Below are 808,110 nucleotides of genomic sequence, written 5' to 3' on the forward strand. Positions count from 1 at the left end.
TTATCGCCTTTCGTGAAGTTCTGAAGGCATTCTTTTATTTGCTCTTTGGTTGTACCCGGTGCAATTCCAAAGAAGGTGTAGGGAAAATCGCCCCCGTGGTTGTTAACCTGTGGCGGGAAATAATAAGCTTCGGGTTTTCCCAACTGACCAATCAGGGCTGCCTGCTCATCGTTGTGGTGCAGGTGATGCGGCAGTGGACCCATATTATCAAAAAACTTGGAGTACATTGGCCAAGCCTCGTATTCACTCCACAAACGATCGCCGATAAGTTCGCCTTTCAATTCATTCACGGCATCTTTCAGCAGGAACTGAACTTCCTGCCCGTTGTCGTTAAAGACGACATGGCTCAGCCCTTCATTTTCGCCCGTGAGCGGTCCATTTTTGGCGGGTGTAGTTGATGAGAACCAGCGTTCATCGATACCGCCCCGTTCGCCACCCAGCACATAATAATCATCCGGGTGCAGTTTAATTCGACGGCCTGGAACGCAAAAAGATCGGGGTACCCATGTTGGGGTCAGCCGCAAAACGCCTTTCCCTTGTTCTAAGGCTTTTTCAATGACACTGAGTGTTGACGTTGTTTCCATATAGGGTTTATAAGTGGTCAGCTAAAGCTGTTTTGAGAGAAAGTCATTGATTGCTGCTTTCTCATGTAAAACTTCAAGTTCAAGGTCGTAATACCGGGTTTCTCCCGGCTTCAGGAATAGGAGTTCGTTCTGTTCACGGGCCTTCGCCTGCCCAATCAGTGGATTAGTTGTGGGCTCCAAACCCGTGACGTACTCACCTTTTCCCCAGTGTTGCCAATTAATGAGCCAGGGCAACTGATCTTTCTGGAACCGTAAGGCTACGGCCATGCCTAGTTGAGCGTTGTGCAAACCGGCTGTACACTGCCCGGAGCTGTCGGGCGTACTATCAATGGAAGCCACCGCTTCGCCCGTACCACTATGGGTCTCTAAAGGCGCCGGACATTTCTGAAAGTCGCTGCCTTCGTGGAAAATGTCTGCATTGATTCCCCCTTCCCGGGCCTGCCAATCGCCTTTCCAGACAATATCTGTCCCTTCATCGACCAGAGGCCAGCCGAAGTTAAAATGGTATAGCAGCATGTGCGGTGCTGGTGTATTGGCCCGATTTATGACTTCGTCGTGAATTCGGATGAAAGGCTGCCCTAGGGTTCCGGAAATAGTGCGTCGCAGTTCCAGACTCGGACCGAATATTTTAGTTTCCTTAATCCGGCCGGTTATGCTCATCTCCAATTGTCCCCTACGTGGGTCGGGCTGGATGATAGATTCGATTTCGGCCGGACTATTACTTATCTGTCCGTGCAACCCGCGTTCGCCGAAAGAATCCTGCTCGGGGCCACCCACGTGCGACAGGCCGCAGGTAGTAAGTAATCCCCCACCAAAGGTACGGAGCCAGTCGGCCCCTTTATCGGAGAATGGCTGAGGTGGGGTAATACCTATATGGCTGAGCCAGGCCAAGCTATGTTGATTAAAAAAGGCATCGGCGATGTCCATAGCCCGGTCAATGACGACTTTGTAGCGCAGGCCGGTGCCGGTATTTATCCAGGCTATACGCGTTCCCCGGCCAGTGCCATTGTCAAGAATGGATGTTTCGATGCCGCCAATTTGAGCTGGATTGGATACTTTGTCTGTCCAGGATTGTTGAGTCAAGGCTGGTTGATTTTACTAAACCTATAAGGTTTTTAAAACCTTATAGGTTTAAGGTTTACAATTGCTTCAGCATCAGGTTTCGATACTGTACTTTCATGGGGGGGCCTACGTGTACCTGAACGCCCAGCAGTCCTTTTGCCTTACCATTCACGGTGTCTTCATCCGTTACATCGCTCATCAAAATGCCATTGATGTAATGTTGCAGACGATTGCCTTTGATGACCAGCCGAAAGGTATTCCAATCTTCACTCTTGATGAATGTTTTGAGGGAGTCTGAGCTACCCAGCGAGCCAGTAACGGTCAACCCACCCCAGGCATTTCGCTTCACATTGGCTCGAACAGCCTCTGGAGTTGCCTCACCTGTATAAGGCGGTATGGTTGTCTTCTGGCCGCGATACGCCAGCGTTGTCCGTTTCCGTTCTTCATAATTCTGACCTGTGTAGCGGTTTTGTCCGTCAATATCAGCCTGATACCCGCGTAAGGCAAAGGGCACATCACTTAATTGCTCACTTCGGTAATTGATACCCGAATTTCCCGCTTCGGTAATGTTGAACTCGCCGGTAAACTCAAAATCGCCAGGCTCTCCCCCGCGCCAGATGATAAAGTTATTCGTTTTGAGGAGAGTTGACGGGGTAATCTCCCCGACCAGATTTCCGTTTTCTACGCGCCAATAAGTTGGATCGCCATCCCAGCCCTTGAGCGACTTACCATCAAATATTTTTACGAAGCCATTTTTCTTTTTTTGCGCTACACAAGACATATTGATACTGGCAGTTGCAATAACGGCAAGCATCAGGCCAAGCTGGATAAAGTTGAGCCTTACGTTTTTAATCATGTCGATCTTATCGTTAAAATTTGTAAAGCGTAGCTATAGCCGGGTTGAAACCAGACTATAACTACGCTTTATATTATTTACCTTTCGTTCCGCCCGCAGCAGCTTTGTAAACTTCATTATTCTGATTACCACCCGATTTCAGGTAGGCAACCAGATCTTTGAGTTCACTTGGGCTCAGGCTGTTGATAAGTCCTGGCAGCATAATAGAAACGGTCGAATTTTTCTTCGACACCACATCTTTCTTCGCCACCTTCCGAACCTCGTCGGGCGCGAAGGGATTCTGCGAAATCGAGTAGCTGGTTTTATCTTCATTCACCAGACGCCCCAATACAGACTGGCCATTTTTCAACGTAAAAATGGTAGACACGTATTGATCGGAGATGGCTTTGTCCGGGTGAATAATGGCTTCCAGGATATCTTTGTTGGAGAAACGGGTGCCAAGCTGAGTCAAATCAGGACCAATATCGCCACCTTGACCGCCCATCGAATGACAGCGGCTGCATAGAATGGCGGAGTATATTTTCTTACCCGTATCAAAGCTACGCCCGGCCAATCCACTATCGACAACCGCAACGGCACTAGCCAGTTCCCAACGCCGACCCGGACCTTTTGGCGCATAATCGGTAACAAAATCGTTCCCGTTGGCCGTTAGCAAGTCGGCACCCGATAGCTTGTTGAATTTATCAAACTGCTCTTTCGGTACGTGATTCAAGGCCAGTTTACGCGCTCTATCAATGAATCCTACATAGCTTCGACCACCCTGGTATTTGAACGCATTCCCAAACCAGGTAAAGTATTTTGTCCGCGATTCCGGTGTCCAGCCAGCATCGGCCCGGCTTAACATAACGGCATAGAACGTTTGCTGTAAGGGCGGCACTTTCTCCAGCATTTTAGCAATATCCAGACCATACTGTGGATTGCGAAGGATAAGGTCTGACGAAGCGGTGGCTGTCTCAAGGCCCAGATCTTTGCTGCCGGGCTCGTCTTTTACGTCCATCAGCGCCAGCGTTTTATTGACTACACCCGGTGCTTCGAGAGAAATCAGAACGCGGCTGAGACCACGGTTCAGCAAGGCCGTTTTAGCCGGAAAATGTGGGTTAAGGTAAGCAATCACTTTATCACGATCGGCTCCTTCCGGCATGCCCATCCGTAACATAGTTAATTCAAAAGCACGGCTCAGATCAAATTGCTGTGATTCCGACAACTGGTTATAGTTAATCTTAACCAATGCATTATACAGCTTACTCTTTTGCGTAGCATCTCCCTGACGGGCCAGCGCTACAGCTGCCTGCGTTAGGCGCTGCGGATCAGTTTCGGTAAACACGCGCTCCTGCCATTGGGCAACGGGCTGATGTTCAACGGCAATCCGGGCAGCGTAACGCACAAAGCGATCGGGGTGATTTAAGTTAGGCCAGGCAGCCGCAATAGCCGCTGGATTTGCCCCATGATGGTACTGCTCCATCTGGGTTCTTATCTGATGTTCTTTCGTAATGACGGGTGCTTTGGCAACTGGTGTTACAGATTCTGTGCCGGTATAGGTAACCCGGTACAAGTCCGACTCCAGCCGACGGCCGCCCGTCAAAAAATACATAGCGCCATCGGGGCCGAACATACCATCGGTCAATGGCAGGGGCGACCCTGAAATAAACTCTTCCCGCTCCCCTTCGTAGGTAGCACCTTTAGGTTTGAGGTGAATCGAGTAGATAATACCAAAGCTCCAGTCAAAGGCAAATAACGACTGGCGATACCGCTCGGGGAAACGAGCCTTGTCGCCATACATCAGGTTCGTTGGCGATCCCTGGCCAATGTTCAGAACAGGCGGCAGATTGTCCGGGTTTCCGGGAAGCCACTTGCCATTTCCGGTACGCCAGCCAAACTCAGCTCCACTGGTAATATGGCAAATCCGGGTTGGGCGATACCAGGGCAGACCAAAGTCCCACTCCATGTCGGAGTCATAGCCAAACATATCACCAGCTTCGTTGAACGCAATATCGAATGTATTTCGGAAACCGGCTCCTATCAACTCCCATCGCTTTCCTTCGGGGTCAATATTGGCTACCCAGCCACCAGGCGCCATACGATCGTTGGCATGCCCACGGGGGTCTTTTATTTGCGGGAACAGATTGTCTTCTTTCCAGTTCGATGGCAAACGATAGGCATCCATTTGCGGGACGTCAACGTGGTTCCCCGCAACAAGATAGATGGACTTACCATCTGGAGAGAGCTTCATGCTGTGCGGACCATGTTCACCTTCCTGCCCTTTCAGCTCTTTCAGCAGGGTAATTGTCTCAAACTGATCATCACCGTTAGTATCCTGAAGGCGATATAATCCCGTAGGTTTATTAAAATTTTTGTTTACCCGGTTGTTCACCATCACATACAGGCTGTTAAAGGCGTACAACAAGCCCTGCGCGTAGCCCATTCCAACCGTTGTATCGCCGGGCTGAACGATACCGACTTTCAGTTTTTCAACTTTAGGCTGCTGGTTACCCGAACCAACGGGCGGAATTTCCAGTCGGTAGAGGAACCCGTATTGATCGGAAGTAATCATCCGACCTTTATCATCGAAGGTCATAGCCACCCACGAGCCTTGCTTATTGTCGGAGGGGCTATACAAGTGCTCCGCTTTAAAACCAGGCAGCATCTTTAGCTTGTCTAGTTTGGGGTTGTCTGCTTTGGTTGTTTCGGACGTTACTCCGCTCATATTGACCCAGGATGTTCCGGCCAGAGCCATGGCCGAAACGAATAGCAGCAACCTGGATGATTTTTGTTTGAAAAACATGCTTCCTATTGAGTAAGTTAACATCAATGCCTCTTCTGGCGCACTATTGGCCTGCTGACTATTCTGACAGCTTCAGGCTACATTCACTAAAGCGTTGATTTCTGATGATATACCGCACCGGAGTTGATAGAAAAAGAAAGAAAAGAAGCAGAGCCGAAGTCGATTCTGCTTCTAGGCAATCAGAATCACCAACCTTGGTATTCAAAACAAAAAGAGTTGTATTGAGTAGGCGTTTTTAAACGCCTACTCAATGAATTAATGATTAGAAATTGGGTGTCAAGGCCGCTTCAACCGCAGGCAGGCCGTAGTAATCATCAAGAACCGTGAAAGCATTCGGTGGCGGAACTGCCCCGGCCGGGAAATAGTACGCTGCCGGATCAGCCTTCACCTTCGCTCCATAGGCCCCAATAATCTCTTTCACGCGGCCCGTACGGGTCAGATCAAACCAGCGTTTGTTTTCAAAAGCCAGTTCAACACGCCGTTCTCTGAAGATGGCTTCCCGCATATCCGTCTGTGACGATGCCGTCGTAGCCGCTAAACCCGCACGGGCCCGTACCTGATTGATGTAGGGAGCAGCCTCTCCCGTTTTGCCCTGCTCGTTTAGCGATTCTGCCAAAAATAACAGCACTTCGGCGTAGCGATAGACGGGCCAGTTCTGACCGGTATTGTTGTGCTGCGAATGAGGACGAGCATATTTTTTGATATATGGGTACGTTTTATTGGCGCGTAGGCTACCACTTAAGAAAACGGTTCCAATGGAGATGTCCTTTCGCTTATCACCGGGTTCGTAAGCCGCAATAAGATCCGGTGTCGGAATGTTATTACTCTCCTGAGACGTAGGCTGTGCATTCGATGTGCCCGTAAGGGGGAGAATCTCGGCGGCTGTAATGGGAGAAGGTATAAAGCGATAAATCTGGTTACCATTGTACCCGGCCGAACCTTCCATATACTGAATCTCGAATACAGATTCTTTATTATTCTTATTCGTGCTGGTATACGAAAAGGCATCGTTATAATCAGGCATCAATACATAGCCGTCATTAGCGACTACCGCTTTCAGGAGAGTTTCTGCCTGCGCCCATTTTTTCTGCGTAATGTACAGATTCGCCAGCAGGACTTTGGCCGCTCCTGACGTAGCCCGGCCCTGTTCCTGTGTGGCTTTATTTGGTAAGGCAGTGCTGGCCGCTAAAGCATCCTTTTCGATCTGTGCATAGATAGCATCCGTAGTTGCCAGCGGTAAAGCGGCATCTTCCCGACCGGCAACCGGCACCAAATGCAGTGGCACTTTGCCAAACAGGCGTACCAGATCAAAGTAGGCGAAGGCTCTCAGAAACAAGGCTTGTCCTTTCAGATTATTTTTCAATGCTTCTGAACTGAACGTTACCCCATTACCATCGATAAGCGACAAGATCTGATTGGCCCGCGCAATAATCACGTAATTTAACCGGTACTGTACCAGTACGTTATCATTGGCGGTAACTCCGTTGGCTGTTGGAACGGCAAAATCAGCTACGTTTTCAGTTGGGTCAACAGCTCCGTAGAGCGTATTACGGGCATAGTACGTATTGTCGGAGTGCATTTCCTCCAACACCCAGGCCCGTTCGTTAAACATCTGCCGAAGGGGAACATAGGCTCCGTTAACAGCCTGCTGAAAGTCGGCTTCAGTCTTGAAAAATGTTGCCGAACTCAACGCTGTTTCAGGCGTTACAGTCAGGAAATCTTTGCTGCAACCGGTTAAGGCAATTGCTAAAAGCCAAGTCGCAATGTATTTACGTGTCATATGGTTCGAAATGAGTTTATAGGTCATTTGATAGTTCCTGGATTGTCGGACGATAGTTGACAACCACTGACGATTCTATGACGATGAATTAAAAGTTCAGGTTTACGCCAAGTGTGTAGGTACGTGGAACCGGATAGTTCGAAAAGTCGACGCCCTGGCTCAGGTTACCGCCATCACCATCACCGGACCCGTTGCCGCTGGTCTCTGGGTTCGGACCACCCCAGTATTTAGTGAAAATATAAACCTGTTGGGCCGACGCATATACCCGTGCTGACTTGAATAGCTTGTTGACCGCCCCTATGTTGTACCCCAGTGTTATGTTTTTGATAGTAAAAAATGACGCATCCGCCAGGAATTGTGTACTGTTCCAGTCGCGCTCAATACCCGTAAAGTTCCCGCCATTGTTGGTTGCCCCAAACTGACCGGCTCCTGGCGTTATTACTTTAGTGGCCACGCCAACACCATTTGTTATGACGTTTTGAACGCGAAAACGGTCTTTTACGCCCTCAACCATGTTAAATACAGCGTCGAGATTGGCGGTGCTATACAAATGGCGAACCCACAACTGATTTCCATACGAGCCAGAGCCCGTAATCGAGAAATCAAAGTTGCCGTATTTCAGATCGTTCGTAATACCGTAGGTGAATTTTGGGAATGGGCTACCAATAATCGTGCGGTCATCGGCATCACCACCGTAGGTAATCACACCATCGCCGTTCACATCTTTCATTTTGATGGTACCAATGGCCGAACGGCCTGGAATGATTGGCGATGTTCTCAGCTCTTCAGCACTCTGATAATACCCTTCTTTAATCAAGCCATAGAACTGCCCAAAGGGCTTACCCACCTGCGTGATGTGGAACGAACCATACACCCGGTCAATACCCGGAGCCAGGGCTACAACCAGATTGCGGTTGAACGAGATGTTTGCGTTGGTATTCCATTTGAGCCGACCCGTCGTGTTTTTGGTTGTCAGCGAGAACTCATGGCCCCAGAACTTAATTTCACCAATGTTGTCATTAAAGTTTGTGAAGCCCGACTCCTGCGGAATTTGTACCGCATAAAGCAGATTGGTTGTCCGCTTCGTGTAGAAATCATAGATAAACTGGATACGATCGTTTAATAAACCCAGATCAAGACCTATATCAAACTGCTTGGTCGTTTCCCATCCTAAATTAGGGTTCGCCAGCGACGTCACAACGGCTCCTGTAGCCACCGTACTTCCAAACACGGCGTTTGTGGTGTTGTTAACCAGAGCATACGACGTGTAGTTACCAATGTTATTATTACCAATTACGCCGTAGCTGGCCCGTACTTTTGCAAACGAAACGGGCATAACTGATTTCATGAAATTTTCATCCGAGATAACCCAGCCCACCGAAGCTGACGGAAACGTACCATACTGGTTGTTCGCGCCAAATCGGGACGAGCCATCAGATCGAACAGCTGCCGTAAATAGATATTTTCCTTTGTAGTTATACGTCAGACGAGACAGGTAGGAAGTTAACGTCCACTGGTTGATACCGTTGTTTGTACCTCCCCGGTTGATATTGAGCGCTCCCTGAATGGTAGGCAGCCGGTCATCGGCATACGTATCGGCCTGAATCCGGTTAAACTCCTGTCGATACCACTGATTGGTAAAACCAGCTAGCAGTTCAAAATTATGATCGTTAAAGCTGCGGGTATATGTAGCCAGGTTTTCGTTCAGCCAGGATGTATTCTCCAGCCCCTGCCGAATAGAAACGGCCGTTGTCGGGATTGGCACGTTGATGGCACTCGTAGCCGTTGACGGGTTAAAGAAGAAGAACTTAGAGTTTTGGTACTCGATATTCATCGTCGACCGTAATGTCAACCCAGTGATCGGCCGATATTGTACATAAGCATTCGCCAGCAGGTTTGTGTTCTTGGTTTCATTGACCAGCTCATTAGCGGCCCGCACCCAGTTAGGATACTGGAAAATATTTCCCGTACTACCCGGAAAGGTATTGAACTTAGTCAATTGGCCACTGGCATCATAAATAGGCATAACTGGCCAAGTGTGCAGGGCGTTGAAGAGGATTCCGGTTCCCCGGTCGCCATCTGTCCGGGGTGTATTATCGTACACGTACGAAGGGGCTACGTTAAAGCCAATCGTTACCCGATCTGACAAGTTATAATTTGAGTTCAGACGCAGCGAATACCGTTTGTATTTGTTGTTCAATACGACCCCATCCTGATTAAAAATACCGGCAACCAACGATGTATTGGCTTTACCCGTATTATTGGAAATACTCAGGTTATAGCTCTGAAGGGGGGCCTCCCGCAGCAAAGCATTATACCAGTCGTTGTTTTTGCCTTCGTACTGCGACGGATTTTGAAACTCGACTGGCACAGCCTGCCCCTGGTCTTCGTAGTACTCCTTTTTAAACTGAGCAAACTGAACCGCGTCCAGCATTTTCACGCGACCGCGCATGGGCACTTTCTGTATGCCCGCAAACGTACTGAAACTTATGTTCGTCTGGCCGGGCTTTCCTTTTTTCGTTGTGATCAATACAACCCCGTTGGCTGCCCTGGAACCGTAGAGCGAGGTCGACGCGGCATCTTTCAGCACCGAAAGATCTTCGATCTCATCGGGGTTAAGCTGGGCAATGTTTCCCGTTATAGGGAAACCATCTACTACATAAAGCGGGTCGCTACCCGCCGAAACCGATACCTGACCGCGAATCCGGATACTTATTCCTTGACCCGGCTTACCGGTAGCCTGGTTGATTTGCACACCTGCCAGTCGGCCCTGTAATTTCTGGCCAATTTGAGACACGGGTAAATCTTTAATTTCTGCAGCACTAACGGTCTGAACGGCACCGGTAATCTCCTTCTTCAACTGACTACCATAGCCAACGACCACAACTTCGTTTAATGTCTGATCATCGGGCGTTAGTGTTACGGTTAGCGTAGTTTGGCCACCCACAACAGCTTCTTTTCGTGCGTACCCGACAAAGCTGAAAACCAGCGTTGAATTGGCGTTGGGAACGGAAATTTTAAAGCTTCCTGTTCCGTCTGTAGTTGTCCCCTGTGTTGACCCTTTTATAACAACACTTACGCCGGGCAACCCATCACCTTTCTCATCAATTACTTTACCTGACACGGTAATGTCCGTCGCGGCCTCTGCCAAACGATCCGGAGCATTGATAGCTACCAGTGCACTAACAGACCGCCCGCCTTCAGAAAGGGCCCCATTAGGCTGTTTTGCAGAACTTGCGAATGACTCTGCAATCACCATGGCCATAGCCATAGATAAATAGAATCTCTTCATGGTTTTTAGAGTAAGGAATAGGATTTTTAAGGTGACTCTATTTCAAAAAAAGTCAATTGAATAGCCAAATATTGATATTCGAGCTACTCGTACTTTCCCATACATACCCATAGAAGAGGGTAATCTTTATAAAATATAGTTTACACTTACTGCCTTTCTGACTTATCTAACTGATAATCAATAGAAGATCATAAATCCTGATAGCAGACATATTAATAAATTCTTATATGGAACGAGAACCCGTAGTTAATTAATGAATACTTCATCTACCAGTAATAGGGCGGTATTTCCTTTATTCGGATGCCAGTCAGGGATTTGCTTAAGCGGGTATGCCACAACCTTTAGGTACGAAACGGTTTGCGGGGAAAATGTACAGGTGATCGCTTTCAGTTCGTGGGTACTTTTTTTGGCAGGAAGCTCAGGTTTGAGCGTACCAAGTCGTTTCATTTGGTCCCGGCTGCTACCACCCCAAATCTCAACCAGACCGGGCGGAAAAATGCTCGTTTCTTCTTCCACCATAATTCGGAGGGAAACCGAACGTACGCTGACTGGCTTCTTAAATTCTGATACCAGCGCCATTTCGTTCTTTCGAAACCCCGCCCAGTTGTTGGCCCAAGCGGGACTATTGGCGTTGAAGGTACCTAGTTTACCATCGAAAAAGGTGTGTGCGCCGTCGGCTTGATGAACCGGGTTAAGCGGCAACAATAAATTTACGCTATCCGGTAGGTAAGAACCTTTGTAAAAGCTAAACGTAGCCACATCACTGCTAAACCAGCCCTGCTTATAAGCTTTAGCTTTGATTACAGTCGGTTTATCCAGAACCGTCTGCCCCGTAAACAGAGGGGAGTGGATGCTGTCGGGCTCGCTGCCGTCGGTAGTAAATCGGAGCTGAACATCCCGAATAGGGTGTTTCAGTTGCAAAGCCAGCGTCTTATTAAAGATGGTAGAGCTATTTTTAATTTGTGGTGGATTCAGTTTTATTGGTTCACTGCCCCCCCCGTCGAACCCACCGATAAACTGAATATTTTTGTGCTCTTTCTGTAACTGTGTGATCTGAACAGGCGTTAGTGCCGTATTCCAGACAGCTAGAGTTTTCAGGGATTTAAACGCACCGATCTGCTTTTGTAGATCGACGAACGTGACCTTCGTTCCTGCCAGCGACAACGTCTTCAGCTGGTCCAGAGAGGTCAGTTCAGTGATGCCGTTGCCCGTAATATCCGTAAAATTCAAATCCAATTTTTGCAGATTCTCAAACTTCCGAATTTGCCGCAAGGCCGCATCGGTCACGGGCATTTTATTAAGGTTCAGGTAAACGATCTGCTCTTTTACGGCATCCAGTTCGTCCAGTTTCTCCGGTTTGTAAGCTGCCCGATTGTATAGATTGACAGCCAGCGCGGGCGACTCTTTAGCCAGTGGGGCAACGGTGCGGTAATCGTCATTGAGTTTCTTTACCGTTTCCTCATCAGCTGCTTCAAAATCGAAGGTTTCAACGACCTGAACCGGCTTAAACAAAGCCGACGCTAAGAATCGTAACGAATCGGTGGCGGGCAAATCGACCACTCGCTTCTTAAACTCGGCGCGGCCTTTTACCCACAACGCCAGCAAGGTCAATTCCTGCGGGGTAAGCTGGCTCTTTCCCAGCGGTGGCATGTGCTTTTTTTCGTCGGATGGCAGATGAATCCGCTGCAACAGCAAACTAACCGCGGGCTGACCGGCCACCAATAACTTACCACTTTTGCCGCCTTTCAGGATCGACTCCATGCTGGTAAGATTCAGCTCTCCTTTCAATTTTCCGGGGTTATGACAGCTAACGCATTTCTGCTCAAAAATCGGCTGTATTACATCGTTGAATACCAGAGCCTGATCGAGCGAAACGGGGGCGGGTTTCAGTTCATTGCTAATGGGGGCGAACAGAAAGTTATCGCCGTGGGTCAAGGTAGCCCCGTAATGCCCTGCTGCAATCAAACACACGATGGTGGTTAGCGCGCCCATTCGGGCAATCCGGGCGTTATACCAGGCTTTATTCCGAATGGAGTAGACAAGTGCCGATGCGAAGAAAATACCCACGCCCGACCATTTGTGCCAGAACAACACCTGACCCGAATACCCATCTTCCTGCGCCAGAAAAAGCCCCATGATAACCGTAAGACCAGCCAGTAACGTGCCAATGAGCAGTAAATTGGCCAGAAAGTCCCGGTAAAACGTCGAACCCTCCGCTTGATTTTCAACAGGTTTAGCTCTAAAGCGAAACGCTTCCATGAGCATCGCCAGCAACAGAATGACGATGGGAAAATGAAGAAACAGCGGGTGCATACGCCCAACGGGCTGCAACCATACAGGCACAACAATCCGATCGCTAAAAAGCAGGATGAACAGGATAAAGATGACCAGAACAAATATTCCTTGTTCTGCGAACTTGACCAGCCGTTTATTCATGTTTAACAGGAATGTGTACCAAACAGACGGAAGCTGTTTGTGATAAAAACTCAACTAAAAAATATGGATCAATTAGCCATCGGCAAATTGCTGGAAGCGGTTTGATACAATGAGGTTAGGCGATAATGTCGTGGATCACTTTTCCGGACACATCGGTTAATCGGTACCGCCGACCCTGGTGTTTGAAGATCAGTTTCTCATGATTAAGCCCCAGTTGGTTCAGCACTGTAGCCTGGAAATCATGCACATGAACGGGGTCTTTAATGATGTTATAGCCTACATCATCGGTTTCGCCATACACCATACCGGGCTTGATACCCCCGCCCGCCATCCAGATGGTGAAGCAGCGCGGATGGTGATCGCGGCCGTAGTTCTCTTTGGTAAGCTTGCCCTGCGTGTAGCTTGTCCGGCCAAATTCACCGCCCCAGATAACCAGCGTTTCATCCAGCAAACCCCGCTGTTTGAGGTCGGTAACCAGCGCTGCCGATGCCTGATCGACGTCCTTAGCCTGTCTGGTTATCTCGAAGGGCAGGTTGCCGTGCTGATCCCATCCCTGATGATATAACTGAACGAAGCGTACACCATTTTCGGATAATTTTCGCGCCAGTAGACAGTTGGCGGCAAACGTACCGGGCACCAGACAGTCGGGGCCGTAGAGTTTAATGATATCGTCCGGCTCTTTCGACAGGTCCATCACTTCCGGCACGGCCGTTTGCATCCGGTAAGCCATTTCGTACTGCTTTACTTTGGCGGCTATTTCCGGATCGCCAAACTCCTGATACGACAGGTCATTGAGCTGAGCCAGATTATCGAGCATATCCCGCCGATCCTGTCGGCTCATACCTTCCGGGTCGCGCAGATAGAGCACCGGGTCTTCGCCCTTGCTAAACTGTACTCCCTGATGCACGGAATCCAGGAAACCGTTCGACCATAATTTGGAGTAAACGCCCTGCCCGTTACCGATACCCCGTGAGAGCAACACCGTAAAATTGGGCAGGTTTTTATTTTCATTCCCCAGGCCGTAGCTCAGCCAAGAGCCCATGCTTGGCCGGTTGCCCTGCTGCGAACCCGTCTGCAAAAACGTCAGGGCAGGGTCGTGGTTAATGGCCTCGGTGAACATCGACTTCACGATGCACAGATCGTCCACAATTTTGGCGGTGTACGGAAATAGGTCGCTGACCCAGGCCCGCGACTCGCCGTATTGCTTGAAGTCGACAAATGAACCCACCATCGGAAACTCCTTCTGGTTGGCCGTCATGCCCGTGAGTCGTTGCGTACCCCGAACGGAGGGCGGCAACTCCTGCCCCATCATTTCCCGCAGCTTGGGCTTGTAGTCAAACAATTCCTGCTGGGAAGGGGCTCCGTTCTGAAACAGATAGATGACCCGTTTGGCTTTGGGAGCGAAATGCGGGATACCAACTGTCAGGCCGTCCTCATCCGTACTACTTCCGCTGAAGAGGTCAGGGATTAACAACGAACCAAGCGCAGCACTACCCAGCCCTAAGCTAAGTCTGGACAAAAAACGACGTCGGTTAAAATTGAGGCCGTGTTCGAGAATTTCTTTTTCCATGACTCTCTTTTCGTTAACCCCTAATTCCCTTAAAGGGGACTTTCTCCTGACTATTCTCAACCCAAAGTTGCCTTTAGGAGAATTAGGGATATTTCAGGACTTTGTAATGGTTTCTTCGAGATTATAGATGGTTGTCATAACCCGCATCAGGGCGGCAAGCTTCACTTTGTCGATGTTGGCCGGAATTGGATACTCACCAACTGCCAGCGACTTATCGGCACTCGATCTGGTCGATTTCCCGAGTTCTTTCTTGTAATAATCACTGAGGATAGCGACTTCCTTCTCGTTCGGTTTTCGACTTACAATCAATCGGAATGCCTTTTCTATCTTGGCATTTACGTCTCCCCGTTCCTGCATCAGCCGGGCGGCCAGCACACGCGACGCTTCCAGTACGGTGGGATCGTTCATCATAACCAGCGCTTGTAGGGGCGTATTCGTTTTCAGCCGTTTTACTTCGCAGAGATCGCGGTTGCTGGCGTCGAAAATGGCCATTGACGGTGGCGGAACTGTACGTTTGATCAGCGTGTACATACCGCGCCGATACAGGTTTGGCCCATGATCCTGCGTGTACATCGACAGCAGGCCCCGCCCCGACGTTGCTCCTTCCCACAAACCGGCGGGTTGATAGGGTTTCACACTAGGACCGCCGATGGTGGGATTCAGCAACCCGCTGCTACTCAATACCAGATCCTTCACAAATTCGGCGTGGATACGATACCGAGGCCCTCGGGCCAATAACCGGTTGTCCGGGTCGGCAGCTAGTTTTTCGGGAGTGATTACGGCCGACTGGCGGTAGGTAGCGGAGGTCACCATCTGCTTCACCAGCCGTTTAATATCCCAGTTATGCTCCATAAAATCGACGGCCAGCCAGTCGAGCAGTTCGGGGTGGGAAGGCAGTTCACCCTGCATCCCGAAATCACCGGCTGTCCGGACAATGCCTTTCCCGAAGAACTCCTGCCAAAGCAGATTGACATATACCCTGGCCGTAAGCGGGTTCTTCTTATCGAACAACCATTTGGCGAGCCCGAGCCGGTTTTTGGGGTAGGTGGGGTCAAAGGGCAAGATGGCTTTGGGCGTTCCGGGCTGCACTTCATCACCGGGTGCATCGTACACTCCGCGCTTGAGAATAAATGTTTTCCGGGTCGTATCCAGATCACCCATCACCGACACGATCAGGCGGTTAGTGTCCCGTTTATTGACGAAGGACAGGATACTTTTTACGTCCTCATCACTGATTTCCATCAATGGTTTCTTGGCATAGGTATCCGGGCCGCCAATAACGGATTCGATACCCACCTCTTTCACGTTGTTGAAAAACGCAAAAAGCTGGTAGTACTCTTTGTGCGAGAATGGGTCGTATTTATGGTCGTGGCAATGGGCGCATTCGATGGTTACACCAAGTAAGCCCTTGCCAAACAGATCGTTCCGATCGGTCACGTACATAGTTCGGTACTCTTCGGGAATGACGCCCCCTTCTTCAGTGATTTTGTGATTTCGGTTGAAGCCCGTAGCCAGCAGTTGTTCTTTGTTGGCTGGTCCGCCGTCGCGGTTGGGCATCAGGTCACCGGCTAGCTGCCAGCTTACGAACTCGTTGTAATGCATGTTCTTGTTGAAGGCATGGATTACCCAATCCCGCCAGGGCCACTGCGTTCGGTAACCGTCGTCCTGATACCCGTGCGAATCGGCATACCGGGCCAGATCGAGCCAGTGCAGCGCCATTTTTTCCCCGTAAGCCGGGTTCTTCAGTAGCTGATCGACAACTTTTTCGTACGCATTAGCGCTCTTGTCTGCCAGGAAGCCATCCATTAATGCGAGTGTGGGCGGCAAGCCAACCAAATCCAGACTCAGCCGTTTGAGCAGCCGCTCTTTGTCCGCTTCTTCGTTTGGCGTTACGCCCTGCTGTTCCTGTTTTTGCAGGATAAAATAGTCAATTTCATTCCGGGGCCACTCGCCCAGTTTTACGGTTGGAACAGTTGGTTTTTTCGGCGCAACGAACGACCAGTGTTTTTCATAAGCCCCCCCCTGCTGAATCCATTTTTCAATCAGTTTTATTTCGCGGGCCGTCAGCTTTAAGTTCGACGAAGGTGGTGGCATCATAATCGACGTATCAGTCGAACTGATTCGCCGAAACACTTCGGATAGCTCGGGTTTTCCCGGCACCAGCGCGTGCGCCGACGGATGCTCTTTCAAGGCGGCATACGCACTTTCGGCCATATCGAGCCGCAAACCAGCTTCTCGCTTGTTGGCGTCCGGCCCGTGGCAGGCCAGGCACTTATCCGAAAGAATGGGCCGTATATCGAAGTTGTAGCTGATCGTTTCGGGGATGTTGTCGGACCGGCTCTGGTCGATCACCCGGCTGGACGAACTCGTTGAACAGGATTGCAGATAAACGACAATTCCGGCAATCAGTCCAATGATGTAGAAAGCACTTTTATGCATACCGAACAATTTGTTTAGAGCGAACGAACCAGGCCGCCGGAGCGACCGTCCGCTTTTATGCCAGCAACTCCATTACTGCTTTTCCCTTTCCATCTGGTGTCGAATAAAACGGCCTTTTTTCCACTTCGTAATGGGTGTCGGGAGCAATACCCAGCGCGTGGTAAATGGTCTGATGAATTCCATCGATGCGTATCGGGTTTTCGATTGTTTTACACGGGCGTTCGTCGGCTGTTTTGCCATAGACAAACCCTTTTTTGATTCCTCCGCCGAACATCAGAATGGAACAGCCATCGGTAAAGTGCCGGTGCATGCCGTAGAATTTCAGATCAGACAGAATCTCCGGCTGTTGAACCTGCTCGCGTACTTTGGCATCCGGTCGCCCTTCTACCATCATATCCCGGCTGAACTCGCTGGCCAGAATAACGATTGTGCGGTCGAGTTGGCCGGTTTTATCCAAATCCTTGATGAGCTGCGCAATCGGCCCGTCGATCTGCTTTTTCATATCTTCCAGGCGCGTATGTCCGTTTTCGTGGGTATCCCACCCTTTAAACGGCTCGTATTCAGTCGTGACGCTGATAAACCGGGCACCCTGTTCGGTTAGCCGACGAGCCAGCAAGCAGCCCAGCCCGAACTTGCCGGTATTGTAAATGTCATAGCTCGCTTTGGGTTCTTTGCTCAGGTCGAATGCTTTGGCTTCGGGCGAATTGAGCAGCATATACGCCTGTTCCATCGACCGTTTGAGGGACTCTTTCTGATAATCGCTCCCGAATTCGCCCATCGGTCCGCCACTAATCAGGTCGTTATACAGTTGATTCCGGCGCTCGAAGCGTTTGGCATCCATGCCCACCGGCGGCCGAACACTCTCCAGACCCTGACTTGGGTCGGGGATGAAGAACGGGCCGAATTCATTTCCCAGAAAACCAGCGGTATGAAAGGCCTTTAGCTCTTCGGCCTCGCCCACTGTGAACCGCTGCCCAATGTCGACAAAGGCCGGAATGACCGGATTTTTCGGACCCAGTTCCTTGGCAATCCAGGAGCCAAGGTGCGGAGCCGCTACGGTTTGGGGCGGCTCATACGAGGTGTGCCAATGGTATTGGTGGCGGGAATGCAGAATGTGCCCCATATCCGCAGCCACGTAGGATCGAATCAGCGTTCCCTTATCCATTACTTTGCCGATGGACTGAAGCCCGTCCGAAAAATGAATGCCGTCCAGCACGGTCGGAACCGATTTGAAGGTACTCAATACTCGGTTTCCTTCCATTCCTTTCTCGAAAGGGGTATACCGTTTAGGGTCGAACGTTTCTGTATGCGCCATGCCACCCGCCATCCAGAGCAGAATGACCGTATCGGCAGTGCCGGTTGTTTCACCCGGCTTACGCGTCCGGCTGCAACCCGATAACAGGCTCGACATGGGTGCTCCCGCTGCCAGGGCAGCCATGGTTGCGGCACTGGTTTTTTGTAGAAATTCCCGTCTATTCCAGTTCGTATTCATGTTATTTCCTGCTTAGAATCTAATGTACCACTCCGGCGTCTGAGGGCTGTACATCAGGTATTTATAAGTCATTAACTGGTCTTTCTTACTGCTTAGTATGTATACTGTCAGACGCTTTTGCGCTGTGAAAAGGCCCTGTCAGTAAATCAACTGAAACTCGGGGTGCAGGCTGATTGCCCATACCAAGTCCTGAATCCCCTCTGTGCTGGGGCTTTTGCCCACAATTTTCTGTGCAACGGCCATTTCATTGGGTCTTGGCTCCCGGCCCAGCGCTTTCCAGTAGAGATTTCGTACCAGCACATCCGACGTTGGGTAAGTAGCTTTCCATTGCTGAGCCCCACGCTTAAGGGCATCGTTGAACTTCTCCCCGTTGGTTAGCTCCAAAGCCTGCAACAAATTCGCCTGCGACGACCGGCTGGTACTGACCGTTTCGCGGTTCGGGCGCCCTAGGGCCGTTAGGAACGGGTCATTTTTAACCAGAGACGCCCGTGGAAAAGGCATTTCTTTTTTGAGTTGTTGCGGAAACTGTTTCTCTACAATCGATGTGTCGGCATAAACCGGGCTAAACGCCAGACTAACGGCATCGGCAAACTGCTCGGCAGTTAAGCGACGGCGTACCATACCCTGAAACACAAAGTTAGGCGCGGTAATCATGTCCGCTTCTTTAAGCCCGACGGAAGGAAGCTGATAGGTTTTCGACGTTAGAATGGTGTACATCAGTTTTTTGATATCATAGCCATTCGTAACGAAATCAGACGCCAGCCAGTCCAGCAGATCCTGACTCCAGGGGTCGTTATCCATCACATCGACTGGCTCAATGATTCCCCGACCCATCACCTGCGCCCAAATCCGGTTCACCACCGTGCGATACAGTCGACCATCTTTGGGCTGCACCATGAAATTGGCCAGTTCCTTGAGTCGTTCGTCGGTAGTTGCTTTACCATTGATGGTGCCCAGCTTTTCGAAGATGATGCGCGTATCAGCTTTTTTGCCTGTCGGCTTGTCGCAGCGATTGATCTCCAGAGTTGTATCGGCAAAGACGTTGGCAAAGGCATAAGCATCGGCCAGTTTCCAGTCGCTGATGAAACTATCGTGACACGAAGCACACTTGAGATTGAGCCCAAGCAGCACCTGCGATACATTTTGCGCGGCCTGCATTTCGGTTCGCTGGCTCGAATTGATGGTCCCCCTCCACTTGATTCCTTTTATAAACCCGGCCGATTCTTTGGTAGGGCTTACCAATTCCCGCACAAACTGATTATAAGGTTTGTTAGCTCTCAGCGAGTTATAAAGCCAGGAAGTAATGTCGAACCGGCCACCGGTTATGTAGCCCGTACCGGTATAATCATTGCGAAGGGCGTCGTTCCAGAAGGTTAACCAGTGCTGAGCGTAGTCGGTATTTCGGTTCAGCAGTTCCTTAACAAGAAGGTCACGTTTATCGGGTCGCTGGTCAGCAACGAATGTCTTGATCTGTTCGGGCGTTGGCAGTAAACCCACCACATCCAGGTAAACCCGGCGCATGTAGGTCCGGTCGTCAATGCTGTTTTTCCAGGTCAGTTTGTGCTGCTGAAAATAGACGTTCACGAACTTGTCGATGGGGTTGGTTATACCAGCTGGCGCATCGGGCAGTTCGGGTAAGCGGGGTTCCAGAGCCGCCACTCGGTAAATGCTTTTCTCGGGGCCACTTGGCCAGGGAGCGCCCTGCTTGATCCAGTATTCGAGCAACTCAACGTCGTGTTCAGACAGGCGTTTTCCCTTGGTTGGCATGGCCTCCTTATGACCGGCGGGGAGCTTGATCCGCCGGATGATGTCACTATCCTCGGGATGCCCAGCCACCAGAATAACGCCATCCTCGCCCCCTTTCATGACAAGCTCTTTCTTATCCAGCCGCAACCCTCCTTTGGTTTTCGTGGCACTGTGACAACTGTAGCAGTTATGCGCCAGAATAGACCGCACCTCCATATTCAGTTCACCAATCTGTTTATCACTCAGCGGTTGATTGACCGTGGCGAAGGCAAATTTGGTTTCGCCTTCCAAGGGTGAACTCCCGCCTTTGTCGAACGGCAGCACACTGCTCAGGTAGTCGTCGCCGTGCGTCAGCATGGCTCCGTAATGACCAGCCAGACTCACGCCCAATACGGTGGTCATTAATAACCCCCGGTATAAACTGGTCCGCCCGGAGCGCAGGGCGAAAACGGTCAATATGGCCAGGGTCATCGTTGCCAGACCCGACCATTGGTGAATGGTTACGGTGTTGCCGCCGTAATCGTCCTGATTGACCAGCAGCAGTCCCAGCGCAGCCGCCACTACCGAACTGATCGTACCGATCCAGACCATAGCACGAATACCCGCCTGTAATTCGGTCGATTTGCGGAACCAGCCAACTGCTTCGAGTATGAGTGCAATGCACAGTAAACTCACCGGAAAATGGACCATCAACGGGTGCAGACGGCCCAAGAACTGCCAAAGCCAAAATGTTTCAGTTAGTATAGTCATTACGTTGCAGTAATGGGTTAAGAAAAATAGGTTTATTCATACCGGTTCCGGCGAGTGATTTAGTCGCGTTAACGACGATCTGCGTACATCTCATCATTAACGCGACTGACTCAATCTGAATTATAATGAGCAACATCCACCCTCCCGGCTTATTGGTAACCCGCGTTTTGGGTTAGCTTACTGTTAATCAGAATTTGAGGTGCGGGAATGGGGAAGAAATATTCGAAGTCACTGTAGACATAGTCTAATGCATTAAACGCAATACCGCCCCGATCTACTGTTGGCTTTGCTTTTTCTCTGGCTCCGTGCGCATTCATGAAGGCAGTCAGTTCGGCGGGTGTCATGGTCCGTTTCAAATCAAACCAGCGATGGTTCTCAAAAGCCAATTCAACGCGTCTCTCCTTGAGCACGGCCGTTTTAAAGGCTGCTTTATCGAGACCATCCAACGCCTTGAGACCCGCCCGCGTACGTACCTGATTTACATACCCGTATGCTTCGGCCGTCGGACCCGATTGCTCGTTGATAGCTTCGGCCAGCATCAGCAGCACATCGGCGTACCGAAGGACCGGCCAGTTATTGTCCGTCCGTCCAGTGATGGTGTGCGGGTAGGTAAACTTTGTCACGTACGGAATAGGAACGACCGTACCATTCAGGGTATAGCTGGTTTTCAGCGAAGCATCCTTCCGCAGATCGCCGGGTTCATAGGCCGCAATCATGTCGTTGGTAGGGATATTCCGTCCGCCCGGCGTTGTATTGGCAAAGCCAGTCACGGCCCCTGCCGATAGCCTTGGTGCAAACGTGTAGGCAAACGTACTCCATTCGCCCAGGTCATTACCTCCCTGATATTGGATTTCGAACAGCGACTCAGGCCCGTTCTTTCTGGCCGGGTTGAAATTATCCGAATAGACGGCATTTAGCGAGTACCCGGTCACCTGTTTCAGCGTTGTTACGGCATCCCCGTATTTCTTCTGCGTCAAATACACTTTACCCAACAAGCCCAGAGCAGCCCCCTTGGTAACCCGCCCCAACTGAGATGCAGGAAAAGTGGCCGGTAGCAAGGGTACCGCTTCTTTCAAATCTTTTTCAATCTGCGCCCACACATCGGCCTGGGGCGATCGAATCAGCTCAAACGCTTTATCGGGCTTATCCAGCGTCGACGTAACCAGCACGACATCCCCGAAATACTGGACCAGGTGAAAGTAGAAATAAGCTCTCAGGAATTTCAACTGTCCTTCGATGGGCGCTTTGACGGAGGCATCGAGCGTACTGGCGGCTAACTTTTCCAGCGTGTAATTGGTATTGTACAGCGCGGAATAATACAGGTTCCAGACGTTGGCAATTTCGCCATTTCCCTGATTGACCGTCGAGAACTCGAAGGCTTCCCAACCGGCTGCTCCCCCGCGATCGAGCGGGTTAAAATCGAGCGTGGTGTTGTCGGATGGAAACTCCTGAAAGATATAGGCTGCATTAGTAATGTTCTGCAACTGGCCATATACACCATTTAGCGCCTGCAAAAACTGCGTTTCGTTTTTATAAAACAGGTCGGTGCCAATACGAGTCGGATCGGTAGTGACCAGCAAATCATCACTGCACGAAAACTGACCCAGGCAAAGAAAAAGAGTTGCGATAAGAAGTTTATTTTTCATGTTCGTGGCGATTAAAAGTTCAGTTTGATACCGGCAGCATAAGTTCTGGGAACCGGATAAGACTCATCGTCATTGTTCGGCTCGGTCGTGCTTCGGACACCTGCATCCGGATTATTGCCAGGGTACTTTGTGAAGATCAACAGGTTGTTACCCGTCACGAAAACCCGTGCGTTGCTCAGGATTGATTTGAACTTGGGGAAGTTGTAGCCAATTGTAACGGTTTTCAGCCAGACGTAGCTGCCGTCATACACATACCGGTCGCTGCTCTCGCGCGACCATTTAAAGTAGCTGGTACCACCCTGCGCGTGTACATCCGTTGGATTGGTTCCCTGATTGGTAGCCGACCGCCAGCGATCTTTGGCCTTGTCAAGTACGTTGAACACGCCGTCCATATTCATGGTCGAAGCCTCAATGTTGCGGTAAATATCGAAGTCCTGCGCACCGAGGAACATAAGGTTTACATCGAACCGTTTGTAATCAGCGGCAAAAGTCCAGGCCCAGGTAAAGGCCGGATTTGGATTACCGATTTCGACCATATCCTGGGTGTCGTACGAAATAACGCCATCGCCGTTGGTATCCGCGAACTTCATCCCGCCCGGAATAACCCCGTCCTGCTTGGGTGCTGCGTCAATTTCGGCCTGCGTGTTGAAAATGCCCAGCTTTTTATAGCCATAGATCATACCCACCGGGCGACCCACTTTCTGAACGTTATAGCCTCCATAGAAGCTGCCGTAATACAGCGCGTCATTCGCTCCTTTGATGGCCAGAATCTTATTGCGGTTAAAGCTGATGTTGGCGTTGCTGCGGAAGTTGACCTGGCCAATGGTAGTCCGGAATTCGGCACCCAGCTCAAACCCATGGTTCTCCACTTTACCAATGTTATCCAGACTGGTCGTAAAGCCTGATACCGACGGAATGGAAACCGGCAACAGCATGTCATTGGTAATTTTCCGGTAGTATTCGGCATTGAAAATCAGCTTGCTATTGAACAGAGCCAGATCCAGACCGATATCCAGTTGATTGGATTTTTCCCATTTCAGCTCCTGATTGGCAAAAGAACTGACCACTTTACCAGCGGCAAATGAGTTACCCAGAATGTAGTTGTTGGCCCCTACGAATGCCAGACTTGGGTAGTTACCAATGTCGTTATTACCCGTTACGCCCCAACTGGCCCGAAGTTTAAGATCGCTAAGCCAGGCGGTTTTTGGCATAAACGATTCTTCGGTAATACGCCAGCCAATAGAAGCCGCCGGAAAATCGCCGTACTTGTTCTTCGCCCCGAATCTAGAACTTCCCTCCCGCCGAAAAGATGCGGAGAGCAGGTATTTGTCCTTGTACGAATAGTTGACGCGACTCAAATAGGCCAGCATACTCCAGCCAAATTCAGTGGAAGAAGCTGATCGAATGGATGCAGCTCCCAGAAACGGAACCAGGTCATCCGGAAACGTATTGCCCGTACCCGTAAAGCCACGTACTTTTTCCTGCTGAGCGGTATAGCCCACCAGAACATCCAGACTATGATTGGCCGACAGTTGCGGCTTATAGGTAAGCAGCTGATCCAGCGAGTAGTTGGTTAGCTCTTCCGTATTGTCCGTTTCAGTAGCAATCCGTGGGGGCGCTCCCGCCGTACCGGATGCTACCGGCAGGCCAATGGTCGATGGCACATATTCCTTGAAGGTATTGTTCGTCAGTTTTACGTTGGCGGATGTTCTGAACTTGAAATTCCGCAGGAAAGACAACTCGATAAATCCATTGGTCAACAGATCGGCAATGTTCCGTTTCCGGTACACGTTTTCCAGCATGAACAGCGGATTGGGGAAGCCGAAAACGCCATCGACTCCATTGATGTATGGAATCAACGACCCATCCGGATTATAGGGGGTAGCCCGTGGGTCCATCAGTAAAGCGCCACCTACCAGGGCACTTCGTCCGTCTGTATTAGCCAGATTCTGACGGGTATAGGTCCCGTTAATATTGAGGCCAACGTTGATGAATTTATTGACCTGCCCTCCCAGATTGGAGCGAACGGAAATACGGTCATAATTCGTCTTTTTAACAGTCCCTTCTTCTTTGTAATACCCCACCGAAATCAGCGATTTTATAGGGCCGGAACCGGACGAAATGGTCATATTCAGATCCGAATAAGGGGCATTATCATTCATGATAAGGTCAAACCAGTTGGTCGAGTATTTGGTCTGTTCCGGAAAGCGATAGCCAATCGGAACTTCGCTTTCGGCGGGTTCCCGATTCTGGAGAATGCGAATCTGATCCATAAAAATGTCCTTCTTGAACTGGGCAAATTCAGGACCGGTCAGCATGGTTACCCGTCTGGATTTTGGCACCGACTGAATCCCGTAATCGAGCGACAGATTGACATTTACCTTCCCTTCTTTGGCCTGTTTGGTCGTAATAAGTACGACACCGTTAGACCCTCTGGCGCCGTAGATAGCGGTAGACGCTGCGTCTTTCAGAACGGTGACACTCTCAATATCATTTGGATTCAGGTTCTGCCCAACCGATGTACCGACGGCAAACCCGTCGATAACGTACAGCGGATTACTGCCGGCCCCCAGCGAGCCAATACCCCGCACCCGAACTTCAAATACGCCACCTGGTGTACCGCTTTTCTGCTTGACAACAACCCCTGGAGCGCGTCCCTGAAGAATTTGGTTTGGGTTATTGGCGGGCTGCTCGCCAATATCCCGCATGTTAATAACCGAAACAGCTGAGGTTAAATCCTGCCGACGCTGCGAACCGTAGCCCACCACGACCACTTCATTGAGCGTTTGATCGTCCGGAATCAGGGAAACGGTTATCGACGTTTGATTGCCGATCAGAACTTCCTTTTTTTGATAGCCCACAAAACTAAAAACGAGCGTAGCCGCCGAGTTAGGCGCCGAAATTCGGTACGCCCCCGATCCATCCGTTGTAGCGCCCTGTGTTGATCCTTTCAGAACGACACTAACGCCCGGCAATCCGCTTCCTTTTTCGTCAATTACTCTCCCTGTCACAATAATTTCAGCGACTTTCGGATCGCTACTCGTTGAGTGCTGCGCAGAACTCGCCAGCGCCACCGGCTCCATTATACGGGGCGGTGAGCTGCCTTTACTGACTCCCTGTCCAAAGGCATGGCTTGCACAACAGCCAGCTAATACACTAAAGGCAACTAACTGATAGAGCTTTTTCATAGTGTTATTATTAAAGGGTTTAGCCTGAGTGTAACTGCTTAAAAACAGACAACTCATTAGCCAAATATTACTATCCACGCAGGAGTCACTTTCCTATACCTACCTACTTTTTAATAGTTATTTAATATTTTTTATCTAATAAATGCCAATAGAGCCTCTAAGGCTAGTTTTTATAGTCGAAAAGATCATACCTGTCTACAGCGGCTGCTTAAGGTCATGATCATGGGCTAGTTATACGCGTATCGTCCTTCTGCTCAAACAGGCGCTCTATCCGTAGATAAAGGGGCGTGTTTGAGCAGAAGGACGATGGGACGGGTATATATGAAAGGTGTTAAAACGACCAGAGAACACACAGGGAGTATCATAATCTATCCGTCTTGTTTCATAAAACTGATAGTAACTAAACCCACTCTTTGTACTTTCTTATAGGTCACCTACAAGCATCACTTTATAAGAGACGAATACATTATGCTGTATCATATCAAAATTAATGATTACTCAAATACGCCAAAGTACCAGCAGATTTACAACTCAATTGTTGAGGGCATTGAGAATCAAGACATTTTGCCAGGCGATAAACTGCCCTCTATTCATGAGGTCTGCGCCGAGTTTGACGTAGCAAAGGGAACGGTAGAGCGGGCTTATGAACTCTTGAAGGAGAAAGAGATAATTGGTGCCGTAAAAGGGAAAGGATTTTACATCAACTACACCAAAACCGGAAAAAATCTCAAAATATTCCTCCTATTCAATAAGCTAAGCGCCCACAAGAAGATCATTTACGACTCTTTCGTCGAGTTGTTAGGGCCGGGGGTAGCCATTGATTTTTTCATTTACAACAATGACTTCCGCTTGTTTCGGGACTTGATTCAGCGGCAGGCCCGAAACCATACGCACTACGTTATTATCGGCCATTTTTTCGAGGGGGGTGACAAAGCCGATGAGTTGATTAATAGTCTACCGAAGCATAAACTGGTTATTCTGGACAAACTAATGGAGGGCGTTTCGGGGCAATATGCCGCTGTGTTTCAGAACTTCGAGAAAGATGTTTACCAGGCCCTTACTGAAGCCCTTCCGCTTTTGAAGAAATACACGACCCTTAACATTCTCTTTCCGCACTACACCTACCACCCCAAAGCCATTTTGAATGGTTTTTATAAGTTCTGCTTCGAGCACGGTTTCGAAACACGCGTGATCAACGACATCAACCATGAGGTGATTCGTCCGCAGAACGCCTATATTAATTTGATGGAAGAGGACTTGGTCGAACTCATTAAGCGAATAAAAACCACGCCTTATATCGTTGGGCAGGAAGTAGGCATACTGTCTTACAATGACACGCCTTTGAAGGAATTTTTGCTGGATGGCATTACGGTTATCTCTACCGACTTTGCCCAGATGGGCCGAACGGCCGCTCAGTTGGTACTAAACGCCAGCGTTGAACACGTAGAGAATCCATTCCATCTGGTTATCCGAAAATCCCTTTAACCGTGATTTTTATGATTTTTCTGACCGACTATGGTTTTTAAAGATAGCTTTCTCTGAAAGCAAAATCATAGTCGGTCAGAAAAATCATAAAAATCACGGTTCGGATTAATAGCGTACTACCTTAAATTTAGAAATACCCCCGTCGAAGCGGATAAGCATTTTCTTCTTGGCCGCGTCGTAGCCGGGACTAACGAACTCTCCCCCGCCTACACTGGTAAAATCATCCAGTTGCTCAATGTTCAGGGCACCATCTTTTTTAATACGACACCCCACTTCTTTAGGAACCCGAACGGTGACGGAAGCGGCTCCTACGTCCAGTTTTACGTCAGACTGGTCAGCTTTAGCGCCCAGTTTGAGGTCTAGTTCAGCGGCTCCAACGGCTAATTTCAGGCTTCTTACCGCATAGGCACTCAAATCCAGATCGCCCTGCCCAGCGCCCAGGGCGACATCCATTGTCCAGACGGGCGTTGTGTTCAAGTGTACATCGACCCGGTTTTGATAGTCGCCGTCTTTCAGGTCGATGTTTTGTTTATCCTCCGTTGGCTTCAACTCAATGGTTGGAATGTGCGTCGTTTCGTCGCGGTCTACCGACATGGAGTAGCTCCCAACCGTCTGTTTGGTATCGGCCTTAATCAGTTCGGTAGTTGGGTCGCTGATGATAAACCGACCTGCCCCACCCGACAACTTTAACACAGCCTCCCGGGTATCGGCGCTCATGGGCTCGACAAAGGTTGAAGAGGTTTCTGTACGATCTGCATCCCGACGGTCTCGCTCAGACCGATAATTCTCTTCGTTGTCGTTATTCCCGTTGTCATCATCCGAATCATCGTCATCGCCATCCGAATAGTTACGATCGTTGTCATCATCGTCATGGTTCCAGCGCATATGGAAACCATCTCGATCCCGGTCATGCGCGAAAAAGCCAAACAACGTAGTTGGTACGGCCACAGCCAGCATGACCGTTGTAATGAAAGCGGCTGGGTTACCACGGCGTTCTAAAATCAGATTGACACCGGCTAAAATCAGCAGAACGGGCCACAGATTTACCAATGAGTGCCAGTCAACATCGAGCCACCCTGCCCGCCGGGCCAGGAAAAGAACACCCAGCGTGAGCAGAAATATGCCCCAGAATAATCCGTTAGTACGTTTCATAAGAATGGTAAGATGTAAGATGTATGATATAGGGTCGGGGCCGCCCCGACCCTATATCATACATCGTTTATAGGGTTCCGTTATTGGGGTCGTTTGGGGTAGGGTCACTCTTGTAAGGATCACTTTTGTAGGGGTCGTTCTGATTGTTGTCGAACGGGGTTTTGATCCGATCCCGGAAAATCAACCACAAACCAATGGCTATCAAAATGAAGGGCCACAAATCGCCGAAACTGATGTCGAAATAGCGGTCAATCAGAAACAGAACACCGAGTAAAATCAGGACAGCTCCACCAACAAGGCTACGGTCGGGCGATGCAGGTTTATTAGGATTGTAAGGATTCATGGAGAAAACAGGGTTTGCGTAAATAGTTGATTGAGCCGCAGAACCCGCGAAACGACGTTCTGGTAATGCGATCCACAAGATAACATAAATGATGAAAGCCGGGAAATGAGGTAGAAAAATCCCAACCACAAAAAGCACACGCACCAGGGTGCGATCAATTCCAAAATAGTCGGCTAAACCAGCGCAGACGCCCCCAATCTGGGCCTGGTCTGCTATACGTTCTAATCTCTTGTTCATGGCTTCTAGTGTCTAAAACCGATGTAAACCTAGCAGATGAACGTGTCCTGTGGAAGGATAATAGGAAGAATGGACGCGCCTATGGATAGATGTATGTTTTCAATGATAGTAGGTAATACATAGTAGTGGGCTCACTCCTCCTCTATCGCTTCCAGAATATCCATTAATTCGCCGAACTCTTTGTTGCCGGGTTGTTCCTCCACTCCTCCGCTTAGGGCAATGCCTTTCACAGACAGATCATCGAGTAGCTGATGAACGTTTTCGACGGATATGCCGGTACCCAGCAGGATGGGGTAGCGAGACGCCTGCCGTTTCAGAAGTTGCTTTACATCGTCATCCAGATGCATAGGGCCGTTGCTTTCGAGCAGGACATAATCGGCATTGGCCGCCCCTGTTTGCAGGATTGTATCGAGCTGGTCGAAGGTGACTTGAGCGACATCAATCCGTAAGATAAACCGGAGCTCATCTTCCGTAGTTGTCAGCGTACTTAGGTAGGGTAATAAAGCAGCTTCATCGACCTGCAACAGGTCGGGCTGGTAAGCGCTTAGCAACTCTTCGATTATTTCAGGATCGGTCGAGGTGGTTTCGCCAACAATCTGCACCCCCGCTACCCAACCCCGTATTTCGGCGAACTTTTTCGGGTCAACGTAGTCCGGCGAGTCAGCATCCATCGAAAAGCCAAGCATATCGACACCCATGCCTGCACAGTAGCGGGCATCGCTTAAGTTCGTAACGTTCGAGATTTTGACCAGCGTTTTAAGGGCCATAGAAGTAGGTAGTAATAAAATTTTGTTTAACAATCCGTAATCGCAAAGTTACAGACAGACCATCATTCTATCACCCGCACTTCGTCCGGATTGTTCATCAGCGGACAGCCATGTACGATTTCGGACAAACCACATTTTATAGAATCTGCGTCTGCAAGCTGGATAGGCTGTTTATGAGAGTTGGCAAAGCATTTGTTCTACAAAAGTTAATCTTATTCTTTTCAGCATGAAACGAACATACCTGGGTGAGTTTGAAGAACTGGTTTTACTGACGGTCGCGGTCCTGCACGAGGGAGCTTATGGAGTTGCTATCACCGACGAGCTGGAACGGCAAACCGGTCGCTCGGTGAGCATCAGCGCCGTTCACGCGGCCTTACATAGGTTGGAAGAGAAAGGCATGCTCAAATCGCAGATGGGGGAAGCGACCGCCGAACGCGGTGGCCGACGGAAACGACTGTTTTCGGTTACCGCGCTGGGAAGCCGCGCGTTGCACGATATTCGGGCTATGCGCGACCAGTTGTGGGAGTCGATTTCGCCAAATGTCTTACCGACCCTTAGTATATGAACGCATCGCAACCACCCCGCTGGGCCGACCGGCTCCTCGAATGGTTCTGCGCCCCACATCTATTAGAAGAGGTGCAGGGCGATTTGCATGAGCGATTTACCCGAGAATTACACGTGATGGGTACTCGACGCGCAAACCATAATTACTGGGTCAACGTATTGCGCTTTGTACGTCCGTTTGCCCTGAAACGCCAACCCGAACGCTATCCTTCAGTCTCTTTATTCAGTCCGGCTATGTTCCAGAACTATCTCAAAATTGCTTTACGAAACCTCGCCCGCAACAAGGCGTATTCGGCCATTAATATCATTGGGTTGAGCATTGGTCTCTCAGCGGCCATGCTGATCATGCTGTATACCAAAGACGAAGTTAGTTACGACCGGTTTCATGCAAATAATCCATCTATTTACCGGATCACCAGCAAATCGCTGACACCCGCCGGTATTGTTGAGCAATTACAGCCCTATACCGGTGTTTTTCCAGGGCCAAAATTCCATGAGGGCGTCCCGGAAATAACAGCCTTTGTACGGTATCGGGAAAACCATCGGGATATGAAGGAGGGCAATGACATAAAAAGCCAGTCCGTTCATTACGCCGACACGAACTTCTTTTCAATATTCACCTTCCCGCTCCTGAGCGGCAACCCAAAAACCGCATTGCAAAACCCACAATCGGTTGTCATATCGGAGGACGTTGCGGAGAAAAACTTCGGGACAACAAACGCACTGGGCAAGACGCTGTTTTTCAGGCGGGATGAGCGATTTGAACCCTATACGGTGACGGGCGTGGCTAAGAAAAGCCCCCAAAACTCGTCCATCAAATTTGACGTGCTCATGCCCCTCGTGATCGAGGCAGACGAGATGGCTAATAATGAAAACTGGTTCAGTGTCTTTATGAATACGTTTGTGCTGGTTAGTCCGGGAGCCAACCTGAAAGCGGTAGAGGCAAAAATGAATCGGGTCTATGTGGCCGATGCCCGGGAAAGCATTAAAATTGTTGCTAAAAAGTACGGTATAACGGGCAGAACGGTGTACACACTTCAGCCCTTCACCGACATGCACCTGAGCAAAGAGCTACCAGCCAGCAACGGACTTGTTGACGAGAGCAATCCCACTTTTTCGTACATCCTATCGGGTATTGCGCTGTTCATCCTGCTGATCGCCTGTATCAATTTTGTCAATCTTACCGTAGCCCGCTCCCTGAAACGAGCCAAGGAGATAGGTGTCAGGAAAGTGGTGGGCGGAGCCAGAACCCAACTGATTATCCAGTTTCTGGGCGAGTCGTTCTTACTTTGTCTTGTTGCGTTCCTGCTGGCTATCGGCCTGATTGAACTGGCCCTGCCTACGTTTAATCAACTCGCCAACAAAGCCCTCGCACTCTCGTATCTGTTTGATGTTAAGTTGGTGGCCGGGTACATTATCCTGTTCATGGTCACGAGTCTGTTGTCCGGTTTCTACCCGGCGCTTATTCTGTCGGGCTACAATCCGGTTCAAACGCTGTACAGCCGGTTCAATTTGTCGGGTAAAAACTACCTGCAAAAATCACTGGTCGTACTTCAGTTTACGCTGGCCTCGTTTCTGATCATTGCTTCCCTGACCATTTATTCACAATTCAATTTCCTGACAAGTAAAGAGTTGGGCTACGACGATAAAAATCTGGTCATCATCGATAAATCGAACTTAGCGCGCAACGAAGCCAACCTATTGAAAGAAGAGTTAGAGAAAAACGGGAACATCATTGGTATCGCCCCTAAAAACGGCGGTCGATGGGGAACAGTAGCCAAAATAAACGGCGAAACGCAAGTCAATTTTGCTTACGAAACTGTTAACGAATCCTACCTTCCGCTCTTTAAAATACCCATTTTGACCGGGCGCAATTTCTCCCCAGCCTACCCATCCGACTCGTCGCACTCGGTATTGGTCAACGAAACGTTCGTGAAAGAAGCAGGCTGGAAAAACCCCATTGGTCAGGTCGTCGATTTCTGGTTCAGAAACGAAAAATACACCGTCGTTGGCGTGGTAAAAGACCATCATTACGAGTCGTTGAGCGAAAAAATAAAGCCGCAATTATTTACCATGAAAGCCAGCAATCCGTATGGTGTAGTCTATATAAAAATCAAACCCAATACGGAGACGGCCAGCCTTCGGCATATCGAGAAGGTTTTCAAAAAACTCTTCCCACTCAATCCCTACTCGTATCAGTTTTTAGATCAGGAAAACCTGAAACGGTACGAGTCGGAAGCCAAGTGGAAACAGATGATGCTCTTCGGAGCCATTCTCACCATCTTCATTTCGTGCATCGGGCTCTTCGGCCTGGCGACACTCTCAGCCGAGCGACGCACCAAAGAGATTGGTATCCGGAAGGTACTGGGCGCATCGGTTGGCAGTGTCGTTCAGCTCTTATCGACAGACTTTCTGAAACTGGTTTCGCTGTCATTCATCTTCGCGTTCCCTGCCGCCTGGTACGCCATGAATGAATGGCTCAGTAACTACCCCTATCGAATCAGCATCGGCGTCTGGATGTTCCTGGCTACGGCATTCATTGCCATAACCATCGCTTTCTTCACGGTGGGCTGGCAGTCAGTACGAGCCGCCACGATCAACCCGGTAAAGAGTTTGAAAGCTGAATAAGTGCATAATTATCCCTTCCCTAAAGGGGAGCATTCAAAGTGGATTTTCTCTCCTCTAGGGAGGGGTATTAACAGCTCTGCCCCACGTCCGTATAGTCTCTTTGCCCACTACCCCATGCCCTCTGCCATGAAACCACCCCGCCGTGCCGACCGGCTACTCGAATGGTTCTGCACTCCCCACTTAGTGGAAGAGATTCAGGGCGATCTATACGAGCGATTTACCCGCGATGTGCATCGGTTGGGCCTTCCAAAAGCAAGGCAGCGTTATTGGTTCAATGTGCTGCGGTTCATTCGCCCTTTTGCCCTCAAGCGGCAATCTGACTATTATTCACCCGGTTTATCATCCTCCAATATGCTTCGCAACTACCTCAAAACCTCGATCCGCACCCTGACCCGACATAAGGTCAGTACGCTGATTAACCTGTTTGGTCTCACGCTGGGGATAACTGCCTGTCTGGTCATCTACCTCATTACCAATTACGAACTCAGCTACGACACCTTCCACCCCGATAGCGAACGTATTTATCGGCTGGTAGGCGAATCTCAATACGGGAAAACGGGCGAAAAGCACCCGGTGGGCTTTGTGCCGAATGCGGTTCCGAAAGCCATTCGGGAAGAAATTACGGGATTAGAAACGGTGGCGGCTTTTCATAATATCTCGTCAGATGTGCTCATTCCAACGGAGAAAGAAAAACCGAAGCGATTCGAGAGTAGCCGACATAGTGAACTAGTCGTCGTAGACCCGCAGTTTTTTGACATTTTCAGGTATCAATGGCTGGCAGGCAATCCCAAAACGGCGCTGAGTGAGCCGTTCAAAGTTGTCTTGTCCGAACAAAAAGCGCACACGTATTTTGGCAATATTCCCCTCAATCACATACTGGGTAAAGAGATCATCTATGAAGATTCGGTGCGGGTTAGCGTGGCCGGTATTGTAAAAGAGTGGGCGCAGCCATCCGATTTTGGCTTTACTGACTTTATCTCATTCGCTACAATTCGGGCCAGTAAGCTCAGGCAAAGCATCAATCTCGACCAGTGGACCGACATCTGGTCGGCTTCTCAGGCGTTTGTCAAACTGCCTCAGGGGGCCACACCCGAGCAGTTCACCGCCCAACTTCATCGGTTCGGCAAGATGCATTTTACCAAGGATATGGAGTTGCAATTTACTCCCGCCCTGCAACCCCTGTCCGACCTTCACTTCAACGTTAATTATGACGACAATTACTCCCGGAAAGCACATTTGCCCACGCTCTATGGCCTCATGGCGATAGCCGCGTTTATTCTTCTCATAGCCGCTATCAACTTTATCAATCTAGCCACGGCACAATCGGCGATGCGTGCCAAGGAAACCGGCATTCGGAAAGTGATGGGTAGTAGCCGGGCCAATTTAATTTTTCAGTTTCTAAGCGAAACGGCTTTACTAACGCTCATTGCCGTACTCATTTCACTAGTCCTTGTTAACCCAATTCTCCGCCTATTCCAAACCCTAACGCCCGAGGGACTAACGGTTAATCTGTTTAGCTGGCAAACGTTGACCTTTTTACTTTTTGTCACGATAATTACCTCGCTGCTATCTGGCTTTTATCCATCCTGGATGCTGTCTTCGTATGTGCCCGCCTTGACCCTGAAGGGTCAGTCGGTCCTGAACGGCGGGGAGAAAGGGTATCTCAGAAAAGGACTGATTGTTTTTCAGTTCACGGTGTCGCTGGTGTTTATCATTGGCACGCTTATGGTTAGCCGGCAGCTTAACTTCATGCGACACAAAGACCTTGGTTTCTCAACGAATGCCATCGTGTCGATCCGGCCCGGCCGTGATGATAAAGGACCGGTACTGGCACAGAAAATAAAGCAGTTAGCGGGTGTTGAGCGGGTTACCATGGAGTGGTTCCCACCCATGGGACAGGCCTTTATGGTGACTAAATTGACCTACAGGGACAAGAAAAAAAACGTCGAAATGGACGTTTCAGCCAAGATAGGCGATGAGAATTTTATTCCGCTATATCAGCTTCGACTTCTGGCTGGCCGGAATTTCCTAAAAAGCGACTCCCTTCGCGAATTGGTCATCAACGAGACGTATGCCAAAGCGTTAGGATTCAAAAAACCAGCCGATGCGCTTAACAAGCTCATCAAGTTTCAGGACAACGCTTTTCCGGTTGTGGGTGTGGTAGCCGATTTTCATGAGCAGTCATTTCACGAAAAGATTGGTCCGGTCTTTATTGCCAACATGCCGCAGGCACGCAATATTGGGGTTAAACTTGCTACTCAGGGAAAACAGGTTGGTGATTTAAAAACGACCCTGGCCAGCCTTGAACAGACCTGGAAATCCGTCTATCCCGACAAAAAATTCGAGTACACCTTTCTGGACGATTCCATTGCCCAGCTCTATGAGAAAGAACAAAAAACGGGTCAGCTTGTCAATACAGCTACGGCCATCGCTATCCTGATTTCGTGCATGGGCTTATTCGGTCTGGCCACATTCACGGCGCAGCAGCGTACCAAAGAGATTGGTGTTCGCAAAGTGCTTGGTGCATCGGTCGCCAGCATCGTAGCCTTGCTCACCAAAGACTTCCTGAAGTTGGTATTTATTGCCTTAGTACTGGCCTCGCCCCTGGCGTGGTGGGCCATGAATCAGTGGCTCAGGGATTTCGTCTACAAAGTCGATCTTGACTGGTGGGTCTTCGCGTTTGCGGGTGTTCTGGCCATTAGCATCGCGTTAGTGACCGTGAGTTTCCAGAGTATAAAAGCCGCCTTGACAAATCCCGTGAAGTCGTTGCGGAGTGAGTAGTGACCGTCCCCTCCTATTTTAGGAGAGGACGGTCCGACGCTTCGGTTAGGCCGGGCGGCCGATGCCGGTGGTAAACCCCGTCCTATACCGTACAGATTTTGTCCGATTCTGGACAACCATAAAAAAGCAGATAACATAAAACATGTCCCCAAAGCCTTCTCAGATGGCTTTTATATTCTGGCAGGGCATTTGCTCAGCAAAAATAGAACTAATGAACTACTATGAAACGGACCTACCTGGGCGAGTTTGAAGAGATTGTGCTGCTCACCGTGGCTGTGCTGGAAGGGCAGGCCTACGGGGTGGCGCTCACCCATGAAATCATTGAGCAGACAGGCCGGTCAGTTCGTCTGAATCAGATTCACGCGGCTCTGCAACGGCTGGAAGACAAAGGCATGGTGAAATCTGAAATGGGCGAACCCACCGCCGAACGTGGTGGTCGGAGGAAACGGCTATTTACGGTTACCGCCTATGGTCGGCGGACGTTGCAGGAAATTCAGGAAGTGCGCGTTAGTTTATGGAGCCGGCTGGTCAACCCCTTTAAACCCGTTACCAGTTTATGAAACCCCGAAACATCGAACCGCCCCGGTTAGCCGACCGACTCCTGGAATGGTTCGTGGCTCCGCACCGGCTCGAATCGCTGCAAGGCGATTTGCACGAAGAGTTCGCGTATCAGGTTCAGCGCATTGGTGAGCAACGGGCTAAATGGCGATACTGGCAGGATGTTCTGGGATTTATCAGGCCTTCATTTGCGATTAAACGAGACGCATCAGTCAATCAATATTTATCACCCGCATTAGCTAACCCTGCTATGATCCGCAACTATTTCAGAACTGCCTGGCGCAATCTGGCCAAGAACAAATTTTATTCGTTCATCAACATTTCGGGTCTGACTATCGGGCTGGCCGTTGGTATTCTCATTTTACTATGGGTTCAGGATGAGTTGAGCTTTGACCGGTTCCATACGCAATCGTCGTCAATTTATCGGCTCGAAAACTGGGCGGGCACCGGCAGCAGTCGGCAGATCTGGACAACCACCGTTGCACCCATTGCTGGTTTCGCCAAACGCGAGACGCCCGAGGTCAAAGATGCCGTTCGCTTAGCAGGAAACTATGCGTACACCTTGTTCAAATACAAGGGAAAGACTATCAACGAAAATAAGACATTCTTTACTGACCCTGCCCTGTTTTCGGTATTCGACTTCAAGCTGATTCAGGGGAATCCAGCGAAACCCTTCTCCGATGATCATTCGATTGTACTAACAGAAACAACGGCCAAACGCTATTTCGGCAATGAGAATCCAGTTGGCAAAGTACTGGCTGCTAACGACAATACGACATTCACCGTAAGTGGCATTGTCCGGGACTTTCCAAAAAACTCGTCAATTAAGGGCGATATGTTTCTCCCAATCTCTCTGTTTTTCAGGAACCTGTACGAAGGCAACAAGGATGGAAAAAACAAGGATAATGACTTCTCGCAATTCAGGTACGAAACGTATTTATTACTCCAGCCAAATACATCAGTGGCCAGTCTGGCAACTAAACTGCGCACCATTCACTTGCGTAATAAACCCGACGATACCGACCTCACCTACCTGCTGCAAGCCTTGCCCGATATGCATTTATACAAAGCCGACGGCACGGAAGGGGGTATCGAAACGGTCAGGATGTTCTCCATCATTGCGTTGCTGATTTTGGCGATTGCCTGTATTAACTACGTAAACCTGTCGACAGCCCGCTCCCTGCTGCGTTCCAAAGAAGTGAGTATGCGTAAAATTGTGGGTGCCGCCCGGAGTCAGTTATTCGTGCAGTTTCTAGTCGAAACCACGCTCCTGTTCTCGCTGGCTGCAGCGCTGGCCCTTGGTCTACTCTATGCCCTGCTGCCCCTATATAATCAACTGTCGGGCAAAGAACTTGCGCTCAATTTCGGTGACTACCAAATCTGGCAGATTATCGGACTTACCATCATCGGCACGCTGGCCGCGTCGAGTATCTACCCGGCGATCCTGCTGTCTTCGTTTGAGCCGTTAAAAGCCTTAAAAGGCAAAGTATCGGCCCGGCTAAGTGAAGCTTCGTTTCGCAAGGTATTGGTTGTCGTCCAGTTTGCGGTTTCGGTTATCCTGATTGCCGGTACGTTTATCATCAATAATCAACTGCAATACATCCGATCCAAAGAATTGGGTTACGACAAAACGCATGTGTTCGCTTTTTTCATGCGGGATATGGGCAAGCACTACGATGCCGTAAAAGCCGACCTGTTAAATCAGCCGGGTGTAGCGGCCGTTACACGCGCCGGTGGCAATATTGTTCAGTTAGGCGGCCAAACCGGTGATAACGAATGGGATGGAAAAGAGCAGGGCGAAACCATGATGATGCACACCGTGGCCATCGATAAAGACTTCATTCCGTTCTTCAATATGAAGCTGCAACACGGGGCCAATTTCACCGGGGCCGTGGCCGACTCGCTGCATTTTATCCTGAACGAAACAGCGGTTAAAGCCGCCCGGCTTGAAAATCCAATTGGCAAACGGTTCCGGCTATGGAAGCATAACGGTACCATCATTGGTGTGGTAAAGGACTTCCATTTTGCATCGATGAAGCAAAAAATAGAGCCCGCCATATTCTATTACGAACCCCGTGACTTAGGAGCCATCTATATTAAAACCACCGGCAAGGAGGCCGAACACGCCATAGCTTCGGCCCAAAAGTCCTGGAAACAGTACAATGCCGATTTCCCATTCGAGTTCTCGTTTCTGGACGATGTATTCACTAACCTCTACAAGACAGAACAGCAAACGGGGCTTCTGTTCACTATCTTTTCGTCCATTGCCATCCTCATTTCATGTTTGGGCTTGTTCGGACTGGCAGCTTATACGGCACAGGTACGCACCCGCGAAATTGGTGTTCGCAAAGTGCTGGGAGCCAGTGTTACCAGCGTCATTCAGCTCCTGGCCAAAGATTTTATTCAGTTAGTCCTGATCGCCATTGTCATTGCTGTTCCGCTTGCCTGGTGGGCCATGAGTGTATGGCTTGAGGACTTTGCGTATCGCATTGACATTGAGTGGTGGATGTTCGCCATTGCCGGTTTACTGGCGCTGGCTATTGCGTTGCTGACAGTGAGTTTCCAGAGTATCAAAGCGGCTCTGATGAACCCGGTTCGCTCCCTACGGTCGGAATGAAGAATGGATAATGTATAATGAATAACACGCCTGAATCACTAGTCTTTATTCTCCATTTTACATTATTCATTATGCCCCCTCCCCCTTTAGCTGACCGCCTGCTCAAACTCGTCTGCGCCCCTCACCGGCTGGAAGAGGTGCAGGGCGACATGCACGAAGAGTTCAACTGGCAGGTCGAGCGTGTTGGCGAACGGCGGGCCCGCTGGCGGTATTGGCGGGATGTATTGGGGTTCATTAAACTCTCTCTTGCCAACTGGCTGTTTGCCAGAGATCGTAAATCGTCAGACTATTCCTCAACTTCTTTTCTAAACTCAGCTATGTTCCGAAATTACTTCAACATCGCCTTCAGAAACCTCGTTAAGTACAGGACGTATTCGTTCATTAACATTGGTGGATTGGCATTGGGCATTGCGGTCAGTCTGCTTATTCTGCTGTTTGTGATTCACGAACGAACCTACGATCACTTCCACGCAAACGCCGACCAGATTTTCCGGGTTTACTCTAAACTGAAATTTGGGGAACAGGAGCTTCAAAGCGATCGGGTGTCAGCTCGGTTTGGACCGGCTGTTCAGGAAGCGAATGCCGGTGTATTGGATGTAGTTCGTGTTGCCACAACGCAGGGGCGTATTGTAATTAAAACCAGCCCGGAACGCAAGTTTTTCGAAGATAAATTTATTCTGGCCGATCCGTCATTTCTTGCCGTTTTCTCCTTCCCACTAGTCGAGGGATCAGCCAAAACGGCACTCATTCGACCGATGACCGTTCTGTTGACAGAGCGTACCGCCGAGCGTTACTTTGGCCACGAAGATCCCGTCGGCAAAACGATCACTTATAATAATAAGCTCAAGTTTGAGGTAACGGGCGTACTGAAAAACCCACCATCGAACTCGACCGTGCAATTCGACTTTGTGGCTTCCCTTAAGAGTCATCCAGCTATTGAACGAATACAAAATCAATTCATCAAAGATGATGAGGTGGCCTTGATGAATCAGCGTGTACAGGCTGGATCATTTCGAACCTATTTTCTACTTAACTCGTCAGCCGATACGGCCCGTATACTTCGCACACTGCCTGGATTGATCAAAGCATCCGGGGGTGGTGATATGCAGGGAACCCAATATATTATTGACCCACTAACGAGTGTTCATTTGGGTGTGAATTTCGGCGATACAGCCAATTCGCGCTATCTGAACATCTTTCTGGGCATTGCGGCTCTCATCCTATTGCTGGCGTTGATCAACTACATGAGCTTAACCACCGCCCGTGCTACCCAACGCGCCCGTGAGGTGGGTGTCAGGAAAGTAATGGGCGCGGGCCGAAACGAACTCGCGGGTCAATTTTATGGTGAGTCGATGTTGGTTACGGGATTTGCCTTCCTGTTAGCCTTGGTGTTGGTAAAGGTCCTTCGACCACCGTTTTACCAGCTTTTACAACTCGATATCGACCCGTCATTTATGTATACGCCCGCGTTCGGACTGGCGGCACTGGTGTTATTGATAACCTGCGTACTGCTGTCCGGAAGCTACCCGGCCGTGTTGCTATCTTCTTTTAGCCCGGTCAATGTGCTAAAAGGCAATCTGACAACCAGTAAAGGAGGCCCCGCTGTTCGCCGGGTTTTCACGGTCATTCAGTTTACGGTATCCATTGGTTTGATTGGCTGTAGTATTCTGATTTACCAGCAGGTACAGCACCTGCAAAACCGAAAATTAGGATTGTATAAAGACCGCGTACTCGTTCTGCCCGTAGATGCCTCCCTTACCCAACAATACAGTGTATTGAAACACGACCTCAGGCAAATACCGGGTGTGGAGCGGGTAGCGGCTGCATCGTCAGTGCTCTACAAAGAAGGGGGAAGCATCTTCTTTACACAATCGCCGACAACGAAGAAAGACATCAGCATCCATATATTATCCGTAGACGATCAATTTGCCGAAACCCTCCAGATTCCCTGGAAAAGTAAACCTGACCCAACGCGTTTGGCGGCCCCCAATACGGTTGTCCTGAACGAAATAGCCGTCCGAAAGATGGGATTCGGCAAGCAACCACTGGGCCAGCAGTTGTCGTTTGGCTCGGAGAAGAGCGAAGTAGTTGGTGTGATGCGTAATTTCTATTTTACGAACATCAACGATTCCAACGAACCACTGGCACTCTTCGTTGCCAAAGATACCGCCAGTGCCATGGCCACGTCCGGGGGTAGTCTGTACATTCGTATTCAACCTAGCGCTGATTTACAACAAACGGTCGGACGCATTGAAACGGCCTATCATCAAATCAACGCCGAGAAGCCGTTTGAGTATTATTTTCTGGATCAAACCTTCAACAGCATCTACAAATCGGAGGCCCGGCTAGCCAGCTTATTCAGCGTTTTTACGGGTTTCGCCCTATTCATTGCCTGTCTTGGTCTATTTGGACTAGCCGCCTTCACAGCCGAGCAACGCACCAAAGAGATTGGCGTTCGCAAAGTGCTGGGGGCTTCCGCTGCCAGTATCGTTACACTGCTTTCGGCGGACTTCCTCAGGCTAATTATTATTGCCCTGCTTATTGGCTCTCCCCTAGCCTGGTACGCCATGCACCAATGGCTGAAAGACTTCGCCTATAAAATCGATATCGCGTGGTGGGTATTTGCCCTGGCTGGTGGCCTGACCATCGCGATTGCCGTATTAACCGTCAGTTTTCAGGCGGTAAAAGCAGCCCTTATAAATCCGGCAAAGTCGTTGAGAAGCGAGTAACTAGAGCTGACCTTAACAATTATTAACGACTTGTCTATAAGTAGTTTAGCTACCTTTTTGCCCAACTAAGCTACTTATAGACCATGTTACGAAACTACATTAAAATTGCGATCAGGAATCTGCTCCGGTGCAAGTTCTATGCACTGCTCAACATTATTGGTCTAGCCGTTGGTATGACGTTCACGCTGCTTATTGGCAGCTACATCTGGAGCCAATTACAGATAAATAACAGATTACGTAATGCCCCTAATCAATACATCATCCGCAGTAAATGGAAACAGCCCGGCTTGGGCTATGAAGATGTAACGGTGGCTCCGCTAGGTATAACGCTGAAAGAAAAATACCCCGACTTAGTCGCTAATTATTACCGGTTCGACGTGCTCACGACCGCTATATCCAGCGGGAACAAGCACTTTGTTCGGGAAGTAGCCGAAGCAGATTACTCAGCCATGATATCCATGTTTGGTTTCACTATGCTGTATGGCGATGCCCGAACATCCCTCAAGGCGCCAAATTCAGTGGTGATTACGGAAGAAAACGCTTTAAAGTATTTTGGCAAAACGGATGTACTTGGACAAGTGCTGAACCTGAGCAACTATACAGGCAGTAAGCAGGAATTTGTGGTAACAGGCGTATTGAAAAATCTGCGAAAAAACTCGGTTACATACCTGTGGGATTTGCCGGTAAATGTCTTCATTGAAGAGAGTGAAATAAGTGGAGTGAGTACAATAAGTGCAGTCCCGGTCACCGAGTACGTTTAATCTACCGTTTGATCGACCATCCCGGTCTGTAATATACTCACTCCACCAATCACCAATTTGCCACTCCACTACTCCACCGACGCAGGCAAAAAGATCGTTTTATCTCTTAGGAAAGCGGCAATCCAGATCAGTACCAACGGCACGAATGCGTTGAGGGGCGAGCCATGCGATAGCTCAGTAGCGAGTGCCCCGGCAAAATAGCAGGAGAGCAGGATAAAGCCCAGTTTCATCGTTTTGGAGTAAATGAATAGGGCTGCGAAGCCGATTTCCATACAGCCCAGAATAATAGCTTTATCGCCCACCCCCGCTTTCGTTAGGGTGTCAACAACTTCTTTCGATTGGGTTAGCTTCATAACACCACTCATGATGGCCATGCCAGCAGCCAGAACGGTGAAAACGATGGTTACAATACGCATTACTTTTGAATTCATCTTGATGTACAATTTACAGTAACCGTTGGTGGCTATGTTTCGGGAAGCAAACCTACGCAAACCCACTATCTATCGGTAAGCACTATACTAAAGGATACCACTATACTTTAGTATACTACATGGCCTTGTGAAACCAGCCTGTTATCTTTAATCCATGAGCACTGTTCTTGAAGCAACCCCTCCACCTGTCAATGGTATACATTCAATCCATTCCGCAGCCGAATGTACACAGAGCGCGCAAGCTGTTCAGGACGCCCTCTATGTTTTGAGCGGCAAGTGGAAGCTCCCCATTATCGTTGCCCTGAGTACTGGCCCCAGACGCTTTGGCGAATTGCAGCGGCTAGTTTCGGGTATAACGGCCAAAGTCCTCAGCAAAGAGCTCAAGGAACTGGAAATGAATGAATTCGCTGTTCGGCGTGTCTACGCCACGATGCCCGTTACAGTCGAATATGAACTAACGGCATACAGCCAGTCCTTAAACAGCATTATCGAAGCGTTACGCGACTGGGGCATCCAGCACCGCGCCCGAATTCTAGGAAAAAGCAAATCTGTCGACTAGAATTCTCTGTCCAGATGCGTACAGCCGGTGTCCAGAAACGGACAAGTCACCAATCTTCGTAACAACAAAAAGTGCCATTTCTAACCGGAATGGCACTTTTTGTTATTTGGCCGGGCATTTGTTATACATATACACAACTAATGAACGACCATGAAGGGGACCTACCTGGGCGAGTTTGAAGAAGTGGTACTACTGGCAGTGGCCATCCGGTCGGGAGATGCGTATGGAGCGGCTATTGTCACAGAGATTGAGCAGCAAATGAGCCGCTCAGTAAACCTGGGTGCCGTCCACTCCGCCCTGAATCGGCTGGCCGAAAAAGGGCTAGTGACATCAGCACTAGGTGGTGTAACAACCGAACGTGGTGGACGGCGAAAGCGGTTGTACTCGGTTACGGCAGCTGGACAGCGGGCATTGCAGGAAGTTCGGCAACTGCGCAATCAGATGTGGGAAGCCATTCCAAACACGGCCTGGTCATGAAAACGTCCCCACCGCGCTGGGCTACGCGCCTGCTGTATCTCGTTTGTGCGCCCAATAGAATAGATGAGTTGGAAGATGATTTAAACGAACTGTTCTACGAACGAATTGAGTCGGTGGGTCTGCGCCAGGCCCGGTGGCGGTACATAAAAGACGTGTTAAGTCTAGTGCGACCCAGTCTAGTGCGACCCAGTCTAGTGCGGCCCAGTCTACTGCGACCCAGTCTACTGCGTCCTTCTCTCATCAAACGTCAGGAATCATTCTACCCGAAACAGACCAGTATGACTATGCTACGTAATTATCTGAAAATAGCGTTCAGAAACCTTACCAAGAACAAAGCCTATTCAGCGATCAACATCACTGGCCTGTCGATAGGCATGGCCTGTAGTTTACTGATTGGCTTATGGGTACTAGATGAATTCAACGTCAATAAGGGCTATAAGGATGGCGACCGAATTTACTTTATCCGGCTGACAGATGGTATCTCTACCAGCGAGATTATGCCAGGCCCACTGGCGGCAGCACTCAAAAAAGATATTCCTGCCGTTGAAAAAGTCACAAAGTTTACGGTTTGGAGCAACGATTTCCTGCTCAATGCAGGTCAGCAAAGCAGTAAGAAAACTGGCATCTATGCAACCGAAGACTTTTTCGATATTTTCCAATATCCAGTTTTACAAGGTAACCCTAGTCTTGCGATTCAGTTACCGAACAGCATTATTATCACTCGAAATACAGCCCAGACGCTTTTTGGACGTATCGACGCGGTAGGACAGACGCTTCGACTTAACAACGATAAATATTACCGTATTGGCGCGGTCATCGATAATGTTCCAGCCAACTTATCCGTTCAGTTCGACTGGATTGTCAACTTTACAGTTTCTGAAGAAGACTGGATGAAAACGTGGGGTAGCCGTTCTTTTCTAACCTATGTAAAACTTAAACCCAACACGACGCAGAGCCAGGCAGAAGCCAGCATGAAAGGTATACTGAAACGGTATATACCCGATAATAAGGAAATCCCTGTGCTGCAACCCATTGGCGATACGTATCTATACGGGAATTATATAAATGGTAAACCAATGGGTGGGCGTATTAGCTATGTGCAAACGTTTACTCTGGTAGGCCTGCTTATCTTGCTTATTGCCTGCGTCAACTTCATGAACCTGAGCACGGCCCGTTCGGCCAAACGGGCCAAAGAAGTGGGTGTTCGGAAAGTGGTGGGCGCTAGTCGCTGGGCGCTGGCAGGGCAATTTTTTGGGGAATCAATATTGCTGAATTTAGTCGCTGCCATAGTCGCCGTTCTTCTGGTGATCAGCTTATTGCCTGGTGTCAATCAGGTTGTTGATAAGCATCTGTCTATCGACCTCTTATCCCCAATGATCTGGTTCTATTTAGTGATTCTTGTTGGTGTTACGAGCCTACTGGCCGGTATTTATCCGGCTTTGTTTTTATCGGCTATGCAGCCAGCCAAGGTTCTTAAGGGAGTTTTTGCGAAAGTTTCAGCAGGTGCTACCTTCCGTAAATCACTGGTCGTCTTTCAATTTTCGTTGTCGTTGTTCTTCATTATCGGTATGCTCATTATCGGTCGGCAAATGGCGTATATCCGAACGAAGCAATTAGGTCTCGACCGACAAAATATCATTCACCTACCGGTAGAAGGTGAGTTGCGGGGTAAAATGGAAACGCTTCGACAGGAGCTGCAACGATCAAATGCGATTCGTTCAGTGACTACAGTGGGCGAGCTTCCCATCCAAATCGGGAGTACGACCAGTCTGAACTGGCCGGGAAAAGATGCCAAACGGGACGGTAGCGTTACCACAATGAAAGTGGGGCTCGATTTCGCCAAAACGCTCGATATCCAGTTTGTTGCCGGACATGATTTTGGGCCAGCCGATACAATGAACTGCATTGTTAACGAATCGACCGTGCGGATGATGAATCTAAAAAACCCGGTTGGCACCGAGATCAACAAAGGTCATATCATTGGCGTTGTGCGGGATTTCCATACCAGTTCGTTCCATGACCCTATTCGTCCGTTATTACTGACCTACTACCCTAAATGGACGAACGATTTCCTGATAAAGACAAGTCCCGGAAAAATGACCGAAGCACTTACAATCATCGAGCAGCTAACGCATCAACTTAACCCTGGCTATCCGTTTACGTACCACTTCCTGGACGAAACATACGAAAAACTATATCGAAGTGAAACATTGGTCAACAGGCTTATTAATTTTTTTGGTGTGCTGGCTATTCTTATATCGTGCCTGGGTCTGTTCGGTCTTGCCACGTTCAGTGCCGAGCAGCGGACCAAAGAAATTGGCGTTCGCAAGGTGCTTGGGGCATCGGTGAGTAGTATAGTCGCACTTCTCTCTAAAGACTTCCTAAAACTAGTTCTGCTAGCTATTGTCATCGCGTCACCGATTGCCTGGTATGCGATGACCAAATGGCTTCAGAACTTTACTTACAAGATTGACATTGAGTGGTGGATGTTCATGCTGGCGAGTTTACTAGCGGTTGGGATTGCTTTACTCACCGTTGGTTTCCAGAGCATTAAAACTGCATTGATAAATCCGATAAAAAGTCTGCGAAGCGAGTAGACCGGACCCGGCATTTGCGTCAGATAAAGTATTCTTTACCTTTACAAAATGTTTAAAACAATTTCCATATCATCTCTAATCAACCAACCCGATAAAGACGTTTTCTTTTGGATAGATCGATTTGAGGATATGGAAGAACCTGACAATTTGGTTTTCCCGCATAAGCATAATTTCTATGAGATTTTATGGATTACAAGTGGTAATAGTAAACAAACTATTGATTACATCGACTATGAAATAAAAGCAGATACATTGTTCTTCATTTCGCCAGGCCAATTGCATTTGTTTGAAGAATGGGAAGATATTAAAGGCTATTGCGTCCTATTCGAGGAACATTATTTTCTTCAGCTATTTCAAAATAAAAATATACTTTTCGAACTAGTGTACCTCGACAATCTATATGCAAATCCCTTTTTGACAATAGACAATAATGCCAAGTTAAAACTTGAACCAATCATTAACCTACTACGAAAAGAAAAGTCAAGCCAAACAATTCAGGCGCTATTATTTATTCTTTTAAAACAGATACAAAGCTTATATACCACTAATCAAATTCTTACAGCCTCAACACATCAGGTTGTGCTTTTCAAACGTTTCAGAAGTCTGGTTGATGAAAATTTCGGCAAAAATTGGGCATTAACTCAATACGCTAATCAGCTAAATATTACAGCCCACAATTTGAATAGTATTGTCAAATCAGTATGCAACAAAACAGCAAGTGATATTATTAAAGAACGTATTTTGCTGGAAGCTAAACAACTTTTACAGTTTTCAGACGATACAATAGCTGAAATAACCAATAGGCTAGGCTTCGAAGACAGCAGTTACTTTGCTCGCTACTTCAAAAAACACACGTCAGCTTCACCAATGGAGTTCAGGAAACAATATCTACGATAAGTACCGAAAATCCTCACATTTGTCCTGACAAGTCAGTTATTATGGCTTTTACATTTGCATTGTAACTAACTCAATGTAAATAATGCCATCCAAGAATACGACAAAAGACTTTTTAGATAATCAACGAAGTCATTGGCAGGATTGGAATATTCCTTATTCCGACGGCGAAGCGTTGTACAAACTTATTGTCGAAAATAATTTTACATCTGTTTTGGAAATTGGCACATCTTCCGGACATTCTACCATCTGGCTGTCTTATGCAATGCAGCAAACCGGTGGAAAAGTTACTACGATCGAGATAGATCAAACCCGTTACAATAAAGCAATCAAGAATTTTGAGTTAGCTGGCGTCTCTAATTTGATTGACGCCAGGCTTGGCGATGCATTACACATAATACCCACCTTAACTGAAACATTTGATTTTATCTTTTCCGATGCAACCTTAACCATTCAACCCAAAGAAAGTTACCTACTTTTTTTTAAAGCGGCAGATCCAAAATTAAGGGTTAACGGACTATACACAATGCATAATGTTACTGATGGTTTTGGCGACGATGGTCGGTTTTTTAAGTATGTAGATAATTTAGGTAACTATCAGACATCAATTATTAGAGCAAGTTCGGCGGGAATTTCTGTAAGTAAAAAAATTAAATCAAGATGATCACTCTAACCGAAAGCGTCCTCGTAAATGCACCTAAAGATGAGGTATTTGAAAAATTAATCAATCCTCAAGAGCAGTTGAAATGGAATACATTATACATAGAAGTCTCCATCGAACCGAAAGGCGAAATTAAGAATGGAACAGTAATGACCGGGAAGTTTAAAGGGTCTGGTAAAGCAACCGTACATTTCGAAAATGTCATCCCAAATCAGGAGTTTACCCATTATTCGAAACTAATGATGTTTAACCTGATCTATCTGGGAGAATTTCACCACAACTACAAAGTAGAAGATGTAAGCGGCAAAACTAAATTTACACAAACCGTTTTTCTAGAACCAAAAGGAATAGGCAAGTTACTACAAAGCACGCTGGTTAACAGTTTTAAAAAACGAATGCCCGAAAGTTTTGAGGAATTCAAAAAATACATCGAGTAAAAAAACAAAATAAGATGAAAGAAATTTTTACTGCGTTCGCAATGACCTTTTTGACAGCTACCAGCTTCGCACAATCAGGTAATCAGGCCAAATCAAATAAAAATATGAGAATCGTTTTTGTAGTATCCAATCAAGTAAAGTCAGAAACTACAGGTTACCCAATTGGGTTTTGGCTAAGTGAATTAGCACAACCTTTTTATGAATTTCAGGAGGTTGGTTACGAAGTTACTATTGCTTCGCCCGATGGCGGAAAAATTATTTTTGACAGCTGGAGTGATCCAGAAAGTCCTAATGCAAGGGAACTGGACCTAATAAGTACAGGTTTTAAACACCATCCAAAAACAGTTGCTTTGATGGAAAACACGGTTAAACTGGATGAAATAAAAGCTGAAAATTTTGATGGAATTTTTGTAGTCGGCGGCCTGGGACCCATGCAGACGTTTTACAATAATGAAAAGCTACACAAATTATTTGCCCAGTTTTATCAGGCAGGAAAGGCATCGGCAACCATCTGTCATGGCTCATCTATTTTGTTAAAAACAAAACTAAGCGACGGTAAATTACTAGCCGAAGGAAAGAAATGGACAGGCTTTTGTAATGCCGAAGAAGATATAGTTGATAAAACGGCCAAGAAGAAAATGCAACCTTTTCGGATTGAAGATGAAGCTAAGAAATTAAATACCAATTACGTGACAGGCAAAAACCCTTATAGTTCTTTTGCCGTTGCTGATGGAAACTTAATCAGTGGTCAGCAGGGGAGCAGCGGTGCAGAAACTGCTAAATTGGTTATTAACTATTTGAAGAGATAATGAAACAACTGTTTTTAAATGTGATAGTCTCTCTTGGGGCTATCACGTTTTCATTTAGCCAAAACGACATAATGAATTATAATCTGGAAAAAGTAAGCTTCAAAAGCCATGGTACCCGAGTAGTTGGTTTTTTAGGCAATCCCGGCACAAAATCACCAAAACCTGCAGTTGTAATCTTAGGGCCTATATGTTCTGTAAAAGAAATGTCACCAATACAGTATGCAACCAGGCTTGCAAAATTAGGTTTTGTTACACTTTGCTTTGACGCTCGAAATTTTGGCGAAAGTGATGGAACGCCCAGGCAGTTTGAAAGCCTGAAATTAAAAGAAGAAGATATAAAGTCGGCTGTTGATTATTTGATTTCAAATAAGGAGGTAGATACTAATAAACTATTTCTGTTAGGCATCTGCAATGGAACAAACGAAATAATTTCAGTTGCTACAGAAGACAAACGAATAAAAGCTATCAGTTTAGTTTCGGGCAATTACCTTATTAAAGAAAATATGGTTCATTTGTTGGGTGACGAAACTATCTGGAATACTCATTTACAAAGAGCCAGGCTTGCCAAAGAAAAGTTTGACAAAAAAAGGGAAGTCCAATATATAAAAATCATTGACAATACAAGTACCGATCAGCTATTGCCACAGTTACCTATTTATGAGTGGTATCATCCCTGGGAAAATAAAGCCCCTTATTTTGGTTTTCGTGGAGGCTGGAAAAACGAAGTAACAGCCATGTCAGAATGGGAAACCTTAAACTTTAATGCACTGGATTTCTCCCGAGAACTACGTGTACCAACATTATTAATCCACGGCGAAATGAGCGATGGTGGTTATGAGTACGCAAAGCGTATTTTTAATAGCATTCCAACTAAAAACAAAAAAGCTATCTGGGAGGATAAAATTATTCATTTTCAGTACTACGAAGATGCGAGCGTGATTGATAGAGCCACTGAAAATATAGCACACTGGTTTAATCAGTATTAAGTGTTACATAAGTTGGACAGATAAATAAATTGACAAAATGCGAACATCTGGCAAGGTATTGACAAAAAAAGAATTAATATATTTTGCTGAGCCAACAAAAGGTGTTGAATCGAACGGACGGCCCCGATTTTTAATTCTGTTGAGATATAGCCCTAAAAATCTGCTACTGCATCAGCCCAAAAATCGTTGAGTATTTTTATCTTTGGCTTTTATCAGGTCTGTTCATACAAAAGAATAGCCTTTCATTCAACGACGCCCCTTTCCCACCACTAGATCTTCCGATAAACCCTGCGTATAGCCTTTCGATGGGCAAAATAACTTAATCCGTTACCTCTGACCTTGCGCAGAAATTTTAGAAAAGATGCAGAATAAGGCCAGACCCATTCCCGTCGTCTCTATGGTAGACGAGTTTGGTGCAGGTATTGCCATTGAGAAAACATACCTTCCCGATTTACCCATCGTGGATAAAGCAACGTTGACTTCTTTTGACGAAGCTTACCAAGCACACCGGCACGAGGGTCATTCGTTCTTCCTGCTGGAAACCGGAACAATTACCATTGAAATTGACTTTCAAACGCTTGTGATACGATCGCCGACGGTCATCTACGTTCATCCCGATCAGGTACATCGAACCCTGGCCGCTGAAAATGTAACCGTCAGCGCCTTGACAATCAGTAACGAAAACCTAAATCCCGTTTATCTGAAACTGCTTGACGATATCACACCCGCCAAACCGCTCGTCTTGGCCAACGAAACGCTCTTTATCATTTCAGACTCGGTATCACTTTGCACAAAATTATCCGAACGCGAAAATGATAAACTATACCATTCCATGTTGAAAGATAGTTGCAACGCCTTGGTAGCATTCGTTATTTCACAGTATCTGGAGCAAGCTGAGTCAGCAGGCAAACTTTCACGAGTTGAAACAATTACCAAAGATTTTCGCAAACTTCTGGAACGTCACTACGCTACGCTCAAACGCCCTACGGAATATGCTCAGACGCTACATCTGTCTACGCCTTACCTGAACGAATGCGTCAAAAACACGACAGGTCATTCCGTTTCACACCACATACATCAGCGTATCATTCTGGAAGCCAAACGGTTGCTATATCACTCCGACAAATCGGTGAAAGAAATTGCGTCTGATTTAGGGTATGATGATTACCCGTATTTTTCGCGGTTGTTCACCAAGCTTACCCAGATGACTCCATTGACCTTTCGTAACAAAAACCGCGATTAGTCCAATACTTACTTTGTATTGGCATTTCCCGACCCTGCTACGCGCTGTTCCTTTGTGCCAACGAAAATCACAAAGCAATGGACTCGTTTAATGAAAAAAAAGTGCTCGTTACGGGCGCAAGCATAGCCGGTCTGTCAACCGCCTATTGGATGAACAAACTTGGGTATAAGGTCACTGTAGTTGAAATGGCCAGCGAACCCCGAACGGCCGGTGCGGCTATTGATATACGCGGAACTACCATAGCCATCGCCAAACGTATGGGCATTTTTGAGCCGTTAGCATCGAACAGATTGACGGTGGACTTAATTGAATTTAAACAGGCTGACGATAGCACAGCAGGTTCGATCGTATTGAAAGATCAACGCGGAGAACTTCCCAATGATGATATCGAAATTGAACGGGATACGTTCATAACTATTCTGATTGAGAAGTTAAAAGGCGAAGTTGAATTTAGCTTCAATAACAGCATTACGGCGCTTAGTGAAACAGAAAACGATATAACTGCTACGTTTAAGGATGGTTCGCAACGGTCATTCGATCTGGTGTTAGGCTGCGACGGTTCACATTCGGGTGTACGAAAAATCTGGTTCGGCCACGAAACAGAATACAGTTATTTTCTCAAAGCCTATTTTTCGATCACCATCGTCAATAAATTGTTAATAAATGAAAGAACGATGCAGTTATATAATGTGCCGGATAAGGCCATTACACTGAATGCATACAACAATAAAACCGACGTAATTTTTAGTTTCTTTTCTGAAACCGAGATTCCTTATGATTATCGTGCTATCGACCAACAACGAAAAATCATTTTGGAACAGTTTGCCGGACAGGGCTGGCGAACCGAAGAATTACTGGAAGAAGTGCAGCACTCGCACAAAATGTACTTCGATAAATTCTGCCAGATAAAAATGCCATCGTGGACAAAAGGTAGAGTGGCGTTGGTGGGTGATGCCGGTTACTGCGCGTCGCCCGCAGCCGGAATGGGTGCATCGTTGGCGATGGAAGGGGCAGCCGCTCTGGCAGATGCCTTACAAAAACACAACGGAAATTTTGAGGGAGCGTTTCAGGATTACAATAAAAACCTGCGTCCATTTATTGAGCAAGTCCAGGCCACAGCGGAATTGAATGTACGAGAAAATTTTATTCCAAGAACCGAAGAAGCTATTCGCAAGAGAAACGCACTACAAGAGTTTTAGAATAGATGCCGTTTAGCGTCTTCATGAAAAACAACCCGCCGAAGTTGCGCCGGAAAGCCCTGTCCGAATACGTACATGTCAGTACGCATTCGGACATTTCCCCTGCCCAAACTCCTCGTAACCAGCTATCTGTCAGAGTCTTTACGTTACTGGCATGACTTTAGTGTATTCATACGCACGAATTATCTGACGGCAAGGGCAGTACCGAAATCCCAGATCAACGCTTATAAAACTATGGTCCGCAACTACGTAAAAATTGCCTGGCGAAACCTTGTTCGCAACAAAGCTTTCTCTGGCATCAACTTGGCAGGACTTACCCTGGGCATGACGTGTAGTCTGCTCATTTTACTCTGGGTGCAGGACGAACGGAATGTAGATGGTTTTCACGCCAACGACAAGCATCTATACCAGATATATGAACGCCAGCATTTCGATGGAAAAGTGTATGCCAGCTATTTTACCCAGGGCTTACTGGCTGATGAACTAAAGAACACCATTCCTGAAGTACAATATGCCAGTAGCCTGGAGTGGCCTTACAGTACCACCTTCGAAGCTGGTGATAAAATCAATAAACTGAACGGGACATTTGCCGGAGCCGATTTTTTCAAGATGTTCAGCTATCCCTTCTTGCAGGGTACCCCGGCTACAGCACTGAGTCGTCCGGGCGGCATAGCCATCTCGCGCAACATGGCCGAACAGTTTTTTGGCAGCCCCGAAAAGGCTATGGGTAAATCCATCCGGTACGAAAACAAAGAAGATTTACAGATAACAGCCGTCTTCGAAAACCTACCCGCTAACTCGTCGGTACAATTTGATTATCTGAGGCCCTGGATCGACTTCTTCAAGGATAACGAATGGGCAAAAACCTGGGGCAGCACAGACCCCGTCACCTATGTGCAGCTACGCGCCGATGGCGCGGGGCAGCCAGCCGACGCGGCTCGCGTAGAAGCTAAAATCAAGGATTTTCTGTATCGGTACATACCAAAAACCAAAGGCTTTCTAGTTGAACTGGGCTTGCAGCCTTACCCGGAAAAGTACCTTCACTCGACCTTTAAAGATGGGTATCTGGATGGCGGCCGGATTGAGTATGTGCGTTTGTTCAGTATCGTAGCCATTTTCATTCTGCTCATTGCCTGCATCAACTTCATGAACTTGAGTACGGCTCGTTCGGCTAAACGGGCCAAAGAAGTGGGTGTTCGGAAAGTGATCGGAGCCGCGCGGTTATCGTTGATGGGACAGTTTGTTGGCGAGGCCATGCTGCTCACCATCCTGTCAATGTGTGTCGCCCTGATACTGGTAGCCACCCTACTCCCCGCCTTTAACACCCTCACAGGTAAAATGCTGGCGTTGCCGGTCAATGACCCTGTTTTCTGGATAAGTTTATTGGGTCTACTCCTTCTGACGGGCTTTGTAGCGGGTAGTTATCCGGCGCTCTTTCTATCGTCGCTCAATCCCATTCGGGTGTTAAAAAGCAGCCTAAAATTCAGTTCGGGAGCAACCTTTTTCCGGCAGGGCTTGGTTGTCTTTCAGTTTGGCCTGTCGATTTTGCTTATTGTTGGCACAATCGTCATTTACCAACAGATGAATTATGTTCAGACGGCAAATCTTGGATTTAACCGCGAGAATTTGGTTTATGTACCCATCGAAGGCGATTTAATGGTCAAATACGACCTCTTCAGAGAAAAAGCGGGGAAGATCGCTGGTGTTTCGATGGTATCCCGCATGCGGGAATCCCCAACCGGCATTGGTCACCACGTCGATGATATTAGCTGGTCGGGAAAAGACCCGAATTTGAGAACAGCTTTTGCCAATACGGCCGTTGGCTACGACTTTGTCAAGACCCTGAATCTTCAGTTGAAGGAAGGGCGGGATTTTTCGAGAGACTACGGTACGGACTCGCTGGGGTTCATGATTAACGAAACGGCTTTGGCTAAAATCGGCTATAAGAACCCGATTGGTAAGCCGCTGAACTGGGGGGGAGTGCACGGCACCATCATTGGCGTCCTGAAAGATTTTCACTTCAACTCCATGCGTCAATCCATTGAGCCATTGATCATTCGACTGGACCCTAAACCCAGATGGGGCACGATTCTGGTCCGTACCGAAGCGGGCCAAATCAAAGAAGCCATCACGGGTCTGGAAAAGCTTTGCACCGAGTTGAACCCTAAAACGCCCTTCACCTACCAGTTTTCCGATCAGGAATACGCAAAACTGTACCGGAGCGAACAAGTTGTCAGCCAGTTGGCTAATTGCTTCGCGTTGCTGGCTATTTTCATCTCGTGCCTGGGTTTGTTTGGTCTGGCCACCTTCACCGCCGAGCAGCGCACCAAAGAGATTGGCGTTCGGAAAGTGCTGGGGGCATCGATTGCCAGTGTCGTTGCCCTGCTCTCCAAAGATTTTCTAAAGCTGGTACTGATTGCCATTGTGATGGCTTCCCCCATTGCGTGGTGGGCGATGAATCAATGGCTGCAAAACTTTATGTACAAAGTCGATATTGAGTGGTGGGTCTTTGCGGTGGCAGGCATACTAGCCATTGGTATTGCCTTATTGACCGTCAGCTTCCAAAGTATCAAAGCGGCCCTGACAAATCCGGTGAAGTCGTTGAGAAGCGAGTAGAGCCGCAAGGTATTGCGGCTCCTGAGTGTCAGCCAAAACCATCCGGTTAAGGAGACGAGAAAGATCGCCGGTTTGCTGGTGCGGACTCTACACACGCAACGAAACAAAATTCCCGGCGTCATTGGGGTAACCATGTCCCCAACCGCTGGAAAGTATGTTCCGAAACTACATCAAAATCGCCTGGCGCAACATTACCCGAAGCAAAACCTTCTCCTTTATCAATGTGCTGGGCCTTGCTCTGGGCATGACCAGCAGCCTGCTCATTTTGCTCTGGGTGCAGGACGAACGCAGCATCGACCAGTTACACGCTAACGGCCCGAACATTTATTCGGTGCTGGAGAACCAGCAGTGGACAGGCAATGACATCAGCACCACCCCCTCCACACCCGGTCCGCTGGCGTTCGCCCTCAAAGCTGAAATTCCGGAAGTAGAGCGGACTGTTAAGGTGACCTGGGAAGAAGAGCACCTGCTTTCTGTGGGCGATAAGGCTTATAAAGAAAAGGGCCGCTACGCGAGCTCGGATTTATTTAAGATATTCTCCTTTCCCCTAGCACATGGCGACCCAAAAACTGCCATTGTAGAGCCAACGTCTATCGTTATTTCTGAAAAAGCTGCACAAAAGCTTTTCGGCCGAACCGATGTGCTTGGGCGAATGGTTCGGGTCGATAACAAGGAAGATCATAAAGTAACGGGTGTCGTGCGGGACATTCCAGAAACGTCTTCTCTTAAATTTGATTTCGTCCTACCCGAAGCTCCTTACGAGAAGGAAAACAAGTGGCTGGAGAAGTGGGACAACAACGGCATTCGTACCTACGCGCTCCTGCATCCAAATACAGATATCGACGCTCTAAATGCCAAGATCCTGAACTTTATCAAAAAGCACGACAAGAACGTAACGACCATCACGACGTTCATGTTCCCCTACGAGAAAGCCTACCTGCAATCGAAATTCACCAATGGCAAGCCCGATGGCGGGCGGATTGAATACGTCCGAATTTTCACCATCGTGGCTATTTTTCTGCTAATCATTGCCTGCATCAACTTCATGAATCTGGCTACGGCCCGCTCGGCCAAACGCGCCAAGGAAGTGGGCATTCGAAAGGTGGTGGGTGCCGAACGTTCGTATCTGGTCGGTCAGTTCGTTGGAGAAGCCGTACTGACAGCCCTCTTCTCCCTACTCATTGCCATTGTTCTGGTGCAGGTGCTGCTTTCGAGCTTCAACACCTTAACGGAGAAACACATAGAAATCCAGTATGCAAACCCGCTGTACTGGCTCACCCTGCTTGGCTTAGCCCTGATCACCGGCCTTGTTTCCGGGAGTTACCCGGCCTTATTTCTATCGTCGCTTCAACCGGTAAAGGTTTTGAAAGGTACGCTACGATTTACTGCGGGAGCCGTATTCTTCCGACAAGGGTTAGTGGTTTTCCAGTTTGCCCTCTCCTTATTGCTGATTATTGGCACCCTGATTGCCGGTCGGCAGGTCGATTACATCCGCACCAAAAATCTTGGGCTAGACCGCGAAAATGTCGTTTACATGACACTGGAAGGCGATTTACCCAAACGGTTCGACGCTTTCCGGGAAGAACTTCTACAGGCACCGGGTATTCAATCGGTATCCTCGGCAGGCAACGACCCTATGCAGATTGGCAGTTCGACCACGGGCGTTGAGTGGAAAGGTAAACCCGAAGGCGACAAAACCTTATTTAATCAGCTCCCTATCAGCTACGACTTTATCAAGACCATGAAGATCAAGCTGCTCGATGGCCGTGATTTTTCAAAGGGTACGATTACAGACAGCACCAATTATATTGTCAATGAAGAAGCGGCCCGGCGTATGGGCATGAAAACCGCCGTTGGGCAGGATTTGAAATTCTGGGGTAAGTCAGGAAAGATCGTTGGCCTGATCAAAAACTTTCATATCAATTCGTTGCGGGTAGCCATCGAGCCCCTCATCATGCGACTGGACTCCACCAACAACACACTGCTGGTGCGCACGCAACCCGGTCAGACCGAAAAGGCGCTCAAGAGCATGGAGCGGCTGGCCAAACAGTTTAACCCGGCCTACCCGTTCGACTACCAATTCGCCGACGAGAGTTTCCGGGAGCAGTACAAAAGTGAGACGCTGATTGGCACTCTGGCAAACGCTTTTGCGGTTATCGCCATTTTCATCGCCTGCCTGGGGTTGTTTGGCCTGGCCATGTTCACCGCCGAACAACGCACCCGCGAAATTGGCGTTCGCAAAGTGCTGGGGGCCTCGGTTCCTAACATCGTCGTCCTGCTCTCGAAAGACTTTTTGAAACTGGTCATGATCGCCATTTTAATTGCCTCGCCCCTGGCTTGGTGGGCTATGCACCAATGGCTGAAAGACTTCGCCTACCGCATCGACATTGAGTGGTGGGTCTTTGCGCTGGCGGGCCTGATAGCCATTGGCATTGCCCAACTCACGGTGAGTTTCCAGAGTATCAAAGCCGCTTTGATGAACCCGGTGAAGAGTTTGCGAAGCGCAGAGTAAATCAGCAAAACCATAGAATAACGCCAACACATACCGTATGTGTTGGCGTTGGCTTTTTGGAGAGTTAAGAATAGAAAATGCATACTGCAAATTCCTAACGGGAAAGGACTGAACGGGTAAGCTGATAAGCACCCACACTAACTGAATTCCAGAAAACTTTGCCACGCCGATGCTTGCGAATTGCGTATTTTTGACAAATCACTCACAGCAAATTAGCCCTTTTAACCTCAGATTCATGAATATTGGACTAACTCTTCTTGCCCTAACGACTGTGCTTACCACGTTTACATCAGGTGTTGATTCACCAATAGCGCCCGACCCCAATCCGTTTTTCAGTACGTACAATACGCCATTTGGAGTACCACCCTTTGCTCAGATAAAGCCCGAGCACTTTGAACCGGCCATCGACGAGGGCATACGGCAGCAAACAGCCGAAATCGAAATCATTACCAGGCAGAAAGCGGCACCCACCTTTGCTAACACGGTTGAGGCTCTCGAAGCCAGTGGTGACCTCCTTCGGCGGGTCAATACGGTATTGGGGAACCTCAACGGTGCCAACACCAACGATCAGCTGCAGAAAATTGCCCAGACAGTAGCCCCCAAACTGGCTAAACACAGCGATGACATTATGCTTAATCCAGCCTTGTTCGGGCGGGTAAAAGCGGTTTACGACGGTCGCGCCAAACTAAAACTATCCGGCGATCAGCAGCGTTTGCTCGAAAAAATGTACAAAAACTTTGTGCGAAACGGAGCCGCCCTAACCGCCGACAAGCAGACCCGTTTGCGCCAGATCAACGGCGATGTATCTGTACTGACGCTGAAATTCGGGCAGAATCTTCTTGCCGAAAACAATGCTTATGCCCTGGTTATCGACAAGGCCGACGACCTGAGCGGTTTGCCAGCCTCGGTTGTGGCCGCAGCCGCCGAGGAAGCAAAAAAACGTAAGCTCACGGGTACTAAGTGGGTCTTCACACTCCAGAATCCGAGTATCATGCCATTTCTACAATACGCCGATAACCGGGCTCTGCGTGAGCAACTGTTAAAGGCGTACCTCGAACGGGGTAACCACAACGACGAACACGACAACAAAGCGATCATGGCCAACATGGTGTCGCTGCGGGCCGAAAAAGCGCAGTTGCTAGGGTACGACAATCACGCAGCTTATGTGTTGGAAGAAAGCATGGCCCAAACGCCCGACAAGGTGGCTCAATTACTGAATCAACTCTGGTCGGCAACGGTGCCCGTGGCGCAACAGGAAGCCGCCGACTTACAGGCCATGATGGACAAAGATGAAAAGGCCAACCCCGGCCGGAATCAGAAACTGGCCAGTTGGGACTGGCGCTATTACGCCGAAAAACTGCGTAAAGAAAAATACGCCCTCGACGAGCAGGAACTACGTCCTTATTTTTCGCTGGAAAGTGTACGGGATGGCATTTTCATGCTGACCAACCGGCTGTATGGCCTGCGCTTCGAACGCCGTACCGATATTCCAGTCTACCACGAAGAAGCTATGGCCTACGAGGTCAAAGAAGCCGACGGACGGCACATCGGGATCATTTACATGGATTTTTTTCCGCGAGCTAGCAAGCGCGGTGGGGCCTGGATGACCAGCTACCGGCGGCAGGAAGCGGATAACGGAAAGAAAGTAACGCCCGTAGTATCCATCGTCTGCAACTTCTCGCGGCCATCGGGCGACGCCCCTGCCCTGCTCACGTTAAACGAAACCAGCACCTTTTTCCACGAGTTTGGCCATGCCCTGCATGGGCTGCTGTCCAACGTCCATTATGGGAGCCAGTCGGGTACATCGGTGCCGCGCGATTTCGTTGAACTGCCCTCGCAGATTATGGAAAACTGGGCTGTAGAGCCGGAAATGCTCCGGTTGTTTGCCAAACACTATAAAACCGGGGCCGTCATTCCCGACGTGCTGGTCGACAAGATCAAGCGGAGCAGCCTGTTCAATCAGGGCTTTGAAACGAGTGAGTATCTGGCCGCTTCGTTGCTGGACATGGCCTATCATACGCTGAAACCGGACCAGACACCGACTGATGTGCTGGCTTTTGAAAAACAGGCGATGGATAAAATTGGCCTGATCGACCAGATTCCACCGCGCTACCGAAGCACTTACTTCCAGCATATCTTCTCGGGCGGATACTCGGCGGGCTACTACAGCTACATCTGGTCGGCGGTACTTGATGCCGATGCCTTCGAGGTATTTAAACAAAAGGGATTATTCGATCCTAAATCGGCCCAGTCGTTCCGCAAAAACGTTCTTGAAAAAGGCGGCACCGAAGACCCAATGACGCTTTACCGGAAATTCCGGGGTGCCGAACCCGACATTAAGCCGCTGCTTCGTCGGCGCGGGCTCATGAAGGATGTTTAGTCCTTCGGCACGTATCCACTAAAGCGAGTAAACTAATTCTTCACTCCGTTCAACAAGCCAGCCCGATCATCGTCGGGCTGGCTTGTCCGTTTTACGGACATATGCTGTCCACAAACGGACAGTTGATTTTACCATCATACTGTAATTATTCCCATTCTGAGCAATTAAAGCACTTTTCGCTAGTTGGCACCGCATTTGTTCGACATTATCGTATAAAATCAATCGGGTATGAAACGAACCTTTCTGGGAGAGTTTGAGGAAGTAGTTTTACTAACGGTGGCCGTCCTGGGCGATGAGGCTTATGGCGTCACCATCACACAGGAGATCGAGCAGCGAACCGGGCGGTCCGTTGGCTTCAGTACCGTACATACGACCTTGCAACGTTTGGCAGAAAAAGGCTATTTATCGTCGGAGATGGGTGGTGCCACAGCTGAGCGGGGTGGTAGACGAAAACGTTTTTTCAGCGTAACAGCCGCCGGACGGAGAGCTTTACAGGAAGTGAAGCAGGTACGCGAGGAGCTATGGAGCGCGTTACCTCCGCAAACGCTGCAATTGATGGGAGGATAATCTGGCACTCATGACTCATCCACCGCGCTGGGCTCAGAAGCTGCTGGAAGCTTTGGGCCATCCCGATACACAGGAAGAGGTGCAGGGCGACCTGCTCGAACTCTACGACCACTGGGTTCAGACAATGGGCAAACGACGCGCCAACTGGCGGTATAGTCTCGCAGCTTTGAAACTACTGCGGCCACTGGCTAAACCAAAACCACAGACCTATTCACCACCCTTTACTTCACACCCCGACATGCTTCGTAATTACGTAAAAATTGCCACTCGAAACCTTGTCAGGAACAGGGTGTATTCTGCCATCAACATTGGTGGTCTGGCGTTGGGCATGGTCTGTTGCCTGCTCATTGCCCTCTACGTCTATGACGAACTGAGTTACGACCGTTTCAATGCGAATTTCGCGCACATTTATCGGGTCACCGAACGGCAAACGCAGCCCGAAGGCATTTTCGATGTGGCCGTTACACCGGGACCGCTGGCCCCTGCGCTGGAGAAAGACTTCCCCGAAGTACAGCGCACTACACGCGTTGGCCAGTGGCACGGTTTACTGACCAAAGGGCGCCGGGCCATTGAGCCCGAGCAATTTTTGATCGTTGACCCCAGCTTTTTCAGCCTGTTCAGTTATCCGCTCATCATGGGCGATACGAACACCATCTTTCACGGCCCCAACGAACTAATCTTCAGCGAAGCCACCGCCGAACGATTTTTCGGGGCCGACTGGCGGCTGAAAAACCTGCTGGGTCAGTCGATCACCCTTAACAAAGACCAGACCTTCACGCTGGTTGGCGTGGCGAAGAACCCACCCACGCAATCGCACATTCAGTTTGATGTCCTGATGCCGTTCAAATGGCTTGAACGCAATGACGAATGGAGTATGAAATGGAACAGCAACAGCTACCATACCTACCTTCAATTGCGGCCGGATGTAGCCGGGAAAGCCATAGACCCAACTGCTTTTGCCGATAAACTCCGGGGGCAGCTTAAACAATACCAATCAGGCAACGAGACGCCCTTACTGCTGCAACCTCTGTCCGACATCTACCTGTATTCCAAATTCGCCTTTGGCACCGATTACGGCAAACGCAGCGACATTACCTACATCAATATTTTCGTAGCGGTTGGCCTGATTGTGCTGCTTATTGCGGTGATCAACTTCATCAATCTGGCCACGGCGCGGGCGTCGCAGCGGGCTAAAGAAGTGGGCGTTCGAAAAAGCGTAGGAGCGCAGCGGTCGAGTCTGGTGACGCAGTTTCTGAGCGAGGCCTTATTAATGACAACCTTAGCTATGCTGGTCTCTCTGTTGCTGGCCGAACTGCTTCTGCCTGTATTTAACAATCTGGCCGAAAAAAGCATGGCGATTCCGTATCGGATGCCCGCTTTCTGGCTGGTTATTATTGGACTAACGGCCGTGGTTAGCTTACTAACCGGTCTTTACCCGGCCTTTTTCCTCTCGTCTTTCCGGCCTGTCGCCGTACTGAAAACTGGCATTGCGGGCTACTTTTCCAGTGGCCAAACGGGGCGAAACTTCCGGCAATCGCTGGTGGTGGGCCAGTTCGTGCTGTCTATTTCACTCGCGATCAGCACAGTAGTCATTTACCGGCAACTGGCGTATTTGCAAAGCACCAAACTGGGATTCGACAAATCGCACTTACTGAACGTGCGACTCAAAGGCGATCTGAAACAAAACGCGCTGCGATTCAAGACCGACGTGTCGCAATTGCCGGGGGTGGCGCAGGCATCCATGACCACGAGCAATCTGGTCGATATGAACAACAGCACGACCATTGAATGGGAAGGCCAGACGCCGAAAGACGAATTTCTCATTACGCAGATGAACGTCGACGCTGATTTTATCAGGACAACGGGCATGTCGATGGTTGCGGGCCGAAATTTTTCCGCTCAGATTACCAGCGATACGTTGTCTAAATTGGGCACCTATCTAATCAACGAAACGGCGGCCAAACGCATGGGCTGGACACCCGCCAGCGCCCTGGGAAAGAAGGTAAAATTCTGGGGAACGGATGGCACCGTCATCGGCGTAGTGAAAGACTTCCATTTTCGGCCATTGCATGTCAGCATAGAACCCTTCATTCTTCGTTTCCGGCCGAAAGAATTCTATTTTGACTTGTTAGTAAAAACAAAGCCCGGTATGGTCGCCAGTACTCTGCCCGCTATAACGTCCGTTTACAAAAAACTGGATCCGAACTACCCAATTTCTTATGGTTTCGTCGATCAGGATCTGGACAGACAATACCGATCCGAACAGCGTATTGGTCAGATCATTCTCTACTTTTCCATCCTGACAATTCTGGTTTCCTGCCTCGGCTTGTTTGGTTTGACGGCCTTCACCGCCGAACAGCGGACGAAGGAAATCGGCATCCGGAAAGTGTTGGGAGCTTCGGTCGTCAGCATCGTAGCCCTGCTCTCCAAAGACTTCCTGAAACTGGTATTGATTGCCCTTATCATCGCGTCGCCCATCGCCTGGTACGCCATGAACCGCTGGCTGCAAAGTTTTGCCTACAAAACCAGTTTTGAGTGGTGGATGCCCGCCCTGGCCGGATTAGTAGCCATTTGCATTGCCCTCCTCACGACCAGTTTTCAAAGCATTAAAGCCGCCATTGCCAACCCGGTGAAGAGTTTACGGAATGAATAATTTGTCTGGGCTTGGCCCAGGCATCACACGCAACTATTTCTCAGGCCTCGTGGCCTTTATTCTCACTACAGCTTATGCGTCTACCCCTCGCCTTTATTTCCTTACTCCTTCTCGCTTCGCCGGTCATTGCCGATGATTTGGACGACTTCATTCGTGACCAGTTACGAAAACGACATGTACCCGGTTTGTCGATCGCCATTATCCAGAATGGTAAAATTGTGAAGGCTCAAACCTACGGTTTCGCCGACAAGAAGGGAACGATACCGTTAACCACCGCCACCCTGTTTCAGGCTGGGTCCATTAGTAAATCGGTGGCGGCTGTTGGTGCGTTGTACCTGACCGAAGCAGGCAAACTATCGCTCGACGAAGACGTAAACGTGAAGCTACGCACCTGGAAAGTGCCGGAGAATGAATTTACGAAAGACAAAAAAGTAACCCTGCGCGGGTTACTCAGCCACACAACAGGACTAACCGTTCATGGTTTTCCGGGCTATGAGGTTGGTAAGTCGATAGCAACCGTCCCGCAGATTCTCGACGGCGTAGCACCTGCCAACACCGCTCCCGTTCGTGTCGATTTCGTACCCGGAACCAAATGGCGGTATTCGGGCGGAGGTTACACCGTAATGCAGCAACTCATGCTTGACGTGACCGGCAAACCCTTCCCTCAGTTTATGCAGGAAACAGTGTTGACGTCACTGGGTATGACCGAAAGTACGTATCAACAGCCCTTGCCTGCTGACAAAGCCAAACGGACCGCCAGAGGCTATTACGGCGACCGAAGCGACGTGAAAGGCCGATGGCACCTCTACCCCGAAATGGCCGCTGCCGGACTCTGGACAACACCCTCCGATCTGGCCCGTTTTGCCATTGGTATTCAACAGGCACTGGCTGGAAAATCGGGCGCGGTGCTGTCGCAACAAATGACGAAGCAGATGCTGACGGATCAGAAAGACAACGACGGGCTGGGCGTTTTTTTACAGGGCGAAGGCCACACGATGCGGTTTGGGCACGGGGGACGCGATGAGGGATTCGACGCGCAGTTCACCGCTGGTGCTGAAACCGGACAGGGTGTGGCAATCATGATCAACGCTAACGATAACTCACGCATGATGAGCCGGATTGTAGACGCCGTAGCCAAGCACTACAACTGGCCGGATTATACGACAACGAAGGTTGCTGAGCGCAAAGCGGTGGCTGTCGATGCAAAAGCACTAGCATCCTACGAAGGCCGTTACGAGTTTGCCAACAACCGTATGATCACATTCATCACCGACAAGGGACGACTGGCAACGCTCGTGGATGGTTTCGCCGACGAAGAGTTTGTATCCGAAACGCCAACTCGCTTTGTATCGGTAGACCGGGATGCCTATTTGACGTTTGCACCGGACGACACCGGAAAAATAACAGGGCTGGTATTTAAACAGGGCAAAGAGGAACGCACAATACCGCGCATCGGTCCGCTACTGAATACGTTAAAACCCAGCCAGGACCCCGACGCAGACCGTACGCGCCAGATCGAAACGGCTCTGAAGGCATCCATTCAGGGCGGTAAAAGCGTAGCTCATGTTCCTGGCATTTCGCCCGGTGCCCGCCGTGATTTTGCCGGAGGAGTGCCGGAGTTGGCAGGACTCAAGTCCATTGCGTTCATTAGCCATGAAGATGTAAAAAACTATGGCATCGAGCGGCACGATGGCAAAGTAAGTCAGATCCTGAACTATAAACTCACAACGGACAAAGCCTCGAAATACATACTGGTCTATCTGACATCGGACGGGTTAGTGACGGATTTTGATGTGGTGGACAAATAAACGTTGCTGTCGTTTCTTTTCTGTCCGCTTGTGTCCGCTCCCTGTCCGTTTTTGGACAACAGCTAGTAATAATCATTCAACGAAAAAGCCCTTCCCAGATTGGTAAGGGCTTTTTCGTTCTTTGGCACTGCATTTGACATACCGAAATAGATGAAATAAATAAAGTGTAGCGTCTTACCCTTTACCCCATGCGACGAAGTGATTTAGGCGAGTTTGAAGAGGTCGTTCTGCTGGCCGTAGCCGTATTGACCCCCAAAGCTTATTCGGTGATGATTGCCGAAGAACTGGAACGGGAAACAGGTCAGACAGTTAGCACGGGTGCCGTTCATGCCGCCCTGCAACGGCTCGAACAGAAAGGTTACCTAAGTTCTGTACTGGGCGAGGCAACCGCCGAACGGGGTGGCCGCCGGAAACGCATTTTTACCATAACAGCCCTGGGTGGGCGAGTGCTCAGCGAGGTTCAGGCAGTACGCACCCGGTTGTGGGATCGTATCATTCCAAATGTCCGACTAGAGTGGAGTTGACTATGGGAAGATAATGGATAATGTACAATGCATAACGTATCCATACAACAAGCTTTGCTCTACCCTTCATTATCCATTCTACATTATCCACTATGCTCCCGAAACGTCGGACCGCACCCCGCTTAGCTGACCGCCTGCTCAACTGGTTTTGCGCTCCTCACCTACGGGAAGAGGTGCTGGGAGATCTGCACGAACGTTATGCCTTGCGGGTGGAGCGGCTGGGCGAACGCAAAGCCCGGCAGAAGTACTGGCGCGAAGTGCTGGCCTATGTGCGACCCCGATTCATTAAACGACAACCATCTACCTACTCATACCCAACAAACACAGACATGCTACGTAATTATTTGAAAATAGCCTGGCGCAACCTTGTCAGCCAGAAAGGGTACTCATTCATCAATATTACAGGCTTAGCTGTTGGAATGGCCGTTGCCATGCTCATTGGCCTGTGGATCTATCATGAGTATTCGTATGATAAGTTTCTCCCAAACTATCAGCAGCTATACCAGGTAAAGCGAAACTATAACAGCAATGGCGACACGCTCACGTTTTCGTCTACCTCGCTCAAGTTAGCTGACGCCTTGCGTAATGAGATACCAGAGATTGACTATGTTGCCGAAAGCGATTACATAGGCTCTTCTCATGGACTCAAGGTTGGTGACAAAAAATTCTATGTGAACGGTGGCCAAATCGGAAGAGATTTTCTGAAAATGTTTCAGTATCCGCTGCTTCAAGGCGAGGCTAGTATGGCGTTAAACGATCCTTATTCCATTGTTCTTACCGAGTCGACGGCCAAAGCGCTATTTGGCAACGAAGTCCCAATGGGTAAAGTCGTCCGCTTTGATAATCAGAATGACTTGAAAGTGACCGGTATCCTGAAAGACCTCCCAAAAAATTCCTCTTTCCAATTCGAGTTCCTGGTTCCCTTTAGCTATTTCGAAGCTACAGCAAGCAACGTCCGAATGGCCCGCAGCGGCAGTTTTGGAGATAACTCCTTTCAAATTTTCGTCAAGCTCAAGCCAGGTGTAACATACGCTCAGGTAGCCCCTAAAATTGCCCTTATTGAACACACCGAGACAAATAATGTCAATGCCATGAATTCGGTGGTTATCCTACAGCCGTTGCAGAACTGGCATCTGTACTCAACTTACCAGAATGGGAAAGAAGCGGGGGGGTTCATTGATTACGTCCGTATGTTTACCATCATTGGTATCCTGGTTGTCCTCATTGCCTGCATCAACTTCATTAACCTGACCACGGCGCGGTCTACTAAGCGAGCCAAAGAAGTGGGCATTCGAAAGGCAGTTGGCTCGCAACGTCAACAGCTTGTCGGCCAATTTCTAACCGAATCATTTCTGCTCACGTTTGTAGCCTTTTTATTCTCACTACTCGTTGTACAGCTCTCACTACCTGCGTTCAATGCGTTAATTAATGGAGAGGTGTCAATTCCTTACGCCAGGGGTGAGTTTTGGCTGGCTCTGCTAAGTTGCCTGCTGATTACGGCTCTCCTAGCAGGCAGTGTACCGGCGTTTTATCTTTCTTCCTTCCAACCAGTGAAGGTACTGAAAGGCATTATGCAAGTCGGCAAAGCGGCTTCATGGCCTCGTAAAGCTTTAGTGGTAACTCAGTTTAGCTGTTCCATCGCATTGATTCTGAGCGCCGTCGTCGTTTTCCAGCAAATACGATATGCTAAAAATAGACCGACAGGCTATGACGTCAACCGCTTGATGATGACTAACATGAACAGCGAGTTGGGCGCTAATTTCACCATCCTGAAAGATGAATTGCTCAGGAACGGCATTGCCGAAAGTGTATCGCAGTCTTCGAGCCCGGCTACCGATATCTGGTGGCATTCCGATGTGGAGAAATGGCCGGGCAAAAACGCCGGTGAAACGATAGAAATGGGCACCATCGTAATAGCTAAAGACTATTTTAAAACGGTAGGCATGACACTGGCGCAGGGGCGGGTTTTCACAAGTGAAAACGATACAACCAGCGTTATTTTCAACGAAGCAGCCATGAAGCGAATGCGCTTAGCGCATCCTATCGGTCAGCTTATTGAATGGCAGGGCAAACAACTGCGAATCGTTGGTGTAATGAAGGACGCCCTTGTTCAATCGCCCTTCACCCGGGCAGACCCTGGCATGTTCCTTTGCAGGCCGGTTTCACTCAACGTTCTTTTGTACCGTATTTCACCCCGCCTGTCAACCCAAGAAGCCCTCACTCAGATGACGGCATTGTTTAACAAATACAATCCTTCTTATCCATATAGTTATCAGTTCGCCGATGTTACCTACGCAGCCAAGTTTAACCTCGAAACACTAGTCGGCAAACTGGCGGGCATTTTTGCCTGCCTGGCCATTTTCATTTCATGCCTGGGGCTCTTTGGTCTGGCTTCGTTCATGGCCGAACGGCGTACGAAGGAGATTGGCGTGCGTAAAGTACTGGGCGCATCCGTGCTGAATGTATGGGGATTGCTCTCGAAGGAATTTGTCTATCTGGTTGGCATCGCCTTTATCATAGCGTCGACGCTAGCGTACTACCTACTTTCCAACTGGCTACAGCGGTACGAATACCGGACAGAAATGTCGTGGTGGATTTTCGCCCTAACAGGTTTGGGGTCCTTGACCGTTACGTTGCTCACGGTGAGCTACCAGAGCATCAAAGCCGCCTTGCTGAATCCGGTAAAGAGTTTGAAAAGCGAATAAGGCGTATGGGCTGATCTGCTCCCACAACGATTATGAAACACCCAAAACGTCGAATCGCACCACGACTGGCCGACCGCCTGCTTAACTGGCTGGTGGCCCCACACCTGCGCGAAGAAGTGCTCGGCGATTTGCACGAACGTTATGCGCTACGGGTGCAGCGACAGGGGGAGACCAACGCCCGTTGGCGCTACTGGCGCGAAGTACTGGCCTATGTGCGCCCCTCGATGATCAGACGACAACCTCAACGATACCCTACTCCAACAACTACGACAATGCTACGCAATTATCTCAAAATCGCCCTCAGGAATCTTGTTAAGAACAAGGCATATTCAGCCATTAACATTGGCGGGCTTGCCGTAGGTATGGCCGTTGCCATGCTGATCGGGTTGTGGATTTATGATGAGCTTTCTTTCGACAAATACCACCAGAACTACAACCGTATTGGCAGGGTCATGCAAAGCGCCACATTTGAAGGGGTGTTTGGCGCTGGGAGCTATATGCCCATTCCCTTAGGCAATGAATTACGCACTGATTTTGCCGACGAATTCACCTACGTTGTCATGTCGTCCTGGAATAAGGAGCATATTCTGGCTTATGGCGACAGAAAATTCACCAAACAGGGAAGTTATCTCAGTCCGGAAGCACCGGACATGTTCACCCTGAAGATGCTGCGGGGCACACGGGCGGGACTAAAAGACCCAGCGGCTATTATGCTATCGGCGTCCGTTTCTCAGGCCCTGTTCGGGAGTGATGACCCGCTGGGGAAAATTGTAAAGATCGACAACAGGCTGAATGTAAAGGTAACAGGTGTGTACGAAGACTTGCCCTACAATACTGAGTTCAGAGACATGACCTTTATCGCACCCTGGGATTTGTATGTATCGTCGGAGGCATGGGTAAAGCAGGCGCAGGACAATGTAGAATGGAACAATAACTCCTGGCAAATACTGGCTCAGATTGCGCCTAACGCCACTTTCGATGCCGTCAACGCCAAAATTAAAGGGCTTCGGGTGAAGCATGTTCCGGAAGTGGCTCCTTACAAAGCGGACGTATTTTTGCAACCCATGAGCCGCTGGCACTTATACACCGGCTGGGATAAACAGGGCAACCTGGAAGGGCGCATTCAGTATGTCTGGCTCTTTGGTATTATTGGCCTGTTTGTGCTGCTGCTCGCCTGCATCAACTTCATGAACCTAAGCACCGCCCGGAGCGAAAAACGCGCTAAAGAAGTGGGCATCCGGAAAGCCGTCGGGTCGGTACGCTCGCAACTCATCAGTCAGTTTTTCAGTGAATCGCTGCTGGTTGCTGCGTTTGCGTTTATTCTGTCGCTGCTTCTGGTAATCCTTGCCCTTCCCCTCTTCAATGAAGTAGCCGACAAACAAGTAGGCATTTTATGGACTAGCCCCATGTTCTGGTTTTCGGGTATTGGATTCAGCCTGTTTACGGGCCTTGTTGCAGGTAGCTACCCCGCGCTTTATCTGTCTTCTTTTCAACCGATAAAAGTCCTGAAAGGTACGTTCAGGGTAGGTCGTTTTGCCAGTGTGCCCCGGCAGGTATTGGTGGTTGTCCAGTTTACGGTATCGGTTACGCTCATCATTGGCACCATCCTGGTTTTTCGCCAGATTCAGTATGCCAAAAATCGTCCGATTGGCTACGACCGTAATGGGCTGATTACGATCACCATGAACACGCCCGAGTTGCACGACCATTATAACACTCTTAGAGAGGAACTACTACGAACAGGTGCTGTAGTAGACATGTCTACCTCATCGACGCCCGCAACGGATTTGAACTCACGAAATGGCGGATTCGACTGGGAAGGCAAAGACCCGAATTTTAAGGTACAATTCGGAACAATTGCCGTAACCCACGACTTCGGTAAAACAGTGGGCTGGCAGTTCAAAGAGGGCCGCGATTTTTCCCGAGCTTTCTCCACCGATTCAGCGGCACTCGTTATGAACGAAACGGCAGTGAAGTACATGAACCTGAAAACCGGCTCGCCGGTGGGCATGATCGTCAAATGGAATGGCAAACCCATGCGGGTGCTGGGTGTTGTCAAAGACATGGTGATGGGATCGCCGTTCGAACCGGTTTATCAGACGGTTTTTCTGCTGGATTATGGCTGGGCGGGTGTTATCAATATCAAACTGAATCCAGCGCAGAGCGCGTCGGAGTCGCTGGCTAAAATTGAAACCATATTCCAAAAATTCAATCCCGGCAGCCCGTTCGATTATAAATTCACCGATCAGCAGTATGCCCTAAAATTTGCTACCGAAGAGCGGATTGGCAAGCTGGCTTCGGTCTTCGCGCTACTCGCCGTCTTTATCAGTTGCCTGGGCATATTTGGTTTGGCCTCTTTTGTCGCTGAACAGCGCACCAAAGAGCTGGGTGTTCGCAAAGTGCTGGGAGCGTCGGTCTTCAGCTTGTGGAGCTTACTCTCGAAAGATTTTGTATTGTTGGTCGCTATTGGCTTTGGTATCGCTACGCCCTTCGCCTACTATTTCCTGAGCAACTGGCTCCAGAAATATGAATACCGAACCGATATATCCTGGTGGATTTTTGCGGTAACAGGCGCAGGAGCATTGGTCATTACGTTGCTCACGGTGAGCTACCAGAGCATTAAAGCCGCGTTGATGAACCCGGTCACCTCGCTACGATCGGAATGACAATGTAAAATGGATAATTTATCCCTCGGTAACCCTGCTCTACCCTTCATTACTCATTATCCATTTTACATTACTTATGATGTTCCCACCGCGCTGGCTCGACAAACTGCTGCTTTGGCTGATCGCTCCTCACCTGCGGGAAGAGGTGCTGGGTGATCTGCACGAACGCTACGCCTTGCGGGTGGAGCGGCTGGGCGAACGCAAAGCCCGCCGACGCTACTGGCGCGATGCGATGGCCTACATGCGTCCTCGATTTATCAAACGACAGCCATCCCTATATACCTCTCCATCAATTACTGATATGCTACGAAATTACCTCAAAATCGCATTTCGGACCTTGAGCCGTAACAGGCTGTACACAGCCCTCAACGTGGCGGGTCTGACCTTCGGCATTACTTGTTTTCTGCTGATCGGGCTCTATTTGTTCGATGAACTGACTTTCGACCAGCAACACAGTAAAGCAACTCGTATTTATCGGGCGATTCAGCATAAAAAAACGCCTGTCGAGGACTTGACCATTGCAGCATCGAGCTATAAGGTATCCGAAGAATCGAAGCAGCGTATCGGTGAAATTGAAAACTCCGCCCGAATCAACCGAACGGGGAGGGCCAACCTGACAAACCCTGAAAACAAAAACTCCTTTCAGGAAACAATTGCCTTTGGCTCGCCGGGTTTGCTGGAGATGTTCGATTTTGAGGCCATCGACGGCGACAGCAAATCGGCCCTGAATGAGCCAAACTCAATTATCATCGTTGAGGACTTAGCACAACGGCTTTTCAGCACCACTCAGGTTGTCGGCAAAACCGTTGATTTTGAATTTGGGTTGGGGAGAGCGCTGAAGATAACGGCTGTTCTGAAAAACCATCCCCGCAATTCAAGTTTCGACTTCAACGCCATCGTTTCGGAAGCAACCATCAGCCACGACGAAGAATTTACCGCCTGGACATCGGACTGGGACTCCCAGAATTTCTTAACTTTCTTTCTGCTGAAAGACAAAGCCAATCCCGATGTGGCGGCTCGAAAAATCACCAATCTGCTCCATGCCAATAGTAAACGGGAGCCGGGCACGTCGATCAGCTATTCATTACAGCCCCTGGCCGACATCCATTTACACTCCGAAACCATCGTAGACGGTGCCCGAAACGGCAACGTAGAAGCCATGAGCCAGGGCGTACTGCTGTACATTAAGATCTTTGCCCTTATCGCTCTGTTTGTTCTGCTCACTGCCTGCATCAATTACATGAATCTGGCCACGGCAAGAGCGGCCAATCGGTCGAAAGAAATTGGCGTGCGTAAGGCGAGTGGCGCGTTTCAAAGCCATCTGATTTATCAGTTTCTGACCGAGTCGATGGTGGTTACTACCCTCTCGTTTCTGCTGGCGGTGTTACTGGTCAATGTGCTGCTGCCCGCTTTCAATACATTTACGAACAAAGAACTTTCGCTGGATTTTCACACCGATTACCGAATCTGGGCACTTAGCGGGCTGGCGCTGGTGACCACGGGCTTACTGTCAGGAAGTTACCCCGCTTTTTTACTGTCCAGATTCAGCCCGCTTTTGCTTCTAAAAAACTTCAAACTTCAAAACAAAGGTGACTGGTCATTTCGTAAAGGGTTAGTCGTTTTTCAGTTTACTATTTCGGTGGTGATGATGGTCGCTACGATTGTGCTGTTCCAACAGGTGCGCTACGTCAACAATAAAAACTTGGGTTTTAACAAAGACCTGCTGGTTGTGGTCGACATTAACAGTGGCAAAGTGCGCTCTAGTGCCGAAACGATCAAAGCAGAGTTCAGCAACATCCCGACGGTCAAAAGCGTAGCCGTAACGTCGAGGGTGCCGGGCGAATGGAAGATCATTCCAACCGTCAAAATCAGGCCCGAAGGCAATACCAGCGACCACCAGACGGCATACTTGATCGGAGCCGACGAAAACTTTGCCAAAACCTTTGAAGTACAATTGGTGAACGGACGGAATTTTGCGGGAATGAGCGATTCTACGTCCGTTCTCCTCAACGAAACAGCCGCCAAGATGCTCGGCATTACCGAAGCTTCGTCCCAAGTTGTCGATATACCCTCCCGGTCAATGGGCGGCAGCTATAGACCGCTCAACGAAGCGAACAAGCCATTTAAAACCAGAGTCGTTGGCATTGTGAAGGATTTTCATTTTCAATCGCTGCGCGAGAAAATTGCCCCGATGGTCTTAGCCTATCAGCGAAACCCGGTGCATAACATCGACTACTTTACCGCCCGAATCGAAGGCAGGGATATTCCGGCAACCTTAGCCAGAATGGGCGATGTGTTGACCCAGATCGACCAGACGCATTTGCTGGAATATCACTTTCTGGATGAGCAGCTGGCCCGTTTCTATGCCGAAGACCGACGGCGGGAAACGCTGCTGATCTGGGTAGCACTGGCCACAATATTCATTGCCTGTCTGGGGCTCTTTGGTCTGGCCACGTATGCCGCCGAACAACGCATCAAGGAAATTGGCGTCCGTAAAGTACTGGGCGCAAGCGTTCTGAACCTTACAGCCCTGCTCTCCAAAGATTTCCTGAAACTGGTTTTGATTGCCAATGGCTTAGCCTTTCCGTTGGCCTGGTGGGCCACCAGCCGATGGCTTCAGGAGTTTGCTTACCACATCGAGGTCGAGTGGTGGGTATTTGTGGTCGCCGGTATCTTAGCCCTCACCATTGCCCTGGCAACCGTTTGCTACCAGGCCATCAAAGCCGCTCTGACAAATCCGGTGAAGAGCTTACGAAGCGAGTAATAAATAAGGCTTAACAAACTTTAACAGCCTGTCTAATAACGATATCCGTACCTTAACCACTTAATCAGGTACGGATATTTTATGCTTCAGAACTACTTCAACGTCGCCTGGCGGACGTTGACCAAGAATCGGCTTTATACCGGAATTAACATGGCGGGTTTGTCCGTCAGTATGGCCGCTTGCTGGCTGATTACGCTGTACGTCTGGAACGAGCTGACCTTCGACCGGTTCCACGAACGCGCCGATTCGATCTATCGCGTGATTACCCGGTTTAAAATGACAGGCTCAGACGATGGTCTGGCCGTTTCGAGTACGGATCTTGGCCCCCGACTCCGGCAAACGTATCCTGAGGTGCTAAAAACCGTCCGGTTCAAGGCCGTTTCGGTAGCAACTATACGAAACAATAATACCCTGACTAACGAAGGGGATGTCTATCAGGTCGATAAAAGCGTTTTTGATGTTTTCTCCTACCGCCTGCTTTCCGGCAGCAAAACCGCGTTGGATAAGCCGAATAGCGCGGTGCTAACCCGGCAGGTGGCGGAGAAATACTTTGGAGCAATCGACCCAACCGGAAAAATCCTGCACCTGAATAAGCAACCGTACACAATAACCGGCGTAGTGCAAAACCTGCCGGCCAACACCGACTTACGCTTTACTATCCTGCTTTCCTGGCAGGATGTACCAGCCACCGCCGAAGACGTATTTGACACTTCCTGCTTTACGTATGTGCTGTTGAACGATAAAACACGGGCCGATAGCTTTCGCCGGAAACTGGCCCAATTTGACCAGGCACAGGTAGGGCCCCGCATTAAGGCGCTGGGATACGACATTAAGCTTGAGCATCAGCTACAGCCACTAACCGAACTACACTTCGTTGACGGCCTGTTTGACGATACGCCCAAAGGTAACCGGATGTATCTGGCCATTTTTTCCATCGTAGCCGCGTTTATTCTGCTTGTAGCCTGCATCAACTACATGAATCTGTACGTAGTTCAGGCCATCAAACGCCAAAAAGAAGTCGGCATCCGAAAAGTAATGGGCGCTGGTAAGCGGCAGTTACTCGGACAGTTTTTGGGCGAAGCGTTGCTGGTGATGCTCATGAGCACTGTTTTGTCATTGGGAATAATCATGGCTATTCGGCCCCTGTTTGAACAGCTTACCGCTATTCCGCTCACCATGCCTGACTGGTCATTGGTGGCCGGTGGCCTGAGTGTATTGGGTGTAGTGGGTCTACTGACGGGCCTGTATCCGGCCGTCTTTCTCTCGTCGGCGCAGCCGGTGGTTGTGCTGAAGGGTCAATCGGCCGGGGTCGGTCGCCAGTGGACCCGCAAATCGCTGATCGTACTACAATTTACCATTTCGGTCATCTTGATCGTCAGTACCCTGGTCGTACGGCAGCAGACGGACTATTTACGGAGCAAAGATCCGGGCTTCACGAAAGAACAGGTGCTGGTGGTGAACGTACCGCCTGAGGAAGCGATTCGCAAAAAAATGCAGGTGCTAAAAACAACGTTGGCGCAAAACAGCCAGATCGATGCCGTATCGCTGGGACTAAATCCGATCACGAACGAAATGAAGGCCAGCGTTGTCCGCGAAGCTGGGGGTCAAAAAACAGAGCAGATGGTCTTCTCAGCCCACGTCGACGAGGCTTACCTGAACCTACTGAAAATCAAGCTAAAGGCTGGCCGAAATTTCAATCCTGCCATCACCACCGACCAGAAACGGGCAGTCCTGGTCAATGAACGTTTCGTCAAATGGATGGGTTGGCGGATGAATCAGGCCGTTGGTCAGAACATCAGGTCATCATCGAAGGACTCGCTTACTATCCAGGTAATCGGCGTGGTGCAGGATTACCATTTTGCCTCGCTCCACAACCGAATTGAACCAATGATGCTGTCTTACGGCACGAATAATACGCTTAATATGCTGGTTCGCCTCAAGCCCTCCAACGTGGAACTTGTTCGGTCGGTCTGGGCATCGCTCATTCCGGAATATCCCTTCGAATCCGCTTTTCTGGATACGAGTTTCGACAAGCAGTATCAACAGGAAGCAAAAGCAGAGACCCTGCTCAGTTGGTTTTCCGGGTTAATCATTCTTATTTCCTGCCTGGGTCTGTTCGGACTGATCGCGTTCACGGCCGAGCAGCGCATTAAAGAAATTGGCATCCGAAAAGTGCTGGGGGCCACGGTCGGGCAACTCGTAACCCTGCTTGCCCGAGACTTCATGAAGCTGGTAATTATCGGGATTGTCATTGCCAGCCCAATCGCCTGGTACGCCATGCATCAATGGCTCCAACGTTTTGCCTACCGGACAGACATTGGCTGGTGGACGTTCCTTTGGGCTGGCCTATTGGCCGTCGGAATTGCGTTACTAACCATTAGTTTCCAGGTGATCAAAGCGGCTTTAATGAACCCCGTAAAATCATTACGGAGCGAGTAAGACAGCCTGCAACCCAACGATTAAACTACCCGCTTTCCTATCAGCAAGGAGTACACAGCCGCTTGGGCATTCGCCATACCCCGGTCAGTTACTCACCCTAGCCGTGAGGGTAAGGTAGAATGGCTTTTTTAGCATCCACCACTTCTGAGAATGGCATACATCACGTTGCCTGAAACGGATAAATTGAAGACCTTACCGTTTATAGAGGGGACTACCAGCTTCCAGTTTTTACCTTTGTCTAATGATCTGAAAATACCGGCAGGATGCCCACAAAAGAACGAATCACCTACCTGGACAATGGAGGAAGTGAGGAAACTTGCGGGCAAGTTCGCATCAATAGGCTGCCAGGTTTTACCACCATCGTAGGAGGTTCGTACTCGTCTGGTCTCCGACTGTGTATTGTAACTGATCGCAGCGAATCCACCGTTGATGCGCTCTATAGCGATACCCACACCACCTTCACTAATGACAACATCCCAGTTTTCGCCATCATCGGTCGATCTAATAATCCCTCCCTGACTCGTCGCCAGCAGTACACCGTTTGACTCGACCATTTTTATTACCCACCCTCCGGTATGAACGTGTTGCCAGGTTTTTCCGCTGTCAGTGGATTTAAAAAGGCCCCTGTCGGAGCCGATGAAAACGGCCCCTCCACTTGTTTCAAACACGGTGCGTACCTGTTTCTCCTGCGAATTCGTGTACGTTGGCAACCATAGATTCGTTCCGTTTATTTTTTTCAAAAATTGACCATCTTGGTAATTGTAGGCAAATACCCCATTCTTACCGGGAGCAATGCTGCCACGTTCGGCAGGGAAATTTTCTTTTTGCCAATAGGGAGCCGGTGAACTTGGCTTACTGTGATAGATTCCATTTCCCGTGCGTAAATAAAGCTCATTATTTTTTTCAATGAACTCGTCGGCCTGTGCATTTTCGGGCAGTCCATGGCTAATGTCCTGCCACGTTTGTCCGCCATCTGTAGATTGAAAAATGATGTTTGCCGCTCCTGTCTTACCGCTTTTTTGTGTTGGCCGACTAGCCAGACGAGGGGATTCCTGTGGCGATTCTAAGGCCTGCCAAAAAGCAGAGGAGAAAAGGAGCAAAAAAGCAACATAATAGCTATTCATGACGAAACCTGATTTGGTGAGACACAGAAGCAAAGGTATTGGCCGTCAACAAGATGGTCGCTTCTTGATTGTAAAAAGTTGTAAACGATATGTAAAACCTTTATTAAGCCACGGTGGGGTATTCAATGGGGTATTACTCCGGCAGTGCACTCTCGACATAGGCAAGCGCCAATGAAGCTGCGGAATGCCCGGTTGATGTACAATAGACGGGGTCGCCCGCACGGAGGTTATCCGTTGTACAGTAACCACTAATAAGCTGGATCATGAATGCATCTCGCAACTTGGGTCAACCCTAACTCAATTCTGGCGTTCACCGAAGCTATAGCATAGCCCGTCGGGAGCGACGATGAACAGGACCTTCCAGCGAACATCGCCATAGTAGTGCTGTTTAAAGTCGGGGCTTATATTGTCAAAGCCCGTTGCCTTCAGTTCGGCACATAACTTTTCTACATCATCAACCTCAAAGAAGCAGCCATCCTGCTGCGGGTCGCCCCCGTTTTCTGCCAGGCCAATATGAATACCATCCCGATCAAGTATTGCCGAAGGCTGGGGCGTATCGCTTCGGGAAACCACCTGAAAACCCAAAATGGTTTCGTAAAACGGTAATGCCGTCTCCAGATTGGCAAGGGGCAAATTCATTCGATCCTGCTGGTAGGGCCAGGCGTTTTTCAGGGTGGCTTTGGGCGGTTGCATGGGGCTGATTGATTTGGCACAAGGATACAACTGTCAGAACGTAATCTTCTTACGTCCTGACGGGTCTTCGTTAAAAGTAAAAGGATTTTACGGGTTAATTAAAGGGACTGAATAAACGCCATATCTTGAATATATGGCGTTTATTCAGTCCCTTTAATTAACCCGCTCATTCGCTCCGTAAACTCTTCACTGGGTTCATCAAAGCCGCTTTAATACTCTGAAAACTGACCGTTAGTAGTGTAACGACAAGAGCGCCACCCCCCGATACGGCGAAAATCCACCACGACAGATCGGTTCGGTATTGGTATTGCTGAAGCCAGTTCGTCAGGAAATACCAGGCGATGGGTGTTGCAATGGCAAACGAAATAATAACCAGTACCATAAAGTCTTTGGAAAGCAATCCCCAAAGATTAAATACCGACGCGCCCAACACTTTGCGGACGCCAATTTCTTTGGTCCGCTGCTCCGCTACGAAAGATGCCAGGCCAAACAGTCCCAGACAGGAAATGAAGATAGCCAGCACCGCAAAAAACGAAGCCAACGTGCCGATACGAGCCTCGGCAGCAAATTTCCTGGTGTATTCGGCATCGGCAAACTTGTAGTCGAATGGGGCGGTGGGGCTGTATTTTTGATAAATAACGCCAACCTTAGCCACAGCTTCGCTGGCGCTCATGGCCGGATTCAGGCGAATATTGATAAAGTTGCTGGGAAAATTGCTGATGTAGAAGAGCGTTTGTCGGGCGGGTTCGTAAGGTGACTCCATCACCATATCCTTGATGACGCCGATAATTTTGTAGCGCAGGTCGCCATCCCGAATAGTTTTGCCAATGGGTGATCCGCCATTGCGGTTTTTGAGACCCATAAATTTCACGGCGGCTTCGTTAATGACCATACCCGACGAGTCGGTGCCGAACGATCTGGAAAAATCCCGCCCGGCCTTAAATTGCCAGCCTACAGTTTTGCCAAATTCGTAGTTAACACCCACAACGGCAAAATCCGGTTGCTGATTGGGATCTTTACCATCCCAGTCGAACCCGCCGTTTACGTTCCAGACGCTGGTTAATGGGCTTTCTGACTCGGCTATTTCGGTAACGGCTCCCGACTGGAGTAGATCAGCCCGAAACGCATCGTAATGCGTGTGTATGTCGGGCGTAGTTGTCTGCACATATAGCAACCCGTTTCGACTATACCCGATGGGCCGGTTCTGCGCAAACTGAATCTGCCGAAATACGATGATGGTACCGATGATGAGCGTGACCGACACGGTAAACTGCACGACCACCAGCACTTTTCGGGGTAAAGACGCGAACCGCCCAACCCTAAAAGTTCCCTTCAACGTACTGATTGGTTGAAAGCCCGACAAGTACAAGGCCGGATAGCTACCTGAAATCAGCCCGGTGAGCAGGGTAAACCCAAGCCCCAAAAGCCAGAAGACAGGAGTCGACCACAACATGGTCATTTTCTTGGCGGCAATGTCATTGAAGTAAGGCAAGCTCAACTGTACTAACAGTAACGAGATGATAAAAGCAATGACGACGACTAGCAATGATTCGCTTAGAAACTGACCAATTAGCTGCGCCCGAACAGAGCCAACCGCTTTGCGGATACCCACTTCTTTGGCCCGTTTTTCGCTTCGGGCGGTGCTCAGATTCATGAAGTTGATACAGGCCAGCAGCAGCACAAACACGCCGATAATACCGAAAAGCCACACAAACTGAATTTGACCACCCGTGTTAATACCATTTTCAAACTCCGAATACAAATGCCAGCGGCTCATAGGCTGTAGAAAAACTTCGGGCTTGAACCGAGCGAGCTGCTCCGATACGTTGACGAGTTTGGCGTCTCTAATTCTTGCCGACACTTGCCGCATATTGGCATGGTCGGCGAGTTGGATATAAATCTGAAAGGAGTTATTATCCCACTTTTGCGCCGAGTTTTTCACCCAGTCCCGAACGGCGACGTTCACCTGCCAGGGGACCATGTAATCCAGGTTACTGAATTGGGAGTTATAAGGCAAATCTTCATAAACGCCCGTCACTTTAACCGCAATCTGGGCATCAATTTTCATCAGTTTACCGATGGGTTCAGTTGTGCCGAACAGGGCGCTGGCAACCGATTCTGAAATCATGATCGAATACGGTTCTTTCAGCCCTGCCCTGGTCCCTTTTATCATCGTCAGCGATAGCATATCCGGGGCTTGTGGCTCAATATAATTGCCCGTTTTCCAGTATTTCTTATCGCTAAAGGATAGAATATGTTCCTCCGTCCAGGAAGACAACACAACCTGTTTGAAGTCAGACCCGTATGTGCTTCGCAACACATTGGCCAGCGGAATAGGAATAGCTGGGGCCGTACTGACCGATCCATTGATGGTCTGGTTTTGCATGACCTGAGCAATACGGTCGTAGTTCTTATGATACCGATTGAATGACAGTTCATCGTACATCCATAGCCCAATCAGCAACGCTACGGCCATGCCTACAGCCAGACCGCCAATGTTAATGAAGGAATACACTTTTTGGCTTCTCAGGTTGCGAAAAGCGATTTTGAGGTAGTTTCGTAACATATCGGGGTGTAAGAAAAAAGGTTGCTGGGTGCGCTGCTCAATGCGTTTTCGTCGTCGTACAAAGGGCGGTAGTACCGATACCACATTGAGTACGTAGCGGAGTGTGGCCTGTGTTTGCCCTCCGCGCTTGGACCAGTAGGCGTACAGTTCGTCGAGGTCGCCTTCGACCTCTTCAAGGGTATTTTCAGGGTGTAGTTTTGTTAAAAGCCAGTGCGCCCAGCGGGGTGCGGTCCGACGGTTCGGTCTCGTAGGGGGAGCGTTCATATACCACCAAGTTGAAGGGTGTTGGGCGGCACCATTTGCCATAATTGCTGCCGCAGTTGCTGTATTTCCTGCATGGCCCGACTCCCCAGCGCCGTCACCCGAAACAACCGCTTGCGTCGGCCACCCCGCTCGGCTGTGGCTCCGCCCAGTTCGGAGCGAACGAAGCCTTTCTCTTCCAGCCGAATCAGGGTGTTGTGAACCGTGCCAAACGTCACAATTCGCCCGGTATGCTCCTCCAGTGCCTGACTAACGGTGACGCCATAGCCCTCGCCATCCAGAATAGCCACCATCAGTAATACTACTTCTTCAAATTCGCCTAAATACGTTCGACGCATGACTTCGCCTGATTAGTCTCTATTTTATCGTACAAATATGAGACCAAGGTCAGACATAAGCTTAAATCGACTGATTTGGGTGTTTTACCCAAATCAGGTTAGCTGAATCTGTCCGTAAATGGACAAGCATTGTCCTGCATTGGACACTCAAACGCAACATTTACTCACCGATCAGGCGAATCTGGTTTTAACTGAATTTTCTGTTTTGTGCCACGGTCTATATGCTGGTAGCAGACTTTTAACGTATCTATTGTTAAGTTTACCGCTGACGAACACCCCAAACAGTTATTGTTTTGTTCTCACTACTCTGAATTCATGAAAATTAGCTCATTCATCGTATTGCCGTTTGTTATTGGCCTGTCGTGCGCCGTTAATCCAGCGGTTCGTTCCCTGCCATCTTCGGTTTCTGAAACGCCCACTGTCACATCAGTACAAGCTAAAAAATTGATGACCGGTGCTGACCAGGTTTCGGCTTATCTGCCCTACCTGAAAGGCAAACGAATCGGGATGGTCGTTAACCAGACATCTATTATTGGTAATAAACCCAGCGTCGACAGTCTGGTAAGTCTGGGGGTGAACATCGTATCGATTTTTGGTCCAGAGCACGGTTTTCGGGGCAACGCCAGCAACGGGGCCAAGGTAGACGATGCAGTCGATGCTAAAACCGGGATTCCGGTGGTTTCGCTATACGGTAAGAATAAGAAGCCATCCAAAGAGCAGCTGGCGAACATCGACCTAATGATCTTCGACATTCAGGATGTGGGTTGCCGATTTTACACCTACATCAACACGCTCAACCACGTGATGGAGGCCTGTGCCGAAAATAACAAGGAACTGATGATTCTGGACCGCCCCAACCCGAACGGCTTTATCGTCGATGGCCCCATTTTGGAGGCCCATCTGTACTCGGGGATAGGTATGCACCCAATTCCCATTACGCATGGCTGCACCATCGCCGAATTTGCCCAGATGATCAATGGCGAAGGCTGGGGGGGCGTTGCCAAAACGAATCCGTGCAAACTGAAGGTTATTAAGATGGCGAACTACACACACGATACACCCTACACATTGCCCGTACTCCCCTCCCCTAATCTGAATACACAGCAGTCAATTTTACTGTACCCCAGCCTTTGCTGGTTCGAAGGCACGATCATCAGCCAGGGCCGGGGAACCTACATGCCGTTTACCGTTTTGGGCGCCCCTGCGCTGAAAGGCAAGTATCCGTTCTCCTTCAAACCCGTGAGTCTGAAAGGCATGAGCGAAACCCCGCTACACCAGGATGAGGATTGCTATGGGCTTGATCTTCGAAACTATGATACCAACCAGTTGCGTAAGACAAAACAGCTTAATCTGAAATGGCTGATGGAGTTATACAAGGCGTATCCCGACAAAGCCCGTTTCTTCGATACGAGCTATAGTAAACAAATGGGCAATTTCAACTACCGGAGCGGTAACGAAGCACTTAAAAAACAAATCATTGCGGGCATTTCCGAAAAAGAAATTCGGCAGAGCTGGGAGCCCGGCCTGTCGGCCTACAAACAAATGCGGAAGAAGTATTTGATGTATCCGTAAGTCGTGTAGTACCGAGCGTCGGCCCAGTGACTATGCTCAAGCAAATATAAATAACTACATTACATCATATAATATCCTTAAGGCTAGTTTTACCTTGCAAATCTAACGCACTGTGTTAGATTTGCAAGGATGATTCATAGAGCGGCACAAACGGAGATAGCACAGCTACTGGAAGAATTTCCGGCAGTTGGCGTTTTGGGACCCCGGCAGGTTGGTAAAACAACACTGGCAGAAACAATTGCAGCCTCCTTCAGTCCGGACCCTATCTATCTGGACCTCGAAAGCCCCACCTACCGGGCAAAATTAAGAGACCCCGAAGCGTATTTCGAACTTAATAACGGGCGGCTTATCATTCTGGACGAAATACAGCGTGTACCCGAACTGTTTTCAATTCTGCGAGGAGTGATCGACCAGCGACGCCGAAAAGGCTTCCGAACGGGTCAGTTTCTGATTTTAGGCTCCGCATCACTGGATTTACTGAAGCAGTCGTCCGAATCGCTGGCTGGTCGCATAGCCTACAAAGAACTGTCGGGCCTGACAGTCCCTGAACTGCCGATTCAAACGTCAGCAGAACAAGACAAGCTCTGGCTCAGAGGTGGATTCCCGGATAGCTTTCTGGCTCAACAGGATACTTCCAGTCTGCGTTGGCGATTGAATTTCATCAGCACTTATCTGGAACGGGACGTTCCCCAATTAGGTCCCCGTATTCCGGCCGTAACCCTGCGCCGACTCTGGACTATGCTAGCCCACAATCAGGGAGGGCAGCTAAATATAACCAAGTTAGGCGGTAACCTCGACATTTCGGGCCCGACGGCGAAGCGATATATCGAACTGCTGGACGATTTGTTACTCATCCGCACGCTGCGGCCGTGGTCAGGCAATGTGGGTAAACGATTGGTTAAATCACCCAAAGTCTATATTCGGGATAGTGGGCTGACTCACGCCTTGCTGAATATACCTTCGCTGGACGACCTGCTGGGGCATCCGGTTGTTGGAGCCAGTTGGGAAGGGTTCGTTATCGAAAACCTATTGTCCTGCTTACCAATCGGGGTAACGCCCTGCTTTTACCGAACGGCTGCAGGTGCCGAGATTGATTTGGTCCTTGAGCAGGGAACAACACAACGTTACGCCATAGAGATCAAACGCTCGCTGGCGCCATCGTTGTCAAAAGGTTTTTACCTGGGTTGCGAAGACATCGGTGCCACCAAACGGTTTCTGATTTACCCCGGCAACGAACGTTATCCAATCGCTAACGATGTAACGGCTATCCCACTGGCTGACATGATGAAAGAATTGACAAACGGAAACTAAGACCCTTTCCATCGGTTATTTACCTTTTAGTGCATAACTCAGCGCGACCAGTACCAACAGCAAGGCTACTGAAATGAAGGCGGTAGACAGCGAAAAATGTTGAGCAATAAAACCCAGAGAAGCGGGGCCAGCAAGCATACCCGTATACCCAATGGTCGTAATAGCTGGTAAGCTAACACTGGGTGCAATACCTGGTAACCTCCCGGCTTCGCTGAAAAATATAGGAACAATATTAGCCGCCCCCAATCCCAGTAAAATAAAACCAGCTAATACGCCGACTACCCAAGGGCTTAAAACAGCAATGGTTAATCCGACGGCACCGAGCAAACTGCCAGTTACCACAACCGTTTTACCATTCAGGCGGGCCACAAGTTTATCTCCTACCAAACGCATGATCGCCATAGCGATGGAAAAGGCCGCGTAGCCTGCTCCCGCCAACTCGGAGTCGACTCCTTTGATATCGCGCAAAAAGATAGCACTCCAGTCGAGAATAGCCCCTTCGGCCAGAAACACGACAAAGCACATAAAGCCCAGAAATAAGACCGTTCCGTTTAACCAGCCAAACTGCCGGTTACCCTCAACAGCCTTTTCAGGAGCAGAGAAGGTAGCAATGGCCTGTTTTTCTGTATCTAAAGAAAATAAATGGTTGTATTGAGTAAGCGCAATACCAATAATGAGGATAGCAATACTGACAATGGCATAAACCGGGTTCAACCCCAGCTTAATCAGAAAGCCCAATCCAAGCGAACCAAACAGACCGCCCACACTGAACAGTCCATGTAAGGATGACATGATGGGCTTACCGTACAAATTTTGCACTTGTACGCCATGCGCATTCATGGCTACGTCAATCGCGCCAATGCTTGAACCAAAAACAAACAATGTCACTGACATGGCTGCAACAGAAGGCAGAATAAGCAGTAGCGGCAGCGAAAGAGCCATGACCAATGCCGCCCCAGTCATAACTACCCGGCTACCAAATCGGCTCACCAGCCAACCCGAGGTAGGCATCATGAGCATGGCCCCACCCCCCAACAAAAGCAGCAACAAGCCCAGATTGGCATCATTCAACGCTAAGCGGTCTTTGGCAAAGGGAACCATCGGTGCCCAACTGGCCATACCCAGACCGCAGACCAGAAAAATCAATTGGGTGGCCACGCGTGCCTTTAACACCTGCCCCGAAGGTACTGCAACATCCATAACGTAACCAGACTAAACGATTTAATAGTGCCTATCAGTTTTAACTCTAGTTACCAAATCTAGTAGACTTTGGGCAAACGTACTCGATTTTCGATTCAGTCACCACAAATAAGCCCTTTATCCAACGAAGTAGCATGAGCTATCGCGGCCATTTTACGGATGTGTTGGTAAGAGGTTGTTTACACAGCAACCATCCCCAACACAATTCCCTTTTCAGAAACTAAGACCCCGTCAATTTGCGTTCGTATCTTTGTGTGTCGTTTCAAAAAGAAGTTGACAGCATCAAAACACTAAAATCGCGGGGCTTTGAACCCCGGCAGATATGAGCAAACACGGACGAATTCTGGTCGCCATGAGTGGCGGCATCGACTCTTCGCTGGCAGCGGTCATGCTCCACGAAGAAGGCTACGAGGTCATTGGGATGACCATGAAAACCTGGGATTATGCCTCTTCGGGTGGTACAAAAAAAGAAACGGGCTGCTGTAGTTTAGACAGTATCAACGACGCCCGCAACATCGCCGTTAGCCTCGGCTTTCCCCATTACATTCTGGATATTCGGGAAGAATTTGGCGATGCGGTGATCGACCATTTTACCGGCGAATACCTCGAAGGTCGAACCCCCAACCCCTGCGTGATGTGCAACACCCACATTAAATGGGACGCCCTTCTGCGCCGGGCCGATCGGCTCGACTGCGAGTCCATTGCCACCGGGCACTACGCCCACATACGGGAAGAGGGTAATCGGTTTGTACTATCCAAAGGCGTGGATACCCTGAAAGACCAGTCATACGTACTGTGGGGTGTATCGCAGGAGAGTTTGAGCCGGACGAAATTACCGCTGGGCCATCTGCGTAAATCAGAGATTCGTGACATGGCGACAGAGCGTGGCTTTATGGAACTGGTCACTAAATCGGAATCGTACGAAATCTGTTTCGTACCCGACAACGACTACCGGGGGTTCCTGAAACGGCGCATGCCGGGTTTGGAAGCCGAAGTAGCCGGGGGCAACTTTGTGATGGAAGGTACCGGCAAAGTGCTGGGTAAACACCAGGGTTATCCGTTCTATACCATCGGTCAGCGCAAAGGACTGGGCATGGCGTTCGGCCAGCCAATGTTCGTGACGGAAATACGGAAAGAAACTAATGAAGTGGTACTGGGCGTCGACAGAGACCTGTACCGCGATGGAATGATCGTGAGCAAACTGAACCTTCAAAAGTACCCCACTCTCAACGGCCCGATGGAAACGGTTACGAAAGTACGGTACAAAGACCCCGGCACGGCGGCTACCATTTCGCAGACCGGCGATAAAATTGAGGTACTCTTTGAAGAAGGTGTTTCGGCCATTGCGCCCGGTCAGGCGGCCGTTTTCTACGAAGGCGACGACGTGATCGGTGGCGGCTGGATTATGAAAAGCTTTCGACGGTCCGACGGTCGGCAGGGCGATGAGTTCACCCGTTCGGATAGCTATAAAGAGACAGCGGCTCATCCACAACTTACCGCAAATAGCTTATAATACTCTTTCGTTGAACGCGTTAGTAGGGCGTGTACAGAATAACTTCCGGGAAGTTCTGTACACGCTCTACGGCTTTAAACAGAATTCTCCATTAAAAATAAAAGCGTTTCTTTGTGAATAGTCTCTATCAACAAAGCCCCTCCATGAAAAAAATCGCTCTACTTACCGGCTTATTGCTGACCTGTACCTTTCATCTATTTGCCCAAACGTCAGTGTCCACTGGGGTAGTATCCACAACAACGCCCGTTGCTCCGCCCAAAGGACACCCGAACTCAAGCGGTGCGGGTTGGAAACCGCTCTTCGCCAGTGACCTGTCTGATGCGGGCTTCCCCAAGGGCGTCTGGAGTTTTGATGACGGGGGCGTTCTGACCGCTACGGCCGATGTAGCTATCTGGACAGCCGTTCCCTACGATGATTTTGTGCTGGACTTACTCTTCAAAACCGCCGACGGCACCAACAGTGGCGTGGTCGTTCATGCCAGCGACACCACCAACTGGATTCCCAACTCAGTAGAGATTCAGATTGCCGACGATTACGCCAAAAAATGGGCCGATTCGCCAACAAACTGGCAGTGTGGTGCGTTTTTCGGCCATCAGGCGGCTATCAAGCAACAGGTAGTCAAAAAACCCGACGAGTGGAACCGATACACTATTACCTGTCAGGGCAAGATGATTTATGTAGTACTGAACAACCAGTTAGTAAACACTATCGACCTGTCGAAATTCACTTCGGCAAAGACCAATCCCGATGGTTCAGAAGTACCTTCCTGGCTTAACAAAGCTCCCTCCGAACTACCGCTTCGCGGCTACATCGGTCTCCAGGGCAAACATGCCGGTGCGCCCATCTATTTTAGAAATCTGAAGATAAAGGCGTTGTAACGTAGCACGGACTTTAGCCCGTATAGCCGTCAGGCTGCCCAGTAACCTTTTTTAGCCTGACGGCTATACGGGCTAAAGTCCGTGCTACGTTACAAAGTCTGTACTATGCTTTGTAGAACCTAACGGCCCCTACCGGTTGTTCTAACTTCATGCAGACAGACCACGTAACCCGTCATAGCCCGGCCATTCCTGAATTACGTTTTTCTCTTAGTCTACTTTATGTCGGGCGGTTGTTGCTGGGCATGAAATCCCCTTCCATAGCTGTTGACGAAAGTCTCGACGCGTTCGACGAGCGAATTGAAGACGTAACGGACGAGTTGGTAGCGACTGAATTACTGCACGAAGCCACTATTCTGGCAGGTGATGTTTTAGAGGAAAACGAGTCAATTCCATCTACCGACGATACTGTTTAGGCTGCAATCTGCTTTCTTTGTAGGGCTGTTGCAGCTTTTTTAATAAACCAGACGCAAAGGCCGGGCCGCCGGTGCGGATGCGTCTCTACACATGCCCGAAACGACTCCTCCAGTTTTAGCCGCTCTGTTTGATATGGACGGCGTTTTGATCGACAATACGGATTTTCATATTAATGCCTGGTTGCAATTCGCCCAGAAACACGACCGACCACTTACCCGAGAACAGTACGTTGACAACATAAATGGACGGGTGTCGGCCGATGCAATGGCGTATGTTTTTCAACGCCCCATTACGCCCGGCGAACTGATTGTACTTACGGAAGAAAAAGAGTCGATTTACCGCGACTTATACCGTCCGCACCTTCAGCCTGCTCCGGGACTGCTGCCTTTTTTAAGGGATTTACAAAGCGAGGGATTTAAGCTGGCCGTTGGTACGTCGGCCCCACAAAGTAATGTGACTTTCACCCTGGATGGCCTTCCATTACGACCCTATTTCGACGCTGTTGTCGATGCCAGCATGATTCAACACGGCAAGCCCGACCCCGAAATCTACCTCACTGCTGCCGATCGCGTTGGTGCCATACCTTCGCATAGTGTTGTCTTTGAAGATGCCTTTGCGGGTATTGAAGCGGGACTTCGGGCGGGTATGAACGTGATCGCTATCGCCACCACCCACACCCGCGACGAACTGGCCGATACAGGTGCTTCGCTGGTTGTTGATGACTTTACGGAATTAACCGTCGACGCTGTTCGAGCGTTGATTTCGTAACAGGATTTAGCTACAAGTCGTACTTTTAGACTGGAGAATCAATTATATAAAACCGATTGGTCCGATTTTCTTAATATATCACTGCGCAGGCGGCCCCGTCTGCATTCATCTTTTTGTACATGTCGCGCATTCCTGCCCGTGAGGGCTTTTTCTTTCCCGCCGAATGGCATCCTCATGTTGCCACCTGGCTTAGCTGGCCCCATACCGAAGCTTCCTGGACCAAAGAGCGGCAGGAGCTGATGTTCCCCGCCTATATCGATTTTATCAAAGCCATTGCCGAAAGTGAGCAGGTGTGCATCAACGCCCACAATGATATTGTCATACAGGCAGCCAAACTACGCCTGCTGGCGGCCGGTGCCGATATGAGCCGTATCACGCTCCTACCCCACCCCACCAACGATTCCTGGTGTCGCGACCACGGCCCGGCCTTCCTGATCAATCCAGAGAAGAACGAGCGGATGATCGTCAACTGGGGCTATAATGCCTGGGGGGGCAAGTACCCTCCCTACGACCGCGACGATCTGATTCCGGTAGAGATTGCCCACTACCGGGGATTGGAGTATGTTACACCCGGTATTGTTATGGAAGGAGGATCGGTGGAATTTAATGGCGCGGGCACGGTATTGACCAGCCGGGCCTGTTTGTTAAACCAGAACCGTAACGCCCACCTGACACAGCAAAAGATCGAGCAATACCTATGCGATTATTACGGCGTACAGCAGGTACTTTGGGTAGAGGAAGGCATCGTTGGCGACGATACCGATGGGCACATTGATGATACGGTTCGGTTTGTGAACGAAGACACAGTCGTTGCTGCTTATGAGCCAAATAAAAACGATGCGAATTACCCATTCCTGCAGGAAATCCACCATGAGCTGAAGCAGATGCGCTTACTGAACGGCAAGCAGTTGAACATCGTCGAGCTACCCATGCCCGACCCGGTTGAGAGCGATGGGATGCGGCTTCCGGCCTCCTACGCCAATTTCCTGATCACGAACGGAGCCGTCATCGTACCTACGTTCCGGTGCAACAAGGATCAGCAAGCGCTGGACATTATCGGCACATGTTTCCCAGACCGTAAAATTATTGGTATTGACTCAACAGACATCGTTTGGGGCCTCGGGAGTTTCCACTGCCTAAGCCAGCAGGAACCTCTGACCGGGATTTCTACTGGATTTTAAGAATTAAGCAACACTTCTACCGAAAAAGCTTAAGCTATCCAAGCACACTTCCAAGGTACAGATAGTCTCATTTCCTTTAAACGTTTTTTGCCGTAATCTTGAAAATCGTTTAAATCTTGTAAAAATTCCGGTCAAGAATCACGTTTCAGATGTACAAAAACAAAACCTTCCGCTCCGTAACCAATACCGACAATGGCGAAGTAAGCAGCGAAACGCTTTTCCATTATCAACAGCAGGATAAACTTGTCTGGGCCGAGTATGCCGGCGGAAGCATTGTAAAAGGTTTTTTGATTGCGGTTGTTCTACCAGACAACAGCCTTGATATGCGCTACGAGCATATCAACACACAGGGTGAGTTAATGACGGGTCGGTGTTTGTCGACTCCCGAAATCCTGCCCGACGGCCGGATTCGTCTGCACGAGCAGTGGCAATGGACCAGTGGCGATCAATCTTCGGGTGAGTCTGTTATTGAGGAAGTTTCTGCCTGACCTGTACGGGTTTCTATCTAAAAAAAGAATCATGAGAATCATTGTAACCCTTTTCATCCTGATTCAGACAACTGGCTGCGTGCGTCAGTCAGCGCTCACGGCGGAGTTAAGTCCCCGATCGATTAAAGCCGTGAATCTAGAAGAGACGATAACGCGCCGGGATGAGCTCATGATGGCGTATTCGCTGACCAGCTACGACGCAGCCAACAAAGCAGTAGCCGTTGTGAACGGTGGCTGGGGCGTAGAAACTATCCAGAAAGACCAGCAACTAGACTTGCAGGCGGCACCTTCGGGCGAGCATAACCCGGCAAAGCCGATTCATCTGCCACTCCCTCGAAACGGTCGGATCGTGGCTTCACTGGTGCTGATAGAGGTGGACGATTACAGCCAGGCTCGGCAAACGATGGCAAAAATTCAAAAAATCCACAACATAATTGCCCTACCCGCGGGCTTGTTGCTCACCGCTACGGAATTGCTGACACCCTTAAAATATGTTTCTGCCGGACTGGTGGCATCGGGCGTTGGGCTTCAGTTACTGGACAAACTCGATGAAGACGATCTGCTGGGTCAAAGCAGTGTAGAACTGCGGGAAGCAGATGTTCGAAAGAAAAAACAGCAATTTATCCGGGTACCCGCCATCTTTACGGGACAGAACCTGAAGGATTCGTTCGATTACCGGCTCGACTATGACATTACCCTCAAAGCCGTGAAAATCCAGCCTGTACACCAATAAGGTAGCCTATGCAACGTTGGGTATACATACCGAATGTTTTTTCTGCCGTATCTGTTTTACCAATACGTTTAAAATCACCTATTAGAGACGCTATGCGCCATTTCACAGGCGGTATCTTATTGGCTCTTTTTGTAACAGCCTGTAAAACAGCCGCTCCGGTCGTTCAGCAAACACCACCGGAACCCGTTATTCTGACGCTGGGCAATAAAGCGTTTACAACCGACGATTTTTTTCAGTCGTTTACCAAAAATCAACTTTCGGCCGACTCAGCCCAACGCACCGACGTCAAAAATTACTTTGACCTCTACACGAACCTGAAACTGAAAGTACTGGCGGCCGAGTCGGAAGGCCGCGACACAACAGAAGCATTTCGGGAGGAAATGAACACCTACCGTAAACAACTTGCGCAATCCTACCTGACCGACAAAGTACTAATCGAATCGCTGGCGGCCGAAGCCTATCAGCGCATGCAGGAAGAGGTCAACGCATCGCACATTCTGATCCCGATCTCTGAATACGCCCAGCCCAACGACACGCTGGCAGCCTACCAAACCTGTCTGTCACTTCGCAAACAGGCGCTGGAAGGAGCCGATTTCGCTAAACTGGCGCAAGAGCACTCACAGGATGTCAGCACGGCTAAAAACGGAGGCAGCCTAGGGTACATAGGCGCTTTCGGCGTAGTTTATCCGCTGGAAACGGCCGCTTATACAACCCCTACCGGAGGCATTTCCATGCCGGTACGAACCCGGTTCGGCTACCATATTATTAAAGTAAACAACCGTCGGCCAAGCCGTGGCCGCGTACGCGTGGCCCATATTCTGGTGCGAATAAGCCCTACCGCCGATGAGGCCGGGCAGAAAATCGCTCAGGAACGAATCGACAAAGCGTACGCCCAGTTGCAGCGTGGCGACTCCTTCGAGCAGATCTGCCGACTGGTATCCGACGATGCCACCTCGAAAGCTACCGGGGGGGTTCTACCCGTGTTTGAGCCCGGCCGATGGGTGCCCGCCTTCGAAGATGCAGCCTTTTCGCTCAGCAAACCCGGCGATTACTCCAAACCGGTTCGAACCAATTACGGCTGGCATATCATCAAACTCATCGAGCGCAAAGGACTGGACTCGTTCACAACGCTTGCCCCCTCACTGCGCCAACGCGTCACGACCGACAGCCGCGCCGATGTGCTCCGGCAAGTTACGGTCCAGCGGCTGCAAAAAGAGTATTCCGTTCAGACCGACCAACCGCTTCTGGCGACTGCGATTACCAAAGCCGATAGCAGTCTGCTGCGTGGCCAGTGGCGCTATACCGAACCACTGGACGCTACGCTGCAAAACAAACCGCTGGTCACTATTGGCAAGCAACCTTACACGGTAAACCAGTTCTTTGCCTACGTCCGTCAGCGACAGCAACCACAGCGGAACCCGGCCTTGAGCCCGGCTTCGGGCAGTCCGGCCATGGAAAGACCACTGGGTGGTTCGTCGTCAATTGCGATGCAGCGGCTGTTCGACCGTTTTGTCGGGGATCAGTTGATTGCCACCGAAGAGATGAATCTGGACAAAAAATCACCAGAGTTTCGGGCTTTGTTAACCGAAATTAGGGACGGTGTTCTGCTGTCTCAGGTTATGGAGCAGAACGTATGGGAGCGGTCGATGGTCGATTCGACGGGGCAGCGGCAATATTTCGAACAGCACAAAGATAAGTATCGCTTTCCCGAGCGGGCCAGAGCTACGCTGGTAGTGGCCCAGAATGACAGCTTGTTAAAACAGGCCGTCAGCATGCTGAGCAGTCGTCCCCCCTATCAGCTCCGGCGCTCAGCGGCCCCGGTAACGTTTACCAGAAATCAGACAGCACTTAACGAAACTCTTCGCGAATCGCTCTTCGATGTACTGGTAGTCATGAGCACCAACCCGGATTATGTCGTTGAAGTCAGCGGTTCCCATGACGCTACAGAAGCGGACTCGGTGTCGGCGGGCCGTATTCGTTCGGTAGTTGGTTATTTGCAGAAAAACGGCATTCCGCTGAGCCGGATCATGGAAAAGGACTTTCAGGGTGTACGGCCGGGAGCCGTTAAAGAGGCTCAGCGAAATGTGTCGTTTCAATACTTCAGCAATGCCAAAGACGACATTGCCAAGGTACTTAACAGTAAATATTCGGCCACGACGAACCGCAGCGAAGGCTTGGCTCGCCCGTCCGAAACAAGCCCGGTTACCATCCTTACCGGCCTGTTTGCCCGGGGCGAAAATTCCCTTCTGGATGGCATCAGTCAGTGGAAACCCGGCACCACCATGCTTCACCGCGACAACAAGGCGATCTCTGTCCTGATTGAGCGGATTGAGCCAGCACGGGCCAAAACTTTCGACGAAGCACGGGGAGCTGTCATCAACGAATACCAGGCAATGCTCGAAAAGCAGTGGCTGGCCCAGCTTCGGCAAACGTACCCGGTGAAAGTCAACGAAGATCAGCTTCGAAAGCTGGTTAAGTAATCACGGGTTTACGGACATGAAAAGCCAAGTCTGGGTTTTGCACACCGAACAACTTTATCCGGACGGCAAACACAATAGATTTCAGTCTTAAAAATGCTTAAAACGCAGAGTAGCAACCATTCTCTGCTTATATTTAAAACATGAAGCACAGAATTTTGTAACCCGCCCTCTGAGCCCTCTTTCCTGCCCCTCATAAGCACGCCTGACTGTAATCACTATACAGATCAGGCGTTTATTTTGCGGTACGATTTGGTAGAATACGTACATTTTCCGGTACGATTCCTTCAAATTGACCGTACCGGACACCTGAGCAAAAAACGTACCGGGACTGATCTTCGTCAGGTCGAACTGATATTAATCATATTTATTACATACACAAAGGTACATATTTGCGGAATTTGGTACATTCCAAGTTAACCAACCCGTAACATTGTGCTCTTAAAAAAACGACGTATGGCAATCTCCGTACGCTTCCGGCTGCGCCCACCCGCACCCGGTAAACCCTACTCTAATCCCAACCCTATCCAGGTGCGTATTACCGTGGATGGCACCGAAGACGCCGGATTTTCGACCAAGCTCAAAATTGACCCCTTGCTGTGGGATCAGGATGGACAAAACCCCCGTGGCCGCTCCGAGCAGGCCCAGCAAGTCAGCCGGGCGCTGACCAAGCTAAAGGCCAAGCTGGAACGCATCGAGGGTCACCAGGCCGACGACTACGAAGCGGGCAACGGATCGCGGCCCACGGTACAGAGCGTTAAACTGGCATACCTGATTGGGGTAGGCCGGCAAACAAAGCCCCTGCCTGCCCCGCCCACGGTGCCCCTGCCGTCGATGCCCATTTCATCGGCCGTGCTGGCCTACGTGGAGTACCTGCGGGCAAACGGCCTAAAGGACCAAAAGACGATTGCCGCCTATGAGCGTAACCTGCGGTTTCTGGCCGACTACCTCACCGAACAGGCCGACCCCGAACCGACAGCCCTCAGCATTACCTGCCAGTGGGTACGACGCTACCGGCATTACCTGTCGGGCCGGGTAGGTTTGAAGCGGAAAGACAAACTACTGGGATCGGGTCAGGTGAATCTGATTTGCCGGCAGCTATTCCACGCCACCGAGCACCTATATAATATAGGCATCCTGGAGAACAATTCGCTGGCCGGGCTGAAGCTGGATTACGCCCCGCCGAAAGAGGTCGTTTTTCTGACCCCCGACCAGGTCGAACGGCTGTTTTCGCTGCGGGTGGCAAACTTCGAACGAGCTAGCCTGTGGTGGACCCGGTTGCTGTGTCTGACCGGGCTCGACTACCCCGATGCCCAGCGGTACGTCAGCGACCGGGCGAGCTACGAACAAAAGGGAACGGGCGGCAAAAAGATCGTCATTCGGCGGGGTAAGAAACCCTACAACGAATGTAATATACCCTACTCGTCGGGTCTGGATGTCCTCTTTGCTGAGAGTGTGCCGGAGCCTCCGGCCCTGGGTAAGCTGTGCTACGACATGGCCAAGTTCGCCCCCATCATCGGCTACGACCATCCGGGCATTCCGTTTACGCCCAAAGTCTGCCGGAAGACGGCGGGTAGCATCTTCTCATGGGACGAGTACACCGTAAAGGCCGTGAGCAATATCCTGGGGCACTCTACAACCCAGACCACCGAACGCCACTACCTGAAAATTACGGGCGTGACCGTTGACCTTGAAATGCAGAAACGACAGAAGCTGTAAGTACTAACGGCCTGACAAATAGACCACTTAATCATAGGTGGTTTATTTTTTTGACTTTATTTTTAATGATTATTATATATTTCAATAATATTTATTATATTTACAACACCATTAAGAAACAAGCAGCTACCAAATGCAAGTTACCCGTAAGACCACCGCCCAGCTCAAAGCCGAAAAGTTCATCCTGACGACCATAGACCAGTCGAACGGCTTATTCCCTAAGATCGACAAAGGACTTGCCTCTGAGCGCCTTTTAACCTCTTCGCTCGGTGAAACCTACGTATTTGACGGTCGCGATAACCCCGACCAGAAGGTAACTTACTACAATGCCGTTTACAAAGGCATTGCCAGCTTTACAGCCTTTCCCTTATAATAATTCTTATAACTACGTAAATCAACTACCCGTATGAAAATTCCATTTGACCAATCCCTTGTTCACCTAGTTACGGATGCCCGGTCTGGTAATCCTCAAAAAAATGACATTGCTACAGCCGTTGGCGAAATGACTGTTTCTGGCGTCGAGTATCAGATACAGCTTCAACTGGTAGCCACCAAAAAGATGTGGGTGGGCGAGAATGAGGTTCGCAGATCAGAAGTAGTCAAGATTCACGGCTAAAAATATAATCCCATACCCGAACAGCCGGAAGGGTTTTGATCCGGCTACTACTTACAATCAGCTACCAGCATGAGTCAAGATAAAAAGCCAGACATATACAGATGGGTGTTTTTCATCCCGATTGAAGACGTCGTATCACCGAACAATCACGGCAAGAATGGAAAGCTCCCGCCCTGTCTGCTCTGCGGCCAGCCTGTCAAAAACGCAACGTACTCGGTGCATCTGCTGACAGATGGCAACCTGGTTTCGTCTGATCAGGAATTCGACAACTCTCAGGGGTTCCATGTAATCGGTAACAATTGCCGTCACAAGCTGCCAAACAATTTTGTGTTTCGTATCACCGCTTAAAATCCGCTACCCGCATGAAATCACCCCAAGACATAGAAGAACTAAAGCGTGACTGGCGAAGTGACCCCTGTTGGGATATTGAGGTTACCGAAGGCTTCGAAGATCATCACGACGAGTTGCTGGCTTACCGTAAAGCACACGAAGCCGAAAGGTCCGCCGCCTACGAAGCCGAGGTAACCGAAGAAATGGCCAGCATGGGCATTACCAATCGTTCGACCTACGACTACCTCAAAAAGCTGGAAACCAACATCGATAAAATTTTCTCGATTCTGGAACGACGGGACATTTACTAGCCTACACGTTCACTCACGATACACCCGACAGCCGGACGGGTTTCTATCCGGTCAACTTCACCACTTATTTTTTTTCTGCCATGTCTAAAGTTGTTACACCCCGTACAGAATTAACGCCCGATACCATTGCTTCACTGGGAAGTACGTTTAAATCCTACCATGCCGGTTTGGATGAGGACGGTATCCCCGTTCCCATGTTCAAGTACCTGCCCGGCCACCCCCGGCAGTATCGCTTCGACGCAAAAGAGGGCGTGTTTAACATCAACGGCGACGTAAAAACGTCGTTTAAGAAACTCGTCTTTCAGCCCTTTGCCTGGCGCATCTTTACGGATAATATCCTGAACATGGGGACCAAGAACTGGGCCGAAATGTACTTCATAGACAGCCAAAATTGCGTCTCGGCTATTTTGTTCCACGGCTACAGCGTCGACAATATTTACCGGTTGATCGAGCCGCTTTTTTACGATGACCTCACGCTGGCCGACGTCATTATCACCTGTTCCCCTGAGAAAAAGGAGAACACCAAAATTCAGCCCAAAGGCGTCTATTACATCGCCGAATTTGAGTACGAATCCTCCAATTCTGACCGCGTGAAGCTGCTCCACGATTATTCGAGCGACTACAAAATGTACCGGATGGAAACCTTAACGGACGTGGCCAATATAAAGGTCGCGCACCAATTCTGGAACCCCTACCTGGACTCGATGATGAACGGTTCCATTGGTGAGTACGTACCCTCGACACCGGCCCCCGAAACGCTGTTTGTCGATCAGCCCAACGACGGGGCTATCTAGTAAACCGTTCACTCAGTTGCCCTACTGCTACCAACAACGGTAGGGCAACTTTACTACTTACATCTATGCGTCTTTCGTATCTCCCCGAAAAAATTACCGTTAAAGGCCGAACGCTCAACGTGGTTATCGGACTCACTTCGATAGGAAAACGAGCCCTAATCATGGAAACCCGCCGTAAGCGCAAGTTCTACCGGAACGTCACCGTCTATAGCAAAAACGTTCAGGGAAAACCTGACCTGCATAATCGCCCCTACCCCGAATTTGTCTGGTTGTTTGTCGAAGCCTAACCCCCCCCTACCCGCATGAATATTGACACCGATTACATCAAAGACGTTTGGGAAATTATCGCAAAAAATAACGGGGACGCCTACCGCAACGGCAAGAACGTTCCCCAGGCCGTAGCCAAAGCCAGGGCGCAACTGGTACTGGAGTTTGTACAGGCCCTGAACGAACTGGTTCCGGAAATGGAGCAGGCGGTATACGCCAAGTGGTATTGCGACGAGATCGAGGAAGCTCTAACCGCTGAACTCCACAGCTTCAAAAAGGCACCTATGTTACTGGAAGGGGTCGAAGTGAGCGAAAGGTGTTACGACTTCTGGCTGAACGAAATGTTGCCGATCCGCCACCGTCCCGGTTCGTTCTTCTTTGCCGAGCCGCTGGCCCATACCGCCGATAACCTGCCCATCCACTGGTATTTCTGGCAGGAGGGCGGCAAGTACTGGGTCAAAGAAACCGCCCTACCCAAGCAGTACCGCGCCTGGACGGAACCCACCGCTACCCCTGTTTAATCCGCTACCAACGGGCATTTTTTCACCTGCTTAAATCACATTACCTGTATGAAAGTCACCTATTTTTTCACTACCAGTCAATCCAGAAAACGCGGCAACGACTGGTTCAGCCGGACGGTCAATGTCTGGAAAGTTGAGGATAACGGCATTAAGTTTTTAGCCACCAAAACCGAGGGATCAATCACGTTCGACCAGTTGGCGCGGGAATTGATTGCCGAGGTCGAGCCGCACTGGACACCCGCAGGCGGCAGCGAACGAGACGCCAAAGACGCTGTGCATAAAGCCAAAGAGGACGGCCTTATCGATATCATCCAGCTTGACTAATCCCCACTCCCATGCAACCAACTGCTGACGCTGTAAAACCCGCTTACATTAAGTATTTCGCCGGACAGGAAAAAATCGACAACCTGTATTTCGGCAAGCACGCCCGGCTGGCCTGGCACGCTTTTTCGAATACCTCCTTTTCCCCCGACGTTCGGGCCATTAGCTACATTACCGAGTACAGTAAGGAAATTACCGATGATCTGGCCCACTTTGACAGTATCGCCCTGACGCCCGAAGCCCAGGCGCTGCTGCCTGACGAAAAGCAGCGGTACGCCAACGGATTTGAACAGCGTTTTGTGAGCTGGCTTTCGGCCAAATCCCGGTGTGCGTCGACGATGATTACCGGCCCGGCTAACTTCCCCGTTGCCCAGCAGGAAAAACGGCACAGCAGCGAGCGCAAACGGGCCGAGGAGTTTTCCGAGTGGAAAGCTAAAGCCTATGCCGCTATCTGTACCAAGCTCCGTAAGGCGGGTGTCGTGGAGGTTCCCGAACTGGACCAGTTAGATGTCCGGCTCAATGAGTGCTTGCAACGTCAGGCACTTATGAAGCAGACAAACAGCCTGTACCGGCAGTTTAAGGCTGACCCCGACAGTCTCGAAAATGCCCCGGTATCGGATGCCCTGAAAGCGTCTATTCGCAACTGGACGCCGGAGTACGCCTATATCAAAGTTCCGTTTGAGCCCTACCAGTTAAACAGCGTTAATCTGGAAATAAAGCGCATACAGGAACGTATCGCGATCCTCAGCGCCAAAAAGCAGCGTGCCGAGGAAATCGGTACCGAGGAGATCCGCATCGAGGACGGTTGGCACATTGTCATCAATCACATCATCGACCGGCTCCAGATTGTCTACGACGGCAAGCCCGATGCCGCCACGATTAGCAAGCTAAAATCGAATGGCTTTAAATGGGCACCCTCCCAACAAGCCTGGCAGCGCCAACTGACAACGAATGCGAAATGGGCCTGCCAGCGCGTAACAGGCCACCTACCTAAATAGCCCCCGTATAATGAATCCACTTACAACTACAGCCGCACCGGCCAAAGGTGATATTAACGGCACCTGCTACCGTACCAGTTGCCAGAGTCCCGGAGCTACGTTCTACAACCACAGTACCCGAAAATACTACTGTACCAACTGCGCCGATCTGATTAACCGGGCCAACCACGAGGACGCCATTCGCCTATTCGGTCACGCCTTATGCACCGACCGGTTGCTGGAAATGCCGGTAACCAAACTTAGCAAGGAGCAAATGAAGGCAAAACGGCTGGCCCTGAAAGATAAAATGGCCGCACTTCACCGGGAATATTGCCGGGCTACCGGCGAGTTAGAGGAGCAGTGCCGGCAACTGGAAAAGGCCTACGGCACGTTCGCCCCCTTCCAGCCACAGAACGTTGTTCGCGTCCATCAGCAGTTAAAAAAAACGGCCAAGTCAACGGATTGCATTGTGCTTTCAGCGTCGATGGCTGTGCTTACCGATAAGTACGAGTTCAGCTATGACTTGCGAAAATTAGATAACAGCGGTCCTATGGTGCTTCGGAACGTCACCAAAATAGAGTTAATCACTGACCCTGTAGCCGCTGGATTATGTCCCTAAAACCAACCCCCGGCCCGTGGGCACAGGGACAGAAAGACGCCTTCCGGAGACACTTTAGCGTCTACGCCTACAGTACGCGAATGGGTCGCCCGTCCCGAATTATTGACTGCGCCCCCGGCTTTAGCCATGACTTTACCGACGAGGAAAAGGAAGCCAATGCCCGGCTGTGCGCCACCGCCCCTGAGTTGCTGCAGGCGTTGCAGATGCTGCTGAAAAGCTACGAACAGTTAATTAACGACGCCCACGAGGAAATCGAGCACATGAATGCCGTAAACATCATTAAAAAAGCCACTGCATTATGACAACTGAAGACTTTACAAATTCTATTGACGGTACGATAAATGATTTTACGACCGGAGTTACCAACGCAGTTGAATTCCGGGACTCGATACTAAAAACGTTGATTGCGGTAGCCACTCCTCATTTAGAGCGCAAGCCAAAGCCATTTGTGCCTACCACATGGCAACTGGAAATTAACAGTACCTGTAGCGGTGCATGGTTTGCCATTACCGAGGAGTGTATCGATCCGAAAACCAAGGAGGAGTGGAAAAACGAAATCGCTACAACTGGAACAGTTCTGGTTTTTGATCACGAAAAGTTTGGGAAAGACATTGCCGCGACCTATAAAGACGCCCCCGAATACTGGAAGACAACGGAGCACTACAGTGAACGGCTTGCTAACGCCAAATTGATTGCCGCCAGTCCAGATATGCTACAGGCTTTGTTAGCCGCCCAGCAGTGCATCCGGGATATGGTTGACGTATACGGGAGAGGGGCATCGATGCTGGTACTCGATGAAGCCGTAAAGGACTTAAAAAACGACGCGGGTAAGTTAGTGAATGCGGCCATTAAAAAAGCCACTGAATAATGTACACACTGCATACGCCCGGCCCGTGGTCCGCATTCTATAAGCGTAAATATGATGAATGGCACGTAAGCGTACCGCTTCCTGGCACAAAAATGACTTACGGTATTTTCCCAAATGGCGTACCCGCTGTAAACGGAACAGCCGAAGCCAATGCTAAACTGATTGCGGCTTCTCCTGAACTACTGGAGTGTCTGATTCTGGCCGTTCGTTCCGAAGAGCGCAACCGAAAGGTAATGATTGACGCTAATGCGGAGATGGGGTTTGATGAACCCAAAAAATTAGAATGGGTGGAAATAGCAGAAGCAATCATAAAAAAAGCCACCGGATTATGAGCACCAAAACGACCCCCGGCCCCTGGTACTGGATACTGAACCCGGCCAATCGAACCCTTGAACTGGAATCAGCCAGTAATTGCCGGACGACAATTTTCCGACCCGTCCGATGGGGGATGCAACGGGCCACGCTGCAATTCAACAAAGGCAATATTATGCACGACGCCATCAGCTTTGGTGTACCCATCAAAGGCCGTGAGCATCACAAAGACTGGGCACTGGACATTAACCACCCCGACGCCAAACTGATTGCTGCCGCGCCGGATCTGCTCGATGCCCTAACCAAGCTGGCCTACCGGTATCAAGCCGAAGTGTTCGACGGGCACGAAGATGAGGAGTACAGCAAAGCGATTGAACTAATTGTCAAACTAACCGAATAATGAGTAAACATACAGAAGGCCCTTGGCGTGCCGAAGGTTGGGAAGACCTGGTAGTAAACAGTAAAGACGGTACAACACTTTGTCTGGCCGCTGGCCCTAAAAACGCTACGATAGCCGAAATGAAAGCCAATGCCAAGTTAATTGCAGCGGCTCCTGAAATGTTCGAGGCCCTGACGGGTCTGGCTGATTACGCCCACGAACAGATTCAGGACTACTGCGCCGACATTCAGGAAGGGGGCCACCCCGACCCCGATGCGTTGATGAAGTGGAACCGGGTTATTTACGCCATTCAATCCGCTTGCCCTGACTACTTCCGTCACCCCAAAGACCCGACCCCGGCCCTGATTACTACGGAGCAGTACGATAAGGAGCTACGGGCCGAAGATGGAACGGTGTTTACCAAAAGCGGTGAAACGTTCTGTATCGCTTGCAATCATTCCGGCCCGCCCAACGACGACGGGATCAACTGGCCCACCTGCTCAAACTGCGGAGCCGTATGAGCGACTTTCAGGCTGACGACCGGGTACGGGTAGCCGTTACCCGGTCGGGCCGCCACCTGCGCAACTTTACCGGCACCGTTGTTGGCATCACCTGCCACGATCAGGCAACCGTCCTGGAGGACAACAAAACAGCCCCCGGCATTTACGAACTCGATCAACTTACACTTTTACCCCCCAAGCACCAAAAAAAATGAATACCGAAGCAATGCCTACCGACGAAATGACGCTCGATGCCGTTCCGACCAAAGAACAGCCCAACCAGTTAGCCAAAACACCTGTTGAAAATGCCCTGATCGCCTTCGACATTACACAGCTTAAAATCCAGCAACTCCGCGACGAGGAAGCCAAGTATGTAATTTCCGGCCCTGACGACAAGCGCGGAGCCGAAGTCGTCAACGACTTCCGGCTGATGGTGATGCGGCAGCGTACCTCAGTCGAGAAGAAAGCTAAGGAGTTAAAGGCCCCCCACATTCGCTACAATAAAGAAGTCGATGCCGCCAGCAACGCACTGACCGAGCAACTTGAAGCCATTGAGGATAGAGCCAAGCTGAAACTCAAATTGCACCGGGACGAGGTCGAACGGATTGAGACCGAAAAGATGCTGGCGAACCAGCGTCGTACCGAAGCCCGGCACAAGGAACTGGTCGGCTACGGCTACGTATTTAATGCAGCACTGGAAGCCTACGAACACGACGGGGATTTTATCAACTTCGACGACATGAAGCAACTCTCCGACGAAGAGTATGAACCTATCGTCACCCACGCCCAAACGGCCCACCGTATCAAGCAGGAAAAGCTGGCCGAAGAAGCAGCCGCCGAAACCGAACGGGTACGCTTAAAAGCCATTGCCGACCAGGAAGCAGCCGAGGAACTGGCCCGCCAGCAGGCCAAGCTGAAAGAAGATCAGGACGCGCTGAAAGCACAGCAGGACGAACTGGCCAATCAATGCCTTAAACTTCGCGTGGCCCGTTTGCTGGACTTAGGTTTCTTGAAGGATGGTAGATACTATACGATCCAGGATTACCCGACGTATTTTTCCGAGGACTACCTGATGGAGTTATCCTCGGAGGCTTTCGGTGAATCCGTGAATGCCTATATCAACTGGAAGAAAGACCGCGACAACCAACTGGAGTTTGCTAAAGAGCAGAAGGAAAAAGAGCAGGCGGAACAGGAGCGCCAGAACAAGGTGCTGGCCGAGCGTAGCCCCTTGCTGGAAGTAGTCGGTTTTACCGATAACATCGGCTCCTTTGCCCACCCGTTGCAGAAGTTGTTGTATGCTGACGAAGTGGCCACGATGGATGAAGACACCTTTGCCTATCTGATCAAGTACACCAAGGATAAAAACAAACAGGCTGACGACGAAGCCAAAGCCAAACGACTGGCTGATAAGGCCCGCACCGCCCGGCTGGCTCCCGATAAGAAGGAGTTGAAAAAATGGGCGACGGCACTGCTGAACACCAAAAACCCGGCCGTCAACGAACCGGAGGTATACGACGCATCACAAGCCTTTCTGGTCAAGCTCCGCAGCCTTACCCAGACGTTTATCGACCAGATTGACGCACTGTAGGTCATGAACAGAAACCACCACCAGCGCGGACCACCAGCCCCCTGATTGCCTGTCGTAAGAACCCCGCCACTATATCAATCCACCCAAGGATTTTGTTGTTTATATCATATACGGCGGGGTTCTCTACTTTTTCCCTCACTACTTAATTACTACCACTATGCCTCGTAAGACACAAATCATCGAGCCTAGCCATGAACAACTTATAGCTATCGTCGCTAAGGGTTATAATGAATACTGTGCCGGACAGTCACCGGATTCCACCTGTTCATTTCACCAGTTCCAGATCCTATTAAAAGACACAATTGCGGAAGAAATCAAAAGGAAAAATAAAGAGGGGGTAACTGTTCAGCGAAATGCGAAACGCGTCTATGCGTTCTCGATAGAGGGTGGAATAGTCGGCTCCTATGACTCTTACGCAGTGGCAGCAAAGGAAATGGATATTCCGGTTGCCTCGGTAATAACTAGTATAAAACGAAAAGGTCTGTATAAATGCGCGTACTACTTCAGTTTTGACCCTGACTTTAACGTGTTGGATTTGCCAAAATCCCATAGTAGAAATCCGCTGCTAAAAGTTCAACGCCGTTAATAAACCTCAATCCCCAGCACTGCCATGAATCGAAATCAAGTTAGTTTATTCCCTGAAATGCAACAGGGAGCCACCTTTGCCGAAAACGGCAAATACCGGTACCTATTGTGGCGCATCTGGGACGACACCCTACCCTTAGCTACGATTGTCGGACTGAATCCATCGACGGCTGACGATGCCAACGACGATCCGACCATCCGGCGCTGTATCTCCTTTTTGAAGGGATTCGGTTACGGTGGTTTTTACATGACTAACCTGTTCGCGTTTCGGGCCACTGAACCCGCCGTCATGAAAGATGAAGCCGAGCCGGTCGGTATGGCCAACGACGAATACCTGCGCTACGCCAAAGACAAAAGCAGCGCGGTACTTTTTGCCTGGGGAACGGACGGAGGACACCGGGGCCGAGACCAACAGGTAATCGATATGTTTCCCCACGCCTACTGTTTGGGCAAAACCAAAGACGGGCATCCCCGCCACCCCCTCTACCTGCCCAGCAGTACCAAACTAATTCCCTTTCGCGACTACGTGATCGACGGGCGCGTTTTGGTGGCGGCTGACATTGGCAGCAAGGTTACCTACGTACCGACCCACGCCCATGGCAACCGGAGCCACCCCGATTGTGAGCCGGGTACACTCATTGGCTGGAACTCAGTCGGGGCCATGGTCGATTACGTCCGCAACAAATGCCGCACTGATTACACCGATCTTGTCTGGGGGTAGGGTTGGGGGTATCCCCCGATTTACATTGTTAACTGACGATTTTATTCCATAAACTGAGGTTTAACAATGTAGTATCAGTAGGCATGCGCTTGTGCTAACTGCTTAATAATTAACGATTAATAACAATTGTAAACGACCTTAAGACTAACTGGCTTATGAAAGTCCGCATTTTAGCCTTTCTGCTGCATCACGCCAACCGAAACCCGATTTACCGGGATGACTTCTACGCCATTAAGAAAAAGATTCTTGATTACTACGGTACACCGGAGGGAGCCGACATGCAAATACTGCCGGGCAAGAAGTGCTACACCTGTGACGGAACGGGCATCTATACCGGTTACTACTGGCAGAGTGGCGAAGCCTGGCACGATACCTGTAACCGCTGCTGGCGGGGCTGGTACATCTCTCCCAAATATGTAGTGCTTCACCGCATCCGGTTAGGCCGCTACGTCTTTCACCAGCCGGGCGAACGATACGATACACCGGCCGACATACCCGTTCAGTACCGGGTGCCGAAAGAGCAGCAGATACAGGGCTACAAGGAGTTCACGCCCTCGATCTGGACCCACGAAGCCCACTTGTGGCTGTTCTGGTTTTTCGACCGGCCCCGCTTCTGGTATATGTGGCGCTGGCGGGCTTCGTGGCCGCATCAGGCCGGACTGCTGGTTAGGTTACGCGAACTGAAATGTTACTGGCAGCGCGAACTGGAGCGTAGGCGCGAACACCTTGATTTCGGACAGTTGCCCCAGCCGGATACCCGGTACGAAGTGCATAGCTGGCACGCGGCCGGTGATGATGATATCCCGTTTTAATAATCACTACCTTTAAGCTAAATTATGTATGCCGGAAATACAGATCAATAATCGAGGCTACCAAGTACCCCAACCCGTCTTTGACGAGTTGGGGCGATTGCAAAAACACATTGACGACCTCAAGGCCATAACTACACTTCAGCTTGAGGATTTTCAACAGCAACTGGACGAGGATTGCGATTTCCCGCCCATCAGCAATGCCAACGCATCGTACAGGGCCTATACTAAGTTTCTGGCCGAAAACGGCGAATCCTTGGGTAGCGAGGAGTCGATGAAACTGGCTATCAAGTTCCTTTCTGACATCTGCGACTATTATCTGAATCGCTACGATGGGGATTTAATCTCGATAAAATCATCAAACACCTTTCAGCGATAACCTTAACCCCCTACCCAATGCCCGCCCCCTGTTTAGAATTAACCCACCTCAAAACCAGCCAGCAGTTCGATAACGAACTGGATCTTGATGTTATGGTCTACTGGTTCCAGTGGTCAAACCGTACCCGTCTGGGTAAACTGGAAATCGAAATTGAACTGCTCGACCAGGCGGGTGCCGTCGTGGCCCCCAGCCGTACCCACATGCCTGCGGTAAAGATTGTGGGTTACACCGGTAAGAATCCCCAGCATCCCGTCTATAGCGCCAGTGTCTGGATTCAGATCATGGATTTGGTTCGCAGTCCCCGGCCCGTCAGCTTTCGCTACTATACGGTGACGGGCCTGTTTAAGCGGTCGGAAACCGTTACGGCCCCGCTGGATGGCGCATTCAATGATATCAGCATATATAAATAACAATGCTATGCACTACAAATTAGAACAAAGACTACACACTTATCAGCTTGCCGACCTGGGCGATAGTAAGGAAGACTACATACGGGACCAGTTTGCGCGACTACTGGCCCGTGATTTTAAGGCTAAACTGCAATTCACCCTCCCCGACTATCCGGAAGGGTATTTACGACATGCCCAGCGAAACGCGTCTATTCACTCCTCGGTGGAGTCGTTTCAGACCGAGTTTATTTTTATGCCCCTGGAGCACTGGCTGTCGGTTAAGCAGATGCTCCATGCCGTTATTGCGATTGTCCCCCCCGGCCAGCGGCACATGCTACTGACCGTCATTGACGAAATCGAAGATAAGTAACAGCTCTGATGAAAAGCCAACTTAAGACACTGAACTTTTTCTACTCCCAGCAGCAGTACGACGAGCTACACCTTTTTGACGCGCTGGGTGAGCCCCACAAGGACCCGCTCTTTAAAGGCCAGGTGTACACTGAATGCCGGTCAGTGGATAAGGGCTACCCCAGCCAGAAAGACGCGGTGCTGTTGGGTAGCGGCACGCTGTCTGACGTCACTGTCGACTGGAACAACCGGCCCGACCTCGTACTGCCACAAACCCGACAGTACTTGGACTTCATTAAAATGACCGCAGCCGTAGGGGAACGCGATTTGCTGTCGGGTAAGCCGGTCGAAGCGGCAATGACGGCCGGGGCGGTGAACGAACTTACCCGGCAGCTTGACGAGTTGTTTCTGTCCCGGCTTCAGCAGTACATTCCCGATGCTGCGCGCTGGAACGTAGACACCTATAAAGACCGCATTACCGTCGCCCATCCGGAAGGCGAGCCCTACCCTATGCAGGTCTTTCTGGACAAGACGATTTTGCTGCTGGAGCAGTTTGAGCCCACTACCCGCATGCAGGTTGATGATGCCGGTGCTTACACGATGATCACTAACATAACCTTCCGATGAACCACTATACACAGGACGAGGCCAAACAGCAGTATGAGCAGTACTGGCAAGACCCGGCCGTAAAAGTCGTAACAGATGCTATGGTTGTTATCATTAATAACTACGTACCTAGGGGCTTACTTAATCCGGAAACAGGGCAGGTAGTAATCGACTATATCGAGTACACCAGCGACCCGAACTATATTAAACTCGTTCAGGAACTCAACCAGTACCGGTCCGTCAAATACCCCTTACTCAAATTTAGCTGACGCCCTATGACCCGCGTTTACATCGACTTTACGGATACGCTGTTTTTTGAAACGTTTATGCCCGAAATCCCCCGTGCCGGGGATCGGCTGAATATGGGACGTATGCACAGTGAGGATGCCGAGGTTAACCGGCTGCTAGGTGAACGGGCCATTGTGACGAATATAACCTGGCATCTTGTCGGTCCGCAGTCGGCCTATGTCCGGCTACAGGTCGAAACCCTCGGCCCGCCCCTTACCTACACCGATACCGAACGAATGATACTGGATTTAATCAGCCACTATGCAGCAACGGACGGGGAACACCATAAAGCATGGGTACTTGATCAGATTACCCGACTGATTACCGTCGACGACTACGATGCGTTCGTAGCTCAGGCAAAAGCCGGGAAAGATGGCCCCGACACCTACGACTGGAATATCGGTATCGCCCCCTGACTACTAATCAATAAACGTATTACCTATGAATAATGCCCGTCAACACCTGTTCCGCTGCGTGCGTAATTTTATGACGAACGGTGACTTTTCAACACTACAAGCCGCCCAGCGGTACTATAATCTTTGGCATTTTCAGGGGGAATTCAAGCGGGTAGCCGCTATCGAGCCGGAACCGGAACGTCGGGCCTCTGTCTATGCCGTTAACCTAAGTTTTAACCTGTTTGCCATGCAACGGATCGAACAGGTTACCAGTTGCTGTTCACCGTCCAAACTGCTGGCCTTAACTGAACAGGAAGTTGTCGACTGGTTTTTTGGGTTTCAGGCTCCAATCTCGGAGCCCTACCAGGACCAATAAAAAAGCCCCGGCCTAAAAGACCGGGGCTTTGTTGTAACCCACCGTAACTTGTACTTAACCTATTTTTTTATCGCGTCGTAGACCTTCCAGCCCAGCAGGAAGCGAAACCCCCAGCGTTCGCGGTTGGCCCGTCTGTAGCGTTTCTGCCAGTAATCGGCCATTTGCCAGCCCCGGCTGCTGCTATCCTGTAGCACCTCCGTTCGCCGGGTGAGCTGCCCCTTTTCCGATCGCAGTCCCTGAATAATGGTCGAATCCATTTGTCTGCGAAATCTAAGCAAAACCCGCTCCTTTGCAAGCGTGACACTATCTTTCTTGAGGTAGTCGAGGTGCGTCAGGTCGGCCAGAATCTTGGGATACATCCACGGCTTTATCCAGCTTCCGCTATCGGTGCGGGTAACGGGCTGCGATTTTGCGGGCTGCATCAGCAGGTAGCATAGCCATAATAATACGTATAGAGTCTTCATACTGTTTTTTTAGCTGTTGTTTTTCGGCCTGTATGTCCTGCACCTGCTGGTCAGCAATGGCCACCCAGGCGGATGCGTCCTGCCCCTGCTGAATGACTAGCTGAGTGTCGTCTTCGCACCGGCTTAGGGCGTCGGCAATCTCCTGCCGTGCGGTAGCTTCGTGGTTTCCCCGAACGTGCCAGCCTAAAACGGCCATGCCTACGCACAGCAGCACTACGGCCAGCACCCTCGCAATCTGTACTGTTTTCAGGAGATTCATTGACGAACGAAGTTTAGTTTCTGAATTAATTTACCCTGGTAGTCTCCGTCCTCGGCGTAGTGCGTGTAGACCCACTGCCGGAACTCGGTTTCCGAATAGAGCGCGTGCCGGATCACCCGCCCCATTTCCCATTCCCTGTAGTCGGCCAGCATAGCCTCACCCGTCGCGTAGGTGCCGTAACGCTGTTTAACCCCGTTCTGGAAGCCTCGACCGTTGGGCCGGAAGCCGAACCAGTTGTGGGTTTTCATCAGCCGCTTGTCGCTAAAGTTGCCCGTTTCCAGCATTGCGATGGCCAGGGCTGTTTCGGGAAACAACAAATTAGCGTCAGCAATGCTGGTAACCGGGTCGCCCCATCGTTTTGCCAGCCGTTCGGCCCGGGTGGAAAACGACAGGGCCGCTACTTTGGGCGGTCTGGCTCGTAGGTCGGTGAACGGGCCTTGTTCTGCCGGGTCAGTAGCTTCTCGATTTCCTTTTCGGACACCAGGTTGCTTTGCTTTTTGATATTTTTGGCCTGAATCTGGGCAATTTCCTCGTCCAGTTCTTTGGCCTTTTTCAGCAGCACCTTCCGTAATGAGTCTTTCCGCATTGTAGCCGCTACCAGCGTGTCGACAACGGCCTGAGGGAGTACGAAGTTGGTTGGCTCGGTGATGACCATTGAATCAGCCTGCTCGCCCGCGATGGCCAGCGAATCCGCTACGTTCCGCACCCCGATGTGCTGGTTAATGCTTTTCCACGGCTTAAAGGCCACAAGGCCCAGGAATATACAGATCGCCAGTAAGTGAATATGTACCTGTCGCATGTTAGTTGAAGTAATCGATTCGGTTTACAATGAGTGATTGACTTTTGAGTCGCTGTTTGGCGTATACGCCCTCCTGTTTCGGATTGGATGGGTTGGAGGTGTTGCCGCCGATCACCCAGAAATAGTTCGTTTCCTCGGGCCAGCTGATAACAATCTCGACGTGGTCGATGCGCTTGCCCCCGAAGCGGAACAAGGCGACGTCACCCGACATGGGCCTACGGTTGGAGATTGCCACGCCCCACCGGTAGATAATGGCCTTTTTCGGTATGCTCCAGTTAGCCGCCAGGGCTGCCCCCTTTACTCCGTGCTGGACGTTGGAGACCATGAACACGTGGTTGACGAACAAGCCGCACCACATCGTTCCCGCCTGATAGCCATACGGCACCATGAAGAGCCGCGCCGGTTCGCCCCCGTTGTGGCCCGTTTCCCGGGTGCCGACGTACCGCTGGGCCGATTGTATTACGGCGAGACGCTTACCGACTCCGTTAGATTGGCCGTGAGCAGAAACGCAAACAAAAAGCAGGAGGCAAAGAACACGATGACGAAAAGCCATATTCGTTTTTCTGGGGTTAAATCGTAGCGGATGGACGTGAGTAAATCGAAATCGCGGTCCGGGCTGGGTTTGAAAAACTTCCATAAGCCAGTCCAGCAGAGCGAGATAAAAGCCATTACAATGGCAAAGATGAACGCCATCCGGTAGGTCGCCGTCCACAGTTGTATCATCGTATTGCTGAAGATCATTTCGCCGGGGTGAATTCGGCCGGCACTGTAGCTGGTGTAGTCGGCCAGCGAGTAGAACAACAGAAAGCAAAGGATCAAACCCGTCACCATTTGCAGCATGTGGTTATGGCGCTTGTCGAGGGTCTGCGGCTCTGCATCCCCTGCGGGCCGCGCTGACCGGTACTCGGTTGCCGGTGGTGTGGCGGGGGCGTCAGGGGCGCTGGGGGGCGTTGGCTGCTTTTTAAAGTCCAGTTTCATTTAGATTGATGCGCGGAGCCGTTTTAGATTTGACATCAGATTCTGGTGGGCCGCGGCTTCCGCTTCGGCCTGACTTTCGGCTTCGGCTTGCAGTAGCATCCGGAACTGGTCTTTGACCTCTACTTTTTCGTCGAGCGTAAAGCCCTCATTCGTCAGCGAATCGAAAATTGTCTGGGCGGCCTGCTGAACGGTCGGCTTTGACTCCTCGGGGGTTGTGTCCTGATTTTCCACTGGGGTATCCGTTTATAGTGAGAAATAAAAAAGGGTTGCCCACTGCCTGAGCAAGCAACCCTTTTTAAGTATGCTTGTCGTTTGCGGTTACGCCGTCCAGCTCAGGCCAACCGCTACCGGCGTCGTCGATACGTCCGTCCGGCGAACGCCTAGCTGTGAGGTGTTGGTGATGCCGACGAAGGTGGCCGAACTGCCGGCTGCTACCGATACAGCCGCGCCACTGCCACCGCGTTGTACGTCAACGGCAACCCCCGATCCGTTGTAGATCGTTGCCGACGTGGCGGCCTGTGACGTATAGGCGACGTACGGCGTTCCGGTGCCGCTGGTGTTCGCGGACAGGTTGCCCGATGGTACGGCCAGCAACAGGGCCAGGATTTTGGTGAGCGAATCCACGGCCGTACCCGTAGCGCCGTTGATGCTGGTAACGTCGGACACGGCCAGTTGCAGCGTTTCCGTACCCTGCCGGACTTCAACGCAGGGCGTAGCCGCCTGAGGAAAGGCGATGGTTGAATATATTCGGTAGATGGGGCTGGTAAAAACCCGCACTTCGCCACCGGCTTCTACGGCCTGAATGGCATTACCCTGCCGGGTGATAACGTAAGGCATGAGGTGAGTAAATTAGAGATGAAAGACGAACGAATGTAAAAAACAGGCCCGGCCGGTGCCGTTCCGCGTGGTACGCAGGGACACCGGCCAGTTAGCCCTGTTTAGATCAGTTTAGCGCGGAAAATACCCGTTACCGTATCCCAACCCGCGTAGTTTTTGAAGAAACCAGCCGGACGGGCGAACGTACCGAAGTGAACCGAAGGCGTGATCGTGAAGGCTGGGTAAGCCGACGAGTCATCTTCCCGTACCCGAATGTCGTGGTCGAGCGTAAAGGTGGGAGCCGTCGTCTGGGCAATCGTAATCGATGCCTGACCGTAGCTCGTGTTACCTACGTGCGTCATTGGAATTACGCCACCTTCATTGACGGGGGCGTGTTCCATGATCGACTCCATGCAGAAGGCTCCGGCGTCCATGACAATGATGTGGTCAGTACCCGACAGCGTATCAACCTGCGGATCGTAGTAAAACTCTACGTCCAGCATGTCGAAGACCTTAGCGTAATCGTAGCCCAGGGCAGCCGCGGAAACGATGTTCTTGCGGTTAAAATAGCGCAGGGCTTTCAGGCCACCAATGACGATGGGCTTGCCTTCGAACTGGTGGATGTTTTTCAAATCCGCAAACCAGTCCATGACGTAGGGGTTCACCGAACCGTCCGAGTTAAAGGCCGTGATCGTTGGCACGCCGGTGTTGGACGACGTACCCAGCATCAGGTTACCACCCACCCCAGCTACGAGGGCCGTCAGTACGGCCGTGTCTACGTTGACAAGTACCGAATCCGCACGCTTCATGATCTGGTCGCCCATGTCCGACAGCAGCGGGAAATTGGCGATATTGACCGCCAGCGCCCCGTTATTCGATTTGTTCAGGTAGTCCTCCGTCTGCTTCTCCAGGGCGAGTATGTCCACCGTCCGGTAGGTCAAATCCAGTTCCCGGTGCGTCACAAAGTCAACGTTCAAGCTCGTCGCCTGCGTGGGGTTGGAACCCGTCGCAACAGTACGGTTGGTCTTGATCGTGGCCGCTTCCTGCGGACGGTAGTTGAGCGTTACCCGCGCCTGGGGCGTGGTCTGTCCGGGAATGGTCGACAGCCGGTTGGCGTCGTTGGCATTCTTCGGGTTCATTTCCGCAATCAGGCCCGCGTTTTGGGGCGAACGAGCCGCCTGAAGGGCGCCGACCGGCGAGAATTTTTTCTTATTGCCCAGCGTCATGTTGATGGCCGCCAGAGCAACCCGGGCGACCGACAAATTTGTGTTACTTGCCATTCTTCGTTTTTGTTGTTTACTGCTTTCGCATTATGTGCCTACTGCGCATCGGCATTCGTCCTAACTCGCCAGACGGGCGGAGTTTTTGCGCTGGGCTTCGGACAACTGGGATTGATCGGCGGGTGGAGCCCCCGGCACCACGACGGGAGCCGCAGGAGCCGGACCGTCCGACTTCTTCAGGTATTCGTTTTCGACCAGCGTTTTTTCCAGCAGGGTGTCAATCGTAGCGCCTTTATTGCCGATGAAGAGTTGCATTTCTGGCTCCGCCTTCTGCATAATCTTGCCCGTTTTGAAGTCAAGCACCCCGCCGACAGATTCAATCGTTTCCTGTAAATCAGCGATAACCCGTTTGCCTTCTTTGGCTTTGGCGTAGTCGACAACGTCGGGGCGAACAATGACTTTGTTGGCCAGCGAGTTGAAATACAGCTTTTCGTCGTATTGCGAACGGAGGGTAGTAACGACTCCTTCGTGATCCGTTTTCAGCTTGTCAATCGTCTCGTTCAGCTGGGTAATCGTCTTGTTAAGCTCCGTCTGGTCGGCGGGCTTGGAGGAACTTTTCAGCTCCTTAGCCCGCGCCACCAGTTTGGCGATCTTTTTGCTGGTGGCCTTGTTGTCGGTTTTGAACGACTCCAGTTCCGGACCTTCAAACAGATCAGCCAGTACCGCGTCCACCTGCGCGTCGATGCCGTTGAGGGCCTGGGCGGTGAATACTTTTTTAATCTCCGGCCGGTTTTGGGCCTCGGATTCGGTAATCAGATTGCCCGTGATGGGCTTGACAATGATGTCGTCGTCTACGTCCAGTTCGGGTAAGGCGTCGATTGTCTCTACTAGTTTTGCATCCGTTTCGGGTACACCCGCGCGGATTGCCAGGGTCTTGAATAATTCTTTGAGTAACATCAGTTTTGCCCGTAGGCCAGTTAGATTGTTTTGCCCTGTGGGGGCCGGTAATCCAAGAGGAGGGCACGAAGAGGGGGGACTGCGAAGAGGACCGAACGGGTCGGAAACAAAGAGGGGGTAATTAGGCTTGCTGCATGTCCTGCGCCAGCTGCTGGGCGGCTTTGGCGGCTTCTTCAGCGGCTGCTGCGTGCTGTTTGGCGAGCCGGGTCTGAGCCGCTTTCTGGGCGGGGGTCAGTTCGGCAGCGTCATGCTTTTCTACCGGAGCCTCAGGAGCGGCCGGTGACGGAATTTGAGAAGCGGCAAAGTCAGCCATCGCTTTGGCGTAGGCTTCGGCGCGGATCTCCGCTTCACGCTGCGCCAGTGATTCGGACTGTGCGGTGAGGGCATCGACTTTGGCCTGGTGGCGCTGCTCCAGTGTTTCGAACGGCACGACGGAAAATGTCTGAAAGTTGTCGTTCGTGTCGGTTGTCGCACTGATGGGGCTCGATAAGCCCAGCAGTTCAATATCGCGGTTAATCGTCCGGGAGTAGCCCTTCTGCGGGTTCTCCTCGTCGGGCGTAAAGTCGTCATTGTGGGCCGTGATGTTTTCCCAGTAGCCGAACGGCACTTCCATCTGCTTTTCGGGGTCGATCACCGTATCTTTTCCCGTCACTTCGTTGCGCTGGGTGCGGGCTGAAAAATTCAACACGACCATATCGGAGCTGCGTAGCTCACTGAACATTTTTGCCATTACTCGTTAGCTTTTAGCGTTTTATACATTGTTTTACTGATGGGCAACAGACGATCCCGGCATCTGTAGCCCCCGCAGTACCAAAAAATGGACTGCTTATTCGTACCGGGAATTTTCCCCGCCCACGTTTGATTCGGCCAGCTTTCGACCTCGGCCTGCGTGAACGCCTTACCTTTCTTCGACAGGCAGAACGAGCGCGAACCCGCGACCGCCGTACCCATGTAGTAGTAGTATTTCATCCGCTCATTTTCGGCCACGCTCTGCATGTAGGCGCGGCTGGAAATGTAGAGCGATTCGCTGGCGTTTGTCGACAGGGGGCGAACGGCCAGCCCTTCGTTCTTCAGCTTTTCCCGTATCGTCCGGCGCAACTCCGCACCGGTTGATTTCGTGAGCGTACCCAGCATCAGACTTTCCCCGACGAGTTTGCCGTACGTCTGTTCAGCCGCAGTCGCCACTAATGCCCGCGTCTGCTCGGTAAGCTGGTTGACGACCGTAGCGTAGGTAGCCGACTGGTAGCCGGGCTGAATCTTGGCGTAGTAGGCATCCATACGCCGGGCACTCTCCTTGATGCGTTCGACCAGGCCCGACAGCAGGCTTAAAAACCCGACCCGGTAGATCATCGCCGTTAGGCCGGCATTGAAGTACGTCACGGCCCGCATGTTGTCCGACCAGTCGGCACTGGTTGTTTTGGGCCCCAGGAAACTACCCGCCCGCCCGTCCAGGAACCCATCGACTTCCGACAGTACGGCTTCGTTCAGCGACCGCACACCGGTTTCCACTTCGGTTTCCCAAAGCAACAGGTCGGCGTCAAGCTGTTCGATTTCGTCGATTTCGTCCACGGCTTAGTGTAGTTGGTTTACGTTTTTAAGGTCCACGATAGGCTCCAGAATGCCCGCCCGTGCGTCCGGCATCCCCGTTTCGGGGTCTATCGGTACGGGTTTGGCAAGGCCCGTCAGGGGCCGTACGGCATCCAGCAGCAGCTTGTACTGTACGTCCGTATCCATATCCAGGAAGCCGGGTTTGGTGCGGATCAGATCCGCTACCAGCCCGTTGAAGTGAATACTGAGGGCGATCCGTAAATTGAGGTTTTCCAGTTCCACACTGCCGGGTTGCATCGTCACCCGCGCGGTAGCCAGCAAAAACTCCTTTTTCTCAAAATCCAGTTCCTCGTAGGGGTCCAGCTTCTCTTTTAGCTCGTAGCGTTTGTAGTAGTCACTGTCCTCGCCTACCTGGTAGGCAATCAACTTTTTCTCCAGCGGCTTGCGGTAGTTGGCGTCGAGTCCGTTTTTTACCGCATCGATCAACTCGTCCCGCGTCAGTTCCGAATTCTCAATCGTCAGCCGCACCGGAGCCAACACCTTCGGCGCCTGTTCCGGCTGGCCGCGCTGGTAGGCCGCGCACAGCAGCAAAAATTCCAGCAGCCCGCACAGGTGAACGCCCTGAACGATCAGCGTCCGGTATAATTCCTCCCGGTCGGCGCGTTTGGCGATGCCCGACTGGGAGATGGGCGATTCCATCAGGAACTGCATATTGACGACCTCGTGAGCCGCTTTCTTTTCGCGTTCGAACTCCAGGACAAACTCTTTGATCGGGTCGATACTGCGGGGAATAAAGCCGCCCGGAGGGGTTGGCAAGCTGGTGCTCGACGACTCCGAACCCAGCGTGTTAGCCGTGGGGGGTGAAACGATAATCAGGCCCAGGCCCGACCCCGACGTGTCCATGCCCGTCCCTTTGCACTTGGGGCACTGGGCCGAGGCAATCACTTCCTGTTCCAGGTTGCGAACCGCGATTTTGCCGTTGTTGCACGGCCCGCCGTCCATCGAACTGTCCACGCACCGTTTCTGGGCGTAGCGCCACTCCTGACTGCTGACGTGGAAATTGCGTTCTACCTCGATGTCGGACTGAATAGCCTGTGCCGATTCGACGTGCGGCATGGCATCGGCCAGAATCGATTCGTAGTATTCCTCGCCGGTATCTTCGCTCCGGATGGCGGTAAACCGTCCGTTGTAGTTGCCGGTGGCTTCGGGGTTCATCATGCCCACCGAATTGCCGGATGTCGGGCTGGCGTTGCCGTTGCGCTGCTCGGCTTCGGCAAAATCCTCCTGAAGCTTGCCGATTTTCCGGGCGGGCATCATCGGGCAGTAGTGCGGCAGGGGCGTAAAGGTGTTGCCGATTACTTCCCCCTGCTCGGTGACGAGTTGATTGAGTCCGGTAATCTGCCAGGTATTGAGCGTGGCGGAATTCGGATCTTCGGGCCGCATCTCCTGCATCTGCCGGGCGATGCAGTAGCTGTCATGGTCGAGGAAAATAAATACCTTGCCGACCTTCTGAATGCCCTTACCGGTAATAATATACGTTTTCTCGTTCGACTCCAGTACCGCGAACTTACCGGCCCGAAACTGGTAGACTTTCTCGCAGTCAATCAGCATCGGCTCGGGTCTGGCCCGTACCTGTTCGCTTTCGGGTTGTTCAAACGGCAACACCACGAGTACCGCATTGGGGTCGTTGATGTAGCGTTTACGTATGTGTTTAAAAAACCAGCTTTCACTGTCACCGTCCGGCATGTAGTTGGAATCGGTCAGCAGCGACTGGAGCGAGTCCTCGATTTCGTCCTCCTGCTGGGGGTAACTGACCTGAAAATCGTCGGCCTGCCGAATGTAGTCCAGTACTTCACTTACCCGCCGACGCAACGAGCGCAGGGGGTTCTTGTAGATTTTACGGCGGTAGTCGCGGTAGGTTTCCGTCTCCTTGGGCCGGTTCAGGTCCAGGTAGTAGGGATAGGCCTTGCCGAAGACAGCCGCCAGTCGGTTGCGGTGGTCGATACTGGCCTGGTAGAAGCTATGCCGCAGGGGTGCCGGTGGTCGCTTCTCGGCGTCCAGTTGCAGATACGGCAATATATCTCGTTGGTAGTCCAGCATGGGGATGGGATAAAAAACCGGAACAGGGTACGCAGGCAGGGCCCAAAGCCCCCGTTCCGGTTATAGAAATTAGTTAGGAGTTAGAACTAGGCAGCGACCACCTTAAAGGCCCACTCACCCATGACGCCGGTTGTATTCTCGGCAATCACTTTGAGGTTGTAGGTGCCGGCCGTCAGGGAACCAATCGTCACCACGCCGGTCGATGAGTTGATGGTACACAGGGCCGGAGGGGCGGAGCCGTCCGAGGAAAAGATGGAGTACTTAACCACCGATGCGCCTACGGTCTGGTTAATGGCGCGGGTGATCGTGCCACCCGCACCGGCCGTCATGTTGAACTGAGCCCCCGAAAGGACGTTCACCAGTACGGTCGTGGTAATGGTCGAGCTGAAGGTGTATTTGAACTGGCTGACGCCCAACAGTGACTCGAAGCCACTGGAACCCGAAATGAAATCCGGGTCCGGCTGCCCGTCCGAGCCGAGTATAATCTGGAAGCCCCCGCCAATTTCGTCGCTGTTGCTGCCCGTCGTTTCATCCCCGATGTTGAGGTATGTCGGCTCTACCAGGTCGTAGCGGAGCGTTTCTACGCTGCGATCGGTAAAGGCGTAGATGTCGTATTCGGCAAAGTTGTAGCGTAGCTGGTTGAAGAACAGCCGGTTCAGATAGAAGTACTTAAAGGTGAAGTCGTAGGTTTCCTCAACCTCCCCCGTGGGGCGGGCCGAACGACGGCTGCCGAAAACGACTTTCTCCATGTCTTCTTTCGGCTTGCCGCGTTTGCCGTTGACGACGCCGTTACCGAATACCCATGCCTGACCGTTCCAGGCCAGGGCCTGTAGTACGGAAACGATGTTGTTGACCGTTACGGGGGCTGCCGTTCCGGATGGTGGCGGGGTAAAGGTGGTGGCTGAGCCGATATCCGGCAGGGTGTTCTTGGGCACTAAGGCCAGGGCGATGTAGTTGCCTTTTGGCAGTTTCTTGCCCGTTGCGGCAATGCGCAACGGAGCCCCCACCGCATAGGGGTCGGATACAAAATCTTTTAAGGATGCTCCCATTTGATAGTTGTGTGTTTACTGTTGTTTGCTGGCCGAGCTGGCCGTCACTACAAGAGGAGACACTGAAGAGGAGCACTAAAAAGAGGAGACTAACGGGTAGTCTTACAGCAGGCGCACCATAGCGGCCTCACTGAGTGAACGGCTGGCGTAAAACCAAAGCTGGCCGCCCGCGGCCGTTGCCTTGACCTCACTACCGTCAATGTTCGCCGTGAACTCGACCCCGTCCGGTGCGTCGGTCGAACAGACGACGGTGCCGTGGGTTTCGTCGATACTCGTCACCTTTACGTCAAAGGTTGGTAAAGTCGGAGCCGGGATTTCAGCAGCAGTATCGGTTTCGGGTACTGTTTTCGTTTTGCTCATGCTAGAATGTAAGTAGGAAATTGGTGTAGTTGGCGGGGTTGGTTTCCCCGATGACTCGTACCTGTACGGTGTAAGTGATTGGTCCGGTTGTCGGTACCGGCCCCGTCCAATCAATTTCCTGGTATAGGTAGCCGTAGAATGTTCCCGGTATCCAGCTACTGGAATAGCCCACCAGAAACCCCTCGCAGGGCTTGGACGAGTTGACCATGGCGCGGATATAACCGCCGGTATTCATTACCCGAAAACTGGCGGCAATAATGTCTCCGGCTGCGGGCGTACTGGCGCTGGTCGGGGCTGGCAGGACGCTCACGCTGATGCTGCGTGTGCGGGTAACGGTCGGGTCGTCGTCGCGGATTACGGATACCGTAACGGTGGCCGAGGTGGTGACCGTTAGCGGAGCCGGCGATCCGGGCGTCGCGCCATTCCAGCCGACAAGTAAGCCCTCCGAGCCGCGGGGTATCACCCGGAGTACCGTAGACCCGGCCTGCATGACCTGCTGAACGTCGAAGCCCAGTTCAGTAACCGGCTTTTTGTCGTAGTCGGCGGGTAGCTGCGATAGTCCGGCTGCCATAGGGTCGTAGTACGAACCGGGCGTTTCGCCAAAAGTCGCAATGTAGTTGGCTACCGTGTAGGTTGTCTGGGAGCCGTCCGCGTTGGTGACAAGCAGCGTATCCGGGTCGAGCCAACCCGTCGTCAGGATCGGATTGACCGACACCATAACCGGGATGCCCGACTGATTACCGCGCTCGGTGACGCTGGCCTGAATGATATCGCCCGTTGCCAAAGGGGGAACGGCCACCAGCGCCTGACCCGATGACACCAACCCGGAGCCGAGCAAAAACTCCCCCCGGTAAACAACCACCGTCGAGCCAGCCGTAACGGCGGCTGACACGGTAACCTGTTCAGAGAGATTATACGCCCCAGCGGTAATATTGGCGGTGATGATAGCCATCGGTCGGTTACGAGATTACAGTGTACTGAATATCGAATGAATACGGCTGCGAAAGGGCCGTTGAGCCCGACGAAATCACGAAGCCGGATGCGGTAATTGACGAAACGTAGATCCGCCCCTGCTCATCGCTCATCCGGGCATTCCGGGGAGCCAGCAGAACGGCTTTCGGTGCGGCTGCATAGGGCGTATTGAACGCTATCGTGGCCATAGTCGAGTTGACGGCTACCCCCGGCGTGGTGGTGAGGGTCACCTTCCCGGCTACGTCATTGCTGCCGGATGCCACGCTGGCGGTTGTGCCACTCGTCCCCAGGCCCGACCCGGGCGTGATGGTTGGCGAGGAGCCAAACGTAACAATGCCCTTGGCGCGAACCCGGCCGTTGACATCGACTTTTTCGCTTGGCGTCGTCGTGCCCACGCCCAGATTACCGTCAGCCGTCAAACGGGCGGATTCGGCATACGTCCCGGCAAACGTCGTCCAAAACGACAAGCCTACTATATCCGAAAAGCCCCCCACTATACCCCGAATAGCTGCGTATTTTTTAGCCGCATTGGATGCGACAAATTGCAGTTCGCCGAATGTGCCGTTGGTGATCGCATTATCCGCCTGATCGAGAAATAGCTTAACCTTTGGTGCTGTTGTTGAGCGGGATTGCACGTTGCCGTTGACATCGACCTTTTCTGCTGGGTTCGGCGTACCGACGCCCATATTCCCGACGCTGTCGATTCGCAGGTATTCAGGATACGTACCAACGCCCCAGCCCTCGATGATAAATGCGTCGTCGTTACTGGCTGGCAGTCCCATGCGCCAGACGGCAACGCCCGTCTTTTCGAATACCAATCGGGCACCCGTCCAGGCGGAGGTCGCCGTGTTTACCAGCTTTGCCAGTATACCTGTAGTGGGGTTGGCCGCACTAACTGACAGCAGGGAGCTGGCCGATGCCGTACCCGCTGAACCCGTTGAGCCGGTCGCCCCCTTGAAGTCGGTGGCACTGGCCAGCACGGACGTCAGCCCGCCCGACGATAGGTAAACGTTGACGGCTGGCTTCACGCCTACGCCCCCCGTCCAGTCTGTTATTTTTATCACAACCCGCAGCCCGTCCGCTACGGTCGTAAAAACCGGTGTCCAGGACGTTTGCTGCTCAATCTGGCCGCACAGTTCCAATAGAGCAGTTTGGATCTCCGAACCATCAATTGCCCCCGACCCATTCAGGCCAAAGGTGTTTGTTATCCAGGTACGTAAGGCGGTTAAAACCATCAGTGGCTAAAGTCAGTTGAAAAGTCCGGCGAGAAATCTCCCGGACGATTGGTGCTGTATGCTGTTGTACTGTCCGTTTCGGCCTGTTGCGGATTGTAGGCGTCGATGGTTGTCGTTAAGGCACTCACCGTTAGTTCCTCTGCTTTTAGGCTGATCCGCCCCGGCGAAAGCCGCACCGGACCCACTTTATTGAGCCGTCCCGCAATCAGCGAAAAAGTAGCTACCCGCTCGTCGTCCTGACTAATGGTTAATCGCTGGGACACTCCGCCCGTTCGTATGAGAAGGTCATAATCGGCGGCAGGTAGTGCTACTCCTTCGGCAATCGGCTCTACAAATCTCAACCGCTTTGCCGCAATCCACAACCCATCCATCCCCAAAACCGAGTAGATAATTGCGTAAAGTCCTGATTCATAGCTTAAGTCGGCGGCTAAACTTGGTCGGTAGTCCAGCATGTCGAGCAGCATTAAATCGGCCGTAGCCTGGGTGCGCCTGCGCCGGCCGGTGGGTTCTGTCTGACTAACCTCGCCCTCACAGCGGTAAGCGACCCCATCAATATACAGGCAGGGGTGTTTCAGGGCGCGGTACAGGTTGTCCTGAAAGGCGGTATCCTGTAGGGTCGTCGTCAGCGTCGTTCTGCGCGTCGCCATGGTGCGCCCCCGGGTGGTTTTACTGTCCAGCGTGGTATACAGCGTTTCACTTTCTTTCCGGCGCGGCTTGTCAATGTAGATCGGCAGACGGATCTGTTGCATTAAGCCGTCTTCACTGTAGGCCGAACCGAAAACAACAGACGGTTTCAGGGGGCCGAACCGCATCAGTGCCGTATCCTTGGTGTCGGGCTTGACGTGGACGTAGTTGCTCACGCCGACCGGCTGGATTCCCTGCCGCAGCACAAACTGGTAATCACCCGGCGACAGGGCCGGGATGCTCACTTCTGCCACGTAGGGAAGGCGCGCAGCAGTCTGGGCCGATAGCAGGGTGATGTTGGCCAGGTTGGCCGGTTCGTGATAGCGGGGGCCGCGCCGGGCCAGGGCCGTTACGACGGTTCCCGGCGTGACTTCGAGCGTAAAGGGATTGCTCGAATACCCGAGTGCCTGAGCAATCGTATCGGGCGTATCGGTTTCCGTTGCCGTCACGGCAGTCACCACGCCGTTGTTGATTAGCTCGAAGCGGTTGCCTTCGACCACGCTGCTGCCCACGTAAATGGTGTACAAATCCGACGTTCGGGCGGCAAGGCTGCTGGTTTTCGTCAGCGTCAGGACGGGATTGTTACTGTTGCTGATCGTCTGACTGCCGACGACGGCGATAGCCGCATAGACCGTACCCGCTGGCAGTGCCGTACGGCCCGCACTGGTGTTGAACTGGGCTTCTATCGTCGCTTTGGTGTCCGAGGCCGTAGCCGTGACGGTGCGCGTTGTCAGGCCGGGTGCTGATATCTGGTAGACGTTGCCGGGAAGCACATCGGACGAAACGACAGCCGTGTAGAGGTCATTGCCCCCCGACGTTGTCACGTAGAGCAGTTGGAGCGTAGGCCGGTTGGTGTTGGTAACGGCAATCGTGCCCGGCTGCGTATAGGCGCTCACGTTAATCCCGCCTGTCCGGCTGAAGCTGCCCGTAGGCACGCCGAGGGCTGACAGAATATCGTCGGGACTTTCGGTGCCCGACGCCGTGTAACTGACCGTATCGAAGACAAAGATATTGCCCTCCTGGATGTCGGGCGATACGCTCAGGTTGTAGGTGTCGAGGGCGGCCATGGCGATGGCTGCCCGTCTGCCCGACATCAGGCTCGGGCTGTTGGTGTTTTTCTCCTCTACCGTACCCAGCCCTACCCGAATCGTCTCCCCGTGCAGACTCACGCGCTCGTTGGGGTACAACCGGATGCGTAGCTCACTACCCGTCCGGTCGCAGTCGACAAGGGCATAGGGGTAGCAGCGGAAGTGCTCCTGAAGGGCGTTCAGGTACTCATCGAGGTCGGTCTGCTGGCCCCGGAACGTAGACAGCACATTCTTGTCACCCGCCATCAGCGCAAACTGGCGGTAGGTATCGGGCGTGGGCGGACTATCGACCCGTAACCGGATCTCGGTATACGTGGCTCCGGCCTGTTTGCGGAGCCGTCCGCACAGCGTACCCGCATCGGTAGCCCCTTTGGGCCGGATGCCGATTGTCAGGTAGTTGGGGTTGACGCCCCCGCAGTCGGCTTTCGGCACCAGCCAGCGCAACTTATCACCCGGCACGACCGGCAGATTGGGGTAGGCCGTTGCGGGTAGGTTCTGGTTGAGGGGCCGGGCGGCTGCATTGTCGGCCAGGGTAAAAAAGCGGAAAAAATTATCAAAGCTATTCATGCACAGTAGCGGCTAAAAGTGAGTAATGGGCAATGCGTCGGAATTATCGTTCTAGCAGGAGCAGCGTTGCCGTTTCGCCCGTTTCGGTCAGCTTCCACTCCGCGTCGAGGAGTTCCCCGGTGTAGGTGTTGCCCTCAAACGGGTAACTGCAAAACTCACCGAGATTCGCGTAGTCAGCCATTCCCATTGGCGTTTCGACCACCACCAGCATCGGCGGTCGGCTGGCGGCATACGGTACGGGGTCCGACTCACTAACGGCCACATCTTTGTAGGTCGAGCGTAAACTGTCCGAGCCGAGTACCGACTGCGCCGACAGGGGTAGACTGGAGCCCAGTTGCAGCAGCCAGTTCCGGAGCATTCGCCCGGGCGTGAGTCCCACGTTGTAGAGCGTCGAGGTGTCGTAGTTGCCGGTAATAAACGGGGTATTTTCGGTGCGCTCGGCTTTCCAGCCCCCACTGACGGGGATGCCGCAAATCAAAAACAGCCGGTCGTCGAGGCTGTCGGCTTTGCTTTCGCTGGCGAGTTTCGAATCAAACTGTTTCCGGCGCTGGGTTTCGATCACGGTGCTCGATGTAATCAAATCGGACACCAGCTTAAGCTCATTTTTGGTGGCCGTAATGCCGGTCGAGTAGCTACGCTGGCCGCAGGGTTCGTCATTGGTCAGCGTACCCGTGTCGGCCTGCCAGGTGTCGTAGCCCACCTGAACGGCATTGTAGAGGTAGTCGGCGGCAATCGTTTCACCCCGTCCCAGTACCGATTCCAGGCGCGTAACGGTTTTGGGTTTGTCGGTTCGCGGTTCCAGTCGTACGGTATCACCTTCCGCCCACAGGGCCAGGCAGGAAATGCTGTTTAACCCGGCAAACAGTCCCGCCAGACTTACCGCCAGAGGTTTGCTGATGCCCCGCAGACCCGCGCCGTTGGCCAGCAACAGCCTCGATCCCCCACCCGTCCGCAGCCAGTTGGACGAAAACGTAAGGCTGCCGCCTGAGGTTTTGGCGACGAGTTGGCTTATTACCGAGTACAGTGTTTCGGCGGGGGTTACTGAGCCGCCCGACGTTTTTTCGTCCGATAGCGCCACTCCCGTTTGTGCGTCGTAAGTAAAAACCCATTTACTCACGCCGGTGCTGCTAAACCAGTCAATTTTCAGGCTGGCCCCCGCGGCCACCGGTACCGACACGTCAACCGCAATCGTTTTCAGGCTGGCGGTTGACGACACGGCTATTTGACCGATCAGTACCCGGTTAGCCAGGCTATCGGAAGGCGTGGCGTACAGCATAGCCGTTAGGCTGGACGATGCCGACGCCGTCACCGAGATAACGCCGGTCAGTTTGACGGTCTGCGTCTTGCTGCTGGTATTGTAGTAGCAGGGGTCGGATAAAATGGGGACTACGACCGGGGCCAGCGTACCGGCAATGGTGTCGTCGGTTTCTGACTTGCGGGTAAACGGTACGCTGTGGGTGATGAAAACGGCACTGATCTCGGAACGCTGAACGGTCAGGGCTTTGGGGTCCGTCACCAGCGACGGCACGCCCGCCAGCCGCCGTTCGTGCAAACTTAGTTTCTGGCTGGCGGGCAGGGCGTAGGCTGTGCCGGCATTGCTCGACAGATCCAGTACGGCCCGGTTGTCGCGCAGTCCGATCGACACCACCGTTCCGTCGTAGCGATAGGTTTTGTAGTCCAGGAAGCCCTCGTAAATAACCTCCCCGAACTCCTCCATGCGCAGACTCGTTTCGGCCTGTATGCCGTAGCGTAAAGCGGCCTGCCGGATAACGGACACCGTATCGGCATCGTCGAAGATGAGGTTTGTCGGCCCGGCCACGTAGCCCAGCTTTCGGTACAGGAAGCCCCAGTACGTCAGATTGCGGGTTTTCTTAAGCGTCAGCCCGTCCGCCTGTTGCGGGGCTTCGATAAGCTGGCTATTGAGAAAGTAGTTGATCATTTCTCTTTGGAGTGGGTGATTTGGTAGTATTGGCGGGCTTTTTTGAGCCGGTCGCGCAACTGGCGCAGAAAGAGCCGGTTGTTTTCACTGACAGCCTGCTGTTCGTTTTGCGTCAGCCGGTCGAGCAGGGTCATACTCGTCAGGTGGTTTGTCAGCTGCTCGTACTCAGCCAGGGGAATAACCAGTACAGGCTCCCCGACGTAGTAGCGTGTCCGGGGGGCGGGCAGCTTCTTGTCGGAGCGAACTTTATGTTGCTTTCTGGGTCGTTTGGGGGATTGGTTCTCCTCGTTCATGGGTCCGGCTTGCGTATATCGACAATCCAAGAGGGCACAAAAAACGCAAAGAGGGAACGCAAAGAGGGGGGGCGGTAATCGGCTGGTGAGGTAAAGTTAATCGTTTTTAAGCCCAAAAAATAAATCAGTAGTCTCAATGAATGTAGCTATGTATTTGTTTTTGTTATTTATTTACAAAAAACATATACTCCACCATGCGAAACCTATTCACCTTCTTGAGCTTAACCTTCCTGTTAACCGACTGCAAAACCAACGAGGCCCCGCCCCAGACCTGCTACGTCTGCACGACGACGACGACGACTATTTCTACCCTGGAAGGTTCGGCGGGTACGACGACGACGACGCAGGTAAAGGATAACGTCTGCGGGGAAGCGGCCAAGGGCGCCGTTATTAACCTGGGCACCCAGCGGTATGCCTCCCCCGGACTAACGATGTACCTGATCACAAAATGCAATGCCAAACCGTAAAAAAAGCCCGGTTGGTCGCCGGGCTTTTTTGTTTATTGCTGCTGCAGATTGGCAATGTAGTTAACCGTCGATTGGTGGGTTTCTACCGAGGTGTAGAGCCCGTGCTTGTTGACGTTGACGTGTACCTGCTTAAGGCCGGTCATTGTTTTATTGAGCCGGGCGATATCCGAGCGTAGTCCTGCCATATCCAGTGCCTGCTGACCGCCCGGATTCATGATGTTGGCCGGAATTTGCATCGGTGTCGTGGCGGGCATCATCAGCGACATGAACTTAGGGTAGTTAGCCATGAACAAGTCGTGGAACTTCACCTTTTCGATCAGCTGCTCGTTGCTCAGGTTCTTGCCGCCGATTGCCAGGTTGTCGGCCGTCGTGATAATCCGTTCCCCTTTGTTGACCATCGCCGGTACCGTATCGCGCCCGTCCGGTAGCCCCAGCCCCTCCACGAAGTTCGTGCCTTTAAAGAAGTATTCGCCCGTTTCCGGCACGTAGCCGATACCATTTTTTACCTGTATCTCATTACCGTTTTTGTCGTAGACGGTGATGTTGTGGTCTTTCCCGTAGGCAATAGTCACCCTTTTCCCCTCCTTGTTATAGGCTTCGTAGATCGGCGTACCGGCGTTGGGGCCGGTGACCTGCTCGGGCAGTCCCTCGACGGGAGCAATCCCCGCTGACGTACCCATCAGTTGATTGATGATGTCGATAATCTGGTTTTGGGCCGCCGTAATCTTACCGTCGTTGGTCCAGGTCTTTTTAGCCTCCAGAATGGCAACTTCGGTTTTCAACTGAGCAATCATCAGCTGCTTATTGGCTTCGAAAATCTCGATGTTAAGCTGCTTGACTGCATTGGCGTACTCGGTATTGGCCACCCGCTTGGCCAGTGCCGCATTCTGCTCATTGGTGGTTAATGCATCTGTCAGCTTGTCAATCGCCCCTTTCAGGTTGTTGTTAATCGTCTCGATTGACTTGACGTAGTTGTCGTTGATGGTCTTGCGGTCGGCAGCGGCATCTTCTTCCAGCTTCGTCAGGTCGTCCTTTAGCTTGGTCTGCCGCGTCTCTTCGGCATTTTTCATGTCCTCCAGCTTCTGGTCGCGCTCGTCGGCCATCTGCTTGAACAGCGTCTGGTAGGCGTTGGTCAGGTTGGTCAGGGCCGCCGTCTCTTCCTGTTTGAGCCGTTCGGTATCTTCCTTTTGCTCCAGGTTGATTTGTTTGGTGGCCAGACTGACGCCCTTCGTTTTGTCGAGCTTGGCGTCCTCGACCTCCGTATGCAAATCCCGAAGCTGTTTATCATACTCAGCCGTCACCGCAGCCCGTTCTCCTTCGTCGGTCAGTGTGGCCAGTATCCGTTCGCGAGTGGCGATAATGCGGGTACGTTCCCCGTCTTCGTAGCGTGCCAGTGCTTCCTGCCGGGGCCGTTCCAGAATGGCGATTTCTTCGATCTGGTCGCTGGTGGCCTGGTCGAGCAGTTGCTTTTTGAGGTCGTAGGTCGCCTGAATCTCGGCCCGGTCAGCGGCTTCCTGCGCCCGCTTCAGTTCAAGCTCTTGGTCGTAGGCTTTCCGCACGATGTCAACCTCTTTGTCGTAGGCTTTGCGCGAATTTTCGAGATTTTTGTCGTAGGCTTTCTTGGCACTATCGACCCGATCATCGACCAGCTTAATCAGATCGTCCTTGGTTTTTTCGGCGATATCCTTTTGCTTGTCGGCGGCATCCTTGGCATCATCAATTTGCTTATTAATGGCCTTTTTATTAGCCTGGTACACCTCATCGATGTAGTCAAGCTTGGCATCACGGACGTCAGCGGCTTCCTCTTTGGCCCGTTCAGCAGCCGCAATCTCCGAGCGCAGATTATCATTTTTCTTGGACTCCATCAGGCGGTACATGTCGGCGGTGTACTTTTTGATGTCGCCCGCTGAGTCAGCCGCAATCTGGGCTACTTTCTGATAATACGCCAATTCGTTTTCGACCCGATCCTTACTTTTGGCAAGTTCGTTGGCCTGTTTGTAGTAGTCCCTGATCATGGCCAGCTTTTCCTTTTCGCTGCCGATGAAGCTGGCCATACCCTGCTTGTAGCTATCCTGCTGTATTTTCTGGTAGTCGCTGGTAAACTGCCGGTAGGTCGCCAGGGTTACGCTAAGGGCGCTGGAAATGTCCTTATAAGTCTGGGCAATCCGGGCGTTCACCGCAGCCGCCACCGTTGCGAGTACCGAGTATATAGCCCCGGCCGCTGAAAGGGCCGATGCCATCGTTACGCCCCTGGCGGATTCCACCGCAGCCGATGCCTGGGCTACATCCCTCGTTCCTTTGGCAATGGCAGCCGCTCCCTCGGCCGTCGTATCGCTGTACATTCCCTTAATGACGGCCAGGTTGTTCCGAGCCGTATTGAGGTTTTCCTTGGCCCCGTCCAGGGCTTTTAACTGTAAGCCGTCAATACTGGAGTAGACGCCAGCCAGCCCCTGAGCGAGCTTACCCATAAAGCCGCCGTCCTGACCCAGCAGGTTAGCCAGCCCATTGATAAATTCCTTCCGGTTCTGGTTAGCCTCTTTAAGGGTTTCCTTTTCTAGCTGGGCCGTTTCCTTCCGGGATTGCTGGATCTCCTTTTCGTATTTGTCAATCGCTTTGGCCGTGGTAGCGGCAGCGTCAACGGTTTGTTTGGTCAGGGCGGTATTATACTGCTCATTGTCTTTCAGCCAGGCCGCATAGGCTTTGCGGTAGGCATCCCCTTTTTCGCCGTCGCGGGCAATGATGTCGTCGAGGAGTCGGCGGGAATTGTCGCGCTGTGTCCGCAACTCGTCCACGGCAGCCGCGTTGACGGTATCCCCGTACTTTTGCTGAAAGACCTTCAGTGCCGCCAGCCGCTGAGTACTTGTAGAGGCATCGTTCAGCAGAATCAGCATCTTTTCCGCTTCCAGTCGCTTGGCGGTACTCAGGGCAATTTTATCGTTACTTTCCTGAACTTTAAGCAGGAAGTTCTTCTGCGTTTCGACCTCGATTTGTTCGAGTACTTCGGCTCGTTTAAGGTCGTACTTAGCCTCAATGGCCATAATTTTCTGCCTTCCCTCTTCGGTCAATGCGGCCAATGCCTTGTTCGAAATATCCTTGGCAACTTTGACCTTGTTAACGGCGGCAATTTCAACATCCTCCTGTTTATTAAGGAAATCAAGTTGCGCCTTTAGCTGTTTGCCCCGGTCCATTTCTTCCTCAGCGGCTCCCTGCTTTTTAATCAGGGCAATTTCATTCGCCGTCAGCAGTGTTACCTGCTTCATTTTCTCTCCGGCTCCGACTAAGGTTTTTATTTCCGTTTCGCGATACGTATTATTGATCTTGGCCAGCGCGTCGAGGTGCTTCTGCTCCTCGGCTTTGTATTCAGCCGAACCTTTCTTAAGGTTCTCTACCTGATTGCTCCATCGCAGATTCTCGGTCTTTATGTCGTCGGCAATCCTCTGGGCATTGGTTTCGGTAATCGTTTTGTTGGCATCGGTAACCGATTTTGAGATGGCGTCCTGCTGCTTCACCAGATCGGTGGCGACCTGACCGATCGACCTTGAGAACGTATTGCCGATGCCTGTCCATGCCTGGTTGAGTGCGGTTGCTTCGGCCTTATTGGCCTTCATGTACTCCAACAGCTTCTGGGCACTACCGCCAAAGGACTTTACGACTTCTTCATTAAGAACATTGGCCCTGGTCACCCGGTCGAACAGATCCGCTTCCGACTGAAATACGCTTTGCTGTTTGTCATTGGCCTGGTCCATCAAGTAGGCCTGACGAGCCAGAACGATTCGATCCCGGTAGGAGTCATTGACCGTATCGAGTATCTTCTTAAGCTGGTTGTTGGTAACCGTTTCGGCGTTGATGCCCTTGAAATATTCGGGGTATTTTTGGATTAGCAGCTCAATAGCGTTTTTGCGCTCTTTGGTGCCGTCAGCGGCCAGCATAGCCGACTGTGTCAGGCTGATCAGTTCCGATTGCTGAGATTTTAATTTTAGCTCCTCTTCGCCGAGCTTATTGATTACCTCATCGGTAGCCGCCGAGTACGCATAAACCGCCGATACCGCCCCAATAATGGCCGTAGCGGCAATGCCGACCCAGTTGGCTTTCAACGTATCGTTGAAGGCCTGAGCGGCTACCATGGCTTCGGTTTCGGCTGCGGTATAGACGATCAGTTCGGCGGTATTGGCGCGGGTGTAGAGCAGGTTTTCGCCCCAGATAATGGTGCGGGCTTTCTGGATAGCCGCCGAAATGCCGTCAAAGACCGACTGCGCGTTGGTCGCTACGGTATACGCGAGCATGGCCGCCGTGATCGACTTGACAATATCGATGGATCGGGCAATAGCGGTGTTGCTGCCCATCGTGGCGTCAATGAGCTTACTGAGCATGCCGATGCCGCCCGCCACGCTCCCCTCGAAGAAATTGCCCACGCTCACCTTTGCCATCAGGTAGGAGTCCGAGAGATTGGATATCTGGCCGCCTAGCGTCTTGGATTGCAGCACCATCATATTGTAGTACTTACCCCCCACTTCGGATGCCGACATGATCGCATTCTTGACGTCCTCGGCCATGATCTGGTGATCCTGCGCCAGCTTGATCACCTCCTGCCGGGGCTTCTTCATCGAGTCCGCCAGCAAGTCGTACAAGGGGATACCTGCTTCGATGAACTGCTTGATTTCCCCGCCCATCAGCCTGCCCGTATTGATCACCTGCCCGTAGGCGAGCGTAATCTGCGGCAGCTTCTCCTTGCCCACCGCAGCGGCCATGTTGCCGAGTGCCGTCAGGGTCGGTATCAGGTCATTGGTGGCAACGTTGTACGCTTTCAGCTTAACGACGTTTTCGGCAACCTCGTCGAGGGTGAACGGCGTTTTCTTGGCCAGGTCGACAATCTGGGTAAACAGCTTGGCGGATTCGGCCTTTGAGCCCAGCATAACGTCGAGCGCAATTTTGATGGAGTCGATTTTGGTTTTGGCATCGATCACGTCCATGCCGAACTGCTCAATCTCGTTGAAGGTAAAGGCCGCAGCCACGAGGGTGCCAAAACTCCGGATTTGCTTGCCTAACTCATCGATATCAGACGCGGCTTTCTTGTTGGCGGCAGCGGCTTCTTTCTTGGCGGCAGCGGCTTCGTCGTCGGTCTCTTTCTGCTGTTTCTTCTGGACCTTGAGCGCATCGGTTATCCCCTTAATGCCATCTACCTGCTGAATATTCATCGACAGGGTCTGGAGGGCTGCCTGCCGGGTAATGTCCTGCTGCTGTTTGGTGAGCCGGATCAGTTCCGACATTTGGTCGGCAACATCCGGTAAATCAGAAATCGCCTGGATACGCAGGCGCATGGTGTCGTCTCTTACAATACCTGACATGAGTTATAGAGTCGGCAATACAGTGTAAAATTTGTGTATTGTTTGCCCGATTTAGGGGCCGCACTATAAGAGGGTCGTTTGCTTCGGAGCGCGAAGCCGGGGTATTCCAAGAGGAGAAAAAAACTTTCACTCTTAGCGTGGTAAGAGTGAAAGGCAAGGGGGTTACCAGCGTAAAGATACGCCAAGCGGTATATGGTTTGAAACTATTAGGGATATTCGATTAAATAGGGTCTTCATTTGATTAGCGTTAGTTTTTAGCTACATATTTGGCCAATTCATCCCACATCCTTTCTGCTATCCAGTCCTGCAAGTAGGCGTGCGCTTCAGATGTTTCATGTTTTGGGTGAGGTATGCCCTTTGAGTTAAGTATCAGGTCTGTAGCATGCCTACGTTCATGTTCAGCGAGCGCCATTTCAGAAGCGCCTAATGGCAACGTTGATGTCCAGATAACAACACGGTTTTGGTCATCCAGCATAGCAAAACCATTTGACGCCTTTGCTTCCATCGCCATCCTTATAAACTCTTCAGAACCATTTAGGTCGTGTAAATCGTAGATAAGTTCAGCATGAGTATAGCCGTGAAAAACCAATACACAGTTATTGTAGATTGGTACGTTAAAGCTGAATTTAAACCGCTTTAGTTTTGCCATTTGAATTACTGTTTATTCGAGCTGGGGGAGTTTAACTAGTCAATGTAATCAGGTCCACGTTTAGCAAGATCAACGTAATCAGATCCGCGTTTTGTGACCCAGGTTGCGTCTAAGTTTAATCCCGTAAATGTCGTACTAGTCGTTTTTACGGCCTGAAGTTTCAATTGGTCGTATAGCGACTGCGAGACATAGATGACATTTCCCATAATAAAGCAGTGCGTAGTGCCGCCCGTCACTATGTTTTGCATCTCCCGCGTTTCAATATCGCAAGTCGGATAGGTTTCCGACATCGGTAGCCGTGATGAAACCTGAACGGGTAGGCCGGGCTGGTAGAATAAGGGTATGTTCATCTTGTATATTCCTCAAAATCAATAATTCGATTATTACTCAGTATGAACTTAATCGACTCGTCATTCTGCAAATCCAAAAGCGCTTCCTGAATGGCTTCACCCATCAGATCGCGGGTTTTTAGCACCTTAGCAACCGAGAGGATTGAGTCTATCAACCCAACAGTAATTCCCTCCTCAGTTCTACAATCCGTCTCGGTATCGCCAGCTAATTCTATTTTATCAATTTGAAATAGTCTGGCTTTGGTTTGCCCGTAAAGCCGGACATAAGTCACAGATTCAGGGTTTTCCTTCTTTGGGTGCCAGATTAATCTACCCCACACATATCCAGACTCCTGAAGTACTTTTACTCGCTTCCCGTCATTTTTAAAAACATCTCCCTTTTCCATGTATATTCTTTTTGAGAGGGCTACAGGTTATGAAGCCCGGTTTAAATCAAGGTAAGTGCGTCAATTATTCGTCGACTGGAGTTGGTTTCGCCGGGGGCGCGGGTTTCGTTAGTTTTCGTTCTTCGGCTCGCTGCCAGGCACTGCGGTAGTCGTAGTAGGATTCAATACTACACTCAGCAAGCCAGCGTATCGTAAGAGGGTTTCCGTCCGCGATTCGATAGTGTTCATCGTCTCGCTGCTTGCTCCACTCGTTTTCAATAAAAATAACATCCTCGTCCAGTCCAGCGATTCCTCCCGTAGATCCTCCCGTAAAAAGTTCAGGGTACTTTCCTCGGATAGCTTCGTTAATGGTATGTAGTTTCCGATGGGCGACGACAAAAAGGTGTAAAAAAAAACCCCCTTCTCGTCGTACTTCAGCCACTGGTTGATCTTATGGCGATTTTTGGCGCTGTCAATGCTGGTCAGTTCCTCGTCGTCGGCAAAGTAGAAGATGCTGGCCACCTCGTAGACCTGCTCAATCGACAGGCCCAGGTTCTGGCGTTGCCGGAGCCGGTTGATCAATACAAGCCCCTCGCCGGCCGCATCCATTACCTGCTCGGCATCCATCGTAGCCTGCGCCCGGCAGCGACGAAACAGGCTTTCCATCGTCGAAAGGCTCATCTCGAACTGCTCCCCGGTCAGCTTCAGTTCATCGTGCTTGCGGAGCGTGTCACTGAAGGCCAGAAAGCGGCCCACGGTGAGGTTGAACCCATCCTCGGTGGCCTGGTAGTACTGGACACCGTCTACGACAAAGGGGCTGCCGTCCTGTAGCTTGGCGGGGATGATAATACCATTGTCGAGGGCGTCCTTAAATGACTTTTTCATGTTGGTTTCTGTGTCGAAAATAATTCCAGTTACTACGACCGCCCAGCCGGACGGCGTAGTAAAAGACGTGTAAGGTTTTGTTGTGCTGACGGAAACGAAGCATAATATCCAGCATGGCGCGGTCGGCATACCGGCGTTCTTCGCCCCCGGCATAGTAAACCGGTTCCCACTCCAGGCCGATGTAGCAACGCTGGTCTTTCTCGAATACCTCCCAGTACTCGTAGAGGTAGTCATGCACGATTGACGCCAGATTAAGCCGATTATCATACGGCTTAAAGAGCGTATGCAGCCAGGGTGGCACCGAGAACAGATCCGTTACGAACCCCTCCGGTACCGTCACCCAGCGTCCGTCGTTCAGCTCTACCCGTATGGCAGCCCCCAGACGCATCTGATCGGCTTTTTCCAGCGTTGAGTCCGAAACCAGTGGCAGATTTCGGACTTCAGTGGCTGTTTTGGCGTAGGTGTACTCCCTGGCTACGTTCATCGTGTTTGTCGAGGGTAAGACCGTTAGTGGTTCGGTACGACAGGATTCAAAATAGCCGGCATAAGACCCTCGTTGACCGCCTTCAGGGCGTCGATGATGCGCGGTTCAATCTGCATGCCGTAGCCGAGTACCTGTGCCGTATGCAACGGGTTGATATTCTCGACACGCTGCCACTCGACCTCATTGGCCGACCCGAGTATGAATTCAGGCAGATCGTCCGGCCCCCAGACATAGACCGAGCGAACATTAGTCTGATTGGTCGTCAGGGAGTAGTTACTACCCAGCACCTCCTGGTTGTTGGTGGCGTTAATGACCCGGCGAACGGGGCCGCCGTCGACGGCATAGGCTTCCTTCTGGGCTTTGCTCAGGCGGGGCCAAATGGCCTTGAAATCCTCGAATGTGATTGGCTCAAACATAGATTGAATTAATTAGAGGGTGATAGCTTTGAGGTAGGTATTGGTTAATTTTCTGGGGTAGTAGCGAAAGGTGGTGATCCAGCCGCCTAGGTTAGAGCCTGTTGAACCGTCTGCGCCCCCCAGCTGCAACTGCGTCACCGATGGGATTGCCGCCGAAGCCGCCGTTGCCACCGTTCCCCCATTTTTGACCAGCGCGGTAGCCCCCGCCAGGTAGCTGAAGCCGTACCGGTTGCTAACGTTCAGCGTAGCTGCCTGCGCAGCCGGTACGGACTGCCCCGCACTCGAAACCGACAGCACAACGACGCCCCCTGTTACCTGGAGGGCCATCCGGTTCGCGGCCGACCCGGCGTTGAAGCTGTATACGCTCCTGTTGGTTTGGGCCGTACCTGGTATGCAGTCCAGAAAAATACTGCCTTCGCTGGCGTTGTACCAGCCACCGGACGAGGTGCTGAGGGTGCATAGTTCAGCCGCCCGCGCCACGCTGGTACTCGTGGTGGGCACCCAGCTAGTGGCGTAGTTACCCGTTTCGAGGTTGGCGTACCGTACCGAACCCGTTACCGTCAGCGTCAGCGTCCCGGATGCTGGCGTAAAGGTGAGCGAAACCCGCTGGTTGGCCCCGGTGCCCGTCAGTGTTCCCGTGGCCGCTCCGGACAGATCAACCGTCCCCGTTCCGTAGAAACTAAGCGTTCGGGCGGTCGCCGTCACCGTCACGCTCTGGGTTGACAGCGTATCGGAGTTCAGCAGTATATTGGTTGAACTCAGTTCGATAAGCAGCCCGCGACAGGCCAGCGTGACCGGGTCGTAGTCGATTCGTGGAACGCCCGATGCGATGGTTTCCATCTGGCCCGACGCATTCCAGCGCGACCCGATGCTGGCCCTTGTGAAGGTGAGTCCGGACGGCATAACCCCTTTGCTGAAATCCAGAAACAGCGACGGCATGTATTGCCCCTGCGCTTGCGCAATGACGTTCAGCATTACATTTTCAGGTTAGTAGTGATGATGTAAGAGGAGTTTATATACGTCAGACAGATTATATTGACAGCCCCCGGTGTGGTGTTCCAGTCAAGAACGGCCCCGCCCGGCACTTTGCAGGCAGCGGGCAAGGTCAGGCTAAAGCCCCCCGCTCCGCCCTGCGTAACGACCAGCATCATCGTGCGGCCCTGCGACCCGTTCAGGAAGGTAGGCGTCGTGTTGGCGGTTAGCGTCAACGTAGCGACTACGTTACCACCCGTACCGAAATCGAGGTTGACTGCCGTTGCCACCGAGCCAAGTGTACTGGCTGTGTTAATGCTGGCGGCTGCGGCTGCGGCTGCGCTGGCACTGGCGGCAACGGCGCTGGTATTGGCTGCGGTGGCTGAGTTACCGGCTTCGGTAGCTTTGTTGGTGGCCGTCGTGGCACTGGCGGCAACGGCGGCCTGTAGGTCGGTCGTGATCTGCGGCAGGGCAGACGCCTTTAATACTTCTATTTGTGCGCTCATAGTAAAGTAAGCTTAATTGTTGGGTAACCGTTGAAGGTGCTTTCCTGATACTGAATACTGCCGCCTACACCCAGCGTTACGGAGTTACTCGTCTCACCAATGTAGGCCAGTATGTTGCCCGCTACGGCAACGGCTTCGTTGCGGGCCGTAACGGCCGCCGTAGCCGCACTAGACGCTGTCGTTGCGGAGTTATCAACATTGGTTTTCGTAATGTCAATCTGGGCTTTTGTTGCGTCAATGCTGGTTTTGGCGCTACTGACGGCAGCGGACTTCGTTGTTACGTCGGCTGCCAGGGAGTCAATGCTGGCTTTCGTGATGTCAATCTGGGTCTTTGCCAGACTGACTTGCTCGGCTGCGGCTGCGGCTTCGGCGGCTTTCTGGCTGGCCAGGGCTGCGGAAACTGCTGCGTTGGGGCCGGCCGATTCTACGTAGACGGCAGGCGCTACCGGCAGTTGCAGGTCGTTATTTTCGATTATTATCATACAGGTATTAGATTGGGGGTAACATTTATTGCCGTAAGTGACTGTATTTTGCTGTTCCCGTAATCGAGTTGTGCCGCTAGGTAGGCTGTTGTGTTGGCATCAAGCTTGGCGGTGTCCTCGGCCTGTAGCGTAAGCAAAATCCCCCCTGTCGTCGGTGAAAGGCCACCGTTTTCGAGGGTATAGGTTGATACCAGCCGTTTGTACTGGTCGAGCAGGGCTAACGTCAACTCACCCGTCATTGTATCAGTCGGGATAAGATGATAGCGGGCTGTCACGCCCTGAATTGCTTTAAGTTGCGTCATCGGCTTTGCTGTTATGGTTAGTCTTCGGCTGGCAGTAAGTCAGCGGTGATGCCCTGTACGTCGGGCAACGTGTAGCGGATCGCCACGGCCGACAGCCGGGGGTCGTAGCTCTTGCTCTGGTCCATCGGCTGAAGCCATACCCGGCGCAGTACGTCGATTGTGTCGGGATTCACTTCGTTGATCTGGATATTATGGACCTGCGTAAAGGCATCGAGTACCGTATCCAGCAGATTGTCCATTAAAGCGGCCACAACGAACGTGACGCTTAAATCGTACCTGTTCTCGGTTACCGTCCCGAACGTGCTTGTCAGCCCGCGATTCGTGATTAATCGCCCCAGTATGTGCGTTGACTGCCATGCGTAGCTATCATCCAGCGTCAGGCGAGTCATGGGCGGGCCTTCCACAAAGAGCCTTACCCCCTTTTCCTGCTGGTCGTACACCATTCGGGCCGTGGCCAGCAGTTGCACCGGGGAGACGACGGTAAGTTTTTGGGCCAGCGATGCGTTAATCGCGGCAATAGTGGTTTGAATGGTCATTGTCGTAGTCTGTCTTCTATACTGTCCATAATACCCAGGGCTACCTTGTCCTGCTCCTGATCGGAAAGTCCGAAAATCACGCCCCCTTGATACTCCTCCAACCCGTCTGCGATCACCGACTGCTTAGGGTCCGAGAAGCCAATGCCTACTTCCGTAGGGCCGGTAGTTAATACCTGCCAGTCTTTCATCAGGGTGCCGTCCATCGTCAAGTCTTTGTACGCGATCTGGCGGCCCCGTTCGGCCCGTCGTTTGGCGTGCGCGGCCGAGTAGGCACCCATGCGGAGACTGGCTTTGGTCTGGAGCCGGTTGCCACTGGCGGCCAGTCCCGACTGCTGTACCCGGTGGGCAACGATCACCACGGCATCTGAGCCCGCATCAAACAGTATCTCTTCCATACTGTCGTCGGTTAGCTGAATGGCCTTCGCCAGGTTGACTAAAATACCCTCCATGTTCGACTCGATGGTGAACGACATACGTGTGCGGGTTAGGCGTTGGGGTCTAGTTTCCGGGGCTTCGTACCGGGGCCGAATATTACGGCTTCATGGGTGCCGTGGCCTGACTTGGGGTGTAGCAGCGTGACGGGACGGCTCGCCTTTTCGATTTCATCGACCATCCGGTTGTACAGTCCCATCGTGTCGCTCTTGGCTCCGCCGTAGACGGCAATCCGCATCAGCTTGACCTTGTGCTTTGGGGAGAGGCCGCGCGGTTTTACTTTCACGGGCTTAACGGCCCGGTTGAAGTAGCGTAGGCTGAGGGCCTGCGCTGCTGCGGCTCCAATCAGCACCGACGTGCCGACCGTGATTAGAAATAGTGTAAAGTCCATTACTTAATTAGTCGTTAGTGTTCACCCAAAAACCCCGCACCATTTACGGTAACGGGGTCTTGTATACGTTGACAGTCAAGGGTTATTCTGTTCGTCCTGCGGGGTCCGCTACCGGCGTGTCCCAGGTAAAGAACTCGTACCACTCGGCGATTTCCTCGTTGTCGGTCGATACCCAGGAATTCCAGCCCAGTTCGTAGAGCGTATAGGCACCGACTGTTCCGCCTGGGCTACGGGTGTAGACCAATTTGCCATACGGCGGCTTGCGGTCGGTTAGTTTGATCCAGCGCCCATCACCGCGATTTGTTACCATATCCGCACTGGGTTTAACGCTCGTTCGTCCGGCCAGTACCGGCGTTTGCACGTTGGCTGTTTGCGGCTCCGGACGCGCAAGCTCTTGCAGTTGCTTGTAGATCGTAATAGCCCGGTCCATGCAGCGTTGCAGCGACCGGGTACGTTCTTCACTGCGGCTTTTGTTGCTACCGGCCAGGTAGTTCTTGTCGTGGTACTCCAGCGTTTCTACCGCCATCAGTACATTAAGTTCATCCATCAGTCCGTCGATGGGTCGGCGCATTTTAGGGGGTTGTGTGTCCATGTTTATTTATTTGGGTGAGTTTTTGTTTCTGTACTTTTTGCGGCAATCCTTGTAGTGGTGCGGGTTGTCGGGTTTGTTTTTCGAGCTAGCAACGGCGTAGACGATTTCCAGGCATAGCAGCATTGCCAGCAGAATCCCTATCGTTACTGTACCTGCCGTACCCATTAGTTTACTATGTTCGACCAGGTTGTGCATGGGCTTTGGGTTTTAGGTTCTTGCACCGTTCAAGTTTCAGCAGGTAACGCCGGGCATGGCGGGCGTTCTGTTCTGCTGATTCGTTGTACTTATCAATACGTAAGGCGATGTAGTTACACTGGTACGGTAGCCTTTCCTTCCACCATTCATTAGATTTTGCCTGATGCGAGTATTCTTCGGCCAGGCGGATGTGATGGTTTGCCCGCGTCCTTAGTGCCTGTACCGCTTCGTCGTGGCTCATACGAATCCGCCGACAAAGTACCCGCCCTGAAACTCCGGATCTGTTTGCGTGACGGGGGTGGCCCGTAGCTCTTTAATGATGGTGCGGCATACGGGCTTAGCCAGCATTACGGCCTCATCCATGAACTTAGCTTCCCGGTCCTCGGTAAAGTCGCGGTTCGTATTGGTGAACAGGTTGATGTTCGACGAACCCAGCTTTTCGGCCATCAGCAGGGAGCCGCAGACATTGGCGTAGGCCCATTGCAGTTGGTCGGCGTACTTGGCCATGACCTTATCCAGTGAGCAGCGTATGCTGGCCCCGGCCCACCCATAGCAGTAGCTATAGACGAAGTTGGCCGCAGTCTTGCTACTGGCAAGCGGGATCGTGCCACAGTCTACGCTGTACTGTGACTGGCTGATGCTCCAGCCCGTTTCGCTGGTGCCGAGTTCCTGCAGAATCAGATTCGACGCATCGATGCCGACAAACCACTTAAGCCCCCCCATGGTGAGGTTGGCCGCTTTGGTTACCGTCGTCAGTTCGTTGTAGCCCGGCTGGACGACTACCGAGCCCGTAGTAAGCTGAACCCCCGATACCGCATCGTAGACGTAGAGCGTCGTCGTCACAGCTGTCAGTGAGAGTGAGTAGCAGGCGAACGAGAGGACGGCCAGTTCGGAGTAAGGCGAAAAGGGCACCCGCAGTAGTACGCCCACCAGGTTGGGGGCGGCTTGCAGGGCTACGGGACTGGCCGATAGTGATTCGGGTTCGACCGTCCGCGCGGCTTCGTACATAAAGTCCGCCGACTTCGACAGCTCGTTTTTGATAATTGACGCCAGCTTGTTGAGGGCGGGGGGTTGTACCCGGTCCCAGACATCGCCGGCTGTTGATTTGTCAGCGTTGGAAAGCCCGGACACCAGTTCGGTACTGATGCCGGGCAAATCGTTAATCAGTAGGGCGGGTTCGGGGCTGGTAACGCCCTTTAGTCCGACAGTCAATGAGAATGGGTTTGCCACTTGATCCAGATATTTAGCACTGTCTTGTAATCCACGTTAATCAGCAGGTAATCCCCCGACTTAAGCAGTACACTTGCGCGGGTACCGATTTGCTCCTCTCCTTCTTCTGCTGATGCCTTGACCACCGAAATGTCGGAGATGTCAATGACGCCGTCGATCCAGACAGAGGAATCAATGTTCAGTTCTGCCAGGGCTGCATCGTAGCAGTTAATCCGGCAGGACAGTAGCTGCGGGTGGGCGCTGATGTTCCCACCCAGCAGCTTGTAGTCGTGACCTTCCATCTACCGTACGGTCGTCATTTCAATGAAGCGGCTAAGGTTGTTGGCGCGGTCGGAGTTGATTTTGACCACCTCGCTCGACGTGCGCAACTGGTCGTCCCAGTGCTTGCTGATCCCGTCCCGAATCCGGCCAATGGCGATAAACTGCTCCTCGTCGCTGTGCAACGAGTTGACGATTTCCCTGACACACTGTGCCGCGACTTCGTTGATGTGCTCCTCGTTGATAGCCGGACGCAGGGGCATCATGCTGCAACCGTTAACAGCTACCGGGCTTTCTCCCTGGAGGGTTTGAGCCACGCGCTGGCTGATTTCTTCGATTTCTTTGTTAGTAAGCATTGGTTTATTGGTTAGTGGTGAATGAATGTGTACTGTTTACGCGGGTAGTTTGGTGTCCGAAATACGTAGTCTTACCTCGGCAATGGCATCATTACCCTCACTGATGATTAGCCATTTGACGCTGACGACGGCAAAGACAATCAGGCTCCACCGGGCTTGTTGTTTACTGTTGTTGTCGGGCGGCATAAAGGTTGCACTCTCCACACTAAGCAAATCACCGGGCCGGGGCAGACTCGGCATCATGACGTTAACCTGTTCCCCGTTGGGAGCGATCAGAATTACTTTCGTTTGGCTCATTTTCCTGCTTTTACTAGGTTTCCGTAGATGATTGCCAAATCCTGGAGGATGGGCAGGATAGCCGCCGAGTGATCGAACTTAACGACGACGATTTCCCCGCTTGTTATCTCGCCAGCGGAAAAGGACTTACCCGCCATTTCGTTTTCGGCCAGTGGCTGGCTGGGCTCGAAGAACCAAAGCTGGTCGGCATCGGTATGCTCGTCGTTCTGTACCCGCGAACACTGTATGTTATCGGTGGCGTTGATATCCACGATGACGCCCCTAAAATCGGCCTGATCAATCCGGTAGATGCTCATGTTAAACGAGGGTATAGAGTTGCTCAAAACCGGGGTCGCTCATGGCGGTAAACTGGCAGGTGCCGAGCACCCGCACCCAGCCACCCGGCTTGCAGTAGCAATGGCGGGTTTCCCCCCGGTACGTCGTGAAGATGTTAGCCGATCCATCCTTTTCCAGAAAGGCATCCTGACCCCCGAAATAGCGCAGGAAGGTGTTGAGGGCTTCCAGGTTTTCGCCCGTATACTGGATACATGGCTGCGGCTGACGCGGCATGCAGAATGAAAACTGGGTTGCTGGTACTGGTGACGTAGTCGTGGGGGTTGTTTCTGCTGGTTGCATGGTACTGAAGAGTTGTATTATTCTAATAGGAGGTCTTAGGTTTTTACTACGGAGAAAGACCACTTTGCCGTAGTACTTTTCTTAGATTAGGCCCGGCGATGCTTGCGCTTGGTTCGACGGCTGTGTGTGATCTTGTTGAAGCCTCCGCCGTGGCCGTTGCTGACGTTGCGGTAGAACCGGCGCGACTGCTGGGGGTTGTGGCTGGGTAGTGCGTAGCTTAGTTGGTCGGCAAAGTCTTTGAGCTCGTTGGCGTCGGGCTGCTGACGGGCGGTTTTAGTCGCTTCCTGCTGCTGGTCGCTGGACTGGCTGCCGCGCTGCTGCTCCTGCTGGATCTGGTTCTTGGTTAGTTGCTCGGCCTGCGGGGGTATCGGGCTAACAGCACCTATCATACCTCCGGCGATTAGGGCTACTGTGCTGGCGAGTAGAGTTCTCTTTTTCATGGCAACGTGAATTGGGGGTTGGTTAAATTGATTGAAATGCGCGTGTAGTTTTAGTTCCCCGTAGGTGGGGCGCGTTGCGGCTCCGACAATGATCTGTCCATCACCATGCATCAAGGTTCGCGTAATCAGTAATTCCGCTACTGCGTCTGCGATTCGATTAGACAGTCCAATGTGGGCGACGGTGGCCCGTTGTTCCGGCGTCATACAGCTAGGCTTTCGGCGTTATCTCGAATACGGTAATGGCTTCTACCTCCGCGACACACTTAAAGATTTTGGTCTTGACACCCGTTGCTCCGGCTACGTCTTTGGCAATGGTTAGAATGGCCTCGTAGCTGTCGGCGTGGAAGTTGTTACCCTCCTTATCCGATACGACATACTCACCGTTGGCGTGTACGGGTTGCGGGTTGGCATAGACCGGCTCGTCGTCTAACTCACAGCCAGCAACGGTGCAAACCGTAGGGTCTACGCAGTTGGTACAAACCGCATGAACGGGCGTAGTGGCCGGGGTGGGCAATCCGGCTGCTTCACAGAAACAGTTGTCGCAGTCGCCCGAACAAGCGTCTTTAGGCTTAGGGGCTAGCGGTTGTACTACCGTAAGCTGTTTCTGGTCTACACAGCCGTGTTCGTCGCAGTAGTTCATACCACAGTTGCCCGTACAGGGTGGCTTTTGGCCGGTGGTTTTCTGCGTATCGCGGATTATCTGAGCGGGGCCAAGAATCAGGGGCCATTTGCTTTTAAACTCGTGACAGACTTCGCACAGCCGTTCCTTGCAGTTTTTATGCTCACAAAGCATGGTGACTACTTTCTCTTCGTTCATGCGCTCCTTCTCAGTCTGATCGATAACCGGCGCGGAGGCTACGGGTTGCGCTTCCACGACCACCGGCAGGGGCTTAACGGGTTCGGCTTCAGCAACCGGGGCGGGCTTGGCGGCTACGGGTTGCGCGGCTGCCGTTTGCCTTGCTTTTTGGCTGGCGGCTTTTTCCAGCTCCAGCCTTTCGGCTTTGCCAAGTTCTTCCAGTGGGCTGTGCCAGATGATTTGTTTCTTAGCCATATTGGTAGTAGTTAGTTGTGCGGTGGTGGTACTGGTTTGCTGCGCGGCCTCCTTCGCTTCTTTCTCCGCCCGCTTGGTCCAGTTAATGGCCTGTTCGGGGGTTACGTTGTACAGGCTCCGGGCGGCTTTGTAGAGCAGTCCTTTGGCGTCCTCGATGCGCTCGATAAAGCCCATGTCCATCAGGGCATGAATCAGCATTTGGGGTACGGCGTGCTGGGTACAGATGCCGAATACGTCACAGGATTTGAACTCGGTAACCGCCAGGCTACCGACCAGCGCATTGAGGGCCATCAGGTAGTTGTCGCGGGTGGGACGGGCTGCGGTGGATTGCTTCATGTTAGGCGTTGCCGTAGTTACCGGCGATTTGTTTATAAGTGGAGTATTCGAAGTTTACTAGTGCGTACCTAAAACAATCTCCCAAACAAAAGAGCCGACCCCTAGCCATAGCAGCTAAGAGTCGGCTCTTTACAAGTCGATAGAAATTACTTTCTAAACCGTAACCGTTGGGCGCAGGTTTTAGAGCAGCAATCGGGCTTAGCGTATTTGCTTTCGTTGAACACCTTGCCACAAAACTTACAGGTAAAATCAATATGATCGAGCTTATTAACCCGACGATACTTTGCCTTACAGGCGTTGGAACAAAAGCGAGACTGATAAATACCCTCAAAGGGTTTTTGGCATTGTTCACAGTTAATTGATCGCCTTTCGTGATTGAGACCAAATCCGCAGTTGATCGCATTTTGTCGGTGCCATTCAATGCCTTCTGGTGAAGCATGCCATTTTTTTGCTTCTTCTTTTCCCAACTCAAGGGCAGCAATAGACATTTCAAGTTTACCGGGTATTTCTCGCCAATGATCTGACATGTGGTCAGCCTTAAGTTTGCACTCGAAATTGCCAATCGTATTGTTGTCTGGGTTATTATCCACATGGTGAATTTCATACCCGTCAGGAATAGGCCCGACTTCACATTCCCACATATACCGGTGTAGGTACTGTTTAGCCCAGCAACCATTGACCTTAACCTGACCACGGAAGTACTTGCGGTCACTTCTTGATTTGGCAGTTCCGTACCGAATAAACCGGGTGCCGTTATAGGTAACAATTTCTTTTTGCATAGTATTAGGGTATAAACTACCATAAATATACAAAGAATAACGCAATGTGTCCGCATGATTATCTATGGGTTAACATTATGATTTTGAATTATTTGTTTATAAGTTGTATACTCAAAATTACATAATGAGTACCTAAAACAATCTCCCAAATGACCATATCCATTCTTGTCGGCGTGTTTCTTGTCGAGGGTTCCGTCCGACAACCGGCGCATCTTTTTGATGTCGGACGTTGTGATGGGGCACTTGTCGGGGTCGATCCGCATCTTGCCCAGGTAGTGCGAGATCAGGGCGTTCGAGATAAAGCAGCTGGTGTCGGTGCCGGGGTTGAACTTGGGGACGGCATCGTAGTTGGTCATCTTGGCACCGTACTTCATCATGTAACCCCGGATCAGATTCCAGGCCGACTGGTTACCCTTCGTGTAGGCGCTGGCATTGTTGCCCGATGCGTCACCGGTAAACAGCAGGAAGTTCTTGCCGTACTTCATGCACAGTTCTTTGCACAGTGCTTCCAGATCCAGCCCGTCGATGTGGTATTCGTCGAGGAATACCGGAGCCCCGTTCTGCTTCTGCATGATCAGTACTGAGTTGACCACGTTAAAGTCGTGAATCAGGTAGACGGGCAGACCCGGCTTGTATTCGACTTTACCGAAGTATTTGCCTGGGTTGGCAAGCAGCCGGTGGAAATACGGGTTTTCGGGTTTGGGTACGCCCCATTTGCCGAGTGCGTCAATTTCGTGCTGGTCGGGGTCAACCGTCAGCAGCCAGTCGAAGAACTTAAAGGCGTGTGACGGACAGAACGGGTTATCGCCGTAGTTAGCCAGTACCGCATTACAGGGGATGGTCTTCTTATCGAAGAACAGCTCATAAATCCACGACTCAATACTGATCGGGTTGAACGTGAAGTGGAAGCGGGGCGGTATCTCGTACTGGTTCCGGAGCGAACCGAACATACTGATAAAGGCTTGCTGGCTAATCTCACCGTACTTGGTAATCGGCTCCTCGACCCAGATATCGGTCGGGTCGGCAATACTCATGATCTTTTGCGGATTGTCGAAACTACCCGCCAGCAGCATATTCCCCGTAATGGTGTTGATGATCGTGTAATCGGAGTCACGGCAAACGAACTGGTTACTGAGCCAGGGCCGGGCGTTGATGATGTCTTTGAAGAGCTGGTACTGGCTGTTCTTTACGTCGACCTGATTCTGGCGGGCGTAGATACCCCGGAAGTAGTCTTTTCCGGCGCAGCGCCCGAGCAGTTCACGCGCCTTGGTGGCTGACTTGGCCGAAAAGCGGCTGCCGTACCAGATTTGGACCGGGTTATGATTAAACAGGTGCGGAATGAATACGTCGGGCACCACAAAGCAATAGTCCGGCACGGGCCGTCCTTTGAATCGTGATGCGGGTAAGTAGTCAATACGCATGGTTACTCCTCGGGGTTGTCGTTTACTTCTTCGTAGTCGATGGATTCCGCCTGTGCCTGAGTCTGCCGCTGCCATTCCTCGTAGCGGTCCAGTTCTTCGACCGTCCAGCCTTTCAGATCAGCACCCCCACCACTGCGACTGCCCGCTACGACAATCGGATGCGGCACCCGGCCCTCGGTTCGGTTGAGCACTTCGCGAATGGCTTTTATGTCGCCGTTCATGGCCATCTGAAGGAGCCGGGCCGCGACCGCCTGGTTAATGGTCTGTTGCCCGGTACTGATGGAGGCCGATGACCGCGACTTTTCCACCGCACCGTCTTTGCCTGGCTTGGTGATGGTGATCGAAAACTCAATCTCGGTAGCGTCACCAAACTCCCGTAGAAACTGCGTAATCGGGCCTTTAGGCCTGCCAGTGGGGTTTCTGCTTTCTCCCGGCTTGATGGGCTTTAGGTTGGCGAGTGAGTTTTCTCCGCTGGGCATAAGACTTCATTATTTTTTCATTATTACGTGGCCCTTTTCCTGCCCCCCCTGGTGGATCTATGCCGGCCGGGGTTGGATTACACTTACTGCGTCTTTTTGTGGCGCTGGTGCAGAATCTTGGGGGCTGTGTTCTTCCAGCGTACTTCGTGGTGAATCCGGCTGTGCGACGAGTTCATCATCGCTATCTTCACGCTGGAGGGGGAATACATCACGGTATAGAATGACTTTACGTAGGTGCCGAACTTCTGGTAGAGTTCGGTAATGCCGCCAGGATTAGATTGCGTTTCTTTCTGGTTGATTATTACGTTGGTGAGCGTGAAGAACAGACACCCCTGCTGGGATAGCGTCGTGTAGGTGTTTACGTCCTCGTTGAAGACCCCCCGAAACAGATACGGCCGGTCAACGTCACAAATGAAGGTGTTCATGCATTTGCGTTTGAGCGTCACTTTCTTGCCGAAGGTGCCATTGCCGCCCCCCATGAAGTCGCCCCCCTGCGCAAAGGCAATACTGTGGGCGTTGATCGAGACGTAGAACGTAAGCATGGCGTCGAGTACGGCATCCAGGTTCTTAATGTTGGAGTTACAGTATTGCTGCTTATCGTTAAAGCGGTACTGAAAATTAACGTAGTCGTCGTCCAGCATCATGAAGTACTGCAGGCCGAGGTCTTTGGCAATGGTAAAGGCCGCATTACGGGCGTAGGTGATCGATCGTCGGTCCTGATGGTCGTGGTAGCCCTCGTCGGTATATTCGGCAACGGCCAGCTTGTCGAACATCACGACCTGATCGCCAAAGTTGCGGTAATAGTCCTCTGCCTGGGCATCTTCGTTGTCGATGACGATAACAATCCGGCCCGTGTAGCCGCTTTTCTGCAGGGTAGCAATCGTAGCGACGTTATTAGCCCGTCCGTGGGTTAGGATCAGAACGGCAAAGTTTTCCTTAGTTGGCTGGGGTCGCATCGGCGGTATCTTCGTCTATGTCGGATGGATGATCGAATGCGTACTGCTCACTGAGGCTTTTGCTCATTTTGACAAAGCCGTATTCGATGGCCTGGTCCATGTCGATTACCACCAGGGCGGAGCGTTCCATCAGGTGCTGAATACTGGCCGGGGCGTGGGCATAGTAGTCGGCTATTTTCTCGTAGTTGAAGACGCGGTGCCGGTGAGCCGCGGCAATCAGGAAGGCTTTGATTTCGTCGGGAATCTCTTCGGCGTTGATTTCGTCGATGAGGTCAACGGTCTTGGTCTGGTCGGCCAGTTCGGAGAGTAACGGGGCTTTTTCGGACGGGTTGTAGATCGGGGGTTCGATTTTTCGGGAGTAGTTGTTTTCGCCCGATGATCCGGCCCCGGCTCCCCCGGCTCCTTCTCCTTCTTCTTCAATGGGTACAAAACCCCAGTCGTTGAGGTGTACCCCGAAATCGACCGCTATCTGGTCGATTACCTCGACGTCAAAGTTCAGGTTAACCTCACTGACTTTGTTATCGGCCAAAGCCAGTTCACGGCCTTCCTTCGAGTCGATATCCAAATCGGTCCGCTTCACGACAATCAGCTTGGTGCCGTCCGACTCTACGATGATCGTATCGGTAATGCCCGCATCCTCGGCGGTACCTGCGGTTTTGTTGCCGGCAATAATGTTGTTGTTCTTGTCGACCAGGATGCTGCGGCCCGCCCCCAGTTCGGAGAGTGATTTGCGAAGCAGCTTGCCGCCTTCCTCGGTACCTGTATTGGCGTTTCTACTATCCAAACGCAGGTCTTTTATCTTACCGGACTTAACGGCCATAAAGGGAGAGGATTTATAATAATGATTAACAAATATATAACAAACATTAAATCATTCAACAGCAAAAAGCCCGACTATTGATTTATAGTCGGGCTTGGGCATTTGTTAGCCTTTACTGTGGGCGTTAAAACACCGGGATTCCGTGCGGGTAGATTTGGTGGGTGAACGTTCGCCAGTCAATTTGTGTCTGCTGCTGCTTACCGGCCCATTCAGCCATATTGTCAACGTGCTGTGCGCACTGGCCGACTACTCCGTTGCCAATCGTGAGAATAAAAATCATTACCTTTTTGTCGACCGTTAGGCCGTGGGCCTCAAATCGCTTTTCTATGGCCTTCAGTACCCAGCCCCCGGCGGTAGCGGCAATCTCCTTAAATAGCCCGTCTACGCTGGCCGCTTGCTCCAGACAGATAAATATCGAGACCTCCCCTCGTGTCATTTCCCTTGTTGTGGCATCCATGCTGTTTTTGGTGTTTTTACGGTTGTAGTATGCCTAGTTTAATTAAATCGTCCCGGCTTACTTTCTGCCGGGCCTGTTGCATTAGTGCCCGGTCTTTTAGCTCCTGGAAGCGGTCGGTTGAAAAGTGCTGTGCGAAAAACTCCCTACCTGTTTTCACCAGTTTAACGTGATAGATTTCGTCGCAGGTTGGGCAGTAGTAGCAGTCCTCGAATAACAGGCTTTCCGGCAGAAAAATGTGTTGGTGGCCTTGCGGGCAGTGTTTAAGTGGTTTTATCGTCATTGGCTTTTTCTTCGATTAATTGAGCCTTGTCAAAGTCTACCCTCCGGCTGCCGTGGCTACTGTGCGTGGTGGGTATCCAGTAGCCGTACTTACCTACTGTTTCTATCCTGCCTCTGACCCGGCGACCATCGAGGTCGGCTTCGATCAAGTCACCTACCTCAAATTGATTCATCATCTGCTGCTGCTTTGTCGATTGCCTTCTGTAGCTCCTTCATTTCGGGACTCTCGGCAAACTCTTTGCTACAGGTCATGTGGTACGGCGTTCCGTTCTCAGTGATGCCCGTATGTGAGCCAGCCCACTCTTTGGCGTAGGGGTGTTCGACTTCCTCTTTCACATGGTACCCCAACTCTTCAACTTCCTCAAAGAAGCTATACACCGTTTCTGCGTCGGGGCTATGTGCTAAAAAGAAGCTCCACAATAGCTCAAACGTCGGCAACGTGCCCACTTCGTGGCGGTCACCAATGAATGTGCCCATTAACGTATCCAAATCCTCTTGACTCATTTTCTCAACCGGTAACGCTGGCTGATCAGTTGGCAAGGGCATTGGGGTTGGTCTAGCAACCTCCTGCTGAGGAACAAGTATTGATTCGGTAAACAACTCCTCAATTTTCCGGCAATCATTGTGATCGTCCGAACTGCCGTAAAGTACCTCTCCAATCAGTCTGGAGTACTTGGCCGATGAGGTTGTACAGAATACATTCTCCGGCTTTTCGTAATCCCACATTTCGAAGATCACAAAATCGCGCTGGCCGTCGGGTCGGGCAATCCAGCCATAGACAACGTAGAAACCGTCGTCGGTTACGGTGTAGCGGTCCCAGACAACCGGGATAGCATTACTAAGTTTGGTAGTTATTTCGATGATTACGCTCATAGCTATTTGAATCCAAAGTGTTTTTTCGCCTTCTCGTAGGCTTCCTGAAGTTCCTGAAATTTGATAGTACTGCCCCCCGGTTTGTCGGGGTGATATTGTTTTGCCAGTCGCCGATAGTTCGTCTGAACCTGCGAGTAGGTTACCACCTTACCCACAATTTGCAACACATTGCGCCAGTCACCTTCTGGCCATTTGTGGGGCGGTGGTGGCTGCTTTTCCTGTTTTGGCGGTGGTTTCTGTTCGACCGGTGGTGGCTTACAACTGAATAGTTCCCCAATCGTCGCATACATGGGGATGGCTAACCTGTTTGTAAATCCACGAATCTCCGCAACAGACAGTCCGATCGCACGAATGTTCCCCGCAATTGAATCGTATAGGTCGCAACTAATGCACAGCCATTCGCTGGTTAGGGTCCACTTAAACCAGACAGCGACACCCATATCCCCCAGCTTCGGTTGTCTCGCAGACGGTAGCCCATCCTTGCGAAGTGCCGCATTTGAGCTTATCACAATGATTTTAGCGCCGAGAGCGTCCATCTGTTTGAGCAGGTGGTCGCGGGCACTGGCCAGACTTACGGCGGTCTTTGTCGACTCCGGGGTTGCGCGACGACGCCGACCGGCGGGCCAGGTGAGGGGATACGGTGGCAACATGGTTATTTATTGGTTTTGGCTTCCTGTTTGTCTCTTTGTAGCTGCTCTACCTGTAGCTGGTCCTCCAGCTTGTCGAACGGATCAACCATGCCCCCGTAGCTCCGTAGCCCTTCCAGTGTTTTACCCCGGCTGAGCCATTCGCCGTGAATTTCTCGTAGCTGGCTGGCAAAGCACGTTTCTGAACCGAAGGGGTAGCCCGACAGGTTTAACACCCGCTTGATAAATGCCCGGTCGGTGGTGCCGAACATAATGGCCACAATGTAGCGCACGTCACTGATGCCGTGGACGGCTTCGTAGATATCAAACTTTTCGATTTTCATGCCTTGATTCGTTTTAAACACTTTTCTTTCTTATCCGCTTTCAGGCCCAGCGCGGCCCAAACTTCCGGCGTGTTAGGTATCATTTCCCTATCCTGCCCCTCGCGCTGTACCAGCGTAAACAGCGTATCAGCCAACAGCTTTGAGATAGGCATACTGCGCTCCGAGTCGTGATAGCCGGGGGTTAATTCTTCGTACAGACCAGCGTACTGTTTGCTGAGTACATAGCCCGCGTTATCAGGGCCCCACAGCAGTATGTGGCTATCCTTGGACGTGGTGTGATACAGCGAAAGAACGTAGTACTGCGTCAGTTCCTCGACATTGGCTGATGCCAGTGCCAGGGCTTCCGTGCTGAACAGCTTGTTTTCGTAAAAGCCGGGGGAGGGTATGCCGGGCACGTAGAGCCAGTAAGACAGTCCCTTTTCGTCGTAGCTCATGCGCTTGATTGTGCCGCTGTGCGCCACTCCCCGCCAGTCCAGAAACCAGACGGTTTGGTTTAGTTCGTAGTTGGTGTTGATTGTCATAGCTGCTCCTCGTCGTCCCGTTTAATTCCCAGTTCGTTGGTCAGGCTGTCTACTGAATTGGTAGCTGCCTCGACCTGCAGGAATGCCTTCCGGAGTACCCAGCAGATGGTTGCGTCGCTGGTTAAGTTGCTGTGCAAATTGGCGTCAAAGCCTCCTTTGATGTTTGCTTCCTGCGTGATGAGGATAAAGTTTTTAGCGCGTAGCAGGGGCAGAATGTACTTGGCCCGGTGGTAGATACTGTACAGGATTTTCATTACACTTTGAGGGGTTGCGACCGGAAATCGGCCAGATTAAGAAAAAAGCCCCGGCTGTCGGTCATGCCGTTGCGGAACAGGTTCCACAGCAAACTCATGCCCATCGTAGCCAGCGTGCCGTTCATGTACAGATCCTGCTTGGTGAGGGCTTCGGCCAGCGAACAGGACGGCGTATCATCGCCCGTTTCCGACTGCGCCAGTACCTCGGCGTATTCGTCCGTGACGAAGGGCAGCAGGCCCACCGGCGTAAACTTCTCGGATTTGGGCTGCGGGTGCTCACCCACGGTCGACAGGATGCACTGGCCGGTGTAGCGGCTGTTGCCGAAATCCATCCAGTAGTACTTATGCTCGGGGCCGTCCTGTTTGTTCTGCGGCTTGTTGAGGATGGCGGCAATCTCGATGCGGGCGGCTACCGAGTCCACGCAGGTAATGGTCAGGTTGGCCAGCCCCGTCCGACGACGGGCTTTGAGTCCCTCGATGCTGTAGCGGCAGGTAAAGGCTTTCCAGCAGGTGCCGTAAAAGCGGTTGATCCGGTTGACAAGGGCCACTGACTTGCTTAGGTGCAGTTCCGATTCGGCAAACAACTGGCGGCCAAGATTAGCCTGCGTTACTACGTCATCGTCGTAGACATTGACCTGCAAGCCGGGGTGTCCCAGATTAAACAGGGCGGTGTCGAGTTGGGCAAGGGCCGTTATGACCTTACTGCCCGTCCCTCCTGCCCCGATCAGGTTTACGGTAATGGGATTGGTCGGTTGGAGCAGATAAGGTGCTGTGTAGTGTTTACGGCTCATTGTAGCAGTTGGGCAAGGGTGGTTTTGGTTTCGAGTAAGGCACTGACGGGAAAAGGCCGGGGCGTGGCGACCTGCTCCTTCCAAAGCTGGACGATATTCGTCTTGGTGAGAATGGCGCTGGCGTGGGTGAAGTAGCTGTTAAAAAAGTAGTGTTCCCACTGGTCCATGAACTGGGTGAGCGAAACGTCACCGGCGAAATCCTTCTGGACGTTGCCCATGCAGACGTGCCCGTCACTGCTGGTATTGAAAAAGGGGGCGTAGTACAACTGACTTTTGGCCGTGGGTCGTTTGTTGGATTTGAGGGCAAAGAGCCGCAGTGATTTTCGGGTGGCAATCCACAGCAGGGCCGGTACCTGGCCTTTGCCGTTGTCGATTTCGAGCGATTTACTGAAGAACAGCGGCTGCTCTTTGGCGGGGGTGTACCAGACGACGGTATCGCTCTTGTCGGTGTTAAAGTACAGGACGTTTTCGGGGAACAGGCCCGCGCAGTGGAACGGTGCCTTCGGCGGCTGCTTGCCTTTTTTGGCCGTCTTTTTCGGCGGCTGGTAGAGCGTTTCCGACAGGGCTTTCGCTTCCTCGTGGCTGAGCGGGTGGGCGTTGATGGGCTTGCCGGTCTGGGGGTCAATGTCGTGCGATTCGACGTAGTAGGACTGCTTATCGGGGTCATTGAGCCGCATGAGGACCAGCGCCTGAACGGGGCTGTAGGTCTTACTGAACAGGTGCGTTATATTCTGCATCGAGCTTGTAGAGGTAAGTCGTAAAGGTGTGTATCAGTTTCATCACGCGCCGGTGAAAGCTAAAGTCATGGGCGCTGCCGGGCTGGCCCGTTTGCGGGGTATCGAAGAACTGAAACGTCGTCGGGTAGCGGGGTTCGGCTTCACCAAAGTCGGAATCAATGGCGTGGCTGATTGCTTCGTAGGAGTCGTCCGAATCGATCCAGTAGAAGGACATCGTTTGCGACAAATCGAAGTCGGGGCCATACTGCTCCTCGGGGTTTTTCAGGCTGATGTCGCAGTGCTCCATTATCGACCGGTGGGGGAACTCACGGTAAAGCTCAAGGCCCGTTTGGGCTATCCGTTTCAGGGTTTCGTCGAGCGCGGTTTTGACCTTGAACTGTTCCAGCCGGTCGGCAAATTGCAGCAGTACGTAGGCGTGGTTGAAATGCTCCAGACAGGCCTGCCCCTTTTTCTGGATGTCAGCCATATACTGCTCCATGTGCCGGTAGTGGGCTTTTGTTTCCTCATCCTCATCCTCCCACTCTACACCTTCGGTAACCATGTGGTACTGGTAGCCGATATAGCCATTTTCGGTAAAAAACGGGATTTCGACAATGTGATTCAGGTAGCAGTACAAGCAGTCGAGCAGCGCCAGCCGGTCGCGCCGGTCGTGGTCTTTTAGCTGGTGGTAGTAGGGCCGAACGGGAATGTAGAACAGTTCGGTATCCATGCCCATCTCAGCAGCGGTGGCCAGGGTTGCCGCGTGTTGCTCATCCTGGCAGATCAGCAGGTGTAAACTCTCGTCCTGTTTTTCCAGACGTTGCTGAGCCCACGCGAAGGCCTGGGCAATGTTGCCCGGATAGGCGTCTACCACCTTGGCGCGGTAAGCAGGCCAGCCGTAAAACTGGCACAGGTTAGAGAGGGCGTAAAAAAACTCATCCTCGATGGCTTCCCGGTTCTTGAGCTCGTTCGACTCCATCATGTAGACCGAATCGAAGGAGTGGTTCAGAAGGGCATCGGCAACTGGCTCAGGGGTACGCTCCGGCGCGGGTTGCCGGGTACGTCTGCCGCGTCGGCTAGCCGGTTCATGTGGTTGAGGAAGCTGCCTAGTTTGCTGTGCAGGTTGCATACGGAGTAATCGGGTTTTTGAACGGATCGCATGGGGCGGGCGACTGAATCGGTGTCAGCCGCCCGTTGTAGTTTTTGCTCGTGCATACTAGCCTTTAGTACCCATGACGGATTCGAACTTGTACTCGATGCGGTCCCCGTCGATGATCGAGGGGCCGTTGATTTTGCTTGACACCAATTCGGGATAGGTGTTGGCGTAAAAATTCTGGATGGCCTCGGGACTCATGTTAGGGTCGATATCCACCAGGGGAATCGTCGTGCCTTTGTGGCTGAAATTGAAAACGCGGGGCATGGTAGTAACCAGTAGGGATGCCATAGGATGTATTGGGGGTTGGGATAATAAAGTGATTTAACGTAGCTGCTGTAGTGGGTAAATTAGTCGTCGTTGGTGTCGTCAACGTTGCTGTCCTCGTCGTCCTGATCTTCCGTGGAATAATCATCGTCCTGGGCCTGATCAACCTCCGAGTCTACTACATCAATGTCGGATTTTACGGCCGGAGCAATGTCTTCCGTCTTTGGTGATACGTTCGCCGGGGTAATAAAGCCGTAGGCGCGCAGGTCGTTCAACTGCTTGCGTTTGAGACTTACGGCGGGTATGTGATTGGGGAATTCGGCAGGCGTGGGCAACTTCTTGATGGCCTCGTTGTACTTCTTGTCCGCTACCAGCTTGTCGATGTCAGTCATCAGGTTATCGAATTTCTGCTGGGCAATCTGCTCTGGTGATAGTGCCGGGGCTGGTTTGGCAATTTCTTTAGCCGGAGTAGCGGATTTAGTGGCAGCAGCTTTGGCCGCGGCTGAAATTTTCTTGGCGTCCTCGACGGATTTTAGGTGGGCTTCCATGCCGATCAGCAGGCCAGAGTGTTCTTTCAGGGGCGTTGAGAGGGCCGCAAAAAAGCCTTCGTCAATCGTGGCCGGTAAGTCGGTAAAGGCAATGGGGGCAATCTGTTTGGCGGCTGGGTCACCACACTTTTCGTTACGGAGCATAACACTGACAGACAGTTTTTCGCCATTGGGGCGAATAACGATGTGGAGGTCTCCGGTGAGGTTGAGGTCGGCAATGCCTTGGAAAAATTGCATGGTATTTGATTTAAGTAATTGAACAAGTAAGAAAGTAGGCGTACTAAATACGGGAATCAGAATAGGGAAAGCTGAACGGGTTTAGTTGTCTTTTCGGCGGGCGTAGCTACTGGCCAGGGTAGCGGCTTGGGCGCCACCTGTGGCTTGACGATCCGCACCGGTACGGTAGCGGGTTCAACCCGTTCCGGTTGCAGGTGCTCATACCCGGCTGCCAGTGCGTGATTATGTCGTTCCCTGGATTCCGTACCCAGCGAGTCAGCCCGAACCGCGTCCCCGTCGATGCTGACCATCCAGCGAAGCGAACGGTTATGGGCCTGATGCGGGCAGGGGCACAGATAGGCGAGTTGCAGACTGTGGTAAGCCTTGCCGTTCGAGTAGAGCGATAGCCGGGCGTTGCCGGTTTGTCCGGGGGCCTGGCAGGGGTGCGCGGTTTGTAGCCAACCCAGATCCAGTCCGAGCACCGACCCCTGCGTGATAAACGTTTGAACAAGGGGTGTGGCGGTAATCGTGCCCAGTTCAGGGGCGGTGACGGTTAGCGTAGACTCTTCGTTGAATTCGGTGCCGTTAAGCTGAAAGTTTCGCATCTGGAATGGGCTTTATTCGCTCTTTAATTAATTCATCAAGTCGCTTATTAGCTTCATCCAACTTTCCAGATGAGACTATAGATGATCTTACTTTTTCGGCCTGTTGCTCCGCCATAATTGTATAACACTTAATCGGTTCATCGTTTTGATCAATAAGGTTATCGGCAACAGTTTTCCATGATTTATCACAAATGCCAACCTCAATTCCATAGGCTATTTTTACGCCTATAGCCTGACCGTAGGTTACAGGCGATTTAATTTTCTGACTCATTTGCTTAGTGTGTAATAAATGCCAACGTAGTACCGCCAGCCGACACTGATTTCGCCCTGGCTTAACTTCTTGCCCATTGTGAACCCGGTGTGACGCTGTGGCATATACGCCGTGTCGGCCGACAAGCTCATGTTGTCGAGGGCATCGTGATAGGCTTCATAGGCACTATCGCCTACACCTACGACTACCTCATCAAAGCCCGAATCAATGGCGGACAGCCCTTTAAAGTAGTCGGGCAGGTCTTTGCCGCAGTCAACGGCTTTGTAGCCCGTAATGGCCTTTAATTGAAGCAGACGGGCGGCTTGTTCTTTCTGTGCTTGGGTTGCCATGGTAGTTGGTCAGGCGGTTTATTTTAACTGGAGTTGCTGATTTTCGCGCCAGAGCTTGTCGGCGTCCGGTATGTCAATATCAAAATCGCGCTTAGCCATTCGGCGGCACTTCTCGACGTACTCCCCGAACTGAGCCGTATTAAGCCGCGAGGTAGACATGGGCATTTTATCGTATTCGCCTGTTTCGGGATTCCAAACCAGTTTACTATTAAAGCGCAGTTTCAGTAGTTCGTGGGTTTCTTCGTCGTCGAGGTCTTCCCCGTAGGCTTCATTAATGGCATCCCGGATGATGGTTACCACGACGGCATGGTAGTAGCCGTTCTGCTTTCCGGTCCGTTTCTCCCCGATTATCTCGACGGTCAGCGAACAAATGCCGTTCTTGACGTTAAGCAGCGCATTAAGAAACTGGTCCCGCTTAATGACCGACAGCTTGCCGTTCAGCATGTTGCCGAACGTAGTGACTTTGCGGAGTCGTCGGATGGTGTCGGGCTTGGGGGCGTTGCTCATGAAAGTAAATTCATCCCCCCCGGTATCATCAGCCGGGGGTGTATAGATTTATAGATTGCGGATTGACTTTTTCAGGTCGTGAATGGCCTGTTTAAGCTCGGCTGACTTGATGGTGTAAAAGTCCTTCGGGGTCATTAGTACCCATTCGATTGGCCCGTGGCCATTGGAAGCGCAGAAGTTGGCGGACAGATCATTGGCCGCAGCTTCTGAAAACTGAGTAGGAAACACCTGACCGATTTCAACCTGAGCCAGGTTGTCAGAGTCAGCCATTACGGTGTAGACTGCATCTTCACTGGCAACGATCCACGGCGTGGCGGACAAAATCGGGTAGCCTTTCGGGTCCAGCTTTTTCTTCACTTCGACCCGGCGACTTTCCAACGTTTTTACCAGGGCTTCTAACTGCGATTTCATTGTGGTAGCTGATTTAAGTAGTGAATTATTGTGATGTAAATATAATAAATATTATTGAAATATATAATGATTATTAATAGTTTATGAAAAATAAATGCCTGACAGTCAGTGTCAGGCATTTATGCAATTAACTCTTTGACCACCGGGCAACGTTTTCCCCAAATGCTACCCGACGCATAATGTCGGCCTGCCTATTAGCCCAATCCCAGTCAATATCATTATCGTTTAAGGCTAGCCATATGACTTTTCCCGGTGTACACTCGAATGAGAAGCCCCCGGCTTTGGCGCAAAAAAAATGCCCGGGCTTTTCTTTAGATAAACCGTGATAATGCCGACTGTCTGAAAATAACGTGTTTTTTGCATCATCGACTAATTCGGCCAGTTGATACGTGTGGACTGAGTTTTCTAAAGTTAGCGTAAGGTTAACTACATTCATTGCCTTATCTGTATTAGGTTATTATCAGAATAGCCTGATACCCGAAGGTGCGATTGAGTGGCAATCTAAACAGGGACTCCCCGCAAAAGTTGAGGGAGTAAATTAGCTTCCGTAGTAATGAACTCGCTCCTGTACGCTGGAATCGTTAACCGTAAAAGGCTCCCAGAAATCACCATTACGCCACTCAGTATATTGGCGTCCTAAGCTGTCTGTCTTAATAGCAATGGATCCGTCACCCCCAAAGCGGGCATCTTCGGAGTGGGAAACCCAGTCGTTCATATCCACATGTTGATTGACATACACCCCTGCAAAGTTGCTATTTTCAGACAGGTCGTTACCGTCGATCATAATGACATATTCCAGGCTAGTAACGTGTGGGAGATTATCAGGATATACCCGGATTATGGTATCGTCATTCAAATTAATCAGGGCTTCGTAGGCGGCTTGGTTTAACATGGTTGTTCTGGTTTAGTGGTTTTTAGTGATGAGTAATCAGACCAAATCTTGCTGACTCAGCCACGGCTTAAGTTGCAGCACGTTTTCCTCCCGGCGATTACCGGGCGTGATCTTACCCCCATCGGGCAGATCGTAGTCCCTGGCCACTTCCAGTTCGGCAATGGCTTTTACGGCTGTGTACTCTACATACACCTGAATGTCGCGGATAATGTAGACGACCTCTACGGGGTTGGGATTTACAGCCAGCACGACGGACTGGCCGATAAAGTAGTTTGTTTTCATGGCTGCTTAGTCTTTAAAGGGTTGGTTGGCATTGGCCATGTGCCAGTTATCGGTCCAGGCGGTCATCAGCGCACAGCGTTGGGCATGGTCAAAACCGTTGGTGTACACCAGCTTTTCGAGTTCCTTATCCACGCAGGGCGCGCAAACCAGTCCGGCGTGAAACGCTTTCGTACCCATAACGGCCGCAGTAAAGAAAGCGGTCGTGTAGTCGATTACAGGGATGGTCGTACTGATTTTTTCCATATATCGCGGACGGGCTTTTTTGGGTTGGTGAGTGAGTACTGGCGCTGAATGCGCTTGTCAGTACGGGGTAGACGGTTGGTAGGGCTTAAGTCCTGTACGGACACAAACTGGCTGGGGCGGCCTGGGTTGAGCAGAAACAGGCCCACGTAGTCAGCAATGAAATCGGTCTGGTTAATATGGAACCGGCCTGCCGCCGTGGGTGCCGTAGCGCCGTTATAAAGGGGCAGTTTCTCACAGTAGATAATTCTACCGTCCAGCAGGATTGTCAGCAGACGGCCTACCTTATACGCTTTCAGGGGTAGCTTATTCATCGGATTGGTTGCCAAAGTCTGATTTTTGGTCGAGGAGAAACGTAACAGAATCCGCTTGGATCAACCTTGACTCTATCCGCAAAAAATTGCAATCTGAGTCGGCTATTTCGTCGCCAATACCGGGAAAAAAGCCAAACGCGGTATGGTATGCCTTAATGGTTTGGTAGTACTCCTCGTACGAATTCATCCAGAGTTGCAGAAACTCGTCTGTGTCGTCCTCGGCATTAACGCGGGTTAAGATTGTTTCTGCGTAGGGTATCGTCAATCCGAAAACGACCCTGAACCCGTTTAACGTCCATTCTTCGGCACCGTAGTAATCGGTCAGGTGATTCATAAACTTAGCAGCGATTGGAGTAGCATTTAACGTACTGTAGATTGGCGGGCAGGTCCAGCTTGAGTGCCCGCTTGGCGGTGGTGTCCAGCCAGTAGGGATAGGTCAAATTGGCGTAAAAGGGCGTATTGGTGCGGAGCAGGTAATCCTTGGCGGCTGTCTGCTGGGCTTCGCTGGCAAAGACAAAGACGGTTCGTTTCATGCTTCCTGATTGACTAGCTGATTGATTTGGCGAAGGATAGATAAGGGCTGGCTGGCTATTGATCGGCTTAACGTCATACGAAGCTCTTTGGCCTCCTGCTCGTTAGCATAAGCCTGTTCGTTGAGATAAGCTCGGTACTGAGGAGAATAGTTACCTCCGTCATGTTCGCCACTTTCCCGTTCAAATCGATCTATCTTATTACCGTAAATATTGACCGATACCCATTTTGGCCCCGCCTGTACAACCAGGCATGCTTTGCTTTCTGGTTTTCGGTTTCCATGATTAATTGATACAATAAAAACAGTGTCGCCTTTTTTGGTGTGTTGTAATTTCATGCTGGTAGCTGATTTAATGAGTTGATTAATTATACTTGATTTTGATTGTCTAGCATCACTTCACTAACCGACCACTTCCGCAACTTGTCGATCGTACAGCCCTGCACTGTGACGGGCCAACCGGTTTCCCGGCGAATCTGACTGATGCGCTGCTCCGTTAAATTAATTGGGTTCTGCTTGTGGGCGAGCAAAGCCCGCATAGAGCCGTAGAGCCACTTCTTGCCTGTTTCCGCTTCGGTAACTAAGTAATCATTGATTTCGCCTTTACTGTTAGCCATTGGGGTAATTGGGGGTTATAATGCGCCGTTGTCGGCGAATGAATAGTAGCTGCCTACGGTAATAATCACGTGGTCCAGCAGGGAAATACCAAGCGTCTTACCCGCATCCTTTAGGCGACGGGTAATATCGCGGTCCGCTTCGGACGGGGTGAGGTTGCCGCTGGGGTGGTTGTGGGCTACGATGATCGAACTGGCGCAGCAGTTCAGGGCTACCGTGAACACAACCTTAGGATCACAGGGCGTACCCGAAATGCCGCCTGAACTGACTTTATAGTAGCCACACACCTCGTTTTGGCTGTTCAGGCAGATCATTACCATTTCTTCCCGCCACTCGATTTCGTCGGCGTTGAAGCACATACGGGCAAAGGTTGCCACGTCGCTTGATGTGCGGACGGTGTACAGCTTGAGGTCAGCCTTAGACTTTTTGTACTTGACCGAGATGCTGATTTCGGGTATTTCGTAGGCTGAATTAGGCATTTTCATGGGGGTAGCTGATTTAAGCAGGGTGAATGATTAGGCTTTGCGGACGGACTGAATGACTTTGTTGACTTCGAACAGTTCGCCCTCACTGATGAACTTATTGGCGATTTTGATTTCGGTCAGGCCGAACTTGCGGACCAGAAACTTGATGTCGTACTCGGCATCGTCGGCCTTGGTGAAATGCCCGTTCTGGCAGTGCTGAACGAAGGAGAAGGCTTTCAGTTCCAGCAGGGCCTGCGGGCTGGCCAGAGGGCCGATGTTGTTTTTTTCCATCTTCCAGATAGCCGCGAAGAACTTCAGCCCATTGGCGTTGCAGTAGTCTACGTTCTTGGCCTTGTCATGGGAGAACGCCAGCTTGCTGGTCTTGTCGTTAATCAGGTAGTCGGTATCGATTGTCGTCCGGCTCGATCCTAATGCAACTAAAGCCTGTCCGCCGATCATTAACTGTTTTTCCATTGTGGTAGCTGATTTAAGTACTGAACTATGATGTAAATATAGTACTTTATTTTAAGTTTACTATTCATAGTGAAAATAAATGTAAAAAATAAATGCCCAACGGAAGCCATTGGGCATTTGATACAATCGATTTCCCCTGTAATCCAACTTAGGTCAGTAGCTCTTTTTCCTGTTCTGTTTTTAAGTCGTCCATTGAAAAGATGATGCCCACACAGTACGGCTCCTTGTCCTCAAAAATCACAAAATAGGCATGCGGTATGTTGGCTCCGAGCACCCATGATGATTGTGCGCCAGGCGGGCACCAGTGGCTTTGTATCTCTTTGTAGGGGTAATTCATCCCGGTATAAATCTGCATGTCTTCATCGTCCAGAAACTCCCCTTTTCGGTTCAGGTAGATTGAGCCTGGGCCTGATCGTTCGTCATGAATGGCGCCCCTGAATTCAATCAGATCGTCGGACGCCCCAAAGACCACAACCAGCCCCGCGTCTTTGGCGGCTTCTTCTTCCTGCTTCGTTATCTCATTTCCGTACTCCCGGCCCGTCAGGCGAAGGGCTAAATCAAATAGTGTCATTTGGGTAGTGATTAGTGGTTAAGGTCATTAAAGGTGTCGTAATGCCCCTGTCAGCGCGACAGGGGCATGGAATGGCCTAGTCAATTGGGTTAATGCCGAATACTTCCATTTCCGGCATACAGCCTACAGTCGACACGAATACGATGCCGTGGTTGTTGGCTACCTCTTTGAGCCCGTACTCCCGCAGCTTCCAGGCCGATGTGAGCGTAAACGTGGGCTGACCGTTGAAGGTGGCCGCTTGCCGGTAGACAGGTAAATCAAAGCAGTCGGGGTGCTTCATTTCCTGACTCTGCCCTTCGAACTGACAGGCATCAGCCCAGTAAACGTGCATAGGCGGCTGGCCTGCTACCATGCGGACGAACACCATGCCCGTTTCGGCGACACGCTGGTATTCCTGCTCACTGAGTTGCCAGGCACTGACGTACTCCTGTGTCTTGTGCTTACCCAGCGTGGTTTCCTTTGCCCAGACGGGGTAGCGTTCCCCGGCCGCATTTTCAGCCGTGGCATTCTGTTCGATAAATTCGGCGTGGGTTGCCATTAGCTGATCGGGTTGGCAAGGGTGATCAATACGTCCCGGTGGCAGGGGCCGTCGAGACTACAGTAACAGGCCAGATTTTTGTCTTTGAGGTCGAAAATACGGTCCCTCATGTATTTGAAGCGGTCCCGGACTTCGGGCATGACCTCGTGGGAATTCAGGTTGTTCATCATATCGCGGAACTTCTGTACCACGTTGATACGGGCCTGTTTTTCGATTTCAGCGACCGAGTAGAACCCGGCCTTTTTCCCGGCCTGGGTGAGGTTTTCTATTTCCTCCTCGACGGTGAACGGATTCGACCACTTGCCGGGGCGGGTCACGCAGACGGTATTTTCGGGCAGCCTGAAGCCCCTGGTTCGTTTGCGCTGTATTCGCAGGGGTAAGGTTTCCGCAGCGGGTGCGGGGAGTAGGCTCTTTTGGGTCAGCACAGCATCTATGGCCGTATCGTCGGCGGGTAGTTCGACCGATCCCGTCCGAATCAGTGTAATCAGTTTGTTGAACGTCTCGACCTGGGACGGTTCCATGCGGCAGACCAGCATCATAGATTCCTCGACGATCCGGACCAGCTTGTAGTGCGTCAGTTCAACGTCTAGGTTTCCCTTGTAGAACCGTTCTATGTGAACGTCCAGCCGTTTGGTAAGCTGGTTGGTGAGCATCTTGATTTCCTGGCTGTAGGCTTCGGTTTCCTTAACGTCGTCGCAGACGCCAAGCATAATGGTGTTACAGGCGTGAGCCATCAGAACGGCAATGTGTAGCTTTTCGGTAGGTAGCTGACGGGGGCCAAGGGCTTTGACCGGGTCAATGGTTTGCATCATTGGTTGGTGGGCTGGTTAAGTGGGGGTATCTCGTAATTCCAAAAGCCCTGTTTGCCTTTGGCCGGGATGGGCGTTTCAAAAAGGACGGGGTTTTTCGTCTGCCAGGCAAAGCGGTTTTCTGAATAGTCGCCGTAACAAATTTCCTGTAGCGTCTTTTTCCAGTTCGGGTCTCTCTGGAATCCTATTTTCTTACAGGCCTCAAATGCCCACGTTTTGGCGTCCACGGTGCCAATAACTTCTACTGTGCCGACAATGCACCCTTTTGGTAATTCGATCCCTGCAAGCTCGGTTTTAAACGGCTCCTCTTGCAGTAGATCACAGCACCATTTGGGCATGCCGGCAGTGGCATGAATGGCCAGCGGCCCCCGGTAGTTGGTGTCCCACGAACGGGTTTCGTTTGTTTTCAGGCCCAGCACCATTAAGGTAGCATAGGGTTGGTATAAGCTAATTACGCGCATTGATTTGGTGGGTTTATCTCTCAACCAAAACGCGTCAAATAAACGGGCGTTGGCTGAGAGACTGGTTGAGAAAAACTATTTCATTTGTTCGATTATCTGCTGCATGGCGTCGTTTAAAACGGCCAGGGCTTCGACACCTCGCACTTTATCCGTTGGTCGTCCGGACGTGATTTCAACTGACGTAATCGTACCGTAAGGCGGCTTGGTGTCGCGGATGACCTTGACCGTTATTTTTGTTATAGTACTCATGGGCTTATACGTGGTTGGGCGAGAAGACTATTTGGCGGGGTCGCCTTCGACTACCTGGCCCCGGCGCTCGATGACTTTCTGGTAGCTCATACGGGCCAAATCTTCGATGGTCAGCCCCCGGCCAGCGGCAACCGCTTTGAGGTAGTAGAACGTATCGGCCAGTTCCTTATCGAAGGCTTCGTCGTCATCAATGGCAACTAAAATGATGTCTTTATGAATATCTCGAATGTCCTTCTTTATCGAATCAAGCATACCAGCGTTAAGCTCAAAGTTGCCGCTTCGTCTATTGAGCTTATTAGCAATCCTTTGTCCATCCGGAACAAACTTTGCCCACTCTTCGAACCTGGCTTCCTGGCTCACCTCCCCAACTTCACCCATTAACCCCAGCATCGCTACCGGATGCACTGAGCCGGGTTTGTAGCCAATTTTTGTTTGTAGGTCAGTAAGTTTTTCGAGGTAACTTTCGGGCTTCAGCGAGTAGGGCGCACCGTTCAGCGGGGCCGCTGGGTCTTCGGCTCCTTCGCACAGTATATTCAGAAACCGAATCGCACCAGCGTTGGCAATTTCATGCATTAACTCTTTATCGATTTCGGAGTCTTTCGTGTACTTGTCTCGCTCATCCTTAATCGCCATGGCAATATTCGCCTGGTAGGCATGGTACAGGTCTTTGTCGGCTTTCAGGGCGGCAATCAGCGTGAGGACGGCTTGCTGGGTCTGGTCGGGGGTTGGGATCGTCGGGGACGTTTGCATAGGTTGTGATTAGTTATTAATTTGTTTGGGTGGGTGAGAACTGCAAGCCGATGCCGACAAAGGGCTGTCCGGTTTGCGCATCGAACAACCCATCGCCCGGCGTGTTCAGCAGCAGCCTGTCTCCGTACATGCACAGGCCAGGCTGTAAGGCCGATTCGGGCACCTGGTAGGGTTGTTTGTAGATTTCGACCGTTGGTTTACTGGCCATCTTTCCCGAGATAATCCAGAGGTTTTTTGCGTAGCGGACCAGAATGACCATACCCAAAGCCTGCCAGAAATCAATATCCAGCAGGTGGGTAAGTCGCATCGAAAGCCAGAAGCCAAAAGCGTAAAACAGGTAGATAGGCAGGTAGATGACCCAGCCAAGCAGCATTTTTCCAAGCAGGGAGCCCCATATTTTGGGTAGGTGTTTTAATCGTTGTTTCATTGGTTTGTAGGGGTAAACTGTGGGAGTTAGATAAATAGGGTTAGTTGGCCTTCGTGCTTGTGCCGCTTGGCAGGCTTATGAAAGACAGGCGCTAAGACTAGTTCACGCTTTCGTTTTGCCGACAGAATAACCGTGTTTACTGTTGTTCCGGATGATCGAAATTCGCCATTACTCAGCGGCTCAAACGTTATGTCGCACAAGTCGTCAAAAAGGTTTTCGTGCTGCGCGTTGGCGGGTAGTATGCAGACGATATCAGCGCCGGGGGATAAGTGCTGCACCATTTTCTTTAGGTGTAGCGCATACTGGTTTTTATGGAAAGGGGGGTTCGCCAGGATGATGTCGTATTTCCAGTCAGTCGGTAAGTGCATAAAATCCCGGCATACCCGATTATAGCCCATCTTTTGGGGGATTTTATTTTCAAGGCACAGGTAGTTGAATTCGTCTATTTCGCATAAATCAACCTGGCTTTGGGGCAGCACTTGCAGCGTAGGGTCCAGCTTTTGTTCACCGACGCTATTTTTTGCCAGCTTTAAAAAACAAGTGCGCAGCAGTATTTCCATCAGGATACTACCCCGGCCGGCGCTGGGTTCTAGTATTCGTTTCCCGTGCCAGTACTCGACACCCTGGGGTAACTTTTCAACCATTTTCCGGCAAACGGGGTGCGGGGTAGGAAAGAACTGGGTCAGCTTTTTCCAGTCTATCCCCTGCTGAAAAATTTGCTCCAGTACCCGCTGCGGATCACTGGTAAACAGAAATCCTTTCCGCTTCCACACGCCCCCAACATCGGTGATCATCTTTTTGAACTTCGGATAATCCTCAATCGGATAGTCCGGTGTTGTGAGCCAGTACTCCCCTTTACCCGAATGGGTCAATGTACAGTCTTCAAATATCTGCTTCAGCTGCTCGGTGGTGGTTTTCATACGTTCCTCAATTCGGGTTTTATCCAGGGTATTTGCAGCCAGTCAAAAAACTCCTCTTCGCTGGACCAGACGGGCGGCAGTTCGGCATCCGGGTTAACGCAGATCCAGTTCATTTTGCCGCCCGACGCCCGGTTCTGGCAGTCGGCTATTTTCCGCAGGCCTTTGTCAGAGCCGCACCAGCCCAGCTTTTTCCAGCCCCCGGCAATGACTTTAGCCGAGTAGTCCGCCGAGCCAGTCCTGATGCAGTATTGGCGAAAATAATCGACCGGATCCGGCATGAACAGATCCAGCGCGATACCTTCGTGTAGCTGTATCTGCATGTACCGCCCGTCCGGCTTTCCCTTGATCACTTCGCCTAACGATTCCAGCATAGCGACAAAATCAGGGCTGACAACAGTAGTCAGGGACGAGTCAAAAAGCCCGGTTTGTAGGGTTCTTGTTTTGGGTATGGCCACTAACTCAATATCCTTTACCTCCGCTTTTTTTCGGCGGACGCTGCCGGCAATGTTGAGCCGGACGCAGTGGGGCATCAGCAGCAGGCCGGTGTCAATGGCTATTTTGCGGGCAAAACGGTATTCCATATACGATTGATTGATTAATTAGCCAACTAACATTTTACGGAGTATACTGAGTCGGTTGCGGGAAAAACCAACGGCCTTTGCTGTACAAGTCCGACCATCGGCGGCAATATCAAAAGCGTGCCGGTGGGGGCGTGACTCACGATAGGCCGTCAGCATCATTTGCCAGTGTTCCCGGTTGCTCAGGTGCGCCAGCAGCAGCTTGGCCCGGCTTAAAAACCGGTACTGCCGAGGAGTAAGGCTGGGGGCTCCTTCGTAATCGGACTGTAGAAAATCGGGTAGCGTTGATGGATCAGCATCGTCACTGAGCAGCGTCAGTAAGTACAGCCCTAATTCAACATCCAGTAATTGCCGAACCGATAGTGTGATGATTGGTCCGCGCGGGCTTTCCGGTATAGTAGCGTGCATAGCAAAGGGGGTTAGTCACCTACCGACATACATGCCGGTAGGTGCGCTGTTTTTGATGCTTATTCGTGATGCCAATAGGCCTCGATAAACTCACTGGCTATTTCCAGACAGGCCCGTACTTTGCCCAGGTCAAACTGCTTGTCGTTATTGCTTCGAACGTGGGTTTCCATGTCAATCCAGATGGGTGTATCCCCGGCCTTTTCCTCGATGCGATATATTTGTTCACGCAGATTTTCGGGCGATAAGCCCCCGGCGTACCCGCAGGATAGATTCTGAATTAAATCCGGCCACTGTGAAGGCAGTTTGCCAACACCGTGTGAGAGGTCAAACAGGGCGGAGTGGTTGACGCTGGCATTTCGGGCCAGTTCCAATAAAATAGTGTTGACGTTGTCGTACTGGAAAATAAATTCCTTGTCACGAAGCCTATTCAGCATACCAATGCCGACCGCCGTGGCCGAATGGAATTCAGCGTGGGTGTTAATCTGAATTCGGCTGAATATGTCCCATACTTCAGGGGTTAACGCATCAACAAATTCATGTTTACCCACCAGTATATCCTTTACCCAACGACCGCACAAGTGGCCCGAAAGAGTCAACTGCTGGCCAGTTTGCGCTAACGACTTTTGGTAACGGGCCAGCGTTAATAGCCACATAGTACTTGGAAATCGGTTGTTGCCCATACTGGAACGGGAAAGCAGGATACCCCATTCGACAAAGGGGAATTCGCGCGTCAGGGCCAATAACTCGGCGGGCTGAATGCTATCGTCAGCCCCGGTAATCGTTACTTTAGTGATCATTGTATCGTCTTTTAAGTGGGTTACAACCGTATTTGTATAGGTTAGTCAGGCGCACCTACCGGCACGTATGTCGGCAGGTGCGCTGTAAGTTGCTGTTACTCTTTACCCAGGGCTGACTGAAACGTCAGTTTGCCCTTCGCTGATTTCTTCATGGTAGCCTTAGCCGTGACTTTTCCGTTTTTCTCAGCGGTAACCGATACCTCACTGGCTCCGAATTCGTCCAGCGTACTTTTCAGCGTATCGGCCAGCGCGGAGTCGTCACCGATCGTAAAGCCGGAGGTCGGCGTCATGGCATCCACTTCCGCGCGGGCATCGGCATAACTGCCAATCTGGGCGTGTTCTTCGTCGATCAGGTCATCGTCACCGAAGGCTATTTTTTTGGCCGTGCCGTCCGCGTTGAAAATCGTCGTCGGGGCGGGTTCACCCGTTTCGTTACCCGCGGCTGCCAGGTCAGCCATACGGGCAATAAAATCGTCTTTCCAGTCCTGATTCAGCGGGTGCCACACGCCGAGGATTTTAGTTTTGTCGGCCCCGATGATCGTCCAGTCGGTTATCCAATTTTTCATGTACTCGCTGGCCTTTTTCTCGGCGTCCGGAACGTCCTGCGCCACCACCAAATGCGACTTGACCGTAACTTTCTCTACCCCGGCTTCGGTCGTTGTTTTCTCCTCGTACTGTACTTTGAAGAACGCGCCTTTTACGTGCGGCTCGTAGACGGAATCGAAACGGATCTTGGACAGGTCGTAGGTGTAGTCGTCGACGCGGCCCTTCAGCACCTCGGCCAGTTGCGCTTCCACATCACCGTAGCTGATAGCGTCATGCACGAACTGTTCGCTGATGGCTTTGAACTTACCCAGCGAATCCTGTACGCTGTACCTAATTTTTGATAAAAACCACATAGTTGTAACGGGGGTTATACGTGAATAAAAAATTAAAATTGAAAGCAAAGTTTAGCGGCATCGCGGCTGTCGGGGTTGGTGCGTCCCTCCCAGCCGGTGTAGCGTTTCAGGTCAGCCGCCGACCATTTGGGATTCTTCGGCATCGGGCGAACCTCCTTGACGTTGTCGGCGCCGTGGATGGTGACGAGCAGTTGTACGATAGCCTGACCGACGCCGAAGTTGCGGCCCACCTGAACGCCCAGTTTGAAGTAGTAGGCCAGCTTCGATTCGACCGTCCACGTTTCGAAATTGTCAGGCAGTCCGGCCGCGTGGTGAAAGCCCGCATTTAGCCAGCCTGCATCGACCCGGAACAGGGCTTCACCGGGCTTCACCAGCAGCAGGTTCTGAATCAGGGTGTAAAAGTCAACCGCATCGATGAACGTATGCTGCCGTTTGATGCGGCTCCACACGGCCAGGCCCGACCGTTCAATGTCCGGATCAATACCAACGACGTAGTTGATCCGCAGCGACTGAATCGGCAACTGCTCCCCGCCTTTATTGGCGTTCGGATTCCGGTAGTTGGGTATCGTCGTACTGTTTTTCGTAGGCTTCATAATCGGCTTGGTCCTGCGCGGAACGGCGGCTTAATTCGGTTTGTGTAATTTTTACGACTTCCTCGATGCCCTGCTGTTTAGCTCGCTGGTTGAGGTTGGTCAGCACCTCGAATTCAATGTCTTCGGCGTGCTGGGCCAAATAGGTTGAGTAGTGCTTGTCGGAACTTAGGGGTGTCTGAACGTCGGGCGTGGCGCGGATGTTAGCCCGCTGGAGCATTCGTTTTAACTCTCCGGCTGTTTCTGAATCCAGCTTTTGAAAGAAGCCCGTACTGGCCTTTATCTGGTTGGACTTATAGAGCTGGTTCTGCTGCTCTCCCCACTCGGCTTTGTCCTCCAGGTAGCGGTTGAAAAAGTTGGCAATCACGGCCCCGTCGATCCGGTTAAAAATCTGGCCCTCTTTCCCGTACTTGCCCGCTTTGACGTTTTTCAAACACAGTATTAAATCCTTAACGGTATCGTGGGGGTAGGTCTCCATCCAAATCATGGCCGTTTCCAGCAGTTGCCGATTTGACATTTGGTTGCTGACGTTGAGCCCATCGTTGAACAGTTTCAGAATCGCGCATACAACCTTAGTCGTCGTTTCCTCCCCCTGGTAGGCGATCACCTGCCGCACCGTAGCCGACGTAGCCGCTTTGTCGATGGTGAGGTTACGCTGGAGCATCAGCAGCGAGGTAAAGGCCGATTCCGACAGCTTACTTTCACAGATACTAAGAGGAGAACATTTGGCCAACGAGTCGATCAAGTTCCTCTCGGTCGTCGGGCTCCTGTTGGCGAGTCCGGTTTCTGTTCTGCTGGTTAGTTGCTGATTTCGGTTTTCCATTTTTGATCTGCGTAATTATCTCGTTGAATCGGCTGTTGAGGGTGGGCAGGTCTTTGAACTGGTAATAGGCTTCGAGTTCATAGCTCCGTTGGACCAGTACGGAAAAGGCATTGACTACGTCCTCGTCGGTACAGGGAGTGTAGTTTTCGTTGGTGTCTTTCTGGTCGGCCTGGGCCTTTACGTTAATCAGGTTACGGAGTTTGGCGGCAATCTCATTGGCGGCCCGGCCGTTACGGGCATCCCAGTAGTATTCGGGTACGAATTCGATAACAACGCCCTGAATGAGCGTAGCGATTTTGGGGGGGACGCGCGGAATCGGGGGGGCTCCTTTTTTTCCTTTTTTTTCAGCGACTACTGAATCACTTAAAACTGTCGCTTCAGCGGCAGAAAAATCAGCGTCTGCTTTTTTAGTAATAGGTGTAGTACTACTTGTATTACTATGGTAGTCTTTTTTTAGTACCCCCCTACTATTTTTCTGGTACCCCCCTACTTCATTTGTAGTACCCCCTACTTTATTTATCGTACCCCCCTCCTTTATTTCTGGTAGGGGTTCGACCTTTTTACCGACCCCCTCAATAATAAAAATCCTTCGCTGCCAGTTGGTTGCTTCCTCGATAACAATCCTTATATGACCGGCCTTTTTTAGCTTACTGAGCCATCCAGAAACCGTGTCCTTGTCAACTTCGTACAGGTCGGCAAAGTACTTGTTGCCCGCCCAGCAGTAGCCTTCGGTTGATGTTAGTGCTGTAATTTCACCATACAATAGCTTGGCATTCGGGGGCAGGGTTTTGTCGTACCTGACCGATGCCGGGATAATTGCATAGTATGATGGTTGGTTAATCATTTGTCAGGAAAAAAGGGCGATCAGATACGGCCATACATAACAGGTCGTCAGGTAGGCGAGAATAAATCCAGTCAGACCCAGGCACAGGAAACCGATCGCAAAATCGGTCCCCTGTTCCCGGGTAATGGGTAGTCGTTTCATGCTAGGCTTCGATGGTAGCTGCCAGTTTCACCGAGTCCCTGAACGCCTTACTGGCCTTAAAGGTGGGCACCGTCTGGGCGGGCACAATGACGGCTTCTCCGGTCTTGATGACACGGGCCACCTTTTGTTTGCGCCGGGCGGGCACAAAGCTGCCGAAGCCCCGTAGGGTGACCGTGTCGCCACAGGCTACTGCATTTTTAATGACGTCCATCGTGCGGTCGATCACTTCCTTTACCTGTTCCTCATTTGTCGTCGATGGAGTAGTCAGGAGTACTTCGGATATTAATTCTTGCTTGGTCATGGTACTGCTTGTTAAATGGTTATCTATGAATTGTTTGGGTAATGCTATTTTTCAGGGGCCTTCTTTTCCAGTTCAGCACATCGCTCCATATCCCTCATGGCTACCTCATTCGACTCGAAGAAGCGCATGGGGCTCACTTTGATCTGAGGGCTTGATTTGTGGTAAATCTGCATAGCCGCGAATAGTGTAGAGGTTTTCGACTCCAACTTTTGGCCCTCTTTTCCTGCCAGTGCAACGACCCACCCGGCTCTGCAATGGGTTGTCTCGCACGTATGCCATGTTGACATATCCAGTGCATTAGGCCGAGAAACAGCTTCTAATACTTGCTGGTGTATATTTTCCAGTACAGGTACTGCAAATCCTGACTTATCTCCCTTCACATCGGAGCAACGGGAGCAATCGGAGCAATCGGAGCAATCGAAGCAACGCGAGCAACGGCAGCAACGGGAGCAACGGGAGCAATCGGAGCAAACGCAGCAACGGGAGCAACGGGAGCAATCGGAGCAACCGGAGCAATCGGAGCAATCGGAGCAACCGGAGCAAACGGAGCAACCGGAGCAATCGGAGCAACCGGAGCAACGCGAGCAACGGCAGCAACGGGAGCAACGGGAGCAACGGGAGCAATCGGAGCAAACGCAGCAACGGGAGCAACGGGAGCAATCGGAGCAACCGGAGCAATCGGAGCAATCGGAGCAACCGGAGCAAACGGAGCAACCGGAGCCGGAGCAACCGGAGCAATCGGAGCAACCGGAGCAACCGGAGCAAACGGAGCAACCGGAGCAATCGGAGCAACCGGAGCAACCGGAGCAATCGGAGCAACCGGAGCAACCGGAGCAATCGGAGCAACCGGAGCAACCGGAGCAAACGGAGCAACCGGAGCAATCGGAGCAATCGGAGCAACGGGAGCAATCGGAGCAATCGGAGCAACGGGAGCAATCGGAGCAATCGGAGCAATGGGAGCAATTCCAGCACGCCGTATTGGCTTCATTCTGTTGCTGGTAATCTTGGTTACGCTCCGCAAATTCGGGCGATACGCCATTGCATCTCTTATTGTCACGTCTCAGGAAATCTGAATAGGTAGAGAAAATTTGAGTTGTCATTGTGATGTCATTTTAAGGAAACCCCGCGCCTTTAGGCCAAGGGTAGTTAGCTATGATGTTTCTTTTGGAGTTGTTTGAGGAATGAGTCAGACTCTCCTGCGACTATTTGCCCACATGAAAGTCGTTGATCAGGGCTTGGGTGCGGGCGGTATTCTGTCCGTTGGCATCCAGTATACCGAGTCGTATACACTGCTCAATAGCCGAAAACTCCTGAGCCATCTTATACGATGACTGTAGTTTTGCCTGATGAGGGGTCATTTTCCGGATGCCAGTCAGCACATGGTTTAGGCGACTAACCAACGGTTGTTTCGACTTTTTCATTGGTTTTAATTGGCTGTAGTGTGAGTCGCTGCCGCTCCATGAACCAGATCAGCGCCTGTAGGTGGTGTACGCCGTCCAGCTTGGCAATGAAGTTGTTACTACAGCGTAAAACCCATTCCTGCTTGGGCTCCACTTCAACCAGATAGTCGTACTCGTCAAATTCGGGGTTCCACTGCCAGCCCATCCGGTCCTCGTCGCTGGCGTCGCTGGCCTTCTCGAAACCCAGCCGCTTAAGCCACTGCGGACTGATAGGGATGGGGCGCAGCTTGTCCGGCAGAAAAAAGGTGGATTCGTGGGGGCGACTTTCGGCCACCCCGCCAACGGTCGTTTCGCCAATCTGGGTGATACGCACCAGGCCGCGCTGCTTATGCCAGAGGTAGGCGTTTTTGATAAGATCCTGCGTGTTGATCATCGGACAAGCTGGATAAGAAGTACGACAACCCGAACCGCCAGCACCGCCAGCGCAACAGCACCTAAAAGCAGCAGGCCGGCCGTTGCCAGAACGCCTACTTCATCAGATTGTGGTTTTACCATGTTTTTAAAAGGCGTAAAAGGGACAAAAAGGCGATAAGGATAAAGGCGCTGGTAAAAATCCAGTTCAGTACGCGCTCGTTATGCTGATTGGGAGTCATGCAAAAATCAGGGTTGCGAAAAAATACAAAACCAGAACGCAGACGGTGAACGCCATACCGGCGATTAACTGCACCGTAGCCTTGCTAGGCATGTGGTCGGTGGTGGGTCGGCGCAGCAATCGGTCAATCCGAATCCCGTTCAGTCGGCGGTTGTTGGTAATGCGCACCTCGGACAGCTCAGGGGTATGCGTGATACGTGCGGAAGTGTGTGTGCGGTAGCGGTTTAAGTAGTGCATGGTACGTATATATATATAAGGTCCAGAATTAGCTGTTAAATGCGGGCGCTGGCGGCTTCGCTGACCAGGTGTTCGGCTTCTCCGATTAGCTGAAAGACAATCGCGTAGATCGTGCTAGTCGGCTTGACGTTGATACTGATACCCCGCTCGGTTTCCCACCTGTCGCAGTGGCCGTCCTCGTCATACTCGATGCCTACCTTGTAGGTGACGTCAAAAATCAGCTTGCGCTGACCACCGTTGTTCAGGTCGTCGATGAACTCAATCGTGCGTACGGTGCGGTCCGGACGCCGGTTCTCGATGGCCACAAACAAGTCGTACATACTTTCCTCCTCGTCCATCTGGGCCAGCGTCTTGTTGGTATTAATCAGGGGGGACGCAGGAGTAATCACTTGGTAGTTTGCGAAAGCTGTCATATCTTTGCGTTCGATTTAAGTAGTTTATGTGCCCCGTTGATGTTGGTAGCGTCAGCGGGGCTTTTTTTGTGCTTTGCTTAAGTATGCTGTAAATATAATAAATATTAATGAAATATATAATAATGATTAAATTTTCAGTCAAATTTTTTTAGCCGTTAGTCTGCCAATGCTTCGGCCACTGCCTTCGCGCTCACCCTCTGCCGTTTCTTCCGGTCGTTAATTATAAGAACGATTGCATCCCAGACCGCTTCATTGTAGTTCTTGAACTTGCCATCCTTAGTCAGGTGGACGACCTGGGCAACGTAATTATCAGTCTTTTCAATGCCCCATTTTTTTAGAATCGCCTGAACATCAGCAATATAGCGAGTGTTCCTCACTTTGCCGCTTAATAAGACGAGGTCATTATGAGAGTATTTTTTGTCCATTGTCTGAAAATGGTTATTATATTTACATAATATTTATGAAACAGGCTCTTGCGGGCCTGAAACACAAATATACTAATTATTATCAAATCTGTAATAAATATTACTTAAACAACGTGAAAATGGGAAAAACAACGACATTGACGCCTGAGAAAGAAGCTGAACGGCAGCGATTTCTCGACTTTCTGGGCCCTAAGCCGGATTTGACGGAGATTTCAGAAAAGACGGGTATCCTCCGTCAGACGCTCTATTATATAACGAAGGGTACGACGCTGCCGACCGTGGACATTCACCGCGACATGGCCAAGGCCTACAAGAACTACGATCTGACGTACCAGATACTGGGCATCCGTCAGGAGCCTAAGCCGGTCGATGCGCAGCTACGGGGAATCCAGAACGAAGTCGAGAAGCTGAAGATCGAAAACGAGTTCCTGCGCCAGCAGCGCGACCAGCTATCGTGCGACAAGGCGAATTACTGGAAGCTGCTGGAGAACCTACACGAGGGTGACCGGGATTTCTCCGCGGTAAGTAGCCAAACCACCGACACCTTATTTCCGATGCCGAAAATTGCGATGCCTGCCTCGATCGACGAAATTAATTTCGTTTCAGCCTACACCCTTCGCGGGGAAAAGAAGCCGGTCACGGCTGGGGGCTGGAGATCGGGGATGGTCGACGTACTGGACGCGGTGGAAGTATAGTGTCGGGCTGCTTACCTGAGTGGGCAATTTTGCTCGCCGGTGGTGTTAAAAACAGTTAATTCGGTACGGTTTTCGGTACGATTGGGAAATATCCGCGATAAACCGCCGTTAGGACGCTGTAGATGTGTTTCTTATCTTTAAAACATGAAAAAAGTAATAAGCAGTGTGCTCCTTGGTTTGGTAGGCTGGTTCCTGACCATGCCTGCTTTTGGGCAAGGCCAGGGCGTTAGCCTGAACAAAATCATCGCTAAAGTCGATAATTACTATGTGCTCCGGTCTGATCTGGAAGAAGCGTACCAGTCGTACGTTGGTCAGAACCAGACGCCCCCACAAAAATGCCAGTTGCTGGAGAGCCTTGTCATCAATAAAATGATGCTGGCCAAAGCCGAGATTGACTCGGTTGTCGTTGACGACAAGATCGTTGACAGCGAACTCGACTCCCGGATGCAATACATGGTTCAGCAGTTTGGGTCGGACAAAAACATTGTGGAAGCCTACGGTAAAAGCCTGGAGATGCTGAAAAGCGAACTTCGGTCGCAGGTAAAGGACCAGAAGGTTGTCCAGAAAATGCAGCAAAAGATCACAACGGATGTAAAGGTAACCCCCCGCGATGTACGTCGGTTCTACGACGGCATTCCTAAAGACAGTTTGCCGTACATTCCGGCTGAAGTTGAAGTAGGGCAGATTGTGCGTTTTGCCAAGCCAACAAAAGAACAGAAAGAGGTATTGCGGCAACGGCTGCTGGACATGAAGAAGCGGGTAGAAGCTGGTGAAGATTTCGCCAAGCTTGCCAAAGAAAACTCCGAAGACGTTGGTTCAGCGCAGAACGGTGGCGATTTGGGGTTTGCTAAACGTGGCATGATGGTGGCTCCCTTTGAAGGTGCCGCCCTTAAACTGAAGCCAAATCAACTGTCTGACGTAGTTGAATCGGATTTCGGTCTTCACCTGATTCAGCTGATCGAAACCCGCGGTGCTGAATACCACGCCCGCCATATTCTACTTCGGCCCGATTACAACCGTCTGGATATATCGGGACCAACGCATTACCTGGATAGCCTGCGTACTCTGATTCAGCTTGACTCGCTCAAGTTTGATAAGGCTGCAAAAGAATATTCGGAAGATAAAAACACAGCCGATGCCGGTGGCCTCCTTCGCGATGGACAGTCGGGTAGCAGCCGTCTAGCAATGGATGGCTCAATGGAGTATGCACTGTTCCAAATGCTCGACACCATGAAAGTTGGCGCTATTTCTGCCCCCCTGCCTTACCGTACTGAAGATGGTAAGAGTGCGGTACGAATATTGTACTATAAGAGTAAGATTGCTCCACACACGGCCGATTACACGAAAGACTTCGAGAAATTGCAGGCAATTGTATTGAGTAACAAAAAGAACCGGGCCATTGACGACTGGTTTAAGAAATCTGTTGCCGACGTGTACATTACTGTTGACCCTGAATTTCACGGCTGTCGTATATTCGGCACCACTCAGAATAGTGCCGCTACACTGAGTGGAGGAAATTAATGCAGAATCAGGACGGGGACGCCCGGCGATGAGTTAAGAAATACAGCTTTCCTGCTTTATCTTTTATAATTCATTAGCCTTACGGTGACCCGTTTTTATTTCATCACCGCGCGGGCGGCCCCGTTTTAATTCATCATTTTTAATTGTAAAAACTGTGCCTTATTCCTCGGATGTTGCGGCTGCCGAAGCCCTTACTGCCTCTTATCAGAAATTAAAAAACGAAATCTCGAAAGTCGTTATTGGTCAGGATGATACGGTCCGTTTGCTGCTGACGGCCATCTTTTGCCAGGGTCACTGCCTGTTAGTAGGGGTACCCGGCTTGGCCAAAACGCTGCTGATTCAAACGATTGCCGGTGCGCTTGACCTCGATTTCAACCGAATTCAGTTTACGCCTGACCTGATGCCATCCGATATTTTGGGTTCTGAAACACTGGATCAGGAACGCAATTTCAAGTTTATCAAAGGCCCGGTATTTGCCAATATCATTCTGGCTGATGAAATCAACCGGACTCCGCCCAAAACTCAGTCGGCTCTACTGGAAGCCATGCAGGAATATTCGGTTACGATTGCCGGGCAGAAATATGCTTTAGGTCGGCCGTTTTTCGTTCTGGCTACTCAAAACCCGATTGAGCAGGAAGGCACCTACCCGCTGCCCGAAGCCCAGCTCGACCGGTTTATGTTCAATATTTATTTGGACTACCCGTCGTATCAGTCGGAACTGGATATCGTTAAAAACACAACCTCCGACAAACGGTACGATGTCCAGCGCGTTATTACGGGTGAAGAAATTCGGGAGTTTCAGCACCTCGTTCGCCGGGTACCAGTTGTCGACAATGTAGTTGAATACGCCGTTAAGCTTGTTCATAAGACCCGCCCTAACACCGAAATGGCCGCTTCTGACGCTAATCAGTATTTGGAGTGGGGAGCAGGGCCACGGGCCTCACAGGCGCTCATTCTGGCGGCAAAATGTAATGCCCTCCTGACGGGTAAGTACTCACCCGATATCGAAGACGTTCGGGCCGTAGCGCTTCCGATTTTGCGTCACCGGGTGGTGCGTAACTTCAAAGCCGAAGCCGAAGGCATTTCGGTAGAACAATTGATAAAACGCCTGTTGTAAGTATACGATACAGCCTACAAATCGAAGGGGCCGACTTTGCTAGCAAAGTCGGCCCCTTCGATTTGTAGGCTGTGTTAGATGGCAGATCAATTACTCGTCGTCATCGTCCCTCAGGTTGGTTTTACCCAGGAAGTCTTTATCACCCTCGCCCATACCCGTCGACTTGTCGTCGACGCCGGACGCATCTACATTCTCGGTTTCTTCACTAACCAGATAACCATCCTTTCCAGGAGCCTGAGGCACTCCGGGCGGTTGCTCTTTGTTTTCCATAACGCGTTGTTGGTTTGTTTTCCATACAACGCAAAACAAGCCATTAGGGTTAACACCGGCTAAGGCTTTAGTGTCCAAACGGACTCACTGGCAACACTAATGCCCACCTGCTGCCCAATGCGTAAATCAGTGCGGGTAGTTAACAGACGCAGCAATACATAGCGCGACAGCGCAATTTCCAATTCGTAATGGCTACCCTTAAAAAACAACGCCCGAATAGTACCAACGGCTCCGCCCTCGGTTAGCAAAATCTGCTCGGGCCGCAAACAGATCAACTCATTGGGACTGGCCGAACTGGGTAAGCCCAACGAAGGCAGGTGTCTGGCTTTCAGAATATTGACAGGGCCCGTCATTTGAGCGGCATAGGACGTTAAGGGCTGATGGTAAACGGCCTCCGGCGAGCCAACCTGTATCAGTTTCCCATCGCGCATAATGCCTAGTGAGTCGGCAATGGAAAGCGCATCGGTGGCATCGTGGGTAACAAATAAGCAGGACGTTGCACGTGAACCAGTCAACCTGTTTGCCTCTTCACGAACCATATCGAACAGCAAATCACGCACGATAAGTCGGTTGGGCAGGTCCAGATGGCTAAAGGGTTCATCCAACAGCAGAACAGCGGGTCTGTCGGCAATAGCACGGGCTATAGCGGTGCGTTGCTTTTCGCCCCCCGATATCTGGCGGGGCACCCGGTCCTGCACCTCCGTAAGGCGACACAGCCGAAGTAATTCATCGACCCGAAAGTCGCGGTAGCTCTTCTCAAAAAATCGGAGTGCATACCGGATGTTTTCCCGTACAGAAACATTAGGCATCAATTGATACTCCTGATGTACGAGCCGGATGTCTTTATGACCCGGCACCAGTACTTCTGACGGACCTGCTACCCGTTCATCATTGAGGCTGACCGCTCCGGCATCTGCATCGGTCAGGCCTGCCAGCAGACTCAGTAGTGTGCTTTTGCCGGAACCACTGGCTCCCACAAGCGCCATAATCCGGCCGGGTGCCAGCGTCAGCGAAACATTACGAACCGCCGGAACGTCGGCGTATACTTTAGATAGTTTTGTAGCAGTGAGCATGTAGTCTGGGCCAAGCTCCCGCTTGGCCTGTTGAATTCTGCCAGGCATAAGGCCAAGCAGGAGCTTGGCCCAGACGTTAAAAAATAAAATTCGTGCTTAAGAATGTCGATTTATGATGCTCCACAATATCATTCAAAATCGCTTTGTTGGCGGCTGTATCTTTAGTAGCCACCGCCGACCGGATAGAGAATGACCGCAGGGCATCTTCGACAGACAGGGTTCCTTCAGCGGAATCCTTACGGCCCGTAAACGGAAACGTGTCTGGCCCCCGCTGGCATTGAGCGTTAATGTTTACCCGGCTCACCAAGTTCACCAGTGGGTCGATTAGTCGGGAAATTTCTTCCGTATCGGTGCCGAAAATACTCGCCTGCATGCCATGATCATCTGTAATGAGGTAATCGATAAACTCCTCATTATCATCAAATACTACAACCGGAATAACAGGACCAAATTGTTCTTCACGGTACAACCGCATGCCCTCTTTAACAGGAGAAACAACCGCCGGAACAAACAGCGATGCCACGGTTTCGCCCCCGCCCTCATTGATTATGGACGCTCCACCTGCTTTGGCATCAGCAATAATGTCTGTCAGGTACTGGGTTTTGTTGGGTTCGGGAAGCGGGGTGATCTGTACACCGGCTTCCCAGGGCATTCCGGGTTTCAGCTTGCTTACTTCTGGAGCGAAGCGTTTTAAAAACGCATCGGCAATCGAACGGTGTACCCAAATAATCTTGATTGCGGTACACCGCTGACCATTGAACGAAAGCGTCCCTAAAAGACATTCTTTGACGGCGACATCCAGGTCAGCATCGGGTAAAATAACGGCAGCATTTTTAGCATCCAGACTCATGATCGACCGCAGCCGGTTAAGTTTGGGGTGTTGCCGCTGAAGTTCATCGGCCACGCGGCTAGAGCCAATAAGCGTCAAGACATTTACTTTGCCCGACTGCATGACGGGCGGAATTACGTTGGCACCCCGCCCATACAGTGAATTAACAACGCCTTTGGGAAAGCTGGTACGGAATGCCTCCAGCAAGGGATAATGCAACAGAGAGCCGTGCTTGGGTGTTTTGAACAGAATTGTGTTACCCATCAGAATAGCCGGAATGAGCGTTGTATATGTCTCGTTGAGCGGGTAATTAAACGGACCCATAGCCAGCACAACGCCCAACGGCGACCGCCGTATCTGGCCAATAATACCTTCTTCGATGCGAAACCGCGACGAATTTCGATCCATCGTTTTTAGAGTATCGATGGTATCGTAGATGTAGGTTACGGTTCGATCAAACTCCTTGGTAGCATCAGCAAGATTTTTACCGATTTCCCACATGATTAGGTTCACAACCAGTTTTTTCTGTTCGAGCATCTTCCCGACGAAGGTTTCCATGCAGGCAATGCGTCCGGCTACCGACATTTGGGGCCATTCACCCCGTCCATTATCGTAAGCAGCTACGGCCGCATCCAGTGCTTCTACAGCTTCTCTAGGACCAGTAACGGGAAAGCTGCCTACTAGTTGGCGCTGTAATACTCCATTTTGATCGGGAGTACAGACTGGCGAATAAACGTCAGACACAGGTCCATCCCATTGGCGCATTTCACCATTGAGCAGGTATTCACGCTGGTGAATCGGTTCGATACGATAGTCGGCAGGAATCTGATCTTCCGACGGGAAGAGTTGAAAAAGCGTTGAATTAGTCATTGTAGAGGAGAAAGATGGAAAAGAAACGGAAGCAAACGTCGCCATTCGTTCGCCGAATTCCAACCTTGCCGAAAACAAAGTTGAGGAGTTGTTATCAGGAGTCGATCACAGTAAAGAACACTCTGAACCTGCTGATAAAACATATTTCTCGGCTCTCCCCGCTTCTCTTTGTCCGTCTAAACGGCTGTTCACACCAATAGTGCAGGCATTATCAGCAAGTATCAGGGGAAGTATAGCCCATTTATCTGGTAAACACTCCGATTATATAGCAGTCCTGACCAGTTCATAACCAGCGACTTAAGCATTACTAAACTGACTTATCCTTTTCACGCATCAAAGGCTTATTCTGCGCGGTTTATTTTTGGCCCAGGTATTATTTTAACGTAGAGTGGGGTAAGTGTTTAAGCATTGTGTTCACTGAATTGCTCCGCATTTATTAGCCCGTTCACTCAATTTTCTAAACGTTTGTAAAAACTCCGAGTTAGAACTCCGAACATCTACTAATTAAATAAATACCATGGGCAACTTATTATACACCATTGCAGTGATTTTGATCATCATCTGGCTACTAGGATTTTTAGGCGTTTTAGGAACAGGTATTGCTTCAAGCGGCCTGATTCACGTCTTGCTGGTCATTGCAGTTATTGCTATAATTCTGCGTCTTATTCAAGGACGGGGGGTGTGAGTTAACTCCTTCAGGTAATGCTAAAAAGCCAGAGACGACATTCAGTCATCTCTGGCTTTTTGGTGTAATTACTGATCGATAAGTAATTAAGCGGGCGACAGAGTCACTACCGTTAACCAGTAAGAAAGCAGTATATGAAAGTGTTCTTCCCAATCCAGTAAGTTAAGCGGCTTGGCAATAAACGAATTGGCTCCCATATCATAGGCTCGCTGAATATCGTCCTGATCCTGATGTTGGCTCAATACTACAACAGGTAGGCGAGGATAGATAGCTCTGATATCTTTAATTAGTTGCAGCCCTTTGTCAGGACGGGGCACAAGAAGGTCAAGCAGGACTAGCTGGGGAAACAACTGTTTATCATTGGCGTATATTTCCAGGTAATCTAATGCTTCTTCAGCGGTTGTAGCAAAGACAGGCTTTACCTGGAACTTGTTTACTTGACAACTATAGCCAATAAGTAAATGATGATCGGGATTGGCTTCCACAACCAGCATAGATAAGGATCGATTCACCAATTGATTAATTTGTAGCTAAAACGGATAAAACGACAAAAAAATAACCCGTTAATGCTTAACAGGCTTTCGAAGCAGTGAGATTGGTATAGCGACACAATGGTTTAACTGGGCTTCAAAAGTATTTTAAAATTCTGAAGGAATTCTGAAGGGAAATAGCACTTGGTTCAGGCATCGCCTTGGAGATATATGCGCTGTTAGTAGTTAGAGCCAACCGCCATTTAGGCAATTTATTTTAACCGTATAGGTAATATGCCTACAGCCTTCAGCTGGCAAGGGTAGGAATTCGACACGTAGCCATTCACATTATAGTACAGCTGAGCGCCTTACAAGCAAAAAAGGCTTTAAACACTTGTCGAGCAAGTATCTAAAGCCTTTTTGTTGTACCGGGAGCCGGACTCGAACCGGCATGTCCTTGCAGACAATGGTGTTTGAGACCATCGCGTCTACCGATTCCGCCATCCCGGCGACAGAATCGTCACGCCAAAGCGTGATGCGTTTGTCAAACGTGGGTGCAAAAGTAGGACGCTTATGTGGCTTTTGCAAATAAAAATCAGATATAAAATGAGGTAGTAGGTTTCTTAGAGTTTTTATAAATTTACGTTACTACAACGTTACTCATGACTACCTCAACGAGCCTATCTTCCTCTCCTATCCCTGTAAACCTTTTCGCCAGCTTAGTAGACCATTCACCAAATGGGATAATCGTCTATGAACCAGTGCGCAGCGAATCAAATGTGATTACGGATTATCGGACGGTGTATTACAATCAGAAGGCAATACAAATCACGGAGCATACGCATGAGGAGATGATAAACCTGTGGCTATTTCAGCGGGCACCTTATGCACGGGCGCACGAAGAAAATTTCAGGCAGGTGGTAGAAGCGCAAACTCCATTTGATGTTGAGCATGTCATTCCCGAAAGAAACCGGTGGTTTTCCTTTGAAAATCGTCAGTTGGGTAATGGTTTTTTTACAACCATTCGCGACATCGACGACCTCAAACGAGCGGAGCAGCAACTGGAACAGCAAAACAAAGTACTCGAAGAAACGATTAGCCGTACTCAAGAACAGGAGCTATTGCTTAAAAGTGTGCTCGACACCTCGCCAAACAGTATTATGCTGGAGAGGGCTATTCGGGATCAGCAGGACGAGATTATAGACTTTCAGGTCGTCTTGTTCAACCAGGCAGCGCTGGGGCTGGGGTTGTATTCATCAACGGAATTAGCAACAAAACGGATTAGCGAACTGAATCCTGATTTTGTTTCATCGGGTCTGATGGCAGCCTATTGCAACGTTTTGGCAACAGGGCAGCCCTTCCAGACCGAAATTCTTGCCCCCCGGCTGCATAAACAGCTGGCACTGACGGTTACTCCAATGGATAGTGACCAAATTATTGTTTTATTCGATGATGTTACGCAGATACGGATTGATGCAGAAGCGCTACGAAAAAAGAACGAATTACTGGATGGTGTACTACGTACATCATTGAGTTCGATCATGGTTTACGAAGCAGTTCATGATGCGTCAGGGGAACTGGCCGACCTTCGGGTTGTATTGACTAATGAATCGTCGTTGCGGGCTTCTCACCGTACAAATGAAAATATCATTGGCAAGCTGTTAACATCACTTAACCCTGAGACCAGGACTACCGGCCTTTGGGATCAATATGTGGCCGTTTACAAAACGGGCGAGATTTTTCGAGGTAGACATTATTTCCCCACTTTAGACAAGTGGTTTGATGCAACAATTAGCAAACTTGGCGATGGACTGGTAACAACCTTCAACGACATCACCCATATCTACTCTGTAAACCGGCAGATTGAAGAACAGGCACAGCTTTTCGACGGTGTGTTGAAAAACATGACAAATGGTCTCTCCGTACTGGAGGCTGTACGAGATTCGGATGGTGATCCGATCGACTTCCTGTTTGTTCGGGTTAGTGAAGCTGTCTTACGAGATACAGGCCTTACAAGCGGGCAATTAATCGGAAAGTCTCTCCTTTCCATTTTCCCCGACGCTAAGCAAATACCCCATTGGGACGCCTTCATTGATACGCTGTCGACCGGCGTACCGAAGCATTTTGAATGGCTCTATACGGTAGCTGGAACGAACAATTATACAGAAAACTGGATCAACCGACTCGACGAAAACAGACTTGTATCTGTATACCTAATCACGAATGAACAGAAACAGGCCGAATCGCTGGCCCAACACCGGGCATCTATCTTACAGAGTATTCTGGATGGTTGCCAAACCCCCATTGTCCTGTTTGAGGCAATGAGGGACGAAGCCAGACAAATTGTCGACTTTCGGTATCTGGTTCAAAACGACGCAAATGCCCGTCTGGTGAACCATCCTTTAGCTGAGACTCAGTCGAAAACAATGCTGGAAGTACTACCCTATTTAGTGCCATCCGGTATTTTTGACCGATATATTACCGTTGTAGAAACCGGCCAGTCTCAGCGGTTCGAGCAGTATTATAGTGACGGTGCTGTAGAAGGCTGGTTCGACATCTCCGTTGTTAAACAGGATGACGGCATAGTTGTCGTGGTGCACGATAATACGCTTCTGCGCCGAACGCTTAAACACGCGGAGAAACTGGTGATCAACCTACGTCAGTCGAACCATAACTTAGAGCAGTTCGCCTACATTGCCAGTCATGATTTGCAGGAGCCCCTCCGCAAGATTCAGTCATTCGGAAATCTGCTTATCGACCAATACGGAAATTTGCTACCGGAAGATGGCCGGTTAATGCTCCGCCGGATGCAATCAGCAGCCGAACGAATGAGTCAGCTGATCCGGGATTTGCTCGCCTACTCCCGATTAAGCAGTGAACAGGACCCATTTCAGCCGGTTAGCATTCAGCGGATCGTGGCCGAAATTCTAAGTGATCTTGAACTGGTTATTCAAGAAAAAAAGGCCCTTCTAACCATCCCGAACCAATCCGCTCACGCCTTGATTTACATCAACGGCAACCGAAGTCAGTTGCGGCAGTTATTTCAGAATTTGCTGAGTAACGCGCTCAAATTCGTCTCGCCAGACATCACTCCGGAAGTAATTTTCCAGGTTCGGACCGTTTCTTTCGAAGAGGTCCCTATGCAGGTTCCAAATCGGGAAAAGTCATCCTGGATTGCCATAGATACTACAGATAACGGTATTGGCTTCGATGAAAAATACCAGGAGCAGATTTTTCAGTTATTCGAACGTCTGCACGGTCGGAACGAATACTCAGGTACGGGTATTGGGCTGGCGATCTGCCGAAAAGTGGCCGAAAATCATGGCGGTACCATTATTGTGAAGAGCCGAAAGGGAACTGGGTCTACGTTTACGGTATTTTTACCAACGGTCGATTGATTACTGATTTTATCAGCTACAGCTTTATCAGTATCCGAACTAATTGATCTACTCGTATCGTAATGCTTCGATGGGATCAAGTTTAGACGCCCGCACGGCTGGATAAATACCAGCGAAAAGACCAACGGTAACGCAAACAACGATCCCTAGCCCCATCCATAGCCAGGGCACGACAAAACCACCTTTGCCCTGGCTGACAAGCGTGGCAATCAGGTTGCCAATACCCAGGCCAAGAATAATTCCTCCCAGACCGCCCAGAATACAGATAACGATAGCTTCGATCAGAAACTGCTCCCGAATACGTTTGGGCGTAGCACCGAGCGATTTTCTGATGCCGATTTCGCGGGTTCGTTCGGTAACCGACACCAGCATGATGTTAAGTAAGGCAATGGCGGCTCCCAGAAGGGTAATAAACCCAATGCCAAAGCCACCGATGCGCAGGTAACCAGTAATGTTTTCTGTTTCCTTGGCCAATTCGTCGGCCCGCTCAATATCGAACGAATCGGGCTGCCCCAGCGGGTCCTGCCGCACCAACCGCATTGTGCCGCGGGCTTCGCCAACGGCTTCGTCCTGGTCTGTAACGGTGGGTACCGAAGCCGTAATATCAAACGACAGTTTACGGGTTCCTGCCAAAGCACGGGCGTTATCGAGTGGTATGAGAATCAGCCGGTCGTCGCCCCCTCCCGAAAACCCGCCTTTCTTTTCCAGTACACCTACAATTTTATATTGAGCACCCGATACCCGGATCAGCTGATTGAGTGGGTTGACCTTTTTTTCAAATAACGTACCGGCCAATTCGCTGCCGATTATAGCTACGTTGCGCGCGAACTGTAGCTCATTTTGCGTCATGTTACGTCCACTCTGTAGCGTATAACCTTTTACCGACAGAAAAACATCATCGACACCGATTAACTGCACATTCGGGTTTGTCTTCTTCGAACCGAATTTGGCTTGTGCAGCCCCCGTTACTACGCTCGAAACAGCAATCGTTGCTCCGTAGGGAAACCGCCGTTTAAAGTTAATAGCGTCGAAATAGTCAATAGGAGCATCCTGCCGTTGTATACGCCCACCCCGTCGAAAGGCATCCTGCCGGGCCACAATACTGAATGTGTTGGCCCCCAGCCCGGCAAAACTACTGTTCACCGAGCTTTGAATACCATCAATAGCCGTCAGAATGCCAACCAGCGACGTGATACCAATGGCGATGATAAGGGAGGTCAGGATAGTCCGCAAGCGATTACCCGCAATGGAGCGTAAACCTTCCCGTATGTTTTCAAGTAAATTCATTTAGTAAAGGTGAAAGAGCAAAAGAGCGAATGAGTGAATGAGCGCAATGCGTAAACGTAGGTACGTAGTTTTTACCGCTCTTTCACTCATTCGCTCTTTCACCTCTATTTTCTCGCACAATATTTGTGTATCTTTCGTTATAACAAAACTACCATAAGCATTTTTATCCGGGAAGCCAATGAAACGTCTGCTGTTACCGCTCATCCTTTTTCTCACGCTGACGGGGCATGTGTGGGCCTCTAAAATTCTGATTCCCATGGATGATGCCCAGAAGAATCATTTGAAAGCCTATGGTATTGCTTACTGGGTACTCAAAACCCACGATACAGAAATAGACTGGCTGCTCAATTACCGGGGCGGTTCCTTCATGTTGCCGCAAAGCCAGTCATTCATCAATGAGATGGTTATCCGGGGGGTGAGTTACGAAGTTATTTCCGACGCTCAATCCGCTCAGATCTTATCGGAGGTTACGGCGGCCGATGCCAATATGGATGCGGTGAAACTCCAAAAACCTCCCAAAGTGGCGGTTTACTCCCCGAAAACAAAACAGCCCTGGGATGATGCGGTAACCATGGTCATGACCTATGCTGAAATTCCGTACGATGTCGTTTTTGACGAGGAGGTCATGAATGGGAAACTACCCGAATACGACTGGCTTCACTTGCACCACGAAGACTTTACTGGCCAGTATGGTAAGTTTTTTCATTTCAAAGACCAGCCCTGGTACATTGCCCAAAAGCAGGAAGCTGAAAACATTACCCGCAAATTTGGCTTAACCAAAGTGCCGCAGTTAAAACTGGCCGTCAGCCAGAAAATCCGTGATTTCGTGCTGGGTGGTGGTTATCTATTTGCGATGTGCAACGCGACTGATACCTACGACATTGCCCTCTCGGCTCATAACACCGACATTGTCGATTCGTTCTACGACGGGGACGGCGCAGACCCGAACGCGAACAATAAGCTGGATTATAGCCAGACTATGGCGTTCCGCAACTTTCAGGTCTATACAAACCCGTTCCTGATCGAGTTCTCCAACATCGACAATCAGCCCGATGAGCGGGGCCTGAGTGAGCATAACGATTATTTCACCTTGTTCCAGTTTTCGGCCAAGTACGACCCTATTCCAACAATGCTGACGCAGAACCATGCCAACGTAATCAAAGGATTTATGGGGCAGACTACGGCATTCAAGAAAAATTATATCAAACCAGAGGTAGTCATCCTGGCCGAAAATCGGGCGGCTGGTGAAGCCCGCTACATACATTCACCCTATGGCCGGGGCTTCTTTACGTTTTACGGTGGACACGATCCAGAAGACTATCGACACGAAATTGGTGAAGAACCCACAGACCTCAACCTTCACCCCAACTCCGCCGGTTACCGACTGATTCTCAACAATATACTTTTCCCCGCAGCTAAGAAGAAGAAGCAGAAGACCTAGACAGTGCCTTTACTAACGCTAATAGGTAAACCAGTCCGCTACCATTTCATCCCGGCCTTTGCTTTCCAGCTTACGTTCAAGGTCGTCAGGAATCTTTGGAAAGAAGTCAATTCCGGTTAGCTGTTCGATCCGGTCTACTGGTACGACGAACTGTTTCAGTGACTGATTCGATGGCTCATTATCGAGTAGAAAGCCAATCATCCGAATCTCTGGCTTGTTGCAATACAAAATCACTTTATAGAATTTATCGGGCACACTGACTTCCGTTGTTTTTCCGATTGTGGGCAGTCCGGGTTTGAGTACGGCCCCTGTTACTACGTAAATGCCTTTGTCGCGGATAGCCCAGGTTCGAATTAGCTCCTCCAGTTCTTTCCAGATGCCCCGGTTAAAATCGGGCGCCTGGGGCGTGATGTTACTCATATAGAATGTTTCGCGCATCATCCGCTGAGAGAATTTAAAGTCGCCCGCCGGAGCCAGGTGCCCCCGGTCGTAACCCGAGCGCGTATAGTCGGATGGGAGAGCTGTTCCGTTGGCTACTCCTGGGTCTGGCTTAAACTGCTCATTTTTACGGTCAGCGTCGCCCGTTGTTTCATAGGCCAGCAGCGGATACGCCACCCAGTCGGCATCTTTATACTGGTCCCGGTATCGGAGTGTGTACCCTTCATGACGGACAATTTCATCTCCGGCCTTCACAAGCGGCAGAAGGAAATCGACTTCCTTTTCAAAATCAAACCGAGCATTTCCCGACGAGGCCGTTGACGGTTTACCGTTATAATCACTGGCTTCACTCTCGTCTGCCCTGTCCGACTTCCGGGATTTACCACGCCGTTTATCAGTAGCTTCATCCGTCTGATCCGGTTCTGGTGCTTTGTACGGGTTATCTTCTTTCGTAGCGTCGGAGCGGGAACGACCAATCCCTATTAGCTGTCTGAAATCGTTCCAGAAAGCCACAACAGGTTTGGTTTGCCCACCATAATGTAGAAACAGCCCGATCAGGAAGAAGATGAACAACAGCACAAGTGTATTTCCGCGCAGCCGAAAGCCCCGGCGGGCATACTTTTTTGTCGAAAAACGAGGGTTGAAAAACATAAAAGTAAAGTTACAAGGTTTTTAGCATGCACATGAAGCCGTGAACCGTAAACCATAAACCGCTGTTAAAAATGTATGTCCTCGTTGAATATTGTCGTCATTGGCGGTGGTGCCGCCGGTTTCTTCAGTGCCATTACCGCTGCCGAAACCTTTCCGGATGCAACCGTTACCATTTTAGAAAAGAATCGTACTGTACTCAATAAAGTACGCATTTCGGGCGGAGGTCGCTGTAATGTTACCCACGCCTGCTTCGATAATCGCCAGTTGGTAAAGCACTACCCCAGGGGCGAAAAACCGCTACGGCCACTGCTAAATGTATTCGACGCCACCGCCACCGTTCAATGGTTCGAAAAGCGGGGAGTGCCTTTAAAGACAGAAGCCGATGGGCGTATGTTTCCCGGTACAAACACGTCCGATACCATTGTCGATTGCCTGTTGACCACAGCGCGCCGGTTAGGCATCAGCGTTCGTACCAGTTGTGGAGTCAGCACATTGACACGCGATGAGCAGAACCGCTGGCTTCTTCACTTATACACAGATGAAGTTCTTACTGCCGACCGTGTACTCATAGCCACCGGCGGTTACCCTAGAGCAGACGGCTATAGCTGGCTACCCGAGCCAAGTGATTCGCTGGTGTCGCCGGTACCTTCTTTATTTACCTTCAACGTACCGGATAACCCTTTTCTGCCGCTGGCTGGCGTATCGGTGCCAGATGCCAAAGTCTCTATTATTGGTACTAAACAGGAACAGCGCGGGCCTCTATTAATAACCCATTGGGGCTTTAGTGGACCCGCCATTTTACGGCTGTCAGCCTGGGCCGCCCGCGACCTGGCCGAACTCGACTATCAGTTTACCTTGCGCATAAACTGGACACCTGATTTAAATGAGAATCAACTTAGAGCGGCTTTGCAGGATTTTCGCCAGCAGAACGGGCGAAAGCAGGTAATTTCTCAAAACCCCTTTGCATTGCCCTCCCGACTTTGGCAGATGATGGTAACGGAAGCTGGTATTTCCGAAACACAGCGCTGGGCAGATCTGCCCGCCAAACCCTTGAATCGGCTTACGGAACGGCTTACAAACAACCAGTTTCAGGTGATGGGAAAAAGTACCTTTAAAGATGAATTTGTTACCTGCGGAGGCATATCCTTCGGTAGCCTGGATCCACAAACCCTGGAAAGCAAATCGCAGCCCGGCTTATTTTTCGCCGGTGAAGTGCTGGACGTCGATGGCATTACGGGTGGCTTCAACTTTCAAAGCGCCTGGACAACCGGCTACGTAGCCGGGCTAAATATTGGAAAATAGCGACCCAGCCGCTATAACCTCTTAATTTCCAAGCACTTTCCGTGCGGCTTCCTCATCACGTTTGAGCTGGGCAACCAGAGCAGGCAACCCCTCAAACTTTTGTTCAGGCCGCAGAAATTCCCGGAACCGGAGCGTCATATGCTCTCCGTAAATATCTTTGTCGAAGTCAAAAATATAGGTTTCTATAGTCTGATGCGTGCCCGATACGGTAGGCCGGAAGCCAATATTGAGCATCCCACCCAACGTTTGACCAGCGTATTCGACATCGACGGCGTAGACACCGTTGGCCGGAATAAGCTTCGATGCATCATCGACCTGCATGTTTGCGGTTGGGAAACCAATGGTGCGGCCAAGCTGTCGCCCTTTCACAATCGTGCCAGTCAGGTTGTAGGGTCGTCCCAGAAAGAGATTTGCCGTATGTACATTTCCTTCGTTCAGAGCAGCCCGGATTTTCGACGAGCTTACACCAACCGCTTCTACATCCTGCCGGGGAATTTCCTCTACTTCAAATCCATATTCACTCTGATGAGCCTGTATGTAATCGAACCCGCCTTCACGGTCGCGGCCAAACCGATGGTCGTAGCCAATGACCAGTTTCTTCGTCCCTATTTTATCAAGCAGGATCTGCCGAATGTACTCTTCGGAGGTTAGTTCGGAGAAGGAGCGTGTAAAGGGAATAACAACGAGGTGTTCAACACCCGCCTGATCGAGGAGTTCGATCTTTTCCTCCAGTGTTGTCAGCAGCTTCAGATTCTGACTGTCGTTTGACACAACTGTACGCGGATGCGGCCAGTACGTAATTAAAACCGACTCGCCCCCACTCGCCTGCGCCACCTCCGTCAGCCGCGACAAAATAATCTGGTGACCTCGATGTACTCCATCAAATGTACCACTTGTTACAACGGCATTCGGTAGAGGTTGAATGTCATCGAGGCCTTGGTAAATAATCATTCGTTTGTTGATAACGGTTCTGATGATACCGCCCGGTGCGCTGCAATAAAGGCGTCGAGGGTTGGGGCATCATCTACTCTAAACTCGCCAATTCGTGTTCTGCGGAGGCTGCTCATGTAAGCGCCGTTGTTGAGCAACAAGCCCAAATCGCGTACCAGACTACGAATATAAGTGCCTTTTGAACACACGATACGGAAATCGACTTCCGGAAAGCGTTCTGCATCGACATCGAAAGCCGATACCGTTACCTGACGCGCTTTAATACCTCCTTCAACGCGGTCGGCCGTTTCGCCCCGACGGGCTTTTTCGTAGAGTCGCTCGCCATTTACACGAACGGCGGAGTAGATAGGCGGCACCTGCAGGATCTCGCCCGTTAGCTGTCTGGCTGCTTCCTGTATTTGCTCAGGAGTGATCCCCGTTGTATCGAATTCGGCGTCGAAAGCTGTTTCTAAATCAACAGAGGGGGTGGTTTTACCCAGAACTAGGGTTCCGGTATATTCCTTTTCCTGAGCCTGATATTGGTCTATCTGCTTGGTCATCTTGCCGGTACAAAGAATAAGCAGCCCGGTAGCAAGGGGGTCTAGCGTACCGGCATGACCAATCTTCTTGAACTTACAGGCGTATTTAAGCTTGTTAGCTACGTCGAATGACGTCCAGGTAAGTGGCTTGTCAATCAGGATCACCTGGCCGGGGTCGGGTGTTGGTTGATTTTGTTGTGACACAACTATGTACGGAGAAGCACAGAAATACGTAGAACAAAAGACGAGAAATACCTCTGTATATCTTTATGTTTCTCCCCGTATCTCTGTGGCAAAATAAATTACAAAACGTCCAACTTAACGCCAACTGCCATTAAGCCAAGGAGCAGTAGGCCAAGCGCAATCCGGTAATAGCCAAACACTTTGAAGCCATACTTGTTAAGAAAACCAACAAATCCGCGAATGGCCAGCAAGCCAACCACAAATGCAATGGCATTACCGATCAGCAGCGTCTGGTAATCTGCCGGTTGTATCAGCTTATAGGTTTTCAGCAGTTTGTAGCCCGAAGCGGCTGCCATAGTTGGCACGGCCAGAAAAAACGAAAACTCAGCCGCTTGAGTCCGGCTCAACCCCTGATACATACCTCCGATAATGGTTGCCGCCGACCGGGATACCCCGGGAATCATGGCAATACACTGAAAGAAGCCAATGCGAATGGCGTCAGGTACGGTTACTTCCCCATCTTTAGGCTGGCGATTGATAATCCGGTCGATAAAGACCAGTACAATACCACCAACCAGGAGCGAGATCGCAACGGTGGTAATGCTTTCGAGAAGTGAGTCAATAAAATCATTCAGCAGAAAACCAATGATGGCGGCTGGCAGAAAAGCGATCAGGATTTTGCTGTAGAAATCTGCCATGGGCTGAAGCCGGACGGGCAGTGATTTCAGGTAACCGGGAACAACGAACGTACCCGTACGGGTATCGGTCATAAATCGTCGGTGGTACATAACCAGTACCGACAGTATACACCCAAACTGAACGTCGACCGTGTATAACTTAGTGAACTCATTCCCGGCAATACCTGCCAATGACGAATAAATAATCATGTGGCCCGTAGAGGAAACCGGCAAAAACTCGGTTAATCCTTCAATTATGGCCAGCGCAATAGCGTGAATCAGTTCCATTAAAAACAGTTAATCGTTTGTCGTTTGCAGTTAATTGGTTGCCAAGAGCAGACAAACTTATGGCAAGCAGAATCAAACGGCAAATAACAAACGATTAACAATTAAACTTTTTACGCTTTGGGCCGGGCCAGAATCGCGAAAAACTCAAGAACAAAGCCCCCCATAACCACCAGCGGACCGAGTGTCAGGCCTAGGAAGCCAAACCCGAACTCCTCTTTGTCGAGACTCATAATAAAGAACCCGGCCAGAATAACGCCGATACCCGCCAGCATAAGCGTGTAGTTCTGCCGCCCGAAGGGAAGCGCTGCCGCCGAGTCGCGCCGTACTGGCTCTGCAGCAAACGCCCGCGTTGGTGCCGTTTTAGGCGCTACCTGTGTTGTGTCGGCTATTTTTTTAACTGGTTCATCACGCATCAGCGTAGGCGTGCCAGCTTGTTTATCCTTTGCCATATTCGTTCGTCAGTTATGCTTTTTGTGTAACTGTAAAAATCAAGCTCTAGTTTACGCTCCTTTTATAGGTAGCGCTTCATCTTAACTAATATAACTCATCCAATGTCAGGCCCAAATACCGATTTACAGCCTGAAATGTGCTTAAGAAGCCAATCAATACGCCCAGGCCCACAATACCAGCCATTAGGAAAATCATTTTTTCGGTGTCCTGAAAAGCGCCCAGTTCAGGGAGGTTATGAATAGCGACCTGCAAGCCGGCAATGAGTAGAATAACGGCAATGACACCCGCCAGAAAACCCTGCCACATGCCCCGTCCTAAAAACGGTCGGGTAATAAACCCGTTTGTAGCCCCTACCAACTGCATACTTCGAATAAGCAAGCGCTGCGAATGAAGTGCCAGCCGGATCGTGTTATTCATTAGCACCACAATAATCAGCAACAGAATGAGGGCGAATGCCGACATGATGGCATAAATTTTTGTAATGTTTCGATTGATGTTGTCAACAAGATTCTCCTGATAAACAACCTCAAATACACCGTCAATTTCTTCCAGGTCCTTTTTTACTTCCTGCAATTTGGCTTCCTCGAAGTAGCCCTCGTCCAGTTTGATGCGGTAGCTGTCATGAAGTGGATTTTCACCCAAAAACTTCGAAAAGTCTTCTTTCGTTTCAGCAATAAACTCTTTAGCAGCATCTTCTTTTGTAACCAGATTAACCTGGGGCACCCCGTTGGTCTTCAGGATGTAAGGCCGTTCGGAAATCGTCCGAAAGAGTGCGCTGCTCTTCTTTACATCGAGGTCTTTATCCAGAAATGCCCGCACTTCGTAGTTTTCGCGGATATAGGTCACCAGTTTTTTCGACTGTATAGCCAGCAATCCGCAAAAACCGATCAAAAACAAGGCCAGTGTCAGACTAAATAAGATCATGCCACTGGGATACGCACCTACTTTCTTCTTGTTACGAGCCATTTATGGGGTTCGTGTTATGAGACAAAAATAATGGATTCCACGGGGGAACGGTCCAAATTAACAAAATTTAAGGGGAAATGCAGTCAAGTACAGAGGGATATGGGCAGCGAGCAAACTACGTCCGCTTCAGAAACACCTCAGCCGGATAGCCGACTTCCACCAGATACAAGCCGTTTGCCGGTGCAGCCCGGCCCGCTATTTTACGGTCCCGGGCCAGAATAATTTTCTCAAACTGGTCAAGGCTCATACGGGCCTGCCCTATCTCGAGCATAGTCCCCACAATGGTCCGCACCATGCCCCATAAAAATCGATTCGCTTTAATGTGAAACGTCAGACAATCGGTATTTGTATAACTCCAATAAGCAAACTCAAGTTGACAGTGAAAGTGAGTAACATTAGCCCTCGCTTTGCTGAAACTCTGAAAGTTAGTGTGCTGGAGCAGCAATGTACAAGCCTCATTCATCAGATCGACGTTCAGCTGCGGCCGAAAATGATAGGTTAGAGTACCCTCAAAGGCATTTTTCTGACGAGTAATATGGTATTGGTAATACCGGGAGACTGCCGAAAAACGAGCATGTGCTTTATCCGAAACCGGAAATATGGCGTGAATGGCGATATCTTCCGGCAGCATACAATTGAGCGAATAGATAAGGTTTTCGGTTAGATCCAGTGGCTCCTCACTATCAAAATGAGCAAACTGCTGTTTGGCATGCACACCGGCGTCTGTTCGACCACTGCCCATAATGTACACGGGTTTACCCAATCGTTGACTCAAGGCAGCTTCCAGCGTAATTTGAACACTTATGCCATTGGCCTGTGTCTGCCAGCCATGATAAGCCGTTCCCCGATACGATAACTCAATAAAATAACGCATAATGGGCAAAAGTACCGCTTAATCAGCACTTAGCGACTGACTAAGCCGAGCCAATCGACAAAACGGCCACCAAAATGAAACATTGTTCACTTGGTGGCCGCTCCAGGTCTTTCTGCCGATTCTGCTTTAACGAGGTCCCCGCTGGCGTTCGCCCGCGCCATTCACGCGTTGCGACTGCTCTTGAATACGCTGCTGGGGTTGAGCACCTCTATTTTCTGAAGACCGTTGAAAGCCCCCTCCATTCTCGCTGCGTGCTCCGGGTATTGATGGTGTATTTCCGGGGCTCTGATTCAACCGCTCCGTTCGCTGCTCATAGGTTCGGTTAGGTTGTGTTTGCTGGAGGCCGGCTGGCTGATCGTCTCTACGGGAAAACCCTCCCCCCTGCTGTTGAGGCTGGGCGTTACCCGGCGAATATGACCCGCGGCCAGATTCAACAGGTGCGGACGGAGTTGGGGTGTTATTCCCCGGCGCCGGTGTGCTATTATACCTGTTACGGTTTGGTGACGCTGGGGCGTTGTTAAAGTCGCCGTTATAGGTTCCACCCCGGTTAGGACTGCCGTTATACTCTCGGCTCGGCGTAACAGCGTTGCCCTCATAAGAACGGCCAGGCGAATTATTGCCATTATATTCTCGATTAGGGACGTTGTTGCCACCATTGTACGGATCACGACCGGGCGTGTTGTTGTTGTTATAATCGGGACGCCGGTTGTCGTAGCGATCGTTATATCGGTCACGATCATTCCGCCCATAATTCTGTCCGTAACCCGACGGTTGACCAGGACGATAAAAGCCTACGGAACCATTGCCTACAACCGACCGACCGGGACGGTCCAGCGGGTCAATCCGGTAGACAGGAACACGCTGGCGGGTTACACGCTCAATTTCATACCGGTTAGGACCGTACACATAAGCCCGGTTGTTTGACCGGTACACGTTGTTGATAATGGTTGTGTTCTGGTAAATATTTATAACGTTTGGCCGCGCCACCCGGTAGCTGTAAAGCCTTGGACTGGTGATGTAAATTTGCGGCACAAAGGTCCAGTAAGGAGCCGGAATGTTGATATTTACGTTAATGTCGATCCCGGGGCCCAGGGGTGCCCAGCCATAATAACCGCCCCCCGTGCGCCACGATACCCAGGCTGGACCCCAGTCGTTGCCCGGCACCCACGCCCAACCGTATTGGCTATCGAAAAACCAGCGTCCGTAGTGAAACGGTGCCCAACCCCATGCGTAATCAGATACCCAGGTATTACCGAACTCCGTTACAACCCAGTGGCCGTCCGTTGCGTAAGGCTGGAAATCCGGTCCCACATTAGGGATCCAGACAGAGCCATATACCGGATTGGGAATCCACTGTCCATAAGGAGCCAGTTCGTTATAAAAAGTTTGTATCGGAACACTTATCCCCGGCTGAGCCGTAGCTTTCTGGGGAGCGATTGGGTCGATGGCAAGTACCGCCATCAGGCCAAGCAGCTGTATTGTTTTCAGGATAGTCATGACAGTAGGTCGTTATCTACCGCGTATCGAAACGCGTCGAAGGTTAGATGCAGTTATCCTTCGAACGTTTAACCGTCCCTCAAATAAAGTGTTCACTCACCCTGATCTAATTGGGGGATGCTTTGTAGCCATTTTGATCATCCGCGCTATTCCTAAGCTAGTGCATGACCAGGATAACTACAAGGCGTACCCGACTAACCGCGTCATTGGAAGTCGAAAGAAACTACGTAAAGGTTAGCCCGTTTTACTCTTCGTTTGTAATAAACATTTTTGGTTTCGGTGCTTCTATACCATCAATGACAAACTGCCGGGCAATGCACTCAAGCATGTAATAGTACGTGTCCCAGTAGTGCTCGCTTTTAGTCCACACCCGCACGTCGTACTCTCTTGAGTTAGGATTTAGTTTCGCAATCAGTACATCATGTTCCCGATCTGGCAGCGCGTAAGGGCAGCTGCCAATAGCACGCATGAACGATGCTTTGGTTGCGTCAAGATCATTTTGGCTACCCACGCCATATACTTGATCGACACGAATTATGCCCCTGGTACTAATGTTCACAATGGCCGTCGTTGACAGTGGTCCGTTGGGCAGAATAATGGTCTTGTTATCGAGGGTCACCAGGGTTGTATCAAAAATCCGGATTGCTTCTACGGTCGCCGTAAAACCTTGAGCCGTAATCAGATCACCAACCCTGAATGGTTTGAATATCAGGATCAGCACCCCACCGGCAAAGTTGGCCAGACTTCCCTGAAGGGCCAATCCAACGGCCAGACCGGCTGCCCCTATAATAGCCACAAAGGAAGTGGTTTGGACACCGAGCGTACTGGCAATGCTTAACAGTAACAGAACACGAAGCAACCCGTTTACCAATGACAACAAAAATGGCTGTACATCCCGGTCAACATGCCGCTTAGTCATCATGGACGACAGTAATTTTACGATCCAGCCAATGATCCAAAGGCCAACGACAAGCGTTACAATGGCTAAAACTATTTTGCCGCCGTAAATAGTGGCGAACGCCAGAATCTGGTCGTAAATACGCTCTACTCTGTTTTGTGCCTGCTCCATAAACATTAAAAGAAATTGTTTGAGAATCAGACGAAAGGAAACAGAAAAGTAACTTACCTGACCCTGCAAAAGACGGCTTGCCTAGGCGCTTGCACGGCTAAAAATTGTTACTGAAAACCAGACGCTTGCCTCAGCCGCGCCACTGCTCGAAATGCACTCCCCCGAAAAAGGGCCTGTACAATACATAAATTTACTTGCGAACTACAGCCAGTTCTTACGCCGGAATATCCAGACGGTAAGGGCCGATGAAAAGACCATCATAGCCAGGGCAAACACGTAGCCGTATTTCCAGTGGACTTCGGGCATTTCGTCGAAATTCATTCCCCAGATGCTGGCCAGCAACGTGGGCGGCAGGAAAACAAGCGATACCACCGTAAAGATTTTTACGACCCGGTTTTGCTCCAGGTCAATCAGACCGAGGTATGTATTTTGTAGGAACTCCAGGCGCTCAAAAATGAAGTTAGTATGTTCAATAAGGGAATTTATGTCTTTGATAAGTGTTCGAAGTCGTTGCTGCTCCGCTTCGTTGAACCAACCGTCTGACCGAATCATGGACGTAATAACGCGCTGCTTATCGACCACGTTTTCCCGAATCAGCATGGTTAATTCCTGGTAGTCATTGATATTAAGCAGCATCTCGCGGTCCAGGTTGGCGTCGAGATCGAGCAGCCGGTTGATAGCTTTGATTTCGCCGGAGACAAGCTCAATTAAATCCGCATCGTAATCAATACGGGACTCAAAGATTGAAATCAGGATTTGCGCGCCATCACTGAATAAAGCCCGGCGCGATTTGATGCGCTTTACCGTATCGGCAAATGATTTGAGGTCGGCGTTGCGGTAGGTAAACAGCGTGTCATCTTTGAGCAGGAAACTTACGGGCACGTTGATATACCGTTGATCGGCATCGGGCACCAGAAAGTTAGAATTAGCAATCAGGTAATCGTCTTCTTCAATATAGCGTGAGCTACTTTCAATTTCCAGTTGCTCCTGCTGACTTAGAAAATCGACATCGAACTTCTCCTCAACACTTTTGATTTCGGCGGGTGTAGGGTTTTGCAAATCCACCCAGAGCGTCCGCTCAGTATTGGAGAAGGAGTCGATATCACGAATTTTCCGGACGGCGGTGGCGTCCTGCTGAAAGATACGGATCATAAAGTCGAGAGGAGATTTTCCGGCTGCGAAGTTCGCAGAAAAGAAACCATTTATCCCGCTCCTTTTCGAATTTATGTCACCTGGCCGAACAGTATCCCGACATCTACTCGGCCTGCAACGGACTTCCTTTCAGCTTCAAGTCTTTAACCTGCCTGCGTACATTCTTCATAAATTCTTTTCCGGGGTCGGTTTTACTGGTCAGGTAAGTTGAGTCGGTTTCTTTCCAGAGCGGAGTACCGATAAAATCTTTGTATTCGTAATGACCAATCAGGTACTCAATGGCGTAGCGTTGCTTCAAGTAACGCACTAACTGCACATTGGCGTCAAGCTGCGCGTCGGTCAGGTTGTTATTTCCCACATTTTCGATACCGATAGCGCAATAATTCAGCCCAATGCAATGCCGGGTAAAAACCGTATCGGGCAGAAGTCGGTAAATCGTACCATCGCGATCAACGAGAAACGGAACGGATATATTTAATCGACTAGCTGCCTGAATGTCAGGACGATCCGTCAATACACTCGGATTAAACAGGTCGAAGGCAGCCTGAAGGGTTGGTACGGCCGTCCAGTGCAGCACAATCATTTTCGGTTTTATGTAAGGCGCCGATTGCTGAATACCATGCCGTCTGATCAGATAGTCGAGCGATAACAGCTTTCGTTCTTCATCAAAAACGATTGGTTTCTCAATTATCCTGAAGACAGGCGACTGAGCGGAGCAGACAGTCAGAGACACCAAAGCCGCTATACATGCTAGCTGGCAGCGTAGTTTTGGCAGAGCGAAACGAGTTTTCATGATTGAACGACTTGGGAGCGCAAAAAAAGAAACTCTGCATCACCTAAGCGGCTTTTCTTTTTTACCGTTGCAAAATTGGGTGATTTTCCCGGCTACCCAACCACACCTGCATCAGAAACAGGTAACTTCGCTACCTGACTATCTGTACGTTAAGCATGCCTGAGAACTGTTTTACATTCTTACGCACAAATTTCATGTACAAACTGTTATCTCTGCAACGGGGCCTAACCCGCCCGGTTATCGGCTATGCAATCTGATTATTTTAGTACAGCTTCATCAACCACTGAATCATACACGCGAACCGGCAAACCCAGCGCCAGTCAGCTCTGGGAAACGGCTCATCTGCTCGGTTTTCCGGCGGCCCTCTGGCGATTGCCCAACAAGCGCGACAAGCACCTGATCGTCTCCTTCGATGAGGTACTGCCGCGCGTATCGGCGGATCTTGACGAACTACCGGCTGGCTTCCTGATTAGCCCTTTCGATAATCTGGCCAGCACCGCCCCCACCAACATGTCATCTGGGGCGCTATCGGGTGCCAGTATCAGCACACAATCGCTTTTTTTGCGGGCCGACCTCCAGGTATCTTTTTCAGAACGGTCTGGTAAAACCGATGTCCGTATTGCAGAAAACACCCCAGCTGACAAGTTTCGGCAGGCTTTGCGTGAGCAAATGACAAACAAGACGCCGGGAAAAACTCCGCAGACGGTCACTCCGCTCTCCGATCCGGAGGCACAGGCAGCTTATGTACGAAATGTAAGCCTGGCCATAGAAGCCATGCAGCGGGGTGAGTTTCGAAAAGTGGTGTTGTCAAGAACCAAACAGGTACAGTTTGCCGATGCGCCCGACGCCGTGGCTTTATTCGACAAGCTCTGCACGGCTTATCCAACCGCATTCATATCGGCCGTATCGATACCCGAAAGAGGACAGATATGGATCAGCGCTACGCCCGAACGGCTCGTGAGTGTTGATGCCGCTGGCTTGTTCAGAACGGCATCATTAGCGGGAACGCAATCGGCTTTTGAGGCAGACGGAACGCAAAAGCGGCCCGCCGGAGCCATGTGGTCGCAGAAAGAGATTGAAGAGCAGGCCCTGGTGAGCCGCTATATTATTGAGTGCTTTAAAAAGATACGCTTGCGCGAATACCTCGAAGAAGGCCCTAAAACGGTTATAGCCGGTAATTTGATGCATTTAAGCACCTATTTTACCGTGGATACGCAGGCCGTTCGGTATCCGCAGTTGGGAACGGTGATGCTCCGTTTACTGCACCCGACCTCCGCTGTTTGTGGTATGCCCCGCGATGCCGCTTTTAACTTTATCAGCCAGTACGAAACGCACGATCGGGAGTTCTACAGCGGCTTTCTGGGACCGGTTAATGTGAGCGTAGATAATGAAGGGGCTGAAAGTGACTTGTTTGTCCATATCCGCTGTATGAAGCTGGAAGGGAACAAGGCCACTCTTTATGCCGGTGCAGGCCTCACGGAGGACTCTATACCTGAGCGGGAATGGGTGGAAACAGAAATGAAATGCCAAACCCTCTTACAGGTACTGATGAATGATAAATGATGAATGAAAACACAAGCGTGATCATTCATCATTTATCATTCATCAGGCTACATTCCTTTAAGCGCCTTCGGCAGGGTCGTTTGGAGCGCGCGAACCATCTTCAGTAGTGCGATCACCGGCTTCACTGGCTGCAGACGATTGCGTATCCGCATCAGGTGCGGTGCCTTCCGTAACGGCGTCCTCCGACGAAACGATTGATTTTTCTTCTGGTTCTGGGGTCGATGCTAGATCTGCCATGCTGGTGATTGAGTAAGAAATGTAGTGAACTGATTAATACGACTCACAATACTATACTGGGCGTACCGGTAATTGGTTTACCCGATACGCATCAATCCAGACTATCGTCGTCGTCAAGGTCATCTTCAATCGAGTCGTCGTCCAGATCTTCATCCAGATCATCCTCATCGAAGTCCTCTTCAATGTCGTCTAAATCATCTGCTCCATAGCCGCTGGCGGCTCCGGAGCCCAGTTCATCGAAATCAGCACCCGCGTCGTCGAAGTCATCGTCGTCGTCGTCGAAGGCGGCTGTTTCTGGATCTGGGTTAAGCATCAGAACATCTTCGTCCTGATCAAATGCTGGCTCGTAAATCATGGTCAACAGAGTATAAAAGTTAGTTCACCCCTCATAACGCGTCAATTTCCCGGAAGGTTTAGTCATTTTACAAAGTTCCTGGACTTTTTGCCGCCGAACACTGTCTTCTTTTTATGAGTTACTGAGTATGTGCGTTCTACGCCCCGCATTAATTCAGTATAAATGAGACACTACCAACTCCGACGGCTTTCGGACCTGCCCATTATTCAAACCAGTGATGTTAAACCAAGCGTTTCGGGTTTTGAGGTACTGGGTGCATTCAACCCGGCAGCCTGCTACTTCAACGGTGAAATTCTTCTACTCCTGCGTGTAGCCGAAGCCCCGCCCGCTGAGAAGGGGTTTGTTATTGTCCCGCTCATCGAAGAGCAGGACGGCGTTCCTGGGTTGACGATCAAACGATTTCCGGAACCCGCCGGGCCTTATGACCCTCGGGTAGTGTCCCTCGATGGCACCGTATATCTAACCTCTTTGAGTCACCTTCGTCTGGCACGTAGCCGCGATGGCGTTCATTTCACCATCGATGAAAAGCCGTTCCTGTTTCCGGCCCGGATGGACGAATCGTACGGAATTGAAGATGCCCGAATCACGTTTCTGGAAGGCAAATACTGGATTACCTATACCGCCGTTTCAGAAAATGGGCCGGGCGTTGGCCTGGCCGTAACAACCGATTTCGAGACGGTCGAACGCATGGGGATGATTTTGCCGCCACCCAATAAAGATGTCGCGTTGTTTCCCCAAAAAATTAACGGCAAGTACATGCTACTACATCGCCCGATGGTTTCAGAAATCGGCAAACCATCGGTATGGCTGGCCGAATCGAGCGATGGCATTCATTGGGGTAATCACAAATTTCTGTTCGGTGGCCGTGGGCAGGCCAATTCGGGAGTGCTTAATGAGCCGTTTGCCTGGGAAGGTGGAAAAATTGGTGCGGGTCCCGAGCCAATAGCAACCGATGAGGGCTGGCTGGTTTGCTATCATGGGGCCGATGCCACCCATGCCTACGCGCTGGCTCTCGCTTTGCTTGATACCAACGATCCCTCAAAGGTACTCGACCGGTCCATTACCCCACTGCTCACCCCCGAACTGGCCTGGGAACGGGACGGCTTTTTCCCAAATGTAGTTTTCGCAAACGGCTGGGTTCAATGGCCAGCCGAAAGCGACCATGCCGGAGAAATCTGGGTGTATTACGGTGCTGCCGATTCGGGCGTTGGCCTGGCAGAACTGATACAGTCCTAAATCCGGATCAACTCCTGAAAAAGATAAATCCCAGCGCCTTCCTTACAGGGCGTACATTTTTCGTATGGCATCGACGGTACTGCCCGGTTCGTAAGCGGCATTCAACCGGTTGGCGTTTTCTTCAACCGTCAACTCAAAACCGGCCTGCTTCCGGCGCTTATTAACCTCCTTTGCGTTGGCAATTGGCCAGACAAAACAGCGTGACTGTTTCGTACTTTTTAACGGTTGGCAGGAAACCTGTGTGCCATACAGTTGGGGTTTCCTGCTATACATTAAAGATCGGTCGAGCATCATCGCGTACTGATAAAACGGCAATTCTCCCTCGTCAGCCGCTTTTTTTATCACGGGTAAGTACGTATCAATTTTGCCGGAATGCTGGATAATGTAAAAGATGGCTTCATTACTGGGCGTACCTACCAGGCTCTTTCCGGGATACCCCCCTTCTTTCAAAATAGCCTCGGCACGGGCTATGTTGCTAGTATCAATTTTTGTTTGCTCGGCCCATAACCTCCCCGCCAGATTGGCCCGATCCACCTTGTAGATTTTACTCAAACTGTCGGTTAAGGGTTGATTATTTCCCAACTTGGTAAGCCACTCACGGTTGCGCTGGTCCAACACATACATGCTGTCGAGTTCGCTCTTCAGCCGCATATTCTGCTGGCTATAGCCATAAAAGGGCAAACCAATAGCAAATAACATAAAGAATGGTATGTATCTCATAACTAATAGACTGATAGAGTGACACTAACAAACAAATGATGACTTTTTCGTATTTTCGTTGAAACGCAAACCTATTCCTTCATGAGACACTTCTGTCAACTAATACTCTATTTTTTCCTTGCAATTCCCCTTCTTGCCCAAAGCCAGAAGCGAGCCCTAAATTCAACAGACTACGATCGCTGGCAAAGTGTGCGGTCTGAAAAAATATCGGACGATGGCCACTGGATTGCTTACCAGATTGATCCCCAGGAAGGTGATGGACGATTGGAAGTTGTATCGTCTACAGCCAACACAAACCGAAAGGAGTATGTTTTCCCAAGGGGTTATATGGCCCAGTTTACCCCCGACAGCAAGTTTCTGGTGATGCGGCTCAAAGCGCCATATATGGCCACCCGAAACGCTAAGCTCAAGAAGAAAAAAACAGATGAACTGCCTAAAGATAGTTTGCTGGTCCTGAATCTGAGCACGGGCAAACCGACAAAGCTCCCAAATGCGAAATCGTTTGTCTTCGGTAAGGACACCGGTTCCTGGCTGGCTGTAGTGCAGGAACGGAAAGACGAACGCGCTGCACCAGCATCCAAAAGTGCTTCGCTTAAAGATACGCTCACACCCTCGGCCCCCGTTTCGACGACCACCATCGCCACGCGCAAAGGACCGGTAAAAAAGCCCAAAGGCGACGATTTAACCCTGCTGAACATGGTCGATGGCACGCGCAAAACGGTTAGATACGTATCAAACGTGGTAATGTCGGACAACGGACAGGCTATTTTTTACAGCAAAGAGTCGGCCAACGACTCCTTGAAAACGGGCGAATCAAGCGTACCAGGGGTATTTCTGTTTAATACGGCCAATGGGCAGACCATGCTTATCGACACTAGTTCAAAACGAAAAATATACAAAGGACTGGCCATTGATAAAGTCGGCCAGCAACTTACCTGGATGGCCTCCGCCGATAGCGCCGGTAGTGATGTAAAAGTCTTCACGCTATATTATAAGAACCTGTCGCCAACGGTCGCGGTCAAAGGCAAAAGGTCGAAAACGGCGGCTCCCGAAGCTCCTTTCAGAGTAATTGCGGATACACTAACCTCGGCCTTACCCAAACGGTGGTCGGTAAATGAATATCGCGAGCCAAAATTCTCGGACGATGGCAAACGACTTTATTTCTCCACGTCACCCATTGCGCCTAAACCGACGAAAGATACCCTGACACCTGAGGATGAAAAAGTCAAAATGGATGTCTGGACCTGGACCGACACCCGCTTGCAGCCCATGCAGCAACGGCGGCTCAAGGAAGAGAAAGAGCGTGGATTTTTGACGGTGTATGACGTGGCAAGTGGGAAAGTTATTCCCTTGGCCAGCCGGGAAATCCCAACGGTAAGCTTTGATGCCAAGACAAATTCCCGCTACTTATTGGGCCTGAGTGACCTGCCCTATCAGGTTCAGGCCTCCTGGGACCCCGGCCACACCGACCTGTATCTGATCGATACGCAAACGGGTGAGAAAAAGAGAATTGCTAATGATGTTATGGCGTCGCAACCCAAATTATCGCCCGAAGGCAAGTACGCTTACTGGTTCGATGAGCGCGACTCACTCTGGCGAGCGTGGTCGATAGCCGATAGTCGACGGCTGGATCTGACCCGTGGCTTGCCAAGCAAGTTTTTCGATGAGGAACACGACACGCCTAATTTACCTGGTGCTTATGGCTCGGCTGGCTGGACAACCGGCGATCGCTACCTGTGGCTTTACGACCGTTATGACATCTGGCAGTTTGATCCAACCGGTAAAGAAAAACCAACCAATCTGACGGCTGGCTGGGGACGCAAAAATAAAATTCGCCTGCGCCGGGCCGAAGTAGAAAACGACGACGACACCCCCGGCCGACGATCAGGAGCGGCTGAGAAAGCCATCGACCCCAAAGCTGAACTATTTCTGACGGGTATCTGGGAGAGCGATAAAGCGACCGGTATTTTAAAGAGTAAGAACGGGCTGGCCGTTGCTGAACCAACTGTATTGACCCGAAGCAACCACCGTTATTTTGGGCTGAACAAAGCAAAAAATGCCCCAGTTATGACGTTTTATAGGGGTAACTACAAAGAGTCGACCAATCTTTTCCAGACGGATACGACCCTTGCGGCTCCTGTTCAGCTGACCCGGACGAATCCCCAACAGGACAGCGTTCGGTGGGGAAGTGCAGAAATTGTGAGTTGGATTGGCACAAACGGTATCAAGCTGGAAGGCTTGCTATTTAAACCGGAGGGCTTCGACCCTAGCAAGAAATACCCTATGCTGACCTACTTCTATGAGCGCAACGCCGAAACCCTGAACGACTATCGGGCTCCTTCGCCCAGCCGGTCGACCATCAATATTCCGTACTGCGTTTCGAACGGGTATCTGGTTTTTGTACCGGACATCGTGTATACAACCGGCCAGCCGGGTCCCAATGCCTACGACTGTGTTGTACCTGGCGTATTGAGCCTGCTCGACAAAGGCTTTGTAGATCGTAACCGGCTGGGCATTCAGGGACAAAGCTGGGGTGGTTACCAGACCGCCTACATCATTACCCGCACTAATCTTTTCCGGGCGGCAGAAGCCGGTGCGCCAGTGGCAAACATGACATCAGCTTACGGCGGTATTCGGTGGGAAACGGGCATCAGCCGGGCGTTCCAGTACGAAAAAACACAGAGCCGCATTGGCGGAACCCTGTGGGATAAACCGATGAATTATATCGAGAATTCGCCACTTTTCTTCGCAAACCGGATTGAAACGCCCCTGATGATGACCCATAACGACGCCGACGGAGCCGTCCCCTGGTATCAGGGTATTGAGATGTTCTCGGCACTGCGTCGGCTGAACAAGCCGGTCTGGATGCTGGTCTATAACGGGGAAGGCCACAACCTGACCCAGCGGCACAACGCCAAGGACCTCAGTATTCGGTTATACCAGTATTTCGATTACTACCTGAAAGATGCCCCCATGCCGGTCTGGATGAAAGAAGGCCGGAGCGCGGTAGAGAAAGACCGGGGTGAAATGAAGTACTGATCTTTACAGTATAACTAGCTGCGGGCGTTGGTTCGTGGATCGGTGGGTAGCCAGAATTTATACTTCTGCTCACCGATCCACGAACCAACGCCCGCAGCTAGTTATACCGTATCATTAATTGGCGAAGTCATCATTCGTTTTGCGCGTTTAATCTGCGAGATTTGCAGACCTATTTATCCTTTTCATACCTATGAATGTTCGATTGTCTGCCCTTTTCTTAACAACACTTCTGCTGACTTACGGCTGTAAAACAGCAAAAACCCTATCAACTACCACGTCCTTTACGGCCACAATTACGGACGAAGGATTTATCAATTGTTTTACCGCCGGTACAACCCTCAACAATCAACCCATCTGGTGTGAAGCCTCGGCCGTACTCTATGATGGTAAAAACCTGTTCCTGGCTAATGACAAAGACATGCCTGCCGGACAAAGCCCGGTCTTTACCAAGACGCTATCTGCGCTGGGCGATTCCACAGAAACACCGGTTTATTTGACCCAGCCCACGTTTTCCGCAGCCCGCAAATACGAAGATTTCGCCCGCACACCCGATGGAAAGTTTATTCTGTTGACGACCGCTTTCGACCGGGTGAAAGAAGGCAGTCACGACTGGGACGGGTATAACACGATTTTGTACTGGCGCTCCGGCGATGAGCAGCACCCGTATGTACTCGCTCCGGACAATACCAGCACAACCTCTATGTCGTACCGGCAGCAGATAGCGAAACTACTGGCTGATGCTGCGTTTCCGGCTGGCATGCCCTACTTCAAAATAGAAGGGCTGGCCGCTACAGACAAGCAACTTCTCTTCGGCATTCGGGAAGAGGGAAAATCATACGAAAACTTCTCATACAAGGCCAAAGTCATCAGCGTTACGTATCGCATCGAGAAACATAATAACGTAGATCGGATTCGGCTGGCAAACGACTGGCGGATTATCAATAACTTCGACGTAGCGTCTGCACATCCCGAGCTGCCCAAGCCACTTGCCCTGTCGAGCCTGGAGTACGATCCTTACAATAAGCAGTTCTGGATGTTGACATCCATGGAGGCCAATGGGAAGCTGGATGCCTATTTATGGACTATATCGGCCACTGATCTGTACGCGAACAGACCGTTTACGCTGGTTCGGGATGCCAAAAGGCAACCGCTGCACACGCCCGGTCATAAAGCAGAAGACCTGACGCTCCTCGACGCCAGTCGTCTGCTTCTGATTCATGATGATGACCGAGCACGCACAACGGTTGGTACGCGAACCAGGCAGCCCAATCAGGCGGCCTACACCATTATTACTGTATCCCCCCAAAAAACTCGTAGGTCCCGGTAATAAACGTCAGGATTCCGGTAGCGTGGGTAGCCCCACTGATGCGAATGAGTCGTACGTTGGTAGCACCCCGTTTTTGCATGGCATCGTAGGCATTTTGCGTATTCAGAAAGGACACCGTTTCATCGGCATCGCCGTGGTAAAGACGGGTTGGGGTTCGCGGTTTCCAATCGTGAACATCATTATCCTGCACGGCCGCCAGAAATGCCTTGTCGGTTCCATCGTTAATGCCCTGCTTGAAACTATCCGTGAATGTTTGGTTAAGGCTAACAGGAATGTTAACCGATTGCCCCTGAGCGGCTATCTGCGACGCATAGGGCTCCTTAAAATAGGCCGTTGCAGGCCTGTTGAGTCCATAAATACGATCGTACGTCTGCAACACCCATAGGTACAAACGATTTACGTAGTCAATTCCGGACGTTTTTTCGTTGATGATCTGTTTCATGAAAGCGGGTTTGTCATAAGCACCCGCCCCGCAACTAGACGCAACCAGATTAAACTCCGAGCCTGTTTCTTCTTCCAGCTTCTTCTGTAAGGACATGGTGGCGTATCCGCCTTCAGAATAGCCCGCAATGAACAATCGCTTGTCCCAGTTGATTTTCTGATCGTTCAGGAAATCGCGGGTCGCCCGCAGCATATCGAGGGAGGCCGTAGCCAGACCATTCCGCTGTTCGTAGGTATGGGGCAGGTCTTTAGAGGCCCCATACCCGATGTAATCGGGGGCGGCAATGATATATCCCTGCGATGCGAATACCGACCCAAAAGTATAGGCCTCGCTGGACGAGCGAAAGTAAGACGGCGCATCATTGTCACTGGTAATGGTTCCGTGTTGCATACTCAGCAAGGGGGCAGCGGTCGTTACGTTGGGAACAATCAGCGCACCCGATGCTTTAATGGGCTTCCCATCCGTATTGGTCGTGGTATATTCCAGCCGGTACGCCTTGATTCCATGTAAAATAAAAAATTGAAACAGCGTCGTAGCGCCACTAAAACGGCTCCGTAATTGGTCGGGTGTGTACTCGCATATGAGCGTACTACCAACCAGCGTTCGTGTGGGCGCTGGCACTACAGACTCACTGCCGGTTGATTGCTTGCAACTGGTTGGCATGACCAGCAGCACAGTTCCGACCAGGAAAAGAATAAGCGTTGATTTCAGTAACATTATATGGGGATTATCGCGCGATTATCTACTTCTTTTTTAACGTATCCGCGCCCCTTTTCGTTTACTGAAAACGCGCAAAAGACAGCCCCCGATCAGAGATCAATTCATTGTATATCAGACGATTAAATCTAAAAAGAAAAAGAATAAGTATATCATTTTTTAAAACTTGGCTTTGGGCGTTTACGGCTCGTGTCACCTTTCCTTACACAGCCGTTTCCACTTATGTGGAATAGAATCTACAACTATAGGCATCATACTTCCCGCTTACTCTACAAGATTACTTCAGATTAATAAGTATCTGTCAGCAAAAAATAATATACCATAGACCTCAAGTATACTGACTATCAACTGCATAGCTAAATTTCAACACCATCTCTTAACCACTCCGGTCAAAATGGTACAGCATTTGGGTAAGTACAGCCAGTACCAAATGTTCACAACACTATGAATTATCAGTTGAAATCAGCCGGAAAAAAATCCCTTGCGGTGCTTATGGCCGCGGGTATTCTATCAGGTAATGTTTTAACAAGTTGCAAATCATCCAAACGATTAAATCAAACGCAGCAGGGTGGCGTCATTGGCGCCAGTAGTGGTGCCGTCATTGGCGGCATATTAGGCAATAAAACGGGTAACACAGCTTTAGGGGCCATTTTAGGCGCTACAGTTGGTGGTGCAGCCGGTGCCGTTATCGGTCGGCGGATGGATAAGCAGGCCGAAGAGATGAAACGCCAGATGCCTAATGCCCAGGTAGAACGGGTTGGTGAAGGCATAAAGGTTTCACTCGGATCAGATATTTTGTTCGACGTCAACTCGTACGCATTGAAGCCCGAAACGAAGCAACAACTGATCGAATTCGCCAGATCGCTTAATAAATATGAGGATACAGATATTCGAATTGAAGGTCATGCTGATGCAACGGGATCGGATTCTCACAATTTAGAACTTTCGAAACAAAGAGCTAAGGCTGTTGGTAGTTTCCTTGAATCGCAGGGCGTTAAAACTTCCAGAGTCGATGAGATTGGCTACGGAGAAGCGCAGCCGGTAGCCGATAACAGCACCGAAGCAGGACGTCGTAAAAACCGTCGGGTCGATGTGGCTGTTTTTGCCAACAAGCAATTACAGCGGGATGCCAAAGATGGCAAGATCGGCGAATAACAAGCGTAGGATGGTTGTGTAGTGTGTTTGCAACCACCCGACTTTATTCATTTCTAAATACGTCGCATATGACAACGGTAAAGAAAGGGGACGAAGTGACCTGGAAATACGGAAAAGGAGTAGCCGAAGGCACAGTGGCTGAAGTGCACACCGAAGATGTAGAAAAAAAGGTACAGGGCACTACGGTAAAGCGTAAAGGCTCTAAAGAGGAACCTGCCCTCATCGTGAAACAAGGCGACAAAAAAATTGTGAAGTCGGCTAGCGAAGTCTCCAAGAAAAAGAAGTAGACAGCCAATTTCAATTCAGTACCTGTTAACAAGCACTTTCTGATTTACTCAACCATAAGATTACCAGTTTTAATTAATACTCGACAAAACATACAGAAACATGAATGTAAAGGAAACAAGAGGAGAAATCCTGGATCAGCTAAACCGCCTTTTAACGATCAGCCACGACGCTGAAAAAGGATATAAAGAAGCCGCAGAAAACGCAAAAGACAACGACCTTAAAAGTCTTTTTCTGGAACAGTCACGTCAGCGGGGTGAGTTTGCCCTTACGCTGGATCGGGAAATCCGGGCATTGGGTGGTGAGCCGGACAACGGCACCAGCATTGCCGCTGATTTGCACCGTGCCTGGATAAATATTAAATCGACATTTGCCTCCGACGACGATAAAGCTACCGTTCAGGAGTGCCACCGGGGCGATCAGGAGGCCCTTGAGACATATAATACGGTATTGCAGGAAACCGATCTGGTTGCCAGCACCCGTGAGTTATTGCTCCATCAAAAACAGAGCATCGATTCGGCCAATGCAACGATGGCTCGTTTGGCCTTGGTAGTGTAGTGAATGGTGGGATTGGAAAGCCTACCTCCGTTGGGGGTAGGCTTTTTTGTATCCGAACAACTGAAAACAATCTTAACGCACAGGCTGTTGATTTATTAAAGACTTACTATTAGGTAAACATTCATTTACACATGTTATGAGTAAACATTCCAAATCGGATTTCTCTTTCGAATCTATACACTCCAAACCGGGTAAACCTTACCCTTTAGGCGCTACGTATGATGGCGAAGGGGTGAATTTCACACTTTTCAGCGAAAACGCGACCGCTGTTCATTTATGTCTTTACGATCCGGCCGATCCTAGCCACGAAGTAGTACGGATTCCGCTGGAAGAGCGTACAGAATTAGTCTGGCACATATATCTTGATGGCTTACAGCCCGGCCAGCTCTATGGCTACCGCGTTGACGGTCCTTATGAACCACAGGCGGGCCACTTCTTCAACCCGAATAAACTGTTGCTCGACCCGTATGCTAAAGCCATAAATGCCCCTGTAAACCACAACGATACCTGGCTCGGCTACGATTATAAAAAGATGGCTTCTGAACGGGAAGCCAATGAGCCATTGTCCATGAGTACTGAAGACAGCGGCCCCACAATGCCGAAAAGTGTTGTGGTAGATTCGGCGTTTGATTGGGAAGATGATAGTGCGCCCGACACGCCCCTGCACCGTTCGGTCATTTATGAGATGCATGTAAAAGGATTTTCATACCTGCATCCAACTATCGACGAAAACACTAAGGGTACGTATGCCGGCTTGGGTCAGCCTGAAAGCATTGACTATTTAAAGAAACTGGGCATTACTGCCGTTGAGTTATTGCCTGTACACCAGTTTACGGACGAGAGCTATTGGGGCTACAACAGCATCGGCTTCTTTGCTCCCCAGAATACTTACTCATCGTCTGGAATGGCGGGGCAGCAGGTCAACGAGTTCAAGCAAATGGTCAAGAATCTGCACAAAGCAGGTATAGAGGTTATTCTAGATGTAGTTTATAACCATACCGCTGAAGGTAACCAATTAGGGCCCCTGCTTTCATTCAAAGGAATTGACAACCGCGTGTATTACCATCAGGTAGGCGACAATCCCGCTTATTACATGGATTATACGGGTACCGGCAACACATTTAACCTAAGCCATCCTCGTGTGCTGCAATTGGTTATGGATAGCCTGCGCTATTGGGTTACCGATATGCACGTCGATGGATTCCGCTTTGATCTGGCCTCTGCTTTGATTCGCACCGACGAGGAGTTTGGCACGGTCTCGTCTTTCCTGGACACAGTGGCTCAGGACCCGATTTTAGCCTCTGTTAAGCTCATTGCCGAGCCCTGGGATATTCAGTCTTATCACGTTGGCGGTTTCCCGGTCAGCTGGTCGGAGTGGAATGGTAAGTACCGGGACACCCTCCGAGGCTTCTGGAAGGGAGATGAAGGCAAAGCTGCTGAAACGGCCGTCCGCCTACTGGGCAGTCCCGATTTGTACGCCAACGACGGTCGCTCTCCGGCAAATAGTATTAACCTCATCACGGCTCATGACGGCTTTACCCTCAACGATCTGGTTAGTTATAACGAAAAGCATAACGAAGCCAACGGTGAGAATAATAACGACGGTTCGAACGACAACATGAGCTGGAACTGTGGTGCCGAAGGCCCAACCGACGACCCAGCCATTAATGAACTACGCGAGCGCCAGAAACGCAATTTTCTGGCAACCATGCTGCTCAGCCAAGGTACGCCAATGCTGGTAATGGGCGACGAATGCGGTCGTACACAGCACGGAAATAATAACGGCTATAATCAGGACAGTGAAATCAGCTGGATGGACTGGCACTGGAATGAAACTCAACAGGCCTTGTTTGAATTCACGAGCCAGTTAACCGCTTTGCGTCAGGATATCCCGTTGCTGAGCCGACGCCGGTTCTTCGAAAGCGAACAGATCGCTTACTTGTTACCCGACGGCGGAGAAATGTCCAGCGATGATCTACATAATCCACATACGCACTGCCTCGCACTTTTTATTGACGGGATGCGCGTAACGGAACAGACTGAAGATGGCCAGGATATCGGGGATGAACAGTTGATCTGGATTTTAAACGCTTATTGGGAGACCGTACCGTTCATGATTCCCAAAATTGGCCGAAAGAGCAAAGATTGGGAGGTTATTATGGATACCAATTCAGGCAAGGTATTTCCGAAAGAGATGACTATTAAAGGCGGTCATTCAATAGATGTGGCGGGCCGCTCGTCAATGTTATTACGACTCAAATAAGCGGATTAACTATAAAAAAAGCCATAACAGACCGTTATGGCTTTTTTTATGACTCACAATTGAACCCACGCATTATTTACTCTCACAAAATGTCCACTCTTTAACACACACTGGTGCATCCTGAAGGGCATTATATAGTTGCTTGTCGTTTTTAAACACTAGCTGGTCCAGTTGAAAGGATTCCACATGAACGTCGAACGAAGGCGATTTAAATGGCCAGGGTTCCATCACTAAAGTGCCATCGGTTCGTTGATGAATAAAATAAGGCGCCCCGTCTGGTCCCAGACTAACTTCCAAACGGCGTCCTTCCGGCGGAACCTGACCAAGACACAGTATCAGAGACAAGGCATCGCACCATTGAAGAAATGCATAAGCATAGGCGGCTTCTTCCTTTGTCGCGTTCAATTCGCTGCGCCACTTTGTCTGGTTGCTAACTTGCTGATCCAAGTACTCATCCAGTGCCTTATCGGTTCCCCGCTTCGATTCGTAGAGAAACGTAGTATGCATTGACATGAGCAGGGCGTTCCAGCGGCTTTTTTGTAAGCCGATCTGAATCATTTTCCGGCACTGCTCCACTGAGTACTCCAGAATTTTAAAGTGCAGAGGGGCTCCGGCCGTTGTCAGGTGGTTACGACCCTCCCACGCATCCTGCCCGTCGTCATGCTCTGTCAAGGCGATCAGGGTTTCAACCCAATGAACGGGTCTCTCGTCAATCTGCCATTCTAAGGCGAGCTGAACGGCCAGTAAGCCATGCGCCTGCTGGTTAATGATTTCCCAACCTTCGTCCGTTTGTGTAACAATCATAAGAAAGAGTAAAAGCGCAACGGGAAGAAGGGGACAAAAGAAAGGGACAGCATGGGCTGTCTTTTTCTCTTACGTCCCCTTCTTGTCGTTACGCCTTCAAATAAAGTGAGTGACTACTAACCGGTACCTAGTTGTATACTTTTTCGTTTTCGCCCATTTTGGGTGGGTTACCGGTTACCGCAGCGGTAGCCTGCTGCACCAGCCGAACCATTGTACTCGAACTAGCACTCCAGTATTCGGCCATGTGGGTATTTACTTTCAGAAGGATTAACTCAGGATCGTCTTTTCCCTTCGGAAACCAGGCCTTGGCCTGCGGATTCCAAAGTTCATCAATTTTGGCCCGGTCGTCCAGCTCTTCCGCAGTACCAGCTATAGATACATAGCTGGCATCTCCAACATCAGCAAAAGAGAGGTTTACATGCTTGTTGTTGTTGTCAATTTGATCTACTTTCGGTGATGTGCGTTGCGTAAAAAACCAGATGGTTCCGTCTTCATCTACCTGAAGAGCAGCCATTGGACGACTTACCAGATTACCCTGCTCATCGACAGTTGTCATCATTGCAATACGAATGTCGCCAATCAGATCAGCGACTTTCTCAAGCTTTTTATTTGTTTGTGGCTTTGTTTCCATAACGTTATGTTGTTGGGATTTAAAACAGACTGTGGTTAATCAATAGCACTTGGCCAGACTGGCTAAGTACTATCAATTAACCACAGCTTGGTTAATTAGTTATAAAGCGTCTCGCGAAGATCAATTCCGTAAAACAGGGACGCGGGCGTAACAGTTGGGTTCTTAGCGTCTAGTTCAGTCTGTGAGCCCATGTCGATGATGCTGACGCAGCTACAGATTGTTTGCTTGCACATTGCATAAACTTGCTGAGCACGCTCGGAGTTAAACTGTTCTACTTCCTGTGCGCACTTCTCACATACTTCAATACAGGCTTGCGCCAGCAGACGTGCATTTTCCGAGCCTCGTACATATAATATAGCCAGGTTCCGGCACATATCAGCACAATCCAGATTTAAAAAAATACTCCGGTAACAGTCCTCAATATTGTCACAGTTCGAACATTCAGTAGCGAATTCATTACAGAGTGTAGCGCAGCTGGTTAGTGAATCGTAGATGGTTTTCTTCCAAATCATGGTTAGTAATGGCTTGAGATTAGTGTTGGTTAGGCAAATGTTCGTACCGCTAATGTGGACCAATCGGCATGAGATGCTTCCAGTCGAGCCCAACGACGAGCCTCTTCAATGCTTATGGCTACTATACGCTGGCCATCCAGTTGCCCCTGTTCCAAAAGCCGGTTGGCAACTTCAATGGCTTTAGCCCGAGTACTCGGATTAAGCGACCGCATAGCCGCCGGAAAGTGATTGACAGTCCACATAATAATTGGATGAAGGTTACACAATCAATAGCGCATATTGTGCCACTTCTTTATAGTGTTAAAAGTGTAAATCACATATACAGCATAACTATCTGTATAACAGCAGCATATCGCAAAATGATTTAGTTTTTATTTATTGTGATTCTGTAGGAAATAAAGTGAGTATGTAGAAAACCGCTAGCTAGATGTGTAGAAAAATACCCAATCAATTCCACAAAAAAGCCAGCCCTAGTCATGGGCTGGCGATAAGCGTTGCGTCAAGTAATACTACAAGGGCGAGTAGACGATGGGCTATTTTGGAAAGTAAAGTCTAAAAGTAGTTCCTAATCCAACCTGGCTTTCTACCTCAATAGACCCCTTGTGGCTATTTATAATGTTCTGTGTAGCCGTAAGGCCCAAGCCCATGCCGCCTGATTTGCCTGTAAAAAACGGGTCAAATAAGCGTTGCCGGTCTGTTTCGCTGATTCCCCCGCCATTATCGGTCACTTCAACATAAACTCGTTTGTCTTCCGTACAATTTGTCTTTACACATAATATGCCCTTCCCTTCCTGCATGGCTTCAACCGCGTTGACCAATATATTGAGCAAAGCCGTTTTCACCTGATCCCGATCAATAAGCGCCTGGCAATCATCTTCCAGAAAACTTGTTTCGAGCCTCATACGCTTAAGCTTAATGCGGTCGCTTACAAGTTGGAGTGTTTCTCTGACAACCTGATTAAAGTCCTGTTTTTTACGGTCGAGATCACGTGGTTTCGACGAGTTAAGCATCTCTGTAATGAGTTGCCCGATACGGTCTACGTTCCGACCAATAATGTCTGTAAACATAGTTACATACTCATTGTCGGTATCCAGTTCATCCTTTAGCTGCTCCAGTGCCAGACTAAGATTAGTGAGTGGATTGCGAACCTCGTGCGCGATACTTCGGGCAATTTTCCCGGTCATCGTTAGCTTTTCGGCCAAAATAAGGTCCTGCTGTGCCTTTTTCTCATCGGTAATATCGCGTACAATACCCTGGTACCATTCTGGCCGGCCCACCAGATCTTCAACTGCCCATACAGAAATAAGACAGATTCTTTTGCGCCCGGTTCGATGAATAAGCGTCGTTTCAAAGTCTTTGATCTGTCCGTGTTCCCGAACATTGAAACGAAGGTTACGCAGTTGATTCAGGTCCGAAAAAAGGCGTGCTGGATTAAGAATACGCAGTTCGTCGCGACTGTAGCCCAGCAAGCGTTCGACAGACGAGTTAGCATCCTGAAAACGAAGTTCATTACTAGCCACAAAAATGGCATCGATCGACCGTTCGAACAGGGAGCGGTATTTATTCTCTTTCTGAGCTACTTCAGCCAGCACACTCGCCTGGCGAAGGGCATAACGAATACTTCGTCCAAGCAACTGGGCATCGATCCGGCCTTTAACTAAATAATCGGCAGCACCCAGCTCTAGCGCAGACTGATCTACGGTGAGATCATCCTGACCAGTAAGTAGAATCATAGGGGCTCGGCATCCCCGTCGAAAAGCTTCCTGAATAAGGTCGATTCCGGTATGGTGCCCTAACCGGTAATCGACTAGATATACGTCGTGCTTATGGGCGTCTATAGTCTCTAACGCGAGATCATAGCTGTCTACCCAATCCAGCTTAATTGTTGCATTTTCTCTGGCCGACACGAGCGCTTTTGTCAGCAGGTAATCATCTTCGTCGTCTTCGATCAGAAGCACACGAATCATTTCTTCCTCATCAGTAACATCGAGTAAAGCCGTAACAGGAGTCATAAAGGCAAGCAGTTAACAAATCTTGGTAAACAACAGGCAGATACGAATACCAGTGAACTGATATTGTACTAAAGAACCTGAGTACAACTTATGGCAATTTAACGGTATCCATCCAGTAGGTCTTGAGGGCACCAACCATTTCAACCAACCGGTTAAAGTTGAATGGTTTTGTAACGAATGAATTTACGCCTAATGTATAAGTCTTCAATATATCTTCATCAGCTGAGGATGTTGTCATAACGACAACGGGTAATCGACGCAATTTGGAGTCGTCTTTAATTTCACTAAGTGCCTGGAATCCGTTCTTTCGCGGCATATTCAGGTCAAGAATCAGTAGGTCGGGCCAAGGGGCATTCTGTTCAGTATAACGACCTTTACGATGCAGATACTCCATTAAATCCTCGCCGTCTTCAACGAATTGAATAGTTTGTGTGTATCCACTCTGTCGAAGGGCGCGTTCCATGAATAAGCGATCATCGGAATCGTCATCAGCAATCAGGATGGTCATAAGGGCTTGCTTACGGTGCATACGGTTAAATTGGATAAAGAAGTTACGGCAACCTGGATTTATTGACTCTTACGCCTGGGTAGGTAATTGGTAAACGGCTTATCGCGCTTAAATCAACACGCAAAATCCATTTCAATTAATTTGGAAGCTGTTCTTTCTTTCAAAGATACTCAAAAACCTTGTTTTTTTTATTGGGCAATCTGCACTAGACCATATGTTATTTTATTTAAAATTCTTTTACTCAATTTACGCTATACTGTTCATTTTGATTAACTCTAATAAAATTATTTATAATAAAAATAGATATCTTATTACTTACCCCTTTTTTTGAATCAATTTATTAATTATAATATATAAAAAACAAGCAATCATATACTTAATATATTTTATAGGCTAGTCAAGAAAGACTGACTGAATGTTTCTACAAAATGGGGAATTTACTCCGCATCTTGTCGATTAAAGCCTCATAAAGTTCTAATGCTTTTTCGTTCACAAATAGGTATAATACAATGTGATAGGCCTTTTAGAGCCAGCTTGCAGGGTATTGGCACGATTTTAACCTATTGTGAAATGTTACAGATAAGTTTATAATCTGTTTTCTAATTCACTAATTGTTATGAAAAAGTTAGTTAACACCCTACTGACAAGTGCCGTTTTACTAACCGGTACAATTGTTTTTAATTCGTCGGATGCTCTGGCTCAAGGCCGGACACGAGTTGGTATCAAAGGTGGCTTGAATGCCAGTTCCTTATTCTACGACAGCCAAGGTGCAACCAATAAGAACGAACGTATTGGTTACCACGTGGGTGTGTTTGCACAGGCACCTATTGGGGAGTTTTTTGCCATTCAGCCTGAATTGCTGTACATGACGAAAGGGGCATCAGCTGATTTTAATGTATTGGGCGTTAATGGAAAAAACACTTTCAAATTAAACTACGCCGAATTGCCGGTTCTAGCGACGTTTAAACTCGGCCAGGCTGTTGAGCTTCAGGCGGGTCCTTACGTATCTTATCTTCTGAACTCGAACATCAACTCCAACAGTGATTTTGGTACGGGCACAGCGGCAATTAACCGGGATAATTTTAATAAAGTTGACTACGGTATTGCAGGCGGTATTAATCTTTATTTTGGCAAAGCATTTATCGGAGCCCGTTACGAACAAGGTCTTCAGCAGGTTGCTAACAGTGGAGCAGCTAAAACATTATTGGGAAGTGCCAAAAATGGTGTTGGTTTACTTTCAGTAGGTTTCAGCATTAATTAATTAATCTCTTACAAGCTAAAAAAGCCAAACGTATAATACGTTTGGCTTTTTTAGCTTGTAAGAGATTAATATTACAGATGGATGTCGTAAGCCTTTAATTTGTTGTATAAAGTCTTGCGGTCAATATTAAGCACTTCAGCTGCTTTAGTTTTATTATAACCGGTTTTTTCCAGCACCTTCAGAATGGCAGCCCGCTCGGCATTTTCTGAAACTGATTTTAAATTGGCAGCCGACTGACTAAAAACCGGCACACCAGGTCGGGCCGGGTCGTAATTGATTTGAATAGCTGATGCTCCGGTGTCTTCCGCCGTTAAGTACTGGGGAGATATAATTTCCTGGGGTAATACGTCGGCTTCAATGTAATCTCCTTGTGTAAGCAGTACGGCCCTCTTTACTACATTCTGCAACTCACGCAGGTTACCGTGCCAGTAGTACTCCTTGAGCTTTTCTTTGGCTTCCTCCTCAAACCCCAGGATGTCCTTTTCCAGCTGCTGGTTAGCCGATTCAAGAAAGTGCTCGGCAAAAATCATGACATCGGCCTTCCGCTCACGCAGGGGTGACAGATGCATCTCAAACTCAGCAATGCGATGATAAATGTCTTCCCGGAATTTACCTTGCCGTACCGCTTCGCGGAGGTCCTCATTCGTAGCAACGATGATGCGTACATCAACCGGAATGTCCTGATTGCTACCAATACGCCGGATTTTACGCTCCTGTAATACCCTGAGCAATTTGATCTGGTTATCGTAGGATAAATTGCCTATTTCATCGAGAAAGATGGTTCCGCCGTTGGCATATTCGAAGCTGCCCGCCTTATCAGACATGGCACCAGTGAACGACCCTTTTACGTGGCCAAACAACTCGCTACCCGCTAATTCTTTTCCTAAGGCTCCACAGTCAATGGCTACAAAGGGTTTATCTGCCCGTTTGCTTTTTAAGTGAATAGCATTGGCAACAAACTCCTTACCTGTACCAGTTTCGCCCGTAATAATAACCGACATATCGGTTGGCGCAATCAGATCAATATGTTTCTGGAGTTGTTCGGCTGCCCGGCTCTTTCCAAAAATAAACCGTTTGCCATCGGGCGTTAACGACGACTTCCCCGATGTTGCTTTAACAGTGCTGGATTTAACAACCGGTACTGCAGTCGGGGTTACCGTCTTAGCCTGACTCAAGGATTGTCCACGACGTTCGAGTGCTCCTTTAATGGTGTACAGGATTTCGTCGGGGTAAAGTGGTTTGGTTACATAATCATACGCACCGTGTTTAACTGTTTGTACAGCAACACGCACATCGGAGTAACCAGTAATGATAATGACAGCAGTTGTCGGATGCATCACCTTGATACGGCGAAGCATTTCAAGACCATCTATATCGGGAAGTTTAAAATCGCAAATAACTAATTCAAACGATTCTTTACGCAACAGAACGAGACCATCATCCCCCCGCTGAACCGATGCCGTCTTATACCCCTGCTTTGTCAAAAAACGCTCTAGAAGCAGACATATGTCGTTGTTATCGTCAATAATCAGAATTTTTTCCATGAAGAGGAAGAAGCTTGTTCAAATAGACCACGCCCGGGCTAGTTAGCACAGCGTTGTGTGCAACGGGAGTTAGCCCTCGTTGGCTTTATGAACAAAGTTACTCAAACCTGAATGGTTTGCAATGCTGTCTCAACCGAGCGACGGGTGAATGGTTTACCAATAAAATAATCGGCTCCCTGCTCCGTTGCACGTCGTCTTTCAGCCTGGCCATCAAAGGCACTTATCATAATTACTTTAGCCTCATTTTGCCCGTCCTTAATAAACGGAAGCAAATCGAATCCTAGTCCATCCGGCAGATTCAAGTCCAGGAATATAGCATCAAACTGCTGTGAATCCAGCCATTGACGGCCTTCTTCTATAAAATGAGCACAGGTAGGTTGATAACCTAACCGACGTAACAGTCCAGATAATAGCAAGCATATATCCGCTTCATCATCGACAATCAACACTCGTTTTGCAAGAGCTGTTGTATTCATTACGGTTGGTCTAAATTGCTGTCCCGCATTAACGCCTATTATCGGTCTTACCACGGTATATTTTGTTTTCTAAAATTTCTTACTTACTTCTTTCTATATAAAATATGATGCCGAAAATTCATACTCCATCATAAAATAAGCGTGTTATAACAACTAAAGGCCAATAACTTAACTGATTGTGAATTAATACTGCTTAAATTAGGTGTAATTCGTTTTAAGGAGTTTCACCTAATAGGGGTACAGAATGGGCTATTTTTCTACGAAAATTCCCCATATGTAGAAATTTTTCCACACATCTACATGTAATTCCACCCCCAATGAAATTTATGGCATTTGAATTAATACTTGTCATATTAGCTCATTTCCAAGCTTATAGGGTCATTTTGTCAATAGACTCAACCTCAACAAATGAATTTATTGGTAGTTGGCACAAATTTTTCTCTATGCCTTTACGATTGCAAAATGGCTTATTCTGATTTACTCACGAAATTTAATGGGAAACCTTCTTTACACAATAGCCGTAGTGCTTGTTATCATATGGCTCCTGGGATTCCTGGGGGTTCTGGGAACAGGCATTGCGTCTAGCAGCTTAATCCACGTCTTGTTGGTAATTGCCGTAATCGCAATTATACTCCGATTGATACAAGGTAGAAGCGTGTAGAGAAAAAAGTACCTAAACGATACTGACAAAGTAACCTTAAATAGGTTATATAAGTCTAAACAGCATTCCTATTCATTTAGGTGATTTCATTTTAGGTTAAGTACAAGTTACGGTGGGTACGGAATCCCTGCGCCAAATTGAGCGCGGGGATTTTTATTTTATATGCCTTGGGCTTAAGGACGTCATGGCTTGTTTAATCATAAATACGTATACTTGTCTGGCTAAAGCTTATTTTCCAATCTATCATATGGGGTATCAGTTGCGTAAATCGTGGACGGCCTTGTGGAAAAAAGTCCTCACCAAAAGTAAAGTGAGTCAAGACCTTCCTACATATCAATTGACTCACCATCAAGTAGTTAATCCACTAAACGAATTACTGGTATAAAATTTTCTACCCATCTGTCATTGATAACTCAGTAACTCATTCACATAAGTTTCAGAAACTATGAAAGCATTGCCAGGAATATTAGTAGGTTTAGCTGTTGGCGCTATTGTTGGAATATTACTCGCTCCAGAGAGCGGCCAAAAGACGCGCAAACGCATTTCGTCAGAGTCTGACTCATTCTTTAAGGATCTCCAGGATCAGCTCCAATCAGGTTTGGAAAGCATCAAGAGTCAGTACAACGAGTATGTTGATTCGGCTACCGAAAAAACCCAGGATGTCGTCAATCAGGCCAAACGCAAGGCAAGACAATAATTCATTTCACTATTTTTATCTACCAACTCACCTAAAAACAGGCAAAATCATGAGAAGCACTAGAGATTTTCTAACCGGTATTATCACAGGCGTTGTTATTGGTATTTTAACAGCTCCGCGTAGCGGCAAAGAAACAAGAGATAAATTAACTGAAGAAGCAAACAAACGTTCCGGTGATCTGAAAGATCAGTGGGAAAAGGGAGTTTCTCAGGTTAAAGAAGGATTTGAGCAGGCAAAAACACAAGTAAGCCAGTATACTGAAAAGGCAAAAGATCAACTCAATCAGTATAAAGACCAAGCTCAAGCCTCAGTCAATACGAACAAAGAGAATATTAAAGGTCAATATAATGACAAAGTTGACGAACTGGCCGACGATGCTCGTGAAGGTGTAGACGACGCTCAATCTTCATTTAAAGTCAGTTAAGTAATACTCTTGATTTACTCAACGTTTTTGAAAGAAACCTCCACTGGCCTCCAGTGGAGGTTTCGCTTGTTAAAGGGGTTTAACAATCTTTTAATTTTGGTTTAAGAGGGGTTTAATTATTGATCTGGACTTTTGTAACGCAAAACATAGCCATGAACAGACACCCACTTTCCCCGATAAATAGCTACCAAATTTATACTAGGTGGCTCAGATTACGCCATCGATTGGTCTGGATACAGAATCAGTTAATCGTTGGGCAGCCTACCAAATTTCTCAGCCCTATCCGGACTGGTATTCAGGTCCTAACAGGCGTTTTGCTGCTGTCGGGTTTAATGAGCTGCCATAGTGAGTCGAAATCAAATGAAGCCTCTACTGATCCATCCCACCGGGAAACCAACCTGCTCGCCACTGCTACGTTTGATACCGCAAAGCTAGAGAACGCAAAAAATGAGCTTAACCTGACGGGTAAGATTACCTTCAACCAAGACCAGGTGGTTAAAGTGTTTCCATTGGTAGGCGGCCATATTGAAACCCTGAAGGCAGACTTAGGTGATTACGTTCGAAAGGGGCAGGTACTGGCCGTAATTCGCTCTGGTGACCTTGCCGACCTCGAACAACAGGCCGTAGCCGCTCGCGGTCAATTTGCCGTTGCGCAGAAAAATCAGCAGGTGACAGAAGACATGACCAAAGCCGGTCTAAGTTCACAGAAGGACTTGGTAGCCAGTCAGGAACAGCTGCAAGCGGCTAAGGGCGAGCTTAACCGTGTTGCCGAACGACGGCGGATCGTTGGTGGTACGGGCTCTGTTTACCTGGTCAAATCCCCCATGAGTGGCTTTATCGTCGAGAAGTCAGCCTCGTCGGGTATGGAGCTTCGTTCCGATGACCCCGAGAACCTCTTTACCGTGTCTAACCTCGACCACGTTTGGGTATTGGCTAACGTTTACGAATCCGACCTGGCTAACGTACACGAAGGTGACGCAGCTACAATAACCACAATCTCGTATCCCGACAAGGTTTTCCACGGACGAATTGACAAGATTTTCAACGTCCTTGACCCCGACAGTAAAACCTTGAAAGTGCGGGTCACGCTCGATAACGCTGATTACCGCCTTAAGCCCGAAATGTTTGCCAACGTAAGCGTTACTTATGCCGGCCGTGACCAGCGGGTAGCCATTCCGGCAGGAGCTGTTGTATTTGACAAAAACCGAAATTTCGTCGTATTGGCCAATAAGGAGAATCAGCCTGTCGTTCGCGAAGTCGAAATTTATAAAACCATCGGCACTAAAACTTACCTTTCAAGCGGCATTGCTCCCGGCGATCGGGTCGTAACAACCAATCAACTGTTAATCTATAACGCGCTTGGAAGCTGATAATGCACGTAAGTATATTCAACGAAAAAGGCCTGCTCAACTCCAGCAGGCCTTTTTCGTTGGTAATATGGTTAAATTACTTCTTGGTAACCCGCATTGAAATCCGGCGATTCTGCGCCCGGCCTTCTTCGGTATCGTTCGATGCTACAGGGTGCTCCTGCCCATAGCCTTCAGCTTCCAGACGGCTTTTGTCGATGCCCAGCTTTTCGAGTTCAGCCTCTACTGACGTAGCCCGTTCGCCCGACAGTTTCAGATTAGCATTGGCGTTACCGGTATTATCCGTATAACCGCCCACTTTAATGTTCACATTCGGATACGCTTTTAAAATCTGGGCTACATTACCTAACTGCACCTGAGACTCTGGCTTTAGAGTGGCTTTACCGGTTTCAAACGTTAGTCGGTCAAAATCGAACCAGGTCTCTTTGTCAACCGCCTTATCGGAGTTGATGAACTCAATGAGCTGCTCTTCAATTTTACCAACGCCCGACAAATTCAGATCGACACCGGTTTTTTCGTTTTTGAACTTCAGCACATTTTCCGTTACCGTTATATTCTCGGCGGCCGTTGATTTCTCCAGGTCAACACCATGCATTCCACCCTGTGCCGTGATACCTTCCCGATTACCTTCGCTCGCTGAGGTCGATTTAACCGCGATGTACGGCGCAATGACAAGCGATACGATCGACATCAGTTTGATCAGAATATTCATGGATGGTCCGGATGTATCTTTAAACGGATCGCCAACAGTATCGCCCGTAACTGACGCCTTGTGTGGCTCCGATTTTTTGTAAAACATCTCACCATTGATCAGTACGCCTTTTTCGAAGGATTTCTTGGCATTATCCCAGGCACCACCGGCGTTATTCATAAAAATGCCCATCAGTACGCCCGATACCGTCACACCGGCCAGCACACCACCGAGTACCTCGGGGCCAAAAATAAAGCCCACAATAACGGGAACTGTCAGAGCAATCGCGCCCGGCAAGATCATCTCACGAATCGACGCCTGTGTTGAAATAGCTACGCACTTTTCATATTCGGGCTTGCCCGTTCCTTCCATAATGCCCGGAATTTCGCGGAACTGACGACGTACTTCCTCAACCATCGCCATAGCCGCACGGCCCACAGCCGCAATAGCAAGTGACGAGAAGATGTATGGAATCATACCGCCCACAAATAAGCCGGCCAGTACATCGGCCTTGTAGATATCAATAGCCGAGATGCCCGACAAACCCACAAAAGCTGCAAACAGAGCCAGGGCCGTCAAAGCAGCCGAGGCAATGGCAAACCCTTTACCACTCGCGGCTGTCGTGTTCCCAACGGCATCCAGAATGTCGGTACGACCACGAACCTCTTCGGGCAAATAACTCATTTCGGCAATACCACCGGCATTATCGGCAATAGGTCCGAAGGCGTCGATGGCAAGCTGCATAGCGGTAGTCGCCATCATACCGGCGGCCGAAATAGCCACCCCATATAAACCGGCAAAGTGATATGACGTATAAATACCGGCAGCCAGCACTAGAATTGGCAACACCGTCGATTCCATACCGACCGACAGACCGCCAATAATGTTGGTAGCCGCTCCCGTTGCCGACTGACGAATGATCGACAGAACCGGACGACGGCCCATAGCTGTATAGTATTCCGTAATAATGCTCATCAGCGCACCTACTACCAAACCCGTTACAATGGCATAAAATACATCCATACGTGTAAATTCAACACCCCGGATTTCCATTGTGCCGGTCGGCAGCATAGCATTAACAAGGAAGTACGATGCCACCAGCGTAATACCGATTGACGCCCAGTTACCTAGGTTCAGGGCAGCCTGTACATTACCGTTATCATCTTTCACGCGAACCAGATAGGTCGCAATAATGGAGAAAATCAGACCCAGACCAGCAATTACCATCGGCAGTACAATGGGCGCATGACCCATAATCGGATCATTTTGAATGACGATCTCACGACCCAGTACCATCGTGGCCAGAATGGTAGCCACATACGAGCCAAATAAGTCAGCACCCATACCAGCAACGTCACCTACGTTATCGCCTACGTTATCGGCAATGGTTGCCGGGTTGCGCGGGTCATCTTCCGGAATACCGGCTTCTACTTTACCCACAAGGTCAGCACCAACGTCGGCAGCTTTAGTATAGATACCACCGCCCACCCGCGCAAACAGGGCAATCGATTCGGCACCTAGCGAGAAGCCCGCCAATACTTCGAGGGCTTTCTCCATGGGTAGACCGTTAACGTCGCCCGATGGCTCAACATATAATTTATAGAGAACAATGAACAGACTACCCAGACCCAGCACGGCAATACCGGCAACACCGATTCCCATCACAGAACCACCCGTAAATGATACCTCAAGGGCCTTGGTCAGACTTGTGCGTGCGGCATGAGCAGTACGAACGTTTGCCTTCGTAGCTATATTCATACCAATGTACCCGGCCAGCGCCGACAGGAACGCGCCGAGAATAAAAGAAAACCCAATAAGTGGGCTGGAATTTGGCACCAGGCTACCCATATAAGCCAGCAAAAGCGCTACAATGATGCCGAAATAAGTAAGAACACGCCACTCTGCTTTAAGAAAGGCAATCGCTCCATCAGCAATGTAGCCTGCAATTTCCTGCATCCTAGCGTCACCGGCTTCCTGCTTCGAAACCCACATAAATTTGGTAAACATCACCAGCAGGCCTATAATGCCAAGGATGGGGACCAGATAAACACTGTAATTCATAGAAATAGGTAGAAGTTTAAGAGTTGATTGCCCGCAAAGATAGAATTTGCCTCTGCATTACGGCCAAACTCAGGGCAAAATCATTGACTTTTTTTGAGGTTTTTTTCGGTTATTCAAGGAGTTTACCGGTTACACGGATGCAAATCGGGCTAACATTTGGAAGTAGCGGACAGGCTGCGTAGGTTCATAGAAAAACAGGCTAGCCTAATAAATCCTATTGAATTTACTATATTATGCAGAATATCCGTTTGCCATTGTACGTATTATTAAATATACAATTCTGCCTTATATCCATTTACCCAAACGCAGCCCACTCGGGCATTGCTGATTCCCTCCGAGTAGTGGTTAAAGAGGGAACCAATATGGCCGCCGACCTCTCACCCGATAAACGACAGATTACCATCGACTTACAGGGAACCATATGGATTTTACCTGCAACAGGTGGCATTGCTAAACCATTGACCGATCACCTTGGCGACTGCCGACAGCCCAGTTGGTCGCCGGATGGACAACGGATTGCCTTCCATTCTTTCTGGGACGGGAGGTACCATATATGGGCGATTTCGGCTAAGGGCGGCAAACCTCAGCAGCTTACAACCGGACTCTATGATGATCGCGAACCGCACTGGTCACCGGATGGGAATCACCTGATTTTTGCCTCCGACAGAAGTGGCAATTACGATATCTGGCAGCTAAATCTGGCCGATGCAACACTAACCCAGCTGACCAACGGCTCCGGTAATGAGTTTAACCCGGCTTACGCGCCGGATGGCAAACAGATCGCTTATATTTCGGATCGGACGGATGCGCCCGGCGTTTACATCCTGCCATTAGGCGGTACCGAAAAGCTGGTTGCTCCCACACTGAGTAAACTGGCCGGTGTAGCCTGGCAACCCGATGGGTCGAAGTTGTTTTACAATTTGCTGAATAACACCCAAAGCGGATTAACAACGGTGTCTGTTACCGACGGTAAAACACAGATGCTAACGAAAGCCACAGAAGATGTTTTCCCATTTCGGACCAGTTGGTTTTCGGCCGATACTTATTTATACACGGCCGATGGGCTCTTAAAACGGTGTCGGTTGGGTAGTACGACGGCTCAGATCATCCCGTTTCAGGTGGTCATTGCGTTGCCCCGGAACACTTACAAACGAAAAACCTATGACTTCGACAGCCGGAAACCTAAGCAGGTGAAAGGTATTAAAGGGCCGGCTATCTCGCCTGATGGCAAACAAATTGCGTTTGCCGCCCTGGGCGACCTATGGCTCTTGACTAAAGGCAGCAAAACCCCTGAACGTCTTACCCAAGGGCAGTCGATGGAAGTCGAACCCGGCTGGTCACCGGATGGTACAAAGCTGACCTATGTATCTGACCGAAACGGGAACATGGACGTCTGGATTCGTGACTTAAAAACCGGACAAGACCGGCTTCTGGTAAACATGTCCGACGACCTCCATTACCCAACCTGGTCACCAGATGGCAGTAAGATCGCCTTTTACCAAAGCGACCCACGAAATGCATGGGGCCGCAGCACACTGTACGTAGCCGATGTCACATATACAGCCGACGTGACCGCTCCTAAAACCAGAAAGCTGCACGAATCCTTATTCGTTCCAAGCCAGGCAAGCTGGTCGGCAGATGGAAAGACGCTTGCTGTCTCGGCCCTTCACCCCTACTCGTCGCGCTACCGCGAGGGGGTGAGTGAGGTGCTGCTCCTCTCCTTCGACGGAAAAAACGACCGCTATGTGTCGCCCGCACTCAACCATAGTCTGGCCACCAGGGGGCAGAATGGACCTGTCTGGTCGCCGGACGGCACCAAAATGGCGTATGTGCTTGATGGCCTGCTGTGGATTACGGATGTTAAACCGGATGGCACCCCGGTTGGAACACCCCGCCAGTTAACCACCGAGCAGGCCGAAACCCCTACCTGGACAAGCGATTCGAAAAGCTTACTATTTCTGGCAACAGACACCTTTAAACAGGTTTATCTGGAAGATGGCCACATTGAAACTCACCCCATGGACCTATTCTGGACAATCACTCAGCCTACCGGAACGGTTGTTGTCCATGCCGGGCGCTTATTCGATGGGACGGCCAACACCTACCGTACCAACGTTGACATAATAATTGACGGGCACCGAATCAAGGCGATTCTCCCGCACCAGGCTGGTCGTTCGGGTAAATTAATCGATGCCTCAACAAAAACGGTTATTCCAGGCTTGTTTGAGATGCACACCCATCAGCACTCAATGGTAGGTGAAAAAATCGGTCGGTTGTGGTTGTCCTTCGGCATCACTTCCATTCGCGAACCCGGCGCCGATCCCTACGATGCCCTCGAGCGCAAAGAATCCTGGGCCAGTGGTGTACGACCCGGTCCCCGGCAATTCTTTACCGGCGGCTTAACCGATGGCAACCGGATTTATTATGGTGCCGCTACCAGCATCAACTCCGACGAGCAGCTTGACCGTGAACTCAACCGAGCCGTACAATTGGACTATGACCTAATCAAAACCTACGTTCGGATGCCCGATGATAAACAGCAGCGAATTACGGCCTTTGCCCACGCCCACGGATTACCGGTATCATCTCATGAGATTTTTCCGGCTATGCGCTACGATGTCGATGCCGTAGAACACATTGGAGGAACGAGTCGGCGGGGGTATTCGCCCAAGATTACGGCCATGAACCACAGCTACCAGGATGTAATTCAGTTACTGGCCAAATCGGGCATGAATATAACCCCTACAGCTTCCCTGCAAGGGGGGTTCTCGGTGCTTACTACCAATGACCCAAGCCTACTAGAAAACCGGCAGTATAAGACATTCTATTCAGAAGAATATACGAATGCCCTGCAGGCCGGTTCAGCGCAGTACGCCAAGCTGAGTCCGGGTTACCTAAGCAACTTCGGCAATCTCCAAAAAGGTGTAAAAGCCCTTATTGACGCCGGCGCCCATGTCACAACCGGCACCGACAGTCCTTTTGTCCCCTACGGCATGAGCCTGCACACAGAGCTTCAATCGTTTGTGAGTGCGGGGCTTACCCCCTATCAGGCCTTGCGCTCGGCTACATTATGGGCGGCCGAAACCGTGGGCGTCAGTAAAGATCTTGGATCGGTTGAACCGGGCAAGCTAGCCGATCTAATTATTGTTGACGGCGATCCACTCACCCATATAAAGGACGCACTCAATGTAAAGCAGGTTATTCGAAACGGCGAAGTCATACCCATTGACCAGCTACTCGCCCGCCCCTAAGGTTGGCAACGTCGTAAAGTAAGTTCTCCTAAAGCGCTCTCCAGCCTACTGCCGGAGAGCGCTTTTTTTCTAAAGTAGTGCCTGAGTAGTTTTGACATAGAGCAGCGCCACCGTCAATGATTTTTCAGTTAACAAATCTGTACAGATTTCTCTGCTGAATACATGCTATATCGCTCAAATACAGTGTGTCCATTATAAATATCAAAAAAGTAGAATATTTGGATTAAAATGGAATTAAAATATAATTTATCTTTATTTTAATTGTATACATAAAATATAGTATCAATTTTAATTAAAAATTAAAAATTATATTCTGTATGTTCATAGCCAGATAGGATTCTGTAAGTTTTCTGTACTACTTTCTAACTTCAACTAAGCTATGATAAGATTATTACTCATGAGTCTGCTCCTGGTAGTCTCAAGTTTTTCGAATGGATGGGCGCAAGGCCGGAAGGTCAGCGGCACGGTCACTGCCGACGAAGGGATAGGCGGATTTGCCGGTGCTACTATTGTTGTGAAAGGCACATCTATAGGAACTGTAACGGACGCAAAAGGCGAGTACACCTTGACTGTGCCGCAGACTGGTGCAATTCTTGTTTTCTCTGCCGTAGGTATGCAAAGTGTTGAAGAAGCAATTGGCGGGCGCAGTCAGATTAACGCTCAATTGAAAACTGACACAAAACAGCTCAATGAAGTCATCATCACTGCGCTAGGGGTAAAAGAAGAACGTGATAAGTTTGCGTCATCCGTTTCGACAGTTGGCGGTAAAAACATAGCTCAGTCTGGCGAAACGGGTCTGCTATCCGGCTTAAGCGGTAAGGCATCGGGCGTTGTTATCACCAAGAGTGGCGGTGACCCGGGCGCTGGAGCCTATATTCAAATTCGGGGCCAGAATACCATCAACGGTAATGCCCAGCCACTTTTTATTGTCGATGGCATACCCGTCAGTAACTCAAACTTCAATGATGGCTCGGCCGCTGGCAACGCTATCGTTCAGCAATCCCGGATCAACGACATCAACCCCGAAGATGTTGAAAGCATGGAAGTGCTGAAAGGGGCGTCGGCAGCCGCTCTGTGGGGTACCCGTGCCGCCAACGGGGTTATTGTCATCACGACCAAAAAAGGAAAGGACTCGAAGGGTAAAGTCAATATTTCGTTCAAATCGACGGTTTCGTTTGACAAAGTCAATAAAATGCCGCCCCTTCAGACTACCTACGGGCAAGGGAGTGGCGGCTTTTTCAGACAGGGCAACAAGTATAGCTACGGCGACCTGATTGCCGAGCGGTCGGGAGGACAGGACACCTACATCACCGACCCCAACGCAGCAGGCTATCAGGGCTTTGTTACGTTCGCGGACGGAACAAAGCGGTACGCCATTGCCTCTGGTAATGCAACAAACCCGCATGGTGGCAAAAACTCGAAAGATACGTTTGACCACACAAGCGATGTTTTCCAGACAGGTCATTACACAGACAATGCCGTTAACATCAGCGGAGGCAATGCCCGGTCTAACATTGCCATTAGTTACTCGAACTTAAGTCAGGATGGGATTATCAAAGCATTCAGCAACTACCAGCGCAACACGGCCCGGTTTAATGCCAGCAACCAGTTTACGGAGTGGTTCCGGGCATCGGCTTCAGCTTCGTATACAAAAGTCTCGTCATCCCGGGTTCAGCAGGGCGATAACCTCGACGGTATTCTGCTCGGTGGTACCCGTACTCCTTCCGATTTTAACAACCAATACTATACCGGCACCTATACGGATGAGTCGGGGCAGGTATTTAATGATGCACACGTCTCGTACCGGAATCCGCTCGGTATTGATCAGAACACCATTTACTCCAACCCGGTCTGGAATATCAACAACAACAAAAATACCAGTGATGTTGACCGGATTACGGGTAATGTCGAACTGAACATTACGCCACAATCCTGGCTCTCCATTACGGGCCGTACCGGGATTGATAATTACACGGATACCCGTCTGGAACGATTTGCCCGGAATTCCGCGTCATTTCTTACGGGTCTTTTGTCGAAAAACTGGATAACGGAGAAGCAATTCAACACCGATGTATTCGCCAATGCCAACAAGACATTCAGCAATAATTTCAGCGGGTCTGTGCTGGTTGGCGTGAACTATAACAGCCGTCGACTGGCTACCTTATCAGACCAGATCACCAGTTTGATCGTACCAACAGCTCCCGATATTCTGACCAATGCGCTAAACTCAAACCTATCGGCCAACAACTACAACCAGCTCATTCGGACATACGCCTATTACGGCCAGGCTGAAGTACAGGCCTACAATATGCTGTTCCTCACCCTGACCGGACGGAGCGAAAGTGCTTCGACATTCGGCGCTAAAACGAACAGCAGCTTCTTTTTCCCATCGGCGGCTCTGGCCTGGCAGTTCAGTAAGTTGAAAGGTCTGGAAAACAGCTCAATTCTGAGCTTCGGTAAACTTCGGCTTACCTGGGGACAGGTGGGTATTCAACCTCAACCGTATCAGAACTTTACCACCTTTACGCCAGCCACTTTCGGCGACAGTTACGCAAACGGTCTTTCCTCAGCCAGTTCGTTATATGGTGGTGGTTATGTGCGCAGTACAACAGCAGGCAACGACTTCCTAAGACCGGAGCGTAAGACTGAAAGCGAAGTCGGGGTAGACCTGCGCTTCCTGAACAACCGGTTCACCTTTTCTGCCACCTACTACGACAACCAAACGAACGACGTAATTCTGTCGCTGCCTGTGCCGTACGAAACTGGCTATACGGTCCGTAACATCAATGCGGCCCAGTTGTCGAACAAAGGCATAGAACTCGATGCCAGTGCTGATGTGGTGCAGAAAGGAAACGTTAAGTGGAACCTGTCGGCTAATTTCTCGGAGAACCGCAACAAAGTATTATCGCTGGCAGGCGCTACCGCTTACACACTCCCCAACAGTTACGCCGGGCAGTCGCTGATTGCCGGTCAGCCTTTCGGGGTGTTCTATGGTACTGACTTTTTGAAGGATGAGTCGGGCAAGTACATCCTGGATGCGAACGGTTTCCCACAGGGCGGCACCAGCAACGAAATTGTTGGCAACCCAAACCCCAAGTGGCGGGGTGGCCTGGGGAGTACTTTCTCCTACAAAAATCTATCACTGTATGTGTTGTTCGATAAAGTATACGGCAATGATTTTTACAACGGTACGCGGGGTGCGCTTTACCTGATCGGTACACATGGCGATGTGGGCAATACGGCCGTAGCCCCAGCCGGTGGCATCAAAGATTATAACGGCAAGACGATTGCTGCCGGCACGAAGTTTCAGGGCAACATTACCGACTTCGGTGCTGGGCCAGTAGCCCTCACCCAGGCCTGGTATCAGGGACCCGGCACGTCGTTCAGCTCGGCTTCGACCAAGCAATTTGTAGAAGATGGCGGTTCGACCCGTTTGCGCGAAGTAACGCTCACCTATAACCTGCGAAGTCCTGGTTTCCGTCGGGTCACGCACCTGTCGTCCGTTGATTTTTCGCTGACTGGGCGGAACGTTCTACTATGGACCAACTACCGGGGAACCGATCCCGAAGTCAGCATTACCGGTCCGAGTTTGTCACGTGGGCAGGACTGGTTCACCAACCCGAACACCAAATCGCTCTTTTTTTCGATTAAGATCAACTACTAAGCGGTTGCGAAAACGAAGTCAGTTAGAGCCATTAAACCGATATTTCTATGAAATTCATATTTTCTCATAAAATCGCCATTGCGCTGTTAAGCTTAATGCTGCTCAGCAGTTGCCAGGATTTATTCAATGAATCCAATATTAAAAGTAACCCCAATGCCGTAACAGACGTCGATGTGGCCACCCTGCTGTCGGGAACCCTCCTGGGAACGGCCATGCTGCACGAAGATACCGACGTTCGTATATCGGCTATCTGGGCAGGGCAACTAAATGGCTTGTCGCGGCAACACCAGACCTTTGCCAGTTACATTGTTTCGGCCGGTACGTTTAGCTGGAGCCCCCTTTACCCGGTAGCGAGCCAGGCTCGGCTGATCCAGACAAAAGCTGATCTGGTAGGCGACAAATGGACCAAGGGCGTAGGGCAGATACTGGAAGCGCTGGTGATTGCCAAAGCAACCGACCTGTACGGTGATGTCCCTTACAGCCAGGCGTTCGATGACGTAAAATACCCTACGCCCGTGTTCGACAAACAGGCTAGTGTGTATGGCGCTCTTCAAACGGTGCTGGATAATGCCATTCAGAATCTTTCTGCGTCGGCTGGGCTGTCTTTTTCCGCTCAGGATTTCATCTATAAAGGAGATGTTAAGAAATGGAAAGCTGCGGCCTACACCCTGAAAGCCCGACTATACCTACACACTGGAGAGTATGCAAAAGCTGTCACCAGTGCCGGTCTGGGAATAAGCAGTTCCGCCGGTGACGCGCTGACCCCGCACGGAACCAGCCAGGGCGTCGATGACAACCAGAACTACGATTTCTTCCGAATAAACCGGGCTGGCGATACGGGTTTCGACGGTGCTTATCTACCCGCGCTGATGCAATCGCGAATCGGTTCGGCGAATACCAAAACAAACGAAACTGCCCTATACAACCACTATTTCAAGATTGGCATCTCTACCACCGGCGCCCTGGATCCGAATACAGCCGATGGCATGTTCACCGAAGATGCCTCCCACCCTATTCTGACCTACTATGAAAACCAGCTTATTATAGCAGAAGCACAAGCCCGGCTGGGTGTAAACGATAAAGCCCTGGAAGCCCTTAATTTGGTTCGTGCAGGCCTGGCAACGGGGTATCTCCATGGTAAAACCATTTCGGCGACGGGTCGGAAATACGATGCCTACACCCAAAGCGATTTTGGTCCTGCCGGTCTGGCTAATCCAGCCAAGCTGGCCACGGTACAAACGGCTTTGCTGTATGAGATTGTGGCCCAGCGTTATATCTTTTTCCTGATGCAGTACGAAGCATTCAACGACGTACGGCGACTGGAAAAAGCAGCACCAATTGTCCAGTTGCCTATTCCACTTTACGCCGGAACGAAAAAACCGCAGCGGTTCATTTATCCACAAAATGAGATAAATACGAACCCCAATGTTCCCAATCCTTTACCTGATCAGTTTCAGAAGCTACAGATTTACCAGTAATTAATTCAATGTTAGGTCAAGTGAGTCAAAAGGCTACCTCAGTTTTAGGTAGCCTTTTCTTATCTTTGGGTTTAATCGCCCAAACTCGCTCCCTGCCTGTGTTACTTAAAAAAATACTCTATGCTCTGCTTATTAGCGGTTTCATTGCCTCTTTTTCTTCCGCTCAGGTTCCTTATGGCCCCATCAAGCCAGCACCACCGGGAGAAATCCTATCGAATCTAAAAAAGCTGAATGTCCTCGGATCGGTACTATACATAGCCGCCCACCCCGACGATGAGAACACCTTGCTGCTGGCTTACCTGGCCAAAGACCGGCTCGTTCGTACGGGCTATCTTTCGCTCACACGGGGCGATGGCGGGCAAAACCTGATTGGCCCCGAGCAGGGTGAGAACATTGGTGTTATCCGGACCCAGGAATTACTCGCGGCCCGACGCGTGGACGGCCCCGATCAGTTCTTCAGTCGGGCGTATGACTTTGGTTTTTCCAAACAAACATCCGAAGCCGTCCGTACCTGGGGACAGGATAAAGTATTGGCCGACGTTGTCTGGATGATTCGTAAATACCAGCCCGACGTGATCATGACTCGCTTCCCACCCGATGCCCGCGCTGGTCACGGACACCACAGCGCGTCTGGCTTTCTAGCTGAAGAAGCGTTCAAAATTTCGAACGATCCAACGAAGTTTCCCGAGCAGCTGGCTTTCGTAAAACCCTGGCAGGCCCGGCGCATTATGTGGAATATGTTTATTCCCGGCGCGTTTCTGAGCAATAAAAAACCGGAAGAAGCCGGAAACCTGATTGGTATCGAAACGGGATTATATAACCCCCTGCTCGGCAAATCGTATGGCGAAATTGCGTCGGAAAGCCGCAGTCAGCATAAGAGCCAAGGATTTGGCGTAGCTGCCAACCGGGGTGCTAAAGTTGATTATCTGCTGTTGAAAGGTGGCGACCCTGTTCAGAAAGACCCAATGGAGGGTGTCGATATGACCTGGAAACGCGTTCCTAACAGTGCCGCTGTTCAATCGCAGGTGAACCAGGTCATTGCCGGTTTCAAACCCGATCAACCGGCCGCTTCGATACCGGCACTCGTTCAGTTGTACGGCGCTATCAGCAAGCTGGACACAACCAATATCTACGTAAAAACCAAACGAGAAGAAGTCGAAACGCTGATTCGGCAGTGCCTTGGCCTCTGGTTTGAAACCAACCCCGCCGATTATGCCGCAACACCCGGCGAAACTATCAAACTGACAACAAACATCGTCAATCGGGCCGATTCGCCCGTTACGCTGTTACGGGTTCAGTACTCGACCGGCAAAGACACGACGCTTAATCTGGCACTGAAACCAAACGATGTCATCCTGTTCCCGACTTCGGTCGTTATCCCAAAAACGGCGAAGATTTCACAACCCTACTGGCTCGAAAAGCCCATCGACAAGGGCTTATTCCAAGTTGATAATCAGCAGCTTATTGGCCTGCCCGAAAACCCAGCGGCTATATCGGCCAGTTATACGTTTGATATCAGCGGGCAGCGGTTTACGTTTACCCGACCAGTTGTTTATAAATCAACGGACCCCGTCGATGGCGAGATTTACCGTCCCTTCATCATTCAGCCCGACGTGATGGCTAACCTGACCGAACGCGTGTTTACCTTCAGTGACAACAGCCCTAAAACCGCTGATATTGTGCTGCGAGCCGGTCGGGCTAATGTGTCGGGTACGCTCAAGATGTCGGTACCCGCAGGCTGGCAGATCGAACCGGCCTCGCAACCGTTCGAACTAAAGAACAAAGGCGATGAACAACGGATTACGTTTCGCCTTACCCCTTCCGACAAGGCGCAAAATGGTAAGCTTCAGGCGGTTATGACCACCAGCGCGGGAACCTTTACCACGGGCCTTCGTTACGTAGCTTATAAGCACATTCCCACCCAAACGCTGTTTCCACCGGCAGAGGCCAAACTGGTTAAACTGGATGTAAAGGTAACAGCCAAAAACATCGGCTACATTGTTGGGGCGGGCGATGAAGTTCCGGCGGCACTCCAGCAAATGGGATGCCGGGTCACGATTCTGGGCCCAACCGAACTGAACAGCAACCTGTCTGGCTACGATGCCATTGTGGTGGGCGTTCGGGCCTATAACACCAACGGCCCGGCCATGACCCGTTACCAGCCTAAATTGATGGACTATGTAAAAAACGGCGGAACGATGATTGTTCAGTACGTAACGCCGGTTAATTCATTTTTCCGGAATGAAGCGCCGTTGCCCCAGTTAGGCCCCTACCCCTTCGCGGTTGTCAACGAGCGCGTTACGGAAGAGGATGCGCCCATGACGTTCATTAACCCGAAGCACCAGCTCCTCAATTACCCTAATAAAATTACCGACGCCGATTTTTCGGGCTGGATCCAGGAGCGAGGAATCTACTTTGCGCGGGATTGGGACAAGGCGTATGAGCCTATTTTCTCCTCCCACGACCAGAATGAAGCTCCTAAAGAAGGCAGCCTGATTTATGCGAAATATGGCAAAGGCCATTTCATGTACACGGGTCTGGTATTCTTCCGTGAGCTTCCCGCTGGTGTTCCGGGTGCTTACCGGCTGTTCGCCAACATGATCTCGGCGGGTAACAATTCGGCAGCTTCCGTATCGGGCTCCCAGCCGAAACGGTAAGATTACTGTTTAAGGCATTTCGTTGACGAAACGCCTGGCGTACCAGGTCTGTAGCGTGATCTGTATGTCGTTGTGTGATTTGTGTGATGTCAGGTCTGAGGACCTGACATCACACAAATCATGCAGCGGAACATAACGGCGTGGTGTCAGTTCTAAGAAACTGACACCACAATTCAACGTCCAACACAACAAACGTTAGGGCAAGTTCACGGCACACCTTTCAGGTAGCAGGGTCACTTTGCGCTCAGTTGCTTCAGTCGCAGATACTGCAAAAGCATGATCGTTTTGCCATCCATGATTTCACCCCGTTCCATCATGGCCATCGCCTGCCGAACCGATAGTTCCAGAATATCAATCTCTTCCTCATCAATACCCCCGCCATACGTTCGTTCGGTATCGGCGGTATATTCAGCGAGGAAGAAAAATAGCTTTTCGGTTACCGATCCCGGACTCATGTACGCTTCCATTACCTTTTCTACCGACTGAATCCGGTAGCCCGTTTCTTCCTCCGTTTCCCGCCGAATGGCATCTTCAGGATCTTCATCATCGAGCAGTCCCGCGCAGGCCTCGATCAGCATACCGGTTGGGTTGCCGTTGACGAAGGTGGGCAACCGAAACTGGCGGGTTAGAATAACCGTATCCGTTTTCGGATTGTGCAACAAAATAGTTGCTCCGTTTCCACGATCATATGCTTCCCGTTGCTGCGTGGTCCACTCCCCATTTTTACCCAAATAATTGAAGGTAAACCGCCTTAGTGTATACCAGTTATCAGATAGTATTTTCTCTTCTGTTATTTCAACCCGTTCCGACTGTTCAGCTAACATTTGTTTGATATTGTTAGATTTTGTTTATTTTTGATCAAATCAACGTAATTACCCATGAATTTCCAAAACCGGAAGCAGCTTATTTTACAAACGGTCGATGAACGTGGCTCCGTCGATGTCCGCGAACTGGCCGATTTACTGCAAACATCGGAGATGACTGTTCGGCGCGATTTGGTCCAATTAGCGGCTTCCGGCCTGTTGTATCGCACGCGGGGTGGTGCTATGAAAGTCAGCATGGCCACCGACTCCTTGCGCTTTGAACATAAAGCCGCCGTCAACGCCGAACGGAAGGATTACATCTGTCAGTTGGCCGCGCAGGAAATCCGGGAGGGTGATGTGATCTTCATGGACTGCGGCAGTACGGTATTTCGGCTGTGCCAGTTTATCCGCAACAAACGAATTACGGTCGTCACAAACTCACTACCCGTTGTGGCGGAGTTAATGTCGTCGAAAGTGACGGTCAATCTGGTGGGGGGCGAAGTAGACAAAGAGCGGCAGGCTGTTCATGGCCTGATTGCCGAAGAACACATTGCTCGCTACCGGGCGAATCGGGCGTTTATGGGCGTTGATGGGATTTCGCTCGAACACGGTCTGAGTGCAAATAGCGAGAAAGAAGCCAGCATTGCGATGGCCATTGCCCGGCAAACGGATAAAGTTTATCTCCTCTGTGATTCGTCGAAATTAGAAACCAACAAATACCTCTATTTTGCGCCCTTAAGCCTGTTCGACGTATTAATTACCGATACTGAAACAAAGCCAGACGTTGTATCGGCTTACCAAAAGGCGGGTGTTACGCTGATTCATTAACCCATGTACCAAATCTGGATTGATACCGGAGGCACCTTTACGGATGGCCTTGCCCTGGACGAAAAAGGAACCCTTTACCGCGCCAAAGTACTAAGCAGCAGTCGGCTACGGGGTCAACTTATAAACAGCAACGTGGTAGCTCCCTGGCTAACCGCTTCCATTTTTGATGGCTACCAACTCCGTATCAGCGAAACTGGCGAAGTCTATACGGTCACATCACTAAAAACCGATGGAACCTTAACGCTCGACCGCCCATTCGAGAATGGCGACCAGCCGCTGACCATTGAGTTATTTACGGGTGAAGAAGCGCCCGTTTTAGCGGCACGTCTGCTAACCCGGACGCCCATTAACAACCCATTTCCACCGCTGGAAATGCGGTTAGGAACCACCAAAGGCACCAACGCTCTCCTCGAACGGAAAGGTGGCCGCGTGGCCCTGCTCGTTACAAAAGGCTTTAAAGACCTGTTGAAAATTGGTACCCAGCAACGGCCTAACCTTTTCCAACTGGCCATTCCACCCGCCGACGTTCTGTATGATTCCGTATTCGAACTGGAAGAACGCATCACGGCCGATGGTCAGATTTTAACCGCTTTATCGGAACTAACCATCGCCCAGTTACTGAACAACCTCAACCAGGTCAAACCCGATTCCATAGCGGTATCTCTCCTCAACGCCTACCGAAACCCGATTCATGAACAACAAATACTGGACGCGCTTCACCGTGCCGGTTACCCTTATATAACGCTTTCGACCAGCGTTTCGACCACCCCACAGTATGTGTCAAGAACCCAAACCGCCGTGGTCGACGCTTACCTGACACCCGTGATGCGGTCGTATCTGGACAATGTACAACAGCAATTGGGCGGTGAGTCGGTTCGTATTATGACTAGCGCAGGTGGACTGGTTCGGGCCGATTTGTTTCAACCTAAAGATAGTTTATTGAGTGGTCCGGCGGGGGGCGTTATTGGAGCGAGCGAGGTTTGGGCCAAGCTCAGGCTTGGCCCAAGCAATTTCAGCGATAGGCCAAGTCTGAGTTTGGCCCAAACAGGTGCCCTCACCCTCGACATGGGCGGCACCAGCACCGATGTTGCGCGGATTCAGGGCGGTCTTGATTATCGTTATTCAACAAAAATTGGCCCGTTTGATTTACAGTTACCCTCGCTGGCGATTGAAACGGTTGCCGCCGGGGGCGGGTCCATTTGCTGGTTCGATGGTACGCAGTTGCGTGTTGGTCCACAAAGTGCCGGGGCAAATCCGGGGCCAGCCTGTTACGGCGTCAAAAACCCTGCGGGCGATGCGCCTTTGTTGACGATTACCGACGTCAATCTATTGCTGGGTAAACTCCATCCGAAACAATTTGGTATTCCTGTTTTTCCTGCCAACGCACAAGTTGCACTGGACGCGATTATCCGACAAATTGACGCAGCAGGCTCAGTGATGTCGCCAATGAGCGTACTACGAGGCTTTGAGCACATTGCCAATGAAACGATGGCCGGGGCTATTCGAAAAATTTCGGTGGCGCGTGGGTTCGATCCTAAAAACTATTCATTACTGGTTTTTGGCGGGGCGGGTGGTTTACACGGTTGCGCCATTGCCCGGCTGTTAGGCATGGAACAGCTCATTCTTCCGTTTGATGGTGGTCTGCTGAGTGCCTATGGCATCGGTCAGGCAGAAATTGAACGTATGGCGGCTCAATCCGTCCTCAAACCCTTAACAACCATTGAGCCTGATCTTGATGAGCTGTACCAGAACCTGATCGTAACCGCAACCGATCTGCTTCGGCAGGATGTTGGCCCGGCTACGGCAGTCGAAATAAAATCAGCCTCTGTGTTTCTGCGTCTTGTGGGCCAGGAAGCTACCGTAGAAATACCGTTCAGTAACCAGTTAGCCAGCGATTTTGAACAGAAATACCAGCATCTTTTCGGACACTTCCCAACCGATGCTACCGGAAAGGCGAGGTCCATTGAGGTAGAAAGTCTGCGGGTGCTGGTCAGTACCGTTCGTGATGAATTACCCATAAACGGTTCTCCGGTAACGCATCACCACGCCGTACCGGCCTTTGGCACAGAAACGTACCCGGCTTACGACTGGACACAGTTGCAGGAAGGCGACACCTTTCGCGGTCCGGCTTTGCTGCTTAACACAACCTCTTCGTCCTTTATCGAACCCGGCTGGCGGTTGGTCGTTCAGGCAGATAAGAATGCCCTGGTCGACTACATCGCCGACATAGAAGAACCGGGCGAATCCGAAGCGAATGAGGTCATTCAGCTTGAGCTATTCACCCAGCGTTTCCGCGCCATTGCTGAAGAAATGGGAGCACAGTTGCAGCGAACAGCCTTTTCTGTCAATGTTAAAGAGCGGCTGGATTTCTCCTGCGCCCTGCTCAATGCCAACGCCGAATTAGTTGCCAATGCGCCCCATATCCCGGTTCATCTGGGTAGTTTGGGCGTTTGTGCCCGATTGGTCTTGGCGAAATTATCCCTTGAACCGGGCGATGTGGCCATTACGAATCATCCCAAATACGGCGGCTCCCATCTACCCGATGTTACGCTGATCAGTGGCGTCTTTAGCAATGAACAGTCGGGCACTCCCCCGCAATTGATCGGCTACGTCATTAACCGCGCGCACCATGCCGAAATTGGCGGTAAAGTGCCGGGCTCCATGCCGCCCGATGCCACGTCTTTGATTGAGGAAGGTGTGGTACTGGAACCGATGTATGTGGTGAAAGCGGGCGATTTTTTATGGCAAGGACACAACGGGGCAACCGGACTATCCACCCATTTTACCGACGCCCCCTACCCAACCCGTGCCCTAGCCGAAAATCAGGCGGATATCGAAGCCGCATTGGCCTCACTAAAAACGGGCGAAACAGCGCTCCAATCGCTTGTTCGACATTGTGGATTCGCGACGGTACAGCATTACATGAACCGCTTGCAGCAATCGGCCACGGACGCCATTCTAAACGTACTTCAGCCACTCGACGGGCAGACGTTTACGGCTGAAGAGTCCCTCGACGACGGTTATACAATCTGCGTACAGATCAGCATTGCCAGCGGCCGGATAACGTTCGACTTTTTGGGAACCTCGGGCGTTCATCCGAATAACCTCAATGCCAACATATCCATACTGTACAGCGCGGTGCTGTATGTACTGCGGCTCTGGTGCGATAAAGACATTCCGCTAAACGAAGGGTTAATGGCACCGGTCGACCTGATTTTACCGGACTCTTCCTTTCTAAACCCAATTTTCCCCGACACGCCCGCCGACTGCCCGGCTGTCGTTGGCGGCAACACCGAAGTAAGCCAGAGGCTGGTCGACACGCTGCTTAAAGCGCTGGGATTAGCGGCCTGTAGCCAGGGAACGATGAACAATTTTCTGTTCGGGAAGTCGGCAGAAGCCCCAAATCCATTTGGGTATTACGAAACAATTGGCGGGGGGGCGGGGGCCACGATTGGTGCCGATGGCCGGTCGGCGGTGCATCAGCACATGACCAATACCAAACTCACCGATCCAGAAGAACTGGAGCGCCGTTACCCCGTCCGACTGCATACCTTCAGCATTCGCACTGGCTCGGGCGGCAACGGCCAATGGCGCGGGGGTGACGGTATTATCCGCGAAATTGAGTTTCTGGAACCCGTGCAGGCCACGCTCCTCAGCCAGCACCGGGGGGTGAAACCCTATGGACTCGACGGCGGTGACGCGGGCGCAACGGGTCAGCAAACATTGATTCATGCTGACGGTCGCACGGAACGTTTGCCCGGTATCTTCACCCGAGCCATGCAGGCGGGTGAGCGCATTCGTATCAAAACGCCGGGGGGCGGGGGCGCGGGAACAGCTTAAGTTTCACGAACGCTGACCCATTCTTTTCCAACACCTGACGCTCCCATGTTTATTTATACACGACTATGCACATTGACATTTTCAAACTCTTCGCGCTGATTCTCTTGCTATTTGTTTCGACAGCTTCGTTTGGCCAAACCCAGGCGTCTATGAACAACGAGCAGCTACAAACCTTTCAACAGGCCGACAAAGCCCTGAATAGTGTTTATCAAAAGATTTTGAAGCAGTACCGCACCGATCCTGAATTCATTAAAAACCTCAAAACAGCGCAACGAATCTGGGTTCAGTTTCGGGATGCTGAGGCTAATATGAAATACCCGGCTCGCCCGGCTGGTTATTATGGTAGCGCCCAACCCATGTGCGAAGCCGCCTACCGCACAGAACTCACTCAGCAACGAACCCGAACCCTCACCCTCTGGCTAACAGGCATTGAAGAAGGCGATGTGTGCGCCGGTTCGGTAAAAGTGAAGGATTAAGAAGCTGCTTTAGCGTAATTTATGGAATCTTCTAGCTAATTCATCTGACTGATCGTAGGCCCTGAAAGGGGTTGATTTGGGAAACCCTAAAGCCGTTTCCATCCATAGGATTTACTCAACGCAAGAACCAACGACTTATGAAAACTGTCTTTTCAACCCTTTTCTCTCTGTTTTTACTCTTCGGAAACATAGGGACTGTTCGTAGTCAGCAAGTCGATAAACAAGTTGGCTACAAAGATTTTTCGCTAACTGGCAAGAGCATCCTGTTACTCACTAAATCCAGTCACCTTGAACTGTTCAATACACTCACAACCAGACAGGCATTAACACTGGAAACAGATGCTCCTGTTGTTGCTGCGACCATCGATCACGAAGGCACTATCGTTATCGGCGACACTACTCATCTTATCCAGCGTTACGATTCCCGGCAAAAAACATGGCATGTTCTGTTCAGCTACACAGGCAAGTTGACCAGTATTGTCTTCAACAGCCAGAACCAGGGTTTTCTGGTTACGGATAAGGGAATCGTTGATGCACAAACCCGCACGACATACTTCCCCGACAGTTCATTTTATACCAATAGTCAAATTCGGTACAAACGAGGCTGGTTTTACCCACCGGTCAGCTTTTTAGATCATCAAGATAACCTGTGGCTGGGCTTTGATCATGGCGAATGGGGCGGAGATGTATTTGCTTTCGATACGCACAAGCGGGCCTTCCGCAGACTAAAAACAGAGCAGCTTGGAATGACCATGAGCCCGGTAAACGGCTTTTGCGATGATCAGCAACAGGTGTATATGTCGGGCGGTGTCAGCCACATGTTTTTGACACATGGCTCCATTAGTCGGTTCACGAACGATGTAGCAACGCCCGTTTTGCAATCCAAAGATAAAGAAACTCCAGTGGACGTTGTTATGGAAGATCCACGTACAGGAAAGGAAGGGAAAAAGCAGTTAATTACCTGGAAAGGCGGGCACCGTATTGGCCCGATGGCCTATAATCCGGTCAATAAGTGTCTTTATTTTTATTCACAGTTTGGCATTTTCAAAGGCTCACCTACGGCTGATCTGTCAGACATAAAACAATGGCAAAATGTTCTGAAGCTAAACCTGAGGTGGACGGCGAACAGTCCGTATGCAGCCGGTCCTGCCATGAATGTCCTGAAAATGAAATTTACTTCCAACGGCACACTGCTTTTCCTGACCGAACACAACGGGCTGGGTGTCTATGACGGCAAAAACTTACGCTTCATACAGTAAATCAGGCCCGTATCTGCATTTACAAACGTATCTTCTTGCGCCTTATGTCCGCTACACGACGCCGTTTCCTTTCCACCGCCACAGTTCTGGCCGGGGCTACCCTGCTTCCCGACAGCCAACCGGTTCAGGCGAAACCACTAGTAAAGTCGTTTCCCATTGCCTGTAACTCCTATACCTGGCAGACCTTTTACGCACGGCAGGGAAAGACCTGGATGGCCGACCCCGACGCGTCGCTAGCAGAATTCGCGCAGTCTGGCATAACGGCTTACGAGCCAGCAGTTAATTCGGCAACAGACGTAACGAAACTACTCCCCTTTCTGACAAAACATAAGCTGGCGATGCACTCGCTTTACGTGAACAGCACGCTCCACGAGGCCCACGAAGCGCAGAAATCCATCGATTCCGTCCTGGAAATTGCGGATGCCGCCCGGCCCGCCGGAACGTCGATCTTCGTTACTAATCCCAGTCCCATCAAATGGGGAACGAACGACGATAAAACCGACGCTAACTTAATAGAGCAAGCCCGCAACCTCGACCGGCTCGGTGCCGAACTCCGCAAACGTGGCATTACGCTGGCCTACCACACCCACGCCCCCGAGCACCGGCAGGCCGCCCGCGAGTTTCATCACATGCTGCTGGCCACCGACCCAAAAAATGTGTCCCTTTGCCTGGATGCGCACTGGGTGTACCGGGGATCGGGGGATTCGCAGGTAGCCTTATTCGACGTGGTCAAACTGTACGGCAAGCGGGTCGTTGAAGTTCACATCCGGCAGTCAAAGAACGGCATCTGGCAGGAAACTTTTGGGGAGGGTGATATTAATTACAAACGGCTGGCAACTGAATTGAAAGCCAATAACATTCGCCCGAATCTGGTACTGGAACAATGTCTGGAGAAAGAGTCGCCCGATACGATGAACGTAGTGGATGCACATAAGCAGGATCTGGCCAAGGTAAAAACCTTGTTTGCCGGATTGATAGGATAGCAAAACAAAGCGGACGCTTGTGGGTTAATTACTGTACGAAGCGCTGTGCTTCTGACAACCTTACAAACTCACGTTACGATCATGCAACCCAATATTGGCCTTGAAAAAGATGTCCTCAAACAGGACAACATACTCCTGAACGATTTCCTGTCCGACCTTCATGTGGTGTACATCAAAACCCGCAAATACCACTGGAATGTAGCAGGACCGAATTTTATGGAGTACCATAAATTCTTCGAGAAACAGTACAAAGCCATTGAAGCTGAAATTGATGAAGTGGCCGAACGGATTCGGCAGTTAGGTGGCACCCCGCTGGCTACCATGGCCGAATTTATCCATAATACAAGCCTCAAAGAAGATTCGGGTAAGCCGAAAGACACGGCAGATATGTTCCGGAATCTACTCTCGGATCATGAGCAAATTGTTCGTGAACTGCGCGAAGATGTAGACAAGTGCGACGAAGAACTGAAAGACGCCGGTACGGCCGATTTCCTGACCGGCCTGATGGAAGCTCACGAAGCAATGGCCTGGATGCTACGTAAATACCTTTCGTAGAATGAATGGTGAATGATGGATGATGAATTGTACGAAGTTTTTTCTACATTCATCGTTCATCATTCACCATTTTTAAAAGTGCCTAAAGCTCTATCTTTTCGCTCCGGTCTTGGGAGCGTATTATTCTGGTCAGTCATTTCGGCCGCGTTTATTGGTCCCGGTACCGTAACAACCTGCTCAATGGCGGGGTCGCGCTTCGGTCTCGATTTGCTCTGGACTCTTACATTCTCTACCATTGGCACCATCGTTTTGCAGGAAGCAGCCGCGCGGGTTACCATCGCTTCGGGGCTGACTCTGGGAGAGTTACTGACCAAAATATATGGGTTACGGGTTCGATGGCTACTCGTCATTCTGTTTTGTGCTGTTGCCGTAGGCTGCGCTGCCTATCAGGCGGGTAACATTCTCGGGGCCGTCTCTGGTTTATCGCTGCTTACCGCCGATCATGTAACGTTCCTCAACCCCCAGTTAGTAACCGTGTTACTGGGTCTTGTCTGTATAGGTTTGCTCTGGCAGGGATCTACCCGGCTCATTGCCAACTTTCTGGGGTTAGTCGTTTTCATTATGGGTGTTGCTTTTGCCTACGTAGCGGCCAACGCATCGCCCACTCCTTCCGAACTCACAACCGCTCTTTTCGTTCCCTCACTCCCGGCCAACGCCACCGTGTTGGCCATTGGCCTGATTGGTACCACCATCGTACCCTATAACCTATTTCTTGGCTCGGGCATCGGACAAACGCAGTCGTTGTTAGAAATGCGTTGGGGTATTGGTATTGCTGTGCTTATTGGCGGGTTTATTTCAATGGCCATTCTTGTATCGGGCACGCTGGTAACGGGCGATTTTTCATTTCAGAACGTTTCTCATACCCTTTCCGGCCGCCTGGGCAATTGGGCAGGAGCCTTGTTTGCTTTCGGGCTTTTCGCAGCCGGTTTTACATCGGCCCTGACTGCCCCGCTGGCCGCTGCGATAACTGCGAAAAGCCTGCTTGGCTGGTCCGAAAATTCTCCGGCTTATAAAGCGGTATGGCTTACAGTTATGGCGGTAGGCCTGACATTCGGGTTGTTAGGTATCAAACCCATACCTGTTATTGTGCTCGCACAAGCTGCAAATGGGCTGTTGCTTCCGGTAGTAACGGTATTTTTATTCATTGCCATTAACAAAAAAACCATTATCCCGGAAGCGTATCGGAATCGGATGTGGCAAAACGCCCTAATGCTTATTATTGTTAGTGTTACGGCTTTTCTTGGCCTCAGAAATGTGTGGCAGGCACTGATGAGCAATTAGTTTTGATCATGTTTTAGTCGAGTTGAACGTAAAGCTATCAATATAATCCTCTCACTTACACGCTTTCGGTCTTTGTGTTCTAACTTGTGCCCATCCGACCGAATAACACCTAAATCGGGACGGTAACGTATGGTAAATACAGCTAAGCCCCACTTGTTGGTCGTTGAAGACGAAACCAAAGTAGCCCTTTTCATAAAAAAAGGACTTGAAACGCAGTCTCTCACCGTCACGGTTGCAGCTGATGGTCGTGAAGGCAAACGCCTGATTGGTTCGGAACGCTTTGATTTGGTGATTCTGGACGTTAACCTCCCTTTTGTGAGCGGTCTTGAATTGGCCGAATACATCCGTGCCAAAAATGCACAACTGCCTATTCTGATGCTCACGGCTCTCGACTCAACCACCGACAAACTCATGGGCTTCGAAGCTGGAGCGGACGACTACCTGGCCAAGCCATTCGATTTTCTGGAACTGGTCGCTCGTGTTCGGGCCCTCCTGCGCCGGTCGGCCCCGCCCGAAGAAAGCCAGCCCATACTGCGGCTGGCCGATCTGGAACTGGACAGGCAGCAAAAAGTAGCCCGGCGAGCCGGGCGCACCATCGACCTGACCGCCCGGGAGTTTGCCCTACTGGACTATCTGCTGCGCAATCAGGGACGGGTTGTGTCGCGGGTCGATATTGCCGAACAGGTCTGGGATGTAGGCTTCGATACCGGCACCAATGTTATTGATGTATACGTGAATTACCTCCGGAACAAAATTGACAAAGGCGAACCGGTGAAGCTGATTCATACCGTAGTTGGTTTCGGCTATGTGTTAAAGGAAAAATAACGCCCTGCCGCCCATCTCATGACCCTCCGCAATCGACTGACGAGCCTGTTCACCGCCATTGTATCCGGCCTTTTGCTGCTGTTTTGCGGCATTATTTACCTCGTGGCTGAACGCCACCGGCAGGATGAATTTCGCGAGCGGCTGGAAGCCGAAGCCATTACTTCAGCCGAACTTCTATTCGGCCCCGACACCACCGGGCGGCAGTTATATAAGCTTCTGGATAAGAACCATATGACGGTGCTGGATGAAGAAGAGATCATCATCTACGACTACCGAAACCGGATCGTCTATGAAAGTGGAACCGATTACCTGACGGTCTCCAAAAGTCAGCTCAACCAGGTGCGGCTGGCTGGTCATTTATATTGGCGTGTTGGCTTACGTGAAATCATAGGTATACGGTACACGCAGCATAATAACCGACTGGTTGTCCTAGCCTCGGGGGTCGACAAATATGGCTTTAGTAAACAGCGTGCATTGGCCCTGTTGCTGTCGATTGGTTGGGGACTCGCCGTACTGATTGTTTTTGGCAGCGGGCTTGTGTACGCAGGTCGGGCATTACGGCCTATCCGGCGTATAATCCGGCAGATCGACACGATCACAGCCTCCAAACTGGAAAGGCGGCTGGCCGAAAGCACCGATGCCGATGAACTCACTCAACTGGCTCAACGCTTTAACCGTATGCTCGACCGTCTTGAAGAGGCCTTCCGCCAGCAACGTACCTTCGTCTCTCATGCATCGCACGAGTTACGGACTCCATTAACCGCCATTACGGGGCAGCTTGAAGTAGCTTTGCTGGCCGGAGATGACCTGGACGAACTACGGGCTACGGTTCGGTCGGTACTGGAAGACGTAAGGGACCTTAACCGTCTGACCAACGGCTTGCTGAGTCTGGCTAACGTCAGCGTGGATGAATCGGCAGTAGCCGTTGGGACCGTCTCCCTGGACGAACTGGTCTGGCAAGTGCGGGCCGACTTACTCCGGCTTCGACCCGACTATACAGTAGCGGTCACATTCGGGGAGTTACCTAACCAGCAAACAGCCCTGCTGGTAACGGGCAGCGAATCGTTGCTACGCACGGCGCTGTTTAACCTGATGGAAAATGGTGGCAAGTTCTCCCCCGATCATCGCGTGAGCGTCCGGCTGACTGTTGAATCGGACACGATTGCGCTGATATTTCACAACCAGGGCCCGCCCATTCCGGCCGAGGAATTACCCGAAATTTTTAAACCCTTCCAACGGGGCACCAACGGTCGGACAGTAGCCGGTCACGGTATTGGCTTATCACTTACGCAACGGATTGTCCAACTGCACCGGGGTCGATTGACGGTTACCTCCAATGCAGTTCAGGGTACCTTCTTCCGGCTTGACCTCCCCCGATCTGCCTAAAAGCAGTTTCTTCACTCCAATTCTAATCTGTTTCTAATGACAGGCTAATTCGGCTCTAAAGCCGGGGTGGCAACTTTGTGTCTATCAAGCAGGAGTCAGCCAGATGTTAGGCTGGACAGCTGCCGAGACCAACGTTTATCCCGAATCGTTATGAACCCGTATATCCTCGACTATTCAGATTCTAATGATCTGGGCCGTCAACCCGATCACAACGATCCACGGCGAAAGCGCATGTACCGCACGCTTAAACGGGTACTTATTCTGTCAAATGGGTTGTTGTACTGTGTTGCTTTAGCCTACCTCATTCGACAGCATACGGAGCTAAACCAAATTCGCATGCATTACCATGATCAGGTAATTCAATATGATTCATTGCTGGCCGCCAAACTGGAAACAGAGCAGCAGGTAGCCGCTTTACATCGCCAGCTAGTACTGGCCAGGCGCGCTGGTTTACCCACTGGTTATCCCTGAATCGATTTATATAAACATTATCCGTTCGTTTCACCCATGACTATAACAGATACGCCCGTTCTGCCGGTATACCAGTATTTCATCAATGAGTTTCCCAAGTGGACAGTCGTTTTAGAGGATCGGCGCCAAACGAACGATCAGTCCATCGAGATTACCCTAACGCGCCCGGGGTGCCATAATTTCGACTGCGACGATCTCCGTTTTTCTAATTTACTGATTCGAAATCGTCTGATGATCTCAGCTATCAGCACCTATGTTTCGGCAGATAAAGGCAAAACAGCTATCGACATCCGGCTTATTCATATACCGATTTGCCTGATTTTGCCAACCATTTGATTGCAGTTACTTTAAGGCCTGGAGGCTCTGGCAAGAGACCTTGGTCTACCCACTAACACGCACAAATTAACCTACTTACTACCATGAATACCAACGGAGAAGTGAATACCCTTGATCAATCCACTGCTGAACCAGCCGATCTGTATATGGGTCTTGGTAGCGTAGCGTATGCACTGGCCAAAGTCGATGGCCGGATTCAGCTAGCCGAGATGCAAACTGTAAAAGAGTTACTGGCCAGTGTCCCCCACGGTGACCTGGCCTTGTACGCCTTCTTTCTGCGAGAAAACTGTGGTGAAACCGTTGAAGAGGCTTATGCTTTCGGGATGAGACGATTCAGCAACAACCGAAAAGGTCTCACAGAATCGCTTAAAAAGCAGTTCATCAATATCTTGATACAGATTGCTCAGGCGCACGACGACACCTCCCGCAAGGAGCAGGAGTTAATTAAACGATTCCGGCGTGACCTCCGACGACTTTAATTGGAAGCACTCAACGTATACACGCTGCCAACAAGCCGACTATCCTGCAAAACCTGTTTAACATCCCGGTATTTTCCTTAGGCTAAATCCGCTCGGGTTCGACGGCGGCTCAACCCACTTATTAGTCTGTTTACTAGATAAATTGCCATTATTTAACCATTGGAATCCAATGGCTAAATAATGGCAATTTGCTTTATAGCCACAGATTAAGGACTAATTTTCCACTGCCAGCTAGGAAATAACCTTTCAATATTTTCCTCTTACTATACGAATTGGCATGAATCATGCACTAAGCAAGTAGCCAATTCAGCTCGGAGAATACAAAAAATGGTAACCCATAGGACCGAGAATGATACGTTACCAAAGAATACATGGCTCGTCTGAAAACTTGTTTTACCAACCGTTGACATGACCATCGCATGAATTATACGTTTTACGATTACCCTTCTCAGCGTACTTTTCGACGGTTCTTTATCACTGTCATTTTTTTAGAGATTTTATTTACTATGGCTGGCTGTGTATCATCAAAAAAGATCGTCTACTTCCAGAGCGATACAGAAAATGGTACCAATGTTCGCATGCCCGAAACGTACGTTCCACTTATCAAGGCAGGCGATGTACTGTCGGTTCAGGTAAGTAGTCTTAATCTTCAGGCAAGTACTTTTTTCAACCCGTACACCCCTATCTCTCAGAGCATTCCACGAACTCAGCAGTCTACAAACAGCCCAGGGCTACCCGAGATGGCAGGGTATATGGTATCAGCTACGGGCGAGATCGAATTGCCGCTGATTGGCCTGCTGAAAGTAGAAAAGTTAACCATTTCTCAAACCAGCGCACTGATTAAAGAAAAACTGGCTACTTACCTGAAAGAGCCAACAGTGAACGTACGAAACCTGAACTTCCGTATTTCAGTACTCGGAGAAGTGATGCGTCCTTCGCTCTTTACAATTCCCAACGACCAGATTACCCTGATCGAAGCCCTTAGTTTGGCTGGTGATGCAACCATTTACGGACGGCGCGACAATGTCCTGGTCGTTCGGGAGGAGAACGGGCAGAAGACCTTTGCTCGCGTTGATATTACCAGGCGAAGTCTGTTTCGATCACCGTATTACTATTTACATCCGAACGATATTGTTTACGTAGAGCCCGGCCGGGCCCGAGTCAACAATGCCGATCATTTTTATCAGATCGTACCGGCCATTCTAAGCGCCTTGTCGTTAGTTGCCATCATTCTATCCCGAACCTACTAACTGTACTATGGCAACCAACTCATCGAACTACAGCTACGTGCCTTACCAGCTTATGGACACTGGCAACACCCAGATCAGAGCAACGCTGTTGCGGTATGTCCGTTACTGGTACTGGTTTGTGCTATCGGTAGGGACATTACTTATCCTAGCTTTTTTTTACCTGCTCTACCAGCACCCTATCTACAAAAGCACGGCCAGTTTACTGGTTAAGGACGAAAAAAAGGGACTGGACTCCGAGAGCATGCTCAAGGAGCTGGAAATTTTTGCCCCGAAAAAAGTAGTCGAGAATGAAATTGAAGTGCTAAAATCCTACACCCTGATGGCCCGGGTGGTCCAACAACTCCACCTGGACGTAGTCTATTATTACGAAACTCCATTTGGTAAACGGGAGCTATTTAACCAGTCGCCGGTGCGTTTGATCATTGAACAGGCCAACCCGTCACTCTATACGGCAGATCCGCTGCACCTTTCCTTTATTGATAAAAATACTATAAACCTAAACGGTCAACAGTATCCTCTCAACCAGAGCATTAAGACCCCTTACGGACGGTTACGAGTGTTTCCCCGCCAGCCGGTTTCATCGTCGACCGAGCCAGTTTTCATTCAGGTTTTTGAGGAAGAAAAAGTAGTCAATGGCTATTTGAAAGTACTGAAGGCCGAGCCTACCAGTAAAGCCTCTACGGTGATAGCCCTTTCGCTGGAAACAGCCGTTCAGGATAAAGGAGAAGCTATTCTGAATCGCCTGATCGATGTTTACAACGAAGCTGCCGTACTGGATAAGAACCGTGTTGCGTCGAATACCCTGAATTTTATCGAAGAACGGCTGCAACTGGTAGCGGGCGAACTGGAATCGGTCGAAAAAGGCGTTGAACGATACAAATCAGCGCAGGGAATTACCGACCTTACCAGCCAGGCGCAGGGCTTTCTGGAAACTGTTCAGCGCAATGACGCCGAGATGAGTCAAGTTTCTATTCAGTTGGGAGCCCTCCGTGAAATTGAGGAGTATATTCAACAGCAACCCGGTCATCGGAATGGTACGCCTGCGACACTTGGCTTAAGTGACCCTACGCTGATTAACCTCATTCAAACCGCTACCAAGTTAGAGGCACAACGAAATGAACTGGCACAGACAGTTCCGGATAAAAATCCGCTCCTGCGCACCGTCGATGCCCAGATCAGGGCCATTAAAGCCGATATCAACGAGAATATAGGCACTATGCGGGCTATGCTCACTACAGCTCAGCGCCAGTTTGCCCGGACTAACCAGACGATAGAAGGAACAATTCGAACAATACCGACCAAAGAGCGGGCGCTGCTAAACATTACCCGCCAGCAAGCTATAAAAAATGATCTGTATACCTATTTGCTACGCAAACGGGAAGAAACAGCGGTATCCTTTGCCTCGACAATTTCCGACTCCCGGGTAATCGACGTAGCCCGTAGTGAGGCAAAACCAACGAAACCGAACAAGCCGCTCACTTACCTGTTGTTCATGCTTGTTGGTCTAATGATCCCTATTGGCATCATGGGTAGTCGTGATGTCATTAACAACCGGGTAATCCGGCGAGCAGATGTAGAAGCCCAGACCCAAACGCCCATTCTAGGCGAAATAGTACGAAAACGCTCACCCGACTCACTCGTTGTATCCTCGCGGGTAAACTCGGTCATTGCCGAACAGATCAGGGCCCTGCGCACCAACCTGAGTTTTCTGCGCGATCACCGCACGGGCAGTCAGGTCTTACTATTCACGTCCAGCATCAACGGTGAAGGCAAATCGTTTCTCTCCCTGAACCTCGGAGCTAGTCTGGCTCTAGTGGGATCGCGAACCGTAATTTTGGAGATGGACTTGCGCAAACCTCAACTTCGCAACTCCCTCGATATCGACAATGGCCTGGGGTTGAGCAACTATTTGATTGGTGAAACAACCGTAGAGGCTATTATCCAACCAATTATGGGCAATGATAATTATTACATCGTTCGTAGCGGCCCGCTGCCCCCTAATCCGTCTGAGTTACTAAGCGGAATTCGGCTGGAAAAGCTAATTCGTGAATTGCGGGAACGCTTTAACTATGTGATCATCGATGCACCACCCGTTGGACTGGTAACCGATGCCCAACTCATTGCCCCATACGCCGATGCTACCTTATACATAGTTCGGCACGATGTTACGCCCCGAAATTATTTAAAAATGATTGAAATGCTTCACCGCGAAAAGCGATTCAACAAACTCAACATTGTACTCAATGACGTTGGTGACAGCGAACCGAATTACTACAGCTATGGCCAGAAAGGAAATGCCTACGGCTATACAAATACCAAGAAAAAAACGCTGCTAGGCCGCATACTTTCTACTACTTAACGTGTTTTTGTTATGGTCTCCAACGCCCTCGACCCCCACCGTATAAAAGCCCGCGTCAGGCAACCCATCACGCCGGTCATCAATCTGTATAAGCATAAGCGTTTATTCGATTTAGTGATGGCCTGCCTGGTCACGCTGCTGATCTTAAGCTGGCTAATGCCGATCATTAGTCTTTTGGTTGTTCTTACTTCCCGCGGACCGGCTATTTTCAGGCAAACCCGTTCAGGTTTGAATGGGAAGAATTTTACTTGCTACAAATTCCGAACCATGCAGTGGCCAGCCAGTAAAGGGCCATTCCGCCAGGTCTCGAAGGATGACACCCGCGTAACGGCAGTCGGTAGAGTTCTCAGGCGTACGAATCTTGATGAAATTCCGCAGTTTATTAATGTTTTACGGGGCGACATGAGCATTGTGGGGCCACGCCCCCATCCTATCCAGTTGGACGCTCAATTTTGGTTTAACCTTCCGGGGTATCCACATCGATATAGTGTCAGACCGGGCATTACAGGGCTGGCTCAGGCGCAGGGATGCCGGGGCGAAACAGGCAACCCCCTTAAGATGAAACACCGGCTGATGTACGATCAGTTTTATATCCGCAATGCCTCGATAAGAATGGACATCTCTATTTGCCTACAAACATTGATGACCATGCTGAAGGGGAATACAGATGCCTTTTGATGCCGATGAAACCAGGGTCACTACTCGCTAAAATCAACAGGCCAGGGTCTATCGACGCGCGTAGCCTGCTCATTTACAAAAACGTAGTACAATCGGTGGTTGTGAAAGGGGTAGGTATTCTGATTGGATTTTTGACCATTCCGCTCACACTGGGATACATCAACATTCAGGATTTCGGCATTTGGATGACCGTCACGTTCCTGACGTCCTGGTTTAGTCTGATCGATGTGAGTTTCGGCAACGGCCTGCGAAACAAACTGGTTGTTTTTTTTAATACTGGCGACGTTCAAACAGCCCGAGCATACGTGAGCACGTTGTACGCGTTATCAACGTGTATAGCCTTACTGCTGATTGCCCTGTTCGTCGTAATCGGGCATTACGTTCAATGGACCTCCGTACTGAATATTCAAAGCCCGGAACCCCGGCAGGTCAATGGCATTATCACGTACACGCTGATAAGTTTTAGTGTTCAGCTCATTCTGAAACCCATTAACTCAATACTTTTTGCCGATCAAAAGGCGGCCTGGGTGGGCTGGATTTTGCTTTTGACCAATGCCCTGATCGTAGCCGTCATTTATCTCGGAGCCAGTACATTCGATAAATCGCTATCCGTTATCGCCCATGTTTATAACCTGGCCCCCCTCATGGTGCTTGGCCTGGTTTCGGTCTACCTTTTCCAATACGTTTACCCCGAAATCGCTCCCCGTTTCACTGACATTGACTTTTCTCTAAGCTATGAGCTAGTCAATCTGGGGGGCAAATTCTTTATTCTTCAACTCATCAGTATCTTGGTATTCACGTCAGGGGGCTTGTTCATCTCTTACTTCCTGGGCTCTGCCAGTGTAGGGCCTTACAGTATTGCGAGCAAGTATTTCAGCGTTATAACAATACTGCATGGTATCCTCATTACCCCTTATTGGTCAGCCTTTACCGACGCATACGTCAAACACGATAAAGTATGGATTCGGCAAACCTTACGCCAGTTAAATCGCATTAGCGTTGGAATGACGTTACTGGCCGGAGTAATGCTACTGGCCGCCAACCCGATATTTCGGTTGTGGGTTGGAACAAATTTTACTGTTTCAACAGCGCTATCGCTTTCACTGATGATCTATGTAGTCAGCTTTGTGTTTTTAAGCAACTACAATTCATTGATCAATGGAACCGGGAAGATTGGCCTTCTGGTCTACGTTTCATTAGTCGGTGTTGTACTGTATGCCTGTTTAATTACCGCCCTGTTCCGCTGGTTCGAGGTCGGACCCTCCAGTGTGGCGATTGCCGGAACGATCTGGAATGTAAGTATGCTGCTGGTATGTCGGGCCGAGTACAAAAAAATCATGTATGCCCTTTAAACTTATACGATTCAGTTTCAGAGTCATTCGATTTGGATGGCGACGCAGTCGGCGGGTTGCCGGGGCACTGGTTACCCGTATGCTCTTTTATCTGAATAACGTTTCGTACGGTTCGGGCCTGGAAAGCTACGGTATACCCATCGTCGACATTAACGACGGCAGTTCGATGACCGTCGGCAAGTCATTTAGCATCAACAGTGGTCGAAATCATAATCGAATTGGTCGACAGCAGCCCTGCTTTTTCATTGCTGACTTGGGGGGAACCATTCAAATTGGCAACCGTGTAGGTATGAGTTGTACAGCGCTGGTTTGCCATAATGCCATTACGATTGGCGACGATGTTACGATTGGGGGTAACACCGTTATTTACGACACAGATTTCCATTCGTTAGATCCTGCTCAGCGAGTCCGCTTCCGGGATAACGCATTGGCCAGAACGGCTCCGGTCGTCATACAGAATGGCGTCTTCATTGGTGCACATGTTACCATTTTAAAAGGTGTAATCATCGGTGCTCATTCCGTCGTTGCTGCCGGTTCAGTCGTTACCGGAACTATCCCGCCCAATCAGATATGGGGAGGCAATCCCGCCCAATTTATTCGTTCACTTCAAGCTCAACCTGTTTATGAGTAAGAATATTCAGCTGCTTATTTATTTCGCTCTGGTGCAGGTAACTCCACTGCTTTATCAGGCGTTCTTTGGCTATAATGAGTATTATATCTATCCCTCGCTGCTGAGTCACTCGTTACTTATCATTCCCATTGCCACGATCTTTCTCCTTAAGAACCGGTATACAAAGGCTTTTCTTATTATCTGGATCGCCTGGCTGTATGTTGGTGAACTCAAAATTTTAACCTATTTCGCCATCAACCCCTACTACATTTCGATGGATGAAGGTTGCATCATTTATAATATCTATCTGATCTTCCTCAGTATCGGTATGCTGGTACACGACGTAAATACCCATGTTCCAACTCTGTCAGTGGAGGAGCAGGCCAAAGGCCGGTTAATTAGTCACAACCTGGGGCCCTTCGAGTATTTCCTGCTGATTTTTCCGCTCATCTGGATCATTGAATTCGTCCGGAATGTGGGTTTTATTCCTATTTTATCAGGCAACGATGTGACTGATACTATGTACGGTCTGAATTATGGCTATATCTATAACTTCGGTTTTTTCAACTGTTTTTCAGCCATTTTCCTGTACGACCGCTTCTTAAACAGCACAACCGCCCGAAATAAAGCCTTCTGGCTGAGTATGCTAATGCTAACTGTGCTGATTATGTCGGCAGATAGCAAGCGACTGTACTTACTGGTGTCGCTGTTGGGCATCTTCGTGTACGACAAATTAATGGCAGGCGCATTGACCATCGATTATCGAACGATCATGATCTTGCTGAGTGGCGTATTTCTGTACGTCATTTTGCAGAATATCAGGCTGGGCAACGCAACGGAGTCTCCGTTTGAACGCGATGGTTTTCCACTTGGCTCCGAGTTTCGGGAGTATATCCGAGCCGTCAATGAGTATAAACCCGGCGATATAGCGGGATACGATCTATTGGGAAGCACAATCGGTGGCTTTGTCAATTCATTCGTCCTTAAACTCATGGGCTTCGACAAGTCTGAGTTAGTTCATAAAGACAGCGCCTATACCTTCATGAAACTCTTCGATAACGAAAACACCCTGGGTATTCGGACTGGCTTAACCTCCGAACTCTATTTTGCTTATAGCTTTTACGGGTTGTTCTTCATCACGTTTTTTGGCTGGCTAATCAGCAGTTTATCCTATCAGCTGGTACGTGTAACGAAGAAGTCGAGCATGATCTTTCTGAGTACTATCTATGGACTACTCGTTCTGACCGTCTTTGGGCAGAGTTCAGTTACCGCCGGTTGTCTTTCTGTTACGATGTACTTATATGGCATTTTTGCCATATTTAGTTTCTTTAGCCCACGTCAGTCAACGACGGAGTCCTATCTAGCATGATTTATATCGTCATACCGGTCCATAATCGCAGGCATTATACATTAGACTGCCTTGCCTGTTTATCCCGACAAACCATAACGGTGCAACAGGTTATTGTGGTCGACGATGGGTCTACCGACGGTACCACTGAACAGGTAAGATCCAATTTTCCCGATGTACTCGTTTTACCGGGCAACGGCTCCCTCTGGTGGGCTGGGGCTACCAACCTTGGCATCCGATACGTACTCCAGACGTTCAACCCTGGAGAAGACGATTTTATTCTGACTCTGAATGACGATACGACAATTGATACGACTTATCTGGAAAGTCTCCTGAGCGCTTACCAAGCTCATAAACCCTGTATCGTCGGCTCAGTATCGGTCGATGTAAAAACGCCCCAACGATTATTATACGCTGGTACACGACTGAATCTGCTTATACCAGACATCGAAAACTTGGCCCAAACCCGATTTAAGAACAACTATGATCTTCTGAAAACGACGGCCCCCTATCTTTTGTCTGACAGCTTGCCGGGAAGAGGCATGTTTATCCCCCGAGCTGTTTTCGATAGAATTGGCGTTTTTGACGAAAAGCGCTTCCAGCATCATATGGCAGATCAGGATTTTTCAGTCCGTGCGCGCCGGGCAGGCTTTCCACTTGTCGTATCCGCATCGAGCGTCGTCCATGAATTTACGGACGCTACGGGCGTAGACCTACAATCGCCGATGTCATTACGGGAGTTCATCAAGGCCTTATCGGCCATAAAATCGCCCATTAACTATCGCACACGGTATCATTTCGCGGTAAAACATGCGAGGTTATCCTATGCCTACTTTACCGTTGATATGCTTCGGATTGTACTTGGCTATCTACGCCGACAACTCAACGCCATCTCGCATCAGAATCAGTAGACCGTTGCTTCGTATGAACCCAAGACGCCATGAATCAGAAAATTAAGTCAATTGTGAAGCGTAATAAAGTATTACACACCTTTGCGCAGATTCTACTGGCAGTGAAAGCAAAATTGGCCTTACCCATACGGGGGCGGGGCAACCGAATTATCAACAAAGGTGTGTTTCTTCAGGTCAGGATCGATATTGACGGCAACAACAACATCGTTGATATTGCAAAGGGGGCTTTCTTAACGAACATGACGATTTACATCAGAGGGAGTAACAACCTTCTACGAATCGGTGCCTACTGCAAGTTTAAAGGGGGATGTGTATGGTTTGAGGACAACAACGGTCAGGTCATTATAGGCGATCATACCAGTATTGAGTCGGCGCACTTAGCCGTTACTGAACCCGGCAAACGCATCACCATCGGCGAAGATTGTATGCTTTCGGCGGGGATCGACATTCGAACCGGCGACTCCCATAGCATTTTAGATACCGCAACGGGGAAGCGAATCAACTATGCCCAGGATGTTACAATTGGTAATCATGTCTGGATTGGCCTGAATGCCGTCCTTCTGAAAGGCGCTTCAATTGGCAACAACTCCATAATCAGTACCAAAGCCGTTGTTACCCAACCGATTCCCGACCATTCGATAGCTGCGGGCGTACCGGCAAAAGTTATAAAAAGTAATGTAGACTGGTTGCGGGAACGGACGTATGAGACTGAGTAACTGCGGAGCTTACTAAATCAAGTTGCCTGCTTTACCGGACTGAGTGACTGGCGATTGGCGATTACCTCTTCATAGATGGTTAATGTTGCCCGCAGCGAACTAGTACGTGTGTAACGGGTCTGGAACTCCCGGTAAGCATTCTGCGCCAATCGCTGTTGGTCAGGCACACGCTGAGTAAAGTCTCCAATCACCCGGCAAAGATCCCGGCTGTCGCCAGTCCGGAATAGAAGGCCGCTGTAGTTATCTTTTACAATTTCGTTCAGGTTCTGCTGATCCGAGCAGATAATGGGTGTACCCGTTGCAAATGCCTCAAGAATTACGGTAGGTAAGCCCTCATACCAAAGAGAAGGTACAATTAGGGCACGGCAGCGTTTGAGGGTTTCCACTACAATCTGACGTGGTTGCTGCCCCCGGTAACGAATGGCAGGTGTGTGCTCCGAACTTTGTATCACCTCAGCTACCAGAGGCCCATCTCCAATAATATCAATCGAAAAATCAGCCATCTGGGCCGCATCCAGCAGCACCCCGATGCCCTTCTCAAATGTCAGGCGGCCTACATATAGAAAAAAATCTTCTCTATCGATTGGCTTTACATAGCCCGCATCAGCTACAAAATTGGGCTTTACACTCAACTGATCCGGCCGAAGCGTTAACGAGGAGCGAAGCATTTTCTGACGGGCGAAATCAGTAACCACTAAAAACCGATCTACCCGCTGCCAGATGCCTGTCAATTTGTGCAGTAATGTAATAGCTGACAAATGAGCCGACTGCACGCTGGAACCCCGAAAGCAGGCATGCCGGACACCCGGCAAAGCAACCAACCTGGTAAGACATTGCTCGCAGGGAATCTCTTCTTCTCGCATAAGCAGCCCGTTGACGCACACCAGCCGATAGTTATGGAGCGTCATAACTACAGGGATGCCCCGTTTCTTTGCAGCCCAGATTACCGCTGCGGAAGCAGTATAAAATAAGTTATGAATGTGCACAACATCTGGCCTGAATTGCCGAATGGCCAGGTCAAGTCGTTTAGCAGACTGCCAGTTAAAAAACGATTGCATTGCTGATCGGGCGTTGCCCAGCATTGTTCCATCAAACTGCTCATTGGTAAAGATCAGGGTTTCCACAGCAATGCCGTTCTCGCGCAGTAAGTCAACCTCCTGTTCAAAAATAACATCTTCTCCTCCCCGTTGCTGATAGTAGTTGTGAATCAGTAATACGCGCATAAATCAGGGTATACAGTGAATAAGCCAAGCCACTCAGGTAGTGAGTCGGTGAAAGGAGGCTATGATTAAAAAAGTTGGCGAACTTGGGTAGTGTAGGTAAGTAGCTTATTCCATAACCGAACCGGAATGCTGAATTTCCAGCGAAACTGACGGCTATAGTCTGGATGCGCCTGTATTAATTGAGGAAGGTTGAATTGTTGCTGATGCCCATCATCCAGAATGGGTTTATAGCGGTCATATACAATCTCCGTCGTTGAATCGGGCGAATCAACGCCGATGTTGACTGTTTTGGAAACAGTTGGATAAATGGTGTACCCGCCAACCTTGAATTCAGCATAGCATAGCCGAATATCCCAGGCATCTATGGTCCGGTTCTTTGCCCGTCTTAACATTCGTACCCGATCGCTCCCTCCGGCATTGAACTGTTTACGGGCAGTTGAATTACCCACGAACTCCTCAAAATCAGACAACTCCCAATCAACCTGTTGCCAGCGATCTGCCCAAATTGCCCATCCCCATGCGCAGGTCCGCTGAAAGAAGTAGCCATCTGCCGTATACTCCGCTGGACGTTTAAACGGAAACGTGTATCCACCTACGGAAAACACATTGGTGCTGTTAGCATATTGCGCCAGACTCTGGTTCATAAACTCCAGAAAATTAGGTGTGGTCACAATATCATCTTCAAGAACAATCACTGCTGGATGTTGCGTCAAAACGTCCGTTACACCCGATATTATGGAGTTGGCACACCCATTATTGGTTTCGCTATAAACCCGTTGCACTGATCTGAACCCGGTAATGCTGTCAACTACCGTACGCACAGCCTTAACCTTTGCCACTTCATCGATACGCCGGGGGCCATCAACAAAAACATACAAATCTGTTTCGGAAGCGAGTCTGTTGGCACACAGAGCTGCAAGCGTTTGTTTCAGTTCGTGAGGGCGTTTGAACGCAAAAAGTACAACGGGGGCAGACATGGAACTTCGTGAAGCCAGATAGATAATACTGGGATGCTATCAAACTTGATGCCGTATACGGTAATAGTAGAAGTCTCTTAAAAAATAGTATACAAACAAGCAATTTGTTATCACATATCGGCTAATTAACCGACGCGGCTCTTGAACCAACCGGTAAAACCATTCCAATCCTCTGCGTTGCATCCACTTGGGGGCTCGTTTCTGGGCTCCAACTAATACGGGCAAAGCCCCGCCAATACCTAATAGTACTGCCGAAATCTGCTCGGAGACAGCCGCCATCCATTTTTCCTGTTTGGGACAGCCCAGCGAGACAAACACAATGGAAGCACCCGATGCATTTATGTTAGCTATCGCTTGTTGCTCCTCTTCGCGAGAAAGGGCTCGAAACGGAGGGGAACACATGCCAGCTATAGTCAGTGTAGGATAACGCTCGACGCAGAAAGCACGACATTGTTCCAAAATAGGCGGAGTACACCCGTAGAAATAAACGGGGAGTTGATTGCGGGCGGCTTCCTCAAGTAAGGAGGGCAGTACATCGAGACCTGTTATACGGTCCTGCCGAAGCCGATAGAAGGCCCGAAGGGTCCAAAGCAACGGTACGCCATCTGGAGTCACCCAAGTACTATTATTAACCGCATCAGCAAAAACGGCATCTTTAACCGCTTCCACCACCATATGGACATTAGCAAAGCAGCCATATGCAGCTTTACGCTGACGGGCCGCGCCAATTATCGTTTGAATAAAGGCGTTGTACGAGAGAATAGTTAATCCTAAGCTAATGGCAAACCTACGCTCTGGTGTTTGTTTGAGCTGATCTTGCTGGCTTGCAGCAGGTGGTGGTATCGGCACCTGATGTATTGTCTTAAACATAACTGCATCAGGAAGTCGGTTAGGTAGATGTAGCGGGCGATGCGCTTGATCTAAGGTTATATATCGTCGTCTTCCTTACCACTGAGACGGCTTAACGTGAGCTAAGTAACTATATGAACTAATTAGATCGTCCTTATAGGCTATACTTTACGCCTTCTGGTTTACAAAAGCGTTTACATTAGTATTGGTTGTTGCTTATCGTTTTAAATTTATACCCGTTGAGGTAATTTCTTTGAAACTGCCTAAGTCTGTACCAATGAGAAGCGGCATTAGATAGTTAATCTAATGCCGCTTCTCATTGGTTGAATTACCTAGTTTTTACCCTCTTTCGCTGTTGGGCCTCCAGACGCTCTATTCTCTTTTGCTGTTCAATGACATGGAGTGTAAGCTCCTCATTCTTTTTCACCAGAATAGCCAGGAGGGTTGTCAAGTCGATTCCGTCTTTTACCAACTCACCAGCGCTCGGCACGTCTGGTAAATGGTTATACTGCTGAATGTATTTTTCCGTCTCAGGTAATGACCGAAGCCGGTAACCTGGTGCAAACACATAATCTGCCCACTGACGCTCTGATACCGGCTTGACTTGCATAGCCAGCGCCGACAGATGGCCTGATAAGGTCACATCACCCTGGCTACTTACTGTCAGAAACTTAGTGGTTGCGCCACCTGAGGTGGGCGAGTCGGCCGTAAGGTTGGTTAAGCGTAAACCGCTTCGTCCATCTACACCCGCTGTCAACTCAAGCCGATTTTGAGGAGTCGATGTCCCAATACCAACATTTACGTTATTTCCGAGTACCATGGCATTGCTACTCAACACACGAGCATTGGCACCAATGGCTGTTGCATTGGATAAGCTGCCCCCCGCTCCCATGGCATTGGCTCCTAAAAAGGTATTGTCTTCACCATCGGTAAAATCAAAGCCCGCGTTAGGCCCGATAATTAAATTACGACGCCCACGCTGATTATGATGCCCGGCATTATACCCGATAAAAACATTATCGTCCCCATCAATATTCAGCTTCCCGGCTTCATAACCAACAAATGTATTATGACTACCTGAGGTGTTAGGAAAGCCTGCTTTATAACCGAAGTATGTATTATAAGAACCCGTTGTATTACCCTGCCCAGCCTGGCTCCCCATAAAGGTATTGAACGTCCCACCTATTACAGCACTGGTACTCTGACCAATAAACAGATTAGTCGTACCATTAGCCGACTGAAAACTAACGACTTGGTTGTCAGGCGTTATAATCTGACTTTGTGCAATGCCCTGTCCGATAGAGCAGCTCAGGAGGATTAATACATGTTTTAGAGATGGTTTCATACCAAAGAAGGTTATGGAGTGATATTTAGAGCAATATTCGTTCCCAACTCAATATACCACCTAATTTTTGTTGTTTTTTTTCAATTCTGTATTCCCTTACAGCTTCCCTGAAGGTTGTCTGCTCATGGAATGAACATGAGTCTTTTACTTGAAAGTACCCTATGCATACGCAAAGGCTGTCAGGGCTTTACTTATACCCAATGTTATTGAGCCTGTTTGGTCTTGAACGGCTGGTTAACAAACCTTTACCTAACTTCATTGTCCCATTGGCCAAGCTAATTTTCCGTTTAACAAACAATTGATTTTTTAACAAAAATAAACCCGGCAGGTATGTAACTTTACGTACCTAAAGCGCAAAGCCGCTTCTAAACTTTTTGTATATGAAGCTCCACATTACCCTATCCACCTTGTTTACCGCTGGTCTGTTAGCTGGTACCTTAAGTAGCTGCGCCCCGACGTTTACTGCTGCCTACCGGCTTGAACCGGTTTCTGGCGATGTGGCTATGATTGATGGACGACCAGTTACCAAAGCTGAACAGAATGGCGTAGGCGTAGTTGCCTCGTTCGAGCGAGAAGATTTGGAGTTTGTTACCTTGGATATTGAGGTAAAAAATCGTACAGATCACCCCATTGAGGTTAACCCGGCAGATTTTCGTCTTACAGCCCTTGGTGCGACTCAAGACACGCTGACTGATCCCAGTAACCCAGGCATCGTCCTTTCGCGCGCAGCGGCAGATCCTACATACGAAGCAGGACGTATAGGTTTGAAGCGCAAGCTGGAAGAAAAGCGGCTCAAAAAAGCGAAAGTGTTAAATACAATTCTGATGGTAGCACTCGTTGCCAGCGATGTTTCCTCGTCATCAAAAAGCCGAACGTATCGCGAATACATAGGCAACCGAACGGCTCATGGACTTGGCTACCAGGGCCTAGCCGTTAAACGAGCCGTTGATTATAGCACCTTCGCTGACCGGATGCAACGATACGACTATGAAGAATACCGCTGGCGTGAGCTGGCCCTAAAAACCAATACAGTTGCCCCCGGCGAATCGGTACGCGGATTTGTCTATTTACCTAAAGTAGCAGGAGCCCGCTATCTGGCGGTCAACTACACCATTCCGGAGCAGGCCAGTATTCCACTTCTGTTCAAACAAGAGTTGATTCGAGAGAAAAAGGGACGTCAGCGTCGATAAAGTAACCTTTTAGGCATCTTGTTCGAAGATTGATTCGTACAAATCGTCTAACTGAAAAACAGCTACCACTCGTCGGCATCCTCCTCAAACGCCTGTTGAGCCCGTTGTAATTCTAGTAATGTCTTTTGCTTGTTTTGGACTTTAGCCAACGCAATTCCTTTTTCGTACAGTTCGGCCGCCCTCTCCCGCTCTCCCAGTTCGGCATACAATGCGGCTGCATGATAATACGTTGGCAAATAATCCGGATGTTGGGTCAATAACTGATCAAAATATAGCCTTGCCTCTATAGGCTGATCCCCTATATATTCTATAGCCAGCGCATAAATGTTAAATGGCTCATTAGGTTCCTCCTGTACAAATCGAATTAATTGTTGGATACGTTCGTTATTCATGCGTGCGAGAAAATTAGTATGCATGCATACTTTTATTTTAAGACTATTTGTACTTTTGAGTCATAAAAGTAATGAATAATGGGTAGTAGCTAGTAGATGGTTTCTATATGGAGCAACCGGCTACTAGACACTAGCCTTTAACAGCAACCACAAAACCCCAACACGTATGAAAATATTAGTGTGTGTGACGAGTGTGCCCGACACCACCACCAAAATTACCTTCACGGATAACAACACCAAACTGAATAAAGCCGGTGTCACGTTCATTACCGGACCTTACGACGACTACGCGTTGGCGCGGGCGGTTGAGCTGAAGGAAAAGACAGGTGCGACCATCACAGTCCTAAACGTGGGCGAAGCAGATTCGGAACCTGTTATCCGTAAATGCCTGGCCATTGGCGCCGATGATGCCATTCGCGTGAATGCGGAGCCCACTGATGCTTACTTTGTTGCTGAGCAAATTGCCGCCATCGCTAAAGAAAATAATTATGATCTGATTCTGATGGGTCGCGAATCTATCGACTATAATGGCGGACAGGTACATGGGATCGTGGGTGAAATGCTGGGTATTCCATCCATCTCCCCCGTTATGCTGTTAGACTTGGATGGCGACACCGCTAAAATCACCCGTGAAATTGAAGGGGGTAAAGAGAGCCTGGAGGCAAAATTACCATTGGTACTTGGTTGTCAGGAACCCATTGCCGAATGGAAAATTCCGAACATGCGCGGCATTATGACCGCCCGGACCAAGCCTCTCAAGGTTGTGGAGCCTACCGCAACGGATAAACTAAGTGCGGTGGCCAGTTATGAGCTACCGGCACCGCGTGGTGCCGTCAAGATGATTCCAGCCGACGCAGCTGAAACGCTCATCCAACTCCTGCACACCGAAGCAAAAGTCATTTAATAACTGCCGGTTTTCAGCATATAGTTTCGGTTCAACCTAAGAACCATACGCTGAACACCCAAAACCGAACCCATATTATGTCAGTCCTCATATTTGCCGAATTAGACGAAGGTAAACTAAAGAAATCCTCCCAGGAGGCTATTTTCTACGGCGCTAAAGTTGCCGAGATGCTGGGTACTTCAGCAACCGCTCTCATTGCGGGTGCAGCCAATGATACTGAATTAGCCTCTGCGGGCAGGTTTGGTGCCACCAAAGTGCTTCATGCTACCGATGCCAGACTGAATGAGCCCAATGGTATGGCTTACGCCACCGTTGTAGCGGCTGCCGCTCAGCAGGAAGGGAGTAAGGTTATCGTGTTGGCCAAATCATCATTGGCCGATGCCATGACAGCCCGTTTGGCGGGTAAACTGAAAGCTGGCCTGGCGGCCAACGTGGTCGAACTACCCGATATATCGAATGGGTTTGTGGTTAAAAGCAGCATATACACAGGCAAAGCGTTTGCCTTCAACTCATTGAAGGCGGATGTGAAAATTCTGGCTATCAAAAAAAACACCATTACGCCGGAAGAGAGCGATGCATCAGCTTCTGTTGAAGCCTTTACTCCTTTACTCAACGAGGCCGATTTTGCTGTTTTAGTAAAAAACACTGAAAAATCGTCTGGCGATATTCTGCTACCGGAAGCTGATTTTGTTGTGTCAGCAGGGCGCGGCCTCAAGGGTCCTGAAAACTGGAGTATTGTTGAAGATTTAGCCAAAGCACTGCACGCGGCAACTGCCTGTTCCAAACCTGTGTCGGACCTCGACTGGCGCCCCCACTCTGAGCACGTAGGGCAGACAGGGCTTAAAATTAGCCCTAATCTGTACATTGCCTGCGGTATTTCGGGAGCCATTCAACACTTAGCGGGAGTAAACTCATCGAAGGTGATTGTTGTTATTAATAAAGACGCTGATGCACCGTTTTTTAAGTCGGCAGATTACGGCATTGTCGGTGATGTTTTCGACGTGCTGCCCCGCCTGACAAAGGCAGTGCAGGCCCTATAGTTGGTGAGTCATAGAGTCCGAATACGTACGTATGATAGACTTCCTATTTTTACTTACAACTTAAGGCTTTATGACTTACGACTTTTTGTTAATTTCGCATCGTGGATAAGATTAAGCTGGAAATACTAGGACTTTCGCCCAGCCAGTCGCAATCAGGCTCGTTTGCGTTGGTATTAGGAGAGGAATATGGCAACCGTCGGTTGCCGATCATCATTGGCATGTTCGAAGCGCAGGCCATTGCTATTGAAATAGAAAAGATTGTGCCAAACAGGCCAATGACCCATGATTTGTTCAAGCAATTTGCGGAGCAATTCAAATTTACGGTCCGTGAAATCATGATCTCTGATCTGCGCGAAGGTATTTTCTTTGCTAAAATCGTTTGTTTTGATGGCGTTCGCGAATCGGTCATTGATGCCCGGCCATCTGACGCCATAGCCATTGGGATTCGATTTGATGTCCCCATTTACACGAATGAGTCTATTTTATCCGAAGCGGGTATTACGGCCAGTGGTACCGATGAGGAAGAAGAGCAGGAAGAACTTGTTCGTTCATCAAATCGCCCATCAACACGATCTTTTGGCGATCAATTAAAAAACGCAACATCGGAGGAATTGCAGCGCATGCTCGAAGAAGCACTCGGCAACGAAGAGTATGAACGGGCGGCAAAGATTCGCGACGAAATGAGTAAGCGTAACTAACCAATTTTTCTCCATTAATAAAAAAAGCCATCTCGCCGGGAAGATGGCTTTTTTGCTATTTTCTTTTGCGTTTCCGAATGACCAGTTCCTGATAACCGAATGTCGGGTCAGGCTCGCGCGTATAATTGAGGTCAGGAAATGTTCCAATTACCAGCTCTGCGGTCGTGTACACCCTACACCCATCTAGCAAGTGCCCACCAATTGTACGTCCGGTTGAATCAGAAACGGATAGGTGTAGATGACTACCCGTAGTTGAGAGTGTCCCAACCAGAGACACAATTTCGAAATGCCCTTTCCATTCGCTAGCATTTTCCTGATTGGCCAAACGTAGCGTTACATCCGTTAAGCTACCTACGCAGGTCAATACCGCGCCAGCACCAATCCGCTCTTTCTGTACAATCGTTTCTAATGCTTTTTTTATGTCTTGCCCCGGCTTTAGCCGCACCGAATAGGTCTGCATAGTGGATGAAGACAGGGGTGTATAAAGAGGCTGTGATTGTGCGTCAGACATAACAATAAAGAGTTGAATGAGAATTGCCAACAAACATTTCTGAAGTTTATTCATCGTCATCGTTACAATTTATACTATGCATCAAACATAAAAAAACCGGGAGCGTTGGCCCCCGGTTTTTTTAGCAACTATTACTTTATTACTCAACACCAAAGACGGCAGTTGAACGACGACCGCTGTTGCCAGCTCGGCGTGTTGCTTTCTTAGGCGCTGGTGGTGCTAATAACTTAGCTTTCTGCGCATCTGTCAATGGCTTCAGATCAGTAATTGAGTAGCTGTTGTCGCTAATCGTTGTGTTGAAGCTTCCTATCACTTGCTCAGGCTGACCGTTAGCTGGCAGTTTTGTAACTGTGAATACAGCGCGGAAGTACTGAACCTGCGGACGTACGCGACGACCTTTGAAGCGGATAGCATTGCCACTTTCGATCTTAGCTTTTTCAGCCTGTAACTGTTGAGCTAAGCTGCCTGGCAGTTCATTCAGGTTGAGGATAACCGTGTTTGTATCGAATTCAACCGTACTGTTTGCGAGTGCGCGGTTGAAACCACGGTAACGAAGACGAGTAACAGTGTCACCAACGGAGGTAACCGTACCATTACAGTAACAAACGTTAGCCACCTCACGAGTATACGGCGTACGATAATACACCTCTAAACGCTCCAGTCTGTGACGGAATCTCGAATCAACAATAGTAGTGCGCGGACGAATGCTTGCGAAGCTTGTCGTAGCAACTTCACTCATACATGTGCCACATTTAGCAACTTGCTTGTTGTGAACGGTCACGTAGTAGAAGCCTGGATTGATCTGACCATTTGAGAAATAAGCAGTTGGGAAGGGCAGCGATGTATCGGTAGTATTCTCTACTTGAGCGATAACTTGATCTGTTGCACCAGCAGCTACTGAATCTGCGCGGTAATATAAACGAGCCGTGAACGTTTCGTTTTTCGGACTTGGAGTCGTACTGCGCCAGCTAATCACAGGAGCAGTAGCGGCCGTATTAACCGGAGCCGACTGTTGCGCGTTTGTGCTGTCAACAAAGGCAAGTGAAGCACCTTTTAGCGAAGCACCGTTAAACTGTACGTTCAATTCAGGAATCTGTTCGCAGGTTGGGCAGGTAACAGGAGCTTTAGGAATAAGTTTCTTTTGAACGAATCCTTTCCGTAGCGCTATACCAGCACTAAATCCACCATGCTTACGCTTGAACTCATAGAGTTGATCGTCAACCCCATTGATGATCAGGTAATTCAACTGTGTGATGAAGCCTTGTCCCTGAATACCAATGTTCCAGTTGTTACGCAATGGGAAGAAGATAGCAGCCGATCCTAAGGCGCCCAGATGGTAAAGGCGGGAGCTAGGATTTACTGACCGAATCAGACCGCCACCCTCAACAAACGAAGGAACTCCATTCGGCAACGTTATCGTCGACGGTGTGAAAGCCGTGATGGTTGCTGCTTCGGTACGGAACAGACCACCACGCGCACCTAACTCGATAAAGGTAGTTGCATCCGGATTCCGGCGACTGCGGGCCAGTGTGAACGTAAGAACTGGTCCAACTGTCAGGAACATATCTTCTGAAGCACGCTGACGGATAGTTACCTGATCATTTGTAAAGCCCCGGGCATTAGCCAGGCCGTATAAATAATCGCGATAAACACTCCGGGTAATATAGTTTTGGTAGCCAAAAGCTGCCCCGATACCGAAACGGAGTCGACGGGTAGCTGGCGTCAAAAAGTAATCTACATTAGCCGTAACATTGAAACCTGCACCGTTATAAAGCGTTTTGTCACGCTTATTAGGGCCAAAGGTGTTCTCCCAGGTACCGCAGTAAGCAAAGTTAGGTCCTGCAAAAAGACCTACCCGCCATGGCGACAGTCGCCGTACTAAGATAAATGTTTGAAAGGTTGTATCGCAGTCATCCAGTTCAGCAACATCACTTGCCTGCGCTTTGAAATCACTTCGCTTGAGGGTATCAGTGTAAACACCTTTACCCAGGCGATAAATCTTTTCGCGCTGGTAGTTGCCACTAGGGGCAGTTGTTGATGGACTAACTGTTGCGGGTTGAACCCGGACTGTGTCAGCCTGTTGAGCAAGGCTAACAGAAGGTATTGCAAAACTTAGCAACACGAGTCCAGCCAGCATCCTCATGGGGTGTTGTTGGATAAATGTTCGCATATTTATTGGGTTAATTTGACGCAATGTTTCCGACTAAACTTTTAATCTTCCAAATATGGCTACGGAAATTTAGGCAACGGCCAATCCACTAGCCCCGTGGATTTTTGAGTCTTTTGTTGGTAATCATTCATAGTGAGTGATATTAATAAACTACTGTTCACATGTATGACTAACTTCATCGACAAATGTTTCTCAGATTTAACTTTTTTTCTCAGGCTATCTGAAAAATACCGTTATCCTTAACTTATGGTCAAGAAATTTGACCGGCCACATAGACCATTTTCCAGGAGCACCCAAGAAACGGCCCAAAAATCCGCTTTTTTTTGCAATGTTAAGACTGAATCGCAAAAATTAGTCCACAGTTCAATTTTTTTTTCAAAAGACATCGCTGTACAGAAGCCACATCTTGGCTCCCCGTCTTTATTTCAATATGGGCTCAGGTTCGACAATCAATTCACTTCGCACCACTATTACTCATTTCGGGTAATCGTGTTTGAAAGTAATTGACTTTTTATTGTTTGTCAATAATAGCAAGAATACAAGGATAAAAAAACAATTCTTCTATCTAGCCCGAAACTATGCGAAAAACCATGGCATATTTTCATTTCTTCTCAGATTATTTCTATTACTAACAACTATTCCAAAAAATTTGTAGCTAATGAAACTAAGGGTGTCTCCCTATTAAAGGCGTTGACTTCTTTCCAGACACTCAATTCAGACTTATTAGCTCACTATCTGGCAGACTTTCGTACCGGAATTTTACCTAATTAGATACTACACTAATTATGCCTTGAGTGAGTCGAGATCAATATTGATGCACTTGGTGTGACAGCGTTTAGGCAAATTAGGACTTAAATTATAGTCTGGTAGCTTTCTACTCAATGCGGGCAAAGCCTAAATTTGTTACAAGCAAAAACGCTTAAATTAGTTAACAAACTATTCGTCATAGATGCGCGAAATGAATGTCTTAACCAACTTATTCAAATTTTAATAGATGTTTGAATCAGGTTTGTACTACATTTTGCGATAACCTTGCCATTTGCGGCTACAATTCTTCCTTCGCAATGAATTATATTCTTGCCTTCACGAATGACTTCAGCCGTTGCTGTCACAACCTCTCCTTCACGGGAGGCATGCAAAAAGTCAACAGTTAGATTTACAGACGTATAAGCATACTCCCGGCCAAGGGAATAAACCATAGCTCCAATTAAATCATCCAGAATGGCCGAAGCAGCTCCCCCATGCAGAACACCTGCTGGATTTGTCATTTCGCTGCGTACAGTAAAATCAGCGACTAGCCTACCATAATTTACTGCAATAATCTTACCATTTAACCATCTGCCGAAGGGGGATGGACTGATGTCCATGCTTTTCCCGATTTTAGAGCGGAAGAATTCCAGACGAGGGTTTGTTATTTCGTTCATAATAGGCAAAAATAGCATTTAACTAAGCCAAACGTCCAAAAGATGCTATAATGTCTGTACTTTCTTGGGAGTTTTTCAAGAGTTGTACTACTTTTGGGCGTTTTTAATACGCCCACGAAATTACTTCTCATGAATTATACGCTTACGCAGATACCCGAACGCACCCTAAAACCCCGTCAAAGTGGCTTGACAATGGTTATGGATAAAGGGTTAAGCCTTCGGGAAGTAGAGGATTTTTTATCTGTTTCTGCTGATCACACAGACATCGTTAAACTCGGATGGGCAACTTCGTTTGTTACCCCAAGGCTTAAAGAAAAGCTGGCGATCTACCGGGAAGCTGGCATCCCTGTCTATTTCGGTGGAACATTATTTGAGGCTTTTGTTGTGAGAAAGCAATTTGATGAATACCGAAAGTTGCTGGACCGGTACGAAATGGCTTATGCTGAAGTGTCGGATGGGTCTATTGACATGAATCAGGATGATAAGTGTGAGTACATCCGGAAGCTGGCAACACAGGTAACCGTTTTATCGGAAGTAGGCTCTAAAGATGAGGCTAAAATTATACCTCCTTACAAATGGATTCAATTGATGAAAGCCGAACTTGAGGCAGGTGCCTGGAAAGTTATCGGGGAAGCCCGTGAGGGTGGTACCGTTGGTTTATTTCGGTCCAGTGGCGAAGTTCGACAGGGTCTGGTCGAAGAAATTTTAACCCAGGTTCCATTTGAAAGAATTCTTTGGGAGGCCCCTCAGAAAGAGCAGCAGGTGTGGTTTGTTAAACTCCTGGGTGCTAATGTCAATCTTGGCAACATTGCCCCTCATGAAGTAATTCCTTTAGAAACGATCCGATTAGGGCTTCGGGGAGACACCTTTTCACATTTTTTAGATAAGGAATAATAGCCTGCACATAACCAGCGAACGACGCGTTTTCTTTCGATGGTATGACTGGCTATTAGCACTTAACTCCTTTCTCATGGACCTTATAAAATCGTTACTTGATTTTTTGCTTCACCTCGATCGTTATCTCGATTTGTGGGCAAACGAATATGGCGTGTTACTATATGCTATTCTCTTTCTGATTGTATTCACAGAGACTGGCCTTATTTTTATGCCACTGCTGCCCGGCGATTCGCTGTTATTCGCGGCAGGTGCCCTGGCGGCTCGCCCCACAAATGAACTTAGCGTTTGGGTTATTATCCCCCTCCTCATCATAGCCGCCCTTATGGGCGATAATGTCAATTATTTTGTGGGTAAATACTTGGGGACCAAGATTAAATCACGGGAGCGAATTCTGTTCTTTAAGCGCGAGTACATTGCTGAGACGGAGAAGTTTTATGCCAAATACGGCGGACGAACCGTTATTATAGCCCGGTTTATACCTATCGTTCGGACCATTGCTCCGTTTGTTGCCGGCGCCGGTAGCATGAGTTATGGTACGTATATTAAATTCTGTATTATGGGTGCCATCCTGTGGGTAACCAGCATTTCGTTGTTGGGTTATTTCTTCGGTAACTTCCCCATTGTTCAGAAAAACTTCGAATTAGTAGTCTTTGGTATCGTTGGTCTATCTATACTTCCGATCATTTTCGAATTTGTTAAGAAAAAGATGCGGTAAGTTTTCGTTATACTGTTCTTTCTTTGACTATGCCATTGCTTTTGCGGTGGCATAGTCTTTTTTAAATCAATACCCATGACTCGTTACGGCCTGATCGGCTTTCCACTTACGCATTCGTTTTCCAAACGGTACTTTACCGAAAAATTTATCCGTGAAAACATTTCCGATAGCCAGTATGAGCTGTTCGAGATGCCAGACCTTTCTACTTTATCTGATTTACTCGCTACACCAGACCTGCGTGGTCTGAACGTTACCATTCCGTATAAACAGTCCGTTCTACCTTATTTGAATCAGTTAGATCCCTCAGCCGAAAAAATTGGTGCGGTCAATGTCATCAAGTTTGAAGCTGATGGCTCACGAACGGGTTATAATTCGGATTACTTTGGTTTTCGGCAATCGCTGACCGACTGGCTAACTGCTCTGAAACGTACAACAGAAGGTTTACAGGCTTTGGTATTGGGTACAGGAGGTGCATCAAAAGCTGTGACGGTCGCTTTGGCTGATTTAGGCATCCCTTTCCGGTATGTTTCACGTACAGAAGCAGCCAACACACTAACCTACACTGACCTTCCGGACGTAATAAACAAGTATGAGTTGATCATCAATGGTTCTCCAGTTGGTACATATCCTCATATCGAAGCAGCCCCTGCCATACCGTATGCACAACTAACCGAACGCCACTTGCTGTACGACTTAGTGTACAATCCTGCCGAAACGACCTTTATGCAACTTGGTAGCCAGCACGGTGCATCGGTTCATAACGGGCTACGAATGCTTGAGCTTCAAGCCGAAAAGGCGTGGGAAATCTGGCAGCAATGACTTACGAAACCCTTTGATTTTTACATCTAGCCATAAACAGCCAATCAAATGCCTCTTTTAGTATTTGCAACAATTACCGCCAGACCTGGTGCCGCAGACGATCTTAAACTTGCTCTGCACGAACTCGTTCAGGAAGTAAGAACGGAAGCTGCTTGTCAGCTTTATGAGTTGTATCAAAGCACAGAGTATCCAGAACGTTTTATCATGCACGAACGCTGGGATGACGAGGCTGGTCTGCTGGCGCATAGCCAGATGCCACATATGAAGGTCTTCGGCGATAAAGCCAAAGACTGGCTGGCAGGACCAGCCGAGTTAACCAAAGTGGCTGTCTAACTTAATCTGCCCTGATTAATTTAGAGACATATCTCGCTCATCCGGTTCTCATCCATGACAAATACATTAAAGTCAACCTGTCCCCTTATGCCCTGTACCAGCCCACTCTGATTATGTTGCCAGAGGTATAATTTATCCGGGTTATAACTGCGCAGATGACTAGCCGAATAGTCAGCGATCCAGAGGGGGTAATCATCCAGATTACCCTTGATGTATCTACGATACAGGTTACCGTTGGTGTAAATGATTGGGCGAGCCTGATAATGATCCTCAATCGTCTGGAGCCACACGCGTAACCCGTTCACGATTGTTTCGTCGCTCTGTCCATTGACTACTTCGAAGTCGACGACCGGCGCAAAATCGCCTTCGCTCAGGTCTACGTTCCGAATAAAATTATTGGCTTGTTTGAGTGGATCGCGGGTGGGGTGGTAAAAATGATAGGCCCCCCGCCGAAGAGCCGATTTCTTAGCTTCACGCCAATTCTTTTTAAAGTGCTTGTCGGCCAGGGTAGCTCCCTCGGTTGCTTTTATAAAGACAAACTGTAAACGGACACCATACGCTTCCATTTTTCGAACCCTTGCCCAGTCAATGCGGTCATTGTGCCGGGATACATCGATACCATGAATACCGTATCGCATGGGCAGTCGAATACCAAACGCCTGAATAAACTGCCAGTCCATGCTCTCTGGCCGACGCCATCTGACGATCCAAATTGTGACTAACACCAACAGAATTCCCGCAATCCAAAGGCCATACCGTCGAGCAATGAGATTGAAAAGAACTCGATTTTTCATGTAGCTAGTTAATTAATAATCCAAAAATACAGGTTTAGCGCTGAACATCCCGAACATAAAAAAGCCCCCTGCATAAGCAAGGGGCTTTCTTCTACAATTAGCTAATTCATTTAATTAATCGTGGCCTTCCAGTTTAACCAGCTTGTTGTATAAACCGAGCAATAAAAAGGGAGCCGCCCATTGCCCGACAAATAAACTCCGATCCCGCTTATTTGTCGACTGTAAATAGAGCGAAACGCCCATTGATCCTAAAGCCGCCCATAAAAACAGATCGGAAGGTAATTTGGCGGTTTGCTCTTCAATAGCTGTTGCAACCGGTCCTTCTGTGTGTTCAGGATTGTCGTTTTTTTGCTTTGCCATAACGCTAAGTGTTTGAATTATTAACATAGCTCTTAACTCAGCAATCAGGAGTAAGGTTTTAATACTATCGAGCTAGTATGATATTGTGAGTAAAGAGTCCCTTTTTATATTAAAAACATAAACCCGTTGCACCAACTAGTTGGTACAACGGGTTTATAAGGGTACACACCTTTCATCAGCCTTTATTTATTCGGCTGTGGTGTGGTACGGAGGTAAGGCTTTACAAACGTAACCCCTTTTGGAAATTTTGCTTCCAACTGATCATTTGTAACGGCGGGTGTTACAATCACATCGTCGCCCTCCTGCCAGTCAGCGGGCGTGGCTACTTGGTAATCTGCGGTTAACTGTAGCGAATCAATCACCCGGATCAACTCGTTGAAGTTACGCCCGGTAGAAGCAGGATAAGTCAGTGTTAATTTAATTTTTTTGTCCGGTCCAATCACAAATACCGAACGTACAGTTGCTTTCTCGCTGGCATTCGGATGAATCATATCATACAATGTAGCGACAACACGATCCGGGTCGGCAATGATCGGGAAGTTAACTTCCGAACCCGTTACATCTTTGATATCGGGCGTCCAGCGATTGTGAGATTCCAGATCATCAACTGATACCGCAATCACTTTTACATTACGCTTACCAAACTCATCCTTCAGTAACGCAGTCCTGCCCAACTCAGTGGTGCAGACAGGTGTGAAATCGGCAGGGTGTGAAAACAACATACCCCATGAATTACCTAACCATTCATGAAAATGGATATGGCCCTGTGTTGTATCGGCCTCAAAATCGGGAGCAATATCTCCTAAGCGAAGTGACATAATTAAGTGGTTTTATTATCCTACAAATCCTACCTTGTTAATATAGTATTATGAAAGTGGAAAACCGGCTTTAAAGCCGGTTTAAGCAGCAAACCTAAACAACAAATGTTGAGTTCGCAACAGTCTGGATAGACAATATCAAGTTTTAGATCAACTTGTCTTCAACTGCCATTCTAACCAGTTCAGCAGCATTACGAACTTGTAATCGACGCATCATATTAGCTCTGTGGTTATCTACTGTTCGAACGCTGAGTTGAAGTTTTTCGGCAATTTCGCGGCTGCTCATGCCATCAACCAGGAATTGGAGAATCTCTTTCTCTTTATTCGAAAGTTTAGACTGCCGCTCAGCCCGGCCGTGGCGATCTCCCTTCTTGAGTTGCTGCATATAGCCACTCAAAATAATAGACGCTACCGGAGAACTATAGTATTTTTCGCCGGAAGCAATGGTGCGGATGGCTTTTATCATTTCATCGGACGATGAGTCTTTCAAAATGTAACCATAAGCACCGGCTTCAACCGAACGCAAGATATAATCCTCATTGTTATGCATTGATAGCATAAGCACCCGAACATTCTTATACAGCCGACTAATCACCTGGGTCGTTTGAATACCCGACATACCAGGCAACGATATATCCATCAGAATCAAATCTGGCAGAAGACTGGGGTCAGGCTGAAGTACCTTCAGCTTATCAAGTACTTCTTCGCCATCATTAGCTTCATCAATAATTTCTAATCCATCGGCTTGTTCGAGCAGTAGTCGAATGCCATCACGAACGATTGAGTGATCGTCCACCAACATTAATCTAGTAGGTGTCATGGGGCGCAAAATGCGTTTTGTAAGGGATACTTATCTGTATCTTAGTACCTTTTCCAAGTACAGATTGAAGTTTGAATTTGCCGTTAAGCAGTTTTGTTCGTTCCTGTATATTTTGTAAACCTTGCGAGGGGGGTCGTAGTTCTAAAACTGCGGAAGTATCATCATTTATTTCTAATTTTTTAATTGATGATTGTCCATTTTCAGGATTTTTCCGTGGAATCTTAAACCCTTGCCCGTTGTCTGCAATAACCAGTTGCAGGGTTGTCCCGCGGTCGTTTAGTTCAATATGAATATGGGACGGCTTACCATGCCGTATGGCATTACTCACAGCTTCCTGCGTAACCCGATACAGCATAATTTCCACATTTTTATTTAACCGGGACATGTCAGGTGTAAAGTTGGTTTCGAACGTTACATCCAGCGATTCACTTCTGTCCTGTTCAGCAATCATCTTTATAGCGGGTATCACGCCAAAATCGCTTAATACACTGGGCATGAGATTGTTGGAGATAGTCCGCGTTTCCTGAATCGTTTGAGTTACTAAAGTCTTTAGTGTCTTTAGACTTTTTGAATGGGGGGCTGCTCCTGCAGGGTCTGTGGGGATGGTTCTGGCTAAACTGGCCTCAAGTCCTTCAATCTGCAGCTTAATAGCAGTGAGCATTTGTCCTAGTCCATCGTGTAGTTCGCGAGACAGGCGTTTACGTTCCTCTTCCTGCCCGGCAATCAGATAGGAGGTCCGGAGTTTCTGCTCATCAATTTCTTTTTGGTACTGCAGTTTTGTAGCTTCAAATAATTTCTGGCGAGTCTCTTTAAGAGACCGATTAGCATTCATTAATTTTTTATTGGCAGCAGTCGTTTGGCTTTCGGCTTCAATAAGTTGCGCAAATGTCTGTCGAAGCTTTTCGGCAGCGGGTCTGAAAATCAGAAAGCCGATTCCGATTAGCACAACAACAGTGAATATATATAGGTACAACTCTATAGACTGAAGCGTTGTTAATTTAGCCCTTAGCTCACCATTATATTCGCGCACGATATGGTCTATTTCCTCCAGAAATGGTTTTTCATTCGCAAGAATTAGTTTAATACTCGCCTGAATATCAGGCTGTCTCACCGCTTCAAAGTCTTGCAAACGCATTAGCTGATGAGCACTTTTGCGAAAGGCTTCAAACTCCGGGCGTATACCCTCATACAGCCGCTGCACGGTATCGGAGTTTTTTATCGACACTCTCGGATCATCAGCTTCCCCCCGACGTACCTGCATATGATATCGCTCAAAAACAGGAAATACCTGCCTGAGGGCGGTTACATTTTCAGAAAATTTTTCTTTTTCGCCCGGATCAGCTATCTGCAGCACTTGTTTAACAATCTGCTGGCTTTGATGCCGCTGTAAAGCTGCGTACCGAATCACCCATAGTTCATCCTGAACGGCCCGCAGTCGCCATTGCGTAAGCCCCTGCCCTACCGTCAATAAAACAGCAAGAATAATGAGCAACGTTAAGTACAAGCGGGTAAACCGAACGGGAATTACCGAGCCGTCTTTTGTGTTATCAATGCGAGTGTCAGACACGAGTAGCGTAGTCGATGCCAAAATGAGTTAGTAAAAGTAATCTTTTTTGTATTTTTACCATCGTTTCTCATCGCTTAAGTCTTCCCATAACATGGCGCGTTTACTAATTGCTTTATTACTTGTATCGCTTGTGGCCCCGGCTTTCCGTCCGGCACTGCCCTCTACAGACCGGATCAAGCCAGGTATTCCGGCTTCGGTGGCTGCCGAACCGGTAAAACTTTCGTGGGAAGTTCTCCGCGATGTTACTTTTAAGAAAAAATGGTATGCCGAAGAATCTGTTTACATGCTTTATCCAACCTTCGGGCAGGGCATTCAGAAGTTGAACGGCAAAGTAGTTGATCTGACGGGTTATGTGTTACCCGTAGATTTGGAATCGAACATATATGTACTTTCCGCATTTCCGTACAGCGCCTGTTTCTTCTGTGGTGGTGCTGGACCTGAATCGGTTGTGTCACTGAAATTCAAAAAATCGGGTAAGAAATTTAAAACGGATGAGCGCCGTACCTTCCGCGGAACGCTCAAACTAAATGCCGATAATATTTACGAGCTGAATTACATTCTGGCTGATGCCGAAATGCTTGACCAGTAAAACACTGATCTAATCAGTAAAAAAAGTCCTGATCATCAACCGATGGTCAGGACTTTTTTTTGTTAAACCGCTAAATAAAAAAGCTGCTTCTAATAGAGCAGCTTATCTACAATGTTGTGGAGAATATCGGAGTCGAACCGATGACCTCTTCCATGCCATGGAAGCGCTCTAGCCAGCTGAGCTAATCCCCCGTCAAACCGCTGTAGTGCGTTTTGTGGTTGCAAAGATGAGAAAAAAAAACCACTTGTCATAACTAGTAAATCTCTTTTTTTTGAATCTTCTGCCGAACACTACTACTTACTGAGTCAATATTTGTTTTGTATTGCCAATTGTGTAGTTTTGGTAATACTTCGACACCCACATGCACACAGTATATATTATATATAGTCCAACTACTGATCAGTATTTTATTGGTCAGGCAAAAGACCTGAAAATAGCGTTGTGGCAACATAATGCAAAAACAAATCCAAATACCGCTGGCGGAAAACCTTGGGAGGTACGATTCTCTCAATCATTCGACACACGTAATGAAGCATTAAGCCTGGAGATGAAGCTCAAAAATAAAGATCGATCCCATTGGGAAGAGCTCATTAATAGTACACAGCCAACAGTTTAATCACTTCTTTCATAAAAAAAGCGCTCTTTCCAGAGCGCTTTTTTTATGAAGCAGCTATATCAGAATGGACGTAGTGCTTTTACAAATCGTCCCTTGAAATAATCGGCATATAGGTTATCCTCGCGAACACCCCGCGACGAAGACGCATGAATAAACCGGATATTCTGATTACCATTTACTTCAGTCACAATACCCGTATGCGAGACATAGCCCGCCTGTCCTTTATCAGGAACGAAAAAGATTAAATCGCCCGGTAAGATCTCGGCAACTTCCACTTCACGTCCTACCTCCGATTGCTGCCAGGAAATGCGGGGCATTTTTAATCCAACAGTGTTGAACACTGCGTATACCAGCCCGGAGCAGTCAATGCCATCGGTTGTATTTCCACCCGACCGATAAGGCGTTCCGGTATACGTACGAGCAATTTTAACCACTTCGGGCACATACCGACTTTCGTACGTACGACTATCAACGACCTTACCAACCGCTTTAGCCGGTACGGCAGGGGGACGAGACGGTGTTCTATCCGTTGGCGTTCGACTGGCAATGGGACGCGATGAGGATGGACGACGACTAACGGATGGACCAGAGGAACGGAGTGCATTACAGGCTGTAAGCAGCGACAATAAACAGGCACTCAGCAGTACGGAACGCAGAATGTTCCGAGACCAGCGTTGTTGCATACAGGATTAGTTAGGACAGTATAAGGTCTGTTTATTTTAACGATTCGGTGCAGTAGACTATTGCAACCTATTAAATTTTCATAGATAATGCAATTCGTTTACGGGCTTTGTCTACCTCCATCACTTTAACTTTCACTTTCTGGTATACCTTAACTATTGTGTTCGGATCAGAAACAAAATGATTGGCTAACTGTGAGATGTGCACCAAACCATCCTGTTTCACACCAATGTCCACGAAAGCACCAAAGGCTGTAATGTTTGTTACAACGCCAGGCAGTATCATACCCTCGTGCAGGTCATCAACCGTTCGAACCCGGGTATCGTAGTCAAAGACCGAAAGTTGCTCCCTTGGATCGCGGCCAGGCTTGGCAAGCTCAGACAGAATATCTCGAAGTGTTGGCAGACCAACCTCGTTTGTTACATACGTTTCAACTTTAATCTGCTGACGTAAGTCCGGGCGCATAATCAAGTCTTCCACGCGACTACCAACCTCCGCAGCCATACGCTCCACAACGGAATACCGCTCGGGATGGACCGCACTGTTATCCAAGGGATTTTTGGCACCTTCGATACGCAGAAATCCTGCACATTGCTCAAATGCTTTTGGGCCTAATCGGGGCACTTTTTTAAGCTGTTCGCGAGAAGAAAACGCCCCGTTAGCCGCTCGGTAAGCCACAATATTTCCAGCCAGTTGTGGTCCCAAACCGGATACATACCGCAACAAGTAAGCACTGGCCGTGTTAAGCGAAACACCAACCTGATTCACACAGCTCTCAACAACAGTATCCAGACTGGTCTTCAAATCGGTTTGGTCAACATCGTGCTGGTATTGACCAACTCCGATGGATTTAGGATCGATTTTCACCAGTTCGGCCAGAGGGTCTATGAGTCGCCGACCAATGCTAACTGCGCCCCGAACGGTTACATCATGATCAGGGAACTCATCGCGCGCGACCTCGGAGGCCGAATAAATTGAGGCCCCCTGTTCGCTGACAATAAAAATAGGTTTATCAAGTTTAAGCGACTGGATAAACTCTTCTGTTTCTCGCCCGGCGGTACCATTTCCAACAGCGATAGCGTCGATCTTGTATTGGCTTACCAGCTTTTGAACGGTTTGCATCGCCTGTTGCCGCTGGGCATCTGAGTGCGATAGGTACAAAACCGTATCGGCCAGCAGATTCCCCTGAGCGTCCAGACAAACTGTTTTACAACCCGTGCGAAAGCCGGGGTCAATAGCTAAAACACGCTTCTGACCGAGAGGGGCACTGAGCAATAACTGGCGCAGGTTGTCAGCAAAAATCCGAATAGCTTCAGCATCCGCTTTCTCTTTAGACGTATTAGCAAACTCTGTTTCGAGCGAAGGCTTAAGCAGACGTTTATACCCGTCACGGATCGCCAGAGCCAATTGATCCTTGCAGGCGGGCGTCCCCGAGCGGTCGGCAACAAATTGCCGTTCGAGCCGTTCAATAGCAGCCTCTTCATCGGGTCCGATGCTTACAGACAAGAATCCCTCGGCCTCACCCCGACGCAAGGCCAGCAAGCGGTGAGAGGGTACCCGGCGCAGGGGCTCGGCAAAGTCGAAGTAATCCCGATACTTAACACCCTCAACTTCCTTTCCTTTTTTAGCGACAGAACGAACAATTGCCTCTCGTTCGAACAGATTGCGAATACGCTGTCGGGCATCTACGTTTTCACTGATGCGCTCAGCCAGAATATCGCGTGCGCCCTGCAAAGCATCGGTGGCAGTAGCAACAGCGTCGGAAAGGTACCGTTGCGCAATCCGGTCGAGGGAGGCCTCACGCTGAGCCAGAATTACGTTGGCAAGTGGCTCCAGCCCTCGTTCAATTGCAATCGTGGCACGTGTTTTCCGCTTTTGGCGAAATGGCAGATAAAGATCTTCCAGGTCAGTCATTGAATCCGTCGATTCAAGCATCTTCCGGAGATCGGGCGTGAGTTTTCCCTGCTCATCAATGGACTTGATTACGGCTTCACGCCGTTTATCCAAATCGAGTATTTTCTGGTAAGTGTCTTTGATCTGGCCGATTTGAACTTCATCGAGCGGACTACCATTAGATGCGGTCAATTCCTTACGGTATCGGGCAATAAAGGGAATGGTGGCTCCACCGTTGAGTAGTTCGATGGTAGCGGCTACCGATTTAAGATGTAGGCTGAGCCGGGCAGCAATGCGTTGTTCAACAGATTGGGTCATACTAAAACGAGTAGACCTTTTGCGTTAGCGCTATGCCAGCCTTCAGTTATACTATGTACTAAGATAAACAGCGGCCCAACGTATGGCAAAACGAAAAGGTCCTGCAAAAATGGCCTGAGGAACCGACAGGTCAAAAAAAAACATGCCAATCGGCATGTTTTTTACAACGGTTGTCTTGGTATATCTTACGATTAAGCCATTTCGACGTTTACGGCGTTTAAGCCTTTCTTACCGCGCTCGACATTGAATTTAACTTTGTCGTTTTCACGGATTTGGTCGATGAGACCGGAAGCGTGTACAAAAATGTCTTCGCCACCGTCATCGGGTTTAATAAAACCAAACCCTTTGGTTTCATTAAAGAATTTTACAGTTCCTGTTTGCATTGCTATTTTAAATTTAAGCGAAGGACGGCACAATAAATTTGATTTCCAAATGTATTTGTAAGATTTTATGATATATTCTATTTTTTTTTGTCAACTACCTGATTAACTGAACACTATATATTGGTTCTACACCAGAAGGTAAACATTGATTCAAGAATAAAATTAATACACGCTCTTGAAACAGCCATTAACTGGTCGTCTGAACAATGGGCTAATCCCTTAAGCACAAGTGTGTAAAACCGCAATGAATCGCTTTTTGAGGCTCTACACTTAGACTGAGAATCAATGAAAACTAAATTTTACAATTAATCTCTTCTTATAATGCATCCTCAGGCCAGAGTTGCCGTCTAAAAGAACAAGTTACGGGAATCTTATTTATAGATACTTAGCTAACTGGGCAGCTTAAAAAATAGACACGGCTGCTTTCTGTACCGCATTTTTAGAGCACTGTCGCTCTACTTTGTTTATTTTTACATCCCTAATCGAATACAAACAGAGTGAACATTGATGTAACTTCGTTCATGCGGGTATTGGGTATTGTTGGGGCGTTATTGATCGGAGGACTAAACGTAGCTTCGTCGCAGGAGGTTAGCAGCAACTCCGGTAGCCCTACACTTTACTCGTACTGCCAGCAATTTCAGACCTTATACACGCAAATTCGGGAGCAGAGTGTAACACCCGATTCTGCCCGGAAGCAGTTCAGCCATATTATGCATGGTCTGCAGACGCGCTTCCACAGTATGGAGAGCTTCCGGCAGGATTCCATTCAACGGGACAGTCTGCGTAAGACTGGGCTGTATTTTAATTTTCCGATACGAGGTTATAGCCCCAGTGCTATTGGGGGTAGACATGGCGAAGGCTATCGAGGCAACGGCTTTGATCTGTTCGATTATACGGTACGGGGTAGCCACCCTGCACAGGACATTTTTATAAGTGATCGCAATCAGGACAACATTGATGACCGAACAGGCCAGCCAGTGGATATTCTGGCCATGAGTCGGGGGCTGGTACTAGCCATTGAAACAGCTTGGAAGCCCGGTTCCGAATACCGGGGAGGAAACTGGATATGGGTCTACGATCCCAATCTGCATGGGTTATTTTACTATGCACACAACAATGAGGTAGACGTAACACCGGGTCAATGGGTTAGCGCAGGTGATAAACTCGGCGAAATGGGTCGTAGTGGCTTTAACGCCTACAAAACCCGCTCGCCTACGCACCTACATCTCATGTATCTGCAAATAAAGCCCGATGGTTTACCGCAACCCATAAACACCTACGAGTGGCTCCTTACAGCTAAACAATCAAAATGAAATGCAGGATGGATGAAAAGATTCATTAACCCAAGTGAAGAAAATACATCACATATCCTGCATCCACCCTGCTTTTTTACGATTCCCGAACGAGGTTGACACCAGTAACCAGGAAAATCATGCCAACAATAAAGGGAGCGGCCGACTCTGCTTTGGAGACATGAAGGCCTAATACAGGCTTACCTTCAGATAAAAAAGCCACGAGGGCAAATAGCACGACAACTACACCCAGAATGGTGAGTGATGCGCCAAAAAAGCGCCGAAAACTGGTATTATTATTCTCCATGATCTTTAGTTAAAAGTTGTGTATAACCCAGATAGCAGAGTGACTACAGCTATCGATCTATTCAACAGGCGTTAGGCCCCGTTTGCGTCCTTCTTCAAGTAAGAATGGATAGGCTGCATCGAGCGAATTAGGAACAACGCCATCCAAAATCGCTTCTCGAAGGATTGTTTTAATTTCGCCAACCTCCTTCGACGGTGGCAGACCAAACGTTTCCATGATCAGCTCACCCGTTATAACAGGCTGAAAACTCCGCAGTTTATCACGCTCTTCAAGGTCATGCAGTTTCCGCTCTACCCGGTCAAAATTACGAAGGTGTTTTTGCACACGCTCATAATTCTTTGAGGTAATGTCAGCCCGGCAAAGCGCCATAAGCCCTTCCAGGTCCTCACCTGCATCGACCAGAAGCCGACGCAGCGCCGAGTCCGTTATTTGCTCCTTGGTCAGGGCAATTGGCCGCAAATGTAAGCGTACGAGTTTCTGAACAAAACGCATATGCTCGTTCAGAGGCAGTTTCATAGTCCTGAAAATACCTGGTACCCAACGCGCGCCTAGGTCTTCATGTCCATGGAAGGTCCAGCCTGCTTTCTGATCAAACCGTTTAGTGGCTGGTTTGGCGATATCGTGCAGCAACGCAGCCCAGCGCAGCCAAAGTTCATTTTCGGCCTCGCCGGCGTACTGGTTCTTATCAGCCCGGTTAGCAATGTTATCGAGTACCTGAAGCGTGTGGTAAAAATTATCCTTATGCCCCTTTCCTTCGATGGTTTCAACTCCTTTCAGCGCTATCAGCTCGGGAAAAATACGTTCCAGTAAGCCCGCATGATACAGTAATTTGAATCCATATGAGGGCATTGGCGACAGAATAATCTTGTTGAGCTCATCGGTTACACGTTCGCGCGAAACAATGTCGATTCGCTCGTTCATACGCATGATAGCATCGAACGTATCGGGCTCAATATCGAACGTCAATTGCGAGGCAAAACGAATGGCCCGCATCATCCGGAGCGGGTCGTCAGAGAAAGTTATATCCGGATTTAACGGCGTACGGATAATTTTCTTCTTCAGGTCTTTCAGCCCATCAAATGGATCGAGGAGTTCGCCAAAGCTAGTTTTATTGAGACTTATGCCCATTGCATTGATGGTAAAGTCTCTGCGATTCTGGTCGTCTTCCAGGGTGCCATCTTCGACAATGGGCTTCCGTGACTCGCTACGGTATGACTCTTTACGGGCACCAACAAACTCGACTTCCCATTCTTCATCACCCTGTCTAGCCCGCAACATGGCCGTACCAAAGTTTGGAAAAACCGCCACATGCGCGTTTAAGACCTTTCCAACGGCCTCTGCTAGTGTGATGCCGCTGCCAATACAAACAACATCAATATCTTTTGACGACCGCGCTAAAATCAAATCACGTACAAAACCACCAATGACGTAGGTCGGCAAACCAAGCCTGTCTGCCTGTTGGGAAACAACATCAAAAACCGGATTTTTATGTAAGGTATCGCTGAAATTCATGTACAGATGATAGTCGGCAGATAATGGTCAATCGTTTGCAGGAATTTCCCCAACTACCGACTGATGACCGCGACTTATTTTCTTATAAAACTAACTTCACCATTGACGGCCAACCGCATGATACGCGGCCGTTTGGGCATACCGGGGAGTGTTCCAAACCGTTCGACGATGAGCGTCTCTGCAGCTGCCGGCAGTACCAGGGATTCGAGGGGAATGGATAATAGCCCACGCCCGAAACTCCCGATCAGCCGCTGTAGATCAGCATTTAACGCCCGCCGAACAGCGACTTCGCCCACCGATTGACCATTTTTCATAGTATCCGACGATGACCACAACGCCCCTGCAATGTTCTTACCCTGGTCGTAAAGAACGGTTAACGGATTCTCGGCAAAGTCGACCAGATCATAGGCAACGTCCGGAACTTTCGCTACGTAAAGGCCTAACTGGTCAGCATTCTGAATAATAACTGTAGGCTGCAAACCCGCAGGCATAAGCGGCTTTAAGGTTAACAACTCCTCAACAGCGGTTTCATTAACGGGATCGGCCATAATAGACCAGCCCGTTTCATCGGCAATGGCAATGAGTTTTCCCTGTCTTAGTTGATAGGCGATATCGCGAATGCTTGTAGTCATACGTAAACAAACCACAAAAATACAGCAAGTTTGGCGAAAGACGGTCAGTTATCGGGAAGATAGACGTCAGGCTTTCCCCCAACAAACAAAATAGGCAATGGAATGTTGAGAGTTTATGCAACACAATCTGGGGTTGCGTTTATTCATTCACACACGAACTTACCATCTGAGCTTCCATGACATCCGAACCTCTACGTCCTCATTATCATCAGTTTTCTCATTCCCTGCTTTCACTGGCTATTCTGACGGTGGCCATTTACCTGGGTCAGGACATATTGGTACCGCTTGCTATGTCGGGGCTGGTTGCCGTACTGTTGAGACCCGTAGAGGACCGACTTATCCGCCTGGGTATGCATAAAGTTATTGCCATTAGCCTGGCGCTGTTACTGGCCATTATTATTGTGGCTGGCGTTACTATAATCCTGTCGATGCAACTCTCCGATTTTGCCGACGACTTACCCAAGATACGACAGAATTTAGCCGACTTTTTTAGTGATGCCAAACGATGGGTTCGGCGCGAGTACAATGTGAGCTATCGACAACAGGAGCAGTACCTTAAAAAAGCCCAGGCGCAAACACTGGACAGTCTGCAAAGTCCGGACACGCTCGGTTTCATTACTGGGCCGCTGGGAACCCTTACGCTGGTTCCCATTTACGTGTTTTTGCTGCTCTATTACCGGACAATGCTATTGCACTTTGTCGTCGTACTCTTTGCCGAAAAGCACACCAATAATGTACGTGAAGTGCTTGGGGAGGTAAAGTCGGTTATTCAAAGCTACATGGTAGGCCTGCTGATCGAGACAGCCTGTGTAGCGGCACTCAATTCTGTCGGATTACTAATTCTTGGCGTTCAGTACTCCATCCTGCTGGGAATTATGGCAGCCATACTAAACCTAGTTCCTTACATTGGTGGTCTGGTCGCTACGGTACTAACGGTGATCATCACCTTCAGCAACAACCCGGAAACCTCAATTATTCTGGGGGTAGTTATTGTTTTTCTGGTAGTGCAATTCATCGACAATAATGTACTCGTACCGCTTATCGTAGCCTCCAAAGTCCGAATCAACGCGCTCGTGTCTATTGTGGGCGTACTGATTGGGGGGGCTTTGGCGGGTGTTTCCGGCATGTTTCTTTCCATTCCTGCCATTGCGATTTTAAAAGTAATTTTCGACCGGGTAGAAAGCCTGCGCCCATGGGGTGTACTGCTGGGGGATCAAACCCCCGAAGAGGCAGGTAGTAATTTGTTTCGACTTCCCAAGCGACGACGAAAACCCAAAGTCGATGAAATCAGCGCTTAGCTATACAGCTTCTTAATGACGTCCTGCTGTGTTCGCATAAAATGCTGGCGCTCGGCAGACTGGCTTAGGAGCGTATTAGGCGGGAATATTGCACGTTGGTTATAGCTTTCGGTGTACAATTCCAGGCGCTGACGAGCTAATAGATTTCCGGCGGCCGGGCGTTGCCGAAACTCACGTAAAGCGGCCAGGTCAATCTCCGCGTTTGCCACGATACTCTCTCCATAAGCGGCCTCGGCCAGTACCGTACCTCTTGGATCAATTATTTTGGACCCTCCGTCGGTTGTATTGCCGGGCAGCACACTTCCCAGTATCCCTCCTGAGTTGGCGGATACAACATAGGCCATGTTCTCAATAGCCCTCGCCTGCTTGGCAATGTTTTTCTGCGTGAGCAGAGGGCTGCCAATTTCGGCCGTTGAATGAATAAGTACCTCCGCCCCACGCATAGCCAGGCAGCGGGCAACCTCCGGAAAAAGGATATCTTCCGACGTGATGCAGGCCAGGTTTCCAATATTTGTTTTCACAACAGGAAACAGCGAGTCGTACCCGTAGGCATCTAAATACAACTCCCAAACATCGTGCGGTGTAGGAGTAAACATAGCGTTCAGTCGCCGATATCGAAGGAGTACATCACCACTAGGGCCGATTATAAAGTTAGTCTGGAAGTAAAGCTCCGGAAAGAATGGGTCCTGTTCGTAAGCATTGCCCGAGAAGTAAATCTGCTGACGCTGCACCATGGCTCCCAACGTTTCATAAATGCGGCCATCGATGTCCAGAGCCGCTTTTTCGCGCCATTGATCTACCGTTTCGTCCACTGGCGGCCCGGTCAGAAAAAATTCGGGGACCACAACAAGTAACGTATCACGGCCAAGCAGCCCAACCGATGCGACAATCTGACGTTCAATCCGCTCTATTGTCTCGAGCATGGCTGCTTCCGACTCATCACGGGTTTGGCAGTAATTTATCGTCTGGCAAGTTAGTTGAAGAGCAAGTGCTTTATAAGACATCGGTTAAGTGTATAAGGAATGTGACGGTTAGGTCGCCAAAATAAAGTGTTTCTGATGAGAAAATCGCTAATCCTTTACTTTGCCCCGAGTAAGGAACAAATCGAAGGTTTGGTTGATTACGTACTAGACAGCTCTTGAATTGACTCATCTGAGTTTTTTTAAGAGTTGCTTAGTCCAACGACCTTACTTGACATTCAGTGGCTCTTTATAAGACGAACCACTTCTGTTACATTATTCTACTTACATGACCGTTGACGTACTGGCCATTGCGGCCCATCCTGATGACATTGAAATGAGCTGTGCCGGCACCATTCTTTCCCTAATTGAGCAGGGTAAAACTGTGGCCGGCATTGACCTGACCCGGGGAGAACTAGGCACTCGGGGAACACCCGAAATCCGGTTTCAGGAGGCAACAGAAGGAGCCCGTATAATGAAATTGTCAGCCCGGGAAAACATGGGGTTTCGCGATGCGTTTTTCCGAAATGATGAAGAACATCAGCTCGCACTTATTCCGCTCATTCGCCACTTCCGGCCAGAGATTGTTATAACTAATACTCCCGACGACCGCCATCCCGACCACGGTCGTGCTTCTGAACTCGTAATAGACGCCTGTTTTTACGCTGGCTTACGGCAGATAAAAACAGTAGGTAAAGATGGGCAGACGCAGGAAGCCCACCGGCCAAAATTCATCTACAGTTTCATTCAGGATCGCACATTGAAGCCAGACTTTATCGTTGATATAACACCGTATTGGCAGGGCAAGATAGCCGCGATAAAGGCCTACAAGAGTCAGTTTTTCAATCCCGAAAGCACCGAACCGGAAAGTTACATCTCGGGAGAGCCCTTCATGAAATTTCTGGAGTCTCGCTCTCGGGAGCACGGGCACATGATCGGCGTGGAATTTGGCGAAGGCTTCATTAGCCGCCGAATGCTGGGCGTAAAAGATTTATTCTCACTGATTTAAGAGCTGGGCACCAATACCCAGCTTTTCACCCAATCTGTTGGCCGGGCTCCTCAGGGACATACAATTTTATAAAACGTATAGCTCAGGGTAAAGGCAGTGTACGTATAGCTATCCTTGAGCGCAGGGTTCCCCTGTGTCACTTTGGTTAAGGCATTCCCAAACGTAGCATCTCCCAGGCCATCCAGGTAATCATTGCGCATAAAACGCGTCCCAAACTCAACCCCTACGCTCCAGGGCCGCTTAATTTCGTATTTAACACCAATACCCAATGGATATGTCACTACCCCACCTACCTTGATTACGGCATTGTTGAACCGGGATAATCCTATGCCACCAAAAATATAGGGAGTCCAGTTTTTTGCTTTGGGCAGTGGTTTGTAGTTCAGAAAATTATATTCGAAATCAACTTCTAAGGCACTCAGATTTGTACGGAATGAATAATTACGTGCCTGTTGAAACGGGTCCCGGCTAGCCTGGTCGTCACCACGAAGCCCGCCAATAAATCCACTACCCCGGATGGAAAATGAACGAGTGGCATTGTATCGAAAAAACAAGCTTGCTGCAGGTCTGTAAAAGCGAGGGTTCAGGGCTGGAGACACATCACCTTTGTAAAGCATACCGCCTAACCCAGCCCCGACCTCAATCTTCTGGGCGTGCACGCCCAGGCTGATAAAAAGCCCGACTATGAAAAGCCGGGCTGTCTTTTGTTTGTATTGATTCATAAATAGGTCTAAGCAATCAATGGGCCATAACCTGTTCCTGACAAGAATAAGTAATAGAGCCGACCTGCCCACAGAAAGCAACGAACCGGGTTGCCAGGCGACAGCCATTTATTTGGTTGGCGGACATTTGATTTTACCCGGTATGATGTAATGAATCGAGAAGTTAGTCAGCAGATATCCGTCGTTTAACTTGCCGTCATCGCTGCGTGTGGGTCGGGTCAATGCATCGGAGATAGCAGCCTGCATTTCGGGAGTGCCGTTGTCAAACATGTTCCGCAACACCTCATACCGGGCCGGCGGATTTTTGTAACGGGCCGCATTTTGCTCAAACCGACGATCCGACATAATCGTGCCAACCCCCTGCTGAGTAGCCGGGTCAGCATAGCTCCCGGAGCCTACATCGTCAATATAGTCGGTGAAGGCGTACCGAAAACCTATTTCGGCGCCTATGTTAAAGTTATCGTTTAACTTATATCGAACGCCAATACCCACCGGAACTGCCAGCGTAACGAGCGAATAAGGCTTGTCGCGCCCGGGTTGCCCCTGCCCTTCCGTATGCAACGGCTGGAGCTTCACCCATTTCCGGGCTTCATAATCACCATTGTCGGGTGAGGCAGGGGTGCGGGCCTCCGGGCTATGCGCTACCAGGGCCAGACCTGCGAAGATGTATGGGGTGATTTTCGCACGGGAATTTGAGTTTCGGCCATCTTCAATAAAATTGTAGATACCGGTAACGGCAAACTCTTTCAGGTCGTTTCGAAAATGAAGGTTCCGGGCATACTGCACCAGATTCTTTTCGATATTGTTTTTATTGAACGTATAATCGTCACCCGAAATTCGCGCCCAGGTAAACATAGCTCTGGCGGCAAAATGAGGTGTAAATTGACGTGTATATCCAAGGCCGACATTCCATCTGGGCAACGTAGTTAACGTTCTAAATGGTTGCCGATAGCCCGCTAAATCACCAAAGTAAGTAGATGTCCCTACGCCAAACGTGACGGACGAATAAGGAGCAAAACGAGGATTCGGCCGTCTTTGCGCCAAGCTTTCTGTAACTGAGCCTGCCAGCAAACAGAATACCGCAGCGCCTGTAACTACCTGTCTATAGTTATTCATACTATTTAAATACGTGAATCAACCCCTGTTGGCCCGAAAGCCAACCAATTCCGAAACGGTAGGGCTGTCACTTTTATTGGAAGTAGGTCGTAAAAATTATAATAAAGAGAAAGCTGAGGACGTCCAAAATTTTACTGGTGTTTAAAGCTGGTGGATGTACTCATCAATTACGGATGTCCCAGCCCCAGTTAAGCTTACTCCGGAGTGTATTCAGAAAATTATCATCGCTGAGTTTAACCAGGCGGGCTTTAAAGGCCTCTTTTTGAACACTAATCCGTACCGATGTATCGACGGTAAACGAGCGAGAGTCCAGAGCCGCCAGAAAGTTACCGCTCCGGCTTTCTACCTCAAACGCCAACTGGCAGCTGTCCATCACAATCATGGGACGGACGTTGAGGTTATGCGGACTGATAGGTGTTATGATAAAACTCTCTGTTTGGGGCAGCAGCACCGGGCCGCCACAGCTGAGCGAGTACCCCGTTGAGCCGGAAGGCGTCGAAATAATTAGCCCATCGGCCCAGTACGAGTTCAGGAATTCGCCATCGAGGTACGAATGTACCGTAATCATCGATGAGGTTTGGGTGCGCGTGATGGTAAAATCATTCAGGCCAAACGGCAGATTCCCAAAAATATCCTGGCTGGATCGTACACTCACCAGGCTCCGTTCGTCAATACTGTATTGATTGTTGAAAATGGCATCAATCATGAGCCGTACTGATGCCGGAGCAACGGTAGCTAAAAAGCCTAAGCGGCCAATGTTAATGCCAATAATTGGAATCTGGTGGACGCCAACGTGGGTAACGGCATCAAGCAAGGTACCATCGCCCCCTAAACTAAAGATAAAGTCGGCGTCACTAACCCCTTCTTCAACCGTATAAGTCGCCTGGCTGTAATGGGCTACACCCATGGTATCCAGATACTCGCGATACCCCAGCGAAATCAGCACTTCCACCTGCCGTTTGGACAGTTCTTCGAACATGGACTGAATGTAAGGCCGTGCTGATTCGGGGAAGTTGCGCCCGTGAATGGCGATTTTCATAGAAAGGAGTCAGTAAGTCGGTAAGTTAATAAGTCGGTAATTACATAAGCAAATTACGTACTGACTTACCAACTTACCGACTATCTATGTATTAAGGTAACGAAGCAACAAGTCGAGTCGCTCCTGATCGATACTTTCAACAGGGGCATTGGCAAAAGCCGCTTCAATCTGATAGCCAAATCGTTCCAGCGTGGATATAACCGGCGTAATGTCTCGTCGATTAAGCTTGAGCGTCAACCGCGAACGGTCGGGCATACCGTAAGCCGCGCTGGAAAAATAACTACTGATGATTTTTACGTTATTGGATTCGACAAGTCGACTGATTTCGGCCATTGAATAATCACGTTCATTCATATTCAGGATCAGAATAGCGCCTGCTTCCTGTACGCCCAAATCCTGCGCAAATTTTTTGAGCAATTCGCTCGTAGCGATAGTGCCCGTAAATTCGCGCCCTTCGCCAAGAACGGCTATAACTTCCATCTGATGCTGGATAGCCAATCCGAGTACCTCAAACAGATGCTGATCTTCCAGCACGTACATTTGCTCAAAAAGGCACATTACGTTGCTCAATGGCCGATCGTCGTCGGCAACATCCATCAGCAATTCCTCGCTTACAATGCCCCGGTAATCGCCCTGATCTGTCAGAACAAGTTGCCCGACGCGGTGCTCTTCCATCCACGCCAAAGCCTGCCCGACCAGGTCGGTTGGCTTCAGAGCCGGAAGCATGGGATCTATTAGTTCGGCAGCCAGCATAAATAATCGATGTCGTTTAACAACTGAAACTGTTCGCTGAAAACTACGGAAATTCCTGCATAGTTTTCAAGTTTTAGTATAGTGAATAAAACGTACTGCCTCACTCACGTAGTAAACCTACGCTATTAACTCAATAACCGGATGTTTGGCCAGCCAGTTATCCAATAATTCGTTGAAGCGGTCCGGGCATTCCATCATGGGTGCATGACAGCACTTGTCAATAAAGTATAATTCTGAACCCGCAATCAGTCGGTTAAATTCATGCCCTACCTCGGCGGGAGTTATGGTGTCATTTAATCCCCAAACGAGCAGCGTGGGCACCTGAATCTTATACAGGTCCTTGGCTACATTGTTCCGTTGTGCCGACTTGGCAATGGCAACAATGCTCATACATTTGGGAATACTACTGGTTATTTCAAATACCTCGTCGATCAATTCTTTCGAAGCGACTTTCGGGTCATAAAAGGTGTAGGCTACTCGCTCGGCAATGTAATCATAGCTACCACGTTTGGGGAAAGAACCGCCCATACCGTTCTCAAACAGACCTGAACTTCCCGTTAGTACTAAACGCCGGATTTGCTCAGGGTTTTTGAAGGTATATAGAATAGCCAAATGACCGCCAAGGGAGTTCCCCAGCAGGGTCATATCAGACAGGGATTTCTGGACAACAAATTTTTCGATATATGCGACCAACCCCTCCAGGCTAGCCTGCCGAATGGGCATTTCATAAATGGGCAGCAACGGAATGACAACCCGATACCGGTCTGAAAACGTATTTATGACGCTGTCCCAGTTACTGAGAGCACCAAACAAGCCATGCAGCAGAAGTAATACTTCACCCTGGCCTTCGTCTACATAACGGAATCCTGCTTCTTCCCGAATCTGATAGTTCATGCGTACTGCGCGGTTAAAGATGTGGTCAAGTCGTTTCTTTTATGTGTTAACCGGACAAAATCGATCCAGTTTTGAATTAAGGTAAATCCGTATTGTGTCAATGCGGCTTCGGGGTGAAACTGAACTCCCCAAAGTGGTAACGTTCGATGCCGCATGGCCATTACTTCGTTCTGCTCCGTTACGGCCGTAGGTATCAAATCGGTCGGCAGGGCCGTCAGAACCAGCGAATGATAGCGAGTTACCTCAAACGTAGCCGGTACTTCCCGCCATAAACAGTCTTCTTCCAGTGTTCGAACGGTCGATATTTTTCCGTGCATGGGCTGGCTGGCCCGGCTTAGCGTTGCACCAAAAAACTCACCCAGTGCCTGGTGCCCCAAACAAACTCCCAGCATAGGTACGTGCCGATGGTAGTGGTCGATAACCGCCATTAACCGGTTTGCCGCTTTTGGACTACCCGGCCCCGGCGATAGCACCACGCCATCTACTGGATCGCTGGTCAGACAACTCAGGGATTCATCATTCCTGACGACCCGGCAGACAGCACCTGCCTGCTGTAGGTAATCGACAAGCATGTACGTAAATGAATCGAAGTTATCTACTACCAACAGCTTCATACCCCTCTAACGCAATTCAGTCGAGCAAAATTAATATTTCTAAAAAAAACCAACAACTTTTATTTCATCCCAATTGATTACCAGTATGTTAACAGGTAAACAACTTACTATTGTTCAATTTTTATTAAAATAATACTACCTGCACTGAACTTGATTCATTGATTGGCAGGCGTAGCGTTTAATTTTGGTTTTTATTTACGAACCAAAGACTTCATGGTATGTCACCAGATTCATCCAGTTCCAATAATGGAATAACCGATAAGCCTGTTCTGATTATTGGTGCCGGTATGGCCGGGTTAACCTGTGCCGTTTACCTTAAACAAGCGGGCATTGATGCCAGGGTACTCGAAGCGGCCGATGGCGTTGGCGGCCGGGTTCGTACCGATACCGTAGATGGCTTTCGACTCGACCGGGGTTTTCAGATCCTGCTGACAGCCTACCCGGAAGCCCGACGGCTACTAAACTACAGTGCGCTGAATTTGCAGTACTTCCGCTCTGGCGCATTAATCCACCACCAGACGCCCGCTCCCGAATGGATGACGCTGCTGAATCCCTTTCAGGAGCCACTTTCTGTCTTCAAAACGCTGGCATCGCCGGTTGGCACGCTGGCCGATAAACTCCGTATTGTGGAACTCCTCCGCCGAACACAGGAGTTGCCCATCGACGAACTTTTCCGGCAAACACCCGTCAGTACGCTGGATTTTCTACTCGGCATTGGGTTTTCCAGGCAAATGATCGAACGATTTTTCCGGCCGTTTTTCGGGGGTGTTTTTCTGGAAGATATGCTCACAACCTCAAGCAATTTCTTCGAGTTTTGCTTTCGGATGTTTTTCATTGGAGGAGCGGCTGTTCCGGCCAACGGCATGGAAGCCATTCCGAATCAACTGGCCGGTTGGCTGGCTCCCGGTCAGATTCGGCTACAAACGCCCGTCAAACGAATTGACGGCAATACGGTTTATCTCAACTCAGGCGAAACCCTGACCGGCCGGACAGTTGTACTGGCGGTCGATGCCGCTCAGTCGGCTCAGTTAACGGGTCGCCCGTTGCCGACTGAGCAGGCGTTTAATCACACCACCTGCACGTATTTTGCGGTTGGACCAGATCAGTTCAAAAATCGGCCTACAGAAGAAAAATTATTATTACTCAACACGCACCGGAGTTCGGCGGTGCATAACGTGGCCATTCTGACCGATGTAGCACCAGCCTACGCGCCAGCCGGGCAAACGCTGGTTTCGGTGAGCACCCAAAGTTTGGTTTTGCTGGATGAGGTCGCCTTAACGGCCAAAATCCGTACTGAACTCAGCAACTGGTTTGGCGAAGATGTGCAACAGTGGCGGCATTTGCGCACGTACCACCTACCCCACGCTTTACCGGCCTACAATCCTGAACAAGCCGGTAATGACGCCCTCCGGCAACCTTTGAAACTATCGGATAGCCTGTACCAGTGCGGGGATCAAACAGCTTATCCGTCCCTGAATGCAGCCATGCAAACGGGTCGGCAAGTTGCGGAAATGATTAGCGGAGTGATAGAGTAGTAAATTAGTGGATTGGTGAAGTGAGTGAAGTAGTAATTGCACGACTCGACTCACTTCAACAATCCACCCATTCACTACCGACCAAACGACTTGTCGAGGAAGAGGTAACGAGCTCGATTTTTCTCCGTTTCGAGTCGGGTATTTACGTCAATATGCATGTATTGCACGCTGTTACCCACATTGGCGGCCGGCCATTTGGGTAAGCCCGGCCCGTTCGGATTCCCGGTTTTGATGAAATTAGCGAAGAAATTCTGCATCACCTCCGACACTTTATAATCGTCGGGTGTCCAGGCATAAACCTTGTTGGAGGGCAGATTGCCCATCGCATATTCAATTTCAGCCGAGTGTACTGCCCCACTGGCAGGGGCCACTTTCATCGCATTTGCATCCGTTGATTTCACCACGCCACCAGCCAAACCGGGAGCGGCATTGCCCATAGCAGGCGTCATGGCCGGACGTGGCCGGGAGTAATAATACCGATAAACGGGTTTGCCACCGCCGGTTTTGGCTTGCATATCGGCCCACTTCCAGGTACTGTAGGCCAGAAAACGGTCGCTGGCCAGCGCCGTAGCCGATTCTAAAATTTCGGGCTCCGTAGTACCTGGGTATAATTTCAACACTTCATCGGCCTGCTCTTTATAAAGTTTCTTTAAGGCATTGGCGTAGTTTTCAGGCGTTGGCTTTTCCTGACCCATCACGGCCCGATAATTCATTTCTTCCGAATTCCAGCCAACCAGCAAGGGCACGTGTGCCTGTTGTCCAGCCTCAAAAATCTCAAGGGGCAGTTTTGGGAAGAAGTAGCCGTCAATGGTCGACGTAAACCAGGGAACTCCGGGCTTGGCAGTGGCTTCGAGTAGTCTATCGGCTGGCATGGCCCTCAGTTCAGTCAGGGTGTTGGCACCGGCAGCCTCCGTTGCAAATTTGGTACCTGCCTCTTCGCCTTTAGCCAGCGACGTTGGCGGAAGCCCGCCCAGCAACGAACCACTTTCGCCGATAGCCTGAGCAAACAGCCCTTTGGATAACGGAGAAACCATCAGCGCACTGACCGAAATTGACCCGGCCGATTCGCCCGCAATAGTTACCCGATTGGGATCACCGCCGAACGCTGCAATATTTTCCTTTACCCACTTAAGGGCTGCGGCCTGGTCCAGATACCCATAGTTACCCGACGAATGATTCGGCGATTCTTTTGTCAGCTCAGGGTGCGCGAAGAAGCCAAACACACCAAGTCTGTAGTTTACCGTTAAAGCAACAATGCCCTTACGAGCCATACTCTCCCCATCGTAGCGGGCTTCCGAACCGTCGCCGGCCACAAATCCGCCCCCGTAGAAATACACCAGAACGGGCAATTTCTCGTTGGCCGATTTGGCGGGTGTCCAGACGTTCAGATAGAGGCAATCTTCGCTCATGCCGTTAGACCGGAATCCCATGTCGCCAAAAATAGGCCGTTGCATGGCACGAGGGCCAAATTTGTCGGCTTTGTGCACACCCTGCCAGTTTTTGACGGGCTGGGGCTCTTTCCAGCGCAGTTCACCCACGGGGGGCTGCGCAAAGGGAACACCTTTAAAGGAGCGAATACCACTCGGTTCAACGACTCCCTCAACGACACCGTTGGCCGTTTTGGCTTGTGGGGCCTTCGCTGACTGGGCAGTAGCCAGATGGGCTAGCGAAATAGTTGATAAAATCAGAAAGAAAATACGGTTCATACTGTATGGTTTAGTGTACTTAAAAAGAGGATGCAGCAACTATCTAACCTGATTGAAGCACGCACAGATAAGACGATACGGCTATTGTCTCATTCTGCGACAATAATAAAAAACTAAACCCAGACCACCCAATTTTTTGTTACTTGCGCTTTCAATTTAATCCCCTATGTCTCACCAATTATCTCCGGAAGAGATAAGCCCCGCTGGCGTTGACTTTCTGCCGGGTCTCGCGCTGGACTTTGTCATATTCGGATTTCATCAGAACCAACTAAAGATTCTGTTGCTGGAGTATCGGAATACGGGCCTTTTTGCCTTGCCCGGCGGGTTTATCCGGCAGAACGAAAACTTAAACGATGCCGCCCGGCGGGTACTGGCTGAGCGCACCAGCCTGACCGATATTTTTCTGGAGCAATTTTATACGTTTGGTGATCTCGCCCGGTACGATGTTGCCCCTATGCGGGCCATTATGGAGGCCAAGGGGATAACTCCTACCGATAACCACTGGCTTTTGCGCCGTTTTGTGTCCGTGGGCTACTACGCCCTTATTGACTTCACGAAAGCGGTGCCTATTCCCGACTCCCTGTCCGATACCTGTACATGGTATGAACTGACGGCATTGCCAACGCTTATACAGGACCATCGACTCATTGTTCAGAAAGCGCTGGAAACGTTACGAGCCGACCTCGACCGGAACTTGACTGGCTTTAACCAATGGGCAGCCCCGCTCCTGTCCGACATATTTACGATGGCCGATCTACAGCGTCTTTACGAAACAATTCTGGGCCAGCCCCTGCACCGTTCCAGTTTTCAACGAAAGATGCTTAGCTTGGGAATTTTGGAGCGGCTCGATAAAAAGTACAGCGGTGGCGCTCACAAAGCACCTTATCTGTACCGATTCAGGACTAATAGCCCAGTACCCATTAAGTAAAAAATGTTTTGCTGCCCTTTTCATGCGTGGACGTGTATTTTTCCGCTATAGTTTGCTGGCGCTGGTTGTGGTGCCCATCAGCTTTCTGTGGCTTTTTCCGCAGGTGATCCGGTGTATGCGTGTTAGCTATTCGTCAGACTTTCGGCTGCTCGAGAAAACCGGCAACGTGTACAGTAGCCGCACGGCCACCGCAAAGCAGCAGGCAGAACTTCGTGAACATACCCAAACGGCCCGGCAGCGCATTCGCCGATTCTGGGGCGATAAACAAGGGCAAGCCATACTAATTTACAGTCCCAGTCAGGATGAGTACGAAACGTACTGCGCTGGGGGCGAAGGCGCTGGCTGTAGTATTGGTACACCCTGGGGAACGTCGTACCTCGTTCTGGGTCCGGAAGGAAACAATGCCGATGTGATCGCCCATGAACTTTGCCACGACGAACTCTTCGCACGGCTGGGCTGGTGGCGGGTCAAACGAGAAATTCCGCAATGGTTCAACGAAGGGCTTGCCCTGATGGTCGACTACCGCTTCAGTAACCCATCGATATGGGAACAACCCGACAGTCTGACGTCGATGGAGTCGTTTGCCGATGAGGCCACCCTGGAGTCATTTTCGCATTACCCGATGCTGAAACTCGCCGACCTTGAATCTACCCGCGAATTCTTCGGCGGCAATTCTATCCATACGATGCTGGCCTATGGAACCTCAGCCGCCGAAGTAGCCCGCTGGCTGGCTGTAGTTGGGCGGGCGGGCGTACCAACGCTCACCAACGCCATTAAGGCCGGTAACGGGTTTCGCCAGACCTACCAGCAGTTGGAACGGAGCAAACGGGAGCGGGCGATGAAAGCCCGTAAACGGCCGGGCAACTAAACATGTGTTTATCGCACACTGGCTACAGGTCCGCCTTTTGACACTTCGGTTATTTCGGGAGGCAGATGGGTCATAATTTCATGCTTTAAGGCATTGATAAGCTGGCGTTTCAGAAAGCTGCGGTGCATCACGATGCTAACTTCACGCACCGGCGAGGGCGCATCGAACGGGCGAAGCCGTGCCTGGCGGGCAGCATCCATATCGAGCGTGGCTAGGTACGGAAGCAAGGTAAATCCGTCCTGCTTATCAATCAGTTTAATGAGCGTTTCGAGAGAACCGGTTTCGTAACGTAAAGTGGTTTTTCCGTTCGAGTGGCGATCGGCCCCACACAGGTTCATCACCTGCGTACGAAAACAGTGTCCTTCGGTCAGTAACCACAAGCCATCGGAAAGCAAGTCGGCCGATGATACGGTAGCCTTGGCCAACAACGGATTCGAGTCGGCCGCATAGGCAACAAAAGGCTCCTGGAAGAGCGGTATTTCAGAAATCCCGTTCTCTTCCAGCGGTGTTACTACCAGCCCCACATCAATCAAGCCGTTCCTAAGCTTTTCAACTACCTGCTCCGTTACCAGTTCCTGAATATGTACCGATACGGCCGGATACTTCCCGACGAATTCACCAATGAAGTAAGGCAGCAAATAGGGAGCCAGCGTGGGAATGATGCCAATCCGGAAGTCTCCCCTGAAATCTTCTTTCGATTCACTCACAATTTCGGGAATACGCTTGGCCGCCCGCAGTACATCCCGTGCCTGAGCCAGTACTGCCTGTCCGGTTTCGGTGGGTACAACGGGTTGTTTCGAGCGGTCAAATACCAGAATACCCAGTTCATCCTCCAGCTTCTGAATCTGCATACTAAGCGTTGGCTGGGTAACGTGACAGGCCTCCGCAGCCGTTGCAAAATGCCGGTAGGTATCCACGGCAACAATATAGTCTAGTTGAGTAAGGGTCATGAATGAGTCAGTAACTCAATAAAGTATAAATAAAATTGATACAAATCTAAATCACATCGAACGAAACAAGCCTATCCTTGTCGTATTTTTGCCGTTCACAGATGCGACTCAACCGTCTTGACAGCAGTTTTTAATACCACATAGCTGCAACTTACTCGTTATCATCCTTGTTTTTCTTACCATGGACGTTTCTGTTTTACAACAACCCGTTTCCGCCCCGAAAATATACGGTAAGACGGGCGTTTTGATCGTTAATCTGGGCACACCCGACAGCCCAAATGTACCCGACGTGCGTAAATACCTGCGCGAATTTTTGCTGGACGGCCGGGTGATCGATATACCCCTTGTTCCCCGTTCACTACTCGTCAACGGCATTATCGCTCCTTTCCGGGCGCCCAAATCGGCAAAAGTCTACAAAGAGTTATGGACCGAAACGGGTTCACCGCTGAAGTATTACGGCCATATTGTTGAACGGGAATTACAACAGGCACTTGGCAACCGCTATGTGGTCAAATTGGCCATGCGCTACCAAAGTCCGAGTATCGAAGCCGGTTTGAGTGAGTTTCAGAAACTAGGGCTGACAGACATCATCGTGATTCCATTTTTTCCGCAGTATGCCTCAGCCTCAACGGGTTCGGTGTATCAGAAAGTGATGGATATTATCAAAAACTGGCAGGTAATTCCGGGCATTCGCTTTATCAACCGGTTTCTGGAGCATCCTAAATTCATCGAAGGGTTTGCACAGCTTGGCCGTAAATACATGGCAGATTACGACTACGATCATTTCCTGTTTAGCTATCACGGGTTACCCGAACGGCAGATTCGAAAAGGCGACATAACCAAAACGGTTTGTAAACTTGGCGATTGCTGCGACTCCCTTCAGGCTATGAATCAGCACTGCTACCGGGCGCAATGCTTCGAAACGACACGTTTACTGGTCAAGGCACTCAACATTCCCGAAGGCAAATACACAACTTGTTTTCAATCGCGGTTGGGCAGCGACCCCTGGATCAAGCCTTATACCGATGATGTAATCAAAGCCTTACCGGGCAAAGGGGTGCATAGCGTCCTGGCTTTCTCGCCCGCTTTCGTTGCCGATTGTCTGGAAACGACCATTGAAGTAGGCGTTGAGTATAAAGAGATGTTTGAAGAAGTTGGTGGTAAGCACTGGCAACTGGTCGAAAGCCTAAATGATAGTCCAATCTGGATTGAAACGCTGGTCGATCTGGTGAAAACTGCCTGAAACATAAACATACAGCAAATCTCTGAAAAATAACCAGGCTGTACTGCGTTCACGAAAGCTTGTACTACACTTCATTACAAAAGCCCGCTTCTTGATTAGAGAGAGCGGGCTTTACATTACGGCAGATACAGCACTAAAGTTGATAAAATATCATCAATCGCAACAGGTCTCTGGGTGCTTATCGCCCATATGCTGAAGCACAAAGCAACTTTACAACTCATTACTACTAGGCTGTAGATGTATTTCTATTCTTAAACCGTAGACTAAAAAGAATGTTCACCTTTTCTCATCGGCTCGCTACCAATTTTGCCTTGGGTGTAAACCGTTCTACTTTGTGCTGAACTGGCTTCAGCGACCGGAGGTACTCGTATACGGCACCCAAATCCTGCTCACTCATATCGGCAAGCACTGTCCAGGGCATAACCGAGTTAAACTCCCCTTCGTGCACAGTTGGCATGGGTTTACTTTTATCGGCATAGGACTTGAACCGGGCAATAAATGCTTCCTTCGTCCAGCTACCAATACCCGACTTATCCGCGGTGATGTTCATGGAGCGCACGGTGCCCGTTGGCAGTGGAAATTCACGCCCACCGGCAAAATCCATTCCCGGTAGTGGTGCGCCCTGCCCATCAACAGGTGTGTGACAATCACCGCAAGCGGCAAAGGTGGTAATGTATTTACCATAGGCTACGTGGTCGGCTGTGTCGGGGCGGGTTCCAGGTTCACGCTGGGCGGGCATGGTATTAATGATGAAATTCATTGGAAAGTCGGACTCAGATGTCGGTACCATATGCTTGATTGGCTTCAGGGTTCGCAGGTAAGCGATAATGTCTCTAATATCTGAGGGGTCCATTTGCGCGTAACTCATGTATGGCATTACCGGGAACAGGGCGTGTCCATCGCGGCTGACACCGGTTGTGATAGCGCGGTAAATTTCCCCGTCGGTCCATTCCCCGAGGTGGTCAGGCGTCAGGTTACTGGCATAGTAGTTCCCCGGAAAGCCCATTTCACGCAGGAATGGTTCTCCACCTTTTCCCTCTGTACCGGCGATATTTGGCCCGGTTAATTTGGTAAAATCACGGGAGGAGTGGCAGTGCATACAGGACGCCACATGATTGGCCAGATAACGGCCGTGCTCAACCTGGGCCGCAGTCGCTTTGATACTCACCTTGGGGGCGGCTTCAACAGCTGGCAAACCAAGTTTAACATAAGCCAACGCACTAACAACGAGAAGACCAAAGGCCCCAAGCATAGCCAGAACAATCTTTACAATTCGCTTTTTCATGTATCGTAGTGATGGTAGTTTTCAGCAATTTTATAGGAAAAACTAAAAACTTGCACAGCAATATGTGTAAACGGTAGGCAAGTATGGCGAACACAAAAAAAGTCTGCCAATGCCTTCTACAATAGGGCATTAGCAGACTTTTAAAATAATCTAGACTATAAGTACACAGGCCTCAACCCAAGCTGGTGAGACAGTGACTACAGGAGTGTAATTAGTCCTTTTATAACCGATGCTAACCGGATAGCGTCGAAAATACGCGGCTCGCTGGAGCCGTGTTTAAGGACGCTCTCTTCGTGCGAACGAACGCAGAGTTCACAGCCGTTAACGGCCGAAACGGCCAGACTCATCAGTTCAAAAAACTCTTTACCAAGCACCGGATTCATCATAATACTCATGCGAATACCCGGCTGTGTCTGCTGATAATAATCCTTGCTGATGAAATGCCGGAACCGGTAAAACACGTTGTTTGTGCTTAGCAGGGAGGTACAGGCAATGGTTTCGGCCAGTTCGGCAGCCGTAACTCCTTCCTGCCGAGCAGCTTCCGTCAGCGAGTCCATCAGCGGCTGATGTTTCTCGTTTACCGCCACCGACAAGGCCAGCAAGAGTGTTTCTTTTTTAGTAAGCGTTTGGCTGCTGTTCAGCACATTACCTACGTTGATTTTCAGATCGCGCAGGTAACGGTGGTCGGCTTGCGCCAGAGCGTCCAATGCCGGATAGGTACCTTCAGCGTTGAGCCCTACCAGATTCAGCAGCGACACAACGGTTTCATTTTGCGTAGTTGTCATTTTTAAAGAGCGAATGAGCGAACGAGTGAATGAGCGAAAGAGTGACTTTGAGGCCCACACTTTCACTCATTCACTCGTTCGCTCTTTGATTAGGCCGTTAGTGTCTCTTCACCTTTTACCCAGTTGCAGGGGCAAAGCTCGTCGGTTTGCAGAGCGTCCAGTACGCGGATTACTTCGTTTACGTTCCGGCCAACAGACAGGTCGTTAACGGCTACCCAACGAACGATGCCCTGAGGGTCAACGATGTAGGTTACACGGTATGCTACTTTTTCGTTTGCTTCCAGGATACCCAGCTCTTCGGCCAGCGACTTGGATGTGTCGGCAAGCATTGGGAATTTGAGACCACGCAGATCGTCGTGGTTCTTGCGCCAGGCGAGGTGAACGAATTCGCTGTCGGTCGAGGCTCCAATAACCATCGTATCGCGGTCCTGGAAATCTTCGAACTTCTTGTTGAACTCGGCAATTTCAGTTGGGCAAACAAACGTAAAATCTTTAGGCCACCAGAACATCACTAGCCACTGACCTGCGTTTTTGTGATCTTCAGACGAAATTTCGTAGAACTCTTTGTCTTTGTCGAGCGAAACAACAGCCAGTTTTTTGAATTCAGGAAAAGTTGAGCCGACGGATACAATATGATTTTTCATGGAATTTATTGAGGTTGTATAACTGTATGATCTTTCTTGAGTGCAAAGTAAGGGCTCAATACAGTAACAATTCATGACTTTTATCAATCTGCATATAGACAAAAACTATCAGAAATCAATATTTATGGTGATTTTCAACAAACTATGCTAAAAACAGATAGAGACCGTACTGCTAACTTCTTCAAAGAGTAATCTTATTCATTGAAATGGTACTAATTATAATTTTTCCGATAAACACAAAAAAGCCCGATCGGCCATTCGGCTGATCGGGCTTTCCGGGCTGATACTAGGCTGTTAAGCAGCCAACCGAAGGCTTGGCTCTTCACCGGCCTGCGGCTCTGCCAACATGGGTGCGATAACGCTATTCATACGCTCGCGCACGAAACTTTCCTGCAAATACGAGGGTAGCTTAGCCACTAGTTGGCGATAGGCCGTTATACCGAGCGCCTTGGCAACGTACGCTTCGTGTACCGAATTGACATGCGATACAATATTCACCAGACTCTGGTGAAAGAGCTTTACATCAATCTCCGAATCGACAAACCGCTCAATCTCCCGATTAGTCGACGAAATTCGTAATCTGCTCAGCATGTCGAAGTAGGTCGTGTATCCGATTTGTTTCGCTAACTGTTTGTATTGCTCTACGCTGAACTTTTGCAGAATCTCCCCGGTCTTCGGGCTACGCAGGGCTGTTTTCGGATTGTTCTGAATAGCATTGCGCAGGGCCTTCACACGCTGGTCGCGGGTGGTTTTCAGAAACTGGGCCAGCTCAGCCTGTGCAGAAGCCGCTCTAGATGGTAAGAGCAGATCGGTTTTAGACGCCACGCTAAATCGCCGGGCCATTGGCAACCGCTGAATACGGTAGCTGTTGATCGGTCCAAGGGCATAGTAACCAACCGAAGCCGGATAATACCCGCGCACGACGGTATTGCCAATACGCTTACGAATCAACTCTTCATTGCTTACATTGATACCCTGCACAGCCAGAAAAGCTCTGGCACTGAACAGGGCGCTATAATACGCCTGTGGGAACGTCCAGTGCAGCGAGCTTTGCAGGTACTGCTCGTCGTTGACAACAGGCGTAATCCGCAGTGCATACTCGGCGCTCCAGCTATTCAATAATAATTTCTCCAAAGCCTTGCGGCTCTCTTCGGTTACGCGGCCATAAAACTGTTGAAATATGGGAAACTTAGCGAGATCGAAGAGGTCGTTCTGATGATGGATGTGGTAGTCCATCGCAAAAAAATGGTTCAGAAACACCTGCGCCGGAATCGACTTCCGCCAGCTGTCGTCGAGCGGCAAATTGCCCGTCGACGCCGGTGCAAGGGGTGCCTGAGCGTCCGTAGAATGCATCGTCACGTTGGTTCTCTGTGTCATAATTAATAAACGAAAAAGTAGGTTTCCCCGTTCATTTTCAGGCATCTTTTTCTACCTAATAACTATACTGAAAATCAACAGTTTACCTGCATCTTTCAACCCTCAAAAAGCACCCTTAAAACCCTGCTGTCGATGATCGTTCCATTCGTTGGTTTTGCGTATTTAAACGTACTTTTGGGCTACGTTTCAACGTTAGCAGTATAGTATGAAGTGGATGAAGTATAGTACAGTAATCGGGGTTCTGTGCCTGGCAAACCTGAATTCGTTTTCGGTTTTAGCCCAGCCCCAACACCAGGTAGCTCCAACGGAGGGCACAGCTTTTGTAGAAGGCAGCATACAGGACGCCCAAACAAAAAAACCAATTGTCGGCGCTACCATTACGGCAAAGAATCAGGACGGTATCGTTCGAGCCCAGCAAACGACAAATGCTAATGGCGAGTATGAACTCAAACTCGATTCCAGACAATCATACATTTTCACAACGAAAGCACAGGGGTACATTACCCTGGATGAGCAATTGTCTTTTACATCAGCCAAAGCAGATCGCATGATGAGAAGGCCAACACTTCTGTTTCGTGTCACCCCTCAATCCGCCAATACAGCCACCGCAGTCGCTTCAGCCACAAAACCGGCACCGGCCTCTCCCCCACCCGCTATCGCCAAATCCGTGAGCCAGCCCCCGGCAGTGAAAACAGCCGCGGCCAGTAACGAACGGGTGGTGCCGCCCAAAACACTCGACGCTAAAGTTGTGTATACGCCACCGCTTGTGGTAGCGCCCGTCGGGAAAACGACGCAACTTCAGGCATTGCAGTTTGTGCAGAGTAAAACGGAGCTGTTGCCCGATGCCCAACCGGGCCTGGAACAGTTGCTACAATTCATGCAAAGTCAGCCTACCGCCGAAATCGAGCTATCCGGCCATACCGACAATCAGGGCGATTTTGATGAGAATCTAAAACTATCAAAACAGCGAGTGGATGTTGTCAAGGATTATCTGGTTAAGAACGGGATAGCCGCTAATCGCATCACAACCCGTGGTTACGGTCCTACGCGACCAATCGCCAGCAACAACTCCGAAACCACCCGTCAGCAAAACCGGCGCGTCGAGATGATTGTGCTGAAACAATAAAACCCAGCCGCAAGGTAAAGTCTTCTTTATTCAGGAATGGTTCGCATAAAACGCGGCTTTTGACCGGGATATCGCGGGAAAGCCGCGTTACTTTTTTCGCCCGAGCCACAGGCCACCAATAACCAGCCCAGTACCCAAAACGGTGTAGACTGTAATTGGCTCGCCCATGAGCAGGTAGGAATAGGCAAAGCCAAAAATAGGGCATAGAAACAGCCAAAGAGACGCCCGGATGGCATCTTGCCGAACGAGATAAAACCACAATTGCAAAGCCGCCACCGACACGGGCAAAATAAGCCAGAACACCGAGGCCCAGGAACGCAGATCGAACGTAGAGACCCGGAAGGGTGCCGGGTCGATATAGGCCATCAGCAGCGTGAACGGGATAAGTAAAAAGCCGCCCAACAGCACTTGCCAGCCGTTGATGACCAGACTGGGCAGTCGCCACTCAATACTGGCGTAGTAAACCGTTGCAGCCGATACAGCCACCATGCCGCCCAGTAAAATAAGCAGCCCCTCAACGGTAGCGTAACTATTTTGCAAGAGCGGGTAGGTAGCAACACCCACACCCAAAAGGCCCAACAGCAAGCCCCCTGTCTCGTTCCAGCGCGGCATCCGACGGAGCCAGACCGCCGACAGCAGGGCGATAAACAGCGGATTTGTCGCCGTCGACAGGCTACCGATACCCGCCGATACCTGTTTTAACGCCAGTACAAAAGCCCCTAGGTAAATGGTAGTATTAAGAAGGGCGAAAATGGTTAGCTGCCCCCATTCTTTACCTCTTGGCCAGGCATTTTCTGCCCGCTGGATGCCATACGCAAACAGCAGCATACCGCTACCGGCAATAAAAAACCGTACGTTCGCCAGAATAAGCGGATGAACCGACTGCACACCAAACTTGGTTGCAACCGAAGCCGATGCCCAAAGGGCGGCAAAGAGAAGGCCGGGAATGAGTTGACGCACAATTACAATTTTCGAATACGAACTTTCTTAGCAGTCACAACAATAAATGCGCTAATAAGCTGAGTGTCGTATTCACGTATCACCTTCAAAATAATTTCTCCTTTTTCTTCCGTTGTTGTTCTTGGGAGCCGATAAAACAAAATCCCACTATGTGTCTGTCCCTTCTGAAAGTGTAATTTCCCAAAATCACTATCTCCGATCAACAAAACAGTGGCTAACGAGACAGCGGCTTCAAGCACTATCTCGTCAGCCACTTCACTTTGTGTTTCATGAATTGACGTAACGACATATCCTGCCGAACGCAGTAGACGGATAACCCTAGCTTTTACATTTTCGTCAGCCAGCAGACTGATCATGCTACTAATTTGCGGCTGCGCTTACTGTGTACAGTATAGGCAGCAAACCGCAAACAGGCATAAATCTGCTCGCGGGTTAAATGCGGGTAGTCTTCCAAAATTTCGTCAACGGTTTCGCCGTAGCTAAGTTTTTCAACAATTAGTTCTACAGTGATTCGAGTGCCTTTGAGGATAGGTTTACCTACCATAATAGCCGGATCTGTAGTGATATAATCCTTCCACTTTACATCAATCATAGCCGGGTTCGTTTTACGCAAATATACACTAAAACCCAATTTTGCCCTTTCTTCCATTAGGCTTCTGTTCGTTGGCCCAGTCGCGCATCTCGGCCAGTTCTTTTTCGAAACCACCCGATAGGATCGGAAAACGGCACCACGAACGGGGGTCGAGGTTGTGGTCGTCCAGGTGGAACGAGGGCGCATACCGTTCGCGCTTCCACTGGTTGCGGCTCCAGAGCTTGAAGAACCGCTCTACCCACACCACTAACTTGTCGCGGTCGTGCGTGCCCGCATAGCGCACTTCCATCATTTTCAGTACCTCAACCGGCGGCTGCTTGTCGCGGATGGCCGTCTCTTCGATGGAGTTGAGGACATCGTACGGCATGAGGTCATCTTCGTCGGTTTGCTTTTTGTCCTGCGGCCGGAGTTCGGCGGTGGGTTGCAAGTTATTTACAGCATTCAGCCCTTTTACTTTGATCAGCTCATCGGGCGATGCCGGGCTGGTGGCCAGACTGGTACGGTCGGTGGGTTCGGGAGCGTTTTTAACATTCAGACCAACCGTTTCGAGCCAGCGAAGCCAGCTCCGCAGGAAATGCTTGTCGATGCCGGTTATGGGCGAAATGCTGCCCGCCGTATCGCCGTCCATTGTGGCATACCCAACGGCGGCTTCGGAGCGGTTGGAGGTGGTGAGCAGCAGGGCATTGTTAATATTGGCCAGCATCCAGATACTTGGGGCCCGTACCCGCGCCTGAATGTTTTGCAGCGCCAGGTCGTCTGTATCCCAGGACAGTTTGCGCCCCAGTTGCTCTTCAATCAGGCCGGTATAGGTTTCAACCAGCCCGTTGATATTGATATTCAGGAATTTTGCCCCAATGTCATCCGCCAGTTCTTTCGCCGAGTTAAACGTATCGTCCGATGAGTTTTCGGTACCCTGATACATCACGGTCAGAAGTTTACCAACTACCTCTTCGGCGGTGGTACAATCCTGAATGGCTTTTATATAGCCCAGCTTCTTTTTAACGCCGTCCATGCCGATATTCTCGACCGCCATCCGGATCATCAGGAATACCAGTGCCGCAATGGCCGACGAATCGGCACCGCCACTCAGCGACAGTACATAGCCCTGCGAACGGCTTTTCCGGAGGTAATCGAACAGCCCGAGTGCTACCGCCCGCGCAAATTCCTCTTCTTTCAGGTAACCGCCCCGCTCCCAGCCTTCCAGCTGTGCTTTCTGGATAACGGGTGCAATTTCGGGCCAGTCGAACCGGTCCGTAACGCGTAGATTGGGATAAGCCAACGCAATATTGGCCCGGTTTTGCGTCTGGTTCAGGCGGGTAGCTTCTACGTCGATGACGGCCGGAACGATGACAAAATCTTCATAGCTCAACCGTGGTCCCGATACCAGTAATTCGCCGTTGGAGGCTACCATAGCGTCGCCGTCGTAGATGATCCGGCCCGCTTCATTGCCCAGCATATTGGAGTACACGTAGCTCACCCCGAACGACCGCGATGCATCGACCACGAAGCGCTCCCGCACCTGCGACTTCAGAAACGCAAAGTGGCTGGCCGTGGGGTTCAGAATGATGTCGATTCCGCGCTCGTACAGAATACGTCCCGGACGATTGGCGACCCAGGCATCTTCGCAGATCTCAAACCCAATCCGAATACCCGACAGGTCATAGACCACATCGCCAAAGGGATAGGTAAAATCGCCGATTTTGATCTCGTCCCGAACGTAGGGCGGCCAGGGCTGAAACCAGCGTGTTTCGTAATGGACGCCATTATTCGCCATGTACTGCTTGGCCGTGAAGCCCAGAATTCGCTTGTTGGCAATCAGGCAGGCGGTGTCGAAGGTGCGGTTGTTATGGCGCAGGGGTAAGCCAACGGCCACGACAATGTCGTTCGTGTGTTCAACGATCTCCAGTAATGAGGCAATGGACTGATCAATGGTGTTCTGGGCAAAAAATGCGTCTTCACAGCCATACCCCGAAATGCAGAATTCGGGCAGACACAGCAGACTGACCTGTTGCCGCTGGGCTTCTTCGATGGCGTTGATAATATTTTGCTTATTATGTTCCCAGGCAAGCGGAATCTGATTCAGGACACCAGCGGCTACTTTCAGTAATTTCATAGATAAAGGCGGAAGCGCACCGATATGCACGAGTCGTGATCGGCACGGTGATATTTAGTTTATTGCAGAGATAACAACGAATGGGCGAAAATAGATTTGTCGAAGCGAAGTAACTAGCCTTTGAAACAAAAGCCGACTTTACGTTAGATAAAGCCGGCTTCTGCAAAAACCTGTCATTCCATCTATTTCCCGGAAAGCGCCTTCACCGATACTTCTTTAAAATAGACGATATCATGCTCGCCATGGTTTTGTAGACCAACATAGCCGGTATTCGGGCGCAAACCGCGAAACGGCTCAAAATCAAACTTGCGCGGTGGCACCGGTGCTCCTTCTTTGTAATCAGTTACTTTAACACCATTGACGTAAACGAGGGTTCGGGGGCCGTCGAGGGTAATGTCCATCGTATTCCACTGAGGACCGGGCTTGCCGGGTTTGGCGAGGGGCTTCGTCAGGGAGTACAAGGTGCCCGTTACGTGGTACTCGTCTTCGTCGGAGGTTTCGGGGTGGTTGTCGATCTGCACTTCGTAGCCATAATGAACCGGCATCCACTCCTCGCGCGGCTCAAGCGGTATACGGATATACACCCCCGAATTGCTGTTCATCTTCTGCATTTTATACACCAGCCGAATCGTGCAGTTGCCGAATTTCTCTTTTGTCCAGTACAGCAGCCCCATGCCGCCATGTCCGCGTATCAGCCCGTTTTCGACCGACATCCGACCCTTACCTACGTGTTTCCAGCCCGTAAGATCTTTACCATTAAAGAGTTGACGCCAGCCCGCAGAGGCACTCGGCGCTGATTGGGCCGACGCCCCGAAACGAAGCATCAGCAGAAGAAAACAAAGGGTAATGAGCCCGTTTTTAACGATTGTCAGTGTCATGGCAGTAAAGTAATGTCGGGAAAGAAAGAACAATGACGTTACTTCCTACCATTGTATATTACAGGGCGGGACGCCCAGCCGGGAATAAGTCAATCGACTCACTCAACGGCCAGGCGTCCCGCCCTGTACGACAACTTATTAAAACAGATTCGGGTAGTCGGAGATGATGCCGTCTACGCCCAGTTGTTTGAGTGATTCGATTTCGGCTTTGGTATTTACTGTCCAGGGGATAATGGCCATATTCTGCTCGTGGCAGGCTTTTACGGTTTCGGCCGTTACCGTTTTGTAATAAGGGCTGTAAGTGTGAGGTTTGAAGCCCAGCAAGGTCAGATTTTCATCCAGCGGTTTTGAATTCATTGTCAGGTACGAGAGCGAAATAGCCGGATACTGCTTATGAATCAACTGCAAGGGCCGAACGTCGAACGACTGAATAGTCAACCGCTTACCCAGCTTCTTTTTTTGCAGGACATCCATCACCAAGCTGACAAATTCCGCTGGCTCGGGATGATACACGCCATCCGTAGTCGCCGATGATTTGATCTCGATATTGTACATCGGCATCGGCAACCCTTTTGCTTTAGCATACGTCTCGACCGAGTCGATCAGCTCGGACAGCAGCGGTTTATAGGCCGGAAATTTTTGCTGTTGCGGAAACTGAGGATGCGGCTTACTGCCCACGTCGAACTTCTTAATCTCAGCGTATGTCAACTGGTACAGGTTGATCTTCTTTTGTTCGTCGGCCGTGACAGGGCTTCCGTCGGGCTTCAGGCTAATATCTGCCGACATATAGTTGTCGTGCGAGACCACCACCTGTTTGTCTTTGGCGATGACAACGTCCATTTCCAGCGTTTGAACACCCAGATCCATCGCCTTTTTCATGGCCCGAACGGTGTTTTCCGGCATGAGACCACGGGCGCCCCGGTGGCCCTCCGTATTGAATTTTGACTGAGCAACAAGGCTATGCGCGCCCAACAAAAGGGCTACTAAAACGATATTCTTCATTGTATAATCGGTAAAAGAAGATTTAGCCGTAAAGACGTGCAGGGTGTCTAAAAGGGCATCGCAGACTTCTTTACGGTTAAACTGATTAAAGCTGGTTTATTGAAAGCTATACCGTAAGCCGATCTGAACCTGGAACGGATCGCCCGACGGGGTTACAACGCCGGAATTATTGACCCGGTAGTTAAACCGCTGACTGGCCTGGCTAAAGCCGGGAAGAGCAGCCGTGGTGCCGGAAGCCGGAACACTCAGCGCATACAGTGCCTGCGTACCCAACGATTTATTGACGCCCCAGTCGCGTTTCAGGAAGTTAGCGAAGTTGAAAATATCGGCCGAAAGCTCAACCGCATGGTTCTTATTGAACCGGAACCGCTTCATCGCCCGTATATCAAATATGCCATAGAAGCCATTGATACCGCCGTTCCGTTCGGCAATCTGACCCGAATACGCATTGATATAGTTCTTGAGGCTCTGGCTGGCCGTTGGACTATCCAGCAACGTTTGCAGTCCCGTCCGCACATTGGCCGGTACTCCTTCACTGTTGCGGTCGAAGACGAAGGCCAGGTCGTTCGTCGCAACAAAGTCGGCATTGGTATTAGCGCCCGACAGCAGCGAGTACCGCGTACCCCCAATACCCGAGTAACGAACGCCCAACGTAATGCCGAAGAACGACGGCAGCGTACCGTAAAACACAACCTTATTGCGGAAATGGTTGTCTGAATACGTCATTTTGCTCAGGTTACGCGGATCATCTTTTACCGGTACAGACAGTGTGGCAGTGTTGGCTACGTTACCGTTGTAGGACGTGTTGTCGCGGGTATCGTTCCAGGTGAAGCTGGCCGTTATCTCACCATCGCGGAAGTACTGCCAGGTAGCGTCGGCCACGACAGCAAACTGATTCACGCGTCCCACGCTATTCAGCTCCAGCACCCGGCCCAGTTTCTGGCTGATGCGCCCCAGTTGCCAGTCGCCTACACCACTCGTCGGCATGGAAGCCAGCGGCACATACACACCCCGGTTATCTTCATTAGCCAGTCGAAAAAATGGGTCAGCCACCATGTTCCGGTCGACATACATATAGTTGTTGCGGCCTAACGACATATAGCCCGCGATCCCAACGCGCAGTTTCTCGGTCAGGAAGTGCGAATATGACAGGTTGGCTTTGTAAAGAACCGGCACTTTGGCATTCGGACCTGTCATGTTGATCGTTGGTACCTGAAAAGCCGCCAGCGTTGGAATACTGGCGTAGTTCTGCCGGTAAGCCGCAAAGTCGGGCGTGGGTACGTTGGCACCCCGCACATCAACCGTAGCGAAGTGCTTCCCGTCGAAAGTCAGGTTGTTGATAATCATGTAGTTGTTAATATCCGACGCAAACACACCGCCCCCAAAGCGGACAAAATCCGTGTGCCGCTCGTTCACGTCCCAGTTAAATTGCAGGCGGGGTTGTACAATGAACGACTTGATCACATTGTCGGTCCGAAGCTTCAGTTCGTCCAGTACCAACTGGTTTAGTGGCGCCTTCGGGTAGTGCGCATAATCGAAACGCAGGCCGGCGGTCATGTCGAGTCCGGGAGCCAGTTGCGTACTCAACTGGCCATAAATACCCGCGTTGAGGGTTTTACCAACAACGGTAGGGTCGGCAACCAGCGGCACCTCGCGGTAGTATCGGTACGGTTGCAGGGCGTTGAACTTGTCCAACGATGAAGTCGTACCGTCAATGTTGTAATGGAAGCGACCATTAACCTCACTGCCATATAGCGAACGGGCGTTGGTATACATCAGGTCCAGACCAAACGTGTACTGAATCCGGTCGGTATTGTAATACAGGTTGTCGACCAGCTGCACTACGTTGTTCGTGAATCCTTCCTGCGCAAAACGATGACCGCCCATCTGAATATTGGTCGATAATGTGCCTCCATTTACCGTAGAAACAACGTTTTCGACAATGTTCCGTGGAATGTTGGCACCGGGAAGCTGATCGCCGGGAGCACTCTTCTGGTAGGTGTACAAATGCTGAAGTTTCAGCTCGTTGGTAATCTTGGGCGTAATGGTCGTGCGCAGGGTAGCCAGCAGGCTGTTGTCGATGTTGAAGTCGTTGCCGTACGATTCGTAAATATTAACAGCCGTGTTATCCTGCAAGCCCAGCTTGTTTCGGTCGTTGGTATAATTGTCCCGAATGGTGAGCAGGTTGTTCTGGTTGATCTGCCAGTCAATTCGGGCAAAAGCGGCATCGGAACCCCGGCTCTTGTCGAATGTGCCGTATTGGGGCGTGTTGGCTACGCCATATTTACTACGGGCAATATCGACAAAACGGTCGAGGGTGGCGCGGGTCACATTAAAGCGGCTCTCGTCGAGCGGTGTCTGTACATCGGCGATAATCAGCGGGCGCGAATCCTGCTGGTGATCCCAGACCACGAAGTAATGCAGTTTATCTTTGATGATCGGCCCACCCAGCGAAAAACCGAACTGGTTGGTCGAGAACTTGTTGTTACGCAGGTTACCGCGAATGTCGTATTTGCTCGACAGCCAGTTGGCGCGGGTGTAGTTAAAGACGCTGCCCGCCAGTTTGTTAGTTCCCGATTTGGTTACGGCACTCACAATACCGCCCCCGGCGCGTCCGTACACCACATCATACTGGTTGGTGATAACCTTAAACTCCCGGACGGCTTCGATGGAGATCGAATAAGGAGCCCCACTGCGGCTGGTCGTTGCACCGGCCGATGTTGGGTTTTTAGCCGTCATCCCGTCGATGGTAAAGTTAGTCGATGAGCCGATCTGCCCCGACAGGTTGCCATTGTTTCCACTTAGGGGCGACAGGTTAACCAGCGAGGTAAAGTTACGCCCGTTGACAGGCATGGTTGTCAGCGTTTTAGCCGTGATGGCGGTAGCCGCCCCCAGGTTATCGGTCTTGTTTTTTAGACCCGATGCCACTACCTGTACCACTTCCAGATCCTGACCGGCTTCCTGCATGGTCAGGCTAATCCGGATCGCGTCGCCCTGGTTTACCATGTAACCGGTTCGACGTTGCTCGCCTAACCCCACCGCCGTAGCCCAAATGGTATAAGGGCCACCCAGGGGCAACTCTTTAAACTGATATTCGCCTTGAACATTGGTGACGGTGCCGGTTGAAAAGCCCGTCGATTCGTTCCGCACCCGAACCGTAGCCCCCGGAAGCCCCTGTTTTTGCGTATCGGAAATAACCCCCGAAATGGAGGCCTGCGTTGTTTGTGCCCTTGTTTCCTTAAGGCTACACCCGGCAAAAAGGAGAAAGAAGAGAAGAGAAAGAAGATGTTTTTTCATACAGCTGATGACAGAATTTTTCGAACTGCAAAGAGACTACGGCTATATTTCCTGAATGTTAGTTTAATATTACCAAATTATCATGTTTCCCTTAAAATTGAACCAAAACATCAAAAAATATTATTTAACTAACTAAACGGATTTATAAGCACAGAAAAAGCCGGGTTGTTGGCCCGGCTTTTTCTGTGTCAGTGGTGTCAGGTACTCAGCGTAGAACCTTACTTCTCGTTATTCCCTCCGCCCGTTTTACCGGCTTTGTTGGCCTGGGCTGCGGGAGTCGGATTCTTGACGTATTTGTCCATCCAGCCGTTCATTTCCCACAACATGTGCAGCAATGACTCTTTGGCGGTGTAACCATGACTTTCGTAGGGCAGGAACACCAGCCGGGTCGTAGCGCCGAAACCTTTCAGCGCATTGTAATACCGTTCGGACTGAATCGGGAAGGTGCCCGTGTTGTTGTCGGCCTCACCATGAACCAGCAGCAGGGGCGTCTTCATCTTGTCGGCATTCATGAACGGCGACATTTTATTGTATACGTCCGGTGCCTGCCAGTAGCTGCGCTGCTCGTTCTGAAAACCAAATGGGGTAAGGGTACGGTTGTAGGCACCACTCCGGGCAATACCCGCTTTGAAAAGCTTGCTGTTCGATAACAGGTTGGCCGTCATGAACGCCCCGTACGAGTGACCGCCTACGCCTACCCGACTCGAATCGACCACGCCCAGCCGAACACCCTCATCAATAGCCGCTTTGGCGCTCGACACCAATTGCTCAACGTAGGTATCGTTCGGTTCTTTATCCCCCTCACCCACAATGGGGATACTGGCGTTATCCAGAATCGCATAGCCCATCGTCACAAAAGCGGCACCACCCCAATAGCTGATCCGGTTAAACTGGTACGGCGAACCGGCCACCTGACTGGCGGCTTCCTTGCTTTTGAACTCGGCCGGATACGCCCACAGGAACGTTGGCAATGGCCCCTGTTCTTTCTTGTAGCCAACGGGTAAATACAGCGTAGCCGTCAGTTCAACGCCATCGGCCCGCTTGTAGCGAAGCTGCTGTTTCTGAATACCTTTCAACTGCGGATATGGGTGCGGAAAGTACGTTGTCTGAATCGGAGCAATTCTGGCTTTTAGATTCCGGACGTAATAATTCGGGTTTTCGTCGGGGGTTTCACGGGTGGTCAGGAGCACTTGTTTGGCTGCGTCCAGGACAGCAACGGGCCGCTCAAAGTACGGAGCCGCCGACCGCCAGAGTTCCCGGGTTTGCTTCGTCTTCAGATTCAGCAAACTCACAAAAGGCCGGTCGCCCTGGGGCGATGAGCCTACGGCGTTCAGCATCAGGATTTCGCCAGTCGGGAGCAGATTCAATACTTCGCGTCCATACTGGTTATGCTTCGTATCGGGCTGACCGGGGTTGGTGTACCGGTCTTCGTACGATCGGTCGAACAGCACCGACGTTTGCCAGTTGGCTGGACTAACGATTTTGGTGATGATTTTACGATTCTGCCACCAGCGTTCGGTAGCTAGTGCTGTCGACTCATTGCCCCAGTTGAAATTTTCGAAACGGAACTGAGCCGCGTAGATTTCTTTGGGCTGAGCCGAAAAAGGCGCTTCGATCAGGTAAACCTTATCCCGAACCTCAGCTTTTACCTTAGGGTCGCCATTGTCCTGTGCCACGGTATAATACACCGAAGCCGGGGCATCGGCCCGCCAGTTGAAATCGCGGGGTCCCGTGGGTGCTCCATCGCGGCTGTAGGGAACAGCCTCCTGCAAGGGGCCATCGTTCAGCGTTTTTACCAGTGAACCCGCGATGGCGTAAATTTCTGTTTTAAGTGGAAATCGGCCAACGGGCACCAGATACGAAAACGGCGTATGTACCGTCTCGATCATCACATACTGCCCATCGGGCGATGGCTCTGCCGTACGGATAATACCCGGCTGACCGATGTTCGTAGCCGTTCCATCCAGCGCCAGACGAACAACCTGCGAGGTTGTATAAAAGGCAAACTGCTTTTCGTCCGATGGACTTTTGAGTAAGTCCTGGTATGTGGGGGCCTGCCCGCGCGATCCTTTCACGTTCTCCTGTGTGGTCGGTCCCGATGGAACGCGACTCACCTCAACGGCGGGACCACGCCCGGCGGGAACCGTTTTCACGACCAGATTTTTGCTGTCCGATACCCAGTAATAGGGCGAACCCAGCGTTGCGTTGAGCGCCAGGGAGCCAACCTTTTGCGCCGATAAGCTGGCCACATCGGCTATGTACAGATCAATCCGGGTGTCAGTCGAATTAGCAAACGCCACCTTTGTTCCGTCCGGCGACCATTCTACAAAGCTTATCAGGGGTTCGGCAGGCAAACCGATTATTGCTTTCTCGTCCTTATCCGTCAGTTTTTTGAGCTTCAGACCCGTTATGTAGCGGGCACGGCTGGGACCGTTGTTGGCCGGATTTAGTCGCAGCCCGGCTAGTTTAAGCTCTGGTTGCGCCAGTTCGTCAATGCCGGGAGCGGCAGCCTGTTCCAGAATAAGCATCATATCGCCTTTCGTCGACATGCTAACTGTGGGTGTCAGGGGAGCCGTGACCAGATCGGCCAGCGCTTTGGGTGGCGTTTGATAGCCTGGCGCATCCTGAGCCTGTACGGCGAGCGAAGCAGCCAGCCAGGGGATCACCAAAAACAATCGACTTTTCCGGGTAGTCAGGTTATGAAGCATAAGGGAGAGGTTATTTCAATTATAATGAGAGATGAAGATACGACGAAATTAAAATGCATAAGGCAAAATTTAATAAGGTTCTTCTTAACTGTATTCTACGGCCTGAATATTTGGCATATCCCTGTTATTTTACTGTATTATTTTACGAAAACTCGCTAATACCAATAATTGCTTGAAAAGAAATCTGCAAAACAATCTCCTTCCATCAGTCGCTGGCAGGAACGCTACTGCTAAACCGCTACCTGTACCGACATGCTTTTCCGACTCTCAACAAAAAGCCCGCCCGTTCCATTACAGAACGGGCGGGCCTGACAAATGCAGCAGAGGCTTAACTTATTTTAATTGTCCGATAGGTATCAGCGGATTGCGTATTCAGGACAATAGCATTTGTCTGTCGGCTTGTGCCTTCTGTAATCACCAGTTGATAAACCCCGTCGGGCAGCGCACTCAGGTCGAAGCGGATACGCGTATTAGATTCCTGCTTGTAGACGGCTCTTTTTGATAATGTATGCCCCTGCTGATCCACCACCTGAATTGACAAATGACCGTCGGTTTCCCCAACCACCACATCAACTTTTCCATTCGTGGTCGGCTGAATCGTCGTTGGTGTTTTTGGGGTAATAGCAGTTGACTGGCTATGCTGGGCAAAGCCGGTTGCTGAGAAGGTAAGTGATGCGGCAATCAGCAGGGATGTGGCTAACGTTTTCATGATATGCAGTGTTTATAGGTGACATTGTTTTGCGTCTGGATGCGGTATTGCTCCCGACTTCTGAAACAAAGCAACGCCCACCAACAGGAATAAAAAAGCGAAATCGACAGAAAGCTGCCAAACGTCGGCAGAACGCTTCATTTAATCTAATCCTCTGTTTATCAACGTTATTCTACCTTATTTACTGCTTCATCGATGAAATAGGGCCGTTTGTAGAGATAGACCGCATATCCATCGTGTTTAACAGCCAATGGCTCAGCATCCTGGTCAACCGATACGACGCGATCAGAAATCCCCATAGTCGACCTGAATGCAGGTCAGGCCAAGGGTACGTCGCCACATATCCACCACTTGCTGGCGGTCGTCAACGACGAGTTCTACATAATAGCGACCAGCGATATGCTGGTCAAATAACTCCTGTTTTACAAGGGAGTCTTTCCGGTTGTCGCGCTCCCGACGCATGAACAACAAATAATCCGTTTCCTGCCAACCGAAATGCTGATTCAGCCAGGTCGTTGTTTCCGGTCGACAAACGGCATCGCGACCCGAAAAGAATATAATCGCGTACCCCGACGCCCGCATGGCCTGCACCAACCGGATAACGGGCCATTTAGGGGTATCGAGCCCCACCCGATGCCAGGCGAAGGGCGACCGCGTTCCTCTGTCGGCAACGGTACCGTCAATATCGACCAGTATACAGCGGGGTAGTGTCTCGTCCTGCTCTCGTTGAAAAGCAGGTGGTCGGGTCAGGATTTCGGTCTGAAATTTGAAATATCTCTTCAGCGACGTCAGCTGTTCAGCCTGTCGACGGATCACCTCCTCCCCCACCGAATCGGGCCGCTCCTGGTCGCGACGGATACATTCTTCCAGCGGCACCTGGAGCAGCCTATATCGAATCTCTACGCTGTCGAAATGGCGTATCAGCAGTTGTCTAAATTCGTTGATATAGCTTAATTTAAGACTTGTGTTATCGATTAGTATATGCCAGCCGCGGCTCAGCCCTTCCAGAATAGCGGCTTTCTGCAATTCATTGACGACCATTTCGACCCGGTCTTTCTCCCGCTCCGGCCAGCTTTCATAATACTCCCGAAGCGGTACGGACAGCAGACTTCGCCGGAAATCATCCCGATTAACACGCAGCCAGTTCGGGTGCTCTTCGCAAAACGTTCGGGCAAAGGTTGTTTTACCGCTGCCACTCAGGCCCGTTAGAATCAGGACTTTTTTCATAAAATACATGAGTAGCGTGCCCGTACGTTACTAGCCTTCGCGAAGCTTCAGAATCAGTTTGGTTTTCAGTTCATGTAAGCCTTTCTCCAACCCCACGGGATACGTATGCGGATTTACGAACCGCTTGACGCCCGGATGCAGATTGGCCAACTGAGTCTGCACCTTTTCGCGCACGGTATGAATATCCGGACTCTCATAAATCCGTTTGCTCGACTTTACGACCGGCACCAGCAGATCTTCATACGGCCGATCAGCCTCAAAACGTCGACGTTTGGTAAAGTCGAGGGGGTCGATCATCGTGGTTGCCTGGCTGGCCGAACCCTCCAGGCTTTCGGTATCGTAGATCATATCGGCCACAAAACCCTGCTCATCCCGAAACCGGCGTACCTGCTGAATGCCGGGCGTCGAAATTTTTATGGCCTGTTCCGAAAGCTTCATTTTGTATTCCCAGCCGTTGGTTCGTGGCGCATCGGTTTGTTCTGTCGTTTTGACGGTCTCGGCAGACTGTTCCTGGCGCAGGGCAGCCAGTTTGTACACGCCCCCCAGCGCGGGTTGATCGTAAGCCGTGACGAGCTTGGTGCCAACGCCCCAGATATTAATTTTTGCACCCTGCTGCCGCAGACTGCTGATGATCGTTTCGTCGAGGTCGTTGCTGGCTACGATGCCTGTATCCTCAAAACCGGCGGCATCGAGCAGTTTTCGGGCTTCGATACTCAGGTAAGCCAAATCGCCCGAATCGAGCCGGATGGCGGCCAGTTTATACCCGCGCTGCACCAGTTTACGACCGGTTTCGATGGCGTGTTTAACCCCCTGCAAACTATCGTAGGTATCGACAAGCAAGGTTACATTATTGGGTAGTACCTCGGCGTAGGCATCAAACGCCTGCTGTTCGTCGGCAAACGACATCACCCAGCTGTGCGCGTGCGTACCGCCAACGGGAATATCATATAACTTGCCGGCCAGCACGTTAGAGGTCGCATCGCACCCGCCAATGTACGCAGCCCGGCTGGCGGTCATGCCTCCATCAATCCCCTGTGCCCGACGCAGGCCAAACTCCAGCAGCGTGTCTTTCTCCACGACCAGCCGAAGCCGGGCGGCTTTGGTCGCAATCAGGGATTCGAAATTGACGAGATTCAGCAGTGGTGTTTCCAGCAACTGACACTGCAAAATAGGCCCACGAACGCGAATAAGAGGTTCGTTCGGAAAAACGACCGTTCCTTCCGGTATGGCCTCAATATCGCAGGTGAGCTTCAGATCGGCCAGATAGTCCATAAATTCGGGCTCAAACATGGGCTTTCCATCATTGCCCTTCAGGGTACTGAGGTACCGTAGATCTTTTTTTGAAAAGCCGAAATTTTCGATGTAGCCCAGCACATTTGCCAGTCCACAGGCGATAGTGAAGCCACCACCAAACGGATTTTTCCGAAAATAAAGGTTGAACACTGCCTCTTTTTCCGATGTTTTAGTTTTCCAGTAGCCGTACGCCATCGTTACCTGATAAAGGTCCGTGAGCAGGCTTAGCGAAGTGTCATAAAGCTTGTTCGTCATTAAATGCGAAGGTAGCAAGTTGATACTTTACAGAAAATTCGTGTTATGAAAAACATTTTTTAATTAAATTGGCCTGATAATTGTGAGGGGCACTTTTGCCAATGTCTCTCTGCTCAACGTAACCCACTTATCTACAGACGCCCGTACGACCTATGCAGAAATTAAGTCTTTCTCAATCGCTTCAGCAAAAGCTCTCCCCGCAACAGATTCAGTTCATCAAACTGTTGCAGATACCCACCGCTGAACTAGACACACGTATTGAAGAGGAACTGGAAATAAACCCAGCTCTGGAAGAGGGCATGGACGAGGAGTTTGATCAGAAAGATGATGACGACTACGACGATACTGACGATTTTAAGGACCGCGACGATGACCTCGACATTGACGGCTACATACAGGACGAAGATTACGCAGGCTATAAAATGCAGGGCGATGGCAATTACGGGGAAGAAGACCGGGATATGCCCCTGCCCACCAGTTCCAGCCTGATGGATTCGCTGCTCCAGCAGTTTGGCTACCTGAACCTAACGGAGGAGCAGCGTGTAATTGGTTATCAACTCATTGGCAGCATTGAGGCCGATGGCTACATCCGCCGGTCGGTTCAGGCCATTGTCAACGATCTGGCCTTCTCCCAGAATGTATTTACCGATGCCGAAGAAGTAGAGGATGTGCTGCATAAAATCCAGTCGTTCGATCCGGCCGGCATTGGCGCCCGCTCCCTGCCCGAATGCCTGCTGCTGCAACTCCGGCGCAAGGACCAGTCCGACCCTTATAACATCCTGGCTATCCGGATCATCGACGAGTTCTTCGACGAATTTTCAAAAAAACATTATGACAAAATTCAGCGCCGACTCAACATCAGTGACGAGTCGCTGAAGAAAGTGATCGATATTATCATCCGGCTCAATCCCAAACCCGGATCGATGGAGGGCGAAGCGGGAAATATACAGTACCTCATCCCCGATTTCCTGCTGACCAACAACAACGGCAAACTTGAACTATCGCTGAACTCAAAAAACGCGCCCGAACTGCGCATCAGCCGTTCCTTTGCCGATATGCTCGACACCTACGACAAGAGCAACAAAAAACAGAACAAGAACCTGAAAGAAACAGTCTCTTTCGTTAAGCAGAAACTCGACGCGGCCAAGTGGTTCATCGACGCCATTAAACAACGGCAGCAAACCCTGCTCCGCACCATGAACGCCATTGTGCGTTATCAGTACGACTTCTTCCTGACCGGCGATGAGTCCCGGCTGCGGCCCATGATTCTGAAAGACATTGCCACGCTCATCGACATGGACGTATCGACGGTGTCGCGGGTAGCCAACAGCAAGGCTGTTCAAACCGAATTTGGTATCTATCCGCTCAAATATTTCTTCTCGGAGGGTATCTCGACTGATACCGGCGAGGATGTCAGCAGCCGGGAGGTGAAAAACATTCTGAGAGATCTGATCGATGCCGAGCCCAAGCTTCACCCGCTGTCGGATGACAAACTTGAGAAAATCCTGAACGACCGCGGCTACAACATTGCCCGACGAACGGTAGCCAAATACCGCGAGCAGTTGAATATACCCGTGGCGCGGCTTAGGAAACAGTTATAAAAAATGAATAATGGATAATGTACAATGTGAAATGCAATAGGGTTGGCGCGTATTTTTACACAATTATTCATTTTACATTATCCATTATCCATTGAGTACCCGTTTTGCTCATTTTATATCGGCGGTTTTTCATCCGTTGCTGATGCCGACGCTGCTGTTTGCACTATTGCTGTTTCGGGTGCCTGCCATACTGGGGCTGGATGCATTTTCGGTCTCCCTCCGACTCAGTCTGCTGATCCTGATTTTTGTCGGCACCTTCATGACCCCTACCCTGCTGATCTATTATCTGTTCCGCACGGGCTACGTTAAAAATTTGAAGATGACAACCTTGTCCGACCGGCGGTTACCCTACTTCCTAACGGCTCTGGTTTACACGATAACGGCTTACCTGTTTACCTACCAGATGCAGGGACTCTCGAGCCTGGCACCCGAAGTAGGCACCCTCATTGCCAGTATAGCCGTTTCCATTCTGCTGGTTGGCCTCATCAGTCTGTACTGGCAAATCAGTGCGCATTGCGTAGGTATTGCGGGGGTTGTTGGCGTTATTGGCAGCCTTATGCTCAAATTCAGCATCACCGATCTGTTTTTTCCGCTGCTCCTGCTGGTTATGCTGACAGGTTTTGTAGCCAGTGCCCGGCTGCGGCTCAACGCCCATAACCCCGCCCAGATTCTGGCCGGTCTGGCACTTGGGCTTACTGTCAGTCTGCTGACGGTAGTTTGGCTCATCTAGCTTTTTTGTAACTTACCGCCAGCGATTGATAAACGCCATATCTTGACGATATGACGTTTATCAATCGCTGGCTTTTTATTTATCAGGTACTCCCTTTTCCGTCATGTACGAAAATCTGCTTTATGATGTCAGCGGTGCTGTTTGCCGGATAACCCTCAACCGTCCGCACGTATACAATGCTCTCAGTCCCGGACTAATCCGCGATATTACGGCCGCCATGGAAGCCGCCGGTGCCGACACGCAAGTTCGTGTTGTTGTGCTGACGGGTGCGGGCGACAAAGCTTTTTCATCCGGTGCCGATCTGAAAGAAGGTGTCATGCAGGCAGCCGCTTCGGATAGTCAACTTGCCCTCGGCGACTCCCTCCGCACAACCTACCACCCCATGATTCAGGCCATCCGCAACCTGGCGAAACCCGTAATCGGGCGCATCAATGGTGTAGCCGCCGGAGCGGGCTGTTCGCTGGCGCTGGCCTGCGATGTGGTTATCTGCACCGACGAAGCCTATTTCAGCCAGATTTTCGTCAACATCGGTCTCATGCCCGATGCGGGCTCGACATTCTTTTTGCCCCGGCTCATCGGCCCACAACGCGCCTTCGAGTTGTGCAGTACCGGCCGACGCGTTTATGGTCCGGAGGCCGCCCGGATCGGACTGGTAAGCCAGTCGGTACCGGCGGCTGAATTAGACGCGTCTGTCGAAGCCGTTGTGGGCTATTATGCCGCTGCGCCTACGCTGGCCATTGGTAAGATGAAAAAAGTTTTGAATGAATCGCTCTATTCCGACCTGAGCCATCAGCTCGAACAAGAAGCTGACAATCAGGACGAACTAGGCCGTTCTGCCGATGCTGCCGAGGGTATCGGCGCCTTCCTGATGAAGCGAAAAGCAAATTTTTCCGGCAAATAGATTGACAAGCGTCGTTTTTCTGCCTACTTTTGCACTCCCAATCAACGGGAAATGCATTTGTACTAGGGTCGCGCTCGACATCAATTGGGTAGAGCACCTCACTACACTGCAACACATTACGCATTTGTAGCTCAATTGGATAGAGCACCTCACTACGGATGAGGAGGTTTGGGGTTCGAATCCCTACAAGTGCACGAAAAGTTAGAAAATCCCTCAAAACAGGCTGTTTTGAGGGATTTTTCTTTTAGCTGTACCCAATTTTAATTCAAAAAATATACCATAATCGAATATACATGCGCCCGTGGTGAGTGTTCGCATCCCTTTGGACTATGCTTATAAGGCTTGATTTTCTCTCCCAAATTGGTAAATTGTACTATTACTATATATAGGACACAAGAAGTATGAGTACTCAAAATAAGCTCCAAATTATTCCTAAAAAGCCTTGTTATCAATCCAATGACCTTATCGAATTTATCATAAATGGAAACGTTGTTGACGAATTCAATTTTATTCGACTTAGAATATATAGAATTTCTATAGAAGAAGAATATGACATTCTCGAGAAGTTTTTTTTCTTCGATTTGTTAAAGGATAATGAGGGATTATATATAGTAAGAGTAAAAGCAGAATATTTAGATCCGGGGCTTTACCGCATTGCTTATGCTGAATTAAATATTATTGAAAAGGAAAACCGAGACCAAATTCTCAGATTTGATATATATGAAGATGATCAAATAAATAGTCCTGGTTTTGAACTATCTACAACATCATGCGCTCAAACTAGCTTTGATCTTATCAATAGCAAGATTAATAATATTTATTTACACAGGATAAATATTATGAACTCTGGCTTCGGTGATAATACAAAAAATTCTTTTTTTAAAGTATTTGTGTTTTGTAAAGATATCTATCTCACAAAAAGGTATGATTATGATAAGTATGAAATTATACCTTTTGAATCATTAGGGTATTATGATACTATTGAATTAATAAATAAATTTCTTTTAATAAATAATTTACAACCGCTTACTTATCCATTAGGAGATGAAGTATCGTCTCATAATTCTCCTGGCATAGTGATATCCTTCCCTAAATTGTTTGCTGATAATGTAGATGAGGCAGGTAACATAGCGGAAGAGGAGGTTTTAACCCTGTTAAAGGCTTTTTCACTAACTAGAGTTAGCTATGGATCAATTATCAGTTGCACTGTCCTAGATGAAGCAAGCTTGAATATTAGAATTTATAAACCGAGTTATACTGGTAGTCTAATGCCTGGTGACGAGTTTGGAGAAAATCCGTTTAATAACAGAGCAATAGTCAAATTTTTGAAAGATAATGGGTTTCTAAATCTCTGCGTATCACTATACGCAGAGGCATTAAATGAGAAGAATATTGAGCTTGCATACTCAAAGTTATGGTCAATATTAGAATCTATGGCTACTAAAAAAGCATATCCTATTGGGCAGTTCAGAAAAATATATCTAGATGGTAGTAAGATTCAAGGAGTCCCACAACCTACTAAGGATAAAGAAGTTAGCGCTAAAGATAAAGTGAGGGAGTTAATAAGAGAGTTTATAAATAAAAAACCCAAAATTAAAAAGGGTAATTAATGAAAAATACGATGGTATAATAATACCAGATGACATTCTTTCTATATGGAGCCGCCATAGGAATTGTATGCTACATACTGGTGGTTGCTTCCCAAATAATATACAGATATGTACAATTAAAAAGGATGATTTTAGAGTTTGTAATCAAGCTCATAATAATATTTTGAAAAACAATAAAACGAGAACATTACATAATGATACCTTCTTTGATTTACTAAGACAAACAGTTAGGATTATCTTAGTTGAAGAATGTTTAGGCAGTTCAAAGGCAACGAAATATATTGATATTAATAATTTATTTCTGACTCTTCATCAAGTTCCTGAATATAGATTTTCATCATTCCCTTTAACAGTTGTAAAATAAACTTAGCAATAGACAGGAGCAATTCACGACTATTACTAAGTTTATTTCAGATAGTAGTTTAAAATAATTAGAGGTTCAGAGAACTCTCTTTTGATCCTCTAATTATTTATTATATTTTATAACCAACCTTTTTACTTAAGAAAGTAAGCATTCCTATTTCGTTGTACTTTAATTACCCATTTTCCTTTTTAGCCAATAATTCATGACAGCTATTTAACGAAGCTTCTTCCTGATTTTATCATCTTGGGTATTATCTAGTATAGGTTCAGTGGGAATGAGGACGTCGATACCGGGTCAGGGGCAACGTCAAAACCAATAAACCGCCTTTGGGGGCTGCGGGTGGCGTTTAAGCCGCCAGCAACAGATCAACATCGTACGACTCAAATTGACCGAAGAGCGTATCAACAGTCTCTGTTTTTGGCCCAAAAGCGCTTACCAACGCCGGAAGTGTAACATTCAGAAAGGACATCAGCGGTGAGTGCCCTACCATGGCGGTCATACTGACCGTCTCAAACCAGTTGACAGAAATCAGTTGACCTGCTTTCTGAAAGCGGTGGTGAGGATATGTGACAAACGCATGTTGCTGATCAGGCGTTATGAAATGAACGTAAATCCATTGCGCTTTTTCGACGAAGGTTGGATACGTAAACAGGTATAGGCCGGCTTGAGGGATGGTAGTCATCTGTTTATGGGAGAGTTAGTAGTTATGACTAAAGCTGGTAAAAAGATTCGTCCTGAATATTACTGCGTTGATTTCATTGTAAAATTAGGATGGCCACCAGGCTCAGCAACTGACAATTGTTAGGCATTCGTATGAGTAAGATCATGGACCATTTTTTCATATATAATGCTGGCCTGGGAGTTCGTATGCAACTGAGTATACCGGGTTACCGGGCAGGTACATTTAACTACGAGCAGGGCACCGGGCCAAAGGCCTATGTCTCCTTGTGATGCGGTTAGGCCGAAGCCAAATTCAACAATGAGTAATACAATTTTTATCATACCATCGAATTGGTTACCCCTAGTTAGTCAATAGATAAAAATCAAAATATATATGTGATATTTGTTTAGTTAGAATTCAGAGAAGTGACTGGTATGGATATTGTGAATGAAGCAGGAAGGCTAGACGCGTTAAAGAGCTACACTATTCTGGATACCTTACCCCAGAAAGAATTTGACCGGCTTACGGAACTGGCCTCCCTGATTTGTCAAACCCCCATGTCACTCATCACACTACTGGATCAGGACAGGCAGTGGTTCAAGTCCCGGATAGGCCTTGATCTGTCGGAAACCAGACGGGATATTGCTTTCTGCCGGTATACTATCCTCGAAGAAGGGTTAACGGAAATTGAAGATGCGACGCTGGATAGCCGGTTTAGTAAAAACCCGCTGGTTCTATCCGATCCATCGATCCGTTTTTACGCGGGTTACCCCCTGACGGACCCTAATGGGTTTACCCTTGGAACAATTTGTGTACTGGACAAAGTACCCCGAAAGCTTTCCCCAACTCAGCAAGAGGCTTTAAGGGTACTGGCTGAAACGGCCATTGAGCTGATTATCAGGCGACGACAGACCCAGGAAATTATTCACTTAAAACAACTTTTCGACTTATCGAATGACCTCATCTGCTTGGCAGGTGTGGATGGTTTCTTAAAAAAAGTTAATCCTGCTTTCCATCAGGTACTGGGCTGGGACGAGCCTTATTTACTTAGCCATTCGTTTTATGAACTGGTTCATCCGGACGACCTGATTGATACCCAGCGCGAAATTTCCCAGTTAGCCGACGGTAAGAAGACCATTAATTTTGTCCATCGGTTTCGGTGCTTTGACGGCACCTACTGCTATCTTCAGTGGGTAGCTACCCCAGAACCCGCAACGGGGTATGTATTTGCCATTGCGCGCAATGTTACCGAGGAAAAACAGCGGGAACTAAGGCTGAATCATTCGGAAGCCAAATTCCGAACCTTCTTCGAAAACTCTCAGGGGCTACTGTGTATTCATGACCTTAATGGTAAGTTGTTATCCGTCAACATGGCCGGGGCGCAGGCTTTAGGCTACCAGCCCGACGAATTGGTCGGGCGTCGGCTGGCGGATATTGTTTCGATGGATCATCAGGAAGGGCTGGCCCGCTATTTACAGATCGCCCATACAAAGGGACGGGCGAGCGGCCTGATGCACACGCTTCATAAAGACGGTTCGCTACGGATCTGGCTGTTCAACAACATCCTGGAGCAAGACCTGGACGAACAACCCTACATTCTGGGCAACGCCATTGACATAACCGAACGGCATCGCCTGGAAGTTGAATTGAACCGCACCCAGCAGATGCTGTCGCAAACCAATGAAGTGGCTCGCATTGGTTTCTGGGAAGTTAATGTACTGGAGCAAACCATCCACTGGTCGGCCGTGACCCGCTCCATTCACGAAGTTGCCGAGGATTTTATTCCGAATCTGGAGACAGCCATCTACTTTTTTAAAGGAGACCATCAGGCAGCCATCCGTAATGCCGTGACGCGGGCCATTGAGGAAGGCGTAGGCTACGATCTGGAATTGCAGATTATAACGGCTAAGGGTAAAACGGTATGGGTAAGAGCACTGGGTATTCCCGAATTTGATCAGGGGCGATGCCTGCGCCTTTATGGCACGTTTCAGGATATTGACGAAAAAAAGAAAGTTGAACAGGCCTTACTAACCGAGAAACTACGATTGGCCGCTTTCGTTAAACATGCGCCCGCTGCGGTAGCCATGTTCGACCGGCAGATGAACTACATCGCTGTCAGCAACCGCTGGATGGAGGACTACCACCTCACAGGCACGATCATCGGGCGATGTCATTATGAGGTGTTTCCCACAACTCCCGAATCGTGGAAAGCCATTCATGCGCGGTGTAATCAGGGGGCAGTGGAAAAAAAGGAAGAAGATGTCTGGCGACCGCTGGGCTGGACTCATGATCAGTATGTGCGGTGGGAGGTAAGACCCTGGTACCAATTTGACGGGACGATCGGGGGCATTATGATGCTGACCCAGGATATAACGGAGATTTGTTTACAGCGGGATGAGCTGAAAAAGGCCAAATTGGTGGCCGAGCAGGCGAGTCAGGCCAAATCAGAATTTCTGGCCAACATGAGCCATGAAATCAGAACGCCCCTCAATGGGGTCATCGGCTTTACGGATCTGGTGCTGAAAACAACGCTGACGCCTACCCAGCATCAATACTTAACCATTGTCAATCAATCGGCGAATGCCCTGTTGACGACAATTAATGATATACTGGATTTTTCCAAAATCGAAGCGGGCAAACTGGAGCTCACTATCGAAAAGATAGACATTTATGAACTGACCAGCCAGGCAGCCGAAATCATTACCTATCAGGCTCAAACCAAAGGGCTGGAAGTGTTGCTGAATGTGGCCCCCGATGTTCCCCGGTTTATCTATACCGATTCGGTACGCTTGAAACAGGTACTGGTTAATCTGCTGGGCAATGCTGTCAAGTTTACCCAGCAGGGTGAGATCGAACTAAAAGTCACCGCAACGGGTGCATCAGAAGCCGGTGAGGAAGCCATCCGGTTTGCTGTTCGTGATACGGGCATGGGTATTCGGGCGGATATGCAGCAAAAAATATTCCACGCCTTCTCTCAGGAAGACCCATCAACGACCAAGAAGTTTGGGGGCACCGGGCTCGGGTTAACGATCGCCAATAAGTTATTGGGCCTTATGGGGAGTCAACTGGAACTCATCAGCGAACCCGGAGCAGGCAGTTGCTTTTATTTTACCGTTCAGCTGAAGACCGAAGCCGGGGATGCCATCGACTGGGGCGATCTGAGCTGGATCAAACGAGTGCTGATTGTGGATGACAATGCCAATAACCGGTTGATTCTACGGCAACTGCTTCTATTGAAACAAATTGCCGTAGAAGAAGCCAGCAATGGCTTTGAAGCGCTTCAGTTGCTGGCCGCCAAACCCCAGGGGTTCGATGTCATCCTGATGGATTACCATATGCCTTATCTGGATGGGCTGGAAACGATCGAAAAAATACGAGCTAACTTTTCGACCTCCCCAGCTGAACCAACCATTCTGCTGCTGCACAGTTCGTCGGAAGACGAACGAATCGATAAAGCCTGCGCCCGGTTAGGCGTCCATCAACGGTTCGTGAAACCGCTTAAAATAGATGATCTGTTTATAGTATTAGGCCGTATTGGTCGGCAGGAAAGCCCGTCAGCCAGTATTCAGGAAAATGCCGCAACTCCGCCGGTAGCGCTAAAAAGCATCGCGGCTCCTCTCAACGTGCTGATTGCTGAAGATAATCCGGTAAACCAGCTGCTCACCCGGACAATTATTAACCGGATTGCACCCCAGGCCCAAATCGTCGAAGCTGTCAACGGAATAGAAGCCGTTCAGCTTTACCAGCAGCAAAGGCCCGATCTGATTTTAATGGATATTCAGATGCCCGAGATGAATGGCTACGAGGCCACACGCCAAATTCGCGAACTCGATCCAACCGCTCATGTCCGCATTATTGCCCTCACCGCCGGTACTGTAAAGGGCGAACGCGAAAAGTGTCTGGCAGCCGGTATGGATGATTTCATTACCAAGCCAATCGTGGAAGAATCGCTTCGTCCCTTCTTTGACAAGTGGATGGAGGAACGAACGGATACTGATTCAGCATCGGACAAAATAGCGGAAGAGGAACTTCATGTCGACTGGCGTGTCCTGGAGTCGATCGGAGGTAACGATCTGATTTTGCTGGAGTCGTTACGGGCAACAGCGAGCCAGGAGTTAACCCAGTCCATCGTGACGCTTCAACAGGAAATCCAGCACCAGAACCTGGCGGGATTAAAAGCACTGGGGCATAAGCTGCGGGGAACAGCCCTGAGCGCGGGTATGCCCAGGCTCGCCCGACTCGCTCAACGTCTTGAGCAATCAGACTCGTTTGAAGGAGCAATTAGAAGCGCTCTGCACAGTGATATTGAGCAGGAATGTCAAACCATTCTGGTCATAATGAGCCAGGCTAGCTCGGTCGGTTAGAAACGGATGCGGCTGGTCCGGGCTGACTACTATATACGACTGACAGGGGCAATCAAGTGCAAAAACAGCGGTGAAGCATTCCTAAAAGCCAGTCGGAGTCGGGCTAGAGTTACTAGCCAGTTTCTTTACAAGTACACCTTGGCGGAAATACGAGTTAATTCATCCATATCCGTCAAGCCCAGTTTATCGGCCATCTGTTGTTTGTGTGCCAAAACCACAGCGACAGACAAGGACAAGCGCGTAGCGATAGCTGCGTCGGTAAGCCCCTTGGCCAGTAAACGCATAATGTCTTTTTGCTGGAGTGAAAGTCTTGATAAATCTGGCTGCATAAGTTTACGATTTACCGGGTAACGATTTACCGGGTACCACTGAATGGTTTTGCATCTTAAACCCTTTTCCAGGGCCGCTGATTTTGAGGTACTCAGTAACACCCCAACCATTTCAAAGCGAGATGGTTGGGGTGCATACTATCGAATAGCTTAATTAACTTTGAGTACTTTCACCGTCTGACGCCGGGCAGGAGTGCTGATCTGTAGCAGCAGGAGGCCTGCCCCCTGGCTACCCGTACTCAGCGTCTGCCGCTCTACAGCATTCGGCTGGGCTACCTGCCGGGTGTCAATCAACTTCCCAACTGCATCGGTAACTGTGTAGACAAGAGACTGCCCCTGCGCCCCGCTCACTTCTATCACTACCTCACTACCTGCTATCGGGTTACCCAACACCCGTACCTGCCAGTTGTCGTCGACAAACGTTTCCACGCGACCGGCCGCCAGTCGGGCTGCTGCCGGATTGATCACCGTAAAGGACACTATCAGCGGAGTGCCCGCAACACCCGTCCCACCCACACTTGAATAGGGTGTGGCCGTTAGTGTGTAAGTTCCCAAGGCCGGCGTCCAGCCCAGAAAGTTACCCTGATCATCACCAAACAGCGCATAAGGTGCCAGCGTCTCCACCTGCTGACGACTCTGTCGGCCGCTCAGCGCAAAGACCACCGAGCCGACTGCCGTGGGTTCGGTGAGGGCCTGAATAGCCAGATTCTTGGTGGACAGTTTAGAGAGGTCGATTTGCAGGCCATTAGTCAGTTCCTGAATGGGCTGATCGGTGTCGGCATTGATGAGCCACAGATGAGCCAGCCGCCCGGCAGCCGGTGTGGCAGAGTCGATCACGGTAAAGGAAACGCTCAGCGCCGTACCGACACTACCCGTGCCCCCCGCTCCCGAAAACGGAGTCGCCGTGAGTTTGTAGTTGCCGAGGGGCGGTGTCCAGCTGTAATAATGGCCACCCTGGTTGTCGCCAAACAGCGCATAGGGTGCCAGCGTCTCCACTTGTTGGTGGCTCTGCTGTCCGCTCAGGGCGAACACGACCGAACCGACCGCCGTGGGCTCAGTGACAGCCTGAACAGCCAGATTCCGGGTGGGCAGTTTGGCGAGGTCAAGCTGCTGGCCATTGGTCAGTTCCTGAATGGGCTGATCGGTATCGGCATTGATGAGCCACAGATGAGCCAGTCGCCCGGCAGCAGGTGTGGCAGAGTCGATCACGGTAAAGGAAACGCTCAACGCCGTACCGACACTACCCGTGCCTCCCGCTCCCGAAAACGGAGTCGCCGTCAGGCGGTAGTTGCCGGTGGCGGGGGTCCAGGGCAGGTAGTTACCCTTGTTATCGTCGCCGAACAACGCGTATGGGGCCAGCGTTTCCACTTGCCGACGTGTCTCCTGGCCGCTGAGTTGAAAGACTACGGAGCCCACGGCGGTCGGTTCGGTAGTAGCCTGAATAGCAACCCGACGGCTGGGAAGTGTGGACAGATTAATAGACTGCCCATTGGTCAGTTCGCGGATGGGCTGGTTGTTATCGGCATTGATGAGCCAGAAGTGGGCAAGGCTGGATACGGACGGGCTAGCCACGATGGTGACCGACTGGCTGGCCGCGCCACTACAGCCATTGGCATCGGTAAAGGCATAGCTGACCGAGTGCGTACCCAGCGTCAGAGCGGCCGGATTAAGGACCGTAGCCGTGTTACCATCGATGGTAAAGGTGCCTCCGGCAGGTGTGCCTGCTCCGGCCAGCGTTACGGCGGGGGCCGTTTGAGAATAGGTACTGGCCAGCCCATTGATGGATACGACGGGTTTGGCATTAACCACTAGCGACACACTGGCCGTGGCCGTCAGGTTATTGGCATCGGTGACCAGCAGGTTGACAAGTACACTTCCCGCGGTCGTGGCGCTGAAGCGGATGGTATTGTCAAGCTGATTATCCAGGCTTCCGGCGGAGGTGGACCAACTGTAGGTGTAAGGGGCCGTACCACCACTAACCTGAGCCGTCAGACCGGTCGTGCTACCCACACACAAGGCACTCTGGCCGGTGGTTGCGCTGACCACTGGCGGCTGAGCGACGGGCGGAGTTACCGATAAACTAAACGCGGTGGAGGTAACGCTGTTACAGGCACTGGTAGCCACGAGCGAATACGAACCCGCCTGAGCGAGTTGCACGTTGGTGAGCCGGAGGGTGGCCGAGGTTTGACCCGTCACGATCAGGCCATCTTTGTACCAGGCGTAGCTGTCGGCGGGCGCATTGAGGCCGACGGTTGTCTCGACGGTGGCCCCGGCCACCACGCTGGACTGGCTGGCGGGTTGCTGGGTGATGGCCAGGGGTGTGGCGGGCGGGCCCTGAAACTCGTAGGCCCCAATGTCGATGGTGCCGCCCGAGGGGTAAATCCGGGGATTTCCGGCGATATCGGTTGTTGTACCAACTTCAGTACCATTAGTATAATACGAGTTGGTGCCCGCATCAATGGCCGGTGAGCAAGGCCCCGGCTCTAAACTTTGTTCGTTGCGAAAGGGCGAACTGGTAATGACTCGTACCAGCGGATCGGAAGGTTCCGAACTGCTTACCCCTTGTTCAACCAGGCAGTTGAATAGTCGGGCAATGCCTTTGCCCAGTATGCTCGGCGTAAAGGCGAATGTCGGCGTGTTGAAGATAGCCGTTGATCCGCCATTGTTCCAGAGAATACAGTTATAGAGATAAGGACCACTCAAGACCTGATAGGGAGCGCCGTTGCCATAGTCACCTGGGTAACCTGCATTATAGAAGGCCCCTCCCTGCGGTGCCGAGTTGTTACTCAGGGTACAATTTCGCAACTCAGGGTTGGCTCTGGTGCTGCCAATTCCTGTTGCATACGTATACATGACCCCGCCTGTGCTGGAAGCTCTATTGCCGGAAAAAATACAGTTAAAAATCCGCGGGCTGGCAGTGGCAATGGTCCGACTGAACGGAGAATAAGCACCCCGGGCATAATTGTAAATGGCAGCCCCACTCCCGGCATTGTTATTGAGAAATCGACAGTTGGAGATCACCGGATACGATTGGTGCAGTTCACCGGCATTGCAGATTGCCCCACCCTCGCCGGCGGTGTTACGAACGAAGTCACAGTTTTGTATAAACGGGTTAGTCCGGCCGTTAACGCCATCATTCAATATACCTCCTCCCCGGCTGGGGGCGTAGTTGAACGTAATCAGGCAGTTCTGAATCAAAGGGCTACTGACGCCATTGTTATCATTGAAGAAGTCCCCATAATTCAGGATACCCCCTCCTCCGGCGGCTGTCGTTCCAGTATACTTTCGGGTCGTGGCATAGCCGCCCGTAATAACGACTCCATCCAATTGCGTACCTCCTCCTTCGCCGACATTATAGAACATGACCACATTGTTGGCGTTTTCCGCGTCGAGGGTGTTGTCGTTATCAATGTCTCCCGACAAGGTGGTGCTGCTGGGTTGTCCAACGATGGCGAAGTTAACCCGGCTGTCGGGGTTAGGTCCAGTACCGGCGTAGCCTCCGAAGAGGGCTATGCCGGCTGGAATATTGAACGAAACCATCCGATCGCCCGTGGCACTGGGTTTGTACAGCCCGGCCGCCACTCTGAAAATACTACCTGAACGGGCACTCGCCAGGGTAGACCGGAGCTGGCTACCGGGCAGGGCATTGGCCCAGTCGGCACCGGTTTGCTGACCGGCTCCATCCTGAGTAACATACACCGTTTGAGCCTGCAAACTCAGGGCGCTCATCAGCCATAATACCACCCCCAGCAGGCAGGCAGGCAGGTAGGCAGGGTTCTTACTACGAAATCGGGTAAAGTTGTTTTTCATACGTGCTTGATTTTAAAATTGTTAATTGATAGACATACTAGATATTCAGAAAAAGAAAGCGACTCTGGACATAAGGTCAGACGCTCCTGCTGCCAAAGGCAATGGTTTAAAAGGCCACAGGCTGTAGCTGTTTTGGAGAGGAGTTAAACAGGAACCCTGGCTGCGGGTAAGGCCAACTAAAATTGAAGAAAGGTAGGCGCATCGGCTGGTAGGGGTAAAGAACAAGCCTTACCGACCTCCAAAGTAGGAAAATGAAGGTATGTATGACCCTTCTTTATATGAAGAAATTGAGAAAACCGAGGTATCGGCCCTGTATCGTTTCTAACATGCTATTAAAGTAACTATTTGTTAATCAATCCGTAGAAGCGATTGACTGTTCACGCGCTTGGCAGTCTATTGCAACAGTCTCTTCTTGAATTAGCTGACGTTTACCGAATGGAAGGCTATACCAATGAGCTTTTCATGAAACAGGCAGAGATACTCCTACAATAAGGCGAGCTATGTTAGAATACAAGGCATACTAGTTACAATTTATACAAAATATTGTACATTTGAGTAAGCATTTATTACCCTTATGATTAGTTCGATTAACTCACTTAAGACCTGTCGAGTTTCTACGTCTTTTGCATCCGCTTTTTCTTTTATGTATCTGGAAGGCGTATTTTTTCCAGACAATAAACTTGCGGATCTGCGAATTGGCTGGGCTTCCTCAGGTGAGCTGACCGGCACGATCTTATCAGAATTTATATCGGCGGGGGTGTTAAGTTCACTCTGTTTCAACCTCGCACAGGGAGATGTTGCCTGTCTGAACATAAGTAACGATGATTGTTTACAGGGAACCTGGCAGATCGTCCCCTTCAAAGAGGGGTATCTCGCTACGCTTCAATCGCACAACACGAGCTACAATCCGGAAAATACCATATCTGAAAGTTCAGAAGAACTCCTTCGTCGTCTTGAGTACCGACGAATCTTCAATGGCTTGACCAGCGCCTTAATTAACCTGCCTTTTTCGAAACTCGACGAGTTTTTGCTCGACGCCCTGGAGCAAATGGGGCGTTATACCCAAGTCGATCGCTGTTATGTGTTCAGGTATTCAGCGTCGGCCGACGAGATGAGCTGTACCCACGAATGGTCTGCAGCAGGCATTTCGCCCCAGCAGGAATTGTTGCAGGTCTTACCGGTAAGCCTGTTTCCGTGGTGGCACCAGAAAATGGTACGTGGTGAAACCATCTGCCTATACTCGCTGGAAGACCTGCCCGCTGAGGCTCAAGCGGAACGAGACATATTGGCCGATCAGCAAATTCTATCCCTGTTGGTCATTCCGATTATGATGGAGCAGCGCCCCCTGGGATTTATCGGGTTTGATGCGGTTACTGAAGCCAGGCACTGGAATAGCGAGGATGTCGAATTGCTGGAGACGTTCTCTCAACTGTTGGTAAATACCCTAAAGCGATTCTCGCATGAGCAGTCGATCATTGCGTTCAGTCGCCGGGAGTCAATCATGAATCTGATTCATGAGACCTTGCTGGCTCGTGAAATAACTCCATTCGGTGCTCAGTCGCAGGTATTGCAACATCTGTATACGCTTGTACCGGCTGAGTTGATGGCCATATACAATGTGGCACAAGAACCACCACTAGCCGTAGCTACCAGCTGGCTGATAAGCGGAAACGTCACGAGTGAGTTCGATACACGTTATCCCGAAACGATACCTTTAGTAAACTGTCCGGAACCTGAACGGGCCCAACTCCTGTCAGCAGCGGTAAAGGCCGGGCGGCCCTGCGAGTCGGTATGCTGCATACCTATTCAGCAGGAAAGCCGACTGTTGGGGTACCTCCTGATTGCCGACCCACGCAGGCACCTGTTAACCCAGGACGACCTGGCACTTCTTCAACGGGCGGCCTATCTGCTGGCCGACTTCCGGGTCCGAAAGGAATTGGTGGAACAGCTGCAGGTGCAGGCTAATCAATTGACCGAGACCAACCAGCTCTTATCGGCAATCGTGGACAGTACACCGGCCGGCCTTGCGTTATTCAGCCCCCAATGGCAGAATGACCGGATTTATGACTTTACGTATCGGTTTACCAACCCGGCCAATGTGAGGCTTACCGGCCGAAGCCTTGACCAGATGAGAGACAACACCTTGTTGACGCTCTTTCCAGAAATAAACCAGATAGGGTTGTTTGACAAACTGGCTCAGACCGCACTTACCGGCCAGGCGCAACATTTTGACGAATACGTTCGTCATGATGGGATGAGTATGTGGGGTTACTTTAATCTTATCCCAATTGGGCCGGATGTTCTTTTTACCGTGCAGGATATTACTCCGCAAAAAGAAGCAGAAGAACTCCTGCGCCATCAGAATGAACTACTGGAAAGGCAGGTCGAGTTACGGGCCAACGAAATCAGACACCTGAATGCGCTTCAGAAAGCCATCATCAATTACGCTGCGCTGGGATTTGCCGCAACAGATGCACAAGGGATTATTCAGCTGATAAACCCGGCTCTGGAAGTAATGACGGGGTATAAAGCCCATGAGTTAATCGGCAAGGTCTCTCCCGGCGCGCTTCGGGCTCCCCAAACCCACCAGCGGCTGATTCAGGAGCTTACTCCCCACCTGGACGATCCAACACTGGAGGGCGATGCACTTATAACGGCCTATGTCCAGGACCATACTTTTTTACAACGGGAAAATACACTGCAGCATAAAGATGGCCATCTACTACCGGTTCTCTCAACGGTCAGCGGTTTATACGACGAGCAGGGAGTATTGCTGGGGTATGTTGATTTTGTAACGGATATCTCCGTGTTTAAACAGGCACAGGAAACGGCAAAGAGGGCTTACCACCGGCTTCAGCTAGCTGCCGATACGGCCGGACTAGGCATTTGGGAATATGACCTGGCGACAGAAAAGGTTAGTCTGGACGAGCAGATGCAGCGTATCTGTGGCATCGATAACCAGCACATGCCGCTTGATGCAGAACTGTTCAGCAACCTCATTCACCCCGCTGACCGGGAACGCTTTCAACAGGCAAAGGCACACGCACTAGCATACAAGCTAACCAGTAGTCTTAATTTTCGTCTGCTACAACCCAGTGGGCAGCTTGTTTATGGCGAAATGCGCATGCAACCCCTGCTGGATGAGCACCAGCAGCCGCTTCAGTTAATTGGCGTCGTGCAGGACCGTACGGCTCAACGACAAACGGAACTGGCGCTTCAGCGAAACAAGGAACAGTATCTGGCTTTAGTCAATAATCTGCATGAAATTGTTTTTCAGATGGATTTAACCGGGTCGTTCACCTTCCTGAATAACGCCTGGACCGAAACGATTGGTTATCCGCTGGCAGATTCGATCGGTCAATCCATTCTTTCATTTCTTTCTCCCGCCGATCATCAGGTATGTAGCCAGCTGATCACTCAGCTGGTAAGCAGAGAAATACAGATCTGCCAAAAGACAGTTGCATTTATCGCTCAGAATGGAGAAACAAAAATAGCCGAAGTGGATGCCCGGCTCCTGACCGACGCGCAGGAGTTACCGATAGGCATAACGGGCACATTCCGGGATGTGACGGAACAAAACAAAGCTACTGATGCGCTGCGGCAAAGTGAACAGCGCTTCAAAGCCATTTTTAATTCGACCTTCCAGATGATAGGACTACTCTGCCCACAGGGGACTATCCTCGAAATGAATGATACCGCCTGTCTGGCATCTGGAAAAAGCATGGATGAACTGGCCGGTCAGTATCTGTGGGAAACGTATTGCTGGCAACTATCACCGGCGATCTGGCAAAAATGCCGGGCAGCCGTTACCAAAGCGGCAGGCGGAGAACCCGTAAACTACGAAACGAACATTTGGCTGGCGGGCCAAACGGTAGTTACCATCGACTTTTCGGTGCGGCCCTTGTTCAACGATGCCGGAGAGGTCGTGCTGCTGATTGTAGAAGGGCACGACCTGTCTAGCTACAAGCAGATGCAGCAGGCGTTACAGGAAAGTGAGCAACGATTCCGGGAAATTGCCGAGAAAGTAGACTCCCTGTTGTGGATTCGTGAAAGCGGATCGCCCCGGTTCAGCTACGTTAACCCTATGTATGAACGCTTAACGGGAAGAGCCTGTGAAAGCTTGTATGAAGACCCAACCTCGTTTCTGGACTTTGTGGTTGAGGAAGACAGGCCCATACTTCTACAGCTTTTGATGTCGAACCAGCCTTATGACGGCCCGACTTATCTCCGGGCCAGAATAGCCGGTGAAATCCGCTGGTTTGAAATCCGAGGCTTTTTCACCAAAGATGCAACCGGTAAAGTGGTGAGGCATATTGGAGTTGGCCAGGATGTGACCAGCCAGATGGAGAATAAACAAGTGCTGGAAGCAGCCCTTGAACGGGAGCAGGCCCTGAACAAGCTTAAATCCCTGTTTGTGTCCATGGCCTCGCACCAGTTTCGAACACCCCTGATGACCATTCAGTCCAGCTCAGAATTAATTGAGTTTTTAGTTAATCAGGACAATGCCGACCAAAAGCCGGCTGTGCAGCGCCACCTGCACCGAATCAGGGGGGAAGTCGGGAAATTAACCAGCATTCTGGCCGATATTCTATTGTTGGGTCAGTCGGACTCCGGCAAGATTTGTATGCAGGCCGAACAGGTGAATCTGTTGCCCTATATTACCCAGATTCGGGACGACTATTTTTCCACTGGGTTAGGTCAACGGCGTGTTCTGATCCAGGCCAATGAACAGGACTACTGGGCTGCTGTTGACAGGAAGCTAATGAGTCACGTACTACAGAATCTGTTGACAAATGCCACAAAATATTCCAAGGGCGACCCCCTGATTCGACTCACTCAAACGGAGCAAACGATCCAAATTGAGGTAATCGATGATGGTATTGGCATACCTGCCGGGGAGCTATCCCATTTGTTTGACTCTTTTTTCCGCGCCAGTAATGCCCGCCAGTTTCAGGGAACAGGATTGGGCCTGTCGATCGCCCGCCAGTTTGTCGAATTGCATAATGGCACCATAGCCGTACAAAGTGAGGCAGGAAAAGGGACAACGTTTATAGTCACCTTACCAGCCGGAGAGCCCTCCTTGCCAGAAGCTGTCTGAGTCCAGAGCGATCAGGTTAACCCGTTACGCTAACCTGAACGGCCACCAGCAAGTCTAAACGTTCAATAATTTTGAATTATTGATTACAAAAAGACTTAAATTTGCGCTCGCTGTATATCAATTTTTGTTTACAAAATATGAAAGTCGATTCGCTTGCTAACAAAGCTTATATTGAGATTAGACGAAAAATATTATCTAACCAATTAGTAGCGGGCACTCGCTTAAAAGAAGATTTGTGGGCAAAAAAGATGGAGGTTAACCGGATAGCCGTTCGTGAGGCCCTAACCCGACTACAGGGCGAACAACTGATTGTTTTTGGCGAGAAGGGCGGCTATTTCGTAAAGTCGATGACGGCCGATGACATTCGGGAAATACGGGAAATACGGGAAATCCTGGAGTTAGGAGCCCTACGGCTAGCCATTCAGAAGATTGACGAACAGCAGCTTGGCAGACTGGAAGAAATCTGTAATGATTTTACGTCTATGGTAGAAAGGGGATACCTGAGCGGTGCTCTAGAAGCCGACGTAAAATTCCACGAAACCCTGATCGACTGCGCTGGCAATTCAAAATTACTGGATATTTACCAGATCAGTAATATTCCTTTATTCCACCAGAAAATCGGCAAAACTCAGATCCATATGGATGACTATGAGCAAACAGATCAGGAACATCGCCAGATCCTTAAAGCGCTAAAAGAGAAAAACTTAGCCCTTGCCCAGGAAGCATTGACCCGGCATCTGCTCCGTGGCGAATCAGCTTCATTAGAAATTGAATAAACCCAAACCTGCCCCTAAACAGGATTCCCCCAGCAGCCCCCCTGCTTTCTTAGGCGCTCTCCCCGACCTGCTGTTCGTCACCACTTTATTGGCCATTGGCTCTCTCCTGGCCCTGCCTTCTTTTACGATTAACACCAGTCTTAGCCCTGCTTGCCCCCCTGCTGTTCGGCCCTTCGGTTTGTAGAAATATATTTTTTTGTCTCTACTTTATTTTGTTTACAAAATTTACCTTTATTTGTAGTCAAAAATAGTGAGACAAATTGTGTGGTTGCTAGTAAGCCGACCGAAAGACCATTGCCTGAAGTTTAATTTTCAGGTTTAATACCGACTCTCTGGCGCAGGCTTCCTAACAGATACATACGCCCAAAAGCTCCATGACAATCCCTGGGGCTATCAGGAAACCTATTGCCCGACACGTCTCTATTGCAGCCCGATTCTCAGCGTACTTTTAACTACTATCTAACCTTTATCGAGCGGTTTTTTTACAAAAAGCTACCTTATGAAAACACAAGTAAAAGCATCAGTCAGTTGTCCTGATCGCAGTACAGGCAAGCACTTCTGGCGGGTCTTCCGTCTGACTATTTTTCTACTCGGTATTGAAGGGGCGTTGAGTCTGATGAACCTGTCTACCGCAAATCGGGCCTTCGCACAGCAGGTAAGACAGCTTACAGGTCGCGTATTGGATAGCCAGAAAAACTCTGTTCCGGGCGCCACGATTGTGGCCAAAGGGAGTAATACGGGCGTTACAACCGATGCCGACGGAAAATTTACCCTTTCCATTTCCAATACGATCAGTTCACTCGTCATCTCCTATATTGGCATGACACCGCAGGAAATTGAAGTGGGGAATCGCTCTGCAATGGGTGATATCGTTCTGTCGGAAAGCAGCATGGTACTACGCGAAGTGGTCGTAACGGCACTAGGTATCGAACGAGCGGCCAAAACCATTACTTACTCGATCCAGAAACTTGGTGGTGAGCAAATTAATGAGGTGCGTGATGCTAACTTTACTAACACACTCTCCGGAAAAATTGCCGGTCTGACCATCACGCCATCGGCAAACGGCCCCGGCGGTGCTACCCGCATTGTGCTGCGGGGAAACCGCTCCATTCAAGGTTCCAACAATGCCCTGATCGTTGTCGACGGGGTGCCTATCGACAACTCAACGCCCGCAGGTCAGGTGCGAAGTGATGCCGGTGGACAAAGCGGCAGCGATGGCGCGTCGAGCATAAACCCCGATGATATTGAGTCACTTAACGTACTGAAAGGAGCCGCCGGAGCCGCCTTGTATGGTAGCCGGGCCGCCAACGGAGTTATCATTATCACGACGAAAAAAGGAAAAAGTGGTAAGCTTGACGTCAATATCAACTCAGGGGTGACTGTCGACCGGGCTTTAACCACACCCAGCTTACAGAACTCGTACGCTCAGGGATCGGGAGGAACCTACTCAACACTGGCAAGCGGAAGCTGGGGGCCAGCCATCAGCGGACAGAGCGTAACCAACTGGCAGGGCCAAACGGTTAATCTTCAAGCTTATCCCGATAATATCAAAGACTTTTTCCAGACTGCGGTTTCAACCAATAACTCAGTGGGCGTGAGTGGTGGTTCCGAAAAAATACAGACTTATCTGTCGTATTCGAACAATTACATCAACGGTATCGTACCTAATAACCGACTGTCGCGCAACACCTTCAATGGTCGGATGAGCGTCGATTTAACGAGTCGGCTATCCGTCGATGCCAAGGTCACTTACATGCTTCAGAACATTTACGATAAGCCCGGTGTGGGTGGCGACGGCCTGGTAGTTGCCAACATTTTCAGGATTCCCCGAAGTGTGGACCCCGAAACCCTGAAGTCCTATAAGACGGTGAACCTCAGTGGAATTGAAACGCCCACCTACTGGACCACCACGGATGCCGTCTATATGAATCCTTACTGGACGATAAACAATACCCACCACGACGAGAGCCGGAGTCGGGTAACGGGCCTGCTGGTGATGCGCTACAAACTTACCGACTGGCTGAACATTCAGGGGCGTGTCAGCTCCGACAGTTACAACGACTTTATAACCCAGAAGTACGCCAACAATACCGTTAACTACGCTCGTCAGCCCGGTGGTTTTTATTCGGAAGGCAATGATTTCATTGCCGAGCACAATCTGGACGTATTACTAACCGGTACTAACCGGCTGACGGATGATTTGAAAGTAAACTATAACCTGGGTGGCTCTGTGCTGAGCCGGAGCCTGCGCCACCGTGTCAATGCGGCAGATGGTCTTGGCTTCCCCAACAAATATGACCTCAGCTATGCTACTACGCTGAAAGTAGAAGCCGTTACCAGTAAACGGGAACTTCAATCCGTTTACGGAACGGCCCAATTTGCCTATCGGGATTACCTGTTCCTGGACCTGACAGCCCGCAACGACTGGTCGAGCACGTTACCTTCGCCTTACGCCTACTTTTATCCATCTGTTGGTGTATCAGCTATCCTTTCCGAAATGGTCAGGATGCCCACCTGGATTAGCCTTGGCAAAGTTCGGGCCTCGGTAACCAAGGTGGGGAACGACGCCAGTCCTTATCTGTTAGGCCAGACGTATAGCTATATCCGTGGGGGCTTCGGCGGCTATATTGCCAGCAGCAGCACCAAAGCTATATCGGACCTTAAACCAGAGCTGACCCAATCGCTGGAGATCGGTACGGAGTGGGGCTTTTACAACAACCGGCTGGGACTTGATCTAACTTATTACAAAACCAACTCTCAGAACCAGTTGCTCCAGGTCGCGTCACCGGCCTCGTCCGGCTATTCGACGCTAAATGTGAATGCGGGCAATATCCAGAACTCGGGTGTAGAGGTGGTGTTGACCGCTAAGCCAATTGTAACAAAGGATTTTACCTGGAGTATTGGCCTGAATTATGCCCGAAACACCAATAAAGTACTTGAATTATATGAGGGAGTGAGCCTGTTTTACCTCGGTTCATCGGCCAACATACGTATGGCCACACCCGTTATCAAAGAGGGCGGTTCGTACGGCGACCTCTATGGTTACAAATGGCAAAGAATGAACGATCAGTACGTGGTCAACGCCAATGGTGTACCGGTAAAAACCGACGCTATTGAAAAACTGGGCAACTTTAACCCGAAGTTCACCGCCGGCTTAAGCAACAATTTCACCTACAAAAACTGGAACCTGAACCTGCTCATCGACGGCAAGTTTGGTGGAATAGTAACTTCGGGCACATCCGCTCAGATGGCCTATGCGGGCACCTCGGCCAGTACGGCAACCTTCCGGGAAGCCAACTCCTGGCTCATTCCCGGTGTCACCCCCGAGGGTCAACCTAATACAGTCTCCGTAAATGCAGAGAAATTTTGGCAAACCGTTTCACAGGGCGACTACTCGTGGGGCGAGTTCTTCACCTACGACGCTACCAATGTTCGGGTACGTGAATTGACACTGGGCTACAATTTTACCCGGCTGCCAGGCTTCTTCAAAAACGCCCGCCTATCGTTCGTAGCACGCAACCTGCTCTTCCTCTACCGGGGAAATGCCCTCCTCAACGTACCCGGTATTGGCAAACGGAAACTGGATTTCGACCCCGAGGTGAGCTTCGGCAACAGCAACTTCCAGGGTGTGGAGTACTATAACCTGCCATCGACCCGAAACATTGGTGTGAACCTCAAACTCTCTTTTTAAACGATTTGATCATGTCTAAACGGCTATATTCCCTTTATTCGGCAACCGCAAAGCTTATTGTGCTGGCGCTGGTAAGCATTGGCTTAGCCAATTGCACTAATCAGTTTGAAACGCTGAATACCGATCCAACCAAAATCAGCAGTGTTGGCAGTACTGAGTACCCATTTTTATTTGCCTACGCGCTGATGACACCCACGCTGAGCCCCGATAATTTTGAAGTAGGCGAAGGCACGGTAGCATCGGTATACTCTCAGTTCTTTGCTCAGGCAGCGCAGTCGTTCCCCACCGACCGGTATGTCGTCCGGCAGGACTGGATGCCCGCCTGCTGGAACCCCGTGTATACATCCGCAGCCCCGCAGCTCAAAACGATTATGGCAGGAACATCCCCACAATCGGCCGAAAATGCGGTGGCAACTGTCTGGTGGGTATGGATGTTCCACCGGGTAACCGATTATTTTGGCCCCATTCCTTACTTCGATGCGGCTTCGGGCAAGCGGTATATTTCGTACACTCCACAGGACTCTATTTATACTGATTTTTTCAAAAAATTAGAGGCAGCCTCTACCGTTTTGAAAGCCCGACCAACCGACAAACCATTCGGTACGTATGATCTGGTATATGGAAAAACCGCAAATCCGACAGTTGCCTGGATGAAACTGGCCAATACCCTGCGCCTGCGACTTGCCTTGCGGATTTCGAAAGTAAACCCGTCTCTGGCTAAACAACAGGCCGAAGCCGCCCTGGCAGCAGGCGTTATGACGGATATTGCCGATGACGCGTATATGCCCAAATCGACCACTACCTACAACGAATACAATGGGCTGGCGGTAACAGCAGGTTGGGACGATATTCGAATGAGCACCTCGATGGAGTCCATTTTAAAGGGCTATAACGACCCCCGACTACCTGTTTACTTCCAGCCAGCCGTTGCCACGGGCACCTACGAAGGGGTAAGGAATGGCCTGTTCACCTCCGAGAAGATCATTCCGATCAACTCCCGCCCCTATACCTCCAACATGGGTACTCGCTGGGTTAACTGGGTCAATAATGACTGGAAAACGACCTATAATGTCCCGCAGGATTTGATGCACTCCGCCGAAGCGTACTTCCTGCGGGCCGAAGGTGCACTGAACGGCTGGAGTATGGGCGGCTCGGCCGAAGAACTGTACAAAAAAGGCATTGAAACATCGATGACTCAATGGGGTATTAAAGACCCCGCAGCTATTGCCGCTTATATCAGCAACACAGCCGTACCGATTACCCCGCAGGATGGAATGAACTCGCCGGCCGTCAACGATTATCCGGTGAAATGGAGTGCATCGACCGATATGCAGCGAAAACAGATTGCGCAGCAGAAATGGCTGGCGCTCTACCCCGATGGCATGGAGGCCTGGGCCGATATACGTCGGAGCGGTCTGCCCAAACTGTACCCGGTCGTTCATTCCGAAAACACCGATCTGCCTACCGGTACCTTTATTCGGCGGATGCCATTCCTGGATTCGGAAAAGCAAACGAACGCGCCGGAAGTTGCCAAGGCCGTTAAGATGCTCAGCGGACCCGATAATGCCGCTACGCCACTTTGGTGGGACAAAAACTAGTAGACTGATATTCAGTCCTAACCTTAGCCAGCTAGCCTGTTCGCCGAGCATGACGTTTTCTGAACTTAGCTACCCACAAATTAACAATCATAAAGACAAGGTCCTTGTGCTGCCCATTGCCGCTATGGAGCAGCACGGACCTCATCTTTCTGTCTCTACCGATACCGATATTGTTACCCGGCTGGCGGTCGAGGCCGAAAAGGCCCTGCCCGACCTGGTGCTGCTCTGTCCTACTCTGCCGTATGGATCAAGCCATCATCATCTCTCATTCGGCGGTACGATGAGTCTGGACCCGGAACTATACACGCAGGTAATTAGCTGTCTGGTAGAGTCGCTGATCCTCAGCGGGCATCAGCGGATTGTGCTCCTGAACGGACATGGAGGCAACATTACGCCCGTAAAGCAGGCACTGGCCATAGTGAGCAAACGTTTCGATGCGAGTCATAAGCCAACCCTGGCGCTGGCAACGTACTGGGAGCTGGCCGGTTCCGTTTATGCGGGCGAACCGCCGATGGAAAGCCCCGCACTGAGTCATGCCTGCGAATACGAAACGAGTCTGATGCTGCATCTTTTTCCCGAAAAAGTCTGGATGGACCAGGCCGAACGGGCACAGCGACCGGAACGAAACGGCTACATAGGCTGGGAAGACGACGAGCCATATCGGGGTGTAACTGTATTCAAACAGACCGAATTTATTTCCGGCAACGGCAGCAGTGGCGAACCCCAACGGGGAACACCCGAAAAAGGAAAACATCTGTTCGACCATGCTGTATCGGCACTGGTCCAGTTCCTGGAAGCCTTCAAAACCTGGCCGTTATCTGAAAACCTGGCAACAAAATTATGAGTAAACTGGAAATCAAACATCCCGATAAGGCCGCCAATACGGGTGCTTATTCGGCGGGGGTGCTGGCAGGTGACCTGCTGTTTATCAGCGGACAGGGCCCGCTGGATCTGGCAACGGGAGCGGTCCGGCACGGAACCATTGAAGAAGAAACCCTGCTCACGCTGTCGCACATCCGCAAGATTGTGGAAGCGGCTGGCGGCAGCATCGACGACATTGTAAAGTGTACTGTCCATCTGGAAGACATGCGCGAGTTCGACCGCTACGATGCCGCCTATGGCTCGTTTTTTAGCGGCATACGCCCGGCCCGCACCACGGTTCAGTCGGTGTTGTCGGACGGGATCAAAATCGAAATTGACGCCATTGCCCGAATATCCGGCAGATAAAGCTCAACCCCGGCAACGTATGACACAGAAAATAGACATAGCAACGGTAGGATTGGGCTTGATGGGCAGTAGCATTGCTACCTGCATCCTGGCGTCTGGCCATGCAGTTACGTCGCTGATCAAAGAGATGGGCACCGCCGACGAAGCGCGGGTCCGCATTCTGGGCTACCTGCATCAACTCGACCAGGAAGGTTTGTTAATCGAAACGCCCGAACAGATCATCGAGCGGCTTACCATCACCGACGACGTTTCGTTACTTAGCGGCCATACCGTTGTGATTGAGTCGATTACGGAGAGCCTGGACGAAAAGAAAACCCTCTACCACCAACTGGAAGCAGTTCTCTCCCCTACCGCCATCATTGGCAGCAACACCTCGGCCATTCCGGTGTCAGTATTGCAGAGCGGCCTAAAGCACCCCGACCGGCTGCTTGGAATCCACTGGGCCGAACCGGCGCACATCACCCGGTTTATGGAAGTCATTTGCGGCAAAGACTCCGATTTGGCTTCGGCCAACGCGATCGTCGCCCTGGCCGAAAGCTGGGGGAAAGAGCCTTCGCTGCTCAGGAAAGACATTCGGGGATTCATTACCAACCGGATCATGTACGCCATGCTCCGAGAATCGTTCCATCTGGTCGAAAATGGCTACGCCACCATTGACGATGTGGACCGCTCACTTCGCAACGACCTGGGTTACTGGATCACCTTCGCCGGGCCATTCCGGTTCATGGACCTCACCGGCATTCCGGCTTACCTGACCGTCATGAAAGACCTTTTTCCGGAACTGAGCAACAGCCCCGAAACCCCGAAGCTGATGGAAGAGCTGGTGGCGTCGGGGGCCAAAGGTGTACAGAATGCGCAGGGTTTTTACCCCTATACGCCCGAATCGGCTAAAGAGTGGGAAGAGAAATTCATCGACTTCAGCTACGACATACGAAAGCTGGCCCAAAAATATATCCCAACCCCTGTCGAAGAAGTGAAATGACTGTCATTCAATCCATAAAGGCTACTGAAGTTATTGTTCCGGCCAGACCGGGCAGTCTGAATTCCGACGAAGTAATCGACCGGGATTCGGCCTTTGCCCAAAAATTCCTGACGGGTGAGCGGTGGACGGAGTTTGCCAACCAACCCAAGTGGGTCCTTGAACTAACGCTTGCCAATGGCCTGACCGGTATTGGCGAAACCTACCGCAGTGCTTCCGGCGAGTTGCTCCGACTGGCCATGCAGGAGCTGGCAGGGCAGAATGTGCTGAAACTAAACTGGCGACGGCTACCCATTGTGGACAAGCGCATTTACGAAGCCTTTGAATCGGCGGTGCTGGACGTGGTGGGCAAGTTGCTAAACGTACCGGTGGCTCAACTGCTGGGTGGCGCTTACCGAGACCGAATCGATTGCTTCGGCTGGACGGGCCGGCGAACGCCCGAAGAGGCCGCCCAAAAAGCTTACGACGCCATGCAGACAGGCCATAAGGCGTTCAAATTCAAGTGTTCCGACGAAGACCCCGTTCGGCTCTGGACGGAGGCAATCCGGGACAAGTGCGGTGACGGCATTAAAATTCTGCTCGATCCCAACCAGCGCTGGACTGACGTTGACACAACCCTCCGCCTGATGGACGGCGTCGACAAAACCATCATGCTGGGCCTGGAAGACCCCATCCTGCACGAGGATGTTGCCGGGTACAAATACCTGCGCGAAACGCTCGCTATGCCCGTGTATCGGCATATTTCGCTGCCTTACACGCAGGACATCCGCGCCATGATTGCCTTTGTCCGGGCCGATGCGGTAGATGGCTACAACATCAACGGGTCGGCCTACAACTCGGTACTGCTGGCTGAAATCGCCCATCTGGAAGGCAAATCCTGCTGGCGGGGCTCTGAGGTCGACCTGGGAATTTCGGAAACGATGGGCTTGCACATTGCCGCAGCCAGCATTAACTGTACCATCCCTTCCGATCTGTTTGGCGAGCTTGTCCGCACCGACGACCTGATTGCGGAACCCATCCAATTTGAGCATGGAGCGGCTTTGGTGCCTCAGGGCGCGGGCTTGGGTATCGAACTGGATTATGCCGCCCTGAATACCTTTAAAACAGGACAAACCTTACTCATCAGTGTATGAACAAGTCAATTCAATCGTGGGCTATCCTGTTTTTTTGCAACCTGATCTGGGCCTTTCATTTTACGAGCATCAAGCTGACCCAGGCGCAGGTGGGGCCGTATTTCACGGTTTGGGCACCTATGCTCCTGGCCACTATTTTTCTGGGGCCCTTTGTGATCCGGGACTTCCGCAAGGGTGGCAAGAAGTTGACCGACAGCCTGATCTTCGTGCAGCTGGCAGCTTTGGGCGCTTTTCCATCGCAGGTACTGATGACTTGGGGAACGCAGTATTCGCTGGCCAGCAACGCAGCCATACTGGTCATGACGCTGCCCGTGATTACGGCCGTGTTCGCCTTCCTGATTTTGAAAGAAAAGATGAATGCCGCCCGCTGGATCAGCTTTGCCATCGCCATCATCGGGGTGGCCCTCTGCTCAACCGACGACATTAAACGGGTGGATCTCAGTTCGCGCTATGCGCTGGGCAACGTCCTCATTTTTCTGGCCATTCTGGGCAATGCCTATTACAACGTGGGCTGCAAAAAAGTATCGGGTCAGTACACCGAAATGGAGATGGTTTTTTACACCTATCTGGTCATGTCCATTCTGCTGACTCCGCTGGTGCTGTACTATGAGCCTGAGATGTTTGCCCGGGTGCCATTCTTTACCACAAACACCTGGATCGGCATGATCTCGCTCACACTTTTCCACAACTTCCTGTCGATGCTCCTGTTTTTCAAAGCCCTGAAAAATCTGGACGCCACACAGGTTGCCTTGTCCAACTACCTCATCACGTTTATGGGCCTGCCCATTGCCGCCATCTGGCTTGGCGAAACCCTGAACCGACAGGCCATTATCGGCGGACTGCTCGTGCTGGCCTCAACGCTTATCCTATCCATTGTCGATACCAGAGTACAACAAAAGAAAGTAGCTAATCAAAATCAAGAACCGGCAAAGTTATGACGTACACAGACAACGAACTGTTTGGCGTAGTACCCATTATTCCAACACCTTTCACCGAAAATGAGGAGATCGACGAAGACGCACTCCGTCGTTTAATTGACTTTGCCATCGATGGCGGTATCAAGGCCGTGTGCCTGCCCGCCTACGCCAGCGAATTTTACAAACTGACCGACGAAGAGAAACTACAGGTTGTCCGGGTGGCTGTAGAACGGGCTGCGGGCCGGTTGAAGATCGTGGCTCAGTCGAATCATCCATCGCTGAAAGTAGCCATTAAACTGGCGCAGGCCAACGTAAAGGCCGGTGCCGATGTCATCTCGCTGGCCGTTCCGCGGATATTCAGCCTGCCCGAAAACTCCCTGAAGGCCTACCTGTCGGAGTTTTTGCAGTCGATTCCGGACACACCCGTGCTGATTCAGGATTTTAACCCCGGCGGGTCGTCGATCAGTGTCGGGTTTATTAAAGAGCTGATGGACGAAAACCCCAACTTCAAATACCTGAAGCTGGAGGAGCCCCTGTGTGCGCCCAAATTTGAAAGTATCATTCAGGCGACCAACGACAGGATTGGGCTGTTTGAAGGCTGGGGCGGCCTATACATGCTCGAACTGGTGCCCATTGGCATCCGTGGAGTGATGCCGGGTCTGGCCGTTGCCGATATTCTGCAAAAGATTTTCACCCTGCGTTCCGGGGGAGACGATGTCAAAGCGTTTGAGCTATTCGAACGGGTAATGCCGCAGATCTTCTTCTCGCTGCAAAATATGGAGCTGTTTCATTATGCCGAGAAGGAACTGCTGATAGCGCGGGGAGTACTGAGTAACAGCATAGCCCGCAAAGCCGCCTACATCCCCGACCCATCGTCGGTCAGCTACATCCGGGAGCTGAACCAACGCATTCTGGACATCGTCGGCGACGAAAAATATGCGATCCGACCGGTAGAGAACAGTATTGTCTAGGCTTGTTCTCACCGGATTCAGACAAAAATCAAAATTATATCATGGGAGAATTTACTGGACAGGTTGTCCTTGTTGCCGGAGCTGCATCCGGAATCGGGTTGTCCATCGCACGCAAATTACTCGACGAAGGAGCCCGGGTCGGCCTGCTCGACGCCAACGAAAGTGCCTTACAAAACGCATTTGCCGCCTACGGCCCCGATGCAGTATTGATTGGTATCGACATTACCGACGAAGCCCGGGTAGCGCAGGCCGTTACCCAGGTTCATGAGCAGTTTGGCAAGATCGACGCTCTTATCAACTGTGTGGGTATTACCGGCATCACGAACGTACAGAGTCATGAGGTGAGCAGCGAAAATCTGCACAAGGTATTTGAGGTCAACTTCATGAGCAGTTTCTACACCTCGAAGGCGGTACTGCCCCTGATGCTGGCCCGTAATTATGGGCGCATCCTACACGTTGCCTCCATTGCGGGCAAAGAAGGAAACGCGGGTATGCTGGCCTACTCGGCCTCAAAAGCTGCCGTGATCTGCATGGCTAAAGTGCAGGGAAAAGAGTACGCCGAACGGGGCATTACGGTCAATGCCCTGGCACCGGCGGTCATTCAAACGCCACTGGTCGATGCCATGCCCGAGGTGCAGGTCAAGTATATGACGGATAAAATTCCGATGAAACGCTGTGGCACGCTCGACGAAGCAGCGAATCTGGCGGCCTATATTGTATCGCCCAAAAACAGTTTCACCACCGGTTTCACCTTCGACTTATCGGGGGGCCGGGCAACTTATTAGGTTGGTTCGATAGGGTGCGGGCACTTGCCCGCACCCATAGTACACATCAGGTATCTACCCATGAAAAACCTCTGGATCAGTTGTATTTTCGTTTATGGCTGGCTTGGCGTAGCCTCGGCGCAGCAGCGTGCTACCTTGCTGCCAGCCCCGCAGTCTGTTCAGTACGGACAGGGGGCGCTGCCGGTTCGGAACCTGACCCTGTATGTGGCTCCCAACGCATCGGCCGACGTAGTTTTTGCCCTGAATGAGCTAAAGGAACTACTCGCCGAGCGCTCCGGCAAACCCGTACAATCAAGTTCGTCCGTCACGGCATCCACGGTTCGGTATCTGGTCAAAACTACCGGGCAGGAGTTGCCGGGCACTCGCGAGGCTACCAACGGAAATAGGCGTGAGTACTATACGCTCACGATTACCCGGAAAGGCATCGATATCAACGCCCAAACCTCAACGGGTCTGTACTACGCCGTGCAAACGATTCGTCAATTGATACAAGGGCAGGGCCCACACACTTTTCTGCCCTTTGTTACGATCAGCGATCAACCCAAACTGGCTTACCGCGGAGTGATGATGGACTTTGCGCATGGCGGTTTGCTGACGGTGGCCGAAATTAAAAAGCAGATCGACTTTCTGGCCCGCTGGAAAACCAACCAATATTATTTTTACAATGAGGTCAGTATTCAGCTGGAAGGATTCCCGACCCTGAATTACAAGGCAAGTTATTCGCAGACCCAGATTAAACACATTATTGCCTACGCCCGCGAGCGGCATATAGACATCATTCCGTTCGTTAACTTCTACGGGCATCTGCATGAGCTGATTCGCAACGAAAAATACGCATCGCTGGGCATCGGGAAGTATGGGCACGAACTGGACCCGCGTAACCCGGCCGTGCAGACACTCCTAAAAAACTGGATCAGGCAATACACGAGCCTGTTCCAAAGCCCGTTCATTCACGTCGGCTTCGACGAAACCTGGGAAACCAAACGGCTGGCCAATGCCGCCCCAACCCGGCTGGACCCCGAAGCTATGTATATTCAGCAACTTACGTTCGTGAGCAACGAGTTCAGGCAGTACGGCAAAACGCTGCTGGCCTGGACAGACATGAACGCCTTTTACCCGAACGTTCTGGCCAAATTCCCAAAAGATATCATCCCCGTTATCTGGGAATATTCGCCCGATACGACGGCCATCAGCAAGTACCTGAATCCGGTTCTGAAAGAGCAGAAACCATTTTTTATTCAGCCCGCCGTTTCTGGCTGGGGGCATATTTACCCCGCGGCCGACTATACCTACGAAAATATAAATCTGTGCCTGAAAGCGGGCCTTCAGCACAACACCCTAGGCTTTATCACCTCGGTCTGGACCGACTCTGTCGAGCCGTTTGTCCGGACATCCTGGCTGTTTATGGCCTATGGCTGCATAGCAGCCTGGCAGGGTACAGTACCCGACAAAACCACCTTTACTGGGCATTATAGCTCGGTCGTTTACCCATCGGTAGCGCCGGATATACAGGCAGCTTTCGACCATATTGCCACCGCTGGTCAGTACCTCGAAAAATGCCTGGGAAAGAATACCCAGAGTTTGCCCCGGGGTACGCTCGTGGAAAGCTGGTCGAATCCATTTTCGGCTTATTACCTGGCAAATACAACCGAACACAAAGCCGATTTCCAGCAGGTTCGCTCCCATACCGAGGAGGCTCAGGAAAAGCTGATCCGGGCCCTTCAGCAGGCAAACCCGTCCGATACCAGTTTCATTCAGTCGATGCTGGTATCGGCCCGGCTGATCAACTATTCGGCCAGTCGTTTTTTGTGGGCCAGAGCCATCGTAGATCGTTGGCACGATGGCACGATGGCCCAACCGAACGATGATTACGTATTCTATGACCTGACCTACCCCTGCCACAGCTTACTGGTCGATGCCATGGACGAAACGGGTGAACTAAAACAAGCGTACGCACAGGCCTGGCTATCTGAGAATATGCCGTACCGGCTAAACACCATGCTGGGCCGGTTCGATACGGATTTCGCTCTTTGGCGGAAGATCCATTTAAATGTGCTGGACTTTAAGATTCAGAAAAAGACCGGCCCCCTGCAATCCTTTGAGTTGATGTTTACCCCTGATTTTTAGCCGCAATGAACAATACCTTTCAGTTTTTAAGTCCTATTGATGGGGATATGATCCACGCCCGCGATGGCGTGACAACGGCTGACGGACTGGAGATCGATGTACAGTTCTCCGCCCCTTCGTCGCACGTCTTAACAATCAACGGCATCAGCGCAACCTATGCCAAGGGCATCTTCTCCGGAAAAATCCGGCTGAATCAGGCCAAAAATTCGATCACCGTTTACGATTATACTACCGCCGAAAGCAGGCAGATTACCGTTTACCTGCTTCCCCATTTTGCAGGCCATTACCGCCTGTCGATTGACGATAACATCTGGTTTCTGCGGGATATTTATCAGCAACAGGACAATTACCCGTCGCTGTTCGACAATCCGTATTTAGGCTTTCTGAAGCAAGTGCACGACACCTACGGCACTACCATTCACCTCAATCTTTTTTACGAAACGGAAGGGTTCAACCTATCGCAATTTCCGGATCGTTTCAAGCCGGAATGGCAGGCCAATGCCGATTGGCTCCGACTGAGTTTTCATGCCCGGAGCGAATTTCCTGACCGCCCCTACCAGCAGGCAGGTTATGAGCAGGTGAAACACGACTGCGACTGTGTAAAAGAACAGATTTTACGGTTCGCGGGAGAGACCGTAATGGGACCTGTAACGACGCTGCACTGGGGCGAAGCTACGGTTGAAGGCTCGCGAGCCCTACGCGATGCGGGCTATATCGCGCAACTGGGCTACTTCAACGTCGATGATGAGCTGCCGCCCGTTTCGTATTACCTCACGGTGGAACAGCGCCGGAATATGAAAAAGCGGTTCGTCTGGCACGATAATCAGGAAGGCATCACCTTCGTCCGGGCCAGTATCGTCATCGATAAAACCGGACTTTCCGACATTGTCCCGTTTCTGGACAACTATGCGGACAAGCCGTCGGGTCTGCCGCCGTTTGTCGATTTACTCGTTCATGAGCAATATTTCTACCCCTTTTACGAAGCTTACCAGCTCGACTTCCGGGAGCGTGTTCTGACCGCCGTAAAATGGGCCGCCGACAAAGGCTATACCCCTGCTTTTCTGGGCGATTGTCTTTTCACTGACGCGCCGTAAAGACGCAGGGGATTGTGTTTACACAAACGAAAACGAACATGGAAAACACGCGACGAAATTTCTTGAAAAAAGCCGGGCTAAGTGGCCTGGGACTGGTTGCCGCCAGTCCGTTTGCCACTTACGCCACCACGCCGGAAGCACTGGTAAGCATTGGCGAACAAGCGGCCCGAACACCTCCGCAAGTCTTCAACATGAGCGGGTATGCCGCACCAAAGCTGGATGTTGTCCGCATTGGCATTGTCGGCATCGGTAACCGGGGCATGGGGGCGGTGGAGCGGATGAACAAAATTGAAGGCGTTGCCATAAAAGCCCTTTGCGACTTGCGTCCCGAGCGGGTAAATCTGGCGCAGAAACTCGTGGAAGCCAGTGGTCACCGCCCGCAAATGTATTCGGGAAGCCCCGAAGCCTGGAAGAAACTCTGCGAACGAACCGACCTCGACCTGATTTACATTCTTACGCCCTGGGCACTGCACACGCCCATTGCGGTCTTCTCCATGAATCACGGCAAGCACGTTTGCGTGGAGGTTCCGGCAGCCAAAACGCTCGAAGAATGCTGGCAGTTGGTCGAAACCTCGGAGCGGACCAGGAAACACTGTATGATGACCGAAAACTGCTGCTACGACTTCACCGAGTTGCTCACGCTGAACATGGCGCGGCACGGCTTCTTCGGCGACATAGTCCATTGCGAGGGTTCCTATATCCATAACCTGCAGGAACTGGTCTTTTCGAAAGATCACTTCTATCAGATGTGGGAATTGACCGAAATGTATAAGCGTACCGGCAACCTCTACCCCACCCACGGCCTGGGGCCAATCTGTCAGGTGCTTGACATCAACCGGGGCGATCAGATGGATTATCTGGTCTCCATGTCCAGTAATGACTTTGTGTTGGGCAATATGGCTCGTTCTCTGGCGACCAGCGACGATTTTTACAAGCCCTACGCTGGAAAGCCCTACAACGGTAATATGAATACAAGCACCATCCGTACCAAAAAAGGAAAGACCATTATGGTGCAGTTCGACGTCTCTTCTCCCCGACCCTATTCACGGATTCAACTGGTTAGCGGCACCAAAGGGGTAGCTCTGAAATACCCCGAACCAGCCCGCTACTCAACGGGGCATGAGTGGATGACGGAACAGGAAATCAAATCCATTGAGCAAAAATACATGCCGCCCATCGTGAAAAAAATGGGCGAAGTCGCGAAAAACGTGGGCGGTCATGGTGGGATGGATTTTCTGATGGATTGGCGTACCATCGACTGCCTTCGGAATGGGCTCCCGCTCGACCAGGACGTCTATGATGCCGCCCTGTGGAGTTCGGTAGGGCCGTTGAGCGCATGGTCGGTAGCGCATCGCTCCAATTCGATCGATGTCCCCGATTTTACGGGCGGATCCTGGCAGAAAAACAAACCCATCGACATTTCGATGACCCAGGGTGGAAATACACAGGCAAAAGTGTAGGCACTCTGTTGGATACCGCGCTGGAGTTACCTGCGGCACTAACCCAAAAAAAATAGCCTAACATTCAATAACTTAGCACATAAAACTATCTATATGCATACCGGCCGACGAACCTTTATGAAGCAGGCAACCCAAAGCTGTGCGGCATTGCTGCTGGCCCCTTCCTCACTCAGGGCCAGCCTGGCTGTGGCCACCGGCAAACGGGTAGGCATTATCGGACTGGATACGTCGCACAGTACCGCCTTTGTCAAAGCCCTCAACGGCCCCGACCCCAATGCCGGTTTTTTAGGATACAAAGTCGTGGCGGCCTATCCGCAAGGCAGTAAAGACATCGAAAGCAGCACCTCGCGGGTACCGGCCTACACCGAAGAAGTAAAAAAGCAGAACGTCGAAATCGTCAGCACGATCAGCGATTTACTCAAAAAAGTCGATGTGGTGTTGCTGGAAACGAACGATGGCCGGCTCCATCTCGAACAGGCGATTCAGGTCCTGAAAGCTGGCAAACGCCTGTTTATCGACAAACCCGTTGCGGCTTCATTGCCAGATGCCATTGCTATTTACGAAGCTTCCCGAAAATACAACATTCCGCTCTTTTCGGCCTCTTCCCTGCGGCATATCAAAGGGATTGAACAGGTCGACAAGCGCAAGGTTGTAGGGGCCGATACGTTCAGCCCTGCTGTTCTCGAAAAAACCCACCCCGATTTTTTCTGGTACGGCATTCACGGCGTTGAAACGCTGTATACCGTCATGGGAACGGGTTGCAAACAGGTGGTTCGGGTACATACCGACGGCACCGATATCATTGTGGGTACCTGGGCCGATGGCCGCATCGGTACGGTTCGTGGTACCCGTACGGGCAGGCACGATTACGGCGGTACGGTCTTTACCCAGACGGGCAACCTTGTCTTGGGGCCATACGGTGGGTATGAACCCCTTTTACAGGATATTATAACTTATTACGAGACGGGCGAAGTACCCGTTACGCCTGAGGAGACTATCGAGATTTTCGCCTTTATGGAAGCTGCGGATGAAAGCAAACGTCGCGGGGGGGCGCCCGTTACCCTCGAAAGTGTCATGGCTAAAGCAACGAAATAACCTTAACCACCCAACAGCATGTCGCATCCCAATGTATCAAGAAGGGAGTTTTTAAAGCGAAACTCGTTAACGGGTCTGAGCGCCATCCTGACGCCTTCGTTACTCACCAATACGCCCGCACTCACCTCTGGAACAACAAAAGCCCCTGTACAGTCGGGTTCGTTTTCGCTGGCAGAGCCCCCGGCCCTGCTGGGTGGCAAACCCATCCGAACCGCCGAATGGCCGGTATGGCCCATCTGGAAACCCGAGCAGGACGAAAAACAGTTGCTTGACGTGATTCGCGGTGGCATCTGGTCGAGGGCTAGCGTGGTGAGTGAGTTTGAAGCCAAATGGGCAGCTACCCTCGGGGTTAAACGGTCGCTGGCAGTCGTAAATGGTACCAACGCCATCATGGCAGCACTGGCCCAGTTGGATATTCGCGGGGGCGACGAAGTGCTGGTACCGCCTTACACGTTTATTGGAACGGTAGCCCCCGTACTGGCAACGGGAGCCATGCCCGTATTCGTGGATGTTGACCCCGAAACGTTCCAGATCGACCCGGCCCGGATTGAAGCGAAGATCACCCCCCGGACGAAGGCAATTATTCCGGTGCATATCCTGGGGCTACCAGCCAATATGCCGCAGATTCTGGCCATTGCCAAAAAACATAATCTGGTCGTTATTGAGGATGCCTGTCAGGCGCATCTGGCCGAAATCAGTCATCAGAAAGTGGGGACCTTCGGACATGCGGGCTGCTTTAGCTTTCAGAACTCCAAGAACCTGGCCATTGGCGAAGGGGGAGCCATTGTTAGTAATGATGATGCCTTTATGGACCGCTGTTTCTCGTACCATAATTACGGGAATCCGTACGGTATGGTATCGGGCGTTATCGGTGCGGGTACGCTAATCCAGGGCACGAAACTCCGCCTAACCGAATACCAGGCGGCTATCGGCCTGGCGCAGCTGAAACGGCTCGATGCCGAAACGACTACGCGAAACACCAACGCGACCTACCTGAAAGCCAAAATCAGCAGCATACCGGGTATTGTTCCCTATAAACTTTACGACAGTGTAACACGGGCGGCCTTCCATCTTTTTCCGTTTCGGTACAAAAAAGAATCCTTCAAAGGCCTTTCGCGTGATGTGTTTCTGAAGGCCCTTACGGCGGAGGGGATTCCCTGTTCGAAAGGGTACGCCACGCTGAACAACATGCCTTACCTTAACGACGCTTTCCAGTCGAAAAATTTCCAGAAGATGTATCCCAAAGGCATGCTGAACTTCAACAGCTACGTAGAGCGGAACCAATGCCCGCAAAACGACCGGCTGTGCAATGAGGAAGCCGTCTGGTTTACGCAGAATATGCTGCTGGGTAGTCAGTCCGACATGGATGACATTGCCCGTGCCATCGAGAAAATTTACACCTACGCGGATAAACTCCTGAGTCAGAAATGAGCAACAGACCAGGAGTTATCTGGCTCTTGTGGCTGGTTGTATTTATCGATATCCCGGCTTCGGCTCAGGGCTGGAAAGCGGGAACGGCCCGCGTGATAATCACGCCCAAAGAACCCCTCTGGCAGGCGGGTTACGCATCCCGTACGCACGCTGCCGATGGTAAACTACACGACCTATGGGCCAAAGCGCTGGCGCTGGAAGACAGTACGGGCAAGCGGGCTGTGCTGGTCACGACCGATATGCTGGGGTTCCCCAAAGCGATGTCCGACCGGATTCGAGCCCGACTGAACAGCCAGTTTGGTCTGTCGAAGGCGCAGGTCATTCTCAATAGTTCACACACCCATTCGGGGCCAGTGCTGGATAATGCTCTGCAGGATATTTATCCGCTCGATACGAAGGAGCAAGAGAAAATTGATCGATACTCCCGATGGCTGGAAACACAGATTGTGACTCTGGCGAGTCAGGCGTTGCAGAAACTGGCACCAGCCACCCTATTCTCTCAAAATGGGGTTACTCGATTTCAGGTGAATCGCCGGGCTAATAAAGAGAATGCTCTGCCGGAACAAACGGAGCTGAAAGGGCCGAACGACTATGCCGTTCCTGTGATCCGGATTATTGATGCCAGGGGGAAGCTTAAAGCCATCGTGTTTGGGTATGCCTGCCACCCCACCGTGCTGGATTTATACCAATGGTCGGGAGATTACGCAGGCTTTGCTCAATTGGAGCTGGAAAAAGCGCACCCTGGTGCCACCGCGCTGTTTTTTCAGGGCGCAGCCGGAGATCAGAACCCACTGCCCCGACGAACCATTCCGCTGGCTCGTCAGTATGGGCGGGAATTGGCCGCTGCCGTTGATCGTGTACTCGACGAACCCATGCGAAACCTGTCACCGCAGCTCCGCACGGCTTATTCGGAAATTGAACTCCCCCTTTCGGCTCCGCCTTCCGAAGCAGAACTGATAAAAACAAGTCAGGATGGCGAAGGCTATATGAAACGCTGGGCAACGCGTCTGCTGGCCGAAACGAAGCAGGGCAAACCCTTTATAACCAGCTATCTGTACCCGTTGCAGATCTGGCAGCTAGGCAGCCAGCCTATCCTGAGCTTTGGGGGCGAACTCGTAGTTCAGTACGCTCTCGACTGTAAAAAACGATTCGGGCAGGGCATTTTCGTGATGGGCTACGCCAACGATGTGATGGGTTATATTCCCTCAGTCACCATTTTACGGGAAGGTGGTTACGAAGGCGCTTCATCGCAGATGGTGTACGGCCTGCCGAGCATCTGGGCAGCGGAAGTTCCGACCCTGATTGACCGGGAGATTAACCGGCTTGCCGAACAGATAGGCCTGACTACGTTGAAGTAATCTATATGTGAATCACAATACCGAATCCAGTCAACCCGGAGATCAATTACTAGGCGGCCAATTAACAGACCTTTGACAGAAACATGATGAATCCAGTTACCGAAACCGATGTGGCCCCTTCATTGATCGCAACCCCGTATTATTCAGGCTTTGCGCTGGCACACGATACGTACAATGCCATTACCGCTGCCAGCGACGGTAAAATCTACTACGTCCTCTCCTCCGAGTCATACGAGCAGGGCGGGCAGATGTACGTATACGACCCCGCTACCGACAGTACGAACTGGCTGGCCGATTTAACCGACATCTGTGGTGAAGCAAAAGCCAATGCCATTCCGCAGGGCAAAAGCCACGTCCGGTTTTACGAAAGCAACGGCAAGTTGTATTTCGCTACGCACATTGGCGTCTACGAACTGATCGACGGTATGGAGCAACTTCCGCAAAACGTACCCAATGGCAGAAAACGCTACCCCGGCGGACATTTCATTTCCTACGATTTGGCCTCGGGCGAGTTTCAGAATCTGGCCATCGCCCCCGAAGGGGAAGGCATTCTGACTATGACCATCGACCACGTTCGCGGGCATCTGTACGGCATCACCTGGCCGCTGGGCTACTTTATCGACTACAACATTCGGGCAAACAGTCTCAAGACCGTCGGGCTCGTTTCGGCCAGAGGAGAAGCGGGTGTTCCTGGAGCCGACTACCGGGTTCTATGTCGTTCGATGGTAGTTGACCCACTCGATGGAGCGGTCTATTTTTCAACCTCGGAAGGCGATATTGACACGTATCACCCCGACAAGGCAGGGATACAGAAACTTGACAACGTCGATTTACGGCTCGATTACTTCGGAAAGTATGACCCTACGCGTCCTGGAAGCATGGGGTACAACTGGCGCAAAATATTCTGGTATGCCCCCGAAGAAGTGGCCTACGGCATCCACGGCAACTCAGGTTACCTGTTCAAATTCGACCCGCGTCAGCAACGGATCGAACTCGTTGAGCGACTTACCTCTGAGCCATCCCGTAAAAGCGGCATGTTCGACCAGTTCAGCTACGGCTATCTGGGTTTTCAGCTAGGGCCCGATCAAAAAACTATTTACTACCTCACGGGCGGCCCCATTTACATCAACGGCAAACGAGTAAAGGGCGAAGACCAGATTGCCAGAGGGGGAGCCAAAGGGCTCGAAAATCTGCACCTGATCACGTTCCACATTCAAAGCAGAACCTACCGCGACCACGGCCCTATTGTTTACGCCGATGGCACCCGGCCAACCTACGTAAATTCGCTGGCAATCGGTGCCGATGGGTCGGTGTATACCCTCGCCCGATTCGATCATAACGGTCATGAAATTCAGGATTTAGTCAAGATTCCGGCGGTGGTTTAACGTAGAAAAAGTTAATATGGCTTCAGTCCTCAACCACTTCCGTAACGTATACCACGGACTATTGTAGTTGCCGGGCTCCTTCGGAAATCAATTGCCTTCTAAAGCCTTATTCTGGAAAACGCAGCGGAAGTCGGTGCATCCCGAACCGAAACACATCCGCTACTCATACCGTTATAACAGGCGGATAAATCGTTCCGCACCGATCTCAAGCGACTCGTGGACAAAGGAGCCCCTCTACCCTCCATACCTGACCTGCCAACCATTAATATACTCTGGTTCAAGCGAGACCTGCGTCTGCGCGACCACGCCCCCCTTCAGGCAGCTATTGCAATGGGAAAGCGTGCCCCCAAACGACCCTTGCTCCTGCTGTACTGCTTCGAGCCATCGCTCATTGCCGATCCTAATTACGACCTCCGCCACTGGCGATTCGTCTACGAATGCCTGGCAGACCTCCGGCAGCAGCTGGCGACTGTACTTCCGCCAATTCCGTCGGACACAAGCCGTCTGGTGCACGAGTGGCTACCGTTTGAATTCGACGATCAGGCGGATGATCATCAACCGGAAACGGGCCTTCCCACAGTTTGGGCATTTCATCGGGAGGTGACCGATGTGCTGACCGCGCTGCAGACACAATTCACCATTGGTTCGATTTTCTCCTATCAGGAAACGGGTCTGGCCGTTACTTACGACCGCGATAAAGCGGTTGCCCAATTTTGCCGGCAACAGGGGATTGGCTGGCAAGAATTTCAAAACAATGGTGTGTTCCGACGCCTGAAAAATCGGGATACCTGGGCAGCGCAGTGGCAGCAGACCATGCAGCAACCCCAACAGCATCCGGACCTGACGGCCTGGTACCCCGCCGATGTACCCTCGGCATGGTTCGAAGCCGAACGCGGCCCCGATTTACCGGCAGCGTGGCAACGACCAAATCCGTCGTTTCAGCCCGGCGGGGAACACAATGGGCATCGTTATCTGGCCAGCTTTCTTCAGGAGCGAATCGCCCTGTATGCGGCTTCCATCTCAAAGCCCTTCGAAAGCCGCCGGGGGTGTAGCCGTCTGTCGCCTTACCTGGCCTGGGGTTGTTTGAGTATCCGGCAGGTGTACCAGGCTCAGCAACAGGCCGCTAAGAAGCCCCAACTGGCGGGATTGAGACGGCAATTGGCGGCATTTGCCTCCCGGCTGCGCTGGCATTGTCATTTTATCCAAAAGTTTGAGCGTGAAGAGCGGATGGAATTCGAGAACGTGAACCGGGCTTTCGATGCCGTTCAAAAAAATATCAACCCCGACCATTATGCAGCCTGGCGGGATGGGCGCACGGGGTATCCGCTCGTCGACGCCTGTATGCGCTGTCTGGCCGCTACGGGCTACATTAACTTTCGTATGCGAGCTATGTTAACCTCCTTTCTGACCCACCATCTGTTTCAGCATTGGCAGGAAGGAGGCTGGCACCTGGCTCGGCTCTATACCGATTTCGAGCCGGGTATTCATTACGCCCAGCTTCAGATGCAATCGGGCATGACGGGTACCAATACAATCCGGATTTATAACCCCGTCAAACAATCGCAGGAACATGACCCGCAGGGCGTATTCATCAAACAGTGGGTGCCCGAACTGGCCAACTGCCCCCTGGTTTATATTCACCAGCCGTGGACGATGCCTCCGCTGGAACAGGCGATGGAGCACTTTCAGATCGGCATCGACTACCCCGCCCCAATTATTGATGCAGCCGCTATGGCACGCCGGGCCCGCATACAACTTCACGAGCCCCGCCAGACTGAAGTGGGGCTTGCCGAGCAAACCCGCATTTTAACAACGCATAGCTTGCCAGCTACGGATCGACCCAACCGAAAAGAACGAAAATCGGTACAAAAGCCGGCGGTTAAATAGGCCGCTAATCCTTAGCTTTGCTTGGGTGATTAACTATCTTTCGATCAATAAACATGCAAAAACAGATTCTCCTGGATATGCTGGCCCAAAACCGAACGACCTGTTCGTTTGCCTTTGACCAGATTACAGCTCAGAATGCCGATTTCAGACTCAATCAGGAAACGGCGTCGATTGGCTTTATTTACCGGCATACCGGTGAGATGATGAATATGTTTGGCTTATTCTTCGGTCTTCCTGTGGCAGTGCAAAATACCACCATGGGCCTGACCGACACCGGTCAGGGGCAGGATGTCCTGGCTAGTCAGCATCTGTTGGAAGAAGGGTACCAAATGCTTCAAACCTACATAGAAACGACTGCTGACGAAGCGTGGCAGGACCCGATCGAGACTCCCTTTTTCGGTACGGTCTCCCGGGCAAGGCTGTTAGGGCATATTCTGTTTCACACGGCACATCACGCAGGACAGATTTCCCTTACCCTGAGCAAAGGGCAGAAATTCACGTAACACACCGAGACTTAAGAGCCGGATTGACCGATAGCTGTGTTCCCTTGTGGTGCCTTTACAGGGTTACGCTCGATAACAGAAACATGGCGCATTGTGAGGTAGTGTTGAGTAACTAACCGACGAAACTGATTGGCTAACTCGGCGGGGCGGTTCGTAAGCGTCAAATCAGATCTGCCAAATTCGCCTTTATTATAAATATGGTTCAAATTGGCCAATAGCGCCTGCAGGACAAACCCGCCGGGCTGTGAAGCAGCCTGATCTACGGGCCAGTAATGATGTTCAATTACATCGATCAACGCATTGATCCGCTGCCATTCTTCGCGTGTCAAGGTCATGACAATTGGCGCGGGGGGCTGAAAAAAACCGAGTGTCATTACCTGCGCCGGGTTCCGTAAACAATTTGTTAGAAACGCATCGGTAAAAAACAGGCTACGCATGGCAAAATCAGCACTACACGACAGAATACGATGAATCTGGCCGGGCGAAATGATCATTATTTGCCCGGGTTGTACTTCAAAAGTATCCAGATTAAGACTTCCTGACAGGCTTCCCGAAACCGGAACACCAAGGGCATAGCTGTGGACGCGGTAGGGATAGGGAAGTAGACGGTCCTGCCCGGTAAAGTAACCCAGATGGAAGGTATTATCCTCTATGAATTGTCCTGTTATCAAATGAAGTAACTGAGCGATCGAATAAGTGCAAAGTGATGCCATAGTGTTTCGGGCGCATCGGATGACTGTAGGTAGGCTGAGTTCAAAGAATCCGTAATTCAGACGAATTATGCCGTAGTTCGGACCTGTTTTATCCTGATTAATCAGCCAATTTTGCCTGTCCTTCGAACGAAGGTATTGACAAAAAAAATGGCAACAATATGCGCCGTTACAGAACCTTACTCTTTGTTGTAGCCCTAGTGGTGATTAATGCCCTGGGCCTGAGCCTTACTCTGGTCAACAGGGGAAGTTACAGGAACTCGCTTTATTATCGCTTTACCCGGCAACGATTTGCCTGGATACTCAGTGACCCCCGCCCTGCCTATCCGATTCAGGCTGGCTGGGCAAGCGTAGCCGTTAGTCTGGCAGGCACATCTACGGCCGGGACAACACCTGACTCTATTCGAACCCAGGCACTGGCCCTTACTAATGGCACAACGCGAGCAGTTATCCTGTCCGTCGATTTACCAATGATGCCTCCTCCCGTTGCTCAGGCACTGGAACAAAAGCTGCCTAAGCTCGGCTTCGCCTGGAAAAATGTGTATCTGGGGGCTACGTATTCCCAACCGGGGCTGGGTAGCTGGACCAACGATTATATGGCGCAACGACAATTCGGTCCCTACAACCAGCAACGGGTCAATCAATTGACTGCGGCTATTCTCAAAGCGGTAAGTTTGGCTCAAAGCCAGATGGCAACTGTCCAGCTTGGCTACACGCAGGCCGATCAGAACGGCCAGGAACAGCGCATCATCGACCGCCGTCAGGTACTCCATCTCCTTCAATTTCGCAAGCCAACCGGCGAATCGGCTCTGGTTTACACGGCGCCCGTCCGTTCGATGCCGGGGGGCGAAACTGCCAACGCCCCTGATCAGACTGTCGGTCTTCAGGCGCTGACGAACCAGCTTGAAAAACAAACGCACTCGTTTACCCTGGCTTTGGCCGGATCGATTGACGATACCGGGCTCTCCAGTCAACTAACCAGCGGAAACGTACAGGCATTAGCGGTTCGTCTGGCCACTTTACTCACCCGGCAGCCACTGCATACCGACAGTACGCTGATCGCCCAAACAGCCCCGCTCATCCAGAATGACCCCCAAATCCGGATCAGCCAAAACTGGCGGCTAAAACCCTGGCTAGCCAAAGCCCTTTACGGAGACTACCCAGCCGAGTTAAAAGCCTTACGCATCGGCCAAACTGTTTTTGTGGGCTGTCCGGGTGGCGTTTCGACAGAATTAGCCGGGAATTTGCTGACCTTGCCGATAGCGGATCAGCGGCCCCTGGTTATCACCAGCTACAACGGAGGCAATCTGGGTAGAATCGTCCCCGACTCCTATTATTATGCTGAAAACAGCCCTTACATGATTAGTCAGACTAACCGATTTGGCCCGCATACCGCCCAATTTTTCGAAGATATGACCCAAAGCCTGGTCAGCAGCTTAAAATAGATTCGCAGCCGAAGAGCAACGAAACCAGACTGGTATAACGTCAGCTTATGGACTGAGCAGTATCAGCGTTATTCCATCGTGAAAAGGGCAAATTAGGCCCGATTTAACGCCCTCGCCAGTCGACTATCTGTTCTTTTCTGATACACCGGCCGGGCGGCTATCTGGTAACTCGGCTTATATATGTTTCGAATTGCATTGACCGGCCTTCTGTTCCTGCACGGGCTTATTCATGTATTGGGCTTCATCAGCCTGGGGCGGCTGGCCAGGGTAGCTCCGCTTCAAAGACACACACTGATCCTGGTATCGAAAAACACGTCTAAACTATTGGGACTGGGTTGGCTGCTGGCCTGCTTTGGTTTTATCATCGCACTGATCGGCTACTGGGCGCAGCGCGACGGATGGATAACGCTTACCCTGATTAGTGTCGTACTCTCGCAGTTCCTGATTATTGTTTACTGGCCAGAAGCCAAAGCAGGAACGCTGGTCAATGGGCTTATTACGCTGGCACTGCTACTGACTTATGCCCAGCTTCAGTTCGGCCAGCGCGCAGACGGCGAAGCCCGTCAATTGCTCCGGCAGGCTAGGCCGAGTCGTACCAGTATAACAGCCGACAGACTGAAGGACCTGCCCTTACCCGTTCGGCAGTGGCTGATAGCATCGGGGGTAGTGGGTAAAGAGCCAATAACCACCGTCCGGCTCCAGCAGCAGGGCTTAATGCGCACCAGTCCCGACGGCGACTGGATGCCCACGCAAGCCCGGCAGTATTTCAGCATCGACCCACCGGGTTTTGTTTGGAAAGCCAATGTGCAGATGCGGTCGTTTCTGCCGTTGGCAGGCCGCGACAAATACATTGAGGGCAAGGGCAATATGCTCATTAAAGCCTTGTCGCTTGTGCCTGTGGTGGATGCTGCCGATGCCAAAACTGATCAGGGCAGCCTGCTTCGGTTTTTAGGAGAGATGTGCTGGTTTCCCTCAGCCGCCCTGAGTTCTTACCTGTCGTGGCGGGCGATCGATGCTACGCAGGCAGAAGCTACGATGCAGTATGCAGGTGTAACGGCCAAAGCCGTATTTGCCTTCGATGCCCAACACCGGCTTACCTGTGTAACGGCCCGGCGCTACATGGGCGGAGGGCAGGAAGGCAAACTGGAAACCTGGTATATTCCCTGCAAGGCCTGGAAGACGTTCCACGGGATAACTATCCCGGTGGCCGGGGACGTGATCTGGAAATTACCCACGGGTGACTTCACGTATTACCAGTGGAAAATCCTGGCTATCGACTATAATAAGCCCGCCTTATATTGACCCAGCCAGCACCTGTATGCTTTCCTACGGTGCCCTGGCAAATAAACCTTCGTGAAGTAAATCGGCACAGCCCCGCACATAACAAAGCGCGGAGGGGATGCCCTACATCAGCCAGCCAATACACTGAAATTAATCGGCAGGGTCATCGTAAACGTGCTTCCTTTATGCTCCTGACTCTGAACGCCCAGATGGCCGCTCAGGTGTTCAACAAACTGACGGGCAATGGCCAGACCTAAGCCCGTACCACGAATAGCTCCGGCATTACTGGCCCGGAAGAAAGCCTGAAACAGATTACTCTGCTCAGAAAGAGGAATGCCAATCCCCTGGTCAATCACGTGCACGACCACCTTAGACGGCTTAAACTCGATCCGCAGGGTGGGCGGATCAGTAGTTGAAAATTTAAACGCATTTGCCAGCAAATTAATCAGCACATGCTCTACCAGCCGGGGGTCCGAATAAAGCTGACAGGCAGTACCCTCAACCAGAAAGTGGGCTCTGCGTTGATCCTGCCGACGGCTGAAATGAGTGCTGAGCAACTCTTCACAAAGGGCAGCCAGATCAAACCAGCGGGCGTTAACGCGGATGTTGCCGGATTCCAGTGCACTCGCTGATAGAAAGTCACTCAACAGGTCGGTAACTTTCTCGATTTCCTGTTCAATTACGCGCAGGTGTTTACTGATTGGTAAGGGAGCCGTGGCTGAAGCCAGGTGATAATTGATAAGTTCGAGGCTGGATTGCATCGTGGCCAGGGGCGTGCGAAACTCATGGGATACCGTCGCCACAAACTGCGACTTGAGCTGACTCAGTTCCTGCGTTCGTAGCAGGGCCTGCTGAAGCACCAACTCTTTTTCTTTCTGGCTGCTGATATCCGTAACCACACCCAAGTGCCTAATAATGTGACCAGCGGCATCCCGAACAATAAAGCTACGAACCGAAACCCAGCACCTCGACCCATCGGGTCGTTCCAGCTGATAATCCATCTGCCTTTCTTTACCCGCCCGATAGTCCTGAATAAAGGCCTGCATCGCCGGTTTGTCCTCCGCGACGATCCCGTCAATGAATGACATCGGGTCTTCGTAAATACTTTCACAACTTCGCTGCCAGACCCGCTCATAGGCCGGGTTAATGTAAAGCAACTCAAACGGCTGGGCCGAGTGAATCCAGAAAACCTCATCAACATGGTCGGCAATTTGGCGAAACCGTTGCTCACTATCCCGCAGTGCGGCATCTGCCAGCATACGCGGGGTTATATCCCAGGCTACCCCGATAAGACGACGCGGGCGGCCATCAGGATACCGAAAGATTCGGCCGCTTGTTTCTATCCAGCGGATTGTCCCGTCCGGCCAGTGAATTCGGTAAATTGCCTTCAGCCGGTCATCAGTACCGGCCAGTTCAAACTGTCTCTTTGTCAGGAAATCGGCCCGATCGTCGGGATGAATCGTTTGCAGGTAGTCGGCATAGGACCTTTTATGTTTCGAGGTGGGCAGCTCGTGAATTTCACACAACCGGTCATCCCAGATAATTTCATTTTTTTCCAGGTTGTTCTCCCAGATGCCCTGCCCTGCCGCCTGAGTGGCCAGTTGAAGCCGCTCATGGAGGGCGCGAAGCTGCTCCTGCGCCTGTTCCCGCTCCGTAATATCGCGAGCCGATCCATACACCACCTCATCAATACCAATGGCGTTCCACTCAAAAATCCGGTAAGTACCATCTTTTCTACGCAGGCGATTGACCTGATTGCGCACCGGATGATGCAGGATATTTCGCAGTAGATTCTCATAAACCCACGATTGCTCATCGGGGTGAATCAGGTTTAAAAAAGGTATTTGCTTCAGTTCATCGGGGGAGTAGCCCAAGGTTTGGTAAAAGGCGTGATTGACTTCAAAAAACTTCCCCTGACTGTTGCTGATGCTGTGCATATCCAGCGCTCCGTCAAAGAAGGTCTTCAGTTCCCGATTCTTCTGTTGTAAGTAGTCTTCTACCGTTTTCAGAACGATAACATCCGTAGCATCGCCATTATCCGGAATGGGTGGGATTTCTTCGAGCAGCTCGACCAGATACCGTCCCGGCAAGGGAGTAACGGTCACCTTGCCTAGTTTCCCACTGGCCAGCTGATAATGCAGGCAACCAACCAGGTCCGCTTCCAGGGTCTGCCACAGTGGTTCCAGCAGCAGCGAGGAAGGCATACCCAGCCAGGACGAAAAGCAGACTTCGGTGACCGAAAGGGACGCTAAGGAAGCTGTCTCCAGCCATAAATCCACGAGTTTCCCTTGAGCATCCCGGAGGGGTAAAAAAAGAAAAACGGGACGTTTACCGGGCGACTCCTGGGTAAAGCCCGTTAGTTGAACTGCCTGTAGATGATTATACATAAAAAAGGGAGCTTGGTGGGTCAGCCCGCGATGATCAGTGAGTAGCAACTGTAATCCACCTCCTGAACCGAGTGCATGAATAGTGAACCTGGCTTATCAGGCAATGCATGTTTTGAACAGTAGGGCGTAGCAGGGTTGTCTCAATGAGATGAGCAGCCTCCGCGTGTGCGTAAATATGGTGTTTTTTCTCGATAACATATATTTGATGTATCCATTTTTATCATATAGATAATATATTAGATCATCGTTTCAACCTACCTACACGCTGCGGGCTGAGTGACGCTGGTGGCGGCCTCGTTGCCGTCGGATGTTTGCAGAAATGGTCTTAAGAGCGAGCCAGCTTATATAAAGGCTCGCACATTACGTCGATGCTTATCAATACGACAAACATGCCATACCCACAGTATCTAACAGACTAAAATTTTGACAACCAGTATGATTATTCACACTAAGTAAATATGACTCTTGTATTATTCAACGTAAGATAACATACGCATCACATCCAGGAAATGTTGAACAGAGACCTTTGAGGGCACAAAAAACCCCGAATAATGGTCAACTTCTCAAAGATAATTTTTGCACTTTTCCTATTTTCAATTCAAATTTCAAAAGCCCAGACAAATTTGGCCGGCGTTTACGGAAAGGTAACCGATCAGGATGGCAAGCCTCTGGAAATGGCTACCGTTCAGGTTAAAAACGAATCTACCGGTTTCAAGGCCAATACGGTGTCTAACGAAAAAGGCGAGTTTCGCTTCAAGGAATTACCACTGGGAGCGCCGTACTCCATCGCGGTTCAGTTTGTTGGCATGGCAACGCAGTCGCAGACCGGCTTTTCACTTAGCCAGGGCGACCTGCTACAGGTATCCTTCAAACTGGTCGAAAACTCGCAGCAACTGGAAACGGTCGTGGTTTCCTCAACGTCCTTAACCAATAAGATCGAAAATATTGGCACGGCCACGGCCATTACGGCCAAAGACATCAATCGGCTGCCGGTAAACGGACGTAACTTCTCGACTCTGGCCGATCTTTCGCCCCTGAGTACCGGCAACAGCCTGGGTGGACAGCTGGGCTCGGCCACCAACTTCACCATTGATGGTATGGCGGCCCGGAGCACCATTGCCGGTGGGCAACCTACCGGTGCATATTCGATTACGATGGAGGCCGTTCGGGAGTTTCAGGTAGTGACTAACCAATATGACGTTACCTACGGAAACGCCGGTGGCGGTACTATCAGTACTGTAACAAAGTCGGGCACCAACAAGCTGAGCGGCAGCGCTTTCTCCTTCCTCAGAACCAGCTGGCTTTCGAGCCCATATGGACTGAATGAGCAGAAAAGAGACCTGCCTTTTAAAACAGCTCAATACGGCTTTTCGCTGGGCGGGCCCATTATTAAAGACAAGATGCACTTTTTTGTTGCCTGGGACCGTCAGGCGAGTACGCAACCACTGCTGATTGCTCCCATTCAATCGACGGCCGATGCGCTGCGCTATAACGTTACCCAGGCCACCGAAGATAAGTTTCTAAGTATCGCCCGCAGCAAATATGGCGTGGGAAATGCCCCGCAGTTTGGCCAGTTCACCCGTTTCAAAAATACACAGGCTCTGTTTGCGCGTATTGACTGGCAGCTCAATGCCAGAAACCTGCTCACGATCCGGGATAACTACATTTATGACCTGGATAACCAGTCGGATGGCGACAATACGGCCATTAACATGTATGAGGTGTACAGCACCCGCAAAAGCTCCAACAACAGCCTGATGGCTTCTCTGCGTACCACGATCAGCCCGAAAGTGACCAACGAATTGAAGCTTCAGCACTTTTGGGAGTACAATAAAATGTATGCCAATCCGCAATTGCCGGAGGCCAATATCCCAAGGGCCACCGTGGCCAATGTGGCGTCTGTAAACCCAACCGACCCTACCAAGACGTTGTTTACGAGTATTCAATTGGGCGGACAGCGCTACGGCGGTGATTACTTCAATAATAACCTGATTCAGTTGGTCGACAATTTGTACGTGAATACCAACAAATTCAACTTCACGTTTGGGGCGGGCCTGACGTTCAGCCACCAGAACTCCATTTACGGCAGCGAAACCAACGGCCGTTTCTGGTACACCGGACTAGATGCGTTTGATAATCTGGCTCCTTACCGCTTCACACGCGATGTGTATCTGAGCAACACGCCCAATGTCAAATTCAACGTGCTTATCCCCACCATCTACGCGCAGGCTCAAACGACCGTTGCGCCGGGTCTGAACGTGACGGGGGGTATCCGGGTCGATTATACTGATTATCTGACCAAACCGAATTTCAGCCAGACCGTCTTCAACACGCTGGGGCTACGAACCGACAACCGGCTGGCTACCCTTCAGGTACAGCCTCGCGTACAGGCTACCTGGGATGTTCATCAGGATGGTAGAGATATCATTCGTGTAGGGGGCGGCATTCTGGGCTCTGCTCTGAACCCTTATTCGATGATCAATAACATGCTGTTTGACGGCAGCCACATTGCCAGCATTGATGTGACCGGCAACCTGGTGCCAACGCCCAACTTCCCCGCCTATCGAGCCAATCCGGCCGCAGCACCGGGTATGGACTTGGTCAATAACCCCAATGTGCCCAAACTGTATACCATCAACATGAACGGTAAGGACGCCAAAGTGCCTACCGTTTATAAAATCAATGGGTCGTACAGCCACTTCTTTAGCTCTAATTTTCGGATGAGTATTGCGGGATATATGTCGTTTGCCCGTAATAACTACACGTACATCGACAAGAATATGGTCGATCAGCCCTACTTCACGTTGTCGCAGGAAGCCAACCGCCCCGTTTATGTACCTGCTTCGTCTATTCTAACGTCTAACGGCTCCCAGAACTGGACACTGGGCCGCAAAACGACTGAAGTAGGCCGCGTGCTGCAACTGGAAAGTCTGGGCAAAGTGAATCAGGCTGCCGTTGTTGTCGATGCCAACTACCGATATTTCAGGGATGGCGAAATTGCCGCTTCCTATACCTGGAACGATACCCGGGACAACACCTCCTATAACGGGAACGTAGCCAATACCGCAACCCTGGTTCAGTATACAGCCGGTGACCCCCGCACGCTGAATCAGATAAACTACTCCGACAATCAGTTCCGGACCAAGATTGTTGTTTATGGAAATACGCCTACTTTCTACGGATTCAACCTGGGTTTCCGCTTTTCGGGCCTGAGCGGCACGCGCTATTCGATGATTGTCAATGGCAACATCAACGGCGATTTTGTAGAAACAAACGATCTGGCCTTTGTGTATAACCCAAACAGCGCCGAAACACCACAGTACTTAAAAGATGGTATCAATGCTATTCTGAATAACCCGAACGTGGAAAAAAGTGCGAAGGACTACATCCGCAACAGCTTCGGGAAGATTGCCGAGCGCAATGGTGGCGTGAATCCATTTTATGGAACGGTAGATCTGCGGCTGACCTACAAAGTCAAAACGTTCGGCAAACAATACCTCGAACTGTCAGGCGACCTGTTTAACACGGCTAACCTGATCAATAAATCATGGGGAGTCAACCACGCGCTGGGAGCTACTACGTTGTTGTCGAGAACCGGTTTCGACCCGGCTACCAACAGCTATAAATATGCGGTGAATACCAACGCGGGTGTATCCGGCCTGAGTGGCAGCCCCTATCAGTTCCAGCTTGGTGCCCGATACGGGTTCTAAAAGCCGGGATGTACTCCATTGGAGTCGAATTGTTTTACCCACCCCTCCCCTTAGTTAAAGGGGAGGGGTATTCTATTGCTAAAGTCCCCGCTGGACATAGTCTGTGACTACGCCAAACATCACACCGACTGGTTTTATCAAACTGGAGAGTTGCCTTGGCTATCCTACTTTCCCAATCATATTCAGCACTTTCTTCTCGCCATCGACCTCATAACTGACTGTTAAGGAGCGGTTGACACCGTCGAGCAGAAAACTGTTATTGGCAAAGCTAAGCAGGTAGTGACCCAACGCACGGACGTAATGCTCCTGACCCCAAAAGCACTGCATCTGAGTGAACGACTTCTTTACCACATCTGCATAGATCAGCCCCTGATTGAAGCCGTTACTCAGCATCAGGATGCCACTCCTGAATGCGCTCCAGTCTACACGTACGTTCGGGTTTACGGCCAGTGAGCTGGTAAACAGGTCTTCGTTAGGCAGCTGACTCAGCTTGGCATCAACCTCATGAGCGGCCAGCATGTTCTCGCTGAACTCTTTCAGGCGGTCACTGGCGGCAAAACCCAGCGCGCTGCGTTCTTCGGGTTCAATGGGGTTGTTGTTCTCGGTCTTGTTGGCTTTTATAAGACAGGCTGCCCACAAAGGTCCGTAGACTTTGGCCCGTAGCGCCACATTCTTACGAACAGCAAAATCTTTCCGGTAGGCCATAGCCGCCCCCAACGAGGTTGCCATTAGGGTAGCGTTGTCAAGGGGTTTGTGCTGAATCAGAAACCCGATGTTCAAAAGTATGGCTACAAACGTATCCGGATTTAAGCTGAGATGTACCGAAGCACGTATGTTTTTGGTGTTCTTATTGGCCAGTAAGTCCTGTAACTGCTGTTGAACCGTATCGAACTGATCCTGCGGCAAAACCTGCCAAAGTATGGCCTGGTCAACGATATGGCCGATGGTTTCCTGGCTAACACTTTTGGGCTTTTTCCACTCCGACATCAGAAACAGACTGTATGTCAACTCATTGACGAGCGGCATCGGATTCTGCGAAAAGCGTTCCATTTCCGCGTTGAAGTCGACCCGCCAGTTGTTCTCACTGCCGAAAAGATTGCCGTTATAACCCCTGACGCCTTTAAAGGCAATCTGACGATTTCCCCGGCTATTTTCCCGAATCGTCTCATTGATCTGTTTGTTGTCTTTCCCCTCCAGCGTCCATTTGCCAATGCCCAGCGAGAAACCCCATGACTGCGTTCGGCTGATCGTCTGCTCGTTCAGGTAGTTCTTCAGGGTTACCCCAGGCAGCGGCTGCCCGGCTTCTTCGGCTTTCCTAAAGTCACTTAACAGTCCCGGTCCCGTACCATTTCCAAACCCGTTCAGTTTGAAGCGGATCAGGCTCGAATGGTACGTTTTGAGGGCATCTTTGGTCAATTCGGCCTGCAGGACAACTTCGGTCGTGCTAACCCGATTGTACTCGTACGCGAAACCGGCCTGAACTTTTGAGTTGGCCACTTCTTCGATGACCGTCCCCAGCTTTTCGTGCAGTGAACTGGCAAAATCGCCCACTGTTTTAATCAGGTCGCTATCCAATCCAAGGGCTTTGGCAACTTCCAGCACAATAGCCTTTTCCGAATCACTGAGGTTGTTCAGCGGATTTTTATCGAGTATGGGCTGTATCTTTCCTTTCAGCTTACCGAACAAGCCTTCCGTAACCAGTCCCAGTGCCTTTTTTACGGCGTCTTTGTCTTTAAAGGCCACCCCGATGGAAGCCGCAACGGAGCCACCAAGCTTGCTTGATGTAGCTTTATTCAGGAATACGTCGAAGGTATCACCGGCATTCCGACGAATTTGCAGCGAGAAATCGTCCTGTAGCTCAACGGTAAAATCGGCGGATACCGCTGCATTTATATCGAGGCTGAATAGCTGATTCGGGCCGAGGAGCTTCTGGAACAGCGACAGATTGCCGGTAAACAGATCGGACCAGCTTACGGCTATGGTCGTACTCAGTTTGCCAGGCATCCGAACGGACAGTATTTCGCCAGGATTCAGTTTTTCCGGATGACTGGCATTAGCCAGAAAAAGATACGGGTTAAAATCCTTCAGAATCGACTCCTGAAGTTTGGCGTTCGGGTCTTTATGGACTCGATAACTGGTAAAAATAAGGCTTTTTTCGCCCGTTATATCAAACCCGGCCGACCCGAGGTCGAAACCCGCAGCAGCTTTCAGGTCGCTCCTGACCGAATATTTGAGCCAGGCCTGCGCCGGATCGAACTGGATAGAATTTTCGGCGGCAGTGCCAATCAGCTTATCGTCATCCACATCGTCGGGAGAATTAAAGAGCTGGATGGAAAAACTACCCGAAGCGCCAAACGCAAAGGAAATACCGTCAAGTTCAATGGGCTTATCAACGGCAGCATTGAGCAAATCTGATTTAGTAAAGTCCTTGTCGGACAGAGATTTGCCTACCAGTAACTTCGTCACTTCATCCAGGTTCACTATGTTGATCTCATTCATGGCTTATGGATTTATACGATTGTGAAACGCTGAGCGGTTCGGGATACTACTTGTTTTGATAACATTAAACCGAAGGCATTCTGAATTCATCCGGGAATGCCTGTTGTACCATATCTTCTACCTGCAGGAGCATTTCCGGTATGTTGGCCATGTCGACCGAAATGCCTAATTCATTCAGCGCCTGACGCGATCGCTTACCGATATTCCCGTCAAGATTCCCGATTACTTTACCGAGCCGAATAAGACCCGACTGAATAGCTGCCTGTCGCGTATCACCAAAATCATCGACTTGTATACCGACAGACAGAATAGCACTGGCAGCCGCAGCTTTGTAAGGTTTGAAGTTAGTTCCATTGCCCTGTTCGTAATAGTCATAAACGAGCTGATGGCTACCCCGACAGTCGAAGTGCCAGGCTTCCGACATACTGGCTTTGGGCTGACTGATAATAGGAACTACACCATGCCCGGCCGCAATTTTCCAGAAGTCGGCGAGGGGTATTTTAAGCGCGCTCAAATCCAGGTCGAAACCCCGCCCGGCTTCATGAAAGCTGCCGCCGGGCGGGGGGCTAAACGCCTTTTTCTTCCCGGAAACAAAATCATTATGCGACTGCGACTGCATGTCGTAGCTGCGAAACAGGTCGCTTAAAATAAGTTTGCCCCCTTTTTGGGCAAGTTCAACGGCGATGTTAAAAATAGCCGTGTGGGTATCGGGTGTGCATTTTGCCATACGTATAGGCAACGGCAGGCGGTCCCCCAGCTTATTCGTGTAAACGGAAATAATGTCGATGGCTAATAAAGGAGATTTCATGGTCGTGTTATGGTGAGAAAATAAGTATCGTTAGGGCAAAATCGGCAAAAAACGAGCAGGAAAATCCGCCCAAGAAGTTACTTACGACGTAGGTATTGGTCGATGCCGACCAAAACGGTATACCAGTGTTTTTCCGATGACATACAGGGCAAAGGCTCCAAAGGCCAGAAGTACAAGTCCAGTAAAGTGCGCTGCCTGATCGATACCCTCCCTGTCTGACAGCCGCTCTTCCAGGGCGAGTAAGCCGAAGAGAAAGACTATCAGAAAGAATACAGCCAGCCCTTTGGACCAGCTATCCCCTTTCCACAAAAAAGGAGCGATCAACACCATGAGTAATCCCGTCAACTCCCATTTTACCCAGGTAAACACAGAGAGCCTCGGCAGCTCAGGCTGGAAGGTGTCCATGGTGTTTTGCTCCACCTTAGCCAGGATGCCAAGCAACTGTATGTTCTCCAATACGTCGAACAGGCCAACCGCCACAGCCAGAACTAACACAAACCGATTCGGAACAGTAGGATCAGCCTGAATGGCCTTCCAGCTGAACAGAAACGTGAATAGGGTATAAAACAGGATGAACAAAAAATCAAGCCTGGTGAGGAAACGCATCTTATCGACGAAGGCTATACGCGGCTTTTGCGGGGCATCTGTAAACAAAGCCCGAATATCAGCGGGAGTTCGGGCTAGTTCGAAGCGTATAACGGGTTGGGAATCCTTGGCTGCGTCGGCTGGTAGCACATCACGCTGGTACAACATCGTACACATAGCTACCAGGAGGACCAGCAAAGCGAACACAGCTGGTAACGAGTAGGCAGATGACGGCATGGTTTGAAAAGTTTAGTTACTTACGAATTAGACGACTGGGGATGATCCATCCCCCGCTTTATTTTGATTTTTTCGATAAGTTTTTCCACACTCTCCAGATCCTCGGCAATGCGTATTTCAGCGGCAAGAACCCCAAGGTTAAGCGCTTCCTGCTTAGCCTTGAACAGCTCCCAGTTAAAGCCAAATAGAAAAGCCGCAGCAGCCTGAGCACCCCGCTTAAACAGGTCGATTTGCTGATCAGGGGGTAAATTAAAATTCAGCCAGTTAATATCCCTCACATCAATACAGGCGAGGCAGTCTCCAAATTGCGGATGCGTTATCAGGAAATCTTTATCATAATTGGCCCGCATGGTATTAATGATCGACGAGATAATGCCCCCCAGCGACTGGGTCGATCGGGAGTCTTCAGAATCACTATCCTGAAGTCTTGCGCCAAAGGTTGGCAGCCTTGGCGTTGTTGCTCTGGTTGGGTTGAATACGTTGATCGGAAAATTAGAGAGTGACCCACCATCCACAAATACAGCTTCTTTAATTTCGTTACCCTCATAGCTCAGGTACTGTAGCCACTCTTTGGCTCTCAACGACCGTTTCGGAATGTTTTTCTCCCGATAAGCTTCAAAGAAAAAGGGAATCGACATAGATGCCCGAACAAACTTGGCGGGCAGGGTATGGTCTTTATCATGGTAGAATAACCGCCACATCTTCGGAAAGATGATCTTGTTTTCGGTCACGATTTCGGTAGTGATCAGGGCCAGGGGCGGCTCATCTTCATCGGGCTTATAGGTATCCAGACCTGTCAGGACATGCTCTTTTGGATCTGAGAGTTTGTATTTTGTTTTGTATCCTTCTCCTTCGAATTTATACTCCAGTTTAGGGATGATCATTAACTTTTCTTCCAGGTCCCGTAGCGTACTTATCCCATTTTTATGATTAATAATGGATACCTTTCCACCAGGGTAAAGATCAATCTCCGTATTAACGTCGCCATTCTTCATAAGATCGGCAATCCACTCTTCAAAAGCATCGCCGGGGTTAATACCAAACTTACTCTCCCTGAATCGAGTGAATAAGAACAGCGTAATACTTCCCAGGAGCAGCGAAAAAAAGACGAGCAGCGAGATCCCGGCCTCCGACAGGTATTGGTAAGGGGTTATCATCCCGGTGTAAGTCTTTACCAACGGGTACTGCCAGAGAGCTATCTGAATGCGAAAAACCTGATTAAGAATACCATCGAACAGAATAACTCCGAGAATTAAACAGACGACGTATTGAATAAACTGGAGATACCGGCCTGTGGTAGCCAGAAAGACAGAATAAACCAGTAGTAAGGCAATGGGAAGCAAGGCCAGAATGATCTGGTACTTACAATCCAAATCGTTTGGAACAATCGTTAAGCCCCAAGCACAAAGCAATACGAACAGAGCCGCTGAAAGAGCCCCTAAAAAGAACCGACTTTTCAGGTACTCCGCTACAGTACCGTTGCTGATGAATCCGCGTTTAAAAATTACCAGCGCTACCAGATAAGACGTAACCAGACCTCCCAATAAGCCCTGTATGCTCTGGTCTTCCCATAAAAGCATACTACTGAACACAATTAAAACTAAGGCGCTGATAAGGGTAAACAGAGCTGACTTAACTAAACACTGAAAGTAGTTTTTGTAGTTGATGGTATTTTTGAGCAGCCACTTGGCAATTGGATGCCCATCTACAAAGTCGAACAGATTCTTTTGAGTCAGGTAATACAGTATAATGGGCGACTTTTTCACCTTAGTATCTTCAGGACGAACGACCGCCATCAAAGCAGCATTGATAGCCCCCGCACTAGTACCGGCTAGTTTGAGAAAACGGATACCCATACTTTCCAGTACGTAGGTATACCCCAGCAAGGCGATTCCCAGCACTCCGCCCCCCTCCTGCACCAGGTTGACATACTGATGTCCCTCTGTATCAAATACATCCGAAACGCGTACGGTCATACTGCCACTCTCATTACCGGGTTTGTTGGCTAAATCCTTACGCAGTCCCTCAACAATGCGTTCGCCTGTTTCCAGCATAGATTTTAGCAAATTCTCTTTGGCTAGCTTTTCCTCTTTGTTCATTTATACCCTTGCAATCGACCTAGAAGATGGCTCAATTGTCAAAAGCAAATTAACCAGCCATACAGACCGCATAAAACGGGGAAATCACCCTTTTTGTCGTGGTGTCGGATAACGCCACGACATAGTCACAGACTATGCCGATCAGTCGTTCTACCTTTTGGCAGTGCCCGGTGAACCCGTGATTGAGCGAATAGAAATGAACAACAAAAACCCGGGGCTTTGGCTCGTCTGCTGAAACAGATTAGCCAAAGCCCCGGGTTGTAAACTTCCCTGCCGAATAGCTCTTTTACTCCACGAAACTGCGTTTGCTGGTGGCACTTTCGGTCGGAAAATCGGCCGGTATCGGGATATCGACTTTACCCGTGGCGGCCCACTGCGCCCCCCGTTGCAAACAGGTAATGAAACCCACACATTCGACTGAGTAATCGACATGGCCCAGGGGTGTATGGAAAATACGCCCTTTCCCGTAGTTGATGGTCATCAACATAGGTTCGTTGCGGTCGGTGCCGCGGTTCTCTTTCGACGAGAAGGCCGTTGCCAGTACGGTCATATTCTCGGCAGGGCCCCGCAGCCGATCATACATTTCATCTTTAGTGTGCATCCAGGTTAGCGGCATACCTTTCGTGATGGGATGTTTGGTATCCCTAACGGTAATCTGAAACTCATTCTGCGCCCCGTGCGAACCGGCTCGACCTGGCTGTGGGTCCCGGATAAGTTTGCCCTCTTTGTCGTAATACACGAACGGACCATCTTTTTCGGTACGGTCGCCCCAGCCACCCAGACCAATCATTTTGTTGTAAGCAGGCCACATGGGAAACGAGTTGTCGGCGGCATGAACAACGACCAGACCACCCCCGTTTTTCATGAATTTCTCAAAGTCGGCCTGTGTTTCGTCAGACCAGGGAGCCGCATTCCATCCAAAATTACATACTACGAGGTCGTATTTGGAAAAGTCGGGGTGAAAGCTGGAATCAGCTTTCGATTTCGGGAGGTCTACGGTGCTGCCAACGCCCGGAATCTTATATTTATTGACTAAATCGCCCCCGTTCCAGGTATAGTACGACCGCTTTACGTCGACCGAAAACTTACCCGTTTCTTCCAGGTAGCGCTTCATCATAAACGTAATTTTGGGCCATTGGTCATGGTTGTTCTGTCCATCCACGATCAGCGTTCGAATGACTTTGGCATTTCCTTTTTTAGTTGATTGAGCAAGACCGTTCTCTGCAGAAAAAGCCAGAAACAGCAGCACCAGTACGTATATTGGTTTCATGAAAAATTTTGTTTGACTGGAATGCGTCATAATAAATTGTACGAACCACCAGCATGCAGGCATGAGCAGACGACAAAGTTTAAAACAATTAACCGGGCAAATCTACTTTAACGATAGCACCTCCGTAGCAGATTGTGGCTCATAATACCCTCTATACTTAGTTTTGTCCCGTATGAAACTCCAGCAAGAGAATACGCAAGCTCAACACATTGAACGAGAAATTTCCATTATCGACTCACTACTGCGAAACGAAGCATTTACGCTGGCAGTAGCCGAGTCGCAACGTGCGGCTTACTACACGGGGCTCGGCGAAACGGCTCCCTCTTTTCTGCTGCCTGGAGAAGACACGGCGAACGTGCCGGTAAGCCGGAGAGTCGAAAAAATAGCCACTAATCTGGCTGGGTTTTACGCGCTGGAATGTGGCCTTGGCGCGTTGTCTGCCAAAAGCGGCCGAAAGCCCACCGACATACTACGGTCTATTGTCGCTAATCAGGCCGTCTCGTCTGAGGTACTGCTTCTCAACCGGTTTGCCAACACCACATGGAAAACCGGACAGCCGTTTCGCGGGCTGGAACGCATCAAACGACCAACCTTTAGAACGGCCAGTCTACTACCACCCGATGCGGTCAGGAAAGATTACGACCAGATTAAGGCCGCATCCGGTACGCTACTGACCGCCATGCAGGATGTCCTGAACGAGTCTCTGAAATTTCAGATGGAAACATTAAGAAGGCTACTGCACGATGAGTTGTTTGCCATCCGGATGGCCACCGCCCAGAACGCGGCTTATTATACCGCTCAGCAGAAACCGGCACCCCCTTTTCTTACGCCCGAAGAAGAGAAAACAACAGTCATGAAGCCGGTTAAAGACCAGAAGATTGCAACGAACGCAGCCGGTTTTTACGCGCTGGAGTGCGGCCTCAACTACCTGGTCACCACGCAGCAAAAGCTCCCTTCCGATGTGTTGAACGCTATCGTCAGCGACTCGATCGGGCGGGAAGACAGCGAGTTGCTATGCCGGTTTGCCAACGCCACCTGGAAAGCCAGTCAACCCTTCCGGGGGCTAAGGCGTATCACCCGTGATACCTTTACCCCTTTCTACTTCCTCAGCGAAGCCGATATCGACAAAGACTGGAGACAGGTAAAAGCGGCCGCCGGAACGGTGCTGGCAGTGTTATAGATCGTTCATCAGCGGGTTCGTCATCAACTGATAGTGGCTGTCAAAGCACGCCTTCCAGCACCATTCGCATTCGTTTAACCACCTCCAGACCGTCTTTTGCCTGCTCAGGAATCCCCATTTTCAGAGCATTCTCCAGAAAGTCCAGGTGCTCAATTTCTGCCTGGTGCTGCCCTTGGCTACCAATGTAACCCCAGCCAGACATATAACTGGCCACTATTGCATCGTCACTTACGCTCGTATCGCCAAGTAGCCGTTGGCACAGGAGAATGGTTGGTTCGGCGATCCAGTCCCAATAGTCTTTTTCGTCTCCTTCTTTTTTGTCGATTGCCGCTAATTCCGTCTTCAGGAACTCCTTCGCTTTCTCTTTTTTGACTAGCCCCCCCTCCCCCCAGGTATGGACGTTAGCGAGAACCAATGCATTTTCGATGGAAAGCCAGTTGATAAGCGGGTAAAATCTCGTTTTGTTACCCAGTATCAGGTATGATTTTTTGTACAGATTGGCCGAGCAGGTATACGCATTTTGCTTATCGGGTTGATCACTAATTAGGGCCAGACGTTTGTAGGTACTCGCCAGGATGTTTACCCGTTCTGCCGTTTCGCCGAAGCGAATCAGATTCTGCATATCCTGAAGAACTTCGCTGATCGCTTTGGTGGCTTCATCAGTGGCCGTCTTTAGGACCTCGGCACTTACGCCTGTACCTACCCCTTTCACTTTTTTTATGGCTTGCGCATGATACTTGGCTTTGGTGTTGCAGAATTTTTCCGTGGCCGAAAAGGAAAAGGAGGCCTTTTCTTCCTTCCATAATTTTTCAAACAGGGTTATTGCCTGATCGTACAAATTCAGCCCGCTGAACAGGAGCGCCTGTAGTTCAATGATCCGGCCGCTGCTCAGGCTTTCCCTGATGAGGGCTTTATCAATGGCGTCCATTGTCTGCTTAACCTCTTCAATATCATAGCCCCCGCTTTCGACCCGGTTGAGTAAGTTGCTCAATTCTATTTCGGCTTCCTGCGGAATAATAAAGTTATAGGCCGGCTTTGCTGTCCGAAAATTTGTCGAGAGTCGATAAAAGGGATCGCCATAGGCCTGGTAGGAACCCCATGTGTTATTGCGCGCCCCATGCTTTTCGAAGACCAGCTTCCGCGCCTTCTTGGTAGCTTCCCCGAAGCTGTACCCCTCGAACAGGCTCTGATAAAATACTTCGGCGAAGTCGAGGGCTGCCGTATCGTTTACCGCCCAACCGGCCACAACAACAGCTTTGACCCCAATTTCAATCAACTGCGTGCCAATGTTGGCTGCCAGCTTTAATCGGTTGTTGTTGGCTAGTTCTGCCGCCCCGTCAAACTGACCCAAAAAGCAGCAGTTCACAAAAACCAACTCGGGCACATTGCTCATCTGCTTAATGTATGCCGGGGTTAGGTAGGCATCTTTGCCAATCAGCATACCGGTTGGTGCTTTCGGGTCAGGGTTAAATACGCCATGCCCTGCCAGGTGTACGATTCGGTAATTTCGGCTGAACAGCTCCAGCAAAATCGTTGAGGCCGACTTCCCCATCAAGGGGGTCACCTGAAACTCGTGCGTCTCCAGCAGATCGGCGACTTTCTTTCCCTCTTCAAGTGCGGCCTTTAGTTGAATAGCCGGATTGCCCAGATCAGGATCGCCAATAACAATGGCGGTAGGTTCAAGAACGGGCGTGATGGTGGCACGGGCATTGCTGGTGGCCAGTTGCCGGACCATCCCGGCATTCACACTCAGCGGGCTGGCATTACCCGTACTATCCTGCAACAGCTCCCAGGGGAAAGCGGCCGTGTAGCTGTCCAATATCCAGTTGATGTTGCTTTGCCGCTTAACCTGCTCTTTAAAGTCGTTGGGAATCATCAACTCGAAAACGGCTTTTGCTAATCCCGGCGACCATGTATCATGGCGGGATAAATCTTCCAGCATGCCAGTAAGCGTATCATTGATTGTTGCCAGTGACTGTTTTTCAACCCGGGCCGCATCAGTCGAAATCTCGAACTGCAGATTACGTTGTGGCGTAAGCTGGCCAAACGCATCTTTTTCACTGCTTACATTGATGCGCGTCCACCATTCTGTCGTGTCATCTACAGGCAACCGCTCCCGCAAACCGGTTAGTTCTTTTATCTTATTACTATTTCTGAATATGTTGAGCGATCGGCTTTCGTCCTTTTCAATCGCACTGATGGCCTTTATACAGGTTAAGGCTTTGTCTTTATAAAGCTCAACAAATTCAATTTCCTCGATGAGCTTAGGGGAGTCATAAATCTGCAGAACCTTCGCATTTGCATTCTGCACACCCTGTATGATGGCCCTTACGGAGTTCTCTATACGCAGCCCACCGTAGCCCGAGCCAATAATCAGCATTGAAATACCGACCCGTTCGGGGGTAGCCTCCCTGCCGGTCAGGTTATCGGGTTTACTGTTTATGTTTACCAGATATTTGGATGTACCCTGTTCCACTGTGCTGGTCAGCATGTGCTCTGTTAGAAGCCCCTGTTTTCCCAGCCCTACAATTATTGCCCCCCTAAATCCTCTGGTGCTGCCTGAAGCTACCTGTTCACTGGTGCCAATAGGGCCCGGATAAAGGCCTAGCCGGTGCCTGCGGCTTAACTCGCCACCTAAATGCCAGTTAACGGCTTTCTCGGCCGAAATGATACCGTCGCGATCAAAGTGACCGATCATCAGCGGGTGCATCGCGTATTTCAAATCGCCATTACTGACCGAAACCGTTATAGGAACATCGCTGGTTCCGAACTGGTCGTTGGTACCCAGGCCCATCAGTGCCTTCTCAACGCCGGTAGACGAGAGGTCAAAATTAACGATAGTCTTCGCTTTAAACTCCCGCTCAAGACTACGGACTGCCGGCCGAATCCGTTTCAGCTGCGAGGTTATGCCCGTATCCAGCAGTTCACGGATGGCGCCAAACAACCGGGGCTCATTCGCCAGTTCGCCATGCGCCACGTCGGAGTAGTACACAGCATTACGCTCAACGAGCTGCTGGGGGATACCACTTGCCCAGGTTACGCTCTCGTCGCCCTCTTTCGTTGCCAGAAACGTAAGCCGGTTATGGTCCGTTGTGAACCCGCTAATGGTTTGCTGATTCCTCCGGCTCTGACCGGCGATGTAAACGGCCTGCGACAGGTCTATGGTCGGTGCTTTGTCGAGAATACCCGCCCGATAGGCACCGAACTGGGTCAGTAAAGCATCGTCGGGAATGGGCCAACTGGTATCGCCAAAGGCTGTCCGCATGCGCTCCCAGGTTTCGCGGCTGGCAAAATCATTTTCCTTGTCGGTCGTTAGCGGTAACAGACTAAGAATACCCGGAAACTGGGAAAACACCGCCAGCAGCTCCTTTTTGGAGTGGGTTACGTCGATAAAATCCAGCGTATGAATTAGAGAATCCAGCCCAAATAATACGTAAGGAATCCGGAACGAACCGCCCAGGGGCGCTCCCAGCAACAGGAGCCGGAACCCCTGAATGCCCTGCAACAACTTCCAGTTATCGGCATATCGGATAATATAGTCTCGCACCAGCACGCCCCCCATAGAATGGGCGATTAGTTTAACCGGCTGCCCCACTTGCTTCAAGTCCATCAGCTTTCGATCCAGTGCTGCGGCATTGGTGGCCATGTCGATGCGCCAGTCGAACGGAAAAACAACCACATCGTAATCCCGCGACAACGCATCGGCCAGTTTTTTGTACGCACTGCCCACGAGCCCGTCAGCTTTTACATACCTGTTGTTGTCATTATTATGCAGTAACGAGGTAAGGCCACCGCCGAGAAAGCTCAAATAATTGATCCATACCGATTTGCCGTTAACGGTCAGGGTACTGCCCATAATACCCGGCAGCAAGACCACAATTGGTTTCGTGCCCGATACCGGCGTGGGCGCTACCTTACCTCCCGGCATTACCGAGCTTATAGTCCGAATCTCCTCCTGGCTGAACGCGCGGCTGTCCAGTTTAGAAAAACCGGGTATGGGGGCATCGCCGGTGCTCCGTAAAGCCAGCAGCAACGCATTCCGGGTTCGGTCGTTTTCGAAATAACCGGAGTGGTTCACGTTAGCCCCCTGGTCGAAAAAGTACTGAACTTTAGTCTCGACCCGCCGGATGCCATTGTACATGGAGCGGGTATCCACCACAAAATCATTATCGCCCAGGAAAAACAGATTTGTGAGCGCAACCTTAATAGCCTGCCAGCGCAAACTCAGTTTGGCATCGCCCGAGATAATGAAGAGGGGCGTATCGATGAGAACGTCAGGATTTGCATTGTTGAGCATCTGGTTAAAGGGCGAACCGGGGCTCTGCACTTCCAGACCCGGCAGAATAGATACATCCTGCCGACTTTCCAGTATGGTAGCGATCAAATCCCGAACCAGGCCGAAAGCCGGAAGAATAGCCAGGCCGATGACATTGGCGATAACATTGAAAAACGTGTCGAGCCGATGAGATAACAGCGTTGTTCCACTGGCGGTAGAAGCCACCCGGATAAATTTGGCAATGGTAATATTTTTGTCTGAAATCGTAGCGTCAATTTCTTCGATCAGCCGCAGGTCGTTGTCGCGATTCTGTCGGCGCAGGTAATTTTTCTCGTTAAGGGAAAAGCCACGCTTCGACGTATCGCTCAGACAGAATCGGTTGAGTATATCGCCCACCAAACCGCCACGCGAATGGCTGATGAGGGTCAGCGTAGCCGTCTTTGGTAGTTCTTTTACCAGGTCCAGTACATTCTGCAGCGGGCTTTGAGTGATGGTTTTGTGCTGAAAAGCCAGTACCCTATTCTCGTACGTTTGGTTGATAAATGTCCATACAGGTGTGTCCTTTAACTTATCGAACGCCCCTTTCGCGGAAGACATGGTACCGTGAATGAACAGGAGGTAATTGCCCCCGTTTTGTAGTTTTATGTCCTCCAGTTCGAACTGCTCCGTAAGCCGAAACAAACCCGTTCTATTTTCCAGTTGGTGGTCTTCCAGCCGGATTGCCAAATCTCGAACCGTTTTCTCTATCTGAGGCCGACTATCTTCAACTTTTTCTCTTCTGGTAAAGATCCGAACCAGCTTGAGCGCAATTCTGGGCAGCATACCGCCACGGTTCGACTCCCCAACCGCTAACTCTGCAGGAATAACAACAGTCCTTTCCTGGCCATTCTCAATACCCCTGACCTGAGTCGACGTACCGGGGAAAATGTCATCAATAGTCGTTAAATCGCCAATCCACACAGTGTCGGTTTCTGCATCTGCCTCGCTACCGCTGACTTTCCTGAAGGTAAACTCGATGACTTTTGGGTGGCCAGCCTCATCAACCACTGGTACTACATGGCGTGGGGTATTGCCAGCGCGCGTGGCGGGCCGTACCGTATAGACAGCGTCGAGGGTTAAGGTTTCGCTTTCGTCCGAATCAAAGCTTTCGTCCAAGTCGCCCTGCAAGACAATTGACTGGATCAAAAAATTGGAGGCAGACTTTACAGCGCCGGACTCGGTTTGCTTTGGGGGCGCATTTACGGTAAGAGGAGCGTCATTTACGTCTATATTGATTTTAGCGTTTTCAGTGGTCCCGTCTTTCAGTCTGATTTCGACGTTGGCTGTAAAACCAGCAAAGCAAACATCCGAAAGTCTGAACCGCGACTCGGAGTCATATATTATTCGTACTGGATGTTCAAGAAACGGGATTTCATAAACTACCGAATCAATCTTGTTAAGGGCTGCTTTACCAGCCTCAACCCAAACAGACCATTCCCAGGAATCGTCAGCAGTTCGTTTTGTCTTTTGCTGTAATTTATAAATAGAAGTGGCCATAACTTATCGTTTGATGAGTTGATAGTGGATAAGTGTTTCCAAGGCTAGTGAGCTTTTATCAACCTTGTTTTCGAGCGTTATATAAATAAGCGATTGCAGAGAGTCTGGTATATTTTTTATTTTCGCCACTATGCTCCCATCCGGGGCTTTGTAAGGGATGGATTCAAATACCGGCGTTTTTTCCCCATCTACAGAAAAATAGTACATACACCTCCATTCATGTATTCTACTTGAGAAGGTGTTGTAAGCTGGCCCTTTCTTATCAAATAGAACTACTATTTTACTCATCATTTGCTTTTGCCAACCGCCCACCAACTTGGCCAGCTCAACCAAAAGTTTATCTTTCCTTTTGATATCAAACTCTATACGCTGCCGATCGAAAACCATACCATCCTGCGACTCTACGGCTTTATCCCTAATTTCAACAGCTGGAATATTGGTTGGTATAGTAGCAACAAGCTCTTCAATACACCAACGGTGCGTGGAGAAGGTATTACTTGACTTCATTGCATTTCTCTTGGTTAAAAATGCGATTACGGCGTCAGAATTATTAATCCGTTCCAATACGGATTTAGGTACATTTTTCCCAAATAACTCCTTACCGGTATCTACTTTAAAGCCGTAAGACTCAATTAGCGGGAATACCATTTCCTCTATCCATTTATCGTCTTCATTATAGCCGTAGCCAACGAAAATTTTCATAAACAGTCCGTTTTTCAGTACACCGTATTAATGAAAGAAATAGCCTATCGGGAAAGTTTTTTTCCTTTCGTGGCTCGACAACTACATTGTAGCTGATATCCAGGTCTCAGTACTGCCAAATCCGTCAACCTGCCAGCACCGCACGTTCAAAAACACTTTTTTTGTCAAGTGAAATAGAAAAGTTCGAAACAGCTTTCGGGCGAGATACCTGATAAATAAGCAAATAAGCGGCCATTATATAATGGGGACTTAATGCGCCATTTAGCTAACGGTAGATTTTACCGAAAACACCTGCGCTTCGTTGATTCTGTCCGACGACCGGTAAATAAAGCAACCAACTACACTGACCGCCAACGAATTACTTTAGCCGCTCTAAATCTCTTTTCAGCCATGCCAACAAGTCTAACTCTTGCTGATTACCAACAGGCGGCAAAAAGTCTGCGCACTGAAGTTGCCGTAATTAAGACCGTAACCGAGGTTGAGTCAGGGGGACAGGGCTTCCTGACGAATGGCCGCGTTGTTATTCGCTTTGAGCCGCACCTGTTTCACCGGTATACTCAGGGACAGTTCGACGCATCACATCCGCAGATAAGCTTCAAAAACCTGCGGGTGGGCTACCCAACCGGTGTGCTGCATAGCTGGCAATTGTATGACGAAGCCAAAGCGCTCAACCTCCAGGCCGCGCGCATGGCCACTTCGTTTGGTTTGTTCCAGATTCTTGGCTCCAACTGGCCCGACTGTGGCTGTAAGTCGTTGTCTGAGTTTATCACCCGCATGTGCAAATCGGAGGCCGATCAGCTCAATTTATTCTGTAACCTGATCACCAACTGGGGGCTGGATGATGAATTGCGCGAGCACCAGTGGGCACGGTTTGCGCGCATGTATAATGGCAAGAATTTTAAATTGATGAAATACGATATCAAACTCAGCAACGCCTATAAGAAATTCAGCAGCTAAGCTGATTCACCCCATTCGATAATCGGGTGGCCTGCACGGTAGCTTACCCGTACTATATGCGACTCACGTGCCGTTTCAGCTTAGGGAGTGCTCACTCGCTCTGGCTTATCCGGAAGCACTACATACACATAAAGCAACTACTGATTTTTCTGGTATTTCTGACGATGCTGCCAACGGCCTGTACCCGCCAGTCGACCCTATACAATACCGCGTCCCGTCACGACAACGATCTTCACAAAAGCTGGTACAAAAACGGGAAAGGCATGCCGCCTGGCCAGGCAAAAAAGATGGGGCGATACAGGTGGTAGACGACCTACAGCACTGACACCGCTTTCCACCGACATCCGTTACTGTTTGGGCGCTGCCAGTGCATCCTCCGGCCATGGCACAGGCTGCCCGGTTCGCCTGAAGGTGGGCATCTGCGCGTCCCAACGTTGTAATTGACGCGTCAGCAGCGTAGCCAGATCGTGTACCTTTTCTGGATATTGCCCGGCCAGATCTCGCTGCTCGCCAATATCGTTCCGCAGATTATACAACTCAAGAACGCTGGTTCGGTGGTCGTAGACAAGCTTCCAGTCACCCTGCCTCAGGGCACTGGCCCACGATATAAGGGGGGCTTCGGCAGCAACCCAGCGGTTCGGGTGGTGCCACACGAACACCCGCGACGAATCGCGTAATGCCGGGTTTTTTAACAGAGGCACAAACGAACGGCCATCGATTGGCTGATGAAGTGCATGCTTTTGCCCACCGGCAATCTCCAGCATTGAAGGAAAGAAATCTTCAATAATAACGGGCTGTTCTGTCAGGCTGCCCGCTTTCACAACACCGGGCCAGCGCACCAGCATCGGCTCCCGAATGCCACCTTCATAGACCGACCCCTTGCCCACCCGTAAGGGCAAATTATGCGTATGCGCCTTTCCGCCCCGCAGCGGGCTCATGCTCAACCCACCATTATCTGACATGAAGATAATAACTGTGTTGCCAGTCAGTTTTCGCTCGTCGAGGAAAGCCAGCACATCGCCCAGGCTCTTGTCCATCCCTTCAACCAGCGATGCATACCGGGCTTCGGTGGTGTCCAGTCCCGCTTTCAGGTAACGGTCGACAAAGCGTTTGTCGGCCATAATAGGCGTGTGTACGGCATAGTGGCTCAAGTGCAGAAAAAAAGGCTGTTTCTTCTGCACTGGTACAGTGAGTGCTTTCAGGGCTTCGTGGGTGAGGGCATCAGTCAGAAATACATCCTGGCCGTGCCAGGCGTCCAAACCGGGCACCGCGTTTCGATTCGGCTTTCCATTAACGGGGTGATCGTAGTTTTCCTGCCCTAAATAACTGGCGGGATGGCCTATTTCACTCCCGGCGATATTGACCATGAACCCCAGATTTTCAGGATTAGAACCGGGAGTTCCGAGGGGGCCGAAATGCGCCTTTCCGGCATGAATTGTATAATAGTTCTGCTGACGAAGCAACACAGGCAGGGGCGTTGCCTGAACGGTTCGTTCCACACCCGCCACCGGGCTCAATCCGTTGATAGTCCAGTCTACCGGATTTAACAGCGTGTCGGGATAATCGGTACTGGTATTTTTGTTGGGAGACGTCCAGTTTGTTACACGGTGATGGGCCGCGTTCAGGCCGGTCATCAGGCTCACCCGCGTGGGTGTACACAAGGGCGTGGCATAGGCATTGGTAAACTTCATTCCTTCTTTGGCCAGCCGTTCCATATTTGGCGTACGATAGCGCCGGTTCAGATCCGTAAGCTGCTTCCAGAAGGGTACGGACGTATCCTGCCAGCCCATATCGTCGACCAGAAAAATAATGATGTTCGGGGGCGGCTTGGGCGCGGCAACACTACTGAACAAAACAAAAACCAATCCAACGGCGAGCCAGTGTTTTACACGGCCCGGATTACGTCCATTCCTCATTTTAGTTACTCATTGGTGTTGCTGGCCCTACCGGGTGATACCGGGGAAAGCACGCGGTAACCAATCACTACTTTGGTATAGGCCCAACTTTTCGGACGTATGAGTAGGCAACTGGCAGTTACCGGATTTTAGGTAAGAAATGAGCCACTTATGACACAGCGCCGTACCAACTGCTTTCTCGTCGTTTTTTGCCTGACACTGCTGCTGGCGAATCTGGCAGGTGCCCAATCGTCAGGTTTGCTTTTTGAGCAGGCCTCCCTCAATGGGCGTCTGGCCAACAGCGGCTTCCGGCGGTGTGCGCTCTACCTTAACGGTTGGTTGGCTGAAGCCGATTCCGGCACGGGCCTCATTCCACGCAACCTGACCGACAGCCGTCATTTCTGGAATGCCTACGATGCAGCCGCCGACAATTATCCTTTCATGGTCATGACGGCTTCGCTGCTGCGCCCCGACCTGTTTAGGGGGACGATGCAAACCATGTTACAAACCGAGCAACGCCTGACTTCGCGAATTGGCCGTCTGCCCGACACCTATTCATTCACAAAAAAAGGGTTTCTGAAAGAGCCTGTCGATAGCAGTCAGGTTATTTTCGGGAGCGCCGAATACATGAAAGACGGCCTTGTGCCGCTTACGGAATGGCTGGGGCCGAACACGCCCTGGTTCCGGCGGATGGAAGGTATACTGGACGACCTGCTTCCTGTGGTTTCCTTCCCAATTCATTTAACAGGAAATTTTTACGGCAACAGCGCCGACGTAGAAGTAAACGGCGATTTGCTTCAAGTCCTCAACCGCATGTACTGGATTACGCGCAAACAGAAATACCTGGATGTGGCCGTTGCGCTGGGCGATCAATATCTGAACGACAAACGGTTGCTCACTCAGGCATCGACCAGGCTGCGCATGCGCGACCACGGCTGCGAAATTATTGCCGGACTATCAGAAGTGTACGCGACCATGCACCTCCTGAACCCGGCAAAAAAGAAACAATGGCAGCCCTACATGACTGAGCTGCTCGACCTCATTCTCACCAAAGGCCGCAATGCCGACGGGCTGTTTTACAATGAAATAAACCCCTCGACAGGTAAAATACTGGACCCGGCGCTGGCCGACACATGGGGCTACCTGCTCAATGCCTGCTACACGGTTTATCTCACCGACGGACGTGCTGACTACCGGGATGCAGTAATCAAGGCGCTCCAATCGCTCAATCAAAACTACCGCAACTACGCCTGGGAGGGTCAAAGCAGTGATGGCTATGCCGACTCCATAGAAGGCGCGCTGAACTTGATTCTCCGCGAAAAAAGTCATTCTGCCGCCCAGTGGATCGACAGCGAAATGCAGGTTATGTGGGCGAAGCAGAAACCGTCGGGCATTATCGAAGGCTGGCACGGCGACGGTAATTTTGCCCGCACAACCCTGATGTACTGCCTTTGGAAAACGGCCGGAACCTGGCTTTCCGACTGGCAGGAATCCGTTACTATCGGGGCCGTGCCAACCGAAACAGACCTGTATATCAGCGTAGAGACTGCCGAAGCGTGGTCGGGTAGCCTTCGTTTTTCACCCGCCTTTCACCGGGATTTTATGCGTTTACCGATCAACTACCCACGAATCAACCAGTTTCAGGAGTGGTATCCAGTTGACGGCAGAAAGACCTACACAATTACCAATACAAAAACACAGAAAACCGTTACGGTTAAAGGTTGGGCTTTATTGAATGGCTACCCGATTCGACTGACTAAAGGTGAGGCCATGCACTTGCTCGTTTGTGAACGATGATTGTTCAAACATGATTTAGACAACATTTATACCCCCTAAATGCTTTTAAGGGTATGGATACCGAAACTAAACCCAACACCGACCTATCCCTTACTGATTCTAACGGGCGCGAACTGCTTCAATCGTCACTGTCGGACTATGTTGCCTTTCTTCGGCGGCAACCAGCGGTGTGCGGCACACCCGAGCAACAGGAAACCCTCATTAAGCACGTTGCTCAGGGGCATGAGTTAATTAAACTCGTTGCTGCCGAACGGCTCAAGATTACCCGCCAGCTCGACAAACAGAAACACGACTGGATGGAGATAGAAAAGGAGATGACAGCACCGATTCTGGCCGCGATGCAACCACTTAAGGATGCCGTAGAGCACTATAATCGGGAAGTATTACGGGTACGTGAACATCAACAGGCACAGGCCGCCAACCAAACACCCATCACCCATTCCGGCGAGACGACCTGGTTAATGCCCGATGTCGCCCTGGTAGCAAAGCCCAAAGGGGTGCAGATGAAATGGACGTACAACATTGTCGACCCAAACCAGGTGCCCAACGGCTACTGGATTATTGACGAGGGAGCCATTAAAGCCGATATTGCCAATGGTGTCCGTGACATCCCCGGTGTACGTATTTATGAAGAAGCCATTACAACGTTCCGAAAATAATCGGTGTAGGGCAGTGTGTTAAAACGACATATCTTCAAGATATGTCGTTTTAACACACTGCCATTATTTCACCTTGATAATTTCACCGAAGTAATTCATCGTTACGGTGTAGTCAGCTTTTTTCTTGCTGACCGGCTCAACCAGTTGCATCGTCAGCGTAATGTATCGCTGGGCGTTGAAGGTAGGTTTATAGACGACCTGCTGTAAAACGGACCGCTCAACTACGTCATCCGTTTTGATGAAATAGAGCAGGTCGTCCTTAAGCAGGGTTCGTTTAAAAACCTGACTACCCGATTTTTTTGCGGCCAGTACCGTAATTGTATTATTAAAATAACAGCCATCGTCCGCTTGGGTAGCGCTGCTGTCCTGAGCCAGCGTGAGTGTTACGGTTATTGGTTTGGCAGACTCCTGAAAAACATCGGATTTGCCCAGTTTATCGGATTCTACCACCGACCGGCAATTTTTCGAATCAGGCGCTGTTGCCAGCGTGGAATCAGCCGTCGATTGAGTCGTTGTTGACTGGGTTGTCGTTTCTTCTTTCTTCTCGGAACGTCCGCAGGCCGCAAGCAGGCTGGCGACAAACAGTAGGCTAAATGCGTTTTTCATCCGGTAAATTTCGCATTAATCCCGTAGGTGCATACGCATCAGCCCATTTCCTTTTTAATGACCTACGCACGCTGCCTATAAGCAAACCCTACTAATGCTATGAATAAATTTTTTTCGAGAAACTTTTTATGTATAAGTACCTCCTCTATAATCATTTGTACAATTTAGCCTATTCTGATAAAGGAGTGCTGACAGTAATAACAGTGAAAAGCACGCGTTGGAATAAAACGAAGTAGGTATTTAAACAGAAAATTACGTGGTACTCGCTCCAGTGCATATGATTTACCACAGCAGGGGCATCCACGGTCGAAGGTTAGCCGCTTGGCTTTGGAGCTGGTTTTTGTGTACGGGTGGGGGTCGTTAGTAACTGATTGTGACTCCATTATAGATGATCTCATACAAGTTAGTACAGTAAATAAATCCCCCAAACTTACACATAACCAAATCTTCATATATATTAAATTTATTAGTTGGCAGTTCTATAAACAAAAGCCAATTTTATATAGGATTAATGGAAGGGACAAGGTTAGCAAACAGCCATTAATGTCTTCGTCGCCCAAACGTCCTTTTCAGTAGAATGACCATCTGTATCAGGATACTTTCGTAACTTGCGCTACGTTTATAGAAAAGAGTGGTGATGCGTATCCGCTTTTTATGCATAAATCTCCTTTACTGCCAGTATGGTAGCCCTGTTACTGGCAGATGTATCATCCGACAGTAGACTGCTTGCCTGTACTTTAGCGTTTTTTTTACTGAAGTTATTCCGGAAACCGTCATTGAGCCGACGATTTCTTCCGTTGTATTCTCATTATCTCACCTTAACAAGAGCTACTGTTGGCTGGTTGACTAATTCTACGACCTGCGGCAATCTTTTGACAATTAAATTACCTTATTCATGAGCAAACAAGCGCATATCCTGAAAGTAGTTGAGTGGGTACAAAAACACGGCTACAATGACATTAGAGCCAATGCCGAAGGGTATCAAACGCCAATCACCTATGGCCGTCAGCAGGACAGCGAACAATTTATTCCCGATGTTACGGGTAAACAATTCGATCAGGAATCGTACTTTGAGGTGATTTTGAAGACGGATGCTGCCGAAGCAAAACATCTCCTATCCAAATTAAAATTACTAAGCCAGCTGGCTGCCGTAAAAGGAGGCAAGCTTTTCCTGATGTCGCCCCGAGGGCATCGGTCGTACGCTAAGGAAGTGTTGGTTGAAACCAATGTTGTGGCAGAAGTTATCAACCTGCCCTAAGTTGTCCGGTCTGCGCCCAGGTAAAACCCGGCGCAGAACCTGCTTCCCTGTTTGAACATTTCCGATGGTTTGCGGGTAATAAGGGCTGATGCACGCATAGCCTATTTATGTCTCTTTTCGTTATCGTCAGGCATGGCCAGTCCCAATGGAATGCCGAAAACCGTTTTACCGGCGCAACCAATACGCCCTTAACCGATCTTGGCCGACACGAAGCCCGTGAGGCCGGTAAGCTGCTAAAGGCAAAACAACCACCCGACTTTGCCATTGGTTTTACCTCGGTTCTGCAACGGGCTATCGACACAATGGACATTATTCTGGACGAGATAGGCCAGGCGAATTTGCCCATTGACCGAAGTCAAGCCCTTAACGAGCGCATGTACGGCGATTTGCAGGGCATGAACAAACACGAAGCAGAAGAACGCTTCGGAGCCGATCAGGTCTTTCGGTGGCGACGTGGTTATGTCGATAAACCGCCCCACGGTGAGAGTTTGGCCGACACCCGGGCACGGGTGATGCCGTATTTTAATCAATCGATTCTGCCTCATCTACAGGCTGGCCAGCCGGTACTGGTGGTCGCCCATGGCAATAGCCTCCGGGCTTTGCTGATGGATCTGGAGCATATCAGCCCCGAAGACATTGAGAAAGTTGAACTGGCAACCGGCATTCCCCGCCAGTACGATTATGACCCGAAAACGGGTACGTTTCACCTGCTGCCAGTCTAATACGTACCTGTTTCCGGGCCAACGGCAAGCTAAGCAGCTACGTCTTCCGCTTCTTTTTGCGGGCCGACGGAAACAGGACGTTGTTCAGGATGAGCCGATAGCCTGGCGAGTGCGGGTGCAAATTCAGATCGGTGGGGTTTCTGAACCCACCCCCACCTCGCAGACCTTCGGGGTCGTGTCCCCCGTAGAATGTCCATTGACCTTTTCCCGACTCACCATAAATATAGCGGTCGGAGGTTTTCCCCTCCCCCATTACCAGCGAACTGGGTTTAACGGCACCTTTTCGGAAAGCGGTCGTTTGTCCGAAAAACTCTTTGATGATCGATTCATGGTTTTGAGTGAGCATGGCCGGAATCACATCCCACTTGGCCGAGAAGTTAAACAGCTCAAAGAAGCCACTCGCCTGATCGAAACCACGCCCCCCGGCTGAGTTGATGTCCGAAAACGTCGAGAACCCACGGTAACCGTTATCCCCTTCGAGGGTAAAGTTGCCGAACGCGAATGTCTTGCTAAAATCCAGCTTCGACTGGGCATTGGGGTCTATGTCGTCGCCGTCGTAGCTGCTGCCTACAATATCGACACCGTCGGCAGCGAGCGCAATATCGAGCGTTTCAGCGGCCGAGCACATGGCGAATAGGTAGCCGCCACCCGCACAGAACGCTTTGATTCCTTTTGCCACCGCTAGTTTCATCTGCGACACCTTCGAGAATCCATATTTACGGGCTATATCTTCCTGCACTTTAATATCGGTCATGGATTGCCGGTGCATGTTACGGCCATACTGCCCCGTAAAATCTTCGTGGTGCAGGTGCAGCCAATCGTACTTGGGCAAATCGCCTTTCAGCACTTCCTCATCGTAAACGACTTCGTAGGGAATTTCGGCGTAAGTAAGCACCAACAGTACCGCGTCGGTATTTTCAAATTCGGCGGGGCTAACTTTAATCGGCGAATAGACAATGATTTTGGCCGCTTTCTGGAGCGTTACCACGTTCATATTCACGTCGGGGTCTGACAGTTGCTGCTTTATAGAAGCGGCTCTGGCATCGGAGATGACTTCCACCGAAACGCCCCGAATGCGGCATTCCGCTTCAATGGCGGGCACCTGCTTGAGCATAAAGCTTCCACCCCGGTAGTTCAGCAGCCAATCTACATCCAGATCATCTTTCAGCGCTTTGTAGGCGATGCCATAGGCTTTAAGGTGATTGGCCTGCTGATTATCCATCGGAATCAGAATCGAGTTGGCCAGACCCGGTACAGCCCAGCTACTAATTGCCAGTAATAACAGAAAACATAGGCGCTGTTTCATAGAGAGCGTTATTTTTGACCCACTGTTGCAAACCCATTCCCAAACCGACCCATGGTCTGGAACTTTCCAAAAATTACTCGTTACGGCACCACGCTGGTTACTTTGTTCACGCTTGTCCTGTCATCGGCCGGTCAGGCTTTACCACCTCCATCTGCCATGCTCGAACCGGGCGTATCACAAACCCTGGCAAGGGCCAGAAAGCAGGCAATCAGCCAACTGGCATATGCACTAAAGTTCGATATTCCGGGGCAAAAAAACCAACCAATCTTATCCACTGAGACAATTACCTTTAACTGGGCCGCGTCCCGCTGGACCAGAGATGCGTCGGCTCGCCAGCTCCCGCTCGACTTTAAGGAGGAACGAACTCATTTGCAGACGGTTTCGGTCAACGGAACCAAAATTCCTATTGTCTTTGAGAGCGAACATCTGTTGATTTCTACTGCTCTGCTGAAGCCTGGAAACAATGTAATTTCCATCGGGTTTACCGCCGGCAATCTGTCGCTCAACCGGAATGATGATTACCTGTATACCCTGCTCGTTCCTGACCGCACCCGAACGGTTTTTCCCTGCTTCGACCAGCCCGATTTAAAGGCTACTTTTCAGGTTTCGCTAACCGTACCGGCCAGTTGGGAGGCCATGACCAATTCGCCTGTGGAGCGTTCGACCGTGGCGGGTGATCGCAAGACCGTTCGTTTCCGTACATCGAATCTCATCCCTACCTATCTGTTCTCGTTTGTGACCGGAAAGTTCACCACCGTTACGCGCACCCTGAAAGGCCGTTCGATGACACTGCTCCACCGCGAAACCGACTCGACCAAGCTGCGGCTTAGTACCGACCTCCTCTTTTCACTTCATGCCGATGCGCTAACGTTTCTGGAAGACTTTACCCAAATCAAATACCCGTTTCAAAAGTTTGACTTCGTGGCCGTGCCCGACTTTCAGTACGGTGGCATGGAGCACGTGGGTGCTATCGACTACCGCTCGTCGGCGCTGTTTCTGGACAATGGCGCCACCCGCGACCAGCGCCTGTCGCGCGCTCATGTAATTGCTCACGAAACCGCGCACATGTGGTTTGGCGACCTCGTAACTATGCGCTGGTTCGACGATGTGTGGCTGAAAGAGGTCTTTGCCAACTTCATTGCCGACAAGATTATGGAGGTTTCCACACCCGATGCCAACTACGACCTTCAGTTTGTGGTCGACCATTACCCGGCGGCTTACGGGGTCGATCGTACCGAAGGAGCCAATCCCATTGGGCAGCCATTGAGCAATTTGCAGGAAGCCGGGTCGCTTTACGGGGGCATTATCTACCACAAAGCCCCCATTATGATGCGGCAACTGGAGCAACTAATGGGGAAAGATGCCCTGCGTGATGGTCTTCGGGAATACCTGAAAAAATACACCTCCGGCAATGCCAGCTGGCGCGACCTGATTGCCATTCTGGACACGCACACCCCGGCCGATCTGCAGGCCTGGAACCGCGTTTGGGTAACCGAAACGGGCCGTCCGAAATTCACGTACCAGCTCGATCAGCAAAAGGGCACCATCCGTGGCCTAACGGTTTCGCAAAAGGGCGAAGATGGAACGAACCGCCTGTGGCCCCAGCGTTTTATGATCGCGCTGGTGTATGCCGACCACGTTGAGGAACTCCCTATCGACATGACTAAAGCTACTGTTACGCTACCGGCAGCCGTTGGGAAAGCAGTGCCCTTGTTTGTGGTTTTCAACTCGTCGGGGCAGGGATACGGATTATTTCCGGTCGATGAAGCCATGATTTCGCAGTTGGCAATGCTTAAAAACCCCGTTACGCGGGCCGCAGCCTACATTAATCTGTACGAAAACATGCTGGCGGGCCAGGCCGTAACGCCGACACAATTAGTTGCTACCTACCAGAAGCTTCTCAGTAATGAGCCAGAAGAACTTAATCTCCGGTTACTGACGAGCCAATTGTCGGATATTGTCTGGACATTAACCAGTCCTGAAATGCGGCCCGCCTTGGCGGCTTCGGTGGAGCAGGACGCCTGGCGGACTATGGAGGCAGAGAAGGCTCCCGGCAAAAAGAAACTACTGTTCCGACTTTATCAGAGTATTGCCTTCAGCACCGAAGCCCGAAACCGGCTTTACGGCATCTGGAATGAGCAGAAAGCCCCGGCGGGCGTTACCCTTACTGAAGATGATTACACCGCACTGGCGCTCGCGCTGGCCGTTCGGGACTATCCGGCCGAAGGTATTCTGACCCGGCAACTGGCCCGCATCAAAAACCCGGACCGCCGAAATCGGCTGAAATTCATGACCCCCGCTCTGTCGTCAGATGTAGCCGAACGCGACGCTTTTTTTAGGTCACTGGCGTCTGAAACCAACCGTGAGCATGAAGCCTGGGTAACATCGGCGCTGAGCTACCTACACCACCCGCTACGGGCTGAAACCTCAGCGAAATACCTTCCCAAAAGTTTGGACCTACTGGAAGAAATTCAGCGCACCGGCGATATTTTCTTTCCTGAATCGTGGCTGAGGTCAACGTTGTCCAACTACCAGACACCCGAGACCGCCCGGTTGGTACGCACGTTTTTGGCCGATCGGCCGACGTATAATGCCCGGCTGCGAGCCAAGTTGCTTCAGGCAGCCGACGGCCCGTTCCGAGCCAGTAAATTAGTATTCTAGATTTCTGCCCTGTTGCTGCCGCACTGGCCTACCCATAAACGTATCAGACATGACTTTTTTCAGTTCTCTCAAAACCCGACTACAGGTTATCGGTATTGCCGAAGGGGTATCTTATCTACTTCTGCTGTTCATTGCTGTCCCGCTGAAACGGCTGGGTGGTTATCCAGAAGCCGTGCAGATAATCGGTCCAATCCACGGACTACTTTTTATTCTATACGTGCTGGTAGTCATCCAGGGGAAGATCGAATACGGCTGGTCGCTGAGCAAACTAGCTATGGCATTAGTGGCATCCATTCTGCCGGGCGGCACGTTCTACGCCGATTATACCTTCTTCCGGCACTTACCGAAAAAGCCGGATCAGTTATAACATTGGTGACAATGTCTCTGGCAGCAGGATTGAAAATTATACACAACAGACCTGATCGTTTGCCATTGTCTTTGACTAGACCGATTCGCTAGCCAAAAGCATCAAGCAGGGCATCAGTAAACCCGATAGCACGGATACAGAAAAAGCCGGACGATGATCGTCCGGCTTTTTCTGTATTCCTACTTCTAAGATCTTATTTGATTGCCTCCTGCGCTGCGGCTGCTTCAATGGCGGCAATAGCGGCTCCGTTCTTCTCAGCGTATTCGTCACGCTGCGTTTCGAAGTGAGCAAAAATCTCGTTAATCGAATCGACGTTTTCGGAAATTTTCCCATGCATGGTTCCTAAATTCTGCTCCAGGTAGGAGTCGTTCAGACCATTCATATTATCGACTTCAATCTTGCCAATCTTGGCGATTAAAGCTGTCTGGCTATTCTGTAAATCTTCGAGTTCACGAACAATTTTATTCATCAGCTCAAACTTCTGTAACTTATCCATGCGCTCTGTTTTTTGTTGAGTAATACAAACTAAACCCCCTGCCAGGCAAATGGTTTTGTAATTACGATTGAATTAAAGCATTACCCCGATCACTTCTCCGCAAGCGTAGTCCTCCGCAAATTAACTACCACTCACTAAATATCACTCTTAACAAGGCCATCTAGTAACAAAAAAACCCATTCTATTAAACGGTAATCTTATTATATACATATCTTATTTACATTTACCCTTAATAGGAGCCAATAGTACATATATTAGGCCCCATTTTTAAAAATTCAATCCTTTTAAAGGCTTAATTATTTACCAATTACCTTATTTTATATCATAACCCTTATACAAATGAAAAAAACTCTACATGTGTTATGTGCCTGCATAACTCTGCTTCTGTGTCGGAGTAGTTTTGCCCAGTGCCCTACGAAATATTACACCCTTGCCAGTACATCGGTAAGTACTGTGGGGGATGGCACTAACAGCCTGAGTAATCCGGATCGGCTGGTAGATGGTAATTTGAATACATCACTGGATATTTCATCCAACGTTCCCCTGACCAGCCAGTCCGTCGTTTTTGGCATTACCTCAACGATCAACGAGACCATTCCGCCAAGTACCTACCTTTACCTGAAGGCCGATAACCTGACCGGTGTCACAATAGAAGCTTACAACGGCGCAACGACTATTACGGGAAGTGATATCACTGTCACGACAAAAAACGTGTATGGCTTCAGCTTTTTTGAGATCCTGTCAACCCAGCAGGTAACGGGTTTTAAAGTAACTTATTCCAACAACCAGCTCTCACAAACCCGCAAGTTCTACGAATTTTATGCGGGTACGCCATGCAGCTCTCCCTTGCCCGTGAATTTGACATCGTTTACCGCAAAACCGGTCAATGGCAAGGTCGTACAGCTCGACTGGGCTACTTCGCTGGAGCGTGACAACGATTATTTTGTTGTTGAACGCAGCAAAGACCTAACGCAGTTTGAGACCGTTGCACGGGTAAAAGCCAAGGAAGGCACGCAGGGACACACCTATAGCTTTGTCGATGAACAGCCTTATTTCGGCACCAGTTACTACCGCCTGAAGCAAACGGACCTGAATGGTACGAGTTCTTCCCTTCAAACGGCATCGATAGTATTTCGCAGCGATTCGTACGGTGTATTTCCTAATCCCGTTATCGACAATAAGTTTGTATTACGTCTGGATGAGCCTCAAACTGCCGAGGTGTCTTTGTACAGTACGGATGGCCGGTTGATGCCCATGCAGAAAACCGGAACCGACGAAGGCCTTCTCATGCTCAAGGCAACCCGCAAACTGACAACCGGTGTCTACCTGATTACCGTGAAAGAACGTGCTCAAACCCGTACTCATCGTATTATTGTCGAATAAAAACGGCTTCGCTCATTAGTCAATACCAACTCATTAATTATCTCGACCAATGAAATCAACTAAAAAAGATATATCCGTTTCGGCTCCTGCACGCAAGAAAGCATACTGTGCTCCCAAACTAAAGCCACTGGGCAACGTGAAGAAACTAACCCTGAAAACGGGCTCCAGCGTCGATGGCTTTGGCTCTTTTGGCTAATTGTCAGTCCATTTTTTCGACATGGTATCTTAAAAATCATAGCCTGCTCTCTCCGAAGAGAGCAGGCTATTTTTAGTAGATCCAGACCGGTCACTTTTCCGACCGCTGCAACGCGGCATGCTGAGTTGGCAAATCAAGTTCTTTTCAGTACCTTCCCTTCTCTTTTTACGCTTTCTCATGGCTATTACGCTTACCACCCGTATCGAATTAGTCCCGAATCAATCGTCATCGGTTATTGGCAACGAAACCATTCTCCTCGATTATAAAGCCGGTAACTATTACGAACTGAATGACGTTGGCGGATTTATCTGGGCACTGCTGCAGGAAAAAAAGACGATGCTGGTTAAAGATATTCAGGATGAACTCCTGGCTGAATTTGACGTAGAACCGTCTGTGTGCCAGGCCGAGTTGCTCTCGTTTTTAGATAATCTATCCCATGAGAAGCTTATCGAAACTCAGGTCTAGGCTAGCCAAACTCAGGCGGGTAAGCTGGTCGGAAAGGTGGCTCCTGATGCAGGTTTTCGCCGTGCTGATTACCTACAAAGGGCTACTTGTCATTCTGCCGTTCCGCACGTTCCTGAGCCACCACCCCCCGGCCGACACTGGCGACGCCCTTTCTGAAACCGAACTTCGCCGGGTCATTTGGGCTATTCAGGCACTCAGCACGCGGTTGCCGCTGGGGTTCACTTGCCTGGTTCAGGCCCTTAGCGCTAAATGGCTGCTGAAAAAACATCCCGCCATCCGCATTTATATCGGGGTTCACAAAACGGAGCGTCAGGCGTTTGCCGCCCATGCCTGGATCGTTTATAAGGACAAGACGATTCTGGGCGAACAGGCCAATCAGGTGTTCAAACCCATTTTACACTGGAATTAAGTTTAACCAGCCTCCATTCGTTTTTACATCGTTTCCCCGGTTAAGTAGCCCGCTCCTGCCTAATGGTTCGTTTTTCGCCCGAGCTTACGTTTCTACTGATGGCCTGCACCGTTTCGCCATCACCGGAGAAGCAGGAGCAGCTAACTGATTTTCTGGGTCTGCAGCCCGTAAACTGGCATCGCGTGTATACCCTGGCCGTTCGGCATCGGCTCACGCCTTTTCTATACCGTTCGCTCTACCAAATTCCGACCATTCCGGAATCGTTCATCCGTACGCTTCAGCAGGACTGCCGGACATCGGCCACGGACAGTCTGCTGAAACTGCACCACTATCACCAGTTGGCGGCCCTCCTGGCCGAAAACAACATCGATCATCTGCCCCTCAAAGGGGTGCACCTGGCCGAACAGTACTACCCGGACAGCAGCCTGCGCATCAGTGGCGATATTGACATACTAGTTCGCCGGGAAGATGCCTTCAGGGCCATTCGGCTGCTCCAGGCAAACGAGTATCAGCTAAACAACCAGCAACGGCTTCACTGGCAACAGGGCGAAGTGGTAATTCTGGACGATCTGACGGAGGTTAGTCTGTACAAGCCGTTTTTTAACAACAGCCATTTCGACATTGATCTGCACTGGAAAATCCTGTGTTTTAACCAGCATTATGGGCACTTCGACCTGGACTACGTACGTGCCCAACCCGACGTTTCTGCCGAGCGGGAGATTGTCTTTCTGGTCGTTCATCACGGCATTAATAATGTCTGGCAGCAGCTTTATTACATCAACGATTTGTACTTTTTACTCCATAAGCGAGACATCAACTGGCCTTTTCTGCTTGAGGAACTGCGTCGATACGGGATTGAGCAGGTCTTTCTGGCGGGTCTATACTGGTGCGTAGACATTTGGGCATTACCCCTTCCGCCAACCGTCGAGCCACTGGTGAACTCCGCTCAGCTTCGCTCACTGGCCGATAAGTACACTAAAACCTGGGAGGCCAATCAACCCAGCGAGCTAAGTGAGTTAATTGTGAAGCAGACAACCCTGCTCCTAAACGCTCAGACGCGAATAGGCCGCCGGCTAACGGTTTGCCGTACATTTCTGAGCAGCCGAATTTTTAAATACAGCATTTTCAGATTGGGCAATCGGTTCGTTTACGCGCCCAAAGAGCTGGGTTTACTAACATTGTTCGTTCGCGCGGGCCAGTCGCTAAACCGCTTTCTGCCAACGCGTCGCTAGCTGGTTTAGGGTGTTTTGGGCAGGGTATCCAGCCAGAGGGCCAGGTAAATAACCCGGCAGAGCATCCAGTTGAAGCGGGTTTTTCGGCTTACAGGCAACTGCCGGTCGAACACCGTTTTGACTAGCTGATCGAATTTTTGTCGATCAACCACCGTCCAGATGGAATGGGTAGCCGACGAAAACAACTCACGGGTGGCCTGATAGAGCTGCTGTGCGGAGAGTGTACTATACTCAACAAAATTGGCTTTGGTGAGTCGGCTGGTAACGGCCGGTGGCAACACGGCCCCCAACCCATTCCGAATGAGTCCCCTCCCCCGGCCCTGGTCGAAGTGAACCGTGAGTGGAGTCGTCAGGCATAACTCAATGACGTTTTTGTCGAAGAAAGGAAAGGAATAACTATGCCCGTAATATTCGCCGATGTGATTCATTTGCTCATTACAAATGACGTTGGTTGTGTTGAGAATCTGATTGAGCGGCATCTGCTGGCCCGCTGTCCAACCGGCCGTCAAGCCCGATGTTGTCTGCTGCGCCCGTACCGGCACCCGCTGGTCGAAGGCATCGCTCAGTGGGCTGGCGAGGGGAACCGTTGCGGTCAACCGGTTTAACAGTCGCTTCGACAGATAGCGGATAAAAGCCGATGAAGACAGCTCAAGCGTGGCCTTCTGTGTTCGAAACATGATCAGAAAGTCAGTAATCGACTGCTCCCGAAATCGTTTTTTCAGGTTGCTTCCAATAACACTCAGCGCGTATTGGTCGAACTTAGCCTGACCGGATAAGCTCGTCCAGTTTGCATCGATATGAACCAGATTGCGGCCCGGTAAGCCCGTAACCTGCTGACAGACCGTTTTCAGATTCGCCCAGTCGGCGGCATCGACAAGCTGCTCCAGAAAGTCGAAACCCGTGGTTGCGACACTATCGCCGTCATGTCCTGTTAACAAGCTATCGCAGCCGACTTGCTGTGTGGCCTCCGACACACTCAGGTGAAAGCTGGACGGGATAATAAAATGTTCCGGCCGGTCGAACAGCCGGTTAATTTTCAGCACCGAGTCGAGCACATCGCTGATCGGGTGAACGGTATGGTGGCTGGGGTGCCATTGATCGACAACGGCCTGCACAAACGCCTGCTCATCGGCCGAGGGTTGTTCGGTGTCAATGTTGAACGTATGCAGGGCCGGGCGCTGCTGCTGCTGTAGCAAAGCCTGCGCCACGCAACTCACCGACGACGAATCGAGGCCTCCGCTCAAGTGCGCCCCAACGAGCTTTTTACCGGCCATCCGGCGGTCGACGGCCTCCGTAAAGCAGGTTTGAAACAAGGCCGAGTAGTCGTTGGGGCTGGCTAAATCGGCGTACCGGCTACAGTCGACTTGCCAATAGGGCAGCACCTCGACGCCTTGCGCATTCATCTCGACATAATGACCCGGCAGCAGGCTGAAAATGTCGTTATGAAATGTCTCAGTGCTGTAGGGGATGTATTCAGTAGACCAGGTTAGATACTCCCGAAATTTATGCTCGTTGGGGCGAACCACTACCTCCCGCAGAGCCAGTAATGCTTTTATTTCGGATGCAAAAGCCACAAATCGGCCGGGCTGATGCACATAATACAACGGCTTTATTCCCATGCAATCGCGGGCGCAGACGAGCGTTTGCCGGGTCTGATCCCAGAGAGCCAAGGCGAAATCAGCCGTCAGATCGTTCAGCGACCGGAAACCGCTGCGGCTATACGTATCCGAAAAAGAGCCGCTTTTTGTCCCGGCATACTGGTCAATATCGATGGTGGCATCGGCAAAACCGGTCCTTTCCAGTCTGCCGCCGAATGCCAGCAGCACTCCCTCACTGACTACCTGGCTGGTCGGGTTACCCCGGTGTTTAAGCAACTCAATTACCCGGCTTCGGTCCGTATCGAGTACATTTTGTCCATCAAATCGGATTATGCCCGCAATTCCCCCCATATGCCTGAACAATTCAGTGGCTGTGTTATCTATAGCCGTTAAAACTACCGAATTTATGAGCACAAGGCCTTCCGATAGGTATCTTTTGTACATTCGTAGCCACATCTGACAGGCCTGGCTGAATAAGGTTCTGTATGCTGAAAGCATTTGTTGCCGTTAAACCATGCTCAAAAATTGCAGACGATATCCTCTCCCTGTTTTCCTGATTGTCCTTGCCCTTTTGAATGGGTGCCAGCCAGCAACGGACCCACTCCCCGACGATTCGGCTTATTTCCCGCTACAAACCGGCGATTACTGGATTTACCAGGTTACGCAGGAAGCGTATTCGCTCACAAGCCCGGCTACTACGCGCGTGTTTCAGGTTCAGCAGAAGGTTGGCAGTTCATTTGTACGTAACGGACAACTGGTTTATCAGGTTGAAGAGTCGGCCCGCAACTCGGATCAGGCCGACTGGCAGGTGAGCACCGTCCGGACGGTCTATAAAACGCTTTCGGAAGTTGTCAGCCAGGAGACTAATGTACCGACCGTGAATCTGGTGTTCCCGATTTCGGCGGCTACCACCTGGAATGTGAATACCTACAATGCCCGCCCTGACACCCTGCTCCGGTATCAGTACGAGAGTCGGTCCCTTACGCTGAATAAGCGATCCTTCGACAACGTCATATCCGTAATAGGCCCGAACGACTCGACCCTCATCGGACTGAATAAATACGTTCGGATGTATGCGCCGAACGTGGGGCTGGTTTACCGCGAAAACACCGCCCTCGCCTACTGCCAAGCTACGCCCGACTGCATCGGCAAAGGCATTATTACATCGGGGAGTCGACAAAAATGGACGTTACTCAGCACTAACCGGCTACCCTAATGTTGCCAGACCACCTTGCCGGTATGCATTTCGGTACGTCCGTCTTTGTAGGTTAACCGGAACACATAGGGGTAAACGCCTGCTGCGGTTGCCTGCCACAGCCATGTGTTTTTACCAGTAGTTACCGACACCATATCTGCATAGACCAGCGCGCCCGACGAGTTATAAATCAGTAGCCGGGATTCGGTGGGCAGTTCGGATAGGGTCAAATTTAGGTCAAATTTCACGTAGGTCATTGCCGGATTTGGGTAGGCTGTTACCGTAACGGGTTTATCTTCAGCCACGACGCCAATATCAAGCACGTAGGGCGGTTGCGTACGATTTCCGGCGGCATCTTTCCCGAACACAATAAGCTGATAGTTTTCCCCCGCCTGAAGCACGGCGTTTGTAGCCACCCGAAGCTGATTTGCCGAAACCGCCGACACCGTGAACCGGCCCGATGGCAGTTTGTTGGGGGAGCAACTGGCGCAGCTTTTCAGATAGACCTCAACGGCACTCGTATCGGTTGGCGAGAGCGGGTTTTCGTCCAGGATAAACACCTCTATGCGGGGATTCACCCCAACGATTGCCCGATTTTCCCGAACTTTCCCATCGAGAAACACGCTGATTGCCGGGCTTACCCGGTCAGGTAACCGATTGGGCGGGTAACTGGTACTCGTCTTCGCCTGCGCCCAGTCAATATCCAGGCTGGCTTTGTTATTCGACTTGCTCAACTCAACAAGCTGATTCCCGGGATCGATCGTCACCTCCAGTTTCTGTAGCTTTTCGTCTTTGGCTATGGTATATACCAGCGTATCGCGGTACCGAAAGGCCGGAAACCGGAGTGTGGTGGTGGCCGCACTGCCGTTGCTCGTTTTTGTCAACGCCAATGCCACCGACTGACCAGCCACGAACTTACCGAGGTTGGCTACCGGAACGACAACCCGAAGTGAATCGCTGTTCTGAAGCGAGCTGCCCGCCATTTTACCCTGAATGTAAAGCCCCTTCGACTCCACCGAAAAGTCCGGATTTAGCAGCGGGTACATACTCAGGGCGGGGTCGCCCTGCAAAAGCATTTGCAGAATCACGGAAATGTCGTACCCATCCACACCTTCTTTTTCCAACGCCAGGTTAACCTGCTGCTGCACCTTGCCGAATGGCACACCCAGTGTGCTGGCATCAGCGTATAAACGGGAGTACAGTTTGGTCAGGTACCGCGTTGTGGGCAGTTCGTAACTGTAATACGAGTGCGCTAGCACCAGGCCCGCTCCTTTTTGCGGAGCCAGCAGCCAGTCCGTCGATAGGGTCTTGAAGCTGGAGAAAATCTCTCCGACACCACAGCCATTAAAAATCATGAATGGATAATATTGATTCCGGAACCCGTTTTCGGGCGGAGAGGCAAACCCAAAATTCATGTCGGTGATGGCCGGTCCGGCATGACCAAAAAACGTAACCAGACTAACCCCGTCATTCACCTGCGGGGCAATATTGATCTGCTCAACTTCGGCATTGGTGTTTTTGCTGAATGTCGTTATCTGCCCGCCCAACAGACCATCGGTATAAATACGGCCAATGCCGTTGAGGGCTTCGCGCAGGCTGGATATTTCACCCGCCGACTTACCCCCGCTGATGTGAACAATGTGCTTTCGCCAAAGTCCGTTGTAACTGGCACCTTCCATCTGTTTCACCTTGTCCAGATACGTAAGTACCTGATCGTTGGTCGTTGCATTGATGCGCCCGGTCGGGATGGCGGGTGTGTTCGGGGGGAAACCACCCAGCCCGGCCGACAGAAGAATATCGGAACCGGGGTAGCCCATGGTCGGGACTAAATCATCGGTGGCGGTTTTGACCGTATACGGGTAACTATTCGCCCGGCCTATGAGCAACAGGTGCTTAACCGCCGTGTTAGCCACCAGATAATCGGCAAAACGCCGAAGTGCCAGCGGACTCTTCTCGCCGTAGTTGAACTGGTCGTAGAGGGAGTCGGATTCGACAATAAAAGACTTATAGCTCCCACCTGCCACCGACGACCGGTAATTGGCATAGGTAGCGGCCGACTGCCGAAGCGACGCCTGTGTAACGATAATGTAATCCGCCGTTTCGGGAATCGTCGTCCGAAATTGGATCGGCTGGATAGTCAGCGGTTTATTAATTTTATTGGAAATAAAAACGACCCGGCTCCGGGCCGTCTCGTTTACAACCACCTGCGTTTGGTCGCCGGAGGTTTGGGTAGCCAGCAGCCGGACATTGGCCCGGTCGGTAATATCGTACGCGAGCGATGCGGCTGGCGCGTTTTTAACGGCCAGCAAAGCATTTAGCCGCTGGTTGGCCGGTATGGTAAATACCTTGCCGACTTGCCCGGTCATATCTAGCACCTGCGGATAGGCCACCTTGATGTAAGTGATGGAATAATTGGTCGTGAAGCCGCTTTTCACGACCTGGAGCCGCAAGGTAAGCTGATCATTCTGAATCGTTGTCGGCGTAACCGTTGCCTTAAATGTCTGACTCCTAAATCCGCTAAACGGCTCTACAGACAGGGGCGCGGTGGTATTGGCGTCGAGTTGAAGCTGGAGTTGATGCAAGGAATTATCGCGCCCGTTGACCATGCCTTCCAGCGTAACGGGCCAGTTTGCCGATGTTCGGCCCGGTAGTTTCAGTTGAACAACGCTCACAGAATCGGCGGTAAGCTGTCGTCCGGACCAGCCCTCACCCGGCTCAAAATAGCTTTGTTGAAGGTACGGTTCCAGCCCCTTCAGGTTATTGAACGTGTACTCGCTCGTGAAGGCCTGAACGGTCTCTTCAACATGAAATGGCTCGGGCGTCAATCCCTGCGCCGACAGGTTCAGTTCGGGCATTCGCTTACCGGCCAACGTCGGGTTACTGGTCAGAAAAAAAGCCGTTTTGTCGGAGAAAAGGGTTTGGTAGGGATGCAGCCGCTGCTGCGGTCGGTAAACCAGCGAATCCTGTGCGCCGTCGTTCCCGATGCCATAAAACTCAATATAATCCTGGGCATCGAAGGTCCCATCCTGCTGCCCCACCACCCGAATAGCGACCTCCTCCCCTCTGAAAAACAGTTGCCAGCGAGCTGGATTGTTTTGCAGGAAGGACGCATCGGCGGCTTTGATATCCTCGTACCCAACCCGGTAAATCCCCGCCTGATTGACGGTAAATTTGAGGTATTTCTGGCCCGGCCGTGTCCATTCGTTACCAAATCGATTTTGCCCATTCAGGACCAGCCCATTGACCAGGAAGAAAATAAAAAGTAACCCTTTTTTCATACGTAGATGAGCCTCTGCGGGCGTTGGCTACCCAAATGGCATACGCCCAATTTTCACCAAAGATACCGAATCACCTGCATTTACTGACAGCCCGTTTTGCCCCCTTAACTCCGCAAGAATCGGGTTTATTCGGCCCACTTTTCGAGCGACCTTTGTATCGGTAAACAAATCGAAACATCGGCATTCAAACCCGCACAACAACGATGACATCCGTCAGCACATTCACTTACCAGCAGATTGCCCGCGCTATCGAACACCTGACTGCTACTTATCGGGAACAGCCATCCCTGAGTGAACTGGCCGAAAAGGTGAACCTGAGCGAGTTTCACTTTCAGCGGCTTTTCACGGAATGGGCGGGTGTCAGTCCCAAAAAATTCAGCCAGTACCTGACTCTCGAACACGCCAAAACCAGACTGCGCAACGGCGCACTCCTGACGGATGCCGCTTACGATGCGGGGCTATCGGGCACGGGTCGGCTGCACGATTTATTCGTCAATATTGAAGGCATCACACCGGGGCAATTCAAACAGGGCGGCTCCGGCTTAGTCCTCACTTATGGCATTTTTACCAGTCCGTTCGGGCGGTATCTTCTAGGGACCATAAACGGCAAAATTGCCCTGCTGCACTTTGTGAATGAGGATAACGTCATCGAAACCATTCTGCCAACCGCCTGGCCCGAGGCTTCATTTCAGCATGACCCTATTACGCTGCAACCGCTGGCCGACCAAATTTTTAGCCCCCCGGCGGTTGGGTTGGCCGAACGGACAGGCAGTAAACCCGTCCTGTCGGTGCTGATGCGCGGCTCCGCTTTTCAGCTAAAGGTATGGGAAGCGTTGCTTAAAATTCCGGAAGGTAATCTGGCGAGTTACGATCAGATTGCCAACGCCATCGGTCAGCCCACAGCCTCGCGGGCCGTAGGGACCGCCATTGGTTCAAACCCGGTTGGCTACCTGATTCCCTGCCACCGGGTCATCAAAAAGACGGGACTGTTCGGTGGGTATCGCTGGGGTGCTGAACGCAAACAAGCCATGCTCGGCTGGGAGGCAGCCCGAACCGATCAGTAGCCTGAGAATGCGTTTAAAACAGCTTCTGGACGACGAGGAACTTACCTATTAGCGTGAACCACCTTTTTCAATGCCGCTACGCTTCTTTTCAGTTCCTCTTCCGAACTCGACGCAAAGCCCAGCCGAGTGCTGTTCAGACGCTGTCCGGGCGGGTTATGAAACAGGCCATTTGACAGATAGAGCCCCTCCTGTTCTGCCCGCTGGGTCAACGCTTCCATACCAATAGCCGGATCGAAAGAGGCCCAGACGGCCAGTCCCCCATCGGGTTTGTTGAATTGAACAGCGTCCGGCAACGCATTCGCCAGTAGATCGCAGAAGTAATCACGACGGGCGTGGTAGGCACGCAGGGTCTTGCGAAAATGGCGTTTCATATCTCCGGTTTTAAACAGCTGCCCAATAGCAAATTCAAGCATCGGATCGCCTTGCCGGTCGATAATGCGCCGGTGCCGCGCCAGTTCGTCAATCAAAATTTTGGGCGCCACCACGTACCCCACCCGAAACGCGGGTGCCACGGATTTCGTTAGCGAACCCACATACACGACCATGCCCCGCCGGTCGGCGCTGGCGAGGGGCAGAATGGGACGGCTCAGGTAGTGAAAATCATAATCGTAATCATCTTCGAGAATTGCAAAACGATACGTTTCGGCCAATTGCAACAGCTTGATACGCCGGTCGGCGCGGAGGGTTACCGTGGTGGGATAATGATGGTGTGGCGTTACGAACACCATCCGAATTTGTCTGGTCCGGCAAATTGCTTCCAGTGCGTCCACATCCAGCCCATACTGGTCGACGGGTACGGGCAATACTGTTGCGCCCGTTTTCTTAAAATTCATGGTCGCCCCCGACCAGGTTGTTTCGCCCACCGCAACCACATCGCCCGGCCGTAAAAGCACCTGACTGGCCAGATGAAGGCCCATGATACTTCCACGGGTAATCAGCACATTCTCCGGCGTAGTTTGAAGGCCACGGGTTTCGTTCAGGTAAGCCGACAATTGCTCCCGGAGCAGCGGGTGCCCTTTGGTGTCGCCGTAACCGAAATGCTGCTGCGGGTTGCCCCAGCGAAAATACGACCGATATGCCCGGCTCAGTTCCTCCATCGGGGCCAGTCGGATATCAGGAAAGCCATCGTCCAGGCGCAGCCCGGCCTGATTGGTCAATACCGGCCGCACCAGAAAATCTACCGATTCAAACACATAACCCGGTTGTTCATTACCGGGTCTGCTCCTGGCAGACCCGCTGTTTGTAGCTGACGAACCATCTGCTTCGCCCGCTAACCCTTGCGGCTTTATCTCCGGGAAATGGGTGGCAACATAGGTCCCGCTGCCCGACCGGCTTTCGAGCCAGCCCTGCGCCAGCCCTTCCCCGTAGGCAGCCACGATGGTTTGCCGATTCAGCTCCAGCAAGTCGGCGAGTTGGCGGGTACCGGGAAGCCGTTGTCCCGGCGCGAGAGTTCCCTGTCGGATGAGGTGGCCCAACTGATTGCTCAGTTGAATGAAAACGGGCGTGGACGACGCCTTATCAAATTGAACCAGGGATTTAAAGGGGACCATAACCGGACTAGCTGCTTTATCCAAACCGGACGATTTGTATAGACCGATAAAGCAAGACATTTGATTTATCAAAAGCAAGTAACTCAATGCAAACAACCCGCACTACCCCCAGTCGTTTAGCGAAACGCGCCCATTACGACGCCGACACCATCCATCCCATTCTGGACGAAGCCCTTTTCTGTACGGTTAGTTACGTACTGGATGGGCAACCGATGGCCATTCCTACCGCTTTTGCCCGGAAAGGCGATAAACTCTACATTCACGGGTCGGTGGGCAGTCATTTTATCCGGTCTATCGAGCAGGGAAATCCGGTCTGCATCTCGGTGATGCTGGCAGATGGGCTGGTGCTGGCAAAATCGGCCTTTCACCACTCCGTCAACTACCGCTCGGTCGTCGTCTTTGCCTCGGCGGAGAAAGTAACCGACGGAGCCGAGCGCCTGGAAGCCCTGGCCCTGATTACGGATCACCTCATTCCCAACCGCTGGGACGACCTGCGCCCGACTACGGACAGCGAAATGCGGAAAACAACTGTGTTGGCTTTCTCGCTGGCCGAAGCTTCAGCCAAAGTACGAACCGGCGGCCCCGGCGACGACCCTGAAGATGAGCACTTGCCTACCTGGGCGGGCGTCATTCCGCTGCAAACCGTTCGGTTAGCGCCCATACCCAAAACAGGCGACGAAGACATTCCCTTACCGGCTTATCTGGCTAGCTAAAACAAGGCGTTGGTGAGTACAAAGACAGGACTACCGGGGGTTCGGGCGGGCGATTTATTGGGTGCAGTGCCTGTGTTGAAGCGGGCATTGACAATAAACGGTACGGGCATGAACTCCTCTGGATGCATGGCTTTGATCTGCTGAAAAGGCCACGGTTTTTGGCCTTCAGCATAAGGCAATAGCCATTGGTAGGCTTTTTTCAGGCTTTTACCATCGGAGGTTTCGTAGTTTAAAAGGTCAATACCAACGTTCTTCGCCAGCAGAGCCACCCCCAGAAACCCCTTGAAATTCATAACAGAATAGTTCCAGCTCAGAGTTCGGGCGAGTTCGTGGGGCTGGCTACCGTCTTCTTTCAACTGGCTCTGAATCCGCTTGTAGGTGTTCTGCTCGATGAGCTGTTTAGCCATCGTCTTATCCTGCAAAAACAGGGCAAATGCAACCGTCTGGAAATCGTAATACGTGCCGTGGTTATTGTGCTCATCAGCTTCATCTTTACCGATGGGGCTGGTGAGCATCCAGGTCAAAAACTGCCGAAACCAGGCTTGCAGGGCCGTCTGATCCTGCTTCGGCCAGGCAGGTGATCCGTTCAACAGTTGCACGGCATCGACCAGTTTGGCCAGCATCCGGGTATCGATCAATCCAATGCCGCGCCCTTCAGTAATACCCGGAATGGCCTGCCCGTAGTTCAGATTCGGGTTCATGCGGGTCTCCTTGTCGAGAAACCAGGTTCGCAGTAACTCCGCTGCCCGGCGGGCATACTTGTCGTCATTGGAAAAGTAGTAGCTTAGCGCCAGCGTCTGTACATCATCGCAAAGGGCGTTGAGGTACGTGCCATCCTGAATGGCGTAGCGGTCGGGGTTGATCTGACCATCTTTGCGGATGTAGGGCAATCCGCCGGGCTTGGTCGAATCGGGCCACCAGTAAGGCCCAACGCTCATATAATCGTGCTTATCGCCACTGGGTGGAGTTTTTGTTTTTTCCACCACCGAATGTGCCGGTTTGGTCAGTAGGTTATCGGCCTGAGCCAGCAGCGATTTTCGGGCCGCCTGCAAGCTTGCGTCACCCTGCTGAAGCCGGGCTTTATTGCTCGCCAGCAGCGTAGCATCCAGCAGAAACGTACTTGGTGTGGTAACGGGCTGCGCCAGAACGGGCTGCACACAAATTGCAAAAAGAATACCGGTCAGCCAACCGATCTGGCTTCGAAGATGGCGCATAAGTCAATTGAGTAAATAGGTAACGAAGTGAATTTAAACGGTATCTCAAACGCTACATCTTAACGATATAGGGTTTGAAATACCGTTTAAATTCACTTCGTTAATTCAGTTTCAGGCGTTTGATGCTGACAGTCATCGTTTTTGCTGTATTGTTTACGGCGTTGACGTACACGTAAGCCGTGTAGGAACCATCGGCCGATTTCACAAAAGCGCCCTGATCGGCGGCTAGGCCGTAGGCATAGTCGGCCGCGTTGACAAAGGTTGTCTGTCGAAGATCGATGTCATCAATGAACACCTCGAAACCAGCCGTACCCCGCAGTTGCGCATCTTTCACATCGACTCGTTTGTCAATCGCTGTTCGCGTCTTGCTCAGACCCGTTGGCAGGATAACATCCTGTAGATATGTTGGGTTTGACGGCGCTATGAGCGCATGACCAAACGCAAATGTATTGATCGTGGGGCGGTAGATGTACACGAAGTCGATTTTCCCGGCCAAATTATTCTGCTCCACTTCAGCTTTGGTGTAAGCCGTCATATCGGCGAGTGAAACATAGGCTTTGGACCCGTCGCCCAGCACAATAGACCGCTTCATATCCATGCTGCTAATGCGGTAAGTCGGTGACTGAATGCTCACTTCCTTACCGGTCGATGAGGTCGCGCTGAACCGGAACGACACATCTTTCCCCTGGGCATCGGCCGTGGGGTAGTAATAATAGCGCAGCGTAACGGCTTTGTTGGTGGCCGCGTCGATAATATTTGCGGTCGATACAGCCCCGTTTGTGATGGTATCGGTCGCCGTTTGCCGGGGCTGATCGACCCCCGTGCTGTAGTTGGTGTACCACGAATTACGGCTGAACCCCGTACCGACTCCCCCAGCCAGGGTAGCCTCGGCACGAACGTTTTTCAGATCGCCCTCCAGGGTGCCGATGGCATAGGCGAACTCGATGCGGTCGCCTACTACGGCGGGACCGGTCGTTTTTTTTAGTAAATCGTTTTGGAAGGGTTCGTCTGGTTGTACTGTTTCCTTGCAGCTTACAGCCAGCAGTACGAAAGCAGCATACACGAAAGAAAGAAGATAAGGTCGCATGGATGGTTATTTTTGAAGCGTGACCGTTACGGTATAGGTTTTGCGCACAAGCCGGTTACCTGACACAACCGTGTAGGTCAGCGGCTGAGAAAAATCGGTCCAGACACCCATGGTCGGCTCCACTATGGCATCACTCACCACACTGCAAAACGGTTTGAGCCGTTGCATGTTGGTACCGAATTTAGCCACTGCCGTAACGGTCAGTGCCGTGGTATCTACTTTCGTCTGGCCGCTCACCAGCACGGTGCGGTGATCAGAACCCAGCAGATCGAAGGAAGTCATGTAGGATTGCGACCGCTGCGTAATCAGCAGACCGGCTTCGTCGATGGGGTCCTGCTTGCTACAGGCCGCGATACCGGCCAGCATGAACAGACACAGACAGATATAAAGAATCGAACGTTTCATAGTAGTGGGTCGGGTTATAACCAGGGTGCGTTTTGGGTTATTTTGGCATTCACTTCGATCTCGGCGGGCGGAATCTGGAAAATATAATACCGCTGGTAGGCGCGCAGATCGGCATTGACAAACTCGTCGCGGATGCGGGTGCCCTGGGTGTCGAAGAGTACTTGTCCAGACGGGGCGGGCCAGATCTCTTCGGCCTTTTTCCAGCGACGAATGTCGAAGAAGCGCTGCCCTTCGCCAACCAGTTCGATGATACGCTCCTGCTCGATGGCTTTGAAAAACTCGGCTTGGGTCGAAAACTTAGCCGTGTTGAGTGCAGGCAGGTTACCCCGGCGACGAATGCGGTTTAGCAGGGTAAAGAGTTCGGGCGTGGGGCCACCGTTGACTTCGTTAACAGCCTCGGCATACATGAGCCACACATCGGGCAGGCGCATCAGGTAGATGTCCTGGGGGCCATCGCTCCGGCCGATACCGCCCGTCTGACGCACCCATTTACGGAACATATATCCGGAGGTTTGTCCATCATAGTTGAGGGCCGTTACGCCGTCGCGGTTGCCAAAGCGGAATGGCAGGCTATCGGGCAGCACCGTTAACCCATCGGTCGACAGCTGCACCATTTTCTGACCGTCCCAGACCATTGTGGCCCGCATCCGGTAGTCGCGCCCTTCGTAAGATTTGGGGTTAGTGGCGCTGTTGAGCAGCGTCGTGGCACGGCTCAGCACGAGTGGGGGTGCAAAATCGCCGGTGCTCACCAGTTGGTACCGGTTGGCTAAGCGGAACGTGGGCGCAACCCAGCACTGCCCGAAACCGGTGTTCCGGTTACCGAAATCGCGCGACAGCTCCTCGCCCTGGCTCAGCAGCGGACCGCCAAACTGTACGGAGAAAATGATCTCGGGGTCATACTCATTGAAGTACTGAAATAGGTGCCAGTAGTTGGGGTTATCGGACGGCCCCGGCTCTCCATTGCGAAATAGCGGAATGTTTTTGTCGACAATTTTCTTGAAGTCAGCCGCAGCAGCCGCAAAATGCTTCTGTGCTTCGGCGCTGTTACCTTCGTTTTTCATCCAGCTGGCCCAGAACAGGTTCACTTTACCGCTGAAAGCTAGAGCCGCCAGCCGGGAGGCCCGGCCCAGATTATCACCCGCATAAACTTCGGGCAGAATCGTTGCCGCAAAACTCAGGTCGGCAAGAATAGAATCCTTGACAACGGCGCGGGGAGTTCGGGCAAGGCCATACGCTTCGGCATTGCCATCCAATTTTTTGGTAAAGTAAGGTACATCGCCCCACAGGTCGATCAGTCGAAAGTAGTTGATGGCGCGCAGAAAGCGGGTTTCGGCCACCAGTCGATCCATCAAGGCCAGATCGGCGGGCTCTTTGAGTGTCGATCGCAGGGTACCAATATTCCCCAGCACATAGTTGGCGCGGTTGATGGCCCGATAGCAATCGCCCCACAGAAATCCGAAATTACCGTTAGAGCCCAGACCGCTAGGGTTAAATGTACCCTGGTTATTGCTGGTACCGCGGGTATTGACAAATTCACCGGCTCCATCGAAATAGTAGTCCCGGTCGAAGGTAGTCCGGTTGGCTTCATAGACGCCGTTAACAGCCGCTGTGGCGTCGGCCGTTGTCTTCCAGAATAATTCTGCCGACAGTTGCGTCGTAGGGATCTGGTCGAGTAAATTCTCGGTACAAGCCACTGACACCAGCATCAGCCCCAGCAGCACACATACGTTATAAAGTCGATTCATGGCAAAGGGGGTATATATTAAAAGCTGAGGTTAAGACCGAACGAATAGGATTTGAGCAGCGGGAACGGGTCGTCATTATTGTCGGCTCCCGACACACTTGTGCTCTTTTCCGGATCGACACCACGGTATTTTGTGAAGGTCAGCAGGTTTTCGGCCGTTCCATAGATACGGACCTTGCTCAGCCCCAACCGACTGATGTATTTGGTGGGAATGTTGTAGCCCACCTGAATATTCTTAAGCCGCAGGTAACCAAAGTTGTCGAGCCAGAAGGTCGATTCGGCCTGGTTGTTACCGCCCGAACCGGTGATCAGCCGGGGCAGCGACGCCAGCCGGTTGTCGAGGCTCCAGGTATCGTTCCATAAAAAGTCCTGAAAGGCGTTGCGTGCGGCCGGAATGTTGACGTTGTTGAACGGCTCCAGCCAGAAATCTTTCCGACCGGTAGCGGCCTGCCAGAGTATGCTGACATCGAAACCCCGCCAGTTGGCGAACAGATTGAGGCCGTAGGTACCCGTAGGCTGATCCCGGTTAAATTTGGGTTCGGCTTTACGGTCTTCGTCGTTCACCTGACCGTCGCCATTAAGGTCTTTATACAGAATATCGCCCGGCGAAAAGTACTGCCCCTGGTAGGGAGCGTTGGCAATATCCTCCCAGCTCTGAGCAATGCCCGTGGCCACGCGGCTATAAGCGAAGTGATAAGGCAGGTTCAGGTAGGTGTACCCTTTGCTCAGGAACTCATTCCACTCCAGCAGTTTGTTTTGATTAAAGGCCATGTTGAGCGTTGCCCCAACGTTAGCGTCCCGAACCTTGGCCCGGTAGGTGACATTCATTTCCACACCCGTATTCCGAAGCTTGCCGATATTCACGCGAGGGGCGTTGTAGCCCGTCAGGAAAGTCGACAGCGACGATGGGCGGATCATCCCCGAGGTCAGCTTGTTGTAGTAATCAATGTCGGTTGTCAGGCGTCCGCCGAAGAAAGCCAGGTCCAGCCCAAGGTTGGTAACGTTGGTTTCTTCCCAGGAGAAATCTTCGTTGATGATTTTGGCCGAACTAAAGCCTTTGGCGATTTTTCCATTCAGGATATAATTGGTCAGGTTGAAAATATCGCGCTGCTCGTACCGCCCCACGCCCGAGTTGTTACCCAGTTTACCGATGGAAGCCCGGACTTTACCCGACGATACCACGGAACTGAACCGCTTGAAGAAAGGCTCTTCCGAGAAACGCCAGCCTGCCGATGCCGATGGGAAGAAGCCGTACTGGAAACCCGGCAGAAACTTGCTGGACCCATCGTAGCGGGCGTTCACTTCAAATAGGTATTTATCGTTGACGACGTAATTGAGTCGACCGATGCCCGACCGTAACCCTTCGGCGTCGGAGTTACCCCCGGCAGCCTGCGTCGTGGTTAGGGCCGCGTCGATTTCACTCAGGAGCGGGTTGATGCGCTCTAGCCGACTGGCCGACAGGTTTCGGTTGAACCAGTATTCTTCCGTATAAGCCCCGAGCAAGCTCAGCTGATGATTGCCGAAAAGCGTTTTGTTGTAGGTTACCCGGCCCTGAAGCAGCGTTTTATAGCCCGAATTGATGGCGTTGCTGATGCCAGCACTGCTGGATACGAGATTGCGTGAAATCTGATTCGTCTGGAAATTAAAGACATCCGAGGGATCGGCGTAGCTTTTGGTAAACTGATTATAATACCGCAGGCCATAATCACCCCGAATGGTCAACCCCGTAATGGGTGTCCACTCGCCGTATAAATTGCCGTTGGCTTCCTGACGGTCGCGCAGGTTGTGATTGACGTTCATGGCCGCCAGCATATTATACGCCAGAGCATCTTCGCCATAGGCCATTGCCCCACCATACTGCCCGGTAGCCGGGTTCTGCGGCAGAATACCGGCCACGGCATAGCGAATATCGTACCCCCCGGTTCCGGTATAGGTAATCAGTCCTTCGGAGTTGGCGAAGGTTTGTTTCGACCACTGCCCGTCCATCCGGATGCCAACTTTAATGTGGTCGCTCAGTTTGTAGTCCAGGTTGAATCGGGTGTTGTATCGCTTGTAATCGTGATTGATCAAGATACCCAACTCATCATATACCCCCGCCGACAGGTAAAAATTGGAACGCTCATTGCCACCCGCTGCCGACAGGTTATGTGTCTGAATCCGGCCCTTATCGCGCAATACCACATCCCACCAGTTAGTGCTAGGGTATTTGATCGGGTCGATCAGGCTCTTCGACAGCCAATCCTCCACGGTGCCATAGCGAAAGGTGGTCGATGATGCCCCCGCCCCCGAGGCCCGCAAATGCATGGTAAGCGAACGGGCATAGTCGTCGAAGTAGTTGTAGAAATTGGTCGGTTCAGATAGGCCGTACGTGCCCGTATAGCTGATGACCGGTTTCTTGTTTTGCGAACCATTTTTGGTGGTGATCAACACAACGCCGTTAGCTGCCCTCGACCCGTAAACGGAAGCCGAGGCCGCATCTTTCAGGACGGAGATGCTGGCAACGTCGTTCATGTCGATCCGGTTGATGTCGACGTCGGGAATACCATCCACGACAATCAGCGGCCCCGAGTTATTGACTGTTCCCAGCCCCCGGATTACCAGTGCGGCCCCGCTGCGCCCCGCCTGCCCCGTCGACTGCTGAACGGCGAGACCCGGAATCAGGCCCGACAGCGCCGAGGAAACGTTCGACAGCGACCTGCTCGATATTTTATCATCGATGGTAATGGCTGCAACGGCCCCTGTCAGGTTTTCCTTCTTTTGGGTTCCGTAACCGACTACCACTACTTCGTTGAGTGTCTTTACGTCGGGAGCCATCGGTACGTCGATGGTGGTTTCGCTCGTAACGGCAACTTCTTTAGCCAGGTAACCAATGGCCGATACCACAAGTGTGCCACCGCCCGTGGGCATGCTAATGGTGAACTTACCGTTGGCGTCGGTGGTCGTACCCGTCTTGTTATTGTTTTTGATCACGACCGTAGCGCCGGGCAGGCCCGTATTTTTCTCATCCAGCACCCGCCCGCTGAACGAGTAGGTGGTTGTCTGCCCATTGGCTATGCCGATCGTCAACAGCAGAGCTAACCAACAGTAGGGTATCGACTGTTGAAGCCTATTGAGTAAATAGTTTGGCATGTGTTTTCTGTAAAGTAGGTGAAAGTTGAGGGGGTGCAACAGAGGTAAATGGCGGGCGCTGCTGAGTTGCGCTCCGGAGCCTCCGGGACCCGTTACCAGGACAATACTACTGGCATTTGACAATAAAATAATGGAATAATATAAAAATGAGCGATTAATCCACCCTTTTGAACGCTTCTTCACCCGCCCGAACGTTTTGTCCTCCTTTATGAACAGTTGAGGTATCCAGCGAAAAGTCAAAGGGTACTAAACTTGCAGTATTAAACGGGAGCAGATATGAGAAAGGTGAAAAACCGGTATATAATCGCTGAAATTGGCGCGGTGGTATTCATCGTCACCTTACTGGTATATATGCTGTCAATTATCCTTTAATGACTTTGTCACTACGCTATGACCCCTAACCTACGAACCCTTCGCTATCTACTCCCTTTCATACTGCTGACCGGTTTTATCCCTGAGCGGGCAATTCGGGTCCGGTTTGACGAAGCTGAACAGCAAACACGGTTGATGCTCCGGGAGATGGCGGAGCGGGTAAAACAGCCTGCTGCCGGAAAGCCTGCCCTGGTGTCGCCCCGCACCATCGCGGCCGATGGCTCACTTCAGGCCGTACCCGCCCGCGACTGGACCAGCGGTTTTTTCCCCGGCGAACTCTGGTACCTCTATGAGTATACCGGCAAGAAAGAATGGGCAGATGAGGCCCGCACTTACACCGCCCGGCTGGAACGCGAGAAGACCAATGGCGGTACCCACGACATGGGCTTTAAACTTTACAGCAGCTATGGCAACGGATACCGGCTAACGCGTGACCCGGCCTACCGGGCAGTCCTCATTGAAGCGGCTAAAACCCTGTCGACCCGCTTTAAGCCTAAAGCGGGTATTATTCGCTCCTGGGATCACCACCAGGAGGTGTGGCAGTGCCCGGTCATTATCGACAACATGATGAACCTGGAATTGCTCTTTGCCGCTACCCGGCTCACCGGCGACTCAACCTTCTATCGCATTGCCGTTACCCATGCCCGTACAACCCTCAAAAATCATTACCGTCCGGATCATAGCTCGTACCATGTTGTCGACTACGATACACTGACGGGTAAGGTGCTGAAGAAAAATACGCATCAGGGATTTAGTGATGAATCGGCCTGGGCGCGTGGACAGGCATGGGGATTATACGGCTACACCGTTTGCTATCGGGAAACGAAAGACCCCGCCTTTCTTCGGCAGGCCGAATCCATTGCCCAATTCATGCTGAACCATCCGCACATGCCCGCTGATCTGGTGCCGTACTATGACTTCGATGCACCGGGGATTCCCAACGAGCCACGCGATGCATCGGCGGCAGCCATTATGGCGTCGGCGCTTTTCGAACTAAGTACGTATGTACCGAATGCCCCGTACCGGAAAAAGGCCGATCAGGTGATGACCAGTCTGGCGAAAAGCTACACATCGTCAAAGGGTCAGAATCACGGTTTCCTGCTGCTGCACAGTACAGGTGCCAAAACGTTTGAGCGGGATGTGCCGTTGATCTACGCCGATTATTACTACCTGGAAGCCCTGCTTAGGGCGAAGAAGATTAATGGTTGATTGGTGGAGTAAATGGAGTGGGTACTATAACCTAATAAATAACCTCGCTACTCACTCCACTCACTCTACTACTCTACCAATACCTCCGTTTCCTGTTCATCCGTTCGGGCGATGCATTCGGAAGGCGTTTGCCCGAAGTGGGCGCGAAATACCCGGCTAAAATACTTGGGATCGCTGAACCCCACGGCGAAGGCGACTTCCGATACGCTGACTTTCCGCTGCTTCAGCAGCATTTCGGCTTTCTTGAGTCGTGTTGTCCGGAGCAAATCAATGACCGATAAGCCCGTCAGCATTTTCACCTTCCGAAACAAAACGGGTCGGCTCATGCCTATTTCGGTAACCAGACTGGCCACGTTAAAATCGGGCTCGCTCAACTGGCGATCGAGCACGGTCATGAGCTGATTGAGAAATTTCTCGTCCGGATGGTCCAACGTCTGGGCCTGTGGTTGTAAGGTCACGAGCCGATTATATTTCGCCTTCAGCTGCTCCCGAACAGCCAACAGATTGCTTACCCGCGCCTGAAGCAGAATCGGGTGGAAAGGTTTACTCACGTAATCGTCGGCGCCGGTTTCCAGGCCCGTCAACTGGCTATCGACCGTTCCTTTAGCCGTTAACATAATAACGGGAATATGGCTGGTACGCGGGTCCGATTTAATCCGGTGCGTCATGGCAAAGCCATCCATTAGGGGCATGGCTACGTCGGCAATGATGAGATCGGGTAGGGCTCGCGTGGCAATCTCCCAGCCCTGCGCCCCATTGGTGGCCTCCATAATGTCGTACTTCTCCACAAACAGACCCTTCAGGTAGGTTCTAATATCATCCTGGTCCTCAACGAGTAAAACGATTGGCTTTTCGCTACCGTCAGTTGGTTTGGCTACCACAGGCGGGGACTCCGCCTGTGCAGATAGGGCAACGGGTGGGACGATCATTGGCGCATAGGGTACGGAATCCCCAGCTCCATTATGGAGAAGGAGCGACACGGGCAAAGTGATGGTAAAGCGCGTAAATCCAGGCTGCTGGGGAGTTGCCTCGCTGCTCTCAACGCTAATCTGCCCCTGGTGATGTTCAACGATGTGCTTGCTGAGGGCCAAGCCCAGCCCAAACCCGGTGTCGTACATTTGCGGATGGTTAACCTGATAGAACTGGTCGAAGATATGCTCCAGGTCAGCAGCCGGAATGCCCCGCCCCGTATCTTCAACAACGATAACGGCCTGATCGGAACCCATATTCCGTTGCAGTCGTACCAATACGGTACCCTCTGCCGGGGTAAATTTCAGCGCATTCTGTAAGAGATTATATAGTACCTTTTCCAGTTCACCCACGTCAACACAGGCGGGCAGCGCATCGACCGTCGAGTCGTTCTGTAGGGTAATCCGTCGCGACCGGGCGTGTTCCAGAAACGAATCGGTAATAGTTCGCAGCAAGGCAACCAGATCGACCGTTTGCAAGTGCAGCTGTACATGACTGGTTTCGTGCTTTCTGAAATCGAGGAGCTGATTGAGCAGGCGAAGCAATCGGTCGGTGCTGTTCCGCATAATGGATACCTGCTTCTGTATCAATGTATCGGCCGTATACTGGTTGGCCAGCACTTCGATGGGAGCCATCACGAGGGTCAACGGTGTGCGGATTTCGTGGGCTATTTCCGTAAAGAAATTCAACTTAGTCTGGTGAAGCGCCTGCTGGCGGGTTTTCTCGTCGTGTTCTACCTGCAGGTCGTGCGCCAGTTGCAGCCGGTTTCGGTTAAATCCCGACCATAGCCGCAGCATCCCCAGAAAGACGAGTACATACAGGCAGTACGCCCAAATAGTTTTCCAGAAGGGGGGCAAGACCGTGATGGCCAGTTCCAGCGGTTTGGCATTCCAGACATCGTCGTTGTTCGTCCCTTTTACGCGCAGTACGTAGTCGCCCGCGGGCAGATTCATGTATGTTGCCTGCGGGTCTTTCACGTAGTTCCAGTCGTTGTCGAAGCCCACCAGTTGATAGGCATAGCGATTTTTGGGCGAATTGATGTAGTTGAAAGCGGCAAAGTCCAATGAAAACACGTTCTGCCAGTGCGTGAAGGTCAGAGGGCGGCTAAAATCCACGGGAGCATCGGCCCGGTTTCCGGATGAGGGGGCCGTTTGCCGCTGATTAAATAAATGCAACCCTGTAAATGCCAGCCTGGGTGGTGTTGGATTACGCCGAATGCTATCTGGATTAAAGACGACAATACCATTGTATCCACCGAAATACAGCAAACCCCGGATATCCCGGAACGTTGAGTTCGGCGTAAACTCCTTGCAGATCAAGCCATCATATTTATTGTAGGCGATAAACGTCGACCGTTCCGGGTCGAACTGAACAATGCCTTTATCGGTACTGAGCCAGAGCATTCCCCGATTATCTTCCAGAATACCAAAGATGGAATTGCTAAGTAAGCCCTGCGCGGTTGTAAAATGCCGGAATGACTGCTGATCGGGTAGCAGCAGATTTAGACCACCGTCGCGCGTTCCGATCCAGAGCCGGTGTTTTCGATCTTCAAACAGGCATATGATGTGGTTATTGCTCAGGGATCGGTTATCGCCGGGGTGATGTGTATACCGCACAAACGCATCCCGACCGGTTATTTTTCGATTCAGCCCACCCAGTGTCCCAACCCATAGCTGCTGTTGGTTATCAGGCAGAAGACAGGTGATATTGCTGGAACTTAGGGAGGATGCCTGAGATGCCTGGTGAGTCTGCGGGATAAACGATCTCGTCTTTTCATCAAACCGGCACAGACCCCCAAAATAGGTTGCCACCCAAAGTGTTCCTTCGGCATCCCGCTTCACATCATAAATGTGATCGTCGGGTAAGGAATGCGGATTGTTGGGTTCGTGTAGATACTGGGTGACTGTATTCTGCTGAAGGTCAATGTAATTGAGTCCTTTCAAGGTTCCGACCCATAGCCCACTTTGGCCATCTGCCAGCAGGCATTTTATCTTATCATTGGTAAGCGACTGGTGCTGCTTCGGGTTGTGGGTATAGTGCCGGGCAATGCTCTTATCGGCGTTGATCAGAAACAACCCTTTATCTTCTGTACCAATCCACCGCTGGGCGGGGCTGTTGGCGGGAAGCATCGGCCCGGCAATTTTAAAGGGTAACCCACCCTGCCTATCCAGTGGCCGATAGGCGCTGAATTGCCTGGCAAGCGGGCTGTACATACCAACGCCACCGTAGTAAGTACCCACCCAAACCGAGCCGTCACGGTCCCGAAACAGCGAACGTACAGAGTTATCGCTCAGCGACGTGACGTCATTGGGGTGATTGATCAGGGTACTGGACCGGCTACCATCCTGAGCGATAATGTGTAGCCCCGTCATGGTGCCAACCCAGTAGTTCCCCTTGTCGTCGGGTAGAATTGTGCGGATCGTCTGCGTACTTAAATCGAGTCCGGGGGCGGGCTGCCAGGTTATGACCCGCCCCTGCTGCGGGTCGAACAGGGCAATGCCATTACGCTCGGTACCTAACCACAATCGACCGCGTTTATCTTCAACAATGGCGTTGATGCCATTCGATGTATTGTGAAAAATGGAATCGGCCGGATTCAGGTAAAAATTGGTTAGTTTGAGACGCCCCGCCGGGGTCCGCTGCAAGCGGGCGAGTCCGGCCGATGTACCCACCCACATTGTGTGATCGCGGGCTTCGTATAAGGTTCTGATCGTTTGGTGGCTGAGGTCCTGCTGTTGCTGGGTTAGGTCGACCAGCCGGTCAGCACGACGAAGATTAGTGGTGTGAAGCCGAAAAAGTCCACGGGGCGTACCCACCCAGATGTGCTTTTGATGGTCTTCCACCAGTACAGTAATAGACGAATCGGCGAGTTTGCCGGTTTTGGTTATGACCGGCAACAGCCGCAAAAAATTGTTCTCTTTGGGTCGATAGACGGCTATACCTTTGGTAGTTCCCACCCAAAGCTGGCCTTTCCGGTCGTGTAACAAGCTGTTGACTGTATTGGCGGCTAGGCTGTTGACATCGCCGGATTTGTGTTCGTATACAACGACCTGGTGGGAGTCGTAGCGGTTCAGCCCATTGCGGGTACCGAACCACATAAACCCTTTGGCATCCTGCGTAATGGCATATACACTACTTTGAGACAATCCCTCGTCTACGCTGATGTGACTAAAATGCTGTGTGTCAGATTGAGAAAACGTTTTTGTAGACAGGCTAACATATAATGTCGTTAGCGACAATAGAGCGTAAAATTTAGTACCATTCATTACTGTTTTCCAGGAAATCCGTTGCTGTGTGAATTCAATGGAAAAGCTAATTAAATATTGGCACAGTTTAATACATTAATATAGTATAACGAGCTTTATTTAACTTACGGAATAACAAATGTGGGCGTACCACACTATCTGATCGCACCATGGCAAAACAACATCAGTACGAACTAACCATAACATGGAACGGCAACACCGGGCAAGGAACCACCAGCTATCGGTCCTACGAGCGAAGCCATGTTATCTCAGCAGGAACGAAGTCTGTGATCATGGGGTCGTCTGATCCGGCCTTTCGGGGAGACAAAACCAAATACAACCCCGAAGAACTGTTGGTTGCCTCCTTGTCGAGCTGCCACATGCTCTCATACCTGCACCTCTGCGCTGTGGCGGGAGTTATAGTGACCGACTATGTAGACAACGCCAGTGGCATTATGGTCGAAACACCGGACGGGGGCGGGCACTTTAGCGAGGTTACGCTCAATCCCATTGTTACGCTTACTGATCAATCTATGGTCGACAAAGCCAATGAACTGCATGAACAGGCCAACAGGGTATGTTTCATCGCAAATTCCTGCAATTTCCCGGTCTACCATAAGCCGTCGTGTCTGGTCAAGAAAGATATTGAGGAAATGGGTTAGAATAAGAAACGGGTTAGATACCATTTAGCCCCATCAGGTACTAAACAGTCGCCAACCCGTTTCTGACTCAAAAATCTACGCCTACTTTTTCTCATGATACACCAGCACCGGCACATCGGACTTCGTAATCAGGGCCGTTGTGTGGTTCGGATGAAACAGATTGTCCAGAAAACCGGCTTTGGGCGATAGCTGCATGACAATCAGGTCGGCGTGGGCATGTTCAAGTTTGTCTTCTGTCAACACCTCCAGCTTCGCGTTGAACGCATCAACCAGCGATTCCGTCTGGGCAGTTACCATGGACTGTGTCGTTTGGGCCTGCATGGCATACACAATTGTATGCACCTGTGCCGGACGAATAGACTGCCCCTCGGGCGTGGTGGGTACGATCAGCACCGGGCAGAGGGCTTCATCGGCAACATCCGTCACGGCACTGCCTGCCAGACGGTCGAAGAACGTACTCAGGTCGCTGCGTCCCATGATGATCAGATCGGCGGAATATTCGCGAGCCACCTCAAGTATGCCATCATCGACCGAGCCAATGCGCCATTCAGTCGTTACGGATAAACCCTCGGCCTGAAGCTCAGTGGCGAGTTCATCGAGCCGTTTACGGCTTATGTCCTCAATTTCCATAGATGCCATCACGCCCAGACCGGGGTCGCCGACAGTCGGCAATGTGGTATCGGGCAGCATGGGCTGGTACATATGGAGCAGCGTAACAGTAGACCCCGTTTTGCGCGCAAACAGGCGAACCCAGTCCAAAGCGGCTGATGTATAATTCGAAAAATCGGTAGGAAAAAGCAGGTTTGTCATTTGTGCGTGAATCAGGTTTGTTAGAATCAACAAATGAAAGGCGCAACGTTCCCAACATTTTTCGAATTTTATCAGGCTATTGTCTACCCGACATAGGTGGTGGTGTGACGATACCACTCGATTCAATACCACTGTTCAGGGTTTGAACAGCCAGCAACTGCTTCATCGTTTTCTCCATTCCATCGGTTGAGCCATCCAGGAAAATAACGTTGCCCCGCCCATTCTCGGCGAAATGCTTAATGGCCTCCGTCCAGATCGAGAACAGAATCAGTGAAGCATCGAGTTTAGCCTCCGTCATTACTTTAGCCGATTCGGCCATACCTTTGGCAACCTCTTCCCGGAACAACGCTACCCCCTGCCCGCGTAGTTGCGACGCTTTTTTCTCGGCTTCGGCCGAAATCTGAATGGCGTTACCTTCTGCTTCGGCGGCTTTGGTTTTCGTAATCAACAGCGCCTGCCCTTCGTTCTCGGCAGCTGCTTTCAGGTTCGACGACGCCACCACCTGCGCCATCGACCGCATAATGACTTCATCGAACGCAATGTCGTTGAGTTGTAAATCGGTGAGGTGATACCCCCAGCTTTCGAGCAGGGTATCGAGTTGTGATTTCACGTGCTCGATAATTTCGGAGCGTAAAGCCAAGATTTCAGACTGTCGTTTGGTGGCGACAAAACTCCGGATGGAGCCTTCGATGGTTCGAATCAGCGCCTGCATGAAGGAGGCTTCGTCGATGAACTTAAAGGCTACATTTTTAACGGTTTCTTCTTCCTGATTCAGGACGGAGTACACCAGCATGGCTTTGAAATTGACATTGGCCTGATCGGCGGTAATGGCCTGAAACGCCAGTTCGACGGAGCGGTTCTGAATAGATATTCGCCGGTAAATAACTTCGATAAATGGAATCTTAAAGTTGAGCCCCGGCCGTAGTACCCGAGCGTACTTCCCAAATACGGTGATGACGGCAACAGTACCCTGCTGCACAATGACGACGGAGAGGTAGATAACGACCAGCGCCAGAATAAAAACGATCAGTAAAAAATTCATAAGGTCAATTGGTTAGAAACAAAAAACGGATTCTGTGTAAAGTACAGAATCCGTTGATAAGTAAGGTAAAATATTGTTGAATCGGTTAGGTTGTAGAGTCAGCAAGTCCTACTTCACTTACTCCACTATTCACTCAATTCAGCTAATGACCAGCTACCAGTTCGTAGTGGGCGACTTCCTCAGTTTCGTCTACGCCTTTTTCTTTCTGCCGGAAGTACACGACCATCGCCAGCAGAAAACCGGCAAATGCCAGCGCAGCGCCCACCCATTCGGGCGAAGCATAGCCCAATCCGGCGGCAATGGGCAAACCACCCAGGTAAGCACCGAGTGCGTTGCCCATGTTAAACCCGGCCTGACTAACCGACGAAGCCAGCATTTCGGAGCCATTGGCGGCCCGGATCATCAAAATTTGTATCGGTGCGCCCAGCGAAAACGCAATGGCACCCGTAATAAAGGTCATAATCAGCAGCGGTATCTGATACTGCGCCACAAAATACACACCGATCAGGCTGCAGGTCATCAGCAGTAAAAATAACGCGGTTGCTTTGCTGGGTGAGATCAAATCGGCGGTGCGGCCGGAAATCAGATTGCCAGTTGCCATACCCAGGCCCGCCAGAATTAGTATCCAAGTAATCTGGCTGCTGCCAAAATGAGCGACTTCGGTCAGCAGGGGGGCTATGTAGCTGAACCAGGCAAACAAACCGCCCGTACCGATGGCAGTAATGCCCAGAATCAGCCAGGGCTCTACCCGGGTGAACAGTTTTAGGTCTTTACGCAGGCTGGACTCGCCTACTACGGGCATTACAGGCAATAATTTCTGAATACAAAACATGGTAGCCAGCCCCACAACGGCTATAATAATGAACGTGATGCGCCAGCTCATTGTGTGACCAATATAGGTGCCCAAAGGTACGCCAATGATGTTGGCCACGGTAAGACCGGCAAACATCATCGAAATGGCCTGCGCTTCTTTTCCTTTACCCGCCAACCGACTGGCAACCACAGCCCCAACGCCGAAGAATGCGCCATGCGGCAAGCCCGACAACAGGCGCGTAATCATCATGATTTCATAGTTTGGCGCAAACGACGAAAGGGCGTTACAAAACGTAAATAAGGCCATCAGGCCCAGCAGAATTTTCTTAGGCGGATAATTCCCGGCAATGCCCACCAGCAACGGAGCGCCCAAAACGACGCCCAGTGCATAGGACGAAATCAGGTGACCGGCAACGGGAATGGAGATTTGAAGGGAACTGGCCACATCGGGCAAAATACCCATGATGACGAACTCGGTCATACCGATACCGAAGCCCCCAATGGCAAGTGGTAAGAGACTTTTTTTCATTTGCAGCGTACTATTTTACTGACAGCTCGTGAATTCTTTCAACAGAGAAAGCTCACTATAGATCACCGTTGAACATGGCCTACTCTATCACGCAAATAAAAAAAGTGCAAAATTGTTCCCTATTCTCCAAATGTTCTAATTTATTAGCCAGCCGGTACAATTACGGTCTGTATCGGGGACGATAAGCTTCACCTACTGGCTCCAAACCTTGTTTAAACGTTTAAATTATTTTGCATAAAAATGATGATACACCTGTTTCATCGGAAGCAATCCATTTATAATGAACAATAAAAATAATGGCGGGCAACATTCTTGCTGAATGTCACCCGCCGTTACCTTAGAATTATTCAATTTATCAAACAATTAGCGTATCCGTTTACCCGGCAAATTTTGCCCATTCTGGTGCAGAACAAGTTGCTCTACTTCGCCTTTGTCATTGCTGGAGAAGGTCACCTGGGCATCAACGACTTTCAGATAAAATTTGGTTTTGGATTCGGGGAAGAGTTCGAATCGGCTTTGTCCGGTAGCCTGACCGTATAATTTGTCGCCCTCGCGCGTGATGACAATAGAGAAACTTGGTGCTAACTGATATTCGCCAACATACGATTCCAGGGTAGTTTTATCAACGACAACGCCTTCCTGTTTGGGTACTTCAACAGACTCTCCTAACTCTTTCAACATCAAGAATCCATTGGTGTTGCGCGGGTTGAGCGCCACCGACCGTTTATAATCCTGAATGGCAGCCGCTTTATCGGCCATTTTTTTGTGAAGCTCACCCCGGCTGTCATAAACATTATACGATTCGGGATAGGTATCGGCATTCAGGTTAAAAACTACCAGTGCTTCCTTATCCTTGCCTTCCCGCATCAGTTCATAACCCAGCGCGTTGATCTCATTTTCGCTCACGGCATACGCTTTGTCGGCTTTCCAGGCACTAAATTTTTGTTTAGTTTTATCTAATGGGTCACTTAGTACGGATTGACGGAGCAGATCCGTAATGGGCTTTTTGGGTGCCTCCACCGGCTGATCGAACAGGATACGAAGGATGTTTTTGCGCATGTCGCCAAGGGGTGCCCCGCCGGTATTGTTCAGCAAAACAACCAACTGTTTGTCTTTGGGCAAACGACTGATAATGGTGTTGAAACCGTTGATGCCCCCGGAGTGCTCAATCAACAACAGGCTATCCTTAACCTGCCCAATTTTTACTTTACCAACGCCCCAACCGTAAGCATAGCCATCTAAAAACGGAGTGTACATAGTCGCCTTCCCACTAGCCGACAGAAGTTTGTCGGTATACAGAATCTGGTCCCAGCGGTATAAATCCTCGACGGTCGAATACATCGACCCGGCCGCATAGGGGATCGACATGTCCAGATAAGGCGAGTTCACGTAGGTGTTGCCTTTCTTCTCATAGCCCGTTGCCCGTTTGGGTATAATCGGGCCGAACAGATCATAGCCGGAATTCGTCATCTGCGCCGGAACAAGGATGTTTTCGTTCAATACCTCGGCATACGGTTTCCCGGTTACTTTTTCAATGATAACCCCTAGCAGGAAGTAGCCCGAATTGCTGTAGGAGAATTTGGTGCCCGGTTCGAAATCGAGCGGCTTATCGGCGAATAATTTCGTAAAGCCTTCGGGCGTAACTGGTTCCCGACTCTGCGTCTCGAAAAACTTTGGGAAGCTGGTGTAGTTAGGAATCCCCGAAGTATGCGTAAGCAAATGATGAATCGTGATCTTGTCGCCGGTGGCTTTGGGGTAATCGGGCAGGTAATCCGTGATTTTACCGGCTGGCTTCAGCTTCCCTTTTTCGACCAGCTGCATGATGAGCATGGCCGTAAACTGCTTGGTAATGGACCCCAGCCGGAATTTGGTATCGGGCGCGTTCGGGATGTTCCATTCCATATTGGCCATGCCGTAGCCTTTTTTGAAAATAACCTGGCCTTTATCCGCCACCAGCACGGCACCATTGAACTGCCGACTGGCGACATACTGCTGAACGAGGGCATCAATTTTAGCGGACTTGGTCTGGGCAAAAGCTGCCCCTGCCACAAGCAGCACAACGACCGCCGATAAGCTGATCCGGTAAAGTACACCTACATGTTTCATAAGAGGAGATGGGAAAGTGATTGCTCGCCAAGATTAGCACTTTCTATTCCTCAGCCTTATGAAAAGTGAGTTGTCGGTTGATAGCCCGGATAAAAGGCAAGAAAAACCCCATCCCGTGAAGTAGTTAGGATGGGGTTTCGGTATAGACGATTAGCGAGCAACTGCTCGCCTATACGTAAAGGCACAGGCGAATGCCCGCGCCAGGCAGCTCGCACCAAAAATCCTTAATGCGCCAGCAGCCAGTTCGCACCCGTACCGATGCCGGTTTCCATCTTCACGCCCATCGGGATGGCGTTCTTCATGATTTCGTCAACACGCACGCGCAGCAGATCGATTTCGTCGCGGTGGGCATCGAAAACGAGTTCGTCGTGTACGGTCAGGATCATTTTGGACTTCAACTGCTCGGCCTGCATGAATTCGTGAATCTGGATCATGGCAATCTTGAGCATGTCGGCAGCACTGCCCTGAATGGGAGCGTTTACGGCGTTACGCTCGGCAAACATCCGGTCGGTCTGGTTGCGGGAGTTAATGTCGCGCAGGTACCGGCGACGACCCAGGATCGTTTCGGCATAACCAAAGCCACGTGCCTTTTCGATGCACTGGTCGATGTAGTCTTTCACCGCCGGGAAACCGGCGAAATACTCTTCAATGATCTGTCCCGCTTCCTTGCGTGGAATCTTGAGCCGCTGCGCCAGGCCGAACGATGAGATACCGTAAATAATACCAAAGTTGATGGTTTTGGCTTTCCGGCGCATGTCGCTGGTCACTTCGTCCAGGCCCACGTGGAATACTTTGCTAGCCGTCTGGGTGTGAATGTCGACACCGTTGTTGAAGGCTTCGAGCATAGTTTGGTCACCACTGAAAGCCGCCATGATCCTCAGTTCGATTTGCGAATAGTCAGCCGACATGATCACGAACTCCGGCCCGCGCGGCACAAACGCTTTCCTGATTTCCTGCCCGCGAGGAGTTCGAATCGGAATATTTTGCAAGTTCGGGTTGGTGGATGATAGCCGTCCGGTGGCCGCTACGGCCTGATTGAACGACGTATGAATACGACCGGTACGCTTGCTGATCAGCAACGGCAACGCATCGACATAGGTGTTCTTTAGTTTGATCAGCTCCCGATAGTCCAGAATTTTGCGGGCTATTTCATGCTCGGCTTCGAGCTTCGACAGAATTTCCTCGCCCGTGGCGTACTGACCGGTTTTAGTCTTTTTGGCGTTTTTATCAAGTTTGAGTTTATCGAACAGCACTTCGCCCAACTGCTTCGGCGAGCCGATGTTGAACGACTCACCGGCAATCTCGAAGATTTCCTGCTGCACCTGCCGCATATCGACCTCCAGCGTGGCCGACAGTTCAGCCAGTGCGTTGGTGTCTATTTTGATACCTTCCAGTTCCAGATCCGTAAGCACCTGAACGAGCGGCATTTCTACCTGATCGAAGAGTTTGTGTAGGTTATCTTTTTCGAGCCGGGGTGCAAAGGCGTGTTTCAACTGCAGGGTAATGTCAGCATCCTCACCCGCGTAATCGACCACTTTCTGAATGTCCACGTCGCGCATGGTCAACTGGCCCTTCCCTTTCTTACCGATCAAGGCTTCAATCTCAACCGGACTATAATTCAGGTAGGTCATGGCCATCATGTCCATGTTATGGCGCATTTCGGGCTCAATCAGGTAATGGGCAATCATGGTATCGAACAGCTTGCCCTGTACTTCCACGCCGTACTTTTTCAGCATTAGCAGGTCGTACTTCAGGTTCTGCCCAATCTTCTCAATGGCCGGGTTCTCGAAAACAGGTTTGAACTGGTCGACAATCGCCTGCGCTTCGGCGCGGTCGGCGGGAACGGGTACGTAAAAGGCCTCTCCCGCACGATAGGCAAAAGACAACCCAACTAAATCGGCCTCAACGGGGTCGATGGCGGTCGTCTCGGAGTCGAAACACAGACTCTCCTGCTGGCTTAAGTAATGCACCAAACTGGCCCGCAGTTCGGGCGTATCGACCAGCCGGTAATCGTGCTTGACCGACAGAATTGTCTTGCGTCGTTCGGGCTGGTTTTCGTCGATTTCGTAGTCGGGATAGACATCCAGATAAGCCGGTGTTCCTCTTGTTTCGCTCACCTCCGCGCCCGGCTTGTCATCCGTTGTGATGGTATCCGTCACGCTCGCTGGCGTTGCTTCGGCCCCCGACGCCACTGGCACTTTAACGGCGGTGCGCTTACCTTTGGGCTTCTCGGCAGGTGCCGCTGCGGGTGTCGACTCAGTACCGAAATCAAACGGCAGATCCCCCGCCCCCGAGGGGTTGGACGCTCCCATGTTCGGGAAGGGTAAAAAAGCGGGAGCATCTCCACCGGGCGAGTCCACACCGGGCGAATCGAACAGATTCATCTGGGCAGAACCGGGGGTCTGGAAGGCAGTTGGCAGTGGCTTCTCGTCGTAGCTGCCCCCCAGCAACCGGGTCTTCATCTGCCGGAATTCCAGTTCGTCCAGCAAGGCTGCCAAGCGGGGTTTATCGTATTCGGTATGGCGCAGGTGTTCTTCGTCAAACGGCACCGGCACATCCAGATGAATAGTGGCCAGTTCTTTAGACATCAGCCCCTGCTGGGCAAAATTGACAACGTTTTCCTTAAGCTTTCCTTTCAATTCGTCGGCGCGGGCAATCAGGTTTTCAACCGACCCGAAATCGGCGATGAGCTTCTGTGCCGTTTTCTCACCGATACCCGGAATACCGGGAATGTTATCAACCGAATCGCCCATCAGCCCGAGCATATCCGTCACCTGCTCAATCCGCTCAATCTGCCAGCGTTCGAGAACTTCCGTAACGCCTAGCTTTTCGGCAGGCTTGCCCATGAAGGCTGGTTTATAAATATGAATATGTTCTTCGACCAACTGCCCGTAATCTTTATCGGGCGTCATCATATATACCTCAAAATCGGCCAGAGCAGCTTTTTTAGCAATGGTCCCAATGATATCGTCGGCTTCGTAGCCATCCAGAATCAGCATGGGAATGTGCATCGCTTCCACAATCTGCTTGATATACGGCATAGCTACGCTGATATCTTCGGGCTGCGATTGCCGATTGGCCTTGTACATGGGAAACGACTCATGCCGGAATGTCTTTTTCGCGGAATCGAAAGCGACACCGATGTGAGTCGGCTTCTCTTTCGTCAACACCTCGATCATGGCGTTCATGAACCCGAACACGGCCGATGTATTGATACCCCTCGATGAGATACGGGGCGATTTGCTAAAGGCAAAGTGAGCGCGGTAAATAAGTGCCAGCGCGTCTAATAAAAACAGTTTTTTGGTTGGTTTGGCCATTCGGTGAAGTAGCTGTCAATAGTCCAAAGGTCGAAAGTATTGCGGACAATCACTCGTTTCGACCCCGACAAATTCTGAAGAAGTACAGATAGAACCTTGCTTAAACAGAACAGTTAGATAAGGGTTTTGATTCCTGTTGAACGGGCAGTTCAGCAGGAATCAAAACCGCGAAGGGCGCAACGGCAGCCAGGGAATAGTGCTTATTGCCCCGGCTGCCGTTGCGCCCTTCCTAATCTTTAATCCGAGCCTACTGAGGCAGTAAGACGCGGTCGATAATGTGTACAACGCCGTTCGTAGCCGTAATGTCGGGGCCGGTAATATTAGACGCGACGCCCGCATTTCCTTTCCCCGTAACGGTTATACCCGTTGTGCTGGCACCCGCCGTGATGGTTCCACCCTGCAACGTAGACAGGCTGGCTCCGTTTGTAACAAGAGGGGTATAGGTACGGCTGTTAAGCACGTGATAAGTAAGAATGCCGGTTAAAACCGTTGCTGATGTATTGGCAATTACGGTGGAGTCGATACCCACTGCTTTAAAGGCGGCATCGGTCGGTGCAAATACGGTTAGTGGCCCTGGGCCGGCCAGTGCCCCGCCAATACCTGTTTTCGTAACTGCTGCCAGCAGAAGCTTGAACGAAGCGGTCGGCAGCAGCGTTGGAATACCCTGAACAGTAGCAGCGACATTCCCGAAAACGGGTGGCAGCAGCACGCGGTCAATTGCATGAACAACCCCATTACTAGCCTGTCCGTCGGCCTGTACAACGCGGGCACCGTTGACCGACACAACCGCTGATGTTCCGGTGCCTGATGCAACTTTCGATATGTATACAGGCAAGCCTGACAGCGTTGGCTGGGCGGTATTGATCGCCGTTGGGATATCCGACGCGGGAACCCGAGCGCCCAGAACGTGATACTGCAATACCGTTTTCAGTAACTCGACAGGAGCCGCTTTAATGGCGGCAGCATCTACATACCCAAATGCCTTGAAAGCGTCGTCTGTTGGGGCAAATACAGTGTAGGTGCCGGGTTGAGCCATTACCCCGTCCAGACCGGCCCGAAGCAGAGCCTCTTTTAATAAGGTAAACCGACTGCCTGTATTGACAATCTCACCAATTGTGGGTAAAGTAGGCGTGTTTTTGTCTGCTTCATTACAAGCAGAAAAAGAAACTGTCAACCAGACCAGCAAGGCTATAAGCAACGATGATTTCCGTCCTGCGAACGGATTATGATTAGCTAACATGAGTGATTATAGATGGGATTTGAGTGGAACGGATTGTCCGCTGTGCAAACAACAACAATCTAATGCTAATGTTCATCAATATTTACTGACCGTTCCTTTCGCTCAAAAGGTTACCGCCGAAACTATTGAATAGCCGATGGGTTAATTTAAAAATCCCCATCTCTCTCATGTCTCCATATCAGACTCTCGCTACACTATTCCTGCTTGCAAGTTGCCAAAGTCGCCCTTCCGAACAATCGGCCAGCGAATCAGTTCAAACCCAGCCTGATAGGCAGCAAGCTAGCGCTACAGTCCCCGATACGCTTTGTTTTCAACAGGTCATGAACCGCGATACCACCAAATTGCAGTTGGTTATCAACGGTAATCTGGCTACGGGCTACCTGGACAACAAGCCGTTTGAAAAAGACAGGGCACGGGGTAATTTTCAGGGATCGGTCAGTACTAACACGATTCAGGCCGATTGGCAGCGTTCGGGCGAAGGCACCACGCAGATTTATCCGCTCGACTTAACTATGAACGGCGACACTATTTCCTGGTACGAAGGAGAACGCGTGGAGAAAGCCGGGAAATGGGTATTGAAAGAACCCAGAAGTGGCTACCGATACGTACTGGTGAAAACTACTTGCCCCTAATTAAACATCTGACAGCGTCTTTTGAGTTTCGGTCAACTTCTCCCCTACTGGCGGACGGTATTTCTGGAACGGTATTTTCAGCAGATTGCCGATCTTCGAATGTTCATGCGGTTCGGTATGCGTATCGATTCCGTAGTGAATGGTTTTGCCTGGCATTTCATGATAAGTACCGAAGAGCCGGTCCCAGTAGGGGAAAATATTGCCATAGTTGGTATTGGTCACCGGCAACACGTAATGATGGTGTACGTGATGCATGTTGGGCGTTACAATAAACAGGCCCAGAATTCGGTCGGTCCAGCGGGGAAGTTCGATGTTAGCGTGGTTGAACTGCGAAAGCACGACCGACAACGCCTGGTACAGGAAAACCAGCCACATGGGCGCTCCTGTAATCAACACCGCCAGCGTTGTAAAGGTAAACCTGATAACGCTTTCGCCGGGGTGGTGCCGATTGGCGGTGGTTGTATCGACGTAGGTATCCGTGTGATGAATGAGGTGAAAGCGCCACAGGAAAGTGACTTTATGCTCGATCCAGTGCGCCAGCCAGGCCCCCACCAGATCAAGAACCAGCAATCCAACGATAGCTTCGGCCCAAAGCGGCAATTGAACCCACTGCAAAAGACCAATGTGATGGCTAACGGCCCAATCACTGGTGTTAAGCAGAATGAAGGCCAGCACAAAGTTGACAATAATAGTGGTTAGCGTAAAGAACAGGTTGATGCCCGCGTGTTGTACTTTTCGGTAAGGAAACGCAAACAGAGGCAACGCATTTTCAATAAGCCAGAATAGGGTAATACCCCCAACCAAAATCAACGCCCGATGCGACGATGGTATGTGTTCGAAATAATTAACCAACCGTTCCATAACCATTATCTAAATCTTTATCGCTTTAGTACAAATCTACAAAGAAATAAGGCGATTTAAAGAAGCAATGGCCTGGTAAAAAATCGCCAAACTTATTGCTTTGTTTGTCAGTCTGCCTTTTCGGTCGTTGGTTTGTGAACCGGAATTAGCCATCTGTTTAAGATTACAGTTCATCGGATAATCACTCATTGACAATTTTCTACCAACTAATGCCCCAACCCAAAAACGCCCGCGACTCCATAACGGTAATGACCGAAATGGTGCTTCCCAACGATACCAATACCCTCAATAACCTAATGGGTGGGCGACTGCTTCACTTCATGGACATTGCCGCAGCCATTGCTGCTCAAAAGCATTCAAACCGCATCGTTGTTACAGCATCGGTCGATAATGTCTCTTTTTCCGAGCCTATCCGGCTAGGGAATATCGTTACCATGAAAGCGCAGGTAACCCGTGCGTTCAGCTCTTCGATGGAAGTGTTTATTGAAGTATGGGCAGAAGATATTCCGGCCGGTATCCGGGTCAGCACAAATAGTGCCTATTATACGTTCGTTGCAGTCGATCAAAGCGGCAGGCCCATTGAAGTGCCCGCCGTTATCCCCGAAACCGACGACGAAAAAGACCGGTACGCGAGTGCGCTTCGTAGGCGGCAGCTGCGCCTTGTCTTAGCCGGACGCATGAATCCTCAGGACGCTACAGAACTGAGGGAGTTTTTGCAAGTCTAACCGCCGGGCCGCCCGGCGGTTCAGATGTCATCTGCGTAATAGCCTGTACAGCGGCTTCTTTCAGAACAGCTTCTGACAAACCGGTTTGAGCGATGGAGGTCTGCTCAGCGGCAGCCATAAAAAAACCGGCCATCAGGCCGGTCATATCAACTAGTTTCATACACGCCTGAAGGCGTCAGGATCAGGGCGGATGTAGTTATTTTTTTACACCCATTATCGACTCAGCCCGACTGATTACGGTACCACCCTGGAGCGTTTCCGTTGTTGTAGACATAGCAAATTGCTTTTCATTAAATGCGCCGGTAGCGCTGTACTGCCCGGTAAAGGTTGTGCCCTGAACGTATATTTGATCCTGCGTTCGGTCAATCACGGTAAAGCTGTTTCCGTTCAGTTCAGCGGTTACCTGATAAGGTCGAGTACCTTTGATATCAATGTAAATCTCTTTATTATTTGAACTTTTGGTAACGGCTATGGTCGTTGTACCTGTTTCAGGTTTCAACTCAGCACCACCAAATCGAATTACACTCTGATATCCTCCCTCGTACGTACCGACATATTGATCGCGGGGGTCAACGTCATCGGCCCCTCCCGATTTTTTGCAGGCTGTAGTAAGCGAGCCAATAATGGTTAGAGCCAAAATAATATTTCGAAAAGATCGAACGGCATAAGGAGTAGCCATGAGTTTGAATAAGTTGTGTTATGGGTTGTGTTCAGACGTTATCTATACAAACGTCATGCCGTGTTTCGAGCGTATAATGTAGCTTCAGAAGTCCAAAATTAACCGTTTTAAGAAACACCAGTCAACCGGCATATGAAGAGATTACCTATCAAAAAAGCCCCGGCAATTAACTTACCGGGGCTTTTCAAAGAAACATAACAGACTAAAAACGACGTCTGAACACTTTTATTGTGTAGCCTGAAATAGATTACACTTTATTTTCCACTTTTATTTCATTTCTGGTGGCACATAGCCAACAGACTTGTCCGAAACTCCTAACGGGAGCGTTTGCCAGCAGGCCGGTATAGATAGACATAACTTAACATATCCGTGAGTAATCAGCTTCCGTTATCTATGTAATACCAAACACATTAATAGAAATACATAAGTTTGCTGCAGATTAGAAGCCGCTTAGTAAAGGCTTATGCATACACGATTAACCATTGTCATGAAAAAATCACTGCTTCTGTTTTTTATTGTTAGCATTATTGTTCTGCACAATTCTGTGGCGCAAACCACACAAGGCAGCGTTACAACTAAAAACTCTTTTTCCAACCCCCTACCCATCCAGTTTGGTGACCCTTATATTTTACATACCAAGGATATGTATTATATGTATGGCACCGGCGGAGGAGCAGATAAGGGATTTTCGGCTTATTCCTCAAAAGACATGGTGAACTGGAAGCCAGAAGGGCAGGTCTATTTTCACAATAATAAGAATGGCTGGAGCGATCCGAAAGCAAGCTGGGGCGGTGCTTACTGGGCACCGGAAGTCTATGAAGTGAGGGGAAAGTTTTACCTGTTTTACAGTGCACAGTGGAAGGTGAATCCGACTAAAGAACTGGAAAACTTCCGTATTGGCGTAGCCGTTTCGGACAAACCCACCGGCCCGTTCGTCGACCTGGCCAGCAAACCCGTTTTTGACCCTGGGTACCCAGTTATTGATGCGAACGTGTTTTTCGATACCAACGGAAAAGCCTATTTGTATTTTTCGCGTTGCTGCTACAAACACCCGGTCAAGAGTGAAGTAGCCGATCTGGCCAAAAAGAATGGCTGGTATAACGAGATCGAAGAAAGCTGGGTGTACGGTGTCGAAATCAAACCTGACTTTTCCGGTATCGTCGGCCAACCCGTTCTGGTGCTGCGTCCTCCGGTTCGTCTAAGCGACAAGCAGGCCGAATGGGAAAGCCGCTCCGTAACCGCCCGCGAAGTAAACCGCCGTTGGACGGAAGGCTCGGTTACCTTCAAAAAAGACAACCTGTATTACATCATGTATTCGGCCAATCATTTCGGCGGGCAGAACTATGCCATCGGATACGCCACCGCGACCTCACCTTTAGGTCCGTTTAAAAAAGCAGCTAATAACCCAGTTTTGCAGAAAAATACCGACAAGGGCGGCTCAGTGACGGGTACGGGGCACAACAGTGTAACGTACTCGCCGGATGGTAAAGAAATGTTTTGCGTCTACCACGCCAGAACGGCCAAAACCGGCGACGAACGGGTGGTTTGCATTGATCGCATGCAGGTCAAAAACGGAATCATAACGATCTCAGGTCCTACCACCACACCCCAGAAACTTCCTTCAGGAACACCAACGGCGACGGCGGGCAGCCAATCCAAAGGTGAATAATGCATATCGTAAAGCATCAAGGCAAGGGTTTTTAAACGACGTATCTTGAAGATATGTCGTTTAAAAACCCTTGCCTTGATGCTTTACGAATCAGACCTTGTTAAATCTGCGAGAAAGCAGTCGGAATCAGAAATGTGCGGTGGATGTTCGATATGATCTTGGCATCTGCATATTCAGGCATAGAGCTTATCTTTTTCCACTCAGGATCACCGCCGAAGGCTTTCCAGTTCTGGTCATGTTCATTCATGTCATCGAACGTCAACATGTACGTGAGGTTAGGACGCATTGGACCGATCAGCGTTTCTCCGAAAAACACGGGGGTAAGCCCCACTCGCTTGAAAATAGCAATCTCACCGGCCTGGTTGAACATCTCTATTTTCTTTTTCCCAGCGGTTTCATTTGGACTTTCATACCGACGCAACTCAAAGATACGCGACTTCTTTTCGGGTAATTCCAGCCGGGGCATGTTCGAAAACGCTTTCAGTAACGAACTCTCAATGCGTTCGTAGGCGGGCGCCGTAGCCTCGGCATTCAGGTATTCGGCGCCGGCTTGCTGATAGGCACTATCGCTGGCTAGTTGATCGGAAATCTTCAGGTAGGCATCTAATGATGTAAAGGGTATCAGCACAACCAGTTTGGTAAAACCCTGAGAGAGGTACTCCGTAAAAACGCCCACATTCTTGCTACCCAGCCGATTGTAGGCAGGAATAGCGGCCTGTTGAAAGTAATTCTGGACTATCTTGAGTTGCCGACCGTTTTTTAGTGTGTATGTCCTCAATTCATAAAATTCCGGGGAAGCGTTTTGCTGAACGTCGGCAGCGGCTGTCGCCTGGTTAATTGGTGCTAAAACACTCGCCACGGAAGTAGTAAGAAGAGAGGCTTTCACAAACTGACGTCTTTTCATAAACAATGCTTTTTTCGGTACGTATCAGGTAGAAATTAACTTTTAGTCATTTGTCAAAGGAAGCAAATCGTTTGTTCTACCATACCTCAGTCAACAACATTTTTTCAGCAAATCGCTTTTCCCGAAAACCAAACAGTGCTGGCAGAATGACCTGAAGTCATAGCTGCCAGCACTGTTCTTCGAGTCATTTTCTTACCCTTATTGCGGCTCATCACCGAACTTCTCGTTGCGGCCCGTTTTGTCCGTATCACCCGTGATAGCTCCTTTCGCCATTTCGAACAACTTCACCATTTTGCCCCCCGGCCGATCCCAGTATTCACCGGCATGGGTTGTTACTTTGAGCAGCGTAACCTCCGGATCGTCTTTGCCATTTGGGAACCATGTTTTCAGAAAATCGCTCCACAACTGATCGATTTTAGCTTTGTCCTTTACTATTTCGGCATAGCCGGATGTTGATACATACACCTCGGAGCCGGGGTCCGCAAAACCCAGCGCAACGCGCTCATTCTGCCGAATTTCACTAACCTTATTCGAGTTTTCGTACGTAAAAAACCACATGGCGCCATCGGGGTCTATCTCATGCATCGCCATGGGCCGAGTATGAAAATCGCCATCCGACTCCTGAGTGGTGAGCATGGCAATGCGAATGTCCTTGATTTTGTCTTTAAGCTTATCCAGTTCAATTGGATTTAATGTGCGTTGAGCTTGCATGAGATTATTGGGTTTGATATGAAATAAAAATCATTCGTTTAAGCGTAGGGTTTTTAGAATTTAACTTTATTCGGAAAAGTTGAGCGAATGGGATAGCCAGGCAGGAAGCGCCGTTCTTGTGCCTGTATCTAAAGCTGCCGAACTGAACGGACGTATAGAAACCCAAAAACCAATGATCACACAAATAAGAGAAGATGCCCCTGAAACGGCTACTCAAACGGTTACTAAGTTGGTCATAAGTGCCTTGTTAGGTCTTACGCTACTCATAGGCATTCTGACAGCCGTTTTTGCCATTTACCTGTACGCCAACGCACTGCCTGAGACCAGCGTTGAATTAACCAGCGTAGCAAGAGACACTACGTTCTACGCAGGAGCTAACCAGAGCCAATCTGGCGAAGGCAGTATAGTGGCTGTGCGGGCGGTGGGCCAGGTCGATGATTCCACGGCCAGTGTTTTAGTTACCTACCCAAATGACTCGTCAATAGCTATCAATGGGTCGATAATGAAGGGTAAAGTGGATCAGGTCTGGGTTAGTGACTTCTACGACCGCCGGGCAAAAATTATGTTCCGCCATAAAACGGTTCAACGCGGCAACTTGCGAATCCTAGTCCATTTTTCGCATCCTCCTGCCAGTTGGGGATACCAGCAAACAGACCAAGGATGGCGTAAAATTAAACAGCCCGGTACCCCAAAAAAAAGCGTTTCACCATCAGCACATTAGCGAGGTCTTTTGAAAATTCCTGCTTCTCGGTTGCCCGTTCCCGGCTAGTTTGTTCTATTTTTACAGAGAATGAAATCCTGTAAATCAGTGAAATCATAAAAATCCGGGTTCAGACAATATGCAATTTTCACATCTTCACTGCCATACTCAATACTCGCTGCTCGATGGCCAGGCCGATATTAAGAAGCTGATTAAGAAGGCTAAAGCCGATAATATGCCGGCCGTTGCTATCACCGATCACGGCAATATGTTCGGGGTATTTGAATTTGTAGCCGAAGCCAGCAAGCAGGGCATCAAGCCTATTGTTGGCTGTGAATTCTATGTCGTTGAAGACCACCACAAAAAACAATTCACCAAAGAGCAAAAGGACGTTCGTTACCACCAGCTGCTGCTGGCGAAGAACGCACAAGGCTACAAAAACCTGGCAAAACTCTGCTCGCTGGGCTATATGGAGGGATTATATGGCAAATATCCCCGCGTTACGAAAGAACTGATTGACCAGTATAAAGAAGGACTCATTGCCTCCACTTGCTGCATTGGCGCATCGGTACCCAAAACCATTCTCAAAAAAGGCGAAGAAGCGGGTGAGATCGAGTTCAAATGGTGGCTCGACCGCTTTGGCGAGGATTATTACGTTGAATTGCAACGCCACGAAATTCCCGACCAGATCAAAGCCAACGAGGTATTGATCAAGTTCGCCCGGAAGTACAACGTTAAGATCATTGCGTCCAACGATTCGCACTATGTCGATCAGGACGACTGGGTTGCCCACGACATTCTGCTGTGCGTAAATACCAACGAAAAGCAAAGCACCCCGTCGATGAAAGATTTCAGCGACGACGATGTAATGCCTAAAAACACCCGCTTCGCCTTCTTCAGCGACCAGTTCTATTTCAAGAACACGCAGGAGATGACCACGCTCTTCAAAGACCTGCCCGAAGCCATCGACAATACCAACGAGATTGTGGGTAAGGTCGAAACGCTGAAGTTGAAGCGGGATATCATGCTGCCCAACTTCCCGATTCCGAAGGAATTCCAGCAGCATACCGACGACGTACTTAACCAGTGGGAGTACCTGCGCCACCTGACCTATGAAGGGGCTAAAGAACGCTACGTCGACATTCTGCCCCATATTCAGGAACGACTTGATTTTGAGCTGTTCACGATCAGAACAATGGGATTCGCCGGGTACTTCCTCATCGTGGCCGACTTCATCAAAGCCGGGCGCGATCTGGGAGTTATGATCGGGCCGGGACGTGGTTCGGCTGCGGGTAGTGCGGTGGCGTACTGCACCGGTATCACCAATATCGACCCCATCAAGTACGACCTGCTGTTCGAGCGTTTTCTGAACCCCGACCGGAAGTCGATGCCCGATATTGATACGGACTTCGACGATGAAGGCCGTCAGAAAGTAATCGACTACGTTGTTCAGAAATACGGCAAAGCGCAGGTGGCACAGATCGTGACCTACGGTACCATGGCCTCCAAATCGTCCATCAAAGACGTAGCGCGGGTAATGGACTTACCCTTGCAGGATGCCAACGCCGTGGTGAAGCTCGTGCCCGACAAGCCGACTTACAACATGACCCTCAAACGTATTTTTGAGGACCCGCTCGAAGGGCCGGGTGGCCTGTCGAACGTGATTCAGCCCGAAGAACTGGATAACGTGAAACGGATGCGCGCGCTGGAAGCAGGCGACAAGAGTGCGGCAGCCGCCATGCGGATCGTAGATTACGAAAAGGTATCGGCAGTTCTCAAACAAGCGCGTAAACTCGAAGGTACGGTACGCAATACGGGACTTCATGCCGCCGGTATTATCATTGCTCCCAGCGACTTATCGGACATTGTCCCCGTATCGACCTCAAAAGATACGAACCTGATCATCACCCAGTATGAGGGTAAAGTTATTGAGGATGCGGGGGTAATCAAGATGGACTTTCTGGGGTTGCGCAACCTCACCATCATCAAGGAATGTTTGCGGCTTATCCGGCAAAATCACGGTGGATTCTTTATTAATGGCGTTGAAACCGACATTGATGATATTCCGCTGGACGATGAGGAAACCTATAAACTCTTTCAGCGGGGCGAAACCAATGCCGTATTCCAGTTTGAATCCGACGGCATGAAAAAGCACATGAAAGACCTGAAACCTGACCGTTTCGGTGACCTCATTGCCATGAACGCCCTCTACCGTCCGGGTCCGATTGCGTATATCCCGAACTACATTAACCGCAAACACGGCCGTGAAGAAGTTAAATACGACATGCCAGAAATGGAAGAGTATTTGGCGGATACCTACGGCATTACGGTGTATCAGGAGCAGTTGATGCTGCTGTCGCAAAAGCTGGGCAACTTCACCAAAGGCGACGCCGACGTACTGCGGAAGGCGATGGGTAAAAAAGACAAAGCCACGCTGGATAAGATGAAGGGCAAGTTTATGGATGGTTGTGCTTCCAATAACCTGCCCCTGAAAGTATGCGAGAAAGTCTGGACCGACTGGGAAGCCTTTGCCTCCTACGCCTTTAACAAATCGCACTCAACCTGTTATGCCTTCGTAGCGTACCAAACAGCTTACCTCAAAGCCCACTATCGCTCAGAATACATGGCGGCTGTTTTAACAAGCTGCCTGGGCACGATCGACAAGATTACGTTCTTCATGGAAGAATGTAAGAACATCAACATCCCGGTTCTGGGGCCGGATGTGAACGAATCCGAACGCTTTTTTGGGGTTAACAAAAAAGGGGAGATTCGTTTCGGACTGGGGGGTATCAAAGGAGCAGGCGACGCGGCCGTTGAAGCCATCATTGAGGAACGTAAAGCGGGTGGCCCATTCAAAGACATATTCGATTTTGCTATCCGGGTCAACCTGCGCACGGTGAACAAGAAAACCTGGGAATCACTGGCCTATGCCGGTGCATTTGACAGCATCGACGAGTACCATCGGGCGCAGTATTTCGAGATGGCCGAGGGCGATACATCACCGTTTCTGGACAAAATTATCCGCTACGCCAACAACTACCACGCCGAGAAAGCAGCCGCTCAGCAGTCTTTATTTGGGGCAATGATGAACGGCGAACCAATGCTTTCCCGTCCCAAAGCGCCTATCGTAACAGAATGGAATCAAATCGAAAAGTTGAAATTCGAGAAGGATGTTGTCGGCTTTTACATCACCGGTCATCCGCTGGATGAGTTTAAACTTGAGATGGACGGATTTTGTAACTGCACACTAGCCAATATTTTCGAGACCAAACAACCCGAAATCAAAGTGGGGGGCATTGTATCGGCGGTACAAATGCGGGTAACAAAAAGTGGAAATCCGTTCTGTATTTTCAAAGTAGAAGATTACAATTCGTCCCTGGAAATGGCTCTTTTCGGCGACGATTATGTTCGGTTGGTACAATATATCGAGGTGGGGCGTTTCCTGCACATTACGGGCAAGACCCAGAATAAATGGGGTTCGGAACAACTAGAGTTCAAACCCACCAGCATCCGTTTGTTGAACGACATGCGCGAAAAATTCTGCAAAGAGCTACGCGTATCGTTAACCCTGGACTCCTTGAACGCTCAACTCGTAGCCAGAATCAACGAGTTAGTAAATGCCCATCCCGGCAGTTGTACGCTGTCGCTTAATGTGATCGATCATAGTGAGCGCATCGAAGTCAGCTTACAGGCAAGAACGTTGAAAGTGTCACCCGCCAATTCATTGCTTCGGTCGCTGGAAGCCATAGACGGCGTGACGTGCAAGGTGGCGTAAAAGTCGGAACTAAACGGCGTGAAAACGGTTTATGCTCATGAAACAAGTTCAACAAATAAACTCTTTCAGTCATGGCAGCAGGAACACATGCCGTAGAAGCAACCGACGCGAACTTCAACGATCTTATAAATTCTGACAAACCTGTTTTAGTAGATTTCTGGGCCGAATGGTGTGGTCCCTGTAAAATGATCGGGCCCGTTGTAGAGCAACTTGCCGGTGAATACGAAGGGAAAGCCGTAGTAGCGAAAATGGACGTTGATCAAAACTCCCAGGTTCCCGCTAAATTTGGTATCCGCAGCATCCCGACGCTGATGATCTTCAAAAACGGTCAGTTAGTTGATAAAGTAATCGGCGCCGTTCCCAAAAACGTACTGGAGCAAAAACTTCAGGGCGCAATGGAACCCGCAACGATCTAAGTTTTTAGGTTTTCAATAAAAAAGGCCTTCCGATTAATCGGAAGGCCTTTTTTATTGGTATCGTAGTAAGCAAAATAAGTGGAGTAAGTGCAGTGAGGACAGACTGTTCACCACTGCACTTACTCCACTTATTTTACTTACCCTCTTTTTATACCAGCATCCGCATTGGATCCTCGAGCAGTTGCTTGAACGTTTGCAGGAAAGCAGACCCTGTAGCACCGTCCACCACACGGTGGTCGCAGGACAGGGTCACTTTCATCACATTCGTTGGTTTAGCTATCTCACCCTCAAACTTCACCGTTTGCTTGATAGCACCAACGGCCAGAATGCACGAATCGGGTGGGTTGATGATGGCCGTAAACTCTTCGATGCCAAACATACCAAGGTTGGAAATCGAGAACGTGCTGCCTTCCCAGTCTTTCGGCTGAAGTTTCTTATCCTTGGCTTTTCCGGCCAGATCTTTCACCTCTCCCGAAATCGTCGACAGAGTTTTCTGATCGGCATTCCGTACAACGGGTACCAGCAAGCCTTCATCGACCGCTACGGCGACACCGATGTTCACGTACTTGTACTTCCGAATTTTATCACCTAACCACGACGAGTTGACGTTGGGGTGCTGTTTCAGCGCCAGCGCAGCTGCCTTGATCACGAAATCATTGAATGATACTTTAACCGGGCTAAGGCCATTCACCGTACCACGCAGATCCATCGCCTTGTCCATGTTGATTTCCATGGTCAGGTAGAAGTGCGGAGCTGTAAATAAGCTTTCGCTCAGACGACGCGCAATTGTTTTGCGCATCTGACTAACCGGAACATCCTCATATTCACCTGCAACAGGTGTTGCTGCTGGCGCTTGTGCTGATGCCGGAGCTGGCGTTGCAGCGGGTGCTGGTGCGGCTGGTTGAGCAGCAGGAGCCGTTGGTTGAGCGGCAGGAGCTGCTTTACCGGGAACAAACGATTCGACATCGCTTTTCACAATGCGGCCTTCCGGGCCACTGCCCTGTACCTGTGCCAGATTGATGCCTTTTTCTTCGGCAATACGCTTGGCTAAGGGAGAGGCTTTCACCCGACCATTCGATTCGACGGCATCCCCTTCACCACCGGCATACGACAAATCCGTATCGGCATTGGCGGGCAAATCTGCCTGTGGGTTTTGCTGAGCGGTTGCGCTTCCACCTTCGCCGGTAGCGGCCTGCTGGCCCGCTGCGGGTGCACCCGCACCACCGTCAAGCAGTACTTTGAAATTGGCACCTTTTTCACCGACCACGGCAATGACCTCATCGACGGCAACCGACGAACCTTCTTTTACACCGATATAGAGCAGCGTACCTTCTTCATAGGCTTCGAGGTCCATGGTCGCTTTGTCGGTTTCAACTTCGGCCAGTACATCACCCGATTTCACGGTATCGCCTTCTTTTTTGTGCCACGCCACGATGGTTCCTTCCGTCATGGTGTCGCTCATCTTAGGCATCCGGATGATCGACGCGTTTACGTTTTCGGCGGGAGCCGCCGATACGGCCTTTTCGTCAGGCAGTTTTGTGGTCGACTCATTACTGGCGCTGTTGGCAGGTGCAGGCGCTGGTTCTGGCTTTGGAGCCGCCGGGGCAGCTTCCTGACTTCCTCCGCTCGATCCGTTGAGTACGGCTTTGTAATCTTCACCATCTGCTCCGATAACGGCCAGAACGCCATCTACCGGCACCGACGCCCCTTTCTCAACACCGATGTACAGCAATGTACCCTCGTCATAGGCTTCGAGGTCCATAGTTGCTTTGTCAGTTTCAACTTCGGCCAGTACGTCGCCGGACTTTACTTTATCGCCCACTTTTTTGTGCCACTCCGCAATGACACCTTCGGTCATTGTGTCGCTCATTTTGGGCATTCGGATTAATTCAGCCATAAGAAGCTATGTATGTAATCGGGTTATACGAAAAGACTTGCTGGGTCGCCAGCGTGGCGAGCCGGTTGAAGCCCAAAATTAGCGGAAACCAGTCAATATCTATAACAGCAATTGAAGTATAACCTCTTCTGCCGTTACATATAAACCTCTTCCAACAGTATTTCGTTAAACGACAGTCGGCAATATCGCTTTAGTTACTACTATTTACTAGCCGTTAGTTACTCTACCCACAAGACCAGTCCTTTCAGATAGCCGCCCTCCGGGTGAAACAAACTGACCGGGTGATCGGCGGGTTGGCTCAGGTGATGCAGCACCCGCACCTGCCGACCGGCTTCAATGGCTGCTGCCACAATTGTATTGTAAAACAACTCACGATCAACCACCTGCGAGCAGGAAAACGTAAACAACAGGCCGCCTTTGGCTACCCGCTTAAAGCCTTCGGCATTCAGGCGTTTGTAGCCCTGCACCGCCCGGTGCCGCGCCGACTGGCTTTTGGCAAAGGCCGGTGGGTCGAGCACCACGACATCGTATTGCTGATCGTGATTTTTCAGGTAATGCATGACGTCTTCGGCAAAGGCCTGGTGTCGATCATCGCTTTCTCCAAAGTTGGCGGTTATGTTCTGATCCGTCAGGTTGATTGCTTTCTGCGACACATCGACAGAATGCACCAGTGTAGCGCCCGCTTTAAGGCCATACACCGAAAACCCGCCCGAATAGCAAAAAGCGTTCAATACTTTTTTCCCTTCGGCATATTGCGCCAGTAATGCCCGGTTATCGCGCTGATCGAGGAAGAAGCCGGTTTTCTGACCGGTTATCCAGTCGATCATAAACGTATTTCCGTTTTCCAGCACCGGATGCGGTACGGGTGTACGGCCATACAGATAGCCATTCGTTACGGTAGCACCGTATTCGTCGGGTAATGTTTCGGCACTTTTGTCATATACGGCCTTGAGTTCGTCACCAAAAACGGCTTTCAGGGCTTCGGTGATAACTTCCCGTTCCCGGTGCATACCAATAGAATGGGCCTGGAGAACAATGACCCCATTGTACATATCCAGAATCAGTCCCGTACAACCGTCGCCCTCGCCATGAACAAGTCGATAACAGTTTGTTTCGCCCGTTACGATCACTTTTCGAATAGATCGAATATGCGCCAGCTTTTTTGTCCAGTACGGTAAGTCGGGGGTAACGGGTCCACCAGCCGTTGCGTTGAACGAGAAGATACGTACGGCAATACTGCCATCGTGGTAATGTCCGGTGGCGAGGTAGTTCTTTTTGCTATCAAATACTTCAACGACATCTCCGTCGTTCAGGTTGCCCTCATACCGACTGATGGCCCGTGAAAACACCCAGGGGTGAAATCGCCGGAGAGCCTCGTCGCGTCCGGCCTGTAGATATAATTTTGAAAACGTCATTCGTCCTGAAGAAAGACCGCAAAGATACGTTGTTGATATTTGTCATTCTGTAAAGGCCCCGTTAAACCGGAAAAGAGTTAAGCTGTCTAAAATATTTTAGGCCATTTTGCGTAGAAGCGGCCCATCTTTACGTTTTAAACCTGCAAACTTTTACCAACCATGCAACGACGCAGTTTTCTAAAACAGTCTGGCCTGTTAACGGCCGGCGCCTTAACCCTTAGTCAAACCAACCTTCTGGCTGGTGCACCAAGTAAATTAATCAGCCCATTTGGGGTTCAGTTGTACAGTGCCCGCGATGTAATGCCTAAAGACCCAAAAGGCGTAATGACCGAGCTAGCCAAGATGGGCTACAAACAATTTGAGAGTTTTAGTGGGGCGAAGGGCTTCCTATGGGGCATGGAACCCAAAGAAATGAAGTCGTTTCTCGATGGTCTTGGCGTGAAGATGGTCAGCACGCACTTCAACTTCCGGGGTGACATGGAAAAGCCCGACGGCTTGAAGAAAAGTATCGAAATGGCTCACGGTGCCGGATTAACGTATTTGCTGTGCCCTTACATTGGCCCCCAAAAAACATGGGACGACTGGAAGAAAATTGCTGATATGTTCAATACTGCCGGGGAAGAAGTTAGCAAGGCCGGGCTTAAATTTGGCTACCACAACCACGACTATTCCTTCAGGCCCCTCGATGGTAAACTTCCGCAGGAGTTCCTGCTGGCTAACACCGATCCTAAAAACGTAATGTTCGAACTGGATTTGTGCTGGATTGATGTAGCAGGCGTAAACACAGCCGATCACCTCAAGAAGTACGGTAAACGCTACGAGCTATGCCATGTTAAAGATTATACCGTACAGGGCGGCAAACCGGTACAGAATGATCTGGGTAAAGGCAACGTAGACTTCAAGAAAACGCTGCGTACTGCCATGGACAGCGGCATCAAGTACTTCCTGGTCGAGCAGGAGGAATATGCTGAATCGCCGATGGTTAGTTTGAAGAACGACGCTGAATACATGAAGAAGCTGGCCGTCTAAACCAGGATTTAAACCAGATTGAAAGGATTAAACAAGATTATGGCAATTAACAAAAAGCCAGCTTGTTTAATCCTTTCCTTTTTTCTTAGAAAGTATAATCATGCTTAGTTAAACAACCTTGTTCCGTCGATTCATCAATCCTGTTAAGTTGAATGGATAATCTTGTTTAATCTTTCTAGTTAAAATCCTGCGGGGCCGCCCGGTGGTTCGGACTCCTCTCTCGCCTTAAACAGCCGCTTCAACCACCCTTTCTTTTCTTCTGCTTCTTCTTTCTGTTCCTGATCGGTGAGTTGATAGTTTGCCAAAGCCCGTAAATCCGGCTGACCGGCATCGACCCAGCAGGTATACCAGAAATCACCGACCATCTTTACGGATGCCCGCATCTGACGCTCTACCTGTCCATGTAACCGTTCGTGGTACTGCTGCGAGAAATCGGCCGAATAGACCTTGGCGGTAATTCCATTTCGCTCCTCAAACCCATATTTACGGGTCTCCCCTACCTGTTCCGTTAGTTGCTGCTCAGTGTGCAACACGGAGTCCAGAGCCGCATTGGCATTGAATACTGCCCGCCAGGCGGCTTTTTGTGGAGAGTAAAGATACTCTGCCTGCCCCGTCAGAAAATCATAGTTGGCACTGAACAGCTCCGGAAGCCTGGACTCCCAGAAGCCATGAATACCCTGTTGATTCGTTAACTGACCGTTGTAGTTGCGGGTTGTATGCAAGGGCACATTGGCATCGGCAATGTAGTGTCCTAAATCGGCGGCTACGCGCAGAATACGTCGTACATTACGCTGTTTAAACGCTTCCGTTAACTGATACTTTGTCAATTGTATCTGCCAGGGGACCAGCCCATGCAACGCCAGTGAGTCTTCACCATATCGATCTGTAGCGTCCTTATAATACCGTGGCAAGGTTGCGGTTGTCGTATCCGGATAGGCATCCAGATCAATGAAATGGCGCGGTGCTTCGCCCACAACCGCATACCGGCGCTTATCGGGATTGACTGCATTATCAGCCAGGAAATCGATGTGTTTCTTAAAGAATGGTATCATATCGACAGGCAGCGTAAACACCGCCAGCCGGTTGATCTGCTGATGCGCAAAGAAGCCCCAGGCTGGATGGCCCCACAGTGGACGCTGCCAGGCTGGGTGGTCCCACAATGTATAATGCGGGATTGGACTCTCTAGGTGAGGCTGGTCCCAATCGGACTGTTTCGGACTACTAATACTACTCACCGGCAGTTTATTAGCTGCTTTCTCCCCTACAAAATAGCTAGCGTAGACCCGGTTAACGAAAAAAAAAGAGACAAAAATTAGCAGCCAAATAAAACGTTTGTACATTTGCTCAAACATGGTACTTTACAAGTAAAATATTTAACTATTCACTTAAAACACCATGTGATTCAAAATAAAATTTGGTCAAAATAACAAATCTTCGAATATCATGAATGCCAAATCAAAGGGATATACCCTAATCGTTGTGTTACTCTGTGCTTTCGCTTTAACAATCTATGGTGCTTACTCACCTGCCAGAAAAGCTCAGAAACAGCAAATTGTGTGTGTAAAATTTAAAAAAGGGGTCGAAAATGCAGCAGTTGAACAGCATATGAATGGTTTTGCGACCCTAAAGCACGAAATTCCACAGATCGTTGGTTACACGTCAGGAAAGACAATTTTGCCAAATCAGGCCGTCGCAGAGTATGACGTCGTTCATTATCTTACGTTTCAATCGGAAGCCGATATAAAAACTTTTGAGAACAGCGCAGCCTATAAGCAATTCATTAAAGACAACCAGGTTATCTGGGAAAAAACGTTGACTGTCAACGCCGATATTCGGCAGTAAGGTCAAGTAAATCAAAGAATTTCGGTTGGAACTATTGGTTGTTCCAACCGAAATTCTTATTTTTGCGCCCTCATATCGCGACAACGATCTCATTTTATATACCAATGGCAAATCACAAGTCATCAAAAAAAGCAATCCGGTCGAGTGCCAAGAAGCGCCTGTTGAACCGCTACCAGCACGTTACCACCCGGAACATGGTGAAAAAACTCCGTACCACAACCGACCACGCAATGGCCGTTGAACTGTATAAAGCCGTTTCTTCTGCTTTAGACAAACTCGCCAAGCGCAATATCATTCACAAGAACAAAGCGTCTAATAACAAGTCGAAACTGGCTCGTTTGGTGAACGGTTTGAAAACCGCTCAGGCTTAGTTATAGTCAGTCGTTGTTGAATTATCTGTCGTTGTTTAAACAACAGATAATTATTTCGGCAGATAGGTCATTCGAAACCTTACCTTTTTGTGGGTAAGGTTTTTTTGTGCACTTTGTCAACGAAAGCAGCACCGTAATTGACTTATACTCATGTCATATCCAACTTCCGGCACCATTCAAAGCTGGGCCGAAGAAGACCGCCCGCGGGAAAAACTCATGCTCAAGGGTAAGGCCGCCCTGTCTGAGGCCGAATTGATTGCCATTCTGCTCAACTCCGGCACGGTAGACCTGACAGCCGTGGACGTAGCCAAAATCATTCTTAAGAGCGTTAATAACAACCTGAACGACCTGGCTAAGCTTAGTATTAAAGATTTGTCCAAGTTCAGAGGAATCGGCCAGGCACGAGCCATTACAATAATAGCCGCCCTTGAACTGGGGCGTCGGCGGAAGGAACAGGACCGGCCACAACGAGCACGGGTTACCTGCTCGCGGGACGCGTATAACGAGATGATACCGCACCTGATCGATAAACCTCACGAAGAATTCTGGATTTTACTGATGAACCGTGCCAATGAAATTCTGCGCCCGGTGCAAATCAGTACGGGGGGCATATCCGGTACCATTGCCGACCCGAAGCTAATTTTCAAACAGGCCATCGAGCACCTGGCCTCTTCTATGATTCTGTTCCATAATCATCCATCGGGAAACCTGACACCCTCCCAGGCTGATAAAGACTTAACCCGAAAACTAAAAGATGCCGGACGTCTGCTGGACATTCCCGTTCTCGACCACCTGATTTTTACGGACAAAGCCTATTATAGTTTTGCCGACGAAGGGATTTTGTAAGGGCGTCAGGACAAGCGCAGGCCCCGCAAAACATCAGCCCGGCTAAGCTGGCGAATGTCTCCCGGCCTCATGCCATCGGCGGTCAGACTTTCGATTGCCCACCGCACCAGTCGCAGCGTTGGAAAGCCCACTGCGGCCGTCATTTTACGCACCTGCCGATTTTTACCCTCATGCAGGGCAATAGACAACCAAGAAGTTGGAATACTGGCCCGAAAGCGAATGGGCGGATTTCGCTCCGGCAAGTTCGGCTCCTCAATCCGAATCGCTTTTCCGGGCAAGGTGCTGTATGCTTTCCCTTCGACCGAAATCATGACCCCTTCCGACAATCGCTGGCAAGCCCCATCTGTCAGGGCACCCTCAACCTGCACATAATACGTGCGGTTGTGCCGGAATTTTGGGTTTAGCAACCGGTGGTTAAGCTGTTTGTCATTGGTTAGCAACAGTAATCCCTCGCTATCTGCATCGAGCCGCCCAACGGGATAAACATCGCTCGGAAAGTCGAAATCCAGATCAGCCAGTGTTGGCTTATCGCCCTCTTTGCTGAATTGAGAGAGCATGAGGTAAGGTTTGTAGATAAGAAAGTAGTCAGAACCAGGATTCATGTGATTAAATTGATTTAGCTGATTTTCTGTTTAAAGCTGTCCTCTCAAATCAAGACAATCAGTTTAATCCTATGAATTCAGGTTTAGCCACACCGGGCAATGGTCGGCATGAACGGCATCCGGCAGCATGGTGCAGTCAATGATCTGGTCGCGAAGGTTATCGGTTAGAGACGCGTAGTCGATACGCCAGCCTTTGTTGTTGGTGCGGGCACCGGCGCGGTAACTCCACCAGCTATACGCTACATCGGTGGGATGTTTGTAGCGAAAGCCATCCGTCATGCCGCTGCCAAACCAGCTGTCCATCCACGCCCGTTCTTCGGGCAGGAAACCGGTTGTGTTTTTATTTCGAACGGGATCGTGGATGTCGATGGCGTTATGCGCAATGTTGTAGTCGCCGACGACGATAACCTGAGGGCGCTCTTTCCGGAGTTCCTGGACAAACTGATAGAAATCGCGCAGAAATTCCATCTTAACCCCCTGCCGAACTTCTCCAGTTGTGCCGGAAGGGAAATAGCAGTTCAATAGTGTTAGATCGCCAAAATCCGTACGGAGGATTCGGCCTTCGCAGTCATAAACAGGTAACCCGCAACCCAACACCACATTGGTCGGGGCTATTTTCGAAAATGTGGCTACGCCGGAATAGCCTTTCTTTTCGGCCGCGTGCCAGTGATACTGATACCCTAATTGTTCGAATACGGATAGATCGACAACATCGGTTGTCGCTTTCACTTCCTGAAAGCAAAGAACATCAAACTGATGTTGGGCAAGCCAGTCGATCAATCCATTTCGGATAGCCGCCCGGATGCCATTTATGTTATAAGAAATGAGTTGCATGTAGTAAAACTGATCTGAAATTATGATAAAGAGTCACCTCGTTTTTTGACCTCTTCAATAATTTCATCAATCATGATTATATCATTCAGATCTTTGGTACGACGGGCCAGCACTTTTGATTGACGAAGGTCGTTGATATGGAATATCATGAATACGAATCATCTGAGGCTCGGTAAAGTTCGCATCTCTCATATCCCGAACATCCTCTTCGTCATAACCGAATAACAGTAAGGCTTTAATTAAATTCGTTACTGGGTTCGACCCAAAGGTCAGCATCCTGAGTAAAACGTACGGCTCCATTAAGAATCATGGCCAGACCACCAATGAGAATATAATCCAGTTGACTGGCATCAGCAGCCACTATGAAGTCAAGAAACTCTGAGTTCTCTACATCCATGATGGGCGAGTGACTGTAATAGCTTTAGGCAATTTAGGTGGGTCACCTACAAGACCGAAATACATTTTACGCAATTTAACAAAAACCATCCATCGCTCTTCGGGTGTCATAGCAACCTGCTCCCTCATCTGATCTTCATGGGGACCGTTCAGGTCAGTATAAAAGGTGATCCGTCGTTTCTTTTCCATATCAAAGCAAAATAGATAAGGCATACGGCCAGACAGTTCAGCCATATGCCTTGTTCAGTTTCCAATCAATTATAACGGCCCGGTCACCAACTCATCTTTCGCAGCTGAAATCCGTTTTTTATCAGAGAACAGCAGCACGAAGATGATCAACACCGCAGCGGCAATAGCGGCCGGAACGAGCCAGACAGCCAGCCAGTCTTTAGTGCCATCGGGGCGGGTGTACATGTCGAGCACGATACCCGACAGTTTTGAACCAATGCCCATACCAATGCCGTAGGTAGCGAGGGAAATAAGCCCTTGCGCCGACGATTTGATTTTCTCACCGGCTTTGTTGTCGGTATAAATCTGGCCCGTTACGAAGAAGAAATCGTAGCAAACGCCGTGCAGCACGATAGCCAGATACAGCATCCACTCGCCGGAACCGCCGTCGCCATAGCCAAAGCAGATAAACCGGACAATCCAGGCGATCAGCCCCACAATGAGCATTTTCTTAACGCCAAGCCGCGTATAAGCTAGGGGAATCAGGAGCATGAAGATCACTTCCGAAGCCTGTCCCAGCGACATTTTATTCTCTACATTCTGCATACCGCCATCGGTCAGGGAGGGGTTGGCCATGGCGTAGTAGAATGAAAGGGGAATACAGATCAGAACGGACGACAGGAAGAAGATGGCAAACGACCGGTCTTTAAACAGTTTGAAGGCATCGAGTCCCAGAATCTGCGAAAACGATGTCGATGTTGTAGCCTTAGGGGGCGTATTGGGCAGGAAAAAGGAAAAAATACCCAGCACAACCGCCGAATACATAGAAAGCTGAAAGATGGTCACCTTATCGCCGAAACCATAATAGCCCACAATGTTGGTAACGATGATCCAGGCCACCGTACCCAGCACCCGAATACCCGGAAACTCTTTTTCGGGAACACTCATCTGCTGCATTGCAATGGACGCCGTGAGGGCCAGCGTTGGTGCAAACGTCAGGCAATACGCCAAAATGAGGTAGAAGAAATTATCGGGGTTCGTATTTTGGGTAATGAAGTATAAAACAACCGCGCCCAGCAGGTTCAATACGCCCAGCACTTTCTGAGCGGCAAAATAACGGTCGGCAATCATGCCGACGAAAAAAGGAGCGATGATCATAGCCAGCGAAAAAGCCGCATAGGCATTACCCACCTGATCGCCCGTTGAATGAAGTTGTGTAAGGAGGTATTTACTCATCTGACCATACCAGGCTCCCCAGACAAAAAACTGAAGAAACATCATGACGGACAGTTTGACGCGGGTCGTTGACAGCATCGTAGAATAGGTAGTTAAAGTTTAAGCCAATGAAGGTAAGTAACACCCGTCAGCCCTGCAAGCCGATCAGCCCTGAAACTTGCCGATAGCGCAAAAATGAATTTTAATCTTTTTATCCATACTGCTACTTGCCGTACGTTATACAAGGCAGGTTCAGTAACTTTACGAACTATCTGACTAAACTTTTTGCATGAAAAAGCAACTCATTACCCTTGTGGCACTCGTGGCCATTCCGGCTTTATCCTTTGCGCAGACAGCCGATGAAGTAATTGCCAAACACCTGACGGCTTTGGGCGGAGCCGACAAAATTGCCGCCGTTAATACCATGGACCTAGAGCAGTCGATGTCAGTCATGGGTATGGATCTAACTTCCAAAAGTACGTACGTAATCGGCAAATCCATGCGAAGCGACATATCGGTTATGGGCCAGCAAATCACTACCGTAATTGATGGCGATAAAGGCTGGGCCATTAATCCCATGCAGGGTGGCAACACGCCACAGGATATGCCCGCCGAAGCGATGAAAGCATCCAAGAACCTAACGGAGCCCCAGGTGCTTCAATTGGCTTACGTCAAAGTCAACAAATATCCATATGAGTTGGTCGGTAAAGAAAAATTCAACGGAAAAGATGCGTTTAACCTGAAAGTTACCCGACCTGAAGGTGCTTTTAGCTACTTTGTGGATGCCAGCACCTATCAGCTTCTAGGACTAAAAGGAATCAGTCCACAGGGCGAAGTAAGTGCTGTATTCTCCGATTATAAAGCGCAGGATGGCATTACAATGCCCTACAGCAGTGAGATAACGGCTGCTAATGCGCCAGGGGCTATTACGGCTAAAGTGACTAAAGTTGTTTTCAATAGTACAGTTGAGCCAAAAATTTTCAATAAACCATAAGGTTTATAGTCTTAACCAAGACGAATAGTACACTAAAGTATATACCCATAGTAAAAATCTGTATATTTATAGTGTAAAGGTAGAAAGTCTACTTAAAGTACTCCTAAACCTTTAGTAACAATGGAATATACATGGATGTGGATTGCTATGGTATTCATACAAATGATAATGTTTGTGTGGGAATAGTTGGCATAAAAAAAGAGCCGTACACGTGTACGACTCTTTTTTTATGCCAACTATTAAACGGCCTTTTATGCTTTTTACCAAACTCAATTCCGATATTTGAGAATTAGACAACCTGATTCTCATGCAACACCCTCTCCTTATAAAAACTGCTTACCGAATGCTTCTTCTGGCATGTGGAGTAGCAACCGCCCAAGCCCAGTCGAGCCCAACGCCCACGCTCAGCGGGTTCATTCCCGCCCGGCAAGCCGCACAGGTTAAACTCGAAAGTGAGTTTAAAGCAAAACAATCAACAGCGGCTTTCAAGGCTCACCTCGAAAAGCTCAGCAGCGTTCCGCACCTGACGGGTTCAAAAGAGAATGAGCAAGTAAGGGATTACATCGCCGAAACGATGCGCAAAGCGGGCTGGCAAGTCGATATTTACCCCCACGATGTGCTGCTGCCTAAAGGCCCCGGCGAGATTGCGGTCGAAGTAGTCGAGCCCATTCGACAGCCGCTAAATATCCGGGAATTTCTGTTTAAAGAAGATAAATACAGCAGCGACCCACGGCTGACACCCGGCTACAATGCCTGGTCAGGCTCGGGCGATGTGACGGCCGAAGTGGTGTACGCCAACTACGGCCGGAAGGAAGACTTCGAGCAACTGAAAGCAATGGGCATTTCCGTAAAAGGCAAAATTGTGCTGGCTCGCTACGGTGGAAACTTCCGGGGTTACAAAGCGCAGTTTGCCCAGGCCAACGGCGCTATCGGCGTCATTATCTTTACCGACCCGGCCGACAGCGGCTACATGCGCGGACTGACCTTTCCCGAGGGTCCGTATTATAGTGAGAGCGTTATTCAGCGGGGCTCGTTGCTAACAACCCCCTACACCGGCGACCCGCTCACACCGGGCGAAGCGGCTTTACCAATGGACGCGAAGAACACGCCTAAGCGACTCGACCAGAATACCGTTGGTCTGCACAAAATACCGGTAACACCCCTCCCCTACGGCTCGGCTACCGAAATCCTGAAACGCATGGCGGGGGCCAGACCCGTTCCCGCCGGTTGGCAGGGTGGTTTGCCGTACACCTACCGACTGGAAGGTGGCCCCGCTCTGAAAGTACGCTTAATGGTAAAACAGGAGAATACAATTCAGCGCATTTACCAGGTTGTCGGTACGCTGACGGGTTCCGAGTTTCCCGACGAATGGATCATTGCCGGTTGCCACTACGACGCCTGGTCGTACGGTGCTACCGATCCGAACTCAGGCACAGCCATGTTACTGAGCATGACCGAAACGATGGGCAAACTGGCGAAAGCCGGTCAGCGCCCGCGCCGAACAATTAAAGTGTGCCATTGGGATGCCGAAGAGCCGGGCGTCATCGGATCAGCCGAATGGAGCGAGCAGTTTCGCGATGAGCTGTCACAGAAAGCGGTTGCCTACATGAACTACGACGCGGCCGTGTCCGGCCGGACGTTTGGTGCGAGTGCGTCGCCGTCGATGAAGAAACTTATTATTGAAGCGACGCAGGCGGTTCAATACCCTGATTCGAACAAAACGGTTTACCAGCACTGGATGAGCAAAACGGCGGCAGGGAATCCAACCCGCGTTACGGGCTCCTCGGCTCCGGCACAGGCAGCGGGCGAGCCAACCATAGGTAACCTGGGGGGTGGTTCAGACCATATTGCTCCCTATATGCACATTGGCATTCCGTCACTCAGTGCAGGTATGGAAGGCCCAACACTCTACCACTCTCAGTATGACGACCTGTACTTCTACGACAAATTTGCCGACCCCACCTACAAAATGGGGCCGATGATGGAACAGGTAGTCGGTACGATGACCATGCGGCTGGCCAACGCCGACTTAGTGCCTTATGACATTGCCCGCTACCCAACCGATCTGGCCGTCCACCTGAAAGCCGCCGAACGAGCGATTCAGGCGTACGCCCCAACGTACTCGATCAACCCATTACTCAACGCTGTAGCCGATTTAAAAAAGAATGCAGACGCCTGCGAACTCGCCCGTCAGAATTACCTGAAAAGTGGCCGCACGGATAAACTAGTGGAGTTGAACAAAGAGTTGCGCCTGTTGGAACGGTCATTTATCAACCCTAAGGGAAACGCTTTTGGCGCTTGGTATAAGTCACTTTATGCGTCATCGGACCCCAACAGCGGCTACGCATCCTGGATGTTGCCGGGGCTATTGTATGAAGCATCGCTTAAATCAACGGCGAACCTGCCCGATTTGGAAGCGCGATACAAAAACGCCATTCAAACACTAAGTGATAAACTGCTTGGCCTTTCTCAAGGCATGTCCGGACCAGCGGCTGTTGGAAGCGGGAAATAGATATAGGATGTAGGATGTATAGAAACGGCATATCACTATACATCCTACATCTTACATCAATCTAAGCCGCTTTAGCGGTTGGTTTGGCGTGTTCGGGTTTAAGAACGACCACATCGCGTACGGCTCCACCAGCGTTGATCTTCTCGACCATTTTATCCAATAAAGGCGTGGCCCAGTTGGGAATGTACTTATCGGTTGTCTCGATCAACACTTTTGGGAAGTCGTAGAGTGCGCGACCCAGACCAAACTGTACCGCACATCGTTTCATAGCATCGCTGATACCGCCTTTTACGGGCTCCACACTCGTGCGACTGGCTCCATCGGTTTTGCGAACGATTTCGCCACCGGGTAAAACGGCGGTGATCGTGCAGAGGAAACCGCCCTCTATTTCCTTGATCTCATTCTGCCAGCCCGCCCAGCCGAATTGCTCATCAAATCGCTGCATAACACACCGATTGGTGATATACGGCACGACGACGATTTTCTGGCCATCTTTAGTCTGGCTTTGCACCCGCCACTCAATCTCGTGTATAGTGAGGGGGGCTGTTAATATGTTCAGTTCCATTAGTTGTTAGTTGTTGTTTACTCGTTTATTTATAAATCTGCCGTCGATGCCCGATTGCCACCACTTCGACAATTTTCAATAGCGTCGAGTAGCGTATCGACCACCTGAGCAGGTAACTTATGGGCAAGGACTACCGAAACACGCTTGCCGTGCTCGTCGGTAATGTATTGGGGATGAATGGCCTTGTTCAAAGTATATTTGATTATGATAAAATCACTCCGCCATTTTCAGCAACTCGTTTAACTTTAACAACGCTTCAATGGGCGTGAGTCGATTGACGTCGATGGAGCGGAGTTTCTCTTTGATCGCTTCGGATTTTGGGTCGCCGGATTCGATGATGCGGAGGGCCAGTTCCCGCTCCTGGGGTACGGCTTCCCGAATCTTCTCTTTGTTCGTTTCCCGATTGTGCGACGATTCCAGTTGTTTCAGAATCTCGTTGGCCCGGCTCACGATCTGGGCGGGCATACCCGCCATTTGCGCTACGTGAATCCCGAAACTGTGCTCCGAACCACCCTCTTTAAGCTTGCGTAGAAAAATCACTTTGTTGCCAAGCTCTTTCACCGACACATTGTAATTCTTGATGCGCGGGTTGTCCGTTGCCAGATCGTTCAGTTCGTGGTAATGCGTCGCGAAGAGCGTCTTGGGTCGGCAGTCGGTCTTATTGTGCAGGTATTCGGTAATGGACCAAGCAATCGACACGCCGTCGTACGTACTCGTTCCCCGACCGATTTCGTCCATCAAAATCAGGCTTCGCTCGCTCAGGTTGTTGAGAATACTGGCCGTTTCGGTCATTTCGACCATGAACGTACTTTCGCCCCGCGAGAGGTTATCGCTGGCTCCTACACGGGTAAATATCTTATCGACAATACCGATTTCGGCCGATGATGCTGGTACGAAACTCCCCGACTGCGCCATCAGGACAATCAGGGCCGTTTGGCGCAGCAGCGCCGACTTACCCGCCATGTTTGGCCCGGTAATGATGATGATCTGCTGCGTTTCGTCGTCTAAATAAACATCGTTGGGAATATACGGCTCGCCGGGAGGAAGTTGCTGCTCAATAACAGCATGTCGCCCGTCTTTGATGTTCAGGACTTTGCTTTCGTTGATCTGCGGCCGAACGTATTTGTTTTTGACTGCCACCCGACCAAAGGAAGCCAGCACATCCAGCACCGATAATACGCGGGCGTTCTGCTGAATGGCGCCAACATACTCGCCGGCGGCAAGCACCAGTTCGTTGAACATCCGGGACTCTATCTGGAAAATCTGTTCCTCGGCGTTCAGAATCTTGTCTTCATATTCCTTGAGCTCGGGCGTTATATAGCGTTCCGCATTCACCAGCGTCTGCTTCCGAATCCAGTCTTCCGGTACGCGATTTTTGTGCGCGTGAGTTACTTCCAGATAGTAGCCGAATACTTTGTTGTAAGCTATTTTGAGCGATGTAATGCCTGTTCGCTGTACTTCCCGTTCCTGCAACTGCAACAGGTAATCTTTTCCAGAGTACGCAATAGCCGTAAGCTCGTCCAGTTCGGCGTTGATACCCGACTTAATCATGCCTCCCTGATTGGACAGCGCCGGGGGATCTTCGCGCAGTTCGGTTTCAATACGGTCGAGCAGGAAAGCTACCGGATTGAGCTGGTCGGCATATTTCTTCAAGGATGCCGACTCATTCTGACTCAGGGCCGTAATCAGCAGCTCCTTGATGGGTAGCACGTGCTGCAGCGACCGTTTCAGTTGCAGCAACTCACGGGGGCTGATGCGTCGAACGGCAACTTTCGAAACCAGGCGTTCCAGATCACCGATTTGCCGCAGGTGATTCACCAGCGTGTCGGCTAGATCAATATCGCCAACCAGCAACTCGACCATGTTGAGTCGCTCATCGATCAGCGCTTTTTCCTTGAGCGGCAGGTTCAGCCACTTACGAAGCAGCCGGGCGCCCATGGGCGTTACCGTCTGGTCGAGGATCTGGATCAGCGGTACACCTCCCTCCTGCTGGGCGGCTGTCAGTTCAAGGTTGCGGATGGTAAAACGGTCCAGCCATACGTACCGATCTTCTTCGAGCCGGGTAACGCGGGTAATATGTTGAAGGTCTTTGTGTTCGGTTTCATTGAGGTAATGCAGAATGACACCAGCCGCGATGATACCGTCGGGCAGCCCCTCAATGCCAAATCCTTTGAGCGAAGTGGTCTGAAAATGCTGTTTCAGGAAATTATATCCGAAGTCGTAGGTAAATGCCCAGTCTTCGAGGGTATAGGTATGAAACTTATCGCCGAACAAACTCCCGAACTCCTGCCGGTTGCGTTTGCAGTACAGTACTTCCGATGGGTTGAAACTCTGCAACAGTTTATCGACATAGGCCGAATTCCCCTGCGATGCCAGGAACTCGCCCGTCGAAATATCCAGAAACGAGATACCAAACGTATCATCCGCCTTGCCAAAATGAACGGCGGCCAGGTAGTTATTGCGCCGGGTATCGAGTACATTATCGTTGAATGAAACGCCGGGCGTTACCAGTTCCGTAACCCCCCGCCGAACGATCCCTTTTGCCACCGAGGGGTCTTCAAGTTGATCGCAGATGGCTACTCGTTCGCCCGCCCGAACGAGTTTAGGCAGATGGGTATCGAGCGAGTGGTGGGGAAAACCGGCGAGTTCTTCATTCGCTCCACCGTTGTTACGCTTGGTGAGCGTGATGCCCAGAATTTTGCTGGCCCGGACGGCATCTTCACCGAATGTTTCGTAGAAATCACCGACACGAAAGAGCAGCAACGCGCCGGGATATTTAGCCTTGATCTGGTTGTATTGGCGGTTGAGGGGCGTTTCGTTTTTCTTAACCTGAGGCTTTGCTGCGGTGGTTGATTTCACTGATTTTCGTTGGATTGTCGTAAACAAAAATAGTAAAATTTACCGAGAAAATGGCCGTTTTTCGCCTTATTGACAGCGTAAATCCAAAACAAATCGTCAACTCATCATGCTCACTCCCGAACCTGCCTTTCCGTTAAAAGCAAGCTTTAACCCAATCATCCGAACGTACTTACTGTGGTATGTATCGTTCTTTTTATGTGTCTCGGTCATTGGCATTTTGTTTCTCCCATTCTGGCTTCTTGGCGTGGGGCAATGGTGGAGCGGCCACTATTTCCACAATCTCGAATGTGAATTATCGGAACGGTCGCTACGCTTTAAAAAGGGCATTCTCGTTCAGGTCGAGAAAACGATCCCGCTGGAAAACATCCAGGATGTTACCTTTGTCGCTGGCCCCATATTACGTTATTTCGATCTTTGCATCCTGAAGTTTGAAACCGCCGGACAAAGCCAGAATCAGGCAAATGACATGGAACTGATCGGCATTATTGATGCGCAGGCCTTTCGTACGCATATTATCGAACTGCGGCAAAAGCTGATGCCCGCTAAACTAAATCATCAAGCATCAACTCCCGATCAGGATGTTCTGGTTGACATACGAGATACCCTGCGCGACATTAAACAGCTGCTTCAGACTAATCAGAATGCCAATCGGCCTTAAAACCACTTTATTCGCTAACGAATCACACAATGCCCCCTCGCAAACTCTCCCTCGACGAACTTAACCGGCTGTCGGTATCTGATTTTAAAGAAGCCGAAAAATTCTCTTACTGTCTCATTCTGGACGATATCCGAAGTCTGAACAACGTGGGGTCGGTGTTCAGGACGGCCGACGCCTTCAGGGCAGAAAAACTTTATTTATGCGGTATTACGGGCCAGCCACCCCACCGCGACATTACCAAAACGGCATTGGGAGCTACCGAATCAGTTGTCTGGGAGCACGTACCGGATGTAACAGCGTTGGTAAAGCAATTACAGGCGGATGGCTGGCTGGTTGCAGCAGTAGAACAGGCAGAAGGCAGCACATCGCTGGCGGATTTCAGCCCGGAGCCAAACAAACCGTATGCGTTTGTGTTGGGTAATGAAGTCACAGGTGTTTGTGATGAGGTTGTTCAGGCGGCTGATCTTGTCCTCGAAATTCCTCAATTCGGTACGAAACACTCGCTCAACATTGCTGTAACGGCTGGCATTATTTGTTGGGATTTCCTTCAAAAGAAATAACAAAAACTTAACATTAGGCTTTTGATTGTCATAAAAATTTCGTATTTCTTTGTAGATTTTTTTCACCAAAAATTCCCATGGCAAATAAGACCACTAAAACGAAGCAGAAATCACTGGCAGCCGACATAGTCAGTTCGATAGAGACTAAACTTAGCGAAGCAGGTACAGCTAGCAAGAAGGTAAAGAAATCCATCGAGAAATCGGCGGAGAAACTAGCCAAGAAGCTAACCAGGCTGATGCAAAAGGCGGAGAAAAAAGCGACTAAGCCCACTAAATCCGTCGATAAAAAGCTAAAAAAGGATGCAGCGAAAGCCAAGAAGAATGCGGAGAAAGCCGACAAAAACGCCAAACGTACAGCCAAGAAAGCAGCAACTTTAGCTACCGTATCTGAGGCAGTAGAATCAGCTACAACACCTAACCCTTCTCTTGCAGATACAAACCAGACATCAACTGCGTCTCCTAAGCCTGCCACATCAAAGTCTGCCCGTCCGGCCCGGCCCACAACGACCAGCGCCTTACCTTCAACCGATGACTCGACAGAGACTGTATAAAACGTCCTTTGACATAACCCCAGCCAAGAAGCCCGCTAGTCAGCGGGCTTCTTTTATTGCCTTCACTAATCTTTGAGAATGCTACCGTGTGACATTTACCAATAGACATCGTCTACTTTACGGCTGTTTGAATTCAGGGTTTATACTAATCGACAACGGCGCTATGTTACACCGTTCTACTGGCGTTCCTTTATTGATTCTCGCTATTTCGCTCGTTCTACTGGCAGGTATTTTGGTGGGCAATGGGATCTTATTTTCCGGGGTTACACAACCTGTGGTTTCGCTAACGTGGGTTGGTATAGCGTTGATTACTCAACTTCTTATCGGCTATAGCTTATGGTGGGTGCTTCGCCGACGGCAACAGTCCATGGAAACGGAGGTCCTTCACTCGATTGTTCATGAATTCCAGACACCCGTGACGGCCATTCGAATGGCGGCCGACATTCTTAGTTCACCCATTGCCCGCAATCATCCGGAGCGCACAGATAAGTATGTTCGGATTATACTCGAAGAAACCGAGCGGCTTCAACACCAGGTAGAAACCATGCTTACTCTGGCACGGGCCGACCGAAACACCCTGGTGCTTAATCCGGAACCCATTCAACTCCACCAGCTACTTCATTCTGTAGCCGAACGTCATGGCGATTACCTGACGCTCAGCTTGCTCCGTACCGACCCCTATATTCTGGCCGATCGGATTCACCTCACCAATGTCCTTTACAACCTGCTGGACAACGCGATCAAGTATAGTTCGACCGAGCCAAGCATAATGATGGAGACCCAGCTAAGCAGCGATGGGTTAACAATTATGGTTCGAGACCGGGGTGTTGGTATACCCCCCCATTTAATCTCTCAGATTTTTCAGCCTTTTTTCCGCGTTCATGACCAAAACCAACCTAGCGTGAAAGGATTCGGCCTGGGTCTCAGCTATGTACAACGAATTGTAAAATCCCATAACTGGACTATCTGGGTAAGAAGTGAAGTCGAAAAAGGTAGTGAATTTATTATTCATATCCCTCCTTCAGCTATCCTGACATGCCCGGTTTCCAGCACAGCTAAGAATCATCCCCTATAACGGCTTATTAAAATAGGAACGGCCAGCTATCAATCTGATAGCTGGCCGTTCCTATTTTAATAAGCCGTTATGATTAGGCGTTATTTCGCATTAAGTCCCACGCTGGCTTTCGTAACCTTCATTACGCCATTCATTATGCGCCAGTGGCCGGGGAATGTACAGACAAACGGATAATCGCCGGGAGTTGCCGGAGCGGTAAACTTAAGCCGGAACGTTTGATCGGGGTTCACCAGGGGGGTAGCAGCAATAACCTGAGAAATGGACGGAACGTAGTTTTTCTCAGCCCCGTCTTTTGCCGTAATCAGCTTGTCGGCAGCAATGCCAATGATCTCCATGCTTTTGGGCTTACCAATCACTAGGTTATGCTGCATGGCATCCGGATTCTCCAGAACAATCTCCACCTGCTTGCCTGCCGTTACGGTAAACTCTTTCTTGTCGAAACGCATCTCTTCACGTATTGTCTTCATCCGAATCACTTCTACGTTTGGATCGACGGGCTCGCTCTTTGTCAGGCCCCAGGCTTCGTAGAGCCGCCCCAGACGAGTGCGGTTATCAGCGGATACGCTGCCGGTCAGGCTAGCAAGGAATGACTTATCAGCCTCACGAACCTGCGCGGTCTGCTTCATATTCCAGCCTTCCGAAACACCCTTCACGATGGCTTCGCTCTGCGCAGGGTCCAATTTCTGGGTCTGGCGCAGTAAGGCAATCACGGAGTCGACGGGCGCGACCGACGCATAGCTGCGCGTGGCCCGTTCCAGCGCGTAAGCGCTCAGGCTTTGCGGAGCGCGGTAGGTTAAGGTATGCGTGGCATTGTTGTTTTGCTCGTTGCTTTCGGCAATGGTGTTTTCGCGATTGAGCATTACCGAAATGGTGTACTCACCAGCCCGCTCAAACTGTACACCCATATCACCAACCCAGGGGCCATTATTTGACTTACTGATAGTGACCGTTTCGCCGGGTTTGATGCCCGTATTATGGGTCACGCTCACGAAGTTGATTTTGGCTCCTTCCAGCTCTCCTTTAGGCCCTTCGATACGAACGGTCATTGGAATGGCTACGCCTTCCGGAATGGCTACTCCTCCCGCGTTGGTCACATCAACAAAAATGCGGGCACCTTCCCGAACCGATGGCGATTCGGGCGTTGTCCGAATGGCAGCTACAATCAGGTCCGGCTGATTACCAGTGGGGGCCGATGCCGTTTTAGGCATTGGGGCACTGGGGCCGTGTCCTTTGTCGGCGTGGGTGCTCATGTCATGCGCCGGTTTAGTTGGCGCGGGTGAATTTACAGCCACCTGCTTCAGGTATGTTTTGAGCAATTGTCCATCATTGCCGGTCAGGGCGCAGGCAAACGCATCGGGTAACCAGCGGTCGTTGGTTTCGCTGGCTTTATCCAGACGGGCCAGAATAGCTTGCTGCACCGTTTTGCTCTGTGGTGCTTCGGTAAATTTCAACAAGGTATTTAGCACAACTAACGGCTCCTGGTCGTTCAGCAGGTTGTTTTCCAGCAACACGCTGGCGGCTTCGCTGGTTGGTGGCAACACCTGAATGGCGGTTTTCCGAACGCTGGCAACCGGATGTTTCAGTGCCTGCTTAACGGCCGTGATTGCGTTAGCATCCGACCCGTTCAAAGCGCCCAATCCGTGTAAGGTCCAGAGCGCATGGATAGCGGCCGGATTAATGCCAATCTCATCCACCGACTTATCGTTCACAAGCGCAATCAGCTGCGGTACAACATCTTTGTTATTCCGCTCGATGAGCAGACGCTGTGCCGCCATCCGCCAGAACATATTCGTGTTTTTCAGCGTAGCGACCAACTCCTCAGGGCGGTTTTTGCTCAGCGTCAGTGGCGTATAGCCTGGAGCGTTTTTGTACCCGACGCGGTAGATTCGACCGTGGGTAAAATCGCGTAAAGGCGTTTCATAAGCGTTGCCCGACCCGTTTGTCGCTCCTTTAGGCGTGGGGTTGTGTTGAATGATGAAACTATACCAGTCAACTACCCAAACGGCACCATCGGGGCCTACTTCGGCAAATACGGGCGCAAACCATTCGTCGGCACCGGCCATCAGGTTAAACCCTTCGGCATCTTCGTAGTTGGTACCGCTTTTCTGCATTACGTTCTGGTGCAGAATATGCCCGGTTGGCTCAGCAACGAACGCAATGTTGTTCCAGTATTTTTTCGGGAAAGCCCGCGCCGTGTAAAAATTATGCCCGGCCGCTGCCGTAAACCCACCAAACACGTCTACCTGACGTACTTTTTCGGTGATAGGTTTCATATCCTTGTGGGTATCTGTACTGCGGCTGCCATTCTCCCGGATGTGGGGAGCACCGTGGAAATAGCGATTCGGAATGGCCATGTACCAGCCGTGCGAGTTGTTGGCCGTCGACCCGAAAATGTCGCCCGTTTCGGTAAAGCCAAGGCCCCATGTGTTATTGGAGGTGCTGGTTACGTATTCGAGTTGCGACCCATCTGGTTTGAATCGGAAAAAGCCCTGCGAAAACTTCACGCTATCGGCACCAACTTTTCCTTTGAAGCCTGAGTAACCTACGCTTCCCCAGATCCAGTTATCGAAACCATAGTGCAAATTGCTCGGTCCGGCGTGGGTGTCGTACGTACCGAACCCCGTAAAGACAATCTTCTTTACATCGGCTTTATCATCGCCGTTGGTATCCTGTAAAAACAGCATATGCGGTGCCTGCGATACGTACAGGCCGCCATTGCCGAAGGTCATCCCGGTTGGAATGCTCAGCCCCTCGGCGAAGTTCGTGAACTTGTCCGCTTTACCGTCTTTATCCGTGTCTTCGCAGATCACGATGTAGTCCGAGCCGCCTTCGGGTTTGCGCTCGTTCGGATAGTCTTTCGTGATCAGCGCATACAGCCGTCCGCGTTCGTCCCAGGTCAGGGCAATGGGGTGCATCACGTTTGGTTCATGGGCAAACAGATCGAGGGTGAAATCGACCGGTACCTGAATGTGCTTCATCGACTCTTCCGGCGAAAGCGGCTTTTGCTGCAACTGTACACCAGGGCGTTTTTCGTAGTTCGGCAGGTTAGCTTCGTGGTACGCAAACGGCTGTGGTTTCAGGTCATCGTGCAGCTTTTTTACTTTGTCGCCTACAGCCCATAAAATACCCCGTTCCAGCAACTGCTGAAATCCGGGCTGGCTCCAGGTCCGCTCATCGTGGCCATAAGCCGTGTAGAATACCCGTCCTTTGCCGTATTGCCGAGTCCAGGTATACGGTTCTTCTTTAACCCCCGGCTTGTCCGATGCCTGACTGGCTTTAATATCCCGAACTGCAAGTACATTATTGTCGGCTTGTAAATGGCTGTGCAGGTAAGTTTCGTCGTACGCCTTAAACGACGGCAAACCCGCTACGATTGGGTTATTCGGCTGGGTAAAGCGCGTCTGGATAGTATCCATTTTATGCCGCCAGAACTGACCGCCAACAACTTTGTCGACGTATTCAGAAGAATTCCGGAAGCAATACGAGGCACAGTGAACCGGAATCAACCCTTTACCCGACGACACATAGTCGAGCAACGCCTTTTCCTGCGGCTTTCCAATGCTGTCCCAGTTGGCAAAGATCAACAAACCGTCATACTTGTTCAGATTGTCAGCATTCAAATCTTCCAACTTATCGGTATAGGTGATATTGATGCCTTTATCACCCAGTGCGGCCATGATTTCCGGCACCCGTTCGATGGGGCGGTGATGACCGTTATCGCCCAGGAACAGAATCTCCGTCCGGCGGGGAGCCGACTGGCTCGATTTCGTCGACTCCTGCCGGACAGCCGTGTTGGGAGCCGATTGGCGGGCACATTGGGCGAGAGCCACAACTACCCCAATTGCTGTGAGTATTTTTTTCATAGACTATATCAATAGCCGCCCGGACAGGTGGCGTTATAGGTTAAAATCCGGTAACTTAATCAGCTTCCCACCCTGTAAAGCAGATTCATGCGCCAGTATACCAACGCTTGTCCAGTTGGCAGACTGGGCTGCGTTCGGGAAGGGCTCACGGTCCTCAATAATGGCCGAAACAAACTCGTGAACCATGTGCGGGTGTGAGCCACCATGACCACCACCCTGCGTAAACGACAGGTGTTGCTGCTCGTCGGCATCGTACACCCCTTTGGTGGTGAACCCGGCAATTTCGGCCGGTAACAACCGTGCATAATCGGGTACTGTTACTTTTTCAGGAATCTCCGGTTCCGGCTTCTTGGCGGTATGAATGACAGGCTGTTCATCTTCGATCAGTTGCCACTCAAACGATTTTTTATCGCCATATACTTCGAAACTTTCCCGGTATTGCCGGGCTACGTCGAACAGCGACCGGTACACATAGGCCGACAAATCGCTGTCTTTGAACTTAATATGCGCCGACTCCACCGCAAACGGCGAGTTGTGAATCTTGGCCAGCTCCTCACGAATCGTTCCCGAACCGAAGCAGGACACATAATCCGCTTCGAGTTTGAGCAACCCGGCTACGGGACCTACGCAGTGGGTTGCGTAGTGCATGGGCGGTAAACCCGGCCAGTAGTCAGGCCATCCGTCCATATCCTGCTGGTGGCTGGCTTTCAGGAACTGCACCTTGCCCAGTTCACCTGTTTCATACAATTCTTTAACGAACAGAAACTCGCGGCTATATACCACCGTCTCCATCATCATGTACTTTTTGCCCGATTCCTTGCAGGCTTTTACGATTTCCAGACACTCCTCCACCGTTGTAGCCATCGGCACGGTACAGGCTACATGCTTACCTGCCCGCAAGGCTTTCAGGCTTTGCTCGGCATGGTTAGGAATGGGCGAGTTGATGTGTACCGCATCGACATCCGGGTCGGCCAGCAGTTCATCGTAGTTACTGTACCGCTTTTCAATGCCATAGGCATCGCCAATTTCGTTCAGCTTTTCGACGTTGCGTTGGCAAATCGCGTACATGTTTGTGTTCGGGTGCCGTTGGTAAATGGGAATGAATTCGGCCCCAAAACCGAGGCCAACAATAGCGATGTTTAGTTTCATGAGTAGTACCGACCAGGATGGTCGGCGGTAAAGCTTAAGATGTATAATTTATCCTCGCCCGGAACCGTTTGCAGCATCTGATAAAAACGGTCTGAAGAGCTTGTTTCGTTTATTCGTCACTTCCGACAGGAACGGCCTGTGCCAGCTGGCTTTTTATGAAAGCGAGTCCGTCGACCGCTAACTGCTCAGGTGACTCGAACATGGGCCTGAATATGTGCGTTGCCGAAGCCAGTTCGGGCGGGTTTGGGCCAAAAGCTTCAATGGCAATCGGACCTTCATACCCGACGTCCTGCAAGACGGCAAACACTTCCTCGAAATTAATATGGCCCTGCCCCGGTGTAGAACGGTCATTCTCCGAAATCTGGACATGAACCAGATAAGGGGCACACCTCCGTAAGGCAGCCCCTATGTTTTTCTCCTCCATGTTTGCGTGAAAGGTGTCGAAGGCAACCCGGCAATTAGGATGATTGACATCTTCAACGTAGCGAATTACCTCATCGGCGCAAGTGAGCAGGTATACTTCAAACCGATTCAGGTACTCGATGGCAAGCGTAACGCCCTGGGTTTGGGCATATTCGGCCACCTCACGCATACCCATAACCGACCAGTTCCACTCCTCGGCCGTAGCAGGCTTACCGGTGAACTCCTTAAACCCTGCGTATACCGGACCCATCAAAATAGAGGAACCAGCAGCTCGCGAGCAGTCGACAACTTGCTTCAGATAAGCAACGCTTGCCTGCCGCACGGCCTCGTCAGGACTGATCAGACTGTGTTCGGGGCCGCATATCGTACACGTTTGTACGCCCATACCTAACTCGCTTAGTTGCTGGCCAATGCGATGCCATTTATCAAGGCTGACATCGTTTACCGGCAGCTCAACAAAGTCGAAGCCGCTCCTTTTCAGAAAATCAAATGTATCGGATAAGTCTTCGTCCATAGACATCGTCCAGACGAACATATTCATTCCTAACTTATTCATATTCGTTCCATAAAAAATTAAACAAATATAAATAGTAGCTAAATTTGCGTTTTGGCTTTTCTTGCCGAATACCGACTTTATTTTTACACGTATTATAAAAAATACACGTTATTTGTGTTAAAAATCAGCAATTGAGTGAAACAGCCTCTACGCAAAGACCTTGAACCCGTTGCGGCTTCATTCATCGTAAAAGAATTGGTGGAGCCCCATTTCGACCCAAACTGGCACTTCCATCCCCATTATCAGTTATTTCTGGTAGAAAAAGGTACGGGAACCCGCTTTATTGGCGATTCGATAAAGCCCTTTGGCCCCGGCGACCTGGTTTTCCTAGGCCCGAACTTACCTCACCTTTGGCGCAGTGATCAGGTGTATTTTGATAGGCAACTGTCTTCAACTCCAGACGAGTTGATTACGCGTGGCATTGTCGTCTATTTCACGGAAGACTTTCTGGGTCCGGATTTCTTCGAAAAACAGGAAATGGCTCCATTGCGGCAGTTATTGAATCAGTCGCGGCAGGGGCTGGAATGGATGGGGGCAACGCGTGGACAAACTGCGACTGCCTTAAAGAATTTATCAAAACAACCCGTGGGATTTCAGCGCGTTATCAGTCTACTAACGCTCCTGAACGATCTTACGCTGGCTTCCGACTTTCGCTATCTGACCAGTCCGGGTTATACGAACACAGTCAAACCCGCCGAAACAGACCGGATGCAACTGGTTCATGACTATGTACTGGGGCACTTCCCGGACGATCTCAGTCTGGATACCGTTGCCGATCTGGCGGGTATGACATCGCCGGCCTTTTGTCGGTATTTTAAAGCCAGGGCCAATAAAACGTTTTCGGAGTTCGTTTCGGAGGTTCGTATCGGTCATGCCTGTAAGCTGCTCATGAACGGCAAGCTAAACATCACTCAAATCAGTTTTGAGAGCGGCTTCAGAACCTTATCGAATTTTAACCGCCAGTTTAAGGACATTACCGGCCAGACGCCCTCCGGCTACGTCAAAACGTACCGTCGTCTATAAAACAGGCCTTCCTCAAAAAAACAGCCCCCTCTCTCACGAAAGGGGGCTGTTTGGTTTTCTGTAAAGCAAAGCCGACACTAAAAAACAGCTACGACTTGACACGTCACTAAGCAGGTTTTTTCAAATACAGAGGCATAGAGAGTACAAAGGTCAAAAAATAATTTTTGGTCATTTAATCCCTGTATTCTCCGTGTCTCTGCGTTCAAAGAAAATCACTTAGATAAGTAGGCCAGCTAAAGTACACTAGAGTATTTTTGATAGAGCGAATTTGTTATGCTGACGCAGGAAACATCTTCTCCAGCAGCCATAATGCCTTTACCGAAGCTGCTTTCTGCGTCAGCATGACAAAAAGTAACCTAAGCTATTTGATCTTGATTGCTTAATTAATACAAGGTAGTTGTACCAACAGACTCGCGAACTGATACGCCTTCCTGAATAAACGAAAGCAGATCCTCCGTCAGACGGTCTTTCTCGGTAACGAATAAGCCGTGTGGAGCGCCATCGTACACAAGGTACTGGGCGTTAGGCAACGCGTTGGCGGTTCGTTCACCCGACGCTTCGATAGGTACCGTTTTATCGGAATCGCCGTGAATGATCAGGGCAGGTACCTGAATCTGGGTCAAATCATCCCGAAAATCGGTTTCAGCAAATGACTTCGCGCATTCGAGCGTCGCCTTATGAGAAGCTACATAGGCACGGGCAAAGTCGCCGTCCAGATGCGCCTGACTAACGGGCTTGCTAATGAGGTTTACACCGTAAAACTGCTTGCCAAATGTTTGCAGAAAAGCAGCCCGGTCTTTCTGTATGTTTTCGGTGATTTCGTCAAAGACGTCTTTATCGACGCCATCCGGGTTGTCTTCCGTTTTAAGGAGATAAGGCGTTACCGCGCTTACGAAAGCCACCTTGGCTACGCGTGCGCCCCCATGACGGCTCATGTAGCGGGCTACTTCGCCACCACCCATCGAAAAACCGACCAAGGTTACATTCTGGAGGTTCAATTCGTCGAGTACTGCTTTCAGATCGTCGGCCAGAGTATCATAATCATATCCATCCCAAGGCTGACTCGACTTCCCAAAACCACGGCGGTCGTAGGCTACTACACGCAGACCATGAGCAGGCAATTCTGCCAGTTGATAATCCCACATTTCGTGGCTCAGAGGCCAGCCGTGAATTAGTACAACCGTTGATCCGGCCGTGCTGGTACCTAAATCCTGATAAAAGAGTTTAATGTCATTCCCAAAGGCATCGGTTCCTGCTTTAATGTAGCTCATAACGTTTTAAGATTTGTCGAGTAATTCGATTTACTAAGTAGAACTATAGCTACGATAAATAGTTGGGAACGGATTTGTGAATGAATCATTTTCCGAGTACCACTACATCAAAACACCCTGAAAAACCTCATCCAGTCGGGAAACGGGATGGATGTCGATTTTATAACTTTTCGTATCGAGTCCTTTCAAGTTGTATTTGGAAATGAACATCTTCTTAAAGCCCAGTTTTTCGGCTTCAGCAATGCGCGATTCGATCCGGCTCACGGCCCGCACCTCACCGCCTAACCCGATTTCGGCGGCAAAGGCCACGGAGGGCGGAATGGCAATATCCTCGTAACTCGACACAATGGCGGCACAAACGGCCAGATCGATAGCCGGGTCTTCTACCCGAAGTCCACCGGCAATGTTCAGGAACACGTCCTGCTGACCCAGTCGGAAGCCTCCGCGCTTTTCCAGCACAGCCAGTAGCATATTGAGCCGTTTGGCATCGAAACCGGTGCTGCTTCGCTGGGGGGTGCCGTAGGTTGCTACGCTCACCAGCGCCTGAGATTCAATCATGAGGGGTCGGTTGCCTTCCAGCATCGACCCGATGGTAACGCCACTCAAGGCTTCGTCGCGTTGCGAAATCAGGATTTCGGACGGATTGGTTACCTGCCGGAGCCCGGAACCGAGCATTTCGTAGATTCCCAGTTCATCCGTGCTGCCAAAACGGTTTTTCGTCGTCCGAAGAATACGGTAGGTGGTGTGGCGATCGCCTTCAAAGGTCAGTACCGTATCGACCATGTGTTCGAGCACCTTCGGGCCGGCCAGCGATCCTTCTTTGGTGATGTGGCCAATCATGAATACCGGCACACCACTCTCTTTGGCATATTTCATAAACTCGGCCGTGCATTCACGCACTTGAGAAACACTCCCCGCCCCCGATTCTACCAGCGACGACTGCATGGTTTGAATGGAGTCAATGATGAGCACTTCCGGCTCAAAATGCTCGACCACCCGGAAGATATTCTGCGTCGAAGTCTCGGTCATCACGTGGCAATCGCTGGTGGGTGCGTCCAGGCGTTCGGCCCGCATTTTTATTTGCTGTTCACTTTCTTCGCCGGATACATACAGTACCCGCAATCCGGCCAGACTCAGTGCAATTTGCAACAGCAGGGTTGACTTGCCGATGCCCGGTTCTCCACCAATTAATACAAGCGAGCCAGCCACAATACCACCGCCCAGTACCCGATTCAGTTCCCCATCGGTGGTCGTCACACGGGGTTGTTCTTCGTAATTGATGGCGTGAATCGCTTTGGGCTTAGCGGCTATCTTCAGGCCGCCCGGCCCGGCCGATGGGCTGCGCCAGCCCCCTTTTTCGGGTTCATCTTTCTGGACGACTTCTTCAACGATGGTGTTCCATTCGCCACAGGCCGGGCAGCGGCCCATCCATTTGGCGGACTGGTTTCCGCAACTCTGGCAAAAAAAAGTAGTTTTTAACTTGGCCATTATACGTATGTAAGGCAATAATGTGCAGGAACGGACAACTAATTTCTGATGCGATTAAACTAGTGCTGTACGAATGCATCAAAGCTCAGAAACGCGGCAGTTTTAGTTACCCGGGCATCCTTTACAGAACGCCATTCACTCGAAATAAGTTGATGCAAAGTACCGTGTTGCCCCAATTTACGTTTACCTATCAATATCTTATTTACACAGCTACACATGAAAAAAATCCTGCTTTTCGCTTCGCTCGCTATGCTGCCAGCTCTGTCATTTGCACAGGGTGGTTTCCAGATTGGTATTAAAGGCGGTGTCAATTTATCCAAACTGAGTTTTGGCAACTTCATTCGAACCGGAACGAGTGGAACCGGCGCACCAACGGTAAATATTGACGGGCAAACCTTTCGGAATAACTTAAGTGATAGTTTCGATAGCAAAACGGGTACCTCGTTCGGTATTTATACGCGCTTTGGTAAAAACCTGTTTATTCAACCTGAGTTACTGTACTCGACACGTTCGGGCCAGTTTGGCGTTATTCGCAATGGGCAAACAGAAACGGTTACGGTGAAGACCACAAGTTTTGATGTTCCGCTGCTGCTGGGTATTAAAGGTGGGCCCATTCGGGTAATGGCCGGTCCGGTTGTTTCTTTCCGAATCGACGATAATCAGAAACTGGGGCAGGCACTGAGTCAGTATACCAGTGGCAGTCTTAATGATGCCTGGTCCAAAGCCTATTATGGTTATCAGGTAGGTGGTGGCCTGGATCTTGGTTCGCTTGGAATTGATGTGCGTTATGAAGGCAATCTGTCCGACATTGCTCAAATTGAAGATAGCCAGGGCAAATTCAGCCAACGCCTAAAATCATGGCAGATTACGCTGGCGTACAAACTGTTTTAAATTAGTCAGTCGGTAAGTGGCTACGCCCAAGTCGGTAAGTGCTGATGCGAACGATTTGTTTTCGCGTCAGCACTTACCGACTTGGGCGTAGCCACTTACCGACCTATCGACTCTTTTAACTTACTTAATTCAGTAACCGAAGCCAGTACTGGGCAAGGCGTTGAGAAATGTCTTTCATCCGGCGCCTTGAGATGGCTACCTCACGACCATCGGCCATACGTACCTGACGTTCGCGGTTGAAAATGCTCCGTTGAACGTAAGCCAGGTTAACAATATAAGATTTGTGAATACGCAGAAACATGGTACCATCCAGCGTTTTCTCAAACTCTTTAAGGGTCTTCGAAACCAGATAGCGTTTACGATCCCGTGTGTGCAGGAACGTATAATTTCCTTCACCCTGAAGACACAGTATGTCATCAACCGAGATGAAAATTGTGCGATTCAGATAAGGCAGTGCAATGCGCTGTGAACCACGCTGATAAGACGTTGGAAATTGAGGAACAACGGCAAGTGGCTGGGTCGAGGAAAAAACTGGAGATTCCATAGTAGAGAATAGTTTATGTTCAGTGTCTGAGTTGCTGACCGATGAAACAAAACTACCTCATACCCGCTTTCCCAAAAAGGATGGCCTGATGAACAAGGGCCGAAGGAAAACTTCAACCAGTTGTAAATCAGGCCATTAGAGTTTAGACTCCTCTTTTCTTCGGGTGAATGTACTCAACTCTATGCGTAAAACTACGCGGTTACGCAGACTGTGTATTTCCCACATTTTTTGTGGGAAATCGGCACTAATTATTAACTTACTACTACAGGCTGAAAATCACGAATACGGTCCATAAAAACCTGCGCCCGGCGACGAGAGATTTTTACTTGCTGACCATCTGTAAGTTCAAGTTCGCCTTCTTTTTTAATGAAGAATTTGCGCACAAAAACCAAATTAACAATACAGGATTTGTGTACACGTACAAATGCCTGTCCATCGAGAAGTGTTTCGTATTCTTTTAGCGTGCGGGAGACCAACATTTTTGTACCATCTTTCAAAAAGAAATTGGTATAGTTGCCGCAACCTTCCAACCGGACGATTTCGTCTACAGAAACAGTCCGTTTGCGATCATAAAACGGTATGAGAAGCTTTTGCAAACAAGTGGAATCGGCAATTTTTTCCACACTTTTGTGGAAAGGCCTAGACATAGGTTCGAAAAGAGAGTCGTTAGCGAATGCGTTCATAATCGTTTTATGAGATAATTGTTTATTAATAGTTTCCTGCTGATTATCAGAGACTTAATAAGTCGTTTTGGCTATAAAAAGCGACCTTTGTATCCCCGATTATACTTATTACATTTACAACAATCAGACCTAGTTCTTGAAATACGATAAATTGTTCATATTTTACACTCAATTCATTAGTTGTCAGTAGAGTTTTACCGAATAATAAAGAAATCGGCTCTAATCGACGCTTGGAATTGTACAATTTCTCCCCGGGCAATTAAGCGATACGGACCCCAACCACCGTCAAGAGCCTCAACTCCTCTGCACAGTTTTATGTACCTTTGTTCTACCAAGTAGTGAAACACATAGTATATGCTGGATAAAGTAAAGGACATCCACCAGGAGATTGAACAGTTTGACATCAAATCGCCGGAACAGCTGGAACAGTTTCGTATGCGATTTATTAGCCGTAAAGGCGTTATAACCGAATTATTTGAGGGGCTGAAAAGTGTTCCCCAAGCTGACCGGCGTACGGTTGGACAGGAATTGAACGGGTTGAAAAACTTTGCTCAGGAACGCTTCGACATGTTCAACCAACTGGTTGAAGAGCAACGAACAGCCGCCAGCAGTGCCCCTCCTGTCGACCTTACTCTACCGACCATACCCAACTTAACCGGTACTCAACACCCGCTCAGTCTGGTTCGTCAGCGTATTATCCAGATTTTCGAGCGCATTGGCTTTAACGTTGCCGACGGCCCTGAGATCGAATCGGACTGGTATAACTTTGGTGCCCTGAACTTCCCGGACAACCACCCGGCCCGCGATATGCAGGACACGTTTTTTGTGGAGAAAATGACCGAAGGGGCTCCGTCAGATATGTTGCTCCGTACCCACACGTCGAATGTACAAATTCGGTTGATGGAACGGCAAAAGCCTCCTATTCGGTCCATCATGCCGGGCCGCGTTTACCGTAACGAAACGATTTCGGCGCGGGCACACTGTATGTTCCATCAGGTTGAAGGCATTTACATTGACCGGAACGTGGGTTTTAAAGACCTGAAAGACACCCTGTATCACTTTGTAAAGGAAATGTTTGAGCCCGGTACACAGATCCGTTTCCGGCCCTCTTACTTCCCATTCACCGAGCCAAGCGCCGAAATCGACATTTCGTGTCAGATTTGTGGCGGTAAAGGCTGCAATATCTGCAAACACTCGGGTTGGGTCGAGATTGCAGGTTCGGGTATGGTTGACCCACAGGTTATTGCCAATTGCGGTATTGACCCCGAAGAATATACAGGTTTTGCCTTTGGTATGGGGATCGAACGCATTACGCAGTTGAAATATGTAGTAAACGACCTGCGCCTGTATACAGAAAACGACGTGCGTTTCCTGCGTCAGTTTGAAGGACTTTAACTCAATGATAGAATGCCTAAATGAGTGAATGAGTGAATAACTATTCCAGTCTTTTCACAGCAACCTGACCATTCACTTATTTACTCATTCTATCATTCACTCATTGATTATGTCTCCCATCCGCCTTTCTGATTTAGCTTTTACCCTCGAAGCCGTCATTGACGAAGCCTTCGGACAGAAAGCCGTGTGGGTAGTGGCCGAAACCAGTGACATTAAAAATTATCCGGATCGAGGGTATTGCTTCCTGACACTGGTTGAACGAGATGCTACCGGTGGCACTTCGGGCCGCGATACGCTGGCTAAACTCGATGCTTGTGTGTGGCGAAAGAACTACCACACGATCAGCGATTTCGAACGGGAGACAGGCGTAGCTTTCGCCCGAAATATTCAGTTGTTACTGCTGGTGTCCGTCAGTTTCAGCCCGGTATACGGGTTACGGCTCGAAATCCTTAAAATCGACCCGTCGTATACCCTCGGCAACTTGGAACGCGAACGGCAACAGGTACTCGACACGCTCGTTCAGAAGCACCCGGACTTGGTTTGGCTCGAAGCTGGGCAGTATATAACGGCTAACCAACTGCTTCCCCGTCCGTCTGTTATGCAGAGACTGGCGCTGATTACAGCGCCCAACTCGGACGGCTGGCGCGACTTTCGGCATGAGTTGGCTCAAAATCCGTTCGGTTATGACTTCGTTGTCGATGAATACCTAACCCAGGTACAGGGCCAGGGAGCCGAGCGGGCCATTTGCAGCCAGTTGGAACGCATTCGAAGCAGTGAGTTGATTTACGATGCCGTTGTTATTGTACGTGGTGGGGGATCACAACTGGACTTTGGCTCGTTCGACACCTATCTGATAGGACACACTGTGGCTGGCTTTCCGATTCCGGTTCTGGCGGGAATTGGTCACGAACGCAACGTCAGTATTACGGACCTGCTGTGCCACCAAAGTGTGAAAACACCCACTAAAGCGGCTGCTTTTTTGATTGAACACAATCGGCAATTTGAAGAGAACTGCCTGCTTCTGCGGGAGCGGTTACGCGTCGTAACCCGCGAGGCTTTTCAAACAGCCCGGGAAGATCTTGACCGGGAGACGGAGCGGCTTCGGTTTGTTTCCCAGACTTACTTTCGAGCCTGTCACACAAACCTGGCCGAGAAAGTTGTTACCCTGCGCCACCTCGACCCGTCAAATGTACTGCGTCGTGGATATGCGCTGTTGCTGCGTAATGGTCGAATACTCACTCAAATTACCGATGTTCAACCCAACGAAATACTTCAGGTACAGATGTATGACGGAAGTATCAATATAGTCGTTAGCCATTCGTAAATCGTTGTTGCTGAACGACTGTTCGCTCCTGGCTACCAACTGACAACCATTGACCAACTATGACTTATCAGGATGCATATGACCAACTTACTACGCTGGTCAATGAAATTGAAAATGAGCAGGTTCCACTGGATGAACTACCCGGCAAAATTCGGTTAGCCAGTGAGCTGATTACCTTTTGTCAGGAACGGCTACGTGCTGTTGAGACGGAATATCAGGAAGTTATAGAAAAGTTACCAAAGCGTTGAAATAAGGAATTAATTAATCCGCTTATATGAAACCTTTGCTAAACCTTACCTAATTTTAGCCCGGGGGTAAATCCCAAGGTGCTTCGTGTTGTTTTGGCTGCGTGTTTCTTGATAAGCACTATTTCTTGCCTGATTGAGTCATTGTCCTATGAATTTATTTGCTAATCTGACTAATGTTTTAAACTCGGAGGTTTTGTCTCGTATAGCTACCTATATCGACGAACCTATCGAAAAAACAAGCAAGGCCGTTGATGGCCTTGTGTATACAATTGTGGGGGGGTTAATGAAACGCACAACCAGTGAAATTGGCGTCAATCAACTATTTAACCATATTCAAAAAGGCCGTTACGACGGCACCCCACTGGATAATCTGGCAACTGTGCTTCGTGACCCTGCTCATACAAACATGCTCATTACGCAGGGCAACGATGTTATTAGCCATCTGCTGCCAGCCATGAAGAGTTCAATAGGCAGCATGATTTCGGGCTATGCTAACATCCGCAACTCATCGGCCATTTCGCTGTTGGGCTTAACAACAACCATTGTTCTTCAGGTACTTGGCAAACAGGTAAAAGAGCAAAAGCTGGACGCAGATGGTCTGGCAGCCACCCTGTTTACCGAACGGGAGTCTTTTGTCAACATCGTGCCCGAGTCCTTTATGCCTCAACTGGTGGACAAAGTGGGCCTTCATCAAATTGTTGCCGGTGCAGCCGGACCTGCCCGGCGCACACCGGCAGAAGCGCCCGGTAAGCCCGTTGCAACGGCAGCGCCTGTGCGCCCAACGATAGCCTATGATGCCGCCGACGATTCGGATAGCGACAACGGGGCACTGACAAAGTGGGGAGTTGGTATACTATTCGCACTGGCGCTGGCTTTCGGTGGGTATTACCTTTATCAGAACACCCAAAAGTATTCAGATGGACAGGAAGAAACGTCTGACCTTGCTACCGTTACCAGCGACACGATTCAGGCAGATACCGTAACCCGGTCGCTGGCCGTTCCTAAAGAGCAGCCAGCTGCAACTACCCCTAAATCGGCAACAACGGCTATCGCAGCAACGGCCACAGCGACGCCAGCAGCCGCCGGAAGCCTTACCCGTGAAATGACGCCCTATCTTACCAATCCAACCTTACCCAAGGGACGTTTTTTTGCGCTTCCCGGAATTGCCTTTCAGCCGGGTTCGTTGTCGATGACGGCCACTTCGCAGGCGTCTATCAACGAGTTGTCGACGCTGTTAAAAACGTATCCACAGTTACAGATTCAGTTGGTTGGTTATGCGAATGATGCACAGGGCGGAACAACGAACAAGGGATTATCTTTTAAACGGGTCAATTTGATCAAGCAGCAACTAATTACTTCGGGCATCAATTTCCAGCGCGTCGATGCCATTGGGCGGGGTACGGGTGTCATGCGAAACGACACATCCAGAGTTCCGAAGCCATCCATGCGAAAAATCGTGATGCGGGTTGTTGTTAAGTAACAGCAACATTCTCAAAACCCAGTCAACAAAAAAGCGGAACCTAATTGGGCATAGCTATAGACTATGCCGATCTTCTCGCCAGCATTCAGCAACAGAACAAAGTAGGAACTCCATCATAACCGATACGATAACAATCGGGGCGGCCTATTAATAGGCCGCCCCGATTGTTATGAGTTAATACCGGGAAACTTCGTAAATACCTTGCTGACAGCGTCGTTGATCTGTTCCGATGTGACGCCTTTTTTACCCAGTATACTCGATACGGCGGCATCCCAGATAAGGCTCTCTTTTCGGGCATCAACAATGTGCAAGCTAAGCGTACCTTCCCGGTAGGTACCCACCGGTACGTCCTGACTTTGCCAGTGATACCGATATTGGCCGATATACCGGGGCGCTTCGTAAATTGTTGTGGGCCGGGTTTGTGTTTTCTCATTCACAACCGCCCCGATATTTACCAGTAAATCAGGCTGCCCCGTACTCCGATCATCACTCACTGGCCGATAGCCCCGCTTTGTCAACTCAGTTGCAACGGCCCGTTTAACCTGCTCCATCGTGGAGCGGAACTCAATTGTTCCCGGTGCGGGATCAACCCGACTGGTATCTACAAACGCAAAAGTTCGGTAGGAAGTCCAGGGGGCTGCACTGTCGCGTTCATTTCGCACAATACGGTAGGGCGAACAGGCGGTTACCCCCACCAGCAACAGCATAATAAATCCTTGTATCGTTTTCATAACATCGTGATCTGTACCTATAAACAGAACACCGGACAGACCCGTTTTGTCCCGAAAAATTCGACTACGGACTGCGTATAAACACCGGGCTGTTAAAACAACTTTCGCTGGTTGCAGTTCCTTAGGGGAAGTGTGTACTCACTAAACAATACTAGATTATGAATTCAGAGACAGGAAAAACTGCCCTGATTACCGGTGCCTCCAGCGGCATTGGTCAGGAACTTGCCAAGCTCTTCGCACAAGATGGCTATAACCTGGTTTTAGTAGGTCGCAGCGACGAAAAACTCGACCGGCTGGGCGAAGTCTTCAAAAGCAATTACGGTACTGACCAGGTTACCGTCATCACCAAAGACCTGGCGCAGGAGGATGCCGCGCAGGATGTCTATAACCAGGTAAAAGCAAAGGGCATTACCGTCAATGTACTGGTCAACGATGCTGGGGTTGGTCTGTATGGTCTGTTTGCTACCGACACCGACTGGGAGCGGGAGAAGTCGATGATTCATCTCAACGTGCTGTCGCTAACGCAAATGACCAAGTTGTTTCTGTACGATATGCTGGCCCGTAACGAGGGTAAAATTCTGAATCTTGCCTCGCTCCTTTCTATTACCCCTTCGCCATTGATGGCCGTTTATGCCGGCACGAAAGCGTATGTTTATAATTTCACGCAATCGCTGGTCAACGAGTTGAAAGACACGAACGTAAGCATTACGGCCCTGCTGCCAAATGCTACGGATACCGATTTCTTTAACAAGGCGAATGCTGAGAACACCAAAATAACCGACGAGCTACAAGACCCCGTTATGGTTGCGAAAGCCGGTTATGACGCTCTCATGGCGGGTAAACCTAAGATTGTACCGGGCGGACTGAAAAACAAATCGTACGAAGTAATGGCGTATGTAGCCCCGCAGGAGGCACTGGCCGCGCTGATGCGCGATAAGATGTCGCAGAAGCCGGAACCCGAAGAGAAAGAACCCATGATTTCGCTTGCATGGGGCATTGGCTTCGGTATTGCCGTGATTGCGGGTATTGCGCTGACCATTGGCTACAAAAACGCCAGCCCTTACGACAAAGTACGGTACAAATACAAAGCAAAATCGGCGGGCGATGCCTTATCCAACACCTTGTCGTCGGTGTTCGATAAAGTGGCTCACAGCGTTGTAGACGCCTACCAGACCACCAAAGGCAAAGCAGAGAAATTTGCCCACAAGGAAGAGGAAATGCTGGAAGAGATAACCGCATAAGGTAACCGGACTGTACGAATCAACTAACCCAATAAGCCCGTGTAAGCGCTTATTGGGTTTCATTCATTTCAGACTCAACATAGCATGAAAAACTCATCATTTTGGCGAATTGCGACGGCGGTCTTTGCCGTTGGCAGCATCATCTATACAACCACATCCAGCAGCCGGTCACGGCAACAAAGTAAGGCCCGTCATGATGCCGACCAGAGCGGATCAGAATATGAATACGATGTGCCGGTAGAGTACGAAGAGGTCTTCGAGAAAAACATGATCGTACCGGCAGGCTGGGCATTTGGTGTGGTCTGGTCGACGATATATTCAGGTTTGGGGGCATTGATGGTTCATCAGGCCCTGCCTTCGCAGGAGAACAACCCCCGGTACCAGAAGGCGTTGCCCTGGTGGCTGGCGAGCTGGACGCTCAACGCCATTTTTGGTCGATTCTTCTCCCAGAATGATCCCCAAAGCATTATCATTTCCGACCTGACAACCAAGTTTAACCTGCCAGCCGCTCTGGGCCTGCATCAGAGTCTGGAAATTGGCAAAACCGACGTGTCGGGGCCCGAAAAGTACCTCCGTATTCCGGTTAGTTTATACGCGGGCTGGCTAACGGCGGCAACGGTTGTCGGCACACCGAATACCATACTGACACTAAATGCCTGGGAGCCCGATGAGGAGCGTGATGAACCCGTTTCGGCAGGAATTCTGAGTGCCACCGCCGGGGCGGGCTACCTCATTGCCAATCGACTTAACGACCCCTGGTACATGGTACCTTTCGTAGCTGGGTTTAGCGGTATTGCCACACGGCAGTGGGAAAAGCAGCCTGTGGTTGGGTGGACGGCGGCCATGCTGGCGGCTGCTTACGTTGGACTACTGGCGTACTGGCTCCCTAAAGGCAAATTCCACGAATTTGACGAGTATACAGTAGAAGATACCAAAGCTGAATTGATAAGTAGCCCAATCGAAACATGGGAACCCCATCAGGCTGGGATTGCCCGGGAGCGAATGAAGCCTATAGAAGCCGAAGGGCTCGATTAAAAGAAAGCCGCCTTGTGAGAACAAGGCGGCTTTTTTATATGTGATTTTTGGTAATCCCATTGGGGTGCCCTGGTCCAGCGTATATTTTTATACAGGCCGTTCCCTACCGGGGCTGAACATATGCGGTACATTAACCCTCGGTTCTTCACGTCATAATTTCCACTTTCGCATTTGTTTATACTATTAAAAAACGCCATAATGGCGCAATACGAGCCAGAAAGGACCATTTTCCAGCCAAATTGACCGAAAAGCCAGCGCGGTACATGATTTGTTACTAAGTAGTCATACAGTTAACAACCCAATCGCAACAGCGAACAACCTAACTACCATCATGGACTTTAAGAATTACACCATAAAAGCACAGGAGGTCGTGCAGAAGGCATCGGAGATTGCCCTCGGCAACGGCCAGCAACGGCCAGCAAAGTATTGAGACGGGGCATCTGCTCCAGGCCATTCTGTCGGAAGATGAAAACGTTGTCGGATTCATCGCCAAAAAGACCGGCGTTAATTTACAAAATACCAATGCCGCTCTACAGGCTATTCTGACTACCTACCCGAAAGTATCGGGCGGTACGAATGGTGTCTATCTGAGCAACGATACAGCCGCTGCTTTTGCCAAAGCCACCAGTTACACCAAAGAGTTCGGCGACGAATTTGTAAGCGTCGAACTGATGTTATTGGGACTAATGGGCGGCAAAGACCAAATTGCAACGTTATTGAAAGACGCCGGTTTCAACGAGAAAAAAACGAAAGCGGCCATCAACGAACTTAGAAAAGGAAATTCGGTGAAAGACCAGAACGCAGAAGCAAAATATCAATCTCTGGAGCGGTACAGCATTAACCTGAATGAACGCGCCCGAACAGGTAAAATCGACCCGGTGATTGGCCGCGACGAGGAGATTCGGCGTGTACTGCAAATCCTGAGCCGCCGTACCAAAAATAACCCGATCCTGCTCGGTGAGCCGGGCGTCGGTAAAACCGCCATTGTTGAAGGACTCGCCCCCCAGCGTATTGTTTCGGGCGACGTTCCGGAGAACCTGAAAACCAAAACCATCGTCTCACTCGACATGGGTTTGCTCATTGCGGGTGCCAAGTACAAAGGCGAGTTCGAAGAACGTTTGAAAGCCGTTATTAAAGAGGTTACTGATTCGGACGGGGAAATCATTCTCTTTATCGACGAAATTCACACGCTAGTTGGTGCCGGGGCCGGTGGCGAAGGCGCAATGGATGCCGCCAATCTGCTCAAACCAGCCCTGTCGCGTGGCGAACTGCATACCATTGGTGCCACCACGCTGAAAGAATACCAGAAATACATCGAGAAAGATAAAGCCCTCGAACGCCGTTTCCAGGCGGTTGTCGTCGACGAACCCGATATGGCCGATGCCATTTCGATTCTTCGCGGGATCAAGGATAAGTACGAGCTCCACCACGGTGTTCGGATCAAAGACGATGCGGTTATTGCGGCCGTTGAACTTTCAACCCGTTACATCACCGACCGTTTTCTGCCCGATAAAGCCATTGACCTCATGGACGAAGCAGCCGCCAAGCTCCGTCTGGAAATGGATTCCGTACCCGAAGAACTCGACGAACTGAACCGCCGGATTATGCAGTTGGAGATTGAGCGGGAAGCCATCCGTCGCGAAAACGACAAGGAAAAGGAAACCGTGCTAAACAAGCAAATCGAAGACCTGAGCGAGCAACGGAACGACCTCAAAGCCCGATGGGAAACAGAAAAGGCATCGGTCAACGAAGGGCGGACGATGAAAGAACAACTCGATCAGTTACGCTTTGAAGCCGAACAGGCCGAACGTTCCGGCGACTATGGTAAAGTAGCCGAGATTCGGTATGGCCGGATTCCCGAGATAGAAAACAAACTGAACTCCCTGGCGAAAGAAGGTAACGATACCAACTCGTCGGACCGGATGATGCAGGAGGAAGTGACAGCAGAAGACATAGCCGAGGTAGTAGCCAAATGGACCGGCATCCCTGTGTCGAAAATGCTCCAGAGTGACCGCGAAAAACTGCTCAATCTGGAAAAAGAACTGGGCAAACGCGTAGCCGGACAGGCCGAAGCCATTGAGGTAGTGGCCGATGCAGTTCGCAGGAGCCGGGCCGGTATGCAGGACCCCAAACGGCCCATTGGTTCGTTTATCTTCCTGGGTACAACCGGGGTCGGTAAAACCGAAGTAGCCCGAACATTGGCCGAGTACCTGTTCAACGATGAGAACGCACTGGTTCGGATTGATATGTCGGAATACCAGGAACGCCACGCCGTCAGCCGATTGATTGGTGCCCCTCCGGGATACGTGGGTTATGACGAAGGTGGCCAGTTAACGGAAGCCGTTCGCCGGAAACCTTACTCGGTGGTGTTGCTCGATGAAATTGAGAAAGCCCACCCCGATGTCTGGAACATTCTGCTGCAAGTGCTCGACGATGGTCGCCTGACCGACAACAAAGGACGTGTGGCAAACTTCAAGAACACGATCATCATCATGACCTCCAACATTGGCAGCCACCTGATTCAGGAGAAATTCGCCGAAGATGAAGGCTGGAACCACTCGCTGGTGCTGGAAGAAGCGAAGTCGGCGGTAATGGAGTTGCTAAAACAAACCATCCGCCCCGAATTCCTGAACCGGATTGACGAGATCGTGATGTTCGAACCGCTCACCCAGGCCAACATCCGCAAGATTGTCGACATTCAATTCCGCCAGATCAAACAGCGCCTGGCCGAAAACGGTATCCAGCTCGACGCCACCGACGAAGCCCTAGCCAAATTGGGCGAAGAAGGTTTCGATCCGCAGTTTGGTGCCCGCCCGCTGAAGCGAGTGATGCAACGCCGGATACTCAATGAGCTGTCGAAGAGCATTCTCTCGGGCGAGGTCAAAAAAGACTCAGTTGTCCTGATGGAACTGACCGACGACGGCGAAATAGCCTTTACCAACCTCGACGCTGAGATTGAGTTATAATGGGTATTGTGAATAATAGCTGAATACAGGTTGACATTAGCTCAACTCCGGATTATCAGGTACACAGTCGACACCAAACGTTAACGGGGGCTCTGTAGTTAACGTTTAGTGTCGACTGCTATATAACGCGGACAAAAGCTATGCATAAAGTAGTTCTAGCTCTCGTCGGCCCGGTTATTCACGTTAAGCTTAGAAAATACTCATTGATCAATGAAAGCGTAGTTGCCGGTTTTTCAAACAAGGCCAGGTGTCCACAGCCTTCTAAATATTTACGAGTTAATTTTTTGTATTGCTGTTTGAGGAGTTCCGCACTTCGTTTAATGTGAGACATATCTTCGTCGCCTAATAGATAAAGACAAGGAAAGTCGATGGACCTGAGCGCGGGGACTAACTGTCTATGGGCCAGAAAGCGGGCGAACTGGTTGTCGGCAAGTTCTTCCCAACGATGCTGCTCAATAGCCTGTAATAAAAATGGCCAGTTTTCAGATTGTTTTATTCCGGTAAAAATATGTGGAGGGCTTTTTATCCAGGCTTCGGTTAGCCAGGGCCCGTTGCCTTTCTCCTGATAAAGCCGTACCAACTCAAGGTTTTTTGTCTGAGCGTCTAAGTCCACATCCATCCCACCCACAGGAGACGAGTTCAACACCATACCCATAAATGAACTGGGATATTGAATGGCAATTTGCAAACCTACGATCCCTCCAAATGAAAGCCCAACCAGGTACTGAGCATTCAGCGAACGGGCAGTTTGAGCAATTTGGGTTGCAAGTTGTTCGAGCCCTTGTATCTCCTGAATTCCACATGATCTTCCATGACCGGGCAAGTCGGGGGCAAGGTGCGAATAACCAGGTAGCTTATCCCAGATTATTGACCAAATCTGGTTATTCATTGTATAGCCATGAAGCCATAAGATAGTGGGACCGGCATTTTGTCGAATTCGCCAGGTAAGCCCTTCAATTTGGCAATGCTGATCTTCAGACATTTATCAGTTAAATTGACGACAGAACCGTTGAAAACCTATTACTGCTTTTTCTTCAGTTCGTAGTCGGTTGAAACTTAGTGACCGATTTTCCCAGATAACCTTATCTAATTCGAGCCCTTTCCGACTTTGGTCGATCAGGTATCGGCACTGTTGTAGGTCGGGTCGTGCTCCATTTTCGGGTATCGGAACGGCTATTGACAGACTTATGCACGTCTGATTGTTACGATTTTGCCGGGCAGAGGTAATGACCGTATACGGCTGATCTCCGCCTAAACTCGATACGACTAAAAAGGGGCTGTAGGCTGTTGCCGAGTAAGGAACGTCAATGGACTGTTGCCCCGGCCGACCTTTTTGCCAGGCCGAAAGGGGTAGCACGAACGTTCCGTCGATACGGAAGGCTCCCGTACTGGCCGGGTCGACCGTAAATACCGGCTCGTTCAGGATTGAATGCACTGTTCGGAAATGGAGCTGATCGAATGCATTTTCGATAACCATTTCTGGCGTAACATTCATCACGAGTTCAAAGCCTGGAATAATATAATGGTCTTGATCGAGGGCTACCATACGTTCTTCAAACCCAAAATCACCAGATAAGGGATCTGTATGTACGAACAAACACCCGCCTATCGATAACAGCTTGTATTCTGTTAAAGAGTATCCCTCCTCGGAAGGGTGCTGGAGTCCAACAGCACACCCATGAAACGGGCAAATGACCGTATTGCCTACCAATTTGCCGCCAATGGCAAGATTGGCCCCTCGGTGTGGGCAAAAAGCGTTATAGGCCCGGAAGGTTTGGCCCTCGCGAAGCAGCATAATTGTCCCTTGGCTTACATCGCCAACAGTGATGGATTGCTTAATATCGCGTTCAAATCCAAGTTGATACCAGCCTTTTTGCATGATTCTGTTGAGATTTCAATTTCAAGTATTTTCTGATGAATGAGTGTCTGTAAAACAGGATCGTTCTGTAGTTCGTGTTTGGCAGTTGGCTCGTTTTGTATTCGTTGTAAACGTTCTGTCTGTAAGGCATTTAGCTGAAACGGGCTTCTGTACCGTTTGAACGAAACGATGGCCTCACCCGCTGGTTGTATATCAACAGTTTTGATTCCTCTGTGTAATTGGAGCGTAGCCGACGTAATCAGGTTGGTATAGTCAAGCTCGGAAAGTGTCACGGTCTGATTCGCTACCTGAAAACAAACTGGACGCTCAACTAACGCGACGGTTAGCATTTCGGGCAGATTGCAGGCTATATCCGTATCCGCGTAAAGCCCAACGATAACCGTTGCAGGGTGAAACATCTCGGACGGTCCTAAATAATGACGGAGAGCTTTGTAAACAACGGTTCGAAGTGAATCAAATAATGGATCTAGTATAGGGTTGGTTTGAGGAGTTGAACTGAAGAAGACACCTATTCCCTGATTAATCAAGCCAAGGTCGGAAGCGGTTAAATACTGGCTACCTACAAAGGTCGGCGTAGGTTCGCTGTATACGCCACGGGCCTGTTGATACCTTGGATGCGCTTGAATTGCTTTTAGAAGATAAGCTGTCAGTGTCAGTGGTAACTGGTTATTGGCAGGCTCCTTAATAATGGCAGCCGTCCGCTTTGTAATCGTCTCAGGTTCAGGCATTATCAGCCAACATAAGGCGGCTTTCAGCCAGTGAATGTAGGCCGTTTCGGATTGGCCCATTTCAGTCAACAAGGCAGCTTTTTGAAGATTAATATAAACAATATCACCCTCAGTCCGTAAACCATTACTGGTATCAAAAGCACGTTGATAGTGTTGTTGGGCCAGAGAAAATTCATTGTTTCGCCGATAAAGCCGGGCGGTATTAATGGCATTAACAAAAGCCAACTGGTAATCGCTGGCGAGGTATTGCTGTTGAACACGGGCAATCTGCTGCTCCAGGCGTAACGATTGATCTGCGTTACCGTTTTTTAATTCATACAGCGCTTTGATATTGAGCAGGTAGGCGTATTCGGGCAAATGCTCATCAATGGGTTTAAGTTGCTCAAAGCAGCGCTTGGCAGTATCGAGCTGGTTAACCATGGTAGCCCCCCAGGCTTTGGCAAGCAGCAGAAACTGCTGTAAAGCCTCTGGAATACCGGGCGCAGGATCGGGCTGACCGGCCACGTCGGCAAACAGCCAGCAGGCAATCCGAATACCTTGTACCTGCGTAGCAATAGCGGCCTGTTTGGCGGGTTGTCGACAAATCCTAAACGCCTTTTCCAGGTAACGCAAACAAATACTTAGAGAGCCTTTTGCAAATTGCTGCCAGGCAAAACTGGTCAGGAAATCTACATCAGCAAAATACGTATTGCCCCAATATTGACCATAGGCTCGTATCCAGTCAGGATACGCAGGCTGAGTAAGTTTATCAAAATCCAGCTTCGGGTTAGGTGTAGGTTGTTTATAACCAAAGGGGATCAACCAGCAATTACCTTGTAGTTGGTAGCAACCAGAAGGATTTATAGCGATAGCCGGGTTGCCAATACCAGGTACTAACGAAACGGGGAGCGGCAGCGAAGGAACATTGGCAATAGGTGTATGTTCGTTGGTACAGTGTGCCCAATTAATACGAAGGTTTGTATACGACGTTTCTGTAACAGCTACCACAATCAGTTTATGACTGGTTGTAGCGATAAGCTGACAAAAGAGGTTCAGAAAAATACCATTTTCGTCGGCCAGTAACCAGTTATCACATCCCAATATGGCAACAAATGTTTGTGGTGGCATCTCTACCTGCGCCAGCAACTGCCGGGCCAGACAAAGGCTCTTCTGAAAAGCGGGTTGTCCCTGAGCTTCTGCGTCTATTCCCGTACTGACAAGTTGTGAAAACGATAACATCTTTCCCGATGCCGCCATTGCCCCCCCGGTAGTACTTCTGTTAATCGGACTCAATTCAAGCTGCAACTGACTGGCCCATTCACAGGCAACCTGATTAGCCTGCCACGCTCCTTTGCTTAAATCTGCAAAACAATAGCTAACCGGGTAGCCGTGTTTGTGCAGATAGCTTAAGAGCTGTTCCAGATTAGTGCAAACAAGGCCGGTTAATATCGGGGGGCTTATGTTCCGTTGAAAAACAGGCATTCTCATTAAGCGTTATCTTGATTATCACCAAGAGCAAGGCAGTATAAGCAAGAGGCCGTCACACCGTCTAACTTCAGAAACTCGTCGGCCCGATGATCCAAAAAACCACCAACCGGCACTGTACCGAAACCGAGAGCTTTAGCGGCTAAAATCATATTTTGTACAACGTGGCCGGCTTCTATAAGCGCAAAGCGGTAGCCACGTTCGCCATATTTAAAGGTTATTCGCTCAAACCAGCCTGTAACGAAAAACATAGCTGATGAATTGAATGCCAGTTCCGGCTGAATAAATACATCACGTAATGCCCTGGATTGATCTCCCCGCTGAAGAAGACTAATGGAGTTCATTGATGGATTGTAATGGTATAAGCCGATTTCCAATCCCTCAATATAGGTGTGGTGAAAAAAGATTTCGAGCGGATATAAAGCCCCTGCCGATGGAACCGTCCGGAATGGATGCGGAAACTCGGTGTCGGCATTGGTACGATTGATTCCGTAACCACTATACAGTAGGGTAGCCAGCGCATCGACGTCCATTTTTTTGGGTAACACTGTTCGGGCTGTGGTGCGCTCGTGCATGATTTGCCAAAGCGAAGCATCGGGTTGAACAGGTAAGTCAGGCAGGGCAACTTTCGGAAAGCCCGCATAGTCCTGGCTAACAATCAGGTCAAGTGTTTTGGCCTGAAGTTCGTTAAGGGCAACACTTTTATTTAAAGTCGTAAGTTTCGAATTTTCATGATAGACCTCCCAAAGCAGTTCATCGAGTTGCTCCTCAGGTTCGCCGAGTTGATTCCAGAATGTTTCCATAGTGTAAACAGATTAAGGATAGTTACAGAGAGTATCAGGGATAGGCGTGTGGGGCGGGGTTATCGCCGGTGTCCGGATGGATGCCAGGATAGCCTAATGCCTGGGGAGCCGTCCAGAGTCGATTGCCGCCAAGACACCGGTTTTGGAATCCCATGCAGAGCCGCTGCATGCCCGGAATGACGACACGTACCACATGGAAACCCAGGTTGCCGACATCCGGTGTTGTCATATCCTTGACATACACCCGTTCGCCAATAGAATATACAGCCCGTAATAGGTTCCAGAGGGTGTCTTCTCGGGTTTCGCCTACCAGCGACTGAATGGAGTCAAAATCGACTCTTTTGGCCGACTTAAAGACAAAATCGGCATGATGAGCCAACTGATGGTCGCAGTAAAAGTGCAGGTGCTGCGCCTGATCCGTAACATTGCGGTGATGCGGGAAGTCGGCCGGGAACGACGGCGAGTGTTGCATTAACCGTGAGCAATAACGACGGGTGTGGGGAAGTTCCTCCAAACTTTTGCGGGCCGCTTTTTCGGGGTCCGGGTCTGAGGCACCCGCAAAAATCAGAGCCGGTGTATCTGGCTGGCCGTTTGTTTTGAGAACGCTCAGAATGGTTGGGATACCGTGGTCGAGCGTGCTGTTAAACATAATTACCCGGCTTCCATTTTGCTCCAGCCGCCGAACAATATCGTAGTTGGTGTCGCTTAGAGTCTCAATCCGGATTTGGGGTAACGACATCATCGCCTGCCACATAAGCATGACGGCATCGCGTTCAATAACCTCACAAATGGCCGAAATCGTTGCGTCATAAAACGACATGTGAGCGGCCATACCCGTCGAAATTGGCTGGAGTATCGGCGCATCGCCCGTTCCCTGGTAATACAGGTAAGGCATGTAGACACTGGCTGCCGGAATAAAAACCGACTGGCCGGTGTAGATTTCCAGCGATTCGACCCACCGCACGGGCGTATAGTCGGTAAAGGGCACAAATAGGAAGTCTTCCTGCTCATACTGCCAATCGGCATAGAGGGCAAAGTCGGAAGGGGGCGCGCAGGTAAAGGGGGCGTCGGCGTAGGTGGTGAGGGGAAGTTCGTTACGGTCGTAAATAGCCGACGAGTACCGCTCAATGGCCTCACCAATGGCTTTGGCTTTGGCAACATCTTTGTAGATCGAGGCTCCTCCGGTATTGTTAAAGTTTTTTTCATCGGCAAAAGCGCTGCTATTGCACGCCTGGCACGAAAAGTGAAAAAACTCAGGATCTCCGGCAAAACGCGGAACCTGTTTAACTTCTTTGAGAATACCAACCGAAGGATCGACTAACAGAGAGGCTATATCGCGTAAACGGTTATTTTTAAAGGATGTAAATTGGAGCGAAGCAGTTTCCACGATGCAGTTGGCTTTGGTTATTCCTCATTGGTTAACATGTACGTAGAGTTAAACACCGTGTAGGGCGACCGTTTGTGTACCGTTCCGCACACCGGGCAGCGAGGTAGCTTCAGCACTTTTCGGGGCTTCATCTCTGTCTTGAGCAGGTTGATTTCGAGCACTGTACCGGCATTCCAGGTTTGCATAATCCGACCAAACTGCTTAAACAGCTCAAAAGCAGCAATGTCGCCCAAAATAGAAGCCATCGACGGATGAAACCCTGACACAATTTGTCCTTCATACGCGGCAAGTTCAACGGTTCTTGAGGTGACGTAATCACGTTGCTGGGCATTGCTCCTGCCCAGATAACATTCCAGACAAGCAGTTTCGCCAGGCATGACAAAGGGGCCAACATATCCTTTCAGGTTACTCAACACGACCGGCATAAATGGAATTTTGTTGTCAACGGCAAACTTGTTGAATTCCCGCATGAGCTGATGCCCGCCAAAGTCAGATGTAACGACCAGGCTGTCGATAGGAGCCGAAAGAGAGAGGTTATCGACCCATTCTTCATAAGACACAACTGAGGCAAAAACGCCCGTCTGATACGGCTCCAGCAGGGTGTCTGTAGAACCAAAGAAGGTTATATTGCGAAACAGCGGGGTGTCTACAAGGGTTACGTTGCCGAACCCACTTTCGCGGAGGCTCGAAACCAGCTGCCTGGAAACGGTATTAACCCCCAACACCACAATGGATTTTTGAAGGATGCGCTGCAAGGAGTCGGGTGTAAGTCCCAAATTCCAGTGGAGCAACGGTTGACGGTATGCATCGCTGGCTTCCAGTGTATCCAGTTCCGCTTTTGAAGCATCGACCAGAAACCCCTTTTGCCGAAGGTCATGCAGTATTTGAACAATCGTTTCGTGAAGGCTTTCCCCAAAATAAGCCAGTAAATCAGCTTCGGCAATGCCGTCGCCGGAAGCCATAGTAACCAGCACATTCATGAGGTCAAAGGCCAGTTCACCGGTTAGTTTCACTTGTACGATGCCCCGTCGCAGAATAACGCCCTCGTCGATCTCGATGAGCTGCGAAGGGAGGAAAATGATTCTGGATTCGTCTAAATCTAATTTCATGAGCGTTTAGGAATAAAAGCACGATTAAATGGCGGTAATCCGGTTGGTGTGGTGCCGGACAATGGGTTTATGAATCAAAAACTGCGAATAACTACCGGCAAATAGTTTAAACAGGTTGCGGTATATCTGCCTGAACTGGTCGGGTGGAAGACGCGATGGCATGACTAAACTTTGGGTGTCAAAATAGTCCCAGTCAGGTCGTCCATTGGGTTGCTTTATCGTGATGTTGCTAAAATCGGGAGCCAGCAAATCCGTTCCTGGCAGCGGTGTCAGGATAGTGAACGTTGGGTAATCGAGTTTAAAGTGTTCGACAAACCGGACCAGCTGCTTAAAGTCGGAAGCCGAGTAATCGGTGTTCACGACAAATTGCGCCAACACCTCAATGTCCAGTTCACGGGCGGTGTCGAGACCTTTTTCGATTTGCTGAAGGCTTTGGCGCTTATTATACTCTTTCAGGTCTTTATCCGTGTAGGCATCAATACCAACAAATAAGCGTTCGAGCCCTATGTTTTTCCAATGTTGCAGTACATCTTTATTACGAATCAGCGAGTCGATCCGGCAATACGCAAAGAATCGTTTATGTACACCAGCCGCCTTGAGAGCCAGTGCCAGCAACTCCATCCGCTTGCTGTCAATAAAGGCCTCGTCGTCGATCAGAAATACGTATTCTTCTTTAATCTCACTGATCTCGGCAACAACCTGCTCAATGGCCCGTTTGTGATAACGCCCATCCATTACCTGCCAGAGTGAACAGAATGTGCAGCGATACGGACACCCAACCGTAGTACGCACCAGAGCAACGGGTTGCATCCAGTCAATAAAATAGCGATGCCGGTCGGCCTGAGTCAGTGTGCGGTTGGGCCTCGGCAAACTGTCTATCAAAAAAGGGGGCTGCTCCCCCCCGTACTGAAACGCTCCGTCAGCATGTCGGCACCATACCCCCGGAATCCGGTAATAATTTTGCTCACCAAGACACTGTTTGGCAATAGCCCGTACCGGACTAACACCCTCGCCGGAAACGACCAGGTCGACAACGGGTTCGAAAAAATCTTCCGGTAAAATAGTAGCATGATGCCCGCCAACGACTGTCAGGCAGTCAGGAATAATTTCCTTAACCGTTTTCAATACTAGTAACCCCGCCCGCACATGCATGGAATAGGCGGTAACCCCAACAATGTGGGGCTTGTATTCGCTAACGGTAGCCGCCAACGTTTCGGGGTGTAGCCGCAGGTCAAGTATTCGAACATCATGTCCGTCCTCCAGCAAGCCGGCAGCCAGGTACTCTAACGCTAATGGCTCCGCAATGGCACCGAGGTCCCCTCCCCAATCAGGGTCTGTTCGGGCTTTGGGCCAAATCAATAAGATTCGCAATAAACTCATACAGATGGCTAAGGCTAAAGGGCTCTTACTGCCCCGCAAAACAGTAAGAGCCACACCATTGAAACTTAGTTATTGAATCACTAAACTACGCGACTTGCGTGTCTCGGTCTTCTGAATAACCGCCGTAGCACAGCAACATGGGCAGCAGCAGCAATTGATGTCTATTGCAGCCGGGTTAGCCCCAAGGCCACCTATGCCTTTTCCTAATACATCACGGATCACCTGTACATCCTGTACACTAATGGCAGCAGCCGCAGGCGTAAGCCTGCCTGTCCCGTTCCAGCGTCCCAGGGCCATTAAGTCCTCTTTATTCAGTCGTTGAACAGCAGTAGGCAGTTTGGCCACATCAGCCTTGTCAAACCCCATTTGGGTCAAAGGTGTACTAAGGGCCAGTCGCTTAGGTTGAAAAGCGACAGATACCGCTTTGAGTTGCGCTTCTGTCAGACCAGCGCTTTTCAGGGTGGCAACCGAAGCTGCCGATAATCTAATTGAATCAGGCATACAGATAAAGGTTTAAGTTGAATTATATAAATAAGCCCTGCGGGGGGGTTCTTTGAGGCCTTCTTGCAATTCATAAAATTTCAATTAATGTCGACAACTGTTGATTGCATTTTTAAAACGAGTTATTTACCGGTATTTTTTTGAATTATTTCTTTATTTTTCAAGAAGTCAATCGACTAAATATGCTTAGACCCGTGCCACAGTTACCTCATGAGTTATGGGGTAACCGTGGCACGGGTCTAAGTGAAAGTCCTGCTAGTATACAGGTCCGGCAAAGCAACTGCTTACCGATGTTGGTAATGAATTGAAAACTTACCGGCCTGACGGGGAAATTTGCGGAGAAGAATTGATAAATTTTGGTTAAGCAAGCCCGGTTTAACCTTCATTGAACCTACCGATTTGTAGAACGTTTGGGCAAAGGCTTCGCCCAATGCTGGACGCTACTGACGCTTTTTGAAGAAGCGGCCCGTAGAGGATTTGGTCTACCGGTTTTGGTATTTTGAGAAATGGACCTTGCCAGGAAAACGAACAAAACCAGCGTCCAGATAAAAAACAGATTACGGGACATGACATAGTTTGAGCCAAAAGCAGCCGTCCCTACTACGTTTATGTTAGCTAAAAAGTATCACCTACCTCTACCAGTATTTTATACATGATCTATGCAGCAGAGAGGTTTATCAGATCAATTGCATTCTGGTTAAGAATTAGAGTTAGAATGAACCACCAAAACTTCGAGAGGCTATGCGGGCCACTACTCTACCGAGCCAACCCATCCCGCTTGGCGCGATCCCGTACGCGCTGGGCGCGGCTTGCGCTGTCGGGGTGAGTCGAGACGATGGCGGCTACTTTGCCACCCTGTCCGCCCCCGCTTTGTTTGGCCAGTTTCTCAAACGACGTAGCCAGCGCCATGACGTTATAGCCATTTTTCTTCAGAAAATCATAGCTGTAATCGTCTGCTTCGGTTTCCTGATTGCGGCTAAACTTCGCACCCAGCAGATAATCGGCGGCAGCGCCCAGTTGCGAACGGGACAGTTTTCCAATTGCTCCCGACGTTGATCCAAACAGATTTCTGATGGCCGACCGGTTCAGCGAGCTTTTCATGGCATCGCGCGAATCGTGGTTGATTACGTGGCCAATTTCGTGCCCCATGATAGCCAGCAATTCGTCGTCGGTCATAATGTCCATCAATCCTTTAAAGACCCGTACGCTGCCATCGGCGGTGGCAAATGCGTTGACATCAGGTACTTTATACACTTTATAGTTAAGTGGCAATCCACCGATGGTCTGATGGCGGCTAACAATTTTATTAAGCCGAAGGGTATACGAATCATTGGCTGCAGCGACCGGATTCTTCGCATCCATCTCTTTGATAGACTCTCGCGACAATTCGACCACCTGGGCATCCGACAAAGTAGCGGATGTAGCGGCCTGCATGAGTGCCTGCATCACGCTGGGACTCGAATCTGACTGCGCCCGGCTCACTCCCGAAGCCACGGCCAGCATAAAAAACAGACTTGTTATGTATTTCATACGTTGAATGGTTTAGGCATTCGCAGCAAGTTCATCTGCTATCGAATGCCTTATATTGACTTTTTTTTGATTAAAAAGTTTAATCAGACAACTAAACGGGACGAAGGTCAGCCTACTTCTGGACGCTTATGCACAGAACGTATCGACTTAACGAGTACCATATAAGCAGATTATCTACGGAATTTGCCAGACGAAAATTCCTTTGGCATTTTTGTCTGTGGAAGGGCATCCTTCCTCAAACTACCAACCGTCAAACGACTCCATGAAAGAGCAATCCCGCAGAAACTTTGTTAAAAATACCGTTGCCGCCGGACTAACCGCGAGCTTACCAGCCGTAGAAATCGCCCCTAAAGAAATGTTTGTTCACCACGTTTTCTTTTACCTAAAGAATGCCGGTAACGAAGCCGATAAAGCAAAACTGCTGGAAGGTCTGAATAAACTGGCGAAATGTCCGACCATCAAAATGGTACACATTGGTACGCCCGCCGGTACAACCCGCGATGTTATCGAACGAAAGTACACCTATTCATGGCTGTGTTTTTTCGATAGTGCCGCCGACGAAGAAGCCTATCAGAAACATCCCATCCACGACGACTTCCGAAACAATTATGCCCATCTATGGGAGAAAGTGGTCATTTATGATTCGGTAGGGCCGAAGAGGTAGTATTAGGAGTGAGGAGTTGCTGACGGGAAAGCCATACTCATGCTTCAGCAACTCCTCACTCCTCACTCCTCGCTCCTAGCATTACCTCCTCACTTCTCACTCCTAATACTAATTTCCCCCTCGAGAAGGAAATGATCGCGCCCGTCAACACCAGTCCGGCCATAACCAGGTAAGCGTAGTGCATCCCCAGCAGTTGAGCATCTGTGGCTTCGGGCGTTACGCCGTTCGCCAGCGCAAAGCGGTTCCGGGTGCTGTACCAGACGGCAGCAGCCAGCGCAATACCTACTACAAACCCCAGGTTGCGCATAAAGGCAATCATACTGCTGGCAATGCCCCGCTGATCCAGTGGAGCCGCGTTCAGCGCACTACTACTGTTTGGCGACTGAAACAGGCCGAAACCCAAACTCACCAGCGAACTCCGCCAGACGACATCTTTCCAGTCCCAACTGGTGTCCAGAAACGAAAAAGCAAAATAACCGGTGGCCGTTATCAGCAGTCCGAAGCTCGACAGCCAGCGCGTACTAACCCGGCTGGACAGATAACCGCCCAGCGGAGCCACCACACTTAAGGTCAGAGGACCGGCTAGCAGCACAAGCCCAGCCTGCTCTGGATTCAATTTGAGAAGTTGCTGCAGAAAGAACGGAATCACGAACAGGTTGCCGCCAGAAGCCAGAAACCCGCAGAAAGCGGCCAAAATAGCCATGGTAAATGGCCGGATTCGGAACAAACTAAGCCGCAACATAGGCTCTTTGACGCGCATCTCCCAAAAGAGGAATGAAACGAGTAAAACCGAACCAACAGAAAGTAGACCAATGACCAGTGGGTTGTCCCAGCCATAGCGAGGCTCCGGCCCGAATTCAATGGCCGTTAGCAAGGTAGTTACACCAACCAGAAATAACCCCGCTCCTACCAGATCGAAACGCTGACCCGTCACTTTAGGGCTTTCGGGCAAGATGGTCCAGGCTCGCCAGATGGCCAGCAAGCCAATCGGTACGTTCACGAAAAAGATACTCGACCAGCCGAATTTTCCCAGTAAAAGCCCACCAATAACGGGGCCGGCGCTGGAACCGGCCGCCACCACGGAACCCATCAATCCCATAGCCTGCCCCCGCTCTTTAGACGAGAACGCATCGCTGATAATGGCCGGGCCAATGGCATAAATCATAGCGGCACCCAGTCCCTGTACAACGCGAAATCCCACCAGCGACCACAAATTCCAGGCTAGCCCGCAAAGTAAAGACCCCAGCACAAATACAAAAAACCCAGTAATGTACATCTGTCGGCGGCCAATCCAGTCCGATAGCTTACCCATGATGAGTAAGGTGCTGGTTGTGGTAAGCAGGTAACAAAGGACAATCCATTCGACACTATCCCCGGCGTCCAATTCCCGGCGAATGGTCGGCAGGGCGATGTTGACAATACTGCTATCGAGGGTGGACATGAACGTGCCGAACATGACCGTCCCCAAAATGATCCATTTATTGGGCGACGACGTACTGGCCGAAATAGGTGATGCTGACACTGAGAAATCAGGTTAATTCTGAAACCTAACTGGCTACATAAGCCGGTTGTTCAGCAGAGTGAAACGATACTTAGGCCAAAAATAGCCATTCGCTTATCAAATGGCTGTCGATTTATTATCTTACTACGTTCATTCTCCAAGCTAACTCTCATTCGACAACCTGATGAAAACATCTCGACGAAGTTTTTTACGAAAGACCAGCCGCAACAGCTTAGCCCTCCTCTCCACCGGCGGACTTACCGCTACATCACTTGAACAGGTATCACCATTTACCGACCAATCAGTCAAAACGGCAACCGCAATAAAACCAGATCATGTGGTTCGTTCGTTACCCGAAAATATGGTTTGGGGTTATTTCGGTGCCGATGTACCAACAGTTTATAAGGTAAAGGACGGCGATGTTGTCGAAATTCAGACCGTCAACCCGTCGGGGGTTAGTCGGACCAATCCCGAAGAATTTTATACCAAAAATAACCTGCCCCTCGACCAGCATGCTCAGGAAGTGATTGCCATTATGAAAAACGTAAAGCCCGAGCCATCGGGCATTCGCGGGCATATGCTGACGGGACCCGTTTACATTGACGGGGCACAACCCGGCGACACGCTCGAAATTCGTATTCTTGATTTGACGTTTCCGGCTGGCTTTGGCGTTAACAGCGTCTGGCCGGGCGGGGGTGGCATTCCCGACGAAGTCAAAACCCGCGAAACGTTTGTGTATCGGTATGATGCAAAGCGAAAGATGGCTACCCTTAAAGAAGGTGTCGAAATTCCATTAAAGCCGTTTATGGGAGTTATGGCCCTGTCGCCCCCGGCCGACATGGGGCGGCAGAGTTCGATTCCACCTAATTTTTTTGGTGGCAATCTGGATATTAAACACTTAACCAAAGGCACAACCTTGTTTCTGCCCGTATCCGTACCCGGAGGTTTGTTCACCACCGGCGATGGTCACGGTGCGCAGGGCAACGGCGAGGTAAGTGGTGTTGCCATCGAGACGGCCATCAACCTGACTGTCAAATTTATCGTTCACAAGGGTAAAGCATCGAAGCAGCCCCGTGCCGAAACACCCACGCACTTCATAGCAGTTGGCTTGGACAAAGACCTGAACAAAGCGATGAAAAACGCCCTCTCCGAAGCCTGTGCCTTCATTCGGGATGAGCTTGGCTTTACCTTCAATGAAGCCCTGTCCATTGCCAGCACTGCCGTCGACTTTGAAGTCAGTCAGGTGGTCGACCAGACGCTGGGCGTTCATGCCATGATTCCCAAATCCATTTTCACGAAGAAGAAATTTTCGTTCTGGGCGTAAGTACTAAGCAACGAGACAGAAACAACACAGCAATACACGGTAAAGTCTGTGTTCTTTCTGTCTCATTGTTCATGCGTAACAACCAGGTACGTATATTTGAATTCTGCAACCGCTCTTCGCATGAACACGACCACCATCGACCAGTTTTATCAGCAGCTTATCAGTAATGCTGGCACCGACGTGCGTGAACTTCTGCCCGATGGAATCAACCGGGAGATTGGGCACTTTAATGTGTTCAGCATGGTGGAGCTGACCAAACGACTTCAGAAAAACCCAGCCATGCCCTATAACCGGAGGGCTTATTATAAGATCAGTCTGATCAGCGGCCGGAACCGTGCCGAATACGCCGATAAGGTGATCGACATCGAAAAAAATGCCCTTCTCTTTGCCACGCCGAAAGTCCCCTACCATTATCTGCCGCAGGACGCGGACCAGACCGGGCACTTCTGCGTCTTTACCGACGAGTTTTTGATACAGAGTAAAAGTGGCGTAGTGCTCGATGATCTGCCCATTTTCAGGCCCGGTGGATACCCTGTATTTCAGCTTACCGACGAGGATGCAAACAATATAGGGTATATTTTCCGAAAGATGGAAAAGGAACTGGCATCCAATTATGCCTATAAATATGACCTGCTGCGTAATTATGTGCTGGAGTTGATCCATTATGGGCAAAAGCTCCAGCCCGCCATGTCGCTCTATCCAACGCATACCGCTTCGGCCCGTGTTTCTTCCCTCTTTATTGAGTTGCTGGAACGGCAGTTTCCTATTGAATCGCCACAGCAAAAGCTGGGCCTGCGAACAGCCAAGGATTATGCCGACCGGCTGTCTGTCCACGTCAATCACCTCAACAAGGTACTGAAAGAAAATACCGGCAAAACCACCACCGATATCATCAGCAGCCGGATTGTTCAGGAAGCCAAGATCCTGCTGAAACAGACCGACTGGAATGTATCGGAGATTGCCTATAGCCTGGGGTTTGAAGAGGTTGCACACTTTTCGAACTTCTTCAGGAAACAAACCTCCCTGTCGCCGGTAGCCTTTCGGGCGTAACAGGTCTGATTTGAATTTTGCAACGATCGGATTGATGTTTGCAAACAGCTCATCCCTTTCTCGCTCGACCTTTGTTCCATCAAAATGATTACAGACAACTGATGGAAAACACAGCACACACAAAAATTGCCCTGGTTACCGGTGGAAGCCGGGGGCTGGGAAAAAATATGGCCCTGAGCCTGGCAACGAAAGGAATCGATGTTGTTCTCACCTACCACAGTCGGCAGGAGGAAGCACAGGCCGTAGTCGCTGAGATTGAACAGATGGGGCAAAAAGCCGCTGCCCTCCAACTGAATGCGGGCGATGTAAAAAGCTTCGACACGTTTTTCAGCCAATTGACCAGCGTACTCTCAACTACGTTTGGCACCAGCCATTTCGATTTCCTGATCAACAACGCCGGTATTGCCGGACGTACGCCCATTGCCGAAACAACGGAGGATGTTTTTGACGAACTCATGAACATTCACCTGAAAGGCGTTTTCTTCCTGACGCAGCAATCGCTGCCGTTGCTCAACGATGGGGGCCGCATCATCAACATCTCAACGGGTCTGACTCGCTTTACCACGCCCGGCACGGCTGTTTATGCGACCATGAAAGGAGGCATCGAAACGCTGACCATGTACCTGGCGAAGGAACTAGGCGGCCGGGGTATTGCCGTCAACACCGTAGCGCCGGGCGCCATCGAAACGGATTTTGGCGGAGGCACGGTTCGGGACAATCCTGGCGTAAACAAGCATATTGCTGGGGTCACCGCCCTGGGTCGCGTTGGTCTCCCCGATGATATCGGCGGTGTGGTGGCCTTTCTGTGCACCGACGAAGCCCGCTGGATAAATGCACAGCGCATTGAAGTATCGGGCGGTATGAACTTATAAGAAAACGGATTTGCCCCAACTCCATCTCGATAGAACAGACAAGAAGTTGGGGCAAATCTATAAGGCAGTCGACCGGAACAGCTCGGGACCTACTTCGCTGTTACCTGCACCACGTATGTACGGACTGGCTGCCCGTTTCCGGATGCGGTCATGGGTCTGGTCGAGAACGTAACGTTGGCCGCTCCTACGGTAACACCTTTTATCTGAAAAACTGTTGGACCAGTGTTGATGTGATTGACCGTATCAACGGCGGGAGCCAGTTGCCGCCGGGAAACCTCTACCACTTCCTGATTATCGGAGGTTCCGATCAACTCCGACCCGGCCTCACCCCGGTTAGGTAGCGAAACTTCCTTGATCTCCCCCACCGACACCTTCAGTCGTTTTTTTGCACCCACATCCGACTGGCCGGAATGGCTACAGGAGAAAGCGGTAAACAGAAGAGCCAGAAGAGCTAGCTGTTTTACAGCCGTTTTGCCCTTAATTGGCCACTGAAATGGCGTCTGAGTCGTATGCGTGGTTGTCATAGCCACTATAACTCGCAAGCCTTACCAGCGGTTTTAAATTAAACCATATAGCAGGCACAATTTCAGTTCTTCAATTGGTTCCAGGCAGTCATCCCGGCTATCTCAAATCATCTGCAACCAATACGACTGAATAGGCTCTTCGATTTTCACCTTTCTTACCTGGCTTTGCGCTGATAAAAGACAAAGCCATTTTCCTCTCCCGTTTTCTTTACATCGGGGAGCGAGTCGAGCAGGGTTGGCTCTTCGCTGGCTTTGCGGATAAACAGCACATCTTTATCGACTCGGCCGCGCAGCAGCCACTCGTCGTTATAATAGTTTTTATTGGTAACGGGCGGTTTCTGGGTGTAAAAGTAGGGACCGTAACTATGGTAGCCGTACGTTCTCACATATACGTCCTGCCCTTTGGCCCGCTCAAAAAAGCGCATGGCTGCATCCTGCGAAATACCTTCGATCCGGCCAATAAAAAACCAAAGTGTGAGGGTGATAAAGATGGCCATTCCACCAAAGAGTGTTACGGCAGCCCGTCCGGTTTCGCGCTGGTTAAACAAGATGAATGTCAAAACCAGAATTATCAACAGCCATATCCCCGGTAGTACCTCCCAGCCGGTCCAGTTAACGTTTGCGTTCAGGTTACCTTGTGTGAAGGCGTCCTTATCGGCATAGGATTTCACGATATCCATATGATGGGCCAGTATGGGAAGCCCTATAATAGCCACCACATAAATGCCGCCTATGATGATCAGGCCAGCCCGCATCCAGTTGTTAAACTGAATTTTTCGCTCTTCCAGTTGCGACAGCGTCAGGGCCGCGAAGTAAGTCAGCGGGAAGTAGCACAGCGACGAGTAATGTACAATTTTGGACTGCACAATACTGAACAGCACCAGCACCACCCAGAACAGAATCAGCATCCATTTGCGAAATTCACGCTGGTAATTTCGTTCGATGAACAACGAGCCAAAAGCTCGAACGCCAAATATAGAGGCCGGAAAGCAGCCAACCAGTAAGATAATGATGTGGTAGGCCGGAAAGCCTACATGACCAGCATCGGGCGTACTGAACAACCGAAAGTTATAGGCCAGGAACTTTTGCACCAGCGCCGGTCCGTGCAGGTAAATATCGAGTCCGTACCACATCAGCGACACAAACGAAGCCGCTATCGAAAACGCCACAAATTGAAGTGGTGAGATAAACCATCGAAAGCGGCTCAGCATCCAGTACACCAGCAGCACCAGGCAAACAATCAGGTAAGCAACAGGCCCTTTAGTTAGTATGCCCAGCCCCAGCACAAAGCCGCCCAGCAAAAGATAGACCCACTCCGGTTTGGGTACAGTCATGGCCCCACCCAGCCGTTCGCGCTTCCAGGAAGCAAAAATCAGGTTGACCAGCCCGACGAAGATGAACAAATTAAAAAACGGGTCGATGATGCCGGACCTGAAATATAGATGGGGCGTTACTGATCCCAGGTAAGCAAGCGCCCACAGCCAGCCGAAGCGATGACCGTGTAATTTCTGGCCAAGATTATAGAGATAAACCAGCGTGATAATCCCGCAGATAGCGTTCGGCAGCCGGGCCGCAAACTCGCCGACACCGAACAGGTTCATCATGGCCGACTGAAGCCAGAAAAACAAAGGTGGCTTTTCGTAGAACGGCTTAAAATCTATGTGAACATGCAGGTAATCGCCGAGCGCGATCATTTCGCGGGCGCATTCAGCAAAGTTTATTTCGTCCCAGTCGAATAGGCGGACGCCCCCCAGAAACGGGATAAACAGCAAGGCCCCTACAACGACCAGTACCAACGAATAAAAGAGTTTTTGATTCATCAAGCCACGTAATAATATGCGTAAAGTAATCTTTCCCGTAGGAAAAGAAGCGTAAAAATAGAGGAAAAAAGATTGCCGGGATTGCCGATATTCGCGCCGATAAGTTAAACAGGCAACAGTAATTAGTTTACAGTATTCGGTTTTCGGTTTTAAGTGGACTAACTCCTGATTTTTGTCTGGTTTGCAGGTTCCTTAACCCATTGGCACGTGCGTTTGTCATGTCAATCTTTAGGCCTGCGTCCTCACCGCCCTTAGAACCGAGAACCAAAACCAGTAAACTAAACGCTGAACCCTATTACCGCAAACCTGAAACGTATGCTCGCCAATCATCGATTTACCGACTTACCAGCCTATACACAACTCCAGGCGCATTATGAGGATTTGAAAGACCGTCATCTCCGCGACCTGTTCGCCGAAGATCCAAACCGGTTCGAAACCTTTACCCGTCGGTTCGAAGATATTCTGCTCGACTTTTCGAAAAACCGGATCACCGCCGACACACTTGGCTTGCTGGTGCAGCTGGCCGAACAGGCGGGCCTAACCGATGCTATTGGCAAGATGGTTTCGGGCGATAAGATTAACCGGACAGAAGATCGTGCTGTGCTGCACATAGCGCTGAGAAACCGGGCGAACACCCCCATTCTGGTGGATGGCAACGATGTTATGCCCGATGTGAATGAAGTGCTTGCACACATGAAATCTTTTTCGGAACGTATCCGGTCGGGCGAGTGGAAAGGCTATACCGGCGAAGCTATTACGGACGTCGTAAACATCGGCATTGGCGGTTCGGACCTCGGCCCTGTCATGGTAACCGAAGCCCTGAAGCCCTATGCCAACGACAAAAAGTTGCGCGTTCACTTCGTTTCGAACGTAGATGGCGTTCATATCTACGAAACCCTGCAAACGGTCCGGCCCGAAACTACGCTGTTCCTGATTGCCTCCAAAACCTTCACCACGCAGGAAACCATGACCAACGCCCAAACGGCCCGGCAGTGGTTTCTGGATACGGCTAAAGACGAAGCGGCCATTGCCAAACATTTTGCGGCCCTCTCGACCAACAAAAAGGATGTGGAGAAATTTGGCATCGACCCCGACAATATGTTTGGGTTCTGGGATTGGGTTGGCGGTCGCTATTCCCTGTGGTCAGCCATTGGCTTATCTATTGCCCTGTACATTGGTTTCGACAAATTTGAGGAATTGCTGGAGGGCGCCCATGCCATGGATAAACACCTTCAGGATACTCCCCTTAATCAGAACCTGCCCGTCATCCTGGCGCTAGTGGGTATCTGGTACAATAACTTTTTCGGAGCGCAGACCGAAGCTATTCTTCCCTACGACCAGTACATGCATCGGTTTGCGGCTTATTTCCAGCAGGGCGATATGGAAAGTAATGGTAAATCGGTGGATCGAGACGGCAAGCCGGTCGATTATCAAACCGGGCCGATCATCTGGGGCGAGCCCGGCACCAACGGACAGCATGCTTTTTACCAGCTTATTCACCAGGGAACGAAGCTGATTCCATGCGATTTTCTGGCTCCAGCCGTCAGCCAGCGTCCCATTGGAGAACATCACAAAATTTTAATGGCTAATTATTTTGCCCAGACCGAAGCGCTGATGAATGGCAAAACGGAGGCCGAAGCAGCCGACGAATTGCGCAAAGCGGGAAAGAGCGAAGACGAGATTCAGTTTCTTGCGCCCTTCAAAATGTTTTCGGGAAACCGGCCTACAAACTCGATTCTATTTAAACAGCTAACCCCCCGAACGCTGGGCAGCCTGATTGCTATGTACGAACACAAAATCTTCGTCCAGGGCGTTATATGGGACATTTTCAGCTTCGATCAGTGGGGTGTTGAACTGGGCAAACAACTGGCAAGCCGCATCCTGCCCGAACTTCAGGACGACGCGCCGATCACGACGCACGACAGCTCGACGAACGGGCTCATGAATGCATTTAAGGCAATGCGTACAGTCTGAGCTTAGCAACTTCCTGACACTGATTGCTATTCTGACTGAGATATTAAATTTTTTGAAAAATTGGAATAGTTCTAAACATTGTCTGATAACCGCCTGTTAAAGGGGTGTAATCTCGATTACGCCCTTTTTTTGTCTAACTCAACGTATAAAACAAACGTCATGAAACGTCAATTCTCCATTCTGGCAGTCTGCCTATGTGGTATCGGCATCGCGAATGCCCAAACTACAACCAACACGTACTCCACAACCAGTACTGCAACGAATCCAACGTACACCTCGCCGGTGACAACGGACAGCACGAATTCGATGAGCAATAGCTCAAATTCGATGAACAACAGTTCGAACTCGATGAGCAACAGCAACTCGACCACGAACAACGGCTCAATGAGCAACAGCGCTACAACGCCAAACAGCACCTATTCGACCAACAGTGCCCCTTCAACTGACGGCACTACCACAACTACGACGACTTACAGCACAACGGATAGCCCGGATCGTGTGAAAGCAACGAAAGATTACAAAAACTTTGTTTTCGGTATTTACGCTGGTCTTAACTCAACGAAGTTAAAAGGTGAGTCGACTGGCGGTGATATTTCGGGTCGTATCGGTTATCAGGCCGGTTTCTTTGTACGGGGTGGTGGCCGTTTATTCGGTCAGTTGGGTGCTGAGTATTTTGCGTCCAGCTCGAACTATTTCACCCGTGGTGATGGTGCAACGCCTTCGCAGATTCAGGATCAGATCAACATCCAGTACGTACAGATCCCGGTTTACATCGGTTATAGACTGCTTGAATCGGATCGTGGTATTTCGGCAATCCGTTTGCAGGTGGGTCTTGAGTATGCCAACCGGATTAACTCAAGCAGCGGTAATTTCAACCTGACGAACTCAGAGATCAAAAGCGGTACATTCAACGGTCTTGGCCAACTTGGCTTCGATATCGGTCCCCTGCTTATCGACCTGACCTACCACTATGGTTTGAGTGATTCGATCAAGAATCCAACGAACAACTCAACCATATCGACAGGTTTTGCTGGTTCAGCACGTCGTATCCTGAGCGCTAGCGTAGGCTTCAAGTTCTAAGCATTCCAGAGTTTGATAACGTAAAAGCCGCCTTCCGACGAGGGCGGCTTTTTTGTCGATCAGCGTCCGAAAACACCTCTCAATAAGTTTCTTTCGGCTTTTACAACAATCAGAAATAACGACCTGACTATCAGAAATCTAGCAAGACCAGGGCAACTAATCATCCCTCACTCTTACAAACATTACCGACGGTGGACGGTTGTATTCTTAAATACTCAACTTGATAAGTTATGAAAACGTTAACGAAATCGATCCTGCTTGCGGCAGGTATGTGCAGCACCAGTCTGGTGTTTGGTCAGCAGAACTCGTACAATGACCGGTACAATCAATATGATCGGTACGACCGGCCATCTCGTCGGGATGAGCGCCGGGACGACCGCCGTCTGGATGACCGCCTGGATGAACGGCGTGAATATAACCGGCGTGAGCAGGAAGAGCCACGATACAACAACCGTTATGAAGACCGGCGGGGTGATAGCCGGATGTATGACGAGCGCGACTTAAGCAAAGCTTACGACGAAGGATTTGATGACGGTATGCGCAACCAGGTTGTCAGTGAGCGCCAAGAACATCGTGAGAACTACAAACACTTTACGTTTGGCGTCTATGGCGGGGCCAATTCAACCCGTTTTGAAGGAGAAACTGTAAATGGCGAAGGGTTGACGGGCCGCCTGGGATACCAGTTAGGCTTCCTTGTACGGGGCGGTGGCCGGGTTTACGGACAGGTTGGCGCGGAATATCTGGCATCCAGCTCGCAGTTTTTTAAGGCTGGTGATGGTCAGGTAACCGGTGTTAGTGATATTACGGGAAACATTGACCAGCGCTACCTGCACATTCCGGCTTATATCGGGGTGAAGTTGGCGCAGTCGGAACGGGGCGTGTCGGGCATTCGGCTGGCCCTTGGTGCGGAATACGCTACCCCGCTAAGTACCGATAAAAACGATTTCAATCTGGGCAATGCCGATTTCCAGGCGGCAACCATTAACGGACTGGCCAACCTTGGTTTCGACGCGGGTCCGATCATGCTCGATTTCGTTTACCACTATGGTTTTGCCGACGTGCTGACCAGCGGTAACAGCAAGCGCCGGATTCTGGGCGTGAACCTCGGGTTCAAGTTTTAACTTGATAAGTCAGTAAGTTGCCGAGTGGTAAGTGAACAAGTAGTAAGTTTGTCAATAGATAAATTACTACCTGTTCACTTACCACTTGTTATTTGTTCACTTACCACTCCTGTCTATGAATACCCTCTTCCCCATTTTCGTTAAAGCCGAGAACCTGCATCTGCTTATTGTGGGCGGAGGATACGTTGGCCTGGAAAAACTCACGGCCCTGCTTGGCAATTCGCCCGAGGCCCGCGTTACGCTGGTAGCTCCCGAAATTCGGGAGGAGATTCGGGAAATGGCCGCCCGGTATCCCAAACTGGAACTTGTTCAGGAGCCATATCACGATCTGTATTTATCCAACAAAGACCTCGTCATTGTCGGAACGAACGACAAAACCATTAACCGGCAGGTGCAGGCCGATTGTAAAGTCCGCCAGATTCTGGTCAACGTCGCCGATACGCCTGACCTGTGCGACTTTTACCTGAGTTCGGTTGTCAAGAAAGGTGACTTAAAAATCGCTATTTCAACCAACGGCAAATCGCCCACCTTCGCTAAACGATTCCGGGAAGTGCTGGAAGAAATCCTGCCCGACAGTTTGCAGGAAACACTCGATAACCTGACCGCTATCCGAAATCAACTTAAAGGAGATTTCGTGCAGAAAATGGAAAAACTCAACGAAATCACGAAGGTATTGCGGTAACTATAGATGAAAGCGGTTATGAACTTTCTGGCAATCTCGGGCAGTCTACGCACTGGTTCAACCAATACGGCTTTGTTACGTACCATGGTTACACTAGCTCCAAAAGACGTAACCGTCACGCTATATGAGACCCTTGACGATCTCCCACACTTCAGCCCAGAACAAGACAAAGAGGCTGTTCCGGAGGCCGTTATAAAGCTTAGAGCCCTCCTCAATACGGCCGATGCGGCCATTATCTGCACGCCCGAGTACATTCATGGAATGCCCGGTGTATTGAAAAACATGCTCGACTGGATGGCCTCATCGGGTGATTTTGTACATAAACCCGTCGGCGTTATCAGCGCAGGGCCGTCGGACCTGGGTGGTTCGCGAGCCCATGCCTCACTGGCTTATACCCTCGGTATATTGATGGCCAGGCTACCCGAAAATGCATCACTCATTGTTCCCTTTATTAAGAGCAGGCTGGCTCCCAACGGAGACCTGATTGATCCACTATTGAAACAGGAATTACAGACTGTACTTACGGCGTTGGTTGAGGCTGTTGAACATAAAAATCAGACTTTATAAATAAGCGGGTTATAGAGCCAGTTCCACAGCGGGGTCCCAAAGGAGCTTCTTGAAATCGACAACCCTATCATTTTCGACCTTTACACCCTCGTCTTCCAGCAATTGCTGCATGATGGTTGGCCCGCCAAAAAAGTGCTTGCCCGACAGTACGCCAATTCGGTTAACAACCCGGTGTGCCGGAACATCGGGGCGGTTGTGGCATCCATTCATAGCCCACCCTACCATACGGGCACCTGCCCGTAGACTCAGGTAATGCGCAATGGTCCCGTAGGTTGTTACGCGACCTTTCGGAATTAACCGTACTACTTCATAAACCTCCTCAAAATAATCGCGCTGTTCAGGCATAGCTAACTCATACCGTACCGAAACCTAATACCTCTTATTCGATACCGGGTTGATTAGTGTTCTTCTCTTCAATTGCCTTTGACAGTTGGCCATACCATTCTTCTCCATAAGCCCGGATGAGTGCTTCGCGGACAAACTTGTAAATAGGCACATTCAGTTGTTCGCCAAACCCACAGGCGGGACTACAGATGGGCCAACGGTCGTAATTAAGCGCGTGAAATGACTCGTATTTAGTAACCCGGATGGGGTACAGATGGCAAGAAATGGGCTTTTTCCAGTCTACCTTCCCATCGTTATAGGCTTCTTCAATACCACATTTCAGTATACCCTGGCTGTTCCAGGTAGCATACACGCACTCGCGGCCTCCAACCGTGCTAGTCACGAAACCGCCATCGTGGTCAGATTCGTAGCCACCCTTCTGCTCAATAACCCGAATACCCTCGGGCGATAAATAAGGTTTTATGTCCTCGTAAATACGGTCTAAAATGACCGGTTCGTCACCTTCCAGGGGCGCACCCATGTCGCCTTCAACGCAGCAAGCGCCTTTGCATTTATCTAAGTTACAGACAAAGAACTTTTCGGCGACATCGTCGCTAATGCAGGTATTGTCAATGAGTATCATATACGTAAAGATACAGGGTGATTGGCAAATTTTGATGATCTATCGCGGTTAAAACAAAAAGCTGCTCCAACCTGAAGCAGCTTTTTGTTTTGAGGCAATAACGCGTTATCAGGGCTTCATGATCTTGATCTTCTGCCCCACTTTTACGCCTACATCCGTTAGTTTATTCCACAATTGTAGTTGCTCAACGGTTACCCCGTAAATCTGCGAAATGCGGAACATAGTTTCTCCCTTCGCGACGGTATGGTACGTGACACCCGAGACCGACTCAGTTGCCGACGACGATTTGTCCGTTGCCGATGGCTGCACTAACCGACCGCCGGGAGTACTTTTTAGCGCTAACTTCTGGCCAACTTCCAGTTTATTATCTACCGTCAGGTTGTTGAGCGCAAGTAACTCATCAACCGTCAGTCCATACAGTTTCGAAATACTGTAATAGGTCTGCCCTGCTTCTACAATATGAGTACTGGCCGACCGATTTACAGACCCTGCACCTGCTGAACGTGTCGACGATGCAACCTCCTTTGGCTCAGTATCGACTTTGTCTGCTACCGTTGGGCGTGTCTCCGTTTTCGTAACAACCGGGGGTGCCGGACGAGGTGGCGCCTTCGTTGGTGATACGGCTCCAGGCACCGTCAACGAACCATCGGCCTGCTGTTCACGAGGGCCTTCGTATTTACCAGTTTCCGGACGTCCCATATCGACATCAGCCACCGGTACAGGTTTTGAACTGGGCTTGGCCGCATAGGTCTGCGTTGGCTTCGGCGTTGTTACAACAGGAGTACCGGCGGTTTTTTCCCGCTCGGGTGTGGTCGCTACTGGTATAGCCTTAGTAGGCTCCGGCCCTTCCGGCGTTCTAACAATAACGACCCGTTGTGAGCCATCACTGTTGTCGACGCGTGCTGGTGGCGGGGTAGTAACCACAGGGCGACCGGAAGACACTGGCTGGTTAGAGCTAGTGGCTGGCTGAATAGACGGCCGTTGGGGCTCCGATTGTTGTGGAACCGCCGGTTCGGATGTGCCGTCATTTGGTGTCACTCCACCACCCACCAATTTAGGCTGGTATAATTTGCGCTCCGATGCGTTGCGGGGTACTCCGTCGCTACCCGTAACAGGCCGGGCGGCACCACCCGATGACGCTGAGGCCACATCCTGCCGTGCGGGAGGGGTTGGTGTGCGGTCATAAACGGGTGGGGTGGGCGAATTGATTATCTCGACAGGCTTATTGGCTGGTCGACGTTCACGGAGCCACATAACGCGACCTACCGCTAATTTTTGCACACGATCGAGCCGGTTATAACGCATCAGTTTTTTCAGACGAATCCCATAACGTTGGGAAATACTGCGCGTCGTTTCGTCTTCGCGAACAGTATGAAAGGGAACGAGTGCTTTTTTACGCTTTTTAGCCAGATAATATACATCGTTGGCGATAATCTGGTCCAGATCGCCCATGTCGTTATACCGCAGAAAACTCGACAGACTAATTTTAGCTTTTCGGGCAAGTGTTCCGGCATTGTCGCCAGCCTGGGCCAGGATACCCGGCAAGCCGTTTATTTCGTAGAGGATCGGATCGTTTTTGCTACTAAGGCCCGTTGTCACTCGACGTAAAACCGGAAAGCCAACATCGTTCTGAACAAATGCCGGTGTCTTTTTAGGCCCCACAGTGACAATCTTCTGGCGGATGTCATTGATCTGATCGCTGGCGACCGGTATGGCCACGACATATTCTTTGTCGGTTGGTACAGCCTCACCTAATACCCAGCGGTTGTATTTACGCAGTTCAAATTCATCGATACCTAATTCTTCGGCAATGGCCTTCATCGACTTACCCCCCCCGTTTGGGTACTCAATAAGCGCGAACCGGTTGCTGGTCTGGTGCGACCTCAACGCATTCTCAATGGCTACTTTATGGGCAAAGAAGCGCAGAATGTACCGATCAGTGCGTCCATCCAGAGCTACCTCACGGGCGTAGGACCAGTCGGGCGGAATAAGTTTTGAAATGCCACCAGCACCCAGATAGTACGAGTACAGTGATGCCACCCAGTTGTTGAACTGGGTGTTACTTCTTTTGAGATATTTGGCAGCACCGTGGGTAGAGCTTGTAATGCTCTTACGTTCATCTATCTCTTCATCTACCCGCATACCATTATCGATGGCTGTTTCGCGTTTAAACTGCCAGTATCCTACAGCGGTGGACGACGAAACGGCATCGGGCGTTAGTGAACTTTCCTGAACGGCAAGGTATTTAAAGTCCGTAGGAACATCTTCGTCAATCAGAATCGACTCAATCATCGGAAAGTACAGAACCACCCGATCAAGTTTAGCGGTCCAGTATTGCTTATTGGCAAACAGAGCGTTCACATCCTGTTGCACGATACGGCGGGCATCGGGGTCCAGGCGTACCGAAATATCGGCAAACGTCACCTGCTCCGGCACAACTGGAATCGATAAAGACTGCGCTGATGCGATCAGACTTACCAGAGCGAAGAAAAAAGTTAAGGAAGGGGTCAGTCTATTCATTGTTATCCGTAAAATCAATTTCGTTTTCTAAGCATCATAATCCCGTCTCGTACGGGTAACAGCACATTTTCCACACGCGAATCATTATGAACCTTTTCATTAAAAGCCAGCACGGCAAGCGTATCTAAATCAGATGGTTTTACCGGCTCAACAACCTTGCCACTCCATAAAACGTTGTCGGCCAAAATAAAACCACCCGGCCGCACTTTATCAATTATTTGATCAAAATAGGTCGACAAATTACGTTTGTCGGCATCAATGAACACCAGGTCAAACGTTTCAGTAAGGGTTGGCAGTATATCCACGGCCTTTCCGAGCCGAAAGTCAATTTTATGGCTCAGCGGTGATTGCCGCCAGTACGACCGGGCAAAATCCTCCAGTTCTTCATTCTGGTCAATCGTAATCAACTGGCCATCCTCTGCTAATCCCTCGGCCAGACAGAGGGCTGAATAGCCGGTATAGGTACCAATTTCAAGAATATGCCGAGGCCGAATCATCCACGAAATCATCGATAGAAAACGTCCCTGAATATGCCCCGACAGCATCCGGGGGGCCATAATATGGGCACGGGTATTCCGATTGAGCCGTTGAAGCAACTCGCTTTCGGGCGAGGTATGAGCGTCGGAGTAGGTGGTTATAGCAGGTGGTAAAAAATCCATTCGGCAATTCACCAGTTCGCCGGAGCGATAGGTAGAGGCTGGTTTTGGTAAAAGTAATGGATAGTGGTAACAAATTTGTAACGCTTCAGGCTAAATCCGATTTTTTGAATCAATCAATATAGTCACGGGGCCATCGTTAAGCAGCGAGACTTTCATATCGGCTCCAAACTCTCCCGTTTGGATTGGCTTGCCTAACAAAGCTGATAATTGATCTATCATGGTTTCATATAGAGGAATGGCCACTTCGGGCCGGGCGGCTTCGATAAAGCTGGGACGATTCCCTTTTTTGGTGCTGGCATGCAGCGTAAATTGACTGATTAACAAAATATCTCCTCCTACAGCGGCCAGGTCCAGATTCATTTTTCCCTGATCGTCGCTAAATATTCTCATACCAATAATTTTTCGACTTAACCAGTCAATATCTTCCTGACTATCAGTGTGCCCTATGCCAAGCAGTATAAGGAACCCGGTTTTTATGTGACCTTTCTCATAATTATTGATCAAAACGGAAGCCTCGGACACTCGTTGAATTACCGCAATCATAAAGCTATTGGTTAATTAGCGTGGTAAAAGTACAACCAGATTCCTCAGATGTGATTGCATTTAACCGGCGTTGGCTATAGACATATGTGCCGATTGACAGTAAACTGTATACTAGTAGACGAAATTCATGCATACATTTCTTTTATTTAAGCAAATCGCTATAGGTGGGATACATATGGCAGCGTATTTGCTCACAGAATAAAAAACTGAAAAATAATTAATCTCAATTAAACCCTTTTCCCGTATACGGGTCATATGCAGTACTCCACGTTACTGGCAATACCCTTTTTAATTTTGGGACTTATGCGTAAGACATTACTTTTCTTGCTTATTCTCACCGGTGCATCCGGTATTCTGTTTAGTTACTTTACACTCCTGACCGACTGGGTCAATACGTATTTTATTGACATGAACAGCCACAATTACCTCAAGGCCGTTCTGGAATCGGCGGTGTTGCTCATGTATATTTATTCGGGCATTAAATTTTTCAATCGTCACGTCGGCTCAATGCGCTAACGTATGGATTGTCCAATAACTTTGTTCCCCCAATTCAGTTGACAAATAAAGACGTAATTGACTCAACGTATGTGGTGGAAAAAGACCAAAGTATTTAGTAAACAACGGTTGAAAGAAGCGAATCTGGATCCGGTTCCCTTTGTAAAAGAGCGGGTGCGAAGTGAATTTGCGCGAACTGTACTGGAGCCACTGCCCATTACACAAACCGATTTAGGCGACGAAGTTGAATTTAAGGCAGATGCGCTTGTGTTAAGCCTTCCACAATGGCAAACCATTAAGGCAGACCTGCTAACGCTGTCCGAAGCAGTTTCTCCCGACCAGCGCGAAACTATTGCGAACGTTATTGCAACGATAGAAGCAGAATAGGTTCCTCGTTAAAGAGCGCTTTCAACATTAAAAAGCCACACGCAGATTGTCCTGCATGTGGCTTTTTAATTCATAATCTGTTCCTATACGCACAATTACCTTACAAGGTCCGGTCCTCGAAGGTATTTATCCAGAAACTCCCGCACCGCTTTGTACGCGGTGATCTCATTCTCTTTCTTCACAAATCCGTGCCCCTCGTCCGGAAAGGTAACGTATTCAACAGGGACACCGTTTTTCTTGACATTCGCTACAATCTCATCCGATTCAATTTTCAGCACACGCGGGTCATTCGCTCCCTGGATAACCAGAAGCGGCTTTTTGATTCGTTGGGTATGAAACAAGGGCGATTTATTGTACAGCGCCACGGAGTCCGTTTTTGGGTGGCCAATCTCTTTAAACATGGCATCGCGTTGTGGCCCCCACCATTCGGGCATGCTGTTCAACGTTCGAAGCCAATTGGCGACCCCGAAAATATCCACGCCAACAGCAAACTCATCGGGAGTAAAGGTGAGTCCGGCCAGTGTCATGTACCCACCGTAAGAACCGCCCATGATACCGATTCTGGCCGGGTCGACATAGCCGGTTGCGGTCAGAAACTTCTTCGACTCCACACAGTCTTTCAGGTCGGCGTCACCGTGTTTGCGATCGTCGGCCGCGTAGAACGTTTTGCCGTAGCCCGAGCTTCCCCGGTTGTTGACCGCCAGCACTACATAACCGCTGTTTACCAGATACTGCACCAGGGGCGAGTAGGTCAGGCGGGTTTGGCCGCCCGGTCCTCCGTGAATGGAGAGAATAGCGGGCAGTTTAGCCCCCGAACCGGCGTCTTTGGGCTTGTACAACAGGGCGGGTATTTCCATCCCGTCAAATGATTTATACCGAATCACCTCACCGGCCACCAGATCGCTTGGGTCGATTTCCGTATTTAAGCCACGTACCAAAGGCGTCACTTTGCCCGATTTAAAGTCGTACGAGTAAAGCGTTGCGGGCGAGTTGGAACTGTTGACATAAAACGTCATTCGCCCTTCGCTGTCGGTAATGGTCACACCGGTAATATCGCCACCAGGTAGCGAGGGCAGCTTAACGGGTTGATTTGTGCGCGTATCAATGATTTTAAGTTCTGTACGGGCGTCGTTATTGACCGACAGAACGCGGTAACGCCCCCGATACGATAGGTAATCGCCCGAAATATCCCAGTTGGCTTTATCCATTATCGTACTTTGCCCACTAGCTAAATCGTAGGCTTTTACATAGGCGAACTCGTTGCCTTCGTCCGTACGGATGAGTAGCTTTTTGCTGTCCGGAGTAAATCCTTCCGGGCCGTTATTGACATCACCTTCGTGTTTGGTAAGCAGCCTGGTTTCTTTCGTTTTTGTATCATACAGGTACACATCGCCATCCGTTGTCGTGCTGGTTTTTGACAGCGCGATGTACCGTTTATCGGGGGATACATCACCGGGGAAGAAACCACCCGGATTTTCGAACAGGAGTTTGGGCTTCATGGTGGCGATATCCATCTCGTACACGTCGAAAGCCGCCCGGTTGCGCTGGTTCGACTGGTAGAAAAAACTTTTACGGTCGTAGCTCAGCCCGGCAAACTGAAACTTGGCTTTTTCGGCAAGAGTCAGATCGCTTACGGCACCATCTTTTTCGCGCAGGTAGATGTGGCTCAGCTCGTTACCTCCCTGATCGCTGCTATACAAAATCCGGCCGTCGGGCAGGTAGCCAAGTACATAAATGGCGTTCGTTGTCGATTTGGTCAGTTGCTTTGGCTGGCCACTGCCATCGAAAGGGATTTCATAAAGATTAAAGACACCATCCTGATTACTACTGAACAGCACCGTCTTTTCGTCGGGTGAAATGTCGGACCCGCCAAAACGAATGGTTTTCATGAACTGCTCGATGGTGTATTTTCGAACGGCAGCCGGCTTGGGAGCCGGACCTGCCCAGGCTGTGCCCACGGCTACTGATAGAGACAGACATAACCATATCTGTTGGCTAAATCGGTTTGGCATGTGTTGCTTAAGGTTTGGATGAGATGAGTTTACCGGACTACTACCAGCCAGTAACCGAAGTAAATTTGAGAAACAAACCCAACACTGCTTCACTAAGAAGAAATTATTCTGTCAGGATTTGAGTAAAAGGTAACTTCTCCCGTAATGAGCCGATATAAATCAGAGTGGGGTAAGTAGGTAGCTTATACAATATTATCTGGAGCGCCAATATTACTTTATTGTTAAGATCAACTACCTTAACATCACTTGTAAATAACGTTGAGTAATTTTACTAGACGTACCATTATTTGTCAATTGTGATTCGTCTTCGTTTTACTGTTTATTTACTCGCAGGCCTTCTTGCCCTTACGCTTACCAGTTCCCTTGCTCAAACGTCTCTGACGCCCTCTTCGCCCTGGGGAACCTGGCTTATTGGCACCATTCAGTTGCCTACCGGCCCGAAAAAATGGGGTGGCTTTGCCGAAGTTCAGGGCCGGGCCAACGGCGTATTTAGCCAATTTTTTTATAATGAATTGAAGGGCGGGGTAAGCTATGACCTCGACAAAAACTTCACGCTGACTTTAGCGGGCGGGCGCTATGCTACCTATGATTACAAGGCGCTGTCCGACGGTCCGCTCAACACAGAGAAGCGGCTCTGGGAGCAGCTCATCATTAATCAGTACCTGACCCGGCTGAAATTTGAACACCGGTACCGAGTGGAACAACGCTGGTTTACCTTTCGCGATGGAACAACCCCCTACCGAAGCCGACTTCGGTATCGACTCAACATGTTCATACCGCTAAACAACCACACCGTTAAGGAAAAAACGACCTTTCTCTCCATTTACGACGAGATTTTCCTGAACCCGATCGGGCCAACTTTTGAGCGGAATCGACTTTACGCGGGCGTTGGTTACCAGTTCGATACGCAGTGGATTCTACAACTCGGCTGGGTAAACCAAACCAATTATAACTCGGCCACCTTCGATCAGGGTGTTTTTACGCCCTTACTGGCAACCGGAAAAAATAATATAGTGATCGGGTTGACCTACCGCATTAAACGCAGCAATACGCCCGAACGCCTGCCAACCCAGCCGGACTAGTTCATAGAAATGGATAACAGATCAACTTCACTATTATTTATTCATTGACAAACGACCTAACAACCAATAAGTTAATAATCCAATAACCAACTATCAGCTCACCACCTTCGAGATGCGAAAGCAGTGAATGCCTGCCGTCTCCTGATAAGAGATGCTCAGGCCGTAGGTATCGCCAATTTGGCGGATTATGGAAAGTCCCAGCCCTACAGAATCCGGGCCGGGACTTTCCTTCTTAAATCGCTCAAACAGGCGTTCGGGCGAGGTTGTCAACGGTGCACCCGTGTTACTCAGACGAAGTTCTCCGGCGGTCGAAACCAACTCAATACGGCCATTTGTCTGGTTGTGCCTGATGGCATTGTTAACCAGATTCGTCACCAGACTATCTGCCAGCGAAGCAGGCAGAAGCACAGCAAAAGGCTCTTCAACCAGTACATCGACGGCCAGTTGTTTGAACGACAGCACTTCCTCCATATCAGTCAGCTTTTCAGTTAATAACGCCGATAAGTCGATTGGGAGGCTCTCGTTAAATTGCCGATTTTCGATTTTAGCCAGTAACAGTAACCCCTGATTCAAGCGCGCTATTCGGCGGGATGCCTGGTAGATCCGCTCAATCCAGCGGGTTTGCGTTTCGGTAAGTTGCTCACTCTGAATGAGTTGTTCCACTTTGGCATTGATGAGCGCCAGTGGCGTTTGCATTTCGTGGGAGGCATTTTCGGTAAACTCTTTAAGACTCCGGTAATCCTGCTGCATCTTGTCGGCCATCTTCTGCAGGACATCGTTTAGTTCCCGAAACTCGGTTATCTCGGGCTTGTCCAGTACCAGGGGTGCCCCGCTGCCCAAATCAAAGCCTTTGATGCGTGATAAGGTATCATAAAACGGATGCCAAAGCCGCCCGGAAAGCTTATTCTGGAACCAGAAAGTTCCTACTAGCAACAACCCCAGAAAGAGGAGCATCGTCACTGTAATTACCTCAATAAGCCGGTAGGTTTGAATGAGGGATTTGCGAATCTCAACCTGATGCAATACACCCTGAATAGGCTGATAGAACGTTAGTTGGCGAAATGGCGTCAGCTCATCGTTGTACCGATTCAGGATAAGCGTATCCGTAAAAATCTCCGAGGAAACCGGATCCGCCTTGCCTGGAATAGGCGTAACATTGATTTTATTTTCGACGAAATACGGGATGTTCGACCAGGTATTATGCGCTCGAACGTACGCTTCAAAATCCCGCCGTTCGACGCGCAGCCGATTCTCGACCTCATCGTAGATGACCAGCCGGATAATCTGGTAAAAAGTAATGGCGGTCAGCAGGTAGATGACCAGCGAAAATGCCAGATAGATTCGGTTGGTTTTGGTGAGGAGTTTCAAGGCTGACTGAATTTATAGCCGATACCATAAATGGATTGTACATAATCGGCAGCTCCTTTTTCCAGCAATTTGCGACGCAGGTTTTTAATATGCGAGTATACCATATCAAACGAATCGGCCGAGTCGATGTTATCGCCCCACAGGTGTTCGGCAATGGACGCTTTGGTGAGAGCCACATCCACATTCGATAGAAAATAGAGGAGTAAATCATACTCCTTCCGCGAGAGGGTGGTAAGTTGCCCATTCACGTACACATTGCGATTATGCGGCACGACGACGATCTCACGGAAGCGGATCTCGGTATGTCCGCCAAACTGCCGCCGACGCAGCAGCGATTTCACTCTGGCGTTCAGTTCCGAGAGGTGAAAAGGTTTGGTGAGGTAATCATCCGAGCCGATTTCCAGCCCTCTCAGCTTGTCTTCCAGGGCGTCGCGGGCGGATATGATAATTACGCCTGTAGTGGCAATCAATCGTTTGAGGGCTTCGATGATTTGAAAGCCGTTACCATCGGGCAGCGTCAGATCGACAATTACGCAGTCGTAGGTATAGAGGTGTATCTTTTCTTCTGCTTCGCGGAAAGTAGCCGCCGTTTCGCACACGTAGCCGTCTTTCACCATATACTCGGTGATGCTTTCGGCCAGCCCCTGTTCATCTTCTACAACCAGTACTTTCATAGCGTTGCCAATGGTAACCAACGGCTAAAGTAAGGGGCAATTTTGGAAAGATTTGGGATTTGGTGGAGTGCGTGAAAGTAAGTAAAAGTGGTGGAGTAAGTTGTTCCACCACTTTCACCTACTCCACTAAAGCCTTTCCGCAAAATACACCATGGCTTTGTTCAAAAAAGCTGCGTATTCCGGATTAGTCTGACCATTCCGGATTGTGTACCGCGGGTCATCAATATACAGTTGCGCCAACCCTTTATAAGCGTCGGCCATGTTTCGACTCTGGCAGACCGACTCGCCCCAGAAGCTCCGAATATTGGCGTAATGCCGGGCAATCTGCTGTTGCACAGCCTCACTGGTTGGACTCAGATGTAACATTGCCGCCAGTGCCTGAGCAATTTCCTGCTGATCGGCCTTTAGTTTGGTAAAGTCGGGGGCGCCCATTCTGCGCAGTTTTTCCTCTGACTCCTCTACAACCTGATTGCCGTATTTTTCAATGGCCTCTTTTCTATACACATCCCCTTTTGGAAAACCTTTGTATAATTCTTCGTTGGTTAACATGACTCGTTCTCCTTTTAAAGTTAAAATCGTTTTGTCAATCGTTACGAGTAGTGTTTCGAGTCGTTTCTGTCTGGATTTTAGCGCCTGTTTATGGCTTTCCAGGGCGTTCAGTACATTGAAATCCGGCCCATCCAGCACCGCTCGAATTTCGGTCAGTGAAAAGTCCAGTTCCTTATAAAAAAGAATCTGCTGTAGTCGGATCAACTCTTTATCGCCATACAACCGGTACCTGGCCTCGGTACGGATGGACGGCTTCAACAAGCCCAGGCGATCATAATGGTGCAGCGTGCGCACACTGACACCGGCTAATTTCGCCAGTTTCTTTACTGAATATTCCCGCATAAATACATCGTTGCTGAGTGACGAAACAAAAGTAGGCTATGACGTAAGGGGAGAGTCAAGGAAAACTTTCAGTTTTTTCACCATTTACCTCTGGCGTCCTCGGCAGGCAGACGAAAACAAGGTAACCAGGCGTTTCAGATACAACCTAAAGACCAGATTTACAACCAAGTAAATAAAATATTCCATATGGCTTTAGGTAAACACATGATCCAGCGAAAAACTCTATATAAAACATCAGTCTGGCTTTTCACCGTCCTTTTTTTGAGCCTGCCGGGTCATGTACAGGCGCAGTTTACAAGTAGTATCAATGGCTTCTTCTCTAAAGAATGGGAGGGTAAACAGGCGATGGTGGTTGCCAAACCCCTTCAGGGAGCACCCGTTATCGACACCACCACGATTGTGAACCGCAGCGCCATCTTTACCCTGAAACTCACCGAACCCTGCGCGGCTTACCTTTGGATCGATGGTCTTAAAGAGGATATTCAGTTTTTTATCGACTCTCCCAAGATTTCAATTGGGGTTGAATCGGGTCTATTTGGGTCGGCCATTATTGCGGGATCGGCGAGTAGTGAACACTGGGCCGAACAGTTTACCCGTTCGAAACATGGCCGCGACCTTGACCCGGACGACCAGTTAGCTCTGCTTAATGCGTTGACTTCCGGCGATTCACTTACTGCCTTCACCCTCGAATGTAAGCTAGACTCTCTACGAACACTTGACCGGAATGCTGTGGCGAACCTGATCCTCGAACAGCCCACCCTGGCATCCAGTTGGTATCTGTTCGCGTCAAGCATGTTCTCCTACAGGCAGACGCTGGATTTATTTAATAGCCTGCCCACTTTTGCATCATACCCTTCCTACCAGCGTATTAAAGCCGAACTGACGCAAAAACAACTGGGTAAAAAAGCGGTCGATTTCAGCCTGCCTATTACAAACGGCAAGGTAGCCCGCTTATCAGATCTGACCAGTCGGTTCGTTCTGATCGATTTCTCCATACGGCATCAGGTTAGTTGCCAGAAGCGTCATTTCGACTTAAAGAAGCTTTATCAGAAATATCATCCGTTGGGAGTCGAAATAGTGACCGTATCAGTTGAATTTGACAGGATGTACGGTCAGGACGCCTTGGCAAAATACCCGCTGCCCTGGATTCAGCTACAGGATTTTATGGATACCCCCACTATTACAAAGGCTTTTTCTGTACACTATATGCCCGACAATGTGCTGCTCGACGCTACCAAAATCATGATTGGCCGGGACATGTCCGTTCAGGAACTGGATGCCATGCTGGAGCAACTGCTGAATAAGTAGGGGTTGTTCAGTAACCGGGAGTCAGTATACTTTCCTTTCTCCTACTTCAATTTTTCGCGCAACCAGGCTCTTACCGGTTCATCGTATAGCTTTAAACTCGCATAAGCCAACACAATAGCGCCTGAAAAAGTGAGCACGGCATAAGGCCAGGCCTGCCATAAGGTAATGCCGCGATGATTGCTTACCCAGGCCACATAAAAATAGACCAACACATAGTGCGTCATGTATAACGGGTAAGAAAGATCGCCCAGAAACCGACAAATCTTAGCTTCCGTCTGGCTATGCACCACACCACCGGCACCTATATAGACAATGAGTGGAAAAACAAAGATGATGCAAAAAGCTTCGTACAGACCATTCATCCAAAGATGTTTCGCATCGCCTACTCTTGGCATCAACAGAACAGCCGCAACCAGCAGACTACACCATACGAAAGCATATTTGATGTAGACCGGCCGTGCTACTCGCGATAAAAGCAGACCGGCAAAAAATGGGAATAACGTACGCGTTATGCCAACGCGCATGTGTTCGGCATTGAGTGTCCAGCCACCGGTAACGTCTCCGTTGGGGTTAGTAACAGCAAAATGCAGAAGTACGCCACCTGCCACTACAACAAAAAGAGCCAGTGTTTTATTCGATAATTTCCTCACTCCCAGCGCGTAGAGAATATTGGCGATATACTCAAAAAACAAGGACCAGCCAACACTATTGAGCGGATGCATTTCTTGCCAGCCGCGTATGTCCATCGAAAGAGGGATTGGTAGTAGCGTATAGCCAATCAGCATAACCAGGATCAGCCTCCATACAGGCACCGTATGAATAAGAGGCCATATAGTTGAATCGGTAAAATAAAAGCCTATTGCGCCGAGTGTCATACCCAATACAACGAGTGGTTGCAGCCGCACGAACCGACGCCGAAGAAAGCCGCCGATGGTTAATTTGTCCCATCGATCGTCGTAGGCATAGCCAATGACAAAACCGGACAGGAGAAAGAAAAAATCAACTGCCAAGTAACCATGATTTACAACATTATCGAAGTGACTGCTGGCAAGCGGCTCGGCAAGGTGAAAGAATATCACGATAATAGCGGCTACCCCTCGAAGTCCATCCAGTAGTTGATAATGCGGCTTTGTACCAAGTTTGTTATTGTTCATTAAGGGCGGGGAAGTTAACAATACACGATAGCCTGGCCAGGGGATAAATTGAATGAATGTGATTTTTACTCTTCTACGCGTGGCAGTTAGTTTTCAACTATTGTGCAAGTGGCAATCATGATAAGTACTACATACATTACCCCTACTCACAAGCCCTGTCCAAGTTCCAGACAGTTGGCACATGGATCAGCCTTTCGAATGGCGCCTTTAGGAACCCATTTCCCGAAACCCCGCTCAATCTTTCTGCCGAACGGTCTTTTTCCCAAATGTTTCCAAATTTGACTTCGTGCTTTGCACACACTTGATCGTAGGCTCGCTCTGGAACCGGTCAGGCGTTGTGCATGAAACACGTATCTTTTCAACTCACCCAACAGCGGCCACCCGGTCGCTTCCCGAACCGCCCCCGAGCGCGCTGGCTCCTCATGCTGGGGGGCAGCTTGCTATCGCTCCCGTCTTGGGGTCAATCGCTGAATCTGAATCAGGTCGTCGAGCAAAGCGTTCGGCAGTATCCGTTCCTGAAAGCGAAGCAGGCCGAAGTCAGCAGTGCTCAGCGACGGGTGCAGGCCAGCCAGACGGAGCTGCTGCCCTCGCTTATTGTCCAGGACCAATACACCTATGCGACCAGCAACAGCCTGAACAATTCGTTCTTTCCGAACGAAGGCACCGCTATTTCCACATCCGGCGGAGTTCGACCGATGGCCATTTCGAAGGCCAGCTTTGGCAGCTATACCAGCGCCACCATAGAATGGCGGGCCATTACATTCGGGCGGATCAAAGCCAACGTTGATGTTGCCAAAGCCGACCTTCAGCGCACTGAAGTCGATTACGAGAGTGAGATTTTCCAGCATCAGGTCCGAACTATCGACGCGTATCTGCTGCTGCTCATCAATCAGAAACTGGTTCAGATCCAGCGCAGCAATCTGGATCGGGCAGAAACGTTCAAGCGCGTGGTCGATGCGGGTGTCCGGTCGGGGATGCGGGCGGGCGTCGATAGTTCGCTGGCCACCGCCGAAGCCGTTCGGGCTCGGCTGCTTCTCCTCAGCAGCCAGCAGCAGGAACAGGTGCAGCGGCTGCGACTCTCGGAACTGGCAGGGCGGCTTCAGAACAACATGCAGGTAGATAGCATGCGTTTTTACACGTCTCTCCCCAATGGCACTTTCCTGTCCGATTCCATTTCTCCCAAAAACCCGACGTTACGGCTGTTCGAATCGCAGATCAATCTGTCGGCGGCTCGCAGCCTGGCAACGCAGCGGTCGGGAATGCCGGTTATTTCGCTGGTTGGCGCCGGGAATGCGCGGGGTTCCGGTTTTTCCAATCAAGGGGATATTTTCCAGACCAATCAGCTTAACGGACTGGGTTATCAGGTCGGCAATTATCTGGTTGGCGTAGTTGCCCGCTGGAATCTGACCAATATACTCCGTGTTCGGCAGGACTATCGGGCCGATCTTTTTCAGGTAGAACGGTCGCGGCAATTGCTGAACACTCAGCGGCTACAGATTACCCGGCAGTATCAGGAAGCCGACACCCAATATCAGGTGGCGCTGGAACAGGCCCGGCAAGCCCCGGTTCAACTCCGGGCCGCCCGACAGGCGTATAACCAAGCGAAATCGCGCTACGAAAGCGGCCTGACCGACTTACCCACTTTACTGCAAAGTGTGCTTACGCTCAACCGTGCCGAAGTCGATGGCTATGTGGCTGTCAGCAACGTATGGCGGTTTTTGCTCCTGAAAGCAGCCGCCGACGGGGATTTGTCGCTGTTTATGAATCAGGTGAAATAGGGTTAACCTAACAATCATGTACAATATCATTCGTTCTGCGCTTCGCAAACCCATTTCGGTGGTCGTAGCGGTTTTGGGGCTTCTATTTTTTTCGGTCATGTCGCTGTTTACCATCCCGGTCGACATTTTCCCGAACCTCGATTTGCCCACCATCTATGTGGTACAGCCCTATGGTGGTATGGCTCCCGACCAAATGGACGGTTTCATCGCCACCCGCTATCAGGATCACTTCCTGTATGTGTCCGGTATTCGTGACATTGACGTAAAAACCATTCAGGGTCTATCGCTCATTAAACTCTCCTTCTATCCGGGAACGGATATGGCTCAGGCTGCTGCCGAGGTTGCCAATAACGTATCTCGTGCAAAAGCCTACATGCCAGAGGGAACGGTACCACCCCAGGTGGTCCGATTCGATGCCAGTTCGGTACCGGTGGGGCAGTTGGTTTTCGAAAGCCAGAGCCGTTCGCTGAACGAGATTCAGGACTATGCCTCGTCGCGGGTGCGGCCGATGTTCTCCCGTATTCCGGGCGTATCCAGCCCCCCACCCTTCGGTGGTAATCAGCGAACTGTTGTTATTAAAGTCAATCCACAACTGGTTCGCAGCTATCAGCTCACGCCTGAAGAGGTTATCAAGTCTATCATTACCAACAACCAACCCTCCCCCGCCGGAAACATCCGTATTGGCGACAAAGCCCTGATGACGCCGGTAAACTCGCTGGTGAAACGGCCCGAAGATTTTCTGAACATCCCCATCCGGGTGGGTTCCGGGCCGACGGTGTTCGTTCGGGACATTGCCACCGTAGAAGATGGTGCCGACGTAACGGTGAGCTATGCGCTGGTAAATGGACGCCGGGCGGTGTACATTCCGGTGGTCAAAAAATCGGATGCCTCGACCCTCGACGTGGTCAACAACATCCGCAAAGCCTTACCGGAGCTTCGGGCAGCGGTGCCGGAAGACGTCAAGATTTCGTACGAATTCGACCAGTCCGTTTACGTAACCAACGCCCTCAAAAGCCTCGTGACAGAGGGTATTCTAGGGGCTGTACTGACGGGCCTGATGGTGCTGCTCTTCCTCCGCGACTGGCGCAGCGTGATCATTGTGGTAGTAACCATCCCGATCTCGATTCTATCGGCGGTGATCATGCTTAACCTCTGCGGCCAGACGATCAACATTATGACGCTGTCGGGGCTGGCGCTGGCCATCGGGATTCTGGTCGATCAGGCCACTGTAACGATTGAGAATATTCACCAGCATCTGGAGACCGGAAAGCCCAAAGCGGTAGCCATCTGGGATGCGTGTAAGGAGATCGTTTTCCCGGAATTTCTGATTCTACTGGCTATTCTGGCTGTGTTTGCCCCGGCCTTTGTTATGAGTGGCGTACCACGATCCATGTTCCTGCCGCTGTCCTTATCGGTTGGTTTCGCCATGATCGCGTCGTTCCTGCTCTCGCAAACATTCGTGCCCGTCCTGGCCAACTGGCTGCTGAAAAGCCATCCGGCTCACGAAGCCCCCACGCTGGCCCTCGACGCACAGGAGCGGCACGCCATACTGGACGAAAGTGTACATCCGGTAGCGAATGCCAAAGGTTTTGAAAAATTCAAGCAGCGGTATTCATCCCTGCTCGAAAAAATCCTCAACCGCCGGGGGCTGGTTGTTGGCGGCTATCTGGCGGGAAGCATCGCCATTATAGTTATTTGTTTTAGCGTTATCGGCACGGATATACTCCCCCATGGCAACAGTCATCAGTTTCAGATGCGGCTGCGTATTCCGGATGGCACACGCGTTGAACGAACGGAGATGGCTACGCTGAAAGTGCTTGACATCATCAAAGAAGCAGTGGGAAAAGACGCGGTCGAAATTTCATCAGCTTACGTTGGCACGGTTCCATCGAGTTACGGTACATCCAACATTTTCGTCTTCAACAGCGGCCCCCACGAAGCCGTATTGCAGGTGTCACTGAAAGAAGATCATCCCGTACAGATGGACGATCTGAAAGAAGACCTTCGGACCCGAATTGCGAAAGCCTTGCCAGCGGCCAACATTTCCTTTGAGCCCATTGAGCTGACCGAAAAGATCATGAGTCAGGGCGCGTCGACGCCCATTGAAGTGACAGTGGCGGCTAAGGACCTGAGTGAAGCGGGCCGTTTTGCCAATAAGATTCGGGAACGAATGACGAAAATCGACTTCCTGCGCGATGTGCAGATTGCCCAGCCGCTGGCCTACCCGATTCTTAAGGTCACGATGAACCGCGAACGGGCGGGGCAGTTGGGCGTAACATCCACGCAGGTGGCCCGGTCAATGGTAGCGGCTACATCGTCCAGCCGCTTTACGGACAAAAACCTCTGGCTCGACGAATCGAAAGGGCTGGCCTATCAGGTACAGGTGCAGATTCCGGAATACCAGATGAGCAGCGCCAGCGATATCGGTAACATCCCGCTGAAGAGTGGCGAGATGCACCCGCTGCTCTCGGATGTAGCTACGTTTTCGGAAAGTACCGCGCCGGGCGAGTACGACCGCGCCGGGCCAAACAGGCTCGTGACCATCACCGCCAATTTGCAGAAAAAAGACCTCGGCACGGCCCGCAAAGCGGTTGAACAGGCCATCAGGGAAGCAGGCGAACCACCCCGTGGTGTACTCGTTGAATTGGGTGGACAAACCAACTTGCTGACCGATACACTGAGCAGTTTACAGACCGGTCTGCTGGTAGCCATTGTCATCATATTCCTGCTACTGGCGGCTAACTACCAATCCTTCAAGCTATCGCTGGTGATTCTGGCGGCTATTCCGGCCGTGGTCGCTGGGGCATTGCTGATGTTGCTGGCTTGCGGGGCTACGCTCAACCTACAATCGTATATGGGACTGATTATGTCTGTAGGCGTATCGGTCGCCAATGCCATTCTGATGGTGACCAACGCCGAAAACCTGCGGTTAGAGATTGGCGATACGCGACGGGCGGTGGTGCTGGCAGCCAACAGCCGAATTCGCCCCATTCTGATGACCAGTATTGCGATGATTGCCGGGATGGTTCCAATGGCGTCGGGACTTGGCGAAGGGGGCGACCAGATTGCCCCGCTGGGCCAGGCCGTTATTGGCGGACTGATAGCTTCCACGTTGGCGGCTCTGCTGATTCTCCCGTGCGTATTTACCCAGTTTCAGGCCAAAGCCACCACCCAATCGGTATCTCTTGACCCAGACGATCCGGAGAGCAAATTCTACCATCGGGAGCTGAGTTCAATCGTCTAACAGGAACTATCTGGTTATTGAGTTACCGGGTTATTAACACCCATTAACCCAATAAGTCAGTAACTATTAACTCAATAACTATATGAAACTGCTAATAACGCTAATCGGAATAGCCTCTTTTGCCGTCGGCCTTACGGCCTGTTCGTCGGCCAGCAGCGATAATAAACCCGCTGAAACCAAAGAACCGGACATACAACCGGTTGAGGTAACGTCTGTACAGGCTTTACAACCCAGCAACCGCGTTACCCTGCCTGGCGAGCTGAAACCCTGGAACCGGGTAAACATGTACGCGAAAGTAAAAGGCTTTGTGCGCGATGTGACCGTAGACCGGGGTACAACTGTCCACAAAGGGCAGATACTTGCCCGACTCGACGCCCCCGAAGTTATCTCGGAACTCAGCCAGGCGCAGGCGCAGGTTCAGGCGCAGGAGGCTACCCTGGTGGAGCAGACAACGCGGGCCCGTGCCAGTAAACTGACTTACTCTCGGCTGGTACAAACGGCGAAAATGGAAGGGGCCGTATCGGCTAACGAACTCGATCAGGCACTGGCAAGGATGCAGGCCGACAGCGCCATGGTTGCCGTGGCACGAGGAACGGTTCAGGCGGCCCGCTCAAACTATCAGGCCAAGACGGAACTTCGGCAATACCTGACCATTACGGCTCCCTTCGATGGGATGGTCATCGAGCGGAACATCAGCCCCGGTGCCCTGGTCGGTGCGGGCGACAGCGGGAAGCCGCTGTTCGTGCTGGAAGACAGCCGAACGTTACGGTTAACTGTTGCCATTCCGGAAACATTCGCCAATCAGCTTCAAAAGAAAAGCGCGGTCTCGTTCTCGGTCAACGCCATGCCCGACCGCCGGTTCAACGCGAAGCTGGCCCGCTCGGCCGAAAGTCTGGTGGAAACGAACCGGGCCATGATGGCAGAGTTTGACGTAGCTAACGCATCCCACGAGCTTAAATCAGGCATGTACGCCGAAGTGATGATGCCGGTGGAGCGGTCGGGTAAAACGCTGTTCGTACCGACGACATCCGTCGTTAGTTCAAGCGAGAAGATGTTTGTTATTAAAGTAAACGACAACCGGGCCCAGTGGGTATCAGTTCAGAAAGGCAACGTTGTAGACAGTCTGGTGGAGGTATTCGGCGACTTACAGGCCGGAACAGCCATCGTAAAAAAAGCGTCGGAAGAAATCCGGGACGGGCAGGCAATCAAAGCCGTGCGGAAGTAAGACTAATAGAACAAATAGGGCTTCATACTATCCATCCACGCTTCGCACCTTAACAGGATGTGAAGCGTTTTTGTAAACTCCGGCAACGGCTGACAGAACAATTCTTCAGCGTTGGGAACACCCAGCAGTTTGTCCATATGGTGCCTGCCAGTCGGGTTGACATGCGTAGGGTAACAATTCCACCTGAAATGCTCAAAATGAGTATCGTATACAAGCTTAATGAATAGCAGACCCGTCAATACTGGCCTGAAGCCCTGTTGATGCAGAACATGAAACATGAGGCCCTGGCATAGTTGCCCAGCGTATTTACTACTTTGCGGAACAAACGTAACAGCCCTTGCTACCACCCCCGGCAAGCTTGTTTCATTAAAAATGGCGACCAGTTTACCGGCATCCAGCCAGGGAGCACCGGCAACACGGAAAGGCGTTGGCGTACCCCGTCCTTCGCTCAGGTTGGTAGCCTCCAGCAAGCCCAGCCCCGGATACAGAAGGGCTGCTTCTGCACTAATCATGGCCGGTGACGTTGGTACGAACGACGGTTGCCAGTCTGTAGCAAATTGATTTCGCTGCCATCCTTCTACCCTAACAACGGTGAGAGTCAGAGTTGGTAGTCGTTCCTGCTGCCAAAATATAGCTAACTCACCAAACGTACAGGAGTGCCGCAGCGGCATACGCCATCGCCCGATAAAAGAAGAACAGTGTGCCTCGTCCAGTAGTGGCCCTTCTGCTAAATCCAGCCGGCCGGAAAGCGGGTTAGGCCGGTCGAGCAGAATCAACGGTTTCTGATGGCTGGCACAGGCTTCCATCACCTGCGTCAGGGTCCATAAATAAGTGTAAAAACGGCATCCCACATCGGGCAAATCCACGATGACGGTCTCGACATCGGCCAGATCGTCGGCCGTTGGCCGGAGTTTATCGCCGTATAGACTGCTAATGGGCAAGCCCGTCAGCGGATCTATTCCGTTGCACATTGGCTTCCCATCTTCTCCGATGGTATCCAGACCATGCTCGGGCGAAAGTAGTTTCACGATTGGAAAGCCAGCCTGAAGCAATGCCTGCCGGGATGGCGTATACGTATTGGTAATAGCTGCCTGGTTGGTAACCAACGCCAGCCGCTGGTCTTGGTAAACGGCCACCTGCTTCAGAAACACGTCAACCCCTAATCGAACTGTCATAGAATCGTACAAGTTGCTGCCGTAAGCCTTACTGCCTTTTGATGCCAGACTTTTGGTCGGAATAAAGCGTTTTTAAAACAAACGATCCATTATAGTTTGTTTACCTATCAGTAACCCATTTCAGACATCCTCAATAAAACCCGTTTATGTCTTTTTCTTCAGCCCAACCCGAAGACTTACTCATTGATGCCGCCCGTAAGGGTGATGTCGACTATATCAATCAGTTACTCGAAGCCGGGGTTAATGTCAATTATCAGAATGGCAAAGGATTCACCCCGTTGATTATAGCCGCGTACGACGGTCAGCTGGAAGCGGTAAAAGCTTTGTTAGCGGCCAACGCCGACGTCAATATGCAGGATGCGAGCGGCAATACGGCCCTGATGGGTGTTTGTTTTAAAGGCTACCCTGAGGTTGCCAAACTCCTGATTGAACACGGGGCAGATTTGAATATACAGAACGGCAACAACGGTACCGCCCTGATGTTCGCCACGCTGTTTGGCCGAAATCAACTGGTGAAGCTGGTTCTGGAACATGGTGCAGACACCACCATCCGGGACTTCCGTGGATTAACAGCGCTTGACCTGGCCGTTCAGCAAGGCAACGAAGAAGCCTGGCAACTGCTTCGGGAATAGGTGTAGTGGGTAAAGTAAGGGGAGTAGTTGAGTAAGAGAAGTAAGGGGTAACCAATGGAGCTAGTGTTTTCAGAGACACAAACCACTTACTTCACTTACTCAACTACTTCACTATTCCACTTACTTCACTAATCACCTACTTCCCTCCCGGCCTTGTGGGACGTACTTCAATTTTACTGGGGAGCGTACGGGCGGGCATATGAATCAGGTCGGATACGATCTGACCGATATCCTCAGGCTGTATTTTCCAGGCATCCTTTTCGCTTGGCTGGTGGTCGTTGAAATAGGTGGCTACAGAGCCGGGCATAATGGTGGTCACCTTAATACCTTCGCTGCGCAGATCGAGCATGATGGCCTGCGAGAAACCCACCAAACCAAACTTGCTGGCGTTATAGGCGGCCCCTTTCTCGAAGAAATTAGTTCCAGCCAGACTAGCAATGGAAATAAAGTATCCTTCAGTCGCTTTCAGCGCATCGAGGGTCGCCTTGGCTGTATAGAATACACCGGTTAAATTAATGTCGATGGTTTCCTGCCACTGTTCGGGAGTTAGTTCCTGAATAGAGGCAAAATGCCCCACCCCCGCATTGGCAATCACATAATCGAGCTGACCCCACTGTTCAAGAATCGTTTCCACAGCCTTTTGCTGCGAAGCCAAATCCCGCACATCAGCGGCAATACCAAGTGCATAGCCCGGCTTGATCTCATTTAGTTTTGCCGCAGCCAATTCGGCCGCTACAGACGAGCGGCTGGTGATCGCCACCTTGATTCCTTCATTAATCAGTACTTCGGCAATACCGTAGCCGATGCCTTTTGAGCCACCCGTAATGAGGGCGGTTTTGTTGTTGTCTGCCATAATTAAAACGACGATTGAATAAGTTGACGAAATACGTCGTGTTTCAAATCAACCCGGTTATCAACATGAAAGTTTGCAGCTCCCTAAGGCTTATTTGGTTGATGCAGGAGTGTACGTGATAGAAACTGAGTAGAGATTTATAATATTTGGTCTCTACTTTAGTAATCATAAGCCAACCAACAGGAGACCATTCACTGAACTCCTGATTTAAATGATCATCATGTCTATTTACCCACCTAAAACTGGTCTCTCAAACCGCACACTGGGTTTGGCACTCGCCAGTCTGCTCACCGGCAGCACCCTCTATGCCCAACCTGGTGCGCCTAAAGCCAACGACTCCACCACACCCCTACATCTGCTGCAACCCGACTACCCGGTGCCTTACGGTCAGCCTAAACCGGAGGATGTCACGAAGGTTATTAACCGAATTTATACGTATCTGGACGCCAATACGCCAACGCAGCTCATCGACAAAGAGACAAAAAAGGATATTGCTTCGAGTGGTTCCTTTAATCCTAATGCCATTTTTAAACCCGGCGATTTTCGGCTGATCAGTTACGAGTGGGGCGTTACTTATGCCGGTATGCTGCTGGCCAGTGAAGCCACCGGCGATTCCCGATATGCCGACTATACCAATAAACGACTGGAGTTCATTGCCGCGCAGGTGCCTTACTTCCGTGCTCAGGTAACCGCCGACCCTACTGCCAACACACCTATGCGCTCGGTGCTGGCTCCCCATGCCCTCGATGATGCCGGGGCCATGTGTGCTGCCATGATTAAGGCCAGTCGTACCGGGGGTGTAAAAGCCAACCTGCGGCCTATGATCGATAATTACATCAATTACATTCAGACGAAAGAATACCGTCTGGCCGATGGGACACTGGCCCGCAACCGCCCGCAACCCAACACGCTTTGGCTCGATGACCTCTTTATGAGCGTTCCGGCCCTGGCGCAAATGGGTAAACTCACCGGCGACAAAAAGTACTTCGACGAAGCCGTAAAACAGGTCACGCAGTTCTCGAAACGGATGTTCAACCAGCAAAAAGGATTGTACATGCACGGCTGGGTTGAGGGTATGAGCGTGCATCCTGAGTTCCATTGGGCGAGGGCCAATGGCTGGGGCATACTGACCGCGGTGGAATTGCTGGACGCCCTGCCCGCCAATCACCCCGGCCGACCGGCCATGCTGGACTTGCTGAAAGCGCATGCCAAAGGACTGGCCGCTCAACAATCGGGTTCGGGATTCTGGCACCAGCTGCTCGACCTTCACGATTCGTATCTGGAAACATCGGCAACGGCCATTTACGTCTATGCCTTTGCTCATGCCATCAATCAGGGCTGGCTCGACCCGCTGGCGTATGCGCCCGCTACTCTACTCGGCTGGAATGCAATGTCAACAAAAGTTACGGATAAAGGTCAGGTTGAAGGGGTTTGTGTAGGTACGGGCATGGGCTTCGATCCGGCCTTTTATTACCACCGGCCCATTAACCCCTATGCGGCTCATGGCTACGGACCTGCCTTACTGGCCAGCGCCGAAGTGCTGAAGCTGCTTAAAAACAAGACGTTTGAGATAAATGACAGTTCGTTACAGTTAACGCTGAAAAAATAGCATTCCCTGAGCCTGGCATCGTAGTAACCAGGCAGGTGAGTTCAGGAGAGTTATACCAATAAAATTAGTTCTCTTTACTTACTAGTTATCATAGGTTTTAAATCAAATAAGCCCGTCAGACTTCTGACGGGCTTTATTTATGGTCGGCGATTACTACCAACATTAAATCTTAACGGCCTGACGAGCCAGCAGTTTCCAGTTTCCTTTTTGCTTAACCCACACAAGAAGCACCGATAATTTGGCCGTACCGGGCTTGCCATCATTTGCCGTTTCGGCCATTAGCTTGTGCCGAACGAAGGCGGTATTATCGACCACAGTAACCGTTTGATCGGTGAGGTCGATGGTTTTAAAGTCCGATGAGCCATTTAGCAGAGCCTCGATAAACTCTTTTTTGTCCTCCAGCTTCCCGTTCGAATGCCCGTAACTCAGCTCATCGGTGGCCAGAGCTTCCAGCTTGGCTTTATCGGGGTCAATCATGAGTGTCCGGAGCTGGCTAACAGCCTGCGTTACGGCGGCCTGGTCTTTGCTTTGTGCGTTTCCGTTCAGAGACAACAGGCTGCATACGGTAACGAGCGCAACTAGAATGGTTTTCTTCATCGTCGGTAAGGATTACTTTAAAAACGAGTTACTTGACTTATGGCCGTCCAGGCCACAATAGTATCAAAAGCTCAATTCCGAAATTTTTACCGTACGTCATTCATTGCAGATTTCCTTTTTTTAGTTCGCTGACGGCGAAGTTCGCAGCCCGTGCAGTGAGCGCCATGAAGGTAATGGACGGATTTTGCGAACCGGTAGAGGTCATGGCCGCTCCATCGGTCACAAATACATTCTTTACACTGTGCAGCTGATTATGGGCATTAAGCATCGAGGTCTTTGGATCGCGGCCCATACGCACACCGCCCATTTCGTGAATATCGAGGCCGGGGTTGCGGTGATCGTCGTACGGGTTAATGTTCTTACAGCCCGACTTCTCCAGCATCTCGGCTCCCTGTTGCAGAAAGTCCTTCATCACCTTTACATCATTATCTGTGTAGTCGATGGCGGTTACCAGTTGCGGAATTCCCCACGGATCTTTCTGGTCGGTGCTGAGCCTCACGTGGTTTTCGTAACGCGGAACGGTTTCAGCCTGCATCATCATGAACACGTGCCAGGCACCGGGGTCGCTCAGTTTGTCCTTGAAGTCGGCTCCAAAACCTTCCTGACCCGCTCCCCGGCTCCAGCCACCCCGGGCGGCACTAAACGCCACCATGTAGCCCCGCTGAAAATCGGTTTCCTGCTTATAAACGTTTCTAAAATTGGGCATAAACGCCGTAGTCGGGCGACGGCCGTAGTAGTAGTCATCTTCGAACCCTTCGTAATCAGCCACGATATTGCCCCGGTAATTATGAAAGGCAACGTACCGCCCTAACACCCCGCTATCATTACCCAGTCCGTTCGGGAAACGCCGGGACGTTGAGTTCAGCAAGACCAGATTCGTGTTCAGGCAGGCGGCATTGACGAAAATGATGCGGGCATAATACTCCGTCATCTGTTTGGTATGCGTATCAATTACCCGCACGCCCGTCGCCTTCTTCCTGGCCTCGTCGTAAATAATGGAATGTACGACCGAATCTGGCCGAAGGGTAAGCTTTCCCGTTTTAGCCGCCCATGGAATGGTGGATGAGTTACTGCTGAAATAACCTCCGTATGGGCACCCCCGGTAACACAAATGCCGGGCCTGGCACTGCGCCCGTCCCTGATCGTAGTGAATTTGTTTGGGTTCTGTGAGGTGAGCGCACCGGCCAATAATCACGTGCCGGTCTTTATAGCTCTCGGCCACCCGTTTCTGGATGTGCTTCTCTACGCAGTTCAGCTCCCAGGGTTTGAGGAATTCGCCATCGGGCAGCGTTTCCAGACCGTCTTTGTTGCCACTGATGCCCACAAATTTCTCGACATGACTATACCAGGGGGCGATATCTTCGTAGCGAATGGGCCAGTCGACGGCGGCTCCATCGCGGGCGTTAGCTTCAAAATCGAACTTACTCCACCGCTGCGTCTGCCGCGCCCAGATCAGCGATTTTCCACCCACCTGATAGCCCCGAATCCAGTCGAACGGCTTCTCCTGCACATATGGGTGCTCGGCATCTTTAACGAAAAACTGCTGGGTGGCTTCGTCCAGGGCGTAGCACTTGGTAGCAATAGGATTTTCTTTGTCGAAGGCCTCGGGCATGCGGTTACGGTGTTTGAACTCCCAGGGGTTAAGCGTGGCTGTTGGGTAATCGACAATGTGTTTTACATCCCGTCCCCGTTCCAGTACAAGGGTTTTCAAGCCTTTCTCACAGAGTTCTTTAGCCGCCCAGCCCCCGCTGATTCCCGAGCCGATAACGATGGCGTCGTAAGTGTTTGCTTTCGTGGCGTCGCCGTTGATGTTCATGATAGTGAGGGGTTTTGGAAGTGTAAAAATACAAAAGTGCCTTAGTTAACACCTATTCATGTGGTCAAGTCTATTTTGATAATAAAATCATTGCCAAGATAGACTTGACCACCACTCACAAGCGTGAGTCATGAAGAACTAGCTACATCTGTGGCTTTAAAGGGGAAATTTCCCATTGATTTAGATCAGGTAAGCTTACGTAATTTGATCAGAGTAAATATATAACCATCTATGCAAGCTAAAGGCCCTATCTCTACAAAAAGCGCAACCGAAAGCACATATCAATACATTAATAAATGGTGGCAGTTCCTTTATCGTTTATTTAAGTACACACAAGCTACAATCGGCGTTGTGTCCCCTGTTTTGGTTGGCTTTGTACTCATACTACTTGCGTACGCCCTAATCAGTATGGATCAATTCACTGATCTTTTTATTGCCATGATTTATGATTGGTCCACAATGTGGCAGAGTAAAGACGAGTTGGCACTAACAAACTGGCATGGGTATTTAGAAGTATTTTTCAGGGATTTATCGTTTGTTGGCGGGCTGATTTTGTGGGCCTTTACCCTTTCATTCACGTCCCGTTGGTGTTTATTACGTGCTACCATCAGGCCCGTTCTGATACAGGAGCAATTTTCAACTCTTAGAAAACCAATAGAACATTTTCAAGAGAAGCTACTTCGGTATCTGCCGCGTTTTATGGGCAGTTTGCCTTTTCTAATAGTTACCCTCACTTTCCTCCAGACAGGTTTAAACATAAAAGACAAACCATATGGCGCCTTCTGTTGGCCAACTGCCATAGCGTTAATAGGCTGGGCTGTTATTCAGGCGTTTAACAGTATACATGTTACTTTAGTCAATCAGAAAGTTAAGGATGGAGCTTCTGATTACAACGAAGCTGTTACCTCAGGTACAGGTGTAAAGCCGAGTTCGTATCCTGTATTTATCACTTGGGTACGAGTCATTACATTCATCAACGCATTTTTCATTGTACTTTTTAGTATCTCTTTCAACCTCATTGAGCCATCGCGTTGGTTTGGTTTTGGTGCTATAACCCTGAGTGCTTTCGGCAGCTACAGCTTGTTGGGTATGTGGGTTAACTTCCAGTTAAATCGCCGTTATATTTCTTTACTGGGCTTTCTGGTATGTTTTAGTATTCTGCTTTATGTTAGCGGTCTCGATGTGTTACGACGCGAAGTTCGCGTTGTTGACACTACTCCACTCAAGCGCGTTTCTGACGTAACCTATGTACACAACTGGTTATTGGATAAAGTAGCCAAAGGGGGAACTACCGACACAATTCCCGTATTTATTGTGGCTTCTGAAGGTGGCGGTAGTCGAAGTGCCTACTGGACAGCCAGTACGTTATCCTACCTTAATGATTCAATACCTGGTTTTAGCGATCACGTTTTAGCTATTTCAGGGGTTTCTGGTGGGAGTGTGGGAGCCGGTTTCTACACGGCATGGCTACATGACCATCCAGCATCCAGATCAATCCGGCCAACAATGGACAGTATAATAACCGGTGACTTTTTATCAGCGCTGACGGGTGCATTCTGTTATACCGATCCAACACTAGGAGGGCTCACTTTCTGGACAGCCAAGTTTGACCGGGCTCGCTGGCTTGAAGACAGCTTCCGGAACCGTTTCGCCCGTTTCAGTACAACAAAGCCGTTTACCCTGGATAGTGGTCTGGCTTCTTTATATAAGGATCAGATCAGGTTGCCACTACTTCTACTCAATAGTACAATTGTTGAAACAGGTCAAAAAGCGGTTATCTCTCCTGTTTCCCTAGATACTACCAACTTTTATCATACCCGCGATGTACTTGCCGATCTGAAACAGGACATTCCTGTTAAATCAGCAATGGCTCTTAGTGCACGATTTCCAGTTGTAACGCCAGCAGGATTAATTTGCACCAACAGCATGAGTTATCGGTTGGTTGACGGTGGCTATTATGAGAATACAGGCTTACAGACGGCCTATCAAATGGTTCAGCTGCTGAATAAGTGTTTAAAGCAAGACTCCGCTCTGCGAAAGATAACTCGTCCTGTCAAGCCAGTAATTATTTTTATTCAGAACGGAAAAGAATCGTTAAACGCAGCCTTAAAGTATACAAAGGGATTTGCTCCGTTAACAGCATTTTTCAATGCCTGGGGCGATAGAACACCCGCAACGGTAGGTGACTTACAGTACTTTATTGCCAGTTCAGTTCAAGCGGATGAATTCCTTCGCATTACCCTTGCCAGATCAAACGAAGAAGTAATACCACTGGGCTGGTACTTGTCTAAGACAGCAAGTAAAATAATGTTTGCTCAAACTGATAAGATGAGCAAACAATCTAACACCAAACCTTTAGATGAGAACGTAAAAAGCTTTGCCAGAATAAAACGCCTGGTACAATGAGTACACATCTGGTAATTTCTTGTTGCTAATGTTGACCCGTGTCGACTGTAGAAACTTGAAGAAACTGTCGACCAGGTACTCACTGAAGTGGCCCAGATAACTATTGACCATGTCTAAACGCACCCACAAAAATCTACTATTTCAATAGATTTATCAAAACAACCACCGTTGCTTTGGACTTATTTACGTAAGTACAACCAACAGCAACGTTATGAACATAGATATTCCCCCACAGCATCAGGACCTCCAGCCGGGCATTGAAGCCGAACTGACCCCACAACCGGAGTTCATTCGGGAATCGTACAAGGGAGCAAACAAATTAAAAGGAAAAGTAGCGCTCATTACCGGTGGCGACTCCGGCATCGGGCGGGCAGTGGCCGTTCATTTTGCCCGCGAAGGCGCCGATGTAGCCATTTCGTACACCAACCGCGAAGAACAGGACGCCCAAAAGACCAAATCGCTCGTGGAAGCCGAAGGCCGGAAGTGCCTGCTGCTTCCCGGCGATATCCGGCAGGAAGCCCAATGCCACCAACTGGTGAGCGACACCATTAGTGAGTTCGGGAGGCTGAATATTCTGGTTAACAATGCAGCCTTGCAGTTGCAGCACAAAGAACTGGAAGACATTCGCGACGAAGACCTACTGGCAACCTACGAAACCAACATTTACTCGTTTTTCCGGATCACGAAAGCCGCCGAACCCCATCTGCAAAAAGGCGACTGTGTGATTAACACCACATCCGTCACCGCCTATCAGGGTCGGGCCGATCTGCTCGAATACTCGTCGACAAAAGGCGCTATTATGACCTTTACCCGCGCTTTGTCGAGCAATCTCATTCAAAAAGGTATTCGGGTAAATGCTGTTGCCCCAGGTCCTATCTGGACACCGCTCAACCCGGCCTCGGTGAGTGCCGAAGAAGTGGCAGAATTTGGGAAAGATGTGCCCATGAAACGGCCCGGTCAACCCAGCGAAGTGGCCCCGGCTTACGTCTTTCTGGCCTCGGAAGATGCTTCTTACATCACCGGACAGGTATTGCACCCCAATGGCGGCACCATCGTCAATGCATAACCAATGCGCAGGCAGGAATTGAGAACAGACACTCATGAGGACTAGTGCCCTCGTCTTCTCGCTCCTAAGTCCTCGCTTCTAACTCCTTCAAAAAATGACACAAATGGAAGTTGAAACCAAGGCCCAGCATCAGGATGAACAGCCGGGCCTGGAATACAAAATGGACCCCCAACCGATTTACATTCGGGACAATTATCAGGGGGCCGATAAATTAAACGGCAAAGTCGCCGTCATCACCGGTGGCGACTCGGGTATTGGCCGGGCGGTGGCCATTCACTTTGCCCGAGAAGGGGCAGATCTGGCCCTGTTTTACCACCCGCGCGAAGAACAGGATGCGCAGAAGACAAAATCGCTCGTGGAAGCCGAAGGGAAGCAATGCCTGCTGATTCCGGGCGATTTAAAAGATGTTTCCTTTATTCAGAGCGCCGTCGATACAATTATTGACAGCTACGGCCGGGTGAACATTCTGGTCAATAATGCAGCCAATCATGTCGAGCAAAAAGAGTTTACCGGCATTTCGGACCAGCAAATGCGCGAAACCTTCGAGCTGAATATTCTGGCTATGTTCCGGCTCACGAAGGCACTGCTGCCGCACATGACCGCTCAGGACTGCATTATCAATACGACTTCGGTTGTCTCCTATCGCGGGAGTCAGGCACTGATTGATTACGCATCGACCAAAGGAGCCGTAACGGCCTTTACACGTTCGTTGTCGCAGAATCTGGTCGAGAAGAATATCCGAGTCAATGCCGTAGCTCCGGGTCCGATCTGGACACCGCTGATCGTTGCCACTAAAACACTGGAAGAAGTTGAAAACTTTGGCAAAGAGGTGCCCATGGAGCGGCCGGGACAACCCGCAGAACTGGCACCGGCCTACGTGTTTCTGGCGTCGGAAGATGCTTCCTATTTCACGGGCCAGGTCATCCACGTCAACGGTGGCGAGGTGGTGAACTCGTAGCAATTTTTAGCACTCAGCCGTATCTTTATAGCCGTTCCGAACATAAGTTCGGAACGGCTTTTTTAATGGAAACAACTGCCGCCCCTACCCGTCCGGTCCCGCTGCACCCCGGCTTGCCATTTCTGGGTAATACCCTTGCCTTCGTTCGCGACCCATTGAGCATTCTGCATGCGCTGCAACGGAAACAGGAACGTATCGTCCACCTGCGCATTGGCGGTCGAAACCAGTATCTGGTGTTTCAACCCGAAGACAGCAAGCATATTTTACAGGAGAACAACCGCAATTATGGCCGTTCGCCTGCCTTCGAGGTGCTCAAAATTTTCCTGGGAAACGGTCTGCTGACCAGCGATGGTGATTTCTGGCGTCGGCAACGGCGCCTGGCCCAACCGGCGTTTCATCGGCAAAAGCTGGCGGCACTGGCCGACACAATGGTGGCCGAAACCGTAGACTGGCTCGACACACTAAACCCATCCGACACCCGGCAGCCGGTCAACGTATCGCAGTCCTTTATGGATGTAACCATGCGAATTGTTTGCAAGACCCTGTTCGGTTCAGATACCAACGGCAAACTCGATGGGCTTTCCCACGCGCTGGACTCGCTCAATTACCTGGCCAACAGCCGGATGTTATCGCCCATCCGCTTTCCGATGAGCTGGCCCACGCCCCATAACCAACGATCCAAACGCGCCCAGCGGCAGGTAGATACGTTTATTTTTGACCTGATCGACCAGCGTCGGCAACAGCACGAAGACAAAGACGATCTGCTGGGTATGCTGCTGAGTGCCGAAGATGAAGAAACGGGCGAGCGTATGTCGGACCAGCAACTGCGCGATGAATGCGTGACGATATTCTCGGCAGGCCACGAGACAACGGCGGTGTCGATGGCCTGGACGATTTACCTGCTCACACAACACCCCGACATTCTGGCGCGGCTTCAGGAAGAAAGTGAAGCTGTTCTGGGCGATGCCCGGATACCATCAGCCGAGGCTTTCCGCCGGTTAACTTATACCATGCAGGTTGTTCAGGAATCGCTGCGCCTGTACCCACCCGCCTGGATCATGAGCCGCCGGGCTCGCGAGGACGACCACATCGGCCCTTACACAATACCGGCTAGCGACACCGCGCTGGTATGTCCGTATCTGCTCCACCGCGACCCTGTCAACTGGCCCGATCCCGAACGTTTCGACCCGAACAGGTTTGCACCGGGCGGCCCTAAAGACCAACTGCATTCCTATGCGTATCTGCCTTTTGGCGGTGGTCCCCGTTTGTGTATCGGCAATCAGTTTGCACTCATGGAAATGCAGATCCTCCTAGCCCTGTTTGTGCGAAAATTTAGCGTGAGTGGTCTACCCAATCAGCGCATTGTTCCTAAACCGCTCATCACGCTACGTCCCAATCAACCAATACAGGTAATTTTGTCGAAGCCATAAATTAGACTTTTTCAAGAAGTTTTGCATTCGATCGTTCCACGCCTGTATACAAACATGGCCTGTTACAGAGTATTAACTTTCAGTAACATAAATACCCGTGAAACAGGGTTGCATCTTTCATAGGCCCTATTGACTTTGTGGTTGCTATACCCAAACTTAGATAGTCCATTGATGTTCTGATCAATTCACCTTAAAAGCGACACAATGAGACTACAAATGCATGCCGTTAAGTTCACGGCCGACCAAAGCCTGTTAGATTTTATCCAGGCGAAACTCGACAAATTAGACACGTTCCATGACCGTATTATCAGCGGAGAAGTATTTCTTCGGTTAGAGGGTGCGGACTCCAACAAAGTCAAAGAGAAGATAGTCGAAGTGAGGCTACTGCTTCCAGGCAAAGAGCTCTTCGTCAAAGAACACGATAAGAGCTTCGAAAGCGCAACCGACCGCGTGATGGACGTTCTTAAAGATAAACTTGTCCGGTTTAAACAAAAACGAAATGATATTTCCAGCCCGGCCATTGCAGAAGCGAAAACACGGGTAGATGCAGAAGACGAGGTCTACGAGGCCGATGAGTTATAAACTAAGATAATACCTCATGACAAGCAGAACGCCACTCCGGACTGGAGTGGCGTTCTGCTTGTCATGAGGCTGGTCTGTGTTATGCTATAAACCGAACGCTTGTTTAATCTGATCGACAAAATCAAGTTTTTCCCAGGTAAACAGCTCTACTTCAACCTCTTTCGTCTGCCCGTTTGAACCAAACGTTTTCTTTACGATCTCGTTTTTGCGGCCCATATGACCGTATGCGGCTGTTTCAGAATAAATTGGATTACGGAGCTTCAGCCGTTGTTCGATTGCATAGGGGCGCATATCGAAAATCTGACCAACTTTCTCAGCAATGACTCCATCATGCATATCCACTTTTGCAGTGCCGTAGGTGTTCACGTACAAACCGCATGGTTTGGCAACGCCAATGGCATAAGACACTTGCACCAGCACCTGATCGCAAAGACCGGCGGCTACCAGATTTTTAGCAATGTGCCGGGTAGCATACGCTGCAGACCGGTCTACTTTAGAGGGATCTTTACCCGAGAAAGCTCCACCGCCGTGAGCACCTTTACCACCATATGTATCCACAATGATTTTCCGGCCCGTCAGACCCGTATCGCCGTGTGGCCCCCCAATGACAAACTTGCCGGTTGGGTTAATGTAATACGTGATATTGTCGGTGAACAACCCGTGCAGTTCAGCCTTCTGGGCCGCCTTCACGCGGGGAATCACAATAGTGATAATATCTTCCTTGATTTTGGCCAGCATCGTATCGTCGTCAGCAAAATCGTCGTGTTGCGTTGATACCACGATGGTATCAATCCGAATAGGCTGGTGATCGTCAGAGTACTCAATCGTTACCTGCGATTTGGCATCGGGCCGCAGGTACGGCATCAGTTCCAGTTCGTTATTGCGGATTTGTGACATCTCCCGCAGAATGGCATGAGCCAGATCGAGCGGCAGGGGCATGAAGTTATCCGTTTCGTTCGTGGCGTATCCAAACATCATACCCTGATCGCCAGCACCCTGAGCGTTGGCCAGCGTTTCGAAATCAGCATTCTCCACCTTCCGATCAACGCCCTGATTGATATCAGCCGACTGGTCATGCAGCGCCGAAAAAATACCGCAGGAGTTAGCCTCGAACATGTACTCGCTTTTGGTATAGCCAATTTTACGAATTACATCGCGGGTAATTTTCTGTACGTCCAGGTAAGTGTCCGTCTTGATTTCACCAGCCAGTACAACCTGACCTGTTGTCACGAGCGTTTCACAGGCGACCTTACTGGCCGGGTCAAATGCCAGGAAATTATCAATCAATGCATCGGAGATTTGGTCGGCTACTTTATCGGGGTGGCCCTCAGAAACAGATTCAGACGTGAAGAGATAAGGCATTTCTCTATTTTATGACTTGGTTAGAAACTACAAAGCTACAAGTTTCTGATCAGGGGGCAAGCAAAGGCTACGTTATGGACGAACACTTCATCGAAACTAGACTCAAATGCTTTCTTTTAGCCGCTGTATCGACAAAATCTACAAACTTTATATCTTACTACCCGTTTCCTGATATTGGCTTCAGACGGCTCCAACCTTTTATGAACACACATAGGACACATTTCGACCACTGGTTTGAATCGGTTTGTGCACGTTGGTTTGGGTGGTACACCGTCATGTTTATACTGTCTGTTTCGTTTTCCCGCACAAGCGCCCAGCCAGCAGCAGACAAGTTTGACCATTTATCAACGAAAAATGGCCTTTCCAATAACTCAGTCAACTGTATCCTTCAGGATCGGGAAGGGTTTATGTGGTTCGGTACGAACGATGGGCTCAACAAGTATGATGGCTATTCGTTTCAGGTTTTTCAGACCGACCCCGCCCGTCCTGCGCACAGTTTAACTGACAACCGTATTATGGGCCTTTGCGAAGACCCGAAAAACCGACTATGGGTGGTTACGGAAGGGGCTGGTTTGCATGAAGTCAATAAACAAACGGGTGATGTAACTCACCATCCCATTCATGCTAACCATGAGAACTGGTGGAACAATCAGGTATCTGTATATGCAGATCGGCAGGGGGTTTTGTGGCTCTGCTCTTACGGCGGACTTATTCGGTATGAACCGGAAAGCCATCATTTCACGCTGTACCCATCGCCCAAACGAGAAGTTCCGGTAAAAAGCGTTTTCGAAGATCGGCAAAACCGATTTTGGGTAGCTACCTCGCAGGGGCTGTATTTATTTGATCGGCAAACCGGCCACTTTGCGCTGTTGCCCATTCAAAAAGCTATGGACCCACAACCCTGGTTCGGCCCCATGTATCTGGACAGCAACGATGTTCTTTGGCTTGGTGCCGTTGGGAAAGGCCTTTTTCAGCTTGACCTCCGCCATCCACCCCTCCAGATCGTGCCTTATGCCGCGAAAGGTACAATCAATAAATATATGTATCTGAGCGCACTCCACCGCGACCAGCAGGGGTTTATGTGGATGGGTACAACCGATGGGTTACAACGCATAGACACTAAAACGGCACAGGTGTTCACCTACCTTCCCGATCCGGATGCACTCCATAATTTAGGGAGTATAAATGTGCAGGCTGTTTTTCATGACCGGGCCGGCACGCTCTGGGCAGGTACTGATAACGGTATCGACAAACAGGCACTCAATACTAAACCGTTTACGACTTATCAGATAAGACGCAGCATAGGAATTGTTAATCTACCTGAAAATAAAGTCGCTACGCTGGCAATAGATAGCCGCAACCGAGTCTGGTTCAGTAATCAGGAAAAACTGTATCGATTGAATTTACGGACAAATCAGATTACCGAAATTCCGGCAAGCCTGTTTGGCAACGCGTCACAACATAAAAATAACCTACATGCCCTGCTGCCCGATGGTCCCGACGGAATATGGATTGGAACATGGAATGGCCTCTATCGGCTCAATCAGACGACCAATCACTCAGTTAAGTTTCCAACTGAGATTGCCGCCCAGTTTGTAAGCCGGGACGCTCACGGCCTGCTATGGCTGAGCGGTGAAGGAGGTGTTGCTTCGTTCAATCCCGTTACGCATCAGTTCCATTATTATAAATATGACCCGTCGGACACAAGCGGCTTACCTGAAAAGTACATTTATGGTATGCTGGTCAGCCAGACGGGCGATATCTGGTTAACCCTTCGGGGAAAAGGGCTGAGTCGGCTAAATCCACAATCGGGTCGATTCACCCACTACACGGCCGGTCTGAAACCGGGACAGTTGAACAGCAACGAGATCGGAACCATTTATGAGGACAGATCAGGCACCATCTGGCTGGGTAGTACCCGGGGCGGCCTAAACTGGTTTGACCCGAAAACCGGCAAATTTTCACACCTTACTACTAAAGACGGCCTACCCAGCGACTGGATTATTGGTATAACGGAAGACAACCGTGGCTACTTGTGGCTAAGCACGAATAAGGGACTCTGCCGGTTTGATCCGCGAACCAAATCGTTTCGTCCCTACGACAACAACGACGGGTTACCAAACAACGATTTTCGGGTAAATACCGTGTCGCGGTCCGGGAACTCCCTTTTCTTCGGTACCCTCAACGGACTGGTTCGGTTTAATCCCGATAGTATTCAAACCGACAGGCAACCCTTTCCGGTTTACGTTACTACATTTAAAGTAGGCGATAGCCTCCTGCCGGTAACTCGTAAACAGTATACGCTGGCCCATCATGAAAACTATCTGTCGTTTGAGTTCGTAGCCCTGACGTACGGCCTGCCGGAGCGAAATCAATACGCCTACAAGCTAAGCGGTATTGATAATGACTGGGTGAAAAACGGGAGCCGTCGGTTTGCCAGCTACACGAACTTACCGCCCGGCAAGTATACCTTTCAGGTCAAAGCAGCCAATAGCGATGGCGTCTGGCGCCAGCTCGAAAGCCCACTTACCATCCAGATTCTTACCCCCTGGTGGCAAACCTGGCCTGCTTATGTGCTGTATGCGTTAATTGGACTGGGGATTATGTGGGCATTGGCAACGTATCGATCCCGAAAGCTACTCTTGGCCAATCGGCGGCTGGAAGATATTATAGCCAATCGAACCAACGAGATTCGGCGGCAGAGCGATCAACTGGCCTTGCAGCGCGACAGTCTGGAAAAAACCCTGACCGAGCTGACCTCTACCCAACGGCAATTGATTCATCGGGAAAAAATGGCTTCGCTGGGTGAATTGACGGCGGGTATTGCACATGAAATTCAAAACCCACTTAACTTCGTCAACAATTTTTCGGAAGTAAGTGCTGAACTGGCCGGAGAGCTTCTCGATCTATTGGCAAATGGCCAGCAGGCAAATGCCGCCACCTTGGCCAGCTACATACAGACCAACCTCCAAAAAATTACTCATCATGGCAAACGTGCCGACTCCATTGTAAAAAACATGCTGCAGCACACCCGTTTCAGCAACGGGAAAAAGTTTCCGACCAACCTGAACAAACTGATTGACGAGCACCTGCGTTTGGCCTATCAGGGAGTCCGCGTAAACGATAAATCACTTACGGTTCACCTGGTCACAGACTTCGACTCTACGCTTAGCGTCCTGGACGTAGTGCCTCAGGACATTGGCCGGGTACTTCTGAATCTGTTTAACAATGCGTTTTATTCAATAGCCGCGAAGCAGAAAGGTGGGGCTGTGGACTATGAGCCTGAAATAAGGGTTAGTACACGCCGGCATCCAACTTTCGTTGAGCTACGAATACGCGATAACGGACTCGGCATTCCACAGACAGTTCTCGAAAAGATCTACCAGCCTTTTTTTACAACCAAACCCAGCGGTCAGGGCACTGGGCTGGGATTATCACTCAGCTATGACATTATTACGAAAGGCCATGAAGGCGAATTGAGTGTCGATACCAGCGAAGGGCAGTTTGCCGAGTTTATAATCAAACTTCCTTTACCTCCTGCCTAATTGTCTGCCAGCACCCAGGAATTTACGGTACACATTCAGCCAGTTAACCGAACAGCCTCCGACGTATCACGTCAAACAAAGCCTTTAGAAATGGCATGAACGGCATTGTAGCAAACAACCTCAGTTCGTCGATAAAGCGTGTTTCTTCGTCAAGAAACGTAAAAACGCGTCCGGGGTTGCCAGCATAGACCCTCGTAAAGATATCATCGGCCGGATGGCGATGCTTTTCGAGTACGTTCAGGAAGATGCTGTCGTAGAGTTTAAACCGCTTCTTCAACCAGCTTACAGGCCGTTGGGGTTTGCCGGTTTGTGCCAGATTATCGACAATGCTCTGCAGGTAGCGCTGGGTTCGCTGAAAGGTATACCCGGTCGAGGGTTTTGTGTATCCGCCGGATGTACCAATCCGAATAATATGTTCTGACGGATTCTCGTGCGTTGCTTCGTCCGACATGGGAATAACGCCATACTCCGTTTCACTTATTTCATAAGCTCCGGTATTCAGAAATTGGGCGATGTAATTACGGATTTCAAGATCGTATTCTGGTTCGGATAATAGTTTATCATTAAAAAGAGTAAACTCAACCAGTGCCGATTTCTCCGTGAAAGGCAGTACATACACGAACCGGCAATCGCCATGCTGATGGATTCGAAAGTCCATTATCTCGGGCTCATGCGGATTAAAACACGGCTTCTCCGTTGTGATGACCCATCCCTTGAAATGCTGAAGCAGGTTATGGTTTTCGGATTGATCCAGTCTGAGGGAAAAGGTGCTGTCAAAAACGTAGTCGGCAATGTACGGTTCATCATCAGCAATAACGAATCCCCCCTGCGGGGTATCTTTGATACGGTTGATGGTTGCCTGCCTGCGTTCAATTGTCGGATGATTGGCCAGTTCGCGCTGAACAAATTCATAGAAGTCTATGCCGCGCAGCATCTTGTAGTCGTACGGCCCCATATCCAGTAGCCCGGCATAGGTTGTTCCATGAAAGCTAACTTTGCTCCAGGTACGAAAAAGAATTGACTCAAAGGCGTTCATGCGCGCCGGTTCCCGGCCCGAAGTGCCCTTTTTTCGGTCCCAGAAACACCAGGTCCGGTCATTGCTGTTTTTAATTTCCCGGTCAAGAATCAAAATGCTATGATTCCGCAGCGGTGACTGGCTAAGATAATAAGCAAGGCTTAACCCAGCCATGCCTCCTCCGGCAATGATGAAGTCGTATTTTTTCATGCAGTAAAGAAAAAGTCCGCACCCTAGGCCCGGACTCTCTTCTTTAAATAACGAATAAAGGGAATTGTTTGTAAAATAGTCGGTAAGTCTTTTTAGTCAGTAAGTTGGTAAGCGGCTGCACCTAAAAAAACCTTACACATTCACATGCTTTTCTGCGTGGTAACTCGACCGAACCAGTGGACCGGACTCGACGTATTTCAGTCCACGCCGGAGCCCTTCTTCACGATACATGGCAAATGTATCTGGATGAATCCACTCGATTACTTCGTGGTGCATTTTAGTAGGCTGGAGGTATTGCCCCAGCGTTAGAATATCCAGCCCATTGGCAGCAAGATCATCCATAGCTTTGACCACTTCATCCTTTGTTTCACCCAGACCCAGCATAATACCTGATTTAGTGCGCTGGCCATAGTCTTTCGTACGCCGGATCTGTTCAAGGCTACGCTCGTAGCGAGCCTGCGGCCGAACGCGTCGATAGAGCCGCTCCACGGTTTCCATGTTATGCGAAACGACTTCCTGCCCGGCCGAAATCATCCGTTCAAGCGCTCCCCAATTGCCTTTGGTATCCGGAATCAGGGTTTCGATGGTTGTTGAGGGCGATGCTTCTTTGATAAGTCGAACGGTTTGGTACCATATCTCAGCGCCCCGATCTTTTAGTTCATCCCGATTCACCGACGTAAGCACCGCGTGTTTAACCTTCATGAGCACGATCGCTTCGGCCACACGTCGGGGTTCATCGGTGTCATATTCGTTGGGCCTGCCAGTGGCGACAGCACAAAATGTACAGCTTCGGGTACACACATTCCCCAGAATCATAAACGTAGCAGTGCCCGCTCCCCAGCATTCACCCATGTTTGGGCAATTTCCACTTTCGCAAATTGTGTGGAGTTTATGTTCGTCCACCAACTTACGGACTTTAGCATATTCGGGGCCAATGGGCAACTTAACGCGCAGCCAGTCCGGACGTTTGGGTCGGGGTGCCGCATCAGCGCCCGCCCGATTACGTTGTTGTTCGGAGGGTATTACAGGTAGTTCAATCATGTCTCCTCAATCCTTTCCAGCAAAATTCGTTTTTTGGATGTAAAGTTCATAACGATACCAAAGGGCCAGGAGCACTGGTGTAAATCCGGCTTATTTTTGCCTTACCCAATGCCCCTCGCCCTTTGAAAATTTTATTTCTTACTTCCGAAAAACAGGGTAATATAGCCCGTTGTGAAGAAACTCCTGTTTCCGTCCTCACGGCTACCATTGGGACTTGAGTTGGGAATGATAATGATTCTGTTCGGGAAAGCCTCGGCCAAAAAGCCGATTTCTACCCCCGTCGTGTTATTTCTGAAGGCGCTGAGTTCAAAGCTAAGCGCTGCTTTTACGTTGAGACCAACGGTTAACTTCGACTCGCCAATACCCTGAAAAAAGCCACCGGCACCAGTAACGGTCTCCCCTGCCGAGGTGGCGAAGCCATTTACCTGAGAAGCGGGCACCGATCGGGTCTGATTGCCATACGAAACTTCCAGATAATAAGGTTTAATAATACCCACAGACGGTCCTGCTGCCAGAATGCCACTGATAGCGATGCCTTCGTCAGAACTGCGCTGAAACAGCTTCACCTCACGGCCGTATTGGGGTCGCAATACAAAAAGATAATTTTCTTTCCCATCCAGATAGCCCGAACCAACGTTATTGATAGACGAGCGAAGTTCTTTAGGGTGCTTTACGTTAACCAGTTCAACGCTCAGATAGCGGTATTGGGGTAGGCCAAACAGGGACGATGACAGTAATTTAGATTGCCGGAACGCAAACCCGCCAACAATGCCGGAATTTGTATTGGTTGTGATGCCAAACGTTGTAATGGTCGAGTAGGAATCATCTTCGCTGTCAACCCGTTGGGCCAGCATGGTCTGACTTGGCAGAAGCCATATGCCCACCATAAGTCCCAGTATTCCGTATATAGTTTTCATTGTCGTAATATGCTGAAATAAAAATACACTTTTTTGCGGTTCCTCACAAAAAAGGGTCTAACTATTAGCGTAACCAGATGATTATTTATATGTTTCGCAAAAGTCTTTTTAGTCGGTAAGTCAATAAGCGGCTTACTGACTTATTAACTTAGGCGAAGCCGCTTACTGACTTATTGACTAACTAACTGACTAAATCTCAATGCCAACAATTCACATTGATTATCTGGGCGGCCTACGCACCGATTGCATCCACATACAATCCGGTACCCACATCAATACCGATGCACCCACCGATAACCAGGGCCTTGGTGAGGCCTTTTCGCCAACCGACCTGGTGGCCAATGCGTTAGGCACCTGTATTATAACAACCATGGCCATCTTCGCCCGGCGGGATGGAATTGAGCTGACGGGCAGTACGCTGGAGGTAACAAAGATCATGACATCTCAACCGCCCCGGCGAATCGCTCGTATCGAGGTCGAACTGGTTCTGCATACGGATGCTATGCCGGATAGCGAAACCCGCACGCGGCTCGAAAAAATTGCGCATACCTGTCCAGTGGCCATCAGCCTGCACCCCGATATTGAGCAAGCGGTGCGTATTCAGTGGGCGGAACGTGCTGTCACCACCGAGTAATTGGCTTCACCAACAGCGGCCTCATCGCTTGTTTTTCCTCTTTTGTCGCCACCGCTTGATGTCAGCGGTGAGATTTTCGAGAAAGAAAGAAGGGCCCACCGAAAAGTATAAGCCTGTATAATTTATTTGACTTTCGGGAACATCACGCTTCAGGATGAATCGGTAGCCTGTCAGAAAATTCAGACCAAACCAATGTAATGGTCTTAGCCACCGTACGGTCGGAAACTGATAAGCTGCCGATACGCCTACGCCTAAAGGCAGAAACACACCACGGGCCACTTCATATTTTTCGGCCTGTTCATCGTTGATTTCGTACCGGGAATGCCCATAGCCAAGTTCAATTGGCATACTAACTTCAAACGAGTGCCGACGCAACAGATACCGCTCGTAGTAAACGGTTGCAATTCGCAAATGACGGGTAACGGACTCCGATGTATTTGGGAGCAACCCAGGACGATCGAGCCGTTGGTTCACAAAATAGAACCCGGCTCCGGCCTTGAAACTGGCTGACCGACCAGACCTGAGCGCATCCCGATGTTGGCTGGGAGGAAATAAGAACCCTGCCCTTATCCCATATACGCTTACTGGTACACGGCGGTTGTCTTCGGTGCGCGTATCATTGAAGAAAAAAAAACGCTGGTCAGTAGACGCAGTAAATGTCAATGACTTGGGCTTTGCCTCTCTGGGGCCAGTGGTATCGGCCATCATTAATCCGGTTTCAAATTTGGGCATAGCAAAGCCGGAGAAGGCCAATAGAGTAAACAGGAAAAGTATATATATACTGCGGAACGAGTAATGCCCAGACGTCCGCTGCCGTCGAATTGTGTTTTTCATCGCGTTGATGATAACATAACGGCTTTAAAGGATAATAGTTAAAAAGTAAGCTTTTTACAAGTAAAATTTCGAGCAATAGCCTGATTATGTATCTTAATTTGTTCTCATAAGGCACCTTCAAATATACTTATAGAGAGTCGATGTACTATTAGAATAGCAGGAAACATAGTATACATTCCATTCCTAGAGGTGCCTCATCCCTAAAAAATACAATTCCCTTGATTTGCATTATCCTATATTTTATCTGCTGTAACACACTTAAAATATATTTCCCAACTCATTTTTTTACAACTATATCTTCGTGTTTTCCTTTTTGGCAACGTTCCCGGTAACGCTTGCATAAAAAAAGTGTGGATTTTTCTTTGTTATATCTAATATAATTAAGAAGCTTACATATAGATTTTAACGTAAACAGGCTAAATATATCGATAGAGATTCATCAAATTATCCACAATTCACCTGAGTGAGTCAACGGGAGTTTGGTAATGATCTACTTCTTTTGTCGAGGTAAGTAGAAACCCTTATTCCAAACGCTTTTGTTTACACGAAACAGTTATACACCGTGTCACAAAAGTCATATTCTGCTTATAGCGCTGAGGAATTCGTCCTTGATGACTTATTCGTACGATGGGTTAAACACCCGAACGACGAAGAGGTCGCGTCCTATTGGCAGATATGGTTGTCAAACCATCCTCACCAGGAAGAAACAGTAGAGACAGCACGGTACCTCATACAAACGGCCCGGCATTCTGATCTACCGGCTCTGTCGTCCGACGAGATTTCAACAGTGTGGGGACGTATACGCGAGTCGCTTCAGACTATGGAAGACGTCAGGCCACTTCAGTCCGATGTTCGGGCAATGGTTGGGTGGTGGTACTTTATGCGAACTGTTCTGGCTGCGTTTGGTGTGGTAGCTCTTATTGGCTGGGCGCTCTGGATGCAGTATGGACCCGAGCAATCAGTATGGAGCGTCAGTACCCACGCCTACCAAACTCGTCAGATTCGCTTACCGGACAATTCAACCATGACGTTGTATCCGAACAGCACCGCCCGCTACGCACGGCGTTGGTCTGACGAGACACCGAGAGCGGTGTGGTTAAAGGGGGAAGCTGATTTTTCCATCATTCACCGAAACGACACCTCATCGGCCCGCTTGTTCAGAGTACATACTGCTGGCCTGACCATCGAAGCTGTAGGAACTATCTTTCGGGTGAGACAACGGCCAACAGGAACATCGGTAGCGCTTACTTCGGGGCAGGTAAGCTTACTCGTAAAATCGAAGGAACCAATACGGCTTAAACCGGGCGAATCCATTGAGATTGCCTCAGGTACATCCAAGACATTACCCTAGTTTGTTAACTTTTACGCCAATCTAATCTAACATGCATTTAACAATTACCCAACCACCACGCCTGGCGTGGCTTCCTCTGCTTGGCCTGGCGGCACTTACGCTGGTAAGCCAGCCGGCGTTTAGTGCGCCACCCACTAATCATCCGCTTACAGACAACCCAACTCAGGAGCTAACCGTTAGCGGTAAAGTACTTTCCGGAGATGATAACACCGGGTTACCAGGCGTAAGTGTAGCCGTAAAAGGCACAACCCGCGGTACTTCCACCGACGCAAACGGAGAGTACCGTATCAGCGTGCCAAACAACCGGGCGGTACTGGTTTTCTCAGCTGTCGGTTTTGTTAGCCAGGAAGTTACTGTAGGCAACAAATCAACTGTCAACCTCACCCTGAGTACGGATACCCGTGCCCTGAACGAAGTTGTCGTTATTGGTTATGGTTCTCAGAAAAAGAGCCAGACCACTGGAGCGATCTCGTCGGTTACGCCAAAACAAATCACCGAACAGCCCATTACCAACATTGGCCAAGCCATGCAGGGCCGGGTAGCCGGTGTCGATGTGGCGCAGTCGGGTAGCCGACCAGGGTCTGTACCAACCATTCGGGTTCGGGGACGTCGTTCGTTCAACGCCGGTAACGATCCACTTTACGTAGTTGATGGTATTCCTCTATCAGAAGGTTATGAAGACATTAACCCGAACGATGTAGGCTCGATGGAAATCCTGAAAGATGCTACCGCAACGGCCATTTATGGAGCCAGAGGTGCTAACGGCGTTATCCTGGTTACAACCAAACGGGGCAACCCGGTTGGTAAAACAACCATCAGCTACGATAACTACGTTGGTTTTACCGATCCGCTTGACAAAGTAAAGCTGTTCAGTGGGTCTGAATTTGCCGAATTTGTTCGGGAAGCTTACCGGACTACGGGTAACTACAAAGACGCCAATGGCAATCCCGTTCCTACGGGTGTAGCTGATGCCTATGCTGACTCCAAGGTGGCCGTTCTGGGCGGTGACCCAAACGTTGCAGCTGGTCTGGCTGCCAACCGGAATACCGACTGGCAATCGTTAATCCTAAAGCAGGGAATTCAGCAAAACCACTCGCTGGGTATTCAGGGTGGCAATGAAAAAACGCAGTTTTATATTTCGGCTGGTTTTTTCCAGGATAAAGGGATTATGCCTGGTCTGGATTTTACCCGTTACTCGCTGCGTGCCAATATCGACCACCAGATCAATAAGGCTCTTAAAGTGGGTATTGCCTCGTATATGATGTATAGTTTACGGAATGGCGAGAACCTCAACCCGTATAACTTTACGCTTCAGCAAAATCCGCTTGGTCGCCCGTACGATGATAACGGCAACCTGATCTTCTTTCCTACGAATGATGCGTTGCTCACCAATCCGCTCGCGGAGGTTGTACCGGGTGCACAGATAGAAGAACGAAAGAAATACCGCATTTTCAACAGTATATACGCGGAAGTGAATATACTCGATGGATTGAAATACCGGGTTAATTTCGGCCCTGACTTTACCATTAACCGGTATGGCCGCTTTATCGGTGCGCAAACCAACGCCCGGAAAGGTGGTGACGCACAAGCACAAACTGCCAGTGCCTTTAACTTCAACTATACGCTGGAGAACGTTGTAACATATAACAAAAAAGTAGGCGATCACAACTTCGGTTTTACCGCCCTGCAATCCATTCAGCGTAATAATGGTGAACTGAATAACATCTCTGTTCAGGGTGTGCCAGCCGAATCGCAGCAGTTTTATAATGTAGGCAACGCCAGTGCTGTATTAGGGGTAGGTAGTGGATTGAGTCAGTGGACTATCAACTCATACATGGGTCGTATCAACTACGATTACAAAGACAAATACCTGGTAACCGCTACGTTGCGCCGGGATGGATCGAGCCGATTCGGGGTAAATACTAAATATGGTAACTTTCCCGGTATAGCGTTAGGCTGGAATGTCAGCAACGAAGACTTTATGAAAGGGTCTAGCTGGGTCGACCTGCTGAAAATCCGGGCCAGCCGTGGTTCGGTAGGTAACCAGGGGGTAGCCCCTTATCAGACGCAGGGTTTGCTGGACCGCACGGTGTACGCCTTTGGTAATACGCCTGCTTATGGCTATCGCCCTAATACGATTGGTAACCCCGACTTGCGTTGGGAGACTTCAACCAGTACAAACATTGGTATTGATTTCAGCTTATGGCGGGGCCGGGTAGCAGGTGCGATCGAATTGTATAATACCCGCACCACCGACCTGCTGCTATCTGACCTTCTGCCTACTTCAATCGGTTTCAACTCGGTAACCCGGAACATTGGCGAAACTCAGAATAAAGGGATCGAAGTGAGTGTATCGACCGTGAACGTGAATTCAAAAAGCGGGTTCAAATGGACATCCGACATTGTGTTTTCTAAGAACTCGGAAGCCATTATCTCATTGTTCAACGGACCTATTGATGACGTGGGAAACAAACGCTTCATTGGTAAGCCTTTGACGGCCATGTACGATTACAAGAAAGCAGGTATCTGGCAAACCAGCGAAGCTGATGCCGCTAAATCCTACCAGAGTGCAGTTGGTCAGATTAAGGTACAGGACACGAATAACGACGGCAAAATTACGGCTGATGACCGCGTGTACTTAGGCTCCGATATTCCTACCTGGAGTGGTGGTATCACGAACCGGTTCAGCTACAAAGGATTTGACCTGAACTTCTTTATCTACGCCCGCATTGGTCAAACCATCCTGAGTGGTTTCCACCGCGACAACAACCAGTTGGCTGGTCGTTATGAGCAGATCAAAGTGGATTACTGGACACCCAACAACCCAACGAATGAGTTCCCACGGCCTAACTCAAGTCAGGAATTCCCCGTCTATAACTCGGCCATTATCTATTTCGACGGTTCGTTCGTGAAAGTTCGTAACATCAACTTCGGTTACACGTTCCCGTCGAGCATCACCTCAAAACTACGCATGCAGTCGCTACGCCTGTTCAGCAGCATTCAGCAGCCGTTCATCTTCTCGTCCTACCGGTCGAAGTACAACGGTGTCGATCCTGAAACGAGTGATGGAACAGTGAGTAATGGTGTTACACCCGCTACCCGTGTAGTGACCTTTGGTTTGAACGTTAAATTCTAAGCACATAGCCAGTAAGCCTTGTGTTTATAAATACCTCAAGATTAAAAAACATGAAATCAAATTTCACACATAAATCATTCCGCATCCTGGCTCTTGCTGCTCTGCTGGTTAGCGGGCAGGCCTGTAAGGATGTGCTGAAGGAAACAGTAATCTCGGCAATTCCGAACGATTACATCAATACCCCAAAAGGCTTCGAAGATGCCAGCAAAGCGGCTTATTCTTCCCTGCGCAATTTCTACGCATCGGAGCGCGGCCTGACCATGACCGAGTATGGCACTGATATTTACCAGGCTGGTGCGGATGGGAGCTACAAAGGGTTTCACTTCTACGATACCCAGATGAATAGCTTCGTCGATATCATCCAGCAAGTTTGGGAAGAGTTATATAGGGGCATAAACACCTGCAACGCCGTTATTGAACGGGCACCGGCAGCTACGGTTTCTGATGCCGTGAAAAAACTGCGCGTAGCCGAGATGAAGTTTTTACGTGCCCATTATTACTTTATTCTGGTGCAGCAGTTTGGCGGTGTCGATCTAAGACTCAAAGAAACTCTAGGGCCTACGAAAGTAACCAGCCGGGCAACTGAAGCTGACGTATACAAACAGATAACAGCCGATCTTGAAGCCGCCATCCCTGACCTGGACCCAAAGATGCGGTCAGCTGATTATGGCCGGGCTACCAAAGCCGCTGCCGAACATCTGCTGGCACGCGTATATTTGACTAAAGCAACCTCATCGGCTAAAGCGTCTGACGATTATGCGAAAGCCGCTACTCTGGCACAGAGTGTCATTGCTAACTACGGCTTTAAGCTCCTGCCTGATTTTGCGAGTGTATTTGCCCAGGGAAGTGGCGAAATCAACGATGAAGTTATCTTCTCGGTTCAGTACACATCGGACCCGCTGACCAACATGAACACGGCCAACACCAACAATGGTGACGGTAACAAGCTGCACTTATACTTCGGGATGCAGTACGACGTGCAACCGGGTATGAAACGGGATATTGCCAACGACCGTCCATTTAAACGGCTTCGCCCAACAACCTACCTGCTTGAAACCGTTTTCAAAGATCGGATCAATGATTCCCGCTACAAGAAAACATTCAAGGATACCTGGCTGAGCAACAACCCCGGCACAAACCTGAATACATCCTTCGATAACAGCAAAGCCAAAATGACGTTGAAAGCGGGCGATACGGCTATCTACATACCGGGTGTTGAATGGACGATGGCCCAGCGGGCAGCCAAGCCTTATCAGGTTTTGGTCCCCAGCGCCTACACAGCAGCACTATTTCCAACGCTGCAAAAATTCCTCGATCCGCTCCGTCCTGATCTGACGTATGAGCAAGGTAGCCGCGATTATCTGGCGTTCCGTCTGGCAGAGACGTATTTGATCCTAGCCGAAGCTCAGTTAAAACAGGGTAAAACGACAGAGGCTGCTGCGGCTATTAATGCCGTTCGTCGCCGGGCCGCTTATCCGGGTAAAGAGTCAGCTATGGAGCTCCAAGCCGGTGACCTGACGATGGAGACGATCTATGAAGAGCGTGCCCGCGAAATGGCTGGTGAGCAAACCCGTTGGATGGATCTGAAGCGTTGGGGTATTCTGGTAGAGCGCGTAAAGAAATACAATCCAGACGGAGCTGTTAACGTAAAAGAAACGCACAACCTGCGTCCAATTCCGCAAACGCAGATTGACCGGACAGAGAACGCAGGATTTGCCCAGAATCCAGGATTCTAACGACTAATTGGGTGAAAGACTGAAAGAGCGAAAGAGCGGAAAACTGGCACAAGCAATTTTCGCTCCTTCGCTCTTTCAGTCTTTTCTATCAGTAGAAGTAGGGCTATACAAGCTTATTTTATCACTTCTTTATATCAAAAACTTTCATTCACAATCAGTTTATAGGCCATCGGCTACCACTGATTATTGACCCTTACGATTATGCTGGAGACGGTAAACCGACGGCAGTTTCTTACCACGGCCGGCGTGTCGGCCCTAACTTTACTGGTTGGTGCAAATCGATTATCTGCCGGTATAGCCAAACCCTCCGGCCTAAAAATCGCCTACTCGGCTATCACCTGGGGAGGTAACGATGCCCAGGCTATTGCCGACCTATCGGCAATGGGCTACCGGGGCATTCAATTGCGGGCCAATGCCTTTGGGCCTTACAAAGCCAAACCCTCGGAATTAAAAGCCCTGCTCGACCAGCACCACCTCGCGCTGGCCATGTTTTCGAGTGGGAACGTCGAGATTGACCCGGCCAAAGAACAGAGCACCATCGACATGCACGTGGCTCATGCCAGTTTTGTAAAAGCACTGGGAGGCTCGGCTATTCAATTGACCAACTCTGCCCGCCCCAAAGATCGACTGCCAACGACCGAAGAGTTGAAAAGACTCGCTGCCGTCATGAACGAAATCGGTAAACAAACCGCCGACCTGGGCGTGCAGGCCACCTATCACAACCACATGCACCAACTGGGCGAAACACCCGAAGAAGTAGATGTGATCATTCAGGCGATGAACCCTAAGTTCGTAAAGCTGGAACTCGACATTGCTCATTACAAGCAAGGCGGTGGCGAGCCCGAGAAAGCCGTGAAGCAATATAAAGACATTATCTATGCACTTCACCTGAAAGACACCATGTCGCCCCTGCCCGATAAACCGGATAACCCTAAGGCATACAAGTTTGTCGAACTGGGACGGGGTAACGTAAACGTCCCGGCTGTATTTAAAGCGCTGGAGGAAATCAAGTTCAAAGGATGGGGCATTATTGAATTGGACGGCGTACCCGAAAAAGACAAGACAGCTGCGCAGTGTGCTCAGATCAATAAAGATTACATTACAAAAACGTTAAACTTCCCGCTTTGAGTCTCTAGGTTCACTCCGTGTATCTCTGTGCCATATTTTTGTTTCACAGAGATGCACGGAGATAGCACAGAGGTTCATGGAGAAAACATTATGAAAAAAACATTCATTTTGGGCCTTTTAGCCCTTAGTTTAATTGCCGCCGAAAAACCGCAGGCCCCGAACACGCTGACAGCCCAGGAGAAAAAAGATGGCTGGAAACTGCTTTTTGATGGTAAAACAACGAATGGCTGGCGGGGAGCTTACAAAGACAAGTTTCCGGAAAAAGGATGGAGCGTTACGGATGGCCTCTTAACGATTCAACAATCGGATGGCTCTGAATCGCAAAGTTTTGGCGACATCGTTACCGATGGTGAGTACAGCGACTTCGATCTGATGTTCGATTTCAAACTAACCGAAGGGGCTAACAGTGGCGTTAAATATTATGTAGTCGAGGAATCGCCCAAGCCAAAAGGTTCGGCCTTTGGTCTGGAATTTCAGGTGCTGGATGACGACAAACACCCCGACGCCAAAATGGGCCGCAATGGTAACCGCACAGTGGGTTCACTTTATGATTTGATTCCGGCCAGTGGCAAGAAAGCGAACCCCATTGGCGAATGGAATACCGGCCGCGTTGTTTCGAAAGGCAAACATGTAGAACACTGGCTGAACGGTAAAAAAGTTGTTGAGTACGAACGAGGCAGTGAACAGTTCAGAGAACTGGTTGCCATGAGCAAATACAAAGCGCCAGAATATAATGCTCATGGCCGCTTTGGTGAAGCCGCAAAAGGCCACATCCTACTTCAGGATCATGGCAATCGGGTGTTCTACCGAAATATGAAAATTAAAGCACTCTAATCTGACTATGGGCCAATACCCTTAGATCAATTCATGTCATTTCTATTTTAATCAACTTGATCCTATGGAAAATCGTCGTGATTTTATAAAAAAATCGGCTTTGGCTGGTCTCGGCATGAGCTTCTCGGCCGGCAGTTATGCCCGCATTCTTGGCTCGAACGACCGCGTTCGGGTAGGCATCATTGGCTTCTCCGATCGTTTTCGGGCGTCATTGGCTCCCGCCTTTATGGAACATGCCAAAGCGCAGAATTTTGCCTTCGTAGGCGTGTCGGACATCTGGAGCCGCCGTCGCGAAGAAGCGGAGCAGTTTTTAAAGGGCAAAGGCTGGAACGACAGTTCGTTCTTTAAAGCCCGAAATAACGATGAACTCCTCGACCGTAAAGATGTCGACGCTGTTATCATCAGTACGGCCGATTTCCAGCATGCGCTGCATTGCGTAGCCGCCGTGGAGTCGGGTCGGGATGCCTACTGCGAAAAGCCCTTTGCCGAATCGTTGGATGATGCCCGTAAGGCTGTTAAAGCGGTAGAAAGCTCGAAGCGGATTGTGCAGGTTGGCTCACAGCGCCGGTCGGCCCCCAACTACCATTCAGCCAACGATTTCATTAAGTCAGGCAAATTCGGGGATATCACCATGGTTGAAATGACCTGGAACGTTAACCAGCCGGGTCGCTGGCGTCGGCCCAAGTTAGTATCTGAAATCCGTAAGGAAGATACTGACTGGGATCGCTACCAGCTGAACCGCCCGAAAACGGCCTGGGACCCGCGCAAGTACCTGGAGTTCCGGTTGTTCTACCCCTACTCGTCGGGTATTCCCGGCCAGTGGATGTCGCACCAGATCGACACCGTACACTGGTTCAGCGGTCTGGATCATCCCCGTTCGGTAGTAGCCAATGGCGGTGTGTACAGTTGGAAAGATGGTCGTGTCAACGCCGACACCTTCACGGCTGTATTTGATTACGGCCCTGACAACGATAAAAACAAAGGTTTTCAGGTACTTTATTCGTCCCGTATGAATAACGAAGCGGGTGGTGTAAAAGAATATTATTATTCGAACGGGGGCATGATCAACCTCGACACCAACAAGATTTCGCCGGAGGGTGGCCTGGAAGCGAAATATGCTAAAGAGATGAACATGCAGGCCAACATGTTGCCAACCATGTCATTAGGCGAAGCTGCCAAAGTAGAAACCTCTGCTAACACCGGTGGTGACCCTATGACGTCGTTACACATGCTGAACTGGATGAATTGCGTTCGTAGCCGTAAAGAGCCAAACGCACCAGCACGGGTTGGGTTCAATCACTCCGTTGCCAACATCATGGCTACTACAGCGCTACACACTGGCAAACGCGTAACCTGGGATGCCGTCAAGAATGATATGGTGATTAGTTAGTGCTTAGGTAATTGAGTGGAGTGGGTGAAGTGAGTGAAGTGAGTGGAGTATGCAACCTGACTTCACTAATTTCACCCACTCCACTATTTCAAAATACCAGCTCCAATCTGGCAGCTCAAGCACTTTTTGACGCAGCAAAATTCATTATACAATTCAATAGCCGCCTGCGAATCGAACGCTGTCTGTATCCCTAGTCCGAGGGTATCCCAGCTATCGGTCAGGCGGTTTTTTTCTGGCGGAAGTGCTTCCAGGAGCGTGATGGCCCGGTCAATATAAGCGGGCTGCTCCCGATGATGGGCATAAGCCGCCAACAAAGGCACAACGGTATTGATCACAATATTTTCTGCTGCTGTGTTACCCAATGCGGGTATCCCTTTCCCGGTTAGCTTACCGAACTGATAATGCGATTGCCAGTAGTCAGAAGGCGTTACCTGCAATGACTTCAGCAACACGTTTAAATCAGTTGTACTGACAAAAAGTGAAAACAAGCTGGGGTGCTTCGTTAACAGACGGGCCAGTTGGGCCAGGCGAAGTGTTGGAAAATTAGCTGGACGCAGTCGCCCCCACTTCCAGGCAGGCTCCGTTAGCTGTTTCTCAGTCAGACTGTATTTAGCGCCCAGAAATCGATATTCCCGCACAAGCATTGCCGTGTATTCATCCGACACTTGGGTTTCTAGTAAGCCAGCCGTACCAAAAAGCATAGCTTCCACCTGGTGGATTTGATCACGGTGTTTATGGATAACTTTCAGCGATACAGACCGGCTTAGCTGTTCTATGGGAGCCGCATTGACTTTAAAACCCATGTTTATCGCTAACAGGCGATAAGCGGTTTCTTCCCAGTCACTCCCCGTTTGTTTGAAGACAGCAAGAACCCCTTCGGCCTTCCGCTCCAATCGCTGAAGCATAGCCTTATCAAGCATAGACGTCACTCGTAAAGGCGATACGGATTTAAACTGTCCGGCACAAGGAATCACGTCCGGCGATCCGGTAAGCAGCCGATACCGATCCAGCAGGATGGCGTCCGTGCGCGAACTCAGTTCAATAGTTGGCAAGGACGTGCCATTCGACCGGTCTACACGCCGACCGTTAACTGGGCGATCATCTTCCCAGACAACGTGTAGGATAACATTGTCGTATGCCCGATCAAACTGATGACGATGGGCCAGCCAGTCCGAAGTACGGGTATGCATTTCCACCGTACCTACCCATTCTACATCGTTTATTAACAAACGGGCGTTTGTGAAGTCAGGGCCAGAATCGTGATTTCGGAAACCTGGACGTAATACCTGCACCACTTCGCCATCGGTAGTGGTAAGATGTTGGGTTGCAAAGTACTGATATTGCCAAAGAAAGTACAGAAACGCTTCAGGCACGGAAAACAGCAGGCAGTTAAGTATAACACCTTTATTATGCCATCAATATAAACACAATCTGCGAAAGTGATACCTTATAGCGTTATGTTTTGCCGGTTGGGCCAGCGGCTCACCGAAACTGAACGAGGTAGCCAGCCATTTCTTCCCGTAGCTGTTGCGCTTCATCTCTTGCCCGTTCAGCGAAGTCCAATCCACTTGACGCATACAATATACTTCTTGATGCGTTGACCAGCAGGCCACCCCCTTTAGTTAGCCCCAGCCGGGAGACATCGGCCAGACTACCGCCCTGCGCTCCTACTCCGGGCACAAGTAAAAAGTTGTCGGGAGCCAGTTGCCGAATCCGTTCCAGTTCGCTTGTCTGCGTGGCTCCAACAACGAACATCAATTGATCGGGCCCGGCCCACCGCTGAGCGGTTTCGATAACGTTCTCGAATAATGGCTTCGGAGCAGCCGTTTCGGAAGCAAGTTGTTGGTATTGAAAGTCGGCGCTGCCCGCATTGGATGTCAGCGCCAACAGGATCACCCATTTGCCTTCGTAGGCTAGAAAGGGCGTTACGGAGTCGTGCCCCATGTACGGAGCAACGGTCACCGAATCGAAATTCAGACCAGCCGCCGTTGGGTCGAAGAATGTACGAGCGTATAAATCGGATGTGTTGCCGATGTCGCCCCGTTTGGCATCGGCAATGGTGAAGCAACGGTCGGGAATGTACTCCAGTGTTTTTTGCAGGCTTTCCCAACCGCGTGGCCCCTGTGCTTCATAAAAAGCAATGTTGGGTTTATAAGAGACGGCAAAATCGGCCGTGGCATCAATAATAGCTTTGTTGAACGCAAAGACGGGGTCTTTTTCAGTCAGTAGATGCGGAGGCAACTTGCGCGGATCGGTATCTAACCCGACACATAAATAGGACTGTTTTTGAAAAATCTGGTCGCTTAATTCCGAGTAAGTCATGCCTGAATAAAAGCACTACAGTAAATGATTAAGCCCAAAAGTACAACTAATGGTACCAGTTTCATAAATTTGAGCCGGATAGTAACTACCTCTACGAAAAAACCTGCATCATGCAAGTTCGGCAAACATCAATACAAGGCCTGATTGAATTAACTCCACGTGTTTTTGAGGATGAACGCGGCCACTTTTTTGAGTCTTACAACAAGCCTCTTTTCGAATCTCTGGGCCTACCCATGGATTTCGTTCAGGATAATCAATCCTTTTCAACGAAAGGGGTTTTGCGGGGATTACACATGCAAAACCAGCCGTTTGCTCAGGGTAAACTAGTACGGGTTATCAGTGGTCAGGTATTGGATATTGCCGTTGATTTACGGCCCGATTCGCCAACTTTCGGCCAGTATGAAGCCTTTCTGCTGGATGCCAAACGCGCTAACATGGCTTACATACCCGAAGGATTTGCGCATGGCTTCGTGGCACTGGAAGACAGCGTTTTTAGCTACAAGTGTACAAATGTTTACAACAAAGCTGCCGAGTCCGGTATTATCTGGAACGATCCGGACCTGAACATCGACTGGGGTGTTGCCAATCCGATTGTTTCCGAAAAAGACAAGGAATTGAAATTATTCCGGGAGGTGTTTCCTCACATAGTCGTATAAACCTCGCCAGGCTTTACTTTTCATACATTTCTTCGAGTACCTTTCGGCCTACTTTACGGGCCGAAAGGGGATTCTGCCCGGTAACCAGCCGCTCATCTACCTCAATATACGGCAGAAACGGAATCAGACTTTTACTGTACAACGCCTTCTGTTGTTTAAGCGCATCTTCGAGTAGGAAAGGGACTTCCTCATCAAGCCGAACGAGCTTCTCCTCCATATTGGAAAAACCCGTGACCTGTCGATTATCAATCAGCAGCGTCCCGTCCGAAAGGGTAACGTTCAGCAACGCACTCACCCCGTGGCATACCGCCGACACCATACCGCCTTTTTCATAAATCTGGCGCGTCAGCCGCTTCACGATTTCATTGTAGGGGAAATCCCACATGGTACCATGCCCGCCAGTAAAATAAATAATCTGGTAGTTTTCCGGTTTCACATCAGCCAGCGGTAACGAGTTATCCAGTTTGGCTCGAAACGTTGGATTATTGTACCACTTCTCGTTGACCGTGTCCCTCCGATCCATACTCCGTTCATCAATCGGCACTGCTCCCCCCTTCGGACTGGCAATATCATACGGCAGATTTCTGTCCGCCAGTTCATCGTAGAAGTGCGTGGCTTCGCTAAGCCAAAGACCTGTTTTGAATGGCTTGGTCGGGTAGTCGGTATGGTTGGTACAAACAATCAGCGCGCGGTAAATGGGGTCCATGAGCAGAAGTGAATTGATGGTTTGAAGTTCGTAGTTAAACCCTACACTTCAAACTTCCGGATCAGATTATATACGTCAATCCGTACTAAGAGCACTCGCAGAATCTCTTTATTTCTGGGTATTGATTAAACCTGCATGGCGAATAGATATCTAAACGTTGGCACATTACTCGATAAGCCAAAAAAAATTTTACCAAATAGCTTTTTAGCCAATTAATTTAATAGAGTTGTTAGTATATTTGTCATAAACCGTATTTGTACAAATCGCCATGAAAACTGTAACGTATGACTCGCTTCAAGCTGAACATGCCTGGATGATTGTATCCGACCAACTTCAGCAGCGCAACAACATGTTGGCCAAAAGTATTTCGCACATGGAGCGTAATCCAGGCGAGTTACCAATGGCCAGTCGGCTTATAATACTCCGCTATCATCTTAAAATGAGTCTGCGCCTGTTGACCCAGGAAGCACGGCAGCAAAAGCAGCAACCGAAAACGGAGAACCAGCTAGCCACCCAGTGGATGCACGTTCATCAGTTGTTTTTTCTGCTTCGGCAAATAGACAACGAACTGGGCCGGGCCACAAACGAAAGCCATATGCTTCGTTCGTGGATGGGCAAAACAGAGGGCCGCGTTTACCGATCAGCACTTGTCCACCTGAACTAAGCCAGTAGCTTCGAATTTTTCATCAGAAAGCCCGTGAAAATTAACTTTCACGGGCTTTCTTGTCAATTAATATAAACACATATCAACCGCTTAACCAACTACTTTATCAACTGCTTCAGCGCAATGTCCGTCAAATCGCCCGATTGGATAAGCAGCTTATAATGAAACGTAACCGATTTACCCGCCCCCAGCGTATAATTCATGGCTGGTGCCTTCCCGTTGGTGAACACCGATGGTCCCAGCGGATTGGCGGCAAACAGCCCATAGCCCCGGGCATGCCAGTAGGTTGGATAACCAACGTTGTTCGGATCATCTGACAACACTACAGATACGTTCTCATTGTTGATAGTGCCCGTAAGTTTATTCCATTGGGCACGCGTGCCCCAAACGGCATCGCCTTCCACGCCCTCGCTGGTACGATACAGGCCGGTTACACCCGCATTATTTAGAACGGGCACTTTGGTAGCTACACCCTGCGCATCGGTAAATACTTCAGCTTTTGTAGATGGCTGTTCGAGCTGGCGGGCTAGGCGTAAAGCAATCATACCTTCTTTATTATCTTTAAAAACAACGTCTTTATCCATCGCTTTGAGCGTTGTGATACGGTCGATGATCCGATTATTGGTACCAGCCCTGAACTGGAAAGTCGTCGTTTCCTGAAGCATCACCTTATTATCTTTATCGAGCCAGTTTGCTGTTACAACGAGTTCGCCCTGACCCTTTCCGCTCTTCATGGATTTTACACCTGTATGAACAATCGTACCAAATGGCCCTTTGTGTTCCGGCCCCACATCAATTGAATTATTCCAAAAATCGTGGCCATTCACGTCGCCGTAATTAAACCACATACCTACATGGTGTGGATGGTCGATACGCTCGCCGGGACGAGGATCTAACGGCCAGCCACGGGTTATGAAGTTACCACCAGCAGATAATATAGGATATAAAACCGGCTTTTTCAATACGGCTGGACCGGGATAAATATAGGCGGTGAAGGGTTTGCCATCTACAGTGACAGCAACACGTTTCTGGGCTTCATCGTGGGTAACACGGATTTGATTCGATTGGGCCTGAACCGATAACATTGAGCCTACAACCAGACAGGAAATGAGTAAATAGCGCATTGAATTAGATTAGTTAATCAGCCATGCAATTACTGGTTTGGGGCATAAAGCAAATCGCCCCGACCTGAAAAAGCCGGGGCACGTCAAATGCTACTGAATACGTTTACAAGAAAAGCTGGATGGGGCTAGTTTCCCAGCAAAATTTTGTTCGTCACGTCCTGATCAATGGTGATATAACCCGGATAGTTAACCTGCTTACCCAGTAAATCCAGCGTCGGCTTGATCTTGATGGTCAGTTTAGAAGGCTGGCTACCCGACGCACCCGAAAGATTCTGAACCAGCTGCGTAAATGCATCCCGGGTTTTACTGTCAGTGAGCAGTTGGTACGCATTGGTATTCAGCCGCACCGGAACACGGGTTTTTCCCCCACCCGGCTGCACTTCGATACGCTGGTTTAAAAATCCGTTGAACAACTCTTGTCCGGCCAGCAGAACCCGGTATTCCAGTTGGTTAATACCAGCCATTTTATTGGTTGGATTTGTGATGTCAAGATTGATTCGCGCATCCAGTGGTACATTGCGTGTTAACAATCCGGCTGCCAGCCGTGGAAAACGGGCCGGGTTCAAATCCTCCAGCTTACGCAACTGCCGCACGTCGATACCCGCCAGATAGATACTATCTGCCGACGCTAGTGTATACCGGCAATTACCCAAGGCCTTGGCCTGCGATAGCTGACTATTGGAGCTACACTGGCTAAACAACAACGGCAAGGCCAGCAGTAGGCAAAAAATTTTTTTTTTCATGATGGTTTGATAATCGTTTTACTATAAACGTTCGACAAGGGATAAAGGGTTTGGTTTAATCGGTAAACAGCCTACACATTACATCGCGCCGAATAAGCTGACAAGTCTGAGGCCTGACGAATCCTTTAGCACAAATTGACCGCTAATGTATACATATAAAAGCCCATCACTAAATAAGTATGTGCCTTGTCCCTTTTTATGGGGCAGTAAAATAGTGGTCGAATACCTTATATTTGTCTTTCTACATGCCTGAGTTTAATGGAAAAGTTAACCGCCGACGATCTTGTTTACGGCTATATTAATGGTATTTTCCCAATGGCCGATGCCGACGGTACACTTTACTGGTACGCGCCAGACCCGCGTGCCATCATTCCAATTGACACGTATAAGCCCGCCAAATCACTCCGTCCCGTTCTCAACCGCAATCAATTCGAAGTACGGATAAATACCGCGTTTAACGAAGTCATGCGAAATTGTTCTATTCCCCGTTCAGATGATGACAGTGTCTGGATTTCGGAAGAGATCATTCAGGCTTATACGGAACTACACCATATGGGCCTTGCCCACAGCGTTGAAACGTATATAGATGACAGGCTGGTTGGGGGCCTCTACGGTGTAGCCCTGGGATCTGCTTTTTTTGGTGAGTCGATGTTCAATAAAGTCAGTAATGCGTCGAAAGTAGCTTTCCACTACTTAATTCTGATCCTTCGCCAGCAACGCTTCAGCTTACTCGATACGCAGTTTATCAATGACAATGTGCGTCGATACGGGGCCATCGAAATTCCGAAAGCCGATTACCTTAAACAACTTAAAGCGGCACTTCGTCAGAAAGCCAAATTTTCGGAGCTTGTGCGGGAGAAGGTGTAAAACCCAGCGTATGAACTTCAGCCATACCATTCATGACTTACCTGTCATAAACCGTATGGCAAAACCAGACGCCGAAACGGGAAACCCGTATCTTTGCGGCATGACAAAACCCGTTCTTGTACTTAAATTCGGTACTGCCTCCATCACGAAACCCAATGGTGAGCCGAATGAGCCGGTTATGGTAGACATTGCCCGCCAGGTAGCTGCCCTGCATACGCGCTATCGTATTGTCTTGGTATCGTCCGGGGCCGTTGGCGCGGGCAAATCGCTGATTCGTGAATACCGGGGTGATATTACCCAGCGTAAGGCCGCAGCCGCAGTTGGTAATCTCCTATTACTCAATCAATACTCTCGTTTCTTCTCGATATATGGCATTTCAATCGCTCAAAGTTTGTGCGAACGACACCATTTTGCCGACCGCGACCAATTCCTTCAGCTAAAACAAACGTACGAAGAGCTTTGGGCTAATGACCTCATTCCTATTGCCAACGAGAACGACGTCGTGAGCAACCGCGAACTGAAGTTTTCGGATAACGACGAACTGGCTACGCTCATTGCGGTAGGCTTTGGCGCTGAAGCCCTGATGCTTTGCACATCCGTCGGTGGGTTGCTGGATGCTAACGGCACCATCATCAGGGAAGTAAAAGACTTCGACGAGCGCATATTCGGCGTAGTTCGAACGGATAAATCTTCGCTCGGATTGGGCGGTATGGCCTCCAAATTAACCTTCGCCAAGCTGGCTACCCGCATGGGTATCCGGGTTGTGATTTTTGGGTTGAGCGAACCGAATAGCATTAGGCGGGCTTTGGACCGTGAAATAGGCACCGAATTTACTCCTCAACCCACCATTCTCTCTGCCCGAAACCGGTGGCTCGGCTCAGGAAGCCTGGCAGTAGGCCGGGTACAGATCGATGCAGGTGCTGTTCGGGCGCTGCAACAGCGAAGAAGCCTGCTGGCCGTCGGCGTTCGGGCCATAGTGGGCGAATTTGCCACGGGCGAAATGATTGAAATTCTGGACGACGAACAGAGAACAATCGCCGTCGCCCGCGCCCGAATTTCGTCCGAAACACTGGCTCAACAGCTTAATCAGCAAAATGTGGAGGTCGCTAATGCGAATGATATTGTACTTTTGTAATCATGACACCAATTACGCCACTTCTCCAGGCTACTCAGCAGGCTGCGGCAGCCGTTCGGCGGCTTAGCCCCGACCAGAAAACCGACCTATTGAATCGGCTGGCCGATGTTCTGGCTGCCCGTTCCGCCACGATCGTCACCGAGAATCAAAAAGATCTCGACCGTATGGACGCTGCGGACCCTAAATACGACCGGTTAAAACTGACCGAAAGTCGCGTGGCCGACCTCGCCAAAAGTTTGCGGGAAGTAGCGGTACTGCCCGACCCGGCCGGTGAGGTTATTCTGGACCGAACTATAGAGCAGGGACTGACACTCAAAAAGATTGCGGTTCCGCTGGGTGTAGTTGGCGTCATCTACGAAGCGCGGCCAAATGTTACTGTCGATGTAGCGTCAATTTGCCTGCGTTCGGGCAATGCGTGTGTGTTGAAAGGTGGCAAAGAGGCTGACTTTTCTAACCGGTACCTGATTAGTCTGATTCAGGGGGTATTGGTTGAGTTTGGCGTACCCAAATCCGCCGTCACCCTCCTCCCAACCGACGGGCCGGCCTCCCGGGGGGCCGTGGTCAATGAACTCCTTACCGCCACCCGGTATGTCGACATTATTATTCCGCGCGGGTCGGAGTCGCTGATTCAGTTCGTCCGAAAAAACTCGCTGGTGCCAACCATCGAAACCGGGGCTGGTGTGTGCCACGCCTACGTTGAGCAAACGGCCGACTTAGACAAAGCAGCCGCCATTGTGGTGAATGCCCGCGTCTCACGCCCATCGGTTTGCAACTCCCTCGACTGCGTGTTGGTAGACGAAGCCATTGCCGACCGTTTCCTGCCCATGCTTACCGCCGACTTTACCAAGTGGAACGTGGAAGTATTTGCCGATGAAAACTCGTATGACATTTTCGAGAAAGCCGGTTATACAAACCTGCAACACGCCCGGCCTGAAGATTTTGGCCGCGAGTTTCTGGACTATAAATGTGCGGTAAAAGTAGTTGCTGGACTGGACGAAGCCCTGTCTCACATTCAAAACTACTCGTCGCGCCATTCCGAAGCCATTTTATCGCAGAATCAATCGATTATCGATCAGTTCCTCAGCGAAGTTGATGCAGCAGCTGTGTACGCCAATGCGTCGACGCGCTTCACGGATGGGGGCGTATTTGGCTTGGGCGCTGAGATAGGCATTTCGACCCAGAAACTCCACGCTCGCGGGCCTTTTGCGCTGGAAAAGCTAGTGACGGAAAAATGGATTGTGGTGGGCGACGGGCAGGTAAGATGGTAGTTTTATCTCTCCGGTATTGAGTGATCAAAACAAAGTTTAGGGGTTTGGCCACAAAGTATTCTGCGTTTACCATATCTGCTTGCAAAGAGTATCAGACACGAGTTCTTTTGGTTAATTAACCAAAAGAACTTTCTGTGTATGAGATTCTCCTTTTTACTTGTTCTGCTAAGTGCGTACCCTGCCTGGAGCCAGTCAATCGACTCCACCGCAACAGTCGACCTACCAACTAAAAGTAATTTCAGATCCAGTACCATGCTGGAGCTTGGCTATGGTTATGCCTACACCCGGCTGCCTACCATGCGCGCGTTTTTCAAGTCTAATCAAATCAAGGAAGATCATAGCCTTGACAATTTTGCTGCTGTTGGTTTTGGCTACCGTCGGCAGCGGTTTAAAGGCAGTCTGTACGCATCTTATGGCATTGACCAGGGCACACGCTCACCTAACAACACCGGACAAGCCCAGTTGATAGCCCGACGTCAGAACTTTAGCGGTGCTGTTCTGTTTGTGGGGTACGACCTGGCGAATACCCGCAATAAACGCGTATTTTTAAATGCAGGTTTTGGTAGCATTCGTTATGAATACAGCGTGTTCCGGGCTACGAATCAGGCGGTTCCTTTCCAAACAATACTACAGAACAACCCTGCCGGAAGCGTTCCTTCTCTCTTTCTCACCAATAATTATTGGGACGTTAACCTGGAAATTTCGCAACGGGAAAAACGCAGGGATGCCCTTCAATTGGTGAGCCGATTTGGCTACCGACGTGGTTTCACCGCAGATGCCTGGCAGTCTGACGCGTATCAACTGATCAATGCCCCATCTGACCGGGTCAGTCAGTTCTATGCTCAGTTTAGCTTATATATTTCCCGCAACTACATGGCTCGTCAAAAGCGATGAGACTACTCATACTCCCCTGGCTCCTCTTCCTGCTAATAGAAAGTGGCCACCCACAGACCAGCCAGCCAGAGCAGGCCCAGTTGATTCTGTACCGTGAGAAAGAATTTATTTCGGGCATGGGCAAGGGCTACCCATTTAAGATTAATGAGGAGAAGATGGGGAAACTCTCCCCTAATCGGTATGTACAACTGGCCGTAAATCCCGGCCGTATAAAACTGGAGTTCGATAGTAACTACCTTTCAGACAGCCGACCGCTCTGGCTTCGGGTGCAGGCCGGTCAAACGTATTACGTGAAGGTCGTTGTGGAGATTGATTTTTTGAGCACTACCATCGTCATGGCACCTGTTGATCCGCAAAAAGCGCAACAAGAACTTAGTCGGATGAAGCCGGAATACACTCAGCCAATTGCCAAACCAGACTAAATTCACCCAGTTTCCAAACCGATAATTCGTGCGTATATCTCCATCATTACAGTCATCTTTGCTGCTGGTGAGCTGTTTAATCGCTTTACTTGGCTATTGGGGCTGGCTGCTTTACCGCCTTTTGGGTCCGCAGCTCACACAGGAACTTCCGGACTTAGGCAGCCTGGCTGGTTACTTGCTGGGTTTATTTGTACTCCTGCTTGGCATCTGGCTACTTGCCTACCTAAGTTACCGATTTACGTTTCGGCAATGGATGCATCAGCCAGAAAAGAGGCTTTACTACTGGTGTTGGCTGTGCTTTCTGGCCTGGTTACTATTTGAAGTGCTCCAGTGGCGCACCGATCAGGAACCCGCTTTCGTTGACGAAAATATTCTGGTAACATTACTCCTTACCGGCTTGGTAATCCTCTATGGTTTCGTAGCGGACTCCCTACAAAGCAAACGACAGCAACAACGGTTGATTCAGCAAAAAACAGAGGCTGAACTCACAGCCCTGAAAGCACAAATCAACCCGCACTTCCTATTCAATGCACTTAATACAATTTATAACGAAGCGCAGCAATCAGAGAACCAATCCATAGCGGATTTGATAGAACAGTTAGCCAGTATTATGCGGTTTACCCTTCAGGAATCGACCCGCTCGCTGATTTCTGTTGAGCAGGAGTTTAAATTTCTGGAAAAATACCTGGCGTTGCAACGTGCCCGGCTTCCAAAACTCAACAAACTGCATGTGCATACACACCTGGACTGGGACGGCCAGCCCGCTCAGCTACCCCCGCTTTTATTGATTCCCTTTATCGAGAATATGTTCCAGTATGGGGTTAGTCTGGAACATCCGGCAACGCTGGAATTAGACGTGCGGGTTGAGAACAGGCAACTCGACCTGCGGGTTTTCAATACCATTGGGGTAGCCACCGTAGGCAAGAACGGTTCGGGAACGGGCATAAAAAACGCTCGTCAACGCCTGGCACTCCTTTATCCAGATCGGCACGAGCTGCGTGTGGAACAATCAACTCAATTCTTTCTGGTTACTTTACGAATAGATTTATAAATCGTATGCTTCGTGCCATTGCCATTGACGATGAACCCGCTGCGCTGGATGTGCTGAATCGATATGCCGATAAAGTTCCATTTGTAGACCTGGTGCAAACGTTTATCAATACAACCGATGCGCTGACGTACCTCTACGCGCACAAGGTCGATTTAATCTTCCTGGATATCCGGATGCCGGATTTGATGGGAACAGACTTTGCCCAGTTGGTTGCTCCCCTCAAAAAGTCGATTGTCTTTACAACTGCTTACGCCGATTATGCGCTGGAAGGTTTTACGCTGAATGCCCTTGATTATTTGCTTAAACCCATCGATTTAACCCGCTTTCTACACAGTTGCAATCGGGCTTACACCCAGTACCAGCTTCAGCAGGGAGAGCCGTCGGGCATTTTTGTAAAAGATGGGTACGACTGGGTTCGGGTAAATCTGAGTGAAGTTCTTTATATTCACTCGGATACAAATCTCCTGTTTATCCACGAACCCGGCAGACAGGTCAACACCCGCATGACCCTGTCGGAGATAATGGACATACTCCCCGGTGAGCAATTTATCCGGATTCATAAATCGTATATCGTTGCGCTGAAAGCCATCCGCAAAATTGAACGGCATCAGGTAACGGTTGGCGACGTTATCATACCGCTTGCGTCTGGCTATCGGCAACTGCTGGAGCAACGTCTGTTGCGAAAATAGCTTTCTACTGATCTTATCTCTTAGGCTAATAGCCATACCAGTCGCCCCACCATTTTTGCAGGCTTCGCCGGATTTCGGCTTCGCGGGCGTTATGACCGGGTTCGTAAAGTTTGTGCCCTTTCAGATCGTCAGGCAGGAAATTCTGCTGAGCAAAGTTTCCTTCGTGGGCGTGGGCGTACTGATATTCTTTTCCGTAGCCGATCTGCTTCATTAGTTTGGTTGGGGCATTACGCAGATGTAAGGGCACGGGCAGATGGGCCGTCTGTTCGGCCAGCGCAATGGCTTCGTCAATGGCCAAGTAGCTCGCATTGCTCTTAGGCGATGTAGCCAGATATACGGCTACCTGTGACAGAATAATCCGTCCTTCGGGCATACCAATGGCCCGAATAGCCTGTACCGCTTCGGAGGCCATAATCATGGCCGTCGGGTTGGCGTTGCCAATATCCTCCGACGCCATGATGAGCATACGCCGGGCAATAAAAACTGGGTCCTCACCCGCAACGATCATCCGGGCCATCCAGTACAGGGCGGCATTGGGGTCCGAACCACGCAGCGACTTGATAAAGGCGGAGATAATATCGTAATGCTGCTCCCCGGATTTATCGTAACGGGCAATGTTTTGTTGCGCCACGGCCGTTACGCCTTCATCCATTATAACTAGCGGATCTGCCGCTACATGGGCCGATGCCACCAGTTCCAGCAGGTTTAACAGCTTGCGCCCGTCGCCACCCGATAGCCGCAAGAGGGCATCATACGATTTGATAGTAATCTGTTTCGACTGCAAAAATTTATCCTGAGCAATGGCCCGGTCGACCAACTGGATAAGCTCTTCACGACTTAAGGCTTCGAGAATGTATACCTGACAGCGCGACAGCAAGGCACTGTTTACTTCGAATGATGGGTTTTCGGTCGTGGCGCCAATGAGGGTAATCTGTCCTTTCTCAACAGCACCCAGCAGTGCGTCCTGCTGGCTTTTGTTAAACCGGTGAATTTCGTCGATGAAAACCACCGGCGGAAACATCCCGCTAGGCCGACTTAGTACGTCACGAATTTCTTTTACACCCGAATTTATCGCGCTCAGCGCAATGAATGGCCGCTTAACGGCCTCGGCCAGCAACAGGGCCAGTGTTGTTTTGCCCACACCCGGCGGCCCCCATAATATCATGGATGGTAAACGTCCGGCATCTACCGCCCGCCGAAGTGCGCCCGTTGGACCGATCAGCTTCCGTTGGCCAATAACATCGTTTAGTGTTTGTGGGCGCACCCGCTCGGGTAGTGGCGTTGAGTCTGTATTCATTCAGCGAAGTTACCCGAACCGTATATTCTTCGCAAACCCAGCCTGAACCCGGACTTTACTTCAGTTACCAACATCAATAGGGTAAACCGTACGTACCGTTGACAACAAACAAAAAAGCCGGTAACTGTTTGAAGGTTACCGGCTTGAGGAAGGTTTGGTAAAAACAGCGTCAGAGCGACACATTTTCAAGCGTAACATAGCGCTTGAGATTGCTCATAGCTCCAAATATCAAGTTGTACACCGATTGAATATTGATTTCCATCAGCGCAGAAATTTCTTCGTTGCTCATATTCTGGAAATACCGCAGATGAACGGCTTCGCGCTGACGGCGGGGAAGTTTGTCAAGCGCCTGGTGCAGGCAATCATTTACGTAGGAATCTTCTTCATGGGCGATCAGCAGGTTTTCGTGTGATGGATCAGCTCCCGGCAGTGTATCGCCCACACGCCGACCATTGATCATATCGTCCTGGCTAACCAATTTCTGTTCGGCCGTCAGGTGGCGGACCAGCTTACGTTTGATGGAAGCCATCAGGTAAAAACGAACGGAGGTGGTTGGACCTATGGTGTTCCGATGCTTCCAGAGTTCGACAAACAAATCGTGGATGCAATCTTTAATTAAGGCGCGATCAGTAGCAAAGTGCGCGCAGTAGTGGTAGAGGGTTTGAACATAATTTTGATACAATCGGGCAAACGCATTTTCATCGCCACCGCGGAACAGATTCCAGAGGGTTTCGTCGTCGGGGCCGGTTTGGGAGCGTGAGCGAGCCATAGTTCGTAATAGAGAGGTAAAGGTTAGGAATAGCCTAGGGAAGTGTAAACGTACCCATAAAAAATAGAATTTAAAACAGTTACCAAATAAAATTTTTTTCTGTCACGATTTCACTATTTGAAGAGGAACAAAATTGAACGTTTTGCCATCAAATAAGCCTAAGTCACTCAGTTTGACCTTAGGAATGACCAGCAGCGCCATGAATGATAAGGTCATGAAGGGGGCTAACAGGGTACTTTTAAGTCTATACTTAGCGTATTCATCTAACTTAGTATACTGTTCAGCTATAGTATATCCATCTATGTCGCTCATAAGCCCCGCTACGGGTAGTGGGAGGAGCATAGATTCGGCAGCAGGCCCCTCCCCCACGGCCGATAAGCCTCCTTTTGCTTCGATAATTAAATTGATGGCTTTGCAAATGCTCTCGTCATTGCAACCCACCGCCGTTATATTGTGCGAATCATGACCCACGGAGGAGGCAAGAGCGCCTGAAGTAAGCCCAAAATTTTTAATAAACGCCACGGCGGGGGGCGTATCCTGATACCGGTTGACGACAACCAGCTTTAAAATATCTCCCTCAACATCGGGTACGAGCTGGCCCTCTTCGACCTTCGCTTCCAGATGCAGCTCGTTCGTGATCAGCTGTCCGTCGAGTGCTTCTATAACCCGGATCCATACCGGCCCATCAGTAGATACGGCTTTTACAACAAAGTCGGCCGGCGTTTTGAGCGAACAGGAAAACTGATTAACATGCTCACTGCATAAGTCAGGAAGGGCCGATTGACCTTGATTGGCTACTATTTCTCCGTTGATCACTGTTTGCTGAACCTGAAACTCACGCAGGTTATTGACAACTATATAATCGGCGGGGTCGCCCTCGCGCAGGAGTCCAACCGGCATTCGGTAGTGAAGTACGGGGTTGAGGCAGGCCGCCCCCAGCACATGCCAGAGCGAATGACCTTTGCCCAAGGCGCGCACGACCAGTTGATTGATATGCCCTTCGGCCAGTGTATCGGGGTGTTTATCATCCGAACAGAACATAACCTGACCCGGAAACTCAGCCAGTAGCGGAATCAGGGCTTCGAAGTTGCGGGCCGCACTGCCTTCCCGAATCAGGATGTTCATCCCGCGCCGGGCTTTATCAAGCCCCTCTTCGTAGGTAAAACATTCGTGGTCGGTGCTGATCCCAGCATCTATGTATCGCTGGGCTTCGTCGCCGATCAGGCCGGGGGCGTGGCCATCTACGGGTTTATTAAAGGCATTGGCCAGACTGATTTTAGCCATCATATCAGGATCGTGGCTCAATACGCCCGGAAAGTTCATCACCTCGGCCAGGTAACCAATTTCTTTCATCGCCAGCAACTGTCTGACATCCTGCGCACTGATCGTTGCTCCTGCCGTTTCGAAAGTCGTGGCTGGTACACAGGAGGGTGCTCCGAACATAAACTTAAAGGGTACGCGACGAGCCTCTTCAATCATGTACGTCACGCCGGTAACGCCCAGCACATTCCCGATCTCGTGCGGATCCGAAACGGTAGCTACTGTGCCGTGCACAACTGCCAGCCGTGCAAACTGGGGTGGTGTCAGTAACGAGCTTTCTATATGAACGTGGGCGTCAACAAAGCCCGGAAGCACATAGGGCTCCTCCGGGCGTTCGGGACCGAGTTGAGTAAGTTGACTGATGCGCCCGTTTTCGACAGCGATCGTACCATAATAAATTACTTGATCGAACAGATTCAGGATGTTCCCGGTAAGCATAAAGTCAGATGCGTATAAAGAGTTTGCGACGGTACATCCACCGCAGAATGAGGTAAAAAATACCGAGCGTAACCAGACCCGTCAGCAGCGTTTCGTAGGCCGGACCGAAAATCAGAAAAGGGCCGGTTCCCAGATGGGTATGGAGTGATGTAACGATGAACCGGTCAATAAGGTGTACCAGACAGTAAATAGCAATGGAGTTCATGCCAACAACAATCAACGGGAAAGCCCAGCTACGCCGGTTGGCAACGTCAATGATCCCGTAGAAAAGTGCAAGCAGCCAGAAGCACCAACCTCCGCTAAACAATACCCAGGCGGGTGTCCAGATACGCTTTACGATGGGGCAAATGCCTGCTACATGCAGCAGGACACCCGCTACCAAACAGATACCACCAGCCAGCAGAAAACGCTGGATCAGTGCCCGCTTATCCATATCTGAGCGTAGCCACCGTCCGGCCTGTAACCCAAGGAGCATGGTGCCCAGTGTTGGAATAAAGCTAAGTGTGGCATAGCCACCGCCATTGAACAGAAACGGTTTTTCTCTCGGAAACAAGTTAAGAAACCAGGTATCGAACGCCCAGGCGAGATTGCTGTTCTTATTGAAGTGTGCCATTATACTGTTGTAATGCTCCGGCCAGTCGGGCGGAACGCCCACCGCACTGTAATTAAACCCGGCTCCGGAAGCGGGATAGAGCACGAAAGCCAGCCAGTACCCAACCAGCACGACACCCAGGGCAATCCAGCCGGTTCGGGCGCTGTATTTACCAAGTAAGAACAGAAAAGGGTAACCAAGACCGATTTGGGTCAGCGTATCCTCAAACGTGAAGTTTGTCTGACTAGCATGGGTGGAACGCAGAAAAATGCCAAGTAATATCAGAATCAGCGAACGGCGCAAGGCATACCCAAACTGTGTAGCAAACGATTGCCCCTGGCTGGCACGGCTGGCCATTGAGAAAAGCAGGGCAACACCCACCAGAAACGAAAAAGACGGCTGAATTAAATCATGCAACGAGCACCCGGCCCAGGCAACATGACTTTGATGGTGCGCGAGGAAGGCCCAGAACGCACTGTCGGGAAAGGTTTCGTGTAAATGATCAAATTGCAGCATTTCGGCCGCCATCAATACCATGACAAAGCCTCGATAGGCATCCATAGACATCAGGCGACCGGGCAAGGCAGCGCCCGGCTGGGTAGTAGACAACGGTGGGAGCATGATTAAGGTAGGAATTAGTCGTCAAAACTTAGCATTGCCCGTCACATTCGCAATAGAGTTGGTTAAAGTTTTTCGCAGAGGTGGTATATTTCGAACGAATGAGACTCTTTACTATAAATAATCCTTTTGCTGATGCCTGCCCGTGTGTTAAAAGTTCATCCTGCCGATAATGTCATTGTTGCCCTGCGCAACCTGTCGGCTGGTGAACAAATAGAGTTTGGGAATACCCTCTACGAGCTACCCTATGCCGTTGGGGCCAAACATAAATTTGTGACCGAAGACCGTCAGCCCGGCGATCCAATTACGATGTACGGGGTACTCGTTGGCAAGGCAACCCAGCCAATTCGCCGGGGCGAACCCATTACAACGTTCAATCTCAAACATGATGCAGATACGTACGGACTCGACAAAAAGCAGTCGTATGCCTGGCAGCCCCCCGACGTTTCAGCCTGGGAAGGTCGGACGTTTATGGGGTATCATCGGGCGGATGGCAGCGTTGGTACCCGAAACTACTGGCTGGTGGTGCCACTCGTATTCTGCGAAAACCGTAATGTACTGATCCTGAAAGATGCCTTTGAGCGGGAGCTTGGCTATGCGCAGCCCGAAACTTATCGAGTGCAGGTTCACGAGCTGCTGAGTTTGTACAAAGCCGGCGAAATGGAGGTTGCTAAAAAGATGCAGCCTTTTGTCGATGAATCCCAGAATCAGACGCTTACTTCGAGCCAACATCAGGTAAATCGTCCTTTCAAGAACGTAGACGGTATCAAATTTCTAACGCATGAAATGGGCTGTGGCGGTACCCGACAGGACTCCGCTTATTTGTGTTCGCTGCTGGCCGGGTTTATCAATAACCCTAACGTGGCCGGAGCTACCGTACTTAGCCTTGGTTGTCAGCATTTACAGACAGACATGATCTCGGCCGAAATTAAACGGCAGAATCCTAAGTTCAACAAACCCCTGCTACTGTTCGAACAACAGGCGGGTACGGAATACGCTCTAATGTCGGAGGCCGTCAAACAAACATTTTTGGGGCTGGTCGAAATCAATAAACTCGAACGTAAACCCGCGCCACTCAGTGCGCTGACAGTTGGGCTGAAGTGTGGCGGTTCCGACGGGTTCTCCGGCATTTCGGCGAACCCGGCCCTCGGGCAACTGTCCGACATTCTGGTAACGCTGGGCGGCAAGACCGTGCTGGCCGAATTTCCGGAACTGAACGGCGTTGAACAGGAACTAATCAATCGCACCGACGATACCGATAAAGCCCAGAAGTTCATAACCCTGATGGGTGACTATTCGGCTCAGGCCGAAGCGGTAGGATCGGGCTTTGACATGAATCCATCGCCGGGGAATATTAAAGATGGCTTGATTACAGATGCTATCAAATCTGCCGGAGCGGCTAAGAAAGGGGGAACGGCACCGGTAGCCGATGTGCTGGATTATGCCGAACGCGCTACCGAGCCTGGTCTTAACTTACTCTGTACGCCCGGTAACGACGTTGAAGCCACAACCGGTATGGCGGGTTCCGGCACCAATGTCATCCTGTTCACAACGGGCCTTGGTACGCCCACAGGTAACCCTGTTTGCCCGGTTGTGAAAGTATCGACGAACACCATCCTCAAGAACCGGATGCCGGATGTTATTGACTTCGATAGCGGGCCCATCATCGATGGAGAGCAAAGCATCGAACAAAATGCCAACGCCATGCTGGAATATATTATCAAGCTGGCCTCGGGCGAAGTAATTACCCAGGCCGAACGGCTGGGGCAGGACGATTTCATCCCCTGGAAACGGGGCGTTTCACTCTAAATTGGCGAAAGAAGGAAAGAGTGAAAGAGCGCTATAATCTGCGCCTGAACGTTCACTCTTTCCTTTTTTCGCTCTTTCGCTCTCTATGTTCTCTCTCAACAACAAAACCGCGCTGATTACGGGCGGGGCCAGTGGTATTGGACTGGCTATTTCTCAGACGTTCGCTCAGGCGGGCGCAACGGTTCACATTCTCGAAATTAACGGCGAGCTGGCGCAGCAGGTGGCCGATGATATTACGGCGGCTGGCGGAAAAGCGTATGCTCACACGGTCGACGTGTCCGATCAGGCGCAAGTAGTGGCCCTGATTGGCCAGATAGCGGCCGAATCGTCCATTCACATTCTCGTTAACAACGCTGGTGTGGCGCACATTGGCAAGGCCGATACAACCCAGGAAGCTGATTTCGACCGAATTTTCCGCATCAATGTGAAAGGTGTTTATAATTGCTTATATGCTGTTATTCCGCATTTTAAATCCAATGGAGGGGGCGTCATCCTGAACATGGCCTCGGTAGCCGCCACGCTTGGCCTCTCCGATAGGTTTGCCTATTCGATGAGCAAAGGAGCGGTGCTGACCATGACGTTGTCCGTAGCCAAAGACTACCTGAAAGACAACATTCGGTGCAACTGCATCTCTCCCGCCCGCGTACACACGCCTTTTGTGGATGGGTTTATCGCGAAGAACTACCCAGGACAGGAAGCCGAAATGTTCGAGAAGTTATCGAAAACCCAACCCATCGGCCGTATGGCCGCCCCCGGCGAAGTAGGCGCATTGGCCTTATATCTCTGCTCCGATGAAGCTGGCTTCGTCACTGGCTGCGACTACCCCCTCGATGGTGGCTTTACCCGCCTGAACAGCTAGAACACAAAATATTCTCATCAAGGCATTATAAACGTAAGTCATCCCGAACTTTTAAGCTAAACTGCCCGGTCTAATGCGCTCAATCAGATAAACCGGGCAGAGACCGGCAGACGCACCGGCATAGCCTAGGCTATGCCGGTGCGTCTGCTATTTAGCGTTTAGTGCCATTGAGCAATCATTCCACAGTAAACCATTAGGTTTGCGGCAGAATGGTTAAACTTGCAGTCTAGTCTGCTTTTCGTTTAAAGAATCTTCTTTCTTCATGAAACTCTTCCGCTTCGGCTCGCCCGACCACGAACACCCTGGTGTTGTATTACCCACCGGTCAACATATCGACGTAACGCACTTTGGCGAAGATTACGACGAATCATTTTTTGCCAGCAATGGCCCCGAACGCCTGGCGCACTGGCTGACGGCCCACGCTCATACCTGCCCCGAAGTATCGATCGATGAACGCTTTGGCCCGTGCATCAAACGCCCGTCGAAAATCGTTTGTGTGGGTCTGAACTACGCCAAACATGCCGCCGAAACCGGTGCTGCCACACCCGCCGAGCCCATTCTTTTCTTTAAGGCAACTACGGCACTCTGCGGCCCCAACGACAATGTTGTTATTCCAAAGCGGTCCGAAAAAACCGACTGGGAAGTTGAACTAGCCATCATCATTGGCAAACGGGCCAGCTATGTCGAACTGGACGAGGCTATGGACTACATTGCCGGTTACGCGCTGCACAACGATTACAGCGAACGGGCATGGCAGCTGGAGCGCGGTGGACAGTGGGTAAAAGGGAAAAGCGCCGACACCTTTGCGCCACTGGGACCGTACTTAGTGACAACTGATGAAGTCCCCGAGCCAAATAATCTTCACCTGTGGCTCAGCATTAATGGCAAGCGCCTACAGGATTCGAATACCGACGACATGATTTTCAATGTCCCAACACTGGTCAGCTACATCAGCCAGTTCATGACGCTGCTGCCCGGCGATATTATCTCGACTGGCACACCCGCTGGCGTGGGTCTGGGCATGAACCCGCCCTGGTACCTGAAACCCGGCGACGTAGTCGAACTGGGTATCGAAGGCTTGGGCGAACAGAAGCAGACAGCCATTAGCTATCAATAACTAGTGAATAATGGATAATGTAAATGAATAATGAAGAATAAACAACCAGTGGACTATTCTTCATTATCCATTTACATTATCCATTTTACATTCCTCATTAGCAACGTATGACAATCGACGCTCACCAACATTTCTGGCACTTCGATCCGGTTCGGGATAGCTGGATTACGGACGATATGGCCAATATCCAACGCGATTTCCTGCCCGCTGATCTGGAGCCTGTTCTGAAAGAGAATGGGATTGATGGGTGCGTGGCTGTTCAGGCATCGCAGTCGGAAGAAGAAACGATGTTTCTGGTTCGGATGGCCCAGACGTACGACATTGTGAGAGGTGTTGTTGGTTGGGTTGATCTGCAGTCAGACCAGTTGCCAGAGCGATTACAGGCGCTTTCTCAGCATCAAGAGATCAAAGGCTACCGGCACGTGGCGCAGGCCGAACCCGATGACTTCCTGGCCCGTCCTGCCGTTATGGATGGCATTCGACAGTTAGCCGATTTTGGTCTAACGTACGATATTTTGATTTACCCGACGCAACTAAAAGCGGCTTTGCAGTTGGTGCGATCAGTGCCCAACGTCAACTTTGTGATCGACCATTTGGCCAAGCCTTACATTCAGAAAAAAGAGATTAGCCGCTGGTCAAACTTCATGGCCGAGATCGCCAAGAACAAACATGTTTCGTGCAAACTCTCCGGTATGGTCACCGAAGCCGACTGGCATAACTGGAGCAAAAAAGACTTTTTTCCCTATCTGGATGTTGTCTTTGAGAACTTCGGCCCCGACCGGCTCATGTTTGGCTCCGACTGGCCCGTATGTCTGGTAGCTGCCAACTACACACAGGTTAGAACACTGGTTGATGAATACGTTGTCAATTGGGGAGAGGAGGTCCGGGCAAAAGTCTTTGGTGCGAATGCAGTGTCGTTTTACAAGTTATAAAGGGTTATGAATTGTTTTGTTGGTGTTGATGTCGGAACGACGAATATAAAAGCGCTGGCCATGCCGCCGGATTTAAGCCAGATTCTGGCCCATGCCTCCGCCCCCGTTACGACCCTCAACCCCGAACCCGGCTATGCCGAACAGGACCCGTCCGAAATCTGGGCGGCTTTTGTCGAGGTCATAGCTGAAGTCAGTCGAGAAGTCGCGCAGGGTGGTCATGTCATTACACATGTGGCTTTTTGTACGGCCATGCACAGCCTGCTGCCCATGAACGACGACGGATCGCCGATCGGGAATGCCATTCTCTGGTCCGACAACCGGGCCGAGGAGCAGGCCAAAGCCTTACGGACAACGCAGGCGGAATTAGGGAAGTCGATTTACGCACAAACCGGAACGCCCATTCACCCCATGATTCCGCTTTGCAAACTGGCCTGGCTCCGCGAAAATGACCCACGACTGCTGCGCCGAACGGCCCGTTTCGGCTCGATCAAGGAATTTTTGTGGCATAAATTAACCGGTCAGTTTGAAGTTGATTTCTCCATTGCCACGGCTACGGGACTGTTTAACGAAGGCAAGCAGGAATGGAGCGAAGCAGCGCTGAACTACGGCGGTGTCCGGGCCGACCAGTTATCGAAGCCCGTTCCAACGACTTTCCAGCGTTCGTACCAACCACGGTCAGAAACAGCCAGAACGGGACTTCAGGCGGGCGTTTCACTGGTCATTGGCGCATCAGATGGGTGTCTGGCCAATCTGGGTGCGGGGGCTATCAAAGCCGGAACGGCCACGCTCACTATCGGTACCAGCGGAGCCATCCGCCAAACGGTCCGAAAACCACTGCGCGATGCTGAACTTCGGTTATTTTGTTATTTTCTGGATGAAGGCTATTACGTAGTTGGCGGGCCTACCAACAACGGGGGCAACGTACTGGAGTGGCTCACCGAAAAACTGACTTTACAGGATACAGACGCCGTTTTGGCCGAGGCCGCCACTATAGCCCCCGGCTCGGATGGCTTACTGTTTCTACCCTATTTGCAAGGTGAACGGGCACCGTTATGGGACGCTTCAGTCCGGGGGGCCTACCTCAATGTCGACTGGCAGCATACCAGAGCTCACTTTGTAAGAGCCGCTCTGGAAGGAGTTTTATTCAATCTACTTAGCATCAATGAACTGCTGATTGATCACACCGGACCAGCCAAGGTTATCCATGCCAACGGAGGCTTTGCTCAGTCGGACCTTTGGGTGCAAATGTTAGCCGATATGGCGGGCGTTCCTGTACGGCTTAACGCCAGTAACGAAAGCGGCTCGATGGGTGCTATACTACTGACGATGAAAGCCATCGGTATGGTAAAAACACTGGATGAAGCTGCGGAGAAGGTTGCATTTGGCCGTACGTTTCAACCCGACCTAAACCGTCATACGGTGTATCGGAAAGAGTTTGCAAAATGGCAGGAAGGTCAGAAAATGCTATACGTCGATAGCGGGCGTACCAAATAGCAAACTCTCCTCGCCGTCAGCCTTATACATGAATTTTCGCTCAAAACGCAGCCCCAGTTTTTCGAGCAAGTGGATGGACGGCTGGTTTGCAGGACTCGTAAATCCCAGAATACGACTTGATCCAAACGTTTCGCGGGCGTAGGCTATCACCGCCGATGCCGCTTCGAACCCGTATCCGGTTCCGGTATAACCGGGCAAAAACGCGAACCCGATATCAGGCGCATCCAGCGTCTCGCGCTTGAACAAACCGCACATGCCAATGGGTTGCTCAGTAACTTTCAGCCTGACTACATACGACCCGTAACCCATCAGTTCGTAACTCTTCAGCGGTCCGTTAACAATGTATTGATGGGCATCGTCAAGCGTTCGTACGCCACGGTCGCCAATAAACTCAAGCCATGATGGCGTGTTTAGCAACGTCAGCACGAAAGCAGCATCGTCGACCGTAAACTCGGTAAGTAGCAGGCGTTCCGTCAGTAACATGTTGATAGTCTGAATTACTAAAATGCTACTGACTTCAGGCGCAACCCGGTGTCTTCCGGCAAACCAAATACCAGATTGAGGTTCTGGACGGCATGACCGGAGGCTCCTTTGGTAAGGTTGTCGATTACGCTTGTGATCAACAACTGCCCGTCGTGGACTTCCAGATGAACCAGGCATTTGTTGGTGTTTACGACCTGTTTCACATCCACCGGCGCATCGCTAACATGGGTAAACGGGTGGTTTTCGTAAAAGGACCGGTATAGTTGCTTGGCTTCTTCGAGCGTTCCGGTAAATGGCGTATAGACGTTGGCCATAATACCCCGCGTAAAATCGCCCCGGTAAGGAATGAAATTGATGGCGGCCGCAAAATCAGGTTCTAACTGCGTCAAACTCTGGCGTATTTCGGCCAGGTGCTGGTGCGTGAAGGCTTTGTAGATCGAAACGTTGTTGTTGCGCCAGGTGAAGCCGGTTGTAGGCACAAGCGCCTGCCCTGCGCCCGTACTGCCGGTTATGGCACTTACGTGGACATCGTCGGTCAGTTTGCCGGCTTTCGCCAGGGGCAGCAGCGCCAGCTGAATACTGCTGGCAAAGCAGCCGGGATTGGCAATGCGCATGGCTTCCTGAATACGCTCCCGGTTGAGTTCGGGTAAGCCGTACACGAAATCGTCGTGTTCGTCCCGAAAATCGGCACTGAGATCAATCACGGCAATATCGTCAGACACCTCGTGCTCCGCCATGAACGTTGCCGACGCCCCATGTCCCGAACACAAAAAAATAGCATCCAGCCCGTTCTGTGCCAGCAATTCGCTAATTTCTTCACCCGAAAAGGTGAGGTCGGTATCACCCAGCAGATCGGTATGCGTGGCCCAAACGGGTTTTCCTGCCTGACTTTTGCTGTGTGTAAAGGCCACATTCACAAACGGGTGATTGATCAGAATACGCAGTAGCTCGCCACCTGTATAACCGGCTCCGCCAATAATACCAACGTTTATTTTTTCCATATTTTCTGAACGACCATGTTCCTTTATTGATTCAATGTTGTGTCAGTATACGCTCCTGACATCAGTTATGCATACTGGATTCTACCTGGTCGACGCCCGACTCTGCTCGCCAATGGCCCGAAACCAGACCAGTGCCCGATTCAATACGCTTTCATCGAAGACCGTCACGTATTCGCTTTCAAATCCTGACCGGTCAAGTGTTAATGAGCGACTTAATTCATGATTGTGTATTACCAAAGTTGGCTTGCTGGCAATGGGAAAAAATTGAATGCCTACCCCACTTTTCTGAAACGATAAAGTCGGGCAACCCAGACAGCACAGATGCATGGGCAACGAGTCGAGCGTAAAGGCGGCATACGCCTGTTCGCTCAGGCTGGCCATATCCTGAAGGGTTAATTTATTGACGGCGGGAATCAACCGGTCAGCAGCCACTGGATTCGCGTCACGAACACGTTCGTATAACTCCGCCGTGAAGGCTTTCTGCCCGCTGAACACTAATGGATTTGGGCTTTCCTGAAGCAGTTGGCTTGCGAACCGGCACCAGTAGTCGACCGACAACATCCGAATGGGGTCTCCGGACTCAGGACAAATCAGGATGGGTTTATTCGCTAGTACCGGGCTATTCAGTTTAGCCCACAACTGCTCCGTCGATTGAGGTGGATGAACAAAGTACGGTTCAACAGTTTTCAGACTGGCCTCAATTCCCATCGGCTTCAGAAGTCGGAGAATCAGGTCAAAGTTATGAACTTCGCCATCCGGCATGAAAAACTCATCATCGAGCAGACCGCCGAATCCCCTTGTGCCATAGCCAATTTTTCGCCTGACCTTCAGATAAGGCAGGATAAAATGCATGGGCGAATCCGAGAAGCGAATATCAACCGAATAATCGTAGACCGTGTCGCTGAGCGTTTTTACGGCTGCTTTCGTCGTCTGCCAGAAATCCTGCCATTTCTGTAGTTTAGACAGCGACCGACGACTGGTTCCGACATGATTGAGGTGGATAACCCGCCGTATGTACGGGTTATCCTGCCAAATGGGGTCGCACCAGCTACCGGCCAGTACGTCAATCTGGGCATTGGGGTACTGCTGCCGGATGAGAGGAAATGTGTACGACAGAATCAGCGCATCGCCCAAATGTCCAGAGGTCATCAGGAGAATGGCTGGCTCGTCGGTAACGGGCAAGCTATCCTGCCTACGCGCAGACTTGCTGGCGTAGGCATCCACCACTATATCAAGCAGTTGTAATGGATAGGCAATGCTCCGGGGAGCGCAATATTTCCGCGCTTTTCCAATCACTGGTTGTTGATTTTCTCGTAGATCATCACCTGATTGGAGGCTACTTTCGAGAAGCCTCGCACATCGTCGCCCGTCCAGGCATTGTTCATTTCGCCATACGAACCGAATTTCGACGACATCAGATCATGATCCGACTCGATACCCATTACCTGGAACCGGTAGGGTGCCAGCAGCACATGTACTTTACCCGACACATGCGCCTGCGAATCGGCCAGGAAGGTCTCGATGTTGCGCATGACGGGGTCCATAAACTGGCCTTCGTGGAGCATGGTACCGTACCAGTTAGCCAACTGCTCTTTCCAGTATAGCTGCCATTTGCCGAGCACGTGTTTTTCGAGGGTATGGTGCGCTTTGATGATGATGAGGGGCGCGGGCGCTTCGAACCCAACCCGGCCTTTGATACCAATGATGGTGTCGCCAACGTGAATGTCGCGGCCAATTCCGAACGGACCGGCCAGTTCGGTCAGTTTCCTAATGGCATCGACCGGGTTATTATACGTCTCGTCGCCAAATGCGCCGGAAATACCTTTTATCTCGCCATGCTGAAACGTGACCGTAATCGTTTCCGGCTCCGACTTCGTTACCTGGGTTGGCCAGGCCGATTCGGGCAGAAACTGATCGGATGTCAGTGTTTCTTTACCGCCTACGGATGTACCCCACAAGCCTTTGTTGATCGAGTAAGCGGCTTTGTGCCACTCCTGATCAACGCCTTTTGCTTTGAGGTATTCGATTTCGGCTTCACGCGACAGGCGCAGGTCCCGAATTGGGGTGATGATTTCGGCTTCAGGCGCAATGATCCGGAACGCCATATCGAAACGAACCTGGTCATTACCGGCACCAGTGCTTCCGTGGGCAATGGCCGACGCGCCGATTTCGCGGGCGTATTCAGCGGCAGCAATGGCCTGAAAAATCCGCTCGGCGCTCACACTCAGCGGGTACGTATTATTTTTCAAGACATTACCGAACACCAGAAACTTCAGGCATTGCTGGTAATAGTCGTCTGTCTTCGAGATCGTCACATGCGATTTAACTCCTAATGAATAGGCCCGTTCCTCAATCGCTTTGAGCTCGGCATCCGAAAAACCGCCCGTATCGACCAGCACCGAATAGACATCCATGCCGCGATCTTCAGACAAATATTTAACACAGAAGGAGGTATCGAGACCTCCGCTAAAGGCGAGAACTACTTTTTGAGACATTAGAGAGAAAGACGCCGGGCAATGACTCGCTCGTTGTCGGAATGGTTTTGGTTTGACAAATATCGGGCTTGTTCATGAAAAACCCGACTGAATTCACATCCTTTCGTGTATTAGGCCTGTAGTGTAGCTACTGAGTAGGGTTAGTCATGGTAAACCACTTCCCAATTTGGTTTGAATAAAGTAACTTGAAGTCCGGCGCAGACTTCTACCTGATACAGGAATCTACGACCAAAAATGAAATAATACTCTGATAATCCATCAATTACTATACACGCTTAAGAAAGCTATGGACATGCAATCTATCTACCAGGAAACGATAAAGTTTGCCGCCCGAAAGCATGGCGAAACGAGTCAGACTATTCCCGGAACAAATCTGCCGTATGTTGTACACCTGAGCAACGTTGTTATGGAAATCCTGATGGCGGCTCAGGAAACTAAAGACTTCGACCTAAAGTATGCTATTCAGGTTGCCTTACTGCATGATACCCTGGAAGATACAAATACTACGTTCGAGGAGTTACAGGAAACTTTCAGTAGTGAAGTGGCGCAGGCAGTACTGGCGTTGACCAAAGACAAAGACATTCCTAAAGCTGAGCAAATGGCCGACAGCCTGACCCGAATCAAAAAGCTTCCCAAAGAAGTATGGACCGTAAAACTGGCCGATCGGATTACCAATTTACAGGCTCCACCCGCCCACTGGTCGCCCGAAAAAATACAGGCCTATCAGACACAGTCATTACAAATCGCTCTGGAGCTGAAAGGTAGCAACAGGTATCTGGAGGAAAGACTTAACCAAAAAATTAACGAGTATTCGACCTACTGCCCGAAAATTCGAACGGGAAGCCGTGATGAGCCGCTTAAAATACTCACCTAACTTAAAAGGGAATGTATACCCTCTTAGCTATACCAACTTTACTTTTAGCCTTCTGTACTGTAGCCAATGCGCAAATCAGAGGCATTAAAATAAGCGGAGACACCTGTACCAGTCAGACACTTGCTCTTCAGGCGGAAGGCACGAGTAGTTCGCCCTACTTTTCGTGGAACTTTGGCGACCCGGCAAGCGGCACCAGAAATACAGTAACGATAACCGGTGCCAGCCCTTCTCCATTTCCCACGCATACGTTTAGCAGTGCCGGTGTTTACAACGTTTGTGTTTCGTTTCAGGAGCCGGGCTCCCCTGTCGCTACCGTTTGCAGACGCCTTTCTGTTGGCTTATGCTGTAATGGCATTATATCGACACAGGACAGCTGTTTGCCAAACAGAATTCCGTTCACTCTGGTCACATCAGCCTTAGTCAATTCAATTACCTGGGATTTCGGCGATCCTTCTTCCGGAACGGATAATACAGCAACAAACACGTCTGCATCACACCAATTTTTAAATCCGGGTGCATATACTATAAAGGCAGTTGTGAACTTTAACTGCGGTACCAGAACGCTGGAAAAGACCATCAATATCATCCCCTGCGACACACCACCTTCTTCGACTTGCCTATTCTATACGCCAAAGGCTTTCTCGCCTAATGATGATACAGTTAATGATTTCTTTTCACCCGTAAAAAGCCAAAACTGTTCACTGGAAGAATACGAGTTGACCATTTTCAGCCGATGGGGTGAGGTTATTTATCAAACCACAAATCCGGATAACAAATGGGATGGAAAATATAAAGGCGAAGCCTGCCCTGTTGGGGTTTATCCGTATTTGATAAAATTCAAGTTTGTTTCTCAAAGCAGACAAACCAACAAAGGAAGTATTACCCTGGTAAGGTGATCAATACCAACAGCTAGTCTAACCATCAGGCTCACAGCAACACCAGCAAACTCCCCGGCAGTACCCGGACATTGACCTGACCGGCTGCCAGCGTTAACGGCTCTCCATCGGCATGAATCAGTATGGGCCCGTCTGCCTCTACGGTTGCCTTGGTAACGGACTTTCCGCGCCAGTAGGACGACTGATTGAGCGTCTTATTAAATAGCCGCCAGGTGAGCATGCCCGCTGCCTGGGTTGGGAATGGGCGAATTTCGCACTGCTCCAGCCGACCATCGGCAATATTGGCGGTGGGGGCCATCCAGGCGTTATTCCCGAACTGCCCGGCGTTGGCAAAGGTGAGTGAGAAAAGCTTCTGCTCCTGTCCATCCAGCAAAAACACGGAGGGCTTATACCCCATGAATGCGTTGAATGCCGTGCGGACATAAGTAGGCAGTCCACGAATGGGTTGCCGGGCGAACGCGTGCGCAACATAAGCCTCAAACCCGAGCCCAGCAGTACAGAAGAAAGGATGCTCGTTTATCTCGCCACTGTCAATGACCACCGGTCGGCCGGTCAGGGCTCGTTCGATGGCTTTCAGCGGGGCGAGCGGAACGCCCAAATGGCGGGCCAGCCCGTTGCCGGAGCCAATGGGTACAATGCCAAGCGCCGTAGCCGACCGACGAAGGGCCTGAGCGGTTTCGTTGATGGTACCATCGCCCCCAATGGCCAGTACGCGATTGACACCCCGCTTCACGGCATCGGCGGCTAGTTCGGTAGCATGACCGGGATGCGTGGTAAAGATGGCTTCGGGTGCGTAATCGAGCGCTTCAGCACGACGCATGAACGCATCCTGAAGCAGAGCTTTCTGGGCAACCGACGTTGTACCCGATAGCGGATTGATGATGGCCAGAACGGCCGAACGACTGCTCACTCAGGAGAAGAAAATAAATAAGATTAAAATAAAAACAACGATAAAAATATAGTACCAACCATCCGAGAAGATGTATGGTTTGTAATCGTTGTAAAACTTCCTGACCTTTTTCATGATTTGTTACGCTAGATACGGGTACAAAGATAACGGGTGGTTTTCGGTATTCAGCTTTTGGTTTCAGCTCCACAACCTACAGGGCCTGCCCGCCGTTGACGGCTAGTACATGTCCGTTCACAAATGAGGCTTCGTCGGACGCCAGGAACAAATACGCATTGGCGATGTCCTGTGGTTTGCCAATGCGCCGAACTGGAATGGTTGCCACGGCCTGATTGCGTACGTCGTCGGGCATGGCGTCTGTCATGGCCGTTTGGATAAAACCCGGTGCGACTGCATTCGCCGTAATTCCTTTCGGGCCTAGCTCTTTGGCCCATGACCGTACCATGCCGATAATACCGGCTTTGGCAGCGGCATAATTCGTTTGGCCAAAGGCTCCATGCACCCCGTTGATCGACGAGGTACAGATGATACGTCCGTATTTCTGCTCTACCATGTAGGGCGCAATGACTTTTGTGCAGTTAAAAACGCCCGTCAGGTTCACGTCGATCACCTGCTGCCAGTCGGCAAACGACATTTTCAGCAGGGTTTTATCCCGCGTAATTCCGGCGTTGTTGATCAGAATATCGATCCGGCCATACTGCTCGTGTACAGAGCGGGCGGCTGCTTCAATACCAGGCACATCGGTCGTGCTGACATGCTGGAACGTGCAGGAAAACCCCTGGTCGCGCAGTGACTGAGCCGTAGCCTCTCCTTCATCCAGCAAATCCCAGATAATAACGGTGGCGCCTTCCCGACAAAATACCTCGGCGGCAGCCTGTCCTATACCCCGGGCGGCTCCGGTAATAATGGCAACTTTGTTTTGTAATCTCATAACCTGGTAAGCAGGAAATCGGTTAGCATTGAATGAGCGAATAACGCAAAAATCCACTCGATTCACCAACATTGTTTGGGTTATGAAATGTATATCATAGCTTTAGTCAAAACCCATCCTTATATGAAACAAGTCTTTCAATTAGCCTTACTTTGTTTGCTGGCAGTATCGGCATTGGGTCAGCCTACAGCGCAGACAGTGGCCGATAACCGCGAACGACGGGCCATCCTGGAAACCCTGAAACGGCAAACCGATGACTGGAATGCCGGACGTATTGACCGATTTATGATGGCCTACTGGGATTCTGACTCGCTTACGTTCATTGGTAAGGCCGGTATCACGTATGGCTATCAGCCAACGCTCGCCAATTACAAGAAGCGTTACCCAAGCCGGGCATCTATGGGCACGCTTAAGTTTGATATTCTGGAATTGACCTTCCCCTCTCCCGGTGTTGCCTACGTCATTGGCCGCTTCCACCTGACCCGACCCGAACTTGGCAATGCAGAAGGGTACTTTACCTTACTCTGGCGAAAAATCAACAATCGCTGGGTAATTGTAAGCGACCATACGGGTTAAGAGCGAATCTGGATAAGGACGCCTGATTCTCAGACTTAACCGCTAAATATCACCTGTTTATGTCAATGGCGAACGTAAGGTGTTTTACCCTACACCTACAAACCCTTAGTATACTTAAGTAGTTTTATATTATATATTCAAGAAGTTTTTGACCTTCACCACGAGCAAGCTAAAAAAACAATAGCGTGTAAAAACTGCTTGACTAGATGGTAACTATGCACGCTACTCATGCTTATTTCGCAACCCATGACCTCTGATACTGCCTGGCGCGATAGCCACTCAGACCCCCAATTTTGGGCAATGCTGGCGCAAACCCTGTTGCCACCTTATGTCAATACCTGTCGCTGGTTTGCGGGGAAGGCCCGACCACAAACCGGCTTTTCGGTAAAAACGGTTCACACCCTGGCGCTTTCTGATGGCGATATCGCTTACCTTCTCATTCTTGAAGCGACTTATGCCGATGGCAGGCCTGAAACATATTTATTACCCATTTCTTTCCTGACCGATCATACCACACATACGCTGTCGTTTCAGCCAGCCTCTCTTCCGGAAAAGGCCCGTATCAGTGACGACATAACCATTGGGAAAGAAACTGGGATGCTCATCGACGCTATCTACGACGAACGCTTCCGAGCCGTGCTTTTTACGGCCATTTATCAGAACCAGACAATGCCGCAAACCGATGGAACCCTGACGTTTCACCGAGGGAAGGGTCTTGATGAGGGCGACGAGTTGCTTCCATCGCGGGTGTTGCCCGTCGACTCAAGCAACTCGGCAATGACCTTTGGCGATAAATATTTCCTGAAGCTCTACCGAAAACTCTTTCAGGAAACGAACCCGGAAGTCGATATGGTAGCGTTTCTGACCGACGAAAGCAGCTTTGACCACATTCCGGCTTTCGGTGGCAGCATTATCTGGCAGGGCAATGATCGGCCGGATATTACGCTCGGAATGGTGCAGCGAATGGTGCCCAACGACAAGGATTCGTGGATGCAAACCGGCGATTACCTCAACGATTTTCTGTATGCCGTTCCACAACGGCTGTTTGCCATTCGGGAAGATGTGTTCGATAAGGTCGAACTGCTGGGCCGCCGGACGGGCGAGATGCATTGCGCTCTGTACAAACCCTCCAAACCCAACGCCCCCACCGATCCGGCTTTCGAACCCGAGCCGTTTACGGACGAGTACCGCGAGTTCATGATCAAACGCTTGGAAGACCTGCTCGAACGCCGGTACGCGTTGCTTATCGACAACTATACTAAACTCGACCCGCAGGCGCAGCGGCTGGCCTGGGTATTTATGGAAGCTAAAGAGATGATCGACACCTTCATCGCCGACTTCCGCACTCGCCCGCTCAGTTCGCAACGCATCCGAATCCACGGCGACTATCACCTGGGGCAGGTGCTGGCAACAGAAAACGACTTTGTCATCATCGACTTTGAAGGTGAGCCAGAAAGCAGCATTGCCGAACGAAAGATTAAGCACTCACCGCTGAAAGACGTAGCGGGTATGATTCGATCATACCATTACGCTGTTTCGGCCAAGCTGTTCAACTCGGTCGAAACGGATGACCTCGACCCCGAACACCTACAGCGCGTATCGGACCGGTGGTTCTACCTAATTCGAGACACCTTTCTGGATGCTTATCTGGACGTATTTGGTGCCCCGCATCCGCTTTTCAAAAACAACAGCGAAATCAATTTCCTGCTCCTGATCTACCTGCTCGAAAAGGCCGTATATGAACTGGGCTACGAAATTAGCTACCGCCCATCGTGGGTTAAAATCCCGCTGAAGGGCATTATTGATGTGATACGCGAGATCGAAAAAATTCGGTTGAGCGATGGTGAGGTCACACCCCACGTACCCATGCTGCAAACAGGTTTGCTGCAAACAAAACGCGAGTAGTTGATCAGGAAAAATACAGCGGCAAGTCCGATGTAACAACGCCCTATTTTACGTAGGAAGCCCTGTTTTTCGTAGGAGACCGGGGCAGCTACCCGATAAATTGAGATCATGTGTCTGCGAACGGTAAGGATTTTTTCTAACTTTCAGCCCGTGATCACGTTCAATAACGTATCTATTTAGTTCCAACAATGGCAAAACGCAAAACTCCTACCCCCTCGGCCGAAACCGAACAAGCGGTGCAGCCTGCTTTACCCGAACAAGTTACGAGCCAACCGGCCTCGTCGGACAAGCCGACCCACCAGGATGGGGTTTACTCCCGCTTCTCTGATTTTGATATTCACCTCTTCCGGAGTGGAAAGCATCAAAAGCTATACGATAAATTTGGCTCTCATGTAGTCGAGCACAACGGTATAACAGGCACCTATTTCGCCGTGTGGGCACCCTCCGCCCGTTATGTGGCGGTTATTGGTAATTTCAATGGCTGGGACAAAGGCAGTCATTCCATGAATGTTCGCTGGGATTCGTCGGGTATCTGGGAAGTATTCATTCCGAACATTGGCCGGGGCGAAACCTATAAATACTTTATCGTCCATGAAGGCGGACGCGAAGTAGAAAAAGGTGACCCTTACGCCCACTGGTGGGAAGTGCCGCCCAAAACAGCTTCGGTCGTCTGGGATACCTACTACGAATGGCAGGATGAGGAATGGATGGCCAGCCGGGGTGCCAAAAACGCCCTCAACGCACCCATTTCCGTGTACGAGATGCACATGTCCTCCTGGCGACGCGATCCCGGTAATCCGGAGCGCGAGTTGTCGTATGGTGAAATTGCCGACGCGCTGGTGCCTTATCTACAGGATATGGGTTTCACGCACGTTGAGTTCATGCCCGTCATGCAGTATCCGTACGCTCCATCATGGGGTTATCAGATTACCGGATACTACGCGCCCAGCAGCCGTTTCGGTACGCCACAGGAGTTCATGAAACTCATCGAAAGGCTCCACCAGGCGGGTATCGGCGTGTTGCTGGACTGGGTCCCCTCCCACTTCCCCGGCGACGCTCACGGCCTGTATGAATTCGACGGCTCGCACTTATACGAGCATCCTGATTTACGCAAAGGCTATCACCCCGACTGGAAAAGTTACATTTTCAACTATGGTCGCCCCGAGGTGCGTTCGTTCCTGCTCAGCAACGCCATGTTCTGGCTTGACCGCTGCCATGCTGATGGTTTGCGGGTAGATGCCGTGGCCTCTATGCTGTATCTGGATTATTCGCGTAATGCGGGTGAATGGGAGCCGAACGTATTTGGTGGCCGTGAGAATCTGGACGTTATCTCGCTCATTAAAGAAATTAACGAAGCGGTTTATAAGGAATTCCCCGATACGCAAACCATCGCCGAAGAGTCAACGGCTTTCCCTGGCGTTTCTCGGCCAGTTTTCATGGGTGGTCTCGGCTTCGGAATGAAGTGGATGATGGGCTGGATGAACGATACGCTCCGGTATTTCCAGCGCGACCCCGCTTTCCGCAAGTTTCACCAGGACGAGCTGACGTTTAGTACCGTCTACGCCTTTACGGAGAACTTCATGCTGCCACTGTCGCACGATGAGGTTGTGTACGGCAAGCACTCCCTGATTGGTAAAATGCCCGGCGACGAATGGCAGCGATTTGCCAATTTACGGTTGCTTTTCTCCTATATGTTTACGCATTCCGGCACCAAACTGCTCTTCATGGGGGGCGAATTCGGCCAAACATCGGAGTGGAAATTCGATGCCAGCCTGGATTGGCACTTGCTCGAATTTGCGCCCCATAAAGGCATGGCGGCCTGCGTAAAAGCCTTAAACACGCTTTACAAAGCTGAACCAGCCTTGTATGAGCGTAATTTCAGTGCCGAAGGTTTCGAGTGGATCGACACCACCGACCGCGAAAACAGTGTCATTACGTACATCCGTAAAGGCAACCGTCCGGAAGACAACTTGCTCATTATACTGAATATGACGCCTATTCCACGCTCCGGTTATCGCATTGGTGTACCGTCGGCGGGTTCATACAAAGAAGTTTTCAATAGTGATGCCGTCGAGTTTTTCGGGAGTGGTGTCAATAATTCGGGGCCTATTGCCAGTTACGAACAGGTATGGCACGGTCGTCCGCAATCCATCGACGTAAACGTTCCTCCCCTGGGAGCTGTCGTTTTAAAAATGATGTAGTAAAGCTCGAAAGGAAGTGGATAGCCGGTGTATACGCAGGCTATCCACTTCCTTTTTTGTACCCGTTTACCTTTTTTGTTTTTACTCGAAAACAGCTTGATGTAGTTAATGAAGCACCTATTTATTGTATTACTAACAATTGTACCACTTTACACATTTGGGCAATCGCCCGTATCGGCCCGGCTTAGCAGTGGTTATGATTTAGGGATGGCTTATTCAAACGATCACTACAATCCATCCATCGCTTATTACCAGCTTATCCACATCGGTGAACGCAAGCTCTTCTCTCTCGGCTGGACAGCCCGTTTGGGAGCTTTTTACGGCGATAACCTGAATTACTATACCGCTCCCGCTGGATTAACCCGCGGAAAAAGCGGGTTAGGTGCTATTGGAGCCCCGCTCATCGTGAATAATATCGATACGGTTCGCTATGACTATATAACCAATACGTCGCTCAACATTGGCATTCGGGCGCAGCTTAATTTAGGAAAGCTGGAAATTGGGGGTAGTGCCGACTTACTGGGAATCGCTTTCGGGAAGTCGAGACTAGGCCGCTATATATCGTCAACGGGTCAGTACAAGGTTTATTCCAGCACTGGCGCTGATTCAACGACGGCTTACTTTAAGGGTGCTAACACCTTTCAGAAATCGAGGCCCAGCGCCCTTAACGTACGGCTACTTGGCGACAATGACCGGGGCACACTGGCCACCGAAATTTATGCCCGCTATCGCGTAAGTCAGCGAATGGGCATAAAACTGGGATATCAGTGGCTTACCACCGAAACAACCGTTTCGAACCGCGATATTATTGCCGATAACAACCGGTTTCGGAATCGGGCGGGTATGGCTTATTTGGCTATCACACTACCCGTCTTTCGGTAGTGAATTAGTGGCATAGTAGAGTAAGTAAAAGTAGTTTTACTGCACTTACTCCACCACTACACAAATCACTAAACTTCCACTGGTTTCAGATCGAAATACGTTTGAAAGATAGCAGCCCCAATTTCGTTAGTACGGGTTTGGAAATTATCGAGGTATTGATGAAGTCCTCCACTGAAAATGTCTGCCGTATCCGTAAACTCTATCTCCGAACGTAGTTTAGACATGGTGCGCTCCGCAGAGTTTCCAAAGCCATGCGCAATGTTGTTGCCGGAAATTTCGTAGAGCGACAATTCCGCTTGCCGGATACAATGTGCTACCGAACGGGGAAACATCCGGTCCAGAATGAGAAACTCGACAATGCTGGACGGTGTCAGCGACCGGTACTGCTGACGGTGCATGTTATAAGCACTTACCGACTTTAATACGGCCGACCAAATCATTAAGTCGATGGTAGAGCCAACGGCTTCAATTTCGGGCAGAAGCGTAAAGTATTTAACATCCAGAAAACGTGATGTTTTATCGGCCCGCTCCAGAAAACGCCCCAGCCGACCGAAATGCCAGGCTTCGTTTCGGGTAATAGTCGCATCGATAATCCCGTAAAAGAGCTGGGTGCTGTTCCGAATTTCTGTAAAAAAGTGCTGAGTTTCAATTTCCTCCCACTGCTGCTTGGGCGACGTATCGCGCACCATCAGGTAAAACTGGTTCAAGTGTTCCCACATTTCCTTCGAAATCACCTCCCGAATGGTGCGGGCGTTCTCCCGCGCGTTGCTTAGACAAGCCACAATGGAATTGGGATTACGCTTATCGAAGGTCATAAAATGAATGACATTCTCCCGCGTAGGCTGCTGATAGTACTTTGTGAATAAGTCGTGGTCAGCGGTGGCAATCAGTAAAGGCTCCCACTGCTGGTCTACGTTTGGTGGCAGATCGAGCGCCAGGTTGAAATTCACACTCATGAAACGGGCATAGTTTTCAGCTCGCTCAATGTATCTATGCATCCAGTAAACAGAATTGGCAACGCGGCTCAACATAACGTATAATATTGGGTTAAAACGGTGGATGACCGACAAAAATAATGCTTTAGACGTACTAAACAAGAAAACATACGCAACTCGAACTTATAGGCAAAACATTCGCTTCAAAGATAAGTCTGTATTTATCAGGCAGAAGCGCTTACCAGACTCATTAACATTACATGACAAAAAGTTAATACGGTTAGAAAAAGGCTGGTTAACGCTTCTGAACACAGAACGCTTTACTAGTACGTTTCTGCAACAATATGATAGCCAAACTATATTCCCTATGCTTTTTTAGCCTGCTATTCAGCATGGCCGCTTTCGCAACTACCAAGCCCGGCAAAGCTACAGCCCCGGCAGCGGGTTCCAAGTTTTACGAGGTTCGAATTTATTACCCGACTCCGGGCAAATACGCCGAAATAGTAGACCGTTTTCGCCAGTATACTACCAAAATTTTCGAGAAACATGGTATGGAAAACATTGGTTACTGGACACCAACGGATACCACTCAAAAAAAGCTGATCTACATTCTGGCCTACCCCAGCCGCGAAGCTCGGGATGCTTCCTGGAAAGCCTTCGGCAGCGATCCGGAATGGAAAGCGGTGGTAGCAAAAACCGAAGCGAATGGCAAACTGGTCGACCACGTGGATCAGATTTTTATGACCGAGGCTGACATTTCTCCTAAGCTGAAACTAAGCCAGAAATCGCCCGAACGGACGTTTGAATTACGCACCTATACATGCACACCGGGCAAACTGCCTAACCTGCTGTCGCGTTTCCGCGATCACACCATCAAGCTGTTCAGCAAACACGGGATGACGAACGTGGCCTATTGGGTTACGCAGGAAAAAGATCCGAATGAACAGTCTAAGCTTGTATACATACTGGCTCACCCCAGCGAAGCCGAAGGGAAAGCTCATTTCGAAGAGTTCCGGAAAGACCCTAAATGGATAGCGGCTAAAGACGCATCAGAAAAAGAAGCGGGTGGATCTTTGACCACCAAAGTCGAGTCGGTTTACATGAAACCAACCGATTATTCGCCTATTAAATAACTCGGGTAAACAACCCCTTTCATCAATCGGTTTCCTGACGTAAACAAACAACGTTATGAAACCGATTGATCGTTTTGTTACTAACCTGTTAGGTAATCCAGTTGTATCTACCCTTTCGCGGCAGGATTTCCTTCAGCTAACGGGCCGGGGTCTCGCCGTTGGTGCGCTGGGAACTGCTCTGGCCTCCTGCGACAAAAAGCCCGACGCCAGCAGCACTTCAGCATCCACAGCCAGTACGCCCAGCGGACCCGTTCCCAAGCTCCCGGCCACCTCCCCCCCGGCCGAAGTCCCCGCTGACTCCACCAAGCCCATTGAGCTGGAGCAAATCAAAGCCAAAACCGAACAGCAGGAAGGCCCGACCCCTACGCCCCTGGCCGAAGACCAGCGCGTGGGTTATGCCCTTGTTGGTCTGGGCCACCTGACCCTGAATCAGATTTTGCCCGCTTTCGGCGGCTGTACAAAATCAAAAGTGGTGGCTCTGGTGAGCGGCAGCCCCGAAAAAATGCAGAAGGTAGCCGCTCAGTATGGCATCAAGGAATCGAGTTGCTATAGTTACGCCGACTACGACAAACTGAAGGATAACAAGGAGGTGCAAGCGATTTACATTGTGCTTCCCAACGGCATGCACGCTGAGTACACCATTCGGGGGGCGCAGGCAGGCAAGCATATTCTCTGTGAAAAACCGATGGCCAATAGCGCGCAGGAATGCCAGGCCATGATCGACGCCTGTAAAAAAGCAAACCGTAAGCTTATGATCGCCTACCGCATTCAGTATGAGCCGCATAACAAGATGGTGCGCGAGATGATCCAGACGGAGAAATTCGGGAAGGTGAAAAGCATCATCGCGAACAACGGTCAAAACTCCGATAACCCGAAACACTGGCGGTTCAACAAAGCCCTCGCTGGGGGCGGCTCTCTCCCCGACGTGGGCTTATATTGCCTGAACACCATCCGGTTTGTGCTGGCCGAAGAGCCAACTGAAGTTATGGCGTACATTCATAGTACGCCAAACGACCCACGCTTCAAAGAAGTTGAAGAACAGGTAAACTGGCTGATGAAATTTCCAAGTGGCGTTCAGGCCAGTTGCGCCACCAGCTACGGACACCACGATGAGAAGAGCTACCGCGTTCTGGCCGATACGGGTTGGATAAAAATGGATCCTGCTTTTCCATATACTGGCCTACAACTGGAAACCAGTCAGGCACAGGGCGAAGAAAATCAGATCATTCAGCACAAAATTGCCGACAAAGACCATTTTGCCACCGAAATGGATCACTTCTCGGAATGCATTCTGGACAATAAAATCCCCTTTACGCCCGGCGAGGAAGGCCTTCAGGACCAGAAGATAATGGAAGCTATTTACCAGTCGGCACGGGAAGGCAAACCGGTCAAACTGCCGCCAGTAGCCAAAAAAGACGCTTTCCGGGGACCGAAGCCAACTGTCTAAACCGCCGGGCGGCCCGGCGGTTTAGAGAACAGGCACTACCTCCACCCGCCGGTTCTTTTTCCGATTCTCTTCATTATTATTTGGGGCGATTGGGTCGATAGGACCGCGACCAACCGCTGTCAGGCGGCTTTTTGCAATTCCTTTACCAACGAGGTAATCAATAACCGCCTGACAGCGATCACGGGAGAGTTTTACATTTAGGTCAAAATCGCCCTGATTGTCGGTATGTCCCCGGATTTCGATTTTTGCCGTTGGGTTTTCCAGTAATACAGCCACTAATTGGTTGAGTTCCGTGGAAGATTCCGGCCGCAGAACCGGGGAACTTTGGTCGAAATAAATATTCTTGAGCGGGATGGCTTTCCCTTTTTCCAAGGCGCCAAACGGCTTATTCGAAACAGCAGGCATCGGTAGGTTACCGGAAAGAGTGGGCACCTTTAACGCTGGTTTTGCCGCCGGGGTCTCCACATAGGCTGTCTTTGCCGACTTCACTACGGCTTCGGGGAGCGCTTGCGCTTTTGTAATGTCCGGCGCTTTTTTAGGTGTTAGCATAACCCGTGCTTCGCTCTGTACACTGTCCAGCCTGATAGACTTTGTAAAATCGCCATAGCCATTGGCTGAACTGGTTAACTGGTAAACGCCCTTACCGGGTAAATCCGTTTTAACCAGACCGGTCGTCGAATCGGGCGTTAGCAAGAGCGTTGTTTTGCCAGCTTTACCCGAGATTGTAAAACGGGCATCGTGAATTAGCTTATTCGTCCGGCTGTCGACCGCCCACACGGTTAGTTTAATGGGAGCCGGGTCTAGTTGGGCATCAAACTCATACCTATTTCCGGTTGTCGATACAGCTATTGTCATACTTCGAAAAGCTGTTGTATAACCTTCTCCACTTACCTCAATCGCTAACACATCGGGCTCGTTAAATACCTGCTCAAGCCGCCCGTTTGCCAGGGAGAGCACCTGTGTCTTACCCGTTGTCCGTGAAGTTATGCTGACAATAGCCGATGTAAGCGGCTTACTGATATCAACGGCAAACGCTTTTATGGTTAAAATGCTGGGGTTGGCTGTGCGTCCGGATTGAACAGGAGAAGCCATCACTGGCCTGGCACTGGGTGTCGCTTTGATCCGCGAATAATCAACGTCCCTCCGTTGGGCCATACCAGAACCCACAACCAGCAAACAGATTACTGTTGTCAGAAACACCTTTCCGCTTTGGAGGAACATCTGTCGCCTGTTTAGTTACTCACCACTTGACTTTCGCTTAATGGTGTGCCGTAGTCGATACGGGTGGATTGATCATAATATGCGCTCGGTGGGTACCGGGGTCCATGATCCAAGGCATACCGGGCGCTTCAGGCTTCAGAGGCAGACCGGTACTTTCGGCAGTAGCGTACGGGATGTACACAACTGAGCGTAGATACCCATCTTTTACTTCGCCTGTAGCTGCGTCATAATCCTCGTCTTTAGCCGTGTACGAGAATAACGATGATGGATGGGTAGGCATTGTCAGTTTTTTAGCCTTTACTTCCTGCTCACGCATCGCCAGAATTTCGGCCGGTTTTTTACCAGCCTGTTTCAACACCCGACCGCGTTCCATAAAGGGGTCCAGGTCGCGGTGGTAACAGGACACACTTAGGCCTTTTTGAGCGGGATCATCGGCTAGGCAAACAAGTTCGTTTGTTCCTTTTCGCAGCACGACAAACTCATTCTTTGGGGAATAGCCGTATACCGTAGCCCCATCGCGTTTGTCGGCTGGAGCAGCCAGCACAGCGTTTTTAATCTGAATATCGGGCGACGGAATGGCGGGAGTTTGTGCCTGTGCCGTGAGTAATACGCCTTGTAACGCGCAGAAAGAAAGAAGGGTTTTCATAAAAAAACAGGTTTAGCAGACTATGACGAAGCTTCGAATGATGGCGCGGGGCCGGATCACGTTGGCTCCAGCCTCTGCCGACTATTCTTAAGCCTCCGGCCGGTCAAATAAACATATAAATTGTTAAAGTTGGCTAGAATCCGGAGAATAAGAGACCCAAGGCCGAGCCAACGTGGCTCGGCCTCGCGCCATCATGCCTTACGTTCAATCTTACTGATACCCCCTTGCCTGCAAACCAAACAACTCGGCGTAGCGGCCATCTTTCTCCAGCAGTTCGTAGTGACTGCCAATTTCGAGCAGGGTACCATTTTCCAGTACCAGAATCCGGTCGGCCATGCGAACAGTGCTGAACCGGTGCGAAATGATGACCGACGATTTCCCTTCTGTTAGCTGGGCAAATCGCTGGAACACTTCGTACTCGGCACGGGCGTCAAGGGCAGCGGTGGGTTCGTCGAGAATAATCAGCTGCGCATCGCGCATGTAGGCACGGCCCAGTGCTACCTTTTGCCACTCCCCCCCCGATAGTTCAACGCCTTTGCCAAACGAGCGGCCCAGCTGCTGGTCGTACCCTCCGGCCAGTTTGGCGATGACCGTATCGGCCAGACTCCGTTGTGCAGACGTTTCGATGCGGGCCTGATTCGTTCGCTCGTCAATATCACCCACGGCAATATTCACCCCAGCCGACATTTTGAAGCGGGTATAATCCTGAAAAATGACACCAATATTGCGCCGTAGCTCCATCAGGTCGTACTCGCGTAAATCGTAGCCATCGAGCAGAATACGCCCTTCGGCCGGGTCGTACAAACGGGCCAGCAGTTTGACGAGCGTCGTTTTGCCAGCGCCGTTCTCACCAACGAGCGCCAGTTTTTCGCCCGCCTGAAGCGTAAAGGAAAGATTACGCAAAGCCCAGCGCTCCGAGTTGGTGTATTTGAAACCGACATTTTCGAACACAAACCCTTCCCGAATTGGCCTGGGGAACGGACGGGTCGTTTTGGGCGAATGAATGAGCGGTTTAATGGCAAAATAATCGAACAAATCCTGCAAATAGATCGCTTCCTGCGTCAGGCTGCTGAACTGAAGCAGAATCCCTTCCAGCGAGCCCCGCACCTGCCGGAACGACCCAGCCAGAAAGGTCAGGTCACCGAGTGTGATTTGCCCGTTCACGGCCCGCAGCACAATCCAGACGTAAGCCCCGTAATAACCCGCAGTACCCAGGGCCGTCAGCAACGTGCCCCACCCGGCCCGGCTGATGGCCAGCGCCCGGTTCTTTAGATAATACCCCCACGATAACTCTTTGAATCGGTCGATCAGAAAGCCCGACAAACCAAAAATCTTGACCTCTTTCGCCGTTTCGTCGCTCGCACCAATGTATCGCAGGTAATCAAGTTCGCGCCGTTCGGGCGTCCAGGAGCGGGAGAGCGAATAGCTGCGCTGGTTGAAGTAGTTGTCGCCAATGAACGACGGCGTTACAGCTACCAGAATCAGCAGCAATAGCCAGGGGTTGTACACTGCGAGACCTGCCGCCAGAAAGCCTACCGAAATCAGTTCCTGTACCTGCCCGAAAACGCCGGAAAGCAGCACCGTTCGGCCGGTGGTCTGGCGTCGGGCGCGTTCGAGTTTATCGTAGAAAGTAGCATCTTCAAACTGTTCGAGATCGAGCGTGGCTGCGTGTTCCATCAGCCGGATGGATGTCTGGTTGGCAAATAAATCGCCCAGCAAACTATCCATCAGCGCCACGGCCCGACCCAGAGCGGTCGAGAGGATCGCCAGACCGAATTCAGCACCCACCAGCCACCAGATATAATTGGTGTCATCCGTTGTGGTGTGCCGGGAGAGGGCAACAACCTGATCGATAATCAACTTCCCGACGTAGAGTGTAGCAGCCGGAATAGCGGCCCGAATCAGGCGCAGGATTGCATTACCGAGAAATAAAGCCGGCGACACCTCCCACACTGATTTGAAAAATGCGGGCAGGTTTCCCAGGGCCGCAAAGCGTTCCCGCCAGCTTACCTGTTCCTTACTATCAGTAGGGGTAGCGTGTGGAATTTCCTTTTTTGCCATATACAAAAAAGACAAGCCCGACCGGGGATTAGTTCATTAGCCTACGCTTCCGTCCGTTCGTAAAACACACCTGCTAAGCCACTTGCCTTCCTGGTAAAATAGCTTTTACACCTGATATATCCAGCCGTTTCCAGACTACGGACTAAGCTATGCATTTGGCACACAAACCACCAAACCGGGTTACTTATCAAGCTCTATACGGTCAAAGATTAAATCCGTTGCGGCAAGGGCCGCAACGGGATTCACGTTTAAATTTTCGTCTACTTTTTCTTTATGATCAATCGAATTCTCCTATTCTTACTCCTTACGCTGTCACTTATCGCCTGCAAGAAAAACGACGATCCTGAGCCCAATCTCCCGCCAGCCGCTTTTACAGTTACCGCCAAGGTTGCGGCCACCGGCGTTGATGTAGTACTCACCTGGACTAAAGCTAAAGACCCGAACGGCGATCCTGTTACGTACGCCGTTGTTTACAAGGATACGTTGGCCAAAAACCTCACCGATACCACTTATACGATTAAGAATGCTGGTTATGGAGCTACAATAGCGGGAAGTGTAGTCGCTTCCGATAATCGAAAAGCATCCACCTCGGCCGCGTTCAGCAGCACGACGGGTGCGAATCCGTATGTAGCGATACCGGATATAAACTTTGAGAAGGCATTAATTGCCTTAAAGATAGATGATGTGCAGGATGGGAAATTATTAATAACCAGTGCTCAAACCGTAACGAATCTGAGTATTTCCGGGAAATCCATTACTAGCCTACAGGGCATCGAAGCTTTCGTGAAGTTAACACTTCTATTCTGTGACGGCAACAACTTGACAACACTAGATTTAAGCTCCAATCCAGCCTTGGGGCGTCTTGATTGTTATAACAATAAATTGATCAGCCTTGATTTGAGTAAGCAAACGGCCCTCGTTAATTTATATTGCTATAACAACAATTTAGCCGGATTAACTTTAAATAGTCCCGTTTTAAATGAGTTATTCTCTTACAACAATGCTCTAACGAGTCTAGATTTAAGTAAGTGTCCGAAACTCGGCAATGTGCAATGCTCCAATAATAAGCTCACCAATCTGGATTTGAGCAAGAGTACATCACTGGTAACTATTGATTGTTCTTTCAACAATTTAACGGCTATAGACCTAACAAATACCGTTAATCTATCCAGATTAACCTGTACAGACAATAAACTAACCACTCTCAATGTCGGTAATTGTAAAGTTCTGCAATCAATAAATTGTCGAAACAATAGCCTGACGAATGTGGATGTAAGTCAAAATCTTTACCTCTCCAGTCTATCTTGTGAATACAATCAATTAAGTCGTATTGATGTAAGTAAGAATATAAATTTAAGTGGCTTAAACTGCCAGTATAATCAACTTCAAGTTTTAGATCTGAGTAAGAATTCAGCGCTTACTGGCCTGCACTGTGAGTATAATCAGTTAAGCAGTCTCGATGTAGGCATCCAGACTAACATGACACATTTATTTTGCGATCACAACACCTTAAGCAGCCTGGATGTAAGTAAGAATAGCCGCATCTCCTATCTGTACTGTTTCAATAACAAGATTCAGACCATATGCGTAAAAAGCCTTTCCCAGGTTGGCAGCGACTGGAAGAAAGATGACAGCTGCACGTATCAAGTCTGTAAATAAGATTGGCACGCACGGGGCAGAGCCTGCTGGCTCTGTCCTCACGCGATCAAAAACCGTCAACAAACAAAATGACAGATTTTTATTGTTATTTCCCGAATGAATTCATTCGTGTCAAGGCTTCTTCTGTCCTTTGTTTTGTTGGTCATCTGTAAACCGGGTGCCCAAAGTCTGCCACTCCCGTGCATTGACCCGCCAGGCATTACCTTTTTTAAAGGTACCTGGAAAGATGTCCTTGCTGAAGCTAAGCGCCAGCACAAACCCGTGTTTCTGGACGTCTACACAACCTGGTGTCCACCCTGCAAACGAATGGCTAACGAAGCCTTTCCCAATTCGAAAATAGGAGGCCGCTACAACGTACACTTCATTAACTACCAGCTCGACGCCGAGAAAGGCGAAGGCATTGCCATTGCCCGACAATACCTCGTAGCCAGTTATCCAACGTCTCTGTTCATCGCACCCAATGGCGATCTGATTCACCGGGCGGTTGGGTACGGCGGCATCAACGCCATGCTTGTTCAGGCCGATCACGTACTGTCTCTGCCACGCCTGAAATCGACGGTTGCGAAGGGCGACAAAGCGTATGCAGACGGAAAGCGAGACCCGGATTTTCTAAAAAAATATCTCCAGACACGTCAGTCGCTCAGCCGCCCCATCAACGACGTGCTCGATGCCTATATCGATGCTCTACCTGCGTCGGAACGCACCGCAGCACAAACAGTGCATTTTGTGGCGGAGACCATTCAATCGGCCGACACGAAAGCATTCAACCTGCTGATTACCAATCGGCCTGGCCTGCTTGAATCCGACCCGGCTCAGGAGCGCCTGTCGAATGCCATTTCCGTTGCATTGTACCGCGTGCTGAGGAACGATTTTGACCGGGCTATTTCAACAAGAGACGAACAACTGCTCGAAAAAGTAATTACAAACAGCGAACGGAATGATGCATCCGCCAACCCGTTCGTGATTCGGCAAGAGGTACAAAAACAGGAAGCCTCGAACGACTACCGGTTGAAATTTCATAAACAGACGCAGAACTTTGCCCGCTACCAAACCATCGCGGAACCGATTGCGCGTGATCAACTGATGAGTCAGGCAATAGCCGATTTGCATGAGCAGGATTCTATCGTTGCCATACGTATGCAAACAGCGGAATCCGCTTTGCCGGATTCAATCCGGAATAACCCGATCTTCAATCCACCCATGAAAAAACACATTGCCTCCTGGAAAGTAGCTCGTTCACTCTACGAAATTGCGGATACCTATCGGACGATGGGCACCTCCGCCACCCAATGGGAGGCAGCCTTGGCGTGGGCAGAGCGCTCGGTACGCTTGTACCGCACCCACGATTCTCTGCACACCTTTGCCCAGTTACTCCAAAAACTTGGCCGTATTCAGGAGGCAGTTTACGCGCAGAAAGAAGCGATTCGTGAGGCAGAGAAAGAGGGTTGGCCCATGCATGATTATGAGGCCGAACTTGCAGATATGAGCCGAAATTGATGACAATCGGTAACCAATCCGAATTAGTCATTTTTAATTTCAGAAAGACTTCTCCAGCAGCGTTTATATCAGTATACTTAGCTTTTTGACCTTCCAACCGTAATGGCTTCGAGTTCATTCACCAAATCTTTTGAGCGGTTTGCCTCGCGGGCAACGCAGGCTACCGGCTCTTCAACCGCCTTTCTACTGGCCTTATTGACCATTATCACCTGGATTATTACAGGTCCTATTTTCGGCTACTCGGACACCTGGCAACTTGTTATCAACACAAGCACAACGATCATAACTTTCCTTATGGTCTTTCTGATTCAGAAATCGCAGAATAAAGATTCGCTGGCCATGCAACTCAAGCTGAATGAACTTATTGCCGTAAATCGCAAGGCTAGTAACCGACTGCTCAATGTAGAAGATCTCACCGAAGCCGAACTGCATGCACTGCACCGCTTTTTTGGTCAGCTGGTCGAAAAGGCAAAAACAGAATCCAGCCTGTCTCAATCACACTCGGTAGAAGAAGCCGAAGATATTCATCAGGACAAACTCGATGCGCTGCACGAACGACGGTCAGTCCGCCGAAAAGATAGACAAGTCGAAAAATCAATGTCATCGGGTACCTTAAAAGCGCCCGCCAAAACCCGATCGGTAAACAAAAAACACGACGATAAGAAAAGCTGAATTCGATCCAAATACACGCACCATTAATAGATACTTTGCCCTTATTTTTGTTGACCATAAAGTCAGCATTTTTTTACGAGTTATCCATCTGGTATACGAACTGCTGACTGCACCCGGAACGCCGGGTAGTTTGTCGTTGTTGACTCCTCATACGTCGGGAATCAACTGCCGGAACGAACCAGCGACAACCTGATTTTCCTGATAGTCTCAACGCATGAATCGGCCTTTTGCTGCTAAATCTACTTCATTGTTACCCGACGAAGAGGTCCTACTTTTACGTTCGTACGATCAATTACAAACAGCGCTTAGCATTGGCCTGATTGCTACCTGGTTTTGGGATCTTGGTACAGACAACGTACTTGGCGACCCTAACCTTCTCCGCATGTTCGGCATCCGCGAAAGTGCCGAAATAACCAGCCTTCCCCTGCGTATATTTACCGACTCCATACACCCCGACGACCGGTCCAGAGTACTCCAGCTGATCGATCAGGGCGTACAGTCCGGCCGTCCTTATGAAGCGGAATACCGCATTGTGGTAAATAACCAAACCCGTTGGGTACTTGCCAGAGGTCGCTTAACCTATGCAGACAACCAACAACCGTTTGCCTTTTCGGGCGTACTGGTCGATGTAACAGACCGAAAAGAAGTTGAACTGCGTTCGCAGATTGCTGAAACGAGTTTCCGACTATCGGTCGAATCAGCTCGCATGGGAACCTGGGATTATAGCCCGCTTACCGGGACATTGATCTGGTCTGACCGGACAAAAGAACTATTTGGCCTGCCTCCAACGGCAACCATCGACTATACCGCTTTCCTGCAGGGGCTTCACCCGGACGATCGTGAGCGGACAGCTCAGATGATTCAGGCCATATTACAACCCGGCAGCAGTGGTCGCTTCGACTGCGAATACCGTACCTTGGGCATTGAAGATGGCCAGTTACGCTGGATTCGTGCCAATGGTCAGGTATTGTTCAACGAACAGGGTATTGCTAATCGGTTTATCGGTACGGTTATCGATATCACGGCTGATAAGGAAGCGGAATCTCTGCTGCAACGACGCGTGGATGAGCAAACCCGTATTCTGGAGCAACAGGCACTTGAGCTACGAACAACCCTGGATGCGTCGCTTAACAGCATCATTGCCATGACGGCCATACGGGATGAAACGGAAACTATTGTTGACTTTATGATGAACACGGCTAACGAAGCCGTTATCAAGAGCAACTTCATGACACCCGATCAAATCATCGGCCGAAGGTTACTGGCCGTGTTTCCGGGCAATAAAGACAACGGGTTCTTCGACCTCTACGCACGGGTCGTCGAAACCGGCCAGGCCGAACAGAGCAGCCAATACTACCGCGACGAATTTGGTTTGGAAGGCTGGTTTGAGGTATCGGCCGTTAAGCAAGGAAGCAACGGGGTGGTTGTTACGTACAACAACATCACCGACCGCAAGCAGGCTGAACTGGCCGCCCAGCATCAAGAGCGGGAGTTGAAAGATGCCAACGTTGAACTACAGCGCTCCAACGAGAACCTGCAACAGTTTGCCCATATCGCTTCGCACGATTTACAGGAGCCGCTCCGGCGCATCCAGGCATTCAGCGATATTCTACAGAATCAATTTTTGGATAGTCTTTCTGATGGCGAACGCGACATGGTCAGACGAATTCAGAAGTCGGCGCAGCGAATGCAGATGCTCATTAAAGATTTGCTGCTTTATTCGCAGGTGAGTACCCAACGGGATTCTTTCACGATTGTCTCGCTGGATATCGTCCTCGAAGATGTGGTAACGGATCTTGAAATGACCATCGCCGAGAAAAACGCAACGGTCGACGTATCTCCCCTGCCATCGGTATACGGAAGCGCGTCACGACTTCGTCAGCTTTTCCAGAACCTGATTACCAACGCGCTGAAATTTTGTCAGACAGGTGTTTCCCCGCTCATTCAGATACGGTACCGTACCGCCCAAACGAGTGAACTCCCCCCAGCTCTCCAGGACGATTCCCGACAGGTATTCTGGTTAATCACCGTAACAGACAATGGCATTGGGTTTGACGAACGCTATAAAGACCGAATTTTCACCCCATTCCAACGACTGCACAAGACCTCCTATAGTGGAACCGGCATTGGCCTGGCCATTTCGCAGCGCGTGTCCGAAAGTCATGGCGGAGCTATCGACGTAACCAGTCAGGACGGCAAAGGGTCTACGTTTAAGGTTTTCTTACCCACTGTCAATTGAGTGGTAGGCCAGTAAGTCTGCTATTTACTGATTAGCAGACTTGTTGACTTCATCGAAAATCGCCTGGTAGATAGTAAACGTCCGGCTAGCGGCAACCACTACTTCGTCGGCATGGAGGGCGCCGTTTACGGTCAGGAAATCACCGAAATCCCGCCAGTAGTTACCTGTTTCGGCCCCGTATCCTCCATAGAACCGGGCATATTCCATAATCGGCTGAAGGGTAGTATTCTTACGCAACAACCGGCCAATTACGCTGCCGCCCAGCATGGAGCCTTCGCCTACATAAGTCGCCCCCAGTAAGTCTGCCGTCGACCAGTCAGCGAATAAATCGGTCATGGATGCTGGCAGGGGTTCGCCCAGATACGTTAGATCGGCCACGAGCCAGGCCGTTTTTTTACGACGCTCGGGCTGGTAGGCGCCAAAAAAACTGGGGTGCCGATCAACAGCAGATTCCAGCGACTGGTGAAAGACAAAGTGAGTGCGCAACAGGTGTGTGTATTCTGGTACTGAAAGCGTACCGTTCTGCAAGGCTTCTGTATAAAAAAGTTGCTCCGTTTGCTCATGAGCCGGCCGAGTTTCGTGCCGTAAACGTTCTAGTAAAATACTCATTTATAATCTGTTCGAATATTATCCTCCAGCCAGAAATCACAAAGCTTTCCGAGCAGGTTACCGGTGGCGCGATAACTACCCGGCTTCACAACATACGCATTGATACCAGCCTGATATGCTGACTGTATATCTCGGGGATTATCAGATGTGCTAAATACAACGATGGGCAGAAACCGCGTCCGTTCAAACGAACGGGTTTGTTCAATTACATCGATTCCGCTCAGCCCAATCAGGTTAATATCCAGTAAAACCAGTTTAGGCAAGCTAATTTTCTGCTGCTCGTATAGCCCCTTTCCAGTCAGGTAATCAAGTGCTTCTGAACCGGAATGCACCACTGTATACGTAATAGGTCTACTTAATTTCTCGATCAGCCGACAAAATATGTCTGCATCGTGCAGATTATCTTCAACATACAATACGTCTACCATGACTCTGTTCAATCAGCGGGTGTTATGGGAAAGGAAACATGGAATACGGTGCCCTGGTTCGGTTCGCTATGAAACCAGATTTTGCCCTGATGGCGATTGATAATTCGTTTCACGATAGCGAGCCCAACGCCGGAGCCTTCAAAGTTACGGGCGTTTTCCAGACGCTTGAACAAATCGAACATCTTCCCCGCCTGCTTCATATCAAAACCGATGCCGTTATCTTCTACCGAATAAATAACCTCCCCATCCGTTTGGTGTCCCTTTACCCGAACAACGCCCTCATGAGCGAGTTGCGTGTATTTGGCAGCATTGCTCAGCAAATTCGTAAACAACTGCAATGCCATAGTGGGGTCGGCTACAATAGGGGGCGTATCTCCAATTTCAATGCGTAATGACCGATCTTTTTCGGTAACCAGAATCTCTTCCCGAATTCCCTCCAGCACTTGTTTCATATTGATGGTCTGCGTGTCCAGTTCGGTACGCCCCATCCGCGAATAATACAGGATGTGGCGAATCAGTCGGCGCATTCGTTCCGTTGAGTCAATCACTTTCTGAAACAAGGCCTGAGCATCGGGCGTAAAATCCTGCCCGTACTCTTCGAGCAGAATCTCGGCGTAGCAGCGAATGGACGACAGGGGCGTGCGCAGGTCGTGCGACACTGTATAGCTGAACGCATCGAGTTCATCATAAGCCAGTTGCAGGCGCTGGTTGAGCAGCCGTATCTCGTTGGCCTGGCGGGTCACGATCTGTAGAATATCCTCCCTCAGTTTCACCACAACCGAAATTTCAGCTTCAGTCCAGGGGCTGGATGTATTCCGGACAATTTCGGTCCAGGCTGCAAAGCTGGTGCGTGGACTGAGTCGGCGCATCCCGCCGTCCTCAACGGTTACGGGTTTGTCCGGATTACCCGCCCAGGTAACCTGTTGAACCTGCTCAGGCTTGAACCATAAAAGATATTCGTTCAGCTCCCGCGACAGCACAATGGCCAGCAACCCTGCCCCAACGGCTCTGAACTCTTCGGCGGGTGGGTACAAGGCCGGCAGTCGGTTCGTTTCCAGAAACGACTCGGTTGTGGCTGTCCCCATCCAGTCGGTCAGCGCTCGTATGGCCTTCTCATCGGGTGTTTGGCCAAGCCTATAAACTTTGTTGTTAAAGACCAGGGCGGCACCGGTGGCATCGGTAACATCGAGAGCCGTTACGGGAAGTTTGGTGAGAGCCCGAACTACATCATCACTAATCAGCAGCTGCTCATGCAGTTGCTGACCTGTCTGCTGGTATTGCAGCAGATTTGTCTGGTCTTCTTTATCCTTCCGAAACTCCAGGGCGGCCGATAACAACTGGCTGACGAATTTGGCAGCCTGACGGGCGGTAAAATCAGAAAAATGGGGTGTACTGTTATGGCAGGAAATGAGCCCCCATAACTTTCCCCGATACAACAGGGAAATACTCATGGATGCCTGCACACCCATGTTTTTCAGATACTGGATATGCACCGGCGATACAGCCCGCAGTACGGAATGCGTTAAGTCGAGTGGTTCATCGGCGGGCCAGCCGGGTGCCGACAGGATAGGCGATGGCACACTGCTTACGTCGGCGATGAGTCGCACCAGATTGATAGTATATAATTCACGGGCCTGACGCGGAATGTCGGATGCGGGGTAATGTAAGCCCAGAAACGACTCCAGATGCTCGTCTTTTTCCTCAGCTACAACCCGCCCGTGCCAGTCTTCATTGAATTGATAGACCATGACCCGATCAAAACCGATTATGGTTTTAACTCGCCGGGCGGTATTTTGCAGCAGTTCAGCCAGCGTCCGGCTCGATTGCACTTCGGTTAAAGCCTGCGAAATAAGCTGCTGATTAATTAACGTATTCCGATCATCGCCCACCGGCTCCCACTCAAGCAAAACAAGATGCTGGTGCTGGTGCATGATCAGATTCCAGCTCTTCCCATTCACTGTCATCCGGTGCGGATTCAGCGATTCCCATGACTCATTTCGGCGAGTGACATTCAGGAGTTCGATTAGCGAATTGACAGGCAGGTCGGTAGCCGTGAGCAATGTATCAATGGACTGCCCCAATAGTCTGGCAGCGGGTATCCCTGCTAAATCACTAATATTCTCGCTGGTATGAACAATGGAGTACGTGTCGGGCTGAATGGCGATCAGGTAACCGTGTGACTGAATATGACCGAGAATATGAATAGGCTCCCGATCGCAATTTGTCAGATCAAAACTTTCTGGAATCATTGACTAACAGTCTATGCTAAAGCAACGTAATCGCCAAGACTGCAAACGAAAACGAGACACTGGTCTTTCATAACTAGCCTACTGCAATATAAGCATACTATACCAATCGTTGTAGTAAACTTATTGACTGAACAGCCTATTTGCCGAGGAGAACGAGCGAAAAACCAGTAAATGCCTGGTATTGATTACATTTAATAACCACAATCCCAACGGCTATGTTTCTTCGCAGTTTCAGCTTTCTTTTCCTTTTATCGCTTTGTGCATCAGCCCAGAAGCTAGTACCGCCTGTACTGCACCAGAACCCGGCGGGGGAGCTACAGACGTATCGGGAAAACCTGACCGCCCTTCGAAAGGACCATACGAGCCAACGGGAGTTACCTGATCTGAAATTCTTTCTGTTCGGGATGGGAAATCGACTTAAACTCATCTACCGCAACGGTCGGCTACTAAACGCCCTGACGGGCAACATTGAAGAACAGTGGAAAGTGAAAGAAGAACTAATTGTACCATCGTCCTATCTGGTTCACCTGGTTCTGGCGGATGGACAGATTGTGCAGATTCTGGAGAATGAAACGGGTGTCTGGCTGCTGCAACCTACCAAACGGCCCCGGCTCATTCCAGGCACTCGCAGCCGGTTGAACCTCCCCCAGTTTGCTGATAAACGCTTTGGGCCGGTGCTCCGGGTACTGCATCAGGAACTCTTGATCAACATTATTCATGGCCGTCCGGCCCCTAATTTCCTGGTTTATCCAAAGCCCCGGTACCGCGATGCGGCAATTATGAGTATGGCCCTGCGCGAAACAACCAACTTAGCCTTGATACAGGACTGGATTATGGCAATTCGCGATCCATTCGATCGAAACAATCAGGGTATTGCCGAAGCTGATAACTTGGGAGAGGTGCTCTTTTTGGTGTCGCTGGTGTCCGGCAAAACCCATCCGGTAGTACAAATGGTGCTGGACTCGGCGGACCGATTCAGGAAAGAAAACTATATACTTGGCCAGACCGACTCTGACGAACACCCTGTATATCAGACCAAATGGCTTAAATACGGACTTAAATTACTAAATCTGCCCGATGCTTATGTCATACCTAAACAGTACGACAGTTACTCGTCGCTGTTCTGGTGGGGATACACGAACGAGCATGTTGCCGGAAAAAAGTTTGATGAGGGTTCGCGTACCAATCGCCCCTATATGGTCTGGGCAGAAGACCATTTTTATCAGGAAAAGCGAGGTATGCTCGGCAACCTGGACTACCCGTTGAGTTGGGAGCAGAAGTCCGGCAACGCCCATTATCCGGCTATGACGGTGCTGGATAAAGACCTGGTTAAGCAGAAACTGGCCTTCCCGCACAGCTGGCACGCAGCCGAGATGTTTTTGCTGCTGTATAAAATGAATTGAGGGATGGTATGTACCTACAGGCTGAAGCCTGTAGGTACATACCATCCCTCAATTCATTTTACCGCGACCCACCAATGGTAAGGCCTGCCTTAACACTGAAGTATGAATTTTTAGCCGTCAAGGTTAATCGATTGGCAGCATTCGTTACACTAAGATCACTTACCAGGTTGTAGGTGCCTTCTATATTCAGTATGCCGTACTTAATGCCTATGCGCCCCAGGCCACCGAAGTTAACTGCTGCTGGCAGCGGATACGAAACGACAGAGCTACTCCCCTGAATCTGATTCGTTTGTAGGCTTTCGGCGGTGTAATAGCCACCAACCCCTACCCCAACATAGGGCCGAATATCTCCGGCGATCTTAACCACGTAATTAGCCGTTGCTACAGCCGATAGCATGGATTTAACCTTACTGTCTTTATAAATATCACCGTCCAGTGCCTCAGAACGCCTGATAAAAGCCTGCTCTACCCGTACGCCAACTTCCAAATTCCGGCTCAGTTCATACTGAGGCTCCACACTGTAAACAAAGCCGGGCTTAACAAAGCTGTTTGTACCCGCCTTATCCACAGGTGACGCAAAGCCCACGCCCAGATTTACCTTAAATGGTTTCTCTATCTTCGACGACTTAACAGGCTTGGCCGGTGTACCAGTGATAGCAGTATCGGATGCCACCGTTTGGCCCTTTACGGCAAAAGAAACCACAACGAACAGGGTAACGAAAAACTTACGCATAAAAAGTTGAGAATTGTGTACTTGATTTTAAACTGGTTTGACTGACATTGACCCCAAAAAGAACCCTTTGGTTCGCAAAGCTGCCTTTATTTTAGTATTTACGCATCAGGCAGCTTATTTCGTTGGCCAACGATTGCCAACGCCGGTATATAGCCTATACAAGTAAAGCGTTATTTACGTTGCAGTGAATCGTCATTCATCCGTCAAAATAATACCTGCTCCTTTTTCCAGATTGCTGTATTAGACTGAAAATATGGTTTTTACAGCCTTGCTTCACACGATTGCGTCAAACTCACTATCTTAGGGCTTACCGATCAAACCCCGCCGTATTCATGCCCCTTTCCATTCGCCAATGCGCTGGTCTCAGCCTGGCCTTTATCTGCTTACACCTATCGCTCAGGGCACAAACGCCGTCGGAGCAACTTCGTCAGGTCATTGACAGCACCTGGGCTTTTGATCTGAGAGAACACCCATTGACGGCCGTATTTGCAGGAAAAAGGACACAGATCGAAAGCCTGGGCGATTACACCGAAGCAGCCATGGCCCGACAGGCCGCTTTTTACCGGAATCAGTTAGCCAAACTCAACGCCATTCCCGCAACGTCCCTCTCGGGACCAGAGCGCGTCAATGCCGAATTGCTCCGGTACACCTTGGAAGATGATGTGGAGCAGTATGACCTGAAAGGCTACCTGAATCCCTTTACGTCCGACTCCGGTCCCCATACCTCTTTACCATTTATTCCCAACTACCTCACTTTTCGCACGGTAGCCGATTACGAGAGCTATATCAAATTACTCAATAGCTTCCCAACCTTCCTTGGCGAGGTTGTTACGCTCCTGCGCGAAGGGGTACGCACCGGTATGACGGCCCCAAAAGTTACACTGAAAGGTTACGAAATAACCTACCGAAACCACATTGTTACGGACCCCACCCGGAGTGTTTTTTACGAACCGTTCCTGCACTTACCCGCGTCGATTGGCCCCGATGAACAGGATCGTTTACAGCAGGCGGGCAAGAAAGCCGTTCTGGACGGAGCCGTCAGAGGATTCAGGGAATTTGGTGCGTTTATGGATGTCGTGTATCTGCCGGGTGCCCGAACAACACTTGCCGCCAGTGAGCTGCCCAACGGTATGGCCTTTTATCAGCAGCGTGTTCGCCATTTTACGACCCTCGACCTATCGGCCGATGCCATTCACCAGTTAGGTTTGCAGGAGGTAGCCAGGATTCAGGCGGAGATGCAGGTACTCATTACAAAAACCGGATTTAAAGGTTCGTTTCAGGAGTTTCTGAAGTTTCTGCGTTCCGACCCTCAGTTCTACGCCAAAACGCCCGTTCAGTTGCTTAAAGAGGCTAGTTACATTGCCAAACAAGCCGACGATAAGCTTCCTGCGTTTTTTGGCAAACTCCCCCGGCAACCGTATGGCGTTGCTCCTGTTCCCGACGCTCTGGCGCCTAAGTACACCAGCGGCCGATACGTGGGGGCGCCCATCAGTAGTAAAACACCGGGGTACTACTGGGTCAATACGTACAATCTGGCGAGTCGGCCGTTGTACACACTGGAAGCACTGACCCTGCACGAAGCCGTACCGGGCCATCACCTGCAATCGGCCCTATCGCAGGAGTTAACCGGTCTGCCCGACTTCCGGAAACGCCTTTACGTCGATTCGTTCGGCGAGGGCTGGGGCCTGTACTGCGAATGGCTGGGTAAAGAAATGGGCTTCTACAAAGATCCGTACAGCGATTTTGGGCGACTCACCTTCGAAATGTGGCGGGCCTGCCGGTTGGTAGTCGACACGGGCATCCATACAAAAGGCTGGACCCGGCAGCAGGTGATCGACTATTTATCATCCCATACGGCCCTGTCCATTCACGACTGCACCACCGAAACAGACCGCTACATCTCCTGGCCCGGTCAGGCTCTGGCGTATAAAATAGGCGAGTTAAAAATCAAGGAACTACGCCAGAAGACGCAAAAGGCGCTTGATAATAAGTTTGATATACGCGTTTTTCACGACCTCATTCTAAGCCAGGGCACCGTCACCATGCCGATCCTCGAACGCATTGTCGATGAATACATTAAGACCGCCCGATAGCCGCTTGTATAAAACAAAACAGGAGCGCTATTGATGGAGCGCGGGTGGTTGTAGCGTCTAACCGGCTATCTGGCGTATAGGATGAGGGTAAGGCCGAGCACGTAGCACACTCCCATCAGCGTCATGTAACGGCTCGATGTTGCCGGAGCTCCTCGAAATTCCTTCCAGATAAACACACCCCACAAAACGGCCACAATGGTCGCTCCCTGGCCTAGCCCGTAACTGATGGCATACCCAGTCTGACCCGACGCCAGCAGACTCGATGCCATACCCAGACACCAGATCATACCGCCCAGCATACCAATCTGATGATTTCGCCGACTCACATCGCCATAGTCAATTTCGCCATCGGCGGGTTTGCTTGCATATCGGCGGAGAATTGGGAGAAACAATGGGGTACTGGCTACTACACCAACCGCAAACAAAACCAGTGCCGTATAAGGTGTCAGTAACCCTGGTGCCGGATCACTAAAATTACTCGCCATGGCACGGGCGACAAAGAAAAAAAAGAAGCTCATCATAAACCCGCCTACCAGCGAGATTGTCAGGCCCTGTGTACTGACAGACCCTTCACCGGCTGTTTTGGCACGATAGGCCAACGCACTGAATACGATAGATAGAAAGATGGCAAAAACGCCCCCAAACAGTAGTTTAATGTTACCTATCGGCGACGATATATAATTTACGATCACACCTAGGATCAGGGCAAGTCCAATCCCAACCGGCATAGCTATCGACAACCCTGCCAGTTCAATACCAATAACGATAAGCATATTGGCAAGGTTAAAAACCAGCCCGCCCAGCAGGGCGTAGATAAAACTTCCGGTGTCGGCCTGCTTAAAATCTGTTAGAAAGGAGCGTCCTTCCGTACCAAGGTTACCCAGCGTCAAAGCCACTAACAAGCTCAAAATCAGTATTCCATATGTATAATCTCGGTAAAAAATTGTTGTGGGGACAGATTGAGTAGCCAATTTTTGAGTATTAGCCCAAGAGCCCCAGCACAGCATTGCCAGAAAGCAGCCAACAACTGCCACTGGATAGTGAGAGATAATAAACATACGGAAGCGATCTTATTTAGGTTAGGAAAGGTGAGCAATTTACGTAATGGCCCCCTTCTGACCAAGTAACTATTTTCCTAAAAAATTAATTAAGCGGTAAGACCAAGAAAAGCCGTTGTTTACCTTTGTACGCATGAATTACATCTATATTTTCTTTGCATTTCTGATCGGTTTGGCAATTACTGTACAGGCTGGCGTCAATGCAAACCTGCGTCAGGCAATGGCCAGCCCTATTCTGGCAGCGGCTGTATCATTTGGCTCCGGCTTTGTGGTTCTGGTCTTGCTGTTTATGGGGTCGGGTGCTCCGGTCCCTTCTCTGGAAGCCATCAAACAGGTGAGCTGGTGGAAATGGATGGGCGGTGTGATGGGAGCAGTCTACATGATAACCGTTATTGTGAGTGTTCAGAAAATCGGGACGGCCAACCTGGTTAGTCTGAGCGTAGCCGGTCAACTGGTAGCGGCCATCATCCTCGACCATTATGGGCTGTTGGGTTTTGCCCTTCATCCGGCCAACGGCTGGCGCCTGTTCGGCGTACTTCTCATTGTGGCCGGTGTGCTGCTGGTGGTCAGAAACTAAGTACAGGGTTTATGGTTTACAGGGTTGGGGATTGGGCCGACCACAAACTGAGCCTTGCAAACTGATGATAAACTACCGCTTTTACCCGTCTCTGCTCAATGTATTCGCCCGTTACGTACGGGGCGAAAATTTATCGGCGCAGGAACTGATTGATTCCATAAACCGCGTACCTACGCCTTCTACAGCCGCTCAGGAGCGGGGCGTTTCGTTCGAAGAGGCCGTGGTAAAAGGTACAAACGAAGACCGTTTCGACCCCGAGATTATCAGAAAAGTCCGGAAACTTCTCCCCCGCCCCATTGTCGATACGCAGGTCTATTGCCAATGGCAAATCGACGATGTCCTGTTTTACGGTTATGTAGACTTAATTGGCAAATTCAAAGCGGTGGACTTAAAAACAACAGCCTCCTACCAGGCAGGTCGCTTTACGCACAACCACCAGAACCTGTATCTGCACGCGCTCAAACGCAAAGGGATAAAGCTGATGGAATACGTAATTGCCGAGTTTCAGCACGACGGCCGCTCGGACGTTTACGTAGAAAGTTATTCACTTACCCATCCAATTGATAAGCAGTTGGAAGAAATCAGGCTGCTGAAGGCATTTCTGGAAGAACACCGGTCATTGATTACGGACCGAAAAATCTTCGTATCCCCCGGCGAAGATGCCGATGCGCGTCGCAAAGTCTGACAACTCTGCCCGATGGTGTGGGACTTGTGCGGTTGTTTACTCGTACCTTTGCCCCATGATTCAGCGCACCGTTCATCTTTACCAGCAGGCTTACCGCGGACTTTCGCCCTCGGTCTGGCTTCTGGCAGGTGTGATGCTTATCAACCGCTGCGGTACGATGGTCTTGCCGTTCATGACGCTCTACCTGACCCAGCATTTGCATTACTCCGTTGAGCGGGCTGGTGTCGTAATGGCCATTTACGGCCTCGGGGCCTTCGTGGGCACCTTCCTCGGCGGACGACTCACCGACCGGTTTGGGTTTTATTACATCCAGCTCTTCAGTCTGCTGTTTGGCGGAGTTGCCTTGCTGGGGCTGCAATTCGTTACTGACTTTTATATACTCTGTGGCAGTGTGTTTATGTTCACGCTGCTCGGCGATGCGTTTCGCCTTGCCAATCAAGCAGCTATTGCCTATTATTCGGAGGTGGGAAACCGCACCCGCGCCTTTTCGCTCAATCGGTTAGCCATAAATCTGGGCTGGGCGGTAGGCGGTGGCCTGGGCGGCTGGATAGCGGGTATCAGTTACAACCTCCTGTTCTGGACCGACGGAATTACCTGCCTAACCGCCGGTATTGTCCTATGGTTCTGCCTGCCAGTACCGGCGAGGATTCCGGCTCCGAAGGTTAATACGGACGATTTACAGGCTACGGTTGTCGGCGCGAAATCTCCCTACCACGACGGTTGGTTCGTTGCTTTTGTCATTTGTTCCTGCCTGTATCTGATAACGTTTATGCAGCTATTTTCCCTTGTTCCCTTGTTTTTCAAGGAAGTGATGCACATGAACGAAGGCACAATCGGGAGCCTGATGGCCCTGAACGGGATGATCATCGTGTGCATCGAAATGGCACTTGTCTATAGTCTTGAACAGAAAAAACGGGCTAAAACCAACCTGATCGTCGCGGGGGTTCTGCTCACGACCCTTTCTTATCTGCTGCTGGCATCGACTAGTAGGATTGCCTTGCCCGCTATGACCATTGCGCTGATTTTTGTCGTGGTTGGCACTTTCAGCGAGATGCTGGCCATTCCGTTCATTCAATCGTTCACCGTCGAACGCGCCAGTCCGGCCACACGTGGGCAGTATCTGGCGCTGGCCGGTATGAGCGGAGCGCTGGCGCAGACGCTTTCTCCGGCAATCGGGTCACAAGTGGTAGCTCATTTCGGCTTCTCCATCCATTGGCTGGTCATTGTGGGTGTCAGTCTCCTTTCAGCAAGTGGGTTCTTATGGCTGGGGCGAAAATTAGCGACAAAGACCTTACCCGAACCGGATGCGCTTGCCTAACGAATTGTTGCCCCAACTTTTTTACGACCTTTGCGGAACGGGAAAGAGCGAAGGGATGAACAGTTCATTTTTTACTCTTTCACTCCGCTTCGGCGGTCCGATTTCACTCTTTCAATCAGTAAGCCTTGAAACTCTGGCAAAAAGAAGGCGTCAGTACCGCCGAACAAATTGAACGCTTCACCGTCGGTCGGGACCGTGAAATGGATCTCTACCTCGCTCCTTTCGACGTGCTGGGCAATCTGGCTCACGCCCATATGCTCGAAACCATCGGCCTGCTTTCGACGGATGAATTGACTATGCTGAATACTGAGTTAAAAACCATTTATCAGCAGATTCAGGCAGGGAAATTTGAAATTGAAGAAGGCATTGAAGACGTTCACTCGCAGGTAGAACTGATGCTGACCCGTGTATTGGGCGATGTAGGCAAGAAAATTCACTCGGGCCGATCCCGTAATGACCAGGTGCTGGTCGATATGAAGCTCTTCTCCCGCGACCGGCTCTGGCGCGTTGCCGAAGCTGTCCGAACGGTATTCGATCGGTTGGTAAGCCGCTCGGAACAGCACAAAGATGACCTGCTGCCGGGGTACACGCACTTGCAGATTGCCATGCCCTCTTCGTTCGGGCTATGGTTCGGTGCCTATGCCGAAGCCCTGGCCGATGATATGCTGACGCTGCAAACGGCCTACCGACTGGCCAATCGCAACCCACTTGGCTCGGGGGCGGGCTACGGCTCGTCGTTCCCGCTGAACCGCAGCCTTACAACCGAACTGTTAGGTTTCGAAGGGATGCACGTGAATGTGGTATATGCTCAGATGAGCCGCGGGAAAACCGAACAAACCGCCCTCACGGCATTAGCTGCGGTAGCTGCTACCCTGTCGAGAATGGCAATGGATATTTGTCTATACAACAGCCAGAACTTTAGTTTTCTGACCCTTCCGGACGCACTCACAACGGGTAGCAGCATTATGCCGCACAAGAAAAACCCCGATGTGGCCGAGCTACTTCGTGCGAAAACCAACCGCTTGAAAGCCCTGCCGATGGAGGTGACGCTGGTGATGAGCAACCTCCCCTCGGGCTACCACCGCGACATGCAGTTGCTGAAAGAAATTCTGATGCCCGCCTTCGACGAAATCCTCGACTGTCTGGAAATTACTGATTTCATGCTGGAGCACCTTCAGGTCAAAGCCAATCTGCTGGATGAGCCTAAATATGACCTGCTCTTTAGCGTTGAGCGGGTGAACGAGCTGGTATTGCAGGGAGTACCTTTCCGGGAAGCTTACCGGACTGTCGGGAAGGAAATTGCCGAACACACGTACGTGCCACCCCGTAACCTGCATCATACACACGAAGGCAGCATCGGCAATCTGGGGAACGACCTCATCAACGAGGCTATGAATCAGGCAATAGCCGGTTTCGGTGCCGATAAAGCCAAGGCAGCTATCCGGCAATTGCTATCAAAATAAAAATCCGGGCTATAAACGTACTGTGTTTATAGCCCGGATTACACTTGTGGCCGACACAAATGAGCCGCCCCTACAGTTCTACATATTATTGCTCTACCCGATACGCAACCAGCGTATTCCGGTAGAAGGTCGGCACAATCAGTAATTTCTTATTGGCAACGTACTCGATATCAGCCGAATTGACCTTCTGTCCGCGGGTATCCATGAGCTGCTCTTTCGTACCATCGGCATTGACATGGAACAGTTGACCATTCCAGTCCGACACGAAGTAATTGCCCTTTCCTTCCGGCACAATGCCATCCGTAGCAGCCATTCCATCGGCCAGTGTGGTAATACCTTTGGTATCTACATCTACCGTACGCAACGCTCCAATTTTGGTGCTGCCGATCATCAGTTTGTTCTTACCAACAGCCAGCACACCGTTCGGTTTGTTGAGTTGCTCACCTTCCAGCCAAACCTCCCACTTATCGTCTTTCAACCGGTAAATTTTATCGTTACGATTATCCGATACGTACACGGTTCCGTCTTTGGCTACGGTTACATCGTTCAGAAAAGCATCTTTACCAACCCCATCCCAAGTTTTTTCGGCCTGGCCGGTTACAGTGTTGATGCACACCAACCGGTAAATATCCGTCACGTAAAGGCGATTTTTGTGCAATCCCATGCCTTTGGGCGCATTCAGGCCCGAGGTCCAGCGCAGGTTTTCAATTTTACCGTCCAGCGTCACTTTGGAGATGAACCCACTTCCATCGAGCCCGTCGGGTTTGCCGTCGATATTGGCAACGTATAAAGTGCTTTTACCATCATACAGTACCGATTCGGGGGTACGTAAGGTACTATCTGTTTCCCAGACTTTAACCAGCTTCACAGGTTTCGGCCGGACGGGCGGAGTCAGCGCAACCAAACCCAAGCTGACAGCGGAAAGGAGTACAAATAAGTTAAAATGCTTCATATCTTGATTGATTATCAGTTGATTAAAAATTTTCATTATTTTTTAGTTGTATGATACCGGGTTAGTTATCGCTCACTGGCTCGTAGACAAAAGACAGAATATAATTTTTCTAACCGGTTCTTTTTTATCCTCTTTATTTTTCAAAACAATAAGGAAACCAAGGTGTTTAAAAATCTCGCACGCTAATAAACAACCGCTATGGAAACTGCTCAATTCCACTCGTATGGGTTGCAAACACCTGTAAGTCAACTTAAAGAAAGCATCCGAGATATGATTCGGTTGCAACGTGATTACCAGATCTCGGATGAATTATTCTGGGAGGTTTTTAACGCCCGAGTTTTGCTCAATGAGCAGATTGACATCGACGAGTTTATCTGTAATCTGCACCTACTGCCAGCCTACGCCTAGCAGAAATTCTGCGAACGTCAGCATCCGCCCGGCTACACACAACAGAGGTAGCCGGGCGGATGTTTTTTTCTCTAGCTTAAGCGCACAGCTAGCAAGGCTTTCGATTTGGCGTACACATAAGTAACAACCACTAGCGTAACAACGCCACCTAGCATAACCGATGGTACTGTACCCAGCAAACGGGCCAGCAAGCCGGATTCAAACGCGCCTATTTCGTTCGATGAACTGACAAAGATGCCGTTTACAGCCGCCACTCGTCCCCGCATGTGATCGGGTGGGAAAATTTGCAGGATCGTCTGACGGATAATGACGCTCACACTATCGAAAGCGCCTGTCAGCCCAAGCATGATGAGGGATAAATAAAAATTGGTTGATAGTGAGAAGATGATTGTAGCCACACCGAACCCGGCTACCGACAACAACATATTGCGCCACGCATTATGCATAGGTGGGTGTTTGGTCATATAAGCCATTGTCAGTAGGGCACCGACTGACGGCGCAGCGCGTAGAAAGCCCAATCCTTCCGCACCTACTTTAAGAATATCTTCGGCAAAGACCGGCAGAATAGCCACCACCCCCCCAAATAGTACCGAAAAGAGATCGAGAGAGATAGCGTAGAGGACAATTTGAGTCTTGAACACAAACCGGAATCCCTCTTTCAAACTTTCGCTAAGTTTCAATACGGGCGAATCTGTAACGGGTGTTGGTTTACGCTCAATTAGCGAAATCAATACAAAACAGAGCAACAGCAGGGCAATAACCACAATTAGGGTATTGTCGAAACCGACCCAGCTGTATAAAAAACCCGCCAAACCCGGCCCTATAATGGCACCTGCCTGCCAGAACGAACTGCTCCAGGTCGCCGAATTTGCGTAGAGTTCACGGGGTACTAAGAATGGCTTGAGCGACGAACTGGCCGGCGAGTAAAATCCCTTGGCAGTGCCAATCAGCATCAGTACTCCATAAATGGTTCCTAAACGGGCCGTTTGCGTCAACCCGGCAGCAAACGCCGGTTGAAAGACCAGATACAGAATAACCGACCCAATCAGAATGACCAGCAAACTCCATTGCAGAATCCGTTTCTTATCACGCCGGTCGGCCAGATGACCGCCAAAAAGCGACAACGCAATGAACGGAATCGCTTCGGCCAGGCCGACCAGACCTAGCATCAGCGGATCGTGCGTGATTTTATAAAGCTCGTAACCCAGAATAACTTCCTGAATCAGCAGGGTAGCTGTAATCAGAAAGCTGTTCATGACGAAATAGCGAAATTCGGGAATTCGAAGAGATGCGTACGTATCGACTGGAGACTGTTGAACCATACATGTGTCGGCTTAACCTATCTTTGCCGCGCGAGTGTTTCTTAATCAACCCAAAATTATGCAATCTCCGTTCCGAACAAGGGTTAAAATTTGCTGCATCAGTAGTATAGAGGAAGCGCAAAAGGCTATTCGACTGGGAGCCGATGCCCTTGGCCTGGTAGGTAGGATGCCCAGCGGCCCTGGTGTAATTAGTGATGACCTGGCAGCTCAGGTTGTTCAGGTTACGCCCCCGCCCATTGCTACGTTCATGCTGACCAGCGAAACTACCGCAGATAACATCCTGGCTCATCAGCGTCGTGTAGGAGCTAATACCATTCAACTTGTAGATGCTGTTTCAGCTGGTACCTATGCGCAGCTCAAGTTTGCTCTCCCGTCAGTAAAACTGGTTCAGGTAATCCATGTTATCGATGAGCGAAACATTGAAGAGGCTCTTCTGGCTATTCAATTGGGAGCCGATACCTTGCTGCTGGACTCGGGAAACCCGAATCTGGCCGTTAAAGAACTAGGCGGCACCGGGCGGATTCATAACTGGCAAGTAAGCCGCCAAATCGTAGAGCAGTCTTCAGTACCGGTATTTTTAGCCGGTGGCCTCAACAGCAGTAACGTCCGGGAGGCCATTGATTCGGTAGGTCCCTTCGGGCTGGATATTTGTAGTGGTGTACGCACTAACGGGCAGTTGGATACCCAGAAGCTGGAAGCATTCATGCGTTTGCTGTCCTGAACAAAACCCGTGTAGTAACGACCGCCAATACGCAGTTGCTACAAAAAATGGGTGACAGAATAGTCTATCACCCATTTAAAACTATACACATCTACTATGATTCCTTACCCTTAGGCAACGGTGATCTCTTTCACCAGTTTCTCTTCTTTCAGTTCAACTTTTGGCAATTCAACGGTTAGAATACCATCGGTATAAGCGGCCTTAATGGCATCGGCATTGACCGTTTTGGGTAACCGAAAGCTCCGCTCAAAAGAACTGAAACCAAACTCGTGCCGAGTAAATTTATCGGTCGTTTCTTCGGTTTTTGCTTCTGACTGATACCCGATCGTCAGTTTGTTGTTTTCTACGTTAATTTTCAAGTCTTCTTTCTTCAAACCCGGAGCGGCCAGTTCGAGCAGGTAGCCAGCCTCGTTTTCTTTAACGTTTACGGCTGGAACGTTAGGCGTCGAATTGTGATACCGATTAATAACCGGACGGTTATAGAAGGGGTTAAAAAACGCGGGGAAGTTGTTATATCGAACTAAAGTTGCCATTGTCTTATGTAGTTTATTGGGTTGTTTACTTACATCTACCTAAGTCAAATCTTATACCAACATTAAATTTCGATTCATTCAGGACATTTTGTCGCTTCTTTATGCGATACCAGTTAAAAACAAGACCTTTTGTCGTGCTTTTTTTGTAAAATTAGCCCATAATATGCTACCTTATCCTCTCTTTTGACAGTTTCTCGTTAACAAAATCGCCATTAGAACGCGACATTCGACGTTATTATACACATTACCTAGCGATAAAGTTACAAGGAACTAAAAACCCAATGCTGCTCATTCAGTAAAAACTCACCATAACTTTTACTGTACATATGAAGCGACATCTATTGCCGGCCGTTTTCCTATTTTTGGGAACCAGTCTTTCTATTCCTGTTACCGCTCAACACACAGCGGCTGAGTTCTTTGAAAGTGGAATTAATCGAAGTAAATCGAGTGATTTTACGGGTGCTCTTCAGGCCTTCAGTATGGCCATAACTATGAACCCCGAAAATGCGCCCAGCTATTACAATCGCGGGCTGGCCAAAGCCAATCTTAAAGACCATCGGGGAGCCATTCTCGATTACGACAAGGCAATCGAACTCAACAGCAAAGACGCCATGGCTTACCTGAGCAGGGGTGTCAGCAAAAGTCGGCAAGAGGACCATCGGGGGGCTTTACTCGACTTTAGCCGTTCCATTGAACTTAACCCAGACGACTCCCAGGCGTATTATAACCGGGGAATTAGCCGAAGTCGTATCGACCAGCATCAGGGAGCCCTTACTGATTTTTCCAAAGCCATCGAGCTGGAGCCAGTCAATGCCTATGCTTATTATGCTCGTGCAATTACCCGACAAAAACTAAACGACTTTGCCGGGAGCTTAACCGATTTTTCGAAAGTAATTGAGATCACCCCAAAGCGGGCACAAGCCTACGCCGGTCGGGGACTGTCGAAAGTTGAACTGAATGACTTTACCAGCGCCATTACCGACTTTAACAAAGCGATTGAGCTGAGTCCGGAAGACGGCGAATCTTACTTTTACCGGGCTTATGCCAAAGGGAAGCTCGACGATTACAAAGCTGCGCTACCCGATTACGAGCGGGCATTAGCCCTGAAACCTGATAACTACCGGGCCTACTACGGGCGGGGTTTCTGCCGAAGCAAACTTGGTGATCAAAAAGGGGCCGTTCAGGATTTTAACCAGGCCATTGAAGTAAACAATGTTTATGTCGACACAAAAGTTGTTTACAATGGCCGCATAAGCCGTGGCATTCTTGATAACCTGCGGAACGTCGTTCAGGAACGCGACAAAATCAACGAGTTGAGCAGCGAACGTGCTGAAGCGTATTTTAGCCGGGGCATCAGCAAAAATAAGCAGGGCGACTCAAAAGCGGCCATTATAGACCTAAATAAGGCCATTGAACTCAACCCTGCCTATGCCGAAGCATATTTCAGCCGGGGTATGATTAAGTCGGCGCAGGGTGATCAGAAAGGAGCCCTCACCGATTGCAACAGCGCGATCAAACTAAAGCCTGGTTATGCCGAAGTTTTCTACGTACGCGGACTCATTAAACACAGCCTCGGCGACGAAAACGGCGGCTGCCTTGACCTGTCCAAAGCCGGCGAACTAGGCTACACCCCAGCTTATAAGGTAATTAGTGACTATTGTAATTAGAAGTTAGAAGTCAGGAGGGATGACCGCACCGGCAGACCGACGTCAGCCAAAAAGCATGCGTCAGCCCTCCTAACTTCTCGCTTATAACCCCCAACTCCTAATACTACCCCTACTCAAACCTCAGGTGCTTCACGGAGTCGCCGGAAGATTCCAGCTCAAGCAGGGCGTCGATGCCGATTTCCAGGTGTACGTTCACAAACTGGCCCGTTACGCGCTTGTCGCTTTCTTCTGTTTTAACGCCTTCCGGCACAAGCGGGTTGTCCGATACGAGCAATAAGGCTCCGTGCGGAATGGAATTGACAAAGCCAACAGTAAAAACGGTAGCCGTTTCCATGTCGATAGCCATGGCCCGGAGTTCGCGCAGGTAATCTTTAAATACCTCATCATGCTCCCAGATACGCCGGTTTGTGGTATATACCGTACCGGTCCAGTAGTCAAGCTCGTAGCGTTTAATGGTTGACGATACAGCCCGCTGCAACCGAAATGAAGGCAGAGCCGGTATCTCGGGACGCATGTAATCATTGCTGGTGCCCTCTCCGCGGATGGCCGCAATCGGCAAAATAAGATCACCCACCTGCGTTTTTTTCAGCCCACCGCACTTACCCAGAAATAATACGGCTTTAGGATTAACTGCCGAGAGCAAATCCATAACTGTGGCGGCCATGGCACTGCCCATGCCAAAGTTTATGATGGTGATGTTATTTGCTGTAGCGGTCTGCATGGCCCGTCCCATCCCGAAAATCTCAACGTCGAATTTCTTGGCGAAGAGTTCAACGTAGTTGATAAAATTGGTCAGCAAAATATATTCGCCAAATACCTCAATGGGGGTGCCGGTATAACGCGGCAACCAATTCTGAACGATTTCTTCTTTTGTCTTCATTGCTTTTCTGATGGGAGGAGTGATGAATTAGGAATCAGACGTTAGGAGTGAGAAGTGAGAAGAGGTGGCGCCAGCAGGGCTAGTTGCACCGCAGCCGATGGCGGACCGGCTATAGCAAAAAGAATGCGCCAGCTCTGCTGGCGCCAGCCCTCCTAACTTCTAACTCCTAATTTCTTATCTTTGAGGTATGGTTGCGCTGAACCTCCCTGTTTTCGATTGTAAAATTAAGCAAGTCGAAGGGAAACCTTACATTTTCGATTCATTACGCCGGAAGTACGTGCGGCTGTCGCCCGAAGAGTGGGTACGGCAGCATATTGTTAATCTACTCTTAACGCACTACGGTTATCCAAAAGCGCTCATTCGAACGGAAGGAGGCCTGGTGTTGAATCAGACCCAAAAACGTACGGACGTTGTCGTTTTTGATCGGCAAGGCCAGCCTTTTCTGGTCGTTGAGTGCAAAGCCCCTCACATTCCGCTCACTCAATCGGTATTTGATCAGATCGCCCGGTATAACCATGTTCATAAGGCCCCTTTTGTGGTCATTTCCAATGGGCTGACCCATTACTGCTGCGGCATCGATCATACCACGGCCGACATCCGTTTTCTGGATGATTTCCCGGCTTTTGTTTAGTCGCATTATTAAACAAAAATCCCTGCCACCGTTGGGTAGCAGGGATTCGTACGGGTAGCAGTACCTTAGTTGGCTTTCACAAGCTCACCAGCGGCACGGATAGCGATCTCATCACTAACAACGGCAGCAGGAATTGTACCCAGAGTAAAATCAGCGCGTTTTACTTCACCCGTTACTTTAAAACCAGCCAGTGTTTTCTTGTTCTGGGGGTTCGTAACAGGACCTGTAATAACGGCATCAAGCGTTACCGGCTTCGTTACACCGTGCATCGTCAGATCGCCCATCAGTTTGTATTTGTTACCAGACACTTTGCTGATCGACTTGCTTTTGAATGTCAGGGTTGGATATTTGGCGGCATCGAAAAAATCGGGGCTTTTCAGGTGACCGTCACGCTTTTCCTGGTTCGTGTTGATGCTACTTACGTCGGCAGTCAGATCAATTTCAGCATCCGTAAAATCAGGTTTCGACGAGGTCATTTTCACGTCGAAGTTCTGGAATTTACCGTCTACTTCAGACAGCATCATGTGTGTTACGGTGAAGTTTAAGCTAGAGTGCGACTTGTCGAGCGTCCAGTTTTGAGCGAAAGCGCTTACTGTAGAGAATAACAGCGCAGCGATCATCGTTACTTTTTTCATCGGTTTGAACTTAATAAATGGTTAGTAAATGATAGTTAAAATAAAAATCGTGCCTAATTCAGGCCCGAAGCCTGTCGAGCAGAAGGCTCAATGATTCAGCCTCTTCTACCGTTAGTTTTTCCTGAAATGACTTGTTTAAGGCATCCTGATGCGTGTCCAGTTGCTTGAGCAGCGCCAGTCCTTTTTCGGTAATAAGTACATCGACAGCCCGGCGGTCGCTGGGGCATTCGGTGCGCAGCACCAGCTTCTTGGCAAGCAGTTTGTCAACTAACCGCGACGCATTCGACATTTTATCGAGCATTCGCTCTGTAATATCCGATACCTTGATAGGGTTCGGATATTGCCCACGCAAAATTCTCAACACGTTGTATTGCTGGAGAGTGAGTTTGAATGGCTTCAACAGTTGTGTCTGGCTACCGGCTATCCAGTTACTGGTGTACATCAAATTCACGAGCACTCGCTGATACGGTGATTTGAAGGGCGCGCTTTGCTTGATGTCAGTTTCTATAGACATGCCACAAAGATAATGCAATTGTATTAAATGTTCCTACATTTAATTTATTTATTTTTATCGGTACGGAATAATTTGTGGAGCGGATAAGTCAAAGTCCCGCAGCCGCAGCGTAGATATGCCTTCAAACGCCTGCCGGAAAGGTATTGTATTGCCCGGAATGTTGGGATAATAGGCCAGCCGGATCTGAAAACTGTTGAACGTTAGGTTTTCGTTTCGCAGCCGAAAGCCAATTCCATAGCCCTGATACAGCGGACCGCTTAATAGTGGCCGGTCGGGAAAACTGGCCAAACCCAGGTTTGCGAACGTGATAAAGGCAACCCGAAACCCAATCAGATTGAGTTTGGAGAACAATACATTCTCGTAATTAATAAACCAGCGCTTGGTACCAATCAGCGCATCGCTGGTGATACCAATGCCATCGGTATTGATGCCGCTTCCGTTACTGCTTAAGGTAACGTATTCGTTGGCGAACCGGTTGATACCGGTGGTAAAGCGTGTATTGAAAAAATGGCGCATGTTACCCCACTTAGTTTTCATAAGCTGGCTGAAATAGTTGGATTCAAGGGATAAAACCCCCTGTTCGATCCGGTTATTCCGAACATAGCCCCCCAGGCTTAACAGTCCGTAGAGATACCCGAAGTGGCGGACATATTTACCCTGCGAAAAATTAAATCCGGTATACATCCGTTGCCCCAACTCCGCGTTATCGACCCCAACAATAGCAGCTATTGACTCACCAATGGGCACGTCTTCGGTGCGGCCAAAGCCATAAATCAGCACATCGCGGACATACTTACGGCGGGAGAAACCCACACTGAACAGGGTAGTGTGGCTATCCTGGTAGATTTGGTTGGTGTCGGCCGTTACATTGGGGCGTGTATTGTATGTGTAGCTGGTGTTACGAAGCGCAATCACCAGCCGGGAACGTCCCTTTTCGTCGGTATCGTTCTGCTTGTAAAACAAGCGGAACGAGCGACCGATCCAGATATCGGAGTAGTTGTAACTGAGTGGAACCAGCAGAATACTGTCATTTCGGGTAACAAGCCGGTTGTTGATCTGGGTATGATTCAGTTCAATAGCCCCGGCATACTTCATGTCGGGAGTTAAAAAAGGGCGATACAGGCGAACGGACGCCTGTTTAAGATCGCGAAGGTACAACATAGTGGCTTCGGCGGTCATAAAGGTCTTGCCGATGAACGGAACCGTATACCGCGCCTGGTACTCCAGTTTCTGCCGGGGGTCATTGGCGGCATAAGCCACCTGGGCAAACAAATGATGACCCAGTCCTCTGAAATTAACCTGGTCGAAACCAACGCTAAAGTTATTGAATCCGCCAAATCCGCCATTGGGCAAGAGCGACCAAACGTCCTGGGTAATTACATAAACATCCACGAATTGCTTGCTGCCCGGCCTTGGCAGTACCAGAATCCGGGCATCATGAAAGATCGACGTGGTTCGCAGCAGGCGCTCATTGTCACGTAGCACATTAGGCTCGAGAGCATCCCCTTGCCGAAATAACAAGTATGAATTGCGGATTACGTGCTCACGCGTGTTGAAGTGCAGCCGGTTACCGGTACGTTCGAACCAGTTGGCGGGTTTGCGCAGGGTATCATAAACGGTCTGACCAAAAACGCCAAGTCGCCGGATGTAGATGTCACCGATAATCTTCCCTTCGAACACTTTAAACGGATTGACTTCCAGTTGGCTGACCTCGCCCATTCGCCCCCGGCTGTTGTACACATCCTGAAAAACAGCATCATAAAACTGCCGGGTAAGCCGGTGTTTGTACATTCTGGTTTTCAGACGGCTATAAAACACACTATCACGCTGCTGCAGCACGCTGTCGGGCAGCGAATTTTCCCTGATAGTCGTCAGCGAGTTTATCAGCGCCAGCGAATCAACGCTCATGGGTCGAATAACCTGGTTCCGAAGGGTGTCGATCTGATATATGGTTGGCGGAGGCAGCTCCGGAAGGTTCTGTTCTACTTTTGGTGGTTGGAGGCCAGGCTGAGCCAGAACTTCAGCTGAGCATCCGGCAATGACCAGCAGCCACACCCAAAAAAGGTGCACAACAGACCGATACGATGCCGGATAAACTTTTTTCATCTTTACGTAAACGACAATTAGAATACTGCCGATGCAAATAGTTTAATGGTTATTGGTTATTACTCATCGTAAATAATCAAGACCGCTTACCACTAACCACTAACTATCAACCATTAACCGTTTCTGAAGCCAATAGTCACGCTGGCGTTCTGACCCGAATTGAAAATAGTGAAAGCCAAACCGCTCGAACCCCATCTTTTCATAAAAGACCTGTGCCCGTTCATTACGCTCCCAGACGCCAAGCCAAACGGCCTGATACCCCTGTTCCCTGGCCCAGTCGAGGCAATGATTAAGTAACGTTCGGCCACACCCCTGCCCTATTTGCGACGCCAGCAGGTAAATCCGCTGTATTTCTATGGCAGTACGTAATTTCATCCGTCTGGGTGGCGCGTGCCTTCTTAATTTTGCAAAACCAATCGGCACATCGTCAGACGATACCATCAAAAAGAAAGTGGAACGGGGATCTGCCAGTTCAGCTTCAAGTATGGGCTGCGTAATGGCCGACTGAATATATTCCTCAACGAGGGCATCGGGATTGTGCGGTGGCCCAAAGGCTTCGCGCATTGTTATGGCGGATAACTCGGTCAGTAAAGCCGCGTCGGCCGGGGTAGCGGGTCGGATAGTCAATTTAATGATGAATTAAGACTGGTAAATGATAACCAAATTAGCGGTAAGATGATGATTTACGAATATAAGTCGAAATTTGCCAGCCCTGGCTGTAGACTAGCCAACCATTCAGGCCAGGTATTCTAACGGCATACATTATACATTTTATATCTCTTCTCTTGTGTTAACCTTACGTTATCCTTTACTGCTAGCCTCTGGCTCACCCCGCCGGAAACAGCTTATGACCGATGCGGGCTTTTCGTTCACGATCGAAACGCGCCCCACCGATGAGCTATTTCCCGATACCATGCCTGCCGATGAGGTGGCCGAGTACCTCGCCCGCCAGAAAGCCGAGCAGTTTCTGAACGATGCCGAAGTTCCAAACCGGATTGTTCTGTGTGCCGATACAGTTGTTATTCTGGATAACCAGATCATGAACAAACCGCAGGACGAAGCCGATGCCCGCCGTATGCTCCAACTGCTCTCCGGCCAAACGCACCGGGTGCGCACGGGTGTCGCCATTCTGGCCCCTTCCGCTAATGGCCAAACGGAGTTACACTCTTTTACCGACGAAACCATCGTTCAGTTCGCAACCTTGACCGACGACGAGATTACCTACTACATCCGCGAATGCAAACCATTCGATAAAGCCGGGTCATATGGCGCGCAGGACTTTATAGGTCTGGTGGGTATCGAACGGCTGGAAGGCTCGTTCTATACCGTTATGGGATTACCCACGCACCGGGTCTATCAGGCCCTGAAAGCTTACATAAAATAGGAATAAACCTGTATGTTTGTGACTTATTTCATCAACAACGCTATGAGGTCACACTACTACACAATTTTTCTTTTCATTTTTCTGCTGGCACCGGCCTTGGGTCAGGTCGTTACCACCCAGCCAACATTCCCCACAGCCGACGCCGAAATCACCCTTGTTTTCGACCTGACGAAGTCAACCGATAGTCGAGCAAAAGGGCTGCTGGGCAAACAGGATGACGTTTATTTATGGTCGGGTGCCGGGTCGACGGCGAGCGGAAATGCGTTCGAGTTTCAACCCACCGGACAAACTGATTTTAGTAAGCTTTTCACACCGGGTAAAATGACCGCTTTGGGCGGGGATAAATGGCAGATCAAACTGGTACCGCGCACCTACTTCGGTGTGCCGACCGGAACGCCCGTTCGAAAACTTGGCCTGTTGCTCAAAAGCGGGGACGGGAAAGCGCAAACGGAAGACTTGTTCATCACCATTTACGACGCGACGTTTAACCTAACCCGGTTAGCACCGAGTCAAAAACAGTTTTACGTCGATGCCGATACACCTTTACCGGTACGCTACAAAAGCTCGCAGTCGGCAACGTTCAGCCTGACACTGGATGGGCAACCGACGGCCAATGCTACCGGTACCGATTCACTAACTACCAGCCTGAACACCGGCCGGCAATCGGGTTTGCTACGAACAGTTATTGTCCGGGCAACTTCCCTGAGCGCAACAACCGGCGTTACCGCCCTTGCCGACACCTTTTACTTTACCGTTAAGCCCTTGCCTACCACGGCTGCGCTGCCAGTGGGCTTACAGGATGGCATCAATTATACCGGCCCTAACAAGGCAACGCTGGTGTTATACGCACCGAAGAAAAGTTTTGTGTACCTGCTCGGCGAGTTTAACAACTGGACCCTTGACCCGGCCTACCTGATGAACCGGACGCCCGACGGGACCCGCTACTGGCTCGAACTCCCGAACCTGCCCACCGGCGAAACGGCCTTCCAGTATCTGGTCGATGGAACCATCGGAGTGGCCGATCCCTACGCCGATAAAATTCTGGACCGCAACAACGACCGGTTTATTCCGACAACAACGTACCCTAATCTGAAAGCCTTTCCCGAAAAAGCGCAGGGCAACACGGTTTCTGTCCTTCAGCCCGGCCAGACGCCTTACGTGTTTCAGACAACCGGTTTCCAGCGGCCCGCCGTTAACACGATGGTCGTTTATGAGTTGCTGGTTCGTGATTTTATCGAGAATCGAAGCTACCAAACCCTCACCGATAGTTTGGCATACCTGAAACGACTCGGCATTAACACCATTGAGCTGATGCCCGTTACGGAGTTTTCGGGTAATGATTCGTGGGGCTATAACCCGACCTTCTATTTCGCCCCCGACAAAGCCTACGGGACCAAGACCGCCCTCCGGCAATTTATCGACGCGGCTCACAAGCAGGGCATTGCCGTGGTGCTGGACATGGTGCTGAATCAGGCCGATTACGAATTTCCTTATGTAAAAATGTACTGGGCCGGCGATCGTCCCTCGGCCGACAGCCCCTATTTCAACCAGCAGGCCACGCACCCGTACAGCGTCTTTTTCGACTTTAACCACGAAAGCCCGGACACCAAAGCTTTTGTGGATAGGGTTTGTAAATACTGGTTACAGGAATATAAGATAGACGGTTTCCGATTCGACCTGTCGAAGGGATTTACGCAGAAAAACTCGGGAAATGATGTAGCCGCCTGGGGAAACTACGATGCCAGCCGGATTGCGATCTGGAAACGCATTTACGACCAGATCCGCACTCTCGATCCAACGGCTTACGTCATTCTCGAACACTTTGCCGACAATGCCGAAGAAACGGAACTGGCGAATTATGGTATGCTGCTCTGGGGGAATCACAACGGCGATTTCCGGGGGGCTGCCCGCTTCGCTGAGGTCGATTTCTCGGGCATATCGTACCAGAAACGCAACTTCCAAAAGCCAAATCTGATCGGTTACGCCGAAAGTCACGACGAAGAACGACTCGTTTTTGATTTCCGCCAGAATGGGACCGCCACGGGTTCGTACAGCATTAAATCCCTGCCAACAGCCCTCGATCGGGCCAAACTAACGGCGGCCTTCCTGCTGGCGGTGCCGGGACCAAAAATGATCTGGCAGTTCGGCGAACTAGGGTACGACCTGTCCATAAATACCTGCTCCGACGGCACGACCATCAAAGAAGACTGCCGAACGGCGGCCAAACCCGTCCGGTGGACCTATTATCAGGACGCCGACCGGCAGAAGTTGTATAAAGTGTATAGTGCCCTGATTAACCTCAAAACAACGGTTCCGGCTTTTGCCACCACTGATTTTACGACCGATTTTACGGGTGTTGTGAAACGTCTAACCTTACGCAGTGCAACAGGAACCGTTTTTCTGATCGGCAACTTCGACACCAAGGCCCAGACTGTTTCGGCAGGCTTCCCATCGAACGGTAAATGGTATCATTTCTTTACCGGGCAGGAGGTGCAGCTTGCCGATGCCAACCAATCAGTCACATTGGAGCCAGGTGCGTTTCACCTGTATTCGACAACTAAATTACCGACGCCCGAAGCGGGCCTTGTCCCCTTCGCGCTGGTACCGGGTGTCGTAACGGCGGTTGAACCGGAACCCGACAGCCAGTTGCTCATTTCGCCAAATCCCGCAGCGGAGCAGACGGTTGTGGAGATAAACAGCCGCTACCGGGGTGGCGTAGCGTTCAACCTGCGCGAATCGGGTGGTCGGTCGGTCCGGTTTTGGAACGCACCCAAAACCAGCGACCGGTTCCGCCAGCCAATCGATCTGCAACAGCTGCCAACCGGGATCTATTTTCTCCAAATTCAGCAGGGCGAGCGGCAAAGCATTTTGAAGGTATTGAAGCGATAGCCGCTGTTTGTACATACGTTTACCCACGGACAAATAAAATGAGCCGGGGTGCATGTCGTATGCACCCCGGCTCATTTTGTTTATGAATGTATTCTACAGCGTAGCCATATCGATCACAAACCGATACCGAACATCGCCTTTCAGCATCCGTTCGTAAGCCGGTTGAATGTCCTTGATGTCAATCATCTCAATATCCGAAACAATGCTGTGTTCGGCGCAGAAATCCAGCATTTCCTGCGTTTCGGCAATACCGCCAATCGTAGAACCGGCAATGCTCTTCCGGCCGGGAATCAGACTGAACGCCAGCAGGGCTGAAGGCGTTGGGGGTGCACCCACGCAGATATGCACGCCATCCGTTTTCAACAGGCTTAAGTACTGGTTGTAATCATGCTCGGCAGAAACCGTATCCAGAATAAAGTCAAAATAACCGGTAATTGACTCAAGCTGGGCCGGGTCACTGGTAACGACGAACTTGTGCGCACCGAGCTTCCGGGCGTCTTCCTCTTTCTTCGGCGAGGTGCTTAAAACCGTCACTTCCGCCCCAAAAGCCACGCCGAATTTAACGCCCATATGGCCAAGACCACCCAGCCCCAGAACGGCTATCTTGTGCCCTTTACCCACTTTCCAGTGTTTGAGGGGCGAATAAGTCGTGATGCCCGCACAAAGCAGCGGTGCCGTAGCAGCCAGATCGAGCGTTTCGGGAATATGAAGGACAAAATCTTCATTCACCACAATGGTGTTGGAATAGCCGCCGTGGGTAGGCGTTTTCCTGTCCTGTTCCAGACTATTGTAGGTGAGTGTGTTGCCATTGGTGCAATATTGTTCCAAACCGTGCTGGCAATTCTCACACACGCGGCACGAATCGACCATGCAGCCGGTTCCGGCCAGATCGCCGACTTTAAATTTACTGACCTCACTGCCGACAGCGACAACCCGACCAACGATCTCGTGTCCGGGCACCATGGGAAAAATACCCCCACCCCATTCGTCTCTGATCTGGTGAAGATCGGAGTGGCAAACGCCACAAAAGGTAATATCGAATTGCACATCGTGCGGGCCAACGTCGCGTCGGTCAAAAGTCCAGGGCGCCAGTGCAGAATCTTTGGTCTGAGCGGCATAACTTTTTGTATTAATCATACGATTTTAGTTTGCTAAACGTGTTTTGTCTAAGCGAGTTTAGGCTGCTGAATTTCGCTATTGGCGGGCAATATGCGGTCGGCCTGTAGTTGTTTAAAAAGGTCAAAGAACGAATCGTCGGTCGGCTGAAAAACCAAGAAGCCAAGTTTACGGCTCTTCGACATATCGGTCATTACCTCAATGGGCCTTCCCAGATCAAGGTCCGTATGCCAGGCCGATGCCACACGGGTCAAATCAGGTTCGACCAAGTGCTGCTTTTCGGCGATTTCCTGCCATAGCGGGCCATCGTTTGCCAGTTCGTCTTCCAGCGGATGAACCGTACCGTCAAAGCCAACGGCTTCAATACCGAACCAGTCAGCAATTCGCTGCCATAACCAGCTCCAGCGGAACACATCGCCGTTCACTACGTTGAACGCTTCATTATGCGCAGATTCGGTGGTGGCGGCCCAAATAAGGTGCTTGGCCAATACGCGCGCGTCGGTCACGTCCGACAGTCCTTCCCACTGGGCTTTGGACCCCGGCCACCGGAAGGGCCGCCCACTAGCCTGGCACAGGGTAGCATAAACGGCCAGGGTGCTGCCCATGTTCATCATATTCCCAACAGCTTTCCCGATAACGGTATGCGGCCGGTGAATGCTCCATGTGAAGCCATCCCGGGCGGCAGCGGCATACACTTCATCTTCCTGGGCGTAGTAGAAATTTTCGATGTCAAGGCGCGGATGCTCTTCCCGCAAAGGCGTTTCAGGTAAAAAACCATCTTTAGCGTACGCATCGAAAGGCCCGAGATAGTGTTTCAGGCCCGTAACCAGCGCGACGTGCTGTACCGATCTTTTGGGCGCCAGGGCATTGAGCAGATTGCGGACCATGGTGCCATTTACCCGGATGTTCTCGGCTTCTGTCTCGTTCCGCATCCAGCTCGTAAAAAACACGTGGGTTGGATTGATTGTCGACAGAGCCGTTTGCAGGCTGTCCGGATTCATCAGATCAGCGGCTACAGGCTGCAAATCGGCAAGTTCATGGTTGGGGTTTCGCGCTAATCCGTAGGTCAACCATCCCTGATTGATTAGCTCGTGGGCAAGATTACTACCGGTAATTCCACTGGCACCAACCACGAGGGCAATTTTACGTATACTCATAGAGTTGTCTGGTCTTGTCAACGCTCTGGATGTGCCAGTGTTTTGGGCGGCCCGTTACGGACCGCCGTCACGATAACGATGGAAAAAGTACCATTTGCGCTACACACGGGTTAACATCCGGCTTTGTTGAATACTAGTGTAAACGATACCTGCGTTGACAAGTTTTTTTCCTGACAGCCTTTATGTAATGAGACGCCTGCTTTTCTCAGACAAGGCCATGTGAATCAGGCAGCCTTGTTTTTGAGTAACTGGTTATTTTTTAAATGATAAGCTCCTGCCCACCAAACAACATTATTTGGTAGGCAGGAGCTTGCTTGGTCATCAACTCAATTCAGGGCTTAGCCAACAGTACCTGTACCGGTCCCAGCAGACCCGAGGGCAACAGGGGCGAATCGGCACGGTAGAACGGGATAGTAGTGAACGTTATTTTGTTCGTTACGCCCGGCTGCGCATTACCTATCAACCGGTTTACCCAGAGGTTCGTTATTTTGACCTGTACGGTGTTTGTACCGGTCTTCAGGGCGCCGGTGATAGGCAGACGGAAGGGCTTTTTCCAGACGATACCCATGTTTTTACCGTTAATGAGTGGTAAGGTTAGGCAAAGAGCGGCCAGATGCTTCATAGAAAATTGCAGGCAGGTAATTTTTTACCGAATAACAAAACAATACTGTGTAAAACTAAGGCGATAATAATACCGTACTGTCCTGTATTTACCTAGTCATGAAGCAACTACAACTCCTTAAAACGATCTATTTACATCGAATACCCTACCCTGTTGGTTGCTGACGCCATTTTCGGGCGGCATGGAGGTAAGCACTCGAAGCCGAGTAACCCAGCAGATAGGCAATGTCCTGGGTGCCCAGCGTCCGACCCCTTTCCAGATGAGTCGCCATCTGGCGTTTGATGTCGTCCGCAATGGACCGGAACGAAGTGCCCTCATCGGTCAGCTTGCGCTGAAAGGTTCGGTGGCTCATAGCAAACTGGCTCACCACTTCATCCAGACACGGTAACTCAGGCGAACATAGGTTCAGAATCATGGTACGAACCTGATCCGCAAACGGGCTGCACCGAGTCGGCGACTGACCCAGTAACTTCAGAAAAACAGGCAGTAACACGTCCAGATTCTTAAGCCGCCGACGATTGATCGGGCCAGCAACCAGACGCAGTTCTACCACCAGTCGGTGGGCATCAGATGGTGTAACAGCGCTTGCACAGAGTCGCCGGTATTCCTCCAACTGCCGATACGGTAACTCTACTCCGGCAATGTCACCCTCGATCATCAGACCGATTTCCCGATACATCAAAAATAACACCGAGTCGAGCACCTGATTTTTCACAGGATCCTGAAGTTGAGGACTTTGCAGCTCAATGATCAGATGGTCCTGGTACTGGGTCGTTACCAGATTAACCACGGGAAACGTGTTTGCCAGATAATCGGCCAGTAAACCCAAGGCCTGCTCAATGCTGGAAGCCGCCAGCGAAATTTGATAAACCAGCCCCAGCGCCCGTAAATTCAGATAGTAGCCGTAATGCAGGCCAAGGAATGGGTCCTGGCCAAGATTCAGCATACACTCCCAAAGCCTGGTATAATCTGCCAAGCTTACCCAGCCCTGTTCATCCATCAGGTCAGACTCAGGAACATCCAGTTGACTCAGGAGAAGCCGCCTGTCTAAACCTTTGCAGACGGCATAGTCTAGAAGGTTGATGAGGTGCTGGTTGGAGAGTGTCTTACGCATCGGGTCGGGGGTGTTGAGTTGACGCAAAATAGCCAAAATTTGGCGTAAAATATCAACTCAATCCAGACCCGGAACCCGAATTTTGTCCTGTTCAATGATAAAAAAATCAGTTCACCAAAAACCATTTCCGTCATGAAATCGCTGCAAACTGTTTTGATCATCAATGCTGTCAGTTCGGGAGCAACCGGCCTTTTGTTACTGGGATTAACCAGCCCGATCGCCCAACTTTTTGGGCAATCCTCGACAGGTGTTTTCACCGAAGTCGGCATTTTTCTGGTCGCCTTTGCCGGGTTTGTTTTCTACCAAAGCCGCCGGCATATCACGTCGGCAAAAGCCGTTCGGTTTATCATTGCCCTGGATTTGCTGTGGGTGGTGGCCAGTGTCATGCTGTTGGCATGGCCCTCGGCAGAGTTAACCGGAATAGGTCAGGTTGCCATTGCCGCTGTTGCCCTATGGGTAGCCCTGATGGCGTATCTTCAAACGAATGGTCTGAAGAAACTAACGGCCTAAGAAATTTGGAGTACCGACCGTCGATGCGTCGACCCGGTCGGTACTCCATCTTACAACAACTTATCGGGTGTAATCGGCAACTCCCGGACCCGCTTGCCGGTGGCGTTGAAGATGGCATTGGCAACGGCAGCCGCTACACCAACAATGCCTACTTCGCCAATACCTTTTACACCGAGTGTATTGGCTTTCTGATCGTCTTCACGGATAAAAATAGCTTCCATGTTGCCAATATCGAGGTTGGCCGGAACGTGGTAGTCGGCGAAGGAGCGGGTAACGAAATTGCCCCAGCGCGGATCGAGAACCGATTCCTCGGTCAGTGCCATGCCGATACCCCAGATGTTGCCGCCGATGATCTGCGACCGGGCTGTTTTCGGATTCAGGATGGTGCCCGCACCCGTCACCGCCAGAAACCGGTTCACCCGCACCATGCCCGTAAACCGGTTCACGGCTACTTCGGCAAAATTGGCGTTGAAGCTGTGTGCAGAATAGTCCTCGGCGCTTTCCAGCGGTTTGGCATCGATTCGGGTCTGGAAATCGGTTAGTTTTTCGGACATCATCAATTGCGAAGCCGTCGGGCGTGCGAAAAACTGCTTGCCTGAGCGCGTCAGTAGTTCATCCGTAATTTTCTGGCAGGCGTCGTTCACGGCGTTGGCATAGCTGGAAGCCCCCACTGAACCCACCGAACCGGCGGCTGGCGGGAGGTCAGAATCCCCAATGACCACCTTAACATTGCGAAGGGGCAGACCGAGCGCATCGGCGGCCGTTTGCGTCAGGATTGTGTATGTACCGGTCCCAAGGTCGGCAGCGGCCAGTTCGACCGTCGCCATAACGTCGTTAGCGGTGCGTTTAAGTCTCACAATGGCCGATGTAGGACGTTGATGGGCGGGGTAGGTACCAGACGCCACGCCGTAGCCAACCAGGTAATTGCCCTGCTGATTCTGGCGCGGTTCGGCTTTTCGCTTTTCCCAGCCGAAGGCCTTGGCCCCCACTTGTAAACAGTCGACCGCTTTCCGCGACGACCAGGGTTTGCCATTGGACGGATCGCGTTCTGGCTCGTTTTTTATGCGCAGCTCAATCGGGTCCATCTTCAGCGCGTAGGCCAGTTCATCCATCGCCGATTCGAGGGCGAAACTACCGGTCGATTTACCGGGACCGCGTGTATAAGTCGGCAAAATCACGTTCATCGGCACCGCCCGATACGTAATGAGCGAGTTCGGCACGGCGTACATAACCTTCGAGCAATCGCCACAGGGCTCGACGAACTCTTCTTTTATGGCACCATGCGTCGTGATTTCGTGCGCCAGAGCCGTCAGTTTACCATCTTTAGTAGCGGCCAGACTCACTTTCTGGTGATTTCGTTGGCGTAATCCCACCGAGTTTACCATCTGCTGACGGGTCAATGCCAGTTTTACGGGGCGGTTCACCTGTTTAGCGGCCACCGCCGTTAGCACCAGATTAGCCCACTGACCACCTTTTGAGCCAAACCCGCCCCCAATGTACGGCGTAATAATCCGCACCTGTTCGGGCTTGATATTTAACGTATTGGCTGCGGCACTTTGAGCCCCGTTAACGATCTGCGAACTGTTATAAAGCGTTACACGATCTCCGTTCCATTCGGCAATGGTGGCGTGGGGTTCCAGCGGATGGTGGTGCTCGATGGGCGTTTCGTACACTTCCTCGACTTTGAACTCGGCATCACGAAGCGCGGCTTTAACATCGCCCCGTTTGGCATCCGCTTTTTCTTTGTCCTTGGGGAGTGTAGCGTCTTTGGCCAATTTCTCGAAATCGGCTTTCGGTTCCTTCTTATCGTAGGTAACGTTGATCAGGTGCGTGGCATGACGGGCCTGCTCAAAGGTTTCGGCCACGACCAGCCCAATATGCTGCCCGTAGAACTCGATCTCGGGGCTTTGCAATAAAGCCCCCCCGCGAATTCCACCGTTAACATTGAGCTTTGGCGCATTGGTATGGGTGATAACCGCCAGCACACCGGGCGCTTTTTCGGCCGCAGTGGTGTCGATGGTCCGAATCGTTCCGGCGGCAATCGTGCTTTTGAACAGTACGGCGTAGGCCAGATTTTTAACCGGGAAATCCGTCGAGTAAGTCGCTTTGCCCGTCACCTTGGCGATCCCGTCGATACGGCTGATGGGTGTCCCGGTCAGTTTGTTTTTGTCTTGCATGGAAGTAGTGACGTTGAGATCAGGCTTTACCACCGTTCATGGCCATTTGCAGTGCCAGCACAATACTGCGGCTGCCCAGTTCTACTTTGAACTTGTTATGCTCCAGCGGCTTCGCATCGACCATTTCGGCGTCGGCGGCCCGCTTAAAATTCTCGACTGTCGCTTCTTTACCCGCCAGAAACTGCTCGGCTTTTAATGCCCGCCACGGTTTGTGCGCTACACCACCCATCGCAATTCGCGCCTGAACGATTTTAGTGCCCGACCCGTCGGACCGATCCATCTCCAGGCCGGCAGCTACCGAAATGAGCGCAAAGGCGTACGACGCCCGGTCGCGTACTTTGAGATAATATGATTTGCCGGCAAACTTGTTCGGCGGCAGGTCAATGGCCGTGATGAGTTCGCCATGGGCCAGATTCGTGTCCCGTTCGGGCGTATCGCCGGGTAGCCGGTGGAAGTCTGCAAAGGGGATACTCCGCTCCTGACCACCGGCGTTCTTAACTTTTACGACGGCATCCAGTGCCGCCAGCGCAATGGCCATATCAGATGGGTACACCGCTACGCATTTTTCAGACGCGCCGAAGATGGCATGCAGCCGGTTAACGCCTTCCAGTGCCCCGCACCCGCTGCCCGGCTCGCGTTTGTTGCAGGGCATCGCCACTTCGTAAAAATACGGGCAGCGGGTGCGTTGCAGCAGGTTTCCGCCGTTGGTCGCCATGTTCCGGATCTGTCCGGATGCGCCCGCCAGAATAGCCTGCGTCAGGAGCGGGTAGTTTTGGCGGATCAGCGGGTGATTGGCGGCATCGGTGTTTTTGCCCAACCCGCCAATCGACAGGCCACCCTTGGCAGACCCGGCGGCAATGGGTTTGATCTCCGTCAGGCGAAGACCCGAAATGTCGACAATGGCGCTGGGGCGCTCCACATCTTCCTTCATCAGGTCGATCAGGTTGGTGCCTCCGGCGAGGAATCTTGCATTCGGGTTTCCGGCCAGTTCCTTCGTGGCTGACGCAGGATCGTTGGCCCGGCTGTAGGTGAAAGGTCTCATGGACTAGTGACTGATTAGGCTGAAAACCGAAACGTCTGTTCGACGGGCTTTCCGCTGTGAACCTCCTGAATGGCGGCAACAATATTGGGATAGGCACCGCAGCGGCACAAATTTCCCGACATCCGCTCCCGAATTTCTTCGGTCGACAGTTGAACGGGCGCCGTTTTTTTGCGTACATCCTCCGTAACGTAACTGGCATCGCCCCGCTTCGCTTCGTCCATCAGGGCCACCGCCGAGCATATCTGGCCGGGCGTACAAAATCCGCACTGAAAGCCGTCGTGTTTCAGGAACGCTTCCTGCATCGGATGCAATACAGTACCCTTCGCGAGCCCTTCGATCGTTTTCACGCTTTTTCCTTCGCAGCTGGCCGCCAGGGTCAGGCAGGACAATACCCGCTGCCCGTCGACAATAACCGTACAGGCACCGCATTGGCCGTGGTCGCAGCCCTTCTTGGAGCCGGTTAGTTCCAGCCGTTCGCGCAGCGTATCCAGCAGGGTCATTCGGGAGTCGACCAGCAGTTTACGAGCCGCCCCGTTTACGTTGAGCGATACGTTGACGCCATTTTCGATTGTTGCCGACGATAATTCCGCAGCCGCTGGTACGTTGAGTGGCCGGGTAAACAGCTGCTCGGCAACGGCCGACTGAGCCGCCAGGATGCCCCCGCCAGCCAGGGTTACGAGCTTCAAAAAATGACGCCGGTTCACGCCGGTATCGAGAATCTCGTCCAGATCTTCCGGCATCAAATCCTCGAACAGTTTCTTTTCGTCGTCCGACAGGTCGGGGGTTTCGTTCACATCCATTGTGCAGCTCGTTATGGCTTAAGGCGGTTAATGCTATTCAGCCTGGAAGGGTTATTCTCACGGGTCAGTGTCAGTTAAAAGTAACCGTTCTATGAACCCTATTGTTATGAGCAGCGGTATGCGACCGGGCGCCTTCCGTCCCGTCATGAACACTCATGTTATGAGAGGCCCGTAGGCAGGGTGATCACAAACCCGGTTCCCTCCCCCTCCCGGCCGTTCACTGTTAGTTGCCCGCTATGCCCTTTGGTCACGATGTCGTAGCTCAGCGACAGGCCCAACCCGGTACCTTCTCCCGTGGGTTTGGTAGTAAAAAAAGGCTGAAAGATCTTTCCTTTCACCCCATCGGGAATGCCGATCCCATTGTCACGTACGCAAATCTGCACCTGGTTTCCAACTCGGCTGGTACTTATACTCACCATCGGCTCATACCCCACCGGAGCCACTTTTTTCTTCTCCCGAACGGCGTAAAATGCATTTGTGAACAGATTGAGAAGCACCCGGCCCAATTCCTGCGGCATCACCGTCACCAGACCCAGATCGGGAGCGTAGTCGGTAGTCAGCTGGCAATTGAACGCCTTGTCTTTAGTCCGCAGATCAACGTAGACCAGCCGCAGGTATTCATCGGCTAGCACGTTTAGGTTAGTTGGCTCTTTCCGGCCGGTTGAGCTACGGGCGTGTTCCAGCATACCTTTCACAATATTGGAAGCCCGTCCGCCGTGGTAAGTGATCTTTTCTAAATTCAGCGTGAGGTCCTTGAAAAGTTCATCGACCAGTTCCAGGTCGGGCTCACCTTTGGCCTGTTCCTCCCGCAGTTCCCCGACCAGCTCGACACTCACCTCCGAGAAGTTATTGACGAAGTTGAGCGGATTCTGGATTTCGTGGGCGATACCGGCGGTTAGCTCACCCAGCGACGCCATTTTCTCGGCCTGCACGAGCTGCGTCTGGGTGGTTTCGAGCTGGGCCAGTGTTTGCTGAAGAGCTTCTTTCTGCTCACTCAACTGTTGATTGGCCCGATGTTTAGCCCGGTTGTTCCGGGTCAGGATGAGTGAAAATGCGCCCAGAACAGCGAGGCAACCCACCAAAACCAGCACAAACTGACGCTGCCGGTTCGACTCCTGTTCACTTAGCTGCCGGTCTTTTGTCAGCAGCTGGATCTGGGCCTCTTTTTTGAGCAGATTCTGTTTGTAGGTCAGTGAAGCCAGTCGTCGGGACGTTGCCTCGGCGGTCAGGCTGTCTTTATAGGCGGTGTATTGCAAGAAATACTGGTAGGCTTTGGCGTAATCGCCCTCTTTCGCAAAGGCATTGCTCAACTCCTGACTGGAATCCCGGCGTTTCTTTTGTTCGGTTAGCTGCTGAACCACCTGCGGACTGCTCTTTTCGGAGTGAATCAGCGTATCGAGCCAGCGATCGGCAAAATCCGGTTTGACGCGCAATTGCCGAAACATTCTGGGTTCAAAGGTTGGCCTTGGCAGCGATGCGATATAGTCGGCGGTCACATCCGGGAAAGTGCGTTTGTCCGCCCCTCGTCTATCCAGTTGAGTTAGCGGCTCAGTCGTGGTTGCTACGGGTGGGTTATCCCGACTGAGCCTGGATGCCGTTTCCCGCATGGATTTTCCCAGCGTTTCCATGACCGAGCCCAAGGTGGGCGATGACGGTACCGGAGACATTAGCCGGATATTGGCTTTGAGAATCTTACCGATCTGGCTCATGGCCCATCTGGCCTCTTTCAGATCGTTAATTTGCGCGGCAATCTGTTCTGCCTGCTGCAGCAATTCCTTAGCAGCTTGGGGTTGCTGTTTTTGCAGGCGCAGTCCCGCCAGCCGACAAAGGGCCACGAGCTGACCGGGTTGATAGGCAAGCTCACGGCTTACGGACAGCAGCGTGTCGAGCACCTCGGCGGAGTTAACGTCTTCCGACAAAGCGGCTTTCAATGGGCTGATCCCTCTCCTCGACATCTGTCGTGATGGCGTTGCGACCGTATCAGTCTGACCCACCTGCGCCCATGCAGGTAGTGACCATAAAATCAATACACTACAAAAGAAGATCCGCAGGCCGTTACAAAATCCCATTTTCATACTTACCTAAACAAGTCGTACCTCCTGACTTACTGCTCTATCCCGGCAACCTTAATTTAGGCATTAGCCAGGACAGCATGTCGTAGACAAGGTAGGCATGAAACGACGAAATTTCGTTTTCCCGGCGATAAACAAAACAACACACCTTATGCTCTATTACACACAACTCGTTTTTGTGAAGGAAGGTCAGGAAGCCATTTTTCATGCATTTGAAGATCAGGTGTTACCCCTGCTCGACCGGCACAAAGGCACGTTACTCTACCGGGTCCGCCCAGAGGCCGCTTCTGTTCTGACAACAACATTGGGACATCCTTATGAAATTCATCTGGTCAGCTTTCCGGACCGAACTGACTTTGAGTCCTATCGGGATGATCCGAATCGATTACAATATATGACATTGAAGGACCAATCTGTCGAGCGCATTATGCTTGTAGAAGGCAACCTACTGTAGCATAGCCACCGCTTTCCATGAATTGGGTAGCTTTTATGGAGAGTTGGGTAAAATGTGGGGTTGTTCAAACAGAGTTGGGTAAAATAATCACGTCTTTCCCCAAGGTAAACCAGCAACAAACAGACTAATAAGCTGTCTACCAACCACATGTAAATTCAATTCTATTCTGGCACGATTTAGGCATCAATAAACTTGGACAGATGCTTATCTTAAGTTATTCGCTGCTTTCCATTGTAGCTATACTATAGATCGATTCTCGTTTCACTCAACGTTATAATAAACTGAAAAACTTTGAAAGCCCGGTATTGAACCGGGCTTTCGCTTTATACAGGCAACTTGCCTTTTTAAACATATCGCTGGATACGAGGTGTGGTAACCAGTTCAGGTGCCAATTGAGTTTTTCTGATTAATAGGTGTGCACAATCCCCTGCCTGAGCGCAAAGTCGTAGGCTTCCTTTTCAAATTGATACAAGTACGGAGATCGGTGGGGACCAATAGACCGCTGTTCGTCCAGCTTTTTGATTAATCCGAGGGTCAGGAGCTTTTTGGAGAAGTTGCGCGGATCAAGTTCTTTCCCCAGAATGGTCTCATACAGCCGATGTATTTCGGGGAGCGTAAATTTTTCGGGAAGCAGATTGTAGCCAATCGGTTGGTGATAAATCTGCTGCCGAAGCGTTGTCAGCGCCTTTTCTACTACATCATTATGGTCGAATAACAGGTCGGGAATATTATTTACATCACACCATTGATGGGCATCGGTAAAAAAGTCGCTCGTTACGGTAACTTTCGAGTAGTCGACCAGGGCAAAATAACCAATCGACAAGGTTCGCTCGAAGAGCCAGTTACCTTCCTCAACATCAGCAGCAAGGTCAAATTTTTCGGTAAACTCACGAATACTGCGCTCGGTGAGCCGATACGGAGAATCGCCAAAAACGTAAAACTGCTGAAGAAACAAATCATCAAGGCCTGTACGCTCCCGAACAATACGATTGGCGGCCTGGCCCAGCGGCTCTCTCCGCTGAATGAAACCACCCGGTAATCCCCAGCCATTATATCCTATCCAATTCAGGAGTAAAATTTTCAGTTGCTGATCGTGATATCCAAAAATAACTGAGTCGATACTAATGTGTGGCAGGTAGTGCTGATGACCATTTTTGACAAAGTCTGTTACTTCTTCTTGCGAAATCATACAGCAAAGATAAAAAAATCTATTCCGTAAATTTTACACATTAGAATAATTGAATTATCTTTAATCCGTAAATTTTACATTTTTAAGAAAAGGTAAGATTTTACCCCGAATAATACTATACAAAGTGACTCAACTTTTTATAATAGCTTTGGGCTATTCAGTTCGATAAGAGGATATTGACCGGTAGGTATACAGTTGTCAACGACACGCGGCTTTTGATGTAAAGTACAAACCCTAAAATTTCACGTTTAAATCAAGTCTAATAATGAAAAAAGTAAGTCTATTTCTGTTCGTTTTTCTCCTCGGCGTTTGCGTAAAGGGGTATTCTCAGGCCGCTGCACCCGCAGACTTCTTCGCGGGTAAGTGGGAAATCACAATTACGGGTACGCCGGATGGCGATGCAAAAATGGTTACTAATCTGGTTCGCAAAGACGGCAAGCTAACGGGCGAAATGAAAGACCCAACGGGAAAGCGAACGGAGGTCACACCGATTACGAAAATTGAGGAAGGAACCGACAAAATGACGATTTACATTGATACGGCACAGGCAGGCGAAATCCCAATCGAACTGACTAAAGTGGACGACGACCATTTGAAAGGGCAACTAATGAGCATGTTCGATACTACTGCACTACGCGTCAAGTAGTAATAGGCGAAATTCCAATACGTATAAAAAGTCAGCGAGGGCGGTTCAATCATCCGCCCTCGCTGACTTTTTTGCTTATTGCCCTCCTTATAGGCGCCTGCCTAGCTTTATTATCTATTTCTTATTGATTATCCGGACAGCTACCCAAAAAAGCCAGTCAATCTATATCAACGTTCATTCGACAACGCGCTGAAATATAAACAAATGAACGTCATCAAATATTAATTTTCATAATCAATCACATAATTTTCATAAAACTTATGCAACCGATTGCAAATCTAAAAGATATTATGATCTTTGTATTAAGATAAGTATTAATAGTATCAATCGAGGATACCTTCTTACTGTTCAACGTTACCCTTTCTCAATAGGTGATCATAACCTTTTACCCTTTTCTACCACCCATCCTCTCCCCAGCCTATGCAAACAACCATATCCTTATAAAAAAGTCAGTGATGGGCTAACATCACTGACTTACGAACACATCCCTATTTCTCCTGCGAACACATCCGATTTCGGATGACGGGATTTTTTTGCCGTTTTCAAACCGACAAACAGTCAAATTTATGTCAAAACAACTACAGTTGCGTAGCTTACTGCGCATTTTTTTGCGCCATGGGTTCTACCAATTGGCGCTCATAGCCGCGTTCACAACAATCGCATTTACGCACAATGCGCTGGCCGATCAGCCTGTTTCCGGTACTATTCTCGATGAGAGAGGAAGTCCGCTGGTTGGGGTCAATGTTCAGATTAGAGGAACAACGCGCGGCACAGCCAGTGATGCGCGGGGCGCCTACCGGATTGATGTTCCTAACGGAAGTTCCGTTCTGGTATTCAGCTACATCGGCTATAGAAAGCGGGAAATAACGGTCGGTAATCAGTCGATCATTAATGTATCGATGGAGGCCGATGCCGGTGCGCTGGACGAGGTGGTCGTGGTTGGTTATGGTACGCAGAAGCGCTCCTCTCTGACGGGAGCCGTTTCGACCGTAACCCCTAAAGAACTTACGGCATTACCGGTACCAAACGTAGCGGCCGCCTTACAGGGTCGGGTGCCGGGGGTATCCGTTGTTAATAACGGTGGACCAGGCGCGGCCCCCATCGTACAGATCCGGGGTATTGGTTCAATCAGTTACGCATCCGGACCACTGTATGTTATTGACGGCGTACCAACCGGCGATCTCAACAGCTTCAATACCAATGATATCGAGTCGCTGGAAGTATTGAAAGATGCTAGTTCAGCGGCTATTTATGGCTCAAGGGCGTCGAACGGCGTTATCTTGATTACCACTAAAAAAGGCGGACGGGACAGCAAAATACGCATTTCCCTGGACTCGTACGTGGGTACCCAAAGTGCCTGGCGCAAGGTGGATGTGCTTGATCGTGACCAATATGTTCAATACGCCAAAGCTCTGACCTCCAATGCCGGCATTCCTGTTCCGGGTCGGCTGAATGACCTTAACCAGCCTGTTTATGCTGGTGCCACACAAACGTTTGCCCAAACCCAAACCAACTGGCAGAACGAGCTTTTCCGCAATGCGCCTATCGCTCAGCACCAGATTTCACTATCCGGCGGCAATAGTGCTTCCCGCTTCTTTGCATCGGGCAGTTATTTCAAACAGGATGGTATTATGCGGGGTACCGATTTTGAGCGGGGTTCCTTGCGGCTCAATTCCGACCATCAGGTGTATAAGTTTTTGGCCATTGGTCAAACGCTGACAGCTGCGTATAGCAACCAGCGTTCCGAACCTACGGCAGATCGGTCGCAGTTGATGCACGCTATTCGAATGATGCCTTACTGGCCAACATCTGACCCAACGAAAGTAGGTGGCTTCAGCGCGCCAACGGCACTGGATGGTTCTGACCCGGAAAACCCACTCCGTGCCCTGACGATGGACATGAGCCGGACTAAATTCCTGAAGGCCTTTGCCACCGTTTATGCGGATATTAAATTGACCAGCTACCTGAAATATCGCTTCAACTATGGTGTCGATTTAGGCTTTAGCAATGGCAGTATCTTCAACCCTATTTATAATGATGGGTATGGTCAGCGAGCTTCGGCTACGGTTTCGCAGTCACGTAACACGAACATTTCGCAGGTAATCACCAATCAATTGTCGTTTGACAAAACGTTTGGCAAACATAATCTGAGTGCGCTGGCCGTTGCCGAAACGCAAAAAGTGCTGGGTACCGGCATGAACGGCTCCGGCAACCGACCCAATAACGACCTCGACGTTATTCAGGGCGTTAGTAACCCGGCCATTACCAGCACCCGCAGCGAAATCAATCTGATTTCGTATGTAGGCCGTATCAACTACGATTATGATGGCAAGTACCTCTTAAGTGCTTCGATTCGTCGGGACGGTTCCTCGCTGTTTGCACCGGGCAATAAGTGGGGTAACTTCCCCTCGGCTTCGGTAGGCTGGCGCATCAACCAGGAGAACTTCATGAAAGGACTAGCCAATTTATCGGAACTGAAACTGCGGGCCAGCTACGGCCGAACTGGCTTCAATGGCATTAACAACTACTCGTGGCAGTCGCTGGTACAGGCTGATGCAACGGCCTATCCGTTTGGCAGCGCCAATAGCTTAGGTTCTTATTTCAACGCCCTGGGTAATACCGAGCTGAAATGGGAAACGACCGACATGGTCAACGTAGGTGTTGACGTGGGTCTGTTCAACAACAAGATCACCTTCACGGGTGAAGTGTATAACCGCTTCACCGACGGACTTATTCTGGGCGTACCCATTCCAAACTCAATTGGTTATTCTGCTGCACCCGTTGCCAACATTGGCAGTATGAAAAACTGGGGCTATGAATTCCAGGCGGGGTATAACATCGCCAAAGGTGATTTCCGGGGAAATGTGTCGGCTAACATTGGCATCACCCGTAACCGGGTACTGAGTCTGGCGACACCAACGGCCTCGATCTACGCGGGCCAAAACGCCGACTATGGTGGGTTCGATATTACCAAAACCGAAGTTGGTCAGCCAATTCAGTCGTTCTATGGCTGGCAGGTAGATGGCATTTTCCAGAATCAATCGGAGATCAATACGGCTAACGGCATCGATGGAAACGACAAGACGCTTTATCAGGACAAAGCGGCTCCCGGCGATATCCGGTTTAAAGACATCAACGGTGATGGTAAAATTGACGCCAACGACCGGACCTATCTGGGCAGCTACCTGCCGAAATTCAATTACGGTGCCAATTTCAGCGGTACGTACAAGAACTTCGACTTTACGCTGTACATCCAGGGCGTTCAGGGGAACAAAATCTACAACGGCACGAAAGTCGTTACGCAGGGGATGCTTCGCCTGTTCAATGCCGGCACCGACGTGCTGAACGCCTGGACACCAACCAACACCAATACCAACATTCCGCGTGCCGTGAGTGGTGACCCGAACAACAACAGCCGTACATCGGACCGCTTTATTGAAGATGGTTCTTACCTGCGTCTTAAAAACCTGACCATTGGTTATTCAATTCCGGGTACTGTCCTCAGCAGCCTCACGAAGGGTACGGTTAGTAAAGTTCGGGTGTACGTATCGACTCAGAACCTGTTGACATTCACCAAATACACCGGCTACGATCCGGAAGTTGGTTCGCGCAATGGCACACTGCTGCGAAACGGTATCGACTATGCGATTTACCCACAGGCCCGTACATTAATGGCTGGCCTTCAGCTTACGTTCTAATTGGTTTTTCACCAACTAAAAATCTTATTCTTACCATGAAAAAACAGTATCTCATAATTGGTGCGCTGGTTATTGGCGTCGCCATTGGGTGTGATGATAAGCGATTGGACCAGCTTAACCCGAATGCAGTAACAACTGATAGTTACTTCAGAACGGATGTTCAGATACGCAGTGCCGTCAATGGCGTCTATGCAGCGCTTCAGTCGACTAACCTGGTTGCACGGGAATGGTTTTTTACTCAGGATCTTCGTTCTGACGATGTGTCGGCTGGCGGTGGGCAACTCGAAACGCCCCGCAATCAGTTACTGACAGGCGTTCACGACACCGGCAACTCGCTGGTAAGCTCCGTCTGGACGGGTGCTTACCGGGTTATTCACCGCGCCAATGTAGTTATTGACAAAGCGGCTGCCTCTGCCTCTACTCTGACGGCCAGCGTATCCAATCAGGCAGTGGGCGAATCGAAGTTCCTGCGGGCCTGGTCTTACTTTGAACTGGTTAGTTTGTGGGGCGGTGTACCGCTGTACAAAACCTACGTTACCTCGCTGGCCGCTTCGGCCCCCCGATCGTCAGAAGCGGATGTCTATGCGTTTATCATCGCTGACCTGAAAGCGGCTCAGGAAGCTCTTCCGGTAACTTACGATGCTGCCAATCAGGGCCGGGCAACAAAAGGAGCTGCCCAAATGCTGCTGGCACGCGTTTATATGCAACAGGGTGACTACGCCAACGCCAAAACGGAACTTCAAAAATTAATCAGCTCAGGAACCTACCGATTGGTTGATGAGTATTCCGATAATTTTATTGAAGAAACAGAATTCAACAAGGAGTCGATCTGGGAGGTTAACTTCCTGCCATCGGGTGGTTCCTTTAACTGGAATGGCGATGCCGATGGCGCTTCGGCTGGAGAAGAAACCGTTCGGACCCAGGAGTATTCGGGTATTGGCTGGCGCAACATTATCCCATCCAACAGCCTGCTGGCCGAGTTTGAAAAAACGAGTAAAGGTGATGCCAAGACCGACCCCCGTTACGCGAAGTCGGTGTATACCACGGGCGACAAATACAACAATGACCAGAGCGTGCTGACCGATGGTCAGCAAAATGGCTTTGGGTCGATTGTTGACGGTAAAGAAGTAAAAATCAGCTGGCGGAAGTTTACCCTGATGTATAAAAACGGGGTTTCGACAACGGGCGGCATCAACCAGCGTATCATGCGCTACGCTGAAACGCTGCTGGCCATGGCCGAGTGCGAAAACGAGGCAGGCAATACGGCGAGTGCAATAAGCTACCTCAACATGGTTCGGGCGCGGCCGAGTGTAGCCATGCCTGCTTACCCAACGGCTAACTACCCCGTTTCGACAAAAGATCAGGTGTTAGCGGCTATTATACACGAGCGCCGGATTGAACTGAACGGCGAAGAAATTCGCAACCGGGACATTCTGCGCTGGCGCAAGCAGGGCAAGCTGAAAACAGAGCCGCTCGCTTATTTCCAGAAAGGCAAACATGAATTGCTGCCCATTCCCCAGCAGGAAATTGACAACAACCCCAACGTTGGTCTGAAAGGCCAAAACCCTGGTTATTAATCCGATCACATTCGATAATCAATACCCAATGACACCGGACTAGTCCGGTGTCATTGCTGTAATATGGTTATTGGTGATTAGTTATTGGTTAATGGTTATTTTTGACTCTTATGAAAAAAGCAATCTTACTCAGCCTACTAACCTTAATTTGCACGCTGACATTCGCACAGAACGCTACTGTCTGGAATGGAAAAAAATGTGCCGTTGTCCTTACGTACGATGACGCGCTGGATGTGCATCTGAATAACGTTATTCCAGTACTCGATTCAGCCGGGCTGAAAGGCACCTTCTATCTGTCAGGCTATTTTCCCGGCTTTGTTACTAATATAGCTCGGTGGAAATCAGCGGCTGTGAACGGTCATGAGTTAGCCAACCATACTTTGTTTCACCCATGTATTGGTAATACACCAGGGCGCGAGTGGGTAAAGCCCGAAATGGACATGAGCAAGTACACCGTTCAGCGGATGACCGATGAAATGAGAATGACCAACGTTCTGCTCAAAACCCTCGACGGCCAGTCGACCCGCACCTTTGCCTACCCTTGTGGCGACACGAAAATCGGGGGCGTTGATTATTATAAAACGGCAGAAAATGATTTTGTCGCTGCCCGAGGGACAAAAAGTGAGATGAAGAAAATTACCGACCTAAACTTCGCCGAGATCGGTTCGTACGCCATTAATGGTGAATCGGGCGAGCAGCTGATTGCGCTGGTGAAGCAGGCACAGGCTACTAATTCGGTACTGGTCTTTCTATTTCACGGCGTTGGTGGAGGTCATTCGCTGAATGTCGCACTTCCCGAGCACAATAAACTGGTGCGCTATCTGAAACAGAATCAATCAGACATCTGGGTAGCGCCCTTCATTGACGTGGTTCAGTATGCAAAGGCGCACCAATTGAAGCAGAAATAGTATTGCTGATGAGAAATAAGCTCGCTACTATTCTATTTGTGCTCGTCGGCCTGGGTTCCAGCCTTAGCGCCCAGCGTGTGGTTGTTCGGCAGACTGAGTCCTCTCCACAAAGTAAGTACGCGGCAGGACAACTGACAAAAGCACTTATCACCCGGCACTACACTACCGGAAGCAAAGCTGGCAAAGCTGACTTTGTCATACATCTGGCCCCCAACCGTCAGCAACTAGGCAGCGAAGCGTATTCCATCAGTCGGCAGGGTAAGCAACTGACTATTACGGGTGGCGATGCCCGGGGGCTTATTTATGGCAGCCTGTCGGTGGCAGAAGACCTACTTAACGGGCTTTCCCTGTCGGCAATTAACGCCCGAACGGAAAAGCCTCATTTGCCGCTGCGCGCCATCAAATTCGATTTACCCTGGGACACATACCGGCATAGCGACGCTCTCGATCTGCACTACGAAACCTGCCGGGATACGCTCTATTGGAAAGCGTTTCTGGATATGATGGTTGCCAATCGGTTCAATGCCCTGAGTTTATGGAACCTGCATCCCTACACGTACATGATCAGGCCCACGAACTTCCCCGCAGCAACGCCCTTCAATGACCAGCAGCTGGCTCAATGGCAATCTTTGTTCCATGCGATTTTCCGAATGGCCAAGGAGCGGGCGATTGATACATATCTGGTTCCTTTTAATATCTTCACCAGTCCCGAATTCTCGAAAGCCTATAACGTTAACCCCAAACTGAATAACCTGACGCATTTTCACTTCATCGATGGCGACACATCGGCAATCGTTAAACGCTACACGCAGGAGTGCGTAACGCAGGTGCTTCAGGAATACCCTGACCTCACCGGCTTTGGCCTGACGCTGGGCGAAGCTATGGGCGGTATGAGTCCTCAACAGCGCGAAGACTGGATGAAGGCAACCATCATTGACGGCATGCGGCAGGCTGGGCGAAAAACGAAACTCATCCATCGAATTCCGTTTTCCAGTACAACCGGCTCGCTGGGGGTTACCAGTATCGAAACCGAGAAACTAACCCGGAAGTCTATCGAAAGCGAAGGAGCGCTGGACTTTATAGAAGGGCCAATCTGGGCCGATTTGAAGTACAATTGGTCGCACGCGCACTCTACTCCTACCCTGGTGAAAGTACACGGCGGCAAGCTGTACGACACGTATTTTAAACCAGACCCGACGGCCTACAAAATTACCTGGACGGTTCGTAACGAAGATTTCTTTTGCCTGCGGTGGGGCGTTCCTGATTTTGTCAGGGCGCATATTGCCGACAATAATCAGTCATATGTGGGTGGCTATTTTCTGGGGTCGGAGACTTACATTCCGGCGAAAGACTATTTCACAAAATCCGGCGGACCAGTTAACTGGAAATATGCTTTTGAGCGGCAGTGGCTATTTTACAAACTGTGGGGCCGTCTGCTGTATAACCCTGCCACGCCCGATGCCATTTTTAAAGCCGAATTTGTTCGTCGTTACGGTGCCCCGGCAACTCCCTTGCTGGAAGCTTACGCACTGGCATCGGCTACGCCCCTGCGTCTGGCATCTGCCTTTGATTTCACCTGGGATTTTTCGTTGTACAGTGAGGGCATGATGGGGTTCGACACGCAGAAGAATGTAGCCTATATTTCGGTCAATCAACAGATCACGCAGCCTACACTGGACCCAAATTACGTGTCGGTTAGTGCGTATGTAAAAACGATGGAGACCGGCGGTTCGTTTAGCCCCGAAAAGATTACACCCCCCATCTTAGCCCGAATGCTGGAAACCGATTGCAGAAAAGCCCTACAACTCGTGCGGTCGATCAACGTCAAGGCAAACCGTTCGCTGCTTTATGAAGTTTCCGATGTGCAGGTTTGGGCTAATCTGGGGCTGCATCTGGCCGAAAAGTTACAAGCAGCCGTTGCCCTGCAAACGTACCGCGCCACGGGGCAGGAAGCCCGGAAACAGGCGGCCGTTCAGCACCTGAAGTCAGCTCTGCGCTATTGGGATACGGTCATAGCCATTACCAGACCTTTGTACAACGACATGCCGCTGGTACACCTGACCGAACAGAAAGGGCATACCTGGGAGGAAAACAATAAACTCCGCTTCCATTGGGAGAAGCTTCGCCCCGACGTGGCCAAAGACGTTGAAATGGCGGAAAAAGCAAAACCGGATGCGGAAAAGTGACGACTATTGACTGTAGTCTGCAACTAGGTTTGGTTTTTAAAAAACCCACTCCACAAGAAAAACAAAAGCTCCTTCAGGCATGGAGGAGCTTTTGTTTTGTAACGAATGTCAGTCTTTATGGCGTGATCATTTCGATTGATCCATCAGGCTTACGCATTAGTTCGCGAACCTTGATATTCCGTAGATGCGTTTTGCCCGACAACTCAACGTCGTGGTAGAAGATGTACCACTTTCCTTTAAATTCAACAATGGAATGGTGCGTTGTCCAGCCTGTAACAGGCTTCATGAACGTACCCTGATACGTAAAGGGGCCATAAGGTGAGTTACTGGTAGCATAGGCCAGAAAATGCGTATCGCCGGTTGAGTACGAGAAGTAATATTTTCCCTTGTACTTATGCATCCAGGCACCTTCAAAGAAACGCCGGTCATGGTCGCCCGCCAGCAGCGGCTTGCCATTCTTGTCGATAAGTTGAACATCCTTAACCGACTCGTCGAAGGTGAGCATGTTCTTATTCATCCGAACCACTTTAGCACTCAGGGCAGGCTCGTTATCTTTCCCCAAATCAGTCTTCAGCGCTTTATTATACTTGCCAGTTGCCCAGCGCTGCAGCTGACCTCCCCAGATACCGCCAAAATACATATAGGTTGTACCGTCTGTATCCGTAAAAACTGCCGGGTCGATACTGAAACTACCTGGTATGGGAGCAGGTTGGGCTTTAAACGGGCCCGTCGGCGATTTGCTGGTTGCCACCCCCATGCGAAACACATCTTTCTTATCCTTTACCGGGAAGTACAGGTAGTAGGTTCCGTTTTTGTAAGCGGCATCGGGGGCCCACATCTGCCGACCCGCCCAGGGAACATTCTTAATGTCCAGCGCCACGCCATGATCGGTTACCTTACCGTTGATGTTATCCATCGAATAAACGTGGTAGTCGCGCATGTTAAAGTGCCCGCCCTCGTCATCTTCCGGCACATTAGCCTCGATATCGTGCGATGGATAAATGTAGATCTTTCCGTTAAATACGTGCGCCGACGGGTCAGCCGTGTAGAGATCCGTAACCAGCGGTTTGGGTTTTGTAGTCTGGCAGATGCCATTGCTGATGCCAACGCTGATCAGCGCTACGGCAACAAGGGTACTTTTAGTTGAGGTAAACATAGAAAACAGGTTATTTAAAAGAGGCCCGTCAGGACGTATCAGGCTCGCCGGGAAGACTCCCGAACGATTAATTCGTAGTTTAATAAGATTGTATTTGTGGTACTGATGCGCAATTGGCCTTTCAGGTGATTTATTAAGCTCTGGGCAGCGATCTCGCCCATTTCCTGACCAGGGTAGTGAATAGTTGTCAGGTTGGGCTCCACTAACTGCGCAATGGGGTCATCGTTGAAACCAACGACCGCAATGTCACCAGGTATCGAAAAGCCGTTTCGTCTTAATCCCCCCATGCAACTGGCTGCGCACAAATCGCTCGCAACAAAAAGACCGTCGGGTGGCGAGTCCATGTTCGCAATATGATTGGCTACGTCAAGGCCATCCTGCCGGGTAAAGTTTGTTACCCTGATAAGTTCGTCCAGAACGGGCAGATCATGCTCAAGTAGTGCCATTTTATATCCTTTGAGCCGATCTACGTAAACGTTTCGCTTGATGCTGCCGGTTACGTGCATGATCCGTCGGCAACCCTGCTCAATCAGATGGGTAGTGGCTTCGTAACCTGCCTTCAGGTTATCGATAACGATGTTGGTGCAGTTTTTCTGCGGCATCACCCGATCAAATAGAATCATGGGAATACCTTTGCGAAAAAACGTACTGAAATGCTCCAGATTCTCAGTATCTGATGCCAACGACACAAGCAGCCCATCTACCCGACTGTTGAACATGGTTTTCGCGTTGGCCATTTCCTTCCGGGTCGACTCGAGCGACTGACTGATAATCAGGTTATAACTGGCTTCATTAGCCACTTTCTCCATCCCGGAGAGTACGGTCGACATAAAGGCGCTATCCAGCCTGGGGACAATAACACCAATCGTTTTTGTTTGCTGACGCCGAAGGTTACTGGCAAACGTATTTGAGCGATACCCCATCTCCAGTGCTTTACTACTGATCAACTGCTTTGTGTTGCTATTAATAGCGGGATGGTCATTCAACGCTCTACTTACAGTGGCAGGAGACAGATTTAGTAACCTGGCTATATCATAAATCGTCGTTTCTTTCTCCATAAGCGGGGTACGGTGGGTATAAGTGTGAGGAACTACGCAGCCTGGGTGTAGACGATACTCACGTTTATGCAATCGATTGAAGCCTACTTAAAGCGCCTTAATAAAAGCAAACCAGGCAGCTTAAATACAGCCAATTATACTATAATTCTTCGATTTTTTCGTAAACGCAGGCCTAGAACACGCACGGTAACTCCGTCAACCGGTAAGCTATAACTCCTGATGCTACGTTAATTACGCTGTGAAGCAGTTGGTAAGAGCCCAGAAAGGCTCCCTGAGACTGTCAATCGGAATGTAAATCTATATTTTTTTCTTAAAAAGGTTGTGCAATCGGTTGCAATTATAAAAATTAACAGGAACTTTATACTGAAAATAAGACAACAAGCGGGTAGTTTAGCGGACTACCCTTTATACTATCATCTCCCTTTATCATAGGTTTACTAGTACACCCTCCCGCTGCTTGGCGGGAGGCTTGTTTTTAACCGGATACAGGGGAAATTTAAGTGCGCCCAAGTACACATTCTTCAAATGACCGTATGAAAAAACTACTTTATCTGAAAAACCAGATTAGATATACACTGCTACTGGGTAGTATAGGGCTGCTCGGCATGGGCCTTAATCCGGAACCAACTGCCGAGCCAACCCTAAAAGATGCGTACAAAAAGTACTTCCCCATCGGTGTAGCCGTAGCACCGCGCAACCTGACAGGGCCGGAAGCGGAGCTAATTATCCAGCAATTCAACAGTGTTACGCCCGAAAATGCCATGAAAATGGGGCCTATTCACCCCGAAGAAAATCGGTATTTCTGGAAAGATGCCGATGCCATTGTCGACTTTGCCCAGAAAAATGGCATCAAAGTACGTGGGCACAATCTATGCTGGCACAGCCAGGCGCCCCGCTGGTTTTTCACAGACTCGCTGGGTAAGCAGGTAAGCAAAGAGCTACTTCTGAATCGGATGAAACGACACATCACCGATGTCGTTACCCGGTACAAAGGGAAAATATACGCCTGGGATGTAGTTAACGAAGCCGTACCCGACACCGGTACGGGTGTGTATCGAAAATCGAAATTCTACGAGATCTTAGGGGACGAGTACATCGAGAAGGCCTTCGAATACGCGCACCAGGCCGACCCGGATGCCCGTTTGTACTACAACGACTACAATACCGAGAATGCAACAAAGCGAACTAAAATCTATCAGTTAGTCAAGAAGCTGACCAGTAAAGGGGTTCCCATTCACGGCGTTGGTTTACAGGGGCACTGGTCCATCTATGAACCGACCATTCAGGAGTTGGAAACGTCTATCAAGCAGTTTGCCAGTCTTGGATTAGCCGTTCAGGTCACAGAACTTGATGTATCCGTTTATCCAAAAGAGCACGAACGCCGGGAGAAAAGACCGACAGACACCAGCGAGTTTACGCCCGAAATGAACGAAAAGCAGGCCGCTCATTACAAGATGCTGTTCGATGTATTTCGAAAACACAGAAAGACGATCACGAACGTTACTTTCTGGAATGTATCCGACAAAACATCATGGCTCGATAACTTTCCGGTTCCGGGACGCAAAGATTACCCCTTGCTATTCGACCAGAATTACCAGCCTAAGAAAGCCTTTTGGAGCGTCGTTAAATTCTAAGCTACCCTTCTACGAAACGTCCGGGGATGTTGGAAAATAGCAGGTCGCTGTCCTATAACTCTGGACGTTTAAGCAGAAAGTCGATCGGGCAAACTGGTCAGATTGCCGGCATGGGGCGAAAATCAGTTACCCAATTAACGAACAAAGAGTCTGAATTACGTAGCTTGCAGGCGATTCTATCATCGTATTTTGCAGGCAGTTGTCAATGGTTGAACAGTACAAACAACAGCAGCCGTATCTGCTGGCTTTGGATTCCATCATTTTTGGTTTTGATGGAGAGAGTTTAAAAGTATTGCTGGTTAAACGGGGTCTTGAGGCACAGACCTGGTCATTGATGGGCGGATGGCTTCAGCCTAACGAAAGTCTGGAGCAGGCAGCGGCCCGGATTCTGTTTGACCTGACCGGCCTCACCAACGTGTATCTGGAACAGTTGTACGCCTTTGGCGAACCTCACCGCGACCCTATTGTCCGAACCATTTCAGTCGCTTACTTTTCGCTGGTTAAAGTAGCGGATTATGAGTCTAAGATTTCCGAGCGCTTTCAGGCTCGCTGGTTCTCCATTTATGATCTGCCGCCTTTGCTCTTCGACCATGGCGACATGGTAGACCTGGCCATCAAACGGTTACGGTATAAAGCGGCCCAACACCCCATTGGGTTCGAGTTATTGCCCGAGAAGTTTACCCTCCCCCAACTCAAGAAGTTGTACGATGCGATCTACAACACAGACTTCGACAAGCGGAACTTCAGCAGAAAGATCCTGTCCACGAATCTGCTCATCAAATTAAACGAGAAACAGAAAGGCTTTTCGAAAAAAGGGGCCTTCTATTATCAGGTCGATTTAGTTAAATACCAACAGCTTACCTTCTCCTTCCTGAACTTTATCCCAAATTCGGAGACCATCGTATAATTGGTTGATGGGTATTGGTTATTGCGTTAGCAGGTCACTTATGAGCATCCAGCGTGTTGCTCGCAGGGAAGCATTCGTTAACTATTGACTTAACAACCAGCAACCATTAACCCATCAATTTCTATTGAAAAAAATAGTAGGTGTCAACTTGACATTTAAAAAATAACTGTCAACTTTACACTTCTAAAAAAGAAGTGATAATTTATCTCTCAACTCATGTCGACGATCACGCTGGGTAACCAGGAATTCTTCCCCGGTATTGGTGCCATCGCTTATGAAGGCCCTACCTCAAAAAATCCTCTTTCATTCAAATGGTACAATCCGGATTTGGTTATTGGCGGAAAAACCCTGCGCGAGCAGTTACGCTTTGCCATTAGCTACTGGCATACATTTACCGGAACCGGTGGTGACCCCTTTGGCCCTGGCACGCGTGTTTTTGCCTGGGATCAGGATAACGATGCTGTTGTTCGGGCTAAATTGAAGATGGATGCCGCCTTTGAATTCATCACCAAAATAGGAGCACCTTATTATTGCTTTCACGATGTTGATCTGGTGGATGAAGCGCCTACGGCAGCCGAATACGAGAAACGGCTGCAGGCCATTGTCGAGTATGGGCAGCAGAAGCAGAAAGATAGTGGCGTAAAGCTGCTGTGGGGAACGGCCAACGTATTCTCCAACCCCCGCTATATGAACGGAGCATCGACCAATCCCGACTTTGCGGTGCTGGCCTACGCGGGCACTCAAGTGAAAAATTCAATCGACGCAACGATTGCACTGGGTGGCGAAAACTACGTATTCTGGGGCGGTCGCGAAGGGTATATGTCGCTTCTCAATACCAACATGAAGCGCGAAGTGGAGCACCTGGCGAAGTTCCTGACCATGGCCCGCGATTATGCCCGTAAGCAAGGCTTCAAAGGTACGTTCTTCATTGAGCCAAAGCCTATGGAGCCCACCAAGCACCAGTACGATTACGATGCTGCCACCGTTATTGGTTTCCTGCGCCAGTATGGTCTGGACAAAGATTTTCAATTAAACATTGAAGTAAACCACGCGACACTGGCGGGCCATACGTTCGATCATGAATTACAGGTGGCCGCTGACGCGGGTATGCTGGGCAGTATCGACGCCAACCGGGGCGACTATCAGAATGGCTGGGATACCGACCAGTTTCCGATCAATCTATATGAACTGGTCGAAGCGGCCCTGGTAATTCACCAGGCAGGCGGCATTAAGCCCGGCGGCATTAACTTCGACGCCAAAGTACGGCGTAACTCAACAGATCTCGAAGACCTGTTCGTAGCACACATTAGCGGCATGGATGCCTTTGCCCGCTCGTTTATCGTAGCCGATAACATCCTGAAAGACTCTGATTACCTAAAATTCCGCAGCGAGCGCTATGCCTCGTTCGACGGCGGACAGGGTAAAGCGTTTGAAGAAGGTAAATTAACGCTCGAAGACCTCCGCAATTATACTATGCAGAATGGCGAACCACAGCTCCGCAGCGGTAAGCAGGAATGGCTCGAAAGCATTATCAATCAGTATATCTAAGTATAATTCCACTCGATTCTGACTGCTATGTGTACCCCTTCCAACGGGCAGATAGCAGTCAGATCAGTATACTCTTCCACCCTGACTCCTAGCGGTATAAACCATGAAATTTTTCATCGATACGGCTAATCTGGCCGAAATTCAGGAAGCTGTCGAATTAGGCGTGCTCGACGGTGTGACGACAAACCCCTCTTTAATGGCCAAAGAGGGCATTAAAGGGCAGGACCGTGTCCTGAAACACTATGTGGACATCTGTAAACTGGTGGACGGCCCCATTTCGGCCGAAGTAATTGCGACGGACTTTGAGGGAATGGTAAGGGAGGGCGAAGTATTAGCCGATTTACATCCCAATATTATCGTAAAAATTCCTATGATTGAAGACGGCATCAAAGCCATCAAATACTTCAGTCAGAAAGAGATACAAACCAATTGTACGCTGGTTTTCTCGGCAGGGCAGGCCTTATTGGCAGCCAAGGCAGGCGCTACCTATGTCTCGCCGTTCGTAGGTCGCCTGGACGATATATCGACGGATGGTCTGGCGCTGATTGAACAGATTCGGACTATTTACAGAAATTACTACAATTTCGACACGCAGATTCTGGCAGCCTCCGTTCGGCATCCGATGCATATTGTTAAATGCGCCGAGATTGGAGCTGATGTCATTACCGGGCCGCTTAGCGCCATTAAAGCACTCCTGAAACATCCGCTGACTGATAGCGGCCTTGCAAAATTTCTGAGCGACTACCAGAAAGCTACGGTCTAGCCCATCACGTTACCGATTCATCCTTGGCGACTACGCGCAACGGGACTTGCACGACTGCTTTTTAAACTCATCAGTGATTTTCTCGGTTTGGTACTACGTAGCACTTTTCCATTGAATGCACTCTGATAGTACTAAAGAAACAAAAACGCAGGCCAGCACACAACCTAGCCATCTGCCTGTCAACCAGATACGTACGGGCGTTTCGGGTGTCCATTACGAAATTTTTGTCCGCTCCTTTGCCGACTCCAACGGCGACGGTATTGGGGATCTGAACGGTATAACCGGCAAACTTGATTATCTGAAAGACCTGGGTGTTTCGGCCATCTGGCTGATGCCCATCAGTCCATCGCCAACTTACCATAAATACGACGTTACCGACTATTACGGCATCGACCCCGAATATGGTACGCTTGACGATTTCAAACGACTTATCGCCAAAGCCCATCAGCGTGGTATTGCGGTCATTATTGACCTCGTTCTGCACCACACCAGTATCCGGCATCCGTGGTTTCAGGAAGCCGCCAAAGGCCCCAGCAACCCATACTGGAATTACTACAAATGGCTGCGTCCCGACGAGATTAAACGACGTAAACTAGCCACCCGCGACATTACGGCCGATTCGGGCGAGAAAAATCCATGGCATTCGGTAGCGGGAGCAACTTATCCGGAGAAATACTACGGGATGTTCTGGAGTGGCATGCCCGACCTTAATTTCGACTATCGGCCCCTTCGGGAAGAAGTGTTTGCCATTGCCCGGTACTGGCTCAATGAGATCGGAGTCGATGGTTTCCGGCTCGATGCTGCCCGGCATTTATACCGCGAAGCAGAAGAACCCAAAAATCATGAGTTCTGGCAGGAGTTCGGGCGGGTTGTGGAAGCCGCCAAACCCGGCGCGTATACCGTCGGCGAGGTCTGGACCCGACCGGAACATATTGCCCCGTATTTTCGGGGATTAAAAGCCAACTTCAACTTCGACCTGCAATTGATGATTGCTGAAATCGTTGGGCAGGAGAACGATACCGAGGATCTCGTCGAATACATGACGTATGTTCACAGTACATTCGCGACGGTCAACCCCGAGTTTATTGATGCGTTGCTGTTGTCGAACCACGACCAGAACCGCATTGGTAGTTTACTCAAAGGGAACCTTACTCACCTGAAAGTAGCGGCTAACCTGTTACTCACGCTTCCGGGTCTCCCCTATCTTTATTACGGTGAAGAAATTGGTATGCTGGGCATGAAACCCGACGAAACAATCCGTGAACCTTTTTTGTGGGACGTCCGGGCCAATGATGCCCAGCGCACCCGCTGGCGTCGGGGAAAATACAGCACCAGCCAAACTGTGCGGCCACTGGCCCAACAACAACTCGACCCGGACTCCCTGTTCAATCATTACAAACGATTGATTCACTTTCGAAATAGTCACCCTGTTCTGAATGACAACCTAAGCCGGCTAGTAGCAACGGGCATTCGCCAGAAAGGAATCATTGCTTTTAGCCGCCAGAAATCGAGTGGCGGCCCCTGTGTTCTGGTTGTTCATAACCTGACGAGTAAGCCTATTGAGGTCGTTTTCTCACCAAATGAAGACTGGTGCCGTTGTGTGATCTTTGACACAATTCCCGGCAGTTCGTTTACCGGCGACCGCGTAACCGTTCCCGGTTATGGGTGTGTGATCGTAGCGTAACGGCTTGTTATGACTGATCCAGAACAGGCCTTTCTGTTTTCAATCCGGCCGATAGCTACGTTACGGGATTGTATTTGGGCGTCTGCGTTCCCCAACTTATATTGTCCGATTGAGCATCTCTCCTTTATATGAAATCAGTTTTTTTATTGCTGTTATTACCCACTTTTCTCTTCGCTCAGACGCCCTCTGCCAAACGAATTACCCGACACATCAACAGGCTCGCGTCTGATAAAATGAAAGGACGAGGTACCGGAAGTCCCGAAAACGCAAAAGCCGCCGGGTACATTGCTTCTTACTTTCGGAAAGCCGATCTCACTCCGCTGGGCACAAACGGGTTTTATCAGCCCTTCACCGCTAGAGTAAAGCGGGTAGTTGTTCCCGACAGCCTGCGTGAAGCCGCCAATGTGTTAGGCTACCTCGATAACGGGGCTCCCTTTACTATTGTCATCGGTGCGCATTATGACCACCTGGGCCTTGGAAAACAGGGCAGTTCTCTGGATTCTCTGCCCCAGGGCAAAATTCACAACGGGGCCGATGATAATGCCTCCGGAGTAGCTGGGTTGCTCGAAATGGCGCATTATTTTTCAAAAAATGCAGTCAAAGAGCCGTATAACTTCCTCTTTATAGCCTTTGGTGCTGAGGAGCTGGGGCTACAGGGATCTCGTTATTTTCTCAATAATCCGACAATTCTAATAGCCAAACTAAACTTCATGGTGTGTATGGACATGATTGGACGATATAACCCCGACCGTGGTGTTGGCATCGGCGGCTTTGGTACCAGTGATACCTGGCCCACCGTCTTCAAAGGGGTTAAAAGTTCGATAAAATTCTTTACTGACCGGGCAGGTAACGGTGGCTCCGATAATGCGGCCTTTTATGCCAGACAGATTCCCGTTCTGTTCTTCCACACGGGGGGGCATCCGGACTACCATAAACCTACCGATGACCCGGAAAAAATTGATGCCACTGCCGAAGAGGCCATCTTAAAACTTGAAATCCAACTTATTGAAAACGCCATTCAGCAGCCCAAAATGGTGTTTACGCCCGTGAAATAATCTACACTTCATAATGACTAAATTTTTTGCAGGACTCTTACTCTTCGTTTTCAGCTGGGCTCAAGCGCAATCCCGACTACCGGCTCGTCCGAATATCATTTTTATCCTGGCCGATGACCTGGGCTACGGGGATGTTGGTATAAATGGACAAAACCTCATTAAAACACCCAATATTGACCGGCTGGCTGCCGAAGGTATACAGTTCAGGCAGTTTTATGCCGGCACTACGGTATGTGCCCCTTCCCGATCGGCCCTCATGACTGGGCAGCATACCGGCCATACCTACATCCGGGGAAACCGCGAAATCCAGCCGGAAGGGCAGCAACCCATTGCCGACTCCGTGCTGACGATGGCCGAAGTCCTGAAGAATGCCGGGTATGCAACAGCCGCTTTTGGCAAATGGGGACTTGGCCCCACAGGCTCCGAAGGAGACCCGCTCAAACAGGGATTTGACCGGTTTTATGGCTACAACTGTCAGGCATTGGCGCACCGGTATTACCCTAACCATTTATGGGACAATGACAAAAAAGTAGTACTCACCCAGAACAAGAACCTCGCCCAAACCAGCGAATTCGCGCCCGACCTGATTCAAAAACAAGCTCTGCGTTTTCTGGATAAGCGCGTCGGTGACAAGCCGTTTTTCCTGTTTCTGCCTTATGTGCTCCCTCATGCGGAACTCATTGCCCCCGATGACAGCCTGCTGGCCCATTACAAAGGAAAATTCACGGAAAAGGCCTATATAGGTGCCGATTATGGGCCTAATGCCAAGGTGAATGGCTATGCTTCCCAAGCCTATCCCCACGCAGCTTATGCCGCTCTCGTATCCCGACTCGATGTATACGTAGGTCAGGTGATGGCTAAACTCAAAGCGAAGGGGCTCGATAAAAATACACTGATTATTTTTTCCAGCGACAACGGGCCCCATGCCGAAGGAGGGGGTGACCCAACGTTTTTTAATAGTAATGGCGGATTTCGGGGTATCAAGCGGGATTTGTACGAAGGCGGCATTCGTGAACCCTTCGTTGCCCGATGGCCGGGGGTTATCAAGCCCAAAAGCCAAAGCGACTTTGTCGGTGCCTTCTGGGACCTTCTCCCCACCTTTGCCGAACTGGCCGGAGCGAAACTAGCGGCCCGAATCGACGGCATTTCCTTTGTGCCTGCACTGACCGGCAAAGGTATTCAGCGTAAACATGATTACCTCTACTGGGAATTTCATGAAGGTGGTGGCAAACAAGCCATCCGTCAAGGCGACTGGAAAGCGGTTCGATTGCAGGCCGCGGGTAATCCCAATGGCCCTATTGAACTATACGACCTCGCCAAAGACCCGTTCGAGAGCCATAATCTGGCGAGTAAATATCCCGACAAAGCCCGCTATCTGATCAAGCTGATGAATGAATCGCACGTGGAGTCCACTATTTTCCCCTTTGCGAAACGGTAATTAGCCGTACGTAATATCTGACTAAACAGCCAGAATTCGCCCGCCGGGAGCCATCATTCCACATCGAATCCGGCGAAGCCATTTTACTTTAACGGGTTCCGGTCTATCTTTGCCCAATTTATAGTTATACTGCTCTCATGGCCCAATCCCTTAGTGTCCGCCATTTGGTGGGTATCAAAGACCTGACCGAGTCTGACATTCAACTTATTCTGGACACGGCCAGTCAATTCAAAGAAGTCATCAATCGCCCCATCAAGAAGGTCCCTTCTCTACGTGATGTGACCATTGCCAACGTTTTTTTCGAAAATTCGACCCGCACCCGGCTCTCGTTTGAGTTGGCAGAAAAGCGTTTATCTGCTGATGTTGTTAACTTTTCGGCATCGGGCAGTTCGGTCAAAAAAGGGGAAACGCTGCTGGATACGGTCAACAACATTCTGGCCATGAAGGTCGATATGGTGGTGATGCGCCACAGTAGTCCCGGCGCTCCGCATTACCTGACAAAACATATCAAAGCCAATGTTGTCAACGCGGGCGACGGCACCCACGAACACCCCACCCAAGCCCTGCTCGACTCCTTCTCGATTCGTGAAAAACTGGGCGATGTGGCCGGTAAGCGAGTAGCCATCATTGGCGACATTACCCACTCCCGGGTGGCACTGTCCAACATTTTCTGCCTTCAGAAACAGGGGGCCGAAGTGATGGTTTGCGGCCCTAAAACGCTCATCCCAAAACATATCGACGCTCTTGGCGTAAAAGTGGGGCACGACGTTCGAGCGGCTTTAGCTTGGTGCGATGTGGCCAACGTTCTCCGCATTCAGTTGGAGCGTCAGCAGATCAAATACTTTCCGTCGCTGCGGGAGTACTCGCTGTATTTCGGCATTTCGAAACAAATGCTCGATGAACTGGACCGGCCCATTGTGCTCATGCACCCCGGCCCAATCAATCGGGGCGTCGAACTAACCTCCGACGCAGCCGATTCATCGCATTCCATCATTCTGGATCAGGTCGAAAACGGCGTAGCTGTTCGCATGGCTGTTCTCTACCTATTGGCGCAACTGTAGGGTTACCAGCCTAAATACCCTTCGGGCGTGACGCCTTTCAGCCGTAGATAGACCATACATTGTCGCCGATGGTGGATAATCTGGTTCTCCGTGGTGTACGCCAGTTTGGGATGCATCTACCCATGAAATCATCCTTTTCCAGCAGTTTAGCATCGGGTACCTCCCGAATAGTCTTTGGCACGAATGCGTACATGGTTCGTAGTACTTCCATTTGAAGGGTGTTGACAGTCGGGCTGGCGAGTGCAATGGCTGGTGCGAGGCCTGTGCCCAACAGGTTTTTGAGAAAAATGATCCGGTTCATGGTGGTCGTTCGTTTTACTTTTGGGCGATAAAGATGATTATTGCCCGATCAGGCGGATAACAATGGGCTTGGGCGCATTGAACTCGAAGGCCGATTGCTCAAACGAAGGAGGTCCCATCAACATGGTTACATTCGAAAAGCCGAATGGCTCCGTTGGCATCTGGTTCGTCTTGTCAAGTTTCTGGTTGTAGTTTAAATCATGAAATACTTTAACCGCATATCGTCCGGCGGGTAGCACATCGAACTTAACTTGAAAATCGCCCGTGGAGGGAATCTGTATGCGGGCCTTACGGTATGAGTTTCCGTTAAAATCAGCCGCGTCGTTAACGAGGCCAACATAGAGTAGACCTGTACGTTTGGTAACGTTTGTAAAATCAATAGTCAATTTGTATGTGGCCGAATCGCCGGGAGCGGCCAGCCGGTAGGCTGCAATCGTGTTGGTGAATAAACCGGTAAGCAGGGCGAACGTAAGCAGGAGCGTTTTCATGGCGTGGGGCCATCGGACGGTGCATTTGGGGGATTAACTGGCCACCTAAATGTATTTCCCGTTATATTTGATAAAACAGAATTGCCGCAAATGGAACAGGTACTTCGCACAATACGCCCTACCCGCTACCGGGAATTTGATGATGCCTTTTTCTTCGACCTGTGTCAGGCCAATGAAACCACGAAGTTGGAGCGCGACGCCAACAGAAACATTATTCTTATACCCCACACCGGATCAGAAACAGGACATTATAATGTCGATATTTCCGGCGAAATAGGCATTTGGAGCCGTCGAATGAAACTCAGCTATGTGTTCGATTCTTCCACCGGCTTCAAATTACCGAACTAAGCCGCGCGCTAACCCGATGTGGCCTTGGTCAGCCGTGAGCGGTGGGAGGCTATTCCCCAACCGGAACGCCAGGGCTTTGCGCCACTTTATCCAGACTTTTTGGTCGAGATTCGTTCCAAAAGCGATGATTTGGCCGAATAGAAAGCAAAAAATGGAAGAGTATCGGACTAACGGATATAAACCTGGCTGGCTCATCGACCGAGCAAATCGGCAGGTGTTCATTTACCGGAAAAACGGTTCCATTGAAAGCAAAGCAGGAACAAGCGTCCAGTTAAGCGGTGAGGACGTTTTACCGGACTTAACCCTGATAATTGAGTTATAAGCCAACCGAACAAATCCACGAAACGCGCTGTTCAAACAATACGTTGGCATCTTCCTTTTTATGAGCAACTGTGCTGCTAACGCCTACCAAAGCCGCAAGGTATTGCGGCTCTACAAACGACAATTCGTATGAAAGGCTTCCAATTTTCTGATTACATACCGCCCGAACAGAAGGAAGGCAGCAAATTTGATCAGTTGCTGAACATCTTTCAGCAGTTGCTGCTTCTTACCTCCGGCGACGTAGAACAAGCGATGGCCTGGATGAGCCAGCTTGACCGGCAATATGGCCTCACCGACGATAAATACGGCATCGGTAACTTCTTCGACGACCTGAAAGAAAAAGGCTATCTGACCGAAGAGAACCAGGAAGGCAAGATCGTTATGACGCCAAAAAGCGAACAAACGATTCGGCGAAGCGCACTGGAAGAAATTTTCGGAAAACTCAAACGCTCCAAGTCGGGCGGAAACCACAATACGCCTTATACCGGAACAGGCGACGAGCTGAGCAGCGACCTGCGCACGTACCAGTTTGGCGATACGCTGGAACAGATTTCCATGACCGAATCCATCAAAAACGCGCAGATTAACAGCGGAGTTGAAGAGTTCAGACTCATGGAGCGCGACCTGGAGGTGACGGAAAAGGAGCAGAAGACCCAAACGTCGACGGTGCTGATGATCGACATTAGCCACTCGATGATTCTGTATGGCGAAGACCGCATTACGCCTGCTAAAAAGGTTGCTCTTGCGCTGGTTGAACTCATCAAACAGAAATACCCTAAAGACACGCTCGATATTGTTGTATTCGGTAACGATGCCTGGCAGATTCAGGCAAAAGAGCTTCCTTATCTGGAAGTTGGTCCTTACCACACCAATACAGTAGCCGGACTTGAACTGTCTATGGACCTGCTGCGTCGGCGGAAGAACAAGAACAAGCAGATATTCATGATCACCGACGGCAAACCGACCTGTTTGAAAGAAGGGATCAAATACTACAAGAACTCATTCGGCCTCGACCGCAAAGTCGTTAGCAAAACTCTGACATTGGCTGCTCAATGCCGTCGGCTGGAGATTCCTATTACGACGTTCATGATTGCCTCTGACCCCTACCTCAAGCAGTTTGTGCAGGAGTTTACCAAAGTAAACAATGGCCGGGCTTATTATAGTGGATTGCAGGGATTGGGCAATATGATGTTCGAAGACTTCCAGCGCAACCGCCGGAAGAATATTAAATAAGAATCAAGGCTTAAGCTGAACTTACTAAAACAAGGTCGGGACTAGTATCCCGACTTTATTTTTAGCTCAAATAAAGTGAGTAACGGGAATAGATGGGGTAAAGCAGGTCTATTTAAGAATAAGTACCATTAAGCAAAAGAAGAGTAACCACAGAGGCACAAAGAGCATAGAGGCTATAACCCATTATAGCCTCCCCGGATAAACCTCTATGCCCTTTGTGCCTCTGTGGTTAATTTTTGGACCAACTGACCACTTAACGGGGATATAAGCCACATAAAGACTGAATATCAATCCATTGTTCACCTTAAACAGCTTTATTGATTAGGAGCTAACAAAACAATGACCACCTTCGCCGACAAAGCCATTGCGTATTATAACTCGCTGGTTGCTCCGACCAACCTGCCGCCCGATATAGGCGTCATGAATCCCTATCAGCAGCTGGACGTAAAGACGATTGTCAGCGAGTTTTACACTAGTTTTTTTTCGGATACCAGCCCGCGTGTGTTTATACTGGGCATTAATCCGGGGCGATTTGGGGCGGGCGTAACGGGCATTTCCTTTACCACACCCCAGAACCTGCGCCGGTATTGCGGCATCGACAACGACCTTCGGGATACACCCGAACTGTCGAGTCGGTTCATTTATCAGGTTGTCGATGCGTTTGGTGGTGCGAAGGCGTTTTATAGTCGCTTTTTCCTGACCTCTCTATTTCCGCTGGCGCTTACCAAAACCATACCGGGTAGCGGACCTAAAAACTACAACTTTTACGATGACCGGGCCACCACCGAAGCCCTTTGGCCGTCCATTACCGACACCGTTCGTACGCAACTGGAATTTGGCAGTAACAGACGGGTAGCCGTTTGTCTGGGCCGGAAAAACGAAACGTATTTACACAGGCTGAACGACCAACAGGGTTTCTTCGAGCGAATCGTCACCCTCGACCATCCACGCTATATTCTGCAATATAAAAGCAAAGCTATGCCAGCCTATCTGGAGAGCTACATTGCCACCCTGCATGAATGTGCTGAATGAACAAACCTGCGAAAAACTCGTGTTGATACGCGTCTTCCGCAGGCTTACGTTCGGGTGTGTTAGTGACTGGCGGACTATATAACTTATACTCGTTTGAATTCGACTATGGTGGTGTAGGTTTCCTCAATTCCATCGCCATCAATGTCATCCTTTTCCAGAATGCTCCAGGTCATTACGTTTCCATTTACGGTATAGTCGTACGTAGACGGGCCGTCTTCGCCGGTAATTGTCAGTTTATTTCCTGCTGTCTTCCAGGTAGCCTGTTTTCCGACAGGGTTGTATTCATCAGCCCCATTAGACTTACACTTTGGTGAATCGGTACCCGTTACGGTGCCATTGCCCTTAAGCGTGAAGGTTATATCGGTCAGACAGGCAACGACATCCTCACCGGCATACAGTTTCATCAGCGCCAGGTAATCCTGGGTTGTTTTGCCATCGGATAGCTTCATACCCGAAATTTTCCAGCTTCCTTCCACCGAGTTTGGTGTTACAGGATCTCCACCGTTGCTGTCATTGTTTTTGCAGCTGCCAAACCAAAGGGGCATTGTTACAACGAATACCCAGGCTAGTAAACGACTTACATACGTCATGTTCATTACAGTATTTGATTGAGTTTTATTTAGTTCTGCACAAATGTAGAGAGCCGGATAAACCTCGTCAGGGGCAGTCTGCCTGACCTGTCATTTAAACTGAATGAATTGACACAGTAAAGGGATGAAGCGGTTGTTGATCTATACCTGGAACCACATATTCAGCGTAAAGCTACTCGTCAAGTTGCATCTGCTGCCCAAGCGCAACAACCGCCGGCGACGAATTACTCGATAAATAAGCCACCACATGCTGGAGTTCCAGCTCCACATAAGGGCTGTTCTGTTGATTAACTAAGGGTATAGCGACCACACCCGCCAACTGACTCACATTAAAATGAGACGGGATCAGCGCCACTCCCTTGCCAAGCTGCACCAGTTCGGCCAGCAAATCGAGCGATGTTACTTCCTGCGCAATATGCCGCTGGTACCCCGCCTGTCGGCAAAGCCACTCAACCGATTCGAAAACCGGGTTGAGCGGGGCTGGTATTTCAACCCATGCCTCGTACTGTAACTGAGCCAGCGAAAGGCTGTCTAGCCTAGCCAGTGCATGATGCCGGGGCAGTAGTACGGATATAGAGCTTTTGGTGAATGGAATGGCAGATAGACTGGACGACTGCAACGGTAGAATTGTTAGTCCTAAATCGATCGTGTTGTCAATCAACGCCTGCTGCACCGCTAGAAACGAAGGCAATTCAACTAGTTTGACGGTCGCCTGAGGAACCCGCTCCGACAGCAGAGTCATCACATCGACAATACGGCTCCGAAGCAACGTCTTGAAAACGCCCATCCGAATAGGTTGCTGCAAACCTGCCCGCCGGGTAGCCTCAATGGCTTGCTGACTTAGCTGGAGGAGCTGACGAGCTTCTTTCAGGAGCACGCGGCCCGCATCGGTCAGTTCTACTTTCCGTTGGATGGTTCGTCGGCTCCGGACAAACAGTTCTACCCCCAGTTCATTTTCCAGCAGTTGTATTTGCTGGCTTAAGGCTGGCTGAGAAATAAAAAGCCGACCAGCGGCCCGCCTGTAATGCAACTCCTGCGCTACTTCAACGAAATAACGAAGCTGACGTAATTCCATATGTGCTGATAACGTATACTTATCGCAAAGTAAGCAAGTTCAACCGGCTACTAATGCATTAATACAGAGAACGCTTGTTACCATCGTAAGGGATGATCTAGCTTACTCGGCCAGCGCTGTAACAAAATTGGCTAGCTTGATGATCATGCTAGCCAATTCTTTCGTTACCAGACTATTACTTCGCTTTATTCATAAACTTTATACTTGATAGCGACATCAACGGCTGAATGGCCTTTGCCTGATCGTTTTTAAAGACAAAATATACGTCGTGAACACCCTCCGCATTTTTCAGCGTCAGGTACACAGGGGGCCGCGCAAAGGGGTTGGGCCGGGGTTTAGCGGGTTCGCCGGGAGTAGCAGGACTACCGGGTGTCGCTGCCGATCCATTTGCGCCACCGACGGGTGGTTTCGGTCCGGCTTCCAGCTGAGCCATCAGCTTTTCCATATCCACTTCCGGTGCCAGTTCGACAACCGTTTCGCCAGCGAGGGGGCCGGTGGGCGAGTCGAGGTGAACTTCAATTGTACCGCCCGAACTCCCTTCGCGTCTCTGTGCCGATGCCGTCAGTTCAAGCTGTTTGATGCCCGTTAAATCCAGTTTCCTGAAACCGATGTAGCTGTTTACGTACGGAATCACATTCTCTCCTTTGCCCATACCTTTGGCTTTTACCTCTGCACCACGAATAATAGCAGCGGTAGACGCGTCGAGTTGTGGGCTGCGCAGTACCAGTAGCTGCTCACTGGTTTGGGCCGGTACGGGCTTGCCGCCTTTAGCTTCTGCCTTGCCCCGGTCGGTGTAAGCCGCCCGAATCAATACGGACCCGTCGCCTTTGTCACCTTCCGGGATTTTCAGGGTATAGATCCCCTCCATGGGTAAGCTGCTGAGCGTTTTTTCGTTGATATGCAGAATGTAGTTCACCAGAATACCCGCATCGGCAACCGACATGGCCGGGTGACCAGGCATGGCCACATCGCCCCAAACGCCTACGCCACCCTGTCGGATTTTGCTGACCAGTCGTCCAGGCGCTCCGGCATCCCCTTTATATTTGGCAGCAACGGCAGTAAAGGCCGGACCTACCGACTTTGTGTCGATCTGGTGGCATACTTTACAATCGCTCTGGCTTATCAGGGCCTGTGCTACAGCATACTGAGTAGAGGCATCGACGCTCCGCTGCCCCTGCATTACCTCGGCATAATCAAAGCCTTGGGAGGTGTAGTCGATACTCATAGCCACCCGAGCCGGACTTATATGGCCCGGAGCAGCCGTTGATTTAGCCAGAGTACCATCTTCCTTGTCCGACACATTGACTGCATACTGAATGGGCTGATCGGGAAAAAAGAAGGTTTTATTTCCTGTCAGATTTACAGCAACAACCGGTGCTTCGTTTCCGGCAATGATGCGTACCGATTGGCTGTTAGCGGCACCATGTGCATCCGTGACCGTCAGTGTAGCGGTATAAACACCGGCTTTGTCGAAGGTAACGGTGGGATTAGCGGCCGTAAACACCTTTGGGGCAACACCCGGCGAGGTTACTTTCCACTGGTAGCTAAGTGCATCACCATCGTTATCCTTGCTCCCATCGGCAGACAACGTCAGTTGCAACGGAACAGTACCGCCCGGCTTACTCGCTGACGCCTGTACTATTGGCTTGCGGTTGCCGCTGTTGTATTCAATTCGAACCAGGCGGGCGTTGTCGCTTTTGCGGAACCAGTTGCTACCGTATTCGAGTACGTACAGGTCGCCGTCGGGGCCAAATTTCATGTCGATGGGTTCCACCGGATGATAGCCAGGCAGCACCCGCTCCATCGACTTGTAATTGCTCTCGGCATCCATGGAAACGGCCATGATCCAGCCTCGGGAAAAGTCGGTGATGAGCCATTTCCCTTCATAATACGCGGGCCAGGGCCGCTTGGCTCCTTTAAAGTCAGCCTGATGATACACCGGTCCGCCCGTTGCCGAACGCGACCCTGTACCCACCAGCGGGAACTCCTCCGAAACCGCGTATGGATAGTAAATGAACGACGGAGCCGTTGGCGGCAGATTCGTCAGTCCGGTATTGTTGGGCGAGTTATTAACCGGATTTTTCGGATCTTTTCTCTCCATAGGCTTCTTGTTGGCGTAGTCGTACACCGGAAAGGCCTGATCATTTCCCACGAACCACGGCCAGCCGAAGTTACCCGGCTTTCGGGCCTGGTTCATCTCATCGTATCCGCGCGGACCGATTTCAGAATCTTTCGTAGCATCGGGACCGATTTCACCCCAATACACATAGCCCGTCTTACTGTCAACAGAAATGCGCCAGGCGTTACGATGCCCCATGGAATAAATTTCGGGGCGGGTTTTGGCGGTTCCTTTTGGAAACAAGTTTCCTTCCGGAATGGAGTACGTTCCGTTGGCTTCGGGATGAATACGGAGGATTTTTCCCCGTAAGTCATTGGTATTGCCCGCATGGCCCTGATCATCCCAACTACTACGGTCGGGGCGTTCGTCGGTTTGGGCAGCCTGCTGGTTTCCGGTGTTGTTACCCACGGTGAGGTACAGATTACCCGCCCGGTCCCAGGTCATTCCGCCACCCGTATGGCAGCACACTTCACGCTGGGTAGTTACCTCCAACATTACCTTCTGCGAGTTCTCAACCAGTTTTTCGTTGCGGTACTCCCAGCGGGTCAGAATGTGTTTCTTCTCGGTTGGATGTGCGTAATAGAGGTACATCCAGTGATTCTGGTCAAAATTCGGGTCAAGCGACAAACCCAGAAGTCCTTCTTCCGCTTCCGATACACGCCCCTGCGCCGAGGTGTACTTCGTGTTTACCGGAATAGTCGCGACCAGATCAACCGTTTTGGTAACGGGGTCGTATTTTTTCAGCGCCCCTTTTCGCTCGATGATGAACGCTGTACCATCTTTAGCTACCTCAAACACCATTGGCTCATCGAGGTCCTCGGCCAGCACGACAGGTGTAAAACGGGTTTCGTCGGGCTTAGCCGGTCCATCCTGCATCACAAAAGAGGCTAGTCCCAGCAACAGACCTGCGTTGACGGACAGGTTGAACAGACCCGGCAAACGGGGGGTCCCTTTGCCGGTGTTAATTATCGTTTTTCTCATTGGAAGGGCTGGTTAAGCCAGTATCTTTTTCAGATTGGTAATGCTGGTCGTAATACTTTCGATACCCTGCGGAGCCATGTCTTGCTCCACAAAGAAGTATTTCAGACCCGCTGTTTTAGCCGCTGAAAACGCCTTTTTAAAATCGACCTTACCGTTGCCTACTTCGGTAATCGTTTTGTTGTCGTCTTTAATATCCTTGATGTGCCAGAGCGGGAACCGGCCGGGTTGTTCTTTAAACAAAGCCACGGGATCTTTCCCCGCTTTGGTAGCCCAGGCAAGGTCCAGTTCCATCTTTACCAATTCTTTATCCGTCTGCGACAGGATTAGCTCATAGGGTGTCTTACCACCTTCAACGGGGTCGAATTCGGTAGCGTGGTTGTGGTAGGCGAAACCGACTCCTGCTTTTTTGGCCGCTTCACCCGTCTTTTGAAATACCTCGATCGACTTGTTAATGTCATCAATGGTACCAACGGGTGTGCTGGAACAGACCAGATACGACAATCCACCCTCACCGGCCTCATCGATCAACTGCTGGTAGTTGTCGCGCAGGTTGAGCATGGGCGGCATCTTGGAGAAATCCATTGCCGGTCGTGCGGGTGCGGCCGGTGCTGCGGCTCCTGCGGGCGGTGTTGCCGCAGGCCGTGGGCGAAAGGGGGCACCCCCGGCATGGTGTGCCCGCCAGGTCATACCCAGATCACTAACCAGTTTTCGAAAGTCTTTGGCCGAATAGCCGTAATAGCCTCCACGCGTATTAAAGGCCGATTCTATTTCGTTGTACCCCGCAGCCGCTACTTTTTCCAGGGTTCCCTTCGGGTCTTCATTCATTGCCTGGAAGAGGGTAAATAGCTGGATACCGATGGGATACTTAGGGGCTACCGCAAAGAGGTAATCTGCCTTCGTCAGCGTTGGCAGCACGAGGCCGCTCAGGGTTAGCGCACCGGCATCACGTAAAAAATTCCGTCTTGTTATCATAAAATCAAGCAATAAAGAAAGAGAACTAGTTGGTTTAGTAAAAAAAGGCTTCTGTTAATCAATAAGTTAAGGCGTTGCCCCAACGGGTACCCGTTGGGGCAACGCCTTAACTGGATAGACGAATTTTGTTCACGCAATTAACTCGTCGAATTACTTCTTTTCTGCAATGGCGGCATCTTGTTTGGTAAACTCCCCGTTCACTTTGAGTTCAATTTCGTCGCTCACGACTACGATCGGAATCGTACCTATGCCGAAATCAGACCGTTTGATGGTGCCGCTCGCTTTAAAACCAGCTTTTTCCTGCTCTTTACCACCCATGCCTTTCATGGCAACAGGGCCAACCATAGTCACATTGAGCGTTACGGGTTTTGTAACGCCGTGCATAGTCAGATCCCCCATCAGTTTGTACTGCTTTCCTTCCACTTTTTTGAACGACGTGCTCTTGAATGACAGGGCTGGAAATTTGGCGGCATCAAAGAAGTCGGGGCTTTTGAGGTGACCATCCCGGCGCTCGTTGTCGGTATTGATGCTGTTTACATCGGCCGTTAATTCGAACGTGGCATCCGACAAATCGGCTTTTGCCGAGGAAATTTTTGCATCGAACGATTTGAAATTACCGTCAACATCCGACAGCAAATTGTGCGTAAGCGTAAAGCCTACCCGAGAGTGTGATTTATCCACCGCCCAGGTTTGCGCGTAAGCAGTTGACAGACTAAGCAGGGCAGCGATGGAGAATACAAGTGTTTTCATGTGTGTTTGAATTGGTTTGATAATAATTAACTGAACAGAGTAAAGTCTATGGTATTCGAACAAGTAACCTTATCGGGGTCGACCGCCCGCCGGGGCCGCTGCGGGAGCTGCCTGTGGCTGACCACCACCGTCGCCTTCACCTTTTACGTCGTCATTACTAACCGAACGGCCCTTTTTGCGGGGTGCTTCAAAGGTCATTTTGCCGATTCGGTACGAGAACGTCACTTTTACGTTTGAGTTGTACAGGTTAGTAACACTCACCGACGACAGCGTTGGCGTGTTCAGCGTAGTGCGCATCGTTACGCCACCCGCGAAGTTCTCGGCAGCTAGTCCGATGCTGCCCCGTTTGTTTGCCACATCTTTCCGAATGCCCACTGAGTACATATAAAAGCTGCCCATAGTGCCCTGCAACTGGGGGCTTGGTCCCCGGAAAAAGCTGAACACCTGCGCGCTCCACCCTTTGTCGAGCTGAAGCTGGCTCATCAGCCGCCCGCCAAGGCTCACACCCGTATTGCTGATCGTGATCGACTTCCCGTCGGCACCCGGCGTCAGGCCCTGCATGTACACATAGTACGCATCAATACCGCCGTTGACCGTCCATTTAGGTGTGATGCTAGTATTGAAAAAGATGTTGGTACCAACGGTGCGCTGTACGCCAATATTTTGAAACGTCGTGATGATCGCCCCGGCCAGCGTATCGGATGGTATCCGGATTTGGGAGATACCGTTGTTGGTCAGCCGCCCGAATACGGAGGCATTGATGTACGTTTTCTTGACGGTCGAACTCAGACTAAGCTCAACGTTGTCGGTTAGTTCGGGGCTCAGGTTTGGGTTACCCACCATAATCATCTGTGGGTTGGCCGTATTTACGTTTGGGTTCAGTTGTTGCAAACCTGGCCGTTGAATCCGGCGGTTATAAGCGGCTTTTACGGTCGTTCCCCCTTTCAGACTTTTCGAAACATTGATGCTGGGCACCAGATTGCTGTAACTGGGAATATTCAGGTTTGTATTTTCGTTTGCTTTTGCTGTAATACCCGTGTGTTCGTAGCGGGTACCCACTTTGAATGTGTATTTGCTGGGCGTTACGTAAGTGTAAGAAATGTACCCCGCGCCGATGTTCTGGTTGTAGAGCAATGAACCGGATGGATTTGTCGGGTCGAAAACCAGCTCACCCGTACTGCCGCCAAGCTGGTACTGAAACCGGCTATCAACCTGCCGCATAATAGCCTTGCCCCCAAATTCCAGCAATTGGTTTTTGCGGATGGGCGTCTGGTAATCGGTCTGGATCGTAAACTCCTGGTTGGTGTTGTTGTTGAGGTTGCGCTGGCGGCTGGTCAGCTCGCCCGTTTGGCCAAGAATATCGGCGTAGAAGTTATTAGTCAACCCTGTGCGGCTGTACTGAGTGGAGATAGACCATTCCTGCTGAGGCTTGAACGTCCGGATATAATCCAGGTTCATATCCACCGAGTTGGACAGATCTTTCCGGTCTACATCGCGATTCGACATATTGCGCAGTACTTCGTTGGCGTAAGTATTGGTCAACTGGGTTTGCTGCTGAATGAAATTTCGGGTACCAAACCGAACGTTAGCCGATAACGACTGATTTTTAGCCAGATCGTAGTCCATACCCAGCGTATATTGCCCGAATATCGGCTTGTCGAAAGCGGTACCCTGCTGGCTCGTCCGCAATGTCTGTCCGCCAACCTGCGTGGTTTGATCTAGGGTAGACGAAGCGCCATTGTACCCGGCGCGGCCGAAACCGCCCAGGGTCAGGCCCAGTTTACCCTGGCGGTACGAACCGTTCAGCCCCAGATTCGATGCGCGAAGCCCTGCTCCGGCATCAACATTCAGCGTCAGCCCATGCAGGGTATTCTTTTTAGTGACGATGTTAATAATACCGGCGGCTCCTTCGGCATCGTATTTGGCCGATGGGCTCGTGATCACCTCTACCGATTTAATCATGTCGGCGGGGAGTTGCTTAAGTGCATCGGCCACGTTGGCGGCCACAATGGTCGATGGTTTGTTGTTGATCAGTACCCGGATATTCTGGCTGCCCCGCAAACTAACGTTTCCGTCCAGATCGACCGACAGCATGGGTACCCGCTTCAGCACATCCGAGGCATCGCCCCCTTTGGCGGTTATGTCTTTATCGGCATTGAACACCAGCCGGTCAACTTTTTCTTCGATGAGTGCCGCCTGCCCCGTTACCACAACTTCGCCCAGCGTACGCACATCGGCCGGGAGTTTTACAGAGCCCAGGTTGATGTCTGTGCCTTTTACAACGGTGACCTTCTGCGAGTCGCGGGTTTTGTAGCCAATAAACGAATACTGAAGCCGGTAATCGCCCGGTGCCAGTTTAGTCAATGAAAACTGTCCTTTGGCATCCGATGTCGTTCCATCGATGGGCTTGTTGGTAGCAACATTTATGAGTGCAACGGTGGCAAACTCAACGGGTTTGCCCGAAGTCGAATCGACCAGTATCCCGGCTATCTTCCCATTTCCTTTAGGCGTTTCTTCGGCCGCACCCGTAAATTCTTTTTTACGGCGCGTATCCTGCCCGCCGAAGCTACCAGGGCCACCACCCGGAGGGCCAAACTGTGCATAGATGACACTGGGTTCAAGCAGAGTCGTTAACGTTCCTAAGAGCAGAAGGAGGAAATATCTTTTCATTGTCAGTTGTATCACGAATTAACTGACCAAAACAACATCTATTCTGTGAGCCGTAAAAACGCAATAGACCGTTAGGGTATAAACGTCGACAGAGACCCGGTTTTAACCGATAGAATCGAATCACCCGATGCGACCTCCCGGAATGGCCGATCTATCGACTGAAAGACCGACCCTATCGGTGAATTCAGGTCAACCAGCGATTGACCGATGGGAAAATTAGAATTTGACGTAAACTTGCAGCTTCTCAAGCGATTATGGCTGCTACCCTGTTTTCACGCCGGTATGTTCCGCTCCTCAGTCATGTATTAGGCTGGGGATTGCTGGGCTATCTGCTTTTTTTCTCCCAGTCTTTTGGTTCAGAAATTCGACTTCCTGACTTGTTCTGGGTTCGGCAGGGCATTTTCTTCTGTCTTATGGTGGGCATGTTCTATCTGAATTCGCAGGTACTGGTTCCCCGGCTGCTGCTGCAGGACCAGCCGAGCCGCTACACGATGACGCTCATGGGTGTTATCATTGGCATACTGCTCATTTTGTGGGCGGTCGAGAGTTGGTTCAACCTGCCGATTTTGGTGCACAGGGCGTTTCATCCCGATGGCAAGGGGCACCCCAAAACCTACGGATGGATTCAGCCAAATATGTTCACGATTTTACTAATGCTGGGCATGAGTACCAGCCTATCACTGCTCCAAAAATGGCAGGCCGATGCTAACCTGAGGCTGGCGCTGGAACAGGCTAAAACAACCTCCGAACTGTCTTTTCTGAAGGCGCAGATCAATCCGCACTTCTTCTTCAATACGCTGAACAACATCTATGCCCTCACCCTGCTCGATGTGGAAACGGCTCGCGAAGCCTTACACCGGCTTTCGCGTATGATGCGATACGTGCTGTATGATACCCAAACCGGTACAACTCTGCTGAGTAAAGAACTCGCCTTCGTTAGCGACTACATCCAGCTCATGCAGCTTCGGCTGACGGATAAGGTAACCGTTACGCTTACCCCTCCCAGCCCGCTGAACGACCGGCCCATTGCGCCCATGCTCTTGCTCCCTTTTGTGGAAAACGCGTTTAAGCATGGCGTCAGCGCCCTGCATTCTAGCCAGATCCATATTGCCATTCAGCAACAGCAGAATCAGCTGCTACTCGATGTTCGCAATACCCTGTTTCTGGACAAATCACCCTCGCTCGAAACGGGCAACGGCATTGGCCTGACCAACACCCGCCGACGGCTCGACCTGCTTTATCCAGGCCGTTATGCGTTACAAATCAACGAACAGACACCCTCCGGCGAATATCAGGTTCAACTAACCCTCGACCTATCATGACTCTTTCCTGCATTGCCGTTGATGATGAGCCGCTGGCGTTGGGCCTTGTTTGTGCTTTCATTGAAAAAACGCCTTTTCTCCAGTTGGCCGGTCGCTACAGTAGCGCTGTCGAAGCCTTAGAGGGGTTACTATCCGGCCCTCCTGTGAATGTAGTTTTTCTGGATATCCAAATGCCGGACCTGACCGGCCTAGAACTGGCCCGCGTTCTGGAGCGGAGTAACCGGGGCGCACACACGACACGGATTGTCTTTACCACCGCTTTCGATCAGTTTGCGCTGGATGGCTTTCGGGTCGATGCGCTGGACTATTTGCTGAAGCCGTTCAACTACGAAGAGTTTTTACGGGCAGCGAGTAAAGCCCGGCAGTATTTTGATCTGGTTCAGCGGACGGAACCAACCCCGGCAGCTCAGGCTCTGGCTGCTCCCAGCGAAATGGCCGACGATCACCTCTTTCTGAAAGTCGAGTATCAGTTGGTTCGCATTGCCTACAACGACATTCTATACATTGAAGGACTGAAAGATTACGTGAAAGTATATCGGCAAAGTGAGCCGGATAAGCCTTTGTTATCACTGACGAGTTTGAAGGGTCTGGAAGAAAAATTGCCAGCCAATCAGTTCATGCGGGTTCACCGGTCGTTTATTATCTCTCTGCAACGGATCAGTGCGTTTACCCGAAACTCCGTCCAGATCGGTTCGGTGGTCATACCGGTCAGTGATCAGTACAAAGATGTTTTTGGCCAGTTCATCGGACGATGGCTTTAAGGAAAACTGACTCCGCGGTCCTGCCTGACAGTGGTTTTATGATACTCTCGACAAGTTGTATAGGGCAAAAATTGGGTAGAATGTTCGTTCAACCAAACTACTGCCTAACTTTAGCACCTGATAACTTTAGCACGTCGTCCCATGCTCGTAACTACTACCTCCAACATTGAGGGAAAAACTATTACAAAATACGTAGGTCTGGTTAATGGAGAGGCCATTATTGGAGCCAACCTTGTCCGGGATTTTTTCACCAGTATTAAGGATGTCGTAGGTGGTCATTCAGGCGCTTACGTACAGGCATTGCGCGAAGCGAAAAGCATTGCGCTTAAAGAAATGATCGATCAGGCGACCCGGCTGGGTGCTACCGCCGTGATCGGCGTCGACCTGGACTACCAGACCATTGGCGGCAACGGTTCCATGCTGATGGTTAGCGCCAACGGCACCGCCGTTGTTGTCGAATAAATCATTGGACATAGCAATCATGAAAGGCCATTCGGCCTTTTTTGTGCCCTGGCACAGCCGTTTGCAGCTTTAACCGACACGGCATAAGTACCTCAAAATGAATGGTTAAGCTACCTCCGAGGTGTTATAACATTAAATTTCTTCTTTTACTGACCCACACTTCAGCATCTTATCGCCGTAATATGGATTTCGTACCTCGCGCTTGTCGCTAAGCCAAAAGGCACCCTTCCCTTCAGCGGCCATCGGGCAGTACTGCACGTACGTTTTAGCTGGTTTAGTCGCTTTAGCCAGCGCAATCATACTGGTCGAAAGGGCTTCAAATTGCGTTCTTTGTGCGTCAACGTTATTCGTCCGACTAATGGTAGCCGCCCTGGCTTTCGCTGTAGCAAGGTTTTTTTTATCAATCGCCGACAGCCTGGCTGCGTCGACCTTACCCAGAGCAGTAACCAAAGCAGTTGCTCCCGATTTGGCTTTAGGGGCATCAGTAGCCACCAGAGCATCTTTAACACTGTAGTAGGCACTCAGCGCCGGAGCGGTGGTTTGCGCCGAAGCGGCCAGGGAAAAGAGTAATAAGCCGACCGCGGCAAACGTAAAGCGAATTGTTTTCATGAATTTATCGAATTGTCTGGATGAAACAGCAGTAATGAACAGCCATATCAATTGGCTTAAAGTGACCAGACAAAAAGCCACCAGCCTAAATAGTCCTGTTCAATAAAGCGGGTGGTTGTTCGTCTGCACTCTGGACATACGTTTACAGGCACAAAGGTATAAGCTTTGCCAGGAAATTAATTTATAGGATTCGCACAGGTAACTATACAATTCCCGAAAACGGCAGTGCAAGATTGTCCTTTATCATCGCATTAGTTAATCTGCACCGGGCCACCATCCGAATAATTAATAATCTAATTAAATAGGAGTCTACTCATCAAAAATAAAGAGATTTGAAACAGCCTAATCGGCTTGTACCCACCCATTATTGAATCATTGTGAACGCTTGTTTTTCCTGTTTTCTGATTTTTCTATCTGTTTCAGTCTACAGTCAATCTATCATTTATGTAACGCCCACGGGGGCGGGCACTCAGTCCGGTTCATCGTGGACCAATGCCCTGCCAGGCAATTCGCAGTTACGGAGTAAGTTACTCTCGGCATCGGCAGGAACACAGCTCTGGCTATCCGGTGGGCAGTATTCTCCTGGCTCATCACGAACTGAAACCTTTGCCATTCCATCGGGTGTACAGGTATATGGTGGATTTATGGGTAACGAAACGGCCCTGAGTGATCGCTTGCTGAGTTCGCCTTCCAGCACAACCCTAACAGGTGAAATCGGCGACCCAACCAGCATCACGGACAATAACTACCATGTTATAACCTTCACGAACGCATCCAGCGACACACGCCTGGATGGCGTGGTCATTACGGGAGGAAATTCAGACGCCAGTACATCCCCGCATGATTCAGGGGGCGGGATCTACAATAATGGTAGTGGTACAGGCAACAAAAGCAGGCCTATTCTGACAAACTGCCTGATTACAGCGAACACGGCCGTTAATGGCGGAGGCCTTTACAACGATGCCCACGACGGCGGAGAGAGTTCACCCACGTGTATAAACTGCATTTTTCAGGAAAACAGTGCCTCCTTTAGTGGGGGTGGCGTTTACAACTACGGCTACCGGGGCTTTTGCAGTCCCATGCTAACAGGCTGCGTGTTCAGGCGAAACAGGGCTGTCGTCGGAGGAGGCTTCTTCAGCAATGCTACCTTCAACGCAGCCATAAATAACCCGATACTCACCAACTGTGTGTTTGAAGAGAATACCGCCAGTTCAGGGGCGGGCCTTGTCTTCGCCAGTGGACTCTATGCCTTTCTCCACCCCATCCTAACCAATTGCCTGATCAACCATAATCAGGCCAGCGGCTCTGGGGGAGGTATTCAGGTCTCTGCCACCATTGGCTGCTCGGCCGATCCTACACTCATCAATTGCGTGCTGGCCGATAACTCAGCCGGAACAGCCGGAAGCGGTATCTATAGCGCGTGTTACAGTGATTCATATATAACCATCCGCCTAACAAACAGCCTTATATGGACAAACGATATTGCCCACGATACCGGCTCGAACAGAATAGCACCCACCTACGCCATAACGTACTCCAACGTTCAGGGAGGGTTTTCGGGTACGGGCAACACAACTGTTGATCCGCTGTTCGTTGACCCGCCCAGTAATAACTACAAGGTACGCCCAAACAGTCCGGCCATAAATACCGGCGATCCTGCCAGTACAACCAGCACCGTTTCGGCAACGGATCTGGCTAATGAGCCACGAATTGTGAACGGCCGAATCGATAGGGGTGCCTACGAGTACATTCCTATGGCTGACCTACGCATGACACTCTCCGTCAACACACGCACACCGGCGGTTAAACAACCCATTGAGTATAAACTGACCATTACCAACGACGGCCCCGACCCGGCTACCAATGTTACTTGGTACAATCGACTCCCGCCCTCTTTGAGCTTCGCGGGAGGTAAGGATGTATCCAATTCGTTTACCCTGGTTTATGGCACAATTGCTTCACTGAAGCCAGGAAAATCGACAACGTTCTCCTACCAGTTGCAGCCCGAACAACCCGGGCGCTATAGCAACGCGGCCCAGATCACAACCAGTGACCAAAGAGATCCTGACAGCCAGCCTAATTCCGGTACCGGCGACGGCCAGGACGATGCCGCGCAAACGGATGTCCGTACCACGGATGACAACGGTGCTGTCTATGTATCACCGAATCTAAATCAGGCTCCCTTGCCGTCGGTTACCTCAAACCAACCCGCTCCAGACCCTACAAAAGCCGACCTTAGTTTATCTATTTCCCTTTCGAACCGAACCCCGCGCGTGGGTGATGTGGTGGCGATTACCTGTCAGGTTAGTAACGCAGGCGAATTGACAGCAACGGGTGTGTCCCTGACGCTCACTCTTCCAACAGGCCTTTCCTTTGTGTCGGGTTCCGGATTTACCCAGACGGGGCAATCGCTTATGGGAACGGTTGGGACCGTCAAGGCGGGAGCTCAGGCTCTGCTAACTGCCCACGTACGCATTAACCTACGCAACGCAGCCTTGTTGTTCGCAGAAATCCTGACCAGCAATCAACCAGATCCCGATAGCCAGCCAGGTTCCGGCACAACGGATGGCCAGGACGACATGGCCACCGCCGATTTCCGCGTGCCATGAAACAGGAAAGGCGAGCCATGAGGCTCGCCTTTCCTGTTTCATTTCATATTCATTTGTCGACTAGAACCGATCATCGTCTTCATCCTCCTCTTCGCCAAAGCTGCTACCAGGGTTGAACATCGACCCGAGCAAGTCTTTGAATGACAAGCCCGTATCCATGGCTTTCTTACCAACCAGCGAGTGTTCGGCCAGACCATGCAGAGCGAACTCCATCATAAACAGCTTCTCGGTTTTGCTCAGACGCGGGTGGAAACCGTCGACCAGATCGTCGAGCCCGTCGATGGTACGCAGCCGGGCTTCGTAATCGCGGTTCGATAAGTCGTTGAGGAACTCCATCGTGTTGCCATCACCAAACCAGTCGGTGACTTTCTTGTACGGATTGCCCCGCTTGTCTTTTTTGGCTTTTTCGGGGTTTGGAAAATAGGCCAGAAACTGATTACGGATGGCTTTCCCGATCAGGTTCTGCGCGACGATAACCGGCCCTTCTACTTCACCTTCGTAAACCAGTTCAACTTTACCGCAAATAGCGGGAACGACCCCGTACAGGTCAGAAACGCGCACATACGTTTCTTTCTCCCCGTTGATGAGCGCTCGCCGTTCGGCCGAAGACAGGAGATTCTCGTAGGCCGAGATAGTCATCCGGGCCGACACCCCACTTTTCGAGTCGACGTATTCGCTTTCGCGGGCTTCGAGTGCTACCTGTTCAATCAAATCGGCAACCAGATCGTTGGTCTTAACCATGCCTTTCTGCTCGGTTTTCACGACGGCTTCCTGCAAAGTGATTTTCTTGCCAATTTCGATGGATTTCGGGTAGTGTGTCACTATCTGGGAGTCGATTCGGTCTTTAAGCGGGGTTACAATGCTGCCCCGGTTGGTATAATCTTCCGGGTTCGCGGTAAACACAAACTGAATATCGAGCGGCAAACGTAATTTGAAACCCCGAATCTGAATATCGCCCTCCTGCAAAATGTTAAACAGCGATACCTGAATACGGGCCTGCAAATCGGGTAATTCGTTAATAACGAAAATACAGCGGTGCGAACGCGGAATCAGACCGTAGTGAATTGTCCGTTCATCCGAATACGGCAACTTAAGCGTAGCGGCCTTGATAGGATCTACGTCGCCAATCAGATCGGCTACCGATACGTCTGGTGTGGCCAGTTTCTCGGTGTATCGCTCACTGCGGTGCATCCAGGAAATAGGCGTCTGATCCCCTTTTTCAGCAATAAGGTCAATAGCAAACCGGGAAAGCGGCTGCATCGGGTCGTCGTTTAATTCAGACCCAGCCACAACAGGAATATACTCGTCCAGCAGGTTAATCATTAGCCGGGCAATACGGGTCTTTGCCTGTCCCCGAAGGCCCAGCAGATTGATGTGGTGCATGGACAGGATCGCGCGTTCGACATCGGGGATAACCGTATCTTCGTACCCCCATATTCCCGGAAAAACGATTTCTTTTTCCTTAATTCGGTCAATCAGGTTATCCCGCAGTTCCTGTTTAATTGAGCGGGTTTCATAGCCAACGGCTTTTAATTCGCCAAGCGTTGAGATTGTTAGTAATTTTGATGCTTTCAGGCTGCGGTAGTTCATTCGATGATTCTTAGTGAAGAATGTGGAACGATACGTGTAGATCAAGAAATAGCGCTTAACTTAATGGTCTATCTATTTCTCCATATTGATGGCCTCTGCACGGATCACCCTTCATTAGGACTAACAGGCTTTCGGGAGAAATGGTTTTTGGATGGTCAAATTGACTAATTTTACCGATTATGCACCGGAATGACAACTCCGGTTGTCGTTTTATGAAATCAACATTACGAGTTTTCTTTTCGTTTAGCATACTTCTTGGGGTTTTTAGTTGCCGCGTTCAGCACAGTCCGCCCGAGTTGGTTAAGATATCTGTCGGCCAGGCTTACGTAGACCAACCCATTACGCTGTCGGGCTATCAGTTCGGTACTGACCCTACGGTTACGTTTGGCTCAGCGACCTCGGCCGTTAATGCGCCTATTGGCAGCCACGACGAAACCACCATTCAGCTTCAGGTTCCCAGGGTCGCTCCGGGGAAAACCCAGATTCGTGTTCAAACGAAGGAGGGCAGTTCCGATCCGCTGCCCTTTACGGTTATTCAGCCAGCCCCTATCGTGACGGCGATTACACCCACAAACGGACTTCCGGGTACTCAGGTAGTCGTTACGGGCGATTACCTGAACGAAATCCGCCGGGTTCGCTTCAATGAAATCGACGCCATCATTAACGATAGTACAGCCAAAAAAATAACGATTACTATCCCGCAAGCTGTAGCCAGAGGACCGCAGGCGTTTATTGTCGAGACATCGGCGGGTGTTGTTATCAATCGATTTGTTATTGCCGGAACGCCCCAAATTACCAGCATAAGCCCTACTAAAGCCAAACCCGGTGCGGAGTTAGTTATTCTTGGCAAGAACTTTACGGATGGCACAGTCAGTATCAACGGGCTGGTTACCGATAAGGCGCTGACAACAGTCAAAGACACTGAGATACGCACCGTTATTCCTCAGTCGGCGACTTCAGGACTAGTACGGGTGCAGGTTTTTGAATCATTGATAGCTACCAGTACCGATACGCTAAAACTGTTCCAGCCACCTTTTATTACGCACCTTCTTGCCCAGGACGGCGCAGCAGGCGAAAAACTGATTATAGAAGGTCGTGACTTCCGTGAGATTTCGACCGTGTCGATTGGTAATGTAGCTGTACCCTTCCGGGTAATTAGTGAAACGCAACTGGAAGCTACCGTTCCTGTTTTGCCCGCATCAGGTCGGGTATCGGTATCCGCCACCGGAATTGGCGGTACGACGACGGCAACGGACCCATTCTTCTTTTTCCTGCCGCCCTCCAATCTTACATTCAGTCCAGCCCGGCAACTGCCCGGACGCCCGCTAACGGTATCCGGCAATAACTTATACCGGATCACCAGTGTCAGCGTCAGCGGCATTCCGGTGCCCATCACCAGCCGTAACGAAGGTGTCGATCTGCTCATCGGCATTCCCGAAGTCGCCGTAAGTGGCCCAATTACAGTAAGTAGCCGGGCAGGTAGCGCATCGGCTCCGTTAGTAATCGTCCAGAAAGCGGTGGTTTCGGACATCCTCCCGTTAAAAGCCCGACCCGGCGAGCGGGTGGTTATTAGGGGCGATTTTTTGTTGAATGCTTCAATTTTATTCACAGGCTCCACGACACCTGCCGCCGATGGGGGCAAAAAGGAGGATAAAGAACGCTGGGTATTGGTGCCAGCTACTGCTCAGACTGGGCCATTGCGGGTCACGAACGAAACGAATGATGTAATTACAACGGCACCGTTCACAGTTCTTCGGCTTATCAGCAACATAGACTTCACCCCCAAATCGGGTAAGGTTGGCGATCAGATTGTTCTGACCGGGCAGAATATGGCCACCGTTCAGGAGATTCACTTCAGTAACGGAACGTCCACACCGGCCGCTTTTGTCCTGGAAGGGGCGAACCTTCGGGTCACGATTCCGGCCGGAGCGACAACGGGGCAGATCTGCCTGACCAATGAAGCCGGAACGAGTTGCAGCAGTTCGAATTTTACGATAACGCGGTAGAGACACCACATCCGGCATCTCTACCTATCACTACCTATCGGTCAACAATTATGCCTGCATTTGCCTTACCAGCACTTCATTGATCCTGACATAACTTTCGTGCGTCCAGCCAGCAACGTGCGGAGTCAGTACAACCCGATCCGACTGGCGAAGGTAATCGAATGACTGCTGCTGATCGGGCGTGAGTTTGGCCAGTTTCTCATTCTCAAGCACATCCAGGCAGGCCCCGCGAATCTTTCCGCTTTCCAACCCGCGAACAATGGCAGCCAGAGAAGCGATTTCGCCCCGCGCAACATTTATCAGATAAAATGGTTTGCTGAATTGCGCGATAAACTCGTCATTGATCAGTGTACGTGTTTCGTCGGTTAGTGGAATGTGTAAGCTGAGCACGTCCGCTTCAGCTTTGATTTTCTCCAGAGAAGCTTCTTCGGCATAGGCATTGCCGTAATTGGTCAGGAATTTGTCATAAGCCAACACACGGCACCCAAACCCACTCAGCCTACGGGCAGTGGCCTGTCCATTGTTGCCGTAGCCAATAAGCCCAACGGTCAGACTACCGAGTTCATAGCCCCGGTTACCTTCCCGATCCCATATACCCTGACGCACCTCTCGGTCTGCCTTCAGAATATTGGCCAGCAAGGCCAGCAACATACCAACGGCATGCTCACCAACGGCATCGCGGTTTCCTTCGCCCGCATGAAAAACACGAATATGCCGCTGCTCTGTTGCAACCAGATCAATAAGATCCAGACCAGCACCGGCCCGGGCAATAAAACGAAGCTTAGGGGCCTGGGCCAGCAGCTCCTCATCTACGAAAGTTTTACTCCGGATGATTAGCCCATCGAAAGGCGAAAGCGCGGTTAACAAGTCAGCACGCGTAATTTTTGGCTGATAATCAAACTGATAGCCCGCCTGATCGAGCATGGTAAAAAGCGACGGGTGCATTTCGTCGGCAATGAGAATAGAGAGTTGGTTCTGGGACATCCGTTGGGTTTTCGTAACTTGCGGCAAATACAGTGAAAAATGAAGAATGAAAAGTGAGGTGTAAACACGTCTTTGTTTATTCCGTTTATTCGTCACTTTTCATTCTTCATTTTTCACTATTTGCTAACTCTTGGCGAAACTACAAAAAGTGCATGGAACAACGCCAATCCGACGAATCGAATCCAACTCGTACAACTCCATCTGATGCGCCAGCGCCAGACGTTCAACCGCGTGCTACACAAGCCGATGAACCTGGGCCTACGCCACCGCAAACGGGCAATCAGCCAGCGGGAAACCGACAAGATAATCCGCAGCGGACTAATCGCAACGGCGAACCGCGCAACGGCGAACCGCGCAACGGCGAGCAACGCAACAGCGAGCGAAACCGCGATGGCGGACCACGCGATGGCGGACCACGCGATGGCAATCAGCGGGAAGGAGGCCGGAATCAACGCGATAACCGACAACAGCAACCAAAAATCGGCCCGGACGACAAATCGGCGCCTGCCAACGGTGCCGCCACAAATGAGCGACCCGAGCGCGGACAGCGACCCAATCAGCAAAACCAGCAGCGACCTAAACAACAGCGCGATGGACAAGGGCAGCCCGCCAATGGGCAGCGCCCGGCTGAAAACCGCCAGCGCGATGACAATCAGCCTGAACGCAGCCGCCCCGCTAACGATAACCGAAACGGGCAACGTGACTCTGTACCGCAGGAAGCAGGTCTGGGGCAGCGCGACGCTGGTGGACAGCCCGCGCAACCGGCCGAAACAAACAGCCGGGGCGAACGATTGGTTATCGGCATTTCGCTGGGCGACTACAATGGCATTGGTCCGGAAGTAATCCTGAAAGCCCTGCAATACAACCGGTTACAGAAAATCTGCACGCCCGTCATTTACGGTTCCATGCGCATTCTGAACCGCTATCGTAATTTACTGAACCTGAAAGACTGGAACCTCAATGGCGCCCAGACAATCGGCCAGATTAGCCATAAGCTGACAAATGTCATCACATGCTGGCCCGACCAGAATCAGGATATTCAGCCTGGTCAGGTAACGACTGATGCCGGGCAGGCCGCTCTGGCGTGTTTGCAACGGGCGGTCGAGGATTTAAAAGACGGCAAGATCGATGCTCTCGTTACAGCACCGATCAACAAAAACAACATTCAGTCCGATGAGTTTAAATTTCCGGGCCATACCGAATACCTGGCACAGGAATTTGGCGTTCAGGATAATCTGATGTTTTTGGTCAGTCAAACCTTACGGGTGGGTGTTGTAACCGGGCACGTACCGCTGGGCCGTGTTCGGCAAAACATCACCCGCGAACGAATTGCCCAGAAGTTAACCCTTATGATGCATTCGCTGAAGCAGGACTTTGGTATTGAAAAGCCTAAAATTGCGGTACTTGGGCTCAACCCTCATGCGGGCGAAGAAGGACTGCTGGGAACGGAAGAGAACGACATTATCAAACCGCTCATTGCCGATTGGCGCAACAAGGGCCAGCTGGTGTTTGGCCCCTACCCCGCCGACGGATTCTTTGGCACACGAGCGTATACGAAGTTCGATGCCGTGCTGGCGATGTATCACGATCAGGGATTAATCCCGTTTAAGGCTATTGCGTTTGAAGAGGGCGTCAACTTTACGGCGGGTATGCCTGCCGTGCGAACCTCGCCCGACCACGGGACCGCCTATGACATTGCCGGGAAAGACCTTGCCGACGAAACGTCCATGCTACAGGCTATCTACACCGCCATTGATGTAGCCCGTAACCGCAAAGAGTTTGTCGAACTGGAAGAAGGAGCTTTAAAGTAAGTTATTGATCAGTAGGCTATTGAGTTACTCTGCTGGCTTATACCTAAAAGCGAATAACCAATAACTTAATAACAACTAACTAATTCAACAAATGCTCAAATCAATGACCGGCTTCGGCAACGCAACAGTGGAGGCTGGTGGCCTGTCTGTAACCGCCGAAGTTAAAACTCTGAACTCTAAATTTTTAGATATTTATTGCCGGATGCCCCGCCAGTTCTCCGACAAGGAAATTGAACTGCGGGCTTTGTTGACACACCAACTGGAGCGCGGCAAAGTAGAGCTTTCTCTCAACCTGGCTCGCACCAATGCCGTTCGGCCGGGGGTTACCATCAATCGCCCGCTGGTGGCGGCTTACGTAGCTGATTTGAAGGAAACGGCCAATACAATGCTGATGAGCATTTCGGATGGGGATGTGCTGCAACTGGCACTTCAGCAGCCGAATGCCTACCTCACCGAATCGGCCGACCATACGGCCGACGTATCGGATTGGGAAACGGTACTGGCCGCCGTTCAGGAAGCCATCCGCCGGTGCGATGGGTTTCGTAAACAGGACGGAGCGGTACTGGAAGGAAAATTTCAGGAGTATATTCAGGTCATTACCGACCGGCTGGCCGATATTGAAGAACAGGATGTAAAACGGATGCCTGCCGTGCGTGACCGGATGCGCAACTCGGTGCGTGAGCTGCTGGAAAGTGAGTCCTTCGACCATAATCGTTTTGAACAGGAGCTAGTCTATTACGTGGAGAAATTCGACATCTCGGAAGAGAAAGTCCGGCTCAAAAACCACCTCAGCTATTTTCTGGAAGTACTGGCGACTGAAGAAGCCAACGGTAAGAAGCTAAACTTCATCTCTCAGGAAATTGGCCGTGAGATCAACACCATCGGCTCCAAAGCCAACGATTCGTCTATCCAGCGGTTTGTGGTGCAGATGAAAGACGAACTGGAGAAGATTAAAGAGCAGACGATGAATGTGATTTGAGGTATTGTCACAGGGGCAAGCCCTGACCCTGCTGACAATACCTGACCAAGCTTGACAACCATTTACCCTTCCAGACAACCCTTGGCAACGTTTGACACTTCTTTTTACCAATCCCACGATACGCTTACCCTGGCTCAATTGCTTTTAGGTTGTGAACTCGTTCATGAATCGGAAGAAGGCATTACAGCCGGGGTAATTGTTGAAACGGAAGGATACCTGACCGACGACCCGGCCTGCCACGCCTATCGACGGCAGACGACCCGCAATGCTGCCATGTTTGGTCCCGCAGGCACATTATACGTCTACCAGATTTACAATCACTACAACTGTATCAACGTCGTGACCGGACCCGAAGGTGTTGGCGAAGCCGTACTGATTCGTGCCCTCGAACCCACCGAGGGTATCGATCTAATGGCCCTACGCCGGAACGAAGCCTTTAAAACGGGCTTTGAGCGCTACCGAAACAATACCATCGACGCCACCACTGCCGATGGACAGCGTAACCTGGCCAACGGCCCCGCTAAACTGACCATTGCGCTGGGGATCAACAAAAACGAACACAATGCATCCTCCCTGACCACGGGCAACATCTTCATTCGCGGCCCTGTGCTGCACGATTTCGACATGGTCACGACTACGCGCATCGGCCTGACCCATGGTGCCGATCTACCGTATCGGTACTACCTAAAAGGGAATAAGTTCGTGAGTAAGAAATAAGCCGATCAGTCCGCTTTTCCCAGATACCTTACCAGATCACCAATAGACCGGATGCCTGCTTCTTGAGCCTGCTCCCGGCGCATCATCAGGCAATAACTATTGTTAAACCCGAGGGGCTTCAACCAGCTCATCTGGTACTTCTCATGAAACTGCGCCCGGCAAAACTGGTATACCGAATCGGGCTGCATCGGCAATGTTTTCAGGATAGCTGCCGTTGGCTGTAAAACCACCAGCAAACCCGTTCCTGTGTATTCGGGATAGAAATCAATGGCACCTGTACGGAGGGCATCGAAACAGATTTGCGTTCCCCCCAGCCCCGTTTTCGTTACCAGTCGAAGTTGTGTCTGGCCTTCGATCAACTGCCGGTAGATCTCCGCCAGAATGTACTGCTCCGTAAATACTTTAGACCCCATCACAACGGTCTCCGTTCGATTTCCGGGCGTGGGAATTTTGTATAAACCTTCTTGTTGTAAAAAATCCTTCGCCACACGCTCCGGCGACTCTTTTCTGAAATCGACCCGGTAGTTCAGGTCCGTCATCACCGAATCGGTTAGCTTACCCGCCAATAAATTCAGCGTCGGTTCCAGATCAGGGTGCCGGTCGAGGGCGGCCTGTCGAACAACCGGAGCGGCATCGTAAGGTGGAAAAGCATGTTTGGGATCGGCCAGAACCAATAAGTTGAAGGCATTGATTCGGCCATCTGTCGAGTAGCCGCTAATGATATCGACCTGCCCCCGATGAATGGCCTCGTACATCAGGTTCTGGTCGATAAGCCGGGGTCGCAGTTGCAGCCCGTACGTTTTCTGCAAACCCGGATAGCCATCGGCACGCCCGTAAAATTCGTGGGCAAATCCAGCGATCAATTTATCCTGACGCCCCGGCATTAGATAAAACGCCGATAAAAACGGTACCAGCACGACAAAGGCCAGTGCACCCACCCGCAGCTTTTTTTCGGATAAGTGCTGCAAACGCGCCAGTCCAAAATCAAAGCCGATGGCTAGTAACGCAGCCGGAATAGCTCCGGACAGCATCATGTTGACATTACTTAGGGCAATCCCGCTAAAGATAAATTCGCCCAGTCCACCAGCCGCTACATAAGCCGCCAGTGTGGCCACACCTACGTTAATAACGGTTGCCGTGCGGACACCCGCAAAGATAACCGGCAGCGCCAGCGGCAGTTCAACTTTTGTCAGGATTTGATTTTGGGTCATGCCCACGCCACGGGCCGCTTCTTTTACCAGCGCACTTACTTCAGTGATACCAACGTAGGTATTGCGAATAATGGGCAGCAACGCATACAGAAACAACGCCACCAGCGCCGGGCCAACACCAATACCCAGCAAAGGAATCAGGAAGCCCAGCAAGGCTACACTCGGCACCGTCTGCAGTACACCGGCAACGCCCAGCACACTGTTTGCCAGTCGGGTTTTTCGGGCAATAAAAATGCCAAGCGGCACCCCAATCAGCAGCGCCAGCAGCAACGATACAAACGTTAACCCAATGTGGGTTAGTGTTTGCTCCAGTAACTTATCGGCATGTTCACGGACAAAGGCAAAAAAGTCAGTCATTCAACCGGTGGGGTTTTTCGTCCAGAAAGTCCCGCACGAAATCGGTAGCGGGGGTATCAAGCAATTCATCCGGCGGTCCGATCTGAACAATCTGCCCTTTATCCATCAGAGCAATGCGGTCAGCTAGTTCAAGGGCTTCGCTGACATCGTGCGTAACCAGCACCACTGTTGTTTGGCGTAGTTCATTCAGCCCGAACAACTCCCGCCGAACGTGCTTTCGAGTAAAGGGATCGAGCGCGCCGAAGGGTTCATCCATCAACACCACGGGCGGATTAACAGCCAGAGCCCGCGCCAGGCCGACCCGCTGCCGCTGCCCACCGCTCAACTCGGCGGGGTATCTATTGAGCAGCGAATTGGGCAGTTGGAGTTTATCCATCAGTTCGCGGGTACGGGCCTGAATTCGGCCGGTTTCCCAGCCAAGTAGCTTGGGAACTGTGGCAATCGCATCGGCAACGGTGTAATGAGGAAACAGGCCACCATCCTGAATGACGTACCCAATACGCCGACGCAGTTCCGGTCCCGGCTGCTGGCGGATATCAAGGCCATCGACGCTGATGAAACCGCTGGTCGGCTCAATCAGGCGGTTGATCATCTTAAGCGTAGTCGTTTTACCGCAGCCACTGGTTCCGAGCAACACCAGCGTTTCGCCCGGTGCCACAGTCAGCGATACGTCGTTAACGGCCGTATGGGAATCGAAGCGTTTGATTACTTGCCGAACCTCTATCATTCTACGATCTGAACGCCTTTCCAGAACGCAACCCGGTTTTGAATCTGGCTGGCAGCTGGTTTGGGCTCTGGATAATACCAGGCAGCATCCGGATTGGTTTTGCCCTCCACCGTTAAGCTATAGTAAGAGGCCAGTCCTTTCCAGGGGCAGGTGGTATGCGTTTCACTATCGACCAGAAACTTCGCTTTAACGGAGTCTTTCGGGAAATAATGGTTATTTTCAACAACGACGGTGTCGTCGCTTTCGGCGATGGTTTCGCCGTTCCAGATAGCTTTCATGAGTCAGTAAGGTTTGAGATGATGTAAGGCCAATTCATGCATGAACCAGCGTTCGTATATAACTGAATAACTTGTGTTTTGTCTTTACTTCAATACCTGCACTTCAATAACCGAATTGTCGTACACTCGATGCGTGGCTTTCTGAAAATCGGCAACATCCGCTTTGTAGATATTCTCCACATATTTCTGCGGATTCCGGTCGATGAGCGGGAACCACGTGCTTTGCACCTGAATCATGACCCGGTGACCTTTTTTGAACGTATGCAACACATCCTGTAGTCGAAAATTCACGTCAGTCACCTCGCCGGGTTTAAACGGCTCCGGCTTCTCGAACGAGTTGCGAAACCGCCCACGCATAGCCTCCGACCGAACCATCTGCTGATAATTACCCAGGGTAATGTTTCGGTTAGGCATATACGGATGGTTCGGCTCATCGGGCGGGTACACATCAATGAGCTTCACTACCCAGTCGGCGTCGGTGCCCGTCGTGCTCACTTTGAGCTTCGCCATAATCTCTCCACCCAAGGTCAAATCCTCCGTCAGTACCTCCGTCTGGAAGGTAAGTACATCCGGCCGACGACCCGCAAACCGCTGATCTTCGGACATGTAATTAAACGGCGTAAAGCCCTGAGTCGTCGTGATATCTTCGGTATACGGAACAGGTTTAGCCGGGTCACTGACGAACTCCGAGAACCGGTTGTTGCCAACGTCCATTGTCCGGTTAGTGGCCAGGGTGCCATCCGATATCAGGAAAAACTGTTTTTGGGAAGCGTCGGCCACGGGCCATTTGTCGAACGTTTTCCACTCGTTGCGGCCGGTGTTGAAGAGGTACGCTTCGGGCAAACCGCTCTTGCCATCGCCTGCTCCTTTCAGGAAATGGGTGAAGAACTTCGCTTCGATATTCCGCTGGTAAAATGTAGCGATGCTGTCGCCAAAATAAACGTTGCTGTGCAGCGTATGCCCCGTTTCCCGCGACCAACGGCCATGCCCGAACGGCCCCATAACCAGCGTATTGTATACACCGGGGCTATTCTTCTCAATCGTTTTATACACGTTCAGCGGCCCGTACAAATCTTCGGCATCGAACCAGCCGCCCACCGTCATAACGGCCGAACGAACGTTTTTCAGGTGCGGTAGAATACTCCGTTTCTGCCAGAACTCGTCGTAGTTGGGGTGATTGATAGTTTCCTGCCAGTAGAAGTTATCCTTGTAATATTTGTCGGCGTTTTTCAGCGGCCCCAAGTCATATTGCCACTGGAAACCGTCTTTTGTTCCCGTCTGAATCATCTGGTCGTTGTACCAGGCTTTGGTTGTTGGCTCGGGATGCTGCACGCCAAACACAGGGAACGTGAACAGATACGCCTGAATGAACGCACCGTTGTGGTGAAAATCGTCGAAGAAAAAGTCGGAAACGGGGGCCTGGGGCGACGCAGCTTTCAGGGCGGGGTGTGCATCTGGCAGAGACGCGGCCGTGTAGAATCCCGGATAACTGATGCCCCACTGCCCTACCCGACCGGTATTGTTCGGTACATTTTTGAGCAGCCACTCAATGGTATCGTAGGTATCGGAACTTTCATCAGGTGAGCCTGCCGCTGAAACGGTGGTCTGCCCTTTCTTACCCCCTTTTTTGGCAGATGCCGGAGGGTCGGGCAGGTTGGGCGTCATGTTGGTCCAGGTGCCTTCCGACGCCCAGCGCCCCCGCACATCCTGATACACAAAAATAAACTTCTCACGCATGAGCGTTCCCGATGGACCCACCTGCGCCGGGTAGGCATCGGCACCATACGGGGCCACGCTATAGCACGTCCGCTGCATCAGGAACGGGTATTTTTGGGTAGCCGATGCGTCTTTGGGCACATACACGGCGGTATGCAGTTTGGTGCCATCGCGCATGGGGATTTTGTACTCGAATTTCTGGTACGTATCGCGGACAAAGTTGCCGGTCGATGTCAGTTGCGCGTGGGCGGGAAAGACACATGCCATCAAAAGCAGTGCGTAGAGCCAGTATCTCATGGTTATTGACCAGTAGTAAGGGAGTTGATGGTTGTAAATATAGCGATATGCATCAGATAGGCTACCAATAAAAAACGCCTGACTAATGCAGGCGTTTTCAACTCGTTTGGTAAGCTGACTAGGCGGGATGCTCTATAAATCACGGGCTCTGACATGAACGGGTTTGCCGTCGCGTTCCACGACCAGGGTATCATCGTCTCGTTTTGCCTTTTCAACAACTTTTTGAACCGCCCGGCGTATTCCTGCCAATACGGCTTCATTGCTAGGAATTGGTTTCACCTGACTTGCTTTCATAATTCAGAATGGTTTTCCAAATGTCTTTTTTTAACACAATAGTTTCGCTATCAATTCCACCCGTAGCTACCGTCTCCGCAACTATTCCAGCATTATTGAAAACGGCAAAACAATCACAAACAGGAACATATAGTTTAGTGAGGTTAATCATACTTCGCCCGTATCGTCTGTCTATAACATCCGGTGGAATATTATGTCCTCCCCGAGAAACGCGCATGGCAACTCGCTCCTTTGATACTTCGGCTGAAGGTAGCCAGAAATAATAAAGACTTACGACATAACCCATTTTTTGTGCTCTTCGTATCGTTTGCACATACGAACGAGTAGACAATGTTGTCTCAAAAGCGAAGTCAACTTCTTGCTTCATGAGGTGTTCAATGCGCTGCAACATAATCCGTCCAGCTTCAAAAGCTGCTGCATCAGGCTTAAATGGTGAAAGTCCCCGAGTGATCTCGTCAGCATTGACAAACTCCCACACATTCAATACCTCCGGTAATAGTGTATACGCAGCGGTGGTCTTCCCCTCCCCATTGGGTCTGGCCATGATATACAGATTAGGCATAGCGTTAATCGGTCTCTTCAAGCGTAAAGATATGCTCTACGGCCTTGCCGAAGACCTGCGCCAGTTTCAGAGCCAGAATGGTAGAAGGCACGTAACGCCCGGTTTCAATCGAGTTGATCGTCTGCCGACTAACGCCAATTCGATCGGCCAGATCAGCCTGCGACAGGTTGTGCTCCGCCCGCTCTACTTTCAGTCTATTCTTCATAAAGCCAGCAGGTTAGTACTGTTCCGATGAATAAGCCAGCGAAACCGAATGATAAAGACCAGCAACACCGTGAACATATTGTAGATCATGACATTGAAAAATGCTTCATCGTAGACGGTCAAAATGGCGATGGCTAAGACGATGTAGTTCGCATATACGCTCCATTGTAGCGCTTCGAGCCGTAGCTGGCCAATCATTTCATCTTCTACTTTTTCGCGGGAGAAAGCAATTAGCATTAAACCAATGATCACTCCGATAGCCGCTACTTCGTCCGTCAGATCCTGGTTATCCATTAAGTGTGTTACCGAATGACCAGACGTTATGGTAAATGACTCACTTAGCCACCGAGCAGTTAACCAGCCAACCTTAAAATCTGCATACATAGCCGCAAACCCCAAGATTGCTGACGGAACAAAAACAATCCAGCCAATAAGCCGGAAGCGATGCGGGAAAAGCCACTTTGTTTTCATAGATATGTAAAGTTTATTTGACACACCAAACGTAAAGTTTATTTTTCAAAATGTCAAGTTTATTTTACACAAGTAGTATAAAAAAGGCACGGGTCAATACCCGCGCCAGTATTCCAGCATGCACAGGAATAATGCCTATGCTTGCATTTACATTTTAAAGATTTCTTTCATCAGCACCCATTTTTCTCCCGGCTTCGCCATGGGCAGGGCTTGTTGGTAGGTCCACATCAGGTTTTCCCACTCCTGCACCTTCGGGTTAGCCGCGTCGGCTGCGGCTTTGGCTTCGAAGGAGAAAGTCTCGTCCGTTTCCATGATCATGAACATCCGGTTGCCAATGCGATAGATCTCCATCTCGGTAATTCCCGACTCGCGGATGCTGGTTTCAATCTCGGGGCGTATCTGTTTATGATAGGCTTCGTATTCGGCAATTTTAACGGGGTCGTCGATCAGATCGAGGGCAAAGCAGTAACGCATAAAAGGGGTACGTAAAGGGTAGTGACGGTTCGGTTACGATTAATCGGTAATGGCCCGGTCGAGGTGGGTGTAGCCACCGTCGACGTGTACGAGTTGCCCGGTTGTATGGCTCGATTTATCCGACAGCAGGAACGCCACAGCATTGCCTAGTTCTTCGGGTGTGGTCATGCGGTGTTCCAGCGGAATTTTCGAAACGATCTGTTTTAACTTCTCTTCCGGATTGGGCAGGGTTTTAATCCAGTTAGCGTAGAGCGGTGTCCAGCTTTCGGCAACCACTACGCAGTTGACCCGGATTCCATAGGGCAGCAATTCTACCGCCCACTCACGGGTTAGCGCGCTACGGCCTCCGTTCGATGCGGCATAGGCCGACGTGTTGCCCTGCCCCGTTTCGGCTACTTTTGAGCCAATATTTACGATAGGCCCTTTCGAGGCTTTCAAGGCGGGTAAGGCATGATGGGCCATCAGGTAATAATGCACCAGATTTTTGTGCAGTGACGCAATGAACCCTTCGTAAGAACCATGCTCAAGACCAACGCCGTCATTGACGCCCGCATTATTCACCAGCCCGTCTATCCGGCCAAACTGAGCCAGTGTTTGCTCCACGGCGCTCTGACAGGCCACGGGCTCGGTCAGTTCCGCGACGATCTGATGCGCCTGCCCACCCGTAGCCCGAATGGCATCTACCGTATGTTGATTATCAGCTTCATTACGCCCAATAATTACGGGAATGGCGCCTTCTGCGGCCAATACCTTAGAAATCCCTTCGCCAATACCTTTGGCGCCACCGGTAACGATGATGACTTTATCGTGCAGGTTTAAATTCATGGATTAAAACGTTAATAAGGTTCAGAAAAAACCCGAGACGAAAGAAGAAAGACAAGTCCGGGCCTTTTCTCCTTTCGTTTCGGGTGGACAAACTACGACAGACTCGTTTTAAGGGACATACGTTTCAAGCACCGTCATATCGCCATCGGGCACCAGTGTCACTGTATCGACCGATGCAGGAATCAGGGCGCACTGGCCCATTGTCAATGAAACCGAGTACCCCCCCGGTGCTTTGATGGTGAGCGATCCGGCTACGCAGATCAGAATAACGAAGGAGTCGATGTGTGTATAGTCATGCTCCACTTCCTGATTAAAGTTCAGGACGTTGGTAACGAAATAATCACTCGCAACAGCATTTACGCTTTCGTTTACCTTTTTGTCGTACTGCGTTTTATAGTCGTCGTAATGCTTGTAATTAATGGCATCGACAGCCAGATCGGTATGCAATTCGCGTTTCTGCCCGGTGGTAGCGTCGACTCGGTCGAAGTCATAGATGCGATACGTTGTATCGGATGTCTGCTGGATTTCGGCCAGTAGCAGCCCTTTGCCAATGTAGTGAACCCGACCGGCGGGCAGGAAAAATACATCGCCGGGCTGAGCCGATTCAATGTTGAGCAGATCCTGAATGGTATTGTCGGCCACGGCTTTTACGTACTCTTCTTTGGTCACCTCGCGGTTAAATCCCGAGTTCAGTTTTGCGCCCTCATCGGCCTGCATGATGTACCACATTTCGGTTTTACCGAACCCACTTTTCCGTTCGGCGGCCAGTTTATCATCGGGGTGCACCTGAATGGAGAGATCATCGTTGGCGTCGATGAACTTGACCAGCAGCGGAAACCGGTTACCATAAGTGTTGTACACATGTTCGCCCACTAGTTCACCTTTGTACTGCTCAACCAGTTCGCGCAGGGATTTTCCTTTTAGCGACCCTTCCTGAACCACAGAAACGTTTCCTTCTACGTCAGACACTTCCCAGGTTTCACCACAGTTAGGCAATGGCGAAAAGTCTTTACCGAGGATGGCGTTAATTTTCTGGCCTCCCCAGATTTTATCTTTAAAAATAGTTTCGAATGTAAGCGGATACAGCATAGTAATGTGTACGTATTGACAAGGATGAGTAATGATTAGCTGAGTGATAGCCCTTTTAAATAACCACTGGTATTCTGTAATTGTTGATTACTCTCCGGACGAAGCTTTATATACACCAATTTCGGCCAGTTGTACCGGCCCATTGGCGTTAGAAATCAGCAACCGCAATTTAGACGACGTAACAGCCGGAAAGCGTAAAAGCCGCTTGTAGCCTACGGTCGTAAATGTCTGGAGCGGCTTCCAGTTCGAGCCGTCCCAATACTCGACACGACCGCTGGCAATGCGCTGCCCGTTGGCAATATTTTCCTGAATGGCTATCCGGTCGAACGATTTTTCTGCGCCAAAAGTAATGACAAGGGGCTGGTTAGCCGATAATGTGGTAAACGTCGTCAGTTTTTTATCGGTTAAAGACGGCTGCCCGGCCACGAGGTTCTGCTTAAAGGTTTCATCAAGAATACGTCGGAACGCCCGCAGACTAGCCACGTCCGGCTCCGAAAGCAACCCATCCCGATTTGGCGGAATATTCAGCAACAACAGGCTATTACGGCCTACGGACTGATAATAGAGGTTTACCAGATTCTGGGCCGAACGTACTTTCGAATCTTCGGATGGGTGATAAAACCAGCCCGGCCGGATAGACACGTCCGTTTCGGCCGGAACCCATTGCCTGCCGGTGGCATCGCCCCGGTTTAAATAGCCTGGATCGGCCTTACCGGGTGCCAGCCCCTCGGTGTTTATGGTAGACCAGCATGTTTCACCGGCATTACCGGCTTCATTACCGACCCAGCGAACATCGGGCCCGGCATCGGAAAACATAACCGCATTGGGTTGTAATTGACGAACCAGCGCCCAGTAACCAGCAAAATCGTAGGTCATATCTTTAGCATTATCGCCTTTGGCCCCATCAAACCAAACTTCGGATATGGGTCCGTAATTAGTGAGCAACTCACGGAGCTGACTTTTGTAAAAGTCATTGTAAGCGGCCGTGCCATAGCGGGGTTCGTGCCGATCCCAGGGTGACAAATAAACGCCGAATTTCAGGCCAAATTCGTGGCAGGCATCGGCCACTTCTTTAACTACATCACCTTTACCATTTTTCCATGGGCTGCTCTTAACGGAATGATCGGTCATTTTTGATGGCCAGAGACAAAACCCGTCATGGTGCTTGGCGGTGATAATCGCCATCTTGAATCCAGCTTCTTTTAAGGCTTTGATCCATTGACGGGCATCTAGTTTGGCCGGATTAAAGATTGCAGGGCTTTCGGTTCCATCCCCCCACTCCTTATCCGTGAACGTGTTTACGGTAAAATGCAGAAAAGCAGTTGTTTCCAGGGGTTGCCAGGCAAGCTGCCGGGGTGTAGGTCGAACTACACCGCTTTTTTCCTGTGCGTAGCAAACGAATGAACTTAACAACAATAGAGTATATACTACTGTGCATAAAAAACGATTCATAGCATTAAACGTAAAATACGATATCATATCATGTTTATTTATTAGAATAAGCGCTACGCAAAAATTTTTTTAGTTTATATTATGCTGAATTTTAGATACTTCATCAGCAAATAGCTTACAACTCAACATAGTCTGTTAAAAACCCTTGCATTAAATTACCATTACTCAACGCCATCCAGCTTATAAATTAATAAACCTGTTCACTTGGTTAGCTAGAAAACACAAGAAGTACCATTTCCCACTTTCAGTAAATACAATGACAAACCACCAGCAGCAAATGTATTGTACCTGTATATATCATACCAGCATTCTGTTTATTCCCCCATAAACAAACCTGTCGACAAACGGAGTGTCTTTGCCATTCTCTTCGTAGCAAAGCTTAGCTGCTAAATAACGTGAATTTGAACTCTATTTACTACCCGCTGCCAACTACGCGATTTTCAGGTCTTTACCAGACCTATGTTTATTAACTTCCTCTTACCACCGTTAAAACTTGATACACACCCATGCTTACCTTATTTCATGAAAAAGCAAATAGTACCTAATAGCCCCGTAACTACAGAAACTGACCAACTCTCTATTTGTACTCTGGAGAGCTTCGACACCCTTTACAGTAACTATGCCAGTAAAATCCACCAAAAATGCCTGACGATGATCAATGACGACGAAACCGCCAAAGATTTTACGCAGGATATTTTTCTTAAAGTTTATACCAAACTTCATACATTTCAGAACCGGGCCTCGTTTGCCACCTGGATTTATGCCATTGCGCATAACTACTGCCTGGATCAGATTAGAATCAGCAAACGGTTCAGCAGGGAATCGCTGTCGGATGATCTGATCGGTGAACTGCCCGAAAGTGACAACCAGGAGCCCGAGGTTACTCGACTCCATGTTCTGGAACTTCTTTTGAAGGACTTACCCATTCATGAGGTAACTATGTTACGGCTCAAGCACGAGCAGGGTTTAAGTGTCAAAGCCATTAGCCAACAGTACCAACTATCCGAAAGTGCCGTAAAAATGCGCCTTAAGCGAACACGGGATAAGATACAGGGCCTGTTGGACAACCAGTGCTACGCTTAATCCTACACTAATTAAATGCCGTCGGGAATATGCTTCCGACGGCATTTTTATAGATCAGACTACCTGTTCCAGCATACTGATATAGCCATTTATGCCTTCGTCAATTTCGCGCAGGTAAATGAATTCATCTGCCGAGTGCGACCGTCCCGAGTGCCCGGGTCCGCATTTAAGGGATGGGCAGTTCAACACCGCCTGATCCGATGTGGTTGGCGAGCCGTACGTATGTCGACCCAGGGCAAGACCTGCCAGTACAATTGGATGATCATCGGGGATAGACGACGGCTTAAGCCGGATTGAGCGCGGTTTTACTTCAGCCTGTACATTGGCCTGAATCGTTTCAATGACTTCTTCAAGGGTATACTGCTCGGTCACTCGTACATCCACCGTAAATGTGCAGGTATCGGGTACAACGTTGTGTTGAGTACCCGCATTGATAATTGTCACAGAAAGCTTTATTGGCCCTAACGTGGGCGAAACCTTAGGAAATTGGTAGGTTGTTAGCCAGTTTATATCCTGAATGGCTTTGTAAATGGCGTTATCTCCTTCGTCCCGGGCAGCATGACCACTAATACCCCTTGCCGTACAATCGAGTACCAGCAGACCCTTTTCGGCAATAGCCAGTTGCATTTCGGTTGGCTCACCAACCACGGCGAAATTGATAGGTGGTAGTTCGGGCAGTAATAGTTCCAGCCCGTCGCGACCTGAAATTTCTTCTTCGGCAGTGGCGGCCATCACGATATTGTACTTCATGTCGGGCCGGTCATAAAAATAGGCGAAGGTAGCCAACAGAGAAACCAAACACCCGCCTGCATCATTACTGCCTAAGCCAAAGAGCTTCTCGTCACGTTCGAGCGGCTCAAACGGGTCGAGCGTCCAGGACTTGTTAGGCTTCACCGTGTCATGGTGTGAATTCAGCAGGATCGTTGGCTTGGCCGCATCGAAATGCCGGTTACTGGCCCAGATATTATGTTTAAGTCGCTGGAAGGGAATTTGCTTATTCCGGAAAAACGCTTCGATTTCAGCCGCCGTATTCGCTTCCTCCCGGCTGAACGATGGAGTCGAAATGAGCCGTTTGAGTAGGGTTCGAGCATCACTGAAAAGCGTTGCTTTTTGAGTTGATATGTCGGTTTGAAGCATAAAAAAAGCGTTGACCGCCCAAATATACGGCCAACGCGACGAAGTCTCTTTGCTTCGGGTTTTATCAAATCATGTAATCAGCCCGGCCAGCAAGCCAACTCTATCTGACTAAGCTTCATAAAACTTCACCTTTTTTTCCCGCAAAAAGGCTTTGATGACGTCTACATGAACGCACTGGCCAACGTTCAGAAAGGGGTAGTTTGACACCCGGCTTCTGCGGCCGTTAACCAGTACTTCCTGATCCTCAATGTCGAAGCCAAGATGAAGATGGCGCGTGGCGGATTGCATGCCGTAGATAAGTCCGTTTGTATCGAACAAAGGCCCCCCACTCTGCCCCCGCAGGCCCGGTGTACTCAGTTCAATCCCTGTAATGGCGCCATTATCACCCGTCAGCCGGGTTACAATTCCGTCAATCGGGAAACTGGGCGAAGTAAGACGTCCCGATGTGGTCCACTCAATGTCGTCGATGGCTGGATTGTATCGGAAGTTGTTGAACTCAGGAAAAGGGTAGCCTAACCGGCATAAACTCCGGCCCGGTTTAACACGGCTGGTATCGCCCAGAAAAACGGCGTGCGAGCGGTATAAAAGTCGGTTGTAGCCCTCAAAACGCAGCAGGGCAAGATCCTGCGTAGGATGGTGATCTATATTTAATTTCTGAAACTGGTCAACGCAGCTGATAAAATTGTTTCTTACCCGGATGATCGTATCAGGTGTCAGCTTGAATTTGTTCTCTAACTGGCTGATTAAGTGAGCTGCATTCTTTTCCCGCAGGGCTTCCCGACGTTCGCCCTGAAACTCCCGATACTTGTAGTAAATCGGCTCGCTCTGGCGGATAAGTTCGGCAACATGTTTACAAGTAATAGCGCATCCTTCTTCATTTATAAAAAAAAGAGTGGCCGTACCCGGTACTATTTCATTATGACCATAAAGCCGAACGATAGAATGCATCGGCTGGGTAAACGGATTAACGCGTTCAATGGCGTCAACAAACATAAAAATGTATCGATAAATGAGTCTGCAAGTTAATCAATCCAGAGTCACTTATCGGCCATACCCGCGTACAAGGCAGACATAGGGGCTTTTTTTCAGACAGGGCTACAGCACGGGCAGCGCGTTGCCTTGCTTTTTGTGCTGTAGTCCTGTCTGAAAGCAAATTTTGCTTTAATTTTTGGGCGTTACTTTCACCTCCGCCGGAACGGCTGCACCCCGGTCTCCGCTATCGGGTGGAGCCTGTTGAGGAGCATTCAATGCGTTGTTGGTCGTGTCGCCCTGCCGGCCAAATACGGAGCTGTCGCTAGCGGCAGTGGTGTCGGTCATGGTTGCCTCTGTGCTATTTTCCGAGGCATTTTCACTCTTTTTACCGGAGCAACTCCAGAAGGTCAGGCTGGAGCCGACGAGACAGGCAGCCAATTCTAAAGATTGAAGCGGTCGCATGCGGGTATGAACCATAGCTTTCAAACGTTAGCGTAAAGTATACCAGTTAATCAAATTGATAGTTGCTATAGCCGAGTGCTTCCTTACGTTTGCTCGTCGTGGCCCTTTTCAAGGCTTATTTTTTGATAGCTGATGAATCACGTATGCCGAGTGCACCAGGAGCCGTTGAATCCTTTGCCTGCCCATGAGCTTCCTGAATACTTCTTTTCGTAGCCGCTGATGTATCCTCAACGGCGTTGGACTCGACGCGGGCAGTGGAATCGGTGCTAATGCCATCCGTACCATTCTGATTTTCGCTGCATTTCTGAATAAGCAACGCCAACACCAACACAGCAATGGCAATCATAGCCCAGCGAAGCCAGCGCACGTTCTCATGTCGTCGATCACCATCCGGACTTTTAGGAATATTGGGGTTAACGACGGTTCCGCTGAAGTTATCCGTTCCCTGAACTTCGGTTTGTTGCCCGGCCGGGGTAATGAGTTCGTCAAACTCCAGTAAACTATGTATACCGTCCAAACCCGTTGGAAGGGATTTCCTGAACTCACTTGCCTGCCCGAGCATCAGGGTTTTTAGATTTTCGGCTGTCAACCCCTTTTCCTGTTCCTGACGCCCCAGAACGCCCATGAGTACAGAAGCGGCCAGACCAAGAACAGTCATGGCCGATTGAGGCTTTGTTCCGCTGTATACGCCAATCAGTTCGGCAGAACGAACAAGTTTATCACCAAAAATATGATCCAGAAATTCGGTATCCGCGTTGGTAGCCTCTGATATTGCCTGTGGCGTATCAATGACCTGACTTATATCCAGGGGTGTCCGGCCATAGTCTCCTTTGTCGAGAAAACTAACGATTGAGCTTGCTCCCCCGCTCGACTGCACCCGCCGGGTTAATGCTCCGAGCAATGTGGGCAAAACGCCGTTAACAGCTTTCAGCGTAGTTGCGGGCGATTCATTGAGGGCAGTACTTAATTTATCGATTACACCGGGTGTAAACTGTTCTTTAAGGTAATTTAATAGATGAACGGCCATGACATTTCGTTGAGTTGAGATACATAAAACCGACCATCTGACTGAATGTTCTATTTTAACTCGGGAAGTGAGTGAGCATGCCCGTAAGCGGTCAGTTGGTGAATAGCAAATGACAGGCCAGTAACAAATAAGTGGCTGATGTCAGCGCACTACGCTTGCATCAGCCACTTATACCCTACTACTTACTATTACAGCTGCGGGATCCGTAATACCTGATCGGGGTAGATCAGATCGGGGTCTTTCAGCATGGGCTTGTTTGCTTCGAAGATGACGCCGTATTTCATAGGATCGCCATAGACTTCTTTCGCTATTTTAGACAGCGAATCGCCGGATTTTACCGTGTAAAACTTACCTTCTGGCGTAGGCTGATCGACAGAAAGCTGATTATCAACGGCTGATACGCCTTCCACGTTACCAACGGCCAACGCAATTTTTTCGGCATCCTCCTGCGACTTTACCGAGCCAGTTATCTTAACTGTATCGCCTTTTGTCTTAACGGTCAGTGTGTTATAAGCCAGCCCCAATTGCTTAACGTGGTCGAGCAACGCCTGAGCACGTACTGGCTCAACAGCTTCTGCCTGCGCCGGAGCCGGAGCTACCTGATCCTTATGAAAGATTTTTTCGCCTACACCCTTAAAAAATGATAAAAGACCCATTGGTTTAGTATAGTTTTAATGAAACATGTGTTTATGGCCAGCAATTACGCTAACGCATTTCTGACAAACAACAGCCAAGGTCTAACGTTTGTTTAAAAACATATACTTAATACGAAAGCGCTCTAGTAATTATAACCTATAGTATATGCATAAAGGCTTTACTTTTGCGTTCTTTTCCTACACGTTTTCACTCGTTTTTACAATCAACAACACGTATACGAATGCTATTTAAAAATAGGTCTCAGTGGGGGCTTGTCTTCACCATACTGGTCGGTCTTGGCGCCTGCACAAACAACGATATTGATCCGACCGGAGGCAGTACTGCTACGCCAACCAAAGGCAGTGCTGACTTTACTAAATATGTGGCGGTAGGGAACTCCCTCACGGCTGGCTACGCAGATGGTGGTCTTTATCGGGACAGCCAGATCAACTCTTATCCGAACATTTTGGCGGGCCAGTTTGCGCTGGTTGGTGGTGGCAGTTTCGTGCAGCCGCTGTTTACGGAAGCACAGGCCGCCGGGTCGGGCTACTTAAAACTAATTAAGGTCCCTTCTCCCACTGATCCGTCAAGCCTGCTTTCATCCATCGGTCAGGTTGCGCCCGGAGCGGCACGGGGCGGCTTTGCCGCCGGCAATATTCCTCTGATGACCAAGTTTACCGATGCGAATCAAAATCTGGGCGTTCCGGGTATTCGTGTATCCGACATACTGACGCCCAATTACGGTTCTACCCAGGGAAATGCGTATTTCGAACGGTTAATCGCCAACCCGCTCACCACCTATTTTCAGTACATGAGCGATAACCTGAGCGGAGCTACGTTTTTCTCGTGCTGGCTGGGTAACAATGATGCCCTGGGCTACGCCACTTCAGGCGGAGACACCCCTTTGACGCCAACGGCTTTGTTTACCACAAACTTCACGGCCGCCATGAACAAACTAACCGAAGGTGGTCGTAAAGGCGTTGTTATAGGCATTCCCACCATTACAACGTCACCTTATTTTACAACGCTGCCGCTATCGCTGGTACTGGCGCAGCTGAATCTGGTGCTAAGGCCAACAACGCCCCTCACCGCTCTGGTCATTCAGACAGCCAATGGTGTTCGGGCCACGCAAACGGGCGATTTGCTCATGCTATCGAACGCCCTCGATTATGCCAACATTGGCAGCACATCGGTAGGCACAAAAGTGGGGCCTTATGGTCTTAGCATCACCAACCCCCTGCCGAACAAGATCGTTTTGGATGCAGGTGAAGTAACCGCACTGAACGCAGCCATTAGCACCTATAACGGCATAATGAAGGCGCAGGCAGATGCCAAAGGGACCGCCTACGTTGACCCCAACACCATCCTGAACCAGATAGGGTCGGGCACAGGTATTAGCCAGAATGGCGTTACTTATACGTCCAGTTTTATCCAGGGGGGCGTATTCAGCCTCGACGGCATTCACCTTACACCCGCAGGTTATGCGCTGATGGCGAATGAGATTATCAAAGGAATCAATGCAAAATACGGCTCGACCATTCCGGCGGTTAACCCTGCCAACTATCGCCGTGTGTTACTGCAACAATAATTACGTATTCATGCAACTCAGACAACTCTCAATAGTCGCCCTGCTACTGGCCGGCGTATCAACTTCTTTCGCGCAAATCAGGCCGTTCGAATTTGGTGTTAAAGGAGGAGGTACGTTCACGCACGGCTTCACCAACGTACCTGCTCAAACAATAGGCAGCGTTCAGGTGCCTAATCTGGAAAACAAGAACAATGGGATCGGCTATGGTTATTCAGGCGGATTGTGGGCCCGGAAGAACTTTAACAACTTCTTTATTCAGGCTGAAGTGACCTATAATCGCTTCGTGCTGAAGCAAAAAACAAATGTTACGCTCGATGTAAACGCCAACGCAATGCTGGCGAATGCGCTGCCCGTGAGTGTTCAGCCGGGTTTATTGAATGCTACCCTCAAGGCTACGTCGGAGTCGATTCTGGAAGCAGTAGACGTACCTATTTTGTTCGGGAAGCGATGGATGGGTGGCAAGTTACGCGGCTACGCCGGACCGAATTTCATTTTCGTACAAAAAGCGCAACTGGACCGAACAACGGCGGGTGTTATCAACGCCAACCCCAACGTGAGTTTCCCGCAAACGGATATTCCGGCCACAAGCGCCAGCACCAATCTGCTTAACAAATACGAAGCGCTGAATCTGGAGGTAAAGGATTTTACCTACGCGCTCGAACTAGGCGTTGGCTATACCCCTCTTCCATTCCTGGATGTCGATGTTCGGTATGCAGCCCCCGTGGGTGGTGTGTACAAAGACTCAAACATTACTGGCTTTCTGGGTATTGCCACCGTATCACTCGGTTTCAGACTATTCTAATTACTGGTTATTGGTTAGTAGTTAATGGGTATAAAATCAACGGTCAGCTTTATAGCTCCCAGTTTAAACTTTACAGCCAATAACTATTAACCAGTAATTATGGCTCTGCGATGAGTTCAAATCCACTCCCGGCAGGTTTGAGTTGATAGCGCGCCAATTGATAGCCTCCAGATGGCGCTACATTGGCATCGCCGGGGCGGTATACAGGAAACTTACGATAAAGAGTATTTCGTTCTGTCCACAAACTATCGTGGCCCATGTAGCCATCCACAGGCTGCATTCGCCAGGCAGGCACAAGAATGTCGGCTTTGCGTTCGGGCAAAAACTGCCAGGCGTGTACCTGCCCGAACGACCCACTTCCGTCCGTCATGGTGTAAACGTATAACTCAGGAAACCGATTATTATCCAGATCGGCGACATCAGCCCCTACAACGGCTCCATCTATCGGGATTGTAAAGTTGGTTAAGAGCAACGCGCCCCTATAGGCTTTAACCTGCACAGTGTGCGTGCGCTCACTGTCTGAAGCTGCAACAGTAAAGGCATATATACCAAAGCGTAACGATTTGATGTAGCAAGGTTCAGCTGAAACAAACGGGTTTTCGCTCACGACAGAGTGCCCGTGAACAGTGGCAAACACTGGAGTATGATAAGATCTAGTTTGAGCCAGTTGAACAAGCCATGCCAAGCTCAATAAAACGTATCCTGCCGTGCTACTCATCACCCCGTTTAGTGTTTTTTACTTACAACGGCATGGGGTCGAAAAAAGTTGATTAGTCTACGGTTCCAGAAATAATTCGCCAATTGACGTTAACTTCAGCAAGGTAGGCAATACTTGTAAACCCTTGTCTGTCAAGCTGTAATCTACTCGTGGTGGTACCTCATTAAACGATTTCTTCTCAACAACCCCCAGACTAACCAACGCCTTAAGTTCCTGAATTAAAACCTTTTCACTGACGGCTGGGATCATACGCCGAAGCTCTCCATACCGCCGGGCTTCAGTACCTAGTTGATATATAATATACAGACGCCATTTCCCACATATTATATCTAATGTTTTTTGAAGAGCTAAATGCTTTGGGTCAATAGATTGTTGTGTACTTACTTGATCGTTCATGAGGAGAATAGCACTAACCTTTTGGTATGTAACGTACTGATTAAAAGAGAGTTACAGTAACATGAGCAAATATAGATATTTGTATTAAATCTATAGCATAGCTTTTTTCCCGAAGGTTATATAAACATTAAGACAGCAAGTAACTATCTATCAATCAAGACCAAAAAAAAATTATTTTAGTCATTTATTTCATTCTACTAATGAATGATTAATAAAGAGTCAGGCAATAAATGTTCAGATTAGGTACCGGGTAGCTTTAGCAACTCTATTTATAAACGAGAACATGAATATTTGGAGCGCTATTCTGAGTAAAATAATTAGGTAATGGTGCTGAAGTCTATTAATTGATCATTTATCTACGGTTAGAATAGCTTTATTTTGTTTCTTTCAACGTCAATCACTTTTATTGAAAACGCTGCTTGTTATTGCTGGACCAACGGCCGTTGGTAAAACCAGCCTATGTGTTCGTCTGGCCAAACACCTGCATACCGATGTTGTTTCGGCCGATTCGCGGCAACTTTACCGGGAGCTTACCATCGGTACTGCCAAACCTAGTTTTTCCGAAATGGACGGTGTACGCCATCATTTCGTCGATTCGCATTCCATTCTGAACCCGGTCAATGCGGGGCGCTACGAACAGGAATGTCTTACCATACTGAACAGTCTGTTTGAGACAAAGGATACTGTTATTCTGTCGGGAGGAACCGGCCTGTATATAAACGCCGTTTGCGATGGCCTTGACGATATGCCCCCGGTAGACCCTGCTTTGCGGGCGAGGTTACTGGCTCGTTTCCAGCAGGAAGGGATAACGAATCTTCAACATGAACTACGCCAGCTGGACCCCCTGTATGCACAAACCGCCGACTTACAGAATCCAATCCGGGTAACGAGAGCGCTGGAGGTATGTCTGTCGACCGGACACCCTTATTCATCGTTTCGGCGTCGGCAAACGGCCGAACGTTCATTCAAATCCGTATTGATTTCGCTTGAGCGGCCACGTGAAGAACTTTACTCACGCATAGATGCCCGGATGGATGCGATGCTTCAGGCCGGACTAATCGATGAAGTAAGATCACTCCTACCCTACCGGCATCTGCCTGCTCTACAGACTGTTGGGTATCAGGAAGTTTTCTCGTATCTGGATGGAGAGTATGACTATGAAGAAATGGTTCGTTTACTAAAACGAAACTCCCGCCGGTATGCCAAACGGCAATTAACCTGGTTCCGGAATCAGGGAAACTACCAGTGGTTCGCCCCGGACGATGACGAAAAAATCATCAGTAAGCTGAATGATGTCAGAGATAGTATATAAAATGTATTTCACTACTTCTTACATCATTCAGCTCGCTTCTTATTGTGCGCGATAGGCAAGCATTCCGCCAATGACATTACGGACATTATTGAAGCCGTTCTCCTCCAGAATCTGCTGAGCCATGCCGCTACGCTTGCCCGATCGGCAATGGACAATAACCTCTTCGTCCTGCAAGCCATCGAGTTCGTCCAAGCGATACGACAAGTCGCCGAGAGGAATAAGAGTGGCGCCAATATTATCCGCTTCGTATTCGTCCGGCTCACGAACATCGAACAAGTTTAACTTTTCACCCTTATCGAGCCGCTCCTTTAATTCCTGTACTGTAATATCCATAGTTTTAGTTAATAAGTCAGTAAGTCGATAAGTGGCTAACTTACTGACTTCGTTAATGTTGAATGATTAATTTATGCACTGATGTCCGCTTATCAGCAAACAGTCGGACTAGATAAAAACCATCTGGCAGATAACTTAAATCTAACGTTTGCTGACCACGACTTGGTTCGAAACTGCTTAGTAAACGACCACCGTTGCTCATAACCTCCAGTCGATTTATCGTTGGGTCATCCCACCGGATAATGCCGCTTGTCGGGTTCGGGTACGCCCGTAGCGGAGATAAAGGTTCCGGTTCCGGAGTAGCGGTTACGATGGTATCCGGCTTGGCCCCCATTACAGGACGGAGCATAAAGGCCCCCCTCACATTTAATGCGGCCGAACTCCCGTTCTGGTCCCAACTGCTGCCGCTATTGTAGAAAATTTGAGAGCCGAAGGGGCTGTTTTTATCAAACCCCAGCCGAAGCAAGGCCGTATCGCTGCTACTGACCTGCTGGTAGCCAACGTAGAACGTATCTTTTACGGAAACGCTCTTCGAGAACTTGTAGTCAACAAACCCATTTCGTGATGCCGGATATTGCGTTAAGAATGACTGTTGATAGATGGCCGTTCCGGGCCGGCCGGCGCGGTTGTTGTACACATTGATGATGAAGGCCTGCCCGGTCTGGTTGGTCATAAAGGGCACAATACAAGCACGGATACCCCCAATGGCATCGGGCTTGTTCAGAATAAATCGCACAGCTATCTGCTCGCGCTGCCTTATTTGCTGGGCATACTCCCAGCTACCGTCGTCGTAAGCGTAGTAATCATCTAAAGCTGCAACAGCCGAGATGGTATCGTTGATACGGAGATTGATACCCGGAATGGATGGATTTTGGTCGTCGCTGGTCAACAGATCAACTTTATAGCGCAAGATGGCTCTGGTAGCCTGACCAAACCCGGTAACGGGAGTTGGTTTTACTACTTTACGCTGAGAACTGAGGGACGAAATCAGGGTTGAGCTGGTTTGTGGGTCCTCCTGCACCAGTCGCTGCGATACCTCATCGCGAACCGTAAACCGGAAGGTAGTAAAGTTGAAATTGTTAAATAGGTTGTTGATATCCGTGGTAACCGTATCCGCCATTTCAGCAGCCGGATTAACGACGTATTGCGACAGGGGCATGGCCGTATACCGCTTCAGCAGGGGCGTTAGCGACTGTCTAACCGCCACATCTTTCACAAATCGGTCATTAACGGACCGACCTTTGTTCAGGTAAATGTAATCGATGTGCCAGGTATCGAACGGGCCCGATTCACGGCCAAACGTTCGAAAACGAAAAGCAAATCCGGCATGAAAGTAGACCTGATTCCGCACAGGGACGAACACCTGAAAAAAGTTATTATTAACAACACCCCCTACTTTGGCCCAAACGGTACGCCACCTGTTTGTATTATCCAGAAATTGAACGGTCAGTGAATCACCCGCCTGACGACTCAGCGAATCGCCGGGATCGGGCAGTTCTCCCTCTCCTTTAGCCTGCCAGTAAAAACTCAGGTAAACGGAATCGGCAGCCGTTAGCCCGGCCAGATTAATGGGTTGTGAGGTCAGAGTATCGGTATATCCCTGCGCCAGCGAGTTGTTCTGCACATATGGCCGACCGTTGGCGGCCAGCCCATCGAAGGAGGCAACGTTGATAGTGGGGTGATTGATAGCCATGGTGTTATTGATATATACACCACTGCCCGGTTGCCAGCGGGCCGGATCGGGCCGGTCGATACCAGGTCGACCACTTGCCGTTGAAAAGTCCTCAAAAAATGGCAAATTGAGCGAACCCTGTCCCCTGCCTGTCGAACACGACAAAACCAACAGGATAAGCCAGATGCCACGCAGACGGCGTCCGGCAAACGGTGTGGGCGGCTGACAACGGAAATCAATTCTCATCGGGTAATACAGGCCGGAAGTAGTTTTTATTGGTCCGGTTCAATTGGCCCTACAATCCACAGATCCATTGTCTCGCCAACGCGGATACGCTCGCCAGACCGTGCTTCGGGCCGCTGTCTGATTACGGTACCAACCTCCTTCTCGGGGTCGTCTACGGAAATTTTCGTGCCAACTTTCAAATTCGATCCGCGAATAGCGGCTTCGGCTTCGTCGACTGGCAATCCTACAACGTTCGGAATCTCGAACATCGTACTTCCTAATCCATCACCAACTTCAAGATCGATTTGAGCGCCTTTAGGAATGGGCGTTCCAGGCGTGATTTCCTTACCATTATACAACTGCCGAAGCACCGCATTTTTGGCCACATCTGGTACATAGATGGGCGGGCCGCTTAGTAGATCCAACGACTTGAGGTTAAGTTCTGCACTGCGAAGGGTTAAGTTGACCAAATTAGGCATCTGTACCATCGGTGCGACACGCTTGGTAATGGTCAGGTATATTTTACGACCCTCCTTTACCTTCGCATTAGCCCTTGGGTACTGCTGAATTACCGTTAATGGCTGTGCTCCGGCAACGAAGGTGCAGTCACTAACTTCGTAACGGAGATCTCTGTCATCCAGCAGGTTCTCCATCTCATCCAGACTCAGGCGCGTTACATCCGGTACGGTGATCGTCTGCCCATGATTCGTTGTATAGGGCAGATAAACGAAGAAGAATACCAGAAACAGAGCAGCTATCAGGGCCAGAATAATGCCAATATGGATCAGCAGGTCAAAAAAGGAGCGGGTGCTGATTTTAGCCATTCGGGTGTGGTGATTGGTGAAGCCTTATCGGCGCAGTGGGTTCATTTGGTTTACTAATCGCACAAAAGTAGCAGAATCCGCAACGGCCTATCGATAGCCCGCAAACATTTTTTTAAGGTATTTACCAACAATATCGAACTCCAGATTGACCATGTCGCCAACCTTTAAATCCCGAAACGTGGTGTGATTATACGTATATGGAATGATGGTTACCCGGAACCGATTGTCTTCTGAATTGAAAACGGTCAAACTAACGCCATTGATACATATCGAGCCTTTTTCGACCGTTATGTTTCGATTGGCGGGGTCATCACCCGGCGCATATTCAAAATCGAAGAGCCAGCTGCCGTCAACGTCCTGTATATTGGTACAGCGTCCGGGCTGGTCAACATGCCCCTGTACAATATGCCCATCAAATCGGCCATTGGCAGGCATACACCGTTCAAGATTGACCCGATCGCCAACGGCTAGCTTGCCAAGATTGGTTTTTTTTAGCGTTTCATCCACGGCCGTTACCGTGTAGCTTCGGTCGTCCAGGCTGGTCACCGTCAGGCAAACGCCGTTATGGCTAACACTCTGATCAATTTTCAGTTCGGGAGTCAGCGACGACTCAATTCTAAATGTCAGGTTGGTCCCTGTTGCTTCTATGGCTTCTACAAGACCGGTTGTTTCTACAATTCCAGTAAACATAAATAGGAATAAGTTGGTGAGTCGGTAAGTTAGTAAGTGGCTTGCGCATGTGTTGCTCAGGCGTCAGCCACTTACTAACTTACCGACTTATCACCATAAACAGCGAACTACCGAAGGGGGTTCGTCTCAATAGTTTTTGCTCCGCCCGAACAATACCGAGCAGCAGTTTATTAAGCCACCTAACCGGCAAATACACATCCGACTTCGCTTCGCCGGGCTTACTCCAGCCCAGCCTTAACCGAAGTCGCTGCCATTGCCTCACCAAAACTATGGGCAGTGAAAGAATAAAACTCCAATAGGTATATGATCGAAGATTCAGGCAATTTTGAGAAAGTAGCGGCTCGAAATCGCTTAAAACAAATCGCTGGACAATGCCAACGGCCAAATCATGTTCTCCACGAAAAGCACCGAAGGCGTTGTTATTGCTGATCAGGATACCCCCCGGTTTTAGCCGACCAGTCAAGGCCATCATCAGTGGCGCTAAGTCGGCCTTCGTAAAATAACAGAAGACATCGTTACAGATAATAGCATCGTACATATGCGTCGGCTCGAAATCGGCCAGATCGTTGAGATTAACGAGCGAAACGGGAAGCTTCCGGTCATGGCAGTACACAACCGCATCGACCGACCCGTCGATGCCTCGCAGGCGGGTGTAGCCCATCTGATGCAAAAAAGTTAGCAATCCACCGGTGCCGCAGCCAGCGTCCAGAATGGCCACATCGCGGTTTTCACCAAACCGATGCATCAGTGCCTCGCCTACCCGTTCATGTAAATGCTTGTACCACCACAACTGGCCTTCCAGCCTGAACATTTTTTCGTATTCTTCCGAACGACCAATCATGCTTGAGAAACTGTGTAGACGTAGATCCTGAAGACGCCGATCATAACGCTGACCTGATTACTGCTCTACCGCTTGCTCTTTCCGCAGGCCTTTATACTTGATAACGTAGGGCGGCAGTCCACTGTGGGCCATAAATAACTTACCGAGGTACTCGCCCAGCACACCCAGGAATAGCAGTTGAACGCCCAAACCGGTCACAATAGCCCACATAACAACTATCCAGCCGCCAAAGTCAATCCGATTCGTCAGCCAGCCTATTACCAGCAACAGACCACCGAACACCCCAAGGCTTGCCAGAGCAGCCCCTAAAACAGTAAACATCCGGATTGGCCAAAGTGAATAACCGATAAACACGTTTATAAACAACGAAACAAGTTTACGGACCGTGTAACCCGAACGCCCTTCAGTCCTGGCATTATGCGGTACCTCAACGCTCCCTACTGTAGTTGTTGTTCGAAAGATCAGCCCGTCGATGTACGGATAAGGCCCTTTGTAACGGCAGATTTCGTCCACCACTTCGCGACGGATAACCTTAAAGCTTGACAGGTACAGGTCCTTGGGCTTACCTATGGAATAGGTTGTGAGGATGTTTACAAGCCGGCTACCAATATTTCGAAACCAGTGATGCTTCTTTTGGGCGTACCGGCTATAAACCACATCGTATTGCCCATGCTCAGCAGCCTCAACAAGCGTCAGGATGGCCTCGGGTGGATTCTGAAAATCATCGTCAATAATGACTACATACTGACCCGTTGTGTGATTCAGGCCACATAGTACGGCATTGAACTCACCAAAATTGCGACGAAGGGAAATAGCCGTCACATTATCGTATCGATTCTCAAGCTGTTGGCACACACTCTCCGAACGATCAGCGCTGCCGTCATTAACCAGAATTATTTCAAACGCCAGTCCGGCCAGCCACCCCTGCAACCGTTCTGTCAACGGGGCAATGGTACGTTCGCTGTTATAAACTGGAATGACGACGGATAAAAACATGAATCTAAAAGTGTGAAAAGCAAAAAAGGAGCGTGTCAGGTCGGTAATGGCGATTCAGACGTTCGTTGTTTTACTTATTGAATTAATGGTCTCGATAATAAAGTCGGTCTCATGATCCGTCAACGCCGGGTTGAGGGGCAAACTCAGGCTGTTCTGGTGCAACTGCTCGGCAATTGGCAGGAATAAATGAGCGTATGCCGCATAAGCCTGCTGATGGTGGGGCGGGATAGGATAATGTATATCCGTTCCAATACCCTGCTCCAGTAGATAAGCCCGGAAATCGTCGCGCCTGGGATGCTGAATAACAAACAAGTGCCAGGCATCTAGTTCAACCTGATCGGCCGGCGGCAGTACAACGTCCGGGTTGGTAATACCAGTTAGATATCGTTTTACCAGTTCTTTCCGACGGTTGTTCGCTTCGGTCAGCCCCGGCAGTTTAACCGATAGCACGGCAGCCTGAAGTTCATCCAAACGACTGTTGAATCCCAGATAGTCGTTTATGTACTTTTGCCCGGACCCATAGTTTCGCAAGGCACGCAAACGCTCGGCAAGCACACTATCATTTGTTGTAATAGCCCCGGCATCACCCAGCGCCCCAAGGTTTTTGGTTGGATAAAAGCTCCAGCCTGCGGCATCGCCCAGATTACCCGCTCTTTGCTGTATCCTGTTACCCTGGTAACTGGCACCATGTGCCTGAGCGGCATCTTCGAGCACGTTCAGGCCATATCGTTGAGCCAGCTTATTGATTGCATCCATATCGCAGCAGCGGCCATACAGATGCACGGGCAGAATTGCCCGGGTATTGGCCGTAATGGCTGCTTCAATACGGAGAGGGTCGAGTAAGTAGGTGCGTGGATCGGGCTCAACAAAAACGGGAGTCAACCCAGCATGCGTAATGCTGAGTACCGAAGCAATGTAGGCGTTCGATGCAACGATGACCTCACTTTTAGCCGGAAAAGCCCATGCGTTCAACACTAATGTCAAAGCCTCCAGCCCATTGGCAACGCCTACACAATGCCTGGTCTGGCAATAGGCTGCAAACTCACTTTCAAACGCTTCGACTTCCTGTCCTAGCACATACCAGCCCGATTTCGTGACCCGTCCAACGGCTGAGGTAATACTCTGTTGATAAGGTTCGTTAATACGTTTTAAGTCCAGAAACGGAATCATTCAGAAGCAGCCATAAGTAGACTATTCTCCATTTGGCCGTTCAGATAAGGCTCGTAAATGTAATCGTCTTTATCGTACAACTCATTTGAAACGACCAGTAGAATAGCATCGTCGGAGAACTCATCCATGCTATGCCAGTCTTTAGGTTCGAGAACCAGACATTGGCGTGGAGTAGCCAGGCGAATCACCTCCTCCTTTGCGCCATCGTTGTTATAAACCCGGCAGCTACCTCTCAGGCAGATAAGTGCATTCCAGGCCTGATGATGTCGATGACCCGCACGAGTGCCACTGCCAGCTTCGTAAATGTAAAAGACGCGTTGAATTACGCCAGGAATAATTTTTTCAAAAACGGTTAAGTTTCCCGTATCGGATTCGTATGTTGTTAATTCGTAAAGTTTGGCCATCCGCAAAACTGGTTTGACTAATGAAGTAGCTGATTTATATTGGCGGTTCTAAAATTATTAAAAACGAATTGAACAGTATGCCACAATTAATTCACTAAGCATAAATACTTACAAATCTATGTAAAGTTAAACTTATATGATATATGTACCCATTTTTAATCCCTTTTTGTCTATAAAATCATGATAAAGAATAGATTCTTCTTAACCGGATTGTTCTTACTGAGTCTAATCGTCCTCTATTATACCTTCTTCGACGGTGGTAATATTACTTCATCCAGTAGTATAGGTGAGGTCATTGACCCGGCTACCTACCGCCAGCAAGTAGACGTGAAACGCACTGAAAAAGACAAGTTTATGCGAACCAGTACTGAGTCGCCATTCACGGATAAGTCGTCTTTTAAAGGACTCACCTATTTTGCCCCTGACCCGTCTTACCGGGTTACGGCCCGACTTGAACCTTTTGCCGACAAGACCCAGAAGCTGGTCGTTAGCATGAGCGATGGCAGCGAAGAAGTGTACGAAAAATTTGCCCATGCCGTTTTCAGTCTGGATGGCGAAGCACACCGACTGTTGATCGTTAAGCAGGAAAATACATACTCCATTCTCTTTCGGGATGCGACTTCGGGCAAAGAGACATACGGGGGCGGACGCTATCTGGAACTCGATCCTGCCACGCTCACCGATACGCGCACCACGCTGGACTTTAACACGGCTTATAACCCCTATTGCGCCTATAATCCCGGCTACGCCTGTCCACTACCCCCAGCAGAAAACACCCTGAAAGTGGCGGTAAAGGCTGGCGAAAAATACATTCCCCACGAGTAGCCAACCTGAACCCTGTCAGTTTTTTGGTGTCAATTACCTGAATGAGCAAGTAGCCAATCAAGCAAATGGCTAACTTTGCAGTAATTATCTGCTTTGCCGCTGTATGGAAGTTTCCTATAAATGGTTACAAGAGTTCATTGAATTACCCGAGTCACCCGAAGAAGTCGGTAAAATTTTAACCGCAACGGGACTTGAAGTCGAAGGAATAGAAAAGATAGATGCTGTACCCGGTGGACTGTCGGGCGTAGTTATTGGCCAGGTACTGACCTGTTCTAAACATCCCGATGCCGATAAACTGAGCCTGACTACGGTTGATGTTGGAGCCGAACAGCCCTTACCTATTGTGTGCGGTGCACCCAATGTGGCAGCTGGTCAGAAAGTGATTGTCGCACTGGTGGGGGCTACACTTTATCCAAGCGCCGGCGAACCCTTTCAGATTAAGAAAGCCAAAATTCGGGGCGCAGCCTCCGAAGGGATGATCTGTGCCGAAGACGAAATTGGCCTGGGCACATCCCACGCAGGTATTATTGTGCTGGACCCGGACGGTCCGGCGTCCCAGCTGCCAAACGGGACACCCGCAGCCCGTTATTTCAACCTCGAATCAGATTATCAAATCGCCATTGGGTTAACGCCTAACCGAATCGATGCCGCGTCTCACTACGGTACAGCGCGCGATCTGAAAGCCGTACTCAAACGGCCCCTTCGCCTGCCCTCCGTAGACGCCTTCGCCGTAGCTGGCACAGACCTGACGCTCGATGTACATGTGGAAGATACGACAGCCTGCCCGCGGTACGCCGGGGTTACGTTAAGTGGCCTGACCGTTGGCGAATCGCCCGACTGGCTGAAACAACGGTTACTTAGTATTGGCCTCAACCCCATCAACAACGTCGTCGACGTAACCAATTACGTTTGTCATGACCTTGGTCAGCCCCTCCATGCGTTCGATGCCGCCAGGATTGCAGGCGGTAAGGTCATCGTGAAAACATTACCGGAGGGTACGCCTTTTATAACCCTGGATGGTGTGGAAAGGAAACTGACGGCTACCGATCTGATGATCTGCGATGCTGAAAAGCCGATGTGTATCGCTGGTGTTTTTGGCGGTCAGTATTCGGGTGTATCGGCCCAAACGACCAGCATCTTCCTGGAATCTGCTTATTTCTCACCAACGTCTGTTCGTAAAACGGCCCAGCACCACGGGTTGAAAACAGATGCCTCGTTCCGGTTCGAGCGTGGCATTGACCCCAACATAACGGTATTTGCTCTGAAACGCGCTGCCCTGCTCATTCAGCAAGTGGCCGGTGGAACGGTTAGTTCAGCTGTTACCGATATTTACCCAGACCCGATCGAGTCATTCCGGGTGCCGGTGCGTTACCGTAACATCGATCGACTGATTGGCATCAAAATCGACCACTCTGAGATTCATCGGATATTGGAAGCACTGGACATTCAGGCCGAAGAAAAGACCGATGCAGGTTTTCTGGCCATTGTGCCTCCCTACCGCGTCGATGTAACGCGTGAGGCCGATGTTGTTGAAGAAATACTTCGAATCTATGGGCTTGATAACGTTCCCCTGTCGGTAAACCTGGCGGCTGATTCGTTATCGGAATTCCCCAAAACAGACCCTGATCAATGGCAAAGCCGGGTTGGCCAGCTGCTGGCGGCCAATGGCTTTTACGAAATCCTGACCCTATCACTAACCCGTCCGGCCTATAATGATGCCATCCGGTCGTCATTGCCCGGCGAGGACGTAACGCTGCTCAATCCCCTTAGCGAGGAGCTGTCTGTTATGCGGCAAACGCTGCTGTTCTCGGCGCTCGAAACGCTGTTGTATAACCAGAACCGACGGCAGAAAGACTTGAAGACATTCGAATTTGGCAAGGTTTATCATAAAGTAAAACTTGACGATTCGACTACGAAATACGTTGAACGGATACGGATGAGCCTGGCTATTCTCGGCAACCAGCAACCCGAAAACTGGCTTCAGAAAGCACAACCGGTGGCGTTTCATGACCTGGCTACGGCTGTTCAGCGGATACTAAACCTATTCCGGGTCAAAGCTTACGAAACCCAACCCGCCGACACTACCCTTTTCCAGTATGGCGTGACGTATGTTGTCAATAAAAAACCACTTGTTAGCCTGGGGTTAGTAAACCCCAAACTGACGAAGCTGGTAGATCTGAAACAGCCTGTGTTTTACGCCGACTTCGATTGGCAGGCTCTGCTCAAACTAGCAACGACCAAAGTACGCTACGAGGAGGTTTCCAAATTTCCCGAAGTTCGTCGTGACCTGTCGCTGGTACTTGATCAGGCCATTTCGTTCGAGCAGATCAGTAAGCTGGCCCGACAAACGGAACGGAAATTATTACGGTCTGTGAATGTGTTTGATGTGTATGAAGGAGAGAATCTGGGTGCTGGCAAAAAAGCCTATTCAGTCAGTTTCATGCTTCAGGATACCACCCAGACCCTTACGGAAGCAACAATTGATAAAACAATGCAACGGCTCATGACGGCTTTTGAGCAGGAGTTAGGGGCAGTAATCAGAAAATAATAGTGGAGTGGTTAATTAGTCAACTAGTTTCAACCAGTTAACCATTTCACTAATTAATCAATTACTTTATACTGTGGTTAGCGAACATCAAATTATTGCACTGGTCGAGCGTTTTGAGCATAAACTCAAAAAGCTTAGGGAAGAGTATGTTGATGCGCAGAAGCAGGTCGAACAACTGGAACTGGAGAATGCAACCCTTCAGGAAAGTTTGAAAGAACAACAGGATTTGGTCAGGCAACTGCGGAAAAAACCTGTTAATTCGGAAAAAAATACACCAAAGTCGAAAGATGTTGGTATAATTGTAAAAGACAATCTGTCTGAGACAGATACGAATGCTGAATTAAAACGACAACTCGACGAGTATATCCGGGAACTGGAACGGTGCATTGCTCATTTGAGTAGTTTGTCATAAACCCAAATTGGCTCCGGGGGGAACGCCCTATCTGAGCCGACTGCAGCGATGGAAGAACTGCCAATTCGCGTAAAAATTGCCGACCGATTCTACAAATTAGCCGTAGAGCCGGACTCGGAAGCTATAGTACGCGAAGCCGCCAAGCTGATTCAGGAAGAACTGAAGCAATACCGGGAAAAAGGGCTTACTGATACGCAGGAGGCCCTGGCAATGATAGCCTTCGACTGCTTGGTCACCAAGCTCAGAGGAGAAAGACAAATGCAGCGATTACAACAAATGGTGTTTGACAAAATAACTCAATTAGACCAGGTTATCACGCCGGTCGTCACGACATAAACAACGGCGGGATTACATCCCACAATACCCAGAGTAAGCGTTCAGGGCACTCGTATCGCAGCAGATTGATGGTTTATTTGTTCAATCCTAACGATATAGTCCAATGGACATTCCAATTTGGTTAACGATTCTTGCCGCCCTTGCAGGGGGTGGTATTGGCATATTAATTGGTCGCCAAACCATGGCGGGCGTTCGCGCGAAGCATGAGAAAGATGCAGAAGAAAAAGCAGCAGCTATTTTGAAAAATGCTGAATTACAGGCCGAAACGATAAAAAAAGATCGGATACTGGAAGCAAAAGAAAAATACCTGAAGCTGAAAACGGAATTTGAGGAAACAACCAATCAGAAGCGAAATCTACTTCTTCAGAACGAAACCAAACTCAAGCAGCGCGAACAACAACTTGCACAACAGGCCGATCAGCAGCGCACCCGTGAAGGTGAGCTGAACCAGCAGCGCAATGAACTTGGGCAGCAAAAAAACACGCTCGCGCAACAGATTGAGGCTCTCAACAAACGCCGTGAAGACGTTGACCGCCGGCAGCAGGAAGCCGACCGTATGCTCGCTGATCAGGTGTCTCAGCTCGAAAAAATTGCGGGTCTGTCTGCTGAGCAGGCACGTGAGCAACTCATAGAAACGCTGAAAGCCGAGGCCGAAACACGGGCTTCCTCCTACATCAAAAATATTATTGAAGAAGCTAAGCTGACCGCTACCAAAGAAGCGAAAAAGGTGGTTATCGAAACCATCCAGCGAACGGCTACCGAGCACGCCATTGAAAACTGTGTGTCTGTTTTCAACATCGAATCAGATGATGTAAAGGGCAAAGTTATTGGACGGGAAGGCCGTAATATTCGTGCTCTCGAAGCTGCAACCGGCGTCGAAATTATCGTCGATGATACCCCAGAAGCCATTATCATTTCGGGCTTCGATCCGGTTCGGCGCGAGATTGCCCGGCTCTCCCTGCACCGGCTGGTACAGGACGGCCGTATCCACCCCGCCCGGATTGAAGAGATCGTTGCTAAAACCCGCAAAAATATTGAAGACGAAATTGTTGAGATCGGCGAACGGACTGTCATCGACCTCGGCATTCACGGTCTTCACCCCGAACTGATCAAGATGGTTGGCCGGATGCGCTTCCGGTCGAGTTACGGGCAAAACCTGCTCCAGCACTCCCGCGAAGTAGCCAAACTGTGCGCAACCATGGCGGCTGAACTGGGCCTGAATGCCAAGCTCGCCAAGCGGGCTGGACTGCTTCACGACATTGGCAAAGTGTGGCCTGAAGAAGCCGAACTGCCCCACGCTATACTGGGCATGGAGCTTGCCAAGAAATACAAGGAGAATCCAGAAGTTATCAATGCTATCGGTGCTCACCACGACGAGATCGAGATGACGAGTATGATTTCGCCGATTGTGCAGGTTTGCGACGCCGTATCAGGCTCACGGCCGGGTGCCCGTCGTGAGATGATGGAGTCGTATATCAAACGGCTCAAGGAGCTGGAAGAACTGGCCGGAAATTTTCCGGGCGTAACCAAGTGCTACGCCATTCAGGCCGGTCGCGAGTTGCGGATTATGGTCGATGCCGATCATGTTTCCGATGAGCGTGCCGGTATTCTATCGTACGAAATTTCGCAAAAAATAGAGAAAGAAATGCAGTATCCCGGTCAGATCAAAGTAACGGTCATTCGGGAAATGCGGGCAGTAGCTTACGCGAAGTAAACGTCAATGGTTAATGAGAAATGGACAATGTATACTGGACGGAGTTAGCCAGTATACATTGTCCATTTCTCATTAACCAGTATTCATTATACATTTAGCTCATTATGGATTTCCTAACCACCGTTTTATTGCTGCTCGTTGGTGCAGGCGGGGGCGTTGCCCTGGCAAATGCATTGCGTAGGCGTACGGGCATCACAAATATTCGAACAGACTCGGTCATTCTGCTGGAACGGATTGAGAAAGTATTCAAGGTGGTTATGGCCGAAGGGTACTTCTCGGAAATTTACAACTACCAGGATCAGAAGAAAATTTTATATCTCCTCAATGACCCCAAAAAAGCGATGGTCATTGCCCGATCCAAAGTGCTGGTTGGTTTCGACTTTGCAAAAGTCCGGTTCAGGGCACCCGATAATGGAGACAAAAAGCTGATCATCGAGTCATTTCCCGAACCAGAAGTCTTGTCTATCGATACTGATTACAAGTTTTACGACATACAGGCCGGCATTTTGAACCACTTTAGTGGTGACGATTATACGCAGATTCTTGACGAAGCCAAACGAGCCATGAACGAACGGGCTATGCAGAGCGATCTGCCTAAAATTGCCAATAACCAGATTCAGTACATGATGTATCAACTGGCGAGTTCAATGGGTTGGCAGCTCCAGTTACCCGAAGCCGATCAGCAAAAGCTGGAAGCCCTCAAGGCGCAGGCAGAAGCCGAGGCACAGCCAACAAAATGGCTGAACGCAGGCAATCAGTCCGAAAGCTAAACGTTTTCTAACGGACTCATTACCTTTCTGGTTACGTCAGAAACTATTTATCCGTTATGCGAATCGGCTACCTGCTTCTGTTTTTTCTTCCCTGTTTCGTCAGCGCCCAGGACAGTACCGACGGGGGACTTTTCTGTCGGATGGGCAAGGTTCGTTATTTTGGACAGTCGGCCGCCAACCCGAAGGCAAGGCTGGCTTATCCGGGCGATGCCTCCATCGATGTTACGTATTACGGCCTCGACATGCGACTGACTACGTCACCAAACACGCTGCGGGCCGCCACCACAATTACGCTTAAAAGTACGGTGGCCTCGCTCGGCAGTTTCTACCTCGACCTGAACTCAACAACGGCAACCACCGGAGAGGGTCTTCGAGTCGATTCCGTAAAAGCAGGCAGTCGAACGCTACCCTTTCAGCACGACCAGAATAAACTGACCATCACTCCTCCGCAGCCGCTCACCATTGGTCAGGTGCTTACCTTAACAGTGTTTTATCAGGGTATTCCAAACAGTACGACCAATGGTAGTTTCAAGTTCGATAAACACGAAAGCACAGCTGATCCCGTCATATGGAGTTTGAGTGAACCTTATGGCGCTTCGGACTGGTTCCCCTGCCGGGATACACCAGCCGATAAAGCCGACTCGTCGTCGGTGCGTATTACCGCTCCGGCTCAGCTCGTTTCTGTTTCAAATGGCGCACTCGTCAGCACAACGTCGAATACTGACGGTACCAAAACGTATCTGTGGCGCAACAGTTACCCTATTGCCCAATATCTGATCTCGATAGCCGTCTCCAATTATAGTGAATACAACACACCCGTCACATATGGCAGCCAGACCATGCCTGTTACGCACTACATCTACCCCGAAAACCTGGTTCAGGTTCAGGCTAGCCTCGACCGGACGCCGGGCATGATTCAGCTGTTCTCGAACCGGTTTGGCCCTTACCCGTTTTTACGCGAGAAATACGGTCATGCTCAGTTTGCGCGTAACAATGGCGGGATGGAGCATCAGACGATTTCGTCGATGGGCATATCCTCATTGACACCAACGGTCATTGCTCATGAACTGGGCCATCAGTGGTTCGGCGATAAAATTACCTGCCGCGACTGGCAGAATATCTGGCTCAACGAAGGGTTTGCCTCTTATACCGAAGCGATCTATACCGAATCCGTAAGCGGGCTGGCTGGTTATCAGAACTACATGAACAATTTCATGAGTAGTGCCCGAACGGCCCGAGGCTCCATTTATGTGCAGGACATTTCCAACTTTAACAACATTTTCAGTAGCTCACGGACTTACGCCAAAGGGGCTGCTGTTCTGCACATGCTGCGGGGTGTTTTGGGCGACAGCACCTTTTCCCGCACCATACGCACGTACGCCGAATCGCCTGTACTGGCCTATAAAACGGCTGTAACTGAAGATTTCCAGACTGTAGCCGAACAGGTTTCCAGCCGTTCGCTGGATTACTTCTTTAAGGAATGGATTTATGGCGAAGGCTATCCGGTTTATAAGGCAACGGTATCGCCGGGAAGTACTGACAAGACGGTAACGGTACGGCTGGAACAACGAAATGCCTTTGCTACTAGTCCAGCTTCCTTTACCATGCCCGTGCAATTACAGATCAAATCAGCTGCGGGCGATACAACGGTAACGGTTGTCAACGATCGACCCGATCAAACATTTACCCTGCCCGCTAAAGGTACCGTATCCGGCCTGGTCGTCGATCCTTCTAACTGGATCTTAAAAACCGTTGAAAGCGTTTCGGTTTCATCCTCTGTTACCCCTTCTACATCGGTAGTAACCGCCCTTGATGACCCTACGCCGGGCAGCTTCCGTTTATATCCTAACCCAACCACCGAAACCCTATTGGTTGATTTTACGCTGCCTTCTGGTGGGGCCGCCACTATTTCGCTCATTAATTTGCAGGGACAACGTCTCCAAACAATAACCGACCCATCGCTTACAGCAGGCAAGCATACCAAAAGTCTCTCGCTCCACGGCTTACCTACCGGCCGCTATACGGTAATAATTGAGACATTGGATGGACGACAAAGCCGGGTAGTTTTAGTAAACTGACGACTTTTTAAGTCGTGAAAAAATTAGCAGTTGTTCTTCTTATTGCGTTGAGTGTGTCCACCTCAGGTTTTGTTTTCGGTCAGGATAAGCTTGGTATTACCCGACATAATCATATTTCCATTCACGTAAAAGATGTTCCAACGAGTGCGGCTTTTTATCGGGATGTACTGGGCCTAAAGCCAATTCCTGTTCCAGAGAATCTGAAAGCCATTCGTGCCTGGTTTGATTTAGGAAACGGCCAGCAGATTCACCTTCTGGATGGCCGGACAGAGCAGATCGTTCATGATAAAAACGGCAGCCATTATGCCCTGTTTGTGGAGGATATCAACAAATCGGAGCAATACCTGAAAGCTAAAAACATCCCGTATCATCGGCAGGTACGCTTTGATGGAATTGTACAGGTCTACTTCTCTGATCTGGACGGCTACCTGTTTGAATTGAATGAGGATAAAAACAAAAAATCAATGACAACAAACTAGTGTTTTTATCCTGTTTTGAGGGTTTTGGAGCGTATTTACGAAAGCTGGAACCGCTTCCTCAATTAAACAGATCAGGAATTAACATTTTCTGACTGGCTTGGTTTGTTAAGTAGGCGTCTATAGGCTGGTCAATTGATGAGCAGACTATTTAACTCAATACCCTACACGAGCAAACATGAAAGTATCATCCTCAGCGAACGACTTGGCAAATGCCACCACCCTATCTGTCCAGTCAACTAAATCTACAACTACACATAATCCTCTATCAGGTTCTGCCAGCCAGGTTATTCCTGATCTGATCTGTTTCTCGCACTTACGCTGGAACTTCGTATACCAGCGGCCTCAGCATTTACTAAGCCGGGCCTCAAAAAACTATCGGGTATGGTTTCTTGAGGAACCTATGTGGAGCGATAGCTTACATATGAGTGTAAGTAAGCAAACAGATCGGCTCACGGTATTGGTACCACACCTGCCGCATGGTACTGACCCTGAAGAAGCCATTCGTCTACAGCGTCAGTTGCTGGACGAATTTATTGCTCGTGAAACCATTCGTTCGTTTGTCGCCTGGTATTACACGCCTATGGCGATGCTGTTTAGTGACCATCTGGAGCCTAGCCTAACGGTCTATGACTGTATGGATGAGTTATCCGCTTTCTGGGGTGCCCCTCCTCAGCTACTGCAAAAGGAAAAGCAATTGATGCAACAGGCAGACGTTGTTTTCACGGGCGGTTACAGTCTGTATGAAGCTAAGCAAAGTCGGCATCCACATGTGTTTGCTTTTCCAAGCAGCATCGATTTTGCCCATTTCTCGTCGGCTCGTAAACCCCAGCCCGATCCTGTCGATCAGCGCTCAATTGCGACTCCCCGGATTGGCTTTAGCGGTGTTATTGACGAACGGTTCGACTACAAGCTCATGGGTGAACTAGCCGAACGTCGTCCGGATTGGCAGTTTGTCCTTCTCGGGCCAATCGTTAAAATAGATCCTAAGCTACTTCCACATCAGCCAAATGTCCATTATCTGGGTATGAAGGCGTATAAAGATTTACCGATGTATTTCAGCAACTGGGATGTAGCCATATTACCTTTTGCACTCAACGAATCGACGCGGTTTATCAGCCCTACTAAAACCCCTGAGTATCTGGCGGCTGGCTTGCCGGTCGTATCAACGCCGATTCGGGATGTGATTCGGACCTATGGTAGTAAAGAACTGGTGGAAATTGCGAACAATGCCGAAACGTTCGAGCTGGCGATTGAGCGTATGATGACCAAGGAATCTTCCAACTGGCAAGCAGTCGACTCGTTCCTGAAAGAAAATTCGTGGGATCACACCTGGAGTGAGATGAACCGACTCATGGTCGCTCAGTTAAGTGTAGTGGTTGATCAGTAAATGAGCATAAGTTAGTAATTGGCTGCGCCTAAGTTGGTAAGTGGCTGACGCATAAATAATGTTTTCGCGTCAGCCACTTATCAACTTAGGCGCAGCCAATTACCGACTTGTTTACTCCCCCTTTGGTACAACCAGCACAACATCTTCTTTCTCAATTATAACTTGTCCTTCCGCTAACCCTTTAGGCTTGCGAACATACTTTTTGGGGGTTACCGTAACCGGACATAAGCTATCCATCTTCCGTTTGGAATACCAGGCGGCCAATTCGGCGGCACGCTCAACAACCCGCTTTGGAAATGCTTTACCAGGCTGATATTTTATGACGACATGTGAGCCTGAAACATCGCGTGCATGAAGCCATAGATCATCCTTGTACGTGTAGCGCTGAGTAAGAAGGTCATTATTCTTGGCATTCCGGCCAATCAGAATACGAAACGAGTCGAACATTATCTCCTTAAAAAGTGGTGCTGCTTCTCCGGCGCTGGCGTAGTTTGTTTCCACCAGCAGATTATGCTGTTTAATATACCGACGAAGATCTTTCAGCGTTTTTATTGCTTCCAAATCTATCTTTTGCTGGTCTATGCGAACGATTTCGGCTTCGCGGGCTGCTATCTGGTCGGAAAAATGCTGCTCTTCAAGCTTCTCGTTCTTAGCCTTCCGGTAGTAGTTCTCTGCATTCTTCTGCGGAGTGAGATCAGGCTTAAGCTTAATGACCAAAGGCTGGTCCCGGTAGAAATCGTATAGGGTAACCCGTTCCGGCGATTTCATACTGGGAGTAGACGGAATATCGTGCAGGTTAGCCATCAAAATATGTCCTTTTTCTTCATGGCTGGCTCCTTCTTCCTTCGATAGCAGCCTTTGCAGGGATACATCAATCTGCGACTCAGCCCGTTTTCGACGCTTTTCGAGCAGTTTTAGCAGATTTGCTTTCTCATGCTCAAATACAGTCAATCCATTAAACGACGTATAAAATCGGTTTGCCGCTTCGATGGGGTCCGTAAACTCACGTCGGGGCGTATCAGCGGGTAAGTCATCGAACGGTAGTAGGCTAAGCGTTGGCTTGTGTTCCAGCCGAATCAGGAAGTAGTGCGGGTGCTCCAATTGGTACAACGCATCCTGAAGAACAGCCCACTTCTCGGGTCCTCCCCTAACGGCCCGCTTTGCTTCCTGTTCGTCAATCCACCTGTTTACTACTTTACCAAACGTTGGGAAGAGTTTTCTGCGCTCGAAGTTAGCCTGCTCAAAAGCGGCATACGATTGGTCGATAGGCCGGTCAAAACCGTCCAACAGAAGCTGAGAATCAGTCGCCAGTTGGCGATTGAACAAGTCAACTACTTCATTTCCCTGAAACGCCAACAGGTTGGGACGATTACCGAAGAACTTAAAGACTAGCGAAACATCATCTTCCAGTACAATGGCCAGGCAGCGCTCATTCAGAAACGTCCGTACACCAATAACTGCCCGTTCTTTACCGGGCTCTCCAACGATAGACTCGAACAAGTCGACGCTGTTTGTACGCGCACGCTGTACGCTTTCAGGAAAGAACAAGCCGGAGAAATCGGGGCGGAGGCTTGCCTTGATATAGAAGGGTTTATAATAGTTAATTTTTCCTTTGGCCTGAGCAAATACAAGAACTACCTCGTCCCGATCCTGACTAAAACACGCCATAAAGCGGAGGCCGGTAATGGATTCATTGGCATGGATATTCGGACCAGGCGATTGAGGCAACAGGTATCCTTCAAGAGCGGGTCCAAGCTGCTTAAGGAAGTAAAAGTTAGTATGCATGAGTACTCAGAAAGGTAGGCAAAATACAGTAGACAGCCGAATTATAGTCCCATATTCTGCATCCTTCACTGGTTTACTAAAACCAAAAAACTAAAATAAACAGGCAATATTATAACCATGCCGAAGGGCAAATCAGACACATACAAAACTTTAAATACGCTATATATGGACACTAATTATAACAATAAACTAATTAAATATCATTATAATTAGTTTACAATAAAATCAATTGAATTATATACCTAAAAAATCAATAATAAATCAACTAGTCTTAGGCATTTGATCATCATGATTTTTCATCCCCTTCATCTCGTTACAGTGAAAACTCACGAACGCAGCACATTGCGGGTAATCTTATAAATGATACATAGTCCGACGATGAATCTAGCAAATTTTAACGCTCAAAATTTACCAGTTATCAAGTATGTTCTTCTCTAAAATTTCTGAAATAGTTTAGCAAAATAAGTCAGTTTACTACATTAATTTATCCTCCCTAAATAAAGTTATGTACTTAAAAAATCAGCGGTATAATTATAGTCAATAACTTACTCTAATTCCTATCTTCGGAGTAAGTCTACTCTCTCGGTGTAACAACTATTCCAAAAAATCCATTAGTTGAATTCGGGCATAAGTTTGAATAAAGCAGGACAAAATAATGTTACAAACACTAAGGCCGTTCACATGTAACCAATTTAAACATAAAATCATAATCCTTTAATGATCAGCAATTTGTCGATGAACGAGCACAGCAATAAAATACATACCAACAATTAGGCAAGCATAGATTTATGCAATGTTATCTTCTATAAAGCATACTACACCCAATGCTATTTTACATGTTAACTAGCCACTTATGATGACAAAAAAGCAGTATTTATTACGAAATTTTAGCAATAAATTAAAGACTTGGTTATATACGAAGTGTATACTTGAACAATATTTACCATGTTAAAAAACAGTAAAATCAATTAGCCATATATACCTATTTGTTGTTAGATATAAATACTTAATTGTACTCGTATAAATACTTAAGTAAAGAAAATGATATTATTTTATTTATATTAATTAGTAAAATAAATAAATATAAACAAATCAATAAACCATAATCCAAAGAAATAGCCAACTGTTTGATTGATAGACACTTCATTAATTAAGCTATATAACTATTAAGTTAATTAATTTCATTTTAATAGATTCAAAATCACTATATTGTTACTAATTCTTTTTGAAATACAATTTATCATTCATAATATTGATTCGTTTTATTAAATAATTAACCAACCTATTTTTCATGAAAGCATCGTTCTACAGATTTCTGCAGACCGCTTTTCTGGGCACAGTATTATTACTGTGGAGCTTAAACGCTTCTGCCCAGGACCGTCGCCTAACGGGTAAGATCACGGGCGCTGATGGCCCGGTACCAGGGGCCAACGTTGTACTTAAAGGTACCCAAACGGGTACTGCCACTGATGCTGACGGCAACTATGCACTGAACATTCGGGGTGCTAGCCCGGTGCTGGTGATATCAGCCATTGGCTTCAAAACGCTGGAAGTAGCTGTAGGTAACCGCACATCGGTTGACGCAACGCTCGAAGACGACGCCACCGCCCTGAGCGAGGTTGTTGTAACAGGTTATTCGACAGAAAACCGTCGGGACGTAACCGGCGCGGTATCTACAGTGAAGCCAGCTCAACTGAAAGTTGTGCCATCAACAAACGTTGAACAGCAGTTGCAGGGCCGGGTAGCTGGTGTAACCGTTATTACCAATGGCCAGCCAGGTACAACCAGTCAGGTTCGGGTACGAGGTTTCGGTTCGTTTGGTGGTAACCAGCCTTTGTACGTTGTTGATGGTGTACCAACCCAGAGCATCCAGTACATCGCTCCAGATGATATCGAGTCGACTACGGTTCTGAAAGATGCGGCTTCGGCATCTGTTTATGGAGCACGTGCTGCATCGGGCGTTATTGTATTGACGACCAAAAAAGGCCAACGCCGGGCTCAGAAACTGAGCATTAGCTACGATGGCTTGTATGGTGTTACCGACCCAGGTCATGGTCAGAAAATTCTGACGCCACAGGAACAGGCTGACTGGACCTGGCAGGCCCGCAAAAACGATATTTTCCAGGCTGGTGGAACGGTTGGTCCAACTAGCTTTACGGGTATTGCCAATGGTCAGTATGGATCAGGACAAACACCTGTTCTGCCGGATTATTTGCTGGTAGGCGGCCAGACAGGCGTATCAGCATCTGCAGTAAACTTGGAAGCAGAGCGTGCAAAGTATAACATTAACCCTGCCAATGGAGCCATTTACAATGTCATTCCTGCAAACAAGGCAGGAACAGACTGGTATGGCGCTATCACTCGCGTAGCTCCCCTGATGCGTCACACACTGGGCTTCTCCGGTGGCACTGAGTCGAGCCGGTTTTACCTAAGTCTGGGTATGCAGAAACAGGCTGGTATCATCACTTATAACGATTTCTCGCGTTACACTTTACGTGTGAACACGGAATTCGATATTACGAAGAAACTGCGGTTCGGTGAGAACATCCAGCTAGCCTATGTGTCTACAACAGGTCTGCAGGGTAGTACAGGAAGCACGCTCGGTAATGGAACGAACAACAACTCCAGCGTTGCGGCCGACGAAAACGATATCCTCCTGGCGTTCCGTCAGGCACCGATCATCCCTGTGTACAACTCATTTGGTGGCTATGCCGGTACAGCAGCGTCGGGCTTTAATAACGCCCGGAACCCGGTGGCTAACCGTATCGGAGCAAAGGACAACCTCAACTATAACCTGATTGCCTTTGGTAATGCTTACTTGGAATATGATGTCATTCCGGCGTTAACGCTGCGCAGTAGCCTGGGCGGAACGTACTTCAGCAATTACGGCAATCAGTATAACCGGTCTCAGTACGAGAACTCAGAGAACAACACGAACTACGTGTATAACGAATCGGCAAACGTTGGTTTAGCCTGGACGTTCACCAATACGGCCCAGTACAAGCAAAAGTTTGGCATTCATGACGTTAGTGTTTTAGCAGGTATCGAAGCGCTTAACACCGGAAGTGGTCGCGGCATTAATGGTTCCGGTCTGAACCCATTCACGACAGACCCAAACTACGTAACCATTGGCACGACAACGCCGGGCGCTACGCGTGGTGTAAACAGCTACTACGGCAAGGGCAATAACTTCTATTCCCTGTTTGCTCAGGCGCGTTATACATTCAATGACAAGTATATCCTTACGGGTGTAGTTCGTCGGGATGGTTCGTCGCAGTTTGGCTCTCAGAACCGCTACGGGGTATTCCCCGCTATTTCGGCGGCCTGGCGTCTGTCATCTGAAGATTTCATGAAGAACCTGCCCTGGGTTTCTGATTTGAAAGTACGCGGTGGCTATGGTTTGATGGGTAACTCGAACTACCTGAGTTCGACAAACCAGTACAATCTGTTTGGTTCCAACGCGGCTAACAGTTACGACATTGCGGGTGCAAACACATCGGTACAGGCCGGTTACTACCGCAGCCAGATTGGTAATGCTGCCGCTAAGTGGGAAACCAGTATCACTTCAAACATTGGTATAGACGGTGCTTTCTTTAACAATAAATTAGAAGTCGTTCTTGACTTCTGGCAGAAAGACACAAAGGACCTGCTCTATCCGCTGGCTCTCCCAGGCGTAGTTGGTGTTCGTGCCAATGCCCCTTACGTGAACGTGGCCAGCATGCGTAACAAAGGTATTGACCTGCTCGTTACAACGCGGGGCAACGTAGTTGGCGACCTGGGCTATGAGGTTACTGCAGTTGGAAGTATCCTGGATAACAAAATCACGGCCATTGCACCATCGGTACCTTACTTCACCGCCAATGGTCAGCGTTTGAGTTCACCTGTTGTTCGCAATCAGCCTGGGCATGATCTGTCATCTTTCTATGGCTACAACGTAATTGGCCTCTTCAATAGCAAAGCAGAAGTTGATGGCGCTCCTACGCAACCGGGTGCTGCTCCTGGCCGTTTCCGTTATCAGGATATTGATGGTAATGGTAAAATCGACGATGACGACCGCACATTCCTGGGAAGCCCGATTCCTAAGTTTACAGGTAGTTTGACGCTGACGCTGAAATACAAAGGTTTCGACCTGAACACACAAGTGTATGCTTCGCTTGGTAACAAGATCTTTAACAACTCGAAATGGTATACCGACTTCTATCCCTCGTTCCCGGGGGCGGCTGTTAGCCAGCGGGTGAAAGATTCGTGGTTGCCAACGCATACCGACACTAGAGTGCCCATTTTTGAGAACACCTCAAACTTCAGCACCAACACAGAGTCGAACTCTTACTACGTAGAAAACGGCTCTTATGGCCGGATGCAGTACCTGACGCTGGGCTATACCTTCCCAGCCTCCCTGCTGAACCGGGCCAACTTGAGCCGGTTAAGACTGTCGCTGTCTGCTACGAACCTGTTCACAATTACGAAGTACTCCGGTTTAGATCCAGCCGTTGGCGGCTCGGCTGACCAAAACTTCGGTATCGACATTGGTAACTATCCCGTTACTCGTGGCTATAACGTAGGCTTGAGCTTCGGTTTCTAAAACAACGGATTAGCCGTGAGTTTGGCAATTCAAACTCACGGCTCTAATGAAACATTATCTAATCGTAGGTAAAGTCAAACCATGAAAAAAATCATTCTAAAGGGCACAATCGCAACGCTGGTACTTACCATGGTTACGTTTGCCTGTAAAGACAAATTTCTGGATGTACCGGCAACAGGTCAGTTGGCCAGCAATCAGCTAACATCCAAAGCAGGACTTGAGGGCATACTTCTCTCCTCCTATGCACAATTAAACGGCCGGGGATTTTCTCGGGCAACCAGTTCGTATAACTGGGTACGGGGCAGCGTTTCGGGTGGTGAAGCAAACAAAGGCTCCAACTCTGGCGATGGCGGTGGTAACACAAACTTTTCAACCTTCCAGCGCTACGAAATATTACCTTCAAATGGTGATATCAACGATAAGTGGAAGGGAATGTATGAAGGCATCAGCCGGGCCAATGCCGTTCTGCGGACATTACCCTCGGCAAGCGCTGATGTATCAGACGCCGATAAAAAACGGCTGGCTGCTGAAGCTCGCTTTCTGCGCGGACATTACTATTTTGAGTTGAAGCGGTCGTTTAACATGGTACCATACATAGACGAAACGCTGGATTATGGAGCAGGTATTGAACTGGTTAAAAACGATGTAGACATCTGGCCAAAAATTGAGGAAGATTTCAAATTCGCACAGGACAACTTACCTGAAGCTCAGGGTGCAGCTGGTCGGGCTAACAAATGGGCTGCTACAGCTTACTTAGCCAAGACGTACCTGTACCAAAAGAAGTATACGGCGGCTAAACCGCTGTTCGATCAGGTTATTGCCAACGGTAAAACCACCAACGGTAAAAAATACGGTTTGGTGGCTAACTATACGGATGTTTTCAACGCGGCAAAAGATAACAGCGAAGAGTCGGTGTTTGCTATTCAGGCTGCCGTTAACACGGGTGATGTAGCCAACTCGGCGCAGGAACTGGACCTGAACTTCCCCTATAACACAGGATCGAACGGTCCTGCTGGTTGCTGCGGATTCTTTGCGCCAAGCTTCGAGCTGGCTAACTCGTTCCGGGTTAATGCAAATGGTCTGCCTCTGTTAGATGGCTCTTATAACAGCGGAGCTAACCAATTGAAAAATGATCAGGGTATTGATTCGAAAGCCGCTTTCACACCTGATGCTGGTCCTGTTGATCCTCGCCTTGACTGGTCTATTGGACGCCGTGGTATTCCTTATCTGGACTGGATGGTTCACCCAGGTCTGGACTGGATTCGTGATCAGAGTTATGCAGGTCCGTTCTCTCCTAAAAAGTTTGTCTTCTACCGGTCTCAGGACAAAACCCTGACGGATGGTAGTTCCTGGACGGATGGTTACTCGGCTATTAACTACAACATCATCCGTTACGCTGATGTATTGCTGATGGCTGCTGAAACTGAAATCGAGGCTGGTAGCCTGGAAGTAGCCCGTGGCTACATCAATCAGGTCAGAACCAGAGCTGCTAACGCCGATGCGTGGGTTAAAACGTCTGATGGAAAGAATGCAGCTAACTATGTAATCAGTAACTACACAACTCCTTTCGCAAGCAAGGACGATGCCTTGGCGGCTGTTCGGTTCGAACGGAAGCTGGAGCTATCGGGAGAAGGTCACCGTTTCTACGACCTTGTTCGTTGGGGCATTGCCGCACCTGTGCTGAACGCGTACCTGAGCTACGAAAGCCAGAAACTGCCATTAGGTTATTCGGGTGCTAAGTTTACGGCCGGTAAAGATGAGTACTTCCCGATTCCGCAAGTTCAGATGGACCTGCAGAAAGGGATATTTAAGCAAAACCCCGGTTACTAAGGCAACTGTTAAAAAACGGTATCAATAAAAAAGGCCATCCTGCTCAGCAGGATGGCCTTTTTCCGTTACAAACAATCAACTCCCGGAGCTGCCACAGGTATACTCAACAAATAAAATTTCGCGCCGAGCTACGGCAGGGACATAAAGACATACTTGCTTACTGAACTCGCTACGCAGCATGTCTAACTAGTACCGACCTCATCTAGTACAGAATTGAACAGATTAACGCTATTTATCAGGGTATACAGTACCGTTTCGGGAAACAGTAAACTGGCTGAGTGTCGCTTCACCTAGAATGGGCACTGTTAATTGGTTTTCCCTTCCTTGGGCAAATATCCGGGAATCTTCGTCACTAAGCTGGCTAGCCCCCCTACAAATCAGAAATTCATCATATACTCAAAGTTACTATTTAAATTGTATGTAAAACTACTCAATTCATTTAGTTTAAGTCATAATATATACTACCTGATTATGTAATAGTTAGTATAACAAATACTCAAAAACTACATTCTAATTATTCTTTTTACTTAGTTTTCAGAAAAAATTTTACTGTAAATTATACTTACGTAAATATAACTATAACAATTTCATAAACATATAACAAAAGCTAATTTATTGATTTACAACAGTTTATTAAAATTTGATTATAACTATTCCAGTATATAATAATATTTTTCTCTTTTCTATATTGCCTTATTGTTACTTTTTCCCTTTGAAATACAATTTCCATTCTATAATATTGACCTGTTTAACCAAATTTTTAACCAACCTAATCTTCATGAAAGCATCGCTCTACAGGTTTCTGCAGACCGCTTTTCTGGGCGCAGTACTACTGCTTTGGGGCTTTACAGCCTCTGCCCAAGACCGTCGTGTGACGGGTAAAATTACGGGTATTGATGGCCCCGTACCAGGGGCCAACGTTGTTCTGAAAGGAACACAAACCGGGACTGCGACGGATGCAAACGGCGACTATGCAATAAACATCCGGGGAGCTAATCCGGTACTGGTGGTATCGGCTATTGGCTTCAAAACCCAGGAAATTACGGTGGGGAACCGTACTGCGGTTAACCTCAAACTCGAAGACGATGCTACTGCGCTGAACGAGGTAATTGTAACGGGTTATACCACAGACAGTAAGCGCGACAATACCGGTGCTGTTTCGACGGTAAAGGCACGTGCGCTAACAGCTGTACCCTCGGGTAACGTTGAGCAACAGCTACAGGGCCGCGTTTCTGGTTTAACGGTCATTACAAATGGACAACCCGGAACCGCCAGTCAGGTGCGGATTCGTGGATTTGGTGCTTTTGGCGGTAACGAACCTTTGTATGTAGTTGACGGCGTACCCGTTAGCTCTACTAACTTCCTGGCTCCAGACGATATTGAAACCACGACGGTACTAAAGGACGCGGCTTCGGCGTCTATTTATGGAGCGCGTGCCGCCAATGGTGTAATTGTTTATACCACGAAAAAAGGGTCGAAAACGGCTAAACGGCTCAGCATTACCTACGATGGTCAATATGGTGTAACAGATCCGGGCAAAGGCCCCAATAACCTGAACCCCAAAGAGTTTGCCGACTGGACCTGGCAACAGTATCGGAACACAGCGTACCAGAACGGCACTACGCCTATTTATAGCCACCCGCAGTTTGGTACAGGCAGCACCCCGGTCATTCCTGATTATATCAATGTTGGAGGCCAGGCTGGTGTTACAGGTAACATTGATTTAGCGGCAGAAAGACTCAAATACAATGTTGATCCTACAGCAGGTGCCATTTATCAGGTAGTACGCGCTAACAAAGAAGGCACCGACTGGTTCAAAGCCATCACCCGCCAGGCAGCTCTTCAGCGCCATTCGCTGGGTTTTTCAGGCGGCAGTGAGAACAGTCGTTTTTATTTTGGTATGAGCGCACAAACCCAACAGGGTATTTTGCTTGAAAATGACTTCAAGCGATACACCTTCCGGGCTAACAGCGAGTTTAACCTCTCCAAGCGTGTTCGAATCGGCGAAAACCTTCAGTTTACCTACCTCTCGATTCGGGGTCAGGGTGGTGCTGCGGGTGGTCAGGGTATTGCTGCGGATGAAAACGACTTCAACTTAGCCTACCGTATGCCTTCCATCATTCCGATCTATGACGAATTTGGTGGCTATGCCGGTACAGCCGCAAAAGGCTTTAACAACCCACGTAACCCGGTTGCCAGCCGTCAGGGACAGGCAAACAACAATAACTTCAGCATCAATGGTTTTGGTAACGTTTATGCCGAATATGAACCAATTGATGGATTAACGTTGCGTACCAGCCTTGGTGGTCAGATCAATAATAACTATGGTGTGAGCTATGGCCGGATCCAGTATGAGAACTCGGAAAATAACTCAGCCACGAGTTACAACGAAAATGCCAGCTACAATTACTCGTACGTATTTACCAATACCGCTAACTACAAGCGCCAGTTTGGGTTGCATAAACTCGATGTATTACTCGGTCAGGAAGCCCTCAACACGGGTATAGGCCGTAATATGTCAGGTAATGGACAAAATCCTTTTTCGTTCGACCCTAACTTTATCACACTGAACACGGTATCCTCAACGGGCCGGACAGTGGGTAGTGGTTATGGCCTGGGCATTAATTTCTATTCCCTCTTTAGTCGGGTAAACTACTCGTTCAACGATAAGTACATTATAACAGGCCTTGTACGGAGAGATGGTTCGAGCCGCTTTGGTGCGCAAAACCGCTATGGTGTGTTCCCGGCTGGTTCGGTCGCCTGGCGGATTTCGGGTGAAGAGTTCATGAAAAACCTGCCATGGGTTAGCGATCTGAAAATCCGGGGTGGTTACGGTATCATGGGTAACTCAAACAATGTGGACCCGAACAACCAGTTCAACCTGTACACAGCCAACCTGGGCAACTCAGCCTACGACATCAATGGTAGCAACTCCAGTACTGTAGACGGCTATTATCGGTCACGTATTGGTAACCCTTCAGCTAAATGGGAAAGCTCCATTACGACCAACATTGGTTTAGATGGTACGTTCTTCAACGGTAAGCTGGATGTTATTCTAGACCTTTGGCAAAAAGATACGAAAGACTTGCTCTTTCCTGTGCCAATTCCTGACGTAATTGGTAACTACGCGGCTGCCCCATCCGTAAACATTGGGGAAATGCGTAACAAAGGGATTGACCTTCAGATAATCAACAGAGGAAAGCTTGGTGGTGAAGTAGGTTACGAAGTTAACGTAACAGCCAGCGTTTTAAGTAATAAGATTGTCTACCTGGCTCCCGGTCTGACTTACCTGACCAGCGTAAACCCAGGTTTCCGTGGTATTAACCCTATCCGGAACCAGTTGGGCTACTCCATCTCGTCCTTCTACGGGTACCAGACATTGGGTCTATTCCAGAGTAAAGAAGAAGTTGCCGCTGCTCCCAAACAGGACGGCGCGGCTCCGGGTCGTTTCCGTTTTGCCGATATCAATGGCGATGGCAAGATTGATGCCGATGACCGGACGTTCCTGGGTAGCCCTGTTCCAAAATTCACGGGTGGCTTAAACCTGCGATTTACCTACAAAGGCTTCGATGTTGAAACCTATGCATACACCTCGATTGGCAACAAAATCTTCAATGTATCGAAGTGGTTCACTGATTTCTACCCCTCGTTTGCCGGGGCGGCTATCAGTGCCCGCGTAAAAGATTCGTGGCTGCCAACCAACCCCAATCCAAACGCAACTGTACCCATTTTCGAATCGGCGGCTAACTTTAGTACCAATGGACAGTCGAACTCCTACTACGTAGAAGATGGTTCGTACTTCCGGTTACAAAACTTCTCGATCGGGTACAATTTCCCGGCATCGCTTCTAAATCGACTGAAGCTACAGCGCGTTCGGGTATTTGCTTCAACCAATAACTTGTTAACGATTACCAAATACTCGGGCATTGATCCAGGTGTAGGTGGTAACGCCGATACTAACTTCGGTATCGATGTAGGTAACTATCCCTTAACACGGCAGTTCACAGGCGGTTTGAGCATTGGCTTCTAATCAAAAACATCAAATGAATCTTAAAAAACAAGTTCTCATTCTTGGCTCTACCGCAGCGATATCGCTGGTGGGAGTTGCCTGTAAGGATACCTTCCTGGAGGTACCTGTAACGGGGCAATTGAGTGTTGCCCAGCTTAATACAAAAGCAGCCATTGAAGGTTCTCTGGTTTCTGTTTACTCATTGCTCAATGGCCGGGGAGACCGGAATGCTTCATTTGCCAACTGGGTTTGGGGTGGCATTCGGGGTGGCGATGCCAATAAAGGCACCGACTTTGGCGACGGTACGAACTTCGTACCCATACAGCGCTTCGAGACGATCCCAACGGGTGACGTTGCCGGTACATGGGCCCGGAAATATGAAGGCATTTCACGCGCAAATTCAACCCTGCGGCTTTTAGCTACGGCTGGCTCCGATGTATCAGCCGCCGACAAAATCCGTATTACTGCCGAAACCCGGTTCCTACGCGGCCTCTACTACTTCGATCTGAAGCGGCTCTATAACATGGCCCCCTATATTGATGAGACGGTAGACTATGGCACGGGTATCGAAAAAGTGCCTAACAACACGGATCTATGGCCAAAGATTGAAGCCGATATTAAGTTTGCCTATGAGAATCTTCCCGAAACACAATCGGCGGTGGGCCGGGTAAATAAATGGGCTGCTGCCGCACAATTGGCCAAGACGTATATGTATCAGAAGAAGTTTTCGGAGGCCAAAACCTTGTTCGATCTTATCATTGCCAATGGCAAAACATCTAACGGTAAAAAATATGGTCTGGTAGCCAAGTATGCTGACCTATATAGAGCTACGAATGACAACAACGAAGAATCTGTATTCGCTATTCAGGCGGCTGCAAATACTGGTAATGTCAATAATGCTAACCCGGAGTTCGATCTGAACTACCCATACAACACCGGACCGAACGGACCAGGAAACTGCTGCGGCTTCAACCAGCCAAGCTTCGAGTACGTAAACTCGTTCCGTACCGACGCCACTGGACTGCCTTTACTCGATAACTCGTATAATTCCGGTGCCAACCAGGTGAAAAACGACATGAATATCCTGAGTAAAGATCCATTCACGCCCGATGCAGGTAACCTCGATCCTCGACTCGACCATGCGGTGGGTCGGCGTGGTATTCCATACCTCGACTGGCAGGATCACCCGGGTGCCGACTGGATTCGTCTGCAAACTAGCGGTGGCCCTTACTCACCTAAGAAGTTTACCTATTACAAGTCGGACCGGGGTTCGCTGCAAGACAATAGCTCGTGGACACCAGGCTATACCGCGCTTAACTTCCCGATCATTCGTTATGCCGATGTATTGCTGATGGCAGCTGAAGCCGAAATTGAAGCGGGTTCGTTAGCCAAAGCACGGGATTACGTAAATATGGTACGGAAACGGGCTGCCAATCCGGATGGTTTTGTAAAACGGGCCAATGGAACGCCGGCTGCTAACTACGTGATCTCGGAATATCCAGCCTCAGTGTTTGCGTCAAAAACCTCCGCGACAACGGCACTTCGATTCGAGCGTCGTTTAGAGTTAGGCGACGAAGGACACCGTTTCTTCGACCTCGTACGTTGGGGAGTTGCTGCCCCTGTGCTGAACGCATATCTTCAATATGAAGGCGCAGTGGCAAGGCTTCCAACAGCACTGGGTGGAGCTAAATTCACAGCTGGAAAAGATGAGTACCTGCCCATCCCTCAGGCGCAAATCGATATTCAGGGTAAAGATATCCTGAAGCAGAACCCAGGCTACTAAGCCAATCGCTTACTTAGTTAATTCCAAGACAAAAATGCCCGATCTGCTGTGCAGATCGGGCATTTTTGTCGTAAACATTTTTATGGCCCGTGCGTTAAAAGTCTACTCAACAAATAGAGATTTATCATGGCAAATCACAAAACCACAGACCAGCCGGGTTCAAAGGATTTACAGGCAAATCACGAACGAACCCGTAATTACGAAGCTCACGACACCGGAAAGGACCGCCCGAACGGAGAGCGGTCAATGACCAGTTCGGACAAGAGTGTACAGCGCGAAGAAGAGAACCACGATGTTGAAGCAAAGAGCGTAAACGAACTGGCTGAAGAACGCGGAGGTCATGGCCACTCAGGTCATAGCAATAGTCGGAATGGCAGCCGGAAATAACAGTAGAAAAGGATGACTGATGAATTATGAATGATGATGGATAACGGGCTCTGTTCATAAACCCGCCAACCCTTCGTCATTCCTAATTCATCATTGATCGTAATGGACTTAAAGCAACTTCGCGCCGAACTGCGGCAGGAACATAAAGATATACTTGCTTACTGGACTCGCTACGCTCCCGATCCTGTGCATGGTGGTTTCTACGGCCGGGTCAATTACCAAAACCAGCCCGATCCAAACGCCGAAAAAGGTATCGTTCTAAATGCCCGAATTTTGTGGACATTCTCGGCGGCCCTCCGGCACACGCAGCACGAAGACTATCGTCCCATTGCCGATAAAGCTTTCCAATACATTCAGAAATACTTCGTCGATCCCGAATACGGCGGTATCTACTGGTCGGTGGATGCCCTGGGGCAACCCAAAAACACGCTTAAGCACCTGTATGGCCAGGCTTTCACCCTATATGGCCTGAGCGAATATGTTCGTGCTACCAAATCGGCACCCGCCCTCGCCCTGGCCAAAGATGTGTTCCAGCAGATGGTGAAGCATGCGTATGATCCGAAGAAAGGCGGGTTCGTAGAAGCTCTCGCCCGCGACTGGTCGCCCGCCAACGATTACATTATCAGCAAATATGATAATCAGGAGATAAAGACGATGAACACGCACCTCCACATTCTGGAGTCGTTCACGTGTTTGTACCACGTCTGGCCGGACAAATCGGTGGCCGAACAGATGCGCGGTATGCTGCACATGTTTCAGATTCATATCATCGACCCGACAACCTACCGAATGAATCTGTTTATGGACATGAACTGGAAAGTCCGGCGGACGGCCGTTTCTTACGGTCACGACATCGAAGCCTCCTGGCTGCTCCCCGAAGCCGCCGACTTGCTGGCCGCTAAAAACCCATCGGACAAGCCACTGCAAAAAGCCTTTCAGCACATAGGAGTAAAAATGGCGCGGGCAGCCTCTACCGGCTACGACCCTACCGACGGCGGCATGAACTACGAACTGGAGCCCGACGGCCACCTGAACAAAGAACGGTCGTGGTGGGTACTGGCCGAAGCCATGGTTGGGTTCATGAATGCCTACCAGCTTACGCACGAGAAGCCGTTTCTGGACAAGTCCGTAAAAAGCTGGGAGTTCACAAAGAAGTACTTACTCGACCGCCAGAACGGCGAATGGTACATGGGCGTTACCGGCGATCATACCGTAGTGGGAAAAGACAAAATCAGTATGTGGAAATGTCCCTACCACAATAGCCGCGCCTGTCTTGAAATGCTGGAACGACTGGAGCATCTGTCCAAATAGAACGAACCCACGGCCCTCCCCCACTGTTATCTATGTACAGCATTTATATCTGCTTACCGATAACACTTTCCTGCACCGGCTACTGGTGCGCACGACTTAATGCTTTATCCCAATACCTTAGAAAACAAACTAGGTTTCGATACCATCCGCGAACGGCTCAAAGAGGCCTGTGTCAGTCCACTGGGGCAGGATTACGTTGAAAAGATTCGCTTTACCGATAACGTCCAGCTTATCGACAAACTGCTTCGGCAAACGACCGAATTCAAGCAGATCGTTCAGTATGAGCCAGACTTTCCAACGAGCAACTACATCGACGTTCGCCCGCATCTGAGCCGGGCCCGCGTGGAAGGCTTAGCCCTGACGGAAGCTGAATTCTTTGACCTGAAACTCGCCCTGCGGACCATTCAGGACTGCCTGCGCTTCTTGTCCAAACGGGAAGAGGATAACAATTTCCCGTTTCTGCGTGAACTGGCCGGTCCGGTTGGTGTAGACAAGAAGTTAACGGATGCGCTCGAACGGGTTGTCGACGACCGGGGCAATATCCGCGACTCGGCCTCACCGGAGCTGGCGAGTATCCGTCGGCGTATTATTGGTGAACAGGCCAATCTGCGCAAACGGCTGGACAGTATTTTGCGGCAAGCCCGGCAAAACGGCTGGATTCCAGACGACCTGTCATTGACGGTGCGTGGGGGTCGGCTCGTGATTCCGATTGCAGCCGAACACAAACGAAAAATTAAGGGATTTGTCCACGACGAATCGCAGACGGGTCAAACCGTGTTTCTGGAACCGGCCGAAGTATTCGATGCCAACAATGAAATTCGGGAATTGGAGTACGAAGAACGGCGCGAAATCTACCGGATTCTCCTCGCCCTCACCGATCAGATTCGACCCCATCTGGATGATCTGAAAAAAGCAGTAAACTTTCTGGCCCAGATCGACTTCATTCGCGCCAAGGCCAAACTGGCGGTTCAGTTGGACGCCATCATGCCTAAACTGCACGAACGGCCGTTTATAAACTGGACCAATGCCCGTCACCCGCTGCTTTACCTATCCTTTTCGAAACAGGGAAAGACGGTGGTTCCGCTAAGCGTGAAGCTGGACGAAAAGGCCCGAATTCTCATTATTTCCGGTCCTAACGCTGGAGGAAAATCGGTTTCGTTGAAAACCATTGGCCTCATTCAGTACATGCTTCAGTGTGGTCTGCTGGTGCCCATGGCCGATTATGCAGAAATGGGCGTTTTTCAGAATCTCTTCATCGACATCGGCGATGAGCAATCACTGGAGAACGACCTTAGTACGTATTCATCGCACCTCACGGCGATGAAGCAGTTTTTGATCGGTGCGAACAAGCGTACCCTCTTTCTGATCGACGAATTCGGTACCGGTACCGAACCGGGGCTGGGGGGTGCTATTGCCGAGTCGATTCTGGAAGACCTCAATAAATCCGGGGCGTATGGGGTCGTCAATACGCACTATACTAATCTGAAGGTGATGGCCGATAAAACGCCGGGACTCATCAACGGGGCTATGCGTTTTGACGGTGAGCACCTGGAACCGCTTTATAAACTGGAGATCGGCCAGCCGGGCTCGTCGTTTGCCTTTGAGATTGCGCAAAAGATTGGGCTGCCTAAAGGCGTAATAGACCGGGCAAAGGATAAACTCGGTACGCAGCAGGTAAACTTTGAGAAACTGCTAAAAGAGCTGGACATCGAGAAGCGCGTCTTCTCGGAGAAAAACATCGAAATCGGTATCAACCAGCGTAAACTTGCCCAACAACTGGCCGAATACACAGCGCTGAAAGAACGGTTGGATAACGACCAGAAAAAGATCGTTAACGACGCCAAGCAGAAAGCTAAAGCCCTCGTTCAGGAAGCAAATCAGCGCATTGAGAATACCATCCGGGAAATCAAGGAGAACAAGGCAGAGCGCGAAACGACCAAACAGGTTCGTCAGGAACTGGAACGGTTCGAGCAGAAAGAGCTGAAACCAGAGCCTGTCGTTCTGGAAACTCCGAAACCAGCCGAAGATGAGTTTGTGAAGGACAACGGCGCGATTTCTGCAGGAAGTTATGTGCGGATTACTGGCCAGAATACCATTGGCGAAGTACTGGCCATACGAGGTAAAGACGCCGAAATTCGCATTGGCGACCTTAAGTCGAACGTTAAGCTGAACCGGCTCGAAAAAGTAAGCAAAAAGACGTTCGCAGCCGCAACCGAAGTACGCGACGACCGCCCTCGTAGCCAGGGTGTGGATATGAACGAGAAGATGCAGAACTTCAGCTTCAATCTCGACATTCGGGGCAAGCGCGGAGAGGAAGCCCTCGGCGAAGTGGATCGCTTTTTCGATGATGCCTTAATGCTCGGTTATCCTGAGCTGCGCATCGTTCACGGTAAAGGCGACGGCATTCTGCGAACACTCGTCCGTAATCACCTGCGCGGCTACAAGCAGGTAGGCAAGATGGAGGATGAACACGCCGACCGGGGTGGTGCGGGGGTTACGATTGTGAAAATGAAGTAAGAATGCTGGGTAATCTGTTATTAATTATTTGTTAAACAGAGCATTACACCTTCCTCCTCGAAACAAATACCCAGTAACAAAACATTAAAAATACGATCAAATGAAAGCTGTAATTTTTGACATGGACGGGGTCATTGTTGACACAAACCCGCATCACCGCATAGCCTGGCGCGAGTACTACCAACGCTACGGCAGAACGCTGAGTGATGAAGACTTTGTGCAGCACGTATCTGGCAAGCATAACGATGATATTTTAGGCCATCTTTTTGCCGGACAAGCCCTTAGTCCTGACGAAGCCAAACGGCTGGCTCACGAAAAGGAAGCGTTATTCAGGGAGCTGTACGAACACGACATTACGCCCGTTGCAGGCCTGGTTCCCTTTCTGCAGTCGCTGAAAGCCGCCGGTATTCGTACGGCAGTGGCGACTTCGGCCCCGGTCGAAAATCTTGATTTTGTGATGGATGCGCTCGGTATTCGGTCTTATTTTGATGTGCTGCTCAACGAAAGTATGGTTAGTCATCCCAAACCAGACCCCGAGATTTATCAGAAAGCTATGAGTCTGCTGGGCGTTGAGCCAACGGACAGCCTTATTTTTGAAGATTCGATGACGGGTATTCAGGCCGCTAAAGCCGCCGGAGCCCTGGTGGTTGGTATGGCCACGACGCAATCGCCCGACGAACTGTGGCCGTTTGTTGACGACGTTGCGCATGACTTTACGGATGTGACCATAGATCGACTGAAGAAACTGGTTAAGGTTTTTTAACAGGATTAAATGCAACCAAACTGTATTTTTGTGTAAAAGTCGGTAAGTCAGTAAGCGGCTTACCGACTAAAAAGACTTAAGCTAATATGCCTGCCAAACCCCTACTATCCCTTTTTCTAATCTGCCTGTTGGGCTGGTCGGGTAGTGCATTGGCACAGGGTAAGTACGTGGTTGGAACGGTAATTGATCAGTCAACAAAAAGTGGCGTTGATAAGGTAACCATTGTTAACCAGCGAACCCGTCAGCGTGCCCGAACCAATGCCTCAGGGCGTTTTTTCCTGACTATACAGCCCGGCGATTCACTTATTCTGACCAGTCAGTTGTATAGCCGCACGGGCATTCGTTACGATGGCTCAGACAACCCGACCATCGTAGCCCGCGCCCTTCCGCCAATGCCATACCGGGTGGTCGATCTGGCCGAGGTGACTGTAAAAGGTAAACGCTACGAAGAAGTAAAGCGCGAAATCCAACAGGTTCTTGACGAGCCAACAGCTTCCAAAAAAGTCACCGGCGAGCAGGCTTTTGATCGATTGGCGGATGGTGCCGGGGTAACGCTACTGTATGAGCTATTTGCCAAACGGCCTAAATCTGATCGGAAAGCGTATTATATCATGCAACAGGACCGTCGGCACGCGCTGGCTGTGGAACGGTTCCGGCTTCTGGTCGAGCAATCTACGACCCTGAAACCCGATGAAGTAGACCGTTTCTATGACTTCTGCGATTTGGACGATGAATTTCTGCTCAAAGCCGAAGATTACGACCTGATCAATACTATCCAGCAGTTACGCAATCGGTATGGCAAAGGCTTCAATCGCCCCAGTCGCATTTCTGCCGACCCCGATGCTCCGGCACAAAAGCAGCCATAAACCCAGAGCAACTCTCCTGCTTTAAGGCTGAACAAAAATAACCTCGTCTCCTACACGTATTTCTCCACCCGTCAAAACTTTGGCAGTCATGCCGCCGTGCCCACGCATGGCATTATATCCGCCCGGTCCCAACGCCGTCTCCATTTTGGAACAGGGATGACATTGCCCCGTAATTTGAAGAACGGTGCTGCCAATCTGAACTTTCTGGTCTTTAAGCGACAGCAAGTTTATACCCGACACAACAATATTTCGACGAACCAATGCCGGGTCGAGTACATCGCGGCCCGTTAAAGCCGCCACTACGGGCAAGTGTTCGGCCTGAATAAGTGTAACGTGCCGGTTGCCGCTTTGCCCACTATAATGATCGCCAAGAATGCCTCTTTTTTCGGTAACTTCTATCGAATCAACAACCATTAGGGGTTCGCGTCGCTGTGCCCGAATGCCCATCCACTCGACGCGACCAGTGCGGGGGAATACATTGAATAAGTCTTTGATATTGTCCAAAATCGGGATTTTTATGATTTCATTGACAGACTATGATTTCTTCAAAAGCTTTCTTTGAAAGCAAAATCAGGCTAATCATAAGAATCAAACAAATCCCGGTTCAAACATAGTTCACATACTTATTTTCCACTGTCCCGTCGTCATACAAATCAACTAGAGCGTAACCAGCGGCTGTATGGTGGTATTTCCCAAACCACCAGGCACCGCTAACGGCTCCATTGCAGTAGTACGAGACGCCATTGTAATCGACACGGTCTGTTAAATGAATATGGCCGCTGAGGGCGGCCTTTACGTTGGGGTAATTATGGAATAAGCTCGTCAGACGAACCGTATCGCTATGCATCCAGCGAGCCGGTACGCTCCAGTTTTCATCAGCGAAGCGCTGTCCATCGAAGAATACACAAGCGGCCAGAATCGGGATGTGCGATACAATCAGAATAGGTGTTGTGTTAGGCGTCGACTTCAACTCGGCGTCGAGCCAATGGTATTGTTCGTCGTCCAGATGGGCCGTATACCAGCTCCCATCGGCTTTAGGCTGCACGCTATCCAGCATGATGATGCGCCAGCCATTCCGGTCGATACTGTAATAGCGGTTTGCCATCTTGAACTCGTCTATCGCCCATTGACGTCCGGCTTCAAAGCAGATTTTTGTTTCCTGCTTGCACCAGATATCATGGTTACCAACGCAGCTCATAACAGGCAATGCGTTTTCGCTTCGGAGTACATCCTGGTACAACCGCCATTGTCGGCTTACACTATCCTTGCCCCGGCCGTGGGCTTCCATAATGGCATCGCCCCCATTGATGATCAAATCTGGTTTATCGGGTAGGCTCTGTACATGATGAAGGCATTTTTCAAAGCCTTTTGCTGCCCCAATGATCGGCTGCATATGTACATCGGTGAGGTGGGCAACTCGCAATACCCGTTGCCTGGATGGCGTTTTAGCGTGGGCAGATGCCAGAGAAGTTACGGAAAGAGCCGCAAGGCCCGCACTCATTTGCTTCACGATATCCCGACGGTTCATACGTACATGTTGGTTTGCGCAAAGTACGGCCCTACCTATTACCTCTTGATTACCCGACCTTTACCATTCTGTTAGGGACTTAAGAATCTCAAACACAATTTATTAACCAAGCGACCTGCCCCGCTAGATTTTAACACGAACTAACCGATTCACAAGATTTCCCGCACATTACAAAATAGCGTCAATATAGTAGCCTGCTCAACTGTCAATAGTCCTTAAATCCTTATAAACTCGTTAAAATCCCGCGGGGCCGCCCGGCGGTTCAGATCACCGCCCGAACTTCAACGTTGTGCCAATTCGAAAACCCAGCCCCTGGTATTTGGCGTCCTGCCATTGTGAAATAACTTCGACCCGGAAGAACGGCAGCACTTGCGGAATCAGGCCATCCAGACCATACCCCACTTCGGTGTAGTTCTTCGAGGCTGGCGTGTAGAGGTAATGCACGAATAGGTTTTCTTTCAGACCGAGCAGCCGGACCACGGTTAGCTGCGTCACAAAAAACTTACGAAACTCGGCCAGCACGTGGGCTTCGGCAAAGCGTTTGCCCGTGCTGTACTGGTAATACGGCAGCAGTCGATAAGTCGACACCACATCGCCCTGCTGAAAGAAAAACTGATTCCCTTCGAAGTGCTTGAAGTCGGGAAAGTAGACCCGCCGGTCGTTCAGAAAAGAACCTGCGCTGAGTTTATAGTTCAACCGGCTGCGAATACCCGTCTCGAACGAGTGACTGATACTGGCCTGTAAAAAATCATAGTCGACATCCTGCATGCCTTTCCGATAGTTCAGTGTCAGCAGGGGCGCATCGTTATCCCGCCGGGCAACCCGCCGTCCATTGCGGATGGTGTATTGCGTAGCCCCCAGTTTCGCCGAAGCGGTCAGGTTCAGCAACAGGGCGTTGTGCGTGGGGAAGGCGGTCGTTTCTACTTCAGCATTATCCGGGCGGTTGGGTGTAAACGTCCGTTCCCGCCAGTTGATCCAAGGCTTTAGGTCTTCCCGGTAATTAGCCAGTTCGGTACGCTGGGCATATTCCAGACTACCCGTCAACGAAATACGGTCTTTGAACGGGGAGGCCGTCACGGTCAGATTCAGAAAATCCTTTTGGTAGAGTTTTGCGAAATTCTGCCCAAAGACCAAGGTTGTCAATGTATTCAGGAATGGGCTGATCGGGTTGTCAGGGTTATACTGGTAGAGATAACGCCCACCCGACACGCTGACTTTCGTGTTTTTGTACTGATAACTGCTCAAGCCGTACCCCACAAACCCCTTTCGCCCGAACTGGTACCGCCCGGTGCCGCCAATGTTCCACTCTCCTAACGGTATCTGCCGGAACCGATTCACCGAATCGACTTTAGCCCGGTAACGTAAATTCAATGCGCCCTCCACCGTATACCCCTCAACGGTATTGTATTCGATCCGTGCCAGCGGACTGGTGTAAATCAGCGAACTCTGTTTGGTAAGCCGCCAGGTATGCCCGCTCAGCAATTGACCTGGTGAAAACTTATTGGGCGACTTTTTCTTTTTCGCCAGCGCGAGGCTATCCTGCTTAAGGCTATCGGCCTTGGTAGGCACCTTTATTTCTTTGACCAAACCCAGGCTGTCCGCCTTTCGGTAGCTCTTGATTTCGGCCGTTGTCAGCGGCACCGAGCGCAGTGAATCCCAGAACACATTGGAGCGTTTGCGGGCCAGCGAGTCGACAACCAGCGAATCGTCGCGCACCACCGTAACGTCTTCTTTCCGACTCTTACGCGCCTGTTTCTCCTGCTTTTCGTACTCCTTGACCATCTGACGCAGGTTTTTAGTCGAAAACTCCTTCTGCTTCTTCACCAGCTCATCCATATTCCGGCCCTTTATTTCGCTTTTGGATAAGGTTTGGGTGGGCGGAGCTTTCTTCTCGTCGGCCACTTCAATATCCTCGACAAAAGCGGGGTTGACCACGAACTCACTAAAGGTCAGGTTTCGGATATAATAGCCCGTAGCTTTCACGCCCAGGTACGACCCCTTGCCTTCGTATCGCTGATTGGTTGGCATCCAGACGCCCTGAATGGGGGTGCAAATATGACGTACCGTAATCGACACGCCAATGTTGTTGACCGTCTCCAGTTGCAGACTATGAATGGCCCAGGTATTTTCCAGGATGTAGATTGTCCCTCGAAAAACGCCCTCACCGTATTGACGGGGAATCACCTGAATCTTGCTTACTTCTACCCCACCCGGCTCCCGAAAGGTGCCTTTGTACTCGAATTTATAATAGGCAAACGCTTTGGGCGATAACGGCGACACGGCTCCGGCAATGGTCGGGCTATAGAAACTGGCGTTGTAAAACTGGTTTGGACTGAGAAAATCGCCCTGCGAATTCCGGTTGGCAATGATTCGTTGCCGGTAGGTATTGGGCTGACTGAACGTTACTTCGGCTACGGTTTCATTAAGCAGGGGCACGCCCACTTTAAAGTTAGCTTCCTTTTCGGCTTCCTTTAGCTGCTTTCGGAAGGCCATTTCGGCCAGATTGGGCAGGTCGATGACGGTAAAGGATGACTTGGTATACACCCGTGCTTTAAAGCGTTGTACCTGCAACTGGTGGAACCGGCTTTTGGCAATGGCCCGACGCATGATGGTGTAGGCCGGGTCTTCGTTCCCTGCTTTGGTCTGCACCTCGGCCAGCCGGAGTGCCTGTTCTTCCAGGGTGGCATCCAGCGTCGTAAAGCCTGTTCCGATCTCAACGGGTTTCTGTATCGTCTGGAAACCCAGGTACTGGAAGGCAATGTTGTATTTACCCGGTGCCAGTACAATCTCGTACCGCCCTTCGGCATTGGTGATCGTACCCGTAGACTTGGCTGACGCATCAGTGCCTTTGACAATCACAGCCGCAAACGGAAGCACGTCGCCCTGCGCATTTTTGACGGTGCCCCGCAAGCCAGTGGTTCCTGTTTGGGCAATTATTGATAACGAATAAAAACAGGCAATGACTAACAGTAGTATAGACTTCATGAAGCGTGAGTTGACAAGTGCACGAAAGTACTCGGTAAACGAAGAGTAGAGGCCCCTTTTTATACAATTCATCAATATCTATTGACAATTGGGTGAATGACTACTCTAAAGGCAAGATGCACACGGAAAGGGAAACGTTGTCTACCCATTTGTTAAAAATCTATAACGCCTTTATGTATCTTGCTTCAAACTGTTGATACCCTGAACTCTATGCACCGATCAGTACACTTCCTGATAAAATTATTTACATTTTCGCTTATCCTGTGCACCGCCTATGCGCAAAGCCCCTCCCCATCTACTGTTTTAACCGAACGCGACCGGTCGCGGGTGATCGACGAAATTCTGGACGACCGCTTCACCAATTTTCTGCCCCAGCTCATGCGTCGCGAGGGCATCGATATGTGGGTGATCATCTCCCGCGAATACAACGAAGACCCCGTTTTGCGAACCATGCTGCCCAGCACGTGGCTCTCGGCCCGCCGACGAACGATCATGGTTTTCTTCGATAACGGGAAGGAAGTTGAAAAGCTGGCCATTGCCCGTTACGACGTCGGTAATCTGCTGAAAGGCGCGTGGGACATCGACGTTCGACCCAATCAATGGGAAGCCCTGGCAAAGATCATTGAAGACCGAAAACCGAAGAAAATTGGCCTGAATATGTCGAACAATTACGGCCATGCCGATGGGCTTTCGTTTTCGGAACATGAAGAGTTCCTCAAAAAGCTGCCCGGCGATTACCAGAAACGCATTGTCTCGGCGGAGAAACTAGCCGTTGGCTGGCTCGAAACGCGGACGGAAAAGGAGATGGCTATTTACCCGCTCATCTGCCGACTGTCGCACCAGATCATTCAGGAAGGTTTCTCGGAGCAGGTGATCCAGCCGGGCGTAACCACGACCGACGATGTGGTCTGGTGGTTTCGGCAGCGCATCACCAACCTGGGACTGGACACCTGGTTTCACCCAACGGTTGATGTGCAACGTTCCGACAAGGAGGACTTCAACCACCTCCGTACCTTTTCCAAGCGACCCGACAAGCAGGTTATCATGCCCGGCGATTTGATCCACGTCGATTTCGGCATCACCTACCTGCGCCTGAACACCGACCAGCAGCAACACGCCTACATCCTGCGCCCCGGCGAAACCGACGTTCCAGAGTCGATTAAGGCCGCGTTCAAACAGGGCAATCGGTTGCAGGAAATCCTGACCGAACAGTTCAGTGCGGGGAAAACCGGCAATCAGATGCTGCTGGCGGCTTTGGAGCAATCGAAGAAGGAAGGAATTAACGGCACCATCTACTCCCACCCCATTGGTGTCCACGGGCATGCGGCCGGACCAACGATTGGCCTATGGGATCAGCAGAAAGGCGTTCCCGGCCCCGGCGACTATCCATTGTTAGCCAACACAGCCTACTCCATCGAACTCAATGCCGCCGTGGAAATCCCCGAGTGGAAAAAAGTAGTGCGCATCATGCTCGAAGAAGACGGCTTTTTCGATGGCAAAACCTTCCGCTACATCGACGGTCGGCAAACGGAGATTTACACCATTCCGAGAAAATTGGGGTATGTGAAATGACGTTGCGATGTTGATGGCGTAAGGCTCTGGCCTCACGCCATTGTGTAATTAACACACGCCCGGAGCATCGCTATTTTTGGGCAACTTTACTACCAGGTAAACCTATGTGAACCATGATACCTACTACGGCTAATTTATAGTAGCGTATTTTCGATTAAGATTTTTTGTCATGCTGAGGCACGAAGCATCTTTGATAATTGGATTGGTGTTGCTACCGATGATACTTCGTGCCTCAGCATGACAAAAAATAACCTAAGCTAGTTAGACTTGAGTACTTAACTACTATTGAACAGGAAGGTCTGGAAAACGAAGAAATTCAGAGACGTATGGTTGCAGTGGCTCGACGCCTGTTAGCCAGCAAACGGGAGCTTCAACAGGAAATTCGGGAAGCCATTAATGAATTAAAGAAAAGGAATGTCAATCGCACGAAATAAAGGATATGATTATGTATTTCTGGGCGACATTAATAACACCTACGCGTTCATAACTACGCAAGAGGTCGTTTTCAATCATGACAATACAAAATGCGAAGTACGTATTTTGTATTGCTGAAAAAGCGTGTGAGTCCCATCAGAGCGGTTCGTATTTTGCATTGCCGACGGGTGCACACAAACGACTAATGCCCTACAAATCAGATAATTAATTGAATCCTTGCTTCAATTTTGGCTATTTAACAGGAAAAATCTATGTTCCTATATAAACCGAAAGGTTCGTATATTACTGAGTGTTAGGCGAAATTGATTCTGACAGCAATCTTCTTATGGCTAAGAAAATGGCAATAACATTAATTATTTTAGGAGCTGTTTTACTTATTGTTGGTTTGATAATTTCTTTGAGGAGCATCAAACCAATGTATTTAAATGTGATATCTGGTTTAATAATAATAATTGGAACCTTTTTCGGCTTATTCGGTAAACAATTACAAGACAAAAGTTCTTCGGAAAAATCTGATAAGATTTTAAAAACTGGAACGAATACCGAGGAAAAAGTTGATTATTTAAAAATTCAAAATGCCGACTTAGCAAAAAAAGTAGAACAACAGGCGCAAGTTATTGACAATTTAAGACAAGAAAATACTGGTTTATATTCAAAGCTAGCAGAAACCGCACTGGAACTTAACAATAATATTATAGGCGAGAGTGATTTAGATATCCAAATTAATAAAACAAGGCAAACAGAATTTAATTTTCGATTTTATAACAAAAGTAAATTACCAGTCAATAATGCACACATCACAATCCAAAACTATAATGAAATAAAAAAATGTGATGTACTAAAAGAGACTCATGATGAAGTTCACATAAAGTTTAACTGCTATGAACCTAATTATATAAAACAAACAGGAATAAATTTAAATCCTCACGGAGCAATCATATTTGATACTAAAAGTTTCAACTTTTTAATTGACTATATGAATTTTGCAATTCAAATTGAAACACGAAACAAAACAATAATATATCATTTAGTATATATGATTATAGATGGTAAGTTAGTGAGGTCATATCGAAAGTACAATTTAATCAATAAGAAGAAAGTTTTTATACAAGAAGATAACCCTTTGCACCTAGCTGATGATTTTTGAAAAAAAAACTTCTTCGAAAAAGTTCTTTACACAGATTAAAGAACAATAGAAAATCGCCTAAAAGTGTGTTTATACGAACTAATATAAACATCAGCCAACATAGGTTTGTGTCAAGTGGGGCTGACGGAATAAACTCAACCTTGGGATTCCTATTGTACTTTTGTTTCGGCTGGCGGAAACCCATTGAACTTTTGAAGTAATTGAGCAACAGCAATTTATATCGGCAGACATTCAGACAGTTGAGTTTCAAATTCCCCACCTGCCGCAAGCCCTGTCCGTTCGCGTCAGCAAAAGCCATCCGGACAATTAGACACAACGTATTGCCTGTCCGCCGGTGCGGTCTCTACATTAACATCATTTTACATTCACAGCCGCACCGTCGCGAATCTCCTCGGTGGCTGATGTGATTAGTTTGTCTCCTTCGTTGACGGCACCGAATATTTCGATTTTATTATCGGCTTCCAGCCCTTTCTTGACCGGCACCCACTCCGCTTTCTGGTTGTTGACACGTATCACAAAGACACCCGTCGAGGAGTTGACAATGGCTGATTTCGGCACGACGAACGTGCTCGTTTTGGCCGGTAATGGCAGATCGACTTCGGCAACCATGCCGGGCAGCAACTTTCGGTCGTTGTTCACAACATCCACTTCGACCCGCTCAGCACGTAGGCGTTTGTCCAGTGCACCGGAAAGGCGTTTTATCTGCCCCGTAAATTTCTTGTCCGGGAAGGTCTTGACGGTGAAACTCACGTCGTCATTCTGGTCGACATAACCGGTATACGCTTCAGGCACCGAAATGACCAGACGCAGTCGCTTCTGTTCAGTCAGCACAAACAATGGAAACTCAGAGCCTTTGCCCGATGGTCCGATGTACGCACCGGTACTGGCGTTACGGGCGCTGATGATCCCGTTGAAAGGAGCCCTGATTTCGAGGTACTTTTTCAGATCAGCCACTTCGCGGTAAGCCGATTTGGCGGCATCCAGCTGCGCCAGATCGGCATTGCGCCGGGCTAAAGCCAGATCCACATCGTTCTTCGATACGGCTCCGGAAAATTTACTGGCTTCGAGTACCCGCTCGTAATTGGCCCGGCTACCGATAGATGTGGCTTCCTGCGCTTTCAGTCTCGACTCTGCCGATGTTAATTGGGCACTCAGTTCAGGGGCTTCGGCCAGGGCCAGCAACTGGCCTTGCTTTACCTCAGAGCCGACATCTACGTGCAGCGATTTGATGAAGCCACTCACTTTCGCGTAAATATCTACGTCACGAAATGCAACCAGCTCGCCGGGGATGTGCAATGACGAAGCCAGTTTCCCCTTCGACAGCGGAAACGTTTCCAATGCTGCCGGCGCTTCGGGTTTTTCAGCCTCTTCTTTCGCTTCTGCCTTACTTTCGGAAGATTGACAATTCGTTAATGTAATGGCCAGCAACAGACTGCCTGTCAGCACAAGCAGCCTGCGTACCGGTTTATTTAGTGACGGTTTCATACGAGGGGGAAATGTAATATTTACTGTCTTTATCTTCGGGATCGAGCGATACCGATTCGGTTGAGGTTTTGCCCTGTACCCAGGCAAAGGCTAGTGGCAGAATAAACAAAGCTGCGAAAGTTGAAGCAATCAGACCACCAATAACGGCCCGGCCCAGCGGAGCCGACTGCGATCCACCTTCACCCAGGCCCGATGCCATCGGGATCATGCCCACCACCATCGCGACGCTGGTCATGAGAATAGGGCGCATCCGTAACGATGCCGCTTCCCGAGCCGCCAGCAGCGCGTTGCCATTCCGCATACGCAATTCCTCGGCATTGGTCACCATAAGCACAGCGTTGGAAATGGACACCCCCACCGACATGATCATGCCCATGTACGATTGCAGATTGAGTGTTGAACCGGTCAGCATCAGCAGTACCAGCGAGCCTACCAGTACGGCAGGTACCGTACAGAGCACCACCAGCGACACTTTGAAGGATTGAAAGTTGGCCGCCAGCATCAGAAAAATAACTACAATGGCCGTGATCAGGCCCGTTTGCAGACTATCAAGCGTGTCGATGAGTACCTGGGTCAGACCCTGCATTTTCACCGTCAGGCCACGGGGTAGTTCGCCCAGCGAGTCGATGGCTTTCTGAACGTCTCTGGCGGCTGTGCCCAGGTCAATATCGTTCAGGTTAGCCGTTACCGACAGCACCGGTATGGCCCCTATGTTATCGTTTTCGCCGTAGGTCGTGCCTTCCTGCAAGGTCGCGACGTCGCTGAGCACCGGCCGGTTCGAATTAGGCAGAATGGGTATTTCACCAAGGTCGTTCACGCTGGTCATCCGGTTTTCGGGAACCTGCACCTGTACGGTGTAGGTCTGGCTTGATTTGGGGTCGATCCAGACACTTTTTTCGGTGTAACGGGATGATGATGTAGCGGCAATCAACGAGCGCGAAATGGACGATATATCCGTACCCAGTTGAGCAGCCCGTGTCCGGTCGATGTTTACGTTGATGGCCGGGGATTTCGTAGCCTGACCAATCTGCACATCCCGCAGGTACGGAATCTTGTTCAGCTTGGCGATTACCTTGTTGGCGTATTCTTCGTTCTGCTGTTTATTCTTACCCGAAAGTTTGACTTCAATGGGCGTGGGCGACCCCTGGCTAAGAATCTTATCCGTCAATTCAATGGGTTCGAAAGAGAGTTTCACGCCCGGCAGCGCTTTCTTCATGCTGGCCCTGAACCGGTCCTTCAACTCGTCCAGATCCGCATCGTAATCGTCTTTCAGACTCACCTGCAAAACACCTTCCTGCGGCCCGGCCATGAACAGGTAAATGGGACTCGTTGAGAATTGTGCTCCGTGCATACCCACCATGGCGGAGGTGATTTCGATGTTTTCCTTGCCGACCATCTTGTTCAGCACGTCGATGGTCTTGAGCATGGTGGCTTCGGTCTTTTCGAGACGGGTACCGTCGGGATTCCGCAGTCGTACCTGGAACTGCCCACCACCCGCTTTCGGTAGTACATCGCGGCCAATGGAGTTGATCAGCACAAAGGCAATAGCCAGCGCACCAACGACATAGACACCCACAATGACTTTGCGGTACGGTAGCATCCGACCGATAAACCGCACAAAGCGAGCGCGTACCCGCTCGAAGAAGCTGATTTTACCGTCATTATTCAGGTCGATCCGGTGCGCTATTTTCGTCTTTTCCTGCAATATGTCATCCTGCGTGTGCTTGCCGTTTACGCCCGCTTTCCCATTTCCGTTGACAGCTATCACATGCCCATTGACCGGCTCTGGCTTAGTGGCTTTCCCATTGCTGGCGGGATGGTGCTCTTTCATCATCCAGTTGGCCAGTACCGGTACCAGCGTTTGCGCCATCAGGTACGACGTAACCATGGAGAAGCCAATGGCCAGTGCCAGCGGCAGAAACAACGCTCCCGGAATACCCGTCATGGTGAAAGCCGGGGCAAACACGGCCAGAATACAGAACAAGATCAGCAGCTTGGAAAAGGCGATTTCCTTACACGCATCCCAGATGGCCAGCGCTTTGGGCTTGCCCATATCCATGTGCTGGTGAATATTCTCAATGGTTACCGTACTTTCATCGACCAGAATTCCGATAGCCAGCGAAAGGCCACTTAGGGTCATGATGTTGATCGTTTGGCCGAATAGCGACAGGAACAAAACGCCGGATATTATACAGGTAGGAATGGTGATGATCACGATCAGTGCCCCCCGTACGTCGCCCAGGAAGAGGAGTACCATCAACCCTGTCAGAATGGCTCCGATGGCCCCTTCGGTCATTAGACTTTCGACCGCGTTGATCACGTATACCGATTGGTCGAAGGTATAGGTTAGCTTGACATCTTCGGGCAGCAGCGCCTGAAAACGAGGCAGAGCGGCTTTCAGATTTTGTACAACCTCCCAGGTCGACGCATCCGCCGACTTGGTGATGGGCAGGTATACCGAACGCTTCCCGTTTACCAGCACATACCCCTGCGTAATATCGGCGCCATCCTCAATGGTGGCAACGTCTTTCAGGTACAGGTTTTGGACTGAGCCCGTATAAAGCGGAATATCGCCAAAATCCTGAATATTCTTGACCGTGGTATTGGCTGGCGTAAAGTAATTGAAGTCACCGATACGTACGTTCCCGGCGGGGGTTGCCTGGTTATTGATGCGCAGGGCGGCCACCAACTGGTCGGGCGTGAGGTTGTGGGATCGCAGTAGTTCGGGGTCTGCTTTGATCACGATAGACCGGGCATTACCACCGAAGGGTGCAGGAGAAACCAGCCCCGGAATGGACGTAAAGCCCGACCGAATATACACATTGGCCAGATCCTGCAATTCATTATTTGTCCGTTGCGGGCTGCTCAGTACCAACTGCCCGACCGGCAGCGTAGAGGCATCGAAGCGCAGAATAAACGGGGGTTGCGAACCGGGCGGAAAACTGGACTGAGCCCGGTTTGAGTAGGCCGACACCTCCGCAGCCGCCTGGGCCATGTTGGTACCTTCGTAGAACGACAGCTTCAGGAGCGTAATGCCCTGGATGTTTTTCGTCTCAATACTTTTCACCCCCGACACATACAGCAACAGGTTGACGTATTGCTTCCCGAAGAACGACTCCATCTGGTTGGGCGTATAGCCCCCAAAGGGTTGGGAAATGTAAATGACCGGCAGATTCAGGTTCGGGAAAATGTCAATCTTAATCGTGCGAACAGCACCAATACCGAAATAAAATAGGCTGGCTACAAGCACCAAAATGGTAATTGGCTTTCGTAACGCAGAGCGGATCAAATTCATATTAAATTAAAATCATTTTAAATGAATAACGTTGTTGGGCCGGTTCGTTTATTCGTTTCATCCAGCTCATTAGCTGATCGAAAGAAAAATCGAATAAAACCCAATTTTTTCCACAATACATCACATAGAGCGGTATATTATATTGAAAGTTAAGGATTTTATACGATACTACTTTAGTCTTCTTTACCACCTTTAGAGGCTTTTGGCAACCATTTTCTACTATAAAATCATAGACATAATTTATACTCAGGTTACTCTTTAAGTAAAAACACTTACCCTTAAAAACGCCCTTTTGGTCATTTGTAAGGGTACCTACCAAGTCTACAATTTACCTTTTACAGATAGGATGCCAGCACTGTCCCTTCATGAAACCGTCTGATCTCTAAGCCTGGTTTCGACTGAAAATGGCATAAAAAAGGTGTCGGGTTAATTAACCCGACACCCCTGTAAACACTAAACCAAAACTGACTAGGCCAGCCGGTTGATGCAGTTCAAATCTTCGAACGCAATTTTCAGGCGCTGAACCATGCTTTCTTCGCCTTTACGTAGCCACACGCGTGGATCGTAGTATTTTTTGTTTGGCGAATCGGCGCCTTCGGGGTTACCCAACTGCGATTGCAGATAGCCTTCTTTCGACTTATAGTATTTCAGGATACCTTCCCACATGGCCCACTGCATGTCGGTATCAAGATTCATTTTCACGGCACCGTAGCGGATAGCTTCCCGGATTTCTTCGCGGCTCGAACCCGATCCACCATGGAATACGAAATTCACTGGCAGCGGCCCCGTGTTGTAATGCTCCTGAATGTATTTCTGCGAGTTGTCCAGAATGATCGGCGACAGCTTCACATTACCGGGCTTATATACACCGTGTACGTTACCGAAAGCAGCGGCAATCGTGAAGTTCGGCGAAATTTTGCTCAGTTCTTCATAGGCATAAGCCACTTCAGAAGGCTGCGTGTACAGTTTTGAATCGTCAACGTCTGTGTTATCGACGCCATCTTCTTCGCCACCCGTTACGCCTAATTCGATTTCGAGCGTCATGCCGATTTTGGCCATGCGCTCAAAGTATTTCGAGCAGATTTCGATGTTCTCTTCAATCGGCTCTTCCGACAGGTCGAGCATGTGCGACGAGTACAGCGGCTTGCCCGTTTGGTCAAAATGCTTTTCACCAGCGGTCAGTAGACCATCAATCCAGGGAAGCAGTTTCTTCGCGCAATGGTCGGTATGCAGAATAACAGGTACGCCATACAGTTCAGCGATGTGATGAACGTGCAAAGCGCCTGAGATAGACCCAGCAATGGCCGCCTGTTGCTTATCGTTCGGCAGAGACTTACCGGCGTAAAAAATACCTCCACCGTTCGAGAACTGAACGATTACCGGAGAGTTAACCGCTTTTGCTGTTTCCAGTACGGCGTTGACGGAGTCCGTGCCAACAACATTGACGGCGGGAAGGGCGTAATCATTTTCGTTGGCGTGACGGAAAATTTCGGTAACGCCTTCGCCGGTCACAACACCGGGAGCAAAACGGGTGGCTACTTCACTCATAATTGGGATTTATTTTGGATTCGTTCAAGAAATAGTTTACCGAAAAAGAGGACGGCTAACCTATTTAACTTCAGGTGGTAAAGTTGGGGATATTGTAAAAAAAATACTAATCTTACGAATAGGCATCTTGGCTGATCGACTAATTAATATTTTCCTAAAGAACACTTTTCCCACCAATTTTAGTCCTGTAAACTAACCCCTTAAACCTGTGAAAACCCTCTTCTTCTGCCCGCTCTGAGGTATGGCAGATCTTGGTATGGCAGAACAAATACATCGTCATAAAAACCAGCCGAAAACCACTGGCAGTTCTGATTCGTTTATAACCTGGGCCTCATCAATGTCTGGAATGGAAGGTATGATTTTTGTTACATATTCTGAGTAACTTCGTAAAAGCCTACCACCCGGAGGCCAAACAGCCCTAAATTCAGTTTCATGCGCCATACTTTATCCATAGCCTGTCTATTTCTTCTGGTCGTCAGTTTTCGACCTGCATGGGCACAATTGGCGCAATCCATGCGAATTGAGATTCCATCTGACCCAAATGAAGCTGAATCATTTGATGTAACCCCCCTGTCAGAACGCGGTGTATTGATGACGATTCGGACCGGCAATTTTACGGATAACGCACCGATCAAACTGAACTTCCAGAAGTACGACATTAACCTTAAACCCGTCTGGCATACCGAATTCAAGCAGGATATTAAATACAAGCCAATCACTACTTATGAGTCCGACCAGTATGTTTACCACCTCTTTCGGGAATACGACGGTAGCCAGTACCAGTTTCTACGGCTGCACCTTGATGATGGCGTGATTGAGACTTTTGAAGGTAAGCTTATTGATCAACTGGATGTGCACGAGTTCAAGGTGATGGGTAGCCAGGCATATGTAAGTGGCTTTCACCACGGCCGCCCGGTTGTTATGTCGTTCTCGTTCTTCGACCGAACCGTAAAGGTACTGCCCGGCCTGTATGCGAACCGAACGGAAATTAGTAGCCTCGAAATCGACGAAGCCCGGCATGAAGTTAACGTGCTGGTTCATTCCCTCCGACGTCATTGCAAGTTTTCGATCCGAACGTATAATTACGACAGTAAACTTATGCGAACTCTCGACTTCGATGGTGCTAAGAACAGTCTCATCTCGGGAAAGTTGCTGCCCGTCAATCAGCAGGAGTCTATTCTGGTCGGCAATTACTCCACGGATTGCACACCCTACTCGCAGGGAATCTACGTAGCGCGTATCCATCATGGCGAGGGGGGAATCGTATCGACTACAGAGACAGTCAACGACATTCAATACATCGAGTTTTCGCAGCTCCAAAACTTTTTCAACTACCTGAAACCCCACCGGCAGCAAAAGCTGCTGGCGAAGGCTCAGAAAATGAAGGAAGAGGGCAAAGACTATAAATTCCGCTACCGACTGCTGGTTCATGACCTGAAGCCCACTCCCAACGGCCTCACGCTCGTTGCCGAAGTGTATTACCCACAATACCGGGGCAGCACGCTTGCCTATGGCGGTTACCTGCGCGGAGCCGACCGTTACGAAGGCTTTCGATACACCCATGCCTTCATTTGCGGCTTCGACAAACAGGGGAAGCTCTTATGGGACAACTGCTTCCCGATTAAGGAACTGCTTAGTACAGAACTAACGGAAATGGTACAGGTCTCTCAGCAGAACGATAAAATGGTGTTGGCCTATCCCAACGATGGCGAAATCAATACAGAGGTCATCCAGGAGAATAAAGTGGTAAAAGAAACCGAGAAATTTAAGCTCAAGACCAACGCCGAAAATGAAAAAGTGACGTTCTCGGCCCAGGATAATCTGATGGCCTGGTACGACCGGCACTTCATAGCCTGTGGCTTTCAGAAAATAGCTGCCACAAAAAACGTATCAGCTGTTCAGCGGGAGGTTTTTTACTTGAACAAGTTAACTTATAGCGAAGAAAATCACCCCCCCGACTCCAACAAGGCAACTACCCGAAAAAACGACGGATCAGGACGATAAGAAGATTCAGGACGATACTCACCACAATGCAGGTCACAATAGGGAAATAGAATCCGCCACCGTCTTTCCCGTCAATGCGGATATCGCCGGGCAGACGCCCCAGCCAATGCAGCTTATCGCCGAAGAAGTAGATCAGTATACCAACCAGTACGATTACGGCTCCGATAAGAATAATGTATTTCCCGGCAGCAGGTGTCATAGGCTACTATTGATAAAAGTCAATTATATCTGAGAAACAAGCGAACGTGCCCGGTCGCTTCTCAGATAAATACAATATTAATAGAAGACCCCTTGCTTTTCAATAAAATTATTTGTACTTTTGCACCAGATTTTACAAGCGACATCCGTTCGCGTCTCTGTTTCTCTCCTTTTTTACGTGTTGAGTTAGGTCTGACAGAGCTTATGTACGGATGTACAGGATGGGTTTCTGTGTGGACGCTCCCGAGTGGGGCACTCGGAGTGAATTCTCTTGCGCGTGGGCTAATCGTCAAATGGTCGTACCGGTAGATCCGGTCGTTGTCTTTATCCCCCTTGAAGAGGTACGGGGTGATGGTCCTGTTGGGTCGTTGGGGCAGCTTGGTTCGTTGGGCAATTCTCGCATTATCGCGCCGTTCACTGGCACATACTCGTCTTCGTTTGGATGATTCATTTTATTTAATCATTTCCAATTAATGAAAACGAAAACAACTAAATCAGCCGATCAGGATGACTTCCTGGACATTGAAAAAATAGCCACGGAAATGGCCGCCAGCGCGGTCGCTCCTGCTGATTCGGCAACTACCGAAGCTAAAACAGCTAAGGTTCCCAAAAAGAAAGTAGCAAAACCAGCCGTTGAAGCCGGTTTTGACGATACCGCAGCCGAAATCGTTGCGGAAGGTGTGGCCGATAAAGTCGTCATCGTGGCCGATGAGCCCCTCACACACGTTGAAGAACCTAAAGCAGCAGCTTCGACTACGCCTGTAGCAGACGTAACAACGCCCAAGGTTGACCCCAATCAGATTTTATTCTCCAGTCTGGCCATTTCAGCCGAAGTATTACAGGCCGTTACGGACATGGGCTTTGTTAGCCCATCGCCCATCCAGGCCGAAGCGATTCCGCCTATTCTGGACGGTCGCGATGTAATCGGACAGGCCCAGACGGGTACCGGTAAAACGGCCGCCTTTGGTATCCCTGCACTCGACCTGATCGATGTTCAGGATCGCTCGGTGCAAACGCTTATCCTTTGCCCAACGCGAGAACTGGCGTTGCAGGTAGCCGAAGAGATCAAAAAACTGGCTAAATACAAACGTGGTATCCGTATCGAAGCCATCTATGGTGGTGACTCCATTGAGCGCCAGATCCGGTCACTCAAAAGCGGTGTGCATATCGTGATCGGTACACCCGGTCGTGTAATGGACCACATGGAGCGGAATACCCTCAAGCTCAATAACGTTAAGATGATGATTCTTGACGAAGCGGATGAGATGCTGGACATGGGCTTCCGTGAAGATATTGAGAGCATTCTGGAAGAAATGCCCGAAGAGCGGCAAACGATCCTGTTCTCGGCGACGATGTCGAAGCCGATCATGCAGATCACCCAGAAGTTCCAGAAAGATCCTGTGCTGGTGAAAGTCGTCAAGAAAGAACTGACGAACGTAAACATCGAGCAGGTTTACTTTGAAGTGAAATCGAAAGCAAAAGTTGAAGTGATGTGCCGTCTGATCGACATGTACGACCTGAAACTGCTGCTGGTATTCTGTAATACAAAGCGTAAAGTCGACGAAATCGTTGAAGACCTGCAAATCCGGGGCTACCAGGCCGAAGGGTTGCACGGCGATCTGCGCCAGGCACAACGGAACAACGTCATGAGCAAATTCCGCGCTGGTACAACCAACATCCTGGTTGCTACTGACGTTGCCGCTCGTGGTATTGACGTTGACGATGTCGACGCGGTTATTAACTTCGATATTCCCCTCGACGAAGAATATTATGTACACCGGATTGGCCGGACAGGCCGTGCGGGTAAATCGGGCCGGGCGTTCTCGTTCGTAGGCCGCGATGAGAAATACCGCTTCCGCGAAATCCAGACCTATACAAAAGTTAAGGTTGAGAAAGGTGTTATTCCTTCCTTCGAAGACATCGTTGGTGTTCGCAAAGCCCGTTTCATCGAGCAATTGCAACAGACGATTCAGGAAAGTAAAGACCTGAACCTGTATGACGATTTACTAACGCAGCTTAACCACGCCGGTTTCTCGACCGAGCAGATTGTAGCCGCGCTGGTAAAACGCAGCATGGGTCTGGAAAAGAACGAATTTGCTGATCAGAACCTCAATCTGGAAGATGATCGCCGGAATGGCCGCGACAAATACGCCGACCGTGGTCGGGGTGAAGGCGGTGGCCGCTTCGAAGATCGTCGGGGCGGGTCACGCTTTGGCGACCGCGATGAGCGGGGCAACAGCTCCCGTTTCGGTGACCGCCGTGAGGGTGGCGATCGGGGTGCCCGTAACGACGGACCGTCCCGCTTTGGCGACCGCCGAAATGACGGTGGTGACCGTCCACGTTTCAACGACCGGGATCGGTCGGGCGCAGGTAAACCTTATTTCGACCGCGACGATCAGCGTGTTCCCCGCGAGCGCGAAGCAAACATGACCCGCCTGATGGTGAGCATTGGCCGCAAAGATTTCGTCCGTCCGGGCGACATCGTAGGTGCCATTGCCGGTGAAGCCAACATTCCGGGCAACAGCATCGGCAGCATCGACATCTTCGACAAGTTCACCTATGTCGACGTTCCGAAAGATGTAGCCAACCGCGTTGTCGACGCTATGGAAGGCAATACCATCAAAGGTCGCCGGGTTAATATTGAAGTAGCACGGTAAGCACAAGAAATAGTAAGTTCTAAAGTGAAAAAGTGGCTGACGCAGGTATAAAACACTCGCGTCAGCCACTTTTTCACTTTAGAACTTACTAACTTTTATTATTCATAATAATACCCGAAAATGATGCCCATTTCATCTTCGCTGGTCAGGCCGAAGCTGACGGCTTTATTGGTTGTATTGTTGTAAGTTATTTCGGACATCAGCCCCTCCCCTTTCTGTAGGTCGATGGGGATTTTGAAGGTGATGATCTCGGGGTTTTCCCAGTCGGTGGAGGTGTAAACGATCTCGCCGTTGCGGGCGCCCCCAACAATTTTAATCACGAATTTCTCGCCCAGTTTGTGCATATGCGACGTGAGGGTAAGCACCTTCCGTGGCTTGCTGAAGGTAAACGTTTTGGTAAGCGTCACCCGAGTATTGGCGGGAAGTGACAGGCTAGTATTACTAAGGTCAAGTGTCTGAACAATGTTTTTGACCTTCGATTTATCGACCGTGTACAGATTAATCTGAGCCTCGCCTTTCCGTACTGCCGCTGTTTTATTAACGAAGTGTGAGTTAAGATCGAATGAAGCCCCCGCCGGAATAAGTAAAGCCATCCCCTCGGGAAACACATAATCCTGATATTGTGCCTGCGAGCCCGCCAGATACACATGGTTCGACATCGTAAGCGCCGTGAGGATGTTCAGGGAGTTATCCGGATTACGTAGATCGCGGATATCGTTTAAGTTGGGTAACGACGTTTTGTTCCGGAAATCGTAGGCAACAAAGTGGTGGCTTCCACTCTGCATTTTGGTCTCATAGCGATTCACGTACACATCCTGGGTGTTACCCAGCATTTTTCGAGTGAACAGCTCCCGTTCAAAATTCGGCTGTATGTCGAATGAGGGGACGGCCATTTGAAAACCCGTTCCGGTCGCTGGTACAGCCAGCGGCTCATAAGCCACTTCTGTAATGGTTTTATCACTTAATAAGGCAGCATCTGCAATAGTGCCCGTTTTGGGCGCTCCGGCATCAATCCAGCGACGCACGAACTCAACCTGCCCGTCAGATAGTGAGATACCACCCAACGGCATTGGATTGCCGTATTGTTTACCACTATGATGGCTGGCGGTTGTTGTGATCTTGTGATAAAGCAAGCTCTCCAGTGAAGCATACGCTTTCACTCGCTTGAGTCCGTCGGCCTTTGCACTACTGTTTTTTGGATCAACGCCTACCAGGTTCTGATAAGCAACACCTTCTACCAATACCAGCCCATGCTGAAAGTACGCAGCATCTTTATCTGATAAGTGGCAGCCCGACGTAGCGCAGGAAGGCGTCAGAATTTTTTGCTGAATAAGATCAAACGAAGATGTTTCCGTTGGCACTAATGACTCGGTAGTGTCTTTACTACAAGACACCATATGCAACAACAGGGCTGAAACGCCAATAGTTAAAGCCAAACGGCTATAAGTCAGGAAGTTCATATAGTATATCCAACAAAAATACCTTCGGAAAGGTAACGTAATTTGTGGTTACTTCGTCAAAACCGAAGAACGAAATCCTGTTTTGGCTGTTCCTTCCGAAAGAATACCAGGCCCACCCAAAACAAATCAACCGTTACACTAACGGCTTTATGCGCCTTAAGGTAAGCCCATGCCTGCTCCATTTCGTCCGACCAGTGTATATCGTCGAAAACGAATATGGTATCATTGTGAATATTGGTCAGGCAGGTTTCGAAATAGCGTACCGTTGGTTCATACCGATGGTTTGCATCGAAAAAGACAAAATCAACGGGAGGCAGTCCGGCGATAGCGGGCAGCAGCGTTTCATCCAGATTGCCTACAATTACGCCTACATTCCGGATAGCCAACCGTTCGAAATTTTGCCGGGCTACTGCTGCCGTTTCCGGGCAACCTTCAAACGTCAGCACCTGGCCACCATACGGTTTAGTAGCTTCGGCCAGATAAGCCGTTGTCATGCCGAGCGATGTGCCCAGATCAACCACGACTTTCGACTCGAAGCGCCGAATCAGCCGAAACAGGAGCCGACCGAAACGCGCCGGCTTCTGGGAGTTCCGGGCAATATCGCCAATGGTTCGTTGCCGGGATGGATTCACTTTGGACCCCGCTCCTAAATCGGCGATTGTAATGAGCTGACGACTTTTACGAAGTTCTTTTCTGAGCGCCCGTATTGGGGCAAACAGCGCTCTTGACCCGGTTTTTGCCCGGATTACCTGAACGTAAAGAGAAAAGAGAAATGGAGAATGAAGCGAATGTTCGTCGCGGGCGCGACTTAAATACCGGAAATAAGCAAGTAACAAAAATCAGTTCAGTTTATACGGCACCACCATCGTGAACTCAGGGATACTAACCCGAAGCTGTTTACCGTCAATAATTCGTTCGACAAGATACGTTCCTGCCATTTTACCAATGCTCGACCGTAGATTACAGCCCGATACATATTCGTGGACTTCACCCGGTTCGAGTACCGGTTGCAGTCCAACAACGCCCTCCCCCTCTACTTCCCGAACGGTACCATTGGAATCAAAAATCAACCAATGACGCCGGAGCAACTGAATGGTGTAGTCGCTCGCATTTTCGATGGTAATCCGGTAGGTAAACACGTAATGCGCCTGGAGTGGACTAGAGTAATCAGCCTGATACTCAGTCTTCACGCTAACTTTCACGCCTTCTGTGACTGACGAAACCATAAATATTAGTGTCGTTTTGCAACCTTAGAACGAAAATTAAGTTGATTAGTTTTGTTACGCAAGAACCACTCTTAAAAAATTTTTGTAAAGGGGTTTTTGGCGTTTGTAGGCGTATAATGCCGAATCACCCTTATCAGTTCCCTACATGAATGTATCTATTGCCGAATCCTGGCGAAATCGGTTACAGCCCGAATTTGATAAACCTTATTTCAGTGAACTTGCCCAATTTCTACGACACGAGTACAGCACCCAGCGCGTATTTCCGCCAGGCTCGTTGATGTTCAACGCCTTTAACAAGTGTAGTTTCGACGATACCCGCGTCGTTATTCTGGGGCAGGACCCCTATCATGGCGAAGGGCAGGCCAACGGTCTGGCATTCTCGGTTGCCGATGGCATCACCAAACCTCCGTCCTTAATTAATATTTTTAAGGAAATTCAGGACGATTTGGGCAAGCCCATCCCTAAATCAGGTAATCTGGAGCGTTGGGCCAGCCAGGGGGTTATGTTACTGAATGCCACGCTCACCGTTCGCGCGGGTCAGGCGGGGTCACACCAGGGCAAAGGCTGGGAAACATTTACCGATGCCGTTATTAAACTAATTTCGGAGGAGAAAGAGCATGTCGTTTTTATGCTCTGGGGCGCTTTCGCCCAAAAGAAAGGAGCCGTGATCGACGGCAAAAAACATTTAATTCTAAAAGCCAAACACCCGTCACCCATGGCGGCCAACTACGGAGGTTGGTTTGGCAATAAGCACTTCAGCCAGGCTAACGCTTATTTGGAAAGTAAAGGGCTGCCGCCGGTGGAATGGTAATCTGAACTTAAAAGGCGGCCCTGTAGGGCCGCCTTTTAAGTTCAGACATTAATCGATCGTTCTGAACAACCGGTTCCAGCGGATTTTATTCCAGGCGTTGGCCGGATTGGGGTCGAGCGACATCCAGACAAATACGGCTTTACCCACGATATGATCTTCGGGGACAAAACCCCAGAAACGCGAGTCGAGCGAGTTGTCGCGGTTATCGCCCATCATGAAATAGTAATCCTGTTTGAAAGTATACGTGTTAATCGGCTGGCCACCAATTTTTATTTCCTTTGGCGCTACCTCTACTTTTTCATTTCCTTCATACAGTTCAATAACCGGTCCGTAGAGAGCAATTGTCTGTTCATTAATTTGAATTGTTGCCCCCTTCTTCGGGATAGTGATCGGCCCAAAGTTGTCATGATTCCACTTGAAAGTAGGCGTTCCATAAATCATAGGGGCCATTTCGCCGGGCTTTTCGGTCATGGGCTCGATACCTTTTACAAAGTCGAATCCTTTAAACTTAGCAATAACGTCTTCAGTCGTGTTGACACTATAGCCAACCATCGTGGATGTTTTCGTCGAATCGTTGTACTGTTCCAGTGGTTTCCAGTTTTCGGTCGGCTGGCTCGGGTCGCGGTAGTCGTTGACGATGTCATACTTCCGGAAGAACGTCGCGTCCAGAACTTCGGTCGTTTTGATGAAGTACTTCTGTTCAGAGCGGGGTGGCGCCGGAACCGGTTTGCCGTTTACAAATACAGCCCGTTGCCGAACCTCCAGCACATCACCCGGAATACCAATACACCGCTTGATGTAGTTGGTTTTCAGATCGACGGGATAGTCAATATTATCATTCAGGTATTTGGGCGGCACGTTGAACACAACCACATCGCCATTCTTAACGTGCGTAAAGCCCGGCAACCGATACGATGGCAACTGAATGGCAGTGCTATAAGAGGGTATGTTCGTCCCCCATATTTTCTGGTGTGTCAACGGCACCTGCAAGGGTGTACGGGGTGTGCGAGTACCATAATGCAGCTTGCTTACAAACAGAAAATCGCCCACCATCAGGCTGTTTTCCATCGACGGGGTTGGAATCGTAAACGCTTCCATAAATAACCACCGAATGAGTGTAGCCGCTACAACAGCGAACAGAACGGAATCGAACCACTCACGAATGGGCGATTTTCTAGCTTTAGCCGGTCTTGTTTCGGCCTTCGTTTTTACTTCAGACATGTATACTAATGATAAATTATGACAGGGTCACCCAAGGGGTGATAAAGACCAAACAGGTTATCGAAATACCGTGACTAAATACGAAATTACGAAGATGAACTGGTTTTATATAGCCGTTCATCATTCATCCGGTTTAATTCCCCAACAGGTCGTCCATTCCGAATATGCCTTCACGGCCAACCAGCCACTCAGCGGCTATAACAGCCCCAAGAGCAAAGCCCTGCCGACTATGCGCTACGTGCTTAATTTCAATACGGTCAACGTCCGATTCATACCGAACTGTATGAGTGCCGGGCACCGTACCTTCCCGAAGTGACTCGATCTCAATGGCATCCTCGCCAACTGGCACGGGTTCTTTACCGGGTTCATTACTTACCCAACGCTGTTTGGTAGGCAACTGCTCCATGACCCCTTCGGCCAGGGTGATGGCGGTTCCGCTGGGAGCGTCTTTCTTTTCGGTATGATGGATTTCCGTCATCGACACATGATAGGACGGGTAATTCCGCATAAACTGAGCCAGCACTTTATTCAGCCGGAAAAACAGGTTGACGCCAATGCTGTAGTTGGATGCATAGAAGAAAGCACCTTTGGTACGCTCACAAAGGGCTTCGATGGCTGGTCGACGGTTGAGCCAACCCGTGGTGCCGCACACAACCGGCCAGTTCCGTTCCAGGCAATAGGTAATGTTTTCGGCGGCCGATTCGGGCGAACTGAATTCTATGACAACATCTACATCGTCGGGTTCGAGATTCGCTAAATCGGCGTAGTTATCAGCATCAATGCGGCCCGCAATCTGGTGACCCCGTTCGAGCGCGATCTGCTCGATCGTCTTTCCCATTTTGCCGTAGCCTAGTAAGAGAATATTCACTTTTGTGTCAGGTTATTTAAACGAAAACGCCACCCGTACTGCCGGAACAAAACCGATACCGGGTGCGGGTAACACATTGGGCTCGACGCGCATCGAGATGTCGTCGGTTAAATCAAAGGTTTTCAAGTGGGCCGCTACATTGGCCTCCACAATGTTAATTGCCCATAAAAGGCCGGACAACAGTAGGTTCAAATCCCGATAACGCCGGAAGGTGTCATAGGCATTTTTGGCGTTGGCCGATGTCCGAAAAACGACTTTCTTATCAGAAAATGGGCTGACGCCGATAGTAACCTCTTCTACTTTATAAGACAGCCCTTCCGTAAACGTAGCAGCCCCCTGAAGATTTGAATAGAGCGCCGGATCAAGGCTGGCTGAAAAACCGTCGCCTATGTTGAAAAACGCATCCGTTGCTTTATCGCCGTAAAGAAGGCGCCCATAACCAGTGGCAGCATCTTTGGCCAATCCCCGGTATTTGACAAACAGATACCCCATTACGCCAAAACCAGCATAAATAAACGGTATCTTGTAATACTGACGGTTATACGCCTGACCCAGACCGGGCAGCATCAGGGAGCGAATAGTGGCTTTCTTCGGAATAATCTTGTGTATTTTCGCTTCCTGACTTGCCGATACGCGGACAGTGTCCGGGTTATCCAGCGAAGCCGAATCATCCGCCGTCAGCACCGACCGGCCCACCTGAATAGGAATCCCATTACGTCGGATCGTAGTTGGAATTGTATCGGCAGCAGACCGGATTTGCCGAGTCGAATCGGTGGCTGCCGGCGTTGGAGCGGGGGTTATAGCCGGACGCTGGGCAAAGGATGTTGCAAAGGACACACTGAACAGGCAGACAGTAAGTAAGCTGAAAAGTCTCATGCTTACCAAACGACTCACTCTCCTTTCTTCGGGCCACTCATTCACCGGTTTAAGGTAATTTAACACGGTTACATTTATGAGTTTAACTCTGCGAGTTCAATACTTCCAGAATTTTGGTTAATTCCTCCTGCGAGGTGAATGGAATTTTGATTTCGCCCTTGTGCTTCTCGTCCGCTTTGATCGATACGCGGGTGCCGAACAGCGATGATAGCTTAAACTGAAGGCTGCGCATTTCCTGCTTGGGCAGCGTAACCCGCCGGGTACTTACCGTTTCCTGGCTCTCATCGGATAGATTCCGAACGGCCTCCTCTACTTTCCGAACCGACCACTCTTCATCGACAGCTCTGGTAAAGAGACGAATTTGCGCATCCGGATTTTCGATGTTGATAATAGCCCGGGCGTGGCCCATCGAAATTTTATTATCCCGCAACGATGCCTGAATAACGGGGGGCAACTTCAGTAGTCGAATGTAGTTGTTAACCGTTGTCCGGTTTTTCCCGACACGCTCACCCAGTTCCTCTTGCTTCAGGCTACACTCTGTAATGAGTCGCTGATAGCTGAGGGCAATTTCTATGGCATTCAGGTTTTCGCGCTGAATGTTTTCGATCAAGGCCATTTCCAGCATCTGCTGGTCATTGGCCGTTCGAACATAGGCCGGAATGTGGGTCAGGCCCGCTATTTTAGACGCCTGCAAACGCCGTTCACCGGCAATAAGCTGGTAGCGCTCTTTACCCAGTTGCCGAACGGTAATCGGCTGAATAATGCCTTGCGTCCGAATAGAGTCGGCTAGTTCCTGTAGCGCTTCTTCATCAAAGCGGGTTCGGGGCTGAAAAGGGTTTGTCTCGATCAGCGTGACGCTGATCTCGGTCATTGTGCTAATCGACTCAAACGGTGAAGGTTTAGTCTGCCGGCTAACCGATTCGCTGTCGTGCAACAAGGCACCCAAGCCGCGGCCCAATCCTATCATCTTCTTACTCGGTGCTTTGGTGTTGTCCATAAGACAAGTATGTATAATGTATGATGTATGGTGTATACTATAGGACAAGAGCGTCGGATCAGGTCATCCTATAGCATACACCATACATCATACATACTTGATTTAAGCTTCTTGCGGCATCATGCCGTTCTTGATCAGAATTTCTCGGGCCAGATTCAGGTAACTGACGGCCCCTTTGCTGTCAGCGTCCTGCGCCAGGGCAGGTACGCCGAAGCTGGGCGATTCGCTCAGCCGGATATTGCGCGGAATGATGGTGCTGAAAACCATTTGCTGGAAATGGCTCGTTACTTCACCAACCACCTGATTCGAGAGTCGAACGCGCAGGTCGTACATCGTCAGCAGAATACCTTCGATGGCCAGATGCGTGTTGAGCCGCGACTGAATAATTTTGATGGTGTTGAGCAATTTACCCAACCCTTCGAGTGCGAAATACTCACACTGAACCGGAATAATAACCGAATCAGCAGCAGTCAGGCTGTTAATCGTAATCAGGCCGAGTGAGGGCGAGCAGTCGATGATAATGAAATCGTAATCGTCCCGAATACTATCGAGCGTCGTTTTCATCTTATCCTCCCTATTTTGGAGGTTGATCATCTCAATTTCAGCTCCCACGAGGTCGATGTGCGATGGCAGCAAATCCAGATTCGGAAAATCCGTCTGAATTATAGCGTCCTGAGGGCGAACGCCCTCAACCATACATTCGTAAATGCTGTTCTCAATTTCTTTCGGATTGTACCCTAACCCGGACGTAGAATTCGCCTGGGGGTCAGCGTCAACAATGAGCGTCTGAAATTCGAGGGCGGCCAAGCTGGCGGCCAAGTTGATTGTTGTTGTAGTTTTACCGACGCCACCTTTTTGGTTGGCGATAGCAATGACTTTACCCATGGGTCTGTGCGTTGCAGACCCAAAGATGCCGGATAGTTTCCACGAAAGCAAGAACTGTTTCACGGAATGTTCCACAAAAATGAAAGCGTGGAAGAGCAAAAGAGCGAAAGGGCGACTCACATGGCCTTTTCGCTCTTTCACGCTTTCACGCTTTAACGCTTTAACTCACGCCCATACCTTGGTGCCTTCGGTACAGTTTTGGCACATCTCTATTTCGGAACGGGAACGGAGCAGAGTTTGCCGGAAGTCGGTGTAGGCAGGGCCTTGCCAGAGATCGGCGAAGGATTGATTCTGTAGATCACCGAGCCGGTGATGCGCATCTTTGTCGAAGCAGCAGGGTACCACCAGGCCATCCCAGGTAATGACGCATGAATGCCACATTTTCCAGCAGTGATCGCCAAAGCCGTTTTTGATGCGGTAGGTTCCATCAGCCTGGGGAGCGTAGCGGCTGTACTGATCTATGGTTGGCATCAGGTCGGAGCCTTGCTCGTAATCGTAAATCTGAGCCGTTTTCAGACCCACTTCATCGACACCCAGTTCGTGGGCTAATTTTTTCACCTCGGCAATCTGATGTTCGTTGGGTTTTACGACCAGAAACTGAAAGACGACATGGGGCGTCCGTGATTTCAATTCCTTTTTCCAGCGAATAATATTCTTTGTGCCCTCCAGCACTTTTTCGAGCTTTCCTCCTACCCGATACTGCTCGTAAACTTCCTGCGTGGTACCGTCAATCGAAATGATGAGCCGGTCTAGTCCCGATTCAACTGTTTTGCGGGCGTTGGCATCGGTCAGGTAGTGGGCATTGGTACTGGTGGCGGTGTATATGTTTCGGTCCGTAGCGTAGCGAACCAGTTCCAGAAATTGCGGGTGCAGGTAGGGCTCCCCCTGGAAGTAAAAAATCAGGTATAGCAGCGTATCGTGCAGCTCGTCGATGGTCCGTTTGTACAGGTCTTCGCCCAGCATACCAGTTGGGCGGGTGAACGACCGGAGGCCGCTGGGGCATTCGGGGCAACGAAGATTACAGGAAGTTGTCGGTTCAAACGAGACAGACATAGGCAAGCCTCGGTGCATAGCCTTACCCGTTCGCCGTGATTCATAGTAGCTGTACACTACTTTCAGCGCATTGGCGATGCGTTTGGGTGTTAGCTTGGAAGCAAAATTAAGGCCGTCGAGTACGTTGCGATTCATACGGTAAAGGTACGATTCAACCGGTTATCGGAACACCTTTTTCAGATCAATAGAAATTCCATTGGTTGGGTCAGTCAGCGTGTCGTTATGAAAAACCAGTTCCTCGTCGCCGGGCAACAACACAAAGATTACTCGAAGCATGGGCTGTACAAGCCAGTATGCTTTTACACCGATGGAAAAAAACAGAAGTGACTTCTCAATCAATTCTGTAACTGATTGAGAAGGGGATAGAATTTAAACCACTGTCAGAGAAACACGATCTACCTTAATTTCGTCCTGTAACCAGTTTATAGGTATTTCGGGAAAGATACTTAAATCAGGTACCGTGGGTGGATTTGTACTAATCAACGACATTTCACTACCGATGGTAAATTGATTTTCGTAACCATTCAACAACTGCTGTGAAATTCTAGCCTAAATTATGGCATGATTAAAAAAGGGAATGGGTTTATCTCTTTCAATTTCGTAATTCGTCAGAGCGGGTTGATCAACCATTGCTTCCATTTCGTTGACTGATTTAATTTCCTGAAATACACTAAAAAGTAACCATCCTGGCAATCTAGGAGAGTCTATAAACCTGGCAGCCCTGTTCCTCAAAAATGACGTCTCCAGCAACGAGGCCCGAGGCCGATTTTGGCAAATCGCCTGTCATACTTGCGGCAAATGTGAAGCCTGTTGGCTCGGTATGTGTCCAGATAAGGTAGTTTTTCCCATCAGTAGGACCTACCAGCCAACGCGTCTCTTTTCCTGCTATTTCAGGCCAGATACCTTCAGCAAAGGCACGCATCCGACCAATAGCCACAAACTGTTCGGCGTTTTGTCCCCAAACGAACGGCCCGTGCGTCACTTTATCCGGCTGGCGGTCGTCTTCGATCTGAAATACGTAGAGTTTCGAGTATTCTTCGTTTTCGCCCCGCTCTTCATGCCGATTTCGTACCTCAAAGCCCAGACCGACATAGCTCGGCATGTCGGTCAGGAAGAGTGCCGTGAAATACCGGAACAGATTTCCGGTCCGGTAAAACTCATCGAAACGCGGGTCGTCCTTATCGGCGGTCATAACCGTAAAATTGGGGGCAAACCGGCGCGTCTTCAGGTAGTCGGTATAGTCGGCAAAGTGTTTTTTAAAGGTTGGCGAGCCGACAACCATTGATTGCAGATCGCCAAGGGTTGAGTCGGCTTCAATGGCTTCGAGGTGGTCGAGTTCATTGCCATACCCCATGGTATCGGGCGGGGCCAGAAAGGTCTCGGCAAAAAATGCATAATGCGGTACGCTTTGCTGTACGTACTTTTTTATAGCCCGTAACGGATCATAAAATGCATCCGGCATGGCAGGCACACCCTCCGGCCGAAGCTGTACATGGGCCATGTCGCCCCGCATAAAATCGAAATTATATGTCTGCTGACAATCCCGAACGTTGCGGCAGATGTAATTCCAGGCGGGTACATTGGGTCGGCTGAAATCAAGCTCCCAATTACGGTTATTATCCATCGATTCGTAGAACCGATACCGCGCCAGAGGGCCAAACACCCGCGACATTTCTTGTGGCTGGTCGAACGCATACTGGTACCAGATCTGGCCAAAATCATCCACTACGAAGTCAGTGGGGTTAATATGAAGCCCTCGATAGGGCGGTGCCATCGTCATGGGTAGTGTCTCCAGCCCCAGGGCAACCAAGTGACGGATCAGGGCCAGCCGTCGGATAAGGCGTCCATTGTAATCATTGGGCAGTCCGAACAAGATACGCTGCCGTTGCTTATCGCTCAGGGTGACGGTCCCCCCTTGCTGGTCTGTCGAAAAAAACACCTCTTTGGTAAAGGTCAGGGGTGTTCCATCGGCAGCCCCCATACACTTCAGAAATTGCCAGATCGCTTCTTCGGCGTACCGATATACCAGACTGGAATGATCGAGCAATGTATCAGGTTTGCCCCCTTTTTCGTCGCGCTGTACCCACTCAAACAAGGCGGGCATGGTGAGTACCATTTCGGAGAAGCGATCGGTGTGCGGAATAACGTCCATACCAACAGTACGCCCTAACGCATGGAGCAGGTTGGTTACTACTTTCAGCTGCTTCTCGACGGTGTCGAGTGCGGGGACAAACCGGGCCAATTCGACGTCAAAGAATTCCGGGTTAATTTGCCAGCTTACCATCCCGTACAAACTCCCGACCACGCCCGGCTCCCAGATTGGCAGCAAATGAATACTGTCGTGACTGGCGGGTACGGTCATCACATAACTGATGATTTTCCAGAACGAGCCCAGAGTCCGAACGTTTACCCCGACCATATTACTGCGTTTCAGCCACGTACCATCGGTATAAATCTGAGCCGGGCTCTCAATCGTATCTGCCGGATCGAGCGCACGTCGCAGCGTCTCGTTTCCCAGCCGTTTATGCAGGATTTCCAGCGTTTGGTATACGGAAAACTGAATCGCCGTTTGGGGTAGCAAGTTCATGATGAACGACGAACGCCCCGATTGATAGGCTTCCGTATGGGCAGCGTAGTGCTGAGACCAGTCTGCTTGTATCGTATCGATGGAGGTTGGCATAAGGCAAATGTAAAGCGGTTTTTATAAAACCAAACACTGTCCTTTTGTGTCAAAAGAACACAGAACTGGCCGCTTTGATTAAACTATCCTACGTAAAACGGTCGCTATCAATTGACAAGTCCGCCCCTCATTACAGGCCAAAAAGCATTGATTTACCCGTATGTCGTATTCGTCAATACGTTCGAAGTACTTTAAGCTTATTGTTTTTGTTAAGACGAATGTGCGGATTACTGATGGTATGAAATATAAGCCCGCTCAGAACCAATGTTCCCACAACGGGCAATGTATTACTGTAAAAGCCCCGGTTATTGACGATATCGGCCAGCAGATACACGCCCCCGGCAATGGGAAAGAGTGTGCCCGCAGCCGTGATAAACGGAATACGTCGATTCAGGTAAACCATCTGCACATCGTCAAAGCGGAAGGTTACGGGTTCATCCCGGTTCATGACCTGATTCGCCATCAGCACGCTAAAGGTACTATCCGTTACATCGTACAATTGTTCCCGGTATTTCTCATTCCCGGCTTTGAAATGCAGTTCATCGCCTACAAAAAACCGGTAGCGCCGAAAGCCGCCAATCACATGGTTTACATCTAAAGCCAGGTACCGCGACGGCCGGATCAGGGCCGCAAAGGCCGGGCCCTTTCGTTGCAGCAATTGCTCCGTTGTGAGCGTATCCTGCGGCTGGGCAACGACAAACTGCCCCATAAAAACAAAAACCAGACTTAGTAACCACCCAAATTTGACTCTCATAAAGTGAATAAGTGAACTTGTTGTCAATAACAGGAAAAAACGGATAGTGGGCTCGTTTTTTAGAAAAAATTAACCTGTTCGCGAAGTGTTGGCTAATTTGCAGACATGATTACCGCTAACCAACTCCGAACGTTTACCGAACAAATATTCATCGCCATTGGCTGCTCCGAAACCGACGCCCGTCTGGCCGCTGATGTTCTCGTTAGTGCCGACCTGCGGGGCGTCGATTCCCACGGAGTCGCCCGTTTGCCGGGTTACGTCCGCCTGTACGACCTGGGCCGTATCAATCCAACCCCGCATATGCGCGTCGTTCATGAAACCCCGTCGACGGCAGTCGTTGATGGCGACCGTGGCCTGGGGCTAATCGTAGGTCCCTGGGCCATGCAGGTAGCCATTGAGAAAGCCAGGATTGCCGGCACCGGCTGGGTGGCCGTGCGCAACTCCAACCACTTCGGCATTGCCGGGTACCATGCCCTGCTGGCCGCGGAACAGGACATGATTGGCCAGGCCATGACCCACGCGGCCCCGCTCGTAGCCCCTACGTTTTCGCTGGATAAGCTTCTGGGAACAAACCCCATTGCCGTTGCCATTCCGGCCGCTACCGAACCTACGTTTCTGGCCGACTTTGCCTCTACGGCCGTGGCCTACGGCAAACTCGAAATCCTGCAACGCAAAGGGCAGGATATTCCGGAAGGATGGGCGCAAAACGCCGAGGGTCAACCCACTACCGATGCCAACGCCATTCGAAATGGCGGGGCACTCCTGCCACTCGGCACCGACCGCGAACACGGCTCCCACAAAGGCTACGGGCTGGGTGCCATTGTCGATATTTTTTCGGGGGTGCTGTCGGGGGCTAACTACGGTCCCTGGGTTCCGCCGTTCGCAACCGCCGGGTTTATGCAGGCCAATGAAGGGGTGGGTGTCGGAACCGGGCATTTTTTCGGAGCCATGCGTATTGACGCCTTCCGGCCCGCCGACGAGTTTAAAACGCATATGGACACCTGGATTCAGCGATTCCGGCAAGCCAAAGCCGTTGAAGGAAAACAGGTATTGATTCCCGGCGACCCCGAACGGATGATGGAAGCTGAACGACTCGCCAACGGCATTCCTGTTGTAGAGCCGGTTATAAAAAGCCTGAAAGAATTAGGAGAACGATTCGGTATAAACTTGTAGAAAGCACACAATCACTGAATACAGAGGCACGGAGAACAGAGATTAACTAATCAAATTTCAGTTGTCTACTCTCTGTGTTCTCCGTGCCTTTGGGTTGAATGAACCTAAACCAACTCTATTTACTTATTTATGAATTACCGAAAACTCGGAAAAACGGGCTTTAGCATTTCCGAAATCAGCCTGGGAACCTGGCAGGTTGGCGGCAAATGGGGCGACCCGTTCAGCCACGAAAACGCCGACAGAATACTCAATGAAGCCGTCGACGCCGGGATCAATTTCATCGACACGGCCGATGTATACGGCGATGGCGAAAGCGAAAAAGCCGTTGGGCGGCTGGTTCGCTCCCGGTCCGAACAGATTTATGTAGCCACCAAATGCGGTCGTCGTTTGCAGCCGCACACAAGCGAGGCCTATCAGCCCGATGTATTGCGCAAGTTCGTGGAAGACAGCCTGCAAAACATGGGACTGGAAACCCTCGATCTGATTCAGTTGCACTGCCCGCCGACCGAGGTTTTTTACCGGCCCGAAATCTTCGAATTATTCGACCGCTTGAAGGACGAAGGAAAAATTCAGAACATGGGCGTCAGTGTTGAGAAAGTGGAAGAAGGACTGAAAGCCATTGAATTTCCCAACGTGACCAGCGTTCAGATCATCTTCAATATGTTCCGGCAACGCCCGGCGGAGCTTTTCTTTACCGAAGCGCACCGGCGCGATGTGGGCGTTATTGTGCGGGTGCCGCTGGCAAGTGGTCTGCTGACGGGCAAGTTCAGCGCCGACACGACCTTTTCGGCCGATGACCACCGGAACTTCAACCGACAGGGGGCCGCTTTCGATAAGGGCGAAACGTTTTCGGGGGTGGATTACGAAACCGGGTTGGCCGCTGTCAATGAATTACGAACCGTCTTTCCCGACGATACCAATCTGGCACCCGATGCCCTCCGCTGGATTCTAACCTTCGATGCGGTGAGCTGCATTATTCCCGGTGCCTCGAAGCCTGAGCATCTGAGCTCGAACTTGCAAGCCATTGACCGCCCGGCCCCGTCGGCGGAGCAGCTGGCTGCCGTGAAGAAAATCTACGACGAGCGCATCAAAAATCCGGTTCATTATTTATGGTAAACGAGCGGCCTGAGTGGTGGCAGGTTCTCAAATCTGCCACCACTCAGGCCGCTCGTTTACTGACCCAGAAAGATCTGAAAACCAATTCCCAGACTCATGTAATTGGTTGTTGACACGGGAACTTCTATCTGAGTACCACCGCTGTTATAATTGGCGTAAGCTGTCTTGTATTTCTGCGAGATATAATTCAGACTGGCATTCAACGCAACGGAGCGATTGATAAAGTAAGCGACGCCAACCGTTGGGGTAAGCGTGGATGTAAAGCCCTTTCCCTTAATGTCCTGTCCCGAATCACGGTTGCGTATACTTGTCCATGAATAGCCATACGCCAGACCAATAAAAGGTTTCAGTTTACTACTTCCAATATAATAGCGCACGTAAGGAGACAGCCCAATAGAGGTACCGCTATTTCTTGCATCTCCGTTATAACTCGCGTATTTACTTGTATTTATACTAAGGGGGACCCCTGTACCAGCCTCCAGATTGTTTACTACGAAGTAACCTGCCGATGGCATTAAACTAGCTGCAAATGAACTGTATGTATCTTTTTTGCTATACGTTAAATTCCCAACAGTGGCGCCAGCAGTCCAGCGCCCTTTCTCGGTTTGAGCACTTGTAATGGTTAAGTTCGTCAATAGAATCAGGCAGGTACATAGTAATGCTTTCATAAACATTGATTAGGTAGTTAATAAAGCACAATAGTACGTACAGCCCCGTTCTGGCCCGTATCCGTTAATAAGATTTAACGAAAAAAGCCCGCGTCTTATGCGAGCTTTTTTCGTTAAACCACTCATTAATAATTCATTACTTCCCTTTTACCGCTCTTTTGAAAGTACCATCCGACCCAAAGACCAGAACAACCCGCTTGTTGTCGGCGGTTGTCATGTAGACGATGTAATTATTGTTCGTTGACTCCTGAGCGGCTTTATTGATCGTAGCCCCGGCGTAGTTTGTATTGATATACGTTATAATAGCCGCTGGCAGACTCGATACCGCTACCGTTGTGAGACTTGTCCCCTTTTCCGGACGAGGGTGATGGAGCGTATCGCCGGGTGCATGGTGCGTTGAATCCTTATGCATGTGCCGAAGCGAATCACCCCGTACATGATGTGCCGAATCGCCCGGAGCGTGGCCCCGTTTACCGTCAAGGGCTTTCACAAACGTACCGGTAGCATTGAACAGTAGCAGCTTAACCGAGTTGCTCACGGTAATAGCGACGACGTAGTTGCCCTGGCTATCCTTAAACGCTTCTTTAACGGTTGCACCCGCATACGTAGTTGTAATATACGTCGTAATGGCGGCTGGCAGCGTCGCTATATCTACGGCGGTCAGACTATGCGGCCCGGTAGCCGAGGTACTGGTTACACCGGCCGTACGGGCAGACGCATTAGTCGATGTAGGGTCGACAGCATTTTTGGTACACGCATTCATGCATACCGCTAAAGCCGCCAGAAAACTGAATACAAGCAGTTTTTTCATAAAAGCTATACGCTGGTTTTGTTAAAAATACAACAGAAAACTAAACGATATCCGAGCTCGTTTTTCGGCATTTCTCACTGTACGGCCTTCTTAAGGTTACCGTTGCAATGCCAACCGAATTTTAATTAAACTGGCGAATAAGCACTTGAAAGGTGCATAGGCGGAAAATAGATTTAAAAACACCGAGAATAGGCTACTTTCGGCACGTCAGCTGCGATGATTTTGTGCCCCATGGCAAATAATGAAATTCGGAACTTTACTTTTGCAATCCTTTATTTGTACATTCCGCCAACCAAGCCGATTCTGTTTGGCAATTCAGTACCGTTACAATATATTGTTCCATGAAAAAACAAAACGCCCGTCAATCCCAATCGCAAACACTCAATGGCATGACACAGTCACAGGGTCAGGCCAATACTAATTTTTCGTTCAGCGATTACCAGACTGAAAACTTTTTTGATGAGATGTTCGCCAGTGAGATGCAGGTACGGGCAGGCTATGCTCCTTTCCAGCAGCGCGTTGAGCAGCTTACCCGCGAGGATCTTATCGGGCGACAGCATGCAGCCGAACGGGCACTCATGAGCATGGGCATTACCTTTAATGTCTACTCGGAAGGTGAAGGCACCGAACGGATTATGCCCATTGACATTATCCCCCGAATTATCGAATCGGCCGAGTGGGACCGGCTCGAAGCGGGGCTAATCCAGCGTATTAAAGCCATTAATATGTTCCTGGACGACGTCTATAACGACCAGAATATTCTCAACGACGGCGTTGTTCCCCGCGACCTTATCGAATCCAGCAAGTCCTTTTTGCCGGGCTGTTTAGGTGTAAAACCGCCAAAAGGAATCTGGTGCCACATTACCGGTACCGACCTGATCCGGGGTGAAGACGGGACCATGATGGTACTTGAAGATAACCTCCGCTGCCCGTCGGGGGTGTCGTATATGCTCGAAAACCGCGAACTCAACAAACAGACTTTCCCCGATGTGCTGGCCCAAACGGGCGTTCGGCCGGTTTCCGACTACCCGACGCGGCTATTGCAGATGTTGCAGTACATTGCCGACCGGCCCAACCCAACGGTGGTTGTTTTAACACCCGGCATTTACAATTCGGCTTATTTCGAGCATTCGTATCTGGCGCAGCAGATGGGCGTTGAACTGGTTGAAGCCCGTGATCTGGTGGTATCGGGTGGTTATGTGAAAATGCGTACAACCAAAGGATTCCAGATCGTTGATGTTATCTACCGCCGTATTGATGACACATTTTTAGACCCCAAAGCCTTCAATCCAGATTCGATGATTGGCGTACCGGGCATTTTTGAAGTGTACAAAAAAGGGCGTGTTGCGCTGGCCAACGCACCGGGTACGGGTGTTGCCGATGATAAAGTGATTTACGCTTACGTGCCCCGCATCATCAAGTATTACATGGGCGAAGAAGCCATCATTCCAAATGTGAAGACGTACATCTGCCGCGAAGAGGAAGACTGCGCCTACGTTATGGAAAATATTGAAAAGCTGGTTGTTAAGGAAGCCAACGAAGCGGGTGGCTACGGTATGCTCATCGGCCCAAAAGCGACATCGGAAGAGCACGAATTATTCCGTCAGAAGATCAAGGAGAACCCCCGTAATTACATCGCCCAGCCAACTATTTCACTGTCACGCGTGCCCTGCATCGTCGGCGACCATGCCGAAGGCCGACATGTCGATCTGCGCCCGTATATCCTCTATGGCGATGGCGTAAACGTTATCCCCGGCGGGCTTACCCGTGTAGCCCTGCGCAAAGGCTCCCTCGTGGTCAACTCCTCGCAGGGCGGTGGCGGCAAGGACACCTGGGTGTTGTATTAGTAAGTATAGTGAGTGAAGTAAGGCTGGCAACCCATTCCCCTTACTTCACTCATTTTCTTTATACTCTTTTCCTGCGTAGGGCGTTTTAGATGAAACGGCAGTAATCTATGCGTTCTATCTATTTACTCAGCGCTACACTTCTCTTTTTTTGTATTATTCTGAAGCCTGTAACGAGTCAGGCATCCCATGTTCGGGCGGGTGAGATCACCACCAAACGAACTTCCCGAACCGCGTTAACTTACGAGATCACGTTTACGGCCTACTTCGACGAAACTCCCGGCGGTAAGCAAGCCGCCGATGCAGCAAACAGCTATACCCTCTGCTTTGGTGATGGTACAACGGCGGTGGTCGAACGTAGCCAGCGAACTTTTATCAACCGGAATACCTCATCCATCAATATCTACAAAGCGGTTCATACGTACCCCGGCCCCGGCACCTACACCATCGGGATAACAGTTGTCAACCGAAACAACAATACGCTCAACCTGCCACCGGCCGGTCAATCGGCTCAACTTCCCTTTTTCGTATCCACGACAATCAGCATCAACGCAGCCCTCTTAGCCAATTCGACCCCAGTGATGCTCAACCCACCGCTGGACTCGGGACGGGTGGGCCAGAAGTTCTGCCATAACCCGGCCGCCTTCGATGCCGATGGCGATAGCCTCGCTTACCGGCTGAGTATACCTAAAACATCACCAACCGAAAATAGCTGTACTGGTCGGAATATCCCCTCGTATCAGAGCCCAACGCAATTCAGTACTGCCAGTGAAAATGGGGGTACGCCAACGTTCAGTATTAACCCTATCACCGGCGAACTCTGCTGGGATTCGCCGGGCCAGGTGGGTCAGTTCAACTTTGCCTTCATCATTGAGGAATGGCGCAACGGGGTGCTCATCGGCGAAATCACCCGAGATATGCAGATATTCATCGTCGACAGCCCTAATAAACGCCCGCTAATCCAGCCGATACCGGACCTGTGCGTGGAGGCAGGGGCCCTCATCACCCAACCCGTCACGGCCACCGACCCCGACGGACAGCGCGTCATCATCTCTGGCTTCGGGGGCGTCTTCAACATCGGCGCCGACCGGCTCCCCCTGCCCGCCAACGAGCTTATTCCCCCCGCCTACGCCCGGCTCATCAACGGCGACATCATCCAG

At 50.1% G+C, this 808,110-nt stretch carries 716 protein-coding genes, 3 tRNA genes and 3 pseudogenes (1 of these 722 running past the window's edge); 332 read left to right on the top strand and 390 right to left on the bottom strand.

The features are described 5' to 3' along the window. The 13 genes from NT073_RS23930 to NT073_RS23990 all read right to left on the bottom strand — a co-directional run. A protein-coding gene (locus tag NT073_RS23930) for a hypothetical protein (protein WP_297378717.1) crosses the window boundary here: on the bottom strand, positions 1-584 show its 5' portion. It extends 634 nt beyond the left edge of the window; only the first 584 of its 1,218 coding nucleotides appear in the window; its start codon is at positions 582-584; its stop codon lies beyond the left edge, outside the window. Between the two features lie 21 nt (positions 585-605). Further along, entirely contained in the window at positions 606-1,667 is a 1,062-nt protein-coding gene (locus NT073_RS23935) for an aldose 1-epimerase family protein (RefSeq protein WP_297378719.1), read from the bottom strand. 55 nt (positions 1,668-1,722) lie between these two features. Next, complete coding sequence (locus tag NT073_RS23940; RefSeq protein WP_297378721.1) at positions 1,723-2,502, bottom strand: DUF1080 domain-containing protein; 780 nt, start codon at positions 2,500-2,502, stop codon at positions 1,723-1,725. A gap of 73 nt (positions 2,503-2,575) precedes the next feature. Next, positions 2,576-5,284 carry a c-type cytochrome gene (locus NT073_RS23945; RefSeq protein ID WP_297378723.1) on the bottom strand — a complete coding sequence of 903 codons (2,709 nt, stop codon included), beginning with the start codon at positions 5,282-5,284 and terminating at the stop codon, positions 2,576-2,578. 262 nt (positions 5,285-5,546) lie between these two features. Further along, complete coding sequence (locus NT073_RS23950; protein ID WP_297378725.1) at positions 5,547-7,064, bottom strand: RagB/SusD family nutrient uptake outer membrane protein; 1,518 nt, start codon at positions 7,062-7,064, stop codon at positions 5,547-5,549. Between the two features lie 88 nt (positions 7,065-7,152). Then, on the bottom strand, positions 7,153-10,356 hold the full coding sequence (locus NT073_RS23955) for a TonB-dependent receptor (RefSeq protein WP_297378727.1): 3,204 nt from the start codon (positions 10,354-10,356) through the stop codon (positions 7,153-7,155). A gap of 246 nt (positions 10,357-10,602) precedes the next feature. After that, the gene (locus tag NT073_RS23960) at positions 10,603-12,792 is read right to left on the bottom strand and encodes a c-type cytochrome domain-containing protein (RefSeq protein ID WP_297378728.1); all 2,190 of its coding nucleotides are present in this window, start codon (positions 12,790-12,792) and stop codon (positions 10,603-10,605) included. A gap of 115 nt (positions 12,793-12,907) precedes the next feature. Beyond that, positions 12,908-14,362 carry a DUF1501 domain-containing protein gene (locus NT073_RS23965; protein WP_297378730.1) on the bottom strand — a complete coding sequence of 485 codons (1,455 nt, stop codon included), beginning with the start codon at positions 14,360-14,362 and terminating at the stop codon, positions 12,908-12,910. A gap of 93 nt (positions 14,363-14,455) precedes the next feature. Continuing rightward, positions 14,456-16,801 carry a PSD1 and planctomycete cytochrome C domain-containing protein gene (locus tag NT073_RS23970; RefSeq protein ID WP_297378732.1) on the bottom strand — a complete coding sequence of 782 codons (2,346 nt, stop codon included), beginning with the start codon at positions 16,799-16,801 and terminating at the stop codon, positions 14,456-14,458. A 55-nt stretch (positions 16,802-16,856) separates the two neighbouring features. Further along, the gene (locus tag NT073_RS23975) at positions 16,857-18,293 is read right to left on the bottom strand and encodes a DUF1501 domain-containing protein (RefSeq protein ID WP_297378734.1); all 1,437 of its coding nucleotides are present in this window, start codon (positions 18,291-18,293) and stop codon (positions 16,857-16,859) included. 138 nt (positions 18,294-18,431) lie between these two features. Then, on the bottom strand, positions 18,432-20,789 hold the full coding sequence (locus NT073_RS23980; RefSeq protein ID WP_297378736.1) for a DUF1549 domain-containing protein: 2,358 nt from the start codon (positions 20,787-20,789) through the stop codon (positions 18,432-18,434). Positions 20,790-20,938: 149 nt separating this feature from the next. After that, positions 20,939-22,435, bottom strand: coding sequence for a RagB/SusD family nutrient uptake outer membrane protein (locus NT073_RS23985; RefSeq protein ID WP_297378738.1), 1,497 nt, complete (start codon positions 22,433-22,435; stop codon positions 20,939-20,941). Positions 22,436-22,446: 11 nt separating this feature from the next. Next, positions 22,447-25,623, bottom strand: coding sequence for a TonB-dependent receptor (locus tag NT073_RS23990; RefSeq protein ID WP_297378741.1), 3,177 nt, complete (start codon positions 25,621-25,623; stop codon positions 22,447-22,449). 468 nt (positions 25,624-26,091) lie between these two features. On the opposite strand from NT073_RS23990, the gene NT073_RS23995 reads away from it, so the two are divergent. Continuing rightward, positions 26,092-27,108, top strand: coding sequence for a GntR family transcriptional regulator (locus tag NT073_RS23995; RefSeq protein WP_012925556.1), 1,017 nt, complete (start codon positions 26,092-26,094; stop codon positions 27,106-27,108). Between the two features lie 105 nt (positions 27,109-27,213). On the opposite strand, the gene NT073_RS24000 is transcribed toward NT073_RS23995, so the two are convergent. From NT073_RS24000 to NT073_RS24010, 3 genes are all read right to left on the bottom strand, one after another. Next, positions 27,214-28,260 (bottom strand): DUF5668 domain-containing protein, encoded by a 1,047-nt coding sequence (locus NT073_RS24000; RefSeq protein WP_297378743.1) that lies wholly within the window; start codon positions 28,258-28,260, stop codon positions 27,214-27,216. A gap of 67 nt (positions 28,261-28,327) precedes the next feature. Next, a complete protein-coding gene (locus tag NT073_RS24005) occupies positions 28,328-28,840 on the bottom strand; it encodes a PspC domain-containing protein (protein WP_297378745.1) in 513 nt (170 codons plus the stop codon). A gap of 131 nt (positions 28,841-28,971) precedes the next feature. Continuing rightward, entirely contained in the window at positions 28,972-29,607 is a 636-nt protein-coding gene (locus tag NT073_RS24010; RefSeq protein WP_297378747.1) for an N-(5'-phosphoribosyl)anthranilate isomerase, read from the bottom strand. 226 nt (positions 29,608-29,833) lie between these two features. Here NT073_RS24010 and NT073_RS24015 point away from each other — a divergent pair, with 226 nt between their 5' ends. The 7 genes from NT073_RS24015 to NT073_RS24045 all read left to right on the top strand — a co-directional run bounded on the left by NT073_RS24015 (position 29,834) and on the right by NT073_RS24045 (position 42,245). After that, positions 29,834-30,172, top strand: a complete 339-nt coding sequence (locus NT073_RS24015) for a PadR family transcriptional regulator (RefSeq protein WP_297378749.1) — start codon at positions 29,834-29,836, stop codon at positions 30,170-30,172. Next, the gene (locus tag NT073_RS24020; RefSeq protein ID WP_297378752.1) at positions 30,169-32,799 is read left to right on the top strand and encodes an ABC transporter permease; all 2,631 of its coding nucleotides are present in this window, start codon (positions 30,169-30,171) and stop codon (positions 32,797-32,799) included. Before NT073_RS24015 ends, NT073_RS24020 begins: the two co-directional genes overlap by 4 nt. 126 nt (positions 32,800-32,925) lie before the next feature. Then, positions 32,926-35,580, top strand: coding sequence for an ABC transporter permease (locus NT073_RS24025; RefSeq protein ID WP_297378754.1), 2,655 nt, complete (start codon positions 32,926-32,928; stop codon positions 35,578-35,580). A 221-nt stretch (positions 35,581-35,801) separates the two neighbouring features. Beyond that, positions 35,802-36,140, top strand: a complete 339-nt coding sequence (locus NT073_RS24030; RefSeq protein WP_097124455.1) for a helix-turn-helix transcriptional regulator — start codon at positions 35,802-35,804, stop codon at positions 36,138-36,140. Beyond that, positions 36,137-38,755, top strand: a complete 2,619-nt coding sequence (locus tag NT073_RS24035) for an ABC transporter permease (RefSeq protein WP_297378760.1) — start codon at positions 36,137-36,139, stop codon at positions 38,753-38,755. The genes NT073_RS24030 and NT073_RS24035 overlap by 4 nt, the downstream gene beginning before the upstream one ends. A 71-nt stretch (positions 38,756-38,826) precedes the next feature. Then, on the top strand, positions 38,827-41,484 hold the full coding sequence (locus NT073_RS24040; protein ID WP_297378762.1) for an ABC transporter permease: 2,658 nt from the start codon (positions 38,827-38,829) through the stop codon (positions 41,482-41,484). A gap of 83 nt (positions 41,485-41,567) precedes the next feature. Further along, positions 41,568-42,245: an ABC transporter permease gene (locus tag NT073_RS24045; RefSeq protein ID WP_297378764.1), complete on the top strand. Its 678-nt coding sequence runs from the start codon at positions 41,568-41,570 to the stop codon at positions 42,243-42,245. Positions 42,246-42,313: 68 nt separating this feature from the next. Here the strand turns inward: NT073_RS24045 and NT073_RS24050 are convergent, their stop codons facing one another. Next, entirely contained in the window at positions 42,314-42,676 is a 363-nt protein-coding gene (locus tag NT073_RS24050) for a DoxX family protein (RefSeq protein ID WP_297378766.1), read from the bottom strand. 154 nt (positions 42,677-42,830) lie between these two features. Between NT073_RS24050 and NT073_RS24055 the strand changes: the two genes are divergently transcribed. The 21 genes from NT073_RS24055 to NT073_RS24155 all read left to right on the top strand — a co-directional run bounded on the left by NT073_RS24055 (position 42,831) and on the right by NT073_RS24155 (position 76,172). Further along, positions 42,831-43,235 carry a helix-turn-helix domain-containing protein gene (locus NT073_RS24055; protein ID WP_297378768.1) on the top strand — a complete coding sequence of 135 codons (405 nt, stop codon included), beginning with the start codon at positions 42,831-42,833 and terminating at the stop codon, positions 43,233-43,235. A 150-nt stretch (positions 43,236-43,385) separates the two neighbouring features. Continuing rightward, positions 43,386-43,712 (top strand): helix-turn-helix transcriptional regulator, encoded by a 327-nt coding sequence (locus NT073_RS24060; RefSeq protein WP_297378770.1) that lies wholly within the window; start codon positions 43,386-43,388, stop codon positions 43,710-43,712. Continuing rightward, positions 43,709-46,309 (top strand): ABC transporter permease, encoded by a 2,601-nt coding sequence (locus NT073_RS24065; RefSeq protein WP_297378772.1) that lies wholly within the window; start codon positions 43,709-43,711, stop codon positions 46,307-46,309. Before NT073_RS24060 ends, NT073_RS24065 begins: the two co-directional genes overlap by 4 nt. Before the next feature lie 48 nt (positions 46,310-46,357). Continuing rightward, positions 46,358-47,206 (top strand): helix-turn-helix transcriptional regulator, encoded by an 849-nt coding sequence (locus tag NT073_RS24070; RefSeq protein ID WP_297378774.1) that lies wholly within the window; start codon positions 46,358-46,360, stop codon positions 47,204-47,206. An 82-nt stretch (positions 47,207-47,288) separates the two neighbouring features. Beyond that, positions 47,289-47,867 (top strand): class I SAM-dependent methyltransferase, encoded by a 579-nt coding sequence (locus tag NT073_RS24075; RefSeq protein ID WP_297378776.1) that lies wholly within the window; start codon positions 47,289-47,291, stop codon positions 47,865-47,867. After that, positions 47,864-48,301 carry an SRPBCC family protein gene (locus tag NT073_RS24080; RefSeq protein ID WP_297378778.1) on the top strand — a complete coding sequence of 146 codons (438 nt, stop codon included), beginning with the start codon at positions 47,864-47,866 and terminating at the stop codon, positions 48,299-48,301. Before NT073_RS24075 ends, NT073_RS24080 begins: the two co-directional genes overlap by 4 nt. Positions 48,302-48,315: 14 nt before the next feature. Further along, positions 48,316-49,110 carry a type 1 glutamine amidotransferase domain-containing protein gene (locus NT073_RS24085; RefSeq protein ID WP_297378780.1) on the top strand — a complete coding sequence of 265 codons (795 nt, stop codon included), beginning with the start codon at positions 48,316-48,318 and terminating at the stop codon, positions 49,108-49,110. After that, entirely contained in the window at positions 49,110-50,096 is a 987-nt protein-coding gene (locus NT073_RS24090) for an alpha/beta hydrolase (RefSeq protein ID WP_297378782.1), read from the top strand. Before NT073_RS24085 ends, NT073_RS24090 begins: the two co-directional genes overlap by 1 nt. Before the next feature lie 361 nt (positions 50,097-50,457). Next, positions 50,458-51,339, top strand: a complete 882-nt coding sequence (locus NT073_RS24095) for an AraC family transcriptional regulator (protein ID WP_297378784.1) — start codon at positions 50,458-50,460, stop codon at positions 51,337-51,339. 77 nt (positions 51,340-51,416) lie between these two features. After that, entirely contained in the window at positions 51,417-52,538 is a 1,122-nt protein-coding gene (locus NT073_RS24100; protein WP_297378786.1) for an FAD-dependent monooxygenase, read from the top strand. A gap of 234 nt (positions 52,539-52,772) precedes the next feature. After that, positions 52,773-55,154, top strand: coding sequence for an ABC transporter permease (locus NT073_RS24105; protein WP_297380267.1), 2,382 nt, complete (start codon positions 52,773-52,775; stop codon positions 55,152-55,154). A gap of 154 nt (positions 55,155-55,308) precedes the next feature. Beyond that, a complete protein-coding gene (locus NT073_RS24110) occupies positions 55,309-57,666 on the top strand; it encodes an ABC transporter permease (RefSeq protein WP_297378788.1) in 2,358 nt (785 codons plus the stop codon). A 235-nt stretch (positions 57,667-57,901) separates the two neighbouring features. Then, positions 57,902-60,046 (top strand): M3 family metallopeptidase, encoded by a 2,145-nt coding sequence (locus tag NT073_RS24115; RefSeq protein ID WP_297378790.1) that lies wholly within the window; start codon positions 57,902-57,904, stop codon positions 60,044-60,046. Positions 60,047-60,274: 228 nt separating this feature from the next. Beyond that, on the top strand, positions 60,275-60,613 hold the full coding sequence (locus NT073_RS24120; protein ID WP_297378792.1) for a helix-turn-helix transcriptional regulator: 339 nt from the start codon (positions 60,275-60,277) through the stop codon (positions 60,611-60,613). A 10-nt stretch (positions 60,614-60,623) separates the two neighbouring features. After that, positions 60,624-63,266 (top strand): ABC transporter permease, encoded by a 2,643-nt coding sequence (locus NT073_RS24125; protein WP_297378794.1) that lies wholly within the window; start codon positions 60,624-60,626, stop codon positions 63,264-63,266. A gap of 74 nt (positions 63,267-63,340) precedes the next feature. Then, positions 63,341-65,074: a serine hydrolase gene (locus tag NT073_RS24130; protein ID WP_297378796.1), complete on the top strand. Its 1,734-nt coding sequence runs from the start codon at positions 63,341-63,343 to the stop codon at positions 65,072-65,074. Between the two features lie 188 nt (positions 65,075-65,262). Beyond that, positions 65,263-65,598, top strand: coding sequence for a helix-turn-helix transcriptional regulator (locus tag NT073_RS24135; RefSeq protein WP_297378797.1), 336 nt, complete (start codon positions 65,263-65,265; stop codon positions 65,596-65,598). A gap of 92 nt (positions 65,599-65,690) precedes the next feature. After that, positions 65,691-68,303 (top strand): ABC transporter permease, encoded by a 2,613-nt coding sequence (locus NT073_RS24140; protein ID WP_297378798.1) that lies wholly within the window; start codon positions 65,691-65,693, stop codon positions 68,301-68,303. Positions 68,304-68,335: 32 nt separating this feature from the next. Beyond that, positions 68,336-70,969 (top strand): ABC transporter permease, encoded by a 2,634-nt coding sequence (locus tag NT073_RS24145; RefSeq protein ID WP_297378800.1) that lies wholly within the window; start codon positions 68,336-68,338, stop codon positions 70,967-70,969. Positions 70,970-71,045: 76 nt separating this feature from the next. After that, positions 71,046-73,733, top strand: coding sequence for an ABC transporter permease (locus tag NT073_RS24150; protein ID WP_297378803.1), 2,688 nt, complete (start codon positions 71,046-71,048; stop codon positions 73,731-73,733). A gap of 81 nt (positions 73,734-73,814) precedes the next feature. Further along, entirely contained in the window at positions 73,815-76,172 is a 2,358-nt protein-coding gene (locus NT073_RS24155) for an ABC transporter permease (protein WP_297378805.1), read from the top strand. Between the two features lie 128 nt (positions 76,173-76,300). Here the strand turns inward: NT073_RS24155 and NT073_RS24160 are convergent, their stop codons facing one another. From NT073_RS24160 to NT073_RS24180, 5 genes are all read right to left on the bottom strand, one after another. Continuing rightward, positions 76,301-77,296: a sialidase family protein gene (locus tag NT073_RS24160; RefSeq protein WP_297378807.1), complete on the bottom strand. Its 996-nt coding sequence runs from the start codon at positions 77,294-77,296 to the stop codon at positions 76,301-76,303. 133 nt (positions 77,297-77,429) lie between these two features. Further along, positions 77,430-77,561, bottom strand: a complete 132-nt coding sequence (locus tag NT073_RS24165) for a hypothetical protein (protein WP_297378809.1) — start codon at positions 77,559-77,561, stop codon at positions 77,430-77,432. 32 nt (positions 77,562-77,593) lie between these two features. Further along, positions 77,594-77,989, bottom strand: coding sequence for a VOC family protein (locus NT073_RS24170; protein WP_297378811.1), 396 nt, complete (start codon positions 77,987-77,989; stop codon positions 77,594-77,596). 166 nt (positions 77,990-78,155) lie between these two features. Continuing rightward, positions 78,156-80,819: an ABC transporter permease gene (locus NT073_RS24175; protein WP_297378813.1), complete on the bottom strand. Its 2,664-nt coding sequence runs from the start codon at positions 80,817-80,819 to the stop codon at positions 78,156-78,158. After that, on the bottom strand, positions 80,816-81,154 hold the full coding sequence (locus tag NT073_RS24180; protein WP_297378815.1) for a PadR family transcriptional regulator: 339 nt from the start codon (positions 81,152-81,154) through the stop codon (positions 80,816-80,818). The genes NT073_RS24175 and NT073_RS24180 overlap by 4 nt, the downstream gene beginning before the upstream one ends. 315 nt (positions 81,155-81,469) lie before the next feature. Here NT073_RS24180 and NT073_RS24185 point away from each other — a divergent pair, with 315 nt between their 5' ends. Next, the gene (locus NT073_RS24185) at positions 81,470-82,726 is read left to right on the top strand and encodes a DUF1343 domain-containing protein (protein ID WP_297378817.1); all 1,257 of its coding nucleotides are present in this window, start codon (positions 81,470-81,472) and stop codon (positions 82,724-82,726) included. Positions 82,727-82,855: 129 nt separating this feature from the next. Further along, positions 82,856-84,037, top strand: coding sequence for an ATP-binding protein (locus NT073_RS24190; RefSeq protein ID WP_297378819.1), 1,182 nt, complete (start codon positions 82,856-82,858; stop codon positions 84,035-84,037). 15 nt (positions 84,038-84,052) lie between these two features. Here NT073_RS24190 and NT073_RS24195 read toward each other — a convergent pair whose 3' ends face one another. Continuing rightward, positions 84,053-85,237 carry an MFS transporter gene (locus NT073_RS24195; protein WP_297378822.1) on the bottom strand — a complete coding sequence of 395 codons (1,185 nt, stop codon included), beginning with the start codon at positions 85,235-85,237 and terminating at the stop codon, positions 84,053-84,055. Between the two features lie 322 nt (positions 85,238-85,559). Here NT073_RS24195 and mnmA point away from each other — a divergent pair, with 322 nt between their 5' ends. The 36 genes from mnmA (at position 85,560) to NT073_RS24375 (ending at position 108,707) form a co-directional block, all read left to right on the top strand. Beyond that, positions 85,560-86,750 (top strand): tRNA 2-thiouridine(34) synthase MnmA, encoded by a 1,191-nt coding sequence (mnmA, locus tag NT073_RS24200; protein WP_297378824.1) that lies wholly within the window; start codon positions 85,560-85,562, stop codon positions 86,748-86,750. A gap of 143 nt (positions 86,751-86,893) precedes the next feature. Beyond that, a complete protein-coding gene (locus NT073_RS24205; RefSeq protein WP_297378827.1) occupies positions 86,894-87,628 on the top strand; it encodes a DUF1080 domain-containing protein in 735 nt (244 codons plus the stop codon). A 149-nt stretch (positions 87,629-87,777) separates the two neighbouring features. Continuing rightward, positions 87,778-88,041, top strand: a complete 264-nt coding sequence (locus NT073_RS24210) for a hypothetical protein (RefSeq protein ID WP_297378829.1) — start codon at positions 87,778-87,780, stop codon at positions 88,039-88,041. A 91-nt stretch (positions 88,042-88,132) separates the two neighbouring features. After that, entirely contained in the window at positions 88,133-88,810 is a 678-nt protein-coding gene (locus NT073_RS24215) for an HAD family phosphatase (protein ID WP_297378831.1), read from the top strand. Positions 88,811-88,929: 119 nt separating this feature from the next. Then, entirely contained in the window at positions 88,930-89,991 is a 1,062-nt protein-coding gene (locus tag NT073_RS24220) for an agmatine deiminase family protein (protein ID WP_297378832.1), read from the top strand. A 149-nt stretch (positions 89,992-90,140) separates the two neighbouring features. Beyond that, a complete protein-coding gene (locus tag NT073_RS24225; protein WP_297378834.1) occupies positions 90,141-90,479 on the top strand; it encodes a n-acetylglutamate synthase in 339 nt (112 codons plus the stop codon). A gap of 31 nt (positions 90,480-90,510) precedes the next feature. Then, positions 90,511-91,212 carry a hypothetical protein gene (locus tag NT073_RS24230; protein WP_297378836.1) on the top strand — a complete coding sequence of 234 codons (702 nt, stop codon included), beginning with the start codon at positions 90,511-90,513 and terminating at the stop codon, positions 91,210-91,212. A gap of 92 nt (positions 91,213-91,304) precedes the next feature. After that, the gene (locus tag NT073_RS24235; protein ID WP_297378837.1) at positions 91,305-93,692 is read left to right on the top strand and encodes a peptidylprolyl isomerase; all 2,388 of its coding nucleotides are present in this window, start codon (positions 91,305-91,307) and stop codon (positions 93,690-93,692) included. A 453-nt stretch (positions 93,693-94,145) separates the two neighbouring features. Then, a complete protein-coding gene (locus NT073_RS24240) occupies positions 94,146-95,408 on the top strand; it encodes a hypothetical protein (protein WP_297378838.1) in 1,263 nt (420 codons plus the stop codon). Between the two features lie 133 nt (positions 95,409-95,541). Beyond that, positions 95,542-95,781, top strand: a complete 240-nt coding sequence (locus NT073_RS24245; RefSeq protein ID WP_297378839.1) for a hypothetical protein — start codon at positions 95,542-95,544, stop codon at positions 95,779-95,781. 33 nt (positions 95,782-95,814) lie between these two features. Then, positions 95,815-96,024 carry a hypothetical protein gene (locus NT073_RS24250; protein WP_297378840.1) on the top strand — a complete coding sequence of 70 codons (210 nt, stop codon included), beginning with the start codon at positions 95,815-95,817 and terminating at the stop codon, positions 96,022-96,024. Between the two features lie 69 nt (positions 96,025-96,093). Next, on the top strand, positions 96,094-96,372 hold the full coding sequence (locus NT073_RS24255) for a hypothetical protein (RefSeq protein WP_297378841.1): 279 nt from the start codon (positions 96,094-96,096) through the stop codon (positions 96,370-96,372). Positions 96,373-96,386: 14 nt separating this feature from the next. Then, positions 96,387-96,665, top strand: a complete 279-nt coding sequence (locus NT073_RS24260; RefSeq protein WP_297378842.1) for a hypothetical protein — start codon at positions 96,387-96,389, stop codon at positions 96,663-96,665. Between the two features lie 194 nt (positions 96,666-96,859). Beyond that, positions 96,860-97,459 carry a hypothetical protein gene (locus NT073_RS24265; protein WP_297380270.1) on the top strand — a complete coding sequence of 200 codons (600 nt, stop codon included), beginning with the start codon at positions 96,860-96,862 and terminating at the stop codon, positions 97,457-97,459. Between the two features lie 65 nt (positions 97,460-97,524). Next, positions 97,525-97,746, top strand: a complete 222-nt coding sequence (locus NT073_RS24270) for a hypothetical protein (RefSeq protein ID WP_297378843.1) — start codon at positions 97,525-97,527, stop codon at positions 97,744-97,746. A 15-nt stretch (positions 97,747-97,761) separates the two neighbouring features. Further along, on the top strand, positions 97,762-98,247 hold the full coding sequence (locus tag NT073_RS24275; protein ID WP_297378844.1) for a hypothetical protein: 486 nt from the start codon (positions 97,762-97,764) through the stop codon (positions 98,245-98,247). Positions 98,248-98,295: 48 nt separating this feature from the next. Next, positions 98,296-98,571: a hypothetical protein gene (locus NT073_RS24280; protein WP_297378845.1), complete on the top strand. Its 276-nt coding sequence runs from the start codon at positions 98,296-98,298 to the stop codon at positions 98,569-98,571. Between the two features lie 11 nt (positions 98,572-98,582). Further along, positions 98,583-99,566, top strand: coding sequence for a hypothetical protein (locus NT073_RS24285; RefSeq protein WP_297378846.1), 984 nt, complete (start codon positions 98,583-98,585; stop codon positions 99,564-99,566). Between the two features lie 10 nt (positions 99,567-99,576). Further along, positions 99,577-100,164, top strand: coding sequence for a hypothetical protein (locus NT073_RS24290; protein ID WP_297378847.1), 588 nt, complete (start codon positions 99,577-99,579; stop codon positions 100,162-100,164). Further along, positions 100,155-100,466 carry a hypothetical protein gene (locus NT073_RS24295; protein ID WP_297378848.1) on the top strand — a complete coding sequence of 104 codons (312 nt, stop codon included), beginning with the start codon at positions 100,155-100,157 and terminating at the stop codon, positions 100,464-100,466. Before NT073_RS24290 ends, NT073_RS24295 begins: the two co-directional genes overlap by 10 nt. Beyond that, positions 100,463-101,032 (top strand): hypothetical protein, encoded by a 570-nt coding sequence (locus NT073_RS24300; protein ID WP_297378849.1) that lies wholly within the window; start codon positions 100,463-100,465, stop codon positions 101,030-101,032. Before NT073_RS24295 ends, NT073_RS24300 begins: the two co-directional genes overlap by 4 nt. Next, positions 101,032-101,364 carry a hypothetical protein gene (locus NT073_RS24305; RefSeq protein ID WP_297378850.1) on the top strand — a complete coding sequence of 111 codons (333 nt, stop codon included), beginning with the start codon at positions 101,032-101,034 and terminating at the stop codon, positions 101,362-101,364. The genes NT073_RS24300 and NT073_RS24305 overlap by 1 nt, the downstream gene beginning before the upstream one ends. Continuing rightward, positions 101,361-101,744 (top strand): hypothetical protein, encoded by a 384-nt coding sequence (locus tag NT073_RS24310; protein WP_297378851.1) that lies wholly within the window; start codon positions 101,361-101,363, stop codon positions 101,742-101,744. The genes NT073_RS24305 and NT073_RS24310 overlap by 4 nt, the downstream gene beginning before the upstream one ends. Then, entirely contained in the window at positions 101,744-102,244 is a 501-nt protein-coding gene (locus NT073_RS24315) for a hypothetical protein (protein ID WP_297378852.1), read from the top strand. Before NT073_RS24310 ends, NT073_RS24315 begins: the two co-directional genes overlap by 1 nt. Further along, positions 102,241-102,438 (top strand): hypothetical protein, encoded by a 198-nt coding sequence (locus tag NT073_RS24320; protein WP_297378853.1) that lies wholly within the window; start codon positions 102,241-102,243, stop codon positions 102,436-102,438. Before NT073_RS24315 ends, NT073_RS24320 begins: the two co-directional genes overlap by 4 nt. Then, a complete protein-coding gene (locus NT073_RS24325; RefSeq protein WP_297378854.1) occupies positions 102,435-103,811 on the top strand; it encodes a hypothetical protein in 1,377 nt (458 codons plus the stop codon). Before NT073_RS24320 ends, NT073_RS24325 begins: the two co-directional genes overlap by 4 nt. 157 nt (positions 103,812-103,968) lie before the next feature. Further along, the gene (locus tag NT073_RS24330) at positions 103,969-104,397 is read left to right on the top strand and encodes a hypothetical protein (protein ID WP_297378855.1); all 429 of its coding nucleotides are present in this window, start codon (positions 103,969-103,971) and stop codon (positions 104,395-104,397) included. 24 nt (positions 104,398-104,421) lie between these two features. Further along, positions 104,422-105,117, top strand: coding sequence for a DUF1643 domain-containing protein (locus NT073_RS24335; protein ID WP_297378856.1), 696 nt, complete (start codon positions 104,422-104,424; stop codon positions 105,115-105,117). 155 nt (positions 105,118-105,272) lie between these two features. Next, positions 105,273-105,929: a hypothetical protein gene (locus NT073_RS24340; protein WP_297378857.1), complete on the top strand. Its 657-nt coding sequence runs from the start codon at positions 105,273-105,275 to the stop codon at positions 105,927-105,929. A 28-nt stretch (positions 105,930-105,957) separates the two neighbouring features. Next, positions 105,958-106,305, top strand: coding sequence for a hypothetical protein (locus NT073_RS24345; protein WP_297378858.1), 348 nt, complete (start codon positions 105,958-105,960; stop codon positions 106,303-106,305). 17 nt (positions 106,306-106,322) lie between these two features. Then, positions 106,323-106,715: a hypothetical protein gene (locus NT073_RS24350; protein WP_297378859.1), complete on the top strand. Its 393-nt coding sequence runs from the start codon at positions 106,323-106,325 to the stop codon at positions 106,713-106,715. 7 nt (positions 106,716-106,722) lie between these two features. Continuing rightward, a complete protein-coding gene (locus NT073_RS24355) occupies positions 106,723-107,064 on the top strand; it encodes a hypothetical protein (RefSeq protein ID WP_297378860.1) in 342 nt (113 codons plus the stop codon). An 8-nt stretch (positions 107,065-107,072) separates the two neighbouring features. After that, positions 107,073-107,669, top strand: a complete 597-nt coding sequence (locus NT073_RS24360) for a hypothetical protein (protein ID WP_297378861.1) — start codon at positions 107,073-107,075, stop codon at positions 107,667-107,669. Then, positions 107,666-107,917 (top strand): hypothetical protein, encoded by a 252-nt coding sequence (locus NT073_RS24365; RefSeq protein ID WP_297378863.1) that lies wholly within the window; start codon positions 107,666-107,668, stop codon positions 107,915-107,917. The genes NT073_RS24360 and NT073_RS24365 overlap by 4 nt, the downstream gene beginning before the upstream one ends. A gap of 6 nt (positions 107,918-107,923) precedes the next feature. Further along, complete coding sequence (locus tag NT073_RS24370) at positions 107,924-108,352, top strand: hypothetical protein (protein ID WP_297378865.1); 429 nt, start codon at positions 107,924-107,926, stop codon at positions 108,350-108,352. Between the two features lie 25 nt (positions 108,353-108,377). Continuing rightward, positions 108,378-108,707 carry a hypothetical protein gene (locus NT073_RS24375; RefSeq protein WP_297378866.1) on the top strand — a complete coding sequence of 110 codons (330 nt, stop codon included), beginning with the start codon at positions 108,378-108,380 and terminating at the stop codon, positions 108,705-108,707. Between the two features lie 59 nt (positions 108,708-108,766). On the opposite strand, the gene NT073_RS24380 is transcribed toward NT073_RS24375, so the two are convergent. The 20 genes from NT073_RS24380 to NT073_RS24475 all read right to left on the bottom strand — a co-directional run bounded on the left by NT073_RS24380 (position 108,767) and on the right by NT073_RS24475 (position 126,035). After that, a complete protein-coding gene (locus tag NT073_RS24380) occupies positions 108,767-109,129 on the bottom strand; it encodes a hypothetical protein (protein WP_297378868.1) in 363 nt (120 codons plus the stop codon). After that, positions 109,089-109,430, bottom strand: a complete 342-nt coding sequence (locus NT073_RS24385) for a hypothetical protein (RefSeq protein WP_297378870.1) — start codon at positions 109,428-109,430, stop codon at positions 109,089-109,091. The genes NT073_RS24380 and NT073_RS24385 overlap by 41 nt, the downstream gene beginning before the upstream one ends. Beyond that, positions 109,427-109,744, bottom strand: coding sequence for a glucosaminidase domain-containing protein (locus NT073_RS24390; RefSeq protein ID WP_297378872.1), 318 nt, complete (start codon positions 109,742-109,744; stop codon positions 109,427-109,429). The genes NT073_RS24385 and NT073_RS24390 overlap by 4 nt, the downstream gene beginning before the upstream one ends. A gap of 83 nt (positions 109,745-109,827) precedes the next feature. Further along, positions 109,828-110,229, bottom strand: coding sequence for a hypothetical protein (locus tag NT073_RS24395; protein WP_297378875.1), 402 nt, complete (start codon positions 110,227-110,229; stop codon positions 109,828-109,830). Between the two features lies 1 nt (position 110,230). Continuing rightward, positions 110,231-110,782, bottom strand: a complete 552-nt coding sequence (locus tag NT073_RS24400; RefSeq protein ID WP_297378877.1) for a CHAP domain-containing protein — start codon at positions 110,780-110,782, stop codon at positions 110,231-110,233. Beyond that, positions 110,689-111,207, bottom strand: coding sequence for a hypothetical protein (locus NT073_RS24405; RefSeq protein WP_297378878.1), 519 nt, complete (start codon positions 111,205-111,207; stop codon positions 110,689-110,691). The genes NT073_RS24400 and NT073_RS24405 overlap by 94 nt, the downstream gene beginning before the upstream one ends. Continuing rightward, the gene (locus NT073_RS24410; RefSeq protein ID WP_297378880.1) at positions 111,208-111,438 is read right to left on the bottom strand and encodes a hypothetical protein; all 231 of its coding nucleotides are present in this window, start codon (positions 111,436-111,438) and stop codon (positions 111,208-111,210) included. It lies immediately after the preceding gene. An 87-nt stretch (positions 111,439-111,525) separates the two neighbouring features. Continuing rightward, entirely contained in the window at positions 111,526-112,044 is a 519-nt protein-coding gene (locus NT073_RS24415; protein ID WP_297378882.1) for a hypothetical protein, read from the bottom strand. A gap of 101 nt (positions 112,045-112,145) precedes the next feature. After that, complete coding sequence (locus NT073_RS24420; RefSeq protein WP_297378883.1) at positions 112,146-113,303, bottom strand: hypothetical protein; 1,158 nt, start codon at positions 113,301-113,303, stop codon at positions 112,146-112,148. A 60-nt stretch (positions 113,304-113,363) separates the two neighbouring features. Beyond that, positions 113,364-114,200 carry a hypothetical protein gene (locus NT073_RS24425; protein WP_297378885.1) on the bottom strand — a complete coding sequence of 279 codons (837 nt, stop codon included), beginning with the start codon at positions 114,198-114,200 and terminating at the stop codon, positions 113,364-113,366. A gap of 121 nt (positions 114,201-114,321) precedes the next feature. Next, positions 114,322-114,930 (bottom strand): hypothetical protein, encoded by a 609-nt coding sequence (locus NT073_RS24430; RefSeq protein ID WP_297378887.1) that lies wholly within the window; start codon positions 114,928-114,930, stop codon positions 114,322-114,324. Then, a complete protein-coding gene (locus NT073_RS24435) occupies positions 114,930-115,769 on the bottom strand; it encodes a hypothetical protein (RefSeq protein ID WP_297378888.1) in 840 nt (279 codons plus the stop codon). The genes NT073_RS24430 and NT073_RS24435 overlap by 1 nt, the downstream gene beginning before the upstream one ends. A gap of 3 nt (positions 115,770-115,772) precedes the next feature. Beyond that, positions 115,773-117,848, bottom strand: coding sequence for a hypothetical protein (locus NT073_RS24440; protein WP_297378890.1), 2,076 nt, complete (start codon positions 117,846-117,848; stop codon positions 115,773-115,775). Positions 117,849-117,934: 86 nt separating this feature from the next. Next, on the bottom strand, positions 117,935-118,897 hold the full coding sequence (locus tag NT073_RS24445; protein ID WP_297378892.1) for a hypothetical protein: 963 nt from the start codon (positions 118,895-118,897) through the stop codon (positions 117,935-117,937). Between the two features lie 102 nt (positions 118,898-118,999). Continuing rightward, positions 119,000-119,257 carry a hypothetical protein gene (locus NT073_RS24450; protein ID WP_297378894.1) on the bottom strand — a complete coding sequence of 86 codons (258 nt, stop codon included), beginning with the start codon at positions 119,255-119,257 and terminating at the stop codon, positions 119,000-119,002. 1 nt (position 119,258) lies between these two features. Continuing rightward, on the bottom strand, positions 119,259-120,209 hold the full coding sequence (locus NT073_RS24455) for a hypothetical protein (RefSeq protein WP_297378895.1): 951 nt from the start codon (positions 120,207-120,209) through the stop codon (positions 119,259-119,261). A gap of 7 nt (positions 120,210-120,216) precedes the next feature. Further along, positions 120,217-121,464, bottom strand: coding sequence for a hypothetical protein (locus tag NT073_RS24460; protein ID WP_297378897.1), 1,248 nt, complete (start codon positions 121,462-121,464; stop codon positions 120,217-120,219). Continuing rightward, positions 121,464-123,803, bottom strand: coding sequence for a hypothetical protein (locus NT073_RS24465; RefSeq protein WP_297378899.1), 2,340 nt, complete (start codon positions 123,801-123,803; stop codon positions 121,464-121,466). The genes NT073_RS24460 and NT073_RS24465 overlap by 1 nt, the downstream gene beginning before the upstream one ends. A gap of 43 nt (positions 123,804-123,846) precedes the next feature. Beyond that, a complete protein-coding gene (locus tag NT073_RS24470; protein ID WP_297378901.1) occupies positions 123,847-125,742 on the bottom strand; it encodes a hypothetical protein in 1,896 nt (631 codons plus the stop codon). Further along, positions 125,739-126,035, bottom strand: coding sequence for a hypothetical protein (locus NT073_RS24475; protein WP_297378903.1), 297 nt, complete (start codon positions 126,033-126,035; stop codon positions 125,739-125,741). Before NT073_RS24475 ends, NT073_RS24470 begins: the two co-directional genes overlap by 4 nt. 194 nt (positions 126,036-126,229) lie before the next feature. Between NT073_RS24475 and NT073_RS24480 the strand changes: the two genes are divergently transcribed. Continuing rightward, entirely contained in the window at positions 126,230-126,502 is a 273-nt protein-coding gene (locus tag NT073_RS24480; RefSeq protein WP_297378905.1) for a hypothetical protein, read from the top strand. A 32-nt stretch (positions 126,503-126,534) separates the two neighbouring features. On the opposite strand, the gene NT073_RS24485 is transcribed toward NT073_RS24480, so the two are convergent. The 84 genes from NT073_RS24485 to NT073_RS24900 all read right to left on the bottom strand — a co-directional run bounded on the left by NT073_RS24485 (position 126,535) and on the right by NT073_RS24900 (position 174,653). Then, positions 126,535-131,847 carry a tape measure protein gene (locus NT073_RS24485; RefSeq protein WP_297378907.1) on the bottom strand — a complete coding sequence of 1,771 codons (5,313 nt, stop codon included), beginning with the start codon at positions 131,845-131,847 and terminating at the stop codon, positions 126,535-126,537. Positions 131,848-132,094: 247 nt separating this feature from the next. Continuing rightward, on the bottom strand, positions 132,095-132,496 hold the full coding sequence (locus NT073_RS24490) for a hypothetical protein (RefSeq protein WP_297378909.1): 402 nt from the start codon (positions 132,494-132,496) through the stop codon (positions 132,095-132,097). Positions 132,497-132,531: 35 nt separating this feature from the next. After that, positions 132,532-132,846, bottom strand: coding sequence for a hypothetical protein (locus tag NT073_RS24495; protein ID WP_297378911.1), 315 nt, complete (start codon positions 132,844-132,846; stop codon positions 132,532-132,534). Beyond that, the gene (locus NT073_RS24500) at positions 132,843-133,232 is read right to left on the bottom strand and encodes a hypothetical protein (RefSeq protein WP_297378912.1); all 390 of its coding nucleotides are present in this window, start codon (positions 133,230-133,232) and stop codon (positions 132,843-132,845) included. Before NT073_RS24500 ends, NT073_RS24495 begins: the two co-directional genes overlap by 4 nt. 108 nt (positions 133,233-133,340) lie before the next feature. Then, positions 133,341-134,096 carry a hypothetical protein gene (locus NT073_RS24505; RefSeq protein WP_297378914.1) on the bottom strand — a complete coding sequence of 252 codons (756 nt, stop codon included), beginning with the start codon at positions 134,094-134,096 and terminating at the stop codon, positions 133,341-133,343. Then, the gene (locus tag NT073_RS24510) at positions 134,080-134,580 is read right to left on the bottom strand and encodes a DUF1353 domain-containing protein (RefSeq protein WP_297378916.1); all 501 of its coding nucleotides are present in this window, start codon (positions 134,578-134,580) and stop codon (positions 134,080-134,082) included. Before NT073_RS24510 ends, NT073_RS24505 begins: the two co-directional genes overlap by 17 nt. A 23-nt stretch (positions 134,581-134,603) precedes the next feature. Beyond that, a complete protein-coding gene (locus NT073_RS24515) occupies positions 134,604-134,996 on the bottom strand; it encodes a hypothetical protein (RefSeq protein WP_297378918.1) in 393 nt (130 codons plus the stop codon). A gap of 12 nt (positions 134,997-135,008) precedes the next feature. Next, positions 135,009-135,971 (bottom strand): hypothetical protein, encoded by a 963-nt coding sequence (locus tag NT073_RS24520; RefSeq protein WP_297378920.1) that lies wholly within the window; start codon positions 135,969-135,971, stop codon positions 135,009-135,011. Continuing rightward, on the bottom strand, positions 135,971-136,474 hold the full coding sequence (locus NT073_RS24525) for a hypothetical protein (RefSeq protein ID WP_297378922.1): 504 nt from the start codon (positions 136,472-136,474) through the stop codon (positions 135,971-135,973). The genes NT073_RS24520 and NT073_RS24525 overlap by 1 nt, the downstream gene beginning before the upstream one ends. Further along, positions 136,471-136,956, bottom strand: a complete 486-nt coding sequence (locus tag NT073_RS24530) for a hypothetical protein (RefSeq protein WP_297378924.1) — start codon at positions 136,954-136,956, stop codon at positions 136,471-136,473. Before NT073_RS24530 ends, NT073_RS24525 begins: the two co-directional genes overlap by 4 nt. After that, entirely contained in the window at positions 136,953-137,258 is a 306-nt protein-coding gene (locus NT073_RS24535) for a hypothetical protein (RefSeq protein WP_297378926.1), read from the bottom strand. The genes NT073_RS24530 and NT073_RS24535 overlap by 4 nt, the downstream gene beginning before the upstream one ends. A 17-nt stretch (positions 137,259-137,275) precedes the next feature. Further along, positions 137,276-137,794, bottom strand: a complete 519-nt coding sequence (locus NT073_RS24540) for a hypothetical protein (protein ID WP_297378929.1) — start codon at positions 137,792-137,794, stop codon at positions 137,276-137,278. Next, on the bottom strand, positions 137,791-138,267 hold the full coding sequence (locus NT073_RS24545; RefSeq protein WP_297378930.1) for a hypothetical protein: 477 nt from the start codon (positions 138,265-138,267) through the stop codon (positions 137,791-137,793). The genes NT073_RS24540 and NT073_RS24545 overlap by 4 nt, the downstream gene beginning before the upstream one ends. Before the next feature lie 11 nt (positions 138,268-138,278). Continuing rightward, positions 138,279-138,617 carry a hypothetical protein gene (locus tag NT073_RS24550; protein ID WP_297378932.1) on the bottom strand — a complete coding sequence of 113 codons (339 nt, stop codon included), beginning with the start codon at positions 138,615-138,617 and terminating at the stop codon, positions 138,279-138,281. Positions 138,618-138,699: 82 nt separating this feature from the next. Then, positions 138,700-139,209, bottom strand: coding sequence for a hypothetical protein (locus NT073_RS24555; protein WP_297378934.1), 510 nt, complete (start codon positions 139,207-139,209; stop codon positions 138,700-138,702). A 6-nt stretch (positions 139,210-139,215) separates the two neighbouring features. Then, positions 139,216-139,404, bottom strand: a complete 189-nt coding sequence (locus NT073_RS24560) for a hypothetical protein (RefSeq protein ID WP_297378937.1) — start codon at positions 139,402-139,404, stop codon at positions 139,216-139,218. Beyond that, positions 139,382-139,645, bottom strand: a complete 264-nt coding sequence (locus tag NT073_RS24565) for a hypothetical protein (protein WP_297378939.1) — start codon at positions 139,643-139,645, stop codon at positions 139,382-139,384. The genes NT073_RS24560 and NT073_RS24565 overlap by 23 nt, the downstream gene beginning before the upstream one ends. Further along, positions 139,642-140,634 (bottom strand): hypothetical protein, encoded by a 993-nt coding sequence (locus NT073_RS24570; protein ID WP_297378941.1) that lies wholly within the window; start codon positions 140,632-140,634, stop codon positions 139,642-139,644. Before NT073_RS24570 ends, NT073_RS24565 begins: the two co-directional genes overlap by 4 nt. Further along, positions 140,613-140,915 (bottom strand): hypothetical protein, encoded by a 303-nt coding sequence (locus tag NT073_RS24575; RefSeq protein WP_297378943.1) that lies wholly within the window; start codon positions 140,913-140,915, stop codon positions 140,613-140,615. The genes NT073_RS24570 and NT073_RS24575 overlap by 22 nt, the downstream gene beginning before the upstream one ends. Then, positions 140,916-141,248, bottom strand: coding sequence for a hypothetical protein (locus tag NT073_RS24580; protein ID WP_297378944.1), 333 nt, complete (start codon positions 141,246-141,248; stop codon positions 140,916-140,918). Between the two features lie 36 nt (positions 141,249-141,284). After that, the gene (locus NT073_RS24585; RefSeq protein WP_297378946.1) at positions 141,285-141,545 is read right to left on the bottom strand and encodes a hypothetical protein; all 261 of its coding nucleotides are present in this window, start codon (positions 141,543-141,545) and stop codon (positions 141,285-141,287) included. Continuing rightward, positions 141,542-141,841, bottom strand: coding sequence for a hypothetical protein (locus NT073_RS24590; protein ID WP_297378948.1), 300 nt, complete (start codon positions 141,839-141,841; stop codon positions 141,542-141,544). Before NT073_RS24590 ends, NT073_RS24585 begins: the two co-directional genes overlap by 4 nt. Before the next feature lies 1 nt (position 141,842). Continuing rightward, positions 141,843-142,160, bottom strand: a complete 318-nt coding sequence (locus NT073_RS24595; protein WP_297378950.1) for a hypothetical protein — start codon at positions 142,158-142,160, stop codon at positions 141,843-141,845. Between the two features lie 86 nt (positions 142,161-142,246). Next, entirely contained in the window at positions 142,247-142,804 is a 558-nt protein-coding gene (locus tag NT073_RS24600) for a hypothetical protein (RefSeq protein WP_297378953.1), read from the bottom strand. A 4-nt stretch (positions 142,805-142,808) separates the two neighbouring features. Then, positions 142,809-143,987, bottom strand: coding sequence for a hypothetical protein (locus NT073_RS24605; protein ID WP_297378955.1), 1,179 nt, complete (start codon positions 143,985-143,987; stop codon positions 142,809-142,811). Between the two features lie 146 nt (positions 143,988-144,133). After that, positions 144,134-144,766, bottom strand: a complete 633-nt coding sequence (locus NT073_RS24610; RefSeq protein ID WP_297378957.1) for an HNH endonuclease signature motif containing protein — start codon at positions 144,764-144,766, stop codon at positions 144,134-144,136. 62 nt (positions 144,767-144,828) lie between these two features. Then, positions 144,829-146,187 carry a phage terminase large subunit gene (locus NT073_RS24615; protein WP_297378959.1) on the bottom strand — a complete coding sequence of 453 codons (1,359 nt, stop codon included), beginning with the start codon at positions 146,185-146,187 and terminating at the stop codon, positions 144,829-144,831. 2 nt (positions 146,188-146,189) lie between these two features. Further along, entirely contained in the window at positions 146,190-146,666 is a 477-nt protein-coding gene (locus NT073_RS24620; protein ID WP_297378961.1) for a DUF5681 domain-containing protein, read from the bottom strand. Between the two features lie 83 nt (positions 146,667-146,749). Continuing rightward, entirely contained in the window at positions 146,750-147,622 is an 873-nt protein-coding gene (locus NT073_RS24625) for a hypothetical protein (RefSeq protein ID WP_297378963.1), read from the bottom strand. After that, entirely contained in the window at positions 147,603-148,442 is an 840-nt protein-coding gene (locus NT073_RS24630; protein WP_297378965.1) for a hypothetical protein, read from the bottom strand. Before NT073_RS24630 ends, NT073_RS24625 begins: the two co-directional genes overlap by 20 nt. Before the next feature lie 124 nt (positions 148,443-148,566). Further along, positions 148,567-148,899 (bottom strand): hypothetical protein, encoded by a 333-nt coding sequence (locus NT073_RS24635; protein WP_297378967.1) that lies wholly within the window; start codon positions 148,897-148,899, stop codon positions 148,567-148,569. Positions 148,900-148,915: 16 nt separating this feature from the next. After that, entirely contained in the window at positions 148,916-149,179 is a 264-nt protein-coding gene (locus NT073_RS24640) for a hypothetical protein (RefSeq protein WP_297378969.1), read from the bottom strand. Then, positions 149,160-149,354 (bottom strand): hypothetical protein, encoded by a 195-nt coding sequence (locus NT073_RS24645; RefSeq protein WP_297378971.1) that lies wholly within the window; start codon positions 149,352-149,354, stop codon positions 149,160-149,162. The genes NT073_RS24640 and NT073_RS24645 overlap by 20 nt, the downstream gene beginning before the upstream one ends. Next, positions 149,338-150,051 carry a hypothetical protein gene (locus NT073_RS24650; protein WP_297378973.1) on the bottom strand — a complete coding sequence of 238 codons (714 nt, stop codon included), beginning with the start codon at positions 150,049-150,051 and terminating at the stop codon, positions 149,338-149,340. Before NT073_RS24650 ends, NT073_RS24645 begins: the two co-directional genes overlap by 17 nt. A gap of 2 nt (positions 150,052-150,053) precedes the next feature. After that, positions 150,054-150,701 (bottom strand): J domain-containing protein, encoded by a 648-nt coding sequence (locus NT073_RS24655; RefSeq protein ID WP_297378975.1) that lies wholly within the window; start codon positions 150,699-150,701, stop codon positions 150,054-150,056. Positions 150,702-150,703: 2 nt separating this feature from the next. After that, positions 150,704-151,021, bottom strand: coding sequence for a hypothetical protein (locus tag NT073_RS24660; RefSeq protein WP_297378977.1), 318 nt, complete (start codon positions 151,019-151,021; stop codon positions 150,704-150,706). Continuing rightward, positions 151,018-151,542 carry a hypothetical protein gene (locus NT073_RS24665; RefSeq protein ID WP_297378979.1) on the bottom strand — a complete coding sequence of 175 codons (525 nt, stop codon included), beginning with the start codon at positions 151,540-151,542 and terminating at the stop codon, positions 151,018-151,020. Before NT073_RS24665 ends, NT073_RS24660 begins: the two co-directional genes overlap by 4 nt. Next, a complete protein-coding gene (locus tag NT073_RS24670; RefSeq protein ID WP_297378981.1) occupies positions 151,539-151,796 on the bottom strand; it encodes a hypothetical protein in 258 nt (85 codons plus the stop codon). Before NT073_RS24670 ends, NT073_RS24665 begins: the two co-directional genes overlap by 4 nt. Beyond that, a complete protein-coding gene (locus tag NT073_RS24675; RefSeq protein ID WP_297378982.1) occupies positions 151,796-152,587 on the bottom strand; it encodes a PRTRC system ThiF family protein in 792 nt (263 codons plus the stop codon). Before NT073_RS24675 ends, NT073_RS24670 begins: the two co-directional genes overlap by 1 nt. Beyond that, entirely contained in the window at positions 152,584-153,324 is a 741-nt protein-coding gene (locus tag NT073_RS24680; RefSeq protein ID WP_297378984.1) for a PRTRC system protein B, read from the bottom strand. Before NT073_RS24680 ends, NT073_RS24675 begins: the two co-directional genes overlap by 4 nt. Continuing rightward, a complete protein-coding gene (locus tag NT073_RS24685) occupies positions 153,296-154,285 on the bottom strand; it encodes a hypothetical protein (RefSeq protein ID WP_297378986.1) in 990 nt (329 codons plus the stop codon). The genes NT073_RS24680 and NT073_RS24685 overlap by 29 nt, the downstream gene beginning before the upstream one ends. 23 nt (positions 154,286-154,308) lie before the next feature. After that, positions 154,309-154,518 carry a hypothetical protein gene (locus NT073_RS24690; RefSeq protein WP_297378988.1) on the bottom strand — a complete coding sequence of 70 codons (210 nt, stop codon included), beginning with the start codon at positions 154,516-154,518 and terminating at the stop codon, positions 154,309-154,311. A 1-nt stretch (position 154,519) separates the two neighbouring features. Further along, positions 154,520-154,747 carry a PRTRC system protein C gene (locus NT073_RS24695; RefSeq protein WP_297378990.1) on the bottom strand — a complete coding sequence of 76 codons (228 nt, stop codon included), beginning with the start codon at positions 154,745-154,747 and terminating at the stop codon, positions 154,520-154,522. A gap of 59 nt (positions 154,748-154,806) precedes the next feature. Continuing rightward, entirely contained in the window at positions 154,807-155,508 is a 702-nt protein-coding gene (locus NT073_RS24700) for a hypothetical protein (RefSeq protein WP_297378992.1), read from the bottom strand. Positions 155,509-155,564: 56 nt separating this feature from the next. After that, positions 155,565-156,092 carry a hypothetical protein gene (locus NT073_RS24705; RefSeq protein WP_297378994.1) on the bottom strand — a complete coding sequence of 176 codons (528 nt, stop codon included), beginning with the start codon at positions 156,090-156,092 and terminating at the stop codon, positions 155,565-155,567. Continuing rightward, complete coding sequence (locus NT073_RS24710) at positions 156,073-156,363, bottom strand: hypothetical protein (protein WP_297378995.1); 291 nt, start codon at positions 156,361-156,363, stop codon at positions 156,073-156,075. The genes NT073_RS24705 and NT073_RS24710 overlap by 20 nt, the downstream gene beginning before the upstream one ends. Next, positions 156,360-156,692: a hypothetical protein gene (locus tag NT073_RS24715; RefSeq protein WP_297378997.1), complete on the bottom strand. Its 333-nt coding sequence runs from the start codon at positions 156,690-156,692 to the stop codon at positions 156,360-156,362. The genes NT073_RS24710 and NT073_RS24715 overlap by 4 nt, the downstream gene beginning before the upstream one ends. 18 nt (positions 156,693-156,710) lie before the next feature. Then, the gene (locus NT073_RS24720; RefSeq protein WP_297378999.1) at positions 156,711-157,199 is read right to left on the bottom strand and encodes a hypothetical protein; all 489 of its coding nucleotides are present in this window, start codon (positions 157,197-157,199) and stop codon (positions 156,711-156,713) included. A gap of 48 nt (positions 157,200-157,247) precedes the next feature. Beyond that, on the bottom strand, positions 157,248-157,610 hold the full coding sequence (locus NT073_RS24725) for a hypothetical protein (RefSeq protein WP_297379001.1): 363 nt from the start codon (positions 157,608-157,610) through the stop codon (positions 157,248-157,250). A gap of 538 nt (positions 157,611-158,148) precedes the next feature. Continuing rightward, positions 158,149-158,502, bottom strand: a complete 354-nt coding sequence (locus NT073_RS24730; protein ID WP_297379004.1) for a hypothetical protein — start codon at positions 158,500-158,502, stop codon at positions 158,149-158,151. 36 nt (positions 158,503-158,538) lie between these two features. Beyond that, positions 158,539-158,784, bottom strand: a complete 246-nt coding sequence (locus NT073_RS24735) for a hypothetical protein (RefSeq protein WP_297379006.1) — start codon at positions 158,782-158,784, stop codon at positions 158,539-158,541. 6 nt (positions 158,785-158,790) lie between these two features. Next, positions 158,791-159,027: a hypothetical protein gene (locus NT073_RS24740; protein WP_297379007.1), complete on the bottom strand. Its 237-nt coding sequence runs from the start codon at positions 159,025-159,027 to the stop codon at positions 158,791-158,793. Then, entirely contained in the window at positions 158,997-159,338 is a 342-nt protein-coding gene (locus NT073_RS24745) for a hypothetical protein (RefSeq protein WP_297379009.1), read from the bottom strand. The genes NT073_RS24740 and NT073_RS24745 overlap by 31 nt, the downstream gene beginning before the upstream one ends. Further along, entirely contained in the window at positions 159,331-159,672 is a 342-nt protein-coding gene (locus NT073_RS24750) for a hypothetical protein (RefSeq protein ID WP_297379011.1), read from the bottom strand. Before NT073_RS24750 ends, NT073_RS24745 begins: the two co-directional genes overlap by 8 nt. Positions 159,673-159,676: 4 nt before the next feature. After that, positions 159,677-159,871, bottom strand: a complete 195-nt coding sequence (locus NT073_RS24755) for a hypothetical protein (RefSeq protein ID WP_297379013.1) — start codon at positions 159,869-159,871, stop codon at positions 159,677-159,679. Next, entirely contained in the window at positions 159,868-160,206 is a 339-nt protein-coding gene (locus tag NT073_RS24760) for a hypothetical protein (protein ID WP_297379015.1), read from the bottom strand. The genes NT073_RS24755 and NT073_RS24760 overlap by 4 nt, the downstream gene beginning before the upstream one ends. A 29-nt stretch (positions 160,207-160,235) precedes the next feature. Beyond that, entirely contained in the window at positions 160,236-160,484 is a 249-nt protein-coding gene (locus tag NT073_RS24765) for a hypothetical protein (RefSeq protein ID WP_297379017.1), read from the bottom strand. 15 nt (positions 160,485-160,499) lie between these two features. Continuing rightward, the gene (locus NT073_RS24770) at positions 160,500-160,967 is read right to left on the bottom strand and encodes a JAB domain-containing protein (RefSeq protein ID WP_297379019.1); all 468 of its coding nucleotides are present in this window, start codon (positions 160,965-160,967) and stop codon (positions 160,500-160,502) included. A 30-nt stretch (positions 160,968-160,997) separates the two neighbouring features. Further along, positions 160,998-161,420, bottom strand: coding sequence for a hypothetical protein (locus NT073_RS24775; RefSeq protein WP_297379020.1), 423 nt, complete (start codon positions 161,418-161,420; stop codon positions 160,998-161,000). Positions 161,421-161,568: 148 nt separating this feature from the next. Further along, the gene (locus tag NT073_RS24780) at positions 161,569-161,991 is read right to left on the bottom strand and encodes a hypothetical protein (RefSeq protein ID WP_297379022.1); all 423 of its coding nucleotides are present in this window, start codon (positions 161,989-161,991) and stop codon (positions 161,569-161,571) included. Positions 161,992-162,067: 76 nt separating this feature from the next. After that, complete coding sequence (locus NT073_RS24785) at positions 162,068-162,529, bottom strand: hypothetical protein (protein ID WP_297379025.1); 462 nt, start codon at positions 162,527-162,529, stop codon at positions 162,068-162,070. Beyond that, the gene (locus NT073_RS24790) at positions 162,529-163,341 is read right to left on the bottom strand and encodes a DUF4326 domain-containing protein (RefSeq protein WP_297379027.1); all 813 of its coding nucleotides are present in this window, start codon (positions 163,339-163,341) and stop codon (positions 162,529-162,531) included. The genes NT073_RS24785 and NT073_RS24790 overlap by 1 nt, the downstream gene beginning before the upstream one ends. Continuing rightward, positions 163,338-163,799: an ASCH domain-containing protein gene (locus NT073_RS24795; protein ID WP_297379028.1), complete on the bottom strand. Its 462-nt coding sequence runs from the start codon at positions 163,797-163,799 to the stop codon at positions 163,338-163,340. Before NT073_RS24795 ends, NT073_RS24790 begins: the two co-directional genes overlap by 4 nt. A gap of 75 nt (positions 163,800-163,874) precedes the next feature. Beyond that, complete coding sequence (locus tag NT073_RS24800) at positions 163,875-164,048, bottom strand: hypothetical protein (protein ID WP_297379030.1); 174 nt, start codon at positions 164,046-164,048, stop codon at positions 163,875-163,877. A gap of 27 nt (positions 164,049-164,075) precedes the next feature. Further along, entirely contained in the window at positions 164,076-164,798 is a 723-nt protein-coding gene (locus NT073_RS24805) for a hypothetical protein (protein WP_297379032.1), read from the bottom strand. Positions 164,799-164,814: 16 nt separating this feature from the next. Continuing rightward, the gene (locus NT073_RS24810; protein WP_297379034.1) at positions 164,815-165,225 is read right to left on the bottom strand and encodes a hypothetical protein; all 411 of its coding nucleotides are present in this window, start codon (positions 165,223-165,225) and stop codon (positions 164,815-164,817) included. A gap of 26 nt (positions 165,226-165,251) precedes the next feature. Beyond that, positions 165,252-166,145, bottom strand: coding sequence for a hypothetical protein (locus tag NT073_RS24815; RefSeq protein WP_297379036.1), 894 nt, complete (start codon positions 166,143-166,145; stop codon positions 165,252-165,254). Then, positions 166,142-166,726 carry a hypothetical protein gene (locus tag NT073_RS24820; protein WP_297379038.1) on the bottom strand — a complete coding sequence of 195 codons (585 nt, stop codon included), beginning with the start codon at positions 166,724-166,726 and terminating at the stop codon, positions 166,142-166,144. The genes NT073_RS24815 and NT073_RS24820 overlap by 4 nt, the downstream gene beginning before the upstream one ends. Before the next feature lie 18 nt (positions 166,727-166,744). Then, entirely contained in the window at positions 166,745-167,131 is a 387-nt protein-coding gene (locus NT073_RS24825) for a hypothetical protein (RefSeq protein ID WP_297379039.1), read from the bottom strand. A 59-nt stretch (positions 167,132-167,190) separates the two neighbouring features. Beyond that, positions 167,191-167,928, bottom strand: a complete 738-nt coding sequence (locus NT073_RS24830; RefSeq protein WP_297379041.1) for a hypothetical protein — start codon at positions 167,926-167,928, stop codon at positions 167,191-167,193. A 95-nt stretch (positions 167,929-168,023) separates the two neighbouring features. After that, positions 168,024-168,827, bottom strand: a complete 804-nt coding sequence (locus NT073_RS24835) for a DUF4494 family protein (RefSeq protein ID WP_297379043.1) — start codon at positions 168,825-168,827, stop codon at positions 168,024-168,026. A gap of 32 nt (positions 168,828-168,859) precedes the next feature. Then, a complete protein-coding gene (locus tag NT073_RS24840; protein WP_297379045.1) occupies positions 168,860-169,420 on the bottom strand; it encodes a hypothetical protein in 561 nt (186 codons plus the stop codon). After that, entirely contained in the window at positions 169,362-170,081 is a 720-nt protein-coding gene (locus NT073_RS24845; protein WP_297379047.1) for a hypothetical protein, read from the bottom strand. The genes NT073_RS24840 and NT073_RS24845 overlap by 59 nt, the downstream gene beginning before the upstream one ends. Before the next feature lie 46 nt (positions 170,082-170,127). Continuing rightward, entirely contained in the window at positions 170,128-171,084 is a 957-nt protein-coding gene (locus NT073_RS24850; protein WP_297379049.1) for a helix-turn-helix domain-containing protein, read from the bottom strand. A 3-nt stretch (positions 171,085-171,087) separates the two neighbouring features. Next, the gene (locus NT073_RS24855) at positions 171,088-171,225 is read right to left on the bottom strand and encodes a hypothetical protein (protein WP_297379051.1); all 138 of its coding nucleotides are present in this window, start codon (positions 171,223-171,225) and stop codon (positions 171,088-171,090) included. Between the two features lies 1 nt (position 171,226). Next, positions 171,227-171,526: an HU family DNA-binding protein gene (locus NT073_RS24860; protein WP_297379053.1), complete on the bottom strand. Its 300-nt coding sequence runs from the start codon at positions 171,524-171,526 to the stop codon at positions 171,227-171,229. A 44-nt stretch (positions 171,527-171,570) separates the two neighbouring features. Then, positions 171,571-171,813 (bottom strand): hypothetical protein, encoded by a 243-nt coding sequence (locus NT073_RS24865; protein WP_297379054.1) that lies wholly within the window; start codon positions 171,811-171,813, stop codon positions 171,571-171,573. A gap of 89 nt (positions 171,814-171,902) precedes the next feature. Next, positions 171,903-172,514: a hypothetical protein gene (locus tag NT073_RS24870; RefSeq protein ID WP_297379056.1), complete on the bottom strand. Its 612-nt coding sequence runs from the start codon at positions 172,512-172,514 to the stop codon at positions 171,903-171,905. A gap of 214 nt (positions 172,515-172,728) precedes the next feature. After that, positions 172,729-172,947 carry a hypothetical protein gene (locus NT073_RS24875; RefSeq protein WP_297379058.1) on the bottom strand — a complete coding sequence of 73 codons (219 nt, stop codon included), beginning with the start codon at positions 172,945-172,947 and terminating at the stop codon, positions 172,729-172,731. Next, positions 172,919-173,359, bottom strand: coding sequence for a hypothetical protein (locus NT073_RS24880; protein WP_297379060.1), 441 nt, complete (start codon positions 173,357-173,359; stop codon positions 172,919-172,921). The genes NT073_RS24875 and NT073_RS24880 overlap by 29 nt, the downstream gene beginning before the upstream one ends. Then, the gene (locus NT073_RS24885; protein ID WP_297379062.1) at positions 173,356-173,481 is read right to left on the bottom strand and encodes a hypothetical protein; all 126 of its coding nucleotides are present in this window, start codon (positions 173,479-173,481) and stop codon (positions 173,356-173,358) included. The genes NT073_RS24880 and NT073_RS24885 overlap by 4 nt, the downstream gene beginning before the upstream one ends. A 94-nt stretch (positions 173,482-173,575) precedes the next feature. Continuing rightward, positions 173,576-173,815, bottom strand: coding sequence for a hypothetical protein (locus tag NT073_RS24890; protein ID WP_297379064.1), 240 nt, complete (start codon positions 173,813-173,815; stop codon positions 173,576-173,578). 35 nt (positions 173,816-173,850) lie between these two features. Further along, complete coding sequence (locus NT073_RS24895) at positions 173,851-174,228, bottom strand: hypothetical protein (protein WP_297379066.1); 378 nt, start codon at positions 174,226-174,228, stop codon at positions 173,851-173,853. Positions 174,229-174,383: 155 nt separating this feature from the next. Next, the gene (locus NT073_RS24900) at positions 174,384-174,653 is read right to left on the bottom strand and encodes a hypothetical protein (RefSeq protein WP_297379068.1); all 270 of its coding nucleotides are present in this window, start codon (positions 174,651-174,653) and stop codon (positions 174,384-174,386) included. Positions 174,654-174,772: 119 nt separating this feature from the next. Here NT073_RS24900 and NT073_RS24905 point away from each other — a divergent pair, with 119 nt between their 5' ends. The 3 genes from NT073_RS24905 (at position 174,773) to NT073_RS24915 (ending at position 177,986) form a co-directional block, all read left to right on the top strand. Continuing rightward, positions 174,773-175,348 carry a hypothetical protein gene (locus tag NT073_RS24905; protein ID WP_297379070.1) on the top strand — a complete coding sequence of 192 codons (576 nt, stop codon included), beginning with the start codon at positions 174,773-174,775 and terminating at the stop codon, positions 175,346-175,348. Between the two features lie 144 nt (positions 175,349-175,492). Next, a complete protein-coding gene (locus NT073_RS24910; RefSeq protein ID WP_297379072.1) occupies positions 175,493-176,869 on the top strand; it encodes a peptidylprolyl isomerase in 1,377 nt (458 codons plus the stop codon). Positions 176,870-177,023: 154 nt separating this feature from the next. Further along, positions 177,024-177,986 carry a MoxR family ATPase gene (locus NT073_RS24915; protein ID WP_297379073.1) on the top strand — a complete coding sequence of 321 codons (963 nt, stop codon included), beginning with the start codon at positions 177,024-177,026 and terminating at the stop codon, positions 177,984-177,986. A gap of 90 nt (positions 177,987-178,076) precedes the next feature. Here NT073_RS24915 and NT073_RS24920 read toward each other — a convergent pair whose 3' ends face one another. The 3 genes from NT073_RS24920 to NT073_RS24930 are packed head-to-tail and all read right to left on the bottom strand — an operon-like array spanning position 178,077 to position 181,028. Further along, positions 178,077-178,256 (bottom strand): hypothetical protein, encoded by a 180-nt coding sequence (locus NT073_RS24920; protein ID WP_297379075.1) that lies wholly within the window; start codon positions 178,254-178,256, stop codon positions 178,077-178,079. Positions 178,257-178,315: 59 nt separating this feature from the next. Then, the gene (locus tag NT073_RS24925) at positions 178,316-179,377 is read right to left on the bottom strand and encodes an ABC transporter ATP-binding protein (RefSeq protein WP_297379077.1); all 1,062 of its coding nucleotides are present in this window, start codon (positions 179,375-179,377) and stop codon (positions 178,316-178,318) included. 28 nt (positions 179,378-179,405) lie between these two features. Continuing rightward, positions 179,406-181,028 (bottom strand): NADP-dependent glyceraldehyde-3-phosphate dehydrogenase, encoded by a 1,623-nt coding sequence (locus NT073_RS24930; protein WP_297379079.1) that lies wholly within the window; start codon positions 181,026-181,028, stop codon positions 179,406-179,408. A 517-nt stretch (positions 181,029-181,545) separates the two neighbouring features. Between NT073_RS24930 and NT073_RS24935 the strand changes: the two genes are divergently transcribed. Next, positions 181,546-181,713 carry a lmo0937 family membrane protein gene (locus tag NT073_RS24935; protein WP_012925412.1) on the top strand — a complete coding sequence of 56 codons (168 nt, stop codon included), beginning with the start codon at positions 181,546-181,548 and terminating at the stop codon, positions 181,711-181,713. A gap of 86 nt (positions 181,714-181,799) precedes the next feature. Here the strand turns inward: NT073_RS24935 and NT073_RS24940 are convergent, their stop codons facing one another. Continuing rightward, complete coding sequence (locus NT073_RS24940) at positions 181,800-182,225, bottom strand: response regulator (protein ID WP_297379082.1); 426 nt, start codon at positions 182,223-182,225, stop codon at positions 181,800-181,802. 384 nt (positions 182,226-182,609) lie between these two features. After that, positions 182,610-182,693: transfer RNA gene (locus NT073_RS24945), tRNA-Leu, on the bottom strand. 152 nt (positions 182,694-182,845) lie between these two features. Between NT073_RS24945 and NT073_RS24950 the strand changes: the two genes are divergently transcribed. After that, on the top strand, positions 182,846-185,581 hold the full coding sequence (locus tag NT073_RS24950; RefSeq protein ID WP_297379084.1) for an ATP-binding protein: 2,736 nt from the start codon (positions 182,846-182,848) through the stop codon (positions 185,579-185,581). A 48-nt stretch (positions 185,582-185,629) separates the two neighbouring features. Here NT073_RS24950 and NT073_RS24955 read toward each other — a convergent pair whose 3' ends face one another. Beyond that, positions 185,630-186,868, bottom strand: coding sequence for an ABC transporter permease (locus tag NT073_RS24955; protein ID WP_297379086.1), 1,239 nt, complete (start codon positions 186,866-186,868; stop codon positions 185,630-185,632). A 178-nt stretch (positions 186,869-187,046) separates the two neighbouring features. On the opposite strand from NT073_RS24955, the gene NT073_RS24960 reads away from it, so the two are divergent. Further along, entirely contained in the window at positions 187,047-188,309 is a 1,263-nt protein-coding gene (locus tag NT073_RS24960; RefSeq protein WP_297379087.1) for an asparagine synthetase B, read from the top strand. Between the two features lie 18 nt (positions 188,310-188,327). On the opposite strand, the gene NT073_RS24965 is transcribed toward NT073_RS24960, so the two are convergent. Next, the gene (locus NT073_RS24965) at positions 188,328-189,398 is read right to left on the bottom strand and encodes a DNA/RNA non-specific endonuclease (RefSeq protein ID WP_297379089.1); all 1,071 of its coding nucleotides are present in this window, start codon (positions 189,396-189,398) and stop codon (positions 188,328-188,330) included. Positions 189,399-189,473: 75 nt separating this feature from the next. Between NT073_RS24965 and NT073_RS24970 the strand changes: the two genes are divergently transcribed. Beyond that, on the top strand, positions 189,474-190,700 hold the full coding sequence (locus NT073_RS24970; RefSeq protein WP_297379091.1) for an NAD(P)/FAD-dependent oxidoreductase: 1,227 nt from the start codon (positions 189,474-189,476) through the stop codon (positions 190,698-190,700). 21 nt (positions 190,701-190,721) lie between these two features. Here NT073_RS24970 and NT073_RS24975 read toward each other — a convergent pair whose 3' ends face one another. The 10 genes from NT073_RS24975 to NT073_RS25020 all read right to left on the bottom strand — a co-directional run bounded on the left by NT073_RS24975 (position 190,722) and on the right by NT073_RS25020 (position 200,118). Next, positions 190,722-191,651 (bottom strand): bifunctional riboflavin kinase/FAD synthetase, encoded by a 930-nt coding sequence (locus NT073_RS24975; RefSeq protein ID WP_297379093.1) that lies wholly within the window; start codon positions 191,649-191,651, stop codon positions 190,722-190,724. Continuing rightward, the gene (gene truB, locus NT073_RS24980) at positions 191,648-192,373 is read right to left on the bottom strand and encodes a tRNA pseudouridine(55) synthase TruB (protein ID WP_297379095.1); all 726 of its coding nucleotides are present in this window, start codon (positions 192,371-192,373) and stop codon (positions 191,648-191,650) included. The genes NT073_RS24975 and truB overlap by 4 nt, the downstream gene beginning before the upstream one ends. 98 nt (positions 192,374-192,471) lie before the next feature. Continuing rightward, positions 192,472-193,317 (bottom strand): undecaprenyl-diphosphate phosphatase, encoded by an 846-nt coding sequence (locus NT073_RS24985; RefSeq protein WP_297379097.1) that lies wholly within the window; start codon positions 193,315-193,317, stop codon positions 192,472-192,474. Positions 193,318-193,427: 110 nt separating this feature from the next. Beyond that, positions 193,428-193,766, bottom strand: a complete 339-nt coding sequence (locus NT073_RS24990; RefSeq protein WP_297379099.1) for a DUF3098 domain-containing protein — start codon at positions 193,764-193,766, stop codon at positions 193,428-193,430. Positions 193,767-193,851: 85 nt separating this feature from the next. Then, complete coding sequence (locus NT073_RS24995) at positions 193,852-194,733, bottom strand: permease-like cell division protein FtsX (protein ID WP_297379101.1); 882 nt, start codon at positions 194,731-194,733, stop codon at positions 193,852-193,854. A gap of 115 nt (positions 194,734-194,848) precedes the next feature. After that, positions 194,849-195,607, bottom strand: a complete 759-nt coding sequence (truA, locus tag NT073_RS25000) for a tRNA pseudouridine(38-40) synthase TruA (protein ID WP_297379103.1) — start codon at positions 195,605-195,607, stop codon at positions 194,849-194,851. Between the two features lie 126 nt (positions 195,608-195,733). Then, positions 195,734-197,104: a DUF6600 domain-containing protein gene (locus tag NT073_RS25005; RefSeq protein WP_297379105.1), complete on the bottom strand. Its 1,371-nt coding sequence runs from the start codon at positions 197,102-197,104 to the stop codon at positions 195,734-195,736. A 244-nt stretch (positions 197,105-197,348) separates the two neighbouring features. Then, the gene (locus NT073_RS25010; RefSeq protein WP_297379108.1) at positions 197,349-198,173 is read right to left on the bottom strand and encodes a mechanosensitive ion channel domain-containing protein; all 825 of its coding nucleotides are present in this window, start codon (positions 198,171-198,173) and stop codon (positions 197,349-197,351) included. A gap of 201 nt (positions 198,174-198,374) precedes the next feature. Continuing rightward, a complete protein-coding gene (corA, locus tag NT073_RS25015; RefSeq protein ID WP_297379110.1) occupies positions 198,375-199,325 on the bottom strand; it encodes a magnesium/cobalt transporter CorA in 951 nt (316 codons plus the stop codon). Between the two features lie 103 nt (positions 199,326-199,428). Beyond that, positions 199,429-200,118, bottom strand: coding sequence for a peptidoglycan recognition family protein (locus NT073_RS25020; protein WP_297379112.1), 690 nt, complete (start codon positions 200,116-200,118; stop codon positions 199,429-199,431). A 246-nt stretch (positions 200,119-200,364) separates the two neighbouring features. Here NT073_RS25020 and NT073_RS25025 point away from each other — a divergent pair, with 246 nt between their 5' ends. Beyond that, positions 200,365-201,681, top strand: a complete 1,317-nt coding sequence (locus tag NT073_RS25025; RefSeq protein WP_297379114.1) for a chorismate-binding protein — start codon at positions 200,365-200,367, stop codon at positions 201,679-201,681. 57 nt (positions 201,682-201,738) lie between these two features. Here the strand turns inward: NT073_RS25025 and NT073_RS25030 are convergent, their stop codons facing one another. Both NT073_RS25030 and NT073_RS25035 read right to left on the bottom strand, forming a co-directional pair. Next, positions 201,739-201,918 carry a hypothetical protein gene (locus tag NT073_RS25030; protein WP_297379117.1) on the bottom strand — a complete coding sequence of 60 codons (180 nt, stop codon included), beginning with the start codon at positions 201,916-201,918 and terminating at the stop codon, positions 201,739-201,741. 91 nt (positions 201,919-202,009) lie between these two features. Then, positions 202,010-202,273, bottom strand: a complete 264-nt coding sequence (locus tag NT073_RS25035) for an adhesin (RefSeq protein WP_297379119.1) — start codon at positions 202,271-202,273, stop codon at positions 202,010-202,012. A gap of 162 nt (positions 202,274-202,435) precedes the next feature. Here NT073_RS25035 and NT073_RS25040 point away from each other — a divergent pair, with 162 nt between their 5' ends. Further along, positions 202,436-203,509 carry a glycoside hydrolase family 130 protein gene (locus NT073_RS25040; RefSeq protein WP_297379121.1) on the top strand — a complete coding sequence of 358 codons (1,074 nt, stop codon included), beginning with the start codon at positions 202,436-202,438 and terminating at the stop codon, positions 203,507-203,509. Positions 203,510-203,551: 42 nt separating this feature from the next. Here NT073_RS25040 and NT073_RS25045 read toward each other — a convergent pair whose 3' ends face one another. Continuing rightward, complete coding sequence (locus tag NT073_RS25045) at positions 203,552-204,208, bottom strand: DUF6624 domain-containing protein (RefSeq protein ID WP_297379123.1); 657 nt, start codon at positions 204,206-204,208, stop codon at positions 203,552-203,554. 102 nt (positions 204,209-204,310) lie between these two features. Here NT073_RS25045 and NT073_RS25050 point away from each other — a divergent pair, with 102 nt between their 5' ends. Together NT073_RS25050 and NT073_RS25055 are read left to right on the top strand one after the other, a co-directional pair. Continuing rightward, the gene (locus NT073_RS25050; RefSeq protein WP_297379124.1) at positions 204,311-207,268 is read left to right on the top strand and encodes a prolyl oligopeptidase family serine peptidase; all 2,958 of its coding nucleotides are present in this window, start codon (positions 204,311-204,313) and stop codon (positions 207,266-207,268) included. A gap of 190 nt (positions 207,269-207,458) precedes the next feature. Then, the gene (locus tag NT073_RS25055; RefSeq protein ID WP_297379127.1) at positions 207,459-208,595 is read left to right on the top strand and encodes a hypothetical protein; all 1,137 of its coding nucleotides are present in this window, start codon (positions 207,459-207,461) and stop codon (positions 208,593-208,595) included. On the opposite strand, the gene NT073_RS25060 is transcribed toward NT073_RS25055, so the two are convergent. After that, positions 208,558-209,754 (bottom strand): lipase family protein, encoded by a 1,197-nt coding sequence (locus NT073_RS25060; RefSeq protein ID WP_297379129.1) that lies wholly within the window; start codon positions 209,752-209,754, stop codon positions 208,558-208,560. The genes NT073_RS25055 and NT073_RS25060 overlap by 38 nt on opposite strands. A gap of 444 nt (positions 209,755-210,198) precedes the next feature. On the opposite strand from NT073_RS25060, the gene NT073_RS25065 reads away from it, so the two are divergent. The 4 genes from NT073_RS25065 (at position 210,199) to glgX (ending at position 214,015) form a co-directional block, all read left to right on the top strand. Then, the gene (locus tag NT073_RS25065) at positions 210,199-210,909 is read left to right on the top strand and encodes an OmpA family protein (protein WP_297379131.1); all 711 of its coding nucleotides are present in this window, start codon (positions 210,199-210,201) and stop codon (positions 210,907-210,909) included. A gap of 68 nt (positions 210,910-210,977) precedes the next feature. After that, positions 210,978-211,196 (top strand): DUF2945 domain-containing protein, encoded by a 219-nt coding sequence (locus NT073_RS25070; protein ID WP_297379133.1) that lies wholly within the window; start codon positions 210,978-210,980, stop codon positions 211,194-211,196. Between the two features lie 100 nt (positions 211,197-211,296). Further along, complete coding sequence (locus tag NT073_RS25075) at positions 211,297-211,752, top strand: PA2169 family four-helix-bundle protein (protein ID WP_297379135.1); 456 nt, start codon at positions 211,297-211,299, stop codon at positions 211,750-211,752. A gap of 136 nt (positions 211,753-211,888) precedes the next feature. Then, positions 211,889-214,015, top strand: coding sequence for a glycogen debranching protein GlgX (gene glgX, locus NT073_RS25080; RefSeq protein WP_297379137.1), 2,127 nt, complete (start codon positions 211,889-211,891; stop codon positions 214,013-214,015). Between the two features lie 72 nt (positions 214,016-214,087). Here glgX and NT073_RS25085 read toward each other — a convergent pair whose 3' ends face one another. The 6 genes from NT073_RS25085 to NT073_RS25110 form a co-directional block, all read right to left on the bottom strand. Beyond that, entirely contained in the window at positions 214,088-214,819 is a 732-nt protein-coding gene (locus tag NT073_RS25085) for a DUF3891 family protein (RefSeq protein WP_297379149.1), read from the bottom strand. 127 nt (positions 214,820-214,946) lie between these two features. After that, positions 214,947-215,450 (bottom strand): pyridoxamine 5'-phosphate oxidase family protein, encoded by a 504-nt coding sequence (locus tag NT073_RS25090; RefSeq protein WP_297379151.1) that lies wholly within the window; start codon positions 215,448-215,450, stop codon positions 214,947-214,949. A gap of 95 nt (positions 215,451-215,545) precedes the next feature. After that, the gene (locus NT073_RS25095) at positions 215,546-215,962 is read right to left on the bottom strand and encodes a four-helix bundle copper-binding protein (RefSeq protein ID WP_297379153.1); all 417 of its coding nucleotides are present in this window, start codon (positions 215,960-215,962) and stop codon (positions 215,546-215,548) included. 29 nt (positions 215,963-215,991) lie between these two features. Then, positions 215,992-216,204, bottom strand: a complete 213-nt coding sequence (locus tag NT073_RS25100) for a DUF2188 domain-containing protein (protein WP_297379155.1) — start codon at positions 216,202-216,204, stop codon at positions 215,992-215,994. A 291-nt stretch (positions 216,205-216,495) separates the two neighbouring features. Then, positions 216,496-217,974, bottom strand: coding sequence for an ATP-binding protein (locus NT073_RS25105; RefSeq protein ID WP_297379157.1), 1,479 nt, complete (start codon positions 217,972-217,974; stop codon positions 216,496-216,498). A gap of 88 nt (positions 217,975-218,062) precedes the next feature. Next, on the bottom strand, positions 218,063-218,503 hold the full coding sequence (locus NT073_RS25110; protein ID WP_012925368.1) for a response regulator: 441 nt from the start codon (positions 218,501-218,503) through the stop codon (positions 218,063-218,065). Between the two features lie 595 nt (positions 218,504-219,098). Between NT073_RS25110 and NT073_RS25115 the strand changes: the two genes are divergently transcribed. Continuing rightward, positions 219,099-219,743 carry a porin family protein gene (locus NT073_RS25115; RefSeq protein ID WP_297379160.1) on the top strand — a complete coding sequence of 215 codons (645 nt, stop codon included), beginning with the start codon at positions 219,099-219,101 and terminating at the stop codon, positions 219,741-219,743. Positions 219,744-219,814: 71 nt separating this feature from the next. Here the strand turns inward: NT073_RS25115 and NT073_RS25120 are convergent, their stop codons facing one another. Continuing rightward, complete coding sequence (locus NT073_RS25120; protein ID WP_297379162.1) at positions 219,815-221,287, bottom strand: sigma-54 dependent transcriptional regulator; 1,473 nt, start codon at positions 221,285-221,287, stop codon at positions 219,815-219,817. Between the two features lie 101 nt (positions 221,288-221,388). Then, a complete protein-coding gene (locus tag NT073_RS25125; RefSeq protein WP_012925365.1) occupies positions 221,389-221,763 on the bottom strand; it encodes a response regulator in 375 nt (124 codons plus the stop codon). Positions 221,764-222,256: 493 nt separating this feature from the next. Between NT073_RS25125 and NT073_RS25130 the strand changes: the two genes are divergently transcribed. From NT073_RS25130 to NT073_RS25145, 4 genes are all read left to right on the top strand, one after another. Continuing rightward, the gene (locus tag NT073_RS25130; protein WP_297379165.1) at positions 222,257-222,424 is read left to right on the top strand and encodes a lmo0937 family membrane protein; all 168 of its coding nucleotides are present in this window, start codon (positions 222,257-222,259) and stop codon (positions 222,422-222,424) included. A gap of 445 nt (positions 222,425-222,869) precedes the next feature. Then, positions 222,870-223,121: a YtxH domain-containing protein gene (locus tag NT073_RS25135; protein ID WP_012925364.1), complete on the top strand. Its 252-nt coding sequence runs from the start codon at positions 222,870-222,872 to the stop codon at positions 223,119-223,121. A 49-nt stretch (positions 223,122-223,170) separates the two neighbouring features. Next, the gene (locus NT073_RS25140) at positions 223,171-223,545 is read left to right on the top strand and encodes a YtxH domain-containing protein (RefSeq protein ID WP_297379168.1); all 375 of its coding nucleotides are present in this window, start codon (positions 223,171-223,173) and stop codon (positions 223,543-223,545) included. A 224-nt stretch (positions 223,546-223,769) separates the two neighbouring features. Next, a complete protein-coding gene (locus tag NT073_RS25145) occupies positions 223,770-224,915 on the top strand; it encodes an efflux RND transporter periplasmic adaptor subunit (RefSeq protein ID WP_297379170.1) in 1,146 nt (381 codons plus the stop codon). Positions 224,916-224,991: 76 nt separating this feature from the next. On the opposite strand, the gene NT073_RS25150 is transcribed toward NT073_RS25145, so the two are convergent. Then, a complete protein-coding gene (locus NT073_RS25150; RefSeq protein ID WP_297379171.1) occupies positions 224,992-227,664 on the bottom strand; it encodes a sodium-translocating pyrophosphatase in 2,673 nt (890 codons plus the stop codon). A gap of 233 nt (positions 227,665-227,897) precedes the next feature. Between NT073_RS25150 and NT073_RS25155 the strand changes: the two genes are divergently transcribed. From NT073_RS25155 to NT073_RS25170, 4 genes are all read left to right on the top strand, one after another. Then, the gene (locus NT073_RS25155) at positions 227,898-230,915 is read left to right on the top strand and encodes an amidohydrolase family protein (RefSeq protein WP_297379173.1); all 3,018 of its coding nucleotides are present in this window, start codon (positions 227,898-227,900) and stop codon (positions 230,913-230,915) included. Between the two features lie 379 nt (positions 230,916-231,294). Further along, a complete protein-coding gene (locus tag NT073_RS25160) occupies positions 231,295-234,579 on the top strand; it encodes a SusC/RagA family TonB-linked outer membrane protein (RefSeq protein ID WP_297379175.1) in 3,285 nt (1,094 codons plus the stop codon). Positions 234,580-234,626: 47 nt separating this feature from the next. Beyond that, entirely contained in the window at positions 234,627-236,057 is a 1,431-nt protein-coding gene (locus NT073_RS25165) for a SusD/RagB family nutrient-binding outer membrane lipoprotein (protein WP_297379177.1), read from the top strand. Positions 236,058-236,155: 98 nt separating this feature from the next. Continuing rightward, positions 236,156-238,714: a PIG-L family deacetylase gene (locus tag NT073_RS25170; protein WP_297379179.1), complete on the top strand. Its 2,559-nt coding sequence runs from the start codon at positions 236,156-236,158 to the stop codon at positions 238,712-238,714. A 233-nt stretch (positions 238,715-238,947) separates the two neighbouring features. Here NT073_RS25170 and nudK read toward each other — a convergent pair whose 3' ends face one another. Beyond that, a complete protein-coding gene (gene nudK / locus NT073_RS25175; protein ID WP_297379181.1) occupies positions 238,948-239,538 on the bottom strand; it encodes a GDP-mannose pyrophosphatase NudK in 591 nt (196 codons plus the stop codon). Positions 239,539-239,592: 54 nt separating this feature from the next. Here nudK and NT073_RS25180 point away from each other — a divergent pair, with 54 nt between their 5' ends. The 20 genes from NT073_RS25180 to NT073_RS25275 all read left to right on the top strand — a co-directional run bounded on the left by NT073_RS25180 (position 239,593) and on the right by NT073_RS25275 (position 261,460). Beyond that, entirely contained in the window at positions 239,593-240,345 is a 753-nt protein-coding gene (locus NT073_RS25180; protein ID WP_297379183.1) for a DeoR/GlpR family DNA-binding transcription regulator, read from the top strand. A 3-nt stretch (positions 240,346-240,348) separates the two neighbouring features. Further along, positions 240,349-244,185 carry a hydantoinase B/oxoprolinase family protein gene (locus NT073_RS25185; RefSeq protein WP_297379185.1) on the top strand — a complete coding sequence of 1,279 codons (3,837 nt, stop codon included), beginning with the start codon at positions 240,349-240,351 and terminating at the stop codon, positions 244,183-244,185. 65 nt (positions 244,186-244,250) lie between these two features. Then, a complete protein-coding gene (locus NT073_RS25190) occupies positions 244,251-244,661 on the top strand; it encodes a lysozyme inhibitor LprI family protein (protein WP_297379187.1) in 411 nt (136 codons plus the stop codon). Positions 244,662-244,798: 137 nt separating this feature from the next. Continuing rightward, entirely contained in the window at positions 244,799-245,920 is a 1,122-nt protein-coding gene (locus tag NT073_RS25195; protein WP_297379189.1) for a hypothetical protein, read from the top strand. Positions 245,921-245,964: 44 nt separating this feature from the next. After that, the gene (locus NT073_RS25200; protein ID WP_297379191.1) at positions 245,965-246,903 is read left to right on the top strand and encodes a sugar phosphate isomerase/epimerase; all 939 of its coding nucleotides are present in this window, start codon (positions 245,965-245,967) and stop codon (positions 246,901-246,903) included. Between the two features lie 81 nt (positions 246,904-246,984). Next, positions 246,985-247,458 (top strand): DNA starvation/stationary phase protection protein, encoded by a 474-nt coding sequence (locus NT073_RS25205; protein ID WP_012925349.1) that lies wholly within the window; start codon positions 246,985-246,987, stop codon positions 247,456-247,458. Positions 247,459-247,536: 78 nt separating this feature from the next. Then, on the top strand, positions 247,537-248,739 hold the full coding sequence (locus NT073_RS25210; RefSeq protein ID WP_297379194.1) for an Nramp family divalent metal transporter: 1,203 nt from the start codon (positions 247,537-247,539) through the stop codon (positions 248,737-248,739). 129 nt (positions 248,740-248,868) lie between these two features. Continuing rightward, positions 248,869-249,564, top strand: a complete 696-nt coding sequence (locus NT073_RS25215) for a response regulator transcription factor (RefSeq protein ID WP_297379196.1) — start codon at positions 248,869-248,871, stop codon at positions 249,562-249,564. A gap of 18 nt (positions 249,565-249,582) precedes the next feature. After that, complete coding sequence (locus NT073_RS25220; RefSeq protein ID WP_297379198.1) at positions 249,583-250,950, top strand: HAMP domain-containing sensor histidine kinase; 1,368 nt, start codon at positions 249,583-249,585, stop codon at positions 250,948-250,950. 150 nt (positions 250,951-251,100) lie between these two features. Continuing rightward, positions 251,101-251,421, top strand: a complete 321-nt coding sequence (locus NT073_RS25225; protein ID WP_297379199.1) for a hypothetical protein — start codon at positions 251,101-251,103, stop codon at positions 251,419-251,421. Between the two features lie 36 nt (positions 251,422-251,457). Then, positions 251,458-251,757: a hypothetical protein gene (locus tag NT073_RS25230; protein WP_297379201.1), complete on the top strand. Its 300-nt coding sequence runs from the start codon at positions 251,458-251,460 to the stop codon at positions 251,755-251,757. A gap of 83 nt (positions 251,758-251,840) precedes the next feature. Further along, positions 251,841-252,236, top strand: coding sequence for a TerB family tellurite resistance protein (locus tag NT073_RS25235; RefSeq protein ID WP_297379203.1), 396 nt, complete (start codon positions 251,841-251,843; stop codon positions 252,234-252,236). Positions 252,237-252,742: 506 nt separating this feature from the next. After that, positions 252,743-253,486, top strand: a complete 744-nt coding sequence (locus NT073_RS25240; protein WP_297379205.1) for a polysaccharide biosynthesis/export family protein — start codon at positions 252,743-252,745, stop codon at positions 253,484-253,486. A gap of 7 nt (positions 253,487-253,493) precedes the next feature. Then, entirely contained in the window at positions 253,494-255,845 is a 2,352-nt protein-coding gene (locus tag NT073_RS25245) for a tyrosine-protein kinase family protein (RefSeq protein ID WP_297379207.1), read from the top strand. A gap of 12 nt (positions 255,846-255,857) precedes the next feature. After that, positions 255,858-256,523 carry a sugar transferase gene (locus tag NT073_RS25250; RefSeq protein WP_297379209.1) on the top strand — a complete coding sequence of 222 codons (666 nt, stop codon included), beginning with the start codon at positions 255,858-255,860 and terminating at the stop codon, positions 256,521-256,523. Positions 256,524-256,528: 5 nt separating this feature from the next. Beyond that, positions 256,529-257,875 carry a hypothetical protein gene (locus NT073_RS25255; RefSeq protein WP_297379211.1) on the top strand — a complete coding sequence of 449 codons (1,347 nt, stop codon included), beginning with the start codon at positions 256,529-256,531 and terminating at the stop codon, positions 257,873-257,875. Beyond that, positions 257,865-258,506: an acyltransferase gene (locus NT073_RS25260; protein ID WP_297379213.1), complete on the top strand. Its 642-nt coding sequence runs from the start codon at positions 257,865-257,867 to the stop codon at positions 258,504-258,506. The genes NT073_RS25255 and NT073_RS25260 overlap by 11 nt, the downstream gene beginning before the upstream one ends. Next, complete coding sequence (locus NT073_RS25265; protein WP_297379215.1) at positions 258,499-259,854, top strand: hypothetical protein; 1,356 nt, start codon at positions 258,499-258,501, stop codon at positions 259,852-259,854. Before NT073_RS25260 ends, NT073_RS25265 begins: the two co-directional genes overlap by 8 nt. Then, a complete protein-coding gene (locus tag NT073_RS25270) occupies positions 259,851-260,744 on the top strand; it encodes a glycosyltransferase family 2 protein (protein WP_297379216.1) in 894 nt (297 codons plus the stop codon). The genes NT073_RS25265 and NT073_RS25270 overlap by 4 nt, the downstream gene beginning before the upstream one ends. A 29-nt stretch (positions 260,745-260,773) precedes the next feature. Then, positions 260,774-261,460: an acyltransferase gene (locus NT073_RS25275; RefSeq protein ID WP_297379218.1), complete on the top strand. Its 687-nt coding sequence runs from the start codon at positions 260,774-260,776 to the stop codon at positions 261,458-261,460. Between the two features lie 17 nt (positions 261,461-261,477). Here the strand turns inward: NT073_RS25275 and NT073_RS25280 are convergent, their stop codons facing one another. The 4 genes from NT073_RS25280 to NT073_RS25295 all read right to left on the bottom strand — a co-directional run bounded on the left by NT073_RS25280 (position 261,478) and on the right by NT073_RS25295 (position 265,854). Beyond that, entirely contained in the window at positions 261,478-262,683 is a 1,206-nt protein-coding gene (locus tag NT073_RS25280; RefSeq protein WP_297379219.1) for a glycosyltransferase family 4 protein, read from the bottom strand. Between the two features lie 65 nt (positions 262,684-262,748). Continuing rightward, on the bottom strand, positions 262,749-263,660 hold the full coding sequence (locus NT073_RS25285) for a glycosyltransferase (protein ID WP_297379221.1): 912 nt from the start codon (positions 263,658-263,660) through the stop codon (positions 262,749-262,751). Between the two features lie 39 nt (positions 263,661-263,699). Next, a complete protein-coding gene (locus tag NT073_RS25290; RefSeq protein WP_297379223.1) occupies positions 263,700-264,530 on the bottom strand; it encodes a WecB/TagA/CpsF family glycosyltransferase in 831 nt (276 codons plus the stop codon). Between the two features lie 307 nt (positions 264,531-264,837). Next, complete coding sequence (locus NT073_RS25295) at positions 264,838-265,854, bottom strand: hypothetical protein (protein WP_297379225.1); 1,017 nt, start codon at positions 265,852-265,854, stop codon at positions 264,838-264,840. 380 nt (positions 265,855-266,234) lie between these two features. Here NT073_RS25295 and NT073_RS25300 point away from each other — a divergent pair, with 380 nt between their 5' ends. Continuing rightward, entirely contained in the window at positions 266,235-267,044 is an 810-nt protein-coding gene (locus NT073_RS25300; RefSeq protein ID WP_297379227.1) for a hypothetical protein, read from the top strand. Between the two features lie 62 nt (positions 267,045-267,106). On the opposite strand, the gene NT073_RS25305 is transcribed toward NT073_RS25300, so the two are convergent. Further along, complete coding sequence (locus NT073_RS25305) at positions 267,107-267,436, bottom strand: tetratricopeptide repeat protein (RefSeq protein WP_297379229.1); 330 nt, start codon at positions 267,434-267,436, stop codon at positions 267,107-267,109. Positions 267,437-267,602: 166 nt separating this feature from the next. Between NT073_RS25305 and NT073_RS25310 the strand changes: the two genes are divergently transcribed. From NT073_RS25310 to NT073_RS25320, 3 genes are all read left to right on the top strand, one after another. Continuing rightward, positions 267,603-268,340 carry an electron transfer flavoprotein subunit beta/FixA family protein gene (locus NT073_RS25310; RefSeq protein ID WP_297379231.1) on the top strand — a complete coding sequence of 246 codons (738 nt, stop codon included), beginning with the start codon at positions 267,603-267,605 and terminating at the stop codon, positions 268,338-268,340. 77 nt (positions 268,341-268,417) lie between these two features. Further along, positions 268,418-269,380: an electron transfer flavoprotein subunit alpha/FixB family protein gene (locus NT073_RS25315; RefSeq protein ID WP_297379233.1), complete on the top strand. Its 963-nt coding sequence runs from the start codon at positions 268,418-268,420 to the stop codon at positions 269,378-269,380. Positions 269,381-269,481: 101 nt separating this feature from the next. Continuing rightward, a complete protein-coding gene (locus NT073_RS25320) occupies positions 269,482-270,078 on the top strand; it encodes a bifunctional nuclease family protein (RefSeq protein WP_297379235.1) in 597 nt (198 codons plus the stop codon). A gap of 55 nt (positions 270,079-270,133) precedes the next feature. On the opposite strand, the gene NT073_RS25325 is transcribed toward NT073_RS25320, so the two are convergent. The 3 genes from NT073_RS25325 to NT073_RS25335 form a co-directional block, all read right to left on the bottom strand. Beyond that, positions 270,134-270,589, bottom strand: coding sequence for a PPC domain-containing DNA-binding protein (locus NT073_RS25325; RefSeq protein WP_297379237.1), 456 nt, complete (start codon positions 270,587-270,589; stop codon positions 270,134-270,136). Between the two features lie 139 nt (positions 270,590-270,728). After that, positions 270,729-272,726, bottom strand: a complete 1,998-nt coding sequence (locus NT073_RS25330; RefSeq protein WP_297380273.1) for a hypothetical protein — start codon at positions 272,724-272,726, stop codon at positions 270,729-270,731. A 1,013-nt stretch (positions 272,727-273,739) separates the two neighbouring features. Beyond that, complete coding sequence (locus tag NT073_RS25335) at positions 273,740-274,183, bottom strand: PaaI family thioesterase (RefSeq protein ID WP_297379239.1); 444 nt, start codon at positions 274,181-274,183, stop codon at positions 273,740-273,742. 129 nt (positions 274,184-274,312) lie between these two features. Here NT073_RS25335 and NT073_RS25340 point away from each other — a divergent pair, with 129 nt between their 5' ends. The 4 genes from NT073_RS25340 (at position 274,313) to NT073_RS25355 (ending at position 276,947) form a co-directional block, all read left to right on the top strand. After that, positions 274,313-275,077 (top strand): phosphosulfolactate synthase, encoded by a 765-nt coding sequence (locus NT073_RS25340; RefSeq protein WP_297379241.1) that lies wholly within the window; start codon positions 274,313-274,315, stop codon positions 275,075-275,077. A 76-nt stretch (positions 275,078-275,153) separates the two neighbouring features. Next, positions 275,154-275,795 (top strand): DedA family protein, encoded by a 642-nt coding sequence (locus NT073_RS25345; protein WP_297379243.1) that lies wholly within the window; start codon positions 275,154-275,156, stop codon positions 275,793-275,795. 75 nt (positions 275,796-275,870) lie between these two features. Then, entirely contained in the window at positions 275,871-276,614 is a 744-nt protein-coding gene (locus tag NT073_RS25350) for a shikimate dehydrogenase (protein ID WP_297379245.1), read from the top strand. Positions 276,615-276,662: 48 nt separating this feature from the next. Then, positions 276,663-276,947, top strand: coding sequence for a putative quinol monooxygenase (locus NT073_RS25355; protein ID WP_297379246.1), 285 nt, complete (start codon positions 276,663-276,665; stop codon positions 276,945-276,947). A 20-nt stretch (positions 276,948-276,967) separates the two neighbouring features. Here the strand turns inward: NT073_RS25355 and NT073_RS25360 are convergent, their stop codons facing one another. The 5 genes from NT073_RS25360 to NT073_RS25380 form a co-directional block, all read right to left on the bottom strand. Then, the gene (locus tag NT073_RS25360) at positions 276,968-277,741 is read right to left on the bottom strand and encodes a GH25 family lysozyme (protein WP_297379248.1); all 774 of its coding nucleotides are present in this window, start codon (positions 277,739-277,741) and stop codon (positions 276,968-276,970) included. 114 nt (positions 277,742-277,855) lie between these two features. Further along, a complete protein-coding gene (locus NT073_RS25365) occupies positions 277,856-278,101 on the bottom strand; it encodes a hypothetical protein (protein ID WP_012925317.1) in 246 nt (81 codons plus the stop codon). Between the two features lie 182 nt (positions 278,102-278,283). Beyond that, a complete protein-coding gene (locus tag NT073_RS25370) occupies positions 278,284-278,919 on the bottom strand; it encodes a peroxiredoxin (protein ID WP_012925316.1) in 636 nt (211 codons plus the stop codon). A 145-nt stretch (positions 278,920-279,064) separates the two neighbouring features. Then, entirely contained in the window at positions 279,065-279,721 is a 657-nt protein-coding gene (locus NT073_RS25375; RefSeq protein ID WP_012925315.1) for a response regulator transcription factor, read from the bottom strand. A gap of 4 nt (positions 279,722-279,725) precedes the next feature. Further along, positions 279,726-281,000 (bottom strand): sensor histidine kinase, encoded by a 1,275-nt coding sequence (locus NT073_RS25380; RefSeq protein ID WP_366107908.1) that lies wholly within the window; start codon positions 280,998-281,000, stop codon positions 279,726-279,728. Between the two features lie 31 nt (positions 281,001-281,031). On the opposite strand from NT073_RS25380, the gene NT073_RS33425 reads away from it, so the two are divergent. Both NT073_RS33425 and NT073_RS25385 read left to right on the top strand, forming a co-directional pair. After that, positions 281,032-281,118: a hypothetical protein gene (locus tag NT073_RS33425; RefSeq protein WP_366107910.1), complete on the top strand. Its 87-nt coding sequence runs from the start codon at positions 281,032-281,034 to the stop codon at positions 281,116-281,118. Positions 281,119-281,397: 279 nt separating this feature from the next. Beyond that, on the top strand, positions 281,398-281,895 hold the full coding sequence (locus NT073_RS25385) for a DUF3299 domain-containing protein (protein ID WP_297379252.1): 498 nt from the start codon (positions 281,398-281,400) through the stop codon (positions 281,893-281,895). A 117-nt stretch (positions 281,896-282,012) separates the two neighbouring features. Here the strand turns inward: NT073_RS25385 and NT073_RS25390 are convergent. Continuing rightward, a tRNA-Ala gene (locus NT073_RS25390) sits at positions 282,013-282,086 on the bottom strand. A 170-nt stretch (positions 282,087-282,256) separates the two neighbouring features. On the opposite strand from NT073_RS25390, the gene NT073_RS25395 reads away from it, so the two are divergent. Next, positions 282,257-282,511, top strand: coding sequence for a GIY-YIG nuclease family protein (locus tag NT073_RS25395; RefSeq protein WP_297379254.1), 255 nt, complete (start codon positions 282,257-282,259; stop codon positions 282,509-282,511). A 59-nt stretch (positions 282,512-282,570) separates the two neighbouring features. Here NT073_RS25395 and NT073_RS25400 read toward each other — a convergent pair whose 3' ends face one another. The 3 genes from NT073_RS25400 to NT073_RS25410 all read right to left on the bottom strand — a co-directional run bounded on the left by NT073_RS25400 (position 282,571) and on the right by NT073_RS25410 (position 285,786). Next, on the bottom strand, positions 282,571-283,194 hold the full coding sequence (locus NT073_RS25400; RefSeq protein WP_297379256.1) for a C40 family peptidase: 624 nt from the start codon (positions 283,192-283,194) through the stop codon (positions 282,571-282,573). A gap of 70 nt (positions 283,195-283,264) precedes the next feature. Further along, positions 283,265-285,403: a Tex family protein gene (locus NT073_RS25405; protein ID WP_297379259.1), complete on the bottom strand. Its 2,139-nt coding sequence runs from the start codon at positions 285,401-285,403 to the stop codon at positions 283,265-283,267. Between the two features lie 191 nt (positions 285,404-285,594). Further along, on the bottom strand, positions 285,595-285,786 hold the full coding sequence (locus tag NT073_RS25410) for a cold shock domain-containing protein (protein WP_012925283.1): 192 nt from the start codon (positions 285,784-285,786) through the stop codon (positions 285,595-285,597). 521 nt (positions 285,787-286,307) lie between these two features. Here NT073_RS25410 and NT073_RS25415 point away from each other — a divergent pair. Continuing rightward, entirely contained in the window at positions 286,308-287,099 is a 792-nt protein-coding gene (locus NT073_RS25415; protein ID WP_297380277.1) for a M23 family metallopeptidase, read from the top strand. A 76-nt stretch (positions 287,100-287,175) separates the two neighbouring features. Here the strand turns inward: NT073_RS25415 and NT073_RS25420 are convergent, their stop codons facing one another. From NT073_RS25420 to NT073_RS25430, 3 genes are all read right to left on the bottom strand, one after another. Continuing rightward, positions 287,176-287,385, bottom strand: coding sequence for a hypothetical protein (locus NT073_RS25420; RefSeq protein ID WP_012925281.1), 210 nt, complete (start codon positions 287,383-287,385; stop codon positions 287,176-287,178). 57 nt (positions 287,386-287,442) lie between these two features. Beyond that, complete coding sequence (locus NT073_RS25425; RefSeq protein WP_297379265.1) at positions 287,443-288,897, bottom strand: HD domain-containing protein; 1,455 nt, start codon at positions 288,895-288,897, stop codon at positions 287,443-287,445. Positions 288,898-288,971: 74 nt separating this feature from the next. Further along, positions 288,972-289,529, bottom strand: coding sequence for a Sua5/YciO/YrdC/YwlC family protein (locus tag NT073_RS25430; protein WP_297379267.1), 558 nt, complete (start codon positions 289,527-289,529; stop codon positions 288,972-288,974). Between the two features lie 176 nt (positions 289,530-289,705). Here NT073_RS25430 and NT073_RS25435 point away from each other — a divergent pair, with 176 nt between their 5' ends. Next, positions 289,706-290,827, top strand: a complete 1,122-nt coding sequence (locus NT073_RS25435; protein ID WP_297379270.1) for an AI-2E family transporter — start codon at positions 289,706-289,708, stop codon at positions 290,825-290,827. On the opposite strand, the gene NT073_RS25440 is transcribed toward NT073_RS25435, so the two are convergent. Then, positions 290,824-291,831: a nitrilase-related carbon-nitrogen hydrolase gene (locus NT073_RS25440; RefSeq protein WP_297379272.1), complete on the bottom strand. Its 1,008-nt coding sequence runs from the start codon at positions 291,829-291,831 to the stop codon at positions 290,824-290,826. The two genes, NT073_RS25435 and NT073_RS25440, sit on opposite strands and share 4 nt — an antisense overlap. 244 nt (positions 291,832-292,075) lie before the next feature. Between NT073_RS25440 and bshB1 the strand changes: the two genes are divergently transcribed. Next, the gene (gene bshB1, locus NT073_RS25445; protein ID WP_297379274.1) at positions 292,076-292,795 is read left to right on the top strand and encodes a bacillithiol biosynthesis deacetylase BshB1; all 720 of its coding nucleotides are present in this window, start codon (positions 292,076-292,078) and stop codon (positions 292,793-292,795) included. Between the two features lie 50 nt (positions 292,796-292,845). On the opposite strand, the gene NT073_RS25450 is transcribed toward bshB1, so the two are convergent. The 6 genes from NT073_RS25450 to NT073_RS25475 form a co-directional block, all read right to left on the bottom strand. Then, complete coding sequence (locus tag NT073_RS25450; protein WP_297379276.1) at positions 292,846-293,517, bottom strand: DUF6089 family protein; 672 nt, start codon at positions 293,515-293,517, stop codon at positions 292,846-292,848. 108 nt (positions 293,518-293,625) lie between these two features. Continuing rightward, a complete protein-coding gene (locus NT073_RS25455; protein ID WP_297379278.1) occupies positions 293,626-294,633 on the bottom strand; it encodes a DUF6089 family protein in 1,008 nt (335 codons plus the stop codon). Positions 294,634-294,796: 163 nt separating this feature from the next. Then, complete coding sequence (locus NT073_RS25460; protein ID WP_297379281.1) at positions 294,797-295,672, bottom strand: NAD kinase; 876 nt, start codon at positions 295,670-295,672, stop codon at positions 294,797-294,799. 84 nt (positions 295,673-295,756) lie between these two features. Continuing rightward, positions 295,757-296,425: a CBS domain-containing protein gene (locus NT073_RS25465; protein WP_297379283.1), complete on the bottom strand. Its 669-nt coding sequence runs from the start codon at positions 296,423-296,425 to the stop codon at positions 295,757-295,759. Positions 296,426-296,542: 117 nt separating this feature from the next. Continuing rightward, positions 296,543-297,319: an alpha/beta hydrolase gene (locus tag NT073_RS25470; RefSeq protein WP_297379285.1), complete on the bottom strand. Its 777-nt coding sequence runs from the start codon at positions 297,317-297,319 to the stop codon at positions 296,543-296,545. Beyond that, positions 297,316-297,933, bottom strand: coding sequence for an aminodeoxychorismate/anthranilate synthase component II (locus NT073_RS25475; protein WP_297379287.1), 618 nt, complete (start codon positions 297,931-297,933; stop codon positions 297,316-297,318). The genes NT073_RS25470 and NT073_RS25475 overlap by 4 nt, the downstream gene beginning before the upstream one ends. A 218-nt stretch (positions 297,934-298,151) precedes the next feature. Between NT073_RS25475 and NT073_RS25480 the strand changes: the two genes are divergently transcribed. Beyond that, complete coding sequence (locus NT073_RS25480; protein ID WP_297379288.1) at positions 298,152-299,468, top strand: NAD(P)/FAD-dependent oxidoreductase; 1,317 nt, start codon at positions 298,152-298,154, stop codon at positions 299,466-299,468. A 74-nt stretch (positions 299,469-299,542) separates the two neighbouring features. Here NT073_RS25480 and NT073_RS25485 read toward each other — a convergent pair whose 3' ends face one another. After that, positions 299,543-301,174: a carboxylesterase family protein gene (locus NT073_RS25485; RefSeq protein WP_297379290.1), complete on the bottom strand. Its 1,632-nt coding sequence runs from the start codon at positions 301,172-301,174 to the stop codon at positions 299,543-299,545. 166 nt (positions 301,175-301,340) lie between these two features. Between NT073_RS25485 and NT073_RS25490 the strand changes: the two genes are divergently transcribed. Both NT073_RS25490 and NT073_RS25495 read left to right on the top strand, forming a co-directional pair. Continuing rightward, positions 301,341-302,102, top strand: a complete 762-nt coding sequence (locus tag NT073_RS25490; RefSeq protein WP_297379292.1) for an NUDIX domain-containing protein — start codon at positions 301,341-301,343, stop codon at positions 302,100-302,102. A gap of 22 nt (positions 302,103-302,124) precedes the next feature. Beyond that, on the top strand, positions 302,125-302,970 hold the full coding sequence (locus NT073_RS25495) for a hypothetical protein (RefSeq protein WP_297379294.1): 846 nt from the start codon (positions 302,125-302,127) through the stop codon (positions 302,968-302,970). 8 nt (positions 302,971-302,978) lie between these two features. Here NT073_RS25495 and NT073_RS25500 read toward each other — a convergent pair whose 3' ends face one another. Further along, positions 302,979-303,920 carry a hydrogen peroxide-inducible genes activator gene (locus NT073_RS25500; protein WP_297379296.1) on the bottom strand — a complete coding sequence of 314 codons (942 nt, stop codon included), beginning with the start codon at positions 303,918-303,920 and terminating at the stop codon, positions 302,979-302,981. A 181-nt stretch (positions 303,921-304,101) separates the two neighbouring features. Here NT073_RS25500 and hemH point away from each other — a divergent pair, with 181 nt between their 5' ends. Beyond that, on the top strand, positions 304,102-305,163 hold the full coding sequence (gene hemH, locus NT073_RS25505) for a ferrochelatase (protein WP_297379297.1): 1,062 nt from the start codon (positions 304,102-304,104) through the stop codon (positions 305,161-305,163). 286 nt (positions 305,164-305,449) lie between these two features. Here the strand turns inward: hemH and NT073_RS25510 are convergent, their stop codons facing one another. The 4 genes from NT073_RS25510 to NT073_RS25525 form a co-directional block, all read right to left on the bottom strand. After that, on the bottom strand, positions 305,450-306,448 hold the full coding sequence (locus NT073_RS25510) for a c-type cytochrome (protein WP_297379299.1): 999 nt from the start codon (positions 306,446-306,448) through the stop codon (positions 305,450-305,452). A gap of 197 nt (positions 306,449-306,645) precedes the next feature. After that, positions 306,646-307,233, bottom strand: a complete 588-nt coding sequence (locus NT073_RS25515; RefSeq protein WP_297379301.1) for a carboxymuconolactone decarboxylase family protein — start codon at positions 307,231-307,233, stop codon at positions 306,646-306,648. A gap of 89 nt (positions 307,234-307,322) precedes the next feature. Continuing rightward, positions 307,323-307,877, bottom strand: a complete 555-nt coding sequence (locus tag NT073_RS25520) for a peroxiredoxin (RefSeq protein ID WP_297379303.1) — start codon at positions 307,875-307,877, stop codon at positions 307,323-307,325. A gap of 294 nt (positions 307,878-308,171) precedes the next feature. After that, positions 308,172-309,254 (bottom strand): hypothetical protein, encoded by a 1,083-nt coding sequence (locus NT073_RS25525; RefSeq protein ID WP_297379305.1) that lies wholly within the window; start codon positions 309,252-309,254, stop codon positions 308,172-308,174. 205 nt (positions 309,255-309,459) lie between these two features. Here NT073_RS25525 and NT073_RS25530 point away from each other — a divergent pair, with 205 nt between their 5' ends. Beyond that, entirely contained in the window at positions 309,460-310,380 is a 921-nt protein-coding gene (locus tag NT073_RS25530; protein ID WP_297379307.1) for an OmpA family protein, read from the top strand. 87 nt (positions 310,381-310,467) lie between these two features. Here NT073_RS25530 and NT073_RS25535 read toward each other — a convergent pair whose 3' ends face one another. The 11 genes from NT073_RS25535 to NT073_RS25585 form a co-directional block, all read right to left on the bottom strand. Then, the gene (locus NT073_RS25535) at positions 310,468-311,340 is read right to left on the bottom strand and encodes a DMT family transporter (RefSeq protein WP_297379309.1); all 873 of its coding nucleotides are present in this window, start codon (positions 311,338-311,340) and stop codon (positions 310,468-310,470) included. A gap of 2 nt (positions 311,341-311,342) precedes the next feature. Next, the gene (locus tag NT073_RS25540; RefSeq protein WP_297379311.1) at positions 311,343-311,696 is read right to left on the bottom strand and encodes a DUF5615 family PIN-like protein; all 354 of its coding nucleotides are present in this window, start codon (positions 311,694-311,696) and stop codon (positions 311,343-311,345) included. Continuing rightward, positions 311,693-311,932 (bottom strand): DUF433 domain-containing protein, encoded by a 240-nt coding sequence (locus NT073_RS25545; RefSeq protein WP_297379313.1) that lies wholly within the window; start codon positions 311,930-311,932, stop codon positions 311,693-311,695. The genes NT073_RS25540 and NT073_RS25545 overlap by 4 nt, the downstream gene beginning before the upstream one ends. 28 nt (positions 311,933-311,960) lie before the next feature. Next, a complete protein-coding gene (nadE, locus tag NT073_RS25550) occupies positions 311,961-314,045 on the bottom strand; it encodes an NAD(+) synthase (protein ID WP_297379315.1) in 2,085 nt (694 codons plus the stop codon). A 182-nt stretch (positions 314,046-314,227) separates the two neighbouring features. Continuing rightward, the gene (locus NT073_RS25555; RefSeq protein WP_297379317.1) at positions 314,228-314,923 is read right to left on the bottom strand and encodes a DUF1080 domain-containing protein; all 696 of its coding nucleotides are present in this window, start codon (positions 314,921-314,923) and stop codon (positions 314,228-314,230) included. A 138-nt stretch (positions 314,924-315,061) separates the two neighbouring features. Further along, the gene (locus NT073_RS25560; protein ID WP_297379319.1) at positions 315,062-315,925 is read right to left on the bottom strand and encodes a glycerophosphodiester phosphodiesterase family protein; all 864 of its coding nucleotides are present in this window, start codon (positions 315,923-315,925) and stop codon (positions 315,062-315,064) included. Between the two features lie 96 nt (positions 315,926-316,021). Beyond that, positions 316,022-319,222 carry a carboxypeptidase regulatory-like domain-containing protein gene (locus NT073_RS25565; RefSeq protein WP_297379321.1) on the bottom strand — a complete coding sequence of 1,067 codons (3,201 nt, stop codon included), beginning with the start codon at positions 319,220-319,222 and terminating at the stop codon, positions 316,022-316,024. A 218-nt stretch (positions 319,223-319,440) separates the two neighbouring features. Then, entirely contained in the window at positions 319,441-321,930 is a 2,490-nt protein-coding gene (locus tag NT073_RS25570) for a prolyl oligopeptidase family serine peptidase (protein ID WP_297379323.1), read from the bottom strand. A 328-nt stretch (positions 321,931-322,258) separates the two neighbouring features. Continuing rightward, positions 322,259-322,639 carry a T9SS type A sorting domain-containing protein gene (locus NT073_RS25575; RefSeq protein WP_297379325.1) on the bottom strand — a complete coding sequence of 127 codons (381 nt, stop codon included), beginning with the start codon at positions 322,637-322,639 and terminating at the stop codon, positions 322,259-322,261. Between the two features lie 285 nt (positions 322,640-322,924). After that, positions 322,925-323,866 (bottom strand): AAA family ATPase, encoded by a 942-nt coding sequence (locus NT073_RS25580; RefSeq protein WP_297379327.1) that lies wholly within the window; start codon positions 323,864-323,866, stop codon positions 322,925-322,927. Positions 323,867-323,896: 30 nt separating this feature from the next. After that, on the bottom strand, positions 323,897-325,414 hold the full coding sequence (locus NT073_RS25585) for a nicotinate phosphoribosyltransferase (RefSeq protein ID WP_297379329.1): 1,518 nt from the start codon (positions 325,412-325,414) through the stop codon (positions 323,897-323,899). Positions 325,415-325,566: 152 nt separating this feature from the next. Here NT073_RS25585 and rpoN point away from each other — a divergent pair, with 152 nt between their 5' ends. From rpoN to NT073_RS25610, 5 genes are all read left to right on the top strand, one after another. Further along, positions 325,567-327,015: an RNA polymerase factor sigma-54 gene (gene rpoN / locus NT073_RS25590; RefSeq protein WP_297379331.1), complete on the top strand. Its 1,449-nt coding sequence runs from the start codon at positions 325,567-325,569 to the stop codon at positions 327,013-327,015. 91 nt (positions 327,016-327,106) lie between these two features. Further along, complete coding sequence (locus NT073_RS25595; protein WP_366107818.1) at positions 327,107-327,745, top strand: hypothetical protein; 639 nt, start codon at positions 327,107-327,109, stop codon at positions 327,743-327,745. 103 nt (positions 327,746-327,848) lie between these two features. Beyond that, positions 327,849-328,646, top strand: a complete 798-nt coding sequence (locus tag NT073_RS25600) for an enoyl-CoA hydratase (protein WP_297379333.1) — start codon at positions 327,849-327,851, stop codon at positions 328,644-328,646. Between the two features lie 120 nt (positions 328,647-328,766). Beyond that, positions 328,767-328,840, top strand: a tRNA-Arg gene (locus NT073_RS25605). A 207-nt stretch (positions 328,841-329,047) separates the two neighbouring features. Next, entirely contained in the window at positions 329,048-330,256 is a 1,209-nt protein-coding gene (locus NT073_RS25610) for a hypothetical protein (RefSeq protein ID WP_297379334.1), read from the top strand. Between the two features lie 710 nt (positions 330,257-330,966). On the opposite strand, the gene NT073_RS25615 is transcribed toward NT073_RS25610, so the two are convergent. Further along, positions 330,967-331,302 (bottom strand): hypothetical protein, encoded by a 336-nt coding sequence (locus NT073_RS25615; protein WP_297379336.1) that lies wholly within the window; start codon positions 331,300-331,302, stop codon positions 330,967-330,969. 413 nt (positions 331,303-331,715) lie between these two features. On the opposite strand from NT073_RS25615, the gene NT073_RS25620 reads away from it, so the two are divergent. Then, the gene (locus NT073_RS25620) at positions 331,716-335,645 is read left to right on the top strand and encodes a PAS domain S-box protein (protein ID WP_297379338.1); all 3,930 of its coding nucleotides are present in this window, start codon (positions 331,716-331,718) and stop codon (positions 335,643-335,645) included. A 125-nt stretch (positions 335,646-335,770) separates the two neighbouring features. Here NT073_RS25620 and NT073_RS25625 read toward each other — a convergent pair whose 3' ends face one another. Beyond that, a complete protein-coding gene (locus NT073_RS25625) occupies positions 335,771-335,974 on the bottom strand; it encodes a LuxR C-terminal-related transcriptional regulator (protein WP_297379340.1) in 204 nt (67 codons plus the stop codon). A 150-nt stretch (positions 335,975-336,124) separates the two neighbouring features. After that, a complete protein-coding gene (locus NT073_RS25630; protein WP_297379342.1) occupies positions 336,125-339,784 on the bottom strand; it encodes a choice-of-anchor Q domain-containing protein in 3,660 nt (1,219 codons plus the stop codon). A 643-nt stretch (positions 339,785-340,427) separates the two neighbouring features. On the opposite strand from NT073_RS25630, the gene NT073_RS25635 reads away from it, so the two are divergent. From NT073_RS25635 to NT073_RS25730, 20 genes are all read left to right on the top strand, one after another. After that, positions 340,428-344,882: a PAS domain S-box protein gene (locus NT073_RS25635; protein ID WP_297379345.1), complete on the top strand. Its 4,455-nt coding sequence runs from the start codon at positions 340,428-340,430 to the stop codon at positions 344,880-344,882. A gap of 137 nt (positions 344,883-345,019) precedes the next feature. Next, on the top strand, positions 345,020-345,658 hold the full coding sequence (locus NT073_RS25640; RefSeq protein ID WP_012925233.1) for a GntR family transcriptional regulator: 639 nt from the start codon (positions 345,020-345,022) through the stop codon (positions 345,656-345,658). A 499-nt stretch (positions 345,659-346,157) separates the two neighbouring features. Next, a complete protein-coding gene (locus NT073_RS25645; protein WP_297379348.1) occupies positions 346,158-349,349 on the top strand; it encodes a SusC/RagA family TonB-linked outer membrane protein in 3,192 nt (1,063 codons plus the stop codon). Positions 349,350-349,360: 11 nt separating this feature from the next. Continuing rightward, positions 349,361-350,947 carry a SusD/RagB family nutrient-binding outer membrane lipoprotein gene (locus NT073_RS25650; protein WP_297379350.1) on the top strand — a complete coding sequence of 529 codons (1,587 nt, stop codon included), beginning with the start codon at positions 349,361-349,363 and terminating at the stop codon, positions 350,945-350,947. Between the two features lie 49 nt (positions 350,948-350,996). Then, positions 350,997-351,791: a creatininase family protein gene (locus NT073_RS25655; protein ID WP_297379352.1), complete on the top strand. Its 795-nt coding sequence runs from the start codon at positions 350,997-350,999 to the stop codon at positions 351,789-351,791. Then, the gene (locus tag NT073_RS25660) at positions 351,788-352,174 is read left to right on the top strand and encodes a RidA family protein (protein ID WP_297379354.1); all 387 of its coding nucleotides are present in this window, start codon (positions 351,788-351,790) and stop codon (positions 352,172-352,174) included. The genes NT073_RS25655 and NT073_RS25660 overlap by 4 nt, the downstream gene beginning before the upstream one ends. 19 nt (positions 352,175-352,193) lie before the next feature. Then, the gene (locus NT073_RS25665) at positions 352,194-353,156 is read left to right on the top strand and encodes a 3-hydroxyacyl-CoA dehydrogenase family protein (RefSeq protein WP_297379356.1); all 963 of its coding nucleotides are present in this window, start codon (positions 352,194-352,196) and stop codon (positions 353,154-353,156) included. Further along, positions 353,153-354,286 carry a mandelate racemase/muconate lactonizing enzyme family protein gene (locus NT073_RS25670; protein WP_297379357.1) on the top strand — a complete coding sequence of 378 codons (1,134 nt, stop codon included), beginning with the start codon at positions 353,153-353,155 and terminating at the stop codon, positions 354,284-354,286. Before NT073_RS25665 ends, NT073_RS25670 begins: the two co-directional genes overlap by 4 nt. Then, on the top strand, positions 354,283-355,224 hold the full coding sequence (locus tag NT073_RS25675) for a DMT family transporter (protein WP_297379359.1): 942 nt from the start codon (positions 354,283-354,285) through the stop codon (positions 355,222-355,224). Before NT073_RS25670 ends, NT073_RS25675 begins: the two co-directional genes overlap by 4 nt. Further along, positions 355,221-356,174, top strand: coding sequence for a dihydrodipicolinate synthase family protein (locus NT073_RS25680; protein WP_297379361.1), 954 nt, complete (start codon positions 355,221-355,223; stop codon positions 356,172-356,174). The genes NT073_RS25675 and NT073_RS25680 overlap by 4 nt, the downstream gene beginning before the upstream one ends. A 41-nt stretch (positions 356,175-356,215) precedes the next feature. Next, positions 356,216-356,959, top strand: coding sequence for an SDR family NAD(P)-dependent oxidoreductase (locus NT073_RS25685; RefSeq protein WP_297379364.1), 744 nt, complete (start codon positions 356,216-356,218; stop codon positions 356,957-356,959). Positions 356,960-357,019: 60 nt separating this feature from the next. Further along, positions 357,020-359,086 carry a family 20 glycosylhydrolase gene (locus tag NT073_RS25690; RefSeq protein WP_297379365.1) on the top strand — a complete coding sequence of 689 codons (2,067 nt, stop codon included), beginning with the start codon at positions 357,020-357,022 and terminating at the stop codon, positions 359,084-359,086. A 5-nt stretch (positions 359,087-359,091) separates the two neighbouring features. Further along, positions 359,092-360,180: a hypothetical protein gene (locus NT073_RS25695; protein WP_297379367.1), complete on the top strand. Its 1,089-nt coding sequence runs from the start codon at positions 359,092-359,094 to the stop codon at positions 360,178-360,180. Between the two features lie 38 nt (positions 360,181-360,218). After that, the gene (locus NT073_RS25700) at positions 360,219-361,640 is read left to right on the top strand and encodes a Gfo/Idh/MocA family oxidoreductase (protein WP_297379369.1); all 1,422 of its coding nucleotides are present in this window, start codon (positions 360,219-360,221) and stop codon (positions 361,638-361,640) included. A gap of 117 nt (positions 361,641-361,757) precedes the next feature. Further along, positions 361,758-362,735 (top strand): Gfo/Idh/MocA family oxidoreductase, encoded by a 978-nt coding sequence (locus NT073_RS25705; protein ID WP_297379370.1) that lies wholly within the window; start codon positions 361,758-361,760, stop codon positions 362,733-362,735. An 18-nt stretch (positions 362,736-362,753) separates the two neighbouring features. Next, positions 362,754-364,166, top strand: a complete 1,413-nt coding sequence (locus NT073_RS25710) for a DegT/DnrJ/EryC1/StrS family aminotransferase (RefSeq protein ID WP_297379371.1) — start codon at positions 362,754-362,756, stop codon at positions 364,164-364,166. Continuing rightward, positions 364,163-365,524: a neutral/alkaline non-lysosomal ceramidase N-terminal domain-containing protein gene (locus NT073_RS25715; RefSeq protein ID WP_297379373.1), complete on the top strand. Its 1,362-nt coding sequence runs from the start codon at positions 364,163-364,165 to the stop codon at positions 365,522-365,524. The genes NT073_RS25710 and NT073_RS25715 overlap by 4 nt, the downstream gene beginning before the upstream one ends. Before the next feature lie 86 nt (positions 365,525-365,610). Next, on the top strand, positions 365,611-366,909 hold the full coding sequence (locus tag NT073_RS25720; RefSeq protein WP_297380306.1) for a hypothetical protein: 1,299 nt from the start codon (positions 365,611-365,613) through the stop codon (positions 366,907-366,909). A gap of 216 nt (positions 366,910-367,125) precedes the next feature. Next, positions 367,126-368,796, top strand: coding sequence for a deoxyribodipyrimidine photo-lyase (locus NT073_RS25725; RefSeq protein WP_297379375.1), 1,671 nt, complete (start codon positions 367,126-367,128; stop codon positions 368,794-368,796). Positions 368,797-368,849: 53 nt separating this feature from the next. Then, complete coding sequence (locus tag NT073_RS25730; RefSeq protein WP_297379377.1) at positions 368,850-369,299, top strand: DinB family protein; 450 nt, start codon at positions 368,850-368,852, stop codon at positions 369,297-369,299. Positions 369,300-369,310: 11 nt separating this feature from the next. Here NT073_RS25730 and NT073_RS25735 read toward each other — a convergent pair whose 3' ends face one another. Continuing rightward, positions 369,311-370,012: a hypothetical protein gene (locus tag NT073_RS25735; RefSeq protein ID WP_297379379.1), complete on the bottom strand. Its 702-nt coding sequence runs from the start codon at positions 370,010-370,012 to the stop codon at positions 369,311-369,313. A gap of 158 nt (positions 370,013-370,170) precedes the next feature. Between NT073_RS25735 and NT073_RS25740 the strand changes: the two genes are divergently transcribed. After that, complete coding sequence (locus NT073_RS25740) at positions 370,171-371,454, top strand: hypothetical protein (RefSeq protein ID WP_297379381.1); 1,284 nt, start codon at positions 370,171-370,173, stop codon at positions 371,452-371,454. A 180-nt stretch (positions 371,455-371,634) separates the two neighbouring features. Beyond that, positions 371,635-372,756, top strand: a complete 1,122-nt coding sequence (locus NT073_RS25745; RefSeq protein ID WP_297379384.1) for a DUF6544 family protein — start codon at positions 371,635-371,637, stop codon at positions 372,754-372,756. A gap of 107 nt (positions 372,757-372,863) precedes the next feature. On the opposite strand, the gene NT073_RS25750 is transcribed toward NT073_RS25745, so the two are convergent. Further along, the gene (locus NT073_RS25750; RefSeq protein ID WP_297379386.1) at positions 372,864-375,122 is read right to left on the bottom strand and encodes a PAS domain-containing protein; all 2,259 of its coding nucleotides are present in this window, start codon (positions 375,120-375,122) and stop codon (positions 372,864-372,866) included. Between the two features lie 623 nt (positions 375,123-375,745). Between NT073_RS25750 and NT073_RS25755 the strand changes: the two genes are divergently transcribed. Then, a complete protein-coding gene (locus tag NT073_RS25755) occupies positions 375,746-378,832 on the top strand; it encodes a carboxypeptidase regulatory-like domain-containing protein (protein WP_366107825.1) in 3,087 nt (1,028 codons plus the stop codon). 159 nt (positions 378,833-378,991) lie between these two features. Here NT073_RS25755 and NT073_RS25760 read toward each other — a convergent pair whose 3' ends face one another. The 5 genes from NT073_RS25760 to NT073_RS25780 form a co-directional block, all read right to left on the bottom strand. Continuing rightward, positions 378,992-381,331, bottom strand: coding sequence for a hypothetical protein (locus NT073_RS25760; protein ID WP_297379391.1), 2,340 nt, complete (start codon positions 381,329-381,331; stop codon positions 378,992-378,994). Positions 381,332-381,395: 64 nt separating this feature from the next. After that, the gene (locus NT073_RS25765; protein WP_297379392.1) at positions 381,396-382,139 is read right to left on the bottom strand and encodes a hypothetical protein; all 744 of its coding nucleotides are present in this window, start codon (positions 382,137-382,139) and stop codon (positions 381,396-381,398) included. Between the two features lie 81 nt (positions 382,140-382,220). Further along, complete coding sequence (locus NT073_RS25770; RefSeq protein ID WP_297379394.1) at positions 382,221-382,961, bottom strand: hypothetical protein; 741 nt, start codon at positions 382,959-382,961, stop codon at positions 382,221-382,223. Positions 382,962-382,981: 20 nt separating this feature from the next. Beyond that, positions 382,982-385,060 carry a patatin-like phospholipase family protein gene (locus NT073_RS25775; RefSeq protein WP_297379396.1) on the bottom strand — a complete coding sequence of 693 codons (2,079 nt, stop codon included), beginning with the start codon at positions 385,058-385,060 and terminating at the stop codon, positions 382,982-382,984. A gap of 286 nt (positions 385,061-385,346) precedes the next feature. Beyond that, positions 385,347-386,330 carry a ThuA domain-containing protein gene (locus tag NT073_RS25780; RefSeq protein ID WP_297379398.1) on the bottom strand — a complete coding sequence of 328 codons (984 nt, stop codon included), beginning with the start codon at positions 386,328-386,330 and terminating at the stop codon, positions 385,347-385,349. Positions 386,331-386,502: 172 nt separating this feature from the next. Between NT073_RS25780 and NT073_RS25785 the strand changes: the two genes are divergently transcribed. After that, the gene (locus NT073_RS25785) at positions 386,503-387,510 is read left to right on the top strand and encodes a hypothetical protein (protein WP_297379399.1); all 1,008 of its coding nucleotides are present in this window, start codon (positions 386,503-386,505) and stop codon (positions 387,508-387,510) included. Positions 387,511-387,550: 40 nt separating this feature from the next. On the opposite strand, the gene NT073_RS25790 is transcribed toward NT073_RS25785, so the two are convergent. Both NT073_RS25790 and NT073_RS25795 read right to left on the bottom strand, forming a co-directional pair. Continuing rightward, positions 387,551-393,322, bottom strand: coding sequence for a CHAT domain-containing protein (locus NT073_RS25790; protein ID WP_297379401.1), 5,772 nt, complete (start codon positions 393,320-393,322; stop codon positions 387,551-387,553). A gap of 3 nt (positions 393,323-393,325) precedes the next feature. Then, positions 393,326-394,024, bottom strand: coding sequence for a hypothetical protein (locus tag NT073_RS25795; protein WP_297379403.1), 699 nt, complete (start codon positions 394,022-394,024; stop codon positions 393,326-393,328). A 390-nt stretch (positions 394,025-394,414) separates the two neighbouring features. On the opposite strand from NT073_RS25795, the gene NT073_RS25800 reads away from it, so the two are divergent. Together NT073_RS25800 and NT073_RS25805 are read left to right on the top strand one after the other, a co-directional pair. Then, on the top strand, positions 394,415-394,981 hold the full coding sequence (locus tag NT073_RS25800; protein WP_297379405.1) for an N-acetylmuramidase family protein: 567 nt from the start codon (positions 394,415-394,417) through the stop codon (positions 394,979-394,981). Positions 394,982-395,037: 56 nt separating this feature from the next. After that, positions 395,038-395,289 carry a hypothetical protein gene (locus tag NT073_RS25805; RefSeq protein ID WP_297379407.1) on the top strand — a complete coding sequence of 84 codons (252 nt, stop codon included), beginning with the start codon at positions 395,038-395,040 and terminating at the stop codon, positions 395,287-395,289. Between the two features lie 39 nt (positions 395,290-395,328). On the opposite strand, the gene NT073_RS25810 is transcribed toward NT073_RS25805, so the two are convergent. Further along, positions 395,329-396,897, bottom strand: a complete 1,569-nt coding sequence (locus tag NT073_RS25810) for a sulfatase (protein ID WP_297379409.1) — start codon at positions 396,895-396,897, stop codon at positions 395,329-395,331. A gap of 150 nt (positions 396,898-397,047) precedes the next feature. On the opposite strand from NT073_RS25810, the gene NT073_RS25815 reads away from it, so the two are divergent. Then, the gene (locus NT073_RS25815) at positions 397,048-398,673 is read left to right on the top strand and encodes a hypothetical protein (RefSeq protein ID WP_297379411.1); all 1,626 of its coding nucleotides are present in this window, start codon (positions 397,048-397,050) and stop codon (positions 398,671-398,673) included. Positions 398,674-398,726: 53 nt separating this feature from the next. Continuing rightward, positions 398,727-399,332: a hypothetical protein gene (locus NT073_RS25820; protein ID WP_297379413.1), complete on the top strand. Its 606-nt coding sequence runs from the start codon at positions 398,727-398,729 to the stop codon at positions 399,330-399,332. Positions 399,333-399,395: 63 nt separating this feature from the next. Here NT073_RS25820 and NT073_RS25825 read toward each other — a convergent pair whose 3' ends face one another. Continuing rightward, positions 399,396-399,938, bottom strand: coding sequence for a hypothetical protein (locus NT073_RS25825; protein ID WP_297379415.1), 543 nt, complete (start codon positions 399,936-399,938; stop codon positions 399,396-399,398). Positions 399,939-400,833: 895 nt separating this feature from the next. Here NT073_RS25825 and NT073_RS25830 point away from each other — a divergent pair. Both NT073_RS25830 and NT073_RS25835 read left to right on the top strand, forming a co-directional pair. Then, positions 400,834-401,196 carry a hypothetical protein gene (locus tag NT073_RS25830; protein WP_012925195.1) on the top strand — a complete coding sequence of 121 codons (363 nt, stop codon included), beginning with the start codon at positions 400,834-400,836 and terminating at the stop codon, positions 401,194-401,196. 107 nt (positions 401,197-401,303) lie between these two features. After that, complete coding sequence (locus NT073_RS25835) at positions 401,304-401,918, top strand: 2,3-bisphosphoglycerate-dependent phosphoglycerate mutase (protein ID WP_297379418.1); 615 nt, start codon at positions 401,304-401,306, stop codon at positions 401,916-401,918. Between the two features lie 37 nt (positions 401,919-401,955). Here NT073_RS25835 and NT073_RS25840 read toward each other — a convergent pair whose 3' ends face one another. After that, on the bottom strand, positions 401,956-403,224 hold the full coding sequence (locus tag NT073_RS25840; protein ID WP_297379419.1) for an asparagine synthetase B: 1,269 nt from the start codon (positions 403,222-403,224) through the stop codon (positions 401,956-401,958). Positions 403,225-403,275: 51 nt separating this feature from the next. Here NT073_RS25840 and NT073_RS25845 point away from each other — a divergent pair, with 51 nt between their 5' ends. After that, the gene (locus NT073_RS25845; protein ID WP_297379420.1) at positions 403,276-405,885 is read left to right on the top strand and encodes a M1 family aminopeptidase; all 2,610 of its coding nucleotides are present in this window, start codon (positions 403,276-403,278) and stop codon (positions 405,883-405,885) included. Positions 405,886-405,934: 49 nt separating this feature from the next. Further along, positions 405,935-406,252 carry a DUF3817 domain-containing protein gene (locus NT073_RS25850; RefSeq protein ID WP_297379421.1) on the top strand — a complete coding sequence of 106 codons (318 nt, stop codon included), beginning with the start codon at positions 405,935-405,937 and terminating at the stop codon, positions 406,250-406,252. A gap of 193 nt (positions 406,253-406,445) precedes the next feature. Here the strand turns inward: NT073_RS25850 and NT073_RS25855 are convergent, their stop codons facing one another. After that, positions 406,446-406,748, bottom strand: a complete 303-nt coding sequence (locus NT073_RS25855; protein ID WP_012925189.1) for a hypothetical protein — start codon at positions 406,746-406,748, stop codon at positions 406,446-406,448. Between the two features lie 339 nt (positions 406,749-407,087). Between NT073_RS25855 and NT073_RS25860 the strand changes: the two genes are divergently transcribed. The 5 genes from NT073_RS25860 to NT073_RS25880 all read left to right on the top strand — a co-directional run bounded on the left by NT073_RS25860 (position 407,088) and on the right by NT073_RS25880 (position 410,433). Then, a complete protein-coding gene (locus NT073_RS25860) occupies positions 407,088-408,131 on the top strand; it encodes a T9SS type A sorting domain-containing protein (RefSeq protein WP_297379422.1) in 1,044 nt (347 codons plus the stop codon). 49 nt (positions 408,132-408,180) lie between these two features. Continuing rightward, positions 408,181-408,327 carry a hypothetical protein gene (locus NT073_RS25865; RefSeq protein ID WP_297379423.1) on the top strand — a complete coding sequence of 49 codons (147 nt, stop codon included), beginning with the start codon at positions 408,181-408,183 and terminating at the stop codon, positions 408,325-408,327. Positions 408,328-408,504: 177 nt separating this feature from the next. Beyond that, entirely contained in the window at positions 408,505-408,792 is a 288-nt protein-coding gene (locus NT073_RS25870; RefSeq protein ID WP_297379424.1) for a PqqD family peptide modification chaperone, read from the top strand. Further along, positions 408,764-409,201 (top strand): lasso peptide biosynthesis B2 protein, encoded by a 438-nt coding sequence (locus NT073_RS25875; RefSeq protein WP_297379425.1) that lies wholly within the window; start codon positions 408,764-408,766, stop codon positions 409,199-409,201. The genes NT073_RS25870 and NT073_RS25875 overlap by 29 nt, the downstream gene beginning before the upstream one ends. Before the next feature lie 62 nt (positions 409,202-409,263). After that, a complete protein-coding gene (locus NT073_RS25880) occupies positions 409,264-410,433 on the top strand; it encodes a nucleotidyltransferase family protein (protein WP_297379426.1) in 1,170 nt (389 codons plus the stop codon). 5 nt (positions 410,434-410,438) lie between these two features. Here NT073_RS25880 and NT073_RS25885 read toward each other — a convergent pair whose 3' ends face one another. Next, entirely contained in the window at positions 410,439-412,475 is a 2,037-nt protein-coding gene (locus NT073_RS25885; protein ID WP_297379427.1) for an asparagine synthetase B, read from the bottom strand. A 70-nt stretch (positions 412,476-412,545) separates the two neighbouring features. Here NT073_RS25885 and NT073_RS25890 point away from each other — a divergent pair, with 70 nt between their 5' ends. Continuing rightward, the gene (locus NT073_RS25890) at positions 412,546-413,247 is read left to right on the top strand and encodes a hypothetical protein (protein WP_297379428.1); all 702 of its coding nucleotides are present in this window, start codon (positions 412,546-412,548) and stop codon (positions 413,245-413,247) included. Here NT073_RS25890 and NT073_RS25895 read toward each other — a convergent pair. Continuing rightward, the gene (locus tag NT073_RS25895; protein WP_297379429.1) at positions 413,244-416,504 is read right to left on the bottom strand and encodes a C25 family cysteine peptidase; all 3,261 of its coding nucleotides are present in this window, start codon (positions 416,502-416,504) and stop codon (positions 413,244-413,246) included. The two genes, NT073_RS25890 and NT073_RS25895, sit on opposite strands and share 4 nt — an antisense overlap. Before the next feature lie 203 nt (positions 416,505-416,707). Here NT073_RS25895 and NT073_RS25900 point away from each other — a divergent pair, with 203 nt between their 5' ends. Further along, complete coding sequence (locus tag NT073_RS25900; protein ID WP_297379430.1) at positions 416,708-417,568, top strand: methylated-DNA--[protein]-cysteine S-methyltransferase; 861 nt, start codon at positions 416,708-416,710, stop codon at positions 417,566-417,568. 41 nt (positions 417,569-417,609) lie between these two features. On the opposite strand, the gene NT073_RS25905 is transcribed toward NT073_RS25900, so the two are convergent. Next, the gene (locus NT073_RS25905) at positions 417,610-419,178 is read right to left on the bottom strand and encodes a PLP-dependent aminotransferase family protein (RefSeq protein ID WP_297379432.1); all 1,569 of its coding nucleotides are present in this window, start codon (positions 419,176-419,178) and stop codon (positions 417,610-417,612) included. A 26-nt stretch (positions 419,179-419,204) separates the two neighbouring features. Between NT073_RS25905 and NT073_RS25910 the strand changes: the two genes are divergently transcribed. Further along, positions 419,205-419,831 carry a pyridoxamine 5'-phosphate oxidase family protein gene (locus NT073_RS25910; protein ID WP_297379434.1) on the top strand — a complete coding sequence of 209 codons (627 nt, stop codon included), beginning with the start codon at positions 419,205-419,207 and terminating at the stop codon, positions 419,829-419,831. Here NT073_RS25910 and NT073_RS25915 read toward each other — a convergent pair. From NT073_RS25915 to NT073_RS25935, 5 genes are all read right to left on the bottom strand, one after another. Beyond that, on the bottom strand, positions 419,828-421,045 hold the full coding sequence (locus NT073_RS25915) for an alginate lyase family protein (RefSeq protein WP_297379435.1): 1,218 nt from the start codon (positions 421,043-421,045) through the stop codon (positions 419,828-419,830). The genes NT073_RS25910 and NT073_RS25915 overlap by 4 nt on opposite strands. Before the next feature lie 100 nt (positions 421,046-421,145). Continuing rightward, positions 421,146-422,132 (bottom strand): DUF4466 family protein, encoded by a 987-nt coding sequence (locus NT073_RS25920; RefSeq protein WP_297379437.1) that lies wholly within the window; start codon positions 422,130-422,132, stop codon positions 421,146-421,148. Between the two features lie 6 nt (positions 422,133-422,138). Next, entirely contained in the window at positions 422,139-422,537 is a 399-nt protein-coding gene (locus tag NT073_RS25925) for a hypothetical protein (protein ID WP_297379439.1), read from the bottom strand. A gap of 14 nt (positions 422,538-422,551) precedes the next feature. Beyond that, the gene (locus NT073_RS25930; protein WP_297379441.1) at positions 422,552-424,282 is read right to left on the bottom strand and encodes a RagB/SusD family nutrient uptake outer membrane protein; all 1,731 of its coding nucleotides are present in this window, start codon (positions 424,280-424,282) and stop codon (positions 422,552-422,554) included. 17 nt (positions 424,283-424,299) lie between these two features. Then, a complete protein-coding gene (locus NT073_RS25935; protein ID WP_297379442.1) occupies positions 424,300-427,410 on the bottom strand; it encodes a TonB-dependent receptor in 3,111 nt (1,036 codons plus the stop codon). Between the two features lie 390 nt (positions 427,411-427,800). On the opposite strand from NT073_RS25935, the gene NT073_RS25940 reads away from it, so the two are divergent. Then, a complete protein-coding gene (locus NT073_RS25940; RefSeq protein WP_297379443.1) occupies positions 427,801-428,991 on the top strand; it encodes a glycoside hydrolase family 88 protein in 1,191 nt (396 codons plus the stop codon). Positions 428,992-429,059: 68 nt separating this feature from the next. On the opposite strand, the gene NT073_RS25945 is transcribed toward NT073_RS25940, so the two are convergent. Further along, complete coding sequence (locus tag NT073_RS25945; RefSeq protein ID WP_297379445.1) at positions 429,060-433,106, bottom strand: hybrid sensor histidine kinase/response regulator transcription factor; 4,047 nt, start codon at positions 433,104-433,106, stop codon at positions 429,060-429,062. Positions 433,107-433,375: 269 nt separating this feature from the next. Between NT073_RS25945 and NT073_RS25950 the strand changes: the two genes are divergently transcribed. Continuing rightward, complete coding sequence (locus tag NT073_RS25950) at positions 433,376-433,867, top strand: OsmC family protein (protein ID WP_297379447.1); 492 nt, start codon at positions 433,376-433,378, stop codon at positions 433,865-433,867. An 81-nt stretch (positions 433,868-433,948) separates the two neighbouring features. Here NT073_RS25950 and NT073_RS25955 read toward each other — a convergent pair whose 3' ends face one another. The 6 genes from NT073_RS25955 to NT073_RS25980 form a co-directional block, all read right to left on the bottom strand. Then, positions 433,949-434,677: a universal stress protein gene (locus tag NT073_RS25955; protein WP_297379449.1), complete on the bottom strand. Its 729-nt coding sequence runs from the start codon at positions 434,675-434,677 to the stop codon at positions 433,949-433,951. A 76-nt stretch (positions 434,678-434,753) separates the two neighbouring features. Next, on the bottom strand, positions 434,754-435,719 hold the full coding sequence (locus tag NT073_RS25960; RefSeq protein ID WP_297379452.1) for an SPFH domain-containing protein: 966 nt from the start codon (positions 435,717-435,719) through the stop codon (positions 434,754-434,756). Between the two features lie 142 nt (positions 435,720-435,861). After that, on the bottom strand, positions 435,862-437,061 hold the full coding sequence (locus NT073_RS25965) for an MFS transporter (protein ID WP_297379455.1): 1,200 nt from the start codon (positions 437,059-437,061) through the stop codon (positions 435,862-435,864). A gap of 363 nt (positions 437,062-437,424) precedes the next feature. Next, on the bottom strand, positions 437,425-439,167 hold the full coding sequence (locus NT073_RS25970; protein ID WP_297379457.1) for a serine hydrolase: 1,743 nt from the start codon (positions 439,165-439,167) through the stop codon (positions 437,425-437,427). Between the two features lie 224 nt (positions 439,168-439,391). Then, positions 439,392-442,484 (bottom strand): DNA polymerase I, encoded by a 3,093-nt coding sequence (polA, locus tag NT073_RS25975; protein ID WP_297379459.1) that lies wholly within the window; start codon positions 442,482-442,484, stop codon positions 439,392-439,394. Between the two features lie 247 nt (positions 442,485-442,731). After that, positions 442,732-443,724 carry a fasciclin domain-containing protein gene (locus NT073_RS25980; RefSeq protein WP_297379462.1) on the bottom strand — a complete coding sequence of 331 codons (993 nt, stop codon included), beginning with the start codon at positions 443,722-443,724 and terminating at the stop codon, positions 442,732-442,734. A 167-nt stretch (positions 443,725-443,891) separates the two neighbouring features. On the opposite strand from NT073_RS25980, the gene NT073_RS25985 reads away from it, so the two are divergent. Then, entirely contained in the window at positions 443,892-444,356 is a 465-nt protein-coding gene (locus NT073_RS25985) for a hypothetical protein (protein WP_297379465.1), read from the top strand. Here NT073_RS25985 and NT073_RS25990 read toward each other — a convergent pair whose 3' ends face one another. Beyond that, positions 444,357-445,217: a sterol desaturase family protein gene (locus NT073_RS25990; protein WP_297379466.1), complete on the bottom strand. Its 861-nt coding sequence runs from the start codon at positions 445,215-445,217 to the stop codon at positions 444,357-444,359. It lies immediately after the preceding gene. A gap of 209 nt (positions 445,218-445,426) precedes the next feature. On the opposite strand from NT073_RS25990, the gene NT073_RS25995 reads away from it, so the two are divergent. Next, on the top strand, positions 445,427-445,942 hold the full coding sequence (locus NT073_RS25995; RefSeq protein ID WP_297379467.1) for an acyl-CoA thioesterase: 516 nt from the start codon (positions 445,427-445,429) through the stop codon (positions 445,940-445,942). Here the strand turns inward: NT073_RS25995 and NT073_RS26000 are convergent. Together NT073_RS26000 and NT073_RS26005 are read right to left on the bottom strand one after the other, a co-directional pair. Next, on the bottom strand, positions 445,911-446,102 hold the full coding sequence (locus NT073_RS26000) for a hypothetical protein (protein WP_297379469.1): 192 nt from the start codon (positions 446,100-446,102) through the stop codon (positions 445,911-445,913). The two genes, NT073_RS25995 and NT073_RS26000, sit on opposite strands and share 32 nt — an antisense overlap. Before the next feature lie 36 nt (positions 446,103-446,138). Next, on the bottom strand, positions 446,139-446,621 hold the full coding sequence (locus NT073_RS26005) for a hypothetical protein (RefSeq protein WP_297379471.1): 483 nt from the start codon (positions 446,619-446,621) through the stop codon (positions 446,139-446,141). A gap of 487 nt (positions 446,622-447,108) precedes the next feature. On the opposite strand from NT073_RS26005, the gene NT073_RS26010 reads away from it, so the two are divergent. Beyond that, a complete protein-coding gene (locus NT073_RS26010) occupies positions 447,109-448,290 on the top strand; it encodes a glycoside hydrolase family 43 protein (protein WP_297379474.1) in 1,182 nt (393 codons plus the stop codon). Between the two features lie 100 nt (positions 448,291-448,390). On the opposite strand, the gene NT073_RS26015 is transcribed toward NT073_RS26010, so the two are convergent. Then, positions 448,391-449,194 carry an NIPSNAP family protein gene (locus NT073_RS26015; protein ID WP_297379478.1) on the bottom strand — a complete coding sequence of 268 codons (804 nt, stop codon included), beginning with the start codon at positions 449,192-449,194 and terminating at the stop codon, positions 448,391-448,393. A gap of 198 nt (positions 449,195-449,392) precedes the next feature. After that, positions 449,393-449,905: a pyridoxamine 5'-phosphate oxidase family protein gene (locus NT073_RS26020; RefSeq protein ID WP_297379480.1), complete on the bottom strand. Its 513-nt coding sequence runs from the start codon at positions 449,903-449,905 to the stop codon at positions 449,393-449,395. A 172-nt stretch (positions 449,906-450,077) separates the two neighbouring features. On the opposite strand from NT073_RS26020, the gene NT073_RS26025 reads away from it, so the two are divergent. The 3 genes from NT073_RS26025 to trxA all read left to right on the top strand — a co-directional run bounded on the left by NT073_RS26025 (position 450,078) and on the right by trxA (position 454,796). After that, the gene (locus NT073_RS26025; protein ID WP_297379483.1) at positions 450,078-450,626 is read left to right on the top strand and encodes a hypothetical protein; all 549 of its coding nucleotides are present in this window, start codon (positions 450,078-450,080) and stop codon (positions 450,624-450,626) included. A 118-nt stretch (positions 450,627-450,744) separates the two neighbouring features. Continuing rightward, positions 450,745-454,380, top strand: coding sequence for a DNA polymerase III subunit alpha (dnaE, locus tag NT073_RS26030; protein WP_297379486.1), 3,636 nt, complete (start codon positions 450,745-450,747; stop codon positions 454,378-454,380). Between the two features lie 71 nt (positions 454,381-454,451). Next, positions 454,452-454,796, top strand: a complete 345-nt coding sequence (gene trxA, locus NT073_RS26035) for a thioredoxin (RefSeq protein ID WP_012925146.1) — start codon at positions 454,452-454,454, stop codon at positions 454,794-454,796. Between the two features lie 148 nt (positions 454,797-454,944). Here the strand turns inward: trxA and NT073_RS26040 are convergent, their stop codons facing one another. Together NT073_RS26040 and NT073_RS26045 are read right to left on the bottom strand one after the other, a co-directional pair. After that, on the bottom strand, positions 454,945-456,693 hold the full coding sequence (locus NT073_RS26040; protein ID WP_297379491.1) for a pyruvate dehydrogenase complex dihydrolipoamide acetyltransferase: 1,749 nt from the start codon (positions 456,691-456,693) through the stop codon (positions 454,945-454,947). 218 nt (positions 456,694-456,911) lie between these two features. Beyond that, positions 456,912-458,108, bottom strand: coding sequence for a class I SAM-dependent rRNA methyltransferase (locus NT073_RS26045; RefSeq protein WP_297379493.1), 1,197 nt, complete (start codon positions 458,106-458,108; stop codon positions 456,912-456,914). Positions 458,109-458,267: 159 nt separating this feature from the next. Between NT073_RS26045 and NT073_RS26050 the strand changes: the two genes are divergently transcribed. Continuing rightward, positions 458,268-459,137: a sugar phosphate isomerase/epimerase gene (locus tag NT073_RS26050; protein ID WP_297379496.1), complete on the top strand. Its 870-nt coding sequence runs from the start codon at positions 458,268-458,270 to the stop codon at positions 459,135-459,137. 179 nt (positions 459,138-459,316) lie between these two features. Here NT073_RS26050 and NT073_RS26055 read toward each other — a convergent pair whose 3' ends face one another. Further along, the gene (locus NT073_RS26055; protein ID WP_297379499.1) at positions 459,317-460,489 is read right to left on the bottom strand and encodes a zinc dependent phospholipase C family protein; all 1,173 of its coding nucleotides are present in this window, start codon (positions 460,487-460,489) and stop codon (positions 459,317-459,319) included. A gap of 91 nt (positions 460,490-460,580) precedes the next feature. On the opposite strand from NT073_RS26055, the gene NT073_RS26060 reads away from it, so the two are divergent. The 3 genes from NT073_RS26060 to radC all read left to right on the top strand — a co-directional run bounded on the left by NT073_RS26060 (position 460,581) and on the right by radC (position 462,196). Beyond that, positions 460,581-460,979 (top strand): Dabb family protein, encoded by a 399-nt coding sequence (locus NT073_RS26060; RefSeq protein ID WP_297379502.1) that lies wholly within the window; start codon positions 460,581-460,583, stop codon positions 460,977-460,979. A gap of 104 nt (positions 460,980-461,083) precedes the next feature. After that, positions 461,084-461,350, top strand: coding sequence for a 30S ribosomal protein S20 (gene rpsT, locus NT073_RS26065; protein WP_012925140.1), 267 nt, complete (start codon positions 461,084-461,086; stop codon positions 461,348-461,350). Between the two features lie 150 nt (positions 461,351-461,500). Then, the gene (gene radC / locus NT073_RS26070) at positions 461,501-462,196 is read left to right on the top strand and encodes a DNA repair protein RadC (protein ID WP_297379507.1); all 696 of its coding nucleotides are present in this window, start codon (positions 461,501-461,503) and stop codon (positions 462,194-462,196) included. A gap of 5 nt (positions 462,197-462,201) precedes the next feature. Here the strand turns inward: radC and NT073_RS26075 are convergent, their stop codons facing one another. The 5 genes from NT073_RS26075 to NT073_RS26095 all read right to left on the bottom strand — a co-directional run bounded on the left by NT073_RS26075 (position 462,202) and on the right by NT073_RS26095 (position 465,510). Next, on the bottom strand, positions 462,202-462,798 hold the full coding sequence (locus tag NT073_RS26075) for a pseudouridine synthase (protein WP_297379510.1): 597 nt from the start codon (positions 462,796-462,798) through the stop codon (positions 462,202-462,204). 69 nt (positions 462,799-462,867) lie between these two features. Further along, positions 462,868-463,632, bottom strand: a complete 765-nt coding sequence (locus tag NT073_RS26080; RefSeq protein ID WP_297379513.1) for an exodeoxyribonuclease III — start codon at positions 463,630-463,632, stop codon at positions 462,868-462,870. Positions 463,633-463,867: 235 nt separating this feature from the next. Further along, complete coding sequence (locus NT073_RS26085) at positions 463,868-464,029, bottom strand: hypothetical protein (protein ID WP_297379516.1); 162 nt, start codon at positions 464,027-464,029, stop codon at positions 463,868-463,870. Beyond that, positions 464,020-464,262 carry a hypothetical protein gene (locus NT073_RS26090; RefSeq protein WP_297379518.1) on the bottom strand — a complete coding sequence of 81 codons (243 nt, stop codon included), beginning with the start codon at positions 464,260-464,262 and terminating at the stop codon, positions 464,020-464,022. Before NT073_RS26090 ends, NT073_RS26085 begins: the two co-directional genes overlap by 10 nt. Before the next feature lie 24 nt (positions 464,263-464,286). Continuing rightward, positions 464,287-465,510: a nucleoside permease gene (locus NT073_RS26095; protein ID WP_297379521.1), complete on the bottom strand. Its 1,224-nt coding sequence runs from the start codon at positions 465,508-465,510 to the stop codon at positions 464,287-464,289. A gap of 190 nt (positions 465,511-465,700) precedes the next feature. On the opposite strand from NT073_RS26095, the gene NT073_RS26100 reads away from it, so the two are divergent. Both NT073_RS26100 and NT073_RS26105 read left to right on the top strand, forming a co-directional pair. Further along, on the top strand, positions 465,701-466,405 hold the full coding sequence (locus NT073_RS26100; protein ID WP_297379524.1) for a DUF4292 domain-containing protein: 705 nt from the start codon (positions 465,701-465,703) through the stop codon (positions 466,403-466,405). Between the two features lie 307 nt (positions 466,406-466,712). Next, positions 466,713-468,917, top strand: a complete 2,205-nt coding sequence (locus NT073_RS26105; RefSeq protein ID WP_297379527.1) for a M28 family peptidase — start codon at positions 466,713-466,715, stop codon at positions 468,915-468,917. 61 nt (positions 468,918-468,978) lie between these two features. On the opposite strand, the gene NT073_RS26110 is transcribed toward NT073_RS26105, so the two are convergent. The 3 genes from NT073_RS26110 to mutS are packed head-to-tail and all read right to left on the bottom strand — an operon-like array spanning position 468,979 to position 472,341. Next, a complete protein-coding gene (locus tag NT073_RS26110; protein WP_297379530.1) occupies positions 468,979-469,482 on the bottom strand; it encodes a Rad52/Rad22 family DNA repair protein in 504 nt (167 codons plus the stop codon). Positions 469,483-469,511: 29 nt separating this feature from the next. Continuing rightward, on the bottom strand, positions 469,512-469,673 hold the full coding sequence (locus tag NT073_RS26115; protein ID WP_297379533.1) for a hypothetical protein: 162 nt from the start codon (positions 469,671-469,673) through the stop codon (positions 469,512-469,514). A 22-nt stretch (positions 469,674-469,695) separates the two neighbouring features. Continuing rightward, positions 469,696-472,341, bottom strand: a complete 2,646-nt coding sequence (gene mutS, locus NT073_RS26120; protein ID WP_297379538.1) for a DNA mismatch repair protein MutS — start codon at positions 472,339-472,341, stop codon at positions 469,696-469,698. Between the two features lie 106 nt (positions 472,342-472,447). Between mutS and NT073_RS26125 the strand changes: the two genes are divergently transcribed. The 4 genes from NT073_RS26125 (at position 472,448) to NT073_RS26140 (ending at position 475,185) form a co-directional block, all read left to right on the top strand. Continuing rightward, positions 472,448-472,999, top strand: a complete 552-nt coding sequence (locus NT073_RS26125; protein ID WP_297379540.1) for a PH domain-containing protein — start codon at positions 472,448-472,450, stop codon at positions 472,997-472,999. A gap of 29 nt (positions 473,000-473,028) precedes the next feature. Next, positions 473,029-473,559, top strand: coding sequence for an RNA methyltransferase (locus NT073_RS26130; RefSeq protein ID WP_297379544.1), 531 nt, complete (start codon positions 473,029-473,031; stop codon positions 473,557-473,559). A gap of 77 nt (positions 473,560-473,636) precedes the next feature. After that, a complete protein-coding gene (locus NT073_RS26135) occupies positions 473,637-474,110 on the top strand; it encodes a hypothetical protein (protein ID WP_297379547.1) in 474 nt (157 codons plus the stop codon). 163 nt (positions 474,111-474,273) lie between these two features. Continuing rightward, the gene (locus NT073_RS26140) at positions 474,274-475,185 is read left to right on the top strand and encodes a HAMP domain-containing sensor histidine kinase (protein ID WP_297379549.1); all 912 of its coding nucleotides are present in this window, start codon (positions 474,274-474,276) and stop codon (positions 475,183-475,185) included. An 80-nt stretch (positions 475,186-475,265) separates the two neighbouring features. On the opposite strand, the gene NT073_RS26145 is transcribed toward NT073_RS26140, so the two are convergent. From NT073_RS26145 to NT073_RS26155, 3 genes are all read right to left on the bottom strand, one after another. Further along, positions 475,266-479,048 (bottom strand): PVC-type heme-binding CxxCH protein, encoded by a 3,783-nt coding sequence (locus tag NT073_RS26145; RefSeq protein WP_297379552.1) that lies wholly within the window; start codon positions 479,046-479,048, stop codon positions 475,266-475,268. Positions 479,049-479,081: 33 nt separating this feature from the next. Continuing rightward, positions 479,082-480,197: a Gfo/Idh/MocA family oxidoreductase gene (locus tag NT073_RS26150; protein WP_297379555.1), complete on the bottom strand. Its 1,116-nt coding sequence runs from the start codon at positions 480,195-480,197 to the stop codon at positions 479,082-479,084. Positions 480,198-480,306: 109 nt separating this feature from the next. Then, positions 480,307-481,176 carry a sugar phosphate isomerase/epimerase family protein gene (locus NT073_RS26155; RefSeq protein ID WP_297379558.1) on the bottom strand — a complete coding sequence of 290 codons (870 nt, stop codon included), beginning with the start codon at positions 481,174-481,176 and terminating at the stop codon, positions 480,307-480,309. A 135-nt stretch (positions 481,177-481,311) separates the two neighbouring features. Between NT073_RS26155 and NT073_RS26160 the strand changes: the two genes are divergently transcribed. Next, positions 481,312-482,199 carry an AraC family transcriptional regulator gene (locus NT073_RS26160; RefSeq protein ID WP_297379561.1) on the top strand — a complete coding sequence of 296 codons (888 nt, stop codon included), beginning with the start codon at positions 481,312-481,314 and terminating at the stop codon, positions 482,197-482,199. Between the two features lie 383 nt (positions 482,200-482,582). Here NT073_RS26160 and NT073_RS26165 read toward each other — a convergent pair whose 3' ends face one another. Then, the gene (locus NT073_RS26165) at positions 482,583-483,470 is read right to left on the bottom strand and encodes an alpha/beta hydrolase (RefSeq protein WP_297379564.1); all 888 of its coding nucleotides are present in this window, start codon (positions 483,468-483,470) and stop codon (positions 482,583-482,585) included. Between the two features lie 102 nt (positions 483,471-483,572). Continuing rightward, positions 483,573-484,958, bottom strand: coding sequence for a DNA repair protein RadA (gene radA, locus NT073_RS26170; protein WP_297379567.1), 1,386 nt, complete (start codon positions 484,956-484,958; stop codon positions 483,573-483,575). Between the two features lie 216 nt (positions 484,959-485,174). Here radA and NT073_RS26175 point away from each other — a divergent pair, with 216 nt between their 5' ends. Continuing rightward, a complete protein-coding gene (locus NT073_RS26175) occupies positions 485,175-485,849 on the top strand; it encodes an outer membrane beta-barrel protein (RefSeq protein WP_297379570.1) in 675 nt (224 codons plus the stop codon). 124 nt (positions 485,850-485,973) lie between these two features. Here NT073_RS26175 and NT073_RS26180 read toward each other — a convergent pair whose 3' ends face one another. Both NT073_RS26180 and NT073_RS26185 read right to left on the bottom strand, forming a co-directional pair. Next, positions 485,974-486,393, bottom strand: a complete 420-nt coding sequence (locus NT073_RS26180) for a LytTR family DNA-binding domain-containing protein (RefSeq protein WP_297379572.1) — start codon at positions 486,391-486,393, stop codon at positions 485,974-485,976. Positions 486,394-486,644: 251 nt separating this feature from the next. Continuing rightward, positions 486,645-487,076 (bottom strand): LytTR family DNA-binding domain-containing protein, encoded by a 432-nt coding sequence (locus NT073_RS26185; RefSeq protein ID WP_297379575.1) that lies wholly within the window; start codon positions 487,074-487,076, stop codon positions 486,645-486,647. A gap of 354 nt (positions 487,077-487,430) precedes the next feature. Here NT073_RS26185 and pheS point away from each other — a divergent pair, with 354 nt between their 5' ends. The 4 genes from pheS to NT073_RS26205 all read left to right on the top strand — a co-directional run bounded on the left by pheS (position 487,431) and on the right by NT073_RS26205 (position 491,523). Next, entirely contained in the window at positions 487,431-488,471 is a 1,041-nt protein-coding gene (gene pheS / locus NT073_RS26190) for a phenylalanine--tRNA ligase subunit alpha (protein ID WP_297379577.1), read from the top strand. Positions 488,472-488,580: 109 nt separating this feature from the next. Beyond that, positions 488,581-489,795: an exodeoxyribonuclease VII large subunit gene (locus NT073_RS26195; RefSeq protein ID WP_297379579.1), complete on the top strand. Its 1,215-nt coding sequence runs from the start codon at positions 488,581-488,583 to the stop codon at positions 489,793-489,795. A 59-nt stretch (positions 489,796-489,854) separates the two neighbouring features. Next, the gene (xseB, locus tag NT073_RS26200; RefSeq protein ID WP_012925116.1) at positions 489,855-490,043 is read left to right on the top strand and encodes an exodeoxyribonuclease VII small subunit; all 189 of its coding nucleotides are present in this window, start codon (positions 489,855-489,857) and stop codon (positions 490,041-490,043) included. Positions 490,044-490,236: 193 nt separating this feature from the next. Beyond that, positions 490,237-491,523: a DUF937 domain-containing protein gene (locus NT073_RS26205; protein WP_366107849.1), complete on the top strand. Its 1,287-nt coding sequence runs from the start codon at positions 490,237-490,239 to the stop codon at positions 491,521-491,523. Positions 491,524-491,690: 167 nt separating this feature from the next. On the opposite strand, the gene NT073_RS26210 is transcribed toward NT073_RS26205, so the two are convergent. Then, complete coding sequence (locus tag NT073_RS26210; RefSeq protein WP_297379586.1) at positions 491,691-492,254, bottom strand: DUF4136 domain-containing protein; 564 nt, start codon at positions 492,252-492,254, stop codon at positions 491,691-491,693. Between the two features lie 158 nt (positions 492,255-492,412). Between NT073_RS26210 and NT073_RS26215 the strand changes: the two genes are divergently transcribed. From NT073_RS26215 to clpB, 3 genes and pseudogenes are all read left to right on the top strand, one after another. Beyond that, positions 492,413-493,495, top strand: a complete 1,083-nt coding sequence (locus tag NT073_RS26215) for an SDR family oxidoreductase (protein ID WP_297379589.1) — start codon at positions 492,413-492,415, stop codon at positions 493,493-493,495. 84 nt (positions 493,496-493,579) lie between these two features. Further along, positions 493,580-494,530, top strand: a complete 951-nt coding sequence (locus NT073_RS26220; protein ID WP_297379591.1) for a TspO/MBR family protein — start codon at positions 493,580-493,582, stop codon at positions 494,528-494,530. 331 nt (positions 494,531-494,861) lie between these two features. Then, a pseudogene (gene clpB / locus NT073_RS26225) lies at positions 494,862-497,496 on the top strand (ATP-dependent chaperone ClpB). Positions 497,497-497,674: 178 nt separating this feature from the next. On the opposite strand, the gene NT073_RS26230 reads toward clpB, so the two are convergent. The 9 genes from NT073_RS26230 to NT073_RS26270 form a co-directional block, all read right to left on the bottom strand. Next, positions 497,675-498,478 carry an alpha/beta hydrolase gene (locus NT073_RS26230; RefSeq protein WP_297379592.1) on the bottom strand — a complete coding sequence of 268 codons (804 nt, stop codon included), beginning with the start codon at positions 498,476-498,478 and terminating at the stop codon, positions 497,675-497,677. A 3-nt stretch (positions 498,479-498,481) separates the two neighbouring features. Next, complete coding sequence (locus tag NT073_RS26235) at positions 498,482-499,375, bottom strand: Rieske 2Fe-2S domain-containing protein (RefSeq protein WP_297379595.1); 894 nt, start codon at positions 499,373-499,375, stop codon at positions 498,482-498,484. Next, the gene (locus tag NT073_RS26240) at positions 499,306-501,564 is read right to left on the bottom strand and encodes a tetratricopeptide repeat protein (protein WP_297379597.1); all 2,259 of its coding nucleotides are present in this window, start codon (positions 501,562-501,564) and stop codon (positions 499,306-499,308) included. The genes NT073_RS26235 and NT073_RS26240 overlap by 70 nt, the downstream gene beginning before the upstream one ends. A 5-nt stretch (positions 501,565-501,569) precedes the next feature. Then, the gene (locus NT073_RS26245) at positions 501,570-502,370 is read right to left on the bottom strand and encodes a SagB/ThcOx family dehydrogenase (protein WP_297379600.1); all 801 of its coding nucleotides are present in this window, start codon (positions 502,368-502,370) and stop codon (positions 501,570-501,572) included. A gap of 34 nt (positions 502,371-502,404) precedes the next feature. Then, entirely contained in the window at positions 502,405-503,757 is a 1,353-nt protein-coding gene (locus NT073_RS26250; protein WP_297379602.1) for a YcaO-like family protein, read from the bottom strand. 17 nt (positions 503,758-503,774) lie between these two features. Beyond that, positions 503,775-504,866, bottom strand: coding sequence for a TOMM precursor leader peptide-binding protein (locus tag NT073_RS26255; RefSeq protein ID WP_297379605.1), 1,092 nt, complete (start codon positions 504,864-504,866; stop codon positions 503,775-503,777). 24 nt (positions 504,867-504,890) lie between these two features. After that, positions 504,891-506,246: a radical SAM protein gene (locus tag NT073_RS26260; protein WP_297379607.1), complete on the bottom strand. Its 1,356-nt coding sequence runs from the start codon at positions 506,244-506,246 to the stop codon at positions 504,891-504,893. Between the two features lie 69 nt (positions 506,247-506,315). Beyond that, entirely contained in the window at positions 506,316-506,747 is a 432-nt protein-coding gene (locus NT073_RS26265) for a hypothetical protein (RefSeq protein ID WP_297379609.1), read from the bottom strand. 756 nt (positions 506,748-507,503) lie between these two features. Further along, entirely contained in the window at positions 507,504-508,277 is a 774-nt protein-coding gene (locus tag NT073_RS26270) for a M48 family metallopeptidase (RefSeq protein ID WP_297379611.1), read from the bottom strand. Between the two features lie 262 nt (positions 508,278-508,539). Here NT073_RS26270 and NT073_RS26275 point away from each other — a divergent pair, with 262 nt between their 5' ends. Then, on the top strand, positions 508,540-508,941 hold the full coding sequence (locus NT073_RS26275; protein WP_297379613.1) for a Dabb family protein: 402 nt from the start codon (positions 508,540-508,542) through the stop codon (positions 508,939-508,941). Between the two features lie 55 nt (positions 508,942-508,996). Here the strand turns inward: NT073_RS26275 and NT073_RS26280 are convergent, their stop codons facing one another. Continuing rightward, the gene (locus tag NT073_RS26280) at positions 508,997-510,463 is read right to left on the bottom strand and encodes an MFS transporter (protein WP_297379616.1); all 1,467 of its coding nucleotides are present in this window, start codon (positions 510,461-510,463) and stop codon (positions 508,997-508,999) included. Positions 510,464-510,626: 163 nt separating this feature from the next. On the opposite strand from NT073_RS26280, the gene NT073_RS26285 reads away from it, so the two are divergent. The 3 genes from NT073_RS26285 (at position 510,627) to NT073_RS26295 (ending at position 513,688) form a co-directional block, all read left to right on the top strand. Next, complete coding sequence (locus NT073_RS26285; RefSeq protein ID WP_297379618.1) at positions 510,627-511,766, top strand: acetamidase/formamidase family protein; 1,140 nt, start codon at positions 510,627-510,629, stop codon at positions 511,764-511,766. Positions 511,767-511,886: 120 nt separating this feature from the next. Next, positions 511,887-512,816, top strand: coding sequence for an AraC family transcriptional regulator (locus NT073_RS26290; RefSeq protein WP_297379622.1), 930 nt, complete (start codon positions 511,887-511,889; stop codon positions 512,814-512,816). Between the two features lie 101 nt (positions 512,817-512,917). Further along, positions 512,918-513,688, top strand: coding sequence for an SDR family oxidoreductase (locus NT073_RS26295; protein ID WP_297379625.1), 771 nt, complete (start codon positions 512,918-512,920; stop codon positions 513,686-513,688). An 89-nt stretch (positions 513,689-513,777) separates the two neighbouring features. Here the strand turns inward: NT073_RS26295 and NT073_RS26300 are convergent, their stop codons facing one another. Both NT073_RS26300 and NT073_RS26305 read right to left on the bottom strand, forming a co-directional pair. Beyond that, complete coding sequence (locus tag NT073_RS26300) at positions 513,778-514,212, bottom strand: hypothetical protein (protein ID WP_297379628.1); 435 nt, start codon at positions 514,210-514,212, stop codon at positions 513,778-513,780. A 155-nt stretch (positions 514,213-514,367) separates the two neighbouring features. Beyond that, positions 514,368-516,032 (bottom strand): glycosyltransferase family 39 protein, encoded by a 1,665-nt coding sequence (locus NT073_RS26305; protein ID WP_297379632.1) that lies wholly within the window; start codon positions 516,030-516,032, stop codon positions 514,368-514,370. A 315-nt stretch (positions 516,033-516,347) separates the two neighbouring features. Between NT073_RS26305 and pgi the strand changes: the two genes are divergently transcribed. From pgi to NT073_RS26330, 5 genes are all read left to right on the top strand, one after another. Continuing rightward, the gene (gene pgi / locus NT073_RS26310; RefSeq protein ID WP_297379635.1) at positions 516,348-518,006 is read left to right on the top strand and encodes a glucose-6-phosphate isomerase; all 1,659 of its coding nucleotides are present in this window, start codon (positions 516,348-516,350) and stop codon (positions 518,004-518,006) included. A 159-nt stretch (positions 518,007-518,165) separates the two neighbouring features. Next, positions 518,166-519,086: an outer membrane beta-barrel protein gene (locus tag NT073_RS26315; RefSeq protein WP_297379637.1), complete on the top strand. Its 921-nt coding sequence runs from the start codon at positions 518,166-518,168 to the stop codon at positions 519,084-519,086. A gap of 230 nt (positions 519,087-519,316) precedes the next feature. Continuing rightward, entirely contained in the window at positions 519,317-520,207 is an 891-nt protein-coding gene (locus NT073_RS26320; protein ID WP_297379639.1) for a hypothetical protein, read from the top strand. 115 nt (positions 520,208-520,322) lie between these two features. Then, on the top strand, positions 520,323-520,889 hold the full coding sequence (locus NT073_RS26325; protein WP_297379642.1) for a bifunctional precorrin-2 dehydrogenase/sirohydrochlorin ferrochelatase: 567 nt from the start codon (positions 520,323-520,325) through the stop codon (positions 520,887-520,889). Positions 520,890-520,907: 18 nt separating this feature from the next. Further along, positions 520,908-521,456 carry an NADPH-dependent FMN reductase gene (locus tag NT073_RS26330; RefSeq protein WP_297379644.1) on the top strand — a complete coding sequence of 183 codons (549 nt, stop codon included), beginning with the start codon at positions 520,908-520,910 and terminating at the stop codon, positions 521,454-521,456. Positions 521,457-521,465: 9 nt separating this feature from the next. Here the strand turns inward: NT073_RS26330 and NT073_RS26335 are convergent, their stop codons facing one another. The 5 genes from NT073_RS26335 to dtd all read right to left on the bottom strand — a co-directional run bounded on the left by NT073_RS26335 (position 521,466) and on the right by dtd (position 526,145). Further along, on the bottom strand, positions 521,466-521,801 hold the full coding sequence (locus NT073_RS26335) for an MGMT family protein (RefSeq protein WP_297379646.1): 336 nt from the start codon (positions 521,799-521,801) through the stop codon (positions 521,466-521,468). 34 nt (positions 521,802-521,835) lie between these two features. After that, on the bottom strand, positions 521,836-522,423 hold the full coding sequence (locus tag NT073_RS26340; RefSeq protein ID WP_297379648.1) for a DUF3109 family protein: 588 nt from the start codon (positions 522,421-522,423) through the stop codon (positions 521,836-521,838). A 108-nt stretch (positions 522,424-522,531) separates the two neighbouring features. Continuing rightward, positions 522,532-524,943, bottom strand: coding sequence for a LysM peptidoglycan-binding domain-containing protein (locus tag NT073_RS26345; RefSeq protein WP_297379651.1), 2,412 nt, complete (start codon positions 524,941-524,943; stop codon positions 522,532-522,534). Positions 524,944-524,957: 14 nt separating this feature from the next. Then, positions 524,958-525,602: a class I SAM-dependent methyltransferase gene (locus NT073_RS26350; RefSeq protein ID WP_297379654.1), complete on the bottom strand. Its 645-nt coding sequence runs from the start codon at positions 525,600-525,602 to the stop codon at positions 524,958-524,960. Between the two features lie 90 nt (positions 525,603-525,692). After that, positions 525,693-526,145, bottom strand: coding sequence for a D-aminoacyl-tRNA deacylase (gene dtd, locus NT073_RS26355; protein ID WP_297379657.1), 453 nt, complete (start codon positions 526,143-526,145; stop codon positions 525,693-525,695). Between the two features lie 303 nt (positions 526,146-526,448). Here dtd and NT073_RS26360 point away from each other — a divergent pair, with 303 nt between their 5' ends. Together NT073_RS26360 and NT073_RS26365 are read left to right on the top strand one after the other, a co-directional pair. Further along, complete coding sequence (locus tag NT073_RS26360; protein WP_297379659.1) at positions 526,449-526,661, top strand: hypothetical protein; 213 nt, start codon at positions 526,449-526,451, stop codon at positions 526,659-526,661. 69 nt (positions 526,662-526,730) lie between these two features. Next, positions 526,731-527,027, top strand: a complete 297-nt coding sequence (locus NT073_RS26365) for a hypothetical protein (protein ID WP_297379661.1) — start codon at positions 526,731-526,733, stop codon at positions 527,025-527,027. Positions 527,028-527,122: 95 nt separating this feature from the next. Here NT073_RS26365 and NT073_RS26370 read toward each other — a convergent pair whose 3' ends face one another. Further along, positions 527,123-529,039, bottom strand: a complete 1,917-nt coding sequence (locus tag NT073_RS26370; RefSeq protein ID WP_297379664.1) for a S9 family peptidase — start codon at positions 529,037-529,039, stop codon at positions 527,123-527,125. Between the two features lie 296 nt (positions 529,040-529,335). Between NT073_RS26370 and NT073_RS26375 the strand changes: the two genes are divergently transcribed. Continuing rightward, a complete protein-coding gene (locus NT073_RS26375; protein ID WP_297379667.1) occupies positions 529,336-530,121 on the top strand; it encodes a DUF2490 domain-containing protein in 786 nt (261 codons plus the stop codon). 93 nt (positions 530,122-530,214) lie between these two features. Here the strand turns inward: NT073_RS26375 and NT073_RS26380 are convergent, their stop codons facing one another. The 3 genes from NT073_RS26380 to NT073_RS26390 all read right to left on the bottom strand — a co-directional run bounded on the left by NT073_RS26380 (position 530,215) and on the right by NT073_RS26390 (position 533,054). Beyond that, positions 530,215-531,489, bottom strand: coding sequence for a HAMP domain-containing sensor histidine kinase (locus NT073_RS26380; protein ID WP_297379670.1), 1,275 nt, complete (start codon positions 531,487-531,489; stop codon positions 530,215-530,217). After that, positions 531,486-532,163: a response regulator transcription factor gene (locus tag NT073_RS26385; RefSeq protein ID WP_297379672.1), complete on the bottom strand. Its 678-nt coding sequence runs from the start codon at positions 532,161-532,163 to the stop codon at positions 531,486-531,488. The genes NT073_RS26380 and NT073_RS26385 overlap by 4 nt, the downstream gene beginning before the upstream one ends. A 126-nt stretch (positions 532,164-532,289) precedes the next feature. Further along, entirely contained in the window at positions 532,290-533,054 is a 765-nt protein-coding gene (locus tag NT073_RS26390; protein WP_297379674.1) for a MerR family transcriptional regulator, read from the bottom strand. Between the two features lie 204 nt (positions 533,055-533,258). On the opposite strand from NT073_RS26390, the gene NT073_RS26395 reads away from it, so the two are divergent. Beyond that, positions 533,259-534,362: a TlpA disulfide reductase family protein gene (locus tag NT073_RS26395; RefSeq protein ID WP_297379676.1), complete on the top strand. Its 1,104-nt coding sequence runs from the start codon at positions 533,259-533,261 to the stop codon at positions 534,360-534,362. A 41-nt stretch (positions 534,363-534,403) separates the two neighbouring features. Here the strand turns inward: NT073_RS26395 and NT073_RS26400 are convergent, their stop codons facing one another. Beyond that, positions 534,404-535,516, bottom strand: coding sequence for an acyltransferase (locus NT073_RS26400; protein WP_297379679.1), 1,113 nt, complete (start codon positions 535,514-535,516; stop codon positions 534,404-534,406). Between the two features lie 341 nt (positions 535,517-535,857). Between NT073_RS26400 and NT073_RS26405 the strand changes: the two genes are divergently transcribed. The 3 genes from NT073_RS26405 to NT073_RS26415 all read left to right on the top strand — a co-directional run bounded on the left by NT073_RS26405 (position 535,858) and on the right by NT073_RS26415 (position 541,763). Continuing rightward, positions 535,858-537,294: a TolC family protein gene (locus NT073_RS26405; RefSeq protein ID WP_297379681.1), complete on the top strand. Its 1,437-nt coding sequence runs from the start codon at positions 535,858-535,860 to the stop codon at positions 537,292-537,294. A gap of 16 nt (positions 537,295-537,310) precedes the next feature. Continuing rightward, entirely contained in the window at positions 537,311-540,538 is a 3,228-nt protein-coding gene (locus NT073_RS26410; RefSeq protein WP_297379683.1) for an efflux RND transporter permease subunit, read from the top strand. Between the two features lie 82 nt (positions 540,539-540,620). After that, positions 540,621-541,763 carry an efflux RND transporter periplasmic adaptor subunit gene (locus tag NT073_RS26415; protein WP_297379686.1) on the top strand — a complete coding sequence of 381 codons (1,143 nt, stop codon included), beginning with the start codon at positions 540,621-540,623 and terminating at the stop codon, positions 541,761-541,763. A gap of 2 nt (positions 541,764-541,765) precedes the next feature. Here NT073_RS26415 and NT073_RS26420 read toward each other — a convergent pair whose 3' ends face one another. After that, positions 541,766-542,938 carry a DUF1343 domain-containing protein gene (locus NT073_RS26420; protein WP_297379689.1) on the bottom strand — a complete coding sequence of 391 codons (1,173 nt, stop codon included), beginning with the start codon at positions 542,936-542,938 and terminating at the stop codon, positions 541,766-541,768. A gap of 146 nt (positions 542,939-543,084) precedes the next feature. Here NT073_RS26420 and NT073_RS26425 point away from each other — a divergent pair, with 146 nt between their 5' ends. Beyond that, positions 543,085-543,570, top strand: a complete 486-nt coding sequence (locus NT073_RS26425; RefSeq protein ID WP_012925074.1) for an ankyrin repeat domain-containing protein — start codon at positions 543,085-543,087, stop codon at positions 543,568-543,570. A 136-nt stretch (positions 543,571-543,706) separates the two neighbouring features. On the opposite strand, the gene NT073_RS26430 is transcribed toward NT073_RS26425, so the two are convergent. Next, positions 543,707-544,423, bottom strand: coding sequence for an SDR family oxidoreductase (locus tag NT073_RS26430; RefSeq protein WP_297379694.1), 717 nt, complete (start codon positions 544,421-544,423; stop codon positions 543,707-543,709). A gap of 220 nt (positions 544,424-544,643) precedes the next feature. Here NT073_RS26430 and NT073_RS26435 point away from each other — a divergent pair, with 220 nt between their 5' ends. After that, positions 544,644-546,032 carry a glycoside hydrolase family 88 protein gene (locus tag NT073_RS26435; RefSeq protein ID WP_297379696.1) on the top strand — a complete coding sequence of 463 codons (1,389 nt, stop codon included), beginning with the start codon at positions 544,644-544,646 and terminating at the stop codon, positions 546,030-546,032. Positions 546,033-546,194: 162 nt separating this feature from the next. Here NT073_RS26435 and NT073_RS26440 read toward each other — a convergent pair whose 3' ends face one another. Both NT073_RS26440 and NT073_RS26445 read right to left on the bottom strand, forming a co-directional pair. Further along, positions 546,195-546,629: a nuclear transport factor 2 family protein gene (locus NT073_RS26440; RefSeq protein WP_297379698.1), complete on the bottom strand. Its 435-nt coding sequence runs from the start codon at positions 546,627-546,629 to the stop codon at positions 546,195-546,197. Between the two features lie 100 nt (positions 546,630-546,729). Then, positions 546,730-548,445, bottom strand: coding sequence for a GMC family oxidoreductase (locus NT073_RS26445; RefSeq protein ID WP_297379701.1), 1,716 nt, complete (start codon positions 548,443-548,445; stop codon positions 546,730-546,732). A 231-nt stretch (positions 548,446-548,676) separates the two neighbouring features. Here NT073_RS26445 and NT073_RS26450 point away from each other — a divergent pair, with 231 nt between their 5' ends. The 5 genes from NT073_RS26450 to NT073_RS26470 all read left to right on the top strand — a co-directional run bounded on the left by NT073_RS26450 (position 548,677) and on the right by NT073_RS26470 (position 554,887). Continuing rightward, a complete protein-coding gene (locus tag NT073_RS26450) occupies positions 548,677-550,851 on the top strand; it encodes a patatin-like phospholipase family protein (protein WP_297379704.1) in 2,175 nt (724 codons plus the stop codon). Between the two features lie 211 nt (positions 550,852-551,062). Then, a complete protein-coding gene (locus NT073_RS26455) occupies positions 551,063-551,917 on the top strand; it encodes an SDR family oxidoreductase (protein ID WP_297379706.1) in 855 nt (284 codons plus the stop codon). A 94-nt stretch (positions 551,918-552,011) separates the two neighbouring features. Then, the gene (locus tag NT073_RS26460) at positions 552,012-552,875 is read left to right on the top strand and encodes an SDR family oxidoreductase (protein WP_297379708.1); all 864 of its coding nucleotides are present in this window, start codon (positions 552,012-552,014) and stop codon (positions 552,873-552,875) included. Between the two features lie 65 nt (positions 552,876-552,940). Beyond that, positions 552,941-554,305 (top strand): cytochrome P450, encoded by a 1,365-nt coding sequence (locus NT073_RS26465; RefSeq protein ID WP_297379711.1) that lies wholly within the window; start codon positions 552,941-552,943, stop codon positions 554,303-554,305. A gap of 204 nt (positions 554,306-554,509) precedes the next feature. Next, positions 554,510-554,887, top strand: coding sequence for an HPF/RaiA family ribosome-associated protein (locus NT073_RS26470; protein ID WP_297379713.1), 378 nt, complete (start codon positions 554,510-554,512; stop codon positions 554,885-554,887). An 84-nt stretch (positions 554,888-554,971) separates the two neighbouring features. Here the strand turns inward: NT073_RS26470 and metK are convergent, their stop codons facing one another. Next, entirely contained in the window at positions 554,972-556,249 is a 1,278-nt protein-coding gene (metK, locus tag NT073_RS26475) for a methionine adenosyltransferase (RefSeq protein WP_297379715.1), read from the bottom strand. Between the two features lie 200 nt (positions 556,250-556,449). Here metK and NT073_RS26480 point away from each other — a divergent pair, with 200 nt between their 5' ends. After that, positions 556,450-559,794, top strand: coding sequence for a two-component regulator propeller domain-containing protein (locus NT073_RS26480; RefSeq protein ID WP_297379718.1), 3,345 nt, complete (start codon positions 556,450-556,452; stop codon positions 559,792-559,794). Between the two features lie 43 nt (positions 559,795-559,837). Here the strand turns inward: NT073_RS26480 and NT073_RS26485 are convergent, their stop codons facing one another. The 3 genes from NT073_RS26485 to NT073_RS26495 all read right to left on the bottom strand — a co-directional run bounded on the left by NT073_RS26485 (position 559,838) and on the right by NT073_RS26495 (position 562,977). Beyond that, the gene (locus tag NT073_RS26485) at positions 559,838-561,019 is read right to left on the bottom strand and encodes a lycopene cyclase family protein (protein WP_297379720.1); all 1,182 of its coding nucleotides are present in this window, start codon (positions 561,017-561,019) and stop codon (positions 559,838-559,840) included. A 132-nt stretch (positions 561,020-561,151) separates the two neighbouring features. Then, complete coding sequence (gene lipA / locus NT073_RS26490) at positions 561,152-562,060, bottom strand: lipoyl synthase (protein WP_297379723.1); 909 nt, start codon at positions 562,058-562,060, stop codon at positions 561,152-561,154. Positions 562,061-562,191: 131 nt separating this feature from the next. Beyond that, a complete protein-coding gene (locus tag NT073_RS26495) occupies positions 562,192-562,977 on the bottom strand; it encodes a hypothetical protein (RefSeq protein WP_297379725.1) in 786 nt (261 codons plus the stop codon). A gap of 199 nt (positions 562,978-563,176) precedes the next feature. On the opposite strand from NT073_RS26495, the gene NT073_RS26500 reads away from it, so the two are divergent. Then, positions 563,177-563,611: an OsmC family protein gene (locus tag NT073_RS26500; RefSeq protein ID WP_297379728.1), complete on the top strand. Its 435-nt coding sequence runs from the start codon at positions 563,177-563,179 to the stop codon at positions 563,609-563,611. A gap of 21 nt (positions 563,612-563,632) precedes the next feature. On the opposite strand, the gene NT073_RS26505 is transcribed toward NT073_RS26500, so the two are convergent. Next, the gene (locus tag NT073_RS26505; RefSeq protein WP_297379732.1) at positions 563,633-564,445 is read right to left on the bottom strand and encodes a hypothetical protein; all 813 of its coding nucleotides are present in this window, start codon (positions 564,443-564,445) and stop codon (positions 563,633-563,635) included. A 562-nt stretch (positions 564,446-565,007) separates the two neighbouring features. Between NT073_RS26505 and NT073_RS26510 the strand changes: the two genes are divergently transcribed. The 6 genes from NT073_RS26510 to NT073_RS26535 all read left to right on the top strand — a co-directional run bounded on the left by NT073_RS26510 (position 565,008) and on the right by NT073_RS26535 (position 574,020). Next, entirely contained in the window at positions 565,008-565,796 is a 789-nt protein-coding gene (locus NT073_RS26510) for a FecR family protein (RefSeq protein WP_297379735.1), read from the top strand. A gap of 31 nt (positions 565,797-565,827) precedes the next feature. Continuing rightward, complete coding sequence (locus NT073_RS26515) at positions 565,828-568,932, top strand: TonB-dependent receptor (protein ID WP_297379737.1); 3,105 nt, start codon at positions 565,828-565,830, stop codon at positions 568,930-568,932. A gap of 50 nt (positions 568,933-568,982) precedes the next feature. Beyond that, positions 568,983-570,668: a RagB/SusD family nutrient uptake outer membrane protein gene (locus NT073_RS26520; RefSeq protein WP_297379740.1), complete on the top strand. Its 1,686-nt coding sequence runs from the start codon at positions 568,983-568,985 to the stop codon at positions 570,666-570,668. A 201-nt stretch (positions 570,669-570,869) separates the two neighbouring features. Beyond that, on the top strand, positions 570,870-571,796 hold the full coding sequence (locus tag NT073_RS26525) for a sugar phosphate isomerase/epimerase (RefSeq protein ID WP_297379743.1): 927 nt from the start codon (positions 570,870-570,872) through the stop codon (positions 571,794-571,796). A 90-nt stretch (positions 571,797-571,886) separates the two neighbouring features. Further along, positions 571,887-572,630 (top strand): DUF1080 domain-containing protein, encoded by a 744-nt coding sequence (locus NT073_RS26530; RefSeq protein WP_297379746.1) that lies wholly within the window; start codon positions 571,887-571,889, stop codon positions 572,628-572,630. 64 nt (positions 572,631-572,694) lie between these two features. Further along, positions 572,695-574,020, top strand: a complete 1,326-nt coding sequence (locus NT073_RS26535) for a Gfo/Idh/MocA family oxidoreductase (RefSeq protein ID WP_297379750.1) — start codon at positions 572,695-572,697, stop codon at positions 574,018-574,020. An 83-nt stretch (positions 574,021-574,103) separates the two neighbouring features. Here the strand turns inward: NT073_RS26535 and NT073_RS26540 are convergent, their stop codons facing one another. Together NT073_RS26540 and pyrF are read right to left on the bottom strand one after the other, a co-directional pair. Then, positions 574,104-575,393: a DUF2851 family protein gene (locus NT073_RS26540; RefSeq protein WP_297379753.1), complete on the bottom strand. Its 1,290-nt coding sequence runs from the start codon at positions 575,391-575,393 to the stop codon at positions 574,104-574,106. 109 nt (positions 575,394-575,502) lie between these two features. Further along, on the bottom strand, positions 575,503-576,342 hold the full coding sequence (gene pyrF / locus NT073_RS26545; protein ID WP_297379756.1) for an orotidine-5'-phosphate decarboxylase: 840 nt from the start codon (positions 576,340-576,342) through the stop codon (positions 575,503-575,505). Between the two features lie 110 nt (positions 576,343-576,452). Here pyrF and rfbC point away from each other — a divergent pair, with 110 nt between their 5' ends. Continuing rightward, positions 576,453-576,998: a dTDP-4-dehydrorhamnose 3,5-epimerase gene (gene rfbC / locus NT073_RS26550; protein WP_297379759.1), complete on the top strand. Its 546-nt coding sequence runs from the start codon at positions 576,453-576,455 to the stop codon at positions 576,996-576,998. 13 nt (positions 576,999-577,011) lie between these two features. Here rfbC and NT073_RS26555 read toward each other — a convergent pair whose 3' ends face one another. Next, entirely contained in the window at positions 577,012-577,704 is a 693-nt protein-coding gene (locus NT073_RS26555; RefSeq protein WP_297379762.1) for a type 1 glutamine amidotransferase domain-containing protein, read from the bottom strand. Positions 577,705-577,972: 268 nt separating this feature from the next. Between NT073_RS26555 and NT073_RS26560 the strand changes: the two genes are divergently transcribed. After that, a complete protein-coding gene (locus NT073_RS26560; RefSeq protein ID WP_012925048.1) occupies positions 577,973-578,368 on the top strand; it encodes a hypothetical protein in 396 nt (131 codons plus the stop codon). Positions 578,369-578,466: 98 nt separating this feature from the next. On the opposite strand, the gene NT073_RS26565 is transcribed toward NT073_RS26560, so the two are convergent. Next, on the bottom strand, positions 578,467-579,492 hold the full coding sequence (locus NT073_RS26565; RefSeq protein ID WP_297379766.1) for a PmoA family protein: 1,026 nt from the start codon (positions 579,490-579,492) through the stop codon (positions 578,467-578,469). Positions 579,493-579,617: 125 nt separating this feature from the next. Continuing rightward, entirely contained in the window at positions 579,618-580,235 is a 618-nt protein-coding gene (locus tag NT073_RS26570) for a hypothetical protein (protein WP_297379769.1), read from the bottom strand. 258 nt (positions 580,236-580,493) lie between these two features. Here NT073_RS26570 and aat point away from each other — a divergent pair, with 258 nt between their 5' ends. From aat to NT073_RS26605, 7 genes are all read left to right on the top strand, one after another. Further along, on the top strand, positions 580,494-581,102 hold the full coding sequence (aat, locus tag NT073_RS26575) for a leucyl/phenylalanyl-tRNA--protein transferase (RefSeq protein WP_297379772.1): 609 nt from the start codon (positions 580,494-580,496) through the stop codon (positions 581,100-581,102). A gap of 100 nt (positions 581,103-581,202) precedes the next feature. Next, on the top strand, positions 581,203-582,237 hold the full coding sequence (gene proB, locus NT073_RS26580) for a glutamate 5-kinase (protein ID WP_297380308.1): 1,035 nt from the start codon (positions 581,203-581,205) through the stop codon (positions 582,235-582,237). Positions 582,238-582,239: 2 nt separating this feature from the next. Beyond that, entirely contained in the window at positions 582,240-583,505 is a 1,266-nt protein-coding gene (locus NT073_RS26585) for a glutamate-5-semialdehyde dehydrogenase (RefSeq protein WP_297379774.1), read from the top strand. Positions 583,506-583,643: 138 nt separating this feature from the next. After that, positions 583,644-584,399, top strand: a complete 756-nt coding sequence (locus NT073_RS26590) for a hypothetical protein (protein ID WP_297379777.1) — start codon at positions 583,644-583,646, stop codon at positions 584,397-584,399. Then, positions 584,396-584,821: a DUF2846 domain-containing protein gene (locus NT073_RS26595; protein WP_297379779.1), complete on the top strand. Its 426-nt coding sequence runs from the start codon at positions 584,396-584,398 to the stop codon at positions 584,819-584,821. The genes NT073_RS26590 and NT073_RS26595 overlap by 4 nt, the downstream gene beginning before the upstream one ends. A gap of 28 nt (positions 584,822-584,849) precedes the next feature. After that, positions 584,850-585,872, top strand: coding sequence for a histidine kinase (locus NT073_RS26600; RefSeq protein ID WP_297379782.1), 1,023 nt, complete (start codon positions 584,850-584,852; stop codon positions 585,870-585,872). Between the two features lie 5 nt (positions 585,873-585,877). Beyond that, positions 585,878-586,561 (top strand): LytTR family DNA-binding domain-containing protein, encoded by a 684-nt coding sequence (locus tag NT073_RS26605; protein ID WP_297379785.1) that lies wholly within the window; start codon positions 585,878-585,880, stop codon positions 586,559-586,561. Positions 586,562-586,586: 25 nt separating this feature from the next. Here NT073_RS26605 and NT073_RS26610 read toward each other — a convergent pair whose 3' ends face one another. From NT073_RS26610 to NT073_RS26625, 4 genes are all read right to left on the bottom strand, one after another. Further along, the gene (locus tag NT073_RS26610) at positions 586,587-587,858 is read right to left on the bottom strand and encodes a replication-associated recombination protein A (protein WP_297379788.1); all 1,272 of its coding nucleotides are present in this window, start codon (positions 587,856-587,858) and stop codon (positions 586,587-586,589) included. 169 nt (positions 587,859-588,027) lie between these two features. Further along, complete coding sequence (locus NT073_RS26615; RefSeq protein ID WP_012925035.1) at positions 588,028-588,627, bottom strand: sigma-70 family RNA polymerase sigma factor; 600 nt, start codon at positions 588,625-588,627, stop codon at positions 588,028-588,030. A 102-nt stretch (positions 588,628-588,729) separates the two neighbouring features. After that, on the bottom strand, positions 588,730-590,385 hold the full coding sequence (gene ade, locus NT073_RS26620) for an adenine deaminase (RefSeq protein ID WP_297379793.1): 1,656 nt from the start codon (positions 590,383-590,385) through the stop codon (positions 588,730-588,732). A gap of 4 nt (positions 590,386-590,389) precedes the next feature. After that, on the bottom strand, positions 590,390-591,598 hold the full coding sequence (locus NT073_RS26625) for a hypothetical protein (protein ID WP_366107867.1): 1,209 nt from the start codon (positions 591,596-591,598) through the stop codon (positions 590,390-590,392). A 132-nt stretch (positions 591,599-591,730) separates the two neighbouring features. Here NT073_RS26625 and NT073_RS26630 point away from each other — a divergent pair, with 132 nt between their 5' ends. The 5 genes from NT073_RS26630 (at position 591,731) to NT073_RS26650 (ending at position 597,806) form a co-directional block, all read left to right on the top strand. Next, complete coding sequence (locus tag NT073_RS26630; RefSeq protein WP_297379796.1) at positions 591,731-593,404, top strand: altronate dehydratase family protein; 1,674 nt, start codon at positions 591,731-591,733, stop codon at positions 593,402-593,404. Between the two features lie 85 nt (positions 593,405-593,489). Then, entirely contained in the window at positions 593,490-594,263 is a 774-nt protein-coding gene (locus tag NT073_RS26635; RefSeq protein ID WP_297379799.1) for a glucose 1-dehydrogenase, read from the top strand. Between the two features lie 262 nt (positions 594,264-594,525). Beyond that, positions 594,526-595,380, top strand: coding sequence for a fumarylacetoacetate hydrolase family protein (locus NT073_RS26640; protein WP_297379802.1), 855 nt, complete (start codon positions 594,526-594,528; stop codon positions 595,378-595,380). A 107-nt stretch (positions 595,381-595,487) separates the two neighbouring features. Continuing rightward, the gene (locus tag NT073_RS26645) at positions 595,488-596,312 is read left to right on the top strand and encodes an amidohydrolase family protein (RefSeq protein ID WP_297379805.1); all 825 of its coding nucleotides are present in this window, start codon (positions 595,488-595,490) and stop codon (positions 596,310-596,312) included. A gap of 6 nt (positions 596,313-596,318) precedes the next feature. Continuing rightward, positions 596,319-597,806: a gluconokinase gene (locus NT073_RS26650; protein WP_297379807.1), complete on the top strand. Its 1,488-nt coding sequence runs from the start codon at positions 596,319-596,321 to the stop codon at positions 597,804-597,806. Here NT073_RS26650 and NT073_RS26655 read toward each other — a convergent pair. The 4 genes from NT073_RS26655 to NT073_RS26670 form a co-directional block, all read right to left on the bottom strand. Beyond that, the gene (locus NT073_RS26655; RefSeq protein ID WP_297379810.1) at positions 597,777-598,289 is read right to left on the bottom strand and encodes a GNAT family N-acetyltransferase; all 513 of its coding nucleotides are present in this window, start codon (positions 598,287-598,289) and stop codon (positions 597,777-597,779) included. The two genes, NT073_RS26650 and NT073_RS26655, sit on opposite strands and share 30 nt — an antisense overlap. A 17-nt stretch (positions 598,290-598,306) precedes the next feature. Then, on the bottom strand, positions 598,307-599,290 hold the full coding sequence (gene argC / locus NT073_RS26660; protein ID WP_297379813.1) for an N-acetyl-gamma-glutamyl-phosphate reductase: 984 nt from the start codon (positions 599,288-599,290) through the stop codon (positions 598,307-598,309). Positions 599,291-599,371: 81 nt separating this feature from the next. Next, complete coding sequence (locus NT073_RS26665; RefSeq protein ID WP_297379816.1) at positions 599,372-600,586, bottom strand: lipopolysaccharide heptosyltransferase family protein; 1,215 nt, start codon at positions 600,584-600,586, stop codon at positions 599,372-599,374. Further along, on the bottom strand, positions 600,583-601,785 hold the full coding sequence (locus tag NT073_RS26670) for an argininosuccinate synthase domain-containing protein (RefSeq protein ID WP_012925023.1): 1,203 nt from the start codon (positions 601,783-601,785) through the stop codon (positions 600,583-600,585). Before NT073_RS26670 ends, NT073_RS26665 begins: the two co-directional genes overlap by 4 nt. Before the next feature lie 292 nt (positions 601,786-602,077). Here NT073_RS26670 and NT073_RS26675 point away from each other — a divergent pair, with 292 nt between their 5' ends. Together NT073_RS26675 and NT073_RS26680 are read left to right on the top strand one after the other, a co-directional pair. Next, the gene (locus NT073_RS26675) at positions 602,078-602,659 is read left to right on the top strand and encodes an HD domain-containing protein (RefSeq protein ID WP_297379819.1); all 582 of its coding nucleotides are present in this window, start codon (positions 602,078-602,080) and stop codon (positions 602,657-602,659) included. Positions 602,660-602,670: 11 nt separating this feature from the next. Next, positions 602,671-603,555 carry a gliding motility-associated C-terminal domain-containing protein gene (locus NT073_RS26680; protein ID WP_297379822.1) on the top strand — a complete coding sequence of 295 codons (885 nt, stop codon included), beginning with the start codon at positions 602,671-602,673 and terminating at the stop codon, positions 603,553-603,555. A 31-nt stretch (positions 603,556-603,586) separates the two neighbouring features. On the opposite strand, the gene NT073_RS26685 is transcribed toward NT073_RS26680, so the two are convergent. Together NT073_RS26685 and fabG are read right to left on the bottom strand one after the other, a co-directional pair. Beyond that, complete coding sequence (locus tag NT073_RS26685; protein ID WP_297379825.1) at positions 603,587-604,465, bottom strand: diacylglycerol kinase family protein; 879 nt, start codon at positions 604,463-604,465, stop codon at positions 603,587-603,589. A 190-nt stretch (positions 604,466-604,655) separates the two neighbouring features. Continuing rightward, entirely contained in the window at positions 604,656-605,393 is a 738-nt protein-coding gene (gene fabG, locus NT073_RS26690; RefSeq protein ID WP_297379827.1) for a 3-oxoacyl-ACP reductase FabG, read from the bottom strand. Positions 605,394-605,516: 123 nt separating this feature from the next. On the opposite strand from fabG, the gene NT073_RS26695 reads away from it, so the two are divergent. The 4 genes from NT073_RS26695 (at position 605,517) to NT073_RS26710 (ending at position 610,957) form a co-directional block, all read left to right on the top strand. Continuing rightward, a complete protein-coding gene (locus NT073_RS26695) occupies positions 605,517-605,969 on the top strand; it encodes a nuclear transport factor 2 family protein (protein ID WP_297379829.1) in 453 nt (150 codons plus the stop codon). A 228-nt stretch (positions 605,970-606,197) separates the two neighbouring features. Beyond that, positions 606,198-607,874, top strand: coding sequence for a putative maltokinase (locus NT073_RS26700; protein WP_297379832.1), 1,677 nt, complete (start codon positions 606,198-606,200; stop codon positions 607,872-607,874). Positions 607,875-608,062: 188 nt separating this feature from the next. Further along, the gene (gene glgB / locus NT073_RS26705) at positions 608,063-610,075 is read left to right on the top strand and encodes a 1,4-alpha-glucan branching protein GlgB (protein WP_297379835.1); all 2,013 of its coding nucleotides are present in this window, start codon (positions 608,063-608,065) and stop codon (positions 610,073-610,075) included. 108 nt (positions 610,076-610,183) lie between these two features. Next, the gene (locus NT073_RS26710; RefSeq protein ID WP_297379838.1) at positions 610,184-610,957 is read left to right on the top strand and encodes a hypothetical protein; all 774 of its coding nucleotides are present in this window, start codon (positions 610,184-610,186) and stop codon (positions 610,955-610,957) included. Positions 610,958-611,025: 68 nt separating this feature from the next. Here the strand turns inward: NT073_RS26710 and NT073_RS26715 are convergent, their stop codons facing one another. Then, entirely contained in the window at positions 611,026-611,988 is a 963-nt protein-coding gene (locus NT073_RS26715) for an alpha-E domain-containing protein (RefSeq protein WP_297379840.1), read from the bottom strand. Positions 611,989-612,236: 248 nt separating this feature from the next. Here NT073_RS26715 and NT073_RS26720 point away from each other — a divergent pair, with 248 nt between their 5' ends. Beyond that, positions 612,237-613,025, top strand: a complete 789-nt coding sequence (locus tag NT073_RS26720) for an NIPSNAP family protein (RefSeq protein ID WP_297379842.1) — start codon at positions 612,237-612,239, stop codon at positions 613,023-613,025. Positions 613,026-613,080: 55 nt separating this feature from the next. Then, positions 613,081-614,472, top strand: coding sequence for a Gfo/Idh/MocA family oxidoreductase (locus tag NT073_RS26725; RefSeq protein ID WP_297379845.1), 1,392 nt, complete (start codon positions 613,081-613,083; stop codon positions 614,470-614,472). Positions 614,473-614,493: 21 nt separating this feature from the next. Here the strand turns inward: NT073_RS26725 and NT073_RS26730 are convergent, their stop codons facing one another. The 3 genes from NT073_RS26730 to NT073_RS26740 form a co-directional block, all read right to left on the bottom strand. Further along, the gene (locus NT073_RS26730) at positions 614,494-615,693 is read right to left on the bottom strand and encodes an OmpA family protein (protein WP_297379848.1); all 1,200 of its coding nucleotides are present in this window, start codon (positions 615,691-615,693) and stop codon (positions 614,494-614,496) included. A gap of 37 nt (positions 615,694-615,730) precedes the next feature. After that, positions 615,731-616,339 carry a hypothetical protein gene (locus tag NT073_RS26735; protein WP_297379851.1) on the bottom strand — a complete coding sequence of 203 codons (609 nt, stop codon included), beginning with the start codon at positions 616,337-616,339 and terminating at the stop codon, positions 615,731-615,733. Positions 616,340-616,549: 210 nt separating this feature from the next. Further along, positions 616,550-618,400: an ABC transporter ATP-binding protein gene (locus tag NT073_RS26740; protein WP_297379854.1), complete on the bottom strand. Its 1,851-nt coding sequence runs from the start codon at positions 618,398-618,400 to the stop codon at positions 616,550-616,552. A gap of 273 nt (positions 618,401-618,673) precedes the next feature. On the opposite strand from NT073_RS26740, the gene NT073_RS26745 reads away from it, so the two are divergent. From NT073_RS26745 to NT073_RS26760, 4 genes are all read left to right on the top strand, one after another. Then, entirely contained in the window at positions 618,674-620,059 is a 1,386-nt protein-coding gene (locus NT073_RS26745) for a hypothetical protein (RefSeq protein WP_297379856.1), read from the top strand. Positions 620,060-620,155: 96 nt separating this feature from the next. Then, complete coding sequence (locus NT073_RS26750; RefSeq protein WP_297379859.1) at positions 620,156-621,556, top strand: thioredoxin fold domain-containing protein; 1,401 nt, start codon at positions 620,156-620,158, stop codon at positions 621,554-621,556. A 102-nt stretch (positions 621,557-621,658) separates the two neighbouring features. Beyond that, positions 621,659-622,228 carry a low affinity iron permease family protein gene (locus NT073_RS26755; RefSeq protein ID WP_297379862.1) on the top strand — a complete coding sequence of 190 codons (570 nt, stop codon included), beginning with the start codon at positions 621,659-621,661 and terminating at the stop codon, positions 622,226-622,228. Positions 622,229-622,442: 214 nt separating this feature from the next. Then, on the top strand, positions 622,443-624,467 hold the full coding sequence (locus tag NT073_RS26760; RefSeq protein ID WP_297379866.1) for a PAS domain-containing protein: 2,025 nt from the start codon (positions 622,443-622,445) through the stop codon (positions 624,465-624,467). A gap of 24 nt (positions 624,468-624,491) precedes the next feature. Here NT073_RS26760 and NT073_RS26765 read toward each other — a convergent pair whose 3' ends face one another. The 3 genes from NT073_RS26765 to NT073_RS26775 are packed head-to-tail and all read right to left on the bottom strand — an operon-like array spanning position 624,492 to position 627,753. Further along, positions 624,492-625,076, bottom strand: coding sequence for a biliverdin-producing heme oxygenase (locus tag NT073_RS26765; protein WP_297379869.1), 585 nt, complete (start codon positions 625,074-625,076; stop codon positions 624,492-624,494). Then, positions 625,073-625,504 carry a response regulator gene (locus tag NT073_RS26770; RefSeq protein WP_297379871.1) on the bottom strand — a complete coding sequence of 144 codons (432 nt, stop codon included), beginning with the start codon at positions 625,502-625,504 and terminating at the stop codon, positions 625,073-625,075. The genes NT073_RS26765 and NT073_RS26770 overlap by 4 nt, the downstream gene beginning before the upstream one ends. Positions 625,505-625,512: 8 nt before the next feature. Further along, a complete protein-coding gene (locus tag NT073_RS26775; protein WP_297379873.1) occupies positions 625,513-627,753 on the bottom strand; it encodes an ATP-binding protein in 2,241 nt (746 codons plus the stop codon). A gap of 215 nt (positions 627,754-627,968) precedes the next feature. Between NT073_RS26775 and NT073_RS26780 the strand changes: the two genes are divergently transcribed. Next, positions 627,969-629,156, top strand: coding sequence for a hypothetical protein (locus NT073_RS26780; RefSeq protein WP_297379875.1), 1,188 nt, complete (start codon positions 627,969-627,971; stop codon positions 629,154-629,156). A gap of 58 nt (positions 629,157-629,214) precedes the next feature. Here the strand turns inward: NT073_RS26780 and NT073_RS26785 are convergent, their stop codons facing one another. Then, positions 629,215-629,889, bottom strand: coding sequence for an outer membrane beta-barrel protein (locus NT073_RS26785; RefSeq protein WP_297379877.1), 675 nt, complete (start codon positions 629,887-629,889; stop codon positions 629,215-629,217). A gap of 332 nt (positions 629,890-630,221) precedes the next feature. Between NT073_RS26785 and NT073_RS26790 the strand changes: the two genes are divergently transcribed. Continuing rightward, positions 630,222-631,982 (top strand): DUF885 domain-containing protein, encoded by a 1,761-nt coding sequence (locus NT073_RS26790; RefSeq protein ID WP_297379879.1) that lies wholly within the window; start codon positions 630,222-630,224, stop codon positions 631,980-631,982. Between the two features lie 65 nt (positions 631,983-632,047). On the opposite strand, the gene NT073_RS26795 is transcribed toward NT073_RS26790, so the two are convergent. Next, the gene (locus tag NT073_RS26795; RefSeq protein ID WP_297379881.1) at positions 632,048-633,040 is read right to left on the bottom strand and encodes a GRP family sugar transporter; all 993 of its coding nucleotides are present in this window, start codon (positions 633,038-633,040) and stop codon (positions 632,048-632,050) included. A gap of 133 nt (positions 633,041-633,173) precedes the next feature. Here NT073_RS26795 and NT073_RS26800 point away from each other — a divergent pair, with 133 nt between their 5' ends. The 4 genes from NT073_RS26800 (at position 633,174) to argH (ending at position 637,083) form a co-directional block, all read left to right on the top strand. Continuing rightward, positions 633,174-633,617 (top strand): DMT family transporter, encoded by a 444-nt coding sequence (locus NT073_RS26800; RefSeq protein WP_297379884.1) that lies wholly within the window; start codon positions 633,174-633,176, stop codon positions 633,615-633,617. Positions 633,618-633,681: 64 nt separating this feature from the next. Continuing rightward, positions 633,682-634,302 (top strand): hypothetical protein, encoded by a 621-nt coding sequence (locus NT073_RS26805; protein ID WP_297379887.1) that lies wholly within the window; start codon positions 633,682-633,684, stop codon positions 634,300-634,302. Between the two features lie 55 nt (positions 634,303-634,357). Then, complete coding sequence (locus NT073_RS26810; protein WP_297379889.1) at positions 634,358-635,620, top strand: MFS transporter; 1,263 nt, start codon at positions 634,358-634,360, stop codon at positions 635,618-635,620. Between the two features lie 125 nt (positions 635,621-635,745). After that, positions 635,746-637,083, top strand: coding sequence for an argininosuccinate lyase (argH, locus tag NT073_RS26815; protein WP_297379892.1), 1,338 nt, complete (start codon positions 635,746-635,748; stop codon positions 637,081-637,083). An 85-nt stretch (positions 637,084-637,168) separates the two neighbouring features. Here argH and NT073_RS26820 read toward each other — a convergent pair whose 3' ends face one another. After that, positions 637,169-638,035, bottom strand: coding sequence for an ATP-binding protein (locus NT073_RS26820; protein ID WP_297379894.1), 867 nt, complete (start codon positions 638,033-638,035; stop codon positions 637,169-637,171). Between the two features lie 198 nt (positions 638,036-638,233). On the opposite strand from NT073_RS26820, the gene NT073_RS26825 reads away from it, so the two are divergent. Next, a complete protein-coding gene (locus NT073_RS26825) occupies positions 638,234-638,443 on the top strand; it encodes a hypothetical protein (protein WP_297379896.1) in 210 nt (69 codons plus the stop codon). 71 nt (positions 638,444-638,514) lie between these two features. Here the strand turns inward: NT073_RS26825 and NT073_RS26830 are convergent, their stop codons facing one another. After that, positions 638,515-639,765, bottom strand: coding sequence for an MFS transporter (locus NT073_RS26830; RefSeq protein WP_297379898.1), 1,251 nt, complete (start codon positions 639,763-639,765; stop codon positions 638,515-638,517). A 58-nt stretch (positions 639,766-639,823) separates the two neighbouring features. Here NT073_RS26830 and NT073_RS26835 point away from each other — a divergent pair, with 58 nt between their 5' ends. Next, on the top strand, positions 639,824-640,486 hold the full coding sequence (locus NT073_RS26835) for a phosphoribosylanthranilate isomerase (protein WP_297379901.1): 663 nt from the start codon (positions 639,824-639,826) through the stop codon (positions 640,484-640,486). A gap of 110 nt (positions 640,487-640,596) precedes the next feature. Here the strand turns inward: NT073_RS26835 and NT073_RS26840 are convergent, their stop codons facing one another. Then, on the bottom strand, positions 640,597-641,019 hold the full coding sequence (locus NT073_RS26840) for an Hsp20/alpha crystallin family protein (RefSeq protein WP_297379903.1): 423 nt from the start codon (positions 641,017-641,019) through the stop codon (positions 640,597-640,599). Positions 641,020-641,345: 326 nt separating this feature from the next. On the opposite strand from NT073_RS26840, the gene NT073_RS26845 reads away from it, so the two are divergent. Continuing rightward, positions 641,346-642,686, top strand: a complete 1,341-nt coding sequence (locus NT073_RS26845; RefSeq protein ID WP_297379905.1) for a tetratricopeptide repeat protein — start codon at positions 641,346-641,348, stop codon at positions 642,684-642,686. 109 nt (positions 642,687-642,795) lie between these two features. Here the strand turns inward: NT073_RS26845 and NT073_RS26850 are convergent, their stop codons facing one another. Beyond that, positions 642,796-643,566, bottom strand: a complete 771-nt coding sequence (locus tag NT073_RS26850) for an AMP nucleosidase (RefSeq protein WP_297379908.1) — start codon at positions 643,564-643,566, stop codon at positions 642,796-642,798. 187 nt (positions 643,567-643,753) lie between these two features. Here NT073_RS26850 and NT073_RS26855 point away from each other — a divergent pair, with 187 nt between their 5' ends. Then, on the top strand, positions 643,754-644,197 hold the full coding sequence (locus tag NT073_RS26855; RefSeq protein ID WP_297379909.1) for a type I restriction enzyme HsdR N-terminal domain-containing protein: 444 nt from the start codon (positions 643,754-643,756) through the stop codon (positions 644,195-644,197). A gap of 65 nt (positions 644,198-644,262) precedes the next feature. On the opposite strand, the gene NT073_RS26860 is transcribed toward NT073_RS26855, so the two are convergent. The 4 genes from NT073_RS26860 to NT073_RS26875 form a co-directional block, all read right to left on the bottom strand. Further along, a complete protein-coding gene (locus NT073_RS26860) occupies positions 644,263-644,832 on the bottom strand; it encodes a YceI family protein (protein ID WP_297379911.1) in 570 nt (189 codons plus the stop codon). Between the two features lie 58 nt (positions 644,833-644,890). Beyond that, complete coding sequence (locus tag NT073_RS26865; RefSeq protein ID WP_297379913.1) at positions 644,891-645,346, bottom strand: MarR family transcriptional regulator; 456 nt, start codon at positions 645,344-645,346, stop codon at positions 644,891-644,893. Positions 645,347-645,400: 54 nt separating this feature from the next. Beyond that, positions 645,401-647,452: a hypothetical protein gene (locus NT073_RS26870; RefSeq protein ID WP_297379916.1), complete on the bottom strand. Its 2,052-nt coding sequence runs from the start codon at positions 647,450-647,452 to the stop codon at positions 645,401-645,403. A gap of 99 nt (positions 647,453-647,551) precedes the next feature. Continuing rightward, positions 647,552-648,079 carry a GNAT family N-acetyltransferase gene (locus tag NT073_RS26875; protein ID WP_297379919.1) on the bottom strand — a complete coding sequence of 176 codons (528 nt, stop codon included), beginning with the start codon at positions 648,077-648,079 and terminating at the stop codon, positions 647,552-647,554. A gap of 160 nt (positions 648,080-648,239) precedes the next feature. Here NT073_RS26875 and NT073_RS26880 point away from each other — a divergent pair, with 160 nt between their 5' ends. Both NT073_RS26880 and NT073_RS26885 read left to right on the top strand, forming a co-directional pair. Then, positions 648,240-648,836, top strand: a complete 597-nt coding sequence (locus tag NT073_RS26880; protein ID WP_297379921.1) for a Maf family protein — start codon at positions 648,240-648,242, stop codon at positions 648,834-648,836. Between the two features lie 42 nt (positions 648,837-648,878). After that, complete coding sequence (locus NT073_RS26885; RefSeq protein ID WP_297379923.1) at positions 648,879-651,725, top strand: alpha-amylase family glycosyl hydrolase; 2,847 nt, start codon at positions 648,879-648,881, stop codon at positions 651,723-651,725. 93 nt (positions 651,726-651,818) lie between these two features. Here NT073_RS26885 and NT073_RS26890 read toward each other — a convergent pair whose 3' ends face one another. The 4 genes and pseudogenes from NT073_RS26890 to NT073_RS26905 all read right to left on the bottom strand — a co-directional run bounded on the left by NT073_RS26890 (position 651,819) and on the right by NT073_RS26905 (position 655,734). Then, complete coding sequence (locus tag NT073_RS26890) at positions 651,819-652,862, bottom strand: NAD(P)-dependent alcohol dehydrogenase (protein WP_297379925.1); 1,044 nt, start codon at positions 652,860-652,862, stop codon at positions 651,819-651,821. Positions 652,863-652,891: 29 nt separating this feature from the next. Then, positions 652,892-653,998: an SDR family oxidoreductase gene (locus tag NT073_RS26895; protein WP_297379927.1), complete on the bottom strand. Its 1,107-nt coding sequence runs from the start codon at positions 653,996-653,998 to the stop codon at positions 652,892-652,894. Between the two features lie 331 nt (positions 653,999-654,329). Further along, positions 654,330-654,584, bottom strand: a pseudogene (locus NT073_RS26900) (glycosylhydrolase-like jelly roll fold domain-containing protein); the annotation flags it as partial. Between the two features lie 181 nt (positions 654,585-654,765). After that, on the bottom strand, positions 654,766-655,734 hold the full coding sequence (locus NT073_RS26905) for an AraC family transcriptional regulator (RefSeq protein WP_297379930.1): 969 nt from the start codon (positions 655,732-655,734) through the stop codon (positions 654,766-654,768). Between the two features lie 132 nt (positions 655,735-655,866). Here NT073_RS26905 and NT073_RS26910 point away from each other — a divergent pair, with 132 nt between their 5' ends. Further along, positions 655,867-656,244: a hypothetical protein gene (locus NT073_RS26910; RefSeq protein ID WP_297379933.1), complete on the top strand. Its 378-nt coding sequence runs from the start codon at positions 655,867-655,869 to the stop codon at positions 656,242-656,244. A gap of 50 nt (positions 656,245-656,294) precedes the next feature. Here NT073_RS26910 and NT073_RS26915 read toward each other — a convergent pair whose 3' ends face one another. The 4 genes from NT073_RS26915 to NT073_RS26930 all read right to left on the bottom strand — a co-directional run bounded on the left by NT073_RS26915 (position 656,295) and on the right by NT073_RS26930 (position 662,218). Further along, a complete protein-coding gene (locus tag NT073_RS26915) occupies positions 656,295-658,421 on the bottom strand; it encodes a xanthine dehydrogenase family protein molybdopterin-binding subunit (protein ID WP_297379936.1) in 2,127 nt (708 codons plus the stop codon). Positions 658,422-658,440: 19 nt separating this feature from the next. Then, a complete protein-coding gene (locus NT073_RS26920; protein WP_297379939.1) occupies positions 658,441-659,463 on the bottom strand; it encodes a xanthine dehydrogenase family protein subunit M in 1,023 nt (340 codons plus the stop codon). 14 nt (positions 659,464-659,477) lie between these two features. Further along, positions 659,478-660,263, bottom strand: coding sequence for a 2Fe-2S iron-sulfur cluster-binding protein (locus tag NT073_RS26925; protein WP_297379941.1), 786 nt, complete (start codon positions 660,261-660,263; stop codon positions 659,478-659,480). A gap of 158 nt (positions 660,264-660,421) precedes the next feature. Then, complete coding sequence (locus NT073_RS26930) at positions 660,422-662,218, bottom strand: ATP-binding protein (protein ID WP_297379944.1); 1,797 nt, start codon at positions 662,216-662,218, stop codon at positions 660,422-660,424. A 217-nt stretch (positions 662,219-662,435) separates the two neighbouring features. Between NT073_RS26930 and NT073_RS26935 the strand changes: the two genes are divergently transcribed. Further along, positions 662,436-662,789 (top strand): DUF1330 domain-containing protein, encoded by a 354-nt coding sequence (locus NT073_RS26935; protein ID WP_297379947.1) that lies wholly within the window; start codon positions 662,436-662,438, stop codon positions 662,787-662,789. 406 nt (positions 662,790-663,195) lie between these two features. On the opposite strand, the gene NT073_RS26940 is transcribed toward NT073_RS26935, so the two are convergent. Next, on the bottom strand, positions 663,196-663,978 hold the full coding sequence (locus NT073_RS26940; protein WP_297379950.1) for an NUDIX domain-containing protein: 783 nt from the start codon (positions 663,976-663,978) through the stop codon (positions 663,196-663,198). A 265-nt stretch (positions 663,979-664,243) separates the two neighbouring features. Here NT073_RS26940 and NT073_RS26945 point away from each other — a divergent pair, with 265 nt between their 5' ends. The 5 genes from NT073_RS26945 to NT073_RS26965 all read left to right on the top strand — a co-directional run bounded on the left by NT073_RS26945 (position 664,244) and on the right by NT073_RS26965 (position 672,993). Beyond that, complete coding sequence (locus NT073_RS26945) at positions 664,244-664,624, top strand: hypothetical protein (RefSeq protein ID WP_297379952.1); 381 nt, start codon at positions 664,244-664,246, stop codon at positions 664,622-664,624. Between the two features lie 566 nt (positions 664,625-665,190). Continuing rightward, positions 665,191-668,322 (top strand): TonB-dependent receptor, encoded by a 3,132-nt coding sequence (locus tag NT073_RS26950; protein ID WP_297379954.1) that lies wholly within the window; start codon positions 665,191-665,193, stop codon positions 668,320-668,322. A 35-nt stretch (positions 668,323-668,357) separates the two neighbouring features. Beyond that, positions 668,358-669,899, top strand: coding sequence for a RagB/SusD family nutrient uptake outer membrane protein (locus NT073_RS26955; RefSeq protein ID WP_297379956.1), 1,542 nt, complete (start codon positions 668,358-668,360; stop codon positions 669,897-669,899). Between the two features lie 110 nt (positions 669,900-670,009). Next, complete coding sequence (locus tag NT073_RS26960) at positions 670,010-670,807, top strand: polysaccharide deacetylase family protein (RefSeq protein WP_297379959.1); 798 nt, start codon at positions 670,010-670,012, stop codon at positions 670,805-670,807. Positions 670,808-670,815: 8 nt separating this feature from the next. Next, complete coding sequence (locus NT073_RS26965; protein ID WP_297379961.1) at positions 670,816-672,993, top strand: glycoside hydrolase family 20 zincin-like fold domain-containing protein; 2,178 nt, start codon at positions 670,816-670,818, stop codon at positions 672,991-672,993. 115 nt (positions 672,994-673,108) lie between these two features. On the opposite strand, the gene NT073_RS26970 is transcribed toward NT073_RS26965, so the two are convergent. Both NT073_RS26970 and NT073_RS26975 read right to left on the bottom strand, forming a co-directional pair. Further along, on the bottom strand, positions 673,109-674,149 hold the full coding sequence (locus NT073_RS26970; protein WP_297379964.1) for a glycoside hydrolase family 43 protein: 1,041 nt from the start codon (positions 674,147-674,149) through the stop codon (positions 673,109-673,111). Between the two features lie 38 nt (positions 674,150-674,187). Beyond that, complete coding sequence (locus NT073_RS26975) at positions 674,188-675,207, bottom strand: LacI family DNA-binding transcriptional regulator (protein ID WP_297379966.1); 1,020 nt, start codon at positions 675,205-675,207, stop codon at positions 674,188-674,190. Between the two features lie 533 nt (positions 675,208-675,740). Between NT073_RS26975 and NT073_RS26980 the strand changes: the two genes are divergently transcribed. The 8 genes from NT073_RS26980 (at position 675,741) to NT073_RS27015 (ending at position 685,297) form a co-directional block, all read left to right on the top strand. After that, on the top strand, positions 675,741-676,841 hold the full coding sequence (locus tag NT073_RS26980; RefSeq protein WP_297379968.1) for an endo-1,4-beta-xylanase: 1,101 nt from the start codon (positions 675,741-675,743) through the stop codon (positions 676,839-676,841). Positions 676,842-677,046: 205 nt separating this feature from the next. Then, the gene (locus NT073_RS26985) at positions 677,047-677,748 is read left to right on the top strand and encodes an NUDIX domain-containing protein (protein WP_297379972.1); all 702 of its coding nucleotides are present in this window, start codon (positions 677,047-677,049) and stop codon (positions 677,746-677,748) included. 216 nt (positions 677,749-677,964) lie between these two features. Then, a complete protein-coding gene (xylA, locus tag NT073_RS26990; RefSeq protein WP_297379975.1) occupies positions 677,965-679,296 on the top strand; it encodes a xylose isomerase in 1,332 nt (443 codons plus the stop codon). Positions 679,297-679,399: 103 nt separating this feature from the next. After that, on the top strand, positions 679,400-680,059 hold the full coding sequence (gene fsa, locus NT073_RS26995) for a fructose-6-phosphate aldolase (protein WP_297379978.1): 660 nt from the start codon (positions 679,400-679,402) through the stop codon (positions 680,057-680,059). Between the two features lie 115 nt (positions 680,060-680,174). Further along, the gene (locus NT073_RS27000) at positions 680,175-681,743 is read left to right on the top strand and encodes an alpha-amylase family glycosyl hydrolase (RefSeq protein ID WP_297379981.1); all 1,569 of its coding nucleotides are present in this window, start codon (positions 680,175-680,177) and stop codon (positions 681,741-681,743) included. A 128-nt stretch (positions 681,744-681,871) separates the two neighbouring features. Beyond that, on the top strand, positions 681,872-682,798 hold the full coding sequence (locus NT073_RS27005; RefSeq protein ID WP_297379984.1) for a M20/M25/M40 family metallo-hydrolase: 927 nt from the start codon (positions 681,872-681,874) through the stop codon (positions 682,796-682,798). 13 nt (positions 682,799-682,811) lie between these two features. Further along, positions 682,812-684,236: an arylsulfatase gene (locus tag NT073_RS27010; RefSeq protein ID WP_297379987.1), complete on the top strand. Its 1,425-nt coding sequence runs from the start codon at positions 682,812-682,814 to the stop codon at positions 684,234-684,236. A gap of 137 nt (positions 684,237-684,373) precedes the next feature. Next, positions 684,374-685,297, top strand: coding sequence for an aspartate carbamoyltransferase catalytic subunit (locus NT073_RS27015; protein ID WP_297379990.1), 924 nt, complete (start codon positions 684,374-684,376; stop codon positions 685,295-685,297). A 37-nt stretch (positions 685,298-685,334) separates the two neighbouring features. Here the strand turns inward: NT073_RS27015 and NT073_RS27020 are convergent, their stop codons facing one another. Further along, on the bottom strand, positions 685,335-685,598 hold the full coding sequence (locus NT073_RS27020) for a hypothetical protein (protein ID WP_297379992.1): 264 nt from the start codon (positions 685,596-685,598) through the stop codon (positions 685,335-685,337). Positions 685,599-685,635: 37 nt separating this feature from the next. Continuing rightward, positions 685,636-686,085, bottom strand: coding sequence for a DUF2141 domain-containing protein (locus NT073_RS27025; protein ID WP_297379994.1), 450 nt, complete (start codon positions 686,083-686,085; stop codon positions 685,636-685,638). 90 nt (positions 686,086-686,175) lie between these two features. Here NT073_RS27025 and NT073_RS27030 point away from each other — a divergent pair, with 90 nt between their 5' ends. The 5 genes from NT073_RS27030 to NT073_RS27050 all read left to right on the top strand — a co-directional run bounded on the left by NT073_RS27030 (position 686,176) and on the right by NT073_RS27050 (position 689,019). After that, positions 686,176-686,433: a Uma2 family endonuclease gene (locus tag NT073_RS27030; protein WP_297379997.1), complete on the top strand. Its 258-nt coding sequence runs from the start codon at positions 686,176-686,178 to the stop codon at positions 686,431-686,433. An 18-nt stretch (positions 686,434-686,451) separates the two neighbouring features. Continuing rightward, the gene (locus tag NT073_RS27035; RefSeq protein ID WP_297380000.1) at positions 686,452-686,574 is read left to right on the top strand and encodes a hypothetical protein; all 123 of its coding nucleotides are present in this window, start codon (positions 686,452-686,454) and stop codon (positions 686,572-686,574) included. 10 nt (positions 686,575-686,584) lie between these two features. Further along, on the top strand, positions 686,585-686,755 hold the full coding sequence (locus tag NT073_RS27040; protein ID WP_297380003.1) for a Uma2 family endonuclease: 171 nt from the start codon (positions 686,585-686,587) through the stop codon (positions 686,753-686,755). 128 nt (positions 686,756-686,883) lie between these two features. Further along, positions 686,884-687,987, top strand: coding sequence for a VWA domain-containing protein (locus NT073_RS27045; protein WP_012924956.1), 1,104 nt, complete (start codon positions 686,884-686,886; stop codon positions 687,985-687,987). A gap of 339 nt (positions 687,988-688,326) precedes the next feature. Further along, positions 688,327-689,019: a uracil-DNA glycosylase family protein gene (locus NT073_RS27050; RefSeq protein WP_297380012.1), complete on the top strand. Its 693-nt coding sequence runs from the start codon at positions 688,327-688,329 to the stop codon at positions 689,017-689,019. Positions 689,020-689,102: 83 nt separating this feature from the next. Here NT073_RS27050 and NT073_RS27055 read toward each other — a convergent pair whose 3' ends face one another. From NT073_RS27055 to NT073_RS27080, 6 genes are all read right to left on the bottom strand, one after another. Further along, positions 689,103-689,615 (bottom strand): lipocalin family protein, encoded by a 513-nt coding sequence (locus tag NT073_RS27055; RefSeq protein WP_297380015.1) that lies wholly within the window; start codon positions 689,613-689,615, stop codon positions 689,103-689,105. 166 nt (positions 689,616-689,781) lie between these two features. After that, positions 689,782-690,684, bottom strand: a complete 903-nt coding sequence (locus tag NT073_RS27060; protein ID WP_297380019.1) for a LysR substrate-binding domain-containing protein — start codon at positions 690,682-690,684, stop codon at positions 689,782-689,784. Positions 690,685-690,859: 175 nt separating this feature from the next. Continuing rightward, positions 690,860-693,784: a PQQ-dependent sugar dehydrogenase gene (locus NT073_RS27065; RefSeq protein ID WP_297380023.1), complete on the bottom strand. Its 2,925-nt coding sequence runs from the start codon at positions 693,782-693,784 to the stop codon at positions 690,860-690,862. Positions 693,785-693,796: 12 nt separating this feature from the next. Then, positions 693,797-694,756, bottom strand: coding sequence for a sugar phosphate isomerase/epimerase (locus NT073_RS27070; protein ID WP_297380025.1), 960 nt, complete (start codon positions 694,754-694,756; stop codon positions 693,797-693,799). Positions 694,757-694,906: 150 nt separating this feature from the next. Then, the gene (locus tag NT073_RS27075; protein WP_297380028.1) at positions 694,907-695,506 is read right to left on the bottom strand and encodes a YceI family protein; all 600 of its coding nucleotides are present in this window, start codon (positions 695,504-695,506) and stop codon (positions 694,907-694,909) included. A gap of 69 nt (positions 695,507-695,575) precedes the next feature. Then, positions 695,576-698,176 carry an outer membrane beta-barrel protein gene (locus NT073_RS27080; RefSeq protein ID WP_297380030.1) on the bottom strand — a complete coding sequence of 867 codons (2,601 nt, stop codon included), beginning with the start codon at positions 698,174-698,176 and terminating at the stop codon, positions 695,576-695,578. 254 nt (positions 698,177-698,430) lie between these two features. On the opposite strand from NT073_RS27080, the gene NT073_RS27085 reads away from it, so the two are divergent. The 3 genes from NT073_RS27085 (at position 698,431) to NT073_RS27095 (ending at position 700,721) form a co-directional block, all read left to right on the top strand. Beyond that, on the top strand, positions 698,431-699,498 hold the full coding sequence (locus NT073_RS27085; RefSeq protein ID WP_297380034.1) for a histidine kinase: 1,068 nt from the start codon (positions 698,431-698,433) through the stop codon (positions 699,496-699,498). Then, on the top strand, positions 699,495-700,259 hold the full coding sequence (locus NT073_RS27090) for a LytTR family DNA-binding domain-containing protein (protein ID WP_297380036.1): 765 nt from the start codon (positions 699,495-699,497) through the stop codon (positions 700,257-700,259). The genes NT073_RS27085 and NT073_RS27090 overlap by 4 nt, the downstream gene beginning before the upstream one ends. 141 nt (positions 700,260-700,400) lie before the next feature. Beyond that, on the top strand, positions 700,401-700,721 hold the full coding sequence (locus tag NT073_RS27095; RefSeq protein WP_297380039.1) for a heavy metal-binding domain-containing protein: 321 nt from the start codon (positions 700,401-700,403) through the stop codon (positions 700,719-700,721). A 132-nt stretch (positions 700,722-700,853) separates the two neighbouring features. Here NT073_RS27095 and NT073_RS27100 read toward each other — a convergent pair whose 3' ends face one another. Further along, complete coding sequence (locus NT073_RS27100) at positions 700,854-701,330, bottom strand: DUF3347 domain-containing protein (RefSeq protein WP_297380041.1); 477 nt, start codon at positions 701,328-701,330, stop codon at positions 700,854-700,856. Between the two features lie 377 nt (positions 701,331-701,707). Here NT073_RS27100 and NT073_RS27105 point away from each other — a divergent pair, with 377 nt between their 5' ends. Continuing rightward, a complete protein-coding gene (locus NT073_RS27105; RefSeq protein WP_297380044.1) occupies positions 701,708-703,939 on the top strand; it encodes a DUF11 domain-containing protein in 2,232 nt (743 codons plus the stop codon). Between the two features lie 60 nt (positions 703,940-703,999). Here the strand turns inward: NT073_RS27105 and NT073_RS27110 are convergent, their stop codons facing one another. Beyond that, positions 704,000-705,529, bottom strand: coding sequence for a magnesium chelatase (locus NT073_RS27110; protein WP_297380046.1), 1,530 nt, complete (start codon positions 705,527-705,529; stop codon positions 704,000-704,002). A gap of 212 nt (positions 705,530-705,741) precedes the next feature. Between NT073_RS27110 and NT073_RS27115 the strand changes: the two genes are divergently transcribed. Next, entirely contained in the window at positions 705,742-707,535 is a 1,794-nt protein-coding gene (locus NT073_RS27115; RefSeq protein WP_297380049.1) for an IPT/TIG domain-containing protein, read from the top strand. A gap of 48 nt (positions 707,536-707,583) precedes the next feature. Here NT073_RS27115 and NT073_RS27120 read toward each other — a convergent pair whose 3' ends face one another. Then, complete coding sequence (locus tag NT073_RS27120) at positions 707,584-708,519, bottom strand: 2-hydroxyacid dehydrogenase (protein WP_297380052.1); 936 nt, start codon at positions 708,517-708,519, stop codon at positions 707,584-707,586. 152 nt (positions 708,520-708,671) lie between these two features. Between NT073_RS27120 and pdxA the strand changes: the two genes are divergently transcribed. From pdxA to NT073_RS27135, 3 genes are all read left to right on the top strand, one after another. Next, on the top strand, positions 708,672-710,330 hold the full coding sequence (gene pdxA / locus NT073_RS27125) for a 4-hydroxythreonine-4-phosphate dehydrogenase PdxA (protein WP_297380054.1): 1,659 nt from the start codon (positions 708,672-708,674) through the stop codon (positions 710,328-710,330). A gap of 91 nt (positions 710,331-710,421) precedes the next feature. Further along, positions 710,422-711,309 carry a YicC/YloC family endoribonuclease gene (locus NT073_RS27130; RefSeq protein WP_297380057.1) on the top strand — a complete coding sequence of 296 codons (888 nt, stop codon included), beginning with the start codon at positions 710,422-710,424 and terminating at the stop codon, positions 711,307-711,309. A gap of 81 nt (positions 711,310-711,390) precedes the next feature. After that, a complete protein-coding gene (locus NT073_RS27135) occupies positions 711,391-712,026 on the top strand; it encodes a DNA-3-methyladenine glycosylase (RefSeq protein WP_297380058.1) in 636 nt (211 codons plus the stop codon). A 5-nt stretch (positions 712,027-712,031) separates the two neighbouring features. Here the strand turns inward: NT073_RS27135 and NT073_RS27140 are convergent, their stop codons facing one another. The 12 genes from NT073_RS27140 to NT073_RS27195 form a co-directional block, all read right to left on the bottom strand. Then, positions 712,032-713,594: an ABC transporter permease/substrate-binding protein gene (locus tag NT073_RS27140; RefSeq protein WP_297380060.1), complete on the bottom strand. Its 1,563-nt coding sequence runs from the start codon at positions 713,592-713,594 to the stop codon at positions 712,032-712,034. Continuing rightward, entirely contained in the window at positions 713,587-714,321 is a 735-nt protein-coding gene (locus tag NT073_RS27145; RefSeq protein WP_297380063.1) for an ABC transporter ATP-binding protein, read from the bottom strand. The genes NT073_RS27140 and NT073_RS27145 overlap by 8 nt, the downstream gene beginning before the upstream one ends. Beyond that, positions 714,318-714,599, bottom strand: coding sequence for a DUF427 domain-containing protein (locus NT073_RS27150; protein WP_297380065.1), 282 nt, complete (start codon positions 714,597-714,599; stop codon positions 714,318-714,320). Before NT073_RS27150 ends, NT073_RS27145 begins: the two co-directional genes overlap by 4 nt. Before the next feature lie 84 nt (positions 714,600-714,683). Then, positions 714,684-716,612 carry a CocE/NonD family hydrolase gene (locus NT073_RS27155; RefSeq protein ID WP_297380067.1) on the bottom strand — a complete coding sequence of 643 codons (1,929 nt, stop codon included), beginning with the start codon at positions 716,610-716,612 and terminating at the stop codon, positions 714,684-714,686. Between the two features lie 132 nt (positions 716,613-716,744). After that, positions 716,745-716,906 (bottom strand): hypothetical protein, encoded by a 162-nt coding sequence (locus tag NT073_RS27160; protein WP_297380069.1) that lies wholly within the window; start codon positions 716,904-716,906, stop codon positions 716,745-716,747. Next, on the bottom strand, positions 716,875-717,450 hold the full coding sequence (locus NT073_RS27165) for a zeta toxin family protein (RefSeq protein ID WP_297380070.1): 576 nt from the start codon (positions 717,448-717,450) through the stop codon (positions 716,875-716,877). The genes NT073_RS27160 and NT073_RS27165 overlap by 32 nt, the downstream gene beginning before the upstream one ends. Positions 717,451-717,472: 22 nt before the next feature. Continuing rightward, positions 717,473-717,673, bottom strand: a complete 201-nt coding sequence (locus NT073_RS27170; RefSeq protein WP_297380071.1) for a helix-turn-helix transcriptional regulator — start codon at positions 717,671-717,673, stop codon at positions 717,473-717,475. Further along, on the bottom strand, positions 717,670-718,143 hold the full coding sequence (locus NT073_RS27175; RefSeq protein WP_297380072.1) for a hypothetical protein: 474 nt from the start codon (positions 718,141-718,143) through the stop codon (positions 717,670-717,672). Before NT073_RS27175 ends, NT073_RS27170 begins: the two co-directional genes overlap by 4 nt. Positions 718,144-718,290: 147 nt before the next feature. Further along, on the bottom strand, positions 718,291-718,617 hold the full coding sequence (locus NT073_RS27180; protein WP_297380073.1) for an L-rhamnose mutarotase: 327 nt from the start codon (positions 718,615-718,617) through the stop codon (positions 718,291-718,293). A 39-nt stretch (positions 718,618-718,656) separates the two neighbouring features. Continuing rightward, on the bottom strand, positions 718,657-719,442 hold the full coding sequence (locus tag NT073_RS27185; protein WP_297380075.1) for an SDR family oxidoreductase: 786 nt from the start codon (positions 719,440-719,442) through the stop codon (positions 718,657-718,659). Between the two features lie 108 nt (positions 719,443-719,550). Further along, entirely contained in the window at positions 719,551-720,531 is a 981-nt protein-coding gene (locus NT073_RS27190) for a type I phosphomannose isomerase catalytic subunit (RefSeq protein WP_297380077.1), read from the bottom strand. A gap of 87 nt (positions 720,532-720,618) precedes the next feature. Continuing rightward, positions 720,619-721,983 (bottom strand): alpha-L-fucosidase, encoded by a 1,365-nt coding sequence (locus tag NT073_RS27195; RefSeq protein WP_297380080.1) that lies wholly within the window; start codon positions 721,981-721,983, stop codon positions 720,619-720,621. A 522-nt stretch (positions 721,984-722,505) separates the two neighbouring features. Here NT073_RS27195 and NT073_RS27200 point away from each other — a divergent pair. Next, positions 722,506-723,066, top strand: coding sequence for an RNA polymerase sigma factor (locus NT073_RS27200; RefSeq protein ID WP_297380082.1), 561 nt, complete (start codon positions 722,506-722,508; stop codon positions 723,064-723,066). Between the two features lie 54 nt (positions 723,067-723,120). Here the strand turns inward: NT073_RS27200 and NT073_RS27205 are convergent, their stop codons facing one another. From NT073_RS27205 to lysM, 5 genes are all read right to left on the bottom strand, one after another. After that, positions 723,121-724,203 (bottom strand): M20 family metallo-hydrolase, encoded by a 1,083-nt coding sequence (locus tag NT073_RS27205; RefSeq protein WP_297380084.1) that lies wholly within the window; start codon positions 724,201-724,203, stop codon positions 723,121-723,123. 108 nt (positions 724,204-724,311) lie between these two features. After that, on the bottom strand, positions 724,312-725,196 hold the full coding sequence (locus NT073_RS27210) for a serine protease (protein ID WP_297380086.1): 885 nt from the start codon (positions 725,194-725,196) through the stop codon (positions 724,312-724,314). A gap of 168 nt (positions 725,197-725,364) precedes the next feature. Continuing rightward, positions 725,365-725,652, bottom strand: coding sequence for a hypothetical protein (locus NT073_RS27215; RefSeq protein ID WP_297380089.1), 288 nt, complete (start codon positions 725,650-725,652; stop codon positions 725,365-725,367). A gap of 100 nt (positions 725,653-725,752) precedes the next feature. Beyond that, the gene (locus NT073_RS27220) at positions 725,753-726,664 is read right to left on the bottom strand and encodes a DUF937 domain-containing protein (RefSeq protein WP_297380092.1); all 912 of its coding nucleotides are present in this window, start codon (positions 726,662-726,664) and stop codon (positions 725,753-725,755) included. 188 nt (positions 726,665-726,852) lie between these two features. Then, complete coding sequence (lysM, locus tag NT073_RS27225) at positions 726,853-727,320, bottom strand: peptidoglycan-binding protein LysM (RefSeq protein WP_297380095.1); 468 nt, start codon at positions 727,318-727,320, stop codon at positions 726,853-726,855. Positions 727,321-727,541: 221 nt separating this feature from the next. Between lysM and NT073_RS27230 the strand changes: the two genes are divergently transcribed. Together NT073_RS27230 and NT073_RS27235 are read left to right on the top strand one after the other, a co-directional pair. Further along, positions 727,542-728,888, top strand: a complete 1,347-nt coding sequence (locus NT073_RS27230; protein WP_297380098.1) for an SGNH/GDSL hydrolase family protein — start codon at positions 727,542-727,544, stop codon at positions 728,886-728,888. 10 nt (positions 728,889-728,898) lie between these two features. Then, positions 728,899-729,690: an outer membrane beta-barrel protein gene (locus NT073_RS27235; RefSeq protein WP_297380100.1), complete on the top strand. Its 792-nt coding sequence runs from the start codon at positions 728,899-728,901 to the stop codon at positions 729,688-729,690. Between the two features lie 97 nt (positions 729,691-729,787). Here NT073_RS27235 and NT073_RS27240 read toward each other — a convergent pair whose 3' ends face one another. Both NT073_RS27240 and NT073_RS27245 read right to left on the bottom strand, forming a co-directional pair. Then, positions 729,788-730,327, bottom strand: coding sequence for a PliI family lysozyme inhibitor of I-type lysozyme (locus tag NT073_RS27240; RefSeq protein WP_297380102.1), 540 nt, complete (start codon positions 730,325-730,327; stop codon positions 729,788-729,790). A 138-nt stretch (positions 730,328-730,465) separates the two neighbouring features. Continuing rightward, complete coding sequence (locus tag NT073_RS27245) at positions 730,466-730,804, bottom strand: helix-turn-helix domain-containing protein (RefSeq protein ID WP_297380104.1); 339 nt, start codon at positions 730,802-730,804, stop codon at positions 730,466-730,468. A 406-nt stretch (positions 730,805-731,210) separates the two neighbouring features. On the opposite strand from NT073_RS27245, the gene miaA reads away from it, so the two are divergent. Continuing rightward, positions 731,211-732,116, top strand: coding sequence for a tRNA (adenosine(37)-N6)-dimethylallyltransferase MiaA (gene miaA / locus NT073_RS27250; RefSeq protein WP_297380106.1), 906 nt, complete (start codon positions 731,211-731,213; stop codon positions 732,114-732,116). A gap of 39 nt (positions 732,117-732,155) precedes the next feature. Here the strand turns inward: miaA and NT073_RS27255 are convergent, their stop codons facing one another. The 8 genes from NT073_RS27255 to NT073_RS27290 form a co-directional block, all read right to left on the bottom strand. After that, positions 732,156-732,449, bottom strand: coding sequence for a rhodanese-like domain-containing protein (locus tag NT073_RS27255; protein ID WP_012924912.1), 294 nt, complete (start codon positions 732,447-732,449; stop codon positions 732,156-732,158). Positions 732,450-732,501: 52 nt separating this feature from the next. After that, entirely contained in the window at positions 732,502-734,367 is a 1,866-nt protein-coding gene (locus NT073_RS27260) for a T9SS type A sorting domain-containing protein (protein ID WP_297380111.1), read from the bottom strand. 26 nt (positions 734,368-734,393) lie between these two features. Beyond that, positions 734,394-735,170 (bottom strand): PASTA domain-containing protein, encoded by a 777-nt coding sequence (locus NT073_RS27265; protein ID WP_297380114.1) that lies wholly within the window; start codon positions 735,168-735,170, stop codon positions 734,394-734,396. Between the two features lie 87 nt (positions 735,171-735,257). Then, on the bottom strand, positions 735,258-735,860 hold the full coding sequence (locus NT073_RS27270; protein WP_297380117.1) for a riboflavin synthase: 603 nt from the start codon (positions 735,858-735,860) through the stop codon (positions 735,258-735,260). Between the two features lie 79 nt (positions 735,861-735,939). Further along, positions 735,940-736,701: a class I SAM-dependent methyltransferase gene (locus NT073_RS27275; RefSeq protein WP_297380119.1), complete on the bottom strand. Its 762-nt coding sequence runs from the start codon at positions 736,699-736,701 to the stop codon at positions 735,940-735,942. Between the two features lie 57 nt (positions 736,702-736,758). Next, positions 736,759-737,697, bottom strand: a complete 939-nt coding sequence (locus tag NT073_RS27280; protein ID WP_297380121.1) for a glycosyltransferase family 2 protein — start codon at positions 737,695-737,697, stop codon at positions 736,759-736,761. Between the two features lie 54 nt (positions 737,698-737,751). Next, the gene (locus NT073_RS27285; RefSeq protein WP_297380123.1) at positions 737,752-738,867 is read right to left on the bottom strand and encodes a DegT/DnrJ/EryC1/StrS family aminotransferase; all 1,116 of its coding nucleotides are present in this window, start codon (positions 738,865-738,867) and stop codon (positions 737,752-737,754) included. Further along, on the bottom strand, positions 738,864-739,271 hold the full coding sequence (locus NT073_RS27290) for an FdtA/QdtA family cupin domain-containing protein (RefSeq protein WP_297380126.1): 408 nt from the start codon (positions 739,269-739,271) through the stop codon (positions 738,864-738,866). Before NT073_RS27290 ends, NT073_RS27285 begins: the two co-directional genes overlap by 4 nt. A gap of 180 nt (positions 739,272-739,451) precedes the next feature. On the opposite strand from NT073_RS27290, the gene NT073_RS27295 reads away from it, so the two are divergent. The 9 genes from NT073_RS27295 to NT073_RS27335 all read left to right on the top strand — a co-directional run bounded on the left by NT073_RS27295 (position 739,452) and on the right by NT073_RS27335 (position 749,820). Then, a complete protein-coding gene (locus NT073_RS27295; RefSeq protein WP_297380129.1) occupies positions 739,452-740,096 on the top strand; it encodes a DUF1684 domain-containing protein in 645 nt (214 codons plus the stop codon). A 103-nt stretch (positions 740,097-740,199) separates the two neighbouring features. Beyond that, positions 740,200-742,644: a phenylalanine--tRNA ligase subunit beta gene (gene pheT / locus NT073_RS27300; protein ID WP_297380132.1), complete on the top strand. Its 2,445-nt coding sequence runs from the start codon at positions 740,200-740,202 to the stop codon at positions 742,642-742,644. Between the two features lie 73 nt (positions 742,645-742,717). Continuing rightward, positions 742,718-743,056 carry a hypothetical protein gene (locus tag NT073_RS27305; protein WP_297380134.1) on the top strand — a complete coding sequence of 113 codons (339 nt, stop codon included), beginning with the start codon at positions 742,718-742,720 and terminating at the stop codon, positions 743,054-743,056. Between the two features lie 48 nt (positions 743,057-743,104). After that, entirely contained in the window at positions 743,105-743,392 is a 288-nt protein-coding gene (locus NT073_RS27310; RefSeq protein ID WP_297380139.1) for a cell division protein ZapA, read from the top strand. 103 nt (positions 743,393-743,495) lie between these two features. After that, positions 743,496-745,106: a ribonuclease Y gene (gene rny / locus NT073_RS27315; protein ID WP_297380140.1), complete on the top strand. Its 1,611-nt coding sequence runs from the start codon at positions 743,496-743,498 to the stop codon at positions 745,104-745,106. A 104-nt stretch (positions 745,107-745,210) separates the two neighbouring features. Beyond that, positions 745,211-745,876, top strand: a complete 666-nt coding sequence (locus tag NT073_RS27320) for a DUF4230 domain-containing protein (RefSeq protein WP_297380142.1) — start codon at positions 745,211-745,213, stop codon at positions 745,874-745,876. A 56-nt stretch (positions 745,877-745,932) separates the two neighbouring features. Continuing rightward, positions 745,933-747,954, top strand: a complete 2,022-nt coding sequence (locus NT073_RS27325) for a M1 family aminopeptidase (protein ID WP_297380145.1) — start codon at positions 745,933-745,935, stop codon at positions 747,952-747,954. 14 nt (positions 747,955-747,968) lie between these two features. Then, a complete protein-coding gene (locus NT073_RS27330) occupies positions 747,969-748,433 on the top strand; it encodes a VOC family protein (RefSeq protein ID WP_297380147.1) in 465 nt (154 codons plus the stop codon). 175 nt (positions 748,434-748,608) lie between these two features. After that, positions 748,609-749,820, top strand: coding sequence for a glycosyltransferase family 1 protein (locus NT073_RS27335; RefSeq protein WP_297380149.1), 1,212 nt, complete (start codon positions 748,609-748,611; stop codon positions 749,818-749,820). Between the two features lie 111 nt (positions 749,821-749,931). On the opposite strand, the gene NT073_RS27340 is transcribed toward NT073_RS27335, so the two are convergent. Further along, a complete protein-coding gene (locus NT073_RS27340; protein WP_297380151.1) occupies positions 749,932-751,605 on the bottom strand; it encodes an NFACT RNA binding domain-containing protein in 1,674 nt (557 codons plus the stop codon). Positions 751,606-752,896: 1,291 nt separating this feature from the next. Here NT073_RS27340 and NT073_RS27345 point away from each other — a divergent pair. The 9 genes from NT073_RS27345 to NT073_RS27385 all read left to right on the top strand — a co-directional run bounded on the left by NT073_RS27345 (position 752,897) and on the right by NT073_RS27385 (position 769,653). Further along, on the top strand, positions 752,897-756,187 hold the full coding sequence (locus NT073_RS27345; protein ID WP_297380153.1) for a TonB-dependent receptor: 3,291 nt from the start codon (positions 752,897-752,899) through the stop codon (positions 756,185-756,187). A gap of 81 nt (positions 756,188-756,268) precedes the next feature. Beyond that, positions 756,269-758,017 (top strand): RagB/SusD family nutrient uptake outer membrane protein, encoded by a 1,749-nt coding sequence (locus NT073_RS27350; RefSeq protein WP_297380156.1) that lies wholly within the window; start codon positions 756,269-756,271, stop codon positions 758,015-758,017. 778 nt (positions 758,018-758,795) lie between these two features. Beyond that, positions 758,796-762,047, top strand: coding sequence for a TonB-dependent receptor (locus NT073_RS27355; RefSeq protein WP_297380158.1), 3,252 nt, complete (start codon positions 758,796-758,798; stop codon positions 762,045-762,047). A gap of 13 nt (positions 762,048-762,060) precedes the next feature. Beyond that, a complete protein-coding gene (locus tag NT073_RS27360; RefSeq protein ID WP_297380162.1) occupies positions 762,061-763,809 on the top strand; it encodes a RagB/SusD family nutrient uptake outer membrane protein in 1,749 nt (582 codons plus the stop codon). A gap of 126 nt (positions 763,810-763,935) precedes the next feature. Further along, positions 763,936-764,196, top strand: coding sequence for a hypothetical protein (locus tag NT073_RS27365; RefSeq protein ID WP_297380165.1), 261 nt, complete (start codon positions 763,936-763,938; stop codon positions 764,194-764,196). A 102-nt stretch (positions 764,197-764,298) separates the two neighbouring features. After that, a complete protein-coding gene (locus NT073_RS27370) occupies positions 764,299-765,507 on the top strand; it encodes an AGE family epimerase/isomerase (RefSeq protein WP_297380168.1) in 1,209 nt (402 codons plus the stop codon). 99 nt (positions 765,508-765,606) lie between these two features. Next, a complete protein-coding gene (locus tag NT073_RS27375) occupies positions 765,607-768,024 on the top strand; it encodes an endonuclease MutS2 (protein WP_297380170.1) in 2,418 nt (805 codons plus the stop codon). 100 nt (positions 768,025-768,124) lie between these two features. Next, entirely contained in the window at positions 768,125-768,787 is a 663-nt protein-coding gene (locus NT073_RS27380; RefSeq protein ID WP_297380173.1) for an HAD family phosphatase, read from the top strand. A gap of 86 nt (positions 768,788-768,873) precedes the next feature. Next, complete coding sequence (locus tag NT073_RS27385; protein ID WP_297380176.1) at positions 768,874-769,653, top strand: hypothetical protein; 780 nt, start codon at positions 768,874-768,876, stop codon at positions 769,651-769,653. Between the two features lie 21 nt (positions 769,654-769,674). Here NT073_RS27385 and NT073_RS27390 read toward each other — a convergent pair whose 3' ends face one another. The 3 genes from NT073_RS27390 to NT073_RS27400 form a co-directional block, all read right to left on the bottom strand. Then, positions 769,675-770,157, bottom strand: a complete 483-nt coding sequence (locus NT073_RS27390; protein ID WP_297380179.1) for an MOSC domain-containing protein — start codon at positions 770,155-770,157, stop codon at positions 769,675-769,677. 100 nt (positions 770,158-770,257) lie between these two features. Beyond that, entirely contained in the window at positions 770,258-771,181 is a 924-nt protein-coding gene (locus NT073_RS27395) for a metallophosphoesterase (RefSeq protein ID WP_297380182.1), read from the bottom strand. Between the two features lie 267 nt (positions 771,182-771,448). Then, positions 771,449-774,166, bottom strand: a complete 2,718-nt coding sequence (locus NT073_RS27400) for a DUF5686 and carboxypeptidase regulatory-like domain-containing protein (RefSeq protein WP_297380185.1) — start codon at positions 774,164-774,166, stop codon at positions 771,449-771,451. A gap of 210 nt (positions 774,167-774,376) precedes the next feature. Between NT073_RS27400 and NT073_RS27405 the strand changes: the two genes are divergently transcribed. Next, positions 774,377-775,738, top strand: a complete 1,362-nt coding sequence (locus tag NT073_RS27405; RefSeq protein WP_297380188.1) for a M24 family metallopeptidase — start codon at positions 774,377-774,379, stop codon at positions 775,736-775,738. A 760-nt stretch (positions 775,739-776,498) separates the two neighbouring features. Next, positions 776,499-777,320, top strand: coding sequence for a hypothetical protein (locus tag NT073_RS27410; protein ID WP_297380191.1), 822 nt, complete (start codon positions 776,499-776,501; stop codon positions 777,318-777,320). A 354-nt stretch (positions 777,321-777,674) separates the two neighbouring features. Here NT073_RS27410 and NT073_RS27415 read toward each other — a convergent pair whose 3' ends face one another. From NT073_RS27415 to fbaA, 3 genes are all read right to left on the bottom strand, one after another. Further along, positions 777,675-778,805 (bottom strand): efflux RND transporter periplasmic adaptor subunit, encoded by a 1,131-nt coding sequence (locus tag NT073_RS27415; protein WP_297380193.1) that lies wholly within the window; start codon positions 778,803-778,805, stop codon positions 777,675-777,677. Beyond that, the gene (locus NT073_RS27420; protein WP_297380196.1) at positions 778,786-782,100 is read right to left on the bottom strand and encodes an efflux RND transporter permease subunit; all 3,315 of its coding nucleotides are present in this window, start codon (positions 782,098-782,100) and stop codon (positions 778,786-778,788) included. Before NT073_RS27420 ends, NT073_RS27415 begins: the two co-directional genes overlap by 20 nt. A gap of 468 nt (positions 782,101-782,568) precedes the next feature. Continuing rightward, positions 782,569-783,648 (bottom strand): class II fructose-bisphosphate aldolase, encoded by a 1,080-nt coding sequence (fbaA, locus tag NT073_RS27425; RefSeq protein WP_097123988.1) that lies wholly within the window; start codon positions 783,646-783,648, stop codon positions 782,569-782,571. 432 nt (positions 783,649-784,080) lie between these two features. Between fbaA and NT073_RS27430 the strand changes: the two genes are divergently transcribed. Next, positions 784,081-785,652, top strand: coding sequence for a hypothetical protein (locus tag NT073_RS27430; RefSeq protein WP_297380201.1), 1,572 nt, complete (start codon positions 784,081-784,083; stop codon positions 785,650-785,652). On the opposite strand, the gene NT073_RS27435 is transcribed toward NT073_RS27430, so the two are convergent. Then, on the bottom strand, positions 785,621-785,851 hold the full coding sequence (locus NT073_RS27435) for a DUF2905 domain-containing protein (RefSeq protein ID WP_297380203.1): 231 nt from the start codon (positions 785,849-785,851) through the stop codon (positions 785,621-785,623). The genes NT073_RS27430 and NT073_RS27435 overlap by 32 nt on opposite strands. A gap of 472 nt (positions 785,852-786,323) precedes the next feature. Between NT073_RS27435 and NT073_RS27440 the strand changes: the two genes are divergently transcribed. After that, positions 786,324-788,507, top strand: coding sequence for a DEAD/DEAH box helicase (locus tag NT073_RS27440; RefSeq protein WP_297380205.1), 2,184 nt, complete (start codon positions 786,324-786,326; stop codon positions 788,505-788,507). Positions 788,508-788,605: 98 nt separating this feature from the next. On the opposite strand, the gene NT073_RS27445 is transcribed toward NT073_RS27440, so the two are convergent. Genes NT073_RS27445 through apaG form a run of 3 tightly spaced genes read right to left on the bottom strand, consistent with a single transcriptional unit; the run spans position 788,606 to position 791,193 of the window. Continuing rightward, entirely contained in the window at positions 788,606-789,967 is a 1,362-nt protein-coding gene (locus NT073_RS27445) for a hypothetical protein (protein WP_297380207.1), read from the bottom strand. A gap of 56 nt (positions 789,968-790,023) precedes the next feature. Next, on the bottom strand, positions 790,024-790,803 hold the full coding sequence (locus NT073_RS27450; protein ID WP_297380210.1) for a class I SAM-dependent methyltransferase: 780 nt from the start codon (positions 790,801-790,803) through the stop codon (positions 790,024-790,026). A gap of 3 nt (positions 790,804-790,806) precedes the next feature. Next, a complete protein-coding gene (gene apaG / locus NT073_RS27455) occupies positions 790,807-791,193 on the bottom strand; it encodes a Co2+/Mg2+ efflux protein ApaG (protein WP_012924864.1) in 387 nt (128 codons plus the stop codon). 145 nt (positions 791,194-791,338) lie between these two features. On the opposite strand from apaG, the gene ung reads away from it, so the two are divergent. After that, the gene (gene ung / locus NT073_RS27460) at positions 791,339-792,004 is read left to right on the top strand and encodes a uracil-DNA glycosylase (RefSeq protein ID WP_297380214.1); all 666 of its coding nucleotides are present in this window, start codon (positions 791,339-791,341) and stop codon (positions 792,002-792,004) included. A gap of 48 nt (positions 792,005-792,052) precedes the next feature. Here ung and lepB read toward each other — a convergent pair whose 3' ends face one another. From lepB to NT073_RS27505, 8 genes are all read right to left on the bottom strand, one after another. Then, complete coding sequence (gene lepB, locus NT073_RS27465; RefSeq protein WP_297380217.1) at positions 792,053-793,225, bottom strand: signal peptidase I; 1,173 nt, start codon at positions 793,223-793,225, stop codon at positions 792,053-792,055. A 133-nt stretch (positions 793,226-793,358) separates the two neighbouring features. After that, positions 793,359-794,093 carry a 4-hydroxy-tetrahydrodipicolinate reductase gene (gene dapB, locus NT073_RS27470; RefSeq protein WP_297380220.1) on the bottom strand — a complete coding sequence of 245 codons (735 nt, stop codon included), beginning with the start codon at positions 794,091-794,093 and terminating at the stop codon, positions 793,359-793,361. A 12-nt stretch (positions 794,094-794,105) separates the two neighbouring features. Continuing rightward, positions 794,106-794,969: a DUF5683 domain-containing protein gene (locus tag NT073_RS27475; protein ID WP_297380222.1), complete on the bottom strand. Its 864-nt coding sequence runs from the start codon at positions 794,967-794,969 to the stop codon at positions 794,106-794,108. 82 nt (positions 794,970-795,051) lie between these two features. Next, complete coding sequence (locus tag NT073_RS27480) at positions 795,052-795,966, bottom strand: ParB/RepB/Spo0J family partition protein (RefSeq protein ID WP_097123977.1); 915 nt, start codon at positions 795,964-795,966, stop codon at positions 795,052-795,054. A gap of 102 nt (positions 795,967-796,068) precedes the next feature. Beyond that, the gene (locus NT073_RS27485; protein ID WP_041615784.1) at positions 796,069-796,851 is read right to left on the bottom strand and encodes an AAA family ATPase; all 783 of its coding nucleotides are present in this window, start codon (positions 796,849-796,851) and stop codon (positions 796,069-796,071) included. 165 nt (positions 796,852-797,016) lie between these two features. Further along, positions 797,017-798,039, bottom strand: coding sequence for an SPASM domain-containing protein (locus tag NT073_RS27490; protein WP_297380225.1), 1,023 nt, complete (start codon positions 798,037-798,039; stop codon positions 797,017-797,019). A gap of 559 nt (positions 798,040-798,598) precedes the next feature. After that, complete coding sequence (locus NT073_RS27500) at positions 798,599-800,584, bottom strand: hypothetical protein (RefSeq protein ID WP_297380228.1); 1,986 nt, start codon at positions 800,582-800,584, stop codon at positions 798,599-798,601. A gap of 172 nt (positions 800,585-800,756) precedes the next feature. Beyond that, positions 800,757-801,338: a hypothetical protein gene (locus tag NT073_RS27505; RefSeq protein ID WP_297380232.1), complete on the bottom strand. Its 582-nt coding sequence runs from the start codon at positions 801,336-801,338 to the stop codon at positions 800,757-800,759. Between the two features lie 105 nt (positions 801,339-801,443). Between NT073_RS27505 and NT073_RS27510 the strand changes: the two genes are divergently transcribed. Both NT073_RS27510 and NT073_RS27515 read left to right on the top strand, forming a co-directional pair. Then, positions 801,444-802,511, top strand: coding sequence for an Ldh family oxidoreductase (locus tag NT073_RS27510; protein ID WP_297380234.1), 1,068 nt, complete (start codon positions 801,444-801,446; stop codon positions 802,509-802,511). A gap of 129 nt (positions 802,512-802,640) precedes the next feature. Further along, complete coding sequence (locus NT073_RS27515; RefSeq protein ID WP_297380236.1) at positions 802,641-803,627, top strand: aldo/keto reductase; 987 nt, start codon at positions 802,641-802,643, stop codon at positions 803,625-803,627. 56 nt (positions 803,628-803,683) lie between these two features. Here the strand turns inward: NT073_RS27515 and NT073_RS27520 are convergent, their stop codons facing one another. Further along, on the bottom strand, positions 803,684-804,295 hold the full coding sequence (locus NT073_RS27520) for an outer membrane beta-barrel protein (RefSeq protein WP_297380239.1): 612 nt from the start codon (positions 804,293-804,295) through the stop codon (positions 803,684-803,686). A 136-nt stretch (positions 804,296-804,431) separates the two neighbouring features. After that, a complete protein-coding gene (locus tag NT073_RS27525) occupies positions 804,432-805,106 on the bottom strand; it encodes a PepSY-like domain-containing protein (RefSeq protein WP_297380242.1) in 675 nt (224 codons plus the stop codon). 341 nt (positions 805,107-805,447) lie between these two features. Between NT073_RS27525 and NT073_RS27530 the strand changes: the two genes are divergently transcribed. Continuing rightward, a complete protein-coding gene (locus NT073_RS27530) occupies positions 805,448-806,953 on the top strand; it encodes a circularly permuted type 2 ATP-grasp protein (RefSeq protein ID WP_297380245.1) in 1,506 nt (501 codons plus the stop codon). 107 nt (positions 806,954-807,060) lie between these two features. Beyond that, positions 807,061-808,110, top strand: a pseudogene (locus NT073_RS27535) (gliding motility-associated C-terminal domain-containing protein); the annotation flags it as partial.

The sequence above is a fragment of the Spirosoma sp. genome (assembly GCF_026391055.1).
GTDB lineage: Bacteria > Bacteroidota > Bacteroidia > Cytophagales > Spirosomataceae > Spirosoma.

Bases quoted from the DNA above. Each gene is read 5' to 3' on its own strand.
- NT073_RS26255 (WP_297379605.1), bottom strand. From the start codon at position 504,866: ATGAAATTAGATTTAGACGAATCCAGAATCATTTTCCTCCCTTCGCAG.
- proB (WP_297380308.1), top strand. From the start codon at position 581,203: ATGACAAAACCCGTTCTTGTACTTAAATTCGGTACTGCCTCCATCACG.
- NT073_RS24495 (WP_297378911.1), bottom strand. From the start codon at position 132,846: ATGAACATACCCTTATTCTACCAGCCCGGCCTACCCGTTCAGGTTTCA.
- NT073_RS24160 (WP_297378807.1), bottom strand. From the start codon at position 77,296: ATGAATAGCTATTATGTTGCTTTTTTGCTCCTTTTCTCCTCTGCTTTT.
- NT073_RS27445 (WP_297380207.1), bottom strand. From the start codon at position 789,967: ATGAACTTCCTGACTTATAGCCGTTTGGCTTTAACTATTGGCGTTTCA.
- NT073_RS27120 (WP_297380052.1), bottom strand. From the start codon at position 708,519: ATGTCCCAGAACCAACTCTCTATTCTCATTGCCGACGAAATGCACCCG.
- NT073_RS24620 (WP_297378961.1), bottom strand. From the start codon at position 146,666: ATGCCCAGCGGAGAAAACTCACTCGCCAACCTAAAGCCCATCAAGCCG.
- NT073_RS23945 (WP_297378723.1), bottom strand. From the start codon at position 5,284: ATGTTTTTCAAACAAAAATCATCCAGGTTGCTGCTATTCGTTTCGGCC.
- NT073_RS25805 (WP_297379407.1), top strand. From the start codon at position 395,038: ATGCGACTCACGTGCCGTTTCAGCTTAGGGAGTGCTCACTCGCTCTGG.
- NT073_RS25195 (WP_297379189.1), top strand. From the start codon at position 244,799: ATGAAAACTGTCTTTTCAACCCTTTTCTCTCTGTTTTTACTCTTCGGA.
- NT073_RS26930 (WP_297379944.1), bottom strand. From the start codon at position 662,218: ATGTCGAGGAGAGGGATCAGCCCATTGAAAGCCGCTTTGTCGGAAGAC.
- NT073_RS24260 (WP_297378842.1), top strand. From the start codon at position 96,387: ATGAAATCACCCCAAGACATAGAAGAACTAAAGCGTGACTGGCGAAGT.
- NT073_RS26460 (WP_297379708.1), top strand. From the start codon at position 552,012: ATGACACAAATGGAAGTTGAAACCAAGGCCCAGCATCAGGATGAACAG.
- NT073_RS24860 (WP_297379053.1), bottom strand. From the start codon at position 171,526: ATGACCAAGCAAGAATTAATATCCGAAGTACTCCTGACTACTCCATCG.
- NT073_RS24165 (WP_297378809.1), bottom strand. From the start codon at position 77,561: ATGATCCAGCTTATTAGTGGTTACTGTACAACGGATAACCTCCGTGCG.
- NT073_RS25125 (WP_012925365.1), bottom strand. From the start codon at position 221,763: ATGAATACAACAGCTCTTGCAAAACGAGTGTTGATTGTCGATGATGAA.
- NT073_RS25395 (WP_297379254.1), top strand. From the start codon at position 282,257: ATGCACACAGTATATATTATATATAGTCCAACTACTGATCAGTATTTT.
- NT073_RS25575 (WP_297379325.1), bottom strand. From the start codon at position 322,639: ATGAAAACGTTAGCCACATCCCTGCTGATTGCCGCATCACTTACCTTC.
- NT073_RS26420 (WP_297379689.1), bottom strand. From the start codon at position 542,938: ATGACAGTTCGATTAGGGGTTGACGTGTTTCTGAAGCAGGTGGCCGTT.
- NT073_RS27160 (WP_297380069.1), bottom strand. From the start codon at position 716,906: ATGAAAGCAAGTCAGGTGAAACCAATTCCTAGCAATGAAGCCGTATTG.
- lipA (WP_297379723.1), bottom strand. From the start codon at position 562,060: ATGATTGAACTACCTGTAATACCCTCCGAACAACAACGTAATCGGGCG.
- NT073_RS26970 (WP_297379964.1), bottom strand. From the start codon at position 674,149: ATGTTTACCTCAACTAAAAGTACCCTTGTTGCCGTAGCGCTGATCAGC.
- NT073_RS25160 (WP_297379175.1), top strand. From the start codon at position 231,295: ATGATAAGATTATTACTCATGAGTCTGCTCCTGGTAGTCTCAAGTTTT.
- ade (WP_297379793.1), bottom strand. From the start codon at position 590,385: ATGCTTACCGGGAACATCCTGAATCTGTTCGATCAAGTAATTTATTAT.
- aat (WP_297379772.1), top strand. From the start codon at position 580,494: ATGGAAAAGTTAACCGCCGACGATCTTGTTTACGGCTATATTAATGGT.
- NT073_RS26345 (WP_297379651.1), bottom strand. From the start codon at position 524,943: ATGAATAGACTGACCCCTTCCTTAACTTTTTTCTTCGCTCTGGTAAGT.
- NT073_RS27000 (WP_297379981.1), top strand. From the start codon at position 680,175: ATGCACTCTGATAGTACTAAAGAAACAAAAACGCAGGCCAGCACACAA.
- lepB (WP_297380217.1), bottom strand. From the start codon at position 793,225: ATGTCTGAAGTAAAAACGAAGGCCGAAACAAGACCGGCTAAAGCTAGA.
- NT073_RS24330 (WP_297378855.1), top strand. From the start codon at position 103,969: ATGCCTCGTAAGACACAAATCATCGAGCCTAGCCATGAACAACTTATA.
- NT073_RS26005 (WP_297379471.1), bottom strand. From the start codon at position 446,621: ATGGCTACTCCTTATGCCGTTCGATCTTTTCGAAATATTATTTTGGCT.
- NT073_RS24750 (WP_297379011.1), bottom strand. From the start codon at position 159,672: ATGAATCACCTGACCGATTACTACGGTGCCGAAGAATGGACGTTAAAC.
- NT073_RS25720 (WP_297380306.1), top strand. From the start codon at position 365,611: ATGAATCCAGTTACCGAAACCGATGTGGCCCCTTCATTGATCGCAACC.
- NT073_RS25440 (WP_297379272.1), bottom strand. From the start codon at position 291,831: ATGTCTTATAAAGCACTTGCTCTTCAACTAACTTGCCAGACGATAAAT.
- NT073_RS27340 (WP_297380151.1), bottom strand. From the start codon at position 751,605: ATGCATACTAACTTTTACTTCCTTAAGCAGCTTGGACCCGCTCTTGAA.
- NT073_RS26570 (WP_297379769.1), bottom strand. From the start codon at position 580,235: ATGAAAAAAAAAATTTTTTGCCTACTGCTGGCCTTGCCGTTGTTGTTT.
- pheS (WP_297379577.1), top strand. From the start codon at position 487,431: ATGCTGGATAAAGTAAAGGACATCCACCAGGAGATTGAACAGTTTGAC.
- NT073_RS25235 (WP_297379203.1), top strand. From the start codon at position 251,841: ATGAATACCAACGGAGAAGTGAATACCCTTGATCAATCCACTGCTGAA.
- NT073_RS24955 (WP_297379086.1), bottom strand. From the start codon at position 186,868: ATGAATTTACTTGAAAACATACGGGAAGGTTTACGCTCCATTGCGGGT.
- NT073_RS26565 (WP_297379766.1), bottom strand. From the start codon at position 579,492: ATGCGCTATTTACTCATTTCCTGTCTGGTTGTAGGCTCAATGTTATCG.
- NT073_RS25615 (WP_297379336.1), bottom strand. From the start codon at position 331,302: ATGACTACCATCCCTCAAGCCGGCCTATACCTGTTTACGTATCCAACC.
- NT073_RS26535 (WP_297379750.1), top strand. From the start codon at position 572,695: ATGGAAAATCGTCGTGATTTTATAAAAAAATCGGCTTTGGCTGGTCTC.
- NT073_RS27360 (WP_297380162.1), top strand. From the start codon at position 762,061: ATGAATCTTAAAAAACAAGTTCTCATTCTTGGCTCTACCGCAGCGATA.
- NT073_RS25270 (WP_297379216.1), top strand. From the start codon at position 259,851: ATGATTTATATCGTCATACCGGTCCATAATCGCAGGCATTATACATTA.
- NT073_RS27400 (WP_297380185.1), bottom strand. From the start codon at position 774,166: ATGAAGTCTATACTACTGTTAGTCATTGCCTGTTTTTATTCGTTATCA.
- NT073_RS24470 (WP_297378901.1), bottom strand. From the start codon at position 125,742: ATGATCAACTACTTTCTCAATAGCCAGCTTATCGAAGCCCCGCAACAG.
- NT073_RS26015 (WP_297379478.1), bottom strand. From the start codon at position 449,194: ATGAAAAGACGTCAGTTTGTGAAAGCCTCTCTTCTTACTACTTCCGTG.
- NT073_RS27075 (WP_297380028.1), bottom strand. From the start codon at position 695,506: ATGAAAACACTTGTATTCTCCATCGCTGCCCTGCTTAGTCTGTCAACT.
- NT073_RS25485 (WP_297379290.1), bottom strand. From the start codon at position 301,174: ATGAACCGTATTTTCTTTCTGATTTTATCAACTATTTCGCTAGCCCAT.
- NT073_RS27530 (WP_297380245.1), top strand. From the start codon at position 805,448: ATGAAAAAACAAAACGCCCGTCAATCCCAATCGCAAACACTCAATGGC.
- NT073_RS26110 (WP_297379530.1), bottom strand. From the start codon at position 469,482: ATGGAACTGAACATATTAACAGCCCCCCTCACTATACACGAGATTGAG.
- NT073_RS25690 (WP_297379365.1), top strand. From the start codon at position 357,020: ATGAAAAACCTCTGGATCAGTTGTATTTTCGTTTATGGCTGGCTTGGC.
- NT073_RS26590 (WP_297379777.1), top strand. From the start codon at position 583,644: ATGAGATTCTCCTTTTTACTTGTTCTGCTAAGTGCGTACCCTGCCTGG.
- NT073_RS26210 (WP_297379586.1), bottom strand. From the start codon at position 492,254: ATGAAAACGATACAAGGATTTATTATGCTGTTGCTGGTGGGGGTAACC.
- NT073_RS26415 (WP_297379686.1), top strand. From the start codon at position 540,621: ATGAAACTGCTAATAACGCTAATCGGAATAGCCTCTTTTGCCGTCGGC.
- NT073_RS26220 (WP_297379591.1), top strand. From the start codon at position 493,580: ATGAAAAACTCATCATTTTGGCGAATTGCGACGGCGGTCTTTGCCGTT.
- NT073_RS27090 (WP_297380036.1), top strand. From the start codon at position 699,495: ATGACTCTTTCCTGCATTGCCGTTGATGATGAGCCGCTGGCGTTGGGC.
- NT073_RS26465 (WP_297379711.1), top strand. From the start codon at position 552,941: ATGGAAACAACTGCCGCCCCTACCCGTCCGGTCCCGCTGCACCCCGGC.
- NT073_RS26400 (WP_297379679.1), bottom strand. From the start codon at position 535,516: ATGAACAATAACAAACTTGGTACAAAGCCGCATTATCAACTACTGGAT.
- NT073_RS24395 (WP_297378875.1), bottom strand. From the start codon at position 110,229: ATGCGACAGGTACATATTCACTTACTGGCGATCTGTATATTCCTGGGC.
- NT073_RS26935 (WP_297379947.1), top strand. From the start codon at position 662,436: ATGAAACGACGAAATTTCGTTTTCCCGGCGATAAACAAAACAACACAC.
- NT073_RS27345 (WP_297380153.1), top strand. From the start codon at position 752,897: ATGAAAGCATCGTTCTACAGATTTCTGCAGACCGCTTTTCTGGGCACA.
- NT073_RS24230 (WP_297378836.1), top strand. From the start codon at position 90,511: ATGAGAATCATTGTAACCCTTTTCATCCTGATTCAGACAACTGGCTGC.
- NT073_RS24370 (WP_297378865.1), top strand. From the start codon at position 107,924: ATGACCCGCGTTTACATCGACTTTACGGATACGCTGTTTTTTGAAACG.
- NT073_RS27500 (WP_297380228.1), bottom strand. From the start codon at position 800,584: ATGCCAACCTCCATCGATACGATACAAGCAGACTGGTCTCAGCACTAC.
- NT073_RS25940 (WP_297379443.1), top strand. From the start codon at position 427,801: ATGACCCCTAACCTACGAACCCTTCGCTATCTACTCCCTTTCATACTG.
- NT073_RS26340 (WP_297379648.1), bottom strand. From the start codon at position 522,423: ATGATACTCATTGACAATACCTGCATTAGCGACGATGTCGCCGAAAAG.
- NT073_RS25365 (WP_012925317.1), bottom strand. From the start codon at position 278,101: ATGGCAAAGCAAAAAAACGACAATCCTGAACACACAGAAGGACCGGTT.
- NT073_RS27070 (WP_297380025.1), bottom strand. From the start codon at position 694,756: ATGATAACAAGACGGAATTTTTTACGTGATGCCGGTGCGCTAACCCTG.
- NT073_RS24810 (WP_297379034.1), bottom strand. From the start codon at position 165,225: ATGAAACAACGATTAAAACACCTACCCAAAATATGGGGCTCCCTGCTT.
- NT073_RS25355 (WP_297379246.1), top strand. From the start codon at position 276,663: ATGCCTCTTTTAGTATTTGCAACAATTACCGCCAGACCTGGTGCCGCA.
- NT073_RS25340 (WP_297379241.1), top strand. From the start codon at position 274,313: ATGAATTATACGCTTACGCAGATACCCGAACGCACCCTAAAACCCCGT.
- NT073_RS25110 (WP_012925368.1), bottom strand. From the start codon at position 218,503: ATGCACCGTAAGCAAGCCCTTATGACCATCCTGATTGCTGATGACGAT.
- NT073_RS26130 (WP_297379544.1), top strand. From the start codon at position 473,029: ATGCCCCCTCGCAAACTCTCCCTCGACGAACTTAACCGGCTGTCGGTA.
- NT073_RS24695 (WP_297378990.1), bottom strand. From the start codon at position 154,747: ATGGCATCCCTACTGGTTACTACCATGCCCCGCGTTTTCAATTTCAGC.
- NT073_RS24375 (WP_297378866.1), top strand. From the start codon at position 108,378: ATGAATAATGCCCGTCAACACCTGTTCCGCTGCGTGCGTAATTTTATG.
- radA (WP_297379567.1), bottom strand. From the start codon at position 484,958: ATGGCCAAGTTAAAAACTACTTTTTTTTGCCAGAGTTGCGGAAACCAG.
- NT073_RS24790 (WP_297379027.1), bottom strand. From the start codon at position 163,341: ATGATGCAAACCATTGACCCGGTCAAAGCCCTTGGCCCCCGTCAGCTA.
- NT073_RS24840 (WP_297379045.1), bottom strand. From the start codon at position 169,420: ATGAAGCCTACGAAAAACAGTACGACGATACCCAACTACCGGAATCCG.
- NT073_RS24555 (WP_297378934.1), bottom strand. From the start codon at position 139,209: ATGGACACACAACCCCCTAAAATGCGCCGACCCATCGACGGACTGATG.
- NT073_RS23960 (WP_297378728.1), bottom strand. From the start codon at position 12,792: ATGAATAAACGGCTGGTCAAGTTCGCAGAACAAGGAATATTTGTTCTG.
- NT073_RS25680 (WP_297379361.1), top strand. From the start codon at position 355,221: ATGACGTACACAGACAACGAACTGTTTGGCGTAGTACCCATTATTCCA.
- NT073_RS26080 (WP_297379513.1), bottom strand. From the start codon at position 463,632: ATGCAACTCATTTCTTATAACATAAATGGCATCCGGGCGGCTATCCGA.
- NT073_RS24675 (WP_297378982.1), bottom strand. From the start codon at position 152,587: ATGAGCCGTAAACACTACACAGCACCTTATCTGCTCCAACCGACCAAT.
- NT073_RS24765 (WP_297379017.1), bottom strand. From the start codon at position 160,484: ATGGCTAACAGTAAAGGCGAAATCAATGATTACTTAGTTACCGAAGCG.
- NT073_RS25730 (WP_297379377.1), top strand. From the start codon at position 368,850: ATGCAAAAACAGATTCTCCTGGATATGCTGGCCCAAAACCGAACGACC.
- NT073_RS25085 (WP_297379149.1), bottom strand. From the start codon at position 214,819: ATGATTGTTACACAAACGGACGAAGGTTGGGAAATCATTAACCAGCAG.
- NT073_RS27100 (WP_297380041.1), bottom strand. From the start codon at position 701,330: ATGAAAACAATTCGCTTTACGTTTGCCGCGGTCGGCTTATTACTCTTT.
- NT073_RS25345 (WP_297379243.1), top strand. From the start codon at position 275,154: ATGGACCTTATAAAATCGTTACTTGATTTTTTGCTTCACCTCGATCGT.
- NT073_RS26455 (WP_297379706.1), top strand. From the start codon at position 551,063: ATGAACATAGATATTCCCCCACAGCATCAGGACCTCCAGCCGGGCATT.
- NT073_RS25895 (WP_297379429.1), bottom strand. From the start codon at position 416,504: ATGAAAAAAGGGTTACTTTTTATTTTCTTCCTGGTCAATGGGCTGGTC.
- NT073_RS25295 (WP_297379225.1), bottom strand. From the start codon at position 265,854: ATGAAACCATCTCTAAAACATGTATTAATCCTCCTGAGCTGCTCTATC.
- NT073_RS26025 (WP_297379483.1), top strand. From the start codon at position 450,078: ATGATCACACAAATAAGAGAAGATGCCCCTGAAACGGCTACTCAAACG.
- NT073_RS27055 (WP_297380015.1), bottom strand. From the start codon at position 689,615: ATGAACATGACGTATGTAAGTCGTTTACTAGCCTGGGTATTCGTTGTA.
- NT073_RS25335 (WP_297379239.1), bottom strand. From the start codon at position 274,183: ATGAACGAAATAACAAACCCTCGTCTGGAATTCTTCCGCTCTAAAATC.
- NT073_RS25215 (WP_297379196.1), top strand. From the start codon at position 248,869: ATGGTAAATACAGCTAAGCCCCACTTGTTGGTCGTTGAAGACGAAACC.
- NT073_RS27195 (WP_297380080.1), bottom strand. From the start codon at position 721,983: ATGAATCGTTTTTTATGCACAGTAGTATATACTCTATTGTTGTTAAGT.
- fbaA (WP_097123988.1), bottom strand. From the start codon at position 783,648: ATGAGTGAAGTAGCCACCCGTTTTGCTCCCGGTGTTGTGACCGGCGAA.
- NT073_RS27230 (WP_297380098.1), top strand. From the start codon at position 727,542: ATGCTATTTAAAAATAGGTCTCAGTGGGGGCTTGTCTTCACCATACTG.
- NT073_RS25825 (WP_297379415.1), bottom strand. From the start codon at position 399,938: ATGAAAAACGCATTTAGCCTACTGTTTGTCGCCAGCCTGCTTGCGGCC.
- NT073_RS24170 (WP_297378811.1), bottom strand. From the start codon at position 77,989: ATGCAACCGCCCAAAGCCACCCTGAAAAACGCCTGGCCCTACCAGCAG.
- NT073_RS26980 (WP_297379968.1), top strand. From the start codon at position 675,741: ATGAAAAAACTACTTTATCTGAAAAACCAGATTAGATATACACTGCTA.
- NT073_RS26965 (WP_297379961.1), top strand. From the start codon at position 670,816: ATGAGAAATAAGCTCGCTACTATTCTATTTGTGCTCGTCGGCCTGGGT.
- NT073_RS24040 (WP_297378762.1), top strand. From the start codon at position 38,827: ATGCCCCCTCCCCCTTTAGCTGACCGCCTGCTCAAACTCGTCTGCGCC.
- NT073_RS25130 (WP_297379165.1), top strand. From the start codon at position 222,257: ATGGGAAACCTTCTTTACACAATAGCCGTAGTGCTTGTTATCATATGG.
- NT073_RS25200 (WP_297379191.1), top strand. From the start codon at position 245,965: ATGTCCGCTACACGACGCCGTTTCCTTTCCACCGCCACAGTTCTGGCC.
- NT073_RS26775 (WP_297379873.1), bottom strand. From the start codon at position 627,753: ATGATTCCAGAAAGTTTTGATCTGACAAATTGCGATCGGGAGCCTATT.
- NT073_RS26810 (WP_297379889.1), top strand. From the start codon at position 634,358: ATGATTCAGCGCACCGTTCATCTTTACCAGCAGGCTTACCGCGGACTT.
- NT073_RS27025 (WP_297379994.1), bottom strand. From the start codon at position 686,085: ATGAAAACGCTCCTGCTTACGTTCGCCCTGCTTACCGGTTTATTCACC.
- NT073_RS25205 (WP_012925349.1), top strand. From the start codon at position 246,985: ATGCAACCCAATATTGGCCTTGAAAAAGATGTCCTCAAACAGGACAAC.
- NT073_RS26835 (WP_297379901.1), top strand. From the start codon at position 639,824: ATGCAATCTCCGTTCCGAACAAGGGTTAAAATTTGCTGCATCAGTAGT.
- NT073_RS26940 (WP_297379950.1), bottom strand. From the start codon at position 663,978: ATGATTTCGCAAGAAGAAGTAACAGACTTTGTCAAAAATGGTCATCAG.
- NT073_RS25650 (WP_297379350.1), top strand. From the start codon at position 349,361: ATGTCTAAACGGCTATATTCCCTTTATTCGGCAACCGCAAAGCTTATT.
- NT073_RS27200 (WP_297380082.1), top strand. From the start codon at position 722,506: ATGAAAAAGCAAATAGTACCTAATAGCCCCGTAACTACAGAAACTGAC.
- NT073_RS27220 (WP_297380092.1), bottom strand. From the start codon at position 726,664: ATGGCCGTTCATCTATTAAATTACCTTAAAGAACAGTTTACACCCGGT.
- NT073_RS25670 (WP_297379357.1), top strand. From the start codon at position 353,153: ATGACTGTCATTCAATCCATAAAGGCTACTGAAGTTATTGTTCCGGCC.
- NT073_RS26390 (WP_297379674.1), bottom strand. From the start codon at position 533,054: ATGCGGGAATATTCAGTAAAGAAACTGGCGAAATTAGCCGGTGTCAGT.
- NT073_RS24250 (WP_297378840.1), top strand. From the start codon at position 95,815: ATGAAAATTCCATTTGACCAATCCCTTGTTCACCTAGTTACGGATGCC.
- NT073_RS24885 (WP_297379062.1), bottom strand. From the start codon at position 173,481: ATGGTAAAACCACAATCTGATGAAGTAGGCGTTCTGGCAACGGCCGGC.
- NT073_RS26135 (WP_297379547.1), top strand. From the start codon at position 473,637: ATGGCAAATAAGACCACTAAAACGAAGCAGAAATCACTGGCAGCCGAC.
- NT073_RS27265 (WP_297380114.1), bottom strand. From the start codon at position 735,170: ATGGCTAAAATCAGCACCCGCTCCTTTTTTGACCTGCTGATCCATATT.
- NT073_RS26195 (WP_297379579.1), top strand. From the start codon at position 488,581: ATGTCTCCCATCCGCCTTTCTGATTTAGCTTTTACCCTCGAAGCCGTC.
- NT073_RS25920 (WP_297379437.1), bottom strand. From the start codon at position 422,132: ATGCGACCTTATCTTCTTTCTTTCGTGTATGCTGCTTTCGTACTGCTG.
- NT073_RS25090 (WP_297379151.1), bottom strand. From the start codon at position 215,450: ATGGAAACAAAGCCACAAACAAATAAAAAGCTTGAGAAAGTCGCTGAT.
- NT073_RS26265 (WP_297379609.1), bottom strand. From the start codon at position 506,747: ATGCCTGATTCAATTAGATTATCGGCAGCTTCGGTTGCCACCCTGAAA.
- NT073_RS26860 (WP_297379911.1), bottom strand. From the start codon at position 644,832: ATGAAAAAAGTAACGATGATCGCTGCGCTGTTATTCTCTACAGTAAGC.
- NT073_RS24100 (WP_297378786.1), top strand. From the start codon at position 51,417: ATGGACTCGTTTAATGAAAAAAAAGTGCTCGTTACGGGCGCAAGCATA.
- NT073_RS25525 (WP_297379305.1), bottom strand. From the start codon at position 309,254: ATGACACAGAGAACCAACGTGACGATGCATTCTACGGACGCTCAGGCA.
- NT073_RS24425 (WP_297378885.1), bottom strand. From the start codon at position 114,200: ATGTTACTCAAAGAATTATTCAAGACCCTGGCAATCCGCGCGGGTGTA.
- radC (WP_297379507.1), top strand. From the start codon at position 461,501: ATGTCATATCCAACTTCCGGCACCATTCAAAGCTGGGCCGAAGAAGAC.
- NT073_RS26740 (WP_297379854.1), bottom strand. From the start codon at position 618,400: ATGGCAAAAAAGGAAATTCCACACGCTACCCCTACTGATAGTAAGGAA.
- NT073_RS26370 (WP_297379664.1), bottom strand. From the start codon at position 529,039: ATGCCAAACCGATTTAGCCAACAGATATGGTTATGTCTGTCTCTATCA.
- NT073_RS24910 (WP_297379072.1), top strand. From the start codon at position 175,493: ATGAAAAAAGTAATAAGCAGTGTGCTCCTTGGTTTGGTAGGCTGGTTC.
- NT073_RS25840 (WP_297379419.1), bottom strand. From the start codon at position 403,224: ATGAAACAGCGCCTATGTTTTCTGTTATTACTGGCAATTAGTAGCTGG.
- NT073_RS27320 (WP_297380142.1), top strand. From the start codon at position 745,211: ATGGATTTCCTAACCACCGTTTTATTGCTGCTCGTTGGTGCAGGCGGG.
- NT073_RS26315 (WP_297379637.1), top strand. From the start codon at position 518,166: ATGAAACGTCAATTCTCCATTCTGGCAGTCTGCCTATGTGGTATCGGC.
- NT073_RS26140 (WP_297379549.1), top strand. From the start codon at position 474,274: ATGTTACACCGTTCTACTGGCGTTCCTTTATTGATTCTCGCTATTTCG.
- pyrF (WP_297379756.1), bottom strand. From the start codon at position 576,342: ATGACTTACTCGGAATTAAGCGACCAGATTTTTCAAAAACAGTCCTAT.
- NT073_RS25540 (WP_297379311.1), bottom strand. From the start codon at position 311,696: ATGATCAGTCTGCTGGCTGACGAAAATGTAAAAGCTAGGGTTATCCGT.
- NT073_RS25385 (WP_297379252.1), top strand. From the start codon at position 281,398: ATGGCGCGTTTACTAATTGCTTTATTACTTGTATCGCTTGTGGCCCCG.
- NT073_RS25830 (WP_012925195.1), top strand. From the start codon at position 400,834: ATGAGCAAACAAGCGCATATCCTGAAAGTAGTTGAGTGGGTACAAAAA.
- NT073_RS25930 (WP_297379441.1), bottom strand. From the start codon at position 424,282: ATGAATCGACTTTATAACGTATGTGTGCTGCTGGGGCTGATGCTGGTG.
- NT073_RS25855 (WP_012925189.1), bottom strand. From the start codon at position 406,748: ATGGATAAGTTACAGAAGTTTGAGCTGATGAATAAAATTGTTCGTGAA.
- NT073_RS26010 (WP_297379474.1), top strand. From the start codon at position 447,109: ATGAAAAAATCACTGCTTCTGTTTTTTATTGTTAGCATTATTGTTCTG.
- NT073_RS24725 (WP_297379001.1), bottom strand. From the start codon at position 157,610: ATGAAATCGCAGTTAGAAGCCCTGGTAAAAACGTTGGAAAGTCGCCGG.
- dnaE (WP_297379486.1), top strand. From the start codon at position 450,745: ATGCAATTTTCACATCTTCACTGCCATACTCAATACTCGCTGCTCGAT.
- NT073_RS26305 (WP_297379632.1), bottom strand. From the start codon at position 516,032: ATGAATCAAAAACTCTTTTATTCGTTGGTACTGGTCGTTGTAGGGGCC.
- NT073_RS26700 (WP_297379832.1), top strand. From the start codon at position 606,198: ATGCTTATTTCGCAACCCATGACCTCTGATACTGCCTGGCGCGATAGC.
- NT073_RS26155 (WP_297379558.1), bottom strand. From the start codon at position 481,176: ATGAATAAGTTAGGAATGAATATGTTCGTCTGGACGATGTCTATGGAC.
- NT073_RS25600 (WP_297379333.1), top strand. From the start codon at position 327,849: ATGTACGAAAATCTGCTTTATGATGTCAGCGGTGCTGTTTGCCGGATA.
- NT073_RS26710 (WP_297379838.1), top strand. From the start codon at position 610,184: ATGAAGCACCTATTTATTGTATTACTAACAATTGTACCACTTTACACA.
- NT073_RS25985 (WP_297379465.1), top strand. From the start codon at position 443,892: ATGTCTCCATATCAGACTCTCGCTACACTATTCCTGCTTGCAAGTTGC.
- NT073_RS27520 (WP_297380239.1), bottom strand. From the start codon at position 804,295: ATGAAAGCATTACTATGTACCTGCCTGATTCTATTGACGAACTTAACC.
- NT073_RS26890 (WP_297379925.1), bottom strand. From the start codon at position 652,862: ATGATTAATACAAAAAGTTATGCCGCTCAGACCAAAGATTCTGCACTG.
- NT073_RS24245 (WP_297378839.1), top strand. From the start codon at position 95,542: ATGCAAGTTACCCGTAAGACCACCGCCCAGCTCAAAGCCGAAAAGTTC.
- NT073_RS26695 (WP_297379829.1), top strand. From the start codon at position 605,517: ATGAAACAAGTCTTTCAATTAGCCTTACTTTGTTTGCTGGCAGTATCG.
- NT073_RS27175 (WP_297380072.1), bottom strand. From the start codon at position 718,143: ATGAAAACAAAGTGGCTTTTCCCGCATCGCTTCCGGCTTATTGGCTGG.
- NT073_RS27170 (WP_297380071.1), bottom strand. From the start codon at position 717,673: ATGAAGAATAGACTGAAAGTAGAGCGGGCGGAGCACAACCTGTCGCAG.
- NT073_RS26680 (WP_297379822.1), top strand. From the start codon at position 602,671: ATGTATACCCTCTTAGCTATACCAACTTTACTTTTAGCCTTCTGTACT.
- NT073_RS24740 (WP_297379007.1), bottom strand. From the start codon at position 159,027: ATGGAAAAAATCAGTACGACCATCCCTGTAATCGACTACACGACCGCT.
- NT073_RS26885 (WP_297379923.1), top strand. From the start codon at position 648,879: ATGAGGTCACACTACTACACAATTTTTCTTTTCATTTTTCTGCTGGCA.
- NT073_RS27060 (WP_297380019.1), bottom strand. From the start codon at position 690,684: ATGGAATTACGTCAGCTTCGTTATTTCGTTGAAGTAGCGCAGGAGTTG.
- NT073_RS24125 (WP_297378794.1), top strand. From the start codon at position 60,624: ATGACTCATCCACCGCGCTGGGCTCAGAAGCTGCTGGAAGCTTTGGGC.
- NT073_RS24325 (WP_297378854.1), top strand. From the start codon at position 102,435: ATGAATACCGAAGCAATGCCTACCGACGAAATGACGCTCGATGCCGTT.
- NT073_RS26100 (WP_297379524.1), top strand. From the start codon at position 465,701: ATGAAAAAGCAACTCATTACCCTTGTGGCACTCGTGGCCATTCCGGCT.
- NT073_RS26925 (WP_297379941.1), bottom strand. From the start codon at position 660,263: ATGGATGTGAACGAAACCCCCGACCTGTCGGACGACGAAAAGAAACTG.
- truA (WP_297379103.1), bottom strand. From the start codon at position 195,607: ATGCGTTATTTTATTGAGTTATCGTATCGGGGAACGGCTTATCATGGC.
- NT073_RS24785 (WP_297379025.1), bottom strand. From the start codon at position 162,529: ATGGCAACCCACGCCGAATTTATCGAACAGAATGCCACGGCTGAAAAT.
- NT073_RS26520 (WP_297379740.1), top strand. From the start codon at position 568,983: ATGAAATCAAATTTCACACATAAATCATTCCGCATCCTGGCTCTTGCT.
- NT073_RS25330 (WP_297380273.1), bottom strand. From the start codon at position 272,726: ATGCTGGCTGGACTCGTGTTGCTAAGTTTTGCAATACCTTCTGTTAGC.
- NT073_RS25820 (WP_297379413.1), top strand. From the start codon at position 398,727: ATGGATACCGAAACTAAACCCAACACCGACCTATCCCTTACTGATTCT.
- NT073_RS23990 (WP_297378741.1), bottom strand. From the start codon at position 25,623: ATGAAAAAGCTCTATCAGTTAGTTGCCTTTAGTGTATTAGCTGGCTGT.
- NT073_RS25290 (WP_297379223.1), bottom strand. From the start codon at position 264,530: ATGTTTAAGACAATACATCAGGTGCCGATACCACCACCTGCTGCAAGC.
- NT073_RS27110 (WP_297380046.1), bottom strand. From the start codon at position 705,529: ATGAACTACCGCAGCCTGAAAGCATCAAAATTACTAACAATCTCAACG.
- NT073_RS24070 (WP_297378774.1), top strand. From the start codon at position 46,358: ATGTTTAAAACAATTTCCATATCATCTCTAATCAACCAACCCGATAAA.
- NT073_RS24095 (WP_297378784.1), top strand. From the start codon at position 50,458: ATGCAGAATAAGGCCAGACCCATTCCCGTCGTCTCTATGGTAGACGAG.
- NT073_RS27420 (WP_297380196.1), bottom strand. From the start codon at position 782,100: ATGAATTTGATCCGCTCTGCGTTACGAAAGCCAATTACCATTTTGGTG.
- NT073_RS27385 (WP_297380176.1), top strand. From the start codon at position 768,874: ATGCCTGCCAAACCCCTACTATCCCTTTTTCTAATCTGCCTGTTGGGC.
- NT073_RS24445 (WP_297378892.1), bottom strand. From the start codon at position 118,897: ATGGGAGCATCCTTAAAAGATTTTGTATCCGACCCCTATGCGGTGGGG.
- NT073_RS24175 (WP_297378813.1), bottom strand. From the start codon at position 80,819: ATGAACGCTCCCCCTACGAGACCGAACCGTCGGACCGCACCCCGCTGG.
- NT073_RS24280 (WP_297378845.1), top strand. From the start codon at position 98,296: ATGAAAGTCACCTATTTTTTCACTACCAGTCAATCCAGAAAACGCGGC.
- rpsT (WP_012925140.1), top strand. From the start codon at position 461,084: ATGGCAAATCACAAGTCATCAAAAAAAGCAATCCGGTCGAGTGCCAAG.
- NT073_RS24690 (WP_297378988.1), bottom strand. From the start codon at position 154,518: ATGCACGAGCAAAAACTACAACGGGCGGCTGACACCGATTCAGTCGCC.
- NT073_RS27275 (WP_297380119.1), bottom strand. From the start codon at position 736,701: ATGATTGGTCGTTCGGAAGAATACGAAAAAATGTTCAGGCTGGAAGGC.
- NT073_RS24580 (WP_297378944.1), bottom strand. From the start codon at position 141,248: ATGCTTACTAACAAAGAAATCGAAGAAATCAGCCAGCGCGTGGCTCAA.
- NT073_RS26365 (WP_297379661.1), top strand. From the start codon at position 526,731: ATGTGGTGGAAAAAGACCAAAGTATTTAGTAAACAACGGTTGAAAGAA.
- NT073_RS26730 (WP_297379848.1), bottom strand. From the start codon at position 615,693: ATGTTCCTCCAAAGCGGAAAGGTGTTTCTGACAACAGTAATCTGTTTG.
- NT073_RS24550 (WP_297378932.1), bottom strand. From the start codon at position 138,617: ATGGACTTTACACTATTTCTAATCACGGTCGGCACGTCGGTGCTGATT.
- NT073_RS25040 (WP_297379121.1), top strand. From the start codon at position 202,436: ATGAGACACTACCAACTCCGACGGCTTTCGGACCTGCCCATTATTCAA.
- NT073_RS27205 (WP_297380084.1), bottom strand. From the start codon at position 724,203: ATGCTTCAAACCGACATATCAACTCAAAAAGCAACGCTTTTCAGTGAT.
- NT073_RS27485 (WP_041615784.1), bottom strand. From the start codon at position 796,851: ATGGGTAAAGTCATTGCTATCGCCAACCAAAAAGGTGGCGTCGGTAAA.
- NT073_RS25570 (WP_297379323.1), bottom strand. From the start codon at position 321,930: ATGCTTCATAACCTGACTACCCGGAAAAGTCGATTGTTTTTGGTGATC.
- NT073_RS26090 (WP_297379518.1), bottom strand. From the start codon at position 464,262: ATGGCTGAACTGTCTGGCCGTATGCCTTATCTATTTTGCTTTGATATG.
- NT073_RS26445 (WP_297379701.1), bottom strand. From the start codon at position 548,445: ATGAACATCAACGGCGACGCCACGAAAGCAAACACTTACGACGCCATC.
- NT073_RS27380 (WP_297380173.1), top strand. From the start codon at position 768,125: ATGAAAGCTGTAATTTTTGACATGGACGGGGTCATTGTTGACACAAAC.
- NT073_RS24415 (WP_297378882.1), bottom strand. From the start codon at position 112,044: ATGCCTTACGTTATCACCCGGCAGGGTAATGCCATTCAGGCCGTAGAA.
- NT073_RS24920 (WP_297379075.1), bottom strand. From the start codon at position 178,256: ATGGAAAACAAAGAGCAACCGCCCGGAGTGCCTCAGGCTCCTGGAAAG.
- NT073_RS25245 (WP_297379207.1), top strand. From the start codon at position 253,494: ATGGCAACCAACTCATCGAACTACAGCTACGTGCCTTACCAGCTTATG.
- NT073_RS26915 (WP_297379936.1), bottom strand. From the start codon at position 658,421: ATGCAAGACAAAAACAAACTGACCGGGACACCCATCAGCCGTATCGAC.
- NT073_RS26215 (WP_297379589.1), top strand. From the start codon at position 492,413: ATGAATTCAGAGACAGGAAAAACTGCCCTGATTACCGGTGCCTCCAGC.
- NT073_RS24805 (WP_297379032.1), bottom strand. From the start codon at position 164,798: ATGCAAACGTCCCCGACGATCCCAACCCCCGACCAGACCCAGCAAGCC.
- NT073_RS27290 (WP_297380126.1), bottom strand. From the start codon at position 739,271: ATGGCCAAACTTTACGAATTAACAACATACGAATCCGATACGGGAAAC.
- NT073_RS25870 (WP_297379424.1), top strand. From the start codon at position 408,505: ATGGCTATTACGCTTACCACCCGTATCGAATTAGTCCCGAATCAATCG.
- NT073_RS26830 (WP_297379898.1), bottom strand. From the start codon at position 639,765: ATGGTTCAACAGTCTCCAGTCGATACGTACGCATCTCTTCGAATTCCC.
- NT073_RS27040 (WP_297380003.1), top strand. From the start codon at position 686,585: ATGGAAGAGTATCGGACTAACGGATATAAACCTGGCTGGCTCATCGAC.
- NT073_RS24270 (WP_297378843.1), top strand. From the start codon at position 97,525: ATGCGTCTTTCGTATCTCCCCGAAAAAATTACCGTTAAAGGCCGAACG.
- NT073_RS24460 (WP_297378897.1), bottom strand. From the start codon at position 121,464: ATGGTTTTAACCGCCTTACGTACCTGGATAACAAACACCTTTGGCCTG.
- NT073_RS27185 (WP_297380075.1), bottom strand. From the start codon at position 719,442: ATGAATTTAAACCTGCACGATAAAGTCATCATCGTTACCGGTGGCGCC.
- pheT (WP_297380132.1), top strand. From the start codon at position 740,200: ATGGAAGTTTCCTATAAATGGTTACAAGAGTTCATTGAATTACCCGAG.
- NT073_RS26945 (WP_297379952.1), top strand. From the start codon at position 664,244: ATGAAAAAAGTAAGTCTATTTCTGTTCGTTTTTCTCCTCGGCGTTTGC.
- NT073_RS25780 (WP_297379398.1), bottom strand. From the start codon at position 386,330: ATGAAACCAATATACGTACTGGTGCTGCTGTTTCTGGCTTTTTCTGCA.
- NT073_RS26800 (WP_297379884.1), top strand. From the start codon at position 633,174: ATGAATTACATCTATATTTTCTTTGCATTTCTGATCGGTTTGGCAATT.
- NT073_RS26325 (WP_297379642.1), top strand. From the start codon at position 520,323: ATGAATACCCTCTTCCCCATTTTCGTTAAAGCCGAGAACCTGCATCTG.
- NT073_RS26750 (WP_297379859.1), top strand. From the start codon at position 620,156: ATGAATTCATTCGTGTCAAGGCTTCTTCTGTCCTTTGTTTTGTTGGTC.
- NT073_RS25380 (WP_366107908.1), bottom strand. From the start codon at position 281,000: ATGCAGGTACGTCGGGGGGAAGCTGATGATCCGAGAGTGTCGATAAAA.
- NT073_RS26330 (WP_297379644.1), top strand. From the start codon at position 520,908: ATGAACTTTCTGGCAATCTCGGGCAGTCTACGCACTGGTTCAACCAAT.
- NT073_RS24950 (WP_297379084.1), top strand. From the start codon at position 182,846: ATGACTACCTCAACGAGCCTATCTTCCTCTCCTATCCCTGTAAACCTT.
- NT073_RS26850 (WP_297379908.1), bottom strand. From the start codon at position 643,566: ATGAAGACAAAAGAAGAAATCGTTCAGAATTGGTTGCCGCGTTATACC.
- NT073_RS26910 (WP_297379933.1), top strand. From the start codon at position 655,867: ATGAAATCGCTGCAAACTGTTTTGATCATCAATGCTGTCAGTTCGGGA.
- NT073_RS24255 (WP_297378841.1), top strand. From the start codon at position 96,094: ATGAGTCAAGATAAAAAGCCAGACATATACAGATGGGTGTTTTTCATC.
- NT073_RS24800 (WP_297379030.1), bottom strand. From the start codon at position 164,048: ATGAGTACTATAACAAAAATAACGGTCAAGGTCATCCGCGACACCAAG.
- NT073_RS24705 (WP_297378994.1), bottom strand. From the start codon at position 156,092: ATGCGAAACTTTCAGCTTAACGGCACCGAATTCAACGAAGAGTCTACG.
- NT073_RS26125 (WP_297379540.1), top strand. From the start codon at position 472,448: ATGCTCACTCCCGAACCTGCCTTTCCGTTAAAAGCAAGCTTTAACCCA.
- NT073_RS24610 (WP_297378957.1), bottom strand. From the start codon at position 144,766: ATGCAAAAAGAAATTGTTACCTATAACGGCACCCGGTTTATTCGGTAC.
- NT073_RS25075 (WP_297379135.1), top strand. From the start codon at position 211,297: ATGAATGTAAAGGAAACAAGAGGAGAAATCCTGGATCAGCTAAACCGC.
- NT073_RS26050 (WP_297379496.1), top strand. From the start codon at position 458,268: ATGCAACGACGCAGTTTTCTAAAACAGTCTGGCCTGTTAACGGCCGGC.
- NT073_RS27510 (WP_297380234.1), top strand. From the start codon at position 801,444: ATGATTACCGCTAACCAACTCCGAACGTTTACCGAACAAATATTCATC.
- NT073_RS26755 (WP_297379862.1), top strand. From the start codon at position 621,659: ATGGCTTCGAGTTCATTCACCAAATCTTTTGAGCGGTTTGCCTCGCGG.
- NT073_RS26150 (WP_297379555.1), bottom strand. From the start codon at position 480,197: ATGAAACTAAACATCGCTATTGTTGGCCTCGGTTTTGGGGCCGAATTC.
- NT073_RS26735 (WP_297379851.1), bottom strand. From the start codon at position 616,339: ATGAAAACCCTTCTTTCTTTCTGCGCGTTACAAGGCGTATTACTCACG.
- dtd (WP_297379657.1), bottom strand. From the start codon at position 526,145: ATGATTGCGGTAATTCAACGAGTGTCCGAGGCTTCCGTTTTGATCAAT.
- NT073_RS24735 (WP_297379006.1), bottom strand. From the start codon at position 158,784: ATGAAAACAAACTACTTTATCGGCCAGTCCGTCGTGCTGGCTGTAAAT.
- NT073_RS25980 (WP_297379462.1), bottom strand. From the start codon at position 443,724: ATGTTAGCTAATCATAATCCGTTCGCAGGACGGAAATCATCGTTGCTT.
- NT073_RS25770 (WP_297379394.1), bottom strand. From the start codon at position 382,961: ATGCCGTCATCTGCCTACTCGTTACCAGCTGTGTTCGCTTTGCTGGTC.
- NT073_RS26395 (WP_297379676.1), top strand. From the start codon at position 533,259: ATGATCCAGCGAAAAACTCTATATAAAACATCAGTCTGGCTTTTCACC.
- NT073_RS25030 (WP_297379117.1), bottom strand. From the start codon at position 201,918: ATGGCAGATCTAGCATCGACCCCAGAACCAGAAGAAAAATCAATCGTT.
- NT073_RS24635 (WP_297378967.1), bottom strand. From the start codon at position 148,899: ATGGATGCCACAACAAGGGAAATGACACGAGGGGAGGTCTCGATATTT.
- NT073_RS24865 (WP_297379054.1), bottom strand. From the start codon at position 171,813: ATGTCAACATGGCATACGTGCGAGACAACCCATTGCAGAGCCGGGTGG.
- NT073_RS24515 (WP_297378918.1), bottom strand. From the start codon at position 134,996: ATGTTTGAGCCAATCACATTCGAGGATTTCAAGGCCATTTGGCCCCGC.
- xylA (WP_297379975.1), top strand. From the start codon at position 677,965: ATGTCGACGATCACGCTGGGTAACCAGGAATTCTTCCCCGGTATTGGT.
- rny (WP_297380140.1), top strand. From the start codon at position 743,496: ATGGACATTCCAATTTGGTTAACGATTCTTGCCGCCCTTGCAGGGGGT.
- NT073_RS25960 (WP_297379452.1), bottom strand. From the start codon at position 435,719: ATGAATTTTTTACTGATCGTTTTTATTCTGGCGCTGGTCGTTATCTAC.
- NT073_RS25560 (WP_297379319.1), bottom strand. From the start codon at position 315,925: ATGAAGAATATCGTTTTAGTAGCCCTTTTGTTGGGCGCGCATAGCCTT.
- NT073_RS25620 (WP_297379338.1), top strand. From the start codon at position 331,716: ATGGATATTGTGAATGAAGCAGGAAGGCTAGACGCGTTAAAGAGCTAC.
- NT073_RS24890 (WP_297379064.1), bottom strand. From the start codon at position 173,815: ATGCACTACTTAAACCGCTACCGCACACACACTTCCGCACGTATCACG.
- NT073_RS24590 (WP_297378948.1), bottom strand. From the start codon at position 141,841: ATGAGCATCTACCGGATTGATCAGGCCGATTTTAGGGGCGTCATCGTG.
- NT073_RS25310 (WP_297379231.1), top strand. From the start codon at position 267,603: ATGAAAATATTAGTGTGTGTGACGAGTGTGCCCGACACCACCACCAAA.
- NT073_RS24120 (WP_297378792.1), top strand. From the start codon at position 60,275: ATGAAACGAACCTTTCTGGGAGAGTTTGAGGAAGTAGTTTTACTAACG.
- NT073_RS25350 (WP_297379245.1), top strand. From the start codon at position 275,871: ATGACTCGTTACGGCCTGATCGGCTTTCCACTTACGCATTCGTTTTCC.
- nadE (WP_297379315.1), bottom strand. From the start codon at position 314,045: ATGAAATTACTGAAAGTAGCCGCTGGTGTCCTGAATCAGATTCCGCTT.
- NT073_RS24275 (WP_297378844.1), top strand. From the start codon at position 97,762: ATGAATATTGACACCGATTACATCAAAGACGTTTGGGAAATTATCGCA.
- NT073_RS27480 (WP_097123977.1), bottom strand. From the start codon at position 795,966: ATGGACAACACCAAAGCACCGAGTAAGAAGATGATAGGATTGGGCCGC.
- NT073_RS24510 (WP_297378916.1), bottom strand. From the start codon at position 134,580: ATGAACGTAGCCAGGGAGTACACCTACGCCAAAACAGCCACTGAAGTC.
- hemH (WP_297379297.1), top strand. From the start codon at position 304,102: ATGGACGTTTCTGTTTTACAACAACCCGTTTCCGCCCCGAAAATATAC.
- NT073_RS25815 (WP_297379411.1), top strand. From the start codon at position 397,048: ATGACACAGCGCCGTACCAACTGCTTTCTCGTCGTTTTTTGCCTGACA.
- NT073_RS25935 (WP_297379442.1), bottom strand. From the start codon at position 427,410: ATGCCAAACTATTTACTCAATAGGCTTCAACAGTCGATACCCTACTGT.
- NT073_RS27410 (WP_297380191.1), top strand. From the start codon at position 776,499: ATGGCTAAGAAAATGGCAATAACATTAATTATTTTAGGAGCTGTTTTA.
- NT073_RS27415 (WP_297380193.1), bottom strand. From the start codon at position 778,805: ATGAAACCGTCACTAAATAAACCGGTACGCAGGCTGCTTGTGCTGACA.
- pgi (WP_297379635.1), top strand. From the start codon at position 516,348: ATGCTCGCCAATCATCGATTTACCGACTTACCAGCCTATACACAACTC.
- NT073_RS25070 (WP_297379133.1), top strand. From the start codon at position 210,978: ATGACAACGGTAAAGAAAGGGGACGAAGTGACCTGGAAATACGGAAAA.
- NT073_RS24485 (WP_297378907.1), bottom strand. From the start codon at position 131,847: ATGTCAGGTATTGTAAGAGACGACACCATGCGCCTGCGTATCCAGGCG.
- NT073_RS24655 (WP_297378975.1), bottom strand. From the start codon at position 150,701: ATGTTGCCACCGTATCCCCTCACCTGGCCCGCCGGTCGGCGTCGTCGC.
- NT073_RS24450 (WP_297378894.1), bottom strand. From the start codon at position 119,257: ATGAGCAAAACGAAAACAGTACCCGAAACCGATACTGCTGCTGAAATC.
- NT073_RS24540 (WP_297378929.1), bottom strand. From the start codon at position 137,794: ATGACCATTCAAACCACTATTGCCGCGATTAACGCATCGCTGGCCCAA.
- NT073_RS24770 (WP_297379019.1), bottom strand. From the start codon at position 160,967: ATGAAAATGCCTAATTCAGCCTACGAAATACCCGAAATCAGCATCTCG.
- NT073_RS24710 (WP_297378995.1), bottom strand. From the start codon at position 156,363: ATGAGTCAGAAAATTAAATCGCCTGTAACCTACGGTCAGGCTATAGGC.
- NT073_RS25495 (WP_297379294.1), top strand. From the start codon at position 302,125: ATGCGTGGACGTGTATTTTTCCGCTATAGTTTGCTGGCGCTGGTTGTG.
- NT073_RS27490 (WP_297380225.1), bottom strand. From the start codon at position 798,039: ATGAATCGCAACGTACTCGACGGCCTTAATTTTGCTTCCAAGCTAACA.
- NT073_RS23980 (WP_297378736.1), bottom strand. From the start codon at position 20,789: ATGACTATACTAACTGAAACATTTTGGCTTTGGCAGTTCTTGGGCCGT.
- NT073_RS24650 (WP_297378973.1), bottom strand. From the start codon at position 150,051: ATGAGCGTAATCATCGAAATAACTACCAAACTTAGTAATGCTATCCCG.
- NT073_RS26720 (WP_297379842.1), top strand. From the start codon at position 612,237: ATGATAGCCAAACTATATTCCCTATGCTTTTTTAGCCTGCTATTCAGC.
- NT073_RS24820 (WP_297379038.1), bottom strand. From the start codon at position 166,726: ATGGAATACCGTTTTGCCCGCAAAATAGCCATTGACACCGGCCTGCTG.
- lysM (WP_297380095.1), bottom strand. From the start codon at position 727,320: ATGGGTCTTTTATCATTTTTTAAGGGTGTAGGCGAAAAAATCTTTCAT.
- NT073_RS25140 (WP_297379168.1), top strand. From the start codon at position 223,171: ATGAGAAGCACTAGAGATTTTCTAACCGGTATTATCACAGGCGTTGTT.
- NT073_RS25750 (WP_297379386.1), bottom strand. From the start codon at position 375,122: ATGTATAATCATCTACAGGCAGTTCAACTAACGGGCTTTACCCAGGAG.
- NT073_RS24930 (WP_297379079.1), bottom strand. From the start codon at position 181,028: ATGACTAATTCAACGCTTTTTCAACTCTTCCCGTCGGAAGATCAGATT.
- NT073_RS26505 (WP_297379732.1), bottom strand. From the start codon at position 564,445: ATGAAAAACACAATTCGACGGCAGCGGACGTCTGGGCATTACTCGTTC.
- NT073_RS26635 (WP_297379799.1), top strand. From the start codon at position 593,490: ATGTTCTCTCTCAACAACAAAACCGCGCTGATTACGGGCGGGGCCAGT.
- NT073_RS25230 (WP_297379201.1), top strand. From the start codon at position 251,458: ATGACTATAACAGATACGCCCGTTCTGCCGGTATACCAGTATTTCATC.
- NT073_RS25410 (WP_012925283.1), bottom strand. From the start codon at position 285,786: ATGCAAACAGGAACTGTAAAATTCTTTAATGAAACCAAAGGGTTTGGT.
- NT073_RS24870 (WP_297379056.1), bottom strand. From the start codon at position 172,514: ATGAAGCCAATACGGCGTGCTGGAATTGCTCCCATTGCTCCGATTGCT.
- NT073_RS24365 (WP_297378863.1), top strand. From the start codon at position 107,666: ATGAACCACTATACACAGGACGAGGCCAAACAGCAGTATGAGCAGTAC.
- NT073_RS26145 (WP_297379552.1), bottom strand. From the start codon at position 479,048: ATGAAAAAAATACTCACAGCAATTGGGGTAGTTGTGGCTCTCGCCCAA.
- NT073_RS25860 (WP_297379422.1), top strand. From the start codon at position 407,088: ATGAAAAAAACTCTACATGTGTTATGTGCCTGCATAACTCTGCTTCTG.
- NT073_RS26530 (WP_297379746.1), top strand. From the start codon at position 571,887: ATGAAAAAAACATTCATTTTGGGCCTTTTAGCCCTTAGTTTAATTGCC.
- NT073_RS25515 (WP_297379301.1), bottom strand. From the start codon at position 307,233: ATGACAACTACGCAAAATGAAACCGTTGTGTCGCTGCTGAATCTGGTA.
- NT073_RS25885 (WP_297379427.1), bottom strand. From the start codon at position 412,475: ATGTACAAAAGATACCTATCGGAAGGCCTTGTGCTCATAAATTCGGTA.
- NT073_RS27285 (WP_297380123.1), bottom strand. From the start codon at position 738,867: ATGATTCCGTTTCTGGACTTAAAACGTATTAACGAACCTTATCAACAG.
- NT073_RS27065 (WP_297380023.1), bottom strand. From the start codon at position 693,784: ATGAGAAAAACGATAATTAACACCGGCAAAGGGACCCCCCGTTTGCCG.
- NT073_RS25150 (WP_297379171.1), bottom strand. From the start codon at position 227,664: ATGAATTACAGTGTTTATCTGGTCCCCATCCTTGGCATTATAGGCCTG.
- NT073_RS26270 (WP_297379611.1), bottom strand. From the start codon at position 508,277: ATGAAATACATAACAAGTCTGTTTTTTATGCTGGCCGTGGCTTCGGGA.
- ung (WP_297380214.1), top strand. From the start codon at position 791,339: ATGAATGTATCTATTGCCGAATCCTGGCGAAATCGGTTACAGCCCGAA.
- NT073_RS25775 (WP_297379396.1), bottom strand. From the start codon at position 385,060: ATGAACAAAGAGGAAAAGCTAGCCAAAGAGAATTTGCTAAAATCTATG.
- NT073_RS25490 (WP_297379292.1), top strand. From the start codon at position 301,341: ATGTCTCACCAATTATCTCCGGAAGAGATAAGCCCCGCTGGCGTTGAC.
- NT073_RS25925 (WP_297379439.1), bottom strand. From the start codon at position 422,537: ATGAAACGTTCGATTCTTTATATCTGTCTGTGTCTGTTCATGCTGGCC.
- NT073_RS25580 (WP_297379327.1), bottom strand. From the start codon at position 323,866: ATGAAAAAAGTCCTGATTCTAACGGGCCTGAGTGGCAGCGGTAAAACA.
- NT073_RS25465 (WP_297379283.1), bottom strand. From the start codon at position 296,425: ATGCTGGCTGCCGAACTAATAGATCCCATGCTTCCGGCTCTGAAGCCA.
- NT073_RS27515 (WP_297380236.1), top strand. From the start codon at position 802,641: ATGAATTACCGAAAACTCGGAAAAACGGGCTTTAGCATTTCCGAAATC.
- NT073_RS24985 (WP_297379097.1), bottom strand. From the start codon at position 193,317: ATGGAACTGATTCACGCTATTGCGCTGGCCATAATTGAAGGATTAACC.
- NT073_RS25420 (WP_012925281.1), bottom strand. From the start codon at position 287,385: ATGGAGAATAATAATACCAGTTTTCGGCGCTTTTTTGGCGCATCACTC.
- NT073_RS26650 (WP_297379807.1), top strand. From the start codon at position 596,319: ATGAATTGTTTTGTTGGTGTTGATGTCGGAACGACGAATATAAAAGCG.
- NT073_RS24290 (WP_297378847.1), top strand. From the start codon at position 99,577: ATGAATCCACTTACAACTACAGCCGCACCGGCCAAAGGTGATATTAAC.
- glgX (WP_297379137.1), top strand. From the start codon at position 211,889: ATGAGTAAACATTCCAAATCGGATTTCTCTTTCGAATCTATACACTCC.
- polA (WP_297379459.1), bottom strand. From the start codon at position 442,484: ATGGCCAAACCAACCAAAAAACTGTTTTTATTAGACGCGCTGGCACTT.
- NT073_RS26745 (WP_297379856.1), top strand. From the start codon at position 618,674: ATGATCAATCGAATTCTCCTATTCTTACTCCTTACGCTGTCACTTATC.
- NT073_RS26430 (WP_297379694.1), bottom strand. From the start codon at position 544,423: ATGGCAGACAACAACAAAACCGCCCTCATTACGGGTGGCTCAAAAGGC.
- NT073_RS24535 (WP_297378926.1), bottom strand. From the start codon at position 137,258: ATGACGCAACTTAAAGCAATTCAGGGCGTGACAGCCCGCTATCATCTT.
- NT073_RS24060 (WP_297378770.1), top strand. From the start codon at position 43,386: ATGAAGGGGACCTACCTGGGCGAGTTTGAAGAAGTGGTACTACTGGCA.
- NT073_RS26630 (WP_297379796.1), top strand. From the start codon at position 591,731: ATGCCTGCCCGTGTGTTAAAAGTTCATCCTGCCGATAATGTCATTGTT.
- NT073_RS25035 (WP_297379119.1), bottom strand. From the start codon at position 202,273: ATGATTTACGAGCCAGCATTTGATCAGGACGAAGATGTTCTGATGCTT.
- NT073_RS24905 (WP_297379070.1), top strand. From the start codon at position 174,773: ATGGGAAAAACAACGACATTGACGCCTGAGAAAGAAGCTGAACGGCAG.
- NT073_RS27190 (WP_297380077.1), bottom strand. From the start codon at position 720,531: ATGCTGTATCCGCTTACATTCGAAACTATTTTTAAAGATAAAATCTGG.
- NT073_RS24020 (WP_297378752.1), top strand. From the start codon at position 30,169: ATGAACGCATCGCAACCACCCCGCTGGGCCGACCGGCTCCTCGAATGG.
- NT073_RS26560 (WP_012925048.1), top strand. From the start codon at position 577,973: ATGAAAACTGTAACGTATGACTCGCTTCAAGCTGAACATGCCTGGATG.
- NT073_RS25045 (WP_297379123.1), bottom strand. From the start codon at position 204,208: ATGTTATTTGCTATTGGTTTGCCCTTTTATGGCTATAGCCAGCAGAAT.
- NT073_RS25135 (WP_012925364.1), top strand. From the start codon at position 222,870: ATGAAAGCATTGCCAGGAATATTAGTAGGTTTAGCTGTTGGCGCTATT.
- NT073_RS25105 (WP_297379157.1), bottom strand. From the start codon at position 217,974: ATGACTCCTGTTACGGCTTTACTCGATGTTACTGATGAGGAAGAAATG.
- NT073_RS26895 (WP_297379927.1), bottom strand. From the start codon at position 653,998: ATGAGTATACGTAAAATTGCCCTCGTGGTTGGTGCCAGTGGAATTACC.
- NT073_RS26105 (WP_297379527.1), top strand. From the start codon at position 466,713: ATGCAACACCCTCTCCTTATAAAAACTGCTTACCGAATGCTTCTTCTG.
- NT073_RS26525 (WP_297379743.1), top strand. From the start codon at position 570,870: ATGCTGGAGACGGTAAACCGACGGCAGTTTCTTACCACGGCCGGCGTG.
- NT073_RS26095 (WP_297379521.1), bottom strand. From the start codon at position 465,510: ATGCTGTCAACGACCCGCGTCAAACTGTCCGTCATGATGTTTCTTCAG.
- NT073_RS27255 (WP_012924912.1), bottom strand. From the start codon at position 732,449: ATGGATATTACAGTACAGGAATTAAAGGAGCGGCTCGATAAGGGTGAA.
- NT073_RS25875 (WP_297379425.1), top strand. From the start codon at position 408,764: ATGAGAAGCTTATCGAAACTCAGGTCTAGGCTAGCCAAACTCAGGCGG.
- NT073_RS25315 (WP_297379233.1), top strand. From the start codon at position 268,418: ATGTCAGTCCTCATATTTGCCGAATTAGACGAAGGTAAACTAAAGAAA.
- NT073_RS24085 (WP_297378780.1), top strand. From the start codon at position 48,316: ATGAAAGAAATTTTTACTGCGTTCGCAATGACCTTTTTGACAGCTACC.
- NT073_RS26500 (WP_297379728.1), top strand. From the start codon at position 563,177: ATGCCAACAATTCACATTGATTATCTGGGCGGCCTACGCACCGATTGC.
- NT073_RS26715 (WP_297379840.1), bottom strand. From the start codon at position 611,988: ATGTTGAGCCGCGTTGCCAATTCTGTTTACTGGATGCATAGATACATT.
- NT073_RS24935 (WP_012925412.1), top strand. From the start codon at position 181,546: ATGGGCAACTTATTATACACCATTGCAGTGATTTTGATCATCATCTGG.
- NT073_RS26960 (WP_297379959.1), top strand. From the start codon at position 670,010: ATGAAAAAAGCAATCTTACTCAGCCTACTAACCTTAATTTGCACGCTG.
- NT073_RS25405 (WP_297379259.1), bottom strand. From the start codon at position 285,403: ATGACCCAATCTGTTGAACAACGCATTGCTGCCCGGCTCAGCCTACAT.
- NT073_RS24065 (WP_297378772.1), top strand. From the start codon at position 43,709: ATGAAAACGTCCCCACCGCGCTGGGCTACGCGCCTGCTGTATCTCGTT.
- NT073_RS24380 (WP_297378868.1), bottom strand. From the start codon at position 109,129: ATGCAGCCCGCAAAATCGCAGCCCGTTACCCGCACCGATAGCGGAAGC.
- NT073_RS26235 (WP_297379595.1), bottom strand. From the start codon at position 499,375: ATGCAAAAAGGCTGGTATCAACTTGGATTTGAACGCGATATTAAGCAA.
- NT073_RS26335 (WP_297379646.1), bottom strand. From the start codon at position 521,801: ATGCCTGAACAGCGCGATTATTTTGAGGAGGTTTATGAAGTAGTACGG.
- NT073_RS24310 (WP_297378851.1), top strand. From the start codon at position 101,361: ATGAGCACCAAAACGACCCCCGGCCCCTGGTACTGGATACTGAACCCG.
- NT073_RS25910 (WP_297379434.1), top strand. From the start codon at position 419,205: ATGCAAACAACCCGCACTACCCCCAGTCGTTTAGCGAAACGCGCCCAT.
- NT073_RS25845 (WP_297379420.1), top strand. From the start codon at position 403,276: ATGGTCTGGAACTTTCCAAAAATTACTCGTTACGGCACCACGCTGGTT.
- NT073_RS26950 (WP_297379954.1), top strand. From the start codon at position 665,191: ATGTCAAAACAACTACAGTTGCGTAGCTTACTGCGCATTTTTTTGCGC.
- NT073_RS26825 (WP_297379896.1), top strand. From the start codon at position 638,234: ATGGAAACTGCTCAATTCCACTCGTATGGGTTGCAAACACCTGTAAGT.
- NT073_RS26785 (WP_297379877.1), bottom strand. From the start codon at position 629,889: ATGCGTAAGTTTTTCGTTACCCTGTTCGTTGTGGTTTCTTTTGCCGTA.
- NT073_RS26300 (WP_297379628.1), bottom strand. From the start codon at position 514,212: ATGACAACCACGCATACGACTCAGACGCCATTTCAGTGGCCAATTAAG.
- NT073_RS24005 (WP_297378745.1), bottom strand. From the start codon at position 28,840: ATGAACAAGAGATTAGAACGTATAGCAGACCAGGCCCAGATTGGGGGC.
- NT073_RS25275 (WP_297379218.1), top strand. From the start codon at position 260,774: ATGAATCAGAAAATTAAGTCAATTGTGAAGCGTAATAAAGTATTACAC.
- NT073_RS24640 (WP_297378969.1), bottom strand. From the start codon at position 149,179: ATGACGATAAAACCACTTAAACACTGCCCGCAAGGCCACCAACACATT.
- NT073_RS26405 (WP_297379681.1), top strand. From the start codon at position 535,858: ATGAAACACGTATCTTTTCAACTCACCCAACAGCGGCCACCCGGTCGC.
- NT073_RS24000 (WP_297378743.1), bottom strand. From the start codon at position 28,260: ATGAAACGTACTAACGGATTATTCTGGGGCATATTTCTGCTCACGCTG.
- NT073_RS27335 (WP_297380149.1), top strand. From the start codon at position 748,609: ATGAAAGTATCATCCTCAGCGAACGACTTGGCAAATGCCACCACCCTA.
- NT073_RS26645 (WP_297379805.1), top strand. From the start codon at position 595,488: ATGACAATCGACGCTCACCAACATTTCTGGCACTTCGATCCGGTTCGG.
- NT073_RS25665 (WP_297379356.1), top strand. From the start codon at position 352,194: ATGACACAGAAAATAGACATAGCAACGGTAGGATTGGGCTTGATGGGC.
- NT073_RS24645 (WP_297378971.1), bottom strand. From the start codon at position 149,354: ATGATGAATCAATTTGAGGTAGGTGACTTGATCGAAGCCGACCTCGAT.
- NT073_RS25715 (WP_297379373.1), top strand. From the start codon at position 364,163: ATGAGCAACAGACCAGGAGTTATCTGGCTCTTGTGGCTGGTTGTATTT.
- NT073_RS25475 (WP_297379287.1), bottom strand. From the start codon at position 297,933: ATGAAGCTGTTGGTAGTAGATAACTTCGATTCATTTACGTACATGCTT.
- NT073_RS24895 (WP_297379066.1), bottom strand. From the start codon at position 174,228: ATGACAGCTTTCGCAAACTACCAAGTGATTACTCCTGCGTCCCCCCTG.
- NT073_RS25165 (WP_297379177.1), top strand. From the start codon at position 234,627: ATGAAATTCATATTTTCTCATAAAATCGCCATTGCGCTGTTAAGCTTA.
- NT073_RS24975 (WP_297379093.1), bottom strand. From the start codon at position 191,651: ATGATTATTTACCAAGGCCTCGATGACATTCAACCTCTACCGAATGCC.
- NT073_RS24990 (WP_297379099.1), bottom strand. From the start codon at position 193,766: ATGGCAAAGGATAAACAAGCTGGCACGCCTACGCTGATGCGTGATGAA.
- NT073_RS25360 (WP_297379248.1), bottom strand. From the start codon at position 277,741: ATGAAAAATCGAGTTCTTTTCAATCTCATTGCTCGACGGTATGGCCTT.
- NT073_RS24110 (WP_297378788.1), top strand. From the start codon at position 55,309: ATGTTCCGAAACTACATCAAAATCGCCTGGCGCAACATTACCCGAAGC.
- NT073_RS26955 (WP_297379956.1), top strand. From the start codon at position 668,358: ATGAAAAAACAGTATCTCATAATTGGTGCGCTGGTTATTGGCGTCGCC.
- NT073_RS27130 (WP_297380057.1), top strand. From the start codon at position 710,422: ATGCTCAAATCAATGACCGGCTTCGGCAACGCAACAGTGGAGGCTGGT.
- NT073_RS26470 (WP_297379713.1), top strand. From the start codon at position 554,510: ATGAGACTACAAATGCATGCCGTTAAGTTCACGGCCGACCAAAGCCTG.
- NT073_RS25095 (WP_297379153.1), bottom strand. From the start codon at position 215,962: ATGATTTGGAAGAAAACCATCTACGATTCACTAACCAGCTGCGCTACA.
- bshB1 (WP_297379274.1), top strand. From the start codon at position 292,076: ATGACCGTTGACGTACTGGCCATTGCGGCCCATCCTGATGACATTGAA.
- NT073_RS25055 (WP_297379127.1), top strand. From the start codon at position 207,459: ATGAATGTTCGATTGTCTGCCCTTTTCTTAACAACACTTCTGCTGACT.
- NT073_RS27050 (WP_297380012.1), top strand. From the start codon at position 688,327: ATGACCACCTTCGCCGACAAAGCCATTGCGTATTATAACTCGCTGGTT.
- NT073_RS24700 (WP_297378992.1), bottom strand. From the start codon at position 155,508: ATGCAATTTTTCCAAGGCATTGCCGACCTCAACCTCACCGGAGACCTC.
- NT073_RS25640 (WP_012925233.1), top strand. From the start codon at position 345,020: ATGAAAGTCGATTCGCTTGCTAACAAAGCTTATATTGAGATTAGACGA.
- NT073_RS24220 (WP_297378832.1), top strand. From the start codon at position 88,930: ATGTCGCGCATTCCTGCCCGTGAGGGCTTTTTCTTTCCCGCCGAATGG.
- NT073_RS25790 (WP_297379401.1), bottom strand. From the start codon at position 393,322: ATGGCCACTTCTATTTATAAATTACAGCAAAAGACAAAACGAACTGCT.
- NT073_RS24400 (WP_297378877.1), bottom strand. From the start codon at position 110,782: ATGGCTTTTCGTCATCGTGTTCTTTGCCTCCTGCTTTTTGTTTGCGTT.
- NT073_RS24035 (WP_297378760.1), top strand. From the start codon at position 36,137: ATGAAACCCCGAAACATCGAACCGCCCCGGTTAGCCGACCGACTCCTG.
- NT073_RS25180 (WP_297379183.1), top strand. From the start codon at position 239,593: ATGAATTTCCAAAACCGGAAGCAGCTTATTTTACAAACGGTCGATGAA.
- NT073_RS24505 (WP_297378914.1), bottom strand. From the start codon at position 134,096: ATGAAAAAGTCATTTAAGGACGCCCTCGACAATGGTATTATCATCCCC.
- NT073_RS24295 (WP_297378848.1), top strand. From the start codon at position 100,155: ATGTCCCTAAAACCAACCCCCGGCCCGTGGGCACAGGGACAGAAAGAC.
- NT073_RS26975 (WP_297379966.1), bottom strand. From the start codon at position 675,207: ATGGAGAAAGAAACGACGATTTATGATATAGCCAGGTTACTAAATCTG.
- NT073_RS24995 (WP_297379101.1), bottom strand. From the start codon at position 194,733: ATGGCTCGTAACAAGAAGAAAGTAGGTGCGTATCCCAGTGGCATGATC.
- fabG (WP_297379827.1), bottom strand. From the start codon at position 605,393: ATGAGATTACAAAACAAAGTTGCCATTATTACCGGAGCCGCCCGGGGT.
- NT073_RS25965 (WP_297379455.1), bottom strand. From the start codon at position 437,061: ATGAAAAAAAGTCTCTTACCACTTGCCATTGGGGGCTTCGGTATCGGT.
- NT073_RS24300 (WP_297378849.1), top strand. From the start codon at position 100,463: ATGACAACTGAAGACTTTACAAATTCTATTGACGGTACGATAAATGAT.
- NT073_RS25010 (WP_297379108.1), bottom strand. From the start codon at position 198,173: ATGGAGCAGGCACAAAACAGAGTAGAGCGTATTTACGACCAGATTCTG.
- NT073_RS24225 (WP_297378834.1), top strand. From the start codon at position 90,141: ATGTACAAAAACAAAACCTTCCGCTCCGTAACCAATACCGACAATGGC.
- NT073_RS25155 (WP_297379173.1), top strand. From the start codon at position 227,898: ATGCAGAATATCCGTTTGCCATTGTACGTATTATTAAATATACAATTC.
- NT073_RS27150 (WP_297380065.1), bottom strand. From the start codon at position 714,599: ATGAAAGCTATCTGGAACGGCGAAACCATCGCCGAAAGCGACGACACC.
- NT073_RS24525 (WP_297378922.1), bottom strand. From the start codon at position 136,474: ATGAGCGCACAAATAGAAGTATTAAAGGCGTCTGCCCTGCCGCAGATC.
- NT073_RS25435 (WP_297379270.1), top strand. From the start codon at position 289,706: ATGACATCCGAACCTCTACGTCCTCATTATCATCAGTTTTCTCATTCC.
- NT073_RS27405 (WP_297380188.1), top strand. From the start codon at position 774,377: ATGCACCGATCAGTACACTTCCTGATAAAATTATTTACATTTTCGCTT.
- NT073_RS25995 (WP_297379467.1), top strand. From the start codon at position 445,427: ATGCCCCAACCCAAAAACGCCCGCGACTCCATAACGGTAATGACCGAA.
- NT073_RS26450 (WP_297379704.1), top strand. From the start codon at position 548,677: ATGCAAGCTAAAGGCCCTATCTCTACAAAAAGCGCAACCGAAAGCACA.
- NT073_RS24830 (WP_297379041.1), bottom strand. From the start codon at position 167,928: ATGATCACTAAAGTAACGATTACCGGGGCTGACGATAGCATTCAGCCC.
- NT073_RS26555 (WP_297379762.1), bottom strand. From the start codon at position 577,704: ATGGACCCCATTTACCGCGCGCTGATTGTTTGTACCAACCATACCGAC.
- NT073_RS25765 (WP_297379392.1), bottom strand. From the start codon at position 382,139: ATGAAATCTCCTTTATTAGCCATCGACATTATTTCCGTTTACACGAAT.
- NT073_RS27525 (WP_297380242.1), bottom strand. From the start codon at position 805,106: ATGAAAAAACTGCTTGTATTCAGTTTTCTGGCGGCTTTAGCGGTATGC.
- rpoN (WP_297379331.1), top strand. From the start codon at position 325,567: ATGCAGAAATTAAGTCTTTCTCAATCGCTTCAGCAAAAGCTCTCCCCG.
- NT073_RS24025 (WP_297378754.1), top strand. From the start codon at position 32,926: ATGAAACCACCCCGCCGTGCCGACCGGCTACTCGAATGGTTCTGCACT.
- NT073_RS26320 (WP_297379639.1), top strand. From the start codon at position 519,317: ATGAAAACGTTAACGAAATCGATCCTGCTTGCGGCAGGTATGTGCAGC.
- argC (WP_297379813.1), bottom strand. From the start codon at position 599,290: ATGGAAAAAATAAACGTTGGTATTATTGGCGGAGCCGGTTATACAGGT.
- NT073_RS25760 (WP_297379391.1), bottom strand. From the start codon at position 381,331: ATGAATGAGATCAACATAGTGAACCTGGATGAAGTGACGAAGTTACTG.
- NT073_RS24265 (WP_297380270.1), top strand. From the start codon at position 96,860: ATGTTCAAGTACCTGCCCGGCCACCCCCGGCAGTATCGCTTCGACGCA.
- NT073_RS25695 (WP_297379367.1), top strand. From the start codon at position 359,092: ATGAACAATACCTTTCAGTTTTTAAGTCCTATTGATGGGGATATGATC.
- NT073_RS24500 (WP_297378912.1), bottom strand. From the start codon at position 133,232: ATGGAAAAGGGAGATGTTTTTAAAAATGACGGGAAGCGAGTAAAAGTA.
- NT073_RS24825 (WP_297379039.1), bottom strand. From the start codon at position 167,131: ATGCACGCTACTATACCGGAAAGCCCGCGCGGACCAATCATCACACTA.
- NT073_RS24875 (WP_297379058.1), bottom strand. From the start codon at position 172,947: ATGAAAAAGTCGAAACAACCGTTGGTTAGTCGCCTAAACCATGTGCTG.
- NT073_RS24075 (WP_297378776.1), top strand. From the start codon at position 47,289: ATGCCATCCAAGAATACGACAAAAGACTTTTTAGATAATCAACGAAGT.
- NT073_RS24670 (WP_297378981.1), bottom strand. From the start codon at position 151,796: ATGAAAATCCTGTACAGTATCTACCACCGGGCCAAGTACATTCTGCCC.
- NT073_RS23950 (WP_297378725.1), bottom strand. From the start codon at position 7,064: ATGACACGTAAATACATTGCGACTTGGCTTTTAGCAATTGCCTTAACC.
- NT073_RS26670 (WP_012925023.1), bottom strand. From the start codon at position 601,785: ATGTCTCAAAAAGTAGTTCTCGCCTTTAGCGGAGGTCTCGATACCTCC.
- NT073_RS24780 (WP_297379022.1), bottom strand. From the start codon at position 161,991: ATGACACTATTTGATTTAGCCCTTCGCCTGACGGGCCGGGAGTACGGA.
- NT073_RS25400 (WP_297379256.1), bottom strand. From the start codon at position 283,194: ATGCAACAACGCTGGTCTCGGAACATTCTGCGTTCCGTACTGCTGAGT.
- NT073_RS24090 (WP_297378782.1), top strand. From the start codon at position 49,110: ATGAAACAACTGTTTTTAAATGTGATAGTCTCTCTTGGGGCTATCACG.
- NT073_RS26385 (WP_297379672.1), bottom strand. From the start codon at position 532,163: ATGAAAGTACTGGTTGTAGAAGATGAACAGGGGCTGGCCGAAAGCATC.
- NT073_RS25785 (WP_297379399.1), top strand. From the start codon at position 386,503: ATGAAACTCCAGCAAGAGAATACGCAAGCTCAACACATTGAACGAGAA.
- NT073_RS27005 (WP_297379984.1), top strand. From the start codon at position 681,872: ATGAAATCAGTTTTTTTATTGCTGTTATTACCCACTTTTCTCTTCGCT.
- NT073_RS25460 (WP_297379281.1), bottom strand. From the start codon at position 295,672: ATGAAAATCGCCATTCACGGGCGCAACTTCCCCGAATCAGCACGGCCT.
- NT073_RS25955 (WP_297379449.1), bottom strand. From the start codon at position 434,677: ATGACAAACCTGCTTTTTCCTACCGATTTTTCGAATTATACATCAGCC.
- NT073_RS24970 (WP_297379091.1), top strand. From the start codon at position 189,474: ATGTCCTCGTTGAATATTGTCGTCATTGGCGGTGGTGCCGCCGGTTTC.
- NT073_RS26985 (WP_297379972.1), top strand. From the start codon at position 677,047: ATGGTTGAACAGTACAAACAACAGCAGCCGTATCTGCTGGCTTTGGAT.
- NT073_RS25905 (WP_297379432.1), bottom strand. From the start codon at position 419,178: ATGTCTTGCTTTATCGGTCTATACAAATCGTCCGGTTTGGATAAAGCA.
- NT073_RS27045 (WP_012924956.1), top strand. From the start codon at position 686,884: ATGAAAGGCTTCCAATTTTCTGATTACATACCGCCCGAACAGAAGGAA.
- NT073_RS25585 (WP_297379329.1), bottom strand. From the start codon at position 325,414: ATGACGAACAAGCTTTATGACACTTCGCTAAGCCTGCTCACGGACCTT.
- NT073_RS25950 (WP_297379447.1), top strand. From the start codon at position 433,376: ATGGCAAAACAACATCAGTACGAACTAACCATAACATGGAACGGCAAC.
- NT073_RS27015 (WP_297379990.1), top strand. From the start codon at position 684,374: ATGGCCCAATCCCTTAGTGTCCGCCATTTGGTGGGTATCAAAGACCTG.
- NT073_RS25020 (WP_297379112.1), bottom strand. From the start codon at position 200,118: ATGAAAACTCGTTTCGCTCTGCCAAAACTACGCTGCCAGCTAGCATGT.
- NT073_RS26060 (WP_297379502.1), top strand. From the start codon at position 460,581: ATGAATGCCAAATCAAAGGGATATACCCTAATCGTTGTGTTACTCTGT.
- NT073_RS26085 (WP_297379516.1), bottom strand. From the start codon at position 464,029: ATGGATGTAGAGAACTCAGAGTTTCTTGACTTCATAGTGGCTGCTGAT.
- NT073_RS24150 (WP_297378803.1), top strand. From the start codon at position 71,046: ATGATGTTCCCACCGCGCTGGCTCGACAAACTGCTGCTTTGGCTGATC.
- NT073_RS24350 (WP_297378859.1), top strand. From the start codon at position 106,323: ATGCCCGCCCCCTGTTTAGAATTAACCCACCTCAAAACCAGCCAGCAG.
- NT073_RS26275 (WP_297379613.1), top strand. From the start codon at position 508,540: ATGAAAGAGCAATCCCGCAGAAACTTTGTTAAAAATACCGTTGCCGCC.
- metK (WP_297379715.1), bottom strand. From the start codon at position 556,249: ATGCCTTATCTCTTCACGTCTGAATCTGTTTCTGAGGGCCACCCCGAT.
- NT073_RS24205 (WP_297378827.1), top strand. From the start codon at position 86,894: ATGAAAAAAATCGCTCTACTTACCGGCTTATTGCTGACCTGTACCTTT.
- NT073_RS25635 (WP_297379345.1), top strand. From the start codon at position 340,428: ATGTATCTGGAAGGCGTATTTTTTCCAGACAATAAACTTGCGGATCTG.
- NT073_RS25425 (WP_297379265.1), bottom strand. From the start codon at position 288,897: ATGAATTTCAGCGATACCTTACATAAAAATCCGGTTTTTGATGTTGTT.
- NT073_RS25120 (WP_297379162.1), bottom strand. From the start codon at position 221,287: ATGGAAAAAATTCTGATTATTGACGATAACAACGACATATGTCTGCTT.
- NT073_RS23955 (WP_297378727.1), bottom strand. From the start codon at position 10,356: ATGAAGAGATTCTATTTATCTATGGCTATGGCCATGGTGATTGCAGAG.
- NT073_RS24585 (WP_297378946.1), bottom strand. From the start codon at position 141,545: ATGAGCCAAACGAAAGTAATTCTGATCGCTCCCAACGGGGAACAGGTT.
- NT073_RS25865 (WP_297379423.1), top strand. From the start codon at position 408,181: ATGAAATCAACTAAAAAAGATATATCCGTTTCGGCTCCTGCACGCAAG.
- NT073_RS24130 (WP_297378796.1), top strand. From the start codon at position 63,341: ATGCGTCTACCCCTCGCCTTTATTTCCTTACTCCTTCTCGCTTCGCCG.
- NT073_RS24615 (WP_297378959.1), bottom strand. From the start codon at position 146,187: ATGCGTATTGACTACTTACCCGCATCACGATTCAAAGGACGGCCCGTG.
- NT073_RS24625 (WP_297378963.1), bottom strand. From the start codon at position 147,622: ATGCGACCCCAGCCAACTAAGGAAAACTTTGCCGTTCTGATCCTAACC.
- NT073_RS27030 (WP_297379997.1), top strand. From the start codon at position 686,176: ATGGAACAGGTACTTCGCACAATACGCCCTACCCGCTACCGGGAATTT.
- NT073_RS26435 (WP_297379696.1), top strand. From the start codon at position 544,644: ATGTCTATTTACCCACCTAAAACTGGTCTCTCAAACCGCACACTGGGT.
- NT073_RS26615 (WP_012925035.1), bottom strand. From the start codon at position 588,627: ATGGCTCGCTCACGCTCCCAAACCGGCCCCGACGACGAAACCCTCTGG.
- NT073_RS25415 (WP_297380277.1), top strand. From the start codon at position 286,308: ATGCGGGTATTGGGTATTGTTGGGGCGTTATTGATCGGAGGACTAAAC.
- NT073_RS25810 (WP_297379409.1), bottom strand. From the start codon at position 396,897: ATGAGGAATGGACGTAATCCGGGCCGTGTAAAACACTGGCTCGCCGTT.
- NT073_RS25630 (WP_297379342.1), bottom strand. From the start codon at position 339,784: ATGAAAAACAACTTTACCCGATTTCGTAGTAAGAACCCTGCCTACCTG.
- NT073_RS24010 (WP_297378747.1), bottom strand. From the start codon at position 29,607: ATGGCCCTTAAAACGCTGGTCAAAATCTCGAACGTTACGAACTTAAGC.
- NT073_RS26780 (WP_297379875.1), top strand. From the start codon at position 627,969: ATGTTTCTTCGCAGTTTCAGCTTTCTTTTCCTTTTATCGCTTTGTGCA.
- NT073_RS26610 (WP_297379788.1), bottom strand. From the start codon at position 587,858: ATGAATACAGACTCAACGCCACTACCCGAGCGGGTGCGCCCACAAACA.
- NT073_RS25025 (WP_297379114.1), top strand. From the start codon at position 200,365: ATGCAATCTGATTATTTTAGTACAGCTTCATCAACCACTGAATCATAC.
- NT073_RS24465 (WP_297378899.1), bottom strand. From the start codon at position 123,803: ATGAATAGCTTTGATAATTTTTTCCGCTTTTTTACCCTGGCCGACAAT.
- NT073_RS25890 (WP_297379428.1), top strand. From the start codon at position 412,546: ATGCTCAAAAATTGCAGACGATATCCTCTCCCTGTTTTCCTGATTGTC.
- NT073_RS24855 (WP_297379051.1), bottom strand. From the start codon at position 171,225: ATGAAACGACTACCCATTACCCGGGAACAGGGGACCGATTTTGCGATC.
- NT073_RS26440 (WP_297379698.1), bottom strand. From the start codon at position 546,629: ATGAAGAAAACCATTCTAGTTGCGCTCGTTACCGTATGCAGCCTGTTG.
- NT073_RS25185 (WP_297379185.1), top strand. From the start codon at position 240,349: ATGTACCAAATCTGGATTGATACCGGAGGCACCTTTACGGATGGCCTT.
- NT073_RS26360 (WP_297379659.1), top strand. From the start codon at position 526,449: ATGCGTAAGACATTACTTTTCTTGCTTATTCTCACCGGTGCATCCGGT.
- NT073_RS26245 (WP_297379600.1), bottom strand. From the start codon at position 502,370: ATGGAAACATTCTGGAATCAACTCGGCGAACCTGAGGAGCAACTCGAT.
- NT073_RS24430 (WP_297378887.1), bottom strand. From the start codon at position 114,930: ATGGCAAAAATGTTCAGTGAGCTACGCAGCTCCGATATGGTCGTGTTG.
- NT073_RS26055 (WP_297379499.1), bottom strand. From the start codon at position 460,489: ATGTTTGAGCAAATGTACAAACGTTTTATTTGGCTGCTAATTTTTGTC.
- NT073_RS24240 (WP_297378838.1), top strand. From the start codon at position 94,146: ATGGCAATCTCCGTACGCTTCCGGCTGCGCCCACCCGCACCCGGTAAA.
- NT073_RS25455 (WP_297379278.1), bottom strand. From the start codon at position 294,633: ATGAATAACTATAGACAGGTAGTTACAGGCGCTGCGGTATTCTGTTTG.
- NT073_RS25305 (WP_297379229.1), bottom strand. From the start codon at position 267,436: ATGAATAACGAACGTATCCAACAATTAATTCGATTTGTACAGGAGGAA.
- NT073_RS25430 (WP_297379267.1), bottom strand. From the start codon at position 289,529: ATGACTACAAGCATTCGCGATATCGCCTATCAACTAAGACAGGGAAAA.
- NT073_RS24475 (WP_297378903.1), bottom strand. From the start codon at position 126,035: ATGAACGAGGAGAACCAATCCCCCAAACGACCCAGAAAGCAACATAAA.
- NT073_RS25255 (WP_297379211.1), top strand. From the start codon at position 256,529: ATGAAACCAGGGTCACTACTCGCTAAAATCAACAGGCCAGGGTCTATC.
- NT073_RS26605 (WP_297379785.1), top strand. From the start codon at position 585,878: ATGCTTCGTGCCATTGCCATTGACGATGAACCCGCTGCGCTGGATGTG.
- NT073_RS24135 (WP_297378797.1), top strand. From the start codon at position 65,263: ATGCGACGAAGTGATTTAGGCGAGTTTGAAGAGGTCGTTCTGCTGGCC.
- NT073_RS27295 (WP_297380129.1), top strand. From the start codon at position 739,452: ATGATAAAGAATAGATTCTTCTTAACCGGATTGTTCTTACTGAGTCTA.
- NT073_RS26040 (WP_297379491.1), bottom strand. From the start codon at position 456,693: ATGGCTGAATTAATCCGAATGCCCAAAATGAGCGACACAATGACCGAA.
- NT073_RS26845 (WP_297379905.1), top strand. From the start codon at position 641,346: ATGAAGCGACATCTATTGCCGGCCGTTTTCCTATTTTTGGGAACCAGT.
- NT073_RS25220 (WP_297379198.1), top strand. From the start codon at position 249,583: ATGACCCTCCGCAATCGACTGACGAGCCTGTTCACCGCCATTGTATCC.
- NT073_RS24115 (WP_297378790.1), top strand. From the start codon at position 57,902: ATGAATATTGGACTAACTCTTCTTGCCCTAACGACTGTGCTTACCACG.
- NT073_RS26185 (WP_297379575.1), bottom strand. From the start codon at position 487,076: ATGAACGCATTCGCTAACGACTCTCTTTTCGAACCTATGTCTAGGCCT.
- NT073_RS26045 (WP_297379493.1), bottom strand. From the start codon at position 458,108: ATGACGTTTTCAAAATTATATCTACAGGCCGGACGCGACGAGGCTCTC.
- NT073_RS25545 (WP_297379313.1), bottom strand. From the start codon at position 311,932: ATGATTGATGTAAAGTGGAAGGATTATATCACTACAGATCCGGCTATT.
- NT073_RS25655 (WP_297379352.1), top strand. From the start codon at position 350,997: ATGACGTTTTCTGAACTTAGCTACCCACAAATTAACAATCATAAAGAC.
- NT073_RS25900 (WP_297379430.1), top strand. From the start codon at position 416,708: ATGACATCCGTCAGCACATTCACTTACCAGCAGATTGCCCGCGCTATC.
- NT073_RS25100 (WP_297379155.1), bottom strand. From the start codon at position 216,204: ATGTGGACTGTCAATCACTTTCCGGCGGCTATGCGGTCGCTTAATCCG.
- NT073_RS24345 (WP_297378858.1), top strand. From the start codon at position 105,958: ATGCCGGAAATACAGATCAATAATCGAGGCTACCAAGTACCCCAACCC.
- NT073_RS24520 (WP_297378920.1), bottom strand. From the start codon at position 135,971: ATGCTGAACGTCATTGCGCAAGCGCAGGGGCAATACATGCCGTCGCTG.
- NT073_RS24720 (WP_297378999.1), bottom strand. From the start codon at position 157,199: ATGAGCAACGCCCCCAAGCCCGACACCATCCGACGACTCCGCAAAGTC.
- NT073_RS24080 (WP_297378778.1), top strand. From the start codon at position 47,864: ATGATCACTCTAACCGAAAGCGTCCTCGTAAATGCACCTAAAGATGAG.
- NT073_RS25500 (WP_297379296.1), bottom strand. From the start codon at position 303,920: ATGACCCTTACTCAACTAGACTATATTGTTGCCGTGGATACCTACCGG.
- NT073_RS24815 (WP_297379036.1), bottom strand. From the start codon at position 166,145: ATGAAAACCACCACCGAGCAGCTGAAGCAGATATTTGAAGACTGTACA.
- NT073_RS24965 (WP_297379089.1), bottom strand. From the start codon at position 189,398: ATGTTTTTCAACCCTCGTTTTTCGACAAAAAAGTATGCCCGCCGGGGC.
- apaG (WP_012924864.1), bottom strand. From the start codon at position 791,193: ATGGTTTCGTCAGTCACAGAAGGCGTGAAAGTTAGCGTGAAGACTGAG.
- NT073_RS24180 (WP_297378815.1), bottom strand. From the start codon at position 81,154: ATGCGTCGAACGTATTTAGGCGAATTTGAAGAAGTAGTATTACTGATG.
- NT073_RS24050 (WP_297378766.1), bottom strand. From the start codon at position 42,676: ATGAATTCAAAAGTAATGCGTATTGTAACCATCGTTTTCACCGTTCTG.
- NT073_RS25745 (WP_297379384.1), top strand. From the start codon at position 371,635: ATGTTTCGAATTGCATTGACCGGCCTTCTGTTCCTGCACGGGCTTATT.
- NT073_RS26675 (WP_297379819.1), top strand. From the start codon at position 602,078: ATGCAATCTATCTACCAGGAAACGATAAAGTTTGCCGCCCGAAAGCAT.
- NT073_RS25660 (WP_297379354.1), top strand. From the start codon at position 351,788: ATGAGTAAACTGGAAATCAAACATCCCGATAAGGCCGCCAATACGGGT.
- NT073_RS26480 (WP_297379718.1), top strand. From the start codon at position 556,450: ATGAACACACATAGGACACATTTCGACCACTGGTTTGAATCGGTTTGT.
- NT073_RS24960 (WP_297379087.1), top strand. From the start codon at position 187,047: ATGAAACGTCTGCTGTTACCGCTCATCCTTTTTCTCACGCTGACGGGG.
- NT073_RS25225 (WP_297379199.1), top strand. From the start codon at position 251,101: ATGAACCCGTATATCCTCGACTATTCAGATTCTAATGATCTGGGCCGT.
- NT073_RS25835 (WP_297379418.1), top strand. From the start codon at position 401,304: ATGTCTCTTTTCGTTATCGTCAGGCATGGCCAGTCCCAATGGAATGCC.
- NT073_RS26290 (WP_297379622.1), top strand. From the start codon at position 511,887: ATGAACACGACCACCATCGACCAGTTTTATCAGCAGCTTATCAGTAAT.
- NT073_RS25190 (WP_297379187.1), top strand. From the start codon at position 244,251: ATGCACATTGACATTTTCAAACTCTTCGCGCTGATTCTCTTGCTATTT.
- NT073_RS23985 (WP_297378738.1), bottom strand. From the start codon at position 22,435: ATGAAAAATAAACTTCTTATCGCAACTCTTTTTCTTTGCCTGGGTCAG.
- NT073_RS25300 (WP_297379227.1), top strand. From the start codon at position 266,235: ATGAAGCTCCACATTACCCTATCCACCTTGTTTACCGCTGGTCTGTTA.
- NT073_RS24760 (WP_297379015.1), bottom strand. From the start codon at position 160,206: ATGAAATTACAACACACCAAAAAAGGCGACACTGTTTTTATTGTATCA.
- NT073_RS23940 (WP_297378721.1), bottom strand. From the start codon at position 2,502: ATGATTAAAAACGTAAGGCTCAACTTTATCCAGCTTGGCCTGATGCTT.
- NT073_RS24660 (WP_297378977.1), bottom strand. From the start codon at position 151,021: ATGAAAATCGAAAAGTTTGATATCTACGAAGCCGTCCACGGCATCAGT.
- NT073_RS25260 (WP_297379213.1), top strand. From the start codon at position 257,865: ATGCCCTTTAAACTTATACGATTCAGTTTCAGAGTCATTCGATTTGGA.
- NT073_RS24420 (WP_297378883.1), bottom strand. From the start codon at position 113,303: ATGGCAAGTAACACAAATTTGTCGGTCGCCCGGGTTGCTCTGGCGGCC.
- rfbC (WP_297379759.1), top strand. From the start codon at position 576,453: ATGCAAGTTCGGCAAACATCAATACAAGGCCTGATTGAATTAACTCCA.
- NT073_RS26865 (WP_297379913.1), bottom strand. From the start codon at position 645,346: ATGTCTATAGAAACTGACATCAAGCAAAGCGCGCCCTTCAAATCACCG.
- pdxA (WP_297380054.1), top strand. From the start codon at position 708,672: ATGGAACAACGCCAATCCGACGAATCGAATCCAACTCGTACAACTCCA.
- NT073_RS26840 (WP_297379903.1), bottom strand. From the start codon at position 641,019: ATGGCAACTTTAGTTCGATATAACAACTTCCCCGCGTTTTTTAACCCC.
- NT073_RS27145 (WP_297380063.1), bottom strand. From the start codon at position 714,321: ATGATAGAGGTTCGGCAAGTAATCAAACGCTTCGATTCCCATACGGCC.
- NT073_RS25510 (WP_297379299.1), bottom strand. From the start codon at position 306,448: ATGAAAAAGCGAATTGTAAAGATTGTTCTGGCTATGCTTGGGGCCTTT.
- NT073_RS24925 (WP_297379077.1), bottom strand. From the start codon at position 179,377: ATGCCTGGCAGAATTCAACAGGCCAAGCGGGAGCTTGGCCCAGACTAC.
- NT073_RS25850 (WP_297379421.1), top strand. From the start codon at position 405,935: ATGACTTTTTTCAGTTCTCTCAAAACCCGACTACAGGTTATCGGTATT.
- NT073_RS27140 (WP_297380060.1), bottom strand. From the start codon at position 713,594: ATGACTGACTTTTTTGCCTTTGTCCGTGAACATGCCGATAAGTTACTG.
- NT073_RS26790 (WP_297379879.1), top strand. From the start codon at position 630,222: ATGCCCCTTTCCATTCGCCAATGCGCTGGTCTCAGCCTGGCCTTTATC.
- NT073_RS26495 (WP_297379725.1), bottom strand. From the start codon at position 562,977: ATGAAAACTATATACGGAATACTGGGACTTATGGTGGGCATATGGCTT.
- NT073_RS26000 (WP_297379469.1), bottom strand. From the start codon at position 446,102: ATGAAACTAGTTGATATGACCGGCCTGATGGCCGGTTTTTTTATGGCT.
- NT073_RS27210 (WP_297380086.1), bottom strand. From the start codon at position 725,196: ATGTTTGTTGACGCCATTGAACGCGTTAATCCGTTTACCCAGCCGATG.
- NT073_RS25880 (WP_297379426.1), top strand. From the start codon at position 409,264: ATGGTTCGTTTTTCGCCCGAGCTTACGTTTCTACTGATGGCCTGCACC.
- NT073_RS24360 (WP_297378861.1), top strand. From the start codon at position 107,073: ATGAAAAGCCAACTTAAGACACTGAACTTTTTCTACTCCCAGCAGCAG.
- NT073_RS24055 (WP_297378768.1), top strand. From the start codon at position 42,831: ATGAGCACTGTTCTTGAAGCAACCCCTCCACCTGTCAATGGTATACAT.
- NT073_RS26920 (WP_297379939.1), bottom strand. From the start codon at position 659,463: ATGAGACCTTTCACCTACAGCCGGGCCAACGATCCTGCGTCAGCCACG.
- NT073_RS27260 (WP_297380111.1), bottom strand. From the start codon at position 734,367: ATGAGAATTGATTTCCGTTGTCAGCCGCCCACACCGTTTGCCGGACGC.
- NT073_RS25250 (WP_297379209.1), top strand. From the start codon at position 255,858: ATGGTCTCCAACGCCCTCGACCCCCACCGTATAAAAGCCCGCGTCAGG.
- NT073_RS26770 (WP_297379871.1), bottom strand. From the start codon at position 625,504: ATGGTAGACGTATTGTATGTTGAAGATAATCTGCACGATGCAGACATA.
- NT073_RS26805 (WP_297379887.1), top strand. From the start codon at position 633,682: ATGATAAACTACCGCTTTTACCCGTCTCTGCTCAATGTATTCGCCCGT.
- NT073_RS24755 (WP_297379013.1), bottom strand. From the start codon at position 159,871: ATGAAACGAACCGTCTTTGTCTTTGCCAGCGAAGCCCAGCAGACAGCC.
- NT073_RS24215 (WP_297378831.1), top strand. From the start codon at position 88,133: ATGCCCGAAACGACTCCTCCAGTTTTAGCCGCTCTGTTTGATATGGAC.
- NT073_RS26585 (WP_297379774.1), top strand. From the start codon at position 582,240: ATGACACCAATTACGCCACTTCTCCAGGCTACTCAGCAGGCTGCGGCA.
- NT073_RS27475 (WP_297380222.1), bottom strand. From the start codon at position 794,969: ATGAGACTTTTCAGCTTACTTACTGTCTGCCTGTTCAGTGTGTCCTTT.
- NT073_RS25060 (WP_297379129.1), bottom strand. From the start codon at position 209,754: ATGTTACTGAAATCAACGCTTATTCTTTTCCTGGTCGGAACTGTGCTG.
- NT073_RS24145 (WP_297378800.1), top strand. From the start codon at position 68,336: ATGAAACACCCAAAACGTCGAATCGCACCACGACTGGCCGACCGCCTG.
- NT073_RS27365 (WP_297380165.1), top strand. From the start codon at position 763,936: ATGGCAAATCACAAAACCACAGACCAGCCGGGTTCAAAGGATTTACAG.
- NT073_RS26410 (WP_297379683.1), top strand. From the start codon at position 537,311: ATGTACAATATCATTCGTTCTGCGCTTCGCAAACCCATTTCGGTGGTC.
- NT073_RS24795 (WP_297379028.1), bottom strand. From the start codon at position 163,799: ATGCGCGTAATTAGCTTATACCAACCCTATGCTACCTTAATGGTGCTG.
- NT073_RS24440 (WP_297378890.1), bottom strand. From the start codon at position 117,848: ATGCTGGACTACCAACGAGATATATTGCCGTATCTGCAACTGGACGCC.
- NT073_RS24285 (WP_297378846.1), top strand. From the start codon at position 98,583: ATGCAACCAACTGCTGACGCTGTAAAACCCGCTTACATTAAGTATTTC.
- xseB (WP_012925116.1), top strand. From the start codon at position 489,855: ATGACTTATCAGGATGCATATGACCAACTTACTACGCTGGTCAATGAA.
- NT073_RS27020 (WP_297379992.1), bottom strand. From the start codon at position 685,598: ATGAACCGGATCATTTTTCTCAAAAACCTGTTGGGCACAGGCCTCGCA.
- NT073_RS24880 (WP_297379060.1), bottom strand. From the start codon at position 173,359: ATGATCAACACGCAGGATCTTATCAAAAACGCCTACCTCTGGCATAAG.
- NT073_RS25685 (WP_297379364.1), top strand. From the start codon at position 356,216: ATGGGAGAATTTACTGGACAGGTTGTCCTTGTTGCCGGAGCTGCATCC.
- NT073_RS24835 (WP_297379043.1), bottom strand. From the start codon at position 168,827: ATGTGGTTTTTATCAAAAATTAGGTACAGCGTACAGGATTCGCTGGGT.
- NT073_RS26230 (WP_297379592.1), bottom strand. From the start codon at position 498,478: ATGTCTGAAGATCAGCATTGCCAAATTGAAGGGCTTACCTGGCGAATT.
- NT073_RS24715 (WP_297378997.1), bottom strand. From the start codon at position 156,692: ATGGCAACCCAAGCACAGAAAGAACAAGCCGCCCGTCTGCTTCAATTA.
- NT073_RS27355 (WP_297380158.1), top strand. From the start codon at position 758,796: ATGAAAGCATCGCTCTACAGGTTTCTGCAGACCGCTTTTCTGGGCGCA.
- NT073_RS23995 (WP_012925556.1), top strand. From the start codon at position 26,092: ATGCTGTATCATATCAAAATTAATGATTACTCAAATACGCCAAAGTAC.
- NT073_RS25265 (WP_297379215.1), top strand. From the start codon at position 258,499: ATGAGTAAGAATATTCAGCTGCTTATTTATTTCGCTCTGGTGCAGGTA.
- NT073_RS27435 (WP_297380203.1), bottom strand. From the start codon at position 785,851: ATGACACCTGCTGCCGGGAAATACATTATTCTTATCGGAGCCGTAATC.
- NT073_RS24335 (WP_297378856.1), top strand. From the start codon at position 104,422: ATGAATCGAAATCAAGTTAGTTTATTCCCTGAAATGCAACAGGGAGCC.
- NT073_RS24490 (WP_297378909.1), bottom strand. From the start codon at position 132,496: ATGGCAAAACTAAAGCGGTTTAAATTCAGCTTTAACGTACCAATCTAC.
- NT073_RS26795 (WP_297379881.1), bottom strand. From the start codon at position 633,040: ATGTTTATTATCTCTCACTATCCAGTGGCAGTTGTTGGCTGCTTTCTG.
- NT073_RS25530 (WP_297379307.1), top strand. From the start codon at position 309,460: ATGAAGTGGATGAAGTATAGTACAGTAATCGGGGTTCTGTGCCTGGCA.
- NT073_RS26765 (WP_297379869.1), bottom strand. From the start codon at position 625,076: ATGAGTATTTTACTAGAACGTTTACGGCACGAAACTCGGCCGGCTCAT.
- NT073_RS24195 (WP_297378822.1), bottom strand. From the start codon at position 85,237: ATGGATGTTGCAGTACCTTCGGGGCAGGTGTTAAAGGCACGCGTGGCC.
- NT073_RS24155 (WP_297378805.1), top strand. From the start codon at position 73,815: ATGCTTCAGAACTACTTCAACGTCGCCTGGCGGACGTTGACCAAGAAT.
- NT073_RS27010 (WP_297379987.1), top strand. From the start codon at position 682,812: ATGACTAAATTTTTTGCAGGACTCTTACTCTTCGTTTTCAGCTGGGCT.
- NT073_RS23965 (WP_297378730.1), bottom strand. From the start codon at position 14,362: ATGGAAAAAGAAATTCTCGAACACGGCCTCAATTTTAACCGACGTCGT.
- NT073_RS25740 (WP_297379381.1), top strand. From the start codon at position 370,171: ATGCGCCGTTACAGAACCTTACTCTTTGTTGTAGCCCTAGTGGTGATT.
- NT073_RS25470 (WP_297379285.1), bottom strand. From the start codon at position 297,319: ATGAACTATCAGATTCGGGAAGAAGCAGGATTCCGTTATGTAGACGAA.
- NT073_RS24045 (WP_297378764.1), top strand. From the start codon at position 41,568: ATGTTACGAAACTACATTAAAATTGCGATCAGGAATCTGCTCCGGTGC.
- NT073_RS24190 (WP_297378819.1), top strand. From the start codon at position 82,856: ATGATTCATAGAGCGGCACAAACGGAGATAGCACAGCTACTGGAAGAA.
- NT073_RS26905 (WP_297379930.1), bottom strand. From the start codon at position 655,734: ATGCGTAAGACACTCTCCAACCAGCACCTCATCAACCTTCTAGACTAT.
- NT073_RS27215 (WP_297380089.1), bottom strand. From the start codon at position 725,652: ATGGTTCATACCCGCATGCGACCGCTTCAATCTTTAGAATTGGCTGCC.
- NT073_RS25480 (WP_297379288.1), top strand. From the start codon at position 298,152: ATGTCACCAGATTCATCCAGTTCCAATAATGGAATAACCGATAAGCCT.
- NT073_RS27370 (WP_297380168.1), top strand. From the start codon at position 764,299: ATGGACTTAAAGCAACTTCGCGCCGAACTGCGGCAGGAACATAAAGAT.
- NT073_RS27310 (WP_297380139.1), top strand. From the start codon at position 743,105: ATGGAAGAACTGCCAATTCGCGTAAAAATTGCCGACCGATTCTACAAA.
- NT073_RS24745 (WP_297379009.1), bottom strand. From the start codon at position 159,338: ATGAATAAGCTACCCCTGAAAGCGTATAAGGTAGGCCGTCTGCTGACA.
- NT073_RS27180 (WP_297380073.1), bottom strand. From the start codon at position 718,617: ATGCGTTACTGCTTTGCCCTCGATCTGATCGACGACCCCGTTAAAATT.
- NT073_RS25285 (WP_297379221.1), bottom strand. From the start codon at position 263,660: ATGTCTGCCCCCGTTGTACTTTTTGCGTTCAAACGCCCTCACGAACTG.
- fsa (WP_297379978.1), top strand. From the start codon at position 679,400: ATGAAATTTTTCATCGATACGGCTAATCTGGCCGAAATTCAGGAAGCT.
- NT073_RS25050 (WP_297379124.1), top strand. From the start codon at position 204,311: ATGAGACACTTCTGTCAACTAATACTCTATTTTTTCCTTGCAATTCCC.
- NT073_RS24480 (WP_297378905.1), top strand. From the start codon at position 126,230: ATGCGAAACCTATTCACCTTCTTGAGCTTAACCTTCCTGTTAACCGAC.
- glgB (WP_297379835.1), top strand. From the start codon at position 608,063: ATGGCAAAACGCAAAACTCCTACCCCCTCGGCCGAAACCGAACAAGCG.
- NT073_RS24185 (WP_297378817.1), top strand. From the start codon at position 81,470: ATGAAAATTAGCTCATTCATCGTATTGCCGTTTGTTATTGGCCTGTCG.
- NT073_RS24630 (WP_297378965.1), bottom strand. From the start codon at position 148,442: ATGGCCGTTAAGTCCGGTAAGATAAAAGACCTGCGTTTGGATAGTAGA.
- NT073_RS24595 (WP_297378950.1), bottom strand. From the start codon at position 142,160: ATGCAACCAGCAGAAACAACCCCCACGACTACGTCACCAGTACCAGCA.
- NT073_RS27270 (WP_297380117.1), bottom strand. From the start codon at position 735,860: ATGTTTACTGGAATTGTAGAAACAACCGGTCTTGTAGAAGCCATAGAA.
- NT073_RS27375 (WP_297380170.1), top strand. From the start codon at position 765,607: ATGCTTTATCCCAATACCTTAGAAAACAAACTAGGTTTCGATACCATC.
- NT073_RS27085 (WP_297380034.1), top strand. From the start codon at position 698,431: ATGGCTGCTACCCTGTTTTCACGCCGGTATGTTCCGCTCCTCAGTCAT.
- NT073_RS27440 (WP_297380205.1), top strand. From the start codon at position 786,324: ATGAAAACGAAAACAACTAAATCAGCCGATCAGGATGACTTCCTGGAC.
- NT073_RS23975 (WP_297378734.1), bottom strand. From the start codon at position 18,293: ATGAATACGAACTGGAATAGACGGGAATTTCTACAAAAAACCAGTGCC.
- NT073_RS27245 (WP_297380104.1), bottom strand. From the start codon at position 730,804: ATGAACGATCAAGTAAGTACACAACAATCTATTGACCCAAAGCATTTA.
- NT073_RS24600 (WP_297378953.1), bottom strand. From the start codon at position 142,804: ATGACGCCGGAACAACGGGCCACCGTCGCCCACATTGGACTGTCTAAT.
- NT073_RS25065 (WP_297379131.1), top strand. From the start codon at position 210,199: ATGAATTATCAGTTGAAATCAGCCGGAAAAAAATCCCTTGCGGTGCTT.
- NT073_RS26625 (WP_366107867.1), bottom strand. From the start codon at position 591,598: ATGCTCCCACCGTTGTCTACTACCCAGCCGGGCGCTGCCTTGCCCGGT.
- NT073_RS25710 (WP_297379371.1), top strand. From the start codon at position 362,754: ATGTCGCATCCCAATGTATCAAGAAGGGAGTTTTTAAAGCGAAACTCG.
- NT073_RS25280 (WP_297379219.1), bottom strand. From the start codon at position 262,683: ATGCGCGTATTACTGATTCACAACTACTATCAGCAACGGGGAGGAGAA.
- NT073_RS26350 (WP_297379654.1), bottom strand. From the start codon at position 525,602: ATGGATTTTTTACCACCTGCTATAACCACCTACTCCGACGCTCATACC.
- NT073_RS24530 (WP_297378924.1), bottom strand. From the start codon at position 136,956: ATGATAATAATCGAAAATAACGACCTGCAACTGCCGGTAGCGCCTGCC.
- NT073_RS25325 (WP_297379237.1), bottom strand. From the start codon at position 270,589: ATGTCTGACGCACAATCACAGCCTCTTTATACACCCCTGTCTTCATCC.
- NT073_RS26725 (WP_297379845.1), top strand. From the start codon at position 613,081: ATGAAACCGATTGATCGTTTTGTTACTAACCTGTTAGGTAATCCAGTT.
- NT073_RS25800 (WP_297379405.1), top strand. From the start codon at position 394,415: ATGCCAACAAGTCTAACTCTTGCTGATTACCAACAGGCGGCAAAAAGT.
- NT073_RS24850 (WP_297379049.1), bottom strand. From the start codon at position 171,084: ATGATTAACCAACCATCATACTATGCAATTATCCCGGCATCGGTCAGG.
- NT073_RS24210 (WP_297378829.1), top strand. From the start codon at position 87,778: ATGCAGACAGACCACGTAACCCGTCATAGCCCGGCCATTCCTGAATTA.
- NT073_RS26855 (WP_297379909.1), top strand. From the start codon at position 643,754: ATGGTTGCGCTGAACCTCCCTGTTTTCGATTGTAAAATTAAGCAAGTC.
- NT073_RS25625 (WP_297379340.1), bottom strand. From the start codon at position 335,974: ATGCAGCCAGATTTATCAAGACTTTCACTCCAGCAAAAAGACATTATG.
- trxA (WP_012925146.1), top strand. From the start codon at position 454,452: ATGGCAGCAGGAACACATGCCGTAGAAGCAACCGACGCGAACTTCAAC.
- mnmA (WP_297378824.1), top strand. From the start codon at position 85,560: ATGAGCAAACACGGACGAATTCTGGTCGCCATGAGTGGCGGCATCGAC.
- NT073_RS25610 (WP_297379334.1), top strand. From the start codon at position 329,048: ATGAGTACTCAAAATAAGCTCCAAATTATTCCTAAAAAGCCTTGTTAT.
- NT073_RS24340 (WP_297378857.1), top strand. From the start codon at position 105,273: ATGAAAGTCCGCATTTTAGCCTTTCTGCTGCATCACGCCAACCGAAAC.
- NT073_RS24030 (WP_097124455.1), top strand. From the start codon at position 35,802: ATGAAACGGACCTACCTGGGCGAGTTTGAAGAGATTGTGCTGCTCACC.
- NT073_RS27095 (WP_297380039.1), top strand. From the start codon at position 700,401: ATGCTCGTAACTACTACCTCCAACATTGAGGGAAAAACTATTACAAAA.
- NT073_RS24140 (WP_297378798.1), top strand. From the start codon at position 65,691: ATGCTCCCGAAACGTCGGACCGCACCCCGCTTAGCTGACCGCCTGCTC.
- NT073_RS26515 (WP_297379737.1), top strand. From the start codon at position 565,828: ATGCATTTAACAATTACCCAACCACCACGCCTGGCGTGGCTTCCTCTG.
- NT073_RS24775 (WP_297379020.1), bottom strand. From the start codon at position 161,420: ATGGAAAAACAGTTAATGATCGGCGGACAGGCTTTAGTTGCATTAGGA.
- NT073_RS24605 (WP_297378955.1), bottom strand. From the start codon at position 143,987: ATGAAGCAATCCACCGCAGCCCGTCCCACCCGCGACAACTACCTGATG.
- NT073_RS24235 (WP_297378837.1), top strand. From the start codon at position 91,305: ATGCGCCATTTCACAGGCGGTATCTTATTGGCTCTTTTTGTAACAGCC.
- NT073_RS24355 (WP_297378860.1), top strand. From the start codon at position 106,723: ATGCACTACAAATTAGAACAAAGACTACACACTTATCAGCTTGCCGAC.
- NT073_RS25370 (WP_012925316.1), bottom strand. From the start codon at position 278,919: ATGTCACTTCGCTTAGGAGATATTGCTCCCGATTTTGAGGCCGATACA.
- NT073_RS25795 (WP_297379403.1), bottom strand. From the start codon at position 394,024: ATGAAAATTTTCGTTGGCTACGGCTATAATGAAGACGATAAATGGATA.
- NT073_RS26595 (WP_297379779.1), top strand. From the start codon at position 584,396: ATGAGACTACTCATACTCCCCTGGCTCCTCTTCCTGCTAATAGAAAGT.
- NT073_RS26285 (WP_297379618.1), top strand. From the start codon at position 510,627: ATGAAAACATCTCGACGAAGTTTTTTACGAAAGACCAGCCGCAACAGC.
- NT073_RS24845 (WP_297379047.1), bottom strand. From the start codon at position 170,081: ATGCTCCAGCGTAACCTCACCATCGACAAAGCGGCTACGTCGGCTACG.
- NT073_RS25005 (WP_297379105.1), bottom strand. From the start codon at position 197,104: ATGACTATCCTGAAAACAATACAGCTGCTTGGCCTGATGGCGGTACTT.
- NT073_RS27155 (WP_297380067.1), bottom strand. From the start codon at position 716,612: ATGAGATACTGGCTCTACGCACTGCTTTTGATGGCATGTGTCTTTCCC.
- NT073_RS26485 (WP_297379720.1), bottom strand. From the start codon at position 561,019: ATGAAAAAATACGACTTCATCATTGCCGGAGGAGGCATGGCTGGGTTA.
- NT073_RS25970 (WP_297379457.1), bottom strand. From the start codon at position 439,167: ATGAAACATGTAGGTGTACTTTACCGGATCAGCTTATCGGCGGTCGTT.
- NT073_RS25555 (WP_297379317.1), bottom strand. From the start codon at position 314,923: ATGACACTGACAATCGTTAAAAACGGGCTCATTACCCTTTGTTTTCTT.
- NT073_RS26175 (WP_297379570.1), top strand. From the start codon at position 485,175: ATGAAAAAAATCCTGCTTTTCGCTTCGCTCGCTATGCTGCCAGCTCTG.
- NT073_RS26870 (WP_297379916.1), bottom strand. From the start codon at position 647,452: ATGAAAAAAGTTTATCCGGCATCGTATCGGTCTGTTGTGCACCTTTTT.
- NT073_RS27280 (WP_297380121.1), bottom strand. From the start codon at position 737,697: ATGTTTTTATCCGTCGTCATTCCAGTTTATAACAGCGAACGTACCATT.
- NT073_RS24685 (WP_297378986.1), bottom strand. From the start codon at position 154,285: ATGATGGAGTCGAACGAGCTCAAGAACCGGGAAGCCATCGAGGATGAG.
- NT073_RS25700 (WP_297379369.1), top strand. From the start codon at position 360,219: ATGGAAAACACGCGACGAAATTTCTTGAAAAAAGCCGGGCTAAGTGGC.
- NT073_RS24575 (WP_297378943.1), bottom strand. From the start codon at position 140,915: ATGGAAGGTCACGACTACAAGCTGCTGGGTGGGAACATCAGCGCCCAC.
- NT073_RS26075 (WP_297379510.1), bottom strand. From the start codon at position 462,798: ATGAATCCTGGTTCTGACTACTTTCTTATCTACAAACCTTACCTCATG.
- NT073_RS26425 (WP_012925074.1), top strand. From the start codon at position 543,085: ATGTCTTTTTCTTCAGCCCAACCCGAAGACTTACTCATTGATGCCGCC.
- NT073_RS24405 (WP_297378878.1), bottom strand. From the start codon at position 111,207: ATGAAACTGGACTTTAAAAAGCAGCCAACGCCCCCCAGCGCCCCTGAC.
- NT073_RS26165 (WP_297379564.1), bottom strand. From the start codon at position 483,470: ATGAGCTACATTAAAGCAGGAACCGATGCCTTTGGGAATGACATTAAA.
- NT073_RS27350 (WP_297380156.1), top strand. From the start codon at position 756,269: ATGAAAAAAATCATTCTAAAGGGCACAATCGCAACGCTGGTACTTACC.
- NT073_RS25565 (WP_297379321.1), bottom strand. From the start codon at position 319,222: ATGAAAAAACATCTTCTTTCTCTTCTCTTCTTTCTCCTTTTTGCCGGG.
- NT073_RS26295 (WP_297379625.1), top strand. From the start codon at position 512,918: ATGGAAAACACAGCACACACAAAAATTGCCCTGGTTACCGGTGGAAGC.
- NT073_RS24105 (WP_297380267.1), top strand. From the start codon at position 52,773: ATGGTCCGCAACTACGTAAAAATTGCCTGGCGAAACCTTGTTCGCAAC.
- NT073_RS27325 (WP_297380145.1), top strand. From the start codon at position 745,933: ATGCGAATCGGCTACCTGCTTCTGTTTTTTCTTCCCTGTTTCGTCAGC.
- NT073_RS24560 (WP_297378937.1), bottom strand. From the start codon at position 139,404: ATGCACAACCTGGTCGAACATAGTAAACTAATGGGTACGGCAGGTACA.
- nudK (WP_297379181.1), bottom strand. From the start codon at position 239,538: ATGTTAGCTGAACAGTCGGAACGGGTTGAAATAACAGAAGAGAAAATA.
- NT073_RS27395 (WP_297380182.1), bottom strand. From the start codon at position 771,181: ATGAACCGTCGGGATATCGTGAAGCAAATGAGTGCGGGCCTTGCGGCT.
- NT073_RS27115 (WP_297380049.1), top strand. From the start codon at position 705,742: ATGAAATCAACATTACGAGTTTTCTTTTCGTTTAGCATACTTCTTGGG.
- NT073_RS26020 (WP_297379480.1), bottom strand. From the start codon at position 449,905: ATGCAAGCTCAACGCACATTAAATCCAATTGAACTGGATAAGCTTAAA.
- NT073_RS25115 (WP_297379160.1), top strand. From the start codon at position 219,099: ATGAAAAAGTTAGTTAACACCCTACTGACAAGTGCCGTTTTACTAACC.
- NT073_RS24305 (WP_297378850.1), top strand. From the start codon at position 101,032: ATGTACACACTGCATACGCCCGGCCCGTGGTCCGCATTCTATAAGCGT.
- NT073_RS25705 (WP_297379370.1), top strand. From the start codon at position 361,758: ATGAAGCAGGCAACCCAAAGCTGTGCGGCATTGCTGCTGGCCCCTTCC.
- NT073_RS26760 (WP_297379866.1), top strand. From the start codon at position 622,443: ATGAATCGGCCTTTTGCTGCTAAATCTACTTCATTGTTACCCGACGAA.
- NT073_RS24900 (WP_297379068.1), bottom strand. From the start codon at position 174,653: ATGGACAAAAAATACTCTCATAATGACCTCGTCTTATTAAGCGGCAAA.
- NT073_RS27165 (WP_297380070.1), bottom strand. From the start codon at position 717,450: ATGGCCAGACCCAATGGGGAGGGGAAGACCACCGCTGCGTATACACTA.
- NT073_RS25375 (WP_012925315.1), bottom strand. From the start codon at position 279,721: ATGTTGGTGGACGATCACTCAATCGTTCGTGATGGCATTCGACTACTG.
- NT073_RS23970 (WP_297378732.1), bottom strand. From the start codon at position 16,801: ATGCATAAAAGTGCTTTCTACATCATTGGACTGATTGCCGGAATTGTC.
- NT073_RS24680 (WP_297378984.1), bottom strand. From the start codon at position 153,324: ATGCAGAATATAACGCACCTGTTCAGTAAGACCTACAGCCCCGTTCAG.
- NT073_RS25990 (WP_297379466.1), bottom strand. From the start codon at position 445,217: ATGGAACGGTTGGTTAATTATTTCGAACACATACCATCGTCGCATCGG.
- NT073_RS27080 (WP_297380030.1), bottom strand. From the start codon at position 698,176: ATGAAAAGATATTTCCTCCTTCTGCTCTTAGGAACGTTAACGACTCTG.
- NT073_RS24665 (WP_297378979.1), bottom strand. From the start codon at position 151,542: ATGACAATCAACACCAACTACGAACTAAACCAAACCGTCTGGTTTCTG.
- NT073_RS24545 (WP_297378930.1), bottom strand. From the start codon at position 138,267: ATGTCGTTCACCATCGAGTCGAACATGGAGGGTATTTTAGTCAACCTG.
- NT073_RS26240 (WP_297379597.1), bottom strand. From the start codon at position 501,564: ATGCCTGTTTTTCAACGGAACATAAGCCCCCCGATATTAACCGGCCTT.
- NT073_RS24565 (WP_297378939.1), bottom strand. From the start codon at position 139,645: ATGAGCCACGACGAAGCGGTACAGGCACTAAGGACGCGGGCAAACCAT.
- NT073_RS26655 (WP_297379810.1), bottom strand. From the start codon at position 598,289: ATGTTACTGACGGAACGCCTGCTACTTACCGAGTTTACGGTCGACGAT.
- NT073_RS24385 (WP_297378870.1), bottom strand. From the start codon at position 109,430: ATGAATCTCCTGAAAACAGTACAGATTGCGAGGGTGCTGGCCGTAGTG.
- NT073_RS26180 (WP_297379572.1), bottom strand. From the start codon at position 486,393: ATGGAATCTCCAGTTTTTTCCTCGACCCAGCCACTTGCCGTTGTTCCT.
- NT073_RS26640 (WP_297379802.1), top strand. From the start codon at position 594,526: ATGAAACTCTTCCGCTTCGGCTCGCCCGACCACGAACACCCTGGTGTT.
- NT073_RS24315 (WP_297378852.1), top strand. From the start codon at position 101,744: ATGAGTAAACATACAGAAGGCCCTTGGCGTGCCGAAGGTTGGGAAGAC.
- corA (WP_297379110.1), bottom strand. From the start codon at position 199,325: ATGATCCGTATCTTTCAGCAGGACGCCACCGCCGTCCGGAAAATTCGT.
- NT073_RS24455 (WP_297378895.1), bottom strand. From the start codon at position 120,209: ATGGCTATCATCACCGCCAATATTACCGCTGGGGCGTATAATCTCTCT.
- NT073_RS27505 (WP_297380232.1), bottom strand. From the start codon at position 801,338: ATGAGAGTCAAATTTGGGTGGTTACTAAGTCTGGTTTTTGTTTTTATG.
- NT073_RS25450 (WP_297379276.1), bottom strand. From the start codon at position 293,517: ATGAATCAATACAAACAAAAGACAGCCCGGCTTTTCATAGTCGGGCTT.
- NT073_RS27235 (WP_297380100.1), top strand. From the start codon at position 728,899: ATGCAACTCAGACAACTCTCAATAGTCGCCCTGCTACTGGCCGGCGTA.
- NT073_RS24730 (WP_297379004.1), bottom strand. From the start codon at position 158,502: ATGTTAAACCAAGCCGCCTACGAAGCCCTGATTAATTTGAATGACGAT.
- NT073_RS25735 (WP_297379379.1), bottom strand. From the start codon at position 370,012: ATGGCATCACTTTGCACTTATTCGATCGCTCAGTTACTTCATTTGATA.
- NT073_RS24320 (WP_297378853.1), top strand. From the start codon at position 102,241: ATGAGCGACTTTCAGGCTGACGACCGGGTACGGGTAGCCGTTACCCGG.
- NT073_RS26820 (WP_297379894.1), bottom strand. From the start codon at position 638,035: ATGAAGCATTTTAACTTATTTGTACTCCTTTCCGCTGTCAGCTTGGGT.
- NT073_RS25915 (WP_297379435.1), bottom strand. From the start codon at position 421,045: ATGCGCCATCTTCGAAGCCAGATCGGTTGGCTGACCGGTATTCTTTTT.
- NT073_RS27430 (WP_297380201.1), top strand. From the start codon at position 784,081: ATGCGCCATACTTTATCCATAGCCTGTCTATTTCTTCTGGTCGTCAGT.
- NT073_RS26260 (WP_297379607.1), bottom strand. From the start codon at position 506,246: ATGAGTTTATTGCGAATCTTATTGATTTGGCCCAAAGCCCGAACAGAC.
- NT073_RS25240 (WP_297379205.1), top strand. From the start codon at position 252,743: ATGGCTGGCTGTGTATCATCAAAAAAGATCGTCTACTTCCAGAGCGAT.
- NT073_RS25675 (WP_297379359.1), top strand. From the start codon at position 354,283: ATGAACAAGTCAATTCAATCGTGGGCTATCCTGTTTTTTTGCAACCTG.
- NT073_RS25520 (WP_297379303.1), bottom strand. From the start codon at position 307,877: ATGAAAAATCATATTGTATCCGTCGGCTCAACTTTTCCTGAATTCAAA.
- NT073_RS24015 (WP_297378749.1), top strand. From the start codon at position 29,834: ATGAAACGAACATACCTGGGTGAGTTTGAAGAACTGGTTTTACTGACG.
- NT073_RS25645 (WP_297379348.1), top strand. From the start codon at position 346,158: ATGAAAACACAAGTAAAAGCATCAGTCAGTTGTCCTGATCGCAGTACA.